Annotated in this window: 821 protein-coding genes, 7 tRNA genes and 4 pseudogenes (2 of these 832 cut by a window edge); 365 read left to right on the forward strand and 467 right to left on the reverse strand. The window is 62.9% G+C overall.

Annotation, left to right across the window (positions count from 1 at the left end; translation table 11 throughout):
• The 9 genes from acnA to JWV26_RS00540 all read left to right on the forward strand — a co-directional run.
• A protein-coding gene (acnA, locus tag JWV26_RS00505; RefSeq protein WP_206418124.1) for an aconitate hydratase AcnA crosses the window boundary here: on the forward strand, positions 1-1,141 show its 3' end. Its footprint begins 1,601 nt before the window's first position; 1,141 of the gene's 2,742 nt are visible here — the last part of the coding sequence; the start codon falls outside the window, past its left edge; it ends in the stop codon at positions 1,139-1,141.
• A gap of 176 nt (positions 1,142-1,317) precedes the next feature.
• Complete coding sequence (locus tag JWV26_RS00510) at positions 1,318-2,883, forward strand: methyl-accepting chemotaxis protein (protein WP_072425607.1); 1,566 nt, start codon at positions 1,318-1,320, stop codon at positions 2,881-2,883.
• Between the two features lie 301 nt (positions 2,884-3,184).
• Positions 3,185-3,319, forward strand: coding sequence for a hypothetical protein (locus JWV26_RS24470; protein ID WP_277425994.1), 135 nt, complete (start codon positions 3,185-3,187; stop codon positions 3,317-3,319).
• A 267-nt stretch (positions 3,320-3,586) separates the two neighbouring features.
• A complete protein-coding gene (locus JWV26_RS00515; protein ID WP_100550093.1) occupies positions 3,587-4,072 on the forward strand; it encodes a hypothetical protein in 486 nt (161 codons plus the stop codon).
• 188 nt (positions 4,073-4,260) lie between these two features.
• Positions 4,261-4,545 carry a hypothetical protein gene (locus JWV26_RS00520; RefSeq protein WP_196460766.1) on the forward strand — a complete coding sequence of 95 codons (285 nt, stop codon included), beginning with the start codon at positions 4,261-4,263 and terminating at the stop codon, positions 4,543-4,545.
• A 79-nt stretch (positions 4,546-4,624) separates the two neighbouring features.
• Complete coding sequence (locus JWV26_RS00525; RefSeq protein ID WP_072425609.1) at positions 4,625-4,861, forward strand: helix-hairpin-helix domain-containing protein; 237 nt, start codon at positions 4,625-4,627, stop codon at positions 4,859-4,861.
• A gap of 32 nt (positions 4,862-4,893) precedes the next feature.
• Positions 4,894-5,256 (forward strand): VOC family protein, encoded by a 363-nt coding sequence (locus JWV26_RS00530; RefSeq protein WP_206418125.1) that lies wholly within the window; start codon positions 4,894-4,896, stop codon positions 5,254-5,256.
• A 254-nt stretch (positions 5,257-5,510) separates the two neighbouring features.
• Positions 5,511-6,212 (forward strand): SDR family oxidoreductase, encoded by a 702-nt coding sequence (locus JWV26_RS00535; RefSeq protein WP_074915997.1) that lies wholly within the window; start codon positions 5,511-5,513, stop codon positions 6,210-6,212.
• A gap of 23 nt (positions 6,213-6,235) precedes the next feature.
• Entirely contained in the window at positions 6,236-6,772 is a 537-nt protein-coding gene (locus JWV26_RS00540) for a DinB family protein (protein WP_100549691.1), read from the forward strand.
• Between the two features lie 40 nt (positions 6,773-6,812).
• On the opposite strand, the gene JWV26_RS00545 is transcribed toward JWV26_RS00540, so the two are convergent.
• From JWV26_RS00545 to JWV26_RS00565, 5 genes are all read right to left on the reverse strand, one after another.
• Positions 6,813-7,520 carry a type 1 glutamine amidotransferase gene (locus JWV26_RS00545; RefSeq protein WP_206418126.1) on the reverse strand — a complete coding sequence of 236 codons (708 nt, stop codon included), beginning with the start codon at positions 7,518-7,520 and terminating at the stop codon, positions 6,813-6,815.
• 119 nt (positions 7,521-7,639) lie between these two features.
• Positions 7,640-7,984 carry a ribonuclease E inhibitor RraB gene (locus JWV26_RS00550; RefSeq protein ID WP_061242478.1) on the reverse strand — a complete coding sequence of 115 codons (345 nt, stop codon included), beginning with the start codon at positions 7,982-7,984 and terminating at the stop codon, positions 7,640-7,642.
• Between the two features lie 319 nt (positions 7,985-8,303).
• Positions 8,304-9,065, reverse strand: coding sequence for an SDR family oxidoreductase (locus JWV26_RS00555; RefSeq protein WP_206418127.1), 762 nt, complete (start codon positions 9,063-9,065; stop codon positions 8,304-8,306).
• A complete protein-coding gene (locus tag JWV26_RS00560) occupies positions 9,065-9,994 on the reverse strand; it encodes an alpha/beta hydrolase (RefSeq protein ID WP_206418128.1) in 930 nt (309 codons plus the stop codon). The genes JWV26_RS00555 and JWV26_RS00560 overlap by 1 nt, the downstream gene beginning before the upstream one ends.
• On the reverse strand, positions 9,978-11,453 hold the full coding sequence (locus JWV26_RS00565) for a flavin-containing monooxygenase (protein ID WP_206418129.1): 1,476 nt from the start codon (positions 11,451-11,453) through the stop codon (positions 9,978-9,980). Before JWV26_RS00565 ends, JWV26_RS00560 begins: the two co-directional genes overlap by 17 nt.
• Before the next feature lie 98 nt (positions 11,454-11,551).
• Here JWV26_RS00565 and JWV26_RS00570 point away from each other — a divergent pair, with 98 nt between their 5' ends.
• From JWV26_RS00570 to JWV26_RS00580, 3 genes are all read left to right on the forward strand, one after another.
• A complete protein-coding gene (locus JWV26_RS00570; RefSeq protein WP_206418130.1) occupies positions 11,552-12,571 on the forward strand; it encodes an AraC family transcriptional regulator in 1,020 nt (339 codons plus the stop codon).
• 284 nt (positions 12,572-12,855) lie between these two features.
• Complete coding sequence (locus tag JWV26_RS00575) at positions 12,856-13,734, forward strand: DNA-3-methyladenine glycosylase family protein (RefSeq protein ID WP_206418131.1); 879 nt, start codon at positions 12,856-12,858, stop codon at positions 13,732-13,734.
• A gap of 3 nt (positions 13,735-13,737) precedes the next feature.
• Positions 13,738-14,235 (forward strand): methylated-DNA--[protein]-cysteine S-methyltransferase, encoded by a 498-nt coding sequence (locus JWV26_RS00580; RefSeq protein ID WP_072425619.1) that lies wholly within the window; start codon positions 13,738-13,740, stop codon positions 14,233-14,235.
• Positions 14,236-14,257: 22 nt separating this feature from the next.
• Here JWV26_RS00580 and JWV26_RS00585 read toward each other — a convergent pair whose 3' ends face one another.
• From JWV26_RS00585 to aroC, 5 genes are all read right to left on the reverse strand, one after another.
• Positions 14,258-14,815, reverse strand: a complete 558-nt coding sequence (locus JWV26_RS00585) for a histidine phosphatase family protein (protein ID WP_206418133.1) — start codon at positions 14,813-14,815, stop codon at positions 14,258-14,260.
• On the reverse strand, positions 14,812-15,003 hold the full coding sequence (locus JWV26_RS00590; RefSeq protein WP_003460883.1) for a PLDc N-terminal domain-containing protein: 192 nt from the start codon (positions 15,001-15,003) through the stop codon (positions 14,812-14,814). The genes JWV26_RS00585 and JWV26_RS00590 overlap by 4 nt, the downstream gene beginning before the upstream one ends.
• Before the next feature lie 61 nt (positions 15,004-15,064).
• Positions 15,065-15,604, reverse strand: coding sequence for an acireductone dioxygenase (locus JWV26_RS00595; protein ID WP_059391496.1), 540 nt, complete (start codon positions 15,602-15,604; stop codon positions 15,065-15,067).
• A 16-nt stretch (positions 15,605-15,620) separates the two neighbouring features.
• The gene (locus JWV26_RS00600; protein WP_206418135.1) at positions 15,621-16,772 is read right to left on the reverse strand and encodes an MFS transporter; all 1,152 of its coding nucleotides are present in this window, start codon (positions 16,770-16,772) and stop codon (positions 15,621-15,623) included.
• A gap of 13 nt (positions 16,773-16,785) precedes the next feature.
• Entirely contained in the window at positions 16,786-17,877 is a 1,092-nt protein-coding gene (aroC, locus tag JWV26_RS00605) for a chorismate synthase (RefSeq protein WP_072425623.1), read from the reverse strand.
• Positions 17,878-18,001: 124 nt separating this feature from the next.
• Here aroC and JWV26_RS00610 point away from each other — a divergent pair, with 124 nt between their 5' ends.
• Together JWV26_RS00610 and JWV26_RS00615 are read left to right on the forward strand one after the other, a co-directional pair.
• The gene (locus tag JWV26_RS00610) at positions 18,002-18,994 is read left to right on the forward strand and encodes an alpha/beta hydrolase family protein (RefSeq protein WP_206418137.1); all 993 of its coding nucleotides are present in this window, start codon (positions 18,002-18,004) and stop codon (positions 18,992-18,994) included.
• A gap of 36 nt (positions 18,995-19,030) precedes the next feature.
• Positions 19,031-19,831 carry a hypothetical protein gene (locus JWV26_RS00615; protein WP_206418138.1) on the forward strand — a complete coding sequence of 267 codons (801 nt, stop codon included), beginning with the start codon at positions 19,031-19,033 and terminating at the stop codon, positions 19,829-19,831.
• 178 nt (positions 19,832-20,009) lie between these two features.
• On the opposite strand, the gene prmB is transcribed toward JWV26_RS00615, so the two are convergent.
• A complete protein-coding gene (prmB, locus tag JWV26_RS00620) occupies positions 20,010-20,930 on the reverse strand; it encodes a 50S ribosomal protein L3 N(5)-glutamine methyltransferase (protein ID WP_074916023.1) in 921 nt (306 codons plus the stop codon).
• A gap of 78 nt (positions 20,931-21,008) precedes the next feature.
• Positions 21,009-21,137 (reverse strand): hypothetical protein, encoded by a 129-nt coding sequence (locus JWV26_RS24475; RefSeq protein ID WP_017679228.1) that lies wholly within the window; start codon positions 21,135-21,137, stop codon positions 21,009-21,011.
• A gap of 155 nt (positions 21,138-21,292) precedes the next feature.
• Between JWV26_RS24475 and JWV26_RS00625 the strand changes: the two genes are divergently transcribed.
• The 5 genes from JWV26_RS00625 (at position 21,293) to JWV26_RS00645 (ending at position 24,059) form a co-directional block, all read left to right on the forward strand.
• On the forward strand, positions 21,293-21,889 hold the full coding sequence (locus JWV26_RS00625; protein WP_017679227.1) for a cysteine hydrolase family protein: 597 nt from the start codon (positions 21,293-21,295) through the stop codon (positions 21,887-21,889).
• Positions 21,890-21,970: 81 nt separating this feature from the next.
• On the forward strand, positions 21,971-22,291 hold the full coding sequence (locus JWV26_RS00630; RefSeq protein ID WP_017679226.1) for a hypothetical protein: 321 nt from the start codon (positions 21,971-21,973) through the stop codon (positions 22,289-22,291).
• A gap of 153 nt (positions 22,292-22,444) precedes the next feature.
• Positions 22,445-23,002, forward strand: coding sequence for a Smr/MutS family protein (locus tag JWV26_RS00635; protein ID WP_206418140.1), 558 nt, complete (start codon positions 22,445-22,447; stop codon positions 23,000-23,002).
• 77 nt (positions 23,003-23,079) lie between these two features.
• Positions 23,080-23,625 carry a GTP cyclohydrolase I FolE gene (gene folE / locus JWV26_RS00640; RefSeq protein ID WP_074680367.1) on the forward strand — a complete coding sequence of 182 codons (546 nt, stop codon included), beginning with the start codon at positions 23,080-23,082 and terminating at the stop codon, positions 23,623-23,625.
• Positions 23,626-23,690: 65 nt separating this feature from the next.
• Complete coding sequence (locus tag JWV26_RS00645; protein WP_072425631.1) at positions 23,691-24,059, forward strand: glutaredoxin family protein; 369 nt, start codon at positions 23,691-23,693, stop codon at positions 24,057-24,059.
• A gap of 173 nt (positions 24,060-24,232) precedes the next feature.
• Here the strand turns inward: JWV26_RS00645 and ligA are convergent, their stop codons facing one another.
• From ligA to JWV26_RS00665, 4 genes are all read right to left on the reverse strand, one after another.
• Positions 24,233-26,593 (reverse strand): NAD-dependent DNA ligase LigA, encoded by a 2,361-nt coding sequence (ligA, locus tag JWV26_RS00650; RefSeq protein WP_206418142.1) that lies wholly within the window; start codon positions 26,591-26,593, stop codon positions 24,233-24,235.
• Between the two features lie 60 nt (positions 26,594-26,653).
• The gene (gene zipA / locus JWV26_RS00655) at positions 26,654-27,475 is read right to left on the reverse strand and encodes a cell division protein ZipA (protein ID WP_093050953.1); all 822 of its coding nucleotides are present in this window, start codon (positions 27,473-27,475) and stop codon (positions 26,654-26,656) included.
• 213 nt (positions 27,476-27,688) lie between these two features.
• Positions 27,689-31,177, reverse strand: a complete 3,489-nt coding sequence (smc, locus tag JWV26_RS00660; protein WP_206418143.1) for a chromosome segregation protein SMC — start codon at positions 31,175-31,177, stop codon at positions 27,689-27,691.
• A gap of 6 nt (positions 31,178-31,183) precedes the next feature.
• A complete protein-coding gene (locus JWV26_RS00665; protein WP_206418144.1) occupies positions 31,184-31,843 on the reverse strand; it encodes a GntR family transcriptional regulator in 660 nt (219 codons plus the stop codon).
• Positions 31,844-32,075: 232 nt separating this feature from the next.
• On the opposite strand from JWV26_RS00665, the gene JWV26_RS00670 reads away from it, so the two are divergent.
• From JWV26_RS00670 to guaD, 6 genes are all read left to right on the forward strand, one after another.
• On the forward strand, positions 32,076-33,203 hold the full coding sequence (locus tag JWV26_RS00670; RefSeq protein WP_206418146.1) for an alkane 1-monooxygenase: 1,128 nt from the start codon (positions 32,076-32,078) through the stop codon (positions 33,201-33,203).
• Positions 33,204-33,527: 324 nt separating this feature from the next.
• On the forward strand, positions 33,528-34,967 hold the full coding sequence (gene xdhA, locus JWV26_RS00675; RefSeq protein ID WP_206418148.1) for a xanthine dehydrogenase small subunit: 1,440 nt from the start codon (positions 33,528-33,530) through the stop codon (positions 34,965-34,967).
• A gap of 24 nt (positions 34,968-34,991) precedes the next feature.
• Positions 34,992-37,388, forward strand: coding sequence for a xanthine dehydrogenase molybdopterin binding subunit (gene xdhB / locus JWV26_RS00680; RefSeq protein WP_206418149.1), 2,397 nt, complete (start codon positions 34,992-34,994; stop codon positions 37,386-37,388).
• Positions 37,389-37,521: 133 nt separating this feature from the next.
• On the forward strand, positions 37,522-37,653 hold the full coding sequence (locus JWV26_RS24480) for a hypothetical protein (protein WP_277425995.1): 132 nt from the start codon (positions 37,522-37,524) through the stop codon (positions 37,651-37,653).
• Positions 37,650-38,495, forward strand: a complete 846-nt coding sequence (gene xdhC / locus JWV26_RS00685) for a xanthine dehydrogenase accessory protein XdhC (RefSeq protein ID WP_206418151.1) — start codon at positions 37,650-37,652, stop codon at positions 38,493-38,495. The genes JWV26_RS24480 and xdhC overlap by 4 nt, the downstream gene beginning before the upstream one ends.
• 117 nt (positions 38,496-38,612) lie before the next feature.
• Complete coding sequence (gene guaD, locus JWV26_RS00690; RefSeq protein ID WP_206418153.1) at positions 38,613-39,914, forward strand: guanine deaminase; 1,302 nt, start codon at positions 38,613-38,615, stop codon at positions 39,912-39,914.
• A 325-nt stretch (positions 39,915-40,239) separates the two neighbouring features.
• Here the strand turns inward: guaD and JWV26_RS00695 are convergent, their stop codons facing one another.
• On the reverse strand, positions 40,240-41,007 hold the full coding sequence (locus tag JWV26_RS00695) for a GntR family transcriptional regulator (RefSeq protein WP_003243324.1): 768 nt from the start codon (positions 41,005-41,007) through the stop codon (positions 40,240-40,242).
• 592 nt (positions 41,008-41,599) lie between these two features.
• Here JWV26_RS00695 and JWV26_RS00700 point away from each other — a divergent pair.
• Positions 41,600-42,940: an NCS2 family permease gene (locus tag JWV26_RS00700; protein ID WP_206418155.1), complete on the forward strand. Its 1,341-nt coding sequence runs from the start codon at positions 41,600-41,602 to the stop codon at positions 42,938-42,940.
• A gap of 312 nt (positions 42,941-43,252) precedes the next feature.
• On the opposite strand, the gene uraH is transcribed toward JWV26_RS00700, so the two are convergent.
• Positions 43,253-43,606 carry a hydroxyisourate hydrolase gene (gene uraH / locus JWV26_RS00705; RefSeq protein ID WP_072425641.1) on the reverse strand — a complete coding sequence of 118 codons (354 nt, stop codon included), beginning with the start codon at positions 43,604-43,606 and terminating at the stop codon, positions 43,253-43,255.
• 402 nt (positions 43,607-44,008) lie between these two features.
• Here uraH and puuE point away from each other — a divergent pair, with 402 nt between their 5' ends.
• The 7 genes from puuE to JWV26_RS00740 all read left to right on the forward strand — a co-directional run bounded on the left by puuE (position 44,009) and on the right by JWV26_RS00740 (position 52,065).
• The gene (gene puuE / locus JWV26_RS00710; RefSeq protein WP_206418157.1) at positions 44,009-44,950 is read left to right on the forward strand and encodes an allantoinase PuuE; all 942 of its coding nucleotides are present in this window, start codon (positions 44,009-44,011) and stop codon (positions 44,948-44,950) included.
• A complete protein-coding gene (uraD, locus tag JWV26_RS00715; protein ID WP_206418159.1) occupies positions 44,947-45,462 on the forward strand; it encodes a 2-oxo-4-hydroxy-4-carboxy-5-ureidoimidazoline decarboxylase in 516 nt (171 codons plus the stop codon). The genes puuE and uraD overlap by 4 nt, the downstream gene beginning before the upstream one ends.
• A gap of 41 nt (positions 45,463-45,503) precedes the next feature.
• Positions 45,504-46,007: an ureidoglycolate lyase gene (locus tag JWV26_RS00720; protein ID WP_079783443.1), complete on the forward strand. Its 504-nt coding sequence runs from the start codon at positions 45,504-45,506 to the stop codon at positions 46,005-46,007.
• Positions 46,008-46,054: 47 nt separating this feature from the next.
• Positions 46,055-47,392 carry a urate hydroxylase PuuD gene (locus JWV26_RS00725; RefSeq protein ID WP_196459772.1) on the forward strand — a complete coding sequence of 446 codons (1,338 nt, stop codon included), beginning with the start codon at positions 46,055-46,057 and terminating at the stop codon, positions 47,390-47,392.
• Positions 47,393-47,640: 248 nt separating this feature from the next.
• Positions 47,641-49,143, forward strand: a complete 1,503-nt coding sequence (locus JWV26_RS00730) for a nucleobase:cation symporter-2 family protein (RefSeq protein WP_206418161.1) — start codon at positions 47,641-47,643, stop codon at positions 49,141-49,143.
• Between the two features lie 76 nt (positions 49,144-49,219).
• Complete coding sequence (locus JWV26_RS00735; RefSeq protein ID WP_196459777.1) at positions 49,220-50,080, forward strand: outer membrane protein OmpK; 861 nt, start codon at positions 49,220-49,222, stop codon at positions 50,078-50,080.
• Between the two features lie 518 nt (positions 50,081-50,598).
• The gene (locus JWV26_RS00740; RefSeq protein ID WP_072425648.1) at positions 50,599-52,065 is read left to right on the forward strand and encodes an NCS1 family nucleobase:cation symporter-1; all 1,467 of its coding nucleotides are present in this window, start codon (positions 50,599-50,601) and stop codon (positions 52,063-52,065) included.
• 4 nt (positions 52,066-52,069) lie between these two features.
• On the opposite strand, the gene JWV26_RS00745 is transcribed toward JWV26_RS00740, so the two are convergent.
• Together JWV26_RS00745 and moaA are read right to left on the reverse strand one after the other, a co-directional pair.
• The gene (locus JWV26_RS00745) at positions 52,070-52,909 is read right to left on the reverse strand and encodes a transporter substrate-binding domain-containing protein (protein WP_093050934.1); all 840 of its coding nucleotides are present in this window, start codon (positions 52,907-52,909) and stop codon (positions 52,070-52,072) included.
• Between the two features lie 42 nt (positions 52,910-52,951).
• Positions 52,952-53,947: a GTP 3',8-cyclase MoaA gene (gene moaA / locus JWV26_RS00750; RefSeq protein WP_206418163.1), complete on the reverse strand. Its 996-nt coding sequence runs from the start codon at positions 53,945-53,947 to the stop codon at positions 52,952-52,954.
• Between the two features lie 212 nt (positions 53,948-54,159).
• Between moaA and JWV26_RS00755 the strand changes: the two genes are divergently transcribed.
• Entirely contained in the window at positions 54,160-54,804 is a 645-nt protein-coding gene (locus JWV26_RS00755) for a TetR/AcrR family transcriptional regulator (RefSeq protein ID WP_003243302.1), read from the forward strand.
• Positions 54,805-55,041: 237 nt separating this feature from the next.
• Here the strand turns inward: JWV26_RS00755 and JWV26_RS00760 are convergent, their stop codons facing one another.
• Positions 55,042-55,476, reverse strand: a complete 435-nt coding sequence (locus JWV26_RS00760) for a GlcG/HbpS family heme-binding protein (protein WP_072425652.1) — start codon at positions 55,474-55,476, stop codon at positions 55,042-55,044.
• Between the two features lie 335 nt (positions 55,477-55,811).
• Here JWV26_RS00760 and gcl point away from each other — a divergent pair, with 335 nt between their 5' ends.
• From gcl to JWV26_RS00805, 9 genes are all read left to right on the forward strand, one after another.
• Positions 55,812-57,587 carry a glyoxylate carboligase gene (gene gcl / locus JWV26_RS00765; protein WP_206418165.1) on the forward strand — a complete coding sequence of 592 codons (1,776 nt, stop codon included), beginning with the start codon at positions 55,812-55,814 and terminating at the stop codon, positions 57,585-57,587.
• 102 nt (positions 57,588-57,689) lie between these two features.
• Complete coding sequence (gene hyi / locus JWV26_RS00770) at positions 57,690-58,472, forward strand: hydroxypyruvate isomerase (RefSeq protein WP_074916055.1); 783 nt, start codon at positions 57,690-57,692, stop codon at positions 58,470-58,472.
• A gap of 13 nt (positions 58,473-58,485) precedes the next feature.
• Entirely contained in the window at positions 58,486-59,376 is an 891-nt protein-coding gene (locus tag JWV26_RS00775) for a 2-hydroxy-3-oxopropionate reductase (RefSeq protein WP_074916057.1), read from the forward strand.
• Positions 59,377-59,810: 434 nt separating this feature from the next.
• Entirely contained in the window at positions 59,811-61,082 is a 1,272-nt protein-coding gene (locus JWV26_RS00780) for a glycerate kinase type-2 family protein (RefSeq protein WP_206418167.1), read from the forward strand.
• Positions 61,079-62,494: a pyruvate kinase gene (gene pyk, locus JWV26_RS00785; RefSeq protein ID WP_206418169.1), complete on the forward strand. Its 1,416-nt coding sequence runs from the start codon at positions 61,079-61,081 to the stop codon at positions 62,492-62,494. The genes JWV26_RS00780 and pyk (JWV26_RS00785) overlap by 4 nt, the downstream gene beginning before the upstream one ends.
• A 168-nt stretch (positions 62,495-62,662) precedes the next feature.
• Positions 62,663-63,577, forward strand: a complete 915-nt coding sequence (locus JWV26_RS00790) for an urea transporter (RefSeq protein ID WP_206418170.1) — start codon at positions 62,663-62,665, stop codon at positions 63,575-63,577.
• Positions 63,578-63,613: 36 nt separating this feature from the next.
• On the forward strand, positions 63,614-63,997 hold the full coding sequence (locus JWV26_RS00795) for a hypothetical protein (protein WP_074916065.1): 384 nt from the start codon (positions 63,614-63,616) through the stop codon (positions 63,995-63,997).
• Positions 63,998-64,084: 87 nt separating this feature from the next.
• The gene (locus tag JWV26_RS00800; protein ID WP_093050909.1) at positions 64,085-64,951 is read left to right on the forward strand and encodes an ion transporter; all 867 of its coding nucleotides are present in this window, start codon (positions 64,085-64,087) and stop codon (positions 64,949-64,951) included.
• Between the two features lie 83 nt (positions 64,952-65,034).
• Positions 65,035-66,492, forward strand: a complete 1,458-nt coding sequence (locus tag JWV26_RS00805; protein ID WP_059391467.1) for an SLC13 family permease — start codon at positions 65,035-65,037, stop codon at positions 66,490-66,492.
• Between the two features lie 110 nt (positions 66,493-66,602).
• On the opposite strand, the gene JWV26_RS00810 is transcribed toward JWV26_RS00805, so the two are convergent.
• From JWV26_RS00810 to ccmA, 10 genes are all read right to left on the reverse strand, one after another.
• On the reverse strand, positions 66,603-66,929 hold the full coding sequence (locus tag JWV26_RS00810) for a hypothetical protein (protein WP_072425662.1): 327 nt from the start codon (positions 66,927-66,929) through the stop codon (positions 66,603-66,605).
• Complete coding sequence (ccmI, locus tag JWV26_RS00815) at positions 66,926-68,137, reverse strand: c-type cytochrome biogenesis protein CcmI (RefSeq protein WP_206418172.1); 1,212 nt, start codon at positions 68,135-68,137, stop codon at positions 66,926-66,928. The genes JWV26_RS00810 and ccmI overlap by 4 nt, the downstream gene beginning before the upstream one ends.
• Positions 68,134-68,622: a cytochrome c-type biogenesis protein gene (locus JWV26_RS00820; protein ID WP_206418173.1), complete on the reverse strand. Its 489-nt coding sequence runs from the start codon at positions 68,620-68,622 to the stop codon at positions 68,134-68,136. The genes ccmI and JWV26_RS00820 overlap by 4 nt, the downstream gene beginning before the upstream one ends.
• On the reverse strand, positions 68,619-69,158 hold the full coding sequence (locus JWV26_RS00825; protein WP_045735314.1) for a DsbE family thiol:disulfide interchange protein: 540 nt from the start codon (positions 69,156-69,158) through the stop codon (positions 68,619-68,621). The genes JWV26_RS00820 and JWV26_RS00825 overlap by 4 nt, the downstream gene beginning before the upstream one ends.
• Positions 69,155-71,128, reverse strand: coding sequence for a heme lyase CcmF/NrfE family subunit (locus JWV26_RS00830; RefSeq protein WP_206418174.1), 1,974 nt, complete (start codon positions 71,126-71,128; stop codon positions 69,155-69,157). The genes JWV26_RS00825 and JWV26_RS00830 overlap by 4 nt, the downstream gene beginning before the upstream one ends.
• Positions 71,125-71,613 carry a cytochrome c maturation protein CcmE gene (gene ccmE / locus JWV26_RS00835; protein WP_072425667.1) on the reverse strand — a complete coding sequence of 163 codons (489 nt, stop codon included), beginning with the start codon at positions 71,611-71,613 and terminating at the stop codon, positions 71,125-71,127. The genes JWV26_RS00830 and ccmE overlap by 4 nt, the downstream gene beginning before the upstream one ends.
• Positions 71,610-71,786: a heme exporter protein CcmD gene (gene ccmD, locus JWV26_RS00840; protein ID WP_021489619.1), complete on the reverse strand. Its 177-nt coding sequence runs from the start codon at positions 71,784-71,786 to the stop codon at positions 71,610-71,612. The genes ccmE and ccmD overlap by 4 nt, the downstream gene beginning before the upstream one ends.
• Complete coding sequence (locus JWV26_RS00845) at positions 71,783-72,538, reverse strand: heme ABC transporter permease (RefSeq protein WP_074916075.1); 756 nt, start codon at positions 72,536-72,538, stop codon at positions 71,783-71,785. Before JWV26_RS00845 ends, ccmD begins: the two co-directional genes overlap by 4 nt.
• Before the next feature lie 64 nt (positions 72,539-72,602).
• Positions 72,603-73,274 carry a heme exporter protein CcmB gene (gene ccmB, locus JWV26_RS00850; RefSeq protein ID WP_013715011.1) on the reverse strand — a complete coding sequence of 224 codons (672 nt, stop codon included), beginning with the start codon at positions 73,272-73,274 and terminating at the stop codon, positions 72,603-72,605.
• Positions 73,271-73,915 (reverse strand): cytochrome c biogenesis heme-transporting ATPase CcmA, encoded by a 645-nt coding sequence (gene ccmA, locus JWV26_RS00855; protein WP_072425669.1) that lies wholly within the window; start codon positions 73,913-73,915, stop codon positions 73,271-73,273. Before ccmA ends, ccmB begins: the two co-directional genes overlap by 4 nt.
• A 204-nt stretch (positions 73,916-74,119) precedes the next feature.
• On the opposite strand from ccmA, the gene fliK reads away from it, so the two are divergent.
• Both fliK and JWV26_RS00865 read left to right on the forward strand, forming a co-directional pair.
• Positions 74,120-75,649, forward strand: coding sequence for a flagellar hook-length control protein FliK (gene fliK / locus JWV26_RS00860; protein ID WP_206418175.1), 1,530 nt, complete (start codon positions 74,120-74,122; stop codon positions 75,647-75,649).
• Positions 75,646-75,987, forward strand: coding sequence for an EscU/YscU/HrcU family type III secretion system export apparatus switch protein (locus JWV26_RS00865; protein WP_206418176.1), 342 nt, complete (start codon positions 75,646-75,648; stop codon positions 75,985-75,987). Before fliK ends, JWV26_RS00865 begins: the two co-directional genes overlap by 4 nt.
• Here the strand turns inward: JWV26_RS00865 and JWV26_RS00870 are convergent.
• The 68 genes from JWV26_RS00870 to JWV26_RS01205 form a co-directional block, all read right to left on the reverse strand.
• Positions 75,968-76,411, reverse strand: coding sequence for a rhodanese-like domain-containing protein (locus JWV26_RS00870; protein WP_072425672.1), 444 nt, complete (start codon positions 76,409-76,411; stop codon positions 75,968-75,970). The genes JWV26_RS00865 and JWV26_RS00870 overlap by 20 nt on opposite strands.
• A 144-nt stretch (positions 76,412-76,555) precedes the next feature.
• On the reverse strand, positions 76,556-76,978 hold the full coding sequence (locus tag JWV26_RS00875) for a DUF2802 domain-containing protein (RefSeq protein WP_206418177.1): 423 nt from the start codon (positions 76,976-76,978) through the stop codon (positions 76,556-76,558).
• A gap of 3 nt (positions 76,979-76,981) precedes the next feature.
• Positions 76,982-77,461, reverse strand: a complete 480-nt coding sequence (locus JWV26_RS00880) for a chemotaxis protein CheW (protein ID WP_003243242.1) — start codon at positions 77,459-77,461, stop codon at positions 76,982-76,984.
• Positions 77,462-77,556: 95 nt separating this feature from the next.
• Positions 77,557-78,360, reverse strand: coding sequence for a CheW domain-containing protein (locus JWV26_RS00885; protein ID WP_045735309.1), 804 nt, complete (start codon positions 78,358-78,360; stop codon positions 77,557-77,559).
• A gap of 86 nt (positions 78,361-78,446) precedes the next feature.
• Complete coding sequence (locus JWV26_RS00890; protein ID WP_021489627.1) at positions 78,447-79,235, reverse strand: ParA family protein; 789 nt, start codon at positions 79,233-79,235, stop codon at positions 78,447-78,449.
• 82 nt (positions 79,236-79,317) lie between these two features.
• Positions 79,318-80,127, reverse strand: a complete 810-nt coding sequence (gene motD, locus JWV26_RS00895) for a flagellar motor protein MotD (protein ID WP_072425675.1) — start codon at positions 80,125-80,127, stop codon at positions 79,318-79,320.
• 12 nt (positions 80,128-80,139) lie between these two features.
• Positions 80,140-80,880 (reverse strand): flagellar motor protein, encoded by a 741-nt coding sequence (locus JWV26_RS00900; protein ID WP_017679181.1) that lies wholly within the window; start codon positions 80,878-80,880, stop codon positions 80,140-80,142.
• A gap of 25 nt (positions 80,881-80,905) precedes the next feature.
• Positions 80,906-82,042, reverse strand: coding sequence for a protein-glutamate methylesterase/protein-glutamine glutaminase (locus JWV26_RS00905; RefSeq protein ID WP_003460776.1), 1,137 nt, complete (start codon positions 82,040-82,042; stop codon positions 80,906-80,908).
• Between the two features lie 45 nt (positions 82,043-82,087).
• Positions 82,088-84,307: a chemotaxis protein CheA gene (locus JWV26_RS00910; RefSeq protein WP_206418178.1), complete on the reverse strand. Its 2,220-nt coding sequence runs from the start codon at positions 84,305-84,307 to the stop codon at positions 82,088-82,090.
• A 12-nt stretch (positions 84,308-84,319) separates the two neighbouring features.
• Positions 84,320-85,108, reverse strand: coding sequence for a protein phosphatase CheZ (locus tag JWV26_RS00915; protein ID WP_072425677.1), 789 nt, complete (start codon positions 85,106-85,108; stop codon positions 84,320-84,322).
• Between the two features lie 19 nt (positions 85,109-85,127).
• Positions 85,128-85,502, reverse strand: a complete 375-nt coding sequence (locus tag JWV26_RS00920; protein WP_169968482.1) for a chemotaxis response regulator CheY — start codon at positions 85,500-85,502, stop codon at positions 85,128-85,130.
• Positions 85,503-85,601: 99 nt separating this feature from the next.
• Positions 85,602-86,348 (reverse strand): RNA polymerase sigma factor FliA, encoded by a 747-nt coding sequence (gene fliA, locus JWV26_RS00925; protein ID WP_026088789.1) that lies wholly within the window; start codon positions 86,346-86,348, stop codon positions 85,602-85,604.
• On the reverse strand, positions 86,345-87,175 hold the full coding sequence (fleN, locus tag JWV26_RS00930) for a flagellar synthesis regulator FleN (protein WP_162843938.1): 831 nt from the start codon (positions 87,173-87,175) through the stop codon (positions 86,345-86,347). Before fleN ends, fliA begins: the two co-directional genes overlap by 4 nt.
• A gap of 114 nt (positions 87,176-87,289) precedes the next feature.
• Entirely contained in the window at positions 87,290-88,600 is a 1,311-nt protein-coding gene (gene flhF / locus JWV26_RS00935) for a flagellar biosynthesis GTPase FlhF (RefSeq protein WP_074916088.1), read from the reverse strand.
• An 11-nt stretch (positions 88,601-88,611) separates the two neighbouring features.
• A complete protein-coding gene (gene flhA, locus JWV26_RS00940) occupies positions 88,612-90,759 on the reverse strand; it encodes a flagellar biosynthesis protein FlhA (RefSeq protein ID WP_072425679.1) in 2,148 nt (715 codons plus the stop codon).
• 85 nt (positions 90,760-90,844) lie between these two features.
• Positions 90,845-91,981: a flagellar biosynthesis protein FlhB gene (flhB, locus tag JWV26_RS00945; protein WP_206418179.1), complete on the reverse strand. Its 1,137-nt coding sequence runs from the start codon at positions 91,979-91,981 to the stop codon at positions 90,845-90,847.
• A 2-nt stretch (positions 91,982-91,983) separates the two neighbouring features.
• The gene (gene fliR / locus JWV26_RS00950) at positions 91,984-92,760 is read right to left on the reverse strand and encodes a flagellar biosynthetic protein FliR (RefSeq protein ID WP_017679173.1); all 777 of its coding nucleotides are present in this window, start codon (positions 92,758-92,760) and stop codon (positions 91,984-91,986) included.
• A 13-nt stretch (positions 92,761-92,773) separates the two neighbouring features.
• Positions 92,774-93,043, reverse strand: a complete 270-nt coding sequence (gene fliQ / locus JWV26_RS00955) for a flagellar biosynthesis protein FliQ (RefSeq protein WP_017679172.1) — start codon at positions 93,041-93,043, stop codon at positions 92,774-92,776.
• Positions 93,044-93,054: 11 nt separating this feature from the next.
• Positions 93,055-93,840: a flagellar type III secretion system pore protein FliP gene (gene fliP / locus JWV26_RS00960; RefSeq protein ID WP_206418180.1), complete on the reverse strand. Its 786-nt coding sequence runs from the start codon at positions 93,838-93,840 to the stop codon at positions 93,055-93,057.
• Positions 93,840-94,271 (reverse strand): flagellar biosynthetic protein FliO, encoded by a 432-nt coding sequence (gene fliO / locus JWV26_RS00965; RefSeq protein ID WP_206418181.1) that lies wholly within the window; start codon positions 94,269-94,271, stop codon positions 93,840-93,842. Before fliO ends, fliP begins: the two co-directional genes overlap by 1 nt.
• Before the next feature lie 2 nt (positions 94,272-94,273).
• Positions 94,274-94,744 (reverse strand): flagellar motor switch protein FliN, encoded by a 471-nt coding sequence (fliN, locus tag JWV26_RS00970; RefSeq protein WP_017679169.1) that lies wholly within the window; start codon positions 94,742-94,744, stop codon positions 94,274-94,276.
• A gap of 70 nt (positions 94,745-94,814) precedes the next feature.
• Entirely contained in the window at positions 94,815-95,786 is a 972-nt protein-coding gene (gene fliM / locus JWV26_RS00975) for a flagellar motor switch protein FliM (protein WP_017679168.1), read from the reverse strand.
• 12 nt (positions 95,787-95,798) lie between these two features.
• Positions 95,799-96,320 carry a flagellar basal body-associated protein FliL gene (gene fliL / locus JWV26_RS00980; RefSeq protein WP_017679167.1) on the reverse strand — a complete coding sequence of 174 codons (522 nt, stop codon included), beginning with the start codon at positions 96,318-96,320 and terminating at the stop codon, positions 95,799-95,801.
• Positions 96,321-96,559: 239 nt separating this feature from the next.
• Positions 96,560-97,786, reverse strand: a complete 1,227-nt coding sequence (locus tag JWV26_RS00985) for a flagellar hook-length control protein FliK (RefSeq protein ID WP_206418182.1) — start codon at positions 97,784-97,786, stop codon at positions 96,560-96,562.
• Between the two features lie 66 nt (positions 97,787-97,852).
• Entirely contained in the window at positions 97,853-98,206 is a 354-nt protein-coding gene (locus JWV26_RS00990) for an Hpt domain-containing protein (protein ID WP_017679165.1), read from the reverse strand.
• Between the two features lie 29 nt (positions 98,207-98,235).
• Positions 98,236-99,924: an ATP-binding SpoIIE family protein phosphatase gene (locus JWV26_RS00995; RefSeq protein ID WP_072425682.1), complete on the reverse strand. Its 1,689-nt coding sequence runs from the start codon at positions 99,922-99,924 to the stop codon at positions 98,236-98,238.
• A gap of 2 nt (positions 99,925-99,926) precedes the next feature.
• Positions 99,927-100,232, reverse strand: a complete 306-nt coding sequence (locus JWV26_RS01000; protein WP_074916098.1) for an STAS domain-containing protein — start codon at positions 100,230-100,232, stop codon at positions 99,927-99,929.
• 85 nt (positions 100,233-100,317) lie between these two features.
• Positions 100,318-100,767 carry a flagellar export protein FliJ gene (gene fliJ / locus JWV26_RS01005; protein WP_021489636.1) on the reverse strand — a complete coding sequence of 150 codons (450 nt, stop codon included), beginning with the start codon at positions 100,765-100,767 and terminating at the stop codon, positions 100,318-100,320.
• A 46-nt stretch (positions 100,768-100,813) separates the two neighbouring features.
• Complete coding sequence (gene fliI / locus JWV26_RS01010; RefSeq protein WP_079783407.1) at positions 100,814-102,160, reverse strand: flagellar protein export ATPase FliI; 1,347 nt, start codon at positions 102,158-102,160, stop codon at positions 100,814-100,816.
• Positions 102,150-102,950: a flagellar assembly protein FliH gene (gene fliH / locus JWV26_RS01015; protein ID WP_074916100.1), complete on the reverse strand. Its 801-nt coding sequence runs from the start codon at positions 102,948-102,950 to the stop codon at positions 102,150-102,152. Before fliH ends, fliI begins: the two co-directional genes overlap by 11 nt.
• A gap of 3 nt (positions 102,951-102,953) precedes the next feature.
• Positions 102,954-103,970, reverse strand: coding sequence for a flagellar motor switch protein FliG (fliG, locus tag JWV26_RS01020; RefSeq protein ID WP_072425685.1), 1,017 nt, complete (start codon positions 103,968-103,970; stop codon positions 102,954-102,956).
• A complete protein-coding gene (fliF, locus tag JWV26_RS01025; RefSeq protein WP_093050868.1) occupies positions 103,963-105,744 on the reverse strand; it encodes a flagellar basal-body MS-ring/collar protein FliF in 1,782 nt (593 codons plus the stop codon). Before fliF ends, fliG begins: the two co-directional genes overlap by 8 nt.
• 10 nt (positions 105,745-105,754) lie before the next feature.
• A complete protein-coding gene (fliE, locus tag JWV26_RS01030; protein ID WP_017679158.1) occupies positions 105,755-106,084 on the reverse strand; it encodes a flagellar hook-basal body complex protein FliE in 330 nt (109 codons plus the stop codon).
• Between the two features lie 214 nt (positions 106,085-106,298).
• Entirely contained in the window at positions 106,299-107,714 is a 1,416-nt protein-coding gene (gene fleR, locus JWV26_RS01035; RefSeq protein ID WP_093050865.1) for a sigma-54-dependent response regulator transcription factor FleR, read from the reverse strand.
• 3 nt (positions 107,715-107,717) lie between these two features.
• Entirely contained in the window at positions 107,718-108,932 is a 1,215-nt protein-coding gene (locus JWV26_RS01040) for a sensor histidine kinase (protein ID WP_206418183.1), read from the reverse strand.
• Positions 108,933-109,157: 225 nt separating this feature from the next.
• Complete coding sequence (locus JWV26_RS01045) at positions 109,158-110,633, reverse strand: sigma-54 dependent transcriptional regulator (protein ID WP_017679155.1); 1,476 nt, start codon at positions 110,631-110,633, stop codon at positions 109,158-109,160.
• 259 nt (positions 110,634-110,892) lie between these two features.
• A complete protein-coding gene (gene fliT / locus JWV26_RS01050) occupies positions 110,893-111,186 on the reverse strand; it encodes a flagellar protein FliT (RefSeq protein WP_072425689.1) in 294 nt (97 codons plus the stop codon).
• Between the two features lie 21 nt (positions 111,187-111,207).
• Positions 111,208-111,588 (reverse strand): flagellar export chaperone FliS, encoded by a 381-nt coding sequence (gene fliS, locus JWV26_RS01055; RefSeq protein WP_024307695.1) that lies wholly within the window; start codon positions 111,586-111,588, stop codon positions 111,208-111,210.
• Positions 111,589-111,700: 112 nt separating this feature from the next.
• Entirely contained in the window at positions 111,701-112,093 is a 393-nt protein-coding gene (fliS, locus tag JWV26_RS01060; RefSeq protein WP_021489641.1) for a flagellar export chaperone FliS, read from the reverse strand.
• A gap of 3 nt (positions 112,094-112,096) precedes the next feature.
• Positions 112,097-113,566, reverse strand: a complete 1,470-nt coding sequence (fliD, locus tag JWV26_RS01065) for a flagellar filament capping protein FliD (protein ID WP_093050859.1) — start codon at positions 113,564-113,566, stop codon at positions 112,097-112,099.
• A 76-nt stretch (positions 113,567-113,642) separates the two neighbouring features.
• Complete coding sequence (locus JWV26_RS01070) at positions 113,643-114,035, reverse strand: flagellar protein FlaG (RefSeq protein WP_093050856.1); 393 nt, start codon at positions 114,033-114,035, stop codon at positions 113,643-113,645.
• 72 nt (positions 114,036-114,107) lie between these two features.
• Entirely contained in the window at positions 114,108-115,592 is a 1,485-nt protein-coding gene (locus JWV26_RS01075; RefSeq protein WP_093050853.1) for a flagellin, read from the reverse strand.
• Positions 115,593-115,839: 247 nt separating this feature from the next.
• Positions 115,840-120,990 carry a glycosyltransferase gene (locus JWV26_RS01080; RefSeq protein WP_206418184.1) on the reverse strand — a complete coding sequence of 1,717 codons (5,151 nt, stop codon included), beginning with the start codon at positions 120,988-120,990 and terminating at the stop codon, positions 115,840-115,842.
• Positions 120,991-121,047: 57 nt separating this feature from the next.
• Positions 121,048-121,794 carry a cephalosporin hydroxylase family protein gene (locus tag JWV26_RS01085; protein ID WP_206418185.1) on the reverse strand — a complete coding sequence of 249 codons (747 nt, stop codon included), beginning with the start codon at positions 121,792-121,794 and terminating at the stop codon, positions 121,048-121,050.
• Positions 121,791-122,498: a metallophosphoesterase family protein gene (locus JWV26_RS01090; protein WP_093050844.1), complete on the reverse strand. Its 708-nt coding sequence runs from the start codon at positions 122,496-122,498 to the stop codon at positions 121,791-121,793. The genes JWV26_RS01085 and JWV26_RS01090 overlap by 4 nt, the downstream gene beginning before the upstream one ends.
• The gene (locus JWV26_RS01095) at positions 122,495-123,481 is read right to left on the reverse strand and encodes an ATP-grasp domain-containing protein (RefSeq protein ID WP_093050841.1); all 987 of its coding nucleotides are present in this window, start codon (positions 123,479-123,481) and stop codon (positions 122,495-122,497) included. Before JWV26_RS01095 ends, JWV26_RS01090 begins: the two co-directional genes overlap by 4 nt.
• Positions 123,471-124,346, reverse strand: a complete 876-nt coding sequence (locus tag JWV26_RS01100) for an NAD-dependent epimerase/dehydratase family protein (RefSeq protein ID WP_093050838.1) — start codon at positions 124,344-124,346, stop codon at positions 123,471-123,473. The genes JWV26_RS01095 and JWV26_RS01100 overlap by 11 nt, the downstream gene beginning before the upstream one ends.
• Complete coding sequence (locus JWV26_RS01105; protein WP_093050835.1) at positions 124,346-125,071, reverse strand: class I SAM-dependent methyltransferase; 726 nt, start codon at positions 125,069-125,071, stop codon at positions 124,346-124,348. Before JWV26_RS01105 ends, JWV26_RS01100 begins: the two co-directional genes overlap by 1 nt.
• Complete coding sequence (locus tag JWV26_RS01110; RefSeq protein WP_093050832.1) at positions 125,068-125,796, reverse strand: WbqC family protein; 729 nt, start codon at positions 125,794-125,796, stop codon at positions 125,068-125,070. Before JWV26_RS01110 ends, JWV26_RS01105 begins: the two co-directional genes overlap by 4 nt.
• Positions 125,793-126,917: a DegT/DnrJ/EryC1/StrS family aminotransferase gene (locus tag JWV26_RS01115; RefSeq protein WP_093050829.1), complete on the reverse strand. Its 1,125-nt coding sequence runs from the start codon at positions 126,915-126,917 to the stop codon at positions 125,793-125,795. The genes JWV26_RS01110 and JWV26_RS01115 overlap by 4 nt, the downstream gene beginning before the upstream one ends.
• Complete coding sequence (locus tag JWV26_RS01120) at positions 126,914-128,137, reverse strand: class I SAM-dependent methyltransferase (RefSeq protein ID WP_072425702.1); 1,224 nt, start codon at positions 128,135-128,137, stop codon at positions 126,914-126,916. The genes JWV26_RS01115 and JWV26_RS01120 overlap by 4 nt, the downstream gene beginning before the upstream one ends.
• Positions 128,134-128,691, reverse strand: a complete 558-nt coding sequence (locus tag JWV26_RS01125) for a dTDP-4-dehydrorhamnose 3,5-epimerase family protein (RefSeq protein ID WP_093050826.1) — start codon at positions 128,689-128,691, stop codon at positions 128,134-128,136. The genes JWV26_RS01120 and JWV26_RS01125 overlap by 4 nt, the downstream gene beginning before the upstream one ends.
• Positions 128,682-129,758, reverse strand: a complete 1,077-nt coding sequence (gene rfbG, locus JWV26_RS01130; protein WP_093050823.1) for a CDP-glucose 4,6-dehydratase — start codon at positions 129,756-129,758, stop codon at positions 128,682-128,684. Before rfbG ends, JWV26_RS01125 begins: the two co-directional genes overlap by 10 nt.
• Entirely contained in the window at positions 129,755-130,525 is a 771-nt protein-coding gene (gene rfbF / locus JWV26_RS01135; protein WP_072425705.1) for a glucose-1-phosphate cytidylyltransferase, read from the reverse strand. The genes rfbG and rfbF overlap by 4 nt, the downstream gene beginning before the upstream one ends.
• 123 nt (positions 130,526-130,648) lie before the next feature.
• Positions 130,649-131,980 carry a UDP-glucose dehydrogenase family protein gene (locus JWV26_RS01140; RefSeq protein ID WP_206418186.1) on the reverse strand — a complete coding sequence of 444 codons (1,332 nt, stop codon included), beginning with the start codon at positions 131,978-131,980 and terminating at the stop codon, positions 130,649-130,651.
• Positions 131,981-132,035: 55 nt separating this feature from the next.
• Complete coding sequence (locus JWV26_RS01145) at positions 132,036-133,724, reverse strand: flagellar hook-associated protein 3 (protein WP_241201263.1); 1,689 nt, start codon at positions 133,722-133,724, stop codon at positions 132,036-132,038.
• Between the two features lie 68 nt (positions 133,725-133,792).
• Positions 133,793-135,838 (reverse strand): flagellar hook-associated protein FlgK, encoded by a 2,046-nt coding sequence (gene flgK / locus JWV26_RS01150; protein WP_206418187.1) that lies wholly within the window; start codon positions 135,836-135,838, stop codon positions 133,793-133,795.
• 9 nt (positions 135,839-135,847) lie between these two features.
• Positions 135,848-137,032 carry a flagellar assembly peptidoglycan hydrolase FlgJ gene (gene flgJ, locus JWV26_RS01155; RefSeq protein ID WP_093050810.1) on the reverse strand — a complete coding sequence of 395 codons (1,185 nt, stop codon included), beginning with the start codon at positions 137,030-137,032 and terminating at the stop codon, positions 135,848-135,850.
• 14 nt (positions 137,033-137,046) lie between these two features.
• Positions 137,047-138,126 carry a flagellar basal body P-ring protein FlgI gene (locus JWV26_RS01160; protein WP_031306690.1) on the reverse strand — a complete coding sequence of 360 codons (1,080 nt, stop codon included), beginning with the start codon at positions 138,124-138,126 and terminating at the stop codon, positions 137,047-137,049.
• A gap of 256 nt (positions 138,127-138,382) precedes the next feature.
• A complete protein-coding gene (flgH, locus tag JWV26_RS01165; protein WP_206418188.1) occupies positions 138,383-139,105 on the reverse strand; it encodes a flagellar basal body L-ring protein FlgH in 723 nt (240 codons plus the stop codon).
• 37 nt (positions 139,106-139,142) lie between these two features.
• Positions 139,143-139,928: a flagellar basal-body rod protein FlgG gene (gene flgG, locus JWV26_RS01170; RefSeq protein WP_072425711.1), complete on the reverse strand. Its 786-nt coding sequence runs from the start codon at positions 139,926-139,928 to the stop codon at positions 139,143-139,145.
• Positions 139,929-139,974: 46 nt separating this feature from the next.
• Complete coding sequence (locus JWV26_RS01175) at positions 139,975-140,715, reverse strand: flagellar basal body rod protein FlgF (protein WP_017679140.1); 741 nt, start codon at positions 140,713-140,715, stop codon at positions 139,975-139,977.
• A gap of 213 nt (positions 140,716-140,928) precedes the next feature.
• Complete coding sequence (gene flgE, locus JWV26_RS01180; protein ID WP_072425712.1) at positions 140,929-142,299, reverse strand: flagellar hook protein FlgE; 1,371 nt, start codon at positions 142,297-142,299, stop codon at positions 140,929-140,931.
• A 36-nt stretch (positions 142,300-142,335) separates the two neighbouring features.
• Positions 142,336-143,001, reverse strand: a complete 666-nt coding sequence (flgD, locus tag JWV26_RS01185) for a flagellar hook assembly protein FlgD (protein ID WP_206418189.1) — start codon at positions 142,999-143,001, stop codon at positions 142,336-142,338.
• A gap of 22 nt (positions 143,002-143,023) precedes the next feature.
• Positions 143,024-143,467, reverse strand: a complete 444-nt coding sequence (gene flgC, locus JWV26_RS01190) for a flagellar basal body rod protein FlgC (RefSeq protein ID WP_017679137.1) — start codon at positions 143,465-143,467, stop codon at positions 143,024-143,026.
• Between the two features lie 11 nt (positions 143,468-143,478).
• Entirely contained in the window at positions 143,479-143,886 is a 408-nt protein-coding gene (gene flgB, locus JWV26_RS01195) for a flagellar basal body rod protein FlgB (protein ID WP_079783394.1), read from the reverse strand.
• 301 nt (positions 143,887-144,187) lie between these two features.
• Positions 144,188-145,015, reverse strand: a complete 828-nt coding sequence (gene cheR, locus JWV26_RS01200) for a protein-glutamate O-methyltransferase CheR (RefSeq protein ID WP_059391441.1) — start codon at positions 145,013-145,015, stop codon at positions 144,188-144,190.
• A gap of 43 nt (positions 145,016-145,058) precedes the next feature.
• Positions 145,059-145,991 (reverse strand): chemotaxis protein CheV, encoded by a 933-nt coding sequence (locus JWV26_RS01205; RefSeq protein ID WP_072425716.1) that lies wholly within the window; start codon positions 145,989-145,991, stop codon positions 145,059-145,061.
• Between the two features lie 77 nt (positions 145,992-146,068).
• Here JWV26_RS01205 and flgA point away from each other — a divergent pair, with 77 nt between their 5' ends.
• From flgA to JWV26_RS01225, 4 genes are all read left to right on the forward strand, one after another.
• Complete coding sequence (gene flgA / locus JWV26_RS01210; RefSeq protein ID WP_206418190.1) at positions 146,069-146,827, forward strand: flagellar basal body P-ring formation chaperone FlgA; 759 nt, start codon at positions 146,069-146,071, stop codon at positions 146,825-146,827.
• A gap of 136 nt (positions 146,828-146,963) precedes the next feature.
• On the forward strand, positions 146,964-147,299 hold the full coding sequence (gene flgM, locus JWV26_RS01215) for a flagellar biosynthesis anti-sigma factor FlgM (RefSeq protein ID WP_074916131.1): 336 nt from the start codon (positions 146,964-146,966) through the stop codon (positions 147,297-147,299).
• A gap of 50 nt (positions 147,300-147,349) precedes the next feature.
• Positions 147,350-147,817 (forward strand): flagella synthesis protein FlgN, encoded by a 468-nt coding sequence (locus tag JWV26_RS01220; protein WP_074916133.1) that lies wholly within the window; start codon positions 147,350-147,352, stop codon positions 147,815-147,817.
• A 91-nt stretch (positions 147,818-147,908) separates the two neighbouring features.
• Positions 147,909-148,658, forward strand: coding sequence for a flagellar brake protein (locus JWV26_RS01225; RefSeq protein WP_206418191.1), 750 nt, complete (start codon positions 147,909-147,911; stop codon positions 148,656-148,658).
• A gap of 12 nt (positions 148,659-148,670) precedes the next feature.
• Here the strand turns inward: JWV26_RS01225 and JWV26_RS01230 are convergent, their stop codons facing one another.
• Both JWV26_RS01230 and JWV26_RS01235 read right to left on the reverse strand, forming a co-directional pair.
• Positions 148,671-149,990, reverse strand: a complete 1,320-nt coding sequence (locus JWV26_RS01230) for an MFS transporter (RefSeq protein WP_074916137.1) — start codon at positions 149,988-149,990, stop codon at positions 148,671-148,673.
• Positions 149,991-150,028: 38 nt separating this feature from the next.
• Positions 150,029-151,372 carry a glutamine synthetase family protein gene (locus tag JWV26_RS01235; RefSeq protein ID WP_420890287.1) on the reverse strand — a complete coding sequence of 448 codons (1,344 nt, stop codon included), beginning with the start codon at positions 151,370-151,372 and terminating at the stop codon, positions 150,029-150,031.
• Positions 151,373-151,651: 279 nt separating this feature from the next.
• Between JWV26_RS01235 and sstT the strand changes: the two genes are divergently transcribed.
• On the forward strand, positions 151,652-152,875 hold the full coding sequence (gene sstT, locus JWV26_RS01240; RefSeq protein WP_206418192.1) for a serine/threonine transporter SstT: 1,224 nt from the start codon (positions 151,652-151,654) through the stop codon (positions 152,873-152,875).
• Between the two features lie 77 nt (positions 152,876-152,952).
• Here sstT and JWV26_RS01245 read toward each other — a convergent pair whose 3' ends face one another.
• Together JWV26_RS01245 and JWV26_RS01250 are read right to left on the reverse strand one after the other, a co-directional pair.
• Complete coding sequence (locus JWV26_RS01245; protein WP_206418193.1) at positions 152,953-154,377, reverse strand: diaminobutyrate--2-oxoglutarate transaminase; 1,425 nt, start codon at positions 154,375-154,377, stop codon at positions 152,953-152,955.
• Positions 154,378-154,520: 143 nt separating this feature from the next.
• Positions 154,521-156,605, reverse strand: coding sequence for a TonB-dependent receptor (locus JWV26_RS01250; RefSeq protein ID WP_206418194.1), 2,085 nt, complete (start codon positions 156,603-156,605; stop codon positions 154,521-154,523).
• Between the two features lie 351 nt (positions 156,606-156,956).
• Between JWV26_RS01250 and JWV26_RS01255 the strand changes: the two genes are divergently transcribed.
• The 9 genes from JWV26_RS01255 (at position 156,957) to JWV26_RS01295 (ending at position 194,312) form a co-directional block, all read left to right on the forward strand.
• Positions 156,957-157,940 (forward strand): TauD/TfdA family dioxygenase, encoded by a 984-nt coding sequence (locus JWV26_RS01255; RefSeq protein ID WP_206418195.1) that lies wholly within the window; start codon positions 156,957-156,959, stop codon positions 157,938-157,940.
• Between the two features lie 8 nt (positions 157,941-157,948).
• Positions 157,949-159,403: a condensation domain-containing protein gene (locus tag JWV26_RS01260; protein ID WP_206418196.1), complete on the forward strand. Its 1,455-nt coding sequence runs from the start codon at positions 157,949-157,951 to the stop codon at positions 159,401-159,403.
• A gap of 15 nt (positions 159,404-159,418) precedes the next feature.
• Positions 159,419-160,471 (forward strand): TauD/TfdA family dioxygenase, encoded by a 1,053-nt coding sequence (locus JWV26_RS01265; RefSeq protein ID WP_206418197.1) that lies wholly within the window; start codon positions 159,419-159,421, stop codon positions 160,469-160,471.
• A gap of 37 nt (positions 160,472-160,508) precedes the next feature.
• On the forward strand, positions 160,509-163,643 hold the full coding sequence (locus JWV26_RS01270) for a non-ribosomal peptide synthetase (RefSeq protein ID WP_206418198.1): 3,135 nt from the start codon (positions 160,509-160,511) through the stop codon (positions 163,641-163,643).
• Positions 163,644-163,700: 57 nt separating this feature from the next.
• Positions 163,701-177,773 carry a non-ribosomal peptide synthase/polyketide synthase gene (locus tag JWV26_RS01275; RefSeq protein ID WP_206418199.1) on the forward strand — a complete coding sequence of 4,691 codons (14,073 nt, stop codon included), beginning with the start codon at positions 163,701-163,703 and terminating at the stop codon, positions 177,771-177,773.
• An 85-nt stretch (positions 177,774-177,858) separates the two neighbouring features.
• Positions 177,859-188,034 (forward strand): non-ribosomal peptide synthetase, encoded by a 10,176-nt coding sequence (locus JWV26_RS01280; RefSeq protein ID WP_206418200.1) that lies wholly within the window; start codon positions 177,859-177,861, stop codon positions 188,032-188,034.
• Positions 188,034-191,879 (forward strand): non-ribosomal peptide synthetase, encoded by a 3,846-nt coding sequence (locus JWV26_RS01285; protein WP_206418201.1) that lies wholly within the window; start codon positions 188,034-188,036, stop codon positions 191,877-191,879. The genes JWV26_RS01280 and JWV26_RS01285 overlap by 1 nt, the downstream gene beginning before the upstream one ends.
• A 1-nt stretch (position 191,880) precedes the next feature.
• Complete coding sequence (locus JWV26_RS01290; RefSeq protein ID WP_074916165.1) at positions 191,881-193,518, forward strand: cyclic peptide export ABC transporter; 1,638 nt, start codon at positions 191,881-191,883, stop codon at positions 193,516-193,518.
• Between the two features lie 11 nt (positions 193,519-193,529).
• On the forward strand, positions 193,530-194,312 hold the full coding sequence (locus JWV26_RS01295) for a thioesterase II family protein (protein WP_074916167.1): 783 nt from the start codon (positions 193,530-193,532) through the stop codon (positions 194,310-194,312).
• 63 nt (positions 194,313-194,375) lie between these two features.
• Here the strand turns inward: JWV26_RS01295 and fhuF are convergent, their stop codons facing one another.
• Positions 194,376-195,032: a siderophore-iron reductase FhuF gene (gene fhuF / locus JWV26_RS01300; RefSeq protein ID WP_206419165.1), complete on the reverse strand. Its 657-nt coding sequence runs from the start codon at positions 195,030-195,032 to the stop codon at positions 194,376-194,378.
• Between the two features lie 231 nt (positions 195,033-195,263).
• Here fhuF and JWV26_RS01305 point away from each other — a divergent pair, with 231 nt between their 5' ends.
• A complete protein-coding gene (locus JWV26_RS01305; RefSeq protein WP_206418202.1) occupies positions 195,264-196,961 on the forward strand; it encodes an ABC transporter ATP-binding protein/permease in 1,698 nt (565 codons plus the stop codon).
• A gap of 99 nt (positions 196,962-197,060) precedes the next feature.
• Here the strand turns inward: JWV26_RS01305 and JWV26_RS01310 are convergent.
• From JWV26_RS01310 to JWV26_RS01320, 3 genes are all read right to left on the reverse strand, one after another.
• A tRNA-Arg gene (locus tag JWV26_RS01310) sits at positions 197,061-197,135 on the reverse strand.
• A 76-nt stretch (positions 197,136-197,211) separates the two neighbouring features.
• A complete protein-coding gene (locus tag JWV26_RS01315; protein ID WP_206418203.1) occupies positions 197,212-198,324 on the reverse strand; it encodes a Leu/Phe/Val dehydrogenase in 1,113 nt (370 codons plus the stop codon).
• Between the two features lie 72 nt (positions 198,325-198,396).
• A complete protein-coding gene (locus JWV26_RS01320) occupies positions 198,397-201,864 on the reverse strand; it encodes an indolepyruvate ferredoxin oxidoreductase family protein (protein WP_206418204.1) in 3,468 nt (1,155 codons plus the stop codon).
• 198 nt (positions 201,865-202,062) lie between these two features.
• On the opposite strand from JWV26_RS01320, the gene JWV26_RS01325 reads away from it, so the two are divergent.
• Positions 202,063-202,530, forward strand: a complete 468-nt coding sequence (locus JWV26_RS01325) for an Lrp/AsnC family transcriptional regulator (RefSeq protein WP_206418205.1) — start codon at positions 202,063-202,065, stop codon at positions 202,528-202,530.
• On the opposite strand, the gene JWV26_RS01330 is transcribed toward JWV26_RS01325, so the two are convergent.
• On the reverse strand, positions 202,527-203,489 hold the full coding sequence (locus JWV26_RS01330; RefSeq protein ID WP_206418206.1) for a DMT family transporter: 963 nt from the start codon (positions 203,487-203,489) through the stop codon (positions 202,527-202,529). The two genes, JWV26_RS01325 and JWV26_RS01330, sit on opposite strands and share 4 nt — an antisense overlap.
• 278 nt (positions 203,490-203,767) lie before the next feature.
• Here JWV26_RS01330 and JWV26_RS01335 point away from each other — a divergent pair, with 278 nt between their 5' ends.
• Complete coding sequence (locus tag JWV26_RS01335) at positions 203,768-204,028, forward strand: DUF6316 family protein (RefSeq protein ID WP_072425329.1); 261 nt, start codon at positions 203,768-203,770, stop codon at positions 204,026-204,028.
• An 11-nt stretch (positions 204,029-204,039) separates the two neighbouring features.
• On the opposite strand, the gene JWV26_RS01340 is transcribed toward JWV26_RS01335, so the two are convergent.
• Together JWV26_RS01340 and metE are read right to left on the reverse strand one after the other, a co-directional pair.
• Positions 204,040-205,029, reverse strand: a complete 990-nt coding sequence (locus JWV26_RS01340; RefSeq protein ID WP_074916177.1) for an alpha/beta fold hydrolase — start codon at positions 205,027-205,029, stop codon at positions 204,040-204,042.
• A 196-nt stretch (positions 205,030-205,225) separates the two neighbouring features.
• A complete protein-coding gene (metE, locus tag JWV26_RS01345) occupies positions 205,226-207,529 on the reverse strand; it encodes a 5-methyltetrahydropteroyltriglutamate--homocysteine S-methyltransferase (RefSeq protein ID WP_206418207.1) in 2,304 nt (767 codons plus the stop codon).
• Between the two features lie 168 nt (positions 207,530-207,697).
• Between metE and metR the strand changes: the two genes are divergently transcribed.
• The 16 genes from metR to JWV26_RS01425 all read left to right on the forward strand — a co-directional run bounded on the left by metR (position 207,698) and on the right by JWV26_RS01425 (position 230,424).
• On the forward strand, positions 207,698-208,615 hold the full coding sequence (gene metR / locus JWV26_RS01350) for a transcriptional regulator MetR (protein WP_074916181.1): 918 nt from the start codon (positions 207,698-207,700) through the stop codon (positions 208,613-208,615).
• A gap of 311 nt (positions 208,616-208,926) precedes the next feature.
• Complete coding sequence (locus tag JWV26_RS01355) at positions 208,927-209,583, forward strand: TetR/AcrR family transcriptional regulator (protein ID WP_017679104.1); 657 nt, start codon at positions 208,927-208,929, stop codon at positions 209,581-209,583.
• A gap of 6 nt (positions 209,584-209,589) precedes the next feature.
• Positions 209,590-210,672, forward strand: coding sequence for an efflux RND transporter periplasmic adaptor subunit (locus JWV26_RS01360; RefSeq protein ID WP_093050745.1), 1,083 nt, complete (start codon positions 209,590-209,592; stop codon positions 210,670-210,672).
• A gap of 1 nt (position 210,673) precedes the next feature.
• Positions 210,674-213,829 (forward strand): efflux RND transporter permease subunit, encoded by a 3,156-nt coding sequence (locus tag JWV26_RS01365; RefSeq protein WP_093050742.1) that lies wholly within the window; start codon positions 210,674-210,676, stop codon positions 213,827-213,829.
• Between the two features lie 802 nt (positions 213,830-214,631).
• A complete protein-coding gene (locus JWV26_RS01370) occupies positions 214,632-215,942 on the forward strand; it encodes a nucleotide sugar dehydrogenase (RefSeq protein ID WP_079783364.1) in 1,311 nt (436 codons plus the stop codon).
• A 164-nt stretch (positions 215,943-216,106) separates the two neighbouring features.
• Complete coding sequence (locus tag JWV26_RS01375) at positions 216,107-217,531, forward strand: mannose-1-phosphate guanylyltransferase/mannose-6-phosphate isomerase (protein WP_093050739.1); 1,425 nt, start codon at positions 216,107-216,109, stop codon at positions 217,529-217,531.
• A 61-nt stretch (positions 217,532-217,592) separates the two neighbouring features.
• Complete coding sequence (locus tag JWV26_RS01380) at positions 217,593-219,113, forward strand: glycosyltransferase (RefSeq protein WP_017679099.1); 1,521 nt, start codon at positions 217,593-217,595, stop codon at positions 219,111-219,113.
• A 17-nt stretch (positions 219,114-219,130) separates the two neighbouring features.
• Positions 219,131-220,276, forward strand: a complete 1,146-nt coding sequence (locus JWV26_RS01385; RefSeq protein ID WP_206418208.1) for a PilZ domain-containing protein — start codon at positions 219,131-219,133, stop codon at positions 220,274-220,276.
• A gap of 7 nt (positions 220,277-220,283) precedes the next feature.
• Positions 220,284-221,759: a tetratricopeptide repeat protein gene (locus tag JWV26_RS01390; RefSeq protein ID WP_206418209.1), complete on the forward strand. Its 1,476-nt coding sequence runs from the start codon at positions 220,284-220,286 to the stop codon at positions 221,757-221,759.
• A complete protein-coding gene (locus JWV26_RS01395; RefSeq protein ID WP_206418210.1) occupies positions 221,756-223,147 on the forward strand; it encodes an alginate export family protein in 1,392 nt (463 codons plus the stop codon). The genes JWV26_RS01390 and JWV26_RS01395 overlap by 4 nt, the downstream gene beginning before the upstream one ends.
• A gap of 17 nt (positions 223,148-223,164) precedes the next feature.
• Positions 223,165-224,598, forward strand: a complete 1,434-nt coding sequence (locus JWV26_RS01400) for an MBOAT family O-acyltransferase (RefSeq protein ID WP_206418211.1) — start codon at positions 223,165-223,167, stop codon at positions 224,596-224,598.
• A gap of 10 nt (positions 224,599-224,608) precedes the next feature.
• Positions 224,609-225,712: an alginate O-acetyltransferase gene (locus tag JWV26_RS01405; protein ID WP_206418212.1), complete on the forward strand. Its 1,104-nt coding sequence runs from the start codon at positions 224,609-224,611 to the stop codon at positions 225,710-225,712.
• A gap of 15 nt (positions 225,713-225,727) precedes the next feature.
• Positions 225,728-226,369: an alginate O-acetyltransferase AlgF gene (locus JWV26_RS01410; protein WP_093050724.1), complete on the forward strand. Its 642-nt coding sequence runs from the start codon at positions 225,728-225,730 to the stop codon at positions 226,367-226,369.
• A 49-nt stretch (positions 226,370-226,418) separates the two neighbouring features.
• Positions 226,419-227,822 (forward strand): alginate O-acetyltransferase AlgX-related protein, encoded by a 1,404-nt coding sequence (locus tag JWV26_RS01415; RefSeq protein ID WP_241201264.1) that lies wholly within the window; start codon positions 226,419-226,421, stop codon positions 227,820-227,822.
• Positions 227,813-228,928: a polysaccharide lyase gene (locus tag JWV26_RS01420; protein ID WP_206418214.1), complete on the forward strand. Its 1,116-nt coding sequence runs from the start codon at positions 227,813-227,815 to the stop codon at positions 228,926-228,928. Before JWV26_RS01415 ends, JWV26_RS01420 begins: the two co-directional genes overlap by 10 nt.
• 14 nt (positions 228,929-228,942) lie before the next feature.
• Positions 228,943-230,424, forward strand: a complete 1,482-nt coding sequence (locus tag JWV26_RS01425; protein WP_206418215.1) for a right-handed parallel beta-helix repeat-containing protein — start codon at positions 228,943-228,945, stop codon at positions 230,422-230,424.
• A 60-nt stretch (positions 230,425-230,484) separates the two neighbouring features.
• Here JWV26_RS01425 and JWV26_RS01430 read toward each other — a convergent pair whose 3' ends face one another.
• From JWV26_RS01430 to dapA, 5 genes are all read right to left on the reverse strand, one after another.
• On the reverse strand, positions 230,485-231,165 hold the full coding sequence (locus JWV26_RS01430) for a polysaccharide lyase family 7 protein (protein WP_206418216.1): 681 nt from the start codon (positions 231,163-231,165) through the stop codon (positions 230,485-230,487).
• Between the two features lie 414 nt (positions 231,166-231,579).
• A tRNA-Ser gene (locus JWV26_RS01435) sits at positions 231,580-231,669 on the reverse strand.
• Positions 231,670-231,787: 118 nt separating this feature from the next.
• Positions 231,788-232,657 carry a phosphoribosylaminoimidazolesuccinocarboxamide synthase gene (locus tag JWV26_RS01440; protein ID WP_072425347.1) on the reverse strand — a complete coding sequence of 290 codons (870 nt, stop codon included), beginning with the start codon at positions 232,655-232,657 and terminating at the stop codon, positions 231,788-231,790.
• Positions 232,658-232,770: 113 nt separating this feature from the next.
• Positions 232,771-233,892 (reverse strand): outer membrane protein assembly factor BamC, encoded by a 1,122-nt coding sequence (gene bamC / locus JWV26_RS01445; RefSeq protein WP_093050709.1) that lies wholly within the window; start codon positions 233,890-233,892, stop codon positions 232,771-232,773.
• A gap of 16 nt (positions 233,893-233,908) precedes the next feature.
• A complete protein-coding gene (gene dapA, locus JWV26_RS01450) occupies positions 233,909-234,787 on the reverse strand; it encodes a 4-hydroxy-tetrahydrodipicolinate synthase (RefSeq protein ID WP_003460631.1) in 879 nt (292 codons plus the stop codon).
• A gap of 247 nt (positions 234,788-235,034) precedes the next feature.
• Here dapA and JWV26_RS01455 point away from each other — a divergent pair, with 247 nt between their 5' ends.
• Positions 235,035-235,592, forward strand: a complete 558-nt coding sequence (locus tag JWV26_RS01455; RefSeq protein WP_072425349.1) for a glycine cleavage system transcriptional repressor — start codon at positions 235,035-235,037, stop codon at positions 235,590-235,592.
• Positions 235,593-235,614: 22 nt separating this feature from the next.
• Positions 235,615-236,088, forward strand: coding sequence for a peroxiredoxin (locus tag JWV26_RS01460; protein ID WP_017679082.1), 474 nt, complete (start codon positions 235,615-235,617; stop codon positions 236,086-236,088).
• 267 nt (positions 236,089-236,355) lie between these two features.
• Here JWV26_RS01460 and JWV26_RS01465 read toward each other — a convergent pair whose 3' ends face one another.
• Together JWV26_RS01465 and JWV26_RS01470 are read right to left on the reverse strand one after the other, a co-directional pair.
• Complete coding sequence (locus tag JWV26_RS01465) at positions 236,356-237,420, reverse strand: AI-2E family transporter (RefSeq protein WP_072425350.1); 1,065 nt, start codon at positions 237,418-237,420, stop codon at positions 236,356-236,358.
• A gap of 114 nt (positions 237,421-237,534) precedes the next feature.
• A complete protein-coding gene (locus JWV26_RS01470; RefSeq protein ID WP_074916198.1) occupies positions 237,535-237,774 on the reverse strand; it encodes a sulfurtransferase TusA family protein in 240 nt (79 codons plus the stop codon).
• A 108-nt stretch (positions 237,775-237,882) separates the two neighbouring features.
• Between JWV26_RS01470 and JWV26_RS01475 the strand changes: the two genes are divergently transcribed.
• Positions 237,883-239,316 carry a M48 family metalloprotease gene (locus JWV26_RS01475; RefSeq protein WP_072425351.1) on the forward strand — a complete coding sequence of 478 codons (1,434 nt, stop codon included), beginning with the start codon at positions 237,883-237,885 and terminating at the stop codon, positions 239,314-239,316.
• 230 nt (positions 239,317-239,546) lie between these two features.
• On the opposite strand, the gene JWV26_RS01480 is transcribed toward JWV26_RS01475, so the two are convergent.
• The 5 genes from JWV26_RS01480 to JWV26_RS01500 all read right to left on the reverse strand — a co-directional run bounded on the left by JWV26_RS01480 (position 239,547) and on the right by JWV26_RS01500 (position 248,739).
• Positions 239,547-244,388, reverse strand: coding sequence for an NAD-glutamate dehydrogenase (locus JWV26_RS01480; protein ID WP_206418217.1), 4,842 nt, complete (start codon positions 244,386-244,388; stop codon positions 239,547-239,549).
• A 282-nt stretch (positions 244,389-244,670) separates the two neighbouring features.
• Positions 244,671-245,975 (reverse strand): TRAP transporter large permease, encoded by a 1,305-nt coding sequence (locus JWV26_RS01485; protein WP_093050700.1) that lies wholly within the window; start codon positions 245,973-245,975, stop codon positions 244,671-244,673.
• A 58-nt stretch (positions 245,976-246,033) separates the two neighbouring features.
• Positions 246,034-246,540 (reverse strand): TRAP transporter small permease, encoded by a 507-nt coding sequence (locus tag JWV26_RS01490; protein WP_074916204.1) that lies wholly within the window; start codon positions 246,538-246,540, stop codon positions 246,034-246,036.
• Positions 246,541-246,606: 66 nt separating this feature from the next.
• A complete protein-coding gene (locus JWV26_RS01495; protein ID WP_074916206.1) occupies positions 246,607-247,584 on the reverse strand; it encodes a TRAP transporter substrate-binding protein in 978 nt (325 codons plus the stop codon).
• 210 nt (positions 247,585-247,794) lie between these two features.
• Complete coding sequence (locus JWV26_RS01500) at positions 247,795-248,739, reverse strand: LysR family transcriptional regulator (protein WP_206418218.1); 945 nt, start codon at positions 248,737-248,739, stop codon at positions 247,795-247,797.
• 271 nt (positions 248,740-249,010) lie between these two features.
• Here JWV26_RS01500 and JWV26_RS01505 point away from each other — a divergent pair, with 271 nt between their 5' ends.
• Positions 249,011-250,234: an OprD family porin gene (locus JWV26_RS01505; RefSeq protein ID WP_206418219.1), complete on the forward strand. Its 1,224-nt coding sequence runs from the start codon at positions 249,011-249,013 to the stop codon at positions 250,232-250,234.
• Positions 250,235-250,374: 140 nt separating this feature from the next.
• Positions 250,375-252,258, forward strand: a complete 1,884-nt coding sequence (locus JWV26_RS01510) for a methyl-accepting chemotaxis protein (RefSeq protein ID WP_206418220.1) — start codon at positions 250,375-250,377, stop codon at positions 252,256-252,258.
• Positions 252,259-252,308: 50 nt separating this feature from the next.
• On the opposite strand, the gene JWV26_RS01515 is transcribed toward JWV26_RS01510, so the two are convergent.
• Positions 252,309-253,250: a TRAP transporter substrate-binding protein gene (locus JWV26_RS01515; RefSeq protein ID WP_239690055.1), complete on the reverse strand. Its 942-nt coding sequence runs from the start codon at positions 253,248-253,250 to the stop codon at positions 252,309-252,311.
• 390 nt (positions 253,251-253,640) lie between these two features.
• On the opposite strand from JWV26_RS01515, the gene JWV26_RS01520 reads away from it, so the two are divergent.
• The 9 genes from JWV26_RS01520 to JWV26_RS01560 all read left to right on the forward strand — a co-directional run bounded on the left by JWV26_RS01520 (position 253,641) and on the right by JWV26_RS01560 (position 263,148).
• Positions 253,641-254,393, forward strand: coding sequence for a 5-oxoprolinase subunit PxpA (locus JWV26_RS01520; RefSeq protein ID WP_206418221.1), 753 nt, complete (start codon positions 253,641-253,643; stop codon positions 254,391-254,393).
• Positions 254,390-255,103, forward strand: a complete 714-nt coding sequence (locus JWV26_RS01525; RefSeq protein WP_206418222.1) for a 5-oxoprolinase subunit B family protein — start codon at positions 254,390-254,392, stop codon at positions 255,101-255,103. The genes JWV26_RS01520 and JWV26_RS01525 overlap by 4 nt, the downstream gene beginning before the upstream one ends.
• Positions 255,100-256,029 (forward strand): 5-oxoprolinase subunit C family protein, encoded by a 930-nt coding sequence (locus tag JWV26_RS01530; RefSeq protein ID WP_206418223.1) that lies wholly within the window; start codon positions 255,100-255,102, stop codon positions 256,027-256,029. Before JWV26_RS01525 ends, JWV26_RS01530 begins: the two co-directional genes overlap by 4 nt.
• A gap of 194 nt (positions 256,030-256,223) precedes the next feature.
• The gene (locus JWV26_RS01535; protein ID WP_003460622.1) at positions 256,224-257,183 is read left to right on the forward strand and encodes an AAA family ATPase; all 960 of its coding nucleotides are present in this window, start codon (positions 256,224-256,226) and stop codon (positions 257,181-257,183) included.
• A gap of 138 nt (positions 257,184-257,321) precedes the next feature.
• A complete protein-coding gene (locus JWV26_RS01540) occupies positions 257,322-258,269 on the forward strand; it encodes a DUF58 domain-containing protein (protein ID WP_072425362.1) in 948 nt (315 codons plus the stop codon).
• Complete coding sequence (locus JWV26_RS01545) at positions 258,266-258,760, forward strand: DUF4381 domain-containing protein (RefSeq protein ID WP_206418224.1); 495 nt, start codon at positions 258,266-258,268, stop codon at positions 258,758-258,760. Before JWV26_RS01540 ends, JWV26_RS01545 begins: the two co-directional genes overlap by 4 nt.
• Positions 258,753-259,757: a vWA domain-containing protein gene (locus JWV26_RS01550; protein WP_093050675.1), complete on the forward strand. Its 1,005-nt coding sequence runs from the start codon at positions 258,753-258,755 to the stop codon at positions 259,755-259,757. The genes JWV26_RS01545 and JWV26_RS01550 overlap by 8 nt, the downstream gene beginning before the upstream one ends.
• Positions 259,754-261,511, forward strand: a complete 1,758-nt coding sequence (locus JWV26_RS01555) for a VWA domain-containing protein (protein WP_206418225.1) — start codon at positions 259,754-259,756, stop codon at positions 261,509-261,511. The genes JWV26_RS01550 and JWV26_RS01555 overlap by 4 nt, the downstream gene beginning before the upstream one ends.
• Positions 261,508-263,148: a BatD family protein gene (locus JWV26_RS01560; RefSeq protein WP_206418226.1), complete on the forward strand. Its 1,641-nt coding sequence runs from the start codon at positions 261,508-261,510 to the stop codon at positions 263,146-263,148. Before JWV26_RS01555 ends, JWV26_RS01560 begins: the two co-directional genes overlap by 4 nt.
• A 469-nt stretch (positions 263,149-263,617) precedes the next feature.
• Here JWV26_RS01560 and JWV26_RS01565 read toward each other — a convergent pair whose 3' ends face one another.
• The 10 genes from JWV26_RS01565 to JWV26_RS01610 all read right to left on the reverse strand — a co-directional run bounded on the left by JWV26_RS01565 (position 263,618) and on the right by JWV26_RS01610 (position 277,861).
• Positions 263,618-265,972 carry an efflux RND transporter permease subunit gene (locus tag JWV26_RS01565; RefSeq protein WP_206418227.1) on the reverse strand — a complete coding sequence of 785 codons (2,355 nt, stop codon included), beginning with the start codon at positions 265,970-265,972 and terminating at the stop codon, positions 263,618-263,620.
• Positions 265,973-265,990: 18 nt separating this feature from the next.
• The gene (locus JWV26_RS01570) at positions 265,991-267,085 is read right to left on the reverse strand and encodes a WD40/YVTN/BNR-like repeat-containing protein (protein WP_420890288.1); all 1,095 of its coding nucleotides are present in this window, start codon (positions 267,083-267,085) and stop codon (positions 265,991-265,993) included.
• A 198-nt stretch (positions 267,086-267,283) separates the two neighbouring features.
• Positions 267,284-268,654, reverse strand: a complete 1,371-nt coding sequence (locus JWV26_RS01575; RefSeq protein ID WP_017679059.1) for a DUF1329 domain-containing protein — start codon at positions 268,652-268,654, stop codon at positions 267,284-267,286.
• A 67-nt stretch (positions 268,655-268,721) separates the two neighbouring features.
• Positions 268,722-270,668: a DUF1302 domain-containing protein gene (locus tag JWV26_RS01580; RefSeq protein WP_093050662.1), complete on the reverse strand. Its 1,947-nt coding sequence runs from the start codon at positions 270,666-270,668 to the stop codon at positions 268,722-268,724.
• Between the two features lie 607 nt (positions 270,669-271,275).
• Positions 271,276-273,933 carry an aminopeptidase N gene (gene pepN, locus JWV26_RS01585; RefSeq protein WP_206418228.1) on the reverse strand — a complete coding sequence of 886 codons (2,658 nt, stop codon included), beginning with the start codon at positions 273,931-273,933 and terminating at the stop codon, positions 271,276-271,278.
• Between the two features lie 51 nt (positions 273,934-273,984).
• Positions 273,985-274,821, reverse strand: coding sequence for a DUF2797 domain-containing protein (locus tag JWV26_RS01590; protein WP_206418229.1), 837 nt, complete (start codon positions 274,819-274,821; stop codon positions 273,985-273,987).
• Positions 274,821-275,084, reverse strand: a complete 264-nt coding sequence (locus JWV26_RS01595) for a YeaC family protein (protein ID WP_017679055.1) — start codon at positions 275,082-275,084, stop codon at positions 274,821-274,823. The genes JWV26_RS01590 and JWV26_RS01595 overlap by 1 nt, the downstream gene beginning before the upstream one ends.
• Before the next feature lie 63 nt (positions 275,085-275,147).
• A complete protein-coding gene (locus JWV26_RS01600) occupies positions 275,148-276,002 on the reverse strand; it encodes a rhomboid family intramembrane serine protease (RefSeq protein ID WP_206418230.1) in 855 nt (284 codons plus the stop codon).
• Positions 275,999-276,973: a metallophosphoesterase gene (locus JWV26_RS01605; protein ID WP_206418231.1), complete on the reverse strand. Its 975-nt coding sequence runs from the start codon at positions 276,971-276,973 to the stop codon at positions 275,999-276,001. The genes JWV26_RS01600 and JWV26_RS01605 overlap by 4 nt, the downstream gene beginning before the upstream one ends.
• Positions 276,974-277,861, reverse strand: a complete 888-nt coding sequence (locus JWV26_RS01610) for an NAD(+) kinase (protein WP_017679052.1) — start codon at positions 277,859-277,861, stop codon at positions 276,974-276,976. It lies immediately after the preceding gene.
• A gap of 240 nt (positions 277,862-278,101) precedes the next feature.
• Here JWV26_RS01610 and JWV26_RS01615 point away from each other — a divergent pair, with 240 nt between their 5' ends.
• On the forward strand, positions 278,102-279,034 hold the full coding sequence (locus tag JWV26_RS01615; RefSeq protein WP_072425375.1) for a DUF1853 family protein: 933 nt from the start codon (positions 278,102-278,104) through the stop codon (positions 279,032-279,034).
• Between the two features lie 78 nt (positions 279,035-279,112).
• Here the strand turns inward: JWV26_RS01615 and JWV26_RS01620 are convergent, their stop codons facing one another.
• From JWV26_RS01620 to JWV26_RS01630, 3 genes are read right to left on the reverse strand one after another with little or no spacing between them, the layout of a single operon-like run.
• On the reverse strand, positions 279,113-280,222 hold the full coding sequence (locus JWV26_RS01620; RefSeq protein WP_072425376.1) for a cyclic nucleotide-binding domain-containing protein: 1,110 nt from the start codon (positions 280,220-280,222) through the stop codon (positions 279,113-279,115).
• A gap of 22 nt (positions 280,223-280,244) precedes the next feature.
• Positions 280,245-281,186, reverse strand: a complete 942-nt coding sequence (locus JWV26_RS01625) for a 1-aminocyclopropane-1-carboxylate deaminase/D-cysteine desulfhydrase (RefSeq protein WP_206418232.1) — start codon at positions 281,184-281,186, stop codon at positions 280,245-280,247.
• 2 nt (positions 281,187-281,188) lie between these two features.
• Entirely contained in the window at positions 281,189-282,556 is a 1,368-nt protein-coding gene (locus JWV26_RS01630) for a chromosome partitioning protein ParA (protein ID WP_072425378.1), read from the reverse strand.
• Positions 282,557-283,140: 584 nt separating this feature from the next.
• Here JWV26_RS01630 and JWV26_RS01635 point away from each other — a divergent pair.
• A complete protein-coding gene (locus tag JWV26_RS01635) occupies positions 283,141-284,097 on the forward strand; it encodes a TAXI family TRAP transporter solute-binding subunit (RefSeq protein WP_074918034.1) in 957 nt (318 codons plus the stop codon).
• Between the two features lie 8 nt (positions 284,098-284,105).
• Here JWV26_RS01635 and JWV26_RS01640 read toward each other — a convergent pair whose 3' ends face one another.
• Positions 284,106-284,537: a nuclear transport factor 2 family protein gene (locus JWV26_RS01640; RefSeq protein WP_206418233.1), complete on the reverse strand. Its 432-nt coding sequence runs from the start codon at positions 284,535-284,537 to the stop codon at positions 284,106-284,108.
• Between the two features lie 66 nt (positions 284,538-284,603).
• Positions 284,604-286,637, reverse strand: coding sequence for an NADPH-dependent 2,4-dienoyl-CoA reductase (locus JWV26_RS01645; protein ID WP_093051405.1), 2,034 nt, complete (start codon positions 286,635-286,637; stop codon positions 284,604-284,606).
• A gap of 201 nt (positions 286,638-286,838) precedes the next feature.
• On the opposite strand from JWV26_RS01645, the gene JWV26_RS01650 reads away from it, so the two are divergent.
• The 10 genes from JWV26_RS01650 to JWV26_RS01695 all read left to right on the forward strand — a co-directional run bounded on the left by JWV26_RS01650 (position 286,839) and on the right by JWV26_RS01695 (position 295,101).
• Complete coding sequence (locus JWV26_RS01650; RefSeq protein WP_206418234.1) at positions 286,839-287,858, forward strand: carbon-nitrogen hydrolase family protein; 1,020 nt, start codon at positions 286,839-286,841, stop codon at positions 287,856-287,858.
• Entirely contained in the window at positions 287,849-288,892 is a 1,044-nt protein-coding gene (locus JWV26_RS01655) for an AraC family transcriptional regulator (protein WP_206418235.1), read from the forward strand. The genes JWV26_RS01650 and JWV26_RS01655 overlap by 10 nt, the downstream gene beginning before the upstream one ends.
• A 123-nt stretch (positions 288,893-289,015) precedes the next feature.
• Positions 289,016-290,212, forward strand: a complete 1,197-nt coding sequence (locus tag JWV26_RS01660) for a PepSY-associated TM helix domain-containing protein (protein WP_206418236.1) — start codon at positions 289,016-289,018, stop codon at positions 290,210-290,212.
• The gene (locus tag JWV26_RS01665) at positions 290,209-290,751 is read left to right on the forward strand and encodes a hypothetical protein (protein WP_045735202.1); all 543 of its coding nucleotides are present in this window, start codon (positions 290,209-290,211) and stop codon (positions 290,749-290,751) included. Before JWV26_RS01660 ends, JWV26_RS01665 begins: the two co-directional genes overlap by 4 nt.
• Positions 290,748-291,068, forward strand: a complete 321-nt coding sequence (locus JWV26_RS01670; protein ID WP_059391388.1) for a hypothetical protein — start codon at positions 290,748-290,750, stop codon at positions 291,066-291,068. The genes JWV26_RS01665 and JWV26_RS01670 overlap by 4 nt, the downstream gene beginning before the upstream one ends.
• On the forward strand, positions 291,065-291,631 hold the full coding sequence (locus JWV26_RS01675) for a DUF6162 family protein (protein WP_206418237.1): 567 nt from the start codon (positions 291,065-291,067) through the stop codon (positions 291,629-291,631). The genes JWV26_RS01670 and JWV26_RS01675 overlap by 4 nt, the downstream gene beginning before the upstream one ends.
• A 17-nt stretch (positions 291,632-291,648) precedes the next feature.
• Positions 291,649-292,572: a metal ABC transporter substrate-binding protein gene (locus JWV26_RS01680; RefSeq protein ID WP_072425385.1), complete on the forward strand. Its 924-nt coding sequence runs from the start codon at positions 291,649-291,651 to the stop codon at positions 292,570-292,572.
• On the forward strand, positions 292,569-293,321 hold the full coding sequence (locus JWV26_RS01685; protein WP_206418238.1) for a metal ABC transporter ATP-binding protein: 753 nt from the start codon (positions 292,569-292,571) through the stop codon (positions 293,319-293,321). Before JWV26_RS01680 ends, JWV26_RS01685 begins: the two co-directional genes overlap by 4 nt.
• Positions 293,318-294,217: a metal ABC transporter permease gene (locus tag JWV26_RS01690; protein ID WP_072425387.1), complete on the forward strand. Its 900-nt coding sequence runs from the start codon at positions 293,318-293,320 to the stop codon at positions 294,215-294,217. Before JWV26_RS01685 ends, JWV26_RS01690 begins: the two co-directional genes overlap by 4 nt.
• On the forward strand, positions 294,214-295,101 hold the full coding sequence (locus tag JWV26_RS01695) for a metal ABC transporter substrate-binding protein (RefSeq protein ID WP_206418239.1): 888 nt from the start codon (positions 294,214-294,216) through the stop codon (positions 295,099-295,101). Before JWV26_RS01690 ends, JWV26_RS01695 begins: the two co-directional genes overlap by 4 nt.
• A gap of 549 nt (positions 295,102-295,650) precedes the next feature.
• Here the strand turns inward: JWV26_RS01695 and JWV26_RS01700 are convergent.
• From JWV26_RS01700 to JWV26_RS01715, 4 genes are all read right to left on the reverse strand, one after another.
• A tRNA-Asp gene (locus JWV26_RS01700) sits at positions 295,651-295,727 on the reverse strand.
• Positions 295,728-295,834: 107 nt separating this feature from the next.
• A tRNA-Asp gene (locus JWV26_RS01705) sits at positions 295,835-295,911 on the reverse strand.
• Positions 295,912-295,946: 35 nt separating this feature from the next.
• A tRNA-Val gene (locus JWV26_RS01710) sits at positions 295,947-296,022 on the reverse strand.
• Between the two features lie 96 nt (positions 296,023-296,118).
• On the reverse strand, positions 296,119-296,592 hold the full coding sequence (locus JWV26_RS01715) for a MarR family winged helix-turn-helix transcriptional regulator (protein ID WP_072425389.1): 474 nt from the start codon (positions 296,590-296,592) through the stop codon (positions 296,119-296,121).
• A gap of 108 nt (positions 296,593-296,700) precedes the next feature.
• Between JWV26_RS01715 and JWV26_RS01720 the strand changes: the two genes are divergently transcribed.
• From JWV26_RS01720 to JWV26_RS01740, 5 genes are all read left to right on the forward strand, one after another.
• Entirely contained in the window at positions 296,701-298,470 is a 1,770-nt protein-coding gene (locus tag JWV26_RS01720) for an N-acetylglutaminylglutamine amidotransferase (protein ID WP_079783327.1), read from the forward strand.
• A gap of 132 nt (positions 298,471-298,602) precedes the next feature.
• Positions 298,603-300,342 (forward strand): N-acetylglutaminylglutamine synthetase, encoded by a 1,740-nt coding sequence (gene ngg / locus JWV26_RS01725; protein WP_079783326.1) that lies wholly within the window; start codon positions 298,603-298,605, stop codon positions 300,340-300,342.
• A 63-nt stretch (positions 300,343-300,405) separates the two neighbouring features.
• Entirely contained in the window at positions 300,406-301,605 is a 1,200-nt protein-coding gene (locus JWV26_RS01730; RefSeq protein WP_045735192.1) for an osmoprotectant NAGGN system M42 family peptidase, read from the forward strand.
• 158 nt (positions 301,606-301,763) lie between these two features.
• Positions 301,764-304,514, forward strand: a complete 2,751-nt coding sequence (locus tag JWV26_RS01735) for a hybrid sensor histidine kinase/response regulator (RefSeq protein WP_206418240.1) — start codon at positions 301,764-301,766, stop codon at positions 304,512-304,514.
• Positions 304,515-304,577: 63 nt separating this feature from the next.
• The gene (locus tag JWV26_RS01740; protein WP_017679028.1) at positions 304,578-304,829 is read left to right on the forward strand and encodes a YheU family protein; all 252 of its coding nucleotides are present in this window, start codon (positions 304,578-304,580) and stop codon (positions 304,827-304,829) included.
• On the opposite strand, the gene JWV26_RS01745 is transcribed toward JWV26_RS01740, so the two are convergent.
• From JWV26_RS01745 to ttcA, 4 genes are all read right to left on the reverse strand, one after another.
• The gene (locus tag JWV26_RS01745; protein WP_206418241.1) at positions 304,819-305,571 is read right to left on the reverse strand and encodes a DNA-3-methyladenine glycosylase I; all 753 of its coding nucleotides are present in this window, start codon (positions 305,569-305,571) and stop codon (positions 304,819-304,821) included. The genes JWV26_RS01740 and JWV26_RS01745 overlap by 11 nt on opposite strands.
• 130 nt (positions 305,572-305,701) lie before the next feature.
• Complete coding sequence (locus tag JWV26_RS01750) at positions 305,702-306,766, reverse strand: 3-deoxy-7-phosphoheptulonate synthase (RefSeq protein WP_206418242.1); 1,065 nt, start codon at positions 306,764-306,766, stop codon at positions 305,702-305,704.
• 263 nt (positions 306,767-307,029) lie between these two features.
• On the reverse strand, positions 307,030-307,161 hold the full coding sequence (locus tag JWV26_RS24485) for a hypothetical protein (RefSeq protein ID WP_277425998.1): 132 nt from the start codon (positions 307,159-307,161) through the stop codon (positions 307,030-307,032).
• Between the two features lie 119 nt (positions 307,162-307,280).
• A complete protein-coding gene (gene ttcA, locus JWV26_RS01755) occupies positions 307,281-308,105 on the reverse strand; it encodes a tRNA 2-thiocytidine(32) synthetase TtcA (protein ID WP_003244364.1) in 825 nt (274 codons plus the stop codon).
• Between the two features lie 101 nt (positions 308,106-308,206).
• Between ttcA and JWV26_RS01760 the strand changes: the two genes are divergently transcribed.
• From JWV26_RS01760 to JWV26_RS01775, 4 genes are all read left to right on the forward strand, one after another.
• On the forward strand, positions 308,207-308,800 hold the full coding sequence (locus tag JWV26_RS01760; protein WP_021489752.1) for a DNA-J related domain-containing protein: 594 nt from the start codon (positions 308,207-308,209) through the stop codon (positions 308,798-308,800).
• Positions 308,801-308,968: 168 nt separating this feature from the next.
• Positions 308,969-309,568 carry a Yip1 family protein gene (locus tag JWV26_RS01765; RefSeq protein ID WP_021489753.1) on the forward strand — a complete coding sequence of 200 codons (600 nt, stop codon included), beginning with the start codon at positions 308,969-308,971 and terminating at the stop codon, positions 309,566-309,568.
• A gap of 132 nt (positions 309,569-309,700) precedes the next feature.
• A complete protein-coding gene (locus JWV26_RS01770) occupies positions 309,701-310,363 on the forward strand; it encodes a Yip1 family protein (RefSeq protein WP_206418243.1) in 663 nt (220 codons plus the stop codon).
• Positions 310,364-310,424: 61 nt separating this feature from the next.
• On the forward strand, positions 310,425-310,919 hold the full coding sequence (locus tag JWV26_RS01775) for a SprT family zinc-dependent metalloprotease (RefSeq protein ID WP_206418244.1): 495 nt from the start codon (positions 310,425-310,427) through the stop codon (positions 310,917-310,919).
• Between the two features lie 111 nt (positions 310,920-311,030).
• Here the strand turns inward: JWV26_RS01775 and JWV26_RS01780 are convergent, their stop codons facing one another.
• From JWV26_RS01780 to JWV26_RS01795, 4 genes are all read right to left on the reverse strand, one after another.
• A complete protein-coding gene (locus tag JWV26_RS01780; protein WP_206418245.1) occupies positions 311,031-312,212 on the reverse strand; it encodes a CaiB/BaiF CoA transferase family protein in 1,182 nt (393 codons plus the stop codon).
• A gap of 80 nt (positions 312,213-312,292) precedes the next feature.
• Positions 312,293-313,939, reverse strand: coding sequence for an AMP-binding protein (locus JWV26_RS01785; protein WP_206418246.1), 1,647 nt, complete (start codon positions 313,937-313,939; stop codon positions 312,293-312,295).
• Between the two features lie 81 nt (positions 313,940-314,020).
• Entirely contained in the window at positions 314,021-314,842 is an 822-nt protein-coding gene (locus JWV26_RS01790; protein WP_021489758.1) for an amidohydrolase family protein, read from the reverse strand.
• A gap of 23 nt (positions 314,843-314,865) precedes the next feature.
• A complete protein-coding gene (locus JWV26_RS01795) occupies positions 314,866-316,005 on the reverse strand; it encodes an acyl-CoA dehydrogenase family protein (protein ID WP_206418247.1) in 1,140 nt (379 codons plus the stop codon).
• 163 nt (positions 316,006-316,168) lie between these two features.
• On the opposite strand from JWV26_RS01795, the gene JWV26_RS01800 reads away from it, so the two are divergent.
• The 7 genes from JWV26_RS01800 to JWV26_RS24490 all read left to right on the forward strand — a co-directional run bounded on the left by JWV26_RS01800 (position 316,169) and on the right by JWV26_RS24490 (position 322,631).
• Entirely contained in the window at positions 316,169-317,167 is a 999-nt protein-coding gene (locus JWV26_RS01800; protein ID WP_093050611.1) for an AraC family transcriptional regulator, read from the forward strand.
• Positions 317,168-317,429: 262 nt separating this feature from the next.
• Entirely contained in the window at positions 317,430-317,864 is a 435-nt protein-coding gene (locus JWV26_RS01805; protein ID WP_206418248.1) for an Imm50 family immunity protein, read from the forward strand.
• 85 nt (positions 317,865-317,949) lie between these two features.
• Positions 317,950-318,255 carry a hypothetical protein gene (locus JWV26_RS01810; protein ID WP_152029944.1) on the forward strand — a complete coding sequence of 102 codons (306 nt, stop codon included), beginning with the start codon at positions 317,950-317,952 and terminating at the stop codon, positions 318,253-318,255.
• A 585-nt stretch (positions 318,256-318,840) separates the two neighbouring features.
• Positions 318,841-319,164, forward strand: a complete 324-nt coding sequence (locus tag JWV26_RS01815) for a hypothetical protein (RefSeq protein ID WP_206418249.1) — start codon at positions 318,841-318,843, stop codon at positions 319,162-319,164.
• 76 nt (positions 319,165-319,240) lie between these two features.
• The gene (locus tag JWV26_RS01820) at positions 319,241-319,690 is read left to right on the forward strand and encodes an SRPBCC family protein (RefSeq protein WP_139183739.1); all 450 of its coding nucleotides are present in this window, start codon (positions 319,241-319,243) and stop codon (positions 319,688-319,690) included.
• A 400-nt stretch (positions 319,691-320,090) separates the two neighbouring features.
• Positions 320,091-320,642: a YdeI/OmpD-associated family protein gene (locus tag JWV26_RS01825; RefSeq protein ID WP_079783313.1), complete on the forward strand. Its 552-nt coding sequence runs from the start codon at positions 320,091-320,093 to the stop codon at positions 320,640-320,642.
• Between the two features lie 678 nt (positions 320,643-321,320).
• The gene (locus JWV26_RS24490) at positions 321,321-322,631 is read left to right on the forward strand and encodes a methyl-accepting chemotaxis protein (protein WP_079783311.1); all 1,311 of its coding nucleotides are present in this window, start codon (positions 321,321-321,323) and stop codon (positions 322,629-322,631) included.
• A 39-nt stretch (positions 322,632-322,670) separates the two neighbouring features.
• Here JWV26_RS24490 and JWV26_RS01835 read toward each other — a convergent pair whose 3' ends face one another.
• The 5 genes from JWV26_RS01835 to JWV26_RS01855 all read right to left on the reverse strand — a co-directional run bounded on the left by JWV26_RS01835 (position 322,671) and on the right by JWV26_RS01855 (position 327,250).
• Positions 322,671-323,987: an ATP-binding protein gene (locus tag JWV26_RS01835; protein WP_241201328.1), complete on the reverse strand. Its 1,317-nt coding sequence runs from the start codon at positions 323,985-323,987 to the stop codon at positions 322,671-322,673.
• Positions 323,988-324,040: 53 nt separating this feature from the next.
• Positions 324,041-324,718, reverse strand: coding sequence for a response regulator transcription factor (locus tag JWV26_RS01840; protein ID WP_017679011.1), 678 nt, complete (start codon positions 324,716-324,718; stop codon positions 324,041-324,043).
• Between the two features lie 66 nt (positions 324,719-324,784).
• Positions 324,785-325,390 (reverse strand): outer membrane beta-barrel protein, encoded by a 606-nt coding sequence (locus tag JWV26_RS01845; RefSeq protein WP_079783309.1) that lies wholly within the window; start codon positions 325,388-325,390, stop codon positions 324,785-324,787.
• 112 nt (positions 325,391-325,502) lie between these two features.
• Positions 325,503-326,675, reverse strand: a complete 1,173-nt coding sequence (locus tag JWV26_RS01850) for an MFS transporter (RefSeq protein ID WP_206418251.1) — start codon at positions 326,673-326,675, stop codon at positions 325,503-325,505.
• 101 nt (positions 326,676-326,776) lie between these two features.
• On the reverse strand, positions 326,777-327,250 hold the full coding sequence (locus JWV26_RS01855) for a TlpA disulfide reductase family protein (protein WP_072425407.1): 474 nt from the start codon (positions 327,248-327,250) through the stop codon (positions 326,777-326,779).
• A 30-nt stretch (positions 327,251-327,280) separates the two neighbouring features.
• On the opposite strand from JWV26_RS01855, the gene JWV26_RS01860 reads away from it, so the two are divergent.
• Together JWV26_RS01860 and JWV26_RS01865 are read left to right on the forward strand one after the other, a co-directional pair.
• Positions 327,281-328,687: a PilZ domain-containing protein gene (locus JWV26_RS01860; protein ID WP_206418252.1), complete on the forward strand. Its 1,407-nt coding sequence runs from the start codon at positions 327,281-327,283 to the stop codon at positions 328,685-328,687.
• A gap of 114 nt (positions 328,688-328,801) precedes the next feature.
• Complete coding sequence (locus tag JWV26_RS01865; RefSeq protein WP_072425409.1) at positions 328,802-329,194, forward strand: hypothetical protein; 393 nt, start codon at positions 328,802-328,804, stop codon at positions 329,192-329,194.
• Between the two features lie 472 nt (positions 329,195-329,666).
• Here JWV26_RS01865 and JWV26_RS01870 read toward each other — a convergent pair whose 3' ends face one another.
• Positions 329,667-330,884, reverse strand: a complete 1,218-nt coding sequence (locus JWV26_RS01870; protein ID WP_206418253.1) for a YihY family inner membrane protein — start codon at positions 330,882-330,884, stop codon at positions 329,667-329,669.
• Between the two features lie 141 nt (positions 330,885-331,025).
• Between JWV26_RS01870 and arsC the strand changes: the two genes are divergently transcribed.
• The 4 genes from arsC to JWV26_RS01890 are packed head-to-tail and all read left to right on the forward strand — an operon-like array spanning position 331,026 to position 333,062.
• Complete coding sequence (arsC, locus tag JWV26_RS01875; RefSeq protein ID WP_072425412.1) at positions 331,026-331,379, forward strand: arsenate reductase (glutaredoxin); 354 nt, start codon at positions 331,026-331,028, stop codon at positions 331,377-331,379.
• On the forward strand, positions 331,376-331,972 hold the full coding sequence (gene wrbA, locus JWV26_RS01880; protein ID WP_074918091.1) for an NAD(P)H:quinone oxidoreductase: 597 nt from the start codon (positions 331,376-331,378) through the stop codon (positions 331,970-331,972). The genes arsC and wrbA overlap by 4 nt, the downstream gene beginning before the upstream one ends.
• Positions 331,973-331,974: 2 nt before the next feature.
• Positions 331,975-332,385, forward strand: a complete 411-nt coding sequence (locus JWV26_RS01885) for a DUF2069 domain-containing protein (RefSeq protein ID WP_074918093.1) — start codon at positions 331,975-331,977, stop codon at positions 332,383-332,385.
• Positions 332,385-333,062, forward strand: coding sequence for an alpha/beta fold hydrolase (locus JWV26_RS01890; RefSeq protein ID WP_206418254.1), 678 nt, complete (start codon positions 332,385-332,387; stop codon positions 333,060-333,062). The genes JWV26_RS01885 and JWV26_RS01890 overlap by 1 nt, the downstream gene beginning before the upstream one ends.
• 92 nt (positions 333,063-333,154) lie before the next feature.
• Here the strand turns inward: JWV26_RS01890 and hda are convergent, their stop codons facing one another.
• The 3 genes from hda to JWV26_RS01905 all read right to left on the reverse strand — a co-directional run bounded on the left by hda (position 333,155) and on the right by JWV26_RS01905 (position 336,061).
• On the reverse strand, positions 333,155-333,859 hold the full coding sequence (gene hda / locus JWV26_RS01895) for a DnaA regulatory inactivator Hda (protein WP_017678995.1): 705 nt from the start codon (positions 333,857-333,859) through the stop codon (positions 333,155-333,157).
• A complete protein-coding gene (locus JWV26_RS01900; RefSeq protein ID WP_093050586.1) occupies positions 333,856-334,947 on the reverse strand; it encodes an AI-2E family transporter in 1,092 nt (363 codons plus the stop codon). The genes hda and JWV26_RS01900 overlap by 4 nt, the downstream gene beginning before the upstream one ends.
• Before the next feature lie 73 nt (positions 334,948-335,020).
• On the reverse strand, positions 335,021-336,061 hold the full coding sequence (locus JWV26_RS01905) for a DUF2066 domain-containing protein (RefSeq protein WP_206418255.1): 1,041 nt from the start codon (positions 336,059-336,061) through the stop codon (positions 335,021-335,023).
• A 246-nt stretch (positions 336,062-336,307) separates the two neighbouring features.
• Here JWV26_RS01905 and purM point away from each other — a divergent pair, with 246 nt between their 5' ends.
• From purM to JWV26_RS01920, 3 genes are read left to right on the forward strand one after another with little or no spacing between them, the layout of a single operon-like run.
• Positions 336,308-337,366: a phosphoribosylformylglycinamidine cyclo-ligase gene (gene purM, locus JWV26_RS01910; RefSeq protein WP_206418256.1), complete on the forward strand. Its 1,059-nt coding sequence runs from the start codon at positions 336,308-336,310 to the stop codon at positions 337,364-337,366.
• On the forward strand, positions 337,366-338,010 hold the full coding sequence (purN, locus tag JWV26_RS01915) for a phosphoribosylglycinamide formyltransferase (protein WP_206418257.1): 645 nt from the start codon (positions 337,366-337,368) through the stop codon (positions 338,008-338,010). The genes purM and purN overlap by 1 nt, the downstream gene beginning before the upstream one ends.
• An 8-nt stretch (positions 338,011-338,018) precedes the next feature.
• On the forward strand, positions 338,019-338,735 hold the full coding sequence (locus JWV26_RS01920; protein WP_206418258.1) for a DUF3108 domain-containing protein: 717 nt from the start codon (positions 338,019-338,021) through the stop codon (positions 338,733-338,735).
• A gap of 83 nt (positions 338,736-338,818) precedes the next feature.
• On the opposite strand, the gene JWV26_RS01925 is transcribed toward JWV26_RS01920, so the two are convergent.
• The gene (locus JWV26_RS01925; protein WP_074918101.1) at positions 338,819-340,027 is read right to left on the reverse strand and encodes an ammonium transporter; all 1,209 of its coding nucleotides are present in this window, start codon (positions 340,025-340,027) and stop codon (positions 338,819-338,821) included.
• Between the two features lie 372 nt (positions 340,028-340,399).
• Between JWV26_RS01925 and JWV26_RS01930 the strand changes: the two genes are divergently transcribed.
• From JWV26_RS01930 to JWV26_RS01950, 5 genes are all read left to right on the forward strand, one after another.
• Positions 340,400-340,717, forward strand: a complete 318-nt coding sequence (locus JWV26_RS01930) for an ElaB/YgaM/YqjD family protein (RefSeq protein ID WP_074918103.1) — start codon at positions 340,400-340,402, stop codon at positions 340,715-340,717.
• Between the two features lie 8 nt (positions 340,718-340,725).
• On the forward strand, positions 340,726-341,085 hold the full coding sequence (locus tag JWV26_RS01935) for a phage holin family protein (RefSeq protein ID WP_074918105.1): 360 nt from the start codon (positions 340,726-340,728) through the stop codon (positions 341,083-341,085).
• Entirely contained in the window at positions 341,082-341,399 is a 318-nt protein-coding gene (locus JWV26_RS01940; RefSeq protein WP_074918107.1) for a hypothetical protein, read from the forward strand. Before JWV26_RS01935 ends, JWV26_RS01940 begins: the two co-directional genes overlap by 4 nt.
• 84 nt (positions 341,400-341,483) lie before the next feature.
• The gene (locus JWV26_RS01945) at positions 341,484-342,647 is read left to right on the forward strand and encodes an EAL domain-containing protein (RefSeq protein ID WP_074918109.1); all 1,164 of its coding nucleotides are present in this window, start codon (positions 341,484-341,486) and stop codon (positions 342,645-342,647) included.
• 155 nt (positions 342,648-342,802) lie between these two features.
• On the forward strand, positions 342,803-343,705 hold the full coding sequence (locus JWV26_RS01950; RefSeq protein WP_074918111.1) for a c-type cytochrome domain-containing protein: 903 nt from the start codon (positions 342,803-342,805) through the stop codon (positions 343,703-343,705).
• Here the strand turns inward: JWV26_RS01950 and JWV26_RS01955 are convergent.
• Positions 343,691-344,353, reverse strand: coding sequence for an SCO family protein (locus JWV26_RS01955; protein WP_206418259.1), 663 nt, complete (start codon positions 344,351-344,353; stop codon positions 343,691-343,693). The genes JWV26_RS01950 and JWV26_RS01955 overlap by 15 nt on opposite strands.
• Positions 344,354-344,371: 18 nt before the next feature.
• Positions 344,372-346,177, reverse strand: coding sequence for a multicopper oxidase family protein (locus JWV26_RS01960; RefSeq protein ID WP_239690053.1), 1,806 nt, complete (start codon positions 346,175-346,177; stop codon positions 344,372-344,374).
• 560 nt (positions 346,178-346,737) lie between these two features.
• On the opposite strand from JWV26_RS01960, the gene JWV26_RS01965 reads away from it, so the two are divergent.
• The 3 genes from JWV26_RS01965 (at position 346,738) to JWV26_RS01975 (ending at position 352,168) form a co-directional block, all read left to right on the forward strand.
• The gene (locus JWV26_RS01965) at positions 346,738-348,069 is read left to right on the forward strand and encodes a deoxyguanosinetriphosphate triphosphohydrolase (RefSeq protein WP_206418260.1); all 1,332 of its coding nucleotides are present in this window, start codon (positions 346,738-346,740) and stop codon (positions 348,067-348,069) included.
• A gap of 12 nt (positions 348,070-348,081) precedes the next feature.
• Positions 348,082-349,146, forward strand: coding sequence for an FUSC family protein (locus tag JWV26_RS01970; RefSeq protein WP_206418261.1), 1,065 nt, complete (start codon positions 348,082-348,084; stop codon positions 349,144-349,146).
• 70 nt (positions 349,147-349,216) lie between these two features.
• The gene (locus JWV26_RS01975; RefSeq protein ID WP_206418262.1) at positions 349,217-352,168 is read left to right on the forward strand and encodes an HD domain-containing phosphohydrolase; all 2,952 of its coding nucleotides are present in this window, start codon (positions 349,217-349,219) and stop codon (positions 352,166-352,168) included.
• A 103-nt stretch (positions 352,169-352,271) separates the two neighbouring features.
• Here JWV26_RS01975 and JWV26_RS01980 read toward each other — a convergent pair whose 3' ends face one another.
• Entirely contained in the window at positions 352,272-352,613 is a 342-nt protein-coding gene (locus tag JWV26_RS01980; protein ID WP_206418263.1) for a 50S ribosome-binding protein YggL, read from the reverse strand.
• A 248-nt stretch (positions 352,614-352,861) separates the two neighbouring features.
• Between JWV26_RS01980 and dacB the strand changes: the two genes are divergently transcribed.
• Positions 352,862-354,298 carry a D-alanyl-D-alanine carboxypeptidase/D-alanyl-D-alanine endopeptidase gene (dacB, locus tag JWV26_RS01985; RefSeq protein ID WP_074918122.1) on the forward strand — a complete coding sequence of 479 codons (1,437 nt, stop codon included), beginning with the start codon at positions 352,862-352,864 and terminating at the stop codon, positions 354,296-354,298.
• 74 nt (positions 354,299-354,372) lie between these two features.
• Here dacB and rlmKL read toward each other — a convergent pair whose 3' ends face one another.
• On the reverse strand, positions 354,373-356,553 hold the full coding sequence (rlmKL, locus tag JWV26_RS01990; RefSeq protein ID WP_074918124.1) for a bifunctional 23S rRNA (guanine(2069)-N(7))-methyltransferase RlmK/23S rRNA (guanine(2445)-N(2))-methyltransferase RlmL: 2,181 nt from the start codon (positions 356,551-356,553) through the stop codon (positions 354,373-354,375).
• Positions 356,554-356,969: 416 nt separating this feature from the next.
• Here rlmKL and rmf point away from each other — a divergent pair, with 416 nt between their 5' ends.
• Entirely contained in the window at positions 356,970-357,185 is a 216-nt protein-coding gene (gene rmf / locus JWV26_RS01995; protein ID WP_003244273.1) for a ribosome modulation factor, read from the forward strand.
• A 93-nt stretch (positions 357,186-357,278) separates the two neighbouring features.
• On the opposite strand, the gene JWV26_RS02000 is transcribed toward rmf, so the two are convergent.
• Together JWV26_RS02000 and JWV26_RS02005 are read right to left on the reverse strand one after the other, a co-directional pair.
• On the reverse strand, positions 357,279-358,301 hold the full coding sequence (locus JWV26_RS02000; protein WP_003462008.1) for a quinone-dependent dihydroorotate dehydrogenase: 1,023 nt from the start codon (positions 358,299-358,301) through the stop codon (positions 357,279-357,281).
• A gap of 86 nt (positions 358,302-358,387) precedes the next feature.
• Entirely contained in the window at positions 358,388-358,609 is a 222-nt protein-coding gene (locus tag JWV26_RS02005; RefSeq protein ID WP_072425434.1) for a DUF2835 domain-containing protein, read from the reverse strand.
• Positions 358,610-358,753: 144 nt separating this feature from the next.
• On the opposite strand from JWV26_RS02005, the gene JWV26_RS02010 reads away from it, so the two are divergent.
• On the forward strand, positions 358,754-359,635 hold the full coding sequence (locus JWV26_RS02010; protein ID WP_074918128.1) for a DUF6685 family protein: 882 nt from the start codon (positions 358,754-358,756) through the stop codon (positions 359,633-359,635).
• A gap of 13 nt (positions 359,636-359,648) precedes the next feature.
• Here the strand turns inward: JWV26_RS02010 and recX are convergent, their stop codons facing one another.
• The 3 genes from recX to JWV26_RS02025 all read right to left on the reverse strand — a co-directional run bounded on the left by recX (position 359,649) and on the right by JWV26_RS02025 (position 361,753).
• Positions 359,649-360,110, reverse strand: coding sequence for a recombination regulator RecX (recX, locus tag JWV26_RS02015; RefSeq protein WP_074918130.1), 462 nt, complete (start codon positions 360,108-360,110; stop codon positions 359,649-359,651).
• A gap of 11 nt (positions 360,111-360,121) precedes the next feature.
• Complete coding sequence (gene recA, locus JWV26_RS02020) at positions 360,122-361,165, reverse strand: recombinase RecA (RefSeq protein ID WP_074918132.1); 1,044 nt, start codon at positions 361,163-361,165, stop codon at positions 360,122-360,124.
• Positions 361,166-361,252: 87 nt separating this feature from the next.
• The gene (locus JWV26_RS02025; protein WP_079783293.1) at positions 361,253-361,753 is read right to left on the reverse strand and encodes a CinA family protein; all 501 of its coding nucleotides are present in this window, start codon (positions 361,751-361,753) and stop codon (positions 361,253-361,255) included.
• 110 nt (positions 361,754-361,863) lie between these two features.
• Between JWV26_RS02025 and JWV26_RS24495 the strand changes: the two genes are divergently transcribed.
• The 3 genes from JWV26_RS24495 (at position 361,864) to fdxA (ending at position 366,290) form a co-directional block, all read left to right on the forward strand.
• Positions 361,864-363,168, forward strand: coding sequence for a methyl-accepting chemotaxis protein (locus JWV26_RS24495; RefSeq protein ID WP_079783292.1), 1,305 nt, complete (start codon positions 361,864-361,866; stop codon positions 363,166-363,168).
• A 91-nt stretch (positions 363,169-363,259) separates the two neighbouring features.
• Positions 363,260-365,827: a DNA mismatch repair protein MutS gene (mutS, locus tag JWV26_RS02035; protein WP_206418264.1), complete on the forward strand. Its 2,568-nt coding sequence runs from the start codon at positions 363,260-363,262 to the stop codon at positions 365,825-365,827.
• A gap of 139 nt (positions 365,828-365,966) precedes the next feature.
• Positions 365,967-366,290 carry a ferredoxin FdxA gene (gene fdxA / locus JWV26_RS02040; RefSeq protein WP_013716392.1) on the forward strand — a complete coding sequence of 108 codons (324 nt, stop codon included), beginning with the start codon at positions 365,967-365,969 and terminating at the stop codon, positions 366,288-366,290.
• Between the two features lie 477 nt (positions 366,291-366,767).
• Here fdxA and rpoS read toward each other — a convergent pair whose 3' ends face one another.
• The 9 genes from rpoS to JWV26_RS02085 form a co-directional block, all read right to left on the reverse strand.
• Positions 366,768-367,775 carry an RNA polymerase sigma factor RpoS gene (rpoS, locus tag JWV26_RS02045; RefSeq protein WP_004424060.1) on the reverse strand — a complete coding sequence of 336 codons (1,008 nt, stop codon included), beginning with the start codon at positions 367,773-367,775 and terminating at the stop codon, positions 366,768-366,770.
• Positions 367,776-367,876: 101 nt separating this feature from the next.
• On the reverse strand, positions 367,877-368,755 hold the full coding sequence (locus tag JWV26_RS02050; protein WP_079783290.1) for a peptidoglycan DD-metalloendopeptidase family protein: 879 nt from the start codon (positions 368,753-368,755) through the stop codon (positions 367,877-367,879).
• A 48-nt stretch (positions 368,756-368,803) separates the two neighbouring features.
• The gene (locus JWV26_RS02055; RefSeq protein WP_072425437.1) at positions 368,804-369,742 is read right to left on the reverse strand and encodes a polyprenyl-phosphate transporter; all 939 of its coding nucleotides are present in this window, start codon (positions 369,740-369,742) and stop codon (positions 368,804-368,806) included.
• A 25-nt stretch (positions 369,743-369,767) separates the two neighbouring features.
• Positions 369,768-370,442, reverse strand: a complete 675-nt coding sequence (locus JWV26_RS02060) for a protein-L-isoaspartate(D-aspartate) O-methyltransferase (protein ID WP_017674762.1) — start codon at positions 370,440-370,442, stop codon at positions 369,768-369,770.
• A complete protein-coding gene (gene surE / locus JWV26_RS02065; RefSeq protein ID WP_206418265.1) occupies positions 370,442-371,191 on the reverse strand; it encodes a 5'/3'-nucleotidase SurE in 750 nt (249 codons plus the stop codon). The genes JWV26_RS02060 and surE overlap by 1 nt, the downstream gene beginning before the upstream one ends.
• A complete protein-coding gene (gene truD / locus JWV26_RS02070; protein ID WP_206418266.1) occupies positions 371,179-372,237 on the reverse strand; it encodes a tRNA pseudouridine(13) synthase TruD in 1,059 nt (352 codons plus the stop codon). Before truD ends, surE begins: the two co-directional genes overlap by 13 nt.
• The gene (ispF, locus tag JWV26_RS02075; RefSeq protein WP_206418267.1) at positions 372,234-372,707 is read right to left on the reverse strand and encodes a 2-C-methyl-D-erythritol 2,4-cyclodiphosphate synthase; all 474 of its coding nucleotides are present in this window, start codon (positions 372,705-372,707) and stop codon (positions 372,234-372,236) included. Before ispF ends, truD begins: the two co-directional genes overlap by 4 nt.
• A gap of 177 nt (positions 372,708-372,884) precedes the next feature.
• Entirely contained in the window at positions 372,885-373,727 is an 843-nt protein-coding gene (fghA, locus tag JWV26_RS02080; RefSeq protein WP_206418268.1) for an S-formylglutathione hydrolase, read from the reverse strand.
• A gap of 80 nt (positions 373,728-373,807) precedes the next feature.
• Entirely contained in the window at positions 373,808-374,920 is a 1,113-nt protein-coding gene (locus tag JWV26_RS02085; protein WP_206418269.1) for an S-(hydroxymethyl)glutathione dehydrogenase/class III alcohol dehydrogenase, read from the reverse strand.
• Positions 374,921-375,106: 186 nt separating this feature from the next.
• Here JWV26_RS02085 and JWV26_RS02090 point away from each other — a divergent pair, with 186 nt between their 5' ends.
• Together JWV26_RS02090 and JWV26_RS02095 are read left to right on the forward strand one after the other, a co-directional pair.
• A complete protein-coding gene (locus tag JWV26_RS02090) occupies positions 375,107-376,003 on the forward strand; it encodes a LysR substrate-binding domain-containing protein (RefSeq protein ID WP_206418270.1) in 897 nt (298 codons plus the stop codon).
• Positions 376,004-376,145: 142 nt separating this feature from the next.
• The gene (locus JWV26_RS02095) at positions 376,146-376,469 is read left to right on the forward strand and encodes an HPF/RaiA family ribosome-associated protein (RefSeq protein WP_017674769.1); all 324 of its coding nucleotides are present in this window, start codon (positions 376,146-376,148) and stop codon (positions 376,467-376,469) included.
• A 15-nt stretch (positions 376,470-376,484) separates the two neighbouring features.
• On the opposite strand, the gene ispD is transcribed toward JWV26_RS02095, so the two are convergent.
• The 23 genes from ispD to rpsB form a co-directional block, all read right to left on the reverse strand.
• The gene (ispD, locus tag JWV26_RS02100; protein ID WP_074918150.1) at positions 376,485-377,183 is read right to left on the reverse strand and encodes a 2-C-methyl-D-erythritol 4-phosphate cytidylyltransferase; all 699 of its coding nucleotides are present in this window, start codon (positions 377,181-377,183) and stop codon (positions 376,485-376,487) included.
• On the reverse strand, positions 377,180-377,458 hold the full coding sequence (locus JWV26_RS02105; protein WP_074918152.1) for a septum formation initiator family protein: 279 nt from the start codon (positions 377,456-377,458) through the stop codon (positions 377,180-377,182). The genes ispD and JWV26_RS02105 overlap by 4 nt, the downstream gene beginning before the upstream one ends.
• 351 nt (positions 377,459-377,809) lie before the next feature.
• Positions 377,810-379,099 carry a phosphopyruvate hydratase gene (gene eno / locus JWV26_RS02110; protein WP_206418271.1) on the reverse strand — a complete coding sequence of 430 codons (1,290 nt, stop codon included), beginning with the start codon at positions 379,097-379,099 and terminating at the stop codon, positions 377,810-377,812.
• A 147-nt stretch (positions 379,100-379,246) separates the two neighbouring features.
• Positions 379,247-380,092, reverse strand: coding sequence for a 3-deoxy-8-phosphooctulonate synthase (gene kdsA / locus JWV26_RS02115; RefSeq protein ID WP_072425445.1), 846 nt, complete (start codon positions 380,090-380,092; stop codon positions 379,247-379,249).
• Between the two features lie 3 nt (positions 380,093-380,095).
• Positions 380,096-381,727, reverse strand: a complete 1,632-nt coding sequence (locus JWV26_RS02120) for a CTP synthase (RefSeq protein ID WP_072425446.1) — start codon at positions 381,725-381,727, stop codon at positions 380,096-380,098.
• Between the two features lie 151 nt (positions 381,728-381,878).
• Positions 381,879-383,201, reverse strand: a complete 1,323-nt coding sequence (gene tilS, locus JWV26_RS02125; protein WP_093050536.1) for a tRNA lysidine(34) synthetase TilS — start codon at positions 383,199-383,201, stop codon at positions 381,879-381,881.
• Between the two features lie 139 nt (positions 383,202-383,340).
• Entirely contained in the window at positions 383,341-384,291 is a 951-nt protein-coding gene (locus JWV26_RS02130; protein ID WP_017674776.1) for an acetyl-CoA carboxylase carboxyltransferase subunit alpha, read from the reverse strand.
• 138 nt (positions 384,292-384,429) lie between these two features.
• Positions 384,430-387,960 carry a DNA polymerase III subunit alpha gene (dnaE, locus tag JWV26_RS02135; protein ID WP_093050533.1) on the reverse strand — a complete coding sequence of 1,177 codons (3,531 nt, stop codon included), beginning with the start codon at positions 387,958-387,960 and terminating at the stop codon, positions 384,430-384,432.
• 71 nt (positions 387,961-388,031) lie between these two features.
• Positions 388,032-388,658, reverse strand: a complete 627-nt coding sequence (rnhB, locus tag JWV26_RS02140) for a ribonuclease HII (protein ID WP_206418272.1) — start codon at positions 388,656-388,658, stop codon at positions 388,032-388,034.
• Positions 388,658-389,791, reverse strand: coding sequence for a lipid-A-disaccharide synthase (gene lpxB / locus JWV26_RS02145; RefSeq protein WP_093050527.1), 1,134 nt, complete (start codon positions 389,789-389,791; stop codon positions 388,658-388,660). The genes rnhB and lpxB overlap by 1 nt, the downstream gene beginning before the upstream one ends.
• A gap of 5 nt (positions 389,792-389,796) precedes the next feature.
• Positions 389,797-390,573 (reverse strand): acyl-ACP--UDP-N-acetylglucosamine O-acyltransferase, encoded by a 777-nt coding sequence (gene lpxA / locus JWV26_RS02150; RefSeq protein WP_017674780.1) that lies wholly within the window; start codon positions 390,571-390,573, stop codon positions 389,797-389,799.
• Positions 390,570-391,010: a 3-hydroxyacyl-ACP dehydratase FabZ gene (fabZ, locus tag JWV26_RS02155; RefSeq protein WP_003244215.1), complete on the reverse strand. Its 441-nt coding sequence runs from the start codon at positions 391,008-391,010 to the stop codon at positions 390,570-390,572. The genes lpxA and fabZ overlap by 4 nt, the downstream gene beginning before the upstream one ends.
• 47 nt (positions 391,011-391,057) lie before the next feature.
• A complete protein-coding gene (gene lpxD / locus JWV26_RS02160) occupies positions 391,058-392,113 on the reverse strand; it encodes a UDP-3-O-(3-hydroxymyristoyl)glucosamine N-acyltransferase (RefSeq protein ID WP_093050524.1) in 1,056 nt (351 codons plus the stop codon).
• 2 nt (positions 392,114-392,115) lie between these two features.
• Complete coding sequence (locus JWV26_RS02165) at positions 392,116-392,619, reverse strand: OmpH/Skp family outer membrane protein (protein ID WP_013716416.1); 504 nt, start codon at positions 392,617-392,619, stop codon at positions 392,116-392,118.
• Between the two features lie 44 nt (positions 392,620-392,663).
• Positions 392,664-395,024 (reverse strand): outer membrane protein assembly factor BamA, encoded by a 2,361-nt coding sequence (gene bamA, locus JWV26_RS02170; protein ID WP_093050521.1) that lies wholly within the window; start codon positions 395,022-395,024, stop codon positions 392,664-392,666.
• Between the two features lie 85 nt (positions 395,025-395,109).
• Positions 395,110-396,462, reverse strand: coding sequence for a sigma E protease regulator RseP (gene rseP / locus JWV26_RS02175; RefSeq protein WP_093050518.1), 1,353 nt, complete (start codon positions 396,460-396,462; stop codon positions 395,110-395,112).
• Between the two features lie 63 nt (positions 396,463-396,525).
• Complete coding sequence (gene ispC / locus JWV26_RS02180) at positions 396,526-397,710, reverse strand: 1-deoxy-D-xylulose-5-phosphate reductoisomerase (RefSeq protein WP_206418273.1); 1,185 nt, start codon at positions 397,708-397,710, stop codon at positions 396,526-396,528.
• On the reverse strand, positions 397,707-398,522 hold the full coding sequence (locus tag JWV26_RS02185; protein WP_206418274.1) for a phosphatidate cytidylyltransferase: 816 nt from the start codon (positions 398,520-398,522) through the stop codon (positions 397,707-397,709). The genes ispC and JWV26_RS02185 overlap by 4 nt, the downstream gene beginning before the upstream one ends.
• Entirely contained in the window at positions 398,522-399,268 is a 747-nt protein-coding gene (gene uppS, locus JWV26_RS02190; RefSeq protein WP_206418275.1) for a polyprenyl diphosphate synthase, read from the reverse strand. Before uppS ends, JWV26_RS02185 begins: the two co-directional genes overlap by 1 nt.
• A 17-nt stretch (positions 399,269-399,285) precedes the next feature.
• Positions 399,286-399,843, reverse strand: a complete 558-nt coding sequence (frr, locus tag JWV26_RS02195) for a ribosome recycling factor (RefSeq protein ID WP_072425456.1) — start codon at positions 399,841-399,843, stop codon at positions 399,286-399,288.
• Positions 399,840-400,583 (reverse strand): UMP kinase, encoded by a 744-nt coding sequence (pyrH, locus tag JWV26_RS02200; RefSeq protein ID WP_004424012.1) that lies wholly within the window; start codon positions 400,581-400,583, stop codon positions 399,840-399,842. Before pyrH ends, frr begins: the two co-directional genes overlap by 4 nt.
• Before the next feature lie 188 nt (positions 400,584-400,771).
• Complete coding sequence (gene tsf / locus JWV26_RS02205; protein ID WP_206418276.1) at positions 400,772-401,635, reverse strand: translation elongation factor Ts; 864 nt, start codon at positions 401,633-401,635, stop codon at positions 400,772-400,774.
• Between the two features lie 129 nt (positions 401,636-401,764).
• A complete protein-coding gene (gene rpsB / locus JWV26_RS02210) occupies positions 401,765-402,508 on the reverse strand; it encodes a 30S ribosomal protein S2 (protein WP_072425458.1) in 744 nt (247 codons plus the stop codon).
• A 271-nt stretch (positions 402,509-402,779) separates the two neighbouring features.
• Here rpsB and map point away from each other — a divergent pair, with 271 nt between their 5' ends.
• From map to JWV26_RS02245, 7 genes are all read left to right on the forward strand, one after another.
• Positions 402,780-403,562, forward strand: coding sequence for a type I methionyl aminopeptidase (gene map / locus JWV26_RS02215; protein WP_045735080.1), 783 nt, complete (start codon positions 402,780-402,782; stop codon positions 403,560-403,562).
• Positions 403,563-403,647: 85 nt separating this feature from the next.
• Entirely contained in the window at positions 403,648-406,347 is a 2,700-nt protein-coding gene (locus JWV26_RS02220; RefSeq protein ID WP_206418277.1) for a [protein-PII] uridylyltransferase, read from the forward strand.
• 37 nt (positions 406,348-406,384) lie between these two features.
• On the forward strand, positions 406,385-407,581 hold the full coding sequence (gene dapC, locus JWV26_RS02225; protein ID WP_206418278.1) for a succinyldiaminopimelate transaminase: 1,197 nt from the start codon (positions 406,385-406,387) through the stop codon (positions 407,579-407,581).
• A 239-nt stretch (positions 407,582-407,820) separates the two neighbouring features.
• Complete coding sequence (locus tag JWV26_RS02230; protein WP_021489813.1) at positions 407,821-408,168, forward strand: ArsC family reductase; 348 nt, start codon at positions 407,821-407,823, stop codon at positions 408,166-408,168.
• Positions 408,169-408,206: 38 nt separating this feature from the next.
• Positions 408,207-409,241, forward strand: a complete 1,035-nt coding sequence (dapD, locus tag JWV26_RS02235; RefSeq protein WP_206418279.1) for a 2,3,4,5-tetrahydropyridine-2,6-dicarboxylate N-succinyltransferase — start codon at positions 408,207-408,209, stop codon at positions 409,239-409,241.
• A gap of 79 nt (positions 409,242-409,320) precedes the next feature.
• Positions 409,321-410,526 (forward strand): aminotransferase class V-fold PLP-dependent enzyme, encoded by a 1,206-nt coding sequence (locus JWV26_RS02240; protein ID WP_206418280.1) that lies wholly within the window; start codon positions 409,321-409,323, stop codon positions 410,524-410,526.
• A 103-nt stretch (positions 410,527-410,629) separates the two neighbouring features.
• Entirely contained in the window at positions 410,630-411,037 is a 408-nt protein-coding gene (locus tag JWV26_RS02245; protein WP_206418281.1) for a SufE family protein, read from the forward strand.
• Positions 411,038-411,182: 145 nt separating this feature from the next.
• Here the strand turns inward: JWV26_RS02245 and JWV26_RS02250 are convergent, their stop codons facing one another.
• The 3 genes from JWV26_RS02250 to tcdA form a co-directional block, all read right to left on the reverse strand.
• Positions 411,183-411,653, reverse strand: a complete 471-nt coding sequence (locus JWV26_RS02250; RefSeq protein ID WP_079783275.1) for a YehS family protein — start codon at positions 411,651-411,653, stop codon at positions 411,183-411,185.
• A 39-nt stretch (positions 411,654-411,692) separates the two neighbouring features.
• Entirely contained in the window at positions 411,693-412,487 is a 795-nt protein-coding gene (locus JWV26_RS02255) for a substrate-binding periplasmic protein (protein ID WP_206418282.1), read from the reverse strand.
• A gap of 149 nt (positions 412,488-412,636) precedes the next feature.
• Positions 412,637-413,446, reverse strand: a complete 810-nt coding sequence (gene tcdA / locus JWV26_RS02260) for a tRNA cyclic N6-threonylcarbamoyladenosine(37) synthase TcdA (protein WP_206418283.1) — start codon at positions 413,444-413,446, stop codon at positions 412,637-412,639.
• Between the two features lie 246 nt (positions 413,447-413,692).
• Here tcdA and dapE point away from each other — a divergent pair, with 246 nt between their 5' ends.
• Genes dapE through JWV26_RS02275 form a run of 3 tightly spaced genes read left to right on the forward strand, consistent with a single transcriptional unit; the run spans position 413,693 to position 416,036 of the window.
• Positions 413,693-414,835, forward strand: coding sequence for a succinyl-diaminopimelate desuccinylase (dapE, locus tag JWV26_RS02265; protein ID WP_072425465.1), 1,143 nt, complete (start codon positions 413,693-413,695; stop codon positions 414,833-414,835).
• Positions 414,832-415,659, forward strand: coding sequence for a putative RNA methyltransferase (locus tag JWV26_RS02270; RefSeq protein WP_206418284.1), 828 nt, complete (start codon positions 414,832-414,834; stop codon positions 415,657-415,659). The genes dapE and JWV26_RS02270 overlap by 4 nt, the downstream gene beginning before the upstream one ends.
• Before the next feature lie 5 nt (positions 415,660-415,664).
• On the forward strand, positions 415,665-416,036 hold the full coding sequence (locus JWV26_RS02275; RefSeq protein WP_093050498.1) for a hypothetical protein: 372 nt from the start codon (positions 415,665-415,667) through the stop codon (positions 416,034-416,036).
• Positions 416,037-416,383: 347 nt separating this feature from the next.
• Here JWV26_RS02275 and JWV26_RS02280 read toward each other — a convergent pair whose 3' ends face one another.
• The 6 genes from JWV26_RS02280 to JWV26_RS02305 form a co-directional block, all read right to left on the reverse strand.
• Positions 416,384-416,593 (reverse strand): cold-shock protein, encoded by a 210-nt coding sequence (locus tag JWV26_RS02280; RefSeq protein ID WP_004423973.1) that lies wholly within the window; start codon positions 416,591-416,593, stop codon positions 416,384-416,386.
• A 229-nt stretch (positions 416,594-416,822) separates the two neighbouring features.
• A complete protein-coding gene (locus JWV26_RS02285; RefSeq protein ID WP_206418285.1) occupies positions 416,823-417,815 on the reverse strand; it encodes a DUF4340 domain-containing protein in 993 nt (330 codons plus the stop codon).
• Positions 417,816-417,981: 166 nt separating this feature from the next.
• The gene (locus tag JWV26_RS02290; RefSeq protein ID WP_206418286.1) at positions 417,982-419,808 is read right to left on the reverse strand and encodes a GldG family protein; all 1,827 of its coding nucleotides are present in this window, start codon (positions 419,806-419,808) and stop codon (positions 417,982-417,984) included.
• Between the two features lie 12 nt (positions 419,809-419,820).
• The gene (locus tag JWV26_RS02295; protein ID WP_206418287.1) at positions 419,821-420,552 is read right to left on the reverse strand and encodes an ABC transporter permease subunit; all 732 of its coding nucleotides are present in this window, start codon (positions 420,550-420,552) and stop codon (positions 419,821-419,823) included.
• Entirely contained in the window at positions 420,549-421,472 is a 924-nt protein-coding gene (locus tag JWV26_RS02300) for an ABC transporter ATP-binding protein (protein ID WP_206418288.1), read from the reverse strand. The genes JWV26_RS02295 and JWV26_RS02300 overlap by 4 nt, the downstream gene beginning before the upstream one ends.
• A gap of 165 nt (positions 421,473-421,637) precedes the next feature.
• Positions 421,638-422,603 carry an integron integrase gene (locus tag JWV26_RS02305; protein ID WP_206418289.1) on the reverse strand — a complete coding sequence of 322 codons (966 nt, stop codon included), beginning with the start codon at positions 422,601-422,603 and terminating at the stop codon, positions 421,638-421,640.
• Between the two features lie 147 nt (positions 422,604-422,750).
• On the opposite strand from JWV26_RS02305, the gene JWV26_RS02310 reads away from it, so the two are divergent.
• The 14 genes from JWV26_RS02310 to JWV26_RS02375 all read left to right on the forward strand — a co-directional run bounded on the left by JWV26_RS02310 (position 422,751) and on the right by JWV26_RS02375 (position 429,685).
• Positions 422,751-423,059, forward strand: a complete 309-nt coding sequence (locus JWV26_RS02310; protein ID WP_206418290.1) for a hypothetical protein — start codon at positions 422,751-422,753, stop codon at positions 423,057-423,059.
• 103 nt (positions 423,060-423,162) lie between these two features.
• Positions 423,163-423,519, forward strand: a complete 357-nt coding sequence (locus JWV26_RS02315) for a hypothetical protein (protein WP_206418291.1) — start codon at positions 423,163-423,165, stop codon at positions 423,517-423,519.
• Positions 423,520-423,614: 95 nt separating this feature from the next.
• The gene (locus tag JWV26_RS02320) at positions 423,615-423,872 is read left to right on the forward strand and encodes a hypothetical protein (RefSeq protein ID WP_206418292.1); all 258 of its coding nucleotides are present in this window, start codon (positions 423,615-423,617) and stop codon (positions 423,870-423,872) included.
• An 81-nt stretch (positions 423,873-423,953) separates the two neighbouring features.
• Complete coding sequence (locus JWV26_RS02325) at positions 423,954-424,313, forward strand: hypothetical protein (RefSeq protein WP_206418293.1); 360 nt, start codon at positions 423,954-423,956, stop codon at positions 424,311-424,313.
• 93 nt (positions 424,314-424,406) lie between these two features.
• Positions 424,407-424,775, forward strand: a complete 369-nt coding sequence (locus tag JWV26_RS02330) for a hypothetical protein (protein ID WP_206418294.1) — start codon at positions 424,407-424,409, stop codon at positions 424,773-424,775.
• 83 nt (positions 424,776-424,858) lie between these two features.
• Positions 424,859-425,179: a hypothetical protein gene (locus JWV26_RS02335; protein WP_206418295.1), complete on the forward strand. Its 321-nt coding sequence runs from the start codon at positions 424,859-424,861 to the stop codon at positions 425,177-425,179.
• Between the two features lie 92 nt (positions 425,180-425,271).
• The gene (locus JWV26_RS02340; protein ID WP_206418296.1) at positions 425,272-425,634 is read left to right on the forward strand and encodes a hypothetical protein; all 363 of its coding nucleotides are present in this window, start codon (positions 425,272-425,274) and stop codon (positions 425,632-425,634) included.
• Positions 425,635-425,710: 76 nt separating this feature from the next.
• A complete protein-coding gene (locus JWV26_RS02345) occupies positions 425,711-426,103 on the forward strand; it encodes a hypothetical protein (protein WP_206418297.1) in 393 nt (130 codons plus the stop codon).
• An 85-nt stretch (positions 426,104-426,188) separates the two neighbouring features.
• Positions 426,189-426,653, forward strand: a complete 465-nt coding sequence (locus JWV26_RS02350; protein ID WP_206418298.1) for a hypothetical protein — start codon at positions 426,189-426,191, stop codon at positions 426,651-426,653.
• Between the two features lie 74 nt (positions 426,654-426,727).
• Positions 426,728-427,135 (forward strand): ClpX C4-type zinc finger protein, encoded by a 408-nt coding sequence (locus tag JWV26_RS02355; protein ID WP_206418299.1) that lies wholly within the window; start codon positions 426,728-426,730, stop codon positions 427,133-427,135.
• 238 nt (positions 427,136-427,373) lie between these two features.
• On the forward strand, positions 427,374-428,198 hold the full coding sequence (locus tag JWV26_RS02360; RefSeq protein ID WP_206418300.1) for a hypothetical protein: 825 nt from the start codon (positions 427,374-427,376) through the stop codon (positions 428,196-428,198).
• Between the two features lie 115 nt (positions 428,199-428,313).
• A complete protein-coding gene (locus JWV26_RS02365; RefSeq protein WP_196460901.1) occupies positions 428,314-428,784 on the forward strand; it encodes an AAC(3)-I family aminoglycoside N-acetyltransferase in 471 nt (156 codons plus the stop codon).
• A gap of 78 nt (positions 428,785-428,862) precedes the next feature.
• A complete protein-coding gene (locus tag JWV26_RS02370) occupies positions 428,863-429,258 on the forward strand; it encodes a hypothetical protein (protein ID WP_241201265.1) in 396 nt (131 codons plus the stop codon).
• A gap of 10 nt (positions 429,259-429,268) precedes the next feature.
• On the forward strand, positions 429,269-429,685 hold the full coding sequence (locus JWV26_RS02375) for a hypothetical protein (protein WP_241201266.1): 417 nt from the start codon (positions 429,269-429,271) through the stop codon (positions 429,683-429,685).
• Positions 429,686-429,741: 56 nt separating this feature from the next.
• Here JWV26_RS02375 and JWV26_RS02380 read toward each other — a convergent pair whose 3' ends face one another.
• The gene (locus JWV26_RS02380; RefSeq protein ID WP_206418301.1) at positions 429,742-431,553 is read right to left on the reverse strand and encodes a bifunctional diguanylate cyclase/phosphodiesterase; all 1,812 of its coding nucleotides are present in this window, start codon (positions 431,551-431,553) and stop codon (positions 429,742-429,744) included.
• 357 nt (positions 431,554-431,910) lie between these two features.
• Between JWV26_RS02380 and JWV26_RS02385 the strand changes: the two genes are divergently transcribed.
• The 3 genes from JWV26_RS02385 to JWV26_RS02395 all read left to right on the forward strand — a co-directional run bounded on the left by JWV26_RS02385 (position 431,911) and on the right by JWV26_RS02395 (position 436,622).
• Positions 431,911-432,753, forward strand: a complete 843-nt coding sequence (locus JWV26_RS02385) for an EamA family transporter (RefSeq protein ID WP_064495814.1) — start codon at positions 431,911-431,913, stop codon at positions 432,751-432,753.
• Positions 432,754-433,220: 467 nt separating this feature from the next.
• Positions 433,221-435,704 (forward strand): glycerol-3-phosphate 1-O-acyltransferase PlsB, encoded by a 2,484-nt coding sequence (gene plsB / locus JWV26_RS02390; protein ID WP_206418302.1) that lies wholly within the window; start codon positions 433,221-433,223, stop codon positions 435,702-435,704.
• A 204-nt stretch (positions 435,705-435,908) separates the two neighbouring features.
• Complete coding sequence (locus JWV26_RS02395; RefSeq protein WP_206418303.1) at positions 435,909-436,622, forward strand: S1 family peptidase; 714 nt, start codon at positions 435,909-435,911, stop codon at positions 436,620-436,622.
• A 338-nt stretch (positions 436,623-436,960) separates the two neighbouring features.
• Here JWV26_RS02395 and JWV26_RS02400 read toward each other — a convergent pair whose 3' ends face one another.
• The 5 genes from JWV26_RS02400 to JWV26_RS02420 all read right to left on the reverse strand — a co-directional run bounded on the left by JWV26_RS02400 (position 436,961) and on the right by JWV26_RS02420 (position 442,078).
• Positions 436,961-438,568 carry a malate:quinone oxidoreductase gene (locus JWV26_RS02400; RefSeq protein ID WP_206418304.1) on the reverse strand — a complete coding sequence of 536 codons (1,608 nt, stop codon included), beginning with the start codon at positions 438,566-438,568 and terminating at the stop codon, positions 436,961-436,963.
• A 297-nt stretch (positions 438,569-438,865) separates the two neighbouring features.
• The gene (locus tag JWV26_RS02405) at positions 438,866-439,549 is read right to left on the reverse strand and encodes an LrgB family protein (RefSeq protein WP_074918209.1); all 684 of its coding nucleotides are present in this window, start codon (positions 439,547-439,549) and stop codon (positions 438,866-438,868) included.
• Positions 439,546-439,899 carry a CidA/LrgA family protein gene (locus JWV26_RS02410; protein ID WP_017674822.1) on the reverse strand — a complete coding sequence of 118 codons (354 nt, stop codon included), beginning with the start codon at positions 439,897-439,899 and terminating at the stop codon, positions 439,546-439,548. The genes JWV26_RS02405 and JWV26_RS02410 overlap by 4 nt, the downstream gene beginning before the upstream one ends.
• Positions 439,896-440,414 carry a DUF934 domain-containing protein gene (locus tag JWV26_RS02415; protein ID WP_196460895.1) on the reverse strand — a complete coding sequence of 173 codons (519 nt, stop codon included), beginning with the start codon at positions 440,412-440,414 and terminating at the stop codon, positions 439,896-439,898. Before JWV26_RS02415 ends, JWV26_RS02410 begins: the two co-directional genes overlap by 4 nt.
• Complete coding sequence (locus JWV26_RS02420) at positions 440,411-442,078, reverse strand: nitrite/sulfite reductase (protein ID WP_206418305.1); 1,668 nt, start codon at positions 442,076-442,078, stop codon at positions 440,411-440,413. Before JWV26_RS02420 ends, JWV26_RS02415 begins: the two co-directional genes overlap by 4 nt.
• Positions 442,079-442,420: 342 nt before the next feature.
• Between JWV26_RS02420 and ccoG the strand changes: the two genes are divergently transcribed.
• Positions 442,421-443,833, forward strand: a complete 1,413-nt coding sequence (ccoG, locus tag JWV26_RS02425) for a cytochrome c oxidase accessory protein CcoG (protein ID WP_206418306.1) — start codon at positions 442,421-442,423, stop codon at positions 443,831-443,833.
• 283 nt (positions 443,834-444,116) lie between these two features.
• A complete protein-coding gene (gene mapR / locus JWV26_RS02430; RefSeq protein WP_017674826.1) occupies positions 444,117-445,529 on the forward strand; it encodes a GntR family transcriptional regulator MpaR in 1,413 nt (470 codons plus the stop codon).
• Positions 445,530-445,630: 101 nt separating this feature from the next.
• On the opposite strand, the gene JWV26_RS02435 is transcribed toward mapR, so the two are convergent.
• From JWV26_RS02435 to JWV26_RS02470, 8 genes are all read right to left on the reverse strand, one after another.
• Positions 445,631-446,869, reverse strand: a complete 1,239-nt coding sequence (locus tag JWV26_RS02435; RefSeq protein WP_072425485.1) for a maltoporin — start codon at positions 446,867-446,869, stop codon at positions 445,631-445,633.
• A gap of 141 nt (positions 446,870-447,010) precedes the next feature.
• On the reverse strand, positions 447,011-448,171 hold the full coding sequence (locus JWV26_RS02440; RefSeq protein ID WP_206418307.1) for an ABC transporter ATP-binding protein: 1,161 nt from the start codon (positions 448,169-448,171) through the stop codon (positions 447,011-447,013).
• A 24-nt stretch (positions 448,172-448,195) separates the two neighbouring features.
• A complete protein-coding gene (locus JWV26_RS02445) occupies positions 448,196-449,047 on the reverse strand; it encodes a carbohydrate ABC transporter permease (protein WP_093051393.1) in 852 nt (283 codons plus the stop codon).
• Between the two features lie 19 nt (positions 449,048-449,066).
• A complete protein-coding gene (locus JWV26_RS02450; protein WP_196461202.1) occupies positions 449,067-449,975 on the reverse strand; it encodes a carbohydrate ABC transporter permease in 909 nt (302 codons plus the stop codon).
• Between the two features lie 157 nt (positions 449,976-450,132).
• Positions 450,133-451,386: an ABC transporter substrate-binding protein gene (locus JWV26_RS02455; protein ID WP_072425489.1), complete on the reverse strand. Its 1,254-nt coding sequence runs from the start codon at positions 451,384-451,386 to the stop codon at positions 450,133-450,135.
• Between the two features lie 199 nt (positions 451,387-451,585).
• Entirely contained in the window at positions 451,586-453,028 is a 1,443-nt protein-coding gene (locus JWV26_RS02460) for an ATP-binding protein (RefSeq protein WP_277426001.1), read from the reverse strand.
• Entirely contained in the window at positions 453,018-453,752 is a 735-nt protein-coding gene (locus JWV26_RS02465; protein WP_074918221.1) for a response regulator, read from the reverse strand. Before JWV26_RS02465 ends, JWV26_RS02460 begins: the two co-directional genes overlap by 11 nt.
• Positions 453,753-453,797: 45 nt before the next feature.
• The gene (locus JWV26_RS02470) at positions 453,798-454,784 is read right to left on the reverse strand and encodes a glucokinase (protein WP_206418308.1); all 987 of its coding nucleotides are present in this window, start codon (positions 454,782-454,784) and stop codon (positions 453,798-453,800) included.
• Positions 454,785-455,113: 329 nt separating this feature from the next.
• Between JWV26_RS02470 and ubiM the strand changes: the two genes are divergently transcribed.
• The 6 genes from ubiM (at position 455,114) to JWV26_RS02500 (ending at position 460,181) form a co-directional block, all read left to right on the forward strand.
• On the forward strand, positions 455,114-456,286 hold the full coding sequence (gene ubiM, locus JWV26_RS02475) for a 5-demethoxyubiquinol-8 5-hydroxylase UbiM (protein WP_206418309.1): 1,173 nt from the start codon (positions 455,114-455,116) through the stop codon (positions 456,284-456,286).
• A 155-nt stretch (positions 456,287-456,441) separates the two neighbouring features.
• On the forward strand, positions 456,442-457,875 hold the full coding sequence (gene ccoN / locus JWV26_RS02480; protein ID WP_206418310.1) for a cytochrome-c oxidase, cbb3-type subunit I: 1,434 nt from the start codon (positions 456,442-456,444) through the stop codon (positions 457,873-457,875).
• Entirely contained in the window at positions 457,865-458,098 is a 234-nt protein-coding gene (locus JWV26_RS02485; protein ID WP_074681959.1) for a cbb3-type cytochrome oxidase subunit 3, read from the forward strand. The genes ccoN and JWV26_RS02485 overlap by 11 nt, the downstream gene beginning before the upstream one ends.
• A gap of 106 nt (positions 458,099-458,204) precedes the next feature.
• Positions 458,205-458,978 carry an SDR family oxidoreductase gene (locus JWV26_RS02490; protein ID WP_206418311.1) on the forward strand — a complete coding sequence of 258 codons (774 nt, stop codon included), beginning with the start codon at positions 458,205-458,207 and terminating at the stop codon, positions 458,976-458,978.
• A 30-nt stretch (positions 458,979-459,008) separates the two neighbouring features.
• Positions 459,009-459,263: a hypothetical protein gene (locus tag JWV26_RS02495; protein WP_206418312.1), complete on the forward strand. Its 255-nt coding sequence runs from the start codon at positions 459,009-459,011 to the stop codon at positions 459,261-459,263.
• A 12-nt stretch (positions 459,264-459,275) separates the two neighbouring features.
• Positions 459,276-460,181 (forward strand): LysR family transcriptional regulator, encoded by a 906-nt coding sequence (locus JWV26_RS02500; RefSeq protein ID WP_206418313.1) that lies wholly within the window; start codon positions 459,276-459,278, stop codon positions 460,179-460,181.
• Between the two features lie 56 nt (positions 460,182-460,237).
• Here JWV26_RS02500 and JWV26_RS02505 read toward each other — a convergent pair whose 3' ends face one another.
• The 3 genes from JWV26_RS02505 to JWV26_RS02515 all read right to left on the reverse strand — a co-directional run bounded on the left by JWV26_RS02505 (position 460,238) and on the right by JWV26_RS02515 (position 463,657).
• Positions 460,238-460,894, reverse strand: coding sequence for a TIGR04211 family SH3 domain-containing protein (locus JWV26_RS02505; protein ID WP_072425499.1), 657 nt, complete (start codon positions 460,892-460,894; stop codon positions 460,238-460,240).
• A gap of 231 nt (positions 460,895-461,125) precedes the next feature.
• Positions 461,126-462,487, reverse strand: a complete 1,362-nt coding sequence (locus JWV26_RS02510; RefSeq protein WP_072425500.1) for a putative bifunctional diguanylate cyclase/phosphodiesterase — start codon at positions 462,485-462,487, stop codon at positions 461,126-461,128.
• Between the two features lie 270 nt (positions 462,488-462,757).
• Positions 462,758-463,657, reverse strand: a complete 900-nt coding sequence (locus JWV26_RS02515) for a LysR family transcriptional regulator (RefSeq protein WP_206418314.1) — start codon at positions 463,655-463,657, stop codon at positions 462,758-462,760.
• Positions 463,658-463,759: 102 nt separating this feature from the next.
• Here JWV26_RS02515 and JWV26_RS02520 point away from each other — a divergent pair, with 102 nt between their 5' ends.
• The 5 genes from JWV26_RS02520 to JWV26_RS02540 all read left to right on the forward strand — a co-directional run bounded on the left by JWV26_RS02520 (position 463,760) and on the right by JWV26_RS02540 (position 468,595).
• On the forward strand, positions 463,760-464,623 hold the full coding sequence (locus JWV26_RS02520; protein WP_206418315.1) for an MBL fold metallo-hydrolase: 864 nt from the start codon (positions 463,760-463,762) through the stop codon (positions 464,621-464,623).
• 280 nt (positions 464,624-464,903) lie between these two features.
• Positions 464,904-466,682, forward strand: a complete 1,779-nt coding sequence (locus tag JWV26_RS02525; RefSeq protein ID WP_206418316.1) for an acyl-CoA dehydrogenase C-terminal domain-containing protein — start codon at positions 464,904-464,906, stop codon at positions 466,680-466,682.
• Between the two features lie 130 nt (positions 466,683-466,812).
• Positions 466,813-467,358: a chalcone isomerase family protein gene (locus JWV26_RS02530; protein ID WP_093050450.1), complete on the forward strand. Its 546-nt coding sequence runs from the start codon at positions 466,813-466,815 to the stop codon at positions 467,356-467,358.
• A gap of 8 nt (positions 467,359-467,366) precedes the next feature.
• On the forward strand, positions 467,367-467,900 hold the full coding sequence (locus tag JWV26_RS02535) for a DUF3833 domain-containing protein (RefSeq protein WP_074918242.1): 534 nt from the start codon (positions 467,367-467,369) through the stop codon (positions 467,898-467,900).
• Positions 467,897-468,595, forward strand: coding sequence for an SDR family NAD(P)-dependent oxidoreductase (locus JWV26_RS02540; RefSeq protein ID WP_206418317.1), 699 nt, complete (start codon positions 467,897-467,899; stop codon positions 468,593-468,595). The genes JWV26_RS02535 and JWV26_RS02540 overlap by 4 nt, the downstream gene beginning before the upstream one ends.
• 27 nt (positions 468,596-468,622) lie before the next feature.
• On the opposite strand, the gene JWV26_RS02545 is transcribed toward JWV26_RS02540, so the two are convergent.
• Entirely contained in the window at positions 468,623-469,174 is a 552-nt protein-coding gene (locus JWV26_RS02545) for a TetR/AcrR family transcriptional regulator (protein WP_072425506.1), read from the reverse strand.
• Between the two features lie 171 nt (positions 469,175-469,345).
• Here JWV26_RS02545 and JWV26_RS02550 point away from each other — a divergent pair, with 171 nt between their 5' ends.
• From JWV26_RS02550 to JWV26_RS02560, 3 genes are read left to right on the forward strand one after another with little or no spacing between them, the layout of a single operon-like run.
• Positions 469,346-470,506 carry an efflux RND transporter periplasmic adaptor subunit gene (locus JWV26_RS02550; RefSeq protein ID WP_206418318.1) on the forward strand — a complete coding sequence of 387 codons (1,161 nt, stop codon included), beginning with the start codon at positions 469,346-469,348 and terminating at the stop codon, positions 470,504-470,506.
• Positions 470,507-470,521: 15 nt separating this feature from the next.
• Positions 470,522-473,656, forward strand: a complete 3,135-nt coding sequence (gene tmexD / locus JWV26_RS02555) for a multidrug efflux RND transporter permease subunit TMexD (protein WP_206418319.1) — start codon at positions 470,522-470,524, stop codon at positions 473,654-473,656.
• Between the two features lie 4 nt (positions 473,657-473,660).
• Positions 473,661-475,061: an efflux transporter outer membrane subunit gene (locus JWV26_RS02560; protein WP_241201267.1), complete on the forward strand. Its 1,401-nt coding sequence runs from the start codon at positions 473,661-473,663 to the stop codon at positions 475,059-475,061.
• 76 nt (positions 475,062-475,137) lie between these two features.
• Here the strand turns inward: JWV26_RS02560 and JWV26_RS02565 are convergent, their stop codons facing one another.
• Positions 475,138-475,539, reverse strand: a complete 402-nt coding sequence (locus tag JWV26_RS02565) for a hypothetical protein (RefSeq protein ID WP_206418320.1) — start codon at positions 475,537-475,539, stop codon at positions 475,138-475,140.
• 116 nt (positions 475,540-475,655) lie between these two features.
• Here JWV26_RS02565 and JWV26_RS02570 point away from each other — a divergent pair, with 116 nt between their 5' ends.
• Positions 475,656-476,333: a DUF4197 domain-containing protein gene (locus JWV26_RS02570; protein WP_196461196.1), complete on the forward strand. Its 678-nt coding sequence runs from the start codon at positions 475,656-475,658 to the stop codon at positions 476,331-476,333.
• Between the two features lie 33 nt (positions 476,334-476,366).
• Here the strand turns inward: JWV26_RS02570 and JWV26_RS02575 are convergent, their stop codons facing one another.
• The gene (locus tag JWV26_RS02575; RefSeq protein ID WP_206418321.1) at positions 476,367-477,722 is read right to left on the reverse strand and encodes an ATP-binding protein; all 1,356 of its coding nucleotides are present in this window, start codon (positions 477,720-477,722) and stop codon (positions 476,367-476,369) included.
• Entirely contained in the window at positions 477,719-478,432 is a 714-nt protein-coding gene (locus JWV26_RS02580) for a response regulator (RefSeq protein WP_093051390.1), read from the reverse strand. The genes JWV26_RS02575 and JWV26_RS02580 overlap by 4 nt, the downstream gene beginning before the upstream one ends.
• A 167-nt stretch (positions 478,433-478,599) precedes the next feature.
• Here JWV26_RS02580 and JWV26_RS02585 point away from each other — a divergent pair, with 167 nt between their 5' ends.
• Complete coding sequence (locus JWV26_RS02585) at positions 478,600-479,400, forward strand: MlaA family lipoprotein (protein WP_074918263.1); 801 nt, start codon at positions 478,600-478,602, stop codon at positions 479,398-479,400.
• Complete coding sequence (locus tag JWV26_RS02590) at positions 479,387-479,647, forward strand: hypothetical protein (protein WP_079783228.1); 261 nt, start codon at positions 479,387-479,389, stop codon at positions 479,645-479,647. Before JWV26_RS02585 ends, JWV26_RS02590 begins: the two co-directional genes overlap by 14 nt.
• 86 nt (positions 479,648-479,733) lie before the next feature.
• Here JWV26_RS02590 and JWV26_RS02595 read toward each other — a convergent pair whose 3' ends face one another.
• From JWV26_RS02595 to JWV26_RS02625, 7 genes are all read right to left on the reverse strand, one after another.
• Positions 479,734-480,513, reverse strand: coding sequence for an EAL domain-containing protein (locus JWV26_RS02595; protein WP_074918267.1), 780 nt, complete (start codon positions 480,511-480,513; stop codon positions 479,734-479,736).
• A gap of 52 nt (positions 480,514-480,565) precedes the next feature.
• Positions 480,566-482,197: a methyl-accepting chemotaxis protein gene (locus tag JWV26_RS02600; RefSeq protein ID WP_206418322.1), complete on the reverse strand. Its 1,632-nt coding sequence runs from the start codon at positions 482,195-482,197 to the stop codon at positions 480,566-480,568.
• 202 nt (positions 482,198-482,399) lie between these two features.
• The gene (gene acs / locus JWV26_RS02605) at positions 482,400-484,361 is read right to left on the reverse strand and encodes an acetate--CoA ligase (protein ID WP_072425515.1); all 1,962 of its coding nucleotides are present in this window, start codon (positions 484,359-484,361) and stop codon (positions 482,400-482,402) included.
• Between the two features lie 221 nt (positions 484,362-484,582).
• Positions 484,583-485,866 carry a C4-dicarboxylate TRAP transporter large permease protein DctM gene (dctM, locus tag JWV26_RS02610; protein ID WP_079783225.1) on the reverse strand — a complete coding sequence of 428 codons (1,284 nt, stop codon included), beginning with the start codon at positions 485,864-485,866 and terminating at the stop codon, positions 484,583-484,585.
• Complete coding sequence (locus JWV26_RS02615; protein ID WP_206418323.1) at positions 485,863-486,492, reverse strand: TRAP transporter small permease; 630 nt, start codon at positions 486,490-486,492, stop codon at positions 485,863-485,865. The genes dctM and JWV26_RS02615 overlap by 4 nt, the downstream gene beginning before the upstream one ends.
• A 151-nt stretch (positions 486,493-486,643) precedes the next feature.
• Complete coding sequence (locus JWV26_RS02620; protein ID WP_206418324.1) at positions 486,644-487,648, reverse strand: TRAP transporter substrate-binding protein; 1,005 nt, start codon at positions 487,646-487,648, stop codon at positions 486,644-486,646.
• Between the two features lie 118 nt (positions 487,649-487,766).
• Entirely contained in the window at positions 487,767-488,687 is a 921-nt protein-coding gene (locus JWV26_RS02625) for a LysR family transcriptional regulator (protein WP_079783222.1), read from the reverse strand.
• A 168-nt stretch (positions 488,688-488,855) separates the two neighbouring features.
• On the opposite strand from JWV26_RS02625, the gene JWV26_RS02630 reads away from it, so the two are divergent.
• On the forward strand, positions 488,856-490,058 hold the full coding sequence (locus JWV26_RS02630) for a CaiB/BaiF CoA transferase family protein (RefSeq protein ID WP_206418325.1): 1,203 nt from the start codon (positions 488,856-488,858) through the stop codon (positions 490,056-490,058).
• Positions 490,059-490,243: 185 nt separating this feature from the next.
• Positions 490,244-491,179 (forward strand): hydroxymethylglutaryl-CoA lyase, encoded by a 936-nt coding sequence (locus tag JWV26_RS02635; protein ID WP_206418326.1) that lies wholly within the window; start codon positions 490,244-490,246, stop codon positions 491,177-491,179.
• A gap of 115 nt (positions 491,180-491,294) precedes the next feature.
• Here the strand turns inward: JWV26_RS02635 and JWV26_RS02640 are convergent, their stop codons facing one another.
• From JWV26_RS02640 to JWV26_RS02665, 6 genes are all read right to left on the reverse strand, one after another.
• The gene (locus JWV26_RS02640) at positions 491,295-492,290 is read right to left on the reverse strand and encodes a TRAP transporter substrate-binding protein (RefSeq protein ID WP_072426256.1); all 996 of its coding nucleotides are present in this window, start codon (positions 492,288-492,290) and stop codon (positions 491,295-491,297) included.
• A 74-nt stretch (positions 492,291-492,364) separates the two neighbouring features.
• Positions 492,365-493,192 (reverse strand): HpcH/HpaI aldolase/citrate lyase family protein, encoded by an 828-nt coding sequence (locus tag JWV26_RS02645; RefSeq protein ID WP_074918927.1) that lies wholly within the window; start codon positions 493,190-493,192, stop codon positions 492,365-492,367.
• On the reverse strand, positions 493,192-494,394 hold the full coding sequence (locus tag JWV26_RS02650) for a CaiB/BaiF CoA transferase family protein (protein WP_206418327.1): 1,203 nt from the start codon (positions 494,392-494,394) through the stop codon (positions 493,192-493,194). The genes JWV26_RS02645 and JWV26_RS02650 overlap by 1 nt, the downstream gene beginning before the upstream one ends.
• A gap of 14 nt (positions 494,395-494,408) precedes the next feature.
• The gene (locus JWV26_RS02655; protein WP_206418328.1) at positions 494,409-495,761 is read right to left on the reverse strand and encodes an MmgE/PrpD family protein; all 1,353 of its coding nucleotides are present in this window, start codon (positions 495,759-495,761) and stop codon (positions 494,409-494,411) included.
• 10 nt (positions 495,762-495,771) lie between these two features.
• On the reverse strand, positions 495,772-496,935 hold the full coding sequence (locus JWV26_RS02660; RefSeq protein WP_206418329.1) for an acyl-CoA dehydrogenase family protein: 1,164 nt from the start codon (positions 496,933-496,935) through the stop codon (positions 495,772-495,774).
• Between the two features lie 200 nt (positions 496,936-497,135).
• On the reverse strand, positions 497,136-497,963 hold the full coding sequence (locus JWV26_RS02665) for an HTD2 family dehydratase (protein ID WP_206418330.1): 828 nt from the start codon (positions 497,961-497,963) through the stop codon (positions 497,136-497,138).
• 195 nt (positions 497,964-498,158) lie between these two features.
• Between JWV26_RS02665 and JWV26_RS02670 the strand changes: the two genes are divergently transcribed.
• Both JWV26_RS02670 and JWV26_RS02675 read left to right on the forward strand, forming a co-directional pair.
• Entirely contained in the window at positions 498,159-499,046 is an 888-nt protein-coding gene (locus JWV26_RS02670; RefSeq protein WP_072426261.1) for a LysR family transcriptional regulator, read from the forward strand.
• A gap of 231 nt (positions 499,047-499,277) precedes the next feature.
• On the forward strand, positions 499,278-499,841 hold the full coding sequence (locus tag JWV26_RS02675) for a nucleoside deaminase (RefSeq protein WP_206418331.1): 564 nt from the start codon (positions 499,278-499,280) through the stop codon (positions 499,839-499,841).
• 77 nt (positions 499,842-499,918) lie between these two features.
• Here JWV26_RS02675 and JWV26_RS02680 read toward each other — a convergent pair whose 3' ends face one another.
• Positions 499,919-501,472 carry a sigma-54-dependent transcriptional regulator gene (locus JWV26_RS02680; protein WP_072426263.1) on the reverse strand — a complete coding sequence of 518 codons (1,554 nt, stop codon included), beginning with the start codon at positions 501,470-501,472 and terminating at the stop codon, positions 499,919-499,921.
• A gap of 253 nt (positions 501,473-501,725) precedes the next feature.
• Between JWV26_RS02680 and phhA the strand changes: the two genes are divergently transcribed.
• From phhA to ggpS, 6 genes are all read left to right on the forward strand, one after another.
• A complete protein-coding gene (phhA, locus tag JWV26_RS02685; RefSeq protein WP_072426264.1) occupies positions 501,726-502,511 on the forward strand; it encodes a phenylalanine 4-monooxygenase in 786 nt (261 codons plus the stop codon).
• 159 nt (positions 502,512-502,670) lie between these two features.
• Complete coding sequence (locus JWV26_RS02690; protein ID WP_206418332.1) at positions 502,671-503,027, forward strand: 4a-hydroxytetrahydrobiopterin dehydratase; 357 nt, start codon at positions 502,671-502,673, stop codon at positions 503,025-503,027.
• A complete protein-coding gene (locus JWV26_RS02695) occupies positions 503,024-504,223 on the forward strand; it encodes an amino acid aminotransferase (protein WP_206418333.1) in 1,200 nt (399 codons plus the stop codon). The genes JWV26_RS02690 and JWV26_RS02695 overlap by 4 nt, the downstream gene beginning before the upstream one ends.
• Positions 504,224-504,308: 85 nt before the next feature.
• Entirely contained in the window at positions 504,309-505,652 is a 1,344-nt protein-coding gene (locus tag JWV26_RS02700; protein WP_206418334.1) for a DUF2254 domain-containing protein, read from the forward strand.
• 145 nt (positions 505,653-505,797) lie between these two features.
• Positions 505,798-507,060: an MFS transporter gene (locus JWV26_RS02705; protein WP_072426268.1), complete on the forward strand. Its 1,263-nt coding sequence runs from the start codon at positions 505,798-505,800 to the stop codon at positions 507,058-507,060.
• A 145-nt stretch (positions 507,061-507,205) separates the two neighbouring features.
• Complete coding sequence (gene ggpS, locus JWV26_RS02710) at positions 507,206-509,464, forward strand: glucosylglycerol-phosphate synthase (protein WP_093050393.1); 2,259 nt, start codon at positions 507,206-507,208, stop codon at positions 509,462-509,464.
• 141 nt (positions 509,465-509,605) lie between these two features.
• Here ggpS and JWV26_RS02715 read toward each other — a convergent pair whose 3' ends face one another.
• From JWV26_RS02715 to zwf, 6 genes are all read right to left on the reverse strand, one after another.
• Positions 509,606-510,025 (reverse strand): VOC family protein, encoded by a 420-nt coding sequence (locus tag JWV26_RS02715; protein ID WP_074918901.1) that lies wholly within the window; start codon positions 510,023-510,025, stop codon positions 509,606-509,608.
• Between the two features lie 2 nt (positions 510,026-510,027).
• On the reverse strand, positions 510,028-510,462 hold the full coding sequence (locus JWV26_RS02720) for a YciI family protein (protein ID WP_072426271.1): 435 nt from the start codon (positions 510,460-510,462) through the stop codon (positions 510,028-510,030).
• A 205-nt stretch (positions 510,463-510,667) separates the two neighbouring features.
• Positions 510,668-512,590 carry a methyl-accepting chemotaxis protein gene (locus JWV26_RS02725; protein WP_206418335.1) on the reverse strand — a complete coding sequence of 641 codons (1,923 nt, stop codon included), beginning with the start codon at positions 512,588-512,590 and terminating at the stop codon, positions 510,668-510,670.
• A gap of 165 nt (positions 512,591-512,755) precedes the next feature.
• Complete coding sequence (locus JWV26_RS02730; protein WP_206418336.1) at positions 512,756-513,427, reverse strand: bifunctional 4-hydroxy-2-oxoglutarate aldolase/2-dehydro-3-deoxy-phosphogluconate aldolase; 672 nt, start codon at positions 513,425-513,427, stop codon at positions 512,756-512,758.
• 1 nt (position 513,428) lies between these two features.
• Positions 513,429-514,142: a 6-phosphogluconolactonase gene (gene pgl / locus JWV26_RS02735; RefSeq protein WP_206418337.1), complete on the reverse strand. Its 714-nt coding sequence runs from the start codon at positions 514,140-514,142 to the stop codon at positions 513,429-513,431.
• Positions 514,129-515,598: a glucose-6-phosphate dehydrogenase gene (gene zwf / locus JWV26_RS02740; RefSeq protein ID WP_074918892.1), complete on the reverse strand. Its 1,470-nt coding sequence runs from the start codon at positions 515,596-515,598 to the stop codon at positions 514,129-514,131. The genes pgl and zwf overlap by 14 nt, the downstream gene beginning before the upstream one ends.
• A gap of 202 nt (positions 515,599-515,800) precedes the next feature.
• On the opposite strand from zwf, the gene JWV26_RS02745 reads away from it, so the two are divergent.
• The 3 genes from JWV26_RS02745 to sugE all read left to right on the forward strand — a co-directional run bounded on the left by JWV26_RS02745 (position 515,801) and on the right by sugE (position 518,201).
• The gene (locus JWV26_RS02745) at positions 515,801-516,670 is read left to right on the forward strand and encodes a MurR/RpiR family transcriptional regulator (RefSeq protein WP_017674884.1); all 870 of its coding nucleotides are present in this window, start codon (positions 515,801-515,803) and stop codon (positions 516,668-516,670) included.
• Between the two features lie 122 nt (positions 516,671-516,792).
• Entirely contained in the window at positions 516,793-517,740 is a 948-nt protein-coding gene (locus JWV26_RS02750) for a bile acid:sodium symporter family protein (RefSeq protein ID WP_206418338.1), read from the forward strand.
• A gap of 146 nt (positions 517,741-517,886) precedes the next feature.
• Positions 517,887-518,201, forward strand: coding sequence for a quaternary ammonium compound efflux SMR transporter SugE (sugE, locus tag JWV26_RS02755; protein WP_045735020.1), 315 nt, complete (start codon positions 517,887-517,889; stop codon positions 518,199-518,201).
• A 133-nt stretch (positions 518,202-518,334) separates the two neighbouring features.
• Here the strand turns inward: sugE and JWV26_RS02760 are convergent, their stop codons facing one another.
• Positions 518,335-520,209 carry an MFS transporter gene (locus JWV26_RS02760; RefSeq protein ID WP_072426278.1) on the reverse strand — a complete coding sequence of 625 codons (1,875 nt, stop codon included), beginning with the start codon at positions 520,207-520,209 and terminating at the stop codon, positions 518,335-518,337.
• 548 nt (positions 520,210-520,757) lie between these two features.
• Between JWV26_RS02760 and JWV26_RS02765 the strand changes: the two genes are divergently transcribed.
• On the forward strand, positions 520,758-521,462 hold the full coding sequence (locus JWV26_RS02765) for a 4'-phosphopantetheinyl transferase family protein (protein ID WP_206418339.1): 705 nt from the start codon (positions 520,758-520,760) through the stop codon (positions 521,460-521,462).
• Between the two features lie 121 nt (positions 521,463-521,583).
• Here the strand turns inward: JWV26_RS02765 and JWV26_RS02770 are convergent, their stop codons facing one another.
• Positions 521,584-523,191: an ATP-binding protein gene (locus JWV26_RS02770; protein WP_079783200.1), complete on the reverse strand. Its 1,608-nt coding sequence runs from the start codon at positions 523,189-523,191 to the stop codon at positions 521,584-521,586.
• A 10-nt stretch (positions 523,192-523,201) separates the two neighbouring features.
• Positions 523,202-523,957, reverse strand: a complete 756-nt coding sequence (locus JWV26_RS02775) for a winged helix-turn-helix domain-containing protein (protein WP_072426281.1) — start codon at positions 523,955-523,957, stop codon at positions 523,202-523,204.
• Between the two features lie 762 nt (positions 523,958-524,719).
• On the opposite strand from JWV26_RS02775, the gene JWV26_RS02780 reads away from it, so the two are divergent.
• From JWV26_RS02780 to JWV26_RS02800, 5 genes and pseudogenes are all read left to right on the forward strand, one after another.
• Positions 524,720-527,629: a ribonucleoside-diphosphate reductase subunit alpha gene (locus JWV26_RS02780; protein ID WP_206418340.1), complete on the forward strand. Its 2,910-nt coding sequence runs from the start codon at positions 524,720-524,722 to the stop codon at positions 527,627-527,629.
• Positions 527,630-528,132: 503 nt separating this feature from the next.
• Positions 528,133-529,383: a ribonucleotide-diphosphate reductase subunit beta gene (locus JWV26_RS02785; RefSeq protein WP_037000242.1), complete on the forward strand. Its 1,251-nt coding sequence runs from the start codon at positions 528,133-528,135 to the stop codon at positions 529,381-529,383.
• Between the two features lie 110 nt (positions 529,384-529,493).
• Positions 529,494-530,501: a DUF3644 domain-containing protein gene (locus JWV26_RS02790; protein WP_206418341.1), complete on the forward strand. Its 1,008-nt coding sequence runs from the start codon at positions 529,494-529,496 to the stop codon at positions 530,499-530,501.
• Between the two features lie 808 nt (positions 530,502-531,309).
• Positions 531,310-531,595 (forward strand): annotated as a pseudogene (locus JWV26_RS02795) (REP-associated tyrosine transposase); the annotation flags it as partial.
• A gap of 229 nt (positions 531,596-531,824) precedes the next feature.
• Complete coding sequence (locus JWV26_RS02800) at positions 531,825-532,886, forward strand: aldo/keto reductase (protein ID WP_012019269.1); 1,062 nt, start codon at positions 531,825-531,827, stop codon at positions 532,884-532,886.
• A 19-nt stretch (positions 532,887-532,905) separates the two neighbouring features.
• Here the strand turns inward: JWV26_RS02800 and JWV26_RS02805 are convergent, their stop codons facing one another.
• The 3 genes from JWV26_RS02805 to JWV26_RS02815 all read right to left on the reverse strand — a co-directional run bounded on the left by JWV26_RS02805 (position 532,906) and on the right by JWV26_RS02815 (position 534,455).
• Positions 532,906-533,790 carry a LysR family transcriptional regulator gene (locus tag JWV26_RS02805; RefSeq protein WP_206418342.1) on the reverse strand — a complete coding sequence of 295 codons (885 nt, stop codon included), beginning with the start codon at positions 533,788-533,790 and terminating at the stop codon, positions 532,906-532,908.
• 154 nt (positions 533,791-533,944) lie between these two features.
• Positions 533,945-534,136 carry a DUF1289 domain-containing protein gene (locus tag JWV26_RS02810; protein WP_206418343.1) on the reverse strand — a complete coding sequence of 64 codons (192 nt, stop codon included), beginning with the start codon at positions 534,134-534,136 and terminating at the stop codon, positions 533,945-533,947.
• The gene (locus JWV26_RS02815; RefSeq protein WP_206418344.1) at positions 534,120-534,455 is read right to left on the reverse strand and encodes a hypothetical protein; all 336 of its coding nucleotides are present in this window, start codon (positions 534,453-534,455) and stop codon (positions 534,120-534,122) included. Before JWV26_RS02815 ends, JWV26_RS02810 begins: the two co-directional genes overlap by 17 nt.
• A gap of 216 nt (positions 534,456-534,671) precedes the next feature.
• Between JWV26_RS02815 and JWV26_RS02820 the strand changes: the two genes are divergently transcribed.
• On the forward strand, positions 534,672-535,367 hold the full coding sequence (locus JWV26_RS02820; RefSeq protein WP_206418345.1) for a GNAT family N-acetyltransferase: 696 nt from the start codon (positions 534,672-534,674) through the stop codon (positions 535,365-535,367).
• 261 nt (positions 535,368-535,628) lie between these two features.
• Here the strand turns inward: JWV26_RS02820 and JWV26_RS02825 are convergent, their stop codons facing one another.
• Positions 535,629-535,928 (reverse strand): putative quinol monooxygenase, encoded by a 300-nt coding sequence (locus tag JWV26_RS02825; RefSeq protein ID WP_059391271.1) that lies wholly within the window; start codon positions 535,926-535,928, stop codon positions 535,629-535,631.
• Positions 535,929-536,221: 293 nt separating this feature from the next.
• Here JWV26_RS02825 and JWV26_RS02830 point away from each other — a divergent pair, with 293 nt between their 5' ends.
• Positions 536,222-537,613, forward strand: a complete 1,392-nt coding sequence (locus tag JWV26_RS02830; RefSeq protein ID WP_206418346.1) for an FAD-binding oxidoreductase — start codon at positions 536,222-536,224, stop codon at positions 537,611-537,613.
• A gap of 103 nt (positions 537,614-537,716) precedes the next feature.
• Here the strand turns inward: JWV26_RS02830 and JWV26_RS02835 are convergent, their stop codons facing one another.
• From JWV26_RS02835 to gcvA, 3 genes are all read right to left on the reverse strand, one after another.
• A complete protein-coding gene (locus JWV26_RS02835; RefSeq protein WP_072426300.1) occupies positions 537,717-538,010 on the reverse strand; it encodes a type II toxin-antitoxin system RelE/ParE family toxin in 294 nt (97 codons plus the stop codon).
• Entirely contained in the window at positions 538,007-538,231 is a 225-nt protein-coding gene (locus JWV26_RS02840) for an addiction module protein (RefSeq protein ID WP_072426301.1), read from the reverse strand. Before JWV26_RS02840 ends, JWV26_RS02835 begins: the two co-directional genes overlap by 4 nt.
• Before the next feature lie 82 nt (positions 538,232-538,313).
• Complete coding sequence (gcvA, locus tag JWV26_RS02845; RefSeq protein ID WP_206418347.1) at positions 538,314-539,213, reverse strand: transcriptional regulator GcvA; 900 nt, start codon at positions 539,211-539,213, stop codon at positions 538,314-538,316.
• A 119-nt stretch (positions 539,214-539,332) separates the two neighbouring features.
• Between gcvA and JWV26_RS02850 the strand changes: the two genes are divergently transcribed.
• The gene (locus tag JWV26_RS02850; protein WP_206418348.1) at positions 539,333-540,034 is read left to right on the forward strand and encodes an FMN-dependent NADH-azoreductase; all 702 of its coding nucleotides are present in this window, start codon (positions 539,333-539,335) and stop codon (positions 540,032-540,034) included.
• A gap of 35 nt (positions 540,035-540,069) precedes the next feature.
• Here JWV26_RS02850 and JWV26_RS02855 read toward each other — a convergent pair whose 3' ends face one another.
• Positions 540,070-540,813, reverse strand: coding sequence for a class I SAM-dependent DNA methyltransferase (locus JWV26_RS02855; protein WP_206418349.1), 744 nt, complete (start codon positions 540,811-540,813; stop codon positions 540,070-540,072).
• 314 nt (positions 540,814-541,127) lie between these two features.
• Here JWV26_RS02855 and JWV26_RS02860 point away from each other — a divergent pair, with 314 nt between their 5' ends.
• The 5 genes from JWV26_RS02860 to JWV26_RS02880 all read left to right on the forward strand — a co-directional run bounded on the left by JWV26_RS02860 (position 541,128) and on the right by JWV26_RS02880 (position 545,121).
• Positions 541,128-542,219, forward strand: a complete 1,092-nt coding sequence (locus tag JWV26_RS02860) for an SMP-30/gluconolactonase/LRE family protein (protein WP_074916805.1) — start codon at positions 541,128-541,130, stop codon at positions 542,217-542,219.
• Between the two features lie 184 nt (positions 542,220-542,403).
• Positions 542,404-542,961: a phage infection protein gene (locus JWV26_RS02865; protein ID WP_079783189.1), complete on the forward strand. Its 558-nt coding sequence runs from the start codon at positions 542,404-542,406 to the stop codon at positions 542,959-542,961.
• 210 nt (positions 542,962-543,171) lie between these two features.
• Positions 543,172-543,519 carry a cupin domain-containing protein gene (locus JWV26_RS02870; protein ID WP_072426305.1) on the forward strand — a complete coding sequence of 116 codons (348 nt, stop codon included), beginning with the start codon at positions 543,172-543,174 and terminating at the stop codon, positions 543,517-543,519.
• A 134-nt stretch (positions 543,520-543,653) separates the two neighbouring features.
• Positions 543,654-544,130 carry a serine protease inhibitor ecotin gene (gene eco / locus JWV26_RS02875; RefSeq protein WP_074916808.1) on the forward strand — a complete coding sequence of 159 codons (477 nt, stop codon included), beginning with the start codon at positions 543,654-543,656 and terminating at the stop codon, positions 544,128-544,130.
• A gap of 169 nt (positions 544,131-544,299) precedes the next feature.
• Positions 544,300-545,121 carry an HDOD domain-containing protein gene (locus JWV26_RS02880; RefSeq protein ID WP_072426307.1) on the forward strand — a complete coding sequence of 274 codons (822 nt, stop codon included), beginning with the start codon at positions 544,300-544,302 and terminating at the stop codon, positions 545,119-545,121.
• A 143-nt stretch (positions 545,122-545,264) separates the two neighbouring features.
• On the opposite strand, the gene JWV26_RS02885 is transcribed toward JWV26_RS02880, so the two are convergent.
• Positions 545,265-545,678, reverse strand: a complete 414-nt coding sequence (locus JWV26_RS02885; RefSeq protein WP_072426308.1) for a transcriptional regulator — start codon at positions 545,676-545,678, stop codon at positions 545,265-545,267.
• Between the two features lie 118 nt (positions 545,679-545,796).
• Between JWV26_RS02885 and JWV26_RS02890 the strand changes: the two genes are divergently transcribed.
• Positions 545,797-546,255: a BRO family protein gene (locus tag JWV26_RS02890; protein WP_093050326.1), complete on the forward strand. Its 459-nt coding sequence runs from the start codon at positions 545,797-545,799 to the stop codon at positions 546,253-546,255.
• 45 nt (positions 546,256-546,300) lie between these two features.
• Here the strand turns inward: JWV26_RS02890 and JWV26_RS02895 are convergent, their stop codons facing one another.
• A complete protein-coding gene (locus JWV26_RS02895) occupies positions 546,301-546,945 on the reverse strand; it encodes a YecA/YgfB family protein (protein WP_206418350.1) in 645 nt (214 codons plus the stop codon).
• A 148-nt stretch (positions 546,946-547,093) separates the two neighbouring features.
• Between JWV26_RS02895 and JWV26_RS02900 the strand changes: the two genes are divergently transcribed.
• Positions 547,094-549,103, forward strand: coding sequence for a peptidase U32 family protein (locus JWV26_RS02900; protein ID WP_206418351.1), 2,010 nt, complete (start codon positions 547,094-547,096; stop codon positions 549,101-549,103).
• An 82-nt stretch (positions 549,104-549,185) separates the two neighbouring features.
• Here the strand turns inward: JWV26_RS02900 and JWV26_RS02905 are convergent, their stop codons facing one another.
• Entirely contained in the window at positions 549,186-549,494 is a 309-nt protein-coding gene (locus JWV26_RS02905) for a putative quinol monooxygenase (protein WP_074916812.1), read from the reverse strand.
• Between the two features lie 153 nt (positions 549,495-549,647).
• Between JWV26_RS02905 and mdaB the strand changes: the two genes are divergently transcribed.
• A complete protein-coding gene (mdaB, locus tag JWV26_RS02910; protein WP_206418352.1) occupies positions 549,648-550,235 on the forward strand; it encodes an NADPH:quinone oxidoreductase MdaB in 588 nt (195 codons plus the stop codon).
• A gap of 13 nt (positions 550,236-550,248) precedes the next feature.
• Here mdaB and JWV26_RS02915 read toward each other — a convergent pair whose 3' ends face one another.
• Entirely contained in the window at positions 550,249-551,109 is an 861-nt protein-coding gene (locus JWV26_RS02915) for a CAP domain-containing protein (RefSeq protein WP_206418353.1), read from the reverse strand.
• A 185-nt stretch (positions 551,110-551,294) separates the two neighbouring features.
• On the opposite strand from JWV26_RS02915, the pseudogene JWV26_RS24585 reads away from it, so the two are divergent.
• A pseudogene (locus tag JWV26_RS24585) lies at positions 551,295-551,752 on the forward strand (GGDEF domain-containing protein); the annotation flags it as partial.
• 6 nt (positions 551,753-551,758) lie between these two features.
• Positions 551,759-552,334, forward strand: a complete 576-nt coding sequence (locus JWV26_RS02920; protein ID WP_338138745.1) for a GGDEF domain-containing protein — start codon at positions 551,759-551,761, stop codon at positions 552,332-552,334.
• Positions 552,335-552,345: 11 nt separating this feature from the next.
• On the opposite strand, the gene JWV26_RS02925 is transcribed toward JWV26_RS02920, so the two are convergent.
• Together JWV26_RS02925 and JWV26_RS02930 are read right to left on the reverse strand one after the other, a co-directional pair.
• Entirely contained in the window at positions 552,346-552,795 is a 450-nt protein-coding gene (locus JWV26_RS02925; RefSeq protein WP_206418354.1) for a hypothetical protein, read from the reverse strand.
• A 135-nt stretch (positions 552,796-552,930) separates the two neighbouring features.
• Positions 552,931-553,272 carry a hypothetical protein gene (locus tag JWV26_RS02930; RefSeq protein WP_206418355.1) on the reverse strand — a complete coding sequence of 114 codons (342 nt, stop codon included), beginning with the start codon at positions 553,270-553,272 and terminating at the stop codon, positions 552,931-552,933.
• Positions 553,273-553,439: 167 nt separating this feature from the next.
• Here JWV26_RS02930 and JWV26_RS02935 point away from each other — a divergent pair, with 167 nt between their 5' ends.
• The 3 genes from JWV26_RS02935 (at position 553,440) to JWV26_RS02945 (ending at position 555,937) form a co-directional block, all read left to right on the forward strand.
• Positions 553,440-553,721, forward strand: a complete 282-nt coding sequence (locus JWV26_RS02935; protein ID WP_003462270.1) for a peptidylprolyl isomerase — start codon at positions 553,440-553,442, stop codon at positions 553,719-553,721.
• A gap of 86 nt (positions 553,722-553,807) precedes the next feature.
• Positions 553,808-555,325: a sensor domain-containing diguanylate cyclase gene (locus JWV26_RS02940; RefSeq protein WP_206418356.1), complete on the forward strand. Its 1,518-nt coding sequence runs from the start codon at positions 553,808-553,810 to the stop codon at positions 555,323-555,325.
• A 72-nt stretch (positions 555,326-555,397) separates the two neighbouring features.
• Entirely contained in the window at positions 555,398-555,937 is a 540-nt protein-coding gene (locus JWV26_RS02945) for a DUF1003 domain-containing protein (protein ID WP_093050314.1), read from the forward strand.
• A 70-nt stretch (positions 555,938-556,007) separates the two neighbouring features.
• Here JWV26_RS02945 and JWV26_RS02950 read toward each other — a convergent pair whose 3' ends face one another.
• Positions 556,008-556,901, reverse strand: coding sequence for an EamA family transporter (locus JWV26_RS02950; RefSeq protein ID WP_074916821.1), 894 nt, complete (start codon positions 556,899-556,901; stop codon positions 556,008-556,010).
• A gap of 139 nt (positions 556,902-557,040) precedes the next feature.
• Between JWV26_RS02950 and JWV26_RS02955 the strand changes: the two genes are divergently transcribed.
• Positions 557,041-557,775 carry a sulfite exporter TauE/SafE family protein gene (locus JWV26_RS02955; protein ID WP_072426323.1) on the forward strand — a complete coding sequence of 245 codons (735 nt, stop codon included), beginning with the start codon at positions 557,041-557,043 and terminating at the stop codon, positions 557,773-557,775.
• A gap of 6 nt (positions 557,776-557,781) precedes the next feature.
• On the opposite strand, the gene JWV26_RS02960 is transcribed toward JWV26_RS02955, so the two are convergent.
• Positions 557,782-558,495: an NADPH-dependent F420 reductase gene (locus tag JWV26_RS02960; RefSeq protein WP_206418357.1), complete on the reverse strand. Its 714-nt coding sequence runs from the start codon at positions 558,493-558,495 to the stop codon at positions 557,782-557,784.
• Between the two features lie 511 nt (positions 558,496-559,006).
• Between JWV26_RS02960 and JWV26_RS02965 the strand changes: the two genes are divergently transcribed.
• The 3 genes from JWV26_RS02965 to JWV26_RS02975 all read left to right on the forward strand — a co-directional run bounded on the left by JWV26_RS02965 (position 559,007) and on the right by JWV26_RS02975 (position 560,709).
• Positions 559,007-559,708, forward strand: a complete 702-nt coding sequence (locus tag JWV26_RS02965) for a YebC/PmpR family DNA-binding transcriptional regulator (RefSeq protein WP_017674922.1) — start codon at positions 559,007-559,009, stop codon at positions 559,706-559,708.
• A gap of 121 nt (positions 559,709-559,829) precedes the next feature.
• The gene (locus tag JWV26_RS02970; RefSeq protein ID WP_206418358.1) at positions 559,830-560,237 is read left to right on the forward strand and encodes an NUDIX hydrolase; all 408 of its coding nucleotides are present in this window, start codon (positions 559,830-559,832) and stop codon (positions 560,235-560,237) included.
• Positions 560,238-560,379: 142 nt separating this feature from the next.
• Positions 560,380-560,709, forward strand: coding sequence for a DUF2025 family protein (locus tag JWV26_RS02975; RefSeq protein WP_072426326.1), 330 nt, complete (start codon positions 560,380-560,382; stop codon positions 560,707-560,709).
• A 119-nt stretch (positions 560,710-560,828) separates the two neighbouring features.
• On the opposite strand, the gene JWV26_RS02980 is transcribed toward JWV26_RS02975, so the two are convergent.
• The 3 genes from JWV26_RS02980 to JWV26_RS02990 are packed head-to-tail and all read right to left on the reverse strand — an operon-like array spanning position 560,829 to position 564,036.
• Complete coding sequence (locus tag JWV26_RS02980; RefSeq protein ID WP_072426327.1) at positions 560,829-561,737, reverse strand: FHA domain-containing protein; 909 nt, start codon at positions 561,735-561,737, stop codon at positions 560,829-560,831.
• 15 nt (positions 561,738-561,752) lie between these two features.
• Entirely contained in the window at positions 561,753-563,231 is a 1,479-nt protein-coding gene (locus JWV26_RS02985) for a serine/threonine-protein kinase (protein WP_206418359.1), read from the reverse strand.
• A gap of 16 nt (positions 563,232-563,247) precedes the next feature.
• A complete protein-coding gene (locus JWV26_RS02990; protein ID WP_074916830.1) occupies positions 563,248-564,036 on the reverse strand; it encodes a PP2C family protein-serine/threonine phosphatase in 789 nt (262 codons plus the stop codon).
• A gap of 142 nt (positions 564,037-564,178) precedes the next feature.
• Here JWV26_RS02990 and JWV26_RS02995 point away from each other — a divergent pair, with 142 nt between their 5' ends.
• Positions 564,179-564,589 (forward strand): GNAT family N-acetyltransferase, encoded by a 411-nt coding sequence (locus tag JWV26_RS02995; protein WP_206418360.1) that lies wholly within the window; start codon positions 564,179-564,181, stop codon positions 564,587-564,589.
• A 108-nt stretch (positions 564,590-564,697) separates the two neighbouring features.
• A complete protein-coding gene (locus JWV26_RS03000; RefSeq protein ID WP_072426331.1) occupies positions 564,698-565,744 on the forward strand; it encodes a GGDEF domain-containing protein in 1,047 nt (348 codons plus the stop codon).
• A 4-nt stretch (positions 565,745-565,748) separates the two neighbouring features.
• On the opposite strand, the gene JWV26_RS03005 is transcribed toward JWV26_RS03000, so the two are convergent.
• The 3 genes from JWV26_RS03005 to JWV26_RS03015 form a co-directional block, all read right to left on the reverse strand.
• Positions 565,749-566,075: a hypothetical protein gene (locus JWV26_RS03005; RefSeq protein ID WP_072426332.1), complete on the reverse strand. Its 327-nt coding sequence runs from the start codon at positions 566,073-566,075 to the stop codon at positions 565,749-565,751.
• A gap of 141 nt (positions 566,076-566,216) precedes the next feature.
• Positions 566,217-566,292 (reverse strand) — tRNA-Thr (locus JWV26_RS03010).
• A gap of 54 nt (positions 566,293-566,346) precedes the next feature.
• Positions 566,347-567,189, reverse strand: coding sequence for a CvfB family protein (locus tag JWV26_RS03015; RefSeq protein ID WP_003462310.1), 843 nt, complete (start codon positions 567,187-567,189; stop codon positions 566,347-566,349).
• 240 nt (positions 567,190-567,429) lie between these two features.
• Between JWV26_RS03015 and JWV26_RS03020 the strand changes: the two genes are divergently transcribed.
• Positions 567,430-567,621 (forward strand): hypothetical protein, encoded by a 192-nt coding sequence (locus tag JWV26_RS03020; RefSeq protein WP_072426333.1) that lies wholly within the window; start codon positions 567,430-567,432, stop codon positions 567,619-567,621.
• A 214-nt stretch (positions 567,622-567,835) separates the two neighbouring features.
• Here JWV26_RS03020 and JWV26_RS03025 read toward each other — a convergent pair whose 3' ends face one another.
• Together JWV26_RS03025 and JWV26_RS03030 are read right to left on the reverse strand one after the other, a co-directional pair.
• Positions 567,836-568,981, reverse strand: a complete 1,146-nt coding sequence (locus JWV26_RS03025) for a PQQ-dependent sugar dehydrogenase (RefSeq protein WP_072426334.1) — start codon at positions 568,979-568,981, stop codon at positions 567,836-567,838.
• 83 nt (positions 568,982-569,064) lie between these two features.
• Positions 569,065-569,790, reverse strand: coding sequence for a substrate-binding periplasmic protein (locus JWV26_RS03030; protein ID WP_175488637.1), 726 nt, complete (start codon positions 569,788-569,790; stop codon positions 569,065-569,067).
• A gap of 146 nt (positions 569,791-569,936) precedes the next feature.
• On the opposite strand from JWV26_RS03030, the gene JWV26_RS03035 reads away from it, so the two are divergent.
• The 3 genes from JWV26_RS03035 to JWV26_RS03045 all read left to right on the forward strand — a co-directional run bounded on the left by JWV26_RS03035 (position 569,937) and on the right by JWV26_RS03045 (position 575,617).
• Positions 569,937-570,914 carry a zinc-dependent alcohol dehydrogenase family protein gene (locus JWV26_RS03035; RefSeq protein ID WP_079783164.1) on the forward strand — a complete coding sequence of 326 codons (978 nt, stop codon included), beginning with the start codon at positions 569,937-569,939 and terminating at the stop codon, positions 570,912-570,914.
• Positions 570,915-571,200: 286 nt separating this feature from the next.
• The gene (locus tag JWV26_RS03040; RefSeq protein ID WP_093050281.1) at positions 571,201-573,372 is read left to right on the forward strand and encodes a hypothetical protein; all 2,172 of its coding nucleotides are present in this window, start codon (positions 571,201-571,203) and stop codon (positions 573,370-573,372) included.
• A 64-nt stretch (positions 573,373-573,436) separates the two neighbouring features.
• Entirely contained in the window at positions 573,437-575,617 is a 2,181-nt protein-coding gene (locus JWV26_RS03045) for a putative bifunctional diguanylate cyclase/phosphodiesterase (protein ID WP_206418361.1), read from the forward strand.
• Between the two features lie 149 nt (positions 575,618-575,766).
• Here JWV26_RS03045 and JWV26_RS03050 read toward each other — a convergent pair whose 3' ends face one another.
• Positions 575,767-576,552, reverse strand: a complete 786-nt coding sequence (locus tag JWV26_RS03050) for a hydroxypyruvate isomerase family protein (protein ID WP_206418362.1) — start codon at positions 576,550-576,552, stop codon at positions 575,767-575,769.
• Positions 576,549-577,439, reverse strand: coding sequence for an NAD(P)-dependent oxidoreductase (locus JWV26_RS03055; protein ID WP_093050272.1), 891 nt, complete (start codon positions 577,437-577,439; stop codon positions 576,549-576,551). The genes JWV26_RS03050 and JWV26_RS03055 overlap by 4 nt, the downstream gene beginning before the upstream one ends.
• Before the next feature lie 135 nt (positions 577,440-577,574).
• Here JWV26_RS03055 and JWV26_RS03060 point away from each other — a divergent pair, with 135 nt between their 5' ends.
• Genes JWV26_RS03060 through phnE form a run of 4 tightly spaced genes read left to right on the forward strand, consistent with a single transcriptional unit; the run spans position 577,575 to position 580,802 of the window.
• Complete coding sequence (locus tag JWV26_RS03060; RefSeq protein ID WP_072426341.1) at positions 577,575-578,426, forward strand: putative selenate ABC transporter substrate-binding protein; 852 nt, start codon at positions 577,575-577,577, stop codon at positions 578,424-578,426.
• The gene (locus tag JWV26_RS03065) at positions 578,423-579,223 is read left to right on the forward strand and encodes a phosphonate ABC transporter ATP-binding protein (RefSeq protein ID WP_206418363.1); all 801 of its coding nucleotides are present in this window, start codon (positions 578,423-578,425) and stop codon (positions 579,221-579,223) included. Before JWV26_RS03060 ends, JWV26_RS03065 begins: the two co-directional genes overlap by 4 nt.
• Positions 579,217-580,044, forward strand: coding sequence for a PhnE/PtxC family ABC transporter permease (locus JWV26_RS03070; RefSeq protein ID WP_206418364.1), 828 nt, complete (start codon positions 579,217-579,219; stop codon positions 580,042-580,044). The genes JWV26_RS03065 and JWV26_RS03070 overlap by 7 nt, the downstream gene beginning before the upstream one ends.
• Entirely contained in the window at positions 580,041-580,802 is a 762-nt protein-coding gene (phnE, locus tag JWV26_RS03075; RefSeq protein ID WP_206418365.1) for a phosphonate ABC transporter, permease protein PhnE, read from the forward strand. Before JWV26_RS03070 ends, phnE begins: the two co-directional genes overlap by 4 nt.
• A gap of 150 nt (positions 580,803-580,952) precedes the next feature.
• On the opposite strand, the gene JWV26_RS03080 is transcribed toward phnE, so the two are convergent.
• A complete protein-coding gene (locus tag JWV26_RS03080) occupies positions 580,953-581,504 on the reverse strand; it encodes a helix-turn-helix domain-containing protein (RefSeq protein ID WP_206418366.1) in 552 nt (183 codons plus the stop codon).
• Positions 581,505-581,884: 380 nt separating this feature from the next.
• Positions 581,885-582,571: pseudogene (locus JWV26_RS03085) on the reverse strand (alcohol dehydrogenase catalytic domain-containing protein); the annotation flags it as partial.
• A 107-nt stretch (positions 582,572-582,678) separates the two neighbouring features.
• Here JWV26_RS03085 and JWV26_RS03090 point away from each other — a divergent pair.
• From JWV26_RS03090 to JWV26_RS03100, 3 genes are all read left to right on the forward strand, one after another.
• Entirely contained in the window at positions 582,679-583,572 is an 894-nt protein-coding gene (locus JWV26_RS03090) for a LysR family transcriptional regulator (RefSeq protein WP_206418367.1), read from the forward strand.
• A gap of 174 nt (positions 583,573-583,746) precedes the next feature.
• Entirely contained in the window at positions 583,747-584,547 is an 801-nt protein-coding gene (locus JWV26_RS03095) for a PA3715 family protein (protein WP_206418368.1), read from the forward strand.
• A 78-nt stretch (positions 584,548-584,625) separates the two neighbouring features.
• The gene (locus JWV26_RS03100; protein WP_206418369.1) at positions 584,626-585,105 is read left to right on the forward strand and encodes a VOC family protein; all 480 of its coding nucleotides are present in this window, start codon (positions 584,626-584,628) and stop codon (positions 585,103-585,105) included.
• 13 nt (positions 585,106-585,118) lie between these two features.
• On the opposite strand, the gene JWV26_RS03105 is transcribed toward JWV26_RS03100, so the two are convergent.
• Positions 585,119-585,604 (reverse strand): hypothetical protein, encoded by a 486-nt coding sequence (locus JWV26_RS03105; RefSeq protein WP_206418370.1) that lies wholly within the window; start codon positions 585,602-585,604, stop codon positions 585,119-585,121.
• Between the two features lie 182 nt (positions 585,605-585,786).
• Here JWV26_RS03105 and JWV26_RS03110 point away from each other — a divergent pair, with 182 nt between their 5' ends.
• A complete protein-coding gene (locus JWV26_RS03110) occupies positions 585,787-586,455 on the forward strand; it encodes a phytanoyl-CoA dioxygenase family protein (RefSeq protein ID WP_206418371.1) in 669 nt (222 codons plus the stop codon).
• Positions 586,456-586,484: 29 nt separating this feature from the next.
• Here JWV26_RS03110 and JWV26_RS03115 read toward each other — a convergent pair whose 3' ends face one another.
• Positions 586,485-587,357: an AraC family transcriptional regulator gene (locus tag JWV26_RS03115; protein ID WP_017674949.1), complete on the reverse strand. Its 873-nt coding sequence runs from the start codon at positions 587,355-587,357 to the stop codon at positions 586,485-586,487.
• Positions 587,358-587,496: 139 nt separating this feature from the next.
• Here JWV26_RS03115 and JWV26_RS03120 point away from each other — a divergent pair, with 139 nt between their 5' ends.
• Complete coding sequence (locus JWV26_RS03120) at positions 587,497-588,252, forward strand: SDR family oxidoreductase (protein WP_206418372.1); 756 nt, start codon at positions 587,497-587,499, stop codon at positions 588,250-588,252.
• Between the two features lie 220 nt (positions 588,253-588,472).
• Positions 588,473-588,550, forward strand: coding sequence for a hypothetical protein (locus JWV26_RS24625; protein WP_420890307.1), 78 nt, complete (start codon positions 588,473-588,475; stop codon positions 588,548-588,550).
• 40 nt (positions 588,551-588,590) lie between these two features.
• Here JWV26_RS24625 and JWV26_RS03125 read toward each other — a convergent pair whose 3' ends face one another.
• Both JWV26_RS03125 and JWV26_RS03130 read right to left on the reverse strand, forming a co-directional pair.
• Positions 588,591-590,246, reverse strand: a complete 1,656-nt coding sequence (locus JWV26_RS03125) for a methyl-accepting chemotaxis protein (protein WP_206418373.1) — start codon at positions 590,244-590,246, stop codon at positions 588,591-588,593.
• A 447-nt stretch (positions 590,247-590,693) separates the two neighbouring features.
• Positions 590,694-591,428 (reverse strand): substrate-binding periplasmic protein, encoded by a 735-nt coding sequence (locus JWV26_RS03130; protein ID WP_206418374.1) that lies wholly within the window; start codon positions 591,426-591,428, stop codon positions 590,694-590,696.
• A 158-nt stretch (positions 591,429-591,586) separates the two neighbouring features.
• Between JWV26_RS03130 and JWV26_RS03135 the strand changes: the two genes are divergently transcribed.
• A complete protein-coding gene (locus JWV26_RS03135; RefSeq protein ID WP_074916888.1) occupies positions 591,587-592,024 on the forward strand; it encodes a MerR family transcriptional regulator in 438 nt (145 codons plus the stop codon).
• A 120-nt stretch (positions 592,025-592,144) separates the two neighbouring features.
• On the opposite strand, the gene JWV26_RS03140 is transcribed toward JWV26_RS03135, so the two are convergent.
• Entirely contained in the window at positions 592,145-593,170 is a 1,026-nt protein-coding gene (locus tag JWV26_RS03140; protein ID WP_196458536.1) for an acetoacetate decarboxylase (ADC), read from the reverse strand.
• Between the two features lie 223 nt (positions 593,171-593,393).
• Between JWV26_RS03140 and JWV26_RS03145 the strand changes: the two genes are divergently transcribed.
• Positions 593,394-594,629, forward strand: coding sequence for an NADH:flavin oxidoreductase/NADH oxidase family protein (locus JWV26_RS03145; protein WP_206418375.1), 1,236 nt, complete (start codon positions 593,394-593,396; stop codon positions 594,627-594,629).
• 155 nt (positions 594,630-594,784) lie between these two features.
• Here JWV26_RS03145 and JWV26_RS03150 read toward each other — a convergent pair whose 3' ends face one another.
• Positions 594,785-595,552, reverse strand: a complete 768-nt coding sequence (locus tag JWV26_RS03150) for an MBL fold metallo-hydrolase (protein WP_206418376.1) — start codon at positions 595,550-595,552, stop codon at positions 594,785-594,787.
• Between the two features lie 99 nt (positions 595,553-595,651).
• On the opposite strand from JWV26_RS03150, the gene JWV26_RS03155 reads away from it, so the two are divergent.
• Together JWV26_RS03155 and JWV26_RS03160 are read left to right on the forward strand one after the other, a co-directional pair.
• Positions 595,652-596,608, forward strand: a complete 957-nt coding sequence (locus JWV26_RS03155) for a GlxA family transcriptional regulator (protein WP_238597207.1) — start codon at positions 595,652-595,654, stop codon at positions 596,606-596,608.
• Between the two features lie 220 nt (positions 596,609-596,828).
• On the forward strand, positions 596,829-597,002 hold the full coding sequence (locus JWV26_RS03160) for a hypothetical protein (RefSeq protein ID WP_206418377.1): 174 nt from the start codon (positions 596,829-596,831) through the stop codon (positions 597,000-597,002).
• 349 nt (positions 597,003-597,351) lie between these two features.
• On the opposite strand, the gene JWV26_RS03165 is transcribed toward JWV26_RS03160, so the two are convergent.
• The 7 genes from JWV26_RS03165 to pap form a co-directional block, all read right to left on the reverse strand.
• Complete coding sequence (locus tag JWV26_RS03165; protein WP_206418378.1) at positions 597,352-599,397, reverse strand: 2Fe-2S iron-sulfur cluster-binding protein; 2,046 nt, start codon at positions 599,395-599,397, stop codon at positions 597,352-597,354.
• 51 nt (positions 599,398-599,448) lie between these two features.
• Positions 599,449-600,075, reverse strand: a complete 627-nt coding sequence (locus tag JWV26_RS03170) for a glutathione S-transferase family protein (RefSeq protein ID WP_017674960.1) — start codon at positions 600,073-600,075, stop codon at positions 599,449-599,451.
• 147 nt (positions 600,076-600,222) lie between these two features.
• A complete protein-coding gene (locus JWV26_RS03175; RefSeq protein ID WP_206418379.1) occupies positions 600,223-601,113 on the reverse strand; it encodes a LysR family transcriptional regulator in 891 nt (296 codons plus the stop codon).
• Positions 601,110-602,033 carry a LysR family transcriptional regulator gene (locus JWV26_RS03180; RefSeq protein ID WP_093050200.1) on the reverse strand — a complete coding sequence of 308 codons (924 nt, stop codon included), beginning with the start codon at positions 602,031-602,033 and terminating at the stop codon, positions 601,110-601,112. Before JWV26_RS03180 ends, JWV26_RS03175 begins: the two co-directional genes overlap by 4 nt.
• Before the next feature lie 63 nt (positions 602,034-602,096).
• Entirely contained in the window at positions 602,097-602,717 is a 621-nt protein-coding gene (locus JWV26_RS03185) for a LysE family translocator (protein ID WP_196458518.1), read from the reverse strand.
• A 156-nt stretch (positions 602,718-602,873) separates the two neighbouring features.
• Positions 602,874-604,061 (reverse strand): thiolase family protein, encoded by a 1,188-nt coding sequence (locus JWV26_RS03190; protein ID WP_093050194.1) that lies wholly within the window; start codon positions 604,059-604,061, stop codon positions 602,874-602,876.
• Positions 604,062-604,292: 231 nt separating this feature from the next.
• Complete coding sequence (gene pap, locus JWV26_RS03195; protein WP_072425766.1) at positions 604,293-605,780, reverse strand: polyphosphate:AMP phosphotransferase; 1,488 nt, start codon at positions 605,778-605,780, stop codon at positions 604,293-604,295.
• A gap of 122 nt (positions 605,781-605,902) precedes the next feature.
• Here pap and mnmC point away from each other — a divergent pair, with 122 nt between their 5' ends.
• Positions 605,903-607,876: a bifunctional tRNA (5-methylaminomethyl-2-thiouridine)(34)-methyltransferase MnmC2/FAD-dependent 5-carboxymethylaminomethyl-2-thiouridine(34) oxidoreductase MnmC1 gene (gene mnmC / locus JWV26_RS03200; RefSeq protein WP_093050188.1), complete on the forward strand. Its 1,974-nt coding sequence runs from the start codon at positions 605,903-605,905 to the stop codon at positions 607,874-607,876.
• A 22-nt stretch (positions 607,877-607,898) separates the two neighbouring features.
• Here mnmC and JWV26_RS03205 read toward each other — a convergent pair whose 3' ends face one another.
• Both JWV26_RS03205 and JWV26_RS03210 read right to left on the reverse strand, forming a co-directional pair.
• Positions 607,899-609,962 carry a TonB-dependent receptor family protein gene (locus tag JWV26_RS03205; protein ID WP_206418380.1) on the reverse strand — a complete coding sequence of 688 codons (2,064 nt, stop codon included), beginning with the start codon at positions 609,960-609,962 and terminating at the stop codon, positions 607,899-607,901.
• A gap of 98 nt (positions 609,963-610,060) precedes the next feature.
• Positions 610,061-610,963 carry a DMT family transporter gene (locus JWV26_RS03210; RefSeq protein WP_072425769.1) on the reverse strand — a complete coding sequence of 301 codons (903 nt, stop codon included), beginning with the start codon at positions 610,961-610,963 and terminating at the stop codon, positions 610,061-610,063.
• A gap of 149 nt (positions 610,964-611,112) precedes the next feature.
• Between JWV26_RS03210 and JWV26_RS03215 the strand changes: the two genes are divergently transcribed.
• The 3 genes from JWV26_RS03215 to JWV26_RS03225 all read left to right on the forward strand — a co-directional run bounded on the left by JWV26_RS03215 (position 611,113) and on the right by JWV26_RS03225 (position 615,240).
• Positions 611,113-613,026: a DEAD/DEAH box helicase gene (locus tag JWV26_RS03215; RefSeq protein WP_206418381.1), complete on the forward strand. Its 1,914-nt coding sequence runs from the start codon at positions 611,113-611,115 to the stop codon at positions 613,024-613,026.
• 20 nt (positions 613,027-613,046) lie between these two features.
• Positions 613,047-613,946, forward strand: coding sequence for a LysR family transcriptional regulator (locus JWV26_RS03220; RefSeq protein WP_206418382.1), 900 nt, complete (start codon positions 613,047-613,049; stop codon positions 613,944-613,946).
• A gap of 106 nt (positions 613,947-614,052) precedes the next feature.
• On the forward strand, positions 614,053-615,240 hold the full coding sequence (locus tag JWV26_RS03225; RefSeq protein WP_093050176.1) for an MFS transporter: 1,188 nt from the start codon (positions 614,053-614,055) through the stop codon (positions 615,238-615,240).
• 212 nt (positions 615,241-615,452) lie between these two features.
• On the opposite strand, the gene JWV26_RS03230 is transcribed toward JWV26_RS03225, so the two are convergent.
• The 4 genes from JWV26_RS03230 to bglX all read right to left on the reverse strand — a co-directional run bounded on the left by JWV26_RS03230 (position 615,453) and on the right by bglX (position 622,801).
• Positions 615,453-615,986, reverse strand: a complete 534-nt coding sequence (locus tag JWV26_RS03230) for a cytochrome b (RefSeq protein WP_093050173.1) — start codon at positions 615,984-615,986, stop codon at positions 615,453-615,455.
• 191 nt (positions 615,987-616,177) lie between these two features.
• Positions 616,178-618,718 carry a glucans biosynthesis glucosyltransferase MdoH gene (gene mdoH / locus JWV26_RS03235; protein ID WP_206418383.1) on the reverse strand — a complete coding sequence of 847 codons (2,541 nt, stop codon included), beginning with the start codon at positions 618,716-618,718 and terminating at the stop codon, positions 616,178-616,180.
• Complete coding sequence (locus JWV26_RS03240; RefSeq protein WP_206419170.1) at positions 618,711-620,246, reverse strand: glucan biosynthesis protein G; 1,536 nt, start codon at positions 620,244-620,246, stop codon at positions 618,711-618,713. The genes mdoH and JWV26_RS03240 overlap by 8 nt, the downstream gene beginning before the upstream one ends.
• A 260-nt stretch (positions 620,247-620,506) precedes the next feature.
• Complete coding sequence (gene bglX / locus JWV26_RS03245; protein WP_206418384.1) at positions 620,507-622,801, reverse strand: beta-glucosidase BglX; 2,295 nt, start codon at positions 622,799-622,801, stop codon at positions 620,507-620,509.
• 217 nt (positions 622,802-623,018) lie between these two features.
• On the opposite strand from bglX, the gene JWV26_RS03250 reads away from it, so the two are divergent.
• Positions 623,019-623,891, forward strand: a complete 873-nt coding sequence (locus JWV26_RS03250) for an AraC family transcriptional regulator (protein WP_206418385.1) — start codon at positions 623,019-623,021, stop codon at positions 623,889-623,891.
• 145 nt (positions 623,892-624,036) lie between these two features.
• Complete coding sequence (locus JWV26_RS03255; RefSeq protein WP_206418386.1) at positions 624,037-626,667, forward strand: DEAD/DEAH box helicase; 2,631 nt, start codon at positions 624,037-624,039, stop codon at positions 626,665-626,667.
• Between the two features lie 61 nt (positions 626,668-626,728).
• Here JWV26_RS03255 and JWV26_RS03260 read toward each other — a convergent pair whose 3' ends face one another.
• The 8 genes from JWV26_RS03260 to JWV26_RS03295 form a co-directional block, all read right to left on the reverse strand.
• Positions 626,729-627,223 carry a phosphate-starvation-inducible protein PsiE gene (locus JWV26_RS03260; protein ID WP_206418387.1) on the reverse strand — a complete coding sequence of 165 codons (495 nt, stop codon included), beginning with the start codon at positions 627,221-627,223 and terminating at the stop codon, positions 626,729-626,731.
• A gap of 143 nt (positions 627,224-627,366) precedes the next feature.
• The gene (locus JWV26_RS03265; protein ID WP_394327903.1) at positions 627,367-627,687 is read right to left on the reverse strand and encodes a DUF3325 domain-containing protein; all 321 of its coding nucleotides are present in this window, start codon (positions 627,685-627,687) and stop codon (positions 627,367-627,369) included.
• On the reverse strand, positions 627,687-629,216 hold the full coding sequence (locus JWV26_RS03270) for a PepSY-associated TM helix domain-containing protein (RefSeq protein ID WP_074916904.1): 1,530 nt from the start codon (positions 629,214-629,216) through the stop codon (positions 627,687-627,689). Before JWV26_RS03270 ends, JWV26_RS03265 begins: the two co-directional genes overlap by 1 nt.
• Positions 629,213-629,509 (reverse strand): DUF3649 domain-containing protein, encoded by a 297-nt coding sequence (locus JWV26_RS03275; RefSeq protein WP_206418388.1) that lies wholly within the window; start codon positions 629,507-629,509, stop codon positions 629,213-629,215. The genes JWV26_RS03270 and JWV26_RS03275 overlap by 4 nt, the downstream gene beginning before the upstream one ends.
• A gap of 72 nt (positions 629,510-629,581) precedes the next feature.
• Positions 629,582-631,708, reverse strand: coding sequence for a TonB-dependent siderophore receptor (locus JWV26_RS03280; RefSeq protein ID WP_074916908.1), 2,127 nt, complete (start codon positions 631,706-631,708; stop codon positions 629,582-629,584).
• 111 nt (positions 631,709-631,819) lie between these two features.
• Positions 631,820-634,267, reverse strand: coding sequence for a TonB-dependent siderophore receptor (locus JWV26_RS03285; RefSeq protein ID WP_206418389.1), 2,448 nt, complete (start codon positions 634,265-634,267; stop codon positions 631,820-631,822).
• Positions 634,268-634,355: 88 nt separating this feature from the next.
• A complete protein-coding gene (locus JWV26_RS03290; protein WP_206418390.1) occupies positions 634,356-635,297 on the reverse strand; it encodes a FecR domain-containing protein in 942 nt (313 codons plus the stop codon).
• Positions 635,294-635,797 (reverse strand): sigma-70 family RNA polymerase sigma factor, encoded by a 504-nt coding sequence (locus tag JWV26_RS03295; protein WP_206418391.1) that lies wholly within the window; start codon positions 635,795-635,797, stop codon positions 635,294-635,296. Before JWV26_RS03295 ends, JWV26_RS03290 begins: the two co-directional genes overlap by 4 nt.
• A gap of 259 nt (positions 635,798-636,056) precedes the next feature.
• Here JWV26_RS03295 and JWV26_RS03300 point away from each other — a divergent pair, with 259 nt between their 5' ends.
• Complete coding sequence (locus JWV26_RS03300; protein ID WP_003462365.1) at positions 636,057-636,320, forward strand: YebG family protein; 264 nt, start codon at positions 636,057-636,059, stop codon at positions 636,318-636,320.
• Between the two features lie 57 nt (positions 636,321-636,377).
• On the opposite strand, the gene JWV26_RS03305 is transcribed toward JWV26_RS03300, so the two are convergent.
• Entirely contained in the window at positions 636,378-636,620 is a 243-nt protein-coding gene (locus JWV26_RS03305) for a hypothetical protein (RefSeq protein ID WP_074916916.1), read from the reverse strand.
• Positions 636,621-636,702: 82 nt separating this feature from the next.
• On the opposite strand from JWV26_RS03305, the gene JWV26_RS03310 reads away from it, so the two are divergent.
• Both JWV26_RS03310 and JWV26_RS03315 read left to right on the forward strand, forming a co-directional pair.
• A complete protein-coding gene (locus JWV26_RS03310) occupies positions 636,703-637,107 on the forward strand; it encodes a DUF488 domain-containing protein (protein ID WP_206418392.1) in 405 nt (134 codons plus the stop codon).
• 283 nt (positions 637,108-637,390) lie between these two features.
• On the forward strand, positions 637,391-638,266 hold the full coding sequence (locus tag JWV26_RS03315) for a DMT family transporter (RefSeq protein WP_206418393.1): 876 nt from the start codon (positions 637,391-637,393) through the stop codon (positions 638,264-638,266).
• Between the two features lie 3 nt (positions 638,267-638,269).
• On the opposite strand, the gene JWV26_RS03320 is transcribed toward JWV26_RS03315, so the two are convergent.
• A complete protein-coding gene (locus tag JWV26_RS03320; protein WP_079783128.1) occupies positions 638,270-639,292 on the reverse strand; it encodes a Leu/Phe/Val dehydrogenase in 1,023 nt (340 codons plus the stop codon).
• A 100-nt stretch (positions 639,293-639,392) separates the two neighbouring features.
• Between JWV26_RS03320 and JWV26_RS03325 the strand changes: the two genes are divergently transcribed.
• Complete coding sequence (locus tag JWV26_RS03325) at positions 639,393-640,196, forward strand: SirB1 family protein (protein ID WP_206418394.1); 804 nt, start codon at positions 639,393-639,395, stop codon at positions 640,194-640,196.
• Between the two features lie 34 nt (positions 640,197-640,230).
• Here the strand turns inward: JWV26_RS03325 and JWV26_RS03330 are convergent, their stop codons facing one another.
• The 3 genes from JWV26_RS03330 to JWV26_RS03340 form a co-directional block, all read right to left on the reverse strand.
• The gene (locus JWV26_RS03330; RefSeq protein ID WP_100546955.1) at positions 640,231-640,587 is read right to left on the reverse strand and encodes a PilZ domain-containing protein; all 357 of its coding nucleotides are present in this window, start codon (positions 640,585-640,587) and stop codon (positions 640,231-640,233) included.
• 59 nt (positions 640,588-640,646) lie between these two features.
• Positions 640,647-641,069 carry a DUF4124 domain-containing protein gene (locus tag JWV26_RS03335; protein ID WP_206418395.1) on the reverse strand — a complete coding sequence of 141 codons (423 nt, stop codon included), beginning with the start codon at positions 641,067-641,069 and terminating at the stop codon, positions 640,647-640,649.
• Between the two features lie 74 nt (positions 641,070-641,143).
• Complete coding sequence (locus tag JWV26_RS03340) at positions 641,144-641,518, reverse strand: tetratricopeptide repeat protein (protein WP_084340588.1); 375 nt, start codon at positions 641,516-641,518, stop codon at positions 641,144-641,146.
• 254 nt (positions 641,519-641,772) lie between these two features.
• Between JWV26_RS03340 and JWV26_RS03345 the strand changes: the two genes are divergently transcribed.
• Both JWV26_RS03345 and pyk (JWV26_RS03350) read left to right on the forward strand, forming a co-directional pair.
• Entirely contained in the window at positions 641,773-642,681 is a 909-nt protein-coding gene (locus JWV26_RS03345; RefSeq protein ID WP_206418396.1) for a universal stress protein, read from the forward strand.
• A 71-nt stretch (positions 642,682-642,752) separates the two neighbouring features.
• A complete protein-coding gene (gene pyk / locus JWV26_RS03350; protein WP_206418397.1) occupies positions 642,753-644,204 on the forward strand; it encodes a pyruvate kinase in 1,452 nt (483 codons plus the stop codon).
• 61 nt (positions 644,205-644,265) lie between these two features.
• Here pyk (JWV26_RS03350) and ycaC read toward each other — a convergent pair whose 3' ends face one another.
• Positions 644,266-644,880: an isochorismate family cysteine hydrolase YcaC gene (ycaC, locus tag JWV26_RS03355; protein ID WP_021490228.1), complete on the reverse strand. Its 615-nt coding sequence runs from the start codon at positions 644,878-644,880 to the stop codon at positions 644,266-644,268.
• A 191-nt stretch (positions 644,881-645,071) separates the two neighbouring features.
• Between ycaC and JWV26_RS03360 the strand changes: the two genes are divergently transcribed.
• Complete coding sequence (locus JWV26_RS03360) at positions 645,072-645,980, forward strand: LysR family transcriptional regulator (protein WP_206418398.1); 909 nt, start codon at positions 645,072-645,074, stop codon at positions 645,978-645,980.
• A 1-nt stretch (position 645,981) separates the two neighbouring features.
• Here the strand turns inward: JWV26_RS03360 and JWV26_RS03365 are convergent, their stop codons facing one another.
• Genes JWV26_RS03365 through JWV26_RS03375 form a run of 3 tightly spaced genes read right to left on the reverse strand, consistent with a single transcriptional unit; the run spans position 645,982 to position 648,874 of the window.
• Positions 645,982-646,755: an enoyl-CoA hydratase gene (locus JWV26_RS03365; RefSeq protein ID WP_206418399.1), complete on the reverse strand. Its 774-nt coding sequence runs from the start codon at positions 646,753-646,755 to the stop codon at positions 645,982-645,984.
• 60 nt (positions 646,756-646,815) lie between these two features.
• Positions 646,816-647,754 (reverse strand): iron-sulfur-binding ferredoxin reductase, encoded by a 939-nt coding sequence (locus tag JWV26_RS03370; RefSeq protein ID WP_206418400.1) that lies wholly within the window; start codon positions 647,752-647,754, stop codon positions 646,816-646,818.
• Positions 647,747-648,874, reverse strand: coding sequence for a GGDEF domain-containing protein (locus JWV26_RS03375; RefSeq protein WP_206418401.1), 1,128 nt, complete (start codon positions 648,872-648,874; stop codon positions 647,747-647,749). Before JWV26_RS03375 ends, JWV26_RS03370 begins: the two co-directional genes overlap by 8 nt.
• A gap of 474 nt (positions 648,875-649,348) precedes the next feature.
• Between JWV26_RS03375 and JWV26_RS03380 the strand changes: the two genes are divergently transcribed.
• Positions 649,349-650,872, forward strand: coding sequence for a fumarate hydratase (locus tag JWV26_RS03380; RefSeq protein WP_206418402.1), 1,524 nt, complete (start codon positions 649,349-649,351; stop codon positions 650,870-650,872).
• A 74-nt stretch (positions 650,873-650,946) separates the two neighbouring features.
• On the opposite strand, the gene dsdA is transcribed toward JWV26_RS03380, so the two are convergent.
• Positions 650,947-652,302, reverse strand: coding sequence for a D-serine ammonia-lyase (gene dsdA / locus JWV26_RS03385; RefSeq protein WP_206418403.1), 1,356 nt, complete (start codon positions 652,300-652,302; stop codon positions 650,947-650,949).
• Between the two features lie 140 nt (positions 652,303-652,442).
• Between dsdA and JWV26_RS03390 the strand changes: the two genes are divergently transcribed.
• A complete protein-coding gene (locus JWV26_RS03390; protein ID WP_206418404.1) occupies positions 652,443-653,117 on the forward strand; it encodes a DUF1028 domain-containing protein in 675 nt (224 codons plus the stop codon).
• Here the strand turns inward: JWV26_RS03390 and JWV26_RS03395 are convergent.
• Positions 653,114-654,087 (reverse strand): annotated as a pseudogene (locus tag JWV26_RS03395) (GlxA family transcriptional regulator). The gene JWV26_RS03390 and the pseudogene JWV26_RS03395 overlap by 4 nt on opposite strands.
• A gap of 94 nt (positions 654,088-654,181) precedes the next feature.
• On the opposite strand from JWV26_RS03395, the gene JWV26_RS03400 reads away from it, so the two are divergent.
• A complete protein-coding gene (locus JWV26_RS03400) occupies positions 654,182-654,730 on the forward strand; it encodes a cysteine hydrolase family protein (protein WP_206418405.1) in 549 nt (182 codons plus the stop codon).
• A gap of 233 nt (positions 654,731-654,963) precedes the next feature.
• Positions 654,964-656,298, forward strand: coding sequence for a beta-galactosidase (locus JWV26_RS03405; RefSeq protein ID WP_206418406.1), 1,335 nt, complete (start codon positions 654,964-654,966; stop codon positions 656,296-656,298).
• Here the strand turns inward: JWV26_RS03405 and zapE are convergent.
• From zapE to JWV26_RS03420, 3 genes are read right to left on the reverse strand one after another with little or no spacing between them, the layout of a single operon-like run.
• Positions 656,293-657,411 (reverse strand): cell division protein ZapE, encoded by a 1,119-nt coding sequence (gene zapE, locus JWV26_RS03410; protein ID WP_206418407.1) that lies wholly within the window; start codon positions 657,409-657,411, stop codon positions 656,293-656,295. The two genes, JWV26_RS03405 and zapE, sit on opposite strands and share 6 nt — an antisense overlap.
• Complete coding sequence (locus JWV26_RS03415; RefSeq protein WP_074916943.1) at positions 657,408-658,292, reverse strand: carbon-nitrogen hydrolase family protein; 885 nt, start codon at positions 658,290-658,292, stop codon at positions 657,408-657,410. Before JWV26_RS03415 ends, zapE begins: the two co-directional genes overlap by 4 nt.
• Positions 658,289-658,879 carry a GNAT family N-acetyltransferase gene (locus tag JWV26_RS03420; RefSeq protein WP_196458469.1) on the reverse strand — a complete coding sequence of 197 codons (591 nt, stop codon included), beginning with the start codon at positions 658,877-658,879 and terminating at the stop codon, positions 658,289-658,291. The genes JWV26_RS03415 and JWV26_RS03420 overlap by 4 nt, the downstream gene beginning before the upstream one ends.
• Positions 658,880-658,990: 111 nt before the next feature.
• On the opposite strand from JWV26_RS03420, the gene JWV26_RS03425 reads away from it, so the two are divergent.
• From JWV26_RS03425 to JWV26_RS03460, 8 genes are all read left to right on the forward strand, one after another.
• Positions 658,991-659,389 (forward strand): nuclear transport factor 2 family protein, encoded by a 399-nt coding sequence (locus JWV26_RS03425; RefSeq protein ID WP_072425796.1) that lies wholly within the window; start codon positions 658,991-658,993, stop codon positions 659,387-659,389.
• Between the two features lie 123 nt (positions 659,390-659,512).
• Positions 659,513-660,202 carry a thermostable hemolysin gene (locus tag JWV26_RS03430; protein ID WP_206418408.1) on the forward strand — a complete coding sequence of 230 codons (690 nt, stop codon included), beginning with the start codon at positions 659,513-659,515 and terminating at the stop codon, positions 660,200-660,202.
• Positions 660,186-661,634 carry an AMP-binding protein gene (locus tag JWV26_RS03435; protein WP_206418409.1) on the forward strand — a complete coding sequence of 483 codons (1,449 nt, stop codon included), beginning with the start codon at positions 660,186-660,188 and terminating at the stop codon, positions 661,632-661,634. Before JWV26_RS03430 ends, JWV26_RS03435 begins: the two co-directional genes overlap by 17 nt.
• The gene (locus JWV26_RS03440) at positions 661,631-662,290 is read left to right on the forward strand and encodes an iron-containing redox enzyme family protein (RefSeq protein ID WP_206418410.1); all 660 of its coding nucleotides are present in this window, start codon (positions 661,631-661,633) and stop codon (positions 662,288-662,290) included. The genes JWV26_RS03435 and JWV26_RS03440 overlap by 4 nt, the downstream gene beginning before the upstream one ends.
• 4 nt (positions 662,291-662,294) lie before the next feature.
• Positions 662,295-663,086 carry an SDR family oxidoreductase gene (locus JWV26_RS03445; RefSeq protein ID WP_196458461.1) on the forward strand — a complete coding sequence of 264 codons (792 nt, stop codon included), beginning with the start codon at positions 662,295-662,297 and terminating at the stop codon, positions 663,084-663,086.
• Between the two features lie 10 nt (positions 663,087-663,096).
• Positions 663,097-663,747: a tetratricopeptide repeat protein gene (locus JWV26_RS03450; protein ID WP_074916954.1), complete on the forward strand. Its 651-nt coding sequence runs from the start codon at positions 663,097-663,099 to the stop codon at positions 663,745-663,747.
• Between the two features lie 18 nt (positions 663,748-663,765).
• Complete coding sequence (locus JWV26_RS03455; protein WP_021490245.1) at positions 663,766-664,422, forward strand: response regulator transcription factor; 657 nt, start codon at positions 663,766-663,768, stop codon at positions 664,420-664,422.
• Positions 664,419-665,906 carry an ATP-binding protein gene (locus JWV26_RS03460; protein WP_093050094.1) on the forward strand — a complete coding sequence of 496 codons (1,488 nt, stop codon included), beginning with the start codon at positions 664,419-664,421 and terminating at the stop codon, positions 665,904-665,906. Before JWV26_RS03455 ends, JWV26_RS03460 begins: the two co-directional genes overlap by 4 nt.
• A 236-nt stretch (positions 665,907-666,142) precedes the next feature.
• Here the strand turns inward: JWV26_RS03460 and JWV26_RS03465 are convergent, their stop codons facing one another.
• The 9 genes from JWV26_RS03465 to JWV26_RS03505 all read right to left on the reverse strand — a co-directional run bounded on the left by JWV26_RS03465 (position 666,143) and on the right by JWV26_RS03505 (position 671,991).
• Positions 666,143-666,445 (reverse strand): ribbon-helix-helix domain-containing protein, encoded by a 303-nt coding sequence (locus tag JWV26_RS03465; RefSeq protein WP_017675012.1) that lies wholly within the window; start codon positions 666,443-666,445, stop codon positions 666,143-666,145.
• An 82-nt stretch (positions 666,446-666,527) separates the two neighbouring features.
• Positions 666,528-667,109 carry a DJ-1/PfpI family protein gene (locus JWV26_RS03470; RefSeq protein WP_021490248.1) on the reverse strand — a complete coding sequence of 194 codons (582 nt, stop codon included), beginning with the start codon at positions 667,107-667,109 and terminating at the stop codon, positions 666,528-666,530.
• A gap of 194 nt (positions 667,110-667,303) precedes the next feature.
• A complete protein-coding gene (locus JWV26_RS03475) occupies positions 667,304-668,215 on the reverse strand; it encodes an SDR family oxidoreductase (protein ID WP_206418411.1) in 912 nt (303 codons plus the stop codon).
• A 111-nt stretch (positions 668,216-668,326) separates the two neighbouring features.
• Positions 668,327-668,617, reverse strand: a complete 291-nt coding sequence (locus tag JWV26_RS03480; protein ID WP_072425804.1) for a hypothetical protein — start codon at positions 668,615-668,617, stop codon at positions 668,327-668,329.
• Positions 668,618-668,723: 106 nt separating this feature from the next.
• On the reverse strand, positions 668,724-669,254 hold the full coding sequence (locus tag JWV26_RS03485; protein ID WP_074916961.1) for a DUF1569 domain-containing protein: 531 nt from the start codon (positions 669,252-669,254) through the stop codon (positions 668,724-668,726).
• Entirely contained in the window at positions 669,247-670,140 is an 894-nt protein-coding gene (locus JWV26_RS03490; protein ID WP_206418412.1) for an alpha/beta fold hydrolase, read from the reverse strand. The genes JWV26_RS03485 and JWV26_RS03490 overlap by 8 nt, the downstream gene beginning before the upstream one ends.
• Positions 670,137-670,913 carry a class II aldolase/adducin family protein gene (locus tag JWV26_RS03495; protein WP_420890289.1) on the reverse strand — a complete coding sequence of 259 codons (777 nt, stop codon included), beginning with the start codon at positions 670,911-670,913 and terminating at the stop codon, positions 670,137-670,139. The genes JWV26_RS03490 and JWV26_RS03495 overlap by 4 nt, the downstream gene beginning before the upstream one ends.
• 159 nt (positions 670,914-671,072) lie before the next feature.
• Positions 671,073-671,540, reverse strand: a complete 468-nt coding sequence (locus JWV26_RS03500; RefSeq protein ID WP_206418414.1) for a cupin domain-containing protein — start codon at positions 671,538-671,540, stop codon at positions 671,073-671,075.
• Position 671,541: 1 nt separating this feature from the next.
• The gene (locus JWV26_RS03505) at positions 671,542-671,991 is read right to left on the reverse strand and encodes a flavodoxin (RefSeq protein WP_206418415.1); all 450 of its coding nucleotides are present in this window, start codon (positions 671,989-671,991) and stop codon (positions 671,542-671,544) included.
• A 102-nt stretch (positions 671,992-672,093) separates the two neighbouring features.
• Here JWV26_RS03505 and JWV26_RS03510 point away from each other — a divergent pair, with 102 nt between their 5' ends.
• Both JWV26_RS03510 and JWV26_RS03515 read left to right on the forward strand, forming a co-directional pair.
• Positions 672,094-672,540 carry a PAS sensor domain-containing protein gene (locus JWV26_RS03510; protein WP_003462439.1) on the forward strand — a complete coding sequence of 149 codons (447 nt, stop codon included), beginning with the start codon at positions 672,094-672,096 and terminating at the stop codon, positions 672,538-672,540.
• Between the two features lie 65 nt (positions 672,541-672,605).
• Positions 672,606-673,214: a hypothetical protein gene (locus JWV26_RS03515; RefSeq protein WP_072425809.1), complete on the forward strand. Its 609-nt coding sequence runs from the start codon at positions 672,606-672,608 to the stop codon at positions 673,212-673,214.
• Positions 673,215-673,235: 21 nt separating this feature from the next.
• Here JWV26_RS03515 and JWV26_RS03520 read toward each other — a convergent pair whose 3' ends face one another.
• A complete protein-coding gene (locus tag JWV26_RS03520; RefSeq protein WP_021490254.1) occupies positions 673,236-674,189 on the reverse strand; it encodes a MerR family transcriptional regulator in 954 nt (317 codons plus the stop codon).
• A gap of 88 nt (positions 674,190-674,277) precedes the next feature.
• On the opposite strand from JWV26_RS03520, the gene JWV26_RS03525 reads away from it, so the two are divergent.
• The 8 genes from JWV26_RS03525 (at position 674,278) to JWV26_RS03560 (ending at position 678,825) form a co-directional block, all read left to right on the forward strand.
• Complete coding sequence (locus tag JWV26_RS03525) at positions 674,278-674,715, forward strand: thiol-disulfide oxidoreductase DCC family protein (RefSeq protein WP_206418416.1); 438 nt, start codon at positions 674,278-674,280, stop codon at positions 674,713-674,715.
• Between the two features lie 113 nt (positions 674,716-674,828).
• Positions 674,829-675,395, forward strand: a complete 567-nt coding sequence (locus JWV26_RS03530; protein ID WP_206418417.1) for an antibiotic biosynthesis monooxygenase — start codon at positions 674,829-674,831, stop codon at positions 675,393-675,395.
• Between the two features lie 316 nt (positions 675,396-675,711).
• A complete protein-coding gene (folM, locus tag JWV26_RS03535) occupies positions 675,712-676,422 on the forward strand; it encodes a dihydromonapterin reductase (RefSeq protein WP_206418418.1) in 711 nt (236 codons plus the stop codon).
• A 22-nt stretch (positions 676,423-676,444) separates the two neighbouring features.
• Entirely contained in the window at positions 676,445-677,005 is a 561-nt protein-coding gene (gene folE / locus JWV26_RS03540; RefSeq protein ID WP_017675024.1) for a GTP cyclohydrolase I FolE, read from the forward strand.
• Positions 677,005-677,376: a dihydroneopterin triphosphate 2'-epimerase gene (gene folX, locus JWV26_RS03545; RefSeq protein WP_003462464.1), complete on the forward strand. Its 372-nt coding sequence runs from the start codon at positions 677,005-677,007 to the stop codon at positions 677,374-677,376. The genes folE (JWV26_RS03540) and folX overlap by 1 nt, the downstream gene beginning before the upstream one ends.
• 65 nt (positions 677,377-677,441) lie before the next feature.
• On the forward strand, positions 677,442-677,735 hold the full coding sequence (locus JWV26_RS03550; protein WP_072425813.1) for a DUF1244 domain-containing protein: 294 nt from the start codon (positions 677,442-677,444) through the stop codon (positions 677,733-677,735).
• Positions 677,732-678,073 (forward strand): HopJ type III effector protein, encoded by a 342-nt coding sequence (locus tag JWV26_RS03555; protein WP_072425814.1) that lies wholly within the window; start codon positions 677,732-677,734, stop codon positions 678,071-678,073. Before JWV26_RS03550 ends, JWV26_RS03555 begins: the two co-directional genes overlap by 4 nt.
• A 164-nt stretch (positions 678,074-678,237) precedes the next feature.
• On the forward strand, positions 678,238-678,825 hold the full coding sequence (locus tag JWV26_RS03560) for a putative glycolipid-binding domain-containing protein (protein ID WP_196458447.1): 588 nt from the start codon (positions 678,238-678,240) through the stop codon (positions 678,823-678,825).
• Positions 678,826-678,887: 62 nt separating this feature from the next.
• Here JWV26_RS03560 and JWV26_RS03565 read toward each other — a convergent pair whose 3' ends face one another.
• Together JWV26_RS03565 and JWV26_RS03570 are read right to left on the reverse strand one after the other, a co-directional pair.
• On the reverse strand, positions 678,888-679,217 hold the full coding sequence (locus tag JWV26_RS03565; protein WP_017675029.1) for an AzlD domain-containing protein: 330 nt from the start codon (positions 679,215-679,217) through the stop codon (positions 678,888-678,890).
• Positions 679,217-679,927, reverse strand: a complete 711-nt coding sequence (locus JWV26_RS03570; protein ID WP_072425816.1) for an AzlC family ABC transporter permease — start codon at positions 679,925-679,927, stop codon at positions 679,217-679,219. Before JWV26_RS03570 ends, JWV26_RS03565 begins: the two co-directional genes overlap by 1 nt.
• 261 nt (positions 679,928-680,188) lie before the next feature.
• On the opposite strand from JWV26_RS03570, the gene JWV26_RS03575 reads away from it, so the two are divergent.
• From JWV26_RS03575 to JWV26_RS03585, 3 genes are read left to right on the forward strand one after another with little or no spacing between them, the layout of a single operon-like run.
• Positions 680,189-681,601 (forward strand): di-heme oxidoreductase family protein, encoded by a 1,413-nt coding sequence (locus tag JWV26_RS03575; RefSeq protein WP_206418419.1) that lies wholly within the window; start codon positions 680,189-680,191, stop codon positions 681,599-681,601.
• A 10-nt stretch (positions 681,602-681,611) separates the two neighbouring features.
• Positions 681,612-682,673, forward strand: a complete 1,062-nt coding sequence (locus JWV26_RS03580; RefSeq protein WP_206418420.1) for an imelysin family protein — start codon at positions 681,612-681,614, stop codon at positions 682,671-682,673.
• Positions 682,674-682,675: 2 nt separating this feature from the next.
• Positions 682,676-683,779, forward strand: coding sequence for a DUF1513 domain-containing protein (locus JWV26_RS03585; RefSeq protein ID WP_206418421.1), 1,104 nt, complete (start codon positions 682,676-682,678; stop codon positions 683,777-683,779).
• 5 nt (positions 683,780-683,784) lie between these two features.
• Here JWV26_RS03585 and JWV26_RS03590 read toward each other — a convergent pair whose 3' ends face one another.
• Entirely contained in the window at positions 683,785-684,810 is a 1,026-nt protein-coding gene (locus tag JWV26_RS03590) for a LacI family DNA-binding transcriptional regulator (RefSeq protein ID WP_196458389.1), read from the reverse strand.
• Positions 684,811-685,185: 375 nt separating this feature from the next.
• On the opposite strand from JWV26_RS03590, the gene JWV26_RS03595 reads away from it, so the two are divergent.
• The 6 genes from JWV26_RS03595 to JWV26_RS03620 all read left to right on the forward strand — a co-directional run bounded on the left by JWV26_RS03595 (position 685,186) and on the right by JWV26_RS03620 (position 690,856).
• On the forward strand, positions 685,186-686,013 hold the full coding sequence (locus JWV26_RS03595) for an NAD-dependent epimerase/dehydratase family protein (protein WP_021490263.1): 828 nt from the start codon (positions 685,186-685,188) through the stop codon (positions 686,011-686,013).
• 52 nt (positions 686,014-686,065) lie between these two features.
• On the forward strand, positions 686,066-686,941 hold the full coding sequence (locus tag JWV26_RS03600) for an SMP-30/gluconolactonase/LRE family protein (RefSeq protein ID WP_093050055.1): 876 nt from the start codon (positions 686,066-686,068) through the stop codon (positions 686,939-686,941).
• Between the two features lie 76 nt (positions 686,942-687,017).
• Positions 687,018-687,992 (forward strand): TRAP transporter substrate-binding protein, encoded by a 975-nt coding sequence (locus tag JWV26_RS03605; RefSeq protein WP_072425825.1) that lies wholly within the window; start codon positions 687,018-687,020, stop codon positions 687,990-687,992.
• 59 nt (positions 687,993-688,051) lie between these two features.
• A complete protein-coding gene (locus JWV26_RS03610) occupies positions 688,052-688,579 on the forward strand; it encodes a TRAP transporter small permease (protein ID WP_037003197.1) in 528 nt (175 codons plus the stop codon).
• Positions 688,579-689,859: a TRAP transporter large permease gene (locus JWV26_RS03615; protein ID WP_072425826.1), complete on the forward strand. Its 1,281-nt coding sequence runs from the start codon at positions 688,579-688,581 to the stop codon at positions 689,857-689,859. The genes JWV26_RS03610 and JWV26_RS03615 overlap by 1 nt, the downstream gene beginning before the upstream one ends.
• A gap of 91 nt (positions 689,860-689,950) precedes the next feature.
• Positions 689,951-690,856 (forward strand): EamA family transporter, encoded by a 906-nt coding sequence (locus JWV26_RS03620; RefSeq protein ID WP_072425827.1) that lies wholly within the window; start codon positions 689,951-689,953, stop codon positions 690,854-690,856.
• An 80-nt stretch (positions 690,857-690,936) separates the two neighbouring features.
• On the opposite strand, the gene JWV26_RS03625 is transcribed toward JWV26_RS03620, so the two are convergent.
• On the reverse strand, positions 690,937-691,692 hold the full coding sequence (locus JWV26_RS03625; RefSeq protein WP_072425828.1) for a FadR/GntR family transcriptional regulator: 756 nt from the start codon (positions 691,690-691,692) through the stop codon (positions 690,937-690,939).
• A gap of 107 nt (positions 691,693-691,799) precedes the next feature.
• Here JWV26_RS03625 and JWV26_RS03630 point away from each other — a divergent pair, with 107 nt between their 5' ends.
• Both JWV26_RS03630 and JWV26_RS03635 read left to right on the forward strand, forming a co-directional pair.
• Entirely contained in the window at positions 691,800-692,675 is an 876-nt protein-coding gene (locus JWV26_RS03630; protein WP_206418422.1) for an aldose 1-epimerase, read from the forward strand.
• Positions 692,676-692,918: 243 nt separating this feature from the next.
• Entirely contained in the window at positions 692,919-693,140 is a 222-nt protein-coding gene (locus tag JWV26_RS03635) for a hypothetical protein (protein ID WP_017675043.1), read from the forward strand.
• A gap of 131 nt (positions 693,141-693,271) precedes the next feature.
• On the opposite strand, the gene JWV26_RS03640 is transcribed toward JWV26_RS03635, so the two are convergent.
• A complete protein-coding gene (locus tag JWV26_RS03640) occupies positions 693,272-694,747 on the reverse strand; it encodes a helicase HerA-like domain-containing protein (protein WP_206418423.1) in 1,476 nt (491 codons plus the stop codon).
• Between the two features lie 158 nt (positions 694,748-694,905).
• Here JWV26_RS03640 and JWV26_RS03645 point away from each other — a divergent pair, with 158 nt between their 5' ends.
• Entirely contained in the window at positions 694,906-696,783 is a 1,878-nt protein-coding gene (locus JWV26_RS03645; protein ID WP_206418424.1) for a methyl-accepting chemotaxis protein, read from the forward strand.
• A 41-nt stretch (positions 696,784-696,824) separates the two neighbouring features.
• Here JWV26_RS03645 and JWV26_RS03650 read toward each other — a convergent pair whose 3' ends face one another.
• From JWV26_RS03650 to purU, 3 genes are read right to left on the reverse strand one after another with little or no spacing between them, the layout of a single operon-like run.
• The gene (locus JWV26_RS03650) at positions 696,825-697,004 is read right to left on the reverse strand and encodes a hypothetical protein (protein WP_079783065.1); all 180 of its coding nucleotides are present in this window, start codon (positions 697,002-697,004) and stop codon (positions 696,825-696,827) included.
• A 16-nt stretch (positions 697,005-697,020) separates the two neighbouring features.
• Positions 697,021-697,446 carry a CBS domain-containing protein gene (locus JWV26_RS03655; protein WP_017675047.1) on the reverse strand — a complete coding sequence of 142 codons (426 nt, stop codon included), beginning with the start codon at positions 697,444-697,446 and terminating at the stop codon, positions 697,021-697,023.
• Positions 697,447-697,491: 45 nt separating this feature from the next.
• A complete protein-coding gene (gene purU, locus JWV26_RS03660) occupies positions 697,492-698,343 on the reverse strand; it encodes a formyltetrahydrofolate deformylase (RefSeq protein ID WP_093050040.1) in 852 nt (283 codons plus the stop codon).
• A gap of 298 nt (positions 698,344-698,641) precedes the next feature.
• Here purU and mvaT point away from each other — a divergent pair, with 298 nt between their 5' ends.
• Complete coding sequence (mvaT, locus tag JWV26_RS03665; protein ID WP_017675049.1) at positions 698,642-699,016, forward strand: histone-like nucleoid-structuring protein MvaT; 375 nt, start codon at positions 698,642-698,644, stop codon at positions 699,014-699,016.
• Positions 699,017-699,214: 198 nt separating this feature from the next.
• Here the strand turns inward: mvaT and sbcB are convergent, their stop codons facing one another.
• Positions 699,215-700,663 (reverse strand): exodeoxyribonuclease I, encoded by a 1,449-nt coding sequence (sbcB, locus tag JWV26_RS03670; RefSeq protein ID WP_206418425.1) that lies wholly within the window; start codon positions 700,661-700,663, stop codon positions 699,215-699,217.
• Positions 700,664-700,846: 183 nt separating this feature from the next.
• Here sbcB and JWV26_RS03675 point away from each other — a divergent pair, with 183 nt between their 5' ends.
• The 8 genes from JWV26_RS03675 to JWV26_RS03710 all read left to right on the forward strand — a co-directional run bounded on the left by JWV26_RS03675 (position 700,847) and on the right by JWV26_RS03710 (position 709,353).
• The gene (locus tag JWV26_RS03675) at positions 700,847-701,605 is read left to right on the forward strand and encodes a DUF975 family protein (protein WP_206418426.1); all 759 of its coding nucleotides are present in this window, start codon (positions 700,847-700,849) and stop codon (positions 701,603-701,605) included.
• A 101-nt stretch (positions 701,606-701,706) separates the two neighbouring features.
• Positions 701,707-702,432 carry an RDD family protein gene (locus JWV26_RS03680; RefSeq protein ID WP_206418427.1) on the forward strand — a complete coding sequence of 242 codons (726 nt, stop codon included), beginning with the start codon at positions 701,707-701,709 and terminating at the stop codon, positions 702,430-702,432.
• Positions 702,429-703,409, forward strand: a complete 981-nt coding sequence (locus JWV26_RS03685; protein ID WP_093050033.1) for a stage II sporulation protein M — start codon at positions 702,429-702,431, stop codon at positions 703,407-703,409. Before JWV26_RS03680 ends, JWV26_RS03685 begins: the two co-directional genes overlap by 4 nt.
• Entirely contained in the window at positions 703,396-704,982 is a 1,587-nt protein-coding gene (locus JWV26_RS03690) for a DUF4129 domain-containing protein (protein ID WP_206418428.1), read from the forward strand. Before JWV26_RS03685 ends, JWV26_RS03690 begins: the two co-directional genes overlap by 14 nt.
• Entirely contained in the window at positions 704,979-706,169 is a 1,191-nt protein-coding gene (locus JWV26_RS03695) for a DUF4350 domain-containing protein (RefSeq protein ID WP_206418429.1), read from the forward strand. The genes JWV26_RS03690 and JWV26_RS03695 overlap by 4 nt, the downstream gene beginning before the upstream one ends.
• Complete coding sequence (locus JWV26_RS03700; RefSeq protein ID WP_021490274.1) at positions 706,166-707,200, forward strand: AAA family ATPase; 1,035 nt, start codon at positions 706,166-706,168, stop codon at positions 707,198-707,200. Before JWV26_RS03695 ends, JWV26_RS03700 begins: the two co-directional genes overlap by 4 nt.
• Positions 707,197-708,528 (forward strand): DUF58 domain-containing protein, encoded by a 1,332-nt coding sequence (locus tag JWV26_RS03705; protein WP_206418430.1) that lies wholly within the window; start codon positions 707,197-707,199, stop codon positions 708,526-708,528. Before JWV26_RS03700 ends, JWV26_RS03705 begins: the two co-directional genes overlap by 4 nt.
• Positions 708,529-708,771: 243 nt before the next feature.
• Positions 708,772-709,353, forward strand: coding sequence for a superoxide dismutase (locus JWV26_RS03710; RefSeq protein ID WP_003462535.1), 582 nt, complete (start codon positions 708,772-708,774; stop codon positions 709,351-709,353).
• A 71-nt stretch (positions 709,354-709,424) separates the two neighbouring features.
• Here JWV26_RS03710 and JWV26_RS03715 read toward each other — a convergent pair whose 3' ends face one another.
• Positions 709,425-710,069: a hypothetical protein gene (locus tag JWV26_RS03715; protein WP_093051369.1), complete on the reverse strand. Its 645-nt coding sequence runs from the start codon at positions 710,067-710,069 to the stop codon at positions 709,425-709,427.
• Between the two features lie 2 nt (positions 710,070-710,071).
• The gene (locus JWV26_RS03720) at positions 710,072-711,367 is read right to left on the reverse strand and encodes an ammonium transporter (RefSeq protein ID WP_206418431.1); all 1,296 of its coding nucleotides are present in this window, start codon (positions 711,365-711,367) and stop codon (positions 710,072-710,074) included.
• Between the two features lie 304 nt (positions 711,368-711,671).
• Here JWV26_RS03720 and JWV26_RS03725 point away from each other — a divergent pair, with 304 nt between their 5' ends.
• Positions 711,672-713,726 (forward strand): putative bifunctional diguanylate cyclase/phosphodiesterase, encoded by a 2,055-nt coding sequence (locus tag JWV26_RS03725; RefSeq protein ID WP_206418432.1) that lies wholly within the window; start codon positions 711,672-711,674, stop codon positions 713,724-713,726.
• A gap of 63 nt (positions 713,727-713,789) precedes the next feature.
• Here JWV26_RS03725 and JWV26_RS03730 read toward each other — a convergent pair whose 3' ends face one another.
• Positions 713,790-714,695 (reverse strand): GIDE domain-containing protein, encoded by a 906-nt coding sequence (locus JWV26_RS03730; protein ID WP_074917073.1) that lies wholly within the window; start codon positions 714,693-714,695, stop codon positions 713,790-713,792.
• 10 nt (positions 714,696-714,705) lie between these two features.
• Positions 714,706-715,278: a LemA family protein gene (locus JWV26_RS03735; protein WP_017675063.1), complete on the reverse strand. Its 573-nt coding sequence runs from the start codon at positions 715,276-715,278 to the stop codon at positions 714,706-714,708.
• 190 nt (positions 715,279-715,468) lie between these two features.
• Between JWV26_RS03735 and JWV26_RS03740 the strand changes: the two genes are divergently transcribed.
• Positions 715,469-716,806, forward strand: a complete 1,338-nt coding sequence (locus tag JWV26_RS03740; RefSeq protein WP_072425840.1) for an imelysin family protein — start codon at positions 715,469-715,471, stop codon at positions 716,804-716,806.
• A gap of 77 nt (positions 716,807-716,883) precedes the next feature.
• Here JWV26_RS03740 and JWV26_RS03745 read toward each other — a convergent pair whose 3' ends face one another.
• Positions 716,884-717,711, reverse strand: coding sequence for a helix-turn-helix transcriptional regulator (locus JWV26_RS03745; RefSeq protein ID WP_206418433.1), 828 nt, complete (start codon positions 717,709-717,711; stop codon positions 716,884-716,886).
• A gap of 5 nt (positions 717,712-717,716) precedes the next feature.
• Positions 717,717-718,286 carry a GNAT family N-acetyltransferase gene (locus JWV26_RS03750; protein ID WP_206418434.1) on the reverse strand — a complete coding sequence of 190 codons (570 nt, stop codon included), beginning with the start codon at positions 718,284-718,286 and terminating at the stop codon, positions 717,717-717,719.
• Positions 718,287-718,491: 205 nt separating this feature from the next.
• Between JWV26_RS03750 and JWV26_RS03755 the strand changes: the two genes are divergently transcribed.
• Together JWV26_RS03755 and JWV26_RS03760 are read left to right on the forward strand one after the other, a co-directional pair.
• On the forward strand, positions 718,492-721,980 hold the full coding sequence (locus JWV26_RS03755; protein ID WP_093050021.1) for a hybrid sensor histidine kinase/response regulator: 3,489 nt from the start codon (positions 718,492-718,494) through the stop codon (positions 721,978-721,980).
• Positions 721,981-722,427: 447 nt separating this feature from the next.
• The gene (locus JWV26_RS03760; RefSeq protein WP_206418435.1) at positions 722,428-723,375 is read left to right on the forward strand and encodes an alpha/beta fold hydrolase; all 948 of its coding nucleotides are present in this window, start codon (positions 722,428-722,430) and stop codon (positions 723,373-723,375) included.
• A 13-nt stretch (positions 723,376-723,388) separates the two neighbouring features.
• Here JWV26_RS03760 and JWV26_RS03765 read toward each other — a convergent pair whose 3' ends face one another.
• The 4 genes from JWV26_RS03765 to JWV26_RS03780 form a co-directional block, all read right to left on the reverse strand.
• Entirely contained in the window at positions 723,389-724,864 is a 1,476-nt protein-coding gene (locus JWV26_RS03765) for a DNA recombination protein RmuC (RefSeq protein ID WP_072425845.1), read from the reverse strand.
• 65 nt (positions 724,865-724,929) lie between these two features.
• Entirely contained in the window at positions 724,930-725,181 is a 252-nt protein-coding gene (locus JWV26_RS03770; protein ID WP_017675070.1) for an SEL1-like repeat protein, read from the reverse strand.
• A 437-nt stretch (positions 725,182-725,618) separates the two neighbouring features.
• The gene (locus JWV26_RS03775) at positions 725,619-726,371 is read right to left on the reverse strand and encodes an RES family NAD+ phosphorylase (RefSeq protein WP_206418436.1); all 753 of its coding nucleotides are present in this window, start codon (positions 726,369-726,371) and stop codon (positions 725,619-725,621) included.
• Positions 726,372-726,605: 234 nt separating this feature from the next.
• Positions 726,606-726,977, reverse strand: a complete 372-nt coding sequence (locus tag JWV26_RS03780; protein WP_072425847.1) for an XRE family transcriptional regulator — start codon at positions 726,975-726,977, stop codon at positions 726,606-726,608.
• Between the two features lie 131 nt (positions 726,978-727,108).
• On the opposite strand from JWV26_RS03780, the gene JWV26_RS03785 reads away from it, so the two are divergent.
• From JWV26_RS03785 to JWV26_RS03795, 3 genes are read left to right on the forward strand one after another with little or no spacing between them, the layout of a single operon-like run.
• Positions 727,109-729,664 (forward strand): intermembrane phospholipid transport YdbH family protein, encoded by a 2,556-nt coding sequence (locus tag JWV26_RS03785; RefSeq protein ID WP_206418437.1) that lies wholly within the window; start codon positions 727,109-727,111, stop codon positions 729,662-729,664.
• 4 nt (positions 729,665-729,668) lie between these two features.
• On the forward strand, positions 729,669-729,860 hold the full coding sequence (locus JWV26_RS03790; protein ID WP_017675074.1) for a YnbE family lipoprotein: 192 nt from the start codon (positions 729,669-729,671) through the stop codon (positions 729,858-729,860).
• Between the two features lie 31 nt (positions 729,861-729,891).
• Positions 729,892-730,230 carry a YdbL family probable chaperone protein gene (locus JWV26_RS03795; RefSeq protein ID WP_072425849.1) on the forward strand — a complete coding sequence of 113 codons (339 nt, stop codon included), beginning with the start codon at positions 729,892-729,894 and terminating at the stop codon, positions 730,228-730,230.
• 61 nt (positions 730,231-730,291) lie between these two features.
• Here JWV26_RS03795 and grxD read toward each other — a convergent pair whose 3' ends face one another.
• Positions 730,292-730,618 (reverse strand): Grx4 family monothiol glutaredoxin, encoded by a 327-nt coding sequence (gene grxD / locus JWV26_RS03800; RefSeq protein WP_013716756.1) that lies wholly within the window; start codon positions 730,616-730,618, stop codon positions 730,292-730,294.
• Between the two features lie 324 nt (positions 730,619-730,942).
• Positions 730,943-733,051, reverse strand: a complete 2,109-nt coding sequence (locus tag JWV26_RS03805) for a molybdopterin oxidoreductase family protein (protein WP_206418438.1) — start codon at positions 733,049-733,051, stop codon at positions 730,943-730,945.
• 380 nt (positions 733,052-733,431) lie between these two features.
• Here JWV26_RS03805 and argF point away from each other — a divergent pair, with 380 nt between their 5' ends.
• Both argF and JWV26_RS03815 read left to right on the forward strand, forming a co-directional pair.
• Entirely contained in the window at positions 733,432-734,352 is a 921-nt protein-coding gene (gene argF / locus JWV26_RS03810) for an ornithine carbamoyltransferase (RefSeq protein ID WP_079783035.1), read from the forward strand.
• Complete coding sequence (locus JWV26_RS03815; protein ID WP_072425852.1) at positions 734,349-735,455, forward strand: ABC transporter ATP-binding protein; 1,107 nt, start codon at positions 734,349-734,351, stop codon at positions 735,453-735,455. Before argF ends, JWV26_RS03815 begins: the two co-directional genes overlap by 4 nt.
• Here the strand turns inward: JWV26_RS03815 and JWV26_RS03820 are convergent, their stop codons facing one another.
• The 3 genes from JWV26_RS03820 to ybaK form a co-directional block, all read right to left on the reverse strand.
• On the reverse strand, positions 735,456-736,262 hold the full coding sequence (locus tag JWV26_RS03820; RefSeq protein ID WP_206418439.1) for a PhzF family phenazine biosynthesis protein: 807 nt from the start codon (positions 736,260-736,262) through the stop codon (positions 735,456-735,458).
• Positions 736,263-736,389: 127 nt separating this feature from the next.
• Positions 736,390-737,877, reverse strand: coding sequence for a glycerol kinase GlpK (glpK, locus tag JWV26_RS03825; RefSeq protein WP_206418440.1), 1,488 nt, complete (start codon positions 737,875-737,877; stop codon positions 736,390-736,392).
• A 226-nt stretch (positions 737,878-738,103) separates the two neighbouring features.
• Positions 738,104-738,574 carry a Cys-tRNA(Pro) deacylase gene (gene ybaK / locus JWV26_RS03830; protein WP_206418441.1) on the reverse strand — a complete coding sequence of 157 codons (471 nt, stop codon included), beginning with the start codon at positions 738,572-738,574 and terminating at the stop codon, positions 738,104-738,106.
• 98 nt (positions 738,575-738,672) lie between these two features.
• Between ybaK and JWV26_RS03835 the strand changes: the two genes are divergently transcribed.
• The 3 genes from JWV26_RS03835 to bfr all read left to right on the forward strand — a co-directional run bounded on the left by JWV26_RS03835 (position 738,673) and on the right by bfr (position 741,849).
• Entirely contained in the window at positions 738,673-739,431 is a 759-nt protein-coding gene (locus tag JWV26_RS03835; RefSeq protein ID WP_021490293.1) for a DeoR/GlpR family DNA-binding transcription regulator, read from the forward strand.
• Positions 739,432-739,579: 148 nt separating this feature from the next.
• Positions 739,580-741,109 carry a glycerol-3-phosphate dehydrogenase gene (gene glpD, locus JWV26_RS03840; RefSeq protein ID WP_055986872.1) on the forward strand — a complete coding sequence of 510 codons (1,530 nt, stop codon included), beginning with the start codon at positions 739,580-739,582 and terminating at the stop codon, positions 741,107-741,109.
• Between the two features lie 269 nt (positions 741,110-741,378).
• Complete coding sequence (gene bfr, locus JWV26_RS03845) at positions 741,379-741,849, forward strand: bacterioferritin (protein ID WP_003462607.1); 471 nt, start codon at positions 741,379-741,381, stop codon at positions 741,847-741,849.
• A gap of 120 nt (positions 741,850-741,969) precedes the next feature.
• Here bfr and JWV26_RS03850 read toward each other — a convergent pair whose 3' ends face one another.
• Together JWV26_RS03850 and JWV26_RS03855 are read right to left on the reverse strand one after the other, a co-directional pair.
• Complete coding sequence (locus JWV26_RS03850) at positions 741,970-745,044, reverse strand: efflux RND transporter permease subunit (RefSeq protein ID WP_206418442.1); 3,075 nt, start codon at positions 745,042-745,044, stop codon at positions 741,970-741,972.
• A gap of 6 nt (positions 745,045-745,050) precedes the next feature.
• A complete protein-coding gene (locus tag JWV26_RS03855) occupies positions 745,051-746,154 on the reverse strand; it encodes an efflux RND transporter periplasmic adaptor subunit (protein WP_072425860.1) in 1,104 nt (367 codons plus the stop codon).
• Positions 746,155-746,245: 91 nt separating this feature from the next.
• On the opposite strand from JWV26_RS03855, the gene JWV26_RS03860 reads away from it, so the two are divergent.
• Complete coding sequence (locus JWV26_RS03860; protein WP_072425861.1) at positions 746,246-746,881, forward strand: TetR/AcrR family transcriptional regulator; 636 nt, start codon at positions 746,246-746,248, stop codon at positions 746,879-746,881.
• A gap of 4 nt (positions 746,882-746,885) precedes the next feature.
• Here JWV26_RS03860 and JWV26_RS03865 read toward each other — a convergent pair whose 3' ends face one another.
• Positions 746,886-747,677, reverse strand: coding sequence for a class I SAM-dependent methyltransferase (locus JWV26_RS03865; protein WP_206418443.1), 792 nt, complete (start codon positions 747,675-747,677; stop codon positions 746,886-746,888).
• A gap of 106 nt (positions 747,678-747,783) precedes the next feature.
• Between JWV26_RS03865 and JWV26_RS03870 the strand changes: the two genes are divergently transcribed.
• A complete protein-coding gene (locus JWV26_RS03870; protein ID WP_241201272.1) occupies positions 747,784-748,551 on the forward strand; it encodes a hypothetical protein in 768 nt (255 codons plus the stop codon).
• Here JWV26_RS03870 and JWV26_RS03875 read toward each other — a convergent pair.
• The 7 genes from JWV26_RS03875 to ppc form a co-directional block, all read right to left on the reverse strand.
• Positions 748,548-749,249 (reverse strand): extensin-like domain-containing protein, encoded by a 702-nt coding sequence (locus JWV26_RS03875; protein ID WP_206418445.1) that lies wholly within the window; start codon positions 749,247-749,249, stop codon positions 748,548-748,550. The two genes, JWV26_RS03870 and JWV26_RS03875, sit on opposite strands and share 4 nt — an antisense overlap.
• A 12-nt stretch (positions 749,250-749,261) precedes the next feature.
• Complete coding sequence (locus tag JWV26_RS03880) at positions 749,262-750,131, reverse strand: DUF72 domain-containing protein (RefSeq protein ID WP_206418446.1); 870 nt, start codon at positions 750,129-750,131, stop codon at positions 749,262-749,264.
• A gap of 53 nt (positions 750,132-750,184) precedes the next feature.
• On the reverse strand, positions 750,185-750,529 hold the full coding sequence (locus tag JWV26_RS03885) for a hypothetical protein (RefSeq protein WP_072425866.1): 345 nt from the start codon (positions 750,527-750,529) through the stop codon (positions 750,185-750,187).
• A 113-nt stretch (positions 750,530-750,642) separates the two neighbouring features.
• Positions 750,643-751,326, reverse strand: coding sequence for a tRNA (adenosine(37)-N6)-threonylcarbamoyltransferase complex dimerization subunit type 1 TsaB (gene tsaB, locus JWV26_RS03890; protein ID WP_206418447.1), 684 nt, complete (start codon positions 751,324-751,326; stop codon positions 750,643-750,645).
• Positions 751,327-751,442: 116 nt separating this feature from the next.
• Positions 751,443-752,204 carry a 5'-nucleotidase, lipoprotein e(P4) family gene (locus JWV26_RS03895; RefSeq protein WP_206418448.1) on the reverse strand — a complete coding sequence of 254 codons (762 nt, stop codon included), beginning with the start codon at positions 752,202-752,204 and terminating at the stop codon, positions 751,443-751,445.
• A gap of 180 nt (positions 752,205-752,384) precedes the next feature.
• Positions 752,385-753,032, reverse strand: a complete 648-nt coding sequence (gene adk / locus JWV26_RS03900; protein ID WP_017675094.1) for an adenylate kinase — start codon at positions 753,030-753,032, stop codon at positions 752,385-752,387.
• A 223-nt stretch (positions 753,033-753,255) separates the two neighbouring features.
• A complete protein-coding gene (ppc, locus tag JWV26_RS03905; RefSeq protein WP_206418449.1) occupies positions 753,256-755,892 on the reverse strand; it encodes a phosphoenolpyruvate carboxylase in 2,637 nt (878 codons plus the stop codon).
• 167 nt (positions 755,893-756,059) lie between these two features.
• On the opposite strand from ppc, the gene JWV26_RS03910 reads away from it, so the two are divergent.
• From JWV26_RS03910 to lptF (JWV26_RS03920), 3 genes are all read left to right on the forward strand, one after another.
• Positions 756,060-756,404, forward strand: a complete 345-nt coding sequence (locus JWV26_RS03910; RefSeq protein ID WP_074917111.1) for a pilin assembly protein — start codon at positions 756,060-756,062, stop codon at positions 756,402-756,404.
• A gap of 421 nt (positions 756,405-756,825) precedes the next feature.
• On the forward strand, positions 756,826-757,239 hold the full coding sequence (locus JWV26_RS03915; protein WP_031306771.1) for a DUF4398 domain-containing protein: 414 nt from the start codon (positions 756,826-756,828) through the stop codon (positions 757,237-757,239).
• Positions 757,240-757,286: 47 nt separating this feature from the next.
• Positions 757,287-758,072 carry a lipotoxin F family OmpA-related lipoprotein LptF gene (gene lptF / locus JWV26_RS03920; RefSeq protein ID WP_206418450.1) on the forward strand — a complete coding sequence of 262 codons (786 nt, stop codon included), beginning with the start codon at positions 757,287-757,289 and terminating at the stop codon, positions 758,070-758,072.
• 58 nt (positions 758,073-758,130) lie between these two features.
• Here the strand turns inward: lptF (JWV26_RS03920) and JWV26_RS03925 are convergent, their stop codons facing one another.
• From JWV26_RS03925 to JWV26_RS03970, 10 genes are all read right to left on the reverse strand, one after another.
• Positions 758,131-758,454: a PA3694 family proteiin gene (locus tag JWV26_RS03925; RefSeq protein ID WP_017675099.1), complete on the reverse strand. Its 324-nt coding sequence runs from the start codon at positions 758,452-758,454 to the stop codon at positions 758,131-758,133.
• On the reverse strand, positions 758,451-759,383 hold the full coding sequence (locus JWV26_RS03930; RefSeq protein ID WP_420890290.1) for an alpha/beta hydrolase: 933 nt from the start codon (positions 759,381-759,383) through the stop codon (positions 758,451-758,453). Before JWV26_RS03930 ends, JWV26_RS03925 begins: the two co-directional genes overlap by 4 nt.
• Positions 759,334-760,080, reverse strand: a complete 747-nt coding sequence (locus JWV26_RS03935) for a TIGR00266 family protein (protein ID WP_017675101.1) — start codon at positions 760,078-760,080, stop codon at positions 759,334-759,336. The genes JWV26_RS03930 and JWV26_RS03935 overlap by 50 nt, the downstream gene beginning before the upstream one ends.
• Positions 760,081-760,168: 88 nt before the next feature.
• Positions 760,169-761,458 carry a flavohemoglobin expression-modulating QEGLA motif protein gene (locus JWV26_RS03940; RefSeq protein ID WP_017675103.1) on the reverse strand — a complete coding sequence of 430 codons (1,290 nt, stop codon included), beginning with the start codon at positions 761,456-761,458 and terminating at the stop codon, positions 760,169-760,171.
• Between the two features lie 8 nt (positions 761,459-761,466).
• Entirely contained in the window at positions 761,467-762,018 is a 552-nt protein-coding gene (locus tag JWV26_RS03945; RefSeq protein WP_017675104.1) for a hypothetical protein, read from the reverse strand.
• A 43-nt stretch (positions 762,019-762,061) separates the two neighbouring features.
• Complete coding sequence (locus JWV26_RS03950; RefSeq protein WP_021490309.1) at positions 762,062-762,775, reverse strand: TetR/AcrR family transcriptional regulator; 714 nt, start codon at positions 762,773-762,775, stop codon at positions 762,062-762,064.
• A 165-nt stretch (positions 762,776-762,940) separates the two neighbouring features.
• Positions 762,941-764,443 (reverse strand): lysine--tRNA ligase, encoded by a 1,503-nt coding sequence (gene lysS, locus JWV26_RS03955; RefSeq protein ID WP_017675106.1) that lies wholly within the window; start codon positions 764,441-764,443, stop codon positions 762,941-762,943.
• Positions 764,444-764,524: 81 nt separating this feature from the next.
• Positions 764,525-765,620 (reverse strand): peptide chain release factor 2 gene (gene prfB / locus JWV26_RS03960; protein WP_099481820.1). Its coding sequence is split into 2 segments (ribosomal slippage): positions 764,525-765,547 and positions 765,549-765,620, totalling 1,095 coding nucleotides; the frame shifts between segments, so codons are not numbered across the junction.
• A 178-nt stretch (positions 765,621-765,798) separates the two neighbouring features.
• Positions 765,799-766,734: an autotransporter outer membrane beta-barrel domain-containing protein gene (locus JWV26_RS03965; RefSeq protein WP_206418452.1), complete on the reverse strand. Its 936-nt coding sequence runs from the start codon at positions 766,732-766,734 to the stop codon at positions 765,799-765,801.
• Between the two features lie 80 nt (positions 766,735-766,814).
• On the reverse strand, positions 766,815-768,476 hold the full coding sequence (locus tag JWV26_RS03970) for a GMC family oxidoreductase (protein ID WP_420890291.1): 1,662 nt from the start codon (positions 768,474-768,476) through the stop codon (positions 766,815-766,817).
• A gap of 179 nt (positions 768,477-768,655) precedes the next feature.
• Here JWV26_RS03970 and JWV26_RS03975 point away from each other — a divergent pair, with 179 nt between their 5' ends.
• The gene (locus JWV26_RS03975) at positions 768,656-770,428 is read left to right on the forward strand and encodes a SulP family inorganic anion transporter (protein WP_206418453.1); all 1,773 of its coding nucleotides are present in this window, start codon (positions 768,656-768,658) and stop codon (positions 770,426-770,428) included.
• Positions 770,429-770,442: 14 nt separating this feature from the next.
• Here JWV26_RS03975 and JWV26_RS03980 read toward each other — a convergent pair whose 3' ends face one another.
• The 13 genes from JWV26_RS03980 to bacA form a co-directional block, all read right to left on the reverse strand.
• On the reverse strand, positions 770,443-771,168 hold the full coding sequence (locus tag JWV26_RS03980) for a tellurite resistance TerB family protein (protein ID WP_206418454.1): 726 nt from the start codon (positions 771,166-771,168) through the stop codon (positions 770,443-770,445).
• A gap of 166 nt (positions 771,169-771,334) precedes the next feature.
• Complete coding sequence (gene recJ / locus JWV26_RS03985; protein WP_206418455.1) at positions 771,335-773,044, reverse strand: single-stranded-DNA-specific exonuclease RecJ; 1,710 nt, start codon at positions 773,042-773,044, stop codon at positions 771,335-771,337.
• A 168-nt stretch (positions 773,045-773,212) separates the two neighbouring features.
• On the reverse strand, positions 773,213-773,752 hold the full coding sequence (locus JWV26_RS03990) for a YaeQ family protein (RefSeq protein WP_206418456.1): 540 nt from the start codon (positions 773,750-773,752) through the stop codon (positions 773,213-773,215).
• Positions 773,753-773,816: 64 nt separating this feature from the next.
• On the reverse strand, positions 773,817-775,256 hold the full coding sequence (gtfA, locus tag JWV26_RS03995) for a sucrose phosphorylase (RefSeq protein WP_206418457.1): 1,440 nt from the start codon (positions 775,254-775,256) through the stop codon (positions 773,817-773,819).
• 46 nt (positions 775,257-775,302) lie between these two features.
• Positions 775,303-778,014, reverse strand: coding sequence for a DEAD/DEAH box helicase (locus tag JWV26_RS04000; RefSeq protein WP_241201273.1), 2,712 nt, complete (start codon positions 778,012-778,014; stop codon positions 775,303-775,305).
• Positions 778,014-778,703, reverse strand: a complete 690-nt coding sequence (locus JWV26_RS04005) for a phospholipase D-like domain-containing protein (RefSeq protein ID WP_072425877.1) — start codon at positions 778,701-778,703, stop codon at positions 778,014-778,016. The genes JWV26_RS04000 and JWV26_RS04005 overlap by 1 nt, the downstream gene beginning before the upstream one ends.
• A 12-nt stretch (positions 778,704-778,715) precedes the next feature.
• Positions 778,716-779,264, reverse strand: coding sequence for a rhomboid family intramembrane serine protease (locus tag JWV26_RS04010; RefSeq protein WP_072425878.1), 549 nt, complete (start codon positions 779,262-779,264; stop codon positions 778,716-778,718).
• A complete protein-coding gene (locus JWV26_RS04015) occupies positions 779,261-784,498 on the reverse strand; it encodes a DNA repair ATPase (RefSeq protein ID WP_206418458.1) in 5,238 nt (1,745 codons plus the stop codon). The genes JWV26_RS04010 and JWV26_RS04015 overlap by 4 nt, the downstream gene beginning before the upstream one ends.
• Positions 784,499-784,688: 190 nt before the next feature.
• Positions 784,689-784,928: a hypothetical protein gene (locus JWV26_RS04020; protein ID WP_072425880.1), complete on the reverse strand. Its 240-nt coding sequence runs from the start codon at positions 784,926-784,928 to the stop codon at positions 784,689-784,691.
• A 107-nt stretch (positions 784,929-785,035) separates the two neighbouring features.
• Entirely contained in the window at positions 785,036-787,081 is a 2,046-nt protein-coding gene (locus JWV26_RS04025; protein ID WP_079783007.1) for a flotillin family protein, read from the reverse strand.
• Between the two features lie 84 nt (positions 787,082-787,165).
• Positions 787,166-787,807 carry an OB-fold-containig protein gene (locus JWV26_RS04030; RefSeq protein WP_079783006.1) on the reverse strand — a complete coding sequence of 214 codons (642 nt, stop codon included), beginning with the start codon at positions 787,805-787,807 and terminating at the stop codon, positions 787,166-787,168.
• Positions 787,808-787,857: 50 nt separating this feature from the next.
• Positions 787,858-788,553, reverse strand: coding sequence for a PspA/IM30 family protein (locus JWV26_RS04035; RefSeq protein WP_072425883.1), 696 nt, complete (start codon positions 788,551-788,553; stop codon positions 787,858-787,860).
• Positions 788,554-788,567: 14 nt separating this feature from the next.
• Positions 788,568-789,188 (reverse strand): biofilm formation regulator BacA, encoded by a 621-nt coding sequence (gene bacA, locus JWV26_RS04040; protein ID WP_017675125.1) that lies wholly within the window; start codon positions 789,186-789,188, stop codon positions 788,568-788,570.
• 292 nt (positions 789,189-789,480) lie between these two features.
• Here bacA and JWV26_RS04045 point away from each other — a divergent pair, with 292 nt between their 5' ends.
• Entirely contained in the window at positions 789,481-789,732 is a 252-nt protein-coding gene (locus JWV26_RS04045) for a hypothetical protein (protein ID WP_064495350.1), read from the forward strand.
• A 57-nt stretch (positions 789,733-789,789) separates the two neighbouring features.
• Here JWV26_RS04045 and thrC read toward each other — a convergent pair whose 3' ends face one another.
• From thrC to JWV26_RS04060, 3 genes are all read right to left on the reverse strand, one after another.
• Positions 789,790-791,199 (reverse strand): threonine synthase, encoded by a 1,410-nt coding sequence (gene thrC, locus JWV26_RS04050; protein ID WP_206418459.1) that lies wholly within the window; start codon positions 791,197-791,199, stop codon positions 789,790-789,792.
• Between the two features lie 58 nt (positions 791,200-791,257).
• Positions 791,258-792,562, reverse strand: a complete 1,305-nt coding sequence (locus JWV26_RS04055) for a homoserine dehydrogenase (RefSeq protein WP_017675128.1) — start codon at positions 792,560-792,562, stop codon at positions 791,258-791,260.
• Between the two features lie 102 nt (positions 792,563-792,664).
• Positions 792,665-793,393 carry a thioredoxin fold domain-containing protein gene (locus JWV26_RS04060; RefSeq protein ID WP_079783004.1) on the reverse strand — a complete coding sequence of 243 codons (729 nt, stop codon included), beginning with the start codon at positions 793,391-793,393 and terminating at the stop codon, positions 792,665-792,667.
• 303 nt (positions 793,394-793,696) lie between these two features.
• Here JWV26_RS04060 and JWV26_RS04065 point away from each other — a divergent pair, with 303 nt between their 5' ends.
• Positions 793,697-794,122, forward strand: a complete 426-nt coding sequence (locus JWV26_RS04065) for an organic hydroperoxide resistance protein (RefSeq protein WP_017675130.1) — start codon at positions 793,697-793,699, stop codon at positions 794,120-794,122.
• A 59-nt stretch (positions 794,123-794,181) separates the two neighbouring features.
• Positions 794,182-794,442: a DUF2790 domain-containing protein gene (locus JWV26_RS04070; protein WP_074918011.1), complete on the forward strand. Its 261-nt coding sequence runs from the start codon at positions 794,182-794,184 to the stop codon at positions 794,440-794,442.
• A 90-nt stretch (positions 794,443-794,532) separates the two neighbouring features.
• Here JWV26_RS04070 and xerD read toward each other — a convergent pair whose 3' ends face one another.
• From xerD to ffh, 7 genes are all read right to left on the reverse strand, one after another.
• Positions 794,533-795,429, reverse strand: a complete 897-nt coding sequence (gene xerD / locus JWV26_RS04075; protein ID WP_206418460.1) for a site-specific tyrosine recombinase XerD — start codon at positions 795,427-795,429, stop codon at positions 794,533-794,535.
• Between the two features lie 72 nt (positions 795,430-795,501).
• Positions 795,502-795,915 (reverse strand): acyl-CoA thioesterase, encoded by a 414-nt coding sequence (locus JWV26_RS04080; protein WP_003462700.1) that lies wholly within the window; start codon positions 795,913-795,915, stop codon positions 795,502-795,504.
• 82 nt (positions 795,916-795,997) lie between these two features.
• On the reverse strand, positions 795,998-796,348 hold the full coding sequence (gene rplS, locus JWV26_RS04085; protein ID WP_003246155.1) for a 50S ribosomal protein L19: 351 nt from the start codon (positions 796,346-796,348) through the stop codon (positions 795,998-796,000).
• A gap of 42 nt (positions 796,349-796,390) precedes the next feature.
• The gene (trmD, locus tag JWV26_RS04090; protein ID WP_021488829.1) at positions 796,391-797,134 is read right to left on the reverse strand and encodes a tRNA (guanosine(37)-N1)-methyltransferase TrmD; all 744 of its coding nucleotides are present in this window, start codon (positions 797,132-797,134) and stop codon (positions 796,391-796,393) included.
• A gap of 5 nt (positions 797,135-797,139) precedes the next feature.
• Positions 797,140-797,676, reverse strand: a complete 537-nt coding sequence (rimM, locus tag JWV26_RS04095) for a ribosome maturation factor RimM (RefSeq protein ID WP_206418461.1) — start codon at positions 797,674-797,676, stop codon at positions 797,140-797,142.
• Positions 797,677-797,684: 8 nt separating this feature from the next.
• Positions 797,685-797,936: a 30S ribosomal protein S16 gene (gene rpsP, locus JWV26_RS04100; RefSeq protein WP_003246162.1), complete on the reverse strand. Its 252-nt coding sequence runs from the start codon at positions 797,934-797,936 to the stop codon at positions 797,685-797,687.
• Positions 797,937-798,077: 141 nt separating this feature from the next.
• Positions 798,078-799,457, reverse strand: coding sequence for a signal recognition particle protein (ffh, locus tag JWV26_RS04105; RefSeq protein WP_017675134.1), 1,380 nt, complete (start codon positions 799,455-799,457; stop codon positions 798,078-798,080).
• A 157-nt stretch (positions 799,458-799,614) separates the two neighbouring features.
• Between ffh and JWV26_RS04110 the strand changes: the two genes are divergently transcribed.
• A complete protein-coding gene (locus tag JWV26_RS04110; protein ID WP_021488830.1) occupies positions 799,615-800,415 on the forward strand; it encodes a cytochrome C assembly family protein in 801 nt (266 codons plus the stop codon).
• Between the two features lie 10 nt (positions 800,416-800,425).
• The gene (locus JWV26_RS04115) at positions 800,426-801,712 is read left to right on the forward strand and encodes an HlyC/CorC family transporter (RefSeq protein WP_206418462.1); all 1,287 of its coding nucleotides are present in this window, start codon (positions 800,426-800,428) and stop codon (positions 801,710-801,712) included.
• Here the strand turns inward: JWV26_RS04115 and JWV26_RS04120 are convergent.
• Genes JWV26_RS04120 through JWV26_RS04140 form a run of 5 tightly spaced genes read right to left on the reverse strand, consistent with a single transcriptional unit; the run spans position 801,684 to position 804,965 of the window.
• Positions 801,684-802,418: an SGNH/GDSL hydrolase family protein gene (locus tag JWV26_RS04120; protein WP_072426034.1), complete on the reverse strand. Its 735-nt coding sequence runs from the start codon at positions 802,416-802,418 to the stop codon at positions 801,684-801,686. The genes JWV26_RS04115 and JWV26_RS04120 overlap by 29 nt on opposite strands.
• A complete protein-coding gene (gene purT / locus JWV26_RS04125) occupies positions 802,415-803,596 on the reverse strand; it encodes a formate-dependent phosphoribosylglycinamide formyltransferase (protein ID WP_021488832.1) in 1,182 nt (393 codons plus the stop codon). The genes JWV26_RS04120 and purT overlap by 4 nt, the downstream gene beginning before the upstream one ends.
• Positions 803,597-803,617: 21 nt before the next feature.
• Entirely contained in the window at positions 803,618-803,818 is a 201-nt protein-coding gene (locus tag JWV26_RS04130; RefSeq protein ID WP_072426035.1) for a DUF1289 domain-containing protein, read from the reverse strand.
• On the reverse strand, positions 803,811-804,338 hold the full coding sequence (locus JWV26_RS04135; protein WP_072426036.1) for a gamma carbonic anhydrase family protein: 528 nt from the start codon (positions 804,336-804,338) through the stop codon (positions 803,811-803,813). Before JWV26_RS04135 ends, JWV26_RS04130 begins: the two co-directional genes overlap by 8 nt.
• A gap of 21 nt (positions 804,339-804,359) precedes the next feature.
• Positions 804,360-804,965 (reverse strand): CoA pyrophosphatase, encoded by a 606-nt coding sequence (locus tag JWV26_RS04140; protein WP_021488833.1) that lies wholly within the window; start codon positions 804,963-804,965, stop codon positions 804,360-804,362.
• 149 nt (positions 804,966-805,114) lie between these two features.
• Between JWV26_RS04140 and JWV26_RS04145 the strand changes: the two genes are divergently transcribed.
• Positions 805,115-805,669 carry an NUDIX hydrolase gene (locus JWV26_RS04145; RefSeq protein ID WP_074918001.1) on the forward strand — a complete coding sequence of 185 codons (555 nt, stop codon included), beginning with the start codon at positions 805,115-805,117 and terminating at the stop codon, positions 805,667-805,669.
• Between the two features lie 18 nt (positions 805,670-805,687).
• Positions 805,688-806,191: a L,D-transpeptidase family protein gene (locus tag JWV26_RS04150; RefSeq protein WP_017675143.1), complete on the forward strand. Its 504-nt coding sequence runs from the start codon at positions 805,688-805,690 to the stop codon at positions 806,189-806,191.
• A 46-nt stretch (positions 806,192-806,237) separates the two neighbouring features.
• Here the strand turns inward: JWV26_RS04150 and JWV26_RS04155 are convergent, their stop codons facing one another.
• The 3 genes from JWV26_RS04155 to purL form a co-directional block, all read right to left on the reverse strand.
• Positions 806,238-806,555, reverse strand: a complete 318-nt coding sequence (locus tag JWV26_RS04155; protein ID WP_017675144.1) for a YqfO family protein — start codon at positions 806,553-806,555, stop codon at positions 806,238-806,240.
• Between the two features lie 156 nt (positions 806,556-806,711).
• Complete coding sequence (locus JWV26_RS04160; protein WP_074917999.1) at positions 806,712-806,981, reverse strand: CDGSH iron-sulfur domain-containing protein; 270 nt, start codon at positions 806,979-806,981, stop codon at positions 806,712-806,714.
• Between the two features lie 300 nt (positions 806,982-807,281).
• Positions 807,282-811,178 carry a phosphoribosylformylglycinamidine synthase gene (gene purL, locus JWV26_RS04165; RefSeq protein ID WP_206418463.1) on the reverse strand — a complete coding sequence of 1,299 codons (3,897 nt, stop codon included), beginning with the start codon at positions 811,176-811,178 and terminating at the stop codon, positions 807,282-807,284.
• 167 nt (positions 811,179-811,345) lie between these two features.
• On the opposite strand from purL, the gene mltF reads away from it, so the two are divergent.
• Positions 811,346-812,812 (forward strand): membrane-bound lytic murein transglycosylase MltF, encoded by a 1,467-nt coding sequence (gene mltF, locus JWV26_RS04170; RefSeq protein ID WP_206418464.1) that lies wholly within the window; start codon positions 811,346-811,348, stop codon positions 812,810-812,812.
• Positions 812,813-812,816: 4 nt separating this feature from the next.
• Here the strand turns inward: mltF and JWV26_RS04175 are convergent, their stop codons facing one another.
• From JWV26_RS04175 to guaB, 7 genes are all read right to left on the reverse strand, one after another.
• Entirely contained in the window at positions 812,817-813,272 is a 456-nt protein-coding gene (locus tag JWV26_RS04175; RefSeq protein WP_206419173.1) for a hypothetical protein, read from the reverse strand.
• A gap of 33 nt (positions 813,273-813,305) precedes the next feature.
• On the reverse strand, positions 813,306-813,782 hold the full coding sequence (gene tadA, locus JWV26_RS04180) for a tRNA adenosine(34) deaminase TadA (protein WP_206418465.1): 477 nt from the start codon (positions 813,780-813,782) through the stop codon (positions 813,306-813,308).
• A gap of 56 nt (positions 813,783-813,838) precedes the next feature.
• Positions 813,839-815,212, reverse strand: a complete 1,374-nt coding sequence (locus JWV26_RS04185; protein WP_206418466.1) for a multicopper oxidase family protein — start codon at positions 815,210-815,212, stop codon at positions 813,839-813,841.
• A 425-nt stretch (positions 815,213-815,637) separates the two neighbouring features.
• Positions 815,638-817,800 (reverse strand): TonB-dependent siderophore receptor, encoded by a 2,163-nt coding sequence (locus JWV26_RS04190; RefSeq protein WP_206418467.1) that lies wholly within the window; start codon positions 817,798-817,800, stop codon positions 815,638-815,640.
• 532 nt (positions 817,801-818,332) lie between these two features.
• The gene (locus tag JWV26_RS04195) at positions 818,333-818,869 is read right to left on the reverse strand and encodes a hypothetical protein (protein WP_239690100.1); all 537 of its coding nucleotides are present in this window, start codon (positions 818,867-818,869) and stop codon (positions 818,333-818,335) included.
• 233 nt (positions 818,870-819,102) lie between these two features.
• Positions 819,103-820,680 (reverse strand): glutamine-hydrolyzing GMP synthase, encoded by a 1,578-nt coding sequence (guaA, locus tag JWV26_RS04200; RefSeq protein WP_021488817.1) that lies wholly within the window; start codon positions 820,678-820,680, stop codon positions 819,103-819,105.
• A gap of 74 nt (positions 820,681-820,754) precedes the next feature.
• On the reverse strand, positions 820,755-822,224 hold the full coding sequence (guaB, locus tag JWV26_RS04205) for an IMP dehydrogenase (RefSeq protein ID WP_017675156.1): 1,470 nt from the start codon (positions 822,222-822,224) through the stop codon (positions 820,755-820,757).
• 144 nt (positions 822,225-822,368) lie between these two features.
• Here guaB and JWV26_RS04210 point away from each other — a divergent pair, with 144 nt between their 5' ends.
• Entirely contained in the window at positions 822,369-824,471 is a 2,103-nt protein-coding gene (locus JWV26_RS04210; RefSeq protein WP_206418468.1) for a TonB-dependent siderophore receptor, read from the forward strand.
• Positions 824,472-824,578: 107 nt separating this feature from the next.
• Here the strand turns inward: JWV26_RS04210 and JWV26_RS04215 are convergent, their stop codons facing one another.
• Together JWV26_RS04215 and JWV26_RS04220 are read right to left on the reverse strand one after the other, a co-directional pair.
• The gene (locus JWV26_RS04215) at positions 824,579-825,133 is read right to left on the reverse strand and encodes a sugar ABC transporter ATPase (RefSeq protein WP_074917911.1); all 555 of its coding nucleotides are present in this window, start codon (positions 825,131-825,133) and stop codon (positions 824,579-824,581) included.
• Between the two features lie 56 nt (positions 825,134-825,189).
• The gene (locus JWV26_RS04220) at positions 825,190-825,657 is read right to left on the reverse strand and encodes a multidrug/biocide efflux PACE transporter (RefSeq protein ID WP_206418469.1); all 468 of its coding nucleotides are present in this window, start codon (positions 825,655-825,657) and stop codon (positions 825,190-825,192) included.
• Positions 825,658-825,691: 34 nt separating this feature from the next.
• On the opposite strand from JWV26_RS04220, the gene JWV26_RS04225 reads away from it, so the two are divergent.
• From JWV26_RS04225 to leuA, 6 genes are all read left to right on the forward strand, one after another.
• On the forward strand, positions 825,692-826,624 hold the full coding sequence (locus tag JWV26_RS04225; protein ID WP_206418470.1) for a LysR family transcriptional regulator: 933 nt from the start codon (positions 825,692-825,694) through the stop codon (positions 826,622-826,624).
• 43 nt (positions 826,625-826,667) lie between these two features.
• Positions 826,668-828,047 carry an exodeoxyribonuclease VII large subunit gene (xseA, locus tag JWV26_RS04230; protein WP_206418471.1) on the forward strand — a complete coding sequence of 460 codons (1,380 nt, stop codon included), beginning with the start codon at positions 826,668-826,670 and terminating at the stop codon, positions 828,045-828,047.
• A gap of 51 nt (positions 828,048-828,098) precedes the next feature.
• A complete protein-coding gene (locus JWV26_RS04235; RefSeq protein ID WP_206418472.1) occupies positions 828,099-828,959 on the forward strand; it encodes a peptidoglycan DD-metalloendopeptidase family protein in 861 nt (286 codons plus the stop codon).
• A 119-nt stretch (positions 828,960-829,078) separates the two neighbouring features.
• Positions 829,079-830,341 (forward strand): mechanosensitive ion channel family protein, encoded by a 1,263-nt coding sequence (locus JWV26_RS04240; RefSeq protein ID WP_064495697.1) that lies wholly within the window; start codon positions 829,079-829,081, stop codon positions 830,339-830,341.
• 68 nt (positions 830,342-830,409) lie between these two features.
• On the forward strand, positions 830,410-831,075 hold the full coding sequence (locus JWV26_RS04245) for a glutathione S-transferase family protein (RefSeq protein ID WP_206418473.1): 666 nt from the start codon (positions 830,410-830,412) through the stop codon (positions 831,073-831,075).
• Between the two features lie 305 nt (positions 831,076-831,380).
• Positions 831,381-833,051 carry a 2-isopropylmalate synthase gene (gene leuA / locus JWV26_RS04250; protein ID WP_079782983.1) on the forward strand — a complete coding sequence of 557 codons (1,671 nt, stop codon included), beginning with the start codon at positions 831,381-831,383 and terminating at the stop codon, positions 833,049-833,051.
• Positions 833,052-833,137: 86 nt separating this feature from the next.
• Here the strand turns inward: leuA and JWV26_RS04255 are convergent, their stop codons facing one another.
• From JWV26_RS04255 to trmJ, 22 genes are all read right to left on the reverse strand, one after another.
• Complete coding sequence (locus tag JWV26_RS04255) at positions 833,138-833,599, reverse strand: hypothetical protein (RefSeq protein ID WP_241201274.1); 462 nt, start codon at positions 833,597-833,599, stop codon at positions 833,138-833,140.
• An 11-nt stretch (positions 833,600-833,610) separates the two neighbouring features.
• Entirely contained in the window at positions 833,611-834,393 is a 783-nt protein-coding gene (locus tag JWV26_RS04260; RefSeq protein ID WP_079782982.1) for an amidohydrolase, read from the reverse strand.
• Positions 834,394-834,466: 73 nt separating this feature from the next.
• Positions 834,467-835,615: a pyridoxal phosphate-dependent aminotransferase gene (locus JWV26_RS04265; RefSeq protein ID WP_072426056.1), complete on the reverse strand. Its 1,149-nt coding sequence runs from the start codon at positions 835,613-835,615 to the stop codon at positions 834,467-834,469.
• A 142-nt stretch (positions 835,616-835,757) separates the two neighbouring features.
• Entirely contained in the window at positions 835,758-837,233 is a 1,476-nt protein-coding gene (gene der, locus JWV26_RS04270; protein ID WP_072426057.1) for a ribosome biogenesis GTPase Der, read from the reverse strand.
• Positions 837,234-837,346: 113 nt separating this feature from the next.
• Entirely contained in the window at positions 837,347-838,498 is a 1,152-nt protein-coding gene (bamB, locus tag JWV26_RS04275) for an outer membrane protein assembly factor BamB (protein WP_072426058.1), read from the reverse strand.
• Positions 838,491-839,129 carry a tetratricopeptide repeat protein gene (locus JWV26_RS04280; RefSeq protein ID WP_079782981.1) on the reverse strand — a complete coding sequence of 213 codons (639 nt, stop codon included), beginning with the start codon at positions 839,127-839,129 and terminating at the stop codon, positions 838,491-838,493. Before JWV26_RS04280 ends, bamB begins: the two co-directional genes overlap by 8 nt.
• Before the next feature lie 32 nt (positions 839,130-839,161).
• The gene (gene hisS / locus JWV26_RS04285) at positions 839,162-840,448 is read right to left on the reverse strand and encodes a histidine--tRNA ligase (RefSeq protein ID WP_072426060.1); all 1,287 of its coding nucleotides are present in this window, start codon (positions 840,446-840,448) and stop codon (positions 839,162-839,164) included.
• A 20-nt stretch (positions 840,449-840,468) separates the two neighbouring features.
• Positions 840,469-841,581 (reverse strand): flavodoxin-dependent (E)-4-hydroxy-3-methylbut-2-enyl-diphosphate synthase, encoded by a 1,113-nt coding sequence (gene ispG, locus JWV26_RS04290; protein ID WP_074917888.1) that lies wholly within the window; start codon positions 841,579-841,581, stop codon positions 840,469-840,471.
• A gap of 3 nt (positions 841,582-841,584) precedes the next feature.
• On the reverse strand, positions 841,585-842,565 hold the full coding sequence (locus JWV26_RS04295; RefSeq protein ID WP_074917886.1) for a RodZ domain-containing protein: 981 nt from the start codon (positions 842,563-842,565) through the stop codon (positions 841,585-841,587).
• Complete coding sequence (gene pilW, locus JWV26_RS04300; RefSeq protein ID WP_206418474.1) at positions 842,562-843,323, reverse strand: type IV pilus biogenesis/stability protein PilW; 762 nt, start codon at positions 843,321-843,323, stop codon at positions 842,562-842,564. Before pilW ends, JWV26_RS04295 begins: the two co-directional genes overlap by 4 nt.
• A gap of 13 nt (positions 843,324-843,336) precedes the next feature.
• On the reverse strand, positions 843,337-844,485 hold the full coding sequence (rlmN, locus tag JWV26_RS04305; RefSeq protein ID WP_072426063.1) for a dual-specificity RNA methyltransferase RlmN: 1,149 nt from the start codon (positions 844,483-844,485) through the stop codon (positions 843,337-843,339).
• 26 nt (positions 844,486-844,511) lie between these two features.
• Positions 844,512-844,943 carry a nucleoside-diphosphate kinase gene (gene ndk, locus JWV26_RS04310; RefSeq protein ID WP_072426064.1) on the reverse strand — a complete coding sequence of 144 codons (432 nt, stop codon included), beginning with the start codon at positions 844,941-844,943 and terminating at the stop codon, positions 844,512-844,514.
• Between the two features lie 101 nt (positions 844,944-845,044).
• On the reverse strand, positions 845,045-845,245 hold the full coding sequence (gene iscX / locus JWV26_RS04315; RefSeq protein ID WP_017675178.1) for a Fe-S cluster assembly protein IscX: 201 nt from the start codon (positions 845,243-845,245) through the stop codon (positions 845,045-845,047).
• 16 nt (positions 845,246-845,261) lie between these two features.
• Positions 845,262-845,603, reverse strand: coding sequence for an ISC system 2Fe-2S type ferredoxin (fdx, locus tag JWV26_RS04320; protein ID WP_003459694.1), 342 nt, complete (start codon positions 845,601-845,603; stop codon positions 845,262-845,264).
• 3 nt (positions 845,604-845,606) lie between these two features.
• Positions 845,607-847,472, reverse strand: a complete 1,866-nt coding sequence (gene hscA, locus JWV26_RS04325) for a Fe-S protein assembly chaperone HscA (protein WP_206418475.1) — start codon at positions 847,470-847,472, stop codon at positions 845,607-845,609.
• 45 nt (positions 847,473-847,517) lie between these two features.
• The gene (gene hscB, locus JWV26_RS04330) at positions 847,518-848,039 is read right to left on the reverse strand and encodes a co-chaperone HscB (RefSeq protein WP_206418476.1); all 522 of its coding nucleotides are present in this window, start codon (positions 848,037-848,039) and stop codon (positions 847,518-847,520) included.
• 9 nt (positions 848,040-848,048) lie between these two features.
• On the reverse strand, positions 848,049-848,372 hold the full coding sequence (gene iscA / locus JWV26_RS04335; RefSeq protein WP_017675181.1) for an iron-sulfur cluster assembly protein IscA: 324 nt from the start codon (positions 848,370-848,372) through the stop codon (positions 848,049-848,051).
• 13 nt (positions 848,373-848,385) lie between these two features.
• Positions 848,386-848,772, reverse strand: coding sequence for a Fe-S cluster assembly scaffold IscU (gene iscU / locus JWV26_RS04340; RefSeq protein ID WP_003246233.1), 387 nt, complete (start codon positions 848,770-848,772; stop codon positions 848,386-848,388).
• A 73-nt stretch (positions 848,773-848,845) separates the two neighbouring features.
• Entirely contained in the window at positions 848,846-850,060 is a 1,215-nt protein-coding gene (locus tag JWV26_RS04345) for an IscS subfamily cysteine desulfurase (RefSeq protein ID WP_072426067.1), read from the reverse strand.
• Between the two features lie 30 nt (positions 850,061-850,090).
• Positions 850,091-850,582, reverse strand: a complete 492-nt coding sequence (iscR, locus tag JWV26_RS04350) for a Fe-S cluster assembly transcriptional regulator IscR (protein WP_037001944.1) — start codon at positions 850,580-850,582, stop codon at positions 850,091-850,093.
• Between the two features lie 136 nt (positions 850,583-850,718).
• Positions 850,719-851,498, reverse strand: a complete 780-nt coding sequence (gene cysE, locus JWV26_RS04355; RefSeq protein WP_072426068.1) for a serine O-acetyltransferase — start codon at positions 851,496-851,498, stop codon at positions 850,719-850,721.
• On the reverse strand, positions 851,491-852,279 hold the full coding sequence (gene trmJ, locus JWV26_RS04360; RefSeq protein WP_074917878.1) for a tRNA (cytosine(32)/uridine(32)-2'-O)-methyltransferase TrmJ: 789 nt from the start codon (positions 852,277-852,279) through the stop codon (positions 851,491-851,493). Before trmJ ends, cysE begins: the two co-directional genes overlap by 8 nt.
• Positions 852,280-852,415: 136 nt before the next feature.
• Here trmJ and suhB point away from each other — a divergent pair, with 136 nt between their 5' ends.
• Positions 852,416-853,231 carry a type III secretion system regulator SuhB gene (gene suhB, locus JWV26_RS04365; RefSeq protein ID WP_072426070.1) on the forward strand — a complete coding sequence of 272 codons (816 nt, stop codon included), beginning with the start codon at positions 852,416-852,418 and terminating at the stop codon, positions 853,229-853,231.
• 57 nt (positions 853,232-853,288) lie between these two features.
• On the opposite strand, the gene JWV26_RS04370 is transcribed toward suhB, so the two are convergent.
• The 7 genes from JWV26_RS04370 to JWV26_RS04400 form a co-directional block, all read right to left on the reverse strand.
• Complete coding sequence (locus JWV26_RS04370) at positions 853,289-853,831, reverse strand: glycine zipper 2TM domain-containing protein (RefSeq protein ID WP_026088404.1); 543 nt, start codon at positions 853,829-853,831, stop codon at positions 853,289-853,291.
• Positions 853,832-853,948: 117 nt separating this feature from the next.
• Positions 853,949-854,866, reverse strand: coding sequence for a protein translocase subunit SecF (gene secF, locus JWV26_RS04375; protein ID WP_072426071.1), 918 nt, complete (start codon positions 854,864-854,866; stop codon positions 853,949-853,951).
• 9 nt (positions 854,867-854,875) lie between these two features.
• A complete protein-coding gene (secD, locus tag JWV26_RS04380; protein WP_206418477.1) occupies positions 854,876-856,744 on the reverse strand; it encodes a protein translocase subunit SecD in 1,869 nt (622 codons plus the stop codon).
• A gap of 67 nt (positions 856,745-856,811) precedes the next feature.
• Positions 856,812-857,141 carry a preprotein translocase subunit YajC gene (yajC, locus tag JWV26_RS04385; RefSeq protein ID WP_017675190.1) on the reverse strand — a complete coding sequence of 110 codons (330 nt, stop codon included), beginning with the start codon at positions 857,139-857,141 and terminating at the stop codon, positions 856,812-856,814.
• Positions 857,142-857,181: 40 nt separating this feature from the next.
• On the reverse strand, positions 857,182-858,297 hold the full coding sequence (tgt, locus tag JWV26_RS04390) for a tRNA guanosine(34) transglycosylase Tgt (protein ID WP_093053461.1): 1,116 nt from the start codon (positions 858,295-858,297) through the stop codon (positions 857,182-857,184).
• A gap of 20 nt (positions 858,298-858,317) precedes the next feature.
• Positions 858,318-859,361, reverse strand: coding sequence for a tRNA preQ1(34) S-adenosylmethionine ribosyltransferase-isomerase QueA (queA, locus tag JWV26_RS04395; protein ID WP_206418478.1), 1,044 nt, complete (start codon positions 859,359-859,361; stop codon positions 858,318-858,320).
• Positions 859,362-859,428: 67 nt separating this feature from the next.
• Positions 859,429-860,169 (reverse strand): substrate-binding periplasmic protein, encoded by a 741-nt coding sequence (locus tag JWV26_RS04400; protein WP_206418479.1) that lies wholly within the window; start codon positions 860,167-860,169, stop codon positions 859,429-859,431.
• Positions 860,170-860,375: 206 nt separating this feature from the next.
• Between JWV26_RS04400 and JWV26_RS04405 the strand changes: the two genes are divergently transcribed.
• The 3 genes from JWV26_RS04405 (at position 860,376) to JWV26_RS04415 (ending at position 861,664) form a co-directional block, all read left to right on the forward strand.
• Positions 860,376-860,460: transfer RNA gene (locus tag JWV26_RS04405), tRNA-Leu, on the forward strand.
• Positions 860,461-860,796: 336 nt separating this feature from the next.
• A complete protein-coding gene (locus JWV26_RS04410; RefSeq protein WP_003459665.1) occupies positions 860,797-861,009 on the forward strand; it encodes a cold-shock protein in 213 nt (70 codons plus the stop codon).
• A gap of 157 nt (positions 861,010-861,166) precedes the next feature.
• Positions 861,167-861,664, forward strand: a complete 498-nt coding sequence (locus tag JWV26_RS04415) for an RDD family protein (protein ID WP_074917808.1) — start codon at positions 861,167-861,169, stop codon at positions 861,662-861,664.
• Positions 861,665-861,727: 63 nt separating this feature from the next.
• Here the strand turns inward: JWV26_RS04415 and lptG are convergent, their stop codons facing one another.
• Entirely contained in the window at positions 861,728-862,792 is a 1,065-nt protein-coding gene (gene lptG, locus JWV26_RS04420) for an LPS export ABC transporter permease LptG (RefSeq protein WP_206418480.1), read from the reverse strand.
• Positions 862,785-863,909: an LPS export ABC transporter permease LptF gene (lptF, locus tag JWV26_RS04425; RefSeq protein WP_072426077.1), complete on the reverse strand. Its 1,125-nt coding sequence runs from the start codon at positions 863,907-863,909 to the stop codon at positions 862,785-862,787. Before lptF (JWV26_RS04425) ends, lptG begins: the two co-directional genes overlap by 8 nt.
• Positions 863,910-864,052: 143 nt before the next feature.
• Here lptF (JWV26_RS04425) and JWV26_RS04430 point away from each other — a divergent pair, with 143 nt between their 5' ends.
• The 6 genes from JWV26_RS04430 to nhaD all read left to right on the forward strand — a co-directional run bounded on the left by JWV26_RS04430 (position 864,053) and on the right by nhaD (position 872,800).
• On the forward strand, positions 864,053-865,540 hold the full coding sequence (locus JWV26_RS04430) for a leucyl aminopeptidase (RefSeq protein ID WP_079782963.1): 1,488 nt from the start codon (positions 864,053-864,055) through the stop codon (positions 865,538-865,540).
• A gap of 120 nt (positions 865,541-865,660) precedes the next feature.
• The gene (locus JWV26_RS04435; protein ID WP_206418481.1) at positions 865,661-866,080 is read left to right on the forward strand and encodes a DNA polymerase III subunit chi; all 420 of its coding nucleotides are present in this window, start codon (positions 865,661-865,663) and stop codon (positions 866,078-866,080) included.
• Positions 866,081-866,140: 60 nt separating this feature from the next.
• The gene (locus tag JWV26_RS04440) at positions 866,141-866,575 is read left to right on the forward strand and encodes a DNA polymerase III subunit chi (protein WP_206418482.1); all 435 of its coding nucleotides are present in this window, start codon (positions 866,141-866,143) and stop codon (positions 866,573-866,575) included.
• A gap of 175 nt (positions 866,576-866,750) precedes the next feature.
• Positions 866,751-869,582 carry a valine--tRNA ligase gene (locus tag JWV26_RS04445; protein ID WP_206418483.1) on the forward strand — a complete coding sequence of 944 codons (2,832 nt, stop codon included), beginning with the start codon at positions 866,751-866,753 and terminating at the stop codon, positions 869,580-869,582.
• A 223-nt stretch (positions 869,583-869,805) separates the two neighbouring features.
• The gene (gene nhaC / locus JWV26_RS04450; RefSeq protein ID WP_206418484.1) at positions 869,806-871,236 is read left to right on the forward strand and encodes a Na+/H+ antiporter NhaC; all 1,431 of its coding nucleotides are present in this window, start codon (positions 869,806-869,808) and stop codon (positions 871,234-871,236) included.
• 181 nt (positions 871,237-871,417) lie between these two features.
• Positions 871,418-872,800, forward strand: coding sequence for a sodium:proton antiporter NhaD (gene nhaD / locus JWV26_RS04455; RefSeq protein WP_206418485.1), 1,383 nt, complete (start codon positions 871,418-871,420; stop codon positions 872,798-872,800).
• On the opposite strand, the gene JWV26_RS04460 is transcribed toward nhaD, so the two are convergent.
• Positions 872,770-873,432, reverse strand: a complete 663-nt coding sequence (locus JWV26_RS04460; protein WP_093053467.1) for a DUF998 domain-containing protein — start codon at positions 873,430-873,432, stop codon at positions 872,770-872,772. The genes nhaD and JWV26_RS04460 overlap by 31 nt on opposite strands.
• A 161-nt stretch (positions 873,433-873,593) precedes the next feature.
• Here JWV26_RS04460 and JWV26_RS04465 point away from each other — a divergent pair, with 161 nt between their 5' ends.
• On the forward strand, positions 873,594-874,463 hold the full coding sequence (locus JWV26_RS04465) for a LysR substrate-binding domain-containing protein (RefSeq protein WP_093053334.1): 870 nt from the start codon (positions 873,594-873,596) through the stop codon (positions 874,461-874,463).
• Here the strand turns inward: JWV26_RS04465 and JWV26_RS04470 are convergent.
• A complete protein-coding gene (locus JWV26_RS04470) occupies positions 874,460-875,179 on the reverse strand; it encodes a class I SAM-dependent methyltransferase (RefSeq protein WP_093053337.1) in 720 nt (239 codons plus the stop codon). The genes JWV26_RS04465 and JWV26_RS04470 overlap by 4 nt on opposite strands.
• Before the next feature lie 176 nt (positions 875,180-875,355).
• On the opposite strand from JWV26_RS04470, the gene JWV26_RS04475 reads away from it, so the two are divergent.
• The 3 genes from JWV26_RS04475 (at position 875,356) to rlmF (ending at position 878,662) form a co-directional block, all read left to right on the forward strand.
• Positions 875,356-875,652 carry a winged helix-turn-helix domain-containing protein gene (locus JWV26_RS04475; RefSeq protein WP_047590726.1) on the forward strand — a complete coding sequence of 99 codons (297 nt, stop codon included), beginning with the start codon at positions 875,356-875,358 and terminating at the stop codon, positions 875,650-875,652.
• A gap of 30 nt (positions 875,653-875,682) precedes the next feature.
• Positions 875,683-877,512, forward strand: a complete 1,830-nt coding sequence (locus JWV26_RS04480; protein ID WP_206418486.1) for an SLC13 family permease — start codon at positions 875,683-875,685, stop codon at positions 877,510-877,512.
• 148 nt (positions 877,513-877,660) lie between these two features.
• Complete coding sequence (gene rlmF / locus JWV26_RS04485; protein WP_093053343.1) at positions 877,661-878,662, forward strand: 23S rRNA (adenine(1618)-N(6))-methyltransferase RlmF; 1,002 nt, start codon at positions 877,661-877,663, stop codon at positions 878,660-878,662.
• Between the two features lie 149 nt (positions 878,663-878,811).
• Here the strand turns inward: rlmF and JWV26_RS04490 are convergent, their stop codons facing one another.
• Complete coding sequence (locus JWV26_RS04490; protein WP_093053346.1) at positions 878,812-880,056, reverse strand: SLC13 family permease; 1,245 nt, start codon at positions 880,054-880,056, stop codon at positions 878,812-878,814.
• Between the two features lie 87 nt (positions 880,057-880,143).
• A complete protein-coding gene (locus JWV26_RS04495; protein WP_093053350.1) occupies positions 880,144-880,923 on the reverse strand; it encodes a substrate-binding periplasmic protein in 780 nt (259 codons plus the stop codon).
• 271 nt (positions 880,924-881,194) lie between these two features.
• On the opposite strand from JWV26_RS04495, the gene JWV26_RS04500 reads away from it, so the two are divergent.
• Complete coding sequence (locus JWV26_RS04500; protein WP_072426088.1) at positions 881,195-881,983, forward strand: substrate-binding periplasmic protein; 789 nt, start codon at positions 881,195-881,197, stop codon at positions 881,981-881,983.
• Between the two features lie 59 nt (positions 881,984-882,042).
• Here the strand turns inward: JWV26_RS04500 and JWV26_RS04505 are convergent, their stop codons facing one another.
• The 5 genes from JWV26_RS04505 to sbcD form a co-directional block, all read right to left on the reverse strand.
• The gene (locus JWV26_RS04505; protein WP_206418487.1) at positions 882,043-882,585 is read right to left on the reverse strand and encodes a hydrolase; all 543 of its coding nucleotides are present in this window, start codon (positions 882,583-882,585) and stop codon (positions 882,043-882,045) included.
• A 2-nt stretch (positions 882,586-882,587) separates the two neighbouring features.
• Positions 882,588-886,022: an AAA family ATPase gene (locus JWV26_RS04510; RefSeq protein WP_206418488.1), complete on the reverse strand. Its 3,435-nt coding sequence runs from the start codon at positions 886,020-886,022 to the stop codon at positions 882,588-882,590.
• Positions 886,023-886,080: 58 nt separating this feature from the next.
• Positions 886,081-886,443, reverse strand: coding sequence for a hypothetical protein (locus JWV26_RS04515; RefSeq protein WP_206418489.1), 363 nt, complete (start codon positions 886,441-886,443; stop codon positions 886,081-886,083).
• 317 nt (positions 886,444-886,760) lie between these two features.
• The gene (locus JWV26_RS04520; RefSeq protein ID WP_206418490.1) at positions 886,761-887,720 is read right to left on the reverse strand and encodes a quinone oxidoreductase family protein; all 960 of its coding nucleotides are present in this window, start codon (positions 887,718-887,720) and stop codon (positions 886,761-886,763) included.
• A gap of 311 nt (positions 887,721-888,031) precedes the next feature.
• A complete protein-coding gene (sbcD, locus tag JWV26_RS04525) occupies positions 888,032-889,246 on the reverse strand; it encodes an exonuclease subunit SbcD (protein WP_206418491.1) in 1,215 nt (404 codons plus the stop codon).
• Positions 889,247-889,468: 222 nt separating this feature from the next.
• On the opposite strand from sbcD, the gene JWV26_RS04530 reads away from it, so the two are divergent.
• Entirely contained in the window at positions 889,469-890,266 is a 798-nt protein-coding gene (locus JWV26_RS04530) for an SAM-dependent methyltransferase (RefSeq protein WP_206418492.1), read from the forward strand.
• Positions 890,267-890,269: 3 nt separating this feature from the next.
• Complete coding sequence (locus tag JWV26_RS04535; protein ID WP_206418493.1) at positions 890,270-891,619, forward strand: APC family permease; 1,350 nt, start codon at positions 890,270-890,272, stop codon at positions 891,617-891,619.
• A 6-nt stretch (positions 891,620-891,625) separates the two neighbouring features.
• On the opposite strand, the gene JWV26_RS04540 is transcribed toward JWV26_RS04535, so the two are convergent.
• Positions 891,626-892,045, reverse strand: a complete 420-nt coding sequence (locus JWV26_RS04540) for an Lrp/AsnC family transcriptional regulator (RefSeq protein WP_206418494.1) — start codon at positions 892,043-892,045, stop codon at positions 891,626-891,628.
• A gap of 122 nt (positions 892,046-892,167) precedes the next feature.
• Between JWV26_RS04540 and yjeH the strand changes: the two genes are divergently transcribed.
• A complete protein-coding gene (yjeH, locus tag JWV26_RS04545; protein WP_206418495.1) occupies positions 892,168-893,421 on the forward strand; it encodes an L-methionine/branched-chain amino acid transporter in 1,254 nt (417 codons plus the stop codon).
• 111 nt (positions 893,422-893,532) lie between these two features.
• Complete coding sequence (locus JWV26_RS04550) at positions 893,533-894,903, forward strand: TAXI family TRAP transporter solute-binding subunit (protein WP_206418496.1); 1,371 nt, start codon at positions 893,533-893,535, stop codon at positions 894,901-894,903.
• Positions 894,904-894,985: 82 nt separating this feature from the next.
• On the opposite strand, the gene JWV26_RS04555 is transcribed toward JWV26_RS04550, so the two are convergent.
• Positions 894,986-896,596, reverse strand: a complete 1,611-nt coding sequence (locus tag JWV26_RS04555) for a M28 family metallopeptidase (RefSeq protein WP_074917760.1) — start codon at positions 896,594-896,596, stop codon at positions 894,986-894,988.
• A gap of 335 nt (positions 896,597-896,931) precedes the next feature.
• Between JWV26_RS04555 and yejK the strand changes: the two genes are divergently transcribed.
• Together yejK and JWV26_RS04565 are read left to right on the forward strand one after the other, a co-directional pair.
• A complete protein-coding gene (gene yejK, locus JWV26_RS04560; RefSeq protein ID WP_074917758.1) occupies positions 896,932-897,939 on the forward strand; it encodes a nucleoid-associated protein YejK in 1,008 nt (335 codons plus the stop codon).
• A 152-nt stretch (positions 897,940-898,091) separates the two neighbouring features.
• Positions 898,092-898,412: a glutaredoxin family protein gene (locus JWV26_RS04565; protein WP_206418497.1), complete on the forward strand. Its 321-nt coding sequence runs from the start codon at positions 898,092-898,094 to the stop codon at positions 898,410-898,412.
• Positions 898,413-898,430: 18 nt separating this feature from the next.
• On the opposite strand, the gene JWV26_RS04570 is transcribed toward JWV26_RS04565, so the two are convergent.
• The 4 genes from JWV26_RS04570 to JWV26_RS04585 form a co-directional block, all read right to left on the reverse strand.
• Positions 898,431-899,366: a glutathione S-transferase family protein gene (locus JWV26_RS04570; protein ID WP_206418498.1), complete on the reverse strand. Its 936-nt coding sequence runs from the start codon at positions 899,364-899,366 to the stop codon at positions 898,431-898,433.
• A gap of 63 nt (positions 899,367-899,429) precedes the next feature.
• A complete protein-coding gene (locus JWV26_RS04575; protein ID WP_072426103.1) occupies positions 899,430-899,711 on the reverse strand; it encodes a GIY-YIG nuclease family protein in 282 nt (93 codons plus the stop codon).
• Complete coding sequence (gene pcsA / locus JWV26_RS04580) at positions 899,708-900,427, reverse strand: phosphatidylcholine synthase (protein WP_074917743.1); 720 nt, start codon at positions 900,425-900,427, stop codon at positions 899,708-899,710. Before pcsA ends, JWV26_RS04575 begins: the two co-directional genes overlap by 4 nt.
• A 99-nt stretch (positions 900,428-900,526) precedes the next feature.
• A complete protein-coding gene (locus JWV26_RS04585) occupies positions 900,527-900,997 on the reverse strand; it encodes a nuclear transport factor 2 family protein (protein ID WP_206418499.1) in 471 nt (156 codons plus the stop codon).
• 162 nt (positions 900,998-901,159) lie between these two features.
• On the opposite strand from JWV26_RS04585, the gene JWV26_RS04590 reads away from it, so the two are divergent.
• Positions 901,160-902,101: a GlxA family transcriptional regulator gene (locus JWV26_RS04590; RefSeq protein ID WP_206418500.1), complete on the forward strand. Its 942-nt coding sequence runs from the start codon at positions 901,160-901,162 to the stop codon at positions 902,099-902,101.
• A 203-nt stretch (positions 902,102-902,304) separates the two neighbouring features.
• On the opposite strand, the gene JWV26_RS04595 is transcribed toward JWV26_RS04590, so the two are convergent.
• The 4 genes from JWV26_RS04595 to JWV26_RS04610 all read right to left on the reverse strand — a co-directional run bounded on the left by JWV26_RS04595 (position 902,305) and on the right by JWV26_RS04610 (position 906,493).
• Positions 902,305-903,066 carry an amino acid ABC transporter ATP-binding protein gene (locus JWV26_RS04595; protein WP_017675242.1) on the reverse strand — a complete coding sequence of 254 codons (762 nt, stop codon included), beginning with the start codon at positions 903,064-903,066 and terminating at the stop codon, positions 902,305-902,307.
• Between the two features lie 9 nt (positions 903,067-903,075).
• The gene (locus JWV26_RS04600; RefSeq protein WP_017675243.1) at positions 903,076-904,173 is read right to left on the reverse strand and encodes an amino acid ABC transporter permease; all 1,098 of its coding nucleotides are present in this window, start codon (positions 904,171-904,173) and stop codon (positions 903,076-903,078) included.
• Between the two features lie 9 nt (positions 904,174-904,182).
• The gene (locus JWV26_RS04605) at positions 904,183-905,367 is read right to left on the reverse strand and encodes an amino acid ABC transporter permease (RefSeq protein ID WP_167363352.1); all 1,185 of its coding nucleotides are present in this window, start codon (positions 905,365-905,367) and stop codon (positions 904,183-904,185) included.
• 97 nt (positions 905,368-905,464) lie between these two features.
• Positions 905,465-906,493 carry an amino acid ABC transporter substrate-binding protein gene (locus JWV26_RS04610; RefSeq protein ID WP_017675245.1) on the reverse strand — a complete coding sequence of 343 codons (1,029 nt, stop codon included), beginning with the start codon at positions 906,491-906,493 and terminating at the stop codon, positions 905,465-905,467.
• Between the two features lie 477 nt (positions 906,494-906,970).
• Here JWV26_RS04610 and JWV26_RS04615 point away from each other — a divergent pair, with 477 nt between their 5' ends.
• From JWV26_RS04615 to JWV26_RS04630, 4 genes are all read left to right on the forward strand, one after another.
• Positions 906,971-907,630, forward strand: coding sequence for an alpha/beta hydrolase (locus tag JWV26_RS04615; RefSeq protein WP_206418501.1), 660 nt, complete (start codon positions 906,971-906,973; stop codon positions 907,628-907,630).
• 23 nt (positions 907,631-907,653) lie between these two features.
• Positions 907,654-909,555 (forward strand): acyl-CoA synthetase, encoded by a 1,902-nt coding sequence (locus JWV26_RS04620; protein ID WP_206418502.1) that lies wholly within the window; start codon positions 907,654-907,656, stop codon positions 909,553-909,555.
• A 191-nt stretch (positions 909,556-909,746) separates the two neighbouring features.
• On the forward strand, positions 909,747-910,685 hold the full coding sequence (locus JWV26_RS04625; RefSeq protein WP_206418503.1) for a GGDEF domain-containing protein: 939 nt from the start codon (positions 909,747-909,749) through the stop codon (positions 910,683-910,685).
• 106 nt (positions 910,686-910,791) lie between these two features.
• Positions 910,792-910,808, forward strand: the start of a protein-coding gene (locus tag JWV26_RS04630) for a dipeptidase (protein WP_206418504.1). 1,147 nt of this gene lie beyond the right edge of the window; only the first 17 of its 1,164 coding nucleotides appear in the window; its start codon is at positions 910,792-910,794; its stop codon lies off the right edge, out of view.

The raw sequence follows: 910,808 nt of genomic DNA on the forward strand, positions 1-910,808 counted from the left end.
CGAGAAAGCCATCACCCAGGCCGACCTTACCGTCGCCTCGGTGCTTTCCGGCAACCGTAACTTCGAGGGCCGCGTGCACCCGCTGGTGAAAACCAACTGGCTGGCCTCACCCCCCCTGGTGGTCGCCTACGCCCTGGCCGGGAGCGTGCGCCTCGACCTGACCCGCGACGCCCTCGGCACCGGCAAAGATGGTCAGCCGGTCTACCTCAAGGACATCTGGCCGACACAGGCCGAGATCACTCAGGCCATCGCCCAGGTCGATACCGCCATGTTCCGCAAGGAATACGCCGAAGTCTTCGCCGGCGACGAGAAATGGCAGGCCATCGACGTGCCCAAGGCCGACACCTACGCCTGGCAGGGCGACTCCACCTACATCCAGCATCCGCCGTTCTTCGAGGACATCGCCGGCGATCCGCCACGTATCACCGATATCCGCGAGGCGCGCATCCTCGCCCTGCTCGGCGACTCGGTGACCACCGACCACATCTCGCCGGCCGGCAACATCAAGGCCGACAGCCCGGCCGGGCGCTATCTGCGCGATAACGGCGTGGACAAGGCCGACTTCAACTCCTACGGCTCGCGCCGGGGCAACCACGAAGTGATGATGCGCGGCACCTTCGCCAATATCCGCATTCGCAATGAGATGCTCGGCGGCGAGGAAGGCGGCAACACCCTGCACGTGCCGAGTGGCGAGAAGCTGGCGATCTACGACGCCGCCATGCGCTATCAGGCCGAAGGCACGCCGCTGCTGATCATCGCCGGCAAGGAATACGGCACTGGCTCCAGCCGTGACTGGGCGGCCAAGGGCACCAACCTGCTGGGGATCAAGGCGGTGATCGCCGAAAGCTTCGAGCGCATCCACCGCTCCAACCTGGTGGGCATGGGCGTGCTGCCGCTGCAGTTCAAACCCGGTACCGACCGCACCAGCCTGAAACTGACCGGCAAGGAAGTGCTGGCCATCGAAGGTCTGGAAGGCGTGGAGCTGCGCCCGCAGATGCCACTGACGCTGATCATCGCCCGTGAAGACGGCACGCATGAGGAAGTCGAAGTGCTGTGCCACATCGACACCCTCAACGAGGTCGAGTACTTCAAGGTCGGCGGCATCCTGCACTACGTGCTGCGCCAGATGATCGCCAACTGATGCACCTGCCCTGCCGCGCCATGCGGCAGGGCCTCACCGTCGGGCCAAGGACGGTTCATGCCGTGACAAAAATGTGACGTCATTCAAAAAGCGATTAAACTCGCCAAAACGGATTCAGCCCTCAACTTCGCCGCTCGCCGGCCGATGACAGGGCATTACAACGACGGATACCTGCCATGCGTAACAACCAGCCGGTCACTCAGCGTGAGCGCACCTTTCCTGCACAACAACGCCTGATATCCACCACCGATCTCAAAGGGCAAATCACCTACTGCAACGACGCCTTCATCGACATCAGCGGCTTCAGTCGTGAAGAACTGATGCGCGCGCCACACAACATCGTGCGCCACCCGGACGTTCCATCGGCCGTGTTCGAGCATATGTGGACGACCCTGAAGAAGGGCCGCCCGTGGATGGGCATCGTCAAGAACCGCAGCAAGAACGGTGACCACTACTGGGTCAACGCCTACGTCACGCCCGTGACCGAAAACAACCAGGTCGTCGGTTACGAATCCGTCCGCGTCAAACCGACCGCCGAGCAAGTACGCCGCGCCGAAACGCTGTACGCCCGCATCAACGCCGGTAAGTCGGCCGTTCCGGCCAGCAATCAGTGGCTGCCCATCGTCCAGGCGTGGATGCCCTTCATCCTGGTCAGCCAGATCGGCTTCATGATCGGCCACTGGATGGGCAGCAACTGGGGCTTCATCCTCGCTGCCGTGCTCTCCGTGCCGCTGGGTCTGGCTGGCATCGCCTGGCAGACGCGCGGCGTCAAACGCCTGCTGCGCCTTGCCGAGCAAACCACCTCCGACCCGCTGATCGCGCAGATGTACACCGACAGCCGCGGCGCCGAAGCACGCCTGGAAATGGCCATGCTCAGCCAGGAAGCGCGCCTGAAAACCTGCCTCACCCGCCTGCAGGACACCGCCGAACAACTGACCCTGCAAGCGCGTGAAGCCGACAAGCTGGCGCACAACAGCTCGGCCGGCCTCGAGCGCCAGCGCAGCGAGACCGAGCAGGTCGCCACCGCCGTCAACGAAATGGCCGCCACTACTCTGGAAGTGGCGAGCAACGTCGCCCGCACCGCCATCGCCACCCAGGAAGCCAACCGCCTGACCAGCGAAGGCCGCACCATCGCCGCTGAAACCCGCGAAGCCATCCAGCGCCTGTCGCAATCGGTGGGCGATACCGGCGAAACCGTGACTCGCCTGGCCCAGGATAGCAGCGAAATCGGCGGCGTGGTCGACGTGATCAAGGGCATCGCCGACCAGACCAACCTGCTCGCCCTCAACGCCGCCATCGAGGCTGCCCGCGCCGGCGAAATGGGCCGCGGCTTTGCCGTGGTGGCCGACGAGGTTCGCTCACTGGCACAACGCACCGCCGAGTCCACCGAACAGATCCACGCGCTGATCGCCAAACTGCAGCGCACCGCCGAAGAGGCCGTGCTGACCATGGAAATCGGCCGCAAGCAAGCCGACGAAGGCGTCGAGCGCGTGCTGCAGGCCGATCAGGCACTGTCCGGGATCAGCGACTCGGTGGCCAACATTGCCGATATGGCCAACCAGATCGCCGCCGCAGCGGAAGAGCAAAGCGCAGTGGCCGACGAGATCAACCAGAACATCACCACGATCGCCCAACTGGCTGACCAGACCGCCGGCGAAGCGCAAAGCACCGCCAAGCTCAGCGAAGCCTTGACCAACACCGCACAGGGCCAATACGCCCTGGTCGAACGCTTCAACCGCTGAAACAGAAGGCGCAGCGGCTCACCGCTGCGCCTCCTCTCCTCCCCGCCCTGCTTTTGTAGGAGCGAGCTTGCTCGCGATCTTCCCTACGCCCTTTCCAACCGCCCCCGCTTTCGCGTGATTGCCACTTGCCAGCAGTTATCCGGCTTGGTGTATAACATCCCAATCACCCCATCGCCTCGCTACCTCCCGCGAGCTAGAGAAGGATCTTGAAAATGACCAGGAAGGTTATCTACCAAAGCCACACGCAGGTTATGCACCCTTTGGTGTCTATTTATAGTTATGCATAAAATGGAAAACAGCCATGGAAAGTAGTATTTGGGAAGGTGTGGTAGTTGGTGCATCTGGTGGTTCGATAGCTGGCATCACAGTTTACCTAACCCAGTATCTTCACCAAAAGCTGCGCGACTTCTTTGAAATGCGCAGAATAAATACATGACTGAAAGAAAATTCTACTGGCGGAAAATGGCGGACCACAAGGACCATAGCAAGCTGGACCAACCTCCCGGAAGACAGAGTTAATTATTTATGCAGCAAAAGCAAAATAATAAAACTTTCCACAGGGGAAAATGAAGGTATGTGGGCGCACCGAGAAACAGTAAATCTAACCGACTGTTAGCAATGCATAACAACTGGTTCAAACCGTTCGCTTCGCTCACTGGGACGGGCTAAAGCCCGCCCCTTAACCAAACGTTAGAGGTGCAAGTTGAAAGCGCTGGAGAAATGGGCAGAGCGTATATACGCCGAGACAGACGTAGGGCGAAGCATTGCAACATCTTTTGCCGGCATCGTTGGTCTGTCGGTTTATCTTTTGACATCGGATTGGGTTATTGCCGCCTTTTCAGCAGTTATTGCGTTCCCGCTAGTTCGGCTCATAGCGACTGGGCTTCATGCAAGCATAGTAAGGCGGGCACAAAGTCGTGAAGAGCTAGAAGAAGCAAAGAGAATTTATTCCCGCTTGAGTACACACGAGAAATCTGTAGTGCAAGCCTTTGTAGAGTCCGGCGGTTCAGTTCTCACTTGGAGCCAAGTAAATAAGCTAGGTCTATCAGGCAATGCTATCGAGTCACTTATCCAGCGAGAGGTCGTTTGGACATCAACGACCTCGGATGGCATGCGCGAAACATTTGCTCTAGATTCAGCAATATTTGATGTAGGGCAAAAGCATTCGGCCAGTGGTAGCAACCTCTAACAACTGGCTCAAACCGTTCGCTTCGCTCACTGGGACGGGCTAAAGCCCGCCCCTAGCCAACGCTAGGGCATCCGCGCATGAGAAACGAAGACGGCACCTTCTGCAAAGACTGTCACCAGCAGTTAGACGAAAAGTTAGCATCTAGTGCAAGCTAATCATGCCCCTGCTGTGGCTCCACAAAAAAATACATGAATGCATCCATTATTGATGGAATTGGCCTTTACGACTCTTGGGAAGCACAAGCTAAAGACGCCAAGTATCCGGGCAAAAGAAAAATTAGGTGGGAGGCATTTGTTGGCTGGGAACAGTGCCATCAACTGCAATGTATGGTTTACAAAACAAGAACTATCGACCGAAGCAATGATGCTTACCAAGAAACAGTGACCGACCCAAAAACAGGGAAAATAATCCATCACTGTGAAGAGCCGCTTTCCAAACATTTCGGGCATGGTTCAGCAAAACCAAAGCCCTAACTAGTGGCTCAAACCGCTCGTTTCGCTCACTGGGACGGGCTAAAGCCCGCCCCTCAACCAAAGCGCGGTAACAACCCCTATGCCCTTCCCAACAGAAGAACACCAAGCCCTTCTAAAAGTTAAAGGCGTAGGCCCGACCGTCGTGCAGCGACTCGAACAGATCGGCATAAACTCCTTGCAGGAACTGGCCGAAGCCAGTGTCAGCGATATCGTCACCGCAGTAGCCGGTCAGTTGGGCTCCACCTGCTGGAAGAACAGCCCGCAAGCACGCGCGGCTATTCAGGCGGCCATCGATCTGGCCAAATCGCGTCAGTAACCTCCCTCTCTTTCACTGCCAAGGAACCCGGCATGCCTGCCCACGAGAAGATCAATTACGTCGAATACCCCAGCCGCGATCTGCCGGCTACCAAAGCCTTCTTCCAGGCCGCTTTCGGCTGGCGGTTCACGGACTACGGCCCCGATTACGCCGCCTTCACCGACGAAGGCCTGGATGGCGGTTTCTTCAGCGCCGAGATGTCCGCACGCAGCGATAACGGCAGTGCGCTGATCGTGTTCTATAGCGCACGGCTGGAAGACACCCTGGCCAAGGTCGAGGCTGCCGGTGGGACAATCGTCAAACCGATCTTTGCCTTCCCCGGCGGCAGACGCTTTCACTTCGTCGAACCGGGTAGCAACGAGTTTGCCGTATGGTCGGAGCCGGACGGTCGATAGTCGGTCCCCGGAATCCGTAAGCCCTGCTGCAACCGTCGTTCCCGCGCGGGCGGGAATCCAGAACGGCTCTCCGGGCTCCCGCCCAAGCGGGAGTGACGCTGAGGGCAACCCCTCACACAATGAGTGCTGGCGCGGCATATCCCGTTTGACCCACCGCCAACTCCGCCATTAACGTCCCAGTCTTTCCTCTCTCGGGCGAGCATCACTCTCGCCTGAGTCATGGAAGATCCCTGCATGAGTCAAGGAGGTACAGGATGCGCATCATGGTGATCGGAGCCAGCCGAGGCCTCGGCCGTGCACTGGTAGAGGGTTTGGCGCCAAGCCACGAGCTGATCGGGATTTCACGCAGCCGCCCGGCCGATCTGGCCACGGACATACAGTGGATCGAGGCGGATATGAGTGATCCGCTGCGGGCCGTGGACGCCATCGAAGCACAGTCGCCTCAGCGCCTGGACGCGATCATCTACAACCTGGGGATCTGGGAAACTCGCGCGTTCGAGGATGACTACAGTTTTCTGCAGGACGACGACGCGCAGATTCTCGAGATGGTCAGCGTCAATATCGGCGCGACCTTGCTGCTGCTCAAACGCCTGCTACCGCGCCTGCTCGGCGGCGCCAAGCCGCAACTGATCCTCACCGGTTCCACCTCGGCCCTGCCGCAAAGTGGCCGCCCGGAAGTCACCTTCGGCGCCAGCAAGTTCGCCCTCAAAGGCATCGCCGAGACCCTGCGCGAAGGTTTTCGCGATCAGCGTCTGGCCGTCACCTGCCTGCAACTGGGCTACCTCAATACCCAGGATGGCTTACAAACGCCAGTGGAGCAGGCGGCGCAAAATGGTGAAGGTCAGCTGATTCCACTGCACGATGTCGTCGCTCTGGTGCGAACGCTACTGAACCTGTCCGATGCCAGTTACGTGCGTGAGCTGGTGCTACCGGCCATTGCCGACGAGCGTTTCTGAAAGGACAAGAACAGGTATTGGCCATGCAGAGAACCGACCATATCCGCCTGATGGCACGCTACAACAGCTGGATGAACGAACGGCTCTACACAGCCGCTTCCAGCTTGTCCGACGAGGCGTTGAGCACCGAGCGCGGCGCGTTCTTCGGCTCGATCCTCGGCACGCTCAATCATCTGCTGGTGGCCGACCGTATCTGGCTGGGGCGCTACACCGCGCACCCGGCGAACTTTCAGGCATTGCAAACGCTCGCAGAGCTGGAAATGCCGACACGCCTGGATCAACTGATGGGTGCGGATATACGCGAGCTGGCCGCACTGCGTAAACAGCTGGACAGTTGCATCGAAGCCCTGGCCGCCGAGATGGGCGAAGAGCAGCTGGATCAGCCGCTGAGCTACCGCAACATGAAGGGTGCGGCCGCGCAAAAGCACTTCTTCGCCCTGCTGATGCACCTGTTCAACCACCAGACGCATCACCGCGGGCAGGCAACGACGCTACTAACCCAGGCGGGCGTGGATGTGGGTGTGACCGATCTGCTGGCGTTGATCCCTGACGAGCTTTGAGCTGCGGCCAAGTGCCGATCACACCTCGCCCTCTCCAGGCTCAAAGGCCAGCCAGTTTCAGCCAGTGTGCGTAGAAACCTTCGGCAACCTGGTTCAATGCCCTGACCTTCCCACTCAGGTCGTCACGCATCTCGGCGATGCTCTGCTGGCTGGGCTGGCTGGCATCGAGCAGGTGCGCCCAGTCGTCTAGCCAGAGCGCGATCAGATCTTCGGTCATCTCCGGGTGGCCCTGCAGCGCCAGCACCTTGTCACCCCAGGCGAAGGCCTGATTGTCGCACCAGCGGCTGCTCAGCAGGGGTTGAGCACCTTCAGGTAGCGAGAAGGTGTCGCCATGCCACTGAAAAATGCCGAACGCTGCAGGCAAATGTGCCAACCAGGGGCTATCGGCTGCTTCTGATCGGCGCTGCATGCGCTGCCAACCTGCTTCGGTGTAGGACATGCGGTGGATGCTGGCGCCCAGTGCCTTGGCCAGCAATTGGCCGCCCAGGCAGTGACCAATGATGGGGATGTCACGCTCGATAAAGCGCTGCAACGCTGCCACTTCATCGGCGATCCAGGGCAACGGGTCATTGACGCTCATCGGCCCACCCATCACGGCGACCGCCTTGGGCCGCTCTAGGTCGTAACCGTGCAGTTCACCCAGGTCGACGCGCAGCACGTCGAAACTGCAGTCACGCGCCTGCAGCACCTGCGCCAGATGGGCTGGCGGGCAATAATCGATATGAGTCAGGATCAGAACATCGGCCATAGCTACCTCCGCCGCGCAGTCTGCGCGAGAAGGATTGGCAAGTCGAGGTGGGTTGGGAGTTGAAGCCATCGGCCGGACAGCCGGCCGATGGTCTGAGCTGATGGACGCCGCTGCAGTCCCTAACGCATGGCTGACGCTTTCACCTCCTGGGTAACGCCCCAACCATCCATCTTGCCGCCCAGCGGGACGACGATGGACTCCAGGTCATGTTCGAACTCGCCGATACCGGCATGGGTGGCGTACATCACTTTGCTGATTTGCAGGTGCCAGATGCCGTCCTCACGGGCGGATATCTGAGCGTTGAGCGACTCGCCGCGAAAGTTTCTGGCTGCCATTCTGGCCCGTTCTTCGTCGGGAAAAATGGCGTAGAACTCGATCGGGTGAAACTGGGCGAAGTCGAATCCCCCTTCTTTCATCCGACGCAGCACCGAGGTGCTGGAGTCTTCGTGGAAGGCTGTGCTCATAAACGACCCCCTCTCAGGCTATGGATGGATTAACCGCTTTCCCAATGCGACCGTCCTGCGGACGGTGTCGCGACTCCTACCGGAAACCTCCGAAAACGCCCTACGTTTTCAGAAGCACCCAAATGGCGCCGCCCCGAGAATCGAGCAGATGCTCGATGTGTCTACTGCAAGCGTATCGACGACTGCCCGGCAGAACGCCGGACTGAAAACCGTCTCCTCTAGAGTAGTCGCTGAGCGAAAGGTTCGCGTGGTGCAGAAAGCCCTTGTGACAAAACCGGCGACCAGCGGCAATTGGCCAGCCTGAAAGTTTCGCCCGAGCTCATGGCCGACTGAGCCAACCCATCAGCAACCTGTTGATCCAGCCCGGCGTGATCTGCCCAAAGGTGAACAGCAGCCCGAACTGCAGCCCCACCGGGCGATGCACATTGCTGGCGTGGGCCTGCTTCCAGGCCGCTTCGGCGACCTGCTCGGCCTCCAGGCGCACGCCCAGGCGACGCATCACCGGTGGACGCTGCGCCTGACTGCGCACCATCGGTGTGTCGACGAATGGCGGCATCAGGTCTCCCACGCGGATGCCGTGCTCGCGCCACTCCAGTTCCAGCGCCTCGGTCAGGCCGCGTACAGCGAACTTGCTGGCCGAATAGCTGGCCAGTTGTGGCACGCCGTAAAGCCCCGAGGCCGAGCCCATGTTGATCACTTGCGCCTCTGGTGTGGTCTTGAGATAGGCGAAAGCCGCATGGCAAAGATTGAGCACGCCGAGCACATTGATCTCTACCAGGCGTGCATGCTGCTCCAGCTCAATATCGGCAAAGGCGCCGGTACGCAGGATGCCCGCACCATTGAACAGCAGGCGCAACTGGCCGCCGCTCTGCGTGCAGAAGTCGGCCAGCGCGGCCTTCACCGCTACGGCATCGACCACATCCAGCGGCGCATGCCAGGCGCCGCCCAGCTCGGCGGCCAATGCGGACAGCGCCTTTTCATCGACGTCGAGCAACCCGACGCGCCAGCCCCGCGTGTGAAACAGCCGCGCGGTGGCAGCGCCAATGCCCGATGCGGCGCCGCTGATGAGAATGTTGTTCATCACACACCCCGCTCACGGAGAAAGGCCGCCACGCGGGCGATGGCGTAATCCGCCGCGCGCAACATGCCGACATGCGCCTGGAACACATGCCACAACCCCGGATAACGCTCCAGCCGCAGGTTCACCCCAGCCACCGTGGCGCGCTCGGCCAGGCGCAAGCTGTCGTTGAGCAACAACTCGTCTTCGCCGACCTGGATCAGCGTCGGCGGCAGGCGGCTGAGATCGGCGAACAGCGGCGACATACGCGGATCGTTGCGCGGCAGGTCGGTCGGGCAATACAGCTGCGCAGCCTGCTCGATCCAGCTGGGGTGGAGCAGCGGGTCGCCTGCTGGCGGCTCGTGCATCTGCTCGCCGGTGAAGTCGGTGACCGGCGAGAAGCACACCAGTGCGGCAGGCACAGGTAGGCCGAGTTCGATGATGCGCAGGCAGCCGACCAAACTCAGGTTACCGCCGGCCGAGTCGCCACCAATGGCGATCTGTTCGGGCCTATAGCCGGCCGCCAACAATGCCTGGTAAGCCGCCACCACATCATCGCGCGCTGCCGGGTAGGGATGCTCAGGCGCCAGACGGTAATCCAGAGCGCAGACCTCCAGGGCAGCGCGTTTGGCCAGGCTGGCGCAGATGCCTCGGTGCGTGTCCGGCCCGCCGATCATGAAGGCACCGCCGTGCAGATAGAGCAGCACGCTGCCGCTGCTGACAGGCGGTCGATGCCATTCGCACGGGCGCCCGGCCAGGGTATCGGCGCTGCGCTTTACGCCACGCGGCGTCAGGGTGATGGCGGTGAGTGCACGCAACACACGACGCTGCCCGGCCACCGGCATCGGCGGCCGTACCAGACTGCGGAAGAACAGACGCAGAAAACCGCGCAACAGGCCGCGCAGCAGCATCTGCTCGGCAGCGGGGGCATTGAAGTCAGCGGACGCAGTCATAGTCGGCAAGCTCCGGAGTACGGGTCATGAGGCGATAGGTGAAGGTGAACCCCGGCCAGTTGTTGGTGTTCTTGCCGGTAGCGGTCTTGTACCAGCTGTCGCAGCCCTGTTCCCATATCGTTCGATGAGTCGCCTGCTGCAGCTCGGCGTTGTAACTGCGCTGCACCGTCGGGCGCAGGTCGAGATAGCGTAGCCCCTGTTCGCGCAGCACCTGCATGCACCCCAGTACGTAGGCGTACTGGCTCTCCAACATATAGAGAATGGAGTTGTGGCCGAGATTGGTGTTCGGCCCGTAGAGCAGGAACAGGTTGGGAAAACCGCTGACGCTGATGCCCTTGTAGGCCTCGGCGCCCTCCTTCCAGGCCTGATTCAACTCCAGCCCATCGAGGCCACGAATGCGCATCGGCGCAAGGAAATCGGTGGCAGTGAAACCGGTGCCGTAGATCAGCACATCGCAGGGATGCTCACGACCATCGGCCGTCACCAGCGACTGCTCGCGCACCTCGCGAATCGCCGAGTCGACGACGTCGACATTGGCCTGCGCCAGCGCCGGGAAGTAGTCGTTGCTGATCAGGATACGCTTGCAACCCATGGGGTAATTCGGCTGCAAGCGCTCACGCTTGCCGGCATCGGGCATCTGCCGCTGCAGGTGACGGGTGAAGCTATGGCGGAACAGGCGCATCAGCCAGGGGAAGCGGATAAAGGCCAGCGCCCGGCCCTCGTGATGCAGGTATTGCAGGAGGCGGTCGGCACGTTGCAGCAGGGGCAAACGCTGTTTTAGAGCAATCTCCCAGGGTCGATAGGCGCGATCCGGCTTGGCCAGCACATAGGCAGCCGAGCGCTGGAACAGGCTCAGGCTGGCGACCTTCGGCTGGATCTGCGGCACGAACTGGATCGCCGAAGCGCCGGTACCGATTACCGCCACGCGCTTGCCGGTCAGATCCAGATCATGGCGCCAGCGCGCCGAATGGAAAGCCTCGCCGCGAAAATGCTCCAGACCGGGCAGCTTCGGGTAGGCCGGTCGATTGAGCTGGCCGCAGGCACTGACCAGCACCTGCGTCTCGATCACTTCGCCCCCTGCCAGCTCGACACGCCAGATACCGCGCGCGGCATCGAACTCGGCGCCGAGCACTTCGCTGTTCAGACGGATGTGCGGGCGCAGCCGGTGTTTCTCCACGCACTGCAGGATATAGGCGTGGATCTCCGCCTGCGGCGCGAACTTGCGCGACCAGTCGTGCTTGGGCTCGAAGGAAAAGGAATACAAGTGCGAGGGCACATCGCAGGCGGCGCCCGGATAGCTGTTGTCGCGCCAGGTACCGCCTACCTCGCCGGCCTTTTCCAGCAACAGGAAGTCGTCCTCGCCGGCCTTGCGCAACTGCATGGCCAGGCCCAGACCGGCAAAGCCGCTGCCGATGATCAACACGCGCCAGGGCGCGTTCGTACGGGGGTTGTTATTCATTGTGATGACCCGTGTATGACGATGAACCGATGCTACTTGCGCCCCCGCGTCCAGGTTATGGCATAGTCGGCCAGGATATTGTGATTTTCGGACAATCTATGTCAGCGCCCTGGCCCGCACGCCGCAGCATCACCAGCATTCAGTTGCTCACCCAGCTGGGGCTCGATCTGGGCCTGAGCCTGGACAGGTGCCTGCATGAAACGGGGCTCAGCCCGGTGCAGTTGGCCAGCCTGAACGGGGAGATCGAAGCGCAGCGTGAGCTGCAGCTGATCGCCAACCTAGTCGAGGCACTACCCGCAGTCGAAGATCTTGGCCTGCAGGCCGGCCGGCGCTACCACCTGACCACCTACGGCGCCTGGGGTTACGCCATTCTCAGCAGCGCCACGGTGCGCCAGGCCGCCGAACTTGGCCTGCGCTATCACGGCCTGACCTATGCCTTCACCCGCATCACTCTGAGCGCGGATGACGCCATCGCCAGCCTGAATTTCGACGACAGCGCTCTGCCCCCGGCGCTGCATGATTTCATCGTGCAGCGCGATATGCTCGGTGCCCTGGTGGTCGTGCGCGAGCTGCTGGGCAGCACGCTGCAATTACTGATCGTGGAACTGCGCCAGCCTGCACCGGCTGACGCTTCACCCTTTATTGCCGCCTTCGGCCAGGTGCCGCGCTTCGGCGCGGAGCACAATCGCCTGGGTTTTGCCGCCGACTTGCTGGACAACCCACTGCCACGAGCCAACCCGCAACTGGTCAGCGCCTGTGAACAGCAATGCCAGACGTTGCTGGCGCGCCATCAATGGCATCAGGGTCTGGCCGGGCGGGTGCGCCAGCTTCTGTTGCAGTCGCCGGGGCAGATCGCCGACATGGAACAGGTCGCAGAGCGCCTGCACTTGAGCAGCCGCACCCTGCGTCGACGCCTGATCGAAGAAGACACGAGCTTCCGTGCCCTGCAGGACGAAGTGCGCCAGGCGCTGGCCGAAGAGCTGCTGGCCGCCGGCGGCCTGAGCCTGGAAGAGATTGCCGAGCGCCTGGGTTATGGCGAACTGTCGAACTTCATCCACGCGTTCAAGCGCTGGAAGGGCATCACGCCGGGGCGTTATCAACGTGAAGCGTTGGTGTAGGGCGTACCGGGACGCCGGCCGCTCGGAAGCAGTACGCCATCACGGTAGGCACTATGTGTTGACTGTTCGCTGGCGCTCCTGAGTCCACCCTACGAGCTGCCATGTATGGCCGCTGGCTCCCCTGGTGCGCGCGGCGCACCCTACAACAAGCCCGTGCGCCTGGAACGCGCTTCATGTAGGGTGCGCCGTGCGCACCGCGCCCCCCCGCACACAGGCAAGATCGTCGCAGTTTGAAAGTCATCTTCACGCTGACAAGGCGCAAACGCCGCGCTAGGGTGCCAGCCATGAACATCATCACGCTGCTTCTGCCCTACCAACCGCCCTGGGACTGGCAACAGTTCCACAGCCATTTCGCTCTGCGCGCGATTCCCGGGCTGGAGTCATTGAGCGCGAACAGCTACAGCCGCGGCTTCAGCATCGACGGCACACCCGGCTGGTTTCGGGTTGCCCCGCTGCCAGGGCAGAACGCGCTGGAACTGCGCTGCCGCCTGGCCTCGCCCGCACATCTCGACCAACTCGAACAGCGCGTGCGGCGCATGTTCGATCTCGACAGCGAGCCCGAGGCAATTGCCCTGCACCTGAGCACTGACGAACTGCTCGCGCCACTGCTGCAGCGCAATCCCGGCCTGCGCCTGCCGGTGGCGTTCGATCCGTTCGAACAGGCAGTGCGCGCCATCGTCGGCCAGCAGGTCACGGTCAAGGCGGCGGTCACCATAGTCGGGCGCCTGGTACAGCGTGTCGGCACACGGATCGAGATGCCGGAAACACTGGGCATCAGCCATCTGTTCCCCTCACCGCAGGCGCTTGCCGAGGCCGACCTGACTGGTATCGGCATGCCCGGTAAACGCGTGCAGTGCCTGCAGCATTTCGCCGCGCGCATTGCCGATGGCGGCCTGAAACTGCATCTGGCCGATGGCAATGCAGCACTGATCGAACAGCTATGCGCCCTGCCAGGCATTGGCCCGTGGACTGCGGAGTACATCGCCCTGCGCGCGTTCGGTGAGGCCGACGCCTTTCCCGCCAGCGACCTGGGTTTGCTCAAGGCGCCGGTATGGGGAACGGAAGGTATCGATGCGCGCCGCTTGAAAGCACGCGCGGAAGCCTGGCGCCCGTGGCGCGCTTATGCGGCGGCGCATCTCTGGCATAACTATTCGGGAGGCTGAGTCATGCATTACCGCTACCACGACAGCCCCGTCGGTCCGCTGCTGATCGCAGCCGACGACAGCGGCCTGCAACTGTTGCTGATGGAGCTGGACAGCCGGCCCTGGCGCATCGAAGACCATTGGCAGCCCGCTGGCCGTGAGCTGGACGCCGTGTGCAGCCAGCTCGATGAATACTTCGCCGGCAAGCGCCGTCAGTTCGAACTGCGCCTGGCGCCGAGGGGCACGGCATTCCAGCAGGCGGTCTGGCAGGCGCTGTTGGCCATTCCGTACGGTCGCACCTGCAGCTATTCTGAGCTGGCCAATGTCATCGGCAGACCGCAGGCCGTACGCGCGGTGGGGACAGCCAATGGCGCCAACCCCATCTCTATCATCGTGCCCTGCCACCGCGTGATCGGCCGGGACGGCAGCCTGACCGGCTATGCCGGTGGCCTGCCGCGCAAGCAGCAGTTGCTGGAACTCGAGGGTGTATTGCAGCCAACGCAGGCGCAACTGGCTTTGTAACCAGACTCTTTACGAAAAGTGCCTAGGGCGCGGGTATGCGCGCCAGAGGCTCTGCACGCGGACGTAGGGGCAAAGCCAGAATCAGCCCTTCGCCCGAAGCGGGAAAGATACCGGTCAAGGCGGTGATATTGACCTGATGGGAAACCAGCACCAACGGCGCGCCAGCAGGCAGTTGGTTGATCGAGCGAATCAGCTCGGCGGTCTGCTCGGCACCATCCTCGGGCTTGCCGAAGAATGAATCCAGCGCTGCGAATGGTTGTACCGGGCCGCGCTGCATGTTGCTGGCCGTATCCAGCGCACGGCACCAGCGACTGCTGAGAAGCCGCGGCTGTTCGATCCCCTGACGCGCGAGCAACTCGCCCCAGCGCCGGGCCTCGGCACGCCCTTGAGCGTTGAGGTTGCGCTGGGTTTCGCATTGTCCCAGGCGGAAGTTAGCCGGGTCGCCCGTACCCGGCGCGGTGGCGTGACGCATGAGTATCAGCGCACGACCTTCGCGCAGTGCCTGCCAGGCGTCGGCGTTATCTGCCGCCACACTGAACAGCGGCAGCAGCGCCAAGGCCAGCAGCCACAAGCGAGTCATATTCTGACGTTGCCGCGCGGCCCCATCAGCGCCCAGATGATCAGACCGATCACCGGCAATAGCACGATCAGCAGAATCCATAGAATCTTGATTCCAGTTTCCGCGTTGCTCTTGACCACGTTGATGATGGCCCAGATATCCAGGGCCAGGATGACCAGGCCGAGCAGCCCATTGAAGGTAGAACCCATGGCGACACTCCTGTCTGAAAGGTTGCCTGCATAGGATAGTCGGTGACTGGCGCGGGTTCCCTCAATCACCCAGGCGCGGAAAACGGCTGGCGATATCGTCGCCCGTCCGCTCTGGCGTCTCGTCGCCAAGGCTCAGACGCAGCGCCAGCACGTGCGGTTCTTCACCCAGGTCGAACCAGTGACGAGTGCCGGCCGGCAGCGTCAGCAGGTCGCCACGCTCACCCTGCAACACATACACGTAGCCATCCAGATGCACGCTGAGCTGGGCGAAACCACCCAGGAACAACCAGGTACTGGCGCTAGACTGCACTTGCTCGTCTAGATACCGAGCGCGCAGCTCCAGTTTCTGCGGATGATTGCGCTGCAGGTTGAACAGCTCCTGCTGCACATGCCCTTCCTTGCCCATGAATGCCTGCAGCCACAGACCATAGGCAGCGTCGAACTCGGCCTGCTCGCAACCAGGGCGCAACGCAGCCGGCAATTCCAGCTGGCGATAGTCGATGCCCACCGCGGACAAGGTGCTGGCGATATCGTCGGCGTGGTTGAGAACCTTGTTCGGCAGTTCCGGGGAGGTGTGCAGGTGGACGGCGAGGCTGCTCATGAAGGGTTCACTCGATTCAGGGCCGCTCGGGCGGCAGACGGGTGGCAATGATGAAGGCTGCCAGCAAGGCTACCAGACTGGCGATGGCGAAGGTCCAGGCCGGGCCCAGGCCCTTCCAGCTGTAACCGGCATACAGCGCGCCCAACGCACCGCCGATGCCAGCCAGGCTGACATACAGCGCCTGGGCCTGGCCCTGCTGGCGATCGGCGAAACTGCGCTGCACGAAGTGGATACAGGCGGCATGGAACGCGCCGAAGGTGGCGGCGTGCATACACTGCGCCAGCAACAGCACCGGCAGGTACTGGGGCAGACTGCCTAGCAGCAGCCAGCGCACGGCGGTGATCAGGAAGCTGGCCAGTAACACGGCGCGCAGCGAGTAGCGCTGCAGCAGCCGCGCCATGACCAGAAACAGCAGGATCTCCGCCACCACCCCCAGCGCCCAGAACAGACCGATGGCGCCACGGCTGTAGCCAACGCCCTCCAGGTGCAGAGTGAGGAAGGTGTAGTACGGGCCGTTGCTCAGTTGCATCAACCCGACGCAAACATAGAACGCGAGGATGCCGGGGCGGCGCAATTGGCACACAAAGCCATCCGACTCCAGCGGACTCGGACGCAGCACAGGCTGTGCATTGGGCACCCAGAAACTGCTGACGACGATACCGGCCATGATCACCAGCAACGCTGCAGGATACGCATCCAGGCTCAGCCACTCGAACAGCAGGCCGAGGCCGACCACGGCGACGATGAAGCCGATGCTGCCCCACAGGCGAATCTGGCTGTAACGCGCCGCCTGCTCACGCAGGTGGGCCAGGGTGATGACCTCGAACTGCGGTAGCACCGCATGCCAGAAGAAGGCGTGGGTGGCCATGATCAGCGCCAGCCAGGCGTAGCTTTGGCTGAAGAAGATGCCGGCGAAGCAGACCAGGGTGCACAGCGCGCCGAAACGCACGATCAACAGGCGCTGACCGGTGTGGTCACCCAGCCAACCCCAGAGGTTCGGTGCCAGGCAGCGCATCAGCATGGGAATGGCGATCAACTCGCCGATCCGCGCCGGGGAAAAGCCCAGATGGTCGAAGTACAGCGCCAGGAACGGCGCCGTACCCCCGAGCAGAGCGAAGTAGAAGAAGTAGAAACCGGACAACCGCCAGTAAGGCAGGGCCGCGCTCATGCCGCCGTCCGGCTCACAGTTGTGGCAGCACCGGTGTGGTGACGCGCACGTCGGCGTTCTGCGCGCGGTGACGCAGCAGGTGGTCCATCAGCACGATGGCCATCATCGCCTCCGCGATCGGCGTGGCACGAATGCCCACGCAGGGGTCGTGACGACCCTTGGTGATCACATCCACCGGGTTGCCGTCGACGTCGATGGAACGCCCCGGTGTGGTGATGCTGGAGGTCGGCTTGAGCGCCAGGTGGGCGACGATCGGCTGGCCGCTGGAGATGCCACCGAGAATGCCGCCGGCGTTGTTGGAGAGGAAACCTTCCGGCGTCAGTTCGTCGCGGTGTTCGGTGCCGCGCTGGGCGACGCAGGCGAAACCGGCGCCGATCTCCACGCCCTTGACCGCGTTGATGCTCATCAAGGCATGGGCCAGTTCGGCGTCGAGGCGGTCGAAGATCGGCTCGCCGAGCCCTGGCATCACCCCTTCGGCAACCACGGTGATCTTCGCGCCGACCGAGTCCTGGTCACGGCGCAGCTGGTCCATGTAGGCCTCGAGCTCCGCTACCTTGTCCGGGTCGGGGCTGAAGAAGGCGTTCTGCTCGACGCTGTCCCAGGTCTTGAACGGAATCTCGATAGGGCCGAGCTGGCTCATGTAGCCACGGATGACGATGCCCTGGCTGGCCAGGAATTTCTTGGCGATGGCGCCGGCCGCCACGCGCATGGCAGTTTCGCGCGCCGAGCTGCGGCCACCGCCACGGTAGTCGCGGATACCGTACTTGTGGTGGTAGGTGTAGTCGGCATGCGCCGGACGGAACAGATCCTTGATCGCCGAATAGTCCTTGGACTTCTGGTCGGTGTTGCGGATCAGCAGGCCGATGGAGCAGCCGGTAGTCTTGCCCTCGAACACGCCGGAGAGGATTTCCACCTCGTCGGCTTCCTGGCGCTGCGTGGTGTGGCGACTGGTGCCGGGCTTGCGGCGGTCGAGGTCGCGCTGCAGGTCTTCCAGGGAGATCTCGACACCAGGCGGGCAACCGTCGACGATGGCGACCAGCGCCGGGCCATGGCTTTCGCCAGCGGTGGTGACGGTGAACAGCTTGCCGTAGGTATTGCCGGACATGGGAAGACGCTCCGCGAGATTCAGCTCAGGCCCGGCGCAGCGCAGGCCCGATTCACAAGGTGGGCGAGTATACCTGCCACCTTCTTGCAGTTCACCCCGAACCTTGCCCCGCAGTCAGCGTCCAATGCCAACCTGCCACTACCCTACCCTCATCATGCTGCGAGCCCTGCTCTTGACCCTCACCCTGATCACCAGCCTGGCCCAGGCCAGCACCACCCGACAACTGCCCATCAGCCTCGACACCGACCAGGGCACCCTGTACGGCAGCCTGCTGGTGCCGCAGAGCGACAAGCCGGTGCCGGTAGCACTGCTGATCGCCGGCTCAGGCCCCACCGACCGTGATGGCAACAACCCCGAGGGTGGCCACAACGATGCACTGAAGAAGCTGGCCCAGGTCTTGGCGCGTAATGGCATCGCCAGCCTGCGCTATGACAAGCGCGGCGTCGCCGCCAGCCGCGCCGCCACGCCAGACGAAAAGGACCTCAGCGTCGAGCGCTATGTGGCCGACGCCGAAGGCTGGGCCAGGCTGCTCAGGGACGATCCGCGTTTTGATCGACTGATTCTCATCGGTCACAGCGAAGGCGCAATGATCGCCAGCCTGGCCGCCCCCGCTAGTCAGGCCGATGCCCTGGTGTCCATTGCCGGCCCCGCCTACCCCATCGGCCAGGTGCTGGATATGCAACTGGCCATGCGCCTGCCGCCATCCTTGCTGGCCGAGAGCCGGCACATCCTCGCCAACCTGATCCGCGGCAAACTACAGCCGCAGGTGCCAAAAGAGCTGCAAGCGATCTATCGCCCCAGCGTGCAGCCCTACCTGATCAGCCTGCTGTGCCAGGACCCAGCGGAAAACTTCGCCGCGCTGCAGATTCCCGCACTGATCGTGCAAGGCACCCACGACGCCCAGGTCAGCCCGGACAACGCCGAAGCTCTCAAGCAGGCCAAGCCCGATGCCAAACTGGCGATGATCGCCGGCATGAACCACGTCATGCGCATCACTCCGGCGCCCTGGAACGAACAGCTGGCGTCCTACAACGATCCGCAGCTACCCTTGGCCCGTGCGCTGGGCGAACGGATCCTCTCCTTCATTCGCTCCAGTGCTGAGGGAAATGGCCGATAACGCATCGAAGGCCATCGAACAGTACACAGGACGCCCATGAGCGAAAACCCAGCCCCGCAGGCACCAGCGCCAGATGCCGAAGCTGCGACAAACGAAACGCCTACCGCGCCGCATCCCTGGGCGGACCTGCCAGCCGAGCAATTCAGCCTGCTGCGTCTGGCGCCACTGCCCGTCGACCGGGAAACCGGCCCGCGGCCACTGCGCTTCGTCCAGCTTGGCCGGGTAGAACGCCACGCCAAAGACACGAGCCTGTTGCGCCTGACCATTCAGGTGCCCGGCCAGCGCCTGCATCGCCACAATAACCTGCTGGAGGTGTGGGCCGACCACCAGCGCAAGGAGGTTCGCTTCGGCCCCGACAAGGGCCTCAGCGTAGAACCGGCCAATCGCGGCCTGGGGCGCTTTCTCATGGCGCAGGGCATTGCCTGGGCGCGCAAGCAATACGCGCACTATCAGGTCGAGGGCGCCGCCCTGCCGACCAAGGACAATTTCAACGACGCCGCCCGCGCCCGCCGTGACCACGCGCTGAAGGCGCAGGGTTTCACCATCGAGTACAGCGACCCGTTGCAACTCAAGCCCTTCTACAGCGCACCGCGAGTCAGCTCGCTGCATGGCGACTGGCATGCCGAGAAGGTGCAGATCATCGAGTTGCTGGACGCCGCGGCGATGCTGCAGCAGGCCGACCAGACGCTGCAGGAGCAGGACGTCAAACTGCGCAAGCTGGAAGATCGGCTCGAGCGTCTCAAGCGTGAAGACAGTGGCCTGCGCTTCACCATCACCTGCCTGGTGGCGTTCAGCCTGTTTCAGGCCGGCCTGCTGATCTGGATCGCCACGCGCTGAGAGCCTATTTACGATCATCTGCGCGTCGGCGCTACTGCGTTGAAAACAAGCTCGAAATGCTCATGTACAAAAGTACACTCCGCTTTCTCGCTTGTTTTCGCCTTGTATCGCTCTAGCTCGAAAGATCGTAAACAGCCTCTCCTGGCGGCTCACACGACCTAACGTAGCGCACCGCGTATCAACCTTCGATGCGCGAACGAAACAGTTGCTGATGCTCGCGGCACTGCTTGGCCGCCAGCAGGAACACGCCATGGCCACCGCGCTGGAAGTCCAGCCAGGTGAAATCCACTTCCGGGTACAGCGCTTCGACATGCACCTGGCTGTTGCCCACCTCGACGATCAGCACGCCACGCTCGGTGAGGTGATCGGCCGCCTCGGCCAGCATGCGTCGCACCAGGTCCAGGCCATCATTGCCGCAGGCCAGGCCCATCTCCGGCTCGTGCTGGTATTCGGCAGGCATGTCGGCGAAGTCCTCGGCGTCGACATAGGGCGGGTTGGAGACGATCAGGTCGAAACGCTGCCCCGGCAACCCGGCAAAGCCATCACCCTGCACGCAGTACACGCGCTCCTCCAGGCCGTGGCGCTCGATATTGAGGTTGGCCACCTCCAGCGCGTCGAACGACAGATCGCCCAGCACCACTTCCGCCTCGGGGAATTCGTAGGCGCAGGCGATACCAATGCAGCCGGAGCCGGTGCACAGATCGAGAATGCGCGCCGGCTCGGTAGGCAGCCAGGGGGAGAAATGACGATCGATCAGCTCGGCGATCGGCGAGCGCGGCACCAGCACGCGCTCATCGACGACGAAGGGCAAACCGCAGAACCAGGCCTCGCCGAGCAGGTAGGCGGTGGGTACGCGCTCTTCGATGCGGCGCTTGAGCAGCGTCTGCAGGTGAACGTGCTCGTCGTCTTCCAGACGGCAATCGAGATAGGCGTCGGAAATTTCCCAAGGCAGGTGCAGCGCGCCGAGCACCAACTGACGCGCTTCATCCCAGGCATTGTCGGTGCCGTGGCCGAAGAACAGTTGCTCGGCCTGAAAACGACTGACGGCCCAGCGGATGTAATCACGCAGGGTACGTAAACGGGTAGTGAGAGCAGTCACGGGCGGCCTCCGGAAGAAAAGTGCGGAAGTTTAGCCCAGTGCGGGTGGCCAGCGCATGAATGACCGGTTAACGAGCGTTCATGAGCGCTCGCGCTTCTTACGCAGTGCATCGTCATCGGGACGGCGTAGCTCGCGCAGAACGGCGATGGCCACGGCGATGGAGAACAAAAGCCAGAAATGCGGGGAAAACTGCGACAAAAGTGACATGGCAACTCCTTTTGCGTACGACCCTGAGTCCTTCAGGGCAGTTCCGATTCTGCTCCGGCAAAATGCACCGAGCAAGCCTTGGCGCAGATAGAGGTTCACAGAGCGCCCTGGCAAGCGGACAATGGCACATCATCACCATCAGCCAGGAGCCCGAGATGTCCCATCCGCAAACCATGTTCCAGCTCACCGGTCGTGGCCACGCACCGGCCAGCCTGAACAATGCGACCCTGCTGATCATCGATGCCCAGGAAGAGTACCGCAGCGGCGTCCTCGCGCTGCCGGGCCTGGACCCCGCACTGGCAGAGATCGCCAGTCTGCTGGCAGCAGCGCGCAGTGCCGGTGCCGACATCGTTCACGTCAAACACCTCGGCATTCCCGGCGGCCTCCTCGACCCCAGCGGCCCACGTGGCCGCCACCTGCCGGAAGCAGCCCCGCTGGCGGGCGAGATCGTCGTTGAGAAACGCCTGCCGAACGCCTTTGCCGGTACCGAGTTGCATGATCGTTTGCAAGCACTCGGCCATCTCGATCTGATCGTCTGCGGCTTCATGACCCACTCCAGCGTCAGCACCACCGTTCGCGCAGCCAAGGACTATGGCTACCGCTGCACCCTGGTCGATGCTGCCTGCGCTACCCGCGACCTGCCTGCACCGGACGGCAGCGTGATTGCCGCCGCCGAGGTACATCGTATCGAGATGATCGCGCTGGGCGACAATTTCGCCACCTTGGTGCCACACGCCAAATCGCTGGTGTGAAACCTGTAGCAGTATCGCCAGCGCTGCGGAACCCGGACACGACCAGCCGGTCATACCGGCGATAAGCCAAAGGAAATCGGAATGAAGCTGTCCGACGATTTCGATGCACGCCGCTTGCGCCCGCGCCGGCCGAAAAACTGGCGCCTGCGTATCGGGGCCGGCCTGGGCGCCCTGCTCGCCGCCTTCGGCATTCTGCTGGCGATGGCGGGCGTCGCCTCGCTGGCAGGCCGCGCGCCGGTACTGGGTACGCTCAACGACTCCACTGGCGAGGCCACCGTCCTGCTGCTGCTCGGCCTGTTCCTGTTGTGGGCCGGCATCGCCTTCTGGCGTCGCTGCCGCAGACGCCTGCGTCGCCCCAGCGATCTGAGCCTGTCGCCATCATTGATGAAGAAGCGTGACTGATCACCCGAAAACACAGCGCGTGCAACTGTAGGAGCTGGCGTGCCAGCGATGCTTTGCACCGACAGGATCAGTGCTGGCTCCTACAAATTCGTCTTTCTACGCTTACACGGCTGGCATTTGGGTAAAATGCCAGCCTGTTTCGCGGAGCCACCGATGCAAGACGACGACTTTTCCCTGTTCCAGGCCGAGCTGCGCGGCGTCAAGCCGATCAAGCACGACCGCGCCGATACCGGCAAACCCAAAACTGATCGTAAACAGTTCAACACCCTGCGCCAGGCTGCGACCATCAGTCAGGGCGAGATCAAGGTGGACGGGCTATCCGACCAGTTCGTCATCGACGTTGGCGCTGAAGACCCGCTGTACTGGGCCGGCAACGGCGTGCAGGACGGTCAGATGCGCAAGCTCAAGCTGGGCCAGATTCCGTTCGACGGCAGCCTCGACCTGCACGGCGTGAGCGTCGAGAAGGCGCGCGACACGCTGTGGGAGTTTCTCGCCGAAGCCACCAAGTTGGAGATTCGCTGCGTACGCGTCACCCACGGCAAGGCGGTGCGCATGGATGGGCGCAAGCCGATGATCAAGAGCCATGTGAACACCTGGCTGCGCCAGCACCCGCAGGTGCTGGGGTTCAGCTCCTGCCTGGCCAAGCACGGCGGCACCGGCGCGGTGTATATCATCCTCAAGCGCACCATGATGGATGGTCGCGACGAGTAATCAGAGAACCTGGCACTCTTGCCAGGCCCCTGTCGGCGCCCTACCCTGCGCCCATTCGATACCCAACAGGATTTTCCATGTCCCTGGAACAACAGTACACCGCGATCCTTGGCCAGCTTGGCGAGGACGTTTCCCGCGAAGGCCTGCTGGACACGCCCAAGCGCGCCGCCAAGGCCATGCAGTACCTCTGCCGTGGCTACCAGCAGACGCTGGAAGAGGTCACCAATGGCGCGCTGTTCAGCTCCGACAACAGCGAAATGGTGCTGGTCAAGAACATCGAGCTCTACTCGCTGTGCGAGCATCATCTGCTGCCGTTCATCGGCAAGGCTCATGTTGCCTACATTCCCAACGGCAAGGTGCTCGGCCTATCCAAGGTGGCTCGCATCGTCGACATGTACGCCCGCCGCCTGCAGATCCAGGAAAACCTAAGCCGGCAGATCGCCGAAGCGGTCGAGCAGGTCACCGGCGCACTGGGTGTGGCGGTGGTCATCGAAGCGCAGCACATGTGCATGATGATGCGCGGCGTGGAGAAGCAGAACTCCTCCATGGTCACCTCGGTGATGCTCGGCGAATTCCGCAGCAACCCGGCAACCCGCGGCGAATTCCTCAATCTGGTTCGTTGAGCCAAGCCCCAGACGGCGGCCGCTCACTTCGGTGAACGGCCGTCGGCATTTCAGGAGTTAGAAACATGTTGCTCAAAGCCCTTCGTATTGGCCTGGGTCAGTTGGTCGTGTTCGCCGACTGGATCAGCCGCCCGCGCAAGCTAAAGCGCAGCCCCGAGGCGCAAGCCGAGGTCGAACGCGCCACGGCCAATCTGGCGCTGTACCAGTTCCACGCCTGCCCGTTCTGCGTCAAGGTCAGGCGCAGCCTGCACCGCCTGAACCTGCCGGTGCAGCTGCGCGACGCCAAGAACGATGCCGAACACCGGCAGGCGCTGGAGCAGCACGGCGGCCGCATCAAGGTGCCGTGCCTGCGCATTGAGGAAAACGGCCAGAGTACCTGGCTGTACGAATCCAAGGCGATAATCGCCTATCTGGATCAGCGCTTCGCGGGCTGACGCTGGTGGAGGCGAATCAGGTGCCATCGATCCACCGTTGCGCTGAACCGTAGCCCGGATGCAATCCGGGAGCCTTGGAGCTCCTGCACCGGTCATTTCGCGGCTGAAACCGCTCCTACAAGATCGGCGCCGCTTCGCCGCTGTAGGAGCGAGCTCTGCTCGCGAACAGCCCATTAGGGTTCGATACCGTAGACCTTGAGCTGGTCGAGGAACTGCGCTTCGTCGAGCACCTTCACCCCCAGATCGCTGGCCTTGGCCAGCTTCGAGCCGGCACCTGGCCCGGCCACCACGCAGTGGGTCTTGGCCGAGACAGAACCGGCCACCTTGGCGCCCAGGCTTTCCAGCTTGCCCTTGGCCACGTCGCGACTCATCACTTCCAGAGTGCCGGTGAGCACCCAGGTCTGGCCGGCCAGGGGCAGGCCTTCGGCAACTTTCTTCTCGCTTTCCCAGTGCATGCCAAAATCGCGCAGTTGCTGCTCGATCGCGCGCGCGAGCTGGGCGTTATCGGCATTGTCGAAGAACTCGCGTACAGCCTTGGCCTGTTTCTCCGGCAGCGCCTGACGCATGTCCAGCCAATCGCCGCCAAGCACGCCGTCCAGGCTGCCGAAACGCTCCGCCAGCTTCTGCGCCGCGCCTGGGCCAACAGAGGGAATGTTCAGTTTGTCGAGCATGCCCCCAAGGGTGGCGACGGCCGAGAACTCGGCGCTCAGCTCTCCCTCTTCCTGCAGTTCGAGACCGCATTCGCCCAGCAAGGCGCTGATCACCTGCTGATTGTGCTCATCTTCGAAGAAGCTGTGGATCTCGTGCGCGACTTCCAGACCAATGTCCGGCAGGTAGGTCAGCACCTGCGGTAGCGCCTGACGCACACGCTCCAGCGAGGCCAGGGAGCGCGCCAGTACCTTGGCGGTCTCCTCGCCCACATCGGGGATGCCGAGGGCATAGATGAAGCGCGCCAGGGTCGGCCGCTTGCTGTCCTCGATAGCCTTCAGCAGCTTGTTGCTGGACACCTCGGCGAAGCCTTCCAGGCCGATGATCTGTTCGAAGGTCAGCTTGTACAGGTCGGCCGGTGAAGCGATCAGCTTCTCGTCCACCAGTTGCTCGATGGTCTTGTCGCCGAGGCCTTCGATATCCATGGCACGGCGCGAGACGAAGTGGATGATCGCCTGCTTGAGCTGCGCCTGGCAGCTCAGGCGACCGACGCAGCGATACACCGAACCTTCGCTGACCGACTCCTTGCCCTTGCTGCGCTTGACCAGTTGCGTGCGCTCCACCGCCGAGCCGCAAACCGGGCATTGCTCGGGGATATGCACGGGGCGCACGTTCTCCGGGCGACGCTCGGGCACCACGGCCATCACCTGCGGGATCACGTCGCCAGCACGGCGAATGATCACCGTATCGCCGATCATCACGCCGAGGCGCGCCACTTCATCCATGTTGTGAAGGGTGGCGTTGGCCACCATGACACCGGCCACCTTGACCGGATTCAGGCGCGCAACCGGCGTGACCGCACCGGTACGGCCCACCTGAAACTCCACGTCGAGCAGCTCGGTCAGCTCTTCCTGCGCCGGGAACTTGTGGGCGATGGCCCAGTGCGGGGTACGCGCACGGAAACCCAGCTGTTGCTGGTCCTCGATATTGTTGACCTTGAACACCACACCATCGATGTCATAGGCCAGGCTCATGCGCCGCTCACCGATATCGCGGTAGTAATCCAGGCAAGCCTCGACGCCCTTGGCCAGCTTCAGTTCGCGACTGATGGGCACGCCCCAGGCCTTGAGCTGCTGCAGCATGGCCACCTGGGTGCTCGGCAGCTCGCCGCTGACCTGGCCGACGCCGTAGCAGCAGAACTCCAATGGGCGGCTGGCGCTGATCTTCGGGTCGAGCTGGCGCAGGCTGCCGGCAGCAGCGTTACGCGGGTTGGCGAAGGACTTGCCGCCACTCTCGGCCTGCCGCGCATTCAGTTCCTCGAAACCAGCCTTGGGCATGAACACTTCGCCGCGCACTTCCAGAACCTGCGGCCAGCCCTCGCCCTGCAGCTTGAGCGGCACGTTGCGAATAGTGCGTACGTTGCTGGTGATGTCTTCACCGGTGCTGCCGTCGCCACGCGTCGCACCGCGCACCAACTGGCCATTCTCGTAACGCAGGCTGACGGCCAGGCCGTCGAGCTTGGGTTCGCAGCTGTACTCGATTTCGGCGCCGCCGCCGAACAGATCGCCGCCCGAAACGCCCAGGCCGTTCTGCACACTGCGGTCGAAGGCACGCAGGTCGTCTTCCTCGAAGGCGTTGCCCAGGCTGAGCATCGGCACTTCGTGACGCACCTCGCCGAAGGCGCTGAGCGCCTCGCCGCCGACGCGCTGGGTCGGCGACTCGGGTGTGACCAGCTCCGGATGCTCGGCCTCCAGCGCCTGCAGTTCACGGAACAGGCGGTCGTACTCGGCATCGGGCACGCTCGGCTCATCCAGCACGTAGTAACGGTAGTTGTGCGCGTCCAGTTCGTTGCGCAGTTCGGAAATACGTTGGGCGGCGTCGGTCATGCTCGGTCTCTCAAACGAAAAGAGCAGCCTTGGCTGCTCTCTTTCGACTTCGTGTACGGGTCAGCGTTTCTGGGTCAGTTGCCGGCGCTCGAATTCGACGATGCGCTGGCGATAGTGTTCGATGGTCTGCGCGGTCATCACGCTGCGCTGGTCATCCTTCAGCTCGCCACCCAGTTCGTGGGCCAGCTTGCGCGCGGCCGCGACCATGACGTCGAAGGCCTGCTTCGGGTGACGCGGGCCAGGCAGGCTGAGGAAGAAGCTCACCGCGCGGGTGCTGAAGCCTTCGATATCGTCGAGATCGAACGTGCCCGGCTTGAGTGCGTTGGCCATGGAGAACAGCACCTCGCCATTACCCGCCATGCTCTCGTGACGATGGAAGATGTCCATCTCACCGAAGCGCAGGCCGCTTTCGAGGATGTTCTGCAGCAGTGCCGGGCCCTTGAAGCCGAAATCGTCGCGGGCGACCACGTTGATCACCAGCACCTCTTCTACCGGTGCGGCATCGGCAGCCGGCTTGGAGGTTTTCTTCGGCTCGACGGGTTCGTCATCGACCGGGTTGAGCAAGGTCGGCACCGGCTCGTCGACAGCCAGATTGAGGTCGCCCTGTTGCGGCTCGTTGCGTGGACGACGTGGCAGGTCCTTGGCAGTCATCGACGGCAGATCGTCTTCATCCAGCTGCGGTTCGTGGTCGCGCTGCACCACACGCGGTGTACTGAGCAGATCTGGATCACTGTCGTCGTCCGGCATGTTGGCGAAGCTACGGTCCAGCTTGAACTTGAGCTTGCCCTTGCCACCGCGCATACGGCGCCAGCCGTCGAAAAGAATGCCAGCGATAACGATGATGCCAATAACGATCAGCCACTCGCGCAGACCGAATTCCATGAAATACCTGACCCTTAAAAATTCTGGTGAAAAAAAGATCCAATCAACCGGATCACAACTCGACTATAAAACGCGGCGCCAACTTCATGTTCTGTCTGACGTTTTCCGCGTGTAACAAAAGTGGGCAATAAGCTAGCACGACGAAAGGCAACTTTACACAGGGAGCCACATAAGGTTTTGCCTGTATTCAGTTAATCTCGCGGCGCTCTGCCATCACGCCTCCACCATCGCCAGCGCCTCCTCGACATCCACCGCCACCAGACGCGAGCAACCCGGCTCGTGCATGGTGACCCCCATCAACTGATCGGCCATTTCCATGGCAATCTTGTTGTGGGTGATGTAGATGAACTGCACCGTGGCTGACATCTCCTTGACCAGTCGCGCGTAGCGCCCGACGTTGGCATCGTCCAGCGGTGCATCCACTTCGTCCAACATGCAGAACGGCGCCGGATTGAGCTGGAAGATGGAAAACACCAGTGCCAAAGCAGTCAATGCTTTCTCTCCACCGGAGAGCAAATGAATGGTGCTGTTCTTCTTGCCCGGGGGCCGCGCCATGATGGTCACACCGGTATCGAGTAAATCTTCGCCGGTGAGTTCCAAATAAGCGTTGCCGCCACCGAAAACTTTTGGAAAGAGTGCCTGCAAACCGCCATTGATCTGATCGAAGGTGTCCTTGAAACGATTGCGCGTTTCCTTGTCGATCTTGCGGATGACGTTCTCCAGGGTTTCCAACGCTTCGACCAGATCGGCGTCCTGCGCATCCAGATAACGTTTGCGTTCGGACTGCTGCTGATACTCGTCGATGGCCGCCAGGTTGATCGGCCCTAGACGGGCGATGCGTGCGGCCATGCGCTCCAGCTCTTCTTCCCAGGCGCTCTCGCTGGCTTCGGCCGGCAGCGTGGCGATCACCCCGTGCAGGTCGTAGTTGTCCTCGGCGAGCTGGTCGGCCAATGCCTTGCGCCGCACGTTGAGCGACTGCCAATCCATGCGCTGTTGCTCCAGCTGGCTGCGTAGCAGTTGCGCCTGTTGTTCAGCCTGGGTGCGGCGCTTCTCCGCATCGCGCAGTTCGCGATCGGCGTCCTCCAGCGCCAAACGCGCCTGACGCAGTTCGTCGTCCACCGCCATGCGCCGCTCGAGCAATTCCTCGAGCTTGATGCGCAGCTCTTCCAGCGGCGCCTCGCCCTCTTCCAGATTCAGCGACAACTGCTCGCGCCGCTCATGCAGGCGCTCGGCCTGCATCTCCAGACGCTCCAGCGCCTGGCGGGTGGAGTCGTGCTGCGCCTTGAGCGAGCCGACGCGCACCGCCAGTTGATGGGCATGGTCCTTGTGCTGACGCGCGTCCTGACGCACACGGTCGAGGCGCTCGCGCAGACTGTCGCGGCTGGCCAGCAGGCTTTCGCGCTGCTCGTTATCCAGCGCCATGGCGTCCAGTGCGTCCTGCAACTGCAGGCGCGATTCGCCCAGTTGCTCCTGCTCGATCTCGCGCTGCTCGGCCGCTTCCTGCAGTTCGTCCTGCAAACGGCGACGGCGCAGGCCCAGTTGCTCGGCCTTGGCCTGGCTGGCGGACAGCTTTGCCTTCAGCTCGCTCAGCTGGCGCGCCAGTTCCTGACCCTGGCGGCGCTGCTGTTCACGCTGTTCTTCCTGAAGGCGTTGCTCGTCGCGCAGCGCCAGCAGGCGTTCATCCAGTTGCGCCAGGGCTGCTTCACGTTCCTCGCGCTCCAACTGTAGGCGTTCCAGCTCCTGACCGCGCGCCAGCACGCCGCTATCAGCTTCGGCAGCACGGCGCACGCGCAGAAAATGCCGGCCGACCCAGTAGCCGTCGCGGCTGATCAGGCTTTCGCCCTCGGCCAATTGCGCGCAGGCCGCCAGCGCCTGCTCCAGCGATTCCACCGGGCGCACGCTGGCCAGCCAGGGCGACAGGTCGTGGCTCGACTCGATCTTGTCCATCAGGCTGCCGGCGCGGCGCGCACCGCCCGAAGCCGGGCTGGCCAGGCGCAGTTCGCCCTGCTCCAGCGCGGCGAAATCCAGCCCGGCGAAATCATCCAGCAGCACGGCCTGCAGGTCGGCACCAAGGACAGTCTCAACCGCCAGCTCCCAGCCGGCCTCCACGCGCAGCCCTTCGGCCAGGCGCGGACGCTGCAGCAGGTTATGCTCGCGCAACCACTCGCCGGCGCCCTGCCCTGGATCGAGCGCCGCCTGTTGCAGCGCCTCCAGCGACGCCAGACGGCCGTTCAGGCGCTGCAGCTCACCTTGCGCCTGCTGCTGGGCCTGGCCAGCCTGCTGCAGTTCCTCGCGCAGTTGCTGCAGGCGCTCGGCCTGCTGCTCTTCGGCCTGTTGCAGCGCTTCGTGCTCCAGCTCGCCAGCGGCAAGCTGTTCGTTCAATTCGAGAATGGCGGCGTCTTCCGGGTCGGCCGCCAGTTGCTGCAATTCTTCGTTCAGGCGGCGCTGACGCTCGGCCAGGCGCTCCAGGCTCTGTTCCAGCTGGGCGATGCGCGACTGCTGCACTTCGGCCTGACGACGCGGTTCAGCGCTGCGCTGGTTGAAGCCGTCCCACTGCTCCTGCCAGCCATGCATGGCGGCCTCGGCCTCTTCCAGGCTGGCGGCAGATTCCTCGGCAGCAGCGGCAGTCATCTCCTGCTCGGGCAGGAGCATTTCCAGTTCTTCACCGAGGGTGGCCAGCAGGGTGCGGTCGTGGCCCAGATGCGACTCGGTTTCCAGGCGCGCCTTTTCTGCCTCGCGCAGGTCATCCTGCAACTGGCGCAGGCGCTGCTGGCCATGCTGGATGCTCTGCTCGACGCGGGCGATATCGCCACCCACGGAATAGAAGCGACCCTGCACCAGGTTGAAGCGCTCGCTCAATTCGTGATGGCCATCGCGAAGGCGCTCGATGCTGGCGTCGGCGCTGCGCTGCTCGGCCACCAGGGCCTCGAAGGCCACTTCCTGATCGCCGATCACCTGCTCGCGGCTGCCAACCTGCTGGTTCAGGCTCTGCCAGCGCAGGGCCAGCAGTTGCGCCTTGAGCTGGCGCTCCTCGGCCTTGTATTCCTGGTATTTCTCCGCCGCCTGGGCCTGACGGTGCAAACGTTCGAGCTGGCGCTCCAGCTCTTCACGCAGGTCACTCAGGCGCTCCAGGTTCTCCTGGGTACGGCGGATGCGGTTCTCGGTCTCACGGCGGCGCTCCTTGTACTTGGAGATGCCGGCGGCTTCCTCGATGAAATTGCGCAGCTCCTCGGGCTTGGCCTCGATCAGCTTGCTGATCATGCCTTGCTCGATGATCGAGTAACTGCGCGGCCCCAGGCCGGTGCCGAGGAAGATATCGGTGATGTCGCGGCGCCGGCACTTGGTGCCGTTGAGGAAGTAGGTGTTCTGCCCGTCGCGGGTCACCCGACGGCGAATGGAAATCTCGGCGAAGGCCGCGTATTCGCCCACCAGCGAGTTGTCGCTGTTGTCGAAAATCAGCTCGATGGAGGCCTGGGTCACCGGCTTGCGTGTGTTGGAGCCGTTGAAGATGACGTCGGTCATCGACTCACCACGCAGGTTCTTCGCCGAGCTTTCACCCATCACCCAGCGCACGGCGTCGATGATGTTCGACTTGCCGCAACCATTGGGCCCGACCACCGCCGCCATGTTGCTGGGAAAGCTTACCGTCGTCGGATCGACGAAGGACTTGAAGCCGGCCAGCTTGATGCTTTTCAGGCGCATCTGGGCTTAGCGCTCGGCCAGGGTTGCCAGCACCAGCTGGCAATTGTGTTCGCCATAGGCCAGCAGCACCTCACGTGCACGCGCATGGTCACGGCCGATGATCGCCTGCAGCAGGCTGGCGAAGGTGCCCATGAACTGGCCCATCTCGCCTTTGCGCCGCTCCAGCGCCAGGTGGTAGGTGCGGCTGATGGCCGGCAGCAGGTTCTCCAGGGTTTCCTGCAGGTATGGGTTGTCGGCGAAGGGAAAGGCCGCGCGCATCACGTCGAAGCTGTTCTCGACGAAGGCGCCGATATCGCCACGCTCCAGGCTGGCCAGCAGGCGCCGCTGGATATCGATGAAGGGCGCCAGGTCGGTTTCCACCTTCCAGCGCTCGATCACCGCGCGGGCCAGCATGGCGTACAGCTCGATGCTCAGTGCGTAGAGGCTGGTGACGTGGTGCGGGGTCAGTTCGCTGACCTGGGCACCGCGACGCGGCAGGATCACGATCAGGTGGCGACGCTCGAGAATCAGCAGCGCTTCGCGCACCGAACCACGGCTGACGTTGAGGGCCTGGGTAACCTTCTGCTCCTGAATGCGCTCACGCTCCTTGAGCTCACCGCGAATGATGCGTTCGGCCAGGTAATGGGCAATTTGCTCGGCGAGGCTGTCCGGGGCCTTGAACGTCATGACATTCCTTATTTGCGTCGATCCAGGGGCAGGCGGTCGAGTCTGGGAGCCCCGCCACGGCTGGGCGGGAGCAAGAAAATCTGGCGGCGAGTGTAACACAGGGTGTTACCCCGCCAAGCGTCCCCGCGGGGCACTTTCCGTTCTAAAGGTTGGCCGTGGAAGTCTGGCCACGAAAATGGATCGTCCTACAATCTGAGGTAAAACCCAGAACAATAATGACTTGGAGAATCCGATGTTCGAACGCCTGCCGTCGCGCTGGATGCTCGCCCTGAAGAAGGTCGGCTACTGGATCTGGCTGATCCCGGTACTGGGCATTCCCCTGAGCTATTACTGGTCACAGGGCAGCACTCACGCCGACGCCTGGTCCTGGCTGGTGATCAGCGTGGTGTTCGGTGTGATTCCCTTGCTGGACTTCATTGTCGGTCGCGACCCGGCCAACCCGGATGAGCGCGACGAAGTGCCGGCCCTCGAAGCCCAGGGCTACTACCGACTGCTGAGTCTGGCCACGGTGCCGCTGCTGCTGGCGATGCTGGTGTGGAGTGGCTGGATATTCGCCAGTTACGAGGGCTGGAGCTGGGTCGGCCAGCTCGGCTGGATGCTGTCGGTCGGCACGGTGATGGGCGCCATCGGCATCACCGTGTCGCACGAGCTGATCCACAAGGACCCGGAATTGGAGCAGAACGCCGGCGGCCTGCTGCTGGCCGCGGTGTGCTACGCCGGCTTCAAGGTCGAACATGTGCGCGGTCATCACGTTCACGTCTCCACGCCCGAGGATGCCTCCTCCTCACGCTTCGGCCAGAGCCTGTACGCCTTTCTGCCGCATGCCTACAAGCACAATTTCCTCAACGCCTGGAAGCTGGAAGCCGAGTGTCTCAAGCGGCGCGGCTTACCGGCCCTGCATTGGCGCAACGAGCTGATCTGGTGGTACGCCATCAGCGCACTGTTCCTGCTGGGCTTCACCCTGGCCTTAGGCGCGCTCGGCGCCCTGTTCTTCCTCGGCCAGGCGTTTATCGCCTTTACCCTGCTGGAGATCGTCAACTACGTCGAGCACTACGGCCTGCACCGGCGCAAACTGGACAATGGCCGCTACGAGCGCACCAATGCGCACCACTCCTGGAACAGCAACTTTCTGCTGACCAACCTATTTCTCTTCCACCTGCAGCGCCATTCCGACCACCATGCCTATGCCAAACGCCGCTATCAGGTGCTGCGTCATTTCGACGACAGCCCGCAGTTGCCCAATGGCTATGCCGGAATGATCGTACTCGCCCTTTTCCCACCGCTGTGGCGCGCGGTGATGGATCCCAAGGTCCGCGCTTACTACGCCGGCGAGGAACATCAGCTAAGCGAGCTGACGTAAGCCCTGAGCCGCCCTCCCCATCCCAACCCCGGCAGCGCAGGCTCCCGGGGTTTTGTTTTGGCTATGTCGTATTTGCTTGTTGATGCAGCGATTTGGCCTTGTAGGGTGCGCCTACGCTGGCATGAAAGTCGCTACGCTGAACGCATGGCGGCCTCATAACCGATTTGCATGACAAGCAGCTGACCACAGGGTCAAATATTTGTTGACCCAAAAGTCAGAAAACTCTAGATTGCCTCCATGGCCAATCACGTCCGGGCCTTGCAATGCGTGCACATACCCGGCGAGCCAAACGATTCATAACAATAAAGTGCCTGGAGGTCGTCCTTGATCCAGTTTTTACTCAACCGGGAGCTGCGCACCGAGCATGCCCTGGACCCCAACGTCACCGTGCTCAACTACCTGCGTGAACACGTCGGCAAGACCGGAACCAAGGAAGGCTGCGCCTCCGGCGACTGCGGTGCCTGCACCGTGGTGGTGGGCGAGCTCGATGGCGACCGCGTTCGTTATCGCACCCTCAACTCCTGCCTGACCTTCGTCTCCAGCCTGCACGGCAAGCAACTGATCACCGTCGAAGACCTCAAGCATCAAGGCAAGCTGCACAGCGTGCAGCAGGCGATGGTCGACTGCCATGGCTCGCAGTGCGGCTTCTGCACCCCCGGTTTCATCATGTCGCTGTTCGCCCTGCAGAAGAACTCCACGGGGTACGACAAGGGCCAGACCCTGGAAGCCCTGGCCGGTAACCTGTGCCGCTGCACCGGCTACCGCCCGATCATCGACGCCGCCGAGCAGGCCTGCTGCCAGAAGCAGCCGGATCAGTTCGATGCCTTCGAAAGCGACACCGCGGCCCAGCTCAAGGCCATCGCCCCGCGTGAAACTGCCGAGCTCAACAGTGGCGACAAGCGCTGCCTGGTGCCGCTGACCGTGGCCGACCTGGCCGACCTCTATGCCGCCAACCCCGAAGCCCGCCTGCTGGCAGGCGGCACCGATCTGGCCTTGGAAGTCACCCAGTTTCACCGCGAACTGCCGGTGATGATCTACGTCGGCCATATCGAAGACATGAAGCGCATCGAGGTGACCGACAGAGCCATCGAGATCGGCGCGGCCGCGGCCCTGTCCGACTGCTACGAAGCGCTGTCGCGCGAGTACCCGGACTTCGGCGAGCTGCTGCACCGCTTCGCCTCCCTGCAGATCCGCAACCAGGGCACCCTGGGCGGCAACATCGGCAACGCCTCGCCCATCGGCGACGCCCCGCCGCTGCTGATCGCCCTCGGCGCGCAGATTGCTCTGCGCCAGGGCAACACGCGGCGCATCCTGCCGCTGCAGGACTACTTCCTCGACTACAAGGTGACCGCGCGCCAGGAAGCCGAATTCATCGAGAAGATCATCGTGCCGCGCGCCCAAGCCAACCAGGCGTTCCGTGCCTACAAGGTGTCCAAGCGCCTGGACGACGATATTTCCGCCGTCTGCGCGGCCTTCAACCTGACGATCATCGACGGCGTGGTCACCGAAGCGCGCATTGCCTTCGGCGGCATGGCCGCCATCCCCAAACGCGCCAGCGCCTGCGAAGCGGCTCTGGTCGGCTCGGCCTGGTATCCGGGCGTGATCGAACGTGCCTGCGAAGCGCTGGGTGAGGACTTCACCCCGCTGTCGGATTTCCGCGCCAGCAAGGAATACCGCCTGCTCACTGCCCAGAACCTGCTGCGCAAGTTCTTCCTGGAGCAGCAGTCGCCCGAGATCGAAACCCGGGTCACGGCCTACGCCTAAGCGCAGAGATTTTTGGAGACGAAGATGTCCAGTCATATCGAACACAAATCCCAGGAAGAGCTGGCCGCCCTGTTCCGCGCTGGCATGACCAGCGGCGTCGGCCGTAGCGTCAAGCACGAGAGCGCGGACAAGCACGTGTCCGGCGAAGCGGTCTATGTCGACGACCGCCTGGAATTCCCCAACCAGTTGCACGTCTACGCGCGCCAGTCGGATCGCGCCCATGCGCGCATCCTGCGCATCGACACCCGCCCATGCTACGAGTTTCCGGGCGTGGCCATCGCCATCACCAAGGATGACGTGCCGGGCCAGCTGGATATCGGCCCGGTGGTCGCCGGCGACCCGCTGCTGGCCGACGGCAAGGTCGAGTACGTTGGCCAGGTGGTGCTGGCGGTAGCCGCTGACAGTCTGGAAACCGCGCGCAAGGCGGCCATGGCCGCCATCGTCGAATACGAAGACCTGGAGCCGGTGCTCGACGTCGTCGAGGCCTACCGCAAGAAGCATTTCGTGCTCGCCAGCCACACCCACCGCATCGGTGACTCGGCCAGCAAGCTGGCCAGCGCCCCGCGTCGCCTGCAGGGCACCCTGCATATCGGCGGCCAGGAGCACTTCTACCTGGAAACCCAGATTTCCTCGGTCATGCCCACCGAAGACGGCGGCATGCTGGTCTACACCTCGACGCAGAACCCCACCGAGGTACAGAAGCTGGTGGCCGAAGTGCTCGGCGTGCCGATGAACAAGATCGTCATCGACATGCGTCGCATGGGCGGCGGTTTCGGCGGCAAGGAAACCCAGGCCGCCGGCCCGGCGTGCCTGTGCGCAGTGATCGCCCATCTCACCGGCCGGCCGACCAAGATGCGTCTGCCGCGCATGGAAGACATGAGCATGACCGGCAAGCGTCACCCCTTCTACGTCGAGTACGACGTCGGCTTCGATGACGACGGCCTGCTGCACGGCATCGAGATGGACCTGGCCGGCAACTGCGGCTACTCGCCGGACCTGTCCGGCTCCATCGTCGACCGCGCCATGTTCCACTCGGACAACGCCTACTTCCTCGGCAACGCCACCATCAACGGTCACCGCTGCAAGACCAACACCGCGTCGAACACCGCCTACCGCGGTTTCGGCGGCCCGCAGGGAATGGTCGCCATCGAGGAAGTGATGGACGCCGTCGCCCGCAGCCTGGGCAAGGACCCGCTGGAAGTGCGCAAGCTCAACTACTACGGCAAGACCGAGCGTAACGTCACCCACTACCACCAGACCGTCGAGCACAACGTCATTCACGAAATGACCGCCGAGCTGGAGCAGAGCTGCGAGTACGCCAAGCGCCGGGAAGAAATCCGCGCCTTCAACGCCAAGAGCCCTGTGCTGAAGAAAGGCCTGGCCATGACCCCGGTGAAATTCGGCATCAGCTTCACCGCCACCTTCCTCAACCAGGCCGGCGCGCTGATCCACATCTATACCGACGGTTCGATCCACCTCAACCACGGTGGCACCGAGATGGGCCAGGGCCTCAACACCAAGGTGGCGCAGGTGGTGGCCGAGGTGTTCCAGGTCGATATCGAGCGCATCCAGATCACCGCCACCAACACCGACAAGGTGCCCAACACCTCGCCGACCGCGGCCTCCAGCGGCGCCGACCTCAACGGCATGGCGGCGAAGAACGCGGCCGAGACCATCAAACAGCGCCTAGTAGACTTCCTCGTACGCGAATACAAGGTCACCCCGGAAGACGTCGAATTCCGCAACGGGCAGGTGCGCGTGCGTGATCACTTCCTGTCGTTCGAAGAGATGATCCAGAAGGCCTACTTCGGCCAGGTCTCGCTGTCGTCGACCGGCTTCTACCGCACCCCGAAGATTTACTACGATCGCGACAAGGCCGCCGGCCGCCCCTTCTACTACTACGCCTACGGCGTGGCCTGCGTGGAAGTGCTGGTCGACACCCTGACCGGCGAATACCGCATGTTGCGCGGCGACATCCTGCACGACGTCGGCGATTCGCTGAACCCGGCCATCGACATCGGCCAGGTCGAGGGCGCCTTCGTCCAGGGCATGGGCTGGCTGACCATGGAAGAGTTGGTGTGGAACGCCAAGGGCAAGTTGATGACCAACGGCCCGGCCAGCTACAAGATCCCGGCCATTGCCGACATGCCCATCGACCTGCGCGTGAAGCTGGTGGAAAACCGCAAGAACCCGGAAGACACCGTGTTCCACTCCAAGGCCGTGGGCGAGCCGCCGTTCATGCTCGGCATCGCCGCCTGGTGCGCCCTCAAGGACGCCGTGGCCAGCCTGGCGGACTACAGGGTGCAACCGCAGATCGACGCCCCGGCCACGCCTGAGCGCGTGCTCTGGGGTGTGGAGCAGATGCGCCAGCTCAAGGCTCAGGCCAAGGCCGCCAACGCTGCCGAGGTCGAACCGGCGTAACGCTAAACACTATGGTGGATGTGCTGCGCGACAGCTACGCGCCCCGATCCACCCTACGACGGTTCGTAGGGTGGACAACCGCGAAGCGTTGTCCACCAGAGGCGTGAATGAAGAACAAAGCAGGTGTACAACAATGACAAAACACACCGAACCGAATAATCCACCCGCTCGCCCGGCGCCGGAGCCGATTCTCGATCCGTCGCCGAGCAACTGGCGCCTGCCGCGCCCGGGACAGACCACGCCTTCCTGGAGGCTGAGCAAATGAGCTGGATCAGCGCCCTCGCCGAGCTGCAGCAAAAAGGTGAAGCCTGCGTTCTGGTGACCATCATCGAAGAGCGCGGCTCGACGCCGCGTAATGCCGGCTCGAAGATGGTGGTCACCGCCGAGCGCATCTTCGAGACCATCGGCGGCGGTCACCTGGAATACAAGGCCATGGAACTGGCGCGCGAGATGCTTGCCACGCGCAGCCAGGACACCCGCCTAGAGCGATTCTCTCTCGGCGCCAGCCTCGGCCAGTGCTGCGGCGGCGCCACCGTGCTGCTGTTCGAGCCGATGGGCCAGCCACAGGCGCAGATCGCCGTGTTCGGCGCCGGCCATGTCGGCCGTGCACTGGTGCCGCTGCTCGCCAGCCTGCCGTGCAAGGTGCGCTGGATCGACTCGCGGGAAAATGAATTTCCCGAGCACATCCCCGCCGGCGTGGAGAAGATCGTGGGTGACGAAGTGATCGACGAGGTGGAGAACATGCCGCCCGGCAGTTACTACATCGTCATGACCCACAACCACCAACTCGACCTGGAGCTGACCGCGGCGATCCTCAAACGCGGCGACTTCGCCTACTACGGCCTGATCGGCTCGAAGACCAAACGCGTCAAGTTCGAGCACCGCCTGCGCGAGCGCGGCTTCGAGGAAACCCTGATGGCGCGCATGCGCTGCCCGATGGGCCTGGCTGAAGTGAAAGGCAAGCTGCCGGTGGAAATTGCCGTGTCCATCGCCGGCGAGGTGATCGCCACTTATAACGCCCTGTTTGGTGAAAAAAGAGCCGGCCAGGACGTGAAGAAAGGTGAATCCAGCGTCGCCAAGCTGCTGCCGGCCTCGCGCCGGTCCTGACTCTGCCTAATTCGCGGCGCGCCCAGTAGGGTGCGCCGCGCGCACCGATAACACCGCATTGCCCGTGGTGCGCACAGCACACCCTACGCACTGCCTGCCCCAATCGAGACGTAATAGATGACCACCAACATCAAAGCCTACCGCGCCGCCATTCTGCACATCCTCGCCGACCCCGCCGCGGTCGGTGTCGAGCAGTCCTACGAATATTTCGAGGACGGCATCCTGCTGATCGAAAACGGCAAGGTCGCTCAGGTCGGCGCAGCTGCCGAGCTGCTGCCGAAGCTGGCCGGCGTGGAGATCCAGCACCATCGCGACGCGCTGATCACCCCCGGTTTCATCGACACTCATATCCACTACCCGCAGACCGGCATGATCGCCTCCTACGGCGAGCAGCTGCTGGACTGGCTCAACACCTACACCTTCCCCACCGAGCAGCAGTTCGAAGACAAGGCCCATGCCAGTGATGTGGCGGCGATCTTCCTCAAGGAACTGCTGCGCAACGGCACCACCACCGCCCTGGTGTTCGGCACGGTGCATCCGCAGTCGGTGGACGCCTTCTTCGAGGCGGCCCAGGCGCTCAACCTGCGCATGATCGCCGGCAAGGTGCTGATGGATCGCAACGCCCCGGACTACCTGACCGATACCGCAGAAAGCGGCTACGCCGAGAGCAAGGCATTGATCGAACGCTGGCACGGCAAGGGCCGCCTGCACTATGCGGTCACCCCGCGCTTCGCCCCGACCAGTACACCGGAGCAACTGGAGCTGGCCGGCAAGCTGCTGGGCGAATACCCGGACCTGTACATGCACACCCACCTGTCCGAGAACCGCAAGGAAATCGAATGGGTCAAGGAACTGTTTCCCGAGCGCAAGGGCTATCTCGACGTCTACGACCACCACAAGCTGATCGGCCCGCGCGCGGTGTTCGCCCATGGCGTGCACCTGTGCGACGACGAGTGCAAGCGCCTCGCCGAAACCGGCTCGGCGGTGGCCTTCTGCCCGACCTCCAACCTGTTCCTCGGCAGCGGCCTGTTCGACCTGAACAAGCTGGAGGCGCATGGGGTGCGCGTCGGCCTGGGTACCGACGTCGGCGCCGGCACCAGCTTCAGCCAGCTGCAATCGCTGAACGAGGCATACAAGGTGATGCAGCTGCAAGGCAAGAAGCTCGACCCGTTCAAGTCGCTGTACCTGGCCACCCTGGGCGGCGCCAATGCGCTGTACCTGGACGACAAGCTGGGCAACTTCCTGCCCGGCAAGGACGCCGACTTCCTGGTGCTGGACTACAACGCCACGCCGCTGATCAGCTACCGCATGCAGCAGGCCAAGAGCCTGGAAGAACGCCTGTTCGCCCTGACCATGCTCGGTGACGATCGCGCCGTGAAAGAGACCTTCGCCGCGGGCGTGTCGGTGCACCAGCGCTAAGCGTAGGGTGCGTGAGGCCGCCTAAGGTGGCGCCGGATGCTACTGCGCGTAGGGTGGATTTGCGGCGCTGAACGCTAATCGTAAGGGCACGGATGAGAACGGTGCGCCGATGGTGGGTTACGCCGCACCGGGCACGGCGAAACGGCCGGTAGCGGTGATAAGCGGCTAACCCACCCTACTGAAAAATCAACCGTTCCCAGATCGAGCACACCGACCAATTTCACCTGACCCTGGTGCGCACGGCGCACCCTACGTCAGGGATTCGCTACAAATGAAAAAGCCCCGATGCTCGCGCAGCGGGGCTTTCTTGATTACACACAACGAATCAGCGATTGGCAGCGCTGCGGCCGGGCTTCTTCTTGGTCTGCAGCAGGTGCGAGAACACCGCGTGCAGATCGTCCGAGGCGCTTTCTTCGTCCAGGTTGAGCTTGCTGTCGATGTGATCCATGTGGTGCATCATCAGGTGCACCGCACGCTCAGCGTCGCGCGCCTCGATGGCGTCGATCAGCTGGTTGTGTTCGTCGTAGGAGCAATGCGAGCGGCTGCCGCTTTCGTACTGGGCGATGATCAGCGAGGTTTGCGACACCAGGCTGCGCTGGAAGCTCACCAGCGGCGCATTGCGCGCGGCCTCGGCCAGCTTCAGGTGGAACTCGCCGGACAGGCGGATGCCGGCACCGCGATCACCACGGGAGAAGCTGTCCTGCTCGTCCTTGACCATCTGCCGCAGTTCGGCCAGTTGCTCGGCTGTCGCGTGCTCGACGGCCAGTTCGGTGATGGCCCGTTCGACCAGGCGGCGTGCGTAGAAAATCTGCCGCGCTTCTTCGACGCTCGGGCTGGCGACTACCGCGCCACGGTTCGGGCGCAGCAGCACCACACCCTCGTGGGCCAGGCGCGACAGCGCGCGGCGAATGATGGTGCGGCTGACGCCGAAGATCTCACCCAACGCCTCTTCGCTCAGCTTGGTGCCAGGTGCCAGGCGCTGCTCGAGAATGGCATCGAAAATGTGGGCATATACGACATCGTCCTGAGTCCCGCTGCGGCTGCTTTTACCCGCACGCGGCTGCTTCTTCAGTGGCTGCAATTGATCGTTCATTCTGGCTCGCGTCAATGAGAGTCGGCGACACTGCGACTCTACTGTGTTCTACCCGGTAGCTGACAAGCTCCGAGCGAAAAAACATCAGAAAAAAATTCAGGCAATTGTACACAAGTCAATCAGCCATCACACCATTCGTTGTATGACGTCATAGCTGACCTCGCCCGCATATCACCCACCTCTGAGCGCAGAACAATAAATTCTTTCTTTATATACAGCCGTCCTCTCAGTTCATTAGCGGCTAAGAACCCGGCCAGTCTGCCGAGACGACGCTCGATCGAGCGTCGCCCTCAATCGAGCAAGAATCCCATCCATTTGTTTTATAAGCATTTTATTTAAATCTCTGATGGGATTGTCGCCAAATCCATCCGCTTATCCACCCGCAGGTTCGACTGGCGCGATTAATGCAACATTAAAAACATTAATTGCATTTTTTGTATACAACCTCATAATCGCGCTCGAGTGACTTCTTGACCGCTCGGTCAACAACTTAGCCAGGAAGCACCACCGAAAACACCGCCTGCCTCAGAGAGCATTGTTCTTGCGCAAGGCTCTGGGCGGTACACAACAAGAGAGATGAGGAGTACCCGCTGTGGAAAGCGTCAAACAAGAACAACACGCGAATCAACTGGCAAGGGGCGGCCTGCTCGACCGCTTCTTCAAACTGACCGAGCACCGCACCACCATCAAGACCGAGCTGCTGGCGGGCCTCACGACCTTCGTCACCATGGCCTACATCATCTTCGTCAACCCCAACATCATGGCCGGCGCTGGTATCGACCATGGCGCCGCCTTCGTCGCCACCTGCATCGGCGCAGCCCTGGGCTGCTTCCTGATGGGCCTGTATGCCAACTGGCCGGTGGGCCTGGCGCCGGGCATGGGCCTGAACGCCTTCTTCACCTACACCGTCGTCGGTGAAATGGGTTACAGCTGGCAGATCGCACTGGGCGCGGTGTTCATCTCCGGCGTGCTGTTCATGATCATGAGCCTGTCGAAGATTCGCGAATGGCTGCTCAACAGCATCCCGATGAGCCTGCGCTTCGCCATGGGCGCCGGGGTCGGCCTGTTCCTCGGTCTGATCGGCCTGAAGACCGCCGGCATCGTCGTCGACAGCCCGGCTACCCTGCTGACCATGGGTTCGTTCGGCAATCCTTCTGCGCTGCTCGCCGCGGTGTGCTTCCTGTTGATCGCCGTGCTCAGCCACCGCAACGTGTTCGGCGCCATCCTCTTCAGCATGCTCGGCGTCACTGCCCTGGGCTGGGCCCTGGGCCTGGTGGAATATGGCGGCCTGGTGTCGATGCCACCGAGCCTGGCGCCGACCTTCCTGGCCATGGATATCGCCGGCGCATTCAATGTGGCGATGATCAGCGTGATCCTGGCCTTCCTCTTCGTGAACATGTTCGACACCGCCGGCACCCTGATGGGCGTTGCCCACCGCGCCAACCTGGTGGACGAGGACGGCAAGATCCACAACCTGTCCAAGGCGCTGAAGGCCGACTCCACCTCCAGCGTGGTGGGTGCCATGGTCGGCTGTCCGCCGGTGACCAGCTACGTCGAGAGCGCTTCGGGCGTGGCCGCCGGTGGCCGCACCGGGTTGACCGCCGTCACCGTCGGCATCCTGTTCCTCGCGGCGATGTTCTTCGCCCCGCTGGCCGGCATGATCCCGGCGTACGCCACCGCAGGCGCGCTGATCTACGTGGCGATGCTGATGATGAGCGGCATGGCGCACATCGATTGGAAGGACCACACCGACACCATCCCAGCCATCGTGACCGTGGTGATGATGCCGCTGACCTTCTCCATCGCCAACGGTATCGCCCTGGGCTTTCTTACCTACGCGACGCTGAAGCTGCTGACCGGACAAAGCGACAAGGTCTCGCTGAGCCTGTACGTGCTGTGCGTGATCTTCATCGCCAAGTTCGCCTTCCTCTGACGGCAAACACCCCGCGCTGATCGAAGCCCCGGCCCTGTGCCGGGGCTTTTCGTTTGGCCCGTCAACCGCAGGCAGGCGAGCTCGTCGCAAGCATATCGCCGGCCCCGACTTTCATCCGGGCTACGGTTCGCTCGTAGGGTGCGCCGCGCGCACCAGCTTCAAAGCGCTGCACGGTGCCACGTGGGGCTACGGTGCGCACGGCGCACCCTACACGCAGACGAAAAAAAGCCCGCAGTGTGAGCGGGCGTAAGGACTCAAACGAGTCTGAGGGTGACAAGCATTCGTCTGGCAGGCGTCTGGCCCGCCAGTCACTCAGCTACCGCGGTAGGTGGAGTAGCTGTAGGGAGAAATCAGCAGCGGCACGTGGTAGTGCTCCTGGCCGGCATCGATGCCGAAGCGCAGGACCACGACATCGAGAAATGCCATATCCGGCAGTTTCACGCCACGGGCGCGGTAGTAGTCACCAGCGTGGAAATGCAGTTGGTAGACGCCTGTGCGGTAGTCATCACCCTGCAGCACCGGCGCATCGCAACGGCCGTCGTGGTTGGTGGTAACGCTGTTGATCAGTTCCAGCTGCGCGCCTTCAACGCGGTACAGCTCGACCTTGATGTCACTCCCTGGGCAGCCGTGCGCGGCATCCAGTACATGTGTAGTCAAACGTCCCATGGGTCTCGGATGCCCGCGGCGCCTGGCGCCCTACGAACACCACACCTCCTCTACTCTGTTGAAATCGGCTCGTCGCAGTGCTCCGACGCAGTGGCAGGATAGCACGCAGATCGAATATAAAACATTTTTCCAATAAATTGTACACAATAAATCCAATTGGAATGCTATCCATGCACCAAACCGGATCACTGCTCACATCATCGCCAGCCAGCAGCCACGGCATAACCAGCGCGCATTGCTGACCACCTCGGCAATTTTTTCGCTGTGGCACGCAGAGAAGAAAATGATGAAAAGTCGATTTACAAACGGCAACTAACTTTGTATACAATTACTCATCCCGGTCGCGTAGCCGTCGATTACCCGGCACGCAGAGACCGCAACGTTCCAGATAGGAAGACTGCAGTGAACGCTGATTACCCACGCGATTTGATCGGCTATGGCGCAAACCCTCCCCACCCGCACTGGCCGGGCGATGCCCGCATCGCCCTGTCTTTCGTGCTCAACTACGAAGAAGGCGGTGAACGCAACATTCTTCACGGGGACAAGGAGTCCGAGGCCTTCCTCTCCGAGATGGTCGCCGCTCAGCCACTGCAGGGTCAGCGCAACCTGTGCATGGAGTCGCTCTACGAGTACGGCAGCCGCACCGGTGTCTGGCGCCTGCTCAACCTGTTCAAGAAGCACGACATCCCGCTGACCATCTTCGCCGTGGCCATGGCCGCCCAGCGTCACCCCGAGGTGATCCACGAGATGGTCACCGCCGGGCATGAGATCTGCAGCCATGGCTATCGCTGGATCGACTACCAGAACATGGACGAAGCCACCGAGCGCGAGCACATGCTCGAGGCCATCCGTATTCTCACCGAGCTGACTGGTGAACGCCCGCTGGGCTGGTACACCGGGCGCCTGGGCCCGAACACCCGACGCATCGTGCGCGAGGAAGGCGGTTTCCTCTACGACTCCGACACCTACGACGACGACCTGCCCTACTGGGACCCGGCCAGCACCACAGAGAAGCCGCACCTGGTGATCCCCTACACCCTGGACACCAACGACATGCGCTTCACCCAGGTACAGGGCTTCAACAAGGGCGACGACTTCTTCGAATACCTCAAGGATGCCTTCGATGTGCTCTACGCCGAGGGTGAAGCCGGCGCACCGAAAATGCTGTCGATCGGCATGCATTGCCGCCTGCTCGGCCGCCCTGCGCGCCTCGCCTCGCTGGCGCGCTTCATCGACTACGTCAAAAGCCACGACAAGGTCTGGTGCGCCCGCCGCATCGACATCGCCAGGCACTGGCATGCCACCCACCCCTTCCGCGCGACCGAACAAGAGAACCGCCCATGAGCCGTTTCCAGACCCTTACCCCTTCCCAGCTCAGCCGCGAGGCCTTCGTTGCCGCCTTCGCCGACATCTACGAGCACTCGCCCTGGGTGGCCGAGAAAGCCTATGACCTCGGCCTGGACGAAAGCGTGGACGACATCGACAGCCTGCAACAGCGCATGGCCGATATCCTCCTGTCCGCCAGTCATGAGGCTCAGTTGGCACTGATCAACGCGCACCCGGATCTGGCCGGCAAGGCCGCCGTGCGCGGCGAGCTGACCGCCTCCAGCACCGCCGAGCAGTCCGGCGCCGGCATTCACGAATGCACCGCCGAGGAGTTCGCCCGCTTCACCGAACTCAACGACGCCTACAAGGCCAAGTTCGGCTTCCCCTTCATCAAGGCCGTCAAGGGCAGCAACCGCCACCAGATCCTGGCCGCCTTCGAGGAGCGCATTCACAACACGCCGGAGCAGGAGTTCGCCACCGCCCTGGCCGAGATCAACAAGATCGCCATGTTCCGCCTGCAGCAGCTGTAAGCGCTGCAGTCCCCCACCCGAACAGAACAAGTAGAACAGCCATGCGTAGCCTGACCATCGAGCCCCTGAGCAAAGAAGCCTTCGCCCCTTTCGGTGACGTGATCGAAACCGACGGCAGCGACTTCTTCATGATCAACAACGGTTCCACCCGCCGCTATCACAAGCTGGCCACGGTGCAGACCGCACAGCCGGAGGACCAGGCCATCATCAGCATCTTCAGCGCCGAGTCGCTCGAGATGCCGTTGACCATCCGCATGCTGGAACGCCATCCGCTGGGCAGCCAGGCTTTCATTCCGCTGCTCGGCAACCCCTTTCTGATCGTGGTCGCGCCAGTTGGCGATGTACCTGTATCAGGGTCCGTCCGTGCCTTCCTAAGCAATGGCAGGCAGGGCATCAATTACCATCGCGGCGTCTGGCACCACCCGGTGCTGACGATCGAAAAGCGGGATGACTTCCTGGTGGTTGATCGCAGTGGTTCCGGCAACAACTGCGATGAGCATTTCTTCAATGAGGACGAGCTCCTTCTCCTCAACCCCCACCAATAAGAGAAGCCCGGGGCTGGCGTGCCTCCCCCGGGAAAGAGGTACAGATCGTGGAAGCACATTTCACCGAATGGCTAAACCTGGGCATCCGCTGGATCCATATGATCACCGGTATCGCCTGGATCGGCGCATCGTTCTATTTCGTCTGGCTGGAGAACAACCTCAACCGGAGCAACCCACGCGAGGGCCTGTCGGGCGACCTCTGGGCGATTCACGGCGGCGGTATCTACCACCTGGAAAAGTACAAGCTGGCTCCGCCGAAAATGCCGGAGAACCTGCACTGGTTCAAATGGGAGGCCTATGCCACCTGGCTGTCGGGCGTCGCCCTGCTGCTGGTGGTGTACTACCTCAACCCCAGCCTGTACCTGGTCAAGCCGGGCGTCGAGCTGTCCCCGGCAATGGGCATCGCCATCGGCCTCGGTTCCATGGCGATCAGCTATGTGATCTACCACTTCCTGTGCGATTCGCCGCTGGGTAAACGCCCGGCCCTGCTCGGCGCCGTACTGTTCGTGCTGATCATCGCCGCCGCCTATGGCTTCAGCCAGATCTTCAGCGGCCGCGCGGCGTACATTCATGTCGGTGCGATCATCGGCACCATCATGGTCGGCAACGTGTTCTTCACCATCATGCCGGCCCAGCGCGCGCTGGTTAAGGCCATCGAAACCAACACCACGCCCGATCCGCTGCTGCCGGCCAAGGGCCTGCTGCGCTCGCGCCACAACAACTACTTCACCCTGCCGGTGCTGTTCATCATGATCAGCAACCACTTCCCGAGCACCTACGGCAGCCAGTACAACTGGGCGATACTGGCCGGGATCGCGATCCTGGCGGTGTTGGTACGTCACTACTTCAACACCCGCCACGACAGCAGCAAGTACGTCTGGACCCTGCCGGCCGCAGCCCTGGGCATGATCTGCCTGGCTTACGTCACCGGCCCGCAAACGAAATCGGTCAGCGCACCGGCAACGGCTCAAGCCCCGGCGATCAAGTACGCTCCCGTTCCTGCTACCGGCCGCCCTGGCAACCCTTCCACTACCAGCGAGCCTGCTGCAGAGGAAACCCAAGCAAAAGCCGATGCCAGCGAGGATTCAACCACTGCCACTGACAGCGCGACACCTGCTGCCAGCACCGATTTTGCCCAAGTCGAAAGCGTGATCCACGAGCGTTGCACCGTGTGCCACTCGTCGAGTCCCACCAGCCCGATGTTCAGCACCGCACCGGCCGGTTTCATGCTTGACACCCCGGAGCAGATGAAGGCTCAGGCAGCGAAGATCCACGCGCAAACCGTGGCCACGCAGATCATGCCGCTGGGCAATATCACCCAGATGACCCAGGACGAACGCGACCTGATTGGCAGCTGGATCGCCAAAGGCGCTCAGATCAACTGATTGCCACACATGTCGCGCCCATGAGTGGGCGCGACATCTTTTTACACCCATGAACCGCCGGCAGCGTAAGCTGACCGGCGGTTCAGTTTTTGTGCACAATCCATAAATAAATTGTTTTTAACCATGTCCACAAGTTGTATAGTCGGCACATCCTGACCGATCGGACAATTTTCGATTGATCGGAGCAGAGGTGCCGTGAAGCCTCGTGTAAGCCCATGACCATATAAAAACAACTGGCAGGCTATGACATGACCACAGACAGCAACAACCAAGCCCCAGCTGCGCCCGTCGGCAACAGCGACCTGATCTATCAGCTGGACGACACGCCAGCTTTCGCCCCTGCCATCTTCGCGGCGCTGCAGCATGTGCTGGCCAGCTTCGTCGGCATCATCACCCCTACCCTGATCGTCGGCAGTGCTCTGGGCCTCGGCGCCCATGTGCCTTATCTGGTGAGCATGGCGCTGTTCGTCTCCGGCCTCGGCACCTTCGTCCAGGCCAAACGCATCGGCCCTATTGGTTCCGGCCTGCTGTGTCTGCAGGGCACCAGCTTCGGCTTTCTCAGCGTGATTCTTAGCGCCGGCTTCATCGTCAAGGGCCGCGGCGCCAGCGAGGAGGAGATACTCGCTACGCTGTTCGGCATCTGCTTCTGCGCCGCCTTCGTCGAGATTGCCTTCAGTCAGTTCATCAACAAGCTGCGCAAGGTCATCACACCGGTGGTGACCGGCACCATCATCTGCCTGATGGGGCTGTCGCTGATCAAGGTAGGCATGACCGACCTCGCCGGCGGCTATGGCGCGCCGGACCTCGGCGCCCTGCACCACCTGGCCCTCGGCGGCCTGGTGCTGGGCACCATCGTCGTGCTCAACCGCGCGTCCTCGCAGGTATTGCGCCTTTCTGCAGTGATCATCGGCCTGACCCTGGGCTTCGCAGTGGCCTGGTTCACCGGCAGGGTGGACTTCGCCAACATGGCCGAGGTACCGCTGATCAGCGTGCCGCAACCGTTCAAATACGGCTTCGGCTTCGACTGGATCGCCTTCGTGCCGATCGCCGTGATCTTCCTGATCACCCCGCTGGAAACCGCAGGCGACCTGACCGCCAACTCGATCATCTCCAAACAGCCGGTCAAGGGTCCGCTGTACATGCGCAGGATCAAATCCGGAGTGCTGGCCGATGGCTGCAACTCGGCGGTCGCCGCCATGTTCAACAGCCTGCCGATGACCACCTTCAGCCAGAACAACGGGGTGATCCAGCTCACCGGCGTGGCCAGCCGTCATGTGGGTTTCTACATCGCCAGCATCCTGGTGCTGCTGGGCCTGTTCCCGGTGGTCGGCGCGGTGCTGCAGCTGATGCCCAAGCCGGTGCTCGGTGGCGCCACCCTGATCATGTTCGGCACCGTCGCGGTGGCCGGTATCAAGATTCTCAGCGAAGCCGGCCTGCACCGCCGCAACGTCCTGATCGTGGCCATTTCCTTGGGCCTGGGCCTGGGTGTAGCCGGCGTACCGGACGTGCTCTCGCACATGCCGGACGTACTGAAGAACATCTTCGGCTCGCCCATCACCATCGGCGCCTTCAGCGCCATCGTGCTGAACATCTTCCTGCCCGACGAGAGCCACGAAGTCGAGGAAGATGACTACGACCCCGAGGCGCACCTGCACACCGTGCTGCAGAACCGCCCGGACGATGCAGCCATCGACGACAACAGCCTCAAGACCCTCAGCCGCGACCTCGACCCGGCAGCCCGACCGAGCTGACCCCTGGTGTAGACCCAACTCCCGGCGGCACGCCGCCGGGAGACGCACGCTTGCACTCCAACAATAAGGAAAACCGATGAAACTCAAGCATCTGCCCCACTGCCTCGCCCTGTCAGCCGGACTGTTCTCCGGCCAGCAGGCACTCGCTGGCGACCTGCTTTACTGGCAGGACAACAGCCTGTCTTATCTGTACGGCGAGAACTTCCAGCGCATGAACTTCAACGGCGAAGAACAGCGTACCCAGACCACCTTCACCTTCGAGCACGCCAGTGGTTGGGCCTGGGGCGACGTGTTCTACTTCCTCGACTATATCCGCGCCGACAACGTGCAGTCGCGCGGCAGCTTCGACAACGGCACCTTCCGTCAGCATGACAAGAATTCCTTCTACTACATGGAGTTCTCCCCGCGCATCAGCCTGAGCTGGCTGACCGGGCAGAAGCTGGCCGCCGGCCCGATCAAGGACGTGTTCGCCGCCTTCACCTACGAGAAAGGCGAAGGCGGCCCAGGCCCGGAGAACTACCTGTACGGTGTCGGCCTGGACTGGGAAGTGCCCGGCTTCACCTACTTCAAGACCAACCTGTATCAGGTGAAGATCAACAACCACACCTTTTTCGCCGACAGTGACAGCAACGGCTACGCCACCCAGCTGACCGTCAGCGCGGCTTACCCGTTCAGCCTCGGCGACCAGGACTTCGTCGTCGACGGCTTCCTCGACTGGCGTTCGCCGTCGCGTGACGCCGGCACCCAGACCTCGATCGGCTCCTCGATCCAGGTCAAGTGGGATGCGGGCAAGGCCTTGTTTGGCAAGGAACGCCAGCTCTACGTGGGCACCGAGATCAACATGTGGCGCGCCAAGTACGGCGTGAAACCGGTGGATGGGTCGGACGATCGTTTCGACCAGACGGCTGTGCAGGCACTGGTCAAGTATCACTTCTGACCGCTGCCGCAACGCACTTGGCCGACGTCGGGTAGGGACAGCGGCCGGGTAAAAAGGGGGATGGGCGCTCGCGCCCTTCCCCCTTTTTCTTTGCGTCGAAAGATGACCGGTGCGCACAGCCACCTGCCTCGGGCCGTAGGGTGCGCCGTGCGCACCGCCTTTATCAAACCGGCTTGAATCGCCGCACCAACCCAGCGCTCCGCAATCAGGCCTGGCACCGCATCGGTGCAGAATCGGGCCGCCTATCCGGGTTTTTCATCAACGACTTGCAAGCATGCAACTGACCGCAAGGTCAAGTTTTTGATCACAATATTTCTATTTTTTGTGTGCAATTTGTCCGAAAGCCATATTCAGCAACGGATTTTCTGTGTACAAGACAAACAGGTTCCTACCGAAACACTGTCGAAATGGCTGTATACATCGATTCAGTCATGACGCGAATACAAAATCGGAACGGAACCTGCAGACAAATCTCCTCATACGCCGCCGCGGCGCAAGAACAAAACTGGGAGCTGTCCATGTCCAACACCGAAGATTTTCGCATCAAGAACATCGATCCCTCATTACACAACGAGGATCTCGCCCCCCTGGCTCCCGAGAAACGCACCTGGGGCTGGTTCGAGATCTTCAACGTCTGGTCGAACGACATTCAAAGCCTGTTCGGCTACACCCTGGCAGCCACGTTGTTCATCTCCTACGGGCTCAATGGCTGGGCGGTGTTGGCCGGCATCGTCCTTGCCGGCTGCATCGTCATGGGCCTGGTGCAGCTGACCGGCAAGCCCAGCGTCAAGTACGGCATCCCCTTCCCGGTGTTCGCCCGCGCCAGCATGGGCGTGCGCGGTGCCAACTTCCCTGCGCTGGTGCGTGGCATCGTCGCTATCTTCTGGTACGGCGTGCAGACCTACTTCGCCTCCACCGCCGTGGCCCTGCTGCTCAACTCGCTGTTGCAGCCGCAAGACCCGGCCGTATACATGGGACTGACCGCCATCGGCTGGTTGTCCTACGTTATCGTCTGCCTGTTCCAGGTAGGTCTGTTCGTCTGCGGCATGAGCTGGATCACCCGTTTCCTCAACTGGGCCGGGCCACTGGTCTATGTGGTGATGATCGCGCTGATGGGCCTGATCTGGTATCAGGCCGGCCCCAGCCTGCTCAGCGAGCTGGGCAATATCTTCAGTGGCACGGGCGAGTACAAGGCCGGCCCGGTGGCCGCCTTCTTCGCGGTGGTCGGTACCATGGTCGCCTACTTCGCCGCCGTGGTGATCAACTACGGCGACTTCGCCCGCTTCGTCAAAAGCGAGAAGCAGATGACCATCGGCAACTTCCTCGGCCTGCCGGTGAGCCTGGCGATCTTTTCGCTGATCGCCTTGGTGATCACTGCAGGCACCGTGGTGGTATTCGGCGAGACGCTGACCAACCCGACCGATATCGTTGCCCGGGTAGACAACCTGACCCTGACCATCATCGCCGCGCTGACCTTCTTCGCCGCGACCGTGGGCATCAATCTGGTGGCCAACTTCATCCCGCCGGCGTATGACCTGGCCAACCTGGCCCCAGCACATATCAGTGCGCGCACTGGTGGTTTCATCACCGCCGGCATCGCCTTCTTCATCGGCGCGCTGTGGGTCGCCTTCATCAGCAACGTCGGCATCGCCGCCTTCGTCGACACCCTGGGCGCCGTGCTGGCGCCCCTGTACGGCATCATCGTCGTCGACTATTACCTGGTACGCCGGCGCAAGCTCGATCTGCAGCAGCTGTTCAGCGCCGAGGTCGGCTCGGCTTACTACTTCGACGGCGGCTGGAACCGCAAGGCGCTGATCGCCTTTGCCATCGCCTCGGTGTTTTCCGTCGCCTCGGTGTGGGCGCCCGTTCTTAGCCAGCTGTCGGGCTATTCCTGGTTGCTCGGCGCCCTGCTCGGCGCGCTACTGCACTACGGTCTGATGCACGGCCAGGCGCAGGCGCTGAAACGCGCCAACGCCAGTATCTGAACGATCACGGACGAGACGAAGCCGGCGCCTGTGCGCCGGCTTTTTCTTTCTGCCGTTCGAGAAAGTCCACCTTCCACTGTTCCAGACCGATGTAGTCGCTATCGAGATTGGCCTCGACGCGATAGCTCGCCTTGAGAGCGGCAACCTGAGCCGAGCGCTCGGCAAGAAAGCGATCGAAACGCGCGATCAGCTGTGGATGACGAACGCTGGAGAGGTGAAAGCTGCCGCGGGTATGCGGCAACTTGGGATCAAAGACCAAAGCGCCCGGTCGCGCCCGGATGTTGTCCAGATAATGGGTGGCCACCACCACGTTGAAGTAGGCGCCATCGGTGTCCTGCTTCAAGGCCTGGCGAATCATCTGGCGCAGGTCGTCGCTGTAGCTCAGCTGGATCTGCCCACTGTCGATGGCATCTTCGTATCCACGTGGTGTCCAGCCCTGCACCATGGCCAGACGACGGATGTTCTCCCGCGCCTGCCCCTGGCGCTGCGGCGCCACCAGCACGCCGTCGACGTAATCGACCACCGCCTGGCTGTAGTGCAAGGTCATGCCTGCTTTCTGCGCGCCGGCCCAGTACGGGCTGTCGGGATACTTGAGATCGATCTCGCCACGCTGCAGGGCCGGCAGCAACTGATCCACGGGTAGCGCCTTGTAGCTCAGGCTAACCCCGCTATCGACGGCGAAAGCGTCCAGCACCTCACGAGCGAAGCCACGGTACTGACCTTCGCCATCAAGGTTGTAGTGCGGGGCGAATGGCAGGTCCTCGACGCCAACCACATAGGTCTGCGCCAGGGCAGCGGGCGTCAGCACGATGGTGGAAAACAGGCACAGACGAACGGGCTTCATTGAAAGCCTCCTTATTGTTGTTATGGAATCCGATCAGACGGCTCAGCCGCCGGTCATACTCATGAAGCGCACCACCTGCACCTGCTCGTCGGTGGCGAAGTGGTGCCGCTCGGGCTTCAGACGCAACGCCTCGATCAGCGCCTGACGCAGGCGCTCGCTGTCCCCCGGATGGGCGCGCAACAGGCGCTTGAGGTCCAGCGCGTTGTCGTGGCCGAGGCAGAGCACCAGCTTGCCTTCGGCGGTGACCCGCACGCGGTTGCAGTCGCCGCAGAAGTTGTGGCTATGCGGGGAGATGAACCCTACCTGGGTCTGCGTGCCGACCACCTGCCAGTAGCGCGAGGGGCCACCAGTCACCTTGCTGCTGCGCACCAGCGCATGGCGCTGTTCGATGCGTTGGCGCACCTCGTCGCTGGAGCAGAAGGTCTGCTCGCGGCTGTGGCTGACCACGCTGCCCAGCGGCATTTCCTCGATAAAGCTGATATCCAGGCCGCGCTCGACAGCGAACTCGACCAGATCGAGTACCTCGTCGTCGTTGCGCCCGCTCTGCACCACGCTGTTGAGCTTGATCCTGTCGAAGCCGGCGGTACGCGCGGCGTCGATGCCGGCCAGCACCTGGCCGAGCTTGTCACGCCGGGTGAAGGCGGCGAAGCGCTCGCGCTGCAGGGAATCCAGGCTGATGTTCAGCCGGCGCACACCAGCCGCACGCAAGGGCGCCGCCATCTCGGCCAGCTGCGAGCCATTGGTGGTAATGGCCAGGTCTTCCAGCTCGTCACGCTCGCCCAGGCGCTGCAGCAGGCTCAGCAGATTCTTGCGTACCAATGGCTCGCCACCGGTGATACGAATACGCCGCACGCCAAGGCCGATAAAGGCGTCGGCCACGGCGTAGAGTTCTTCCAGGCTGAGAATCTGCGCACGCGGCGCGAACTGCATGTCTTCGCTCATGCAGTAGGTGCAGCGAAAATCGCAGCGATCGGTCACCGACAAACGCAGGTAGGTGATGCGCCGACCGAAGGGGTCGACGAGCTGATGGGTATTCACGGTGGGTCTCCTGCAGCGTCACGCGCCGAGACTTTTTGTCATGGATGTCGCTGCGAAGGATAAAAACAGAAAAGCCATTTCTTGTATACAGAAATTTGACTCAAGAGTCAGATAGCAGCTGCGCAGCCCGTGGCTGCTGCCTTGAGCCTCGCGCAAAGCCGGTGCTACCATGCCCGACCGCCGTCCGGCGGCAGAGGAAAACACAGGGCCTTATGACCAGCATTCGCGAGCGTAACAAAGAGCTCATCCTGCGCGCGGCCAGCGAAGAGTTCGCCGACAAGGGCTTCGCCGCCACCAAGACCAGCGACATCGCGGCCAAGGCCGGCCTGCCCAAGCCCAATGTCTACTACTACTTCAAGTCCAAGGAAAACCTCTACCGCGAGGTCCTGGAAAGCATCATCGAGCCGCTGCTGGCCGCGTCTGCGCCCTTCAACCAGCCGGGCCACCCGAGCGAGGTACTGACCGCCTACATCCGCTCGAAGATCCGTATTTCCCGCGAGCTGCCGCATGCCTCCAAGGTGTTCGCCAGCGAGATCATGCACGGTGCCCCGCACCTGTCGCCGGAGCAGACCGAGCAGCTCAACGACCAGGCCAAGCACAACATCGCCTGCATCCAGCGCTGGATCGACCAGGGCCTGATGGCCAAAGTCGACCCACACCACCTGCTGTTCAGCATCTGGGCCGCGACCCAGACCTACGCCGACTTCGACTGGCAGATTTCCACCGTCACCGGCAAGGCCAGCCTGGACGACGCCGACTACGAAGCCGCGGCGCAGACCATCATCCGCCTGGTGCTCAAGGGCTGCGAAGTCGCCCCGGCGCCGTCGACGGCATCCGAATTGGTCAGCAGCGTCTAGCGGCTGACCACCGTAGGGTGCGCCATGCGCACCAAGACTTCCCGAACTCCGCATACTGAATTCGGTGCGCGGCGCACCCTACGAAGAGTCAAGGACATATCCGAAAGTCGAGCCATCGGCATACGCCAGTCCGTAGGGTGTCGCGGGGCCGCCTAGGCCGTGCGCGCCAGGTTTTCCCGAACATCCGTGTCGTAAACTCGGTGCGCACGGCGCACCCTACGAAGCCCGCCCCCCCCCCTACGCCCCCGCATCCGCCTTCAGACCCAGCGACTCCAACGCACTCACTGCACACTGCTCATCGATATCCGAGGTATCACCAGTGATGCCGACGGCGCCGATCACTTCGCCGCGCTCGTCACGAATCAAAACCCCGCCCGGTGCCGGGATCAGGCTGCCCTGCGCCAGATTGTTCACCGCCCCGATAAAGGCCGGGCGCTGCTGCGCGTCGGCAGCGATCAGGCGCGAGCCCTTGCCCAGGGCCAGCGCGCCCCAGGCCTTGCCGATGGCGATCTGCGGGCGTAGCAGGCTGGCGCCGTCCTCGCGCTGCAGGCAAATCAGATGCCCGCCAGCATCCAGTACCGCGACGGTCAGCGGCGCCGCCTTTATCTCGCGCCCCACGGCCAGTGCGCGGTTACCGATGGCATTGGCGGTTTGCAGGTTCAAGTGGCTCATGGTGATGACTCCTGAAGTGACAAAGGGAACGAAACACCCGGAGCGAAGCCGGCACTGCGCACGCCGACAGCCCTAGGCAATCCAAAGCTCGCCTTCACTATCCCACCAGAAACAAAAAATTCAACTACTACATACAATATTATTTTTTATTGTATACATTTATCGCAATACGCCTCTTTGTCTGCGCTACTAGCCCCGTCAAACGGGCGTTTCAAAAGAATTTGGCCCAGGCGACAGGCTGCACCGGAAAAATTGTTGACCGCGAAGTCATGGCCTGCATAGAATCCGAGCCAGGTGTTTTGTATACAATCTGATAACAAAAGAGGCACAAGATAATGGCCAGAATGAGAGCAATCGAGGCAGCCGTACTGGTGATGCGCCGTGAAGGCGTCGATACCGCGTTCGGCGTCCCCGGCGCTGCCATCAACCCCCTGTATGCCGCACTGAAGAAACTCGGTGGCATCGATCACGTCCTGGCCCGTCATGTCGAAGGCGCTTCGCACATGGCCGAGGGTTACACTCGTACCAATGCCGGCAATATCGGCGTGTGCATCGGCACCTCAGGCCCGGCCGGCACCGACATGGTCACCGGCCTGTACTCGGCGTCGGCCGACTCCATCCCGATTCTGTGCATCACCGGCCAGGCGCCGCGTGCACGTATGCACAAGGAAGACTTCCAGGCAGTCGACATCACCAGCATCGTCGGCCCGGTGACCAAATGGGCCACCACCGTCATGGAGCCTGGTCAGGTACCGCGCGCCTTCCAGCGTGCCTTCCATGAAATGCGCAGCGGCCGCCCCGGCCCAGTACTGATCGACCTGCCGTTCGACGTGCAGATGGCCGAGATCGAGTTCGATATCGATGCCTACGAGCCGCTGCCGGTGGCCAAGCCGACCACCAGCCGCGTCCAGGCCGAGAAGGCCATCGCCATGCTCAACGACGCCGAGCGCCCGCTGTTGGTTGCCGGTGGTGGCATCTTCAATGCCGATGCGCAAGACAAGCTGGTGGAGTTCGCCGAGCTGACCGGCGTGCCGGTGGTGCCGACCCTGATGGGCTGGGGTGTGATTCCGGACGATCACAAGCTGATGGTCGGCATGGTCGGCCTGCAGACCTCGCATCGCTACGGCAACGCCACCCTGCTCGCTTCCGACCTGGTATTCGGCATCGGCAACCGCTGGGCCAACCGCCACACCGGCTCGGTCGACGTTTACACCGAAGGCCGCAAGTTCATCCACGTCGACATCGAGCCGACGCAGATCGGCCGCGTGTTCAACCCGGATCTGGGTATTGCCTCTGACGCCGGCAACGCGCTGGACGCCTTCCTCGAAGTGGCCCGCGAGTGGAAAGCCGCCGGCAAGCTGAAGGACCGCAGCGCCTGGGTCGAAGCCTGCCGCGAGCGCAAGCGCACCCTGCAGCGCAAGACCCACTTCGACAACGTGCCGGCCAAGCCGCAGCGCGTGTACGAGGAAATGAACGAAGCCTTCGGCAAGGACACCTGCTACGTCAGCACCATCGGTCTGTCGCAGATCGCCGGCGCGCAGTTCCTGCACGTGTACAAACCGCGCCACTGGATCAACTGCGGCCAGGCCGGCCCGCTGGGCTGGACCATTCCGGCGGCCCTCGGCGTGGTCAAGGCCGATCCGACTCGCAACGTGGTGGCGCTGTCCGGCGACTACGACTTCCAGTTCATGATCGAGGAGCTGGCCGTCGGTGCGCAGTTCAACCTGCCGTACATCCACGTGCTGGTGAACAACTCCTATCTGGGCCTGATCCGTCAGGCGCAGCGCGGCTTCGACATCGATTACTGCGTGCAGCTGGCGTTCGAGAACATCAACGCGCCGGAGCTCAATGGGTATGGCGTCGACCACGTCGCCGTGGTCGAGGGCCTGGGCTGCAAGGCGATCCGCGTGTTCGACCCGAACGAGCTGCAGAACGCCTTCGCCGAAGCCAAGCGCCTGATGGCCGAGCACCGCGTGCCGGTGGTGGTAGAGATCATCCTGGAGCGTGTCACCAACATCTCCATGGGCACCGAGATCAACGCCATCAACGAGTTCGAGGAACTGGCCGAGCGCGGCGTCGACGCCCCGACCGCCATCTCGCTGCTGGATTGATCCGTAGGGTGCGCCGCGCGCACCGCAAACGCCGCGACGCATCCATGGTGCGCACGGCGCACCCTACGCAGACCGCAATTGCACCACGACAAGGAGCACACCATGCCCCGTTTTGCTGCCAACCTGTCCATGCTGTTCACCGAAGTGGACTTCCTGGACCGTTTCGCCGCCGCCGCCGAAGCCGGTTTCAGCGGCGTGGAATACCTCTTCCCCTATGACTTCGCGGTGGAAGAGATCAAGGCCCGCCTGGACGCCAACAAGCTGGAACAGGTGTTGTTCAACCTGCCCGCCGGTGACTGGGGCAAGGGCGAGCGCGGCATCGCCTGCCATCCGGATCGCGTCGAGGAATTCCGCGCCGGCGTCGACAAGGCCATCGCCTACGCCAAGGTGCTGGGTAACAAGCAGATCAACTGCCTGGCCGGCATCCGCCCGCAGGGCCTGGACTGCGCGACCGTCGAGAAGACTTTCGTCGACAACCTGCGCTACGCCGCTGACAAGCTGGCTGGCGCCGGTATTCGCCTGGTGATGGAAGCCATCAACACCCGCGACATTCCCGGCTTCTACCTCAGCACCACCAAGCAGGCCCTGGACATCCGCGACAAGGTCGGTAGCACCAATCTGTACCTGCAGTACGACATCTACCACATGCAGATCATGGAAGGTGACCTGGCCCGCACGGTTGAGAGCAACCTGGCCGCCATCAACCACGTGCAGCTGGCCGACAACCCGGGCCGCAACGAGCCGGGCACCGGCGAGATCAACTACCGCTTCCTCTTCGAGCACCTGGATCGCATCGGCTACCAGGGCTGGATCGGCTGTGAATACAAGCCGGCAACCACCACCGCTGCCGGCCTCGGCTGGATGAAAGCGCACAACGCAATCTGAGGAGAATTTCCCAATGGCTAAAATCGGATTTATCGGCACCGGCATCATGGGCAAACCCATGGCGCAGAACCTGCAGAAGGCCGGCCACACCCTGTTCTTCTCCGAGCACTTCGACAAGGCTCCGGCCGACCTGGTTGGCGACAACGGCATCGCCCTGGCCAACCCGAAGGAAGTCGCCCAGGAAGCCGAATTCATCATCGTTATGGTGCCGGACACCCCGCAGGTCGAAGACGTGCTGTTCCGTGACAACGGCATCGCTCAGGGCGTCGGCGCCGGCAAGGTGGTGATCGACATGAGCTCGATCTCCCCCACCGCGACCAAGCAGTTTGCCGAGAAGATCAAGGCCACCGGCGCCGCCTACCTGGACGCCCCGGTGTCCGGCGGTGAAGTCGGCGCCAAGGCCGCTACCCTGTCGATCATGGTCGGTGGCTGCCCGAACGCCTTCGAACGCGCCCTGCCGCTGTTCCAGGCCATGGGCAAGAACATCACCCGCGTCGGCGGCAACGGTGACGGCCAGACCGCCAAGGTGGCCAACCAGATCATCGTCGCGCTGAACATCCAGGCGGTGGCCGAAGCCCTGCTGTTCGCTGCCAAGAACGGCGCCGACCCGGCCAAGGTGCGTGAAGCGCTGATGGGTGGTTTCGCCGGCTCGAAGATTCTCGAAGTGCACGGCGAGCGCATGATCAAGGGCACCTTCGATCCGGGCTTCCGCATCAGCCTGCACCAGAAGGACCTCAACCTGGCGCTGTCCGGCGCCCGCGAGCTGGGCCTGAACCTGCCCAACACCGCCAACGCCCAGCAGGTGTTCAGCACCTGCGCGGCCCTCGGCGGCAGCGGCTGGGACCACTCTGCCCTGATCAAGGGTCTGGAGCACATGGCCAACTTCAATATTCGCGGCGAGTAACAAAGCGCCCTCTCCCCCGGCCCCTCTCCCGCATGCGGGAGAGGGGAGACAAGAAGCTCGGCGTTATACGGGTTTTCAGCGTACGCCAAACCAGTCCCCTCCCACTTATGGGAGAGGAAGAGACAGCAGCTTGGCGTTGCACGGACATTCGGCGTACGCCAAGCCAGTCCCCTCTCCCATTTATGGGAGAGGGTTAGGGAGAGGGGCTTTGCTTCTGGTCCACCCTTTCGACCTTCCTGGCAGGAGGTGTCACGGCCCGATTGCCAGGTTGGTCGATTCCATTCCCCAGGCGCTGCCATGCGGCGCCTGGGGAATGGAATCGATCTGGTGTCATCCTGACGGGCATACCGCGCAGGCACCCCGACTCATCGAATACTACGCGGCCTGCCCGCTTCGCTACGCGACTCTCACGCCAAGAACAAGAGAACACCGCCATGACCTTCGACCCGCAACGCCTGCTGCGCGACCTGTTCGCCACCGCCATCGCCGCCGCCCATCCGCGCCAGGTGCTGGCCGACTATCTGCCCGCCGATCGCAGCGGCCGCGTCATCGTCATCGGCGCCGGCAAAGCCGCAGCGGCGATGGCCGAGGTGATCGAGCAGGAGTGGCAAGGCGAGGTCAGCGGCCTGGTGGTGACCCGCTACGAGCACGGCGCCGACTGCAAGAAGATCGAAGTGGTGGAAGCCGCTCACCCGGTACCGGACGACGCCGGCGAGCGCGTCGCGCGTCGCGTGCTGGAGCTGGTGTCGAACCTGTCCGAAGACGACCGGGTGATATTCCTCCTCTCCGGCGGCGGCTCCTCGCTGCTGGCACTGCCGGCAGAAGGCATCAGCCTCCAGGACAAGCAGGCGATCAACAAGGCACTGCTCAAATCCGGCGCCACCATCGGCGAGATGAACTGCGTGCGCAAGCACCTCTCGGCGATCAAGGGCGGCCGCCTGGCCAAGGCCTGCTGGCCGGCCACCGTCTATACCTACGCCATCTCCGACGTACCCGGCGACGAGGCCACGGTGATCGCCTCCGGCCCCACCGTGGGCGACCCGACCACCTCGGCCGAAGCCCTGGCGATTCTCGCTCGCTATGAAATCGATATTCCCGCTAACGTGCGCGCCTGGCTGGAAGATCCACGCTCGGAAACGGTGAAGCCGGGCGACCCGGTACTCGCCCGTAGCCACTTCCAGCTGATCGCCACCCCGCAGCAGTCGCTCGACGCCGCCGCAGCCAAGGCCGAAGCCGCCGGCCTGCCGGCACTGATTCTCGGCGATCTGGAAGGCGAATCGCGCGACGTGGCCAAGGTGCATGCCGGCATCGCCCGCCAGGTGCAGCTGCACGGCCAGCCGATCAAGCCGCCGTGCGTGATCCTCTCCGGCGGCGAAACCACCGTTACCGTGCGCGGCAACGGCCGTGGCGGACGCAACGCCGAATTCCTCCTCAGCCTCACCGAGAGCCTCAAGGGCCTGCCCGGCGTCTACGCGCTGGCCGGCGACACCGACGGCATCGATGGCTCCGAAGACAACGCCGGCGCCATCATGACGCCCTACAGCTACGCCCGCGCCGGCATCAAGGGCCTGTCCGCCCGCGACGAGCTGGACAACAACAACGGCTATGGCTACTTCGCCGCCCTCGACGAGTTGATCGTCACCGGGCCGACCCGTACCAACGTCAACGATTTCCGCGCCATTCTGATTCTCGAGAACGACCAATGAACGCCGACAAGAAAGTAAAGATCCTCGCCACCCTCGGCCCGGCCATCCGCGACGCCGCGCATATCCGCCAGCTGGTGGAGGCCGGGGTCAACCTGTTCCGCCTCAACTTCAGCCACGGCGAGCACGCCGACCACGCCCAGCGCTATCAGTGGGTGCGCGAGGTGGAGCGCGAGCTGAACCAGCCGATCGGCATCCTCATGGACCTGCAGGGGCCCAAGCTGCGCGTCGGCCGCTTTGCCGAAGGCAAGGTACAACTGGTCAACGGCCAGAGCCTGCGCCTGGACCTGGACGCCACGCCCGGCGACGCCAGCCGGGTCAACCTGCCCCACCCGGAGATCATCGAAGCCCTGCAGCCGGGCATGAGCCTGCTGCTGGACGACGGTCGCCTGCGCCTGAAGGTGACCGCCAAACAGGCTGATGCCGTAGACACCTGCGTCATCGCCGGCGGTGAGCTGTCCGACCGCAAGGGCGTCAACGTGCCCGAGGCGGTGCTGCAGCTGTCGCCGCTGACCGACAAGGATCGTCGCGATCTGGCCTTCGGCCTGGATCTGGGCGTGGACTGGGTGGCGCTTTCCTTCGTGCAGCGCCCCGAGGACATAGTCGAAGCGCGCGAGCTTATCCAGGGCAAGGCCTTCCTCATGGCCAAGATCGAGAAGCCCTCGGCGGTACAGCATCTCGAAGAAATCGCCCGTCTGTGCGACGCGATCATGGTGGCGCGCGGTGATCTGGGCGTGGAAGTGCCGGCCGAGAACGTGCCGCGCATCCAGAAGGACATCGTGCGCACCTGCCGCCAACTCGGTCGCCCGGTGGTGGTGGCCACGCAGATGCTCGAATCCATGCGCTTCTCGCCCGCGCCGACTCGCGCCGAAGTCACCGACGTAGCCAACGCCGTGGCCGAAGGCGCCGATGCGGTAATGCTGTCGGCCGAGACCGCCTCCGGCGACTACCCGCTGGAAACCGTGCAGATGATGAGCAAGATCATCCGTCAGGTGGAAAACGGCCCGGACTACCAGACCCAGCTCGACGTCGGCCGCCCGCAGGCCGAGCCCACCGCCAGCGACGCCATCAGCTGCGCCATCCGCCGCATCAGTTCGATCCTGCCGGTGGCCGCCCTGGTCAACTACAGCGAATCCGGTGCCAGCAGCCTGCGCGCCTCGCGCGAGCGACCCAAGGCGCCGATCTTGAGCCTGACGCCGAGCCTGACCACGGCGCGGCGCCTGACCGTGGCCTGGGGCATCTACTCGGTGGTCAACGAGCGCCTTCGTCGGGTCGAGGAAGTCACCAGCACCGCGCTGGAGATCGCCCAGGCCCAGGGCATGGCCAAGCGCGGCGAAACCGTGGTGATCACCGCCGGCGAACCCTTCGGCCAACCTGGCAGCACCAACAGCCTGAGGATCGAAACGCTGCATTGAGCCGCACTGCTCTCCTGTAGGGTGCGCCATGCGCACCGAAAGCCATACGCACGAATAAAAGGTGCGCACGGCGCACCCTACAAAGCTCCGCCAAGCGACACGGAAAGCTCCCCTCTCCAGCTTGCGGGAGAGGAGCTGGGGGGAGAGGGCTCTCTTGGCACATACATCATGCCTCCACTACCAACCTCACACCCTGCCCGGCAAAGCTTGCGCGCCCTGCTCTGCGGCTTCGCCCAGATATTCCTGCAACAGAGCCCCGGCTGCGGCCTGCTGGTACTGATTGCCATCCTTATCGGCGCGCCCGACCTGCTGCCCGGCGCCTTGCTCGGCGGCCTGACGTCGATGCTGATCGCGCAACACCGCGGCTACCCACCTGCCGACATCGCCATCGGCCTGTACGGCTACAACGGCATCCTGCTCGGTCTACTGCTCAGCCTGAAACTGCCATGGACACCGCTGCTGCCCGTGCTGATCATCACCAGCGCCGCCCTGTCCAGCCTGCTGCTGGCCCCATGGATGCGGAGCATGCGCAAACATGGCTGGCTGCCCGCCTTCACCTTTCCCTTCGTGCTGCTGGGTTGGCTGTTGCTGGCTCTGGTCACCCAGTTGCAGCTGCCACTTGCAGCACCCACCAGCTCGCCCAGCGCATCGGAACTGAACTTCCTGCAACTGATGCTCGCCGTGCTGCGCGGCCTGGGCCAGGTCATCTTTCTCGACTCGCCACTGGCCGGTCTGTGCCTGCTGATCGGCTTGCGCCTGGCCGATGGCCGCACGGCGCTGTGGGCGCTGCTGGGTTCCAGCGGCGGCTTCGCCCTGGCGATCTTCTCCGGCTGGCCCGGCGAGGGTGCGCTGGCCGGTCTCTACGGCTACAACGCCACTCTGGCGGCCATTGCCCTGGCCCAGGTACACCGTAGCCCACTGATACCGGCCCTCGGCATTCTACTCGCCCTGCTGCTGCAACCCGGTTTCAACGCCCTGGGTCTACCTGCCCTGACCATGCCCTTCATCCTCGCGTGCTGGCTGATCAGGGCCGGTACACAAAGTTGGCAAAAGGCAGTCAAGGACAGCACCCCGAGAGTCTAGAATCGCGCAACAGACCGCAAAGGCAGCGCGCGGAACATGGACAGACGAATTCTCGGCCTCAGCTTGCTATTGGCAACCGCTGCGACCTACGCAGAGTCAAACCCGAGCCTGATCGGCCCTGTCAGCGATATCGTGGTGATCGCGGATGGACTCGGCTCGGAGCAAGAAAACTGCCAGAGCTTCAAGGTCAGCGAAGCAATGGTCGCCGATTTCCTGCGTCATGCCATCCTCATCACCCACCGCCAGGAGCACGACTGGTACCTCCACGGCTCCTGCCAGGCCCATGGCACCTTGAGCACTCGCTACGGTAAATGGCAGTGGCAGCTACTCAATCTGGGCACCGCGCGGATTACAGCGGTCACCGGTGATACCTTTGTGCTCGGTGATCCGCGGGAGGAGTCTTCGCTGGAAGGAGATTGAGAACAGAGCAGCAAGCACAACCACGGCCTTGCCCTCACTCCGCCTTCCTGCCTAGGCTGTGCCCTTTCGCTTAATCTGGACCTTGCCATGGACCACCCGCAGAGCTGGCGCCAGCGCCTCTACATCATCATCTTCGAAACCAGCACGCCGGCCGCTCAGCGCTTCGACAACTGGCTGCTGGTGTCCATCCTCGCCAGCCTGGTGGTGGTGATGCTCGACAGCATCGAGCACTTCCACAACCAGTACGCCGATGTGTTCGGCGCGCTGGAGTGGTTTTTCACCGCACTGTTCGCCATCGAGTACGGCTTACGCCTGTACAGCTCGCCCAAACCGATGCGCTATGCCTTCAGTTTCTTCGGCCTGGTGGACCTGCTGGCGGTGCTGCCGGCCATCCTGGCGTTGATGTTCGCCGATGCGCAGTACCTGATGATCGTCCGCGTCATCCGCATGATCCGCGTCTTCCGTGTGCTAAAGCTGCGCCAGTACCTGACGCAGGCCAACTTCCTGCTGGTGGCGCTGCGCGGCAGCAAGCAGAAGATCGTGGTGTTTCTGGTGAGCGTCTCGACCCTGGTCACCGTTTATGGCGCGCTGATGTACGTCATAGAAGGCCCGGCCAACGGCTTCACCAGCATTCCTACCGGTATCTACTGGGCGGTGGTGACGCTGACCACCGTGGGTTTCGGCGACATCACCCCGCAAACCCCCGTAGGCCAGATGCTCGCTACGCTGGTGATGATAACCGGCTACTCGATCATCGCCGTGCCCACCGGCATTTTCACCGCCGAACTGGCCAACGCGATGCGCCAGGACGGGCTGATGGAGCACGACTGCCCGCATTGTCGGAAGAATCGCCACGAATACAGCGCGGCGTTCTGTAGTCGCTGCGGTGGACCGCTGTTCAGCAGAAAGACCGAGCCGTCATCGGCGGCGCAAAGCACGCCTGAAACAGACTGAAGCAAAACCGATTGGCCACCGCGTGGTCATAAAGTCGCCCTGTGGGCTATAAAGCCCGACTTTTTAGCTGAAGGAAGCGCGCCATGGCCGTTACCACCAATGAATCCACGGCACCTGCCAAGGCCGCCTGGATTGGCCTGATTCTGGGCCCCTTGCTACTGCTCGTCTGCCTGGTCACCGAGCCGCCAGCCGGTCTCTCCAGCACCGCTTGGGCCACCATCGGCCTGACCCTGCTGATGGCCACCTGGTGGTCGACCGAAGCCATTCCGATTCCGGCCACTTCGCTGCTGCCAATCCTGTTGATTCCGGCGCTGGGCATCGACAGTCTCAACGCCGCGACCGCGCCTTACGCCAACCCGACCATCTACCTGTTCCTCGGTGGTTTCGTCCTGGGCCTGGCCATGGAGCGCTGGAACCTGCACAAGCGCATCGCGCTGATGACGCTGCTGGCCATGGGCAGCAGGCCCAGCAGGCAGATCGCCGGGTTCATGATGGCCACGGCCTTTCTCAGCATGTGGGTGAGCAACACCGCCACCACCATCATGATGCTGCCCATCGGTCTTTCGGTGATCGGCATGCTCACCAGCGAGCAGAGCACCGGCGAAGCCGACCGTGAACGCTTCGCCACCGCCCTGCTGCTGGCAATCGCCTACGCCGCCAGCGTCGGCGGTATCGCCACGCTGATCGGCACCCCGCCGAATGCCTTGCTGGCCGCCTTCCTCGCCGACAACTATGACGTGCAGATCGGCTTCGGCCAGTGGATGCTGCTGGGCGTGCCGGTGGCGGTGATCATGCTGGCGTTCATCTGGTGGTGGCTGACCCGTGGCGGCTTCAACCTGGCCGGACATGACAGCACGCAGCTGATTCGCAGCGAGCTGGCCGAACTCGGCCCACTGAGCCGTGGCGAGAAGCTGGTGGCGCTGGTGTTTGTCATCACCGCGCTGGCCTGGGTATTCCAACCGCTGATCTCCGGCTGGGTGCCCGGCGTCAATGACACCAGCATCGCCATTGCTGCGGCGCTGGCATTGTTCATGATTCCGGTGGACGTCAAACAGCGCGTGTTCCTGATGAACTGGGAAAGCGCCAGCAAACTGCCCTGGGGCGTGCTGCTGCTGTTCGGCGGCGGCCTATCGCTGGCTGGGGTGATTCGCAGCACCGGTCTGGCCGAATGGATCGCACAGAGTCTCGGTGCGCTGGGCGCCCTGCCGGTGATCGCGATGATCGGCGTGGTGGTGCTGGTGATCATCTTCCTTACCGAGGTCACCTCCAACACCGCCACCGCAGCCGCCTTCCTGCCGCTGCTGGGGGCACTGGCCGTATCGCAGGGCATGCCGGCAGAGCTGTTGGCGATTCCAGCCGCCATCGCTGCCAGCTGCGCCTTCATGATGCCGGTGGCGACGCCGCCTAACGCCATCGTGTTCGGCACCGGGCATATGAAGATACAGTCGATGATCAAGGCAGGCTTCGCCCTCAACCTGTTCGGCGTGGTGCTGGTGACGCTGATCTGCTATGTGCTGGTGGGCATGATCTGGGCACATTGAGCCTGGATCGCACCAACAAGAACGGCGCCTTCGGGCGCCGTTTTCATATGCGGTTGTAGGGTGAGTGCATCCTGCCAGGTCGATCGGCGGGTTTCACCCGCACTACGCGATCAGCGGTCCTGATACTGGCGGAACAACCCCGGCGGAATACCCGAGCTGTCAGTTTCCTTCCACGGCCCGCCAGCTTGCGAAGACCAGCTCCAGCCGCCGTCCCAGCGGTAGAAGATGCGCTCGCGGTAGTACAGATCACGCGCACCTTCGACTACATAGACGCCCAGGCCCGGGTTCCAGTGGCTCTTCACCCCAGGCGGCGGCGCGTAGCGCGGGTGCGACGGCTGCTGCACCGGCGGCAACTGGCCAACCGGTGTACTCGGTTGCTGCAGTACGCAGCCGCTCAGTCCAAGCCCGAGCGCGCAGGCCAGCACCAGGCGCTTCACTGGGCCTGCCCGTCGCGGCTGTCGATCAGCAGCGCCTGAACGTCACGGGCAGTGTTGGCAACCGGGCCGGTCTGGCCGGTCCATTCACCCTGGGTGGCGTTACCCGCACGGGATACACGCGCCACCAGTTGCACCTGGTCGAATCGGGAAATCTTCAGTTCGGGCATCATCGCATCCACATCGGAAAGGCTGATCTGCACCGGCAGGTCGGAAACCTTCAGGCGTTTGACCGCCAACGGCATCGGCGGGCCACTGAGCGCGCGGGCGAAGACGAATACAGCATCGTCCGGCTGCACACTCTGCTGCACTTCAGGCGACAGCGATACGCTGACCTCCAGCGCATGCACCTTGGCGCCTGGCTCGGCGGCAGCGCTGGGCTGCTCCCCCTCGCCCACCTGCTGACGAGCGCGTTCGATACCGCCGGCGATGGCCGCACGCGACGGGTCCTGCTCCGGCAGCACGGCGACCAGACGCTCCCAGTAGCGCACCGCATCAGCATAGCGCTGGCTTTCATAGGCGGCGATACCGAGCAGGCCGAGGCTGGTGACCTCTTCCGGATCGGCCTTCAACGCTTCGTCAGTGAGCGTCTGCATCTGCTCGCTCCACCGCTTGCCTTCGGCGAAGTACAGCGCCTGCGCCCATTGGCCGAGCAGCTCCGGGGCACGCCCGGCGATCTCCACTGCACGCTCAAACGCCTTGGCGGCATCGCCGGCACGCTCCTGCGCCATATAGGTACGACCGAGGAAGTACCAGGCCTCGGCAGACTCCGGCTGTTGCTGCACGGTCTGCTCCAGGCGCGCGGTCATCTCCTCGATGCTTTGCGGCTGTGCAGCGGCCAGTTGGCGAGTCTGTACGACCTCATCGACAGCGCCCCAGTGCAGGTACAGGGCCACGCCCAGCACCGGCACCAGCAGCGCCGACACCAGCGGAATCTTGCCGCCGAGCACGCTGCTGCGGCGCTGCACGCCTTCGGTGTCATCCAGCAGCTCGCGCGCGGCCTCGGCGCGACCGGCCTCCATTTGCGCTTCATCGAGCACGCCAGCCTGGCGCTGGGTTTCCAGCTCCTGCAGGCGCTCCTGATAGAGGGTGACGTTGAGTGCGGTACGGTCTTCTTCGGCCTGCAGCTTGCGAATGCGCAGTACCGGAATCAGCAGAAACGCCAGGGCAGTCAGCAACAGCAGCCCGGCGGGCAACCAGAAATCGATCATCGGTCTTTCTTGTCCTGAGAGTTTTGCTCGAGCAACGCGGCGAGGCGCGCCTGCTCATCGACGGAGAGGCCAGCAGCAGAGCGGTCCTTGTTCTGGCCACGGCGGCGCAGGACGATCACCCCGAGCACACCGAAACCTATCAGCAGCAGGCCGGCCGGGCCGTACCAAAGCAGCAGCGTGCGGCTGGTCAGCGGCGGTTTGTAGAGCACGAAATCGCCATAGCGCGAGACCAGGAAATCAATGATTTCCTCGTTGCTCTTGCCCTCTTCGAGCATGCGGAAGATCTCGCCTCGCAGGTCCATGGCGATCGGCGCGTCGGAGTCGGCGATGTTCTGGTTCTGGCACTTCGGGCAACGCAGCTCTTCGATCAGATTACGATAGCGCTGACGCTCGGCCTCGTTGGCGAACACGAAGGTATCGATGGCGGCATGGGCGCTGGCCAACAGCCCCAGTGCCAGACCGGCACACATCAACAGGCGCTTCATGGCTGGGCCTCGTCAACCAGTTGCTGGTAGATCGGCGCCAGCTTCTCGCGCCAGACGCGCTCGTCGATGGTGCCGACAAACTTGTGACGAATGATGCCTTTGGCATCGACGAAGAAGGTTTCCGGCGCGCCGTACACACCCAGGTCCAGACCGAGGCTGCCCTTGGCGTCCTCGATGTTGAGCTGATACGGGTTGTGCAGGTCGCGCAGCCATTTCTGCGCCGGCTCGCGCTGATCCTTGTAGTTGACCCCATGGATCACCACGCCGGCCTCAGCCAGCTTGTTCAGCACCGGATGCTCGTGGCGGCAGGCCGGGCACCAGGTGGCCCAGACATTGACCAGCGCAGGTCGGCCCTTGATGTCGGCCTCGCTGAGGGTGCGCTCGGGATCATCCAGCGACGGCAGGCTGAAGGCCGGGAACGGCTTGCCGATCAGCGCCGAGGGCAACTCGGACGGGTCGAGAAACAGGCCGCGATAGAGGAATACGGCGATCGCCAGGAAGGCCAGCAGCGGCAACAGCAGGAGCAGGCGTCTCATGCGCTGGCCTCCTGCATGCCCAGGGCTTCACGCACGCGGGTTCTGACCTTGATCCGGTAGCGCTTGTCGGCAGCAGCGAGGAAGCCGCCGAAGCCCATCAGCAGCGCGCCCAGCCAGATCCAGCGGACGAACGGCTTGATGTGAATGCGTACGGCCCAGGCGCCCTGCTCCAGCGGCTCGCCGAGGGCGACGAACAGGTCGCGAGTGAAGCCGGCATCGATGCCTGCCTCGGTCATGGTCGCCTGCTGCACGGTGTAGAGGCGCTTCTCCGGGTGCAGCACCTTGATCTGCCGCTCGCCGTCGAATACGCGCACCGTGCCCTTGTCGGAAATGAAGTTGGGGCCTTCATGATGCACGGCGCCGTCGAACTGGAAGCGATAGCCGACCAGCTCCACGGAGTCACCCGGCGCCATGCGCAGATCGCGCTCGTAGCTACCGAGGCTGGTGAGTACCACACCCAGGGCGCACACGGCGAAACCGAAGTGCGCCATCTGCATGCCCCAGTAGCTGCGACCCAGGCTCGGCAAGCCCTTGATCAGGCCCTTGTGGCGCGTCTTGTCGAGGATGTCGCGCACGCCAGCGAGGATCACCCAGAAGGCCAGCAGGCAGACGGCCAGCACCGCCCAGTGGAAATCGCCGTGCAGGAAGGTGGCGACTACCGCCAGCACCACACTGGCCACCAGCACCGGCGTCAGCATGCCGCCCAGCCATTTCAGCGGGGTGTCCTTCCAGCGCACCAGCACGCCGACGCTGATCACCGCCATCAGCAGCGCCATCAGCGGCAGGAACAGCGCGTTGAAGTAAGGCGGGCCAACCGACAGTTTGGCGCCGGTCAGCGCGTCAAGCACCAGCGGATAGAGCGTGCCGAGCAGGATCATCGCGGCCGACACCACCAGCACGATGTTGTTGACCAGCAGCAGCGTCTCACGCGACCACAAGCCAAAGCCGACCTGGCTCTTGACCACCGGGGCACGCACGGCGAACAGCGCCAGCGAACCACCGACCACGATCAGCAGGAAGGCGAGGATGAACACGCCGCGCTCCGGGTCGGTGGCAAAAGCATGCACCGAGGTCAGCACACCAGAGCGGACCAGGAAGGTACCCAGCAGGCTGAGGGAGAAGGCGGCGATGGCCAGCAGCACGGTCCAGCTCTTGAACACCCCACGCTTCTCGGTCACGGCCAGCGAATGGATCAAGGCAGTGCCCACCAGCCAGGGCATGAAGGACGCGTTCTCTACCGGGTCCCAGAACCACCAGCCGCCCCAGCCCAGTTCGTAGTAGGCCCACCAGGAGCCCAGGGCGATACCGATGCCGAGGAAGGCCCAGGCGACGATGGTCCAGGGACGCGACCAGCGCGCCCAGGCGGCGTCCAGCTTGCCGCCGAGCAGCGCAGCAATGGCGAAGGCGAAGGCCACCGAGAAGCCGACATAGCCCATGTACAGCATCGGCGGATGCACGATCAGGCCGAAGTCCTGCAACAAGGGGTTGAGGTCGCGGCCATCAGCTGGCGAGTTCGGCAGCAGGCGCTCGAAGGGGTTGGAGGTGACGATCAGAAACAGCAGAAAACCGATGCTGATCATGCCCATCACAGCCAGCACACGGGCGAGCATTTCTTCCGGCAGGTGGCGCGAGAAGATCGCCACGGCAAAGGTCCAGCCCGCCAGGATCAGCGCCCACAGCAGCAAGGAACCTTCGTGCGCCCCCCATACCGCGCTGAACTTGTAGTACCAGGGCAACGCACTGTTGGAGTTGTGCGCCACGTAGGCGACGGAGAAATCGTCGACCATGAAGGCATAGGTCAGGCAGATGAAGGAGAACAACAGAAAGGCGAACTGACCCCAGGCGGCCGGCTGCGCCAGGCTCATCCACTGGTGGTCACCGCGCCAGGCACCGATCAGCGGCAGCGTCGCCTGTACCAGGCACAGGCACAGCGCCAGAATCATCGCCAGATGGCCGAGCTCGGGGATCATTGTGCACTCTCCTGCTGATAGCCCTGTTTGGCGGCTTTGGCCTCATTGTGCTTCTGCATCATTCCGCTCTTTTCCAGCGCCTGCATGACTTCAGGCGGCATGTAATTCTCGTCGTGCTTGGCCAGTACCTCGTCGGCCACCAGCACGCCCTCTGCATTGACCCGACCCAGGGCGACGATGCCCTGCCCTTCACGGAACAGATCCGGGAGGATGCCGTGATAGCGAATGGTCACGCCGTGAGCGCCGTCGGTGACGACGAAGTCGACTTCCAGGGTGTCGGCGGAACGCTTGACCGAGCCTTCCTCGACCAGGCCACCGGCACGAATGCGAGTATCGACCGGGGCTTCGCCGTTGGCGATCTGACTCGGGGTGTAGAACAGGTTGATGTTCTCCTGCAGCGCGGTCAGTGCCAGCGCCACGGCGATGCTGACGCCGCAGAGGATGGCCAGAACGATATACAGGCGTTTCTTGCGAACCGGATTCACTTCGACTTCTCCCGGCGCAAACGGCGCGCCTCGTCTTGCAGGTAACGGCGGCGCGCCAGGATTGGCAGCACCACATTCAACGCCAGGATCGCCAGGCTGATGCCATAAGCGCTCCAGACGTAGGGGCCATGAGTTCCCATGGCGAGAAACTCGGAGAACGACGCGAAACTCATGCCTTGCCCTCCACCAGCGTCTGCACTTCGGCTTTCACCCAGCTGCTGCGTGCTTCACGCTTGAGCACTTCCAGGCGCATGCGATAAAGCAGCACGGCGCCGAAGAAGCAGTAGAAACCCAGCACTGCCAGGAGCAACGGCAGCCACATTTCCATCGGCATCGCCGGTTTTTCGGTGATCTTGAAGGTGGCGGTCTGGTGCAGTGAGTTCCACCACTCCACCGAGTACTTGATGATCGGAATATTGACCACACCGACGATGGCCAGCACGGCGCAGGCCTTGGCGGCGCTGTCGCGGTTGCTGATGGCGTTGCCCAGGGCGATCACGCCGAAATACAGGAACAGCAGAATCAGCATCGAGGTAAGGCGTGCGTCCCAGACCCAGTAGGTGCCCCAGGTCGGCTTGCCCCAGATGGCACCGGTGAGCAGCGCGATGGCAGTCATCCAGGCACCGATGGGGGCGGCCTGCTGCACGGCGACGTCGGCCAGTTTCATCTTCCATACCAGGCCGACCAGGCCGGCAATGGCCAGGGTCACGTAGATGGACTGGGCGAGGAAGGCCGCCGGAACGTGGATATAGATGATGCGGAAGCTGTTGCCCTGCTGGTAGTCCGGCGGCGCGAAAGCCAGGCCCCAGATCAGGCCAGCGGCGATCAGCAACACGGCAGCGATACTGAGCCAGGGCAGCCAGCGGCCACTCATCTCATAGAACCACTTGGGCGAACCCCATTTGTGAAACCACGTCCAGTTCATGCTCGACTCATTATTCAGGCCTGATCCGGCGGTTACCCGGTCAGATGTCAATCACGGTTCGTTGTTATTCACCGACGCTGATGGTCAGACCGGCGGCAATCGCAAAAGGTGTCAGGGTCACCGCCAGGGCGGTGAGGCTGGCCAGCCACAACAGATGACCGGTCGCCGGCAGTCCTTGCAAGGCCGCCTGCAGCGCCCCGCTGCCAAGAATCAGCACCGGGATGTACAGCGGCAGGATCAGCAGCGCCAGCAGCAGGCCGCCGCGCTTGAGACCAACGGTGAGCGCCGCGCCCACCGCGCCGAGCAGGCTCAACACCGGGGTGCCGAGCAGCAGGGAAATCAGCAGTACCGGCAGGCAACGCCCAGGCAGACCGAGCATCAGCGCCAGCACGGGCGCCAGCAAAACCAGCGCCAGACCACTGAAAAGCCAGTGTGCCAGCACCTTGGCCAACACCAGAAGAGGCAGGGGGTGCGACGAAAGGACCCACTGTTCGAGCGAGCCATCCTCGAAATCACTGCGGAAAAGCCCGTCCAGCGAGAGCAGCACGGCCAAAAGGGCTGCGACCCAGACCAGGCCGGGAGAAAGGGTTTGCAACAATTGCGTCTCTGGCCCCACCGCCAGCGGGAACAGCGCAATGACAATGGCGAAGAACACCAGCGGATTGGCCAGGTCGGACGGACGACGGGCGAGCAGACGCATTTCGCGCGACAGCAGTTGAGTGAAAACGTTGCTCATGCCGCGTACTGCCCCAGATCCAGATCGCGATAGGTCGCTGGTGTGCATTGCAGGCTGTGGTGAGTAGTCAGCACCACGACGCCACCACGCTCGCAATGGTCGGCCAGGTGTCCTTCGAGTTGCGCCACACCGCTCTTGTCCAGCGCAGTGAAAGGCTCATCGAGCACCCACAGTGGCGGCGTATCGGCCAGGTACAGACGTGCCAGGGCGACACGGCGCTGCTGGCCGGCCGACAGGGTATGGCAGGGAACATCCTCGAAACCGCGCAGGCCGACCGCCTCCAGCGCCTGCCAGATCGCCTCGCGACTGGCCGGGCGATGCAGCGCGCAGAGCCAGGCCAGGTTCTCTTCGGCAGTCAGCAGCCCCTTGATGCCAGCGGCATGGCCAATCCACAACAGGTTGCGCGCCAGTTCACTGCGCTGCTCGGCCAGGGCCTGACCCTGCAACAGGATGTCGCCGGAGGTCGGCTGACGCAGGCCAGCGATCAGCCGTAACAGGCTGGTCTTGCCACTGCCGTTGGGGCCGCTGATCTGCAACATGTCGCCTGGCTGCAGGGCGAAGTGCAGTTGCTCGAAGAGCATGCGCCAGTCCCGCTCACAGCTGAGCGCCACGGCTTCGAGAAGGGGAACGGGACGGGTCATCGATACCTGGCAGGGTTAAAGTCGACGGTGCTCCGGCCGCTATACTGACGCGTGCCGGAAGTGCGCTGCGCAACGGGCCGGCATTATACATGTCGCATCACTGTCCCCGCAGTCAGCATTTTCGACAGGGTGTTAATCTGTCGCAGACAAATCGGCCGTAGGCTGTACTCGCAAAGCAGTACGCCATCAGATACGTGAGAGCCCATGAGCGAAATCAGCAGCCCACGCCCGCTTCCCCCTTCCGTGCCGGTGATTCGCAACACTGCGACCGCCGCAGACATGGCCGTACGCCTGTTGCAGCCGCTGGAAGGCATGCTGGCGGCAGGCGAAAGCGCCAAGGCCGAAGTCGTGGCGATTCGCGAGCAGGCGCAAAGCTTCCAACTGCTGCTCAAACTGACCCTCGCAGGCGGCAAACAGGCGACTTTGCAGGCTGAAAGCCCCAGGCCACTGGCCCAGGGCAGCGCGCTGGTGGTCACCGCACTGTCGGACACTCGCCTGGCGCTGGCCTTGCAGGCAGGCGGCGACAAACCGCTGACCAGCCTCGACCTGCAGCAACTGCCGCCCGGCACCCTGGTCCAGGGCAAAGTGGTCAGCCGCGACGTTTTGCCGCCGCAGGGTGCGCAGACGATCTATCGCCTGGTGGTGAACCTGCTCAATACCCCCCTCGCCGGCAGCCAGTTGGCGCTCGACAGTCCGCTGGCGCTGCCGCTCGGCAGCCTGCTCAGCGCGCAGGTGCAGGGCAGCCAGAGCCTCGCCTTCCTGCCGCTCAGTGGCCGCCTCGATCAATTGGTACTGGGCCAGCAACTGGCCGCCCAGCAGAATCGCCAGGCATCGCTGGAGGGTCTGTTCAAAGGCTTGCAGAAACTGAGCGGCGGCGATGAAGCCCTGCGCGGCAGTATCGACAAGCTGCTTGGCGCCCTCCCCGACAGCGCCCAGCTGAGCACCGCCAAGGGCCTGGCGCAGGCGCTCGAAGGCAGCGGTGTGCTGCTCGAAGCCAAACTGCTGCAGGGCCAGACCGGCACATTGCCGCAGGACCTGAAGGCCAACCTGCTGCGCCTGATCGCTCAACTGATGCCGCAACTGCCAGGTGTCTCCGGCCCCCTTGCCGGCCTGCAGAACGCCCTCAGCCAGAACCTGCCCAACCTGGCCCGGCAACTGCTCGGCGCAGGCGCACCCGGCTCGGCGCGCCAACAGGCGCTGACCTTTCCATTACCTTCGCGCCTGTTGCAGAACATGGATGGCGAAGCCGACCTGGAAACCCTGCTGAAGCTCGCCGCAGCGGCCGTCTCACGGCTGCAGACCCACCAGCTATCGAGCCTGGCGCAAACCCAGGTCGACGCCAACGGCAACCTGCTGACCACCTGGCAGCTGGAGCTGCCCATGCGCCATCAGCAGGAGGTGATTCCGCTGCAGGTCAAACTGCAGCGTGAAGACAGCGGCAAGGCGGAAAAGGCGGAACAGAAGGAAACGCTCTGGCGCGTGGAACTGGCCTTCGATCTCGACCACCTTGGTCCTCTGCAGGTTCGGGCTCAGTTGCTACGCGGCAGCCTCTCCAGCCAGTTATGGGCCGAGCGCGCCGATACCGCATCGCTGATCACCGCCGAACTGGGCAACCTGCGTGAGCGCCTGCAAGCCGCGGGCCTGAAGGTGGGCGAGCTGGCCTGCAGCCAGGGCATGCCGCCGCAAGGGCCGAAGACCTCGCTGGAACAACGTTGGGTGGACGAAACCGCATGAGCCGCAAACCGCAGTCCGAAGCGCGTCAGGCCATCGCCCTCAACTATGACGGGCAAAATGCGCCGATACTCAGCGCCAAGGGTGATGACGAGCTGGCCGAAGCCATTCTCGCCATCGCTCGCGAATACGAAGTGCCGATTTACGAAAATGCCGAGTTGGTGCGTCTGCTGGCGCGCCTGGAACTGGGCGATGCCATTCCGGAAGCGCTGTATCGCTGCATTGCCGAGATCATCGCCTTCGCCTGGCACCTGCAGGGCAAGGCCCCGCCGGGTTTTGAGGCCGATGCCGAACGCGACGTCACCCCGACGCTGCCCTTGCTCAAGGGTCCGGCGAGCTGAGCGCCAGCCGCTCGTTGGTGCTGCCCTTGCTGCTTGGCATATCGAACAACTGCCAGGCGAAGTAACCGCCACGAAAATAGAACACACGGGTAAAACCCCAGCCAACGGCCTGCTCGACCGCGACGGCACTCTGCGCACACACCTCACTGTCGCAATAGATGACCAGGGGCACCTCGCGCGGCCAGGGCACCTGCGCCAGAGATGCAAAGTGCCAGCGCAAATCCAGATGAATGGCACCCTCGACATGCCCCCAGCCCCATTCGCGAGCCGGCCGCACATCGATGAACAGTGCGCCATGGTCGTGCAAGTGCTTGGCCTGCATCACGTTGACCGTGGTCGCACCCGCGACCTGCAGCGGCGCCTCCTGAGCAACCAAGGGCTGGCAGAGCAGCCAGCCAAAGAAAAACACAACAAGACGATGCATGACCAATCCCCCGTGACGAACACAGCCGGACGAACCACTGCCTTCTATCAGCGTAGATGGGCGCACAGGGACGCTAGGATTGATTGCGCAGGCGGCAGGGCCTGCTAAGAACGCACTCGACTATACGTCAAGGCGTGAGGAAGGCTATTGCGACTGGCCTGTCTTGGGTGTGTGCAGGCGGCTGATCAGCTCGGCCTCGGCCTTGCTCAGACCACAGGACTGGGTCAGGTCATCGACGCTGGCGCCCATGCCCACCAGGCGAGCAGCCTGAGTGAACGACAGGCTGCTGGGGTCACGCTGTTCGATCTGGCTGACCTTGTCCGGCAGCGGCGCCACCACACGGCGCAGCTCATGCAGCTCTTCGCCCATGCGAATGCTGCCGGTCAGGTAGGCGTCAAGACGCTTGCTCAGCTCCCTGATTCGCGCATCGCGCACGGCGTCACGCTTGGCCTGCTCGGCCAGCAGGCGCTGCTGGTTGCGGTACAGGCCTTTGCAGACGATGCCCAATGCCACGCATAGCAGCGCCACGAAGGCCAGGGCCGCGGCAAGCATGGCGAACTCGGACATGGCTCAGATGCTCTCCAGCTCCGACCACTCTTCCTCGGACATCATCTTGTCCAGCTCGACCAGGATCAGCAGCTCGCCGTTCTTGTTGCACACGCCCTGGATGAACTTGGCCGACTCGTCGTTGCCGACGTTCGGGGCAGTCTCGATCTCGGACTGACGCAGGTAGACCACTTCGGCCACGCTATCGACCAGAATACCGACCACTTGCTTGTCCGCTTCGATGATGACGATACGGGTGTTGTCGGTGACCGGCGCCGAACCCAGGCCGAAACGCTGGCGGGTATCGATCACGGTGACCACATTGCCACGCAGGTTGATGATGCCCAGCACATAGCTCGGAGCACCCGGTACCGGGGCGATCTCGGTGTAACGCAGGACTTCCTGCACCTGCATCACGTTGATGCCGTAGGTCTCGTTGTCCAGGCGAAAGGTCACCCACTGCAGAATCGGATCTTCGGCACCTTGTGCAGAACTTTTCTTCATGTCCCTAGCCTCATCAAAAACCGCTCAGTGCGGCATGCGCGGGTCGACCCGCTTGTCATCAACTATAGAGCCCGTAGGCACAGGCTCACCAATTCTCAATGCAGTTTTCCGCCATTCAGGCGTTTCGCCCCGCCGCTGGCGATCAGCTCGGCCAGTGCCGCCACGTCGAGCAGCGCGCACATGTGCTCGATCACTGTACCGGCCAACCAGGGGCGCTGGGTACGCTGACTGCGCCACTTGACCTCGCTCGGGTCCAGGCGAATCGAACGGCTGACCTGATGCACCGACAGCCCCCACTCGTAGCCCTGCACCGAAATCACGTACTGCAGGCCTTCGCGGAAGTCATCTCGGTAACGGTCCGGCATCACCCAGCGTGCAGTGTCCAGCACCTTCAGGTTACCGGCCTGGCTCGGCAGGATACCGAGGAACCAATCCGGCTGACCGAACAGCGGCGTCAGTTCCTGACCTTCCAGTGGGTAGATCGACCCCAGGCAGATCAATGGCACGGCCAGGGTCAACCCGGCAACGTCGAACAGCAGGCATTCGAACGGCTCCTCGGCCCAGGCCGGACGACCATCGGCCAGCAGCGCAGCCGGCTGCGGCGCCAGCTCGGCAGCGGGAGCAAGCGCTGGCGGCGCCTCATCGATGAGCGGAGCCTGTGTCGGTGCGAGCAATTCAACCGGCGCGACGTCCACCTGTACCTGCGGTTCAACCACGGTAGCGAGCACAACCGGCTCGACCAGCCGCGCATCGCGCACCTGCTCCTCGAGCACTGCGGCCTCGAACTCGTCGAGGCTGACGGACATCTCCAGTTCGGCGGCGGCCTCCTGCAGCAGCCCATCAAGGTAGGACTGCAGGGCCAACTGGGAACGCGTGGCGGTGGCGAGGTTACGACTCATGACTGGAACCCGGAATAAGATCTTGACAGCCTATCGGCCGCTGCATGCTCCGACTTGAGTGTCGCAGTTCAACACAGACGCTCATTTCAAGCCACCTGCGCCGCCGGCTGATGACTCAGAAGATGCTTCAACAGCGCACGATAGGCGATCACCCCACGGCTGCCCGCATCGAACTGCGAGGGCGTGCGCCCTGCCCGGCTGGCATCACGCAAGCGCGTGTCGACCGGGATATAGGCCGGCCACAGGTGCTCGGGATAGGTATTGCGCAGTACCCGCAGCGTACTCATGGACGCCTGGGTACGACGGTCGAACAGCGTCGGTACGATGGTGTAGGGCAAGGCCTGCTTGCGCGAACGGTTGATCATCGCCAGCGTGGTGATCATCCGTTCCAGGCCCTTCACCGCGAGGAACTCGGTCTGTACCGGAATCACCAGTTGCTGGCTGGCTGCCAGGGCGTTGACCATCAGCACGCCGAGCAATGGCGGGCTGTCGATGACGGCATGATCGAAATCTTCCCACAGCTGCGCCAGGCTCTTGGCGATAACCAGACCCAGGCCACTCTGCCCCGGCGACTGGCGTTCGAGCGTGGCCAGCGCGGTACTCGACGGCAACAGGGAGATATTCTCGTGACTGGTACTGTGCAGCAACTGCTTGGGCAGGCCTTGCGGCACATTGCCCTGGTGCAGGAACAGATCGAAGCAACTGTGCTCCAGCGCATCGGGGTCATGACCGAAATAACTGGTCATCGACCCATGCGGATCGAGATCGACCACGACCACACGCTTGCCGGCATCGGCCAACAGGCCTGCCAGAGCGATGGAGGTGGTGGTCTTGCCGACCCCACCCTTCTGATTGGCTACTGCCCAGACTTTCATTTTCTCTCATCCTCCCGGCAAGAGGCGCTCAGGCCGAGAATGGCTGTCGCACGCACGCAGCTGGCGACTGGGATTTGACGGCTCACGACTGTGGAACCCCCGACGCAGACGCTGGTGCAGGTTGCGTGCCAGCCTCCGACTGCTGGGTCGCGGCACTGCCAGCGCCACGTCGCGTGTCGAGGTTGCGCGAAATCACCAGCACCACCCGGCGATTACGCCCCCTGCCCTCGGCAGTGGCATTGTCCGCCACTGGCTGGAACTCACCGTAACCCACGGCCGCCAGACGTGAAGGGTCGACGCCATCCATGGCCAACATGCGCACGATGCTCGCCGCGCGCGCCGAAGACAACTCCCAGTTGGTTGGGTATTGAGCGGTCTGGATCGGCAGGTTGTCGGTGAATCCCTCCACCTTAACCGGATTCTGATAAGGCGCCAGAATCTTGGCGACTTTCTCGATGATGTCGAACGCCTGATTGTTCGGAATGGCATCACCACTGGGAAACAGCAGACTGGAGCTGAGCTCGATCTCGATCCACATCTCGTTGCCGCGCACGGTCAGCTGATCACTCTGGATCAGCTCGCCAAACACCTCGCGCACGCTGGAGGCGATGCTTTGCAGGGTCGAATCCGAGCTGGGGTCGTCCATCGAGGTGTTATCAGGCTCACTGGTGCGCGGCCGCTCCTCGCCAACCGGAATCGGCTTGATCGAGCGATCGGGCTGATTGAACACGCCCGTCAGCGACTCCGAGAGGATCTTGTACTTGCCTTCGTTGATCGAGGAAATCGAGTACATCACCACGAAAAAGGCGAATAGCAAGGTGATGAAGTCGGCATAGGAGACCAGCCAACGCTCGTGATTCTCGTGCTCTTCATGATGCCGCCTGCGCGCCATGCCATACCTCCATCAGTCCATGAAGCCTTGCAGCTTCAGTTCGATGGAGCGCGGATTCTCACCCTCGGCGATGGACAGGATGCCTTCGAGGAGCATCTCGCGGTAACGCGACTGGCGCAGCGCGATGGACTTGAGCTTGTTGCCCGCCGGCAGCAGCAGCAGGTTGGCGAAACCGACGCCATAGATGGTGGCAACGAACGCCACGGCAATGCCGCTGCCGAGCATGCTCGGATCAGCCAGGTTGCCCATCACGTGGATCAGGCCCATCACCGCACCGATGATACCGATGGTTGGTGCATAGCCGCCCATGCTCTCGAACACCTTGGCGGCCTGGATATCGCGCGCCTCCTGGGTATAGAGGTCGACCTCGAGAATGCTGCGAATGGACTCAGGCTCGGCGCCGTCAACCAGCAACTGCAGACCTTTTCGCGCATAAGGGTCAGGCTCGGCATCGGCCACTGCTTCCAGGCCGAGCAGGCCTTCCTTGCGCGCCACCATGCTCCAACCGGTCACACGATTGATGCCGCCGACCAGATCGATACGCGGTGGAAAGAAGATCCAGCGCATGATGCTCATGGCACGCTTGAACACCTGCACCGGCGCCTGCAGAAAAGCCGCGCCCAGCGTACCGCCGATGACGATCAGCGCCGCCGGACCGTTGAGCAAGGCACCAGCGTGCCCGCCTTCGAGATAATTGCCGCCCAGAATGGCAACGAACGCCAGGATGACGCCAATCAGGCTCAGTACATCCATGCGCATGTTTCCGACTTAGCGTTCGTCACTGGCAGGCCTCGGTCAGGTGCCGGCCGATGTCATCCAGGCCGTAGACCGCATCCGCCAGATTGGCTTTGACCACGGCCATGGGCATGCCATAGATCACGCAACTGGCCTCGTCCTGCGCCCACACCTGGCTACCGCCCTGCTTGAGCAGGCGCGCACCCTCACGGCCATCGGCGCCCATGCCGGTGAGTACCACGGCCAGCACCTTGTCACCGTAGGACTTGGCGGCAGAGCCAAAAGTGATATCGACACAGGGTTTGTAATTGAGGCGTTCGTCACCTGGCAGGATTTTTATCGCGCCACGCGCATCGACCATCATCTGCTTGCCACCAGGCGCCAACAGCGCCAGGCCTGGGCGCAGGATATCGCCATCCTCGGCTTCCTTGACCTGAATGCGGCAGAGCTTGTCCAGGCGCTCGGCGAAAGCCTTGGTGAAGGCCGCCGGCATGTGCTGGATCAGGACCAACGGCGCCGGAAAATTGGCCGGAAGCTGGGTCAACACGCGCTGCAGCGCCACCGGGCCACCGGTCGAGGTGCCGATGGCCACCAGCTTGTAGGCCTTGCGCTTGGGCGCTGATGACGTAGGGGCTGCGCCACCGGCCGCTGCTGTCGGACGCGCAGGGACAGCGGGAGCCGGTGCAGCAGGTCGCGTCGAGACAGCAGGACGACTGGTCGGCGCCGCGCTCGGACTAGCCGCAGTCGGCGCCGGAGCCACCGCGGCCGCACTGAAACGGCGATTGCTGCGCGCGATGCTGTGCACCTTCTCACACAGCATCTGCTTGACCTTCTCGGGGTTGCGCGAGATGTCTTCGAAATTCTTCGGCAGGAAATCCACAGCACCCGCATCCAGCGCATCGAGCGTGACACGGGCGCCTTCATGGGTCAGCGAGGAGAACATCAGCACCGGCGTCGGACAGCGCTGCATGATGTTTCGAACCGCAGTGATGCCATCCATCATCGGCATCTCGTAATCCATGGTGATCACGTCGGGCTTGAGCGCCAACGCCTGATCGATGGCTTCCCGCCCATTGGTGGCCGTACCCACGACCTGAATACTGGGGTCAGCAGACAGAATTTCCGACACGCGCCGACGGAAGAAACCGGAGTCGTCTACCACCAAGACCTTGACTACCATACACACTCCTAGACGGCGTTGACCTCGGGTCCACGCCGCGAAACATCAGAAACGTCGAGCGTAGCGCTTGAGCATGCTCGGTACGTCGAGAATCAACGCGATGCGTCCGTCACCCGTGATCGTGGCGCCGGACATTCCGGGCGTGCCTTGCAGCATCTTGCCCAGTGGCTTGATTACCACTTCTTCCTGCCCGACCAGTTGATCGACGACAAAGCCGATGCGCTGACTGCCAACGGTGAGAATCACCACATGGCCTTCGCGCTGACCTTCATGGAAGGCCTGCGGTACCAGCCAACGCTTGAGATAGAACAGTGGCAGCGCCTTGTCGCGCACGATCACCACTTCCTGACCGTCGACCACGTTGGTGCGCGACAGGTCGAGATGGAAGATCTCGTTGACGTTGACCAGCGGGAAGGCGAAGGCCTGATTCTCCAGCATCACCATCAGCGTCGGCATGATCGCCAGGGTCAGTGGCACCTTGATGATGATCTTCGAGCCCTGCCCCTTCTGCGAGAACACGTTGACCGTGCCATTGAGCTGGGAAATCTTGGTCTTCACCACGTCCATGCCGACACCGCGACCGGACACGTCGGAGATCTCGGTCTTGGTCGAGAAGCCCGGGGCGAAAATCAGGTTGTAGCATTCGAACTCGTTGAGACGATCGGCCGCGTCCTTGTCCAGCAGGCCCTTCTCCACGGCCTTGGCACGCAGCACGTCGGCGTCCATACCCTTGCCGTCATCGGTGATCGACAACAGGATGTGATCGCCTTCCTGCTCGGCGGACAGCACCACGCGCCCAGCGCGAGCCTTGCCGCTCTTCTCGCGTTCTTCCGGGGTTTCCACGCCATGGTCGACGGCGTTGCGCACCAAATGCACCAGCGGGTCAGCCAAGGCCTCGACCAGGTTCTTGTCGAGGTCGGTTTCCTCGCCCACCAGCTCGAGGTTGATTTCCTTCTTCAGGTTACGCGCCAGATCGCGGACCAGACGCGGGAAGCGGCCGAAGACCTTCTTGATCGGCTGCATGCGGGTCTTCATCACCGAGGTCTGCAGATCCGCCGTGACCACGTCGAGGTTCGACACAGCCTTGGACATCGCCTCGTCGCCGCTGTTCAGTCCCAGGCGCACCAGACGGTTACGCACCAGCACCAGTTCGCCGACCATGTTCATGATCTCGTCGAGGCGCGCAGTGTCGACCCGTACGGTGGTTTCCGCTTCGCTCGCGGCCGGCGCCTTGTCGGCAGCCGGCGCAGGCGCGGCAGAAGCACGAGCGGCAGCAGGCTCAGCCTTGGCTGCTGCGGGCTTGGCAGGTGCGGCGGCCTTGGGCGCTGCTGCAGGTTTGGCCGCGGCGGCAGGCGCGGGCGCCGGCTCAGCGGGCGGCACGAATTTGCCTTTGCCGTGCAATTGATCGAGCAGCGACTCGAACTCGTCGTCGGTGATCTCATCACCGGCCGGAGTGGGCGCTGCAGCAACGGCTGCAACCGGAGCAGCGGCTTCGGCGGTGGCCGAGAACTGACCTTTGCCATGCAGCTGATCGAGCAGCGCTTCGAATTCGTCGTCGGTGATCTCATCGCCTGCCGCTACGCCAGCAGGCGCAGAAGCGCCTACCGCAGCGGCAGGCGTTTCGACCGTGCCGGCGAACTGCCCCTTGCCGTGCAACTGATCGAGCAGCGACTCGAACTCGTCATCGGTGATCTCATCGCTGGCACTGGTCTGCGCACTGGAGGCGGCAGCCGGCGCGTCACCCAGGGCATCGAGCAGTTGCTCGAATTCGCTGTCGGTGATGTCGCCCGCGGCAGCGGACGGCGTAACTGGCTCAGACACCGGCACGGGTTCCGGCTCGGCCTGCTGCACCGGCGCAGGAGCTGCTTCAGCGCCGCCCGGTTCGGCCAGGCGTGACAATGCCGCCAGAAGTTCAGGCGACGCGGGCGTCGGCTCGCGGCGCTCACGCACCTCGCCGAACATGCCATTTACTGCATCAAGAGCCTCGAGCACCACATCCATCAGCTCCGAATCGACGCGACGCTCACCCTTGCGCAGGATGTCGAAGACGTTTTCGGCGATATGGCAGCACTCCACCAACTCGTTGAGCTGGAGGAAACCCGCTCCGCCCTTGACGGTATGGAAACCGCGGAAGATGGCGTTGAGCAGGTTCATGTCGTCCGGTCGGCTTTCCAGCTCGACTAACTGTTCGGACAACTGTTCGAGAATCTCGCCGGCCTCTACCAGGAAATCCTGGAGGATCTCTTCATCGGCGCCGAAGCTCATATTGTGTGCTCCTTAGAACCCTAGGCTGGACAGCAGGTCGTCGACATCGTCTTGGCTGGAGGCGACGTCATCACGCTTATCGGCATGAATCTGCGGACCTTCACCCCGCGATGGCTCTTTTGATTTTTCCTGTTCGGTACGCAGCGCTTCGTGGTCGTGCTGAATACCGGCAAAACGGTCGACCTGGCTGGCCATGAGCATCAGCTTGAGCAGGTTGCTTTCCACTTCGGTCACCAGCTGGGTGACACGCTTGATCACCTGGCCGGTAAGGTCCTGATAGTCCTGAGCCAACAGAATGTCGTTGAGGTGGCCGGAGAGCTTGGCGCCATCTCGTTCACTGCGGGCGAGGAACAGCTCGACACGCTTGGCCAGCTCGCGGAAACCGTCGGCACCGATTTCGCGGCGCATGAAGCGGCCCCACTCAGCGCTGAGGCTCTGCGCTTCGTCACTGAGGTCGTTGACCAGCGGCGCACTCTGCTCGACCAGATCCATGGTCCGGTTGGCGGCCTTCTCGGTCATGGTCACGACGTAGTTCAGGCGCTCGGTCGCATCGGCGATCTGCGACAGCTCCTGGGCATGCGGCATACGCGGATCGAGCTGAAAATTGACAATGGCGTTGTGCAGTTCACGGGTCAGTTTGCCGACCTCGTGATACAGCCCGCGGTCGCGGACCTTGTTCAGCTCGTTGATCAGTTGCACCGCGGCGCCGAAATTACCTTGTTCAAGGCTATCGACCAGATCGCGGGCATTGTTTTTCAGGGTCGACTCGAGGTCACCCAGCGTGGAGTCATCGTGTTCCATAGCACCCTCGCGGCTGACATCAGCCGTTGACCCGCTCGAAGATCTTCTCGATCTTTTCCTTCAACACCTGAGCGGTGAAGGGTTTGACCACGTAGCCATTCACACCGGCCTGGGCCGCCTCGATGATCTGATCGCGCTTGGCTTCAGCAGTCACCATCAGCACCGGCAGGTGCTTGAGGCGCTCGTCGGCACGTACGGCGCGCAGCAGGTCGATGCCGGTCATGCCAGGCATGTTCCAGTCGGTCACCAGAAAGTCGAAACTGCCGCTTTGCAGCATCGGCAGCGCCGAGGTGCCGTCATCGGCTTCCGCGGTGTTGGTGAAACCCAAATCCCGCAAGAGGTTCTTGATGATCCGTCGCATCGTCGAGAAATCGTCAACGATGAGGATTTTCATGTTCTTGTCCAAGTCGACCTCCGTACAGTCCCAAACGTATTGCGCTTGCAACTACGCCCTTTAATCGTGAAACCGTTTGCGCCTGCGAGTACGCCGCGTTCAGCCAGCGCGCCACTCACTCAGCCGCGAGCGCAAACGCGCCGCGCACTGGCTGTGCAACTGGCTAACACGTGACTCGCTAACCCCCAGCACTTCACCGATTTCCTTCAAGTTCAGTTCTTCATCGTAATACAGCGCCAGCACCAGACGTTCGCGCTCCGGCAAACCGGCGATGGCATCGGCCAAGGCCGCCTGGAAGCGTTCGTCTTCGAGGTCCCGCGAAGGTTCGAGGTGAGTGTGTCCGGCGTCTTCGTGCAACCCGCCATGTTCGCCGTCCTGCAACAGGTCGTCGAAACTGAACAGGCGGCTGCCCAAAGTGTCGCCAAGAATGCCGTAGTAATCTTCCAGACTCAATTGGAGTTCGGCCGCAACCTCGTGATCTTTAGCGTCCCGTCCGGTTCTGGCCTCCACGACACGAATGGCATCACTGACCATCCGGCTGTTGCGGTGCACCGAACGCGGCGCCCAATCACCCTTGCGCACCTCGTCGAGCATGGAGCCGCGAATACGGATACCGGCGAAGGTCTCGAAACTGGCACCCTTGCTGGAGTCGTATTTGCGCGAGGCTTCGAGCAGGCCGATCATGCCGGCCTGGATAAGATCATCGACCTGCACGCTGGCCGGCAGACGAGCCAGCAGGTGGTAGGCGATGCGCTTGACCAGCGGCGCATAGCGCTCGATCAGCTGGTGCTGGGAGTCCTGCGCCTGAGCCTTGTTGTACATACGAAGTCCAGAAGCTGCTGTCATACGGCCGAGTCTGCGGTCGGTTGTTGCACCAGACGCTCGACGAAAAACTCCAGATGACCACGGGGATTGGCCGGTAACGGCCAGGTATCTACCTTCTGAGCTATCGCCTTGAACGCCAGGGCGCACTTGGATCGAGGGAAGGCTTCATAGACGGCGCGCTGCTTCTGCACGGCCTTGCGCACACACTCATCGTAAGGCACGGCACCGACATACTGCAGGGCGACATCGAGGAAACGATCCGTCACCTTGGTCAGCTTAGCAAAGAGATTGCGTCCTTCCTGCGGGCTATGGGCCATATTGGCCAGTACGCGGAAGCGGCTGATGCCGTGATCGCGATTGAGCAGCTTGATCAACGCGTAGGCGTCGGTAATCGAGGTGGGCTCATCGCAGACCACCACAAGGATCTCCTGCGCCGCACGCACGAAGCTGACCACCGCATCACCGATACCGGCAGCGGTGTCGATCACCAGCACGTCAAGGTTTTCACTGATGTCACTGAACGCCTGGATCAACCCGGCGTGCTGCATCGGCGTGAGGCTGACCATGCTCTGCGTACCGGATGCTGCCGGCACGATGCGCACGCCACCCGGCCCCTGCAGCAGAACGTCACGCAGATCACATTCACCCGCGATGACATCGGCCAGGGTGCGCTTGGGCGTCAGGCCCAACAGAACGTCGACGTTGGCCAAGCCAAGGTCGGCGTCCATCAGCATGACCCGACGGCCGAGATCGGCCAGGGCCATGGACAGATTGACCGACACATTGGTCTTGCCGACGCCACCCTTGCCGCCAGTCACCGCAATCACCTGTACGGGATGCATACCCATGTTCTTTCTACACCTTGTCTAACTTCGACTTGGCCTTACAGGTCGTTGGTAAGCACCTGTTGAGGCCGTTCACTCCCGCACCACGTGGCGAGAGGGTGCAACATTCTCGCTGCGTCAACCGGCTCGCTTGGCCGGATTGTGATAGAGGCCGGCGAACATCTGCGCCATGGCGTCCTCACTCGGCTCCTCGGCAGCCTGCAGCCCAACGGCACGGCTGACCAGCTGATGGCTACGCGGCACATGCAGATCGTCCGGAATCCGCGGCCCGTCCGTCACATAGGCTACCGGCAGTTGCTGGCCTATAGCCAGACCTAAAACCTCACCCAGACTCGCGGCTTCGTCCAGTTTCGTCAGTATGCAGCCTGAAAGACCACAACGCTTGTAACTATGGTAGGCCGCCTTGAGCACTTGGCTCTGACTTGTTGCGGCCAGTACCAGATAATTCTTCGCCTTGATGCGTGCCGAGGCCAGACTCTCCAACTGCAGACGCAGCGCCGGATCGTTGCCTGGCAGGCCAGCGGTATCGACCAGCACCACGCGTTTCTTGGCCAGCGGCGCCAGAGCCTGCAGCAGAGACTGACCGGGGTCGATCTGAGTCACCGACACACCGAGGATGCGCCCCAGGGTCTTGAGCTGTTCCTGCGCGCCAATGCGGAAGCTGTCCATGCTCACCAGAGCGACCTGTTGCGAGCCGTACTTAAGCACATAACGCGCAGCCAGCTTGGCCAGGGTGGTGGTCTTGCCCATGCCGGCCGGACCGACCAGCGCGATCACACCACCCTCTTCCAGCGGTTCGACCTTGGGCGTAGTGATCGCGTGAGCCAGGTGCGCCAGCAACATACGCCAGGCCTGACGCGGCTCGGCCACACTGGCTACCTTGCTCAGCAGCGCCTGCGATAGCTCGGCAGACAGCCCCATGCGCTGCAGGCGGCGCCACAGATTGGCCTGCTGCGGACGACGGTTCTGCAGTTGCCCCCAGGCGATGGACCCCAGTTGCACTTCGATCAGCTCACGCAAGCCGTGCAGCTCGAAGCGCATGGCTTCCAGTGCGCGCGGGTCGACCGCAGGCGTAACAGGTACAGGGGCCTCGACCGGGCGCTGCGGCTTGACCAGGGTCGCGGGTAGCTCGGGCGCCAGCAGCGACTCATTGGCGAACAATTGACGGTCCTTGCCGGCATCCTGCTCGGCACGCGTGGTCAGCTCGGCCTGAGCGCTGGCGATGCGCGCCTGGGTCTTGCGCAGCTCGGCTTCCAGCGCCGGGTTCGGGCGCACCGGCGCCGGTGCCTGATAATCCAGCGCAGCGGTCAGCTCGACACCACCGGCAACCCGGCGGTTGCCGATGATCGAGGCATCGGCGCCCAATTCATCACGCACCAGTTTCATGGCGGTCCGCATATCGGCGGCGAAGAAGCGTTTGACCTGCATGACCCTTTACCTCAGTTCTGGCCAACCGTAGCGACTATGGTGACCTGCTTGTTGTCCGGAATTTCCTGGTAGGCCAGCACATGCATGCTGGGTACCGCCAGCCGCGCGAAGCGCGACAACATCGCCCGGACCGGTCCGGCCACCAGCAGAATCACCGGCTTGCCGAGCATTTCCTGGCGCTGCGCCGCTTCCACCAGGGAACGCTGCAGCTTCTCGGCCATGCCCGGTTCGAGGAGGATGCCATCCTCACCGCCCTGACCGGCCTTCTGCAGACTGTTGAGCAAGATCTGTTCCAACCTTGGTTCGAGGGTTATCACAGGCAGCTCCGGCTCTAGTCCCACGATGCCTTGCACGATTGCACGGGCCAGCGAGACGCGTACTGCAGCAACCATCGCGGCGGGATCTTGACTCTTCGGCGCGACGTTGGCGATGGCCTCGGCGATGGTGCGGATATCGCGCACCGGCACCTGCTCCTGCAGCAGCGCCTGCAGCACCTTGAGCAGGGTCGACAGCGATACCAGCCCCGGCACCAACTCTTCGGCAAGCTTCGGCGAGCTCTTGGCCAGCAACTGCATCAGTTGCTGCACTTCCTCGTGCCCCAGCAGCTCGTGGGCATGCTTGTGCAGGATTTGATTGAGGTGAGTGGCCACCACGGTACTGGCGTCGACCACGGTGTAGCCCAGCGACTGCGCCTGATCGCGCTGAGTGGGGTCGATCCACACGGCCTCCAGACCGAACGCCGGATCCTTGGCGGCGATGCCATTGAGCGGGCCGAACACCTGGCCGGGGTTGATCGCCAGTTCGCGATCCGGATAAACCTCGGCCTCGGCCACGCTGACGCCCATCAGCGTCAAGCGGTAGGCGTTGGGCGCCAGATCGAGGTTGTCGCGAATATGCACCGAGGGCATGAGAAAGCCCATTTCCTGCGACAGCTTCTTGCGCACACCTTTGATCCGCGCCAACAACTGGCCACCCTGGTTGCGGTCCACCAGCGGAATCAGGCGATACCCCACTTCCAAGCCGACCATATCAACGGGGGTGACGTCGTCCCAACCCAGTTCCTTGACCTCCTGGGCCTTCTGCGCAGGCAGCAGCTCCTGCTGGCGCTGCACTTCCTTGACCTCGGCCTCCTTGATCTTGCGCTGCTTGTTGGCGATCCAGTAGGCGGCGCCAGCGGCCACCAGGCCCAGGCTGATAAAGGAGAAATGCGGCATGCCGGGCACCAGGCCCATGGCAATCATGATCGCCGCCGCCACCGCCAGCGCCCGCGGCGAAGCGAACATCTGCCGGTTGACCTGGGCACCCATGTCCTCGGAGCTGGAAACACGGGTCACCATCACCGCGGCGGCGGTGGACAGCAGCAATGAAGGAATCTGCGCCACCAGGCCGTCGCCGATGGTCAGCAGCGTGTAGACCTTGCCCGCCTCGGCGAACGGCAGGCCGTGCTGCAGCACGCCGATGGCGATACCGCCGATGAGGTTGATGAACAGGATCAGCAGGCCGGCGATGGCATCGCCACGGACGAATTTGCTGGCACCGTCCATGGAGCCGTAGAAATCTGCCTCCTGCGCCACTTCACTGCGGCGTTTCTTGGCTTCGTTCTGATCGATCAGGCCAGCATTGAGGTCGGCGTCGATGGCCATCTGCTTGCCTGGCATGGCATCGAGGGTGAAGCGCGCGCTTACCTCGGAAATCCGTCCGGCACCCTTGGTGACCACTACGAAGTTGATGATCATGAGGATGGCGAACACCACGATACCAACCACGTAGTTACCGCCGATCACCACCTCACCGAAGGCCTGGATCACCTGCCCCGCCGCACCATGCCCCTCGTGGCCGTTGAGCAGCACCACGCGGGTCGAAGCCACGTTCAGCGCCAGACGCAACAACGTGGCCGCCAGCAGAATGGTGGGGAACACGGCGAAATCCAGCGGTCGCAGCGCATAGATGCTGACCAGCAGCACGACGATGGACAGCGCGATGCTGAAGGTGAACAGGGTGTCGAGCAGAAACGGTGGGATCGGCAGCATGACCATGCCGAGCATGACCAGCAGCAGCAGCGGAATGCCCAGGTTGCCATGGCGCAAACCTGCAAGGTTGCTGCGTACGTCACCGATTAGCTGTGCGCGATCTACTGCCACGTCCCTACCCCAGACCATTCAATCTTTTGACGCGAAAGTGCGTCCTGAAGGGGTAATGGCAAGAAGCGTTCCATAAATGACAGGGCAGCGCCCAAGAGGCACGTTACGAATCGCGGCGCAGGTCCGCCGGGATCGGAAAGTCGGGCAACGGGCCCGGGCGTTTGCCCTTGCCGGCCTGATATTGACGAAGCTGATAGACGTAGGCCAGCACCTGCGCCACGGCCAGGTAAAGGCCAGCGGGAATTTCCTGATCCAGCTCGGTGGAGTAATACACCGCACGGGCCAATGCCGGGGACTCCAGCACCATCACCTTGTGCTCCTGGGCAATCTCGCGAATCTTCAGCGCCAGGAAGTCGCCGCCCTTGGCCAACAATAGCGGTGCGCTACCCTTCTCCGGGTCGTACTTGAGCGCTACGGCGAAGTGCGTCGGGTTGGTGATCACCACATCAGCCTGCGGCACGGCTTGCATCATCCGCCGTTCAGCCATCTCACGCTGCAATTGACGAATACGTCCTTTGACTTCGGGCTTGCCCTCGGTGTCCTTGTACTCGTCGCGCACCTCCTGCTTGGTCATCATCAGCTTCTGCTTGTGACTCCACAGCTGGAACGGCACATCCACCGCGGCGATCAGGATCAACCCGCAGGACAACCAGAAAGCGCTCCAGCCGACGACCTTGAGGCTGTGCAGGATGGCGGGCTCGACCGGTTCGTTGGCAATGGCCAGCAGATCGTCCTGATCCACCGACAGCACCACCAGCGCCACCGCGAGAATCACCAGAAACTTGGCCAGCGCCTTGAGCAATTCGACCAACGCCTGAACCGAGAACATGCGCTTGAGGCCGGCCAGGGGGTTCATCCGGCTGGCCTTGGGTTGTAGCGCCTCAGCAGAGAACAACCATCCCCCCAACGCGATGGGACCGACGACGGAGGCGATCAACAGTGCGATCAAGAAGGGTTGCACGGCCAGCAATGCCTGCTTGCCAGACGCCAGCAGATAAAGCGCCATGCTGCCTTCGTTCAGCAGCACATCACGTGGCAGGCTGAAATTGCCGCGCATGATGTCCATCAGCGCATTGCCCATGTAGGCGCCGAAAATGATCAGAGCTACGGTGCCGGTGAGCGTCACCGCCAACGTATTGAGCTCCTTGGAGCGAGCGATCTGGCCTTTCTTGCGCGACTCTTCAAGCCGCTTGCCTGTGGGTTCCTCGCTCTTGTCAGCACCGCTCTCGCTTTCGGCCATCGCTACCTCACAAGAGCGAATTCGCTCAGCTGCTGCAGGGCTTCGCTGGCCAGCGCCTGGAACAGATTGCCGAAATCGGAAAGCCCCACCCAGAAAATCACCAGGCCCATGGCCAGGGTCAGGGGGAAGCCGATGGAGAAGATGTTCAGCTGCGGCGCAGCGCGGGTCATCACACCAAACGCCAGGTTGATCACCAGCAGCGCGGTGACCATGGGCAAGGTCAAAAGCAGGCCGGCACCTATCACCCAGCTCAACTTGCCGGCCAGTTCCCAGTAATGATTGACCATCAAGCCTTGCCCGGACGGTAGCGTGACGAAGCTTTCCGCCAGAATTTCCAACACCACCAGATGGCCGTTGATTGCCAGAAACAACAGGGTCACCAGCATCAGCATGAACTGGCCAAGCACCGGCACCGACACACCATTGGTAGGGTCGACCATCGAGGCAAAACCCAGGCCCATCTGCATGGCGATGATCTGCCCGGCAACGGCGAACAGATGGAAGAACAACTGCAGGATGAAGCCGAACATGGCACCAATGAGCACCTGTTCCAGGATCAACAGCAGACTACGCAGACTCAAGGCATCGACTTGCGGCATCGGCGGCAGCGTCGGTACCAGCACCACACTGATGGCCAGAGCCAGATAGAGGCGTACGCGGTTCGGTACCAGTTGGGTACCGATGATGGGCATCACCATCAGCATCGCGGCGATACGAAACAACGGCAGCAGGAACTGGCCGACCCAGCCGCTGATCTGCTCGTTGCTCAATTCCAGCATCGCGCGCAGCCCCTCAACCTATGAGGTACGGAATGTTCTGGATCAACGTCTGGGTGTACTCCATCAACTGACTCACCAGCCAGGGACCGGCCCAGATCAGCGTGATCAGCATCACCATCAGGCGCGGCAAAAAGCTCAGCGTCTGTTCGTTGATCTGCGTGGCAGCCTGGAACATCGCCACGACCAACCCCACCAGCAGGCTGGGCACCACCGCCAGACCGACGATCAGCACGATCAGCCACAGCGCTTCGCGAAACAGGTCAACCGCAACTTCGGGAGTCATCAGAGGCCTCGCTATATCGTGCCGAAACTGGCGGCCAAGGTGCCCATGATCAGCGCCCAGCCGTCGACCAGGACGAACAGCATGATCTTGAACGGCAATGAGATGATCAGCGGTGACAGCATCATCATACCCATCGCCATGAGGATACTGGCGACCACCATGTCGATGATCAAAAACGGAATGAAGATCATGAAGCCGATCTGGAACGCGGTCTTCAACTCGGAGGTGACGAACGCTGGTACCAGAATGGTCAACGGCACGTCCTCGACGCTGGCCAGGTCGGTGCGTTTGGACAGCCGCACGAACAGTTCCAGGTCGCTTTCGCGAGTCTGCGCCAGCATGAAGTCGCGGATCGGCCCTTCTGCCCGCGTCAGTGCGTCCTGCGCGACAATCTCCTCGTTCAGATAAGGCTGCAACGCATCGGTGTTAATCCGGTCGAAAATCGGCGCCATGATGAACATCGTCAGAAACAGCGCCAGGCCGACCAGTATCTGATTCGAGGGTGTCTGCTGTAGGCCCAGCGCCTGACGGAGGATGGAAAAGACGATGATGATCCGGGTAAAACTGGTCATCAGCATGACGAACGCCGGGATGAAGCTCAGCGCCGTCATGATCAGCAGAATCTGCAGGCTGACCGAGTACTCCTGCTGACCTTGCGCATCCGTCGATAGGGTAATGGCCGGGATCGACAGCGGGCTGTTGCCCTGCTGAATCAGCGAGCTGGCGCCAGGTGGGTCTTCGGCGAATGCCAGCGATGCGGCGAGACTCAGCACCAGAACCAGCAACAAACGCAGCATCAGGATTTGTCCTTCTGATCCTTGCCCAGCAGCTCCATCAGGCGCTGAGCGAATTCTGGTGTGGCCAGCTCGGCGTCAGGCAGGTGCACGGGCTCCTTGAGCACGTGCAGCGGGGTGATCCGCCCGGCGGACAGGCCCAACAGAATCTGCTCACTGCCCACTTGTACCAGTACCAGGCGATCACGCGGGCCCAGCGGCTGAGTGGCCAGCAGCTTGATCACCTGATTACCGCGCGGAGCCAGTTGCTGCATGCGGCGTAGCAGCCAGGCGAGCAGGAAGATCAAACCGATCACCAGCAGCAGGCCGAGCAACAACTGACCGAGCTGGCCGGCTATGTCGCTGCCGGCCATGGGCGTCGCCGCCTTGCCGGCAGGTTCGGCAGCCATGGCCACCAGGGGCATGCTCAGAAACAGAGCGAGAAGACGAGCCATGGTCAACGCAGCTTCTTGATACGTTCGCTGGGGCTGATCACGTCGGTCAGGCGAATGCCGAACTTCTCGTTGACCACCACCACTTCGCCATGGGCGATCAACGTGCCGTTGACCAGCACGTCGAGCGGTTCACCGGCCAGACGATCCAGCTCGATCACCGAGCCCTGATTGAGCTGCAACAGGTTGCGGATAGTGATATCGGTGTTGCCCACTTCCATGGAGATGGACACTGGAATATCCAGAATCACGTCCAGATTGGGCCCATCCAGATTGACCGGCAGGTTGCTGGGAGACGGCGCGCTGCCGAACTCTTCCATCGGTGCACGCGGCGCTGCAGGTTGTGCCGCCTGAGCGGAACCGGCCAGCATGGCATCGATGTCGTCCTGATCTGCATCACCTGCCTCGGCCAGCGCCGCAGCCCATTCATCGGCCAGTGCCTGCTCCTCGGGGGAGGTGTTCTCTTCGTCTGCCATCGTCGTTCCTCGCCTGGCTTCTGCTATTCGTTCGCTTCGGGCCCAACGGCCCTATGGAGTTGCCAGCGCCTCAGCGTTGGCGTTCGATTGGTTCCAGTACCTGCAGGGCCAGATTGCCCTTGTGCGCACCGAGTTTGACCTTGAAGGTCGGCACGCCGTTGGCGCGCATGACCACGTTGTCCGGCAATTCCACGGGGATCACATCACCCGGCTGCATATGCAGGATGTCGCGCAGCTTCAGTTGGCGACGGGCCACGGTGGCGGCCAGCGGCACGCTGACGTCGAGGATGTCCTCGCGCAGGGCCTTGATCCAGCGTTCGTCCTGGTCGTCGACATCGGACTGAAAGCCAGCATCGAGCATCTCGCGGATCGGCTCGATCATCGAATACGGCATGGTGATGTGCAGGTCGCCGCCGCCGCCGTCCAGTTCGATGTGGAAGGTGGACACGACGACCACCTCGCTCGGGCTGACGATATTGGCCAGCGCCGGGTTGACCTCGGAGTTGACGTACTCGAAGTTGATGTCCATCACCGCGTGCCAGGCTTCGCGCAGGTCGACGAAGGCCTGGTCGAGCACCATGCGCACCACGCGCAGCTCGGTGGGGGTGAATTCACGGCCTTCGATCTTGGCATGGCGCCCATCGCCACCGAAGAAGTTGTCCACCAGCTTGAACACCAGCTTGGCGTCAAGGATGAACAGACCGGTGCCACGCAGCGGCTTCATCTTCACCAGGTTGAGACTGGTCGGCACGTACAGCGAATGCACGTATTCGCCGAATTTCATCACCTGCACGCCACCGACGGCAACGTCAGCCGAGCGGCGCAACAGGTTGAACATGCTGATACGGGTGTAGCGGGCGAAGCGCTCGTTGATCATCTCCAGCGTCGGCATGCGCCCACGGACGATACGATCCTGACTGGTCAGGTCATATTGCTTGACGCTCCCGGGCTCCGCGGCGTCCTCGGTCTCGACCAGGCCGTCATCGACGCCATGCAACAGCGCATCGATCTCGTCCTGGGAAAGCAGGTCTTGCACGGCCATCTTCGGCTCCCGCTACTGCAACACGAAATTGGTGAACAGCACCTGCTCGACCACGGTGCTGCCGGTTTCTTTCTGCGCGAGCTCCTGCACGCTGGCCAGCGCCTGCTGCAGAAGCATTTCCTTGCCCAGCGGGGTTTGCAGCGCGGCAAAATCCTGACCGGACAGCAGCATCACCAGACGGTTGCGCAATACCGGCATATGCACCTTGAGCTTTTCCATGCCGGCGGTATCGCGGCTCATCAAGGCCATGCTGACCTGCAGGTAGCGGGTACGATTCTGGTGATTGAAATTGACCACGAAGGCCGGCATCAGATCCTGGTAGATGGCCGGCTGACGCACTGGCGCCGCCGGTGCCGCGGCTTCTGCCGGCTTGGCCTCCTCGCTCTTGTCGCCCTTGCTGAGAATGAACCAGGTACCGCCCACGGAAAGGCCAACGGCCAGCAGCAGGCCCACCACGATCAGAATGATGAGTTTGAGCTTGCTCTTGCCGGCGGGTTGTCCGTCGGCAGTCGGTGCCGCTTCTTTCTTAGCCATGCCAATAATCCGTCAGTACCTACGTTCTTTCCGCATTCAAAGGGTTAAGAGCAAGTGTTATGCCAGCATATGAGCAGACTTGTCTAACTCTGGGCTGCGGATTTAACAGCTCCAGCTGCCTGCTGTCACCCAAAATGCATTCGCCCGAGCACCTTTCGGCAACCCGGGCGAATGCAAGTCTAGCGGAGGAACACCGATCGTCGGGCATTGCCCAGTGTCGATACAGGCTTAACTGCCACTCACGCGTAGTAGTCGACCAGCCCACGGCCAGCGGTCAAGCGCTCGCTACGCACTTCCTGATGGACACCAGGCTGCAACTCGTCACTGGCAAGCAGATCATCACGCGAGCCGGAACCACCGCGCCCGCCCTCGCCCTGCCCCTGCCAGCCACGGTTAAGCGACTGATCGGAGACGTTGGCATCCGCCAGGTTCATGCCTTGCTGCGCGAACAGCTCACGCAGACGATGCATCTGCCCTTCCAGCGCTTCACGCACCCCGGCATTGGGGCTGGCGAACGTCACCTGCGCCTGATCCTGCGACAGGTTTACGCGCACTTCGAGACGCCCAAGATCTGCAGGGTCCAGCTGAATTTCGGCCGACTTGAGGTTCTGGCTGGAAAGCCACATGACACGATCCACCACCGCCTCACTCCAGCCGCCCTGTTGCATGGCGACCGGCTGACCGGGTACCAGTGGCAGGCGTTGCGCGGCGCCAGCCTGATGATTGAGCGCCTGCGTCAGCGCATTGAGCTTGCTGACGAACTGATCGGGTCGAGTGGGCTGAGCGCTGTCCTTGAGACTCTCCAGGGCGTCCTTGGGCAGACTTTCAAGCGGCAGGTCCAGGGTCGATTCTTCAGTGCTCGCGCCTGACTCCTCGCCTTTGCCCATGGCTGCCATGGCTGCGGCAAAGTCCGTGCTGGTCGCCACACGCGCGCTCTTGATCGCGGCATCCTGCGGGGCCTGGGCCTTGATTGCCTCTTCCTCCGGCTGTTTGAGCAGCGCCAACGGGTCGAGCGCCTCCTCCTCCAGTACTGGCTCGGCATTCTCAGCGGCATCGCTGTTGGCGCCGGTAATCTCCAGCGCCGGCAGTGCCGACGACTCCTCGGTTAGCGGAGCATCGTCTACCTGAGCCTGGATACCGCCCAGCGCCATTGCCAGCAACGGATCGAGCTCTTCTGCAGCGCCCTCCGGCGTCGGCAAGGAATTGCCGGGGGCGGCAACCGCAGGCTGCTCGGCGGCAGTTGAAGCGGCATCGGGCTCCCCTGCTGATGACGCAGACTTCTGTTCCTGGCTGGTTTTGTCGGTACTGCCAGCGCGCTCGCCAGGCTTGGCCTGACGCTCCTTGGCATATACCTCGGCAAAGCTGGAAGCACCGTTCTTGCTGGGTTCCGGCGCTTTGGCCGGCTGCTTCGCTTTGCTCTTCACCTCAGGCGTAGCCTGCAGGCGTAGGTCGGGCAACGCGGACATGGACGCTCTCCGTCTGATGGGTCGTGACAGGATCAGAGCAAAGGGCGGGCCAACTCGTGAAAGGCGTCAGACGCGATAGCGCTGACGCTCGGATTTGAACAGGATGCGGACGATGGCGAACTCGCGCTCGATCTGCTCGATCAGGGCTGGAGCCGGCTCCAGGGCCTCGCGCCGCCCCGCGTCCTCGAGCTCCTTGCACAAGCTGGCCAGAAGCACCGCTCCCATGTTGCTGCAGCTGCCCTTGAAGCTGTGCGCAGCCAGGCGCAGGCCCTGCGCATCACCTTCGGTCGCAGCCACATGCAGCAGACGCAGACGCTCCTCGGAATCGGCCACGAAGGTATCGAGCAGAATCGGGTATTCGTCCTCCATGACGTCCTGCAGGGCCGCCAGGACGGCTTCGTCGAGATGGATATCGGACACCGGGTCACTCCCTGAACAACAGCGTCGCATTATGCCTCAGAGGACCAGCAAAACTCCACGCTGACTCCCTGGCCAACCGGGGCAATCTGGAAACCGTCGCTGAGCTGACGAACCAGGGCAAGACCGCGACCACACAGGGCTTCGTCACCAAGCGCCATGACGGTGACCGGATCGAATCCGGGACCACTGTCCTCGACCCGGACGATCAGTCGCCCTCCCCCTTCTTCCGGCAGCATCTGCAAATGAAATCGTACATAGCCATCCTGCAAGGACGCCAGACGTAGACGGCGCTCCCGATAATATTCGGCAAAGCCACTGGCATCCTGCTTGAGCGAGGAATCCAGCCCCATTACCCCATGCTCCAGGGCATTGGAATAGAGCTCGGCGAGCACGGTATACAGCTCGCCCCCACGCGGCCGCAGCGCCCGCACGTCTAGCAGCAGCTGCAGCAAAAATGGCAGCGGGTTGAAGTGACGCAGGCTCAGCGCTCGAAACTCGAAACTGGCCGACCAATCCATCACGCTGCTCTGACCGCTGTCGGCAAAGGCCAGTGGGCGAGGATGCTCGTCGTCTTCGGCCAAGCCGACCTGAACCATGCTGACGTCATCTTGTTGCTCGCCGCGGAACGCCGCCAGCGCCAGCTGGATTTCCTCGAACAACGCCTGCGGTTGACGATTGGCGTCCAGAAGCTCGAGCAGGCGCGCCTCGCCGAATAGCTGGCCTTGCTGGTCACTGGCCTCGAGCACGCCATCACTGAGCAGGAAAATACGATCTCCCGGCGCCAGCGGATAGACCTCACAGCGATCACTGAACGCCGCTGGTTCGAGGATTCCAAGGGGCAGATGGCGTGACACCAATGACTGACGCGGGCGACCATCGCCATGTAGCAGGTAGCCATCTGGCAACCCACCGCTCCACACCTCGAGCAAGCCGCGCTTGCTGCTGATATTGAGCACGGTGGCGCAGCAGAAAACGCCCACCGGAAGGATGCGCTTGAGCTTGGCGTTGATCTCGCGAAGGATCTCCGCAAGGGCATGACCTTTGGCCGTCATGCCGTAGAACACCTCGGCCAGCGGCATCGCGCCAATAGCCGCCGGCAAACCATGACCAGTGAAATCGCCCAGCATCACGTGCATGCCGCCAGACGGTTTGTACGCCGCCAGCAGCAAATCACCATTGAACAGCGCGTAGGGCGACTGCATGTAACGGATGTTTGGCGCATCCAGGCAGCCGGAATGCGCCACCTTGTCGAATACCGCCTTGGCCACACGTTGCTCGTGCAGCAGATGCTCGTTGTGCTGGGCGATCAGGTCGCGCTGTTGCAATACCGTGTCGTGCAGACGGCGCAGACGATCCATCGCCCCGATCTTGGCCTCGAGTATCACCCGGTTATAGGGCTTGGCGAGAAAGTCGTCGCCGCCAGCCTCAAGACAACGCACCAGCGCTTCGCCCTCGGTCAACGACGTGAGGAAGATGATCGGCACCAGCGCCTCGCCGGCCTGATCCTTGATCCGCCGCGCCGCCTCGAAACCATCCATCACCGGCATCAGCGCATCCATCAGCACCAGATGCGGACGCTCCTGCTCGAACAGGGCCACCGCCTCCAGGCCATTGCTGGCGGTCAATACGCGGTGGCCCTGACGACTGACGATGGTGGACAACAGCATGCGGTCGGCCGCGTTGTCCTCGGCGATCAGAATCGCAAGTCGGTCAGGCATGCTCAGCTGATCTTGAACAACTGCTCGAAGTTGGAGATGGCGAGGATCTTGCGCACGTCACTGCTGCAGTTGAGCAGGCTGATCTGCGCCGAATCGCCGCCAGCATGGTCACGCAACAGCAGCAGCATGCCCAGTGCCGAACTGTCCAGATAGCTGGTGTCGCGCAGGTCGACCTGATAACGCTTGGGTGTCTGATTGACACGCTCATAGGCGTCACGAAATTCCTGGTGGGAGGCGAAGTCGAAGCGTCCTCGAATCACAATGGTCAGCTCTTGCCCGTCGGCCGAGGGCTGCGAGGTAATGGCCATGTCTACTCCTTTGTCGAGACTCTGCCAGATAGGGCAATTCACGTTTGAAGGTGTAGCATCTGGTCGGCGACGAAACAACCTCTATTCAGGGTTCACCACGGTCGATCAGGCGTTGCGCCAGCTCGTCGAGCAGTTTCTGTTCGCGCTTGTCCTCGGCCAATCGGGCTTCGTCAATGTAGCGCTGGACCAGTTTGCGCAGTCCCTCGAGACGCGCATAGCGTTGCTGCCAAACGGCGCGCACCTTTTCCAGATTGGCGCGATGCCACTCCAGACTTTGCTGCTGTTGGCCGACCGCCGTCTCCAGCTGCGACAGAAAGCGCTGGTAGTTCATCAGCCACTGGCCGGAAACGCCCTTGCTGCCCTCGCTGATCCACTGCTGCTGGTAGTCGCCACGGAAACGTTCCAGCTCACCCAGCTTGGCTTCGGCCTGGCCGACCAGTCCCTGGCAATGCCCGAGCTGGCGCGCGGCCTCGCGCTCGGCCTTTTCTGCCATCTCGACGACCGGCTGCAGACGCTTTGCGCGACTGAGACTCATCGATGCACGACCTCAGCGATGACGAGAAATATCCTGATCAACGCCATCATTGCCCCAGCACGGCAGCCAGTTGCTCACGGCTCTGCGGCATGCCCACACTTTCATCCAGCCCCTGACGCAGGTACTGAGCCATGACCGGCTGGCGGGCGATGGCCTGATCGGTATCCGCGTCGCCGCCCGGAACATAGGCACCCACACTGATCAGATCGCGACTCTGTTGATAGCGCGACCACAACTGCTTGAATCGCTGCGCCTGCTTGAGCTGCTCGGGCGGCACCACTTGCGGCATGACCCGACTGATCGAGGATTCGATATCGATCGCGGGATAGTGCCCCTCCTCGGCCAAACGGCGTGACAGAACAAAGTGCCCGTCAAGCACACCGCGCGCGGCATCGGCGATGGGGTCCTGCTGGTCATCGCCCTCGCTCAGCACGGTGTAGAACGCGGTGATCGAACCGCCGCCGGCCTCGGCATTGCCGGCACGCTCGACCAGCTTGGGCAACTTGGCGAACACCGATGGCGGGTAGCCCTTGGTCGCTGGTGGCTCACCGATAGCCAGAGCGATTTCACGCTGGGCCTGGGCATAGCGTGTCAGCGAATCCATCAGCAGCAGAACGTTCTTGCCCTTGTCACGGAAGTACTCGGCGATGCGTGTGCAGTACTGCGCCGCACGTAAACGCATCAGCGGCGCTTCATCGGCCGGCGAAGCCACGACCACGGAACGCTTGAGACCCTCTTCGCCGAGGATCTCGTCAATGAACTCCTTGACCTCACGCCCGCGCTCACCGATCAACCCAACCACGATGATCTCGGCCTCGGTAAAACGCGTCATCATGCCCAGCAGCACCGACTTGCCCACACCGGTGCCGGCGAACAAGCCCAGACGCTGACCACGGCCAACGGTGAGCAGACCGTTGATCGAGCGAATGCCGACGTCCAATGGCTGGCTGATGGGGTCGCGGTTGAGCGGGTTGATGGTCGGGCCATCCACCGGCACCCAGTCCTCGGCCTTCATCCCGCCCTTGCCATCCAGGGCGCGACCGGTGCCGTCGAGCACCCGGCCAAGCATGGACATGCCCATGGGCAAGCGGCCGGCATCGGGCAACGGCACCACGCGCGCGCCAGGCGCAATACCCGCCAGACTGCCCGCCGGCATCAGGTAGATCTTGCCTCCGGAGAAGCCCATCACCTCGGCCTCGACCTGAACCGGGTGGTAGCTGTCTTCGTTGATGACCAGGCAGCGGCTGCCTATGGCCGCGCGCAGCCCTTCGGCCTCCAGGGTGAGACCGACCATACGCAGCAGGCGGCCTTCGAGTATGGGCTGGCTGGGCAGGCTGATCACATCGCTGTAGCCCTCCAGGCGCCGGGCGAAGCTCACGCGATCAACGCGCATCGTCGCGGTCCAGATCCAGATTGATATCCGCTTCCGGCGGCTGAGTGCTCTGCGCGCGCTGCTGCTCGAACAATTGCTTGAGTGCCTGCGCCATGCGCGTCTCGACGCTGGCGTCGATCTGGCTATGCTCCGACTCGATACGGCACCCACCTGGCAGCAGGCTGTCGTCCTCGAGGATGCGCCAGCTTTCCTCATGACGCTCGCGCAGTGCCTTGATCGCCTCGAAGTCCTGGGGGTTGACCTGGATACGCACGTTGCCCGCCCCCATCGGCAGCAGCTTGAGCGCTTCGCGCAACACCTGGCGAATCTGACTGGAGTCGGTGCTCAGTTCGCGCTGGATCACCTCGCGCACCATATGACTGACCAGACGCACCATGGCCACTTCCATTTGCTGGTCCTGCTCGGCAATCGGATCGAGCAACTGCGTCATGAGCTTTTCCAGGCTGCCGACCTTCAGCGCCAAGGCCGCATCGGCCTCCTGCTTGGCCTTGATCTGGCCGGCATGAAAGCCGTCCTTTTCGCCGGTGGCGAAGCCTTCGTTGTAGGCATCCTGGCGGATGGCTTCGAGTTCATCGAGCGTCAGAGGTTTGACATCTTCGAGTGCGACCTCTTCGACCTGCGCTGTGTCCTGCGCCTCGACCTCGGCAGAAGGCTGCACCTGTTCATCAGCAGCAGCTTCGGCTTCTTCCGGTTCTTCACCCGGCGCATCGAAGCTGGGCAACGCCCAGCGGTCGAACGTGCCAAGATCCTTGGCGCGAATCAGCTCGCTCTCAGACTCCTTGGCAGCCATGGCTTAAACCATCTCCTCGCCACCCTTGCCGCCAAGCACGATCTCTCCGGCTTCGGCCATACGCCGGGCGATGGTGAGAATTTCCTTCTGCGCCCCTTCGACATCGCTGACGCGCACCGGCCCCTTGGCCTCAAGGTCGTCGCGCAGCAGCTCGGCTGCACGTTTGGACATATTCTTGAAGACCTTGTCCTTGATCGCGTCGTCGGCGCCCTTGAGCGCCAGTACCAGCACCTCGGACGAGACCTCGCGCATCAGCGCCTGGATGCCACGGTCGTCGACATCGGCCAGGTTGTCGAAGACGAACATCAGGTCTTCGATCTGTGTCGACAGGTCTTCGTCCACCTCGCGAATGGAGTCCATCAGTTGACCTTCCACCGAGCTGTCGAGGAAGTTCATGATGTCCGCCGCACGCTTGACGCCGCCCATGGTGGCGCGCGTGGTGTTGGCGCTGCCGGAGAACTGCTTCTCGAGGATCTGGTTGAGTTCCTTGAGTGCGGACGGTTGCACGGTATTGAGCGAGGACACACGCAGGATGATGTCCAGGCGCACCTTGTGGTCGAAATGGCTGAGCACTTCACCGGCCTGGTCCGGATCGAGATAGGCGACGACGATGGCCTGGATCTGCGGATGCTCGTAGCGGATCACATCGGCAACGGCACGCGGCTCCATCCACTTCAGGCTGTCCAGGCCACTGGTGCTGCCGCCAAGCAGGATGCGGTCGATCAGATTACCGGCCTTGTCCTCACCCAACGCAGAGGTGAGCATCTTGCGGATGTAGGCATCGGAACCCACACCGAGGCTGGTCTGGTCACCGACGATATCGACGAACTCGGCCATCACCTGCTCGACCTGCTCGCGATGGATATTGCGCATGCCGGCCATGGCCACACCGACGCGCTGCACTTCCTTCGGCCCGAGGTGACGCAACACCTGTGCGGCATCGGTCTCACCCAGCGAAAGCAGCAGAATCGCAGCCTTGTCGACCTTGTTCAGCTTGGTAGCGGTACGATTGTCACTCATCGGCGTTGATCCACTCTTTGACGACCTGGGCGACGCGGCCAGGATCTTCCGCTACCAGACTCTTGATAGCGTTCAGCTGTGCATCATACCCCTCGCTGGGGCTCGGCAACATGATGCTCTGCGGCCCGCCGAGGCTGACGCGATCGTCGGACAGCTCGCCGTCCAGACCTGCCATTTCGCCCAGTTCCACATCGCCGGAACCTGCCAGCTCCTTGCCCCTGCCGCCGGTGATGTTGTTGAGCACCGGACGCAGCACACCGAACACCAGCACCAGTATGAACAGTACGCCGAGCACCTGCTTGACGATGTCCCAGAACCAGGGCTGGGTGTAGAACGGAATATCGGGGATCTCTTCACCCAGCGAAGCGGTAAAGGCGGTATTGATCACGCTGACGCTGTCGCCGCGGCTGGCATCGAAGCCCACCGAATCCTGGACCAGACGGGTAAAGCGCGCCAGGTCATCGGTCGTCCACGGCACCCGGCTGCTCTCGCCAGTAACCGGATCGACACGTACCTGGTCATCCACCACCACCGCTACCGACAGGCGACGCAGGCGCCCCTGCTGCTGACGGGTGTAGCTGATGGAACGATCCAGCTCGAAGTTGCGGGTCGACTGCTCACGCTTGTCTGCCGGATACGGCGCCAGCATCGGCTGGCCGGTTACCGGGTCCATGATCTGCTGACCATTGGCGTCGACCAGCGGCTGACCCGCAGCAACCGGGCCGGCCGGGGCGGCAGCGCCTGCAGCCTGCTCTGGCGCGGCAGCCGGACCAGGTGGCTGGTTGGACAACGCACCCGGCACGCCCTGCGGCGGCAGGCTGCTCTGACGCTGTTCGTTGACCTGTTGCTCGCTGCGCAGCGCGGGCTGATCCGGATTGAACATTTCGGAGGTGGACTCAACCGAGCTGAAATCCACGTCAGCCGAGACTTCCGCCTTGTAGCGACCAGTGCCCAGCACCGGCTGCAGAATGTTGTGCACGCGCTGAGTGAACAGCGTTTCCACGCGACGGGTGTAGTCGAACTGCTTGCCAGCCATGGTCAGCTCGGACAGCTCCTGCTGATCGGAGAGCAGATTGCCCTTCTGGTCGACCACCGTGACCTGGCCCTTGTCCAACTCGGGCACGCTGGTCGCCACCAGGTTGACGATCGCCATGACCTGGCTGGGCTCCAATGCGCGCCCCGGATAGAGTTCGACCAGCACCGAGGCAGACGGCTTGCGTTCGTCACGCACGAACACCGAAGCCTTGGGCATGGCCAGGTGCACACGCGCCGCCTTGACGTTATTGAGGCTGGCCACCGTACGTGCCAACTCGCCCTCGAGACCGCGGCGATAGCGGGTCGCCTCCATGAACTGGCTGGTGCCCAGGCCCTGCTCACGGTCGAGAATTTCGAAACCGACGCTGTTGTCGGTGGGCGCCACGCCAGCAGCCGCGAGGCGCATGCGCGCACGCGCCAGATCGTCAGCTTTCACCAGTAGCGCGCCTGAGTTGGGCTCGATGGTGTAATCGATGCCGGAAGTGGTCAGGGTATCGACCACCTGAGAGGCATCCATACCGTTGAGGCTGCCATACAGCGGACGATAGTCCGGTTGCTGCGACCAGAGCACCACGGCAAAACCGATCGCCACGCTGGCAGCCAGACCGACCAACAGGCCGAGCTGACGCAGCACCGACATCTCCGCGAGGTTTTCCAGGAAGCTAAGGCCCAGCAGGGGCTTCTTCGGCTCACCTGGCTCGGCCTTGGCCGGTACATTTGCTACTGCTGCTTCAGCCATGAATCAACCCTCAGACCGGCATCTGCATGATGTCTTGATACGCCTGGACCAGCTTGTTACGCACCTGGGTCATGGCCTGGAAGGATACGCTGGCTTTCTGCGAGGCGATCATTACGTCGGTCAGGTCGACCCCGCTCTGCCCCATCTCGAAAGCGGTCGCCAGTTTATTGGAAGCCTGCTGGGTCTCGTTGACCTTGTTCACCGCCTGGCCGAGCATTTCCGAGAAACTCGGCGCCCCTTGCACTGGCTCGCTCACTGCAGGTTTCTGACGCGCCATGGCCTCAGCCTGCATGGAACGCATTTCCAGCATCAAGCGATTGAATTCGACACCTTGGCTCATGACTTCCTCCACTGCCCGCTTTTTGACACTAGCGGCGCTATGCAGGGGTATTTGCAACAAGAGTGCCAAAAGAGCAGCCACAGGCTACAAGCTTCAGGCAGCAAGGAGAGGCAGCCCGAAAACGGACCTCTCGAAGGGTGAAGCGAAGACAGCAAACCAGGCGCACAGAAGTGGCCCGGCTTGCCCAAGAAGGTAGGACTCTGGCAGAGCCGGATCAGCTGGCGTACAGATAAGCCTCGACATCCATCCCGGCATCACGCATCTGCGCCAGCTTGTAGCGTAGAGTGCGCGGGCTTATGCCCAGGCGCTCGGCGGCTTCCTTACGACGACCGCGCTCGGCACGCAGGGTGTCGATGATGACCTGAAACTCGCGACGACGAAGATCCTCCCCCAGCGCGCCGGCATCGACCGCACTCGGCGACTCGACCGGTTGCGCCATTGGCGGCGCAACGCTCGGCACCACGGCCAGACGCGGTGCCGTACCCTGCACCGATTGGCCGATGGGCGCATGCAGGCACAGATCCTGCGCCTGAATCACCCCTCCCTGCTGCAGGATCAATGCGCGTTGAATGGCGTTGTCCAGTTCGCGCACATTGCCCGGCCACTGATGCTGTACCAGGCTCTGCGCGGCCGACTCGGACAGACGCACCGGCACCTGATTCATTTTTTTGACGTGCTTGGCCAGCAGTCGTTCGGCCAGCGGCAGAATGTCGGCAGGCCGCTCACGCAGCGGTCGCCAGGCCAGAGGAAATACCGACAGACGATAATAGAGATCCTCACGGAAGCGCCCCGCCGCCACCTCACCGGCCAAATCACGGTTGCTAGTGGCCAGCACGCGAATATCCAGGTTGATCGGTTTTCGCGCCCCGACCCGCTCTACCTCCCGTTCCTGCAACACACGCAACAATTTGGCCTGCAGCCCCAGCGGCATTTCGGAAATCTCGTCGAGCAGAATGGTGCCGCCATCAGCCAGCTCGAACTTGCCTGGCTGCGCGTTGACCGCACCGGTGAATGCGCCCTTCTCATGCCCGAACAAGGTGGCCTCGAGCATGTTGTCGGGAATCGCCGCACAGTTGATGGCGATAAAAGGCCCGGAGGCGCGCGGTGACTGCTGATGGATATAACGCGCCAGCACTTCCTTACCGGTGCCGGACTCGCCGGTGATCATCACCGTCGAATCACTCTGCGCCACTCGGGACGCCAGCTCCAGCAGCTGCACGCTGGCCGGCTCGAGCGCCACCGGACCGTCACGATCTCCTGCCGTCAGTTTTCCGAGTGCATGTCTGGCCACCAGCTCCAGCAACGTGCGCGGCTCGAACGGTTTGACCAGGTAATCGGCCGCCCCCTGGCGAATCGCATCCACCGCCCGCTCCACCGCGCCGAAGGCCGTCATCAGCAATACCGGCAGTTGCGGATAACGACCACGAATCTGCGCCAGCAGTTGATGACCATCCATGCCCGGCATGTTGACGTCACTGACCACCAGCCCGAACGGCTCTTCGGTCAACGCGACCAACGCCGCCTCGGCGCAATCGACCGCCCGATAATCATGCCCGCCCAGGCACAGGGTATCGGCCAGGGCTTCGCGCAGCGCGCGATCGTCTTCAACCAGCAGGACTTTGGCAGCCATGGGTTACTCCTGATTCGAGTGAGACGCTGCACCTTGCAGCGGCAGAGAAACGATGGCGCAGGTACCACGACCCGCACGCGATTGCAGCAGCAGCCGGCCCTGATGAGCACGGGCCACTGCCTTGACCACCGCCAGGCCGAGGCCGGTTCCGGTAGTCTTGGTGGTGAAGAAGGGCTCGCCCAGGCGCGCCAAGGTTTCCCGGCTCATGCCTGGCCCGTTATCGCTGACGCACAGGCGCAGCTGGCTGTCGCGGCGATAGAGATGAACCTTCAGACGCGCATCACGTCCGGCAGCCTGAATGGCGTTGTCGATCAGATTGAGGACGGTGCCGACCAGCGTGTCGCGATTGCACAGCAGCTCGCCGTCACGCACATCGCACTGCCAGCGCACAGCCATATCGCCCATATGCGCATCGGCAGCCGCACGTAGCGCGTCGAACAGGACTGACGGCGACAGGCGATCCGGCAACGGCAGCTCGCCCCGCGCGAAGATCAACATGTCACGCACCTGGTTTTCCAACTCGTGCAGCCGCTCCTTCAAGCGCCCGGCGAAGCGCTGCTGCTGTTCGGCCGGCAGTACCTGCTCGTTCAGGTGGCTTGCATAAAGCAGCGCAGCGGAGAGTGGCGTACGGATCTGATGCGCGAGAGAGGCGACCATGCGCCCCAGCGCCGATAGACGCTCATGGCGAGAGAGCTGATCCTGCAGGCGACGGGTTTCCGTCAGGTCGGTCAGCAGCACCAACTGCCCCGGTTCCCCGTGCAGAGAACGGGTGGCAATGGACAGACGGCGGCCGTCGCGCATGGAGATTTCGTGACCATCGTCTTCGCGCGGCGCAAAGTTGCGAGCAATCACCTGGCGCCAGAGCATACCCACCAGTGGCTGGCCGAGCAGCGCACGCGCGACTGGGTTGGCCTCGCGCACGACGCCCTGACCGTCGATGACGATCACACCACCAGGCAGCAGATCCAGCAGGCTTTGCAGGCGATGGGCCAGACGTTCCTTCTCCGCCAGTTCCTGCATACGCTGAGCACTGACCAGTGCCAGTTGCCCCTTCAGCTCATTGACCCGCGCTTCCAGCAAGCTGTAGGACTCGCTGAGCTGATTGGACATCTGATTGAACAGGGCAAAGGCCTGCTCCAGTCCTGCACGGCTGGCTTGTTCGAGCGGTGCCGGAACGCCTGGCTCGGCTGACTCGGTAGGACGACGGTTGGCTTCCATCTGCTTCTCTCATACGACGCACCGTCAGAAGACGGTCGGATACAAGAGCTTTAGCAATCTCCGTGCCTAATTTTTTCTATTTATTTATCAAGCACTTGAAAAAACAAAGCCGGAGCTCGCGTCAAAGCTCCGGCTTTCGGGTCAGCAATTACTCGTAGGGTGCGCCATGCGCACCAGCTCTACAGGATCATAACTTGTAGAACTGCGCGGCCGCCCCCAGACAAGTCAATCCTCGTCCTGACCATCCTCTTCGCGGCGGCTCATGCCGTACTTGCGCATCTTCTCGACCAGCGTGGTACGACGAATACGCAGGCGCTCAGCCGCACGCGCCACCACGCCACCCGCATCATCCAGCGCCTGCTGGATCAGTCCCTGCTCCAGATTGCCGAGGTAATCTTTCAGGTCCAGCCCCTCCGGCGGCAGCATGGCGGGCGTATCGAGGCCCGGCAGACCGGCCATGATCGCAGCGCGCTCTTCCATTTCATCACGCAGGCTGGCGGCAAGCTGCTCATCCTCGTCATCGACATGACGGAACTTCTTCGGTAATTCGCCCACCCCGATCACACCGTAGGGATGCATGATCGCCATGCGCTCCACCAGGTTGGCCAGCTCGCGCACGTTACCTGCCCAGTCATGACGGCACAGCGACATGATGGCGGCCGAATTGAAGCGAATGGAGCCACGCTTCTCGTGCTCCATGCGCGAAATCAGCTCATTCATCAGCAGCGGAATATCTTCGATACGCTCGCGCAGCGGCGCCATCTCGATAGGGAAGACGTTGAGGCGGTAATACAGGTCCTCACGGAAACTGCCGTCCTCGATCATCTTCTCCAGGTTCTTGTGCGTGGCAGCGATGATGCGCACATCGGCGGTCTGCGTCTTGTTACTGCCGACACGCTCGAAGGTTCGTTCCTGCAGCACGCGCAGCAACTTGACCTGCATCGGCAGAGGCATGTCGCCGATTTCATCGAGAAACAGCGTACCGCCGTTGGCCAGCTCGAAGCGCCCTGCCCGACTGGTGATGGCTCCGGTGAAGGCGCCCTTCTCATGACCGAACAACTCGCTTTCCAGCAACTCGGCCGGAATGGCACCGCAGTTGACCGGCACGAACGGTGCCTCGCGACGCTTGGAGTGGTAATGCAGATTGCGCGCTACCACTTCCTTGCCGGTTCCGGACTCACCGAGGATCAACACACTGGCCTCGGTATCGGCGACCTGCTGCATCATCTGCCGCACCTGCTGAATGGCACGACTGGTACCGACCAGGCTGCGGAACAGATTGGGCTCGCGCTGCCGACCACGATCACGGGCCTGGTCGTACATCTCGCGATAGACCTGGGCACGGTGCAGCGAATCGAGCAGCTTGTTATAGCTGAGTGGAGTTTCCAGGCTCGCCAGCACACGCCTGCGCAGATCTTCCGGCCACTCGACAATGCTGGAGTCGCCAACCGTCAATAGCGGCAGGAATTCATCCCAGCCAGCAATCTGCTTGGTCAGCTCGAGCGCCCCACCCTTGGCCTCGACATCGCCCAGCAAGACGCTGAGCACTTCGCGACTGGAAGCGAGCTCGGCCACAGCATTGCGCCAATCCTGGCTGGTACAGGCCAGATGCTCTTCCCCGAGAAAACTCAGAATGATCGCCAACTCGTGGCGGCGCGCAGCATTGTCATCGATCAACAGGATTTTGGTTTCACGCCACATCTTGTGCTTGTCTGACCCGAGAAGTGAGGGAAATTGCGCGCCAGATCTTCGACACGCACCGGCAATTAGCCACTAGTAAAGTCAAAAAATTGAAGTCAGTCAATTTTATGGCGTAACTTTTTTGCCCGCCAATGGAATTAGCTAAGCACCTGTTTGCAGAGCCGGGTAGTGGCAACCGAGAAAAAAGAAAGAGAAACGCAAGCGGAGAGAGGGACAACCGAGCCGAACCTGCTGGTTAAACTCGGTAAACATCAGGTTATCAGCCGAAAAGCTGATAAACCTTGGCCCCCTGGTGGGATTGATTGAGCTGCACCAATTCGCCTGCCAGACGCCGCTGCTCGGTCTGACAAACGGTCACCAGCTCACGGTAAAGTGACAGTAGATTTTCCAGGCCACTGCGCAGTTCTTCTTCGTCGTGACTATCGACCATAGCCGCATCGACTACCATGCGGCACTGCAGATCGAGCTCGCCAATCGCGGCCCAGTCCTGTTTGGCCAGAGCATCGCGCAGGGCCGAGCCGGTCGCTTGCAAACGCTGGACGGATGAACTCATTCGCTTCTCCTCCGATGCTCGCTACTGAGCGATAGCATCCCAACCCTGTTTGACGTTACGCAGCAGCCCCGAAACTTCTTCGAGAAGCTCCGGCTCGTTGCTCACATTGGCTTCGGTCAAACGGGCGATCATGTATTCATACAGGCTATCGAGGTTACCGGCCAGCTCGCCACCTTGCTGGTGGTCGAGACTCTCGCGCAGTCCCGCGATGATGGCAATACTCTTGCCGATCAATTCACCTTTTAGCGCTGTCTGTCCGCGCTCCATGGCACCACGTGCCTGAGCGATGCGAGACAAACCACCCTCCATCAACATCTGGATCAGTCGATGAGGGCTGGCCTCTGCGGCCTGCGCTTGGTTGTTGACGGTCTGATACTGCTTGAGGGCCGCCATTGCGTTCATAGTCGCTCTCGCTCTACCGATGGGCTGATACTCCAGGTATCGGCCCTGCGACTCAAAGCTTTAACGCTTTTGTCGCTGAAACGGCCCAGCCAAACCGAAAAGAAACGATTGGTCAGCCAGCAGTCGCCGGCTCGACCTCTGGCCCAATGGCATCCCAGGCACTCTTGATATCACCCAGCAGCGCCTGAACCTCTTCCAGGGTGCGCGGCGTATCGTCCAAAGCGACCCCCGCCAAGCGGCGAGTCATATAGTCGTAGAGTGCATCCAGATTCTCGGCGATTTCACCGCCCAGCTCCTTGTCCAGAGCCGCTTGCAGCACACCCAGAATGGTGATGGTGCTCCCCACCGCCATGCCGCGAATCTCGGTATCACCCTCGGCCTGGGCCTGCTTGGCCAGCATCACACGTTGCAATGCACCTTCGAGCAACAGCTGTACCGTGCGATAAGGTGACACTTCCTGGCTGGTCTTGACCTGCTTGTAGGCGTCTATCGGATTCTTGCCCATTACTTAATCCTTTTTCACGAAACCAGGAAGGTTGGCGAGCATGCCACTCAAACTTTCACTGGTACGAGTGAGCTGCCCTACCAAGGAGTCCATGGCGTTGTACTGAGCATAAAGACGGGTTTGCAGGCTTTCGACACGCTTGTTCAGGCTTTCGCGCTGAGAGTCAACGCTCTTCAAGGTATCGCGCAAGGCACTGTCACGCTGTTTCAATACACCATCGGTCGCCACATAGCTGGATACAAAGCCAGACAGACGCCCCATCAAACCGTCACTGCCAGTGAGATAAGCACCCACCTGTTCGAAATTGGTGTCGAGTGCCTTGGTCAGCGTGGCATCGTCGAGAGACAACTTGCCATCTTTGCCGGTAGTGATACCCAAGTCGGCCAGAGCACGCACACCGGCTTCTCCGCCACCGGTCATCTTGACAATTTCATTGCGCAAGCCAGACAGAACGCTGCGCACCGTGGAATCACCAACCAGAGGGCCTGCCACAGGCTTGGAACCTTCCACTTCGACGACCGCAGTGAGCTGCGCCGAGGAAGTGATCAAGGCGTTGTAGGCATCGACGAACTTCTGCAGGTTGCTCTTTACGCTCGACTTGTCGACACCAACGGTGAGATTGATGGTCTTACCATCGGTCTGATCGGTAGCACTCTGCGCCGCGACAAGATCAAGCGTAACGCCTTCGAGCGCATCCTCGATCTTGTTGCTATCACGCACCAGTTGTAATCCGTCGATGGTGAGCTTGGCCGACTTGGCCTGACTAATTACCCCCCCCGCGCCAGTGTCCGAGCTGGGTTTCAGGAAAGAGCCAGCATTGTCGGGGTCTGCGACAGGCGAGAACGCCTGAGTCGTCAAGGCATTGCCACCGGTCGTTTCACCATCTTCGGTAACCGCTACCTGAATGTCATTGCCTGCGCCAGTCTTGGTCGAGCTTAGCACCAAGCGGGAACCGGAATCATCGGTAATGATGGTGGCACTTATACCGCTGTCTTTCCCGGCTTCGTTTATCGCGTCACGCATACCAGCAAGCGTGTTGTTGGCGGCGGTGACATCGACACTGATGCTGGTATTGCCAGCGGAAATCTCCAGCGTACCGCTGTTGAAAGTAGCCGGGGCGTTACCCACACCCGAGACAGACTGCAGGGCAACCTTGCTGCTGGCAGCCAATTGCTGAACCTGAACGCTGTATGTGCCTGCAGGCGCAGTTGTGGTAGCAGTAGCCTTGAGCACGCTGCTATTGGAGGTGCTTGCAGTGCGGGACTCGAACAGGGAGGGCTTGTTTAGGGCGTCGAGGGCCGTCTTGAAGGAGTTCATCGCACCAGTGAGGGTGCCGATCGCAGAGATACGGGTAGTGGTCTGCTTCTCAAGATTGTCGAGCTGGTTGGTCTTCGGCGCTTTCTCGGCATTGACCAACGCAGTGACAATCTCGTTGATGTTGAGACCCGAACCGATTCCCGTAATACCTGCCATGATCTTGCACCTCGTCAAAAATCCGACTGCACCCTGTCGCTTGAGGAGTATCAGTCAAAAATCATGCCAAGACGTTTTATGCCTCGGCCTGAAACAAAAGGCTGCGCACCTCTGACAGATTTTCTGCCAACTTCAACGCTTCCTCCGATGGAATCTGTCGGATCACATCGCCCGACCCGGCATCCGTTACCTTGACAACCACACGTCCAGAGCCGTCATCGACTGCAAAGTTGATGCTGCGACGAACCGACTGCACGAACTCCTGAATGGTCGCTACCGCATCCTCGACCTGTTCACGGCTCACGTCCTGAGCGGGAGTGACCGCGCGCGCAACAGACTGGTCATCAGCAGGCGAAACCGCTGTGAGATTGGAAAACCCTTGTTTCTGCCGAGTCTCGGCAGCATTGGAGACGCCACCATCACGGACAACAGTAGAATTGACCTGGGGCTTTATTGAGCTGACGTCCATAAATTACTCCTCAGAATGAGGTAACGGGGAGAAGAGCCAGGCCCTTCCCCCCGTAGTCTAGCGCCTTTGACCTTAGCCCAGCAGGCTGAGTACGGCCTGCGGCAGCTGGTTGGCCTGAGCCAGGATCGCAGTACCGGCCTGCTGCAGGATCTGATTCTTGGTCAGTTCCGAGGTTTCAGCAGCGAAGTCGGTGTCACGAATCCGGCTACGAGCAGCGGAGGAGTTCTCAGCGATGTTCTGCAGGTTCGAGATGGTGTTCTCGAAGCGGTTCTGCACGGCACCGAGCTGAGCACGCTGGCTGTCGATGTTGGAGATTGCCCCGTTGATGATACCCAGAGCATCCTGAGCGCCAGTTGCCGTACTGATGTCGATGGTGTTCACCGCATCCAGCTCACTGAAACCATCGGCACCCAGACCGCCGGTCATACCGGTAACCTGGAAGGCATCGGCTGCTTCGAGTTGTACCTGACCGTCGGCGCGAGCACCGCCACCGGTGGCGATGGTAGCCGCAGTGCCCACATCATCTGCGCCATCGAAGCTCTTGGTCTGCAGAGTCGCACCACCGGAGCCCGCGTAGTTGGAGATCTGGATCGCATCGCCGCGCGAGCTGACCAGTTCGATGGTGTCGCCTTTGGATACAGCCGAGATACCAGTTTTGCCAGTTTCACGGTTGATGGCGTCAGCCAGCGAGGACAATTGGGTTACATCGGTTACTACGGCGGACACGGTGGCAGCGTCAGCTTCCAGCGACTTGCTGGTAAGACCAGACAGGTTGAAGGAAACGGTACCCGAGGCAGTGATGCCACCGAGAACGGCAACGGTACGAGCGTTGGCAGTTACGCCAGTCTCGTCGCTCTTGGCGTTGATGGCACGAGCCACTTCACTGGCCGAACCGCTGGCAGCGCCGGAGATAGCGACGTCACCGTCGGACAGCTTGGAGTTGATGCTGAACGAGGCGCTACCGTAGGCGCTGCCCGAGGTAGCGCTGAAAGCGGCACCAGAAGCGATAGCGGCAGCACCAGCACCATCGGTAGTGAAGCGGTTGATACCGATACGATCGGTCGCGGCCGAGCCGATGGAAACGCTGATGGTTTCGTAAGCGTTGGCACCCACCTGGAAGCTCTGCGAGCCGAAGCTGCCGTCGAGGATCTTGCGACCGCCGAAGCTGGTGGTGTCAGAAATACGGTTCAGCTCTTGTTGCAACTGAGCGACTTCACCCTGAAGGGCGGCACGCTCGACGGCGCCGTTGGAACCGTTGGCCGATTGCAGGGCCAGGTCACGCATACGCTGCAGGATGCCGGTGGACTGCTGCAGGGCACCTTCAGCAGTTTGCGCCAGGGAGATACCGTCGTTGGCGTTACGAGTTGCAACGCCCAGGCCGGTAATCTGACTGGTCAGGCGGTTGGCGATCTGCAGACCAGCAGCGTCGTCTTTGGCGCTATTGATACGGAAGCCGGTGGACAGGCGCTGGAGAGAAGTATCCAGGCCTTTGGACGAGCTGTTCAGGTTACGCTGAGTGTTGAGGGACGCAACGTTAGTGTTGACTGTAAGGGCCATGGTATTGCCTCCAGATGACCTAAGAACCGTTTGTCTGAGCTTGCGAGCTCGGGCCTGCATGCTCAGACGCCCAGAGAGTTCGCATTCGATCTCTTTATCGGCGCTTGCCTAAGGAGCTTTAGAGACATTTTTCAGCTTTTTTTAATTCTTTTCAGTCAAGCACTTAACCAACCACACACGTTTTTCGAACATTTTTGACTGAAAACCGTCGAGCACTGTTGCTGCGCTCGACGGTTTCACGGCACATTCAGTCAGGCATCCATGCCTTGCGCCAAAGCTCAAGGCTCTCACCTTCGAGCATCCAGTCACGATAAACGGCCTCACGTAGGCGATCTCCCGCCTGCGCAGCAGCATCCAGATCGCTGATATGCATGCGTATGGCGTCGACCCAATCGCGGAAGCGGTTTTTCACTCGCGTCACAGGAAGGTCTCCGCGATAGCACACCAGATCACTACAGATCACCGGAAAGCCGCAGGCGCCATACTCCAGCAGGCGCAAGTTGCTCTTGCACTCGTTGAACAGATTGGCCTCCACCGGCGCCAACGCCAGATCGAGGTCCAGACTCGCGAGCGCAACCGGGTAAGACTCGATATCGACACCTGGGTGAAATTCATTAATGAAGGGCCGGATCGCATCCGGGCACATGCCCATGAACACCCACTCGACCTCTCCCGCCAATTCGCGAACGACATCGACGATCAAGTCCAGATCACCGGTATGGCTCACCCCACCCGCCCAGCCAACCCGAGGTTTGCGGCCACGACGTCGCTGGCTTTCCAACCCCTTCCACCACTTCGTCGGCAGGCGGTTCTCGATTACACGGATATCACCATGCAAACCGGCGAACGCCTCTGCCAGCGGCTGGGTGGACACCACGAAGCGATCAACGAACTCCAGGCCGCGACGCAGCGACTTGAGGATATCGCGGGGCATCTGATCCCGATGCACGCTTTTCAGCGGCAGGTTGGGTAGATAATCGTCCAGTTCGTAGACCTTGAACGCTCGCGAGAAACGCTTGAGACGGCGCATGGCCTCCAGGCGATCATCGCCAATCTGGCGCTGCAATACGACCACGTCCGGGTCGTAACGCTCCAGGTCGGTTACCTGCAACAACCCCATGGACAGAGTGCCATCGGCCAGCCCATGAGACTTCAGCGCTGAGAGCGGCTGGATGACGCGGTAATGACCACAGCCCCAAGGATCGGCCGGGTGGGCCAATACCACCGGTAAAGGCCGCCAACTCAGGGGACGCCAGGTCAGGGACACGTCGCTTTCCAGATCGAAGCCCCGCCCGCTCAATGCCAGATTGCGGTTGTAAGCGCGGTCGTTTGCCAGTTGCGGCAGGTAACGTTCGTAAAGCTGGTCTTCTGCCGCGGTGCTGGCCAGTACCTGTTCCGCCTCATGCAGGATGATCGCGTTTGCCGCCCAGACCGTCAGATACCCGGCATCGCGCACGCGCAAGCAGAGGTCCACATCGCGGAAGGCATTCAGCCTGGCATCCATCCCGCCAATCTGGCGGAACACTTCGGCACGCACCATCAGGCATTCCTCACCGACGGCGCTGTAGTTCTGATCCACCTGCAGGCGATGCATATAACCCGCCGCATCCATAGCCTCCCCAGCGAAGGCTGGAGCAGCCGGGCCATTGACCCCCAACAGCAAACCGGCCTGGGCGATACGCCCGTTCGGCGTCAGCAGCTTGCCGCCGACCACACCGACCTCCGGCCTCTGAGCGTGATTGAGCAACTCATCCAGCCAGTCAGCATTGACGACGGCCGCTTCGCCGGAAAGCAGCAGCAGGTATTCGCCACGAGCCTGCTCGGCAGCGCGGTTTTGCGCCAGCCCAGTTTCTGCGGGAAACACGCGAACCTTGTCATCACCGAGTAACGCCACCTCGCGCAACCAGGCGCTGACGTCAGCCCGCGTGCCGCTATCGGCCAGAAGCAGCTCGTAATGACCGTAGGCAGTCTTTTCCAACAAGCTGTCGGTACAGCGCTGCAAAGCGGCCAACGGCACATCCGTGGCGAGAATGATCGACACCAAGGGTCCAGCGCCATGGCCATAGTGCACCCGATAGCGCCCCGGCAAGCCGGGCAGCACCTGAGCCTGATAGCCACGATTACCCAGGTGACGCTCGATCACCCGGCGCTCGTCAGGATTGTCACGCAGCGTAGGCGCTTCGGTGATCAACAGCGGTTCATCGATATGCCCCAGCCCGGCCAGGCCCTCCTGCTCGATGAATCGGGTCAGCAGTTCGAACTCAAAAGCATCGGGGAACGCCGAATCGAAGCCACCGGCGGCGAGGAACAGGTCGCGGCGATACAACCAGTGACGCGCCATCACCAGCGGGAAGCTGAGCAGCAGATCGAGATTGAAACCCGGCAGGAACGCCGCCCCCAGATTGCCATCGGGCAGGCGTTGCAGTTGGTCGCCGTACACGGCGCGGCAACCCGGATTGGCAGCCAGTTCCAGCCCGGCGATCATCAACCCGCTCTGGGTGAACTCATCGCCGGCGCGGGCCAGCATGAACCACTGACAATCGCTCGCTTCGACGGCCCGGTTGATCTGCAGCGCCATCGGCTCGTCGCTCAGGCGCAGGAAGTGCAGCTTGTCCGCCGCGGAAGTCGCCGGCACGTCTGCGGTGGTGAGCACCAAAATACGCAGCGTCGCATAGAGGCAACGCTCGCCGAGCAGACTCTTGAGCGTGACCATCAACTGCTCGGACTGGCCTTCGCTGTCGAGCACCACGACACCGATCAACGGCCCGCCTTGGTGACGGTCCAGATAATCGGCGATCAGGCGGTTTTCAGTAGCTGTCGGCAGGCGCTCGGCCAGCCAATCCATCAGGCCACCCTTGGGACGCTCGCCCAGACTTTCGAGCAGCTGCTGGCGACCGCGCTGCAGCCCCTCGCTGGCCGAACCCGAATAGCGCTCGTAGAGCTCGCGGTACAGGGCCGGGAAATTCTTGCGCTCGCGCCCCAGCATGTGGTCGCCGCCGGCACCCGGTGCCCGCGTATGCACTTCGCTGGTCACGGTCGGCACATGCACGAAGGGATAGCGTGAGGCCAGGCGCAGCAGCATGTCCCAGTCCTCGAACGCGGCCAGGCCGGTATCGAACTCACCAACAGCGGCCAGCATCTCCCGTGGGTGCGCCCAGGTATTGACGGGAATGTAGTTCTGCGTGAAAAGACGGTCGCGGTCGAACGCCTCATGCTTGAATGGCTGACCACGACCAAGCTCGATGCGCTGGCCGCCCTCCAGCTTTTCGTTGACGTACTCCACGCCGGTGTAGATGACGCTGCCTGGGTGCTGCTCGAAGGCCTCGGCCAGCACGGCCAGGTGGTTGGGCAGATAGATGTCGTCATCGTCGAGGTAGACGACGTAGCTCCCGCGCGCCAGCTCGAGCCCGGCGTTGCGAGCCGCCGATAGCCCCTTGTTGCGGCCCTGGCGGATATAGGTGATGGGAAAATCGTAGTCCGCCAACAGATACTCGACCGGCTCGCCGTTGTCGTTGATCAGGATGACTTCGAAATCACGCAGCGTCTGGCTGCCGACACTGGCCAGGGCATCCCTGAGCAGATCTGGGCGGTTGTAGGTGGTTAGGATGATGGAAAACAGCGGCTCGTAAGCGGCTCCGGCCTGGCGCTCCAGCTCGGAAAGGTCATGAACGATGCCCTCCCCCAGAGCGCTGGCCTTGTAGGCGACGTGTAACGCCGCCGCGTGCTCACCCAACGCCTGCAGAATCTGCGAAACCCGCCAGCAGGCCTGGGCCTGACCGCCCGGCCCTGCGTCCAGATCCGGAAACAGCCGGCTCAGCGGGTAACGGGCAAAGGCATCCAGGATGACCTTGGCCTCGAAGGCCTTGGTCTTGGCACTGGACAAGCTCTCACCGTGCTGACGCCAGTGACAGAGAATCGCGTCGACTTTCTTGAAGCGGGCGCTGTCAGCCAGCCGAGTCCATATCTGGTAGTCGTGACAGCGCGTAAAGGCGAGATCGTAGCCGCCATAGGTTTCATACAGCGAGCGGCGCACCGCAGTACCCGGATTGGGCAGACAGTTGCCCTGGATCAACACTGGCAGCAGCGACTGTCCCTGGTAATCGGGGTAATGCGTGCGCAGCGTTTGCCCGTTGCTGGATTGGTCGTCGAAGATCTCCAGGTCGCCGTAGAACACATCGGCATCCGGGTTGGCCGCAATGCTGCGGCGTATCTCGCTCAACGCACCTCTGGCCTGCCGGTCGTCACTGTCGATCCACACCACGAACTGCCCATGTGCCTCGGCAAGCCCACGATTACGTGCCGAAGCACCACCGCCGTGGTCATTGTGCAGCAGACGGATTCTCGGATCGTCAATGGTGCGAATGATCTCGACCGAGCGATCGGTAGAGCCATCGTCGACCACGATCAACTCGAAATCCTGATCGTCCTGCGCCAGCACGGAGTCGATCGCTTCGCGCACGTAACGCTCGCGGTTGTAGACCGGCATGATCACGCTGAAGAAAGGAGCAGGCTCATCGGACGTGACGTCAGTTGAGGGCCCCGTTTGCAGCGCAGCCGAGGGAATCGGCAGGGTTTCGTTAAACAGCTGGAAGCGCTTGTTCAACCACACCAGCACCTGGCTGATGACTTCCAGCTTGTGCTCCGCGGCGATGTTCCTGTGGGTGCTGATGCTGTGCACGAAGAGCTCGGCCAACTGGTGGTAACGGGCAGCCGTCTTGGTTCCCGTCATCCGCTCCATTGCGGTACTGTCGCGCTTGCGGATTTCTCGGCGAACATACAGCGGCTGCTCGACACGGACGAACGGCCCGTGCGCGGCCAGATGGCAGAGAAACGCCAGATCCGCGCTGACCACCGGGCGGAAGTCGAGATCGATGAACGAACGCCGGATCAGTTGGTTGACCGCCTCGCAGCGATCCAGCGCATGCAGCAGTTTGAGGTAGCGCTGGTGTGGCGCCAACGGCTCGGCGAAAACGTAGTTGCCTCCGTTGCTCTGCCCGAGCGCATTGCCCGACTCGTCTATCCATTTGGTCTGGGTATAGACCAGGCTGACCTGTTCGTCGGCAAGCATACGCGCCGATGTTTCCGCCAGAAATTCGGGGGCCAGCACGTCATGCCCGCCGAGCCACATGAAGAACTCAGAGGACGTATGCTCGAAGCAGTAGCGGAAGTTGGCCGAAGCCCCGAGATTCTGCGCATGACGGACATAGTGGAAACGAGGATCACGCGTGCAGAACTCGCGGCAGATTTCACCGGTCCCGTCGGTGGAGGCGTTATCCGCGATCAGTACCAGAAAGTCCGTGTACGTCTGCGCTGCGAGTGACTCGAGCGTTTCGCGGACATAGGCTTCTTCGTTGAAGACCGGGACACTGACCACGATCCTGCTATTAATATTGTGCATGCGCACCCCGTAGCATGTTCTTTGCACTCCGGCACGCCGGAGCTCGCGTTGTCGACTTCAAACCCGCTTCAGATAGCCTTCCGGCGCCACGCTGATCAGCAGTTTGTTGTCCATTCGTACATCCACCTGGAATTCCGGATGGCTCGTCAGGTATTCGCGTACCGCCGACTTCGGACTGTTGCCCTTGCCCCATGGCCGACCGGCCTGCAGCTCGTCCGGTGTGTCCTCCACCACGGTATCGAACACCACGCAGTAGCTGCCCGGTGATACCAGAGGCGCGTATGCCTGCAGTTCGGCCAGAACATGTGCATGGGTGTGATTGCTATCCAACGAGACCAGCACCCGCTTACCCTGCGCGGCCTGGCGCACCTGTTCCACCACTTCCGGCGCGATGCTCGAGCGCTGGATCATGTCGATACGACGGGCCATCGGATGTGCCTCGATGGCCTCTCGGTTGTGCTGGCGAATATCGATGTCGATACCCAGCACTCTCGCGTCACTGGGCCCGCCGCAAGCCGCGTTGAGCTCCAGCAGCGAGGCGAAGAGAATCAGCGATCCGCCATGGGCGATGCCGGTCTCGATGATCAGCTCCGGCTGCACGGCCCATACCAACTCCTGCATGGCCACGATGTCCTGGGGGTACTGGATGATGGGCCGGCCCAGCCAGCTGAAGTTGTAGGAATAGCGGTACTTGCCGCCTGCCTCCAGCATCCAGTCCAGAGACCGCTGTTTGAGGCCTTGATCCTGGCCGGCGGCCTCGATATTACGTTGCACTTCCGCTTGAAACTCGTCGTTTGCGCTCACTTTGTGTGCTCTCGCTCGATGATTTCGACCTTGTCGATACGCCCGCCGATCTGGGCGCCGATATAGAGGTTTTCCCACAACCGCGGCTCGTCGTAGCCGGCCCGACGCATCGCCGCGACCGTCTCGTCGATATCGTAGGCCACCCGCTGCAGGACGATGCGCGAGCCGTCGAACAGGGCAAAGGCCGCGCGCGGATCTCCGTCGCGCGGCTGACCGACCGAGCCGGGGTTGCAATAGGTCTTGTCGCCCAACGACGCCAGGACCTGGACATGGGTATGCCCTGAAAAGTAATAACGCCAGGCGCCGCTAAGCTTGTCCGCAGACACCCGGTACAGGTACTGATCGCGCGGGTCTTCCCAGCCACCATGAACGAAGCAGGCGTCGCCCTCTTCGTACTGCGAGCTCAGGCCGGCCAACAGCTCGACTTGATCAGGACGCACCACTCGAGCCTGGTGCTCCAGCAAGGATGACACCAGCCGCGAACGAGGACAGCCGGTCCCTTCCGTCAGGTAACCGTCGTGGTTACCCAGCAGTTGCACGGCGCCGCGCTGGGTCAACACGTCGATGCACTTCTCCGGCTCGGCGTAATAGCCGGTCACATCGCCCAGAGAAATCACTCGCGTGCAGCCGAGCCGATCCGCCTCGCTCAGCACCGCGCGCAGGGCCGGGAAATTGCCATGAACATCCGATATCACCGCGATCATAAGTATTCGATGTGATCCTCTATGTAACGGGTACAGCTGGCCGCGCGCCATTGCGTAAGCGCCGGGCGCCGGGCGCGACAGAAATAATCGATGCTCATGGCCGCCTCGTTGAAGCCAAGCGCCGCGCGCAAGGAAACCGATGCCGACAGGCGCGGATTGATTTCCAGCAACCAGGCCCGGCCATTGGCCTTGCGAAACTGATAGTTGGTCGGCCCTATAGGCCGGAAATGAGCGGTCAATGCCTCGCAAGCGCTCTCGATCAGGGCGTCGCTTGCGACGCTGCGCGCTCTCCAGGTAGCACCGCCGGGCCCCAGTGTGCGCTGCAAGATCGCCGGCCGACTGGACGTACCGTCGCCATAACCGAACAGGCCCACGGTGTATTCCTGATCGGCACTGCCGACCAGTCGCTGCAGCATGAAGTTGTCTCCCAGCTTTCGAAACTGGTACCGCAGATCGTCCTCATCCGCTACCAAGGCCTGGCCACGGCCACCGGAACCACGACGCGGCTTGCACAGCAGCGGCGCCGGACCGAGCTGCGCGATGGCCTGCGTCCAGTCGCCGCAAAGGCTGGTGGCAATTGCCGGTAGCCCCGCTTCGAGCAGCGCCTGGTGCAGGCTCCATTTGTCCCGTGCCAGGTCGATCAGGCGGCTGTCATTGAGCGCGACCGCCACTCCGGCGGAGGCGAACAGCTGGCGGCGCGCATCGAAATGAAAGACGTCCTGCTCGATGGCAGGCAGAACCAGGTCGATCGCCTCGCGCTCGATGAGCTCGAGCAGGAAGCTGTCGTAGGCCGGATCTGCCTCTGCCACAGGTGGTTTGACGTAAAAACCGTCGCAGGCAAGACGACCGAAGGCCTGTGGGTCTCGATCGAGGCCGATGATGCTCACCTCTGGCAACAGGCGCAGCGACTTGACCACGCCCTGGCCGATGATCGCGCCTACACCGGTCACCAACACGCGCACACCAGCAGCCTCAGGTGACATCGAACACCTCGAAGCGCGCGGCATGTCCACCATCGCGGATAGCGCGCAGGCCATCGAACATCGGTATGAAGGTCAGGCCCAGCGTCGCCAGCTCTGGTGACGCGGGCGGGAAATATGCCGGCCAGAACGCTGTCTTCTCATGGGCGATCTGCACCTCCCCGCCCTGCCCGAAAACCTCGTAGGCATGTCGAGCAAGACTCAGGTAGCTCTCGCTGTGCGGGTGGCAAACATGCAACACGCCCTCTGCGCCAACATCGCTGGCCAGGACCATGGCGGTGACGGCATCGCGCACGTGCACGAAATTGCGCGGCGCATCCCCCGGCGGCAAGCGCAGCACGCGGCCGCTGCGCGCGTAACTGACGATGCGCCCGAACCAACGCTGATGGCGTATGCAATCGCCGCGCTCGTCGTAGAGCTGGGCGAAACGCAGACTGACGAAGGTTTGCCCGCTTTGCGCCAGCCCCCAGGCCAGAACACCCTCGGCTCGCGCCTTGGACGCACCGTAGCTACTGGCGAAGGCCGCAGCCTCGCGTCGCGCGGACGATACGCTTCCGGCGTACACCACTTGCCGACACCCCGCAGCACGCGCGAGCGCCACAACCTGATGAGCGCCGAGCACATTGACCCGGTCGTTGAGCCAGGCCCCCTGGGCTGAGTCGTCGCCAAACGCCGCGGCACAGTGAAACAACACATCCGCCTCGACACCGGGAAACTCCGTACGCAAGCTATCGCAGCCCAGATCCAGTGGCACCTCGCAGTCGCCGGAGCGCCCAGCGCCGATCACCTGCCAGCCCCGCGCACGCAAGTGCTCGCTCAGCCGACTGCCGACCATCGAGCCTGGACCCACCACCAGCGCACGTTGCATCAGGCCACCTGCACTTCCATCAACAGCCCCACGCAGAGGTCGGGGAAATCCACCCCTACCTCGCACATGGCCTGCAGGTTTTCCTCGAATTCGGGCATGGTCTGCATGTAGCCGAGTGGCAAGGGCTTGAGGTAGATGCCTTCCTCCCAGGTAATCCGATATCCCTCCGCTTGCAGCAGTGCCTTGAGCGTGTCGCGGCAGAACTGACGCTGATGGCCCAGGGCATGATCGTTGGCATTGAGCTCGTAGATGTCGGCGATCTTGCCCATCGCCAGTCCCAGGCGCCGGTTGAGCGACTTGGCATTGGGCACCGCAACGTAGAGGCTGCCGCCCGGGCGCAGGTTGGCGCGGAAACGGCGCAGAATCAGGCCTGGATCGTCCACATGCTCAAGGATGAAGCCCATCATCACTACATCGAACTGCTCACTGCTGGCGAAGTGTTCGAAGTAACCCTCCACCAGTTCGATGTTCAACCCCGGGTGGTTTTCCCGGAACAGGTCGATCACCACGGAGGAGCCCTCGAGCACTACGTGGCGCTGGAAATGCCGATTGAACAAAGCCGTGGTGTAACCGTGGCCCAACCCCAGCTCCAGCAGCGAGAGCGGAGCCTTGCCTTCGAGACGGCGCAGGATGCGCGGCGGGTACCAATTGAGAATCAGCTCGTTCTCCAGAGAGGTCACCGCTCCCGGTTTGTATTGCGAGGTCACGTCATTCAGCTTGTTCATGCCTGATCTCTTGCAGCCAGCGCCTGGCGCCAGTGGGTCACACCCGACTCGATGAAGGTTTTGCCGTCCCGCCCGCAATTGGCTACCAGGTCGAGCACGGTGACATAAGGGGTGAAGGGCGGAAACTTCTGCGGATATTCGCGCTTGCGGTAGTCCATGTAGCAGACCTCGATACCCGCGCACTCGAAGGCATCGTGGTCCAGATAGTTCAGGGCACCCATTCCCGTAACGTAGCGATCACCGCCCAGGTGCGCCACCAACCCCTGGATCAACGCGCTCTTGCGTCCCTCCACCGCCAGTTGCGAAGAACGGTGCAGACGCTTGCCCTCTAGCAGGCCGAAATACTGCGCTACCGTTTGCATGCCCTCGATGAGCAGCTCACAGAAGCCCAGATCACGACGCAACAGCACCGTCTCGGCCAGCCCCAGGGCGTCATGCATATGGGGCGTTCCGGCCAGCGCTAGGGCGAGGGTACGCAGATGCTTGTCGCGCCATCCCGAATCGTCGGCGCACTGCAGATCGCAAATGCGCGCCTCACGCCCGTGCTGGCGCAGCGGCACCGTAAGCCAGGCACTGCCATCGGGCGTCTTGTACTGCACTCGGTTGATGAAGCCGCGAGCGAACTGGACATCGTCAAAGAACACGAAATCGTCTGCCAGTCGCCACTGCTCGAACATCCCTACCCAGGGGAAATACATTGGCTGGGAAATAACCACCGTGCTCATCGCCACGCCTCGGCGTGCAACGTCTCGACCACGCTGCAGATGCGCTCGATGTCCGCCTCGGTCATGTCGTGAAAGCTCGGCAGGTTGATGGCTCGCTCGGGAATGCTTGCCGAATGACCGCCAGCGGCAGGTATGCGCCCCTGAAACATCGGCAGAGCCGACAGGGGATAGAAGAAGACGCGGGCGTCGATGTTGTTCTCAGCGAAACGCGCCAACAGGCGCTCGCGAGTGATGCCCAGCTCGGAGTCAAAGACCACCGTAGGCATCCAGGCGCCGATTCGGGTGCCCTCGGGCTCGGGGTTAAGGCTCAAGCCGGGCAGACCACCGAGACGCCGACGATAGTTCGCCATAATGGCGCGCTTACGCTCGATCAGCTCGTCGATACGCTCGGTCTGGGCGCAGCCGATCGCGGCCTGCAGATTGGAGATCTTGTACTTGAACCCCAGCAGATCGGGCCAGAACTGGCGTGTCTGGCCTTTGAGCCGACCATGATTGGACAGCCCCAGCACCCGTTCGAAGAGGTCTGCGTCGTTGGTGACGAACATGCCGCCTTCCCCAGTGGTCATGGTCTTGGTGCCGTGGAAGGAGAATACGCCAAAGCGCCCCATGCTGCCGGCGCGCTGCTCCTGCCACTCGGAGCCGATGGCCTCGGCAGCGTCCTCGATGACCGCAATACCATGTCGAGCACCGATGGCCAGCAACTCGTCCATCGCGCAGAGGTTGCCATACAGGTGAACGGCTATGATCGCCCGGGTACGCGGCGTTATGGCCTGCTCCACCTTCGCCGGGTCCAGGCACCAGGTGTCCTCGCAGATGTCGACGAACACTGGCGTCGCTCCCAGATGCACGGCCGGCGCCACCGAGGCGATCCAGTTGCTGTCGGCAAGGATCACCTCATCGCCCGGCCCGATTCCGAGTGCGGCCAAGCCCATGTGCAAGGCGCCGGTGCAACTGGAGGTGGCGATGGCGTGCCTGACCCCCAGGTGACGGCCGAAGGCTGCCTCGAAGCGTCCGATGTATTCGTAGCAGCGTGGCCCCCAGCCGTGCCGGGCCGCATCAGTGACGTACTGCACCTCCAGCTCGGATATCGAAGGCTGGGTGTACTGGATGCGCGGCTTCATCTCACCTCCAGGCACGGGATGGCGGTGACGAAGCGGCCGCCCCACTGGCGAATGCGCTCGTTCTGCGCCATCACCTCGTCGGCAATGTTCCATGGCAGGATCAGCAGCAGATCAGGGCGCACTTCATCCAGTTGTTGCGGCGAGAGGATGGGCACATGACTGCCCGGTAGATACTTGCCTTGCTTGGAGGGTGCCGCGTCGAACACCCAGGGCAGCAGGTCAGGCTTGATACCGGCATAGTTGAGGATGGTATTGCCCTTGGCGGCAGCACCATAGGCAGCCACCCGACGCCCGGCCCGCTTCTGCTCGAGCAGGAAGGTCAGCAGATCGTTCTTCAACCGGTCGGCGCGCGCCTGAAAACCTCGATAGGTGGCAGGATCGCGCAATCCGGCCTGCGCCTCGGTACTCAGCAGCGCATCGACTGAAGCCGAGCGTGGCCGTGAGTCGTCCTGATGCGAAGCGTGAACGCGCAGGCTGCCGCCGTGTGTAGCCAACTGCTCGACGTCATGGATACGCAGCCCGGCAGCCTCCAGGACGCGCTCCACGCTATACAGAGACAGGTAGGAAAAATGCTCGTGGTAGACGGTGTCGAATTGCACCTGTTCGATCAGGCGCAACAGGTGCGGGAATTCCAGGGTGAGGGTTCCACCGGGCTTGAGCACCGCCTGCAACCCTCGGGAAAAGTCGTTGATATCCGGCACGTGGGCAAAGACGTTATTGCCCAACAGCAGATCGGCCTGCCTGCCCTCCTCGGCCAGCCGCTTGCCGAGCGCCTCGCCAAAGAACTCGCGCAATACGGGAATCCCCAAACGCTCCGCGGCATCGGCGGTACTGGCGGTTGGCTCGATGCCCAGGCATGGCACGCCGGCCTCAACGAAATTACGCAGCAGGTAGCCGTCGTTCGAGGCCACCTCGATCACCAGACTGCCGGCTCCCAAGCGCAGCGTCTCGCGCATGCGCTCGGCGTAGGCACGAGCGTGAGCCAACCAACTGCTGGAGGTAGAGGAAAAATAGGCGTAATCGGCATCGAACAATTCACCGGAGTCGGCGTAGTCCTCGGTCTGCACCAACCAGCACTGCTCGCAAACCCAGAGCCGCAGCGGGTAATAGCGCTCGGGCCGACTCAGGTCCGCTTGCGTCAGATAGGCATTCGACGGCGGCGCGTGACCGAGATCGAGGAAAGATTGCCGCAACGGAGCTGCGCAGTGACGACAGTTCATGGTGCCAGTCCAATGAAGTCCGGGGTGAGCAAGGGATGTTTTCGGTCGCGTGCCGACAGGTCGCGCACTGGCAACGGCCATTCGATGGCCAGTGCAGGGTCGTCATGACAGATCCCGCCCTCGGCATCGGGGCAATAGAACTCAGTGTGCAGGTAGAGCATCTCGCTGTCCTCCTCCAGCACCTGGAAGCCATGGGCGCAGCCCTCAGGGATCACCAGCAAACGCCGATTCTCCGCGCTCAGGGTCTCGGCATGCCAGCACAGGAAACTCGACGAACCGCGACGCAAATCCACCACCACGTCCCAGATTCGACCGCGGATGCAGCGCACCAGCTTCATCTCCGATCGGGGGAAGTGCTGGAAGTGCAGGCCACGCACTGCACCTACCTGGCGGGTCAGCGACTGATTGATCTGGACGATACGACGCCCACCCAGCAACAGCGCCAGCTCATCGGCGCAGAACAGGCGCGTGAACGCACCCCGTTCGTCACGATGAGTATCGCAGTCGACGCGCATCAGGCCGTCGATAGAAGTGGTGCTCACCGTCAGGCCCATACGCAGCCGACCTGTCGCGCCGCGTTGATGAAATGCAGCAACTGCTCACGGGTACAGACTTCACCTCGCTCATGACTACGGCGATACCAATCGGCGGTCATCTGTAGCGCGGTGTGCAGCGACCAGACCGGAGCCCAGTGCAGGCTGGAACGGGCCTTGGCACTGTCCAGGTAGAGTAAACGCGCCTCGTGCAGACCGTCGACGCCAGCAGCCTGCCAGTTCAATGCAGGCCAGTGCTCGCGCAGGGCCTGGAGAATTTCCGCCACGCTGCGGTTGGCCTCGGGTGCCGGGCCGAAGTTCCAGGCTTCGGCACAGCTACGATCCCCCTCAAGCAGTCGCTGGCCCAACAGCAGATAGCCGGACAGACATTCCAGCACGTGCTGCCAGGGACGCGTGGAGGACGGCGAACGGATCTGCAGCGTCTGCCCGGTTTGTACTGCGCGGACCAGGTCGGGAATCAGGCGATCCTCCGCCCAGTCGCCGCCCCCGATCACATTGCCGGCACGGGCGGTCGCCAGCAACGGGCCGGACTGCTGCCAGAAGGATTTACGGTAACTGTCGCACACCAGCTCGGTAGCGGCCTTGGAGGCGCTGTAGGGATCGTGGCCGGCCAGCTCATCGCACTCGCGATACCCCCATGGCCATTCGCGGTTGGCGTACACCTTGTCAGTTGTAACCACCACCACCGCTGCAACGCCTGGCGTTACGCGGCATGCTTCGAGCAGGTTGGCGGTACCCAGGACATTGCTCGACCAGGCATCCAATGGCTGTCGGTACGAGGGACGCACCAAGGACTGGGCGGCCAGATGGAAAACGATCTCCGGCTGATGCTCGGCTAGCAGGTGCTGCAGAGCACAGGTGTCGCGAATATCGCCACGCCGATCCGTGACGGGCAGACGCAGCGCTGCCCAATGATCAGCATTGCCGTCCTGTTCGCAGGGCAGCGAAAAACCCACCACCTCGGCACCCAACTCAACCAGCCAGGCGGCGAGCCAGCTGCCCTTGAAGCCGGTGTGTCCGGTAAGTAGCACCTTGCGCCCCTGGTAACTCCGAGCGAACACCGTCATTGCCAGACTTTCCAGGGTGCCTTGCCACTGACCCAGAGGTCGTTGAGCTGATTCTTGTCACGCAGGGTATCCATCGCTTGCCAGAAGCCCCGGTGACGAAAGGCCATGAGGTTTTCCTCCTCAGCCAACCGCATCAGCGGCTCGCCCTCCCAACTGCTCTGATCGCCGTCGATGTAGTCGATGACCGAAGGATTTAGCACGAAGAACCCCCCGTTGATCCAGGAACCGTCACCTGCGGGCTTTTCCTGAAAGGCACCTACCCGGTCACCGTCCATATCCAGAGCACCGTAACGACCTGGCGGCTGAATGGCCGTGACCGTCGCCGGCTTGCCATGCTGCTTGTGGAAGTCGATCAGGGAGCGGATATCGATATCGGCCACACCATCGCCATAGGTGAAGCAGAACGGTTCATCACCGAGATGCTCGCGTACCCTGCGCAGCCGTCCGCCGGTCAGAGTGTCTTCGCCGGTATTGACCAGCGTAACCCGCCAGGGCTCCACATAACGCTGATGCACTTCCATGGAGTTCTTCGACATGTCGAAAGTCACGTCGGACATATGCAGGAAGTAGTTGGCGAAGTATTCCTTGATCACATAGCCCTTGTAGCCCAGGCAGATAACGAAGTCCTGAATGCCATGGTGGGAGTAGATCTTCATGATGTGCCAGAGAATCGGCTTACCACCGATTTCGATCATGGGTTTGGGCCGCAGGTGAGACTCTTCGCTGATACGCGTGCCCAGCCCGCCGGCAAGAATGACCGCCTTCATCGCTACTCCCCTGCCCCGGATATTCGACCAATCGTCAATTAGTCGGCATTTTGTTGTCCGATATACAGGTATAGCAACAAGCGGGCCACCCCTATCTAGGCAGCCCTCAGACAGAAGTAAGGGTCAGACCGGTTGTCGACCGATAGAAAAGTACTTCAGCCCGTGACGCTTCATCACATGGGGGTCGTACAGATTGCGGCCATCGAAGACCACCGCGTCGCCGAGGGTGCGACGAATTAGAGGGAAATCCGGTGCCTTGAAACTCTGCCAGTCGGTGACTACCACCAATGCATCAGCACCGACGAGCGCCTCCTCTTTGCTGCTGGCAAGCAACAGATCGTCCCGCTCGCCATAGAGGCGTCGACACTCTGGAATGGCCTCGGGATCGAATGCCTGAACCGTTGCGCCGAGACTCCAGAGATGCTCCATCAACACCCGACTCGGGGCGTCGCGCATGTCGCCGGTATTGGCCTTGAATGCCAACCCCCAGAGTGCGATTACCCGACCGCGCAAGTCACCCGCATAAAAAGCCTGCAGGCTATGGCCAAGTTTTCTCTTCTGCGCTTCGTTGACCGACTCCACCGCTGCCAGAATCGCTGGCTCGTAATCTTCGCCTTGCGCCGACGCTTTCAGCGCCCGCACATCCTTCGGAAAACAGGCTCCGCCATAGCCACACCCGGGGTAGATGAAGTCGTAACCAATGCGCGGATCGGCGCCGATACCTCGGCGCACGGCCTCGATGTCCGCACCGAACAGCTCGGACAGATTGGCCATTTCATTCATGAACGAGATCTTGGTCGCCAGGAAGCAGTTGGCCGCATACTTGGTCAGTTCGGCACTGCGCCGATCCATGACCATGATCTTTTCCCGATTGCGGTTGAAGGGTGCATACAGCTCCTGCAATACCTCGATACTGGCCGGATTGCTGGAACCGATGATGATTCTGTCCGGACGCTGGCAGTCGCTGACCGCCGCCCCCTGCTTGAGAAACTCGGGGTTCGAAACGACATCGACCTGAATATCCCCACGGCCTCGGGCCTCCAAGGTGTCGCGCATCGCCTGATGAATGGCGTCTGCCGTGCCTACCGGCGCGGTGGATTTATTGATGATCAGTTGATCCCTCTCAGCCACCAAAGCAATACCCTTGGCGACTTCATGGACAAAGGTCAGATCAGCGTGCCCATTCGCATCCGAAGGCGTGCCCACGGCAATGAAATGAATATCGGCGTGGTGCACCGCGTCCGTCAGGTTTCCCGAAAACCGCAGACGGCCTTCGCTATGGTTGGTCGCGACCAGCCCCTGAAGACCCGGCTCGTATATCGGAATCCCGCCCGCCTCCAGGACGGCCCTTTTCCCCTCGTCGGTCTCGATGCATAGAACGTTATGGCCGACATTGGCAAGAACAGCAGCCTGAACCAGCCCAACGTAACCGGCACCGAATACACAGATATTCATACGACATCCTAAATGGGATCAGGCAGAAGGCACCGTCAACTCAACTCAACTCAACTCAACGCAACTGATTGAAAAGATTCAGCCCGGCAATCTTCACGTAACTCTGCTGCGCAGCCTCGAGAATGACGGTCTGGAACGACAGGCGCGACAACGCCTCGGCGTAATCGAGTTCACGCAGCTCGGCCTGTACCGATTTGTTCACCAGCGTCACGTCCTCATTGTCGATACCGGTGGTTTCGATGAGGTTGAGACGCGCGCCGATTTCGGTCTGCACTTCCAGCACGTTACCCATGCCGTTGTCGAGATTCTTCAGGGCAATGGCCACTTCGTCGCGCACTGCCAGGTTGCCCGCCGGCGAGGTCGGCGAGGACTCCAGTGCCTGGCGCAGACGCGAGATGGTATTGAGGATGCTACGCTGCTCCTGAAACTGCGGCTTCACGCCAAATTCGTCGCCACCCGCAACGGCAGCCGGACCGGAAAGGGTGAACTCGGCGCCATAGACAGTGAAGCTAGCCGGATAAGGGCCTGCGACGGTTCCGGTCGTCAGCACAGGGCTGTTGGGGCCTACCGGCTGGGCATACACCTCGTAATTGCTGTCATCGGTAAAGCGCAGCACCACGCCCGAAGTCGGGAACTGACTATCGAACACAGCCTGGTTGACGATGTTGCCCCCTGCCACCACGGCGGCAGAGCCATTGGTGGAGGCGCGGGTCACGGCGAACTCGGTGGACGCGGACTGCAGCGTGAAACTATGGGTGCCAATACCGGGCGAACCCGCAGTCGCGGGTGGCTGGATATCGGCCAGCAGATTGTCCAAATCCTGGGCGTTGTCGCCCTCTTTCAGCACCACGTCGAGCTGAAAACGCATGCCACGGAAGTTGATGACGTTGCCGCCATTGACCAGCGGATCGACCTTGCCGCCCCCAGGAATCTCGGAGGTGACATCGGCACCACTGGCATCGTAGATACGAAACTCGGTACCACTGACGAACGCCAGCGAGTAGGGTTCGCCGCCGCGGAAGTCGGAGTTGAATGCGCGGTCGTCTTCGACCAGACCAGGTGAAATGAATACCCGCTGCTCATCGCTGGGCACCGCCGGAATGGTGGTCGCAGGCAAGGGTGGCGACGGCAGTGCCGGATTATTGACACCGTTACCGTTGGCCACACGATTGGCGTTGGTGACATCCTCGAACAGGCGCTTGCCGTTATCGTTGATAGCCACGTTGGTCGAGCTGGCCACCTGCAGCGTCCGCTGCCCTTCGTCCCCGAAGTACGAGTAAGTGCCATCCGGATTACGCACGAACGGCTCGTTCTTGCCCAAGAAGCCGGAGAACAGGTACTCACCACGGGCGTTGCGGCTGTTCATCAGGTTGAGCAACTCGGCCTCACGCTCGGAGAGTTCCTTGGCGATGGAATTTCGGTCCTCCGCCGACAGCGAACCACCACCGGCCCGCACCGCCAGCTCACGCACACGCTGCAGCACGGTATTGACCGAGTTCAGCGTGGTCTCTTCCTGGGTCAGGCTGTTGTTCGCAGCTGTCAGGTTGTCGCTGTATTGCTTGAGCACCGCCTGTTGCTGCTCGAGCTGCAGCAGGCGCACCGAGGCCACCGGATCATCCGCTGGGGTCAGGATTCGGTTGCCGCTGCTGATCTGCTCCTGGGTGCGAATCAGGTTCGAATAGTTGCGCCCTAGGCCGGAAACGCCGTTATTGAACGCCTGAATGGATGAGATGCGCATGACCATGGGGCTTGCCTCTTGCAACGCCTGTCATCTGTACAGGCCGCGCCTTCCCGAACTCGGGCAAGCGACTATCAGAATGTATTGATCAGAGTATCGAACAGGTTACGCGCAACTTGAATGATCTGCGCGGATGCCTGGTAGTACTGCTCGAACTGGATCAGTTTGGCCGCTTCTTCATCGAGATTGACCCCGGAAATCGAGTCGCGGTTATCGGTGGCCTGCTTGAGAATCGCGCCGGTCGCCTCACCGTCTACACGCGCCTGGCTGGTGAGCGTACCGACCCGCTCCACCAGGTCGCCATATGAGTCGGAAAAGCTCGAACCCGTGGTACCGGGCGCCGCAGGATTGACCCCGATAACGGCTTTGTTCTGCAAGTTGACCAGATTCAGCGCATTACGGTTATCCGATACGCCGTTGGTATTGAACGACACCGAGAAGTTGTCGCCGTCAGAGGGTCGACCGCTGATGGTCACCTGATAGTCGAAAGCCGCGGGAACCGCAGGTGGATTGGCCGGCACGCTGATCGTCAGCGCGTTATCCTGGCCCGGAACGATGTTGCCGGTGTCGATCACGTTGCCATTGATATCGACGACATCATAGCTCTGCGTCGCCCCGCCGCCGGCGCCCATGACGATACGCAGCGGCGGCGCATTGCGCAGGCTGGTTTCCAGATCGGCCTGTGCGACCGGGTCATAGATGTCGATCTCGGTAAGCAGGGCCGGTTGAGTGATCTTGCCGGTGCCGATATTGGCCGGACTGGTTTCCGCTTTCAGCGGCGCGGCGAAGGCCAGCTCTTCGGCATTCTTCATGTCCGCGCGGATATCACGGCCGGCGTTACGCGTCGGCATCACCTGAAAACGATCGCCTGCAGCGAAGGTGCCACTGGCCACTCCAAGAGAGAAACCATCTACTTCAGGCGCCGGCACCGTGGTGATATCGAAGGTCGCCGGCGAAGCAGGGAACTGCGTGCCATCGGAGAGACGCCGAATCGTGTACTCGGTCGCGCTGGTGAACTGGACTTCGTAATCGCTGGTGGTCAGCTGCGTGGTGTCGGTGATCGTGACATTGAGGTTGGCGTTCGGGTCGCTGTTGCCGACGCGCGCCAGGCTGCGCTGGCTGAGCAACTGTGGGTCATTGATCGAGCGGAACAGGTTGTTGCCGAACTGACCATTGAGGTCCAGGCCCTGGCCCAGCTGCCGGTTGATCTGGTCGGTGATCGACAGGGCCAGACGGCCCACGGCATTCAGCGAGGTGTCGAGCACGTCTTCGCGATAGCGCAGCAGGCCGCCCATCTCGCCACCGGTGATCAGCGAGGTGACGTTCTGCCGGGAGTTGCCGCTGATGAACTGGATTTCGCTACGCAGCGGGTCGGACTGCCCCGGTACTACTTCGAGACGCGCCGCATCCTTGCCAACCACCAAGGGCTGGCCAGAGCCGATGAACAGGTTGTAGGTGTTGTCGTCCTGAGGAACGACCGTCACACCGACGAACTCGGAAAGTTTGCGTACGGCCTCCTCACGGGCGTCAAGCAGGTCGTTCGGCGCCTGTCCGTTGGAGGCTGCGATGGCAATTGCGTCGTTGTAGCCGGCAATCGAGGTCGCCAGCTGGTTGACCTGATCGGTCACCGCTGACAGCTGTTTGTTGATGAAGGCGTTCTGCTCATACAGGCGGTCATAGACCGTATTGAAACGCTTGGCCAGCCCCTCTGCCTCCGACAGCGCCAACTGCCGTGCAGGTACGTTGGCTGGGTCTTCGGCTGCAGTTTGCAGAGCCGAGAACAATTTCTGCAGGGCGGGGGTGACACCGGTGGTACTACCCGCGAGCAGGGAATCAAGCTGGTTGATCTGACTCAGGTAGGCCTTGGTATCACTGTTGAGCGCCGTACTACTGCGTACCTGGGTAGTGAGGAACTCATTGTAGATGCGACGAACATCAGTCAGGGTCGTACCCGAACCGATATAGCCGGCGCCACTGAACTGCGGCGTGCGCGTGGCCTGGATCGTGTCCTGCCGCGAGAAACCAGGCGTATTGACGTTGACGATGTTATGGCCGGTGACAGCCAGCGAAGTCTTGTTCGCCGCCAGGCCCGAAAGGCCTATGTTCAATAGGTCAGCCATGATTCAACCTCAAGTCCTTGTGGTGGCGCTATCGGCAGCGGCGATTGTTTGATAGGTCTGCATCTTGCGAGCGATCTGCGAGATCTTGCGGGCATAGTTCGGATCGGTGGCGTAGCCAGCCTGCTGCAGCTCCTTGACGAAACGCTCCGGATTCTCGGTGACGTTCAGCGCCTTCTCGTAGCGACCGTTGTTCTGCAGGAAACTGACGTAATCGTCGAAGCTCTGTGCGTAGGAGTCATAGGCACGGAAGCTGGCCGCCTCCTTGACCGCCTTGCCACCCTTGTATTCGGTGGTCAGCACGCGGGCCGATTCGCCCTCCCAGCTGCCATGGGACTTGATGCCGAACAGGTTGTGGCTGCTCTCGCCATCGCGGGTGCGGATGATCGACTTGCCCCAACCGGTTTCCAGCGCGGCCTGGGCCACCAGGTAACGCGGGTCGACACCGATCTTCTCGGCAGCGGCTTCCGCCATCGGCAGCATGGTTGCGACGAATTCCTGCGGTGAGCTGAATGCAGCTTTGCCCGGTGCCAGCGGCGGTTGAGCAATACGACGGCCTGTCAATGCATCGCTGTTGCCAAGGCTCAGGCCGCGATCCTTGGGCGCGGCGCTGGCCTGCGCCGGAATCCAGTCACTGCCGGCCAGGGTCCTGCCCTCGCCCTCTGCAGCCGATGGCACGATACCGGCCAACAGGCGGTCCGCCAGTTTGCCCGGCACGGAGAGGCGCCGGCGATTTAGCAGCGCTACGTCATCACGGAAGCCTTCGCTAGTGGCGACCTTGTCAGCCTTCGACTCGCTCACTGCTGCGATCGGTTGCTCGATCTGCGCGAAGGGGTTTGGGCGGCTCGACGGCTGCTTGATCTTCGACATCTGCCGCACCAGCACATCAGCCAGACCGATACCGCGCCCTTCCTTGGAGAGCGTCACCGCCAGCTGCTGGTCGTGCATGTCCTGATAGGTCTTGCTCTCGTTGCTGTTCATGAAATTGCCCTCGCCGAACGCGGCGTTGGCCGAACGCATGGCCTTGAGCATTTCATTCATGAACAGCGATTCGAACTCCTGTGCCACCTTGCGGATGTTCTGCTCGGTGTCACCGCCCACCTTGAACTGGTTGAGGCGGTTCAGGTCGGTGAAGGCGCCACTGTCGATCGGGCTTTTACCGCCTGCCAGCAGACCGGCTGAGAGTCGAGAATCCATATCGGCAATCCTCCTCAGATCACGATAAGGTCGGCCTGAAGAGCGCCGGCTTGCTTGAGCGCCTCCAGGATGGCCATCAGGTCGGAGGGCGCTGCACCCACCTGGTTAACCGCGCGGACGATCTCGTCCAGACTGGTACCAGGGCCGAACTTGAACATCGGTTTGGCCTCTTCCTCGGCGCCCACGCGCGAGCGCGGGACCACCGCGGTCTGTCCGCCGGAAAATGCCTCGGGCTGACTGACGATGGGGTCTTCGGTGATGGTCACGGTCAGGCTGCCGTGAGTCACTGCAGCCGGCTGTACCTTAACGTCCTGGCCAATGACGATGGTGCCGGTACGCGAGTTGATGATGACCTTGGCCACCGCTTTACCCGCCTCGACCTGCAGGTTCTCGAGGATCGACAGATAGTCGACGCGCTGATTCGGGTCGAGCGGTGCGCTGACACGAATCGAGCCGCCATCGATGGCCTGGGCCACGCCAGGGCCAAGCAGATCGTTGATCTGATCGACGATATTCTTCGCCGTGGTGAAGTCAGGACGGTTGAGGTTCAAAGTCAGGTAATTGCCCTGATCGAAACCACTCGGCACCGGACGCTCGACGGTAGCCCCCCCGGGGATGCGCCCGGCGGACGGCACGTTGACGGTGATGCGCGAACCGTCGGCACCACTGGCATCGAAACCACCGACCACCAGGTTGCCCTGGGCGATGGCGTAGACGTTACCGTCGATGCCCTTGAGCGGCGTCATCAACAGACTGCCACCGCGCAGGCTCTTGGCGTTGCCGATGGAGGAGATGGTGATGTCGATGGTCTGTCCCGGCTTGGCGAACGCCGGCAGATCAGCATGCACCGATACGGCCGCGACGTTCTTCAGCTGTACGTTGCCGCCTGGCGGCACCTTGATGCCGAACTGCGCCAGCATGTTGTTGAAGGTCTGCACGGTAAAGGGGGTTTGCGTGGTCTGGTCGCCGCTGCCATTGAGGCCAACAACCAGGCCGTAACCGATCAACTGGTTGCTGCGCACACCCTGGATCGATGCCAGGTCCTTCAAGCGCTCGGCCTGAGTCGGCAAGCTCAGCAACAGGCACGCCAGCATGGTTGCCAGCAATAGCCAGTCGTTGGCACCACGTCGGCGATAGCCGCGATGAGCGACGGCAAACTGTCGACGGCACGCCCCGGCCTGTGCCGACTCACTGCCATGAACTCGCGCACCTCGCTTGGTAGCCGTGCTCACAGCGAAGGCCTTGCGCGCCGAACCGCTGGTCGTCACTCGCGCGTACCAGTTGGACAGGTGCTCGAGTAACAGGGACGGCGAATGAGTCAGCCGGGTTTTCATCTACAGTTCCCCGCGATCAGAACGGCCACAGCGGGCTCATGAAGAAACGACTCATCCAGCCGGGCTGACTGGCGTCGGCGAAGGCGCCAGTCCCGGAATAGGTGATGCGCGCATCGGCAACCCGCGTGGAAGACACGGTGTTGTCAGTGGAAATGTCGTCGGCACGCACCAGCCCGGAGATACGCATCAGCTCATCGCCGGTATTGAGCGTCATCCACTTCTCGCCACGCACGACCAGAATGCCGTTGGGCAGCACTTCAGCGACGGTCACGGTGACCGAGCCAGACAAGCTATTGCTCTGCCCTGCCTGACCAGAGCCTGTGGCGTCACGCTGGGAATTCCAGCTCGAATCCAGGCTCAGATTGTTGTTGGTCATACCCAGGGCGCTGAGGCTGCGCAGCGGGTTATCCGGGGCGACGGCCATGCCGAACAGGTTGGGCACGCCGAGGCTTCCGCTGCTGTCTTTCTGCAGATTGCTGTTGGCGTTCTTGCTGGCCTGGGTGCGCTCATTCAAGGTGATGGTGATGATGTCGCCCACGCGGAAAGCCTTGCGGTCGTCATACAGGCCATTTTCGAAGCCAGCCTGGTAGATCGAACCATTGTTCTGTGCAGCCGGCAGCGGCGTACGTGGCAACACTGGCGCGTAATAGGGATCGTCCGGCTTGGCTGTCGGTGCCATGCAGCCGCTGGAGAGCAGCACGCCAGCCAACAGAGGGAAACAGAGAATTTGCCGGTTCATAACCACTACCTCGCGGCGTTCAAAACAGTGTCAAAAATCAGAGGTTCTGCGTCACGAACGACAGCATCTGATCAGCGGTGGAAATCACCTTGGAGTTCATCTCGTAAGCGCGCTGGGTGGTGATCATGTTCACCAACTCTTCCACCACGCTGACGTTGGAGTTTTCCAGGGTGTTCTGCAGCGTGGTGCCAAGGCCATTGAGGCCCGGGTTTCCCACCTGCGGCGCGCCACTGGAACCGGTCTCCAGGAACAGGTTGTTACCGATGGCTTCCAGGCCAGCAGGGTTGACGAAGTCGGCCAGCTGGATATTGCCGATGATCTGCGGCTGCGGATTGCCGGTGGTGGTCACCGAGACAGTGCCATCCTCACCGACGGTGAAGGTGCGCACTTCGTTCGGCAGGACGATCGCCGGCTCAAGTGCAAAGCCTTGGGAGGTGACGATCTGCCCATCGGAATTCAGGTGAAAGCTACCATCACGGGTATAGGAAACGGTGCCATCGGGCTGCAGGATCTGGAAGAAACCACGGCCATTGACTGCCATGTCCAGCGGCTGCTCGGTCGTTTGCAGGCTGCCGGCGGTGAAGATCTTCTGCGTACCCACCACGCGCACACCGGTGCCGAGCTGCAAACCTGAGGGCAACTCGCTGTCCTGGCTGGACTGGCCACCTGGCTGACGACGGATCTGATAGAGCAGATCCTCGAACTCGGCGCGATCACGCTTGAAGCCGGTGGTCGCCACGTTGGCCAGGTTGTTGGAAATGGTGGTCAGGTTCATGTCCTGAGCGGACAAACCGGTCTTGCTGACCCACAGTGCCGGAAGCATATCGATTCTCCTCGGGCGCCGGTTTTACGGCGCCGCGTGCTGGTAATTAGCTAATTTGCAAAACCCGCGCCATGGCCGACGAGTTGTCCTCGGCGGTGCGCATCATCTTCACCGACAGCTCGAACTGACGGGACAGGGAGAGGATGGCGGTCATCTCTTCAACGGCGTTGACGTTGCTCGCCTCGAGGAAACCCGACGTCACCTGAACGGTCGCATCGGCCTCTATCTCGGGCTGGCCCTTGACGCGGATCAGGCCATCGGTGCCCTTCTCCATGCTTTTCGGATCAGGGTTGACCAGCTTGATACGGTCGACTTCAGCCAATACGTTGGGATCTTCACCAAGCGCACGAATACTGATGGTGCCGTCCTGGCCAATCTCCACCTTCTGCTCCGGCGGCACGGCAATCGGCCCGGCATTGCCCATGACCGGCAAACCATTGCCGGTACGCAGCACGCCCAGGGCATCGATATTCAGGCTGGCAGTACGTACGTAGGCCTCGCCACCATCGGGCGCCTGCACGGCGATCCAGCCCTTGCCGCCAATGGCAACATCAAGATCACGACCGGTTTCCTGCAACGAGCCCGGACGAAAATCCGTAGCCGGACGCTCGCTCATGGCGAATACACGTGCCGGATAGCTCTCACCGAATAGCGGCATGGAGCGCGCCTGCTCGAAATCGCGACGAAAACCCGAGGTAGAAACGTTCGCCAGGTTATTGGCGTGGGCGCGCAGAGCCAGTGTGTTGTTCTGCGCTCCGGTCATGGAGACGTACAGCATCTTGTCCATGGTAATTCTCCGAGTGGGCGACAGGCCCTTGGCTCTTTGCAATGACTACAGCAAGCGTCGTGCCAGCCTCGAAAAATAAATGCAAGATACTGATTTAAAATGACTTTACAGATAAGTCAGGATCATAAAGAAAAGCCGGCGGCGGGGTTTTGCCGGCCCTGAAACGGCAAAAGCGGCAAGCCAGGTTTGCCGCTTTGCTTCAACCCCAGCCCATCAACGCAGGTTGATGATGGTCTGAGTAATGGCGCTTTCGGTTTCGATGGTCTTGGCGTTGGCCTGGTAGTTGCGCTGCGCCACGATCAGGTTCACCAATTGATCCGACAGCTCGACGTTGGAGTCTTCCAGCGCACCCGCCTGCAGAGCACCCAGGGTACTGCTGCGCGGCGTGCCAATCACCGGCTCACCGGATTCGAACGACTGCGCCCACGCCGTCTTGCCTACCGGAGTGAGCCCCTGGACGTTGGCGAAGTTCGCCAGCAGCACCTGCCCTTGCACCTTGGACTGGCCGTTGGTGTAACGGGCGAAGATCACCCCGGTGTCATCGATCTCGACACCAGCCAGCTGGCCCGTGGTGTAGCCGTCCTGACTGACGGCGTTGACACCAAAGGATGCGGCGTACTGGCTCGAGCCGCGCATGTCGAAGGTGAACGCCTCACTGTCAGCACCGTTAGGTACCAAAGTTCCCGGATTGCCCGGATCCTCCTCGGCAGGCACCCAGTCGGTATCCGCCAGAGCGAAGATGCCATTGGGCGTACCCGCCGGAATGGCCGGCGCATCAAGGGCTGGGTTGGCCGGCGTGCTGGCCAGCGGGGTGAATGCCGGCGTCGCCAGTTGTCCGGCAGCATCGAAGTTCACCGCATAGCTGAATGGTTGAGTACTGGATGGGTCGCGCGGATTGACTCCATCGATCAGCACATGCATCACCCAGCCGTTGTTGGCCGGCGCTTCGTTCTTGACGAAGTATTGGCTCATCACGTGAGCATTGCCCTGCGAATCGTAGATATTGGTCGAAGTGGACCAGTTGAAGGACTTCGAATCGCTCGGGTCGAAGGTCGGTGCCGCCATGGTTCCCGCGTTAGCGGGCCGTACCGCATTGGAGTTCAGGTTGAGGCGCTGGGTAACACTGGTGGTCGCCCTGGGCTCCTGCTGACCTGCGTTGATGCGCAAATCAGACTGCACCGGCAGGATATTGCCGCTGTCATCAGCCGCATAACCTTGTAGGCGGTAACCGAAGTTGTTGACCATGTAACCATCACGATCCGTACCGAAGTAACCGGCGCGGGTATAGCCAATCTCACCGTTGTTGCTGGTCATAAAGAAGCCGTTGCCATTGATGGCCAGATCCAGAGCATTGTTCGTGTAGTTGACGTTGCCCTGGTTGAACAGCTGCGACACGTCTGCCAGTAGTACACCACTGCCCTGCGCATTCCTGCCGGTACCCAGAACGGAAGCGGCATAGACATCGGCGAACTCGGCTCGCGATTGCTTGAAACCCGCAGTACCGGCGTTGGCGATGTTGTTGCCGGTGACGTTGAGGTCGCTGGTCGCGGCACGCAGGCCGCTGAGACCAATATTGAACGACATGGAAGACTCCTTTGCCGGAACTGCCGGCGGCAATAGTTATTGGCCGATGACCTGCACTTGAGAAAGCGGAACACTGCCCAGGCCGGCGAGGTTGAGCATCAGCTCACTGCCGCCCAGGGTGACGCTGTCGACGTTAGCCGGCAGCAGGGTGTACAGCCCCTTGGTTTCACTACCGTAGGTGGCCTGCGCCTCGAACTTGTAGGTGCCCGGCGGCGCCACGTTGCCGTCGGAATCCTTGCCGTCCCAGATGAAGCTGACGTTGCCGGCAGCCTGTTCGCCAAGGTTGACACGGGTAACCAACGCCCCCGAATTGTCATAGACGTTGACGTACACGTTGCTGCTGCTGACCGGCAGAACAGTGCTGGCCTTGAAACTTTCACTGGTATCGACCACCGCCTTCTCGCTCGGCACGATCACTTTGCGGCCGACCAGAGAAGACGCCTGCAACGCCTGCGAAGACTGGAAGCTGGAAAGCATCGAGCCCATGCTGGTGTTGAGCTTCTCGATGCCTTCGACCTGGCTGAATTGCGCCAACTGGGCGATGAACTCACCATTGCCCTGAGGCTCCAGCGGGTTCTGGTTGTTGAGTTGGGCCACCAGCAAGTTGAGAAACTCGTTCTTGCCGAGGTCATTGCTCTTCGGTGCGTCCTGTTTGTGCTGGTACTGATCCAGTACCGAGCTCGTGCCGTTTACGGTGCTCATACCCTGATTTCCTCGTCTCGTCTTACTGACCCAGGGTCAGCACGCGCTGCAGCATTTGTTTGGCGGTGTTCATCATTTCAACGTTGGTCTGGAAGGCGCGACTGGCAGAAATCATGTCGGCCATTTCCTCGACCACGTTGACGTTCGGGTAGTAGACATAGCCGTCAGCGTTGGCCATCGGGTGATCAGGCTCATAGCGTGGCATCAGGCTGCTCTGATCCTCGATCACGCCCAGCACCTGCACACCACGCCCGGCCTCATCCTGTTCAGCGAACAGCGAGCCGCGGTCGCCGCCTTGAGCATTCTGAAATACGGTGGCGAATACTGGGTGGCGAGCGCGATAGGTCTGATCCAGGCTCGAGGAAACGGTCTCGGCGTTGGCAATGTTGCTGGAAATGGTATTCAGGCGAGTGCTCTGGGCGCTCATGCCGGTTCCGGCGATGTTGAAAACACTGGCAAGGGACATGGTCGCGCTCCTTATTCGCCGCGCAGGGCACTGGTCAGCCCTTTGAATTTGCTATTGAGAAAGGTGAAGCTAGCCTGAAACTGCACCGAGTTCTCGGCGTAGTTCGATTGCTCGATCTGCAGGTCGACGGTGTTCTGATCCAGCGACGCGTGGAACGGCGTGCGATAAGGCAGTTCAGCTTCACCGCTGCTGACGCCTTCAGCCGGAATGTGGCGGCTATCGGTGCGGTTCAGGGAAACGCCACCGCGCTGCATGCGGTTGCTTTGCTCGGCCAGGACGCTGGCGAAGTCCAGATCGCGAGCCTTGTAGTTCGGCGTATCGGCGTTGGCGATATTGTTGGCCAGCACCTCGGCGCGCTGGGCGCGAAAGCCGAGGGCCTGTTCGTGAATACCGAGTGCTCTGCCGAAGTTGATGCTCATGTTCCGAACCTTTGCCGCTTGGGCCATGTGGTCACTGTTGCGAGCTATCCAGCAAAGGCTGTGCCAATTTACTTAATCCAATTAAATCAATACTTTAATAGCACTCAGACGGAAAAATAACGGGAAAGCGGCAAGGCTTTACCGCCTACGGGCAAGCAAGCGGCAAAGCCAACCGGACGGATTGCCGCCCTGCCGAACCCTAGGGTGCGCGATGTGTTCAGCCGGGAATGGTTTTCAGAGTCCAGAAACGCAAACGGGAGGCCAAAGGCCTCCCGTTGCTGATACCAAACATGCCTTGCGCCTATTTGGCCTTGTAGATGATCCCAGGACTGCACTGCACCATCTGGTACTTGTCCGGCAGGCCATTGAGCGCTTCGGAGGCGCCGAGAAACAGATAACCGCCCGGTTTCAACGTGGCGTGGATGCGTGTGAGGATGTCCTTCTTCACTTCTGCCGAGAAGTAGATCAGCACGTTGCGGCAGAAGACGATGTCGAATTTGCCCAATGCCGCGTAGCTATCCAGCAAATTCAGTGGGCGAAACTCGACACGGCTCTTGATCGGCGCCTTGACCTGCCAACGCCCTGGTCCCTTGGGGTCGAAGTAGCGTTGCAAACGCTCCTGCGAAAGGCCTCGCCCCATGGCAAGGCTGTCGTACTCGCCAGATTTGCAATTGGTCAGCATCGACGGCGAAAGGTCGGTGGCGACGATCTGCACACCTGCCTTGAGCTGACCGAGGTTGGTGCGCTCGAACTCATCGATGGACATCGACAGCGAGTAAGGCTCCTGGCCGGACGAGCAAGCCGCCGACCAGATACGCAGGCGCTGGGCCGGGTAAGCCTTGATCAACTCCGGCAGCACGCGGTTCTTGAGTACCTCGAAGGGATAAGTGTCACGAAACCACAGGGTCTCGTTGGTGGTCATGGCATCTACGACCTGCTCGCGCAGCCCTCCGCGCGGCTGGCTTTGCATACGCTGCACCAGCTCGCCCAAGGTCTTGATGCCGTTCTGTTCCATCAGCTTGTTCAGACGGCTGGAGACCAGGTACTGCTTGTTGCTGCCAAGCAGAATACCGCAGGCCTTTTCCAGGAAAGTCCGGAACTGCTCGAAATCCAAATTACCTGAAGACACTAGTGCCGCCTCTGCAACCATAACGTTCGCCGAAGGTTACCCTTCAGCCCCCATCCGATACACGAATGCGATCGACCACACGCGCCGCCAGATCATCTGGCTTGAACTTGGCGAGGAAGTCATCAGCGCCGACCTTCTTCACCATCGCCTGGTTGAACACACCGGAAAGCGAAGTATGCAGGAGGATATGCAGCTTCTGCATGCGCGGATCGCTACGAATCTCCGTGGTCAGCGTATATCCGTCCATCTCGGGCATCTCGATGTCGGAAATCAGCATCAGCAGTTCCTTGTCGGGATTACGCCCCTCGTCCGCCATTTTCTTGAGGTAATTGAGTGCCTCGCGGCCATCGTTCAGCGCCGTCACCTCGACGCCAACAGTCTGCAGGCAGCGCGAAACCTGTTTGCGCGCCACCGAGGAGTCATCGACGATCAGCACGTGCTTGGTCACCGCCTGACTCTGCACCTGATCATCGATGACGCCAGCGGAGATCACTTCCGAGGTCGGCGCGACTTCGGCAAGAATCTTCTCGACATCGATGATCTCTACCAACTGCTGGTCGAGCCGCGTGACTGCTGTCAGGTAGTGATCGCGTCCGGTGCCCTTGGGTGGCGGATGGATCTCCTCCCAATTCATGTTGACGATACGTTCGACCGAACGCACCAGAAAACCCTGAACCTTGGTGTTGTACTCGGTGATGATCACGAAGCTGGTCTTCAGATCTTCCAGCGCGGCACGGCCGGTAGCGATGGAAAGATCGAGAATCGGAATGGTGCCCCCACGAATGTTGGCCACCCCCCGCACCACCGGACTTGATTTGGGCATGATGGTGAGATTCGGGCACTGCAGCACCTCTTTCACCTTGAATACGTTGATACCGTAAAGCTGTGGGCCTTCCAGGCGGAACAGCAACAACTCCAAGCGGTTCTGTCCCACCAGCTGAGTGCGCTGGTTAACCGAATCCATCAACCCGGCCATGCCCGGACTCCTTCTTGTCTAGTAACGCCTACCCCATTGAGCCTAGCAGGCGGCACGGGGCTTGCTTTGCATTGCTCATGAAGCAGAGAACGTCATCATTCCGTCAGCTACTGGCAAAGTGCCTTGCGCCTTTGCCCGTTTTACTCGCTTTGCCGACACTCGGCTACAGCGCTACGGCGGCTGCCACCTTTACCAGTACTGAACAGCTTATCGGCGCCACCGAGGTCTTTCTTGAGCAGGCGACCACTGAATATCTACAGCGTAGCGAAATTCAGGGCCGCCATGAGATTCGCGTCAACCGTCTCGACCCGCGGTTACGCCTGCCCCTGTGCGATCAGCCGCTGACCACCACGCTGGAAAGCCCGGCGCAACCACTGGGCCGCGTCACCACGCGCGTGCGCTGCGACGGCAGCGCCCCCTGGACCGTATTCGTGCCGGCCGAAGTGCGGTTGTATCGGCCAATCGTCGTACTGACTCGCCCGCTCAAGCGCATGAGCGTAGTCAAGGCTGCAGATTTGAGCCTGGTGGAACGCGATGTCGGGCAACTGGGTCAGAACTTCCTGACCGACCCGACGCAGGCAATCGGCAAGAAATTGACACGACAACTCGGTAGTGACCAGATTCTTCTTTCGACTCATCTGCAAGTAGCCGAGGTCATTCGGCGCGGCGATCAGGTGGTGATCAGCGCTCGCGGCGCTAGCGTGAGTGTCCGTATGCCCGGCGAAGCCCTGACCGATGGCGCTCCAGGCGAACAGATCAACGTGCGTAACCTGCGTTCGCAGCGAGTCGTTCGAGCCCGCGTGGTCGGGCCTGGTCAAGTGGAAGTACCCATGTAGGCATGTTTCTTGTAGCGCAAAGACGTGGCGATTCCCTACACTGTTTCAACGACGCGATGAAATTAATCCTAAAGTTTTTCCGGCAGCAGCCGAAAAGCATGGCAAGCGTCCACCATATCGTCCGAGGTTCTGCATCATGGTCATCGACTTCAACCGGCTGAACAATGCCAATACGCCCGCCAATGCGGGACGTACCGGCGCGACTCAGGCTGGCAATCGCAATGAGTCGGCACAGCCGAACAAGGCGCCTGTCACCGGTAACGATGAACAAACCAACGCCAAGAGCGGCGAATCGGTGCAACTGAGCCGTGAGGCACAACAGTTGCAAACAATCGGCGAGAAGCTGCGTGATCAGCCCATCGTCAACAAGGAGCGTGTGGCCCAGCTGAAACAGGCCATCGCTGATGGCAGCTATCAGGTCGACAGCAAACGCGTCGCCCAGAAACTGCTCGACTTCGAATCCCAGCGCTAGTCTCAGGGCTGCGCTGGGGGTGTTGGACGCCCGCCCCCCAAGAGCCCGCCATGAATGACACAGCCTTGCTTGACCTCTTCACCAACGATATCGGCACTGCCGAGCAATTGCTTGAGCTGATCGATAACGAATTCCAGGCACTCACCGAGCGCGACCTGCCGCGCCTCGATAGCCTTCTCAACGAAAAACAACCTCTGCTTGCCCTGCTTCAGCAGCATGGCAACGACCGCAGCCGCCTGCTGCAAAGTGCCGGCCTGAGTGCTGATCGCGAAGGACTCAACGCGCTGGCGAGCAAGTCCTCCGTGGGCGATCAACTGCTGGCGCGCAGCGAGGAGTTGTCCGCTCTGCTGCAGCGTTGCCAGGAGGCCAATCTGCGCAATGGGCGTTTGATTCGCGCCAACCAGGCCTCGGTCGGCAGCGTCCTCGGCATTCTGCGTGGCGGAGAGACCCCGGGCCTCTATGACAGCCGCGGCAGTGCCGCTAGAATCGCGCAGCAAAGGCCGCTCAGCCAGGCCTGAGCCATCCCCCCAACAAAAAGCACAGGGACATGCAGGCACTATGCCAGTATGCTAGTGCCGTTGTAGTCCATGACTCGGAGAGTTCCGAACTGTGTCCAGCGCGTTCAACGACGAGAGCGGTCCTCAACCGCCCAAGGTGCTCAAGACATCCGTCGAGATCATTGCCACCTTACGTCAATTGCAACAGAACCATGACCCCCTGGTTATCCAATTCAAGGATCGTGGCCAGCGTTTTCAAAGTTACCTTGTCGAAATCGATAAAGACCGTGCGCGCTTAGCGCTGGACGAGATCATCCCTACCGATGGCGAACGCTTTCTCAAACAAGGCGAAACCTTCAACGTCGAGGCGTTCCGCGACGGGGTGCGAGTAGCCTGGACCTGTGATCACGACGTGCAGCTTGGCGAACTCGAGGGAGCCCCCTGCTACTGGGCACCGCTGCCCACCGAAGTGATCTATCACCAGCGCCGCAGCGCCTTCCGTGCGCAGTTGAAGCAAAGCGATCTGGTCAAGGTTGTACTCAGCGGCGACAAGCTGCGCGAACCACTGTCAGGTCATCTGCTGGACATCTCGGCCACCGGCTGCAAACTGCGTTTCGCCGGCAACCTCAGCCAGCAATTGAGCAATGGCCAGGTACACGAGCGACTCACCGCCTATCTGCCCTTCGGCAACATGACCTGCACCGTGGAGTTACGCCACGTGCAATACGAGGACAAGGTCGACATGACGTTCGTCGGCACTCGTTTTCATCGCCTGAACGGCCTGGAGCAACGCCAGGTCGAGCGCTTCGTCTATCAGCTGCAACGCGAGGCGCGTCGCACCGAGAGCGACGGCCCCTTCTGACCCGCGCAGCCTTTACTGGTCCGCCTGCGTTTTCTGCTGGTCCTCTTCAGCCGCCGCTGCCGCAGCGGTGGCTGGTTCCTGCATCTGCTCCTGCACCGTCTGCTCATCGACCCTCGGGTCGAGCGCAGCGACCAGCGGTGAGCTGGTGACGTTACCCGGCATGGCCATATGGTGCAGCGGCGCATCGTCGACCTGATGCAGATGGGTCACCACTTCAGGACGAATGCGCCAGACCAGAATCAACGCGCAAACGCTGACGAACACATAGAGCATGTTGGCGCCGTAGAAACGCATCAGCACACCGGCCAGCAGCGGGCCGATGCAGGCGCCCACGCCGAAGGTGACCAGCAGCATGGCCGTCAGTGACACGCGGCGCTCCGGCTCCACATGGTCATTGGCCAAGGCCACCGCCAGCGGATAGAGACTGAACTGCATCAGGCTGACCAGAAAGCCCACACCGAACAGTAAGCCGAGGAATACCTCCGGCAGTGCCGCCAGCGGCAAGGCCGCCAGTAGCAGCAAGACCGAGCAGCCGCGAATCAGGCGCACGCGGTCATGCCGATCGGAAAGCCAGCCCAGCGGCCACTGCACCAGCAGGCCGGCGAGAATGCAGCTGCCCATGAACAGGCCCACCTGCTCGGTCGACAGACCCATCCGCGTGGCGTACAACGGCGCCAGACCGTAGAACGAGCCGATCAGCAGACCGGCCACCGAGATGGTGGTCAGCGACAGCGGCACCCGACTGAGGAAGAAACGCAGCTCCAGCGGCGCCGGGTGCAAGGGGGCCGGGTGCAGGCGCCGGGTCAGCGCCACCGGCACCAGGCACAGCGCGAAGCACAGCGCCACCAACATCAGCAGCTCCAGCCCCAGCGTCGGGTGTACGACCAAAGCCAACTGGCCAAGGATCAGTCCCAGATAGGAGGCCGCCATGTAGCCACTGAACACCAGGCCACGCTGCTTGGCTTCAGCCTGCTCGTTGAGCCAGCTCTCGATGACCATGTACTGGCACATCATGCCCAGGCCCACCAGCATGCGTAGGAACAGCCAGAACGGCAGCCACTCGACCAGCCCATGACCCAGCACAGCGGCCGTAACCACCCCGGCGCAGGCCACGTAGGCACGGATGTGCCCCACCCGACCGATCAGCCGATGCCCCAGCTTGCCACCCAGCACCAGGCCGAAATAGTTGGCCGCCATCAGTGCCCCGACCCACAGACCATCCACGGTATCGGCCAGACGCAAGGCCAGATAGGTACTGAGCAGACCGGAGCCGAGCAGCATCAACAGAGTGGCAAAGTACAGCGAGCGGAATGACTTCCAGATCAGTCGCATTGGCGGGTAAAGCTCCTTGTACGGTAACCGGGTGAGCGTCACGCCTGTGCGGCGAGAACACGACGCTCCCAGGGCGTAATTTCATCGTAGAAGCTGGTCAGCTCCAGGGTCTTGCTGGCGATGTAACCTTCGATGAATTCCGCACCGAACAGTTCGATTGCCAACTCGCTGCGTTTCAGACGCTCGATCGCAGCGTGCATGGTACAGGGTAGCGCCAATTCTTCCGGCACCTCGAACTCACCCTGGATCGGCGCGCTGGGTTGTAGCTCACGCTCCAGACCATGCAGCCCAGCCGTCAGGCTGGCAGCGAGAGCCAGATAGGGGTTGGCATCAGCACCCGGCAGACGATTTTCCACCCGCCGCGCCACCGGGGCACTGGCCGGAATACGCAGGCCGGCGGCGCGATTGTCCACCGACCAGCAGGCGTTGTTCGGCGACGCATAGGGATGACACAGGCGCTGATAGGAGTTCACATGCGGTGCGAACAGCAGGGTGAAATCAGCCATTGCAACCTGCTGACCGCCGATGAAGTGATAAAAAGCCGCTGTCGCCTCGCCATTGTCAGCGCTGAAGATATTGCGGCCACTACCCTGCTCCACCACGCTCTGGTGGATATGCATGGAGCTACCCGGCGTATGCGCCAGCGGCTTGGCCATGCAGACCACGGACAGTCCATGCTTGAAGCCGACCTCCTTGAGCAGGTGCTTGAACAGGAAGGTCTGATCGGCCAGCTGCAACGCGTCGCCATGCAGTAGGTTGATCTCGAACTGGCTGACGCCCATCTCGTGCATGAAGGTGTCACGCGGCAGCCCCAACGCCTCCATGCAGCGATAGACCTCGGCAAAGAATGGCCGCAGGCCATTGCCGGAACTGACGCTGAACGCCGAGCCACCGTCCTCACGACGGCCATCCAAGCCCATCGGCGGCTGGAACGGCTGCTGCGGGTCTGGGTTGGCGGCGAACACGAAGAACTCCAGCTCGGTCGCCACGACAGGCTGCCAGCCATGCTCGGCGTAGCGCGCCAATACCCGTTTGAGCAGACCGCGCGTGGAAAGCCCGGAGCTGCGCCCGTCCAGTTCGTCCGCGTCGCAGATGGCCAGTGCGCGCGGCGACTCGCTCCAGGGCAGACGATGAATCTGGCGAGGTTCGGCGTTAAGCAGCAGATCGCCATCGTCACCGCCGTAGAAACGTGCCGGCGGGTAGCCGCCCATGATGCATTGCAACAGCACGCCGCGAGCGAGCTGCAGGCGCCGTCCCTCAAGAAAACCGCTGGCCGTCATCACCTTACCGCGAGGGACGCCATTAAGGTCCGGAGTTACGCAATCGATCTCATCGATACCCTGCAGCAGGGTTTCCAGTGCCTGGCGGCTGGCAGTGCTCATCTTTTGTTGTCCTTGAATGACGCGGATACCGCCTGACGGCGACGATGCGTACAAAATACGCACCAGTCGTTCGATATTTCAAGCAGACAAAGCTTGCCGAGATGCGACACCGGCTTGCACCCTGTCGTCCAGATACCAGTGGCTGGCACGAAGCGCTATGAGGCTGTGCTAGAGTCGCGCGCTATTTTTTCGGCCGACCTTCCACAGGCTGCGCTGAAAGCCCTCTCGACCCAGGCGCGACGGCCTTTGCCACACGCCCAGCAACCAGAGAACCACGCGATGTCCCAAGCCATCCACCCTGCCCTGCAGCTACTCAACCGCACCAGCCTGGTGACACAGATCATCATCGGCCTGCTCGCAGGTATCGCCCTTGCCGTGATCGCCCCACAGGCAGCGCTGTCCGTCGGTTTCATCGGTAACGTGTTCGTCTCGGCGTTGAAGGCGGTGGCGCCGGTACTGGTGTTCATCCTGGTTATGTCGTCCATCGCCAACCACCAGCAAGGTCAGCAGACCCACATTCGCCCGATCCTGCTGATGTACCTGATCGGCACCTTCAGCGCCGCCCTGGTCGCGGTGGTGGCCAGCTTCGCCTTCCCGTCGTCGCTGGTGCTGAGCAGCCAGGCCGCTGAACTGACGCCCCCCGGCGGCATCGGCGAGGTGCTCAAGACGCTGCTGATGAACGTGGTCGACAACCCGGTCAACGCGCTGCTGCGCGGCAATTTCATCGGCATTCTGGCCTGGGCCATCGGCCTCGGCTTCGCCTTCCGTCATGCCAGCGCCAGCAGCAAGCAGCTGCTAGGCGACCTGTCCAGTGGCGTTACGGCCATCGTCAAGCTGGTGATCCGCCTGGCACCGCTGGGTATCTTCGGCCTGGTCGCCGCGACCCTGGCCGAGTCCGGTTTCGACGCCCTGCTCGGCTACCTGCACCTGCTGGTGGTGCTGGTCGGCTGCATGCTGCTGGTGGCCCTGGTGGTCAACCCGGCGCTGGTGTACTGGAAGATCCGTCGCAACCCTTATCCGCTGGTACTGACCTGCCTGCGCGAAAGCGGCATCACCGCCTTCTTCACCCGCAGTTCGGCCGCCAATATTCCGGTCAACCTGCAGCTCTGCCAGCGCCTGGGCCTGCACGAAGAGACCTATTCGGTCTCCATTCCGCTGGGCGCCACCATCAACATGGCCGGTGCGGCCATCACCATCACCGTGCTGACCCTGGCTGCGGTGCATACCCTGGGCATCGCCGTCGATCTGCCCACCGCCCTGCTGCTGAGCGTGCTGGCCTCCATCAGTGCCTGCGGCGCATCCGGTGTCGCCGGCGGCTCGCTGCTGCTGATCCCGCTGGCCTGCAGCCTGTTCGGCATCCCCAACGAAGTGGCCATGCAGATCGTCGCCATCGGCTTCATCATTGGCATCGTTCAGGACTCGGCGGAAACCGCGCTGAACTCTTCTACCGACGTGCTGTTCACGGCGGCTGCCTGCATGGCGAAAGAAGAACACCAGGGCTGAAACAAAAGAAGGCTTGTGCGATGCGCAAGCCTTCTTTCTATCGCACGGAGCAAGAGCTCAAACTTGTCGCATGCAGCTCACTGCTGCGCTGCCAGAGCGAACCCCTGGACGGACTGGGCAGCCTGATAGAGGATCTGCCCAACATGCTCGACTTCAGCCTCGCTGATGATCAATGGCGGCAGGAACCTGACGGTTGCCCCATGGCGCCCACCCAGCTCCACGATCAAGCCACGTTCCAGACAGGCGCGCTGCAGTTTGCGCGCACGCTCTCCATCGGCCACGGGACGACCAGCACCATCATTGCGAGACGGATCGACGATTTCCATACCTAGCATCAGGCCGCGCCCACGCACGTCACCAACCCAGTCGAACTCAGCCTGCAATCCCTGCAATAACGTGTTCAGTCGAGCACCAACGCTACGCACGTGGCCCGTAATGCCTCCGCGTTGAATGAAGCGCAAGGTGGCATCACCAGCAGCCATGGCCAGCTGATTGCCACGGAAGGTGCCGGCATGGGCGCCAGGCTGCCATTGATCGAGCTCACCACGGTAGACCACCACCGAGAGCGGCAGACCGCCGCCGATGGCCTTCGACAGCGTCACCACATCGGGGGTGATGGCGCTGCGCTCGAAGGCAAAAAGATCGCCGGTGCGCCCGATACCGCATTGGATCTCATCGAGGATCAGCGGAATGCCATGCTCACTGGTGATAGCCCGCAGCCCCTGCAGCCAGCGATCCGGCGCGGGAATCACACCACCCTCGCCCTGCACCGTTTCCAGGATCATTGCGGCTGGCTGGGTCACGCCACTTTCCGGGTCGCTGAGCAGATGGCGAATGTAATGCAGGTTGGTATCGATCGATTGCTCGCCAGACAACCCGAACGGGCAGCGGTATTCATGTGGATACGGCAGGAACTGCACACCGGACAGCAACCCGCCCAACGCGCTCTTCGGTCCAAGATTGCCGCTGATCGAGAGCGTGCCAAGGGTCATACCATGGTAAGCACCATGGAACGCCAGCACGCTCTGCCGCCCGGCTGCCGTACGCGACAACTTGAGCGCCGCCTCCACTGCATCCGCCCCGGTCGGGCCGCAGAACTGGATGCGCGCGTCCTCGGCGAACTCGCTCGGCAGCAGATCGAACAGGGTCTGCACGAAGGCATCCTTGATCGAGGTGCTCAGATCGAGGGTGTGCAATGGGATACCCGATGCCAGGGTTCGCTGGATCGCCTCGACCACCACCGGATGATTGTGCCCCAGCGCCAGCGTACCGGCCCCCGCCAGGCAATCGATGTAGACCTGCCCGCGCGAATCCTCGACGTAAACACCCTGTGCCCGCTTCAACTCCAGCGGTATGCGCCGCGGATAGCTGCGTGCATTGGACTCGCGCTGTGTTTGCCGTTGCAGCAATGGCGTGCTGTCAAGGCAGTAGCGCTGGCTTAGCCCAGTATGTCGATGCCTTAGTTCGAGAGGAATGTTCGTTGTCGGGGTAATCACGCTCATGATGGCCTCCTCGCTTCACACAAGTAGTGCGTTCTCTGACGGCACCCCTTCGAACACGTCGAAAGGAACGAGACAACGAACCTTGAATAAGTCGTAGGCGGCGACACCTTTGTCGCCGCCCTCCCTACCTGGTTTTACTTCCTTTAGAAGTCGTAGCGAGCGGCTACACCCAGGGTCATTGGCGCACCAACATCGAGCAGGTCGTCGCTCTGGTTGTTGGTGATGTATTCCTCATCGAAGAGGTTGTGCACATAACCGCTGAGGGTCAGGTTGCCAATAGGCAGCTCAGCGTTCAGGTTTACCAAGGTCACGCTGTCATTGCGGCGTACCTTGGTGATTTCACGTGCGCCATTGGCATCGAAGTTGGAGATGCTCCGCCCCTGGTAAATAACATTGCCACCTATCATCAGACCGTTGTTGAAGGTGTAGTTGGCTCCCAGGTTGGCCATCTGTTTTGGCGCATAGACGAATTCGTAACCACTGAGATCCACGCCATCGCGGACGAACGACTTGTACTTGGTGTCGTTGTAGGCGAAACCGGCATTGACCAGCAGCTGCGATGTCACCAGATACTCGGCAGAGAACTCCAGGCCCACCATACGGCTCTCGGCCGCGTTGGCTACCTGAGTAGTGCCATCGGCGATATTGCGGAACGACACCTGCTGGTCCTTCCACGTGGTGTGGTAGAGGTTGGCCGTGGTACGCAGGCGGCGGTCCAGCCAGTTGCCACGCCAGGCCAGCTCATAGGTACTGGTGAACTCAGGATCGTAGCTATCGTGGCGAGAGCGGCTGCGAATGTTCACACCACCACTGCGATAGCCGCGCTGCCAGGTCAGACCAAACACCTGATTATCGGTCAGGTCATGACTGATACCGATCTTCGGTAGCAATACGCTGGAACTGAGATCACGATCGACAGAAGGGTCGGTAGCGAGGCTCAGCACATCGATGGGGTAATTGATCTTGGTGTTGTTCTTTTCATGATCCCAGCGCAGACCCGTGATCAACTGCCAGTCGTCCACGAACTCCCAATTGAGTTCACCAAACAACGCGTGGCTGTTGATTTTGGTCTCACCCTTCTGATTCAACAACACCGTCCCGTTGTTGACCAACTGATCGTCGATCTCGCCTTTTGAACGCCCCAGGTATACGCCAACTACACCATCGAGCCGATCCGACGCATAACCCATGCGTAGCTCCTGGCTACCCAAAGTCTGTTCGTGATGGCGGGGAGATGTCTGAGTCACGCTCGTCAGGCGATCGAAGTCGAGAATGGAGTCGTACTTGGACCAGGTGCCAGAGGTGACGCTGGTCAGAGTCCAGAAGTCGTCCAGACGATAATCGACTTTGGCGGTGGCAGTGTTCTGGTTCAGCGTGTTGTAGGTCTCGGTGTTCTCGTAAATGCTGTAATAATCGGGCTTGCCGTTAGATGCGGCCGTCGCATTGAGGCCACTGCGCTGCTTCGTGCGGCTGAAGGTGAGCAGCACATCCATGTCATCCGACGGCAAAATAAGGAACTTGCCTCGAATATTGGACGAGCGCAGCTGGTTGGCGTCCATGTCCAGGAATTCGTTCTCGATATAGCCGTCAGACGTCTGGTAATCGACAGCCAAGCGCCCGGCGATGATGCCATCGACCAAAGAGCCGTTGGCCATGGCCGACGCCCCACGCTCACCATACTTGCCTGCGTTGCTTCTCACCGAGAACTCTGGATCGAAAGTCGGATCCTTGCTCTTCATGATGATGGCACCTGCCAGAGAGTTACGTCCCTGGGTGGTCGACTGAGCCCCCCGATAAATCTCTACCTGCTCCATGTCCCAGAGCTGCATTGGATTGTGAGTGAGCAGACGATTGACCTGCAGTGCATCGTCGACATAGACCGACACGGCACCGTTCATCGCAGCGGGCCCCTGGTCATCGAACCCACTCACCGGAATACCGCGAATACCCCAGTTCTCGTTCCCCGACTGAGCGTAAACGCCCGGAGTGCGGTCCAGCACACCCTGAAGATCCTGATCGCCATGAATACGCATGTCCTCACTGGTCACCACCGCAACGCTGGAAAGCGTTTTGTCCTGGCTGCGTTGAATCTTTTCCCCTGTGATGACCACTTCCTTGAGCTGCAGGGTTTCCTCTTTCTTGGCCTCTTCGGCTGCCAGCAGCGGAGTCGCAGCCATCAGACCGGACGCTACAGCCAGCGCCAACGTGTTCTTCTTGAAATTGCTCATTTGCCCCTCGGCTCCTTCGCTCTTGCTTATTTTTCGAAGCGAAACGGATGGTCGCTTCTACTCCTCCCCAAGCTTCGACGGCAGAAGCCAGAAGCTCACAGGTGCGAAATATTATCGAGTGCAAGAATATTTGCAATCTTTACGATAGTGATTATCATTTGAAACCTTCTTGCACGCAGAGCAGTCATGCAAGAAGCCGATGCTGCATTACCGCCTCACCCCGACATAAACCTCTTGAATGGAGGGATGGACCATGGTCCTTCGTCTACACGGAAGCCCAGCTCACACTGCTCCACTCATCGAGTGCCCCGCCGCGATCTGGCCGCGTTCTGCCGCAAGGATCGCCCGCTTATGAATCAGGTTGTCAACGCGCTTCGTTCGTCTTGTGTGCAGGATGGCTGCACTATCACCTCACTACTGGACGACCACCCGCTCCCTCTACTAATTGCCAGCCAGGAAGGTCAATCGATCCACACGTTGAGCGATACATTGCGCGCCATTGCCCTGGACACTCTAGGCACGACCGGTGGAGTCCTGTTTCGCAATTTCAAGGTGCCGACGCCGCTGGACTTCAAGCGCTTCGCAGCCAGTTTCGGCATGCCGCTGGGTACCTACGAGTTCGGTTCCACGCCGCGCAGCAAGGTGTTCGCCGGCGTCTACAGTTCCACCGAATACCCCGCGCACCAGAGCATTCCCCTGCACAACGAGCAGTCCTACACGCGCCAATGGCCATCGCGTATCTGGTTCCACTGCATGACGTCGAGCCAGACAGGCGGAGAAACTCCCATCGCCGACAGTCGCCAGGTGTACCAGGCGATCGACCCGGCTATTCGCGAGGAATTCATCTCCAAGGGTCTGCTCTACGTTCGCAACTACAGCAGCGCCCTCGACATACCCTGGCAGCAGGTGTTCAACACCGATGACCGCAGCAAGGTCGAGCAGTACTGTCAGTCCCAGGGGATCGACTGGAGCTGGTCGGAAGCAGGCGAACTGAGCACACGGCAGCTATGCCAGGCAGCGGTTCGCCACCCCGTCAGCCAGGAGTGGGTGTGGTTCAATCAGGCGCACCTGTTCCATATCTCCGCCATGGCGCAGGATCTGCGCCAGACCCTGATCGAGGCGGTCGGCGAAGCGCAGTTGCCGCGCAATGTCTATTTTGGCGACGGTACGCCGATTCCAGACGCCACTCTGGACGCCATTCGCGCCGTCTATGCCAATACCAGCGTCGCCTTCCCCTGGCAGGCCGGCGATGTACTGATGCTCGACAACCTGCTGGTCGCTCATGGCCGTAACCCGTTCAGCGGCGACCGCAAGGTCATCGTGGCGATGGCCTAGGAGCGTACATGGACACTCCAACTCCGCCGCTGCTGCCCCTGAGTGAGCTGGCTGTTCGCTACGTGCGTCAATCCTTCGCCCAGAGCCGCCTGTGGTTCCTGCATCAATTGGAGCCCGAACGCGCCCAGCACAACATTCTGGTGCGCATGGTGCTCCAGGGAGAGCACCTGCAGACAGCCCGCCTCAAGCGCGCGCTCGACGCACTGAGCCTGCGCCACCCGGTACTGCGCGCCTGTTACCGCACGGCCGAGACCGGCCCGGAGCAGTGCCTCGCCGCCCCGCCATCCATCAACCTCGACTATCGCGACCTCGACGGCCTGAGTGCGAGCGAGCGCCGCGCCGTGATCGAGCGCCTGTTGCACGACCAGCAGAACACGCCCTTCGATCTCGAAGCCGGCCCGGTCATGCGCGCCTGCCTGTTGGATCTCGACGCAGCCTCGCAGGAGCTGATCATCGTCATCCATCACATCGCCTTCGACGGTCGTTCGGGGGAAATCCTCCTGCAGGATCTGGCTCACTACTACGACAGCGAAGAGACCGGCGCGCCACTGCCCGGACGCTTGCAGTACGCCGATTTCGCGGCCTGGGAACCTGGCTACGTGACCCCACGACTGATCGAAAGCGAGATCGTCTTCTGGCGCGACTACCTGGCCGGCATGCCGCTGCAACTGGAGTTCGATCGGCGTGTGCGCAGCGAGGGGCCGGCACAGGGCGGCCGCCATGCATTCACCATCCAGGCAGAGCGGGTCGAACGGCTCAAGCAGGTCTCTCGACATCTGCGCCTGCCCCTATTCGTGACGCTGACCGGGCTGTTCCAGATCTGGCTGCATTACCTCAGTGGCCGGCATCGCTTTCTCGTCGGCACCGATGTGCACGGCCGCGACCTGCCCGCCCTACAGGACATCTTCGGCTTCTTCGTCAATCAGCTCACACTCAAGTGCGAGCTGGAGGATGAGTTGACTCTTGGCGAGTTGCTGGCACGCACTCGCCAGGCCATTCGCGTGGCCCATGGGCATCGGCAGTTGCCATTCGACCTGCTGGTGTCCCATCTGGCGCCACAACGCAAGTCGGATCGCTCGCCATTGTTCCAGGCCAAGTTCAACTACCAGCGTGACCGCTTCAGCATCGAGGGCCTCGGCGCGGCTCGCCTCGTCAGTACTCAGGTAATCCAGGACCTGGCGGGCTTCGATCTGGTGCTCGACCTGATGCACCGCCACGCCAGTATCGAAGCCACGCTGGAATATGACCGCCGCCTGTTCAGCAGCGACGAGATCGAGCGCTTCGCCAGCCTCTGGCAGGAACTGCTGGGCCAGGTCGACGACCTGCTGGAGCATTCGCTCAGCGATCTGCGCAGCCGCCTGCGGGGCTGGGACGACGCCTACCTGCAGCAGCAACAGCACGCACACCTCGATCAAGGACGCGCACGCCTGGGCAACACCCGGCGCCGCGCCATCAGCCTGTAGCGACAAGGAGCCCGCATGACCGCCATTCCTCCGTCCGGCAACCGTCCCGCCGCCGGTATCCCTCCCCGCAAACCCATCATGGTCTCGCAGCAAAGCATCGTCAGCGAAGGCCTCCTGGCAGCGGACTGGGATCTGCCCTGGCAGGTCGAACCGAGCCTGCCTGGCGTCGATCTGGTGCAATGGGCCACGCAGAACCGCGAACATCTGGAGAAAATGCTACTGCAGCATGGCGCCATTCTGCTGCGCGGCTTCGACGTACAGAGCACCCAGCATTTCAATGCCGTGATCGACGCCCTGTCGAGCGGCGCCCTGGAATATATGTTCCGTGCCTCGCCGCGCACGCGGGTAGGCGGCAACATCTATACCTCGACCGACTACCCGGCCGACCAGGTGATCTTCCCGCACAACGAGCATTCCTACTCGCCACGTTTTCCGCTGCGTCTGTTCTTCTACTGCCACCTGCCTTCGGAAACCGGCGGGGAAACCCCGATCGGCTCGGTACGCCGGGTCAAGTCACTGATCCCGCAGGAGATCGTCGAGACCTTCAGGCGCAAGAAGATCCTCTACGTACGCAACTATGGCGACGGCTTCGGCCTGCCCTGGCAGTCGGTGTTCCAGACCGACGACCGCGCCGAAGTGGAGGCCTACTGCGCCTCGGTGGGCATCGAGGTGGAATGGAAGGACGGCAACCGTCTGCGCACCCGTCAGGTCGGCGCCGCCCTGGCGCGCCACCCACGCACAGGCGAAGAAGTCTGGTTCAACCACGGCACCTTCTTCCATGTCAGCACCCTGCCCGCCGCCATCCGTGACTCGCTCGGCGCCGGCTTCTCAGCGATGGACCTGCCCACCAACACCTTCTACGGCGACGGCAGCCCCATCGAGCCGGACGTACTGGAAACCCTGCGCGCCGCCTATCTGGGATCGCTGGTGAAGTTCCGCTGGCAGCGCGGCGATGTCCTGCTGCTCGACAACATGCTCGCGGTGCATGGCCGGGAACCCTACGCCGGCCCCCGCAAGATCTACACCGGCATGGCCGAAGCCACCGCCGGCAGAGACGTACAGCTCTGATACGTCTGTTCTCCAATTTCGCTCACGAGGAAACGCCATGTCGGCTCTGACAGGTTTTCGCATCTCTCCACAACAGGCCCGGGCCTGGCGCGACGCCCGGCACAACGCAGCGGACAGTGCCGGTAGCTGCCTGGTCGTCGAGGTGGCCCAGGCTCCATCGGCCGCCGAAATCGATGCACGCCTGCAGGCCCTGGCCGAACGCGAAGAGATTCTGCGCACGGTGCTGCATGCCGTGCCCGGCATGGCTCTACCGATCCAGGTGATCGAGGAACAGCCGCGTGTCACCTTCGCCGCCGAGGACTGGCGCGACGCAGACGCGGCGCAACGCGCTGCCCGCCAGAACAAGAGCACGCTGCAAGCGGGCAGCGTACTCTCGGTGCGCTACGTCCGTATCGAGGATGAACGCTGGTGGCTGTGCCTCGAAGGCGCTGCCAGCGCCCTGGATCTGAGCAGCCTGGCCCTGATCGCCAGCGAACTGCTTGGCGCGGCCCAGGCCGAACGCCTGCAGTACGTCGACTACGCGGAATGGAAGAACGGCCTGCTGGAGGATGAAGCCGACGGCCAGGCCGTGCGCTTCTGGCAACAGATGCGCACGGAGAGCGCGCCGCTTGAACTGCACGGCCTGCAGTCGCCCGGCAATGGCCAGGCCTGCCAGCCGGCCTTGCACGCCCTAACCGGCATGCCCGCGCACGCCGACCTGCAAGCGCTGGCATCCCGTGTGGGGTTGGGTCTGGAAGAGCTGTTGTTCGCTGCCTGGTGTGTGCTGCTGGCCCGGCTGAGCGGGCAGCAACGCATCCAGCTCGGCTGGCAGGATGCCGGCCGTGGCGAGGGCCTGGAACAGGCTCTGGGCCTGTTCGAGCAGCGCCTGCCGGTGCAGGTGGAAGTCGATCTGCAAGCGCCATTGACGTCCCAGGCCGCCACCCTGCTCGCCCCCCTTCGCCAGGCCAGGGGCTGGCGCGATCATTACGACAGCGAGCAGCCCTGTGCGCTTTATTTCGCCTGGTGCGAACTCGACGTGCCCGGAAAACTCGGCACGCCGGTCATGGCCACCGGCTTCCAGCCGCCCTTCGCGCTCGGTCTGGAATGCCATGCCGGCAGCGACACGACGCTGGAGCTGCGCCTGGCCTATGACCGCACGCGCTTCGACGCCGCGGCCATCGCCTGCCTGGAAGAACAATGGACCCGACTGCTACAGGGATTGTGTGCGCAAGACGCCATCCTCGGGACGCTGCCCCTGCTCGGCCCTCGCCAGGAACAGGGCCTGCAGGCCAGCGCCAAATCGGCAGAAGTGCGGGATGCAAGCGTGCTCACGCTGCTCGAAGAACGTGCCCAGGCCAATCCCGATGCCCCGGCACTGGTCGATGCTGGTGGCCTGACCCGCTATGGCGAGCTGCTGGCCCAGGTCGACACCCTGGCTCGGCGCCTGCGCATCGCGGGCGTGCAACGCGGCGACGTGGTCGGCATCCTCATGCGCCGCGAGCGCCAGGCCATCGTCGCCATGCTGGCCGCCCTGAAGGCCGGCGCGGCCTACCTGCCCCTCGACCCGGCCTATCCAGGCGAACGCCTGAGCTACATGCTCGACAACAGCTCGGCGCGCCTGCTGCTCACCACCCAGGCCCTGCAAGGCGGTGTCGCCAGCGGCGTGCCTACCCTGCTGCTGGACGCTGCCGGCGAGGGGGCTGGCGCCGATGCCGAGCCATTGCCGGCGGTCAACGGCGAGCAGACCGCCTATCTGATCTACACCTCGGGCTCCTCCGGTCAACCCAAGGGCGTGCCGATCAGCCATTCGGCCCTGAGCCGTTCGACCCAGGTGCGCATGGCCTTCTACCCTGAGCCGGTGCGGGCCTACCTGTTGCTTTCGTCATTGTCCTTCGACAGCTCCGTGGCGGGCATCTACTGGACGCTGTGCCAGGGCGGTCTGCTGGTGCTGCCGGCCAGCGGCGAGGAGCTGGACCTGGAGGTGCTGGCCGCGCTGATCGAACGCCATCGCGTCAGCCACAGCCTGTCGCTGCCATCGCTCTACGAGACCTTGCTGGACTACTGCGATGCCACCACCCTGGCCCACCTGCGCACCTGGATCGTGGCTGGCGAGCCCTGCACACCGCGCGTGCTCGACAAGCACCGCAACAAGGTGGGGCACGCACAACTGGTCAACGAATACGGGCCGACTGAAGCCACCGTCTGGGCCACCGCCGAGGTACTCAGCGATGCAGCCTCCGGCACGGCCACCATCAGCATCGGCCGGCCCATTCCCGGCATGGGCCTGTGGCTGCTGAACGAATACGGCCAGCCGGCCGCCATCGGCGAACCCGGCGAGATACACCTCGGCGGCCCGACCCTGACCAGCGGCTACCTGGGCCTGCCCGAGCAGACCGCCAGCGCCTTCGTGCATTACCCGCACATCGCTGCGGGCCAACGCCTGTATCGCACCGGTGACCTGGCCCGACGCCATGTCGACGGCCGCCTGGACTTCCTCGGCCGCCGTGACCAGCAGATCAAGATCCGCGGCCACCGCGTCGAGCGCGGCGAGATCGAGCGCGTGCTGCAGAGCCATTCGGAGGTGCGCGAAGCCGTGGTGATCGCCCAGGTTCACGAAGGCAGCGCCCGCCTGATCGCCTACTTCACCGACCGCCATGGCTATGTTCCCGAGGCCCAGGCGCTGAGCAGTTTCATCAACGATCGCCTGCCAAGCTACATGGTGCCGGCCGCCTTCGTGCATCTCTCAGCGCTGCCGCACACCCCCAACGGCAAGCTCGACCTCAACGCTCTGCCCAACCCGGATGACCTGGTCGCGGCCAGCGCCGCCTACGTGGCCCCGCGCGACGAAATGGAAGCAGCACTGGCCGATATCTGCCAGCAGGTGCTCAAACGCGAACGCATCGGGGTACAGGACAACTTCTTCCAGATTGGCGGCGACTCGATCCTCAGCCTGCAGATCGTCTCGCGCGCCAACCAGCAAGGCATCCGCCTCAGCGCCAAGCAGATATTCGAGAGCGAGACCATCGAGCGCATGGCCCAGGTCGCCACCCGTGGCGCCCCCGAGAGCGAAGCGCCAGTGGCCACCGCTGCCGAGGACACCAGGGCGACCCGCACGGCCGCCGACTTCCCCCTGGCCGACCTCGACGATGCCGCCTTCGGCGACCTGCTCGCGGAACTCAATTCGACCGACTGAACCGGGGCCCTGCCTGGCCGCCCCCTTCACCCACTTAAAGCCTCGAAGGTCAACCGGATGACGAACAAGACCGCACACCACCTCGAAGATGTCTACCCGCTGTCACCGCTGCAGCAGGGCATGCTGTTCCAGAGCCTGCTGCACCAGGAATCCGGGGTGTACCTGATGCAGGATCGCTACCGTATCGGCGGCGAGCTGTCGGTGGAGGCGTTCCTCGAGGCCTGGCGGCAAGTGATCGGTGCCCACCCGGCACTGCGCACCAGCTTCCTGTGGAAGACCCAGAAACAGCCATTGCAGGTGGTTCATCGTCAGATCGCCGACCCGGTCGAATACATCGATCTCGAAGGCCTCGCCCCCGAGCAGCAGGAGGCCCATATCCAGGCCCTGCTGCAACAGGAGCAGCGCAACGGTTTCAACCTGGCCAAACCACCGCTGATCCGCGTGCGCCTGGTACGCCTGGGCGCCGGGCGCCACGAAATGATCCGCAGCTTCCACCACATCCTGATGGACGCCTGGTGCATCTCGCTGATCATGGTCGACTTCATCGACGCCTACGCGGCCTTGCGCCAGGGGCGGGCAGCGAGCGTGCGCAAGCCGCGTCCATACCGTAACTACATCGCCTGGCTGCAGCAACAGAGCCTGCCCGAAGCGCAGGCCTTCTGGCAGCAGCAACTGCAGGGACTGGACGCACCGACGCCGCTGGTGATTGAACGCCACACCCGGCAGAGCCAGTACCGCGAAGCGGTGCTGGTCGACGACACCCTGATCCGTTTCGACGCCCAGCAGACCCGTGACCTGACGCACTTCTGCCAATCCCGCCGGATCACCCCCAACACCCTGTTCCAGGGCGCCTGGGCCTTGCTGCTGAGCCGCTACAGCGGCCTGCGCGACGTGCTCTTCGGCGTCACCGTGTCCGGTCGCCCGCCGCAATTGGCCGGCGTCGAGGACATGATCGGCTTGTTCATCAACACCCTGCCCTTGCGCGTGCGCATCGACGAACAGCAAGATCGCACCTCCTGGCTGCAGGAACTACAACGCCACAACCTGGCGCTGCGCGAGTTCGAGCACAGCGCCCTGGTGGACATCCAGGGCTGGAGCGATTTCCCGCGCGGCGAGGAGTTGTTCGACAGCATCCTGGTCTACGAGAACGCCCCCATCGACGACAAGCTGTTCAGCGGCGAGCTGAGCTTCAGCCTGGACGACATGGAACACAGCGTGCACACCCACTACGGCCTCACCGTCGTGGTCATGCCCGGCGAGCGTCTGACCGTACGCATCTCCTATGATCGCCGGCGCTTCGCCCGCAACAGCATCGAGCGCCTGCTCGGCCACCTGCGCCAGATCGTTCTCGGCATTCTCGCCGAGCCCACTGCCAGCCTGGCCTCGCTGCAACTGCTGAGCGCAGAGGAGCGCCAGACGCTGCTGCTGGACTGGAACGACACCGCACACAGCTTCCCTCTGGATCGCACCTACGCCAGTCTGTTCGCCGAACAGGTGGCGCGCCAGCCGGACAAGGCCGCCGTGGTCTGCGCGGGCGAGTCGCTCAGCTATGCCGAACTGGACGCCCGCGCCAGCCGCCTCGCCGCTGCGCTGATCGAGGCCGGCGCTGGCCCCGACCTCCCCGTGGCGCTGCTGGCCGAACGCGGCCTGGCCCATCTCACCGCGCTGATCGCCATTCTCAAGGCCGGCGCCTGCTACCTGCCGCTGGAGGTCAAGCACCCGACGCAGCGCCTGGCAGAAATCCTCGAACTGAGCCAGGCACCGCTGATGCTGATCGGTGACAACCAGGGGGCACTGGCCGACGAGCTGTGCAGCCGCCTCAGCAACGCAGCGCCACAGTGTCTGGCCATCGAAACACGCTGGCTGCAAGGTGAGGTGCCCAGCCTCGCACCGCGCGGCACGCCGGACGACCTCGCCTACGTGATCTTCACCTCCGGCTCCACCGGCACGCCCAAGGGCGCCCTGGTGGAACAACGCGGCATGCTCAACAACATGCTCGGCAAGGTGCCGACCCTCGGCCTCGGCGAGCATGACCGCATCGCCCAGACCGCCTCGGTGGCCTTCGACATCTCGGTCTGGCAGTTGCTCGCCGCGCCGCTGCTCGGCGCCACCGTGCATATCCTGCCGGATGCCGTCAGCCATGATCCCGAGCGCCTGCTGCAAGCCCTGCAGGATGAGCACCTGACTCTGTGGGAGGCAGTGCCGGCGGTGATTCGCGGCGTGCTCGCCGCCAGCACGCCGGCCACCGACCTCAGCGCCTTGCGCTGGCTGCTGCCCACCGGCGAGGCCCTGCCACCGGCCCTGTGCCGCGACTGGTTCGCCCGTTTCCCCCATGTGCCGTTGATGAATGCCTACGGCCCGGCGGAGTGCGCGGACGACGTGGCCTTCCATGCCATCAGCGCAGCCTCCGATGAACAGGCCCAGGCCATGCCCATCGGCCGGCCGACGCCGAACACCGAGCTGTATGTGCTCGACGATGCCCTGCGCCCGGTGCCGGTGGGCGTGCCTGGCGAAATCTGCGTGGCCGGTGCCGGCGTCGGCCGTGGCTACCTGCACGATGCCGAGCGCACCCGCGCCGCCTTCGTCGATCACCCGCTGCGCCCCGGCGCACGCTTCTACCGCACCGGCGACCTCGGCCGCTACCGGGCCGACGGTGTGATCGAATTCCTCGGCCGCCGTGACCAGCAGGTGAAGATTCGCGGCCATCGCATCGAACTGGGCGAGATCGAGGCCAAGCTGCAGCAGCACCCGGCCGTGAAAGCCGCCGCCGTGGTGGTGCAGGCCGATGCCCGTGGCGAGGCGCAACTGGTGGGCTACTGGGTCGCGCACGAGGGTCATGCCCTCGACGCCACGGCGCTGAAACAGACGCTCAACGGCCAGTTGCCGACCTACATGGTGCCGCAGCACCTCGTCCAGCTCGACGCCCTGCCCCTCAACGCCAACGGCAAGGTCGACCGCAAACGCCTGGCCCAGCGCGAGCTGGACTGGAACATGGCGACGAGCGAAGCCACGCCGCCGGCCACGGCCACCGAACAGGCGCTGCATGGCATCTGGCAGGACACCCTGGCGCTGGAGCACTTCGGCGTCACCGACAGCTTCTTCGCCCTCGGCGGCCACTCGCTGCTGGCCACCCAGGTGCTGTCGCGCATCCGCGCCGCCTTCGCTGTCGAGCTACCGCTCAAGACCCTGTTCGAGTGCCCCAGCGTGCGTCAGTTGGCCCAGGCCATCGATCAGCAGAAACGTCTTCAGGACAGCGCACAGCCAGCATCCGACGACATCGTGGCGCTGCCTCGCCCCGAGCGTCTGCCGCTGTCCTTCGCCCAGCAGCGCCTGTGGTTCGTCGAGCAACTGAACCCCGGCAGTGCCCATTTCAACATTCCCTTCGCCCTGCGCCTGAGCGGTGATCTCGATGTCGAGGCCCTGCGCACCAGCTTCCAGTGGCTGATCGAACGCCATGAAGTGCTGCGCACCGCCTTCCCCAGCGAGGGCGGGCAGCCCTGCCAGCGCATCATCGAGGCATTGACCTTCGAGCTGCCGCTCGCCGATTTTACAGACACCAGCGAAGCTGCCGTGCAACGCGAACTGCAAGCCTGGTTCGCCCAGCCCTTCGACCTGCTGCAGCCACCCCTGCTGCGCGCCCGCCTGCTGCGCCTGGGCGCGCGCGAGCATGTACTGGCCATCACCCTGCACCACCTGGTGTCCGATGCCTGGTCGGCCACCCTGGCCCTGCGCGAGCTGACCCAGTTCTATGCCGCCCTGCACGCCGGCCAGGCGCCGCAACTGGCGCCGCTGCCGCTCCAGTACGCCGACTACAGCCTGTGGCAACAGCAGCGCCTGCAACCGGCGGCGCTGCAACCGCACCTGGACTACTGGCAGAGGCAACTGGCCCGCGACGACGACAGCGACTACCTGCTGGAGCTGCCCTCCGACCGGCCACGTCCGGCCGCCCAGTCGCACCGCAGCGGCATGCTCGCCACCGGCCTGTCGCCGCAGGCCAGCGAACGTGCCCGCGCGCTGGCGGCACGCCTGCAGCAATCCACCTACAGCCTGGTGTTCGCCGCCTTCGCCACCTTCCTGCACCGCATGAGCGGCCAGGATGACCTGATCCTCGGTACGCCGGTGTCCAATCGCGACCGTGCGCAAACCCAGGCGCTGCTCGGCATCCTGCTCAACAACCTGCCGATCCGCGTGCGTTTCCAGGGCCAGTCGACTTTCGCCGAACTGGCCCGCCAGGTCAGCGAAACCCTGCTCGAGGCCCAGCATCACCAGGATCTGCCCTTCGAGCGCCTGGTCGACCACCTGGCGTTGCCACGCCGTCTCAGCCATGCCCCGCTGTTCCAGGTGATGATCGCCCAGCAATTGCCCATGGAGCGCCGGGTGCGCTTCCCCGACCTCGACTTCGAGGTGCTGGACACCCCGCTGAGCCATTCGGAATACGACCTCGACCTGCACATCGTCGCGCCAGCGCAGGGCGCCATCGAACTCAACCTGATGTTCGCCCTCGACCTGTTCGAGCCGGCCACCGCCGAGCGCTGGCTGCAGCGCTTCGTGCACCTGTTCGAGAGCATGCTCGAAGCTCCCGAGCGGCCGCTGGGCGAGCATCGCCTGCTCGATGCGCGGGAATGGCAGCGCACCCTGCACGAGTGGAATGACAGTGCCTGCGAACTGCCGCCTACGCCGAGTATCCTCGATGCCTTCGAGGCGCAGGTGGCCCGTTCGCCGCAGACAATCGCGGTGCAACAGCGCGCCCTCAGCCTCAGCTACGCCGAGCTCGATGCCCAGGCCAACCGCCTGGCCCACCATCTGCGTGGGCAAGGCATAGGCAGCGGCCACTGGGTCGCCCTGTGCCTGGACAAGACCCCGGAGCTGGCGGTGGCGATACTCGCGGTGCTCAAGTGCGGCGCGGCCTACGTGCCGATCGACAGCGCCTATCCGCTAGAACGTATCCGCTACATCCTCGATGACTGCGCAAGCAGCCTGTTGCTCACCGATGCCGAGCTGGCGGCCCGCCACGCCGACCTGCCGGTACGCCAACTGGTGCTGGAGCACCTGTCGGCGGAACTGGCTCAACTGCCGGCCAGCGCCCCCGTGCGCGACCTCGACGGCGCCGCGCCCTTCTACGCCATCTACACCTCCGGCTCCACCGGCCAGCCCAAGGGCGCGGTGGTCACCCATGGCGGGGTGCGCAACCTGCAGCACTGGTACCTGCGCACGCTGGGCTGGCGCCAGGGCGACAAGATGCTGCTGGCCAGCGCCACCGGCTTCGACCTGACCCAGAAGAATATCTTCGCGCCCCTGCTGTCCGGCGCCACGCTGGTCATGCCCAGTGCCCAGGGTTACGAGCCGCAGGCGCTGCTGCAGGACATCCGCGAGCAGCGCATCACCCTGCTCAACGGCGCCCCCAGCGCCTTCTACCCGCTGCTGGACCTTGCCGCAGCCGAGCACTGGCGCGACCTGGCCAGCCTGCGTGCGCTGGTACTGGGTGGCGAGCCGATCCGCATGGAACGCCTGCGCCCCTGGCTCGACAGTGGCAATGGCCATTGCCGGATACTCAACAGTTACGGCCCCACCGAATGCACCGACGTGGTCGCCTGGCACGAGGTGGACAGCGAGGCGGTGGATGCGCCGCTGCCCATTGGCCGCCCGGTGGACAACACCCAGCTCTACGTCCTCGACCGCTACGACCAGCCGCTACCGGTGGGCGTGCCCGGTGAAATCTGCATCGCCGGTGCCGGCGTCGGCCCTGGCTACCTGCACCGTGAGGCGCTGACCGCGGCCAGCTTCGTCGCCAACCCCTTCGACCCAGGCCGCTTGTACCGCACCGGCGACCTGGGCCGTTACCTGGCCAATGGCGAGCTGGAATTCCTTGGCCGCAAGGACTTCCAGATCAAGCTGCGCGGTCTGCGCATCGAGCCTGGCGAGATCGAACAGGCGCTGCTGCGCCTGGACGGCGTGCGCGACAGCCTGGTGCTGGTGCGTGACGAACGCCTGCTGGCCTACGTGCTTACCGAGGGCGGCGCGCCAGTGCAGAATGACTGGCGTGAACGCCTGGCTCGCTTCATTCCCGCCTACATGCTGCCGCAGGCGTTGCTGGCCCTGACCGAGTGGCCATTGAGCGCCAACGGCAAGATCGACCGCCGCGCCCTGCCACAACCCCAAGCCGAGCACGACGCAACGCTGCAGGCGCCCCAGGGCGAGCACGAGCAACGCCTGGCCGCGCTGTGGGCCGACACCCTGCAAGTGCCAGTGGAACAGATCGGCCGGCAGTCCAACTTCTTCCACCTGGGCGGGCACTCCCTGCTCGCCACCGTGCTGCTGACCCGTATCGCCGAGGCCTTCGCCAGCGCGCCGAGACTGCGCGAGCTGTTCGAGCGGGCGACCCTGGCCGAGCAGGCCCGGTTGATCGCGGCCGCGAGCGAGCAGCCAGCCTCGTCCTTGCCGACGCTGCAGGCCGGCCCACATCCGCAGCGCCTGCCGCTGTCGTTCGAGCAGCAGCGCCTGTGGTTCCTTGAGCAACTGGCGCCCGGCTCGAGCGAGTACAGCATCAACACGGCGCTGACGCTCACCGGCGAGCTCGATGTCGAGGCCTTACGCCAGGCCTTTGAGACGCTGGTCGAACGCCACGCCATCCTGCGCAGCCGCCTGCTGGATGACGACCAGGGCGGCCAGTTGCTGATCGATGCGCCAAGCCGTTTCGAGCTGGCCGTGGAGGACCATGCAGGTCCTGCGGCCGACTGGGCCAAGTACCAGCGCCAGGCCGCCGAGGCCGAGTCCGCACGCGCCTTCGACCTGACTCATGAGCACCCGCTGCGGGTGCGCCTGCTGCGGCATGCCGGCGCCAACCAGGCCCTGTTGCTGCTCAGCCTGCACCACTGCGCCGCCGACGGCTGGTCGGTGCAGGTGCTGCTCGACGAACTGGCCGCCAGCTACCAGGCCGCTCGCGAAGGCCACCGCATAGAGCTGCCGGCGTTGCCGGTGCAATACGTCGACTACGCCCTGTGGCAACGCAGCGAGGCGCGTCAGCAGGTCTATCGCCAGCAACTGGAGTACTGGCAGAAGCGCCTGGAAAACGGCGACTACCGCCTCGAGCTGCCCACCGACCTGCCGCGTCCGGCGCACCTGGACAACCGCGCCGGCACCTGCTTCGCCCAGGTACCGCCAGCCCTGGCCGAGCGCCTGCGGCGCTTCGCCCGCGAACGCGACGTCACCCCGTTCGTGCTGCTGCTGGCCAGCCTCAAGCTGTTCCTCGGTCGCTACAGCGGGCAGCAGGACCTGCGCATCGGCACGCCGGTGGCCAACCGCCGCCTGCACGCCGTGCAGCCCTTGATCGGCTGCTTCGTCAATACCCTGGTGATCCGCTCCGAGCTCACCCCCACGCAGCGCTTCGGCGCCTACCTGGCCCAGCTCAGGAAAACCGTGCTAGACGCTCAGGAACATCAGGACGTGCCCTTCGAGCAGGTGGTCGAACACCTGGCGCCGGAACGCGACCTGGCGCCCACGCCTCTGTTCCAAGTGGCCTTCGTCATGCAGAACAGCACGCGCGCCTCGCTCGACTGGCCAGGCCTGCGCCTGCAGCCCCTGGACATTCGCTCGCCAGCAGCCAAGTTCGACCAGAACTGGGAAGTGCACGACGACGGCGAACAGCTCTCGGTGATGCTGGAATACCGCGCCAGCCTGTTCCACGAATCGACCATGCAGGCCTGGCTGGGCCAATGGCTGGCCTTCCTGGAACAGCTACCGCAAGCCGTGGACACACCGCTCGCGCAACTCACGCCCTTGAGTGAAGCGGATCGCCAGCGCCAGTTGCAGCACTGGAACGACACCGCGCGCCACTACCCCGGCCCCGCCACCCTGAGCGAGGCCCTGGCCCGCCAGGCGCGGCACAGCCCGGAGGCGCCAGCGCTGGTCTACGAGGGCGAAACCCTCAGCTACGCCGCCCTGCACCAGCGCGCCGACCAGTTGGCACAGGCCCTAGTCGCCCAGGGCATCGACCGCGAACAGGTGGTCGCCGTATGCATGGAGCGCAGCATCGACCTGGTGGTGGCCCTGCTGGGCATCGTCAAGGCCGGCGCCGCCTATCTGCCACTCGACCCGCACCTCCCGCCGGCACGCCTGGCCTTCCTGCTGGAAGATGCCGCCTGCCCGCTGGTGCTGACCCACGCCACCTGGCGCGAACGCCTGCCCGAGGCAGTGCCGGCCTGGTGCCTGGAGCAACCGCTGCCGGTGCATGGCGCAATGGCGCAGCCAGCGGCCAACCAGCCCGGTGATCTGCTGTACGTGCTCTACACCTCCGGCTCCACCGGCCAGCCCAAGGGTGTGCTCAACGAGCACGGCGCCCTGATGAACCGCCTGCACTGGATGCAGGACGCCTTCGCCATCGGCGCCGGTGACCGCGTGCTGCAGAAGACCCCGTACGGCTTCGACGTGTCGGTGTGGGAGTTCTTCTGGCCGCTGATCAGCGGCGCCTGTCTGGTACTGGCGCGCCCCGGCGGGCATCAGGACAGCGGCTACCTGATGGAGCTGATCCAGCGCGAGCGCATCACCACCCTGCACTTCGTGCCCTCGATGCTGCAGGCTTTCGTCAGCGAGCCAGGCCTGGAAGGCTGCACCTCGCTGCGCCAGGTCTTCGCCAGTGGCGAGGCCCTGCCACTGGCCCTGCAACAGCGCTTCCAGGCGCGTCATAAGGCACGCCTGATCAACCTCTACGGCCCCACCGAAGCGGCCATCGACGTCAGTTGCTGGATCTGCGACCCGGCCTCGCCCCTGGGTTTCGTACCGATCGGCAAACCCATCGCCAACCTCAAGCTGTACATCCTCGACCCGCACCTCAACCCGCTGCCGGTGGGCGCCGTCGGTGAGCTGTACATCGGCGGTGTCGGCCTGGCCCGTGGCTATCTGAACCGTCCCGAGCTGACCGCCGCGGCCTTCGTCGACAGCCCCTTCGAGCCGGGCCAGCGCCTGTACCGTACCGGCGACCGCTGCCGCTTCCTGGCCGATGGCAATATCCAGTACCTGGGTCGCCTCGACCATCAGGTCAAGCTACGCGGCCAGCGTATCGAACTGGGCGAGATCGACGCCGCCCTGCTCGCCCAACCCGGCGTACGCGAGGCCGTGACCGTACTGCGCGACGACCTCGGCACGCCACAACTGGTGGCCTACCTGGTGGCCAGCGAAAACGGGCTGGACGTCGCCCGGCTGCAGGCCGAGCTGGCGCAGACGCTGCCGGCGCATATGCTGCCGAGCGTACTGGTGGAACTGGCGGCACTGCCGCTCAACGCGAACGGCAAGCTGGATCGCAAGCAACTGCCACGACCACAGCTAGAACAGGTCGAGGCAGCGCTCGAAGCGCCATTGGGTGAGGTCGAGCAGCGCATGGCCGCACGCTGGGCCGAGTTGCTGGAAGTGCCGGTCGAACTGATCGGCCGCGACAGCCACTTCTTCCGCCTGGGCGGGCACTCGCTGCTGGCCACCCTGCTGCTCGCCCGGCTGCGCCAGGAATACGGCCAGGCGCCGGCCCTACGCCAGTTGTTCGAGCAGCCGACGCTGCGCGCCTTCTGCACCCTGATCGGCACCTCGGCCACCCGCGCCGCCGCCGAGCTGACGCCACAGCCACGCCCCGAGCGCCTGCCGCTGTCCTATGCCCAGCAACGTCTGTGGTTCCTCGAACAGCTCAACCCGCACGCCGCCGAGTACAACATTACCTCGGCCGTGGAACTCAGCGGTTCGGTACGCCTCGGCTGGCTGCAGCAGGGCCTGGCCGAGATCATCGCCCGTCACGAGGTACTGCGTGGTCGCCTGCTGGAGCGCGGCCAGGGCGCCGAGCTGCTGATCGATGCTGAGAGCCGCGCGCACCTGGCCATCGAAACGCTGGCCGAAGCGGACTGGGATGCCCAGGTCGCCCGGCGTATCGACGAGGAATCCCGGCAACCCTTCGACCTGGCCGCCGGCCCGCTGATTCGCGGCTGCCTGCTGCACAGCGAACACCGCACCCTGCTGCTCCTGACCCTGCATCACACGGTAGCCGACGACTGGTCGATGCAATGCCTGATCGACGAGTTGGCCGAGTTCTATCGTGCGCGCAGCGAGCAGCGCGAGGCACGCCTGCCGGCCCTGCCGGTGCAGTACGTCGACTACGCCCTCTGGCAGCGCCTGCCAGAGCAGGCCGAACGCTACCGCCAGCAGTTGCAGTACTGGCAGAGCGTGCTCGGCGATGGCGACTATCAACTGGAGCTGCCCAGCGACCATCCGCGCCGTGCCGAGCCCGACAGCGCCAGCGGCTTCCATGCCCTGGTGCTGCCCGATGCCCTCGCCCAGCGCCTGCGCCAGACCGCTCGGCAGCAGGGCGTGACGCTCTACGTGCTGTTGCTGGCAGCGACCCAGGTATTGCTCGGTCGCCTGGCCGGTCAACGCGACGTGCGTATCGGTACCGCCGTGGCCAACCGCGACCTGGCCCAGACCCAGGCGCTGATCGGCTGCTTCGTCAACACCCTGGTGATCCGCGCCGAGGTCGACCCGCACCAGGCGTTCGAGCACTTCCTGAAACAGGTCGGCGAACGCGTGCTCGCTGCCCAGGAGCATCAGGAGGTGCCGTTCGAGCAGGTGGTCGATGCCCTCGTCAGCGAACGCGACATGACCCGCACGCCGCTGTTCCAGGTGCTGTTCGCCATGCAGAACGCGCGCCTGCGCAGCGACGCCTGGGCACCGCTGAGGTTGCGCGAAATGGAGGTGCCCTCCAACGCTTCGAGCTTCGACCTGAGTTGGGAGGTGCACGATGACGGCCAACGCCTGTCGCTGCGTCTGAAGTACAAGCGCCAGTTGTTCGAGGCCGACACCATCATGCGCTGGGCCGATACCTGGCAGCAGTTACTGGGCGAAATAAGCAGCAGCCCTCTGGCGAAGCTGGGCGAGCTGGATCTGCTCGGCGCCGCCGAACGCGACCAGCAGTTGCAGCAGTGGAATGCCACCACCAAGACCTACAGCGGCCCCCATAGCCTGGCCCAGGCCCTGGCCGAGCAGGCCATACGCAGCCCGGATGCGCCAGCGCTGGTCTACGCCGAGCAGCGACTCAGCTATGCCCAGTTGCATGCCCGCAGCGGTGCCGTGGCCCGCGAGCTACGCGAACGCGGCGTGGGCCGCGAGCAGGTGGTCGCGGTGTGCATGCAGCGCTCGGTGGAAATGGTCGTCGCCCTGCTCGGCATCGTCCGTGCCGGTGCCGCCTACCTGCCACTCGACCCGGAGTTGCCGCCGGCACGCCTGGCGCTGATGCTGGACGATGCAGGGCCGGCCCTGACCCTGGTGCAACCGGGCACGGTGTCCTGCCTGCCGGCCGGCACGCCACACTGGTGCCTGGATGTCTCGACGCTGGAAGACGGCCCGCAGCCCGAGCCGATCAACCAGCCCGGCGACCTCGCCTACGTCATCTACACCTCGGGCTCCACCGGCCAGCCCAAGGGTGTGCTCAACGAGCATGGCGCGCTGATGAACCGCCTGTACTGGATGCAGGACGCCTTCCCCATCGGCGCCGACGACCGCGTGCTGCAGAAGACCCCCTACAGCTTCGACGTGTCGGTGTGGGAGTTCTTCTGGCCGCTGATCAGCGGCGCCTGCCTGGTGGTCGCCAAGCCCGACGGTCATCGTGACAGCCATTACCTGGCCGAACTGATCCAGCGCGAACGCATCACCACCCTGCACTTCGTACCCTCGATGCTGCAGGCCTTCGTCGGCGAGCCGCAGTTGCCACGCTGCACCTCGCTACGCCAGGTGTTCGCCAGTGGCGAAGCCTTGCCGCTGGAGTTGCAGCAACGTTTCCAGGCGCGTCATCCGGCACCTCTGATCAACCTCTACGGCCCCACGGAAGCGGCCATCGACGTCAGTTGCTGGATCTGCGACCCGGCCTCGACCCTGGGCTTCGTGCCCATCGGCAAGCCGATCGCCAACCTCAGGCTGTACATCCTCGACGAGACGCTGGCGCCGCTGCCGACGGGTGCGGTGGGCGAGTTGTACATCGGCGGTGCCGGCCTGGCCCGTGGCTATCTGAACCGGCCGGAACTGACCGCCGAGCGCTTCGTCGACAGCCCGTTCGACGCCGGCCAGCGCCTGTATCGCACCGGCGACCGCTGCCGCTTCCTGGCCGACGGCAACATCCAGTATCTGGGTCGCCTCGACCATCAGGTCAAACTGCGCGGCCTGCGCATCGAGCTGGGCGAGATCGATGCCGCCCTGCTCGACCAACCCGGCATCGAGGCAGCGGTCACCGTGCTGCGCGAGGATCTGGCCACGCCGCAACTGGTCGCTTACCTCTGCGGCCCCGAGGCCCTGGATGTCGAAGCGCTCGAGCAGCGCCTCGGCCAGCAGCTCCCGGCGCACATGGTGCCGGCGTTCATGCTGCAGTTGCCGGCCCTGCCGCTGAGCAGCAACGGCAAGATCGACCGCAAGGCCCTGCCCAAGCCGCAAGTGGAACGCCAGGCCCGTCAGCAGCGGGCACCGAGCAACGCCACCGAAGAGGTGCTGTGCCGCCTGCTCGGCGAACTGCTCGGCATCGAAGCCCCGAGCGTCGACGACAACTTCTTCGCCCTCGGCGGCGACTCCATCCTGGGGTTGCAGTTCATCGCCCAGGCCCGCGCCCAGGGTATCGGCCTGACGCCGCGTCAGTTGTTCCAGCAGCGTACCCTGGCCGACCTCGCCCTGGTCGCCAACCCGGTCGAACAGTGCCAGGCCGAACAAGGCGTGCTGGACGGCGAGGCGCCCCTTCTGCCGATCCAGCACTGGCTGCTGGAACGCCACCTGGCCGAGCCCGGCCACTGGAACCAGTCGGTTCTGCTCAAGCCCAGCCGCCCCCTGCAGGCCGAGGCGCTGCAGAGCACCTTGCAACTGCTGGTCGAGCAGCACGACGCGCTGCGCCTGCGCTTCACCCGTGAAGAGGGTCAGTGGCGCCAGCACTATGCCGATGCCCGCCAGGCCGTGGGCTTCGCCCAGGTTCGCCTGGCCGAGCCCTGCACGGCGCAGGCCCTGCGTGATTGCATCGCCGAACGGGTCGAGGCGACCTTCGACCTGGCCAGCGGCCCGCTGATCCGCGCCTTGCTGATCGATCTGGCCGACGGCCAGCAGCGTCTCTATCTGGTCGCTCATCATCTGGTGGTGGATGCAGTGTCCTGGCGCCTGCTGCTGGAAGACTTCAGCCAGCTCTACCCGCGCCTGGCCGCCGGCCAGAGCGCCGAGTTGCCGGCCAAGGCCAGTTCCTACCGGCAGTGGGGCCAGCGCCTCTGGCAACAGGCCGCCAGCCCGACCGTGCAGGCGCAACGCGACTACTGGCTGCAGCAGATACGCCCCGGGCAATTGCAGGCGGATCAGCCGCAGGCCGACAACCGCGTGGCCGACGAAGTGAGCCTGAGCGCCATGCTGAGTGTCGAGGAGACCCAGGCGCTGCAACAGGCACAGGGCAGCTATCGGACCCAGGGCCATGAACTGCTGCTCGCCGCCCTGGCCGGTGCGCTGCACGAATGCTCGGGGGCCAGGGCCATCGGCATCGACCTGGAGGGCCATGGCCGCGATGCCGCGTTCACTGAGCTGGATGTCAGTCGCACGGTGGGCTGGTTCACCCAGCTCTACCCGGTGCGCCTGGAGCTGCCGCAGGGCAGCGACACCGGCGCGCTGATCGTCGCGGTCAAGGAGCAGTTGCGTGCCGCCGCCGACAAGGCCATGGGCTACGGCCTGCTGCGCCACCAGGCCGAGGCGCCGCTGCCGGCGCACCACCATTCGCTGCTGTTCAACTACCTGGGCCAGCTCGACGGCGTCGAGGGCGGCGGTCTGCTGCAACTGAGCGACGAACCGCTGCCGCCGACCGTCGCCGCCGACTCGCCGCGCAGCCACGATCTGGAAGTGGTGCTGGCGGTCATCGGCGGGCGCCTGCAGGTGGAAATGAAGTTCGCCGGCCTGCGCTATGCGCCGGCCAGCCGCGAGCGCCTGTTGCAGGCCTACCTCGCGCACCTGCGCACGGTCATCGGCCACTGCCAGGGCAACCAGGCAGGGCAACTGTCGCCAACCGACTTCCCGCTGGCCAAGGCGCTGAACCAGAAGAACCTGGACACCCTGCTGAGCAAACTCAAGAGCAAACCGATCTCGCAGAGCTAGCAGGCGTTGCGCCGGCCGCCCCAGGGCGCCGGCGCCCGTCCTGCACTCCACACGTTTTCACGGCCTACGGACTGGAACCAGAATCATGAGCAACATCGAGGACATTTACTCCCTCTCGCCCACCCAGCACGGTCTGCTGTTTCACAGCGTCTATGAACCGGACTCGCGCGTGTATTACCAGCAGCTCAGCCTGGACATGACCGGGCCGCTCGACACCGGTGCCTTCCGCCGTGCCTGGCAGGCGCTCATGCAGCGCCATGCGGTACTGCGTACCGCCTTTCTCTGGGAGGATCTGGACGACGCCTACCAGGTGGTGCAACACGAAGTCCCCCTGCCACTGAGCGAGCTGGACTGGCGCGACCGCGACGAGGTCGAGGAGGCGCTGCGCCAGTGCGCGCGGCAGGAGCGCGACCAGGCGCTGGAACTCAACGACGCACCGCTGATGCGCCTGTGCCTGGTGCGCCTGCCGGAGCAGCGCTGGCACCTGATCTGGACCTTTCACCACATCCTCATGGACGGCTGGAGCGTCGGCGTCGCCATCCAGGAATGGCTGGCCCTCTACTATCAGCAGGTGCGCGGCGACAATGCCGGCCTGCCGCCAAGCCGCAGCTACCGCGACTACATCGCCTGGCTCGCCGAGCAGGATGTCCAGGCCACCGAGAATTTCTGGCGCGAACAACTGCAAGACTTCAGCGAACCCACGCCACTGCCGAGCTTCGCCGCACCGCCCGAGGCGCCGCAGGCGCACCCGTACGCCGAGCGCGAAACATGCCTGGACGCCGCCGAGACCGAACGCCTGAACCAGTTCGCCCGTAGCCAGCACCTGACCGTCAACACATTGATCCAGGGCGCCTGGGCGCTGCTGCTGGGGCAACACGCCGGGCGTGACGAGGTGGTCTACGGCGTCACCGTCGCCGGTCGCCCGGACGGCTTGGCCGGTGTCGACAACATGGTCGGCCTGTTCATCAACACCCTGCCGCTGCGTGTGCGCCTGGACGACAGCCGCACGCTCAGCGACTGGCTGCAGGATCTGCAGCGTTGCAACAGCGACCTGCGCCAGCACGCTTATCTGCCGCTGAGCCGCCTCAAACCGTTGAGCCAGGTGCCGGCCGAGCGCGCCCTGTTCGATTCGATCCTGGTGTTCGAGAACTTCCCCGTCACCGATGCGCTCAACCAGGATGCCGAAGGCCTGCGCTTCAGCGCCCCGCCCGAGCAGCGCCGGGCCGATGGCATCCGCCTGACCCAGGGCCGCAACCATTTCCCGCTGTCGCTGATCGTGGTGCCCGGTGAATGCCTTCAGTACCTGTTCAGCTATGACCGCAGCCGCTTCAGCGACGCCGAGATCGCCCTGCTCAGCGCCCAGTTGCGTGCGCTGCTGCTGGCCATGGCCGAGCAGCCGCAGGCCAAGGTGCAGGCGCTGGACTGGCTGAGCGAAGAAGAACGCCTGCGCCTGGAGGCCCATGGTCAGGGCGCGCACCTGGCGGTCGCCGCCAGCACCCTGCAGCAACGCTTCGTCGACGGAGTGAAGCGTCATCCCGAGCGCCTGGCGGTGCAGGATCGTTCCCGTGCCCTGAGCTATGCCGAACTGGATGTCGAGTCCAACCGCCTGGCCCATCGCCTGCAAGCCCAGGGTCTCGGCAGCGGCCAGTTGCTCGCCCTGGCCCTGGAGCGCAGCGTCGACTTCGTGGTGGCGCTGCTGGCCACCCTCAAGTGCGGCGCCGCCTACCTGCCGCTGGATCTCAAGCAACCAGCCGGGCGCCTGGCGGACATTCTCCAGGACAGCCGCGCCGACCTGCTGATCAGCCAGCGCACGCTGGAATCGCGCCTGCCCCATGGCGAAAGCCCGGTCCGGCTGTGGCTGGACGATGAGGCAAGCGCCATCGCCGCCCTGCCCAGCATGGCGGTACAGGCAGGCAACGATGCGGATGCCCCGGCCTACGTCATCTACACCTCCGGCTCCACCGGCACGCCCAAGGGCGTGGTGGTCGAGCACCGCGCCATCGTCGGCTACCTCGCTGCCGTCACCGATCTGATCGATCCGCCTCCAGCGGCGCGCTATGGCCTGCTCTCGACGGTGGCGGCCGACCTCGGCCACACCCAACTGTTCGGCGCGCTGTGCAACGGCGGCAGCCTGATCCTGGTCGACGAAGACACCAGCTTCGATCCGCTGGCCCTGGCCGACTTCCTCGGCGAGCACCCGGTGGATGTGCTGAAGATCACTCCCGGCCATCTGCAGGGCCTGCTCCAGGCCCACCCCGATCCACGCCTGCTGCCTCGCCAACGCCTGGTATTCGGTGGCGACGCGCTCAAGCCCGAACTGCTGCGCCAGGTAGGCGCCCTGGCGCCGACCTTGCGCCTGTTCAACCACTATGGCCCGAGCGAGGCCACGGTGGGGGCGCTGGCCACCCCGCTGGCGGCCGACATCGGTCTGGTCGCCCTCGGTCGTCCCCTGGCCAACCGCCGCCTGCGGGTGGTCGATGGCAATGGCTGCCAAGTGGCCATCGGCGTTCCCGGCGAGCTGTGGATCGCCGGCGATCTGGCCCGTGGCTACCTGCACCGCGCCGACCTCAGCGCCGAGCGCTTCGTCGCAAGCGACGGGCAACGCTGGTACCGCACCGGCGACCGTGTGCGCTGGCTGGCCGACGGCCAGTTGGCCTTCCTTGGTCGCGTCGACAACCAGGTCAAGATCCGTGGCAACCGCATCGAGCTGGGTGAGGTGGAGGCGCAGATCCGCCGCCTCTCGCCGCTGATCGAGCAGGTGCTGGTGCGCGTGCTGGAAGTGGATGGCACGCCGCGCCTGGTGGCCTACGTGGTGGCCAGCCAGTCGCTGTCGGCCAGCAAGCTGTGCGACGACCTGAGCCGCCGCGTGCCGGACTACATGGTGCCGGCCCACGTCATCACCCTCGACGCCATCCCCCTGACCGCCAACGGCAAGCCGGACCTGCGCCAGTTGCCGCTGCCCAGCGCACCGGCCGCCGATAGCGCCAGCCATGTCGCGCCGCGCAACGAGGTCGAAGCCCTGCTCGCGCGCATCTGGCAGGAGGTGCTGAAGGTCGAACGGGTCGGGGTGCACGACAACTTCTTCAGCCTCGGTGGCGACTCGATCCTCAACCTGCAGATCATCGCCCGTGCCAACCAGCAGGGCTTGAAACTGACACCCAAGCAACTGTTCGAGAACCGCACCATCGCCGACATCGCCCAGGTGCTCGGTGCTGGCGCCGAAAGCGCCGCCGCCCGGCAACAGGGCGACGGTTTCGTCATACCCCTGAGCGCCGGCCAGCGTGCACGCCTGGAAAGCACCGAGTTGCGGCCGAGCTGGCGTTGCCTGCGCATCGACGGCGAGCTGGCAGCCAGCCACCTGTCCCAGGCCCTGACGGCGCTGCAAGGCCATCACCAGGCATTGCGCCTGGCCCTGCAACGCAGCGCCGATGGCGAGTGGCAACAGCAGGTACTGAACGCGCCCGCCGCCATCGAAGTCAGCGAGTGCAGGCACCACGACGAGCCCCTGCAGACGCTGGCCGAGGCCGCTTTCGCCCGCCTCGACCTGGCCGCCGGGCAGGGCCTACAGGCCAGCCTGCTGCGCAGCGCGGCAGGCGACCGGCTGCTGCTGGTCGCACATCCGCTGTGCCTCGACGAAGCGGCCTGGCCCGTGCTGCTCGCCGACCTCAACCTGGCGCTCACGCAACTGCGCTACCAACGGCCGCTGCGCCTGTCCTACAGCGGCGGCGAACTCGGCGCCTGGTGCGAACACCAGCAGCAGGACGCCAGCAGCGAGCGCCTGGACGAGGTCTGGGAACACTGGCTGCAATTCGCCGGGCTGGAGCTGCCCGCCCTCGATCTGTCCGGGCAGCAGGATGGACAGGCAGAAGAGCACCTGGACGCGGACACCTCGACACGCCTCAAGCGCCTGGTCGACACCCTGCAACTGGACTGGAATGCCCTGCTGGTCAGCAGCCTGGTCGACCGTCTGGGGGTTGAAAGTGGCGCACCGCTGGCCCTGACCGTGCAGGCCGGTCGCCCGGACGCCAACCGCCTGCCGCTGCAGGCGCCGATCGCCCAGGCAGACCTGGATCCGGCACGGATGCTGGGCACGCTGGCACTGTCGGTGCCCTTCTACCTGCAGGCCCCGAGCGGTGACGCACTGGCTCGTCTGCAAGACCTGGCCGCGCAGTTGCACGCCTATCCGCAGTTCGGCGCGGACTATGGCACCCTGCGCCACCTGGCGGACAATCCCTACCTGCTGGAACCCCTGCGCGAGCTGCCGACGCCGGCCCTCGCCCTGCGCTGGCTCGGCGACTGGGACGCGCACCGCGAGGAGCAGGCGGTGCTCGCCGACATCCAGGCCGCCAGCCATGAACCGACCATGGCCGAAGGGCTGACCCTCGACGCCTGCTGGCATGAGAACAGCCTGCATCTGCGTGCCAAAGGGCCGTTGGCCAATACCTGGCTGCCTGGCCTGGTGGCACATCTGCGGGCCCTTGCCGCGCTGGCCGACAGCGCCGAGCTGCGTCCGGCCAGTTCGGCCTTCCCACTGTGCCATGGGCAGGCCGCAACCCTGGCCAGCGAGCCGCTGCCCTGGGCACGCCTGGAAGATCTCTACCCGCTCTCGCCCATGCAGCAGGGCATGCTGCTGCACACCTTGCTGCAACCGCATAGCGGCATCTACCTGATGCAGCAGCGCTACAGCTGGGACGGTAAATTGCAGCGGCCGGCCATGGAGCGTGCCTGGAAGCTGTTCCTCGAGCGCCACCCGATGCTGCGCACCGCGTTCTGGTGGCAGGAAGACCATGAACCGCTGCAGTGCGTCTATCGCGATACCGAGTTGGCCTTCGAGTGGTATGACTGGCGTCACCTCGATGCCGAGCGTCAGCGCGAAGCGATGGATGCCGTGCTGGCCGACGAACGCCAACGCGGCTTCGACATGAGCCGTGCGCCACTCACCTACCTGCGCGTGTTCCAGCTGGCCGAGCAGCGCTTCAGCATGGTGCGCAGCTTCCATCACATTCTCACCGACGCCTGGTGCTTCGGCCTGCTGATGGAAGACCTGCTGGCCATCTACCAGGCCCTGGCGCGCGGCGAAGCGGTGGCGCGGCCGCGCTGGCGCCCGTTCCGTGGTTACATGAGCTGGCTCACCCGCCAGGACATGGACGGCGCGCAAGCCTTCTGGCGCCACCAACTGGCGGGCTTCGAGGCACCCACGCCGCTGCAGGTCGATCTGCCCGTGGCCCAGCCGGATCGCGCGCCGGACGTGGTCGGCGATTGCAACACCACCCTCAGCGTGGCCCTCACGCAGCGCCTGCAGCAGCTCTGCCAGACCCACCAGCTCACCCCCAATACCTGGATCCAGGGCGCCTGGGCCCTGCTGCTGTCGCGTTACAGCGGCAACCGCGACGTGCTCTTCGGCGTCACCGTGGCCGGTCGCCCCACCGCGCTGGCCGGGGTCGAGGAGATGGTCGGTCTGTTCATCAACAGCCTGCCGCTGCGGGTCGACGTCGACCCCGAGCGCCCGGTGATCGACTGGCTGCAGGTGCTGCTGTCGCACAACGCCGAGCTGCGCGACCACGAGTTCGCGCCGCTGGTGGAGATCCAGCGGGGCAGCGAGATTCCCCGTGGGCAACAGTTGTTCGACAGCCTGGTGGTGTTCGAGAACGCCCCGCTGGACGTCACCAGCGTCCGCCTCGACGGTTTCAGCATCGACATCTACGAAGACCGGGTGCACACCAACTTCCCGATGACGGTGGTGCTCTATCCCGGCGACCGCCTGGGCATCCGCCTGTCCTACGACCAGGGCCGATTCACGGCGGACAGCGTGCAACGCATGCTGGGCCACCTGGTGCAACTGCTCGGCGGGATGCTCGAGCAACCCGAAGCGCCGCTCGGCCACCTGCAGATGCTGCCCGAGGCCGAGCGCCGGCAACTGCTGGTGGACTGGAACGACAGCGCCGTCGACTTCCCGCTGCAGCGCAGCTACGCGGCCCTGTTCGCCGATCAGTTGCGCGCCCACCCGCAACGCCCGGCTGCGGTCTGCGCCGGAGAAAAGCTCAGCTACGCCGAACTCGACCGGCGCAGCAACGCCATCGCCCACGCCCTGCAACAGGCCGGCGCCGGCCCGGATACCCTGGTGGCCCTGGCCGCCGAGCGCGGCCTGGCGCTGCTGTGCATGATGATCGCCACGCTCAGGGCCGGCGCGGCCTTCCAGGCGCTGGACATCCAGCACCCGCCGCAGCGGCTGGGCGAACTGCTGGAGCTGAGCGGCGCGCCGCTGCTGCTGGTGGACGAGAAGGCCAGCGGGCTGCTCGACAGGGTACTGGCAGGCGTCGGCCGGCAGCCTGGCTGCCTGGTGGTGCAGGAGCTGTGGCAAGGCGATGCGGCGCCGGTGCAGTACGCCCATCGCCCCGACCAGCTCGCCTACGTGATCTTCACCTCCGGCTCCACCGGTACGCCCAAGGGCGCCCTGGTGGAGCAGCGCGGCATGCTCAACAACATCTTCGGCAAGGTGCCGACCCTGGGCCTGTGCAGCGAGGATCGCATCGCCCAGACCGCCTCGCCGGCCTTCGATATTTCGATCTGGCAGTTCCTCGCCGCACCGATCGTCGGCGCCACCGTGCACATCCTGCCGGACGCCGTCGCGCACGATCCGGCTGCCCTGCTCGATGCCATCGAAACCCAGCGCCTGAACCTGCTCGAGGCGGTGCCCGCGCTGATCCGCGGCCTGCTGCAGGAAGCCGGCCCGCAGCACCAGCTCGGCAGCCTGCGCTGGTTGTTGCCGACCGGTGAGGCGCTGCCACCGGCACTGGCTCGCGACTGGCGCAGCCGCTTCCCCGGCACCTCGCTGATGAACGCCTACGGCCCGGCCGAGTGCTCCGACGACGTGGCCTTCCATGCCATCCACGAGGCGCCGCAAGATGACTGCGCGCACATGCCGATTGGCCGGCCAACCGCCAACAACCAGCTGTACATCCTCGATGCCGACCTGCGCCCGCAACCCATCGGCGTGCCAGGCGAGCTGTGCGTCGCCGGTGTGGGGGTCGGCCGCGGCTACCTGGGCGATGCCGAGCGTACCCGTGCGGCCTTCGTCGATCACCCGTTCGAGCCGGGCGCGCGCTTCTACCGCACCGGTGATATCGGCCGCTACCGCGCCGACGGCGTGATCGAATACCTCGGCCGCCGCGACCAGCAGGTGAAGATCCGTGGCCACCGCATCGAACTGGGCGAGATCGAGAACCGCCTGATGCGCCACCCGCAGGTCGACAGCGCCGTGGTTCTGGCCCTGCCGGACGCCCGCGGCGACCTGCAACTGCTGGCTTGCTACGTGCTCCGCGACGCGGCGCTGGACGCCAACACGGCGCAGGCGCTGCTGGTCGAGCACCTGCGCGGGCAACTGGCGAGCTACATGGTTCCTGGCCACTGGCGTCACCTGGAAAGCCTGCCGCTGAATGCCAACGGCAAGGTCGACCGCCGTGCACTGGCCGCCCTGGGTCTGCCCAGCGAGGCATCCGCCCAAGCCCAGGTGGCCCCACGCACGGCCACCGAGCAGGCCCTGGCCGAGCTCTGGCAGGACCTGCTCGGTCTGAGCTCACTGAGCGTCGACGACGACTTCTTCGCCCTTGGCGGTCATTCGCTGCTGGCCACCCAGGTGATCGCGCGCATCCGCCGCCGGCTCGCCGTCGAGCTGCCGCTGCGCGCCCTGTTCGAGCATCGCACCGTGGCCGAGCTGGCCAAGGTGGTGGATGCCCAGGCACCCAATGCAGCCGCCGCCATCGAGGAGATCGTGGCGGTGCCGCGCAGCCAAGCGTTGCCGCTGTCCTACGCGCAGCAGCGCCTGTGGTTCCTCGACAAGCTGGAAGGCCCCAGCGCAGCCTACAACCTCTCCACCGCGGTACGCCTGGATGGCGAGCTGGATGTCGAGGCGCTGCGCGCCGCCCTGCAGCATGTACTGGATCGCCACGAGTCGCTGCGCACCGGTTTCATTCTCGAAGGCGACACGCCGCGCCAGGTCATAGCGGATGACGTGCGCCTGGAACTGCCGTTGCAATCGCTGGCGGCGGATGACGACGCGCAGGTGCAGCAGTGCATCGACGAGGAAGCCGCGCGCCCCTTCGACCTGCAGTGCCCACCCATGCTGCGCGCGCGCCTGCTGCGCCTGGGCGAGAAACGCCATGTGCTGCAGTTCACCCTGCACCATATCGCCACCGATGCCTGGTCCATGGGCATCCTGGTCGAGGAAGCCATCGCCGCCTACAGCGCTTACCGCACCGGGCAGGCACCGGCACTGGCGGCCCTGCCCATCCAGTACGCCGACTATGCCCATTGGCAGCGCAGCCCCGCGCAGCAGCAGCGCCTGGCGCGCGACATCGACTTCTGGCGCAGCCAGTTGCAGGGCGCACCGATGCTGCTGCGCCTGCCGCTGGATAAGCCGCGCCCGGCGCAGGCCGACTATCATGGCGCGGCGCTGCGCCAGAGCCTGCCCAGGGCCCAGGCCGAACGCTTGCAAGCCTATGCGCAGACGCAGCGCGCGACGCTGTTCATGGTGCTGCTCAACGCCTTCAACTGCCTGCTGCAACGGGTCACCGGCGATGACGACTTCCTGGTCGGCACCGACCTGGCCAACCGTGAACAGCCCGCCCTGGAGCACTTGATCGGCTTCTTCGTCAACGTGCTGCCGCTGCGCGCGCGCCTCGACCCGGCAGAGGATTTCAGCGCCCGCCTGCAGCGTCTGCGCGACGAGACCCTGGCCGCCTTCCAGCACCAGCAGGTGCCGTTCGACAAGCTGGTCGAGACCCTGCAGCCGCCGCGCCAGGCCGGGGTCAACCCGCTGGTGCAGGCGCTGGTCGTCCTGCAGAACACGCCCCGCTCGTCCGCCGAACTGCCCGGCCTGCACGTCGAGCAACTGGCCCCACGCCAGGAAACCAGCAAGTTCGACCTGGCCCTGTTCGCCGAGGAAGACGAGCAAGGCCTGACGCTGCGCTGGGTGTACCGCACCAGCCTGTTCCAGCCAGACACCATCGAGCAATTGCAACGCGGCTTCGACGAACTGCTGCAACGGGTCATCGAGGCCCCCGAACACGCCTTGCAAGGCTGGGGCTGGCGTCTGCGCAGCCCAGCCGTCACGGAGAACAGCCCCATGTACGATGCATCCACCCAGGACGAGGCAAGCCGCGCCTCGCGCAAGCTGTCCAAACTGAGCAAGCTCAAGCAGGCCCGCGCCACTGCCGTCAGCCAGCACCCCGAGGAACAGGTGCGCAGCGCCCCCCTGGCAGCCGAGCGCGCCCTGCCGCTGCTGATCGAGCCACGCCTCAGCGAGCTGGACCCGGTGACTTGGGCGCAGCAGGCCCGTGGCTGGATCGGCGAACAGCTACGGCGCCACGGCGGCCTGTTGTTCCGAGGCTTCGACCTGCCGGACGCCAGTGCCTTCGAGCAGTTCGCCCAGGCCATCGAACCCGACCTCTACGGCACCTACGGCGACCTGCCGAAGAACAACTCGGGCAAGAACATCTACCACTCCACGCCCTACCCGGAGCAGCACATGATCCTGTTCCACAACGAGAGCTCGCACCTCGCACAGTGGCCGCGCAAGCAGTGGTTCTACTGCGAGAAACCCGCGCTGCAGGGCGGCTGCACCCCCATCGTCGACTGCCGCGAGGTGCTTGCCTACCTGCCGCAACCGATCGTCGAGAAGCTGCGCGTCAAAGGCCTGCTCTACGTTCGCCACTTCACCGACAAGCTCGATGTGCGCTGGCAGGACTTCTTCAAAACCGAACAGCGCGAAGAGGTCGAGCAGCGTTGCCGCGAGGCTGGCACTCAGTGGCAATGGCTCGGCGAAGATAGCCTGCGCATCGCCCAGCGCTGCCCGGCCATCGTCCACCACCCGGACACCGGCGAAGCGTCCTTCTTCAACCAGGTGCAACTGCACCACCCGGCCTGCCTGGAGCCGGAGGTACGCAGCAACCTGCTGGAACTGTTCGGCCCCGAGCACCTGCCACGCAACGTCTGCTATGGCGACGGCAGCCCCATCGAAGACGAAGTGATGGCCGAGATCGGCCGGGTCTACGAGGCCTGCGCCGTACGCTTCGCCTGGCAGAAGGGGGATGTGGTGATGCTCGACAACATGCTGGTCGCCCATGCCCGCGACCCCTTCGAGGGCGAACGCAAGATTTGCGTCGCCATGGGCCAGATGATGCGCCGCGAGGCACTCGATGCACTCGATGCACTCGAGAAAAACACCACGCGCGCTGACCTGGAACTGGAGGAGAGTCTCTGATGGAGCAGTTCCAGCTTTCACCGCAACAACGCCTGCGCTGGCAGTCGGGTCTGCCTGCCGCCTCGCTGATCCTCGATCTGCACGGTGCGGTCGATCTGTCGGAGCTGCACGGTCGCCTGCAGGCTCTGGTGGCACGCCATGAGGTACTGCGCCTGCGGCTGTGCCCCTCGCCGGGGCTGCGCGTGCCGTTGCAACGGATCGTTTCGCCGAGCGAGGCAGTGCATGCCGAAACCGGCGTGCACCTGCAGTGCCAGGTGCTGGGCAGCGGGCACCAGCGCCTGCACCTGCAGTTGCCGGCACTGAGCGCCGACCGCGGCACCCTGCTGCGTCTGGCCAGGGCGCTGGCGGGCGAGGCGCAGGCCGATGACGAGGACATGAGCTACACCCAGTACAGCGCCTGGCTATACGAACTGCAGGACGAGGAAGACGCCGAACTGGGCCGCCGCTACTGGCGCGAACAGGCCTTGGGCGAGTACGAGGCGGGCGAACTGCCTTATCGCCAGGCACGCCTGCACGCCACGGCAGGCCATCTGATAGCCCAACTGGATGCGAGCCCGGAACTGACGGCGCGGCTAGAGACCTTCTGCCGCCAGCATCAGGTGACTCCCGCCGAGGTGCTGCTGACGGCCTGGTGCGCCCTGCTGCAACGTCTGAGCCCGGGGGAAACGCCGGCCCTGACGATGAACTGGGTGCATGATTGCCGCGACGATTACGACGAACTGGCCGGCTGCTGGGGCGCGTTCGCCAAGTCCCTGCCCCTGGCCTGGCGCTTCCCCGCGCAGAGCCGCTTCAGCGAGGCCCTCGATGGCGTGCAGCGCCTGTGCGACCGCGCACGCGAATGGCAGGAATACTGCGACATCACCAGCGACCCATCGCCAGATGCCAGTCGCTACGGTTTCGAGTGGGGCGGTCTGCTGCCCCAGGCGCTGCCGGTGGCCGGCATGCCGGGCACGACGCTCTCGGTAGTGGAACTGAACTCGGCGGCCCAGGCCTTCGACCTGTTGCTCACCCCGGAGGCCTTCAGCGACGCACAAGGCGCCATCGCCTACCGCTTCAACCTCGCCTTCGCCAGCAGCGGCTACAACCTGCAGAGCGCACGGGTGCTGCTGGAGCAATACCGCTCCCTGCTGCTCGCCGCCCTCGATGATCCTGAACAACAGTTGCAGGCTCTGGCGCTGCACAGCCCGAGTTTCGACACCACCCTGGCCGCAGTGCAGAGCCAGCGCAGCGAACGGCCCGACACCGCCTTCATGGCCTTCCCCCTGCGCTTCAGCCAGCAAGCATCGCGCTTCGCCGAACGCCTGGCGCTGTGCGACGCCCGCCAGCAGTTGACCTATGCGCAACTGGAGGCGCGCAGCAACCAGTTGGCGCGCTTTCTCAACGCGCGCGGCATCGGTGCGGAGGATCGTGTGGCCCTGCACCTGGAGCGCAATGCCGACGCCATCGTCGCCATGCTCGGCGTGCTCAAGATTGGCGCGGCCTTCCTGCCCCTGGACAACCAGCAGCCGCTGGCCCGCAGCCAGGCGATCCTGGCTGCCGCCCGGCCGGCCTTCCTGCTCGTCGACGGCAGCGCCCCGGCACCGACGCAAGCCGGCCTGGAAAGCCTCGACCTGGATGACCTGCCATGCTGGCAGCACCTGCCGGACAGCCCACTGGAGCTGCCCATCGCCGCCCACAGCGCCGCCTATGTGCTGCATACCTCCGGCAGCACGGGCACGCCCAAGGGCGTGGTGATCGAACATCGCCAGCTCGGCAGCTACGTGGACAGCCTGCTCCGGCGCCTGGCGCTGGCGCCCGGCGAGCGCAGCGCACTGGTCACCTCGCTGGCCGCCGACCTCAGCTATACCCTGCTGTTCCCGGCCTTGCTCAGCGGTGGTGAGCTGCACGTGGTAGACAAGGCCACCAGCCTGGATGCGGCAACCTGGGCGGCCTACCAGGCACGTCATCCGATCGATCATCTGAAGACCGTGCCCTCGCTGCTCGACGCCTGGCTCGCGCACAGTGCGGCCGCCGCCACCCTGCCACGCAGGCAACTGATCCTCGGTGGCGAGCACAGCCCGCAGCGCCTGCTGCAAAGCCTGCGGCGCCTCGCCCCCGAATTGACGGTGTACAACCACTACGGCCCGACCGAAACCACCATCGGCGTGCTCATGCATCGTCTCGACCCGTCCATCGACTACCACCACCTGCCCCTCGACGACCGTCTGGACGGCATGCGCACCTATCTGCTCGACGAGCAGGGCAACCAGGCCGCACCCGGCCAGGCCGCCGAGCTCTACCTCGCCGGGCCGCAACTGGCACGGGGCTACCTGGACGAACAGCAGACCCGGGAGCGCTTCGGCGACCACCCGCAGCTACCCGGCGAGCGCCTCTATCGCACCGGTGATCGCGCGCGCTACCGCCCGGACGGCAGCCTGGAGATCATCGGCCGTGTTGATCGCCAGGTGAAGATTCGCGGCTTTCGCGTGGAACTCGACGATATCGAGGCGCAGCTTGCCCGCCTGCCCGGCGTGGCCCAGGCCGCCGTTACCTGCGTGGCAAGCGGCCCGTTCGACCAGCAGTTGTTCGCCTTCCTTACCCTCGAGCACGGCCAGGCCAGCACGCTCGCCCAGCTTCAGCGCCAGGCGCAGGAGCGTCTGCCGGAGCACATGCGGCCGGCCTTGCGCCTGGTCGATGCCCTGCCGCTGCTGGGCAACGGCAAGCTGGATCGCAAGACCCTCGCCCAGTGGGCCGAGCAGACACTCGACCAGGTCGGCGACAGCCTGCCGCGTACACCGCTGGAGCAGTTGCTGGCAGATATCTGGGCCGGGGTGCTGGGTCTGGAACGAGTCGGCATCGAGGACGATTTCTTCGCCCTCGGCGGCCACTCGCTGGCCGCAGTGAAGCTGGCCAGCCGCCTGCAGAACGCGCTGGGTACGACGGTGCCGGTCAATGCCGTGTTCGATGCGCCAAGCGTGGCGCGTTTCGCCGAGCTGGTGCAGGCACAGATGCAACTCTCGCCACTGGTACCGCTGTCGCGAGCCGATGGAGCGAAAGGCAACCTGTTCTGTTTCCACCCGTCCACCGGGCATGTGCAGGACTACCGCGTTCTGAGCGACCTATTGGGCGACTGGAACCTGTGGGGCCTGCAGGCCACCTATCTGGCCGAAGGCAGCCCGCAACCGGGGCGCGACACGCTCGAGGCCCTGGCCGCAGTGTATGTGGAGCAATTGCGCCGGCAGCAACCGCAGGGCCCGTACCACCTACTCGGCTGGTCGCTCGGCGGCCTGCTGGCGTTCTGCGCCGCGGCGCAACTGGAGCAGGCCGGCGAGGAAGTCGCGTTTCTCGGCATCGTCGACTCGCAGACCCAACGCAGCACAGCGACACAACGCCTGGAAGCGTTGCTGCAATCGGCCGCCGAACAACTCGATGCCGACAGTCAGCAGCGGCTGTCGACGCAGGCCGAGGCAGCGCGCGCTCACCTGCTCGAGCACAGGCCAGAGCAATGGCCACTGGCCCTGGCGCAATGGGCTCGCCAGCAGGGCCTGCACCTGGCAGGCGACAGTTGGGAGCAACTGGAATACCGTTTGCGCCAGCATGCCCACACCCAGACGCTGATCGGCACCTTCCGTCCTGCCACGCTACGCTGCCCACTGCACCTCTGGTGGGCCAGTGCGACCCTGCAGGCCGAGGACTTCAACGCGCCGGACTGGCGCAGCCTCAGCCAAGGCCCGAGCCGCGAGCAGACCATTGCCGCGCAACACCTGGACATCCTGCGTCAGGATGCCTGGCAACGGGCCCTGGTCGAGAGCCTGGCCAATCTGGGTACGCCACGGCGTGAACCTTTGAACCACGAGATGACTTGAGATGGATCTGTTACTGCTACTGGCGCGACGTTCCTGGCGCACCCTGCTGATCGCCACCGCCACCGGTCTGGCCTGCGGCCTGGCAGCGGCCGGCCTGATCGCCAACATCAACCACTCCCTGGCCGGCTTCAGCCAGTTGCGCCCGGCCGATGGGCTGCTGTTCGCCGGCCTGGTGGTCCTGGTGGTGAGCACACGCATCGTCTCCGACGTGAGCCTGCTGCGCCTGGGACAAACCGCGATCAGCGACATGCGTCTACACCTGAGCGGCAAGCTGATCGATACGCCCTATCCACGCCTGCAACGCCTGGGCAAGCACCGCCTGTTGGCGATGCTCACCGACGATACGCAGACCATCAGCCAGGCCGTGGAGCTGGTGCCGGTGATGTTGGTCAACAGCGGCATCGTGCTGGCCTGCCTGGCTTATCTGGGCTGGCTCAGCCTGCCGTTGCTGGGCCTGACCGCGGCCCTGATCCTGCTCGGCGCCGCCAGCTTCCACTGGCCCCAGCGCAAGGCCCTGACCTCCATCGGCAAGGCCCGCGAGCTGAAGGATCAGCTATTCGACCAGTACCGCCTGCTCACCGATGGCAGCAAGGAGCTGCAGCTCAACCACTCGCGGCGCCTGCAGTTCTTCGAGCGCCTGCTCTACCCCATCAGCCAGCAGTACCGCCGCGACTTCGTACGCGGCATGAGCATCTACGCCCTGGTGCTCAACTGGGGCAACGGCATCTTCTACCTGCTGATCGGCACGGTGCTGTTCCTGGCGCCCCAGTTCATCGATCTGGGGGCGACGCTGGTGACCGGTTACATCCTCGCCCTGCTGTACATGATCACACCGCTGTCCGAGCTGATGAATGCCCTGCCCATCCTCGGCCGGGCCAGTGTCTCGCTGCGCAAGATCCGCGCACTCGAAGGGCAGTTGGAAGTCACCGGCACCCCGGCCGATACCCTGTCGCCGGCCCGGCACGTGGCACGCTTGCAGTGCCGCGAGGTGCGCCACAGCTATTACCGCGAGGGGGAGGAAGGCCGTTTCACCCTTGGCCCGTTCGACCTCGAACTACGCGCTGGCGAGGTGGTCTTCATCACCGGTGGCAACGGCAGCGGCAAGACCACACTGGCCTTGCTGCTGACCGGGCTCTATCAACCCGAAGGCGGCGACCTGCTGCTCGACGAGCAGGTGTCCGCGAGCACCCAGAATCATCTCTACCGCCAGCATTTCTCGGCGATCTTCACCGACTTCTGCCTGTTCGAGCACCTGCTCGACGGCGATGACCCACAACTGATGCAGCAAGCCCGTGACTACCTGGCGCACCTGCAACTGGCGCACAAGGTCAATATAGAAGGCGGTCGCCTGTCCACCCTCGATCTCTCCACCGGCCAGCGCAAGCGCCTGGCCCTGCTGGCCGCCTACCTCGACGACCGCCCCTGCTACCTGTTCGACGAATGGGCGGCGGATCAGGACCCGGTGTTCAAACGCTTCTTCTACACCAAGATCCTTCCTGATCTGCGCCAGCGTGGAAAACTGGTGATCGTGATCTCCCACGACGACGCCTACTTCCATTTGGCCGATCGTCTGATCAAGGTGGATCAGGGCGCCGTGTCCGAAACCAGCACCGAGCCGCTCGCGGCTGCGGCCTACTGAGGAGACCGGCCATGCATGCCCAGGTTCTGTACGAGCAACGCCCTGCTGACTCGGCATGGATCCAGACCCGCCCACTGCCCGGCGCGCGCCTGCGCCTGTTCTGCTTCCCTTTCGCCGGTGGCAGCGCCGGCAGCTTCATGCCCTGGTTCGCCAAACTGGCGCCGAGCATCCAGCTTTGCGCCATCCAGCTACCAGGACGTGGCGCACGCTTCGGCGAGCCGCCGCTGCACGACTTCGCCCAGTTGCTCGAGCAACTGGGCCAGGTCATCGCCCGTCACGACGACCGCCCCTATGCCTTCTTCGGCCACAGCCTCGGCGCCCTGGTCGCCTTCGAGCTGGCCCATCACTGCGTCAGACGCGGCCTGGCTTCTCCTCGCCATCTGTTCGTCTCGGCCAGCGGCGCGCCGCGCCACCGCGTCGGTGCACCGCGCTACGACCTGCTGAGCGACGGTGAGCTATTGATCAAACTGCGCGACTACGCCGGCACCCCGCCCGAAGTGCTGTCCAATCAGGAACTGATGGCCTTGCTGCTACCGGCCATCCGCGCCGATTTCGCCCTGTTGAGCCGCTACCGCTACCAGCAGCGCCCACGACTCGACGTGCCCATAAGCGTGCTGGCCGGGCATGACGATGCCCATGTGGGTGAGGAAACGCTGCACGACTGGCAGACGGAAACCAGAGCGGGCTGCGAACTGCACGGCTTCGAGGGCGGGCATTTCTTCGCCTTCGAGCAGCCGGATCCGGTGCTGGAGCTGGTAAGGCGTCGGTTGGGGGTTGCCAAGACAGTTTCGTAGCCCGGATGCAATCCGGGAGCAGCCCTCAGGCGCCGGACGATTTCCCGAATTGCCGGAGCGGTACTAGCCCTCGGCCCCGTAGATATAACGCAGATAGCTCGCCTGCTCCGCCTGCGGCAGGCGATGCAACTTCGGGCAGGATTCGCACAGCACCTGCGGCTTGCCGGCTACCGGGGCATGCAACTGGTAGTGCAGGCAGCAATGACGGCGCAAGGGGATGCGAGCACAGACCTCGGGCGCCGGCGAGTCGACCATCCACTGCAGGCTTCTGGGCTTCAGACGTCCCTCAGCCACCACGGCACGCTCCAGCCAGCGGTGGGCCTCGGCGAATCCCTCACGCTCCAGGTTGGGGTCGATGCGAGAGAAGGCGCCATCCCAGATAGCGGCGAAGTTACCCCATAGCACCTTCGGCGCCAGCCCACCCCAGGTGGCAATGCTGGTGAACAGCGGTTCCAGATGCTCATGCAGCAGTCGTGCCCAGTAGTCATCGCGCTGCCCGGCGGCCAGTGAGGCCTGCGGCGTCGGCAGCCACAACGCCCGGGGCTGGCCAGCCTCGTGTAACAAGGCGACCTCCCGCTCCCAGAAGGCAATGGCCAGATCACGGGTCAACACCGCCGCCAGCGTGGCTGGCAGCATGATGCTGAGGTAATTCATCGACCATTGGGAGGCGACTGGGGGGCGTTTGATCCCCGGATAGAGCTCGGCGAAACGCTCGAGCATGGGGTACAGCACACTGGTATCGGCCAGGTCGGGCAGCGGTACCGCCGCGCGCCCCTGGCTCTCGACCTGCATCACGCGCTGGATGGGTGGCCATGCTTGGCACAGCCAGTCCGGAAGTTCGATGGCCTGCCTCCGCCGCGTCGGGTCATAACGATGAGAACGATTAGCGTTGATGGTATAGCCGCCCCTCTATAAACTCAACGCGTTTCACGCCGGGCAACTCGAGGCCACATGCAGACATTACGTGATTTCTGGTTGCTCGCCCGGCCGTTCTGGTCCTCTGCCGAAAGACGCCCCGCGTTCCTGCTGCTGTTCGGCACCATCCTGATGAACCTGTGCCTGGTCGGGGTCAACCTGCTCTACAACTTCTGGAACCTGCACTTCTACAATGCCCTGCAGGCGCTGGATTACGACGCCTTCCTGATCGGTGGCGTGCAGTTCCTCTTCCTGCAACTGGGCCTGGCCACCTTCACCGTGGCCGCCTTCCATTTCCAGCAGAAACTCACCCTGCGCTGGCGCCGCTGGGCTACCGAGAACACCCTGCAACTCTGGCTGCAACGCCATCGCTATCTCAAGCTGCAGCTTACGGTTCCGGAAACCGACAACCCCGACCAGCGCATCGCCGACGACATCAACCTGCTCATCACCCTGTCGCTGAAACTCAGCCTGGGCCTGCTGACCGCCCTGCTGTCGCTGTTCTCCTTCCTGCACATCCTCTGGCAGGCGTCGAGCCTGGTGCGCATTCCCTTCGCGGGCGAAGAACTGGTGATCCCCGGCCTGCTGGTATGGGCAGCGCTGCTCTACTCCATCCTCGGCACCGGCGGCGCCTTCTGGCTGGGGCGCGCATTGCCACGTCTGAATTTCATCCAGCAGCGCCGTGAAGCGGATTTTCGCTTCGCCATGATGCGTCTGCGCGAAAACGCCGAAGCCGTGGCCCAGTACCGGGGTGAGAGCGAAGAGCACGCCCGTTTCAGCCAGCGCCTGGGCGCCGCCCTGGAGAACTTCTGGTCCCTGGTGAAGCAGCAAAAAATCGTGCTCGGTTACTCCACCTTCTACATGCGCAGCGCCATGATCATCCCCATGTTCATCATGGCGCCCCAGTTCTTCGCCGGCGCCTTCCCCCTGGGCCGCCTGACCCAGCTCAGCGCCGCCTTTGGCGAGGTTCACGAAGCCATGGCCTATCTGGTCAAGGTGTTTCCCGAGGTCGCCGAATGGAAAGCGGTCGTCGATCGTCTGATCGGCTTCCAACGGCGCTTGGGAAGCGTTGGTGATGAGAACGGGGTATGCCTCGAGCACAACTCCGATGGTTTTGAAGTCAAGGACCTGTCGCTATGGCTACCGGAAGGGAGGATGCTGCTCGATGGCTTCGACCTGCATCTGCAGCCGGGCGAAAGTCTACTGATCCGCGCCCCCTCGGGTTTCGGCAAATCCACCATGATCCGCGCCCTCACCGGCGTCTGGAGCCATGCAGCCGGTGTGGCACGCTACGATCTGGGCAACACGCTCACGCTCGCGCAAAAACCCTACCTGCCCCTCGGCACCTTGCGCGACATGCTCTGGTACCCCTCCGCACCGCACCCGGAAGCAGATCCGCGACTGCTCGAGGCGATGCAGCAGTGCGGCCTCGGCCACCTGAGCGAACGACTCGACAGCGAACTGGACTGGTCGCAGACCCTGAGCATCGGCGAACAGCAGCGTTGCGCCTTCGTGCGCGCCCTGTTGCTGCAGCCAAGGATATTGTTCCTGGATGAAAGCAGCTCCGCACTGGATGAAGCGAGCGAAATGAGCTGTTACCGGCAATTGCGCCGTGCTTTGCCGGACGCCATCATCATCAGCGTCGGGCATCGCGCCTCGCTGGAAGCCCTGCATACCCGCACGCTGGTTCTGCTGCCCGCACAACGCTCGGAACAGGCACTGGAACACGCCTGAACCGGCCCTACGCACTCGCGACACCTGGCTTCGCACCTGACAGGAGGCCATCTACGACAAAGCCGGCTGCAAGAGCCGGCTTTGTGTTGATCAAATCGATGGCGTCCCCTGCTGGAATCGAACCAGCATCTAGCCCTTAGGAGGGGCTTATTCTATCCGTTGAACTAAGGGGACACGGCCGTATTGGCTACGGCCGGGCCGCATCTTAGCGGCGGCGCGCGCATTTGTCATGTCGCGCCCCACTCAGCGCCTAGCGCTGCCAGCCCTGAGCCACAGCCTTGGCGGCGGTTGCAGCACGCACCGGCTGCAGGCCGCCGCGCAAGCGCTCCAACGCCATGCGGTCGGCAATCGCAGTGGTGGTCGCGCCCTCGCGCTCGGCACGCTGGAAGATTTCCGTCAGCGTCGGACCAATCTCTTCGATATGCGCCTTGAGCTGCGCGGCGCTGCCACCAGTGTGCTCGTAGCAGACATCGATGATGCCGCCGGCATTGATCGCGTAGTCCGGCGCATACAGGCACTCACGGCGACGCAGCAGCTCGGCCAGGCTGGCGTCGGCCAGCTGGTTGTTGGCTGCGCCGGCGATGATTGGCGCGCGCAACGCTTCCAGCGTCTGCAGGTTGATGATGGCGCCTAGCGCGCACGGCGCGAACACGTCCACATCGAGGCGGTAGATCTCATGCTGGCCGACCGCAGTGGCGCCAAGCTGGCTGACGGCGCGCTGCACGTTAGTCTCGACGATGTCCGTCACCCACAGCTGCGCACCGGCCTCCTTGAGCAGCTTGGCCAGGCCGAAACCGACCTGCCCTACGCCCTGGATGGCCACGCGGATGCCGGAGAGATCATGGCGCCCCAAGCGATGCGCCACGGCCGCCTGAATACCGATGAACACGCCATAGGCGGTCGATGGCGACGGATCACCGTCACGGCTGCCACCGCCGAATGCCTCACGCTGCCCGGCGCCAGCCACGTGGCGAGTGCGCTCGGCCATGATGCGCATCTCGGCCACGCCGGTGCCGGAATCCGCTGCGGTGACGTAGCGCCCGCCGAGGCTGTCGACGAAATCGCCCATGGCCTGGAACAATGCCTCGCTCTTGCCGGTGTGCGGGTCGCCGATGATCACCGCCTTGCCGCCACCGAGCGGCAAGCGGGCCAGCGCCGATTTGTAGGTCATGCCGCGCGACAGGCGCAGCACATCGCGCAGCGCCTCCTCGTCCGAGGCGTAGTTCCACATGCGGCAACCGCCTAGCGCAGGGCCGAGCGTGCTGTCGTGAATGGCGATGATGGCTTTCAGGCCGCTGGCCTTGTCGTGGCCGTAGACCACCCGTTCGTGATGGTCGAAGTCGACGTGAGTGAAGACGGACATCGGGTTACCTCGGATGTAAAAGGCCGCCCCTCTCCGCGTGGGAGAGGGTGGCAAAGGGGATGGGTTTGCGGCTCAGGCAGCCGGTTCGAACAGCTGCACCGCAGCGATCTCGCTGACGCTCAGGCGTGCCTTGAGCTGCGTCGCCTGCTCGCGCGCCTTGGCCAGTGCCGCTTCCTTGACGTGGCCATAACCGCGGATCTGCTCGGGAATCTCTGCCAGTGCCACCGCCGTGCGGTAGTTGCCACCATTGAGCTCGCCCAGCAGGTAGGCCACGTTGGCTTCGTACTCCTCGATCAGCTCGCGCTCCAGGCGACGTTCGGCACTGTGGCCAAACGGATCGAGGACGCTGCCACGCAGGAACTTGAAGCGCGACAGTACGCTGAACGCCTTGAGCATCCAGGGGCCGAAGCTGCGCTTGCGCGGCTCACCAGTCACCGCATCGGGCTTGCTCAACCAGCTCGGCGCCAGGTGGAACTGAAGCCGGTAGTCACCTTCGAACTGGGCTTCGAGTTGCTTGCGGAAGGTCGAATCGCTGTACAGGCGCGCCACTTCGTACTCGTCCTTGTAGGCCAGGAGTTTGAAGTAGTAACGCGCCACGGCCTTGCTCAGGCGCTGCTCGGCATCGGTATCGACCTTGCGTACGCGCTCGACCAGCTCGCGATAGCGCTCGGCATAGGCCGCGCTCTGGTAAGCAGTCAGACGTTGCATACGATCGGCGACGATTTCCTCCAGCGTGCTGCAATGCGGCGCCTCGACCACCTTGGGCGCGGCGACTTTCTCCACTGCGGCCAGGTCATGCGCGGCACGACGCCCCCAGAGAAACGCCTGCTGATTGAGCTCGATGGCCACGCCATTGAGTTCGATGGCCTTGTTGATGGCCTCGGCAGAGACTGGGACCAGTCCCTTTTGGTATGCATAGCCGAGCATGAACAGGTTGGTGGCGATGCTGTCGCCGAGCAAGCGAGTGGCCAGGCGGGTGGCGTCGACGAAGCGGGTCTTGCCCTCGCCCACCGCCTCGCTGATCGCCTCGCGCATGGCAGCGCCGGGCACCTGGGCGTCCGGATTGCGAGTGAACTCGGCAGTGGCCGCCTCATGGCTGTTGATCACCGCGTGGGCGATCTTGTCGTTGAGCTTGGCCAACGCCTCCTCGCTGGAGGACACCACCAGGTCGCAGCCCAACAGCAGATCGGTCTCCCCGGCGGCGATACGCACGGCGTAGATGTCGCTCTGCTGCGCGGCGATGCGGATGTGGGTGATCACCGGGCCGAATTTCTGCGCCAGGCCAGCCTGGTCGAGCACGGTGCAGCCCTTGCCTTCGATATGCGCAGCCATGCCCAGCAGCGCACCGACGGTGGTCACACCGCTACCGCCGACACCGGGCAGGAGGATGTTCCAGGGGCGACTCAGGGCTGGTTGCTTCGGCTCCGGCAAGGCGATGAACAGCGCGCTCAGGCCAACGGCCTCGGGCTTGCGCAGGCTGCCACCGTGGACGGTGACGAAGCTTGGGCAGAAGCCTTCCAGGCAGCTGAAATCCTTGTTGCAGGCGCTCTGGTCGATCTCGCGCTTGCGCCCCAGTTCGGTTTCCAGCGGCAGCACCGACAGACAGTTGGATTTGACGCTGCAATCACCACAGCCCTCGCACACCGCCGGGTTGATGAAGGCGCGCTTGGCCGGGTCGACCAGCTTGCCGCGCTTGCGCCGACGGCGTTTCTCGGTGGCGCAGGTCTGATCGTAGAGGATCACCGAAACGCCCTTGAACTCGCGCAACTCGCGCTGCACAGCGTCCAGCTCGCGACGATGATGAAAGGTCACACCGGGTGCGAAAGTGGCGCGGGTCGGATACTTATCCGGCTCGTCGCTGACCAGGGCGATGCGCTTGACGCCCTCGGCATGCACCTGCTGGCTGAGTTGGTCGATGCGCAGTTCACCGTCGATGGGCTGGCCACCGGTCATCGCCACCGCGTCGTTGTAGAGAATCTTGTAGGTGATGTTGACCCCGGCTGCGACGGCTGCGCGCAGGGCCAGGTGGCCGGAGTGGAAGTAGGTGCCGTCGCCTAGGTTCTGGAACACGTGCGGCGTGTCGGTGAACGGCGCCTGGCCGATCCAGGTCGCGCCCTCGCCACCCATCTGGGTAAAGGTGTCGGTGCTGCGGTCCATCCACTGGGTCATGTAGTGGCAACCGATGCCGCCGAGGGCGCGGCTGCCTTCCGGCACCTTGGTCGAGCTGTTGTGCGGGCAGCCGGAGCAGAAATGCGGCGTACGTACGGTCTTGTGCTTGGGCGCGGCCAGGGCCTTTTCCTTGGCATCGAGGAAGGCCAGGCGCTCTTCGATGGTCGGGCTGCTGTAGATCGGTGCCAGGCGCTTGGCGATCACCCGGGCGATCATCGCCGGGGTCAGCTCGCCCAGGTTGGGCAGCAGCGAATTGCCCTGCTCGTCGAACTCGCCGACCACGCGCGGGCGCTTGCCCACCGGCCAGTTGTAGAGCTGGCCGGTCAGCTGGTCCTCGATGATGCTGCGTTTCTCCTCCACCACCAGGATTTCATCTAGGCCTTCGGCGAAGCCATGCACCGACACCGGCTCCAGCGGCCAGCTCATGCCGACCTTGAGCACGCGCAGGCCAACCTTGGCGCACAGCGCCTCGTCCAGGCCGAGGTCATCCAGGGCCTGGCGCACGTCGAGATAGGACTTGCCGGTGGTGATGATGCCGAGGCGCGGGTTGGGTGAGTCGAGCTTGACCTGGTTGAGGTTGTTGGCCAGGGCGAAGGCCCGCGCGGCGTAGATCTTGTAGACGTTGAGGCGTTTTTCCTGCGCCAGGGGCGGGTCGGGCCAGCGAATATGCACGCCGTCTTCGGGTAGCTGGAAATCCTCGGGAATCTTCACCTGGATACGCAACGGGTCGACGTCTACCACGGCCGAGGAATCGACGTTCTCGGCGATGGTCTTCAGCGCCACCCAGCAGCCACTGTAACGCGACAATTCCCAGCCGATGATGCCGTAGTCCAGCACTTCCTGGACGTTTGCCGGGTTGAGCACCGGAATCGACGCGGCGATGAACGCATGTTCGCTCTGGTGGGCGATGGTCGAGGACTTGCAGCCATGGTCGTCACCGGCCAGCAGCAGCACACCGCCGTGCTTGGAAACACCGGCCGAGTTACCGTGCTTGAACACGTCGCCGCTGCGGTCGACGCCCGGCCCCTTGCCGTACCACATGGCGAACACGCCGTCGTAGCGCGCCCCAGGAAACAGGTTGGCCTGCTGGCTGCCCCACACGGCGGTCGCGCCCAGCTCCTCGTTGACGCCGGGCTGGAAGTGGATGTGGTTTTCCTTGAGGTACTCGCGCGCGTCCCACAGGCTCTTGTCCAGCCCGCCCAGGGGCGAGCCGCGATAGCCGGAGATGAAGCAGGCGGTATTGAGACCGAAGGCGGCGTCACGCTGCTTTTGCAGCATGGGCAGGCGGGTAAGCGCCTGAGTGCCGGTCAGGTAGAGGTGACCAGTAGCAAGGCGATATTTGTCATCCAGGCGGATTTCGGCCAGTGACATGGAGCGCTCCTTTTATTTTTATGGCGAGCACGAGGAGCGCGACGGTAGACACGCTCCGTTGAGTCCTGCCGCAGGATCACTGCGACGGATTTGCCTAAAGCATGACTGGAGGGTTCCGCTTTTTTATTTCTATTTTCGGGCTTCGAAGGCAATACTTCGCATGATCCTTCCAACAATCACAATAAATTGGAAACAATCATGCAGGACAAGCTCAACCCCATCGACCGGCGGATTCTCCGCCTGCTGCAACACAATGCCGACCTCTCCGCTGCCGAGGTGGCGGAAAAGGTCGAGCTGTCACAATCACCCTGTTGGCGGCGCATTCATCGCATGCAGGAAGACGGGCTGATCGAACGCAAGGTCGCCCTGCTCAATCACAAGCGTCTGGGCTTCGGCATCACGGTGTTCGTCGATATCAAGTTGTCCGCCCACGGCCGCGGCAATCTGGATGAGTTCGAGCAGGCCGTGGTCGGCTACCCACAGGTGCTGGAGTGCTACAGCATGGCCGGCGGCTCGGACTACCTGCTCAAGGTGGTGGCCAAGGACATCGCCGATTACGAGCGTTTCCTGCGCGACCACTTGCTGCAACGCCCGCACGTACATGAAGCGCACTCGCACATCGCCATGAGCGAGGTCAAACGCACCACCGAGCTACCGCTGGATTAGACCCTGGCTTGGTGCCTGGCCTTGCGCGCCCTCCAAGCGGCCAGCAGCGACGGGCCGAGTGCGGTGAGGGCCGAACCGAGCACGACCACCACGGCGCCTGCATAGGCGATCCAGTTGACCTGTTCGGGCAGCACATGATCCGGCCACCAGGTCGATGCCAGGGCCACGGACACGAAAGTCACCAATGGCGTCAGCGCCAGGGTCGCGCTGACTCTCGAGGCCTCCCAGTGCGCCAGCGCTTCGGCGAAGGCGCCATAGGCCACCAGGGTATTGAGGCAGCAGGCCAACAGCAGCCAGCTCTGCAACGGGCTCAGCTCTAGCACCTGCAGCGGCTGCGCCCAGGGCGTCAGCAACAGTGCGCAGGCCAGGTAGATGACCATCATCACCTGCACCGAGCTCCACGAGGTCAACAGTTGCTTCTGCGCCAGGCCGTAGAAGGTCCAGACGAAAGCAGCAGCCAGGACGGTGAGCACGCCGGTGGTATAGGTGGTCAGCGAGGTCAGCAGTTCGCCCAGGCGCTGATTGAAGAACAGACCGAAGCCCAGCAGCATCACCATCAGGCCAATCGCCTGGCCCAGGCTGAAGCGCTCGCGAAAGACGAACAGGCTGCTGATCAGCAGCAGGATGGGCGCCACCTGGATCACCAGTTGCGTGGTACCGGGGCTGAGCAGATTGAGCCCCACCAGATACAGCACGTAGTTGGCCGTCAGCCCGCCGATGGCCAACGCCAGCAGCCAACCACCCTTGCGTCCCAGCGGCCGAAAACGCGGTAACCGGCAACTCGCAGCGAGATAGGCAAATAGCAGAGAACCGGCCACGGCCAGGCGATACCAGGTGACCGTTACCGGGTCCATCACCTGCAGGACTTCTTTCAGCTTGATTGGCAGGATGCCCCAGAGCACGGAGGTGATCAGGGCGAGCAGCAGGCCGTACATCCAACGGCCGGAAGAAATGTGCATGGCAACCTCTGGCAGGCGGCCAACAGAGCATGTCGACCGCAGCAGAGCATTTTAGGAGAGGCATGCACACCTACACAGCGACAGTTCAGCCCGGTTGCCGAGCGAAACTGTACTGCTCAGCACCCGCAGGACGCCAGCCGACCGGCGCCAATAATCCATAAAATCCGCCAAAAGACGCTAACAGGCAGCCAAAATCTACCATCTGTCGTTTTGCCAAGCATGTCGCATTGACCACAGTAGACTCAGATTATCCAGAACCTGCAGATGGAGCTCTCACCATGTTCGGCCAACGCGATATCGACCCCCAACCGGGCACGCATTACCGCAGTTCACGCCTGAGCGCCGTCAACGGCCAATACTTCTTCGCCACTCGCGAAGGCACGCTGGAAGGCCCCTTTATCTCCCGCCATGACGCCGAGCAGAGCATCACGCGCTATATCGAGCGCATGACCATGGCCGACAAGCTGCTACGCCACAGCAGCGAGCACATCGACAATCTGCAGCGCCGCGAAGCGATCAAGCACAATCAGGAGCTTTGAGCGCTCACCCATTACAGATGCGCCAGGCCCAAGTCGCCCCGATGCGCCGCGAGATGCGGCAACACCGCGGCCAGCAGAGGCTCCTTGAAGGCATCCTGAAAGCGATGCGCCAGGCCTGGAATCAACTTGAGCTCTGCACCCTTGATATGCGCCGCCACGTGTACGCCATGCATCACCGGCAGTAACGGATCGGCCGTACCGTGCACCACCAGCGTCGGTACTTTCAGACGATTGAGCAGCTCGACCCGACTCGACTCGGCAAGAATCGCCAGCAACTGACGCTGCACCCCTTCGGGATTGAAGGCGCGGTCATAAGCCTGTTCGGCCTGATGCAGGAGCAAAGCACGATCATCATGCACCGTCGGGCTACCGAGGGCCGCGAGCAAATCTGCCTGCTGTTGCAGCGCAGCCTCGCGACTCACTGCCTCGCGCCTTGCCAGCAGCGCCACCAGCGCATCGCTGGGTGCAGGCAACCCTTGAGCACTCGAGCTGGTCATCACCAGCGTCAGACTGAGAACGCGCTGCGGCGCCAGATCGGCCAAGTGCTGGGCGATCATGCCGCCCATGCTCGCGCCCAGTACATGGAAGTTGTCGACGCCCAGACGGTCCATCAATCCCAGGGCATCGCCAGCCATGTCGCGCAGGTGATACGGCGCGCCAAGCGACAGGCCCAGGCGATAGCGCAGCACTTCATAAGGTAGGTTGATGCTTGGCGCTGGTCGCCGCCAGGTGCTCAGCCCCACGTCACGATTGTCGAAGCGCACGACGCGAAAACCCTGCTGACACAGGCGCTCGACCACCTCGTCAGGCCAGTGGATCAACTGTCCGCCCAGCCCCATCACCAGCAGCAGCGTCGGGTCGCGCTCGCTGCCGATGCTTTGATAAGCCAGACGCACCTCACCGACATCCGCATAACGGGTCGGCTCGGACAGGTCGCAACGATTGGCCGCAAAAGACGGCAAGCCGCAAAGCAACGCGGCCAGGAAAATTAATGCACGCATGGAAACACCAGAAACGCAGAACCCCACTGAAACGCGAGTCTGATGAAAGTCGTTCGACGGCGCTGCCACACAAGCGTGACAGTTTGATGAAGGGGGACGAACGGTTGCCCGAGTGGTGACCAGAGGTAGGATCCAGAGCGTCGCGAACGCCCCTCACTTACCTGTGAAAGGGGCTTCAGCCGCGACCACCGGGGAATCAGGCCAGCTCGGTGCGCAACTGCCTGGCGGCGGCCACCATGTTCACCAAGGCTGCCTCGGTTTCCGGCCAGGCGCGGGTTTTCAAACCACAGTCGGGGTTGATCCACAGCCGTTCGAGCGGGATACGCCGTGCCGCCTTGCGCAACAGTCCGACCATCTCGACGCTGTCGGGTACGCGCGGCGAGTGGATGTCGTAGACGCCCGGGCCGATTTCGCTGGGATAGTCGAAGCGCTCGAACGCCTCCAGCAACTCCATATCCGAACGCGACGTCTCGATGGTGATCACGTCGGCATCCATCGCCGCAATGGACTCGATCACATCGTTGAACTCGCTGTAGCACATGTGGGTATGGATCTGCGTCTCGTCACGCACACCGCTGGCGGTCAGGCGGAAGGCCTCGGTGGCCCAGTCCAGGTAGTGCTGCCAGGCGGCCTGGCGTAACGGCAGCCCTTCGCGAAACGCCGCCTCGTCGATCTGGATGATCTTGATGCCGGCTGCCTCCAGGTTCACCACCTCGTCACGAATCGCCAGCGCCAGTTGCCGCGCCTGCACTTCGCGGGACACGTCCTCACGCGGGAAGGACCACATCAGCATGGTCACCGGGCCGGTCAGCATGCCCTTCATGACCTTGTCGGTCAGGCCCTGGGCGTAAGTGATCCACTCCACGGTCATGGCCTGCGGGCGGCTCAGATCACCGACTATTACCGCCGGTTTGACGCAACGTGAGCCGTAGCTCTGCACCCAGCCGAAGCGGGTGAATGCATAACCATCGAGTTGCTCGGCGAAGTACTCGACCATGTCATTGCGCTCGGCCTCGCCATGCACCAGCACGTCCAGGCCCAGACGCTCCTGCACCTGCACCGCATGGCGAATTTCGCTGTGCATGGCCTCGGTGTACTCGGCCGCACTCAGCTTGCCCTGCTTGAACGACTGTCGCGCCAGGCGAATCGCCGAGGTCTGCGGGAAGGAGCCGATGGTGGTGGTCGGCAACAATGGCAGTTGCAGGCACTCACGCTGCTGTTCGATGCGCTCGGCGAACGGCGACTGGCGCTGGGCATGACGCGGACGAATCGCCGCCAGGCGCGCCTGTACCTCAGACTTGTGAATACGTTTTGAAGCTGCGCGAGCGGCCTGTACTGAGCGGCTCGCTTGCAAAGCGGCTTGCACAGAGGCGTCTTCCGGCGCCTCCAGGGCCTTACCGAGCAACGCGACCTCCTGGCATTTCTGCACGGCAAAGGCCAGCCAGCCTTTCAGCTCGGCATCGAGCTGGTCTTCACGAGCCAGGTCCACCGGGCTGTGCAACAGCGAGCAGGACGGCGCCACCCACAACCGCTCGCCCAGGCGTTCGTGAGCGTGACGCAGCACCTCGAGTACCTTCTCCAGATCGCAACGCCAGACGTTGCGCCCGTTGACCACGCCCAGCGACAACACTTTATAGGCTGGCAGGCGATCGAGAATGGTCGGGTACTGCTCCGGGGCACGCACCAGGTCGATATGTAGGCCGTCTACCGGCAGGTTGGCAGCCAGCCCCAGGTTGTCTTCCAGGCCGCCAAAATAGGTGGCGATCAGCTTCCTGCACGGCTCGCGCTGAATCAGGTTGTAGGCGCGCTCGAAGGCGTTCTTCCACGCTTGCGGCAAATCCAGCACCAGGATCGGTTCATCGATCTGCACCCACTCCACGCCCTGCGCCGCCAAACGCTGGAAGATCTCGCCATAGACCGGCAGCAGGCTTTCAAGTAACTCAAGCTTGTCAAAGTCGCCACCCTTGGCCTTGCCCAGCCATAGATAAGTCAGCGGGCCGATCAGCACCGGCTTGACGTTGTGACCGAGGGCATGCGCCTCAGCCACCTCCTCGAACAGCTGCTCCCAGCTCAGGGCGAACTGTTGATCCGCACTAAATTCCGGCACCAGGTAGTGGTAGTTGGTATCGAACCACTTGGTCATTTCCTGCGCGTGGGCACCACCGCAGCAACTGCCGCTGCTCTTGTTCGCAACGGCCCCACGGGCCATGGCGAACAAGGTATCCAGCGTCGGCTTGCCGGCGGCCGGGCGAAAGCGCTCAGGAATCACTCCGAAGGCCAGCGAATGAGCGAGCACCTGGTCGTACCAGGCGAAGTCGCCCACCGGCAGCAGGTCGATACCGGCATCCTTCTGCAATTGCCAGTGCTCGGCGCGCAGACGCTGGCCGACGGCGCGCAGGCCGGCTTCGTCCAGCTCACCTTTCCAGCGGGCTTCGAGGGCTTTTTTCAGTTCGCGGTCGCGGCCAATGCGCGGAAAACCGAGGGAATGGGACAGGGCCATGTCGTGAAACTCCAGAATCAATCGAGATGGCGCCATTCTCGGCATCGATACCGAGTGAGACAAACTCAAGATTTTCGCCTTGATCTATAGAATTACTCATGTAGGCTGTATGAACCATTTTCATCCAGCCCTGGCATTGGATGAGCGAAACCTTCGTAGAGACCCGCCATGCTCGAGCTGCGCCACCTGAAAACCCTGCACGCCCTGCGCGAAACCGACAGCCTGGTGGAAGCCGCCGAACGCCTGCACCTGACCCAGTCAGCGCTGTCGCACCAGTTCAAGGAGCTGGAAGAGCGCCTCGGCCTGCAGCTGTTCGTGCGCAAGACCAAACCCGTGCGCTTCACCAGCGCCGGCCTGCGTCTGCTGCAACTGGCCGACGCCACCCTGCCCCTTCTGCGCGGCGCCGAGCGTGATTTGGCGCGCCTGGCCGGTGGCACCGCTGGCCGCTTGCACATGGCCATCGAGTGCCACAGCTGCTTCCAGTGGCTGATGCCGACCATCGACCAGTTTCGCGACGCCTGGCCGGAGGTGGAGCTGGACCTGGCCTCGGGCTTCTCCTTCGCCCCGCTGCCGGCCCTGGCCCGAGGCGACCTGGATCTGGTGGTGACTTCGGATCCCATCGAGCTGGCCGGCATCACCTATGTGCCACTGTTCACCTACGAGGCCATGCTCGCCGTCGCCAATCAGCACCGCCTGGCGCACAAGGCCTACATCCAGCCTCAGGATCTGGCCACGGAAACCCTGATCACCTACCCGGTGGAACGCGACCGTCTGGATATCTTCACGCGTTTTCTCGAACCCAACGATATCGAGCCGGCCCAGGTGCGCACCTCCGAACTGACGGTGATGATGATGCAGCTGGTGGCCAGCGGCCGTGGCGTGTGTGGCCTGCCCAACTGGGCGCTGCACGAGTACAGCTCGCGCGGCTACGTCAGCGCCAAGCGCCTGGGCGAAAAAGGGCTGTTCGCCACGCTCTACGCGGCGATTCGCACCGATATGCTCGACGCGCCATTCATGCGCGACTTCCTGCTCACCGCCAAGGACACCTCCTTCGCCAGCCTCGAAGGCGTCAGCGTGGCGCGCTGAGCGTCGCCACATGGGGCAAGGATCGAGCAAATGTCGTAGGGCGGGTTAGCCGCCTGCCACCTTCCGCAATCCCCCCTGCAATGTCTGTCGCGGCGTAACCCGCCATCGGCGCAACGCGTTTCATCGCCTGGGGGTTAGAAGCTTCGCCCCGGGGCGGGGTTCCTACACTCATGTATCCCCTGAGGCCGCCGCGCCTCACGGCGAATGAGGAGTGAACGGCTACCCGCCAATTGCCTTGTTACAACTCCCGTCTTGCCGCATCGTGACCAACAGTCATAGCATGACCACCGGTCACGAAACCCGGAACCGTCATGCGCTACCAGGATCAACTCTTCCAGCAACGGGAAAACGCCCTGCTGCAATCCGCTCGCCAGCTGTTTCAGGAGCAATCCTGGGATCGCGTCACCATCGCCGAAGTGGCGCGTCACGCCGGCATCGGCAAGGGCACGGTGTACAAGCACTTTTCCAGCAAGGAGGCGCTCTACGCACGCCTGGTGCTGGACTGCTCGCGCCAGCATCTGAGCGAACTGCGTGAGACCGCGAACCAGGCTCCGCCTCGCGAAGCTATGCGCCATGTGATTCGTCGCGCCTTCGAACAGCTGCTGGCCGACCCGCTGCAAGCCCAACTCTGCCTGCTGTGCGACCGCCCCGCTTTCCAGGAACGGCTGGACGCACCCTACCGTGAACAGTTCCTCGAGCTGGAAGGTCAGTACATGGCGCTGTTCAACCAACTGCTGCAAGGCAGCTTCAGCGAACTGCAACTCTCCCCCACTGATTGCCAACGCCTGCTGTGGGGCGTGGAGGCTTGCGTCAACGGCGTGATGGCCCGTATCGCCTCCGGCGGCTTCGCCCATTGGGCAGAACCCATCGAGCTGGACGCCTATTTCCAGCGCGTCACCGATTTCATCATTGCCGGCCTGCAAGGCCAGGCCGCCGCGCTGCACGCAGCGCCTGCACTCAGCGAGTAAACCCACATGTTCGCCCAACTCAGCAAGCGCCCCTGGATCATCGCCGTCGTCATCGCAGCCCTGCTGCTGGCCTGGCTGTTCAGCGGCGATCGTTTCGTCGCTCGCGAGGATGTCGAGGCCGACCAACCCGCCACCACCAATGATCTGGCGCGCGTCGAAATTCAATGGTTGGAAGCCCAACCCATGCAGCGCCAGCATGTCGTGCAGGGGCAGATCGAAGCCTGGCGCCGCGTGGAACTGCGCGCCCAGGTCAGTGGCAGCGTGCAGAACCTGGATCAGGACAAGGGCAACCGCGTCGCCGCCGATCAATTGCTGCTGAGCATTTCGCCTGACGATCGCCCAGCCCAGGTCGCGCGCAGCGAGGCCGATGTGCGCCAGCGCCAAAGCGACGTCACTGCCGCCAAGCGCCTGCGCGAACGCAGCCTGGTGTCGGCCAACGAGTTGATGCGCCTGGAAAGCGAACTGGCCAAGGCCCGCGCCGAACTCGACAGCGCCCGCCTGCAGCAGCGCAACACCAAGATCAAGGCGCCGTTTGCCGGTATCTATGACCAGCGCATGGTCGAACTGGGCGATTTCGTCCAGCCCGGCCAGAGCCTGCTGACCCTGGTGGATATCGACCGCCTCAAGGTCAGCGCGCAGATTGCCCAGCAGCAGGTCACCCAGCTCGAACTGGGCCAACCGGTAAAGGTTGAACTGCTCGACGGCCGCACGCTGCAAGGCGAGCTGCACTTTATCGCCGCCGCCGCCGACCCCGGCTCGCGCAGCTTCCGCATCGAGGTCAAGGTGGACAACCCGGACGGCCTGCGTCTGGCCGGCGCCAGCGCCACCCTGCACATTCAGACCGGCGAAGCCATGGCCCATCGCCTGTCCCCTGCTCTGCTCAGCCTGGACGAAACCGGCCGCCACGGCGTCAAGTGGGTCAATGACGCGCAGCGCGTGGAGTTCACCCCGGTGCAACTGATCAGCGTCGACAATCAGGGCGCCTGGGTCAGCGGCCTGCCGCCGAAGGTGGCGTTGATCACCCTCGGCCAGGGCTTCGTCCAGCCCGGTCAGCAGGTACGCGCGCAACTCGCGGCCGAGGGCAGTTGAGATGCACGCACTGATCGCTGCCGCACTCGACCGTAGCCGTACCACCATCCTGGTCCTGCTGTTCCTGCTCTGCGGCGGGCTGGTGGCCTACATCGCCATGCCCAAGGAATCCAACCCGGACGTGGTCATTCCTATCATCTACGTTTCGGTGACCCTCGAAGGCATCAGCCCGGAAGACGGCGAACGCCTGCTGGTGCGTCCACTGGAACAGGAGCTGCGCAGTCTCGAGGGCGTCAAGGAAATGCGCTCGGTATCCAGCGAAGGACACGCCTCGGTGACCCTGGAGTTCGACGCCGGCTTCGACGCCAAGGTGGCGCTGGCCGACGTGCGCGAAAAGGTCGATACCGCCCGAAGCAAGCTGCCTGAAGAGGCCGACGAGCCGACCGTCAACGAAGTCAACGTGGCGCTGTTCCCGGTGCTGTCGGTAGGGTTGTCCGGGCCGATTGCCGAAACGGAGCTGGTGTACATCGCCCGGCGCCTGAAGGAGAACATCGAGGGCATCGCCGAAGTGCTGTCAGTGGAGATAGGCGGCGACCGCGAAGACCTGCTGGAGATCGTCGTCGACCCGCAGGTGCTCGACAGTTACGGCATCGATTACAACGAGCTGTTCAACCTGGTCAGCCGCAACAACCGCCTGGTCGCTGCCGGCAGCCTGGATACCGGCGCAGGCCGCATGAGCATGAAGGTGCCCGGCGTCATCGAAGACCTCGAAGACGTGATGCGCATGCCGATCAAGGTGGTCGGCGACAGCGTGGTCACCTTCGCCGACGTCGCCACCATTCGCCGCACCTTCAAGGACCCCACCGGCTTCGCCCGCATCAACGGCCAGCCGGCCATCGTGCTGGAAGTGGCCAAGCGCAGCGGCGCCAACATCATCGAGACCATCGACCAGGTCAAGGCACTGATGGAGCAGGCCAAACCCCTGCTGCCGCCGGGCGTTGAAGTCAGCTACATCATGGATCAGTCGCAGGAAGTGCAGAGCATGCTCGGCGACCTGCTCAACAACGTGCTCACCGCCATCGTCCTGGTACTGATCCTGGTAGTGGCGAGCATGGGCATGCGTTCGGCGCTGCTGGTCGGTCTGACCATTCCCGGCGCCTTCCTCAGCGGCATCCTGCTGATCTGGATGCTCGGCTTCACCCTCAATATCGTCGTGCTGTTCAGCCTGATACTGGTGGCCGGCATGCTGGTCGACGGCGCCATCGTCGTCTCCGAGCTGGCCGACCGCTACCTGCACCAGGGGCAGACACCCCGTCAGGCCTGGGCCAACGCCGCCACGCGGATGGCCTGGCCGGTGATTGCCTCCACCGCCACCACTCTGGTGGTATTCCTGCCACTGCTGTTCTGGCCCGGCGTGGTCGGCCAGTTCATGAAGTACCTGCCGGCAACGGTGATTCTCTGCCTGCTGGCCTCGCTGGCCATGGCCCTGGTATTTCTGCCAGTGCTCGGCGCCGTCACTGGCGGCCAGGCACGCCCACAAGCCCCCAGCGCCAACCGCGCCGGCAACGCCTACCGCAATCTGCTGGCGACGCTGCTCAAACGCCCGGGCCTGACCCTGCTCGGCATGCTCGCGCTGATCGCGCTGATCTACGTCGGCTATGGCCGCTTCAACCATGGCGTGGAATTCTTCCCCGACGTCGAACCAGAAAGTGCGCAGATCTGGCTGCGCGCACGCGGCGATCTATCTGTGCAGGAGAAGGACGCCCTACTCCAGCAGGTGGAAAAGCAGGTGATCGGCATGCGTGAGGTCAAGGCGCTGTATGCACGCTCCCTGGCACAGCCGGAAGGCCAGCAAGGCCAACTCGGCGCCGACGTGATCGGCACCCTGCAGTTCCAGTTCGTCGACTGGCACCAGCGCCGACCGGCCAATGACATCCTCGCCGAAATGAGCAAGCGCACCGCCGGTATTCCCGGCGTGGTGCTGGAGTTCCGCAAGCAGGAACAGGGCCCCACCGACGGCAAGCCGGTCAAGCTGCAGATCAGCTCGCTGGACCCGGCACTGGGCGAGCAGTGGGTCGAGCGTATCCGCGCGGAAATGACGCGGCTCGGCGGCTTCGCCGATATCGAGGACGACCGCGCCCTGCCCGGCATCGAATGGCGCATCAAGGTCGACCGCGAGGCCGCCGCGCGCTTCGGCGCGGACGTACTCAGCGTCGGCAATGCAGTGCAGATGATCACCAACGGCCTGAAACTGGCGACCTACCGCCCCGAAGATGCCACTGACGAAGTGGACATCCGTGTGCGCCTGCCCGGTAACTGGCGCTCGCTCGACCAACTCGGCCGCCTGACCCTCAATACACCGGCCGGCCAGGTACCGCTGAGCAACTTCGTCGACCTGCAGCCTGCGCCCAAGGTCGGTACCCTGCGCCGCGTCGATGGTGACCGCACCATCACCCTGCAGGCCGACCTGGCCGAAGGTGCGCGCCTGGACGAACGCCTCAAGGCGTTGCGCGAAGCGCTCGGCGATGTACCGGCCGAGGTCAAGGTGAAATTCGCCGGCGAGGATGCCGACCAACGCGAGGCGGCCACCTTCCTGATGACCGCCTTCGTCGTCGCCATCTTCCTCATGGCGATCATCCTGGTGACCCAGTTCAACAGCCTCTACCAGGCGGCACTGGTGCTGTCGGCCATCGTTCTCTCCACTGCCGGCGTGTTGATGGGCCTGCTGGTCAATAGTCAGTCGTTCGGCATCGTCATGGTCGGCATGGGCCTGATCGCCCTGGCTGGCATCGTGGTGAACAACAACATCATCCTGATCGACACCTACAACCAGCTGCGTCGCCAGGGCCTGGAACCGCGTGAAGCGGCGCTGGAAACCGGCAGCCTGCGCCTGCGCCCAGTGCTACTGACGGCGGTGACCACCATCCTCGGCCTGATGCCCATGGTGCTCAGCATCAACGTTGACCTGGTGACCCCGAGCCTCGGTTTCGGCGCTCCCTCGACGCAGTGGTGGACGCAACTGTCCAGCGCCATCGCTGGCGGCCTGGCCTTCGCCACCGTGCTGACCCTGCTGCTGACGCCTTGCCTGCTGGTACTCGGTGCCCGCTTCGAGCGGCGTCCACCGCCGCTGGAGACCTACGACACCGACCTGCTCGACCTGCCGGAGCATCTGATTGCCGCCAAACCCGACAGGGCGCAGGTCCAGCGCACCAGCTGACGCCGAACCTCCCAGAAATACATGGCAAAACGCCAGATATCGCCTAGGCTAACCAGCAATGATGGTTAGGGCGGGAATGGAAAGGCAGCAGGGATGCTTTTAACAGACAGCAGACGCGCAATACGTCTTGCAGAAACGACAAAGCCCTCTCTTGGAGGGCTTTGCTTTTTCACTCGCTTGGCATTGGCCAGCGGAAGGAAGAAACACCGAGCTAACGAAGTGTATGGGGTCGGCATCCTGCCTGTTGGCCACTTCGTTAGCCCGGTAACCGGAGAGTAGTCCAGGCAGTGGCAATGTGCCAAGCCTCAATTGCGCGGCATGCTTCACAGAGCGGAGACGCTCCCCTGGCAGCTCTCGCCCCCGCCCAACATGACCCAGCACGTTCGCATGACGGCTGATCAGCCCCCTCTCTCGTGATGCTGAAACAGCGCAACGCACTTATGCACAACTTACGAGCAGGGTCTTACTCCAGTGCCATACAACTAAGCACAAAGAATAATGTTTTTATGGCGCCATAAAAATAACACACTAAATAGATGCAACTATTTTTTGGCGCCTAAAAAATAGCAATTATAAGTTATTGTTTTAATTACAAAAAATATTAAAGAAAGTGATAGTCGCACAATTCATAACTTTTGGTTCACGTTTTGCTTGAAATGCCAAAACAGCCAACTTAGTATCCGCGCCATTCGAGCACCCCATTCGATTGCAGTAACCATTACGCAATCTTAGTGGCGTACTTAATGAACACGGATGTTGGCCAGTTCAAATCGGCTAGCTCAATTATATGAGAGAGGGATCTATGCGAATCAGCATCTTTGGACTGGGTTATGTGGGCGCCGTATGCGCCGGTTGTTTGTCGGCTCGCGGCCATGAAGTCATTGGCGTCGACGTATCGCAAACCAAGATCGACCTGATCAATCAAGGCAAGTCCCCCATCGTCGAACCCGGCCTCGCCGAACTGCTCGAAGCCGGCGTCAACTCCGGCCTGCTGCGTGGCACCACCGATGTGGGCGCCGCAGTACTGGCCAGCGAACTGTCCTTCATTGCCGTGGGTACGCCGAGCAAGCGCAATGGCGACCTTGACCTTGGCTACATGGAATCGGTGTGCAAGCAGATCGGTACCGCCCTGCGCGACAAGCAGGAGCGCCACACCGTGGTTGTGCGCAGCACGGTTCTGCCAGGCACGGTAAAGAATGTGGTGATTCCTCTGATCGAAGCAGCGTCCGGCAAGAAAGCCGGTGTCGATTTCGGCGTGGCCACCAACCCGGAATTCCTCCGCGAAAGCACCGCGATCAAGGACTACGACTTCCCGGCCATGACCGTGATCGGTGAGCTGGACGAACAGTCCGGCGATCTGCTGCAGGAGCTGTACAGTGAGCTGGACGCTCCGATCATCCGCAAGTCCATCGAAGTGGCGGAAATGATCAAGTACACCTGCAACGTCTGGCATGCAGCCAAGGTCACCTTCGCCAACGAGATCGGCAACATCGCCAAGGCAGCCGGCGTCGATGGCCGCGAAGTGATGGACGTGGTCTGCCAGGATCACAAGCTCAATCTCTCCAAGTACTACATGAAACCTGGCTTCGCCTTCGGCGGCTCCTGCCTGCCCAAGGACGTACGCGCCCTCTCCTACCGCGCCGGCAGCCTGGACGTGGAAGCGCCGCTGATCGATTCGCTTATGCGCAGCAACGCCGCCCAGGTGAAGAAGGCTTTCGACATCGTCACCAACTACGACAAGCGCCGCATCGGGCTGCTGGGCCTGAGCTTCAAGGCCGGCACCGACGACTTGCGCGAAAGCCCTCTGGTCGAGCTGGCCGAAATGCTGATCGGCAAAGGCTACGAGTTGCGCATTTTCGACAGCAATGTCGAGTACGCCCGCGTGTTCGGCGCGAACAAGGAATACATCGAATCGAAGATCCCCCACGTTTCCTCGCTGCTGTGCAAGGAGCTCGACGAGGTGGTCTCGCAATCCGATGTACTGATCATCGGCAATGGCGAAAAGCGCTTCGCCGAGGTCATGGACAGCGTCGGCGATGACAAACAGATCGTCGATCTCGTGGGTTTCATGGCACATGCCACCCAGGCCAACAAGGAAGGCATCTGCTGGTAGCAGAGAGCTAGGGCCTGAACGAAAAGTCGCCGCGCGAAGGCACTTTTCGTACAGAGCCTAACAAGAACAGAGGCGGCATCGGTTGAGTGTCGCTTGGTTGGTTATGGCGTGTCGCCAGTTCACTGCCCATACGATCCGAATCGATGTTTACAAGGAGTGACAGCATGATTCCTCTGATTTTGTCCGGCGGCAGTGGCTCCAGACTCTGGCCGCTCTCGCGCAAGCTGTATCCCAAGCAGTTCCTGGCCCTCACCGGCAGCGAGACACTGTTTCAGCAGACGCTCGGCCGCCTGGCAATCGATGGCATCAGCAAACCCATCGTGGTGTGCAACGAGGAACATCGCTTCATCGTCAGCGAGCAACTTGCCGCTATCGGCAGTGAGGCGCAGACCATTCTGCTGGAGCCGTTCGGCCGCAACACCGCGCCGGCCGTGGCCATCGCCGCCATGCACCTGCTCGCCGCTGGCCGTGACGAGCTGCTTCTGGTTCTGCCGGCCGATCACGTGATCGAAGACCTGCAGGTATTCCATAACGCACTCGGCGTGGCTCGCAAGGCTGCAGAACAGGGCGAGATGGTGCTGTTCGGCATCCCCGCCGAGCGGCCTGAAACCGGTTACGGCTATATCAGGACCGGCGAGCGATCCGGGCTGCCGGGCGGTGTTCTGTCAGTCGAGCAGTTCGTCGAGAAGCCCGACCTGGCCACCGCCAGCGAGTTCGTGGCGCAAGGCGACTACGTCTGGAACAGCGGCATGTTCCTGTTCCGCTGCAGCCGCTATCTGGAAGAGCTGCAACGCCACGATCAGGACATCTACGACACCTGCCAGCTGGCGCTCAGCCGCAGCAAGAGCGACCTGCAGTTCATCCGCATCGACCCCAGCTCCTTCGAGTGCTGCCCGGACAACTCCATCGACTACGCGGTGATGGAAAAGACCGATCGTGCCTGCGTGGTCCCGCTCGCTGCAGGCTGGAACGACGTCGGCTCCTGGTCCGCGCTGTGGGACGTTCAGGACAAGGACGACAACGGCAACAGCCGCTCTGGCGATGTGGTGATCCACGACAGTCAGGACTGCCTGGCCCACAGCCAGAGCAAACTGGTGACCCTGGTCGGCCTGAAGGACGTGGTGGTGGTGGAGACCAAGGACGCCGTGATGGTCGCCCACAAGGACCGCGTGCAGGACGTCAAGCAACTGGTCAACACCCTCACCAGCGACGGGCGCCCCGAGGCGCAGAACCATTGCCAGGTCTATCGCCCGTGGGGCAGCTACGACTCCATCGACAGTGGCAACCGCTTTCAGGTCAAACGCATCGTGGTCAAGCCAGGCGCCAGCCTGTCGCTGCAAAAGCACCATCACCGTGCCGAGCACTGGATCGTGGTCTCCGGCACTGCGCGGGTGACCTGTGACGACAAGACCTTCCTGCTCTGGGAGAACCAGTCGACCTACATCCCCATCGCCGCCGTTCACCGCCTGGCCAACCCCGGCAAGATTCCCCTGGAGATCATCGAGGTCCAGTCCGGCAGCTATCTGGGTGAGGATGACATCGAGCGCTTCGAGGATGTCTACGGCCGCACCGACGCCACGGTCAACTAGCGACTTTCAGCGTCACAGCGGCTGACGCTCGTACACGGCTTCACTGGAGGAAGCACGTCACATGCCTAGGTTATTCAATGGGGTCGACACCTCATCCGGTTTCGGCAAGCTGTGCGGTTGGGCGTGCCTGATCGCCCTGCTCGCGCTTGCCTCGGAAATGGTCGACCCGAGCTACCTCGACCCGTCGCATCAGAAATTCATTTTTCTGATCGGCGCGCTGGGCATGTGGCGTTACGGCAACGCCGCCACTCACTACCTGCGCGGCATGTACTTCCTGCACTGGCGTTTCCCACGCATGCGCAAGGCCGTCGAGCGCATGGGGGCCGCGGCGCTGCCCGAGCACATGTTCATGGTGGTGACCAGCTTCCGCATCCCGACCCACACCACCTTCAAGGTGTACCAGTCGGTGTTTCAGGAAGTGCAGCGCATGCCCGTGCCCTGCACCGTCATCGCCTCGATCGTGGAGAAAGGCGACGAGAACTTCATCAAGGACATCATGCGTCAGGAGGTCCGCGACCGCGACGACATCAAGCTGATCATCGTGCGCGCCCGCGGCACCGGCAAACGCGACGGCCTGGCGCATGCCTTCCGCGCGCTGTCCCGGCAGATGCCTCTGGAGAACGCCGTGGTCGGCGTGGTCGATGGCGACACCATGATGCTGCCCGGCTGCGTCGAGCGCGCCGTCAGCATGTTCGCCTATCTGCCCAGTGTCGGTGGCATCACCACCAACGAGTTCTGCGAGGTGGAAGGCAGCAAGCTGATGCAGGAGTGGCACACCATGCGCTTCGTCCAGCGGCACATCAACATGTGCTCGATGGCACTGAGCAAACGCGTGCTGACCATGACCGGGCGCCTGTCGTTCTTCCGTGCCAGCGTGATGACCAACCCGGAATTCATCAAGGACGTGGAAGCCGACTTCCTCGACCACTGGCGGCTGGGGCGCTTCCAGTTCCTCACCGGCGACGACAAGTCCTCCTGGTTCAGCCTGATGCGCGCCGGCTGGGACACCTTCTACGTGCCCGACAGCCACACCCTGACGGTGGAGCATCCACCAGATAACAGCTTCCTGCGCGCGACCCGGCAACTGATGTACCGCTGGTATGGCAACTCGCTGCGGCAGAACTTCCGCGCCACCCGACTGCTGGGCCTCGACCGCCTGGGCCTTTTCACCATGTACGTGCTGTACGACCAGCGCGTGTCCATGTGGACCTGCCTGATGGGCCTAAGCGCCTCGGTGGTGGCCGGCCTGCTGTTCGGCATCCAGTACCTGTTGCTGTACCTGTTCTGGGTGCTGTTGTCGCGCACCCTGGTAACGCTGTTGTTCTTCTTCGCCAAGCACCCGGTGCATCCGATGTACCCCTTCGTTCTGTATTACAACCAGATCGTCGGCTCGGTGATGAAGGTTTACACCATGTTCCACATGGACCAGCAGAGCTGGACCCGGCAAAAGACCACGCTCAGCAATGGCAGCGTCAGTTTCGATGCGGCCCTTAATCGATGGACGTCGAAGACGATGTTGTTGTCCTCCATTGCCATCTTCTTCGGGGTCATTTCGGTCCTGCTAGAACTCACGCAACCTTAAGCAAAGGCGCGAATGCTATGAGTAGCACCACTGTCTTACCCGTAAACGTTGTTCACGAAGCGATCGATGAGCGCCAGTTCGTCCGCGCCAAGATCCCCGCCCGCATCAGCCTGCAAGGTCACGGCCTGAACGGCGTGGAATGCGAGATCCTGGACATCTCCCTGGGCGGCATCGGTCTGTCCTACGAGCAGCCACTGAAGCTCGGTAGCCTGTTCCAGGGCTCGATCAAGCTGAAGCTGAACCAGGTCGACCTGAACATCGACACCAAGCTGAAGATCGTCTCCCAGCGCGGTCATGAAGTGGGTGCCGAGTTCGTCGAGCTGGATCGGCAGAAACGCGACATCCTGCGCTACATCATCTCGGCCTACATGTCCGGCGACATCGCCGACATCAACGGCCTGTTCAACGTGATGCAGCGCGAGAACTACATCAAGGAGCGCAAGACCAAGCAGGCCAGCTCGCGCACGCCCACGGAACGCCTGCAAGCGGCGCTGGGCTCGATGCTGTTTCTCGGCGCCGGCCTGGCCGCGCTGAGCCTGATCGTCTACAAGAGCTACCTGCTGTTCTTCCAGATGCCGGCCGCACAGGCGGTGGTCAGCGCCAATGCCTACGTGGTGAGCATGCCGGAGAACGGCAACCTCAAGTACCTGATCGGCCCCGAGCAGACCAGCGTGAGCACCGGCCAGCCACTGGCCAGCGTGTCCACGCAACTGGCCAGCAGCCTGACCAGCCCGACCGACATCGCCGCCCTGGCCAGCCTCTCCGAGCAGGATGCAGCCGCCCTGCTCGGCCGCGTGACCGTCGAGACGGTGATCGCCAGCCCCTGCGACTGCAGCCTGTACTTCCCCCGCCCGCGCATGGATGGCTTCGCCTACAAGCAGGAACAGCTGGTACATCTGCTGCCGCTGGATCAGCCGCTGAACGTCAAGGCCAGCGTGCCGTTCGATCGCATGGACAAGATCGAGCGCGTGCGAGCGGTCGAGATGCGTGTGCTGGGTAGCGACGCCATCTACAGCGGCGAGATCGTCGCCAGCCGCGTCGACGACCAACGGCAGATGGTCGAGCTGACCATCAAGCCGGATCAGGCGTTGCCGCGCAGCGCCTATCAGTTGCCGACCGCCGTCGACTTCAAACTCGGCCTGCCACTGCGCTGGACGTTCTGAGGTCGCCATGCCGGTCAGATACCTTCTATGCACAACCGCCCTGACGCTGGCGCTCGCCAGCTCGGCGCATGCGGCACGCAGCCTCGAGCAGGTCCGTTATGCGCTGTTTCAGGATAGCCAGGCGGAGGTCGAAGCAGACCTGCGCCATCTGGCCGCGCGTGGCGACCTGGGCGCCACGCGCCTGCTCGGCGAAGTGCTGGCCGGCCGCAGCCCGGCGAATACCACGCAGGCCATCGACCTGTTCAAGCAGGCCTTTGCCGATGGCCGCGGGGACATCGGCGCGCTGATCCCCCTGGCCCGCCTGGTGGACAACAAACCGCGCTGGCGCGAAGCCAATCGCGCATACATGCGCCAGGCCCTCAGCCGCTTTACCGCTGGACGAGACTTCATCGCCGTCGACACGCGCCTGGAAGTATTCCTGGTCTACCCCGAGCTGTTCACGCAGGACGAAGTCACACGCCTGATCGAACTCTATGACCGCGCCTGCCTGATCTACTGCCACGCGCCGCTGTACCGAGCGGTGGCGGCAGCCCGCTACGGCGAAAGAAGCGAAGCCGAGAAGTGGTTCCAGCTGGCCGTGGAAAGCGACCCGCGTGCCGTGCAGCGCTATTACGAGTTTCTTGGCGAGCAGCGCAACGTGCTGTTTCGCGCCTTCGCCGAACGCCTGGCGCCGCGCATGAATGCGCTGCCGGTCGACCTGGTGCACCGTATCGCCCAGCAGGTGGCGAACATCCGCAACATCGAGATCAGCACCTTTAACAACAACCGCCCGACCACTCGCGCGCAGACCGACGAAGAAAAAGAAGCCCGCGAAGTCAAGGCGAAGGCCCATGCCAGCCTGGTCGAACAGCTCGACCGGGAAGTGCTGCAGTGGCTGGACAACGCCATCGAGCGTGATTTCGGCCCGGCCATGCTGAGCAAGGCCAGCTTCCTCATGACCGCGCCAGACCGCTACAGCCCGGAGCCGGTGCTGGCCCTGATCCAACGCCTGGAACAACGCCAGGGCGAGAACCTGACCCTGAGCATGGCCGAACGGGAAAACCCGATCACCCCGCAGCGCATCAAGGCACTGCGCGCCAGCCTGCACATGGTGCTGTGGCGCACCCTCGATCCGCGCTTGAGCCAACGCCTGATCACCGAGCTGCAGGCCGAGCAGTATCCCGAGGCCCAGCTTCTCGAAGGCGACCTGTACAGCCAGGGCGGGCTGGACGAGCCCGATCAGGATCGCGCCCTGGAACTGTACCTGGCAGAGGCCCGCCAGGGCTCGGCGAACGCCCTGCTGCGCATCGCCCGCCTCTATACCTACGGCCGCGCCATCTGCCGCGATAACGGCAAGGCCTACGCCTTCGCCTATGCCGCCCACGAGCTGGGCGACCAGCGCGCCACCGATCTGATGCACTCGCTCAGCACCCGGCTCACGCCTGAACAGCGCGATATAGCCGCCGCCGAAGGCAACCGTCTTATCGAGGAATCCACACTGTGAGCGCTCCCAATTCCCTTGGCCGCGCAGCCCTGCTGCTCGCCTGTATGCCACTCGGTCTGCTGCACGCGGAAGAAACCAGCATCACCTCGCCCGAGCTGGAGCCGGTCACCTCGCTGCTGACACACAAGCTGTTCCTACGTACCGGCTACGGGCCGGACGAAACGCGCCTGGGCGAAGACCGTCGCAGCTTCTTCAGCCTGCGCTACGAGCCGTCCTATCGCTGGTACTCCCCCGAGCAACGCTGGGCCAAGTGGGAAGCCTTCGGCCGTCTGTGGCTCAACTACGACACCGATCCGAATGCCCTGCAAAGCGACGAGGGCAACGACGAGAACCTGTCGAGTCGGCGCCATGCCTACAGCGAAGCCCGCGAGTTCTATGTACGCCGCAACCTGCTGGGCGATGACCCGCGCTTCTCCGCGACTTTCGGCCGCCAGCGCTTCAGTGATCGTTTCGGCATCTGGTGGGACGACAGCATCGAAGCCCTGCGCCTGGACTACAACGACAGTTTCGCCAAAGGCTTCGTCGCCATAGCCGAGAAGTTCTACTACTACAACTCCGACGACAACCGACTCGACCCGCGCGACAAGAAGATCCGCTACCTGATGGCCGAGTACGCCTGGCGCTGGCACGCCGATCACTGGATCGGTGCGCGCCTGCTGCACGAGGACGACTACTCGGGCAGCTCGCCGGATGATCGCCAGGATTTCGATGGCCTACGTTATGGCGTATTCCTGCATGGTGACACCCGCCATCTGACATCGCTGGTCAGCGACTACCATCTGGAAGTCGCGGCACTCGACGGCAGGCTGGAAACCACACAGAACAATGGCCTGCGCGACAGCGGCGACAAGACCGGCTGGGCCGTGGTGGCGGATGTCGGCAAGCGCTTCGAAACACTGCCATGGACACCACGCGTAGGCATCAGTGGTGGCATCACCGATCGCCCAGACGACAGCGGCAGCGACGGTTTCACCCTCAACCGCATTCAGTCCGACCGGCGCAACGATCCGCTGAGCTACAGCAGTCGTCTGGTCAGCAACCTGGTCAGCGTCAACCTGAGCAACCTGGCCTTCTACGGCATCGTGCTGGAAACCCAGCCCACCGACCGCACTGCGCTGGATATGCGCATCAGCGATCTGCATCTGCGCAACCGTTCGGCGCAACTGCCCCTGCGCACCACCACCGAAGACGTGGTGCGCGATACCGGCTCGTCCCATCTGGGCCAGGTGCTCGACATCAACCACTACTGGCGCATGTTCCCGCTGGCCTACGACGGCAAGCGGGTACAGCTCAACACCCTGGCCAGCCTGAGCTACTTCAAGGCCGGCAGTGCGCTGGAAATCGGTGATGACTATCAACTGACGCTGGGCATAACCCTGACTTACTGACCGAGAGCAGCGCTAGCATGATCTTCGCCTCCAACGTCTTTCTGTTCCTGTTCCTGCCAGTGTTCCTGCTCTGTTACTACATAGCCAAGGACCACTGGCGTTCGTACGTGATCGTGCTCGGCAGCTACCTGTTCTACGCCTGGTGGCGTCCGGACTTCCTGCTGCTGTTCGTCGCCATCTCGTACTGGAACTACTGGTTCGGCCTGCGCATCAAGGCGCGGATCGATGTCGGCGAGAAGAAAATCGCCTTTCGCCTGTTGACCGTCGGCGTGATCGGCAACCTGGCCACGCTCGGCTACTTCAAGTACGCCAACTTCGGTGCCGACGTGCTGGTGGCGGTGCTGGAACCGCTGGGCATCAATACCTTCACCCTGGAACACATCATTCTGCCGCTGGGCATCTCCTTCTATGTGTTCCAGGCACTGAGCTACATCGTCGACATCTATCGTCGCAATGCCGAGCCGACCAATCGCTTCGTCGATTTTGCCGCCTATATCGCCCTCTTCCCGCAACTGATCGCCGGGCCGATCCTGCGCTACAGCCTGATCGACAAGCAGCTGAAGAACCGCACCCATTCGCTGGAGCTGTTCTCCCTGGGTGCCTGCCGCTTCATGCTCGGTTTCATCAAGAAAGTGCTGATCGCCGACTCTCTGGCGCCGATGAACACCCTGTTCATCAGTGGCGGCGGCGAACTGCAGATGGCCGATGCCTGGTTCGGCCTATTTATCTCGGCCCTGCAGCTTTATTTCGACTTCTCCGGCTACAGCGACATGGCCATCGGCCTGGGCATGATGATGGGCTTTCGCTTCGCCGAGAACTTCAACCAGCCCTATATCGCGCAGAGCATCACCGAGTTCTGGCAGCGCTGGCACATGACCCTGGCCGATTTCCTGCGCGACTACGTGTACATGCCACTGGTGCGCAAGCGCCTGGTCGGCATGCTGGTCGGGCTGGTCATCACCATGGTGCTGTCGGGGCTCTGGCACGGGCCGAGCTTCGCCTTCATCTTCTGGGGGCTGTTCTTCGGCATAGCCATGGTGCTCGAGCGCAAGCTGGACATCGCCACCAAGGTCAACACGCCCTACAACTTCTGGCGCAATGCCCGCTGCATGTTCGTGCTGGCCTCCTGCATGCCGCTGTTCTTCACCGGCAACCTGCCGCACGCCCTGCAGGTCTATCAGGCGCTGATCGGCCTCAATGGCATCGGCTCGCTGGACCTGTACTGGTTCGGCACCTCCGCCATGACCATGACCTTCACCCTGATCGCCCTGCTGTGGATCATCATCGCCGGCGGCATCAACATTCGCTATTACGCCGGCACTCACAAGGACCAGTACTTCATGCAACACGTCGGAGGCTTCAGCGCCCTGTTGCTGTGGGTCGGTTTCCTGCTGACGCTGACGCGCCTGGCCGCGAACTCCTTCTCACCCTTCCTGTACTTCCAGTTCTGAGGATGCCCCCATGTTTCCGGTGATGAACTCGGCCAGCAAGATCAATGGGATTCTCTTCTGCGTGATGCTGTGCGCCATGTTCCTGTACTCGCTGCCGACGGTGTTCGCCTTCGCCGGCACACAGACCCAGGCCCTTTCGCTGTTTCTCGACGGCAAACTGGTGCGCAAGTTCGAACAGTTCTACGACAAGCAATTGTTCCTGCGCGACCCGTCCGTCGAGCTATGGGCCAACATCCAGCACGCGATCTTTCGTGAAGGCGCCAGCGGCGTGGTGCTGGGCCGCGACGGATGGTTGTTCACCAACCAGGAATACCTGCAACCCCGTGACCTCGAGGGCAACCTGGAGCGACAAGTCGCGCTGATCGACAAGGTGCGCGCGCAACTGGCGCAACAGGGCGCGCGGCTCATCGTCCTACCGGTTCCGATGAAGCTGGACACCTACGCCGTACACTCAACCTATGTCCCTTCGGAGCAGATCAGCGGCCTGTACCAACACTTCAGCCAACGCCTGCACGACCACGGCATCGACACCGTGGACCTGCGCAGCGCCTACCAGAGTGCGGCGGCCACCGAGCAGCTGTTCCTGCGTAACGACACCCACTGGAGCCCGAGGGGCGCCGAACTGGCAGCCCAGACCCTGGCCAAGCAGTTTCCTGAACTGCAGGGCGAGACCCCTTACCTGACCCAGGCCGTCAGCGAAAAAGAGGTGACCGGCGACCTGCTCAACTACCTCAAGTTCGACCCCAGGCTGGCCCCCAGCTATTTCGAGCCGGTGCATATCCAGCTCTACGAAACCCTGCAGCAGAGCCGCAACGACCTCGCCGACAGCCTGTTCGGCGAAGAGGCCGTATCACTGGCGCTGGTCGGCACCAGTTACACGCGCATCGATGACTGGAACTTCGTCGGTTTTCTCAAAGAGGCCCTGCAGCGCGACCTGGTAAGCGTCGCGCTGGAAGCCCGCGGCCCATTCCAATCGATGAACGAATTTCTCGCCGGCCCAGCCGCAAAAAGCGGCGAGCTGCGAACGGTGATCTGGGAATTCCCCCTGCGCACCCTGCTCGCCCAGCGTCAGATTCCTTCTCCCCTGGCTACGCCAGAAACTGCCCAACACTGACCGAGGTACCGTCGTATGCCTGCCCTCATTTTCCGCGCCCTGATCATCCTGCTGACGATCGCCAGCGCCGCCGCCCAAGCCCAGGACGGCAACGCCGACCTTTACGACCCAGTGGCCCCGGCCAACTCGGCTTTCGTGCGAGTCCTCAACCTCAGCGAACGCAACATCGAAGTCACCCTCAGCGGCAAGAACAAGCCTCAGGTCGTCACCGGCGGGCAGTTCGGCGGATATCGCTTCGTCGCGCCGGGCAAGCAGCGCATCGCCGTGGCCAACCAGGCGATCGAGCATGAGCTGAAGGCCAACACCGCCAGCACGGTGATCTACCGCGACGGCCAGCTGCTGCTGATCGCCGACCAGTTCGTCAACGAACCGCGCAAGGCGCAGATCGCCTTCTACAACCTCACCGACAAGCCGGCGGCGTTGAAGACCGTCGACGGGCAGCACGTGGTGGTCGACACCATCAAGCGCGACGAGACCGGCAGTCGCATGGTCAACGAGCTGAAGATCGCCTTCGCCGCCTACGCCGACACCGAACAACTGATCGGCTTCGACGAGCTTTTCCTGAAAAAGGGCCGCTCCTACAGCTATGCCCTGCTGCCCGCAGCCAACGGCTACCGCGCGATAACCCTGGCCAACAGCATCGACCCCAGCGAATGAACCCTGAACGGCCAGCCAAACAAGTGAGCGGACGATGATCCCAAAGAGCATGAAGCACTATTTTCTACTGGCCGTCGGCAGCCTGATCGCAGCGAGCGTACAGAACGCCTCCGCTGCGGTTCAGGGTGAAAAGACCGATGAATGCACGGATTTGCAATGCCTGATCTGTCCGCAACTCAGTGCGCCCGAGGAATATGCCGAAGGCAACATGAAGTCACTCAAGCAAATCGTGCCGGGGAGCGACCGCTGGCTGTTTCGTTCGGAAGTCGACCTGACCAACGAGTTCGGCATTCCGCCGGCCATGCAGCCGGAATTCGCCCGCCTGATGCGTGCGTTCGCCAGCCATGGCACCCAGGTGGCGGTGGCCGTGCAACCGACTCGCGGCCTGATGCATCGTGCCCAGCTGCAGCCGGGACAGATGCATGGCTTCGATTACGCGCGCGCCAGCGCCAACCTGCGCAAGTTCCTGCAGCAGATGCGTGATGGCGGCGCCATCGTTCCGGACATCATGACCCTGGTGGAGCAACCGCCGAAGGATTTCTTCTTCCGCCGCGACCACCACTGGACCCCGGTAGGTGCAGAGGCCACCGCCCGGGTCACCGCCGACGCCATTCGCCAGCACCCGGTCTACGCGCAACTGCCGCGCAAGGGCTACGCCACCGAGCAAACCCTGACCCTGTACAAGGACGGTACCCTCAACCTCGGCCTGGCGGCGATCTGCGGCAACCACTTCGGTTATCAGTTCGTGCCCGGTTACCAGACCGTGCCGGAAGACAACGACGCTGCCCTGCTGTTCGAAGAGCAACCCGACCCGGAAATCGTCCTGGTCGGCACCAGTAACTCCGCCGCCCGTGAAGACGAGACCAAGCAGTTCAACTTCGACGGTTTTCTCAAGCAGTACCTGAGCAGCGACCTGATCAACTACGCCCTGCCCGGTGCGGGCCAGGACGGCTCGCTGCTGGAATACCTGCTGTCGTCCAACTACGCCCCGGACAAGGCGCCCAAGCTGATCATCTGGGAACTGCCGGCCAACTATCGCCTCGATGGCGACCTGATGTACCGCCAGCTGATCCCGGCCGTCAACGGCGGCTGCAAAGCCAGCGACAGCCTGCTCGAAACCCGCGTCGAACGCCCGGCCATGGGCCTCAACGACCGTCTCGAACTGCTCAGCAACGCCGGTGCGCAGCGCAAGGACCTCAAGGGGCGCAATGCGGTGCTCGACATCCGCATCAGCGACCCCAACATCAAGAACTTCTACATCATCACTTACTACGACAACGGCACGCGCGACAAGGTGTGGTTTCGCCGCGAGGCCATCGTCACCGGCGGCCAGTACTACCTGGAACTGAGCCGCGCCGCGGAGTTCCGCGACGCCAACCTGCTGTCGGTGCTGCTCGAGCCTACCCAGGTGGTGGAACAGCCCTTCCAGATCGAGACCAAGCTATGCCTGTAAGGATTTCGCCCGGCCGCCTGACAGCCATGCTGGTGCTGCTCGCCGGCCCCATGAGCGCCAGCGCCACGCAGTCGATCTGGAGCAACCACACGCCGAACATAGCGGCGCAGATGACGGGCGACTACCGCAACGAAAGCTGCCCGAAAAAACCGCCTGCCGCCTACACCGGGCACCTGCAACTGGACAGCAAGTACGACCAGAGCGACGCCAGCAAATCGCGGTTGGTGGCGCGCCAGAGCAAGGACACCGAACGCATCCGCCAGCAGGTCAAGCAATACATCGGCGGCCTGGTGAAAGCGACTCAGGTGTTCCAGCGCACCAGCAAGGCCAACGAAGCCACCACTGCCCTGGCCTGCCTGAACCTGTGGCTCGATGCCTGGGCCGGCAAATCGGCACTACTCAGCGACGACGCCAGCAAGACCGGCGTCGCCTCGCGCAAATGGGCGCTGGCCGCCATCGCCTCGACACTGCTCAAGGTGCAGGCCTTGAGCGATCAGCGCTATCAGCTGAGCGCCGTTCAGACGCGCTGGCTGGGCCAGCTGTCGGCCAAGGTGATGGCCGAGTACGAACCACGCCGCTACGACAGCGGCATCTACTTCAACAACCACGACTACTGGGCCGCCTGGGCCGTGGCCGCCACCGCCATGCTGCTCGACGATGACCGCGCCCTGGCCTGGGCCGATGTCGCGCTGCGCCGCGCCTTCGCCCAGCTCACCCCCGGCAGGGGCGACTACCAGTACCTGCCCCTGGAGGTCGCGCGCGGCCGCCTGGCTGCCGACTACAGCCAATACGCCCTGGTGCCGCTGATGCTGCTGGTGGAGGCTGCCGAACATAACGGTCGCCCGCTCACCGAGCAGGAGCGCGAGAAACTCGCCGGCCTGGCCAACTTTGCCGCGCGCGCCGTGCTGGAGCCCAAGACCCTGGCGGAACTGACCGAGCGCCAGAGCGAAGTCGGCCCGCACAAGATGGTCTGGGTGCTGCCCTTTCTCACTCGCTATCCGCAGCACCAATGGGCCGCACGCCTGTACCAGGCACACGGCAAAGCCATCAATCACTACAGCCAGGTAGGCGGCGATCTGAAACCGCTGTACCCCCAGCTCAACTGACGCAGGATGCCACCATGTCCCAGGCACTGACCCTCTCCCGCGCGCTGCTGCTGACGGCCTGCGCAGCCTGCAGCCTGAGTGCCCTCGGCGGCCCGACGGCCTTGCACACGCTGGACCCGCAATGGCAACAGCAGCAGCAACAGCGCACCAGCCAGCAGATCATGCAACACAGCCAGCCACCGGCCTTCGACCTGCAGGCACCGGCGCAGCGCGGCAACGCCAGCCTGGAGCCGATGTACTCCGCGCAGGCGGGCAGTTGGCCCTTCGAGCCGTTCGTGCACAACGGCCTGTTCCGCGCCATCGCCGGCTACCAGGCGCAACACCCACGTACAGTGGTCATTCGCGGCGGCAGCGTCACCCTTGCGCAACTGCACGCACAGCTGAACGACCCACAGGTTCTGCGTAAACATGAAGACGGTTACCTGCTCAGCTACCCGCTGATGATCGCCGAAGACGCTGCTCTGCTCATCGACGATCAGGTGCTCTACCTCTTCGGCCCATCGGGCACCGCGCTGATCAACCAGGGTTTGCTGCAGGTAAAAGGCTCGCGCCTGGAAAGCTGGAGCGACGGCCGCGCGCTGGCCACCGACCGCCCTACCCGCCCCTTCATCATGAACTGGGCCGGCAGCCGACTGCGGGTTGTCGACTCGCACCTGGTCAAGATCGGCTACAACGCCAACTTCTCCCGCGGCATAAGCAGCGGCATCAGCGCGCAGCAATCGGCCACTCGGCCGGCGGCGCGCATCCTGATCGACAACAGCCGCTTCGACAGCATGGCCAGCGCCCTGGAGCTGCGCCACAGCGAGGCCCTGATCCGCAACAACCAGTTCAGCCACCTGCAGCAGTACGGCATCGATCTGGGCAACAGCCGCTTCCTGATCGCAGACAACCGCATCGACGACGTAAAGCACAACAGCGGCATCCGCATCGGCGGCAGCAGCAGCGGGCGCATTCAGAACAACCTGATCCTGCACACCGGCAAGAGCGCCATCGAAGTCAGCGAGCAGAGCGGCGCCCTGCTGATCGAGAACAACCGCCTCGGTGCGTCCAGGGGCTACGGCCTGATGCTGCGGCAGATCAACGGCGGCGCCGGGCTGCTGATCGAGAACAACCTGATCGCCAACAGCCGACTCAGCGCCATCGACGCAGGCGGGCTCAGCGGCGCCCTGATCATCGACAACCGCATCCAGTCCACCCCCGAATACGCCATCAGCCTGCGCAACGAGCAGCTCACCGCCGGCCAACTGGTCATCACCGGCAACACCCTGGAAAGCATCGGCAAAGCCATGATCCGCGTGGAAGGCATGCAGAACACCGTGCTGGGCAGCAACCAGTACCGCGCCAACCCGCTGTTGCAGAACCTGCTGATCGGCGACCTGCTGCCGCTACAGAGCCAGATCCTCGACAACACCGTGCGGCGCAACTGCCACCTGCAGATATCCCAGCCCCTGACCGGCACCAGCAGCAGCGCAGACGCCCCCACCTGCACCAACTGACCTACGCCAGACGTGGCCAAAAAGCCTGCACTCATCCTGATCCGAGTGCAGGCCAGGACACTAACGATGCTCGACTTTCAACGCTGAAAACACGGCAGCCCCGGCACTGGTCTCATTGCCGTTGTTGTCGAGCGTGTAAACGCCCGCCTTGAAATACAAATTATGGCTGGCCCAGGCCGAGTTGAGTACACCGCTCCAGGTCTTGACCGCACCACCGGGCTCGACCAGGCCAATCGTCAGCCTGCCGTTCTTCGCCAGAAACACCTCATAACTGAAATCCTGATTCAGCTTGATCTTGCTCGACAGCACGATCTTGGTTGCATTGGCGCCGGCCGGATTGCCGCGAAACGAAATCACCACATTGCCATAGCCAGTGGGCGACAAGGATTGATAGCCCAGCATCACGGGGGGCGAAGTGCCGTTCTTCGAATGGATCTGGGAAAAGGCGATCAACCCGTTCGAAGGCACCTGGGTGATTCTCGCCGTGGCGGTCAGTACGTTATCCGCAGCGCTATAGGGCCAATTGCGCAGAGCACCGTTGGCGAACGTCTCGCGCAACTCACTGCGCGGGTAGGTCGAGTTGGCTGTCGTGGTGCCGTTGACCGGCGCCCAGAAAAACAGCCTGCCCTCCTTGGACTGAAAGTAGTGATCCTGATAACCACCGGCCAGAACGGGAGTGGAAATAACGGCGGCTGGAACACCGACAGGGATGGTCAGGTTCCAGGTGGACAGGTCGATCATGGGGGCGGTACTCCAAGGGTGAAACAGTGGTCTACGCCCGATCTATCCATGGCCGTGCCAGCATCGCTTCGAGCGTTGCAGCGGAGAATATCGGCACTCTCAGCGGCAGTTAACGACCATCCGTCACCATGCTGGCGCTATTTTTTTGACTTCATAAAACATGGCCAACAGAAAAATCTATCCACCTATTCATCGTTAAGGAATTTCCCAAGCGAAACGCCGATTAGTGCGCCAAAACTGACGGAACCGGCGCCAACAAGCGCTTTGCAGAAATGTGCGCCAGCTCGCGCTTTGTAGCGCGGCGAGCGCTAGCACTCCTTTGAGGGCGCTCGACCATTTGCGGCTGGAACAAGCAAACACCCGGAAACGACAAAGCCCCGAAGCGCATTGCGGTTCGGGGCTTTGGTTTGGATATGGCGGGAAGATAGGGATTTGAACCCTAGGTGCCATTGCTGACACAACGGATTTCGAATCCGTCCCGTTCGACCACTCCGGCATCTTCCCAAGCGGCGCGAATCATAACAGCTGAATGCGCTTTGGCGAAGCTTATTTTGAAAATTTTTCGTGTTCTATCAGGCGCTTGTGAAAAAGCCGGGGGCTGCCCGGCCTTCTCTCGCAGGGCTCAGGCGGTCAGGCGGGTCAGCGCTTCGCGGTACTTGTCAGCGGTTTTCTGCGCGACATCTGCCGGTACGGCCGGGGCCGGGGCTTGCTTGTTCCAGCCGGTGGATTCCAGCCAGTCGCGCACGAACTGCTTGTCGAAGCTCGGCGGGTTGCTGCCTTCGGCGTAGCTGTCGGCCGGCCAGAAGCGACTGGAGTCCGGGGTCAGCACTTCGTCCATCAGGGTCAGGGTGCCGTCTTCGTCCAGGCCGAATTCGAACTTGGTGTCGGCAATGATGATGCCGCGGGTAGCGGCATACTCGACAGCCGTGGTGTACAGCTTGATCGCCGTGTCACGCACCTGGGCAGCCAGTTCGGCGCCGATGATGGCTTCGCACTGCTCGAAGCTGATGTTCTCGTCATGATCGCCCACGGCGGCCTTGGTCGAGGGGGTGAAGATCGGTTGCGGCAGTTTGGCCGCTTCCTTCAGGCCAGCCGGCAGGGCGATGCCGCAGACGGTGCCGCTCTTCTGGTATTCCTTCCAGCCGGAGCCGACGATGTAGCCACGCACGATGGCTTCCACGGCGACGGGCTTGAGGCGCTTGGCGACCACCGCACGGCCTTCAACCAGTGGCAGCTCGGCGGCGGACACGACGTCCTCGACCTTGTCACCGGTGAAGTGGTTGGGCACCACGCCAGCCAGCTTGTCGAACCAGAAGTTGGAGATGGCGGTGAGGATCTTGCCCTTCTCCGGAATCGGTTGTTCGAGGATGACGTCGAATGCCGACAGACGATCGGTGGCCACCATCAGCATGCGCTTGTCGTCGATTTCGTAGAGGTCGCGGACCTTGCCCGAGTAGATCTTCTTCAGGCTCAGGGTGGTGGGTGTGCTCATGTCGGCATTTCCGTTTCTGGCAAACAAAACAGGCGAAACCTTTGCGGGTTTCGCCCATCGATTAACGGCTGGAGCGCGCTGCAGGCCGTTGTTCAACGGCCTGCTGGCGCCAGTCAGCCGAGATTATCCTGGATCAGGCTCAGCACGCGGCGCGATACATCGGCCGGGGCAATGGTGTTGAGGTCTTTTTCCACGGTGACCTGGACGCCATCGCCAACCGGAGTCAGGCGCACCTGGTAGCGCTCGGCGCGGGCTTCGATCTCTTCCTTGCTCGGCGCGCTGCCGAACAGGCGACCGAAGAAGCCTGGCTTCTCTTCGTTGATCTGAGCGCCTTCGGCCATGTTGATGTAGTACAGGCCAAGGCTGCGGTTGAGGTCGTCGACGCGCACGTTGCCGAGCTCCAGCGAACGACCGACGCCGGACCAGGCACGGTCGAAATCGGCACCGAGGTTGAGCACCGGGTTGCCGTTGCCGTCTTCGCTCAGGCTGACGCGGCTGGGCGCATCGTAGTCGCGTGCGGCGAGCAGCGATACCGAGCCGCCCTGCTCCACGCCACGGGCCATGCTCACCAGCATTTCGTCGAGCAGTGCAGCTTCGAGGCTGGCATTGCCGCTACGGGCAGCGAAATCAACATCGGCAGTGCTGCCGGCAGAACGCTCGGCGCTGGTGACGAAAACTTCACTGGTGTTGCGCTGCACGCCCGGCTCGATGCGCACGCGCACGCGGGTTTCGGCATCCGCCGCAACGCCGGAAACGCGGCTGCTCAGACTGCGCGCCATGCTCGTGGAGAGCTCATCGAAACGCTGCCAGGAGGTGATGAACTCACCGGTTTGCGGACGCTCGCTGGCGATACGGAAACCGTTGTCCTCGAAGAACTGACGCACCAGCGGCCAGACTTCGGCCGGCACGCGCTGGGCCACGACCCAACGCGAATCGCCGCTGCGCTGCAGGCTGAACTCGCGCTCGTCGGCACGTACCTGCAGGCCTTGCGGGCGCGGCACTTCGAACTCAGCGGGGGTCGCGGTGCTGCTGGCCACCTGGGCAGGCACCGGCAGCAGCGGATCGAGACGCTTGGCCTGGACATCGGCCGGCAATTGCATCGGTGCAGTCTGGCGCGCTTCCAGGTAGTCGCTGCCGCGATCACGGAAGTAGCCATTTTCACCCCAGAGCCAGCCGCAACCGCTGGTACTGGAGACGATCAGAGCAAGGGCGGAAAATCCGGCCAGTCGCTTCATGCGTAGAATCCTTGAGTTAAGCCAATACACCGCACTGGCGCATGGCCTGGCGCAGCGGTTCGTGACAGCGCGGGCTGAGCCAGGTCAGCGGCAGACGAATACCGTCGCCCATCAGACCCATTTCGTGCAGCGCCCATTTCACCGGAATCGGGTTGGATTCGAGGAACAGTGCCTTGTGCAGCGGCATCAGACGGTCGTTGATGGCGCGGGCGATGGCCGCCTCGCCACGCATGGCGGCGGCGCACAGGTCGCTCATGGCACGCGGCGCAACGTTGGCGGTGACGGAGATGTTGCCCTTGCCGCCCAGCAGCATCAGTTCGACGGCAGTGGCGTCGTCACCGGAATAGACGAGGAAATCCTTGCTGACGCGATCCAGCACGTCCTGAGCGCGCTGCAGGTCGCCGGTGGCTTCCTTGATGCCGATGATGTTGTCGATCTTCGACAGGCGCTCGACGGTCTCCGGCAGCATGTCGCACACGGTACGGCCCGGCACGTTGTAGAGGATCTGCGGGATCGAGACGGCTTCGGCGATGTGGCGGAAATGCAGGTACAGGCCTTCCTGGGTCGGCTTGTTGTAGTACGGGGTGACCAGCAGGGCGGCGTCGGCGCCGACTTCCTGCGCGGCACGGGTCAGCTCGACCGATTCACGGGTGGAGTTGCCACCGGTGCCGGCGATCACCGGGATACGGCCGGCAACCTGCTTGACCACGCGCTTGATCACTTCGATGTGCTCGGGCACTTCCAGCGTGGCGGACTCACCAGTGGTGCCGACCGCGACGATGGCATTGGTGCCCTCTTGCAGGTGGAAATCCACCAATTTGCTCAGGGCCTCCCAATCCAGACCACCCTGCGCATCCATGGGCGTGACCAGTGCCACCATACTGCCCGCAATCATGCAACCGCTCCTGCCGGAAAAATTGAGCCGTAATGGTACTGGTGCCACCAATCCGGCACAAGCAACGGACAGGGGCTTATCAGGTCGTTTGAACACTACCTGCGTTTTTCCACGACCGGCTATCGGCGCAGGCCATCGTCCGATGCACAAGGCATCGCCATTCCCCTCGGCGGTGCTTTTCGCTAACCTGCTGTCTTTGGTCTGCGGCTTCTCGTGCGTGGACCGTTCATCGCTTTAGGAAGGCTGCATGTCCACCCCCCCCGTTCGCGAACAATTCCTCGTCATCAGCGCTCTTGGCCGCGATGCCATGGCCCTGACCAACCTGCTCAGCCGCACCAGCCATGAGAACCGTTGTGCGGTGATCAGCACTCGCCTGAGCCGTCACGGTGAATTCAGCGCCCTGGTGCTGCAGGTGTCCGGTAGCTGGGACGCACTGGCGCGCCTGGAGTCGAGCCTGCCGCTGCTGGCCAAGAAGCATGATTTCAGCGTGGACCTGGCGCGCAGCGCCGCCGCCGAAGTGCGCCCGCAGGCGCTGCCTTATGTGGCCTACGTCAGCGCCGTGTACCGCCCGGACATTCTCAACGAGCTGTGCCAGTTCTTCATCGACCACCGCGTCGAGCTGGAAGCCCTGACCTGCGACACCTACCAGGCGCCACAGACCGGCGGCACCATGCTCAACGCCACCCTGACCGTGACGCTACCAGCCGGCACGCAGATCAGCTGGCTGCGCGACCAGTTCCTCGATTTCGCCGATGCGCTGAATCTGGATGCCTTGATCGAACCTTGGCGCCCACAGAATCCCTGATAGCCGCATGCAAGGAGTTTCCATGCCCGTTGAACTCGACAAAGCCGTTGCCGACTTCCAGGCCGAGGCCACCAGTGGCCAGCAGGTAAAGCTGTCCGCCCTCAAGGGCCAGCAGGTCGTGCTGTATTTCTATCCGAAGGACGCGACCCCGGGCTGCACCACCGAGGGTATGGACTTCAGCGCTCGCTTCGAGCAGTTCAAGGCGGCCAACACGCTGATCTTCGGCGTGTCGATGGACAGCCTGAAGAAGCACGAAAGCTTCAAGTGCAAGCAGGCGTTTCCCTTCGAGCTGATCAGCGACGAAGAGCACCAGCTGTGCGATCTGTTCGGCGTGTACCAGTTGAAGAAGAACTACGGCAAGGAATACATGGGTATCGTGCGCAGTACCTTCCTGATCGACAAGGACGGCGTGTTGCGTGAAGAGTGGCGCAACGTCAAGGTCGCCGGCCATGTCGACAAGGTGCTGGCGGCAGCCGAAGCCCTGAACAAAGGCTGAGCCCCTGCCCTGCAAATGAAACGCCGCGACGGCCAATGGTGGCAGTCGCGGCGTTTTTGTTCGGCGTTAGCCTGGTTTGAGCTGTGCAAGCCCAAGCTAATGCCGCTCAGCCAAGCATCGATGCAGCACATGTGTAGGAGCGGCGCCCCGCCGCGAACATGGGTGGCGCGCAATCGAAAAGCCTCACCCCAGCCCCAGGGCGGGGCTCCTACGCAAGGCCGCGTTGGAACCCTTAATTACCCAGGCACGGCCTTTGCCATCGACGCCTTATTCGGCGGACACCGGCTCGGTACGCGGCCAGGCGTTGATCACCGCCTTGAACAGGGTCGCCAGCGGAATCGCGAAGAACACGCCCCAGAAGCCCCACAGCCCGCCGAACAGCAGCACGGCGCAAATGATCGCCACCGGATGCAGGTTGACCGCCTCGGAGAACAGCAGCGGCACCAGCACGTTGCCATCGAGCGCCTGGATGATGCCGTAGACCACCATCAGGTAGAGAAACTGATCGCTCCAGCCCCACTGGAACAGGCCGATCAGCGCCACCGGCACGGTCACCACCACCGCGCCGATATAAGGCACCACCACCGACAGGCCGACCAGCAGCGCCAGCAGCGCGGCGTAGTTGAGGCCCAGGTAGGCGAAGGCGATATAGGTAACCACACCGCAGATGATGATCTCGATGAACTTGCCACGGATGTAGTTGGCGATCTGCTGGTTCATTTCCTGCGCGACCTGCGTGATCAACGCGCGCTCGCGCGGCAGATAACCGCGAAACCACTGGCCGATCTGCTCGCGGTCCTTAAGGAAGAAGAACACCAGGATCGGCACCAGCACCAGGTAGATCATCACACTGACCAGCATCGGCAGGCTGGACAGGGAGAACGACAGCGCCCACTGGCCGAACTTGCCAGCTTCGCCGCGCATGCTGTCGATCAGTTGCACGACCTGCGCGTCGGTGATCAGGTTCGGGTAACGCTCCGGCAGCAGCAGGAACACCGATTGCCATTCGGCGGCCATACGCGGCAGTTCATTGAACAGCGTGCTCAACTGCTGCCAGAGCAGCGGCATCAGCACCAGCATAAACACCGTCAGGCCGCCCATGAACAGGGTGAACACCAGCCAGACCGCCAGCACCTGCGGCACCTTCAGGCGCTCCAAACCGTTGACCAGCCCCTGCATGAGAAAGGCCAGCACCAGGCCGGTCAGCACCGGCGCGAGCATGCCGCCCAGCGTCAGCACCACGGCAAAACCCAGCACCAACAGCACCGCCAACACAACCGCCTGTTCGTCGGAGAAGTAACGATGCAGCCAACTACGCAAAACCTTGACCATCAGAATTCCTTAACGCAGAGAAATGCCGGTTCTTTCACTACGCCCGCCATATGAAAAATGGCGCACGCCGCGCATGAATGACTACGGGGATATGTTTCAAGCTGCAACAGCTGTTCAGGCCTTGCGCAGCCAATAGCGGTAAATGCCTGCCTCGAGCTCTTCATGCAGCAGCGCATGCCCGGCCAGGCTGGCGAAGGCGCGAAAGTCGCGCTGCGAGCCGGCGTCAGTGGCGCTGACCTTGAGCACCGCGCCACTGGCCAGGCGATTGAGTTCGAGCTTGGCCTTGAGCAAGGGCAGCGGGCAGTTCAGCCCGCAGGCATCGAGTTCAGCATCGAAAGCCGGTACGTCTGTCATCATCTACTCCTGATAGGTCGGCTAGGATACCCAAGCCGCCACAACCCTGGCCAGCGCGGTAGCTGGCCGGCTACAGTAACGCCTTTGCCTCCCGAGAGCCCTGAGTGCATGACTTTTCTGCGCCCCACCCTGCTGACGCTGGCCTGCCTGTTCGCCGCCCACACGGGTGCCAGTGACCTGCCGTCGCTAGGCGACGCCAGCTCCTCGATCGTCTCGCCCCAGCAAGAGCACCAGCTCGGCCGTGCCTGGCTCGGCCTGCTGCGTGGCCAGGTTTCACAACTGGACGATCCGCAACTGAAGGATTTCGTCGAGACCAGCGTCTATCGTCTGTCGGAAACCAGCCAACTGCAGGACCGCCGCCTGGAGTTCGTGTTGCTCAATAGCCCGCAGCTCAACGCCTTCGCCGCCCCCGGCGGGATCGTCGGGGTCAACGGTGGCCTGTTCCTTTATGCCCAGACCGAAGCCGAGTACGCCTCGGTCATGGCGCACGAATTGGCGCACTTGTCGCAGCGCCACTTCGCCCGTGGCGTCGAAGCCCAGCAACGCATGCAACTGCCGCTGATGGCCGCCATGCTTGCCGGTATCGTCGCCGCTGCTGCAGGTGCTGGTGATGCGGGCATCGCCACCATCATGTCGACCCAGGCCGCTGCCATTCAGGAACAACGGCGTTTCTCCCGGCAGAACGAACAGGAGGCCGACCGCATCGGCCTGGTCAACCTGGAAAAGGCCGGCTACGACCCACGCGCCATGCCGCTGATGTTCGAACGGCTGATGCGTCAGTACCGTTACGACGCCCGCCCGCCGGAATTCCTGCTCACCCACCCGGTGTCGGAATCGCGTATTGCCGACACCCGCAACCGCGCGGAACAGTACCCGGCCACGGGCCGCGAAGACAGCTTGCGCTACCAGTTGATGCGCGCCCGCGTGCAACTGACCTACGAAGAGACGCCGGGCGTTGCGGCCAAGCGCTTTCGCGCCATGCTCGACGAGAACCCCGGCCTCGATGCCGCACGCTACGGTCTGGTGCTGGCGCAGATGAAAACCGGCCAACTCGCCGAAGCCGGTGAAACCCTGGCGCCGCTGCTGAGCAAGACCCCGGACGATATCACCTACAACCTGGCGCAGATCGAGCTGGATATGGCGGCCAACCGCCTGGACGCTGCCGAGCGACGTCTGGAGCGCATGTTCACCCTCTACCCGAGCAACTACCCATTGCAGCAGGCTCGCGTCGATCTGCTGCTCAAGCAGCAACGCATCGCCGATGCCGAGCGCGCCCTGGACAATCTGCTCAAGACTCGCGCCAAGGACCCGGACGTCTGGTACCAGGTCGCCGAGGTGCGTGGCCTGAGCGGCAACACCATCGGCCTGCACCAGGCACGCGCGGAGTTCTTCGCCCTGGTCGGCGACTACAACCAGGCCATCGAGCAGCTGGACTTCGCCAAGCGCCGTGCCAGCAACAACTTCCAGCTGGCCTCGCGCATCGATGCCCGTCAGCGCGAACTCTCCGAAGAGAAGCGCCTGGTCGAGCAGATGCTGCGCTGATCGGGACTGCAGCGAATAGCCTGATAGTGGCGGTGCGCACGGCGCACCCTACCCGTCGCCCATGGCGGCACCGTAGGGTGCGCTGCGCGCACCGATAACGGCGTGGTATCCCGGATGCAATCCGGGAAACGGCGCCCCCAGAATTGCATCCGGGCGACGGAAGCCTGCGAATACCGCCCCATAAAAAGAAGCCCCGCACTTGGCGGGGCTCTTTTATTTCAGCGCACGGCTCAGGCGCTTTGCGCCAGGTCCATCAGCTCGCGGTTGGCCACCGCGTACATGGCGTAGTCGGTGCCGGTTGCCGAACGCAGCTCGGCCAGCATCGCCTTCCAGCGGTCGACCAGGCGTTGATGCTGGTCGAGCCACAGGGCCACGCGCGCTTCGATTTCCTGCGGACCATCGGCCATCTGCAGCACCGACACGGTGATCGCACGCTGCTGCCAGTCCAGATCATCTCGGAAGGCCTCGCGGGCCAGCGCCTGCCAGTTGTTCTCCACCGGCAGATTGGTGATCTGCTGCAGGTACCAGGACAGCTCCAGGGAGCCGCCAACGGCGAAGTAGGCAGTCGCCACTTCACTGGCATCCTTGCCAGTGACGTCCGCCGCCTCGATGATCGGCAGCAAGGTGTACAGATGGCTGGTGCCGGCGACCACGCGAGCCAGCTCTTCCGGCGTGCCGGCTTCGACGAAGCTCTGGTAGCGCGCCAGCCACTGCTCGCGGGCCGGGCCCTCGAGCAGTTCGTCCAGACGGCCGACCAGCGCTTCGATACGCGGTGCGAAATGCGCCACGTCGCGCGCGGCATCCAGCTCGTTACGGCGGCTGCGCAGGAACCAGCGCGTGGCGCGGCGGCCCAGGCGCATCAGCTCGTCCATCAACTGCAGTTGCAGATCGGCCGAGACCTCGTAGTCCAGCGCCTCGATCTGCGACCACCAGTACGGCAAGCGGAACAGATCACGCACGATGACGTAGGCACCGGCGACGTTGGCCGCGCTCATGCCGGTGGACTCCTTCAGACGCTGCACGAAGGTGATGCCCATGTGGTTGACCAGGTCGTTGGCGATCTGCGTGCTGACGATTTCGCGCTTGAGGCGGTGACGGCGCATGGCGTCGCCGAACTTCTCGGTGAGGATTGGCGGGAAGGCGGTCTCCATCTCGCGCGCCAGGTAATCGTCGTCCGGCACCAGGGACTTGAGCAGCGACTCCTTAAGGTCGATCTTGCTGTAGGAAATCAGCACCGACAGCTCCGGCCGGGTCAGGCCCTGGCCGTTGGTGGCGCGCTCATTGAGCTCCTCGTCCGACGGCAGGAACTCCAGGGCGCGGTCCAGCTTGCCGGCGCTTTCCAGCGCGTTCATCAGGCGCTTGTACTCGCCGACCCGCTCGCGGGCGCGGCGCTCGGCCAGGGACAGCGCCTGGGTCTGCTTGTAGTTGTTGCCGAGCACCAGCTCGGACACATCGTCGGTCATCTCGGCCAGCAGCTTGTTGCGCTGCTTCTCGGTCATGTCGCCACCAGAGACGATCTCGCCGAGCAGGATCTTGATGTTCACCTCGTGGTCGGAGCAGTCCACGCCACCGGCGTTGTCGATGAAGTCGGTGTTGCTGGCGCCGCCATGCAGGCCGAACTCGACACGGCCGAGCTGGGTCATGCCCAGGTTGCCGCCCTCGCCCACCACCTTGGCGCGCAGTTCGCGACCGTCCACGCGCAGCGCGTCGTTGGCCTTGTCGCCAACGTCACCGTGGCTCTCCTTGCTGGATTTCACGTAAGTGCCGATGCCGCCGTTCCACAGCAGGTCGACCGGTGCCTTGAGCAGCGCATTGAGTAGCTCGGTGGGCGCCAGCTTGTCGGCGGCGATGTCGAAGCGCGCCTTCATCTGCGGGGTGATGGCGATGCTCTTGGCGCTGCGCAGGAAGATACCGCCGCCGTCGGAAATCAGCTTGGCGTCGTAATCGGCCCAGCTCGAACGCGGCAGCTCGAACAAACGCTTGCGCTCGAGGAAGCTCTTGGCGGCGTCCGGGTTCGGATCGATGAAGATGTGCATGTGGTTGAAGGCCGCTACCAGCTGCAGGCTTTCCGACAGCAGCAGGCCATTGCCGAACACGTCGCCGGCCATGTCGCCAATGCCGATCACGGTGACGTTGTCCTTCTGCACGTCGATGCCGCGCTCGCGGAAGTGACGTTGCACCGAAACCCAGCCGCCCTTGGCGGTGATGCCCATGCCCTTGTGGTCGTAGCCGGCCGAGCCGCCGGAGGCGAAGGCGTCACCGAGCCAGAAGTCATATTCGGCGGCGATGCCGTTGGCGATGTCGGAGAAGGTCGCGGTGCCCTTGTCCGCCGCCACTACCAGGTAGGGGTCATCGGCGTCGTGACGCACGACGTTCTGCGGCGGTACTACCTCGCCTTCCTTGAGGTTGTCGGTGATATCCAACAGGCCGCTGATGAAGATGCGGTAGCAGGCGATACCCTCGGCCATCACCTCGTCACGCGAACCACCGACCGGCATCCTGCGCGGTACGAAGCCGCCCTTGGCGCCCATCGGCACGATAACCGCGTTCTTTACCTGCTGTGCCTTGACCAGGCCGAGCACTTCGGTACGGAAGTCCTCTTCACGATCCGACCAGCGCAGACCGCCACGGGCCACGTCGCCGAAGCGCAGGTGCACGCCCTCGACGCGCGGGCTGTAGACGAAGATCTCGAACTTCGGCACCGGACGCGGAATCTCCGGAATCAGGCGCGGGCTGAGTTTGAAGCTGAAATAGGACTTGGCCGCGCCGCTGGCGTCGGTCTGGAAGAAGTTGGTACGCAGGGTGGCTTTGATCAGGTCCAGATAGCGACGCAGGATGCGGTCTTCGTTGAGCACGGCGACGTTGTCCAGCGCGGCGAGGATGGCCTGTTCAAGCTTCTGCTGCTTGTCTTCCAGATCCTCGGCGGCGAGCTTGCGCGCGAGGTAGAAACGGGTGCGGAACAGGCGCACCAGCTCCTTGGCGATGTTGGCGTGGTTGATCAGAGTCGCAGCGATATAGCTGAGGTCGAAGCCCAGGCGGATCTGCTTCAGGTAGCGCGCGTAGGCACGCAGCAGCGCCACTTCACGCCAGGGCATGGCGGCGGTCAGCACCAGGCGGTTGAATGCATCGTTCTCGGCATCGCCGCCGACGATGTGAATGAAGGCGTCCTGCAGGGTGTCGTTGAGCTGCTGGATGTCGACGTCCAGGCCTTCGGCGTAGGTGAAGGCGAAGTCGTGAATCCAGAACTCGCGGCCGTCATTGCGGCGCAGCTTGTAGGGGAACTCGCCTAGCACGCGCAGGCCGAGGTTCTCCAGAATCGGCAGCACGTCGGACAGCGGCAGCGGCGTGTCGGCGTGATACAGCTTGCAGTGCAGTTGCTGCCCTGCCTGGGCCAATGGCTGGTAGAAGCTCATCACCAGCGGTTTGTCATTGCTCAGGCTGAGCAGGTGCTGCATGTCCACCACCGCCGAGTGCGGGGCGAAACGCTCGCGGTAACCGGCCGGGAAGCCGCCGGGGAACTCGGCCAGGACGTTGGTGCCCTGGGCTTCGCCGAGGCTTTCGACCATCAGGCTGGCGTAGTCGTCCTTCCACGAGCGGCAGGCCTGGATGACTTCCTTCTCCAGACGCACCGGGTCGATCTGGGTCTTGTTCTTCGGGTCGACGCGCAGGATGAACTGCACGCGCGCCAGCACCGACTCGGAGAAGAAGGTCCAGAACTCGCAATCGGTGGCCTGCAGGCGCTCCATCAGCACCTGCTGGATCTTCATCCGGGTTTCGGTGGAATAGACGTCGCGCGGCACGTAGGCCAGGCAGTAGCAGAAGCGGCCGTAGGGATCGCGACGCAGGAACACGCGAATCTTGTTGCGCTCCTGGATCTGCACGATGGACAGCGCGGTGTTGAACAGGTCGTCCACCGGGGTCTGGAACAGGTCGTCACGCGGCAGCACTTCCAGTACCTGGGCCAGTTCCTTGCCCAGGTGCGCGCTGCTGTCGAAGCCCGAACGCTGCTTGATCACGTCTACCTTGCGGCGGATGTAGGGGATGTTCCATACGCTCTCGGCATACACCGCCGAGGTGTACAGGCCCATGAAGCGGCATTCCTTGACCACGTTACCCTTGGCATCGAGCTCGCGGATGGAAACGAAATCCGGATAGGCCGGACGATGCACACGGCTCGGCACTGCAGCCTTGGCGAAGGACAACAGCTGCGGCTCGCGCAGGTACGCCACCGCCTCAGGCTCGATGTGCAGCTCCTCGGCGGACAATCCGGTGCGCAGGCGTTTGGACAGGCCCAGCAGGGATTTCTCGTCGTAGACCATGCTGCCGCCATCGGCGGTCGGGGCGACGGTAAATTCCTCGTAACCGAGGAAGGTGAAGTGGTTGTCCAGCAACCAGTTCAGGTAGACCTTGATTTCATCCAGTTCGGCCTTGTCCACCTTGAGCTTGGCGCGATCCAGCCAGGCCAGCAGCTCGCGCGCCTTGGCCTTCATCGGCTGGAAGTCAGCGACGCTCATGCGCACGTCGCTGAAGACTTCGTGGATGGCCCTCTCCAGGGTTTTCAGTTCGGCGGAGCTGGAGCAACGGTCGATTTCCAGGAACATCAGCGCTTCCTGCAGCACACCCTCGCCCTGGGTACCACGCGGGAGAATTTCCAGCAGTTGGCCATTCTTGTCACGGCGCACGCTGAACACGCTGTTCTGTAGGGTGTGGATACTGTAGCCATGGCGATTGAGCTCCATGCGCACCGAGTCGACCAGGAACGGGATGTCGCCATGCAGGATTTCCACCGCGGTGTGGGTGGACTGCCAGCCGTGCTTCTCGTAATCGGGGTTGAAGGTGCGCACCTGCGGCTTGGCGTGATCGAAATGCTCCAGCATGTGCCAGGCCGACAGGGTGCAGCCGACCAGATCGGACAAACGCCGCTGGGTCAACTCCTCGAGGGCGATGATGCCGAAGAACTGTTCGGCGAATAGGGCTACTTGTGGCAGCGCCTGCTCACTCACGTGCTGTGCCAGGGCCGCTTGCAGTTGGTGCTGGAAGTCGGCTTTGCTGGCCGCCGTAAAGAACGCCATGGTTTTGCTCCATTGGGCTGGTGGTTCGACAGGAGGTCTGGATCGCTGTCGTAAGGTGTTAGTTCAACGTTAGTCCATGAAGCGACGATGACACTTGCGAGTCGCATGCGGACCGGCGTGAAGGGAGCGACCGACTGGTCACATATAACCAGCGAGCTTAACGAGGGATGGCCCGCAACCGCTTGCGGCGCTGCGACATTTTCTTTCAAGGCTGCACCGGCACGGTGCAAAAAGAAAAAGCCATGGCCCGCCAGCGGAGCGCAAGCGGGCCAGGGAGAGAGATCAGGTGCCGCGCATCGCTTGGGGCAGCGCCAGCACGATCTGCGGGAACAATGTGATCAGGATCGCCGCCAGCACCAGCAGGAGGAAGAACGGGAAACTGGCGCGCGCCACCGCGCCCAGGTTACGCCCGGTGAGGTTCTGGATGACGAACAGGTTGAAACCCACCGGCGGGGTGATCTGCGCCATTTCCACCACCAGGATGACGAAGATGCCGAACCACAGCAGATCGATCCCGGCAGCCTGCACCGCCGGCAGAATCACTGCGGTGGTCAGCAGGATGATCGAGATGCCGTCGAGAAAGCAGCCCAGGGCGATGAAGAACAACGTCAGCGCCAGCAGCAACAGGTACGGCGACAGCTGTTTGGCGATGATCCAATCGGCCAGCGCCGCCGGCAGGCCGGTGAAGCTCATGGCCGAGGTCAGGTAGGCCGCGCCGAGCAGGATGAAGAAGATCATGCACGAGGTGGACACCGCGCCCATCAGGCTGGCCATGAAGGTTTCCCGGGTCAGCGACCCCGAGACCAGCGCGATCAGCAGCGCGCCGACCACCCCCACAGCCGCGGCCTCGGTGGCTGTGGCGATGCCGCCGTAGATCGAACCAATCACCGCGACGATCAGGCCCAGCACCGGAATCAGCAGTTTGGCTCGGCGCAGTTTTTCCATGACCGGCAAGCGCTCGCCCTCCTCCGGCAGCTTGCTGCGATTGCAGGCAGACCAGAGCATCAGATAACCGCTGAAAATCGCCAGCAGCAGCAGGCCCGGCAGAATGCCGGCGATGAACAGGCGCGAGATCGATACCTGCGCCGCCACGCCATAGACGATCATCATGATCGACGGCGGAATCAGCAAACCGAGCGTGCCGGCACCGGCCAGCGAGCCCATGGCGATGGATTCCGGGTAGCCGCGCGACTTCAGCTCGGGCAGAGAGATGCGCCCGATGGTGGCAGCGGTGGCAGCGGAAGAGCCACTGACCGCGGCGAACAGGCCGCAGCCGAACACGTTGACGTGCAGCAGCCGCCCCGGCAGGCCCCGCATCCACGGCGCCAGGCCATTGAACATGTCTTCGGAAAGTCGGGTGCGATAGAGAATCTCGCCCATCCAGATGAACAACGGCAGCGCCGTCAGTGTCCAGCTGGCACTGGAAGCCCAACTGGTGGAAGCGAGGATCGAGCCGGCCGGCGCACCGCCGAACAGCTCCATGCCGATGATGCCGACGCCAAGCAATGACAGGGCAACCCAGACGCCGCCGCCAAGCAGAACGAACAGCGCCAGCAGCAGGGTGATTGTAATAATTGTGTAGTCCACGGGTTCACTCACGAATGCAGTGCGGCGATGGCCGCAATTAGGGGTCGAGCCCGCAGGCTCACTCGCTCATCGCCGTACCGGCTTCGGCAGCTTCGAAGCGTTTGCCCTGACAGCTCAACACCAGGCGCTCGGCCATGGCCACCACCAGAATCAGCGTGCCAAGCAACATCGGCAGCTGCGGCAACCACATGGGAATCGGCAACAGACCGGACGACACTTCCTTGAACTCGTAGGACTCCAGAACGAACAACGCGCAGTACCAGGCCATATAGGTGGCGATCCCCAACCCGACCAGCGTGGCCAATACATCGACTACACGGCGACCGCCAGCGGGCAGCAGGCGCAACAGCAGTTCCACACGGATGTGCGCGCCGCGCTGCAGTGCATAGGGCAAGGCGAGAAAGCCCGACGCAGCCATCGCGTAGGCGGCGAACTCATCGGCGGCGGGCACCATGGTGCCCAGTTGGCGGGCGACGATCTGTGCCACGACGAGTACACAGATCAGGACGAGAAACACGCCGGACAACCATCCGGACAGGGTGTAGAGCTTGTGCAGTGGGGTCATTAACAGCGGGCTCCCTGGTCAAGCCACGAGAAAAGCCCGCCGCAACCAGCGCGGCGGGCAGCAGAGTCACGGCTGGTAGGTGTCGAGAATCGCCTTGCCATCGGCACCAGCACGCTTGAGCCACTCATCGGTCATGCTCTGGCCGATCTGCTCGAAGCCGCTCTCCACCGCCGCCGGGGCCTGCTCGGATACCTGCATGCCATTGTCGGCCAGGGTCTTGACCAGCTCACTGGTCTTTTCCTGGGCAATCGCCCAGCCACGTTTTTCGGCACGCTCAGCAGCAGCCAGCACGGCCGCCTGGGTCGCTTCCGGCAGGCGGGCGAAGGCACGCGCGTTGACGATGACGAAGTTCTTCGGAATGAACGCCTTGACGTCATAGTAGTAGGAGGAGAAGTCCCAGGCCTGGGAGTCCACACCTGTGGTCGGCGAGGTGAGCATGCCGTTGATCATGCCGGTGCTGAAGGCTTGCGGTATTTCGCCGGTCTGGATCACGGTCGGCACTGCGCCCATCAATTCGGTCATGCGCGAAGTGGCCGGGTTGTAGGCACGAAACTTCATGCCCTTGAAGTCATCCATGCTCGCGATCGGCGTCTTGGTGAAGATGCTCTGCGGCGACCAGGGCATGGCGTACAGCAGCTTGATGCCCTGTTTGGCCAGGCGCTCTTCCACAGCCGGGCGGCTCGCGTCCCACAGGGCCTGGGCCTGCTCGTAGTTGCGCACCAGAAACGGCACGCTGTCGATTTCGAAGATCGGATCTTCGTTACCCAGCACCGACATCAGTACGTCGCCCACCTGCACCTGGCCGGTCTGTACGGCACGTTTGACCTCGGGGCGCTTGAACAGCACCGAGTTGGCGTGCACGCGAATAACCAGTTCGCCGTTACTGGCTTTTTCCACATCCTGCGCGAACTCCTTGGCCACGGTGGTGATGAAGTTGCCATCGGGATTCTCGGCGGTCATGTTCCAGCGCTCGGCGGCCTGGGCGCCGAAGCCCAGTGCGCAAGCCAGAGCGGTAATGGCGAAACGCGATGCGATGCTTTTCATGGTGCTCTCCTGTTCATTGTTTTTTGTGCGCCGCAAGGCGCGGCTGGAAGACGATTTCGAGTCTCAGCGCATCGCCCTACCCTGTCCAACTAGAAAAACCGGAGGCGCATGATCGGAAATCGTTATGGGATGAAAAGGGGCGTTTTCGCGACAAACGCACCAGCAGCGGGCAGCCGTTTCCGGGCCCGCAGACCAGCGAATGGAAGTTAGTCAGGCGCTTTGCTGTTCCGGCACTGGCGCGACTCGCGCCATGCAGGCCTCGCCCATTTCCTCGGCGTAGACATCCAGTGCCTCGCAGGCCAGGGCGATGATGTCTTCGCTGAGTTCCAGCCCCACACCTGTACGCCAGGTGGCGACCACCGGCAAGGGCGGCGGCTCGGGAACCTCGTCGAGAATGGTCAGCAGGCCTTGCTTGAGTTCGTCATGCACCAGCGCTGGCGGCAGCGCGCCGATACCGAACCCGTCGCGCACCAGACGCGTCATCGCGGCGATGGAGTTGACGCAATTGATGCGTGGCGCACTGACGCTGCCGGCATGCAGCAGGTTGAGAATGTCCTGATGCGGCCGCGAATTCTTCGAGAAGGTGATGATGCGCTCACGCGCCAGCTCCTCCATCGAAGCGTAGCTGCGGTGGTACAGCGAACCGGTCGGGACGATCCAGCGCACCGGAAAGGCAGCCAGTTCCAGATTGCGCACGCTGTCGCCGTTGACCATGTCGGTCTGGAACACGATATCCAGATAGCCCTTGAGCAATTGCTCGTTGAGGTTGCGCGCGGTGTCGGCCGTCAGCTCGATCTCCACCGCGGGGTAGCGCTCCATCACCCGTGTTACGAACGGACTCAACCAGGTGTGAATGACGGTATCCATCGCGCCGACGCGAATACGCCCCTGGATGTTGCCAGTATCGCTGATCGACTGCTTCAAGGCCTGCATGGTGTCGATCATGCGCTCGGCATATTCGAGCACCTTCTGCCCTTCCGGGGTCAGCGATACGCCCTTGGAATCACGCAGAAAAAGACGTGTGCCGAGTTCATCCTCGAGCGCAGCGATACGGCTGGAAATGGACGCCTGGGTGCTGAACAGCTTCTCGGCTGTCAGGCGGAAGCTCTTGAGCCGTGCCACCCAGACGAAGGTCTCGAGAAATCTCAGATTCATGCCGTAACGCCTCTTCGCAATGTTCTTCTCAGGGGCTGATTGGCAGCGCCCACGCAGCCTCAGGCGTAGCAGGTTGTATGCCAGAGGTTTTTCGCCCAGCCGATGAATTTTCCTATCGCTGGCCCCCTGTTTTTTCTCGTTGGACGCCGCCGAACAACGCTTTGAAGAATGGCGCCGCGCTCTGCGCAGACCACAACAACATCATTCAAAACGCGCTCTGCCAAGCAGCTGCTCTCGTCGGCTGCGCGCTCCCAACAGGAGACACTGCACCATGAAACCCCATTACCCATTGGCATCCGCGCTGCTGCTCGGCGGCGGCCTGCCGAGCATCGCACATGCCGATTTCATCGCTGACAGCAAGGCCAGCGTCGAGATGCGCAACTTCTATTTCAACCGTGACTTCCGCCAGAGCGGCGCCCGTGACAAGGCCGAGGAATGGGCGCAGGGCTTTCTGCTGCGCATGGAGTCCGGCTACACCGAGGGCACCGTCGGTTTCGGTATCGATGCATTGGGGATGCTCGGTGTGAAACTCGACTCCGGTGACGGCACTGCTGGCAGCGGCCTGCTGCCGGCCGATGGCTCCGGCGGCTCGCAGGATGAGTATTCCAAGCTCGGCCTGACCGCCAAGGTGAAGGTCTCCAACAGCACACTGAAAGCTGGCGCCCTGCACTTTCGCAGCCCGATCGTCTCGGCCAATGACTCGCGTCTGCTGCCGCAGACCTTCCAGGGTGCACTGCTGAATGTTCAGGAAATCGACAACCTGACCCTGCAGGGCGGCAAGATCAACCGCATCAAGGCCAACAGCTCCACCGACTACACCGAGATGACCGGCAACCGCATCGGCGGCAGCAGTGATTCCTTCGTGTTCGGTGGCGGCGAGTACAAGATCACCCCGCAACTGACCGCCGGCCTGCACTACGGCACCCTCGAGGATATCTACCAGCAGTACTACGGCACGCTGGTGCACGTAATGCCGCTGGGCGATGACCAGTCGTTCAAAACCGACCTGCGCTACTCGCAAAGCCGTGAGGACGGCAACTTCCGCGACCTCGACAACAAGGCCTTCGGCGCCATGTTCACCTACAGCCTGGGCGGTCACGCCGTCGGCGCCGGCTACCAGCGCATGAGCGGTGACGATCCGTTCCCGTACATCGCCAGCAGCGATCCGTTCCTGGTCAACTTCGTGCAGATCAACGACTTCGCCAACGTCGAAGAACGCTCCTGGCAGGTGCGCTACGACTACAACTTCGCCAGCATCGGCATCCCCGGCCTGACCTTCATGACCCGCTACATCTCCGGTGACAACGTCGAGGTCGCCGGCCGCAACAGCGAAGGCAAGGAATGGGAACGCAATACCGATATCGCCTACGTGGTGCAGAACGGTCCGCTGAAGAACCTGGGGCTGAAATGGCGTAACGCCACCGTTCGCTCCAATTTCGGTAACGATCTCGACGAGAATCGCCTGATTCTCAGCTACACCCTGGCGCTCTGGTAAGCACTTCAACCCGATGACGGGGCCATTACGGCCCCGTTTGCATTTCTCGGGAAGCAAGAAGGCCATAGACTTTTAATCAAGTTGTATGACAACTTGCCGATTCCTGAGAATCATCCTGAAGAAGATGGCGAGGCGTTATCGTGAGCTTTTTACTGTCCTGGCAACAAAAATTCCGCGCCCTTATCGCGCTCACCCTGATCAGCCTGATTCTGATGGCGGCCGCCTCGTTATGGGCCAACCATCGCGTCAGCAGTGCCTTACAGGCGAGGGAACAGGCGGCAGCCTATGCCAGCGCCAGTACCCAGTTGATGAACCACTGGTGGCAACAGAACGCACTGCGCCAACAGATCACCCCCGACCTGCAAGCAGCGTTCGACAGCGGTCTCAATGAGCTGCAAGAACTCATCGGACAACTGCTGACGCAAGCCCAGGCACTGGAAGACGACGCCACCTTGCAACACGCCCAGCAGATCCAGGCCGTGCTACTGGAGGAACTTACCCAACAGCGCCGGTGGCTGAGCTTCAATCAGGCCCTGGGTCTGACCCCCTTCGAGGGCCAGCGTAAAACCCTGACGGAAAGAGGCAAGGCCCTGGAGGCGATCAGTTTCGATCTGATCAAACCCTTCATTACCAGTGCCCTGAGCAGCCAGCGTGACTATCTGTCGACCTTCGACCCGGCGTTCGCCCAGATTGCTCTGACGGCCATCGGCAAACTGCAGGAACAGATCTCGGATCTCGAATGGCAGGACACACCGATCGGCAAGAACGTGCAGGGCTATGCCCAGGCGTTCACTGATATCCATGGCAACATCGAGCGCATCAACGCCACCAATCAGCGCCTGCGCCAACTGGGCGAGCAACTGCAGACGCGCATCGACGAACAAGCGCAGGCGCTGCAGAGCGGCCTGTTGTTGCGCCGCACCCAGGAAGCCGAGCAGGCCCGCCTGTCCGCACTGTGGATGATGGGGCTGAGCTTCCTCGCCGTTGCCGCCCTGCTCTGCCTCACCCTGCTGCAGGCTTCGCGCACTCTGGTCAGCCGCCTGCGCAACGTCATTCAACTGCTGACTCAGGTCGCCTCCGGCGATCTCACCGGCAAGCTGCCGGTGGGCAGCAACCCGCGTGACGAATTCAACCAGTTGGCCGACGCCGCCAACCGCATGATCCAGGGCATCGGCGGTATCGTTGCCGAAGTGGTGCGTGCCAACGGCGAGCTGAGCCGCCTGCACCATCACCTGGGCGATGCCATGCGTCAGTTGGGCGACAACAGCACCCAGGTGGAAATGCAGACCGAGCAGGCCGCCTCGGCCTCGCACCAGATCAGCGCCACCCTCAACGACATGGCGCAGCGTACGGCGCAAGTCGGCACTGCCACCACCAGCGCCTACGATGCCGCGCGTAACGGCGGCGAAGTGATCGCCGCCAGCGTCGACAGCATGAGTCGCCTGGCGCAGCTGATTCAGGACACCCACAGCCAGGTCGATGCCCTCGGCCAGAGCAGCGCGCGGGTCAACGGCATCGTCGATGTGATCAACAGCCTCGCCGATCAGACCAACCTGCTCGCCCTCAACGCGGCAATCGAGGCAGCCCGGGCGGGTGACGCTGGCCGCGGCTTCTCGGTGGTGGCCGATGAAGTGCGCTCGCTGGCGCAGAAGACGGTCTCGGCAACCACCGACATCAGCGCCATCGTCGGCGAGTTCCAGCAACAGACCCGACACATGCACCAACTCATGAGCAATGGCCTGAACCTGGCCGCCGACAGCGAGCGACATGCTGCTCAGGTGGCCGACGCCATCAGCTCCATCACCTCGGCGATGGAGCGCCTGACCGGCGAGATGAACCAGGTCGTGGTGGCCATCGAGGAAGTCTCCACCACCACCGAGGACATCGCCGACAAGATGGAAACCATCAACGTGCACACCGGGCAGAGCAAGGACCTGCGCCACACCCTGGGCGGCCATACCGAGGGGCTGTCATCCCAGGTCGATGCACTGGGGCGCAGCGCCAGGCAGTTCCGCCTGGCCTGAGTGCTGTGAGAGCCCGGTCGCGATGCCGACCGGGCATTCGCGCAGGCGGCCTAACGTGGCTGCCCGTCGAGATACGCCTCGATGATCTGCGCATGCTCATCGCCGGCACGCGCCAGCCACTCCTCGGTAATCTGCTGGCCGACTTCGGTCAGCTCCCGGCGCAATTGCGGGTCAATGTCCTGCACCACGGTCATGCCGTGCCTGGCGAGCATCCGCGTCTGATAACCGGTCAAGGCCCACGACAACTCCCACCCTGCCCGCTCGGCCCGTTCACCGGCATGCAGCAAGGCGCTACGCTGGGCTTCGGGTAGACGCTGGAAGGCACGCTCGTTGACGATAACGATGTTCTTCGGGATGAAGGCGCGTACGTCATAGAAATGCGAGACGAAGTCCCAGGCGCGCAGGTCCATGCCTGTAGCGCTGGAAGTGAGCATGATGTCCACCTGGCCGTCGCGGAAGGCTTGCGGTACGTCCTCGGTATTGATGGTCGTCGGCTGCGCATGGAGCAAATGGGCCAGACGCGAGATGGTCGGGTTGTAACTGCGAAAACGCAGATCGCGAACATCCTCCACAGTCTGCAACGGCCGATTGCTGAACAGGCTCTGCGCCGGCCAAGGCACCGCGTAAACCAGGCGCGCTCCATCGGCCAGCAGGCGCTGCTCCACCGCTTCACGGGTCACCGCCCAGAGCTTGCGCGCCTGCTCGTAGTCGGTGGCGAGAAACGGCAGGCTGTCCAGCTCGTAGATCGGATCTTCATTGCCCAGCGCAGACATGAACACATCGCCAATCTGAATATCGCCGCGGGTTACTGCAGGCTTGACCTCAGGGCGGCGATACAAGGTGGAGTTCGGGTGAACGCGTATGTTCAGCTGGCCATTGGTGGCCTGGCGAACATTCCTGGCAAACTCCACCGCCACGCGGCTGATGAAATTGCCGGCCGGCTGTTCCACCGACATCGACCAGCGTTCGCCGCCGTACACGGGTGAAACCATGGGTATAGCGACAAGCAAGGCGCAGAGCGCGGACAGATAGGGTGCGGTCTTCACTGGGGTTCCCCCGTAGACTGGTAGCCAAGTACTGAGTCGACTCGAAAGGAACGCAAAAGCCCCCGGGTACGGGACACACCGGGGGTGCACCAGAACGGCGCCAAGGAGCGTTCACCCGACTCACTGTCGAGCGCGACGGCCGGCACTGTCCAACGGGAAAAACCGGCGTCTGGCGATCAGAAAATCCGATGCCCGACACCATCAGCTTTTCCTATCTCCGGCGGATGTTTTTATTAGTTGGACGCCTCTGGGCGGCGCCGGAAAAATGAGGCCAACTCCCAGAACAGCTCAAAGCTGTCCGGCCATATCCATGCACCTCATGATTAGGATGCTCACTTGAACAGCCTGCTTTTGAATTGCGACATCGGCGAAAGCTTCGGCGCCTGGACCATGGGCCTGGACGCCGAGGTCATGCCCTACATCGACTGCGCCAACATCGCCTGCGGCTTCCACGCCTCGGACCCCAGCGTGATGCGCAAGACCGTGGCCCTGGCCGTGGCCCACGAGGTGCGCATCGGTGCGCACACTGCCTATCAGGATCTGGTCGGCTTCGGCCGTCGCTCGGTGGACTGCACGCCGCAGGAAGTCGAGGACCTTATGCTCTACCAGATCGGTGCGCTGGAAGGCATTTGCCGCAGCCAGGGGACCCGTGTCAGCTATGTCAAACCACATGGCGCGCTGTATCAGGACATGATGCGCAAGCCCGCCACCCTGCGCGCGGTGATGAGCGCCGTGGCCAAGTACGACCGCCAGTTGCCGCTGATGCTGATGTGCACCCGTGACAACAGCGCAGCCCAGGCACTGGGCGACGAATTCGGCCTGACCCTGTGGTTCGAAGCCTTCGCCGACCGCGCCTACGACGCCGCCGGTTTTCTGGTCAGTCGCAGCCTGCCGGGGGCCGTGCATCACGACAGCGAGGTAATCGTCAGCCAGGCAGTCACCCTGGCGCGTGGCGAGGCCCTGCAGGCCAGCGACGGCAGCGCACTGCACCTGGCCGCGCAGACACTGTGCGTGCATGGCGACAACGCCAGCTCGGTGGCTGCCGTGCAACGCATCCGCCAGGCCTTCGACAGCCTGGTTCAGACATGAAGGCGCCCAACGCCCGGCTGGAAGTCGCCGGCATCGATAGTGTGATCCTGCGCCTGTTCGACTTTATCGATGAAGCCAACATGCCGTGGATGCTGGCCGCACGCACGCGCCTGCGGGAAGTGTTCGGCGGCGCGCTGATCGATCTCGTGCCCTCCTACACCACGCTGTTGCTGCACTACGACCTGTGCCAGCTCGACAGCGAGCAGGCACGAGCGAAGGTCGCCGAAGCACTCGCTGGCTTGCAGCCTGCCGATCTGCAAGGCGGTCGCGAACACCAGTTGCCCACCTGGTACGACCGCAGCGTCGGCCCGGAGCTGCAACTGCTGGCCCGGCGCAGCGGACTCAGCGAAGCCGAGGTGATCGCCCGACACAGCAGCCATGCCTATCAGGTATTCGCCCTGGGCTTCGCCCCCGGCTTCGCCTTCATGGGCCTGGTCGAGGAAATCCTCGCCGCGCCGCGCCTGAGCACGCCGCGCAAGCGCATCGCCGCCGGCAGCGTCGGCATCGCCGAACGACAGACGGCCGCCTACCCGGTGGTTTCGCCCGGCGGTTGGAACCTGATCGGGCGCACGCCGAGCCGCCTGTTCGGCAGCGATATCGAAGGCTACAGCCTGCTGCAACCCGGTGATAGGGTGCGTTTCGTGCCCATCGAGCGCGCCGAATTCATCCGCCTGGGTGGCGACGACAGCCCGCTGGAGGCCAGCCAATGAGCGCGATCAATGGCGGCCTGCGCGTATTGCGCAGCAGCCCGTTCATTCAACTGCAGGATGCTGGCCGTTTCGGCGTACGCCACCTTGGCGTGACCCAGTGCGGCGCCCTGGACTGGATCGCCCATCGCTGGGCCAACTGGCTGCTGGGCAACCCGCTGACTGCCGCTGTGGTGGAGATCACCCTGGGCAACGCCGAGTTCGAATGCAGCCGTGACGCCACACTGGCGCTGACCGGTGCCGATCTCGGCGCGCGTCTGGACGAGCAGCCGCTGGCGCCGTGGCGTAGCTTCGAGGTGCGTCAGGGCCAGCGTCTGAACTTCGCCCAGCCGCGTCAGGGCGCCCGCGCCTATCTCGCAGCGCCAGGTGGATTCCAGGCTCCGCTGGTGCTGGGCAGTTGCGCCAGCATGCTCCGTGAGGGCCTTGGTGGCCTGCAGGGCGATGGCCGCGCCATCGCTGTCGGCGATGCTCTGAGCTGGAGCGGCAACGCCAATGAAACGCGGCAGATGCCCAGCGAGTTCATTCCCGAGTATCAGGATGCGCCGCGCCTGCAGTTGGTGTTGGGTGCGCAGATCGGTGACTTCCGCGGCCAGAGCCTGTTCGACGCCTTCAACAGCCAATGGCTGATCGATCAGCGCGCCGACCGCATGGGCATTCGTCTCAACGGCCCGCAGCTGCAATGCCAACGCAGTTCGATGATCTCCGAAGGTATCCCGCTGGGCGCCGTGCAGGTGCCGCCGGATGGCCAACCGATCATCCTGCTCAACGACCGCCAAACCATCGGTGGCTACCCGCGCCTCGGCGCGCTGACGCCACAGGCCGTGGCTCGGCTGGCGCAATGCCTGCCGGGGCAGACCATACAGCTTGCTCCCACCACGCAGGACAGCGCCCTGCTCACCCAACGCCGGCTCCTGGCGCAGTGGCAATAGCGTCGCACCTGGCTAGATGACCCGCCCTCGTCGACGGCGGGTCATTTCAGCGCTGGCGACATCCCTCGCATTTCTGTTGCCAGACTGTTCATGACCCGCGCCGCACATAGCGGCCGAAGCCGCAAATGCATTAAAGTCGGCGGTCTGCACGCGCGGCAGTAAAAGCCCCGCCCATCCGCCAGAAGAGCCCTACGATGGAACACCGTGAAGCGCTGGTCGCATTACGCCAATTTCTCTCCACCCAGATTCTCGGCCAGGAAAAGCTCATCGAGCGCCTGCTGATCGCCCTGCTCGCCGACGGCCATCTACTGGTCGAAGGCGCCCCCGGTCTGGCCAAGACCAAGGCGATCAAGGAACTGGCCGAAGGCATAGAAGGCGAGTTCCATCGCATACAATTCACCCCTGACCTGCTCCCGGCGGATATCACCGGCACCGAGATCTACCGCCCGGAAACCGGCAGCTTCGTGTTCCAGCAGGGACCGATCTTCCATAACCTGGTGCTGGCCGACGAGATCAACCGTGCGCCGGCCAAGGTGCAGTCGGCGCTGCTCGAGGCCATGGCCGAACGCCAGGTGTCGGTCGGCCGCAGCACCTACGACCTGTCGCCACTGTTCCTGGTCATGGCCACGCAGAACCCCATCGAGCAGGAAGGCACCTACCCGCTGCCGGAAGCGCAGCTCGACCGCTTCCTGATGCACGTGAAGATCGGTTTTCCCGATGCGGCGGTGGAGCGCAAGATTCTTGCCCAGGCCCGTGGCGATGCGCTCAACGGTGAGGCCAAGCCAGAGCACCGGGTCAGCCAGCAGGCGGTATTCGCCGCGCGCAAGGAAATCCTCGGCCTGTACATGGCCGATGCCGTGGAGGAGTACCTGGTGCAACTGGTCATGGCCAGCCGTACCCCGGCCAAGTTCGACGCCGAGCTGGCCGACTGGATCGCCTATGGCGCCAGCCCGCGCGGCTCCATCGCCCTGGACCGTTGCGCCCGCGCCCACGCCTGGCTGGCCGGGCGCGACTTCGTCAGCCCCGAGGATATCCAGGCGGTGCTGTTCGACGTGTTGCGCCATCGCATCATCCTCTCCTTCGAGGCGGAAGCCTCGGGCGTCGATCAGGACCGCGTGATCCAGCGCATCCTCGACGTGGTAGCGGTGGCTTGATGCAGCGCAATAGGCTTGTCTCCCCTCTCCCGCTTGCGGGAGAGGGGTCGGGGGAGAGGGCAGCGAAACGCCCCACCCTCTCCCCAGCCCTCTCCCATAAATGGGCGAGGGAGCACGGCAAGATGGCGTGAGACCAATATGTCCAGCCCAGCCCCGACACCCGGCATCCATATCGCCCTCGGCGAGCTGATCGACATGCGCCATAAAGTGCATGAGGTGCCATTGTTCTCAACCCCGGCCCGACGCAGCCCGCTGATCGGCCTGCATCACTCCAAGCTGCGCGGCCGTGGCGTGGACTTCGACCAGGTGCGCGTCTATCAGCCGGGCGACGACGTGCGCACCATCGACTGGCGCGTCACCGCACGTACCCAGGAGCCGCATACCAAGCTGTTCCATGAGGAGCGTGAGCGCCCCATCTTCATCATCGCCGAACAGAGCCAGCGCCTGTTCTTCGGCTCAGGCCAGTGCTTCAAGTCGGTGCTGGCCGCGCGTGCTGCAGCGCTGATCGGCTGGGCTGCACTGGGGCATAACGACCGCATAGGCGGCCTGGTGTTCGCCGATAACGAACATCACGAAGTCAAACCACGGCGCAGCAAGCAGAGCCTGCTGCAACTGCTCAACCTGCTGGCCCGTGCCAACCAGGCACTCGGCCCGGAGAGCCAGGCCAACACCGGCCGCGACAACTTCGGCCTGGCCCTGCGTCGCGCTCGCGAAGTACTGCGCCCAGGCAGCCTGGTGATCGTACTGTGCGATGAGCGCGCCCTCAGCGATAACGCCGAGCAGCAGTTGACCCTGCTCGCGCGCCATACCGATCTGTTGCTGCTGCCGCTGTCCGATCCGCTCGACCACGCCCTGCCGGCCGCCGGCCTGCTGCGCTTCACCCAGAACGGCGCTCAGCTGGAGCTCGACAGCCATAACGGTGATCTGCGCCAGGCCTATCGCGCCCAGGCTCAGGCCCGTGAGGCACGCTGGCAGCGTCTGGCGCAGAAGCTCGGCGTGCCGCTACTGCCGCTGAGCACCCAGTTCGAACTGGTCGAGCAATTGCAGGAGCAACTCAGCGCCCTGCATTCGAGAAAGTCGCTATGAACCCCATCGACCAGTTGCAGCCACTGATGGACCCGCCCCCCGTTCTCTGGTGGCCGCCGGCTCCGGGTTGGTGGGTGCTGGCCGTGCTGCTGCCATTGCTCGGCTGGGGACTGTGGCGTTTGCTACGCAACTGGCGCCGACGTGCGCCCAAGGTGGCGGCTGAGCAAACACTCGATCCACTGCGTCAGGCCGCGCTCGATGAACTGGCACGCTTGAGCAAACCCTATGACGGTGCTCCGGCTGGCCCCTGGCTGCAGCAGCTCAACGCCCTGCTCAAGCGCCTGTGCCGCGAACGCTATCCAGAGAGCGCCAGCCACACCCTGAGCAGCCGCGCCTGGCTGGCATTTCTCGACAACCGCTGCCCGGCAGCCGGCCTGACCCGCTGGATGATCCTGGTCGACGGCAGCTACAGGCCGCAGTGCACCCTGAGCGACAAGGCCATCGTGGAGCTCGATCAGGCCATCGCCATCTGGATTCGAAAGCATGTTTGAGTTCGCCTGGCCCTGGGTCTTTCTGCTCGCGCCGCTGCCCTGGCTGCTACGCCTGCTGCTGCCGCCCGCCGACAGCGGCGATGCGGCGCTGCGCGTCGGTTTTCTCGACGAGCTGCAGGCCCTGAGCGGGCGCCGCGCCCGCGCCGCCTTGCCCAGCTGGCGCCAACAAGCACCGCTGGCGCTGCTCTGGTGTCTGCTGCTGTGCGCCGCCGCAAGGCCGCAGTGGGTCGGCGAACCGCTGCCGCTGCCAGCCAGCGGCCGCGACCTGCTGCTGGCGGTGGATGTCTCCGGCTCCATGGATTACGCCGACATGCAGTGGGACGACGAGCCAATCAGCCGTCTGGAACTGGTCAAACGCCTGCTCGGCGATTTCATCGAAGGTCGCCGTGGCGATCGGGTGGGCCTGATCCTGTTCGGCAGCCAGGCCTATCTGCAGGCACCGCTGACCTTCGACCGTCACACGGTGCGCACCTGGCTCGACGAAGCCGTGATCGGCATCGCCGGCAAGAACACCGCCATCGGCGACGCCATCGGCCTGGCCGTCAAACGCCTGCGTCAACGACCAGCGCAAAGCCGGGTGCTGGTGCTGATTACCGACGGCGCCAACAACGGCGGCGAGATCGACCCCATGGTCGCCGCGCAACTGGCCGCCGATGAAGGCGTACGCATCTATGCCATCGGCATCGGCGCCGATCCGCAGCAAAGCGGTGCATTCGGCAGCTTCGGCTTCAGCGCCCTGGATCTGGACGAAACCAGCCTGCGCGCGATCACCGACGTGACTGGCGGTGAGTATTTCCGTGCACGCAATCAGGCCGAGCTGGAACAGATCGAACTGACCCTGGACCGCCTCGAGCCGGTCGCCCAGCAACCTACCCTCGCCCGCCCGGCCCTGGCCCTCTATGCCTGGCCGCTGGCGCTGGCGCTACTGGGCTCGCTGCTGCTGGTCGGTCAGGTACTCTGGCCCGACCTGCTGCAGCGGCTGCGGAGGCGTACATGAGCCTGCTCTGGCCGGAATGGCTGCGCTCACTGTGGCTGCTGGCAGTACCTGTGTTGGCCTGGCTGCTCTGGCGCCTGTGGCATCGCGAGCGCCAGAGCGGGCGCTGGCAACTCCTGTTGCCGGCGGCCTTCCATCAGGCGCTGCTCAAGGGTGGCAGCGGCCGCTCCAGCAAGCTGCCCTGGCTGGCACTCGGCCTGGCCTGGCTGCTGGCCGTACTGGCGCTGCTCGGCCCCAGCTGGCAGCGCGTCGAACAGAGCAACCAGAAGCCTGCCGATCCGTTGGTGGTTCTGCTCGAACTGACGCCGCAGATGCTTGCCACCGACGGCCGCCCCAACCGCCTGGAACAGACTCGACGCAAGCTACTCGATCTGCTCGAAGCGCGGCGCGATGCGCAGACGGCGATCATCGTCTATGCCGGTAGCGCACACAGCCTGGTGCCGCTGTCCGATGACCTGGCCACCAGCCGCAACCTGCTCGAAGCGCTGAAACCCTCGCTGATGCCGGAGCCGGGGCGTCGCGCCGATCTGGCCGTGGCCCGTGCACTGCAGCTGCTCGACCAGGCGCAACTGGGCCAGGGTCGCCTGTTGCTGATCACCAGCGCCCTCGATGAAGCGGAACGCAGCGGCATCCAGCAAACGCTGCAAAAGCGCTCGGTACCATTGCTGATTCTCGGCGTGGGCAGTCGCGAAGGCGCGCCGGTGGTGCAGGAAGACGGCAGCTTCCTCAAGGATTCGCGCGGCGCCATCCTGATTCCGCGCCTCGATGCGCGCGGCCTGCGTGAAACCGCTGAAGCCCATGCCGGCCGCTACGCGGCGAGCCGCCTGGACGACGAAGACCTGCGTCGCCTGGGCCTGCTCGACGGCCCGCAGGCCATGCGCGCAGCGGGTGAGCCGACACAGCTCGACAGCCATATCGACCAGGGCTACTGGCTACTGCTACCGCTGCTGTTGCTCGCCGCCTGCGCCGGTCGTCGCGGCTGGCTGTTCTGCCTGCCACTGCTGCTGATGCTGCCGCCACAGAGCAGTCATGCCTTCGAACTCGACGACCTCTGGCTGCGCCCCGATCAGCAGGGCCAGCGCCTGCTGCAGGCGCAACGCCCGGCCGAGGCCGCGCAACGTTTCGTCGATCCGCAGTGGCAAGGCAAGGCACTCTACGAGGCCGAGGATTATGCCGCCGCCGCAGAACGTTTCGCCAAGGGCGACAGCGCCATCAATCATTACAATCGCGGCAATGCCCTGGCCAAGGCCGGCGAACTGGAAGCAGCGCTGGATGCCTATGAGCAGGCCCTGGAGCGCCAGCCGGAGCTGGCCGCGGCCCAGCACAACAAAGCGTTGGTGGAACAAGCACTGCGTCAGCGCGAAAATCAGCAGCAATCCGGCGAGAGTGATTCGGCCGAGCAGCAGGAACAGGCCAACGAGCAGTCACAGCCGAATGAATCGCCGGCCGGCCAGCCCGCCGAGAGTACTGCCGCACAGCCTACCCAGCCGGGTAGTAGCGGTGAGAACAGTGAAAGCAGCGAGGGACAGGGCAGCGCCAATGGCGCCGGGGAAGACCCCCAGCCCAGCACCAGCAGTGAATCCCCGAGCGACGCCGAGCCGGTTGCGCCACCCCGTACGGAAGCCGATCTGGGTACGGCGGCGGAACGCCGACAAGCGCTGGAACAATGGCTGCGGCAGATCCCGGATGACCCGGCCGAACTGCTGCGGCGCAAATTCTGGTATGAACAGCAACAGCGTCAGGACTCGAATCAATGAAGCGTCTGGTCTTCCTGCTTCTTCTACTGCTCGCGGGGCAGGCCCATGCCGAAGGCTTTTTCGCCAGCGTCGACCGCACTCGCCTGAGCGAGGGCGAAACCGTGGTGCTGACGCTGGAGTCGACCGACCCGACCCGCTTCGGCCGACCCGACCTGAGCCCACTGGATAAAGACTTCGAGGTGCTTGGCAGCCGCCAGGTCAATCGCCTGAGCAGCATCGGCGATACACCACGCGCCAGCACTCGCTGGATCCTGACCCTGCAGCCACGCCGCAACGGCGAGGTGACGATCCCGGCGATCCGCCTGGAAGACGCCGAAACCCTGCCGATCACGCTGAACGTCGAGGCAGCCGTCAGCGCCGGCAACGGCGAACAGCTGGCACCAGTATTCATCGATGCCAGCCTCGATCAGGAGAACGTCTACGTTCAGGCCCAGGCCGTGCTGACCCTGCGCATCTACCACTCGGTGTCCATGTACGACGACAGCAGCCTGACGCCCCTGCGCATCGCGGATGCGCGTGTCGAGCAACTGGGCGAACCACGCACCTACGAGAAGAGCATCGGCGGCGTGCTACACGGCGTGATCGAGCTGCAATACGCCATCTACCCGCAGCGCAGCGGACAACTGGTGATCCCGGGCCAGACCTTCAGCGCCACCCTGGTCGACCGCTCGCGCAACAATGATTTCCTGCCCTTCGGGCCACGCACCGGCAAGGTCTCGCGGGTCAAATCACCGGACATTCCGCTGCAGGTCAAACCCAAGCCGGCCGACTATCCGGCTGACGTGCCCTGGCTACCGGCGCGCGCCCTGGGCCTGGCGGAAACCTGGAACCCACAACCAGAACAGAGCCAGGTTGGCGATTCCCTGACCCGCCGCCTGATTCTCAAGGTCGACGGCCTTTCCAGCGCCCAGCTGCCACCATTGCCGGCAACCCAGGTCGACGGCCTGCGTCGCTACCCGGATCAGCCGCAGATGAGCGACCAGAAGAGCGAAACGGGCATCATCGGCACCCGCGAAGAACGCGAGGCGCTGGTACCCAATCGCAGCGGCAGTTTCGATCTGCCGCCCCTGGAAGTGTTGTGGTGGAACACCCAGACCGACACGCTGGAACGCACCACCCTCTCCGCCCGTACGCTGCAGGTCGCGGAAAACCCGCAACTGCAGAACGATGAACAACCCAATACGCCGATGGTGACGACCCAGGTGATCGAGGGGCCGGAACTGTGGCCCTGGCAGTTGGCCTGCGCAGTGCTGAGCCTGACCACGCTGCTCGGCTTCGGCTTGTGGTGGCATGCCCGCCGGCAGCCGGCGATCCAGCGCGCGGCGCAGAGTGGCCCGAGCCCGCGCACGCTGCTCGACGACATCAAGCGTGCCTGCCAGGCCGGCGATGCCCAGGCCACTCGTCATGCCCTCGACGCCTGGGCTCGCCAACAACCGGAAACCCTCGCCGATATGGCCGCACGCTACGTGCCGTTGTCGGACGCCCTGGACGGTCTCAACGGCGCGCTGTACAGCGAAGTTGGCCAGCAATGGCAAGGCGAGGAGCTGTGGAAGGCGATTCGCAACCTGCCCGATGTGCAGGAACCGACTGCTACGCCGCAAGACAGCAGCGCGCTACCCCCCCTGTATCCGCGCTAATCCCGGGATACGCCGCGCACCGCCCAATCGATCATGGCACTGTCCCCGCCAGAGGGGTCGCTCTGCCGTGGCCAGTAGCCGGGCATTCTCGGTGCTTGGTAGTCGCGAATGCGCTCGCGAAGCCTGGACCAGGCATCGTGGATATGCTTGTCGAGCAAGCCCCAGATTTCATCCGGGCTACACGGGGCTGAACATTGGCGGACGGTGCTAGCGCTATGAATGTCTTGAGCGGCGACGCGATCCATTTGTAGGAGCGGCGCCCCGCCGCGAATCTGCACAACACAGCAGCTTGCCTTACCTCAGCTACCGATCAGGGGGCGCCATACAGGCCGGCAACAAACGCCTTTGCCCCGAGGCAAGGCTCATACGGCATGTAGCCATCCAGTTGTCGGCTTCCCGCCTCATATGCCGGCCAACCATAAAAAAACCGCGACCCAAGGGCCGCGGTTTTCGTTCTACGCGACAGGCATCAAGCCTTGGCGCGCATTTTCTCGGTGTTGATCAGGAAACGCGCCAGAGCCGGCAGCAGCCAGATCGCACCGATCATGTTCCACAGGAACATGAAGGTCAGCATCAAGCCCATATCGGCCTGGAACTTGATCGCCGAGAAGATCCAGGTCGCCACACCGATTGCCAGGCAGACACCGGTGAACAGCACAGCCTTACCGGTGGACTTCAGCGTTTCGTAGTAGGCTTCCTGCAGCGGCATGCCCTGACGCAGATAGGTCTCTAGACGGCTGTAGATGTAGATGCCGTAGTCGACACCGATCCCCACACCCAGCGCGATCACCGGCAGAGTGGCGACCTTCACGCCGATGCCCATGAAAGCCATCAGTGCGTTGCCCAGCACCGAAGTCAGCACCAGCGGCAGAATCACGCACAGGGTCGCCGCCAGCGAACGGAAGGTCAGCAGACACATGATGCTCACCGCCGCGTAGACAGCGATCAGCATGGTGGTCTCGGACGCCGCGATCACTTCGTTGGTCGCAGCTTCGATACCGGCGTTACCGGCAGCCAGTACCACCTGCAGTTCGTCAGTGGTGTGCTGCGCGGCGAACTCTTCGGCCGCAGCCACGGCGCGCGACAGCGTCTCGGCCTTGTGGTCTTCGAGGAACACCAGTACCGGCGCCACCGAGCAGTCGGCGTTGTACAGACCTTCAGCGCGGGCGATGGAGTTGTTCAATACGTCCTGGTTGCGCGACAGGGTTTCCCATTTCAGGTTGCCCTCGTTCATGCCCTTGATCACCTGTTTGGACACGGTGACCATGGAGATGGCCGACTGCACGCCCTCGGTGTTCTCCATCTTCCACATCAGCTCGTCCATCGCGGCCAGGCTGTCATAGGTAGAGCAGCCTTCGGGGCCGGTCTTGATCATGACTACCAGGACGTCGGAGCTGGTCGAGTAGTTGCGGATGACGAAGTCGTTATCGAGGTTGTAGCGCGAATCCGGATGCAGCTCCGGCGCCCCTTGATCGAGGTCACCAATCTTCAGGTTCTGGCCGTACCAGACACCACCGGCCAATGCCACCACGGCAACGACAACGGAGATAGGTGCCACCATCGGGTGGGCGAAGTTGGAAATGGCGCGCCAGACCGGATGATCCTTGGCGGCCTCCTCCCGACTCTTCTTCACCGCACGCTTGCCGATACCGATATAGGAAATCACCACCGGCAGCAGGATCAGGTTAGTGAGGATGATCACCGCCACACCCATCGATGCGCCGATGGCCAACTCGCGGATCACGCCGATATCGATCAACAGCAGGGTGACGAAGCCAACGGCGTCAGACAGCAGCGCCACCAGGCCGGGGATGAACAATTGACGGAAGGCCATGCGCGCAGCAGACAGGGCATCGGTCGCCTCACCCGACGCCATGGCGATCCCGTTGATCTTCTGTACCCCGTGAGAGATACCGATGGCGAATACCAGGAACGGCACCAGCATCGAGTACGGATCGAGACCAAAGCCCAAGGTATGCAGCAGACCGAGTTGCCAGATCACCGCGATCAGGGTGGTGATCACCACCGCCAAAGTACTCTTGACGCAGTGGGTGAACCACAGCAGCAGCACGAAGGTGATGCCAATGGCCACGGCAAAGAACAGCGCCACACCGATCAGGCCATCGATGAGATCACCGACCTTCTTGGCGAAGCCGATGATATGCACCTTGACGTTGGGATTCTGCGCCTCGTACTTCTCACGAATCTTTTCTTCCAGCTCGTGAGAGAACTTCTGGTAGTCCAGCTTGATCAGCTTGCTCTGATCATTCGGGTCCGGGTAGGACTCGAGCAGCGGAATATCGACGATGCTGGACTTGAAGTTGTTCGCCACCAGGCGACCGATCTGACCCGACTTGAGGATGTTGCTGCGTAGATCCTCGAGGCTGTCTGCAGAACCATCGTAGGTCTGCGGGATCACTTCACCGCCGGCGAAACCCTCTTCGGTCACTTCGGTCCAGCGCACGCTCGGACTCCACAGCGATTTCAGACCGGAACGGTCGACGCCGGGAATGTAGAACGCCTCGTCATGGATCTGCCGCAGCGTTTCCATGTATTCCTTGCTGAAGATATCGCCGTCGGTGGCCTCCACCGAGATGCGCACCGTATTGCCCAGGTTGGCCAGGTCGTTACGGTGTTCGAGCATCTTCTGGATATAAGGGTGCCCCAGCGGAATCATCTTCTCGAAGCTGGTCTGCGGACGTACCTGGGCAGCCTGATAGAACAGGAAGATGCTGATCAGCAGGCAGATCAGGATCACCGCCGGGCGATTGTTGAAAATCAGCCGCTCGAGGAAGGAAGCAGGCTGTTGTTGATGCTTGGTCATGCAAAGGCTCCCGGCTTGTTATTGTTGGCCCAGATCGACGCCAGTCGAGGCGGCGAGGTGAACGCCGCCCTGCCCCACCAGGATCAGGTTGCCGTTATCCAGTGCAGCTACCCCGGCCAGCGAAAGGCGGTCGGGACGGTTGATCAGGCTGAAGGTCTGGCCGTGATCCTTGCTGCGCAGCACGGTGCCACCGTGCCCGACTACAGCGACGCTGCCATCATCGAGCAGTGCGCCATCGGCCAGACCGAACTCCAGCGGACCATTGTTCGGGGTGTTGAGCGTGATCTGCTGCCAACTGTCACCGAAATCGTTAGAGCGAAACAGGTGGCCGCGCAGGCCGTAAGCCAACAGAGTGGCTGGCTGGTCGGTACCGATCACGCCGAACAGCGAACCCTCGTAGGGCAGGTCCTCGATGCGCTCCCAGGTCTCCCCCCAGTCAGCGGAACGGAACATCTGGCCCAGCTCACCAACGATGAACAGGCCCGAGTCCTTCACTGCGGTGATGGCATTGAGGTGATAGGCATCTTCGTTGTCGAGGCGGTCGCTGACGTCTTCCCAGTTCTGGCCACCATCGGTGGTTTCCAGCAGCGCGCCATAGGCGCCTACGGCGTAACCGGTCTGAAGATCCTTGAACCAGATATCCAGCAGCGGCGCTTCGCGCTCAAGGTCCTCGTACTGCTTGGTCCAGGTCAAACCGCCATCGGTGGTCGTGAGAACCTGCGCATCGTGGCCGACCACCCAGCCATGCTGGGCATCGACGAAGAACAGCGAAGTCAGCATCTGGCGGGTCGGAACCTTGGCCTGCTGCCAGCTTTGCCCCTGGTCGTTGGAATAGAGAATATGGCCACGGTCACCAACGGCAACCAGGCGCTCGCCGGTGTTGACCACATCGAGCAACAGGCTGTGCACGGCCTTGGGCGACTCGATGGCGTAGCCGGCATCAGCCGCAGCCGAGGTCTCGGCCTGCAAGGGTGCGGCAGCGAAAGCCAGAATGGAAAGCACACTGCACAGCGAGAGCGCTTTAGCCAGCGGCGAATGAACACGGAGCGCCGACTTGCGCGCCAGGATGGGCGCCAGACCGGACTGGGTGCGCCGCATGACGGGCTCACTCATATACCTTCCCCCTTTCTTGTTATAGGCGGTACTGCTGATTAGCAGGCCGCTCATCCTAGCGAGCTTCGGAAAGCCCTGACAATTGGCGCGACGTTATGTTTTGTTAAGGCAAAACCCGCGTGATAGAAGCCTATTCGCCAAGCTGATACGAAAAGGCCGCTACTACTGTAGCGGCCTTCGCGTGAGACTACACGACTATTATCGCGTACCGCGGCGACGCAGGGCGGCCGGTTTGAAATAACCGTCGTCGGGAGTGGCCTGGGTGAAGTCGATGGTATTGCTCTCTTCGTTGTCCAGGTTCTGCACGTGGTAACGACGCGCCTGCAGATCATGGAACACATCGAGCGCGGACCAGGTGGTCGGCAGGTCGTAGTAGTTCTTCAGGTAGGCGATGGAAACGCGCCACAGCTCACCACGGCCGTCGTACTGATCCACCACCGCAGCCTGCCAGCTGTCCTCGTCGAGGAACAGGGTACGCTTGGAGTAGATATGGCGGGCGCCGGACTTCAGCGTGCCCTCGACGACCCACACACGGTGCAGTTCATTACGGGTCAGCGCCGGGTTGAGGTGACCGACCTGCAGCAGATCCTTGTACTTAACGTCAGGGCTGGTGACCTTGTAGTTGTTGTACGGGATGTAGATTTCCTTCTTGCCCACCAGTTTCCAGTCATAGCGATCCGGGGCACCGTTGAACATGTCGGTGTCGTCGGCGGTACGCAGACCGTCAGCCGCGGCGATCGGGGTGTCGTAGGCCAGGTTCGGTGCACGACGCACGCGGCGCTGACCAGCGTTGTAGCCCCAGGCCTGACGGGGTTCCTTGACCTGATCCAGGGTCTCGTGAACCAGTACCGCACCACCGGCCAGACGCGCCGGGCTGGTAGTGAAGGACAGGTAGTAGAACATGATGTTGTTCAGGTCGGCGAAGGAGCCGTTCTGCAGGTAGTACTTGAACAGCGCTTCCTGCTGGGAAGTAACCAGCGAGTAGGCGCCATTGCGCTGTACTGCCACTTCCGAGGCACGACGCACGATGTAGGTACCGCGGTAGCGGGCGATGTGGTTCCACAGCGCCTCGACACCATTTTGCGGAATCGGGAACGGGATACCGCCGTAGGCATCGGAGAAGCCGTTGCCGCCATCGACCAGCTTGGCGCTGGTGGCGTTCTTGACGGTGTTGTCATAGACCCACTGCGGCGCGGAGCCGGAGCGGCGGGTCTGGTAGACCGGCATCTGATAGGTTTCCGGGTAAGCCTTGAACATGGCGATCTGACCCGGCGTCAGATTGGCCTCGTACTGGCTCAGGTTGGCCGCAGTAATGGTGAACAGCGGCTTGTCTTCCGGGAACGGATTGACGTGGTGCTGGCCCGAACGGGTATAGCCAGCCGGCGCCTGAGTGATGCCACCGGTCCAGGCCGGAATGGTGCCGGCAGCGTTGCCAGCCTTCTCGGCGCCGAAGGGAGTCAGGGTATCGCCGAGCTTGGCGGCTTCCTGCGGGGAAACGGCAGCCAGCGCGGAACCGGCAGAAAACGCCAGCGCAACGGCTACAGCCATCAGCCTGTGCTTGTTCAGCATGGGTAATTCTCCGTGAAGAGTATTGCCGGGCGCCCGAGAGCGCCCGACGTATTTCTGGTTATAGGTATTAGAAGGAGTACTTGACGTTCAGACCGATGTTGTCGCGGTCACGCGCACCGTTGTTCTGGCCTGCGCCATAGAACTCGGTGTACTGGATCTCTGCTTCCAGGCTGTTCAGGTAGCTGGCGCGCATACCGAGGGTGTACGCCTTGCGACCTTCGATGAAGTTGCCAGTCTGGTGCGAGTTACCTTCGAAGTCATGCTTGAACACGGCGAACGGCGACAGGTTCACGCCAGCGTAAACGTCGTTCCAGGTGCCGGAGAGCACCAGGGTGTAGCCGTAGGCGTTCTTGTTAACCTGGTCGTCGCGGTCATAGCCGGAGATATAGGAGCCGTTGCCACGGCCGGCGTAATAGCGATTACCGGTAGGCGAGCTGTACTGCAGACTGTCGCCACGCAGATGCTCGGAAGCCAACTCCGCTACACCGAACAGCGAGTCGAAACCAAGGCTCGGGCCGAAGTTGTAGATTGTCCCCAAGGAAGTATTGAACGCTTCAACGCGGGTGTAGTTGTGAATCTGGTCGCCTAGCTGCACTTGCTGACCGCCGATATTCACAACACCACCGCCAGCCAGCTGGGGTGCCTGGGTCAGCAGATCGCCGAGCAGGTCGTTGGTAGCGGCGATGCCAACCGGCAGGTTGGGGCGGTAAGACAGCTCACCGAACACCGAAGCGTTACCTACAGTGGTGTTGAAGCTGAAGCCGTACATGCGGATATCTTCGACATATTCGCGACGAGCATTGACATTGTTGGCAACGTCAATCGTGGCGAGACCACCTGCTGCCTGAGCAAAACCAGCAATTACCGCAGGGTTAGCACAAGCAGCGCCAAGGCCAGAAGCGACACATGCACCTTGCGCAATAGCGGTCAAATCCAGCCCCTCGTAGGCCCCTAAATCCGCATAAATGGTCGGTTCTTTGGCGTGGTAATTGACAAAGTAGAAACCAAACTCGGTGGAGTTCAGTTCTTCAGCGATATAACGGAATGCGACACCGAACTGACCATCGTTCTTGGCATTGATATCCGGACCAACACTGGCCACCTTGATGTTACCGTTGGCATCAACAGTACGCCCCCCCGTCAAACCACCTATCCCCGCGTTACCGAGGCCAGAGTACAAGCCTGCGAGCGGAATAAGCGCCTCCTGAGTCGAATAGGCGGTATTACCACCGTCAGCAAACAAATCGGTCTCGGAGAAGTAGGTACCAACCGGATCAATGGCGGTCTCTTTCCAGTTGAACTGATAGAAGGTTTCCATCGACAGACTGTCGGTCAAACCGATATTGAAGCTCAGCGCCTCCACCGGTACCAAGACCTCCTTCACTTCCGAACCGGGGAGGCGGAACTTGGCAGCGTCGACCGGGTTGGTGGTGTTTACACCATTGCGGTAGAACAGGCCTTCACCCCAGTTGAATACCTGCTTACCCAAACGTCCCGAAACCGGCATGTTGCCCACATCCCAGTTGCCATAGACGTAGGCGTCGAGTATCTGTGCGTCACGGCCGGCCTTGTGGCGGGTTTCACGGGTGAAGCTGTTATCACGCGGCGCACTCTGGCTCGGCTGTGCCGGAGAGTTGTTGTCGTAGTAATCGTTGCGCTTGTCCATGATCTGAGTGTCATAGAACGCGGTACCGCGAATGAACACCCCGTAGTTCTGGTAGGACGCTTCAAGATCGGTAGTGATCTTGAACACTTCGGAAACCAGCCCAGTATCGAAGCTGCGGTTGCCGTCGTTGGTGTTGATGTCGTCGTTGGTCTTGTCCTGGCCCTGTACGCGCCACAGTTGACCGTAGGAGACGGTGGTATCGATGGAACCGGTGATTTCGTTATCGGCGAAGCTGAACTCCACCGCTTGAGCCTGGGCGGCGACCAGCAACGGCAGAACGCCTGCGAACGCAAAGCCGGCCTTGGCCGGGGCAAAACGTAGAACGGGCTTGCGGGACTTAATTTCCATCGAGACTCACTCCGTGGACAGATCATTCTTTTGAGCGATCCCGTATCCGGGTCGCGATTGCCGTACTGACGACGGCTTCTGTTTTTATTTGCAGCGACATGTTCCAACGACCAGCGTGCGCTCGCCCGTGGTCAGATCCCGCTCGGTACTGCAACCATGGTGCCAATTCAAACAGGTGTATCAGCGCAAACAGGCTTGGAAGAGCTGTTGGCCAGTTTCTTTTCGTGACTGATCAGCCACTGACCAATACGTCAGAAAAACTGGCGCGCTTTGTCCTACGATCCGACGCTTTATGCCACTCACCACGCGACTCGCAGCGCAGCTGGGTGACGAATATCATCTCGCTGTCAAGCGACGAAGCCCGAACTTAAGTGTGCAAAGGCATAACGGATCGAATGCATATTTCATTGGGTAACAAAAAAGTGTTACCAACCGGAGGTCGGTAACACTTTTTTGTGGAGCAAAACCCGTTTCAGGCCTAAAGCCAACCAGTCAAGCGTCAACGCCCCGAGTATGTAGGAGCGGCGCCCCACCGCGAACCGGCGATCGCCCCGAGGCGGGGTACTACCAAGGCTGCTTCGGGAGCCCTATCTGATCGGCATCAGTCTTAGGCCAGGCTCTTGCTCACCACTTCATAGACATCGCTAGACAGCTCACCGGAGGCGAGGATGCGCTCCAGCTCGGCCTTCATCAGTGCCTGACGCGCCGAACCGTACTTGCGCCAGCGGGTCAGCGGCGCCAGCAGGCGCGAAGCGATCTGCGGGTTGAGGGCGTTGAGAGTGATCACCTGGTCGGCTAGAAAGCGATAGCCCGCCCCGTCTGCGCGGTGAAAGTTGATCAGGTTCTGGTTGGCGAAGGCACCTATCAGCGCACGCACCTTGTTCGGATTCTTCAAGGTGAAGGCTTCGTGCTGCATCAACACATGCACACGCTCCAGGCCTCCCGGCAGCGGGCAACCGGCCTGCACGCTGAACCACTGATCCATGACCAGCGGATTGTCCTTGAAGAAGTCGGCGAACATGGCCAGGGCCTTGCCCTGCTCTTCCTGGAATGGCGAATTGACCAGCACTGCCAGCGCGGCAAGGCGCTCAGTCATGTTGTCAGCGTTGTCGAACTGGTCGACGCAGGCCGCCAATATCTCGGGCTTCTCGCTGAGCATCAGATAGGACAGCGCGATGTTCTGCAGGCTGCGGCGAGCGAAGTGCGCTGCCTCGGCCACGTAAGGCGTGGCCTTGGAGACTTCACGGTTGGCCTGGTAGCGCGCCCACAGTGGAGCGAACAGCGCGCTGGCCAGTTGCTGGCGGGCGAACTCGCGTGCGGCATGGATGGCCTCGACATCGGCCACTTCACTGACCTCGGTGAGATAGGCCTCACCCGGCAGCGAAAGCATTTCCGCGACCATGGCCTGATCCAGCGACTCGTCTTCGAGCAATGTACGCAGCGCGGTGACCAGGCGCTGATCCAGCACCAGGGCTTCGCCACGCTGGTGCTGGCCGATCAGTTCCTGCAGGACCTGCACAGAAAGCTGCTGGCCAGCTTCCCAGCGGTTGAAGCCATCCGAATCGTGCTGCATGAGGAACATCAGCTGGTCACGGCTGTAGGGGAAGTGCAGTTTGACCGGTGCACTGAAGCCGCGCAGCAAGGAGGGCAGCGGCTTCTCGACGACGCCCTCGAAGGTGAAGGTCTGCTCAGCCTCGATCACCGACAATACGCGACTGGTGCCTTGCGCCGCGCTTTCGCCCTGCAGGCGCAGCGGCAGCTCAGCGCCCTGGGCATCGAGCAAGCCGAGCGCCACGGGAATCACGAACGGCAGCTTCTCGCTCTGCCCCGGCGTCGCCGGGCAGCTCTGGCGGAAGGTCAAGCTGTAGGTCTGCGCCGCCTCGTCATAGGCTTCGCTGACTTCCAGGCGCGGCGTGCCGGCCTGGGTGTACCAGCGTTTGAACTGGGTCAGGTCGATGCCACTGGCATCCTCCATGGCCTTGACGAAATCGTCGCAGGTCACGGCCTGGCCGTCGTGACGCTCGAAGTACAGGTCCGAGCCCTTGCGGAATAGCTCCGGGCCGAGCAGGGTGTGGATCATGCGCAGCACTTCCGAACCCTTCTCGTAGATGGTCAGGGTGTAGAAGTTGGAGATCTCCATGTACGCGTCCGGGCGCACCGGGTGAGCCATGGGGCCGGCGTCCTCGGCGAACTGGTGGGTACGCAGGTAGGCCACGTCCTCGATGCGCTTGACGGTGCGCGAATGGGTATCGGCGGAGAACTCGCTGTCGCGGAACACGGTGAAGCCTTCCTTGAGCGACAGCTGGAACCAGTCGCGGCAGGTCACGCGGTTGCCCGACCAGTTGTGGAAGTACTCGTGCGCCACCACCGCTTCGACGCGCTGGTGGGCGGCGTCGGTGGCGGTCTCGGCCTTGGCCAGCACGCAGCTGGAGTTGAAGATGTTGAGGCCCTTGTTCTCCATGGCGCCCATGTTGAAGTCGTTGACCGCCACGATCATGAAGATGTCCAGGTCGTACTCGCGGCCATAGACCTCCTCGTCCCATTTCATCGAGCGCTTGAGGCTGTCCATGGCGTGCTGCACCTTGTCGATGTTCTCCGGCTCGACGTAGATGCGCAGTGCCACCTCTCGGCTGCTCATGGTGGTGAAGCTGTCCTCCACGCACCAGAGGTCACCGGCGACCAGGGCGAACAGGTAGGCTGGCTTCTTGAACGGGTCTTCCCAGGTCGCCCAATGACGACCGCCCTCCTCGCTGCCGCTGGCAATCGGGTTGCCGTTGGACAGCAACACCGGGTAGGCATGCTGTTCGGCGCTGACCGTGGTGGTGAACTTGCTCATCACGTCCGGGCGGTCGAGGTAGAAGGTGATCTTGCGAAAGCCCTCGGCCTCGCACTGGGTACAGAACATCGTGCCGGACTTGTACAGGCCTTCCAGCGCGGTGTTGCTCTCCGGGTGGATGCGCACGCTGCTGTCGACCACGAAGCGCTCCTGGGTCGGCTGCAGGGTCAGGTGGCTGTCAGTCAGGCTGTAATCGCCCGCGTTCAACTCACGGTCGTCGAGCTTGAGCTCCAGCAGCTCCAGTTGCAGGCCATCCAGTACGAGCTTCGGCAAGCCGGCGCCCGCCTCCGGGTTGCGACGCATGACCAGTTGCGCATGCACCAGGCTGTGATCCTCGAACAGCTCGAAGGTCAGGTGGGTTTCGTCTATCAGGTAGTCGGGAACCTGATAGTCCTTCAGATAAATGGTCTTGGATTGTTCGGTGCGCATGGCTCTTGGCCTCTCGTCTGCGGCGCCCCGGGCGCCGGTGGCAATCTGGTGTCAGGCGGCGATCTCGTGGACGGCCAACTGATAGGCGGTGTACTTGCGGATATTGATCACGCCGGTGTCGAACATCAGGTACTGGCCCTTGATACCGAGCAGAGTACCTTCGGCCAGGGGCTGCTTGTCCAGATTGAAGCTGGTGATCTTGGCCGGATAGGCCTCGATGGGGTAACGAATCTCCAGCACTTCGGCAGCGGAAAGCGGCTGGATGGCTTGCAGGCCGAAGCGTTGCTGCAACTGGGTAATGCCCGAACCGCAGCTATCGAACAACTGCTCGCGAATCGCCAGCAGATCGACCGGTACGGCGTCGCCCTTGAGCAGTGCGCGCCAGTTGGTCTTGTCCGCCACCTGGCTGCGCAACAGGTCTTCGACGAAGCCGGACTGCTGCCGGGTGGCCACGCGCAGGATGGGCAGCGCCTGGGTCGCACCCTGGTCGATCCAGCGCGTCGGCACCTGACTGGCGCGGGTAATGCCGACCTTCACGCCACTGGAGTTGGCCAGGTAGACGATGTGATCGGTCATGCAGAACTGCTCGCCCCAGCTCGGCTCGCGGCAGGTGCCTGCATCGTAATGACACCTCTCCGGGCTCATGATGCAGACATCGCATTGCGCCAGCTTCTGCATGCAGGGGTAGCAGTAGCCCTGGCTGAAGCTGGTCTTGGTCTTGCGTCCGCAGTGCGTGCAATGGATGGCGCCGAGGTATTCCAGGCGCAGGTGCTTGCCCACCAGCGGGTTGACCGGCACTTCTTCGTCGCCAAGACGGAAGGCGTATTGCACCGGCGCATCCAGATGCGCCCTCATCTTGCTCAGCGAGCCACGTCCCAACTCGCTCATCAGTGCAGGGTATCCGAGGACTTGAACAACAGGTTGGGTACCGGCTCGGATTTGCTGCTGCACTCCTGCGGGCCCATGTAACCGGTGCGCTCTTCCTCCGGCAGATTCTGCATTTCCCAGGCGATCATCGCCTGCAGGCTCAACTCTTTCTGTTCCTGGGTCAGCTTGCGGCCGTCCGGCCATTTGCCGATTTCCACGGCCAGCTTGAGGCTCTCGTAGATTTCCGGGGTGATGTTTTCAATCGCATCGAGAAAGGACGACATACAGGTCTCCAAGTAAATCGTAGGGTGGGCCGGGCGGCGTTCCGCTTCAGCCCACCAAATAAATCAGCGTCTTGCCAGCATACCGCCAAGCAGGCCGGTCAGGCAGCCGATGAGCAGACCGCCGACATGCGCAGCATTGGCAATGGCGCCAATACCCAGCGTTTCGAAGATGCCGGTCATACAGACCACCAGCCAGATCAACATCATCACCAGCACGCCAGGCGGCAGCCGATAGACAGCGTTCGGTGCCAGGCGCTGGTAGATCCAGCAATGCCCGAGCAGACCATAAAGTACGCCGGACAAGCCGCCGAACAACGACGGCCCGGCCCACCAGTATTGGGCGAAGTTCGACGCCAGACCAAACAGCAGAGTCAGCCCCAGCAGACCGATGGCGCCCTGGCGAAACTCGATTCGCCGTCCCAACTCCCAGTACCACAGGCTGTTCATCGCCAGATGCAGCCAGCCGAAGTGAATCAGCATCGGCGTGATCAGGCGCCACCACTGGCCACTATCGAGCGTGGCATCCAGATAGGTCAGATAGATGTGCTCGCCGTCGATGCGAAAGTCGACGAAGCTCAGCCAGCGGATCGCCGAGAAATTCTCACCCGCCAGGGTCACCGCAAAGACGATGAAGGTGGCCAGCAACATCAGCGCCGTGACCGGGCTGCGCCGTAGCTGAGTGGCGAAGCTCTCGCGCACCGGGGCAACGCTTGGCGGCAGTTCTCCGGCGTCATCGCCCTGCGGATGATGCGCATAGAGCTCGCGCACCTGCTCTGCAAGCTCCTGCCCCGGCACCCAGAGCACCTGCTCGCCGCCCTCTTCCGATACCCGGTGCGGCACGTTCAAACGCTGCAATAGCCCCACAAAACCGCTTAGATCGGTATCCAGCGGCAAGCGCAGCACTTCTACTGCCGTCATCGCGGCGCCTCCTGCGGATCGACATCGACCCAGACGAATTTCCCCGCGTCCAGGCGCGTTTCCTGATCCAGACGATAAGCCACCAGACGGCCACCAACCACCGCGCTGTAATCCAGGCAGGCCAGGTTGGGCCGTATCGGAGCCGGCTTGCCACGCCGCCAGTAGTGGCCGACGAACAACAGCGGCTCATGCGCGCCGTACCTGAGCAGCTCGTCCTTCTGCAGTTCGGTCAATGGCGTCTGCGCCGCCAGCTCCGGCAAGGCATCGGGCTGGAAGACGATATCGCCATAAGTCTTCGGGTCCTCCTCCCAGAACTTGGTGCGGAAGTACGAGCGGGTAAAGCCATCGCCGCTGGTCAGGGTCAGACCATGCGGCAGACGCATGTCGGTCCCGCGCAACAGGCGATCGAGCGCCATGTTGGCGAAACTACCGGGCACCGCCGAGGCCTGCAGGAAATGTTCATCGATGCAGCCATTGGGGAATTGCGCCTTGAGCGGCGTGATCAACTCGTCATCCCAGCAGGCGTGTACTACGCGGAAGCGCCCGGCATCGATGAACAGCGGCATCTCGTAGAACCAGCGGAGAAACTCACGCCACTCCTGCGGATGATCCTCGAACTGCGCCAATGTCTCGCGCATCAGGCGCTGGTGGCGCGGACTGTGTTCGCGTACGTACTGACGACCACTACCCGGCGGCGCCGGCGTGCTCCAACCCAAGGCATTGAACTCGTGATTGCCCATGATGCACAGCGCCTGGCCGGCGCGAACCATGTCATGCACCAGATGCAGGGTTTCGCGGATGCCCGGGCCGCGGTCTACCAGGTCACCCAGGAAGATCACCATGCGCGTCGGATGGCGCCACACGCCACCTTGGCGGCTGTAACCCAAATGTTCGAGCAGGCGTTCGAGGGTTTGCGCACAACCGTGGATATCACCGATCAGGTCATAGCCACGATGGGGGTCGAGGGGCATTCAGTCCTGCCCTCCCAGGCGGCTGCCCCATCCAAGCTTGGTGCGGCAGACCTCATAGTAGTTGTGATCCAGCGGGTGGATCAGACGCAGCTTCTGTGCCTTCTTGGCCACGTGCAGGGTGTCACCCGGCGCACAGGTGAAATGGTTCTGGCCGTCGCAGGACACCTGCGGATAGATGGTCATGTCCGCCGACACCACCACCTTCAGCTCGCTGTTGCCGTCGACCACGATGGGCCGGCTGGACAGCGTATGCGGGTACATCGGCACCACCACGATGGCGTCGAGCTTGGGATGCATGATCGGCCCGCCAGCGGACAACGCATAGGCGGTCGAGCCCGTGGGCGTGGCGACGATCAGGCCGTCGGCCTTCTGGCTGCAGACGAACTGGCCGTCGATATACAGCTCGAACTCGATCATCCGCGTCGACTTGCCGGGGTGCAGCACCACGTCGTTGAGCGCGTCACCCTGGCCGATGGCCTCGCCCTGACGACGCACCTCGGCTTCGAGCAAGAAGCGATTCTCGGTCAGATACTGGCCTTCGAGCACCTGCGCCACCTTGAGCTCCAGCTCATCAGGGCGAATATCTGTGAGAAAACCCAGGCTGCCACGGTTGATCCCCAGCACCGGCACCTTGTGCCGCGCCAGGGCGCGGGCGGCGCCAAGCATGCTGCCGTCGCCACCGACGACGATCACCAGGTCGCAGACCTCGCCAAGCATCTTGCGCGAGGAGGTTTGCAGGCCGTGTCCCGGCAGCACGTCGGCGATGGTGTCCTCGAGGATCACATGCAGGTGACGATCGATCAGAAAGCGCTTGAGTCGCCGCACGGTTTCCAGCACCCGCGTGCTGCCCAAGCGCCCGATGATGCCGACATTGCGAAATTGCTCCATGGGACTCCCGCCAGACAGATAAGAAACGAAGAGAGATTATCGGCCAAAGGTCTGGGCGGCAGCAAACCAGCACTGTTACTCGCAGGCCGTTGAAAAACTACCTGCGTTGCCATTGCTGCGTTAAAAACAGGCTCAAAATGCTCATTTACAGCTCGTAAACTCCGCTTTTTCGCCTGTTTTTGCCTTGCACTGGCTGCCTCGCCTACGTTTTTCAATGGTCTGCTGCGCTATGCTCGGGTCATGACTGCTCCCGACTCGCTGCACGATCTGCTGCTGGGCTTGCGTACCCCGGCTGTGCGTGACCTGGCCTGGGCGCTGTTCTCGCCACCCATGCTGGGTGAGACCCCGAAAGTCCAGCGTCATCCGCTACAGGCCAGTTGCTGGACGCGGCAACCGCAGCGGCTGGCTGACTGGCTCGTGCAGCAGGACAACGATGCCGGTGCCCTGCATGCCTGGCTGGCCACGAAACCGGTGCGCCGCCTCGGCCTCTATTACGAACGCCTGTGGCAGTTCGCCCTGCATGCGGCACCGGATGTCGAGGTCGTCGCCGCCAATCTGCCGATCCGCCAGAACGGCCAGACGCTGGGCGAACTAGACCTGCTGCTGCGCGACGAAGAAGGCGAACACCATCTTGAATTGGCAGTGAAGTTCTATCTCGGCACGGACGGCAGCGACACCGCTGACTGGCTCGGCCCGGGCAGTCATGATCGGCTCGACCTGAAACTGAGCCACCTCGCGCAGCACCAGTTACCCCTGTCTTCGCGCCGGGAGGCACGGGGAGCGCTGAACGACCTGCAACTGGGCGAAACTCGATCCGCCTTCTGGCTCGGCGGCTACCTGTTCTATCCCTGGCCCGACGACTCCCCCGCGCCTCGCGGCGCCACCTCCGAACACTGCCGTGGGCGCTGGCTGCACCAGCGCGACTGGAATGACTTCGCCGCGACAAAGCCAGGCGCGCACTGGCAGCCGCTACCGCGCCTGGCCTGGTTGGCGCCGGCTCTGGTGAGTGCCGACGGAGTCTGGTCCGATGAAATGCTCCAGCAATGGCTGAACACGCTGCGCCCGGAGGCTCAGGCGCAACTGTTGGTAAGACTGGAGGAGGATCATGCCGGGAATTGGCGAGAGGTAGAGCGGATCTTTCTGGTCAATGATCAGTGGCCAACGCGCTCGTAGCCGGATGCAATCCGGAATGCATGCGCCTGCAATCCCCGGATTTCATCCGGACTACGCTTGCCCAAGAGCAAGCGCTGTTCAGCGGCTGCGCTCGGTACGCCCACCGGAACGAGCCAGATACCCTGCGCCGCTTTCACAGAGCAGCGCATCACGCTGCACCGCCGGCAGGACGTCCAGGCCACCGCGCAAGGCGTAAACGCTGTAACCCAGTTGCGAGAGTAGAAACACCGCGCTGCTGCTGCGCTTGCCGCTGTCGCAGTAGCACAGGTAGGTGCGTGATCGCTCCAGCAGGCGCGCCTTCAGACGCAACAGCTGCAGCGGCATGTGCAGCGCTTGCGGCGCATGTGCCTTTTCGTACTCTTCCAGCAGGCGTACGTCGAGCCACTGCGCGCCCTGCGTCAGCAACCTGGCGCCCTCGCCCAGCGACACCTCGGCCACCACGGGTGCCTTGAGCAAGGCAAAGAAATCCTGACGATCCAGACGCAACACACTGCCGGCCTCGACCATGGTCACCGTGGCATTTCGCGGCCGGTCGGCAAGCAGGGCCTCCTCGCCGAAACATGCGCCAACCTCCAGCTCCGCCAGCACCTGGTGCTCGCTACCAGCACCTCGGATCACCTCGGCGCGGCCGCTTTCCAGGAAATAGCAGCAATCGCCAGTGGCACCCTCTTCGATAATCTGGCTGCCAGCCGCCAGCTCGATCTTCTGCAAGCGAGCGAGCATGCTCTGCACGTTGGCCGGCGGCACCTTGGCAAACAACGGGTTTTCCAGCAGCCTCTCCAGCCACTCGACATCGACGCCGCTCTGCTGCAGCGCCAGCAACAGGTCCTGATGGGCCAGACGCCAGGTCAGCAGGCGATCGAGCGTGGCACTGTCGATCATCAGCACGCTGACATCGCTCACGGCGCGGGCGTCATGTAACCGCGGCAGGCCGGGCGACAACGGGTGGCAGCTGATCTCGCTACCGGCCTGCACCCTCTGCGCTCTGCCCTCGGCATCCTGCAGCTGCAACTCGCCGGCCAGCAGATAGCAGGTCAGGCGCGCCTGATCCCCCCGACGAAACAGCAGTTGCCCGGCCAACAGAGGCTGCGGCACCAGCTGGCTACGCAACTCGCGCCACTGCTGCTCAGAAAGCACGTTGAGCGGCGTCAGGCTGCGCAGTTGTTCGGGAGTAAGGGGTTCGCTCATGAGGATTTCCAGGCTCCGCTGGTCAGACCTGAGTGTAGTCGGCGCTGGCGCCCATCAACACCCGACGCCCTTGCAAGCCGCCAGTATGAATGAATATCAGCCGACTGCCGCGCGCAAGTTGACCGCTCTTGCAGAAATCGCGCAGCGCCATAAGCGCCTTGCCGGTATACACAGGCTCCAGCGGCACACCGCTGGCCTGCTCGGTTTCCAGGATGAACTGGCGCAGTGGCTCGTCGAGACGCGCAAAACCGCCGCGCGCGGCGTCGATCAGTTGGTAGCGCCGCTCCGACGCCCCGGCCTCGTCCAGCAGCCTGGCGACCTGAGTGGCGACGCCATGGTCGCTCGGTACGGCCTGCGCGCCGAACACCCTGCGCCGAACATCACCCAGCAGCACACCGGCCAGGGTGGTGCCGGTCCCCGTAGCCAGCCACCAGGCATCGAAATCAGACCAGCCGATATCTGCCAGCTGCGCTTCGGCCATCGCCACCAGACAGCTGCAGCCATTAGCGCCCTGAAGGCCCAGACCGCCCTCGCCGATCACCTGGAAACCCGGATAGCGGGCGAGCCAGGGCGCCCAGAAGTTCGGCTGATGCCGCGCACGGTAGCCGCCGTAACCCAGCCAGTGCAGCGCCATGCCCATGCGCTGCAGGTCATCGACGGTCGGGGTCTGCTGCGCTTCACCACGCAACAGACCGACGCAGGCGAAACCGAAACGCCGGCCCGCCGCGGCCAGCGCATGCAAATGATTGGAGTGCGCTCCTCCCAGGCTGATCACCCCCTGCGCGCCAGCCGCAGCGGCCTGCTCAAGATAGGGCGCGAGCTTGAACCACTTGTTGCCAGACAGCAGCGGGTCGACAAGATCCAGGCGCAGGCAGGCGAGCTCGACGCCGGCAGCCTCGAGCCAGTCCAGTTGCAGAGGTTGTAGCGGCGCCCGCGGGCGCCAGGTGGGAATCCGTATTGGCAAGGTCAGCTGACGGTGCGCAGACGACTGCTCGCCTTGTGCCGCGCGCAGCAGTTCGAATCACCCAGAGTGAAACGGCTGGGCGTATCGACACGATCGATGGGAATGGCGCAGCGCTCCCCACTGGGCAAGGATGCATCGCAGCTGGGCTGCTGATAATGCGCCAACCAGTGCCGATACTGCTCTTCGGAAACGAAGCATTTGCCAGCGGCGTAGGCCATGGGATTGTCCTGATAGCGGGCGACATCCTGCAGGGGAATGGTCAGGTGCCCGGCGCCGGGATGGTACACCACGAACACCACGCCAAGCTTGGCCAGACGATCCAGCACCTGGTCACCGCCCTGACTGGCGAACGCATCGCGCTCACGCTTGAGGCGTTCGATTTCCGCTTGCAACTGGGCATCCAGCTCGTTGCGATAGGCCAGTTCGACGTCGCGTATGGCGATCTGTTCCTTGTACTCCGCCACGGCCGCAGCGACCTTGGCGCGCATTTCACCATCGTACTGCGCACGCAGGATATCGCCCTCGGTACGACCATGACGCTCGAGGGCACGCAGTTGTTGAGTCATTTCCTCACGGCTGCTCTGGAAACTTTCGGCCTGGGCGGCCAGTTGCGCCTTGAGGTTGGCGTTGAGCTCCTCCTGCTGGCGCAGTGCCTGATGCAGCCCATGGATCTGCGCCTGCAGATTCTTGCTCTGCTCCTCGCTGGCCAGTTTGAACTTGGCCAATTCGTCTTCATGCTGCTGGGTCAGGCTGGTGATGCGCAGGCGCTGCTGCTGAATCAGCTGCGCGGTCTTGGCACGATGCTCATGATCCATCTTCTGCGCCAGTTGCTCGGCCACTTCCTTGGCCGGGTCGGGCGCATACCATTTATCTTCGGAAGCTACCTGCAAACGCTCGGCAACCACCGACTGGGCACTGTCATCCTCGATCAAGAGCCCGAGCTGATTGCGTTTGACTGCATCGCGCAGCAATACCAGATCGTTCTGTGCGGGGGCCAGGCTGGGGTCCCACAGGTGCATCTGATGCCAGGACACCGGGCACTGGCTGCGACAGGCCAGGCGAATCGGCCCTGCGCCAAGATCCGGACCACGCCCGGCACGTTCGGCCAGATGTTGCAGAGGAATGTTCCAGCCCTTGTCGGGGCGACCGTCCTCGTCGAAATCCAGAAAGAAGAATACCGCCGCCCTGACCAGCAGCCGCGGGTTGATCACCACGAATACCGCGCGCATCTGTTCGTCGGCGAACTCGGGCATGTTCACCACACCATCGAGCAAAGCTTCGAACTCAGGGAACATCATCTGTTTGCAGATACCGCGTTCACTAAAGAACATCACGGCTTCCACCATCTGCGGCTTGTTCTGCATGCTCATTGAGGACCCTCTGGACCAACCGGGAATACGCGCGCGCATAGTCGCGTGCCGGAGCAGCGCATACTCCGGCACTGATATCGTCCTTGATATCTGAGGCAAGTCTAGGGGAAAACCCGACCACAGCAATGTGACTGGGTTGGCACTCACTCTGCGAGCCAGGCCGAATAGACCACCGCTTAGCGCAAAAATGTGACAAGACCGGAAAGTACGAAAGCTGCCAGCGGCCCGGTCCGCCTGGATGCTTAACAGCCTGCCAAGCACAACTCGATCGGCGGATTCTTGCTTTTCACCCCTGCCTCACAAGCGGAATTTTGCCTATTTCAGCCAGTGCCATTGGGCTCATCCGCTCTAGACCGGTGGTCCGACATCCTGGCACGTCACCTGCTCTGGCACTTACAAGCTCGCGTGCCTGTCGCGCGGCCGGACTGATAAAAAAGACAAGAGGTCAGCCATGTTCCGCCATCACTTCACTGCCAACCCCTCATCGTTCAATCCGCTTCGCGAGTGCCTATCCCGGCGCCAGAAGACTGCCTGCACAGCACTGCCGCGTCCTTAGCTAAAAACAACAACAACGGAGAATTCCCATGCACTTAGCCAAGCGCCTTGGCCTGCTCGCCGCTGCCGCGATTTTGGCCAGTAGCCCCAACGCTCACGCCAACCCAACCTCGATCAACATCCTTACCGGCGGTACCAGTGGCGTTTATTACCCGCTGGGTATGAGCCTGTCCGAGCTTTACAGCGAGCGCATCGCAGACTCGAACACCAGCGTACGGGCCACCAAGGCCTCGGTAGAGAACCTCAACCTGCTGCAGATCGCCCGTGGCCAGTTGGCCTTCGCCCTGGGCGACTCCGTTGCCGATGCCTGGAAAGGCGATGAAGAAGCTGGCTTCAGAGCCCCGCGTGATCGCCTGCGCGCTATCGCCGGGATCTACCCGAACTACATCCAGATCGTTGCCAGCAAGGCATCGGGGATCACCCGCCTGGAAGATCTGCGCGGCAAACGTATTTCCGTCGGGGCGCCGCGCTCAGGTACCGAGCTCAACGCCAGGGCCATCTTCAAGGCCGCGGGTCTCAGCTACGCGGATATGGGCCACGTCGAATTCAAGCCCTACGCCGAATCGGTCGAACTGATCGAGAAAGGCCAACTGGACGCCACCCTGCAGTCGGCCGGCCTGGGTATGGCGGCGATTCGCGACCTGGCCGAACGCGTGCCAATCACCTTCGTCGCCATCCCAGAGCAGGTGGTGTCACGTATCGGCAGCAGCGCCTACCAGTCGGGCACCATTCCTGCCGGCACCTACAAGGGCCAGGCCAACGACGTGACGACGGCGACCATCACCAACGTCCTGGTCAGCCAGACCAGCGTTTCCGACGCCGTGGCCTATCAGATGACCAAGTTGCTCTTCGAGAACCTCGACCGACTGGCCGAAGCGCATCCAGCCGCCAGGGACATCAGACTGGAACGGGCGACCAGTGGCCTGCCGATTCCGCTGCATCCCGGCGCCGAGCGCTTCTATCGTGAGGTGGGCGTTCTCAAGTAGAGCGCCCCTCAGCCCTTGGCGGCGGCGAGAAAGGGCGCCAGGCGCTGCGCCATTTCCGCGCCGAGCGCCTGCAGCCCGCTCATCGGGCGCACCATCACCTCGAACTCGACGATTCGCCCCAAGTCGTCGAAGCGAATCATGTCGATGCCCTTCAACTCGCGCTCGCCAACCTTGGCGGAAAACTCCAGCACCACACTGAGGCCATCGGCAGTAGCCAGTTCGCGGTGATAGGCAAAATCCTCGAACACCTTGAGCACGGTATTGAGGATCAGATTGACCACCTGCGCGCCAGGATAAGGGGTGTGCGCCATGGGCGAACGGAACACCGCCTGAGGATGCAGCAACTCGGGCAAGGCGCTCAGATCCTTGGCGGCGACAAACTGGTGCCAGCGTTCGAGGCTGGTCGCAGCAGCAGGTTGTAGCTGGGCATTGAGAGACATCGGCTTCTCCTTGTTGTTTTAAGGCCAGAAAGCAAACGCCCCGCACTGAGCGGGGCGTCGGTTCGATCAGAGTTCGGCCGCCAGGCGCGAGCCCTGGTTGATCGCCCGCTTGGCGTCGAGCTCGGCAGCGACATCCGCACCGCCGACCAGGTGCACACGCTGGCCGGCGTTTTCCAGACCTTCCTGCAGCTCGCGCAGCGGGTCCTGGCCGGCGCAGACGATCACGGTATCGACTGGCAGCACCTGCTGCTCACCACCAGCAATGCGGATATGCAGGCCGGCATCGTCGATCTGCACGTACTCGACGCTGTTGAGCATCTGCACGTTCTTGTTCTTCAGGCCGGTGCGGTGAATCCAGCCGGTGGTCTTGCCCAGGCCATCGCCGACCTTGGACTTCTTGCGCTGCAGCAGGAACACCTGACGCGCCGCCGGGTGCGGATGCGCCTCGATCCCTGCCACGCCACCACGCGCTTCAAGCGCGGTATCGATGCCCCACTCTTTCCAGAACTCGTCACGGTCAAGGCTGGTGGCCTTGCCCTGGTGCGTGATGAATTCGGACACGTCGAAACCGATACCGCCGGCACCGATGACAGCGACCTTCTGCCCGACCGGCTTGCGCTCGAGAATCGCGTCCAGGTAGCTGATCACCTTGGCATGCTCGATACCCGGAATATCCGGCGTACGCGGGGCAATACCGGTAGCCAGGATGATTTCGTCGAAGCCTCCGTTGAGCAGATCGTCCACTGACACACGGGTGTTCAGGCGCACGTCGACGCCGGTGGTTTCCAGCTTGCGCTTGAAGTAGCGCAGGGTCTCGAAGAACTCTTCCTTGCCCGGTACGCGCTTGGCCACGTTGAACTGGCCACCGATCTCGCCAGCCGCGTCGAACAGGGTCACGCTGTGGCCGCGCTCGGCGGCGACGGTGGAAGCCGCCAGCCCGGCCGGGCCGGCACCGACCACGGCGATCTTCTTCACCGCGGTGGTGGGGATGTAGTTCAGCTCGGTCTCATGGCAGGCGCGCGGGTTGACCAGGCAACTGGTCAGCTTGCCGCCGAAGGTGTGATCCAGACAGGCCTGGTTACAACCGATGCAGGTGTTGATCTCATCGCTGCGGCCTTCGGCGGCCTTGTTGACGAAGTCCGGGTCGGCAAGGAACGGGCGCGCCATCGACACCATGTCGGCATCGCCCTCGGCCAGCACCTGCTCGGCGACTTCCGGGGTGTTGATGCGGTTGGTGGTGATCAGCGGAATCGACACCTCGCCCTTGAGCTTGGCGGTGACCTTGGTGAAAGCCGCACGCGGCACCTTGGTGGCGATGGTCGGGATGCGCGCCTCGTGCCAGCCGATACCGGTATTGATCAGGGTGGCGCCGGCCTGCTCGATGGCCTTGGCCAGCAGCACGATCTCGTCCCAGGTGCTGCCACCCTCGACCAGATCGAGCATCGACAGGCGATAGATGATGATGAAGTTCGGCCCGACCGCCTCACGCACGCGACGTACGATTTCCACCGGCAGGCGCATGCGGTTCTCGTAGCTGCCACCCCAGCGGTCGGTGCGGTGGTTGGTGTGGGCGACCAGGAACTGGTTGATGAAATAACCTTCCGAACCCATCACCTCGACACCGTCATAACCGGCCTGCTGGGCCAGCGCGGCGCAATTGACGAAGTCGGCGATCTGCTTCTCGATGCCCTCCTCGTCCAGCTCCTTGGGCTTGAACGGGTTGATCGGTGCCTGGATGGCGCTCGGCGCCACGGACTTGGGGCTATAGGCATAACGCCCGGCGTGCAGGATCTGCATGCAGATCTTGCCGCCGGCCTCGTGCACGGCCTGGGTGACAATCTTGTGCTTCTCGGCCTCTTCCACCGTGCTCAGCTTGGCCGCGCCGGAATACACGCCGCCCTCCTCGTTCGGGCCGATGCCGCCGGTGACCATCAGCCCGACACCGCCACGGGCGCGCTCGGCGAAGTAGGCCGCCATGCGCTCGAAGCCGCCCGGTTTCTCTTCCAGGCCAGTGTGCATGGAGCCCATCAGCGTGCGGTTGCTCAGCGTGGTGAAGCCGAGGTCGAGCGGGGCCAGCAGGTGCGGGTAACGAGCAGTCATGGAATTCTCCACATCGCGGTGCAGTTCACGGATTGCCGCGGTCTCATGGTCACGCGGTCGGTTATGGAGCCAGACGATAAAGAGGCTGCCAGTCATGCTCAATGATCAAAACTAACAAGATAATGATCAAAACTAGCAATAGAGGTTGGCAGCGCGGCTCGACCGACCTAACCTGCACCGCAACCAAACCGAAAAAATCCAATGCGCCTACTGATCACCCTTCTGCTCGCGCTCGCACTGCTGACCGGTCTTGGCAGCTACGCCCACTGGATCGCGCAGCGCCCCAGCAGCCATTACCTGTCCGACCTGCGCAGCCAGGTCGCGCTCGATATCGGCGAGCCCAGCACACGCGGCAACCTGCTAGGCATCCAGCCTGAACTGTTCGCCGCCGACTACCAGAGCCTCGCGCGACTGCGCCTGAAGCTGGCCGCCTACCTCGATCACGCCCGTGACCAGGGCATGCTCAATGAGCGCACCGTCGTCGTGCTGCCCGAACATATAGGTACCTGGCTGCTCGCCGTCGGCGAGAAGGAAGAGCTCTACCGCGCCACCGAGCGCCGTCAGGCCATGCACTGGCTGGCGGCGAGCAATCCACTGGATTTTCTCGGCGCACTGCTCAGTGCTGGAAGCGACGCACGCCTGGACGACGCCATGTTGCGCACCAAGGCCAAGGCCATGGCGCGCGACTATCAGCAGCTGTTTGGCGATCTGGCCCGCGACTACCAGATCACCCTGGTAGCAGGCTCGATCGTTCTGCCCGAGCCCCGCGTGGAACGGGGTCGCCTCGAAGTCGGTCGCGGGCCGCTGTACAACGTCAGCCTGGTGTTCGATCAGGCCGGTAACCCGCAGGGCCAGCCGCAACGCCACGCCTTCAGTGCCGGCGCACTCGCCACCAGAGCGCCGGAAGCCCTTCAGGTGCTGGAGACCCCGGCAGGCCGGCTTGGCGTACTGCTAGGCGGCACTATCGAACAGTTCCAGGCGAAGGCAATCGATGAGGCAGTAGAGCTGCTGGCCATGCCCAGCGATCTGGATGGCCTGACGGACGACGCCGACTTCACCGAACAGCTGCAGGCCCACGGCATTCGTGCGGGAGTGAAAGTCCATCTGCGCGGCCGATTGTGGGAGCGTAGCGGTCAGTCCCAGGCGCTCGCCTTCGATGCCGGACGCAGCGAACGAGGCGCCAGCGAGCGCGGCGCGCAACTGATCAATCTATGGCTATAAAAGCATCACGCGTTCGCCTCGGCGATCTCTCCGTCGGCTTTACCCAGGCGCTGGCCGACGCACTGCGCGAACAGGGTCAGCGCCCCGAACCCCTGCTCGAACAATTTGGCCTGGATGCCGCACGGCTCAGCGAGCCGCGCGCACGCCTGTCGATCCCGCGCTTCATGCGCCTGGGCCATAGCGCCATCGCCCTATGCGACAACCCCGCCCTAGGCCTTGACATGGGCCGTCACAGCCGCCTCAGCCAGGTTGGCCTGGCCGGCATCTGCGCCGCGCAGGCGCCTGATCTGCGCGAAGCGGCACGCACCCTGACCCGCTTCGAGCCGTTGTACGCCGCCAACTATCGCGGCCGTTCGGGCTTCAGCGAGGATGCACGCGGCGCCTGGCTGCATTTTTATTCCATCAGTCCCTACAACGCCTACAACCGTTTCGTGGTGGACTCGGTGCTGGCCGGCTGGCAGACCAACCTGAGCCAGGTGGTCGACCGCTCCATTACCCCGGAAAAAGTCGAGATCGAATTTCCCGCACCGGACTACGGCGAACGCTACGAAGCGCTGTTCGGCTGCCCCGTCGAGTTCAGCGCTGGCGCCAATCGCCTGCGCCTGAGCAGCGAAACCCTGGCCCTGCGCAACCCACAACATTGCCCAGGCACCTGGCGGCACCTGCTGGAGCTGTGCGAACGCGAACTGGAACAGCTGACCCGCACACGCAGCCTGCGCGAACGGGTCATTCAACTGCTCGGCCCACTGTTGCACGGCCACGAGCCGGATCTGCAGGAAGTGGCGCGCAGCCTGCACCTGCCGAGCTGGACGCTGCGACGCAAGCTGGCCGAGGAAGGCACGCAGTTTCGCACCATCCTCAACGACACCCGCCGCGACCTGGCCACGGCCTATATCCGCGATACCGAACTGGCCTTCGGCGAGATCGCCTACCTGCTCGGCTTCGCCTCCGCCGAAGCCTTCCAGCGCGCCTTCAAGCGCTGGCTCGGGCAAACACCCGGCGACTACCGCCGCGCGCAACGCAGAGCGGGCTGATCGCACGGCAACCTTGATCGTCAAGCTCTCGCAACTTAGAATCCTTTTCATCCGCGTTTGCGGTCGCTTCTTACTCCTCTCATTCCGTGCCGGCCCGCCGCGCGCGCCAACGACCCCGCGAACATGTCCAAGAAATCCCGTTCCAGACTCTGGTTTCTCGTCCACAGCTGGCTGGCCCTACCGGTCTGGTTCTTCCTGCTGATCATCTGTGTCACCGGCACCCTGGCCACGGTCAGTCAGGAGATCGTCTGGCTGGCCAACCCGGACGTACGCGCCAGCAAGCCGTCCGATGATGCGCAGCGCCTGAGCTTCGGCCAGATACTGGAAGCGATCAATCGCGCCGAGCCCGAGCTGATCGTGCAGTCCATCGGCCGCCCGGACGAAGATCACTTCGCCCTCACCGCGCGCGTCAGCTATCCCGACGGCAGCTCGCCGTTGCTGTACGTCAACCCCTATAGCGGGGCGATCCAGGGGGTCAGCCCGGAGTTCGACTTCCGCCAGTTCACCCGTGCCCTGCATGGCTGGTGGCTGGTGCCGTTCACCAACGGCTACAGCTGGGGCTGGTACCTGGTATCGCTGATGGGTCTGCCGATGCTGCTGTCGCTGATCACCGGCCTGGTGGTCTACAAGAAGTTCTGGAAAGGCTTCTTCAGCCCACGCCTGCGCATAGGCCAGGGCGCACGCATCTTCTGGGGCGACTTCCACCGCCTCTCCGGCATCTGGTCGATCTGGTTCATCGCGGTCATTTCCATCACCGGCATCTGGTTCCTGATCCAGGCGATTCTCGGCGATACCCACGTGTCGATTTCCACCGAAGGCGTGCCGCCAGTGGTGGCGCGCGAGGAAGTACCGCTGGCGCCGAGCGCTGCCGAAGTGCCGCGCATCAGCCTGGACGCCGCCGTACTCAAGGCCACCGACGTCATCCCGGGCCTGGAGCCAAGTTTCGTCAGCCTGCCGGGCTATGCCTACGGTCATTATTCGGTCTGGGGCCGCGGCTGGTATCCACTGATGTTCCAGTCCGCCTCGATCAACCCCTACAACGGCGACATCGACGCTACCCGGCTGCTCAGCGACCGCTCGGGCCTGGAGTTCGTCACCGAGTCCATGCGGCCGTTGCACACCGGCGACTTCGGTGGCCTGTGGGTCAAGCTGCTGTGGTTCATCTTCGGCCTGCTGCTGAGCATGATGGTGCTCAGCGGCCTGCTGATCTGGACCAAGCGCACCGCCCAGGCCACGGTCGCAGCGGTCAAGCGGCCGGCACGCGCCGCCAAGCCGGCCCCGATCGTCGCCACCCGTGAAATCTCGGAGAGTAGCCCATGAGCAAGGCCGCAATCGCCCCCGCCCCGTCCGCTCTGGGCCGTTTCTGGTACAGGTGGCGCTTCCACCTGAACGTGCTGCTGGTGCTGATCCCCCTGGGCTTCATGCCCAAGTATTTCCAGGATGTCGCGCTGTTCCGCGGCGACAGCGGCCTCGGCGAGCGCGAGTTCGGCGAGGTCCAGGTCGGCCCCTGGAGTCTGCGCCTGGCCGAGTTTCGCAACCAGCCGCCGCAACTGGAAGGCCCGGCCGGCTATATGAAGAGTTTCAACGCCGCGCTGTGCCAGGCGTGCATCAGCCAGGTGAAGGTGGTCTACCTGCGCATCGGCAAGCCGCGCAACTTGCGCGCCGCCGGCGGGTTGTTCTTCGGCAGCCCCTACCGCATGGGCACGAGCATTCCCGTACCGCCACGCACCAAGCCCGATGCCGAGTTGTGGATCACCGCCGAGGGCTGGGACGGCACGGTGCATCAGGCATCCATTCCCCTGGCCGAGGCGTCGCCCGCCACCATCGCCTGGCTGAAACAACAAGGAGGCAAACCATGACCCAAAGCGCCCGCATCGGTCTGCTGATGCTCTGCACCGGCCTGTCCCCTCTGGCTCTCGCGCACAACCCGATCTGCGAATGCGAGGAGCACGGCAGCGGCGAAATCGTCTGCACCGGCGGTTTCTCCGACGGCAGCGGCGCCCCCGGCGTGACCCTCGACGTGATCAGCTACGACGAAGAAGTGCTGGTGCCCGGCAAGCTCGGCGAAGACTCCAGGCTCAGCTTCAAGCGCCCGGACGGCGAGTTCTACGTGCTGTTCGACGCCGGCCCCGGCCACGTCGTGGAAATCGACCACACGGAAATCGCCAGCCAATGACCACCCAAGTGGTACGCCCGGCAGGCGCCGGGCATGAAAGCCTGTGGGTGGCCGTCCTCAGCCTGGCGATCATCCTGCTGGCCGCGACAGTCATCAGCCTGCGTAGCGAGAGCCACGAGGAAGAAAGCGTCGCGGCCCATCAGATCGACGCCCGCCGTGATCTCAACGCCGCCGAGCAAGGCATCCATACCGAGCTGGTGGTGGCCTTCGACGAGATTCTCATGCTGCAGGACGAACTGCAGGCCCTGCCCGAGCCGCAGCGACTGGCCGAAGAAGGCATTCCACCCTTCACCAACGACGCCAGCACCGTCACCCGAGGCCACCATGTCTGGCAACTGCTGCAGGTCGGTGATGACCATGCCTACCAGGGCCTGAGCGGTGACAGTGCCGTCGCCGGCTCCTTCCTGCTGCTGCCAAGCGCAGCGGGGGCCGACATCTGGCTCAACCGCGCCAGCGATGCCAGCGCCCCGCACAACCTGCATGCCGATGCCCTGAGCGCCGCCGGCTGGCAACAGGTGGTGACCCAATACGATGCCGGCGTCACCCGCCAGCACCGCCACTGACCGATGGAAACCCGCGCATGATTGCCTCCTCCCCCTTGCGCCGCCTGCTCGGCGGCCTGCTGCTCGGCGCCGCGTTGCTGCCGGCCCTGACCCAGGCCGCCGACGGCCAACGCCTGCGCATCGGCATCACCCTGCACCCTTACTACAGCTACGTCAGCAATATCGTCGGCGACCGCGCCGACGTGGTGCCGCTGATCCCGGCCGGCTTCAACCCGCACGCCTACGAGCCGCGTGCCGAGGACATCAAGCGCATCGGCGGCCTCGACGTGGTAGTGCTCAACGGCGTCGGCCACGACGATTTCGCCGACCGCATGATCGCCGTCAGCGAGAAGCCGCAGGTGCCGGTGATCGAAGCCAACGCCCGCGTTCCTCTGCTCGCCGCCACCGGTCAGGCCGCACGCGGCGCCGGCAAAGTGGTCAACCCGCACACCTTCCTCTCCATCACCGCCTCCATCGCGCAGATCAACAACATCGCCCGCGAGCTGGGCAAGCTCGACCCGGACAACGCCAAGTTCTACAGCCAGAACGCCCGCGCCTACGGCAAACGCCTGCGCGGCCTGCGCGCCGAAGCGCTGGGCAAGCTGACCGACGCCAAGGGCAGCGAGCTGCGCGTGGCCACCATCCACGCCGCCTACGACTACCTGCTGCGCGAGTTCGGCCTGGAGGTCACCGCAGTGGTCGAGCCGGCCCACGGTATCGAACCGAGCCCCAGTCAGCTGAAGAAGACCATCGACCAGCTCAAGGAACTGGACGTGCAGGTGATCTTCTCGGAGATGGACTTCCCCTCCAGCTACGTCGACACCATCGAGCGTGAATCCGGCGTGAAGATCTACCCGCTGACCCATATTTCCTATGGCGAGTACACCGCCAGGAAATACGAAGAGGAAATGGCCCGCAACCTCGACACCGTGGTACGCGCCATTCAGGACGAAGGCGTATGACCGCACTCGAAACCGCACCGCCGCGCCTGCTGGGCCCCGGCATCGAATTCGCCGGTGTCGACCTCAACCTCGGCCGCACGCGGATTCTCGACAAGGTCAGCTTTCAGGTGCGCGCCGGCAGCGTGCACGCCCTGGTCGGCCCCAACGGCGGCGGCAAGAGCTCGCTGATCAAGACCCTGCTCGGGCAGATGCCGCATCAGGGCGAGCTGCGCCTGCACTGGCCGGCCAGCCCCGGCACCATCGGCTACGTGCCGCAGGCGCTGGAATTCGATCGCGGCCTGCCGATGACAGTGGACGATTTCATGGCTGCCATGTGCCAGCGCCGTCCGGCCTTCCTCGGCCTGTCGCGACGCCACGCGCCGGCCATCGAACAGGCGCTGGCGCGGGTCGGCATGCTGGATAAGCGCAAGCGGCGCATGGGCGCATTGTCCGGCGGTGAGCGCCAGCGCGTGCTACTGGCCCAGGGCCTGGTGCCCGAGGCGCAACTGCTGGTGCTCGACGAACCGATGTCGGCACTGGACGAACCCGGCGTGCAGGTGTTCGAACAACTGCTGCGCGACTGGCGCCAGGCCGGCACCACGGTGCTGTGGATCGAACACGACCTGCAGGCCGTCGGCCGCCTCGCCGACCGTGTCACTGGGCTCAACCGCCGCGTGCTGTTCGACGATGCGCCGCAGCAGGTGCTGACCCCCGAGCGCCTGCTCGAACTGTTCTCCAGCCATCCGCGCCAGCAAGAGGCCTCGTCATGAGTTTCGAAGACATCCGCCTGGCGATCCAGGCCTGGGCCAGCGCCGGCTATCTGCCCGAGGCCCTGGCCTACGGTTTCGTGGTCAACGCCCTGCTCGCGGGCCTGCTGATCGGCCCGGTACTCGGCGGTCTCGGCACGCTGGTGGTGGTCAAGCGCTTCGCCTTCTTCTCCGAGGCGGTCGGCCACGCTGCGCTGACCGGCGTGGCCATCGGCATCCTGCTCGGCGAACCCTACACCGGCCCCTACGGCAGCCTGTTCGGCTACTGCCTGCTGTTCGGCATCCTGCTCAACTACCTGCGCAACCGCACCGGCCTGGCGCCGGACACCCTGATCGGCGTGTTCCTCTCGGTGTCGCTGGCGGTCGGCGCCAGCCTGCTGCTGGTGCTCGCCGGCAAGATCAACATCCATATCCTGGAGAACGTGCTGTTCGGCTCGGTGCTGACGGTCAACGCCCAGGACCTCGCGGTGCTGGCGCTGGTCTCACTGCTGGTGCTGGGCCTGGCGCTGCCGCTGTACAACCGCATCATGCTGGCCAGCTTCAACCCGCAACTGGCCAGCGTGCGTGGCGTCGCAGTCAAGCCACTGGACTACCTGTTCGTGATGCTGGTGTCGCTGGTCACCGTGGCTGCGGTCAAGGTCATCGGCGCCATCCTGGTCGGCGCCCTGCTGGTGATCCCGGCGGCCGCCGCACGGCTGCTCAGCCAATCGCTGAAGGGCTTCTTCTGGTTGTCGGTGCTGATCGCCACCTGCAGCACCCTGGCCGGTATCTTCCTGCCGATCGCCCTGGAACTGCCGATCCCCTCCGGCGCCGCGATCATCATGGTCGCCGGCCTCGCCTTCGCCCTCGCCGCCATCGCCCGCGGCACACTGCCTAGCCTGAAAGGGAACCTGGGATGAACCTGCAACGCCTGAGCCTCGCCCTCGCCGCCTGCGCCCTGCTCGCCAGCCCGCTGCACGCCGAAACACAGCCCGTGCGCATTCTCGCCAGCCTACCGATCACCTACGGTCTCGGCGCCAGCCTGCTCGACGGCAGCGTCGTGCAGCTGCAACGCGCCGCGCCGGCCAACCTGCCGGCCAGCCGCCAGCTCTCGTATTTCGCCGGCCGCGGCGCGGGTGCACTGGAGAAGGCCGCGCGAGACGCCGACGCGGTGATCGCCCTGCGCTCGCTGTGGCCGGACGACCCGCTCTACCCGCTGGCGCGGCGCAGCAATATCCGCATCGTCGAAGTCGACGGCGCGCGCCCTGTGGACGGCGCCCTGCCCGGCATCGCCCTACGTAGCGACGGCGGTGACGCCCTGGCCAGTCAACCCTGGCTCAACATCAACAACCTGGGGCGCATGGCCGATGTGATCGCCGCCGACCTGAGCCGCCTGGCACCAGAGGCCAAACCACAAATCGAGGCCAACCTGGCCACGCTCAAGCAGCGCCTGCTCAAGCTCAGCGCCGCCAGCGAAAACCGCCTGGCCGAACTGGACAACCTCAGCGTGGCCAGCCTGTCGGATCACTTCGACTACCTGATCGACGGCCTCAACCTCGACCTTGTCGAGCTGAGTGTGGCGAAGGACGCCGAATGGACCGCCGAAACCCTGGCGCAACTGAGCGCCGATCTGCGGGACAACGACGTCGCTGCCGTGCTTGTCCAGCGCCAGCCGCCAGCCGATCTGGCCAAGGCGATCAGCGATGGCGGCAGCCGCCTGGTGCTGATCGAAGACAGCCAGGACACCCCCATCGCCGGGCTGGAAACGGCCATCGGCCAGGTGCTGGACGCCCTGTCGCCCTGAGCGAAGCTCAGCGTCTCTGCCCGGGGCCTGGGTAGCCCGGATGAAATCGGGGAATGCCGACACTGCCGCACCCCGGATTGCATCCGGGCTACGAGAGCGCGCAGCAGCCGCTGGAGCAGCGCCTCATCCGGATCGGACCAGCACCCGAACCTGTTTTCGGCAAGCGCAGCGCGCTTTGTACCGGCCCTTACAGCTCGGTAGCGTCCTCGTCGCCATCCACTGCGCCCTGCTCAAGGGCGCTCAGTTCCAGCAGTTCTTCCTGATAATCATCCATTACTCGACTCTCCCGCATGAACCGTTCAACGACGAAACAAGCTGCATGTTCATCAGGCTAGAACGGCGGGATGAAGGCAATATGACGAAAGGTCGCGGGCAGGTGAAATGGCCATCGACACTCACGAGGAACAAGCGCTGCCTGCGCAGGAGAGGCTTTAGCCGCGATGACAAGCACGCAAAGCTCGCCGCCGGAGCACTTGCCACAGCGAAGCGGATGCACAAACGACGGCCAATAAAAAACCCGCTGATCTCGCGATCAGCGGGTTTCGTATATGGCGCAGCGGACGGGACTCGAACCCGCGACCCCCGGCGTGACAGGCCGGTATTCTAACCGACTGAACTACCGCTGCGTGTCGGTTGGACTTTCGTCCAGAAAACGTTTGAAGCGTTATTGCATCTGATGGCGCCTTTGCAGACTTTGCCATCTCAAACCGATGAAACATCGATCTGGAAAATATGGCGCAGCGGACGGGACTCGAACCCGCGACCCCCGGCGTGACAGGCCGGTATTCTAACCGACTGAACTACCGCTGCGCGTCGGTGGACTTTCGTCCTTCTCTCTAAGGCTATGGTGGGTGATGACGGGATCGAACCGCCGACCCTCTGCTTGTAAGGCAGATGCTCTCCCGGCTGAGCTAATCACCCATGTGCCTTAGCGAGGCGCGCACTTTATGCAGGCGGCGATGCTAAGTCAACACCCTGCTTGAATTTTTTCTGAAAAAGTCGGGTTCACCGCCCACCTCATTCCATCTCTGTGCACAACTCGGCCGCACGCAACAGAGCGGCAGTGAGGCTGTGGCGCTCCCAATCGGCCAGCGCGGCGAAACGCTGGTTGAATTCCGGCGGCATCAACGACGGTGCCTGCTGAATCAGCTCGCGCCCGGCAACGCTGATCAGCAACCACTGGCGACGGCGATCCTGGTCATCGCGCTGACGCTGTAACAGGCCGTGCTCTTCGAGACGATCAAGCAGACCGGAAAGCGTCGCCGCCGTGAGGCTGACGCGGCTGCTGAGCACGCTGGCAGTCATGCGCGTCTCGCTGGCCAGCACCTGCAGCACCATCAGCTGCATGGGCGTCAGCCCACCAAAACGGGCCAGACGCTTGGCATGCACCTCCCCCGCCTGCTGCAGACGTCGCAGGGCCTGGAACAGGGGCATTTCAAAGGCCATGACAGATGACAAATCTATTTCATCAGGAACTTTTTTATCAGTCATAAGCACCAATTCATAACAACCAAAACTTTGACATGAAAGCATTATTTTGTTTTGGTGTAAAAGGCTCGACCACGAGCCACTCCCCAACGGCAACACCGGTAAGGAACTATGTGCGGAATAGCTGGAGAACTTCGTTTTGATCGACGCCCCGCGGACCTGGCGGCAGTCGAACGCATCACCCACCACCTGGCCCCTCGCGGCCCCGACGCCCACGGTTTTCATAGCCAGGGCCCCATCGCTCTCGGCCATCGCCGGCTGAAGATCATGGACCTGGCCGAAGCCTCGGGCCAGCCGATGATCGACAGCGATCTCGGTCTGTCCATGGTGTTCAACGGCGCCATCTACAACTACCCCGAGCTACGTGCCGAGTTGGAGGCGCTGGGTTATCGCTTCTTCTCCGGCGGTGACACCGAAGTACTGCTCAAGGGCTATCACGCCTGGGGCGAGAAACTGCTACCCAAGCTCAACGGCATGTTTGCCTTCGCCGTCTGGGAGCGTGACAAGCAAAGCCTGTTCATCGCCCGCGACCGTCTCGGCGTCAAACCCCTGTACCTGTCGCGTACCGGCGAGCGCCTACGCTTCGCCTCGTCGCTGCCGGCCCTGCTTCAAGGCGGCGATATCGCCAAGACGCTGGATGCCGTCGCTCTCAACCACTATCTGAATTTTCACGCCGTGGTACCGGCGCCGCGCACCATCCTGGCGGGCGTGGAGAAACTGCCGCCGGCCACCTGGATGCGCATCGACGCCGACGGCAAGATCGAGCAGAAAACCTGGTGGACGCTGCAATTCGGCCCGCAAGATGATGAAGCTGGCTACGGCCTGGAAGAATGGCGCGATCAGGTGCTCGATACCATGCGCGAAGCCGTGGCGATTCGTCAGCGCGCTGCCGTGGATGTCGGCGTGCTGCTCTCCGGCGGTGTCGACTCGAGCATGCTGGTCGGCTTGCTGCGCGAAGCTGGCGTGGAAAACCTGCTGACCTTCTCCATCGGTTTTCAGGATGCCGGCGGCGAGCGTGGCGACGAGTTCCAGTATTCGGACCTGATCGCCCAGCGCTTCGCCACCCGTCACCACCAGTTGCGCATTGGCGAGCACGAAATTCTCGATCAGTTGCCGCAAGCCTTCCGCGCCATGAGCGAACCGATGGTCAGCCACGACTGCATCGCCTTCTACCTGCTCTCGCGTGAAGTGGCCAAGCACTGCAAGGTGGTGCAGAGCGGCCAGGGCGCCGACGAACTGTTCGCCGGCTACCACTGGTACCCGCAGGTCGACGGCGCCGATGATGCCTTCGCCGCCTACCGCGCCGCCTTCTTCGACCGCGAGCACGACGAATATGCCGCCTGCGTACAGCCCGCCTGGCTGACCGGTGACATGGCCGGCGAGTTCGTGCGCGAACACTTCGCCATGCCCGGCGCCAGTGCTGCGGTAGACAAGGCGCTGCGCCTGGACAGCACGGTGATGCTGGTCGACGACCCGGTCAAACGCGTGGACAACATGACCATGGCCTGGGGCCTCGAAGCGCGCACGCCGTTCCTCGACTATCGCGTGGCCGAACTGTCGGCGCGTATCCCCGCCCAGTTCAAGCTGCCTGACGGCGGTAAATATGTGCTCAAGGAAGCGGCGCGCAAGGTCATCCCCAGCGAGGTGATCGACCGGCCCAAGGGCTACTTCCCGGTGCCGGGTCTCAAGCATCTGGAAGGCGCCACCCTGGGTTGGGTGCGCGACCTGCTGCTCGACCCCAGCCAGGATCGTGGCCTGTTCAACCCGACCATGCTCGATCAGTTGCTGACCAACCCGCAGAGCCAGCTGACGCCACTACGCGGGTCCAAGCTGTGGCAACTGGCGGCGCTCAACCTGTGGCTGAGCGAACAGGGCCTGTAACTCACGTGGAGCGGCCCTCGGGCCGCTCCTGCAGGATCAATAGTCGTAGCCCGGATGCACTCCGGGATTTGTCGCGACTCAATGACGATCCGGCTCAGACCGGACGTAGTGAACACGGACAGGGACTATTCCATGCGCTCCACTGCCTTCAATCAACGCCTGCTGCGCGGCCAGACACCCTCCTACGAGCGTCTGCAGGCACGCCTGGCCGAGGATCACACCAGCCAGCCCAGTCAACCGCAATCCATCCATTGCGGCTGGGGCCGCCTGCTGATCGGCCATACCTACCCCGACGCCACGGCGCTGGCCGAATCCCTGCTGGGCGAACAGCCCGGCGAGCGCGATATCGCGCTCTACGTGGCCGCACCGCATCAGGTGCTGGCCCATGCGCCGCAGCAACTGTTCCTCGACCCCTCCGACACCCTGCGCCTGTGGTTCACCGACTACCGCCCAGCGCGTCGCAGCTTCCGTGGTTTCCGTATTCGCCGGGCGCAGAACGACGCGGACTGGCAGGCGATCAACTGCCTGTACCAGACCCGCGGCATGCTGCCGATCGACCCGGCCAAACTCACCCCCTACAACGAGGGCGGCCCGACCTACTGGCTGGCCGAGGACGAAGACAGCGGCGCGGTGATCGGCAGCGTCATGGGCCTCAACCACCAGCGCGCCTTCCGTGACCCGGAAAACGGCAGCAGCCTCTGGTGCCTGGCGGTCGACCCGCAATGCAGCCGCCCCGGCGTCGGCGAGGTGCTGGTCCGTCATCTGATCGAGCACGGTATGAGCCGTGGCCTGAGCTACCTCGACCTGTCGGTGCTGCACGACAACAAGCAGGCCAAGAAGCTCTACGCCAAGCTCGGCTTCCGCGAACTGCAGACCTTCAGCCTCAAACGCAAGAACGGCATCAACCAGCCGCTTTTCCTCGGCCCTGGCCCGCAGGCTGAGCTCAACCCCTATGCACGCATCATCGTCGACGAGGCCCTGCGCCGCGGCATCGAAGTGCAGGTGGACGACGCCGAGGCCGGGCTGTTCACCCTCAGCCACGGCGGTCGACGCATCCGTTGTCGCGAATCGCTGTGCGACCTGACCAGCGCCGTGAGCATGACGCTGTGCCAGGACAAGCGCCTGACTCATCGCGCCCTGTCGCGCGCCGATCTCAGCGTGCCGGCGCAGCGCCTGGCCGGTAGCGCCGAAGACAATGCCACTTTTCTCGCCGAGCATGGCTCGGTGGTGGTCAAGCCTGTCGACGGCGAACAAGGCCAGGGCGTGGCGGTCGATCTGCGCACGCCGGGCGAAGTGCAGGAAGCCATCGAGCGTGCCCGCGTGTTCGACCAGCGCGTGCTGCTGGAGAGTTATCACGAAGGCCACGACCTGCGCGTGCTGGTGATCGGCTACGAGGTGGTGGCCGCGGCCATCCGCCGCCCGGCCGAAATCATTGGCGATGGCCGCCACAGCATCGGCAAGCTGATCGATGCGCAGAGTCGTCGGCGCCAGGCCGCCACCGGCGGCGAAAGTCGCATCCCCAAGGACGCCGAAACCCTGCGCACTCTGCACGGTGCCGGCCTCGACTACGACAGCGTGTTGCCCGCCGGTGAGCGCCTGGCCGTGCGCAAGACCGCCAACCTGCATACCGGCGGTACCCTGGAGGATGTAACCGCGATCCTCCATCCGGCCCTGCGTGACGCCGCCATCAAGGCTGCGCGCGCGCTGGAAATACCCGTGGTCGGCCTCGACCTGCTGGTGCCCGCCGCCGACCAGCCGCAGTACGTGTTCATCGAAGCCAACGAGCGCGCCGGCCTGGCCAACCACGAACCGCAGCCAACCGCCGAGCGCTTCGTCGATCTGCTGTTCCCGCTCAGCCAGAGGCCGAGCTGACCCTTCTCCCCCGGCCCTCTCCCACATGCGGGAGAGGGGAAAACCCAACGCCGAGGAGCTTGCATGCAACAACTACCCGAACCCGATCTCGACTACATGCAGAAGGTGCTCCTGGAGATGCTTGCCATCCCCAGCCCCACCGGTTTCACCGACACTATCGTGCGCTACGTCGCCGAGCGTCTCGAAGAACTGGAAATCCCCTTCGAGCTGACCCGCCGCGGCACCATCCGCGCCACCCTGCGCGGGCGTCAGAGCGAGTACGAACGTTTCGACCGTGCCGTTTCCGTGCACCTCGACACCATTGGCGCCATCGTCCGCGAGATCAAGGACAATGGCCGTCTCGGCCTGGCGCCGGTAGGCTGCTGGTCGAGTCGTTTCGCCGAGGGCAGCCGCGTCAGCCTGTTCACTGATAACGGCGTGATTCGCGGCAGCGTGCTACCGCTGATGGCCTCGGGGCACGCCTTCAACACCGCCGTCGATACCATGCCGATCAGCTGGGATCACGTCGAGCTGCGCCTGGACGCCTACTGCGCCACCCGCGCTGATTGCGATTCACTGGGTGTTTGTGTTGGTGATTTCGTCGCCTTCGATCCGCTGCCGGAGTTTTCCGAGAGCGGCCATATCAGCGCCCGTCACCTCGACGACAAGGCTGGCGCCGCAGCACTGCTGGCGTCACTCAAGGCGATTCGCGATCAGGGCCTGCAACCGATGATCGACTGCCACCCGCTGTTCACCATCACCGAGGAGGTTGGCTCCGGCGCCGCCGCAGCCCTGCCCTGGGATGTCAGTGAGTTCGTCGGCATCGACATCGCTCCGGTCGCGCCGGGCCAGCAGTCCAGCGAGCACGCCGTCAGCGTGGCCATGCAGGACTCCGGCGGCCCCTATGACTATCACCTGTCACGCCAGTTGCTGCGCCTGGCGGCCGAACAGGAAGTACCGGTACGCCGCGACCTGTTTCGCTACTACCACAGCGACGCGCAATCGGCGGTCACCGCCGGCCATGACATTCGCACGGCGCTACTGGCGTTCGGCTGCGACGCCACCCATGGCTATGAACGCACCCATATCGACAGCCTCAAGGCCTTAAGCCGCCTGCTCACCGCCTACATGATGAGCCCGCCGGTATTCGCCAGTGACGCCCAGCCGGCACAGGGTTCGCTGGAGCGCTTCAGCCATCAGCTGGAGCACGATGCGCAGATGGAAAGCGATACCCGCGTCCCACCGGTGGACAGCCTGGTCGGGCAACATGATCGGGATGCTTGAAGGCTTCGGCGCATAAAGGCAAAGTGACGCAAAAGGACGACAGGGGAGCATCAGCTCCCCTTTTTCTGGCCTGCAGTCAGTGGCCAACCTTCGGGCCGTCGCCAAGCGACGATGAACATGACTCCCGGCCATTTCCCATGGCCCTCTGAGGTTCACGGATGCCTCGCCTTTGTCTGGCCTTATTGCTGTTCTGGCTTGCCTGTCCAAGTTGGGCCCTTACACCTGCGCCGCTGGATAGCGACGACCTGCGCCTATCCCTGGGCCCTTACACCGGTTATTACGAAGACGTGGACGGCACCCTCAGCGTCGAGCAGGTGCGAGCCATGGATGACGACGCTTTCCGTAAACCCGGCGGCGAGCACGCCAACCTTGGCAAGAACGCATCCGTATGGTGGTTCAAGGCTCGCCTGGTCAATGCGCTGGAGCATGAGCTGGGCGGCTATCTCGAAGTCAACTATCCGCTGCTCGATCGCCTCCAGGTTCACCTGATCGGCCCCGACGGCACGCACCTGGAACAGGAAAGCGGCGACAGCTTCGCCTTCTCCCAGAGACCGGTACAGGTGCGTAACTTCTGGTTTCCCATGCAGCTGGAGCCTGGCGTCAACACCCTGCTGATCCGCGTGGAAACCAGCAGCACAGTGTTCGTGCCGCTGTTCTTCGCCACCTACGGTGCCAGCGCGGCGGCGCAGGAGAACCTGATGGGCTTCAACGGCGCGTTCTACGGCGTGCTGTTCGCCATGTTCTGCTACAACCTGTTCCTCTACCTGTCGCTGCGCGAATCGGCCTATCTCTGGTACCTGGCCTACAACCTCAACGTCGGCCTGCTCGCCGCCTGCTTCGACGGCATGCTGTTCAAGCTGCTGCCCGAGCACGTGGCGTTTCAGTCGGTCAGCATCTACATCCTGATGTACGTGCACTGCCTCACGGCGATCCAGTTCAGCCGCCATTTCCTGCATGCACGCCAGTATTTCCCGCGTCTGGACACCGGCCTGCGTTTGCTGATGCTGATCTGCGTCGGCTGCCTGCTGTCGGTACCGCTGATCGGCTTCGCCGCCTGGAACATCCTGGCCAGCGTCACCGTGTCCCTGGTGTCGCTGATCCTGCTGCTGACTGGCATCTACGTGTGGCGTCGCGGCGTGCGTTATGGCTCCTACTACACCCTGGCCTGGGCCATCCTGCTGTTCGCCTTCATCCAGGCCACCACCGGCTCGCTGGGCCTGGAAGTGTTCGGCGTATTCGGCGCCACGGTGGTGAAGATCGGCGTGACCATCGAGCTGATCACCCTGTCCATCGGTCTTGCCGACCGCATCAACCTGCTCAAGGAAGAAGGCTTCCAGTCGCGTCGTGCGGCCGAGCAGGCCGCCTTCGAGAACCAGGCCAAGAGCCGCTTCCTGGCCAAGATGAGCCACGAAATTCGCACCCCGCTCAACGGCGTGCTGGGCATGCTGCAGCTGCTGCGCGAAACGCCTCTGGATCGCAGCCAGCGCTTCTACGTCGACACCATTTCCAGCTCCGGCAGTTCGTTGATGGCGGTGATCAACGACATCCTCGACTACGCCCGTATCGAATCCGGCAAGCTCAGCCTGGAGCAGATCGAGTTCGATCTTGAAGACATGATTTCCGAGACGCTCAGCCTGTTCACCGGCCAGGCCCTGGACAAACGTCTGCGCCTCTACGTCAGCCTGGAAAACGGCGTACCCCGGCGCATTCAGGGTGATCCGACGCGGCTCAAGCAGGTGCTGATGAACCTACTCAGCAACGCTCTGAAGTTCACCGCCGAGGGGCATGTGGCGGTCAGCGTCAGCCGCCGCAGTGACAGCCATGGCAGGCCGCATCTGGTGATTGCCGTCAGCGACAGTGGCATCGGCATCAGCGAGCAGGCACTGGCGCAATTGTTCGAATCCTTCGCCCAGGGTGATTCCAGCACCACCCGCCGTTATGGCGGCAGCGGTCTGGGGCTGGCCATCAGCAAGGAACTGGTGGAAATGATGGGCGGTAGAATCGAAGTGCAGAGCACCCTGGGCCAGGGCACCCGCTTCGCCTTCGACATGCCGCTGCTGGCCGAACAGGACACCCCCGACGAACTCAGCCGTCTGCTGGCCGGACGCACCGCCCTACTCGCCTCGCTCGACGGCCTTGGTCTGGATGCCATGAGCCGCCTGCTCGGACGCTGGGGCATGCGTACCGAGCGCTGCCAGACGCCGGAGCGCCTGCAGGACTACCTGGAGGACTTCGCGGCGCCGCCGCTGCTGGTGTTGATGGCGCCCTGGCCTGGTGGCGTCAACCACTGGCTTGACTCGCTGCGGCCCAAGCTGCAGCCGCAGCAGCGCGTGCTGCTGGTCTGCCCGCCCGAGGCCTGCCAGCAACTGCCAGCGAGCCACGAACTACGCCTGCAACACCTGGCCCAGCCAGTGGCGATCAACGCACTGCGCCAGGCCTTGAACGGGCTGTATGAAGAACCCAGAGCACAGGTACATCAGTTGGTCAGAGAAATACGCAGCGACAACAGCGAAGCCCCCTGCATTCTGGTGGCAGAGGACAACCCGGTGAACCAATTGGTAGTTCAGGGCTTTTTGAAAAAACGTGGCTACAGCGTGCGCCTGGTCACCGACGGCCAGGCGGCGGTGGATGAATACGGTCGCGATCCGTCTGCCGTGCACTTGATCCTGATGGACTGCGAGATGCCAGTGATGGACGGCTTCGAAGCCACTCGGCAGATTCGCCGCCTGGAGCGCAGCCAGCAACTCGCCGCCGTGCCCATCATCGCGCTGACCGCGCATATCCTCGAAGAGCACCGCCAACACGGCCTGGATGCCGGCATGGACGATTTCCTCGGCAAACCGCTGGACAGTGGCCTGCTCTATAGCACCCTGGAACGTCACCTCAAGCGGCCCGGCATGGTGCACTGAGAGAACTCGCAGCAGGGCGCCCTCTGGCTCTATCATGGGCGCCAATAACTGGAGTCACTCGTTGTGCTGATCCCCGCTGAGCTGCTGCAAGCCGATACCCTCACCGCCCTGATCGAAGACTTCGTCACCCGCGACGGTACCGATAACGGCGATGAAACCCCGCTGGAAACCCGCGTGCAGCGCGTACGCCGCGCCCTGGACAAGGGCGAGGCGGTTATCGTTTTCGACCCTGACAGCCAGCAGTGCCAACTGGCGATGAAGCGTGACGTACCCAAGGAATGGCTGGAGGCCTTGCAGCAATCGCTCAGTGATTGACCGTGTGCGCCAGCATCACCGATAGCTGGCACAGCGGCCGACCGCTCTCGGCCTGCCACTGATTGAAGGCGGCCTGCACGGCAGCCAGGTCTTTCAGACTGGTCGGCGCCTTGTCGATCACGCCCTGCGCCTTGAGCGCGGCGACCATGTCATCGGTAGGGACGAAGGTGTCCTTGCCCACCATACGCAGGAAGCGCGGCGCCGACAGACCGCCAAGCTGACTGCCATGCTTGGCCAGATACTTCCACAGGCCGACGATATCGCTCACTGGCCAATCGGCGATCAGGGCGCCAAAAGAGAAATGGGCCGCAGGCCCAGTCTGATGCCCTTCTCCCTCAGGGAGAAGGTGGCGCGCAGCGCCGGATGAGGGACTGCCCAACAAGCGTCCAGCCCGCACATCGAGAATGAACTGGGCGTTGCGCGGCACGCTTTTCAGCTTGCCCAGGTGGCGAATCAGCCGCGCATCCTGCATCAGGCTCTCCAGGCGCTCGGCGCCCATCAGCACCACCTTCTCCGGGTCAAAGCCGAAGAACACCTCCTCGAACGCCGGCCACTTGGCGTCCACCAGGCTGTGCTTGAGGCCAGCGCGAAAGATGCGCAGGCTGATCAGCGACAGATAACGGTCATCGCTCAGCGCCCGCAGCTCGGCATCGCTGCGCGGCTGCGGCAGCATGGCCTCCAGCGCCTTGGCCGAGCCGAAACGGTTGAGGCAGAACTCATGCAGCCACTTGTAATCACGCATGAATCGAACCTTTCATGAAACGGATGACGAAGCCTGCACGCAGCACGCCGAACACTCAAGTCCCTGAGCGGTGACGTGCACGTAGGGCGGGTGCAACCCGCCAATCTAGGACTGACGGGTTACACCCGCCCTACCCGCGCAAACGCTCGGCGGCCTGGCGCAGCGCCGCTTCGGTGCCTTCCCAGCCCAGGCAGCCATCAGTGATCGACACGCCGTAACGCAGCTCGCCGGAAAGCGCCTGGCAACCGTCGAACAGGTGGCTCTCCAGCATCACCCCGCGCAGGCTGGCATCTCCGGCCAGGCGCTGGTCGATCACGCTGTCCAGCACCGCCGGCTGGCGCAGCGGGTCCTTGCCGCTGTTGGCATGGCTGCAGTCGACCATGATGCGCGGTGCGATACCCTGACGCTGCAGCGCCTCACGTGCGGCGGCGACGCTTGCCGCATCATGATTCGGCGCGCCGTGGCCACCGCGCAGCACCAGATGGGTGTCCGGGTTGCCGGCCGTGTGCAGCAGCGCCGGGTGGCCGAGGTCGTCGATGCCGAAGTGCTGATGCGGGTGCGCCGCCGAACGCATGGCGTCGCAGGCGATGCCGACGCTGCCGTCGGTACCGTTCTTGAAGCCCACCGGCAGATCCAGGCCGCTGACCATCTCGCGATGCACCTGCGACTCGCTGGTACGTGCGCCGATCGCCGCCCAACCGAGCAGGTCGTCGAAGTAGCCGGCGGCCATCGGTTGCAGCAGCTCGGTGGCCAGCGGCAGGCCGCGAGCGAGGATATCCAGCATCAGTTGCCGCGACTGGCGCAAGCCTTCGGCCATATCGCCACTGCCATCGAGATGCGGGTCGTACAGCAGCCCCTTCCAGCCCACGGTGGTACGTGGTTTCTCCACGTAGGCGCGCATCACCAGCAGCAGTTGGTCGTCGACCTGCGGCGCCAGCTCGGCCAGGCGCTCGGCGTATTCGAGGGCGCTGGTATGGTCATGCAGGGAACAGGGGCCGACCACCACCAGCAGGCGCGAGTCGGTACCATCGAGCACAGCGCGAATGGCGTCACGGTCGGCGGCAATACGTTCGGCAAGTGCGGCGGGCAACGGCAGGCGTTGACGCAGTACGGCAGGGCTGGGCAGCGGCTGAGCACTGCGGCGGGCGATGGTGGTAACGGGGCAAGCGAGTTGAGCAGAGACGGAAGCATTCATGATCTGGCGGTTCCTTGGCCGGCGCGGTCGATACCGCGGCGGCGCTAACTGAGTGTTCGTTGCAAAGGTGTCAGGGCGGTGGTGACGCTGCTAAATCGCCAGTCGTAGCGGTAGTTGCGGTAATAACGGTTCATCTGTGAGTCCTCGATCTGTGGCCGTTTTTCGGCCGGAAAAAACAAAACCCCCGGTCGGGTTGCCGACCGGGGGTTTTCTGGAAAACGTCTCTGGTGGCGACCCTGGTGTCTCAGGCCGCCTGTGGGGTATCAGGCGCGCCTGTGGCTAAACCAATACCCAAAGAAATAATACGCTGCCGCCACAAGCGCCTGCGCACGAGCCAACGCGGCGCGCGAGGCACCGGCTTGCAGCATGAACAGGAGGTTGAGACTGGCGGACATGGAATTCTCCAAAGCGATGGCCGAACCATACTCCAGGCCTTTGCGGCCTGGCAAGCGTCGCGGCTAAAGCCCCTCCCACGGATTGAGTTGCCTGTGGGAGGGGCTTTAGCCGCGATGGCTTACAGGCTCATTACATCGAGAAAGCGCGGCGTGGCGCTGTCGTCGATCTTCAGGCTCTTGAAGTCGAACAGGTTGCGGTCGGCCAACTGCGAGGGGTGCACGTTCTGCAGGGCGCGGAACATGATCTCGACACGTCCTGGGCTCTTGCGCTCCCACTCCTGCAGCATCTCCTTGACCACCTGACGCTGCAGGTTCTCCTGCGAACCGCACAGGTTGCACGGGATGATCGGGAACTCCTTGAGCTGGCTGTAGGCCTCGATATCGGCCTCGGCGCAGTAGGCCAGCGGGCGGATCACCACGTTGCGACCGTCATCGGACAGCAGCTTGGGCGGCATGGCCTTGAGCGTGCCGCCGTAGAACATGTTGAGGAAGAAGGTTTCCAGGATATCGTCGCGGTGGTGCCCCAGGGCCATCTTGGTCGCACCGATCTCGTCGGCATAGGTGTACAGGGTGCCACGACGCAGACGCGAGCACAGCGAGCAGGTGGTCTTGCCCTCGGGGATCTTCTCCTTGACCACCGAGTAGGTGTCCTTCTCGATGATGTGGTAGGCAACGCCGATGGATTCCAGGTAGGCCGGCAGCACGTGCTCGGGGAAGCCGGGCTGCTTCTGGTCCATGTTCACTGCGACGATCTCGAACTTGATCGGCGCCACCTTCTGCAGGTACAGCAGCACGTCGAGCATGGTGTAGCTGTCCTTGCCGCCGGACAGGCAGACCATCACCTTGTCGCCATCCTCGATCATGTTGAAGTCGGTGATGGCTTCGCCGGCCAGGCGGCGAATGCGCTTCTGCAGTTTGTTCTGGTTGACCGAAAGGGTGCCCATGGTGCGTCGAAATCCGAGGGAGTGGGAACGAAAGCGCGACATTTTACGCACAATGGCGCCGCGCCCCTACCCCGACAGCAATGAAATGCTAGTCTCGGCCGATGAACGACGACCTCGACCCCAACCTGGACCTCACCGAGCAGGTACTGCAGCTGCTGCAGGCAGCACCGGACGGCATTGCCGAATACACCCTGATCCAGCAATTGAAAGACCGCCACAGCGGCCATGTCCCCAATCTGCCCCTGGCCGACAAGTTGGTACTGTTTCGCACTCATTTTCTGCTGTTCAACGCGCTTTATCGCCTGCGTGAACGGCTATGGCAGGAGCAAACGCACCTGCTCGAGATCAGCCCGCTGTGTATCCGCCTGCTGCCCTACCAGCCAGGCAACGCGGCACTCAGTGAACGCGACGCACTGCGTGACTACTATCTGGACATGAGCAACCTGCAGGGCACCGACGAACGCGACGTCGAGCGTCTACTGACCAGCTTCTGGACACGCATGCAGGGCGGCGAAGAGAAGCAGGCAGCCCTGGAACTGTTCGAACTGGCCAATGAACGGACACTCGATCTGCCACGAATCAAGCTGCGCTACCGACAAATGGTCAGCGAACATCATCCGGACCGAGGCGGCAGTACAGAGCGGTTGCAGTCGATAAACCTGGCCATGGAAATTCTTGAGCGCTATTACCGCTAACCTCTAGAGAGCGATTTGCTCTAAAGCCAGACATCACGCCTGCTCCAGGCCCTGCCTATACTGCGACATAAGGTCGCATAGATTTCGGCCTGACACCCGGTGGCGCTGTACACGCGTGCCGGGCGTTCGCTGGGGGGCGACCGTCATAAGAAAGAGGAGGTGTCTGGCATGATCCACCACGTTTGGGGGCTCTTCACCCATCCCGATCAAGAATGGCAAGAAATCCGTGGCGAGGAAGAATCCATCAGCCACATGTATCTGACCCATGTACTGATTCTTGCGGCAATTCCCGCTATTTCAGCCTACATCGGCACCACCCAGGTTGGCTGGGCGATTGGTGACCGAGCACCGGTGATGCTCACCGAAGGCAGTGCGATGGTGATGACCATCATGTCCTACCTGGCGATGCTCGCTGGCGTAGCCGTGATGGGCGCCTTCATCCACTGGATGGCACGTACCTACGACGCCAATCCCAGCCTGACCCAGTGCGTCGTATTCGCGGCCTACACAGCCACCCCGCTGTTCATCGGAGGTCTCGCAGCGCTTTACCCGCACCTGTGGCTGGGCATGGTCGTAGGCACGGTCGCGATCTGCTACACCGTTTATCTGCTCTATGTCGGCATACCGACCTTCATGAACATTCCTGAAGACGAAGGCTTCATGTTCTCCAGTTCCGTACTGGCGGTCGGCCTGGTCGTGCTGGTAGCGATGATCGCCAGCTCGGTCATTCTCTGGGGCATGGGCATCGGCCCGGTCTACACCAGCTGATAGTCACTAGCCGCTAGCCCACAGGCCGCCTTCGGGCGGCCTTTTCGTTGCCGTGCGCCAGAAAATTTGGGTTGAACCCTACGCGGCTACGACTGCCCGAGATTTAAAGGCAGTCACGCGGATGGTCACACCATGTATGCGAACCTCTATACCCTTCTCACCCGCCCGGACCGCGCCTGGACGGCAATTCGTCAGGACGAAGAGCGCAACAGCGCCAACTACTTACCCTACCTGCTGCTTTTCAGCCTGTTGCCGGCAGTTTGCCTGTTCATCGGCACCCATTGGGTCGGCTGGAGCCTGGTAGACGAAGAGCGCATTCGCTTGGAGGTCGCAAGTGCCCTGCAACTGAGCGTGTTGCTTTATCTGGCTACGCTGGTCGGCGTTTTCATCATGGGTTACTTCCTGCACTACATGTCGCGCACCTTCGAGGCCAGGCCCACCTTCAACCAGTGCATCGGCTTCATCGCCTATGCCTGCACGCCCTTCTTCCTGGCCGGTATCGCCGCGCTCTACCCCACCCGCTGGCTGGCAATCAGCGTGCTGCTACTTGCCTGTGCCCATGCCGCCTACCTGATCTATGTCGGGCTGCCTCGCTTCATGCGCATCGACAACCAGCAGGGTTTCCTCTACGCCTCCTCGATGATTGGCGTGGGGCTGCTGGTGATCGTCACTATTCTGGTCAGCATGATCCTGTTCTGGACCTATACCCTGGAGCCGGAGTATCAGCGCACGGTGCAGCAGGACCAGAGCCGCGGCACGCAGGAACAGCGAATGCAGGCGCCAGGGGACGAGTGATACCTGCGCTGGCTGTCGGCTTGCGGCATAATTCACGCTCAGCCTGCACCAGCGCCTGTCCATGCCCGAACAGATTCACGCCCGCGTCGAAGCCTGCTACCAGCAGGCCGAAACCTTCTTCAAGCAACGCTTTGCCCGCCCCGAGATCAGCTTCAAGCTGCGTGGCCAGAAGGCTGGCGTCGCACACCTCACGGAAAACAAGCTGCGCTTCAACCTGCAGCTGTACCGGGCCAACCATGAGGATTTCCTGCGCCAGACCGTGCCTCACGAAGTCGCTCACATGGTCGCCCACCAGCTATTCGGCCCGCGCATCCAGCCTCATGGTGAGGAGTGGCAGTTGATCATGCGCGGCGTCTACGAACTGCCGCCGCATCGCTGCCACAGCTACGAAGTCGAGCGGCGCAAGGTCAGTCGCTTCATCTATCGTTGTAGCTGCGCGGATGGCGAGTTCCCCTTCTCGGCCCAGCGTCACGCCCTGGTCGCCAAGGGCCGCCGCTACTACTGCCGGCGTTGCAAGGTGACGCTGACCTTCAGTGGTGAGCAGCGTCAGGAGTGATGAGGGAAGCTCTATAACGCCTCGGTGCGCGCGGCGCACCCTACGCCCGTATCGAAGTGCCGATAAGGTGCGCTGTGCGCAGCGACGTTGCCAGACAGTGAGCCTTTCGACTCACCCCAGCGCCTTAGCCCTCCTCAACGCTGCGACCTGTTCGGCGTCATAACCCAGCTCTGTCAACACTTCGGCGGTATGCGCGCCAACCGCCGCCCCGACATGCCGTGGTGGCGGCAGCCCTTCGGAGAACTTCAACGGGCAAGCCAGCTGCGACTGCGCGGGCAGCCCCTCACGTGGCACCTCGACGACCAGCCCGCGAGACTTGATCTGCGGATGCTGCACCGCCTCGGACAGCGGTAACATGGGTTCGACGCAGGCATCAAGCTCAGCGAAGACTTCGCACCATTGCGCAAAATCACGCTTCTCGAACTCGATCTCGATCTCGCGCTTGAGCGCGCGTTGATCCTCGGGCCTCTGCGACAGGCCGCGTGCTGCCAGTTCGGGGCGGCCAATGGCGGCGCAGAACTGCTGCATGAACTGCGGTTCCAGGCTGCCGACAGAGAACCAGCGACCGTCGCGCGTGCGGTAGTAGTCGTAGAAGCTGCCGCCATTGAGCGCCTGGTTTTCCATGCCAGGCTCGACGCCGGCACCGAGGTAACCAGCGCCCGCCATGCCATGCAGGCTGAACGCGCAGTCGGTCATGCTCACGTCGACCTGCTGCCCCACACCGGTGGCCTGGCGCTGCACCACGGCTGCGAGCAGGCCGATCACCCCATGCAGCGAGCCGCCCGCCAGGTCGGCCAACTGCACGCCGAGCGGCAACGGGCCGGTGTCGCGGCGCCCGGTGTAGCTGGCGATACCGGCCAGCGCCAGGTAGTTGATGTCGTGCCCGGCACGATCACGATAAGGCCCACTCTGGCCGTAGCCGGTGATCGACACGTAGATCAGCCGTGGGTTGATCGACTTGAGTGCCTCGTAACCGACGCCCAGCTTGTCCATCACGCCGGGACGAAACTGTTCGAGCACGATGTCGTACTGGCTGACCAGCTGCTTGACCACCTCCACCGCTTCGGGCCGCTTGAGATCGAGGGCGATGCTGCGCTTGTTGCGGTTGAGGTAGGCGTGGCTGGTGGAGCTTCCGCCATCGTGCGGCGGCAGCACACGCACCAGATCCATGCGCGTGGGCGACTCCACCCGCAGGACTTCGGCGCCCATATCGGCTAGCAGCAACGAGGCAAAAGGACCCGGCAGCAGAGTGGAGAAGTCGAGAATTTTCAGCGAAGACAGTGGGCCGGACATGGTGACTCCCGATTTGCTTGTTTGACGTAGCCCGGATGCAATCCGGGATTGCACTTCCCGGATTGCATCCGGGCTACGAATTAACGCTCCCAGACGACGACCTCATCACTAGACAGGCTGGCCAGCGCCTTGGCATAACGCACTTCCAGGACGTTGCGGCGAATTTTCATGGTCGGCGTCATGCTGCCGTTATCCACCGTCCAGGCCTCGCTGACCAGGTAGAAATGGCTGACACGTTCGTGCGCCTCCAACCGTTGATTGACTGCATGCAGATGCTCGGCAAGTGACTGGCCGAGCAACTCGCGTGGCTGCTGGCGAGCGGCTGGCGAGAGTTCGATCAGCGCCAGTGGTTGATCGAGATTGCTGCCCATCAGGCACACCTGCTCGACCCAATGACTCTTGGCGATCTCGCCCTCGATGGGCGCCGGCGCGACGTACTTGCCCTTGCTGGTCTTGAAGATGTCCTTGACCCGCCCGGTGATGCGTAGATAGCCCGCCTCGTCCAGCTGGCCGCGGTCACCGGTGTGCAACCAGCCATCCTTGAGCGTCTCGGCGGTCTTCTCCGGCTCACGGTAATAGCCCTGCATCAGCGTCTCGCTGCGCAGCAGGATCTCGCCGCTGGCGTCGATGCACACCTGCAGATGCGGCATCGGCCTGCCCACGGTACCGAAGCGCACCTGCCCGGGGCGATTGAAACAACCGTAGGCGAAGTGCTCGGTCATGCCGTAACCCTCGCAAATGGTCATGCCCAGGCGCCGGTACCACTCCAGCAGCCCGGTGGAAATCGCCGCCGCACCGGACACCAGCACGCGCGCACGATCCAACCCCAAGCCCGCCCGCACCTTGTGCGCCACCAGCCGCCCCAGCAGTGGGATACGCAGCAGGCGCTCGAGCTTGTGCGCCGGCAACTTCTCCAGCACGCCCTGCTGAAAGCGCGTCCACAACCGTGGCACCGAGAAGAACACGGTGGGACGCACCTGGCGCAGGTCGCTGGCGAAGGTCTCCAGTGACTCGACGAAGGCCACCGGTGCGCCGCAGTAGAGGCTGTTGAATTCGACCAGGAAGCGCTCGGCGGCATGCGACAGCGGCAGGTAGGAGAAGAACTGATCCTGCGGCGTCATATTCAGCTCCGCCGTGGCGTGGGCCGCAGAGAACGCCATGGCGTGGGCCGAGAGCATCACGCCCTTGGGCTGCCCGGTGGTGCCGGAGGTATAGAGGATCGACAGCAGATCCTCGCCGCGTTGCAGATGCGTGCCGAGCAGCGGCTCATGCGCCGCCAGCAAGGTCTGCCACTGGTGCTCGGCAGGCATGGTCGGATAAGGCATGGCGATGCGGGTGATATGCGCCGCGATACCGGTGGCCAGCTTGTCCGGCTCATCCAGCTTGCCAACCAGAATTACCTTGCAGCCCGCGTGCTCCAGCACATAGGCGATCTGTTCCGGCGCCTGCAGCGGATACAGCGGCACGCTCACCAGCCCGGCGTGCTGGATCGCCAGGTCGCTGATAAACCATTCGGCGCAGTTTTTCGCCAGCAGCGCAACGCGCTCGCCCGGCACGCAGCCCAGCGCCAGCAGCGCGCTGGCCAGGCGGCGCGCCTGCTCGTCGACCTGGCGCCAGGTGAAGTCATGCCACACGCCATTGACCGGCTGACGCAGCCAGACGGCATCGGCTTGCCGATCCAGCCAGTGGTTGAAGCGTTGCAGCGGCAGTTGCAGTGGTTCGGTCATCGCGGCGCACCTGTTGTCGGTTGTTGTGCGGGGCCAGCGGTAGATCCCGGCATGGCGCCGGGGGGATCGATCAGTCGGACATTACAGGCCGAACACCCGGCGGGCGTTACCGTACAGAAATTGTGCCTCCACCTCGGCGGCCAGACCGAGTTCCTTGACCTGGGCCATGCAGCGGCTCAGGGACAGTTGGGGGAAGTTGCTGCCGAACAGCACCTTGTGCGCGCCGTAGCTCTGCATGTACTGCAGAAGCTGTGCAGGGTAATAACGGGGCAGATAGGCCGAGGTATCGATGAAGACGTTATCGTGCTTCCAGGCCACGCCGATCATCTCGTCCGTCCAGGGATGGCCAATATGCCCGGCGACGATGCGCAGCTCCGGGAAGTCCAACGCCACCTCGTCCAGATAGGGTACCGGTCGCCCGGTTTCCGACGGCAGCAGCGGGCCGGTATGGCCAACCTGAGTGCAGAAGGGAATGTCCAGCTCGATGCACTTCACGTACAGCGGGTAGTAGCGCCGGTCGTTCGGCGGCAACTTCCACAGCCAGGGCACGATGCGCAGTGCCTTGCAGCCCAGCTCGTGCACGGCCCGCTCCAGCTCGCGCACGGCGGCCATCGGCTTGCTCAGATCGACCGTGGCCACGCCGACGAAGCGCTCGGGAAAGGCCCGGGTAAACTCGGCGATCTCATCGTTGCTGAACACCCATCCCTCGGGGCGGCACCAGGCGGCCAGCATCAGCTTGTCGACGCCCGCCTCGTCCATCTGTGCGATGGTCTCCTCGGGGCCGAGTCGCACATCCAGCAGGTGCGCACTGCCGGACTTCTCGAACAGCCGCGCCACCTCCGGCATGCGCTCGCGCAGCTGGCCACCGGCGGGCTGAGCCCATGCGTCAATCGCAAGATTCATATCCACTCTCCGTCGAACGGCCGCTACAGCTTCATACCGCGGCTGATGATTTCCTTCATGATCTCCGAGGTGCCGGCGAAGATGCGCTGGATGCGCGCGTTCGCGTACATCTTGCAGATCGGGTATTCCCACATGTAGCCCCAGCCGCCATGCAGCTGCACGCCCTCGTCGACCACCTTGCAGAGCAGCTCGGTGGTGAACAGTTTGGCCTCTGCAGCGACTTCTGCACTGAGCTTCTTCTGGTTGTGATCCATCACGCAGCGGTCGGTGAACACCTGGGCCACGTCGATCTGGGTGCGCATCTCGGCCAGCTTGAAGCGGGTGTTCTGGAAATGCGCCACCGGGCGGCCGAAGGCCTGGCGTTCCTTGACGTACTCGATGGTGGTCTGCAACGCCGCCTCGGCGCCAGCCACCGCGCCACAGGCATTGGTCAGGCGCTCCTGGGCGAGCATGTTCACCAGGTAGAAGAAGCCGCCCTTGGCATCGCCCAAGAGGTTCTCCTTGGGCACCTTGACGTCGTTGAAGAACAGCTCGGCAGTGTCCTGGCTGTGCATGCCGAGTTTCTTCAGCTTCTTGCCGCGCTCGAAACCCGCCATGCCGCGCTCCACCAGAAACAGGCCCATGGCGTGCTTGTTGGCCGGGTCGGTCTTGGCTGCGACGATCACCACATCGGCCAGATAGCCATTGGAGATGAACACCTTAGAGCCGTTGAGCAGCCAATGATCGCCCTTGTCCACCGCCGTGGTGCGCATGCCGGCGAGGTCGGAGCCCGCTGACGGCTCGGTCATCGCCACCGCCAGGATGGTCTCGCCACTGATGATGCCCGGCAGCAACCGCGCTTTCTGCTCGGCAGTGCCGTACTCGGCGATATAGGGGCCGCACAATGCCGAGTGCAGCGGGATCATGAAACCCGGTTCGTTGATGCGCGCCAGCTCCTCGCACATGATCTGCTCGTAGCGAAAGTCCTTGAGCCCGGCACCGCCGTACTCCTCGTCCGCCCAGGGCAGCAGAAAACCCATCTCGCCGGCTTTGCGCCACACGCTGCGATCAACCACCCCAGCGGCCTCCCACTCCTCCTGATGCGGCACCACCTCTTTATCGAGAAACGCGGCGAAAGCGTCGCGGAACAGGTTGTGCTCGGTGTCGAAATGGTTGCGTTGCATGGGGCGGGTCCTCCGCTGTTGTTATGCCCTTGAGGTTAAGGGCCGCCCCGCCGCCTCTCAATGACCCATGCGCTCAGCCTCGGTTGACCCAATCGCTCGGTTGGCTTGCCCTGGCTGGGAGCAACTGCCTACCATCGACCATCCTCGCTTTCGGAAACCCAGCATGCGCGAACGCACCATTGCCAGCCACTTCGTCCGCGCCGCCCTGCGCGGTGCGGACCGCCAGGGCCTGGCCTGCGAGCTGATACTGCGTCAGGCTGGCATCCAGAGCGCCGTGCTGGTCGAGCCGCGCGCACGCATCGCCCCGGAACAGTTCGCCCGGCTGATGCAACTGCTTTGGGAAGCGCTGGACGACGAGTACCTCGGGTTCGGCCGCCAGCCGAGCAAACGCGGCACCTTCGCCATGATGGGCCACGCCATCATCCACTGCCGCAGCCTGGAAAAAGCCCTGAGCCGTGGCGCGATGTTCTACGGCCTGTTTCCCGACGCACCAGGCATCAGCCTGCAACGCGAAGGCGACTGGGCACGCCTGAGCGTGGACGACAGCACGCTATGGGACCCGGATCATTTTCTGGTGGAGAGCCTGCTGGTGATCTGGCACCGCCTCGGCAGTTGGCTGATCGGCCAGCGCATCCGCCTGGAAGAAGCCACCTTCGCCTACCCCGAACCCGCGCATGCCGCCGAATACGAGCTGCTGTTCCCCTGCAATCGACGTTTTGCCGCCGCGCAAAACAACCTGCTGTTCCACGCCCGCTACCTGGCGATGCCTCTGCTACAGGACGAACGCACGCTCAAGCAATTCCTGGAGCACTCCCCCGCCGACCTGCTGGCCCGCCCGGACGGCGGCGACAGCCTGATCAGCCAGATTCGTCGCCTGCTCGGCCGCGACTGCCGCACCTGGCCGGACCTGGAACAGGTCGCCCAGCACCTGCACACCAGCCCGCAAACCCTGCGCCGCCACCTGCGCGAAGAAGGCACCAGCTTCCAGGAACTCAAGGACCACCTGCGCCGCGACCTCGCCATCTACCACCTGGGCCGCGACGAACTGGCGATTCAGGATATCGCCGAGCAGCTCGGTTTTTCCGAACCCTCGGCCTTTCACCGGGCGTTCAAGAAATGGACGGGGCTGACGCCAGGGGCCTATCGGGCGCAGGAAGGGTAAGGCGCATTGCAGCCAGGCTCCGTGACTTCGTGCATGGACAGAGCAGGCAGTCATACACTAGCTTCTGGTGCAAGCCTGCTGGCATTGCGCCAGGAGCGACAAGCTTGCCGTCATCCATGTCGCGTTTCTTCCAGAGTACTGTCGCGTTTGCCGCGAGCATCTTCAGGCCAGACAAGGGCTTACAGGACGACAAGGAAGGTTATGCGACAGGTGTCTTGGTGAAACGCGACAGCTATGTCGTCTAATTAATAGTTAGGCTTATATGGAAATCATCAAACACATCGACGGATCCGAGAAAGTAGTGAAGGCGCTAGGGTTCTGGCCTTCCTTCCATGATGCTGAGGTCATTTCTTTTTCTGTATCGCGAGCATTGCCACTGGACACAAACATTTGCTTCGCCAAACTCGCTGTTCATGTGCGGCAATATGCTGAGGTTGGCGTGGGCACTGCTGAATATGCGCTAGCAATCGTAAAAAGCGTATTAGTTAACTTTATTTTTAGCGGCGTTTCTGGCCTTTCGGTTTCAGAGTTCAATCATCAGAATGTTATAAATTCAATTGATTTTAAGAGCACAGAATCACTGGGCGCACCCAGCATCTCCGTCGACATCGAATCTATTTGGGGCTTCGGAGGTTCGCTACAGTGCAACAGCGTCGTGGTTGAGTCCGTAGAAGAACTGCCAATCGTGCAGGCCTAACAAATGGTTCAAATCGTTCGCTTCGCTCACTGGGACGGGCTAAAGCCCGCCCCTTAACCAAACGTTAGCAGTCAAAGGAAAAATCGTGACAATCCGGAACGTCATCAACACCCGAATAAGGCTTGCTAGTGCCGCAGTTTATGGCGGACTTTTGCTCACCGGAGTCTTAATTCAATATTATTTGAACCAAAACAAAGAACCGCCGTTTCTGTCATTTTCTTTATTTTTCTTTGGCTTCGCTTTGATGCTGGCAATCAAATTCACTACAAAATGCCCTGCATGCAAAGGAAATATAGGTTCAATGCTAATGAATAGCGGCTCACCACTAGCGTTACCTAAAAAAGTAAAACATTGCCCACTGTGCGGCATAAACATTGACCAATCAGCATGATTTGCCTGCTAACAAGTGGTTCAAATCGCTCGCTTCGCTCACTGGGACGGGCTAAAGCCCGCCCCTTAACCAAACGTTAGGTGCAAATATGGCCCCAATATCTCGTGCAATTTTACTAATCTGCGCTGTAACTTTTATTGGCATGGTTACATATTTCGGCGGCGGAATATGGGTGACTCTAGGTTCAGAGCCGAACTCAGCACAGTCTTACATTCAGTGGCTTTTAGTTTCACTTCTACTGGCAGCACCACTTTGGGGGCCAGCCATACTTCCTTCTCACCATCCAAGGACACTGAAAATCTGCTGTTGGGTTAGCGCAGTATTATTGCTCTTACCTGCTTGGTTATTTCTGAAAGACGCATTCGACATAACAAAAAGGATGATGTCTGGCTTAGAGGCAGTTCCCTCTTTCATCTTTCCGCTACTCATCATAAATTTATGCTGCTTTATTTGTTTCTGTGTAATTTTACTTTCCGGTGTTCGCTCACGCCCGCAGAGCACCTAACAACTGGTTCAAACCGTTCGCTTCGCTCACTCGGGACGGGCTAAAGCCCGCCCCTTAACCAAACGTTAGAGGCCACATCCATGTCAGGCGTTTATCGCATCAGGTTGATGTTTGAATGGGGCGGCGGGTCTTTATGGTGCGGTAACGAGACAGCTTCAAAGACGTTCGATGTAGACCCTGTAGAAGAACTGTTACCTATTAGTGAGCTGTCACGCGAAAAACTACATAGCCTTTCACAGTTGCATGACACCGCATTGAACTGGGAGTATCCGCCTGACCCCGGCCCTTGGAGCGCGGATGAATATGCTAGTTTTGATAAAAAAGCATTAGCACTGTCCGTGGAGTTACAAGCAGAGCTAGGCTCAGAGTTCGAGGTGGTTTACGAACCCATAGGCCGCCTCTAACAAGTGGTTCAAATCGTTCGCTGCGCTCACTGGGACGGGCTAAAGCCCGCCCCTTAACCAAACGTTAGGCACAGCCATGGCCATAATCGAATGCGAGCTGACAATCAAATCACCTCCTGCCGAAGTCTATAAGGCATCACAAGACTATTCCGTTAGGTACCAGTGGGACCCCTTCCCTGAAAAAATTGAACTCTTAGGCGGGGCAACAGAAGCTGGTATTGGCGTGAAGACACTCGTAATAGCCAAATCAGGGCTAAGAATGGAGGTTCAATTTGTCCAGGTCGATCCCCCAACGACAGCCGCCATTATCATGACCAAAGGTCCGGCATTTATTAAAAGCTTTGGAGGTAGCTGGGTATTTAAACCTCTCAGCCAAAACTCAACAAAGGCGAAATTTCGATACTCAATAAAAACAAAGGCATGGGCAATCCCACCAATTTCAGAATACATAGCATCTCTGTATTTCAAGAAAGTAGTCATGGCAAGGTTAATCGGCCTCAAGACATACTGTGAACGGCATGGCTAACAACTGTATATGGACTCCCCCCACAAGTAGTGAGCAAAGCTTTCCTTTGCACCTGTCGTCAGCGCGGCTGCATTCGTATATCCGGCCTGTTCTGGGCTCTTCCGCGCTAGTCATTCTGTAGTTCGCGCAGCGGGGGCCAAGGGTTCAATCGCCCCCTGGGATCATCATTTTTATCGGCCTTGTCCCGCTACAGGACTCGCCTGTTCCGACAGTGCTGCTGCTCACCACAACCACAAGAAAACCATCTCTCCCTTCTGATTACCCCGCCGTCAGGCGAGCCCTATGCAGTGCCAATCACCGCTGAAACACGGTTCGAATAGAAACAGGGGCAACTCCATTCTTTGCTACCCTCCACCAGCAATCCCTGCGAAATGGCACCATGATCGGTAGACCTATTCCCATGTCCCAAGCGCAAGAAACCTCTCGATTCCAGGCACCCCTGCTGCGCCCTCGCCTGCCGGATGGCGAGGTGTTCTGGGCGTTCGTGGTGCTGCCCAAGGAGGCGAGCGACAAGCTGCCGAGACGCGGCAGAACCAGCGTGGACGGCAGTATCAACGGGCATCCTTTCCAGGCCAGGCTCGAGCCGGACGGCCATCTGAGCCATTGGCTAAGGGTGGATAACGACCTTCTGCAGGCGACAGGCGCAGCTATCGGCGACCTGGTAACGCTGGAGATCGCCCCGGTAGAGCAGGAGCCCGAGCCGCAAGTGCCGGCGGATCTGGCTGAGGCCTTGGTCGCCGCACCCGCAGCGCGCGGCGTCTGGGACGCGACCACGACTATCGCGCGCCTGGACTGGATCCACTGGATCGAGTCGGCCAAGCAGTCCAAGACCCGTGCCAAGCGTATCGCCGATGCCTGCAGCATGCTGGGCGAAGGGAAAAAGCGGGTTTGCTGTTTCGATCAGTCCGGCTATTACAGCAAGGCCTTGCGCGCTCCCGAGGCAGCGGAGTGATCGAGCCGAATATCATATCCAGCAGGTCAGAGAGCCAAGCGCCGCAGACCGTGCATTGGGCGCATTGATGAGATCGCTCGCTATGGCTGGGCTGGTTGCGGTGCTGTCCGGCTGCAACGCCGTCATGCTTGGCAATGTTGTAACCGGCTGCGCCATGAGGCCTGAGCCCGTGCTAATGCCCGAGGAGCTACCAGCCGCCAGGGCGGGAGAGCCCTATGAAGTACGCTTGGATGTCATCAACGCCAGTACTCCCATCAGCAAGCTTCTGGTCGCCCCGTCTCAGCCCTTGCCCGATGGCCTAGAGTTGCTCCATGTCCGGCCAGAAACCCATGGCGTCATTCGGGGCGTCCCGATTCGACCAGGTCGTTATGAGGTGCGGGTGTACGGTAATACCTTCGGAACCCAGTGCACCGGCCAGGATCTCGAGCGGCTCTATCGATTGGAGGTGCGGTAGCGACCGGGGCGCCCGCCTCAGAGCCGCAACCAACCGACCTTTCAGGACGCACCGAACACCCAGTTTCAGGTACATCGGTCTGTCGCCAGGACGTACCTGGCGCCGCCGCTATAACCGGCCGCAGTTCGTTCTGCCATATACAGAAACATTTGCGTTGGCGGCTTGGCCGGTTATGCCCTAAATATTAAGTCGATGACGCCAATTCCCGGCAAAGGCCTGCCACGATGTTCACGACCCGACTGAAGCAAGAGTTAAAGGAGTTGCGCGAAGAACTGTCGCTTTTCGAGCAAGTGCGCGACAGCCTCGACAAAGAAATGATCGCCGCCTCCCTCGACCCGCAGGGGCGCTTCCTCTCGGTCAATGCCAATTTCGAGAAAGAGATGCTCTACCGTGCCGATCAGATTCTCGGCCGCCCTCTGCTGGAGCTGATACCGAATCACCTGCGTAACCAGGACTTCTTTCACCGGGTTCGTCATGCCCTCGAACGCGGCGAACACTTGGCCGGGGTGATCCGCCTCAAACGGGGTAATGGCGAGGAGGCCTGGCTGCGCTCGATCCTGCAGCCGATACGCAACAGCCAGGACCAACTGCAGTCCTTCTCGATCTATGCCAGCGACCTGACGCGCACCATCGAGACTTCACGCGAACATGAAAACCTGGTCAAGGCGCTGCAACGCTCCACCGCCGTGATAGAGTTCAATCTCGACGGTGAGATCGACACAGCCAACCAGCCCTTTCTCGACGCCATGGGTTATAACCTCGCGCAGATAAAGGGTAAGCATCACCGCATCTTCTGTGACCCTGCGTTGGCCAACTCGCCGGAGTACCAACGCTTCTGGGAACAACTGCGCCGCGGAGAGTTCGTTACCGGACGCTTCAAGCGAGTCGATGCCCACGGCCGGGAGGTCTGGCTGGAAGCGTCCTATAACCCGGTCACTGACGCTCAAGGCAAGCTCTACAAGGTGGTGAAGTTCGCCACCGTGATCACCGACCAGGTCAACCGCGAAACCGCCGTGGCCGACGCCGCTGGCATCGCCTTCGAGACCTCGAAAGGCACGGACGATAGCGCCAAGAACGGCGCGACTGTAGTGCAGCAGATGCTCGATGCCATGCGTGAACTGTCCGCGCGCATGCAGGAAGCGGCGCAAGGCATCGAGGCGCTGGACAAGCAGTCGCAGATCATCGGCTCCATCGTCAAGAACATCAGCAGCATCGCCGACCAGACCAATCTGCTGGCCCTCAATGCCGCCATCGAGGCGGCGCGCGCCGGCGAGCAGGGCCGTGGTTTCGCCGTGGTGGCCGATGAGGTTCGCCAACTGGCTTCGCGTACCAGTGCAGCGACGGAAGAAATCGCCCAGGTGGTCGGGCAGAACCAGCAGTTGGCAGAACGCGCGGTAGAACTGATCGACCGCGGCAAGACCCAGGCGGAGCGCGGCTTGGAGCTTTCCGCTCAGGCCGGACAAGTGATCGCCGAAATTCAGGATGGTGCCAAGCACGTGGTCAATGCGGTGGAGCGCTTTGCGACGCAGTTGTAATGCCGCCGGAGCGCAGCATTGCAGCAGTAACGACTGCCGTCAGTCGTACAACCGCACCCTGAAGCAGGCACCGCCCCATTCGGAATCTTCCAGGCTCAATTCACCGTCGTAGCTTTCGACGATGTCTTCCACCACCGCCAGACCGATGCCCTGCCCCGGGTTCTGCGCATCCAGACGCTCGCCGCGCTGTAGCACCCGCTCACGCTGCTGCTGCGGTACACCGGGGCCGTCGTCCTCGATGGTGATCAGGCAACCGCCAGCCAGGGGTTGCAGCCTGACGCGTACGCGATGCAGGCAGAGGCGGTAAGCGTTCTCCAGCAGGTTGCCGAGCAGCTCCATCAGCGCGCCACGTTCCATGGTGATCTGACTGTGCTCGGGAACTTCCAGCGTCGCCTCCACGCGCTTGTCGCGGTAGACCTTGTCCAGCGAGCGGCACAAACCGTCGAGCACCGGCCAGACCTGCTCACGATGGCGTACCAGGCCACTGCGGCGCAGGCTGGCGCGCTGCAATTGATAGCCAACCTGCTGACTCATGCGTTCGATTTGCGCCTGCATAAGTTGCGCCTGTTCACGATTATCGGGCTGCGCGGCCAGGGTTTCGCCAATACCCTGCAAGACGCTGAGGGGCGTTTTCAGGCTGTGTGCCAGGTCTTCCAGCGAGTCGCGATAACGCTCGCGCTGACGCCGCTCGCTGTCGAGCAGGCGGTTGAGGGAATTGGTCAGGCGCAGCAGTTCGCGTGGGTGTTCGTCACTCAGGCGCTGGCGGGTGCCGGCCTCCACACCATCGAGCTCGTCGCTGAGACCGCGCAGACTGCGAAAGCCCCAGGTCAGGCCAAACCAGAGCAGACCCAGCAATACCAGTAGGGCGATGCCCAGCCACAGACGCAGCTGCCAGGCAAAGCCGTTGAACAGCCCCTGGTATTCACGCGTCGGCTGCATGGTCACGATACTCAGCGCGGTCTGGTCACCACGCAACAAATCCACTTCCACGTCGTATACGAAATATTCCTGGCCGCTGTCGTCGCGAATGCGGATGAACTCGTGACCGCGACCATCGTAGCGTGGCAGGTAGCGCACCAACTCGTCGATGGAGGAACGTGAACGCCAGATCATCTGGCCTTCACGGTCGAAGATGAAGCCCAGCAGGTGCGAATCGAGGTTGTCGAATTCCTCGTCGGGCATCTTGTCCGGCATGTGCAACTGGCCATCATGGATGCGCGCAGCAGATATCAGTGCTGCAGCATCGGAGGCCAGACGTTTCTCCACGGTCTGCTCCAGGGCCATGAGAAATACGCCCTGCAGCACTGGCATCAGCAACAGCATGAACAGCATCGCCAGTGCGGCACTGGCCAGCATCAGGCGCAGCCGCAGCGAGCCGAAACGCTTGCGCAGAACGGCGCGCGTTCGACTCACTTGCAGCGCTCGTTGAACATGTAGCCCTGGCCGCGCACGGTTTCTATGGGTTTGCCGCCTAGCACCGCCTCCAGCTTGCGCCGCAAGCGGCCAACCAGCACCTCTATGACATTGGGGTCACGCTCGTCATCGCCCGGATAGAGCTGCTCCATCAGGCGTTCCTTGGCCACCACCTGCTGGTGATGCAGCATGAGGTACTCGAGGATGCGGTACTCGTAGGCCGTCAGTTGCAGCGACTGTTCATCCACTGTGGCCTGCTTGCGGTTGAGGTCCAGCACCAGCGAACCTGCCTCGATGGTCGATTTGGTGAACCCGGAGGAGCGTCGCAGCAGCGCGTTCAAGCGTGCTTCCAGCTCTTCGAACTGGAACGGCTTGACCACATAGTCGTCGGCGCCGCAGGACAGGCCTTCGACCTTGTCCTGCCAGTTGCCGCGCGCGGTGAGGATCAGAATTGGAAAGTTCTTGTCCTGGCTGCGCAGCTCACGGATCAGGTCGATACCGCTCATACCGGGCAGACCGAGGTCGACCAGGGCCAGGTCATGATTGAAGGACTCAGCTCGGTACAGTGCTTCTTCGGCGGTGCGCACGGCATCCACCACATGCCCGTTTTCACTGAGGCGAGTGAACAGATGGTGACGCAGCAACGCCTCATCCTCCACCACCAGCAATTTCATGAGATTTCCCCTTTTCAGTTGTACGAAGGCCGGGCAGAAGCCCGGCCTGGTAACGCTAAGCCGCCTTTAGAAGGCGAAGTTGGCGCCGAGGTAGAGCTGCGAACTGCTATGCAGATCCAGCGAACCGGCCTTGCCTTCGCCATGCGGTGCCATTTCTGTGCTGGCGTTGGTACGCAGGTAACGATAGCCGGCTTCGATCGATGTATTGCTGTTCAGTTCCTGCAGGATACCGGCCTGCAAACCTGCAGCAAATCCGATGTCGCTGTCACGGGAGAAGCCGCGGCTCTCCTGCTCGAGTTTGACCAGGCCGGCGGTTACACCACCGAACAGCTTGGTGTTGTTGCTACCCAGCGGGACGAACATGTCGTAGCTGCCGAGCAGATTCTGCTGACGCAGTTTGTAGCCATTGTGACTGTCGGAAACATTCTCGTAAGTTGCGTAGTAGCGAGCATCGGCGGTCTTCTGGCCGGCACGGATACCCCAGGTGCCCTCGCCATCGATCACTTTGTCCAACTTGGGATTGCCGACGTTGGCATTCAGCGCGTTGGATTTCTGGATGTTGTTGTCAGTCTGACCCCAGGTCAGGCCGACGAAATTGTCGTTGGCCTGGGCAGCGGTTGCCCCCAGGGCCAGGCAGGTAGCGAATGCGATACGGTTCAGGGTGATTTTCATTGAATCGTTCCTCTCGTTGCAGTTTTGATCAACTCGGCAACAAGTCTGCGGGAAGACTACTGAATCCCTCCTGAACCCTCCTTGAACCTGCACTGAACGAGCGGCAAACAGCCTAGATACGCCGTACCAGAGCGCTGGCGACGATAAATAGCGAGGCCAGAACGCCGAGCAATGCCAACCAGCCGACGTGCTCCCAGACATAACCACCAATGTAGCCGACCAGGCTGGAACCGAGGTAATAGGCACACAGGTACAGCGCCGATGCCTGCGCCTTGGCCCCCTGTGCATGGATACCAACCTGCCCGCTGGCAACCGCATGAGCCGCGAAGAAGCCCAGGGTGAACAGCGCCAGCCCGACCACCGCGGCGCTCAGCCAGGGCGCAGCGCACAGGGCTACCCCCAGCAGCATCAGACCGATGCCGCCATGCAACACCTGGCGAGCGCCGAAGCGTGGCACCAGGCGCCCTGCCCAACCGGCACTGAAGATGCCCAGCAGGTATACGGTGAACAACAGGCCGATCACCGTCGCCGACAGGTTGAATGGTTCTCCGGCCAGACGGAAACCGACATAGTTGAACAGCGCGACGAAGCCGCCCATGAGCAGAAAGGCCAGGGCGAACAGCACGCGCAGACGCGGGTTGCTCAGGTGCAGGGCGAAGTTGCGCAGCAGGCCGCGCAAGGACAGCGGCTGGGCGGTGAAATGCCGCGACGGCGGCAGCAGCCAGAGAAATAGCCCCAACGCCAACAGACCGAGCCCGGCAATACCGCCAAGGGCCCATGGCCAACCGCCCAGGTCACTGAGCAGACCAGCCAGCAAGCGCCCGAGCAGACCGCCCAGCGCCGTACCGCCGATATACAGCCCCATCGCCGCCGGTAGCGCTTCAGGGTCGAACTCCTCCCCAACGTAGGCCATGGCCAACGCGGGCAAACCACTCAGCGCCAGCCCCAGTAGCGTACGCAGGATCAGCAGATTGCCCCACTCTTCGACCAGTGCGCAGGCGACCCCCAGAACCGCTGCCAACCCCAGCGCCGCAGCCATCACCGGCTTGCGCCCCCAGCTCTCGGCCAGCGCACCGGATACCAGCAGGCACAACGCCAGGCTCAGCGTGGTCAGCGACAGCGCCAAGCTGCTGCTGGCCGCAGAAACGCGAAAGTGCGCCGCCAGCAGAGGTAGCAGCGGCTGCACGCAGTAGAGCATGGCGAAGGTGGCGAAACCGGCGCAGAACAGCGCCAGGGTGGCGCGCCGATAACCGGCGCTGCCACGGGTAAGGTGGGTAGCGGACATCAGGCAGACTCATGAAGCACGGCGCAGGTTCGGCCGGAGCAAAAGCTTAGCATGCTACCTATCACCACGACTGCCCATCGCAGCGGTTTTTCTCGGCGTTACTACTCCCGCAACTGCTTCAGACGCGCCTGCAATCCTGCTGACGTCTGCTCGCCTACCAGGCGCTCACGTAGCCTGCCATCGGCGTCGACAATATAGGTCACCGGCAGTACGTCATTGCGTGGCAGCTCGAAGCGCGCCGCCGGGTCCTGCGCCAGCACGGTGAAACGAATGTCGAAACTGTCCGCGGCACGCTTGAGGTCATCGCCCTGCAGGGCATCGAAGTTGACGCCGATTACCCGCGCCGACTGGGTTTTCAGCTGTTCTTCCAGGGCGTTGAGTTCGGGAATTTCCGTGCGGCACGGCGCACACCACTCAGCCCAATAATTAATGACTAGCCACTGGCCATCCAGGCTCTCAGCCGTTACCTTTCGTCCATGCTGATCAAGGCCGTAATCTTCGGCACAAGCCGTCAGCAGCAGACCGGCGCAGATACCCATAACAGCCTTGCCGAAACTCCGGAGCCCTAAGCCCATGTACTCGATCCTCGTCCACCCGGGGTTGATATGACGCTGGATGCCCTGCGCCTGGAAGTACCGGACATCCGCGAGGACAACAGCGTATCGCCGGCGGAAATCGCTCAACGACTCGCGGCAGCTCGCCACCTGGAGCCGGAAAATGGCCTGCAACAAGTGCTGGGCCTGTTGTTTTCGCTCAATCGCAGCGCTCTGACCTTACTGGAAAGGCAGCGTGCGCTGCAAAACTTCAGTGATGAGTACCGCCATTACGCCAGCCTTGCCAATCGCCAGCATCCGCCAAGCACGCTGTTCGTGCGTTTCTGCGGCGAGTTGGCGATCGGCTTCAAACGCCTGCTGCTGCAAATCCTGCAGGGTCGCCAGCCGTCGATGCCACACCTGGCCTGGTGCCTGTACATGGCCCAGCATTTCCTTGCCCAGCAGTTGCTGCGCCACTACCAGCTGTACCAGGAGCCACCTGCAGCGCTCTGGCGCGACAGCCACTTGCTGTACTGGATCGGCGAGCATCAGCAGTGTCTGGACGAACCAGTGGCGGCGGCCTTCGAGCCGAAACCGGCCAGTACCCTGCGCGGCCTTTACCAGCAGATGCTGCTCTTGGCCCTGAGCAATCCCTTCCATCTCGACGAAGGCGAATGCCTGACCCTGTTCAGCGCGCTGGCACCTCTGGCGGCGCTGGCCAGGTTGCAAGCCTGGGACGAAGAAGACGACGCCGAAGGCCCGATAGTCGATCTTAGCGAATCACAGGCCTGCCTGAGTTTCGAACAGCGTATCGAAGGCAAAGCCGCCAACCTGCGCCGCTTCGAACTGGGCGCGCTGCTGATCGCCCTGCATGAGCCGGCGCCACTGCAAAGCATGCAGGAACGCCAGTTGCTCGAACGGGTACGCCAGCACTGGCTGGGGCGCCAGCAACGTCGCCATGAACGCGCCGAACTGGACGGGCAGTGCAGTCTGGTGGTGGGCCTGCCGGCCATTCATGCGCAATTGCTGGACAAGCTGCCGCAACGCACCGAGGCGCAGATTCTCGATGCCAGCCCAGGTGGCGCGCGCCTGCTGTGCAACGCCAACGAGGGCGGACAACTGCAGGTCGGGCAACTGGTTCTACTGCTTACCAATGGCACACCGACTCTGGCATTGGTGCGCTGGCGTCATCTCAATAACGAAGGCTTGCACCTCGGGCTGCGCTATCTCAAAGGTCTGCCGCGGCCGGTCTGGCTGCGCCGCGCCCCCAATGCACAGACTCATCCAGGCGTGCTGCAGAGTACCCCGGCACCGGGCAACGGTTGGCACCACGGCCTGTGGCTGCCCAACGGCCAGTTCAGCTCCGGCGAGCACCTCTGGCTGCAACTGGCCAGCGTGCATAACCAAGCGATCCTGCCGCTGCCCGAAAGCAACCTGCAGACCTCATCGGTTACCCGTCACCCGCTGCGCCTGGCCTGATATGCGAAACTGCGACTCCAGTCACGCGGCCTGTCCGCCGAGTGCACAGTTTCGCCAGCAGGTGGCTGCTTATAATTCCTGGCACTCAAGTCTCACCCAGCCTGGAATTTCACCATGTCCCAAGCGCAAGACAAGCTGATTGGCTCCGTGCCCTCGCGCATCGTCGACGTCGCTCACCTGCTGGTCACGCCCTACGAGGGGCGCGTAGCCGAATACAACGTCGCCACCTGGCTGCAACTGCCGGGGCTGGCCAATCTGCCGGTGTCGCTGCTGGTGAGTTACCGCGACGGGGACAAGCGTCGCGAGGTGAATGTCGACCACGGTAAGGTCAATGCCCATGGCAAGATCCTGCTCTCCGGAATCGCTCGCATGCCAGTACGACTGAAGATCGAAGACATGCAGGTGCGCCTGCGCTCGGCGGTGCCGGCGCAGAGCCTGGTAGTCGAGGAGTTCTTCGTTCAGGCCGTCGAATTGGCCAACAGCGAGAGCCGCCAGGCCATGGCCTGAACCACAAATGCAACATCGAACCCCGCGCATCGACGCGGGGTTTTGCTTTCAGCCGGAGGAAACTCCAGGGCTGGGCGCGGCCTGCGGACTTGAATCGTCAGCGTCTGGCTGCAGGTTTTCGGCAGCCACGTGCTCGAGCAGCGACTCCGGCCAGCGTGCGAAGTGCAGCCCGGTGATTCGATTGAGCCGCGTCAGCGCTTCCTGCGGATCGCGTCGATGAAGGTGGATTACCCTGTTTTTTACCGTCATTACTGCCTGCGTCCTCAGCGATCCCTGCCCTGCTGGCAGTTCGATAGCAACTGACCTTGCAGTTGCTAGAAGTGTGCCAGGCCTTCTGTAACGTATTCATTGACGCCTGCCCCTGCGCCCAGATCACAGCAGGCCTGGGCAACGCCTGAAACTGACGTTTTTTGTCACCCCTTTTCGGCGCCCTCTCTCATTCACCATCGCCCACAATGTTGCGCAAGTTTGCTCAGCCCTTTCCCGGTAACCAGTCCGCCAGACTGACTCCGAACTGCTCCTCGCGCTCCGCTTGCAGGCGCTCCAGTCCCTCGCGCAATGCCGGATACCAGGGTTCGTCGAGCTGAGCGGGCAGTTGCGACAGAGTCGGCAACGGCCACGGGCTGCACTCGAGCAACTGATGCAGGGAAAAATTGTGCAGATCACGGCACAGCACCCAGCCGCCGCCGCTGGCCTTGCAAGCCAGGTGCTCACGCTCGAGAAAGTCCATCACCTGGCTCCACTCGTCTTCCGGCAAACGCCAGCCAGCGCGCTGCATATCGCCGTAGTGCAGGGCCTCGCCCTTCTGCTGGCGCTTGAGCAACAGGCGCAACACCACCAGCAGAACCAGTCCCTTGGGGATGGGTTCGCGACGCCAGTGCCGTGGTTGCGAGAGGCCGTACACCAGCTCGGCGCCCAGCAGCACGATCAACCAGGACAGATAGATCCACACCAGAAACAGCGGCACCGTGGCGAAGGCGCCGTAGATCAGGTGATAACCGGGAAACAGGCGCACGTAGAGGCCGAACAGCGCCTTGGCCACTTCGAACAGCACGGCGCTGAACAAGCCGCCCAGCACCGCATGGCGCATGGGCACCCGAGTATTGGGGACCGCCGCATAGAGCAAGGTGAAGGCCGCAATGCTCGATAGCAACGGCGTGAAGGCAAGCAGCGTCTTGGCGCCGACCACTGCGTCCGGACCGGAAATCAGCGACAGCGAGGCGATATAGGTACTGACCGCAAAACCTGCACCCAGTAACAAAGGTCCGAGGCTGAGGATCGCCCAGTACAGCAGGAAACTGGACATGCCGCGACGCGGCTGGCGCACCCGCCAGATCACGTTGAAGGTCTTCTCGATGGTTACCAGCATGAGGAAGGCGGTGACGGCCAGCAGCCCCACGCCAAACCAGGTCAGCTGCCGCGCCTGGGTGGTGAACTCACGCAGATATTCCTGCACCGTCTCGCCAGTGGAAGGTACGAAGTTGTTGAAGATGAACCCCTGGATGTCCTCGCCCACGCCCTTGAATGCCGGAATGGCCGAAAGCATGGCGAAGGTCACGGTCATCATCGGCACCACGGCGAACAGGGTGGTATAGGTCAACGCCGCCGCGTTGCCGGCGCCACGGTTCTCCACGAAACGCTTATAGAGACTCAGCCAGAACCCCAGCCAGTCCTTAAAACGAACCTGCATGACCTCTCCTTAGCCCTCAAACCTAAACAGACAGACAATACGCCGCGTGAAAAGGTCGCAGCAAAGCGGCCCAGCGGTTTGCGTGCATCCGCGCATCAGGCGGTTAGAATAGCCGCCACTTCAAGCCGGATGCGAGCCACCATGACCGACCTGACCCTCTACCACAACCCGCGCTGCTCGAAATCCCGCGGTGCTCTGGAGCTGCTCGAAGCCCGCGGCCTGCAACCGCAAGTAGTGCGCTATCTGGAAACGCCACCCAGCGCCAACGAACTCAAGAGCCTGCTCGGCAAGCTGGGTATCGCCGCCCGCGACCTGTTGCGTACAGGTGAAGACGAATACAAGACACTGGGCCTGGCCAACTCCAGCTTGAGCGAAGCTCAGCTGATCGAAGCGATGGTCAAACATCCCAAACTGATCGAGCGCCCGATCCTCATCGCTGGCGACAAGGCCGTGATCGGTCGCCCGCCGGAAAAAGTGCTGGAGCTACTGGCATGAGCGCGCCTTATATCCTCGTCCTCTACTACAGCCGCCATGGCGCCACCGCACAGATGGCCAAACAGATTGCCCGTGGCATCGAGATGGCCGGCCTGGAGGCACGCCTGCGCACGGTGCCGGCAGTATCCAGCGAATGTGAGGCCGTTGCGCCGAGCGTGCCGGAGGACGGCGCCATGTACGCCACCCTGGACGACCTGAAGAACTGCTCGGGTCTGGCCCTGGGCAGCCCGACCCGATTCGGCAACATGGCCGCTCCACTCAAGTACTTCATCGATGGCACCAGCAACCTGTGGCTGACCGGCGAACTGGTCGGCAAGCCGGCAGGCGTATTCACCTCCACCGCCAGCCTGCATGGCGGCCAGGAGACCACCCTGCTGTCGATGGTGCTGCCTCTGTTGCACCACGGCATGCTGGTCTGCGGCCTGCCCTATAGCGAATCGGCCCTGCTCGAAACCCGCGGCGGTGGTACGCCCTACGGCCCCAGCCACCATGCGGGTGGCGACGGTAAACGCGCGCTGGACGAACATGAAATCGCCCTGTGCCGTGCACTGGGTCAACGCCTGGCGCAAACTGCCAGCAAACTGGAGCGCTGAACGTGGCCCGAGCGAAGAAGCCCCTGCCCAGCCTTGAATGGCTGGAGCCGCGGGTCAAACTCAGTCGAGCACTGAGCCTGTTCAGTTTCATCGCCCTGCTGACCCTGCTGCTGGTGTGGAACCTGGCCTTCGCCGATCTGCATGGCGCACGGGTCGGGGTTGTATTGGCGATCCAGTTGCTGCCGCTTGCACTGCTCGCCCCGGGCATGTTGCTGGGCAACGCCCGCGCTCACGCCTGGACCTGTTTCGTGGTCAATATCTACTTCATCCAGGGCGTGCTAGCGGCCATCGACCCGGCGCGTGCACTGTTCGGCGCGTTGGAGGCGGTGATCAGCTTCGGCCTGTTCTGCACGGCGCTGCTGTATACGCGCTGGCGCTTTCAGTACGACCGCAAGCTGGCCGGAGAAGTCTGATGCGCCTGGTGTTGCTGCCTGGCCTCAACGGCAGCAGTGCCCTCTTCACGCCCCTGCTCGAGACCCTCGCAGGCACCGACTGCTGGCCACTGAGCCTGCCGGAACAAGGGCCGCAGGATTACCCAAGCCTGGCCGACGCACTATTCGAGCAGCTTGGTACGACACCTTTCGTGTTGCTGGGCGAATCGTTTTCCGGCCCTCTCGCCTACCAGTTGGCCCTGCGCCAGCCCACCGGGCTACAAGGCCTCATCTTCGCCGCCTCGTTCCTGAGCAGACCCAATCCTGCCCTGGCCTTGCTCGCGCATCTGCCCATGCACCAGGCCCTGGCCACACAGCCCTGGCTGCTGCGCGCCCTGTGCCTGGGTAAAACGCCAGACGAGCACATCCTGCGACAGGTGCAGAGGGAAATTCGCCAGCTGGATCAAAGGCTGCTGCACGCGCGAATGGCGACGCTGGCCAGCCTGCAAGCACCGACGCAACCCGTGGACCTACCCTGCCTGCACCTCTGGCCGCAGCAGGATCGCCTGGTCGCAGACGGCGCTGCAAAACGACTGGCCCAGACTTGCGGCGATATCCGCCAGATTCGCCTGGATGGCCCGCACTTCATCCTGCAGACACAGCCAAAGCTCTGTGCCAGAGCAATCGCTGAGTTCATGCAGGGAATAGTCGCGAGCTAGCCCGTAGCCCGGATGAAATCCGGGATTGTGTGTCAGGATTCGCGGATTGCATCCGGGCTACGCTCTTGCTGGCAGCTTGAGGCCCCTGCCCCCTACCAACCCAGGGTTTCCTTAAGGAAGGGAATGGTCAGCTTGCGCTGGGCTTGTAGCGAGGCCTGATCAAGACGTTCCAGCAGCTCGAACAACGCGCTCATGCTGCGTTCGCCACGGGTGAGAATGAAGCGACCGACCTCATCGCTCATCTGCAGGCCGCGACGCGAGGCGCGCAGCTGCAGGGCGCGCAGCTTGTCCTCATCGGACAGTTCATGCAGTTGGAAGACCAGCGCCAGGGTCAATCGCGACTTCAGATCGGGCAGTTGAATGGGCAGCTCACGCGGCGACATGGTGCCAGCCAGCAAAAGACGCCGGCCGCTGTCACGCAGACGGTTGAATAGGTGGAACAAACCCTCTTCCCAATCGCTGCGGCCAGCCACTGCATCGAGATCATCGAGACAGACCAGCTCGCACAGTTCAAGGTTGTCGAGCAGCTCCGGGCCGTGCTGCACCACTTCGCTGAGCGGCAGATAGACCACCGCTTCGCCACGCTGCTCGAAACGCAGGCAGGCAGCCTGCAGCAAGTGGCTGCGCCCTACGCCCTCAGCGCCCCACAGATAGATCAGGCTTTCCGTCCAGCCGGCATCGGCCTCGCACAGACGCTCGACATAGCCCAGGGCCGCGGCATTGGCGCCGGGGTAGTAGTTGGCGAAGGTGGCGTCGTCACGCAGACGCACCCCCAGAGGCAGCTGGATAGGTTTCATGCAGGGCTCGGCGGTTCGTCAGAACCGCTGTTGGACTCTCCGTAAAGACCGGAAAGTTTATACAAATCATGAGCATGGCGCAGCAGAACCATGATCACCGCGGCGACCGGCAAGGCCAGCAGCACGCCGGTGAAGCCAAAAAGCTGGCCACCAGCGAGGATGGCAAAGATCACCGCGACCGGATGCAGGCCGATGCGATCGCCCACCAACATGGGCGTAAGGACCATGCCTTCGAGCAATTGACCGATCATGAACACCACGCCGATACCGATCAGCGGATAGGGTTCGAGACCGAACTGGAACAGCGCAGCAGTCAGCGCCGCACCGATACCGACGATAAAGCCCATGTAGGGCACGATGCTCGCCAGTCCCGCCAGCACACCGATCAGCAATCCCAGCTCCAAGCCCACAAGCATCAGGCCAGCGGAATAGATGACGCTCAGTGCCAGCATCACCAGCAATTGGCCGCGCAGGAAGGCGCCCAGTACTTCATGACATTCGCCCGCCAGCTTGACCACCAGCCCCTCGCGCTGGCGCGGCAGCAGGCGGCGCACCCGCTCGACCAGCACATCCCAGTCGCGCATCAGGTAGAAGCTCACCACCGGAATCAGCAGCAGGTTGCCCAGCCAGGCCAGCAGCGCCAGGCCTGAAGACGTCGCCTGAGCCAGCACCGCCTTGAGCACATCGGTGGTCTTGCCGATGTTGTCGGTAAAGACCTGCTTGAGCTGATCGACCTGCAGCAGATCATTCTGCAGGCCCAGGTGCGACTGCGACCAGGGCAAGGCAGTGCCCTGCAGCCAGTCGAGCATCTCCGGCGCCAGTTGATACAGACGCACCAGTTGCCTCCCCAGCATGGGCACCAATACCAGCAGCAGGATCAGCAACAGCAGCGAGAACAGCGCGAACACCACCACCACACCGCCGGTGCGCGACAGGCGATGCCGCTCGAGACGATCGACCAGCGGATCCCCCAGATAGGCCAGCAGGATGCCGATCAGGAACGGGGAAAGAATCGGGTGTAGCAGGTACAGCAGCCAGCCGAGCAGAAACAGCCCAGCCATCCATAGCCAACGGGTGGAATCGGTCATGCTCGCGTCCTCGATGCGAAACGGCGCCCAAAAGGCGCCGTGTAACTGGGCTGTGGTCTACCCGGCGCCAATTCTACCAGCGAAAGCGCAACTGATCGGTGCGCGGTTTCACCTGCGGAGCCTCGGTTGCACCCGTTTCAGGAGCCTCTACCGGCGCTGCGGCGTCGAGCGGTTCGCTGACCTCCTGGAGCTGAGCTAATGCCAGCTGCGCGCGCAGTTGCTCCGGGCTGGCACTGACCTGATAGACCAGGCGCTGGCCGTCGATCTCCTGCAAACGCGCGGCGAAGGGTTCGAGCAAGCGCTCCAGCGCCGCGAAACGTCCCAGGTCAGCACCTTCGATCACCAGCGTCAGACTCTGCGCCGCGCCAGGCTTGACGACGAAACGCGGCGCCAGGCGCTCGGCCACGGCCAACAGCACTGCATCGGCCAGCGCAGCCTGATCGGCGCCCTCAGCCTTGCCCTGTTCACGCTCGTCGCCTAGCCACAGGCGCCAGGTAGCCTGCCAGTTACCGCTACCCTCGGTCGCCTGTACGGCCAGCAAGGCATCGGCGCCATAGCGCTCGGAGGCCTCACGCAATGCCTGCGGATCGTTGGCCAGCAGCGTATCGGCGCTGCCCAGCGCCTGCTCGCTCAGGTCCGCCAGCGGCAGACGCAGCGGCAGACCACGATGCTGAGCCGCATCGCGCAGCAGCGCCGATGCACTCTGGCTTTCGCCAACCAGCTGGCTGCCTTCCGGCGATTCGTTGAGCCACCAGGTGAGGATGGCCGGACGGTTGGCGCCCCACAGGGCAAGGCCAGCCTGGCGCAGTTGCTGATCGGTACTGGTCGGATCGAACTCGACCAACAACGCGTCGCCTTCATAACCGTACTGGCTGACGATCTGTTGCGGGTCCTTGCGCAGGCCTTCCAAGCCGGCGCTCTGCAGCGCCTTGGCATCACCGGTCAAACGCAGCACCAGGGTCTGCAGGGCCTTCTGCATGGCCGCGTCGCGGCTTTCCGGCTGTTGATCCGCCACGGGTTCACGCACCTGATAAAGACCGGTAACCGGCGCGGCCAGTGCTGGCAGGCTCAGGAGCGACAGACAGAAGAACAGCAGGCGGATGGGCAAACGCATTGGGGTTGACTCTCGCAGGGGATGGCCGCACGACGGGCAGGCACAAAGGCCTATACCTTAAACAGCCGCTCAAGCCCCGGCAACCAGAGCCGCTGCCCGCGACGAAGCGCATGCACGCGAGTGGCCGCTGCCGGGCAAGCCTGATAAAATCGCGCGCCTTCGCCAGCCGGTACGCGCGCCGGGCTCCTTGGATGAGCCCGCGCCACGTCGGCGCCTACACGAACTCCCATCCAAAGGCCCGGATCTATGAGCAAGCAACCCTCCATCAGCTACAAGGACGCAGGCGTCGACATCGATGCCGGTGAAGCCCTGGTCGAACGCATCAAAGGCGTCGCCAAGCGCACTGCGCGTCCGGAAGTCATGGGTGGCCTGGGCGGCTTCGGCGCCCTGTGCGAGATCCCGGCCGGCTACAAGCAACCGGTGCTGGTGTCCGGCACCGACGGCGTCGGCACCAAGCTGCGCCTGGCACTGAACCTGAACAAGCACGACAGCATCGGCCAGGACCTGGTCGCCATGTGCGTCAACGACCTGGTGGTCTGCGGCGCCGAGCCGCTGTTCTTCCTCGACTACTACGCCACCGGCAAGCTCAACGTCGACGTCGCCGCCACCGTGGTCACCGGCATCGGCGCTGGCTGCGAACTGGCTGGCTGCTCCCTGGTCGGTGGTGAAACCGCCGAAATGCCGGGCATGTACGAAGGCGAAGACTACGACCTGGCCGGCTTCTGCGTTGGCGTGGTGGAAAAGAGCGAAATCATCGACGGTTCCAAGGTCGTCACTGGCGACGCGCTGATCGCCCTGCCCTCCTCCGGCCCGCACTCCAACGGCTACTCGCTGATCCGCAAGATCATCGAAGTCTCCGGCGCCGACATCGAGCAGGTGCAACTGGATGGCAAGGTCCTGGCCGACCTGCTGATGGCACCGACCCGTATCTACGTCAAGCCACTGCTCAAGCTGATCAAGGACACCGGTGCGGTCAAGGCCATGGCCCACATCACCGGCGGCGGCCTGCTGGACAACATCCCGCGCGTGCTGCCGCAAGGCGCCCAGGCAGTGATCGACGTGGCCAGCTGGAATCGCCCAGCCGTGTTCGACTGGCTGCAGGAACAAGGCAACGTCGACGAGCACGAGATGCATCGCGTGCTGAACTGCGGCGTCGGCATGGTCATCTGCGTTGCCCAGGATCAGGTCGAAACCGCCCTGGCCAGCCTGCGCGCCAGCGGCGAGCAACCTTGGGTCATCGGCCAGATCACCGAAGCGGCAGAAGGTGCAGCCCAGGTTCAGCTGAATAACCTGAAAGCCCACTGATGCCCTGCAATGTCGTCGTCCTGATCTCCGGGTCAGGCAGCAATCTGCAAGCGCTGATCGACAGCGTCGCCCACGACGGCAATCCGGCCCGCATCGCCGCGGTTATCTGTAACCGCGCCGGTGCCTACGGCCTGGAGCGGGCGAAACAGGCCGGGATCGCCACCGAACTGCTTGATCACAAGCAGTTCAACGGCCGCGAAGCCTTCGATGCAGCCCTGATCCAGGCCGTCGACGCCCACCAGCCCGACCTGGTGGTGCTGGCCGGTTTCATGCGCATTCTCACGCCAGGCTTCGTTCAGCACTATGCAGGCCGCCTGCTCAATATCCACCCGTCACTGCTACCCAAGCACAAAGGCCTGCACACTCATCAACGGGCTATCGAAGCCGGCGACAGCGAACACGGCTGCAGCGTGCACTTCGTCACCGAGGAACTCGATGGTGGCCCTCTGGTCGTACAAGCTGTGCTGCCAGTCATGGCAGATGACACGGCCGAAAGCCTGGCCCACCGCGTGCATCAGCAGGAGCACCAGATCTATCCTCTGGCTGTACGCTGGTTTGCCGAAGGCCGCTTGCGTCTTGGCGCTCAAGGCGCAATGCTGGATGGCCAGCCACTGCCCGCCAGCGGCCACCTGATTCGAACCTAGGAGACTCTATGCGTCGTGCCCTGCTGTTCGCCCTGACACTGTTCAGCCTGCCCGCCCTTGCCGAGGATCTGCAGCCCTTCTCCGCCAGCTACACCGCGGACTGGAAGCAGCTGCCGGTCAGTGGTAGCGCCGAGCGCAGCCTCAAGCGCGAAGACGACGGCCGCTGGACCCTCAACTTCGAAGCCTCGATGCTGGTCGCCGGCCTGACAGAAGAGAGCACCTTCCGCGTCGACAACGGTGCCCTGCTGCCGCTGACCTACCGCCTCAACCGTAGCGGCCTGGGCAAAGGCAAGAAGGTCGAGCAGGACTTCGACTGGGAACAGAAGCAGGTCATCGGCACCGACCGTGGCGACGCTGTACGCTTCCCGCTCAATCGCGGCCTGCTGGACAAGTCGACCTACCAGGTCGCCCTGCAACAGGACGTCGCCGCCGGCAAGAAAAGCATGAGCTATCAGGTGGTCGACGGTGACGAAATCGAAACCTACGACTTCCGTGTGCTGGGCGAAGAAGTGGTGCGCACCAAGGCTGGCCTGATCGACGCGATCAAGGTCGAGCGCGTGCGTGACCCCACGCAAAGCACCCGCAAGACCGTACTGTGGTTCGCCAAGGACTGGGGCCATCTGCTGGTGCGCCTGCATCAGGTGGAGACCGATGGCAAGGAATACCAGATCATGCTCAAGGACGGCACCGTCGCCGGCAAGCCGGTCGAAGGTCGTCGCGACTGATTGGCAAGCGCACAAAAAACCGGGCCAATGCCCGGTTTTTTATTGCCTGCTCCGGGCGCTGATGACAACGCCCGGCTGGTATCTCAGTCCTGGCTTACCGCGCCGATCTTGTGGATCGACAGGTCGGCGCCGTTGTATTCCTCTTCCTGACTCAGGCGAATGCCCAGCGACGCCTTGAGCAGGCCATACACCGCAAAGCCACCGACCAGCGCGACCACCACGCCCAGCGCAGTGCCGATCACCTGGCTGGCCAGGCTGACGCCCCCCAGGCCACCGAATGCTTCGAGGCCGAAGATGCCACAGGCAATGCCACCCCAGATGCCGCACAGGCCATGCAGCGGCCAGACGCCGAGCACGTCATCGATCTTCCACTTCACCTGAGTCGCGGTGAATGCCCAGACGAACAGGGCACCGGCAATCGCGCCAGTGACCAGGGCACCGATCGGATGCATCAGGTCCGAGCCGGCGCAGATCGCTACCAGGCCGGCGAGCGGACCGTTGTGCAGAAAGCCCGGGTCATTGCGCCCTACCAGCAGCGCGGCGACGGTACCACCGACCATGGCCATCAGCGAGTTGACCGCCACCAGGCCACTGACGCCCTCGAGCGTCTGCGCACTCATCACGTTGAAGCCGAACCAGCCGATGATCAGGATCCACGAGCCCAGCGCCAGAAATGGAATGTTCGACGGCGCCATGGCCACCAGCTTGCCGTCACGATAGCGACCATTGCGGCGCCCCAACAACAGCACCGCGCCGAACGCCAACCAGCCGCCCATGGCATGCACCACCACCGAACCGGCAAAGTCATGAAAGCCCGCGCCGAAGCGAGTCTCGAGCCAGGCCTGGAAGCCGTAGTTGCCGTTCCAGATCATGCCTTCGAAGAAGGGATAGACGAACGCCACGATCAATGCAGTCGCGCATAGCTGCGGGCCGAACCTGGCGCGCTCGGCGATACCACCGGAGATGATTGCCGGAATCGCCGCGGCGAAGGTCAGCAGGAAGAAGAACTTCACCAGACCGTACCCGTGATTCTCCGTCAGCACCGCCGCCGGCTCGAAGAAGTTGATGCCGTAGGCGATCCAGTAGCCGATGAAGAAATACGCCAGGGCGGAAATGGCGAAATCCGAAAGAATCTTCGATAGCGCATTGACCTGGTTTTTCTGCCGCACCGTTCCCACTTCGAGGAAGGCAAACCCGGCGTGCATGGCCAGGACCATGATTGCACCCAGCAGGATGAACAGGGTATTGGAGCCGTGGATCAGCGTGGCCACGGCACTGTTGATGTTTTCCATCGAGAAAGAAAACTCCGGAGGCAAAAGAAAAAGCACCAAACGAAGGCACGAAACCGAAAACACGCACCACAATGCAGCCAGCGCATGCAGCGCGCCCTCGAAAAGTGCCGTTTGGCGGCCCCAAAATGGCGCCACCAAAGATCGATTGATCGATGCTTATTTCTTGTTAATCAAATGGTTATGCGCGAAATTGACCATCCTGAGCCACATCGAGAAAGCCCCATCACAGGGCATTTCGCGACCTTCGCGCACCAGCAAAATGCAATCGCTATACCAAACACCAGACCGGTCACTTCGCGACTATTCTTGCGGAACCCTCACGCTGCAGAGCACTCGTAAACAGTACATACCCAACGCAGAGGACTGCTCACCATGCCACGCAAAGCCGCTACTCCAAGCACCAAGGACGCCCTGCTGGATGAATTCCAGGCTCTGGTCAGCGACACCGAGAAGCTCCTGCAACATTCCGCCAGCCTTGCTGGTGAACAGGCCGAAGCGCTGCGCGATGACATTCGCAGCAGCCTTGACCGTGCCCGTGACACCTTGCACAAAGCCGAGTCCAGCCTGCGCGAACAGGGCAAGATCGCCGTCGACGCCACTGAGGATTACGTGCACAAGCACCCGTGGCAGGCGCTCGGCCTGTCGGCCGCTATCGGCCTGGTGCTCGGCCTGCTGATCAGCCGCCGTTGACAGCGCCCATGTCCAACGGCCCCTCGCCACGGCGCCTGGGTGCAGCCCTGCTGGGTCTGCTCCAGAGCCATGTGGCGCTGCTGGCCCATGAACTCGAAGACCAACGCGACCAGGCACTGCGTGCGCTGCTCCTTGGCGGTTTGTGTCTGGCCTTCGCCCTGCTCCTGCTGATAGGTCTGTCCGCTCTGCTGCTGATCGTCTACTGGGATACCCACCGCCTGGCAGTCGCTATCGGCCTGTGCCTGTTCTACGGCTTTGGCCTGCTCGGTTGCGGCGCCTGGCTGCTGAGCAGTCTGCGCAACGCCGAACCGCCGTTCAGCGCCAGCCTTGAAGAACTGCAACGTGACCGCGAGCAACTGCTGCCATGACGCCGACCCTGCCTCCTGGCGCCTCGCGCCGTGAACTTCGTAAAGCCGTGCTGCGCATGCGCCTGGAAATGCATCGCCAGGAACTGCGCCATGAAATCCTGCAGATCACCCATCCACTGCAGCAGGTACGCGAGTACGGGCAGCGGCTGCGCAAAGGCAACGCACCATTTTTGCTCACTGGCGGGGCGCTGGCTCTGGCCGGGCTGCTTGGCCGCAAACGCGGCTGGCGCCGCTGGCTGCGCCTGGCGTTGATCGTCATCCCGCTGCTGCGGCGCGCGCAACATGGTACGCGCGGGCGTTCACCTTTGGTCTAGACCTGGGCTGGCCGCGATCTTGCTAGGTTGAGCCACTCTGCCACCATCTGGCGGCTCAACCGCTGCGCGCTAAGGAAATCCCAGGTGATCGACGGACTGCCTTTTGCCGTCTTCCAACCCTTTATCGACACCGCCACCGGCCGGATCGCGGGCGTCGAGGCCTTGGCGCGACTACGCGATGCCGAGGGCCAGGTGCGCTCGGCCGGGCCGCTGTTCGCCGACCCGAAAACACCGCCAGCAGCCCTGCGCCGCCTCGACCGCCAGGTACGCGAGGACGCCCTGCACCGCTTCCATCAGGCTCCGGCGGACTGGTTCCTCAGCCTGAACATTTCACCACGCTGGATCAGCCGCCTGCGCCCGGCACAGCCACTGCCCAGCCTGATACAACTGCAGCGCAGCGGTATCGACCCTGCGCGCATCGTCTTCGAGATCACCGAGCTGGGCGGTGCCAGCCAGCGCTTACCCGATGTGGTGGCGCGCTACCGCGACGCCGGCGCGCGCATCGCTATCGACGATTTCGGCGCTGGCTATTCGCAGCTCGACCGTGTGCTGGCACTGCAACCAGACATCCTCAAGCTTGACATGCGCCTGTTCCAGGAAGCCGCTCGCGGCGGCCCTAGCGGTGAAGTGGTCAAGGCGCTGGCACAGATGGCCGAAAAGACCGGTTGCTGGATCATCGCCGAAGGGGTGGAAACCGAAGCCGAGCTGAACTTCGCCCTGGAGTGCGGCGCCCGTTACGTCCAGGGGTTCCTGTTCGCCAGGCCGGAGGAAGAATTGTTCGCCAGCGACGCCTTCGTCGGCCGTTTCGCGCGTCTACGTGACAGCTACGTACAGCAGAAGCTCGCCGAGCGCGCGCGCCTGGTCAGCCTGCGCCAGCAACTGGCCGAATTGATGTCCGAACTCCGCTTCTGGGCCGAAAGCGGCGCCCCGGCAACGAGCCTTAACGCGCCGGACAATTATCCCTGGCTGTTGCGCATCTATCAGTGCGACCGCCATGGCACCCAGCTCACACCCAACCTGCAATGGCACCAGAACATCTGGCAGGCCGACGACCGCTACCTTGGGCATAACTGGTCATGGCGCCCCTACTTCTATCAACTGCTGGCCGAAGGCTGGGAAGAGCGCCGCCTGACGCTCTCCACCACCTACCGCGACGCCACCACCAACCAGTACTGCCTGACCGCCGGGCAGTTCATCGACAATGGTCGTCGCCTACTGCTGGTGGACATCGACGCCGCCGGTTTCTGAGTACGCAGCTAGGCTTAGCAACAGGCTATCGGACTTCTCTCGGCACAGTCGAACAAGGCGCGCCTCGAGCCAGACGCATCTCGGATACATCCGTGCCCACAGAAGCCTCGCGCCGAACGGCTGAATGATCTGCCCCAGTCTTCGAGGCTGCGCTTATGCTCTGGCTAGCCCTGCGCCTGCTCACCCTACTGCTGCTCAGCGCCAGTGTGCTGGCCGCCGCATCCCCGACCTACCACGACGACATCGCTCCGCTACTGGCCAACCGCTGCCTGGTTTGCCACAGCGGCGCGCAGGCCCCGCTGGGCCTGCGCCTGGACAGCCTGGAAAATCTGTTGCGCGGCAGCCAGCGCGGGCCGGTGGTCCACGCTGGCGATGCCACCGGCAGCGAGCTGCTGCGCCGCCTGACGGGCAACAGCCAACCGCGCATGCCGCTGAGCGGCCCGCCCTTTCTCGAAGCCGCCGAGATCGCCATGGTCGAACGCTGGATAAACGCCGGCCTGCCAGCAGGCAACGAAAGCGTAACCCGGCCTGCCGCCGCCGTCCCAAGCCTCGACGAGGTGGTCGACTACCGCCACGTCGAAGCCATCCTGCTGCGCCGCTGCGCTACCTGCCATTCCGCCAGCGGCATGATGGGCGCGGCTCCCGAGGGTTATCTGCTGTCATCCTACGCAGCGACCCTGGCCAGCGGCGAACGCGCTCGGGTGGTGCCCGGCAACCCTGCAGCCAGCGAGCTGGTGCGGCGCATTCGCGGCCAGGCGCGCCCGCGCATGCCTTATGACGGCCCGCCCTATCTAACGGATGCGGAAATCGACCTGATCGAGGCCTGGATCGAACAAGGCGCACGCGATGTTGCCGGGCAGCCAGCACCCGTGCCGGTGGGTGCCCGAGTACGTCTGCATGGCCGCCTGGATGATGCCGGCAAGCTGGACGGCCTGGCGCTACTGATCGACGCACGTACGCGCCTGGACGATGCGCCGCGTCCTGGCGCCTACGTGCAGGTACGCGGCCGCCTCGATGCCGGCGGCCGCGTGCAGGTAGAACGTCTACGCCTGCGCTAACTGCTCGGCAGGCGCCTCACTCGGGCGATAGGCGGTGTGCACCACCTTACTATCGACATGATTGATGGTGGACAGGATCTGCGCGGCATCGGTCAGTGACGGCGCCATGGTCCAGCGGTCCAGTGCGTCGTTGCCGATGCGCAGCATGCCGGTATGGCTCAGATCGTTGAGGTCCACCACCGGGTCGACATCGTAGAAACCCAGGGCACGGCGCAGTTGTTCGATATCGGCGCGCACGCCGGTGAGAAACTGCCAGCCCGGACCGATATGGTGGCGCTCGACGTACTCGCGCAAACGCTCGGGGCTGTCCAGCTCCGGCTGCAGCGTCAGCGAATACAGGTGCACATCGCACCCGGCGCGCTCGCCGAGCATCTCCTGCACCAGACGCAGGTTGGCGGTGGTAGCCGGACAACTGTTGCTGCACTGGGCATACATCATGTTGATCGCCACCACCTTGCCACGCACCAGGTCGTCGTAGAAGCGCACTTCACGCCCCTCGTGGGTCAGCAGCGGGACATTGGGAAACCGTGTACCGCCCACCCCGGCCAGCGGCGCAGCCGGCTGCTGCACGCTGCTGCCGGAGCGCCAGGCGGCCCAGCCGAACGCAGCGACGCCCAGCCCTGCCAGTACCTTTCTTCGCGTATTCATGGCAAACCTCCAGATGGCTCAGACGATGTCCCAACGCAGCATCATGGCGTGGTCTTCGTGGATCAGGTTGTGGCAGTGCATCACGTACTTGCCCTTGTAGTCGCGAAAACGCATCAGCACGCGAAGGACAGTACGATCAGAGATGTTGAATACGTCCTTGCGCCCCTTCTCATGCGCAGCAATCGCCACATTCTTGCCATTGGTGGTCTTGCTCAGCAGGCGGCCCTCCTCGAAATGGATATGAACGGGGTGATCCCAGCCGTCATCGACGCTGTACAGCTCCCAGATCTCCATGGCCCCCATCGGCACCAGGGCGCGCGGAGTATTGAGATTGATGAACTGACCGTTGATTGCCCACATGTTCTGTCGGCGCTCGAAGAGGAACTTGCGCACCGGCAGCGCCGCCAGCTGGGCGGTCGTCGGCAGCGGCGGCAGCGGCCGCAGATTGGCCGGCACCTGGCTCAGGTCCTGCTCCGGCGGCTCGCGGTCGACCACTATCTTCAGCACCCATTCGCCGGGTGCCACCACCTGATAGGGGCGACGGGTGTCCTCAGGGCGATGAGTCAGGCGGTTGGCCAGGTACAGCTCGGTGCCCACCGGGTAGCGCGAAAAATCCACCACGATATCGGCCCGCTCGGCCACACCCAGGCGCACGTTGGTCTGATTGAGCAGCGGTTTCTCCAGCAGGTTGCCGTCGTTGGCGATGTACGTGAAGGGCTGGATCACGTTGTTCGGCCGCACCAGGTAGAACTGGTAGAAGCGGCTCGGCCCACCGTTAAGCAGACGCAGGCGGTACTTGCGCCGAGCCACCCGCAGCACCGGCTGGATCTTGCCGTTGACTATGGTCTTGTCGCCGAGGATGCCCTCGGGGCTGACCTGGTCGTAGTAAAGGATGCCGTTGGGGTCGAAACGCCGGTCGCAGAAGCTCAGCGGGTAATCATAGGGGTGACTGGGCAGACGCAGGGCAGCCGGGTTGGGGTCCTTCTCGTTGCCCGAGTCGAGATGATCGAACAGCAGGAAGAAACCCATCAGCCCGCGGACGATGTTGGGCGCGGTGAAGTCCAGGGTATGGTCGTGGTAGAACAAGGTGCCAAGGGCTTCGCGGTAGTCGCCGATGCCATTCTGCAGCTCGTCATAGCCAGCGTAGATGTTGGAGTAAAGGTGGTCCTTGAAACCGCCTGGCGCGGTCAGGCTGGGCCCGGCCTTGGTGGGGCTGTAGTAGTCGCCGGGAAAGCCGTCACTCTCCGACCCGATGTGAGCGTTGTGCAGGTGGGTGCTGATCTCCGGCGTACCGAAACCGGTGTGGTTGGCCGGCAGGTCATTGTAGATGCGGCAGATCATCGGATGGCCGTAGTGCGAGTGCACCACCGGACTGAGCACGGACAGATCCGCAACGGCGGCCTGGAAGGTCCATACCGGTTGTGGTGGATAGGCTGGATTGAACACCCAACCCTCGCGCTGCGCCGCATGCAACTCGTAGTGCTCGGCCTGCGGGCCGAACTCGGCCCAGCGCTGATGCGCCGGCCGCCCGGCCTCGCCGGCGGCGGTGTTGGCCAGCTCGGTAGGCGGCGGATTGAGCGTGCTGCCGTAAAGCAGCGCCGGCTCATTGGGCAGAAATTCCTGCCAGGCAATGGTTGGCGGGCTAGGCGGTACAACTGCCTCGCTGCGACTGGGCGCCAGGATCAGCGGCGCCGCGGCCAGCGCAGCACTACCTTGAAGAAAACTGCGTCGTGATAGCTGCCCAGGCGGCGCCAGCTCTCCATCAGCGGGGCACACAGTGCCCTGTGCCTCGGTCGGGCCTGAACTGGGTGATATAGGTTTCATGCTGCATCTCCCCGACGCCCGACTGTCGCTCCTGCGTGTACGCGTTACCCCGTACACGGACGATATACGCACGTCGTCTGAAAAACGGTCGACTCGACTGAGGCCTCCAGGCCGAGACAACTACCAACGACCAGACAGCCCATAGGGGCAGCACGCCAGAGCGAGTCGACTCGGCTCCAGCAAGGTCGGTGCACGGGAAATAGGCAGATGAACAATGAAGGCGTGGCAACTGCGCCTCGCTGATACGGGGTGCATGGTCCGGCACAACGGCAAGCTGTCCATGACGTTCTCCCTAGCAACCTCTACTACCGGTATGCGGAGCCCTCTCCTTCACCACACACCGTCAAATAACAAGCAACCACAGGTGTCACTTAAGCTCGCCAATCGCAAAAAGTCAAATACACGTCACTTTGTATAAGTAACTCCAATATGCTCGATAAGCATATGCATAAAAGCCAATTTATTGACTAATCCGTTACTCATCATCCTTGCCTCGGGTTGCGCAGCGCTGCGCGAACGCCGAAGCTAGGAGGCCTGGATCAACTTGGCGAGGATCGGCCTTGGATTGGCACACCCTGCTCACCCGCGAACGTCTCGGTAAACCTGCGCCCAGCTCGGCAGAGCTGGGACGCAGTCCTTTCCACAAGGATCACGACCGCATCATCTTCTCCGGTGCCTTCCGCCGCCTGGGACGCAAGACCCAGGTACACCCGGTGTCGAGCAACGACCATATCCACACCCGCCTGACCCACTCCCTGGAAGTCAGCTGCGTCGGCCGTTCGCTGGCCATGCGCGTTGGCGAGATGTTGCGTGACGACCTGCCCCACTGGTGCACGCCGAGCGACCTGGGCATGGTGGTGCAGTCCGCCTGCCTGGCCCACGACATAGGCAACCCGCCGTTCGGCCACTCCGGCGAAGACGCCATTCGCCACTGGTTTCAGCAGGCCGCCGGACGCGGCTGGCTGGATGCGATGAGCGATGCCGAACGCGGCGATTTTCTCAATTTCGAAGGTAACGCCCAGGGTTTTCGCGTGCTCACCCAGCTGGAGTACCACCAGTTCGACGGTGGTACACGGCTGACTTACGCCACCCTCGGCACCTACCTCAAGTACCCCTGGACGGCCCGCCATGCGGACGCACAGGGCTACAAGAAACACAAGTTCGGCTGCTACCAGAGCGAGCTGCCACTGCTCGAACAGATCGCCGCCAAGCTCGAACTGCCACAACTGGAAACGCAGCGCTGGGCGCGTCACCCGCTGGTCTATCTGATGGAAGCGGCGGACGACATCTGCTACGGCCTGATCGACCTGGAAGACGGTGTGGAAATGGAGCTGCTCGACTACACCGAAGTCGAGGCGCTGCTGCTCGATATGGTAGGCGATGACCTGCCGGAGACCTATCGCCAGCTCGGCCCCAAGGACTCGCGCCGGCGCAAACTGGCGATCCTGCGCGGCAAGGCCATCGAACACCTGACCAACGCGGCTGCCAGCGCCTTCGTCGAACAACAGCAGGCCCTGCTGGGCGGCGGCCTGCAGGGCGATCTGGTCGAACACATGCATGGCGCTGCCAAGCACTGTGTGCAGAGCGCGAAGTTACTGGCGCGCGAGAAGATCTTCCACGACAAGCGCAAGACATTGCATGAAATCGGCGCCTATACCACGCTGGAAATCCTCCTCAACGCCTTCTGTGGTGCGGCACTGGAGCTGCACAGTGGGCGCGCGCTGTCGTTCAAGCACCGGCGTATTCTCGATCTGCTCAGCTACTACGCGCCTGAACCGGGTTGGCCCCTGTATCGCTCGTTCATGCGGGTGATCGACTTCATCGCCGGCATGACGGACAGCTACGCTACGGAAATGGCAAGGGAGATGACGGGCCGTTCGAGCCCGATCTGACGAAAAGAGCGCATGAAGAACCTGATTCGCAACAGTTTCACCTGGCATGCGGGCCCGCCGGCCTGGGGTCCGGCCGTGGTCGCCGGGCTGGGTTGTGCCTTGCCGCTGGTGCTGGGCCTTTTCACCGCTCACAGTGGTTTTCTCTGGGCCTCGGCTGGCGCCTTTCAGGCCGCACAGGCGAACCCGCTGCACCGCTTCGGCATGCTGCGCATGCTGCTGCTCACCGGCCTCGGTGCCTGCAGCGCCGGCCTGGGTTTCTGGGCCGCCAGCCACCCGCTGATCAGCCTGGGCATTTTCGCTGCTTTCGGCCTGCTGCTGGCCTGGCTGCAACGCTTCGGCAGCGAAGCCGGCAAGCTGGGTATAGGTCTGTGCATCTGCCTGTGCCTCGGCCAGGGACAATTCGGCATCGGCAATCTGCACAACCCTTATGCGGTGGCCATGCTGTTCATTCTCGGCGGACTCTGGGTGATGCTGCTGGCCTTCGGCCTGCGTGGCCTGCACGGCCTGCGCATGTGGCCGTACATGCCGCGCTTTCTGGCCATTCTCAAGGTACTCAAGCGCCACGCGCAGCGCCTGCCTCGCCAGCAATGGCGTCTGCATGCCCTGGCCTGCATGCTGGCTTTTGCCGCGTCAGGGCTGATCGTCAATCTGGCCGGCCTGTCGCGTGGTTACTGGCTGACACTGACAGTCATCACCACGCTACAGCTGGAGTTCCAGGGCAGCCTGGTGCGAGCGCTGCAGGCGAGCCTGGCCAGCCTCGCCGCCGCCGGCCTGCTGATCGTCTTCGGTCACAGCCTGCAAAGCCCTCCGACGATGGTCATGACCTTGCTGGTGCTGGTGATTCTCAGCCGTGCGCTGCAGGCCAATCACTATGGCTTGTTCGTGCTGCAGACCAGCCTGTGCTTCGTGCTCCTGGCCGAGAGCCTTGCCCAGGACTGGCACCTGGCGGAGGTGCGCCTGCTCAACGCGCTGATCGGCGTGGCCTTGAGCCTGACCGTGGCGCTTCTGATCCATGGCCTGCGCCTGCAACTGAACAAACCGAGCAAAGCCGAGGACAATTCTCGGCAGCCTTTATAACGTTTCGGCAGATTCGCCCACTCTTCACTATGCTGTGGAAGCCTGCAGCGCCCGCAAGGAGTGAAGTGCGATGCTCAATACCGCCGTTCCCAGAGAACGCCGTTTCCCCCTGCACGTTCATATCAGTGTCCTGTTCACGCTTCTGCTGCTGTTCACCGGTGTCGTGCTGGGGTTGTTCAATTACCAGCAGACCAGCCGACTGATCTTCTCCAGCAGTTCGACACTCTTCGAGCGCATCCAGCACGACGTACAGAGAGATCTGGACAATACCTACCGTCCCATACGCCACCTGCTCAGCCTGCTGGCCCTGCACCCTGCCACCGAGGCCGACACGCTCGATGAACGCCTGGAAATGCTGCCGCTGTTTGTTCAGGCCCTGCGCGACAACCCCAAACTGGCCTCGATCTATCTCGGCTATGAGGATGGCGACTTCTTCATGGTCAGGCCGCTGCGCAGCGACATGCTCAAGCAGCGCTTCGACGCGCCGGACAAAGCGGCTTATCAGGTCTGGGCCATCGACCGCAGCAGCGCCGGGACCGACAGCGATTACCTGTTCTATGACGGCTCACTTAACCAGCTCAGCCGCCGGCAGAAACTCAGCGAGCCTTACGATCCCAGGCAGCGCGACTGGTTCAAGCGCGCGCGCGGCGATGGCGGACAGATCACCACCGCACCCTATCTGTTCTTCTCGACCCAGGAAATCGGCACTACATTGGCCAGGCGCAGCGGCCTGACCACCGTGATCGGCGCCGACCTGACGCTCGACGATCTCTCGGCCACCTTGGCCAGCCACCGCGTCACCCCCAACAGCCAGGTGGTACTCGCCGACAACGACGGCAATGCCGTGGCCTACCCCGAGAGCAGCCGCCTGCTCAAGGAGGTCGACGGCAAGGTATCGCTGGTCAAGGTCAGTGAACTCAATCCGGCCCTGGGTGAACTGCTGTCCGGCCAACTGAACGAACGAGACGAGGGCATCGTCGAACTGGCCAAGCAGCGTTGGGCCATGGCTCACCGGCACATTCTGGAGGGTGGCCCACAGGGGTTGCATCTGGCCCTGCTGGTGCCCGAACAAGAGCTGCTGGCAGAGGCTTATCGCATCCGCTGGCAGGGCGCGCTGATCACTCTCACCACCCTGCTGCTGTGCCTGCCGCTGGGCTGGCTCACCTCACGTCTGGTGGTCAAACCGCTGCGCAGCCTGGTGCAGGAGGCGCAGGCCATCCGCCGTTTCGACTTCGCCCACCCGGCCAGCGGTCGCTCGCCGATTCTCGAGGTCGACCAGCTAGCGGTGTCGATGAGCAGCATGAAGGACACCCTGTCGAGCTTTCTCGACATCGCTGCCAGCCTCTCGGCGGAAACCCAGTTCGACGCGCTGATCAAACGCGTCATGGACGCCACCGTCTCCATCAGCGCGGCCCAGGGCGGCCTGCTTTATCTGCTGGACAATGACAGCGGCCGCCTGGAGCCACAGGGATTGGTGATCGACGGCCAGAGCCGCAGCCTCGCCGATCTGGGCATCCACGGACTGGCCCATGACGATCCGACCTTACCCAGCTGGCTGCAACGTCCGGCCAGCGGCGGCGACAGTGTCGCCACCTCCATCGGTTTCGATCAGGCGGGTAAATTTCAAGGGCTGCTGTCGGCCATGGACAGTCCGCGCCTGCACTTGATCGCTGCTGGCCTGCATAACCGCCAGGGTGACACTGTTGGCGTGCTGGTACTGTTGCAACGCGATACCGGCGAGGATAACGAAAGCATGCTCAGCCCGGATCGCGTCGCCTTCGTCGACGCCGTCTCAGGCAGTGCAGCCCTGTGCATCGAGAGCCAACGCCTGCTGGCCAGGCAGAAGCAGTTGCTCGATGCCTTCATCCAGCTGATCGCCGGCGCCATCGACGCCAAGAGCCCCTACACCGGCGGCCACTGTCAGCGCGTACCGGAAATCACCCTGATGCTGGCCCGTGCTGCAGCCGAGAGCGACGCCCCCGAGTTTCGTGACTACAACCCCAGCGACGAGGAGTGGGAGGCACTGCATATCGCCGCCTGGCTGCACGATTGCGGCAAGGTCACCACCCCCGAGTACGTGGTGGACAAGGCGACCAAACTGGAGACCCTGTACGACCGCATCCACGAAGTACGCATGCGCTTCGAGGTACTCAAGCGCGATGCCTGGGTCGCCTATTGGCGTGGTCGTGCCGAAGGTGCTGAAGAAAGTGCACTGGCGGCTCTGCGCGACCAGCTGCTGAGCGATCTGGACGACGAATTCGCCTTCATCGCGCGCATCAATCTGGGTGGCGAGGCCATGGCCGATGACGACCAGACTCGCCTCAAGCAGATCGCCGAACGACGCTGGCTACGCACACTGGACAATCGCCTGGGCGTTTCCTGGGAGGAAGCCAAGCGCCTGGAACACTCGGCCCCCAGCAGCCTGCCGGTGGAAGAGCCGCTGCTCGCTGACCGCCTCGACCATCTGATCGAGCGCGCCGACCAGGAGGTGATCGCGCCAGACAATCGCTGGGGCTTCAAGCTGGAAGTGCCGCAATACAAATTCAACCGTGGCGAACTGCACAACCTGAGCATCGCCCGCGGCACGCTGACGGCCGAAGAGCGCTACATCATCAACCACCACATCGTGCAGACCATCCTGATGCTCGACCGTCTGCCCTTCCCCAAGCATCTGCAGAATGTCACCGAGATCGCCGGTGGGCACCACGAGAAGATGGACGGCACGGGCTATCCCAAACGTCTGACGCGCGAACAGATGAGCCTGCCGGCACGCATGATGGCGATCGCCGATATCTTCGAAGCCCTGACGGCAGTGGATCGCCCTTACAAGAAGGGCAAGACACTGTCGGAAGCACTGAACATCATGGTCGGCATGTGCAAGGGTGCGCACATCGACCCGCAGCTGTTCGCTCTGTTCATTCGCGCAGGCATCTACCGGCGCTACGCCGAGCGTTTCATGCAGGCCGAACAGATCGATCAGGTGGACGAGCAGATGCTGCTGGAAAAAGCCGGAGCTCTGTAGGGGGCGCTCCGCGCACCGAGCTTCGATATCAGGTCAAACGCTGGGTGCGCGCGGCGCACCCTACCTGATGACTGGCGCCAGAGAGCCCGGCGCCGAGTAGCGATCAAGCCTGGTTGATCGGGTTTTCCGGGTACCAGACGTCCTGCAACGGGCTGAGTTCGAACTTCTCCAGTTCGTCACGGCCTTTCAGCCAGGCCTCGACGGCAGCACGCTGCTCCTCGTTGACCGAGCCACGCTTGGCCAGGCAGACCAGACCGAAGTCTTCGGCACCTACGTAATCCAGACCATTGCCGGCGATGGCCTGATCGAGGAACTGATCGACGAAATCGTCGAGGGTCCGGTCGCTCAAGTCGGCCTTGAAGTTCAGGGTCAGCTCGAAGCCCAGCTCCTGGAATTCATCGACACAGAGCTTCTTGCGCAGACGGCGGGAACGGTTGGTCGCCATGAAACAATCCTCAAAGGTAATAACGCGCGGCACTCTAGCAGTTTCGCCGCCAGAGCGCCCGTTTTGTATCGCTCTGCCGGCCCTTCGAACATGTTGAACGCCAGCTGTTTGTAGTGACTGTTTTTAACCCGGCGGGGCCGACTGCGAGAAGAATCTTGCGGCATAATGCCGGCAACTTTTCCCCGAGTCGGACTGTCGTTTGTCTGTCTCCCACGTCACTCCCGCCTGACTGCGGAAGGTTCCTGTCGATGATTCAGCGGTTTCGCCAACTGGCGCTGAGCGCCCTGCTTCTCCCCCTCGCCCTGTCCTGCCACGCTGCCAGCGCCGCACTCCCTGCCAAGGTCGAGCAGGCGCTGAAGGCCAACAAGATTTCCAACAACTCGCTGTCGGTGATGACCGTGCCTCTGGGCGGACAGGCTGGCGGCCTGCAGTTCAATGCCGATATCTCGGTCAACCCGGCCTCCACCATGAAGCTGGTGACCACCTACGCCGCCCTGGAATTACTGGGGCCCAACCATCAATGGAAGACCGAGTTCTATGCCGATGGTCCGCTGAAGGATGGTGTGCTGCATGGCAACCTCTACCTCAAGGGTGGCGGCGACCCGAAACTGAACATGGAGAAACTCTGGCTGCTGCTGCGCGATCTGCGCCTCAACGGCGTGCGCCAGGTTCAGGGCGATCTGGTGCTCGATCGCAGCTTCTTCGTTGCCCCGCAGTTGCCGGCGTTCAATGATGACGGTGGCGATGCCAACAAACCCTTCCTGGTAAAACCCGACTCCCTGCTGGTCAACCTCAAGGCGCAGCGTTTCATCACCCGCGCCGAAGGCGGCAAGGTGCATATCGCCATGGACCCGCCAATCGCCACTGTCCGTATCGACAATCAGGTTCGCGTGCTCAAGGCTGCAACCTGTCCGGCCTGGCCCGATATCCGCTACAACGCGGTGGAGCAGTACGACGGCACGACCCTGATCGTCAGCGGCCAACTGGCTGAAGGCTGCAGTGCGCAGACCTACCTGTCGCTGCTCGACCATCCCAGCTACGCCGCCGGCGCGGTACGCGGTATCTGGCAGGAGCTGGGCGGCAAGATTCTTGGCAAGGACCGTCTGGGCCCTGTTCCGGAAAAAGCCCGCATGCTGGTGCGCGCCTTCTCCCCGGATGTGGTGGAGATCGTTCGCGACATCAACAAGTACAGCAACAACACCATGGCTCGGCAGCTGTTTCTCAGCATCGGCGCACAGTTCCGTACAGAGGCCGACAAGGATGACTCCATGGCCGCGCAGCGCGTCATTCGCAGCTGGCTGGCCCGCAAGGGCATCACGGCGCCGCATCTGGTGATGGAGAATGGCTCCGGCCTGTCGCGCGCCGAACGCATCAGCGCACGGGAAATGGCACTGATACTCCAGGCAGCCTGGCGCAGCCCTTACGCTGCCGAGTTCCGCAGCTCGATGCCACTGGTGGCAATGGACGGCACCATGCGTCGGCGCCTGCAGCGCACACCACTGGTGGGTGAGGCGCACATCAAGACCGGCACCCTGAACAACGTGCGCGCCATTGCCGGCTACAGCCGCGACAGCAACGGTCAGGACTGGGCCGTGGTAGCCATCCTCAACGATCCGAAACCCTGGGGCGCTACCTCGATCCTCGATCAGGTGCTGCTGGAAACCTACAAGCAGCCAAAACGCTGACCACGCTGTAGCCCGGGGATGCAATCCGGGGGCTCTTTTGAACCTGAGCTCCGGATTGCATCCAGGCTACGCTGTCAGCGTGCAGTGAAACGCCAGGCGCGGTGGATCTTCGGGTTGCGGACGAAGTCCGGGTCCAGCGTCTGCGCGCTGATCTCTTCGACCTGATAGCGCGCCACCAGGCTCTCATCCAACTGGAACTTGCGGAAGTTGTTGGAGAAATACAGCACACCGCCACGAGCCAGACGCGCCATGGCCAGGTCGAGCAGTTCGACGTGGTCACGCTGCACATCGAACACGCCTTCCATGCGCTTGGAATTGGAGAAGGTTGGCGGGTCGATGAAGATCAGCTCGTACTCACCGCGATCCTCTGCCAACCAGGTCATCACATCGCCCTGCTCCAGGCGGTGCTTGTCGGAAAAACCGTTGAGCGCGAGATTACGCCGCGCCCAGTCCAGGTAAGTTTTCGACAGATCCACGCTGGTGGTGCTGCGCGCGCCACCCTTGGCCGCATGCACGGTAGCCGTCGCGGTGTAACAGAACAGATTGAGGAAGCGTTTGCCAGCGGCCTCGCGCTGCAGACGCAGGCGCAACGGCCGGTGATCGAGGAACAGCCCGGTATCCAGATAGTCGGTGAGGTTGACCAGCAGCTTGACCCCGCCTTCATTCACCTCCATGAACTCGCCCTGCGCGGCCTGACGCTGATACTGCTTGGTGCCCGTCTGGCGCTCACGACGCTTGATCACCACGCGACTCTGCGCCACGCCCAGCGCCTGCGGGATCGCGGCCAAGGCATCGAGCAGGCGTGCCTGGGCCTTGTCCGGGTCGATTGAGCGCGGCGCTGCATATTCCTGGACATGTACGTAGTCGCGGTACAGATCAACTGCCACGGCATACTCGGGCATGTCGGCGTCGTACAACCGGTAGCACTCGACGCCTTCGCGGCGTGCCCACTTGCCCAGCTGCTTGAGGTTCTTCTGCAGGCGGTTGGCGAACATCTGCCCGCCTTCGGACAAACGCGCCTGCTGTGGTGCTTCGCTCACCGGCTGTTGATCGTCCTCGCGCGCACGCCGCTCACCGGTAACGAACTGCTCGGTCTGCACCTTGATCAACAACAACTTGCAGGGCAGTGCGCCGTTCCAGAACGCATACTGCTTGTGGCTGCGCAGGCCCATACGCTTGCCCAGCTCGGGCGCGCCAGTGAATACCGCTGCCTCCCAGCCCAGGCAGGCCTGGCGCAGACGCTCGCCGAGGTTCTGGTAGAGGTACAACAGGCTGGCTTCGTCGCCCAGGCGTTCGCCGTATGGCGGGTTGCTGATCACCAGGCCCTTCTGATTCTGGTCCGGACGCGGCTCGAAACTGCCCAGTTCGCCCTGATAGATCTTCACCCAGTCGGACAGACCAGCCCGCTCGACGTTATTACGCCCAGGCTGGATCAGCCTTGGGTCGGCTTCATAACCGCGAATCCACAGGGGCGGCCTGGCCAGACCGGCCGCCGCGCGTTGCTCGGCCTCGGCATGCAGCTTCTTCCAGATCGCCGGCACATGACCGAGCCAGTTGGAGAATCCCCAGCGTTCGCGCTTGAGATTGGGGGCGATATCGGCAGCCATCAGCGCCGCCTCCACCAGGAAGGTACCCACACCGCACATCGGGTCGGCCAATGCACCGCCCTCGGCAGCAATGCGCGGCCAGCCGGCACGGATCAGCACTGCCGCGGCCAGGTTCTCTTTCAGCGGTGCAGCGCCCTGCTGCAGGCGGTAACCGCGCTGGTGCAGGCTGTGCCCGGAAAGGTCCAGCGACAGCACCGCCTCGCCGCGATCCAAACGCAGATGCACGCGCAAATCAGGATTGAGTTTGTCGATGCTGGGCCGCTCGCCACCGGCGGTGCGCAGGCGGTCGACGATCGCGTCCTTGACCTTGAGCGCGCCGAAGTGGGTGTTGTCGATCCCCGAACCGTTGCCGCTGAATTCCACCGCCAGGCTGCCGGAGGGCTCCAGATGGTCGCGCCAGTCCACTGCATGCACGCCGTCATAAAGCTCGTCGGCGTTGTTCATGGCAAAGCGCGACAGCACCAGCAGCACGCGGTTGGCCAGGCGCGACCACAGGCACAGTCGATAGGCCACCTCGATTTCGGCATGACCGCGGACCGCCGCCGTTTGCTCGCGCGCATCTTCCAGCCCAAGTCCTCTGGCCTCTTCCAGCAGCAGGCCCTCGAGCCCCTTGGGGCAGGTCAGCACGATTTCGTAACGATCAGACATGGATGTTCCACTGCCTATGGCAATCAGGGAGGTGCAGCGGCGCACCTCGACTCAAAATAAGTGACAAAAGGTCACAGCGCGACCCTTCGTCGGAATAAGCAAGCACTCTCATTTGCACTAGCAAAATGACGGCATCTGCGTGTACAGCCAGATACGACGGCGTCTGGCTGAAAGATGCTGGACGTATCTCCAGCGCCCTTATGGCCTCACCCGCATTTAGGTTACGCCCTTATGACAAATCGATCATTCACAGGCCCCAATGCATTCGTTAGAACACTACCTAAGGCTTTCGCTGCAACGGCGCAGGCACAGAAAGTTCGCCACGCCGGCAGCGGACTTTCGTAGGCAGAAGATTTCTGCCCGGCCTTGCCACAAGGCCAACGGGACATAACAGTCAACAGTGAGGGCAACACCCTATGAGAAGACTTAAGCGTGATCCGTTAGAAAGAGCTTTTTTGCGCGGCTATCAGTACGGCATCAATGGTAAATCCCGCGAACTTTGCCCCTTTACCCTACCTTCGGTTCGTCAGGCCTGGCTCAATGGCTGGCGTGAGGGCCGTGGCGATAACTGGGATGGGCTGACCGGCACGGCCGGTATTCATCGACTCAACGAACTTCACGCTGTCGGCTGATCAGGATCACACCCGACTTCACCATGCCGACCCCCTCCGGGCGGCGGGCGCAAGCCCAGGGGCTCCTTCGGGAGCCCTATTTATTTACGCGGCTTATTTACGCAGCGCGGCAATCGCATCCACCGCCTCGCGAATCAGCGCCGGCCCCTTGTAGATGAAACCCGAATAAATCTGGACCAGGCTCGCACCCGCAGCGATCTTTTCGGCAGCATGCTTGCCCTCAGTAATACCGCCAACGGCAATGATCGGCAGACGACCCGACAGCTCGCCCGCCAGCACCTTGACGATATGCGTGCTCTTGTCGCGTACCGGAGCGCCCGACAAGCCGCCGGCCTCATCCCCATGGGCCAGACCTTCGACACCTTCGCGGCTGAGCGTGGTATTGGTGGCGATCACCGCATCCATATCGGCGCCCAGCAGCGCTGATGCCACCAGTGCGGTCTCTTCGTCACTCATGTCCGGGGCGATCTTGATCGCCAGTGGCACGCGCTTACCGTGCTCCTGGGCCAGATCCTCCTGACGACGACGCAGCGCCTCGAGCAACTCCTTCAGCGAATCGCCGAACTGCAAACTGCGCAACCCCGGCGTATTGGGTGAGCTGACGTTGACCGTGACGTAGCTGGCGTGGGCGTACACCTTGTCCAGGCAGGCCAGGTAATCATCCACCGCCCGCTCGACTGGCGTATCGAAGTTCTTGCCGATATTGATACCCAGCACACCCTTGAACTTCGCTGCCTTGACCCGCTCAAGCAGGTGATCGACGCCATGGTTGTTGAAACCCATGCGGTTGATCACCGCCTCGGCCTCCGGCAGACGAAACAGGCGCGGTTTGGGGTTGCCCGGCTGCGGACGCGGGGTAACGGTGCCGATCTCGACGAAACCGAAGCCGAGCTGGGCGAAGCCATCGATGGCGTCGCCGTTCTTGTCCAGCCCTGCCGCCAGGCCGACCGGATTGGCGAACTGCAAACCCATCACGTTTACTGGCAGGCTGGTCGGCGCCTTGGTCAGCAAGCCATTGAGCCCCAGCCGGCCACCTGCACCGATCAGATCGATGGACAGCTCATGGGAGGTTTCCGGGGACAGTTTGAACAGCAGCTCGCGGGCCAGGGAGTACATGATCAGGCTCAGCTCGACAGGTAGAGGGTTGGCAGCCGGCGATTATAGCCGCGCAGGCGTCGTCGGCGCGAGGCAAGCGCGCCAGATCAGTCCAAAGGGCGTAAACTCAACAGCTCGCCGGAGCTACTGAATTCCAGTACGAAGGAACCAAAGATACCGGCGTGAGTCAGATACGGCCGCAGATGGTGGGCCGGCAAACTGACGCGGCGCCCATCCCGGCTTTGCGCCATAATCCGGTTGGCCTGGCCACGATAGATGGCCTGCAATCGTTCGGCCGATAACGCAATATCCAGCACCAAGCTGGGCATGGAGGCACCCTCGCAAATGAATGCGGCTATTTTGCCACAGACCCGCAACGCGACAGGCACTCACGCGCCGCGCTACGCTATATGGGCAATAGCCATCCGCGTCTGCCACACTGCAGCAGACGCTTCAGGAGCGATCTGCCGGCCATGAGCCTGTCCGAATCCTCAACTCTCAGCAGCCGCCTGGCAGCACTGGCTCAGCGCATGGGCCTGCTCGGCCGTAGCTCACGACAGATATTCGCCAGGGCCAGCGCCCTGCGCCTGCCATTCAAACCGTTGCCGGCAGCGGTCGAAAGCATTGGTTGGCATGACGGCCCGCAATTGCAGCTTCTGCTCAACCTGCCTCGCGGCGCGCTCTCCGGCCCGGTACAGGAAGACAAAGCACAGGCCCATTGCGCACTGACTCAAGTAGTGGAAGCGCAAATGCAGCAACTGCAGTCTTTCGATCTGCGCCTGATCGACGGCTTCGCCTACCCTTGTCCTGCGCCAGGCTACGTGAGCTTCGAAGACTACGCAGCAAGCGAACACTGCAAGCAGGTGCGCATCATCAGCTACAAGGATTTCGTCAAAACCATCGGCCTGGCGTTGCCGCGTTTTCTCGCTGGCGAACCGATCGAGCTGCGTCAGGCCAACTGGCGTGGCTCGCGCACCTTCTGGTCAGGTGATGTGCAAGGCGAAGCCTTCGCTGGAGCAATCGCCTATGCGCGCAGACGCGAACTGGAAGTGCTGCTGCCAGCCAATCTGGTTCGCTATCGCTTGAATGAAGCGGGCCTGGACAACCTGCAAAAGCGCTATCACGTACTGGCCATGCCAGAAGCGGCTTGGAGCGACCCCAGCTTCATGGGGCTGCTACTGGACAACGGCATACCCTATGCACGCCTGTCGCTACTGAAGAAAGCCGGCACCCCAGAGTTCCTCCTCCTGCCCAAAGAGCATCAGGAAGCCACTGCGCTTGGCGAGGGACTGCGCCTGGCCGGCGCACCAGACGTGCCGAGCCATCTACGTCAGCTGGCCGTCCAGCCAACCTGAGCAGACTCACGAGCTATTCGTCGCAACCGCGCAGCAGACGCCCAATCATGTCCAACGAATAGCCACGGTAGGCCAGAAAGCGGCCTTGCTGAGCACGCTCACGAGCATCAGCCGGAAGCCGACCGGCAAACTTGCGCTGCCAGGTTTCACGCAACTGCTCGAACCAGTCGATGCCACTGTCACGCAAAGCCTGATCGACATCGCCACGCGCGAGCCCACGCTGGCCGAGCTCCTCGCGAATACGCAGCGGACCGTAACCAGCACGCGCGCGATAAGCGACGAAGCTTTCCAGATAGCGGGCCTCGGATAGCAAGCCCTCCTCTGACAACCGTTGCAAGGCCGTGTCGATCATGTCCTCGGGGGCGCCACGCTTGCGCAACTTGCGCGCAAGCTCGACACGCCCATGCTCACGTCGCGCCAGCAGATCCATGGCCGCCCGCCTGACGGCGAGCGGGTTATCCAGTACGACGGTCATGCTCTGACGGCTTAGAAGTCGACTTCAGCATCAGCCAGATCGGCAGCCGTGGCCTTGGCCGGAGCGCTGCTGACCAGCAACTTCTCGCGAATCAGACCTTCGATCTCGCGCGCCACTTCCTGGTTGTCTTCCAGGTACTTGGCCGCATTGGCCTTGCCTTGACCGATCTTGTTGCCCTTGTAGCTGTACCAGGCACCCGACTTCTCGACCAGGCCCTGTTGCACGCCGAGATCGATGATCTCGCCATTACGGTAGATGCCCTTGCCATAGAGAATCTGGAACTCGGCCTGACGGAACGGTGGCGCGACCTTGTTCTTGACGATCTTCACGCGGGTTTCGCTACCCACGACCTCTTCGCCTTCCTTCACCGCGCCGGTACGACGGATGTCCAGGCGAACCGAGGCATAGAACTTCAGCGCGTTACCACCGGTGGTGGTTTCCGGGCTACCGAACATCACGCCGATCTTCATGCGAATCTGGTTGATGAAGATCACCAGGCAGTTGGCGTTCTTGATGTTACCGGTGATCTTGCGCAGCGCCTGGCTCATCAGGCGCGCCTGCAAACCGACGTGCATGTCACCCATTTCGCCTTCGATTTCCGCCTTAGGCACCAGAGCCGCCACGGAGTCGACGATGATGACGTCAATGGCATTGGAGCGCACCAGCATGTCGGTGATTTCCAGCGCCTGCTCACCGGTGTCCGGTTGCGATACCAGCAGGTCATCGACGTTGACGCCGAGCTTGCCGGCATAATCCGGATCCAGTGCGTGCTCGGCATCGACGAAGGCACAGGTAGCACCAAGCTTCTGCGCTTCGGCGATCACCGACAGGGTCAGCGTGGTCTTACCGGAGGATTCCGGGCCGTAGATCTCGACGATACGACCTTTTGGCAAACCGCCGATGCCCAGCGCGATATCCAGCCCCAGCGAACCGGTGGAGATGGCCGGAATGGCCTGACGCTCATGGTCGCCCATGCGCATGACCGCACCCTTGCCGAACTGCTTCTCGATCTGACCCAGGGCAGCCGCCAAAGCGCGCTTCTTGTTCTCGTCCATTACCATCCTCACGTATTAACAAGGGCCTCGAGGGCCGCCAACAACTGTATAAGTAGCCAGTATTATTCCACAGGGCAAGTCGCCCGCCTACCCCACAAGCGGATTTTCCTCCGCCAACAGGCGCAGAAGCCCCGCCAGAGCGGCCTCGACCGTTTGTCGGCGCACCTCATCGCGGTTACCAGCGAACTGCTTGCGCACACTGAAAAGACGCTCGCCATCGCCCCAGGCCAACCAGACGGTACCGACCGGTTTCTCCACGGAACCACCGCCCGGCCCCGCCACCCCACTGACAGCCACCGCATAGCGCGCCCCGCTATTGGCCTGAGCGCCACGCACCATCGCCTCGACCACCTCCCGGCTAACGGCGCCCACACTGGCGAAAAAGTCGGCACATACAGCCAACTGCTTGGTTTTCTGGGCGTTGGAGTACGTCACATAGCCAGCCTCGAACCAGGCCGAGCTGCCGGGAATACGAGTGATCGCCTCGGCGATACCGCCGCCTGTACAAGACTCTGCAGTGGTGACCTGGGCAGCTTGCGCCTGCAATGCTGCACCCAGTTGTTCGGCCAGTTGGCTGATTCTGTCCATATCCACTCCTCGCTCATCGAACGGCAAACCCTACACAGCTTGCCTGCCAGTGGAAACGGCAAAATTCGTCTACTGTTATCACGGGCTAGGGTGCAATAGGAGGCACTGCGATGTGGCTTTCACGGAACAAGGAACACAAGGACGCGCAGGATCAGGGAGCGGCAGAGCTACAGGCCATTCGCCAATCGATGGCGATGATCGAGTTCACCCCGGACGGCATCATCCTCGACGCCAACCCAGCCTTTCTCGGCGTGGTGAATTACCGCCTGGAAGAGATCGTCGGCAAGCACCATCGTCTGTTCTGCTCCCGCAACCTGAGCGAGAGCCTCGCCTATCAACAGTTCTGGCAGCGCCTGCGCCAAGGCGAGCACTTCAGTGATCGCTTTCCAAGGCTGACGCAAGACGGCAAGGAAGTCTGGCTGGAAGCGACCTACATGCCAATCCGGGATGATCAGGGCTCGGTGACCAAGGTGATGAAGATCGCCACCGACATCACCCGCCAGGTAGCGGCCGAACATATGCATGAGAGCTACATCAAGGCGATCGACCGCTCCATGGCGGTGATCGAGTTCAACCTCGAGGGAGAGGTAGTGAGTGCCAACCAGAACTTCCTCGATCTGATGGGCTATCGCCGCGACGATGTGATCGGCCAGCATCACCGGCTCTTCTGCCTGGCCGAGGACAGCCGCAGCGATGAATACCGCCAGTTCTGGGCTCGCTTGAACAAAGGCGAGTTCATGTCAGATCGTTTTCGCCGCGTGACCAAACAAGGCCAGCAGGTCTGGCTGCGTGCCACCTACAACCCCCTTTATGACGCCAACGGCCGTGTCTATGGCGTAGTGAAATTCGCCAGCGACATCACCGCCCAGGTCGAGCGCCGCGACTCGGAGGCTGCCGCTGCCCAGCTGGCTCATGACATCGCCAAGGAGACCGATGTTTCCGCCGATCACGGTACCCGCACAGTGGCCCAGACCGTCGCGGTGGTCGCCGACATTGCCAGCGAACTGGCTCATGTGGCCGAACAGATAGAAGGCCTTAACAAACAATCCGAGCAGATCACCAGCATCGTTCAGGTAATTCGCAGTATTGCCGACCAGACCAATCTGCTGGCACTCAACGCAGCCATCGAAGCGGCACGTGCCGGTGAACAGGGTCGCGGCTTCGCCGTAGTGGCCGATGAAGTGCGTCAACTGGCCTCGCGAACCAGCCAGGCCACCCAGGAGATCAACGGCGTCGTTCAGCAGAACCAGAACCTTACGCGCAACGCAGTAGCCAGCATGGCAACCACGCGAGAGCGTGCACGTACCGGCGTAGACCTGGCCAACCAGGCTGGTGAAGTGATCCGCGAGATACGCAGCGAGTCGCAGCGCGTGGTCGAGGCTGTGGCCCAGTTCTCGGTGACCTTCACCGACTGAAGAGTAATTGCGTCAGATTCGCAGCCCACGCGAGGGGCGAAGTATGGGAAAATTCCCGGCTTCGTCACACCCACCGCACGTAAGGCCCGGCATGACCGATCTCTCCGCTCACACCCCGATGATGCAGCAGTACTGGAAGCTGAAGAACCAGCACCCGGATCAGTTGATGTTCTATCGCATGGGTGACTTCTACGAGATCTTCTACGAAGACGCGAAGAAAGCAGCCAAGCTGCTCGATATCACCCTGACCGCACGCGGCCAGTCGGCCGGCCAATCGATTCCCATGTGCGGCATTCCTTTCCATTCGCTCGAAGGCTACCTGGCCAAGCTGGTCAAGCTCGGCGAATCGGTGGTGATTTGCGAACAGATCGGCGACCCGGCCACCAGCAAGGGCCCGGTGGAACGTCAGGTGGTGCGCATCATCACCCCCGGCACCATCAGCGACGAAGCCCTGCTCGATGAGCACCGCGACAACCTGCTTGCTGCAGTCCTCGGTGATGAGCGCCTGTTTGGTCTGGCCGTGCTGGATATCACCAGCGGCCGCTTCAGCGTGCAGGAGATCAAGGGCTGGGAAAACCTGCTGGCCGAACTGGAGCGCCTGAGCCCCGCCGAGCTGCTGATCCCGGACGACTGGCCGCAAGGCCTGCCCGCCGAGAAGCGCAAGGGCTCGCGCCGCCGCGCACCCTGGGATTTCGACCGCGACAGCGCCTTCAAGAGCCTGTGCCAGCAATTCAGCACCCAGGACCTGAAGGGCTTCGGCTGCGAGAACCTGACCCTGGCCATCGGCGCCGCCGGCTGCTTGCTCAGCTATGCCAAGGAAACCCAGCGCACCGCCCTGCCCCACCTGCGCAGCCTGCGTCACGAGCGCCTGGACGACACGGTGATCCTCGATGGCGCCAGCCGCCGCAACCTGGAGCTGGACATCAACCTCGCCGGTGGCCGCGACAACACCCTGCAATCGGTGATGGATCGCTGCCAGACCGCCATGGCCAGCCGCCTGCTGGGCCGTTGGTTGAACCGTCCGCTGCGTGATCGCGCGGTGCTGGAGGCACGCCAGGAGGCCATCGCACGCCTGCTTGATGGCTATCGCTTCGAAACGCTACAGCCGCAGCTCAAGGAAATCGGCGACCTGGAGCGTATCCTCGCGCGTATCGGCCTGCGCAACGCCCGTCCGCGCGATCTCGCCCGCCTGCGTGACGCCCTGGCGGCACTGCCCGAGCTGCAGCTGGCGATGACCTCGCTGGATACCCCGCACCTGCAACAGCTGGCCAGCAGCATCTCCACCTACCCGGAACTGGCCGACCTGCTGGCCCGCGCCATCATCGACAACCCGCCAGCGGTAATCCGCGACGGCGGGGTGCTGAAGACCGGCTACGACGCCGAGCTGGACGAGCTGCAGGCCATGAGCGAGAACGCCGGACAGTTCCTCATGGATCTGGAAGCGCGGGAGAAGGAACGTACCGGCCTGGCCAACCTCAAGGTCGGCTACAACCGCGTGCACGGCTACTTCATCGAACTGCCGACCAAACAGGCCGAATCCGCACCTGCCGACTATATCCGCAGGCAGACGCTCAAGGGCGCAGAGCGCTTCATCACCCCGGAACTGAAGGAATTCGAAGACAAGGCGTTGTCGGCCAAGAGCCGCGCCCTGGCCCGTGAAAAGATGCTCTACGACGAGTTGCTCGAGCGCCTGATCGGCCATCTAGCGCCGCTGCAGGACAGTGCCGCAGCCCTCGCCGAACTGGACGTGCTGAGCAACCTGGCCGAGCGCGCGCTGAATCTCGACCTGAACCGCCCGCGCTTCGTCGATGAGCCGTGCATGCGCATCGACCAAGGCCGTCACCCGGTGGTCGAGCAAGTGCTGACCACGCCCTTCGTGGCCAACGACCTGGATCTCGACGACAACCGGCGCATGCTGGTCATCACCGGGCCGAACATGGGTGGTAAATCCACCTATATGCGCCAGACCGCACTGATCGTGCTGCTGGCCCATATCGGCAGCTTCGTGCCGGCGGCGGCCTGCGAACTGTCGCTGGTCGACCGCATCTTCACCCGTATCGGTTCCAGCGATGACCTGGCCGGCGGCCGCTCCACCTTCATGGTGGAGATGAGCGAAACAGCTAATATCCTGCACAACGCCAGCGAGCGCAGCCTGGTACTGATGGACGAGGTCGGACGTGGCACCAGCACCTTCGACGGCCTGTCGCTGGCCTGGTCGGCAGCCGAGCATCTGGCGCGCCTGCGCGCCTTCACCCTGTTCGCCACGCACTATTTCGAGCTGACCGTGCTGCCGGAAAGCGAGCCGGTGGTAGCCAACGTGCACCTCTCGGCCACCGAGCACAACGAGCGTATCGTCTTCCTCCACCACGTTCAGCCAGGCCCCGCGAGCCAGAGCTATGGCCTGGCCGTGGCGCAACTGGCTGGCGTGCCGGGCACGGTGATCAGCCGCGCACGCGAGCACCTGGCGCGCCTGGAGGCCACCAGCCTGCCGCACGATCTGCCACGCCAGGCGCCCGGCCAGCCGCAAGCGCCGATGCAAAGCGACCTGTTCGCCAGTGTGCCGCACCCATTGCTGGAGCAATTGCACAAGATCAACCCGGATGATCTGACTCCGCGCAAGGCGCTGGAGCTGTTATATACATGGAAGACGCAGATCTAACGTTCAATACAACAAACTGCTAGAATCGCGCGCAATTTTACGACCGCCCGGTTTACAGCCTGAGCCGCGGCCACAGACAGAGCGCCTGGCAGCCCTTCACAGAAAGGGCCCAGGCCGCCGCCCGAGGAGAGAATCAGACATGACCTTCGTCGTCACCGACAACTGCATCAAGTGCAAATACACCGACTGCGTGGAGGTCTGCCCGGTCGACTGCTTCTACGAAGGCCCGAACTTCCTGGTCATTCACCCGGATGAGTGCATTGATTGTGCACTGTGCGAGCCGGAGTGCCCCGCGCAGGCGATCTTCTCGGAAGACGAGGTACCGGAGGATCAGCAAGAGTTCATCGAGCTGAACGCTGATCTGGCCGAAGTATGGCCGAACATCACCGAGAAGAAAGATGCACTGCCGGACGCCGAAGAGTGGGATGGCGTGAAGGACAAGCTGCAACATCTGGAGCGCTGAGTTCGCCCTGAAACACAAAGACCCGCCAAGTGCGGGTCTTTTACTTTCAGGCTCCGGGCCGACTGCCCGCCAGGCTGGCGCCACAAACAGCACGCGCAAAAAAAAGGGGCGGCTTGCGCCGCCCACTTTTATTCCCTAATCCCTTTATTTCCCAACCCATCATCCTGATGAATCGCTTCTTGCGATGTTCCTGATCATCATCCTGATGACCTGTGCTTGTCCCTGAGCACGGATTCGATATTAGCCGCTACAGGATGCAATACAACCCGAGTGAATCACCCCCAAAAGGGTTCACACTCAATCCATCCATTCTTTATAAATCATTTAAAAACATACAGTTAACAACGCATTCAGGTAAAGAAAGCAGGATATCCCCCAAGCGTTCAGCACAAACACTGACAACAGCTGTAAGCAATGGCTTACATACCCGCACATAAAAAACCCGGCCGGAGCCGGGTTCATGATCGAAGCGAAACCTCACTGGAACAAGGCGTCGCTGGACAAGCCGTTCTTCTCCAGGATTTCCCGCAGACGCTTGAGCGCCTCAACCTGAATCTGCCGCACCCGCTCGCGGGTCAGGCCGATCTCCTGGCCCACTTCCTCCAGGGTACAGCTTTCATGGCCACGCAGACCGAAGCGGCGCACAACGACTTCCCGTTGTTTGTCGGTCAGGTCGGAGAGCCACTGATCGATGCTCTGCGACAGATCATCGTCCTGCAACAGCTCGCACGGATCGGTCGGACGGTCATCGGTCAGGGTGTCGAGCAGCGTCTTGTCCGAATCCGGACCGAGCGAGACGTCCACCGAGGACACTCGTTCGTTGAGGCCGAGCATGCGCTTGACCTCGCCCACCGGTTTTTCCAGCAGGTTGGCAATTTCTTCCGCAGAAGGCTCATGGTCAAGCTTCTGGGTCAGCTCACGAGCTGCACGCAGGTATACGTTGAGCTCCTTGACCACATGAATCGGCAAACGGATGGTTCGCGTCTGGTTCATGATGGCGCGTTCGATGGTCTGGCGGATCCACCAGGTTGCATAGGTCGAGAAACGGAACCCCCGCTCCGGATCGAATTTTTCCACGGCGCGAATCAAGCCGAGGTTGCCCTCCTCGATCAGATCGAGCAGAGAGAGACCACGGTTGACGTAACGCCGAGCGATCTTCACGACCAGGCGCAGGTTGCTCTCGATCATGCGTTTGCGCCCGGCAGGATCGCCCTTCTGCGCCAGACGCGCGAAGTGCACTTCCTCTTCGGGAGTGAGCAAGGGAGAGAAACCGATTTCGTTGAGGTAAAGCTGAGTGGCGTCTAGCGCCCGGGTGTAGTCGATGTATTTGTGCTGCTTGGAGGGGGTGGCGTTCTTGGCCTTGGTACGTGCGACCGGTGCTTCCACCTCATCGCCCTGAACCTCGCCGAAAACGATGCCTGGCTCCATGAGGAGCAGTTCATCGTCGACGTCAAACTCCGGCGCTTCTTTTTTGATGAGAGCCATTGTTGTTGTCCCTAGCTGAGTTCGACAACAGACTCTGGCGGAACCGTCCTGGCCACACCTGAGCCCGTCCCTCCTACGTGATGGAACGGGTCAGCGACGGATCAACGACGTGGCAGATATTGCAGCGGATCGACAGGTTTACCTTGGCGGCGAATCTCGAAGTGCAGCTTCACCCGGTCGGCCCCTGTGGACCCCATTTCGGCAATACTTTGCCCGGCTTTGACCTGCTGCCCCTCCCGTACCAACAACCTGCGGTTATGACCGTAAGCACTTACGTAGGTATCGCTGTGTTTGATGATGATCAACTCGCCGTAGCCCCGCAAACCACTCCCGGCGTACACCACTGATCCATCAGACGCAGCTAAAACAGGCTGGCCTAATTGCCCTGCGATATCAATGCCTTTATTCAAACTACCGTTTGAGGAAAAACGACTGATTACTGTGCCCTCGGTTGGCCAGGACCAACCACTGGCCGAGCGACTCACGGGTGTTACTGGCGTAGTCGCTGGCGTGTTGGCTACCGGCGGGCGGGCGGGCTGAGTTGCAGGCGGCGCAGTCACGGCAACCGGCGGACGACTGGGTACCGGCTGAGTGACAACGGGCGAGGTGGCCGCAGGCGGCGTCGAAACGACCGGCTGACTGCTGGCCACCGGGCGGTTGTCGAAACGGATCGTCTGACCCACGCGGATCAGATAGGGATCGCGCAAACCGTTATGAGCAGCGAGTGCCTTCCAATCCCAGCCGAAACGAAAGGCGATCGAATAAAGGGTATCGCCACGCTGCACCACGTAGTGACCGTTGCGCACGGGCTGACGCTGAACCACCGGGGCACGACTCTGGTTCTGGCCACGGTCGACCACCTGCACGCCACCCGGTGGCGAACTGACGCAACCGGCCAACGCCGAGGCGGCAAGCATGGCGAGCGGCAGGCGAAACGCTGCAACTGCGCGGACTAGCACGTGAAGGACGGTGAAACTCACCCAACTGCTCCCTGAATGATTCCGAGTACGGCGCCCATTGTGCCGTATTTATTCGGTGCGACCAGTATCGAGCGCCTGACGACCAGCCAGCCACTCCAGGCCCAGCACCAAGGCGATACCGACGATTGCCAATACCACGGCAAGCAAGAGCTGTGGGTCCTGGCCACTGATTTCTGCAAAATGCCCCGGCAGCAGATTGCTCTGCAGCAGCGGCACCTGCTCACCTTTACTGTCGATACGCCAGCTCAGGGTCTCCTTCCAGGGCCAGACCTTGTTCAGCGACCCCAGCATCAGGCCAACCAGAAACGCCAGACTGAGGTCACGCCAACGTGATAGCAGCCAACTGAGCAGGCGCGCGAAACTGAGAATGCCAACCAGGCAGCCGCTGGCGAACACCGCCATGACCAGCAGATCGAGGTCCTTCACCGCCCCCAGCACCACCGAGTAGAGCCCGAGCAGAAGCAGGATGAAGCTGCCCGAAATACCCGGCAGAATCATCGCGCAGATGGCGATGGCACCAGCCAGGAACAAGGTCGGCAGGTCACTGCCCCACTGCATCGGGGCGGCAACGGTGATCCAGTAGGCGAAAGCCAGGCCAAGCAGAAAGCTCACCGCCCGGCTCCAGTTCCAGCGATTGATTTCTCGTCCGACCATATAGGTAGACACCAGAATCAGGCCGAAGAAGAACGACCATACCGGAATCGGATGATGCTCAAGCAGATAGGTAATCAGGCGTGCAAGCGTGAGAATGCTGGTCAGGATGCCGCACAGCAGCACCAGCAGGAAGGTCGCGTTGGCCATCTGCCAGGCGTCCTTGATACGGCCACGCAGTAGCAACAGAAGCGCTTCGGGAATGCTGGCGATGGAGCGCAGCAGTTCGTCATAGATACCGCTGATAAATGCGATGGTGCCGCCAGAAACGCCTGGCACCACATCGGCAGCGCCCATGGCCATGCCCTTGGCATAGAGCAGGAAATGTTTCTTCATGGATCCTTCCAGAGCAATGGAGCGGTCAGGCCAGCGGCCCATTGAGCAACGGCACGAAACGCACCGCATCGAGCACGTGACGGGAAAAACCACCCTCTTCACGCACGATCAGCAACAGTTGTTGCACATCACCGCTACCAACCGGAATGACTAGACGTCCGCCTGGGGCCAGTTGATCGAGCAAGGCCTGAGGCACTTGCGCGGCGGCAGCGGTGACGATGATGCCGTTGTACGGACCGAGCGCGTTCCAGCCTTCCCAGCCATCCCCCCAGCGAAAGACCACGTTGCGCAGCTTGAGTTCGGCCAGACGCTCCTTGGCGCGATCCTGCAGCACCTGAATACGCTCGACCGAAAACACTCGCTCGACCAATTGCGCCAGCACAGCGGTCTGGTAACCAGAGCCGGTACCGATTTCCAGCACCTTGTCCAGCGGGCCCGCAGCCAACAGTAGCTCGGTCATGCGCCCAACCATATAAGGCTGGGAAATGGTCTGGTTATGGCCGATAGGCAGCGCGGTGTCTTCATAGGCGCGGTGCGCCAGGGCTTCGTCGACGAACAGATGGCGCGGCGTACGGCGGATCACTTCCAGTACCCGCGCGTTGGAAAGCCCCTCCTCGTAGAGGCGCTGAATCAATCGTTCGCGGGTGCGCTGCGAGGTCATGCCGATCCCGCTGCGCTGCATCTCGTCCTGTCCACGCATCAGAAGATGCCCTCCAGCCAGCCATCCATAGATTCGAGGGCCTCATTGAACGTGCGATCGAGCCTTAGCGGCGTGATCGATACATAACCTTGCATCACGGCATGGAAATCGGTGCCCTGACTGCCGTCCTCGACATCACCGGCGGCAGCGATCCAGTAACCTTCCTTGCCACGCGGATTGACCACCTTGACCGGTGCAGCCGCGCGCGCGCGATGACCGAGACGGGTCAGTTGCACGCCACGGATATGCTCCAGCGGCAGGTTCGGCACATTGACGTTGAGCACCGTGCGCGGTGGCAAATCCAGGGTCGCATGTGCCTCGACCAGCTTGCGCGCGAAATAGGCAGCGGTAGGCAGGTTATCGGGCAGGCGCGAAAGCAGCGAGAACGCGAACGCCGGCTTGTCCAGGAAACGTCCTTCCAGCGCTGCGGCGACGGTGCCGGAATAGAGCACGTCATCACCCAGGTTGGCGCCCAGGTTGATGCCGGAGACGACCATATCCGGCGTTTGCTCGAGCAGGCCATTGAGGCCCAGGTGCACACAGTCGGTAGGCGTGCCATTGAGGCTGATGTAGCCATTGGCCAAGGCCATGGGATGCAGCGGACGGTCGAGCGTCAGCGCACTGCTGGCACCGCTCTTGTCTTCGGCAGGCGCGATCACCACGCAATCGGCATAGTCGGCCAGCGCTTGGTGCAACGCAGCGATACCGGGCGCGTTCACCCCGTCGTCGTTGGAAATCAGAATTCGCATGGAGTATCCGTCTGCCCTGCTGGCACCAGATCGAGCAATTCGCGCACCACCACGGTGGCGAAACACCCGGCCGGCAGGACGAATGCAAGTTGCAGAATATCGGGTTCGGGATAATGCCATGACAGGCCGCCAATGGGGAGGCGCAGAATTCGCCGTTCGTGCGCCATGTCCGCCTTGATCAGCCATTGCACCAGTTGCGCAGCGTCATCGGCCACGCTTTGCTCGAGCTGCAGGGTAGCGCCGCTGGTCGGCAGAGCGCCATCGCCCCACAACGGACCGGTGGGATGCAGATCGAGAATGGCCAGGCGCGGGTCAACGCACTCGGCCTCACCGGCCATGAAGAAACTGCGGCTGGTGGTGAAGGCCAGCAAGTCACCAATCTGTGCCTGGCTCCAGGTGTCAGCAGCGACGCGCCTGGCCAGCACCTGATTGAACAGATAGCTGCGCACCGAGGACAGCAGGCGCGAACGCAGGTTGCGCTGCACCGGTAGCTCGAGGCGCGCGGCAAAATCGCGGGCCTGTTCGACATTGCCGCCATCGAAGCCGAAGCGTTGCAGGCCGAAATAATTGGGCACGCCTTGCGCAGCGATACGCTGCAGGCGCTGCTCCAGCGCATCGCGGTCCGCCTCCAGGGCAGTCAGGCGCAAGGTGAAACCATTGGCGGCATGGGCACCACGCTGCAATTTTCGGTTGTGCCGCTGGCTGCGCAGGATGACCAGATCATCGCCCTGCGCGGCCACCAGATCGGGATCGGCCTTGCCCGGCAGGTGCAGACTGAACCACTGGCGGGTCAGCGCCTGACGATCCTTGAGGCCCGCATAACTGACCGCCTTGAGCGGCAGGCCGGCAGCACGGGCGATACGCCGGGCGGCCTCTTCGGTATTCAGGCCGCGCTTTTCCACCCATAGCCAGAGGTGCTCACCCTGACCCGTGAGCGGGATGTCGAGTACCTCGTCAACCTGGAAATCCTCGGCCGTGGCCTTGAGTACCGCGCGCCCGCAGGCCTCGCCGTGGGCACGCGGCCCGAGCAGTTGCAGCTCGTTCATGCCTTGACCAGCAGGGCCACGGCGTGCACCGCGATACCTTCCTCACGCCCGGTAAAACCCAGCTTCTCGGTGGTGGTGGCTTTGACGTTGACCTGATCCAGCTCGATGCCCAGATCCTCAGCGATGCGCTCGCGCATGCTCTGGATGTGCGGCGCCATCTTCGGCGCCTGGGCGATGATAGTGGCGTCGACGTTACCCACCGCGTAGCCCTTGGCACGCACCAGGCCCATCACATGGCGCAACAGCGCGCGGCTGTCAGCGCCCTTGAAGGTCGGATCGGTATCGGGGAAGTGCTTGCCGATATCGCCCAGCGCCACGGCGCCAAGCAGCGCATCACTCAGGGCGTGCAGCAGCACGTCACCGTCGGAATGAGCGACAAGACCGAATTTATGGGGAATCCGTACGCCGCCGAGGGTGATGAAATCGCCTTCGCCGAAGCGGTGTACGTCATAGCCATGACCGATACGCATAAAGAACAACGCCCTGAAAAAGTCAGGGCGTGATTCTAACCGCATTGCCCGTAGCCCGGATGAAATCCGGGAAAATCGCACCCCGGATTTCATCCGGGCTACGCCGGCTGCGGCTGCAGGGTGCGCCGTGCGCACCAAGGGACAGAGTTTGCCCTGATGAGCGCAGCGCAGAACGACCTACGTCAACGCCTCGGCGTGATGACGCAGGTGGTCATCGATAAAGCTGGCGATGAAGTAATAGCTGTGGTCATAGCCAGGCTGCATACGCAGCGTCAGCGGATGACCGACAGTCTTGGCTGCCGCCTGCAACACCTGGGGTTTGAGCTGACCCTCGAGGAAATCGTCACGATCACCCTGATCGATCAGAATCGGCAGCTTCTCGCTGGCCTCGGCGATCAGCACGCTGGCATCCCACTCACGCCAGCGCGAGCGCTCCTCGCCCAGGTACAGCGAGAAGGCCTTCTCGCCCCAGGGGCAGTTCATCGGATTGCTGATCGGCGAAAACGCTGACACCGACTGATAATGCCCCGGATTCTTCAGCGCGCAGATCAGCGCCCCGTGACCACCCATGGAGTGACCGGCGATGCCGCGCTTGCCCGAAACCGGGAAGTTGGCTTCGATCAGCGCTGGCAACTCCTGCACCACGTAGTCATACATGCGGTAATGCCGCGCGAAGGGCTCCTGGGTCGCGTTGACATAGAAGCCGGCACCCAGACCGAAGTCGTAGGCGCCGTTGGCGTCATCGGCCACTCCCTCGCCACGCGGGCTGGTGTCCGGCGCGACGATGATCAGCCCCAACTCGGCGGCCATACGCTGGGCGCCGGCTTTCTGCATGAAATTCTCGTCCGTGCAGGTCAGGCCACTGAGCCAGTACAACACCGGCAGCTTGGCGCCCTGCTCGGCCTGAGGCGGCAGGTAGACCGCGAACACCATGTCGCAATTGAGGCAGCTGGAGCGATGGCGATAGCGCTTGTGCCAACCACCGAAGCTCTTGTTGCTGGAAACGATTTCGAGGGTCATGGGCATCTCCGTAGGGTGCGCCGTGCGCACCACTTGATCCTGGTGCGCATGGCGCACCCTACAGTCAGGTCACCCTGAAGTCAGAAATGAATGACGGTGCGGATGCTCTTGCCTTCATGCATCAGCTCGAACGCCTCGTTGATGTCTTCCAGCGGCAAGTTGTGAGTGATGAAGGTATCCAGCGGGATTTCACCGCTCTGCGACTTCTCGACATAGCTGGGCAGCTCGGTACGCCCCTTGACGCCACCAAAGGCGCTGCCACGCCAGACGCGGCCGGTCACCAGCTGGAATGGACGGGTGCTGATCTCGGCACCGGCCGGCGCCACGCCGATGATGGTCGACTCGCCCCAGCCCTTGTGGCAGCACTCCAGCGCGGCGCGCATCAGTTGCACGTTGCCGATGCACTCGAAGCTGTAGTCGACGCCACCGTCGGTCATCTCGACGATGACCTCCTGGATTGGCTTGCTGTGCTCTTTCGGGTTGACGAAATCGGTGATACCCAGCTCACGCGCCACCGCCTCTTTGGCCGGATTGATGTCGATACCGATGATGCGCGAAGCCTTGGCCATCTTGGCGCCGATGATGGCAGCCAGACCGATGCCACCCAGGCCGAAAATAGCCACGGTGGAGCCCTCGGTAACCTTGGCGGTATTGAGCACCGCGCCGATACCGGTGGTCACGCCGCAGCCGAGCAGGCAAACCTTCTCCAGCGGTGCATCCTTGGGAATCTTGGCCAGGGAGACTTCCGGCAGCACGGTGTACTCGGAGAAGGTCGAGCAGCCCATGTAGTGGTAGACCGGCTCGCCGTTGTAGGAGAAGCGGCTGGTGCCATCGGGCATCAGGCCCTTGCCCTGGGTGGCGCGCACCGAGCTGCACAGATTGGTCTTGTTGGATTTGCAGAATTTGCACTCGCCGCATTCGGCGGTGTACAGCGGGATCACGTGGTCGCCGACTGCCAGTGAGGTGACGCCCTCACCCACTGCCTCGACGATACCGCCACCCTCGTGGCCGAGAATGCAGGGGAACACGCCCTCGCTGTCCTGGCCGGACAGGGTGTAGGCGTCGGTGTGGCAGACGCCGGTCGCGACGATACGCACCAGTACTTCACCGGCCTGAGGTGGCGCCACATCGACCTCGACGATTTTCAGGGGTTCATTCGGGGCGAAGGCGACGGCAGCACGAGACTTGATCATGACAGTTCTCTCAGGGGAGCGTGGACAGTGGTCGGCAGTCTAGTTCATGTCCAATACGTGATAATCAGCAGCAGAGCAAAACATTATTGCCGTACAGGGATAATATTGAGCCTCATTACATCGCCCGCAAGCGGGCTCCTACGGGTGTAGCCGGATGCAATCGGGAGCACAGGAGAAGAAGCATCGATGAATCGCTGGGAAGGACTCGACGAATTCGTCGCCGTGGCCGAATGCGGGCAGTTCAGTGCCGCGGCCGAGCGCCTGGGATTGTCTACGTCGCAGGTCAGCCGCCAAGTGGCACGTCTGGAGGAACGCCTGCAGAGCCGCCTGTTTTATCGCAGCACTCGGCGTGTGGCTCTGACCGAGGCCGGCCAGCTGTTCCTGCAACACTGCCAGCGCCTGCAGGATGCCCGCGAAGAAGCGCTGCGCGCGGTCGGCGACCTCGGTGCGGAACCCAAGGGACTGTTGCGCATGACCTGTGCAGTGGCTTACGGCGAACGCTTCATCGTGCCACTGGTCAACGACTTCATGGCGCAGCATCCGCAGCTGCGCGTGGAGATCGAACTGTCCAACCGTCAGCTCGACATGCTGCACGAAGGACTGGACCTGGCCATCCGCCTGGGGCGCCTGCAGGACTCGCGCCTGATGGCCATGCGTCTCGCGCCTCGAGAAATGTATCTGTGCGCTGCTCCCGACTATCTGCAACGCTACGGGCGCCCGCACTCGCTATCCGAGCTAGCCCGACACAATTGCCTGGTGGGTAGCAGCGACCACTGGAGCTTTGCCGAGAACGGTCGCGAAACCCAGGTGCGCATACAGGGTAACTGGCGTTGCAATAGCGGCCAGGCCGTGCTCGACGCAGCGCTGCGCGGTTTTGGGCTGTGCCAGCTACCGGACTATTACGTATTGGAACACCTGCGCAGCGGAAGGCTGATCTCTCTGCTGGAGCAGCATCGCCCACCCAACACCGCAGTTTGGGCGCTTTACCCGCAGCAACGTCACCTTTCGCCCAAGGTACGTCAGTTGATCGACTCGCTGCGCCAGGGGCTTGGCCAACGCGCCGAATACCTCGATCACTCCTGAGATTCTGCAACAACCTTGTCACCCAGCTGAACGGTCATGGAATGTCACAAGCTGGGGCGAAACTTGAGCGAGGCGACCGCGTCACAATCCATGCACCCCGCCAAACGGGGCCTCACGAACTCAGTTACATGAGGACATGGTTATGCAGGTTCTGGTCAACAGTGGTAAGCACGTCACCTCCTCGATGGACTTCAAGGATGACATTCGCAGTCGCATCCGGGACAAGCTCCAGCGCTACGAGGACCACCTCACCCGGATCGAAATTCATCTCTCCGACGAGAACGCGCTCAAGAGTGGCCCACAGGACAAGCGCTGCAAGGTCGAGGCGCGGATGAAGGGACGCGATCCACTGACGGTCTCCCACGATGCCAGCGAACTGCAGCAGGCGATCGACGGCGCCATGAACAAGCTGACCAACGCGCTGGATCGCAACCTGGGCAAAGATGCCAAACGCTGGACACACTGATGCGACAGTTCTAGTTCAACGGTCTTGCGGCCATATGGACTGTAGATAATGCAAATCTTCCGGGCGGGTGACCTTGAGGTTATCCGCCCGGCCTTCGATGAGCCGGGGCGACTGCCCTGCCCACTCCATGGCCGAGGCTTCATCGGTCACTGCCACACCTTCTTCCAGCGCTTGCGCCAGTGCCTCGCGTAACGCCCCCAGGCGGAACATCTGCGGTGTGTAGGCCTGCCAGATCACGCTACGATCCACGGTCTCCAACACTCGACCATCGCGCCCGATACGCTTGAGCGTATCGCGCACCGGCACCGCCAGCAGGCCGCCGACCGGATCATCAGTCAGACTGTCCAGCAGGCGATCCAGATCCTCAGGGGTGAGGTTGGGACGCGCGGCGTCGTGCACCAGCACCCAGTCATCTCTATCGGCACCACCGGCCAGTAACGACTCCAGCCCGGCCAGCACCGAGTCGGCGCGCTCACGCCCGCCAGGTGCACGGCGGATACGCGGATCACGCGCCAGTGGCAGCTGCGGCCAGAACGGGTCATCCACGGCAACGCATACCACCGCGCCCAACAGGCCGGGATGGTCGAGAAAACAATGCAGAGTATGTTCGAGAATGCAGCGGCCGGCGATCTGCAGGTACTGCTTGGGTCGGTCGGCGGCCATCCGCGCGCCGACGCCGGCGGCCGGGATCACCAGCCAGAACTTCGTGATCATTCGGTCAGCAGATAGAGGGTTTCACCCTCTTTGAGCATGCCCAACTCCTGACGCGCCCGCTCTTCCACGGTTTCCATGCCGCGCTTGAGCTCCATCACCTCGGCCTCGAGGATACGGTTGCGCTCCAGCAACCGCTCGTTCTCGCCCTGCTGTTCGGCGATCTGCTGTTGCAGACGGCTTGCAGCAGCCAGGCTGCCGTCGCCAATCCACAGTCGATACTGCAGACCGACCAGCAACAGGATCAGCACGATAAACAGCCAATACGGACTACGCATGGAGCGGCTCGCAGATTGAGTCATCGGCATGGTAGGGGCTGCGTTCATGCTTGAAAAGAAGCCGTCTGATGAGTGACATGGGGTTTCGGTACCTGCATCCGTGCATTGGTTCCCAAGGATCGACGAAGCGTCCACGAAAAAGGGCGACTTGCGTCGCCCATCTTCAGACTAAAACGATCTCGCGAGCTAGAGACCTACAAGGCGCAACGACCAACGGGAGTAACAGCCGAAGGCTGGCCCGAAGGGTGAGCGCCAGCGAATCAAACAGGCGAGGAAGCGCAGTTTACTGAAGTAAATGAGCATTCCGAGCCTGTTTTTAACGCAGTAGGTCCGACGCGCAGCAGATCGTGATCAGCCGCGGAACTCGGCACGGCCCTTGTATGGTGCCTTGGCGCCGAGCTGCTCTTCGATACGCAGCAACTGGTTGTATTTGGAAACGCGGTCGGAACGGCACAGCGAACCGGTCTTGATCTGACCGGCGGCAGTACCCACGGCCAGGTCGGCGATGGTGCTGTCTTCGGTTTCGCCACTGCGGTGCGAGATCACGGCGGTGAAGCCAGCAGCCTTGGCCATCTGGATGGCTTCCAGGGTCTCGGTCAGCGAGCCGATCTGGTTGAACTTGATCAGGATCGAGTTGCCGATCTTTTCGTCGATGCCGCGCTTGAGGATCTTGGTGTTGGTGACGAACAGGTCGTCGCCAACCAGCTGTACCTTGGCACCGATCTTGTCGGTCAGGACTTTCCAGCTGGCCCAGTCGGACTCGTCCATGCCGTCTTCGATGGAGATGATCGGATAACGCTCAGTCAGGCCCGCCAGGTAGTCGGCGAAACCTTCACCGCTGAATACCTTGCCTTCGCCGGCCAGGTCGTATTCACCATTCTTGTAAAACTCGCTCGATGCGCAGTCCAGCGCCAGGGTCACGTCGTCACCCAGCTTGTAGCCGGCGTTGGCAACGGCTTCAGCGATGGCGGCCAGAGCGTCTTCGTTGGAGGCCAGGTTCGGCGCGAAGCCGCCTTCGTCACCCACAGCGGTGTTCAGGCCACGGGCTTTGAGCACGGCTTTGAGGTGATGGAAGATCTCGGCGCCCATACGCAGCGCCTCGGCAAAGCTCGATGCGCCAACCGGCTGCACCATGAATTCCTGGATGTCGACGTTGTTGTCGGCATGCTCGCCGCCATTGATGATGTTCATCATCGGCACCGGCATGGAGTAGACGCCCGGGGTGCCGTTCAGATCAGCGATGTGCGCATACAGCGGCACACCCTTGGCCTGGGCAGCGGCCTTGGCGGCAGCCAGGGACACGGCGAGGATGGCGTTGGCGCCCAGTTTGGCCTTGTTCTCGGTACCGTCGAGCTCGATCATCGCGCGGTCCAGCGCCTGCTGATCGGTCGCGTCCTTGCCCAGCAGCAGGTCACGGATCGGGCCGTTGATGTTGGCGACGGCTTTCAGCACGCCCTTGCCCAGGTAACGGCTCTTGTCGCCGTCACGCAGCTCCAGCGCTTCGCGCGAGCCGGTGGAAGCGCCGGACGGAGCGCACGCGCTGCCGACGATACCGCCTTCCAGAATTACATCCGCTTCCACGGTGGGGTTGCCGCGGGAGTCGAGAACCTCACGACCCTTGATGTCGACGATCTTTGCCATTCTTGATAACGCTCCAAAGGTTGACGATAAGACGGCAGCAGCAGGCTGCACTGGGCCGCCGCTGCCGGAGGGCAGATCGACGGCTCACTCTGACTCACGGGTCAGGGGGATTTTTCTCGGGCGGCACTTTACCGGATTACGACCGGCTCAGGCAGTCTCGATTGGCGGAAAACTCTTGATCAGGTCATCCAGCTGCTTGAGCTGAGTGAGGAACGGCTCCAGCTTGTTCAGGCGCAGGGCGCATGGACCGTCGCACTTGGCGTTTTCCGGATCCGGATGGGCCTCGAGGAACAGGCCTGCCAGGCCCTGGCTCATGCCGGCCTTGGCCAGATCGGTAACCTGGGCGCGGCGACCGCCAGCAGAGTCGGCGCGACCACCCGGCATCTGCAGGGCGTGGGTCACATCGAAGAACACCGGATACTCGAACTGCTTCATGATGCCGAAGCCGAGCATGTCCACCACCAGGTTGTTGTAACCGAAGGAGGAACCACGCTCGCAGAGGATCAACTGATCATTACCGGCCTCTTCGCACTTGGCCAGGATGTGCTTCATTTCCTGCGGGGCGAGGAACTGTGCCTTCTTGATGTTGATCACCGCACCGGTCTTGGCCATGGCCACCACCAGGTCGGTCTGCCGCGACAGGAAGGCCGGCAGCTGGATGATGTCGCACACCTCGGCCACTGCAGCCGCCTGGTGCGGTTCGTGAACGTCGGTGATCACCGGCACACCGAAGGTCTTCTTCACTTCCTCGAAGATCTTCATGCCCTCCTCCAGGCCCGGGCCACGGAAGGAGGTGATGGAGGAACGGTTGGCCTTGTCGAAACTGGCCTTGAACACGTAGGGGATGCCGAGCTTCTCGGTCACCCGTACGTACTCTTCGCAGGCCTGCATGGCCAGGTCACGCGACTCGAGCACGTTGATGCCACCGAACAGCACGAACGGCTTGTCGTTGGCGATCTCAATGCCGCGAACCTTGATGATCTTCTGTGCCATGGATCAGACCTTCTTCGCTTTCTGTGCCAGGGCAGCGTTGACGAAACCGCTGAACAGCGGGTGACCGTCACGCGGCGTGGAGGTGAATTCCGGGTGGAACTGGCACGCGACGAACCAGGGATGGTTCGGCGCCTCGACCACTTCGACCAGCGCGCCATCGCCGGAACGACCAGTGACCTTCAGGCCAGCCTCGGTCAGCTGCGGCAGCAGGTTGTTGTTCACTTCGTAGCGATGACGGTGACGCTCGACGATCACGTCCTTGCCGTAGCAGTCATGCACCAGAGAGCCAGCCTGCAGCTGGCAGTCCTGAGCACCCAGGCGCATGGTGCCGCCGAGGTCGGAGCTTTCGCTACGCTGCTCGGTCGCACCGGTCGCGTCCTGCCATTCGGTGATCAGGCCGACCACCGGATGCGTGCTGGCCATGTCGAATTCGGAAGAGTTGGCGTCGGTCCAGCCCACGACGTTACGGGCGTACTCGATCACTGCCACCTGCATGCCGAGGCAGATACCCAGGTAAGGAATCTTGTTCTCACGGGCGTACTGCACGGTCTTGATCTTGCCTTCCACGCCACGCAGACCGAAGCCGCCCGGCACCAGGATGGCATCGACACCTTCAAGCAGCGCGGTGCCCTGATTCTCGATGTCTTCGGAATCGATATAACGCAGGTTGACCTTGGTACGGTTCTGGATGCCGGCGTGGCTCATCGCCTCGATCAGCGACTTGTACGCATCGAGCAATTCCATGTACTTGCCGACCATGGCGATGGTGACTTCTTTTTCCGGGTTGAGCTTGGCATCGACCACGCGATCCCACTCGGACAGGTCGGCACCGCCGCATTCCAGGCCGAAGCGCTCGACGACGAAGTCGTCCAGGCCCTGGGCATGGAGCACGCCCGGAATCTTGTAGATGGTGTCGACGTCTTCCAGGCTGATCACCGCACGCTCTTCGACGTTGGTGAACAGGGCGATCTTGCGCCGCGAGGACACATCGATCGGGTGGTCGGAACGGCACACCAGCACGTCCGGCTGCAGGCCGATGGAGCGCAGCTCCTTGACCGAATGCTGGGTAGGCTTGGTTTTGGTCTCGCCGGCGGTGGCGATATACGGCACCAGGGTCAGGTGCATCAGCATGGCGCGCTTGGCGCCCACTTCCACACGCAGCTGACGAATGGCTTCGAGGAACGGCTGCGACTCGATGTCGCCGACGGTACCGCCGATTTCCACCAGGGCCACGTCGGCATCGCCGGCGCCCTTGATGATGCGACGCTTGATCTCGTCGGTGATGTGCGGAATGACCTGGATGGTCGCGCCCAGGTAGTCACCACGGCGCTCCTTGCGCAGCACGTCTTCGTACACCCGACCGGTGGTGAAGTTGTTGCTCTTGGTCATCGTGGTGCGGATGAACCGCTCGTAGTGACCCAGGTCGAGGTCGGTCTCGGCGCCGTCGTGAGTGACGAACACCTCACCGTGCTGGAACGGGCTCATGGTGCCCGGATCGACGTTGATGTAAGGGTCCAGCTTGAGCATGGTGACCTTCAGGCCCCGCGCCTCCAGGATGGCCGCCAGTGAAGCCGAGGCGATGCCTTTCCCCAATGAAGAAACAACACCACCCGTGACGAAGATGTAGCGCGTCATGAAAAACCCTAGAAGTCTGCGTTTAAGCGGTCAGTGCCGCCGGGGAAAGCGAAGGAGCGCCATCAGTACGAACAATGGCAAGCTCGCCAAGCTCCCTGAGGGAGTCGGCAAAAGCTGTAGTAAGACGGGAGCGTAGTCTACCCGAAAGGCCTTACCAGCTCAAACCTTGCGCGCCGATAGGCGGCGACCAGTGCAGACGCACCCCGCCGGCCTGGATTTCTGACGACTGCGACAGGTTCGCCACCGCCATCAGCTCATCACCAGCGAACAGCAGCGGCAGCCGTGGACGCACGAATGCCGGCACGCGCAGCTCGTTGAGCAGACGCTTGAGATCACGCCTGCCACGCCCCGGCAGTAGCAGCGACTCACCGCCCTGGCGGTAACGCAAATGCCAGCGACCTTGCGGCAACTCGCCCTGTAGATGCACATGACCATTGTCGGGAAGTTCGACCGATTCGGAAAACGAGTCGCAGGCCAGATCGAGTGGATCCAGCGGCCGCAGCCACTCACCACTGAGCCACCAAAGCCGACCATCGGCACGGTGCAACTCGCCATCGGTCAGTTTCCAGATCGGTGCCGCATCCGTGGCGGCATCACGCAGGTCACACCAGCCGGCCCAGTGATCGCTATCGGGCAGGCGCGTCAGTGGCGCCAACCAGTGGCGCAGCAGATTACGCTGACGCGCATCGCTCAGCGCGCTCACTGCCGACAATTCCAGAGACGGTAGAGTCAGCCAGGGGCATGCCGAAACGCCATGGGTAGCCGCCAGGTCCATCGCAGCCAACTCATCCAGCAATTGCTGAGTTTCACCCAGGTGCCTGGCGCTACGCGCGATATTTGCCGTGAACTGCGGCCAGCGTTCGGCCAGCAGCGGCATCACCTGTCTGCGTAGGAAATTGCGACTGAAACGCTCGTCGGCATTGCTCGGGTCCTCGATCCAGGTAAGGCCATGACTCTGCGCATATTCACGCAACTCAGCTCGAGAGCTGTCGAGCAACGGCCGAAACAGACCGCCCTGCCCCAACGACCGACTGGCCGGCATCGCCGCCAGCCCGCGTACGCCGGCACCGCGCAACAGACGAAATAGCAGAGTTTCGGCTTGATCGTTGCGATGCTGGCCACTTAGCAACACTTCGCCCGGTTTCAACCGCTCGCAGAAAGCCTGGTAACGCGCGCTTCGTGCAGCCTGTTCAAGGCTGGCACCTGGCGTGACCCGAACCCTGACGACTTCGAGAGCAATGCCCAACTGCTCGCAGACACGTGCGCAATGTTCCGGCCAGGCGTCGCCGGCCGGCTGCAGTCCATGATGGACATGAATGGCGTACAGCGGCGGCAGTTCCTCGTGCCGCGCCCAGTCGGCGAGCAGATGCAGCAGCACGCTGGAATCCAGGCCACCGGAGAAGGCAATACGCCAGGCAGGGGCCGTACGCCAAGGTTGCAGAGCCTGGCGCAGGCGAAGTTCGAGAGCAGTCATCATTCAAGCTTAAACAACAACGGGCCCGAAGGCCCGTGGTGGTGTGCGATAGATATCGTAGGGTGCGCCATGCGCACCAAGATACCGGCGCTACAGCCATTGGTGCGCACAGCGCACCCTACAACAGCCGTTGAGAAACTCAGGCGATGCCGTAGCTCATCAGACGGTCATAACGACGCTTGAGCAGCGTCTCGGTGTCATGCTTCTGCAGGCTGGCCAGTTGCTTGGTCAGCTCCTGGCGGATCGACTCGGAAGCCGCCGCCGGGTCGCGGTGCGCGCCGCCCAGTGGCTCGGCGATGACCTGATCGACGATACCCAGATCCTTCAGGCGCTCGGCGGTGATGCCCATGGCCTCGGCGGCATCCGGCGCTTTCTCGGCGGTGCGCCAGAGGATCGAGGCGCAACCTTCCGGCGAGATCACCGAGTAGGTGGAGTACTGCAGCATGTTCAACTGGTCGCAGACACCGATGGCCAGCGCACCGCCGGAACCACCTTCACCGATCACCGTGGCGATGATCGGCGTCTTCAGGCGCGCCATCACACGCAGGTTCCAGGCGATGGCCTCGCTCTGGCCGCGCTCCTCGGCATCGATACCCGGGTAGGCACCGGGCGTGTCGATGAAGGTGAGAATCGGCATCTTGAAGCGTTCGGCCATTTCCATCAGGCGGCAGGCCTTGCGGTAACCTTCCGGACGCGGCATGCCAAAGTTGCGGCGCACCTTCTCGCGCACCTCACGGCCCTTCTGGTGGCCGATGATCATCACCGGCTGGTCGCCCAGACGGGCAATGCCACCGACGATGGCGGCGTCGTCGGAGAAGTGACGATCACCATGCAGCTCGTCGAACTCGGTAAAGATGTGCTGGATGTAATCCAGGGTATACGGGCGGCGCGGATGGCGAGCCAACTGAGCGATCTGCCAGCTGGTCAGGTTGCCGAAGATGCTTTCGGTCAGGGTGCTGCTCTTGTCCTGCAGGCGGGCAATCTCATCGCCGATATTCAGCGAGTTGTCGTTACCAACCAGGCGTAGCTCTTCGATCTTGGCTTGCAGGTCGGCGATCGGCTGTTCGAAATCGAGGAAATTCGGGTTCATAGTCATCCGTCTTGCGTCGACGGCCAAGTGGCCGGGGAGCTGTATCCATTAGGCGCCCTACCTTAAGGGATAGGACGCAGCGGGTCGACACCCGCAGGTGTCGATGCCAACACAAAGGGGTATTTTTCCCCTCTTGCATCAGCGGTAGTGCAAAAAGACGTTGTCGCGCCCGAACTGGTCACGCAATGCCTGAATCAAAGTGTCGGCCGGGTCGATTCGCCAGGCCTCGCCGAATTGAAGCAAGGCGCGTGCCTCCTCGCCACTGTAGTCGACGGTCACCGGGCAAGCGCCCTTGTGCTTGCTGCACAACTCGGCCAGCCAACGGAGGCGATCCCCCTTGAGCGCTTCGCTGGCGACCTTCACCCGCAGGCTGTCGGCCAGGCCGGTACGCGCCTCTTCCAGGCTCATCACGCGCTTGGCGCGCAGACGCAGACCACCGGAGAAGTCGTCGTTGCTGACTTCGCCCTCGACCACCACCAACGCATCGTTCTGCAGCAGCGCCTGGTTGCTAGCGAAGGCATCGGCGAACAAGGACGCCTCAATGCGTCCGGAGCGGTCGTCGAGGGTGATGAAGCCCATCTTGTCGCCCTTCTTGTTCTTCATCACCCGTAGGTTGACGATCATCCCGGCGATGGTCTGGGTGTCCCGCGCCGGCTTGAGCTCAACAATGCGCTGGCGGGCGAAACGGCGAATCTCGCCTTCGTACTCGTCGATGGGGTGACCGGACAGGTAGATACCCAGGGTGTCCTTCTCGCCTTTCAGACGCTCTTTGATCGGCAGCTCGCGGGCCTTGCGGTGGTTGGCATAGACGTCGGCCTCGGGCTCGGCGAACAGGCCGCCGAACAGGTCCATGTGGCCGCTCTCGGCGCTGCGCGCAGTCTGCTCGGCGGACTGCACGGCCTCTTCCATGGACGCCAGCAGCACGGCGCGGTTCTTGTCGACACTGGCCTGGTAGGCTTTGAGCTCGTCCTGATAGTACGGGCCGAGACGATCCAGCGCGCCGCTGCGGATCAAGGCTTCAAGGGTGCGCTTGTTGATGCGCTTGAGGTCGACACGGTTGCAGAAGTCGAACAGATCCTTGAACGGCCCACCTTCGGCGCGGCATTCAACGATGGCCTCGACCGGGCCCTCGCCCACGCCCTTGACCGCACCCAGGCCATAGACGATACGGCCGTCGTCGTTGACGGTGAACTTGAACTCGGAGACGTTCACGTCTGGCGGTTCGATGCGCAACTTCATGTTGCGGCACTCTTCCACCAGGATCACCACCTTGTCGGTGTTGTGCATATCCGCCGACAGCACGGCGGCCATGAACGGCGCCGGGTAATGCGCCTTGAGCCAGGCGGTCTGGTAGGAGACCAGACCGTAAGCGGCCGAGTGCGACTTGTTGAAACCGTAACCGGCGAACTTTTCCACCAGATCGAAGATGTTACCCGCTAGATTGGCGTCGATGCCATTGCTGGCACAACCTTCGATGAAGCCGCCGCGCTGCTTGGCCATCTCCTCGGGCTTCTTCTTGCCCATGGCACGACGCAGCATGTCCGCCTGTCCCAGGGTGTAGCCACCCATGACCTGGGCGATCTGCATCACCTGCTCCTGATACAGGATGATGCCGTAGGTGGGCTTGAGCACCGGCTCGAGGCCGGCGTACTGATAATCCGGGTGCGGGTAGGACAACTCGGCGCGGCCGTGCTTACGATTGATGAAGTCGTCCACCATGCCGGACTGCAGCGGGCCCGGGCGGAACAGCGCCACCAGGGCGATCATGTCTTCCAGGCAGTCGGGCTTGAGCTTCTTGATCAGCTCCTTCATGCCGCGCGATTCAAGCTGGAAGACCGCGGTGGTCTCCGCCTTCTGCAGCATGTCGTAGGTTTTCTTGTCATCCAGCGGGATGAAGTCGATGTTGACCAGGTCCTCATCCGAGGCGCCATCGCGCTTCTGGATGCGGTGGACGGTTTCCAACGCCCACTTGATGATGGTCAGGGTGCGCAGGCCGAGGAAGTCGAACTTGACCAGCCCGGCCTGCTCGACGTCGTCCTTGTCGAACTGGGTCACCAGGCCGCCACCCTCCTCGTCACAGGCGATCGGCGAGAAGTCGGTGAGCTTGGTCGGCGCGATCACCACACCACCAGCGTGCTTGCCGGTACCGCGCACCACCCCTTCGAGTTTGAGGGACATGTCCCAGATTTCCTGGGCTTCCTCGTCGTTCTTGAGGAACTCGCGTAGCGGCTCCTCCATCTCGTAGGCCTTCTCCAGGGTCATGCCCACTTCGAAGGGGATCATCTTCGACAGACGGTCGGCCAGACCGTAGGACTTACCCTGCGCCCGGGCGACGTCGCGCACCACCGCCTTGGCCGCCATCGAGCCGAAGGTGATGATCTGGCTCACCGCGTTGCGCCCGTATTTCTCGGCCACGTAGTCGATCACACGGTCGCGGCCGTCCATGCAGAAGTCGACGTCGAAGTCGGGCATGGACACCCGCTCGGGGTTGAGGAATCGTTCGAACAGCAAGTCATAGGCCAGCGGATCGAGGTCGGTGATCTTCAGCACGTAGGCCACCAGCGAACCGGCACCCGAACCACGGCCCGGGCCGACCGGCACGCCGTTGCTCTTGGCCCACTGGATGAAGTCCATCACGATCAGGAAGTAACCGGGGAAACCCATCTGGATGATGATGTCGAGTTCGAAGTTGAGGCGGTCGATGTAGACCTGCTTCTTGGCCTCGTAATCCGGCGTATCCTTGGGCAGCAGCACTTCGAGACGCTCTTCCAGGCCCTCGAAGGAGGCGTGGCGCAGGTAGTCGTCGATGCCCATGCCATTGGGCGTGGGAAAATCCGGCAGAAAGTATTTGCCGAGTTGCACGTCGATGTTGCAGCGCTTGGCGATCTCGACGGTGTTCTCCAGTGCCTCGGGCAGGTCGGAGAACAGCTCCCACATTTCCTCGGCGCTTTTCAGATACTGCTGATCGGAGTAATGCCGCGGCCGGCGCGGGTCGTCCAGGGTACGACCTTCACCGATGCAGACGCGAGTTTCGTGCGCCTCGAAATCGCCCTGCTTGATGAAGCGCACGTCGTTGGTTGCCACCAGCGGCGCCTCGACGCGATCGGCCAGGGCCACGGCGGCGTGCAGATATTCCTCATCGCCAACACGGCTGGTGCGCTGCACCTCCAGATAGAAGCGATCCGGGAACACTGCCATCCATTCACGCAGGCGCATTTCGGCCAACGCTTCATCACCGGTCAGCAGCGCCTGGCCGACTTCGCCTTCACGCGCGCCGGATAGCGCGATGAGGCCCTCGGCGGCGTCCTTGACCCAGTCGCGCTGGATGATCACCAGGTCGTTGCTCTGCCCTTCGGCCCAGCCACGGGAGATCAGTTCGGTGAGGTTGCGGTAGCCCTTGGCGTTCATCGCCAGCAGGGTCAGGCGCGTCAGCGGGCCGTCTTCCTCGGCGCTGGCCATCCAGATATCGGCGCCGCAGATCGGCTTGACCCCGGCGCCCATGGCCGCCTTGTAGAACTTCACCAGTGAGCACATGTTGCTCATGTCGGTGACCGCAACCGCCGGCATGCCGGCCCCGGCCACGGCCTTGATCAGCGGTTTGACCCGCACCAGGCCATCGACCAGGGAGTATTCGGTGTGCAGACGCAGGTGGACGAAAGCTTGGGTCATGGGCGGCCTTGCAGGTGAAAACGACAAAGCGCGGATTGTAGCCTAAGCGGGTCTGGCTGAGGGCCAGAGGTTCAGACTGTAGCGGCGATACAATCGATAGCTACAGGCTCGAGCAACGCGCGCACCGGTGCGAAGGAACGCCGATGAATAGGCGTCGGCCCCAGGCGCTGCAAGGCTTCCAGGTGAACGGGCGTGGGGTAGCCCTTGTGGCCGGCGATGCCGTAACCGGGATAGAGACGATCCATCTCGAGCATCTCGCGGTCGCGACTGACCTTGGCCAAGATCGAAGCCGCGGCTATTGCCGGCACCCGGCTATCGCCCTTGACCACCGGCGCACTCGGCACCGCCAGCTTTGGACAGCGATTGCCGTCGATCAATGCCAGTCTCGGTGTCACGTGAAGCCCTTCGACAGCCCGCTGCATGGCCAGCATGGTGGCATGCAGGATATTCAGGCGGTCGATCTCCTCCACCTCGGCGCGGGCAATGCACCAGGCCAGAGCCTTCTCGCGAATCTCGTCGAACAGCACTTCACGGCGCACCTCGGAGAGTTTCTTCGAGTCGTTCAGGCCGAGAATCGGCCGCGCCGGATCGAGGATCACCGCAGCCGTGACCACGGCACCGCAGAGCGGGCCACGGCCGACTTCGTCGACACCGGCGACCAGTTCTTCGACCAGGGTAAAATCGAGACCCAGCTGCATCAGCCACGCCCTGCCAGCTTGAGCACCGCATCGGCCGCCGACACCGAGGCATCGCGGCGCAGCGCACGGTGAATCACGTCGAAGCCCTCGGTCTGCACTTGCCCACCGTCGATCAACGGCGCAACGGCCTGGGCCAGAGCCTCGGGAGTCGCTGCATCCTGAATCAGCTCAGGCACCAGCAGACGCTCGGCCAGCAGATTAGGCAACGAGATATAGGGGCTCTTCACCAGGCGTTTGAGGATGCGATAGGTCAGCGGCGCTACGCGGTACGCCACCACCATAGGCCGCTTGTACAGCAGCGCTTCCAGGGTCGCAGTACCCGAAGCGATCAACACCGCATCGCAGGCAGCCAGCGCCTCGTGGGAGCGGCCATTGAGCAGCGTCAGCGGCAAATCACGCCCGGCCAACATCTGCTCCAGCTGCTCGCGACGCTCGGGCGTGGCGCAAGGCAGCAGGAAATGAATACCTGGGCGCAGTGCGCGCAGTCGAATCGCCGCATCGAGAAACAGCTCACCGAGACGCGCAACTTCACCGCCACGACTGCCGGGCATCAGGGCCACTACCGGCTCGTCCTGCGGCAGATCCAGCACCTCGCGCGCAGCAGCACGATCAGCCTGCTGCGGAATCGCATCGGCCAGCGGATGACCAACGAAGCGCACCGGCACCTGATGCTCGTCGTAGAACTGCGCCTCGAACGGGAACAGGGTCAGCATCAGGTCGCAGGCTTCACGAATCTTCAGCACGCGCTTCTGCCGCCAGGCCCAGACCGAGGGGCTGACGTAGTGCACGGTCTTGATACCGGCACGGCGCAGCTTGAGCTCCAGGCCCAGGTTGAAATCGGGCGCATCGATACCGATAAAAACATCAGGTTGCGCGGCGATCAGATCGCGAGCCAGTTGCCGACGGCGCCCCAGTAACTCGAACAGACGGCCTAGTACCTCGACCAGGCCCATCACGGCCAAGCGCTCCATCGGGAAATAGGATTTAAGGCCTTCGGCTTCCATGCGCGCGCCGCCAACACCGATGAACTCGGCATCCGGATGGCGCTGCTTGATGGCCTGCATCAGGCCGGAACCGAGGATGTCACCGGACGCCTCACCGGCGACCAGTGCGACGCGAATAGGTCTGCTCATAGGTATCAGCGCGTGATGCCGCGCGTGGAGGCCTGAATCGAATCACGGAAAATCGCCACTTCCGGGAACTGAGCAGCGGACTCGGCCAGTTCGGCCAGAGCCTGCTCGACGGTCAGTCCCTGGCGATAAACCAGCTTGTAGCCCTTGCGCAGGGCGGCGATGGCCTCGGCAGAGAAACCACGCCGGCGCATGCCCTCGAAGTTCATGCTGCGCGCTTCGGCCGGGTTGCCGAACACAGTAACGAAAGCCGGAACATCCTTGCCAATCGCAGTGCCCATGCCCGAGAAGCTGTGCGCGCCAATGCGGCAGAACTGATGCACCAGGGTATAGCCGGACAGAATCGCCCAGTCATCGACCCAGACATGCCCAGCCAGGGCCGTGTTGTTGACCAGGATGCAATGATTGCCGATCACACTGTCATGGCCGATATGGGCATAGGCCATGATCAGGTTGTGATCGCCAATGGTGGTTTCGCTACGATCCTGCACGGTGCCACGGTGAATGGTGACACCCTCACGAATCGTATTGTGATCACCGATCACCAGGCGCGTCGCCTCGCCCTTGTATTTCAGGTCTGGGGTGTCTTCACCGACCGAAGAAAACTGGTAGATGCGGTTGTGCTTGCCGATCACGGTCGGCCCCTTGAGCACGACGTGCGGGCCGATGACTGTACCCTCGCCGATTTCCACATCGGCCCCGACAATGCTCCACGGGCCAACGACGACGTCGTCGGCCAATCTGGCACTGGGATCGATGATCGCGCGGGGGTCAATCAAACTCATAGCTTGCGTTCCGCACAGATGATTTCAGCGGAGCAGACTTCCTTGCCATCGACGGTGGCGCGGCACTCGAATTTCCAGATGCTGCGACGATCGCTCAGGTATTTGGCTTCCAGCGTAAGCTGATCACCCGGCAGCACCGGCGAACGGAAACGCAGTTTGTCGGAGCCGACGAAGTAATACAGGGTGCCATCGGCCGGCTTCACGCCCATCATCTTGAAGCCGAGGATACCGGCAGCCTGGGCCATGGCCTCGATGATCAGAACGCCGGGCATGATTGGATGCTCGGGGAAATGACCGTTGAAGAACGGCTCATTGATGCTGACATTCTTATAGGCGCGAATCTGCTTGCCTTCGACGTCCAGGTCCACCACGCGGTCCACCAGCAGGAACGGATAGCGGTGCGGCAAATATTCACGAATTTCGTTGATGTCCATCATGTCCGATTAAGCCTGTAAGAAAAGAAAAGAGCACGGTCACACCGTGCTCAGGCATCAGATGAGACGTTTGCCGTCTGGGTCACGGCGGCCAGCTGTTTTTCCAGCTCACGCAGTCGCTTGGCCATATCGTCCAACTGACGAATACGGGCTGCACTCTTCTTCCACTCGCCCGCCGGTTGCATGGCAGTGCCTGAAGAATAGGCGCCCGGCTCGGTGATCGAGCGAGTCACCATGGTCATACCGGTGACAAACACGTTGTCGCACACCTCGATATGGCCAACCATGCCCACACCGCCGGCGATCATGCAGTTCTTGCCGATCTTGGTGCTGCCGGAAATGCCGCAGCAGCCCGCCATGGCCGTGTTGTCACCGATCTGCACGTTGTGCGCGATCATGATCTGGTTATCCAGCTTCACGCCATTACCGATCAAGGTATCGGACAGCGCACCGCGATCCACCGTGGTGTTGGCGCCGATCTCGACGTCATCACCGATGGTCACCCCACCGATCTGTGCGATCTTCTGCCAGACGCCCTTTTCGTTGGCGAATCCGAAGCCTTCGCCACCGATCACCGCGCCGGACTGGATCACTACACGCTTGCCGATCTGCACATCGTGGTACAGCGTCACGCGCGGAGCCAGCCAACCACCCTCACCGATCACGCTACGCGCACCGACCACGCAATGCGCACCGATGCTCACATCAGCACCGACGCGAGCACCGCTTTCGATGACCGCAAAGGCGCCGATACTGGCGCTCGGATCGACCTGAGCATCACCTGCAACCTGCGCAGTGGCGTGAATGCCGGGAGCCGCCTTGGGCTTGCGGTCGAACACATGCGAAAGCTGGGCATAGGCCAGATAAGGATTGGCAACGATCAAGGCATCGCCAGCATAGCCTTCAGCATCGGCTGCGGTGAGCAACACGGCACCGGCCTGAGTCTGCGCCAGAAACTTGCGGTACTGGGCATTGGCCAGGAAGCTCAATTGTTCGGGCCCGGCCTCCTGTAAGGTGGCCAGGCCCGTGATGACCTTAGCTTCGGCGCCACGCAAGGTGGCGCCCAGGCGCTCGGCCAGCTGGCCGAGGGTAAATGTCGCAGTCATGCTTAACGCATCTGATTCATGCGCTCGATGACCTGGCGAGTGATGTCGTATTGAGGTTTGACATCGATCACCGCACCGCGCTCGAGTACCAGGTCGAAGTTACCGTTCTTGATCACTTCTTCGACAGCCTTGTCCAGATTCGGCTTCAGCTTGGCCAGCATCTCGCGGTCAGCGATTGCCTTGGCTTCGTTCAGCTCCTTGGACTGGAACTGGAAGTCACGAGCCTTCTGCTTGAATTCGAGCTCGAGGCGCTCGCGCTCGGCCTGCTGCATCTTCTCGCCGTCCTTGACCATGCGATCCTGGATACGCTTGGCGTCGCTTTCCAGGGTCTTGAGCTTGTTCAGCTGCGGGCCGAACTTCTTCTCGGCATCGACGGCGTAGCGCTTGGCTGCGTCCGACTCGAGCAGCGCCATCTGATAGTTCAGCACGGCCACCTTCATCTCGGCGAACGCCGGAGTGGCGATCAGGGCGGCGGTGAACAGAACCAGTTGAGTCAACTTACGCACAATGCACTCCTGCAACAAAACTGTTGGCTTTCTGTGAAACGAACTTAGAAGGTTTGACCCAGGGAGAACTGGAATACCTGGGTATCGGCATCATCCGGCTTCTTGATCGGCATGGCCAGACTGAAGCTCAGCGGGCCCAGTGCGGTGATCCAGGTCAGGCCGACACCCACGGAGCTGGCCATGCTGCTGAAGTCGATATTGCAGCTGTCGCTCAGCCTCTTCTGGCTGGAGCTGCAGTTGGTATCGAAGACATTACCCACGTCCCAGAACAATGCGGTACGCAGCGAGCGCTGATCCTTGACGAACGGCAGCGGGAAGAGCATCTCGACACCGCCCTGCACCAGTACGTTACCACCGAACGGCAGCGGGTCCTGGTCCGGGTCGCGCAGGGTGCCCGGTTTGGCACCGCTACTCGGCGTACTGCGCGGCCCAAGGCTGCTGTCTTCGAAACCACGTACCGAGTTGAAGCCACCCGCGTAGTAGTGCTCGTAGAACGGCAGCTCAGCCGTGGAACCGTAGCTGTCGCCATAACCCAGCTGGGTATGGAAACGCAGGGTGTAGTTGTCGCTGATCGGGGTGAAGACCTGACCACGGTAGTCGAGCTTGTAGAACGACAGATCGCTACCTGGCAGCGTGGTTTCCAGCACCAGGCTCTGCGAATGACCACGGTTGGCCAGTACACCACGGTTCAGGGTCGACTCGGACCAGCCGATGGACCCCTTGAAGTTCAGGTAGTTATCGCCCTCAGAGTCGATGAAATCGAAGATCTCGTCGACGGTATAACGACCGGTATCGATGGTGTCCTGCTGCACGGTCAGACCGTAGGTCAGACGCGCGGTTTCGCTGATCGGGTAGCCGATATTGACACCTGCACCCAGGCTGTCGACCGAATAGCTGGATACGTCGACATCGAGCTCATCGTAGTCGGTGGTGCGGTAGAAGGCGTTGTAACCCAGGCTGACACCGTCGACGGTCCAGTAGGGGTCAACGAAGCCGAAGCTGTATCGGGTCTGGTATTCGCTGCGGGTCAGGCCGATGCTGACGCGGTTACCGGTACCCAGGAAGTTGTTCTGGCTGATCGAGCCACCGAGGATCAGACCGGCGTTCTGAGCAAAACCGACGCTGGCGGTGATGGAGCCGGACGGCTGCTCTTCGACGCTGTAGTTGACGTCGATCTGGTCGTCGGTACCCGGTACCTGCGGGGTTTCGACGTTGACCTCCTTGAAGAAGCCCAGACGCTCCAGACGCACCTTGGACTGGTCGATCAGGTAGGTCGAGGCCCAGCCACCTTCCATCTGACGCATTTCGCGACGCAGCACCTCGTCCTCGGACTTGGTGTTGCCGCGGAAGTTGATGCGATTGACGTAAGCGCGCTTGCCCGGATCGACGAAGAAGGTGATCGAAACGGTGTTGTCCTCGTCGTGCGCTTCCGGCACGCCATTGACGTTGGCGAAGGTATAGCCTTCGTTACCGAGGCGGCGGGTGATCAGCTCACTGGTGGTGGTCATGATCTTGCGCGAGAAGACCTGCCCTTCCTTGACCAGCAGCAGTGCACGCACGTCTTCTTCCGGCACCTTGAGGTCACCGGAAAGCTTCACGTCACGGACGCTGTACTTCTCGCCCTCTTCGACGTTGACGGTGATGTAGACGTGCTTCTTGTCCGGGGTGATGGATACCTGGGTGGAGCTGATATCCATATTGATGTAGCCGCGGTCCAGGTAGTAGGAGCGCAGGCGCTCGAGGTCACCGGACAGTTTCTCGCGGGCATACTTGTCGTCGTTCTTGAAGAAGGACAGCCAGTTGGTGGTCTTCAGCTCGAACAGATCGACCAGATCTTCATCGGAGAACACGGTGTTGCCGACCACGTTGATGTGGGAGATGGCAGCAACGGTGCCTTCGTTGATGGTGATCTTCAGCGCCACGCGGTTACGCGGCTGCGGAATGACTTCGGCTTCGATCTCGGCCGAATAGCGACCCTGAGCGACATACTGGCGCTGCAGCTCGTTACGCACGCCTTCCAGGGTGGCGCGCTGGAAGATTTCGCCCTCGGCCAGACCGGACTGATTCAGGCCCTTGAGCAGGTCTTCTGTAGTGATGGCCTTGTTGCCTTCGATCTCGATACCAGAGATGGAGGGACGCTCGACCACGGTAACCACCAGCACGTCACCATCGCGACCGAGCTGGATATCCTGGAAGAAGCCGGTACGGAACAGGGAGCGGGTGGCATCGACCAGTTGGCGATCATCTACCTGCTCGCCCACGTTGAGCGGCAGCGCGCCGAATACGCTGCCAGCGGAAACCCGCTGCAGGCCATTGACGCGTATATCGGAGATGGTGAAGGACTCGGCGTGAACTTCGGCGATCATCAATGCGGACAGTACCGCAGGTAGCAGCAGACGTTTCATGAAGTCCTTTCTTATTCCAACTGACGATAAAAACTGCCGCTTAAGCGACACTTCTTTTAAATCTCAAGAACGTATTCAGCAATGCTCACAGGCGGCTGAGGTCGTTGACCAGGGCAAGCAACATGACCCCGATGACCAGACTGATGCCGATCTGCATCCCCCAACCCTGAACCCGCTCAGACAAGGGGCGACCACGCACCCACTCGACCAGATAAAACAGCAGATGCCCACCATCCAGTACGGGAATGGGCAGCAGATTGAGAACCCCCAAGCTAATACTCAGATATGCAAGGAATTTCAGGAAATCCCCCAGCCCTGACTCAGCTGAAGCGCCCGCCACTTTAGCAATGGTTATCGGCCCACTCAAGTTTTTTACCGAGAGCTCCCCGAACAGCATTTTCTTCAGCGAATCGAGGGTCAGCAGGCTCATGGACCAGGTTTGACGCATGCCTTCGACAACGCCATCGAGCGGACCGTAGCGCACCTCGCGGAGCATCTCCGGCGGCCATTCGACGTCCTGCACGCCGGCGCCCAGGTAGCCACTGCGGGCCTCTCCTTCACCGCGCGATGCCAGAGTCAGCTGCACATCCTGCGTTTGCCCGGCGCGTTCGAAGCGCAACGTGACCGCCTCGCCCGGCAATGCCCGGACGCGATCGACCAGATCCTGCCAGTCGACCAGGGGCTCGCCATCGAGGGCCAGCAACCTGTCCCCTGCCTGCAGCCCTGCGGCGTGGGCAGGCCCCTTGGAATCGACTTCAGCCAGAACCGGCTCCAGCACCGGACGCCATGGACGAATGCCCAGCGAACCAATCGGGTCCGGCTCGTCGACGCCGCGCAGCCAGTTGTCCAACTGCACCTGTTTTGGCGTTTCGACGGTGGAGCCAGGCTCCAGCACGCGCAGATCGAGCGTACCGCTCTCGCCCAGACGCCTCACCAGCTGCAGATTGACCGCCGCCCAACCACTGGTGGCCTCGCCGTTTACCGCAACGATCTCTTGCCCCGCACGCAGCCCGGCCACTTGCGCCAGACTGTCCGGCTGCACCGCGCCGATAACCGGGCGCACCTGCTGACTGCCGAGCATGGCGACGAACCAGAAGAACAGCAGCGCCAGCAGGAAATTGGCCAGCGGGCCCGCAGCCACGATGGCGATGCGCTGGCGCACGCTCTTGCGATTGAAGGACTGCTCGACGAGCTCGGGGGGCACATCGCCCTCGCGCTCATCGAGCATCTTGACGTAGCCGCCCAGAGGAATGGCTGCAACCACGAATTCGGTGCCCTGGCGGTCATGCCAGCGCAGCAGCGGTGTGCCGAAGCCAACGGAGAAGCGCAGCACCTTGACGCCGCAGCGCCGGGCTACCCAGAAGTGCCCGTACTCGTGAAAGGTCACCAGGACACCCAGTGCGATCAGGGTGCCAACCAGCATGTACAACCCACTCATTTCACTTCTCCAGCTCTACGAGCCGCTCAAGTTCCAGCACACACCAGACCTATACGGACGTCATCAACGGCCAGCGAGCCACTGCCCAGCCAGCTCACGCGCACGGGCATCGGCCGCGAATACCGCGTCGAGCGCTTCGACAGCCTGCACCGACTGGGCGTTCAACACGGACTCAATCATACGCGCGATATCAACGAAACGGATGCGCCGCTGCAGGAAAGCCTCGACCGCGACTTCATTGGCGGCGTTGAGCATCGCCGGTGCACTGCCGCCAGCCTGCGCCGCCTCCCGCGCCAGACGCAGACAGGGAAAACGCTGCTCGTCGGGGCGTTCGAAATCCAGGCGACCGACGGCAAACAGATCCAGAGGCGATACGCCCGAGTCGATACGCTCCGGCCAGGCCAACGCATGAGCGATGGGCGTGCGCATATCCGGATTACCCAGCTGCGCCAGCACCGAACCGTCGATGTAATCGACCAGCGAATGAATCACGCTCTGCCGGTGGATGACCACTTCGACCTGCTCCGGGCGGGCATCGAACAACCAGCAGGCCTCGATCGACTCGAGCCCCTTGTTCATCATGCTGGCTGAGTCTACGGAAATCTTGCGCCCCATCGACCAGTTCGGATGAGCACAGGCCTGCTCCGGCGTGACGCATTCCAGGTCGGCCAACGGCGTTTCGCGAAAAGGCCCACCAGAAGCCGTCAGCAGTACGCGACGCACACCAACGGTCTGCAGCCCCCGCGCATAGTCACCGGGCAGACACTGGAAAATGGCGTTGTGCTCGCTGTCGATAGGCAACAGCACCGCCCCGCTCTGCTTGACCGCCTGCATGAACAAGGCGCCGGACATCACCAGCGCTTCCTTGTTGGCCAGCAGCACCTTCTTACCGGCCTGCACGGCCGCCATTGTCGGCTTGAGGCCTGCCGCACCGACAATGGCCGCCATTACGCAATCGACCGCCGCGTCGGCAGATACGGCGCACAGCCCTGCTTCGCCGACCAGCACCTCGGTCGCCAGCCCGGCGGCGCGCAAATTGTTCTGCAGCTCGAGCGCTGAAGCGTCATCAGGCACCACGGCGTAGCGCGGCCGATGCTGCACGCACAGCACCTGCAGCTCTGCCAGGCGCGAAAAGCCCGTCAGCGCGAAGACGCTGTAGCGCTCAGGGTGGCGCGCGATCACATCCAGCGTACTGAGGCCAATAGAGCCCGTAGCGCCCAGCACTGTGACCTGCTGCACTGCACTCACAGCGCGCCCCAGCCAGCGAGCCAGAGCAGTGCAGCGAACAACGGGATGGCTGCGGTCAGACTGTCGATACGATCCAGCACGCCGCCATGTCCCGGCAGCAGATTGCTGCTGTCCTTGATCCCGGACTGACGCTTGAACATGCTTTCGGTCAGGTCACCAACCACGGAAATCAGTACCACCACAGCAGCACCCGCCAGAGCCAGCAGCAGCCCACCAACGGACCAGCCTTGCTGCAGCCCGACCAGCAAGGTGATCAGCAGGCTGGCCGCAAGACCGCCGTAGAGTCCTTCCCAGCTCTTGCCCGGGCTAACCTTGGGCGCCAGCTTGCGCTTGCCAAAGGTCTTGCCGGAAAAATAGGCGCCGATATCCGCCCCCCAGACCAGCACCATCACTGCGATGATCAGGCCGTTGGCCTGCGGCCACTGCTTGAGCAGGATCAGCCCTTGCCAGGCCGGCAGCAGAATCAGCAACCCAATCAGCAAACGCCCCGGCACACCGCCCCAGAGACGACTGCTATCGGGATAGGTCATTACCAGAAAGGTCGCGACCAACCACCACAGCACAGCCACCACCAGCAGCAGCGGGGCAACGACCGGCACCACGTACAGCAAGCCGAGCAACACGGCCACTGCAGCCGCATAGGCCACACGCAGCGACTGCGCCTCGAACCCTGCCAGACGGGCCCATTCCCAGGCCCCCAGCGTGACCACCGCACCGATGAACAGGGCAAAGGCACCGCCATCGAGCAGGAAAAAACCGCCCAGGGCGATGGGCAACAGCACCAGCGCCGTGATGATTCGTTGTTTGAGCATTAGGAGCGCGCCTCAGCTTCCACCTGCTCGCTGGTCTTGCCGAAGCGACGCTGGCGGGTAGCGAAATCGGCCAGCGCCTTGCGCATGGCCTCGTGCTTGAAGTCCGGCCAATACAGGTCGGAGAAGTACAGTTCGCTATAAGCCAACTGCCACAGGAGGAAGTTACTGATGCGGCGCTCACCACCCGTACGGATGCACAGGTCAGGCAAAGGCAGGTCGCCGGTGGCCAGACAACCCTGCAGCAATTGCGGGGTAATGTCTTCGGGCTGCAAATGACCTGCTTGCACCTCACGCGCCAGACGCTGAGCAGCCTGGGCGATATCCCACTGACCACCGTAGTTGGCCGCGATCTGCAAGGTGAAACGCCGGTTGCCGGCAGTCAGTTGCTCGGCTTCGCGCATGGCTGCCTGCAACTCGGGATGAAAACGCGAGCGATCACCGATGATGCGCAGGCTGATGTCGTTATCCAGCAGACGCTTGGCCTCACGACGCAGCGCCCCCAGGAACAACTCCATCAGCGCACCAACCTCGTCGGCCGGACGCTGCCAGTTCTCGCTGGAAAAGGCGAACAGGGTCAGCACCTCGACGCCCGACTCGGCACAGACCTCGATCACCGCGCGAACCGCATCGACCCCGGCCTTGTGCCCAGCCACACCCGGCAACAGGCGCTTCTTCGCCCAACGGTTGTTGCCATCCATGATGATGGCGACATGCCGCGGCACCGCCCCCTGCTTGTTCTTGTCCATGTATGGGCGCCCAGCCGTCAGACGGCCATCAGGTCCGCTTCTTTGACCTCGAGCGCCTTATCGACGTCACCGATGAACTTGTCGGTGATCTTCTGCAGCTCGTCAGCGGCGCGACGCTCTTCGTCCTCGCTGATTTCCTTGGCTTTGGACAGTTTCTTCAGCTCGGCCAGGGCATCACGACGCACGTTGCGCACGGCGACCTTGGCATCTTCGGCCACGCCACGCGCCTGCTTGGTATAGCCCTTGCGGGTTTCCTCGGTCAGCGCCGGCATCGGCACACGGATGGTGGTACCAGCGCTGCTCGGGTTCAGGCCCAGATCGGAGGTCAGGATGGCCTTCTCGATGGCAGCACTGAGGGTCTTGTCATGCGCGACGATCTTCAGGGTGCGCGCATCCTCGACGGTGATCGCTGCTACCTGATTGAGCGGCATGTCGCTGCCCCAGGCCGGTACCTTGATGCTGTCGAGAATGCTCGGATGGGCACGACCGGTTCGAATGGAGGCCAGGTTACGCCCCAGCGCTTCCAGGGACTTGCTCATACGCTCCTGAGCGTCTTTCTTGATGTCGTTGATCATTGTGCATCCTCCTCGATCAGAGTTCCTTCGGCGCCACCCACTACAACGTTCAGCAGTGCGCCGGGCTTGTTCATGTTGAAAACCCGCAGCGGCATGTTGTGATCGCGGCACAGGCAGATGGCGGTCAGATCCATCACGCCCAGCTTGCGATCGAGCACCTCGTCATAGGTCAGGCGCTCGAACTTCTCGGCATGCGGGTCTTTGAACGGGTCGGCAGTGTACACGCCATCGACCTTGGTCGCCTTCAGTACCACGTCCGCATCGATTTCGATGGCACGCAGGCAAGCAGCCGAATCGGTGGTAAAGAAGGGGTTGCCGGTGCCCGCAGCGAAAATCACCACCTCACCGGTCTTCAGGTGGCGCATGGCCTTGCGGCGGTCATAGTGATCGGTCACGCCGACCATGGAAATCGCCGACATGACGATGGCCGGGATGTTCGAGCGCTCCAGCGCATCACGCATGGCCAGGGCGTTCATCACGGTGGCCAGCATGCCCATGTGGTCGCCAGTGACGCGATCCATGCCGGCAGCGGACAGCGCCGCGCCACGGAACAGGTTGCCACCACCGATCACCAGGCCGACCTGCACACCGATACCGACCAGTTGGCCGACTTCCAGCGCCATGCGATCGAGCACCTTCGGATCGATGCCGAAATCTTCCGAGCCCATCAGGGCCTCGCCGCTAAGTTTGAGCAGAATGCGTTTGTAGCGAGGTTGGCGACCAGTTGTCTGCTGAGCCATTGCAAGTCTCTCCTGCGGCGATATGAAATTCTTGAGCAACGCGCTCGGGCGCTGCAATTATCCGGCACTTCGAACGTGCCGGCGACCTCAGATTGCAAGGCCGTTAGTGCATTTGTTGCCCCTTATTCGGCAAAGAGGCTGCACGCGCAAGCGGGCAGCCTCTCTGGGACAACTGGCCGAACCGCCGATTACTGCTTGCTGGCAGCAACCTGAGCGGCAACTTCGGCGGCGAAGTCGGTCTCGGCCTTCTCGATACCCTCGCCCACTTCGTAACGAACGAAGGAAACGATTTCGGCACCGGCTTTCTTCACCAGGTCACCGACCTTGACTTCCGGATCCATGATGAAGGCTTGCTCGACCAGGCTGGCTTCGGCCAGGAACTTGGTGATACGGCCTTTGATCATGTTCTCGACGATGTTTTCCGGCTTGCCAGCGATCTTCTCGGCGTTCAGCTGCAGGAAGATTTCCTTTTCCTTGGCAACCAGCTCTTCGGAGACCTGATCCGGCGAAACAACGGCCGGGTTGGAGGCAGCAACGTGCATGGCAACGTGCTTGGCCAGTTCGTCGTTGCCGCCTTTCAGGACAACCAGAACGCCGATACGGTGGCCGTGCAGGTAGGCACCAACGGTTTCGCCGGAAACAGCGGCCAGGCGACGGATGTTGACGTTCTCGCCGCACTTGGCAACCAGGGCTTCACGAGCGGATTCGCGCGAGGCGATCAGCGGAGCGGCTTCGGTCAGGTTCTTCTCGAAGGCTTCGTCGATGCTTTCTTTGACGAAGGCTTTGAAGTCGTCCTGCAGAGCCAGGAAGTCGGTCTGCGAGTTGACTTCGATGATCAGGCCACGACCGCCTTCGACGCGAACGGCGATGGAGCCTTCAGCGGCAATGTTGCCAGCCTTCTTGGCAGCCTTGATGGCGCCGGAAGCGCGCATGTCATCAATGGCTTTCTCGATATCGCCACCAGCGACAACCAGGGCCTTCTTGCACTCCATCATGCCTTGGCCAGTACGCTCGCGCAGTTCTTTAACCAGGGCTGCAGTAATCTCTGCCATCTTGAAAATCCTCTCGGTAGGTCTTCAACCATTCACCCGCGTGGCGGGCGATCAAATCTGTGAGTGGCAAAAAGGGGGCTTAGCCCCCTTCTTGCACAGCGCGTAACGCTAGATGCTTTGCGTTACCGCTTAGCCTTCGGCGCTCTCGGCAGCCGCGGCTTCTTCGACGAACTCTTCAGTGCCGCCGCCAGCATTGCTGCGACCACGGATCACGGCGTCGGCCATGGCACCCATGTACAGCTGGATGGCGCGGATGGCGTCGTCGTTACCCGGGATGATGTAGTCAACGCCTTCCGGGCTGCTGTTGGTATCGACGATGCCGATAACCGGGATGCCCAGCTTGTTGGCTTCGGTGATAGCAATGCGCTCGTGGTCAACGTCGATCACGAACAGAGCGTCCGGCAGACCACCCATGTCCTTGATACCACCCAGGCTGCGATCCAGTTTTTCCAGATCACGGGTACGCATCAGGGCTTCTTTCTTGGTCAGCTTGGCGAAAGTACCGTCCTGGGACTGGGTTTCCAGCTCGCGCAGGCGCTTGATCGAAGCACGGATGGTCTTGTAGTTGGTCAGCATGCCGCCCAACCAGCGGTGATCGACGAACGGCGAGCCGCAACGAGCAGCTTCTTCGCGAACGATCTTGCCAGCGGAACGCTTGGTGCCGACGAACAGGATCTTGTTCTTGCCAGCAGCCAGCTTCTCAACGAAAGCCTGAGCTTCGTTGAACATCGGCAGGGTTTTTTCGAGGTTGATGATGTGAATCTTGTTACGCGCGCCGAAAATGTACTTGCCCATTTTCGGGTTCCAGTAACGGGTCTGGTGGCCGAAGTGCACACCGGCCTTCAGCATATCGCGCATGTTGACTTGGGACATGATAGTTCCTTGATAAGTCGGGTTAGGCCTCCACGTATCCCAGCTTCCAACCCTCGCGGGCACCCAGGAAACCGTGTCGATACGTGTGTGGGTTTGAGCTTTCGGGCTTAGCGCCCGTAAAGCGGCGCGTTTTATACCACACAAAGCCGGCTCAGGCTACAAAAGCTGGCAAACAACGCAGTAACGCCCCGCAGCGGTTGCAGCGCCTTTGGGGCTGGCACGGCGAAGCTGCTAATATATCGCCCTTTCCGTTCGTGCCCGAGAGCTTCATATGACCGTCACCATCAAATCCGCCGAAGAAATCGAGAAAATGCGCGTGGCCGGCCGCCTGGCCGCCGAAGTGCTGGAGATGATCGGTGAACACGTCAAGCCTGGCGTCACCACCGAGGAAATCGACCGCATCTGCCACGACTATATCGTCAACGTGCAGCAGGCCATTCCCGCCCCACTCAATTACAAGGGCTTCCCCAAGTCGATCTGCACCTCGATCAACCATGTGGTGTGCCACGGCATCCCCAATGACAAGCCGCTGAAAGACGGCGACGTGCTGAACATCGACGTCACTGTGATCAAGGATGGCTACCACGGCGATACCAGCAAAATGTTCATGGTCGGCAAGGTCGCCGAGTGGGCCGAGCGCCTGGCCAAGGTCACCCAGGAATGCATGTACAAAGGCATCGAACTGGTCAAACCCGGCACGCGCCTGGGCGATATCGGCGAAGTGATCCAGAAGCACGCGGAAAAGAACGGTTTCTCCGTGGTCCGCGAATACTGCGGCCATGGCATCGGCGCGGTCTTCCATGAAGAGCCGCAGGTGTTGCACTACGGCAAGGCCGGCACCGGCATGGAGCTCAAGGAAGGCATGACCTTCACCATCGAGCCGATGATCAACCAGGGCCGCCCGGAAACCCGCCTGCTCGGCGACGGCTGGACCGCCATCACCAAGGACCGCAAGCTGTCGGCGCAATGGGAGCACACCGTACTGGTCACCGCAGACGGCTATGAGATCCTGACCCTGCGCAGCGACGACACCCTGCCGCGCACCTCGGCCTGACCGCGATCCGTAGGGTGCGCCGTGCGCACCATTGAAGCTTGTGGTGCGCATCGCGCACCCCACCTTATATAAGGAAGGCAACTGCATGCCGCAGATGGACCCCGAACTGTTTGACCGCGGTCAGTTCCAGGCCGAGCTGGCCCTGAAATCCAGCCCCATCGCTGCATTCAAGAAGGCCATCCGCGGCGCACATGAGGTGCTCGATGCGCGCTTTCGTGCCGGCCGTGACATTCGCCGCCTGGTCGAAGACCGCGCCTGGTTCGTCGATCAGATCCTGCAGGAAGCCTGGAAGCGCTTCACCTGGAGCGAGGATGCCGACATCGCCCTGCTCGCCGTTGGCGGCTACGGCCGTGGCGAGCTGCACCCTTACTCGGACATCGACCTGCTGATCCTGCTCGACAGCAGCGATCACGAAATCTTTCGCGAGCCCATCGAAGGCTTTCTCACCCTGCTCTGGGACATCGGCCTGGAAGTCGGTCAGAGCGTGCGCTCGGTCGACGAATGCGCCGAAGAGGCGCGCGCCGACCTGACGGTGATCACCAACCTGATGGAAAGCCGCACCATCGCCGGCCCCGAGCACCTGCGCCAGCGCATGCAGCAGGTCACAAGCACCGATCAGATGTGGCCGAGCAAGCACTTCTACCTGGCCAAGCGCGACGAACGCAGAGCGCGTCATGCCAAGTACAACGACACCGAGTACAACCTCGAACCCAACGTCAAGGGCTCGCCCGGCGGCCTGCGCGACATCCAGACCGTGCTCTGGGTGGCACGCCGCCAGTTCGGCACGCTGAACCTGCAGGCCCTGGTCGGCCACGGCTTCCTGCTGGAGAGCGAATACGCCCTGCTCTCCTCCAGCCAGGAGTTCCTGTGGAAGGTGCGCTACGCCCTGCACATGCTCGCCGGGCGCGCCGAGGACCGCCTGCTGTTCGATTACCAGGTGAAGATCGCCGCACTGTTCGGTTATCAAGACGGCGACGGCAAGCGCAGCATCGAACACTTCATGCAGAAGTACTACCGCGTGGTGATGGGGATTTCCGAGCTGTCGGACCTGATCAACCAGCACTTCGAGGAAGTCATCCTGCGCGCTGGTGAAAGCGGCCCGGCCACGCCGTTGAACAGCCGCTTCCAGGTGCGTGACGGCTATATCGAAGTCACCCACCCGAATGTGTTCAAGCGCACACCCTTCGCCATCATCGAAATCTTCGTGCTGATGGCGCAGCACCCGGAAATCAAGGGTGTGCGTGCCGACAGCATCCGCCTGCTGCGCGACAGCCGCCACCTGATCGACGACGAGTTCCGCAAAGACATCCGCAACACCAGCCTGTTCATCGAACTGTTCAAGTGCAAGGAAGGCATTCACCGCAACCTGCGCCGGATGAACCGCTACGGCATTCTCGGCCGTTACCTGCCGGAGTTCGGCCATATCGTCGGACAGATGCAGCACGACCTGTTCCACATCTATACGGTCGACGCGCACACCCTCAACCTGATCAAGCACCTGCGCAAGTTCCGTTGGCCAGAGCTGGCGGAGAAATTCCCGCTGGCCAGCAAGCTGATCGACAAGCTGCCCAAATCGGAGCTGATCTACCTCGCCGGCCTGTATCACGACATCGGCAAGGGCCGTGGCGGTGACCATTCGGAGCTGGGCGCAGTGGACGCCGAAGCCTTCGCTCGCCGCCATCATCTGCCGGCCTGGGACAGCGCCCTGATCGTCTGGCTGGTGCAGCACCACCTGGTGATGTCCACCACCGCGCAGCGCAAGGACCTCTCCAACCCGCAGGTGATCCATGACTTCGCCCAGTTCGTAGGCGACCAGACCCACCTGGACTACCTCTACGTGCTGACCGTGGCCGATATCAACGCCACCAACCCCAGCCTGTGGAACTCCTGGCGCGCCAGCCTGCTGCGCCAGCTCTACACCGAGACCAAGCGCGCCCTGCGCCGCGGCCTGGAAAACCCACTGGACCGTGAAGAGCAGATTCGCCAGACCCAGAGTGCAGCCCTGGACACTCTGGTACGCGGCGGCACCGACCCGGACGATGCCGAACAGTTGTGGAGCCAGCTGGGCGACGACTACTTCCTTCGTCACACCGCCACCGACGTGGCCTGGCACACCGATGCCATTCTCCAGCACACCAACGATGGCGGCCCGCTGGTGCTGATGAAGGAAACCACCCAGCGCGAGTTCGAAGGCGGCACGCAGATCTTCATCTACGCGCCGGACCAGCATGACTTCTTCGCCGTCACCGTGGCCGCGATGAGCCAGCTCAACCTGAACATTCACGACGCGCGGATCATCACCTCCACCAGCCAGTTCACCCTCGATACCTACGTGGTGCTGGATGCTGACGGCGGCTCGATCGGCAACAACCCGGCGCGCATCCAGCAGATTCGCGAAGGCCTGATCGAAGCGCTGAAGAACCCGGACGACTACCCGACCATCATCCAGCGCCGCGTACCACGTCAGCTCAAGCACTTTGCCTTCGCGCCGCAGGTGACCATCCACAACGACGCGCAGCGCCCGGTGACCATCCTCGAACTGACCGCCCCGGACCGCCCCGGCCTGCTGGCTCGGATCGGGCGAATCTTCCTCGAGTACGACCTGTCGCTGCAGAACGCCAAGATCGCCACCCTCGGCGAACGGGTCGAGGACGTATTCTTCGTCACCGACGCCAACAACCAGCCGCTGTCCGACCCCGAACTCTGTGCACGCCTGCAGGAAACCATCGTCCGCCGCCTGTCCGAGCCCAGCGCTCAACCGCAGACCCTGCAGATCAACATATGATTGCGCCGCCCCGCTTTCCGAAGTACGCGAGATAACGATGAATCCAGCCCTCGACCAGCTCCAGCCCTACCCTTTCGAGAAACTGCGCGAACTGCTCGGCAGCGTGCAACCGGCCGCCGACAAGCGCCCGATCGCCCTGTCCATCGGCGAACCCAAGCATCGCTCGCCTGACTTCGTCGGCCAGGCACTGACCGCCAATCTCGACAAGCTCGCCGTCTACCCGACCACACTCGGCTTGCCGGAGCTGCGCCAGAGCATTGCCAGCTGGTGCGAACGCCGCTTTGGCGTGCCAACTGGCTGGCTGGATGCAGCGCGCCACGTGTTGCCGGTCAATGGCACCCGCGAAGCGCTGTTCGCCTTCACCCAGGCGGTGGTCGACCGCAATGCCAAGGGCCTGGTGGTCAGCCCCAACCCCTTCTATCAGATCTACGAAGGTGCGGCCTTCCTCGCCGGCGCCGAGCCGCACTACCTGCCGTGCCTGGAAGCCCACGGCTTCAACCCGGACTTCGATGCCGTGCCGACAGAAGTCTGGCAGCGCTGCCAGATTCTCTTCCTCTGCTCGCCAGGCAACCCCACCGGCGCCCTGATCCCGGTCGAGACGCTGAAGAAACTGATCGCCCTGGCCGACGAGCACGACTTCGTCATCGCCGCCGACGAGTGCTACAGCGAACTGTATTTTGATGAGGACGCACCACCGCCCGGACTGCTCAGCGCCTGCGTCGAACTGGGCCGCAGCGACTTCAAACGTTGCGTGGTGTTCCACAGCCTGTCCAAGCGCTCCAACCTGCCGGGGCTGCGTTCGGGCTTCGTCGCCGGCGACGCCAGCATCCTCAAGCACTTCTTGCTGTACCGCACCTACCACGGCTGCGCCATGCCGGTACAAACCCAACTGGCCAGCGTTGCCGCCTGGAATGACGAAGCGCATGTACGTGCCAACCGTGACATGTACCGTGAGAAATTCGATGCCGTGCTGGATATCCTCGCCCCGGTGATGGACGTGCAGCGCCCCGATGGCGGCTTCTACCTGTGGGCGCGCACACCGGGTGACGACACCCTGTTCACCCGCGACTTGTTCGCCACCGAGCACGTCACCGTGGTGCCCGGCTCGTACCTGTCGCGTGAGGTCGATGGTGTCAACCCGGGCGCTGGCCGCGTACGTATGGCGCTGGTGGCACCGCTGGCCGAGTGCATCGAGGCCGCCGAGCGTATTGCCCGTTTCATTCGCAGCGCCTGAGCCTCTGCAGGGCCTGTGGACGGGGCTTTAGCCGCGAGCCTCCGACTCCGTAGCCCGGATGCAATCCGGGGATAGCCGCTCATGGCTTCCCGGATTTCATCCGGGCTACACGCCTCTGCTGCACGCCGGCGCTTTAACACATCACAGCGACAGCCGCCGCCACGTCTGGACGCGACGTGGCATAATGGCCCGCCGTATTTCCCGGACCTTCCGGCACGCCACTCATCAGAGGAAGATCAATGAGTTACGTCCTGTATGGCATCAAGGCCTGCGACACGATGAAAAAGGCCAGAACCTGGCTCGATGAACACCAGGTCGACTATGCCTTTCACGACTACAAGAGCGTCGGGATCGACCGTGCAAACCTGGAAAAGTGGTGCAACGAGCATGGCTGGCAGACCGTCCTGAACCGTGCTGGCACCACATTCCGCAAGCTGGAAGACGCGCAGAAAGCCGATCTCGACCAGGCCAAGGCCATCGAACTGATGCTGGCCCAACCCTCGATGATCAAGCGCCCGGTACTCGACCTGGGCGACAAGACCCTGGTCGGCTTCAAGCCGGATAACTACCAAGCCGCGCTGGCCTGATCAACCTCACCCGATTTCGTTGCAAGGAACCCCATCTAATGAGCACCTCCCTTTACAGCATCGCCTTTGGTGTTGGCACCCAGAACCGCCAGGGCAACTGGCTGGAAGTCTTCTACGCCCTGCCGCTGCTCAATCCGGCCAGCGAGCTGGTAGCCAAGGCCGCCGAGAAGCTCGGCTACCAGGGTGGCAATCAGGCCATCGCCTTCACCACCACACAGGCTGCTGACCTGGCCGAAGCCCTGAAAGGCGTGGACGCCGCTCAAGCGGCGCTGCTGACCCGTCTGGCCGAAAGCCACAACCCGCTGGTCGCCACCTTCCTGGCTGAAGATGCCGCGCTGACCAGCACCCCGGAGGCCTACCTCAAGCTGCACCTGCTGTCGCATCGTCTGGTCAAGCCGCACGGTCTGAGCCTGGCAGGTATCTTCCCGCTGCTGCCCAACGTGGCCTGGACCAGCCAGGGCGCCGTCGACCTCGGCGAACTGGCCGAGCGCCAGCTGGAAGCGCGCCTGAAGGGCGAGCTGCTGGAAGTGTTCTCGGTGGACAAGTTCCCGAAAATGACCGACTACGTGGTACCGGCCGGCGTGCGTATCGCCGACAGCGCGCGCGTGCGCCTGGGCGCCTATATCGGCGAAGGCACCACCGTGATGCACGAAGGCTTCGTCAACTTCAACGGCGGCACCGAAGGCCCGGGCATGATCGAAGGCCGCGTTTCCGCTGGCGTCTTCGTCGGCAAGGGTTCCGACCTGGGCGGCGGCTGCTCGACCATGGGCACCCTGTCCGGTGGTGGCAACATCATCATCAGTGTCGGTGAAGGTTGCCTGATCGGCGCCAACGCCGGTATCGGCATCCCGCTGGGCGACCGCAACACCGTCGAAGCCGGCCTGTACATCACCGCAGGCACCAAGGTGAACCTGCTCGACGAGGGCAACGCCCTGGTCAAGGTGGTCAAGGCGCGTGAACTGGCTGGTCAGGCGGACCTGCTGTTCCGTCGCAACTCGCTGACCGGCGCCGTGGAGTGCAAGACCCACAAGTCGGCTATTGAGCTGAACGAAGCCCTGCACGCCCACAATTGATCCAACGTAGGGTGCGCCTTGCGCACTGCTCAGCCATGCGACTCGGTGCGCATGGCGCACCCTACGGGATAGGCTCCTCATGTCACCGATCTCCCCCTGGCGCGCTGACTTCCCTGGCATTCTCGCCCTCGAAGCCGAAGGCCAGACCTATCTGGACAGCGCCGCCACTGCACAGAAACCGCAGGCGGTGCTGGACGCCCTGCTCGGCTACCTGGCCAGCGGCGTGGCCAACGTGCATCGTGCCCAGCACCTGCCAGGTGAACGTGCCACCCGCACCTTCGAGGCGACACGTAGCAAGGCCGCGCAGTGGCTGAATGCAGCCAGCACCGAGGAGATCATCTTTACCCGCGGCAGCACCGAATCACTCAACCTGCTGGCCTACGGCCTGGAGCATCTGCTGCAGCCGGGCGAGCAAATCGTCATCAGCGCGCTGGAGCACCACGCCAATCTGCTGCCCTGGCAGCAACTGGCCAAGCGCCGCAATCTTGAGTTGCTGGTATTGCCGCTGGATCACACCGGCAGCATCGATATGCAGCAAGCGGCTCGGCTGATCGGCCCGCGCACCCGCCTGCTGGCGGTTTCGCAGTTGTCCAATGTGCTCGGGCGCTGGCAACCGCTTGCCGAGCTGCTGGCTTTGGCACGTGCGCAAGGCGCATTCAGCGTGGTCGACGGCGCGCAGGGTGCGGTGCATGGTCGCCACGATCTGCAGGCACTGGGCTGTGATTTCTACGTGTGTTCGTCGCACAAACTCTACGGCCCGGATGGCGTCGGCCTGCTGTATGGCCGCCGCGAAGCGTTGGGCAAATTGCAGCACTGGCAATTCGGCGGTGAGATGGTGCTCGATGCCGACTACCAGAGCGCGCGCTATCGCCCTGCTCCATTGGGTTTCGAGGCCGGCACACCCGCGGTTTCAGCGGTCATAGCCCTGGGCGCAGCACTGGACTGGCTGAACGGGTTGGATCACACCGCCGTGGCACGCCATGAAGCGGCCCTGCATGCCGAACTGCTGGCCGGCCTGCAAAGCCGCAACGGCGTGCGTCTGCTCGGCGCGCCGCAACTGGCGCTGGCCAGTTTCTGCGTCGACGGCGTGCATAACGCCGACCTGGCTCACCTGCTCAGTGAACAGGGCATCGCCGTGCGTGCCGGGCATCACTGCGCCATGCCGCTGATTAAGAGCCTGGGTCTGAGTGGTGCGATTCGCGTCTCGCTCGGCCTGTACAACGATGGCGACGATCTGCAGCGATTCTTCAGCGCCCTGGATAACGCTCTGGACCTGCTGCGATGAAATGCCGCCAACGGCTTTTCGTAGGAGCGGCTTCAGCCGCGAATATCGGCACCCGAACCATCGCGGCTGAAGCCGCTCCTACATGCTACGGGAGGCTCTCGCCATGAGTCTGCCAGTCGCCGCTCAGGAAGCACTGGCAGCCTTTGCCGCCTGCCCAGGCTGGGAACAGCGCGCGCGTCTGCTGATGCAATGGGGCGAACGCCTGGAGCCATTGAGCGAAACCGAACGCGTCGACAAGCACCGCGTGCATGGCTGCGAGAGCCTGGTCTGGCTGATAGCCGAACAACGCGGTGAGCACCTGCACTTTCGCGCCAGCAGCGACGCCCGCCTACTGCGTGGTTTGCTGGCCGTGCTGCTGGCGCGTGTCGAAGGCCTGCCTCGCACCGAGCTGGCCAGTGTCGATCTGGTCGACTGGTTCAACCAGTTGGGGCTGCAGAGACAACTGTCGCCATCACGCAGCAACGGCCTCAATGCCGTGCTGCAGCGTATGCGCGAGCTGGCTGGATCCTGAAATACCGGATCACCGTAGGGTGGGTTAGGCGCCTGGTGGGTTACGCGGCGCACGACGATGACGGTGTCTGATAGTGTGACGTTTGGCGCCGCTAACCCACCCAAAGATCACGAACGCTCTTCACCATTTCGACAGGGTCACGTCACTAGTCGCTCTTGCCTCGCTCGCGCAACGTCAGACCGCGCAGAAAATTGCGCAGGATCTGGTCGCCGCACTCGCGAAAATGCTTGTGACCCGGCGCGCGGAACAGGGCGCTGAGCTCGGTCTTGGTCATCGGCAGATCAGCCGATTGCAGAATTGCCTGGATATCGTCGTCGCGCAGCTCGAAGGCCACGCGCAGCTTCTTCAGGATCAGGTTGTTACTCAGGCGCTTTTCTACCGGCAGACGCGGCCGGCTGTCGTCCTTGCCACGCTTGTGGAACACCAGGCCTTCGAGCACGTGCGCCAGCAGCACATCACTGCAGGAACGATACCCGGGCTCGTCCTCACGCAGCAGACAGGCCGGGATCAGGCCCGGCTCGACGGGATAATCCGCCAACCGGCATAGCTCTTCCAGCTTGCCATCGCTGACATCCAGCAAATAGCGCAAGCTGCGCAGTACATCGTTATTGAGCATGCAGAAAACTCTTGGAGGAAGGAGGTAGGCGGGTGCGGTTCAGTCCCGCACGGCCTGGGCCGAGGTGCTGGGTTTCCAGTCATCGGCGTTACCGGAGTTAAGCGCCTGCTGTAGACGCTGCAGGTCACCACGCTGGGCAAAGTCACGCAGCCTGGCATTGAACACGCGCAACAGCTTGACACTCTCAGGATCGTCCTTGCGAAACAGCAAGCGCAGCGGCTCGGTATTCAACTGCCGCGGATGATGCACGATTTTACCGCCATCTTCCGGAAACAAACGATTCAACATGGCATAGCCGACAGCGCGGTCCTGTGGATGCAGGTCGATGCGACCCAACTCCAGAAGACGAAAGCTGGTGTCCTCCTTGCCATTCTGCTCGACGCTCAGGCGGCCAGCCTGCAACGCCTCGTCGAACGCCGGGCCGTAGGAGTAACCCAGCGTCGTGCCGATGTGATACGTCAGCAAGTCCTCGACCGTGGTCCAGTCGAACGCCTGATCGCGACGATGGAACAGAACGATCTCCCCGCGTACCAGCGGGTCACTACAAATGCCGTAATTGAGCCGACTGGGGCTGCAGCTATAGGGCATGATCGCGTGCAACTGCCCCTGCTGCAGCATCAGTACGTTGCGGTCCCAGGGATGAAAGATGAATTCGACCTGGTAGCCCTCTTCAGCGAACACCGCACTGATCAGTCGCGCCAGAGCGCCACCATCATTGCGCTCCTGGTCGACATAAGGCGCCCAGTCACCGGTGCCGATACGCAGCTTCTGTGGCTCGGCCTGAACGGGCCCAAGGGCTACCAGCAAAACAGGTAGCGTCAGGGAGGCGAGCATCCGTGCCCAGCGTCTTCTCAGCGAGACGCAAAAAAACAGGTACGACACAAATCACCTCTGATACGGATCATGTTCGACGTCTCCCTGTCGACTACTGCAACCTCTCCCTTCGTCCAGCATAGTCAAACGCACCGCGCACAGGCGTTTTCTCAGGTTTTCGATTGGCGCTCTGCCGGACGACGGGCGCCAGCCACCAGTTTGTCTACCAGTTTGGCCGCAGCGGCCATGCCGAAGCTGGCGGTGACCATCATCACCGCGCCGAAACCGCCCGCGCAGTCGAGTTTCACCCCTTCACCGACGAAGCCCTTGGCCTGACAGACCGTGCCGTCCGGCTTGGGATAGCGCAGCTGCTCGGTGGAGAACACGCAAGGGACGCTGTAGGTGCGGCCCGGCGTACGCGAGAAGCCATAATCGCGGCGCAACATGCTGCGCACCTTGGCCGCCAGCGGGTCGTTGAAGGTCTTGTTCAGGTCAGTGATCTGAATCTGCGTCGGGTCGACCTGCCCGCCCGCGCCGCCGGTGGTGACGATCTGAATCTTGCGCCGCTTGCACCAGGCGATCAGAGCCGCCTTGGCCGGTACGCTATCGATGCAGTCGATCACCCCGTCCAGCTGCTCGGTGATGTACTCGGCCATGGTCTCGCGGGTAACGAAATCCGCCACCGCATGCACCACACAGGCCGGGTTGATGGCGCGGATACGGGCCGCCATCTCGTCGACCTTGGCCTTGCCCACCGCGCCTTCGATGGCGTGCACTTGGCGATTGGTGTTGGTGATGCAGACGTCGTCCAGGTCGAACAGGGAAATCTCGCCGACGCCCGAACGCGCCAGCGCCTCGGCCGCCCATGAGCCCACGCCGCCGATGCCGACCACCGCCACGTGCGCCGCTGCCAGTCGTTGATAGCCCTCCTGGCCGTAAAGCCGGGCTATGCCGCCGAATCGCTGATCGTCAGTACCCATCACACCCCCTGCAGGAAGGCGCGCATTATAGAGATAGCACCCTGCCCACCCAAGCCTGCAGCACAGGTCAGCCGTCGGCCCGTCGTATCAAGCTGCATTTACCGCGAATGCGCCGTGCGGCCCTCCCTCATCCGGCGCTTCGCACCACCTTCTCCCAGAGGGAGAAGGGCATCAAGGATGGCGTCGCTGCGCGACTTTCACGGTAATATGGCCAGCCTTCACGCTAGCCGCCGTACCGGAGCCGCAATGACCGCCACCCTCACCCCGACCCTGGAACTCGCCTTCGACCTGATCCGTCGCCCGTCCGTGACCCCGGTCGACGAAGGTTGCCAGGAGCTGATGATGCGCCGTCTGGCAGCCTGCGGCTTCGAGGTGGAGCGCATGCGCATCGAAGAGGTGGAGAACTTCTGGGCCAAACGCGGTGGCGACGGCCCGGTGCTGTGCTTCGCCGGCCACACCGATGTGGTGCCCACCGGCCCGCTGGACGCCTGGCAGTACCAGCCGTTCGACGTGCGCGTCGATGAAGACGGCATGCTCTGCGGCCGTGGCGCAGCGGACATGAAAGGCAGCCTGGCGAGCATGATCATCGCGGTGGAGCGCTTCGTCGCCGACTACCCGAACCACAAGGGCGCCATCACCTTCCTCATCACCAGCGATGAAGAAGGTCCGGCGCAGCATGGCACCAAAGCGGTGGTCGAGCGCCTGCGCGAGCGTAACGAGCGCCTGGACTGGTGCATCGTCGGCGAGCCGTCGAGCACCACCCTGCTCGGTGACGTGGTAAAGAACGGCCGTCGTGGCTCCCTCGGTTGCACCCTGACCGTCTATGGCAAGCAAGGCCACGTCGCCTACCCGCACCTGGCGAAGAACCCGATTCACCTGGCCGCCCCGGCGCTGGCCGAGCTGGCCGCCGAGCACTGGGATCACGGCAACGACTACTTCCCGCCGACCAGCTTCCAGGTGTCCAATCTCAATTCCGGCACCGGTGCGACCAACGTTATTCCCGGTGAGCTGAAGGCGGTGTTCAACTTCCGTTTCTCCACCGAGTCGACCGTCGAAGACCTGCAGCAACGCGTCACCACCATTCTCGACAAGCACGGCCTGGACTATCACCTGGAATGGGCGCTGTCCGGCCTGCCCTTCCTCACCCAGCCGGGCGAATTGCTCGACGCCGTGGCCGCCAGCATCAAGAACGTCACCGGCCGCGACACCACGCCGTCCACCAGCGGCGGCACCTCCGACGGTCGCTTTATCGCCACCCTGGGCACTCAAGTGGTCGAACTCGGCCCGGTCAACGCCACCATCCACCAGATCAACGAGCGCGTACTGGCCAGCGACCTCGACCTGCTGACCGAGGTTTACTATCAGACGATGGTAAAACTCCTCGCATGAGCCTGATCTGCCCCATCTGCCAAGCGCCGCTGATGCCCAGCGGCAACGGCCTGGCCTGCGAAAACCGCCACAGCTTCGACCGCGCGCGCCAGGGGTACTTCAACCTGCTGCCGGTGCAACACAAGAACAGCCGCGACCCCGGCGACAACGCCGCCATGGTCGAGGCGCGCCGGCGCTTTCTCGACGGTGGCCACTACGCGCCGCTTGCCGCGCGCCTGGCCGCGTTGGCTGCCGAGTACAAGCCGGCGCGCTGGCTGGATATCGGTTGTGGCGAGGGTTACTACACCGAACAGATCGCCCGTGGCCTGCCCCATGCCGACGGCTATGCCCTGGATATCTCCCGCGAGGCGGTGAAACGCGCGTGCAAACGTGCTCCGCAGTTGAGCTGGCTGGTGGCGAGCATGGCCCGTGTGCCCTTGGCCGATGCCAGTTGCGACCTGCTGGCCAGCGTCTTCAGCCCATTGGACTGGGCCGAGGCCAGGCGTCTGCTCGCACCCGGCGGCGGCTTGCTGCGCATGGGCCCGACCCGCGTGCACCTGATGGAACTGCGGCAGAAGCTGTACGACGAAGTACGCGACTACGACGACGAGAAGCACCTGGCGCTGATTCCGTCCGGCATGCACCTGGCCCACAGCGAAACCCTCGAATTCCCGCTGCACCTGGCGGACGCTCAGGCTCGCGCCGACCTGCTGGCCATGACCCCGCACGGCTGGCGCGCCAGTGCCGAACGCCGCGAAGCGGTGATCGCCGGGCCCTTCGAAGTTACCGTCGCCATCCGCTACGATTGGATCGTCAAAACCCAGAGCCCACGCTCTCAGGACTGAAAGCCATGCGCCAACCCGACATCGAGATCTACCTGAAAGACGCCGAACGTGACGCCGTGGCGCAATGGCTGGGCGAAGCCCTTGGCCCATGCAGCGACTGGCAGCAGAAAGGCCAGACCTTCAAATGCAAGGCCGGTGACGTGCCGGTGACCTGGCTACCGAAAGCCGTGGGCAAATGGCACAGCCTGTACCTGGAAAGCGACGCCACGCCCTGGGCCGACGACCTCGCCTGCGCCCGCGCCGCCCATGCCGCGCTCGGCGTGCAGGTGCGCTGTGCACCGGGTACCTGGGTAGAAGATGAAAGCGATGAGGAAGCCGATCGCTGGATCAAGGTCGATGCCGATGGCGAAACCGAGATCGTCTGGCGTACGGAATAAAAGCGGCCGCTTGGCGACTATCTGATGACCCTCTCCCGCTTGCGGGAGAGGGTAAGTTGCCGACACGGGCGTTTGAATCGACAGCCCGTAGCCCGGATGCGATCCGGAGAAAGACCTACAACCCACTGAAAAAGAAACGACCGAACACGATTAGTACCCATGCGGCGTGCCGCGTTCGCAGAGGTTGGAGCCAGCAGGCAGTTTCGCGGTGTTCTCGGCCCTCTCCCCCAGCCCCTCTCCCATGAATGGGAGAGGGGAGCTACCCGCGAAAGCCGCCCTACGAAGTACAGCGTGCAGAAACAACAAGGCCCGTCATCGACGGGCCTTGTTGTATGTCGAGCTGGAGCTCAGACCGCGGAGACGTCTTCCGCCTGCAGGCCTTTCTGGCCCTGGGTCACACCGAACTCGACCTTCTGGCCTTCGACCAGGGTGCGGTGGCCGTCGCCACGAATGGCGCGGTAGTGAACGAATACGTCCGGGCCGCTTTCGCGCTGAATAAACCCGTAACCCTTGGAATCATTGAACCATTTGACGGTTCCCGTCTCACGATCTGCCATTACCAACTTCTCCAAACTCGCTATGTTTTTATTGTCCCGAAGGCGCTTTGACGGCTCGGTAAAAACGTTCTTCTCAGCGTTCGCCACCCCCGGCAATCGAGCATGGAGCAGGTCAAGCGATTCGCGTTCTTGCTGCAGCCGAAGGCCGAGTATAAAGCATGGATTGTGACTGAAAAGCACTTTTTCAAAACCGCCACGAACCCAGAAGATATGCGGGTTACAGCTTGTTTTATGGGCTTTTGACTAACAGATCGCGCAACTTCTTCGCCAGCCGCTGCACCTGATCAGGCTCCAGTCGATATGCCCAGTCACTGCGCGCACTCACCTCTGCGGCGTTGAAACCTTCAGGCTCGCCAAGCACCAACCAATACTGCTCACCCTGCTTGTACAACGCGCCTTCGAGCTTTTCCTCGGCAAAACCGCTGAGACTGAACTGCAGCATCGGCGCCTGCTTGAAACCTATCTGCGCCAATGGCGCGGCATCGGCGAACTGCAGGTTGGAGAAGACCAGTGCGACGCCATTGGCCGCACCCTCGAAGCTGAGTTTCTGCTCCTTGCGCAGCTCTGCGACAGCGAAGTTGTACTGCTGGGCATCGGCACGCGTCAGCGTGAGCTTCTCACCATCGGCATAGCGCAGCTCAAGGCGTGCGATGCGCGTGAAGGGAATGTCGGTGATACGCCGATCCAGCCAGTCCAGCTCACGCGTCGGCACCTGCAACTGCTGATCGATCAGCCAGACCTGATTCTCGCCGGCACGACGCACCAGTTGCCCACTGCCTTGCTGAGACGGATTACCCAAGCGCAGCCCCAGGTCGGGATGGCCGTCGAAGTGCAGCTTCAGACGCAGCGCCTGCTCATCAACCCCGCCCTCCTCGGCCAGTCCCAAACGAGCATGCCACTGCGGGTTGGCAGTCTTGGCCTCCTGCGTGCGCGCCTCACGCAATGCCCGCAGCAGTTCGGCCAGCGCTTGCGGTGCCGCCGGGTAGTCAGCCTTGGCCGGCACCACCCAGGTATCACCACGCCGCTCGATGCGTACCGAGGGCTGCCCCGGCTGCTCGATCTCCAGCGCCTGCAGCGTATTCAGATAGCCCTGTTCGGCTGCCAGCCAGGGCGCCGATTCGACTTGCGCCGTGCTCTGCTGCTGGCTGCGCTGCACGGCCAGGTAACCCAGCACACAAAGCAGCACGATGATGATCAATGCGATCAGACCTTTACGTCCCATGATCTTTTCACCCTTGGATAGGAGGAAGCCACGTAGGGTGCGCCGTGCGCACCGATGCTTCCCGGCTGAACACACGGCGCACCCTACGGGCCTCTAGAAAAACCAGACATTGGTGGAGGCGCTTCAGCGGCGACTGTCGCGGCTGAAGCCCTCCCACAGGTGAACATCAAGCGTGACGGCGGCGCCGCCACAGCCACAACGCCAACACACCAAGGGTCAGCAGCGCCGGCACCAAAGCGATGTTGATGATCTTCAGCGTTCGGCCCAGCGCCTCGATATCGGCATTGAGCTGGTAGCGCACCTCGCGCAGCTCCTTGCGAATCTCCAGCTTCTGCTGGATGAAGCGCTGCAACGCGCCCTGCTGCTCAGGCGTTAGCTCCAGGTTTGGATCGTCGCTTTGCTGCAGCGCCGCCAATTGCTGCTCGGTTTCGGCCAGGCGCGCCTGCAAGGCTTGCTCCTTGTCACGGAAACGCTGTTCGGCGGCGCGCTGCAACTCCTCGACCACCACGAACGGCCGGCTGAAGCGACCGCGCGAACGCACGCTGATCAGCGCCTCGGAGCCGGTCAGGTTGTCCAGCGCGTTGATGGTGAAGCTGCCGTTATCCGACCAGGGCTGCGGCATGCGCTGGCCAAAGAAGTCCTGCACCTGCACCCACATACGATCACTGAGGATGTCGGTATCGGCCACGGCGATGACGTTGATGTTATCGGCCTGCTTGAGACCGTCCTTGCGCCCCTCGATGCCATCGGGGAAGGCGCTCTGCGCCGGGCCGTCGATGCGTGCGGCGATGGTGTAGCGCTCGCCGGTCGGCTCCAGCTCGCGGATCAGCTCCTCGGGGTTGCTGAGCATGGCGAAGCGCTGGGCGTCGAACGGCATGGCGTATTCGGAGCTTTGCATCAACGGGGTAAAGCGCGTCTTCGCACCTTCCAGCGGTTCGAGAATGCCGGCGGTGGCGACGGTGACGCTCTCCAACCCGGCCGTGGCGATATCGGTCTGATCCAGCGCCTTGCGCGGCAGGCTCAGCCAGGCGGCATGGCGTACCGGGCGTTGGCCCTGACCACGGTTGACCGACATGGCGTAGGAGCCATCGCCCAGCACCTTGTCCGGCACCATGCGCAAGCCCCAGGCCTTGAACAGCGACTCGATGTTCGACGCCCTGTCCACCGCCACCTCGCCCGGCATATCGCCCGTATCGGCCTCGGCATAGGGGTCGACGAACACCATCAGCTTGCCGCCGCGCAGCACGAACTGGTCGATGGCGTACAGGGTCTGCTCGGGCAGGTTCTTCGGATGCACCAGCCACAGCACCGAGACGTTCTCGGGAATCTGATCGACATCGGCCTTGAGCTGCTCGATCTGGAACAACTGGCGCACCTGCTCCAGCACCATCCACGGTGGCGTCGGCTGCCGCGCCATCATGTCGAAACCGCCGGTCATCGGCAGCCCGGAGAGCACGCCAACCACCGGCAGCTCCGGCTTGGCCAGGGTCTGCACCAGGCGGCTCAGCTCGTATTCCAGGTGCTCCTCCTGATCCAGGGCGAAGAACGGAATCACCTGGGTGTCATCCAGCGCGTTGGTGCCAGCCAGACCGAAGTAGATCGAGTCGCCGCCCTGCTGCAGCGGGATGCCCTGCAGGCCGTACTGCGCGGCCTTGTCTTCGTCCTCGGAAAACGGCTCGGGGTCGATGATGTGCAGGCGAATCTTGCCGCCGGCCTGGGCCTGGTAAGCCTTGAGCATCTCCTCCACGCGCTGGGCGTAGGTGCGCAGCGCCGGCAGGTTCTTGGCCACCTTGTCCGAGTAGAAGAAGTACAGGTTGATCGGCTCGTCCAGCTCGCCAAGGATCTGCTTGGTGCCGTCGGAGATGGTGTAGAGCTTCTGCTCGGTCAGGTCCAGGCGCGCGCCGCCCAGACCAAGGCCGGCCAGCAGGTTGAAGGCGAGAAAGGCCACCGCGATCAGCAGCAGCCCGGCGCCGGAATAGATCAGCTTTTTCATGGGCGCATTCCTTCAGTCAGCTTTCTTCAGATCGATGACCACGGCGGTGGCGGTTAGCCAGGCGGCGATCAGCGAGAGGAAATACAGCAGGTCGCGCAGATCGATCACGCCCTTGCTGATGGCATCGAAACGCACCAGAAAGCTCAGCGAGGCGATGGCGTCCACCAGCCACTGCGGCGCCCAGGCGAAGGCATCAAGGACCATGGGGAAACCGCTGACGATGAACAGGAAGCAGGCGCTGACCGCGAGGATGAAGGCGATCACCTGGTTCTTGCTCAGCGCCGACATGCACGAGCCAATGGCCAGATAGGCGCCGGCCAGCAGCCAACTGCCGATGTAGCCGGTGACGATGGCGCCATTGTCCGGCTCGCCCAGGTAGTTGACCGTGATGATCATCGGGAAGGTCAGCAGCAGCGCGATGCCAGCGAACACCCAGGCCGCCAGGAACTTGCCGGTGACCGCCTCGAAGCGGGTGATCGGCAGGGTCATCAGCAACTCAATGGAGCCGGACTTGCGCTCCTCCGCCCACAGGCGCATGGCGATCGCCGGCACCAGGAACAGATAGAGCCAGGGGTGGAAGTTGAAGAAGGCGGAAAGATTGGCCTGGCCGCCCTCGAAGAAGCCGCCCAGGTAGAAGGTGAACACCCCGGACAGCACCAGGAAGATCACGATAAACAGATAAGCCAGCGGCGTGGCGAAATAGCTCGCCAGCTCGCGCTTGAAGATCACGGGCAACTGGGTCATGGCTGCTCTCCCCGGGTCAGCGTGCGGAACACTTCATCCAGGCGGCCGCGTTCCACGTTGAGTTCCTTGACCTTCCAGCCGCGTTCGGCAATCAGCGCATTGACCTGCGGGAAGATCACCTCGCCCGGCTGCGCCAGCACGCTCAGGCTGTGCTCGCGGGCGTTTTCCTCGACACCGGCGACGCCCGGCAGCGCCGCTAAGGCAGCCTGATCCAGCGCTTGATCAGCCACCAGCGTCACCGCCTGGTGGTAGCGCGAACGGCTCTCCAACTCCAGCGGCGTGCCATCGGCCAGCAGACGGCCCTGGGCGATCACCACGGCGCGGGTGCACAGCGCCGTAACCTCTTCGAGGATGTGGGTAGAAATGATCACGATCTTGTCGCAGGCCAGGCCCTGGATGAGCTGGCGCACCTGATGTTTTTGGTTGGGGTCGAGGCCGTCGGTGGGCTCGTCGAGGATCAGCACCCGCGGATCATGCAGGATCGCCTGGGCCAGGCCGACGCGGCGCTTGAAGCCCTTGGACAACGTCTCGATGCTCTGCTCCAGCACCTTTTCCAGCTCCACCTGCTCCACCGCACGCTGAACGCGCAGCGCCTTCTCGGCACCGCGAAAACCGCGCACCTCGGCGATAAATTCAAGAAAGCCACGCACCGTCATATCGCCGTAGCAAGGCGCGCCTTCCGGCAGATAACCGATCTGCCGCTGGGCCTTGAGAGTCTGGGTCTGGATATCGCAACCGAGGATGCTCGCCGTGCCGGAAGTCGGCGCGAGAAAGCCGGTAAGCATCTTCATAGTCGTGGATTTGCCGGCCCCATTGGGGCCGAGAAAGCCCAGCACTTCCCCTGGCTGGACCTGGAACGACAAGTCATCGACTGCCGTGTGCTGCGCAAAACGCTTGGTCAGGTTTCTTATATCGATCATGGCCTCTCACCGTCGCGAAGGGCCTGCGCTCAGCGAAACCATCGCTAAAGCGCAGGCCGCAAGAACGCCGGACGCGGAAAGCACACGTCCGGACGAGGGCAAGACCGTAGCAAAACTAAAAAGTTCAGTCAGCAGTCCGAAACAAGTGGTAAATGGAATATGTGCTCAGCGATCCAGAGGGCTCAACACCGCCAGGCCACCTCGGTTGAGCACATGGGTGTAGATCATGGTTGTCTTCACATCTGAGTGGCCGAGCAACTCCTGCACAGTGCGAATGTCCTGGCCTGCCTCCAGAAGATGCGTGGCAAAGGAATGACGTAACGAATGTGGCGTCGCATGCTTGATCAAGCCAGCACGCCGCGCCGCCTCACGCACCGCCCTCTGGATGGTTTTCTCATGCAGGTGATGGCGATAAATGCCGTGCCCGCGTGGATCCTGAGAGCGATTGCCCGACGGGAAGACGAACTGCCATCCCCACTCCTTCGCCGCATTCGGATACTTGCGCGCCAGCGCGAACGGCAAATTAGCCTCGCCAAAGCCTTCGGCCAGATCGCCCTGATGCACGTGCTGCACCTTGTTCAAATGCTGCCGTAACGGCTCGACGACACGCATTGGCAACATGGTTACCCGATCTTTTTGGCCCTTACCATCACGCACGATGATTTCTCGCCGGGTAAAATCGACATCCTTGACTCTTAGCCGCAGCGCCTCAAGCAATCGCAATCCAGCACCATAGAGCAGATTCGCAACTATCCAGCTATCGCCCTGCAATTGAGCCAACAGGGCATCGACCTCAATACGGGTAAGCACCACCGGCAGATGCTTGGGTTTCTTCGCCCGTACGACACCCTGCAACCAAGGTAAACCCAGCTTGAGCACTTCCTTGTAGAGAAATAGCAGAGCGGCCAGAGCCTGGTTCTGTGTCGAGGCAGACACGTCGCGCTTAACCGCGAGATGGGTCAGAAAAGCCTCGATCTCCACCGCGCCCATCTCCGCCGGATGCCGGTAGTGGTGAAAGCGGATGTAGCGCTTTACCCATTCGGCATAGACAGCTTCGGTACGGATGGAATAGTTTCTGACTCGAATCTGCTGGCGCAGTTGATCCAGCAGCTTGGGCTTGCCGTCATCCATGTCGCGTTTCTCCCTGGGTGCTGTCGCGTTTGCCACGACAACCTTCAAGCTAGACAAGGACTTGCAAGACGACAAGGAAGATTATGCGACAGCTGTCGCGTGGAAACGCGACATGAATGTCGTCTAATTAATAGTTAGAGAGGCCTTATGAAATTTCCGTTCTGGCCCAGAGAAAAAAGCACTGACTGGGACAAGGCATTTGGCCCGATTCAAGAAACACGAAAACAACGCCTCATTCGCGAATGCCAATTGCGTGATGTTTCTATCTATACAGATGATGAATCAGAGGTTTCATCTGGAGTTTATGCAGAGCTTAGAGGCGTCACGTCAGAAGCAGAATTAGAACACAGATTGAACACAAAAATCTCAATCCTAAGCTCTAAACGTGCGAATTTAATTTCAGCCATTGCGCTAGTTGTATCTGTGGCGGCGCTCATAATAAGCATACTATCCTGAGCTGAGGCCACTCTAACAAATGGTTCAAATCGTTCGCTTCGCTCACTGGGACGGGCTAAAGCCCGCCCCTTAACCAAACGTTATGTGTACAGGAGCAGCACTCATGGAAACCGATCTCGTTCTGGTGTCTTTAAATGATGATCAGATTTCCAAGGCAAAGGAAGCCAATGGTAAACGCAAACAAATAACGCACGCGCTTGTATGCGGCAAATACGGCGTCATGTTCGGCACAGAAAAACAGTGCAGAAAATATTACTCCGCCTGGAAAGAAATCTTTAAAAGCCTGTTCGGTCGCTGCTATGAAACCGAAAGTTACGATCTAAACACATACAAGTGCTCTGGAAATGTGGTGATGGACTTAATAACCGAGTCAGATAAAAACAAACCTGACATCGACTTCATTGGTATTGCACTAAAGAGCGAAAAGAAAGGTTTCTGGTCAAAGCTGCTCGGCGGTTAACCAACACATAACAACTGGTTCAAATCACTCGCTTCGCTCGCTGGGACGGGCTAAAGCCCGCCCCTTAACCAAAAACGTTAGGCAACCACAAAGACATGGAATCCAAAGTCTCCTTTCGTCCAGTCGACATAGCGCCTCAGCTTATTGCGTATGGCGAACCTGAAGCAGCCGAAAAGCTCATGCAGCTTGACGACTGCTCGCTCGACAAAATCGGAGTCCTCGCATTTGACAATTATCTTGTGCCGAAAACAATTTTAGATAAGGCCATTTGCTTGGCTGTCGTCGAGTATCTTGAAGGCTCAAAAAGAGAGTTGCGTAGGAAAAAGCGCGTGTTCCAAAAAGGCTCAGCTTAATGCCTAACAAGTGGTTCAAATCGCTCGCTTCGCTCACTGGGACGGGCTAAAGCCCGCCCCTTAACCAAACGTTAGGCAATTATGTACCGCATCCCCAAAGACATAGACCTATCAGAAATCGTTGGTGAATTCACAACGCAAATATTGGTTGGTCAATTCGATATCCAATTCTGCTTTGGGAAATATCACTTTGCAGTTCAGTCAGATATTCATCTCATTAAGCACGGTGAAGTCATTGGAATTTGGCAAGCAGGGACTTGGCCGCCACAACAGTTTTTTGAAATAATGAATATCAACGTAGTTGCGTGCCAAACACCAGACAAAAGAAAAATAGTCATCCATCTAGAAAACAGCATTGAAATACATCTCAGCGATAACTCAGACCAATTCGAGTGCATGCAGATTTACGTCGATGGAGAGCAAGACCCATGGATAATTTAAAGGCCTAACAAATGGTTCAAATCGCTCGCTTCGCTCACTCGGGACGGGCTAAAGCCCGCCCCTTAACCAAACGTTAGGCATCAAGGAGGAATCATGCAGTGCTTTAACCATCCAACAGAAGCCATTGGTATCTGCAAACACTGCCAGCGCGCATTATGCCCGGACTGCTGCACAGATTTAAACGATGGACTTGCATGCAAAGGCGTGCATGAAGCAGAAGTAACCCATTTGAATACGCTGATTCAAAATACTAAAAAATCTTACTCATCATCACCCAGGGCATCATTGTTTGGCCCTATATTCAATATTTTCATAGGAGTCTCCTTCCTCGGGTTTGGCATAAAAAATGGAAGCGAGCCACTTCTAATGACGCTCGGCGCAGGCTTTATAATTTTTAGCTTAGCCATAATCGCATACAACACCAAGTACTTCAAAAAAATAACCACGAACTATGACGCCTAACAACTGGCTCAAATCGTTCGCTTCGCTCACTGGGACGGGCTAAAGCCCGCCCCTTAGCCAAACGTTAGAGGCTTATTCAGTTCATGCGCATTGACATAGATTTTTCGATATTCACATCTGCTCCATCTGCCGAAGGGGTGATATCAGGGAAAATTGAACTCAACGCACTGCCTCGAATCGGAGAAATCGTTTCGCTCCTTGCTTCACCGAACGGGCACAAATTCCCAGCAGCTTCGGAATTCGATCCGCTGTTGAAAGTTGAAAATGTAATCCATCAAGTAAATAGCCAAGCGGTAACACTTCAGCTACAAGACGTAGTTCTTCCAAATAAAACAAGCGTTGCCGAAGTCACTGCATTTCTAGAGCAAGGTTTCGGCCTATTTTTTGACCCAATCGGTGAGTAAGCCTCTAACAAGTGGTTCAAACCGTTCGCTGCGCTCACTGGGACAGGCTAAAGCCCGCCCCTTAACCAAACGTTAGACACAACAAGGAAGTTATGCGTAAGTCCATCAATATCGCAATCGTAGTCGCAATCTCGATAGCCCATTACTCAATCATGGGTTACTTGGGTTATGACCCTGCGCCTGAGTACGAAAATTTAATGGCTTGGTCTTTCGCCCTCATGGTTGCCTTGTGGTGTCTGGATGACGCAAAGAAATACAACTTCCATCGTCCTTATGAGTTCGGCGCTTTTATTTTCTTCCTCTGGCCCATTGTATTGCCTGCGTATCTCATCCATACGCGAGGCTGGCGAGGTGCGCTAGTATTTTTGGCCTTCCTATTTATAGCGCTGTTGCCTTACATTTCCGGCTGGGTTTCCTACTACGCAAGCCCTGCTTACAGCGAGTATGGTGTCTAACAATAGGTTCAAATCGCTCGCTTCGCTTACTGGGACGGGCTAAAGCTCGCCCCTTAACCAAACGTTAGAAGTCATCATGGATAACTGGTACAACACCATCGAATACCAAACCCATGTAGCCGAGAGATTAGAGGCACTTGGAGAGACAAGGTACGACCTTGAGGCGTATGAATTCGCGCTTGAGGTATACCAGTACGCCCCTGAATATCATGAGAATATTCCCACACCGCCTCCTAACCTTGGGCTCACATATGATGTAAGTGCCTTCAACTTTGCTTACTGCTATGTGCTTCACGCCAAAGAGGTTTTTGAAGACCCTAGAGACACACTGAGCTCATGGGGCATTACGTCATCAAGGGACATCGGTGAAATCGTTTATGGTTTGGTCGGTGTCGGTTTACTAGATCAAAGCCCCGACGACAGAAAAGAGCAGTTCGAGGGTCTTTTCTTAGTAAAAGACGTGTTGTGATGCCTTCTAACTAGTGGTTCAAACCGTTCGCTTCGCTCACTGGGACGGGCTAAAGCCCGCCCCTTAACCAAACGTTAGGCAAAACATGGATCGTCAGTCTTCACAAAATACGCCATTAGAAATTTATCATGGCGTTCCCAGTGGCTGGTCCAAAGCTGAAATCGTTTCGCTACATAAAGCGCTGGGCGGTTCTTTTGAAATCGACTCTGGCGAAGCATCTGAACCCGGCGCCCCTTCCTGGATGCCTGATCGTTACAACTGGCTACAGTATAGAAAATCACTACATGAAATAGGCAACGGAATTAAGAAAGGCGACAAGGCATGTATAGAGCTAGCAATCAGATATATTAAGATTGACTACTTTGGGTCTTACTCAGGTTTTATAAAAGAAAGGCTAGCCAGACTCTTAAAACCTCAAGAGCTGTCAAAACAACAAATCGCCAGACTAAAATCGTACTTCAAGCACCTAGTAAAAAATAAGCGATGCCTTCAAGAATTTAGAGAGTACAAAAAGCTAGTGAACAGAATCCAGCTGAGCGAAAATGCCTAACAATAGGTTCAAATCGTTCGCTTCGCTCACTGGGACGGGCTAAAGCCCGCCCCTTAACCAAACGTTAGGCCTCTATGTATTTCGATATATACGTTGACGACAAAAAACTGGGCACATTCGGCCATCCCGATGTGGAGAACATTAATATCTCCTTGTCTGGCGCGCCCGACCAAAACTACGTATTTGCTGGTGCCGTTTGCCGTGAGGGGGAAACCCAATATCATTACCACTGGCTGCAAGAAGAGATCGGCCATGCCAGCCAGGTACGCATCGTTCCAGTTGAAAGCGGCTTGGTTCCTCCCCCCATTAAACGATTTGAAATGGGGCGTGCGGCCCGTAAAGCGTCAGAACACAATATTTGTGAGTTCTGCCAACGAAACGAAACGGAAGTCCCTCGCCTTATTCCTGGGGACTCAAATCGGCCTGGAATCTGCTCGGACTGTGTAGAGCTATGCAGAGAGATACTCCGTGACGAGGCCTAACAAGTGGTTCAAACCGTTCGCTTCGCTCACTGGGACGGGCTAAAGCCCGCCCCTTAACCAAACGTTAGGCTACAAAATGAGTGCACATTCCTTCAGCACGATTGAGTGAAAACACACTTGCCCGGTTCATGCTTTCCGGGCCATGTCACAGCAGCATAAGCGGCGCTTCCGTCAGCATATTGATCACGAGCGGAGCCAGGCCGTTGGCGCCCCACCATCCGAACAGAGCAGGAAGCCTATGAAGTCCATCATCCTCTTGGCACTTTCATTGTGCTCGTCCCTGGCCATGGCCGGTGAGTCCTGCGTCTATCCCAGCAAACGTGACGATGGCAGCGTTGCCTACTTTGAGGACTGCGGTTTGGTTGAGGGTGATGGGCTAGAGCTCAACGGCGAGCACGCCGAGAACCTGGCCTTCGACAGCAACGGCATGGCCTGCGTCATCCTCGCGGCGAGCGATGCCTTCTACCTGCTGCAGGATGGACGCTCGCAACGTGTGCTGTTCTTCGACAATGGCTGCGACTATTTCAGGGAGGGCCTTGCCCGAGGCCTGGTGAAGGACCGGATGGTCTTTATCGACGAACGACTGAAAACCCCGCTGACGCCCGGCTTCGATCTGTTATTGCCTTACGACTACGGGCATGCAGTGGTGTGCAACGGCCCCTTCGTGGAAGAACGGCATGGCGAGCACACCCTGCTCCGCGGCGGCCAATGCGGCTTGATGGACAAGCAAGGCAGGATCGTCGTCGAAGCCGTTCACGCCATTGGCGACAACGAAGTGTTCGAGCACTATCTGAATCACAACAACCATTGCCCTGCGCCACCGCTGCGCTCCGAAGAGGCCGCGCTGTGCCACGCCAAACGACACGTCGCGAACATGGATCACCACAGTGCGCAATGGAAGCGGCAGGAGATTTCCCGGCAAGGCGCCGTCTGGCTGGTCACCTTCGTCGAAGAGGGCGACGGCGATGAGGAATTCACCCTGACCCTGAACGCGGACAGCGCTCAGTGGGGTTCGTTGATCCCGGAATCCCACGACGAGGCCAGGCAGCGTCTGAAGCCATAACCTGCATACGGCTGGCGACCTTGCCCCGAGCGAGGATTTGCAGGCGTATTCGCGGGACCGATTGTGTTGCCCAACCCGGCCACCAGCGCCCTCCTCCTACCTAGAGGTGATTTCCATGAAAGAAGAACACGGCGTTTCGATCCAGACACTCGGCAGCGAGCATGTCGATGTCATGCGCGCGATGCTGAGCATGTTCGGCGAGGCCTTCGGGGAGACGGCGACCTACACGGCAGCGCAGCCCGACGATGCTTACCTGCAGGGGCTGCTGGCGGGTGATGCGTTCTTTGCCATTGCCGCATTGGCCGATGGGCAGGTGGTCGGCGGACTGGCGGCCTACCTGCTGCCCAAGTTCGAGCAGGCGCGCGCGGAAATCTACATCTACGACCTGGCCGTCGCGCAGCCGCATCGGCGGCGGGGCATCGCGACGGCGATGATCGAGCAGTTGAAGCACATCGCAGCGGCCAGAGGGGCCTATGTCATCTACGTGCAGGCGGACTACGGCGACGACCCGGCCATCGCCCTCTATACCAAGCTCGGCATCCGAGAAGACGTGCTGCATTTCGATATCCCGCTGGAACGTGGCTAGCCGCCCCCGTTGCGCTGGTCGAACATTCAAGAATCGCGTCTACTCTCAGGCACGCTCATAACAACAAGGACGTAAACAATGATGGACTTCATTGCACGCAATTTCAGATGGCTGATGCTGCTATCCGGCGTTCTCACGGCGACCATGTTCTACGGCCTGTTCGCCCCGCAGGAAGCGCTGCAGTCGATGTTCGGCGCATCCTTCGAAGGGCAGTTGCAATCTTTGGTCGTTCGCAGTTGGTCGGCGCTGGTCGGGTTGATGGGCGTGCTGCTGATCTATGGCGCGCTGAGCCCGAAGCATCGGGTTCTCTGCGCCGTCATTGCCGCGCTGAGCAAGGCCATCTTCGTGTCGCTGCTGCTGATCCATGGCCAGGATTACCTGAGCAAGGCCGCGCCCGCCATCGCTCTGGATCTGCTGGTGATCGCCTTTACACTGCTGTTCCTGCTGGCCGTGCAAAAGCGGCGCAGCGCTTGAGGCGAACCTCATGGGAATGATCAGGCATATCCTCTGGCTGGACTGCATGGCCGCTGCGAGCGCGGGCGTTGTGGTCCTGTTGCTGGCCCCCTGGTTGAGCGGCTGGTATGCCCTGCCCGGCGAGCTGCTGAGCTTCATCGGCGCGGTCAATATCGCCTATGCCTGCTTTTCCTTTTCGCTGGCGATTCGTGTGCGGCGCGCCGAAGCGCTGATCAAGCTGCTGGCAGTGGCCAACGGATTCTGGGCGTTGGCGTGCCTTGGCATCGCTGCGACCTTTGCCCCGGTCATGGCGCTACCGGGGCTTTGCCATATGCTCGGCGAGGCTGCGTTCGTCGCAGGCCTGGGCATGCTGGAGTGGAAATGGCGCAGGCAGTTGCTGGTGGCTGGCGAACAGGGCGTTTCGACTCAGCCTGTCGCGGCCCGGTAGCCGTCACAGATATGCAGGCGAAGATCCGGCGATGGCTGCTCAGGCCATGATCAGCCCTATCCGTCAGCGCTGTGAAAACGGTTCTTGCCCGCGTACTTGGCCGCGTACATGGCCTGGTCCGCACGTTTCAGCAGGTCCTGGCCGCCTTCAGCGTGCAGCGGAAACAGAGCGGCGCCCACGCTCGCCGATATCCGCACCATACTGCCGTCCAGATCGAACGGCTTGGCCAGTACATCCAGCACCTTGAGCGCCACCGTCTCGCAATCCTGACTGCCGTGCAGATTGCCGAGGACGATGCCGAACTCATCACCGCCGAAGCGTGCGACCGTGTCCGTGCTGCGCACACAACCTTCCAGCCGCCTGGCGGCCATCTGCAGCAGGCTATCGCCGGCCGTATGGCCGTGGCGGTCGTTGATTTCCTTGAATCCATCCAGGTCGATATAGAGCACGGCGCACAGCTGCTGCTGGTCGCGCACGGACTCCAGCGCCTGGTCGAGCCGCTGGTGGAACCTGACGCGGTTGGCCAGCCCGGTGAGGGCGTCATGCTCGGCGTCATGACACAGGCGCGCTTCCAGGTGCTTGCGCTCGGTGATGTCCTGCGTGACCAGCACCAGGAACTCCGGGTGACCATGGCGATTGCGGACGACGCTCGAGGCCTCGCATACCCAGATCAGCGAGCCATCCTCACGCCGATAGGTTTTCTCGATTTCCGGGGAAAGCGCATGTGCCTCGCTGACCAGTTGCTCGCTCAGAAAGCTGCGGGCGGCGGCGGCTACTTCAGCGTCGCTCAGGTCGAAAATGTTGGCGCCTTGCAGCGCCTCGGCCGGGCGCCCCAGCATGCGCGCGAACTTCTCGTTGACCCGCAGTATCCGACCCTCGGGGCTGATGTGGGCGATACCCATGGCCGCCTGGTGAAAGGTGGCGCGAAACAGCGCTTCGCTGCCTTGCAGGGCATCGGTGGCTGCGCGTTGGCGAACCAGCATCAGCGCCAGCAGGCCAACGAACAGCATGACCACCAGGGTGACGCCGACTGCGGCCATCAGATAGGTGGAGCGCCGCTGCAAGGTCGTCGCCATCTCCTCGTCGTAAGCGGTGGCCACGGTAATCATCAGGGGATAACCGCTCATGGTGCGGTAGCTGACGATACGGGCGACGCCATCGAGCCCCTCGCCATTGTCGTGGAAATCATCGGCGTCATGCAGCTTTTGCCGCTGGAACCAGGCCAGCGACTCGGCACCCAGGCCAAATTCGCTGCGTGCGCCGATCTTGCGCGCACGTATCACGCCGTCGAGGCCGGCGAGCTCCAAAAGCCCCTGCGGGCCCAGATCGACCTGCTGGAAGAAACGCGTGACGTCCTCTGGACGCACGGCCATCACCACGACGCCGGCGAAGCTGCCGTCATCGCGCTCGATACGCAGCGACATGGGGATCAGCCAACGCCCGGAAACCCGCCCGAGTACCGGCTGATTGATGAACAGGTGATCGATACGGGCATCGCGCTGCGCCGTGAAGAACTCGCGGTCGGCGTAGTTGACCGGGCCGGTGTTCTGGCTACTGCTGACGATATCGCCCTGCTCGTCCACCACGCTGACGATGGTGAACATCTCCTCGCGGATCACGCCCTCCTCGACCCAGCGGCGCAGGTCGATGGCCTTGCCCTGCCGGCGGTACTGCTCGCGCACGAAAGCCGCCACCTGCTCGGCCGCCTTCAGCGCGCGGAACACCTGCTGCTCGAAGGCGATAGCCAGACTGGAGTTGGCTTCCATTTCTGCAGCCAGCGCCTGCTCACGTTCGAAGGCGATGCGTTGCAGGGTGATCAGCCAGACAACGGCAACGAATACGCTCGCCAGAACGATCAGCAGGTTCAAGGGTGTTGCGATTCGAGGGCGTCGAGCGACGGCGTCATGCGCGTCAATCGGCGTGCTGGGCGGGGTCATCGCCTTGTTCTCCAAGCCTTTCACGGGCGGGCTGTTTTCTAGCTGTTGAGCCTGGGTCTGTTGCCCTTTGGTTCAGCGTCGCGGGGCGTGATCCATCGCCTTGCGTTGAATCATAGGCATTGTTGCGCCACTGTGCTGCCATCATGCGGTAATGGGTTTTGCCCGAAAATCGAGCTTGCGGCAGACTGACGACCGACACGCCACCTCAGCCACATCACTCCGAGCCGAGCGTTGTCCGCACTGCTCCTGCTCAATTTCTTCGACAACCGCCTGCCTTCGAGGCCCGCCTTGGAAACCACGGTCTTTCTCGCCGTCATCGCCGCCGCTGCCCTGCATGCCGGCTGGAACGCTCTGCTCAAGATTGGTCTGGATCGCTTCCTCACCGCCACGCTGATCCAGATCGGTGCCGGTCTGGTGGCGCTCTGCGCTCTGCCGCTGGTGGCGCTGCCACAAGCCTCGGCCTGGCCGTGGATCGCGCTGTCGGCGCTGCTGCATATCGGCTACAACTTTTTCCTCGCCCGCGCCTACCAGTACGGCGATCTGGGCCAGGTCTACCCGATTGCTCGGGGCAGCTCGCCGCTGATGGTCGCCTTGCTGTCACTGCTGCTGTTGCATGACGGGCTCGGTGCCCTGCAGTTGCTGGGTTTGCTGGTTCTGGTGCTGGGCATCTGGCTGATGGCGCTGCGCGGCGGCCATCACAAGGCGCCACAGGGGGCGATGCTGGTCTGTGCGTTGATGACGGCACTGTTCATCGCCGGCTACACCCTCAGCGATGCCATGGGCGCGCGCAACAATGGCGATGCGCTGAGCTATTCGCTGTGGCTGTTCACCGTCAACGGCGTGGTGATGGCGGTGGTATTGGCCATCAGCCGTGGGCCGCGCGCCTTCCTGCAGTTGGGCCCGCACTGGCGTGGCGGGCTGGCCGGTGGGGCGATGTCGATGGCGGCCTACACCATAGTGATCTGGGCCATGACCCAGGCGCCGGTGGCATTGGTTTCGGCCCTGCGCGAGACCAGCGTGGTGTTCGCCGTGCTGCTGGGGGTGGTGTTGCTCAAGGAAAGATTGCGACCGATTCGTCTGCTGGCGTGCGCGGTAATCGCGGCTGGTGTGGTGGTGATGAAGTTGGCTTAGGGGTTCGGTCAAGGCCGCATTGGAGTAGGTGGTGGGCTGAAGTAGTCCGCCGTCCGGCTCACTCTACTGGACTGCGAGAACATAACTTGGTGGGCTGAAACTGATCGCCGCCCGGCCCACCCTACAAGGACATCTGTAGGAGCGGGCTTTGCTCGCGCCCCCAAGCACAAAAGCTTCGCGAGCAGAGCTCGCTCCTACCCGGTACACCAACGCAACCAGCAGGTCAGGAGACGACCCGCACCATCAGGTCAGCCTGACTCGGCATTCTGATCGGGAACCCGAGCCCCGCTTTGCAGTTCTGTTGATCAACGGGTGCTGAGTCGTTGACCGTTTTTTCGTCATACGCTGCCTGCATGCTGGCCGTGCTGACTGCCTGGACGCGAGAGTTTTTGCCGGCCAGGCGGGCTTGCGGCACACTAGCGCCCTTCCCGAGCCACCGCTCGTTTTGCCACACAAGCAGAGTCCGTATGACCCGTTCCCCCTTCCGCCGCCTCGTCTTCGGATCGTTGCGCCGCCTGCTGTACCTCTGGGTACGCTCGGAAACCATCAACCAGTCCGCCTTCACCCTCAAGCTAGACCGCAGCAAGCCGGTGTTCTACGTGCTGCAGCAGCCGTCGGTGAGCGACCTGGCGGTGGTCGACCGCGAGTGCACCAAGGCCGGCCTGCCGCGCCCGGTGTTGCCGGTAGCGGTCGGGGAACACATCGAGCCCGCCGCCTTCTTCTACCTGACACCTGAGCCGGACTGGTTCGGCCGTCAGGACAAGCGCGGCATTTCGCCAACCCTGGATCGAGTGGTCACTGCCCTCAGCCAGCATGCCGTGGATGACGCGCAGATCGTCCCGGTCAGCGTGTTCTGGGGGCAGTCGCCGGATCGCGAAACCAGCCCCTGGAAACTGCTGTTCGCCGACAGCTGGGCGGTGACCGGGCGCCTGCGCCGGCTGGTCAGCATCCTGATTCTCGGGCGCAAGACCCGCGTGCAGTTCTCCACGCCGATTCACCTGCGCGAGCTGGTCGAGCAGGACAAGGGGCAGGAGCGCACGCTGCGCATGGTGCATCGCATCCTGCGCGTGCACTTCCGCAACCAGAAGGCGGCGGTGATCGGCCCGGACGTGTCGCACCGACGCAATCTGGTCAAAGGCCTCGTACATGACCCGATGGTGCGTCAGGCGATTGCCGAGGAAGCCGAGCGCGAGAAGATCAGCCAGGAGAAGGCCGAAGCCCAGGCGCTGCGCTATGGCAACGAGATCGCCTCGGACTACACCTATACGGTGATCCGCTTCCTCGAGCTGGTGCTTTCCTGGTTCTGGAACAAGATCTACGACGGCATCAAGGTGCACAACGTCGAAGGCGTGCGCGACATTGCCCAGGGCCACGAGGTGATCTACGTGCCCTGCCACCGCAGCCACATCGACTACCTGCTGCTGTCCTACCTGCTGTTCCGCAATGGCCTGACGCCGCCGCACATCGCCGCCGGCATCAACCTCAACATGCCGGTAATCGGCGGTCTGCTGCGCCGTGGCGGCGCCTTCTTCATGCGCCGCACCTTCAAGGGCAACCCGCTGTACACCGCGGTGTTCAACGAATACCTGCACACCCTGTTCAGCAAGGGTTTCCCGGTCGAGTACTTCGTCGAGGGCGGGCGCTCGCGCACCGGACGCATGCTGCGGCCGAAGACCGGCATGCTGGCCATCACCCTGCGCAGCTTCCTGCGCAGCAATCGCCTGCCCATCGTCTTCGTGCCGGTATACATCGGCTACGAGCGCGTGCTGGAAGGCCGCACCTACCTGGGCGAGCTTCGAGGCGCGAGCAAGAAGAAGGAGTCGATCTTCGACCTGTTCAAGGTGCTCGGCGCGCTCAAGCAGCGCTTCGGCCAGGTCTCGGTGAACTTCGGCGAGCCGATCAAGCTGGCCGAATTCCTCGATCAGCAGCAGCCCGGCTGGCGTCAGCAGGAGCTGGGCCCGCAGTACCGCCCGGCCTGGCTCAACGACACCACCAACCGCCTGGGCGAGCGCGTGGCGCGTCACCTCAACGAGGCGGCGTCGATCAACCCGGTCAACCTGGTGGCATTGGCGCTGCTGTCCACCAGCAAGCTGGCACTGGACGACCGTGCCCTGGCCCGTGTGCTCGACCTCTACCTGGCCCTGCTGCGCGCGGTGCCCTACTCGCCGCATACCACCCTGCCAGACGGCGACGGCGCGGCGCTGATCGAGCACGTCAAGGGCATGGACCTGCTGGCCGAACAGAAGGACGCGCTGGGCAAGATTCTGTATCTGGACGAGCAGAATGCCGTCCTGATGACCTACTACCGCAACAACGTGCTGCACATCTTCGCCCTGCCGGCGCTGCTGGCGAGCTTCTTCCAGAGCAGCGCGCGAATCAGCCGCGAGCAGATCCTGCGCTACGCCGGCGCGCTGTATCCGTATCTGCAATCGGAGCTGTTCATCCGCTGGGAACAGAGCGAGCTGGAAGCCGTGATCGACCAGTGGCTGGTAGCCTTCGTCGAGCAGGGCCTGCTCAAGGTCGAGGGCGACGTATACGTGCGCCCGGCGCCGAGCTCGCGCCAGTTCGTGCTGCTGACCCTACTGTCGCGCTCGGTGGCGCAGACCCTGCAGCGTTTCTACATGGCCATCGCCCTGCTGCTCAACGCCGGGCAGAACGCGATCAGCGCCGAGGAGCTGGAAGACCTGTGCACGGTCATGGCCCAGCGCCTGTCGATCCTGCATGGCCTGAACGCGCCGGAGTTCTTCGACAAGAGCCTGTTCCGCCACTTCATCCAAAGCCTGCTGGACCAAGGCGTGCTGCGCCAGGACGAAGCCGGCAAGCTCAGCCATCACCCGCTGCTTAGCGAGCTGGCCGAAGGCGCTGCCAAGCGCGTGCTGCCAGCGGAGATTCGCCTGTCGATCCGCCAGGTGGCGCTGGATCGTAACGAGGATGAGCCGGCAGCGCCGTAATCGTAGGGTGTCGCGGGGCCGCCAAGGCCATGCGCACCTTCGAATCACCATTGCCGCGGTGCGCACGGCGCACCCTACCCGTTAAAGCCTCGGGTGGATGTCGCTTTTGACATCCACCATCGCGGACGGACGATGCAAGCAGACGAACCTGTCACGGTTTTGGCAGTCAGTCGATAAGCCACACACCGGCAGGAGGCCCTGGCCATGATCGATTCCCTGATGTTGAGCGCTGCACGCATCACCACGCTGGCGACTGGGCAGGTACTGACCAACGCCAGCGGTTTCTTCTTCCGCCGGGATCAACGGCTGTTCCTCGTCACCAGCCGTCACGTGATGCTCGACGAGCCGAGCGGCCATCAACCCGATAACCTGCAGATCGAGCTGCATACCGACGCAGACAACCTGGCCAGCACCGTCAGCTTTTCCATCCCGCTGTATGACGGCGAACAGCACCTGTGGCGTCAGGGTATGGATGGTGCGGGCGAGATCGACGTGGCGGTGATCGAGCTGGATCAGGCCGCCCTTCCCGACAACGGCGCTTACCAGGCCTTCACCCCGCAGCACCTGCTGCAAGCCGACGAGCATGTGGAAATAGGCTCGACGCTGCTGGTGGTGGGCTTCCCGCTGGGATTTCAGGACACCCTGCACCGCATGCCGGTGGCACGCCATGCCGGACTGGCATCGTCCTTCGGTCTGCGCTTCCACGGCCTGGGCTACTTTCTCACCGATGGCCGCACCCATCGCGGCCTGAGCGGCGCGCCGGTGGTCAAGCGCGCCGACGTCGATGGCGAACTGCCCTGGACACTTCTGGGTATCCACTCCACCCGCCTGCTGGGCAATCGCGACGAAGACCAGGACGAAGCCCTGGGCCTGAACTGCACCTGGTATGCCGATATTCTGATGACGCTGACGGAATAACCCGAACCGAGGCGCCGGCCACTCGTAGGACGGACTCAGAGCGTAAGGCCATGCCCAGTTCGGCACCACGACTCACGCCCGATGCTCCCACCAACGGCGTACTGCTTCCGAGCGGCCGGCGTCCCGGTACGCCCTACTCGCTACGAAACGTGGATGCCGGGTTCGGACCAGAACATCGCGGCTGAAGCCGCTCCTACAGGTATTCACCCGTCCCGTAGGAGCGGCTGGGCGGCATTGCGCTTCAGCCGCGAAAGATTCAGCTCACGAATGTCAGCGGCCCAATAAAAAACCCGCCCTGCGCATCACGCAGGGCGGGTTTCTTTACAGCGGTTAAAGCCTTACAGAGTCACAGCAGCCGGCTCGGGCTCGGCGGCCATTTCCACGTCCGGCGCCACTTCGATGTGCTGCAGCTCGAGACGCTCGCTGCTCCACTGGCGGATGCGGTTGGTCAGTGCCAGGTCGTCGTTGAGCTTCTGCCCGTATGACGGGATGATCTCCTTCAGACGCTCCTGCCACTCGGGGGTGGCGACCTTGTCGGCGAAGGCCTTCTCGATCAGGTGCAGCATGATCGGCGCAGCGGTGGAGGCACCCGGCGAGGCGCCCAGCAGTGCGCTGATGCTGCCGTCAGCGGAGGTCACCACTTCGGTGCCGAACTGCAGCACGCCGCCCTTCTCGGCATCCTTCTTGATGATCTGCACGCGCTGGCCAGCATTGATCAGTTCCCAGTCGGCAGCCTGCGCCTCCGGGAAGTACTCGCGCAGCGAAGCCATGCGGTCTTCCTGGCTGAGCATCAGCTGGCCCATCAGGTAGGTGCTCAGCGACCAGTTGTCCATGCCGGCGTTGACCATCGGCATGAAGTTGTCAGTGGTCATGCTGCTGAACATGTCGAGCAGCGAGCCGTTCTTCAGGTACTTGGTGGAGAAGGTGGCGAACGGGCCGAACAGCAGCACGTTCTCGCCGTCGATCACGCGTGTGTCCAGGTGCGGCACGGACATGGGCGGCGAGCCGACAGAAGCCTTGCCATAGACCTTGGCCAGGTGCTGGGCAACCACGTCCTGGTTACGCGTCATCAGGAACTGGCCACCGACCGGGAAGCCGGCGTAGCCCTTGGCTTCTTCGATACCGGACTTCTGCAGCAGCTTGAGCGCGCCACCACCAGCGCCGATGAAGACGAAGCGCGCATTGATGCTCTGCTCAGCGCCGTCCTTGGCCAGGTCGGCCACGGTGACACGCCAGGTGCCATCTTCATTACGCTGCAGATCGCGAACTTCGTGCTCAAGGTGCAGGCTGGCCTGCTGCTTGCCGATCAGCGAGTCGATGAGCTGACGGGTGATCTCGCCGAAGTTGACGTCGGTGCCGATGGCCATACGGGTGGCGGCGACCTTCTGCTGCGGGTCACGACCTTGCATGACCAGCGGTACCCACTGGGCGATCTGCGTGTGATCCTCGGTGAACTCCATGCCACGGAACAGGTTGCTGTGCTGCAGCGCAGCATGGCGCTTGCGCAGGTATTCGACGTTGTCGTCACCCCAGACGAAGCTCATGTGCGGGGTGATGTTGATGAAGCTCTTGGGCTTGCTCAGCACCTCGCGCTCGACCTGGGTGGCCCAGAACTGCTTGGAGATCTCGAACGACTCGTTGATGGCGATGGCCTTGCTGATGTCGATGCCACCGTCGGCGGTTTCCGGGGTGTAATTCAGCTCGCAGAACGCCGAGTGGCCGGTGCCGGCATTGTTCCAGCCGTTGGAGCTTTCGGCGGCTACCTGGTCGAGACGCTCGTAGATTTCGATGCTCCAGTCCGGCTGCAGCTCGTGGAGGTAGGTGCCGAGGGTGGCGCTCATCACGCCAGCGCCGATCAGCAGCACGTCGACGGTTTTCTCGGGCTCGCGGGGCTTGGAGCAACCGATCACGCTGAGACAAAGCAGCGTCAGCAGGATTTTCTTCATGGGATAGTCCAGTTCATCGCACGACGACAACAGCCGTGCAGGCAAGGTTTCGGGTAGCGGCCGTTTGGGCCGCACATGGGCGATAGCCGCAGATCTGCGGCGCGGCGGGAGGAAGGGTGTTTCCAGGCCTCTTGGCGGGCGTATTCCGATCGCGCCGCGTGCTGGAGCAATATGCGTGCCGCTGAAAGGATTCAGCAGTCCCTGTGCGGCTTTCTGCCACACAGCCGGAACGGGGCTGGCGGGAACTCGCCAGATCCACGGGAGGAGCCCCCTGGAAATGGCGGAATCCCGCCCGAATCAGGCCAGCAGCAGCGGCAACAGCAAGGCAGTGCCAATGCCCAGCAGGCTCATCGCCAGGGCGGCGAAGGCGCCGCACTCCTCACCTTCCTGCAAGGCGTGCGCGGTGCCGATGGCATGGGCATTGATACCGTAGCTCAGGCCACGGGCCGCGGGGTGATCGACGCCCGCCCAACGCAGCAGCAGCGGCCCCATGGCCGTACCGATCACCCCGGTGAGCATCACCATCACCGCCGCCAGCGAGGCGACGCCGCCGATCTGCTCGGCCACCGGCATGGCAATCGGCATGGTCACGAATTTCGGTGCCAGGCTCATCACCACGCTCCAGTCGGCGCCCAGCGCCCAGCCGATGGCCAGGGTCAGCGCCACCGACAGGACGCCGCCGGCCGTCAGGGTGATCAGCACGGGCCAGAACAATTGGCGGATGCGCTTGATGTTGTGCTGCAGCGGCACCGCCAGGGCTACGGTGGCCGGCCCCAGTAGCCAGGCAACGGGCTCGGCGCCAGCGCGGTAGGTGGCGTAATCCACGCCGCACAGCAGCAAGGTGGCGACGATCAGCGTCACCGATACCAGCACCGGCTGCAGCAGCAGCCAGCCGCTGCGGCGATAGAGCCAGGCGGCGATCAGAAAAGCGGCCAGGGTCAGGGCGATGGCGAACAGCGGATGATGAGTCAGCAGCGTCATCCCTTGCGCTCCTGACGGCGGATCAGCGTCTGCAACAGCCAGCCGCAGAACGGCACGGTGACCAGCAGCGACAGCACCAACGCCGTGGCGATCACCGGCAGTTCACCGAGCAGCAGGTCACTGCTGGTCATGATCCCCGAGGCCGGCACGGCCAGCAGCAGCGGCAGATATGGCAACAAACCACCGGCGGCCTGCTGCAGCGGCTCGGGCACGGCGCCGCGCCACATCAGCCAGACCGAGAGCAGCAGCAGGCCAATGATCGAGGCCGGCAGCATCGGCAACAGCCAGTGATTGAGCGCCACGCCGAACAACTGCAGCAATACCAGCCAGAACAGGCCACGCACCATCATGATCTCGACTCCTCCTTATGGCGCCCCCGACGAAACAGCGGACGCGGCTCGATAACCGAGCGACCATACAACACACTGAGCCCTTGCAGGCCCTTGAGTGCATCTTCCAGCGATTTGTCGGCGCGCACGGCGAAGGCATCGAAGCCGCACTGGCGCATGTGCGCCAACTGGTCGCGCAGCACATCACCCACCGCGCGCAACTCGCCGCGCCAGCCCAGGCGGGTACGCAGCAGGTAGGCCTGGCTGTAGCCACGACCATCGCGAAAGCTTGGGAAGTCGATGGCGATCAGCGGCAGGCTGGCGAGAAAGGGCTGCAGCGCCTCCGGCTCGTCATCCACCTGCAACAGCAGGCCATCGGCACTCATCGCCCTGCCCTGCAGCACCGCAGCAGGCTGCCGCTCGCGCCAGGCCGTCAGCGATAGGATCAGCGGCGCGTCCCCTTCAGTGTCGAGTTGCCAGGGATCATCACTGACGATGCAGGCCTGGCCCTCGACCAGGCGAATCAGATTGTTCATGCCACCTCCTCGCGGCTGTACACGCTCGCCTTGAATGGCTCCAGGCCGATGCGCTGGAAGGTGTCGAGAAAGCCTTCGTTGACCTCTCGCTGATCAACGTAAGTACGCACGATGCGCTCGATCACCTCGGGCACCTGCTCGGCGGCGAACGAGGGGCCGATCACCTTGCCCAGCGCCGCCTGCTGTCCCTGGCTACCGCCGAGGGTGAGCTGGTACCACTCGCTACCGTTCTTGTCGACGCCGAGGATGCCAATGTTGCCGATATGGTGGTGGCCGCAGGCGTTCATGCAGCCGGAGATGTTCAGGCTCAGCTCGCCCAGGTCATGCAGGTAGTCGAGGTCGTCGAAACGCTGTTGGATGGCCTGGGCGATGGGGATCGACTTGGCGTTGGCCAGCGAGCAGAAATCACCACCGGGGCAGGCGATGATGTCGGTGAGCAACCCGGCGTTGGCCGTGCCCAGCCCCGCCGCTTCGGCCTCCTGCCATAGCGCGTAGAGGTCGGCCTTGCGTACATCGGGTAGCACCAGGTTCTGTTCGTGGGCGACGCGAATCTCGCCGAAGCCGTAGCGCTCGCTCCAGTCGGCCAGCGCGTCCATCTGCTCTGCACTGACATCGCCGGGCGGTGCGCTGATGCCTGGCTTGGTCGACAGCACCACGCTCAGGTAGCCGGGCACCTGATGCGCCATGACGTTGCGCGAGACCCAGCGGGCGAAGGCCTCATCGCGCGCCAGGTGGGTGCCGAAGTCGAGGTCGAGGGCGTCCTGCGGCACGTAGGCCGGCTTGTGGAAGGAGGCGGCGACGCGCTGGTACTCGTCCTCGGTCAGTTGCGCCGGGCCGTCCTTGATCGGCTGCCACTCGCGCTCCACCTCAGCGGCGAAGGCCTCGATGCCGAGGGCCTTGACCAGGATCTTGATGCGCGCTTTGTATTTGTTGTCGCGCCGACCATGGCGGTTGTACACGCGCAGGATGGCCTCGACGTAGGACAGGCAGTCCTGCCAGTGCAGGCCCTCGCGCAGGGTCTGGGCGATGATCGGCGTGCGCCCCAGGCCGCCACCGACCAGCACGCGCAGACGCAGTTCGTTGGCGGCGTCACGGTACAGCTGCAGGCCGATGTCATGCACCTGAATGGCTGCACGGTCCTGCTCGGCGGCGCACAGGGCGATCTTGAACTTGCGCGGCAGGAAGAGGAACTCCGGGTTGACCGTCGACCACTGGCGCAGGATCTCGGCCAGCGGGCGTGGGTCGAGGTATTCGTCGGCGGCGACCCCGGCGAAGGCCTCGGTGGTGATGTTGCGCACGCAATTGCCCGAGGTCTGGATGGCATGCATATCGTGCTCGGCCAGCCAGTCGAGAATGTCCGGCACGCGCTCGAGCTCGACCCAGTTGAACTGGATGTTCTGCCGCGTGGTGAAGTGCCCGTAACCGTGATCGTACTCGCGGGCGATATGCGCCAAGGCGCGCATCTGCTTGGCCGACAGAGTGCCGTAGGGGATCGCCACCCGCAGCATGTAGGCATGTTTCTGCAGGTACAGGCCGTTCTGCAGGCGCAGCGGCAGGAACTCCTCTTCGCTCAGTTCATCGGCCAGGCGCCGCTGGACCTGGTCGCGGAACTGGGCGACGCGCTCGCGCACCAGCGCGCGGTCATAATCGTCGTATTGGTACATGCCGGCAGGCCTCCTGATCACGGGGCGTCGACTATGCCTGCCGGGCGTGCACCGAAAACAGCGCCAGAAAAGCCTTAAAAAACCGGATCAGATGGATACGCCAGTGGCCGATGCAGGGCACTGATTGGCGTGGCGCGATGTCGCAGGGCGGTATCTGGATCGCTCGACATGAAGGCTCATGACCTCAGAAATGGCGCGGCCTGGCGGCCTGCGTGGCACTTTTCCCTGCGTTCGACGCAATCATCTGATCCGCTTTTTTATCGAAAACCTGAGTCTGTTTTGTAAACAGCCCCACTCGGATCATGGCGCCAGCCTGAATAAACGCCTGATGAGGGCAACGACATGACCGATCTGATCCCCGTGCGCGCCGTCGAGACCATCGACCCGGCCAAGCCCATTCGCCTGACCCCGGCCCAGGCCGGCGGCCCGATCCACACACGCAGCTTCACCGGGCGCTTTCGTAACCTGCGCCTGCTCGGTGCCGGCCTGCTGTTCCTGCTGTTCTTCGGCACCGCCTGGATCGATTGGAACGGCCGCCAGGCGGTGCTCTGGGATCTGGATAACCGCCAGTTCCATATCTTCGGCGCGACCTTCTGGCCACAGGATTTCATCCTGCTCTCGGCCATCCTGATCATCGCCGCCTTCGGCCTGTTCTTCATCACCGTGCTGGCCGGTCGCGTCTGGTGCGGCTACGCCTGCCCGCAGAGCGTGTGGACCTGGGTGTTCATGCGTGTCGAGCAGATCACCGAAGGCGACCGCGGCCAGCGCATCAAGCTCGACGCCGCGCCCTGGTCGCTGCAGAAGCTGGCCCGGCGCAGCGCCAAACACGGCCTGTGGCTAGCGGTGAGCCTGGTCACGGCGATGGCCTTCGTCGGCTACTTCACCCCGGTGCGTCAGCTGACGGTGGACCTGGCGACCTTCGAAGTCGGTGCCACCACGGCCTTCTGGGTGCTGTTCTTCACCGCCGCCACCTATATCAACGCCGGCTGGCTGCGCGAGAAGGTGTGCCGCGACATGTGCCCCTACTCGCGCTTTCAGAGCGTGATGTTCGACAGCGATACGCTGGTCATCTCCTACGACGCCGCCCGTGGCGAAACCCGCGGCCCGCGCCGCAAGGACGCCGACTACAAGGCCGAGGGCCTGGGCGACTGCATCGACTGCACGATGTGCGTACAGGTCTGCCCCACTGGGATCGACATCCGCGATGGCCTGCAACTGGAATGCATCGGCTGCGGCGCCTGCATCGACGCCTGCGACAGCGTCATGGACAAGCTCGGCTATGACCGTGGCCTGGTGCGCTACAGCTCGGAAAACGAGCTGGCCGGCGGCAAGACCCACTGGCTGCGCCCGCGCCTGATCGGCTACGCGGCGATGCTGGCGGTGATGATCGGCGCCTTCGCCTGGGCCCTGGCCGAGCGCCCACTGATCTCCCTGGACGTGACCCGCGACCGTGGCCTGTTCCGCGAGAATGCCCTGGGCCAGATCGAGAACATCTACAGCCTGAAGATCATCAACAAGACCCAGCAAGTGCGCAGCTACGCCATCGGCCTGGTCGAGCCCGGTGACTTCGAGCTGCACGGCCCGCGCACATTGAACCTGGCGCCGGGCGAGATTCGTGATCTGCCGATCAGCGTCGCGCTGACGGCCACGCACAATGCTGCCGGGCCGCAAACCATCCGCTTCGAGGTACGCGACCAGGCCGATTCGCAGAGCCGCGTCAGTACCCAGAGCACCTTCCTCGCACCTCTACGGTGAGGCGCGGTAAACCGTGCTGTTCACTTAACGAAAGTTGAATGCGATCAATCCCCTCTCCCCTCCGGGGAGAGGGCCAGGGAGAGGAGGTAACGTTTACACGGAGGTGTATTTAACCCTCTCCCCCGGCCCCTCTCCCATAAATGGGAGAGGGGAGCAAGCGTCGCGGCCCGAATGCAATCCGGGGCGATTCGAGATACGTCCCCCTCCACGAGGCACTGCCATGTCTGCCGCTCACCCCGTAAAGTGTTCGCCCATACCCTTTGTGTCGGTGAACCAGGACAGGATGAAACGCTACGAAAAATTTGCCGACGAGATCGCCGAACTGATCCGCACCGGCGTGCTCGGCCCCGGCGAGAAGGTGCCCTCGGTACGCCATGCGAGCCGCACCTACGGCGTCAGCCCGTCCACGGTGTTCCAGGCCTACTACCTGCTGGAAGATCGCGGTCTGATCCAGGCACGCGCCCGTTCCGGCTACTTCGTTCGCGAACACGCCAAACGCCCGCTGCACGAGCCTGAGCTGACCGCCCACGCCGCGCAAACCACCGAGGTCGACGTCAGCGAGCTGGTGTTCTCCGTGCTCGCCTCGCTGAAGGACCCGCACACCGTGCCCTTCGGCTCGGCCTTCCCCAGCCCCGACCTGTTCCCCCTGCCGCGTCTGGCCAAGAGCATGGCGCACGCGCTGCGCAGGCTTTCGCCGCACGAGATCATCGCCGACATGACCGCCGGCAACGCCGACCTGCGCCGGCAGATCGCCCTGCGCTACATGGTCAGCGGCGTGATGCTGCCGATGGAGGAACTGGTGATCAGCAACGGCGCCATGGAGGCGCTCAACCTCTGCCTGCAGTGCGTGACCCAGCCCGGCGACCTGGTGGCTATCGAATCCCCCACCTTCTACGCCTGCCTGCAGGTGCTGGAGCGGCTGCAGCTCAAGGCCGTGGAAATCCCCGTGCACCCACGCGAGGGCATCGACCTGGGCGCCCTGTCGGAGAGTCTGAAGCAACTGCCGATCAAGGCCTGCTGGTTCATGAGTAGCCTGCAGAACCCGCTCGGCGCGAGCATGAGCGAGGAGAAGAAGCAGGCGCTGTATGAGTTGCTGGTCGAACATCAGGTGCCGCTGATCGAGGACGACGTATACGCCGAGCTGTACTTCGGCAGCCACCCGCCCAAGCCGGTGAAGAGCTTCGACCGCGAGGGGCTGGTGATGCATTGCAGCTCCTTCTCCAAGAGCCTGGCGCCGGGTTATCGCATCGGCTGGGTGGCCGGCGGGCGCTATGCCGAGCAGATCGCCCGGCTCAAGCTGATGACCACCATCTCGCCGTCGGTGCCAGCCCAGGCAGCGCTGGCCGATTACCTGCAGCACGGCGGCTACGACCGCCACCTGCGCAAGCTGCGCCACGCCCTGGAAATGCAGCAAAGCGCCATGCTCGCCTCTGCCGCCCGGCACTTCCCCGCCAGCACGCGGGTCACGCGACCTTCGGGTGGCTACTTCCTCTGGTTCGAATTTCCCGAACGCCTGGATTCGCTGCAACTGCTGCGCCTGGCCTTGGCCCAGGGCATCAGCCTGGCGCCGGGGCCGATCTTCTCCGCCAGCCAGGGCTTTCGTCACTGCGCGCGGCTGAACTACGGCCATCCGTGGAACCCGCGCAGCGAGCAGGCCATGGAAGTGCTCGGGCGCTTGGTGGCGGGGTTGCTCTGACGCCGGGTGCGCGCAGCGCACCCTACGGATGACCTGCGCCACCTACGTAGGGTGCGCCATGCGCACCGACTGATTTAAAGCGGGCACATCCTACGAGCGCTCTACTTCCACCAGTACTCTACCTGCACGCCGAAGTTGGAGCCGTTGCGTGCGCTGCCGAAGGCGCCGTTCTCGGACAATGCCGAGCCGTCGGCCAGCAGGTTGGCGGCCTGCTGCGCGGCTCGGTTCCAGCTGGCGTAGGTGTAGTACAGGCGAATTTCCGGACGCTCCCAGAAACCGGGGCCCGATGGTGACCAGGTCGGCGCAATGGTGAACTTGGTCAGTTTGCGTGTACCGCCGGGCGCCTCGACCTGGTCGCGACCAATCTCGCCGACCAGCTTGAACTGCTCGGTGAAGGCATAGCTGGTACGCCCGCCGATGGACAGCCAGTTCTGGTCCGCGCCATCCGGGCGCTTGTCCTTCTGGTAGACCAGCTGCACCTGGCCGCCGAGGCGCGGGGTCATCTGGAAGTCGAAGAATTCCACCAGACGCCAGCTGCGGTTACTGCTGTCGAGCGTCGGGTCGCCGGTATAACCCAGACCGGTACCCGGCCCGCGCCCGTATTGCAGGGCGACGGTATTGACCCCGCCGAGGAAGTCCTGCTGTTTGTGTTGTGCGCTCACCGCCCAGCCGCTGTTCGCGTCGGTGCTGTCCGGCTTGTCGATGTAGCTGACGCCCACTTCCAGCTCGCCGCCGGGGTTGACCTGGAAGCCGCCGACATTGAAATCGTGGCGGTTGATGTAGGGCTCCTGGTCGTAGTTGTCCTTGCGCGAGAACACGTAGCTGTACTTGAGGTCGCCGATCTTCATCTCGTCGATACCAAAACCGGTGGCGCTCTGGTTCCAGTAGTAGAAGTCGGTGATGTGGATGTCGTTACGCTTGTAGAAGCGGCGCCCGGCCCACAGCGAACCGCCATTGAGCGCCGGCATGTTGCTCCACTCGGCGTACATCTGGTTCATCCGCGCGAAGCCGTAATCGCCAGTGAATTTCGGCGTATGACCGTACTGGTTGTAGAGCTGGGCCATGCCCTCGACGCTGATCACCGAGCCATCATCCAGGCGAAACAGGTCCTGGCGCAGGTCCAGTTCGATGTACTGCTCGCACTCGTTACCCAGGCGGTACTTGGACTGCGCGCCCGGTAACTGGAAGCACTGCTGCGTGCCGCCGGTGTCGGCGCCACCGATACCGCTGCGCACGTAGCCGGTGAACTCGAGGGCCTGCGCCTGCGGCGTGGCGAAAGCCAATGCCAGCAGGCAGGGAACGCCGACAGAACAGGTGAGGGTTTGCTGTGTGGTCTTCATCGTTGCTCCTGATTGTTTTTATTGAGCGATGCTGCGGATTACCGCCGCAGCGACGGTTCTTCGTTGTCTCGAGGAGCTGTGGCTCGGATGCAATCCGGGGGGGTTATTGGGCAGCCCCCGGATTGCATCCTGGCTACATGGCTAACCGAGCTTGAACTGGGCCACCTTGTTGTCAGTGGCCTGACGCTTTCCCGGGCGCAGGCACTCGCCGCTGGTGGCATCGAACAACAGCACGCGTGCCGGATCGAACTGCAGATCGAGACTGGCGCCGGCCTGCGGCGCGGCGTCCGGCGCCAGGCGGCAGCACACCTTGGTCTGGTTGAGGCTGACGAACACCAGGGTGTCGGGGCCAGTCGGCTCGACCACCTCGACCTCGGCGCGCAGGCTCGGCTGCGCTGCAGCGGCGCCAGCCAGCTGGATCTGCTCAGGACGCACGCCGAGAATCAGCTCGCGCCCTTCCAGCTCCGCCGCCGCGCCCAACAGCAACTCGCAGCGCGCCTGCCCCGGAGCGCCGGCCGCGGATTCGAGCAGACCGAAGCACTGACCATCGCGCACCTGCGTGCGCAGCGGGATGAAGTTCATCGGCGGCGAACCGATAAAGCTGGCGACGAACTGGTTGGCCGGGTCGTTGTAGATTTCCTGCGGGGTGCCGAACTGCTGGATGATGCCGTCCTTCATCACCGCCACCTTGTCGCCCAGGGTCATGGCCTCGATCTGGTCGTGGGTGACGTACACCGTGGTGGTCTTCAGACGCTGGTGCATCAGCTTGATTTCGGTGCGCATCTCCACGCGCAGCTTGGCGTCGAGGTTCGACAGCGGTTCGTCGAACAGATAGATCTTCGGCCGCCGCGCCAACGCTCGGCCCATGGCCACACGCTGCTGCTGGCCACCGGAGAGCTGGCCGGGCTTGCGCGACAGCAGATGCTCGATCTGCAGCAGCTTGGCCACGCGCGCCACCTCGGCCTCGATCTCGGCCGGCGGCAATTTGCGCATCTTCAAACCGAAGGCGATGTTGTCCTTCACCGTCATGGTCGGGTACAGCGCGTAGGACTGGAACACCATGGCGATGTCGCGATCCTTGGGGCTCATGCCGCTGATGTCGGCGCCATCGACCAGGATCGCCCCGCCGCTGATGTCCTCCAGACCAGCGATGCAGTTCATCAGAGTGGATTTGCCGCAGCCGGAGGGGCCGACCAGGATCAGGAACTCGCCGGAGTCGATGGCCAGTTCGATGTTCTTCAGGGTGTCCGCCAGGCCGCTGCCGTAGGATTTGTTGACGTTGCGCAGTTCGAGGGTAGCCATTTCATTTCTCCAATCTTGAAGGCATCAGCCTTTCACCGAGCCGGCAGTGAGACCGCGCAGGAAGTATTTACCGGCGAGGATGTAGACCAGCAGCGTGGGCAGCCCGGCGATCATCGCGGCGGCCATGTCGACGTTGTATTCCTTGGCCCCGGTGCTGGTGTTGACCAGGTTGTTCAGCGCCACGGTGATCGGCTGGGTGTCGCCGCTGGCGAACACCACGCCGAAGAGGAAGTCGTTCCAGATCTGGGTGAACTGCCAGATCAGGCTGACCATGATGATTGGCACCGACATCGGCAGCAGGATGCGCCCGAAGATGGTGAAGAAGCCGGCGCCATCGAGGCGCGCGGCGCGCACCAGCGCCTCGGGAATGCTCACGTAGAAGTTGCGGAAGAACAGCGTGGTGAAGGCCAGGCCGTAGACCACATGCACCAGCACCAGGCCTTCGGTGGTATTGGCCAGGCCGAGCTGGCCGAGGGTGAAGGACGCCGGCAGCAGGATCACCTGGAACGGCAGGAAGCAGCCGAACAGCAGCAGGCCGAAGAACAGCTGCGAGCCGCGAAAGCGCCACATGGCCAGCACGTAGCCGTTCAGCGCGCCAAGCAACGTGGAGATCAGCACCGCCGGGATGGTGATCTTCACCGAGTTCCAGAAGTAGCCGCCGACGCCGTCCCAGGCCTTGACCCAACCTATCAGGGTGAACACGTCCGGGATCGACAGCAGGTTACCGCTGCGGATGTCGTCGGGGGTCTTGAAGCTGGTCAGCAACATCACCAACAGCGGCACCAGGTACACCGCGCAGGCCAGGATAAGGGTGGCGTGGATGGCCAGGCGGCTGAAGCTGAATGCCTTCCCTCGCGCCAGCGGGCGCGGTGCCATGCGCGCGTCGAGTACAGAATCAGTCATGGCGTTTGCCTCGAAGTTCGGAATACAGGTAGGGCACCAGAATCGCCAGCACCGCGCCGAGCATCAGCATCGCGCTGGCGGCGCCGAGGCCCATCTGGCCGCGGGTGAAGGTGTGGGCGTACATGAACATCGCCGGCAGGTCGGAGGCGTAGCCGGGGCCGCCGGCGGTCATCGAAGCGACCAGGTCGAAGCTCTTGATGGCGATATGCGCGAGGATCATCAGCGCACTGAAGAACACCGGGCCCAGGCTCGGCAGCACGATGCGCAGGTAGATGCTCGGCAGGCTGGCACCATCGACCTGAGCGGCACGGATGATCGATTGATCGACGCTGCGCAAGCCGGCGAGGAACAGCGCCATGACGAACCCCGAGGACTGCCACACGGCGGCCATCACCAGGCAGTAGACGACGCGATCCGGGTCCACCAGCCAGTCGAAGCGAAAGCCCTCCCAGCCCCAGTCACGCAGCAGTTTGTCCAGACCCAGACCAGGGTTGAGCAGCCACTTCCAGGCAGTGCCGGTGACGATCATCGACAGTGCCATGGGGTAGAGAAAGATGGTGCGGATAAAGCCTTCGCGGCGGATGCGCTGATCCAGCAGCACCGCCAGGAACACGCCGATGATCAGGCTGATGGCGATGAACAGGCCACCGAACACCAGCAGGTTCTGGCTCGCCACCCACCAGCGATCGTTGTCCCACAGCCGCGCGTACTGCTGCAGCCCGACGAAGTTGTAGCTGGGCATGAAGCGCGAGTTGGTGAACGACAGCAGGAAGGTCCAGCCGATGTAGCCGTAGAAGCCCACCAGCACGATGACCATGCTCGGCGCCAGCACCAGCTTGGGCAGCCAGCGCTGCAGGGCATCCAGCGGTGAGGCTTTGGTGATGACTGCGTTTGAACTCATGGATCACTCCGTCGTTGCAGGTTGCGCGCCCCTGAGAGGGAAACGCGGCGCGGCCGATCCCGTGGCGCGTGCCTGTGGGCATGCGCCTGGGATAGAAGGCTTGAAAGCGGCGGGCTACACCCGCCTACGGCAAGGGCCGCCTAAGCGGCCCCAACGCTCACTGCACCGCCTGGATCGCCGCCGCCAGTTGCTGGGCGGCGCGCTTGGGGTCGGCCTTGGGATCGTTGAAGAAGTTGGTCACCACGTCGAACACCGCGCCCTGCACGTAGCTGGACGCGGCCATGCCGTGAGCCAGGCTCGGCTGCAGACCACCATCAGCGGCGGCCTCCTTGAAGTCGGCCATGGACTTCTGCGCGCAGGCGTCGAAGCTGCTCATATCCTGATCCATGCGCACCGGGATCGAGCCCTTGTTCTGGTTGAAGAACTCCTGGAACTCGTTGCCCATCACCGTGCGCGCCAGGTCTTCCTGGGCCTTGCGGTTGTCGGCGTTGTTCAGTTTGAACATGGCCAGCGAGTCGATATTGAAGGCGAAGCTGCCCTGGGTGCCGGGGAAGGCCAGGCATTCGTAGTCCTTGCCAGCCACCTTGCCGGCTGCGGTCCACTCGCTCTTGGCCCAGTCGCCCATGATCTGCATGCCGGCCTTGCCGTCGATCACCAGGCCGGTGGCGCTGTTCCAGTCACGCCCAGCGGCGTCGGCATCGATATAGCCACGCAGTTTTTGCAGGGCGGCGAACACCTCGACCATCTTGTCGCCGGTCAGGGTATCGCGGTCTAGCTCGACGAAGGCCTTGCGAAAGCCCTCGGGGCCAAGAATGCTGAAGGCCAGGTCCTCGAACACCGTACCGTCCTGCCAGGGCTGGCCGCCATGGGCGATGGCGATGAAGCCGGCCGCCTTGAGCTTGTCGGCGGCAGCGAAAAAATCGTCGAGGGTGGTCGGCGGCGTGGCGCCAGCCTTTTCGAACACTTGCGGGTTGATCCACAACCAGTTGACCCGATGCACGTTGACCGGCACCGCCACGTAGTCGCCCTGGTATTTCATCACCTCGATCACCTGCGGTGGCAGCAGGTCATCCCACTTCTGCTCGGCAGCCACGTCGTTGAGGTCGGCAAGCAGGCCCAGCTCGCCCCACTCCTGGATATCCGGCCCCTTGATCTGCGCCGCGGCGGGCGGGTTACCGGACACTGCGCGGGTCTTCAGCACGGTCATGGCCGCTTCACCACCACCACCGGCCACGGCGAAATCCTTCCATTTATGGCCCTGGGCTTCGACCAGTTTCTGCAGGGTATCGGCGGCGCGCTTTTCGCCACCGGAGGTCCACCAGTGCAGCACTTCGACTTCACCGGCAGTGGCAGACAGGGGCAGCAGAACAGCGAGGGAGATGGCACAGGACAGGCGAGAGATCGCTTTCATGGGATAAGACACCTTGTTGTTGTTATTCGCGAGCAAGTCGTGGTGCTTGCATTGCGAACGAGTCTACCCAGCCCCCAGAGCCCTGGGGGTAACAAAGGGTATTGGATAGTCACCAGGTCGTTACAAAGCGCCGCGAGCCGGTGACATGCAGCGCAGCGGCACGCGCGCTGCAGTTGTGCGGCGCGGCCCACGGCTGCACTCAACGGCTCTGGCGCGGCAGCCAGAGAGTGACGCGCAGCCCTCCATCGCGCAGGTTACGCAGGCTCAGCTCGCCACCATGGCTATGTGCAAGGTTGCGCGCAATACCGAGTCCCATGCCGTAGCCCTGCTGCTGGCTGGCCAGACGGAAATGCGGCTCGAACACTTGCTCGAGCTTCTGCTCGGGCACGCCCGGCCCCTCGTCATCGACATGCAGGACGAACGCCTCGGCGTCGTCCTCGATGTGCAGGTGCGCGCGCTCGCCGTACTTCAGGGCGTTGTCCAGCAGGTTGCCAATGCAGCGGCGCAGCGCCAGCGGCTTGCCGGGATACAGATCACGCGCGGCACCATCGAGGGTGACGCGGCCCGAGCCGAGGTAGGGTTCGGTCAACCCATGCAGCAGGTGGTTGAGGTCCACCGGCTCGATGTTCTCGTGGATGTCGGTGTCCTTCACGCATTGCAGTGCGCCTTTGACCAGCAGCTCCAGGTCGTCCAGGTCGCGGCCGAACTTGCTCTGCAGACTTTCGTCATCGAGCAGTTCGACACGCAGGCGCAAGCGCGTGATAGGCGTGCGCAGGTCATGGGAAATGGCACTGAACAGCTGGCTGCGTTCGGTCAGGTAGCGACTGATACGTTCGCGCATGGCGTTGAACGCGCGGGCCACCTCGACCACCTCGCGGCCCCCACCTTCGGCCACCGGCTCCACCTCGGCGCCCAGCGACATGTGCCGCGCGGTGCGTGCCAGGCGCTTGAGCGGGCGGCTCTGCAGATGCACCAGCAAGCCGATGAACAGCAGCAGGAAGGCCGTGGTCAGGAGGATGAACCACAGCTGCTGGGTCGGCAGGATGGGTTCCTCCAGGCTGGTGTAGGGCTCGGGCAGCAACGAGGCGATATACAGCCATTCGCCTGGTGCCAGTTGGATCTGCGTCACCAGCACCGGAGGATTGACCGGCTCCAGGGTCAGCGCGTAATGCGCCCAGGAACGCGGCAGTTCGTCGAGTTTCAGGCCGCCATTGAAGATGCGCAGATCGTCCGGGCTGACGAAGGTCACCGAAATGTCCGCGGCGCTGCCCAGCGCCTGGCGCAGCACTTCGGTCACCGATTCGGTCACAACCTGCTTACGCGGCGTGGTCGGCAGCAACTTCATCTGCAACGGACGGTCATTGAGGCTGACGACAAAACGCGTGCCGCCCATGCTGCGTAACTGATCGAGCACCAGCGGCCGGTAATTCACCGGCAGCGAACGGAAGTAACGCACGCTAGCCGACATCGAATGCGCCAGGCTGCGCGCCGTGGTGACCAGCCCTTCGAGCTGGGTGGCGCGCAGTTGCGACAGCCAGATCACGCTGGACAGGGTCTGCGCCGCGAGGATCGCCAGCAGGGTGAGCAGCAGCATGCGCCCGAGCAGCGAGCGCGGCAGCCAGCGCCGCGGGTTAACGCCCATCGCCTGCCTGCAGGCTGACCGTGGCCGCCAGTTGGTAGCCGCTACCCCGTACGGTGCGGATCAGCCGCGGCGGCTTGTCGGTGTCACGCAGGCGCTGACGCAGACGACTGACAGCCATGTCGACGATGCGCTCGAGCGGCATCACCTCACGACCACGGGTGGCATTGCCGATGGTGTCGCGGTCGAGAATCTGCTGCGGGTGGTCGAGAAACAGCTTGAGCAGGGCGAAGTCGGCGCCGGACAGAATCACCTCCTCGCCGTCACGATGAAACAGCCGGTGACTGACCATATCCAGACGCCAGTCATCGAAGGCCAGCACCTCGCCGCTGCGCTCCTGAGTGAATTGCGCGCGGCGCAGCAAGGCCTTGATTCGCGCCAGCAGCTCGCGCGGGCTGAACGGCTTGCCAAGATAGTCATCGGCGCCCAGCTCCAGACCGATCACCCGGTCGGCTTCGTCGGAGCTGGCGGTGAGCATGATCACCGGCACCTGGGCGAAGCGTTGGTGTTCACGCACCCAGCGGCACAGGCTGAAGCCGTCCTCGTCGGGCAGCATCACATCGAGGATGACCAGATCGGCCGACTCCGCACACAAGCTCTGGCGGAAGGCGGCGCCGTCGGCCACGGCGCGCACCTGAAAGCCGACGCGGCTCAGGTAGGTATCGAGCAGTTCGCGAATTTCCTGGTCGTCATCGACCAGCAGAATCGATTTGCCGGGCTGGCTCATGGTCCGCCACCTTTGTTGTTATGGCTGTGTAAATCCGGGGCTCTATCAAGGGTTCTCCCGGATTGCATCCGGACTACGTTCCGCCGCCTGTTGCAAGGCCACGCCGGCGCCGGTCAGGCCGGGGTACTCGGCCGTCACCAGCCACACCGGGATGCCGTCAAGGTAATGGCTCATGCAACCCTTGTCGCGGAAACTCTTGGCAAAACCGCTGGCAAGAAAACGCTCGGCGAAACGCGGCACCACGCCGCCGACGATATACGCCCCACCGCGCGCGCCCAACGTCAGGACATTGTTGCCAGCAGCGCGGCCGAGCCAGCAACTGAACTGTTCCAGCACCTCGGCGGCAACGGGCTCGCCGGCCAGGCCTGCGGTAGTGATGGCCGCTGGCGTCGCGTGCTGCAAAGGCTGACCGTCCAGCTCACAGATGGCCCGATACAGCACCAGCAGACCATTGCCACTGAGCACGTCTTCGGCGCGCACGTGGCCCAGTTGCCGATAAAGAATTTGCCAAAGCTCGGCCTCACGCGGGCTGCCGATGGGTAGATCAACGTGACCACCCTCGCCCGGCAGCACCAGCCAGCGGCCATCGGCCTGCTCCAGCAGCGTACCGACGCCCAGACCGGTGCCGGCGCCGATCACCAAGGCCGGACGGTCTGTCTGCGGCTCGCCTGGGCATACCTGCACGCGCTCATGCTCGGCGATGCGGGTCATGCCCAGGGCCATGGCGGAGAAGTCGTTGATCATCAGCAAGCGGTCGATCTGCAATGCCTCGCAGAACGCCGTACGGTCGATACGCCAGTGATTGTTGGTAAAGCGGAACAGGTTGCCGCTGACCGGCCCGGCGCAGGCCAGGCATACCGAGCCGATGGACCCCGGCTGCAGCCCCTGGGCGTGCAGATAGGCGACGATGGCCTGCTCCGGCCCTTCGAAATCGGCGGTCGGCAGAACCTGCACCGCCTCCAGTTGCTCGTCACGCCACAGGGCAAAGCGTGCGTTGGTACCACCGATATCGCCGACCAGAGCCAATTTCACGAGAACGTCTCCTGAGCGAAGGCCGTTCGCTGATCGACAACCGCAGAAAAGTGAGGATGCATGGCATCGACTCCAAACCCGAATTATTTTTGTAGTTCAGACAACGCGCACCACAGTAAACCCGAAAATTACGCCTATCAACCCGCTCAAAGTTGTAATAACAACAATATTTAATGCCAACTCAAAACCCTCGACCCGCACAACAGATTCAGCCCTCGGCATGATCCCGGACAATATCTGCGCCGTTGCTGCGACCTAGACTCGCACTTTGCATCGACGCATGGCGGGTTTCACCCGCCCTACTGGTCATCCGCACGGAGAGCTGCAGCATGTCACCCGATATCGTCATCGTCGGCGCCGGCCCGGCTGGCCTTTGCCTGGCCCGCGCCCTGTCCGGGCACGGCCTGTCCATCGTGGTACTGGAGCGCCAGGCCGAGCAGGCACTGGCCGAACCGGCCTTCGATGGCCGCGAGATCGCCCTCACCCATGGCTCGCAGGCGCTGCTCGAACGCCTCGGCCTGTGGGCGCGCCTGCCCGGCGAAGACGTTGCCGTACTGCGCGATGCCCAGGTGTTCAACGGCCCCTCGCTGTTCGCCCTGAAGATCCGCGCCGAACAGGCCGGCGCCGAGCGCCTCGGCCATCTGGTGGCCAACCAGGCCCTTCGCCGCGCCGCCTATCAGGCGCTAAGCGCATGCGCCGATGTGCAGCTACTGTGCGGAACCAGCGTGCGCGCCATCGAGCAAAGCCAGAACGAGATGAAGCTGGTGCTGCAGGATGGCCAGGTGCTGCAACCACGCATGCTGGTCGCTGCCGACAGCCGCTTCTCGGAAACGCGCCGCCAGCTCGGCATCGGCGCGCAGCTCAAGGACTTCGCCAAGACCATGCTGGTGTGCCGCATGCAGCATGAACAGGATCATCAACAGATAGCCTGGGAATGGTTCGGCTATGGCCAGACCCTCGCCCTGCTGCCCCTGAACGGCCGGCAGTCGTCGGTGGTGCTGACCCTGCCGCCTCGCGAGATCGAACGCCTGCAAAAACTCGACGAAACCAGCTTCGCCCGCGAGATGCAGCAGCGCTTCGAGCGCCGCCTGGGTGCCATGCAACTGGTCAGCAGCCGCCACGCCTATCCGCTGGTGGGCGCCTATGCGCGGCGCATGGTCGGCACCCGCTGCGCCCTGCTCGGCGATGCCGCCGTGGGCATGCATCCGGTCACCGCGCATGGTTTCAACTTCGGCCTGATCGGCGTGCAACTGCTCAGCGACGCACTGCTGGCCGCTCACGGCAAACGCCAGGACATCGGCGCGCCTGCGCCATTGGCGCGCTACGAGCGCCAGCTACGCCTGGCCACCTGGCCGCTGTACCAGGCCACCAACCTGCTGGTGGAGCTGTATACCAACGACCGTTTACCGGCGCGCCTGCTGCGCGGCGCCGGCCTGCGCGTGGCGCAGGGTCTGTTGCCGTTGAAGAAGGGCATCGCCCGTCATCTGACCGCCCAGGCCTGAAACTCCCGCAAGCGCGCCGGACTCGGCGCGCAACCGGCCAACCTCATCTGATACGCATCAGACAGCAGTTTCTGAGTCTGTTTTGTTTTGCCCCGCCTCCCTACAGTTTCGCCACTCGCGCGGCTGCGCCCGCATCTGTATGGAAGGTTAACGCGATGCAATCTGCTGCTCCCCACCCGGCCTACAACTACAAGGTCGTCCGCCAGTTCACCCTGATGACCCTCTTCTGGGGCGTGGTGGGCATGTGCACCGGCGTGCTCATCGCCGCCCAACTGGTCTGGCCGGAACTGAACTTCGACACGCCCTGGCTGAGTTTCGGGCGCCTGCGCCCGCTACACACCAGCCTGGTGATCTTCGGCTTTGCCGGTAGTGCCCAGTTCGCCGCCAGTTACTACGCGGTGCAGCGCACCTGCCAGACGCGGCTGTTCTCCGACAAGCTGGCCGCCTTCACCTTCTGGGGCTGGCAGGCGACTATCCTGATCATGCTGGTCACCCTGCCCATGGGCCTGACCACCACCAAGGAATACGCCGAGATCGAATTCACCGGCGCGGTGTGGATGGCCATCGTCTGGGTTGCCTACGGCATCGTCTTCTTCACCACCCTGACCCGCCGCAAGACCCGCCATATCTACGTCGGCAACTGGTTCTTCGGCGCCTTCATCCTGGTCATCGCCATGCTCCACATCGTCAATCACCTGTCGGTGCCGGTGAGCTGGTTCAAGTCCTACTCGGTGTATTCGGGCGCCACCGATGCCATGGTGCAATGGTGGTACGGGCACAACGCGGTGGGCTTCTTCCTCACCACCGGTTTCCTCGGGATGATGTATTACTTCGTGCCCAAGCAGGTGAACCGGCCGGTGTACTCCTACCGCCTGTCCATCGTGCATTTCTGGGCGCTGATCACCCTGTACATCTGGGCCGGCCCGCACCACCTGCACTACACCGCGCTACCCGACTGGGCGCAGAGCCTCGGCATGGTGATGTCGATCATCCTCCTGGCGCCGAGCTGGGGCGGCATGGTCAACGGCATGATGACGCTGTCCGGCGCCTGGCACCTGCTGCGCACCGACCCGGTCCTGCGCTTTCTGGTGGTGTCCCTGGCCTTCTACGGCATGAGCACCTTCGAAGGCCCGATGATGGCGATCAAGACCGTCAACGCCCTGTCCCACTACACCGACTGGACCATCGGCCACGTACATGCCGGTGCACTGGGCTGGGTGGCGATGATCACCTTCGGCTCGCTTTATCACCTGATTCCAAAGGTCTTCGGCCGTGATGGCATGTACAGCACCGGCATGATCAACGCGCACTTCTGGCTGGCCACCATCGGTACCGTGCTGTATATCGCCTCGATGTGGGTCAACGGCATCACCCAGGGCTTGATGTGGCGCGCGGTCAACGAGGACGGCACCCTCACCTACTCCTTCGTCGAGGCGCTGGAAGCCAGCCACCCCGGCTTCGTGGTGCGCCTGGTCGGCGGCCTGTGCTTCCTCGCCGGCATGCTGCTGATGGCCCTCAACACCTGGCTGACCCTGCGCAGCCCGGCCACCGAACTGCACGATGCCGGAGACACCGCCCATGCCGGCTGAAGCCTGGTGGATGATCGCAGTGATGGTGTTCTTCCTCGGCGTGCAACTCAGCCTGGGGCGCGGCAGCCAGCGCGACCTCGACGAGGCGACGATGCTACCCTTCGCCGACGATCCCGAAGTGGCGCGCCGGGTCGAACGTGACACCGGGCGCAGCACCCGCGGCTGCGCCTGTCCCGGTACCTGTGACGGGCACTGCGAGCATCTCGGACGCCGGGAATTCTGAAGCATTGGTCGCCATTTCTGAACAATGCATCCAGAAACCAGGCGCTGATCAGAGCCGGATGGCTACCTAGACTCGGGTTTCCTCAACCCGAGTCGGGAGACATCTCATGGTCGATCATTCCATTGCAGGCAAGACGGTACTCATCGCCGGTGGCGGCAAGAACCTCGGCGGGCTGCTGGCCCGCGACCTGGCCACGCACGGCGCCAGTGCGGTGGTCATTCACTACAACAGCGCGGCAAGCAAGGCGGAGGCCGACGCCACCGTACAAGCGGTGCAGCAACTCGGTGCCAAGGCTGTGGCGCTGCAGGGCGACCTGACGCGCGCCGCCGCCGTGGAGAAACTCTTCGCCGATGCGGTGGCCGCCGTGGGCCGCCCCGATATCGCCATCAACACCGTGGGCAAGGTGTTGAAGAAACCCTTCAGCGAGATCAGCGAAGCCGAGTACGACGAGATGACCGCGGTCAACTCCAAGTCGGCGTTCTTCTTTCTCAAAGAAGCCGGCAAGCACGTCAGGGACAACGGCAAGATCTGCACCCTGGTGACTTCGCTGCTGGGCGCCTACACCCCCTTCTACGCCGCCTACGCCGGCACCAAGGCACCGGTGGAGCACTACACCCGAGCAGCCTCCAAGGAATTCGGCGCGCGCGGCATCTCGGTCACCGCCGTCGGCCCAGGCCCGATGGACACGCCGTTCTTCTATGGCCAGGAAGGCGCCGATGCAGTGGCCTACCACAAGAGCGCGGCGGCGTTGTCGCCCTTCTCCAAGACCGGCCTGACCGATATCGAGGATGTGGTGCCCTTCATCCGTCACCTGGTCAGCGACGGTTGGTGGATCACCGGGCAGACCATTCTGATCAATGGCGGCTATACCACTAAGTAAGCAACTGAAAAACGCCTGGGAGGTGAGCGGATGCGAACCCTGATTCTGCTGGTAGTGGGCCTGGCGCTGGCCGCCTTGGCCCTGCGCTTCGCACCGGCGGCGCAGCGCACGCTGGCTGTCACGCTGTTCACCCTGCTGTGGTTGGGCGTCTGCGCGCTCAACCTGCGCACCGGGCTTTCCCATGGTTATACCCTGGCCGAGGAGCTGCCGATCCACGCTGTATTGTTCGGCGTTCCCTCGGCTGCCGCCTGGCTCGCCTGGTGGTGGCTGCATCGGGCAGGTTGAACGGATCAATCGATGGATAAGCTCGAGCAGTACCGCGTCTTCCTGCACATCGCCGAGATGGGCAGCTTCATCAAGGCGGCAAACGCCCTGGAACTGCCACGCGCATCGGCATCGGCTGCACTGCAGCAACTGGAAACTCAGCTGGGCGTACGTTTGCTGCACCGCACCACGCGCAATGTTCGCCTGACGCCGGATGGCAGTCAGTTGCTCGAACGCATTCGTGAATTGCTGGCATTGGCCGAGGACATCGAGCAGAGCGCGCAAGGCACCCAAGGCCAGGTCAGCGGACGTTTGAAGATCGACGTCCCCAGCCGCATCGCCCGGCGTCTGATCGCACCGGCGCTACCGCCCCTGCTGCGTCGCCATCCGCAGCTGCAACTGCTGCTGAGCTCGACCGACCGCGCCATCGACCTGGTCAAGGAAGGCGTCGACTGCGTGCTGCGCGTCGGCACGCTCAGCGACAGCAGCCTGGCCGCCCGGCCGCTGGGCAACCTGGCGCTGATCAACTGCGCCAGCCCGGCCTACCTGCGTGAACATGGCGAGCCGCAGCAGGCCGATGACCTGGCAGGCAATCACTGGATGGTCGGCTACGCCTCACCCACCAGCGGCCGCGAGATGCCCTGGGAATATGTCGACGAGAATGGCGAGCAGTGCGAACTGCGCCCGGCCAGCCGCGTGATCGTCAACAACGCGGAGAACTACATCGCCTGCTGCCTGGCCGGCCTGGGCCTGATCCAGATTCCACGCTTCGACGTGCAGCACCTGCTGGCCTCCGGCGAACTGGTGGAGGTGATGCCACAACAGCGTGCCGCCGCCATGCCGATCGCCCTGCTCTACCCGCACCGCCGCCAGCGCTCACGGCGCCTGGCGGTGCTAATCGAGTGGTTGGAGCAGTTGATGGCGCCCCATCTGGAATGACTCAGAACCTGTTTATGTTCTGCTGCCCCTCGGCCTGCCGTGGTTGAAAACAGGTTCTACACCCACTGATCGTTACGCTTGCGCTTGACCCGCAGCATGGTCGGCAGAATCAGCCCGAGCAACAGCCCGGCGCCGGCGATGCTGCCGCCATAGGCCATGTAGCGCATCAGCACCTGCTGCTGTTCCTCACCCAGTTGTGCCTGGGCATCGCGCAGCTGCGAACGGGTGGTGGTCAGCTCGGCGTCCAGCGCGCCGCGGGCGGCCTGCAGCTCGTCGATCAGTTTCTTGCGCGAATCGAGGGTTTCCTGCATGCCTTGCACACGCACCTTCCAGGCGTCGTCGATGCCTTTGAGCTCAGCGCTGAGGTCGGCGACTTTCTGTTCCAGTTGCGGCAGGCGCTCGGCCTGGCCTGGCACCGACTGCAGGTCGCGGCTGGGAATCCAGACGCTGCTGCCGCTGGCGCTACGCACCTGGCTATAGTCGCCCTGGGTGCGCAACAGCTCCACTTTCTCCCCGGAAACCAGGGTGCCGACGATGCGGTAGCCATCGGTAGGGCCACTGCGCACGTAGGTATTCAGGCTGTCGCTGACCCAGCGCTGGTTGCCAGACGTTTCTTCGGCCAGAGACGGTTGTGCGCCGCCGAGCAGGCCACCGAGCAGCAGGCAGGCACTGAGAATGCGAGGTTGGAGTGGAGCATGACGAGATAAAAACATGGGGCGATCTTCACGTGGCAGTCAGACGAACCCGGCAAACGGGATGGACGTTGCCGGCCACGCGCTGAACAACACGCTCAAGCATGATCCAGGCAGAATCCGCGACGTAGACGCCACACTAGCGGCCAATAGCCATCTATTCCTGCCGGTACGGGCCGACAGCAGACAGACATTGGCCACTCGCTTCGAGTTCACTCCAGGCAGGAGATGGTAGATGGACGGAAGGTGGCGTCAGCCGTTGTGGCGCTGAACGAAGGTAGAGAAATCCGCCAACGGCATCGGCCGGCCAAGCAGATATCCCTGGAACTGACTGCAACCGTTGTCCGCCAGAAACCTACGTTGCGCCTCGGTTTCCACGCCCTCGGCGATCACCGTCATGCCCATGCTCTGCCCCAGAGCGATCACCGTGCGCACGATGGTTTCGCTGTTGGCATCGGTGAGCACGTCGCAGATGAACGAACGGTCGATTTTCAGTTTGCTCAGCGGCAGGCGCTTGAGGTGGCTCAGGGAAGAAAAGCCGGTACCGAAGTCATCCAGCGAGAAGCGCACACCATGTTCGACCAGCGCCGTCATCTTGCGCGTGAGGTCCTCCATGTCATGCACGATCAGCGTCTCGGTCAACTCCAGTTCCAGGCGCCGGGCATCGATACCGTGGCGCTCGATCAGGCCGAGAATTTCGGCGACGAAACTGTTTTGCGAGAACTGCTTCTGGCTGATGTTCACCGCCAGGCCCAGGTCGCCGAAGAGCGGGTCATCCTTCCACCGGCGCAGCTGCGCGGCCGTTTGCTCCAGCACCCACTGGCCAATGGGGATGATCAGCCCGGTATTCTCGGCGTGGTCGATGAACTCGCCAGGTGCCAACAGACCGCGTTGCGGGTGCTGCCAGCGAATCAGCAACTCGGCGCCGATGACCCGCCCGGCACCATTGAGCTGCGGCTGGTAATACAGCACGAACTGTTGCTCGCGAATGGCCGCGCGCAGGTCGCGATCCAGCTCCGAGCGCTCGGCGGTGTCGCTCTGCAGGATATGCAGGAGCAGAAAGAACAGCGCCATGGCAGCGAAGCCCTGTACCCAGGAACCGACGATGCGCACGTCGTCCGGCAACGCATAGAGATCGGTGGGCCGCCAGTTGGACGCAGCCAGGGCGACGAACAGCAGCAGACAGAACAGGGACATGCCGTAACGCAGCCACAGGGGCTCATCGCGGAAGGCCATCAACGCGCCGACAGCCACCGGTAGCAGATAGAGATGTGTCGCACGCGGCGCCATGAGGGTCGGCGGGTCGAGCAGCAGGGTCGAGGCGACGACGATGAGGATCAGCGCACCGAACAGAATGAGGTTGGCGCTGCGGGCCTGGTTGCGCAGCGTCAGGGCGAAGACCGCCACACCGCTGAGGATGATGGCCACATCCATGATGACGATGGCCCAGTAGCCGCGAGAGGAAAAGAACAGCCCCCAGAGCAGGCCCATCACGATCATCACCAGACTCGACAGCATGCGCATGCGCCGCTCGCGGCGCTGCCCGACCAGAGCCAGGTCTGCACCATGCCAGAGTTTGCGAACGCGCCTGCCGAAGCTCGAGAGTGATGGCATGGTGAAATCCTGATCCGATCACTTCATTCTTGAAGCTGCCTGGCCGAATGCAAGTTTCCGATGCAGCTTTTAACAGGCGGTTAACAGGCCGTTGAAAAACGTAGGCGAGGCAGCCAGTGCAATACCGATGGCGGCCCCACAAAAACAGGCGAAAAAAGCACTGGGCCCGCACTCGGGTTTACGAGTTGTAAATGAGCATTTTGATCGGACTCGCGCACGAGCCTGTTTTTAACGCAGCAATGGCAACGCAGGTAGTTTTTCAACAGCCTGTTAATGCTGCCAGTGCGCCTCGCTGGCCAGCCGTTCGGCAATGAAGTCCAGCAGCAGGCGCATCGCCGGCAGCATCTGTCGACGGGTACCGTACAGGGCATGGATGCCCAGCTCCGGCGGCCGGTAATCCGCCAGAAGCTGCACCAGGCGTCCTTCGCGTAGCAAAGCTTCGACCGAATACAGCGGTTGCAGGCTGATACCGGCACCCGCCAGCGCCGCTTCCAGCAGCACCATCGACTCGTTGGCGCTGAGGCTGCCGGACACCGAAACCGCACTCGCCTCCCCTCGATGCTCGAACTCCCACAGGCTGCGGCCGAAGTAGGCGTAAGCCAGGCAGTTATGCCGGGCCAGATCCTCCGGGCGCTGCGGTGTGCCGTGTCGCGCCAGGTAATCCGGGCTGGCACAGACCACCGAGCGGCACACAGCCAGGCGCCGCGCGATCAGATTCGGATCGAGCTGATTGGTAATGCGCAGCGCCAGGTCGATGCGCGCCTCCACCAGATTGACCGCTTCGCTGCCCACCAGCAGGTCGACGTTGACCTGCGGGTAACGCTCGGTGAAGGCCTGCAGCGCATGCACCAGCCAGGCCTGGGCGAAGGACTGGCTGCAGGTGATACGCAGGGTGCCGCGCGGCGTATCGTCCACCCCCTGGCCGATTGCCTGCATACGCTCGGCCAGGGCCAACATCTCGCGGCACTGCGGCAGCATCTGCTCGCCGGCCGCTGTCAGGCTCAAGCGCCGTGTGCTGCGGTGCAACAAGCGCACACCGGACCAGGCTTCCAGCTCGGCAAGGTAGCGCGAAACCATCGCCCGCGACATGTCCAGCGCCTCGGCAGCGGCCGTCTGACTGCCCCGCTCCAGTACCTCGGCGAACACCCGCGCCGCCATCAGTCGATCCATGATTCGCTCGATTCATGCAACAAATATGGCCAGCTTACGGGGATTTTCGCTCGACAGGTAGCGCATAAGATGCGCCGCACCCTATCTGCCTGGAGATCGTTCATGTCCCACGTCACCCGTTTTATCGCCGGCCTCGGCCTGCTCGCCGCTGCCAGCGGCGCCCTCGCCCAGTCGCTGACACTGGACACCTACAACCCGCGTGAAGCCGCTGTATTTCCTGTCAGCTCGACCCTGATCAGCGGCGAGAAGGACGCCATCCTGGTGGATGCGCAGTTCTCCAACGATGAGGCGCAGGAACTGGTCGAACGTATCCGCGCCAGCGGCAAGCGCCTGACCACCATCTTCATCAGCCATGGCGACCCGGACTTCTACTTCGGCCTCGACGTTCTGACCCGCGCCTACCCCGAAGCCAAGGTGCTGGCCACGCCGGCCACCGTCGCCTATATCGAGAAGACCCGCGCGCCCAAGCTGGCGTACTGGGGGCCGATTCTCAAGGACAGCGCGCCGGCCCGTACCGTTGTGCCCGAAGCCCTGCAGGGCAATCAGCTGCAGCTGGAAGGCCAGCGTATCGAGGTGGTCGGCCATGACCCGCAACACACCAGCCTGTGGATTCCCGGCATCAAGGCCGTGGTCGGCGGCGTGCTGAACAGCGCCAACATCCACCTCTGGGTGGCTGACGCGCAGAGCGTCGAGGCTCGGCAAAGCTGGCTGAAGTCGCTGGATGAACTCGAAGCCCTGCAACCGACCAGCCTGGTGCCAGGCCACTACCTGGGCGAGCCGGCGTTGGACCTGGCCGACCTGCGCTTCACCCGCGATTACCTGCGGGCTCTGGAGCAGGAACTGCCGAAAGCCAAGAACGCCCAGGTGCTGATCACGGCGATGAAGGCACGCTTTCCAAGGCTGCAGGATGACAGCAGCCTGGAGCTGAGCGCCAAGGTACTCAAGGGCGAGATGCAGTGGCCTTGAAGCGTTGCGCTGCCTCAAGCGGCCGCGTTAGCGCCCTTGTCGAACATCAGGGCCAGCCCCTGCCCTGATGTTCGCCCCCCGTGATGCATACGCCTGACAGCGTCTCTGACCTGTCGGGCGTTGCCGTTTCAGGGCCGGCAAAACCTGTACAGCCTGCACAAGCGCCGGCGTGACTCGGCAGCCATTGCACGAACGTGCACGAAAGGGCTTGCAAAGAAAGGCAAACAGCTATACAAAAACTGTACACAAGTAATTATTGTATAGCTTTAGGTAAATCGACATGCCGTCCTACCGTGCCCCGCTACGTGACATGCGCTTTGTGTTCGAAGAATTGCTCGACGCCTATACCCTGCTGCAAACGCTGCCCGAACAGCGTGAGTTCACTGCCGACCTCGGCGGCGCAATTCTCGAAGAAGCGGCCAAGCTGGCCGAGAACGTACTCGCCCCCCTCAATGGCCCCGGTGACAAGCAGGGCTGCCAGTACGACCCGCAGACCCACAGCGTGCGCACCCCCGACGGTTTCAAGACCGCCTATCAGCAGTTCGCCGAAGGCGGCTGGACGGCACTGGCCTGCACGCCTCGGTTCGGCGGCCAGGGCCTGCCCCACGTACTCAACATGCTGGTCGAGGAGATGACCTGCTCGGCCAACCTGTCGCTCGGCATGTACCCCGGCCTGACCCATGGCGCCATCAACGCCCTGACCAGCCATGGCACGCCCGAGCAGCAGGCGACCTACCTGCCGCGCCTGATAAGCGGCGAGTGGACCGGCACCATGTGCCTGACCGAAGCGCAATGCGGTACTGATCTCGGCCTGATTCGCACCCGCGCCGTGCCGCAGGCCGATGGCAGCTACGCCATCACCGGCACCAAGATCTGGATCACCGGCGGCGAGCACGACCTGGTCGACAACATCGTCCACCTGGTGCTGGCCAAGCTGCCGGACGCACCGGACAGCGTCAAAGGTATCTCCCTGTTCCTCGTGCCCAAGGTACTGGAGGACGGCAGCCGCAACCCGGCCTTCTGTGGCGGCCTGGAGCACAAGATGGGCATCAAGGGCTCGGCCACCTGCGTGATGAATTTCGAAGGTGCCAAGGGTTGGCTGATCGGCGAGCCGAACAAGGGCCTGAGCTGCATGTTCACCATGATGAACTCGGCGCGCCTGATGGTCGGCATGCAGGGTCTGGGCGTGGCCGAAAGCGCCTACCAGATCGCCCTGGGCTTCGCTCGCGAACGCTTGCAGAGCCGCTCCATCTCCGGGCCCAAGGCCGCCGACAAACCGGCCGACCCGATCACCGTGCACCCGGACGTACGGCGCATGCTGCTGCGGCAGAAGGTGATGATCGAAGGCTGCCGCGCCCTCGCTTACTTCGCCGGCCTGCAGCAGGACATCGCCCACGGCGCCGAAGATGCCGAAACGCGCAGCCGCGCCGACGATCTGGTGCAATTGCTCACACCGGTGGTGAAGGCCTTCCTCACCGATGAAGGCTTCACCTGCGCCAACGAAGGCCTGCAGGTGCTGGGCGGCTCCGGTTTCACCGAAGACTGGGGGATCGAGCAACTGGTGCGCGACAGCCGCATCACCCGTATCTACGAAGGCACCAACGGCATCCAGGCGCTCGATCTGGTTGGTCGCAAGCTCGCACTCGGAGGCGGTCGCGCCGTGCGCGCGTTCTTCGCCCTGGTCGAAGGCTGGCTCAAGAACAATGCCGATGCCCCGCATGCCACTGCGGTGACCCAGGCATTGAAGCAACTGCAGCAGGCCACCCTGTGGCTGGCCAGCGAAGGCAGCAAGGACCCGGAGCAGGCTGCGGCAGCGGCGACGCCCTATCTGCGCCTGTTCGGCCTGACCAGCCTGGCCTGGTTGTGGTCGCAACAAGCCCAGCTGGCCCAGCGCCAACTCGATGCCGGCAGTTCGGAAACCCATTTCTATGCGGCCAAGATCAAGTCCGCCGATTTCTTCATGGCCCGCATCCTGCCAGAAACCGACGCCCTGCTCAGCGAGATCAAGGCAGGCAAGGCGACACTGATGGCGTTCACTGACGAGGAGTTCGCCGCCTGATCGCAGGCGGTACTGACAAGCTGCGCAATCCGACAACCCACCTCTCCCCTTTTTGGTTGTCGGATTTTTTTATTGGCTACCCGCGGCCATTCGATGGCCGCGGCCAACTGCAACTGCGGAGGGATGACTCATGGCAGCCCTGACATCACGCCTCTGTTCGGCCCTGCTGCTGACGCTGGCACTTGCCAGCACCTCGGTGCAAGCCAACAACCAGAGCGGCTGGCGTGAACAGCTACCGCAGGCCGAGCTGGTCGGCAGCGGTGATTTCAGCTGGTTCGGTTTCTCGGTCTACAACGCCAAGCTATGGAGCCCGGCGCAGCAGGTGAATTTCTCCCAGCCCTTCGCCCTGGAGCTGACCTACAGGCGCACCATCAGCCGGGAAACCCTGGTCGAAACCAGTCTCGACGAAATACGCCGGATCAACGGCCAACCCCTCGACCGCGAACAGCAGAGCGAGTGGACGCAGCAGATGAGCCAGGCGTTCGTCGATGTGAAGGATGGCACACGCATCACCGGCGTATTCCTGCCCGACCAGGGCTGTCGCTTCTACGTCGACGGCAAACTGCAGCACGTCATCGACGATCAAGAGTTCGCCCGCGCCTTCTTCTCCATCTGGCTCGATCCGCAGACCCGCAGCCCGAAGCTGCGCGCGGCATTGCTCGGTCTCAACCCCTGAGGTATCGCATGAAAGCCCTATTGATTGTGCTGAGCAGCCTGCTGCTGATCAGCTGCGGCCAGGTCCCGGTCGAACGTTACGCCAACGAGAAACCCGTGCTGGATCTGCCCACCTACTTCTCCGGGCCGGTGCAAGCCTGGGGCATGTTCCAGGACCGCTCCGGCGAAGTGATCAAGCGCTTTCACGTCGATATCCAGAGTCGCCGCGAGGGCGACAAGCTGATCCTCGATGAGCGTTTCCTGTACAGCGACGGCACCCGCCAGCGCCGGGTCTGGACGCTGACGCCCGACGGTACGGGACGCTGGATCGGCACCGCGGACGACGTGGTCGGCGAAGCCATAGGCGAAGTGGCCGGCAACGCCCTGCGTTGGCGTTACCACCTCAACCTGCCTGTGGACGATACGACCTATGTCGTTTACTTCGATGACTGGATGTACCTGATGGACGACGACACCCTGATCAATCGCTCGGTCATGAGCAAGTTCGGCATCGAACTCGGTCAGGTCACGCTGTTCTTCCGCCGTGGCGCCGCTCAGCCATGACCCTGCACAGCCTGGGCAACGGCTACAAGGCTCTAGTGATTGGCGCCAGCGGCACCATCGGCCAGGCCTTCTGTCAGTTGCTGCGCGCCGACCCCAACTGCGCCGGCGTACGTGAGCTGAGCCGTAGCAGCTCACCGGCGCTCGATCTCGAAGCTCCCACCAGCATCGCCGAAGCCGCAGCAGCCTTGGCGGACGAAGGGCCGTATCAGTTGATCCTGCACACGGCCGGACTGCTACATCGCACGGGCATAGCGCCGGAGAAAAGCCTGGCGGCGATCGAAGCCGATGCACTGCAGGCGATATTCCAAGTCAATGCGCTGGGGCCGGCTCTGGTGCTGCGCCACTTCCTGCCACTGCTCGACAAACAGGGCGCCATGGCCATGCTTTCGGCCAAGGTCGGCAGCATCGGCGACAACCGCCTCGGTGGTTGGTACGCCTACCGAGCGTCCAAGGCGGCGCTGAACATGCTGATCAAGACCGCCGCGATCGAGCTGGCACGCAGCAAGCCCAAGGCACGCCTGCTCAGCCTGCACCCCGGCACGGTAATTTCACCCTTGTCACAGCCCTTCCGTGGCGCGGTAGCTGCACGCCCGGCCGAACAGGCCGCCGCTGAAATGCTGCAAGTGATCGACGGTCTGGGGCCCGAGCACAGCGGCAGCTTCCACGCCTACGACGGCCAGCCCTTGCCCTGGTGACAACAGCCAACCAGGGTGGCTTGCGCATCAGGGGCGCGGCTGGCCGGCGCCCTTGAGAAAGAACTGCTCCAGCACCGCCAGTGAACGCGCACTGGCGGCGCGACCACGGCGCTCGGCATCGACCATGCCATAGATCAGCGATACGAACAGTTCGGTCAACAGCTCGGCGGTGATGTCGATGCGAAAGTACCCCTCCTGCTGGCCACGCAGGAAGAAGCTGTCCAATGCATCGGTGTAGGCGATCCAGCGTGCCCCGTCCTGGTCCGGGTCGAGACTGTCGGGGCGGTACTGGAAGATCATGAACACCAGCAACTCGCGGTGTCTGAGGTGATTCTCGATCAGGTTGCGCAATGCCTGCGCCACATCGGCGACCTGCAGGTCGGCGTCTTCGATCACCTGGTTGAGCGCTGCCTGACTGTGATTCATCAGGCGCTCGATCAGGCTGTCACGCGTGCCACAGAAACGATGCAAGGTGGCCTTGCTGACGCCCGCGGCTTCGGCCAGATCTTTCAGCGTCGCCCGCGGGCGATCGACGATGGCAACAGCCAGGGCCTTGAGCAGTTTTTCATCATTGGACATCGCAGGCCCTCCGCTTGAGCAGCGCGCATTGTGCAGAAAAAGTCCCCAGACTCAACGGGGACTTACAATTTTGCTCACATAAGATCCATATGAGTCAATATTGACTCATTTTAGCCAAAGCATGATCATTCGCGCCTTTCAAGGAAAATGGATCTCACTCCAGGTGACAGCATGAGCACAATTCGCGGACGTTACGTTTTTTCAGTGGTCGCTCTACTGGCGGCAATCGGCCTGGCCGGCTGCGACAAAGGCGAGCAAGGAGGGGGTGAGGCGCCACCACGCGAGGTCGACGTGCTGACCGTCAAGACCGAGCCGTTCACCGTGATCGCCGAACTGCCAGGCCGAATCGAGCCGGTGCGGGTCGCCGAAGTACGCGCCCGGGTCGCCGGCATCGTGCTCAAACGCACCTTCGAGGAAGGCGCCGACGTCAAGGCCGGCGACCTGCTGTTCCAGATCGACCCGGCACCGTTCAAGGCCGCCCTGTCGCGTGCTCAGGGCGAACTGGCCCGCGCCGAGGCGCAGCTGTTCCAGGCGCAGGCCACGGTCAAGCGCTACGAGCCACTGGTGAAGATCGATGCGGTCAGCAAGCAGGACTTCGATGTCGCCAAGGCTGCCCTGCAAAGCGCCCAGGCCGACAAGCGCTCGGCACAAGCCAGCGTGGAAACCGCGCGGCTGGATCTGGGTTATGCCGAAGTGCGCGCGCCCATTGCCGGACGCATCGGCCGCGCCCAGGTGACCGAAGGCGCGCTGGTCGGCCAGGGTGAGGCCACCCTGCTCGCCCGCATTCAGCAGCTCGACCCGGTCTACGCCGACTTCACCCAGCCGGCCGCCGATGCCCTGCGTCTGCGCGCCGCCATCGCCGATGGCAAGGTTGCCGGTGCAGCCGATCAGCCCTTGTCGCTGCGCGTCGATGGCACCGATATCGAGAGCAAAGGCACCCTGCTATTCACCGATATCTCGGTGGATCGCAGCACCGGCCAGATCGCCCTGCGCGGCCGCTTCGACAACCCGCAAGGCGTGCTGCTGCCGGGCATGTACGTGCGTGTGCTGACGCCGCAGGGGCTGAACCAGAACGCCATCCTGGTGCCGCAGCGTGCCGTGCAGCGTGCTGCCGACGGCCAGGCCAGCGTGATGCTGCTGGGCGAAGACGACACCGTCGAGGTTCGCCAGGTCACCACCGGCGCCATGCACGGCTCACGCTGGCTGATCGCCGAAGGCCTCGCGGCCGGCGAAAAGGTGATCACCAGCTCGCTGGCTGCCATCAAGCCCGGCGCCAAGGTCGTGCCGCGCGAGGAAGCTGACGCGCACGCTCCACAATCCCAGGCGCAGTAAGCCGGAGAGAACCCCATGTCCCTGTTTTTCATACGGCGCCCCAATTTCGCCTGGGTGGTCGCCCTGTTCATCTCGCTGGCCGGCCTGCTGGCCATCCCGTTCCTGCCGGTAGCGCAGTACCCCAACGTGGCGCCGCCGCAGATCACCGTGACCGCCACCTATCCGGGCGCCTCGGCGCAGGTACTGACCGACTCGGTGACCAGCGTCATCGAGGAAGAGCTCAACGGTGCGAAGAACCTGCTGTACTTCGAGTCCACCAGCAACGCCAACGGCATCGCCGAGATCACCGTCACCTTCCAGCCGGGCACTGACCCCGAACTGGCCCAGGTCGACGTGCAGAACCGCCTGAAGAAAGCCGAGGCACGCATGCCGCAGGCCGTGCTCACCCTGGGCATCCAGACCGAGCAGGCCACGGCGGGCTTCCTGCTGATCTACGCGCTGAGCTACAAGGATGGCGGCAAGAACGACAACACCACGGCGCTGGCCGACTACGCCGCGCGCAACATCAACAACGAGATCCGTCGCGTCCCAGGCGTCGGCAAGCTGCAGTTCTTCGCCTCCGAAGCCGCCATGCGCGTATGGATCGACCCGCAGAAGCTGGTCGGCTACGGCCTGTCGATCGACGACGTGAACAACGCCATCCGCGCGCAGAACGTGCAGGTGCCGGCCGGCGCCTTCGGCAGCACGCCAGGCTCCAGCGAGCAGCAACTGACTGCCACCCTGGCGGTCAAGGGCACCCTGGACAACCCGGATGAATTCGCCGCCATCGTGCTGCGCGCCAACCAGGACGGCTCGCGCCTGACCCTGGGCGACGTGGCGCGCATCGAGGTCGGCAGCCAGGACTACAACTTCGGTTCGCGCCAGGACGGCAAGCCCGCCGTCGCCGCCGCCGTGCAGCTGTCGCCCGGTGCCAACGCCATCCAGACCGCCGAGGCGGTGAAACAGCGCCTGACCGAACTGTCGGTGAACTTCCCGGACAACGTCGAGTTCTCGGTGCCTTACGACACCTCGCGCTTCGTCGACGTGGCCATCGACAAGGTCATCATGACCCTGGTCGAGGCCATGGTGCTGGTGTTCCTGGTGATGTTCCTGTTCCTGCAGAACGTGCGCTACACCCTGATCCCGTCCATCGTGGTGCCGGTGTGCCTGCTCGGCACCCTGACCTTCATGTACCTGCTGGGCTTCTCGGTGAACATGATGACCATGTTCGGCATGGTTCTGGCCATCGGCATCCTGGTCGACGATGCCATCGTGGTAGTGGAGAACGTCGAGCGGATCATGGCCGAGGAAGGCCTGGCGCCAGTTCCGGCGACCATCAAGGCGATGGGCCAGGTATCCGGGGCGATCATCGGCATTACCCTGGTGCTGTCGGCGGTGTTCCTGCCGCTGGCCTTCATGTCCGGTTCGGTCGGCGTGATCTACCAGCAGTTCTCGCTGTCGCTGGCGGTGTCGATTCTGTTCTCCGGCTTCCTGGCCCTGACCTTCACCCCGGCGCTGTGCGCGACGATTCTCAAGCCCATCCCACAGGGGCATCACGAGAAGAGCGGCTTCTTCGGCGCTTTCAATCGCCTGTTCACTCGCTTGACCGGGCGCTACACCGCGCTCAACGGCAAACTGGTGCCACGCGCAGGCCGCCTCATGTTCGTCTACCTGGGCATCGTGGTGCTGATGGGCTTTTTCTACCTGCGCCTGCCGGAATCCTTCGTACCGGTCGAAGACCAGGGCTACATGATCGTCGACATCCAGCTACCACCGGGCGCCACACGTGAGCGCACCTCGGCAGCCGGCGAGGAACTGGAAGAATTCCTGATGGCCCGCGAAGCCATCGAGACCTCCTTCCTGGTGCTCGGCTTCAGCTTCTCTGGCATGGGCGAGAACGCCGCCATCGCCTTCCCGCTGCTCAAGGACTGGTCGGAGCGTGACTCCACCCAATCACCGGAGGCCGAATCGGCAGCGGTCAACCAGCACTTCGCCAACCTCGACGACGGCGCCATGATGGCCGTGCCGCCACCGCCGATCGAAGGCCTGGGCAACTCCGGCGGCTTCGCCCTGCGTCTGCAGGACCGTGCAGGTCTCGGCCGCGACGCCCTGCTCGCCGCACGCGACGAGGTGCTGGGCAAGGTCAACGGCAATCCGAAGTTCCTCTACGCCATGATGGAAGGTCTGGCCGAGGCGCCGCAGTTGCGCCTGGTCATCGACCGCGAACAGGCACGTACCCTCGGTGTGAGCTTCGAGTCGGTGAGCAGCGCACTGTCCACCGCCTTCGGCTCCTCGGTGATCAACGACTTCGCCAACGCAGGTCGCCAGCAACGCGTGGTGGTGCAGGCCGAGCAGGCTGAACGGATGACCCCGGAAAGCGTGCTCCGGCTGCACGTACCCAACGACAGCGGTGGGCTGGTACCACTGAGCGCCTTCGTCACCACGCAGTGGGAAGAAGGTCCGGTGCAGATCGCCCGCTACAACGGTTATCCGTCGATCCGCATCGCCGGCGACGCCGCCCCTGGCGTCAGCACCGGCGAGGCCATGGCCGAACTGGAGCGCATCGCCGCCGAGCTTCCGGAAGGCATCGGTTATGAGTGGACCGGCCTGTCGTATCAGGAGCGGGTCGCCAGTGGCCAGGCAGTGATGCTCTTCGCCCTGGCCATCACCGTGGTGTTCCTGCTGCTGGTGGCCCTCTACGAGAGCTGGGCGATCCCGCTGAGCGTGATGCTCATCGTGCCGGTCGGCGCCCTCGGCGCGGTGCTGGCGGTGACCGCCATCGGCCTGCCCAACGACGTCTACTTCAAGGTCGGCCTGATCACCGTGATCGGCCTGGCGGCGAAGAACGCCATCCTCATCGTCGAGTTCGCCAAGGATCTGTGGGAAGACGGCTACTCGTTGCGCGATGCCGCCATCGAAGCAGCACGCCTTCGTTTCCGCCCGATCATCATGACCTCCATGGCCTTCATGCTCGGCGTGGTACCGCTGGCCATCGCCACCGGCGCCGGCGCCGCCAGCCAGCGCGCACTGGGTACCGGCGTACTGGGCGGCATGCTCAGCGCGACCATGCTCGGGGTGATCTTCGTGCCGATCTTCTTCGTCTGGGTGCTGTCGCTGCTGCGTACCAAACCTCAGCAAACCGACAACCATCCCCTGCATAAAGCGGAGTAATGCGATGACCTCTCACCTCATGCTGCGCCCCGCTCTGCTGACCCTGGCCGTCGCCCTCGGCGGCTGTTCTCTGGCACCTCATTACGAGCGGCCAGAGGCGCCGGTCGCAGCCGACTGGCAGGTGGCCGACGCCAATGGCACCCGCGCGCAAGCGCTGGACTGGCAGACCTTCATCGTCGATGCCGACCTGCGCCGCGCGGTGGATACCGCACTGAACAACAACCGCAGCCTGCGCCAGGCGCTGCTGGATATCGAGGCGGCGCGTGCGCAGTACCGCATCCAGCGCGCCGACCGTCTGCCGTCGCTCAATGCCAATGTCAGCGGCAACCGCCAGCGCTTGCCGGCAGATCAGTCGCAAACCGGCCGCTCGGAGGTCACCAGCGTCTATCAGGTCGGCCTCGGCCTGGCCGAGTACGAAGTCGACCTGTTCGGCCGCGTGCGCAATCTGTCGGAGTCTGCACTGGAAACCTACCTGGCCACCGAGGAAGCGACCCGCGCCACGCAGATCAGCCTGATTGCCGAAGTGATCCAGGCCTACCTGACCCGCGATGGCGCACTACGGCGCAAGGCGCTGGTGGAACAGACCCTGGACAGCCGCCTGGCCTCGCTGGAGCTGGTCAGCAGACGCCGCGAAGTCGGCGCCGCCACCGCCCTGGATTACCAGGAAGCGGTCGGCCTCGCCGAGCAGGCCAGGGCCGAGCGAGAAAGTACCGAGCGCCAGCTGCGCCAGGCGGACAACGCTCTGGCGCTGCTGCTCGGCACGCCAGACGCCGAGCGACTGTTGCCGTCGACCCCACGCGACGAGCTGATGGTGCTGCAAGACATCGCCCCCGGCACCAGCTCGGAACTGATCGAGCGTCGCCCCGACATTCTTGCCAGCGAACATCGCCTCAAGGCACGCAATGCCGATATCGGTGCGGCCCGTGCGGCGTTCTTCCCGCGCATCACCCTGACCGGCTCGGTGGGCAGTTCCAGCACAGAGCTGTCCGGGCTGTTCGAGGGCGGCTCGCGGGCCTGGAGCTTCGCCCCGACGCTGTCGCTGCCGATCTTCGCTGGCGGCCGCAACCGCGCCAACCTGGATCTCGCCGAAGTGCGCCAGGACGCCGCCGTGGCCGACTACGAAGGCACCATCCAGACCGCCTTCCGCGAAGTCGCCGACGCCCTCGCCGCCACCGACACGCTGCGCCGCGAAGAAACCGCGCGGCGTGCCCTGGCCGAATCCAGCCGAGCGGCCGAAGCCCTGGCTGAAGCTCGCTACAGAGGCGGTGTGGATGACCACCTGCGCTACCTGGATGCCCAGCGCAGCAGCTTCAACGACCAGACCACGCTGACCCAGATCAGCACCGAGCGCCAACTGGCGCTGGCCGACCTATTCAGGGCGCTGGGCGGCGGCTGGCAGCGCTAGCCGCCGCCCAGCGCCACAAACGACAAGGCCACGCATCAGCGTGGCCTTGTCGTTTTCGATCCGAAGCGTATTCGACCTAACCAGCCCCCAGCAGATCGTTGGCGTCGAGCAGACGCCAGGCAATTTCCGGCCTTTTCTCCATGGCCCGGCGGATCGCTGCCGGGATGCTCTGCCGCGTCTTGCGACACAACCCCGGGTGGGCATCGAAATGCATGTGGATGCCGCGCATGCTGCGTACCTCGCCATGGGCTGGCTCGATGTGCAGGCGAATGCCCAACTGCTCGAGCATGCGTTGCTGCATGCGCTCGAGGTCTTCCAGGCTCTGTAGGTTTTCCAGGCGCTCTAGCAGGCGCTGCTCCTCGCTGCGGGTCAGCAGCAGGATACGCGTGTCGGCGCCCGGCCTGTCCAGCAGCTCGTCGCGCTGGCAGTCGCAGGCACCCGGTGGGCAGGGAGTACGCAGGGGCAATGGTGAATTCATGGTCCTGATCATAGCCATAGCCATGCGCGCTGCCCATCCACGCCCATCGCTTGGCTTGCCTACGCTGCAGACTCCGTTAAGCTCACAGCATTTCCCCCGATGCAAGGATGAACACCATGCTGCGCCTCACCACGTTCGTCGCTGGCCTGCTGCTTTCGGCCAACGTCTTCGCCCTGTCCCTCTCCGACCTGAGCCAGCAGGACGCCAGTGGCGGCCTCAAGGACGCGCTGATCCAGGGCGCCCAGGTGGCCGTCAAGCAACTGGGCACGCCCGGCGGCTTCAGCAACAACCCGGACGTGCGCATCGAGCTGCCCGGCAAACTCGGCAAGGCGGCCAAGACCATGAAGATGATGGGCATGGGCGCCCAGGTCGATCAGCTCGAAGCGAGCATGAACAAGGCCGCCGAGGCTGCGGTGCCACAGGCCCAGGCGCTGCTGGTCGACGCCGTGAAGAAGATGACCGTGGCCGACGCCAAGTCGATTCTCAGCGGCCCGCAGGACTCGGCCACCCAATACCTGAACAAGAGCAGCCGCGAGCAGATCCGCGCCAAATTCCTGCCCATCGTCAAGCAGGCCACCGACCAGGTCGGTCTGGCCCAGCAGTACAACGCCTTCGCCGGCCAGGCCGCCAGCTTTGGCGTGGTCGACGCCAAGAGCAGCACGGTGGAAAGCTACGTCACCGAACAGGCACTCGACGGCCTGTTCGAAATGATTGCCAAGCAGGAAGCCAGCATCCGTCAGAACCCGGCCGGTGCCGCTACCAGCCTGGCTAAGAAAGTATTCGGCGCGCTCTGAACACCCTGGCGGCGGATGTTCTCCGCCGCCATGCTAGGCGAATGGCAGCGTCACCCGCACTTCCAATCCACCCTCCGCCCTGTTGCCCAGGCTCAGACAGCCGCCGTGCTCCAGCACCATGGCGCGCGCAGCCGACAACCCCAGGCCGACCCCGCCAGTGTGCTTGTTGCGTGAGGCCTCCAGACGGTAGAACGGCGCGAATACAGCCTCCTGCTGCTCCACGGGAATACCCGGCCCACGGTTGAGCACGCGAATTTCAACACCCTCGTCATCGGCCTGCAGCATCACCTGCGGCTCACGTCCGTATCTGACGGCGTTCTCCAGCAGGTTGACCAGCATACGTTTGATCGCGATCGGCCGACCGACATACACCTGGCGCCTGGGCACCTGAATCGCTACCTCAACGCCGGCATCCTTGAAGTCATCGATGATGGTATGCAGCAACTCACTCAGGTCGAAAGCTGTCGCCGTTTCGAGGCGAGCCTCGTCACGAAAGAAATCCAGCGCCGAGTTGACCATGGCCTGCATTTCATCAACGTCGCTGAACAACTTCGCCTGCTGCTCCGCATCCTCGATGAACTCGCCCCGCAGCCGCATGCGCGTCAGCGGTGCGCGCAGATCATGGGAGATGGCCGCCAGCATCTGCGTACGATCATCGAGAAAGTGCCGTAACCGCGACTGCATGGCATTGAACGCAACGATGACCTGACGGATTTCCTGAGGCCCCTCCGGGGTTATCGGCGGCGCCCTGAAGTCCACGCCGAAACGCCGTGCCCCCTGCGCGAAGCGCTCCAGCGGAGCAGCCAGATAGCGTGCGGCCACCAGTGCCACGATGAGGGTCGAGGTCATCATCAAGACCAGATACACCAGACTGCGCGGCACCCTCTCCAGCCCCCAGACGCGTGATGGTGTGGAGAACTCCATCCAGCTGTCGTCGGACAGTTCGATCATCAACACGTAACGGCTTTCGTCACGCGGCGACGGCCAGTCCTTCGGCTCATAGGCCTCGATCCTGGCCTGCGGCCGCTGCAATAACTGCTGCAACAAGTCAGAGCCGTAGCGAAAAGCAGCGTCATCGATCGCCGGAAGCTGAGCATCACTGTGCTGCCGTAACCATCGGGCGTTGAAGGCTTCATCGCCAGCGGCATCAGCCGCCTTCTGCCGCTGCTCGGGCGGTAGCGCATCGGCAATCCGGGCAATGCTGGCCATGCGCTCCATCAACCCCGCCTCCAGCAATGGCGGTCGTGCCCATACGCCAGCCAGCAGACTGAACAACGCACTCAGCAGCAAAGCAGTCAGCATCGAGGCCAGGGTGGTCAGGGCGATCCAGCGTGCGACGGTGTCCCGCGTCAGCCAGACACCACCCTTGAGGCGCGCCAGCCATCTCATCGTTTCACCACCACATTGGGCGTGAAGAGATAACCGATATGACGGATGGTACGAATCATCGAACTGCGCGAGGGCTCGGCGTCAAGCTTGCGTCGTAGCCGACTGACCTGCACGTCGACGCTACGATCGAAAGCGTCATAGGCTTCACCGCGCGCCATGTCGAGTAGTTGCTGACGACTCAGTACACGCTGCGGATGCTCGGCGAGCACCAGCAGCAGTTCGAACTCGCCAGCCGAAAGCGGAATCAGGACTTTGTCCGGTGAGCGCAGCTCGCGGCGGGTCACGTCGAGCTGCCAGCCAGCGAACTCCAGGACCGGCCGTGGCCGCTCATGCAGTACGCTGCGTACCTCGCCTGTACGGCGCAACACCGCCCGCACCCGCGCCAGCAATTCACGGGCATCGAAGGGTTTGCTCAGGTAGTCGTCGGCGCCCAGTTCCAGCCCCACTACCCGGTCACTCAGCTCGCTCATCGCCGTCAGCATGATGATCGCCATCGAGTGCTCGCTGCGCAGGCGCTGACACAACACCAGGCCACTGTCGCCCGGCAGCATCACGTCGAGGATCACCAGATCCGGCAGTTGCCGCTCGAGCGCGCGCCACAGCGCCTGTCCGTCAGTGGCAACGTCCACGCTATAGCCATGCTGTTCGAGAAACTTCTTCAGCAGAGCAAGAACTTCGGTGTCGTCGTCCACCAGCAACAAGCGACTCACGGCCAGCACACCCTCGATGCGTTTGTGAGCGCCTATCTAAAACCATCGAACGCCTGCCGTCATATATTTCAATCCGGCAATAAAGCTTCGTGTTCGCAACATTGCGGACATTCCCAAGCAAAAATGCCTTGGCAGCCTCGGCGCAGTTTCCTATCGAGGTGTTCCGCATGTCCGTCACAACGTTCGCATCCCCTGCCGCGCGCCCTATCACGCTCGCCATGACCATGCTGCTGGCCAGTGGTTGTGCCAGTAACCCAGCACCGGTAATCGACTCGGCGGGCTGCATCACCACGCCGGACCAAGTGGTGAACGACCCAGCCGAATCGATCAACCGCGGCATATTCGTGGTCAACCGAGCGCTCGACGATTACCTGCTCGCCCCCGTTGCACGGGGTTACCGACAGTTGCCTGACTTCGCCCAGAGCGGCGTGCATAACTTCGCGGCCAACTTCGGCGAGCCGATGGTGTTCATCAACGATCTACTGCAGGGCAACCCCAAGCGCTCGATGGTCACGGCCACGCGCTTCATTACCAACAGCACGGTGGGGGTGGTGGGGCTGATCGATGTGTCGAGCCGATTTGGCCTGGAGCGTCACCGAGCCGATTTCGGCCAGACCTTCGGCGTATGGAATATCGCCGACGGCCCCATCGTCGAGCTGCCGCTGTTCGGTACGTCCAACCTGCGCGACGCCACCGGGCGTGTACTGGGTTTTGCCATAGACCCGTTCGGCAGCAACAGCGATACCCTGGATACACTCGGCACCGTCAGTACTGTCGGCGGCACGGTCGACGGTCGTGCGCAGCGTCTGCCCATGACCGACGCGCTGCAACGGCAGCCTGACTACTACGCGGCCCTTCGCGATACCGTGGCCGAACGCCGCGCGCAGTTCGTCGCGGAAGGCAAGCTCGGCGCCGCACTGGAAGCGCCCGTTAACTGCGAAGCGGAAATGGTCGATGAGCAGAACTGAAGACTCCCTGCTGCTCTATCAGCGGATCAGGAATCCCGACTCGCTATCGCTGCACTGCCGGGAGGTCGATTTGCGTCTGAGCGATGACCGCCGCCATCTGGTGCTCAGTCGTTACGTGGAGCTGTACGTCAGCGAATGCACGCAATGGGAAATGGTCAGCCATCACCAGGTCAGGCTAACTGATCTGCTGCGCTGGATGATTCTGCACAGCCAACGCTTACCGCCCCGGGCTAATCCCGACGGGTGAAGCACTGCAGCCTTATCAACTCGCAGGACGCAGCCAAGTGGCCGGGTAGGTGCCGCAACACCTGCCCATGCCAATCTCACGCTTCATCAGACGCAGCAGAGTCTGTCCAACGCAGGCCTGGCGAAGAAAAAGCCCTGCATGTAGCGGATACCAAGCTCGATCAGCGCATCACGCTCACCAACACTTTCGATGCCCTCGGCGATGATGCGGATGCCCAGGCGCTGCGCGACCAGCACGATACCGGCGACGATGGCCTGGCGCACCGGGTCCTGATCGATGCCACGGGTCAGGGCCATGTCCAGCTTGAGTACGTGCGGCTGAAACTCGGCCAGCAGATTGAGCCCGGAGTAGCCCGCACCAAAATCGTCGATGGCGGTGGTGAAGCCCTGCTTGCCGTACTCGGCGAAGATCCGCTTGAGGTGCTCGGCATCATGGATCTGCTCGCCCTCGGTCACCTCGAACATCAGCCGCTCGCGCGGGAAGTCAAAGCGCTGCGCCGCTTCCAGCGTGGCACGAATGCAGGTCTCGGCGCGATACACCGCATTGGGCAGGAAATTGATGCTGAGCAGGCAATCCGGAATATCGAGCAACCCGAGCTTGGCGGCCTGCTCGATGGCCTTGACCCGGCAGGCCTGATCGAAACGGTAGCGGTTGCCATCATTGACCCGTCCGAGCACTTCCGCGGCGGATTCGCCATTGCAGCCCCGCACCAGGGCTTCATAGGCGAACGGCCGCTGCTGCTCGATATCGACGATCAGTTGAAAAGCCATTGTGAAATCGAAACCCAGGGCCTCGGCGTTACGGCATTCGGCGCAACCCACAGCCCGAAATGGCTGAGGAAAGATGCTCTGGCTGACAATACCCATAGGCGCTTCCTTATAGAACAAGACGTGGAGACTTCCCCATTTGTCAGCCTAGTCAAAAGCGGAAGGAAGCCACCTGTTTTTCCAGCGACAACGCCAGTTGCTGCAAACCTTGTGCAGTACGCGATGTCTCGGCCACTGCCTCACTGTTTTCCATCGACATCTGTGCGATACGCTCGACATTGCGCGCCACGTCCTGACTGGCGACCGTCTGCTCACGCAGCGCCATGGAGATCTGATCGACCACACCGACCACGCTGGCGGAAGCCTGGCGAATGGTGACGATGGCATCACCGGCCTGACTGGCCTGCACCACCCCGCCGTTGACCTGCTGCACACCGACTTCCATATTGCTCACCGCACTGCGCGTGCCCAGTTGAATCTTCTTGATCATCTCGGTGATCTCCTGGGTCGAGTTGGCGGTGCGCTGCGCCAGCAGGCGTACCTCGTCGGCTACCACGGCGAAGCCGCGGCCCTGCTCCCCGGCCCGCGCCGCCTCGATGGCGGCATTGAGCGCCAGCAGGTTGGTCTGGTCGGCGATTTCCTTGATCACGTTGACGATCGAGGAGATCTGATCCGAATGCTGGCCGAGCTCGGCGATCTGCGCCGCTGCACCCTGCACCGTGTCAGCGATGCGCTGCATGCTGGCGAGGGTTTCCTGGATCACCGCACCGCCCTCGGCCGACTGCCTGCCCGAGTCGCTGGACAGCCCATGCGCCTCGTTGGCGTTGTCGGCGACGTGATTGATGCTCACGGTCAGCTCCTCCACCGTCGCCGCCATGCTCGAAGCAGCCTGCGACTGCTCCTGGGTGGAAACCGACAACTGCGTGGAAGCACTGGAGATGTTCTGCGCAGCTTCAACCAACTGCACAGCGCCGGCACGGATCTGACCGATCATCTCGCGCAGCCGCTCCTGCATGGTGGCGAAAGCATCCAGCAGCACACCGATCTCGTCACGGCCGGCCCGCTCGATATCCGAGTCGAGGCGCCCCTGGGCAACATTGCGCGCCACCTCCACCACCTGCCGCAAACGCCCGGCAATACTGTGCGAGAGAAGGAAGGCCACGCTAATGGCGAGCACCGCAGCGATCAGCCCACCGACCAGCAAGATCATCAGCGACTCGGACTTGGCAGCATTCATCGACGCCGTGCGCTGCTCCAGCAGTGCACGCTCCTCGCTCTGGATCTCGCTCAAGATGCGGCGCATGGCATCCATCTTGACCTTGGCGCCACCTGACGAAACCCGGTCGATCAGGGCATCGAAACGCTGCGTGCCGGCGCTCACCTGGCGGCGCAATTCCAGATTGCCGTTGATGTCTTCACCCAGCCATTGATCATGCAAGGCCTGCAGTTTACTGAGGCGGCGCTGCTGAGCAGGATTGTCCCTGGTCAGTTGGCGCAGTTGCGCCATATGCGCCTGGAAATCTCTCTCGCCGGACTCCATAGGGCCGAGAAACTGGTCTCGTCCGGTAATGACGAATCCCCGCGCACCGGTTTCGATATTGATCAGGTTGGCCAGCAGATCGGCAGATTCGTTGATCACGTCATAGGTGTGAATATTCAGCCGCACCGCACGCTCGACCTGGTCGAAGCCACGCCAGGTGGACAGCACCAGCACCAGAATGATCAGCAGAACGACACCGAACCCCGCGTACAGCTTCTGGGAGATGTTGAGATTGGCAAGCATTGGGAGACCTCTGAGTCGTCAGGAATGAACGGACAGAGGTGCGTCATTCGACTGCACCGACTGGCACTGCGCCATTATGCATATCGATACAATAATTGTACAAATAAAATATTCTGTACAACTACAAACAAATCCTGACATCCGGAAATGAAAAGCCCCGCCGGGCTTGTGGCCGGGCGGGGCTTTCGGTTGCCGTTGCCGATCAGGCGCAGGCGGCTTGCATCTGGCGATGCGTGTCGATGAGGTGCTGCACCACGCCAGGATCGGCCAGCGTGGAGATGTCGCCGAGGGAATCGTATTCGGCGGTAGCGATCTTGCGCAGGATACGGCGCATTATCTTGCCCGAGCGGGTCTTCGGCAGGCCCGGCGCCCACTGGATCACGTCCGGCGTGGCGATCGGGCCGATCTCCTTGCGCACCCAGTTACGCAGCTCCTGACGCAGTTGCTCCGATGCTTCCTCGCCCGCATTGAGGGTGACGTAGACGTAGATGCCCTGCCCTTTGATGTCGTGCGGTACACCGACCACTGCAGCCTCGGCCACTTTCGGGTGGGCGACCATGGCGCTCTCGATCTCGGCGGTGCCCATGCGGTGGCCGGAGACGTTGAGCACGTCGTCGACGCGGCCGGTGATCCACCAGTAACCGTCTTCGTCGCGGCGCGCACCGTCACCGGTGAAGTACATGCCACGGAAGGTCTTGAAGTAGGTGTCGACAAAGCGGTCATGGTCGCCGTACAGGGTACGTGCCTGACCCGGCCAGGAATCGATGATCACCAGGTTGCCTTCGGCAGCACCTTCGATGATGTTGCCCAGGTTGTCCACCAGCGCCGGCTGTACGCCGAAGAACGGACGTGCAGCGGAGCCCGGCTTGAGGCCATGGGCACCCGGCAGCGGGGTCATCAGGCAGGCACCTGTTTCAGTCTGCCACCAGGTGTCGACGATCGGGCAACGGCTCTGACCGACGTTTTCGTAATACCACTGCCAGGCTTCCGGGTTGATCGGCTCACCGACCGAACCGAGCAGACGCAGGCTGGAACCATCGGCGCCTTCGACCGCGGCCTTGCCCTCGGCCATCATGGCGCGAATGGCGGTCGGGGCGGTGTAGAGGATGTTGACCTTGTGCTTGTCGACGATCTTGGCAACGCGCGAAACGTCCGGATAGTTCGGTACACCTTCGAACATCACGGTGGTAGCGCCGTTGGCCAGCGGGCCATAGACCAGGTAGGTGTGGCCAGTGACCCAACCGATATCGGCGGTGCACCAGAACACCTCGCCCGGACGGTAGTCGAACACGCGCTCATGGGTCAGCGAGGCGTATACCAGGTAGCCGCCGGTGGTGTGCAATACACCCTTGGGCTTGCCGGTGGAACCGGAGGTGTAGAGGATGAACAGGGCTTCTTCAGCGCCCATTTCCTTGGGTGCGCAGACGCTGCCTGCCACCTTCATCAGGTCTTCGTACCAGATGTCACGGTGCTGGTTCCACTTGATTTCGGAACCGGTGCGCTGCACCACGATGACCTTCTGGATGCTGCGGGTCTCGGGGTTGGTCAAGGCGTCGTCGACGTTGGCCTTGAGCGGAACTTTCTTGCCGCCACGCAGCCCTTCGTCAGCGGTGATCACCACCTTGGACTGGCAATCGATGATGCGCCCGGCCAGTGCCTCCGGCGAGAAACCACCGAATACCACGGAGTGGATTGCGCCGATCCGTGCACAGGCCAGCATGGCCACCACGGCTTCCGGGATCATCGGCATGTAGATGGTCACCACGTCGCCACGGTGCACGTCCTGGCCGCGCAGGGCGTTGGCGAACTTGCACACTTGTTCGTGCAGTTCGCGGTAGGTGATTTCCCGGTGCTCGGACGGATCGTCACCTTCCCAGATGATCGCGATCTGGTCGCCGCGCTCTTCCAGGTGACGGTCGAGGCAGTTGTAGGAGACGTTCAGGGTGCCGTCGGCGAACCACTTGATGTCGACGTGGTGATCGTCGAAGGTGGTCTGCTTGACCTTGTTGTAAGGCTTGATCCAGTCGATCCGCTTGCCCTGCTCGCGCCAGAAACCCTCGGGGTTGACCACGGACTGTTGGTACATGGCCTTGTAGGTGGCCTCGTCAGTGAGGGTCCGCGCGGCCACTTCGGGACGCACAGGGTAAAGAGACGCAGCACTCATGAAATCACCTCGACGGGGAGTTGTTTTTGTATGGTGCCTTTTGTATCCCCCGACCCTTCGTGAGGCCATTCGACCATGGTCTTACCGCTCTAAGACCATGGTCTCGAGGCCCTGCATGGCGCCTGCCGAGCCAATTCGACAGCGTCATGGATATGTCGCGACGAAGCAAAAAAGCCCGGCACAAGGCCGGGCGCAGAGGTAGACGCGGTATCGACGGCTGCCTAGCTCATCCCCAGCCAGTTCGGCAGCGCCATGGAAACGGCCGGGATGTAGGTAATCACCATCAGGAAGCTGATCAGCAGCATCAGCCATGGCAGCGCGGCGCGGATCACCGCCGTCAGTGGCATGCCCGTCACCGCCGAGGTGACGAACAGGTTCAGCCCCACCGGTGGCGTGATCAGACCGATCTCCATGTTCACCACCATGATGATGCCCAGGTGGATCGGGTCGATGCCCAGCTGCATGGCGATCGGGAAGAGGATCGGCGCCAGGATCAGGATGATCGCCGACGGCTCCATGAAGGCACCGGCGATCAGCAGCACGATGTTCACCACCAGCAGGAACTGCCAAGGCTGCAGGCCCAGGTCCACCACCCAGGCAGTGATCTGTTGCGGGATCTGCTCGGTGGTCAGCACGTGGGCGAAGAGCATGGCGTTGGCAATGATGAACATCAGCATGATGGTCAGCTTGCCGGACTCCAGCAGCACCTTCGGGCACTCGCGGATGGTCAGGTCCTTGTACACGAACAGGGCGACGAAGCCGGCGTACACCGCCGCCACGGCCGCAGCCTCGGTCGGGGTGAACATGCCGGTGTAGATACCGCCGAGGATGATCACCATCAGCAGCAGGCCCCAGAACGCCTCACGTGCAGCACGCAGCCATTCGCGGAAGCTGGCACGCGGCAGTGCCGGCAGCTTCTTGATGCGCGCGACGATGTAGATCGCGATCATCAGCACCAGGCCGAGCATCACGCCCGGGATCACCCCGGCCATGAACAGCTTGCCCACCGACTGCTCGGTGGCGGCGGCGTACACCACCATCACGATCGACGGCGGAATCAGGATGCCCAGGGTACCGGCGTTACACACGATGCCGGCGCCAAACGCCTGCGGGTAACCGGAGCGCACCATGCCGGCGATGGCGATGGAGCCCACCGCAGCCACGGTTGCCGGCGAGGAGCCGGACAGCGCAGCGAACAGCATGCACGCCAGCACCGCACCGATGGCCAGGCCGCCACGGATGTGACCGACGCAGGCGTTGGCGAAGTCGATCAGGCGACGCGCCACGCCACCGGTGGTCATGAAGGCACCGGAGAGCAGGAAGAACGGGATCGCCAGCAGGGTGTAGTGCTCGGAAGTCTCGAACAGCTTGATCGCCAGCGAGCGCACCGAGTCGGGGCTGAACAGCATGATGGTGATCGAGCCGGCCAGGCCGAGCGACGCGGCGATCGGCACGCCGATGAACATCAGCAAGAACAGCAGCAGGAAGAGGAACAGAACGGTCATTGCTTGGGCTCCTCGTGCTCATTGATTTTCAGCGCATCGGCGGCTTCGTCAGCCAGGCCGAGGCCGGTCTGCTCGTTGCGCAGGATACGGACGAGGATTTCCAGGAAGCGGATGAACACCATGGCGTAGCCGAACGGCACGATCATGCCGATATGCCATTGCTGCACGCCGTAGTGGCCGAGGTCTTCGGCACCGATGCCGGCAATGAACAGGGTGCGTACCCAGTCGAAGCTGCCGACCGCGATCAGGCCGGCATAGCCCAGGCAGGCCGAGCAGGCGATCACACCGATCACGCGCTGCACGCCGCGCGGGGCGAGTTTGACCAGGGCATCGACACCGATGTGGCCGGCAGTACGCACGCCGTAGGCCAGGCCGAAGAAGATCAGCCAGCCGAACAGGGCCTTGGTCAGGGCATTGCTCCAGGTCATCGCCTGGGCCATGTCGAGAATGGAGTCGCCGATAGCGAGCAGAAACTCGTTACCGCCGAAGGCATCACCCAGCCAATAGAACAGGGTGTAGAAGTTGTTGAGGATCACGTAGACGAAAGTGATCAGCGTCATGGCCGCCAGGAGGAAAGCAATGAAGCCTTCCTCGAAGTGCTCCCAGACGCGCCGCAAGGCGTTCATGGCATCTCCGCGAGGTTCTTGTGATTGTCAGGAGTCGGACGAATCTAACCGAGCCTGGACCGGCGCGATATTCGTCATTGGCAAACGCCGCCTTAGACGACGGCGAATGAAAGACCGCTCCGGGTGCGTGGGCCCGGGGCGGTCATGGGGCTCACTGTTGGTTGGCGGCTTGCGCAGCCTCGATCACGTCAGCACCGATCTCGGCCTCGAACTTCTTCCAGGCCGGACGTACGGCGTCACGCCAGGCGGCGCGCTGCTCGGGCGTCAGGGTGATGATTTCGCTCTTGCCGGTAGCGACGATGGCCTGACGCGCCTCGGCGTTCAGCGCCTCGGCCTGCTTGTTCACCTCGACGGTCACCTCGTCGACGATCTGCTCCAGCTCGCTGCGGATATCCGCCGGCAGGCCGTTCCAGAACTGGGTGTTGGTGATCAGCAGGTAGTTACCGATGGCATGGTTGGACTCGGTCATGTACTTCTGTACCTCGAAGTACTTCTGCGAGTAGATGTTCGACCAGGGGTTGTCCTGGGCGTTGACCACGCCGGTCTGCAGGCCCTGGTAGATCTCGGCGAAGCTCATCTTGCGCGGCACCGCGCGCAGGGCGCTGTACTGCGCGGCCTGCATGTCGGACGGCTGTACGCGGAATTTCTGCCCACGGGCATCGCTTGGCTCGACCAGCGGTTTGTTGGCGGTGAGCTGGCGCATGCCGTTGAGCCAGTAGGCCAGGCCGGTGATGCCCTTGCTTTCCATCGACTTGAGCAGTGCCTTGCCCTTGCTTGAGGACTGGAAGCGCTGCGCGGCGGCGACGTCGTCGAACAGGAACATCATGTCGAACAGCTGCAACTGCTTGGTGTACTGCTCCAGTTTGGAAGGCGCCGGCGCCAGCATCTGCACTTCATTGAGCAGCAGGGCTTCCATTTCCTTGCCATCGCCATACAGAGAGGAGTTGGCATAGACGTCGACCTTGACCTTGCCGGCCAGGCGCTCCTCCACCAGCTTCTTGAACATCAGCGCGCCCTGGCCCTTCGGCGTGCTGTCAGCGGTGATGTGGGAAAACTTGATCAAGATCGGATCGGCTGCGTGTGCCGAGAGTGCGCCAAGCAGTGCGCAACCAGCGAGTACACCGGCCAGGCCACGACGGACGAAAGAAAACTTCATGGGAGGCTCCTGTTGTTTTTGTCTGAGCGTCGAGGGCGGATCGCCGTCGATTGGCCCGGACTCTACTCCGCACTCCCACAGGCTGAAATTCACATTTGAACAACCGAGCCTTCGGCATTCACGAAGGCAACGCTGAAACATCCTCTGCAGATGAGCTGTTACGCAGGTGATCGAGCATCTGCTTCGCGGTCAGCGAAAGGTTGTCCTGGTTGCGCACCGCCACCTTGAGTTCGCGCCGGGCCCAGGGGTCGTGCAACGGGATCACTCGCACATCGAGCGCCGGCAGGTAGGTACGCACCGCCAGATCCGGCAACACACCGACGCCCATGCCGGTGTGGATCATCCGGCAGATAGCCTCGAAGCTGCGTACCTGGATGCGCAGGCGCAAGGCCACGCCCTGACTGTGCGCCGAATGTTGCAGCAGACTGTGCAAGGACGCGTCCTGCTGCAGGCCGATGAAGTCGTAGCTCACCGCTTCGCGCAGGAACAGGCCGTCGCGTTCGGCCAGCGGATGCTCGCGCGGGGTGACCAGCACCAACTGGTCATGGCGGTAAGTGAACACCTGCAGGTCCTCGGCCGGCACATGCCCGGCGAAGATGCCGATATCGGTCAGCCCCTCGCGCACCGCACGGATAGTCTCGCTGCTGACCCGCTCCTCCAGGTCGATCTTCACCTGCGGGTGCAGGCGGCTGAAGCTGGCCAGATCCTCGGGCAGAAACTCGATCACCGCCGAGGTGTTGGCGTGGATGCGCACATGGCCTTTCACCCCTTCGCTGAACTCGCTGAGGTCGGCGTTGAGCTGCTCGAGGTTGTCCATCATGTTGCGCGCATGGTGCAGCAGCGCGTGGCCGGCCGGGGTCAGTTCGACGCCCTTGGGTTGGCGATAGAGCAGCGCGATGCCCAGCTGGTTTTCCAGGTCGCTGACGCGTTTGCTGACCGCCGCCAAAGCCAGGTGCTCACGCTCGGCGGCGCGGGTCAGGCTGCGCTCGTCGGCGATGGCGACGAACAGCTTGAGGGTGACGAAATCGATGCGGCGCATGAAAGTCTCCATTTCGTGCCTGGCGAAGCGAAGCTGCCAGAAAGCTGATTTACAGCATGCCACTTCGCGATACGCGAAGCCTAGCTTGACCATTGAGCAATTGTCGGCACCGCGCTGCTGCGCCATCCTGCGCACCACGAGAAACGCACAGGCAAATCAGGTGCAGCCATGACTCACAACAACACCAGCAACATGGCCCTGCAGGGGCTCAAGGTGATCGAGATGGGCCAGCTCATCGCCGGTCCCTTCGCCAGCAAGCTGCTCGGCGAATTCGGCGCCGACGTGATCAAGATCGAGCCGCCGGGCGTCGGCGACCCGTTGCGCAAGTGGCGCAAGATCAAGGACGGCACCTCGCTCTGGTGGCACGTGCAGTCACGCAACAAGCGCTCGTTGACCCTCGACCTGAAGCAAACCGAAGCGCAGGACATCGTGCGCAAGCTGGTGAGTGAGGCCGACGTGCTGGTGGAGAACTTCCGTCCCGGCACGCTGGAAGGCTGGGGCCTGGGTTATGAGGCACTGAAGGCGATCAACCCGCGGCTGATCATGCTGCGCATCTCCGGCTACGGGCAGACCGGCCCCTATCGCGACCTGCCAGGCTTCGGCGTGATCGGCGAAGCCATGGGCGGCCTGCGCCACCTTTCCGGCTACCCCGGCCAGGCACCGGTGCGTGTGGGCATCAGCATCGGCGATTCGCTGTCCTCGCTGTACGGCGTGATCGGCGTGCTGCTGGCCCTGCAGGAGCGGGCGCGTAGCGGTGAAGGCCAGGAAATCGACGTGGCGCTGTACGAGTCGGTGTTCGCCATGATGGAAAGCCTGATCCCCGAATACGATGCCTTCGGCTACGTCCGCGAGCCGGCCGGCAGCGCCCTGCCGGGCATCACCCCGTCCAACTCCTACCCGTGCAACGACGGCAGCTACGTGCTGATCGCCGGTAATGGCGACAGCATCTACAAGCGCCTGATGAGCCTGATCGGCCGCGACGACCTGGGCAACGACCCGCGCCTGGCGCAGAACGACGGGCGCAGCCAGCATGCCGAACTGATCGACGGTGCCATCGCCGAGTGGACCGCCCAGCGTGGCCGCGATGAAGTGATCGAAGCACTCAAGGGCGCCCGTGTGCCGGCCGGTTACCCCTACACCGCCGCCGATATCGTGCAGGACCCGCACTACCTGGCGCGGCAGATGATCGAGCAGGTGCAGACCAGCGTCGGCCCGCTCAAGGTGCCGGGCGTGCTGCCCAAGCTCAGCCGCACGCCGGGCCGCATCGGCACCGGTGGCCCGCAACTGGGCGAGCACAACGACGACATTCTCGCCGGCCTCGGCCTGAGTGCGGAACAGGTCGCCGGCCTGCGCGAGCGCGGGATCATCTGAGCCGTGGCAAGCGGTGGATGGATAAAGCGTCATCCACCCTACACGACTAGAAGCTAGATGGCTCCCACGCTCCACGTGGGAGCACAGCCCGTAGGGTGCGCCGTGCGCACCAGAACAGCCGCAGCATAAGCCGGTGCGCACAGCGCACCCTAAGCCGATTGCCGCTCCTCTTGAGGATTTCCCCCATGAGCAAACGCCTTTATATCCAGGACGTCGCCACCCGTGACGGCTTCCAGATCGAAGCCACCTTCGTGCCCACCGCAGACAAGATCGCCCTGATCGACCGCCTGTCCCACACCGGCCTGGCAAAGATCGAGGTCACCTCCTTCACCTCGCCCAAGGCCATCCCCAACCTGCGCGATGCCGAAGAGGTAATGCGCGGCATCCAGCGTGTGCCGGGCGTGGAGTACACCGTGCTGGTGCCCAACGTGAAGGGCTGCGAGCGGGCGTTGTCGTGCCAGGTGGACGAGATCAACCTGGTCATGTCGGCCAGCGACACCCACGGTCTGGCCAACCTGCGCATGACGCCGGAGCAGTCGCTGGCGCAGTTCGCCGAGATCATCGAGGTGACGCGTGGCAGCGGCGTATTCATCAACGCCTCACTGTCGACCACCTTCGGCTGCCCCTTCGAGGGCGAGGTGCCCGAGGCCCGCGTACATGAACTGACCGAGCGATTGCTGGAAATTGGCGTGCAAGGCGTGACCCTGTGCGACACCACCGGCATGGCCGACCCGGCGCAGGTCGAGCGCATCTGCCGCGAGGCCCTGCAGCGCTGGCCCGAGGCGGTGTTCACCGCGCACTTTCACAACACCCGTGGCATGGGCCTGGCCAATGCACTGGCGGCGCTGAATGCCGGCATCGACCGCTTCGATGCCTCGCTCGGCGGCCTCGGCGGCTGCCCCTACGCGCCGGGGGCCAGTGGCAATATCTGCACCGAGGATCTGGTGCACATGTTCCAGCGCATGGGCCTGGAAACCGGCGTAAACCTCGATGCCCTGCTCGAAGCTGCCGCTACCCTACCCGGCCTGATCGGCCACGATGTACCGGGCGCCATCCTCAAGGCGGGCAAAGCGGATCGCCGCTATCCCAAGCCGAAGTGGATGCAGGAAGCTGGCCTCTGAGAGCTCGCGGTCAGAGGGTGACGCAATAAATGTGGGAGGGGCTTTAGCCGCGACGCCCTCATTCGACACGAAAACGCCCGGCACAAGCCGGGCGTTTTCATTTCAAGGTCGACACTCAACCCTGGTTGGACTGCTCCGCCGCCTGGATCAGCTCGGCACCGATCTCCTGCTCGAACTTCTGCCATACCGGGCGCATCGCCTCACGCCATTCGGCGCGCTGCTGCGGGGTCAGCTCGATGATCTCGGTGGTGCCGGCCTTGGCGATATCCTCTTTGGCCGTGCGGTTGAGTTCGTCAGCCTGCTTGTTCACCTCGACGGAAACCTCGGCCATGACCTTCTCCAGCTCGCTGCGCACGTCATCCGGCAGGCCCTTCCAGAATTTGGTGTTGGTGATCACCATGTAGTCGATCAGGCCATGATCGGACTCGGTCATGTACTTCTGCACCTCATGCACCTTCTGGCTGTAGTAGTTCGACCAGGTGTTCTCGGTACCGTTGACCACGCCGGTCTGCAGCCCCTGATAGACCTCGGCAAAACTCATCTTGCGCGGGTTGGCGCGCACCGCCTTGAACTGCTCCTCCAACACCGCCGATGCCTGCACGCGGAACTTCAGCCCCCGGGCATCGGCCGGATCGCGCAGCGGCTTGTTGGCCGACATCACCTTCAACCCGTTGTGCCAGTAGGCCAGGCCGGTGATGTTCTTGTCCTCCATGGACGTCAGCAATCCACGCCCCTCGGGGCTGGCCTGGAAGCGGTCGACCGCCTCCATGTTGTCGAACAGAAATGGCAGGTCGAAGATCTGCACCGGTTTGGCGTACTGCTCGAACTTGGCCAGCGACGGCGCCAGCATCTGCACCTCGCCGAGCAGCAGCGCCTCCATTTCCTTGCCGTCACCGAACAGCGACGAGTTGGGGTAGACCTCCACCTTCACCCGGCCCGGCAGGCGCTCCTCGGCCAGTTGCTTGAACAGCAGCGCGCCCTGTCCCTTGGGCGTGTTGTCCGCCACCACATGGGCGAACTTGATCAGGATGGGCTCATCTGCAGCCTGTACCAGGCCAGCACAGGAGAGAATGGCGGCGCAGGCGAGCGCCTTGGCGGTGAGTTTGAACATGACGTTACCTCATTGTTTTTGTAGGTCGGTACGTGGGACGAAATGGCCGGTGGCGCGGTGCCGCCGGCCGGTATTCAGGCCGGGCTCTCACCAGCGCGTTGCAGCAGTCGTTGGGCGCGGCCCAGCACCGGGGCGTCGACCATCTGGCCGTCAACCACGAAGACGCCTTCGCCACTGCTGGCCGCCCTCATCACGCGGCGCGCCCAGGCCAATTCCTCCTCGGCCGGGAGCAACGCGCGATGGACGACCTCCACCTGTTTGGGGTGGATGCACAGCAAACCGTCGAAGCCCATGTCACGGGCATCGCGCGTCGTGCGGGCAAGGCCGTCGCGGTCTTCGATGGCAGGGAACACACTGTCCAGTGGCGCCGCCAGGCCTGCCGTGCGCGAATGCAGCAACAGGGCGTAACGAGCCTGATCGAGCATACGTTCAGCCGCGACGCTGCCGCTGCTCAGACCGAGGTCCAGTCCCAGGTCGAGTGCGCCAAAGGACAAACGCTCGACGCCTTCCGCGCGGGCGATTTCCGCCAACGCCAACAAGCCTGCCGCACTCTCGATGATCGGCCACACCGGCTTGCCACAAGCAGCCACTCGCGCCACCTGCGCGGCACTTTCCACCTTGGGCAGCAGCACGCCGATGACACCGGCATGGCGGCCGCACAGTTCGATATCGGCGCCATGGCCGGCATGCTCCGGCGCGTTGATGCGCACCAGCAGACGCGCCTCGGGATTTGCCGTGAGAAAGCCATCGAGATGGGCGCGGGCCTCGACCTTGAGGCTTTCCTGCACCGCGTCTTCGAGGTCGACGATGACCGCATCGGCACCGACGGCGAGGGCCTTGGGAATGCGCTCCGGTCTACTGGCTGGCACGAACAGCGCGGTACGAATGATGGATGGGCTCATCACACGGCCCCCTGCTGATGCAGGCGCTGGATATCGCCCGCGCCATAACCCAGCTCGGCGAGCAGCGCATCGGTGTGCTGGCCCAACGCCGGAATGGCGTCCATGCGCGGCTCGAAGGCGTTGTTGGGCCCTGGCGGTAGAAGTGCCGGCAGGCTGCCGCTGGGGCTGTCGACCTGGCGCCAACGCTGGCGCGCTTCGAGTTGCGGGTGAGCCCAGACGCCGGCCATGTCGTTAACCTGGGCATTGGCGATCTGCGCCAGCTCCAGGCGCTCGATCACCTGCGCCGTGCTCATGCGCGAGAAGGCTTCGACGATCAGCGTGCGCAGTTCGGCGCGGTTGGCCGAGCGCTTGAAGTTGGCCGAGAAGCGCTCGTCGCCAGCCAGCTCCGGCTGCTCCAGCACCTTGGCGCAGAACGCCTGCCATTCGCGCTCGTTCTGCAGGCCGAGCATCACCGTGCCGCCGTCGCCGGCCGGGAACGGGCCGTAGGGGTAGATGGTCGAGTGCGCAGCGCCAGCGCGCGGCGGCGGCGTGGCGCCGTCGTAGGCGTAGTACAGCGGGTAGCCCATCCACTCCACCAGGCTTTCCAGCATCGACACGTCGACCCGGCTGCCGACACCGGTCTTGCCGCGCAGCATCAGTGCCGACAACACGCCGGTATAGGCGTACATGCCGGCAGCAATATCGGCGATGGAGCAACCGGCCTTGGCCATCTCCTCCTCGCCCGCCCCGCCGGTGACTGAGAGAAAGCCACCCTCGCTCTGGATCAGCAGGTCGTAGGCCTTCTTCTGCTCATACGGGCCGCCCTCGCCGTAGCCGGAGATGTCACAGACGATCAGTTGCGGAAAGCGCGCGTGCAAAGCCTCGAAAGACAGCCCCATGCGCGCCGCGGCGCCAGGCGCGAGGTTCTGCACCAGCACGTCGGCCTTGGCCAGCAGGCTGCTCAGCACCTGCATCGCATCGTCCTGCTTGAGGTCGAGGGTCAGGCTTTCCTTGGAGCGGTTGGTCCAGACGAAATGCGAGGCCAGACCGCTGACGCGCTCGTCATAGCCGCGAGCGAAATCGCCGCTGCCGGGACGCTCGACCTTGATCACCCGCGCGCCGAGGTCGGCGAGCTGACGGGTGCAGAACGGCGCGGCGATGGCGTGTTCCAGGCTGACCACGGTGATGCCATCCAGTGGCCGGGGTTGTTGTGCGTTGTTCATGTGCATGTCCTCGGTCAGGCCAGCTGGCTCAGGTCGTCGGTTTCGCGCAGGCGCCAGACCCGCTCGATCAGCACGCCTGCCTCATCGCTGTTGCGCTGGCCGGCGAAAGCCAGCAGGCGACGGAACTTGTCTTCCAGCTCGGCGCGGCTGAGGGTGTTGCCGGGGTCGCCCTTGGGCTCGTCGATGGCTCCACGCAGGGTGCGGCCATCAGTGGTGGTCACCTCGACGCGGCCCAGCCAGCGCTGCGGATAAGCCACATCCACCTCCGGGTCCAGGCGCATCTGCACCTTGTCGCGGAAGGCGGCCACGGCCGGGTCTTGCAGGGCCAGGTTGGCGAACTCGGTCAGTTGCGCGCTGCCATGCACGGCGATCAGGCCGAGCACGGTGCCCATGGAGAACTTGGCCTGGTGCACGGTCTGCGGCACGGTCACGCGGCCGAGTACATCGATGGCGCCCTGATGCACACGAGCGATGACGCGCTCGATCTGCTCGTGGCGCAAACCTTCGCGCTGCATCAGGTCGAGCAGCGCATCAGCCGCCGGATGGGTGTGGCGGCAGGAGGCGTGAAACTTGAACGAGGTTTCCACCAGCGCCCAGCGTCGGCCAAGCCGGTCCGACAGCTTGCTCGGGTCGGCATCGCGGGACATGCCGGCGGCCATGCCCTGCTCGCCTTCGAGGATGTTCTGCGCGCCGGTCAGGCCCTGCTCGGTAAAGTAGGCAGCCAGCAGGCCATCAGCCGCGGCCTTGGCGGTGTGCAGCTGCTTGGAGTCGGCGGCGTCGCGCAGGAACTCCCACAAGCCTGCAGCCTGGGTACCGGCATTGCCGAGCAGGTGGATGAATTGCTGCTGGTCGAAGTCCAGCAGCTTGCCCACCGCCACCGCAGCGGCCAGGGTGCCCACCGTCGCCGTGGTGTGGAAGATGCGGTAGTGCGAGCGACCCAGGAATTCGCCGATGCGAATGCCCGCCTCGTAGCCGGCCACCGAGGCCAGCAACAGCTCGCGGCCGGATTTGCCGAGGTCCTGCGCCGCCGCCAAAGTGGCCGGGAAGACCACGGTAGCCGGGTGCAGCACCGAGCTGTTGTGCAGATCGTCCTGCTCCACCAGGTGCGAGGAAGCACCGTTGACCAGCGCGGCGAAATACGCCGAGGTGCTACGGCCGTTGACCAGGATGCGCGCCGGGCCATCGGCGGGGCCCATCTTCTGTGCGTAGGCCTCGAACAGCGGGATGGGGCGGGCGCCCTCACTGGCCAAGGCCGAGCCGAGCCAGTCGAGGAACAGGTCTTCGGTGCGGTCCAGCACGTGGCCGGGAATCTGCTCGTAGGCGAGTTCGGCAAGGAACGCGGCCAGTTGTAGAGTGTGCTTGCTCATGGTCGCGACCTCAGAAACTGCGCGGCAGCTCGAGCAGGTGCTCGGCTACATAAGAGAGAATCAGGTTGGTGGAGATCGGCGCGACCTGGTACAGGCGGGTTTCGCGGAACTTGCGCTCGACGTCGTATTCGTTGGCGAAACCGAAGCCGCCGTGGGTCTGCAGGCAGGCGTTGGCCGCCTCCCAGCTGGCCTTGGCGGCCAGGTACTTGGCCATGTTGGCCGCCGCTCCGGCATTGCGCCCGGCGTCGTATTCCTCGCAGGCGCGCCAGCGCATCAGGTCGGCGGCCTCGATCTCGATATGCGCCTCGGCGATGGGGAATTGCACGCCCTGGTTCTGCCCAATGGGGCGGCCGAACACCACACGATCACGGGCATACTGCGCGGACTTCTCGATGAACCAGCGGCCATCGCCGATGCACTCGGCGGCGATCAGCGTGCGCTCGGCATTGAGGCCGTCGAGGATGTAGCGGAAACCCTTGCCTTCTTCACCAATCAGGCTGCTGGCGGGGATTTCCAGGTTGTCGAAGAACAACTCGTTGGTCTCGTGATTGACCATGTTGGCAATCGGTTGCACGGTCAGGCCGTTGCCGATGGCCTCGCGCAGGTCGACCAGGAAGATCGACATGCCCTCGGACTTGCGTTGTACCTCGGCCAGCGGCGTGGTGCGCGCCAGCAGGATCATCAGGTCAGAGTGCTGAACGCGCGAGATCCACACCTTCTGTCCGTTGATCACGTATTTGTCGCCACGGCGCACGGCGGTGGTCTTGATCTTGGTGGTGTCGGTGCCGGTGGTCGGCTCGGTGACGCCCATCGACTGCAGGCGCAGCTCGCCGCTGGCCAGCTTGGGCAGGTAGTAGCGCTTCTGCTCCTCACTGCCGTTACGCAGCAGGGTGAACATGTTGTACATCTGCCCGTGGATGGTGCCGGAGTTGCCACCGCAGTGGTTGACCTCCTCGAGGATCACCGAGGCTTCAGCCAGACCCAGTCCCGAGCCGCCGTATTCTTCCGGGATCATCGCCGACAGCCAGCCGGCTTCGGTCATGGCCGTGACGAAGGCTTCCGGGAAGCCCTTCTCTTCATCGATCTTGCGCCAGTATTCGCCCGGGAATTCCGCACAGAGCGCGCGCACGCCTTCGCGAATGGCGTTGAGTTCTTCGTTATTGTTGTGGTTCATCGGTCTTCCTCGAAATCATGTGGGCGTGGCACTGCCCGGTAACGATGTAGGGCGTACTCGCGAAGCAGTACGCCGTTAGAAAGCTGAGCCTTAGGTGCGGTGCCGGTATTGGCATGGTTCGGCGGACTGTTCGCTTAGGCTACGAGCGGCCGGCGTCCCGGTTCGCCCTACGAAATCAGCACCCCAGTTCGCCCTACGAATCAGTCGAATTGCATATCGGCGCGCTGCGCCAGGCCGGCTTCGTTACCCGCCCATAGCTCGGCATGGCCCTCGCTGCTGATGCGCCCGCCCACCTCGAACGGCTGCGGCGCGATCAGCGGACGCAGGCCGCGATAGGCGAAATGACGCAGGCGCGCCTGCGGGTTGGCGCGGCAGAAGGCGCGCAGGTTCAGGGTGGCGATCAGCGGGCCGTGCACCACCAGGCCGCCGTAGCCTTCAGTTTCGGTGACGTAGGGCCAGTCGTAATGGATGCGGTGGCCATTGAAGGTCACGGCGCTGTAGCGAAACAGCAGGGTGCTGGACGGCGTGACCGCCTCGCGCCAATCGCCGGCGACCAGCGGCTCGCCACTGCTGGCCTTGGGCGGGCTGGGCTCGCGGTAGACGATGTCCTGCTCTTCGCGGATGGCCAGCTGACCGTCGTGCAGGTAGTCGTGCTGCACGGTGACGAACAGCAGCGCGCCGGTACGGCCGTGCTTTTCCTCGATGTGCTTGATGGTCGACACCCGGCTGGCTTCGCTACCCACGCGCAGCGGCTGGATGAATTCGATACGGCCACCGGCCCACATGCGGTTGCGGTTGTCGGCCGGCGGCAGGAAGCCTCCGCGCGCCGGATGGCCGTCCTCGCCCAGACCGTTCTCGGCGACCGGCTCTTGAAAAAACGCCCAGTGCCACAGCGGCGGCAGCGCCTCGCCATGGGCCGGCGTGGCTTCGCCAAAGGTGGCGGCGATGCGCTTGACCAGGTTACGGCTGAGTTGGTCGTGGACTTCTTCGCTACGACCGATCCAGGCGGAAAAAGCAGAATCACTCATGGGCAGGTTCCAGCTCGGTTCTTGTGTGAGCTGGAGCATGCGACTCGGCCGGCGTTCAGAGAATCAGCATTTATTTAACCCGGCGTTCGGTTAATCTGAACGCCGTAGGAGCGGCTTCAGCCGCGAATGAGTCGACTCATAGCCACTGCGGATAACTACCCAACCCGACGCATCTGCCAGCAAACCGAGGCCACCATGCATTTCGATCTGCCCGACCTGCGCCTGTTCATCCACATCGCCGAGTCACCCAGTCTGACTCAGGGCGCGCGCAAGGCGTTTCTCTCGCCGGCAGCCGCCAGCGCGCGGATCAAGGCACTGGAAAGTCAGCTCGGCAGCCGCCTGCTGTATCGCGACAGTCGTGGCGTCGAGCTGACCCCTGCCGGCCAACGCCTGCTGCAGCATGCGCGGCTGATCATGCGCCAGGTGGATTACCTGAAAAGCGAATTCACCGAATACGGCACCGACGCCGCCGGGCATATCCGAATTTTCGCCAACACCACGGCAGTGACCGAATTTCTCCCCGAGGTGCTGGCCGGTTTTCTCGCCGAACGCCCCGGCGTCACCGTCGACCTGCAGGAGCGTCTGAGTCGCGATATCGTCCGTGGCGTACTCGATGGCGCGGCGGATCTCGGCATCATCGCCGGCCCGGTACAGGCGCCGGGTTTGCAGGTACTGCACTTCAGCACCGACCGTCTGGTACTGGCCGTACCGTTGGGTCATGCCCTGGCGCAGCGGCAGTCGGTGAGCTTCAACGACACTCTCGCCTACCAGCACATCGGCCTACACGAGGGCAGCACGCTGCTGAGCTTCTTGCGTGAACAGGTGGAGAAACTCGGCGGCAATCTGGCCTTGCGTATCCAGGTATCGAGCTTCGAGGCGATCTGCCGGATGATCGAAGGCGGCGTCGGCATAGGCATCATTCCCGAGTCGGCCGCACGCCGGCACAGCCGCACCATGCAGCTGGCCATCTTGCAGCTGGACGAAGCCTGGGCGGTGCGCGAACGCAGCATGCTGGTGCGTGAGCTGGACGCGCTGCCGGGCAGCGTGCGCGCGCTGATCGACCGGCTGAAACAGGGCGTGTAGCGCCAGGCAAAATTCCGGGCAAAAAAAGGGCGACCAAATTGGTCGCCCGCCCATTCAAGGCATTCCTCGAAAGGAATGCGGAAACGCTTGCACCCAAATCACGCAGGATGATCGGGACGTGCTCAGTGTCGCCGCAGCCCACTGCCCTGCCTATTGCACCAAGGTCGTAGGACACTATCCCTGTCGTGGCAAGCCATACTCCGTAATGAACTGCAGGCTCAGGAGACACGCATGAACGCGGAGCACCTCGCCCTTTTGCAGCAGGCGCCAGCCAGCACCCATGCCGATGACACCTGGGCCAGGCTCTGTTGCGAACAGGCCCTGCTGGCAGTCGAGGAAGGCTGTTATGCGGTCGGCGCCTTGTTGGTGGATGAGACAGGTGAACTGCTGTGCAGCGGGCGCAACCAGGTGTTCACCTCGGCCTACGTCAGCGCCGCCCACGCCGAGATGCGGGTGCTCGACCAGCTCGAAAGCGAACATGCGCAGGTCGACCGCCGAAGTCTGACCCTCTACGTCAGCCTCGAACCCTGCCTGATGTGCTACGGCCGTATCCTGCTGGCCGGCATCACCCGCGTGCGCTATCTGGCGCGCGACCGCGATGGCGGCTTCGCCCTGCATCACGGCCGCCTGCCTCCGGCCTGGGCCAATCTCGCTTCCGGCCTTGCTGTGGTTCAGGCCAAGGCCGATCCCTACTGGCTCGACCTGGCCAAGCAACTGATCGAGCGCCTGCAGGACCGACAAGCCATGCGCGAGCGCGTGCTCGCGGCCTGGCGCGGCGGTCGTTGGAAACCGTAGGGTGCGCCTTGCGCACCGAAAATTGCAGGCATCAGCCAGGGCCAGCGGAGCATTGGTGCGCGCGGCGCACCCTACGCCTAGTCCTTGCCCAACCCGTGCTGCCGTAGCTTGTTGGCGATGGTGGTATGGGAAACACCGAGGCGCTTGCCCAACTGGCGGCTGCTGGGATGATCGCGGAACAGCCGCTCCAGCACCGCCTTCTCGAAGCGGCCGAGAATATCGTCGAGGCTGCCTTCCACCGAGAATTCACCCAACGGCTGCGGCGCCCCGTAATCCGGCAGTCGGATATGCTCGGCCTTCACCGTGCCGCCATCGCACAGCGAAACCGCCTGGAACAGCACGTTCTCCAGCTGCCGCACGTTGCCCGGCCAATGGTAATGAGCCATGCGCTCGAAGGCCTGCGGCGCCAGTTTCGGCAGCGCGCAGCCGATCTGCCGGCTGGCGGAATCGAGAAAGTGCTCGACCAAAGGTGCCAGGCCATCGAGGCATTCGCGCAGCGGCGGGATATGCAGGCTGAGCACGTTAAGGCGGTGGTAGAGATCCTGACGAAACTCGCCATGGGCGCAGAGTTCGGACAGGTCGACCTGGGTGGCGCAGATCACTCGCACGTCCAGGTACACCTCCTCGTCGCTGCCCACACGGCGGAAGCAACCATCCTGCAGAAAGCGCAACAGCTTGGCTTGCAGACGCGGGCTCATCTCACCGACGCCGTCGAGAAACAGCGTGCCACCAGCAGTCAGCTCCAGCAGGCCAAGCTTGCCTTCCGGGCGCGCGCCTTCGAAGGCGCCGGGGCCGTAGCCAAATAGCTCGGTCTCGGCCATGGACTCGGGCAGGCCGGCGCAGTTAAGTGCCATGAACGGCGACTGCCCACGCGGGCTGGCCAGGTGACAGGCGCGCGCCAGCAATTCCTTGCCGGTGCCGGTCTCACCCTCGATCAGCAGCGGCGCATCCAGCGGCGCCATGCGACGCGCTTCCTTGACCACCGCCGCCATCACCCTGGAGCTCTGGAAGATCGAGTCGAAGCCGCGCAGCTCCTGCTTGCGCACATGGTAGATGCGCTCACCAACACGATCGGCGCGATGCAAGGTCAGCACCGCGCCAGCCAGCGCCTCGCTGTCGTCGTGTTCGTTCTGCAGCGGTGCGATATCGGCGAGAAACACATCGCCCTTGATCTTCACCCGCAAGCCGTTGATTCGCGTCTTGTTGGCGCGCACCAGCTCTGGCAGGTCGAAGTCCTCGGCGTAGCGCGACAGCGCCATGCCCGGTACCTCGTCCACGCGCACGCCGAGGAGTTGCGCGGCGCTGCGGTTGGCGGCGACTATGCTGCCGCCCATGTCGATGGACAGCACCGGAAAGTCCAGCGCACCAAGCAACGCATTGAGTTCCAGGTGACGCCGCTCGCTGGGCATCAGCCCCACGCGCTTGACGCCGAACACGCCGGCGATGGCCTCGAACTTCGGCCGCAGCGACTGGAACTGCAGGTTGATCAGATTCGGACAGTGTAGATAGATGGCATTGCCCTGCTCGCCCCCGACTTCGCCCCGAGCAACGTTGATGCCGTAGTCGACCAGCAGGTTGAGGATGTCCCGCAGGATGCCGACACGGTTCTGGCAGTGGACCTTGATACGCATGGCTCAGGCTCTTGTTGTTGTAGCCGCCGGGTCACACAAATCGGAGATGGCAGCATAATTTTCGTCAAGAATATGTGACATCCAAACGCAGCAGCAAGCCGAAAAATCGCCATACCGGCAAGATCGTAATCAAAAGTTTACAGTTTCCCCGTGCAATCCTGGGCTGCGCTACTTCTGGCCACCGTTTCAACCCGAGCAATCAGCGGCATGCTCTGGTCAAGACAAGAACAACAGCCCCCAGAAGGAGGCAGCGATGAAGAGTACGCAGTACCTGGCCCGGGAACCGGACGAGAGTGGCTTTATCCATTACCCGGAAAGCGAACATCAGGTGTGGAACACCCTGATCACTCGCCAGTTGAAGGTGATCGAGAACCGCGCCTGCCAGGAATACCTGGACGGTATCGAGCAACTCGGTTTGCCGCTGGAGCGCATTCCGCAGCTCGGCGAGGTCAACCGTGTGCTCGAAACCACCACTGGCTGGCGCGTGGCGCGAGTGCCGGCGCTGATCCCCTTCCAGACCTTCTTCGAGCTGCTGGCCAGCAAGCAGTTTCCCGTCGCCACCTTCATCCGCACGCCCGAGGAACTGGACTATCTGCAGGAGCCGGACATCTTCCACGAGATCTTCGGCCACTGCCCGCTACTGACCAACCCCTGGTTCGCCGAATTCACCCATACCTACGGCAAGCTCGGCCTCAAGGCCACGAAAGAGCAGCGCGTCTACCTGGCGCGGCTGTACTGGCTGACCATCGAATTCGGCCTGCTCGACACCCCGGCCGGCCGGCGCATCTACGGTGGCGGCATCCTCTCCTCGCCGAAGGAAACCCTCTACGCGTTGTCCGACGTGCCCGAACACCAGCCCTTCGATGCACTGGAAGCGATGCGCACGCCGTATCGCATCGATATCCTGCAGCCGGTGTACTTCGTCCTGCCCGAGCTCAAGCGCCTGTTCGAGCTGGCTCAGGAAGACATCATGGCGCTGGTGCATCAGGCCATGGCGCTGGGCTTGCACGCGCCGAAGTTTCCGCCGAAAGCCGCGTAGCCTTTTAGCTCCCCTCGCCCATTTATGGGAGAGGGGTTGGGGGAGAGGGTAGAAGCTATCAGCGCCCTCCCTCCAACCTTCTTCCGCTAGCGGGAGAGGGAGCTGTTCGATCCCCCCTTACCATCTATGCTCTGACCTCGAATACTCAAGGAGCCTGAAATGACCAGCCTTGCCCAAGCCCAATGCGAAGCCTGCCGCGCCGATGCGCCGAAAGTGACCGATGAAGAACTGGCCGGGCTGATCCGCGAGATCCCCGACTGGAACATCGAGGTACGCGGCGACCATATGGAGCTGGAGCGCGTATACCTGTTCAAGAACTTCCGCCATGCCCTGGCCTTCACCAACGCCGTTGGCGCCATCGCCGAGGAAGTCGGCCACCACCCGGCCCTGCTTACCGAATGGGGCAAGGTCACCGTCACCTGGTGGAGCCACGAAATGCGCGGCCTGCACCGCAACGACTTCATCATGGCCGCGCGCACCGATGTGCTCGCCGCCAGCGCCGAGGGCCGCAAGTGAGCCACTTCGCCCACGTCGCCCGCGTGCCGGGCGATCCCATCCTCAGTCTGATGGAAGCCTATCGCCTCGACAGCAACCCGGCGCGCCTGGACCTCGGCGTTGGCGTCTACAAGGACGCTCAGGGCCTGACGCCGATCCCGCGTGCGGTGAAGCTGGCCGAGCAGCGCCTGATCGATGTCGAGCAAACCAAGACCTACATCGGCGGCCATGGCGACGCGGCGTTCGGCACGCTCCTGAGCCAGCTGGTGCTCGGTGCGGACTCGGCACTGCTCGCCGAGCAGCGCGCCGGTGCAACGCAAACACCGGGCGGCACCGGCGCCCTGCGTCTGACGGGTGATTTCATTCGTCACTGCCTGCCGGGGCGCGGTATCTGGCTGAGCAATCCGACCTGGCCGATCCATGAAACCCTGTTCGCCGAGGCCGGACTCAAGGTTGGCCACTACCCCTACGTCGGCGCCGACAACCGCCTCGACGTGGAAGCCATGATTGCCGCCCTGACCCACCTGCCCAAGGGCGACGTGGTACTGCTGCATGCCTGCTGCCACAACCCCACCGGCTTCGACCTCACTCCACGTGATTGGAAACGTGTGCTGGAGGTGGTCAAGGCGCGTGAGCTGCTGCCACTGATCGACTTCGCCTACCAGGGCTTCGGCGATGGCCTGGTGGAAGACGCCTGGGCGGTGCGCCTGTTCGCCGCCGAGCTTCCAGAGCTGTTGATCACCAGTTCCTGCTCGAAGAACTTCGGCCTGTATCGCGAGCGCACCGGTGCCCTGATCGTCTGCGCCGGCGACGCCGAAAAGCTCGTCGACATCCGCAGTCAGCTGGCCTCCATCGCCCGCAACCTGTGGTCGACGCCGCCCGCCCATGGCGCTGCGGTGGTGGCGCAGATACTCGGTGACGACGAGCTGAAAGGGCTCTGGCTGGACGAACTGGAAGGCATGCGCCTGCGCGTCGCCAGCCTGCGCCGCGGCCTGGTCGAAGCGCTGGCACCCCATGGTCTGAGCGAACGCTTCGCGCATGTCGCCGAGCAACGCGGCATGTTCTCCTACACCGGCCTGTCGCCGCTGCAGGTGCAACGCCTGCGCGAGGAGTTCAGCGTGTACATGGTCGGCAGTGGCCGCGCCAACGTCGCCGGCCTGGATGCCAGCCGGCTGGAGCAGTTGGCCGACGCCATCGCTCGCGTCTGCGTGAACTGAGTTCACAGGCGGCAGGTCTTAATGACCGCCGCCTGCCCCCTTCCCGGCTATAGTGCGGTCATCGCCATTCACGACGGATTCGCCAATGGCCGTACCCAGCAACATCCTCTTTCGCGCCTACCAGCGCATCATCCACAGCCTGGCGTTCTACCCGACGCTGATCGCCAGCGGCTTCTTCCTGCTGTGCCTGCTGACCATGGCTGCCGAGTACCAACCGTGGATGATGGCGTTCAAGGATCACGTCGATCTCGGCCTGGTAAGCAATGCAGACAATGCCAGGCTGATCCTCGGCACGCTGGTCACGGGCATTCTGTCACTGATGGTGTTCAGTTTCTCGATGGTCATGGTGGTGCTCAACAATGCAGCCGCATCGCTGTCACCACGGGTGATTCCGGGCCTGGTCAGTAGCAAGGCGCACCAGAAAACCCTGGGCTTCTACCTCGGCACCATCCTCTACGCGCTGCTGCTGATCACCACCATCGAGCAGGGTAACAATGAGCGGATACCCAGCCTCGGCGTGCTCATAACCCTAGCCATGGGCATCGTCTGCCTGGGCCTGTTCGTGCACTTCATCCGCTCGATATCGCAGTCGATTCAGGTCGAGCACATCCTCGGCAACCTCTACAGCACCAGCCTGGCAAAGCTCGATACCTGCATTGGTGGCCCGGCATCGCGCGACGCCGCACCACCGTGGCCGGCTGACAGCGACTGGGTCACGGTTAACGCGCAGCGCAACGGCTACTTCAAGGAGCTCAACGTCAAAGAGGTCAACACGCTGCTGCGCCGCCATCAAGTGCGTATGACGGTAATCGCCCACCGCGGTTTCTTCGTCAGCGAGGGCCATCCGCTGTTTCGCCTGGAACGTCCGCTGGATGAAGCCGTGTGCCAGCAGTTGCTCGATTGCTTCGACTTCTTCATCGAAGAGTACGCCAGCAGCCATTACTTCTTCGGTTGCCGGCAGATGTCGGAAATCGCCGTGAAGGCATTGAGCCCCGGTATCAACGATCCAGGCACGGCGATCAAGACGGTGGACCTGCTCAGCGTACTGCTGAGCAGACGCCTGGCGCTGTCCGAGCGAGACTTCGCCAGCCTGCCCGACGAGCCACCACGGCTGTGCTACCAGGAACTGTCGCTGGACCAGTTGCTGCTACAACTGCTGGGGCCAATACGCGTCTACGGTGCGGCGGATGTCAGCGTACTGGTCAGCCTATTGCAGGCCTTCAAGAACCTGCTGCATCGCCCCACCAGCACGCAGCAGCGCGCCGATCTGCTGCGCCACGCGCGCAGCGTGCGCGATACCGCCGAGCGCCATCTGAGCGAGCGTCGCGAGCGCGAGGAAATCAACGATTTCATCACACGCATCAACCGCACGTTGCACGACTCGGACCAGCCACTGCTGCCCCTGCAAATCGCAAACGAGGCACCATGACGGTGCCAAGTTTGCCGTCAGAAAATTGCATGACCGTTTATCAGTAAAAATAACTCTTAAAAATCAATAAAATATAAACGAAACGCAAAAAACATGGCGTACTTCATGCTTGCTATCAGAGGCACAGTTCCCTAGGGTAGTTTGCATGTGGTCCCTGATTGCCCCCATCAGTTCATTGCTGAGCGGGGTCGCGTTACTCCTGCTCGGCAATGGTCTGCTCAACACCCTACTGACCCTGCGTGGCGTCGCCGAAGGCTACTCCACCACGATGCTCGGACTGATCATGTCCGGGTACTTCGTCGGGTTCCTCCTCGGTACCTGGCTGGCGACTCCGCTGGTCAAACGCATCGGGCACATTCGCGCGTTCGCCTGTTGTGCCGCACTGGCTGCCATCGCCGCCCTGCTCCATTTGCTGCTGATAAATCCCTGGGTCTGGCTGGGCCTGCGGGTGCTCTATGGCCTGGGACTGGTGACGCTGTACATGGTCATCGAGAGCTGGCTCAACGCCCAGGCACCCAACGAGAAGCGCGGCCAGGTGTTCGCCGTGTACATGGCGGTCAACCTCGGCGCCCTGGCGCTGGCCCAGCAGTTGCTGCATCTAGCCGACCCGGTGCAGTTCACCCTGTTCGCCATCGCCGCCATCCTCATCAGCGCCGCGTTGATGCCCATTACCCTCACCCGCCAGGCACAGCCAAGCCTGCCCGAAACACCACCGAGCAACCTGCGCCAACTGTGGAACATCGCGCCGCTGGCGATAGTCGCTGCCGGCCTCTCCGGCCTTGCCATGGGCGGCTTCTGGGGCATGGCGCCGGTCTACGCCAGCCTGGCCGGCTTCGATACCTCCGGCGTCGGTCTGCTGATGACCGCAACCATTCTCGGTGGCGCCCTGCTGCAATGGCCCATCGGTATCTATTCGGATCGCCACGACCGACGCCAGGTGCTGCTCTGGGTGGTGATACTGGCAGTCGCCCTGGCGCTGATCATGAGCCTGCTGCCAGCCGGCCCGCTGCTGCTAGGCGCCATCTTCATCTGGGGCGGCCTGGCCTTCGCCATCTACCCCATCGCCGTGGCGCAACTGATCGACCAGTTGCACAGCGACGAGATTCTTTCCGGCTCCGCCAGCTTGCTGATGGTCAATGGCATCGGCTCGGTGTGCGGCCCGCTATTGGCCGGCCTGCTGATGGAGCAGTTGGGCGCCAGCGCACTGCCGCTTTACTTCGCTTGCACCCTCGGCCTGCTGGCCGCCTACACCTTTTACCGGCTGCGCCATGTCAGCGATCTGGTCAGCGGCGACGCCGCACACTTCACGCCCATGCTGCGCACCAGCCCCACGGTATTGGAGCTGATGCCCGATGCGCCGCCACAAGACCACGAAGCCACGGAGGAACCTTCCCCCCACGCCTCCTGAACACCTGGCAGGCTGTTGAAAAACGACCTGCTGAAGGACGGCTGTTTCGGCAAGGCCCCGAGCCTACCCCAAGCAGCCAGAAACCCGGCCCCTCGGCCGCGCGCATTCGCGCCGAGCCGCAGCGGCCACTTCTGGAGAAACAACGATGCTATTAGCTACCGATCTGGATGGAACCTTTCTCGCTGGCGACCCCGAAGATCGCCTGAGCCTTTATCAGACCATCGCCGCCCACCCCGAGATCAAGCTCGCCTACGTCACCGGGCGCAGCCTGGAGGCGGTGCTGCCGTTGCTGGCCGACCCGACGCTGCCGCAGCCGGACTACATCATCGCCGACGTCGGCGCGACGCTGGTGCATGGCGACAGCCTGCAACCGATCCAACAGCTGCAAAGCGTGGTCGATGCCCGCTGGCCCGGCGAAACCCAGGTGGCCAGCGTCATCGAGGCGTTCGGCCTGGAGCGTCAGGACGTGCCGCAGGCACGCCGCTGCTCCTACTTCTGCACGCCTGAACAGGCGGCCAACCCGGCGCTGCGCGAGATCGCCGATGAGCTGGGTTGCGACCTGCTGTACTCCGCCGAGCTGTACCTGGACTTCCTGCCCAAGGGCGTGAACAAGGGCAGCAGCCTGCAGGCCCTCGCCGACTGGCTGGAGCTGGGCCACGACCAGGTACTGGCAGCCGGCGATACGCTCAACGACCTGTCCATGCTCAGCGCCAGCTTCCATGGTGTATGCGTCGGCCAGTCGGAAACCGCACTGCTGGAAGCCACCGCCAACCACTCGCGCACTCTGCATGCCAGCCGCCCTGGCTGCGGTGGCATTCTCGAAGCCTTCGCCCATTTCGGCTTTCTCGGCGAGCACGGCATCGCTGCCGAACGCCGCCAGGCCGCGCAACCAGGCAAGGCCGAGCTGGTGATGGTCTATCACCGCCTGCCTTATGAGGAATACCGCAATGCCGCCGGCAAGCTGCAGCGTCGCCGCCCGACCTCGCCCAACGGCATCATTCCCACCCTGCTCAGCTTCTTCGGCGACGGCCGTCCCGGCTCCTGGGTGGCCTGGGCCGTACACGAGGACGGCGACGAGCCGTTCGACAGCCACACCACGGTGGACGCCGAGCGTTATCCCAAGCTCACCGCCGCGCGGGTCAAGCTGAGCAAGGAAGAAGTCGACATCTTCTACAAGCGCTTCTCCAAGGAAGCCTTCTGGCCGACCCTGCATACGTTCTGGGAACGCGCGATATTCAACGAGGACGACTGGCAGGTGTTCCTCAAGGTCAACCGCGCCTTCGCCGAACGCACGGCGCTGGAGGCCGCCGAAGGCGCCATCGTCTGGCTGCATGACTACAACCTGTGGATGGTGCCAGCCTACCTGCGCGAGCTACGCCCGGACCTGCGCATCGCCTTCTTCCACCATACCTACTTCCCCTCGGCCGACGTGTTCAACGTGCTGCCCTGGCGCCGGCAGATCGTCGGCAGTCTGCTGCAGTGCGACTACATCGGTTTTCACATTCCACGTCAGGTGGAGAACTTCGTCGACGTCGCCCGTGGTGTGTTCCCGCTCAAGACGCTGGAGCGCCAGAGCTGCGCGCCGCGCTTCATCACCTATGGCTGCGCCGTCGGCCTGGAGCGTATGACCACCGCGCTGGATACCGGCACACGGCAGGTCAAGCTCGGCGCGCACCCGGTCGGGCTGGATATCGACCGCGTACGCAACGCCCTGGAAGCGCCGAAGATCAAGGAGCTGATGGGCCAGCTGCGCGAGGAAATGAAAGGCGTAAAGCTGATCCTCTCGGTCGAGCGCCTCGATTACACCAAGGGCATTCTGGAAAAGCTCAACGCCTACGAGCGCCTGCTGGCGGATAACCCCGAGCTGATCGGCAAGGTCACCCTGGTCACCGTGTGCGTACCGGCAGCACGCGAGATGAGGGTGTACGACGAATTGCAAACGCAGATCGAACAGGCAGTCGGTCGCATCAACGGCCGTTTCGCCCGCATCGGCTGGACACCGCTGCAATTCTTCTTCCGCAGCCTGCCCTTCGAGGAAGTCAGCGCCTGGTACGCCATGGCCGATGTCATGTGGATCACCCCATTGCGCGATGGCCTGAACCTGGTAGCCAAGGAGTTCGTCGCAGCGCAAGGCCTGCTCGGCGGGCGTGGCGTGCTGGTGCTGTCGGAGTTTGCCGGCGCTGCGGCCGAGCTCAAGGGTGCGCTGCTGACCAACCCGCATGACCCGGCTGATCTGGCGCAGACCTGCTACCTGGCGCTGAACCTGCCCAAGAGCGAGGCCCAGGCGCGCCTGCGCGAGCTGTTCGATATCGTCTGCTACAACGACATTCGTCGCTGGGGCGAGGAGTTCCTGGCTGGTGTGCAAGTACAGGAAGAGCCCGAGCCGCTGACGCTGGTTAGCTAGATAGAGCTCATCGCGGCTGAAACGGAATGCCGCCCAGCCGCTCCTACGGACCAATCAGGCCGTAGGAGCGGCTTCAGTCGCGAAGGCGCGGTCTCGTTTCCCCGGATTTCATCCGGGCTACGTTTGTCGAGAACCTCGCCGTCAACCCTCCTGGGTATCGACCATGCAGTTGATCATCCAGGACACGCCGAAACGGTCGGTAAGCATGGCGAAGCGGGTCGCCCAGAAGGTCGCCTGCAGCTCCATCTGCACCGAACCACCGGCCGACAATGCCTCGTACAGGCGCTCGGCCTCCGGCACGTTGTCCACCTGCAGGGAAACGGAACACCCCTTGATCCCCTCATAGGGGTACTGCGGCAGATTATCGGAAGCCATCAGCAACTGTTCGCCGACGGTCAGGCAGACGTGCATGACACGCTGCTGGTACTCGGCCGGAACCTCCATGTCCTCGGGGCTGTCGGCGTAGCGCATCATCTCCAGCTTACCGCCGAAGATCTCGGCGTAGCGGTTGAAGGCGGCCTCGCACTGGCCATCGAACATCAGATAGGCATGCATCTTCATCGTTACTCTCCTTGATTTTCACTGCTCATGCGCGCGCGAATACGGTTTTCCTGCTCACGCAACTCGGGGGTGAACTCGGCGCCGAAATCCTCGGCCTCGAAGATCTGTCGAATCTCGATATCGGATTCGCCAGGCATGGGGTTGGGGCAACGCTTGACCCAGTCGATGCAGGCCTGCAGCGACTCGCACTGAAAGATCCAGAAGCCGGCTACCAGCTCCTTGGTCTCCATGAAGGGGCCGTCGATCACCGAGCGCTGCGCCCCGGAAAAACGCACCCGCGCGCCCTTGCTGCTGGGCTGCAGGCCCTCGCCGGCGAGCATCACGCCGGCCTCCACCAGCTCTTCGTTGTAACGGCCCATGGCCGTCAGCAGCTCTTCGCTGGGCATCACACCGGCTTCGGAATCGGCCGTCGCTTTGACAATCACCATGAAACGCATCGCCTTTCTCCTTGTTCGAGTCGAAGTCGCGCGCAGGGTGTCTCCCTACGGCTGACAGTGAACCCAGGGCGGGGTTCTATGCAGTAGTCGAATGGGCGACGGAAGAATAGACAGGCGATGAAGAAGTTTTTTGTGGGGTCGTCAGAAACGACCCGCGGGGGAGCACTTCGCGCGGCGCCCTCTGAGGCACACCGCGCGGGCTGAATCAAACGCGGAAGCGGCTGACCATGGACTGCAGCTGGCCGCCCAGGCGCGCCAGCTCGGCAGAGGATTTGGCCGTTTCGTCGCTGGCGGTGGCGGTCTGCTCGGAGACGTCGCGCACGCTGAGGATGCTGCGGCTGATCTCCTCGGCCACGGCGCTCTGCTCTTCCGCAGCGGCGGCGATCTGCTGGTTCATCGACTGGATGTTGGACACCGCGAGGGTGATGCTGCCCAGCGAGTCGCCGGCCTTGCGCGTCAGCTCGACGCTGCTGTCGGTGAGGGTGCGACTGTTGCGCATTACCGCGGCGACCTGCTGGGTACCACTCTGCAAGCCGGCGATCAGCGCCTCGATCTCCTCGGTGGATTTCTGCGTGCGCTGCGCCAGGCCGCGCACTTCGTCGGCGACCACCGCAAAGCCGCGCCCAGCTTCGCCGGCACGCGCTGCCTCGATGGCGGCGTTGAGCGCCAGCAGGTTGGTCTGCTCGGCCACCGACTTGATCACATCCATCACGCTGCCGATCTTGTCGCTTTCCTGCTGCAGGCCGGTCATGGCCTCGGAAGAACGTCCGACCTCAGCAGCCAGACGCTCGATCTGCGAAATCACCTCGGCCACCACCTGGTCGCCCAGGCGCGCCTGGCCGTCCGCGTCGTTGGCCGCCTGCGAGGCCTGCTCGGCGTTGCGCGCCACTTCCTGCACGGTGGCGGACATCTCATGCATGGCGGTGGCCACCTGGTCGGTCTCGCTCTTCTGGCTGTTGGCGCCAGCGCTGGTCTGCTCGGTGACCGCCGACAGCTCTTCGGCGGCGCTGGCGATCTGAGTGACGCTGTCGCGGATGCCGCCGATCAGCTCGCGCAGGGTCGTGGCCATGTGCTGGATGCCCTGCTGCAGTTGGCCCATCTCGTCGCGGCGATCGACCCGCACGCTGGCGGTCAGATCGCCATCGGCAATGCGCTTTACCGCGACCAGTGTGTCCTGCAATGGGCGGGTGATCTGACGGGTGATGATCCAGGCAGCCAAAACGCCGAACAGCAGGGCCAGCAGCGTGGCGCCGATCTGCAGGCTACGCGCCTGGGCACTTTCGATGGCCATGCGCTCCATCTGGAACTTGTACAGCGTCTCGCTGATACGGACGATTTCGCCCTGCTGATCGGTCATTTCCTGACGGGTGCGGGCGATATCGGCAGTGGCGGCCTTGAACGCCTGCACCGTCTGCTCGAACTGGCCGAGCGCCGTGGAGATCCGCCGTACAGCATCCTGCTGGGCGCTACCGAAAACCTGCTCCAGAGCAGCGAGACTGGCGCGTGCAGTGCCGATGCGCTCGGCAAGGGCCTGCTCGGTCTGGGCATCGGGTGCGCTTTCATAGCGCTCAAGCAGATAACGCAGACGCAGCAGCTCACCATGAGTGAGCGTCAAGGCCTGCAGCTGCTCGAAGCGACGACCGTCGTATTCCGGCAGCAGCTCCACGCTGCGACGCATCGCGCCCAGTAGTTCGCTCAGCTGCTGGTCTTCGCTATTCACCTGGCCACGTGCCTGCTCGGCGGCCGTGTAGGCTGCCCGCATACCCGCCAGTGAGCGCTGGTAATCCTGGTTGTAGCGGTCCTGCTCCTGTAGCAGCTTGACATTGACCGGATTGGTGAAGGTCCCCAGCAGCTTCTTCTGCTGCTCGAGATAGAGGTTCAGGTTGGTCAGCAAACGCTCGCTGCTGGCGGCGTCGCCCTTTGCCAGCATGAACTGCAGGCGGGCGATACGCAGGTTGGTCAGCGTTGCATTGAGCTGGGTGATCTCGCCCATCCAAGTGCTGCGCTGGATCACGCTGCCCAGGCCGCTCCAGGCGGTCCAGGCCAGAGCCAGGGTAAGCACCAGCACCAGGCCGAAGCCGAGCGCGAGTTTGCGGGTAACGCTGAGATTAGCGAACCAGGTGTTCATGACAATTCTCCAACTGCGGATGTTTCAGGTTTCGCTGGAGAATTGTTTTTGTTGAAGCCAGCACAAGGGATCAGCTGACGTACCAAGCGACCACTACGGCACAGATTTTAAGCGGGTGCGACATTCTGCAGCGGCGCCGCCACCATCAGCGGCGCCACGCGCGCATCAGCCAAGCAGCTGCAGCGCCTCGACGCTGCATTGCTGGATGCGTGCCCAATCGCTGTTTTCCACCCACTCGCGCTGGAACATCCAGGTGCCGCCCACGCACATGACATTGGGCTGCGCCATGTAGCGCTGCAGGTTGTCCGGGGTGATGCCGCCGGTGGGGCAGAAACGCACCCCGCCGAAAGGCCCAGCCAGCGCCTTGAGCGCCGCGACGCCACCGCAGATCTCCGCCGGGAACAGCTTGAAGCGGCGATAACCGAGGGCGTAGCCGACCATCAGCTCCGACGCGCTGCTCACACCGGGCAGCAGTGGCAGCGGGTTGTCCAGCGCGGCCAGCAACAGCTCACGTGTGCTGCCCGGCGTGACGATGAACTGCGCACCGGCCGCGGTCGCCGCAGCGAGCATGTCTTCATCCAATACGGTACCGGCACCGACACAGAGCTCGGGACGCTCGGCGCGCAGGCGACGAATCGCCTCAAGGCCATGCTCCGAGCGCAGGGTCACTTCCAGCACGCGCAGGCCACCGGTGGCCAGGGCGTCGGCCAGCGGCAGGATGTCCGCCTCACGGGCGATGGTGATCACCGGCATGATCCGCGCCTGCGCGCAGATGCGGTCGATCTCGGCGATTTTTTGGGCCATGCGCGCGCGCTGGCCTTGGTCGAGGCTGGTCATGTCAGGGACACCAATGGATTTCAAGAGGGGAATTGAGGAAGGCGCGGATTGGCAGTTGGGCGATCTCGCCCGGCATCAGCGCCGTAGTCAGGACGTTCAATTTCGCCTGGCCCTGGATCGCCAGCAGCGGCAGGCGTGCGCTGGCCAGCACCGGCAGAGTCAGGGTCAGGCGTTGCGCCGGCTCGCTCGGGGCAAGCATCGGCAACACGCGGCGCGCGCAGTCCGGCTGCAACGCCTGGTGCAGATTGGGGCTATGCGGGAACAGCGACGCGGTATGCCCGTCGTCGCCCATGCCCAAGACCAACACGTCGATCGGCGCCAGCTCCGCGACCGCGGCATCGGCCAGCTCGGCCGCCTGTTCGAGGTTGCCAGCGACCTGATAGAGACTGAGAAAACGGGCTTCGGCAGCCGGGCCACGTAGCAGATGACGGCGCACCAGTGCCTCGTTGCTGCCGGCGTGGTTGACCGGCACCCAGCGCTCGTCGGCCAGGCTTACCAACACCTGCGCCCAGGGCAGCGCCTGCTGCGCCAGCGCCTCGAAGAACGGCACCGGGCTGCGCCCGCCGGACACCACCAATGTGGCCTGACCACGACTGGTGATGGCCTGACGCAACGCATCGGCCACGCGTACAGCCAAGGCCTGCGCCAGTTGTTCGGCGTCGTTATGCGCGCAGGCCTGCACGCCTGGCGGCAGTTTCAGTTCAGAGATCGCCATACCAACTCCTGCCATCTCGGGTGATCAACGCGACCGACGCCATGGGGCCCCAGCTGCCGGCTGTGTAGGGTTTTGGCGCCTCGCCGAGACGATGCCAGCCGTCGATCAACTGATCGCACCACTGCCAGGCGTATTCGATCTCGTCCTTGCGCACGAACAGGTTCTGGTTGCCGCGCATCACTTCCAGCAGCAGACGTTCGTAAGCATCAGGGATGCGCGCACTGCGGTAGGTGTCGGAAAAACTCAGCTGCAGCGGACCACTGCGTAGCTGCATGCCCTTGTCCAAGCCCTGATCCTTGGTCAGCACCTGCAGGGCGATACCTTCGTCCGGCTGCAGGCGGATGATCAGCTTGTTGCCGATCAGTTGACGCTGCTCCGGGGCGAAGATGTAGTGCGGCGGCGCCTTGAAGTGGATGACGATCTGCGACAGCTTCTGCGGCATGCGCTTGCCGGTGCGCAGGTAGAACGGCACGCCGGCCCAACGCCAGTTGCGAATGTCGGCACGCAGGGCGACGAAGGTTTCGGTGTCGCTCTGGGTGTTGGAGTTCTCTTCCTCCAGATAGCCCGGCACCGGCCGTCCATCACTGCTGCCGGCCACGTACTGGCCACGCACCACGCGCTGGCCGAGCTGCTCGACGCTGATCGGCTCCAGCGCCTTGAGCACCTTGACCTTCTCGTCGCGGATGCTGTCGGCCGACAGGTCGCTGGGTGGGTCCATGGCGATCAGGCAAAGCAGCTGCAGCAGGTGGTTCTGGATCATGTCGCGCAACTGCCCGGCCTGATCGAAGTAACCCCAGCGCCCTTCGATACCGACCTTCTCGGCCACGGTGATTTCCACGTGGGAGATGTGGTTCTGGTTCCACTGGGTTTCGAACAGGCTGTTGGCGAAGCGCAGGGCAATCAGGTTCTGCACCGTCTCCTTGCCCAGGTAATGGTCGATGCGATAGACGCGGTTCTCCGGGAATACCTGGGCCACGGCATCGTTGACCGCACGCGAGGATGTCAGGTCATGGCCGATCGGCTTTTCCAGCACCACCCGCGTGCCCTCGGCCAGCCCCACGGCGGCCAGATTGGCGCAGATGCCGCCATACACCGAGGCAGGCGTGGCGAAGTAGGCGATCAACTGATCCTGCGGGCTGACATGCTCGAGCAACGCCGCATAGTCCTCGGCCTTGAGAAAATCCATGCCCAGGTAGCTCAGGCGTGCGAGGAAGCGCGTCAGGTCGGTTTCCGTCAGCTCCTTGGCTGGTACGTGCAGGCGCAACGCCTGTTCGATGGCGCGCAGGTGGCCACTCGGCTCGCCCGTTTCACGGGCCAGAGCGAGGATGCGCGTAGCATCGTGCAGCAAACCGGCACGATCGAGCTGGTAAAGCGCAGGAAACAGCTTGCGCAAGGCCAGATCGCCGAGCGCGCCGAACAAGGCAAAGGTGCAGGATTCAAGCTTCATCGCGGGCATGAGTTTGTTCTTTTATCAAGATGAACTAGAAATACCGGGTGATACTGCATTTATCAAGGAAAAATATTGTTATAGCAACAACATTATTCGCAATACCCGATAAGTCAGTGGTGACCTTGGGGCGGCATCAGTAGGATAGGCCGGTTGTTTTACCGCCCATCGCCTGTCGCCAAGCCCGTTCAACCGCCTGTTAGGAGCCCCTATGGACCGAGTGCGCAACCTGCTGGAACAGATCCAGAGCCGCCTTGACGACCTGAACAAGGCCGAACGCAAGGTCGCCGAAGTGATCCTGCACGATCCGCAGCAGGCCACGCGCTTCAGCATCGCCGCACTTGCCCAGGCGGCGGGTGTCAGCGAGCCGACGGTCAACCGTTTCTGCCGCTCGTTCGGCGCCAACGGCTACCCGGAACTGAAGATGCAACTGGCGCAGAGCCTGGCCAGCGGCGCCGCCTATGTCAGCCGCGCGGTATCGGCCGACGACGGCCCCGAGGCCTACACCCGCAAGATTTTCGGCAGCACCATCGCCTCGCTGGACACGGCCTGCCAGAGCCTCGACCCGCAGCACGTCAGCCGCGCCGTCGACCTGCTGATCCAGGCGCGGCAGATCCATTTCTTCGGCCTAGGCGCCTCGGCGTCGGTGGCACTCGATGCGCAGCACAAGTTCTTTCGCTTCAACCTGGCAGTGTCGGCGCATTCCGACGTGCTGATGCAACGCATGATCGCCTCGGTGGCGCACACCGGTGATCTGTTCGTGATCATTTCCTACACCGGGCGCACCCGCGAGCTGGTGGAGGTGGCACGCCTGGCTCGCGAAAACGGCGCTTCGGTGCTCGGCCTTACCGCTGCCGGCTCGCCCCTGGCCAAGGCCAGCACCCTGAGCCTGGACATTCCGCTGCCGGAAGACACCGACATCTACATGCCGATGACCTCGCGCATCATCCAGCTCACCGTGCTCGACGTGCTCGCCACCGGTGTCACCCTGCGCCGTGGCGTGGACTTCCAGCCGCACCTGCGCAAGATCAAGGAAAGCCTGACCGCCAGCCGCTATCCGGCGGATGAAGAGCCGCTGTAAGGCGTTTACAGGAGCCAGCGCCCCCCGAAAAGCATCGCCGGCAAGCCGGCTCCTACAGTTCTGGTGCACTGGACGCTTCTGGTAGGCTTGCCGGCTTTTCCGAACCTGCCAGGAAATCCGCCATGCCAGCACTGATTACCCTCAGCCGTTTCATCGGCAACACCTTCGCCGTCTGGGTGTTGCTGTTCGCCGTCATGGCCTTCTTCCAGCCCAGCTGGTTCCTGCCGCTGACCGCCTGGATCGTGCCGCTGCTCGGGCTGATCATGTTCGGTATGGGCCTGACCCTCAAAGGCGCGGACTTCCAGGAAGTCGCCCGCCGCCCGCTGGCCGTGCTGCTCGGCGTACTGGCTCAGTTCATCATCATGCCCTGCACCGCCTGGCTGTTGTGCCAGGCATTCGCCCTGCCGCCGGAAATCGCCGTAGGTGTGATCCTGGTGGGCTGCTGCCCAGGCGGTACCGCCTCCAACGTGATCACCTGGTTCGCCCGCGGCGACCTGGCGCTGTCGGTGTCGATCACCGCCGTCACCACCCTGCTCGCCCCGCTCGTGACCCCGGCACTGATCTGGCTGCTGGCCTCGGAATGGCTGCCGGTGTCGTTCAGCGCCATGTTCATTTCCATCCTCAAGATGGTGCTGCTGCCCATCGCCCTCGGCCTGATCGCCCAGCGCCTGCTCGGAGAACGGGTGAAGACCGCCGTCGAGGTGCTGCCGCTGATTTCCGTGGTGAGCATCGTCGCCATCGTCGCCGCCGTGGTCGCGGCCAGCCAGGGGAAGATCGCCGAATCCGGCCTGCTGATCATGGCCGTGGTGATGCTGCACAACGGCATCGGCCTGGGCCTGGGTTACCTGGCAGGACGCCTGTTCGGCATGTCGCTGGCGCAGCGCAAGACGCTGTCGATCGAAGTCGGCATGCAGAACTCCGGTCTCGGCGCCGCCCTGGCCAGCGCGCACTTCAGCCCGCTTGCCGCAGTGCCCAGCGCGCTGTTCAGCGTCTGGCACAACCTCTCCGGCCCGCTGCTGGCGACCATTTATCGTCGGATGAGTCAGGATTTAGAGAAAAGCTCCAACTGAATCAACAAGTTCCGCTGATCCGGCGCGCCTTGCCCCGCCCCCGCCAATGTGCACAATAATGGCGCACGCGAGGACGACCTCCGCACCCTGAACGCAGGGTGAACCACCCGGGGACGGCCCCTTTCAGGGCTCACTGGAGGTTAGCTATGTCCTGGATCATTCTGCTGCTCGCCGGCCTGTTCGAGGTCGGCTGGGCCATCGGTCTGAAATACACCGAAGGCTTCACCCGCCCCCTGCCAACGCTGCTGACCGTCTGCGCCATGCTGGTCAGCCTGGCCCTGCTCGGCCTGGCCATGAAGGAACTGCCCCTGGGCACCGCCTACGCCATCTGGACCGGCGTCGGCGCCGTGGGCACGGTGATCGCCGGCATCATCCTGTTTGGCGAGTCGATGGCGCTGCTGCGCCTGGCCAGTGTCGCACTGATCGTCTGCGGGCTGATCGGGCTCAAGATGAGCCACTAGAAAAGCGGGTGCGCTACGAAACCAGATAATCCGTAACGTGCGCCATGCGCACCAGAACGCCCCCGAAACCTCGGTGCGCACGGCGCACCCTACGAAGTCAGGTGATCCGTAGGGTGCGCCGCGCGCACCTTCATCAACGCCAATCCCCCCGCAAGGCCGCCACCTGCGCCTGCAACGCCTCGCGCTTGGCCTGCTCCGGCGCGACCGGTGTACCGGCCACCAGGCACACCCGCGACCACAGGCGTTTGAACAGCCCCTTGTGCGGATCGCGACTGAAGAAGCTGCCCCACAAGCCCTGCAGCGCCATGGGAATCACCGGCACCGGGTTCTCTTCGAGAATGCGCTCGACGCCCGACCTGAACTCGTCAAGCTCACCATCAGCGGTCAACTTGCCTTCGGGGAAGATGCACACCAGCTCGCCATTGCGCAGGTACTCGGCGATCTTCTTGAACGCGGCGTCGTAGATCAGCAGATCCTCGTTGCGCCCAGCGATCGGCACGGTGCCGGCGGTGCGGAAGATGAAGTTGAGCACCGGCAGGTCGTAGATCTTGTAGTACATGACGAAGCGCACCGGCCGCCGCACCGCGCCACCGATCAGCAATGCATCGACGAAGGACACGTGGTTGCACACCAACACCGCCGGCCCCTCGTCGGGAATGGCGTCCAGGCCCTTGTGCTCGACCCGGTACATCGAGTGTCCCAGCAGCCAGATGAGAAAGCGCATGCTGAACTCGGGGACGATCTTGAAGATGTAGCTGTTGACCGCGATGTTCATCAGCGACACCACCAGAAACAGCTGCGGAATCGACAGCCCGGCGACGCTCAGGAACAGGATCGCGACGATGGCCGAGGCCACCATGAACAGCGCATTGAGGATGTTGTTGGCCGCGATCACCCGCGCCCGCTCGTGCTCGGCGGTGCGCGACTGGATCAGCGCATACAGCGGCACGATATAGAACCCGCCGAACAGACCGATGCCGAGAATGCAGCCGAGAATCCACCAGGCCTGACCATGGCCCAGCAGCGCCAGCCAGTCATGCGGCGCGGCGCCCTGCGGAAAACCGCCGGAGAACCACCACAGCAGCATGCCAAACAGGGTCAGGCCGATGGAGCCGAACGGCACCAGACCGATCTCCACCTTGTGCCCGCTCATGCGCTCGCAAAGCATCGAGCCCAGGCCGATGCCCAGCGAGAACACGGTGAGGATCAGCGTCACCACGCTCTCGTCACCGTACAGCCACTCCTTGGCGTAAGCCGGAATCTGCGTCAGGTAGATCGCGCCGAGAAACCAGAACCAGGAGTTGCCCACCAGCGAGCGCGACACCGCCTTACGCTGGCCCAGGCCGAGCTTCATGATCACCCAGGACTGACGGAAGATGTTCCAGTCCAGCGGCAACGTCGGCATGGCGGCCGCTGCACGCGGAATACCCTGGCTGGCCAGGTAGCCGAGCAGCGCCACACCGACCACCGAGCCGGCGACGATAGGCGCGTAGCTGCTGCTGGCCATCATGATCCCGGCGCCGATGGTGCCGGCCAGAATCGCCAGGAAGGTGCCCATTTCCACCAGGGCGTTACCGCCCACCAGCTCTTCTTCCTTCAGGTGCTGCGGCAGGATCGAATACTTCACCGGGCCGAACAGCGCCGACTGCGTGCCCATGGCGAACAGCACGGCGAGCATCAGCGGCAGGTTGTCCAGCAGCACCCCGGCGGCGCCGGCGAGCATGATGCCGATCTCGGCGAACTTGATCTTGCGGATCAGCGAGTCCTTGGCGAACTTCTCGCCAAACTGCCCACCGAGAGCGGAGAACAGAAAAAATGGCAGGATGAACAGCAAGGCGCAGAGATTGACCAGCAGATCGCGGTCGGCGCCCGTGTTGAGCTTGAAGAGGATGGCGAGAATCAGCGACTGCTTGAAGATGTTGTCGTTGAAGGCGCCGAGCAATTGCGTCACGAAAAACGGCAGAAAGCGCTTCTTGCCGAGCAGGGCGAACTGCGATTGTTGGGTCATCGTCCATGGTCCTCGCGGGGGTAGATTTGCCCGCACAGGCATTTGACTGCAATTCCACCCACGAAAGCCACAGGGCAAATGCGAACGCCTTGGCGGTTCGCCTCTTCGTGGCAGGGGCTTTCGGCTCGGGCATCCTGCTTCGCTCTACCTCCTGCATCCATGCAGTCGCAGCCGCGATGCTTTCGCCGCTGAAGCGCCTCCCACGCCCGACGGCCTCGGCCCGGTAGGGTGCGCCGCGCGCACCAAGACGCCGCCGATTACCCGGTGCGCACGGCGCACCCTACGAGGCCTTCCCCCCCTATCGCGCCGACAAACGTGCGCCAAACGCAGCGCAAAAAAAAACGGCAGCCCAGTCGGGCTACCGTTCTCGAACTCGGAGAAAACGTCAGTGCCCTCGCACTGACTACAACCTCACCTGCACTCCCTGGGGAATGCCAGCGCAGTCTGACAAAAGCCAGCCTCAGCGTCCGTTTAGCTTTGTTAACTGCCTGCAAAGAAATGTAAACGGCGGATGACTGCACGGTCCGCCACGCGGCACAATCGCGCCCATGAACGCTCACCACCCTGCCTGCTGCAGCCCGCTCGACACGCACAACCCGCTGCCAAACTCGCTTGCCGGCGCGCAGCTGATCAGCACCCGTTTCGACCCCACCCTGTTTGCCGAGGACGATTTCGCTCGCTGCGATATCGCCCCGGTGCGCGGCGTAGCCAAGCGTCAGGCCGAGTACCTGGCCGGACGCCTGTGTGCCCGCGAGGCCCTGCGCCGCGTGACCGGCCAACCCGGCGTGCCGGCCGTCGGTGCAGACCGCGCGCCGCAGTGGCCACTCGGTGTGGTCGGCTCCATCACCCACGGCGACAACTGGGCGGCGGCGCTGGTCGCCCTGCGTGAGCAATGGCGCGCCCTGGGCCTGGACGTCGAGCGCCTGCTACCGGCCGAACGCGCCCAGCGCCTGCAGGGCGAAATCCTCACGCCCGCCGAAGTGCAGCGCCTGCAAAATCTGGACGACGAGACCCGTGCCGCGCGTATCAGCCTGACCTTCTCGCTCAAGGAGAGCCTGTTCAAGGCGCTCTACCCGCTGACCCTGACGCGCTTCTATTTCCATGACGCCGAGTTGCTGGAGATGGACCACGACAGCGCACGCCTGCGCCTGCTGATCGACCTGCATCCGGACTGGCGAACGGGCACCGAGCTGGATGGCCAATTCGCCCTGTTCGATAACAAGGTGCTGAGCCTGGTGGCCGTGGCGGCGTGATCATGCAGCACCCACCATGCGTGGATAACTCGGTGCGCGCGGCGCACCCTACAAAACCGCGATATCCCACGCTTCGCCGGTAGGGTGCGCCATGCGCACCGGCCCAATACGCAATCGCGCTCTACTCCCCCTGCTGTCGCGGCCACACCAGGCTGAAACGCGCGCCACCGAGGCTCTCGCTACGACCGATCTGCGCCCGACCTCCGTGCCAGTAGATGATCCGGCGCACGATGGACAAGCCCAGGCCATGCCCGCCAGAGGCCCGCGTGCGGCTGTCATCGAGACGCAGGAAGGGGCTGAACAAACGCTCCCAAGCCTCCTCCGGCACGCCCGGCCCATCGTCCTCGACATCGATGCGGCAACGCTTGTAGCCGACCTGGCAACTGATCAGCACCTTGCCTTCGGCGTAGCGCATGGCGTTGCTCACCAGATTCTGCAGCGCGCGGTGCAGGTAGCGCGGCTCGGCCTCGACCCAGCAGGCGCCCTCGGCCTGCACGCTGAGCACCGCACCACACTCCACACGCACCTTGTTGCTCAGCGGCGCCAGCTCGTCGATCACCTGATCGATCAGCGCCTTGAGTTCCACCTGCTGGAAATTCAGTGCCGGCGAACCCTGCTCCAGGCGCGCGTAGGTCAGCATCTCGTCGACCAGCTTGTCGAGGTCCTGGATATCGCTGTCCATGCCATCCATGTACTTGCGCCGGGCACTTTCGTTCGGCGCATCGGCGATCATCTCCAGACCGAAACGCAGCCGCGCCACCGGCGTGCGCAGCTCGTGGGACACCGCACGCACCAGCTCGCGCTGGGTGCTCAGGGAGGTCTGCAGGTGTTCGGCCATGGCGTTGAAGCTGCTGGCCAGGCGCCCCACCGAGTCCGCGCCACGCGTCGGCACGCGGGCATCCAGGCGGCCGCTGGCGATATGCGTGGCCGCACTTTCCAGCGCACGCAGGCGCTGCTCCAGCGAGCGCACCAACAGATAGACGATCAGGCCGATCAGACTCAGGCCCAGCGCACCGATCAGCACCAGCAGCTGCGGCGGATAAGGATTCATCTGATACAGCGGGCCGATCTCCAGCACCCAGGGCGTATCGACGATGCCGGAAAACACGTAGATGGAGTCGCCGCCCTTGCCCAGCGCCATCACCGTATCGCCCTCGTCGATACGCCGACGCTGATCGAGGTCGATGGTGGCCTCTTCGAGCCGCACCAGCTGCAGGTCGAAGCCGAACTGCTTGGCCGCTTTCAGCTCAGCCAGGCGCTGCGGCTGCTCATGCACCGGGTAGCGCACCAGTTCGTCGATCAGCAGGTAGTTGGTGGCCCGCGCCAGTTGCTCGCTGATCTGCTGGATCTCGCCAGTCAACAGCAGCGGCTGCTTGCCATCGAGCAGGCCATAGACCTTGGCCGAGTGCGGGCCGGTCTGCTGCACCAGCACGTGGCCGCGCTGCAGGCGATTGCGCTCGCTGCTTTCCAGCGGCACCTCGCTCAGCGCCTGCAGCTCCAGGGGGATGCCGAGCAGACGCGACCACACCACCAGGGCGCGCCTGCGCTCCACCTCGTTCATCGGCAGCAGGTTGTCCGCCATCAGGCGAAAGGTGCCGCGCGCCAGCCCTTCGCGATACTGATCGCCGCGCACCTCGTTGACCAGGTGCAAGGTGCCGACGCCCAGCAGCGCCACCAGCACCAGCGCGGCGAGCATGCCGCCATAGATGCGCAGGAAGATCGAGTTCATGGGCGCCCGATCAATCGCGCAGGATCGGCGGCGCATCACCGAACGGCAGCGCTTCGGCGGCCTCGGCGACGAACAGGTAGCCCTTGCTGCGCACCGTCTTGATCATCCGCGGATGCATCGGGTCATCGCCGATCTTCGGGCGGATGCGCGAAATGCGCACGTCGATGGAACGGTCCTGGCCGTCGTACTCGATACCGCGCAGGGAATTGAAGATCTCCTCGCGCGACAGGATGCGCCCGGCATTGGCCGCCAGCAGCCAGAGCAGATCGAACTCGGCGCTGGTCAGCTCGATGCCCTGCTCACCCAGCCAGGCTTCGCGCATGGCGCTGTCGATAGCCAGCGCGCCGAACTGCAGACGCCGCGGCTGCCCCTCATCACGCTCGCTGTCGCTGCCCTCACGACGGCGCAGCAGCGCACGAATGCGCGCCAGCAGCACACGCGGGCGCACCGGCTTGCACACATAGTCATCGGCGCCCATCTCCAGGCCCAGCACCTGGTCCATGTCGTCGGTACGCGCGGTGAGCATGAGGATCGGCCCCTTGTAACCGCTGCGCACCTTGCGGCAGATGCTCAGGCCATCTTCACCCGGCAGCATCAGATCGAGGATCACCAGATGCGGTTGCTCGGCGAGAATTCGCGCCGCCGCACGCGCGCCATCGGCTTCGATGGCCACACGCAGACCGTTGCCCTCCAGATACTCGCGGGTCAACTGCGCCAGGCGCTGGTCATCCTCGACGATGAGAATCTGCCACGCTTCTTGTTCCACACCCTTTCCCCTTCGCATAGCGGCAAGTGCCGCAAACACCGCCGCCATTCTAGGGGCTGAGCGCGTCTCGGTGCGAGCGACAAACCAGCGCCCAGACCTGGCGCCTGGTTAAGCACAGCACATGCCAAAAGCACTATATATAGTGGTAGTCTGTGCGCCGCCGAACAGCTTCACCACGTCGCTGAAAACCTTCCGCCAGGAGCGACGAACGGTCATTAGCAGCCAGAGCCAGAGAACACGCGGGCTACGCTGTTAACACCCACAAGGCACTCACAGCTTATCCACAGGCTGTTCTTTTTCTAGCGCCTTGCAATGCCTCCAACAGCGCACTATCTTGTATCCCCATCGCGCAGCACCCACCAGATGTTGGGTTAATGCAGAAAACGGGACACAAAAAGAACGAATCGCGCAAGCCCTTTTCACAGGGTTTTCCAGATGTCCCGGCTAATCGTTTTGCCCTAACCCAGGCCTGGCCTGGGTTACAGCCACGCAGCAACGCCAGACGCTGCGCGTGAGCTGGTCAGACAGCGGTCTTATCCGCCAGTCGACCACTATATGTAGTAGGCGGGGTGTGGTAATGCCCCGCTGTGACTGATGCGCCAGGACGGCACTTGAAGTCGTGCCTAACCTGCCCGCTCTTGCGACACCCCGTACCCGGCCCCGCTGCCGCGTGCGGTTCAGTTGTTAATGGAATGAACGGCGGACAGGGCACGGTTTCTAACCGTGACGTCCAACCAAAAATTACAGAACACGGAGATCTCCATGCATACCGACACTACTCGCGAGAACCCGCAGGCCGTGGCGCCGCAGGCCGCTGAATCCTCCCAGGATCTGGCTGCCACCGCCCCCGGCCAACTGCGTGTGATCAAGCGCAACGGCACTGTCGTCCCCTACACCGATGACAAGATCACCGTCGCCATCACCAAGGCCTTCCTCGCAGTAGAAGGCGGCACCGCAGCCGCTTCGTCGCGTATCCATGACACCGTCGCGCGCCTGACCGAGCAGGTCACCGCTACCTTCAAGCGTCGCATGCCGTCCGGCGGCACCATCCACATCGAAGAGATTCAGGACCAGGTCGAACTGGCCCTGATGCGCGCCGGCGAGCAGAAAGTCGCCCGCGACTACGTGATCTACCGCGAAGCCCAGGCCAACAAGCGCAAGAGCGCCAATGCCGGCAGCGACATCGCCCAGCCGCACCCGAGCATCCGCATCACCACCGCTGGCGGTGAACTGCAGCCGCTGGACATGGGTCGCCTGCAAACCATCATCCGTGAAGCCTGCGAAGGCCTGGCCGAAGTCGATGGTTCGCTGATCGAGCGCGAAACCCTGAAGAACCTGTACGACGGTGTCGCCGAGAAGGACGTCAACACCGCCCTGGTGATGACCGCCCGTACCCTGGTCGAGCGTGAGCCAAACTACAGCTACGTCACCGCCCGCCTGCTGATGGACAACATCCGCGCCGAGGCCCTGAGCTTCCTCAAGATCACCGCCAGCGCCACTCACCACGAGATGGCCGAGCTGTACGCCAAAGCCCTGCCGGCCTACGTCGAAGCCGGCGCGCAATTCGAGCTGCTCGACCCGAAACTCAAAGAGTACGACCTGGAGAAACTGGGCAAGGCGCTGAACCACGAGCGTGACCAGCAGTTCACCTACCTGGGCCTGCAGACCCTGTACGACCGCTACTTCATCCATAAGGACGGCATCCGCTTCGAACTGCCGCAGGTGTTCTTCATGCGCGTGGCCATGGGCCTGGCCATCGAAGAGCCGAAGAACCGCGAAGAGCGCGCCATCGAGTTCTACAACCTGCTGTCCTCGTTCGACTACATGGCGTCCACCCCGACCCTGTTCAACGCCGGCACCCTGCGTCCGCAGCTGTCCTCCTGCTACCTGACCACCGTGCCGGACGACCTGTCGGGCATCTACGGCGCCATCCACGACAACGCCATGCTGTCGAAATTCGCTGGCGGCCTGGGCAACGACTGGACGCCGGTGCGCGCGCTGGGCTCCTACATCAAGGGCACCAACGGCAAATCCCAGGGCGTCGTGCCCTTCCTGAAAGTGGTCAACGATACCGCTGTTGCAGTCAACCAGGGCGGCAAGCGCAAGGGCGCCGTGTGCGCCTACCTGGAAACCTGGCACATGGACATCGAGGAATTCCTCGAGCTGCGCAAGAACACCGGTGACGACCGTCGTCGTACCCACGACATGAACACCGCCAACTGGATTCCAGACCTGTTCATGAAGCGCGTCTTCGAAGACGGCAAGTGGACCCTGTTCTCGCCGAGCGAAGTACCGGACCTGCACGACCTGACCGGCAAGGCCTTCGAAGAGCGCTACGAGTACTACGAAGCCCTGATCGAGTACGGCAAGATCAAGCTGTACAAGACCATCCAGGCCAAGGACCTGTGGCGCAAGATGCTCTCGATGCTGTTCGAGACCGGCCACCCCTGGCTGACCTTCAAGGACCCGTGCAACCTGCGCAGCCCGCAGCAGCACGTGGGCGTGGTTCACAGCTCCAACCTGTGCACCGAGATCACCCTGAACACCAACAAGGACGAGATCGCCGTCTGCAACCTGGGTTCGGTCAACCTGGTCAACCACATCGTCGACGGCAAGCTGGACATCGAGAAACTCGGCCGCACCGTGAAGACCGCTGTGCGCATGCTCGATAACGTCATCGACATCAACTACTACAGCGTCGACCAGGCACGTAACTCCAACTTCAAACACCGTCCGGTCGGCCTCGGCCTGATGGGCTTCCAGGACGCCCTGTACCTGCAGCACATCGCCTACGGCTCCGACGCTGCCGTCGAGTTCGCCGACAAGTCGATGGAAGCCATCAGCTACTACGCCATCCAGGCCTCCTGTGACCTGGCCGAAGAGCGCGGCAGCTACAGCACCTTCGAAGGCTCGCTGTGGAGCAAGGGCATCCTGCCGCTGGACTCGCAGCAGATCCTGATCGAAGCCCGCGGCCAGAAGTACATCGACGTCGACCTGTCTGAGTCGCTGGACTGGGCACCGATCCGCGAGCGCGTTAAGAAAGGTATTCGTAACTCGAACATCATGGCCATCGCGCCGACCGCGACCATCTCCAACATCATTGGCGTGTCGCAGTCCATCGAGCCGACCTACCAGAACCTGTACGTGAAATCGAACCTCTCCGGCGAATTCACCGTGATCAACCCCTACCTGGTACGCGACCTGAAGAACCGCGGCCTGTGGGACAGCGTCATGGTCAACGACCTGAAGTACTACGACGGTTCCGTGCAGCAGATCGAGCGCATCCCGCAGGATCTGAAAGACCTCTACGCCACCGCGTTCGAAGTGGAAACCAAGTGGATCGTCGACGCAGCCAGCCGTCGCCAGAAGTGGATCGACCAGGCTCAGTCGCTGAACCTGTACATCGCCGGCGCCTCGGGCAAGAAGCTGGACGTGACCTACCGCATGGCCTGGTACCGTGGCCTGAAAACCACCTACTACCTCCGTGCCCTGGCTGCCACCAGCACCGAGAAGTCCACCATCAACACCGGCAAGCTCAACGCGGTTTCCGCTGGTGGCGACGAAGGCTTCTCGGCCAAGGCCCAGGCGCCTGCCCAGCAGGCAGCTCCGGCCCCGGCGCCCGTGCCAAAAGCCTGCGCCATCGACGAACCCGACTGCGAGGCTTGTCAGTAAGGCTTTCGCGTGGATCTGAGCGGCATTCGCGGCGTTACCTGCCGGAGCGGTCCCCATCACGTACATGCGTACGCTCAGGGGCTCCACTCCAGCAGGTGCCTTGCGACTACTCGCTCAGCTGCACGCTCGATGGTTGGATAAAAAGCTAGAGCAATACACCGATCGATCCCCTCTCCCGCTTGCGGGAGACGACTGCAGGGATGCAGGAGGTAGGGTGAAGCAGGAAGCCCGAACCGAGGGTTAGGGAGAGGGAAGGCTTTTTGTAGGAGCGGCTTCAGCCGCGAAAATCGCGGATAAATCCGCTCCTACAGAGCCCTCCTCCCCACCAAATTCCCGCCCCTCCTCCCCCGGGTCGAGTGGCAACGGTCAGCCAGCAATCCACCGCCTGCTGACCAGTGGTACCCGTTTACCCTTGCGCGCATCACGCAACGGAACATAATTCAAATTATCTGTATATCCATACAGGCCGGCATTTTCGCCGGCCCTCACGCAGGAGCCAAGCCATGCTGAGCTGGGATGAATTCGACAAGGAAGACGGCGCAGAAGCAGCCGCCGCAAGCAATGCCAACGCACAGAGCGCCGGCACCAACTTCGACAAGCTCGACAGCGAAGCTGCCGGCTCGGTCGAGCAGGCCCGCGCCGTCGACGCCAACGACTCCGACGCCGTGGCCCGCGCCAAGAAAGCCCTGAACGACCTCGACATCCAGGAAGGCCTGGACGACCTCGAAGGCGCCTCCGCGCGCGTACAGGTTGGCGACAAGCAGATGATCAACGCCCGCGCCGACCTCAACCAGCTCGTACCCTTCAAGTACGACTGGGCCTGGCAGAAGTATCTGGATGGTTGCGCCAACCACTGGATGCCGCAGGAAGTGAACATGAACGCCGACATCGCGCTGTGGAAGAGCACCGACGGTCTCTCCGAAGACGAGCGCCGCATCGTCATGCGCAACCTCGGCTTCTTCTCCACCGCCGACAGCCTGGTTGCCAACAACCTGGTGCTGGCCGTGTACCGCCTGATCACCAACCCCGAGTGCCGCCAGTACATCCTGCGCCAGGCCTTCGAGGAAGCGATCCATACCCACGCCTACCAGTACTGCATCGAATCGCTGGGCATGGATGAAGGCGAGATCTTCAACATGTACCACGAGATCCCGAGCGTCGCGAAGAAAGCCTCCTGGGGCCTGAAGTACACCCGCTCGATCTCCGATCCCAAGTTCGAGACCGGCACCCCGGAAACCGACCGCCAGTTCCTGCGCAACCTGATCGCCTACTACTGCGTACTGGAAGGCATCTTCTTCTACTGCGGCTTCACCCAGATCCTCTCCATGGGCCGCCGCAACAAGATGACCGGCACCGCCGAGCAGTTCCAGTACATCCTGCGTGACGAGTCCATGCACCTGAACTTCGGCATCGACGTGATCAACCAGATCAAGATCGAGAACCCGCACCTGTGGGATGCCCAGATGAAGGACGAAGCGACCCAGATGATCCTGCAGGGTACCCAGCTGGAGATCGAATACGCGCGTGACACCATGCCGCGCGGCGTACTGGGCATGAACGCCGCGATGATGGAGGACTACCTCAAATTCATCGCCAACCGCCGCCTGACCCAGATCGGCCTGAAGGAAGAGTACCCGGGCACCACCAACCCCTTCCCGTGGATGAGCGAAATCATGGACCTGAAGAAGGAGAAGAACTTCTTCGAGACCCGAGTGATCGAGTATCAGACTGGTGGGGCGTTGAGCTGGGATTGATGGCTCGCTGACATCAGAGTAGATTGACCCTACACCTGCCAAGGATGTTGGGGTTGAAGTTTGAATAGAAAGCCCCGCCTAGTGCGGGGCTTTTTTATTGGAGTACGCGAATGCAGTCTAGGTCAAAGCTACTGCTAAAAAAATCCATAGACGCGATGCTCGCGGCCATCGAAACCTACAACAAACCAAATTTTTTCTACCGTGAAGAAACCTTTTCCATCCTAGCCATTAATAGCTGGGAACTACTTCTCAAGGCCCGCATCCTTCAACTTGAGAAAAACAAAGTCAGTTCAATTTTTGAGTATGAAAAGCGAACCCTAGCCAACGGCGATAAGTCACAGAAAAAATATAGAAAACTTAACCGATCGGGAAACCCAGTATCCATTGGACTCTATAAGGCCTGCCGCAAGCTAAAAAACGACTACAAAGATGACATTTCACAAGCTGTATTCTCAAACCTAGAACTTCTTACAGAAATTCGAGACAACTCTATACACCTAGTCAACAAGACAGGCGCCGTAGAACTTAAGATACAAGAAATAGCAACAGCCTCTCTAGTAAACTACATAGCGCTAGCCCGACAATGGTTTGGAGTAGACTTCTCCCAGTACCATATTTTTCTAATGCCACTGGCTTTTGTAAGAAATTTCGGAGTAGCCGAAGGAATAGTTCTTTCCCAACAGGAGAAAAAGCTACTCTCAATGATCGATGGAATGAAGAACCCAAGCAAAGAAGGGGACAATTACAGCCTATTAGTAAAGATAGACATGCGTCTACATAAAAATACCGAGAAAGGCAACGCAGAGGTTCGTTTGAGCCGATCTGAAGATGCAACCCCAATAAGAATAGAAGAGGAAAGTATCATGGACAGATACCCTCTGAGCTTCAATAACTTAAAAGCAAAGCTAACAAATCGCTACACAAACTTCAGTTTCAACAAAGATTTCTACGCTCTAAAGAAAGTTCTCGAACAAGACGAAAAGCTATGCAGAACGAGACTACTAGACCCCTCCAACGAAAAAGGGCAAAAAAAGAAATTCTACAGCCCCAACATACTCAAGGAATTTGACAAGCACTACAACCGTCAACTAATAAAAGCGCAAAATGATGACGACTAATTGGGACATTGAGACTTGGATATTGTGAGATTGGGGACAGATTTATTTTTCCGTCCCCTCCTCTACCGGTTTCGCCCTTACGGCGAGTCACTTGTCTCGCTCCGCTCGCCCTTCGGGCCATCCTGCGACTGTTACTCCGCTTCGCTCCGTTTCTCTTTACTCGCGCAGAAAGTAACCAAAGAGAAAGCGCGCCCGGCATCCGGGTTTCGCTGCGCGAAACTCCCCTCGCTCCGGCGCTGTTCCGAGGGTCGTCGCGAAGGGCCAGCCTTCGGCTGTTACTCCGCTTCGCTACGTTTCGGCCTCCTGACGGGATTCGTAAACCGCGTTGTCTGAACTGGCTGTGTAGAAAAGCATCGCGGCTTTCGCTCCTTGTCGACTCCTGAACACCAATCGCATAGGAGACGCCAAACGCCCCGTCAGGAGGCCGAGTGGAATCGTTGTGTAAGGGGTTGAGCGGCATGGATGCCGCGAGAGCCGCGATGGGCCAGGGACGGCCCTTCGCGGCGGGCCCCTGGAACAACGATGGAACGAGGGGACCCGACGAAGTCGGGCCGGATGCCAGGGGCAAAGACCTTTTGCTTACTTTTGGGGCGTTTGCCAAAAGTGAGCCGCTGTAAGAGCGGAACCGGTATGAAGAACCACACATCTGCGGCGAGTTCACTCAGTAGCAAGCAGCCCGGACAATCGCTGATGGTGGATGAAAAAAGCGTCATCCACCCTACGGGTCGCCGACACACCGTGTAGGGTGGACAACGCGAAGCTTGTCCACCATGGTTCAGGCACAGCCATCGCTCAAGGACGAGCTGCCATGCCCAATTACCGACGCGCCCGCGTTTCTGGCGCCACCTACTTCTTCACCGTCAACCTGCGCGATCGCACCAGCCATCTGCTGATCCCCGAAATCGACTTGCTGCGCGAGACGGTGCACGCCACCAAAACCCGTCCCCCCTTCCATATGGATGCCTGGGTGGTGCTACCCGAACATATGCATTGCCTGTGAACGCTACCGCCAGGCGATGCCAACTCCGCTCGGGAAGGTCATCAAGTTCACCTTTGCAAAGCGCCTGCCCTCTACCGCAGCACTAAGCGCTAGCCATCAACAGGATCTGCAAGACGGTCTTTCCCGAACCGCCCGTGATCATGGGCCAGGCCTGTTTCTTCGTTTTCCAAATTTGCAATTCGGTCGTCCATTGTTGTGCGTTTTTCTTTTACCGGGCCGGGGCTAACGTAGGGGGCGTGCGTTGCACAACAGCACTCACCCACAGCCGACGCGGCTTCGGCCCTCTGTTGCCGCAGCCGCCGTCATGACTCGAGGAGAGCACTATGAAATACAAGACATTAGGCAATACCGGGCTACTGGTCTCGCAGCTCTGCCTGGGCACCATGACCTTCAGCGATGGCAGCGGCATCTACGAGCACATCGGCGATGTCGGCCAGGCGGCGGCCGACGAGTTAGTCAAGGCCAGCCTCGATGCCGGTATCAATTTCTTCGACACGGCGGATGTCTACTCCGCTGGTGCCAGCGAGCGCACGCTCGGCCAGGCGCTGAAGAATCTGGGTGTCACGCGCAGCGATGTGGTGCTGGCGACCAAGGTCTACAGCCGCATGGGCCAGGGGCGCAACGATGTCGGCGCGTCTCGTGGGCATATCATGGATGCGGTCGAGGCCAGCCTGCGGCGACTGCAGACCGATCATATCGACCTCTATCAGATTCACGCCCACGACAGCGTGACGCCGCTGGAGGAAACCCTGCGCGCGCTGGACGATCTGGTGCGCCAGGGCAAGGTGCGTTACGTCGGCGTGTCGAACTGGCAGGCCTGGCGCGTCGCCACGGCGCTGGGCGTTTCAGCGCGGCTGAACCTGGAGCGCTTCAATACGTTGCAGGCCTACTACTCGGTCGCCGGTCGCGATCTGGAGCGCGAACTCATCCCGATGCTCGAGGCCGAGAAGATGGGCCTGCTGGTCTGGAGCCCGCTGGCCGGCGGCCTGCTATCGGGCAAGTTCAGCCGCGAGAACCAATCGCCGGAAGGGTCGCGTCGCTCCTCCTTCGACTTCCCCATCGTCGACAAGGCGCGCGCCTGGGACGTGATCGACGTGCTGCGGCCCATCGCCGAGGCCCATGGTTGCAGCCCGGCCCGTATCGCCCTGGCCTGGCTGCTGGCCAAGCCCGCCGTCACCTCGATCATCGTCGGCGCGAAACGACTCGGCCAGCTCCAAGACAATATCGCCGCCGTAGACATCACCCTGAGCGAGGAGGAGATCGCCCGGCTCGATGCCGTCAGCGAGCTGCCGCCCGAGTACCCCGGCTGGATGATGGCGACGCAAGGGGTCGACCGCCTGGGACCCGTGGATCTGTGGGCCGACAAGCTGGCTCAGACCTCCTGATGCCGACGCGGGCGGCCATTCATTGCAGCGCCAGCTCGGGGCTGCCCTGCACCACACACTCGCTGAGAAAGTCGGCGACGGCCCGTACCCGGGCGGAGGCGACAAGGTCGGCATGGGTCACCAGCCAGAGTTCGGCGCTGAACAACTGCTCGGCCGGGATGACGGCAATGAAGTCCTCCTTCACCGCCAGAAAGTCAGGGATCACGGCCAGGCCCAGGCCGGCGCGCACGGCGGCGATCTGCGTGGGCAGGCTGCTGGTGACCAGCGCGACCTTGCAGCCGGGGTGCTCCCGCGCGAGCCAGGCCGCAGCCGGCATGAAGCCATGGCTGTCGTCCCAGGTGATCAGGTGCCGCCCGCCCAGCGGCTCGCCGTCGATGTGGGGATGACGCTCGAGGTAGCCGCGGCTGCCGTAGACCGAGTAGGTCATATGGCCGATGCGTCTGACCTTCAGGTTGCCCCGGCTTGGCCGCACCACGCGCAGAGCGATGTCCGCTTCGCGCCGGTTAAGCTCCGCCGTGACGGTACTGGTGATGATTTCGAGGCAGATGCCCGGGTAGCGCTCGCGGAATGCCGGCAGGGCGGGAATGATCAGGTCGGTGGCCAGGTTCTCGGAGGTGGCCAGCCGCACGCTTCCAGCCGGTTTCTTGTCCAGCCCTGCGGCGCCCCGCTCCAAGGCCATGATGCTTTCTTCGACGCGCTCGGCATGGCACAGCAGCTCACCACCTTCGTCCGTCACGAAATAACCGGTCTGATGGCGCTGGAAGAGGATGGTGCCGATGCTCTGCTCCAGCTCGGTGATGCGCCGGCTGACGGTGGACTGGCTCACGGCCAGCTTCGTGGCCGCCTGGGTGAGACTCCCGCTTCGCGCCACCGCGAGGAAATACTGCAGGTCGTTCCAGTCCATGCTCGTTAGTTCCTGTAGGCATGGCCCATATCATTCGTCGTTTTAGACGACGACCGCAACAGCCTCGCCATGCATTGCCGGGATGCGCAGCTTGCCTCGGTCAGCGAGTAGCCCGGACGACCGCTGACGGTGGATGAAAAGAGCGTCATCCACCCTACTGGCTTTTGTCCTTCTTCTTGGCAATCGCCTTCATCCGCGCCGCGGCCTTCTGCACGGTAGCCATCTTCTCGGGTCGTTTCATGCCCCGCCATTTGCGGATTTCCTCGCGCGTGCGCCCACAGCTGACGCACAGCTCGCTGTTGAGCTGACACAGCGATACGCAGGGATTCTCAATGTCCTTGGCCACGTTTTCCCCTCGCCGCCTGCTCGACCGAAAACGCCACGTGTTCAGCGATGCTGGCAACGCTGATGCCCACTTCATCGAAAGCGGCCTGCGTTAACTCAAGCATTCTCACCTTGTCCGAACTGGCGAGTGCGTGCGCCCTGCTCGCCTCGCTATCGAACATCCAGGTCACGCGCAGGCTCTGCGGAAACCGCTCGTAGTCCACGTCATGGGTCAGCCACTGGAAGCCTACGATTTCGCTTTTCGCCGTTTCACAGGCAAGGGTCAGGGTGCGGATCAGTTCGCGCTCCACAGCTGAGTATTTTCGTTTCGGCGATGGCATAAGGTTGTTCTGGGTCCGAGTTCACTGCGCCGCCATGTTACCCGAGGCGCTCAACGGCCAGAGGGAACAGATGGATAGAGGCCGAACAAGGCATCTGCGACGCAGGGCATCTCCGGCAACCCACGCCGAGCGTGGGAGCGATCATCGCGCCCGAGCAAGGTGGCCCGCAGGTTACAATCTACGGCCCACGCATTCTCCAGCGGACCCCATATACCGATGTTCACCCTTGCCCACCTCAGCAGCCCGCCGCCCGAGTCCCTGAAAAGCCAGGTGCAGCAGATGGTGGTGGACTACTTCGCCGATGTAAGCGCGGTGCCGTTGCTGCCGAGCAATCCGCTGTATCAGCTTTACCAGTACGTGATCGGCTATGAGCTGCATCTGCACCTGCAGACCATGAACGGTGAGGCCGAAGGCCCCGTGCAGCTGCTACTGGCGCTGGACGATGAAGACCCGGCCCGTGTGCTGGGGTTTGCCCTATACCTGCCAAGCCCGGACGATGCTGCCGCCTGCACCCTCGCCTATCTGGCGGTAGATGCGGCACACCGCCGTCAGGGCATCGGCCGCGCACTGCTGCAACGCGTGCAGGAGCGACGCCCGCACCTGGAGCTGGCCTGCGTGGCAGACAAAGTGCCGTTGTTCGAGGCCCTGGGTTTGCAGGTGCTGGCCGCCCAGGGTGCGCAGGTGGTGATGAACAGCCGCGGCTATCGCTCCAGCGGTATGGTGGCCGTGGCCGATCTGGCGCCGGTGTTTGCCTCCACCGAAGTCAGGCAGATTCACGCCTACCTGCTCAAGCAGCACGGCCAGCGCGCCATGCAACAGGCGGAAAAACAGCGTGACGCGCACCTCGACGCGCTCGCCCTGCAGGCTCAGCAGTTGGTCGACGAGCGCCTGCCTTCACGCGCGCTGCATTGAGGCGATGCTCCACGCCAGGCGTGGGGGCTCCACGAAACGCCGAGCGCCATCACCTGCGGCGGTCAGCCGACACCGCGCATGCAAAAGCGCAGTTGGCGGACGTTCAACGCCCGCCAACGCTGATAACGCATTACGACAGGGGCTCTCGCCTGGTCAGAACGAGTAGCTGGCGCTGATCGCGTGCCCATCTAGAGGCGTGGGAGCGACCATCAGCGAGCCAACGGGCATCCCCATGCATCAAGCGATGACCATGGGTCCCACTCAGTTGGATACCTGCTCGAGGAATATCAGCTGCAATGGCTCGCTGAGCAGTTCATCAGCGGTGGCGGCAAACGCCTGAAAATAGGGCGTCGCAAAATGCGCATCCAGGGCTGCCTGATCCTTGAAGGCTTCACGCATGTAGAAGGTGCCCGGCTCATCACGCATTTCGAACAGCACGTAATCAAGATTGCCCGGCTCGGCCCGCGTGGGTTCTATCAGGCTCAGCAAGCCTTCTTTCAATTCCTGTTGTTTACCGGGTTTGGCCTTGAGTACAGCAAGGGATACCAATGGTTTGCTCATGGTGTTAACTCGTTCGATGGGTTGGCTTACGCACCCGGCGAGGGCAGTGAACAGCAGCGCGCACAGCCAAAGACTCGGGTGTTTGATCATGGATTTCATCGTCATCACTCTTTGTGGAGTGGGGTCATCCTTGTCCATTCAGTCGAAAAGAAACACCGACAGAACGCGCTAATACTTTCTTCGACCTATTGAAAATGAAGCACCCTGAATGGCCACTGGCGATTGCCACCTGAACACGCCACAACGCACTATCAGCCAAGCCATTCGTTTTCCGCTGCGAACAAGGAAGCTCCATGCGCATCACCATCGCCCTACTGCTGTTGCTGTGCCATTGCGTGCACGCCACCGAGACCGTCAACGACGTCACCGGCATGAACCCCATCCAAGTGGCGCAGGTATTGGCGCCCACCGAACTGGAGCAGATCGTCACGGCCGTTAGCGGGCATGCCGGCCCCATCGCCATTGGCGGCGGGCGCTACAGCATGGGCGGGCAAACCGCCACCGAACAGGCCCTGCAACTGGACATGCGCCGGTTCAACCGGGTGCTGGAATTTTCCGCCGAGCGCCGGGAGATTCGTGTGCAGGCCGGCATCACCTGGCGCGAAGTGCTGGAGTACATCGATCCACATGGCCTGTCGCCGCAGATCATGCAGTCCTACGCCAACTTCACCGTCGGCGGCGCACTGAGCGTTAACGCCCATGGCCGATACGTCGGCCAGGGGCCGTTGGTGCTCGGCGTGCGTTCGTTGCGCCTGGTGCTGGCTGATGGTCAAGTAGTGGATGCCAGCCCGACGCACAACAGCGAGCTGTTCCATGGCGCCATCGGCGGTTACGGCGGGCTCGGCGTCATCGTTGAGGCCACACTGCCGTTGGTGGAGAACAGCAAGCTGGTGCGTCAAACGCAGCTCATGCCGCTCGGCGACTACGCGCAGTTCTTCGCCAGCCAGGTCGCCGATAACCCGGACATGGTGATGCACAACGGCATTCTCTATACCGACGATTACGACAGCGTTCGCGCCGTGTCCTACCTGCGTACGGACGCACCGCTGACCGTCACCGAACGCCTGGTACCGCTGGACCGCGACTACAAGGCCATGCGCGCCGCGCTGGCAGTGGCCAGCAGCAATGGCGGCGCAAAGGTGCGTGAAAGCGTCGTCGACCCACTGCTACTGAAACGACCGCAAGTGCAGTGGCGCAACCATGAGGCCAGCCTGGATGTGCGCGAACTGCAGCCCATTTCCGGCACCGACTACAGCTATGTGCTGCAGGAATATTTCGTGCCCGAAGCCCAGTTGGAGCCTTTTGTCGCGGGCATGAGAGACGTGCTCAAAGCGCACAAGGTCAAGGTCGCCAATATCTCCATCCGCCATGCCAAGGCCGACCCGGGTACGCTGCTGGCCTGGGCCCGCGAAGACACCTTCGCGCTGGTGATCTACTACCGCCAGGGCGTCTCACCCAGCGAGCGCGCCGCCGTAGGCGACTGGACACGACAGCTGATCGACCTCGCCATCGCCCACCAGGGCAGCTACTACCTGCCCTATCAAATCCACGCCAGCCGGGAGCAGTTCCTTGCCGCCTACCCTCGCGCCGAGGAATTCTTCGCGCTGAAAAAGCGCGTCGACCCAACCAACAAATTCCGCAACAAGCTGTGGGATGCCTATTACCTGCAGCCCAGTGGCCACTGATTGAAATCGCGGTTCAACGCTCAGGAGTTCTGCTGTCTGGCATTAACCAGGTCACAGGGCGGCTCCCATGCAGCCGCATGGGAGACAGCTGGAAAGCCCAGAATCAAAACCTGCCAAGCCAGTACTGCGGACGGCGGCGGTGATGGGCAACGGCCAGAATCTGGAAGCCGTCAGGCCTTGGCCGGTAAATGATCGATAGCGGAAAACGCCGAAGGGAGACGCTGCGAATATCTGGTTCAAGTTCAATCCGCCAGGCCATGGGTGACTCGCCAATCAATGTAGCCAAGGCCTGAAACTCGTTGATCAATGCCCCACCCAATCCAGGAACCTTCGATTCGTAATAACCGACTGACTCCAGAAACTCGGCTTCCGCTGCCGGGTGGAAAAAATACTTCATCGAATCAGGGCTCTGGCCTTCTTCATTACCTCATCACCCGGCACCGCCTTAATCGAGCCGCTATCGAGTTCTTGTGCACGCCGCTGTGCTTCAAGCAACCAGTCTGATCGCAGTTCGTCTTCCGAAGGGGCATCCAGGCTCAAGACCAGACGCTGGATCAGCTGCGCCCGCTCCTTCTTGGAAAGATGCAGGGCTTCATCCTCGATCTTCTGCAGATCCATGGTTTCACCTCTCGCTTGTTTACCGGCAAATCTTGGCACGGATGCTTAGCGGGTGCCACGGCTGCGGCTCCTTAGATAGTCGTCACAGCGAACACAACCCACCCGGCACCGCCATGATCCACTCCCGCACCGCGAGAATGGTCGGGTCATTTATGCGGCTCTCCGGGTACACCAGAAAGAACGGCTTGCCTTCCAACTCCGGGCCGAAGGGCTGCACCAGTCGTCCCTCTCTCAGCTCATCCTCGATCAGTTGCCGGCTCATCAGCGCCACGCCCTGGGCGCCGACGGCCGCCGAGACGGCGTGGGTTTCGTCGGAGAACACCAACCCGGCACTGACATCCAGCCCCGGCACCTGAGCCTCTTTCTGCCAGACGGCCCAGTCCATCGGCGAGGAGATCGCTGCCTGGTTACGGAAGTGGATCAGCGTATGCCTGGGCAAATCGGCGGCTTCGTGCAGCTCCAGCAGCGGGCTGCAGGCCGGGACAAAGGTGTTGTCGAAGAGTTTTTCGGCGACCAGACCGGGCCAGCGGCCATCGCCGTAGCGAATGGCGATATCCGCCGTGACGCCATCGAGCGCCACCGGTTCGTGCGAGGCGTGGATACGCAGGTCGATATTGGGGTGGGAGTCGCGCAGCATGCATACCCAGGACAGCAGCCAGCGCACGGCCACGGCCGGCGTGGTGCTGAGGGTAATGGCCTGTCGGCTGGGCGTCGCGCTGAGGCGTTCGACCGCGGCGCCGATGCTGTCGAAGGCGCTTTCCAGCACCTGCTGCAGTTCACGCCCGGCCATGGTCAGCTCCAGCTGCCGCGGCTTGCGCACGAACAGCGCGACACCGAGGGATTCTTCCAGCGCGCGAATCTGGTGACTGATCGCTGTGGCGGTAACGGAAAGCTCTTCCGCGGCCTGCTTGGCGCTTTCGTGGCGTGCGGCCGCCTCGAAGGCGCGCAAGGCGGAAAGCGGAGGGAGTCGGCGCCGGCTCATGCCTGAATTTTCCTCATCCATTGCGAAAAATATTGATCGTTTGTCGCCCGATTGGGGCGACCTTAGCCTGAGTCTGCTGCTAATCACAGATGAATTCAAATTCAAGCAGGAGACTCATCATGACCCATATTCTGCATCTCGACGCCAGCGCCCGCCCCGGCCTCGCCGGCCAGGATCAGCACGGTTCGCACAGCCGCAATCTCAGCCATCGTTTCATCAGCCGGTGGCAGGCGCGCCGCCCGCAGGATGTCGTTACCTACCGCGACATCGGCCAGAATCCGCCCTCGATCATCAGCCATGACTGGATCGCCTCATCCTTCACGCCCGAGCCGAAACGCGAGGCCTGGATGCACGACACCCTGGCCGAAAGCGATCGCCTGGTGGATGAACTGATCGCTGCCGACGTGCTGGTGATCGGCACGCCGCTCTACAACTTCGGCATGCCCGCCGCGCTCAAGGCGTGGATTGACCAGGTGGTACGCCCCGGCCGCACGGTGGACGTGGATGAAAGCAACCCGCTCGATCCCTATGTACCCAGGCTGGCCGACCGGCCGCGCCATGCGGTGATCCTCACGGCGCGCGGCGGCGTCGGTTTCGATGTGGGCGGAGAGATGGCGCATATGAACCATCTGGAGCCGAACCTGATCACCGCACTCGGCTTCATCGGCATCACCCGCGTGCACCAGGTTGCCATCGAGGGTCAGGAAGTCGGCGGTGAACTGCTCGCCGAATCCGTCAAACAGGCCTTGGGCAAGGTCGATGCGCTGGTGGCCGAGCTGCAGCGTGCATTGCAAGCCGAGCGCGTCGAAGAGCCGGCGTGAGGCAATGGCCAGCCTGAGGATGACGCTGCCTCGCCTCAGCGCTTGGTGCAGGCAAACAGCGCGTTGCCGGAGCTGCCATCCCACGGCGCCAGACGCTGATAATCGTGCTCCAGCACCTGCACGTCGAAGTACGGCGCCAGCAGGCTCTGCAGCTCGGCGAAGTTCACCGCCACCATCGGGTGCTCGTCGTGCCAGACCTCGGTCTGCTCGGCGAGGGTGCGTTCGATGCGCAGGCGCAGCGCCTGCTGTTCGCCGTCACCGCGGTAGTACCAGCCGGAGCTGAAGCGGAACTGCCCTTCGGCATGCCGCGTGCTGTGGGAAACGAACGAGGCATTGTCGATGCGCAGCTTGTCCACGGCGTTGAAGCAGAACACACCGCCAGCCGCCAGGGCGCCGTGCACGCTGGCGATACAGGCCTTGAGCCGTTCGATGCTGGCGCTGTAGTGGATGGAGTAGAGAAAGCAGGTGATCAGGTCCAGCGGCTCGTCGACCTGAAAACCGCACATGTCCTGCTGGGCAAAGCGTGCCTCGGGGCAGCGCTGGGCGGCGCGGTCGAGCATCGGCTGGTTGATGTCCAGGCCGCTGCTGACATAGCCGGCATCGAGAAAATGGCGCACATGCGGGCCGGTACCGCAGGCCAGGTCGAGGTGGCGCCTACCGCCGTTGCCGAACAGCTGTTGCAGGCGCTGCACGCAATGACTCTGGCCGGCGTAGTCGATGTCCGCACACATCAGATCGTAGTAACCCGACAGGTCGGTATAGAGGGCATTGCCGGACATGATGACAGGGGCGCGAGGACGAAGGGCGCGCATCATAGCTCAGGCTGATGCCGCTGAGCATTGACTTGACGCGGCACGCCTTGAGTCAGCAGCACTCGTTCGGGAAAGGAAGCAACTCGTGCAGGTCATCATACGACACAACCGAGTCAATGCCGCACTCACCCGGTGAACGAACCAGCCATTATCAATCCAGGCAGATGATCTTGGACTATCAAGCGCTCATGGCAGAATTGAACCACTTTCATGGTTGTCATACATCGTATAAGTTCATGGCGTCGCACCCGCGATCAACAAGAACAACAAGGAACCTCACGATGAATGACGAACAACGCCCCGACGGCTCACGCCGTCATTTCCTCAAGCAGTCGCTGGTTTATTCCGCTGCCGCCGCCAGCGCTGCCTCTCTGCTGCCGCAACTGGCCAACGCCACACAGCCTCTCGATCTGCGCTACCCATCCGGCGCGGTCAAGGCGCTGGATGACAGCTTCCTGCAGTTGCGCCTGTTCAACGCCAGCGTGGAAAAGCTTGCCGATGGCATCCGCTGGGCCGAAGGCCCGGTGTGGTTCGGCGACGGTCGCTACCTGCTGGTCAGCGACATCCCCAACAACCGCATCATGCGCTGGGACGAAATCAGCCAGTCGCTGGCCGTCTACCGCCAGCCATCGAACTATTCCAATGGCTTGGTGCGCGACCGCCAGGGCCGGCTTATCGCCTGCGAGGGCTCGACCACTCAGGACGTTGGCCGGCGCATCACCCGCACCGAACACGACGGCAGCATTACCGTGCTGGCCGATGCGTTCGAGGGCAAGCGCTTCAACTCGCCGAACGACCTGGTGGTCAAGCGTGACGGCTCGGTCTGGTTCACCGATCCGCCCTTCCAGACCGGCAACTTCTACGAGGGCTACAAGATCGAGCCGGAGCTGCCCCATGGCGTCTATCGCATCGACGGCGAAACGCAGCAGGTCACCCGTGTGATCGAGGATCTGGCCGGCCCCAACGGCCTGTGCTTCTCGCCCGACGAAAAGACCCTGTACATCGTCGAGGGCCGCGCCAAGCCGCACCGCCTGGTGTGGGCCTATCAGGTGAACGACGACGGCAGCCTCGGTCAACGCCGCAAACACATCGAAGCCACCGACACTGGCGCGCTGGATGGCATCAAGTGCGACGAGTTCGGCAACCTGTGGTGCGGCTGGGGCAGCAATGGCTCGGCCGAGAGCGACCCGGAAAAGCTTGATGGCGTGCGCGTGTTCAACCCGCAGGGCAAGGCCATCGGTCATATCTCACTGCCGGAACGCTGCGCCAACCTTTGCTTTGGCGGCGAGAAAGGTAATCGCCTGTTCATGGCCAGCAGCCATGGCATCTATTCCCTGTTCGTCAACGCACGCGGCGCCACCTTCATCAACTAACCGCCGCGCCACGGCCAGCCGGCCGTGGCGCGCCTTTCCAATAGGCTTGGAACGCTCTATTTCGGCCATTACAGCAAGCATCAGTCGCATCGATGTTCACCATCATGCCAATGAAGTTCTCTGAAAAAATCCAGTGCGTAACATCTGCTCCATACCCAACCACAACCCCCTGGAGCACCACACCATGAAACGCCAACTCATCCTCAGCTTTGCTTTCTCCGTACTGGCAGCCAACGTATTTGCCGCTTCTTCCGCTCAACCTGTAGTCGCCGAAGGTGGCTCGGATCGTCTGATCGAAAACCGCGTCGCCGAAGGTGGTTCCGACCGTCTGATCGAAAACCGTGTTGCCGAAGGTGGCTCTGATCGTCTGATCGAGAACCGTGTTGCCGAAGGTGGCTCCGATCGTCTGATCGAAAACCGTGTTGCCGAAGGTGGCTCTGATCGTCTGATCGAAAACCGCGTTGCTGAAGGTGGCTCTGATCGTCTGATCGAGAACCGTGTTGCCGAAGGTGGCTCCGATCGCCTGATCGAGAACCGTGTTGCCGAAGGTGGCTCCGATCGCCTGATCGAGAACCGTGTTGCCGAAGGCGGTTCCGACCGTCTGATCGAGAACCGTGTTGCCGAAGGTGGTTCTGACCGTCTGATCGAGAACCGTGTTGCCGAAGGTGGCTCTGATCGTCTGATCGAAAACCGCGTTGCCGAAGGTGGCTCCGATCGCCTGATCGAAAACCGCACCGCCTGACACCTTCCCTATGACCTGATCGAGAACGTCGTATGACTCGATGGCAAGCGCAGCCCCACAAGGCCGGCCTGATAAGCCGGCCTTGGTTTTTTCAGGAATAGAAAGCCCCGCGCACTGCGCGAATGAGCAGCCCCGTGTCGACCCCAGGCAATCGACCGCCCCGCCCCCGCTCTATGGTGAACGCCCTTTGATCATTCACCGGAGCACCCCATGGCCAACAAACCGATCACCGTTCTGCGCGATACCCAGCCGATGCCCGTCGTCGATGCCTGCAAGTGGGAGCGCATCGAAGGTGAGCCGCACACCGTCAACCTCAATGCCTACACCTCCGAAGACGGCAGCAAGATCATGGGCACCTGGATCTGCACGCCCGGCAAATGGCGGGTGGAGTACGTGAAGTGGGAGTACTGCCACTTCCAGGAAGGCTACTGCATCATCACCCCGGACGGCATGGAGCCGATTCACCTCAAGGCCGGCGACATCTTCGTGGTTGAACCCGGCATGAAAGGCACCTGGGAAGTAGTGGAAACGGTGCGCAAGTACTTCGTGTTCGCCTGACGCTGAGCTGACAGCGGAGCAGCGGCTTGAAAAACGCAGGAACTTGGCCTATTCAAAACGGTCAGTGCTGCGCCGCCGACCTGGCGGTTCCCTCATCACGGACGGCCCACAAGGCCTTTCAGCAAGGAATCATCATGAACCGACTCAAACTGCCGCTGCTCTCCCTCGCCTGCGCCCTGCCGCTGGCCGCCTGCGCCGCCACCCCGGAGGCGCTCAAGCCCTACCCCGCCGCTGCCGACGGCTATAACCGCCATGTGATCGAGCTGCCGGCGCAAGCCAATGAAGCCGAGCACAAGGTTGAGATCATCGCCGGCAAGACCCTGGAAGTGGATTGCAACCAGCAACGCCTGGGTGGTCAGTGGCAGGAAAAGACCGTGGAAGGCTGGGGCTACAGCTACTACGAGCTGGGCCAGGTCGGCCCGGCCATGAGCACGCTGATGGCCTGCCCGGACGGCAGCCGCAAGCAGGCCTTCGTGCGCGTTGGCGGTGAGCCACAACTGGTGCGCTACAACAGCAAGCTGCCGCTGGTGATCTACGCGCCGAAGGATGTCGAAGTGCGCTACCGCGTGTGGTCTGCAGCCGCCGAAACCAGCACCGCACCGCGTCAGTAAGCCCTCCCCGACATGCCAGCCCCTCGGGGCTGGTGTTTCAATCGGGTAACACCCATGAAAAAGGCTCTAGATAGCGGTTATGGGACTGGCTGCAGCGATAGGCACAGCTATGCTCAAGGAGCACTTTTCATCAGCCATCACTGCAGCGTTCGTACGTATCGGAGTTGCCATGGACATAGAGAGTCTGTTCGCCCAACTGCATACCCTGCCCAGCATTCCCAAGGTTGCGCAGGATCTGATCCAACAGTTCGACAACCCTGCCTCCAGCCTGGAAAGCGTGGCGCGTAATATCGAGCGCGACCCGGTTATCGCTGCCAAGGTGCTGCGCCTGGCCAACTCGCCACGTTTTCGCGGGGCCCGTGAAGCGGTGAGCGTCGAGGACGCCGCCATGCGCCTGGGCTTCAACACCCTGCGCACGCTGGTGCTGGCTTCGGCGATGACGGGCGCGTTTCAGGTCGATACCGGCTTCGACCTCAAGGGTTTCTGGATTCGCAGCTTTCGCGTCGCCAGTATCGCCCGCAGCCTGGCCAAGCAGTTGAAGCTGGACACCGACGCCGCCTTCACCTGCGGCATGATGCACAACATCGGCGAATTGCTGATCCAGACCGGCGCGCCGGATTTCGCCCGGCGCATGAACCGTCATCCGAAACGCGAGGCCGCCGCCCACGCCGCCGAGGAAACCCTGCAACTGGGCTTCGGCTACCCGGAAGTGGGCGCTGAACTGGCGCGCCGCTGGCAGCTGCCGGCGCTTATCCAGCAAGCGATCGCTTATCAGGCACGTCCGACTCAGGCGCCCAGTGATGGCCGCTACGCGCGCCTGGTCGCACAGTCGGTGATAGTCGCGGAAACCATCGAGCTGGACGGCGTCAGCGAACAGGCACGACAGAGCCTGGAAGGCCCATTGTTCGAGGAAGTCGACCTGAACAAGCTGTTCGAAGCCTTGCCAGCGGTGCTGGAGGCGGACAAGGCGTTTGCCGAACTGCTGGGCTGAACACAGAGCCTGCTCAACGTCTCGCGAGCCAGAGCTTTGAGCAGGCTCTTGGGAACACCAGGTGATCTCCCTCGAGTCAGCGCCGGGCAAGCCTTGCCGGAAGGAAATTGACAACCACAACCACGACTGACTCCAGCCTGATCTTAGCCTGGCTTCTTGCCGGAGTCAGCCTTGGCCGCGATGGCCAGCGCCATGACGACCTCCCGCACGACCTTGCGCTGCGTAGCAGGCAGAGCCAGGAAGGCCTCGATCACCTCGCGCTCCTGATAGAACTTGGGATCTTCCCAACGGCCACGCTGCTCGCGTACGGCGGCACCGGCCTGTGCGCCAAAGCGCAGTACCTGCGGTTCAATACGCAGCCACTCGGCAAGCACCTGCAATTTGTCCTGCGACGGTATCGCCTCGCCACGCAACCAGCGGGAAACCGCCTGGAAGGTCACGGAACGGCCCCAGTAACGCGAATTGAACTCGCGTTCGAGCACGGCGGGGCGATCTGGATATCCAGCCGCAATCATGGCGCTACGCAGGCGCTGGGCGAATTCGGTTTTCTCGGTCATGGACGCGGACGTTAAATTCCGCTTCCATGCTTGATTGAACAGTCAGTTGTATATTAAATGAAATTCATGGTTTCATCGCATTCAACAGGCCGTTGTTTCACGCACTAGGGAGGGCGCCATGACCAGTCCGATCAACCCCGTCTTCGAAGACATCCGTCTCACCGTACAGCGCGCCGCCGATGGCCGTTTCTGGTTCGTCGCGCAGACCATTTGCCAGGCCCTGGAACTGGCCGACGAACAAGCCGCCCTGCTGCTTCACTGTCGACCGGAAGGCATTCTCTTCGGCAACGAGGAAACGCCTCAAGCCATGATCGACCTGGAGAACCTGCTACGCCTGAGCCTGAGCAGCACCAGCCCACGCGCTGAACGTCTGCGCAGTTGGCTCTGCCAAGTCCTGCTGCCGCACCTGTTCAGCAGCTCCAGCCTGCCCAGCTATCGACAGCTGAGCACGGCAAACAAACGCCTGCGCGTACTCAAGTGGCACGACGACTGGTGGATGTCGATGAATGACGTGATGCAGGTTTTCGGCACCCGGCCGGAGCTGCTGGCGATGAGCGAGGACCCGTGCTGCAGTTGAGCATGACACCGGGGCCCGCTCGCCAGACTTGCTGACAGCGACCGGTCAGCGCATGCAGCACTGCTTGTATTTCTTGCCGCTGCCGCAGCTGCACGGGTCGTTGCGCCCGACCTTGGCGTCATCACGGCGAACCGGCAGCAGCGGGTCCAGGTTCTGCTGCCAGTACTCGTAAAGCTCGACGGCAGCCGGTTCCAGCATCGCTGTGCTGGCGTCGTATTCGGCATCGGTCATGGCCTTGAGCGTCTCGCTGCCGCTTTCGTCGCCGTGCAGAGTGATCAGCGCCAGGGCTGCCTGCACCGACTCGGGCAGCGCTTGCTCCAGCCAACCGGCAACCGCCGCACCGCGCAGGTAGCCCGCACACCACTCGGAAACGATCAACTTCTCGCCCTTGCCGTTGTTGTCGGCCAGGAAGATCGCCTCATAGTCATCTGGCTCCTCGCTAAGCATGTAGGCCGCCTCGCTCATCAGCTCCACCGCCAGCTTCATGAATCGCTCACCATCCTTGTCGCTGGGCCATTGCGGTGGCTGGCCGGCCCAGATCGCCGAATACCAGACGGCAGGCGCGACCTGGCGCGGGCCGGAGACGATGGCGGCGAAATAACCGTCCAGCTCGCTGGCGGACAGGATCGAGTCATCGTTGCCGTACTTGAGCAGCCACTGATCGAGCTTCTCCAACCCTCTGTTGTCCATCGCCACGCCTCCGCCTGAAAAAGGCCGCTACTGTACAGCCATCGGGCCGAGTTGCCAGCGCCGTCCGGCATCTGGCGAGTGCCCTCGTCGCCGCTGCCCGCTACAATGCGCGCCTTGCCCATGTGCCAGCCTGATAAAAGAAAACACCATGTCCTTGCCCAAGAACCACCTGGAACTGCTCAGCCCTGCGCGTGACGTCGAGATCGCCCGCGAGGCCATTCTGCATGGCGCCGACGCCGTCTATATCGGCGGCCCGAGCTTCGGCGCGCGGCACAATGCCTGCAACGAAGTGAGCGATATCGCCAGGCTGGTGGAGTTCGCCCGCCACTATCACGCGCGGGTGTTCACCACGATCAACACCATCCTGCATGACGATGAGCTGGAGCCGGCGCGCGCACTGATCCACCAGCTCTACGACGCGGGCGTGGATGCGCTGATCGTGCAGGACATGGGCGTGATGGAGCTGGATATCCCGCCTATCGAGCTGCATGCCAGCACCCAGACCGACATCCGCACCCTTGAGCGGGCGAAGTTTCTCGACCAGGCCGGTTTTTCCCAACTGGTACTGGCGCGCGAGCTGAACCTGCAGGAAATCCGCCAGATTGCCGATGCCACAGACGCGGCCATCGAGTTCTTCATCCACGGCGCGCTGTGCGTGGCATTCTCCGGCCAGTGCAACATCTCCCACGCGCAGACCGGGCGCAGCGCCAACCGTGGCGACTGCTCGCAGGCCTGCCGCCTGCCCTACACCCTCAAGGATGAGAAAGGCGGCGTGATCGCTTACGAGAAACACCTGCTGTCGATGAAGGACAACAACCAGAGCGCCAACCTGCGCGCCCTGGTCGAGGCTGGCGTGCGCTCGTTCAAGATCGAGGGCCGCTACAAGGATGTGGCCTACGTGAAAAACATCACCGCCCACTACCGCCGCGAACTCGACGCCATTCTCGAAGACCGCCCGGACCTGGCCCGCGCTTCCAGCGGCCGTACCGCGCACTTCTTCGTGCCCGATCCGGACAAGACCTTCCACCGCGGCAGCACCGATTACTTCGTCACCGAGCGCAAGGTGGACATCGGCGCCTTCGATTCGCCCACCTTTACCGGCCTGCCGGTTGGCAGCGTGGAGAAGGTCAACAAACGCGATCTGATCGCCGTCACCCATGAGCCGCTGTCCAATGGCGACGGCCTCAACGTGCTGGTCAAGCGTGAAGTGGTGGGCTTTCGCGCCAACATCTGCGAACTCAAGGGTGAGTTCGAGGAAGACGGCGAGAAGCGCTACCGCTACCGCGTCGAGCCCAACGAAATGCCCGAGGGCCTGTTCCGTCTGCGCCCGAATCATCCGCTCTCGCGCAACCTCGACCACAACTGGCAGCAGGCGCTGCAACGCACCAGCGCCGAACGCCGTATCGGCGTCAGCTGGAAGGCCGAGCTGCGCGAAGATGCGCTCAAGCTCACCGCCACCAGTGAAGAAGGCATCAGCGTCGACGTCGCCCTGCCCGGCCCGTTCGGCGTCGCCAACAAACCGGAACAGGCGCTCGATGGCCTGCGCGATCTGCTCACCCAGCTCGGCACCACCATCTACCACGCGCAGAGCGTGACGCTGGATGCCCCGCAGGCGTTCTTCGTGCCCAACTCGCAGCTCAAGGCGCTACGCCGCGACGCCATCGAGGCGCTGACCGCAGCGCGCGTCGCCGCCCATCCGCGCGGCAGCCGCAAGGCCGAGACCGACCCGGCGCCGGTGTACCCGGAATCGCACCTGTCGTTCCTCTACAACGTCTACAACCAGAAGGCGCGCGACTTCTACCATCGCCATGGCGTGCAACTGATCGACGCGGCCTACGAGGCCCACGAGGAAACCGGCGAAGTGCCGGTGATGATCACCAAGCACTGCCTGCGCTTCTCTTTCAACCTGTGCCCGAAACAGGCCAAGGGCGTCACCGGCGTGCGCACCAAGGTGGCGCCGATGCAACTGGTGCACGGCGATGAGGTGCTGACCCTGAAGTTCGACTGCAAACCCTGTGAGATGCACGTCATCGGCAAGATGAAGGGCCACATCCTCGACCTGCCGCAGCCGGGCAGCGCCGCGACCCAGGTGGTCGGCCACATCAGCCCGGACGATCTGCTCAAGACCATTCGCCAGAAGCCGGGTTATAGCCACTGAGCCCAGCCTCGCCTGTTCCCGGTAGCCCGGATTGCATCCGGGCTACCACAACAATCGCCAGCAAGCTCCTACGGATCGCGAATCAGGCCCGCGCTGCACTCGCCGGGCTGAGCATCTCGATCTCGCGAATCTCGAAATCACGACGCAGGTAGTCCATGCGCTGGTCATGGAACTCGCGCATGTGCGGCAGGGCCGTGTGCTCGGCCAGCGCCTCCCGCGATGCCCACACCTCGTAGAAGATGAACAGCGTCGGGTCCTGGGCGTCACGCAGCATGTGATATTCGATGCAGCCGGGTTCGGCGCGGCTGGGCTCGACGTAAGCACGGAACAGTTGCTCGAAGGCCTCGGCCTGCTCGGGTCTGGTGTGGGCGTGAAGGATGAAGCCGTACATGGGTGCAAGCGCCTCGATGCGGGAAGATGCCTCACCTTAACGCAGCATTCGACGAGCCTTTCATGATTTTCAGTCAACAATCATTTGACCGCTTCGGGGTGTTTCGCACGCGCAGGGCCCGATAACCTGCCGCCACATTTTTGGAGAACCCCCATGAAAAAGATCCTCCTGCTCAACGGCGGCAAAGCGTTCGCCCACTCCCACGGCCAGTACAACAGCACCCTGCACGATGCGGCGGTGGCCTTCCTCGACCGCGCCGGCTTCGACGTCAAGACCACCTTCATCGACGGCGGCTATGACGTGGAAGAAGAAGTACAGAAATTCCTCTGGGCCGATGTGGTGATCTACCAGATGCCCGGCTGGTGGATGGGCGCACCCTGGACGGTGAAGAAGTACATCGACGAGGTGTTCACCACCGGCCACGGCAGCCTTTATGCCAACGACGGCCGTACCCGCTCCGACGCCTCGCAGAAGTACGGCAGCGGCGGGCTGATTCAGGGCAAGCAGTACATGCTGTCGCTGACCTGGAACGCCCCAGTGCAGGCCTTCGAAGACCCGACCGACTTCTTCGAAGGCAAAGGCGTGGACGCGGTGTACTTCCCCTTCCACAAGGCCAACGAATTCCTCGGCATGAGCGGTCTGCCCACCTTCATCTGCAACGACGTGATGAAGGTGCCGAACATCGAGCAGGACGTGGCGCGCTACGAGCAGCACCTGGCCCAGGTGTTCGGCGTCAACTGAAGCAGGCGCTCACTCATTGCCCGCCGAACAACGCCGTCCAGTAAATGCCGGCGTCGCTCTGCGGGTCATTGGCGTAGGCTGCGCCTAGCTCGCTGAACTCCGGGTTCATGATGTTGGCGCAGTGCCCGGAGCTGGCCAGCCAGCCCTCGACCACCTTGGCGGTAGTATCCAGCGCTGCGGCGATGTTCTCGCCGACCTTGGTACCGCTGTAACCCGCCAGTTCCGCGCGGTCACCCGGCGTCAGGCCGTCACGTCCCTGGTGGGCGAAGAAGTTGCCGTTGGCCATGGCCCGGCTGTGGCTCTCGGCGGCGCTACCCAGTTCGGCATTCCATACCAGCGGCGCGGTGGCAGCAAAGCGCTGGTCACCGCACTGGCGTGCCTCGGCGCGGGCAGAGTTGATCAGCAAGAGCAGACTTTCCCCCTCGGTCTGCCAGGTTTGCAGGCGCCCACTGAGCAGCGGCCGTGCCAGCACGATGCGCCAGTCACGATCCTGCTGGCTGACGCCGATATCGATGAATTGCGGATCGAGCAGCACGCGGCAGAAACTCTCGCTCAATACCTGCATGGCCGCCTGCGCATTGCGCGGGCCGGAGAGCGTGATGGCCTGTACGTTGACCAATGGGTAACCGGCCGCGCTCAGCGAATCCTGCAGATCCGCGGTGCCATTGGCCGGCAGAATCAGGCGTGGGTCATTGGTCAACGGCGGCAGTGGCTCTGAGGCCTGCACGCCACAGCGCTGCACCTCGCTGCGATAGCTGTTGATCGTCTCGATCAGCGCCAGGTCCTCGGCGGCCTGGGCTGCGCCGCCAATGCCCATCAGTAGCAGCGCCAGCAGGCAGCGTTGCCATCCCCATTTGTCCATTGTTGTTGTCATACCGCCCTCTCCCAACTAACGTCGTGATTCTGACGCAATTTCCGGCGCAGGATCATGGCCGGTTTCCTGGCCCCATCGAACGCCCGCGCACACTGGCATCGCGGCCGAACGGCAGGGTTCCTGCATGACGCCCTCTGCCGTCATCGAACAATTTACGCACTTGCCTCTCCCGCTAGAGAACACTGATGCCCGGTTACTTCGCCAAGAACGAACAACATCGTCGCCTGGTCCTCAAAGCCTTGCTATGGATCACGTTGAGCGGTGGTTTGTTCTTCTCCGTGGTCAATCTGCTGCACGACAACTGGCTGCTGGCCGGCCTGGAGATCGGCTACGCCGCTGTGTCACTGTATCTGCTGACCATCGTCGACGAACGCGCAACCTGCAGCTATTGACCGCGGTTTACCTGCTGCCGTTCTTCAGCATCATGATTTTGGCGCTGGCTCAGACCCACACCAGCTTCGCGGTGTTCGCCTGGATTCAGTCGATTCCGATCATCTGCTACCTGCTGCTGGGGTTGCGTCTGGGCATGTATGGCTCGGTGCTGTTCGTCGGCATCGGCCTGTTCGTCTTCAGCCGGCGGTTTTCTTCCGATCAATTGCTGCAAAACGTCGAGATCATCGCCAATCTAGGCCTTGCCAGCCTGGCGGTGATGATCTTTGCGCACATCTACGAACGCAGCCGCCTTCTCAACGAGCAGCGCCTGACCGACCAGGCAACCACCGACTCCCTGACCGGCTTGCCGAACCGGCTGAAGCTGGCCGAGGTATTCGAGCGCGAGCGTGCCCATGCACAGCGCAATGGCACCCCGCTTTCACTGGTATTCGTCGATATCGACCACTTCAAGCAGATCAACGACCGCTTCGGCCATGAGGTCGGCGACCGCGCCCTGGTTCACTTCGCCACGGTGCTGGCGCAGCGTTTGCGGGTCACTGATCTGTTCTGCCGCCTGGGCGGCGAGGAATTTGCCGTGCTGCTGCCAGGCAGCAAGGCGACGCAAGCGCGAGAAATCGCCGAGAGCCTGCGCGAACGCCTGGCTGCGCAGCCGCTGGCGGTGGATGAGGCCACGCTACACATGACGCTGAGCGCCGGGGTGGCCTGCTTCGGGGTGGACGGGCAATCACTGGACGAGCTGATGCTGGCGGCGGACCGGCGCACCTATGCGGCCAAACGCGCCGGGCGCAACCGGGTGATTACCCGAGAGGACGTAGAGCCCGCTCTGGGCTGAACGGGTTCGGATCAGACGTAGATGCTGACGCCGCCCTTTTCCTGCAACCACTGACGGTAGGTCTCCAGCGAGTCGGTCTGCTTGTCGCCGTTATAGCCGGAGATACGCACACTGCCATCCATGCCGGCGTCCACCATCTTCTGTACCTGCGCCAGCAGTGTGGCGGCATCGTCGCGATCGAGCTGCATCACATCCGGCAATTGGATCACCGAAGGCGCCGCAGGCTGACTGTCGCCACTGCCCTGCACCGTGTTGCTGGGCTGCGCTGCGCCGCCATGCATCGCACGCAGCAGTCCACCCTCACTGCGCGCCACCACTTGTTTGGCGAAACGCCTCAGGTCGGCCAGCGGGTCCTGAGTGGCCTGGTCGCCTGCTTCGCCACTGGCTGCACTCGAGCGATTGTTGAGCTGACTGCCGTAGTAGCTGAGCATGGCAGGCGTGCTGTTGTTGATACTGGTCATGAGACCTCCGCGAAATCCGCTCGCCTCATGCAAAGCAGATTCCGGGCCAGTCGCTGCAGACCAGTCACTACGCGGCTTGCACACACGTTCGCGGCAGTGACTTGCCACCGCGGGGCAAGGTTTTGCCTGTGCCAGTTACCCCAGCAGATCGACCATTACCGCATTGCTGTAGATCAGGCAGCCATCTTCGGCGCTGTAACCGACCAGATGAAACTGGCCGCGCCCCTCCTCGCCGCCAAGGTACACGCGCCATTTGCATTCGCTCAGCGGGCCAAAGCCGTCGGGCATGACCAGCTCCAGTGTCTGCATGTCGGCGTCGATCATCATGTCTCTGAGCCCGCTGCGTTGCAGCTGCTCCTCGGCCTGCTCGAGGCGCAGGTGCTCAGCCTCGCTGACATGGAACTGCAGGGTCCCGATGGGGATGGATTTGCTGTCATTGTCGGCCTTGCGCCAACCGTCGATGCTCAGGGTGTTCATCTGCAAGCCTCCTCAGTGAAACCCGAGTTCAGGGCATATGCCCACTTACAGAAGATGGGACAAGCCAGACGCCGAGGCGACTCCTGACGAATGGACGAACGGCCGACCGTTTGCTTGTCGAGGCGATTGCGCTAGGCTCTGCACCTTCATTGATAGGAGGTACTCCCATGGCCCGCGCCACTGCCCGCCACATCCTGGTTGCCAGCGAAGACAAGTGCAACGAACTGAAAGCCGCCATCGAAGGTGGGGCCGACTTCGCCCAACTGGCCAAAGACAATTCCTCCTGCCCGTCCGGCCGCAGCGGCGGCGACCTGGGCTCGTTCGGCCCCGGTCAGATGGTCAAGGAATTCGACACCGTGGTCTTCAGCGCGCCGGTCGGCGTGGTGCAGGGCCCGGTGAAGACCCAGTTCGGTTATCACCTGCTGGAAGTCACCAGCCGTCAGGACTGATCGTTCGCTACGGAAGGGCCGCCAGTGCGGCCCTTCTGTTTTCCCAAGCCTTTTCAGCACCCTGTAGTAGGGCTCTGGGTTTCACCATGAAACGTGGTATTCGGCTCGCGTCCATCCTCCTGGTATTCATCTGCCTGTCGCTGGCGTTGCTGACCGCCTGGCAGGTCTGGTTCTCGCGTGAACGCGCACTGCAAGAGCTGAACGTGGCCAACCTCAACCTGGCCCAGGCGCTGGACAACTACACGGAAGGGGTCATTCGCCAGTCGGAACTGGTGCTGATCGACTTGGCCGAGCGCATGCAACATAGCGGCCCGGCCGTGCACGAACAAGAACGCCTGCAGGCACTGCTGCAGCAACAGAGTGAAGTGCTTGGGTTGGCCAATGCCATCGTCATCTACGACGAGCAAGGCAACCGCATGCTGGCATCGACCCCGCCGCCAGGACACAATCTCAACGCTGCCGATCGCGCATTCTTCATCCATCACCGCAACGATCCCTCCACCGGCACTTTCATCGGCCCCACCATCAAGAACCGTATTACCGGTGACTGGGTCTTCACCGTCAGCCGTCGCCTGAACGACGGTGAGGGTCGTTTCGCCGGCGTGGTGGCCGTGACGCTGGGCGTCGAGCACTTTCTGAGCTTCTTCGGCAGCCTGGATCTCGGCAAACACGGCTCGATGAGCCTCTCCACCGGCGACGCCAAACTGCTGTTTCGCCAGCCATTTCGTGAGCAGGATGTCGGCCTGGACTGGTCCGACTCACCGATCCTGCAACAGCTGCGCGAACACCGTGAAGGCACCAGCGTACAGACCTCCCGCATCGATGGTGTCGAGCGTGTCTATGCCTTCCGCCGCAATGATCGCCTGCCGCTGATCACCATCGTCGCACTTGGCCGCGACGACGCCTTGGCAGCCTGGCGCCGCAACGCCGAGCTGTTCACCGCGCTGATCATGCTGTTGCTGGCTGCCGTGAGCATCATTGGCCAATACCTGATCGTCGATATCCGCCGTCGTTCGCGCGCCGAGGCGCAACTGCTCAACGCCCGCGAGGAACTCCTTGATGCCAACGCCCGGCTGGAGGTTCTCGCCTCACAGGATGGCCTGACCGACCTGGCCAACCGCCGCAGCTTCGACCAGACCCTGGAAATGGAAATTCGCCGCGCGCAGCGTCGCGGCTCCTCCCTGTCACTGCTGCTGTTCGATATCGATATGTTCAAGCGTTACAACGACCACTACGGTCATGTAGCTGGTGATGACTGCCTGCGAGCCGTGGCAGAGGTGCTCAAGCAGTGCGTACGCCGGCCCGGCGATCTGGCCGCCCGTTATGGCGGCGAGGAGCTGGCAGTGATCCTGCCGAACACCACACTTGAAGGGGCTGAAGCCGTCGCCAAAAGCTTCATGCAGAGCCTGGAACAGCGCGACCTGGAGCACCAGGCAAGTCCCTTCACGAGGATCACGGTGAGTGCCGGCGTGGCCAACCTGACGGCGGATCAGCGGGACAGCATGAGGCAGGCACTGGCGCTTATCGAGGCGGCCGATCAAGCGCTTTATCGAGCCAAGAACAATGGCCGAAATCGACTGGAAAGTACTGGAGTGCATGCTTGACGGCAGAGGTGACAAGGCTCGTGAAGCGGTTCAGCATCGCTTCGACGTCTCTGCCTTGGATGAATGGCCACAATGAGCAACAGCACCCAGCACCCGCTGCAACACCTCGCCCAGAACCTGCTTGGCAAGGCAATCCACGAGCTCGAGCCGGAAGAAAGCCATGTGCTCGAACAGATTCGCCAGCGCCGCCCCATCAGCCGTGACGTCGCCGATGCCTCGGATGAGCAGTCGAGCTTCGGCGAGCGGCTGTCGGACAAGGTCGCCGCAGTCGGTGGCTCCTGGACCTTCATCATCTGTTTTTCGCTGACCATGCTCGGCTGGATGCTGCTCAACACTGACGTGCTGTCGCACTTCGGCATGGCCTTCGACCCCTACCCTTACATCTTTCTCAACCTGATGCTGTCGACCTTGGCGGCCATCCAGGCGCCGATCATCATGATGAGCCAGAACCGCCAGGCGACGAAGGATCGTCTGGCTGCACGCCTGGACTTCGAGGTGAACCTGCGCGCCGAACTGGAAATCATGCGCCTGCACGAGAAGATCGACCAACGCATCCAGCAACGCCTGGATCAGATCCTCGAACGCCTGCCGGAACAGCGCCCGCAAGACTGAGGCAGTTGTTGCAGGGTGCGCCGTGTGCACCAGGGCGTCGGCAGTATCGGATCACGATTCAGGAAGCGCCCTACGGCAGCGTCGCCTCGCGTCGACGCCAACCATCGAGCAGGCGCCCACCCCAGACGTTGATCAGCAGCCCGGCCATGACCAGCGCCGCGCCGACCATCTGCAAGCTGCCGAGACGTTCGCCCAGCAGCAGCGCCGAGGAGCTGATGCCCACCACCGGCACAAGCAGCGAGAACGGCGCCACCTGGCTGGCCGGATAGCGCGACAGCAGTCGGCTCCAGAGCCCGTAACCGAGAATGGTGGCGCCGAATGCCAGGTAGGCCAGCACCAGCAGTGAGTCCAGGCTGAAGGTACGCAGCGACTGGCTGATCAGCTCCGGCCCTTCCAGCCACAGGGACAGGGCCAGAAATGGCAGCGGCGGTATCAGGCTGCCCCAGACCACCAGGCCGACCAGATTGACCTTGCCCAGCTTGCGCGTGACCACGTTGCCCAGCGCCCACATCGAGGCCGCCGCAATGGTCAGGGCGAAGCCCGCCAGGGTCATCGCCTGCCCGCCCTGCAAGCCGATCAACACCAGGCCGCTGGCTGCCACCAGCAGGCCGAACAGGTTGCTGCCGCGCAGCCGCTCACCGAGAAAGAGGGCGGCGAAGAACAGGGTGAAGAACGCCTGCGACTGCAGCACCAGCGACGCCAGACCGGCCGGCATGCCGACGTACATGGCATAGAAGAGAAAGGCGAACTGCCCCACTGAAATGGTCATGCCATAGGCCAGCATCCAGCGCAGCGGCACCTGCGGGCGACGCACGAAGAGAATCGCCGGAAAGGCCGCGAGCATGAAGCGCAGGGCGCCCATCAGCATAGGCGGCATGCCGTGCAGGCCGACCTTGATCACCACGAAGTTCAACCCCCAGACGACGATCACCAGCAGCGCCAGCAGCAGATCCTTGGGTGTCATGAGCACGAACCTCGGGTTGAGTGAGCCGGCATTAGAGCAGCCTCGCCCCGCAGCAGACAGACACAGAGGCCGAGGAAAAAAGCCACACAGACACTGGCGGCTGCTAACCTGCGCGCTTTTGTAGCGCTACCCCAAACCCATGACTCTGCACGATTTCCTTCTGTTCGCCTTGCCGGCGGTGTTTCTCACCGGGCTGTCCAAGGGTGGCTTTGGCGGCGCCCTGGGCGGCATCGCCGTGCCGTTGCTGGCCCTGGCCACTTCGCCGAAACAGGCGGTGGCGGTCATGCTGCCGATTCTCTGTCTGGCCGATGTGGTGGGCCTGAAGGCCTACTGGGGCAAGTGGGATATGGCCAACCTCAAGGTCATGCTGCCGGGCGCGGTGATCGGCATCGCCATCGGCTCGATGACCTTCGGTTTGTTCGACGAACGCGCCATCGGCCTGCTGATCGGCGCCATCGCCATCACCTTCGTCGGACTCGGTCTGGTGCTTGGCAACCAGGCGCCACGCCCACTGCAAAAGGGGCGCGGCACACTGCTGTCGAGCCTGGCCGGCTTCACCAGCTTCGTCGCCCACGCTGGCGGCCCGCCGGTGATGATGCACCTGCTGCCGCAGCAGCTGGACAAGGTGCGCTTCGTCGCCACCATCAACCTGTTCTTCCTGCTGACCAACGCCGCCAAGCTGTTCCCCTACGCGGCGCTGGGCCAGTTCACCCAGGACAATCTGCTGCTGAGCCTGATGCTCGCCCCCATCGTCCCGCTGGGCGTTTGGAGCGGCCTGTGGCTGCAGTCACGAGTCAACCACCTGTGGTTCTACCGTATCGCGCGGCTGGGCATTCTCATGGCGGGTGTGCAGCTGATCTGGCGTTACCTCTGACGCCTGCTAAGGCTGCAACCCCAGCAGTTCGCGTAACTCACGCGCAGTGGGCATGCGCGCCGACACGCCGCTGTTGAAATCGAAGGACTTGGCGCTGACCAGCGGCCCGACGATCACCGGATCGAAGCCGGCATCGGTCACCAGACGCGCTGCCACCTGCAGCGCCGCCTCGTCATCCGCGGCCAGCGGGATGGCCAGTTTCTCGCCGCTACGATGGGCCTGGCTGCGCAGGTTGTGCGCGGAAATGGCGTTGAACGCGCGCACCAGGCGCACGCCTGGCAGAAACTGCTGCGAGGCCAACCCGGCGCCCATCTCGACCGCCGCCTCGGCCATCGGACCATCGCGACCGGGTCGTGGATTGCCGGCGTCCAGCACCACCTTGCCGGCCAACTCAGTGGCGTAGTCGCGGCCGACCTGCGGCGTCGCGCCATAGGGCACCGCCAACATGATCACCTCGCCAAAGGCCGCCGCCTCACGCGGGGTGCCGACGCGGGCACGCTCGCCCAGCTCATCGGCCAGCGGCTGCAGACGTTCGGGATTGCGCGAGGAAATCATCACCTCGTGCCCGGCTTCGACCCACAGTCGCGCCAGCGCGCTGCCGATGTTGCCAGTGCCGATGATGCCGATACGCAAGGCTTCCGCCTGCACCAGTGCCGGGGCGCCCCCCAGCAGCACAAGCAGGCCGAGCGCGGCGGCGAAACGGTGAAGTAAACGGGGCATGCTGAGTTCCTCGAGCGAGTGGCGACGAAGAGCAAGCATAGAAAAACCAGACACAGTGACGAGCAACGATTCGCAACAGGGTGTTGCCCGCCAGCTATGCTTGAAAGGCGATACCGCATTGCAGTCGGCTACAGGAGCCGAGGAGGTGGCAGTGACCCGAACCCATCCCCCCAGTCAATGACCTACTTCCCGGAGACACGACCATGAGCAAAAGCATGGATTCACACAAAGAAGGCAAGAAGAAGCCGCTGAAAACGGCGCACGAGAAACGCATGGCCAAGCGCGAGAAGAAGCACGGCCAGACCCTGCTCGGCAGTCACTCGCCGACCGCCTGAGCCCCTGCATGCCGGCGCAGCCTCGCTGCGTCGGCACTCCCCTGACGCAAAAACACCATACGGGAAATTGCGCGTGCCGCCAGCGCCGCAAGGCACTAGAATCCGCAGCCTAAGTGATCGTCCGGCCGCCCCTGCGCGCCGCGATACCATCTCATCTATCGGCCAGGAGACCCCAGATGGGCGCCCAGTGGAAAGCCAAACCCAAAGAAGCCGCCGCCAATGCCCGAGGCAAGATCTTCGGCAAGCTGGTGAAGGAAATCATGCTCGCCGCGCGTAACGGCGCCGACCCGGACATGAACCCCAAGCTGCGCCTGGCCGTGCACCAGGCCAAGAAAGCCTCGATGCCCAAGGACACCCTGGATCGCGCCATCAAGAAAGGCGCGGGGCTGTCCGGTGAAGTGGTCAACTACGAACGTACCCAGTACGAGGGCTTCGCTCCGCATCAGGTACCGGTGATCGTCGAGTGCCTGACCGACAACGTCAACCGCACCGTCGCCGAGATCCGTGTGCTGTTCCGCAAGGGCCAGCTCGGTGCCTCCGGCTCGGTCAGCTGGGACTTCGACCACGTTGGCCTGATCGAAGCCACCACCGAAGAGGGCGCCGACCCGGAACTGGCCGCCATCGAAGCCGGCGCGCAGGACTTCGTGCCCGATGACGAGGGCTCGACCCTGTTCATCACCGACCCGACCGACCTCGACGCCGTGTGCAAGGCGCTGCCGGAACAGGGTTTCACCGTCAACTCGGCCAAGCTCGGCTACCGTCCGAAAAACCCGGTAAGCAGCCTGACGCCGGAGCAGATGGAAGAAGTCGAAGCCTTCCTCGAGGCTATCGACGGCCATGATGACGTGCAGAACGTTTATGTCGGCCTCGCTGGCTGAGAACCTGTTTACGATCTGCTGCGCGTCGGCCGGGCGTTGTTTAAAACAGGCCCGGCTCTAGCTCGCTAGATCGTAAAAAGCTTCTAAGGCGCCACGGGCGCCCTGACCGGGCCTCTTTTCCATGACGACCACCCTGCATATCGCCGCTGCCTGCCTGTTCGACGAACGAGGCCGCCTGCTGCTAGTGCGCAAGCGCAACACTCGTTTCTTCATGCTGCCCGGCGGCAAACGTGAAGCGGGCGAAGACGCGCTGTCGGCGCTCGAGCGTGAACTACTAGAAGAGCTCGAATTACAACTGGGCGCAGACGCCCTGCAACCGCTCGGCCAGTTCCAGGCGCCCGCGGCCAACGAGGCCGATACCTGGGTGCAGGCAGACATCTATCGCGCCGCCCTGCCCCACACGGTGCAGCCGGCCGCCGAGCTGGAAGAGCTGCGCTGGCTCGACACCAACCAGCCCCTGCCCGATGACCTGGCACCGCTGCTACGTGAACAGGTGCTGCCGGCTCTGCAACGCCTGCCGTCCCTGTAGGACCGTCGCCAGCGGCATCAAAAAACGCTCCCGGCAGTTTCTTGATCCACGACAACGCGGGTGACAACGCCAGCGATTAGGCTGCGCCGATAAACAGAACCATTCGCCTTGCCTGCAAACCCCACAGGAAACGAGGTTTGCCATGAGTATCACGTCCGCCCAGATCTGCCAGGCCGCCGACCAGTTGCAGGGCTTCGTCGGCTACAACGCCAAGACCGAGCAGTACCTGCTGCGTTTTTCCGAAGACAGCTTCGGCCTCGACGTACCGGCCGACACCATCACACCCACTTGCGAATACGTCTGGCACGCTGACGACGGTGAGCTGATGCGCCTGGATCGCCAGCGTCTGGCCTGGCTACAGGAACAGCGCATCGATGACCGGGTCAACCTCAGTGAACCACTGCGCGTCTATCTGCGCCGCAGCGATTTGCCGGAGATCCGTGCGGAGCGGCGGCGCCTGACACCGGCCTGAGATTCAGCCAGTTTCGGGGCATTCGGTGCGCACGGCGCACCCTACGGCAGAGTCGCGTCAAACGTCACCGTACGGCAACTACCCGTAGGGTGCGCCGTGCGCACCAACCCGCGTATACCTCAACCCAATAAGCGCATCGAGACGGCGCCAAGACCCACGCCGATCAGCAGCAATACGACTCCGCCCAGCCACAGCTTGCCCGCACTGTTCGCCGGTGGCGCGGCAACGGGCGCGGGTTTGGCCTGAGCCGCACGCAGCGGATTGGCAGCCGCCGGCACTGCCTTGGCGCTGGCACGCGCTGCTACCTGCGGCACCGGGGCGATCTGCGTAGCGCCACCGCCAGCCACCTTGGCAGCCAGCGCAGGCGGCAGGTCCGCCACGCGCATGAACTGGGTGGCATCCTCGTCGGGCGCATCGCTCACGTTCACTTTCGGCCCGATCACCAGCAGCGTCACCGTGCCCATCTTCAACTGATCGCCAGGTTGCAATACGGCGGTCCTGACCTTCTGCTGGTTGACCAGTACACCGTTGGCCGAGGCAAGGTCCTTGACCTCCAGCACGTCGTCCTTGAGAAAGAACTCGCAATGCCGGCGCGACAGTTCCAGATCGCTGAAGCACAGCTCGCACTTGCTCGAACGACCGAAGGTCATCGAGCCGTGGATATGAAACTTGCGCCCCTGGTGCTCACCCTGGATCACCTGCAGAAACCAGCGCGGCGCAGCAGCCTCGGGCCGGGCAGCGCTTTTCGCCGGGTCGATCAGCTGCAGCTCGACGGCGCCCAGGCGCAGGCGATCACCATCGCGCAGCTGAAAGCGCGTACCGACACGCTGGTCGTTGACCCAGGTTGCGCCCTGACCGGCATCGCTCAGGTAGTAGTAGCCGTGATCCTGGCGGATCTCGGCGTGGAAGCTGGCGATTCCGGCATCGCCAAGCACCAGCTGGTTGCGGCTGTCCTGACCGATGGTGAGGCGTTCGTCGGTCAGCCAGACCGGCGCTTGGCGGTTATCCAGAAACTGCAGTCTGAGCATCGTGGTCGCCTCGGGTCAGTCGAATAGGTTGTTCAGCAAGCGCTTGATCGGGTTCTGCTGGGCCGGCTGCGCGCTGCGTGGGCGGCTCGCCGCCTGACGCACGCGCTGTTCGTGGCTGTCATAAAGGGCCAGCAGCCGTTCGTTGTCGGGCTCGGCCTCGAGGCCTTGCTTGATCTGTTCCAGCGCCAGGTTGTATTCACGCCGCGCATAGGCGGCCTCGCTCTGTTCGATGAAACGCTGCGCCACCCGGTTGATGCCAGCCAGGGCCAGCAGGTTGTCCGGTTCCCAGCCAAGCACTTGGCGGAAGTAATGCACCGCGCTGTCGTCCTCCGGCAGGATCAGCAAGCCCTCGGCGAGGCGTTGCTCGGCCAGGTCGAGATATTGCTGGATACGTGCCTGCAGCACGCGCTGCAAACCGTCGTTGGCCTGCTGGTTGTCCTCGTCCAAGGCCAGCGTCTGGCGAAAATAGTAGTCGGCGTTGTCCTGCGCAGGGGTCAGCAGGTGCCCCTCGCTCAAACGCGTTTCAGCCAGGGCGAGCAACCCGGCGATGCGCTGCTGCAGCTGCCAGTAGTAGCCACCTATGCTCCCCACGGCTAGCAATAGCAGGCCAAGCACGGCCCAGGGCAGCCAGCGCCGCCGGGAGGGACGAGGCAGCAGGCTGACGGCCGGGCTCAGACGGGTCTGGTCCTGATCGGCGTCCTGCAGCTCATCGAGGCTGGCCAGCAGCACGTGGCAGTCGGCGAAGCGATCTTCCGGGTCCTTGGCCAGCATGCGGTCGAGTAGCCATTGCAGTTCGCCCAGCGGCTCCGGCAACGGCGGCGCTTGCAGCTGCAGCTGGTTCATCAGGGTCTGGGTGTAGTTGCCGCCGCGAAAGGGGTTATGCCCGCTGAGCATTTCCAGCAGGATCACGCCCAGGCTGTAGATGTCGCTGCGCGCGTCCAGCGCCTGACACTGCGCCTGCTCGGGGCTGCTGTAGGCCGGGCTGCCGACGACTATGCCGGACTCGGTCAGTTCGCTGTCGAGCTGCAGCTCCTTGGCCACGCCAAAGTCGCTGAGCACCGCGGTGCCATCGTCACGAAAGAGGATATTGCCGGGCTTGATGTCGCGGTGCACCAGGCCCTTGTCGTGCACCAGTGCCAGAGCGCTGGCAATCTGCCGGACGATACGCAGCGCACGCGCCGGCTCCAGGCGCTGGCCCTTGTACTGAGCCAGATCACCGCCCGCCAGGTACTCCATGGCGAGAAAATGGCGGCCGTCATCCAGTTGGTCGATACGGTAGATGGTGATGATCGAAGGATGCTGCAGGGAGGCGACGGTATGACCTTCCTTGATAAAGCGCTGGGTGAAGGCTGCGTCCTCGCGGTGCAGCAGCACCTTGAGCGCCACCTGGCGCTGCAACGCCTGCTCGGTAGCCAGATAGACCTCGGCCATGCCGCCTTTGCCCAGGCGGTGATGAATGCTGTAACCGGGTACGCTGATGGAAGGCTGACTCATGCGGCTCGACTGGCGCTCAGGGTTGAAGGGATTTGAACAGCTTGCGCAGCAGACCGGGGATCGGCACTTCGCGGGGTTCGGTCGTCGGGCCAAGGCCGAGGACGATGCAGCTGATATTGTCTCTGCCGCCATGGCTATTTGCCAGCCCCACCAGTTGCTCGACCATCGCCTCCAGCGTGTCCGCTTCGGCGCAACAGCGCTGGATGGCAGCGTCGTCCAGCTCGTTGGTCAGCCCGTCACTGCACAGCAGCAGCAGTTCGTCCGGCGCCAGTCGGACCCGCAGCAGACCGACTTCAGGCGCCTGCCCGACCTGCCCCAGGCACTGCAGAATCACGTTGCGGCGCGGGTGCTCGCGCGCCTCCTCGGCGCTCATCCGGCCAACGTCGACCATGGCCTGGACCCAGCTGTGGTCGTGACTGAGCTGCTCGATATGTTCGCTGCCGATGCGATAGGCGCGGCTGTCGCCGACCCAGGCCAGCTCGAATTCATCCCCGTCCTGGCGCACGGCAACCAGGGTGCTGCCCATGCCGGCCTCGCCCGCACCAGGCTGCGCCGCCGCTATGATTGCCAGATGGGCGGCATGCACCGCTGCAAATAGCTCCTCGCCCTGTTGCACGGCACCCACCACTTCCTCCAGCGCCAGGGCACTGGCCACCTCGCCACGCGCGTGCCCGCCCATGCCATCGGCCAGCGCCCACAACCCCAGATCGGGACGACAGACCACGGCATCCTCGTTATGCGTGCGTACCTGGCCGGCAACGCTCTGCGCAGCGAACACCACGGATACAGGGGAAGGCTGAGACACGCGGCGAATCCTTGAGCAAAATGCGATTACCCATGATGCGGCGACGTGAACGGGCTGTCACCGCCCGCAAGGCCGTAAATGCGCAACCGTTAACCAAAATGCGATGGTTAAATACGCCGCCAGATGCTTCCCGCCTGAACCCATGATCACACCGCGCTTTCGCTGTCTTCCCCTGCAGTTGCGACCTCTGGTCGACAAGTTCTACCGCGACCACCGCTCGCCGATGCGCAGCCAGGCGGGGGATGAACTGTGGGTGGCGCAAAGCGCCAGCGAGATCGTCGCCGCCCTCAGCCTTCGCCCGCTAGCAGGCGGGCAGTGGCTGACCGGCCTGTTCGTCGCCCCTGCGCTGCGACGCCAAGGCGTGGCAGCAGCGCTGCTCGGCCACAGCCTGGCGCTGCATCTCGAGCCCGTCTGGCTGTTCTGTCATCCCGAGCTGCGCAGCTTCTATCAGCGCCTGGGTTTCGAGGACTGTCAAAGCCTGCCGACCGAGCTGGCCGAGCGGCTGACCCGCTATCAGCGCAACAAATCGCTTGTCTCGCTGCGCATCCACTGAGCAGCCTATCGGCCTGGGCGAAAATACTGGCACTTTGCTCAGGAATGCCCCTTGCCATTAGCGGTCAAAGCTCTGCATGCTTGTTCCATAACAACGAAAAGAAACGCTATGGCTACCCAGACCGCTCGCTTGCTGAAGCGCCTGCGCAACGATTTCCAGCTATCGATCATCACCCTGATGGGGCTGTTCGGGGTCATCGGCATCTCGCCTTATGCCGTCTACCGCCTGCTACACGGCAACTACCTGGTCGGTATCGCCGACACCGTCATCGTCTTTTCCACACTGTTCGCCGTGCTCTATGCCTGGGTCACCCGCGACACGGTCAAGCCCGGTATCTACCTGGCGGCCGTGTTCTCTGTCGGCGCCACGCTGATCGCCATCAACCTGGGGGTCAACGGCCTGTTCTGGATCTATCCGCTGATCCTCTTCAACTTCTTCATGGTCACCCCTGGCAAGGCCCTGCTGGCCACTGCGCTGGTGCTGGTCAGCCTGGTCAGCCATGCCCTGCTGGTACCTGGCAGCGTGTTCGAAAGCCACTACCAGATGGTGTCGTTCCTGGTCACCTGCATGATGGCCAGCGTACTCAGCTTCATCTTCGCCTTTCGCACCCGCAACCAGCGCGACCAGCTGCAATCGCTGGCCATTCATGACCCGCTGACCGGCGCCCGCAACCGCCGGGCGATGAACGAAGAACTGAAGATCGCCATGGCCAGCCATCGCCGCCACAGCGACAGCTACGGCTTGCTGGTGATGGATCTGGATCACTTCAAGCAGATCAATGACCGCTTCGGTCATCACGTCGGCGACCAGGTACTGGTGGCCTTCGTCGAACTGATCAAACGCTGCTCACGCAAGGAAGATCGCTTGTTCCGCTTTGGCGGCGAGGAGTTTCTCCTGCTGCTGCCCAACACCGAGCTGACGGGCCTGCAGGCCGCGGCGCAGAATCTGCTCAGTTGGGTGGCGCAGGAGCTCAAAAGCCCAGGCGGCGCGGTGACCGTCTCCATCGGCGGCGCCATTCTACATAGTGGCGAGCACTGGGAGAGCTGGCTGCAGCGCGCGGATGAATGCCTGTATCGCGCCAAGAGCGAGGGGCGCAATCGCGCAGTGATCGCCGACGCTTCAAACGATCAGAGCAAGACTGCCAAGAGCCGCTGAGGCGTCAGCGGCTGCGCTGCTGCTGATAACTGCCACTGCCGGGCTGGCGCTCGATGATCAGCCCGCCCGGATATTCGGTGCTCTGGCGGATGCCCCCACGGCTTTCGCTGGAATAGCTGCCATAACTGCTTTCCTGACGCACGCTGCCCTGCGGCAGACGCTGCCCGCCATAGAGGTTGTGCTGCTCATACCTTGAAGAACCCGAGACGCTACCGCTGGCCCCTGGGCTGACGTAGCTCTTGGGAATGACGCGAATGGTCTGCGGCTGATCGGCGAACGCAGCACTGGCGAACGCCGTCGCCAGGATCAGGACAAGCGAGCGAATGAACATGAGCAACTCCCCTTCGAGTCAGGGCCAGACGTCACGCGCCTGAGCCGAAAATCATCATCACACCGGCTTTGACAGTAACGCGAGGGAATTTTCAGCGCTGATACGACAAAGGGTCAGCCGAAGCTGACCCTTTGCTGGAAATGGTGCCGGAGATAGGAATCGAACCTACGACCTTCGCGTTACGAGTGCGCTGCTCTACCGACTGAGCTACACCGGCGGGAAACGTCGGCATTATGCGAGTTGCCACGCTCGCGCTCAAGTCGCTACGACGTCAGCTGTCGAGCAGTTCGATGCGATCATCGTGGATGCGGATCAGGCCTTGCTTGTAGAGACCGCCGATGGCCTTCTTGAAATTGCCCTTGCTGACCCGGAAATGCTCGGAGATCAGTTCCGGAGGGCTCTTGTCACCCAGTGCCAGCACACCGCCCTGCGCACGCAGTCGTTCGATGATCTGCTCGGCCAGGCCGCTGGCGGCTTCGTGACCGATGGGCTGCAGGCTCAGGCTGATCTTGCCATCAGCACGCAGCTCCTTGATGTAGCCCTTCTCGCGCATACCGCTGCGGATGAACTTGAACAGCTCGTTCTTGTGGATCAGGCCCCAGTGCTTGCCGTCGATGATGGCCTTGAAGCCGAGGTCGGTACGCTCGACCACCAGCAGGTCAACTTCCTGGCCGACCTGGTAGTTGGCCGGCACCTTGTCCAGGTGGCGATCCAGGCGCGCGGTGGCGGTGAGGCGACGGGTGCGTTTGTCCAGGTAGAGGTAGATCACGCAGTAGTCGCCGATCTGCAGCGGGCGCTTCTCTTCAGAATGCGGCAGCAGCAGGTCCTTGGGCAGGCCCCAGTCGAAGAACAAGCCGACGCGGTTGATGTCCACCACCTTGAGGCTGGCGAACTCACCGAGCTGGATCTTCGGTTTCAGCGTGGTGGCGATCAGCTTGTCTTCGCTGTCGAGGTAGAGAAACACGTTGAGCCAGTCATCGACTTCGCTCGGCGTGTCCTTGGGGATGTAGCGCTTGGGCAGGAGGATTTCGCCATCCGCACCACCGTCCAGGTACAGACCGAAGTCGGTGTGCTTGACCACCTGCAAAGAATTCATCCGCCCAATCAAGGCCATCGCGTTTCACCTCACCAAAACAGCCGGCCATTCTACCCGAGTTAATCCGCGACCGGGCCGGCGTCGTAGCGAATCGACGGCCGGTCGAATGGTGGTGTAAGTGACTGGGAAACAAGCCATAAGTTGCCGCGAAAAGCTGGCCAGGCGCAGCCTTATGGTATTCACCGGGGCGATTAACCAAGCAGAAAGGGGCCGCTTGAGGCATAATGGCCGGCCGCCCTTCTGAAAGAGATCAAGGTCATGGCCACCCTGCGCGTGAAGTCCTCCTCCAGCAAAGTCAGCAAACCCGCCGCTGCCGTGGAAACCCGCGAGTCCATCGAGGCGCAGATTGCTGCCTTCCTGCAGGGCGGCGGCGAGATCCAGCAGATCGCCAAGGGCGTCAGCGGCCAGACTTACGGTGGCACTCGCCAGATCACCATCAGCAAGAAGTGATCGCCTCGGGTGTGCATCGCACACCCAGCCCCTCCCCGCTCAGGGCACCTCTTAAAACTACCTGCGTTGTCATCGCTGCGTTAAAAACAGGCTCGTGCGCGAGTCCGATCAAAATGCTCATTTACAACTCGTAAACTGCGCTTTTTCGCCTGTTTTTGCGGGGCCGCCATCGGTATTGCGCTGACTGCCTCGCCTACGTTTTTAGAGGCACCCTTTACTCGCTCGTCAGCCCCAGGCGCAGCAACTGCCCTTTCGGCGCATCCGTCAGCACGTAGATATAGCCGTCCGGCCCCTGCCGTACGTCGCGTACCCGTGCGTTGAGCGATTGCAGCAGACGTTCCTCATGCACGATCTTGTCGCCATCGAGCTGCAGGCGAATCAGCGCCTGGCCGGAAAGTGCGCCGATGAACAGGTTGTGCTGCCAGGCCGGGAAACGCTCGGCATCGTAGAAGGCCATGCCGCTGATGGCCGGTGATTTTTCCCAGACGTGATGCGGCGGCTCGGTACCAGCCACGGTTTTGCCCTTGGCCTCGGGAATCGCCAGCATCGAATAGTTGATGCCATGGGTCGCCAGTGGCCAGCCGTAGTTCTTGCCCGCTTCGGGAACGTTGATTTCGTCGCCGCCACGCGGGCCATGCTCATGGGTCCACAAGCGACCACTCCAGGGGTTGAGCGCCGCACCCTGCTGGTTGCGATGGCCGTAGGACCAGATTTCCTCACGCGCGCCGTCGCGGCTGACGAAGGGGTTGTCCTCGGGAATGCGCCCGTCCGGGAAGATGCGCACCAGCTTGCCCTGCAGCTTGTCGAGGTCCTGCGCGGTGGGGCGATTGTTGTTGTCGCCCAGGGCAATGAACAGGTGGCCGTCGCGGTCGAACACCAGCCGCGAACCGAAGTGCGTGCCACTGGACAGCTTGGGTTGCTGGCGGAAGATCACTTCGAAGCCTTCCAACGCCGTGGCATCAGCCGACAGCTTGCCACGCCCTACGGCCGTACCTGCCGCGCCGTCGCCCTCCTCGGCATAGGACAGATAGACCAGGCGGTCCTCGGCGAAGTCAGGCGACAGCACCACGTCGAGCAGGCCGCCCTGGCCGACGGCGAAGACCTTGGGCACGCCGCGCAGTGGCTGCGATACCTCGCCCTCGGCGCTTACCCGGCGCAAGGCACCTGGCCGCTCGCTGACCAGATAACCCTGGCCATCCGGCAGAAAGGCGACGGCCCAGGGGTTGGCCAGACCTTCGGCGACGGTGTGAACGTTCAACGGCCCCAATTCGGAGCTCAGTTGGCGGTCTTCGGCGAAGCTGTACTGATAACCAAACAGTGCGAGCAGACCGAGGGCTGCGAGGGGTTTCAGGCGCGGCATCGTGGCGTCTCCATGCGTCAGACAGGCGGCCATAGTGCAACAGCCCCTCAGCCGTGGCAGCCCCGCAAAAGTTTCCTCAGGTTTCAGTCGTTCAGGTAGCGCTGCTCGATACGCAGGTATTCGCCGCTCTCTCTGAGCATACGAAGGCCCTCGTCGAAACGCCGACGTTGTTCGTCCCGGCGAAAGCCGACACGGTATGGCGTCGGTGGGAAAATATCGAACCAGGCCAGTGGCTGGGTCACGTCGACCTGATCATCCACCTCGCGATCCAGGTGGCGGATGATGCGCTTGTCGCCCACCACCACATCGGTGCGGCCGCTGTAGAGCAGGCGATTGCGATTGATCTGCAGCGCCTCCTCACGGTAGCGCGGATTGTTCATGGCCATGCGCTCGAACTCTGGCCCCATCAGCAGTCGCGCACGCTGAAAGGCGCTGACCGCGTACTGACCGAGGTCGGCGATCTGCTCGATGCGATATCCGCGCTTGGCCAGCGCCACCGCCACGTTCTGGTAATGGATGTAGACGTCCGAATAGAAGGCCTGCACGCCACTGCGCTCGTGAGTGGTGGTAATGGCGTCGATCTCGCCGCGGCGCAGCATCAGGTGCAAGCGCTCTATCGGCGCGTAATAGGCGGTCACTTCAAAACCGGCGTTGTGCGCAGCACGCTCCACCAATTCATATTCCAGGCCACGCGGCTCACCTTCGTAGACATAAGGCGGCTTGTGCGTGCCGAAGCCGACGTGCAGCGCTTGCGCCGTCGCCGTTACGGCCCAGCACGACAACAGCACCACCATCCACCCTCTGAACATGCTACCTCCAGCAACGGCTCTGCCAGAGCATAGCCCCCATGCGCCCCTCATAACCAGAATGGATGCCGGCCGATTCATTCCGCTTTGCCCTATCGCGGCTAGACTGGCTGCACGCATTTTGCGCCTGCCTTCAGGAGATCAAGACCATGCTCAAAGCCGAATACCAACAACGCGGCCCGGTGCCGCAGGACGTGATCAGCGCGGTGCCACTGCAGTTGCCGGAACCCGCTGCCGGACAAGTGCGGGTCAAGGTACTGGCTGCACCGATCAACCCGTCCGACGTGCTGACCCTGACCGGCGCCTACGGCATGCTGCCGCCACTGCCGGCCGTGGGTGGCAACGAAGGCGTCGGCAAGGTCGAGGCGCTCGGTGAAGGCGTGAGCAACTTCAAGGTCGGCCAGACCGTGCTGTTGCCGGTCGGTTGCGGTACCTGGGTCACGGCTCTGAATGCTCCGGCGGAAAAACTCATCCCGCTGCCGGATGCCGACCCGCTGCAACTGGCCATGCTTACCGTCAACCCACCCACTGCCTCGCTGCTGCTCAGCGAATTCGTCGACCTCAAGCCGGGCGACTGGGTGATCCAGAACGCCGCCAACTCCGGCGTCGGCAGCTATCTGATTCAGCTGGCCAAGCTGCGCGGTTTCAAGACCATCAACGTGGTACGCCGTGATTCGGCCATTGCCGGCGTCGAGGCCGAGGGCGGTGATCTGGTGCTGGTGGACGGCCCGGACCTGGCCAAGCGTGTGCGCGCAGCCACTGGCGGCGCCGAAGTTCGCCTGGGTATCGATGCGGTCGGCGGCGTCAGCACCGACAACCTGGCCGCAGTGCTGGCCAACGGCGGTGTATTGGTGAACTACGGCATGATGAGCGGCCAGGCCTGCCAGGTCTCTCCCGCCTCGTTCGTGTTCCGTGACGTGACCCTGCGCGGTTTCTGGCTGGCCAAGTGGTTCCAGCAGGCCAGCCCGGCGCAACAGATGAAGGTGTTCGGCGAACTGGTGCAACTGATCGCCAGCGGCAAGCTGAAGACCCGCGTCGCGGCGACCTATGACCTGGAACACATCAAGGACGCCGTAGCCGCTGCCGCCAGCGGCGAGCGTGACGGCAAGATTCTGCTGGTGCCCTGAGACTGACAGCGCACCCTGCCTCCGACGTGCACCCGGCGCCCCTGTTCCCCTAGGGGCGCCCTCTCTCCTACCGCCCCCCAACGGCGTTTTGCCTGCGGCGAGTACGCCCTGTGCAGGGCAGGCCACTGCCATGCGCCTGCTTTATGTGCAGCGCGAAGCCGCCCAGCCAAAGCAGCTGATATCCGTGGGGAATAAGGCAAAGTACTTTTTTCCGTGCTAGAACCTATGGGGTTGGTCATTTTATGGCCAATGGCCAATACCCCACTGACTCGCCGGACTGTCACTGATGAAAACTAAAAAAGACGCCGTAGCCCCCGCAAAGGAAGCCACCCTGGCCGATATCGCCGACAACCTGCTGGCGCCACCCGCGCTGCCGGGGCACAGCGTTAGCGGCGAGCAGTATCTGTATTTCACCGAACGCGATATCGAGCGCATCCTCGATAACCTCGATGGCCTGCGCAACATGGTGTTCCCGCTGGGCGAGCCGCTGGACGAAGGCGAGTCGAGCCGCATCCAGCAATTTCCCTCGGTGTGCCTGATCGGCCTTGGCCGCTGCGGCTCGAACATCGCCCTGGACGTCGCCTCCCTGGTCTACAACGCGCGCCAGTTCTATCTGGAAGAGTTTCACAGCGAAGCCACTGCCACCATCGAGCAGGCCTCACGCCCCAGTCGCTGGATTCGCAGCAACCTGCTGCGCGCGCCGCGCAAGAGCAGCAAGCCGGTATTCCTGATCGAGCCGCTGGTGATGCTCGGCGACCTGGACAAGGACATCGCCGGGCGCATCCGCTTCTCGCGCAAGGGCGAGATGAGCGGTTTTCTCGACGACTACAGCAAGATGAAGATCATGGACCTGTCCGAGGTGCATGCCGGCGGTGCCGGTAACGCGCCGATCCTCGGTCAGTACCTGGCCAAGATCATCCTTAACAAGGACACCCAGCGCTTCTCCAACGAAGACTGGAAGTTCATCCACAGCTACCTGATCGATTCCTGCGGGATCAAGGCCAACCAGTCGCGGCTGTACTTCTATATCTTCAGCGCCGGCGGCGGCACCGGCTCGGGCATGGCCTCGGAGTTCGGCCTGGCGCAGCAGTTCGCCTACATGAGCAAGACCTTCGACAGCAAAACGCCGGACGATGGCGAGGCCGAACGCGAACGTGGTTTCGTCTTCGAACCGATCTTCACCAGCGGCATCTGCATCCTGCCGAACATTTCCGACCAGCGCAGCGAGATGTCAGAGGCCCTGCACATCAACGCCGGCCGCCTGCTGTGCAAGTACCTGGCCGAGGAATGGGACTTCTCCTACAACTTCGACAACGAGCAGAACAGCGCCGAAAGCGTGATGCGCCGCATCCGCCCGTGGAACGCGATGATGCTGATCTCCAACGACATCATGCGTTACGCCGAGGAAAGCGGTGACGGCAGCATCCACAACATCGACGTGACCGCCATGGAGCGCCACGCCAACCAGTACATCTCGCAGCAGATCTTCAACATCCTAACTGCCCAGGCGGTGACCAGCGACTACGACCAGAACTACTTCCGCCGCGCCGGCATCGATATCGGCGAAACCATCCGCCTCGACGCCAACGACCTGTTCATGAGCCTGGCCGGCCCGGTGGCCGTGGCCTACGCCGAATCCGTGGTGCCCGAACAGCATGCCCAACTCTCGGAGAAATTCCGCGTATTGGACAAGGACCAAAGCCCGCCACGGCTGAACATCGACGACCTGTTCTTCCGCTCCATCGACCTGCCGCACTTCAACAAGGTCACCCAGGCCATCGAAGGCATCAGCCTGCTGCCGATCGAGTCCAAGCGCTATCGCCAGGCGCTGGAGCAGTACAAGTCCAGCGGCTACGACGCCACGCAACTGAGCGACCTGCACTTCTTCAAGAACTGCTCCTCGGTGGTGTCCATCGTCTCGCTGCCCAAGGACTACAAGCTGTCCTACATGGACCTGAACCGGCTCAAGACCCACCTCAACAACCTCTTCCCCAACACCACGCTCAAGCGCTACGCGCTGGTAATCGGCGCCTCGGCGAACCTGTCGCTGACCACCCTGATCGTCAAGAGCCCGTGCCTGTCGGACGACTTCCTGACCCTGATCGTCGCCTACATCAAGCGCTGCTTCGCCCGCGACCAGTACCGCTTCGACGACAGCCTGGACGACGCCATGCTCGATTTCATCGTCTCCGAGCGCTTCAACGAAGCGCAGCTCGACGCCATGCTCAACGAGCACGAAGACCCGGCGAAGATCCTCGACACCAATTGGTATGCGATCAAACCGATGTACGAGAAGAAGTACCGCGAGCTGATCCACGACACGGAGAAATTCGTTTCGATCAATGACATCCGCCTGACACGCGAAAGTGTCAAACAGGCGATCAAGTACCTGCGCGAAATCTATCGCCACCGCATCGGCAAGACCCGGGTGATCTCGCTCAACGATTACGGAAAATAGGTGGTACGCGCGTGCCTGTGCTTCACTGATCAAGGCACGCCAGCCGCCGCCAAGCGGGGGGACTATGGAAGGACTATCGATCCGCTTTCTAGCCGACCTACCCGAGCAGGGCCAGCTCCTGCTCAATTGCGAACACGATCCCTGGCTGGTGGCACTGTCATACGTCATCGCCAGCGTCGGCAGCCTCAGCACGCTGACCATCGCCAGGCACCTCGATAACGTCCTGAGGCGCAGCATGCGTCTGGTCTGGGGGCTGCTCGGCGGGCTGTGCCTGGCCGGCGCCATCTGGTCCATGCACTTCATCGGCATGCTGGCCTTCCAGACGCCTGTCGCCATTCGCTATGACCTCGCCACCACCGTGCTGTCGCTGCTGGTGGCCCTGGCCGCCGCCCTCCTGGCCGTGTACTACATGGCCATGCCGCGTCCCGGCCTGAGCCGCCAGTTGCTGGCCGCCAGCATCATCGGCCTGGGTATCAGCGCCATGCACTACAGCGGGATGGCGGCGATCCGTTCGGAGGCCCAGGCCTACTACCACGGCGGCCTGTTCACCCTGTCCATCGTCGTCGCCATCAGCGCCAGCTTCGCCGCGCTGCTGCTCAACCGCTACGTGCGCCATGGCTCGCAGCTTCGCCAACGCTGGCTGAAGTATTCCGCAGCGCTGGTGATGGGCGCGGCGATCGCCTCGATGCACTACACCGGCATGGCCGCACTCAACCTGGTGGTGCCGGACGGCACGCCGCTGCAGTTGCGCAGCGCCGACAACAGCGTGCAACTGGTGCTTATCGTCGCCTCCATCACCTTGCTGATTCTCAGCCTGAGCCTGGCCGCGGCCTGGGCCGGCCGTAAGCTCGACGACAAGGAGCGCGACCTGCAACGGGTCAATACCCTGCTGGTGCAGCTCGATCAGGCCAAGGCCTCGCTGGAGCAGGTGGCGCATTTCGATCCCCTGACCGAGCTGCTCAACCGCCGTGGCTTCAACCGGGTGTTCGCCGCCACCCTGGACGAACACGCGGTCACCGGCCGCAGCCTGGCGGTGATGTTCCTCGATGTCGACCACTTCAAACGCATCAATGACAGCCTCGGTCACGATGCCGGTGACGAACTGCTGCGCGTGGTGGCGCAGCGCATCCGCAGTGCGTTGCGTGAGCGCGACATCATCGCGCGCTTCGGTGGCGACGAATTCTGCGTGGTCGCCAGCCTCGACAGCAACGCCGACCCACGCGCGCTGGCCGCACGCATGCTGGAGCACATGAAAGAGCCGATCAGCTTTTCCGGACGCAAGATCGTGATGACCACCAGCGTCGGCATCAGCCTGTTCCCGCAGGATGGCGGCAACGCCGACGAGTTGCTCAAGCATGCCGATCTGGCGCTGTATCAATCCAAGGGCAGCGGGCGCAACGTGGTGCATTTCTTCAATCCGCACCTGAAGCAGAAGGCCTCGTTCGAGCTGCAACTGGAAGAAGACCTGCGCCAGGCCCTGCAGCAGGACAGTGGCCTGACCCTGTTCTACCAACCGATCATCGATCTGCGCAGCGGCGTGCTGAGCAAACTCGAAGCCCTGGTGCGCTGGCATCACCCACAGCACGGTTTGCTGACACCCGAGCGCTTCATCGCCATCGCCGAAGCCAACGGCTTCATCGATCAGCTCGACAACTGGGTGTTGCGCCGCGCCTGTCTCGACCTCAACAGCCTGGACCGCCTCGGCTATCCGGGGTTGAAGATCGCGGTCAACTGCTCGGCGCTGAACCTGGCCAACGATCAGTTGCCTGGGCGCATCGAGCAGTTGTTGAACGCGACGCGTTGCCCCGCTCACTGCCTGGAGCTGGAGGTGACCGAGAGCGCACTGCTGAGCAACATCAATCGCGCCATAGGCCTGCTGGAAAATATCCGCGCACTGGGCGTCAGCCTGTCCATCGACGACTTCGGCACCGGCTATTCCTCGCTCGCCTACCTGCGCCGCCTACCGCTGGATACGCTGAAGGTCGACCGCTCCTTCATTCAGGACGTGGCCCACTCCAGTCAGGACCGCGAGATCGTCCACGCCATCATCGCCATGGCCCACGCCCTGCATCTGAAGGTCGTCGCCGAAGGCGTGGAAACCGCTGAGCAGCTGGCGTTCCTGCAGGAACGCGATTGCGATCAGGTGCAGGGCTACCTGTTCAGCAAACCGGTACCGCTGGAAGAAATTCTGGCCCGCTTCCCGCCGCATTACCGGCCGCTGGAACGGGTGGGCATGCGCTTCTAGGATCCTGAGGCAAACATCCGGTGCGCGCGGCGCCCCCTACCCAAACCGCGATACACCAATACGTCGTAGGGTGCGCCGTGCGCACCGAGCCAAATACCCATCACCAGTCCAACCACCCATCATGTGAATCGCGCTGCGCACAACGCACCCTACATGCGCAGGTGCCACTGCGCCAACCAGCCCAGACTCGCCTGCGTACCCACCTCGCCCGGCTTGTACTCGGCGCCCAGCCAGCCGCTGTAACCGCTGTCACGTAACGCACCGAGCAGCGCGGGGAACGCCAGCTCGCCGGTACCTGGCGCGCCACGCCCCGGCACGTCGGCGAACTGCACATGACCGATGCGCCCGGCCAGCAGGCGCATGCCTGCGGCCACGTCCAGCCCCTGACGCGCCATATGGTAGAGGTCGTACTGTACGGCCAGATTCGGGTGATCCACTGCACGCAGCAGCGCATCCAGATCCTCCGGCGTATTGATCAGAAAGCCCGGCATGTCGATCGGGTTGATCGCCTCCACCAGCACGCGGATACCCAACGACGCGAAGGCCTCGGCGCTCTTGCGCAGGTTGGCGGCCAGGCAATCCAGCGCCTGCTCGCGGCTCACGCCTTCGGCCAGGCGGCCGGGCAGCACATTGATGCAGGCCGGGCGCGCCATGGCGGCGTAGGTCAACGCCTCCTGCAGGGCGGCGTCGAACTCGGCCTGGCGCGCCGGCACGCTAGCCAGGCCGGGGCCACCACTCATCAGATCGCCTGCCGGCACGTTGATCAGCACAAGCGGCAGAGCGGTCAACTCCAGCACTTCTTTCAGGGCTACCGCTGGCAACTCATAGGGAAACTGAATTTCCACGCCATCGAAACCCGCCGTCATCGCCGCCAGCACACGCTCGCGCAGTGGCAACTCGGTGAACAGCATGGACAGGTTGGCCGCGATCTTCATGGGCACTGCTCCCGCAGCAGCTCCACCAGAGTGGCGGGGTCGCGTTCCAGGTTGCCCTGGCTGCCATGCAGACGCATCAGTTGCGCGGCGAGGCCGCTCATGGGCGTGGAGCTGCTCTGTTCGCGCGCCAGTTTCACTGCGGTGTCGAGATCCTTGAGCAACGTGCGTACATGCCACTTGATCGGCTCGAACTGGCTCGCTGCCATCTGCGGCGCGAGGATCTGCAGCGGCTTGGAGTCGGCGAAACCGCCGGCCAGGGCCGGGGCGATCAGGCTGGCATCGACGCCGGAGCGCTCGGCCAGCGCCACCACTTCGGCGATCACCAGCGCATTGCAGGCAACGATCATCTGGTTGCACACCTTGGTCACCTGCCCGGCGCCCACCTCCCCCATGCGCGTCAGACGCTGGCCCAGATGCGCCAACACCGGGCGCACGCGCTCCACATCCTCTTCCCGGCCGCCAGCCATGATCGCCAGCGTGCCGGCTTCGGCGCCCGGCGTGCCGCCGGAAACCGGCGCATCCACCCAGCGCATGCCTGTACGTGCCTCCAGCTCGGCGGCCATCTCACGGGTGGCTGCCGGCTCCAGGCTGGAAAAGTCCACCAGCAACTGCCCCGGCCGCGCGCCCTCGACTATGCCGCCCGGGCCGAACACCACCTCGCGCACCACCTCGGTATTGGCCAGGCAGAGCATCACCACATTGGCGTCGCGACACAGCTCGGCGGGGTTCTCCACACGATGCGCGCCCAGCTCCAGCAGCGGCGCGCACTTGTCCGGCGTGCGGTTCCAGATAGTCAGCGGATAGCCTGCGGCGAGCAGGCGGCGGGTCATCGGCAGGCCCATCAGACCAATCCCGGCGAAGGCCAGGGCGGGCAGCGTTGCAGTCATCGATCAACTCCAGGCAGTTCGTATCCAGCGCGCATCTTAACCCCGGAGTCAGTTGTGTGCTGCCGGGGCTGCATCGGCGGCGTCGGGCCACTATACTCCGCGCGCCTTCCCCGCTATTGAACCGGAGAATCCGACATGTTCAAGAACACCCTGGCGCTCGCCGCCGGCATCGCCCTGTCCGTATCCGCTGTATTCGCGCAAGCCGCCGACGTCCTCAAGGTCTCGGCCATCCCTGACGAAGCCCCCACCGAACTGCTGCGCAAGTTCAAGCCGCTGGGCGCTTACCTGGAGCAGGAACTGGGCATGAAGGTGGAGTTCGTGCCGGTGGCCGACTACGCAGCCGTGGTCGAGGCACTGGCCGCCGACCGTATCGACATGGCCTGGCTGGGCGGTTTCACCTTCGTCCAGGCACGCCTGAAGACCGGAAACGCCGTGCCGCTGGTACAGCGTGAACAGGACGCCGAGTTCACCAGCAAGTTCATCACCTCCGACCCGGCGGTGAAATCGCTGCAGGATCTGAAAGGCAAGACCTTCGCCTTCGGTTCGGTGTCCTCCACCTCCGGCAGCCTGATGCCGCGTTATTTCATGCTGCAGGACGGCATCAAGCCGGAAGACTTCTTCAGCCGCGTGGCCTATTCCGGCGCCCACGACGCCACCGCCGCCTGGGTGCAGGCCGGCAAGGCCGATGCCGGCGTGCTCAACGCCTCGGTGTGGCAGAAGCTGGTGGATGCCGGCAAGGTCGACACCGACAAGGTCAAGGTCTTCGCCACCACCCCGACCTACTACGACTACAACTGGACGGTGCGCGGCAACCTCGACGCCGACCTGCAGGCGAAGATCAAGGCCGCCTTCCTCGCCCTCGATCCGGCCAAGCCGGAACAGAAGGCAATTCTTGATCTGCAGGCCGCCAGCCGCTTCATCGAAACCAAGCCCGAGAACTACGAAGGCATCGAAGAAGCCGCTCGCGCCGCTGGCCTGTTGAAGTGAGCATCGCCCTGCGTGGCGTGGGCCTAGTCCACGCCAACGGCAAGGTCGCGCTCGAAGATATCGATCTGCAGATCAGCCCCGGCGAACGGGTGGCCATCATCGGCCCCTCCGGTGCCGGCAAGACCACCCTGCTGCGCCTGCTGGCCACCAGCCTGCAACCCACACGCGGCGAGCTCGACCTGCTGCAGCACAACCCCTGGCGCCTGGCTGCCCGCCAGCGCCAGCGTCTGCGCGCACGCATCGGTCTGATCCACCAGGCACCGCCTTTGCCACCGCGTCAGCGCGTGGTCACCGCCGTGCTGGCCGGCAAGCTTGGCCAGTGGTCAGTGGTCAAAGGCCTGCTCAACCTGCTGCATCCGCTGGATGCCAGCGGTGCCCAGGCCGCCCTGGCGCGGCTGGACATCGCCGACAAGCTCTACCAGCGTTGCGATCAGCTTTCCGGCGGTCAGTTGCAGCGCGTCGGCATCGCCCGCGTGCTGTACCAGGCACCGGAACTGATTCTCGCCGACGAACCGGTCTCGGCCATGGACCCGGTACTGGCCGGCCACACCCTGGCCGTGCTCAACCGCGAGGCAGCCGAACGCGGCATGACCCTGCTGGCCAGCCTGCACGCCGTCGACCTGGCGCTGGCGCACTTCCCCCGCATCGTCGGCATTCGCGATGGACGTATCACCTTCGACCTGCCGGCTGGTGACGTGCAGCCAGCGCAACTGGATGCGCTGTACGCCAACGAGCAACTGCAGGCCACGCCCAGCTCGCCCGTGCCGCCGCAACCGACGCATATCCCGCGATGCTGACCACTGCCCCACGCGACCCCGCCGCCCTGCCGCGCCTGCTGATCACCGTACTGGCGCTGCTGTTGTTGTGGCCGGGTCTGAGCCTGAGCGAGCTGGACCTGGCCGTGCTGGTCGATGGCGATAACACCCGCGCCATGGGCAACTTCCTCGCCGGCTTCTGGCCGCCTGCGCATGATGGCGAATTCCTCGCCCTGCTCGGCCGCGCCACCCTGGAAACCCTGGCCATTGCCACCGCCGGCATGAGCCTGGCACTGCTCATCGCCGTCCCCGCCGCGCTACTGGCCAGTCGCGCGCTGTCGCTGTCGGCCGTGCACCGTGGCGGTCGCCCGGCCTGGTGGGCGAACCTGGCGCGCTGGCCGGTGCGCGGCCTGCTGATCTTCCTGCGCAGCGTGCCGGAAATCGTCTGGGCGCTGCTGTTCGTCCGCGCCGTCGGCCTCGGCCCCACCGCCGGGGTGCTGGCCATCGCCATCACCTACGCCGGCATGCTCGGCAAGGTGTATGCGGAAATCTTCGAATCGGTCGACGCCCGCCCCACCCGCGCACTGCTCGGTGCCGGCAGCAGCCGCCTGGCCGCCTTCGCCTACGGCGTACTGCCCAATGCCGCCGGGGAAATGCTCTCCTACACCGTGTACCGCTGGGAATGCGCCATCCGCGCCTCGGTGATAATGGGCTTCGTCGGTGCCGGCGGCCTGGGCCAGCAGATCGACCTGTCGCTGCGCATGTTCGCTGGCGGCGAAGTGGCCAGCATGCTGCTCACCTTCCTACTGCTGGTGCTGCTGGCCGACCAGTTCAGCCGCCTGCTGCGCGCGAGGCTGACATGAGAGCCGGCAACCTGATCCTGCTCGCCGCCCTCCTCGTCGCGGTGGTTGCCTCGTTCCTCTATCTGGGCATCGACCTTGGCGCCCTGGTCGCTGGCGACAGCCTGGCGCAAATGGGCAAGTACGCCAGCGGCTTCCTGCAGCCGGACTTCTCCACCGCGCACCTGCAGGCCATTGGCCGGGGCGCGCTGGAAACCCTGGCCATGTCCGCCATCGGCACCCTGCTCGCCGCCCTGCTCGGCCTGGCCCTGGCACTGCCGGCCGCCGGGCGCTTCGGCGGTGTCGCCATGCACCTCACGCGCCTGCTGCTCAACGCCCTGCGCGCCATCCCCGAACTGGTGTGGGCGGCGCTGATGGTGCTGGCCGCCGGCCTTGGCCCCAACGCCGGCACCCTGGCCCTGGCCCTGCACACCGCCGGTGTGCTCGGCCGGCTGTTCGCCGAAGCGCTGGAAAACACCCCGCGCGAACCCGCCGACGCCATCCGCGAAAGCGGCGGCGGGCGCCTCAGTGCGTTCTGCTACGGCACCCTGCCCGGCGTCTGGCCGCAGCTGGTGGCCTACACCTTGTACCGCTGGGAGAACAACATCCGCATGGCCAGCGTGCTCGGCTTCGTCGGCGCCGGCGGCCTTGGGCAGATGCTCTACATGTCGCTCAGCCTGTTCCAGGAAGCCCAGGCGGCCACGGTGATCCTGGCCATGCTCCTGCTGGTGCTGGCAGTGGATGCCTTGAGTGGCTGGGCGCGGCAGCGCTGGGTGAGCTGAGCCGATCAAAGCGTCGGGCCACTTGGCCAGCTCGTGAAGCGCCGTGACCATTCCGGCGCCACCGGCACAGTCGACGGAGCCAGGTTGGCGGTGCCGAGTAAACCGCCAGCAGTTGAAGAATGATGACCTTTCAAATAACGGATTGAATAGTCAGGCGTTGGAGGCATATAGCTTTCGCCAAGTTTGTGGCGACAAGCCTGTTTCCCGCCTAAATACACGGCAAAAGTGCGCCTGATCACAGAAGCCGTGACTTAGCGCAACGTCGCTTAAGGAACGCGTTGAGCAAAGCATAAATTGTTGCGCAGCCTTCACGCGTATGGCCGCTACGTATACCAAAGGGGTCATACCGGTCGTTTGTTTGAAGGCATGTGTAAAATGGCTGGCACTCAAACTGAGCAATGAAGCGAGCTCGATTGTTCGTATACTGTTACTGATATTGTTATTTACGAATTTATCTATGCGCGTCATCTGCCAGCTCGCCAACCCTCCGCGAGGCTTGCATGGGGTTTGTTTGTTATGCCTAGTGACCGTCAGTAAGTTAATTGCCTGATTAAGATAAGTCGAGGCGATATCAGGATCACGATAAATTGCCCTTTCCGTCTCCATTAGCAACATCAATAGTCGTCTTGCGTGCTCCGCACGATCAGGACGACCGACATCACTGTGACTCGACATAATACCTGTATCAATACTTTCGCTCATAGCTCACGCCCTGGATCAGGTGGTTTATTCATGAGTTACGTTTTCCTTACAAGCCAGACAAATGTTTGCTCAACACAATCGAGAGCATAATCATTTGAGGAATATTTTCGATGCTTGCGGCGCTGCCAAAAACTCACGAAAACCGCTCAAAGGAACAAACTGACTCAACCGGCACGTATCTACTACAACCAAAGGCCGTTTCTTGATCCCGTCTTATGGTCTCACTAATGGGTAAGTCAGAAGAACTGGACATCCAAATATCTGACATTTATTGCCAGCCAAACCAATCGAAACTCTAATGATTGCCCCGTGGCGCGACATCTTGACCGCCGAAGTCGAAGTTGGAGATATCTGCCCACGTACTGACGTTATCGCGCCCGGGCATCCAGTGTGCTGCCACCTACGGTGTCGTAGACGATGTCGAAACCTTCACCGGCCGTGTATTGCTCGACATAGGACTCCACACTCTGTACTTGGTAATTGATCGCCGTGGCCCCAAGCGAGCGAATGAAGTCGAGACTGGCCGCCGAGCCGGTGGCATAGACCTCGGCTCCACGCGCCTTGGCCAACTGCACGGCGACTTGGCCGACGCCTCCTGCGCCGCCATGGATCAGCACCCGCTGGCCGGCACGGACATTGGCCCGATCTACCAAGCCCTCCCAGGCGGTTATGAACACCAGCGGCATGGCAGCCGCTTCATGCATGCCAAGTGCGTGCGGCTTTGCCGCGATCAGCCGTGCATCCACGGCGATGTACTCGGCCATGGTGCCCTGGGCGCCGCCAATACCGCCGGCCATGCCGAAGACCTCCTGGCCAGGCGTGAAGCCCTCGACCGCCTCGCCAAGCTCGACGACAGTGCCAGCGAGGTCCAGGCCGAGCACCGCCGGTAGCGCCTGGCGGGCGTGGGCTCCGGCGCCGGTGGCGATCTTGGTATCGAGCGGATTGACCCCCGCAGCGTGGACCCGGACCAGGACTTGCCCTTTAGCGGGCACTGGGCGAGCGATGTGGCGTACGGCCAACGGGGCCTGGGCGGACTCGGCGATGGCGGCAAGCATAGTCTGATTCATGACGGGAACCTCTGATGGACTGGACGCTTACAGGTTGCCCCGCCTTCTCCATTCCGATAAGAAGCTAAATTTGCATATCACTTATTCCCCAGCGAGGCGCAATGGCGATGGACCTGTTCGACAGCATGCGCATCTTCGTACGCGTCGTGGAGCGTGGTTCGTTCTCCGCGGTCGCGCGCGAACTGAACACTGGGCAACCGACAGTTAGCAAGCAGATCCGTGCCCTGGAGCATTATCTGGGTGGGCCGGTGTTCGCCCGCAGTACCCGGCACCTGGCACTGACCGACCAGGGACGAAGTTTCTACAGGCACTGCCAGGAGATCCTCGGCCACCTCGAAAACGCCACCCGCAGTTTCGCCAGCGGCCAGGAGCAGATCGCCGGCCCTCTGCGGATCGCCGCACCGGTCAGCTATGGCAGGCTGTGCATTGCGCCGCTGATCGGCCCTTTCCTGCAACGCCATCCCGAGGTACGCATCGACCTGCGCCTGAACGACCAGAACGAAGACCTGCTGAAAGAAAACATCGATCTGGCGATCCGCATCGGCGTGGTGAAGAGCGAGGGGCTGGTGGCAGTGTCCCTCGGCACCAGCACACGACGCGTTTTTGCCTCACCCGCTTACCTGCAAAGCTACGGTACGCCGCGCGAGCCCGCCGACCTGACAGGCCACAACTGCATCGCATTCACCTTGCTGGAGCATTACGACCACTGGCACTTCAGCCGCGGGGCGCAGGGGCTGGATGTCGTCATCAAGGGCAACGTCACCAGCAACAGCAGCGAGGCCATCCGCGAAATGGTCCTCGCAGGCCTGGGCATTTCTCTTTCTCCGCAATGGCTGTTCGCCGCGGATCTCGAACAAGGCCGTGTGTGCAGCCTGCTCGGTGATTACCAGGCTAACGCGCTACCAGTCAGCGCCGTGTTCAGCCGTGAGCGACGACACTCGGCGCGGACACTGGCCTTCATCGACTTTCTCAGGGAGCACCTGTATCCGAGTTGTTCGTGAAACTCTGCACACCAAGGCCGGGAGGACTATCGCGCAAAGGGCTTCTCTTGGTCGACAGCGGCCCCCAACATAGTCCAGCTACTCCACCCTCTCCCATCTTTCAGCGTAAAGTCGCCACACCCCACACCTGCGGTTTCCGCTCAGACGAATGGGATCGAACAAGGAATCACCAACATGGACCGTTTACGCAGCATCGTCTCCGCCTTCGCGCTCTGCCTGCTCTCCCTCGCTCACGCCGACACGCGCCAACCTCAACCCTGCAACGCTGCATTGCTGGACTCACTGGCGACCCAACTGGGACAGCAAGGCTGGACGCCCCCTGACGGGCATGGCGACGGACCATTGGTGGCGGCTGCCTGCAAGTCTTGGCCGGATGATTCGGCGTTGTCCGTGGTGACCCTGGCTTACCGTGACGCCGAGGACACCACGCCAGAGGGCGAGCGCAATCTCAACTGGCTGGTGGCGAAGGTGGACGCGCAGAGCGGGCAGTTGCGCGAGCGACATGACGACTACCTTGGCGAAGATGCCGCACTGGAAATCGATGCTGGCAGCCTGTGGCTGGATACCGCGCGTTATCACCTGGCACCAGGCGTTCGCGCGTTCGGCGTGGTGATGCGCAGTGTCGCGCGCGGGGCAAGTTGTCCGGATGCCGGCTTCAATGACCTGCTGACGCTGGTGATGCCGCAAGGGCCTCGGCTAAGGCCGGTGTTTTCCACCTATCTGTACTCGTGGACGACGGTAAAAGGCACGTCCTGTGTGATGGACAGCGACTTCCAATCGGAGCAGGCCGACCTGACGCTGGGCCTTGGGTCCAAGCATGCCCATGGCTACGCCGACCTGGTGATAACCGCCCATGTTCGTGCAGGCCGGCAGGAGCCTGTGGTGCGCAAGGTAAGCACCACCGTCCGCTACGACGGCAAGCACTACCCGTTCGATCAATTCCCGAGCTTCTGGATGAGAGAGCCGCAGCCGTAACGACCAACAGGCAAAGACAGGTCAACCCCGCACTGCAGTCTAGACTCCTGAGTTTCAACCCAAGGTAGGAGACTCAGGATGACCAGCAAGAACACCATCTGCCTCTGGTACGAACGCGACGCGCTGGAGGCTGCGACTTTCTATGCCGAGACCTTTCCCGACAGCGCCGTGCTGGCCGTGCATCATGCTCCTGGCGACTACCCTTCCGGCCAGCAGGGCGATGTGCTGACGGTGGAGTTCAATGTGATGGGCATCCCCTGCCTGGGCCTGAATGGCGGCCCGGCATTCCAGCACAACGAGGCGTTCTCGTTTCAGGTGGCGACCGACGATCAGGCCGAGACGGATCGCCTGTGGCACGCGATCATCGACTACGGCGGCCAGGCCAGTGAATGCGGCTGGTGCAAGGACAAATGGGGTATCTCCTGGCAGATCACCCCGCGCATCCTCAGCGCCGCCATCGCCAGCTCCGATCGCGCAGCAGCCAAGCGCGCCTTCGAGGCGATGATGACCATGAGCAAGATCGACATCGCCAGAATCGAGGCAGCGTTGAAAGGTTGATCGGCAGGACCGATCAGGCGCGGGCGTTCTTCTTCTGCAGGATCAGCGACGCTTCGTTATAGGCGCTCTGGAAGGCGTCGCTGCCGATCCAGGTGATCGCGGCGTCTTCGTCTTCATCGTGGAAGATGCCGCGGTAGACGATCAGCAGGCCCATCATGAAATCGGTGGCGGCGTCCTCCGACTCCTCGGCGACCACCAGCTCCAGCACCGGGTATTGCAGGAATACCAGGCACAGGGCGAGCAGGCTGATGCCCTCGCCGGCTTTCATCGCCTGGAACAGGTCATCGAAATGCGCGGGATCGAAGCCATTCTCTTCGATGTCCTTGAAATCGAAGGTGCTCAGGTCGATCTCGACATCATCGAACGGCTCGTTGATCAGCGGGTTGGCGAGAATCGGGTGGACGACATTGGCCTGCGCCTTGGGCTTGCCCATGCGGTTCTGCCTGACTTTGGTCTTGGCCCGTTGGGCGCGCTTTTTCTGTTTGTCTGCGGATGCCATGGGGCGTTCCTCGTTCGGTACAGCCATGTGCATGGCGCGGAAAGTTCAGGCGCCATTGTATTCAGTCTTGGTCATGGCCTGCGGCTGAATTTGCAGACAGAGAGTCATGCATTGAAGAACGGGCTTGCCTCTTCGACTTCTACCTGTTTTCTTCGGGATGCATGGATGACGGGAGCCTGACCATGACGGACCGTGAACAACGCCACCACGACGGCTATGCGTTGCTGCGCCAGGCGGTTCCTGTCGAGTGGCTGGATGGCTTGCGCACCCTGTTCGATGCGGGTATCACCCCCTCGGATCAATGGCCGGTACCGCGCGGCGCAGACTGGCATCACTCACTGCTGGATGACGACGCCATGATTCAGGCCGTGTGCCGCCTGCCACAGCTGCTGGCAGTGGTCGGCGAGCTGATCGGCGAACGTTTCTTCCTCGCCCAGGTGGAGGGTCGTGAGCCACTGCCTGGTGGCGGTCATCAGCAACTGCATCGCGATCTGTCGGCGCAGCGCCCGGGCGATATCGCCAATGCCATGGTCTACTTCGACGACTACGGCCCAGGCAACGGCGCCACCCGTATCGTCCCGCACAGCCACCGTCCGCCTGCCGGCGAGCCCCCCTTCGACTTCAACGACGAGTCCCGCTCAGTGCAGCTTGCGGGTGCGGCCGGCGACATCCTGGTGTTCGATGTGGACCTGATACACGCCGGCAGCCTGAACCGGCTCGGCACACGTCGCCGCTCGATCCTGATCAGCTACTTCGCCGAGCCACTGTACGCGTCCTATCTGCAGACGCGCAGCCTGCGGGGGATTCGCATGGACGCGAGCGAACGCTTCGAACCTGCGGGTTTTCCTTGAGGTAGGTGTGAGCAAGGCGGTTGCTCGTGTCAGCAGGCGACACTGGCGTCTCTCGCCGGCGGCAGGCCGAACAGCCGGCGGTACTCCCGGCTGAACTGCGACACACTTTCGTAACCCACCGCGAACGCCGCACTGCTGGCGGTGGCGCCCTCCCCTGTCATCAGGCGACGCGCCTCAATCAGTCGCAGCTGTTTCTGAAATTGCAGCGGCGTCAATGATGTCTGGTTGCGAAAATGGTGATGAAAGGACGACGGACTCATACCGGCCACGGACGCCAGATGCTCCACCGGCAGCGGCCGGGTGAATTCGGTGCGCAGCACCTTCACCGCCCGTGCGATGCGCTGCGCATGGCCGTCCGGCCAGCCCAGGCGACTGATCGCCGGGCCATGTCGGCCAGCCAGCAGCCAGTAGTGCAGTTCGCGCACAAGCGAAGCATGCAGCACCGTCGCCGAAGCCGGGCGCTCGAGCAGTCGCATCAGGCGTAGTGCCGCTTCGGCGACTTCGCTATCGGTCGGTTCGATGCGGATGGGCTCCAGCTCCGCACTCGGCACCGCCTTCATCTCCTCCATCAATTCGGTGAGCAGTGCAGGATCGAGGTCGATCACCAGCGAGATGTACGGGACCTCGTGGCTCGCCTGGATGATCTGGCTGACCGTCGGTACGTCGGCGGTGATCAACAGCGAATCACCGGCGCTGAAGTTGAAGCTCCGGGTGCCCATCATGACGCGCTTGCTACCCTGCAACACCAGGCAGGCCAGAGGCCGGGTGATGGCGTAATCCAGCCCACTGGGCTCTGACGTGCGAATGATGGTCAAGCCGGGAATGGGCGTTTGGGCAAGCCCGCCGGGTTCGCCATGTCGATCCAGATAACCGCGGACGACCTCCAGCAGCGCTGCGCTCATCGTGGGCTCCTGATGCTGATCCAGAGCATGTCTTTTCCTCTTGGAGAAATAGGCAAAAAGCGTCGAGGTTTCGGTAACGACGGGGTTGCGCCACGAGCCACACAATGAAATCCCGTTCACCCATGAGAGGATTTTTACCATGACCAAGATCGCCATCGTAACCGGCTCCAGCCGTGGCCTCGGCCGCAACACTGCGCTGAACATCGCGCGTCAGGGCATCGATGTCGTCGTCACCTATCACAGCCAGGCCGACACCGCACAGGCCGTGGTTGCCGATATCCAGGCCCAGGGACGCAAGGCGGTTGCTCTGCAGCTCGACGCTGGCGACGTCAGCACCTTTCCGGCCTTCGTGCAACGCCTGCGCCAGGCGCTGAACGAGACCTGGCAACGCGACAGTTTCGACCACCTGATCAACAACGCCGGCCATGGCGACATGGCGTCGATTGCCGACACCACTGAAGCCCAGTTCGATGCCCTGGTGAACGTGCATTTCAAAGGGGTGTTCTTCCTCACCCAGGCGTTGCTGCCACTGATGGCCGATGGTGGTCGTATCGTCAATATCTCGTCCGGGCTGACCCGAGTGTCCTATCCCGGTTTCTCCGCCTACTCGGCGGTCAAGGGCGCAGTGGAAGTGCTCAGCCTGTACATGGCCAAGGAGCTGGGCAGTCGGGGTATCGCAGTCAACACAGTGGCGCCCGGTGCCATCGAAACGGATTTCCTGGGCGGAGCCGTGCGCGACATGCCGGAACTGAACAAGGTGTTCGCGGAGATGACGGCGCTGGGTCGGGTCGGCGTGCCGGACGACATCGGCCCGATGATCGCCAGCCTGCTCGGCGAGCAGAATCGCTGGGTCAACGCCCAGCGCATCGAGGTATCCGGCGGTCAGGCAATCTGAAGCCGAGACGCGCGCAAGGCCGGGGCGGGCGCACACGTGGCGCCCTGCTCCCAAGAGCTGGGCGCCAGCGAGGCACAGAGCCGCTCGGCATTGAAATCGAACCATCGCCGCCTACCGGCGGTCGATTGATTGAACGAGAGCGCCGGCCGCCGGGCCGAGGGGGGCCATCATGACCATTCGTTGCTTGCTCGCCGGGTGTTGCTGGTCCGAGGGCGTGACCATGCTGATGGGCAGGGAAACCTTTCTGTGTCAGTACTGCAGCCGCTGCGGCAGCCACCGCTACACACCGCAAAGCTGAACGACAGTAGGCGACCCATAGCCCCCCGCCCTGGCGCCAGTTACAGACGAAAGCGCGAGATGTTTTCCCGCAGTATCTCGCTGGTACGCGCCAGGCTTTCACTCTCCTGTTGCGTGCTCTGGAAAGCCGAGGCGGACTGTTCCGTACTGTCGCGTACAGAGATAATGCCCCGGCTGATCTGCTCGGCTACAGCGCTCTGTTGTTCGGAAGCAGTGGCTATCTGCTGGTTCATGCCGTTGATACGTTCGATCATGGCGACGATTCGTGCCACCGCCTCCCCCGCTTCAGACACACCGGATACTGATTGCGCGCTGGAGCCCTGGCAACGCTGCATGTAGGAAGAGGTTTCATCAGCTATCTTCTGCAGGCTGGCGATCAGCCCTTCGATCTCGGTGGTGGCTTCCTGGGTGCGCCGCGCCAGGCTGCGTACTTCATCCGCCACAACGGCAAAACCACGCCCTGCCTCACCGGCCCGAGCCGCCTCGATAGCGGCGTTGAGTGCCAACAGGTTGGTTTGATCGGCCACGGACTTGATGACGTCGAGGACGCTGCCGATGTTGCTGCTCTCGGCCTTCAGGCGACCCATGGCTTCGCTGGAGTTATCGATCACTTCGGCCAATTCACCGATCAGGCTCACCGCGTGGCCAGCCTTGCGCTGACTTTGCAGGGCCGCCTCGTCCGCCTCGCTGGCAGCCTGGGCTGCAGACTCCGCACTGCGCGCGACGTCCTGCACCGTTGCCGCCATTTCATGTACAGCAGTGACGATTTGCGCCACCTCACGCTGCGCGTTGGCCACGCTGGCAGCGTTGCGCAGGCTCGACTCGCTCAGTTCCTGACTGGAATGTGCCACCGTACGTGAAGAACTATCGATCTCCTGGGTGACCTGGCGCAGGTTCTGCTGCATGCGTTGCAGCGCGGCGAGCACACTGTTTTCCACAATGTCCACGGCTTTTTCCATGTTGCGCAGGTCGCCTTCGGCCACGCGCTGGGCAATCTGATTGAGATCGCTGGGTTCGGCCCCCAGAGCCTTGAGCAGATGGCGGCTGATCAAGTGGCCGAGCACGGCGGCGAGCACGAAGCTGAACACGGTGATCAACACCAGGACGTTGCGCTGGTGATGGTAATAGACTTCGTTGTCGACGACCCGCTGATCGGCCACCTCGTTGGTATGAACCAGGTACTCGTCGATCATGCGTGTCAGCTCTTCGAGCAGCGGCGTGCATTGCTCGCTGACCATGCGCATGGCTTGTGCATCTTCGCCTTTGAACAGATGCTCGGCGATGGTATGCGCCACCGGGCTGTAGCGCGCTTCGACCTGTTCGATGCGTGCGAGCATGTTACGCCCCACGTCCGAAACATCCTTGTGCGTGAGCATCGCTTCGCGCAGGGCCGCCAGACTGTCGACCACGTCCTTCTCGTACGCGGCTATGGACGCTCGGTACTGGCCTCGCGCTGCAGGCTCGGCATTGAGCGCGAGATTGCGCAGGGCGATGGCCCTGTCTTTGACCGTATCGCTGACATGGCTGGCCAGACGCGCCCGCGCCTCGACACCATTGATGTAGTCGGAGAACTCCCGATCAGCAGCCGCCAGGTTGTAGAGAGAGACCCCCGCGATTACCAGCATCAAAGCCAAAAGGCTGGCATAGCTGGCATAGAGAAGGCCGCGAGTGGAGAAGCGAGGGGTAGAAGATTGCATAAGAGCACCTGCCAAGAACGTGAGATGACATCAAAAGATCATTTGAGTGCACGCAAGAACTGGGCGATGGCCCGCTCCGTTGGCCTCCTGTCAATCAAGTCCCGCAACCTGATCAGCTGCCAGTGAACCTCACTCCCACAGCACATCGACCTGGCTTAACCGCCGACACTGTCCCTTCGGGGGAAACGTCGGTACCGGTACTTCGCAACTGTCAAAGGGCATCCTTCAGCAAGGAAAACGCAGGCTAGCTTTTTCAACCGCCTGGCAGACCTGTCATCTGAGTAGCAACTGTCCGATGCTCTCCAACACTGGATGCAGCGCGCTGCGTGGTTCCACTTAACGAAGCGCTCATGACTCCGAGCTTAGGACAAATCCCGGCCACACGCCTGGCTGTCCTGGTAATGGATAAAGAGCCGAGTGTCTGGCGCTACTGAAGGGGCTGATGAATTACCGATAATGGCTCTGAATGCGTGCCAGCTCACCCGTATCACGCAGATGCTCAAGCGCTCTGGCCCAGCTGGCTACCAGATCGTCGTCGCTGTCACGGCTGAAGGCGATATACAGCGATGAGCGATACAGCTCGATGGGCACACGCTTGAGGGTGCCCGGGGCGATACCCAGTTGGCGACTGTAGTAGGCAACGCCAGCATCCGTGTCGCCGATGATGACCTCGGTACGCCCGGCCAGCAGCATGCGGTAGAGCTGCCGACTCTCCGTTGCGCTCATGTCGAGGTTGTCGAACCCCATCGACGCCAACATCGTGGGCACCAGACCGGCGTGCCGGGTGGTTATACGTGGGGCGTGCAGCAACTGCTCCAGGGTGTGGATCGGCTGTGCTGCGGCGGCCAACTGGTAGGGATAGATGGATTCCTCGGCGATGGGCCCGACCCACTTGAACAAGGACTCGCGCTCTGGCGTGCGAAACATCGAATACATGATGGTTCTGGGCTGAGTCTGCAGTACACGAGAGGCACGCATGCTGGGCCTCATTCTGATCTCGAAGTGGTCGCCGGTCAGCGCCATGATGGCCCGCACTACCTCAGTGGCCATGCCGGTGATGTGCTCGTTCTCCCGGTAGTTGTAGGGCGCCCACTCCTCGGTGACGAGCTGATACGTCTCGGCTCTGGCAAACGCCCCCATCAGCAGGCAGAGCAGCGCGGCGATGAGTATCGAGTGCTTCACGGGCTTTACCTGCTGGAGGGGATGCGGTTCAAGAGCGGCTCTGATCAGGGGGGCTCGGCAAGCATAGACGCTATGCCAGTGTTGCAGCCTCATGGCCAAAGCCGAAGGTTAAAGTTAACCTTGAGCTCACGACGCTCCTGCCACGGTGATATACCCAGATGAAGATCGGCGAACTGGCGCAACGCACAGGCCTTGCGGCCTCGCGCATTCGCTTCTACGAAAGCATCGGCCTGCTCAGGCTGGTGGAGCGCCAGGCCAACGGCTATCGCAGTTACCCGGAACAGGCCGTACTGGTGCTTAACCTGATCACCACCGCACAGCAAGCGGGCTTCAGCCTGGACGAATTGCGCACCCTGTTGCCACAGGATCTGACGCAGTGGGAACACGGCAAGCTGCTCGATACCCTGCAGGCAAAAGTGAAGGACATCGAAGCGCTGGAACAGCGCCTGGCACAGAGCAAGGCGCATCTGCTGACGCTGATCGACGAGATCGAAAGCAAACCGGACGATATCGATTGCGCCAGCAACGCCAAGCGGGTGCTGTCGAAGATGAACCTGAGCGAGCCGAGCGAGACGCCCAAGCGCGCAAAGAAATAAGCGAGTGCTCGCTACATCTGTAGGAGCCTGCTCGCTGGCGATCTGCATGAAAGCACAGAGCATCGCCAGCAAGCTGGCTCCTACGAAAGCACTTGTCTCGCAGTCGACAAGGAAGCGTTTTTACTCCTGACTGAGCATCTGCGCCAGCGGCTCCGGCGCATAGAGCGCGCTCTGGAAATCCGGCACGTATTCGTACTTCATCATCTTGCCCAGCTTCAGTGACTCGATGTAGGTCGAGAGGCTGCCGTCGCCGAGTTTGAGGCTCACCGAATCCGCATTCGAGTTGGAAGCGTGACTCATCTGTCGGGAAACGGCGTAGCCATAGGCAAGCTCACCATCGTGACCAATATTGGTGAAACTATTGGTCACCCATTCAGGTTCGGTAGATACCTCAGCGAGTTTCTCCACCTCGAAGGTAACGTCGAGCTTGCCGGTTTCGCTATCGGCGATTTCGAAGACGAGACGCTTGTCGGTCTCGCGATAATCAATGGGTGTCAGCCACTTCGGCAGGTTGTAACCGACCACACCACGCACACGCGCCAGCTCGGTATTGACCGGCAGCTTGAGCACGTAACCCCAGAAGTCCTTGGACAGTGATTGCCCGACCAGGCTGATGGGCCCCAGGTTGGCATTGCCAGGCTTGTTGGTGACGATGGACAGCGCGATCTCGTTGTAGCTGTCGTTATCGCAGTAGTGATAGGCGTAGGCAGTGAAAGCGACTAGCCCCCTGCCCGGCCAGATCTGCAGTGGCTGCACTTGCTCCAGCACCTCTGTCGGCATCAGTTCACGTAGCCTGTCGAGGTCAGCGGTGAATACCGCGGTGACGCGTGTATTGCGGTAGTAGAAGTTCGGTGAGTAGGACTCGAAGCCCATGTCCACCTTGGTTTTCTGCAGACCGCGGAACCAGCTGAGATCGATATCCGGCGCTTCGGCAGCAATCACCGACAGTGGCGGATTGGAGTGAAAACGCTGGTAAAGCCCGCCCGCCTTCACCGGCACCGAATGGCCGGCAATATCGACTGTGGCAGCGGTCGCATCGGCCTCCTGTGCCCATGAGGGCATGGCGACGGCGTTGAGAATCACGCCTACCAGCAGTGCAGTGCGCTGGCGTTTCAGACGTTTAGTAAGCTCGGCAAACTGCTTCATCGTTGTTATCCGCGTTGAGAGATTCATAAGTGCCCTGCCCACCGGAATGGTCTCCGAGAAGCAGACGCGGCAACCCTAAGGTTAAACAGAACTTTAAGGTCAAGTAGCCAAACCGATGAGATTGTTTCAAAGCGGTAACGCGTTGAAGCGAGCGCAGATACCCATTGACATTAAAGTGAACTTTAAAGTTAAGGTCACCTCTGGCTCAACCGAGGAAGCCCCCATGACCCTGTTCACTCCCCTTGTCCTGCCCAATGGTTCGACCCTGCCCAACCGCATCGCCAAGGCGGCGATGGAAGAGAACATGGCGGATGCCGACCACTCACCGTCCGAGCATCTGATGCGCCTCTATCAGGCCTGGGCCGAGGGCGGGGCCGGCCTGCTCATTTCCGGTAACGTGATGGTCGACAGCCGCGCCATGACAGGCCCGGGCGGCGTGGTGCTGGAAGACGACGAACAGTTGGCGCGATTCGAACGCTGGGCGCGTATCGGCCGCGCCAAAGGGGCTCAGTTCTGGTTGCAGATCAATCATCCCGGCCGGCAGATGCAGTCCAACCTGGGCCAGCCAACCTGGGCGCCTTCGTCGGTAGCGCTGGAGCTCGGCAACCTGTCCAAGCGTTTTGCCACGCCGCAGGAAATGACCCCGGCGGTGATTCAGGACGTGATCGAGCGCTTCACCCGCACCGCGCAGTTGGGCGAGCAGGCCGGCTTCACGGGCGTGGAAATCCACGCGGCGCACGGCTATCTGCTCAGCCAGTTCCTGTCGCCACTGACCAACCAGCGCAACGACCAATGGGGCGGCTCGCTGGAAAATCGCGCGCGCCTGCTGCTGGAGATCGTCAAGGCGGTACGTGCCGTGGTGTCGCCGGGCTTCGCCGTGGCGGTCAAGCTCAACTCGGCAGACTTCCAGCGCGGCGGCTTCAGCGCCGAGGACGCGCAGCAGGTGGTGCGCCTGCTCAACGGACTGAATGTGGATCTGGTCGAACTGTCCGGTGGCAGCTACGAAGCGCCGGCCATGCAGGGCCAGGCCCGCGATGGGCGCACACTGGCACGCGAAGCTTACTTCCTGGAGTTCGCCCGTGAGATTCGTGCGGTGGCGAGCATGCCAGTCATGGTCACCGGCGGCATCCGCCGTGCACCGGTGGCGCAACAGGTGCTGGATAGTGGCATCGAGATGGTCGGCATCGGCACGGCCCTGGCCATCGACCCGAACCTGCCGCGTGACTGGCAGCTCGGCCTCGGCAGCGCTCCCCAGCTGCCGCCGATTACGTGGAACAACAAGGTGCTGGCCTCGCTGGCGAACATGGCGGTGGTGAAGTACCAGTTGCACCAGCTCAGTCAGGGCCGGGACTCCCAGCCCGGCGTATCGCCCCTGTGGGCGCTGGTGACGCAGCAGGTGAAAGACCTCTTCCGTACTCGCCAATATCGCCGTCGGATGGAGCGGCGACAGGCGCGCTAACCGCGCCTCACCACTCAGAACCTATTCACAGTCTGCTGCGCGTCGGCCCTACTACGTTAAAGACAGGCTCGGTCTGCTCACTGCGCGTCCTCGCCTGTTTGCGGAGCCACCATCGGTATTGTATGACTCTGGCTCGCGAGCTCGTGAACAGGCTCTCAGAACTCCAGCACCTGGCCATCCTGCGGAATCAGTAGCTCGACCTGCGCGCAGCTAGCGGCCTCGGCCAACGCCAGGCGGCTGACCGGGCAGTGGCTGATCGCCTCGAGGTGATTGGCAACCACTGCCGCGCCACTCAACTGGGCGAACTCGATCACCTCGTCGATGCCCATGATGATGTCGCCGCCCAGGTCGAAACGCGCACCACCTGCCGGCACCACACTGACGGCAGGCCGATGCTCGCGCACGCACGCCCGCACCGCGTTGGTGAGCAGCGTATCGCCGGCCAGATAGAGGCTCGGCTCGCCCGGCATTTCGATCAGAAAACCGACACCGTGCTCCATCAGGCGCCCGACCAGACCACGGCCATGGGTGCAGCGGATGGTGCGGATACGGCCACCCAGAAAGGGGCCAGGATGCTCATGCGCTGGCAATAACGCCTGGACGTTCAGACCACGCTGTCGCAGGTAACTGGCGTCGTGCGGTGTGCAGATCACCGGAATCTGCCGTTCGCGTAGCCACTTGGTGCCAGCACCATCCAGGTGATCGAAATGACCTTTCTGGCAATGAGTGATCAGGCAGTGCGTGACCGACTCCAGCGCGGCCCGAGCGCCAACCGGCAGCTCCACCAACGGGTTGCGCTGGCGTGCGCCGAACAGGCGCAGCGGTGGCAAGGCGCCTTGGCGGGCCAGCATGGGATCGACCAGAACGCGGTGCTGGCCGAACTCGACGATGATGGTGGCGTTGCGCAGTTGCTGAATCTTCATGAAAAGCCCTCGGGTTCTGGGGGCTCCATGCTGCCTATCCAGCGCCAGGGCAATAATGGCAGCATTGGTCATCTTCGATTCATTTCAGGCCATCACCTCATGCGCATTGGTTTGCTGCTGTATCCCGATTGCATGCCTGCCGGGCTGTTCGCCTTCGCCGATCTGCTGCACGCTGCCAATCGCCGAAGTGGACGACAACTGTTCGAGGCTATCTACGTCGCCCAGCACGCCGGGCCCGTGCCATGCGCCCATGGGATGAGTCTGCAGGCAGGCGCGGCGCTCAATCCACGCGAACTCGATGCCCTGCTGATTCCGGGCTTCTGGGCCGAGTCGGCAGAACAGGCAGAGGCGGTGCTGAGCGGCAATGCCGCACTGATCAAAGCGCTGTCGTCCATCGGTAAACGCGTCCAGCTATGGAGTTACTGCACCGGCGTCGGCCTGCTTGCAGCCAGCGGCCGTTTGCACGGCCAGGCGGCAACGGTGACCTGGTGGCTGGCGGATACGATGCGTGAACGCTTCGGCCGGGTGCGCTGGCAGAGCGAGAGCAGTTGCGTGTTCGCCCTGGGCGTAGCCACTGCATCCGGGGTGAACGGCTACCTGCCCATCGCTCAGGGCGTGATCGAGCAACACCTCAGCGAACAGGCCTTCAGAGACATCAGTCAGCTGATGGTGCTGCCCCGTCCGGCCGTCCCGCACAGTGCGTTCCAGAGCGCCAGCCTGATGCAGCAGCCCGTGGGTCTGTTGCGCCGCCTGCATGCCCTGATCGAACAGACGCCTGCCGAGCAACTGACGGTGCAGATGCTGGCGGACCAACTGGCGATGTCCGCACGTACCCTGGCGCGCAAGGTAAGCACGCAAACCGGTGAGCCGGTGGCGAGCTACGCGCGGCGCATCAAGCTCTACCAACTCAGCGAACGCCTGGCCATGACCTCGTCGCCGCTAAGTACCCTGAGCGCTGAACTGGGTTTCAGCAGCCCGGCAAACCTGCGGCGCATGTTCAAGGCGCTGACCGGGTTGACCCCTGCGCAATATCGCCAGCAGTACGGGCGTCAGTAGGACACAGAGACTTGAAACGGGGTTTCCTGCCCAATTCTCATCACTGAATATTTCAAGATGATTCAAAACGTCCCAGGCAGGAAACGACCAAATAAGAATTCCACCGTTCGTTGCACTAAAAGAACAGTCCTTTGCCAAATCCCCGGTTTAATTAGCTTGCTAACGAGGCGTATAAACGAACTGCGACATATCGCCGCATTCGTATTTCTAGGAGACAAGCATGAACGTGATCGTGCATGAGCGTGACAACGAACATCTTTCCCGTGAAGCCCGTGCCATGGGGATTGTGGTCTGGGATGTGATTCAGAATGGAGAGCTGGTGGGTATCTTCCCATCCCGGGACGAAGCCGATGCCTACCGCAAAGCGCTGGAAGACGCGCAACCGCAAGGATAAGCAGAGGCTGTTGCCGTTTCGATCGAAACGGCAACAGCTTCAGACAAGCGCTCAGCCCGACGCACCCTGCGCCCTCAGCCGAGCCACCGACGCTACCCCGCCAACCGCCCGCAAGCCCCGACAATCGCTCGACGGCCAATAACGCAGGCACCGCACCACCTGCTGCCAGAACCTCGAGCGTTCAGGTGCGTACCCCGGCAACTCGCGCGGCAGTAACAACTGCGATGCCAGATAGCCGACCTCCATTTCGCCGTGCTCGTAACTTCCAGGCGAGCTATGCGCATCGCCTGCTTCAACATCAGCCCAGACGTAACGACGTTCAGATCGAATGTTCATCAGTTCGGCCCTCTTACAGATCAAGCACCAGGGGCTGCACGCCATCCTCACCCTGCGCCGGCACCGCACAACAGATCAGCACACTATCGCCTTCCGGCAGCTCGGCTGGCGGGTTCGGGTAATGCACCTGGCCGCTGACCAGGCGCGTCTTGCAGGTGCCGCAGGAACCGCCACGGCAGCTGAATTCGGGCGTCAGGCCACGACTTTCTGCCAGCTCCAGCAGGCTGCCACCCTCCGGCATCCAGCGTGCTTCCTTGGCCGAAGTGGTGAAGTACACCGGTACCGGCTCAGTTGCCGCTGGAGGCTGCACGAAGGCGTCGGTCTGACCCTCCGTGCGACGCTTCAGTGTCGAGGGGCCGAACGCCTCGGCGTGGATGCGTGCGTCGGCGACGTTCAAATCGCGCAGGCCGTCGTAGATCGCCTGGGTAAAGGCGGCCGGGCCGCACAGGTAGAAGTCGTAGTCGTCGAACGATAGCGCCGCCTTGATCTGCGCCAGTTCGATGCGCCCGTGCTGCTCGTAGTCGCGCCCGAGTACTGCGCCCTGCTCCGGCGCACTGAGTGCACGGTGAATCTTCAGCAAACCACCCGAGCGTTGCACCAGCTCGCGCAGCTCGGACTGAAACGGCAGGTCGCCCAGCGTCCGCGCACCCTGGAATAAATGGATGCGTTTGCCCTGCCCCAGCGCCACCTGCTCGCGCAGCATCGACAGCAACGGCGTGATGCCGACGCCGGCACCGATCAGCACCAGCGGCCGGTTGCTGTCGCTGTTCAGGGTGAAGCTACCTAGCGGCGGACGTACTTCCAGCACATCGCCGACCTGAACCTGTTCGTGCAGATGCCGCGAAACCACACCCTGCGCCTTGACGCTGATGCGCAACTGACCGTCCGAAGGCGCGCTGGACAGGCTATAGGTGCGCAGCAGGGTGTCGCCCGTGGCGGTGGTGATACGAATCGGCAGGTGCTGACCGGCGGCGAAGCGCGGCGCAACGCCCTGCTCCGGCGCCAGCACGAACGAGCGAATATCGCTGCTCTCCTGCTGCAGGCTGAGCACGCGCCAGCGCTGCCACTGGTTGCGCTGCTCACGTTCGCGCAGGCGCGCATCGGTTTCTGCCCAGGTGCCGGTCATCAGGCTGGTCGGCGCATATTCCTCGAAGGCCCAACGCAATGAAGTCGCGGCCGGGCGCAGCACCACCTGCTCGACGTCGAGTGTCCATAGCCGTTCGGCGCCTTCGAAGAGGTTGATCAGCGGACTGTCGAGGAGTATTTCGACACGGCCGCCCAGTTGCAGCACGTCGCCCGTGGTGAAGTCGACGAACAGCAGGCCCGCGCGCGGATTGACGCTGAGATTGCCCAAGGTGTTGAAGAACAGGTTGCCGGCGTAGTCGGGGATGGTCAGGCGATTGCCCTCTACCCGCACGAAGCCGGCACGCCCCCCCCGGTGCGAAACATCCACCGAACGGCGGCCATCGTCATGCTCGACATAACTGGCGACGAAGAAGGTGTCGGCGCTACGGATCATCTCGGCAGTTCGCGCATCCAGTTCGGTCGCCTGCAGGCGTTCGACGCCCCGCTCGGGTACGCGGCGATACTGGCGCAACTGGATGTACTGCGGGCAGTTGCCGAAGGAGTGCTCCACGGTGATGTCCAGACGCTGTGCAGAGGCCTGATGAATATGCCCATTGATGCGATTGCGCCGCCGCGTATGCAGCTCTATACCGAGCAGGCCAATGGCCTCGCCACTACCGAGGCCAAGGGTGGCCGGGTCGAGCGGATCGAGCGCCATGGCGGCGAGATCGAACGACAGCTGACGTGGATCGGGCGAGGTGACGAAGCCCTCTTCGCCTTCGATCAAGGTGGCCCAGGGCTGGCCTGCAGCATCCACGGCAGCGGCGATCATGAAGGGCAGTTGATGGTAGAACTCGCGGTGCTGATCCGGCATGTAGTCGCGGATCACCTTCTGTCCGAGCACTTCCATGCGTTCGCCGACGCCGACCTTTTCCTGCAGTTGCTTTTCACCGGCATGCCAGGGCGAGTGCCGATGGCTGGGAAGCTGTTGCATGTTCTGCCCTCCTTCAGAGGTGCTGCCGGTGTACCCGGCAGCGTTTGCGTATCAGGCTTGCAGACCGGCGGCGGTACGCGGCATCGGCACGAAACCTGGCAGTGCCTCGATGCGGGCCAGCCAGGCGCGGATGTTCGGATAGGGTTCCAACGAGACGTTGCCCTCCGGCGCATGGGCGATGTAGGAGTAGTTAGCGACGTCGGCGATGCTCGGCTTGTCGCCGGTGAGGAATGGGGTTTCGCCCAGCTCGCCTTCCATCACAGTGAACAGCGCGTGGGCGCGGTTGATCACTTCTTCGGTGTTGAACGAGTAGCCGAACACGGTAACCAGGCGCGCGGCGGCAGGGCCGAACGCGACCAGGCCAGCAGCCACCGACAACCAGCGCTGCACACGGGCCGCAGCAGCGGGCTCCTGCGGCAGCCAGTCGTCATTGCCGTAGCGCTTGGCCAGATAGACAAGGATGGCGTTGGAGTCGCTGATGATGGTGCCGCCGTCATCGATGGCCGGTACCTGGCCGAAGGGGTTGATAGCCAGGAACTCCGGCGTCTTGTGCTCGCCCTTGGCCAGATCGACGAAGATCAGCTCGGTGGGCAATTGCAGCAGCGAGAGCATCAGCTCGGCGCGGTGAGCGTGGCCGGAACGAGGAAAGTTGTACAGCTTGATGGCGGGACGGGACATGGCGATGACTCCTTAGAGCGTGATTGGATAAGGTCACCGCGAGACGACTGGCCTTCGCGACGATGGGGCCATGTTCGCCCCATCCAATCCCGATAAGAATCACCACAGAGGGCAATCCACTATTTCACTTTCTGCAATTACCTCATTTCAGGCCTGAAACGCCGGATGGGCACGCAGACGCGGCACGGCGAAATCGAGGAAGCTGCGTACCCGCGCTGCGGCCCGGCGCCCTTCGCGGTAGTAAAGCTGCACCGGCACGGGCGCTGCGGCGAAGTTTTCCAGCACCGCCTGCAACTGCCCACTGTGCAACTCCTGATAGGCCTCGTAGCTCAGGCAGCGGGTCACGCCGAAACCGGCGAGCGCCGCGCGGATCGCGGCCTGCGGCGTGCTGCAGGTCAACCGCGGCGCGAGCTTCACCGCGCCATCCACAAAGCGCCATTCCCCCGCATGGCCGGTCGAAGAACGAGCGATGGTGCGGTGTGCGTGCAAAGCCTGCGGGTTGGCGGGCCAGCCCCAGCGCTGCAGATAGGCAGGTGCCGCACAGACCAGCGGTCGCGCCCATCCCAACGGCACGGCGAAACCGGACGAACTGGGCAGATGGCCGACCACCACGGCCAGGTCGATGCCCTCCTCCAGCAACCTGGGCGACTCTTCGCGCGCCAGGGTGGCCAGGCTCACCTCGGGAAATTCCGCCAGGTAGTCGACCACGATGGGGGTCAGCACCTGATGCGTCATCAATAGCGGCAGGGCCAGGGTCAGTTGTCCGACGGGGTTGGCGTGCAGGCCGGTCACGGAGCGCTCGGCCTCCTCCACCCGCTGCAGGATACGCTGGCAACTCTCGGCGAAAGCGGTACCCGTCGGGCTCAGGCTCACACCGCGCGGCCCGCGCAGGAGCAGAGTGCTGTCCAGACGACTCTCCAGCGCAGCCACGATACGCATCACCGTGGCCTGCGACAGCTGCAACTGCCGAGCAGCCGCGGCCAGGCTGCCCGCCCGGGCCACGACGAGAAACACCTGCATCTCGCGATGAGCGTTCATGAAACAGGCGCTGCACCAGCTGCGCGCAGGGCCGGGTCGGCACGAAAACTGGCAGCGCAGTGGTCGACGAAGGTGCGCACCTTGGCCGAAACCTGGCGACCGCCCTGGTGAATGATATGCACCGGCAAGGCCGGCGGCTCGAACGCCTCGAGCACCAGCTCGATCTCACCGCGCGCCACCGCGGCAGCCACCTGGTAGGACAGCACGCGGGTATAGCCCCAACCCAGGCGCGCCACGCTGATTGCCGCCTGGTTGGAGCTGACGGTGAAGCGGGGTTGCGGCATGAAGCCGAACGGGCCGTCCGCGCCGACGAACTGCCAGTGCGACAGCAGGGTGCTGGCGCTGGACATGACGATGGGCGCAGCGCGCAATTCATCCGGGTGGCGCGGGCGCCCGACGCGGTCGAGAAAATCTGGCGATGCGCATACAACCGGGCGGATCTGCCCGACCTGCAACGCCGGGTGATCGCCCTCGGGCAGCGAGCCGATGCGCACTGCCACGTCGATGCCCTCCTCCATCATGTTCACCACGCGGTCGACCAGCAGCGCATTGACCTCCACGTCCGGGTGGGTATCGAGGTACTGGGCGATGCGCGGAATCAGGAACAGCTCGCCGAACATCACCGGCGCGGTCACGGTGAGTCGTCCACGCGGCCGCACACTGCCACCGGCGGCCAGCTCCTCGGCCTCCTCCAGCTCCAGCAGGATGCGCCGACAGTCCTCGACATAACGCTGGCCAGCCTCGGTCAGGCGCAGGCTGCGCGTGCTGCGGGCCAGCAGCAGCGTGCCGAGACGTGCCTCCAGCGCGGCGATGGCGCGAGTGACGCTGGGCGGCGAAATGCCCAGCAGCTTGGCGCCGCCGGCGAAGCTCTCGGCTTCGGTCACCGCCAGCAGCACTCTCATTTCCTGAAACCGATCCATCGTCACCGCCTGCTTTTCTGTTGCATCGGCACAGAGTAACCCAAGCCGTAGCGGCGGCAGGGCTCAACGGCGGCTGAGTGCCAGACGCGCAGCAAACAGAACGAAGATCAGCCCCGTGCTGCGATCCATCCACTTGATTACCACCTCGCGCCGCAGCCAGTGGCCGAGCGGCTGGGTGGCACCGATCAGCAGCAGCGCCCAGACCAGGCTGAGCGCCACATGAATGCCCACCAGGCCGAATGTCCAGGCGATCAGCGGCTGCCCCTGCGGGATGAACTGCGGCAGGAAGGACACATAGAAAATCCCCACCTTGGGGTTGAGCACATTGCCCAGCAGACCGCGCAGGAACCAGTTGGCATCGGGTGTGCCGCTCGCCTGCGCGGGTGCCAGCGAGGTACGCGGGCGCAGCAGCATGTTTAGCCCGAGCCAGGCCAGATAGGCCGCACCGCAATACTTGAGCAGGTTGTAGCCGAATTCGGAAACCGCCAGTAGCGCGCCGAGGCCGAAGGCCACCGCCGCGCCCCACAGCAGGCAACCGGCATTGATGCCCAGCGCCGCACGAAACGCCTGCTGCCGCCCCTCGACAGCCGCGGTACGCAGCACCAGCGCCGTGTCGATCCCCGGCGTCAGGGTCAGCAGCGTGGCCGCCAAGGTGAAGGCGATAAGGTTTTCGGCAAAGGGCATTCGCAGGCGCTCCGTTTACAGGGCAGAGCGCGAGTATAAACAGCGCATCGCTGACCGTCGTGGGGGGCCAGCGATCCCGTAGGGTGCGCCGTGCGCACCGCGGTTCGTTCATGCGATGCGTGTTGCCGGTGGTGCGCGCGGCGCACCCTACGTCGTTTAGCCGCGATAGGCCTCGAACAGCCCCGTGGCGCCCATGCCGCCACCCACGCACATGGTGACGATGCCGTAACGCAGCTCGCGGCGCTGCAGCTCGCGCACCAGGTGGCCGACCTGGCGCGAACCGGTCATGCCGAACGGATGGCCGATGGAGATGGAGCCGCCATTGACGTTGTATTTCTCGTTGTCGATCCCGAGCGTGTCGCGGCAGTACAGGCACTGCGAGGCGAAGGCTTCGTTGAGCTCCCACAGGTCGATGTCGGCCACGCTCAGGCCCCTGGCCTTGAGCAGCTTGGGCACCGAGAACACCGGGCCGATGCCCATCTCATCCGGCTCGCAACCGGCCACGGTGAAGCCGCGGAAATAGGCTTTTGGCTTGAGGCCCAACTCCAACGCCTTTTCCAGACTCATCACCAGGGTCATCGAGGCGCCGTCGGACAGCTGCGAAGCATTGCCGGCGGTGACGCTGCCAGCCGGGTCAAATGCCGGTTGCAGCTTGGCCAGGGATTCCAGGGTGGTGTCCGGGCGGTTGCAGTCATCAGCCTCGACCACGCCGTCGACGATCTTCTTCTCGCCGGTCGTCTTGTCTTCGAGCTGATACTTCACCGACATCGGTACGATCTCGTCGGCGAACAGCCCTTCGGCCTGGGCCCGCGCGGTGCGCTGCTGGCTCTGCAGGGCGTAGGCGTCCTGGGCTTCGCGGGTGATGCCATAGCGGTTGGCGACGATCTCGGCGGTCTTGCCCATGGGGTAGTAGATGCCGGGGTTGTCCTGCTGCAGCAGCGGGTTGAACAGGTTGTCCATGTTCATGCTTTTCAGGGTCATGGTGATGGACTCGACGCCGCCGGCGACGATGATGTCGCTGCAGCCGGACGCCACCTGGTTGGCAGCGATGGCAATGGCCTGCAGGCCCGAGGAGCAGAAGCGGTTGAGGGTCATGCCCGCCACCGGATTACCCAGGCGTGAGAGCACGGCGACGTTGCGGCCGATGTTCATGCCCTGCGCCCCCTCGTTGGAGCCAGCACCGACGATGCAGTCATCCACCAGCTTCGGGTCGATGCCGTTGCGCACCAGCAGCGCATCGACACAATGGGCGGCCATGTCGTCCGGCCGGGTCATATTGAACTTGCCGCGGAAGGACTTGGCCAGGCCGGTCCGTACGCTATCGACGATCACCACTTCACGCATGACGCACCTCGTTGTTATTGGATGGCGAATAGCGTGAAGATAAATCCAGCCGATCCCTGGGTGCGACCATCATTGATCTGGCGTATACGAGGCGATGCAGGGACGTAGCCCGGATGCAATCCGGGGCCATAGGGAACGATACAAAAGCATCGCGGCTGAAGCCGCTCCCACGGTTGCGCTACAACCTGGGGGAGCGGCTGGGCGGCACTCCGCTATAGCCGTGACAAGGCATCAATCCTTGGCGAACGCCGCCTCGATGGCCTCGTTGATGGTGCGCAACACCTTGACCCGGGCGAAGCGCTTGTCATTGGCCTCGATCAGCGTCCAGGGCGCGATCTCGGTGCTGGTGCGGTCGACCATGTCGCCCACTGCGTCGCCGTAGTCGTCCCACTTGTCGCGGTTGCGCCAATCCTCTTCGGTGATCTTGAAGCGCTTGAACGGGATCTGCTCGCGTTCCTTGAAGCGCTCCAGCTGCGTCTGCTGGTCGATGGCCAGCCAGAACTTCACCAGGATCACCCCTGCGTTGGTCAACTGCTCCTCGAAATCGTTGATCTCGCCGTAGGCACGCAGCCAGTCGGCCTGGCTGCAGAAGCCCTCGACCCGCTCCACCAGCACACGCCCATACCAGCTGCGGTCGAAGATGGTGAATTTGCCGCGCGCCGGGATGTGCCGCCAGAAGCGCCACAGATAGGGCTGGGCACGTTCTTCCTCGGTCGGTGCCGCGACCGGCACGATGCGGTACTGACGCGGGTCGAGGGCACCGGTCACACGGCGGATGGCGCCGCCCTTGCCGGCGGCATCGTTACCTTCGAATGCCGCGATCAGGGCGTGCTTGCGCATGCGCTTGTCACGCATCAGGCCAGACAGACGCGCCTGCTCGGTGGCCAGCTGCTCCTTGTAGTCGTCCTTGCTCAGTGCCTGGGTCATGTCCAGGCTGGCCAGCAAACCGCGATTGTCCAGACTGGAAACCAGCGGCGCAGCATGCGGTTGCAGCTGGGTACGCTGCGGATTGGCCAAGGCCGCCTGCAAGCCTTCGAGCAGGATGCGCCCGACGGTGAGGCTGCGGTAATAGTGATCGACTCCCTCGACCACATACCAGGGCGCATAGTCACGGCTGGTGCGGCGCAGCACACGCTCGCCGTAGCGCACGAACTTGTCGTAGGTCTTCGATTGCTGCCAGTCCAGCGGGCTGATGCGCCAGCTGTGCAGCGGGTCGTCCTTGAGCGCTTCGAGCCGCGCCTTCATGTGCTTCTTGGACAGGTGAAACCAGAACTTGAAGATCAGCGCGCCCTCGTCGCAGAGCATGCGTTCAAGGCGCTCGGCACCATCGATAGCCTGGTCCAGCACCGCGTCCTTGAACTTGCCGTGCACCCTGCCCTGCAACATCTGGCTGTACCAGTTGCCAAAGAACACGCCCATGCGTCCCTTGGGCGGCAGTTGGCGCCAGTAGCGCCAGGCCGGCGGCCGCGCCAGCTCTTCGTCGGTCTGTATATCGAAGGTGCTGACCTGAATCAGCCGTGGGTCCATCCACTCGTTGAGCAGTTTCACCGTCTCGCCCTTGCCGGCCCCCTCGACGCCGTTGATCAGTACGATCACCGGAAAACGCGCCTGCTGCTTGAGCTCGTACTGCGCCTCCAGCAGCGCCTCGCGCAGTGCCGGCTCTTCGGCCTCGAACGTGGCCTTGTCGATACTGCGGCCGATTTCGGCGGACTCGAACATAAAGCAACCTCCCTGGAATGATCCTCACAGCCTAACGGAACATCCAACGCTTTGCCCGCTGACACCAGCGCCGCGACACCTGTGCACGGTAGAATCGCCGCACGATCCAGCGGAACCCAGCCATGTCAGACACCCATCACGCCCAGCTCGACTGGGACGAGCGCGGCCAGCCTCTGTCGCGCAGCTACGACGACATCTATTTCTCCCAGGAAAACGGCCTGGAAGAGACGCGCTACGTTTTCCTCGCCAACAACGATCTGGCGACACGCTTCGCCGCTCTCGCCGACGGTGAATGCCTGAACATCGGCGAAACGGGTTTCGGCACCGGGCTGAATTTCCTCTGCGCCTGGCAGTTGTTCGAGCAACAGGCACCCGCTGGCGCGCGTCTGCACTTCGTCAGTGTCGAAAAATATCCGCTGCATCACGACGACCTGCAGCGCGCCCTGGCCCTGTGGCCGGAGCTTGCACCGTTCAGCACAGAACTGCTGGCGCAGTACCGCGCCATTCACCCCGGGTTCCAGCGCCTGTTGTTGGCGGGTGGTCGGGTGGTGCTGACATTGTTGATCGGCGACGCGATGGAGCAATTGCCGCAGTTGGATGCGCGCATCGACGCCTGGTTTCTCGACGGCTTCAACCCGGCGAAGAACCCTGAAATGTGGACGCCCGAGCTGTTCGCCGAACTGGCGCGACTGTCTTCTGCGGGAACAACGCTGGGCACCTTTACCAGCGCTGGCGTGGTGCGCCGGGCGCTGAACGCTGCCGGCTTTCAGATGCGCCGTGTGCCCGGCCTGGGCAAGAAATGGGAGGTGCTCAAGGGCCACTTCATCGGCAACCCGCAAGGCGAGGGCAAACCCTGGTTCGCCCGCCCCGCCCGCCCCGCGCCGGAAAAACACGCGGTGGTGATCGGTGCAGGTCTGGCCGGCTGCGCCACTGCCGCCAGCCTGGCTGCGCGCGGCTGGCGAGTGAGCCTGCTGGAGCGCCACGCGGCGGTTGCCTGCGAGGCCTCGGGCAACCCGCAGGGCGTGCTCTACCTCAAGCTCTCGGCCCATGGCACCGCGCTGTCACGGTTGATCGTCGCTGGCTTCGGCCATACCCGCCGGCTGCTCGAACGCCTGCAGCGCGGTGCCGACTGGGACGCTTGCGGCGTGCTGCAGCTGGCCTTCGATGACAAGGAAGCCGCGCGCCAGGGCAAGCTTGCCGCCGCCTTCCCTGCCGATCTACTGCATTCCGTGGGGCGCGAGCAGGCCGAAGCGCTGGCCGGCATTGGTCTGCCGGCTGGTGGTCTGTTCTACCCCGACGCCGGCTGGGTACACCCACCGGCGTTGTGCCGGCACCTGGTGCAACACCCATTGATCGAACTGCGCCCCTACCAGGAGGCGCTGAGTCTGAGCCGGCAGGATGACCGCTGGCGCGTCGACGGGCCGAGCGGCACGCTGGTCGAAGCCCCGGTGCTGGTACTGGCCTGCGCCGCCGAAATCGGCCGCCTGTTGCCGGATGCGAACCTGCCGCTCAAGCGCATCCGTGGGCAGATCAGCCGCCTGCCGGCCAACGCGCTCAGCAGTCAACTGCGCACCGTGGTCTGCGCCGAAGGCTATGTCGCGCCGCCACGCGACGGTGAGCACACCCTGGGTGCCAGCTTCGACTTCCACAGCGACGACCTCACACCCAGCGTGGCCGAGCATGCCGGCAACCTGGGGCTGCTGCGGGAAATTTCCACGGACCTCGCCGAACGCCTGGACGCACAGACACTCGACCCAGCGACGCTTGAAGGCCGCGCCGCGTTCCGCTGCACCAGCCCGGACTACCTGCCAATAGTCGGTCCGCTGGCCGATGCCGAGGCTTTTGCCGAGACCTATGCAGTACTGGCCAAGGACGCCCGCCAGGTACCGGACGCCCCCTGCCCCTGGCTGCACGGCCTGTACATCAACAGTGGCCACGGCTCACGCGGGCTGATCAGCGCACCGCTTGCCGGCGAGCTGATCGCTGCCTGGCTGGAGGACGAGCCCCTGCCGCTGCCACGTGAGGTGGCCGAGGCCTGCCACCCCAATCGCTTCATGCTGCGCACGTTGATTCGCGGCGCCGGCTCGCCCACCTGAGGCTTGGCGAGCCAGTCCTTGCTCAGAAGCTCAGGCTGGTCTGCACGTACAACGTGCGCGGTTGGCCTAGATACTTGCCGCGGTTGGTATCGGTGGAGCGGGTGTAGTACTGGCGATCCAGCAGGTTCTTGACCCCAGCGGCGAGCGTCAGGCCATTGCCGAAATCGTACTCACTGCGGGCGTTCCAGCTGGCATAGCCGGGGATCTCTCCCAGCGCGCCGTCGGTACTTTCCTCACGGGTGTTGGCGGAGTCGGCGAACTGACGGGTCTGTGCGTAACCGTCCAGGTTCCACACCCAAGGGCCGCTGGCGTAACGCAGGCCAAGCGTGGCGACCTGACGCGAATAGAACGGCACGTCATTGCCCTGATTGGGACCATCCTCCTCGCGCGTGGCCTTGGTCAGCACCAGCGAGGCATAAACGGAAAGTCCCGCCAGACGGGGGTCGAGAGCGGCGAAATCGATGCCACCGGCCAGCTCGGCGCCGCGGTGACGGGTCTCGCCAGCATTGCGCCACACGGCATTGGTCAATTCCAACTGATCGTCGAAATCGATGCGGAACAGGGTCAGCTCAGCGTTCCACAGACCATCGTCATATCGCGTGCCCAGCTCGTAGGTATAAGCCTTCTCGCCTTGCAGATCGTTTTCCTGGGACAGTTGAAAATACTGGATGCTGCCGAATGACGTATTGGCGTTGGCATACAGCTTCCAGGCATCGGACAGGTGATACATCAGGTTTAGCGACGGCAGCGGTTCGCTGTAGCGCTGCTTCTGATCCACGCCGCTGAGACGATTGCGCGAGGTCACCCGCACCTGTTCGTAACGCAGGCCGGGGGTCAGGGTCCAGCGGCCGATATCGATACGGTCGTCGATGTACAGAGCGTGCGCCTCGGTGCTGGCACTGCTCGAAGCGGCCAGACGACGCGGCACGCTGTACGGGTTGCCGCCGCTGCCGAAGCCGATGCGATCGTAGCGTTTCTCGGCCGAGTCTTCCTCGGTGTAGCGATAGCCGACACCCAGCTCGTGACTGCTGTCGCCAACGAACAGCACCTGAGAATAACGCGGTTCGATCCCGAACACCTCGTAGTGACGGGGGAACTCACGCAGCCAGGTGAGGCTGTCGGCACCATTGTTGGCCAGCACTGCGCCCCGGTAACTGGTGTTGTAGAAGCTGGTGACCTCGAAGCTGCTCAAGGCATCCGGGCTGCGCTTGTACTTGATCACCGCCTGCTTACGGTCCCCCTCGAAATTGTCGTACGGGCGATTGCTGGCATAGGGATCATGGTCGAACTCGGCAGCGCTAAGGCCGCCCGGCATGTCGGCGTCGGCGCGGTAGTACTGCAGGCTGCCGGACAACTCGTCGATCTCGCTCAGGGCGTAACGGTACTTGAGCATCACATCGTCGATGCGCGTGCCACTCTGCTCGCGGTAGGTATCGCCGCGCACACCCGAATACAGCAGGGCCATGCCCAGACCGTTGTCCGCGGTGCCACCAAGAAAGGCACTGCTGCGGTTGAGGAAACCACCCTGCGCCGGCGCCGACTCGCTCTGGAAGCTGACCTCGCGCGCCAGCTCCTCGGGAATCCCGCGGGTGACGAAGTTGATGATGCCGCCGACGTTCTGCGGGCCATAGCGCACCGCGCCACCGCCACGCACCACGTCGATGGACTCGATGTTGCCCAGGCTGGTAGGCGCCAGCGACAGCTGCGGCTGACCATAAGGCGCCACCGCCAGGGGTACACCATCCTGCAGGATGGTGGCACGCGGCGACAGTCGCGAGGTCAGACCGCGCGTACCGACGTTGAGGGAAATATCGCTGCCGCCGGTGCCGTTGCTGTCCTGCACCTGCAGACCGGGTACACGACGCAAGACCTCGCGTACGCTGCTCGCACCGCTTTCCTGGATCTGCTGGCGGCGCAGCACACTGCGCGCACCGGCGTGGTTGAGTACGTCTTCCTCGCTCGCCTCACCAAGCCAGTCGCCCACCACTTCGGTGCCTTCCAGTTCCACACGCTCGGCCACGGCGGGCAGATGGGTAAAGGCCAGGGCTACGCCCAGCGCCAGGTAACTGCGTCTGACGACACACATGTGAATCGCTCCCCCAGTGAACGGCCGTAGCCCAAAAAGGAGCGAACTCTAGAACTTTGTAAATACAATGTAAATAATAACGATTACTAAACAACTACTTAACGCCTCACCAGTTCAGCCGCGGGTGCTACCGCTCGCGGCTTACGAAACACCAGCACATTGCCCAGCATCACCAGCCCCAGCCCGAACAGCGCAGGAGCCGTCCACTGGTAACCCTCGGCGACTACCGAGATGTTCAGTGCCACCACCGGGAACAATACGGTGCAGTAAGCTGCGCGCTCCGGGCCCATGCGCCCGACCAGGGTCAGGTAGGCGGTAAAGCCGATCACCGAGCCGGGAATCGCCAGGTACAGCAGCGAGCCGACGTAGCGCGCGTTCCACTCGAAGGCGAACGGCGTGCCGCTGACCAGGCAGATCCCCACCAGCATCAGCGCGCCATAGAGCATGCCCCAGGCGTTGGTGGTCAGTGGCTTGAGCCCGGCCTTCTGCTGCAGGCTGGAGAGCATGTTGCCGGCAGAGAAGAACAGGGTGCCGAGCAGTGCCAGGCCGATGCCCAGCAGGCTTTCGCGGCTGGCTTCGTGCCCAGCCAGCTCCGGCCAGAACAGTAAGCCCAGACCGACCAGCCCCAGCGCGCCACCGAGCAGCACGTTGGCAGCGATGCGCTGTTTGAAGAACAGCCTTGCATTGATCGCGTTCCACAGGGTGGCGGTGGAGAAGATCACCGCGATCAGGCCACTGGGTATCCACTGGCTGGCGGTGTAGAAGCACAGGAAGTTGAGGCAGAACAGGCACAGCCCCTGCACCAGGCAGATGCCCTGACCACGACGATCCAGCGGCTGCAGGCGGCCGCTGAACCAGAGCATGGCGAACAGCACCGCCGAGGCCAGCGCGAAGCGATAGGCGATGGAGGCGGCAACGGCCACCTCGCCCATCTGCAATTTGATGGCGATCCAGGTTGTACCCCAGATCAGTACGGTAAGCAGGTAAAGCGACAGGTTCATCGAGTATCTCCCAAGACTGAGCACAGTCTGGAAGCGATGCGCACCGGGCGCTTGCACAAAGTTGCGCATTTATCGCTACGCCATCACTGCCTGCCATCGCGCTGCAGGCTTTATCATGCGGTTTTTATCCGTCAGGTCATTCTCAACGCATGCTTTCTGCTGTCGCGCGCTACAAACAACTGCTGTCCAGCGCCCTCGCCCGCTACTTCCCTCACACCACCGCCTACCTGCGTGCCGAGCGCGAAGCCGCGCAGCCACGTAAACCTGCACGCAAGCAAAGCAAGAAGAAGTCCACTGGCAACAAGAAAGCCAGCGGCCGCAAGACTGACAGTGGTAAACCCGGCCCTGCAGGGATCTACCCCGGCACCCGGCTGAAGGTCGAAGACGCTCAGGTACAGGCCATGCGCGAACGCGTGGCGCAGGCGGTGAACGCCAGGCTGATCGGCGCACCATCGGACGAACAATGGGCGATGATCCTCTGCCGTGCGCCGCTGGCACGCATCTTCGCCGGCGCCGGCTCGGGCAAGTCGAGCACCCTGGTACTGCGTGTGGTGTTCCTGCTCTGCCACCTGGAGGTCGATCCCAAGCGTCTGACGGTGATTTCCTTCACCAACGCCTCCTGCAGCGAGTTGCGTGAGCGCCTGCAACGCCTGCTCGACTTCTGGCACTACCCGCACGATGCACGCCAGTGCGTGCGTACCTTCCATGCGGCCATGGCCACGCTGGCCAAGGAGAACCTGGGTAACCCGCGCTGGTTCGAGCAACTGGACGACCCCAGCGACGAACCAGACAACCCACTCACCGGTGCTCGCCTGCGCCCCGCGCAGCAGCGCCTGCTCAGGCAGACCTACCAGCATGCCTACGCCGAGGACGCACGCTTTCGCGCGCTGACTCACCGCCTGCTCAAGTTGCCGGCCCCCGCAGAGCCAGCAAAGGGCAAAGCCAAGGCGCCGCTGGATGCCTGCAAGCTGACCGGCGAATTCGCCGCCCTGCCACTGTTCGAGCTACTGCACGGACAGATCGACTTCGCTGAGAGTCTGGGCATTCGCCTCGACCGTCTGGATGTGAAAACCCTGGACTGCGCGCCCCGCGAGCGTGATTTCATCGAGGCCATGCAGCGCTTCCAACTGCACTTCAGCGCTCTGCTGCAAAAGCAGGGATTGATCAGTTTCAACGGCGCGTTCGCGCAGTTGAGCGAGCGCCTAAACAGCGACGGCGGCAAACCCGGCCCCGCCCTGCTCGCCTTGAGCCATCTGCTGATCGACGAATTCCAGGACATCTCGCCGCAGATCGTGCTGTGGCTGCAGGCCGTGCATCGCCGCCTGCACGCGGCGGGCGAGCGCATCAGCCTGATGGCTATCGGCGATGACTGGCAGTCGATCTACGGTTGGCGCGGCAGCTCGCCGGAGCTGTTCATCGACTTCGACCGGCACTTTCCCAGCCGTGGCCGTAGCAAGAGCACCACCTTGCTGCTGGGCACCAACTACCGCAGCATCGAGCCGGTGATCCGCGATGGCGAGAAGGTGCTCGCTGAAGTGCACAACAAGCAGGCCAAGACCTGCGTCGCGGCCAAGGCGATGCAACCGGGCGATCATGGCGTCAGGCTGATCCAGCGCTTCGACCTGGCCAGCGGCCTGCCGGCATTGCTCAAGGAAATCACCGCGCAGTGCCAGCACGTCAGCCAGCGCGCCAACGCGGATCGCACCGCCGTACTGCTGCTCAGCCGGCGCAACGAGCCCCTGCAGCAGGTGCGCGCGCAGTTGGACAAGACGCTGCCGGTCAGAGCCATGACCATCCACCGCGCCAAGGGCCTGCAGGCCGAAGTGGCGATCATCCTCGACGACTGCCTGCCGGTGGAGAAGCACCCGCTGCGCAACGCGCTCTACGCCCAGTGCGGCTTCTTCGCCGGCAGCTACGACCAGGCCATGCAGGACGAAGCCCGGCGCCTGGCCTATGTGGCCATCACCCGTGGCGTAAGCCGGGTGCTGTGGTATACGCGCAAGGCCCAAGGCGCCACGCAATGCTTGGCAGCGAGCCGGCCAATCGCGCAAGCTTCAGGCTGATCGGCATTTCGGGCGTTTCCATGGACAAATTGCTGGCTCTGCGCACCTTCGTCGCCACCGTTCGCTGTGGTGGTTTTTCCGCTGCGGCGCGGCAGCTGGGCCTGGCCACCTCCTCGGTGACCCGTGCGGTCAACGCTCTTGAACAGGAACTGGGCTGCGTACTGCTCAACCGCAACACGCGGCAGATCAGCGTCAGCGAGGCCGGACGCGACTACTTCGAGCGCGCCCTGGCCATTCTCGATGCCCTCGACGAAGCCGATGCCGCCGTGACCGACAACGGCGATGAGGTGCGTGGTCGCCTGGCGGTAAGCGTGCCGGTGGAGTTCGCTCGGCGCATCATCGCCCCGCACCTCGGCGAACTGCTGGAGCGACACCCACAACTGGAGCTGACCCTGCGCGTGACCGACGAGGTGGTCGACCTGCTCAGCGAACGGGTCGATCTGGCGCTGCGCCTGGGCTCTTCCATCATCAGCGACGACGTGGTCAGCCAGCGCGTCGGCAGTTTCACGCGCTGGCTGGTGGCGAGTCCGCAGTATCTGGCACGCACCTCGCCCATCGAACATCCGGACGCACTCCAGGCGCATGCCTGCCTGCAGTATGACTACGGCAGCCCGGCGCACTGCTGGCGCTTCGAGCAGGACGGAACGACCTTGCAGGTGCCGGTCACAGGAAGCCTGCGCAGCAACAACGCCGATATCCTGCGTCAGGCAGCCGTGGCCGGTCAGGGCGTGGCACTGCTGTCGGACTGGCTGGTACGCGACGACGTGGACAGTGGCAGGCTGCAGCGCCTGCTGCCCGACTACGAAGTTGCCCCTGGCCCGCACGAAGGCACCATCCACCTGCTGTACCTGCCCAATCACCGGGGGTCGAAGCGTATCGCCGCGTTCAGTGAGTTCCTTCAGGCGCTGCTGCAGCGCTGAGCGCCTTTGCACAGTGCGCAACGCACTATTGCCGATTCGACGGATTCTCCGCCTGGCGTCGCCTGCCTAACCTTGCGCCTGTCGTTCCCTCTCACCGAGATCCCACATGACTAGCCAGACCTCCTCACTCACGAGCGAGTCGCCAGCCCTGCCGCAGGCACTGGTGCTGCTGTTCGCCCTCTGCTGCGGCGCCATCGTCGCCAACCTCTACTACGCCCAGCCGATCATCGAGCTGATCGCCCCGGATGTCGGCCTCAGCGCCGAGCGCGCCAGCCTGATCGTTTCGCTGACGCAGATCGGCTATGCCCTCGGCCTGCTGTTCCTGGTGCCGCTGGCCGACCTGCTGGAAAGCCGCCGGCTGATGCTGATCACCACCGCGGCCGCCCTGCTCTGCCTGCTGGCGGCGGCCTTGGCGAATCAACCGGATGTGTTTCTTGGCCTGGCACTGCTGATCGGCCTCAGCTCGGTTTCGGTACAGATGCTGATCCCCCTGGCCGCCAACCTGGCGCCGGAGGCCAGCCGTGGCCGCGTGGTGGGCAACATCATGAGCGGCCTGCTGCTCGGCATCCTGCTCGCGCGGCCGCTGGCCAGCCTGGTAGCAGGCGAGTTTGGCTGGCGTGCGGTGTACCTGATGGCGGCCGCCCTGATGCTGCTGATCACCCTGGTAATCGCCACCACCATCCCGCGCCACGCCCCCAGGCACCGCGCCAGCTACGGGCAACTGCTGACCTCGCTGGCTCATCTGCTGCGCCGCTATCCGACACTGCGCCGCCGCGCGCTTTATCAAGGCCTGATGTTCGCCAGTTTCAGTCTGTTCTGGACAGTCGCGCCGCTGGAACTGTCGCGCCACCTCGGATTGAGCCAGCAGGACATCGCCCTGTTCGCCCTTGCCGGCGCCATCGGCGCAGTCGCGGCGCCTATCGCCGGGCGTCTGGCCGATGCCGGCCATACCTGGCGCGCCAGCCTGGTGGCGCTGATCCTGGCACCACTGGCCTTCGCTCCCAACCTGTTGAGCGCCGGACTGGGCTGGATCGGCCTGGTCGTCACTGCCATCGTGCTGGATTTCGCCGTACAGATGAGCATGGTGCTGGGCCAGCGCAGCATCTACGCACTGGAGCCGCAGAGCCGCGCCCGGCTCAATGCGCTGTACATGACCAGCATCTTCGTGGGCGGCGCCATCGGCTCTGCACTGGCCAGCCCGGTCTACGAGCGTTTCGGCTGGTCGGGCACGGCACTGTTGGCTGCCGGACTGCCGCTGCTGGCGCTTCTGGCCTTCATTGGCAAGGAGGAGTGAACACTTTTCCGCAGGCAACAAAAAACCCGCCGAAGCGGGTTTCTTCCCAACCATCCGACATCCTGTCGGTAGCCAATCCTGGCTTGGTCATCGTCCTTGATCCTCAGCAATCCGTCGCTGCAGGGGATGTGTGTAGATTAGAGATCGGCTCACGATGGCAACAGTGGTGGTTGCCGCCTGGGCGTGTAAGCCTTTTGCCATACCACCCTGAGTCAGCGCCCGATCATGCGCGCCAGCACGTCCTCGCCGCCCTGGCGGCGATGAACGAACGCCATGGCCACGTGGCCGATCACCATGAACAGCAGCAGCCAGCCGAGGTTGCCATGCAGCAGGCTGGCGGGCGCGATCATCCATTCGATCTTGGCGTCGCTGAAGCCGGGCATGATGGTCATGCCGAAGGCGACGAACTCGCGGCCCGAGCCGTACTGGCGTAGCAGCGCGACAAAGGGAATCACGAACAGCAGGCCATACAACGCCAGGTGGCCGAAGCGTGCCATTGTGCTGACAGGCGCCGGCCGGCGGTTGCTGTTATACAGCGCCCAGAACAGGCGAATCACCACCAGCACCATGAGCAACAGCCCGGTCGCCTTGTGCGTGCCCCAGAGGAATTTATCCAGCGCGCTGTCTTCCATCAGCGCATGCGCCAGTACGGTCAAGAATTGCCACCCCAGCAAAACGGCCATACCCCAGTGCAGCCAGCGTGTAACCGCACCATAGCGTTGCGCGGAGTCATGCAGATTCGACATCGTGGTTCCTCTCCAATGTCATGTACGAAAACGGTGTTCGGGCCAGACGGCCGAATGCCCCATCCGAGGCAAAGACCCGCCCCAGACGCAATGGTGCCGCGCAGCAGAGCGTTGATGCGCCTACAGATGTTAGCGGGTATGTCAGAAGAGCATCACGCCACGCCCCCGGCAAGCGGGGGCGTAGCGGATGATCAGGCGTCGCGCAGGGCTTCGCGCCAGGCGTGGTGTTGCGGCTCCTGCCAGATGCGCGCGTGCAGGCGCGCCATGCCGTCAGGATCGTTGAGCAGACGCCAGCGGGTCGCCTCGACCTTGCCCTCAGGCCCGGCGCTGAGGATCTCATCGATACGCTCGTCGCGCAGCGCTTCGGCAGCAGGCACCACCTTGGCGTGGCGGGCACGGGCCATGGCGCAGACCAGGGCGTTGTACAGCGGGTCGACCACTGCACGCAGGAAGCCCTTGCGCAGAGCCCGTGAGCTGTTCAGTTGCTCGTACTCGGCGGTGTTGCTCAGCTCCACCGGCACCTTGTGTTCTTCCGGAATCAGGAACAGCTTGCTGCGCCGTGCTGCCAGGCCCGGGGCCGTGCGGCTGGTCAGCACCGAGACCACCGGCGACAGCACCAGTGACACGACGATGGGTGCCAGCCACCAGAGGAAGTCCGGGTTGAGCCAGGCCACCAGCGCCGTCCAGCTGATACCGATCAGCACCTGAGTGCCGTGACGGCGGAAGGCTTCGCTCCAGGGGGTCGAGTCATCCACGCGCTGCGGCGAGTTCCACTGCACCGACCAACCGAGGAAGGCGGCGGTGACGAACAGGCTGTGGAACAGCATGCGCACCGGTGCCAGCAGCACCGAGCAGGAGGCCTCCAGCAGCATCGACAACAGCACCCGCGTACGACCACCGTAGGCCTCGGCGCCCTTGATCCAGATCAGCAACACGCTGAGTAGCTTGGGCAGGAACAGCAGGGTCATGGTCGCCGAGAACAGGGCGATGGCCTCGTGTGGCTGCCAGCGCGGCCACAGCGGGTAGAGCTGGTTGGGCTGCAGGAAGTACTCCGGCACCATCAACGTATGAATCGCCAGCAGGCAGGTCGAGAGCACCAGGAACAACAGCCACAGCGGCGCGGACAGGTAGGACATGACCCCGGTGAGAAACACCACGCGATGCACGGCATGCATGCCACGCACCAGGAACAGGCGGAAGTTCATCAGGTTGCCATGGCACCAGCGGCGGTCACGCTTGAGCTCGTCGAGCAGGTTCGGCGGCAACTCTTCATAACTGCCCGGCAGGTCGTAGGCGATCCATACGCCCCAACCAGCGCGGCGCATCAGCGCGGCTTCGACGAAATCGTGGGAGAGGATCGCGCCGGCGAAGGAACCGGTGCCCGGCAGCGGCGCCAGGGCGCAGTGCTCGATGAAGGGTTTGACCCGAATGATCGCGTTGTGGCCCCAGTAATGCGACTCACCCAGCTGCCAGAAGTTGAGGCCAGCCGTGAACAGGGGCCCGTAGACGCTGGTGGCGAACTGTTGCAGGCGCGCATAGAGGGTGTCCATCCCGGACGCCTTGGGCGCGGTCTGGATGATGCCGGCACCCGGATTGGCCTCCATCAGGCGTACCAGGCGGGTCAGGCATTCGCCGCTCATCACGCTGTCGGCATCGAGCACCACCATGTAGCGGTAGTTGCTGCCCCAGCGCCGGCAGAAGTCGTCGATGTTGCCGCTCTTGCGCTTCACCCGACGCCGACGACGGCGGTAGAAGATATGGCCGAAGCCTTCCACTTCGCGGCACAGCTCCATCCAGGCCTGTTGCTCGGCCACGCAGATGTCCGGGTCGTTGCTGTCGCTGAGGACGAAGAAATCGAAGTGCTCGAGTTGTCCGGTGGCCTTGAGCGACTCGAAGGTCGCACGCAGGCCGGCGAACACACGCGGCACATGCTCGTTGGCAATCGGCATGACCAGGGCGGTACGTGCCCGCGGCGAAATCGGCTCATCACCGCAGCTGCTGGCGGAGATGCTGTAGCGGTCACGCCCCTTGAGCAGTTGGAAGAAGCCCATCAATGCGGTCCAGAAGCCCATCGACACCCAGCAGAACAGCAGGGCAAATAGCGCCAGGATGCTGGTCTGCACCACATAGGGCAGGATCTGCCGCGCTGACTCCTGCCAGGGCTGCTCGAACACCAGGCCCAGATCGACCAGCGACCAGCCCTGATAGGGCAGCACCGACTTCATGTACCAGGTGGCGACAACAGTCTGCACGACCATCAGCACCAGCAGCGCAGTACGGCGCACCGCCGCGACGTGGCGCCAGTGCTCTTCGGCGAAGTCCTCGCTCTCACGCGTGCGTGGCCGCGGTGCGGGTTTCTCGCCCTTCAAGCGACGCCAGCCGCGATCCAGGATGTTGATCTGCCAGGGCTCCGGCACCATGCGTGTGCGCTTGATCGGCGGCGTCGAATCGATGGTGGGCCGGCCCTGGTGGTCCTGCACGATGCGGCAGCCGCGTTCGAGCGCGTCCGGCCAGCCCAGAGACAGACGAGCTGGCACCGACTCGAGCATCTCGCGGGTTTCTTCCAAAGGCTCGGCAGTCGCAAGATCGTCTTCGTGCAGGGCACGGTGCAAGGTGGCGAGATCCCCGCCCTCCTCTTCCAGGCGATGAGCCAGAGCTTCCTGCCGCTCATGATCGAGCGGCAGCTCCCCCAGATAATCCTGGATTTGCGTGGGGTCTAGAGTGTTATTCATGGGCAGGCAGCTGATAGCTCCAGGTTTCCGACAAGGACTTGCCGTCCTCGACCAGGGCAGCGCGCATTTCCACCGGCTGCGCCGGGTTCTTGACCTTGATGCGCAACATCAGGCGCCAGCCTTTGCTGACCGGGTTGTAACGCAGGCTGTCTTCCAGCAACTCGGCGTTGCCATCGACGCTGACCTGAACGGTCGGCGCCACGTCGGGCGAACGCTTGGCCAGCTCCTCACCGACGAAATCGACCACCAGTGCAGTACTGCCATCGGCCTGACGAATCAGGTTGGCCTGCTTGATGTCACCCTCCGACAGCCGGGTCTGGCTGACCATCGCCAGTTGCGGATCATGCAGCTTGGCATCGTCACGGCTGAAGTGTAGGCGATAGGCCACATCCAGCGACTCCCCCGGGGCCGGCAGCTTCTCGGGGCGCCACAGGGCGACGATGTTGTCGTTGGTTTCGTCCGGCGTGGGGATCTCCACCAGTTCGACATGACCCGCGCCCCAATCGCCGACGGTTTCCACCCAGCCGCTCGGGCGCAGCTCGTAGCGGTCGTCGAGATCCTGATACTGGTTGAAGTCGCGACCACGCTGCATCAGGCCGAAGCCACGTGGGTTGTCGATACGATAGCTGCTGACGTTGAGGCGCTGCGGGTTGTTCAGCGGACGCCAGATCCACTCGCCATTGCCGGCATGGATGGCCAGGCCATCGGAGTCATGCAGTTGCGGGCGGTAATTCGGGCGCGGCCAGGGCTGGTTGGCACCGAACAGGTACATGCTGGTCAGCGGCGCGATGCCGAGCTTTTCGACGTTCTCACGCAGGTAGACCTTCGATTGCACCTCGAGCACGCTGTCGCGCCCCGGTTTGATTTCCATGCGGTAAGCGCCGGTGGCACGCGGCGAATCGAGCAGTGCGTAGATCACCAGGCTGCGGCGATCGGGCTGCGGCTTCTCGATCCAGAATTCGCTGAAACGCGGGAACTCTTCGCCCGATGGCAGCGCGGTGTCGATGGCCAGGCCACGCGCCGAGAGGCCGAACACCTGACCCTTGCCGACGATACGGAAGTAGCTGGCGCCCAGCACGCTCATCACTTCGTCATGCGTACCTTTGGCATTGATCTCGTTGATCACCTTGAAGCCGGCGAAGCCCAGATCCTTGAGATCATCCGGGTTCAGGTTGAGATCGCCGAAGTCGAACATCGACGGATCGTACTTGATTTCCTGGGTGCCTTCGGCGGTCACTTCGTTGATCTTCACCGGCACATCGAAGTGCATGCCCTGGTGGAAGAAGTACAGCCGGAACGGCGTCTTGCCATCAGCCCAGTGTGCTTTTTCCTCAAGGAAGCGCACCTTCTGATAGCCAGCGAACGGCAATTCGCGCAGCGCAGCCGGCAGATTGCTTTGCGGGGCGCTGTAGCTTTCGGCGGCAAGCGCCTTGGCCTTGACCGCCACATCATCCAGATCGAAGGCCCAGCTCTGGGCAGCGAACAACAGAGGGAGCACACAGAGGGCCAGCTTGCCGGCCTTGCCCATACGGGCTCCAGAACAACGACTCATCGACACACAGCCTCCAGGGCAACACGTACTGACAAGCAGCGGCAAGCCCAGGGGCGGCCGCTGCAGGGAGTTGAAAACGGGCGAATGGTACAAACACAACGCGAGCACGATGCAGACAGCCAACCGAACGGTGACGTCTCCGCATGCGCGGATTCTTTCTGCGCATTATTACCAGATCGTGAAGTCCGGCACAGGTGCTCGCGCGAGTATATTTTTCGCCTCCTTGGGCCACACCCTCATTGGCGTGGCAACAATTCGAAACGCGCCTCCTGCACGCTCTCCGAATCCAGCCCCAACTGGACACGGAAGGCACCTGGCTCGCTGACATGCTGCAGGCTGGCGTTATAGAAACGCAGCATGGTTTCGTCGATCTCGAAACTCAGCTCGCGCGCCTCACCTGCTTCAAGCTTGACCCTGCGAAAATCCTTGAGTTCCTTCATCGGACGGATCACCGAAGCGGCCTCGTCGTGCAGGTACAGCTGCACCACGGTCGCGCCAGCCCGTGACCCGGTGTTCTTCAGCGTGACGCTGACGCGAATCTTCTCGCCCGGCGTCATGCGCTCGGCGGACAGCTTCGGCGTCGACAGCTGGAAGTCGCTGTAGCTCAGCCCGTAGCCGAACGGATAGAGCGGGCCGTTGGGCTCCTCGAAATACTGCGAGGTGTAGTTGCCCGGTGTGCCGGGTGTGTACGGACGGCCCAGGCGCAGGTGGTTGTAGTAGGTGGGAATCTGTCCGACCGAACGTGGGAAGGTGATCGGTAGCTTGCCAGAGGGGTTGTGCTCACCGAACAGCACGTCGGCGATGCCGTTGCCACCCTCGATGCCGCTGTACCAGGTCTCCAGCATCGCATCGGCGTTTTCCTTCTCCCAGCCGAGCGCCAGCGGCCGACCGTTCATCAGCACCAGCACCAGTGGTTTGCCAGTGGCCTTGAGCGCACGCAGCAGCGCCTGCTGGCTGTCAGGCAGATCCAGACGCGTGCGACTGGACGACTCGTGGGACATGCCGCGTGCCTCCCCCACCGCCGCGACGATGACGTCAGCCTGAGCAGCGACGCTCACGGCCTCGTCCAGCATTGCCTGTGGTGTGCGTTTGTCCAGCACCACTTCAGGGCGGTCCCAATTGAGCTGGTTGAGGTAATTGATCACATGGGCATCGTCGGTGACATTGGCGCCGACGGCGTAGAGCAGCTTGCCCTGGCCTTGCAGCGCCGCCTCCATGCCCTTGCGCAGGGTCACTGCCTGCTCGGCCACACCGACCGCCGACCAGCTGCCGAGCATGTCCACGGGCGAATCGGCGAGCGGGCCGATCAGGGCGACAGTGGTCTTCTTGCTCAGCGGCAGGGTGTCGCCATGGTTTTCCAGCAGCACCAGGGAGTCGCGTGCCATGGCCCGTGCGTCGGCGCGGTGCAGGCGGCTTTCGGCATTGACGTCGGCCGGGTCGTCTTCGGCGCGGCCGATGCGGCGGAACGGATCGTGGAACAGGCCAAGGTCGTACTTGGTGTTCAGTACATGGGTGACGGCTTCATCCAGCACGCTCTGCGGCACCACGCCGCTGCGCACCAAAGCAGGCAGCTCCTGATCGTAGAGCGTGTCGGCCATGCTCATGCCGACACCTGCCGTGACGGCCAGTTTTGCAGCCTCACGGCCATCGGCGGCCACACCATGGCGCAGCAGTTCGGTGATCGCACCGTGGTCGCTGAGCGCCACGCCCTTGAAGCCCCAGTCGCGACGCAGCAGATCACGCAGCAGCCAGGTATTGGCCGAAGCTGGCACGCCATTGATCGCGTTCAGCGCCACCATCACCCCGCCGGCACCGGCATCGATGGCGGCGCGATAAGGCGGCAGGTAATCCTGGTACATGCGCATCGGGCTCATGTCGACCACGTTGTAGTCGCGCCCACCCTCCACCGCGCCGTACAGGGCGAAGTGCTTGACGCTGGCCATGATGCGCTGCGGGTCGCTGGGATCCTTACCCTGATAACCGCGCACCATGGCGGCGGCAATGCGTGAAACCAGGTACGGGTCCTCGCCGAAACCTTCAGACGTGCGGCCCCAACGCGGATCGCGGGAAATGTCGACGGTCGGCGCAAAGGTCATGTCCAGGCCATCGGCGCTGGCCTCGAAGGCCGCGACCCGCGCGCTGTTCTCGATGGCAGGAATGTCCCAGCTCGAGGCCAGCCCCAGCCCAATCGGAAAAGTAGTGCGATGGCCGTGGATGATGTCGTAGGCGAAGAACACCGGGATACCCAGGCGACTGCGCAGCGCCGCCTCCTGCATCGGACGGTTTTCCGGGCGTACCACCGAGTTGAAGGTGGCGCCGATACGCCCTGCGGCCATCTCTTCGCGGATGCGCTCACGCGGCATGTCGCCGCCGATACTGATCAGACGCAGTTGGCCGACCTTTTCCTCCAGGGTCATGCGGCCTACCAGATCGGCGATGAAGGCCGATTTGTCATCGACCGAAGGCGCGGCAGCCAGCAGGTTGGAGAAGGTCAAGGCAGAGGCAAGAGCGAAGTGGTGCAGGTATTTCATCGAGAGCGGCATCCGGGATGCGAATCATTGTTTGAATGGCCGCCACGATACTCCGAGTCCTCGCGCCGCGCCGCGGGTTGGTGCAAAAAAACTTAAGCACCATTCAAAGGCGTTCCAGCAATTACGACCCCAGACTTTCACAAACTTGCGCATTTTTTTCTTCGCCTCTGGTTTTGCCTGTCGGCAGGCGTAGCATGGCCGCATTCGGGAGATGGTGATGGCGCAATTCGAACATCTGCAGGTATTCCAGAGCATGAGCCGCTCGCCCAACGCGCGGCTGCACGCCATGGCCGAACTGGGCAACGGCATGGCCGTGGCACGCTGGAGCAACGCCCATGATGCGCGTGACTACCTTGCCCCCAGCCACCATACGCTGTCGTGCTACCTCAGTGGCGGCACTGGCACATTTCGCCGTGAGCAACCCGGCAACAAGGGCGCTCCAGACAAACTGTGCATCCTGCCGGCCGAACACCAGTCGGCCTGGATCATCAATGGCGAGATTCAGCTAGCCCACCTCTATATAGAGCAGGAGCAGTTCGCCCTTGGCGCGGTCGCCCTGCTTGATCGCGAACCGCGCAGCCTGCAACTGGAAGAAGCGACCTTCCTCGAGGACACCGAACAGTCCACACGCTTCCGTCAGTTGTGCACCCTCGACTGGCAGGAGCCGGGCGAACGCCTGCTGGCCAGCAGCCTGGCGCACCAGTTGCTCGACCATACGCTACTCAACCAGGTTGGCCTGCGCCAGGGCCTGCGCCTCAAGGGTGGCCTGGCACCGCTGCAACGCAGGCGTGTGCGCGAGTTCATCGAACAGCATCTGGAGACGCCGCTGCCACTGAGCCAGCTGGCCGCGCTTTGTGCCCTGTCGGAATACCACTTCGCGCGAATGTTCCAGAGCAGTTTCGGCCTGCCGCCCCATCGTTACGTGTTGGCCCGACGCCTGGCACGTGCCTGTCAGATGCTACGTCAGCCAGCCCCTGCTCTGAGCGAGGTGGCCTTGGCCTGCGGCTTCGCCAGCGCCAGCCATTTCAGCAATCGTTTTCGCCAGGCACTGGGCGCCACACCGGGGCAGTACCGCGCTGCATTCCTGTAGAACGGAAACAACCCACCTTCCGCCCTGCCGTCGGCAATCTCGGCGCCACGCCTGCTAATCGTCACGCGGCTATGCGAAAATCTGCGGCTTTGCATTGCCACGGCCCAGTCATGCGCCCATTCCTTTTCGCCACGAGGCTTCGTTGATGCCTCTGGATATTCACCAGTTACGCCAGGAGGACTGGCGTTCCGAGTTCGGCGCGGGCGACCTGCGCCGCGGCATTGCCTACGCCGAAGAAAAGCGCAGCAAACTGCTCAGCCTCAAGGACCACAGCCTGCTCGCCAACTGCCGCGGCTCCGGCGGTCAGACCTACCAGCAGCGCATCACGCTGCACCCTTACGGGCGCAAATGGAGCGTGACCGGCCACTGCAACTGCCCGGTTGGCTTCAACTGCAAGCACGTGGTCGCTGCCCTGCTCACCCTGGAAGCTCAACAGCGCGCTGGCAGCGACCTGTCGGACATCATCGTGCTGAACAAGGAACTGGCGGAAACACGCCTCGAAGGTATCACCCCCTCCGCCATCCTCAGCTTGGGCAGCCAGGTGCGCGTGCATTTCGACGCACGCAAAGGGCGCATGCAGGAACAGACCCAGCACCGCGCAGCGCTGGCCTTCGACTACGCCGGGCACAAGGTTTTCGGCAAACCGGCCAAGGATCTGGTCAAGCGCCTGGATGAGCAAACCAACCTGCGCCTGATCCGCGACGGCGGTGCCGAAGCCAGCCTGCGCAAACGTCTGGAAAGTCTCGGCCTGCAGGTAGCCCTGCGCCAGAGCGAGGCGCTGCCGGCAGAAGCCGGCGAGCCGTTCGAGCTGGAGCGCGAGCGCGACTGGCTGGATTTCGTCCAGCAGCAACTGCCGCAGCTGCGCGCCGAGGGCTGGCAAATCCACATGCGCCCGGACTTCCAGTACAACCTCGCCGAGGTCGACGACTGGTACGCCGAGGTCGAGGAAGATCCGCAGCAGAACTGGTTCGATCTGGAGCTGGGCATCGAAGTTGAAGGCCAGCGCCTGAGTCTGCTGCCGATTCTGCTCCAGGCCATTCGCCGCACGCCCTGGCTACTGGCGCCCGAAGCGCTGGCCCAGCGCGCCGACGAAGATCGCCTGCTGGTCAGCCTGCCGCAGGGCGGCAAACGCATCGCCCTGCCCTTCGCCCGTTTGAAGCCGCTGCTGGCCACGCTCGGCGAGCTATATTTCCGCGACCCTGGCGACGATCATCTGCCGCTGCGCCTGGGCCGTGCCGACGCCGCACGCCTGGCCGAACTGGCCCAGGGGCACGAACTCAGTTGGCAAGGCGGCGATGAGTTGCGCGGCTTCGCCCAGCGCCTGCAGGACCTGTCGGTACGTGAAATTGCGCCACCCGAGGATTTGCAGGCCGAACTGCGCACCTATCAGGTGCAGGGCCTGAACTGGATGCAGACCCTGGCCGAACTGCGCGTCGGTGGTGTACTGGCCGACGACATGGGCCTGGGCAAGACCCTGCAGACCCTGGCGCATATCCTCTGCGAGAAACGAGCGGGCCGCCTCGACAAGCCCGCGCTGATCGTCATGCCCACCAGCCTGATTCCCAACTGGCAGGACGAAGCGGCGCGCTTCACCCCGCAGTTGCGCGTACTGGCCCTGCACGGCAACAAGCGCAAGGCGCTGTTCGAGGAAATCGCCAAGCACGATCTGATCCTTACCACCTACGCCCTGTTGCCGCGCGACCTCAAGGCGCTGAACCAGCAGCGCTATCGCCTGCTGATTCTCGACGAAGCGCAGAACATCAAGAACCCGCGCAGCAAGGCGGCCACTGCAGCGGCACAGGTGCAGGCCGACCTGCGCCTGTGCCTGACCGGCACACCGCTGGAAAACCACCTGGGCGAGCTCTGGTCGCTGTTCCACTTCCTCATGCCGGGCTGGCTCGGCGACGCCAAGGCCTTCACCCGCGACTACCGCACACCCATCGAAAAACGTGGAGACGCCCAGCGCCTCAATCACCTGAACGGGCGCATCCGTCCGTTCCTGCTGCGTCGTAACAAGGAACAGGTGGCCAGCGAACTACCGCCGAAAACCGAGATTACTCAATGGGTCGAGCTGACCCAGCTGCAGCGCGACCGCTACGAGACTCTGCGCCTGGCCATGGACCAGAAGGTACGCGAGGAAATCACCCGCCAGGGTCTGGCCCGCAGCCATATCGTCATCCTCGAGGCGCTGCTGCGCCTGCGCCAGAGCTGCTGCGACCTGCGTCTGCTGGGTGACGACGACGGCGAGCTGAGCGCCACTGATTCGGGCAAGCTCAGCGCATTGCTGGACATGCTCCAGGAGCTGGTCGACGAAGGCCGCCGGGTGCTGCTTTTTTCCCAGTTCACCTCGATGCTGGCGCTGATCGAAGCAGAACTGCAGACACGCAAGATCACCTACGCCAAGCTGACCGGCAGCACCCAGGACCGACGCACGCCGGTACAACGCTTCCAGGCGGGGGAGTTTCCGGTGTTCCTGATCAGCCTCAAGGCTGGCGGCAGCGGCCTCAACCTGACCGCCGCCGATACCGTGATTCACTTCGACCCCTGGTGGAACCCAGCCGCCGAAGCCCAGGCCAGTGACCGCGCCTACCGCATCGGCCAGGACAAACCTGTGTTCGTCTACAAGCTGATTGCCCGTGGCAGCGTCGAAGAGAAAATCCAGCAACTGCAGCAGGCCAAGGCCAACCTGGCCAAGGGCGTGCTCGACGGTGGCAGCCAGGGCCAGTGGCAACTGGATGAAGAGGACCTGGCGGCGCTGTTCGCGCCGCTCGACTGACGCCTCGCGCCACCCTGACGCCCGCACGGGTGGATGAAAAGAGCGTCACCCACCCCAGGTATCAATCAGACGCATCGTCGCGCTCGGACTCGGCATCCTCGCGGTTACGCGCCTTGCTGCGCGGGTGCGGGCCAGCCACGGCGGGAAAGCGCGACGAGGCGTAGCGCACCACCAGAATCGCCAGGGCCAGCAACAGGATAGCCCCGGACACCATCACCACGCCCCAGCTCGGCTTGTGCGTGTGGGAAATGTCGGAAATCAGCAAACGGGTCAACGCGGTGATCGCCACATAGATCATGAAGCGAATCGGCATGTGGTTGGTCTTGAAGTAGATGCCAACCATCGCCGCCAATTCCAGGTAGATGAACAGCAACAGAATGTCATCGACCGTGATGTGGCCCTTCTCCAGCATGCCGATAAAGGTCATCACCCCCGCCCAGGCCGTGATCGCCCCGATGGCGAACAGCGCCAGGTAATGGAAGGCCTCCATCAGCAGATTACCCAAGGATTCCGCCAGGCCATGCATGCCCATACGCAGACGTTCCGCCCAATTCATCGTGTCACTCCCCAAAGCCCTGCATAACGGCCCGGACATCCGAAATGGATGCCCGTCCCCAGCGATCATGCAGGAAAAACACCAGCTTCAGGATGATGCAGGGATGTGACGCAAAGACACAGGCGCGGATTGCCGCAGGCCTTTCAGAGCCACCAACTGAGCATCCCGCTCGCCAGCAGCGGCGCCGCGACCGGCAAAGCCCAGCGCAGGCGCCAGGCCAGCACGGCGACCAGCAGCAGTGCGGCGAGCATCAGTTGGCACAGCCACAGCACCGCGCCGATCTCGCCACCCAGGCTCAGGCTGCACAAACCCAGGGCAAGCGCGAAGCAGATCGCTGCAGCCCAGCGCAGAACGCGCTGGCGCAAAGACCCGGGCTCGCCGCCGAGCAAGGCTTTGTGATGACGCGACATGGTCAGGCACAGGGCGAGCATGCCGAGATAGGCCAAGGCAAAAGCGAGCAGCATCAGCGTACCTCCCCGGCCGGCTCGCGCGATGCCTGCGCCGGCCTGACCTGCAGCGCCGACGGCACGCCCAGACGCCAAACGTACAAGGCGCAGAGCAGGCCAGTCAGCAACAGGAACAGATCGATACCGGCCAACGCCCAGTCACCGCGTGCCAGGCTGGCCAGCAGATGACCCTGCGGCGCCAGCAGCCCGGACAGCAGCGGCAGGCCCAGGGCCAGCAGCGCGCCGAGGGTCAATTGCTGACGCAGCAGACGCGGGCTGTGCCGGCGCAGCACCGCCCACAACGCCAGTAGCAACCAACTGGCGACGAACACCCAGGCCTCCCAACTGGCCCGCGCAGGCAGATTCTCGGGCAGCAGGCGATTGCCCCACAGCAGAGCCAGGCTGGCCAGCGGCAGGCCGACGAACACCGCACCGTTGAGCGCACGCACCACACCGATACCCCGCCCACCACGGGCCGCACGCTTGCTCAGCCAGACCCGGCTGCCAGCCACCAGCATGGCGCAGCCGGCCAGCCCCAACAGCAGATAGACCGCCCGCACCAGGGCGCCACCGAACTGCGCCATATGCAGACCAACCAACCACAGGTAAGTGCTGTAGCCGGCAGGCGCACGCTGTTCATGCAGCAATTCGCCGGTGCCGGCATCGAAGCTCAGCGTATCGGCCGGGTTGGCGATGCGCGAGCTATCAGCGCGGCGCACCTCCACCACCGCCGAGGCATCGTCCGGGTGGTGCACGCTGATCCAGCCTGGCTCGCCGCCCTGCCAGTGCGTGCGCGCCTGCTCGATCAGCGTATCGAGGGAAACCGCTGCAGCCGCGGGACGATGCAGCTCCTCGCGGTGATACCCGCCCATCACCTCGCTGAAGAAGTGCGCGATATCGCTCTTGTAGGCCACCTGAACGCCAGCCGGCATGTAGGAGGCGACGAAGATCGCCACGCCGGTGTAGGCCAACAGCAGGTGAAAGGGTAAGCCAGCCACACCGAACAGGTTGTGCGCATCCAGCCAGGCTCGCTGGCCGTTGGCTGCCGGGCGCAGGGTGAAGAAATCCTTGAAGATGCGCCGGTGGATGATCACCCCCGAGATCAGCGCCACCAGCATGAACATGCCAGCCAGACCAACCAGATAGCGCCCGAGCATGCCGCCGTGCAGCTCATAGTGCAGCTTGAAGAAGAACTCGCCGCCCTGGGTTTCGGCCAAGGGTTGCAGGCTGTGCGGGGCGAAGGCGCGGCGCTCGATCCGCTCACTGCCGTCGACCTCCCAGGCCAGTTGCCAGAACGGAGCACGCTCGCTCGGTGGACGCAGCCAGAAGGCGTGCAGTTCGTCCGCGACGTTGGCCTGCAGCCAGCCACGCAGCTGCTCGGCGCTCAGCGTAGAGCCCTGCGGCAGGTGCAGCGCCGGGCGCATCCAGCGCTCCAGTTCCTTGTCGAAGCAGGCCACGGTGCCACTGAAGAGGATGACGAACAGCAGCCAACTGGGCAGCAGGCCGCCCCAGGTGTGTAAACCGGCCATGGATTGCCGCAGACTCATGGGCGCGCTCCGAACTCGGCAGGAAGGAAGGCAGCCAGGCACGCCAGGACTGTCAGCCCCACCAGCAGCATCCAGGCACGCAGGGCGCTGCGCGCAGCGAACGCATAGATCGCTGCAGCGCTCCATACGGCAAAGCACAGCAGGCTGGCGAACACCACACGGTCAGCGCGCGCCAGCGGCAGGTAGACGGAGAAGAACGCGGTAAATCCGTAGGCCAGGGCATAGCCACCGAACAGTGCGGCCAGGATCCGCGAAGCGATATTCCAAGGGGTAGGAGAAGGTTGCTTGCTCACGGTCTGCTCGTTGTTCGCTGATCGGGTTCGGAGCGGCGCCCGCATCGCGGGCGCCGTCCTAGCGCGCAGGATCTAGAAGCTATAGCCCACGGTGCCCACCACGGTACGGCGGCTACCGATGAAGCAGTCACCGCGGGACAGGCAGGTGGTGTAGTAGGTTTCGTCTTCAAGGTTGCTGGCGTTGAGGGTGAAATTCCAGTTCTGGTACTGGTAGCCGAGCATGGCATCGAACAGAGTGGTGGACGGTGTTTTCAGCCGGTCGAGGCCGTCCCAACTGGCCCCCACGTAGCGCACCCCGGCACCGGCGCTGAAGCCGGGAATGCCTGCGATGCTGAAACGATGCTGGCTCCACAGCGAGGCCATGTCCTCCGGCACGCTGGCCAGGCGCTTGCCCTCTTCGGCTGGCGCCCCCTTGAGCACTTCGGTGTCGGTCTTGCTGTAGGTGGCAATGAGGTTCCAGTTCGGGTTGATCTCCACCAGCGCTTCCAATTCCAGGCCGCGGGCACGGGTTTCGCCATTTTGCAGGGTGTTCAGCGGATCGTTCGGGTCAGGCATGCGCCGGTTCTGTTCACGCAGGTCGTAGACCGCCGCGGTGAACAGGCTGTTGCTGCCCAGCGGCTGATACTTGACACCCAGCTCCCACTGCTTGCCCTCGATCGGTTTGTACGGGTCGAGGGTACGGCTGTTGAGGCCAATGATCGGCTGAAACGATTCGCTGTAACTGATATAGGGCGCCAGGCCGTTATCGAACAGGTAGGTCAGGCCGACCCGCCCGGTGACGTCGTCGTCCTTCTGCCCCACGCGCCCCTGAGTCTTGCTCTCGGCCCAGTCCTTGCGCATGCCGAGCGTCAGCAACCAGTTCTCATAACGGATCTGGTCCTGGACGTAGAGGCCCTTCTGCACCGCCCGCTGTTCCGGATCTTCGCTCAAGGGGGTGCCGGAGGGGTCGAAGGTGCCGTATACCGGGTCGTACACATCCAACGGCGTGGCGGCGCCGCTGGCACGTTCGCGGTTGGTCACCGCGTGCTGGTAATCGCTGCCGAGCAGCAAGGTATGCTGCAGCGGGCCGGTGTCGAAACGCGCCTCGCCCTGATGGTCGGCTACCCAGACCTTCACCTCGGGCTTGGAGATGGAAAACACCCGATTGACAGTGCGGTTGTCGGCCTGCAGCACTGGCGGCCAGCCGTACATCGTCTGGTAGCTGACCTTGCTCTTCTGCCAGCGTAGGTTCTGCCGCAACGTCCAGGTGTCGTCCAGACGCCAGGAGAACTGCGAGGTCAGCGCAACCTGTTCGCTGTCGTACTCATCGAAGCCCGGCTCGCTGACGAAGGTGTTGCTATCGATCTCGCCATAAGGCGCACCCAACACGGTGCCACGATGCGGCAGGAACTGGCTGGTTGAGCCGGTATCGTCCTTCTGCACGTTGACCAGCAGGGTCCATTCGATGTCTTCGCTGGGCTTCCAGGTCAGCGAGGGCATCAGCACCAGGCGGTTGTCCTTGACGTGATCGACCTGGGTCTGGCTGTCGCGCTGCACTGCTACCACGCGGTACAGCAGAGTGCCCTCCTCGTTCAGCGGGCCGGTGCTATCCACTGCCAGTTGCTTGCGGTCGAAACTGCCGTACTGCGCCTGCAACTCGGTACGCTGCTCAGCCTGCGGACGCTTGCTCACCAGGTTGACCAGACCACCAACCGGTGTCTGCCCATAGAGCATCGAGGATGGCCCCTTGAGCACCTCGATGCGCTCCAGGGTGAACGGATCGGAGCGAATATTAGTGTAGCTGCCAAAGGTCTGCTGCAAGCCGTCAAGGAAGATGCTTGGCGCACTTCCGCGAATCATCGACCAGTCGCCGCGGCTGTCCAGGCCATAGGTTTCTCCTCGCATGCCGGCGGTGTAACGAAGCGCGTCCTGCACGGTCAGTGAGCCCAGATCGCGGATACGGTCGGCGGTGATCACGCTGACCGACTGCGGCGTCTCCAGCAGCGGCGTATCAGTCTTGGTACCGGTGGCACTTCGGCTCGCCACATAGCCGGCCACCGGCCCGTTGGCGCGCTCGACTTGCTGGGTCGCGACAATGCTCTGCGCCTCGAGCTCAACGGCCTCCTCTTCAGCCAGTACCATCAGCGGACTTAGCGCCAAACCCAGGGTTGCCAGGCGGACGGAGCTGGTCAGGGAACGGTGGACAGTGGAGGTAGGCATTGCGACTCCTTAGGCAATGTGAAGGTCGTGTAAGGCGGCGACATATTAGTGAGAAATGTTTTTATTTTAAATATCAATTGCAAAATGACGCCATCTGACGGCCTCCCCCACTCACCAGCTATAGCTGGCGCTGGCAGTCAGGGTGCGACCGTAGCCGTAGTAGCAGGTCACTTCGCTGCAGGAGGTGTCGTACTCCTTGTCCAGCAGGTTGCTGGCGTTGAGCGCCAAGCGCATGCCATCGAGTTGATAGTGCAGGCTGGCGTCGACCAGGGTGTAGGCCTCGGACTCGACGCTGACGATAGGTTCCAGCGTCGGGTTGAACGCCAGCGCGGCGTTGCGCGCGACATACCGGCTCTCGCCGACGTAGCGCACGCCGATGCCGCCGCCGAAGCCCTTGAATGCCCCACTGAGCTGGGTGTAGTCGAGCCAGACGCCGGCCGAATCACGCGGGGTACGCGGCAGGCGGCTGTCCTTTTCCCAGGCGTTGGGGCTCTTGCTGACGAAGGCATCGGTGTAGCTGTAGAACGCACTCAGATCCAGGCCCTCGGCCAGGCTGGCCAAGGCTTCCAGTTCGATGCCGCGGGAGCTGACCTCCCCCACCTGACGGCGCAGGGTACGCCCCGGATCACTGCTGCTGTCGTTGAGCACGTAGTCCTGCTTGGTCAGGTCGAACAGTGCCAGGCTGACGAAACTGCGCGCGCCCTCGGGCTGGTACTTCACGCCGATTTCGTACTGCTTGCCGCGCTCCGGGTCGAACGACTTGCCCGTGAGGGTATCGCTGCCGCTGACCGGGTTGAACGATTCGCTGTAGCTGACATAGGGCGCCAGACCGTTGTGGAACACATAGACCAGCCCCGCGCGACCGCTGAAGGCTTCGCTGGTGGTCTTGCTGTCGGCCTGCAGGGCGTCGTCGATCTGGTTCTGCGCCCAGTCGTAGCGGCCGCCAAGCAACAGCCGCCAGTGGTCGCCGAACTTGAGTTGGTCCTGCAGGTAGAGGCCGGTCTGGCGAGTCAGCAGGCTCTGCTTGCGATCGATGGCCGGCGATGCGAGTGGCCGACCGTACTGCGGATCGAGCAGATCCAGCGGCGGTACCGTGGCGCCATAATAGGCCGTTTCGTTGGAGCGGCTGCGGCGCCAGTCGAGGCCGAGCAACAGGTTGTGCTCGACGCTGCCGGTGGCGAAACTGGCCTCGGCCTGATTGTCCACGCCCCAACCACTCATGTGTTCGTCCTGCACGCCGGCGCTGCGCAGCAGGGTGCGGCCGTCGGACGGCAACACGGCATAGGCGTTGATGTAGCTGTATTCCAGGCTGGTCTCGTCGTAACGCAGATTCTGCCGCAGGGTCCAGGTGTCATTGAGACGGTGCGACAACTGATAGCCGACGGAATAGTAGCTGCGCGGGAAGTCGTTGAAATCCGGCTCGCCATCGAAGAAGTCGGGATCGCGGTCGTAGGGCAGGTTGAAGGTGTCGCGCAGGTACGGCGAGAAGTGCGTGCTGAAGCCGTAGCGCCCGTCGTCCTTCTGGTAGGCGGCCTGGAGCGTCAGCTCGGTGTCGGCGTTCGGCCGCCAGGTCAGGCTAGGCGCCAGCATCTGCCGCTGCATGCCGGTCTTGTCGACCTGGGCGTTCGCGTCGTTACCAAGCATCACCACCCGATAGAGCAGCGAACCATCGTCGCTCAACGCCCCGCCGAAGTCGCCGGCCAGCTCCGCCAGATCGTCGCTACCGGCGCGTACACGGACTTCATTGCGCGCCGTTTCGCTGGGCCGCTTGCTCACCTGGTTGACGATGCCACCAGGCTCGGCCTGGCCATAGAGCACCGACGCCGGACCACGCAGCACCTCGATGCGTTCCATCGCCCAGCTGTCCAGACGCGGCAGGCCGTAAGTGCTGGTCGGTTGCACCAGGCCATCGCGAAACACCCGGGTCTTGGCATCGAAACCACGGATGCTGAACCAGTCGTAACGGGTGTCGAAACCGTAGGGCACGCTGATGCTCGGGGTGTAGCGCAGCGCCTCTTCCAGGGTGGTGACGCCGCGTGCATCCATCTGCTCGCGACTGATCACACTGATCGCCTGTGGGGTTTCCAGCAGCGGCGTGTCGGTCTTGGTGGCGGTAGCGCTGCGGCTGGCGACATAGCTCCCGACCGGGCCGTTGGCGCGTTCAGCCGGCTGGGCGGTCACGGTCTGGCTCTGCAGCTCGAGGCTGTCGGCTGCCGCTTGCGGCGCCGGTTCAAGGCGATAGTCGCTCTGCCCGTCCAGCACCACGCGCAGGCCGCTGCCGGCCAGCAGTTGGGCGAAGCCCTGCTCCAGCGAGTAGTGCCCTTGCAGCCCGGAGCTGCTGCGCCCCCGGGTCAGCGCCGGGTCGAAGCTGAGCAGCACACCGGACTGCCGAGCAAATTCGGTGAGTGCCGACTCCAGCGCGCCGGCACTGACCTGGTAAGGCTGCGCAGCCCAGGCCGGGGTCGCCACGGGCAACAGCGCCAGCGGCAGACTGAGACTCAGCAGTGCGGCGCGTACGGCACGTGCCAGGGGCTGGAAACGACGGACAACGCGGGGCATGACGACTCCTTCGGCATAGCGTGAGGTAACGATTGCCTGGGAAGCCGGACGAACGAGAAAAACCTGCAAAAGAATTTGCGAACTATTTTCAGGTAGCCTGCAGGCTGACCCAATAGCGGGTGCGATAGACCACCCGCACCGGCAGGGTACGCGCCAGCATCGCCAGCACGCGGTCACTGTCGTCCAGCGGGAAGACCCCGGAGATACGCAACCCGGCCACCTCCGACGCACAGCGCAACACGCCCGGTCGCTGGCGCCCCAGCTCGGCGAGAAACTCCGTCAGCGGCATGTCGTGGGCCACCAGCAGGCCATCGACCCAGCGCCCGCGATCGACATTGGCACTGCCCAACTCGTGCAGCGCGCCAGCGCTCAGATGCACCCGTTGCCCGGCCTCGATGCGCTGCGTCACACCACCTCTGGGCCGTGCCTCGACAACCCCCTGATAAACCGCCAGCTCGCAGGCATGCGCCTGCTGGCGCACCTGGAAACGCGTGCCGAGGGCGCGCAGCAGGCCCTGCTCGGTACTCACCAGAAACGGCCGACCCAGCGGGTCGGCGGCGGTCTGCACGAGAATCTCGCCCTGATACAGCTGGATCAAGCGGCGCTCGTTGCTGTAGTGGATATCCAACGCGGTATCGCTGTTGAGATACAGGGTGCCGCCATCAGCCAACTGCAGGCGGCGCCGCTCACCGGTGCCGGTACGTTGTTGCGCCAGCAACGGCTGCCAGGGCTGCAGGTGCTGGCCCAGCACCCCGGCGGCCACCAGGCTGCCGAACAGGCCTAGTTGCTTGAGCGCGCGGCGCCGCTGACGATCCACTTGAGCGCCCGCCAGCGCCTGCCTGGCCAGTGGCGCCGAGACTCCGACAAACTGCTGGCCCAGGTGTTCCAGGCGCTGCCAGGCCTGCTCGTGCTGCGGATCGGCTGCCCGCCAGTCGGCGCACAAGTGCAACTCGTGCGCCGTGGCAGTACCCGAGGCGAGGCGCACGCGCCAGGCAATCGCCTGCTGCACCGTTTCGTCGAGCGCACTCATGCGTAGGCCACCCGGTAGCAATGAGTGAAGGCCTGGGTCATGTACTGCTGGATGGAACTGACCGACAAGCCCAGGCGCTCGGCGATCTGCGGGTAGGTCAGGCCATCCAGTTGCGACAGCAGGAAGGCTTCGCGCACCACCGGTTTGAGACCATCGAGCAAGCGATCGATGGCCACCAGGGTCTCCATGACCAGCGCCTGGCTCTCCGGTGAAGGCACCTCTGGCTCGGGCAACTGCGCCAAGGCGTCCAGGTAGGCACGCTCCAGACTGGCGCGGCGGTAGTGATCGATCAGCAGGCCACGGGCGACCGTGGCGAGAAAGGCCCGCGGCTCACGCGGAGCCTGCGCCTCGCGCTGCAACAGCAGGCGCACGAAGGTATCCTGGGCCAGATCGGCCGCCTGCTGCGGACAGGCCAGGCGCTGGCGCAGCCAGCCGAGCAGCCAGCTGTGATGGCCGCGATAGAGCGTTGCGAGGGAATCGCCTGAAAGAGGTTGGGCCATCGCCGAGAGTGTTCCATGAGACAGGACAGAAACGAATGCGAATATATTGCATTTGAAAAATACTGTCACCATGCCCTATCGCACGCTGGGCGCTTTTGCCGAGCGCTGCCAGAAATCAGGGACTCCACTCAACGAATCACGGTGAAGGCCGATCAACTCAATACTGGCCAAACGGCAGCGAGTCCTTTATTCTCGCCAATACTGTACAAAAAACCAGTTAATTACTGACCAACACGCATGAAGGCAGACGAGGTGATGAATGGCCGTCGAAGTGGTGTATCGCAGCAGTCGCGATCCGGAGCGCTTGTTTATGGATAAGGCTGAAGCCGATCGTTACGACAAGATGCTGGAGCTGGCCGAGCGCCTCAGCGAGGTTCTGCACAAGGCAGTACCGTCCTTGAGCGAAGAACAAGGTGAGGAGCTGGGTATCTTCATGGCCAAGAATCGCGATGTGTTCGCCAAGGCGTTCAAGAGCCAGCCGGATGCGCTCGAGGAACTCGAGATCGAGACCGCCAGCGAGTGACCGTGTAGCGCGGCCCCTCTTCCGCACGAGGGGTCTGCTCGGTAAAACCATCCAGCATCATGCTCTGCTGCCTGGGTATTGCGCCGCGACCTGCTCCAGCCAGGCCGGCAACTCTCGTCGCTTGATACCCTCACCTCGCGCACGGGCCAGCTGTTCGAGCATGTATTGACGTTTGCGCTCATCGCCCTCGGCAAAGGAAAGCGCCAGATCGCGGTCACTCCATTGGCGAATGCGGCGAAACAGCCACCAGTGAAAGTACAGGCCAGCGGCGGTGGTGACGACGATAATGAAATAGTCCATGGTGAATCCTCCTTTCACCACGCTAATCGAGCCCGTACGCGGCGCCAAGTGCGGCATTGCCGCAGACTATGGAGGCCATTCAATGATCCGTTGCAAGCGGGTTTATCTCGATGCCCAGGCCGGCGACGGCCAACGCATACTGGTCGACCGACTATGGCCAAGGGGCCTGTCCAGGGACGCCTTGGCATTCGATGAATGGCTACCCGAAGTCGCACCCTCTACCGAACTGCGCAAGGCCTTCGCTCACCGCGTCGAAGCCTTCGATGATTTCAGTGCGGCCTACCGCCGTGAACTGGCTGCTCACCCCGAACATTGGCAGCGCCTGCTGCACTGGGCAGCGGGTGGCACGCTGACGCTGCTCTACGCCGCACGCGATGAGGTGCATAACAACGCCCAAGTTCTGGCGGTTTTCCTCGAAGAGGAACTGCAGCGATACGACTCGCCCAGTTCACCGGTGTGTTACCAGGGCGAATTCGACGGCGATTGACCGTGCTGGCGCGGCAGGCTAGCCTTCAGGCTTCTGCAACATATTCGAACCTGCGTCCATGACCCTCACCGCGCCTTGCCTCTACGACTTCGCCAGCGCCGCCTGCCGCGCCGCTGCCGATGGCTGCGCGCCGCCACCAGCCTGTCACGCCGGCACGCCACCGCCGCCGGCCTCAGTCCAAGCGGGCTAACCCCGCCCTTCCTCGCTCCGTTTCATCGGCCTTGCCGAGACGTGTCTTTGCGCGCGTGCGGAGCTCATGCGGATTTTCGACAGGTGTTCCATCATGTTTTTCGATTCGACCTCTCTGCGCACCTATGGCGCGACCGCTCTGTTCGTATTGCTCTGGTCAGGTGGTGCGATCTTCGCTCGCCTGGGCCTGGACCATGCCTCTCCCTTCGCCTTTCTGATCCTGCGTTTTGCCCTCGCGTTTGCAGCGCTGGTGCTGATCGCCAGTTGTTCCGGGGTCTGGCTACCCGAACGCGACTTGCGCTGGCCAACCGCCAAGGCCGGCCTGCTGATGATCGGCGGTTACAGCATCTGCTACATGCTGGCGCTAGCCGAAGGGATCACACCCGGTGTGCTGGCGACGGTGCTCGGCGTACAACCCATCCTGACCCTCACGCTGCTGGAGCGGCGCACCTCGCTGCTGCGTGTGCTCGGTTTGCTGCTGGCGCTGGCCGGGCTGGCAATAATAGTCGCGGGCAGTTTGCTGAGCAGTGCCATGCCACTGTCCGGTATGGCGCTGACTCTTGGTGCCCTGCTCTGCATCACCTGCGGCACCATCGCCCAGAAAAACCTGAGACAGACGCCCATGCGCGCTCTGCCACTGCAGTACGGCCTCTGCCTGCTGGCTAGCCTGATACTGCTGCCCAGCCAGGAGTGGCAGGTGCGTTTTGACGTCGGGCTGATCGTGCCGCTGCTGTGGATGGGACTGGTGATTTCGGTGGGCGCACAGTTACTGCTGTACCGGCTGATCCAGACCGGCAACCTGGTCAATGTCACCAGCCTGTTCTATCTGGTTCCGGTGACGACAGCACTGCTCGACTACCTGCTGCTGGGGAACCGCCTTGCGACCAGTGCTCTGGCCGGAATGGTCGCGATCCTGCTCGGCCTGGCCCTGGTCTTTCGCTTCGCCCCTCAGCTGGAACGGGTCGGATAGCCGCTAGGTGCGATAGAGCAGGCTCTCCGCCAGATAGTCGGCGACTCGCGCCGGGGAACGTTTTTCAGCCTGAGCATGGGCGTAGACCTCGGTCAGACGCCGGCTGATCTGCGCCAGGTGCGCGGTGATCGCCGGTAGTTCTTCACCGCGATGACGCAGTGCCACATAGATCAGCCCTCCGGCATTGAGCACGTAATCCGGCGCGTAGAGAATCCCGCGAGCTTCCAGCTGGTCGGCTACTTCGGGGCTGGCCAGCTGATTGTTGGCAGCCCCTGCCACCGCTGCGCAGCGCAGGTGAGCGACCGTCTGCGCATTCAGCACACCACCTAGGCCACAGGGCGCGAGAATGTCGCAGGGCGTGGTGAGCAGCGCATCGCTGGTAATCGGGTGTGCCCCCAGTTGCTCGACGGCCAGTTGCACACGCCCGGCATCGAGGTCGCTGACCAGCAGTTCGACGCCAGCGGCATGCAGCGCTTCGGCCAGGGCGAAGCCGACATTGCCCAGGCCCTGAATGGCGACCCGCAGTCCCTCCAGATCGTCGCTGCCAAGGCGCGCCTGGGCGGTGGCGCGAATACCCGCGAATACGCCCAAGGCGGTGTGCGGTGACGGATCACCCTCGCTGGTCGTGCTGGTTGCGTGATTGGTGTACTGGGCGATGCAGTCCATATCGGCACTGGAGGTGCCGCTGTCGATGGCGGTGATGTAGCGTCCATTGAGGGTTTCGATAAAACGCCCGAAGGCTTCGAACAGCGCAGCTCGGCTCTGCAGATGCGGCGGACGGATGATCACCGCCTTGCCGCCACCGTGATCGATACCCGCCAGCGCTGCCTTGTAACTCATGCCCTGAGCCAGACGGATGGCATCGCCAATGGCGCTCTGTTCATCGGCATAGGGCAGGTAACGACAGCCGCCGAGTGCTGGCCCGAAGCGGGTGTTGTGAATGGCGATAACGGCCTTGAGACCGCTGGCCGGATCCTCGGCCAGGTGCAGGGCCTCGAGGCGGGCGGCTTCCATCATGCTGAACATGGGCGAGCTCCCGATCGGATTTCAGGCCTCAGTATAGGAGAGCCACACTGGACGACGACCTTGTCAGGGACTACAAAAGCACAATCCAGTGGAGAATGCGATGAACCCACGCCAAGCCTGCCTGCAGTGCCTGCAACGCGATCCACCCGCCCTGTTCGAGGCGGCGCTGTGGATCGCCGCCGAACACGATGATCAGCTCCAGCCCGCGCAGATCATGAGCGACCTGCACAGCCTGCTTCTACAGGTCAGCGCTGGACTACCCGCCCTGCCCGCTCGCGAACTGGCCCAGCCGCTGCTGCGCCGACTGGCCGAGCTCGATTATCAAGAAGACGACGAAGGCGTGACGCGACCGCGCCATGCCCTGCTGCATGAAGTGCTACGCCGCCGACGCGGCCAGCCGCTGACCCTGGCATTGATTGCGCTGGAAGTGGCGCGCCGCCTGGACATTCCACTACAGGGCGTGAATTTCCCTGGTCATTTCATGCTCCGTGTACCTGGCGCCGATCACCTGCTCGACCCTTGCGGTGGGCGCCGCCTGTACACCCGCGACTGCCGTGACCAGCTCTATCGCCAGCTGGGCCCGGATGTCGAACTCAGCGCTGTGCATCTGCAGACAGCCAATGCCACCGACATGCTGCGACGCCTGTCGCGCAATCTGCGCCTGCTGCATATGCAGCACGATGTCCCGGAAGCAGCCCTCAAGGATGCCGAGCGCGTCCTGCAACTCGGCCCGCCGAACCTGGTCGATCACCTGGCTCGCGCGGATGTCTATCGGCAACTGGATTGCCCACAGGGTGAACGCTATGACCTTGAGCACGCGCTGCTGTTCTGTGAGGACGAGGGTCTGCGCCTGCAGTTGAGCCAGCGCTTGCGCAGCCTGGCACGTGCACCAGCGATGCATTGACGCTGCAGATCAGGCGACTAGGAAGAGCGAAATATCAGGCAGACGCCGCCAAGCTGTGGAAACTGAAGTAGTAACGCAGCGCGTCGATCATCTCGACGTAGTCGGCAGGCGGCGCGACCAGAGCGAACCCGGAGTCGTAGATGCCAGGCGTGACATCTTCACGGCACCACTGGCAGTTGGCGGAGAAGTCGATGAAATGCATGTCATGCTGGCCTGGAATCTTCAGGCGCATGTCGAAGCGTGCGCCGACCAGCATCGGCAACTGACTGATCAGCATCAGACCGTCGAGAGAGACATTGCCGATGGAACCCATCGGTTTGTCGGTGATGCGATTGAACACCTTCAGGTAGTAGGGCAACTGATGGCGTTCGATTCGGCGCTGGCTACGCATAGTGGCAAATCGCTACAAAGGGACTTGAGTATGGCCCTACTACGGCCACTTAACCACCCTCAAGAACAGCGTTGGGCTATCCGCTCGCGCAGCTGGCGACGAGCGGTGTCGGTTTCTGCATCACTGTAGTAGATGCGCTCGCCGCCGGCGCCTTCGCGATAGTAGCGAAAGCCCTCCGGCATCTGCGCCAGGTGTCGGCGCAGATCACGACATTCACTGGCCCGCTCTTCGCGCTGCGCAGCTGCTGTCGCTGCAGCCTGCTGTTGCTCTTCACGGCGCGCATCGTAGAAACGCTGACGACGCTCTTCACGCTCACGCGTATGTTCGTCGCGCTCGATCACCTGCGGCCTGACCTGCACAGTTTCAGCCCCGGCAACGGGCCTTTGGCCGAAATGCACCCGCCCCTGCTCGTCCGTCCAGCGATAGATTTCCGCCGTCACCAGCGTGGGTAGCAGTGCAACGATCAACAACCAGTGACGCATGTTCGTCCTCCATGAGAGACATACGCCAGCTTATACCGCACCGCGTCGCCAAGGAACGCCGGACGACCGAAGGCTCAGAGTGTGGCCGGACTGACCTTGGCCGCCGGCGCCGGGCTGTGATGCCCCAGCTGCTCCAGCGTCTGCAGACGCGCGCGGGCGCGGTAGGCGTACTCGCTGGCCGGATAGCGCGTGATGATGAACTGGTAGGTCTGCGCGGCATCGACGAACAGGCTCTCGCGCTCCAGGCATTGACCGCGCAGCAGGGAAATCTCCGGCTGCAGGTAATTGCGCGAGCGGCTCTTGCGCTCGGCCTGTGACAGCTCCAGCGCGACACGGGCGCAATCGCCTTCGTTGTAGGCGCGATAGGCGTTGTTCAGATGATGATCGAGCGAGACACGGGTGCAACCCGTGGCAACCAGGGCCACGGCCAGAATGATCAGGGTACGCATGGGCAATTCCTCCAATGAGCAGTGTATCGACAGCCCAGGCAAAAACTGAACAGCGGCAAACCTCCGATGTTTTTGTCGGCAGCGCACTGGCGCGGCCAGGGAGCCTGCCTCCTCTGTTCATCGAACCCGCCAGCGCCAGGTCGGCTCGCCCTCTCGAACTGGCGCTAAATCCCCGCATGCGCTGACCCATATCAATGCCGCTCGCCGCAACAGGGTCTGTAATGCAGATACAGACTCCAGGCGAGGACGCTGCCATGAAACTGCAACGACTGTTGGTCGTCATCGACGCCGAACATCAGCAACAACCCGCCCTGCAACGCGCAGCCGATGTGGCACGCAAGACCGGCGCCGAATTGCACCTGTTGCAGATCGAATACCACCCAAGCCTGGAAAGCGGCCTGCTGGACAGCCATCTGCTCAACCGCGCCCGTGAAACCATCCTGCGACAAAGCCACGAGGCCCTGCGCGCCAGCGTCGCTCACCTGAGCGATGAAGGATTCAAGATCGAAGTGGACGTGCGCTGGGGCAAGCGCCGCCATGAAGAGATCCTGTCCCGCGTCGCGGTGCTGCAACCGGACATTCTGTTCAAGTCGACCCATCCCAGCAGTGCGCTGCGCCGCCTGTTGTTCAGTGATACCAGTTGGCAGCTGATTCGTCGCAGCCCGGTGCCGCTGTGGCTGGTACACGACGCCGAACCCCATGGTCAGAGCCTGTGCGCCGCGCTCGACCCACTGCACAGCGCGGACAAACCTGCCGCCCTCGATCATCAGTTGATTGATACCAGCCAGACCCTGCAGGCCGAGCTCGGCTTGCAGACAGAATACCTGCACGCGCAGGCGCCGCTGCCGCGTTCGCTGCTGTTCGACGCCGAGGTAGCGCAGGAATATGAAGACTACGTGACCCAGTGCAGCCGCGAGCACCGCGAGGCCTTCGACAAGTTGATCGCCCAGCATGCCATCGATAGAGCACAAGCCCACCTGCTGAACGGTTTTGCCGAGGAAGTCATCCCCCGTTTCGTGCGTGAGCACAATATCGGCCTACTGGTGATGGGCGCCATCGCCCGCGGCCATCTGGACAGCCTGCTGATCGGCCACACCGCAGAACGGGTGCTGGAACGTGTCGAGTGCGATCTGCTGGTGATAAAACCGCACGGCAAAGGGTAGTGCACAGGAACAATGACTACAGCCCGGCGCCGTAGTAGCCTCCCGGACATAGTTCACTAGGGAGTTCGTGCATGACCTTTCGCCGCACCAAAATCGTCGCCACCCTGGGCCCGGCCAGCAGCTCGCCGGAAGTACTGGAGCAACTGATCCTCTCCGGTCTCGACGTGGCCCGTCTGAACTTCTCCCACGGCACGCCGGACGACCACAAGGCGCGCGCCGCTCTGGTTCGCGAGCTGGCCGCCAAACACGGTCGTCATGTCGCGCTGCTCGGCGACCTGCAAGGCCCGAAGATCCGCATCGCCAAGTTCGAGAACAAGCGCATCGACCTTAAGGATGGCGACCTGTTCCGCCTCTCCTCCAGCCACTCGCGCACGGCCGGCACCCAGGACGTGGTCGGCATCGACTACCCGGCGCTGATCCAGGACTGCGATGTCGGCGACGAACTGCTGCTCGACGACGGTCGCGTGGTCATGCGCGTCGAACTCAAGGGTGCCGACGAGCTGCACTGCCGCGTACTGATCGGCGGCCCGCTGTCGGACAACAAGGGCATCAACCGCCGCGGCGGTGGCCTCACCGCTCCTGCTCTGACCGAGAAAGACAAGGTCGATATCAAGGTCGCCGCCGAGATGGACCTGGACTACCTGGCCGTGTCCTTCCCGCGCGATGCAGCGGACATGGATTACGCCCGTCGCCTGCTCACCGAAGCCGGTGGTACTGCCTGGCTGGTGGCCAAGATCGAACGCGCCGAAGCCGTGGCCGATGATGAAACGCTGGACGGTCTGATCCGCGCCAGTGACGCAGTGATGGTCGCTCGTGGCGACCTTGCCGTGGAAATCGGTGACGCCGAGCTGGTCGGTATCCAGAAGAAGATCATCGCTCACGCCCGTCGCCTGAACAAAGCCGTGATCACCGCCACGCAGATGATGGAGTCGATGATCCACAGCCCGATGCCGACCCGCGCCGAAGTCTCCGACGTGGCCAACGCCGCGCTGGACTATACCGACGCGGTGATGCTGTCGGCCGAAAGCGCCGCCGGCGAATACCCGGTCGAAGCCGTGCAGGCCATGGCTCGCGTGTGCCTGGGTGCCGAGAAACACCCGACCAGCCAAAAATCCAGCCACCGCATCGGTCGCCAGTTCCAGCGTTGCGACGAGAGCGTGGCCCTGGCAACCATGTACACCGCCAACCACTTCCCGGGCGTCAAGGCCATCATCAGCCTCACCGAGAGTGGCTACAGCCCGCTGATCATGTCGCGCATCCGCTCGTCGATCCCGATCTTCGCCTTCACCCCGCACCGCGAAGCTCAGGCTCGCGTGGCACTGTTCCGTGGCGTCTACACCGTGCCGTTCGACCCGGCCTCGCTGCCAGCCAACAAGGTCAGCCAGGCGGCGGTGGACGAGCTGCTCAAGCGCGGCGTGGTCGAGCCGGGCGACTGGGTCATCCTGACCAAGGGCGACAGCTACCACGGTACGGGCGGCACCAACACCATGAAGATCCTTCACGTCGGCGATCCGATGGTGTGATCCCCCCGTGAATGCAAAAGGCCGCTCATCGAGCGGCCTTTTGCGTTTCAGCGGTCTCGCTTCATTTCTGGTTGTAGCTCTGGATCAGGTTGGCGTAAGCCGGCAAGTGGCCGCCGAGGATACCGCCGAACCCTTCGACGTCATTTCGCCAGTCGCGGTGCAGCTCACCACCGACGCTGAACCAGTTGACCAGTTGGGCGCCGGCATGGGCCATGCGTGCCAAGGCGGCATCGCGCACTGCGGTGTTGAAGGTGCCGGAAGCGTCCGTCACCACAAAGACGTCATAACCGGCCTCCAGTGCCGAGAGTGTGGGAAATGCCACGCAAACGTCGGTGACTACACCCGCGATGATCAGTTGCTTGCGCCCTGTGGCCTTGATCGCGTTGACGAAATCCTCGTTATCCCAGGCGTTGATCTGCCCCGGGCGAGCGATGTAGGGCGCATCCGGGAACATGGCCTTGAGCTCCGGCACGATGGGACCATTGGGGCCCGTCTCGAAGCTGGTGGTAAGAATGGTCGGCAGCTTGAAGAACTTGGCGATATCGGCCAGCGCCATGACGTTGTTCTTGAACTCGTCGGGCGAATAGTCGCGCACCAGCGAGAGCAGACCCGCCTGGTGATCGATCAACAATACGACGGCATCGTCCTTGTCCAAACGCTTGTAAGTGAAAGCCATGGGAAAACTCCTGTACGGGTGATGAGGCTGAACCTCGAGACCATTGCGATCTCGAAGGACGCTCAGCCTAGTGGCCAAGGCCGCTGGCAATCGACCGCGCAGAGGGAAAATAGCTTTTCGAAAAAACCGAACAAAAATCCTCGACGAAGGCATTACCCTCGTCCAATCGAATCGGGGGGAGAAGCCCGCACATGAAGCTTGATCTGCAGGAAATCGAAACCTATCTGCGGGTGGTGGAATTGGGTGGCGTAAGCCGGGCAGCGGAAGATCTGGCGCTATCCAAGTCGGTGATCAGCAAGCGTTTGAGCGATCTGGAACAACGTCTCGGTAGCAAACTGCTGCACCGCTCGACACGCAAGGTCACACCGACCGACACCGGCCTGGCCTTCTACCAGCAGGCCAAGCAGGCACTGCTGGAGCTGAGCGAAGCCGCCGAGGCGGCAGCCTTCAATGACAGTGGTCTCTGCGGCCGCCTGAACATGCTGGCACCGATGAGTTTCGGCACGCTCTGGCTGGCGCCGCTGATCGCCGAATTCATGCGCCTGCATCCACAGCTTGAAGTCAGCCTGTATCTTGAGGATCGCATCAGCGATTTCGAGCGCGCAGGGTACGACCTCTGCGTACGGATCTCACGCATCGGCGATAGTGCACTGATCGCCCGCAGGCTCGCCAGCAGCGCCCGGATACTCTGCGCCAGCCCGGAGTACCTGCAAAGGCAAGGCACGCCGGAACATATCGAAGCGCTGCGTGAACACGACTGCATCGGCTACAGCAACGTCGCTTCACGGCAATTCTGGTCCTTCGAAAACGACGATGAGCAAGGCGAACTGGCGAACGTGGCACCACGCGGTCGGTTTTCCAGCAACAACGGCGAAGTCATGCGCGAACTGGTGTTGGCCGGCCAGGGTCTGGCGCTGCTGCCAAGCTTCCTGGTCCACCAGCATCTGAAAGACGGCTCGCTGGTCGAGATACTGCCTCAGGCGCGGCCCAAACCTTACTCCATCTATGCCATGTACCCGCGCTCCCGGCGGGCGTCACGCAAGGTCGTGGCGCTTTGCGAGTTTCTCCAGCAGCGCCTGCTCGAACCGCCTTGGGAATAGATCAGGAAAACCGAGAGAAGTCCGGCTTTCTGCGCTGCATGAAGGCCGTCAACGCCTCGACGGCCTCTGGCGAACGCAGGCGCTGGCCGAACAGGGCGCCCTCCTCCTCGATCACCTGGCGCAGCTGCTCGCGATCCGGGGCGCGCATCAGCCGTTTGCTGTCGGCGACCGCCGATGGCGCCAGCTGGAGAAAACGCAGTGCCACCTCGCGCGCCTTGTTCAGCGTCGCCGCGCCATCCTCCAGCGCCAGGTTGGCGATCCCCCAGGCCGCCGCCTGCTCCCCCGTGAAGGACTGGCCGAGCAACAGCAGTTCGGCAGCGCGTGCGTGGCCCAGCAAGCGCGGCAGGATCAGGCTGGAACCGTACTCGGGGCACAGACCAAGATTGACGAAGGGCATTTTCAACTGCGTGTCACGGCTGACGTAGACCAGATCGCAATGCAGCAACAAGGTGGTGCCGATCCCCACCGCCGGGCCAGCCACTGCGGCGACCACCGGTTTGCTGAACTCGAACAGCGCGCGCATGAACTGAAACACTTCGCTGTTCAATCCGCTGGGCGGCGCCTGGATGAAGTCGGCGACATCGTTGCCGCTGGTAAAGCACACCTCGCCACCAGTGAGTAGCACCACGCGCACGCTGGGGTCGCGCTCGGCTTCGTCCAGTACTTCGGCCATGCCGGCGTACATGGCGCGGGTCAGCGCATTCTTCTTGTCCGGGCGGTGCATGCGCAGGGTCAACAGACCGCCGTCGCGTTCGATATGCAGGTGTTCGCTCATGCAAGGCTCCAATGGGTACGTCGTACGCACCGGCATCGGGCCTGGCCAGCCACGCACAGCCTACGCGCGAGTGAGAAAGACGTCGGCGAGCATCTGGCTGCGCGGCAAACCGGCCATGTAGAGGCGCCGCGCGAAGCTGTCGACCGTCACGGGATGGCCGCAGAGTAAGGCGAGGGTCTGCCGCGAAACAAGGCGCAGTTCGGCCAAAGCAGCCGGCAACTGCGCCGCCGTTACCAGCTCCACCTGGAGGTTGGCGTGCTGCGCCGCCAGTGCCTGAAGTTCGCTCGCCAGGTAGTGTTCAGCCGGCTCATGCGCCACGTGCAGCAGGCGGATGGCGCCTTGGTGCTCCTGACGCAATGCTTCACGCAAGACCCCGTAGAGCGGTGCCAGACCGGTACCGGCGGCCAGGAGCCAGAGCGGTCGCGTCTGCCAGTCGGCGTCGTAATGCAGAGCGCCACCGCGTAGCTCGCCGAGGCGCAGCGTGTCGCCAACCAGCAGGCGCCGCGCCGCATCGCAGAACGCGCCGGGCATACGACAATCGATATGAAACTCCAGGCAGTCGTCCTCGCCCGGCACGCTGGCCAGCGAATAGGGACGAGCCACAGCCTGGTCGCTCCACAGCAGCAGATGCTGGCCGGGGCGATAACGCAACGGCCTGGCCGGCTGTAAGCGCAGGCGTAAAACCTGCGGGCTGGGCCAGTCCAGCGCAGCCACCTTGGCCGCCAGGCCATCACGCTGAGGGTCGAAGGGTTCGACCTGCAGGTCCTCGACCACCTGGCACTGACAGGCCAGGCGCCAGCCCTCGGCGCGCTTGTCGGCCGCCAGTGCCTCGGGCTGGCGATCCAGCGGCTCACCGGCGACGCAGCGCACCAGACAGGCGTGACAACTGCCGGCGCGACAACTGTACGGCACCGCCACACCGCCACCGAGCAAGGCATCGAGCAAGTTGGTTTGTTGGACGACCTGCAACTGCAGAGCACCCACACGCAGTTCAGGCACCCGCGTTCTCCCAGCTGGCATCGCAACGATTGCGTCCGCCGCGCTTGGCCTGGTACAGCGCCTGATCGGCACGCTGCAGGGCTTCATCGAGATCGTCACCGGCAACCAGTAGAGTCATGCCGGCGGAGAGACTGAGATTGTCCACCTTCACGCCCACCGGCTCGGCCCTGGCAAAGGCTTCACGCAGGCGCTCGCAGCAGGCGGTGAACTGGTCGGCATCGGTATTGGGCAATAACAGGACGAATTCCTCACCGCCGTAGCGGGCAATGATGTCGCCGTCACGCAGACAGGCACGGGCAACCGCGGCGAAGGTTTGTAGCACCCGGTCGCCCGCAGCATGGCCATGAGCATCGTTGATTCGTTTGAAATGGTCCAGGTCGATCAGCGCCAGGCCGTGATGCCGCCCGTGGTCCAGATGTTCCAGTTCGCGGGTGGCCAGACGCAGGAAATGGCGGCGGTTGAACAACCCGGTGAGTTCATCGGTGGCGACCAGGTCCTCGAGCTGGCGCATCATCCCGCGCAGGGTGTCCTGATGCGCCTGCAGGGCAAAGCGACGTTGGCGCATGCGCTTGCGCATGGCCTGCACGTAGCTGGAGAACAGGCATAACCAGACCAGCAGGATGAACAGCACCCACACCTGCAACCAGGCCATGCCCGGGTCCACCAACTGCATGCGGTAGGCTTCGATCAGCACCATGGCAGTGAAACCGAAGAAGGCGAAGGCGGCGCAGCGCACGAACACCCGCGGCGGCAGCTGGAACACGCCGAACAGCAGGATCAGTACATAGAACACCATCATCACGCCGCGCGCGCTGTCGAACAGCGCCAGCACCGGCGGCTGCCACGCCAGTGCCACCAGCACCTGGGCTTCGGTCAGGCTCGAATCGTCACAACGCAGGTTACGACCGGAAAGGAACAGCCAGAGGAACACCAATTGACTGCCGAACACGCCCAGGGTCAGCCAGGCGGCGGTGCTGATGGAGCCGAGGAAAAGGCCATTGAACACAGCGAACCAGCAGACAAGCGCCATCATCGCGTAGGTAGCGAAGGCCATGGCGAAGCGTTTGAGCAGGAGGCTCTGCAGGCTGCGTTGGGTTCCCCGGCGAGTCGTTGAGCTCATGGGCTCCATCCCATACTGGCATCTGGCCGTACTCTACCCCTGTGATCACAAAAAACCTAGGCCGCAGTAGGAAACCGCTGAAAATCAGACGAGCCAGTCAGGGCGGGAAAGAACAGGCGAAAACGATCACAATCGCGCCCGAGGTTACTAGCGGTAAATGAGCATTCGACCAGGCTGGCGTTCCGCCTGTTTTAACGTAGCGATGGCAATGCACGACTGCATGGATGCAGGAGGCAGAGCGACGCAGCAAGCCAAAGCCGAGGTTGCTTTGCCGGCGCCCGATAACCGCCCACTGCACTTGCCACCGACCTTCGGCTGCTGTGCCCGACGCGAGCGGGTGCGGTATACTGCCGCGCCTTTTTGGGCGGCTCTGAAGATATCGTCAAGGTGATTTCCAGAGCGGCCCTTCCGCCGTTGCGCCGGGTCGTTGTCCGGCGCTTCCTTGTTGATGTTCCCAGATAGAGGAGCGCCCCAATGACCGTGATCAAGCAGGACGACCTGATTCAGAGCGTCGCCGACGCACTGCAGTTCATCTCCTATTACCACCCCGTCGACTTCATCCAGGCGATGCACGAGGCCTACCTGAAGGAAGAGTCGCCGGCCGCCAAGGACTCCATGGCGCAGATTCTGATCAACTCGCGCATGTGTGCCACCGGCCACCGCCCGATCTGCCAGGACACCGGCATCGTCACCGTGTTCATCAAGGTCGGCATGGACGTGCGCTGGGACGGCGCCACCATGAGCGTCGATGACATGATCAACGAGGGCGTGCGTCGCGCCTACAACCTGCCGGAGAACGTCCTGCGCGCCTCGATCCTGGCCGACCCGGCCGGTGCCCGCAAGAACACCAAGGACAACACCCCGGCGGTGATCCACTACTCCATCGTCCCCGGTGACAAGGTGGAAGTGGACGTCGCGGCCAAGGGCGGCGGCTCCGAGAACAAATCGAAGATGGCCATGCTCAACCCGTCCGACTCGATCGTCGACTGGGTACTGAAGACCGTACCGACCATGGGCGCCGGCTGGTGCCCGCCGGGCATGCTCGGCATCGGTATCGGCGGTACTGCCGAAAAAGCGGCAGTGATGGCCAAGGAAGTGCTCATGGAGCACATCGACATCCACGAGCTGCAGGCTCGCGGCCCGCAGAACCGCATCGAAGAGCTGCGCCTGGAGCTGTTCGAGAAGGTCAACCAGCTGGGCATCGGTGCCCAGGGCCTGGGCGGCCTGACCACCGTGCTCGACGTGAAGATCATGGATTATCCGACCCACGCCGCGAGCCTGCCGGTGTGCATGATCCCCAACTGCGCCGCCACCCGTCACGCGCACTTCGTGCTCGACGGCTCGGGACCTGCCGAACTGGAAGCGCCGGATCTGGACGCCTACCCGGAAATCGTCTGGGAAGCCGGCCCGAGTGCGCGTCGCGTCAACCTCGACACCCTGACCCCGGAAGACGTGCAGAGCTGGAAGCCGGGCGAGACCGTCCTGCTCAACGGCAAGATGCTCACCGGCCGCGACGCTGCGCACAAGCGCATGGTCGACATGCTCAACAAGGGCGAGCAACTGCCGGTGGACCTCAAGGGGCGCTTCATCTATTACGTAGGCCCGGTCGATCCGGTGCGTGAAGAAGTGGTCGGCCCAGCCGGCCCGACCACCGCTACCCGCATGGACAAGTTCACCCGTCAGATCCTCGAACAGACCGGCCTGCTGGGTATGATCGGCAAGTCCGAGCGCGGCCCGATCGCCATCGACGCGATCAAGGACAACAAGGCCGTGTACCTGATGGCCGTCGGCGGCGCCGCCTACCTGGTGGCTCAGGCGATCAAGAAGTCCAAGGTCCTGGCCTTCGAAGAGCTCGGTATGGAAGCCATCTACGAGTTCGAAGTCAAAGACATGCCGGTGACCGTCGCCGTCGACACCAAGGGTGAGTCAGTACACATCACCGGCCCTGCGATCTGGAACAAGAAGATCGCCGAAAGCCTGGCGGTAGAAGTGAAGTAAGCGTCAACGCTGCAAAGCAAAAAGCCCGGCCATGTGCCGGGCTTTTGCGTTTTAGGGCATGAATCCGCAGCCCGTCAGGCGTCCTGCAACAGTTGCCGGCCTCGCGCCAGGTAGCTGTCCATCTCCGCCTGCGGCACCATGCTGCCGCCGGTCGCCCATACCAGATGGGTCGCCTGCGCCATGCGCTGAGGAGTGAGGCCCATGCGCTGGCGATAGCCCTGCTGCTCGCCAAGCACCCGCAGCACACCCGGCATGCCGGCCAGGGCCGAAGGTTCCAGGCGCTGGCCCTCGGTCTGCTCCAACAACGCCAGGTAGCGGAACATCTGTTCATCGCTGACCGTGTAATAACCATCGATCAGGCGCTGCATGGCGCGGCCGACGAAACCGGATGGCCGCCCGACCGCCAGGCCATCGGCAGCCGTGCGGTTGTCGATGCCGAAGTCCTGCACCGCCAGTTCTTCATGCCTGCCGGTGTGCACGCCGAGCAGCATGCAGGGTGAGTGTGTGGGTTCGGCGAACAGGCAGTGCACCGCGTCACCGAACGCCAGCTTCAGGCCGAACGCCACGCCTCCCGGCCCGCCGCCCACGCCACAGGGTAGATAAACGAACAGCGGATGCTCGGCATCGACCACAACGCTGGCTGCCGCCAGTTGCTGCTTGAGACGCTCACCGGCCACCGCATAGCCGAGGAACAGGTGCCTGGAATTCTCGTCATCGACGAAATGGCAGCGCGGATCGGCCTCGGCCTGACGCCGTCCCTGCTCCACCGCAACGCTGTAATCGCTGGCGTACTCGACCACGGTCACGCCATGGGCGCGCAGCTTGTCCTTCTTCCATTTGCGCGCATCGGCGGACATATGCACCGTGGCCCGGAAGCCCAGACGTGCACTGATGATGCCGATCGACAGGCCGAGATTGCCGGTGGACCCCACCGCCACCTGATAGCCACCGAAGAAGTCGCGCATCGCGTCACTGTCGAGGCAGGCGTAATCATCCTCGAGGCTGAGCAGCCCGGCCGCCAGTGCCAGGTCCTCGGCGTGCTTGAGCACCTCGTAGATACCGCCACGGGCCTTGATCGAACCGGAGATGGGCAGGTGGCTGTCGCGCTTGAGCCACAGGGTGCCGATTCCCTCTTCCGTCTGCGCCTCTTCACCGAGCAGCGCCTGCATCTGCGGCAGGGGCAGAATGTCCGACTCGATGATCCCGCCACTGACGGCCGTCTGCGGGAACACCCGGGCCAGATAAGGCGCGAAGCGCGCGAGACGCGCGCAGGCATCGGCCACGTCCGCAGCGCTCAAGCCCACATCGCCCAGCGCCTCGCTGACAGGTGCCACGGCTGGGTTGAACCAGCTGGTTTCACGCAGTGCGATCAGCTCGTCGAGCAACGGATATTGCGCGCGCCACTGGGCGAGCGACTGGCCAAGGATCATCGGCAGCTTCCTCATTACAGGCAGTTAACGGCGCCCATTAGATGATGCCTGTGGCCATCTGGCAAAGGCCGCGACAAGCAGTCAAGCGGAACGATACCCACCCAGACGAGGCCTAATGCGGAAATTGCCAAGGAGTTGCCATGACCTTTTCCATCGTTGCGCGCTGCCCACGTAGTGGACAGTTCGGCGTCGCGGCGGCCACTGCGATGCCCGCCGTCGGCAAACTGCTCAGCCATGCCGCCGCCGGTGCAGGAGCGGTGGCGACCCAGGCGCAGGTCAACCCCTATCTGGGGCTGGATGGCCTGGCGCTACTGCGTCAAGGGTTATCGGCGAAAGAGGCGCTCGAGCGCCTCAAAGGCACCGATCCCTGCATGGAACTGCGTCAATGCGCGTTGATCGACGCCCAGGGCAACAGCCTCTGCTGGACCGGCGAAAAGTGCATTCCCTGGGCCGGTTCGCTGGTCGGCGAGCAGTTCTCCGTACAGGGCAATCGCCTGGTCGGCCCACAGGTGCTGGAGGCAGTAGCCGAAGCCTTCCGCCACGCTGAAAAGCGCCCGCTGATCGAACGCCTGATCGAAGCCCTGGCCGCTGGCGACCGCTGCGGCGGCGACCGGCACGGCGAGTCGTCGGCGGTGATCTATGTGGTCGATCAGGAGGAATATCCGCTGTGGGACATCCGCGTCGACCATCACCTCGACCCGGTGGCCGAGCTGCGCCGCCTGCACGACGTATTCGCCCGCGAAGTGTTGCCCGAAATTCTTGCAATGCCGACGCGCGACAACCCGGCAGGTAAAGCGGCGGAAGACTCGGTCTAGCGCGCGGTGGTGCCGAAACGCCGCCTGTAACCGCCGGGCGATACGCCCACCAGACGGGCGAGTACCTTGCGAAAGGCGCCACTGTCGCGATAGCCCACCTGCCAGGCCACCTGATCGATGCTCTGGCGGGTGAACTCAAGCAGTTCGCGTGCCTTGCTCACACGCAGTTGCTGGCAGTACTCGGTGGGCTTCATCCCGGTGGCGGCGCGAAAGCGGCGCAGAAAGGTTCGCTCGCCCAGGCTGGCACGCGCGGCCATGTCCGCCAGGCCCGCTTCGGCCGCATCCGCCCCCTGCAACCAGTGCTGCACCGCCAGCACGGCAGCATCGCCATGGTCGAGGCTGGGCGCGAAGCTGCTGAAATGGCGCTGCGATTCGCGGTTCAGATCCACCACCAGAAAACGCGCGGTTTCCGCTGCGATGGTCGGCCCCAACAGGCGCGTCACCAGCGCCAGGCCCAGATCGGTCCAGGCCATCAGACCACCAGCGGTAATCAGGTCGCCGTCATCGATCACCATGCGTTCGGGCAACACCCGCACCTGCGGAAAGCGCGCCGCCATCTGCGCCGCCAGCGCCCAATGGATGGTCACCGTGCGGCCATCGAGCAAACCGGCCTCGGCCAGCGCGAAGGCACCGACGCAGACCGGCGCCAGCAGCACTCCAGCGCTGTGCCGCTCACGCAGCTAGTCGCGGTAACAGGCCGCGAGCGGCTGCTCGGCATCGTCATCCAGACAGGGCGGTAGAATCACCACCTGCGGTGTACCGTCGGCTGTGGCAGGCTATCGAACACTCGCTGCAGCCTTGCGCTGTCATCGGCCTGCCAATGACTGATCCGTAGCCGTGGCAAGCCATGCCGTCCCTGGCCGGCGGCCATGCGATTGGCCACCGCGAACAGATCGCCCAACCCGTACACGGCTGCCAGCTGGGCACCGGGATCGAGCAACAAGCCGATCTCCAGACAGCGCTCGCTCATTGTCAGCTTTTCCCCGCAGTTTGTCGGCCTTGCCCATCCCCGCGCTTGCGCCGAGGCGATAAGGTTTGCCGCACATCATCCCACGGAGATAGCCATGAGTAAGCGCGCCCTGATCCTGATCGACATCCAGAACGACTACTTCGCAAACGGCAAGTGGCCGCTCGCAGGCATGGACAGCGCCACCGCCAATGCAGCCCGCGTACTGGCGGCGGCACGCCAGGCAGGCGACAAGGTGATCCATGTATGCCATGAGTTCGAGAGCGCCGACGCGCCTTTCTTAGCGCCTGACAGCGCAGGCGCGAGCATCCATCCGCAGGTACAACCCCTGCCAGGCGAAGCGGTGGTACTCAAGCACCAGATCAACGCCTTTCTCGGCACCGACCTCAAGGCCCAACTGGACGCGGCCGGTATCGAGCAGATCACCCTGGTCGGCGCCATGAGCCACATGTGCATCGACGCCGCCGCCCGCGCCAGTGCCGATTTTGGCTACGCCACGGCGGTGATCCACAACGCCTGCGCCACCCGCGATCAGGAATTCGAGGGGCGCGGCATTGCAGCCGAGCAGGTACATGCGGCCTATATGGCAGCCCTGGCCTTTGCCTATGCCGGAGTAGTCTCGACCGAGCAGTATCTGGCTGACTAGATCAGAGCCAGCACCTCATGACGGGCCCGGCGAGGTTCCGAGTCCGTCGCTTTGCGTTTTGGCGATGCCAAGTTGCAGCTCGAAACGTCAAAACTACGACTCACATAAACGCCATCAAACCGTCAGTCGCTTTATCACTGCCCTCCATCCGCAAGCCCGCAGCAGGCAGGCTTGCAACCGGCCAGTCGGTCTTAAGCTGCTATTTCGAGTGACTCTCGCAAGGGAGAGCAGCCATGTTCAGTTTCCCCTCCTCACACCTGCGTGGTGCCCTGTGCGCCGGCCTGTTTTCTTTGTCCCTGGGGCTCGCTGTGAGCACCCAGGCCGCGCCTTCAAATTCCATGAAAGCCCCTCGCCCAGTGGTCTGGTCGGACTTCCTGGGCCTCAACGTACAACTGCAGTGGTTTCCCGAGCAGACCTATCGACAGCAGATCGCCAAATTGAAGGCACTCGATCTGCAGTGGATTCGCCTGGGCCTGCACTGGGAGCGCATGGAGCCCGCCCCCGACCAGTGGCAATGGACGGACATGGATCGACTGATGCAAGTGATCGAACAGGAGCAACTCAAGCCGCTGGTGTATCTGGTCGGTTCAGCCCCCTTCGCCACTTCCGCACCGGCTGGTGTGAGTAACCCCGATCAGTACCCGCCAACCAACCCGCAGCTGTTCGCCAACAGCTTCGCCACCCTGGCCAGCCGTTACCCTTATGTGAGCGCCTGGCAAGTCTGGAACGAGCAGAACATTCCGCCCTTCTGGCAGCCCGCAGAGGATCCGATCCAGTACCGGCAACTGTTGGAAAGCAGCCTGATCGCACTCACCGCAGCACGGCCTGATGCCACCCCGGTGATAGGCGGCCATGCCTACTACAGCCAGATGCCCGTGCGCGGCGGCCTGATGCTGCAGGCCATGACCCAGCTCGGCAGCGTGAAGCCTGATCGAGTAACCGCCTACCACCCCTACAGCCATGAGCCGGAGGGGGACGTGCCCGGCGCAGGTGATTTCATCGCCAATGCCAATACAGTCAACCAGTATCTGCGGCACTATGGCAGCGGACCTATCTGGGCCACGGAGTTCGGCTGGTCGAGCTATGCCGGGCCAGTGGAACTGCAACCGATCATCGGCGAACAGGGCCAGGCCGACTACATGCTACGGCGCCTGGCGCTGATGAGCGCGATGGATTTCGACCGCATTTTCCTCTTCACCCTTAGCGATCTGGATGCCCGCGCCACGCCACGCGACCAGTTCTATGGCCTGCTGCGCCTGGACGGCAGCGAGAAACCCGCCTACCAGGCACTCAAGCGTTTCCTGCAGATCAGTGGCCCCAACCTCACGCCGCTGAATCCGCCGGCCTTCGCCAATGCGCCGGCAGGTATGCTGAGCATCGCCTGGCAGCGCGCCGACGGGCGTTGGCTGTGGATGTTCTGGGCTCAGGAAAGCGGCACCGTACGTCTGCAGCGCAGTGGCAGCGGCACCCTCTACAACCCGCTGCGCGGCACCAGCCAGAGCGTGCGCTCGAGCGGTGGCAGCATCAACGTCACTGTCGGCCGCGAGCTGCAGATGCTGGTGTTATGAACGACCGAAGCGCTCCAGTTGCATCTCGCGCAAGCGGCTAAGCGTGCGGCGAAAGGCAAAACCGAGGTAGCCCTGGGTGTACAGCTCATCCAGCGCCACCGCGGCCTCGATATACAGCGGCACACGGCGGTCGTAGCACTCGTCGACCAGGGCAATGAAGCGCCGCACTGCATCGTCGTTGCGCGACAGCGCCGGCAACTGCCGATCCCCGGCGTCGACCCGCTCGGCAGCATCCTCGGTGCCGCGGGCGATGCGCCCTTCACGCTGCTCGCCACCCAGGCACGGCACCTCGCCAAGCAGGATGGCCGGGAAGCGCTGGCACAATTCGATGAAATCCACCGCCGCCAATGGCTGCTCGCACAGATCGTGGAAACGGCACCAGAGCGCCGCTAGGCTTTGACCGAGGGTCACCACGCTGCGACGGGCCAACTCCACTGGTTCACGGCCAATGACCTGCCCCTCGCTCATACGGGCGAACAGCTCTCCCAAGGCCTGCGGCTGCCGTACCCAATAACGCTGCACCTCGGCACCGGGATGCAGGCGGTGATCCTGCTCGCCGTCCACCGCCACCACCTGCATATGCGCCTCGAGCGCGGCGATGGCCGGCAGGAAGCGCTCGCGGTTGTAGCCCTCGGCATACAGCTGATCCGGCGGCTGGTTGGAGGTCGCCACCAGCACCACACCCTGCTCCACCACCAGGCTGAGCAGGCGGCCGAGCAGCATGGCATCGCCGATATCGCTGACGAACAGCTCGTCGAAGCACAGCACACGCACCTCACGCCCCAGCTCCTCGGCCAGCAGGCGCAGCGGGTCGGCATTGCCGGTCAGTTGGAACTGGCGGCGATGCACCCACTGCATGAAGTGATGGAAATGCTGCCGCCGTGCCGGTACGCGCAGGCTGGTGTAGAAGCTGTCCATCAGCCAGGTTTTGCCGCGCCCGACCGGCCCCCATAGGTAGACGCCGAGTGGGCGCTCACCGCGATGCACAGCCTCATGACAGTGCTGCAGCGCATCCACGGCACGGCGCTGCGCGGCATCGACCACGAAGCCGGCTGCAAGCGCACGCTGGTAGGCGGCCTGGGGCGAGTCCGGCAGGGCTTGCGGCGCGTTCAACGCAGCACCAGCCGGCCGTCATCGAACTGTCGCGGCCAGTCTCGGCGGGTGAACACCTGGCCCTGCTCGCGCACGCGGCGCACTTCAGCCAGATCAAGGTCGCAGATCAGCCAGTGGCTACGCGTGGGGCACAGCTCTTCGCTCTCGGCGACGATACCGCTGGCCGGCATGCCGTAGTCCGACGGTACGTAAAGCGAAGCGCGGCCGTAGCCTTCGTCGAGCGAAGGCGACCAGGGCGCCAGGCCCACGGTAGGCGAATGCAGCACGGCGATCTGGTTCTCCAGCGCACGGGCCTGGGCGCCGATGCGTACACGGTGAAAACCGGCCACGGTGTCGGTGCAACTGGGTGCCAGGATCAGATCAACGCCTGCCTCGGCCAGGGTATGCGCCAGCAAGGGGAATTCGTTGTCGTAGCAGATCAGGATGCCCAACTTACCCAGCGCGGTATCGAACACCTTCAGCCCGCTACCCGCCGCGATATGCCACTGCTCCAGCTCGAAGCGGGTCATGATCAGCTTGTCCTGAGTACCCAGGCAGCCGTCCGGGCCGAACAGCCAGGCGCGGTTGCGGTAGATGCCGTCGTCATCCAGCACCGCTACGGAACCGGGTTGCAGGTAGAGATTCAACCGCCGCGCCAGGCTCTCGCACAACGCCAGCCAGCGTGGCAGCAGCGGCTGGATACCGGCGATGGAACCGTGCAGGTCACCACGCTCGGCTTCCGGTAACTGGCCGGTCAGCACCAGGCCGGCGTACTCCGGCAGCAGCAACAGTTCAGCGCCCTGCTCAGCCGCTTCCTCGCACAGGGTGGTGAGGTGCTCGGCGTAGGCCTCCCAGGTGGTGAACAGCTCGATATGGTACTGGCAGGCGGCAACCTTGATCATGGGGCAAGCTCCTTCAACCAGAACGACATGGGCTTGGCCGATTCTCCGGCTTCGTCCAGGTCGCGCCAGTGGTACTGGGTGTGCAATTCGGGGTGATGACGGTAGCCGCGGCGTGCCCAGAAGGCATCCAGCGGCTGGTAGTCGGCGGGCCGGCGCGGGTGGTCGGCCGGGCGCTGCAAGGCGCAGAACGCGCACCAGTCGAAGCGACCCAGCGTATGCGCATGGGCCTCGCGCTCGGCAAAGAAACGCACGCCCAGACCACGCCCGCGCCAGGCCGGCAACACCACCGACTCGGCGCAGTAGAAGATCCGCGCCGGGTTCCAGCCCGCGGCAACGAACGGCTGCTGGAATTCATCGGTTTCATCCTGCAGCGGCAGCGCGGTGGAAGCGCCTACTACCTGACCGGCGTCGAGCACCAGCACGCACAGGCTATCGGCACTGCGCACATAGGTGGCCAGGTACTCGGCCTCATAGTCGAGGTTGCCGTCATAGAGGTAGGGAAACTCGCGGAACACCTCGATGCGCAAACGCGCGAGGTCGTCGATATGGGGTTCGATCTCCGCTCCCCGCAGCAGTCGGATATCCATTGCAGTCGCTCGCCAGCAACAGGGTGACGCCAGTAGCTATACCAGCGGTAAACGGCGAACTTATCATGCGGGCCAACCAACCACTAACCACGCTACGAAAGGAACTTAGCCATGACCGCCACCGAACTGGTTCAGGCCTACTACGCCGCCTTCAATGCCGGCGACATGCCCGCCTTTCTCGATCTGCTGGCCGACGACGTGGTGCACGACATCAACCAGGGCGAGCGTCAGGTCGGCAAGGCCACCTTCACCGCCTTCATGGACAAGATGAACCGCTGCTACCGCGAACGCCTGACCGACATCGTGGTGATGCAGAACGCCGCTGGTGACCGCGCCGCCGCCGAATTCATCGTGCATGGCGAATACCTGGCCGACGATGAAGGCCTGCCGCCGGCCAATGGCCAGACCTATGTGCTGCCGGCCGGCGCCTTCTTCGAGATCAAGAACGGCAAGGTGGCGCGCATCAGCAACTACTACAACCTCAATGACTGGGTTGCCCAGGTGGGCTGAAAGGTGCGCATGGCACATGGGCGCCCACTCGCGAGGCGCCTGAAACATTTTGCAAAGTCTTAATACAGCGTTAAGCCGGGCCCTCACACAATCGCCCCCAGGTTCATCACAGAGGTTCCGAGCATGGAACTACCCTGGGCGCAGCATGATCGTCCCGTTGCCCGTATCGGGCGCGGCGATATTTACGAACTTCACCTGGCCTCCCCTGGCAGCGCACGTCGCTTTGCCCTGGAGCAGTTCATCCGCCAGCGCTTCGAGTTGCAGCACGGCGCACGCATCCGTCACTTCATGCCCTGCCTGTTCGGCCTGGAAAACCAGACCGGCCAGTTGCTCGGAGCGGTGGGCGTGCGCAGCGGTAACAGCGGCCCACTGTTTCTGGAGCGTTACCTGGACGAGCCGATCCAGAGCGCCATCAGTGCACGCCTGGGCAACTACGTGCCGGGCCGTGGCGAGTTGGTGGAAGTCGGCAACCTGGCTGCCGTCAGCCCCGGTGCCGCGCGCCTGCTGATCGTCGCCCTGACCGATCTGCTGGTGGCCCTGGGTTTTCGCTGGGTCACCTTCACCGGTACGCCGCCCCTGCTCAACAGCTTCCAACGCCTGGGGCTGACCCCCATCGCCCTCGGCGAAGCCGATCCGGCGCGCATGGGCGATGAGCTGCCCGACTGGGGCAGTTACTACGACAACCGTCCGCTGGTCATGGCCGGCGACATTCATGGCGGCCACCAGCGCCTGCTGCAGCTGGGCGCCTATCCGCGCCTCGGCCATCAACCGCTGTATGCCTTGGAGGAGATGCCCGATGTGGTCTGCAGCTGAATCCTACTTCGCCCGCCTGGCCGAGTTCGGCCCGCACATCGCCCTGGCCGAAGGCGAACGAACCCTGACCTATGCCGAACTGCTCGGCGCGATCGCCGTGCGGGGCAGGCACCTGCGCGCCCTAGGCGCCCACCGTGTGGCGCTGGCTCTGGACAACGGCATCGACTGGGTGCTGTGGGACCTGGCGACGCTGCACGCCGGCCTGGTCTGCGTGCCGGTACCGGCGTTCTTCTCCGCCGAGCAGCAGCGCCATGTGCTCGACAGTGCCGGCATCGACAGCCTGATCGGCGCCGGTGCTCCTGGCTTCGCCAGCGTGGAGAACAACATTTATCGCCGCACGGTCGTGCAGCCTGCCGAGCTGCATCCGGGCACCTGCAAGATCACCTTTACCTCCGGCACCACCGGCCAACCCAAGGGCGTGTGCCTGGACCTGGACACGCAACTGGCAGTGGCCGGAAGCCTGGTCAAGGCCAGCGCCAGCCGCGAGGTGCAACGGCACCTGTGCATCCTGCCGCTGGCGACCCTGCTGGAGAACATCGCCGGCGTCTACGCACCGCTGCTGGCCGGCGCACGCGTGGAACTGATGCCGATGGCGCAGATCGGCCTGACCGGTGCCAGCGGCTTCGACCTGGCGCGCTTTCTCCAGGCCCTGCACGCCGCCCAACCCCACAGCCTGATCCTGCTGCCACAACTGCTGCTGGCGCTGGTCAGCGCCGCCGAGCGCGGCCTGCCGCTGCCGAGTTCGCTGCGCTTCATCGCCGTCGGTGGCGGGCGGGTCTCCGCACAGTTGCTGGAGCGTGCCGACGCGCTCTATCTGCCGATCTTCGAGGGCTATGGCCTGTCCGAATGCGCCTCGGTGGTGTGCCTGAACACGCCCGAGCAACGCCGTATCGGCAGCACCGGCAAGCCGCTCGGCCATGCGCAGGTACAGTTGGCGGACGACGGCGAAGTGCTGGTCAAGGGCGCCCGCATGCTCGGTTACCTGGGTGAAGCGGCGCCACAGGGCGAATGGCTGAACACTGGCGACCTGGGCCATTTCGAGGACGGTTTCCTGGTCCTGCACGGGCGCAAGAAACATCTGTTCATCACCGCCTTCGGGCGCAACGTCAACCCGGAATGGGTCGAGTCCGAGCTGGTGCAACAGCTGCCCATCGCCCAGGCCTGGCTGCACGGCGAGGCGCTGCCGGCCAACGTCGCGGTGCTGGTGCCGCGCTTCGCCAATACCCCCGACGCGCAGTTGCAGAAAGTCGTGGACGCCGTCAACCACGGCCTGCCGGACTACGCCCGCGTGCACCACTGGCTGCGCGCCGATGCCCCTTTCAATGCGAGCAACGACCTGGCCACGGCCAATGGTCGCCTGCGCCGCGCTGCCCTGTTTTCCCATTACCAAGCCGCCATCGATGAGTTGATGGCAGAAGGAGTACACGCATGAGCTTCTACGAATCCCTGCTGGCCCAGACCCAAGCCGAGCGCGACTACCTGCTCGGCGCACCGATCATCCAGCAGGCCATGACCGGCCAGGTCGCCCTGCACAGCTACATCGCCTTCCTCACCGAGGCCTACCACCACGTCAAGCACACCTTACCGCTGATGATGGCCTGTGGCGCACGCCTGCCGGAGCGTCTGGAATGGCTACGCGAGGCCATCGCCGAGTACATCGAGGAAGAAACCGGCCACCAGGAGTGGGTGCTCAATGACATCGCCGTCTGTGGTGCCGACAAGGAAGCGGTGCGCAATGGCACCCCGCGCCTGCCCACCGAGCTGATGGTGGCCTATGTCTACGACCGCATCGCCCGACACAACCCGGTGAGTTTCTTCGGCATGGTCAATGTGCTCGAAGGCACCAGCATCGCCCTGGCCACACAAGCCGCCAGCATCATCCAGGACACGCTGCAGTTGCCGAACAAGGCCTTCAGCTACCTCAACTCCCACGGCAGCCTGGATCTGGAGCACATCGAATTCTTCAAGAAGCTGATGAACCAACTGGACACCGACGATGACAAGACCGCTGTGGTGCACACCGCCAAGGTCGTCTATCGCCTGTATGGCGACATGTTCCGCAGCCTGCCTCTGGTTGGCGAGGAGTAAGGTCATGCAACCGACGGATTGCCGTGCCCTGCTCACCGGCGCCAGTGGCGGCATCGGCCTGGCCCTGGCGCATCGTCTGGCCAGCGAAGGTGCCCATCTGCTGCTGGTCGGGCGGCGCCTGGAACCCCTACAACCGCTGTTGCAACGCTTCCCGCAGAACGTGCAACTGGTGCAGGCCGATATCGCCAGCCGCGCCGGGCGTGATGCACTGCTGGCCGCCGCGCAGAACTTCGGCGGGCTCAATTGCCTGATCAACGCCGCTGGAGTCAATCGTTTCAGCCTGCTCGACCAGCAGGACGAGCAGCAGATCGCCGAGCTGATCGGCCTCAACGTCACCGCAACACTTCAGCTCACCCAGCGCCTGCTACCACTGCTGCGGGCGCAACGGCGTGCGTTGGTGATCAACGTCGGCTCCACCTTCGGCGCCATCGGCTACCCCGGTTTCGCCGCATACTGCGCCAGCAAGTTCGCCCTGCGCGGTTTCTCCGAGGCGCTGCGCCGCGAGCTGGCCGACACTAATGTGCGAGTCCTCTACTTCGCGCCGCGCGCCACCCGTACGCCGATGAACGCCCCCAGCGTGGTGGCGATGAATGACGAGCTGGGCGTGGCCATGGACGATCCGGAAAAAGTCGCGGCCGAATTGCTGCAAGCCATCCGCCACGAGCAGGAAGAGCGCTATCTGGGATGGCCGGAACGCCTGTTCGTGCGCCTAAACGGCCTGCTGCCACGCGTGGTCGACCAGGCACTGCGCAAGCAGCTGCCGATCATCCAACGCTTCGCCCGTCATAAACACTGAGGACAATCTCGTGAACGCACTGCGTACCCTGATCATTGCCACGCTCGGTTTCGTCACCCTGCCCGCCTTCGCCCTCAGTGAAGGAGGCGAAGCGCAGTTGCAGCAGTTGCAGACGCGCTGGGCCGAGATCAACTACCAGACGCCGGAGAAGCAGCGCGAAGATGCCTGCGCCAAGCTCGTCAGCCAAGCCGATGCTGCGCTGGCCAGCGAGCCCAAGGCACCGGAGCTGCTGATCTGGCGCGGCATCATCCTCAGCACCCAGGCCGGCGCCAAGGGTGGTCTCGGTGCCCTGGGCCTGGTCAAAGAGGCCAAGGCTAGCCTGGAGCAGGCCTTGGCCATCGACCCGCAAGCCCTGGCCGGCTCGGCCTATACCAGCCTCGGCAGCCTCTACTATCAGGTGCCGGGCTGGCCAATTGGTTTCGGCGATGACAAAGAGGCCGAGAAAATGCTCAAGCAGGCGCTGGCGATAAACCCGGACGGTATCGATCCGAATTACTTCTACGGCGACTTCCTGCAACGGCAGAAGCGCTACGAGGAGTCTCGCGCCGCGCTGGAAAAGGCCCTGGCTGCCGAGGATCGCCCTGGCCGCGAACTGGCCGACCAGGGTCGCCGCGCAGAAGCCACAGCGCTTTTGCAGCAGGTGACAGGTAAACTCCAGTAACCCCCTGCAGGAGTGACCATGCGCATTCTTCTCGTCGAAGACGATCAGGCCCTGGGCGAAGGCATTCGCACCGCGCTGAAACCCGAAGGCTACACCGTGGACTGGCTGCAGGACGGCGCCAGCGCGCTGCATGCGCTGAGCCACGAGAGTTTCGAGCTGGCCATTCTCGACCTCGGCCTGCCGCGCATGGACGGCCTGCAGGTGCTCAAGCACCTGCGCGCCGCTGCCAACCCGGTGCCGGTGCTGGTGCTCACAGCGCGTGACGCCACCAGCGACCGCATCGCAGGGCTCGATGCTGGCGCCGACGATTACCTGGTCAAACCCTTCGATGTCGCCGAGCTCAAGGCACGCCTGCGTGCTCTGCTGCGGCGCAGTTTTCAGCGCCCGCAACCGGCGCTGGAATACCGCGGCATCAGCCTCGACCCGGCGAGCCAGGTGGTCGAATACCAGGGCCAGGTCATCAACCTGCCGCGCAAGGAGTTTCTCCTGCTGCACGAGTTGCTGATCCAGCCCGGTCGTGTGCTGACCCGCGACAAACTGCAACAGGCGCTCTACGGCTGGGATGAGGAAGTGGAAAGCAACGCCCTGGAGGTGCACGTACATCACCTGCGCAAAAAATTCTTTCCGGAGCTGATCCGCACGGTGCGCGGCGTCGGTTATCTGGTGGACAAATGAGGCTGCTGAAAACCTTTGGCTCCATCCGTACCCGCCTGCTCGCCCTGCTACTGCTGCTGGTCGCAGCCAGCTTCGGGCTGATCAGCTACAAGATCTACAACGACTCGGTGCATGAAGTGCGCGAGTTGTTCGACGCCCAGCTGTCGCAGACCGCGCGCCTGCTCATGGGGCTGGTGCGACATGACCTGAGTGAAAGTGAACGCAACGAGATGCAGGCCGTGCTCGACGAGGCGCTGCTGCTGCACAACGCGCGTAATCCGGACAACCTGCTCGGCCACGAATACGAAGGCAAGCTGGCCTTCCAGATGCTCGACGACGATGGTGAGCTGCTGTTCCAGTCCGCCAGTGCCCCTCCCGGCTTGCTCAACGACATGATCGCGCAGCTCGGCCTGGCTCTGCCCAATGATGACCAGCCCATGCGCGAGCGCCTGGCGCAACTGGCCCGCTATCTAATCGGTTATCACACGCTGAACATCGGCGAGCATCGCTGGCGCGTGTTCGTGCTGCATGACAGCCGCGACTACCACTGGGTGCTGGCGGGCGAGCGCGATGACGTGCGCGGCGAGCTGATCGGCAAGATCGCCCGACGCAGCTTGCAACCGCTGCTGATCGGTCTGCCCATCGTCGGCCTGCTGCTGTGGCTCACCGTTGGGTGGGGTTTGTATCCGCTCAAGCGCATGGCCGATGCCATTCGCGGCCGCGCTCCGGACAACCTGGCGCCGTTGGTCTTCCCGCCCTTGCCCAACGAACTGGAGCCGATGGCCGCCGCGCTCAACCGCCTGCTGATGCAAGTCAACCAGCTGCTCGAGCAGGAAAAGCGCTTTATTGCCGATGCCGCCCACGAGCTGCGTACGCCGCTGGCAGTGCTGCGCATTCATGCGCAGAACGCACTGGAAGCACCGGATGCTGGCGACCGTGAAGAGGCGCTGAGGCAATTGGGCAGCGGTGTCGACCGTGCCACCCGCGTAGTCGCGCAACTGCTGACGCTGGCCCGCCTCGATCCCAACGGTGTCCGCCTGAACATGGACCACCTTGACCTGCTGGCCTTCCTGCGTGGCGAGCTGGCCGAACTGACACCACTGGCGCTCAATCGCGGCCAGGAGCTGATTCTCGACGCTCAGGAACCAGGCGACTACCACCTGCCGGCGGATGCCCCCAGCCTGGGTATCCTGCTGCAGAACCTGGTGAGCAACGCCGTACAGTACACCCCGGCGGGCGGCTGCATTCAGGTACAGCTGCAGGCCACCACTCAGGACCTGCTGCTACAGGTCCTCGACAGTGGCCCAGGTGTGCCAGCAGAGTTGCGCGAGCGCTTGTTCGAGCGCTTCTTCCGCGTTGGTGAAGGCCAGGGCGCCGGGCTGGGATTGTCCATCGTGCGCCGCGTCGTTGAATTGCATCACGGTAGTATCGCCCTTGATGAGTCGCCGCTCGGCGGCCTGCGTGTCACCGTGCGCTTACCCCGGCGTCCCGGCAGCCTTGCTTGAGTGATCGCGATGGCGAGCCTCAACGATCAGATATAGCCATACCCAATCATCAAGATAGAGACAATCCGTTTTATCAATCGAAGCGTTTATCCAATCATGCACACCTGTTCAACAGCCACTACAGGAGTAACTTCGCATGAGCCTGATCAAACGTTTCTTCCAGCAATCCCAACCAAGCCAGCAACCGACCACCGCGACCGTGCAGGAGCACCCGAACTTCTGGATGTACCAGTGACTCAGCCGCTCGCCCCAACCACTCTCAGTGGCACCTGACGCCCGGCCTTCTGTGCCAGGTAGCGGGTGCAACTGACACGCAGGAACGAGGCGAAATTGACCACTTCGCCGCGAAAGTCCATGACCTCGTCATGCAACTTGGCGATCAGCTGATTGGTGGTCATGCCATCGACTTCGGCGATTTCACGCAGGATGTCCCAGAACTGGTTTTCCAGACGCAGCGTGGTAACCACCCCGCGGATGCGCAATGAGCGTGAACGCGACTCATAGAGAATCGGATCGGCCTTCACATAGAGTTCGCACATCGGCTTATCTCCTCACGAGCGTCGTAGCCCGGATGCAATCCGGGTAAATGATGCGCCAGCGGATTACATCCGGCTACGTTAGCTACAAGCGGATTTCAGTACCAAGTACCTTGAGAAACGCCGCCAGCCAAGCCGGATGCGCAGGCCAGGCCGGCGCGGTGACCAGCTTGCCCTGCACGTGCGCCTGGTCCACCGGGATTTCCACGTACTTGCCGCCGGCCAATGTCACTTCCGGCGCACAAGCAGGATAGGCGCTGCACTCACGTCCCTCCAGCACCCCGGCTGCCGCCAGCAGCTGGGCACCATGGCAGACGGCAGCGATGGGCTTGTCGGCTTTGGTGAAGGCCTTCACCAGGGCGATGACGTCGGCATTCAGGCGCAAGTATTCAGGAGCACGGCCACCGGGAATGACCAGAGCGTCGTAATCTTCGGCACGGACCTTGGCGAAATCGAAGTTGAGCGCAAAGTTGTGCCCCGGCTTTTCGCTGTAGGTCTGGTCGCCCTCGAAGTCGTGAATGGCGGTGCGTACCGTCTGGCCGGTTACCTTGTCCGGGCAGACCGCATGCACGGTGTGACCGACCATCTGCAGCGCCTGGAACGGCACCATGGTTTCGTAGTCCTCGGCGTAATCGCCGACCAGCATGAGAATCTTCTTGGCAGCCATGATCGTCTCCTGAAGGTAGGTGGAACGAACGCCATTATTCGCCCCTATTTCCTCCGACAGGTAACAGCCGGGTACTACTCCCCACTGCGCCCGATCAAATACCGAACGTATGCAACACCTCGCTGATCATGCGCTGCGGATGGGTAACGAAAAAGGCCAGCATCGCTGCCGGCCTTTCAGTGTTCGCATCTGCTTTAGAGCGTGTACTTCTGTAGATTCGCCATCATTTCCTTGAGCGCCTCGACGTTGTCAGCCGGGTGCGCAGCGCCTTCAAAATCGCAGATGCGTTGCCACTGCGCCGCAACATCCTCGGGGCTGAAGCCGGCCTTGGGGTCGAAACCGGCACCCAGGCTGCGCTCCCAACGCACCTTGCCAACCCAACCACCGCCGACTTCGAACAGGCCACCGGTGTCCTGGCAAGCAGCGCTGCCGAGGTACACCACCAGCGGGCTGACCAGCTCGGGTTTGAGTTGCTCGAACACCTGCGGCGGAATCAGTCCTTCGGTCATGCGCGTGGCACCGGTCGGTGCGATGGCGTTGACCAGAATGTTGTTCTTGCGCCCTTCGATGGCCAGTGTACGCGTCAGCCCGTACAGGCCGAGCTTGGCCATGCCGTAGTTGCTCTGGCCGAAGTTGCCGTAGATGCCGGAGGTCGACGAGGTGAAGATGACACGGCCGAAGTTCTGCTCGCGCAAGTGAGGCCAGGCCGCGTGAGTGATCTTGTAGGCGCCTTCGACATGAACCCTGTAGACCAGGTCCCAGTCGGCATCTTCCATCTTGTGGAAGCTCTTGTCGCGCAGAATGCCGGCGTTGTTGACCAGCACATCGATACGGCCGAAATGATCCAGCGCCGTCTGCACGATCTTGTCGCCATCGGTGACCGAGTCATGGTTGGCCACTGCAGTACCGCCGAAGGCGCGAATCTCTTCCACCACCTTGTCGGCCGCCGAAGCGTTGGCCCCTTCACCATGGGTGCTACCGCCGAGATCGTTGACCACCACCTTGGCGCCATGGCGGGCGAACAGCAGTGCATGGGCGCGGCCCAGGCCACCGCCGGCACCGGTGACTATGACCACTTGATCTTCGAAACGGATGGCATCGCTCATCGACAGCTCCCTCGGGCAGGTTGTGAATGCACCGAGTGTCAGGCAGCCCCGCGCGCTTCACAAGGCGCGCGGGGCTGCTGAATGACGGCCGATAATGCGACCTTATACGGCTCAGTTACCGGTGCCGGAACCCGAGCCAGAACCACTGCCGCCGGTACCGCTGCCATCACCCGAACCACCCCGGTCACCACCGGGATTGCCATCGGTGTTGGGGCCCTGCACCGGTGGGATGCCGTCGCCGTCATCAGCCGGATTCATCGGCGCATCCCCTGGAGCAGAGGGCATGGTAGGACCAGGGGAGCTGGTGCCATCAGACTCGGTTTCAGCAAAGGCAGGCAGCGCCATCGCGCCCAGAATCCCGCTCAGCAGCAATGCAGATAATTTCTTGTTCATGTTGTTCATGAGTAACCTCGACTTTCCTGTGAGTGACACAGTTACTGAGTCGCTCACGGCGCCGGAGGTTCGACAAAAATTATCGCAACGCTGACCCGCTCATCCTCGCGTGCGCTCAGGCAATACGAATCAGGCTGAGGTGGTTGTACAGGTGCAACACGTGCGCCTCGGCGTATTCGCCATGGTCCAGCGCGCCATAGGCGAAGTGCGGCTGTAGCGCACCCTGGTAATCGGCAAAACGCTCAAACGCCACCTGCAGTCGCTGCAAGGCCAAGGTCTGATCGGCTGGTTCGCTCAGCGCAGCGGCACCGGGAATTGCCTCATCCAGCGGATGACGCATGGCTCCGCGGGCGCTGAACACGGCGAACGCGGCTGGCCCGAGGCTATGGCGAAACCAGGCCGGTTTCAGCTCGGGATAACCGTCGATGGAATAATCGATGCTCTGAGCGCAGTGATTGAACACTTCGCTCGGGCTCCAGCCGCGAATGCTCTGCAGCATCTTGCCTTGCAGATCCGCCAGCACCTGGCGTGCGCCCTCCAGACTGACAACCGCCGGCCGTGGCCCGGCAGGCAAGGCCCAGTAGCCGGCGCCCAGTGCGGCGGCTCCGCCGAGCGCAGCGCCTTTGAGCAGGGTACGTCTACGCATGCGGACTCCTTGCATCGCTAAACTGCAGGTAATGCTCGAGCACCGCAGCCGGCGCCTCCAACTGTGGATAGTGGCCGATGCCGTCTAGCAGAACGGTGTCGGCGTCTGCGATCAACTCCCGGTAACGCGCCACCATATGCGCACCGGAGATGGGATCGAAGGCGCCATCTATCACCCGCATCGGCAGCGTCGTGGCCTGCATCGCCGTGACCCAGCGCTGCCGTTGCTGGCGCCGCTCGGGCATGTAGCGAATCAGACGATGCATCACCGCCGGGCCGTTGTTGTACGCCACCAGTTGCCAAAGGGCATCCAGTTCGGCTTCGCTGGCCTGGGTGTGCGGGCCGAAGATGCGGGCGAAACTCTGTGCCAGCTTGCGTCGTGAGAACAACCGCCCGATCAGCGGGCCAAGCGGCCCGAGCAGCAACTTCTGCACGCGCACCGGATGATGGGTTTCGGGGAACAGACCGCCGTTGAGGAACACGCAGCTCGCCAACTGCAGTTGCCCCTCCTGACGCCGCGCGATCAGCTCCTGGGCAACGCTGTCACCATAGTCGTGAGCCAGCACATGCACCGGGCGCCGTTCGCCGAGATGGGCCAGCAGCGCCTGCTGCAGATCGGCCTGTTCCAGCAGGCTATAGGCATGCCCACGCGGCTTGGCCGAGTAACCGAAACCCAGCATGTCGCAGGCGATCAGCCGGTAACGCTCGGCCAGCGGCGCCCACAGACGATGCCAGTCCCAACTGGCGCTGGGAAAGCCGTGAATCAGCAGCAGCGGCTGGGCTTGCGTGTCTCCAGCGGTCCAGTAACGAATCGTGTGACCACGAAAGTCCACCGCCTGGCTTTGCGCGCGCCATTCGTCCAGGGCGATACCTGGCAGCTCGCTCACTGGTCGTAACCTGGCATCTGCTGGTCCAGCTTGCGCAGCAGCGCTGGCCAAGGCAGCTCGCCGCCCATGCCCTGCGGCGTTTTCATCACACCGGCGATCATCGCCCGCGCGCCGTCGAGAATCTGCTGCGGAATGTGGATCAGCTCAGCACCGCCGCTCTGCGCCATGACCTGGATCTCGCAGGCACGCTGCAGGATGAACATGCCGAGGAAGGCGTCGGCGATGCCGCCGAAAGCCGTGAGCAGCCCATGGTTGGGCAGGATCATGAAGTTCTTGTCACCCAGGTCCGCCTGCAGCCGCGCTTTCTCGTCGTGATTCAGCGCCACGCCTTCATAGCCGTGGTAGGCCAGGCTGGCGAGGACGAACAGCGATTGCTGCGACAGGGGCAGCAAGCCCTGCTTCTGCGCCGACACGGCGATGCCCGCCGGGGTGTGAATGTGCAGCACGCAGCCGACATCGTGGCGCACCTCGTGCACGGCGCTGTGAATGGTGTAACCGGCCGGATTGATATCGAACGGGCTGTCCATCAGCTTGTTCCCCGCCAGGTCGACCTTGACCAGGCTCGACGCCGTGATTTCGTGGAACATCAGGCCATAGGGGTTGATCAGGAAATCTTCCGTACCCGGCACCTTGGCAGAGATATGGGTGAAGATCAGATCATCCCAGCCATAGAGGGCGATCAGCCGGTAGCAGGCGGCGAGGTCGACGCGTGCACGCCATTCGGCCTCGGAAACCAGATTCTTCACGGCAGGGAGTTTCAGCGGAGCATTCACGGCGGTCACCTCGATATTCTTGTTGGTCGGTGGTGTCCGCAGTCTAGCCAGGCGCGTCGCTGGCGGTAGTTGCCCTGGCAGCCATCTTGATGGCTTTGCGGGTCACGGCGCTGGCGCGCCGCGGTGCGATAGGCAGGTATTCGCGGCTTTTATCGCCGCTCAAACCAGCTCGGGGTAATCGCACGCCAGCAGCGGCCACTGCGCCTGAGCCTCGGCGTCATCGGCCAGCAGGCGAAAGCCCTCGAACTGGAACTCTGGCGCCACAGTGCAACCGACCAGCGTATAGGCGCCCGTCGAGCGCGCCGCCTGCCAGGCATTGGCCGCTACCGCGTGCTGCGGCATCTGCCCCTCACTGGCCGGCCCGAGCAACGCGCAGCGCACCGCGTGGGGGGTATCGGCTACCAATAACTGCAGAGGGTCGCCCTCGTGGAAGTGCCACAGCTCGTCGGCGTCGACCCGATGCCAGCGGCTGACCGCACCACCCGGCAGCAGGAACAGAATGGCGCTGGAAGCCGCCCGGCCCTGAGCATTGCGCTGCGCCGAAACGAACAGACGACGGTAGTAACCGCCCTCGGGATGCGCGGCAAGCCCGAGGCTGTCGATCAACTGGCGCGCGCGCGGGTGCATGTCAGGCCTTCAGCGCTGCCACGAAGGCTTGCAGCCAGGGTTCGGCATCGGTTTCAGGCGTGACGGTTTCACTGGAGTCCAGGCGCAGCATTTCCACCACTTCGCGCAGGCCGAGCTCGGCATACAGTTCACGCATCAGTTCACCGCCGCCACAGAAGGTGTCATAGCTGGAGTCGCCCAGCGCCAGCACTGCAGCCGGTTTGCCGCTCCAGGCCGGCAAGCGGTCTCTGATTTCGCTGTACAGCGGCAGCAGGTTGTCCGGCAGCTCACCCATGCCAGTGGTGGAGGTGACGGCAAGGAAAGCGTCCGGCGCGAAGGCCAGCAGCTCCTCAAGGCTCACGTTCGCTTTGTGCCAGGCATCCAGCCCAGCGGCCTTGAGCTGGCGCTCGGCGTGGCGAGCGACTTCCTCGGCCGTACCGTAGACCGAGCCCGAGAGAATGGCGACTTTCATGACAACTCCGGAAACAGGAAAAACGCCGCGCATTATGCCGCAAGTGGACAGCCCGACCCGATGTTTTAGAATGCAGCCCATATCCATCGCGGAACCGGACTCATGATCAATGCCAAACTGCTGCAACTGGTAGTCGACGCCTCCAACGATGGGATCGTGGTGGCCGAGCAGGAGGGCGAAGACAATATTCTGATCTACGCCAACGCGGCATTCGAGCGCCTGACCGGCTACCCCTGCGATGACATCCTCTATCAGGATTGCCGTTTCCTGCAGGGCACTGACCGTGCACAGCTCGGTCTGCAGGCCATTCGCGAAGCGGTCAAGGCGAACAAGCCCTGCCGACAGATCATTCGTAACTACCGCAAGGATGGCAGCGCGTTCTGGAACGAGCTATCGATCACTCCGGTGCTGAACGAAAGCGACCAGTTGACCTACTACATCGGTATCCAGAAGGATGTTACCGAACAGGTCGAAGCCAAGCAGCGGGTGCGTGAGCTGGAGGCAGAGGTCGCCGAGCTGAAGGCCGAGCTGGCGCGCCTGAAAAGCTGACGAACGGATAAAACTATCCTTCGCCAGCGCAGTCAGATGGGTTTGACCCCGTGCAGTATCATCCCATGCAAAGCGATCCGCTGCTGACTCAGGACGAACTGGATTTCATCCAGAAGATTCTCTTCAAACCTCCGCCAAAGCGGCGCCCTAACGCAGCGCCGCCACTGGCTCTGGGCGAACGGCTCAGTGAGCTGCTGGCTCGCCTGGGCAACGAAGAACAGCTAAGCCTGGACACGCATACCGACAATCAGCATCTGAGCTTCCCCCTGCACCTGATCCAGGACGACCACAGTCAGTCACGCCTGGAGCTGGGCGCCCCGCTGATCTTCGAACAAGGGGTAAGCGAACGCCCATGGCGTCTTGTTCTGCCCACGGCATTGACGCTGCTGGACGGCAGCGACCAGCCCAGTGGCCTGAAGGCGCTGGAGCTGTCGAACAATGGAATTCTGGTGGAATACAGCAGAACAGGCACGCCGGCCAAGGATCAGTTGCTGCAACTGCTTTTGCCCCAGGAGCGCCGCGTTCAACTGCGCGCGCGGCTAGCGAGGCGCGTTAGCCAGAAGCGTTACGCTTACAGCCTGCAGACGCTACATACGGAAGATGAGCAGACCCTGCGTCAGTACCTGTTCGAACAGCACAGCGAACAACAGTCGCAGAGCATAGCAATCAGCTGAAGCTCAGTAGCCTGGACCACCTCAGGTATCGAGATGGCCAGCCAGAAACTGCTGCATGCGACGCTGCATCAGGCGTCCTTCGTTACCCAGGCAGGCAATGGGCGAACCGGCCAGACTTTCCTCCGCCAGATCGGCACTGTCACCGGCCAGCAGCAGCGGACACTCCAGACCCAGCGCCAGACGCGCCAGTTGCCGCGGGAACTCCTCGCCTGGCGGCTGGTTGCTGAAGACCACCAGCGCCTGGGGTTGCATGCGTTCACAGACCAAGGCCAGATCGGTCATGGGTACGCCTGGCCCCATCACCGACACGTCGACGTCCTGATTGCCCAGCAGCAACGCTGCAACCAGCAACTCCAGTTCCCGGCAGTGGCCAGGTAGCGCCACCAGCAGCACGCGTTCACGCGAATCATCACGCCCCAATTGCAGACGCTGCCAGCAGCGCCCACGCAGGAAGCCGTCGAGCATCAGCCACTCGCCACGCAGGCCGACTTCGTCCTGACGCAGCAGCAGTTCCTGCCACACCGGCATGAAAATATCCTGGAACACCACTGGCAGCGGATAGCAGGAGAAGATCTGCCCATACAAGCGCTCCAGACGAGGCTCATCGAAGTTCTGCAGCGCGCTACGCACCTGGCCCTGCCACTGGCTCCAGTCGTCACTGCTGACTTCGTTATAGGCCGGCGTGGCGACGCTGCGACTGCTGGCGCTCTTGGCCAGGATCGAGCCGACCTTGCTGACTGCGACGCCACGTTCGATCCAGGCGAGGATGCTGCGCACCGCATCGATATCGGCCTGCGAGTAGAGACGATGGCCGCTGTCGGTACGTGTCGGTTGAATGAGGCCGTAACGCCGCTCCCAGGCACGCAGGGTGACCGGATTGACGCCGGTAAGGCGAGAAACCTCGCGGATGGGGAACAGCTCTTCCTGCTTCAAAGCGCTGGACGCAAGCGATGTGACAGAGGCGAGTTCGGGCATGGCTTCGGCATCATGGCAACGAATGTAGAGGGATTGTAACCCAGCTTGGCCAGGCTTACATTGTGCAAGAATTATACAAGGCAGCCACATGCACAACCCCGCCTGGCCATTGACCCTCTATTTCGACGGCGACTGTCCGCTCTGCGCCCGTGAAATCCGTCTACTCAGCCAGCACGCATCGCCCCAGCGGCTGCTGCTCGTGGATATTTCTGCCGCGGACTTCGATCCACTGCCATTGGGGCTGTCTCTGACTGCGATGCAGAATCGCCTGCACGCTCGCTGGGCCGACGGCACCTGGTTGCTGGGCCTTGATGCCAGCCTCTGGAGCTGGGAAGCCGCGGGCCTGGGAACCTGGGTGGCGCCCTTGCGCTGGCGACCGCTGCGCCCACTGCTGGAATGTGGCTACCGACTGTTCTGCCGCCTGCGCCCTCATCTGGCGCGGCTACCGCACTCTGACGGTGCGGCGCGCTGCCGAAAGGGCGACATCTGCTCGACTCAACGCCCGCCATCAGCTGACGCTGGCTAATTTTCGCAAAACGGGAATAATCCTTGCTGCATTGTTTGTCGAGCACATCACCCCGTGCTCGACCACGCCCAACGCCATACCCCGGCTGACGGCAACACCCGAGGAGATACACAATGTCCCCCGTTACCCTGATGGTGGCGCGCCGCGTCGCCAATGGCCGTTATCACGATTTCATCGCCTGGCTGCGTGAAGGCGAACATCTGGCCACCGACTTCCCTGGCTACCTCGGCTCCGGCGTACTGGCACCGCCTGCCGGCGATGATGAGTTCCAGATCGTTTTCCGTTTCAGCGACGAACAGACCATGGCTTCCTGGGAGCACTCGGCCTCGCGCCAGGCCTGGCTGCAGCGGGGTGCGGGCCTTTTTGCACAACCGCAGGAGAAGCGTGCAGTCGGCCTTGACGCCTGGTTCGGCAGTGCCCATCGACAGCCTCCGCGCTGGAAGCAGAGCGTGGCGATCTGGCTGGCGTTCTTTCCGGTGTCCCTAGCCTTCAATTTGCTGTTCGGCCCCTGGCTCGCCGACCTTTCGCTGGTCACCCGCGTGCTGCTGTCGACGCTGGCCTTGACGCCACTGATGACCTACTGGTTCATCCCGCTTTCCACTCGCCTGCTGGAACCCTGGCTACATGGTAACTACCCGCAGCGCCTGAGCAGGCGAGCTGCCAGCATCGGCAAGCCCTGAAAGCATCCACTTCCACCAATCGGCCAGCCTCGTGCTGGCCGATTTCGTTGTAAAGCAGCCAATATCTGTACAAAAACACTAACTCGTACAGGTAAAGTACAAAATACCCTTCTCAACCACCTCAGTAAAAATCCTTAAAACTCAGCAAAATAGGCAAATCCACTCAGGCTGATAGCAAAACCACATGCCGCACATGGTTGTACAACCTGCGACTCTGGTATAGCTTTATCCACGGCCTGGTGAGTAGCGCCTGCCACTGGTCAGGTATCCCGAGGCGGTACGAGCCAGGCCTTCATTCCTTTCTCACGAGTCGCACATGAGCGCTGCCAGCTTCCCCATCCTGATCACCGGCGCCGGCCAGAGGGTCGGCCTATACTGCGCCGAACGCCTGCTCGACGAAGGCCAGCCGGTGATCATCAGTTACCGCCAGAACCGCGACGACATTTCGCGGCTGCGTGAGCGCGGCGCCATCGCTCTGCAGGCGGATTTCAGTGATGAGAGCGGCATCATGGCGTTCATCGAACAGGTCAAGTTGCAGTGCAACGGCCTGCGCGCGATCGTGCACAACGCCTCGCAGTGGCTGGCCGAAACACCCGGCGAAGAAGCCGATGTCTTTCGCCAGCTGTTCAACGTGCACATGCTTGCGCCCTACCTGATCAACCTGCATTGCAGCAAGTTGTTGCTGCAGTCGGAACACGCCGACATCGTGCACGTGAGTGACGACGTGGTCCGCAAGGGCAGCGCCAATCGCCCCGCCTACTGCGCCAGCAAGGCAGGCCTGGAAAGCCTGACGCTGTCGTTCGCCGCGCGTTTTGCCCCACGCATCAAGGTCAACACCATCGCGCCAGCACTGCTGATGTTCAACGATGGTGATGACGACGCCTACCGCATCAAGACCTTGGCTAAATCGGCGCTGGGCATAGAACCCGGCCCGCAGGCCTTCTACCAGACCTTGCGCTATCTGCTGGACAACTCCTACGTAACCGGAACGACCCTTACCCTCAACGGCGGCCGCCACCTCAAGTGAAGCGACTGCTCAGGACACTGCCATGAGCCAACCTCTTTCCCAGCAATACCGCGAGATCCTCGTAGGCCTCGGTGAAAACCCAGAGCGCGAGGGCCTGCTCGACACCCCCAAACGCGCGGCCAAGGCCATGCAGTATCTGTGTCATGGCTACCAGCAGTCGCTGGACGAGATCGTCAACGGTGCGCTGTTCGAATCCGACAATGATGAGATGGTGATCGTCAAGGACATCGAGCTGTACTCGCTGTGCGAACACCACCTGCTGCCCTTCATCGGCAAGGCGCATGTCGCCTACATCCCCACCGGCAAGGTGCTCGGGCTATCCAAGGTGGCGCGCATCGTCGACATGTACGCGCGGCGCCTGCAGATCCAGGAGAACCTCACCAAGCAGATCGCCGATGCGATCCAGCGCGTGACCAACGCCGCCGGCGTGGCGGTGGTGATCGAGGCCAAGCACATGTGCATGATGATGCGTGGCGTGGAGAAGCAGAATTCGGTGATGAGCAGCTCGGTGATGCTTGGCGCCTTCCGCGAGTCCTGCAACACTCGCCACGAATTCCTGCAATTGATCGGACGGAACAACTAATGCCGCGACTGGAACCTGGAATGGCGCGCATCCGCGTCAAGGACCTGCGCCTGCGCACCTACATCGGCATCAAGGAAGAAGAGATCAACAACAAGCAGGACGTGTTGATCAACCTGACCATCCTCTACCCCGCCGTCGATGCGGTAGAGGTCAACGATATCGAGCATGCGCTGAACTACCGCACCATCACCAAGGCGATCATCGCCCATGTCGAAGGCAATCGCTTCGCCCTGCTCGAACGCCTGACCCAGGAAATCCTCGACCTGGTGATGACCCATCAGGCCGTGCGTTATGCCGAAGTGGAAGTGGACAAACCGCACGCCCTGCGTTTCGCCGAGTCGGTATCCATCACCCTCGCCGGTCATCGCTGACAGCGGCTTGTCGCTCTCCGGCAAGGCTCTTATCATCGCCGCCATCTATCCCCGGAGAGCCCACCATGACCGAGCAAGAACGCCTCGAACTGGAAGCTGCAGCCTTCCGCGCACTGGTGCAGCACCTGCGCAGCCGTCCTGACGTGCAGAACATCGAGTTGATGAACCTGGCCGGTTTCTGCCGCAACTGCCTGTCCAAATGGTACAAGGCCGCTGCCGACGACCTCGGTGTCGAGGTCAGCGCCGACCAGGCTCGCGAGACCGTGTACGGCATGCCCTATGCCGACTGGAAAGCCAAATATCAGAAAGAAGCCTCGGCCGAGCAGAAAGCCGCATTTGCTAAAGGAAAGCCTGAATGACCGCTCTGAATACCCTGCGCAGCCGTCTGCAGCAGGATGACTACGCCTTCAGTGAAACCCTGGCCTTCGTTGCCGCGCACTACGACTATCAGCCCAGCGCTTTCCGTAACGGTGATCTGGAGAACGCGGCCGGACAGAACGAAGGCTCCTGCAAGACTCTGGGCCTGGCCCTGTTGGAAGGCTTGAGCAAGGACGAAGCGCTGCGTGCCTTCGGCGAGCACTACCGCAGCGTGCTGGCCACGCCGCAAGGCAGCGACCACGGCAACATCCGCGCGCTGATGGTGCATGGCCTGGACGGCGTGAAGTTCGAACAGCAACCGCTGAAGCCGAAAGCCTGAATCTATAGCGCAAAAACCTGCACAACTGTCAGCAAAAGCTGACAGACATCACATCGCTGTCGCTTTATGCTGCGCACCACAACAAACATGGAACACGAGGGAACGTGTTCTGCGCCCAGTGGCCGCCCTTCCCTCCTGTTTCGCGCTCGGCATGGAGTCGACCGATGCAGCAAACCCTGGTATGGAAACCCTGGTGCACCCCCGGCGTGGAAACCTTGCGTCTGAATCAGGATGCCAATGGCATCCAGGCCACCAGCCACCTCATGCAGGCCATCAAGGGCAACAGCATCGTTGCCAACTACATGATCGATTGCGATCCGCGCTGGCGCTTTCGCCGCCTCTGGCTCAAGGTCGATAACCACGGCCAGCGCAACCTCTGTCTACAGCGCGATCTGCGCGGCAACTGGCTGCTCAACGGCGAACCACGCCCTGATCTACAGCAATGCCAACATGTCATGCTCTCGGCCTCGCCATTCACCCACACCCCAGCCCTGCAACGCAGTGCGCTGGAGACCGGGCAGAGTGATGAGATGCAGGTCGCCTATATCGACATGCTCAGCTTCAAGGTGGAACCACGCCAGCAGCGCTACCAATGCTTGCGCCGCCGCCCCGGTGAAAGCCTCTACCGCAGCCAGGCCGAAGGTCATGCTCAGGAAGAACTGAGCGTCGACGACCAAGCGCTGCTGCTCAAGGCTGACCAACAGTACCTGCGCTTGAGCCAGCGCGATCTAAAGGTCAGCGCGCTGGTATAGCGGCCTTGCAACGGTCTACCTGGGCAAGGTGCGCCATGCGCACCTTGCCAGCTTCGCGCCACTCAGATAGGCAGTTGCCCGAACGCCCAGCGCAGCAGGAAGAACACCAGCAATCCACCGCCGATGGTCGCCAGCAAGTGCCGCGTCAAAGCGGCAATGGCAATGGCGGCCAGGCCCGCCAGCAGGTAGGCGTTGTTCCAGTTCAGCGCCCAGCTCTGCCCATCCGGCATGAGCATACCCGGCACGACAATGGCCGTCAGTACCGCAGTCGGCACGTAATGCAGCCCCTGCCTGATCAATGGCGGAAAACGCAGATCAGGGAACGCGAACAGGCTGTAGCGGGTGATGAAGGTGATCGCCAGCATGCCCAGAATCAGCAACCAGATATCCATCAGATCGACTCCTCCTGCAACGCCGGATTACGCCGCTCCAACCACACGCCGACGACGATGCCACTGGCCGCCGCAGCCATCAGCCCAAGCTTGTAGGGCAAGGCATGGCACAGCAGCGCCACGGCACCGGCAACCAGGGCGGCCGCCACTTGCGGCTGATTGCGCAACATCGGCACGACGATGCCGATGAACGTCGCCAGCATGGCGAAATCCAGCCCCCACTCACCGATGTTCGGCACAGCCTGACCGAACAGCACGCCGACCAGCGTGCACAGCTGCCAGTTGCAGTACATGGCCAGGGCCGCGCCGAGAAAGTACCAATGGCGGTAGGCGCCCTTGTCACCACGCGCGTAGCGCTGCACCACCACCGCATAGGCCTCATCGGTGAGCCAGAAGGCCAACGGCACGCGCCAGCGCTTGGGCAGATGACGCACGTATGGCTGCAGGCTGGCGCTATACAGTGCATGGCGCAGGTTGACCACGAAAGTGGTCAGCAACACCACGGCAATACCGGCGCCGCCGGTCAACAGACTGATGGCGATGAACTGCGCCGAACCAGCGAATACCAGCAAGGACATACCCTGCGTCTGCCAGGGATCGAGCCCGGCAGCGCCGGCCAGGCTGCCGAAGATGATGCCGAAGGGAATGGCGCCGAGCAGCATCGGCAGCATATCGCGGGCGCCCTGGGTGAATTCGTGATGACGGGACATGGAACCTCCTTGGGCTGGCGAGCTTAGCCAAACGCATCTGGAAGGTCTTGAACGTTCTTGCTCTTAGTGGTCACCAATCCCTGAAGCCGCAGCCCTCGCATAAATAATCGAAGAAGCTTATGGCAGGAAAGGAATAGGGCTGGCATCCAACCCAATCCCGCGACCTCTGGTCGCGCGCGGATAACGCTAATCCATCTTATTTAAACTCCGTTAGCCTGCTAATCTTGGCGCCCCGTTTCCTGCCCGCCGGATAGTTCCACGATGTCGCCGCTTCAGCGCTGCCTGCTGCCCTTTCTGGCCCTGTCTCTGATCGCTTGCGAACAGCGGCCTGAATTCACCCAGGCAGAGCCTGGCGAACATCTCTCGGCCGGTGCGGCGACGGTACGCAAGTTCGATCACAACGCCTTCTCCCTGCCTTCGGCGAACCTCGCACCCAGCCGCCGTCTGGATTTCGCGGTGGGCAACAGTTTCTTCCGCAACCCCTGGGTCACGGCGCCGGCCACCACCACCGCGCGCGACGGCCTGGGCCCGTTGTTCAACACCAATGCCTGCCAGAACTGCCACCTCAAGGACGGCCGCGGCCATCCGCCCGAGCCGGGCGCACTCAGCGCTGCCTCCATGCTGGTGCGTCTGTCGCTGCCGGCCGGCCCCGAGCATGCCGAGTTGCTGCAGCGCCAGGGCGTGGTCGCCGAGCCCACCTACGGCACCCAGCTGCAGGACATGGCCAACCCCGGCGTAGCCCCCGAGGGCAAGGTCCGCGTCACCTACAGCAGCGTGCCGGTGCGCTTCGCCGATGGCACCCTGGTGGAGCTGCGCAAGCCCGAGCTGCAGATCAGCCAGCTGGGCTACGGCGCCATGCATCCGGACACCCTGTTCTCCACGCGGATCGCCCCGCCGATGATCGGCCTCGGCCTGCTCGAAGCCATTGCCGAAGCCGATATCCTGGCAGGCGCCGACCCAGACGACGCCGATGGCGACGGCATTTCCGGTCGCCCCAACCAGGTCTGGGACCGCCAGCAGCAGCGCAGTGTGCTCGGCCGTTTCGGCTGGAAGGCTGGCCAGCCTAATCTGAATCAGCAGAATGCCGATGCCTTCGCCAATGACATGGGCCTGACCAGTTCGCTGATCCCCCATGACAACTGCACCCCGGCGCAAGCCAATTGCCTGGCCGCGCCCCATGGTGGCGAACCGGAGGTCAGCGACAATATTCTGGCCAGCGTACTGTTCTACAGCCGCAACCTGGGCGTGCCGGCCCGGCGTGACGTCGATGCGCCCGAGGTGCTCAAGGGCAAGAGCCTGTTCCATCAGGCCGGCTGCCAGCAATGCCATACACCCAGTTTCACTACCTCGGCCGATGCCGCCGAGCCGGAACTGGCCAACCAGTTGATCCGTCCTTATACAGACATGCTGCTGCATGACATGGGCGACGGGTTGGCCGATGGCCGCGAGGAGTTTCTCGCCAGCGGTCGCGAATGGCGCACGGCGCCGTTGTGGGGCATTGGCCTGACGCAAGCGGTCAATGGTCACACTCAGTTCCTGCATGACGGCCGTGCGCGCAACCTGCTGGAAGCCATTCTCTGGCACGGTGGCGAGGCCGAAGCGGCCAAACTGCATGTGCTGAAATTCGATGCCGACGAGCGAGCAGCGCTGCTCGCCTTCCTGAATTCCCTTTGAGGAGCCTGCGATGTTGTACAAAACCCTGATCGCCTCCCTGCTCGGCCTGGCCCTGGTCGGCTGCGGCCAGCAGGACCCGCAAGCCAAGGTCAGCGCTGCGCTGACCGATGGCGTGCTGTTGCCGGCCTACAGCAGTTGGCAGGAAGCTGACCGCCAGTTGGCGGCCAATGCCGAAGCCTTTTGCGCAGGCAGCACCGATCTGAGTGCCGCTCGCCAGGCCTTTCTCGGCGCACAAAGCGCCTGGGCCGGCCTGCAGCCATTGCTGGTCGGGCCGCTGGCCGAAGGCAACCGCGCCTGGCAAATCCAGTTCTGGCCGGACAAGAAGAACCTGGTGCAGCGCCAGGTCGAAGCATTGCTGAAGAACAAGCCGCAGTTGAGTGCGGATGACCTGTCCAATGCCAGCGTGGTGGTTCAGGGCCTGACCGCCTACGAATACATTCTGTTCGACCCCAATCTGGACCTCGCCCAGGCCGGACAGAAAGCGCGCTATTGCCCACTGCTGCAAGCCATCGGCAAACACCAGCAGGCACTGGCCGCAGAGATCGTTGGCGAATGGCAGGCCAAATCTGGCATGGCCGAACAGCTGAAGGCATTCCCCAACGAGCGCTACGCCGACGCCAACGAAGCGATCGCCGAGCTGTTGCGCGTGCAGGTCAGCGCCCTGGATGGCCTGAAGAAGAAACTCGGCGCTCCGATGGGCCGGCAGAGCAAGGGTATCGCCCAGCCTTACCAGGCCGAAGCCTGGCGCAGTGCCGGCAGCCTGGCCAACCAGGGCGCCGCACTGGCCAGTGCCGAACTGCTGTGGCACGGCAGCAACCGTGACGGTATTCAGTCGCTGCTGGGCGATGACCAGGCCGACCTGGCAAAACGCATCGACGCCGCTTACCAGGACACCCGTCAACGCCTGGCCGCACTCGACAGCCCACTAGGTGAGTTGCTGGAAGATGAAGCCGGTCGCACCGCCCTGAACGAGCTGTACGACAGTCTCAATCGCCTGCACCGCCTGCAGGAAGGCGAACTGGCCAAGGCCCTCGACGTGCAGATCGGCTTCAACGCCCACGACGGGGATTGAGCATGCAACGCAGAGCCTTCCTCGGCCTCAGTGCAGCCGCTGCCAGCCTGGCGGCGGCAGGCGCCTTCGGTGGCTGGACGCTGTTCGGCCCATCCGGCCAGCCGTTGCTTTTGTCGGCCCGTGACGACGGCAACGGCAACCACTACGCCGTCGGCTATCGCCTCGATGGTCAGCGTGCCTTCGCCACACCGGTGAGCGAACGCTGCCACGATGTGGTGCCGCACCCCGCCCTGCCGATGGCACTGTTCGTCGGTCGCCGACCGAGCACCGAGAGCTACCTGATCGACACCCGCGACGGTCGCCTGCTACAAACACTGAGCTCGCCGGCCGGACGCCACTTCAACGGCCACGCGGTGTTCCACAAAGGCGCCGAGTGGCTGTACACCACCGAAAACGACACCACCGAGCCAGGCCGGGGCATCATTGGCGTTTATCGCCTGCAGGGTGAGCAACTGCTGCGCGACGGTGAACACAGCAGCCATGGCGTCGGCCCGCACCAACTGCTGTGGATGCCCGATGGCGAAACCCTGGTGGTGGCCAACGGCGGAATCCGTACCGAAGCGGAAAGCCGCGTGGAGATGAACCTCGACGCCATGCAGGCCAGCCTGGTGCTGATCAGGCGCGACGGCAGCCTGGTCAGCCAGGAGCATCTGGCCGACCAGCAGAACAGCATCCGCCACCTGGCTGTCGCGCGTGACGGCACGGTGGTCAGCGGCCAGCAGTACATGGGCGATCTGCATGATCAGGTGCCGCTGCTGGCGATCAAGCGCCCCGGCCAGCCGTTCCAGCCGTTCGCCCTGGGCGAGATGCAACGCGTGGCGATGAACCAGTACACCGCCAGCGTGGCCATTCACGACGAGCTGCGCCTGTTGGCCCTGACCGCACCGCGCGGCAACCGCTTCTTCATCTGGGATCTGGACAGCGCTCAGGTGCGCCTGGACGTACCATTGCCAGACTGTGCAGGCGTTGGCGCGGTTGCCGACGGTTTCGTCGTGACCTCGGGTCAGGGCCGTTGCCGCCTGTACGATTGCCGCGGCGAGCGCATCGTCACCAACTCCCTGAAGTTACCGGCCGGCCTGTGGGACAACCACCTGCGCCTGGCCTGAAAGGCTCAGGCGCTGCCGCGCTCGATCACCTCGAACCCGACGTCCAGGCGCAGCGGCTGGCGCGCCGCCGCAGGCTCGGCGAAGCGCGCCAGCAGCGCATCAGCGATGGCGCAGCCGATGCACGGCCCATCCACACGCACGGTGGAAAGCGGCGGGTAAGTGTGTGCCGCGCTGGACAGGTCGCCAAACCCCATCACTGCAAGATCGTCAGGAATGCGCAGGCCACGGCTGAGCGCCTCGGCCATCACGCCTTGCGCCACCGTATCGGAACTGCAGACCACCACCTCGCCCGCCGCATCTCCCTGCAGCAGACGCGCCAGACCTTCGCGGCCGACCGCCAAGGTTGCCGGCGCAGGCAAAATCTGCGCTGCCACGGGAGCTTTCACATGGTCCTGCAGCGCCTCCACCAGGCTTCGATAACGGCGCAGGCCGCGTGGGTCATCGATGCCCACGACCGAGACCCGGCGATAGCCCTTGCCGATCAGATAGCGCGCCACCGCCTGGCCCACAGCCTCGTGCGAAAAGCCAACCAGCATGTCCACCGGGTGTTCGCACAGATCCCAGGCCTCGACCAGTGGAATGCCCACCCGCGCCAGGCGCTCACGGCTCGCCTGGGTATGCTCGGTGCCGGTCAGCACGATACCGTCCGGCCGACGCCCCAACACCGCCTCGAGCAAGGCCTCCTCTTGCTCGGGACTGTAGCCGGTAAGGCCGAGCAAGGTCTGGTAGCCAGCGGCCGCCAACCGGTCAGTCAGCGCCTGCACGGTGTCGGCGAAAATCGAATTGGCAATGGTCGGCAGGAAGATCGCCACCAGCCGACTGCGGCTGGAGGCCAGAGAACCTGCGGCGAGATTGGGCACGTAGCCGGTCGCCCGCACCGCTTCCAGTACGCGCTTACGGGTGGCATCGGTGACCACCTCGGGGCGGCCCAGTGCTCGCGATACGGTGATCGGCGACACCCCTGCCACCCTGGCGACATCGATCAGCGTCGGGGCCACACTGCTGCGGATGCCTGCAGGTTTCCTGCCCATGTCACGCCTCCAGTCACTCGAGTGCTTCGCATCAGAAGACACTCCACCTCAATCGAGATACGTTGTCATACAACTTTAGTCACATGCGCGCCGAGAATGCCGACCCCGCACCTGCCTGAGACCACCTGCGCGCTGTTCGAATACTCCGTACGAACGCAATAAATTAGCGTAGTAGAGCCTACCGAGCTGTAGTTTCCCTTACCAATCATGGGTGTTTAACGGGTTGGGCCCGCTCGGTGAAACGCAGACAAAACACCTCAATTTACCCCCACTGTCGCGTTGACATTGCCTGGGTTGGTGCTGATAATCGATCCAAGTCATACGACAACGTATGACAAACCAATAACAACAAGCAACAAGAGTCCAGGCCCAGCCATGACCACGATCTCCAGCGAACTGCGCCCCTTCAATCGCCTGCTGCTGACCGGCGCTGCCGGCGGGCTGGGCAAGGTACTGCGCGAACGTCTGCGCCCCTACGCCAATATCCTGCGTTTGTCCGACATCGGTGAGATGGCCCCCGCTGCCGGCCCCCACGAAGAAGTGGTGCGTTGCGACCTGGCAGACAAAGCTGCCGTGCATCAACTGATCGAAGGCGTCGACGCCATCCTGCACTTCGGCGGCGTCTCGGTCGAGCGCCCCTTCGAAGAAATCCTCGGTGCCAACATCTGCGGCGTGTTCCATGTCTACGAAGCGGCCCGCCGCCATGGCGTGAAACGCGTGGTGTTCGCCAGCTCCAACCACGTCATTGGCTTCTACAAGCAGGACGAACACCTCGACGCCAACTGCTTGCGCCGCCCGGATGGCTACTACGGCCTGTCCAAGTCCTATGGCGAGGACATGGCCAGCTTCTACTTCGATCGCTACGGCATCGAAACCGTCAGCATCCGCATCGGCTCCTCATTCCCCGAACCCGCCAACCGCCGCATGATGAGCACCTGGCTGAGCTACGACGACCTTACCCACCTGCTCGAACGCTGCCTCTATACCGAGAACGTCGGCCACACCGTGGTCTACGGCATGTCGGATAACCGCGATGTGTGGTGGGACAACAGCCAGGCTGCACACCTGGGCTTCAAGCCCAAGGACAGCTCGGAAGTGTTCCGCGACAAGGTCGAAGCGCAGCCGATGCCGGCCGCCGACGATCCGGCGCGCATCTACCAGGGCGGCGCCTTCGTTGCCGCCGGCCCGTTCGGCGACGACTGAACACAGCGCCGCAACCGCCCCAAGCCATAACAACAAGTAGAGCGCCACAGCCATGACAGCCGAACTGATTGTCGATGCGCGCAACGCCACGGGTGAAAGCCCGGTGTGGAACGCAGCCGAACAGGCTCTTTACTGGGCCGACATTCCTGCCGCCCGCCTGCATCGCTGGTCCGCGGCCGATGGCCAGACGCGCAGCTGGCAGGCCGACGAGATGCTTGCCTGCATCGCCATGCATCCTGCTGGCGGCTGGCTCGCCGGCATGCAGAGCGGCATCTTCCATCTGCGTCCGCAGGACGATGGCAGCGTTCAGGCCGAGCGCCTGGCAGAGGTCGAACATGCCCGAGCAGAGATGCGTTTCAACGATGGTCGCTGTGATCGCCAGGGCCGCTTCTGGGCCGGCACCATGCTGCTGGACATGGCCCAGGGCGCGCGCGTCGGTGCGCTGTATCGCTACGACGGTCAGTTGCAACAGGTGCTCGACGACTTTATCGTGCCCAACGGCCTGGCTTTCAGCCCCGACGGTCGCCTTATGTACCTCTCCGACTCGCACCCGAGCGTGCAGAGCGTCTGGGCCTTCGACTACGACATCGATAGCGGCACGCCGCACAACCGGCGCCTGTTCATCGACATGAAGCAACATCCGGGTCGCCCGGACGGCGCCGCGATGGACGTCGATGGTTGCTACTGGATCTGCGGCAACGACGAAGGCTTGGTCCACCGTTTCACTCCCGACGGCCGCCTGGATCGCTCGCTCACCGTACCGGTGAAGAAACCAGCCATGTGCGCCTTCGGTGGCGCCAATCTGGATACCCTGTTCGTCACTTCGATCCGCCCTGGCGGCGATCTCTCCGACCAGCCTCTGGCCGGTGGTGTATTCGCCCTGCAGGCAGGTGTGCGCGGTATCGAAGAGCCAGCCTTCCAACCCTGATCCGATTCACCCCGGGCCGTTCGCGGCACCGGACTGCACAGCTGTTCACCAACAACAACAAGACGGAGTTTTCCGCATGAACCTCAAACGCAAGTTGCTTCTCGCCACACTTCCGCTAGCGCTCGGTCTGTCCTCCTTCGTACAGGCCGAGACGACCCTGAAGATTGCCGAAATCCACCCGGCCGGCTACCCGACCGTAGTCGCCATGGAGAGCCTCGGCAAGAAACTGGAAGCGGCCACCAACGGTGAAATCAAATACCGCATGTTCGCCGGCGGTGTGCTGGGTTCCGAGAAGGAAGTGATCGAGCAGACCCAGATTGGCGCCGTTCAGCTGACACGCGTCAGCCTCGGTTCGGTCGGCCCGGTGGTGCCTGCCACCAACGTCTTCAACATGCCGTTCGTGTTCCGCGATATCGACCACATGCGCAAAGTGGTCGACGGCGAAATCGGTCAGGAAATCCTCGACGCCATCACCAACTCCGACTTCAACATGGTCGGCCTGGCATGGATGGAAGCCGGCAGCCGCAGCCTCTACACCAAGAAGCCGGTACGTACGCTGGAAGACCTCAAAGGCATGAAGATCCGCGTGATCGGCAACCCTCTGTTCATCGACACCCTCAACGCCATGGGCGCCAACGGCATCGCCATGGACACTGGTGAAATTTTCAGCGCCCTGCAGAGCGGTGTGATCGACGGCGCCGAGAACAACTCGCCAACCCTGCTCGAGCACAACCACTTCCGTGCGGCCAAGTACTACACCCAGACCCATCACCTGATCCTCCCCGAGCCGCTGCTGATGTCCAAGACCACCTGGAACAAGCTGACCCCGGAGCAGCAGGAGCAGGTCAAGAAACTGGCCAAAGAGGCTCAGTTGGAAGAGCGCGACCTGTGGGTTGCCAAGGAAAAGGCCAGCGACGAGAAACTCAAGGCTGAAGGCGTCGAGTTCATCGAAGTCGACACCAAGCCCTTCTACGACGCTACCGCCCCGGTACGTGAGAAGTACGGCGCGCAGTTCGCCGAGCTGATCAAGCGCATCGAAGCCGTTCAGTAATCCACGCGCAAGCGCGCGACGCCGGCACCTCGCTGGCGTCGCGCAACCGGTGAAGTCTCATGAAAAACCTGGTTCTGGGCGTCAATGACGTCATCTACCGCGCCTGTATCGCGACCGCCGGCCTGGCGATCGTGATCATGGCCCTGATCATCCCCTGGGGCGTGTTCAGCCGTTACGCACTCGGTCAGGGCCTGGGCTGGCCCGAACCCATCGCCATCCTGCTGATGGTGCTGTTCACCTTCGTCGGCGCCGCCGCCAGCTACCGCGCCGGTGCGCATATGGCCGTGCAGGTGCTGAGTGATCGCCTACCCGACGTGGCTCAGCCCTTTCTCACCCTGTTCGTACGCCTGGCGATGGGCGCCATCGCCCTGTTCATGCTGATCTGGGGCTACAAGCTGTGCGTCGCCACCTGGAACCAGTACCTCAGCACGCTGACCTGGATGCGCGTCGGTATCAGCTACGCACCGATTCCCCTGGGCGGCCTGATCACCCTGCTGTTCGTCCTTGAACAACTGCTCTATGGCGACCAGCACAAACGCCGCGTCGTCGACTACGAGAACTGCGAAGATTCCAAGGAGTCCGTGTAATGGATGCCGCCATCCTGCTGGGCAGCTTCATTGCCCTGATCCTGCTGCGCGTCCCGGTCGCCTATGCCCTTGGCCTGGCTACCCTGATCGGTGCCTGGTACATCGACATCCCGCTGCACGCCGTGATGATTCAGATCGCCGGCGGTGTGAACAAATTCTCCCTGCTGGCCATTCCGTTCTTCGTCCTGGCCGGCGCGATCATGGCCGAAGGCGGTATGGCCCGGCGCCTGGTGGCGTTCGCCGGCGTGCTGGTCGGCTTCGTCCGCGGCGGCCTGTCGCTGGTCAACATCACCGCCTCGACCTTCTTCGGCGCCATCTCCGGCTCATCGCTGGCCGATACCGCCTCGGTCGGCTCGGTGCTGATCCCGGAAATGGAAAAGAAAGGCTACCCGCGCGAGTTTTCCACCGCTGTGACCGTCTCCGGCTCGGTACAGGCGCTGCTCACCCCGCCCAGCCATAACTCGGTGATCTACTCGCTGGCCGCTGGCGGTACGGTGTCGATCGCCGCCCTGTTCGTCGCCGGCATCGGCCCGGGCCTGCTGCTCAGCTTCACCATGGCCGCGCTGTGCCTGTGGTTCGCCAAGAAGCGCAACTACCCCAAGGGCGAAGTGATTCCACTGCGCCAGGCGTTGAAGATCTGCGTCGAGGCACTGTGGGGCCTGATGACCATGGTCATCATCCTCGGCGGCATCCTCAGTGGCGTGTTCACCGCCACCGAATCGGCGGCTGTCGCGGTGGTCTGGGCATTCTTCGTGACCATGTTCATCTACCGCGACTACAAGTGGAGTGAACTGCCGAAGATGCTGCACCGCACCGTGCGCACGCTGTCGATCGTGATGATCCTCATCGCCTTCGCCGCCAGCTTCGGCTACATCATGACCCTGATGCAGATTCCGTCGAAGATCACCACGGCGTTCCTGACCTTCTCGGACAACCGCTACGTGATCCTGATGTGCGTCAACTTCATGTTGCTGGTGCTGGGCACGCTGATGGACATGGCGCCGCTGATCCTGATTCTCACGCCGATCCTGCTGCCGGTGGTGACCTCCTTCGGCGTCGATCCGGTGCACTTCGGCATGATCATGCTGGTCAACCTCGGTATTGGCCTGATCACGCCACCGGTAGGTGCGGTACTCTTCGTTGGCGCCGCGATCGGCAAGGTCACCATCGAAAACACCGTGAAGGCGCTGCTGCCGTTCTACATCGCGCTGTTCGCCGTGCTGATGGCCGTTACCTATATCCCTGCCATTTCGCTGTGGCTGCCCAGCGTCGTGCTCTGACAGCAACCGGGCATTGAACGACAACGCCGCCCAATCGGGCGGCGTTTTGCTTTAGGGCCTGATTTTCAGGCTGTGACAACAGGATTTCGTCATGCAAGGTTCCACCCCATTTGCGCGTCACATCGCCGTCTTGATCCTCGCAACACTGGCTTGCTCGTTCGCGGGTAACCACATCGCTGCGCGGATCGCCTTCGACCACGACACCGGGCTGCTGCTGGCCATGCTCGCGCGTGCCGGCGTGACCCTGGTCGCGCTGGCCGCTCTGGTACTGTGGCGACGTGAATCGCTGAAACTGGGTCGCGCCACCTGGAGCTGGCAGATCTTGCTGGGCCTGCTGATCGCCATTCAAAGCTTCTGCATCTACTCGGCCGTGGCGCGCATTCCCGTGGCCCTGGCGTTGCTGGTAGTCAACCTCTCGCCAATCCTGCTGGCACTGCTCACCTGGGTGCTCGGCGGTGCAGCACCAACCCGACAGGCGCTGGCCATCATGGGCGTGATCCTCTTCGGCCTGGTGTTGGTGCTCGACGTCCCTGGCCGCCTGGTCAGCAGCGATGCGCCGGACGGCGAGTGGATGGCAGGCATCCTGTTCAGCCTGACGGCTGCCGCCGTTTTCGCCGTAGCGTTGTGGATCACCGAAAATCGTCTGTCGAAAATCGCTGGCTCGGTACGCAGCATGCTGACCCTGGCCGTGGTGTTCAGCGCCTCAGCCCTGCTGGGCAGCAGCGGCCTTATTCCTGGCGGTTTGAGCCTGCCCAATGCCAGCACCGGCTGGATCGCACTGGCCTGCCTGGTCCTGCTCTATGGTGCAGCTTTTTCAACCCTGTTCATCTGCATGCCGCGTCTGAACATCGCGCGCAATGCACCGGTGATGAACATGGAGCCGGTGGCCGGCATGATCCTGGGCTGGCTGATTCTAGGGCAGGTATTGGGAGCCCTGCAGGTGATCGGCGGCTTGATCGTGGTCGGTGGTATCGTCGCCCTGGCCTATCGGCGCTAGAGCGCGTCATGTGCGCTGATTTTTTCTCACCGCCAAAAGACACTCGGCGGCCCAGGGCCGCCGAGTGTCTGCAAGGAGTGTCAGCCGTGCAGCGCTTCAGCCTCGGCCACTTCGTGCGCCTGACGCAGGCGCTCGCGGCTGTTGGTCAGGTGCAGACGCATCGCTGCCCGCGCCGCCTCGGCATCCTGGCGCGCGATGGCTTCGAAGATCTGCTCGTGCTCACGCTCCAGACGCGCCATGTAGTGGGCCTGATCGTCGCGCGCAAGGCTGGCGGAATTGACCCGGGTACGCGGGATGATGCTGGTACCCAGGTGACTGAGAATATCGGTGAAATAGCGATTGCCGGTAGCCTCGGCAATGCGCAGATGGAATTGGAAATCAGAGGACACGGCATCGCTGGCATGCATCGCGCTCTCGTTGATGGCATCCAGTGCCTCGCGAATGGCCTTCAGCTGCACGTCATTACGGCGCTGAGCCGCCATCCCGGCAGACTCCACTTCAAGACTGATACGCAGTTCAAGAATGGCCAGCACGTCGCGCAAGGTGACGATGGTCGCCGGATCGATGCGAAAACCACTGGCACTGGGCGTATCCAGCACGAATGTACCGATGCCATGACGGGTCTCGACCAGGCCGGCTGCCTGCAAACGCGACAGAGCCTCGCGCACCACGGTACGGCTGACGCCCTGCTCTTCCATGATCGCCGACTCCGTCGGCAGCTTCTCACCGCGCTTGATCAGCCCATCACGAATGCGCTGCGACAGGTCCGCCACCAACTCCTGAGCCAGGCTGCGATGCTTGCGACGAGCACGAGGTTGAGCGTTTTGCGTATCCATGTTGGACGAGTTCTCGAATTAAGACCTGTGGCTTTGCCGTAATGATAGCCCAGCAGTTGTACGATGACACTATGAATTCCCGACAAATAACGCCTTAGGAGCGTCAAATGCCAACGACTCTGCTGACCCTGCGCGATAGCCTGACACAATTGACCTTTGCCCCGGAACTGGGCGCAAGCCTGGTCAACTGGGTGCGCTTAAGCGACGGCCAGCCGCTGCTGCGTCACAGCAACGAACAGGCGCTGGCTGCCGCCAATCCCAGACGCCTGGCCTGCTACCCGTTGCTGCCCTGGTCCAACCGCATTGGCAGCGGCGGTTTCACCACCCCTGACGGCTGGCAAGCGTTGAGCGCCAACACCGAACACGAAGCACTGCCGATACACGGCAGTGCCTGGCAACAACCCTGGCAGATATTCAATGCGACGTCCGACAGCGCAAGCCTGGAACTGCAGAGCCAATCGCCCTTTCCCTATCACGCCACTCTCCACGTACAACTTACTGACGGCCATCTGCGCCTGACGTTACAAGCCACCCATCTTGGCGAACAGCCCACCTGGTATGGCCTTGGCCTGCATCCTTATCTGCCGCGCACTGCGCATACGCGCGTACAGGCGCAGGCAGGCGGCGTTTGGTTATGCGGTGAAGACAAACTTTCCCGTCAGTGGGTCGAATTACCACAGGCGTGGAATTTCTCCGAGCCCACTCTGTTGCCGCAACAACTTGTCGACAATGCGTTTACCCAATGGCCGGGACGCGCTCGCATCATTCAACCCGACGCAGGTTATCAACTCGTCTGCGAGGCGCAGGGCAGCAATGTGTTTCTGTTGTTCTGCCCAGAGGCGCAGAACTTCTTCTGCTTCGAGCCTGTCACTCACCCGGTCAATGCTCATCATCTAGCGGGGCGACCAGGGCTGCAGTTACTGGCAGCAGAGCAAAGTGCTCAGATGAGTTTCAGCCTGCACTACCAGGCGCTTGCGGACTGATCACTGGACATTCAAAGGGCGTTGGCGATAATACCGGCAGTTGCCCAATGCAACTTTTCTCGGAAAAAAGTTACAGATAGATAAGTAACTGAAGAGAAAGGAGAAAGATGCAAAGCGTGAAACTTTGCAAACTTTTCTCCCAGCCAACCAAGGCGAAGCAATTTAGATTGATCCCTCAGCGCAACAGTGAAACCTGGTGTTTCGGCTGTCGTGTGGGTCGATCACAACCTACAGGTAAAAACAGTGACGAAAGACGAACTGCGCGCCGAACTCGAGCGCCAGGCGCAGCGTTACAAGGATGTATACGGCGGAGAAGTCATCACCTACGCCGCTCAGCCGGACCCCGACCGCAAACCCTGGCGCAAGAAACCCAGTCTGCTCGACCAGGCCTTCGAGAAAGAAATCGAGAAAATCGAGAAAGAACGCCAGGACAAGCAGGACGCTGCCGACGAAACCGCCGGCTAGCGACACTCCCCCAGGTTCCCCGCAGCCGGGTAGGTTCTGAAAAAGGCTTTCTACAGCCACTGCGCGAAGGCGAGAGTCCAATTGCTCTGGGTTCCCGCCTGCACGGGAATGACGACTTTTTCAGCGCTTGCCTAACGCTTCCTGCTACCCGTCAGCGATCCTAAAAGCCCCCGCACCAGTTGCCGGCCAATCTGGTTGGCAGCCTGACGCAGCGCGCTCTTCATCGCGCTGCCAAGCAGATCGCTGGCCATGTCGCCCAGCCCCGGTTCCGCCTTCTGTTTCCCCGCCACCTTGACTGGCGCGTCATTGCGCGCCTGCTCGGCACGCGCAGTGAGCAGTTCATAGGCCGACTCGCGGTCGACAGGCTTGTCGTAGCGCCCAGCCAACGGCGACTGGCGCACCAATGCTGCACGCTCGGACTCATTCAGCGGGCCGATGCGCGACTGCGGTGGCGCGATGGCCACGCGCTGAACCATCGCCGGCGTGCCTTTTTCCTCCAACGTACCAACCAACGCCTCGCCAATGCCAAGTTCAGTCAGCACACTGAGCGTGTTGAACGCCGGGCTCGGGCGAAAACCATCGGCCACTGCGCGCAGGGCCTTTTGCTCTTTGGCCGTGAACGCGCGCAGGCCGTGCTGAATACGCAGACCTAACTGAGCCAGGACATCATCCGGCAGGTCGCTCGGCGACTGGGTGACGAAATACACCCCGACGCCCTTGGAGCGAATCAGCCGCACCACCTGCTCCAGACGCTCCTGCAGCGCCTTGGGCGTGCCCTGAAACAGCAGGTGCGCCTCGTCGAAGAACAGCGCCAGTACCGGTTTGTCGGCGTCACCGCGCTCCGGCAGTTGCTCGAACAGTTCGGCCAACAACCACAACAGGAAGGTCGCGTACACCTTGGGCGCCTCATGCACCAGGCGGGAAGCATCGAGCAGATGCACGCGTCCGCGGCCATCACGGTCAGGGTGTAGAAGGTCTTCGAGCTGCAACGCCGGCTCGCCGAACAGGGCCTCGGCGCCCTGCTGCTCCAGCCCTGCCAGACGACGTAACAACGCCTGCGCCGAGGTGCTGGTGAACAGTGCGCTGTCCGCGCCCAGCACTTGCGCATTGTCCTTGAGATAGCCGAGCAGCGCCTTCAGGTCTTTCAGGTCGAGCAGCAACAGACCTTCACGGTCAGCCACCTTGAACGCTGCGTAGAGAGCCGCCTGCTGGCTGTCAGTCAGCTCGAGCAGGGCACCGAGCAACAACGGCCCCATCTCGCTGAGCGTGGTGCGCAGCGGGTGGCCGCTCTGGCCATGTACGTCCCACAGCGTCACCGGGTAGGCCTGCGGCTGGTGATTGAGCCAGGGCATGCTGGCGATGCGCTCGGCGACCTTGCCTTGCGGTGCGCCAGCAGCGCCCAGGCCACACAGATCACCCTTGACATCAGCGGCGAACACCGCCACCCCGGCGTCACTGAAGGTCTCGATCAGCCGTTGCAGGGTCACCGTCTTGCCAGTGCCGGTGGCACCGGCAATAAGACCGTGACGGTTGGCCAGGCGCAAAGGCTGACCAACCGCCTGACCATCACTGCCAGCACCCAATACGAACTGTGAATTCAAAGGCATCTTGCCATCCCCTGGGTTAAAGCTTTACTGCAGTTATACCGACACAAACAGCAGAACAAATACCCACCCCATCTGCCGCAACAGCCCGCGAAAACGCTCTTACAAGCGCAGCCGTGGAATACAAGACTGGTTCCAGAGCCATCCGGACGCAAGACAACATGAGCAAAAACCTGCAGTTCAGCCACAAGATTCTGCTCGCAGCCTCGCTGGTGGTGATTGCCGCCTTCTCGTTATTCACCCTGTACAACGATTACCTGCAGCGCAACGCCATCCGTGAAGACCTGGAAAGCTATCTGCATGAAATGGGCAACGTGACCGCCAGCAACATCCAGAACTGGTTGTCAGGACGCATCCTGTTGGTGGAGAGCGCAGCGCAGTCGATCAGCAACGACAGCGAGCCAGATCGCGTGGTCAAACTGCTGGAGCAGAAGGCGCTGACCTCTTCCTTCGCCTTTACCTATCTGGGCACCGAAAGCGGCGGTTTTACCATGCGCCCGGACGAGCAGATGCCCGCCGACTATGACCCACGCACGCGCCCCTGGTACAAGGACGCCCTGGCCGCTGGCGGCACCACCCTTACCGAGCCTTACGTCGATGCCGCCACCGGTGAGCTGATCATCACCATCGCTACCCCGGCCAGGCCCGCTGGCGTGGTCGGTGGCGACCTCAGCCTGCAGACCCTGGTCAATATCATCAACGCGCTGGACTTCGACGGCATCGGCTACGCCTTTCTGGTCAGCGCCGATGGCAAGGTTCTGGTGCACCCGGACAAGAACCTGGTGATGAAGAACCTCAAGGACATCTATCCGCAGGACACCCCGCGCATCAGCAGTGAATTCAGCGAGGCGCAGCTCGACGGCAACACCCGTATCCTCACCTTCACCCCGGTCAAGGGCCTGCCCTCGGTCAGCTGGCATATTGGCCTGTCGATCGACAAGGCCAAGGCCTACGCCATGCTCACCGAGTTCCGCGCCTCGGCCATCATCGTCACGGTGATTGCCGTAGTGCTGATCATTGCCCTGCTCGGCCTGCTGATCCGGGTGCTGATGCAACCGCTGACTGCCATGGGCAAAGCCATGCACGACATCGCCCAAGGCGAAGGCGACCTGACCAAGCGTCTGGCGATCCAGTCCAATGACGAATTCGGCGCCCTGGCGCGCTCTTTCAATCAGTTCGTCGAACGTATCCACAGCTCGATCCGTGAAGTGTCATCGGCCACCGTACAGGTCAACGAAGTAGCCAAGCTGGTGGTCAATGCCTCCAACTCCTCGATGGTCAACTCCGACGAACAGGCCAGCCGCACCAACAGCGTGGCAGCTGCCATCAATCAGCTCGGTGCGGCTGCACAGGAAATCGCCCGCAACGCCGCCGACGCCTCGAGCCAGGCATCGGATGCCCGCCATCAGGCAGAAGATGGCGGCAAGGTCGTGCAACAAGCGATCCATTCGATGAGTGAACTGTCGAACAAGATCAGCGACGCCTGCGCCAAGATCGAGATGCTCAACAGCAAGACCGTGGACATCGGCCAGATCCTCGAAGTGATCAAGAGCATCTCCCAGCAGACCAACCTGCTCGCACTCAACGCCGCCATCGAGGCGGCTCGTGCCGGCGAGGCGGGACGCGGTTTCGCCGTGGTCGCCGACGAGGTGCGCAACCTGGCACACCGGACTCAGGAGTCGGCGCAGGAAATCGAAAAAATGATCGAAGAACTGCAGGTCGGATCACGAGAATCGGTCACCACCATGACCGAGAGCCAGCGCTACAGCGAAGAGAGCGTGGACATCGCCAATCAGGCTGGCGAACGGCTGGGCACGGTGACCGCCCGCATCGGCGAGATCGATGGGATGAACCAGTCGGTGGCCACCGCCACCGAAGAACAGACCTCGGTAATCGAGTCACTGAACATGGACATCATCGAGATCAACACCCTCAACCAGGAGGGCGTGGAAAACCTGCAGGCCACCCTGCGCGCCTGCGGCGATCTGGAGCAGCAGGCCGCACGCCTCAAGCAGATGGTCGACAGCTTCCGAATCTGAAACAGCCAGCAAAAAGAAGGGCGCCACAGCGCCCTTCTTGTTTATCGCTCATGCTCAGGTTTGTCTTCGGCCTGCTCCTGCAGCTGACGCCACAGTTCGGCGGCATCGGCGAATTCGGTCCCGTCCTCTTCGTTCAGGGCATCAGGGTCGTATCGCCTTACGCAGCCTTCACCCAGGGTCGGCGGCGCCTTTGACGTGGCCTTTTCCAGTGGATCGGTCATGCCGTTCGAACCTCCATCAGCTGACTTCCAGGGAGCCCTGCTCGTGCTGGGCGAACTCTTTCACGGCGCGCAACACATCGCAACGGCTGATCTGCCCCACCAGACGACCGTGCTCGATTACCGGCAAACGACGCCGCCGTCCCCGCAGAAAACGCTCGGACAACTCGATGATGTCGGCCTCGGGGGTGACCGTCTCCACCTCGGTGGTCATATAGGTGCTGACTGTCCCGCCGATTGCCTCGTAATAGGCGCCGGAAAGGATGCCACGCAGACAATCACCCTCCGACAGCAGGCCTATCAGGTGGCCTTGGGAATCGACCACCGGCGCACCGGAAATCCGGTGTTCCAGCAATCGATTGATGGCGGTGAACAGATCGGTATCCGACCTGAAGGTCACCAGATGGCGAGTCATGTAGTCGCGCACCTTGATGGACTTGAGCATGGGCGTTCTCCTCTGACGTACATCGAGCCGGCCCACGCAGCAAGATCAGTCGAACACCACCGTCTTGTTGTCGTGCACCAGCACTCGGTCTTCCAAGTGATAGCGTAGCCCACGCGCCAGCACCATCTTCTCCACATCCTTGCCCAGACGCACCATTTCCTCGATATCGTCGCGATGGGTCACGCGCACCACGTCCTGCTCGATGATCGGACCGGCATCCAGCTCCTCGGTGACGTAATGCGACGTGGCGCCGATCAGTTTCACGCCGCGCAGCGAAGCCTGGTGGTAGGGCTTGGCGCCGACGAACGACGGCAGGAAGCTGTGATGGATGTTGATCACCCGCTGGGCGAATTCGGCGCACAGCGCCGGTGGCAAAATCTGCATGTAGCGCGCCAGAACGATGACATCGGCCCGGTGATCCTTGACCAGGCGTTCCACCTCGGCGAAGGCCGGGGCCTTGTCCTTGGGGTCGACCGGAACATGGAAGTAAGGAATACCATGCCACTCGACCATGCTGCGCAGATCGTCGTGGTTGGCGATCACGCAGGGAATCTCGCAATCGAGTTCATTGCTGTGCCAACGGTGCAACAGATCGGCCAGGCAATGCGACTCACGACTGGCCATCAGCACCACGCGCTTCTTCTGCGCCGAATCAGTGATACGCCACTCCATGGAGAACTCGCGGGCAATGGGCGAGAACGCCTGCTTGAAGCCATCCAGATCGAACGGCAGCGAGTCGGCACGGATTTCGTGACGCATGAAGAACCAGCCACTCTGTGTATCGGAGTGGTGACTGGCTTCGGTAATCCAGCCGTTATAGGTAGCGAGGAAATTACTGACTTTGGCAACGATGCCGACGCGGTCAGGGCAGGAGATGACCAATCTGAACGTGCGCATAACTAAAACCCCAATGGCGGCGCAAAAAGTCGGCCATTCTAACGGCATGCCAACAAAACTGCAGCAGCCATGCGCCTGCACAAGCCCGCGACTGAGCGACCGGAAAGTGCCCTATTTGCGCGCAGCGAAAACTTCATGGCCTAGTTGCAGTAGCCCGATTAAATTTAAGCCTGAGCGACACATAGCGTTGCATTGCACTGCAGTTATTTTGTGGCCTGCTGTTTACTTGCTATAAGTGCATGACTATTATTAGATCACTGTTGACTACCACAGACTTATTCACGCCAAGGTAATGCCCATGTCGCTGATCAACGAATACCGCAACATCGAAGAAAGCATCAAAGAGCTCCAAGAGCGTCTGAAGAACATGTCGCAAGACGACAAGCTGAAGAAAGAGCTGGAATTCGAAGGCAAGCTGCGCACCCTGATGGGCGAATATCAGAAGTCGCTGCGCGACATCATTGCCCTGCTCGATCCTGAAGCCAAAACCGGCAAAGGTGTACGTGCCAGCAAGCCTGTAGCTGCCAAGCGTGCGCGCAAGGTCAAGCAGTACAAGAACCCGCACAGCGGCGAAGTTATCGAAACCAAAGGCGGCAATCACAAAACTCTGAAAGAGTGGAAAGCCAAGTGGGGCGCCGACGTCGTCGAAGGTTGGGCCACTCTGCTGGGCTAATTCCTGAGCGCTACCCAAAACGCCAGCCACGCTGGCGTTTTTTATTGCCGATATTTTTCAGGCGAAACAGTTTTGGGCAATTGCCTGCATCGGCAATAACGCTGAACGAGCGAAAAGTTCCCGTTCCCTGCATTTTTCTTAACAACGCACAGACGCGGCCATCGCCTCTGCGCATCGCTCTGACTGTCTGTTGTCCGCTTAAACGCCAGCAGGACTCACGGCAAAACGCGCCTGCAGCGCCTGCGCATAGGCCTGCCACTGCTGCAGAAGTTGCAACTGGTCCGGGTTGCAGCCCGCACGCAACTGCTCCAACGCCGCGTGAAATTGCGTCAGGGTATTGGGCGCACCAAACTCTGGATCGCTCAAACGCTGTCGGCAGAACTCTTCCCAGCGTTGAGATTCAGCGGTTGACAGGCTGGCAGGGAAATTACGCGCCCGATAACGAAACAATAACTCTGGCAGTCGCGCATCATCGAACGGCCATTTTTTGTCGTTGGCCAATGCGTCGGGTTGAGCACCACGCACCTGTTCACACAAACGACGGTCACGATCCCCGATAAACCCATCGTAAAGCTGTTGCTCAGGGTCGTTACTGCCTGCAAAGGCCTCTTCACGGTAAATGACCGCTAGTTTCTCCTGCCAGAGAGGTTGTTCATTCTTCAGCACCTCGACATTGCGCCCACACATCGACCAATCCAGTTGCAGGCGTTGCCGATCTGCCTCGCGCAGCACCGAAAGCGGCGCCACTACCGGGCAGCGATTGATATGCAGCAGCTTCAGCGGCACCGGCAACTCGCCCTCGGCAAGGTCCTCGCGGCGCGTGTAGAGACGACTACGCAGCGTGTCGGCATCCAGATTCAGCAAGGGTGACGGATCGGCCTGCAGGTCACAGACGATCAGCGCATTGCGATTGCGTGGATGCCAGGCCAGCGGCAGCACGGGTGCCAGATAATGACGTGCAGCAGAGAAACGTCCGGAAATGTGCAACAGCGGCTGCAGCAGGCGAATCTGGTCCAGCACACGCTGCTTGCTGCGCAGCTGGTAGAGAAAGTCGTAAAGCTTTGGCTGTCGGTCACGCAGCAGCCGTGCCAGGCCAATAGTGGCGCGCACGTCGGACAGCGCATCGTGAGCCTGGCCATGGTCGATACCATTGGCCTGGGTCAGGCGCTCCAGTTTGAGCGATACCCGCCCCTCGTCCTCAGGCCACTCGATGCCCTCGGGACGCAGCGCATAAGCGGTGCGCACCAGATCGATCAGGTCCCAGCGGCTGTTACCGCCCTGCCACTCACGCGCGTAAGGATCGAAGAAGTTGCGATAGAGGCTGTAGCGCGTCACCTCGTCATCGAAGCGCAAGCTGTTGTAGCCGGCGCCACAGGTACCGGGCGCCGAGAGCGCGGCATGCACCCGGGTCATGAACTCGCCCTCGTCGAGCCCCAACTGCTGCAGGCGCTGCGGATCGATGCCGGTCACCAGGCAGGCTGCGGGGTGCGGCAGGATGTCGTCGCTGGGGCGACAGTATATGTTCAGCGCCTCGCCGATCTCGTTCAGCGCCTCATCGGTACGGATACCCGCCACCTGCAGCGGACGGTCACACCGCGGATTGATACCGGTGGTCTCGTAGTCGTACCAGAAGATGCTGGAAGTCATTGGCGGCTCCGTACCGAACATAAAGTTGTCGGCAGTCTATCATTCACCTCCAGGCTCGCCGTCGCCGGCCAAAGCATGAACCAGCGCACAGCCGTTGCACCGCCAGGCTCGCTGCACTTGTCGGGCGAGAGCCGTAACCACTAGCATTGCCAGTCTCCCCACTCTACTTACAAGGATGCAACCATGAGTGACGCGATCACCCCCAATCCCTATGCCGCTCCCACCAGCGACCTGCAACAGACGCCGTCCAACCAGACACCGAGCATCGAAGAAGCCCTGGCACGCGGTTATGACTTCAGTATCGGCGAACTGCTGAGCGAATCCTGGAGCAGGGTCAAGGGCACCAAAGGCATCATCATCGGTGGTTTCCTGGTGTTCTACGTGGTGCTGCTGGCCGCCACCTTCATCCTCGGCGGCGTTGTCGGCATCTTCGGCGCCCTGAGCGAAAACCTGTTTCTGGTATTCGTCGGCGAGATCCTGATTTCGCTGCTGGCCTCGGCCCTGGCCTACCCCTTCATGGCCGGCATCAACATGGTCGGCATTCGCCGTGCCGCCGACCAGCCGCTGAGCTTCAACGAGATTTTCAGCCACTTCGGGCGCACCGTGCCGCTGATCATCACCGCCGTGGTGATGATGCTGCTGATCTACCTCGGCATGATCCTGCTGCTGATTCCCGGCATCTACCTGGCCGTGGCCTATCTGTTGGCCATTCCGCTGGTGGTCGAGCGTGGTCTGTCGCCCTGGCAGGCACTGGAAGCCTCGCGCAAGGCAATCACTCAGCACTGGTTCAAGGTCTTCGGCCTGTTCCTGCTGCTCGGCCTGATCGTCATGGTCAGCGCCATCCCGCTGGGTATCGGTCTGGTGTGGAGCATTCCGTTGATGGTCGTGGCCATGGGTGTGCTGTATCGCACCATCTTTGGCGTACTGCCTGCCGCCCAATAAGGCCAGCCAATAAGTCGACGTGACCGGGCCAGTTCACTGGCCCGGTTGCGTTCGTGGCCCGCTGCTAGCTAGCATCGGGCTTTCCTTGATGCAGTCCGCCGATGTACTCACGCTCAAGCGCAAGCCTTCCGCTCAACCAGCCTCCCCTGGATACTCGCTACCAGGTCGAAACGCCGGAAGGTATCGATCTGCATCTGCGACCGGCCGGGCTGGTGCCGCGCGCCCTGGCGTTCGCCATCGACCTGGCCATTCGTGGCCTGATCCTGATGGTTATGTTCATCGTTCTCGGCCTGCTCGGTCAGTTCGGCATGGGCCTGGGCACCATCCTGCTGTTTCTCATGACCTGGTGGTACATGGTGCTGTTCGAGGTGTTCAACCAGGGCCGCTCTCCCGGCAAGCAGATGCTCGGCCTGCGCGTGGTGCACGATGACGGTACGCCAATCGGCTGGGCCGCTTCACTGACGCGCAACCTGCTGCGTTTTGTCGATATCCTGCCATTTGGCTACACCCTGGGCATCATCAGTTGCCTGAACCACCCGGCGTTCAAGCGCCTCGGCGATATCGCCGCCGGCACCCTGGTGGTCTATCGCGATGCGCCGTTGAGCAAACCGCTGCTCGCCGACGCCGAACCGCTGCCAGCGCCCTTCCCGCTCAGCCTTGACGAACAACGCGCCATTCTTGGTTTTGCCGAACGTGGCAGCCAGCTGTCTGCCGCCCGCAGAGCGGAGCTGGCGGCGCTGCTGGCCGAGCCGCTACAAGTGCCTGCCGAACAGGCCGAGCCGCGCCTCAACGGCATCGCCCGTGGCCTGCTGGGGAGCGCATCGTGAAGCAGAGCCTATTCGAAAGTCGCCATCAGCCGGATTGGGATGCCTTCAACAGCCAGCTCGAAGCCCTTGAGCGCGGCAAGTCCAAAGCACAGAGTTACCATGGCTTCGCCGCCAGATACCGGCAGCTGTGCCAGCATCTGGCCCTGGCTCAGGCACGCGGCTACAGCAGCCACCTGATCGATCAACTGCAGCAGTTGGCCATGCGCGGCCACCAGCAGTTCTATCGCCATCGCAGCCATCTCGGCGCGCAGACGATCCGTTTCCTGTTCGGCGGCTTCCCGCGTCTGGTACGTAGCGAATGGCGCAGCGTATGCGTGGCCAGCCTGCTGTTCTTCGGCAGTCTGGCAGTGATGGGATTGCTGACCTATCTCTATCCCGAGCTGATCTTCAGTCTGGTCAGCCCGGACCAGGTCAGCGAAATGGAGCGCATGTACGATCCCGACGCGCGCCGCCTTGGCCGCTTCAGCGAACGCGGCTCAGGCGACGACTGGGTGATGTTCGGCTTCTACATCATGAACAACATCGGCATCGCCTTTCAGACCTTCGCCAGCGGTCTGCTGCTGGGCCTCGGCAGCCTGTTCTTCCTGCTGTTCAACGGTCTGATGATCGGCGCCGTGGCGGGCCACCTGACGCGCATCGGCTATGGCGAGCCGTTCTGGTCTTTCGTCATCGGCCATGGTGCCTTCGAGCTGACCGCCATCGCCCTGGCGGGTGCGGCTGGTTTCAAGCTCGGTTGGGCACTGCTCGCCCCCGGCCGCCTGCCACGCGGCGAGGCCTTGCGCCTGGCTGCGGGCAAGGCGATACAGCTAGTCGCCGGGGTGATCCTGTTCCTGCTGCTGGCCGCCTTCATCGAGGCCTTCTGGTCATCCACCACCTTCGCCAGCCCGCACATCAAGTACGCCGTCGGTGCCGGGCTCTGGGCGCTGGTGCTGGGTTATCTGCTGCTGGCCGGCCGGAGGCAGCATGCGCCTGACTGAAGCCAGCGTTGCCATCCGCCCGCGCAGCGCCTGGGAAGCCATCGACCTCGGCGTGCTGCTCGCCCGTCGTCACGCCGGCCTGCTGATGGCCAGTTGGGCGCTGGTCACGCTGCCGCTGTTCGCCCTGCTCTGCGCCTTGCTCTGGCAGTACCCGGGCTGGGCCATCTTCGTCTTCTGGTGGCTCAAGCCGGCCTATGAGCGCCTGCCGCTGTATATCCTGTCGCAAGCGCTGTTCGGCAACACACCCTCGCTGAGCCAGGCCCTGCGCGCACTGCCGAAACTGCTATGGCCACAATTGCTGGCCAGCCTGACCTGGCGCCGCCTGAGCCCGACGCGCAGCTTCGATCTACCCGTGCTGCAGCTGGAGGGCCTGGCCGGTCAGGCACGCAGCCAGCGCCTGGTGGTACTCGGTCAGCGCGACAGCGCCGCTGCCACCTGGCTGACGCTGGTCGGCATGCATCTGGAAATTGCCCTGTGGATGGGCCTGGTCGCCCTGTTCTATCTGATGCTGCCACAGCAGGTGGAACTGAACTGGACCTGGGAAAGCCTGATCGCCGCCAGCAGCGGCCAGTGGCTGTGGCTGGAACACTTGTCCAACCTGCTTTATGTGCTGCTGCTGATCATCTGGGAACCGGTCTATGTCGCCTGCGGCTTCACCCTTTACCTCAACCGCCGCACCGCCCTGGAAGCCTGGGATATCGAACTGACCTTCCGTCGCCTGCGCCAACGCCTGACCGGCAGCGCCTATGCCCTGCTACTTGGTTGCGCCCTGCTGCTGACTCAGTTGCCCAGCGAAGCCTGGGCCGACCCAGCGCCAGCCGCCAGCGAGGAGGCCAAGCAGGCTGACCCGCAAGGCCCCGACGCCCCACGCCTACTCCAGCAGCCACTGAGCAGCCAGGCCGCGCGTGAAAGCATCGAAGCCCTGCTCGACGAACCGCCCTTCCAGCACCGCGAAACCGTCACCCGCTGGCGCCTGGGCGAAGAGAAGCCCGCGGAAGAAACCAAACCGGAAGACATCGAAGCCTTCCTCGACATGCTCAAGAACCTGCTCAAACTCGGCGAATGGTGGAAGAGCCTGGATGTCGTCGCGCAAGTCTTCGAAGTATTGCTGTGGGCGGCGCTGACCGCGCTGCTGGCCTTCGTCTTGTGGCGCTACCGCGAGTGGCTGCAGGCCTTTGGCGAACGCATCGGCCTGCCGACGCGGCGACGGCAGGCCGCACCACAGCAGCTGTTCGGGCTCGAACTGGCGCCGGAAACGCTGCCCGCCGATGTCGCCAGCGAAGCTGAGCGGCTCTGGGCCGAACAACCGCGCGCAGCCCTCGGCTTGCTCTATCGCGCCCTGCTCAGCCGCCTGCTACACGAACACCGCCTGCCCCTGAAGCAGTCGCACACCGAAGGCGAAGTGCTGCACCTGGTCGCCGGCCTCGGGCTGCAGAACCTGGAGGACTACAGTCGTCAGCTCACCCTGCATTGGCAGGCCCTGGCCTATGGTCACCGCCTACCTGCCGAATCGCTGCGTCAGGGCCTGTGTCAGGGCTGGCGCAGCCTGTTCGGTCAGGAGCGTGCGGCATGAGTCGGCGCGCCGGTTTCATCCTCGCCATCGCCCTGCTGCTGGTACTGGGGCTGCTCGCCAGCTACGTGCTGGGCAAACTCGAACCCTATGAAGACGTGATCGAGCACGGCCCGGCCCCCGAGGTTGCCAGCAGCACTTACCTGGCTGCCGAGCACTTCCTGCGCAAACAGGGCATTGCCGCACGCCGCGCCGAAGGCCTGGATGTGCTCGATGGCCTGCCCAGCGAAGGCCAGACCCTGATGCTGCTGGCCGACCGCGGCAACATGACGCCACGTCAGGTCGAACGCGTGCTGCAATGGACGGCGGGCGGCGGTCACCTGCTGTTCATCGCCGAACGCCTGTGGGACGAAGAGGAAGGCAAGAGCGGCGACCTGCTACTCGATTTGCTCGGCGTCCAGCAATACATGAGTGACGAGTTGGACGACGAAGAAGCCAGTGAGGCAGAAGCGGAAAACGAGCAGAACGAAGAGCACGAAGCCTACCCGCAACTCACCAAGCTCTACCTGGAGAACGAACAGGCCCCGGCCTACATCGCCTTCGACACCGATTTTCACCTGTACGATGCGCAGAACCGCGCACACGCCTGGGCCAATAGCGACTCCGCCACCCACCTGCTGCAGCTGTACCACGGCGACGGACTGATCACCGTACTGAGCGACCCGTGGATCTGGCAGAACCGTAATATCAACGAATACGACCATGCCTGGTTGCTCTGGTATCTGAGCCAGGACAGCGCCGTGACCCTGCTTTACCACGCCGACAGCGATGGTCTGGCGCGCCTGCTGCTGCGCCATTTCCCGCTGGCCTTGCTGGTGCTGGCCCTGCTGATCATCGCCACCCTGTGGCACGTCGGCATGCGTCATGGCCCGCTGCAGGCACCGGCCAGCCGAGCACGGCGCCAGCTCGAGGAACACCTGCGTGGCAGTGCCGACTTCCTGCTCCGCCGCAGCGGCCAGCACAGCCTGCTCAAAGGCCTGCAACAAGACATCAACCGCCGCGCACGGCGCCGCCACCCAGGTTTCGACAAGCTCGCCGTCGCCGAGCAGTGGCAGGTTCTCGGTCGCCTGACCCGCCTGCCCGCCAAGGACATCAGCCAGGCCATGCGCCCATTGCCGCCGCAGCGCCTTTCCGCCAGTGACTTCACCCGCCAGGTCGCCCACCTGCAAACCCTCAGGAATGCCCTATGAGCGAGATCCCCGAGAACGACAACCTGCCGGTGCAGGAACCCCCTGCCGCCACGCCGAGCAACCCGCAAGCGCAGCAGCGCCAGCGTGCCAGCCAGTTGGCCCAGGCCCTGCGCGCCGAGCTGCGCAAGGCCGTGATCGGCCAGAGCGCGGTGATCGACGACGTGCTGACCGCGCTGATCGCCGGTGGCCATGTGCTGGTCGAAGGTGTGCCAGGCCTGGGCAAGACCCTGCTGGTGCGCGCGCTGGCGCGCTGCTTTGGCGGCGAGTTCGCACGCATCCAGTTCACCCCGGACCTGATGCCCAGCGATGTCACCGGCCATGCCGTGTACGACATGCAGAGCGAGCAGTTCAAGCTGCGCAAGGGCCCGGTGTTCACCAACCTGCTGCTGGCCGATGAAATCAACCGCGCACCGGCCAAGACCCAGGCCGCCCTGCTGGAAGTGATGCAGGAGCGCCAGGTGACCCTGGAAGGCCGCGCCCTGCCGGTGCAACTACCGTTCATGGTGCTGGCGACCATGAACCCGATCGAGCAGGAAGGCACCTACCCGCTGCCGGAAGCTGAGCTGGACCGCTTCATGCTCAAGCTGCGCATGGATTATCCGCAGCAGGATGAAGAGCTGAACATGGTGCGCCAGGTGACCCGCTCGGCCAAGGCCGACATGCTCGAAGTCAGCCCGCTGCGCACCCTGCTGCAAGCCAAGGATGTGCTGGCCCTGCAGAAGATAGCCAGCGATCTGCCCCTGGATGATCAGGTGCTCGATTACGCCGTACGCCTGGCCCGCGCCACCCGCAGCTGGCCGGGCCTGGCCATGGGTGCCGGGCCGCGTGCGTCCATCGCCCTGGTACGCGGCGCCCGTGCTCGCGCGCTGCTGCGCGGTGGCGATTTCGTCCTGCCGGATGACATCAAGAGCTGCGCGCTGGCCGTGCTGCGCCACCGCGTGCGTCTGGCGCCGGAGCTGGATATCGAAGGCCTGTCGGTGGATCAGGTGCTGCAACAGTTGCTCGATCAGGTACCGGCACCGCGCCTATGAAACCTTCGCGCCTGCTCCTCGGGCTGCTCGGCGGCCTGTTCGCCGCTGCCGTGCTGCTCGGCGCCCTGCCCCTGCTCGGCATGCGCCTGGCAGACAGCCTGATGCCAATGGCCTGGGGGCTGCTGCTGGCGTTGGCACTGATCGCCGCCGTCGATGCCCTGTGGCTGCGTCGCCAGCACTCGCCGCGTCTGGAGCGCGTGCTGCCCGGCAACCTGCCGCTCGGGCGCTGGAGCGAGGTGCAACTGATCGCTCATCACGACTTCACTCAAACCCAGGAAATCGAAGTCTTCGACCATGTGCCTGAAGGCATGGAATTCGATTTCCTGCCGCAACGCATCACCCTGCACCCCGGCCAGCAGACACAAGTCAGCTATCGCCTCAAGCCGCTGGTCCGCGGGCACTTCCATTTCGCCCGGTGCGAGCTGAAGCTGCCCAGCCCGCTGCGTCTGTGGCAGGCCAAGCGCCTGCTGCCGCTGGCTGATGAAAGCCGCGTCTATCCGGATTTCGCGCGCCTCTACGGCGCACAGCTCAAGGCCGTGGATGACTGGCTGAGCCAGCTGGGCGTACGCCAGCGCCCGCGTCGCGGCCTGGGCCTGGAGTTTCACCAGCTGCGCGAGTTTCGTGATGGCGACACCCTGCGCCAGATCGACTGGAAGGCCACTGCCCGCAAGCGCACCCCCATCGCTCGCGAGTACCAGGACGAACGCGACCAGCAGATCGTCTTCCTGCTCGACTGCGGCCGCCGTATGCGCAGCCAGGACGACGAGCTGTCGCACTTCGATCACGCCCTCAACGCCTGCCTGCTGCTCAGCTACGTCGCGCTGCGCCAGGGCGATGCCGTCGGCCTGGCGACCTTCGCCGGCAACCAGTCGCGTTACCTGGCGCCGGTCAAAGGCCCTGCGCAATTGAACGTGCTGCTCAACGCCGTCTATGACCTGGATACCAGCCAGCAACCGGCCGACTTCAGCGCCGCTGCCGACTTGCTGCTGGCGCGTCAGCGCCGCCGCTCGCTGGTGGTGCTGGTGACCAACCTGCGCGACGAAGACGATCAGGACCTGTTCGCGGCCGTGCGTCGCCTCTCGCGCCAGCATCGCGTGCTGATCGCCAGCCTGCGCGAGGAAGCACTGGATCGTCTGCGTCAAACGCCCGTGGAGCAATTCGATCAGGCCCTGGCCTACTGCGGCACGCTGGACTACCTCAATGCCCGCGCCGACCTGCACGAACGTCTGGCTGCCCATGAAGTACCGGTGCTCGACGCCCGCCCGGGCGAACTGGGCCCGGAGCTGGTAAGCAGTTATCTGGCCTGGAAGAAAGCCGGCGCACTTTAAAGCCTGTTGGCGTTTCGGCGCGACCGCGCCGAAAGAGGCAACTGCTGGCGCCTGCGGCTGTCGAACCCAATGCTGCAAAGGCCCTGGCACCGGTTTTCCCACACAGATGTTGCGTGGTTATGGCCGTGGTCGGGTGCTATGATCCCGAGTCTGCGGCGCAAAGAGTACAAACTCGACGCCGCCTATAGGCCGCCCGTGATCGGCCTTGCGCATACCGCACACGACCTGAGTAGGAGATAGACCATGGCTTTTGAATTGCCGCCGCTGCCTTACGAAAAGAATGCCCTCGAGCCGCACATTTCCGCCGAGACCCTCGAATTCCACCACGACAAGCACCACAACACCTACGTCGTGAACCTGAACAACCTGGTGCCGGGCACCGAGTTCGAAGGCAAGAGCCTGGAAGAAATCGTCAAGACCTCCTCGGGCGGCATCTTCAACAACGCCGCTCAGGTGTGGAACCACACCTTCTACTGGAACTGCCTGTCGCCGAATGGCGGTGGCCAGCCGACCGGCGCCCTGGCTGACGCCATCAACGCTGCATTCGGCTCCTTCGACAAGTTCAAGGAAGAGTTCAGCAAAGTCTCCATCGGCACCTTCGGTTCTGGCTGGGGCTGGCTGGTGAAGAAAGCTGACGGTTCCCTGGCCCTGGCCAGCACCATCGGCGCTGGCTGCCCGCTGACCAGCGGCGACACTCCGTTGCTGACCTGCGACGTGTGGGAACACGCCTACTACATCGACTACCGCAACCTGCGTCCGAAGTACGTCGAGGCGTTCTGGAACCTGGTCAACTGGGACTTCGTCGCCCAGAACTACGCGGCCTGAATCCCAGCCCCGTAATGCGAAAACCCGGCCTTCAAGGCCGGGTTTTTCGTTTCTGCATCACGGCTGCGCGGCTAGAGCAATCTGCGTGGTGAAAACTCCACCCCCTGCTCCTCCACACGGTTAACCGCCTGGCTCAGTACACGGTCGGCACGTACCGGCCCAAGAAACTCGCAGAGCCCGATATAGAGCAGGTTCAGCAGCTTGCGCAGTTGCTCCAGTCCCAGGTTGGCGATACCGTCGCTCCCGCCCTGCTCCAACCAGATACGCAAACGCGTCGACAGCTCGGAACTCACCCCCATACCGGACAGGTTGCCGGCGGCAAAGCGTCTCAGCGCCGCCTGCTGCGCGCCATCTAGTTGCTCCAGCAAGGCCTGGTTCAGGGCCAGGAAAGTCGTTTGCGCGGCGCTATCCGGAGTCGCCACTTGCCTTACGGCCTCATTGCGTCCCTGGCGCCAGGCGGCCAGTTGCTCCTCCGGGTCAGGCAACAGCTGCGAGGGTGGTCCCGTGAGGGCGCCAACCAGCTCGCGATACAGGCGTGCGCGTTCGAGCTTGCGCTCGGTACGCAGCACCACCTCGGCGAGAAATTCATTGAGAGCGAACGGCGGTTGCTCGGCGTACTTGTTTTCCCACAGGGCCAGCAGTGGCCAGACCTCTTCATCCGAAAAGTGTCCGGCCAGGCCGGTGTAGATCGCGCGACGGCGCAGGCTCAATCTCATCTTCAGCCCCTCCTCGACCATTGCTCGCTGTCGAAGGTCTGCGTCAGATTGAACTCCGGATAACCGACCTCGGCATGCTCGGCAAAATCCAGCCCACGCTGCTCATGCTGGGTCGAAACCCGCAATCCCATGGTCTTGGCCAACAGGAAGTAGAACACCAGAGCAACCGGAAAGGCCCAGAGAAAAGCTGCCGCAGCCCCCAAGGCCTGCACCGCGACACGCTCCCAGTTGAACAGGTCACCCTGATAGAACAGGCCGGCTGCCAGGGTGCCCCAGATACCGGCGAACCCATGGACCGGAATCGCACCGACCACATCGTCGAGCCGCAGGCGATCGAGCAGACGCATGCCGTAGACCACGACGAAACCGGCGACAAGACCGCTGAGCAGCGCGAAACCCGGCGCCATGCTGGCGCAACCGGCGGTGATGCCGACCAGCCCGCCAATCGAGCCATTCACCGTGATGGTCAGCAGCACCGGGCTGGCCGTGCTGCGTTGTGCCAGCAGAGCGCCGAGCGCACCAGCGACCGCAGCCAGGTGCGTGTTCAGGGCGATCAAGCCAAGACTGCTGCTGACTTCCAGGTTGCTGCCGGCGTTGAAGCCGAACCAGCCCACCCAGAGGATGAAGCCGCCCAATGCCACCAGGCCAAGATTGTGCCCTGGGATCAAGCGCGCCTCGCCATCAGGAGCGAAACGTCCGAGACGTGGACCGAGCACCAGAATCCCTGCCAGTGCGCACCAGGCACCGATGCTATGCACCACGGTCGAGCCGGCGAAATCGATGAAACCCAGCTTGGCCAACCACCCCTGACCGCCATACAGACCACCCCACACCCAGCTGCCGAATATCGGATAGATCACACCGCTGATCAGCACCGCGCCAACCAGATAGGCGCCATACCGCGTGCGTTCGGCCATGGCACCACTGGCGATGGTCGCAGCGGTGGCGGCGAACATCATCTGGAACAGCAGGAAGGTGTAGTCCCAGGGCTCGCCGTCATTCAGCGCGAAGTGACTCATGCCGAACCAGCCAGTGACATTGGCACCGAACATCAGGCCGAAGCCGAACAACCAGAACACGATGCCACCAACGCAGCAGTCCATGTAGTTCTTCATCATCACGTTGACCGCGTTCTTGGCCCGCGACATGCCGCTCTCCAACAGGGCGAAACCCGCCTGCATGAAGAACACCAGCACGCTGGCCAACACCAGCCAGGCCGTATTGGCGGCCTCTTCGCTGGCGGCATGGGCCTGTGGGGCAAAGCTGACAGCGACGAGCAACAGCATGAGCGTTTTCATCACGAATCCCCTCCCGGTCGATGCCCGGCCTTCGCAACTCTTGTGCCAGCGGCCAAGCAGACGCCAGGTGGCGCGTCACAGGGCGTAACAACGACGGACGGTCAATATGACAAAAGCTGTTCAAGTACGGCGCAATCGCACCGACACAGAGCAGTGAGTCGGCCTCCAAGCGGCGACTCGCACCAGGAGCGTTCCTTGTAGGATAAATAGTGCCACCAGGCATGATGGCCCTTTGACGGCCAGGCCTAGATTGCCAATACTCTCGTCTGACTGACGCTGCAAGCATCGACATAAGGAATTGCCTTTGAAGCTGGAATTGAAGAACAGCTTGTCACTCAAGTTGCTCCGCGTGGTGCTGTTGTCAGCACTCGTAGTAGGGGTGGTATTGAGTTGTGCGCAGATTGTCTTCGACGCCTACAAGACACGTCAGGCGGTGGCCAACGATGCCCATCGCATCCTCGGCATGTTCCGTGACCCTTCGACCCAGGCGGTATACAGCCTGGACCGCGAGATGGGCATGCAGGTGATCGAGGGGCTGTTCCAGCACGAATCGGTGCGTCACGCCTCCATTGGCCACCCCAACGAACCCATGCTGGCCGAGCGCACTCGCGATCTGGCACAGATGCCGACTCGCTGGCTGACCGACCCAATACTCGGTCAGGAACAGTTGTTCGCCACCAAACTGGTCGGCCGCGGCCCTTACAGCGAGTATTACGGTGACCTCAACATCACCCTCGATACGGCACCTTACGGCGAAAGCTTCGTCACCAACTCGGTGATCATCTTCATCTCAGGGGTGCTGCGCGCCCTGGCCATGGGCCTGGTGCTTTATCTGGTCTATCACTGGCTGCTGACCAAACCACTGTCGAAGATCATCGAGCACCTCACCAACATCAATCCCGACCGACCCAGCGAACACAAGCTGCCCATGCTCAAGGGCAACGAGAAGAACGAGCTGGGTTTGTGGATCGACACCGCCAACCAGTTGCTGGCCTCCATCGAGCGCAACACTCATCTGCGCCGTGAAGCCGAGAACAGCCTGCTACGCATGGCTCAGTACGACTTCCTCACCGGCCTGCCCAATCGCCAACAACTGCAACAGCAGCTCGATCAGATTCTCGAAGATGCCGGCCGCCTGCAGCGTCGCGTCGCCGTGCTCTGCGTCGGCCTGGATGACTTCAAGGGCATCAACGAACAATTCAGTTACCAGAGCGGCGACCAGTTGCTGCTCGCACTCTCCGACCGCCTGCGCAGCCATAGCGGTCGTCTCGGCGCACTGGCCCGTTTGGGCGGTGACCAGTTCGCCCTGGTTCAAGCCGATATCGAACAACCCTACGAAGCCGCCGAACTGGCGCAGAGCGTACTCGACGACCTGGAGCTGCCCTTCCTGCTCGATCAGCACGAAGTTCGCCTGCGCGCAACCATCGGCATCACCCTGTTCCCGGAAGATGGTGACAGCACCGAGAAGCTGCTGCAGAAAGCAGAACAGACCATGACCCTGGCCAAGAGTCGTTCGCGCAATCGCTACCAGTTCTACATCGCCAGCGTCGACAGCGAGATGCGCCGCCGCCGTGAGCTGGAAAAGGATCTGCGCGATGCCCTGGCGCAGAACCAGCTGCACCTGGTCTACCAGCCCCAGATAGATTACCGCGACCACCGCGTGGTCGGCGTCGAAGCGCTGCTGCGCTGGCAGCACCCGCAACATGGTTTCGTTGCACCGGACCTGTTCATCCCGCTGGCCGAGCAGAACGGCACCATCATTCCCATCGGTGAATGGATCCTCGACCAGACCTGCCGTCAACTGCGCGAATGGCATGATCAGGGTTTCAGCGATCTGCGCATGGCCATCAACCTGTCCACCGTGCAGTTGCACCACGCCGAGCTGCCGCGCGTGGTCAACAATCTCATGCAGGTCTACCGCCTGCCACCCAAAAGCCTGGAGCTGGAAGTCACCGAGACCGGCCTGATGGAAGACATCAGCACCGCCGCCCAGCACCTGCTCAGCCTGCGCCGCTCCGGCGCGCTGATCGCCATCGACGACTTCGGTACCGGCTATTCCTCGCTGAGCTATCTGAAAAGCCTGCCGCTGGACAAGATCAAGATCGACAAGAGCTTCGTGCAGGACCTGCTCGAAGACGAAGACGACGCCACCATCGTTCGCGCCATCATCCAACTGGGCAAGAGCCTGGGCATGCAAGTGATCGCCGAAGGCGTGGAAACCGCCGAGCAGGAGGCCTACATCATCGCCCAGGGCTGCCATGAGGGTCAGGGCTACCTCTACAGCAAACCGCTGCCGGCGCGCGAATTGACGCTGTTCCTCAAGCAGTCGCGACGACTGAGCTCAGCCGCGACGCTCTGAACGTCCCCCACAAAAACGCCGCGATCAGTCGCGGCGTTTTCGTTCGAGCCCGGCAAAAACAGCTCACCAGTGCTGTACACCCAGCAGCCAGGCCGTGGCCAATGCGCCGACCAGACACAGTACGGCGCCGCCAGCGGCTTGCCAGTAGAAGCTGCGGGCCAGCTCGTCCTCTCCGCTGTTGGAAAGAACGAACGGCTGGCGCTCACCAGGCTTGGCCATCTGGTGCCGCGCCGGCTCGGAGGCCTTTTGCCGGTGCCGATCCTCGGCTTCCAGTTGCGCCGCCAATCGCACGCGATTCCATTCCTGCTCGTCGAGCTCGCCGTTGCCGTCACTGTCGAAACGCCGCAGCAGCCCAACGTAATCGCCCTTCCATTCGCGGATCACTTCGCCCTGAGCAGCATGCCTGTCGAAGCCCTGCTGCGCAGCGCCACGGGTGCGAAAATCACCGATGGCATACAGCGGCTGGCCGACATGAAAACGTTCTTCGCTGTAGCGATAGCGCTGGCCGCTGGTGAGAAAGCCGAACAATCCGGTCTTGGCCGGACCCAATGGGTGCCGCAGGTTACCCTCCCAGACGTCACGCACCGCCGCACGAATCTCGGCGCCCCGCGGGTCGATCAGGCATTCGCCGGTGCCATCGACCAGGCGCAACCAGGCGTCACTGGCGCCGCTCTCGATTACCCGCCAGCTGCGCTTCTTGCCGCTGGAGCGATATTCCTCGATACGAAAGCGCCACCACAGGCAGGGTTTGCCAGTCAGCGGCCCACGCAACTGCATGTCCGGCAACGCTTCGAGCACACCATAGAGTTCGACGTAACCCTGCGCTGCCGAGCGGATCTTCGAGGTGGGCGTATCGAGCAGATGGCGTGCCTGCGACCAACCCCGCAGGCACCACCAGGCGCCGCCCAGGCAGGCGCCGAGGGTGAACGTGAGCGTGAAGAAGAAGCCGAAGGGGTCGACCTGCATCATCGGCAGGTTCTCAGTTGAACAGTGATTTCATGTCTACGTCGGCTTTTTCCGCCTCGCTGAACACCAGCAGTTCGGCGGCCTGGAAGTTGAACAGGCGCGCGATGAGTACATCGGGGAACTGCTCGATGCGCACGTTGTTGAGGTTGACCGCCTCGTTGTACAGCTCGCGGCGGTCGGCGATGCCGTTTTCCAGGCCGCTGATACGCTGCTGCAGATGCTGGAAACTGTCGTTGGCCTTCAGCTCAGGGTAGTTCTCTGCCAGAGCAAAGAGCTGACCGAGGCCCGCGCGCAGACCACTTTCAGCCTTGCCCAGGGCGCCGACATCATGTTGTTCGCGAGCACTGGCAACGGCACTACGCGCTGCAATCACCCGCTCCAGGGTCGAGCCTTCGTACTGCATGTACTGTTTGCAGGTTTCCACCAGCTTGGGCAGTTCGTCGTGTCTCTGCTTGAGCAGCACGTCGATGTTCGACCAGGCCTTGCTCACGCCATGCTTGAGGCGCACCAGCCCGTTGTACAGCGACACCGCGTAGGCGCCGAGCAGAACGAGGACAACGATGATGATCACGGCGGTCAGGCTCATGCAGTTTTCTCCAGGCAGAACTGCGAATCGGGTGCTGGCATTCTAACGGCAACGAGGTGGTTCGATAGCGATATCCCGCACAGCGACGAATAATGGCCTTTACACATAATGCGAAACATTTGCATTATGTTGCAGTTTTTTTGGTACCACTGAGTACCGTCCACATTTCGTACATGCAAAGGACCCCGCCATGATTCGTATGCCTCTGGCCTCCGCCAGCCTGCTGGCCATCGCCATTTCCCTCGCTGGCTGTGGCGAAGACAAAGCCCCCGCGCCCCAGGCAGCTGCGCCTGCTGCCACCACCGAGAGCGCGGCGCCTGCCACTGCGGCGAAGGTCGACGAAGCAGCGGCGAAGGCCGTGGTCAACCATTACGCCGATCTGGCCCTGGCCGTGTTCAGCGACGCCGCCAGCACCGGCAAGGCCCTGCAGACTGCCGTCGATGCACTGCTTGCCGATCCCAGCGAAGCGACTCTGAAAGCTGCGCGCGAAGCCTGGCTGGCCGCACGCGTGCCCTACATGCAGACCGAGGTGTTCCGTTTCGGTAACCCGGTGGTCGACGAGTGGGAAGGTCAGCTCAACGCCTGGCCGCTGGACGAAGGCCTGATCGACTACGTGGCCGAGGACTACCAGCACGCCCTGGGTAACCCGGGCGCGCAAGCCAACATCATCGCCAACACCGAGATCCAGGTGGGTGAAGACAAGATCGACGTCAGCGAAATCACCGGCGAGCTGCTGGCCAGCCTGAACGAGCTGGGCGGTTCCGAAGCCAACGTCGCCACCGGCTACCACGCCATCGAATTCCTGCTCTGGGGCCAGGACCTCAATGGCACCGAGCCAGGCGCCGGCGAGCGTCCCTATACCGACTATCTGGTCGGCGAAGGCGCCACCGGTGGCCACAACGAGCGTCGTCGTACCTACCTGAAAGCCGCTACCGATCTGCTGGTCAGCGATCTGGACGACATGGTCGAGCAGTGGAAAGACGGCGTGGAAGGCAACTACCGCAGCGAGCTGGTCGCCGATTCGGCCGACAACGGTCTGCGCAAGATGCTGTTCGGCATGGGTAGCCTGTCGCTCGGCGAACTGGCGGGCGAGCGCATGAAGGTCGCACTGGAAGCCAACTCCACCGAAGACGAGCATGACTGCTTCAGCGACAACACCCACAACTCGCACTTCTACAACGGCAAAGGCATTCGTAACGTCTACCTGGGCGAGTACAAGAAGGTCGACGGCAGCACCCTCACCGGCCCGAGTCTGTCCGAGCTGGTGGCCAAGGCCGACGCCCAGGCCGACGCCACGCTCAAGGCCGACCTGCAGGAAACCGAAGCCAAACTGCAGGCACTGGTCGACAGCGCCGAGAAGAACAACGTGCACTTCGACCAGCTGATCGCGGAAGGCAACGCCGAAGGCCAGCAACTGGTGCGTGACGCCATCGCTGCCCTGGTCAAGCAGACCGGCGCCATCGAGCAGGCTGCGGGCAAACTGGGCATCAGCGACCTGAACCCGGACACCGCCGATCACGAATTCTGATCGACATAGCGGACTGAAAAAGCCGGCGCCCCGATAAGGAGCGCCGGCTTTTTCATGCCTGCTGCCCTCGCCTGCTGTCAGCTCCGGGCCACCGCGCTGCGATATTCGCCAGGGCTCACGCCATAAACCTGCTTGAACTGCCGCGACAAGTGGCTCTGATCGGCGAAGCCCAACTGCATGGCCACAGCGACCGCCGTACAGCCCGTCTTGAGCAACGCCCGCGCCTGTTCCAGGCGTCGCTGCTTGAGCCAGGCATGCGGCGGCAAGCCGGTCGCGCGGCGAAATACGCGCGCGAAGTGAAAAGGAGAGAGGCTAACCGCAGCCGCCAGCTCTTCCAGAGACGGCGGCTCGACCAGGCGTTCGGCAAGCATCTGCTTGGCGCAGGCCACTGCCCATGGCTCACGCCCAGGCGCAGGTGGTTCGGCAAGCTGCGCATGATGCTGAAACAGCAGCAGAATCGCCTCACGCCAGGCCAGTTGCTGCTGCAGTGCCTCGGCACCACCCTCGAGCAGTTGGTGCAGTTGCAGAAAGGCCGCATGCAAACGTGGATCATGCAGCACGCTGAAGGCAAACGACGGCATGCCAGCCTTGACCAGGCCCAGCTCCTGCAGCACCCCCAGTACATAGGCGTTGTCGGGATAGAAACCGCGATAGCGCCAACCGTCTTCGTGCGCCTTGGAGCCGGTGTGCACTTCGTCCGGGTTGATCAGCACCATGCTGCCCTGCGGTGCCAGATGATCACAACCGCGATGACGAAAGCGCTGGGCGCCATGCTCGATCACGGTGAACACGAAACCTTCATGCACGTGGGGCGCGAAGCGCTGTTCAAGGTAGCGCGCCTGCAACAGCTCGACGCCGCTCAAGGCGGAAGCTTGCCAGAAGCGGGTCTGCTCGCGACTGTGCATCAGGCTCAGGCGTTGAAGCCCGCCTCCATTGCCTCACGCAGCGCCGGCCATTCCAGATCGGTGATGCTGTACAGCACGGTGTCATCGAGTCGGCCATCAGCCAGACGGCGATGGTTGCGCAGCAACCCTTCACGAACGGCGCCAAGCTTCTCGATGGCGCGTTGCGAACGCAGGTTGCTGGCGGCGGTTTTCAGTTGCACGCGAACCATGCCCCAATTTTCGAAAGCGTGCTTGAGCATCAAATACTTGATGCTGGCGTTCAACCCGCTGCCATGCTGGCCGCGGTCGAGCCAGGTCCAGCCGATTTCACAGGCCGGCAGGGTGTTCATGAAGTCGGCGAAGCGGGTGGTGCCTACCAACTCGTCACCCAGACGAATGACGAATGGCAGTGCCCGCTGCTCGCGCATATCGGCCAGGGCGCTGCGGTACCAGTCCAGTCGCTGGGTGCCGCTCATGTACAGCAGCTCCTCGCGATTGGCTTCGGCCAGCGCCACCAGCGCGGGGATATCCGCGTCAGAGAGCGGTTCCAGGCGCAGAGCGCCACGTTGCAAAGTCACCAGCTGCGGCTTGAACATAGGGTCCTTCCTCGGACAGAGTCGCAAACGCGCCAAGCTATCAGCCCCTGCGCTGCAGCACAATCGAGTCCCATCGCAAAGCACGCCTGCTTGGCTGCGACCTTGGTCGCAGCCGACAGCGCCCGGCTTTGTGCAACACTGATCAACATCGGCCTCGCCTCGGCGGCCAGGCTCATTTCGTTTCACTGTGCGTTTCGGAGTCTGCATGTCTCTGTCCCCCGGGTTGATCGCCGCGGTCGCCCTGATCTACATGGCCATTCTTTTCGCCATCGCCTTCTATGGTGACCGCCGCAGCACGCCTATGCCGCCGAAGATCCGTGCCTGGGTGTACTCGCTGTCGCTGGCCGTCTACTGCACCAGCTGGACTTTCTTCGGCGCCGTCGGCCAGGCCGCCGAACAGCTATGGTCGTTCATTCCGATCTACCTCGGGCCGACCATTCTGCTGCTGACCATGCCCTGGGTGTTGCAGAAGATGGTGATGATCAGCAAACAGGAGAACATCACCTCCATCGCCGACTTCATCGCCGCGCGCTACGGCAAGTCACAGTCGCTGGCCATCGTGGTGGCGCTGATCTGCCTGGTCGGCGTATTGCCCTACATCGCCCTGCAGCTCAAGGGCATCGTGCTCGGCGTCAATCTGCTGATCGGTGTACATGCCCAGGACACCGGCACCAGCGCTCAGGACACCGCGCTGATCGTGTCACTGGCCCTGGCGTTGTTCACCATTCTGTTCGGCACTCGCAACCTCGACGTCACCGAGCACCATCGCGGCATGGTGCTGGCGATTGCCTTCGAGTCGCTGGTCAAGTTGCTGGCCTTCCTCGCCGTTGGCGCCTTCGTCACCTTCGGCCTGTACAACGGCTTCCACGATCTGCTCGACAAGGCACACAACACCGCCGAGCTGGACGCCTTCTGGAACGAGGCGGTGAACTGGCCGGCGATGCTGGTGCAGACCGGCATGGCGATGATCGCCATCATCTGTCTGCCGCGGCAGTTCCACGTCACCGTGGTGGAGAACATCGAGCCCAAGGACCTGCGTCTGGCGCGCTGGGTATTCCCCGCCTACCTGATGCTGGCTGCGCTGTTCGTCGTGCCCATCGCCCTCGCCGGGCAGATGCTGCTGCCAGCAGGCGTGACACCGGACTCCTTCGTCATCAGCCTGCCGCTGGCCGAAGCCCATCCAAGCCTGGCGGTGCTGGCCTTCATCGGCGGCGCGTCAGCCGCCACCGGCATGGTGATCGTCGCCTCGGTGGCACTGTCGACCATGATCTCCAACGACATGCTACTGCCCTGGCTGCTGCGTCGGCAGAGCACCGAGCGGCCGTTCGAGGCCTTCCGTCACTGGATGCTCACCGCGCGCCGGGTCAGTATCGTGCTGATCCTGCTGCTGGCCTATGTCTGCTACCGTCTGCTCGGCGAAGGCGCCAGCCTGGCCACCATTGGCCAGGTGTCGTTTGCCGCCATTGGCCAACTGGCCCCCGCCATGTTCGGCGCGCTGGTGTGGAAACAGGCCAACCGCCGCGGCGTGTTCGCCGGCCTGATCTTCGGTGCCATGCTCTGGTTCTACACCCTGGTACTGCCACTGGCGGCGCGCGGCATGGGCTGGTCGCTGGACAGCTTCCCCGGCCTGACCACCCTGCTCTACGCCCCCATCGGCCTACAGGTTGATCCGCTGACGCGCGGCGTGGTGCTGTCACTGGCCGGCAACCTCTTGCTGTTCGCCTGGGTTTCCTGGTTCTCGCGTACCCGCGTTTCCGAGCATTGGCAGGCCGGGCGCTTCATCGGCCATGACATGGGCACCAAACCCAGCAACCGCAGCCTGCTGGCAGTGCAGGTGGCCGACCTGCTGATGCTGTCCAGCCGTTTCGTCGGCGAAGAACGCGCACGCCAGAGCTTCAACCGCTTCGCCCTGCGCCAGGGCAAAGGCAAGGACTTCGATCCCAACCAGCCGGCCAACAGCGAGTGGATCGCCCACACCGAACGCCTGCTCGCCGGCGTGCTGGGCGCCTCCTCGACCCGCGCGGTGGTCAAGGCCGCCATCGAAGGCCGCGAGATGCAGGTCGAGGATGTGGTGCGCATCGTCGATGAAGCCAGCGAGGTGCTGCAGTTCAACCGCGCCCTGCTGCAGGGTGCGATCGAGAACATTACCCAGGGCATCAGCGTGGTCGACCAGAACCTGCGCCTGGTAGCCTGGAACCACCGTTATCTGGAGTTGTTCGAGTACCCCGAGGGCCTGATCTACGTCGGTCGGCCGATTGCCGAGATCATCCGCTTCAATGCCGAACGCGGCATGCTCGGCAGCGGCGACCTGGAGGAGAACGTTGCCAAGCGCCTGTACTGGATGCGCCAGGGCACCGCGCACAGCTATGAGCGGGTATTCCCCAACGGCCGGGTGATCGAGCTGATCGGCAACCCCATGCCCGGTGGTGGTTTCGTCATGAGTTTCACCGACATCACCGAATTCCGCGAAGCCGAGCGTGCCCTCAAGGACGCCAACGAAAGCCTCGAACGACGGGTTGCCGAACGCACCCATGAGCTGTCGAAGCTGAACCAGGCACTGACCGAAGCCAAGGCCCACGCCGAAGCCGCCAACCAGTCGAAAACGCGCTTCCTCGCCGCGGTCAGCCATGACCTGATGCAGCCACTCAATGCTGCGCGACTGTTCTCCGCAGCACTAGCCCATCAGGACGACGCCCTGCCCAATGAAGCCCAGGAGCTGGTCCGGCATCTGGACAGCTCGTTGCGTTCGGCAGAGGACCTGATCACCGACCTGCTGGACATCTCACGTCTGGAAAACGGCCGAATCACTCCAGATCGTCACGCCTTCGCCCTCTCCAGCCTGTTTGATACCCTCGCCGCCGAGTTTGGCGTGCTGGCTGCCGAACAGGGTATCGACCTGCGCGTGCACGGTAGTCGCCAGTGGATCGACAGCGACATCAAGCTGCTGCGCCGGGTCCTGCAGAACTTCCTGACCAACGCCTTCCGCTACGCCAAGGGCCGCGTGGTGCTGGGCGTGCGCCGTGAAGGCGGACAGTTGCGCCTGGAAGTCTGGGACCGCGGCATGGGTATCCCCGAAGACAAGCGCAAGGTGATCTTCGAGGAGTTCAAGCGCCTGGACAGTCACCAGACGCGCGCAGAGAAAGGCCTGGGCCTGGGCCTGGCGATTGCCGACGGCCTGTGCCGCGTGCTCGCCCACCGCCTGGAAGTGCGTTCCTGGCCAGGCAAAGGCAGCGTGTTCAGCGTCAGCGTGCCGCTGGCGAGAAAACCGGCGCCGAAGCCGCAAGGCCCAGTCGTACCGGCAGTGGATGGCCAGCCCTTGCAGGGCACCCAGGTGATCTGCATCGACAACGAAGACAGCATCCTCACCGGCATGTACAGCCTGCTGTCACGCTGGGGCTGCCAGGTGTGGACAGCGCGCAATCGTCTGGAATGCGAGCACCTGCTCAGCGAAGATGTGCACCCGCAGCTGGCGCTGGTCGACTACCACCTCGACGAGGGCGAAACCGGTACCGAGCTGATGGCCTGGCTACGCACGCGCCTGGGCGAACCGGTGCCGGGCGTGGTGATCAGCGCTGACGGTCGCCCGGAGCTGGTCGCCGAAGTACACGCCGCCGGCCTCGATTACCTGCCCAAACCAGTCAAGCCTGCGGCCCTGCGCGCTCTGCTCAGCCGCCATCTGGTGTTGCGCGGCTAGGGGCAGAACGTTTCCGCCGAGCGAGACCACTGAAGGTTTGCCACCTCTATCGCGAGGCTCCCACCGGCATTGGCGCACCAGGCGCCATCGCTGGTGGGGACGCAACGCCAGCGAATGCCCGGCACTTCATCAATCTGACCGAGCGGCAGCAAGCCGGTAGCAACGGCCGGACACGTTCGCGATTTCGCGACTCGCGGCAACCCTGCGTTCGAGAGCCCCAACCAAGGACTGGACTTGCCAGGCACTGGCGTTGCACAAAACCTTCCAGGATCGCCCAACCCCCTGTTTCAGAGCGGCACAGACCTTACTGGCACTTTCGTAACGCCAGCCCACCAAGGCTAGGCAGAGGCAAGCCAGCACCCAACAATGGCCCATACACCGAGCGGTGCAATCGTCATTCGTGGAGCCAGCCATGTTCCTGTTCGCCCAACCATTCGATTTCCTGCGATGAACGCGCCACTGTCACGGGATGAACTGTCACCTCGGCAGCTGGACGTCGATAGCGACGGCCTGCGCCTGCGCACCTATGTCTGGGACAAGACCGACGCCCCGACCCTGCTGCTGGTGCATGGTTATCCGGACAATCACGAGATCTGGCGGCCGCTGATCCGCGAGCTGGCCGCCGACTACCGGATCGTCGCTTACGATGTGCGTGGCTGCGGTGCATCGGAGGTGCCGAAACGTCTGCGCGACTACCGTCTGGAGCAACTGGGTCGCGATCTCGAAGCGGTGGTGCAAGCCACCAGTGCGGATCGCCCGGTACATCTGGTCGCTCACGACTGGGGCTCGATCCAGAGCTGGGAGGCAGTAACCGAGCCACGCATGCAGCCGCTGCTGGCGTCCTACACCAGCATCTCCGGCCCTTGCCTCGACCATGTCGGCCACTGGATGCGCCAGCGCCTGAGCCTGCGTCGCCCTGATGCACTACTGCAGGCGCTGGGGCAGTTGCTCAGCTCCTGGTACATCGCCTTCTTCCACACCCCACTGTTGCCGGAGTTGTGCTGGCGTCTGGGCCTGGATCGCACCTGGCCCTGGCTGCTGCGCCGCCTCGAAGGTGTAGGCGATCTGCCAGCGAGCCCTACGCAGCGCAGTGATGGCATGCGCGGTGTGCAGCTGTATCGCGCCAATTTCATGCGCCGCCTGCTCAGGCCGCGCTCGCGCAGCACCCGCGTGCCAGTGCAACTGATCGTGCCGCTGAACGACCGCTTCGTACGCCCACAGCTATTCGAGTATCTGCAGCACTGGGCGCCACTGCTTACCCGTCGCGAAGTCCGCGCCGGTCACTGGCAGTTGCTGGCCGAGCCCAACACCCTGGCCGGCTGGCTGCGCGGCTACGTCAGCAGACTGGAGCAGGCTCGTCCTCGCACACAACCCGAGCAAGCGCCCCTGCGCTAGCGGTAGACGTCGCTCACTCGCCCAGTTCGTCCAGCGCCGGCAGATCGGCAGAGCGCTCGAGCAGTTCGCCTGGCAGGCTCTTGCTTGCGCGAGCGCCCAGCAGCTTGAGGTTTTCCACACGGCCAATGAGGTTGCCGCGACCGTCCACCAGCTTGTTACGGGCACTGGCGTAGGCCTTGTCCAATTGCTGCAGACGGCTGCCCATCTCGTCCAGATCGGCGACGAAGGCAACGAACTTGTCGTACAGCTGGCCGGCACGCTCGGCGATCTCGCGCGCATTCTGGCCCTGACGCTCCTGACGCCAGAGGCTGTCGATCACCCGCAGGGTAGCCAGCAAGGTGGTCGGGCTGACGATCACCACCTGCTGCTCGAAGGCCTCCCGGAACAGATCCGGCTCGGCCTGCAACGCCGCGGCGAAGGCCGCCTCGATGGGCACGAAGAGCAGGACGAAATCCAGACTGTGCAAACCTTCGAGGCGCTGGTAATCCTTGCCGGACAGGCCCTTGAGGTGGCTGCGCAGCGAGATCAGGTGTTGCTTGAGCGCCTGCTGGCGGATCGGTTCGTCCGCAGCCGCGACATACTGCTGGTAGGCGCTGAGGCTGACCTTGGCATCGACGATCACCTGCCTGTCGCCCGGCAGGCGGATCAGCACGTCAGGCTGAAAGCGCTCGCCACCAGCGCCCTTGAGGCTGACCTGAGTGTGGTACTCGCGCCCCTTCTCCAGGCCGGCATGCTCCAGCACCCGCTCCAGCACCAACTCACCCCAGTTGCCCTGGGTCTTCTGGCCCTTGAGTGCGCGAGTCAGATTGGTCGCCTCGTCGCCCAGGCGCTGGTTGAGCTGCTGCAGACGCTCCAATTCCTTGCTCAGGGAAAAACGCTCGCGCGCTTCTTGCTGATAACTCTCGTCGACGCGCTTCTCGAATGCCTGGATGCGTTCCTTGAGTGGGTCGAGCAACTGGCCGAGGCGCTGCTGGCTGGTCTCGGCGAAACGCTGCTCGCGCTCATCGAAGATCTTCGTCGCCAGTTCGGAGAACTGCGCGCGCAGCTCGTTGCGCGCGCCCTGCAGATCGTCGAGGCGCTGTTGCTGGTTATCGCGATTTTCCTGCAGCTCGGCAGCCAGCGCCGCACACTCGGCGGTGAGCCGACGCAATTCGGCTTCGTTGCGCTCGCGCTGTTGATTCCAGGACTGCGCGGCCTCACGGGCAATCTGCCGCTCCTGCTGCAGCAACTCGTTCTCACGACGCAGGCCGGCCAACTCGGTCTGCTGCTCCACCTTGATCTCGCTGACTTCGGCCAACTCGGCGCGACAGGCATCGAGCTGAGCCAGCAAGCCGGCCTGGCTCAGTTGTGCATGCTCCAGGCGTTCCTGCAGCAGCGCCTGCTCGCCTTGCGCGCGAGCCAGCCGGCGCTGCAAGGACCAAATGCCAGCCAATAACGGAACCAGCGCAACGACGGTGCCGATGGCGAGAGAGAGGGGATCGATTGGCATAGACGCTCCATGTTTGACCGCCGTGCAGTATACCCGCCGGGGATTTACACGGGGCCAGCACGCAATCAGCGCGACAGACGCTCCAGCTCCAGCTGAGCACTGCGATCGCCCGCGCGAGCAGCCTGGCGTAGCAGTTCGTAACCGATGCGGCGATCACGGGTATTACCGCAGTCGCGACAGAGCAATTGGCCCAACCGACTTTGCGCCTGCACACAGCCCTTGCGGGCAGGCTGCTTGAGCAGGTTGCCGGCGATGCGTTTGACGCTCGGTGTTTGTCCCAGACGCGGACTGTCGAGCAGCCACAGCGCAACGCGCATTGGCAGACGAGAAGATCCGGAACGAGTTGCAGGGGATGAAGAAGGCAAAGCGCGAGGCATAAATAAAGGGGGGTGACTGCCGGGGCGCGCCACTCTACTCCTTTTTTCTCGAAGGTAAAGTCTTGCCTGCCGGATCGATTGCGGCTGCAGAAAAGAGTTCCCTCACAATCCACAGAAGCTGTGGATAACTCCGTGAACAACTTGGGCGAAAGAACTCACAGGCCTGATGCCATGGGGCTCTCAGTCAAACTGTCGATTTTTTCACCAACGAAAAAAATTCATATTTTTCATTGACTTAAAAATCAACCACGAAAAATCAAGCGTTTAGCGGCGTTTCTGACAGTGATGTGACAGCCTGCTTCAGCATTGTGCACAACTCCCTGCGACAGATCCGCGCAGCGCTCTGTTTCGGGGCATCTGACGCGCCAGCGCAGGCATTACGCGGGGTGCGGCAATTGCCCCTGCACCAGAAACTGCTCCCAGTGAAACAGCCGCGGTTGATCCGGCGTTTGCGCATGCTTGAACGCCACGTACTCGCTCGTGGTTTCACACAACCAGGCCGTCAGATTACGCGGACGCTTCTCCGCGAACGCAGCCGGCACGTAGAGCGCGACATTGTTGCCACCGTCAGGACAGCGTGCCGAGCGGTACTCGAAAGCCTGAATGCCCGCCGCGCGCATCGACGTACCGAGACGCTGAGGCACACTGTAATCACTGGGGTGAGCCAACAGTGCGCCATGTTGATCGAAAGGCGGCTGTTGCAACTGGATACCTCGCTCGACGCGGTAACGCGCCTCGAAGGTCGAATGCTCGGAGAGGATGCGGCCACTGGGCGGCGGCACGGCCATGCCATTCCACAATACGAAACGGTAGTAGGCGGCCTCGGCCATCGCCGTTTCCAGACGCTGAGCGGCGTAGAACAGGCTGGGCTCGTGCACGCTACCGAAGCGCGAGCCCCAACGCAGCGGCGGATAACGAAACGGCGTCTTCAGCAGGTAGTGCAACGGCTCGGCGGCTTCAGGCAGCGGTGGTTTGCTGCTCTCGAGCAGTTCCTCGAGCAGGGCCTGTTCGGCCAGGTTATCCACCAGTTGCAGGGTCGCAACCTGCGCCTGGCTTTCCACCATGCGCAACAGCTTGCCGCGCAGCGGTCGCACCTGTCGCTCGCCGTCACATAGTTGCCAGATATCCATGGCGATACCTCCCAAGGGTAGAGCCTGCTCAAGGCATCGCGACGCTGGAGCCGTACAAGGCGCTGGGTTAGTGACAGCCTCCGGCTGATCACAGCAGGCAAGCAATGGCCAGAGCCGCAAATATGTATATTTATACAGTATTTTGATCCACCGCAATCCCCCCCTTCGGACGAACTGCGCTGGTCGTACGCAGCCTACCGAGCCCGTTCTCGATGCAGCAGGACTTATTGGCTTTCAGACCTTGCCGCGAATGGCGTCCAGATACTCGACAACACGTACCAGCCCCTGCACCTGACTCATCTGCTGCAGCGGAATGCCAGCCAGATGGCGATTTTCGGTGCGCAGGAAATGGCGCATGTCCTGCTGATTGCCACCAAACAGGGCAAACAGCGCGCGATAGACGCGAATCAGCAACAGCGCCAGCTCGCCGGTCTTGCTCTGCGGACGCAAACCACCCTGCTCGTTCCAGCGGCTGATGGCACTGCGATGGACGCCAACGATGTCGGCCAGCTCCTGCTGCGTCAGCCCCAGTTGCTCACGCGTATTGAGCAGGGCTTTAGCCAGTACCGCATCAGCATCGGGCTGAGAGCGAGTCACAGCACTCATCACATCCTCCTTCGCTCGTTTACGACAAAAAAATATTTAAAGCTGTAAATAAACAATAGCACGGAAAGCCGCTTGGCACCCACTCGAGCATGGGGTACCGTCCAGTGGACCGCACCGAGCAAGGAACACTCATGAGTCGCCGGCGTTTCTGGCTGAGCACCTGCGTAGCGATACTGGCGCTGCTGTCGCTTCTGGCCTGCTATGTCGGCTACCGCGTGCAGCAGCTGCTCGAGGAACAGCACATCGAGCTGGACTGGCAGCGACTGAGCCTTTCCTGGCGAGGCCTGCATTTCCAGGATGCAAGCCTGGTACAACGCCGTGACGGCGAGCTGCTGGTACAAAGCGGCCAGCTGCAACTCTACTGGCTGGCCAGTGAGGCGCCTCGCTACCGCCTGGTTGCGCAGGACCTGCGCCTGTCATGGCAGCCTGCGCAGGGAGAATCCGAAAGCCCGAGCGACAGCGATCTGGCCGGACTCCTGCAAACCCTGAGCAATGCCCTGCCATGGCTTCCACGGCACATCGAACTGCGCAATGCCCAAGCGCAACTGCCCTGCGCCAGCGGCCGCTGCACACTGCAGGGCGATGTCGACCTACGACTGCTGGACGATATCCTGCAGTTGCATACGCTGCTGCTGCGCGGAGCCCACAGGGCGAAGTTGCAAGCACAACTGCAGGGGCTGGGCAGCGAGCTGAACAGCCCGCGACAGCTGCAGTTGAACCTGCATCTCGATGATCAACAGCAGATCGCCCTGCATAGCGACTTACAGGCTCAGGCCGATGCCCTGCAATGGAGCGGCGAGCTTGAGGTTACCGCGCTGCAGGATATGGCCTGGCTCGCCGAGTGGCTGAGCGAATGGACGCTACTCGATGCTGCCACTCTGCCGGGCACGCCCCGGCAGGCCGGGATGAACGCCCAGTGGCAGCTGCAGGCACCGCAGGTCCCCCCTACGTTCAGCGAACTGCTGGCCACCTCCGGGTGGCTGCGGGTCGATGCGCAGCTACCGCAGCCTTGGCCGCTTCCCGGCGTCGGCCTGGTCAGCGGTGAGCTGGCGCTCGATCTCAGCAATACCCTGGGCAGATGGCAGGCCCGGCGTTTGAACGCGCAACTGCAGCTCGACACGCAGGACGCGCCCTGGCTGGCGTCGCTGCCGAGCGGCCTACGGCCGCGGCAATTGCAACTGCACCTCGCGCCTCTGGATGGCGATGCCGATGAGGCGCTGACCCTGCTGTTGAACGTCAGCGGCCACGGCCCGCTGGAACTGCAGGCAGATGCCGAGCTTGCCCTGCATCAATCCTCCGACTGGGCACTCGACGTTCGGCACCTGCAGCTCGAGGCGCGCAGCAAACGCATGGACCTGGCTGACAGCCGTCTCGATGACCTGCGTCTGAGCGTTGGCCTCAAAGGCAACGTCACGCAGCAGCAGTTGCAGCTCAGCCTGGCCGACCGCTCGCGCCTCGACGTCCAGCACCTGCGCGGCGCCGAGCTGGACCTGCAGCAAGCTCAGGCGGCGCTGGCCGGCATCACCCTGAGCGGCACCCCAAGCGCACCGACCCTGTCCGGCCCGCTGAGGCTGCGCATCCAACGTCTGCACCATCCACAACTGCAGGCACAGGGCTGGCAATGGCAGGGAAGCGTCAACGCCGACGCCGGCAGCCAGACCCTAGACGGTGCTCTGCTGGCCGACTCGGGCCTGAGCATGGCCCTGCGCCTGGACAACACGACCAACGCACTGAACCTGAATGCCACTCTGGACGAGCTGTTCCTGCGCGCCGGCAACCCGCTGGCGCAAACCCTGGCCAACTGGCCGCCGCTAATGACCCTGGAAAACGGCCGTATTCAGGGCAACACCAGCATCAACCTGCCCAGCGGCAAGCCCCTGCAACTCAAGGCCAGCCTGGCCGGCAAGGGCCTGGCCGGCATCTATGACCGAACCACCCTGAGCGGTGTCGATGCCGAACTGCACCTGCAACTGAGCGGCGACCGACTTCGCCTCGACCTGCCTCAGTTGAGTGCCAAGCAGCTCGACCCTGGCATCGAGCTCGGCCCTCTGCAACTGCAGGCCAGCTACCAGGCCAGCCCGCAACGACCACTGGCCGGCAGCCTGACCCACCAGCGCGCGGAACTGGGCATTCTCGGCGGCAGCTTGAGCCTGGCACCGGCGACCTGGGCACTGGAACAACCCAGCCAATTGCTGCCCCTGCGGCTCAGTGGCCTGGATCTGCAAGAGCTGTTTCGCGTCTACCCAGCCGAAGGGCTGGCCGGTAGCGGGCTGATCGACGGCACCCTGCCGCTGCGCCTGGCTGGCGCCATCAGCATCGAACAGGGCCTGATCGAAGCCAGGCCACCGGGAGGGCAACTGCGTTTTCATTCACCGCGCATCCGCGCCATGGGTCAGGCCAACCCGGGTATGAAGCTGGTCACCGACGCGCTGGAAGACTTCCACTACGATCTGCTCAGCAGTAGCGTCGACTATGATCAGTCCGGCACACTGCGGCTAGGCATGCGCCTGCATGGACAGAACCCGGCCATCGAGAAAGGCCGGCCCATCCATTTCAACATCAATCTGGAAGAAGACATTCCGGCCTTGCTGGCCAGCCTGCAGCTGACCGACAAGGTCAGCGGCATCATCCAGCAACGGATTCAGCAATGGATGCGTCAGCGTGTCCCCCAAGAACCAAAGGAGTAGCGCCATGCGCAAGTACCGCCTCCTCGCAGTCCTGAGCCTGGGGCTGCTGTGCCAGGCCTGTACCCCGACGGTACAACTGGCGATGCCGAACGAACCGATCAACATCAACCTGAACGTCAAGGTCGAGCACGAAATCTACATCAAGGTGGACAAGGCGCTGGACAGCGTATTCAACGAAGACAGTGGTCTGTTTTGAGCCCGCCGCACAGGTTCTACGGAGAGAGACGATGATTCGATACATTTCGACCCTGCTGCTGGCATTGAGCCTGAGCCTGCCGGCGTACGCACTGAACCTCAACCAGGCCATGAGTGCCCTGGGCGATGCCAAGGCCAGCGGCCAGCTCGGTGAGCAACCCAACGGCTACCTGGGCGTGGTCAAACCCGGCGGCCAGGCCGACGAAATTGCCCGCCTGATCAACCAGGCGCGTCGCGCCGAGTATCAGAAGGTGGCGCAGGACAATGGCATCAGCCTGAGCGACGTGGAAGCCATCGCCGGCAAGAAGGCCATCGAGCGTACGCCCAAGGGACAATTCATCCAGCTGAACGGCCAGTGGCTGCAGAAATAGAAAGCCTGCAGCAGAAACGAAAGAACCCGCCTAGGCGGGTTCTTTTTTGCACGAACAGTGATCAGGCGCCGGCTTTGCTCACGGCATCCTTGATCAGGGTCTGCAGCTCACCTTTCTCGTACATCTCGGTGAGAATGTCGCTACCGCCGACCAGCTCACCACCTACCCACAGCTGCGGGAAGGTCGGCCAGTTGGCGTACTTCGGCAGGTTGGCGCGGATTTCCGGGTTCTGCAGGATGTCGACATAGGCGAACTTTTCGCCGCAGCCCATCACCACCTGGGCAGCACGGGCGGAGAAGCCACACTGCGGCGCGTTGGGCGAGCCTTTCATGTACAGCAGAACGGTGTTGTTGGCGATCTGCTCTTTGATGGTTTCGATGATATCCATGGGGCACCTCAGCATAGACTTCGCGACCCGACGGTCGCCACGGTGGCGCGATTGTAGCGAAAAGCCGAGCATAATGCTCGGCCTTGCCGTCCTCCCTAGACCTGTATACGACCTCGCGAGCTAGAGACATGCAAGGCGCTACTTTAGTAACAGCCTCCGGCTGGTCCAAACAGGCGAGGAGCGGTCGGAGTCGCGTTCGACTTTACGAGTTGTAAATGAGCAGTACTCACTTCGTTCGCCCTTCGGGCCGCGCTGAAGCGCGTTAGCCGCAAGCGGCTTTCCGAGCCTGTTTTTAACGCAGCAGGGGCGACGCGCAGCAGGTCGTTACGCAGCCACCACCTCCACCGGCACACCATTGAGCACCGCATTGCCAGACAGCGCATCGAGCTGGCGCTCGTCGGTCAGGTCATTGGCGCTGGCACCCGGCTGCGCACGGGCGATGTCCATCTGCACACCGGGTCGAGCATGGCCCCAGCCGTGGGGCAGACTGACCACGCCAGCCATCACCTCATCGCTGGCCGCCACTTCCACCTCGATGCTGCCGACCCGCGAGCGCACCCGTACGCGCTGGCCATCGGCCAAACCACGACTGGCCAGGTCCGCCGGGTTCATCAACAACTGATGACGCGGCTTACCCTTTACCAGACGGTGATAGTTGTGCATCCAGGAGTTGTTGCTGCGTACGTGACGACGGCCGATCAGCAGCAGTTCATGGGCAGCCGGTTGTTGCTGCTTGGCAAAGCGCGCCAGATCGACCAGCAGCAGCTCAGGCGCGGCCTGCACCGCCTTGCTCGGGGTTTTCAGGCGCGCAACGAGATTCGGCTGCAAGGGCCCCAGATCGAGCCCATGCGGTTGCTCGCGCAAAGCCGCCAGGCTGAGTTTACGCTCGCTACTATCACCATAGGGGCCGAAACGCAGGCCCATGTCGATCATCTGCTCCGGCGCCATGGTCGGTTTCAGCTCAAGGCCATTGCGCGCCGCGAAGGCCTTGGCCAGGCCGACGAAGATTTCCCAGTCGTGCAAGGTGCCGTCCGGCTTGGCCAGCACTGCCTCGTTGAAACGGGTGACATTGCGCACCGCGAAGACATTGAAGGTGGTGTCGTAGTGATCATGCTCCAGCGGCGCGGTCGGCGGCAGGATCAGGTCCGCGTAGCGAGTGGTCTCGTTGATGTAGAAATCCACCGAGAGCATGAAGTCCAGGCCGTCCAGCGCCTGCTCCAGCTGGCGGCCATTGGGTGTCGACAGCACCGGGTTGCCGGCCACGGTCACTAGCGCACGAATCTGCCCTTCGCCGGGCGTGAGCATCTCTTCGGCCAGCGCCGAGACCGGCAGCTCGCCGCCATATTCCGGCAGGCCGGACACACGGCTCTGCCAGCGATTGAAATGGCCACCCGAGGTGCTAGCCACCAGATCCACCGCGGGCGTGGTGCAGAGCGCGCCGCCGCTGCGATCCAGATTGCCGGTGACCAGGTTGATCAGCTGCACCAACCACTGGCAGAGAGTGCCGAAAGCCTGGGTGGATACGCCCATACGGCCGTAGCACACAGCCTTGTCCGCTGCGGCAAAATCCCGCGCCAGTTGCCGAATGGTTTCGGCCGGGACCCCACAACGCGCGCTCATGGCTTCGGCATGGAACCCGCCAATCGCTTCGCGTACCTGCTCCAATCCTTCCACCGGTAGATGGCTCTTACGCGTCAGACCTTCCTCGAACAAGGTGTTGAGCAGCGCCAGCAGCAGCGCGGCATCGCTGCCCGGGCGCACGAACAGGTGCTGGTCGGCGATGGCCGCGGTTTCGCTGCGCCGCGGATCGACCACCACCAGCTTGCCGCCACGGGCCTGGATGGCCTTCAGGCGCTTCTCCACATCCGGCACGGTCATGATGCTGCCGTTGGAAGCCAGCGGGTTGCCGCCGAGGATCAACATGAAGTCGGTGTGATCGATGTCGGGAATCGGAATCAGCAGGCCGTGGCCATACATCAGGTAGCTGGTCAGGTGGTGCGGCAACTGGTCGACCGACGTGGCGGAGAAGCGGTTGCGGGTTTTCAGTTGACCGAGGAAATAGTTGCTGTGGGTCATCAGCCCGTAGTTATGCACGCTGGGGTTGCCCTGATAAACCGCCACGGCGTTCTGCCCATGCGCCGCCTGGATTGTGCTCAGGCGCGCGGCCACCAGGTCGAAGGCCTCGTCCCAGCCTATGGCCTGCCACTGCTCGCCAACGCGGCGCATGGGCTGACGAATTCGATCCGGGTCGTTCTGGATGTCCTGCAGTGCCACGGCCTTGGGGCAGATATGGCCACGGCTGAAACTGTCCTGGGCATCGCCCTTGATCGAGCGAATCTGCGTTGAGCCGTCTGCCTGGGTTTCGGTTTCGATGGCGAGTCCGCAGATGGCTTCGCACAGATGGCACGCACGGTAATGAAGGGACTTGGTCATGGCCTGGCCTCTTGTTCTGATCCGAGACGACCGGTCAGGTCGCAGGTCATGAACTATGGGCCGAGCGCGGAGACGACGCCAGCAGCGTTCGTCTCATGAATCGGCAGGCATCAAGCCTGCCGATTCAGGCGCGGAACGTACAACGGTCCAGGCGCTGCCGTCTTCGATATCGCTGGCGCCAAAGCTTTGGCAAAAGGCTTGTAAAACATGATTCTGCAAGCCCACGGGCGGCAATTTGCGCCGTCTCGTCATTTCCTTATAAGATCGCGCCTTCCCCTGTTTCGTCGCACCCTGCGGCCTCCTGCCGCAAGCTCTGCTGTTTTTGTCGGTTTTATCCCCGGCTGCGGGCTTGCGAACTGTAGTGATAAAGGTAGTTAACGATGAGCGTCAGACACTTTCTCTCGATGATGGATTACACACCGGACGAACTGGTGGGACTGATCCGCCGAGGCATCGAGCTGAAGAATCTGCGCAACCGTGGCGTACTTTTCGAGCCGCTGAAGAATCGCGTGCTGGGCATGATCTTCGAGAAGGCCTCGACTCGCACCCGCCTGTCCTTCGAAGCCGGCATGATCCAACTCGGTGGCCAGGCCATCTTCCTCTCACCGCGCGACACCCAACTGGGCCGTGGCGAGCCGATCGGCGATGCCGCCATCGTCATGTCGAGCATGCTCGACGCGGTGATGATCCGCACCTTCGCCCACAGCAACCTCACCGAGTTCGCCGCCAAGTCCAAGGTGCCGGTAATCAACGGCCTGTCCGACGACCTGCACCCGTGCCAGTTGCTGGCCGACATGCAGACCTTCCTCGAACACCGCGGCAGCATCACCGGCAAGACGGTGGCCTGGATCGGCGACGGCAACAACATGTGCAACTCCTATATCGAAGCGGCGATGCAGTTCGACTTCCAGCTGAAGGTCGCCTGCCCTGCTGGCTACGAGCCGGATGCGCGCTTCCTGGCCCAGGCCGGCGATCGCGTGCAGGTCGTGCGTGACCCACGCGAGGCAGTGGCCGACGCCCATCTGGTGAGCACCGACGTGTGGGCCTCAATGGGCCAGGAAGATGAAGCCGAGCAGCGCATGGCGTTGTTCCGCCCCTACCAGGTCACCCGCGAGCTGCTCGACGCCGCCGCCGAAGACGTGCTGTTCATGCACTGCCTGCCGGCGCACCGTGGCGAAGAAATCAGCTTCGACCTGCTCGACGACCCGCGCTCGGTTGCCTGGGATCAGGCCGAGAACCGCCTACACGCCCAGAAGGCGCTGCTGGAGATGCTGGTCGAACCGGCGTACCACCACGCATGAGCCAGCCTCTGCTGCAGCTACGCGGGCTGAACTGCGGCTACCACGCCCACAAGGTGGTGCAGGATCTCGACCTGCACCTAAACCCTGGCGACATCGGCTGCCTGCTCGGCCCATCGGGCTGCGGCAAGACCACCACATTGCGCGCCATCGCCGGTTTCGAGCCAGTCCTGGAAGGCGAGATCGAACTGGCAGGTGAAGTGATTTCCCGCGCCGGTTTTACCCTGGCGCCGGAGAAACGCCATATCGGCATGGTGTTCCAGGACTACGCCCTGTTCCCCCACCTGAGTGTGGCCGAGAACGTCGCCTTCGGTATCCGCAAGCAGCCCAACGCCGAGCGCGCCACTCAAGAGCTGCTGGAGTTGGTCAAGCTCGGCAACCTGGCCAAACGTTACCCGCACGAGCTGTCCGGTGGTCAGCAGCAACGGGTCGCCCTGGCGCGCGCTCTGGCCCCGGAACCGAAATTGCTGCTACTCGACGAACCCTTCTCCAACCTCGATGGCGAACTGCGCAGGCGCCTGAGCCATGAGGTTCGGGAAATTCTCAAGGCACGTGGCACCAGCGCCATTCTGGTCACTCATGATCAGGAAGAAGCCTTCGCTGTCAGCGATCACGTCGGCGTGTTCAAGGATGGTCGCCTGGAACAATGGGATACGCCGTTCAATCTCTATCACGAGCCGCTGACACCTTTCGTCGCCAGCTTCATCGGTCAGGGTTACTTCATTCGCGGCCAGTTGCTCGGCCCGGAAACGGTGCAGACCGAGCTCGGCATGATCCGCGGCAACCGTGCCTATACCTGGGCTCAGGGCAGCGCAGTGGACGTCTTGCTACGCCCGGACGACATTGTCCCGGATGAAAGCAGCGAACTTAAGGCGCGCATCGTCGGCAAGACCTTCCTCGGCGCTGCGACGCTCTACCGCCTGCAACTGCCAACTGGCAGTCAGTTGGAATCGATTTTCCCCAGCCATGCCGATCACCAGCCAGGCGACGAGGTGGGCATTCGCGTCGCCGCCGATCACCTGGTGGCCTTCCCGGCTCTCGGCAGCGTCGCCGCGCAATTGCAACTCAGCGACTCCGGTGGCGTGCGCCGAGTCAGCAGCAACTGATCAAAGCATCAGCTGGCCACTGGCGATATGCCACGCGTAGCCGGCAATCTTGACCCGCTCGACCTCCAGACGACAGAGCAGCTCACCGCCGCGCGCCGAACACTGGAAAGCGCTTAGCTCGCTGCGCTCCAGGCGTTCGGCCCAGTAGGGCACCAGCATGCAGTGCGTCGAGCCGGTCACCGGGTCTTCATCGATACCAATGCTCGGCGCGAAGTAGCGCGAGACGAAATCGTGCCGCTCGCCTGCCCCGGTGATCAGCACACCCAGGCCCGGCAGTGCGGCCAGCGCCGGCAGATCGGCGGTGAAGCTGCGCACCTGCGCCTCGGACGCCAGCACCACCATCAGTTCCTGCACGCTGCCATCGGCATTCAGCAGAGCCAGAACCTGCTGCGCGGGCTGACCCAGCGCGCGTTCGACGTCGGCCTGCAGCGACGCCGCCACCGGCACCACCGGGCGCACTGGGAAATCCAGCTGCAGACGCTCACCCTGACGGGCGACCTGCAGCGCTCCGGACAAGCAAGTGAAATCCAGCACCTCGGCCGGTTCCTGATAGATGTCGAACAACACCTTGGCCGCCGCCAAGGTGGCATGCCCGCAGAGCGGCACCTCGCTGACCGGGGTGAACCAGCGGATATGCCAGGCACTGCCCTCCTTCACCACGAATGCCGTCTCCGCCAGGTTGTGCTCGGCGGCGATGCGCTGCATCAACGCATCATCGAGCCAGGCGTCCAGGCGATAGACCATGGCGGGATTGCCCGCGAACGGCTGGTCGGTAAAGGCGTCGACTTGATGGAATTCGAGGGCCATGCCGCGCTCCTGAGCAGATGAGAAGCGCCAGCATGCCCGCGCCAGGCAACCCGCAACAGATACAGTTGCTGTTTTCCAGATGCCCTGAGCTTCGCGGCTGAAGCCGCTCCTGCGATCCTGGGGTGCTTCAGGGCTCGCTGCGCACGCGCTTCACGGCATCCAGCCAACCGGCATAGAGGCGTTCACGGTGCGCCTCATTCATCCGCGGCTCGAAGCGCTGCTGGCGATGCCAGTGGCTGGCGATGGCATTGAGGTCCTGGTAGAGGCCTAGCTTCAGGCCCGCCAGGTACGCGACACCTAGTGCGGTGGTTTCGGTGACCTCCGGGCGCTCGACGCTGACCCCAAGAATGTCGGCAAGAAACTGCATGACCCAGTTATTCTCCACCATGCCACCGTCCACACGCAGCGCACTCGGCGCCGCGGCACCGTCCTGGCGCATGGCCTCGAGCAGGTCACGAGTCTGGTAGCACACGGATTGCAGACCGGCGGTGACGATTTCCTTGATCCCGGTGTCACGGGTCAGACCGAAGATGGCGCCACGCGCCTTGGGGTCCCAATACGGCGCACCCAGGCCGGTGAACGCCGGCACCAGATAGACGCCGCAGGCTTCACCGGTGGCCTCGGCCAACGCCTCGCTGTCGCGCGCGTGGCTGATCAGTTTGATGCCGTCGCGCAACCACTGCACTGCCGCGCCGGCCACGAAGATGCTGCCCTCCACTGCATAGGTGACCTTGCCATCTAGGCGATAGCCGACCGTGGTGAGCAGACGATTCTTCGAGCTCACCGGCTGATCGCCGGTGTTCTGGATCATGAAGCAGCCGGTGCCGTAGGTGCTCTTGACCATGCCCGGTTCAAAGCAGGCCTGGCCGATCAGCGCCGCCTGCTGGTCACCGGCCATGCCCAGCACCGGGATGCTGGCGCCGAGCAGCTCGGCTTCGGTATGACCGAACTCGGCGGCGCAATCGAGCACCTCGGGCAACAGGCTGGCGGGGATCTCGAACAGCTTGAGCAACTCTTCATCCCATTGCTGGGTGTGGATATTGAACATCAGCGTGCGCGAGGCGTTGCTGGCGTCGGTGCGATGCACCTTGCCATCGGTCAGGCGCCACAGCAGGAAGCTGTCGACCGTACCGAAGCGCAGCTCGCCGCGTTCTGCCCGCTCCTGCGCGCCGGGCACGTTCTGCAAAATCCAGCGCAGCTTGGTGGCGGAGAAATACGGATCGATCAGCAGGCCAGTCTTGGCCGAGACCGTCGCTTCGTGGCCTTGCTCCTTGAGCCCGGCGCAATAGTCGGCGGTGCGGCGATCCTGCCAGACGATGGCGGGATGGATAGGCGTGCCGCTGACGGCGTCCCATACCAGGGTGGTCTCGCGCTGGTTGGTGATGCCAATGGCCGCAATCGCTTCGGGCTGCAGACCACTGCTGGCAACGGCGTCGCGGCAGACCTTGAGCGTGGATAGCCAGATTTCCTGGCCGTCGTGCTCGACCCAGCCATCCTGCGGGAAGTACTGCTTGAACTCCTGCTGGGCACGCGCAACCGGCAAGCCCTGGGCACTGAAGATGATGGCGCGGGAGCTGGTGGTGCCCTGGTCGATGGCTAGCAGGTATTGGGTCATGCAAGATTCCTTGTTGTTATCGGTAGCAGGCTGTTGAAAAACTACCTGCGTTGCCATTGCTGCGTCAAAAACAGGCTCAAAATGCTCATTTACAACGCGTAAACTCCGCTTTTTCGCCTATTTTTTCCTTGCACTGGCTGCCTCGCCTACGTTTTTCAATGATCTGCTAACGTTCACTGCAGTTGACTGCAGACTGGCTTATTTTGCTGGCAGCATAATGCTCGGTTCAGGCTTTGCCGATAGCGGCGAATTGCCCCTGGGTATGTTGCGCCAAGGTCTCGGCCGAGAGTTCCAGTTCCAGCCCGCGCCGGCCGCCACTGACGTGAATGGTGGGGTGCTGGCGTGCGGTCTCGTCGATGAAGGTGCGCAAGCGTTTCTTCTGCCCCAGCGGGCTGATGCCGCCGACCAGATAACCAGTGGCGCGCTGCGCGGCAGTCGGGTCGGCCATGTCGGCCTTCTTCGCGCCAGCCGCTGCGGCCAGCGCCTTGAGATCGAGACTGCCGACGACCGGCACCACGGCCACCAGAAGCTCGCCTTTCTCAGTCACCGCGAGCAGAGTCTTGAACACGCAATCGGGCGCCAGGCCGAGCTTTTCCGCCGCTTCCAGCCCATAGGACGGCGCCTTGGGGTCATGCAGGTAGCTATGCACACGGTGTTCGGCCTTGGCCTTTTTCAACAGATCGATGGCTGGAGTCATGTTCGAATGTGAAAACGCTGCGAAAGATGCCCTACATTAACAGGCCGAAATCCTCCGCATCTACAGCCTATAATGGGTGACCATCACAGGAAGCGCTCATGAATCTCGCTCCCCGCCAGCACGACATCCTCAACCTCGCCCGCGACCGTGGCTACGTCAGCATCGATGAACTGGCTCAAGCCTTCGCCGTTACCCCACAGACCATTCGCCGCGACATCAACCAGTTGGCCGAGCACGGTCTGTTGCGTCGTACCCATGGCGGCGCGGCGTGCGAATCATCGAGCATTCAGAACACCGCCTATGGCATGCGCGCCGGGCAGATGCGCGAAGAAAAACAGCGTATCGCCGAAGCCGTGGCGGCGCAGATACCTGATCACGCCTCACTGTTCATCAATATCGGCACCACCACCGAGGCCATCGCTCGTGAGCTGCAGAACCACAAGGGCCTGAAGATCATCACCAACAATCTGCACGTCGCTGCGCAACTCAGCGCCAAGGCCGACTTCGAGGTCCTGGTGGCCGGCGGTACGGTGCGCAGCGACGGCGGTATCGTCGGCCAGGCGGCGGTGGATTTCATCCAGCAGTTCAAGGTCGACTACGCCATCGTCGGCATCAGCGGCATCGACGACGACGGCAGTCTGCTCGACTTCGACTATCAGGAGGTACGCGTTTCCCAGGCGATCATCGACAACGCGCGGCAGGTTTTCCTCGCCGCCGACTCCAGCAAGTTCGGCCGCAACGCCGTCGTGCGCCTGGGCTCAATCGCCCTGGTCGACCGCGTCTTTACCGATAGCGCGCCTTCAGCCGCCATCACCCGCCTGCTGCACAGCCACAAGGTCCAGCTCGACCTGGTCTGATCCCGCTCGGCCTGAGCTACGTCCAACATCCTTCGACGACCGCTCGGCGCGCAATCGCATGCCGGGGTAGCGAAGCTGCGCATCTTCGTCTAGCATATTTTCGAAAGTGAACATAACCACATTCGAATCCAATAGCCGAGCGTGCCACATGCCCCACGACCAGTTCGCCAGCCCCGTTGCGGAAGTCTATGACCTCGCCGTCGTTGGCGGTGGTATCAATGGTGTGGGCATCGCCGCCGATGCAGCCGGTCGTGGCTTGTCCGTGTTCCTTTGCGAAAAGGACGACTTGGCCAGCCATACTTCATCTGCCAGCAGCAAGCTGATCCATGGCGGCTTGCGCTACCTGGAGCACCACGAATTCCGCCTGGTACGTGAGGCACTGGCCGAGCGAGAAGTGTTGCTGGCCAAGGCGCCGCATATCGTCAAACCGATGCGCTTCGTCCTGCCACACCGCCCGCACCTGCGACCGGCCTGGATGATCCGCGCCGGCCTGTTTCTCTACGACCACCTGGGCAAGCGCGAGCGCCTGCCGGCCTCGCGCGGCGTGCGCTTCGGCGCCGGTAGCCCGTTGAAAGCGGAGATCAGCCGCGGTTTCGAATATTCCGACTGCTGGGTGGACGATGCTCGCCTGGTAGTGCTCAACGCCATGGCCGCGCGGGAAAAAGGCGCGCACATCCACCCGCGCACCCGCTGCGTCAGTGCACGGCGCAGCAAGGGTCTCTGGCATATCCATCTCGAGCGCAGCGACGGCAGCCTGCTGTCCATTCGCGCCCGCGCCCTAGTCAACGCCGCCGGCCCCTGGGTCGCGCGCTTCATCCGTGAAGACCTCAAGCAGCAATCGCCTTATGGCATTCGCCTGATCCAGGGCAGCCATATCGTCGTGCCGCGCCTGTATGACGGTGAGCAGGCCTACATCCTGCAGAACGAAGACCGTCGCATCGTCTTCGCCATCCCCTATCTGGAGCGCTTCACCCTGATCGGCACCACTGATCGCGAATATCAGGGCGACCCCGCCCAGGTGACGATCACCGCCGAGGAAACCGACTATCTGCTCAAAGTGGTCAATGATCACTTCAAGCAGCAGCTCAGTCGCGACGATGTGCTGCACAGCTTCGCGGGCGTGCGCCCACTGTGCGATGACGAATCCGATGAGCCGTCGGCCATTACCCGCGACTACACCCTGTCGCTCTCCGGCGCGCCGGGCGAGGCGCCGCTGCTTTCAGTGTTCGGCGGCAAGCTGACCACCTATCGCAAGCTGGCCGAATCCGCCATGCATGAACTGGCCGCGCATTTCACCAACCTGGGCCCGAGCTGGACAGCCACCGCCCCGCTCCCCGGTGGCGAAGATCTGCAAGGCCAGAGCGCCCTGGTCGAAGCGCTCTGCGAACGCTATGGCTGGCTACCCACCAGCCTGGCCAGACGCTGGGCTACCAGCTATGGCAGCCGTACCTGGCGCCTGCTCGATGGCGTACATAACCTTACCGACCTCGGCGAACATCTCGGTGCCGGACTCTACACCCGCGAAGTGGAATACCTGCGCCGTGAAGAATGGGCCCGCAGCAGTGCCGACATTCTCTGGCGGCGCAGCAAACTGGGCCTGTTCATGACCCCGGTGCAGCAGGCCCGCCTGCAGGACTACCTGAACAGCCGCGACCCGCATTCGGCTTACGCTGCCTGAATTCTGCGTGCCCCATGCCCCGCTCTGCGGGGCTTTTTTATGGGCGCGGAAAAATAAAATATCGGGGTTACTTCCCCGTTTCAGTCAGCGTGGAACTTTCAGCAACTTTTTTATTGCGTTGATTCAATAACTTGGCGTCATGATGCGGAATAAAAACATTCTTATTCAGTTTTATTTTTACTTATGTTTCAAACACTTAAGTTTGACATAAGGGAAAACCAGGCCGAAAATTCGAAGTCATCACGGTCATTGAAGTAGCAGGAGCGGTCATGAAAGGCGACAAGAAGGTCATTCAACACCTGAACAAGATTCTTGGTAACGAACTGGTCGCCATCAACCAGTACTTCCTGCATGCGCGAATGTACGAAGATTGGGGCCTGAAGAAGCTCGGCGAGCACGAGTACCACGAGTCCATCGACGAGATGAAGCATGCCGACAAGCTGATCAAGCGCATTCTCTTCCTCGAAGGCATTCCCAACCTGCAGGACCTGGGCAAGATCCTGATCGGTGAAAACACCAAGGAGATGCTCGAGTGCGACCTGAAGATCGAACACAAGGCTCACGGTGATCTGAAGGCCGCCATCGCCTATTGCGAGAGCATCGGTGACTACGCCAGCCGCGAACTACTCGAAGAAATCCTCTGCTCCGAAGAGGATCACATCGACTGGCTGGAAACCCAGCTCAGCCTGATCGAAGCCGTCGGCCTGCAGAACTACCTGCAATCGCAGATGGACGAATAATTCTTACCCGCTACATAAAAGAACGGGAGCCACTGGCTCCCGTTTTTTATTGCAATGAAGAATCTCGTGGAAGGGGCTCAAGCCACGATAGCAAGTCGCCACTGAAGCGCCTCCCACATCTCAACGCGCCTCGCTCTCCTTGACCCGGAACCACGCTGCATACAGCGCCGGCAGGAACAGCAGGGTCAGCGCCGTGGCCACCACCAGCCCGCCCATGATGGCTACCGCCATCGGCCCGAAGAACACGCTGCGTGACAGCGGAATCATCGCCAACACCGCCGCCAGTGCAGTGAGCACGATAGGACGGAAGCGGCGCACCGTGGCCTCGATAACGGCGTGCCAACGGTCCAGACCGTGGCTGATGTCCTGCTCGATCTGATCGACCAGAATCACCGAGTTACGCATGATCATCCCGGCCAGGGCGATGGTGCCGAGCATGGCGACGAAGCCGAACGGCTGGCGGAAGATCAACAGGAACAGGGTGACGCCGATCAGGCCAAGTGGTGCAGTGAGAAACACCATCGCCGAACGCGAGAAGCTTTTCAGCTGCAGCATCAGCAGCGTCAGCACCACCACGATGAACAGCGGGATACCGGCGTTCACCGATTTCTGTCCACGTTGCGAGTCTTCCACCGTGCCGCCGACCTCCAGCAGATAACCCGCAGGCAGTTCCGCGCGGATCGGGTCCAGCGTCGGCAGGATCTGCTGGGTCAGACTGGCCGGCTGCTGCTTGCCATAGACGTCGGCACGCACGGTGACGTTGGGCAGGCGATTGCGATGCCAGATGATGCCTTCCTCGAAGCCGTATTCCAGCGTCGCCACCTGCGACAGCGCTACGCTGCGACCGCTGTCGGTCGGCACCGCCAGGCTCGGCAGCAGGCTCAGTGCCTTGCGTTCCTGCGGCGTGCCGCGCTGAAGAATCTCGATCAGCTCATTGCCCTCACGGTACTGGCTGACGCTGGTGCCGGACAGCGAGCCTTGCAGGAAGCGCGACAGCTCGGCGGTGTTGACCCCCAGGGCACGGGCACGATCCTGATCGATATTGAGGATCACCACCTTGCTCGGCTCCTCCCAGTCCAGGTGCACGTTCACCACATGCGGGTTCTCGCGCACCTTGTCCGCCACCTGACGGGCCAGCGCGCGCACCTCGTCGATATGCTCGCCGCTGACGCGGAACTGGATCGGGTAGCCCACGGGAGGCCCGTTCTCCAGGCGGCTGACGCGGCTACGCAGGGTCGGGAACTCGTCGTTCATCACCTTGATCAGCCAACCACGCAGGCGCTCGCGCTCTTCGATACTTTTGGCCAGTACCACGAACTGAGCAAAGCTTGCCGCCGGCAATTGTTGATCCAGTGGCAGATAGAAACGCGGTGAGCCGGTACCAACATAGGCCACGTAGTTGTCGATGCCAGACTGCTCCTTGAGCAGCTTCTCCAGGCGATGCACTTCGGCCTCGGTGGCGCTCAGCGAGGCGCCCTCCTCCAGCTTGATGTCGACCATCAGCTCCAGGCGACCGGAGGCCGGGAAGAACTGTTGCGGCACGAAGCGGAACAGCAGCACAGAGGCGACGAACAGCGCAATGGTCAGCAGGATCACGATGCCGCGACGACGCACGCACCATTCAACCGTGGCGCGAACACGGCGGTAGAACGGCGTCGAATAAGGGTCATGACCTCCTGCGCTGCCGCCGTGTTTCGCCGCATGCAGCTTGGCCAGATCGGGCAACAGCTTGTCGCCCAGATAGGGCACGAACATCACCGCCGCGATCCATGAGGCGATCAGCGAAATGGCCACCACCTGGAAGATCGACCGGGTGTATTCACCCGTGCCGGACTGCGCGGTGGCGATGGGCAGGAACCCGGCCGCGGTGATCAGGGTGCCGGTGAGCATCGGAAAGGCGGTGCTGGTCCAGGCGAAGCTGGCGGCCTTGAAGCGGTCGTAGCCCTGCTCCATCTTGATCGCCATCATCTCCACCGCGATGATCGCGTCGTCCACCAGCAGGCCGAGGCCGAGCACCAGCGCGCCGAGGGAAATCTTGTGCAGGCCTATCCCCAAGTAGTACATGGCGGCAAACGTCATCGCCAGCACCAGCGGAATCACCAGCGCCACCACCAGGCCGGTGCGCACCCCCAGGGAGAAGAAGCTGACCGCGAGCACGATCACCAGCGCCTCCACCAGCACCTTGACGAACTCACCCACACCGGTTTTCACCGCCGCCGGCTGATCCGAAACCTTGCGCAGCCCCATGCCCAACGGCAGCGTCTGTTGCAAGCGGGCGAACTCACCTTCCAACGCCTTGCCCAGCACCAGAATGTCGCCGCCGTCCTTCATCGCCACGGCGATGCCGATGGCATCCTCACCCATGAAGCGCATGCGCGGCGCGGGTGGATCGTTGAAACCGCGCTTGACCTCGGCCACGTCGGCTATGCGGAAGGTACGATCAGCGACGCGAATGGGAAAATCGCGAATTTCCTCCACCGATTCGAAGCGCCCGGTCACACGCAGTTGAATACGCTCGCTGGCGGTTTCGAAGAAACCGGCAGCCGCCACCGCATTCTGCGCCTCCAGCGCCTGCTGCACGGCAGACAGTGGCAGACCCAGGGTCGCCAGCTTGGTATTGGACAGTTCGATCCAGATCTTCTCGTCCTGCAGCCCCACCAACTCGACCTTGCCCACGTCCTTGACCCGCTGCAGTTGCAACTGTAGGCGGTCGGCGTAGTCCTTGAGCACCGCGTAGTCAAAACCGTTGCCAGTCAGCGCATAGATATTGCCGAAGGTGGTGCCGAACTCGTCGTTGAAGAACGGCCCCTGGATGCCGGGCGGCAGCGTGTGGCGGATGTCGCTGATCTTCTTGCGCACCTGATACCACAACTCGGGAATCTCGGCGCTGCGCATGGAGTCACGTGCCATGAAGGTCACTTGCGACTCGCCCGGACGGGAGAAGCTGGTGATGCGATCGTACTCACCGGTCTCCATCAGCTTCTTCTCGATGCGCTCGGTGACCTGGCGCGATACCTCTTCGGCGCTGGCCCCCGGCCAGTTGGTGCGAATCACCATGGCCTTGAAGGTGAACGGCGGGTCCTCGCTCTGCCCCAGCTTGGTGTAGGACAGCGCCCCCACCACGGCGAACAACAACATGATGTAGAGGACGATCTGGCGATGGCGCAGCGCCCAGGCAGACAGGTTGAAGCTCATGCGGGCTTACTCCTTGACTGCCAGTTCGACGTTGCGGTTGTCCCGATCGACCGGGCGTACCTGCTGGCCTTCGCGGAGAATCTGCACCCCGGCTGCGACTACCCAATCGGAAGCGGCGAGCCCCTCCAGCACCGGCACCCGGTCATCGCCATAGGCACCGACACGCACCGGGCGGCGCTGCACGATGTGCTCCTTGGGGTCCACGACCCAGACGAACGCCTGGTCCTGCTCGGCGCTGAGTGCCGACAGCGGCACCGCCAGCGGTACCTCGCCATTGCTGGCGATGAATACCCGCGCGCTCTGCCCCAACTCAGCCGGCACCTTGCCTTCGGTGAACGCGACACGAGCGGCGAAAGTACGCGACTGAGGATCGGCCGCCGGCGCCATCTCGCGGATGCGTCCGGGGAAACGCTGATCCGGCTGCGACCAGAGTTCCACCTCGACCACCTGACCAATCTCGAAACGACCAAAGCTCTGCTCCGGCAGGCTGATCGACACCTCACGCTCACCATCGGCAGCCAGAGTGAACACCGTCTGACCAGCCGCCACTACCTGCCCCACCTCGACCGCACGGCGGGCGATCACGCCGTCCTGCGAGGCCCGCAGCACGGCATAGTCGGTCTGATTGCGGGCCACGTCGTACTCGGCCTTGACCTGTTTCAGACGTGCTTCGCCAGCACGGTACTGGTTTTCGATATTGTCGAACTGCGAGCGGCTGACCAGGTTGCGCCCAAGCAACGCCTTGTAGCGCTCACGCTCGGCGCGCACGGTCTGCAGGTTGGCCTCGGCTGCCGCCATCTGCGCGCGGATGGCTTCCAGCTGCAGGCGCACGTCCTGCGGGTCCAGCTCGGCCAGTGGCTGATCCTGCTTCACCCGGTCACCGACATCCACCATGCGCTTGCTCACCTTGCCGGCGATACGGAAGGCCAGCTCCGGCTCATAACGTGCACGCACCTCGCCCGGATAGCTGTCGACCAGCGCAGTAGCCGGCTGCGGCTGCACCACCATGGCAGGACGGATCGGTTGCTCCGCCTGTTCACCGTTACCGCAGGCAGACAGCAGGAAGACGAGACCCAGAGAAGCAACGAGCGGGAGAACATGGCGAGACATGTGTAAGACCTTTCAGAGAAGGTTTGGAATATTTGTACTGGCGGGTATAGTAAAAATAGCAAACTCGCCAGTCCAGTATTAAAATCCGCCAATGCCTGACAAGTTGTTACAACCTTCCGGCCCCGGCCGACCGAAGGATCCCGCCAAACGTCGTGCCATCCTCGAGGCGGCCAAGAGCCTATTCCTGCGTAATGGTTACGACGGCAGCAGCATGGACGCCATCGCCGCAGAGGCAGGCGTTTCCAAGCTCACGGTGTATAGCCACTTCACCGACAAGGAGACCCTGTTTTCTGCGGCGATCAAGGCCAAGTGCGAGGAGCAGCTTCCCGAACTGCTGTTCGAACTGCCGGATAACGTGCCGCTGGAAAGCCAGCTCCTGGAAATCGCGCGTGGTTTCCTGGCGCTGGTCAACAGTCGCGAATCGGTAGAAATGCACCGGATGATGGTGAATCTGGCCAGCCAGGGCTCGAAGCTGTCGCAGCTGTTCTACGAAGCCGGCCCGAAACGGGTGCAAGAAGAGATGGAAGTGCTACTGCACAAGGCCGCCAAGCGCGGTCTGCTGAGCCTGGATAATCCCCATCTGGCCGCCGATCACTTCTTCAGCCTGCTCAAGGGCGGCGCGCACTTTCGCCTGCTGATCGGTTGTGGCGAACCGCTGGAAGGTGAAGCCGCCGAGCATCACGCTCAGGACGCCGTGCAACTGTTCCTGCGCGCCTACAGACCCTGACTGCTTACACCTGAGCGCCGGGCTCCAGCTTCTTCTTCGGGTAGATGTCGTAACGGCTGGATTTGCCCTCAAGCACATAACCCGGCTTGCTACCTTCGATTGCCGGGGCCTTGCGCGGGCGCTTGACCACCACGCGGTGAGTGGCCAGCGCCAGCGCCGCCTCGAGCAATGCCGGCGCATCCACGTCATCGCCGACAAACGGGCGAAACAGGCGCATTTCCTTCTTCACCAGCGCACTCTTGTCGCGATGCGGGAACATCGGATCGAGATAGATCACCTGTGGCGCCTCCCCTTGCCAGTTGCGCATCAGCTCGATGGCGTTACCGGTAAGCAGGCGCATGCGCGCCACGATGGGTGCCACGTCGAGGTTCAGTGCCGCACGCTGCAGGCCGTCCTCCAGCAAAGCCGCCACCAGCGGCTGGCGCTCGATCAGGGTCATCTCGCAGCCCAGACTGGCCAGCACGAAGGCATCGCGCCCCAGCCCCGCGGTCGCATCGAGAATCCGTGGCCGAATGCCCGACTGCACGCCCACGGCCTTGGCGATCATCTGCCCACTGCCGCCGCCGAACTGGCGGCGATGCGCCGCCGCGCCCTCGACGAAATCCACCCGCACCGGGCCAGGCGCCTTGTCGCCCAGCTCGACCAGTTGCAACCCGTCATCACCCAGTTGCAGGGCGAACTCGGTCTCGCCGTCTTGCCTCAAGTCCAGGCGCGATGCCCATTGAGCGGCCGCTTCGGCGTACTGGGGGTGGAGGGCTTGGATACGAATGCTGGCGTTGTGCCGCTCGTCGGTCATTGGCTCGTTCTGCTCAAAAATCACTCAAAGCACCGGCCACACGGCCGATATCGAAGAAGCGGCATTCTGCCAGACCCGGCCGCCGACAGCCGCATCGAGAGTGAACATGTTCGACGCCCTCTCCGCCCCGCGTCCTAGTAGCAGCCCTGCCAGCCCCCGTCCGCTGGACGACGAGCTCGACCGTGCGGCGCGCGAATCCATCAACTATCAGATTCTGCGCCGCACTCTGGGTATCGAAGACGAGCAGAAACCTGGTGAGGTCGCTCGTGAACTGCGGGAAACCGCCGAGCAACCTGCCGTGTCCAGCAGCGCCGCCGTCATCAGCCAGACGCTGATCGATCAACGCGGCCTGGAGCTGAATGTCAGCGTGGGCCAGGCGCCCCAGCAGGTCGATCCGCTGGTACTGGATATGGCTGGCAACGGTTTCTCCACCGGCGGTCTTGGCCGCCCCGTGCGCTTCGATCTGGATGCCGACGGACGCATGGACTCGATCAGCGTACCCACCGGTGACGACGCGCTACTGGCGCTGGATCGTAACGGCAACGGGCGTATCGACGATGGCCGCGAGCTGTTCGGCGATCAGCATGGCGCCGTCAATGGCTTCGCCGAACTGGCGCGCTTCGACGACAACGGCAACGGCCGTATCGATGCAGCCGATGCGGTATTCGACCAACTGCGCCTGCTGCGTTTCGATGCCCAGGGCCGCCAGCAGTTGCAGACACTCGGCGAAGCAGGCGTCAGCGCCATCGACCTGCGCGCCCGCGACGTCAGCATCGCCCTGGGTGCTTACGACCAGATCGCCCAGTTGGGCCGATTCGAGTTCACCGACGGGCGCAGTGGACAGGCAGCCGACCTGCTGTTGGCCAAACGCTAGCGGCACATCCGCCACATGCCCATGTCCACGTGAAAATGATCACGATGGGCGGCGTTGTATTCCGGCCCCAGAGTGACATTGAAGCTATCGCAGGCCGCTTCCTGTACCAGACGCAGGAAGCGCGCCTTGTCGCCCTGCCCTGGCCAGTCTCGCAGAACGCTGATGTGCTGGCCGTCGCGCAGACGAAAACCGACCATATCCAGCGCGTTGGCATAGGAATGCTGGCTGGGCCGCTGACTGCCGGCAATGCTGCGACAGGCGAAGCTGCCGACATGCTCGACGCGGGTCACCGGTTGGCCGAACACCGCTTGCGCAGCCGGCTGCAAGCCATGTCGCTCGAACAGGGCGAAACTCACCGCCAGCGGACAGGTGGCCATGAAGCTGCTGCTCAGGCCAACGCTGGCGCCTTGAATGCGCACAGCGTTTTCCACCGGGCAGCCCAGGTGCGGCGTGCTGTCGGCAAGACGGGTAAAACGCAGCCCGGACGTCGCCAGGGCCAGGTCACACAACTCGCGATCGTCACCCAGACGCCAGAGCTTGAAGGGGGTCAGCAGGTTCGGCGTCTCTCGCACATCCAGCGGCGCCCAGGGGTTGAAACGCGGCGCCACCTCCAGCCAGCCACGCCACAGCGCCACCAGTAGCGCTGCACCCAGCAGCAGGGAGAGAAACAGCAAACGCCCGATTATCCGTATCAGCATATCCATGCTCCATCAGAGTAAGCCAAGCTGCTCCAGTTCCGGTTCGATCTGCAACACAGGCAGTTCGGGCAAGCCAGGCAGGCGCTGCATCAGCTGCTCATGAAAACGCCGCGCCAGCTCCGGTGCCAGGCGGTTGTCCGAGGTATGGGCAAAAACGTAAGGACGCAGCCCCTGCTCGATCCAGCCGGCGATCTTGTCCAGCCAGGGCAGCATAAAGGGGTCGTTGGCCAGCAACTCGGGGTGACCGATGAAGCGCAACTGCGGGCCCTGACTGAACGCGGTAGGCCGAGTCGGCAGACGCGGCTTCTTGGCTTGCGCATGCAGTACGGCGGGTTCCTGCGAGTCGCAACTGAACAGCGCGCGCGAATCAAGGCAGATGCGCTCGATACCACGCTCGTGCAGCAGGCGATTGAGCATACGCTCGGCATCGCTCTTGGCGAAGAATTCCGGGTGGCGCACCTCTATCGCCAGCGGCCAGTCTCCCCACTGCTCGATGAACGCCGCCAGTTCCGCCAACCGCGACGGCGCGAAGCTGGCCGGCAGCTGCAGCCAGTAAGGCGCCACCCGTTCGCCAAGCGGCGCCAACAACTGGCGAAACTGCGTGACCTCATCCAGTTGCTGGCAGAGATCCTCGCTGTGACTGATGTCTCGCGGCAACTTGGCGCAGAAACGAAAGTGCGCCGGCATTGCCTGCGCCCAGCGCGCCACCGTTTGCTCGCTGGGCCTGGCATAGAACGTGGTGTTGCCTTCCACCGCGTTGAACACCTCGGTGTAGCGACTGAGAAACTCGGTTGGCCGGGTATCCTGCGGATACAGCGTGGCGCGCCAGGCCGCTTCGCTCCAGGATGGACAACCAAGGTAATAGGGAAGCGCAGCGCTCATCGATCTATGCGACGGTCCAAGCTGATGGGCGTGAGCCACGCCGTGAAACGGGGTTATGCGTAGAGATCGAGCCCGAGCACTTCCTGCGCATCGTACTCGCTGGCGTAAGCGGCGGTGGTGCTGTAGCTGGCCAACGCCTGAACAGCACGGTTGCTCAGCGCAGGCTGTTGATAACCGAGGTCCTGTGAGCGAGCCGGCAGGCTATCGGTGTTACTGCTGCTGGCCTGCACGCGGCGAATCTGCGGCGCCTGCTCAAGCCCCTGGCTGCTGGCCGGGGCAGCCGGCTGTTCACGCTGAGCCTCGACCTCCCGCTGCGCCTCGCGATAGGGCGTGACCGCAGTCCCCGAACGGGGGCCACGATCTGGCGAGTAGGAAGGTAGGTAACCGTCGATCCGCATCTAGGACTGCTCGGTGGGCTCGGCTGAACAAAGGACAGTGCTGGCAATGTAGCGGCGGGCTGCGTCCTTGGCAAATGCCGAAGAGTTCTTGGCGCCAAGCATCCGACCAGTTGTCATGCCGGCGGTGCTTTCGGCGTGGCGACCTGGTCACGCAGGTACACCGGCTGCGCCTGATCAGCCGGCAACGCCTCTCCACGCGCCCAGGCAAAACGGGCCAGCGTCAGCAAGTCTTCGGCGTGCGGCAGCATGCTGCCATCCATGCTCACAGGTGTGAGGGCGATACGCGCGGCGAAGGTGCCCCAACCGGTACCGGCACCGAACCACTCACCATCGCTGCCACGCGGCGCCTCGGCTTGCTCCGGCGGCAACACCGCTTCCTGGCCGAGCAGGCGCATCTCGCCGGCTTCTGCGCGATAGCAACCCCAGTAAACCTCGTCCATACGCGCGTCGATGGCGGCAGCAACCTGAGTCGCGCCCTGCTCACGCAGTGCACGCTGGGCCAACACGGCCAGATTGGATACCGGCAGCACCGGTCGATCCAGGGCAAAAGCCAGCCCCTGCACCACGCCGATGGCGATACGCACCCCGGTGAAAGCACCAGGGCCACGACCGAAAGCGATGGCATCCAGCGCCGACGCGGGGATACCTGCCTCACCCAACAGTTGCTGAATCATCGGCAACAGGCGCTGCGCGTGCATACGCGGGGCGACTTCGTAGTGGCTGAGCACGCGACCATCATGCAGCAGCGCGACGGAGCAGGCTTCGGTAGCGGTATCGAGGGCCAGGAGAGTGGTCATTGCATTCGGACAGCGGAAGAAAAAAGAGCCGGCATTAGACCGGCTCGACGCATTTTTTTCCAGCACCATGTCGGCGCCCGGCTCGCGCCGAGCGACCGACGGAGATCAGCACCGCCTTACCAGGGCTCGACCACCGGCTCGGCCTCCCAGCTTTTAAGCGGCGCCTTGGACCAGGTGCCGTAGCCAGCATTGGGGAACACGATCCACTCGACGCCCCACTTGTCCGACTCTTCGGCGACGGTCTTGCGCTGCGCATCGAGCGGCGTCTTGCGAAAACGTGCGTCGAAATCATGCAGCGTGTCGCCCAACAGCATGATGATCTGATGATCGGCGCTGACGATGGCGCGGCGCTCGACCTTGGGCGGCCCGAGCAGCAGCACGCTCTCCTCCGATACCTGCGGCAAACCCAGCTTGCTCAGGGTGGCCAGGGTGTATTTTTTCTGCTCGTCGGCGCGGTCGGAGATGTAGCGGATGGTCACGCCAAGCTTGTCGGCATGCTCGAGGAATTTCTTCGCGCCAGGGATCAGTGCGGGCGTGCCGTCACGCTCCCAGGGCAGCCAGGTATCCCAGGCGTCGTACTGGTGACAGTTGGCCAGATCGCGCGCCAGCAGCGCGCTGTTGTCGATCACGGTTTCATCGAGGTCGGTGACGATGGCCAGCTTCGATGGATCCTTCGCCGCCGCTACGGCCTTATCGAGCTTTTCCGTGGCGATGTTGTAGGCCTGCAACTGCAGCGCCTGGATTTCCGCAGACTGCTGCTGAAAGCGCAGGCCCATGGTGAACTCGGCGACGGAACAATCCGTCGCGGTGTCGGCAAATGCCAGCTCAGTGGCCAGCAGCGATACCGCAAGGCCCAGCCAGATGCGTTTCTCGGTCATTGAATGCCCTCTTCCCTATAGGTTATCGACACGCCCCGGCGCAGACCGGAGGCTGCATCGTCGATACTAGCCGGCACGGGTTGCGTGGCCATGCTTGAGAGCGACCTGAACGTATCAGGTTCCATAAACGAACAAGGCCCCTTGCGGGGCCTTGCTGCGATGACAACGGGCGATCTGGACTCAGTCCAGAGCCGCCAGGGTCTTTGCGGTGATCTCTTCGACGCTGCCGACACCCGGAATATGGCTGTATTTCGGGGTACCGGATGCAGCGGAGAGTTTCTGATAGAAGTCCACCAGCGGCTTGGTCTGCGAGTGGTAGACGGACAGGCGATGACGCACGGTTTCTTCCTTGTCGTCTTCGCGCTGAACCAGCTCTTCACCGCTGATGTCGTCCTTGCCGGCAACCTTCGGCGGGTTGTACTCGGTGTGGTAGACGCGGCCGGAAGCCGGGTGAACGCGGCGGCCGGACAGACGCTTGACGATCTCCTCGTCCTCAACGGCGATTTCAACCACGTGATCCAGCGCGACACCGGCATCGCGCAGCGCTTCGGCCTGCGGGATGGTGCGCGGGAAACCGTCGAACAAAAAGCCATTGGCACAATCGGCCTGAGCGATGCGCTCCTTGACCAGATTGATGATCAGGTCGTCGGAGACCAGGCCACCAGCATCCATAACGCTCTTGGCCTTCAGGCCGAGCTCGGTGCCAGCCTTGACCGCAGCACGCAGCATGTCGCCAGTGGAGATTTGCGGAATGCCGAATTTCTCGGTGATGTAGCGAGCCTGGGTACCTTTGCCGGCACCGGGCGCCCCCAGCAGAATCACGCGCATCGATGTGCTCCTCAAGAGTTATGTAGTAATCGGTCGGACTCGCCTCGTGGGGCCAATCTCTTGAATGTAGTGCGGCAGCCGTAGCGGCCAAAAGGCTGCTCAAGATACACAGCGCACCCCAGGCGCACAAGCCGCCAAAAGTCGGATAAAAACCCTCCTCGTGGCGGCCTGGACCTGCTACGCGGCGCAGCTCAGGCAGCTGCCTGCCAGCACCCTGCCGCCCTCAGCCAGTGTTGCGCAAGCCCGCTGCAATACCCGCTACGCTGACCAGCAGCGCCTGCTCCAGAGGGCTCTCCGGCGCCTGTTCACGTTGCCGACAGCGCGCCAGCAGCTCGGCCTGCAACAGATGCAACGGGTCGAGGTAGGTGTTGCGCACGCTGATCGATTCCAGGGTTTCCTGATTATGTGCGAGCAGGCGCGACTGGCCAGTCAGTTCCAGCACAGCAGCGCAGGCCTGCGACAATAGGTCGCGTAACTGCGCCCCCAGCGCCTGCAGCGACGGTTCGACCAGGCGCTCGTCGTACAGGGCAGCGATATTGGCGTCCGCTTTGGTCAGGACCATTTCCAGCATGTCGATGCGGGTGCGGAAGAACGGCCATTGCTCGCGCATGCTTTTCAGCAGCTCAGCATCACCGCCTTGCAGGGCTTGTCCCAGGGCCTGCTCCCAGCCGAGCCAGGCCGGCAGCATCAGACGGGTCTGGGTCCAGGCGAAGATCCACGGGATCGCCCGCAGGCTCTCCACACCACCTTCGCGCCGCTTGGCCGGGCGACTGCCCAGCGGCAAGCGGCCGAGCTCCTGCTCCGGCGTGGCCTGGCGGAAATACTCGACGAACTGTGGATGCTCGCGCACCACGCCGCGATAGGCCTTCACGCCGACATCGGCAAGGCGATCCATCATCGCCCGCCAGCTTGGCTCCGGTGCCGGTGGCGGCAGCAGCGTGGCTTCCAGCACCGCAGCCAGATAGAGGTTGAGGTTCTGCTCGGCGATATCCGGCAGGCCGAACTTGAAGCGGATCATTTCCCCCTGCTCGGTAGTGCGGAAGCGCCCCGCAACCGAGCCGGGCGGTTGCGACAGAATGGCCGCGTGAGCAGGGCCACCGCCACGGCCAACGGTGCCACCGCGACCATGGAACAGCAGCAGTTCGACCTGATGCGCGCGACACAGACGCACCAGTTCCTCCTGGGCGCGGTACTGCGCCCAGGCTGCGGCGGTTGTACCGGCGTCCTTGGCCGAATCGGAATAACCGATCATCACTTCCTGCGGGCCATGCAGCCGCGCACGATAGCCGGGCAACCCCAGCAGCCGGTCGATAACCGGCCCGGCGTGGTCCAGATCGGCCAGGGTTTCGAAAAGTGGCACCACCCGCATCGGCCGGCGCAACCCGGCCTCTTTCAGCAGCAGTTGCACGGCCAGCACGTCGGAGGCAGCACCGGCCATGGAGATCACGTAAGAGCCCAGCGATGCGGCGGGAGCGGCAGCCACCTCGCGGCAGGTGGCGAGCACTTCGGCAGTATCGGCCGAAGGACGATAGTCGCTCGGCAGCAGTGGCCGGCGGTTCTCCAGCTCGCGCTGGAGAAAACTCAGGCGCGCCTCCTCATCCCATTCGGCGTAGCGACCGAGGCCGAGATAATCGGTGATTTCCGACATCGCCGCAGCGTGCCGGGAGGAATCCTGACGAACATCGAGGCGTACCAGAAACAGACCGAAGGTGGCTGCCCGGCGCAGGCAATCGAGCAACGGACCATCGGCAATCACACCCATGCCGCAGGCATGCAGCGACTGGTAGCAGAGCTGCAGCGGTGCCAGCAGCTCATGGTTGTCGCGCAGCACTGCATTACTCGGCGCCACATCGGCGCTGAGGGCCTGCTGCGCCCAGCTGCGCGTTTCGCGCAGGCGCTCGCGCAGCTGCTTGAGCAAGGCACGGTACGGTTCGGCACTGTCGCCCACCTGCGCGCGCAGTTCGTCACTGGCCTGCTGCATGGACAGTTCCGCGGCCAGATTGTCGACATCGCGCAGGTAGAGATCGGCGGCCATCCAGCGCGCCAGCAGCAACACCTCACGGGTCACGCGCGCGGTGACATTGGGGTTGCCGTCACGGTCACCGCCCATCCATGAGGCGAAGCGAATCGGCGCAGCCTCCAGCGGCAGACGCAGACCGGTGGCGGCCTGCAGGCTCTGATCGGCACGGCGCAGGAACTGCGGCACGGCCTGCCACAGCGAATGCTCGATGACAGCGAAGCCCCATTTGGCTTCGTCCACCGGGCTGGGCCGGCTACGACGGATTTCCTCGGTGTGCCAGGCCTCGGCGATCAGCCGCTGCAGGCGCTGGGCGATGCGTTCACGTTCTGTTGGTAACAGATCGCTGTGATCCAGTGCCGTCAGTTGCGCGGCGATGGCATCGTATTTCTGGATCAGCGTACGCCGCGCCACTTCGGTGGGGTGCGCTGTCAGCACCAGTTCGATATCCAGACGCCCCAGCTGACGCGCCAGTTCATCGCTGCCCTGCCCGGCGGCGAGCAGGCGTTCGAGCAGCTCGTCGAGCACGCGCAACTCGAACGGCTCGGGCTCACCCGCACGGCGGCGGCGCACACGGTGCTGCTGCTCGGCGATGTTGGCCAGGTTGAGAAACTGATTGAAGGCCCGTGCCACCGGCAGCAGTTCGTCGTCACCCAGGTCCCCGAGGGTGCTGGTCAACTGCTCGGCACCCGCGGCAGAGCCACGACGACCGGCCTTGGCCGACTTGCGTATGCGTTCGATCTTGTCGAGAAACTCGTCGCCCAACTGGGTGCTGATGGTATGCCCAAGCAGTTCGCCGAGCAGGTGCACCTCTTCACGCAGGCGCGCATCGATTTCCGCCATGTCGCACTCCTTCTCCTGTCCAGTGTCAACAGAGTGCCCAGCGCGCCAACTTCTTACAAGGGTGCGACGCGTACCCAGGCAGTCGTGCGTGCTGGGACTAGGCTTACTGACAGGCGTAGTGGATGCGCTAGCCGGCATCAGCTGCACCACCCGTGAGGAGTAACGACATGAGAATTCGCGAACTGGCAAAACACTGGGAACAGAATGCCAAGGGGCACCTGACACCTACCCGTTATCACATTCATCTGGATGTCGAGTCGGCCGCTCGCCTGGCGGCGCTCACCGAGATGTACCCCAAGCACCACAGCGAGGAACTGCTCGGCGAACTGATCGGCGCAGCGCTCGAGGAACTCGAAGCCAGCCTACCCTACGTGCGCGGCAGCAAGGTCGTGGCGCTGGACGAGCAAGGCGACCCGCTGTACGAGGACATAGGGCCCACACCGCGCTTTCTGGCGCTGTCGCGCAAATACCTGCGTGAACTGAGTGACACGGGTAAAGAGACAAGCCATTGACGCCCTGAACAACTCTTTAGCGTTCAACATATTGTTCAATTCCAGGCGTTCAGGGAGAACGTAAGTCTCCCGGCCGGCCCTTTTCGCACTGACACGGCGCCTCCCCCACCTTCGGCAATGCGCTGGCGCCAGGGCCCTCCTTCGTCCCATAGAAACCCACCAAACCCTTTACATAGAAGGGCAAAAAGAGCGTTTCCAACCGCATGAAAGGCCCTACCGCGGCCTTGTCACAGGCAAATAGTTGACTGACCAGTCATCCAGAAAACCATAAGCACGCTGTGTTTTTTTCTGAACTATTCGAAAAACCTGTCGGTCCCAACTGCAGGCCATCGTGGCACGCCAATAGCGCCAACCCCCTTGGTAGACGAGCAACACGATGGGCCAATTGCCACGGATATCGTCATTCATAGGAGTGTTTCAAATGGAGTTAGCCGCCATGAAGACCCATACCGAGAAAGCCCCGCGCAGCCGCCTGCATGGGATCAAACTGGCTGCCCTGGCACTGGGTAGCAGCCTGGTACTGGCTGGCTGTGCGGGTAACCCGCCCAGCGAGCAATACGCCGTGACGCAGTCTGCCGTGAACTCGGCGATCAGCGCTGGCGGTACCGAGTTTGCCGCCGTGGAAATGAAGTCCGCGCAGGACAAGCTCAAAGAGGCGGAGCTGGCCATGCACGAAAAAGAGTATGAGAAGGCCCGTCGCCTGGCTGAACAGGCCGAGTGGGATGCCCGACTCGCCGAGCGCAAGGCCCAGGCCGCCAAAGCCGAGCAGGCTTTGCAGGACGCCCGTCAGGGTGTTCAGGAACTGCGTGAGGAAGGCATGCGTAACGCTCAGTGAGCGGCATGCACCCCACCCATTCGCTGACAGATCAAAGGATGAACGCCATGCGTAAACACGTGATGATCCCCGCCCTTCTGGCCCTGAGCGTCGGCCTGGCCGCCTGCTCGCACCAGCCCAATGCCAACTTGGAGTCGGCGCGTAGCAACTTCTCCTCGCTGCAGAGCGATCCGCAGGCGAGCAAGCTCGCGGCGCTGGAAACCAAGGAAGCCCAGGAATGGCTGAACAAGGCCGACAAGGCCTACATGGAAAAGGAAGACGAGAAGAAGGTCGACCAACTGGCCTACCTGACCAACAAGCGCGTCGAGGTAGCCAAGCAGACCATCGTCCTGCGTAACGCCGAAGCCGAGCTGAAGAACTCCTCGGCGCAGCGCGCCCAGGCCCTGCTCGATGCTCGCGACGCGCAGATCCGCAAGCTGCAGGACAGCCTCAACGCCAAGCAGACCGAACGCGGCACCCTGGTGACCTTCGGTGACGTCCTGTTCGACTTCAACAAGGCCGAACTCAAGAGCAGCGCACTGCCCAACGTCACCCAGCTGGCACGTTTTCTCCAGGAAAACCCGGAGCGCCAGGTGATCGTCGAGGGTTATACCGACAGCGTCGGCTCGGCCAGCTACAACCAGGGCCTGTCCGAGCGTCGCGCCGAGTCCGTACGTCGCGCACTGATTCGCGCCGGCGTGGAGCCGACGCGCATCGTCGCCCAGGGTTATGGCAAGGAGTATCCGGTCGCGGACAACTCCAGTGACTCCGGTCGTGCACAGAACCGTCGTGTGGAGGTGACCATCTCCAACGACAACCAGCCGGTCGCTCCGCGTTCGGCTACCGGCGCCTGACAACCACGCCGGAATGAAGAAACCCGCCTGATGGCGGGTTTCTTTTTTGGCGTTTGCCTTACTGCTCCAGGGCCGGGGTTTCCTGGCCGATGCAGCGCACCGCCTGCTTCTTATTGTCCACCAGCACGCCGGTCAGCCCCTTCTGCTGCATGTCGAACAATACCAGCACGCCATCGATGCACTGCGCCACCTGATTGGCCGGTTTCAGCGAGACCTTGTAGTCCTCGCCGGGAACGGTCTTGAGCATGGTGAAATCGGACAGCAGCAGCGCATCTTCCGGTTTGGCGAAATGCACGTAGCCGTAGTACCAGAGCACGCCGATGGTGCCGACGATGCTGGCGACACCCGTGAGGATCAGGGGGATGGGGTTACGTTCGGTCATTGCGGACTCTCTGTTGCGGATTCGGTAGCCGATCCCAGGCGCTCGACGTAGGCCTGCGGCGCGACGAAGAACGCCAGTAGCGACTGACGCCAGGCGGGCTCGGCAAAGGTTTGCACGTGCGGGCCACGGGTCGCCTGAAAGGCGCGTGGCGGGCGCGCAGCTTGATACAAACGCTGGCCATTGGAAAGCGGCACGATCGCGTCGTCAACACTGTGATAGATCAGCAAGGGCGCGCCTGCGAGTCGATTGATGCTGTGAACCGCGCTGTCGCCGTCCGGCACCAGCCAGGACAGCGGCACCTGCAGCGGCCAGGTCAACCAGGACTTGCTCAGCGCATGGCGGGCGACGTCGCGATAACTGGCCGGCACACCGTCCAGTGCGATGGCCTGCAAGGTCGATTGGCGCTCGGGATGCTCGGCCAGATAATGCACGGCCAACGCACCACCGAGGCTCTGCCCGAGCAGGAAAAGCGGCGCGCCCTGCACCTGCGGCGCCTGTTCGAGCCAGACGAAAGCGGCATCGATGTCCTGATAGACCTCCGGCAGCCGCGGCTTGCCTTCGGACAGACCGTAGCCGCGATAATCCAGCATCAGCACCTGATAGCCCTGCTCCGGCAGCCAGTGAACGCCGCCCAGGTGCCAGGCCAGGTTGCCGCCATTGCCATGCAGATGCAGCACCGTGCCCTTGACCTGCACCCCAGTCTTGGCCGGCAACCACCAGGCATGCAGACGCGTGCCATCGGCGGCGCGCAGTTCGATGTCGCGGTATTCCAGGCCAGCGCGAGCCGGAGTGATCGGTAAACCCGGCTCCGGGTAGAACAACAGACCGCTGCAGCCGACCAAGCACAGACTGGCCAGTAGCAAGACCAGTGCTCGCAGGCTACTTGCCACCGGCGCGAACCTCCTCGCGCGCCTGCACGGTCGCCGCATAGACGCGCTCGGCCAGACGCGAGAACGGCAGGCTCTGAATCCACACCGTACCGGTGCCTTTGAGCGTGGTCAGCAAGATGCCTTCGCCGCCGAAGAGCATGCTCTTGAGGCCGCCGGCCAGAGCGATGTCGTAATCGATGCCACTGCTGAAGGCCACCAGGCAGCCGGTGTCCAGGCGCAGGGTTTCATTGTTCAGCTCCTTGCGGATCACCGTGCCGCCGGCATGCACGAAGGCCAGGCCATCGCCTTCGAGCTTCTGCAGAATGAAACCCTCGCCGCCGAAGAAGCCGGCGCCCAGACGTTTGGCGAAGCTGATACCGATGCTGGTGCCATGGGCGGCACAAAGGAAGGCGTCTTTCTGGCAGATCAAGCGCCCACCGATCTTGGCCAGGTCGATGGGCACCACGGTACCCGGATAAGGCGCGGCGAAGGCGACCCGCGCCTGGCGCTTGCCGGCATTGCTGAAGTGGGTCATGAACAGCGATTCGCCGGTGAGCATGCGTTTGCCAACGCTCCACAGCTTGCCCAGCAGGCCGCTGGACGAACCGTCACCCATGCGCGTTTCGAAGCGCACGCCGTCGGTCATGTAGTTCATCGCACCGGCCTCGGCGATCACCGTCTCGCCAGGATCGAGGATGATCTCCACCGATTGCGCCGACGCGCCGAGGATTTCGTATTCGAGCTGATGGCTGGGCACTTGCGGGTCTCCGGGGTGGGCCACGACGGTGTAAATCTGACGATGCGCTGCGCCGGCGGTGCGCGCGGCGCACCCTACCGGGCTGCGATCAAAGGATATTGGCGTAGTCCGCTTCGATGCGATCCAGGCTCAGATGGTTGAGGAAGTTGGAGAAGCACATCCAGGCCGACAGCGCGTTCATGTCCTGAAACTGCGGCGGCAGGTACTTGGGCGGCTGCACCAGGCCCTCGTCCACCAGTTTGCGCAGGGTGCGCATGTCTTCCAGGGTGGTCTTGCCGCAGAACAGCAGCGGAATCTGCTCCAGCTTGCCTTTGCGCACCGCCAGCTGGATGTAGTTGTAGATCAGGATGAAGCCCTTGAGGTACGACAGGTCCTTGGTGAACGGCAGGCCCGTCGGCAAGGAGCCGCGGAACACCCGACTGGCGTTGCTGTAGCCGCCTTCCAGGCCGTAGCCCTGCTCACGGAAGAACTCGAACACCTCGAGAAAATCCGCGCCCTCCTCGGCCATGTGGATGGCGCGAGTGCGGTTGGTCAGCTTGCGCAGGCGGGTCGGGTAGGAGGCGAAGGCGATCACTTCCATGAGAATGGCCAGACCTTCCTGGGTCACCGTCGATGAGGGCGGGCCCTTGGCCAGAAACGTGCAGATCGGCTGGTTGAGGCCGTTGAGCGTGGTGCCGACATGCACCAGACCTTCATGCACCTCCAGCGCCTTGACGTCACGCTCGTTGAAACGCGCATCGCTGCGGATCTTGATGTAGTCGGCGCCTGCCGCAGCATCGGCGAGAATGCCGTCGGACTCGAACACGCGAATGGTGTCGTCGCCGAACACCCCGGCCAGACGTTGCTGCAGGATGTTCACCGCATCACTGGCACCGAGGGTCTTGGCCTCGTCTTCCAGGTCACCACGCGCAGCGATATTGTTGAGATAGTCCGAGAGCATCAGGCCGAGGTCGGCCAGGGTCGGATCACCGGCATGAAAGGCGTCGGAGGCAGCGCCATACAGCTCCTGGCTGATCAGGCCGAAGTCCTCGGTACCACGCGCCTCGAGCATGCGGATGACCATGCGGTATTCCTTGCACATGCGCCGCATGATCTGCCCGACCGGGTTGAACTGGCCGAGTTGACGGGTGATGTCGCGCTCGATGTTCTGAAATTCCAGTTTCTTCGCGGCGGCATCGAAGGCCAGCGGCCGACTCAGGTAGTAGTCGCGATCGACGGCCGGTGGCTGCTTGCCCTTGGCCTTGAGAAAACCGTCACGGATGCCGTCGTCCCACTTCACCGCATCGAGTACACGGATGGGCGTTTGTGCTTCGACGATGCGGTCACTGAGGGCGCGGATACAGAGCTGATAGTCGTCCAGTTTCTGCTGGCTGTTCATTGCAGTTCCTACTCGGCGGCCCGCTGATAACGCGCCACCTCGACGAACAGGTCGGCATTGGCCGGGTCGTCGAGGTAAGCGAACACCTTGTCCAGCGGGCTGGTGATCAATGCGCCGTCCGCTTCGGGCATGGAAACGGTCTGCCCTTCCAGCAGGCCCTTTTCCATATCCTGGAGAATGCGGTCGGTGTCGAGGTTGTACAGCACCAGCTCGTTGTCCTTGGTCAACTCGAAACCGGCAATGGCGAAGTTGGCCCCCAGGCTCTTCGGCAGGCCCGCCGAGAGGTACCAGCGGCGGCCATGATGAGCGACGGTGAAACCGAACTCCTCGAAGCTGCTTTCGTTGTCCGCGCTGCCTTCATAGATACGCGCCAGGTAGAGGTTGGAGCCGGCACGGGTGATCTCCAGAAATAGCTGGTCACCCCACTCGTCCTGCCGGGTCCATTCGCCCAGCAGAGGTATCGGGGCAGCCTCGTTGGCCGGAATCGGGTCCTTGAAGGTGACCAGGCAACCACTCAACAGCAGGAAGGACAGGGCGACCAATGCGCGCCAGGCTTTCATTACGCTCTCCTTGTGAAGGCCGTTCGACCCGATGATCGACGGTTTACAACCCCAGAACCAGATTCATGTAGCGTTTAAGGATGGCCAGCATTCCTTGGCTGTCCAGGTGCTCTACACCGTCTAGCAGGCCCTGATACTCCATCCGCACGATGGCGGCCGTCAACAGCACGGCATCCTGTTCAGGCTGGCGCGAGCCCAGCACCTCGAAGAAGTGGGTGACACCCTGCTGCAGGATCTGCCGGTGCGCTCGCACCAGCTCGCGCAGTCGTGGATTGAGCAAGGCTTCCTGCTGGAATGCCTGCTCGGCGATCAGGTGATCACGGCGCTCACGCAACTGACGCTGCACGTACTGCACCGCCAGAGCGGCGATTTCGTCAGCCAATTGCCGACGCGCCTGCTCGCTGCCATCCAGGCGCCCGACCATCTCCTCCAGTACGCCCTGGGTACCGGCCCAGAATGCCGCCATCTGCGCAGCGCTGCGCTCGACGAACTGGGCGAAGGTATCGGTGATCAGGTCATCGATGTCCTTGAAATAGTAGGTCGTGGCCGACAAGGGTACCTGCGCCTCGGCCGCCACCGCACGATGGCGCACGGCGCGCACGCCATCGCGCACGATGATGCGCATGGCAGCATCGAGAATCGCCTGGCGGCGCTGCTCGCTGCCCTGACGACTGGCCTTGCGGCCCTGGTACTGGACGCTTTCGGCGACGGCATTGGCTGCCTGGGTGGCATTCGGGGACGCGGGCACGGAGCTCAAGATGGGTCGACCCTCTAGGTTCTAGTTATGACAGGGAGAGTAATGGCTTGGACGGGCAAGCAAAAGGCTCCGTTTCGCTTACAGCCCTGGCGACCGGTGAAATTGCCGTGAAAAGTGCAACGACAGGTAGCAAAAAGCCGCCCGAAGGCGGCTTTCTGTCTGGCATCAAGCCTGCGGACGCATATGCGGGAACAGGATGACGTCGCGGATCGACGGTGAGTTGGTCAGCAGCATCACCAGGCGGTCGATGCCGATGCCTTCACCAGCCGTCGGCGGCATGCCGTACTCCAGGGCGCGGACGAAGTCGGCGTCGTAGTGCATGGCTTCGTCATCACCGGCGTCCTTCTCGGCCACCTGGGCGAGGAAGCGCTCGGCCTGATCTTCGGCGTCATTGAGCTCGGAGTAGGCGTTGGCGATCTCACGACCACCGATGAACAGCTCGAAGCGGTCGGTGACGTTGGGATTGTCGTCGTTGCGACGCGCCAGTGGCGACACTTCGAACGGATACTCGGTGATGAAGTGCGGCTGCTCCAGCTTGCTCTCCACCAGCTCTTCGAAAATCATCACCTGCAGCTTGCCCAAGCCTTCGTGGCCGAGCACCTTGGCGCCGGCCTTCTTGGCGATGGCACGGGCCTTCTCGACGTCGTTCAAGTCAGCCTCGGTGATGTCCGGGTTGTACTTGAGGATGGAGTCGTACACCGACAGGCGCACGAACGGCTCGCCGAAGTGGAACACCTTGTCGCCATATGGCACGTCGGTGCTGCCCAGCACGGCCAGGGCCAGCTCGCGGAACAGCTCCTCGGTGAGGTCCATGTTGTCGCGGTAGTCGGCATAGGCCTGGTAGAACTCGAGCATGGTGAACTCGGGGTTGTGCCGGGTCGAGACGCCTTCGTTACGGAAGTTGCGGTTGATTTCGAACACTTTCTCGAAGCCACCGACCACCAGACGCTTGAGGTACAGCTCCGGGGCGATACGCAGGAACATGGCCATGTCCAGCGCGTTGTGGTGGGTCTCGAACGGCTTGGCCGCAGCGCCGCCGGGGATGGTCTGCAGCATCGGGGTTTCCACTTCAAGGAAACCGCGCTCGTTGAGGAAACGACGGATGTGCGCGATCACTTGCGAACGTACGCGGAAGGTGTGGCGCACTTCCTCGTTGACGATCAGGTCGACATAGCGCTGGCGGTAGCGCTGCTCGGTGTCGGTCAGGCCATGGTGCTTGTCCGGCAGCGGGCGCAGCGACTTGGTCAGCAGGCGCACGTTCTGCATGTCGACGTACAGGTCGCCCTTGCCCGAGCGGGCCAGCGTGCCCTCGGCAGCGATGATGTCGCCCAGGTCGAAGTGCTTGACCGCTTCCAGTTGCTCGGCCGGCAGGGTCTTGCGGTTGACGTAGACCTGCAGGCGCCCGGAGGTATCCTGGATGACCATGAAGGCGCCACGGTTGAGCATGATGCGCCCGGCCACCTTGACCGGGATGGCGGCGGCTTCCAGCTCTTCCTTGCTCTTGCCCTCGTACTGTTTCTGCAGGTCGGCGCACAGGCGGTCGCGGCGGAAATCGTTGGGGAAGGCAATGCCCTGCTCACGGACGGCAGCAAGCTTTTCCTTGCGCTGGGCAATCAGCTTGTTTTCTTCCTGTTGCAGTTCGTTGTGGTCGAGTTGTTGGTCGCTCATGGTCGCTTTTTCTGCCTGGCGTGTCGTACAAGATTTTGAGCAGGCGCCGGCAAGCCGGCTCCCACGGATTGGTTACTGGGCTTACAGGCCCTGCTTGAGGCTGGCCTCGAGGTAGCCGTCGAGGTCGCCATCAAGGACTTTCTGGCAATCGCTACGCTCGACGCCGGTACGCAGGTCCTTGATGCGCGAGTCATCGAGCACGTAGGAGCGGATCTGATGCCCCCAGCCGATATCCGACTTGCTGTCTTCCAGCGCCTGCGAAGCCGCGTTGCGCTTTTGCATCTCCAGCTCGTACAACTTGGCCCGCAGCATTTTCATGGCGGTGTCCTTGTTGGCGTGCTGGGAGCGTTCGTTCTGGCAGGCGACCACGGTGTTGGTCGGCACATGGGTGATACGCACCGCCGAGTCGGTGGTGTTGACGTGCTGACCACCAGCGCCGGAGGAGCGGTAGGTGTCGATGCGCAGGTCGGACGGGTTGATGTCGATCTCGACCTTGTCGTCGATCTCGGGCGATACGAACACTGCCGAGAACGAGGTGTGGCGACGCGCGCCGGAGTCGAACGGGCTCTTGCGCACCAGGCGGTGCACGCCGATCTCGGTGCGCAGCCAGCCGAAGGCATACTCGCCCTTGATGTGCACGGTGGCGCCCTTGATACCGGCGACTTCACCCTCGGACAGTTCGATGATGGTGGCGTCGAAGCCGCGCTTGTCGGCCCAGCGCAGGTACATACGCAGCAGGATGTTGGCCCAGTCCTGCGCTTCCGTACCGCCGGAGCCGGCCTGGATATCCAGGTAGCAGTTGTTCGGGTCCATCTCGCCGCTGAACATGCGGCGGAATTCCAGCTTCTCGAGGATTTCGCGCAGGCGCTCGACTTCGGCGGCGATGTCGTTCACCGCGCCTTCGTCGTTTTCTTCGGCAGCCATTTCCAGCAGATCTTTGGAATCAGTCAGGCTGCCGGTGAGGTCGTCGATGGTTTCGACGATCTGCGCCAGCATGGCGCGCTCACGGCCCAGGGCTTGCGCGTACTCGGGCTTGTTCCAGACGCTGGCGTCTTCCAGCTCGCGGTTTACTTCGACCAGACGATCATGCTTGTGATCGTAGTCAAAGATACCCCCGAATTGACTGGGTTCGCTCGGACAGGTCCTTGATGCTGTTGAGGATCGGATTGATTTCCATGGTGGGCAGCACTCTCGGGCAAAAGACGCGAAACGGCTCAATCCGGCTCACCCGGGCGGCTGATGCGCTGCCCTGGCCGAGCACGGCAAGAGCCGTGACCGCAAAGTTTCTGAAAAGCCGGCGAGTATACCCGACTCGAAGCCCCCTGGCAGCCCGCTGGCTGACCGGCGGGGCGCGCTCAGAACTTCAGGCTCAGGCGTGCGGCCAAGGCGTTGTCGCGCGCGTCTTCGGCATAGTGGCCCGCATAGGTCAGGCCCAGGTAGAGACTGCGGCTGAGTTCATGATCCAGGCTCAGGTCAAGACGCAGGCTGCTGCGCTCGAACTCACGACTGTGCATTTGCTGGAGTACGCCCTGGCCGTCGACCGCCTCGTCACGCAAGCGGTCGCTGCCCAGGTTCTGCCGCAGCGCCAGACTGGCACGCCCTACCCACTTGCGCTGCTGCCAATACCAGGGCGCGGCCAGGCGCCAGCCAAGCGTCAGGTAACCAGCCTGCTCGTACGCTGCCGCCAGGCGCAGTCCGTCGAAACGCCGGGCGTCGGCATCCAGATGCACTAACGCCAGGCCGGCAAATGGCTCCAAGGTGAAATCGCGATAGTCCATGGCGTAACTGCTTTCGCCAAACAGCTGCCAACTGCGCGCGTTATCGCGCCGTTCCAGCTCGTGCCAGCCGTGCAGCAACCCGAGCCGAAACCCTAACTGGTTGTATACCCGAGTCGCGGCGTAGACCCCAAGGTAACGGCTATCGGTGCGGCCATGACCCTGATCATGATCCAGCCGGGCACGCGTCACTCCACCCAGCACACCGCCGATCCACTGTCCGCCCAGCGCACGATCCATCCCCATCAGCAGCCCCTCGCCGCGGCGCTCGAGGCCGGCGTCGCCCCAGCTCCCCTGGATGCCGTAAGTACGCGACCACAGCGGCCACTCGCCGGCCTCAGGCGCCGCCTCGCGAAAGGCGAAGCGCACCTGCTGCAGACGATCCAGGGCTGCCTCACGCGGCAACCTACTGTCCTCCAGGAGCAAGGCGCGCTGGTCCAACGCCAGGTCGCCAGCTACAACACCCGTGGCGACCTGCAGCAAGCCCAACCCGATCAGCACTCCACGCAGAGCCATGTTCGCCTCCATTCATCGACGCCCAATGCTAGCAGAGCACACCTGTCGCCTCGCCCGCCAAGGCACTTCGAATCGAGCGGTCACGCGCTCACCCCGCAACCAGGCTCGCGCTGCGGCACCATGCTTATCGCCGCTCGCGCATCGGCGGCGATCATCTGCGCGGCCTTCTCCGCGATCATCAGCACCGGCGAGCAGGTATTGCCCGAGGTGATGCTCGGCATGATCGACGCGTCGACCACACGCAGCCCGGCGATGCCATGTACGCGCAGACGGGCATCGACCACCGCTTCACGGCCCTGGCCCATGGCGCAGGTGCCGACCGGGTGGAAGATGGTAGTGCCGATCTCGCCCGCAGCGCGCTGCAGGTCTTCCTCGCTCTGGTACTGCGGCCCCGGCTTGTATTCCTCGGGCCTGTAGCCGACCAGGGCGGGCGCGGCGACGATGCGCCGGGTCAGGCGAATGGCGTCTGCAGCCACCTGTAGATCCCGCTCGTCACTGAGGTAGTTGGGGCGTATCAGCGGGGCTACGCTGGCATCGACGGAGGCAATCTGAACGCTGCCGCGGCTGGTCGGGCGCAGGTTGCATACCGATGCGGTGAAGGCCGGGAAATCGTGCAAGGGCTCGCCAAAGCGCTCCAGCGACAATGGCTGCACGTGATACTGCAGGTTGGCGCGCACCTGGCCGGGGTCGGACTTGGCGAAGGCACCAAGCTGGCTGGGTGCCATGGACAGCGGCCCGCTGCGCCTGAGCAGGTACTCCAGGCCCATGCCCAGCTTGCCCCAAGGCGTGGCCGCAATGCGGTTGAGCGTCTTCACGCCCTCGACGCGGTAGATCAAACGCAGTTGCAGGTGATCCTGCAGGTTCTCACCGACACCTGGCAGCTCGTGCCTGACGCCGATGCCCAGGCGGTCGAGCAGCGGCCGAGGGCCGATGCCGGAACGCTGCAGCAAGGCCGGTGAACCGATGGCGCCGGCACACAGGATGATCTCGCGGCGTGCCGCCACCCGCAGCGCCCGCCCCTGGCTGCGCAGATGCAGCACACGGGCGCGACCGCCCTCCAGCTCCAGCCGTTCGGCTTCGGCGCCGGTCAGCACCTGCAGATTGGGGCGCCGGCGAATATCGCGCAGAAAGGCCTTGGAGGCATTCCAGCGCACGCCGCGCTTCTGGTTGACCTGAAAGTAGCTGCAGCCTTCGTTGTCACCGCCGTTGAAGTCATCGACGCTGGCGATACCGCTCTGCGCCGCCGCCTCACGGAAGGCTTCGAGAATCTCCCACGACAGACGCTGGCGCTCGACCCGCCACTCGCCGTCGCCACCGTGCCATTCGCTGGCGCCGGCAAAATGATTCTCCGAGCGTTTGAACAGCGGCAACACATCACGCCAGGCCCAACCGGGATTGCCCGCCGCAGCCCAGCCATCGTAGTCCGCGGCCTGGCCACGCATGTAGATCATGCCGTTGATCGAGGAGCTGCCGCCGAGCACGCGGCCACGCGGGTATTTCAACGAGCGGCCATGCAGACCTGGATCGACCTCGGTGCTGTAACACCAGTCGGTACGCGGATTGCCGATGCAGTAGAGGTAGCCGACCGGGATATGAATCCAGGGATAGTTGTCGCGCCCGCCCGCCTCGATCAGTAGCACGCTGACGCCAGGGTCTGCAGAAAGCCGGTTGGCCAACAGGCAACCGGCTGGGCCGGCGCCAACGATCAGGTAGTCGTATGCGTCCTGTGGCAGTTGCGACATAAGCATCCTCGCGTGTCGTTCTTGTCATTGGCCAACAGCCTAAAACAAGCCGGGGGCGAGGATGAATGATCTTTTGGTCTGACGTAGCGGCTGAATGTACGCCCATCGGCTGGCAGCTATGGTGAAGCACCCGCGCTCTGCGCTTTACTTGTAGGCATTCCTGCCCGAGCCCGTCCGCGATGCCACCAGCGCCTGCACGCAAGCCACACACGCCGCTTCCTGCCATTTCGCAACAGCGTGGCTGGCTACGCTGGCTTCCGGGCCTGCAAACGCTCAGGGACTATCGCCTGGCCTGGCTACCCAAGGACATTGCCGCCGGCCTGGTGCTGACCACCATGCTGGTACCGGTGGGCATTGCCTATGCCGAGGCTTCCGGCGTGCCCGGCATCTATGGCCTGTACGCGACCATCGTGCCGCTGCTGGCTTACGCCCTGTTCGGCCCCAGCCGTATTCTCGTGCTCGGCCCGGACTCGGCCTTGGCAGCACTGATTCTCGCCGTGGTGCTGCCACTCTCCGGCGGCGACCCGATGCGCGCGGTGACCCTGGCCAGCATGATGGCCGTGGTGGCCGGCCTCACCTGCCTGATAGCCGGACTGCTGCGCCTGGGGTTCATCACCGAATTGCTGTCCAAGCCCATTCGCTATGGCTACATGAACGGTATTGCGCTGAGCGTGCTGATCAGCCAGGCGCCCAAGTTGTTCGGCTTTAGCATCGACAGCCAGGGTCCGCTCAGCGACCTATGGGCCATCGCCAGCGCGCTGATCGAGGGCCAGGCCCACCTCTACAGCCTGCTCGTCGGCGCCGGCACCCTGGCCTTGATCCTGCTGCTGAGCCGCTTCCGGCAATTGCCTGGCATCCTCATCGCCGTGACCCTGGCAACCCTGGCGGTGGCCCTGTTCGAGCTCGATAGCCAGGGCGTACAGGTGCTCGGCGAGCTGCCCCAGGGGCTGCCCAGTTTCACCCTGCCCTGGCTCAGCGGTGTCGATCTGGCCAGCGTGGTACTGGGCGGTATCGCCGTCGCCCTGGTCGCGTTCGCCGACACCAGCGTGCTGTCGCGCACCTACGCAGCCCGTACCGGACGCCCAGTAGCCCCCAATCAGGAGCTGGTCGCCCTTGGCGCGGCGAACCTGGCCGGTGGTTTGTTTCAGGGTTTTCCCATCAGTAGCAGCGCCTCACGCACGCCGGTCGCCGAAGCGGCAGGCGCGATGACCCAGGTCGCCGGTATCGTCGGCGCCCTCAGCGTTGCCCTGCTGCTGGTGCTGGCCCCGGATCTGATGCAGTACCTGCCCACCAGTGCGCTGGCCGCGGTGGTGATTGCCGCTGTCATCGGCCTGTTCGTGGTCACCGACCTGCGGCGCATCTTCCGCGTGCAGCAATGGGAGTTCTGGCTGTCGATGGCCTGCTTCGCCGGCGTGCTGACCTTCGGCGTGATTCCCGGCATCGGCATTGCCGTGGTGCTGGCGGTGATCGAGTTTCTCTGGGATGGCTGGCGCCCGTACTACACCGTTCTCGGCCAGGTAGAGGGCGTCCGCGGTTTCCACGACATCAAGCGACACCCCGATGCACGGCAGATACCCGGCCTGCTGCTGTTTCGCTGGGACGCGCCGCTGTTCTTCGCCAATGCCGAGCTCTTCCAGCAATGCCTGCTGCAGGCGCTGGAAAAAGCCCCGGCGCCAGTGCGCCGCGTGGTGATCGCCGCCGAACCGGTTACCAGCATCGACGTGACCTCTGCCGACATGCTCGGCGACCTGGAACGAATGCTGGCGGAAGCCGGCATCGAACTGCACTTCGCCGAGGTCAAGGGGCCGCTCAAGGACAAGCTGCGGCGCTTCGGGTTACTGCACGACGATCAGCCAAGGCACCTGCAACCAACGGTTAGCGCGGCCGTCGAAGCCTACCTGAGCGATCATGCTGATGAGGCGATGCCGGGCTATGCCCGGCATGCGGACTGAAACGAGAAGACGACTCAGACACCGGCCGGCAGCGAGCGCACCTGGGTTTCCAGCTCCGCCTTCAGCTCCTGCGGCAGCTTCAACTGACGCGCCAGCTCTTCGAGGTAGGCGCGCTCCATGAAGTGCTCTTCGTCGACCATCAGCACGCTGGCCAGGTACATTTCCGCCGCCATTTCCGTGGTCGCCGCGGCGCGCGCCACGTCGGCCGGGTCCAGCGGTTTGTTCAGTTCGGTGTGCAGCCAGCTCCGCAGTTCGGCGTCCTGCGCCAGCTTGCCCAGTTCCTCTTCGATCAACTGACGCTCACGCTCGTCGACATGACCATCGGCCTTGGCTGCCGCTACCAGCGCCTTGAGAATGGCGCGGCTGTGTTGCTCGACTTGCGGTGCAGGCAAACGATCCAGGGTTTGCGGTTCGACCGGCTGCACGCCGCCCTGCTGGGCTTGCTGCGCCTGCCAGTTGCCGTAAGCCTTGTACGCCATCACACCCAGGGCAGCCAGGCCGCCATAGGTCAGTGCCTTACCGCCCATCTTGCGCGCTTTCTTGTTGCCCAGCAGCAGGCCGACCGCACCGGCCGCCAGCGCGCCGCCCCCCGCACCCGAGAGCAGGCTGCCCAGGCCTCCACCAGAGAGCAGGCCACCCAAACTGCCTGCCTGCTGCCCCTGGGTGTTCTTCGCCGCTGGCTTCTGCATGGCCTGCTGGCCGGCCTTGAGCAGTTGGTCGAGCAGATTGCTGGTGTTCATCGCGAACTCTCCTGAAAAATAGGCACCGGTGCATCCGACCCTGGATAACACAGGGAAATTCCGCATGCCCCTCAACCGACATCGGTTGTATTGACGAGCGTTTCTAGCAGAGTTCGCCCCAGCCAGCCGGACATATTGGTAACGCCGAATTTCATTGCAGCCGCAATCAACGCGGAGCGATATGCGCCACCATCAGTTGCACGGTTTCATTGCCACGAAACTCGTTGAGGTCGAGTTTGTACGCCACTTCGGCCCAGCGTAGCGTCGGGTTGGGCCAGACCTCGCGATCGATGTTGAAGGCGATGCCGTCGAGTTGCACGCTGCCGCACTCGGTCTTGAGCACCAGTTTCAGGTGACGCTCACCGACGATGCGCTGATTGACGATCTGGAACACGCCATGAAATAGCGGCTCGGGAAAGTGCTGGCCCCAGGGGCCGGCGTTGCGCAGGGCGCGGGCCAGTTCCAGGTGGAACTCGGTGGCATCGAGCTGGCCGTCGGACAGCAGGCGACCGGTCAGGTCGTCTTCGCACAGCTGACGCCGCACCTCGGCGTCGAAGGCGACGGCGAACGCGCCGAAATTTTCCTGCGGCAGCGACAGCCCGGCGGCCATGGCATGCCCGCCAAACTTGCTGATCAGCCCCGGATGCTTGGCCGCCACGGCATCCAGCGCATCACGGATATGCAGCCCCGGCACCGAACGCGCCGAGCCCTTGAGCAGGCCGTCACCGGCATCGGCGAAGGCAATGGCCGGGCGGTGGTAACGCTCCTTCAGGCGCGAGGCGAGGATGCCGATCACGCCCTGGTGCCAGTCCGGCTCGAACAGGCACAGGCCGAACGGCATGTCCGCCACCGGCAGATCCTTGAGCTGAGCCAGCGCCTCACGCTGCATGCCCTGCTCGATGGCCTTGCGGTCCTGGTTGAGCTGGTCGAGTTGCACCGCCATGTCGCGAGCCAGGGCCTCGTCGTCGCAGAGCAGGCATTCGATCCCCAGGCTCATGTCGTCCAGGCGCCCCGCTGCGTTCAGCCGTGGGCCGAGGATGAACCCCAGATCAGTGGAGGTGATACGCCGATGGTCGCGCCCGGCGACTTCGAGAATTGCGCGTAAACCCGGTCGCGCCCGCCCGGCACGAATGCGCGCCAGGCCCTGATGCACCAGGATGCGGTTGTTGGCATCCAGCGGCACCACGTCGGCGACGCTACCTAGTGCCACCAGGTCGAGCAGCTCACCCAGATTGGGCTCCGCACGGCTGGCGAACCAGCCGCTGTCGCGCAGCCGCGCACGCAGCGCCAGCAGCACGTAGAACATCACGCCGACGCCGGCCATGGCCTTGCTGGGGAAGTCGCAGCCTGGCTGGTTCGGGTTGACGATAGCATCAGCGGCCGGCAGTTCCGGCCCTGGCAGGTGGTGATCGGTAACCAGCACCGTCAACCCGGCGGCCTTGGCCGCCGCCACGCCGTCGACGCTGGAAATGCCGTTGTCGACGGTCAGCAGCAGATCAGGCTGGCGTTCGAGGGCCACGGCGACGATCTCCGGGGTCAGGCCATAGCCGTACTCGAAGCGGTTCGGTACCAGGTAATCGACATGCGCCGCACCGAGTAGGCGCAGGCCGAGCACGCCGACCGAACTGGCGGTGGCGCCGTCGGCATCGAAGTCGCCGACGATAAGGATGCGCTGGCGCTGCGCCAGCGCCTCGACCAGCAACTCGACCGCCGCGTCGATGCCCTTGAGCTGCTGATACGGGATCAACCGCGCCAGGCCCTTGTCCAGTTCCTCGGCGGACTGCACGCCACGGGCGGCGTAGAGACGGGTCAGCAAAGGCGGCAGGCTGCCCAGATCAGGCAGTTGGGCGGGTAAGGGACGGGCTTCGATACGCATGGGCAGGGTGTCGCTTTTTCAGATGGTACGGGTTGTCTCCCCTCTCCCGCTTGCGGGAGAGGGGCCGGGGGAGAGGGTCTTCTTCCCGGCAACATGATGCAAACCTGATCTACCCTCTCCCCAGCCCTCTCCCATGAATGGGAGAGGGAGCGAATGGCGCCTAAGGCTTCAACGCTCGCCAGCCAGCCACTCAATGGGGATCTCGTGCTGACCACGCTCGTCGGTGACGAACAGCTCGCCATCACTGATCATCACGCTCCAGTTCAGCGAACGCGGCATGTCCAGCGCCAGGTCGGCCAGAGCCTCCTGGCCGAGAGCGACCACGTTGATGTTCTTCAGGCTGCGCACCGGGTCGAGGCACTTGGTCTGCCATACGCGCAGGTTGCCATAGGCCACCAGGCTGAACTTCTCGGTACGCCGCGAGCACCAGGTGATGCGCTCACTGTCGGGCTGACCCACTTCGATCCAGTGCAGCACGCGATCGTCCAGGCTCTTTTCCCACAGCGCCGGCTCGTCGACGTCCGACAGGCCGCGACCGAACGCCAGTTGCTCGTGGTAGAACAGCGCATAGGCAATCAGCCGCGCGGCCAGGCGCTCTTCGGTCTCGGACGGGTGGCGAGCGACGGTGAAACGCAGGTTTTCGTAAACGCTGCGATCCATGTCGGTGAGGTTCATGTCGATCTTGTAGGTGGTCGATGGCAGGGCCATGGCGGGCTTCTTGACTGGTCGAAAGAGCGCAAGTCTAACGCGAAAGCATGGCCCCCGCCGACCTTCAACAGGTCATACGGCAGATCCTCAGTTGCTCATCGGTGTAGTCGATGATCGCCTGCAGGCTGCTCAGATCGAGGTGCAAACGGCAGTAATGCTCGCCATGCCGCCAGGCCAGCAGCAGTTGGTCGTCAGCCGCATAGTTCTGCTCGAAACGCCCCTCGAAAGCCGGATGCTGGCAACGAAAGCGCATCAGCGCCAGCAAGCGCTGCACCAGTGGCTGCTGCAATGCCTGCTCGGCCTCCTCAAGGCTGTAGTAATGGCGATTGACGTCGCGCGCCTCGCCGGTCTGCTCGAGCAGGTCGAAGTCGTTGCAGCCAGCTAACAGGCCAACGTAGTAAACCTGCGGGATACCGGGCGCGAAGAACTGGATGGCACGCGCGGCAATGTAGGCCTCGTCATTGCGCATCAAGGCCTCGTAGAAGGTGCAGGTGAGCTGATAGATGGCCCCAACGCTATGCACGTTCACTGCCGAGCGACGCATGATGGGGTCGGCGCTGCGTGTCGAGACCTCGTCGATCAGGTACTGGATCTGCGCCTCGGGCAGCATGCCTTCGACATCCGGAATGCAGATGCCGTCATGGGTATCGAGCACGGTGATCTGGTTACGCGGGCACATGCGCAACCAGTTCTTCAGGTAGCGACTGCTGCCACTGAGCAATGCGTGCAATACCAGCGGCGGCAGGGCGAAGCCGTAGGGGCGCATCTGCCGCCGTGAGATGGCGTACTGGTAGCTGATATGGTCATGCACCTCCGGCAGCATCTCGGCCTCGTACTTGGCCCCGGTTTCGCGGAACCACTCGAGGATGCGGTACACGTTCGGCTCCACCAGAAAGCAGCTGGTGCCGATACGCTTGGTGGTGTAGCCGAAGGCATCCAGGCGAAACAGCTTGACCCCGCGCGCCGCGAGAAAGGCCATGTACTGCTCCATCAACTGGTAGGTTTTCGGCGAGTCGTAATTGAGGTCGATCTGTCGCTCGGTGAAGGTGCACCAAACCCGACAGGTCTCACCGTTGGCCAGCCGCACCTCGCGAAACGGCTCCTTTTCCTTGCGGATATGAATCTTGGCCAGGTCGTCGTGAGTGATTTCGCCGAAGCTGTCTACCTGCACGAAAAGATCCGCGTAGGGCGAGTCCTGACCATGTGCAATGAAATCGAGAAACTCCGGCGACTCGTCGGCGATATGGCTGATCACCAGATCGACGCACAGGTCGAAGCGCGCGGAGATGCGCTCGACATCCGCCCAGTCGCCGTAGCGCGGATCCACCTCCATGTGGGTGAGCGGCGAGAAGCCACCATCGGCATTGGACGGATACAGCGGCAGGATATGCACCCCGCCAAGGGCGTCACCCAGATGCCGATCCAACAGCTGGTAAAGCTCCCCCAGGTTACGTCCCAGGCGGTCGGGATAGGTGATCAGTTGAACAGCGTTGCGCAGCGCCATAAGCCCCCCGGCATATTGATGGTCTACTAAGGCCTGCGCCACGACGTCAGAGTCGCGCCAGCACCGCCTGCAACGCCTGCTCTGGTGCCTCACGCCATAGACCGTAGCTCAGCGGCAAGGTCTCCAGGCCGGCGCGCGCCAGCACCAGGTAGCGCTCCAGTTCGAGAAAGCCTTCGCCCTCCCCCGGAAAGCCGATCAGGTCAATGGCCAGGCACTTGTCGCCGCGGCGACAGAATAGATCCAGCACCTGCCCGGCCAGCGGATAGTGACTCCACACGCTGACGCCCTGACTTTCGAGCGCCTGACACAAGTTCTGGCGGGTGTCCTGCACGGCTCCCGCCTGCCAACTGACACCAGGTTTCTGCAGGAATTCCAGATAGCGGCGCAACAGATGCGTAGCGGACAGCTGTCGCTCGTCACCACTGAACAGCAGCACCTGGCGCTCACGGGCGCGAGTGATGGCGACGTTGAACAGATCGGCACGATTCAGGTAGTTCGCCGCCTGGCTCGATTCGCGGTCGATGGCGAAGCTGAGGATCATCAGGTCGCGCTCCTCGCCCTGAAAGCCGTAAGGCGTATCCACCAACAGGCGGAACTCGCGCAATTGCTCCAGCGGCAACGTTGCGCCGATGCGCAAGCGGATACGCTCGACCTGATCGCGAAACGGCGACAGCACGCCGATGCTGGGTTTAAGCGGGCTACTCTGGTACTCGGCCAAATGCGCGGTGATCAGCTCCAGTACCCGCTCCACTTCCGCCTCGTTGGCACCGTTGCGCCCACGCTGGCCCTCGATGCGCAGCAGTTGCAGGCTGTCGCAGGCATCAAGGCCGGGCCGCTCCTTCATCACGCGCAAGCGCTGGTCGTAGAACAGCTCGTTACTGAAGCGAATCAGCGCCGGACGACTACGAAAATGCTCGTCGAGAAAGCCCACCGCCTCCTGGCTGGCCAGTTGCAGGCCGACCAGATCCAGCACGCTGTTGTCGCGGTAGCTCCAGGCTTCGCGCTCTTCGGCCTGCAGGCCGGCGCGCTGCAGCAGTTGCGTCTCGCGCACGCGGGAGAGAAAGGAGATATGTCGCAACTGGCGCGCATCGCCGGTGACCACCGCGCGCTTGCAGCGCTGGAAAGCCGGTAGCGCCGAAGCGATGTCGCACTGCGTCGCCTCATCCATCACCATCACGTCGAACAGTTCCGCACGCAGCGGCAGCAGGCGGTGCAGCTCGTCCAGGGTCACCACCCAGATCGGGAAGGCAGCCAGCAGGCGCGCCGGGTCGATATCCTCGAACAAGGCCAGTTGACGCTGTGAGTTGCGCGCGCGGATGGCCTGGTTGTAACGCACGAACAGCGCGCGATCGCTGACCAGCAGGCGCTTGAGATTCAGGGCGCGATGACTGTTGAGGTGCTCACGACTGAGAAGCTGGCGGCGCTGCTGGCAATCACGCAGTTCATCCAGCAATGCCCAGGGGCGCACACTGCTGCCAATACGCTTGCGCACCCAGGGCACCTGCAACCAGCGCTGCCAGAAGGCCAGGCTGCCACGTTCGGCGCGCAGCAACAGGCGGCTCCAGCGCACAGCCTGCTCGCAGCGCTTGCGAAAATCTGCTGACAGGCGCCGCTCGGCCTGAGTCAGCACGTCCAGCTCGCTGCGCTGGCGCTCTTCGGCCTGTTCCGACACCCATTCGAATTCGCCCTGTAGCAACCGCTCCATACGCTCGCGCAAGGCCTGGCGCAGGCTCTGCCCATCGCCTTCGAGCACACCGTCGCGCAGGCCGAAATCCTCGCGCAACTTGTGCGCGATCACGCGTACCGCCTGGGCGCTGCGGCTGACCAGCAGCACACTTTCACCCTGCAGATAGCGATCCAGCGCCAGCGCCGCCAGGCTGTAGCTCTTGCCGGTACCGGGCGGGCCGGAAATCTGGCTCAGCGGATAGCTTGCGGCATTGGCCAGCGCCTGGCACTGGGCCGAGCTGAGTTGCGCCGGCAAACGCTGCGGTGTACTGGCCGAGCCCGCGGTCTGGACAGAGGGTGTTTCGCCCAACAGTTGCAACAAGGCGGGCGACAGGCGCTCGGTGTCCTGCAGCAGTTGCAGCTCATGGGCGATGCCACGGCTTCCGCTGCCGCGCGGCACCAGCGCGACGAAGGCACCGGCCTGCAGCGACAAACTGCGACGACGCTGGGCCTTGGCCAACGTCTCGACATCTGCCAGGTGCGGGAACCCCGCAGCCTCACTGACCTCGCGCACCCGCATATTGCGCGCCACCCAGGCCAGCAACTGGCCCAGGGAGGCGGCGTCCAGCGTGCCTGTCGGCAGCGGCAGACCATCGAGGTTGGCGTTGCCGCTTTCATCGAACAGACGGCGCAGCAGACGCCAGTTGCCATGCACCTGCTGCGGGTCGATGGCGAGCAAGTAGCTCTGTCCGTCCGCCGTCGGTTGCAGGCTCGCCTCGTAATAGAACAGCGGGCCGCAGATCGTCTGCGAACCACCGCTCTCCAGTTGCAGCCGTCCACAGATCGGCAGCACGCCGTAGACCAGTTGCAGCTCACGTTGATACAGCGCCTGCGCCTCGGCCAGCGCACGCCCCAGCTCGGCCGACAACGGCAAAAGCGGTATGCCGCCGCTGGCCAGTTCCTCACGCCCATCGAGCCAGGCCCAGCGATTGGCGGGCAGCTTGCCGAGGTTGTCCAGATCCAGGTCGCGGCTGTCGGCCAGGTAGCAGCTGCGATAGAAACCGAGGAGCTGGCGGGCGTGAGGGTGATCCATCAGTTACCTGCGTAACGCGCCCAGAGCGCGTCGAATTCACGACCGTAGGCTGCCACCAGTTGCGGATGGTCGATCACCAGCAGGTTTTCCTCGTTGCTGGTGGTGGCGCTGCGCGTCCAGTTGAAGCTGCCGTTGAGCAGCAGGCGACCATCGAACAGGGCGAATTTGTGGTGCATGTGATAAGGCCCGGCGTCGATGCGCAGCGGCACCCCCTTGTCACGCAGCCACTGGATATCGCTGCCGACATCGAACTGTTTTTCGTTGTCGGTGATCACCCGCACGGCGATGCCGCGCTCATGACAGGCCAGCACTTCTTCGCTGAGTTGATCGTCGGAGATGGTGTAGACGCAGATATCCACGCTCTTTCGCGCCTGGCGGCACAGCTCGCGGATCTTGCGCCGGCAGCTCTCACCCGGACTGAAGTGAGCGCTGGCATGCTCCACGCGCGGCGCGCTGCCAACGCTGTCGAGGGTCTTGATCACCTGCTCCAGCCATTTCAGCGCAGGCTCGACGTTCTCCGGCTCACGCATCAGTTCACGGGCCAGGGCGAAGGCACGGTTGCGCATGAAGCGCACCTGATCCTGATTCAACTCGCTGCCCAGCTGGCGCAGTTCGTCACGTTCCTCATTGCTCAGGCGCAGGTCGGCCAGGCTGTCACGCAGTTGCTGGTCGAGGCGATTGAAATCCATTTAAAGTCCCTTTTAACGATATTTACGACGGCTCAGCGCGGCATAGAGAACTCCGCAGAAAGCTCCCGCCAGGTGGTATTCGAAGGAAACGCCGGCACGCGGTAACAGGCCGAAGAACCAGCCGCCGTAGAGGAAGAACACCAGCACGGCCAACAACAGGTCGAGCAGGCTGCGCTCGAACCAGGCGCGCGCCAGCAATAACCCCCAGAAACCGAACAGCCAGCCACTGGCGCCGACGTGCAGGCCGGTGCGGCCGAACAGCCAGACCAGTACACCGCTGCCAACGATGATAAAAGCACTGGAAAAATAGAAATCACGCCGCGAGCGCAGCAGCACCAGGCTACCGAGCACCAGCAGGCCGCTCAGATTGCTGAGCAGATGCGCCCAACTGCCATGCAACCAGGGCGCGAGGAGGATGCCGGGCAACGCCTCGATATGCCGGGGCACCAGGCCCCAGAGATTCAAGGTGCCGCCCAGGGCGCCATTGACCACCTGCACCAGCAACATCGCGCCGCTGATCAATATCAGCGGGCGCAACTCAACCAGCCAGCCTCGCCTCACGGCGCCTCGTCGTCCGCGGCGTCGCTGCGCTGCTCGTGCCCGAGTAGCGCGCCGAGATCGCGCAATTGGGTGGAGATTTCCAGCATGCGGTTGTGGGTACGCAAATCGATGTCGATTTTCTTGTCCATCGCCTTGATCAGCGGCAGGAAGCTGTTCTCCAGGCTATCGGCCAGGCTTTCCAGCAATTTTTGCGTGCCCTGCTGCGGCGGCGCAACCACCTCTACCTGCGGGCGCAGCTTGCCAAGGTTGTCCAATCCAGCCAGCAACTGTTCCCATGGAATGCTCGGCGTCTCGCTGGCCGACTTGCCAGCGCCCAGGCCACGCACGCTCTCGACCAGATCGTTGAGCTGCGCCACCACACGGCCACCAACGTCCGTATCGCTGCCGCCCATGGCCTTGTTGCGCATGAAGTCGCGCTTGATCTGCGCCCAGCGCTCGGCCTGCTCGGGCGTCATGTTGCCACGCAGTTCGGCGAGCTTGAGCAGGTTTTCCTCGGCACCGGTGGTGAGCAGCTGCGACTCGCCCTGATAGTGGTCGGCGATCAGTTGCAGCAACTCGGCATCGTTCATCACCGAACTGATCTTCTCGGCCATCTTGTTCATGTTGCGGTAGCTGCCCTGCAGCTTGAACGGCGGTTCGGTGCGGTAGCTGTCGGCCTGCGCGGCGCTGACGATGTATTGCTGGTTGACCCGGCCGACCACATCGCGAATCTGCATCAGGCGCTGCAGGGTCGAGGTGATCTCGTTGATCTCGGCGGCGCTGTAGGTGTGGCTCAGCTCGTTGGCGGAGAACGGCTTGCCCTCGGCCTTGGCGACGAAGCGGTAGACGTCGGCCATGTCGCGGGTGGCCAGCGGTGCCAGCACCGGGTTGGAGGTCAGGCTGTTCTCGATGTAGGACAGCGCGAAGGCTTCCTGCATGCCGCCCAGGGTGTCGCCCAGGTTGTAGATGTCAGCACGGTTGGCAAGCATGTCGGGGATCTTGAACACGTCGCCGGACTCGGTGTACGGGTTGCCGCTCATCACCACGCAGAACTTCTTGCCGCGCATGTCGTAGGTCTTGGTCTTGCCCTTCCACACACCCTCGATGCGCCGGGTGCCGTCACAGAGCGAGATGAACTTCTGCAGGAACTCGGGGTGGGTGTGCTGAATGTCGTCGACATAGAGCATCACGTTGTTACCCATCTCCAGCGCCAGGTTGAGCTTTTCCAGCTCCTGGCGCGAGGTAGCGTCCGGCGCCTGCGCCGGGTCGATGGAGCGCACTTCATGGCCGAGGGCCGGGCCGTTGATCTTCATGAAGATCAGGCCCAGGCGATGCGCCACGTACTCCATCAGTGTGGTCTTGCCGTAGCCGGGCGGCGAGATGAGCATCAGCAGGCCCATCAGGTCGGTGCGTTTGTTCTCGCCGGCGGTGCCCATCTGCTTGGCCAGGTTGTCGCCGATAAAGCCCAGGTACACGTCGTTGATCAGCTTGTTACGCACGAACGACGACAGTGGCCGCGGCTTGAACTCGCCCAGGCGCAGCGCCGCGCGCTCGCGGTTGATGACCTCCTGGCGCAGCGCCTGGTAACGCTGCAGCTGCGGCACGAAGTCGCCGCGGTGCTGCTGCAGGCGAGCGAAGTAGTCGTCGATGGTAAGCACCAGCGCACCGTCCTGCACACGCGGATGGTCGCCGAGCAGGCCACTGACGGTGAAGCGCAGGTCGACCTCGGTGAAGCGACGCGGGAACTCGTCGTCCAGCAGGCTGATGGCCACGGCTTCGGGAATGTACTCGACCAGCTCGGCCAGCGCTTGGTCCTGCGCACACAGGCCATCGAGCCAAGTCTGCGCCAGCGACCAGCGCTGCACCGGCCGGCCGCGCAGGTTGTCCAGCGCGGCGCGATAGTCGTCCCAGACATGGCTGGCCTGCATGCGCTGCTGCAGGGTATCGAGCAGTTGCCGCGCGTACTTGCTGAAGGTGAACTCGATGGGCTTGGCCGCCAGCTCCTCGACCAGATAGGCCGCAGCCGTCTGGCGCTGCGCGGCCGTCACCGCCAGCGGGTGCTGGGCGAGGAAGCGCTGCATCGCTGCAGCGATCTCTTCCTGCAGGCGCAGCACGCCATCTTCACTGCCGAACATCTGCCGCAGGTGCAGGCTGCTGCGTGCGCGCTCGGGCCACAGCTCGGCCTCGATGTCCGCCCCCCAGCGGTTCCAGAACAGCGCGGCGAAGCCTCGCGCGGCGGGCGCATAGCGCAGCAGCCCGGCACTTTCGCGCAGCGGTAGAAGCTGGATGAGGATCAGCGCGGCGTCGTGGTCGTGGATGCCCTTCTCGTAGGCATCCTTGTAGCGTGGCGCGGCGAAGTCGCGGATCAGCCGGGTCAGGTCATCCGGCTGCGTCAGGTGGGTCTTGAGCAGATCCAGGCTAAGGCCTTCACGCCCGTTCAGCGCAGCGTCCAGCACCAGCCCGGCGAGGTATTCGGCGCGGTACAGCGAGGGCGATTCGGACTCCAGCGACACCTGCCAATAGTCGCGCAGGCCTTCCAGGGTTTCGTCGCGCAATGGCTCGAGGAAATCGGTGCCGGTCAGGTGCAGATACAGCGCATCGCCGCGCGGCATCAGGGTCAGATCCAGCTCCTGGGTGTTGACGCTGAAGCGGTGGCGCGGGCCGAGCTTGATGACGTTGCCGCCCTCTTCGAACAGCTCGCTCTTGTCGCGCAGGGCACGCACCGCCTGGTCGCGGGCGGCCTTCAGGCGCGCCTCGACATCGTCAGCCTTGACGCTGTCCTTGAGCTCGCGCAGACGCTCGGCCATTTCGCGCAGCTTGAGAATCAGCGGGTCGGCGGCGAAGAAAGCGTTGAGCTCATCCATCTGGGTCAGGCGTGCGGTACGCCGGACGAGGCTGTCGAGGATGCGCTGGGCGGCGTCGAGCACACCCTGGGCGCGGCGCTGGCGGTCGTCGAGCAGGCTCTGCTTGTGCGCCTCGAAGGTTTCCAGCAGTTCCTCGCGCTTGCCGAGGATATCGCTGAGGAACTGCTCCTGATCACCGAACTGGCTTTCCAGCTCTTCCAACTGCACCAGCAGGCGCGACAGTTGCTCGTCGCACTTCTCCGGGTCCTGGGCCAGCGCCAGGGCGTTGGTGATGCCCTGACCGAACAGTTTGAACTGGGCGCCGAACTGCGCCACGGTCTCGGCCGAGCCTAGACCCTTGCGCCGCTGCTCGGCGCGCGCCTTGGCCTGGTTGAGGCGGGCGTAGACCTCGGAAATCGATTCGACGATGCGCGTGCGCTGGGTAGCGTCATCGATCTTCAGCGAGGCCATCAGGCTCGACAGCATGTCGAGGTTGCCGGCCATCTCCTGCATTTCGGCCAGCGGCTCATTGAGCTGGGTGACGGTATCGGCCTTCTGCGCCAGGACATCCAGCTCGCCCAGGCGCTGCACATAGGGTTGCAGCGCCGCATCGCTGGCGAGGAAGGCCGAGGTGGCACCGGCCACGCGCTCCTGGGCTTCGAGCAGTTCGGTTTCCATGGCGTCGATACGCGCCACATCGATGTAGCGGTAGTCACGAATGGTCAGCAACTGGCCGCGCTGTGCGGTGATGGCGTTGAGCGCCTCGACGAAGTGTTGCACCTCGTCCCAGCTGTCCACCAGCAGGCTGGAGAGCAAACTCTTCTGCCGCGTCTCGGCCTCGGCCATGGCGCGCGCGGACTGCTGGCGAATGCTCTCGACCTTCTCGAACTCATCCAATACCAGTTCGGACGTGGCGGCTACTTCGCGTAGCAGCGGCGCCAGTTCGGCGCACTGGGCGTCGCCCAGCCAGTGGTAGATATCGAACAGACGACGGGTGTTCTGGCACAGCTGGGTGTAGCGCGCCACCGACACTTCGCGGCTGTCGATCTCGCGGCTCAGATTGAGCAGGTCGGACACACCACGCACCAGCTCGGCGTTGCCGATACGGCCGAAGAAGCCGCTGCGCGCAGGCTGGCGTGCGGCATGGTCCTCGCTCTCGAACGGCGTCTGCCAGATCTGCATCGGGTGGATGCGCGTCGGCTCACTGCCCTCGGCGGAGAAGATCACCATGCGTCCGTCTTCCAGGCGTGCGTAGCCGTGACCGAAGATCGGGTTGTGCAACTGGCGGTTGATCATGTTGTAAGTGAACAGCGCCGCACGACCTTCTTCCGGGTGGTAGAAGATGTACTGCACATCCTCGCCGTTGGGCGAACGCACCGAGCGCTTGAAGCGCATGCCGCCCATGGGCTGTTCGAAGGTCTTGTACTCGCCGCTCTGCAGGTAGTAGCCGCCGGGGAAGATGATGCCGTGGTCTTCCGGCAGCTGCACGCAGGCCAGGCCGATGGCGTCGATACGCTCGACCTGGTTGGTCAGGCTGTTGAACACCAGGTAGCGCCACTGTTCTTCGCGGTACGGCAGGATCTTCAGCAGAATCAGGCTGCCCAGGCGGGCGTATTCGATCTGCGCGTCATCCAGCGACTGGGTCTTGTCGACCACGGCTTCACGGTAGATACCCTGGCCGTCCTGGGTGTTGTTCTCGACCTTGATGGTCAGGTCGCCGCCAACGGTCTCGACGAATACGCTATCGAGGATATTGACGTGCGGATGACGGCCCATGACCACCATCTCGCGGGTGGTCTTCTGCCACTCGAAGTCGAACGGCGCCGGCAGCGCGATATCGCGCTCGCCACGGTTGTCGATATAGCGCACGTCCTTGCCGTCGGTGGAAATCGACCAGCGGAACACGCGGATGTCGGTGATGCGCTCACCGATCTGGAAACTCGCCAGCAGCTTGCCGTCACGGATGGCCAACTGCAGCAGACGGGTGTTCTTGTAGTAGGTGTACAGCTCGTTGAAGTCGGCGACGAAGCTGGCCTGAGCCAGGAAGCTACCCTCCAGCGGCACCGATTCGGCATCGAAGCCATCAGGGGTTTCCACCAGGCGATAGAGGGAGAACACGTCGGCGACGCTGGTTTCCTTCTTCAGTCCCAGGAATACGTTGTAGCCAAACAGCAGGCACTCGCCGACCTGGACGATATCGCGGGCGATGCAGTTGTTCTCGGTGCGGATACGCACCCGCCCGATGGCCTCCATGGCGCTGCTGCCGAACTCCGCCAGGCGCTGGCCGTTGAGCGTTTCGGTCAAGCTGCGCAGGCGCTGGCCCTGCTCCTGCAGGCGCCTGTGCAGCACCTCATAGGCGCCGCCTTCGGCGACGGCCTTGTCCAATACGTCCTGTGTGTGTGCGTCCGACATCGTAGTCATCCTGAATCTGCTGCGTCTAAAACGCCTCTCCGAGGAGGGGCTGGCAGGTTGGGCTGGGCGGCATCCCTGTAGGGTGGCCCGGGCGCTCCGCTTCAGCCTACTATCTATGGCCGACGTGGCGGGCTGAAGCCCACCCTACAAACTGGGAGTGTTGGTAGGGTGAGCAGGCGCAGCCGGCTTGCTATGCGCCGATCTTCTGCTCGACGATGGCGATCTTGTCGCGCAGCGCCGCATCGATCTCTTCTGGGCGCACCTGGGCGATGATCTTGCGCAGCACCCGCACCTCGTTGTCGTCGATCACGCCGTCTCGCTCGGCGATTTCCAGCAGCGCTTTGAGTTCCTGAGCATCCAGGCGACCGTCATTGCTGAAGCACTGGATCGAGCGGAAGGTCATCTCCAGATAATCTCTTGACTCTGACATCACATGTTCCCTGATTGGTCGAAATTAGGTGGTCATGTGGCGGGGCGGCTGACGCCCCTACCACAGTGAGCAATGGTGGGCTGCAGCCCACCCTACAGACAGGGCGCTCAGGCTTGCTCCGGGCCTGCGCTCGGTGCAACCACCGGTGCGGCCGGAGCGGCCTTGCCTGCCAACAGGCGCGACAGCACGTCCTGCACCACAGGGCTCTTGCCGACCACGCCTTCGATGGCCTTGCCCACCGACAGCGACTTGGCGAAGGAGTTGAAGAAGTCGCCCTCGCCGCCGACGATCTCGATCTTCGCCTTGGCCAGCGCGGTGGCCAGCACCTCGGCCTGATCCTTGGCGATTTCCTTGTTGGCAGCGATGGCGGCCATGGCCTCCTCGAAGCTCTTCTCCAGCTGCATGCGGAACTCTTCGTGAGCACGCGCGTTGTCGCTCAGCGCATCCAGCGCGCCGAACTTCTTGCCCAGACCTTCAGCTTCGGCGTTCAGGCGCTCCAGCAGCACCTGCGCTTCGGCCATACCCAGGTCCTGGGTCGCCTTGGCCTTGGCGGTGCCAAGTTGCTCTTCACCGCGCGCCTGGGCACCGAGCTTCTCTTCCAGCACCTTGGCGTCGGCCAGGCCGTCTTTTTCCTTGGCCGCCGCCTGCGCTTCTATAACGCGCGCCTGCGCCAGCCCTTTTTCCTGCTCGCCCTTGGCTTCGGCGATCAGACGCTCGGCCTGCACGCGAGCCTCGGCCAGGCCTTCCTTCTCCTTGGCCGCAGCGGTGACTTCACGCACGCGCGCATCGGCCAGGCCAGGTGCAGCGCGCTCGGCTTCGATACCTTCGGCCAGTTTCTTCTTCGCCTCGGCGCTCTTGGCCGCTGCTTCCAGCTCGGCCTGGGCCAGGTTGTTGATTTCCACCGCCTTGTGCTTGGAACGGGTTTCGTCAGCTTCAGCCTGCTTGACCTGACGCACCAGCTCCTGCTCGGCTTCGGCCTGGGCATTGAGCACGGTGACCTGCTTGAGACGCTCGGCCTCGGAGACTTCACGCACTTCCTTGATACGTTCTTCTTCCTGAGCCACGGTCTTCTCGACTGCGACGCGCTCGCGGATCACGCCAGCGATGTTCTTGCGCTCTTCTTCCAGCGCCTTTTCCTTCTCGATGCGCTGCAGTTCGACTTCGCGCTCGCGGGCGACCACTTCCAGGTCCTTGGCGCGGGTGACTTTCTCCACCTCGATGACCACGGCACGCTGGCGGTTCTGCTGGGCCACTTCCACTTCGCGCTGATGGTTCTCGGCGCGGATGTCCAGCTCCTGCTGGGTCTGGATGCGGGCCTGTTCGGCCTTCAGGCGTTCTTCCTCGCGCACCTTGAGGGTTTCCGCTTCCTCGCGGGCACGGATGGTCTCGATCTCGCGCTTCTGGCGTGCTTCGGCATCGGCCTGCTGGCGTTCCAGCGACAGGGTCGCCTCACGGGTTTCGACGTTCTTCTTCTTGATCGCCAGCTCTTCGTTGCGCTCCAGCTCGTTGGTGATGACGTTCTGCGCAGCGGTCAGCTCGGTGATCTTGCGGATACCTTCGGCGTCGAGGATGTTGCTCGGGTCAAGCGAGTGCTTGGCCGTCTGCTCCAGGTAGTCGATGGCCACGTCTTCGAGCACATAACCGTTGAGGTCATTGCCGATCACCTCGACGATACGATCACGAAACTCCTGACGATTCTCGAACAGCTGGACGAAGTCGAACTGCTTGCCGACAGTCTTCAGTGCTTCGGAGAACTTGGCGTTGAACAGTTCGTTGACCGCTGCGCGGTCGGAGGCACGCTCCACGCCAATGGCCTTGGCCACCTTGAGCACGTCTTCCTGGGTCTCGTTGACACGCAGGTAGAAGGCCACGGTGATATCGGCACGCATGTTGTCGCGGCAGATCAGACCGTCCTTGGCGCGGCGGTCGACTTCCAGGGTAATCAGGGAGATCTTCATGAACTCCTTGAGGTGGATCACCGGGTATACCAGCGAGCCGGTGAAATGCACCTTGGGCGTCGAGCTCATGTCGTTGACGATCAGCGCAGTGCCTTGCGGAACCTTGATGTAGAAGGCCTTGAACAGGGCAATCAGGGCGATGATGAAGAGGACGACCAGCCCTGCCCCGACGATGAAGGGAATGACGTTTTCCATTACAGCTTTACTCCTTTGCTAGTTGTGCAGGCAGGTTCGGCATACCCTGCCTGCCCTCTGTTACGTACGGATGGTCGGCAGAGGCTAGACGCCTCGAAATTCTTCTTCGGTGATGATGCGATAGGCGTGTTCGGCCGCCAGGTATTCGAGCAACACGACGCGGTCGCCGCGCTTGAAGCCCAGCGCCTCGTCGGCACGTACCCGCAGGATCAACCCAGCGCCGCCATCTTCCAGCACCGCTTCACCATGACTGCTGGTGACACGACCACTGCGCACCACGGCCACCTGGCCCAGTACCGACTTGCTGCTGATCGCCTCGACCTTTTGGAACAGCGGCCGCAGCGGCCGACAGATCACCGCACACAGCGGTGCAGCCAGCACGAAGGCGCCAGCGATGACCACCAGCCCCAGCGGGTAACGCAGAATGCCCAATGGCAGGTGACGCAGCAGCCACAGCTCGATGAAGTAGCAGGCGAACCAGGCGAAGAAGAACAGCAGGGTCAGCACCAGGGTGACCGGCACGCCATCGAGCTTGAGCTTGTACAGCAGGCCGGCGAGGCCTTCGGTCTGACCGCTGCCTTCCATCACCGAATCGGCTTCGACATCGAGCAAATCGACCTCGAGCAGGCCGGCGGCAACGACCAGCCAGTAGATGACCGCCACGCACAGCAGAAAGCTGTAGATGGCGGTGGGAAACGACAGCGCAGTTTGCAGGAAGAGTTCCATTTATTCCTTTCCCTGACGTAGGGAAACGGGGCGCGAACGCCCCGCATCATTCAAGCCTTGGACTTGTCCTTGAGCCTGGCCAGCACGCTGTCGGCACTGGCGTTGTCGGCCTTGATGCCGGCCGCGCGCAGCTTCACTTCCAGCGAATCGTCCGGCGCGCTGGTGGCAGCCAGCTCGGCCGATGCCTCCATCTTCGCTGCACGCTCGGCCTGCTTCTGCTTGATCCGCTCAAGCGACTCGACCGCCGTCTGCAGCTTGGCCTGTGAGCCGCCGTAACGCTGGGCCACAGCCATTTGCGCCTTCTGCACGCTTTCGGTGGCCTTCACCGTATCCACCTGCTGCTTGAGGCGCTTGATATTGCCCTCGGCCTGGGTCACGGCCTTGCGCAGTTGCGCCACGCTGGCGGCGAAACCTTCGGCCTGCTCGCGTTCGCTGGCCTGCTCGACTTCCAGGTTGGCGATCTTTTCGGCGACTTCCTTGGCCAGGGTTTCGTTGCCCGCGTCCAGCGCCTTCAGCGCGTACTGCTCGTACTCGGCAATGCTCGCCGCGCTCTTGTTCACCTTGTCGCTGGCCAGTTTCTGCTTGGCCATGATCTCGGCCAGCGCTTCCTTGGACTTGCGCAGCTCGACATCGGCGTCGCGGATTTCCTGATCGAGGATGCGCAGGGCCTGACTATCGACCACTGCCTCACCCACTTCATTGGCGCCGCCACGCAGCGCCGTCAGCATTTTGCTCCAGACATTCATCGTCTTCTCTCCTCTCAGGCGCTGGTCTTGAGGAAGCCTTCATAGGCTTCGGTGGCCTTGATCACGTTGTCCGCCAACAGCTCAATCTCGAACACCACGTCGGACAGGGTCGAGGACGAACTCAGCGCACCGAACATGGTGTAGCAATCGCGCCCGTCGCCCATTTTTTCCAGGCCGATGGACGACAGCGGGAACAGCTTGTGGGTACGCAGTACCTCTTCGTTGAAGGCCGCCGCATCCTTGACGTCCGCTGCCGGCCAGAGCAGCGCCTCGACGATGATCTGCTCACCGAACACGGCGATGAACAGCGGCAGGTCGCCGTACTCACGCATGGTGATGTGCAGGCTGGCGTCAGCGCCTTGAATCAGCTCGATGCCAGCCTGACCACTTTGGAACAGTTCCGTTGCCGCCAGCGCTTCATGCAGCGCCTGGGCGGTCCAAACTTGAGGCATGCTCATACCCTCCTCCTTCTCCATCGAAGCCAGCAGCGACTGTGGCTGGCGCAGTTTGCGCTCGAACGCGACCAACAATGGCGCATGCTCGGGCAAGATCCAGACTTCCTTCTTGACCAACCCCTGCTCACGCAGACGCTGACGATAAAGACGCTGGTAATGGGCTGATGATTTGTTGTCCATGAATCGCAGCCTAGACCCTTACATGTGAACCGTAAAGTAATCACATGTGATAAATGTGATGCCGTTCGTCAGATCAGCGCGCAGGAGTCATCCTCGGCACAAAACGCCGAAGAATGCACAGGAATGGGCAAGAAGAGAGGCAGGCACTCAGGCTCATCCATGATTCGAGCAAAACGCTTCCATTCGCGAAGTGTCGGATTAAACATCAGGCGCTTTCGTTGCGCACGGAAAAAAGCGCCAACCGGGTCGCAGTTAAGATCCCTACTCAGCCAACCCAGGAGACAGGCGTGCCATGAATGAACTCCCACCGGCCGTACGCCAACTGCTGCATGCCAATCAACGCCAGGCAGCCATCGACCTGCTGAGCGAATATCTGGCAAACGACCAGAAGGAAGCCGAACGCCGTATCGATCAGTACCTGGAGGACGATCCACCCGTGCACCTGCGCGGCGCTGGCGTCGTTCGCGCCAGCCGCCTCAACGCCCTGATCTGGCTGATCCTGATCATCCTGATGGCGCTTCTGGCCCTGATCTTCGCCCTTTGAGCCGCTCACAAACGAAACCGGCGCCACAAGGGCGCCGGTTTCGTCGAAGCAGAAACCTCAGAGCGGCTTGCCGCGATTACCATGAGCCGCGACGAACTGCTGCACGGTCTTCAGATCATTGGCCAACACCGTGCAACGCTCTTCGCGCTGGAACAGATCGGTCAGGTGCGCAGGTAGCGTCGGCACGGCATCGATGCCCGCCTTTTCCACCGCCTCGGGGAACTTGACCGGATGCGCGGTACCCAGCACCACCATGGGCATGGCCAGGCTGCGGCGACATTCACGCGCAGCACGCACACCGATGGCGGTATGCGGGTCGAGCAATTCGCCGCACTCCTGGTACACCTCGGTGATGGTCTCGCAGGTCTGCTCGTCGTTCACTGCCAGCGAATCGAACAACTTGCGCGCCTCGACCCAGCGATCTTCGTCAACACTGAAACCGCCGCCCTGCTTGAAGCTGTCCATCAGACTGGCGATGGCAGCACCATTGCGACCATGCAGGTCGAACAGCAGACGTTCGAAGTTGGACGAGACCATGATGTCCATCGACGGCGACAGGGTCGGGTGCAGAGTGTCCTTGACGTACTGATTGCCACTCATGAAGCGGTGCAGGATGTCGTTGCGGTTGGTGGCGACGATCAACTGGCTGACCGGCAGGCCCATGTTGCGCGCCAGGTAGCCAGCGAAGATGTCGCCGAAGTTGCCAGTCGGCACCGAGAAGGCGATGGAACGCGCCGGCGCACCGAGCTGCAGGGCCGCATGGAAGTAGTAGACGATCTGGGCCATGATCCGCGCCCAGTTGATCGAGTTGACCGCTACCAGACGTGTGCCCTTGAGGAAGCCCTGGTCGGCGAAGCTGGCCTTGACCATCTCCTGGCAGTCGTCGAAGTTACCTTCGATGGCAATGTTGTGGATGTTGTCGCCGAGGATGGTGGTCATCTGCCGGCGCTGCACCTCGGACACGCGGTTATGCGGGTGCATGATGAAGATGTCGACGTTGTCGCAGGCCTTGCAGCCCTCGATTGCTGCCGAGCCGGTGTCGCCGGAAGTGGCGCCCATGATCACCACGCGCTCGCCGCGCTTGGCCAGTACGTGATCGAGTAGGCGACCGAGCAGCTGCAGGGCGAAATCCTTGAACGCCAGGGTCGGGCCGTGGAACAGCTCCAGCACCCATTCGTTGCCGTTGAGCTGACGCAGCGGAGCGACAGCATTGTGCTCGAACACTCCGTAGGTTTCTTCGAGGATCTTCTTGAAGTCGGCATCGGCGATGGAACCGGCAACGAACGGGCGCATCACCCGGAAGGCCAGCTCGTGATAGGGCAGGCCCGCCCAGGAGGCGATTTCCTCGACGGTGAAGCGCGGCAGATTCTCCGGCACGTAGAGGCCGCCATCGCTGGCCAGACCAGCCAGCAGCACGTCTTCGAAATTCAGGGCCGGCGCCTGGCCGCGGGTACTGATATAGCGCATGGGATAAACCTTCGTTCTACAGCACCCGCAGACCAGAAGCCTGCGGGTGGACACGGGATTAGTTGAGCTGTTCGACGCGCAGACGCACGACCGGCGAGGTCACGCCATCCAGCGCTTCCATGGCGGCGATGGCCTCGATGATACGCGCCTCGACCACACGGTGGGTCACGAGGATCATCGGTACCAGACCGTCCTGCTCCTCGACTTCCTTCTGCATGATCGACTCGATGTTGATGCCGCGCTCGGAGAGGATGCTCGCCACCTGCGCCAGCACACCCGGATGATCCTTGGCCTGGATGCGCAGGTAGTAGGCGCTCTCGCACTCCTCGATGGGCAGGATCGGGTGATCGGACAGCGAATCCGGCTGGAAGGCCAGGTGCGGCACACGGTTGGTCGGATCGGTGGTCAGCGCACGCACCACGTCCACCAGGTCGGCCACTACCGCCGAGGCGGTCGGCTCCATGCCGGCCCCGGCACCGTAATAGAGGGTGCTGCCAACCGCATCGCCGTTGACCATCACCGCGTTCATCACGCCGTTGACGTTGGCGATCAGGCGGTCGGCCGGAATCAGCGTCGGGTGCACGCGCAGCTCGATGCCTGCATCGGTGCGGCGAGCGACACCCAGGTGCTTGATGCGATAGCCCAACGCCTCGGCATAGTTCACGTCGACCGTGGTCAGCTTGGTGATGCCCTCGGTGTAGGCCTTGTCGAATTGCAGCGGGATGCCGAAGGCGATGGACGCCAGAATGGTCAGCTTGTGCGCGGCATCGATACCTTCTACGTCGAAGGTCGGGTCGGCCTCGGCATAACCCAGCGCCTGCGCTTCCTTGAGCACGTCTTCGAAGGCACGCCCCTTCTCGCGCATCTCGGTGAGGATGAAGTTGCCGGTGCCGTTGATGATGCCGGCCAGCCAGTTGATGCGGTTGGCCGACAGGCCTTCGCGAATCGCCTTGATCACCGGGATGCCGCCGGCCACAGCCGCTTCGAAAGCGACGATCACGCCCTTCTCGCGCGCCTTGGCGAAGATCTCGTTACCATGCACAGCGATCAGCGCCTTGTTGGCAGTGACCACATGCTTGCCGTTGTCGATGGCCTTGAGCACCAGTTCCTTGGCCAGGGTGTAGCCGCCGATCAGCTCGATGACGATGTCGATCTCGGGATTGTTGACCAGCTCGAACACGTCGCTGGTCATGGCAATGCCGGTGGTGTCGTACTGCGGCTTGGGCGAACGAATGGCGATCTGGGCAATCTCGATGCCGCGACCGGCGCGCCGAGTAATCTCCTCGGCATTGCGCTTGAGTACATTCAACGTACCGCCACCAACGGTGCCCAACCCACAGATGCCCACTTTGACCGGCTTCACACTCAATTCCCCATCAGCACTGCACGAAACGGCCGGAGCATGCCCCGGCCGCAGATAAAGAGCCGCACCTTACGAAGCGGCTGTTTGTTAGTCAATCCGCGCTCAGTCGTTTGACTCCAAGGCTATTTTGGCCAACTGCGGCGCCGGCTGGTAGCCCGGAATCATCTTGCCATTGGCCAGAACGATGGCCGGCGTGCCATTGACCCCGATCATCTGACCGAGCTGGTACTGCTTGGCCACCGGGTTGTCGCAGGAAGCATCGGCTACGCTCTGGCGAGTCTTGGCGCGATTCATCGCGTCCTGCTGATCCTTGGCGCACCAGACGCTGACCAGTTCCTTGGCCGCCGGGCTGTTCAGGCCCTGACGCGGGAAGGCGACATAACGAACTTCGACACCCAGACGATTGAGCTCCGGCACTTCGCTATGCAGTTTCTGGCAATAGCCACAGTCAGTATCGGTGAACACGGTGATATGGGTCTTCGGCGCCTTCGGCGCGAACACCACCATTTCCTTGGCCGGAATGGCGTTGATCTGCTTGGCCACGGCGCGGCTTTCTTCGATCTCGGTCAGGTTCACGGCCTTGCCGTCCTTGACCTGAAACAGATAGCCCTGAATCAGGAACTGGCCATCAGCGCTGGTGTAAAGCTGACGACCGCCTTCCAGCTGAACCTGATAGACACCGGGCATCGGGCTCTCGGCAATGGCCTCGATCGGCAAGCTACCGTCGAGCGACTTCAGCGTCTGACGAATGACCTGATCGGGATCAGCCGCCAGAGTGACACTGCTGCCCAGTGCGAGCGCCAGGGCAATGGAAATACGGGTCAGGGACATGAACACTCCTGTCGAACGACGGACCGGTGAAATCGCTACAGCCTACCACAGATGGCGTCCCAGACAGCCGACCAGCTAGCAGACGGCACATCAGCTGATCGACAACACTCAACCGCACCTCGACCGAAACACACCCTGGACCAGCGCTTATGCCAATGACCCGTAGCGCATATAGCAAAATCTTCCATCCATTTATCTTGCGCGCTAATGTTTTGCGAAATATAGTTCGCTCCATGGAAACGGTTAGCGCACAAAAGATTAGCAAGCCAATCCATCATTACCCCACCGACAAGGATCAATGCCATGACTATCGAAAACGTTCTCTACCGCGCAACCGCTGAAGCCTTTGGTGGCCGTGAAGGCCGCGCTGTCTCCTCCGACGGCATCCTCGACATCGCCCTGTCCACCCCGAAAGAACTGGGTGGCGCCGGCGGTAACGGCACCAACCCGGAGCAGCTGTTCGCCGCCGGTTATTCCGCCTGCTTCCTCGGCGCCCTGAAATTCGTCGCCGCCCGCGACAAGCTGAGCATCCCGGCTGACACCTTCATCGAAGGCACCGTCGGCATCGGCGCCATCCCCACCGGCTTCGGCATCGAGGTGGAACTGCGCATCAGCCTGCCCGGCCTGACCCCGGAAGCCGCACAAACCCTGGTGGATCGCGCGCACATCGTTTGCCCGTACTCCAACGCCACCCGCGGCAACATCGACGTCACTTTGACCATCGTCTGACAGATAGCAGCCAGCGCTCGCGGCCACAGCCCGAGCGCGGCTCCAAGAGGAGAACCACCATGAAAACCCGCACCCTGTTCGCCACCGCCCTGACTGCCCTCGCGCTCAGTGCGTCGCTCACCACCCTCGCCCACAGCGCCGAGGCCACGCCCTACCGCTACGGCCAGAACCTGGATGTCGCCAAGGTGATTTCCATCGACGTGCCCAACAGCTCGCAGTGCGAAGTGGTCACGGCAACGATGACCTACCGCAACAGCGCGGGTGACGTGGAAGTTCTCGATTACAAACAGCTTTCCAGTGCCTGCGCTAACCAGAGCTGAACGTCAAGAACAACTCGGTGCCCGAGTCGAAGCAATTGAAAAGACCAAACCCCGCGCCGGCAACGGCGGCGGGGTTTGTTTTTTCACACGTCAACCGCGCGGGTGGTGCTGCGCGTGCAGCTCCTGCAGGCGTGCACGTGCAATGTGGGTGTAGATCTGCGTGGTGGACAGGTCACTATGCCCCAGCAGCATCTGCACCACTCGCAGATCGGCGCCGTGATTGAGCAGATGCGTGGCGAAGGCGTGGCGCAGTGTGTGTGGCGACAACGCCTTGCTGATGCCTGCGACCTGAGCCTGATGCTTGATGCGATGCCAGAAGGTCTGCCGAGTCATCTGCTCGCCACGCAGGCTGGGAAACAGCACATCGCTGGGTTTGCCGCCCAGCAACAGCGGGCGTGCTTCGCGTATATAGCGCTCGATCCAGGCGATGGCCTCTTCACCCAGTGGCACCAGGCGCTCCTTGCTGCCCTTACCGAATACCCGCAGTACACCTTGACGCAGATTGACCTGCTCCAGCGTCAGTCCAACCAGCTCACTGACACGCAAACCGCAGGCGTAGAGCACCTCGAGCATGGCGCGATCACGCAGACCAATAGGGTCATCCAGGTCAGGCGCCTGCAGCAGCGCCTCGACATCCGCTTCGGACAATGACTTGGGCAGCGGCCGGCCGATCTGCGGCAACTCGATCTGCAGCGTCGGATCTTCACTGATCAGCGTTTCGCGCAGCAAAAAGCGGTAGAAGCCTCGCAGACCAGAGAGAAAACGTGCAGTGGAACGCGCCTGATAGCCCTGCTCCAGACGCCAGGCCAGATGATCGAGAATGGCCTCGCGACCGACATGCTGCAGTGCCAGACCGCGCCCATCGAGCCAGGCATTGAAGTGCTCCAGATCACTGCGATAGGCAGCCTGAGTGTGGGCCGAGAGGCCCTTTTCCAACCACAACGCCTCAAGGAAGCGCTCGATTAGAGGGTGAGTCAGCACAGGCATAGATTGACCTTCAATTACACGGCAGGCAAGTGTTCCACAGCCTACACCCGACGCACCAGCAAGCCAGCCTGACTAGCTAACGAAGCCCGGCAAGACCGGCACCGGCTTCTGCTGATCATCGACGGCGACGAAGCTGAAACTGCCGCTGATCGCCCGCTCGCGCCCTTCCTGATACAGCCCCTCGACGAACACCTCGACCTCCACCTTGAGGCTGGTGTTGCCCACCTTGATCACCCGCCCGACCAATTCGACGATGGAGCCGGCCGGTATCGCATGCTTGAAATCGATGCGATCACTGGACACCGTCACCAGCGGCAAACGACAGAAACGCGTAGCAGCGATGAACGACACTTCGTCCATCCAGGCCAGCGCGGTGCCGCCGAAGAGGGTGTTGTGATGATTGGTGGTCGGCGGAAACACCGCCTTGGTCACGCGGGTTTCCGACAGCGCGATGCGCCGCTGAATCTCTTGCTCTCTTGGGGTCATGCCATTGCCACTGATGATTTACTGGAGGCCAGAAACGACAAAAGCAGCCCTTAGGCTGCTTTTGTCAGAGAAGCGTCCGAACTTAGGACAGCTTTTCCTTGATGCGCGCGGCTTTGCCGGACAGGTCGCGCAGGTAGTACAGCTTGGCTTTGCGCACGTCACCGCGACGCTTGACGCTCAGGCTGTCGACCAGCGGGCTGTAGGTCTGGAAGGTACGCTCAACACCGACACCGCTGGAGATCTTGCGCACGGTGAAGGCGCTGTTCAGGCCGCGGTTACGCTTGGCGATAACAACGCCTTCGAAGGCCTGCAGACGCTGACGGTCGCCTTCCTTCACTTTCACTTGCACGACTACGGTGTCGCCCGGTGCGAAAGTAGGGATTTCTTTGTTCATCTGCTCGGCTTCGAGCATCTGGATAATCTTGTTGGTCATGCTGCGCTCCTAAGACAAGCCTCCCGGCCCATCATCGATACGTTAACTATCGTCCCGCTGGCGGATGTATTCCTCCAGCAGCTTCTTCTCTTCTCCAGAAAGCGAGCGGCTATCCAGAAGATCAGCGCGGCGTTCCCAGGTCCGACCAAGGGACTGCTGCAAACGCCAGCGCCGGATGTGTTCGTGGTTGCCACTAAGCAACACTTCGGGAACACGTTTATCCGCATACACCTCCGGGCGGGTGTAGTGCGGGCAGTCGAGCAGGCCATCCGTAAAGGAGTCCTCCTCGGCCGAATCGGCATGACCCAATGCACCAGGCAAAAGGCGCGTCACCGCATCGATCAGCACCATGGCCGGCAGCTCACCGCCGGACAGGACGTAGTCACCAATCGACCATTCCTCATCGACATGCGTTTCGATGAAACGCTCGTCGATGCCTTCATAACGACCAGCAATCAGGATCAATGCATCCTCCTGTGCCAGCTCGCGGACCGCCGCCTGATTCAGGCTGCGCCCCTGCGGCGAGAGGTAGATCACCTTCGCCGTCTCTCCCGCGGCTTGCTTGGCACTGGCCAAGGCATCCTCGAGAGGCTTGATCTTCATCACCATCCCCGGACCACCGCCGAAGGGGCGGTCATCCACCGTGTGGTGACGATCGGTCGTGTAGTCTCGCGGGTTCCAGCAATTGAGCTTGAGCAGCTCCTGCTTGACCGCACGACTGGTGATGCCGTACTCGCCGATGGCGGCAAACATTTCCGGAAACAGGGTGATGACTTCTACGCGCATGAGCCTTAGAAATCCGCATCCCAGTCGACCCGCATCTCGCCAGCTGCCAGGTCGATCGAAAGCACGCACTGCCCGGTGTAGGGCAACAGACGCTCGCGATCATCCAGACTGCCCGGGCAGGGCTTGACCACCATCACATCGTTGGCACCGGTTTCGAACAAGTGGTCGACCACACCGAGCAGTTGCTCTGCCTGATCAATGACCTTCAAGCCCTGTAACTGGTACCAATAGAACTCGCCATCTTCCAGCTCCGGCAGCTCGCTACGCGGCACGCAAATCTCAAAACCGGCGTAAGTACGCGCGATTTCTCGATCATCCAGACCTTTCAACTTGGCTACCAGCACCTTGCCCTGAAGGCGGCCGCTGGCCAGTTCCACTTTCTTTACCTCACCGTCACGCTTGAGCGTCCAGTTGCGGTAATCGAGCACGTTATCGATGGGATCGGTAAAGGAGTACACCTTCACTTCACCCTTGACGCCGTGCACCGAAACAATCTTGCCGAGAACGATCAGATCCTCGGCGACGGCCGGCGTCGTACTCATAAAGATGCTTAGGCAGCAGCCTTGGCAGCTTCCTTGAGCAGCTGAGCAACACGCTCAGACGGCTGAGCGCCCTGGCCCAGCCAGTAGGTCGCACGCTCTTGGTCGACGGACAGACGCACTTCGCCACCAGCAGCGATCGGGTTGAAGAAACCGATACGCTCAACGAAACGACCATCGCGCGCATTGCGGCTGTTGGTCACGGTCAGGTGGTAGAAGGGGCGCTTTTTGGAGCCGCCACGAGCAAGACGGATGGTTACCATGTGAACATCGTTCCTATAGTCGGTGCTAACTTGAGGCACACATTAAAAATGGGCCTAGGCCCGAAAGGCCGCATATTTTAAGGATTATGCGGCGGTTTGCAAATCTCTTTTTCCGGACGGCCATCGGCCGGGGTACAGGCCTCAGAATTTCGGCATTCCGCCGGCACCTGGAAGCATGCCACCCATACCGCGCATCATCTTGGCCATACCGCCCTTGGCGGTGAATTTCTTCATCATCTTCTGCATCTGCTTGTGCTGCTTGATCAAGCGACCAATGTCCTGCACCTGGGTACCGGAGCCCATAGCGATGCGACGCTTGCGCGAGCCACTGATGATGTCCGGATCGCGGCGCTCGGCCGGCGTCATCGAGTTGATGATCGCCTCCATCTGCTTGAACTGCTTCTCGGCTGCGCCCTGGGCGCTGCCCATCTGCGACAGGTTGACGCCACCGATGGACGGCAGCTTGTCCATCAGGCCGCCGAGGCCGCCCATGTTCTTCATCTGCTGCAGCTGATCACGGAAGTCTTCGAGATCGAAGCCCTTGCCCTTCTTCAGCTTCTTGGTGAGCTTCTCGGCCTTCTCGCGATCAAGGGTCTGCTCGGCCTGCTCGATCAGGCTGAGCACATCACCCATGCCGAGAATGCGCGAAGCGATACGGTCCGGATGGAAGGGCTCGAGCGCGTCGCTCTTCTCACCCATACCGATGAACTTGATCGGCTTGCCGGTGATGTGGCGCACGGACAAGGCAGCGCCACCACGCGCATCACCGTCGACCTTGGTCAGCACTACACCGGTCAGCGGCAACGCCTCGCCGAACGCCTTGGCCGTGTTGGCGGCATCCTGGCCGGTCATGGCGTCGACCACGAACAGCGTTTCGACCGGTTTGACGGCTGCGTGCAGCGCCTGGATCTCGGCCATCATCTCGGCATCCACGGCCAGGCGACCGGCGGTATCGAGGATGACCACATCGATGAACTTCAGCTTGGCTTCGCGAATCGCTGCGTTGGCGATATCCACCGGCTTCTGGCTGGCATCGGAGGGGAAGAACGTCACCCCGAGATCGCCCGCCAGGGTTTCCAGCTGCTTGATCGCCGCCGGGCGATAGACGTCAGCCGACACCAGCAGTACCGACTTCTTCTTGCGCTCCTTGAGGAACTTGGCCAGCTTGCCGGCGGTGGTGGTCTTGCCCGCACCCTGCAGGCCGGCCATCAGTACCACGGCAGGCGGAGCTGCATTGAGCGACAGGTCTTCGTTGGCCGCGCCCATCAGCTCTTCGAGCTCGGCGCGGACGATCTTCACGAAAGCCTGGCCCGGCGTCAGGCTCTTGGAGACTTCGGTGCCGACGGCGCGATCCTTGACCTTGCCGACGAAGTCCTTGACCACCGGCAGAGCCACGTCGGCCTCGAGCAGGGCCATGCGCACTTCGCGCAGCGTATCCTTGATGTTGTCTTCGGTCAGCTTGGCCTTGCCCGTGACATTACGCAGCGTCTGGGACAGGCGATCGGTAAGATTTTCGAACATGCGCGTTCCTTTGATAGGTGCGACCCGGCGCGCCGGGTGTGCGACAGGCGGCGGATTATAGCGAAGTCGCCGAGCTGCCGACACCGCCGGCAGTCTTTCGTGCTGACGCCCTTCTGTGCCACACTCAGCGCCTTTCGGGCTCGCCTTACACGGATTTATGCACCCTCTGTTGCCCAGCCTCGCCGCCGCACTCCTCTACGCTGGCGCCGCCGCTTACCAAGGACTGCGCCTTACGCAGCGCAGCATCCCCGACAAACGCCTGCTGGCGTCGCTTGGTGCGCTCGCCTTGTGCCTGCATGTCGTCAGCCTGTTCTTCCAGCTGTATGACGTACACGGCCTCAACCTGGACTTTTTCAATGCGGCCAGCCTGATCGCCTGCGCGGTCATTGGCCTGATTCTGCTGGCCTGCCTGCGCATACCGGTGGAAAACCTGCTGCTACTCCTGTTCCCGCTCGGCACGCTGACCGTACTGGCAGCGCAGTTCATGCCCAGCGGCACCATCAATCCGATCAACGAGCACCCGGGCATCCTCGCCCACATCCTGTTCTCGATCCTGGCCTACGGCATGCTCACCATCGCCGTGTTCCAGTCGATCCTGTTGCTGCTGCAGGACCATCAGCTCAAGCACAAGCACCCTTCCGGGCTGATCCGCAACTTTCCACCGCTGCAGACCATGGAGAGCCTGCTGTTCGGCTTCCTCTTCGCCGGCTGGCTGCTCTTGTCGTTGTCGCTGCTGTCCGGCGCGCTGTACATCGACGACCTGTTCGCTCAGCACCTGGCACACAAGACCATTCTTTCCTGCTTCGCCTGGGTGGTTTTCGCTGTGCTGCTGTGGGGGCGCCACCAGCTCGGCTGGCGCGGCCACAAGGCCATTCGCTGGACCCTTGCCGGGTTCTGCCTGCTGATGCTGGCCTATTTCGGCAGCAAGCTGGTACGCGAATTCATCCTGCACATCTGAGGCAGACCTCGTGGACGACCTACATTCGAGCTATCTGCTCGGCCTGCTGATTTTCCTCATTCTCTGTTCGGCGTTCTTTTCCAGCTCCGAGACCGGCATGCTCAGCCTCAACCGCTACCGGCTCAAGCACCTGGCCAAGGAAGGGCACAGTGGCGCCAAGCGCGTCACTCGCCTGCTGGATCGCCCGGATCGCCTGCTCGGCACCATCCTGGTCGGCAACAACGTGGTCAACATTCTCGCCGCTTCCATCGCCACGGTGCTGGCGGTGGACATGTGGGGGGAGGCCGGTATCGCCATTGCCACGGCAGGCCTGACCATCATCGTGCTGATCTTCGGTGAAATCACGCCCAAGACCCTGGCTGCGCTGCGCCCGGAACTGGTGGCCTTCCCCGCCAGTCGCGTGCTCAGCCTGCTGCTGCGCGTACTCTACCCGGTGGTGTGGCTGACCAGCGTGATCAGCAACGGTCTGCTGCGCCTGCTCGGCGTCGATCCGTCGCAGCGCGCCAGCGACAGTCTTTCCACCGAGGAGCTGCGCAGCGTGGTGCGTGAGTCCGGCTCGGAACTGCCGACGAACCGCCAGAGCATGCTGCTGAGCATCCTCGACCTCGAACGGGTCACGGTCGACGACATCATGATCCCGCGTAACGAAGTGACCGGCATCGATCTCGACGATGACTTGGAAATCATCATCGGTCAGTTGCGTAGCACCTCGCACACGCGCCTGCCGGTGTTTCGTGGCGACATCAATCAGATCGAAGGCGTGGTGCACATGCGCCAGATCGCCCGCCTGCTGAGCCACAACCAGCTGACCAAGGAGTCGTTGCTGGCAGCCTGCAACGAGCCTTATTTCATCCCGGAAAACACGCCCCTGGCGACCCAGCTGATCAACTTCCAGAAGCAGAAGCGGCGCATCGGCATAGTCGTCGATGAATATGGCGACGTGATCGGCATCGTCACCCTGGAAGATATTCTCGAAGAGATCGTCGGCGACTTCAGCAACCAGGACAGCCTGCGCAGCCCCGATATCCACCCACAGGAAGATGGCACCCTGGTCATCGACGGCGCCGCCTACATTCGCGAAGTGAACAAGACCCTCGGCTGGCATCTGCCCAGCGACGGTCCCAAGACCCTCAACGGCCTGATCACCGAAGCCCTGGAGAGCATCCCGGACAGCAGCGCCTGCCTGAAGATCGGCCCCTATCGCCTGGAGATTCTCCAGGCAGCGGAAAACCGGGTGAAGAGCGTGCGCGTCTGGCAGGTGGCAAAGGTCAAAGCGGACGAAGCAGCTCCGGAGTGAGGCGTTCGGCCAGGCCTGCAGCCCATTGTCGATAGCCCAATGCCGACGGGTGATAGCCATCTTCGGCCAGGTAGTGCGCCTCGAACGGCAGATCCAGCTGGCAGTGCAACGCGCCCAGGCGTTGTGCCAGGCTCTGTAGTTCACGATCCAGCAAGCTGGCCCGCCAGCCCATCAACTGCCGCAACAACCACGGCAAGGCGCTGAAATGCTGCAACGGCGGCACGCCACTGAACACCACGCGACAGCCCCGCTCGCCTAATGCATCTGCCATCGCGGCGAGCGCCTGCAACCAGCGCTTGCTTGGGGTGAGGTGCGTGGTGTCATTGACGCCGAATACCAGCAGCGCCAGGTCAGCCGGTTCCGCCAATGCCAGCGGCAACAGGCGTTCATGCGCCTCGGAGGCGGTGATGCCATTCTCGCCACAGGCGCGCCAACGTACCGGCCGCCCCAGGCACTCGGCCAGGGCGACTGCCAGACAATTCGCCAGGGACTGATCGAAGTGCGTGACACCAACGCCCACCACGGTCGACTCACCGATCAGCAGCAGGCGTAACGGCTCACCCGGTAAATGCGCGGCAGCGGTGCCGCTTGGCTCGCCCTGCGCAACCGGCAGACGCAATGCCGTGCGCCGGGTGTGCAGGGCCAGAGGCAGCGCCAGTGGCAGCAGTGGCACAGTCGCCAGCCACCACAGCGCATGCCGATTCACAACTGGACGCGAACCGCTTGCGCGCTGCGCAACGCCTTGGCGCGAGCAGCCTCGATGGACTCGTCACGCGCCAGCGCCACGCCCATGCGGCGCTGGCCTTTGACTTCGGGTTTGCCGAACAGGCGCAGCGCCGTGTCTTGCTCGCTCAGCGCGGCGCCGAGGTTGGCGAAGCTGGCCTGCTGCGAATTGCCCTCCACCAGAATCACCGCCGACGCCGACGGGCCCATCTGGCGGATCACAGGAATCGGTAGGCCGAGAATGGCGCGGGCATGCAGGGCGAACTCGGACAGCTCCTGGGAGATCAGCGTCACCAGGCCGGTGTCGTGCGGGCGCGGCGAAACTTCGCTGAACCATACCTGGTCGCCCTTGACGAACAGCTCGACGCCGAACAGACCACGACCACCGAGCGCCTCGGTCACCGCCAGCGCCACGCGCTCGGACTCGGCCAGGGCCTTCGGGCTCATCGGCTGAGGCTGCCAAGACTCCTGATAGTCGCCGTTCTCCTGGCGGTGGCCGATCGGCGCACAGAAGCTGGTGCCACCGACATGACGTACGGTGAGCAGGGTGATTTCGTAGTCGAAGTCTATGAAGCCCTCGACGATCACCCGCCCCTTGCCGGCACGCCCGCCTTCCTGGGCGTAGTCCCAGGCGCGCTGCAGGTCGGCGTCGCTCTTGAGCACGCTCTGGCCCTTGCCGGAGGAGCTCATGATCGGCTTGACCACGCAGGGGTAGCCGACGGACTTCACCGCCGCGGCGTAGTCCTCGAAGGTGTCGGAGAAATGGTATGGCGAGGTGGGCAGACCCAGCTCCTCGGCCGCCAGACGACGAATGCCTTCGCGATTCATGGTCAGCTGCGCGGCACGCGCGGTCGGCACCACGTTGAAGCCTTCGGCCTCCAGCTCGACCAGGGTGGCAGTGGCGATGGCTTCAATTTCCGGGACGATGTAGTGCGGCTGCTCCTTCTCGATCACTGCACGCAACGCGGCACCATCGAGCATGTCGATGACGTGGCTACGATGTGCCACCTGCATGGCCGGCGCATTGGCGTAACGGTCGACACCGATGACTTCGCAGCCAAGGCGCTGCAGCTCGATCACCACTTCCTTGCCGAGCTCGCCGCAGCCACACAGCAGCACACGGGTCGCGGAGGACGACAGGGGGGTTCCAATACGGGGCATGAGTGTTCCTCGAACAGTGAATCAGGAAGAAGTCATTAGCAGACCCGAAGCGCGGGCGCGCTCCAGGCAAAGTTGCAGCACCTCACGGCGCTCGGCATTGTCCATGCGGCCCCAGCGGGTGATTTCGGCGACGGTGCGCTGGCAGCCGATGCAGACATCCTGCTCGTCCAGCGCGCAGACATGCACGCAGGGCGAACGCACCGGCTTTTCTACATCACTCATCGTCATCAGGTACCAGGTCACGGGAATAGCGCTGCGCATTATGAACGTAATGAGCGGCACTGGCCTCCAGCATCTTCTTCTGCGCCTCGGTCAGTTCGCGCACCACCTTGCCGGGACTGCCCATGACCAGGCTGCCATCAGGAATCACCTTGCCTTCGGGAATCAGGCTGTTGGCGCCGATGATGCAGTACTTGCCGATCTTGGCGCCATTGAGGATCACCGCGTTGATGCCGATCAGGCTGTAATCGTCGACGGTGCAGCCGTGCATCATCACGTTGTGGCCGACGGTGACCCCCTTGCCCAGGGTCAGCGGAAAACCCATGTCGGTATGCATGACGCTGCCGTCCTGCACATTGCTGTTCTCGCCGATATGGATCAGCTCATTGTCACCGCGCAGCACGGCACCGAACCAGATGCTGGCACCGGCCTCCAGGCGAACCTTGCCGATCAGGTCGGCGCTTGGCGCGACCCAGCTCTCGGGATGGGCGTCGACACGGGAGCTTCCCAGGCGGTATTTCATGCTCGTCAGTCCTCGGCGCTATCAGCGCAGGTGTATGAAGTGTTCGGGCGGCTGGTGCAGGGCGATCTGGGCATCGTCGAAGATCAGGTTGACCAGCTCCACCACCATGATCGCGGTCAGGCCCCAGATGCGGTACTCGCCATAGGTGTAGGACGGCACGTACCAGCTCTGCCCGAGGTAGTCGATACGGTGGGTGACTTCGCGCGGGTCGCTGCGGAAGAACTCCAGCGGCACCGAGAATACCGAGGCGATCTCCGCATCATTGGCCTTGTATTCGACGTAATCAGGCACCAGCCCGACGTAGGGCGTGACCTGAATGCCGTGTCGCGACACCAGACTGCTGAGCGGCCCGACCACCTCGACCAGTCCCGGCGGCAGACCGATCTCCTCCTCGGCCTCACGCAGCGCGGTATCCACCAGATCGCGATCTTCCGGGTCGCGCCGGCCACCGGGAAAGGCCACCTCGCCACCGTGGGTCGACAAACCGCTGGCGCGCAGGGTCAACACCAGCTCAGGTTCATCACTGCGGGTAATCGGGACCAGCACCGCCGCCTCGGGGAAGCTGCGCTCGGTCTCCAGAGGGCGCGGGCTGTAACCGCGCACACGATGGAGCAACTCGTCCAGCATGGGCATACTCGGAGTCTTGTTTTGCCAGGCATCATGGCATGAAAGCAGCCGGCCGCCCAACCCCGACGACAGGACAGGCTGGCCTCAATGGCAGGCTTGCCGGCCAAGACGCAGACCGCCAAGATAACGCCAGAAAAAGAGGAACGGGCATGAAATTCTGCAGTCAGTGCGGCAACTCCGTCACCCGCATGATCCCGGCCGGCGACAACCGCATGCGCCATGTCTGCGCTCACTGCGCCACCGTGCATTACGAAAACCCGCGCATCGTCGCCGGCTGCCTGCCCGTATGGCGTGACCAGGTGCTGCTGTGCCGACGCGCCATCGAGCCACGCCGTGGCTATTGGACATTACCTGCAGGCTTCATGGAAAACGGCGAGACCATCGAGCAGGCCGCCGCCCGCGAAACTATGGAAGAGGCCTGCGCCCGCGTGCGCGATCTCAGCCTCTATACCCTGTTCGACCTGCCGCATATCAGTCAGGTGTACATGATGTTTCGCGCCGAGCTAGTCGACCTGGATTTCGCCGTGGGCGAAGAGAGCCTGGAGGTGCGACTGTTTGCAGAAAGCGAAATCCCATGGTCAGAGCTGGCTTTCCCGACCATAGGCCGTACCTTAGAATGTTTCTTCGCCGACCGTCGGCAGAATCTCTTTCCGGTACGCAATGAGCCACTCGAAGCACTGCGTACCCACTACACACCCCGTTGACCCTTGCGGACGTTCCCGATGCGTTGGTTGTTGCCACTGCTTTGCCTGACTCTCAGCTTCAACGCCCTGGCCAGCGCCACGCCAGCGACCAGCAGCCGCACCGTGGACAAGGTGCTGGTGCTCAAGTCGGAGCGCAAACTGCATCTACAGCAACGCGGTGAGACCATCAAGTCGTACCGCATTTCCCTGGGCAAACAGCCCAACGGCGCCAAGCAGCGCGAAGGCGATCTGCGCACACCGGAAGGCTTCTACTGGATCGACTGGCGCAAACCGAGCGACAAATACCAGCTGTCGCTGCATATCTCATACCCCAACGCACGCGACCTGGCCAAGGCCAAGGAAGCCGGAGTGCCTCCGGGCAGCATGATCATGATCCACGGCACGCCGCTGGATGAGGAATACCCGGAGTGGTTCTTCCACACCCTGGATTGGACAGAAGGCTGCATCGCCATGAAGAACGACGACATGCGCGAGGTATGGAGCCTGGTCAAGGATGGGACGCTGATCGAAATCAGGCCCTGAGCCACTGCATTGAAAAAGGCGCCATCGGCGACTTTTTCATATCGACTCAGAACTGCAGGTCGGACAAACGCCAGACATCGAAAGCCGGCGTTTCGTAAGGATGGCTCTTCTTCAGTGCCTTGACAGCATCGTGGATCAACTCGTCGGCGACGACCATTTCCACCTTCCACTCGGCAACCTGCTCGACGCTGCCGACCTGACCGATAAACGGCTGGCTACCGTCCAGAGCACGGAACTGACCTTGGCCCAACACCTGCCAGCAGCAGTTGTCGTAAAGCCCGATGCGCCCGCCGCCGGCTGCGAACACCGCCTTTTTCACCGGCTCCAGATGGGCTTCCGGCACGTAGAAACACAGTTTGTACATCAAGTTCTCCGCAGATGGGCAACCGAACAACAGACAAGCCATGACACCAATATGATGTCATTTCGCCATGGAGTTGTCTTGAGATCGCCCGCACAATTCCATACGCAGCATTAAAACGATTCGCTGCTTTCGACTCAGGCGACGGGCGTGGCGTTCTCAGCGCCCGCTGAAAAAGCGCCGCCATTTGTCGGCCAGACCGGTGGCTGGCGGGCTGTGGCTGCCATCGCAGTAGGGCAGGTTTGCGGATCGGCTACAGCGGCATAGCAGTAGACGCTGCTCGCGCTCCGGGCGCAGCTCTAGAGACTGCTGACAGTCGGGTGTGCAGTTGGGCATTTCTGCGGAGTGCCCGCAGCGGCATAGGCGATGGGTTTCACCGGGTTTGACCAAGCGAACTTCGGGGAGGATGGGGAGAGGATCATCGGCCATGGTTGGGCCTATGTAGCCCGGATGGAATCCGGGTTAGTGGTGTGAGGGAAACTGCCTCGGATCGTTTCTGGGCTACGGACTCCACGATCGGCTCCCTCTCCCATTTATGGGAGAGGGCTGGGGAGAGGGTTCGATATTGGCCATAACGCCCTCTCCCGCCCTTCGGGCACCCCGCTCCGCGCCCCGGCCTGATCGCTTCGCGATCAGGCGCTCATCGGCGCAGGAAGCAGTGCTTCCAAAGCGCGCCTCTTCGCCCCATAAATGGGAGAGGGTCAGCAGAAGGCCGCTACGCGGTCGCTTTTAGTCCACCCACACTCGGGCGTTGCGGAACATGCGCATCCAGCCGCCGTCTTCCTGCCACTCGTCCGGGCGCCAGGAATTCTGTACTGCGCGGAACACCCGCTCCGGGTGCGGCATCATGATGGTCACGCGGCCGTCGCGGCTGGTCAGGCCGGTGATGCCACGCGGCGAACCGTTGGGGTTGGCCGGGTAAGCTTCAGTGACCTTGCCATGGTTATCGACGTAACGCAGCGCCACGGTGCCGGACAGATCCGCCTCCAGCAGAGCTTCCTCGCTTTCGAATTCGGCATGACCCTCGCCGTGAGCGATGGCGATCGGCATGCGCGAACCGGCCATACCCTGCAGGAAGATCGATGCCGACTCCTGGATCTGCACCATGGCCACGCGAGCCTCGAACTGCTCGGAGCGGTTGCGCACGAAGTGCGGCCAGAACTCGGTGCCAGGGATCAGCTCGTGCAGGTTGCTCATCATCTGGCAGCCGTTGCACACGCCGAGGGCGAAGCTGTCGCGACGCTCGAAGAAACCCTGGAAGGCATCGCGGGCGCGAGCGTTGAACAGCACCGACTTGGCCCAGCCCTCACCGGCGCCGAGCACGTCGCCGTAGGAGAAGCCGCCGCAGGCCACCAGGCCTTTGAACTCTTCCAGGCTGACGCGACCGGCGAGGATGTCACTCATATGCACGTCGATCGCGGAGAAACCGGCACGGTCGAACGCAGCAGCCATTTCCACCTGGCCGTTGACACCCTGCTCACGCAGGATCGCCACCTGCGGACGCACGCCCTTCTTGATGTAAGGCGCAGCGATGTCCTGGTTGACGTCGAAGCCGAGCTTGATCGACAGGCCGGGGTTGTCTTCTTCCAGCAGCAGGTCGAATTCCTGGTCGGCGCCCTGCGCATTATCGCGCAGACGCTGGATGCGGTAGCTGGTCTCAGCCCACTGACGCTGCAGCAGACGACGCTCACCGGCGAACACCGGTTCGCCATTGAAGCTGATGCTGACCTCGCCGTTGTTCACGGCCTGGCCAATCACGGCCACGCAGTCATCCAGACCGGCGGCGCTGAATTGCGCCAGCACTTCCGGGGTGGCGTCCTGGCGCACCTGAATCACTGCACCCAGTTCTTCGTTGAACAGCACGGCCGGCAACTCGGTGCTGTCGTCAGCCAGCGCGTCGAGGTTCAGCGACAGACCGCAGTGACCGGCGAAGGCCATTTCCAGCACGGTGGTCAGCAGACCGCCGTCGGAACGGTCGTGGTAGGCCAGCAGATGACCGTCGGCATTGAGGCCCTGGATCACGGCGAAGAAGGCCTTGAGGTCTTCGGCGTCGTCGAGGTCCGGCACTTGCTGGCCGATTTGCGAGTAGACCTGCGCCAGGATCGAGGCACCCATGCGGTTCTGGCCACGACCGAGGTCGATCAGAATCAGATCGGTCTCGCCCTTGTCCATGCGCAGTTGCGGGGTCAGGGTCTGACGGATGTCCTGCACCGGAGCGAAACCGGTGATCACCAGCGACAACGGCGAGGTCACGCTCTTGTCGACACCCTCCTCCTGCCAGCGGGTTTTCATGGACATGGAGTCCTTGCCCACCGGGATGGTGATGCCCAGCGCCGGGCACAGCTCCATGCCGACAGCCTTGACAGTGTCATACAGGCGGGCGTCTTCGCCCGGGTGGCCGGCAGCCGCCATCCAGTTGGCCGACAGCTTGATGTCGGAGATTTTCTCGATGCGTGCAGCGGCCAGGTTGGTAACGGTCTCACCCACCGCCATACGGCCGGAAGCCGGCGCGTCGAGCAGCGCCAGCGGTGTGCGTTCGCCCATGGCCATGGCTTCACCGGTGTAGACGTCGAAGCTGGTGGCGGTAACGGCGCAGTCGGCCACCGGCACCTGCCACGGGCCGACCATCTGGTCGCGAGCAACCAGACCGGTGATGGTGCGGTCGCCGATGGTGATCAAAAAGCTCTTGCTGGCCACGGCCGGGTGATGAAGCACACGACCCAGCGCCTCTTCGATATCGACGCTGGCGGCGCTGAAATCATCGCCCTGCTCGGCTTCGCGGCTGACACTGCGGTGCATGCGCGGCGGTTTGCCCAGCAGCACTTCCAGCGGCATGTCCACCGGGGTGTTGCTGAAGTGGCTGTCGGTCACGGTCAGGTGCGGCTCGGCAGTGGCCTCGCCGACTACAGCGAACGGGCAGCGCTCACGCTCGCAGATGGCCTTGAAACGCTCGAAGTCGGCCGCATCGACCGACAGGACGTAACGTTCCTGCGACTCGTTGCACCAGATTTCGTGCGGGGCCATGCCCGGCTCGTCGTTGGGCACGTTACGCAGCTCGAAACGGCCACCGCGACCGCCGTCGTTGATCAGTTCCGGCAAGGCGTTGGAGATACCGCCAGCGCCGACGTCGTGAATGAACTTGATCGGGTTGGCCTCGCCCAGCTGCCAGCAGCGGTCGATGACCTCCTGGCAGCGGCGTTCCATTTCCGGGTTTTCGCGCTGTACCGAGGCGAAGTCCAGGTCGGCCGAGCTGGCACCGGTGGCCATAGAGGAAGCGGCGCCGCCACCCAGACCGATGAGCATGGCCGGGCCGCCGAGCACGATCAGCTTGGCGCCGACCGAGATCTCGCCCTTCTGTACGTGGTTCTCGCGGATGTTGCCCAGGCCGCCGGCGAGCATGATCGGCTTGTGGTAACCGCGCACTTCTTCGCCGCGCGGACTGCTGACCGCCTGCTCGAAGGTACGGAAGTAGCCGTTGAGCGCCGGACGACCGAATTCGTTGTTGAACGCGGCGCCACCCAGCGGGCCTTCGATCATGATGTCCAGCGCGCTGACGATACGCTCGGGCTTGCCGTAAGGCTTTTCCCAGGGCTGGAGGAAATCGGGGATGTTCAGGTTGGAGACCGAGAAACCAGTCAGACCGGCCTTGGGCTTGGCGCCACGACCGGTGGCGCCTTCGTCGCGAATCTCGCCGCCAGAGCCGGTGGAGGCGCCCGGGAACGGGGCGATGGCGGTCGGGTGGTTGTGCGTCTCCACCTTCATCAGGATATGCACCGGCTCCTGCACTGCGCCGTACTGGCGGCTCTCAGGATTGGGGAAGAAACGCCCGGCGGTGTGGCCGACTATGACCGAGGCGTTGTCCTTGTAGGCGGACAGCACGCCTTCGTTGTGCATCTGGTAGGTGTTCTTGATCATGCCGAACAGCGACTTGTCCTGGCTCTCGCCATCGATGTCCCAGCTGGCATTAAAGATCTTGTGGCGGCAATGCTCGGAGTTGGCCTGGGCGAACATCATCAGCTCGATGTCGTGGGGATTGCGCCCCAGATCATTGAAGCTCTTCACCAGGTAGTCGATTTCGTCCTCGGCCAGGGCCAGGCCCAGGTCCTGGTTGGCCTGCTCCAGCGCGGCGCGGCCACCACCGAGTACGTCCACGGCGGTCAGCGGCTTGGGCTCGGCGTGACTGAACAGCGCGGCGGCGTCTTCCAGCGCACCCAGCACCAGCTGGGTCATGCGGTCATGCAACAGGGCGGCGACGGCAGCGCTGTCGGCCTCGCTCAGTTCGCCGCTGACGTAATAGGCGATACCGCGCTCCAGACGCTGGACCTTGGCCAGGCCGCAATTACGGGCGATGTCGCTGGCTTTGCTCGACCAGGGCGAGATGGTGCCAAAACGCGGAATGGTCAGGAACAGTTTGCCGCTGGGCTCCTGAACCGGCACGCTCGGGCCGTACTTGAGCAGCCGCGCCAGCACTTGTTCTTCATCGGCGTTGAGCACGCCCGTCACGTCGGCGAAATGCGCGAACTCGGCGTACAGCCCGGTCACGGCCGGCACCTTGCTGGTCAGTTGCTCGAGCAATTTGCCATGGCGGAAAGCGGAAAGGGCGGGAGCGCCGCGCAGAATCAACATCGTCGGAACAGCCTCTGGGAAGGGGTGTGCTGGAGGCCGGGCATTCTACCCTAAAGTGGCGGCCTGCGGCAGCTGTAGCCAGCCGCTTAAAGGACGAACGCGCACTAGCAGAGAAGCGAAGCGCTGTCGAGATATGGCACCGCCTGCGCTTTGCGTATACTGCGCCGATGTTTGCACGACCTGCGATACGCATGCGTTGCGCCACAGGGCTGTTGGCGATTGGAACCCTCCTGATGCTTGCTGGCTGTGGCGAAGACCCCAAGCCCAGCGTACTCGAGCAGGCAAAGGCGGAGGGTGAGCTGCGCGTGGTCACTCGTAACAGCCCCGCCACCTACTTCCAGGACCGCAACGGCGCCACCGGTTTCGAATATGAACTGGCCAAGCGCTTCGCCACCGATCTCGGCCTGGAACTGAAGATCGAAACCGCGGACAACCTCGATAGTCTGTTTTCCAGCCTCGACCTCGCCAACGGCCCGGTCATGGCTGCCGCCGGCCTCGTGGACACGCCACAGCGCCAGCGCCAGGCACGCTTCTCGATTCCCTATCTGGAAGTCACGCCACAGGTCATCTATCGCCAGGGCGAGAGCCGTCCAACCAAACCTGAAGACCTGGTCGGCAAACGCATTCTGGTGCTGGCCGGCAGCAGCCATGCCGAACAGCTGGCCGCCCTCAAGCTGGAACAGCCGGAGCTGGAGTTCGAGGTATCCGACGCCGTCGAGGTGGTCGACCTGCTGCGCATGGTCGATGAAGGACAGATCGACCTGACCCTGGTCGACTCCAACGAGCTGGCGATGAACCAGGTGTACTTTCCCAATGTGCGGGTGGCCTTCGACCTGGGCGACACCAACACCATGCGCTGGGCAGTAGCCGCTGGCGATGATGACAGCCTGCTGGTGGAGATCGACGCCTTCCTCGAACGCTCCGAGGCCAACGGCACCCTGCAGCGCCTGAAAGAACGCTACTACGGCCATGTCGACGTGCTCGGCTATGTCGGCGCTTACACCTTCGCCCAGCACCTGCAGCAGCGCCTGCCGCGCTACGAGAAAATGTTCCGCCAGGCCGGTCACGCCAATCAGGTCGACTGGCGCCTGCTCGCCGCCATGGGCTATCAGGAGTCGCTGTGGCAACCCAACGCCACGTCCAAGACTGGCGTACGCGGCCTGATGATGCTGACCCAGCGCACCGCCCAGTCGGTCGGTGTCTCCAACCGTCTCGACCCCAAACAGAGCATCGACGGCGGTGCCCGCTACTTCATCCAGGTTCACCAGCAACTGCCGGAAGGCATCGTCGAGCCGGATCGCACCTGGTTCGCCCTGGCCGCCTACAACGTCGGCGGCGGCCACCTGGAAGACGCGCGCAAGCTGACCGAAGCCGAAGGGCTGGACCCGAACAAGTGGGCCGATGTACAGAAGATCCTGCCGCGCCTGGCGCAAAAGCAGTGGTACAGCAAGACCCGCTACGGCTATGCCCGCGGCGGCGAGCCGGTGCACTTCGTGCGCAACATCCGTCGTTACTACGACATTCTCACCTGGGTCACCCAGCCGCAGCTGGAAGGCACGCAAGTGGCCGAGAGCGGTATCCACCTGCCCGGCATCGACAAGCGCAAGCCCGAAGAAGAAACCCCGCCGCTCTGATCGGTCAGAGCAAACTCTGATTCCCCACCGCACATCGGCTGATCGCCTGCCGCGCCTGTGGCAAGCCTCTGAGGCGCGTGGCGCACTGCGCCTGACTCGATATTCGCTCGACCTGCAGATTGGCCTGCTCGTCGATGCTGATCAGATAGGGATGGTTGTAACGCGCGCGATCGTTCCAGGCGCTGAAGCGCTGAGTGGTGAACACGCATCGATAGTCCAGATGCCCGGTAAAGCCCTGAAAGCGATCACGCATGAAGATGTGGTGATAACGCTGCCAGTCGCGATCACGCTGACCGATACGCACGGCCTCCTGGCACTCTTCGAGCGTGGTGATCTGCGGCTCGTGCAGGAAAATGCTCTGCGCCAGGTTGGAGCCGCCCAACTGCACGCTGGCGACCAGATACACCTCTGACTGACCAGCGAACGCCGGCGCAGCCAGGAGCGCCAGAAGACTCAACATCCGTTTGTTCATGCTCATTCCCTGTAATAACGCTCAGCCTCGCCGAGCCTTGAAGAAATCTTTCAGCAGCGCCCCGCTCTCCTCGGCCAGCAAACCACCTTCCACCCGCACGCGGTGGTTGAGAAAGCCCTGGTCGAAGAATTGCCCCTGACTGATCGCCACCCCCGCACGCGGCTCGCTGGCGGCGAACACCACCCGGGCGATGCGCGCATGCACGATCAAGCCGGCGCACATGCTGCAGGGCTCCAGCGTGACATACAGGGTGCTACCGGGCAGTCGATAGTTCTGCACACTTTCCGCCGCCGCGCGAATCGCCACCATCTCGGCATGGGCGCTGGGGTCGTGACGTAGAATCGGGCAGTTGAAGCCCTGCCCGACCACTTCGCCATCCTGCACCAGCACGGCGCCGACCGGCACCTCGCCCTGCTCCGCGCCCAGGCACGCCTGCGCCAGCGCCAAGCGCATGAAATGCTCGTCACGCGAGCGATCGATGATCTGCGGTCGTTTCATTGCATCAATCCGAAGGGTGGCCGCTCTGCGAGGCGGACCTGAAAACGGCGCCTACCCTACACCACTTCGATGGCCGCCATCAGCCCCGTTTCCATATGGTCGATCACGTGGCAATGGAACATCCACACACCAGGATTATCGGCAACGAAGGCGATGCGCGCGGTCTCGTTCTTGCCCAACAGGTAGGTGTCGGTGAAATACGGAATGATCTTGCGCCGGTCCGAGCCCAGCACCTTGAAGGTCATACCGTGCAGGTGGATCGGGTGCTGATACTGCGCCATATTGCGCAGTACGAAGATGTAGTGGCCATCCTTCTTCAGCGTGGCGATCGGGCGATCTGCACAGGTCTTGTCATTGATGTCCCAGGCCTGGCCGTTGATCTGCCAGTACTTGTAGCGACCGGCTGCCTCGTCGGCCGGCGAAGCCAGTGCGGCGGCCCACTCGAAGTTGAAACGCAGCGTCTCGGCGCGGGCCAGGTCCGGTTCGGCGACGGGGTTGGCCGGCAGAGGCGGTGGCCAGTCGCCTGCGACTTCGCTACTGGCGACACCTTTCAAGGTGGCCAGGCGCAGCGGACCATTGCGTAGCGACAATTCCTCGCCGGCTGCCGGCACCTTCAGCGCCAGGTCGATGCGCATTCCAGGCCCCAGCCAGTATTCCTTACCCAGCGGCCGCGGCTGCACCGGATTGCCGTCCAGGGCATAGATGCGCGCCTCCCCGCCCGGCAGGTTGAGGCGATAGGTGATGGTGCTGTCGACATTGATCAGACGCAGGCGCACCACCTGCCCTGCAGGTAATTCGAGGGTCGGGTTCGGTTCGCCGTTGATGGTGGTCAAGCGCCCACGCGTACCCTCGCGCGCTGCCTGACGCGGCACCAGAAAGTCGGTGAAGGCGCCCTGCTCGTCGATATGCCAGGTCTTCAGGCTCAGCGTGCGCTCATGGAGGAAGCCCGTCGGCTCACGCTCCTCGATGATCAGCGGCCCGACCAGGCCGCGCCCCAGTTGCTCGGTGCTGGTGGTGTGCGGGTGATACCAGAAGCTGCCGGCGTCATGGCAGATGAAGTCGTAGTCGAAGTATTCACCCGGCAGCACCGGCGCCTGGGAGACGTAGGGCACGCCGTCCATCTCCAGCGGCAGACGAATGCCATGCCAGTGGATGGTGCTCTGCTGCTCCAGCTTGTTGATGAAGCGCACCCGCAGACGCTCGCCCTGCCGACAGCGCAACTCCAATCCCGGCGCGTGGCCGCCATAGCCCCAGGCCGGCGTCTTGTGCCCCGGCACCAGTTCCAGGTCCAGCGGCGCGGCGATCAGCTCGTAGTCATGGGTCGCCACGTTCTCCGGGCGCCCGAGCCAGTAACGCACACCACCTACGCCCAGGCCGGCAACACCCAGACCAGCCAGGCCGGCGAGCACTTGTCTGCGGGTAAACGACATCTTCATCCTCGGCAATCTGCGAGCATACTCAATTGCGGTATCTTCTCATTTTCACGAAGGAAGAGACGAGCTCGGACGAAGGACTTATTGCCGCAGATGAACGCGACAAACATCACGGGAGCGTCTGACCACGTCGCCTGCCAAGCCACCTGTCCGACAAGGGTATCGATACGCCATGGACTTGTTCGGCATGGCGATGACCAGCGCACTGGCACTGTACGTCGCATGATTGACCCTGGAAGCATCGAAGTGATGCTGACCAACCAGGTACGCGCCAAGCGCGAGATGCTGCGCTGCTCGCGCTTACCAAAAGCGTTGTACTGGCACAGACATGAAAAAACCGGCCGAAGCCGGTTTTTTCATTTGGGCCTGAATAGACACCAACCCGCAGAAACTGGCATCTATCTCCGACATCAAGTGCATGCTTACCAGTTGTAACTCAGCTTGGCAGTGACTTCGCGTCCCGAGTTGTAGTAGTTCGCAGTGCCGCGCCCAACCACATGCTGCTCGTCGAATATATTGGAGACGTTGAGCGCAAGCTCTGTGCCCTTGGCGATCTGGTAGTTGAACGCAGCATCGAACAGCGTGGTGCCATCACTCTCGCCGTTGTCGTTGAGGTCATTGAAGTGATAGGCACCGACATAGCGAGCACCTAGACCGAGACTAATATCCGTTCCCGGCAGGCTGTAATAAGTCCAGAGCGAGGCCGAGTGCTTGGGCGCGGTAACGAGCTCGTTACCCTTGATCGATACGGCGCCATACCCCGTCCCGTTCCACACTTGCAGTGCCCCGCGAAGCACCTCAGTATCCATGTAGGTGTAACCGCCAACCAGGCTCAGGTTCTCGGTCAGCTCGGCCTTGGCTTCGAGCTCGAGGCCACGCACACGCTGCTCGCCCACGCTCTGCAAGTCGATGACGCCATTCTGCTGCACGACCGCTGTGGCGACGTCCTCCTGAGTCAGCTCATAGATGGCAGCAGAGAACAACGCATTCATCGCCATTGGCGAATACTTCACACCTACTTCGTACTGTCTGCCTCGCTCCGGGGTGGTGCCGACCTCTGGTACGGCGACGGACTCCACCATGCTGATGTAGGTGGAAATTTCGTCAGTGGCGACATAGGTCAGTGCCGCGCGATAAGAGGTTTCTGAGAAGCTATCGCTGTCACTGAACGCTGGGACAGCATTGAACGTGTTGAATCCCTTGCTGGACAGATCCATGGAGTCGTTACGAACACCGGCCGTGACGATAAAACGCTCATAGAACGACAGGTTCTGCTGCAGGAATACAGACTTGGTGGTGTACTCCTGTTTTCTGGAGAGATATGGCGAAAGCCCTGAGGCAACCCCGGTGTACACGGGGTTGGTAACGCTGATGGGATCGATCCCCTGATATACAGCGCTTTCGTCAGTCGACGAGTCGCCGTACTCCACACCGACCGTGGTGCTGCTGTCGATATTCTTGAAGCGGGCGTCGTACTGCAGCATCAGGTTGCCGTTGAGCTGCTCGGCCTCATTGTCTGCTCCCAGGATAGCTCGATCCAGCATGTCTCCCGTGCGGACTCCAGTCAGATAGGCATAACCATAGTCATCATGCAGTTCGCTGTACCGCAGGTTGCTACGCAGCACGAAGCCGTTGTCGAAGTCGTGACTGAGGCTGCCACTGATATTGGTGCGTTCAACATCGTGGAAGTTGTAGCCAGGCTCGCCGAAGAAATCATCACGGTCATACTCCTTGTCCATCGGATAACCGCCGCTATTGGGCGTGCTCTTTCTCTTGAGGTGATCCACGACCAGCGTCGCCGAGGTAAAGGCAGTCGGTGCCCAAGTCAGGCCGCCCATGACGAGTTGGTTGTCGTCACGAGAATGATCGTATTCACGGTCATTGTCCTGAAACTTGCCGGTGAAGCGATAAGCCAGGGCCTGATTCGCATCCAGCGAATCGCCAACGTCGATACCGGTTTCCTTGTGATTGAAGGAGCCGTAGCTTGCGTAGACCTGACCGAACTTGTCGAAGCGCGGCTTCTTGGTTACGAAGTTCACCGAGCCACCCGGGTCGGCCGGACCGAACAGCGTGGAGTTGGCGCCGCGTAGCACCTCTACACGCTCATAGGCGAACGAATCTTCACGTACGCCACGCATCGAGCCCAGGGTCAGGCCATCGCGATAGGTAGTGGCATTGAAGCCACGGATCTGGAAGTAATCGTTGCGGTCATCGGTGCTGTAGTAGTCGGTAATAACACCTGGCGTGTATTTCAGCACTTCTTCAGTGGTGCTGGCATTGCGCTGTTCGATTTCTTTCTGCGTGATAACGGAAACCGAAGCAGGGGTATTGAGGATGCTGGTGGCGACCTTGCCGCCGACCCAGAGCTCCTGGGCAACCACCGAACTGGCGTCATCACCTGCCGAGGCCTTGGCGTTGACAATAATTGGCGCCAGGCGGAAGGGTTCATCCTCTTTGGCAGAGCTTGCCTCTTGCGCGTGAACGTATAGAGGCGCGGCAACCAGCGGCGTGCAAAACAGAGCAGCGCTGGTAACGCGCCGCCAGGGCGCTCGTGCATTGAGAACCCCGTTCTTACTATCGGTCATGCTCATGGTCCTTATCGGTTAAGAGGCGTGTCAGCGGCCTTTCTATGTGGCGGTACCGCCTGGTTGGCGGCGGCAACATAGCAGAAAACACACATCAAAACGATAATGACTTACATATAGATTTACTGATCTCTTGTGATACCGAGCCCGTTATGCACCAGGCGCAATCCATCTCAATTACTTGTTCGGAGCACAGAGCGGTCTCGGACCACCTGCTAGATAGAGCGTGCAGCTACACAGAGCATTCGTAAGTGCACCTTGATCTGGATGGCGAGCGTCATGGGCAGGGTTACGGGATATCTCTAGAAGCATCGAGGTACGAAGAACTGAGCCGTTTCCCACGCACGATCTGCCTGCGCCCCCTGTCACCTGCCGATTGAGCGACGACGGCTACTCCCAATTGCTGCGTTGTCTGAGCCCGAGCCTGTTCGTGCTTCTGGCGACTCTGTCTTTGCTTCAGGGCTGACTGCCCCTGGCAGCGCTCAGGCGTTTACGGGCGGATCACCCATCTACGCCGGAAAAATTTCCCTGCTCAGTCGCATTCAGGTACCTGAGCCATGGTCATGCCCCCACCGAAATTGGCAATGGGTCGCATGACCAGACGGCAGCCGTCCTCTACATCCTGGCCGGCCTGTGCCTCGAGCGATTCGCGTTTGACCCGGTAATCAAACGTCAGGGTGGTTCCGGCAGGCGCACCACCTTCTTCACGAACCATCGTGACACGCACCTCCAGGCGCACCTCAGCCGGGCTGAAAGTGCCCGAAAAGAGAAAGGTACGCCCGTCGCTGATACCGCCACCGCTGACACGCCCGTCGGCTGCGATGCTCATCTGCACGTCATCCGGCTCGCTGCGCCAGCCTGCGTCGTCATAAATGCCGGGAATCGTCAGCTCGGTCTGCGTGGCGCTGTCCGGAACCTTGCCGCGTAACTGCAGGACCGCCTTGCCCGGTGCGCTGCGCTCCAGCAACACACTTCCCCTTCCGTAGTGCGTGACCGGTTTGCCGGAGGGAGGTGCCACCTTGAAGTCGACTCGACCAGTGTAAGGGCGCTCACCGAAGCGCTCGATCATGTCCTGAGCGAATCCGCAGGGCGCCAGGAACAACAAGAGTGCCGTCAGCAAAGTGCGCAAACACGGGGCAGCTAGCGAGTTGCCAGGCATAGGCACTTCCTCTTTAAGGAAATAAAAACCTAACCCTAGCCAAAGTGTTCCGCGGGTGACAGAAACACGCCACATAAGGCCTAAAAACAAAACCCCGGCACCAGGGCCGGGGTTTCGTCAGACGGGCGACACCAGGGTAGGCATCACTCCCACTCGATGGTCGCTGGCGGCTTGCTCGACACGTCGTAGGTAACGCGGGAGATGCCTTCGATCTCGTTGATGATGCGGCCGCTGACGGTTTCCAGCAGCTCGTAGGGCAGGTGCGCCCAGCGAGCGGTCATGAAGTCCACGGTTTCCACGGCGCGCAGGGCAACGACCCAGGCGTAGCGACGGCCATCACCGACGACACCGACCGACTTCACCGGCTGGAACACCACGAACGCCTGGCTGGTCTTGTGATACCAGTCGGCCTTGCGCAGTTCTTCGATGAAAATGTGGTCGGCGCGGCGCAGCAGGTCGGCGTATTCCTTCTTCACTTCACCGAGGATGCGCACGCCAAGGCCCGGGCCCGGGAACGGGTGGCGGTAGACCATGTCGTAGGGCAGGCCCAGCTCCAGACCAATCTTGCGCACTTCGTCCTTGAACAGTTCACGCAGCGGCTCGACCAGCTTGAGGTTCATTTCCTCCGGAAGGCCACCAACGTTGTGGTGGCTCTTGATCACATGAGCCTTGCCGCTCTTGGCGCCAGCCGACTCGATCACGTCCGGGTAAATGGTGCCCTGGGCGAGGAACTGGATGTTGTCCAGTTTGCTGGCCTGCGCATCGAACACGTCGATGAAGGTGCGGCCGATAATCTTGCGCTTCTTCTCCGGGTCGGACTCACCGGCCAGGTTGCTGAGGAACTGCTCTTCGGCATCGGCGCGGATCACCTTGACGCCCATGTTCTCGGCGAACATGGCCATTACCTGGTCGCCTTCGTGCAGACGCAGCAGGCCGTTGTCGACGAACACGCAAGTCAGCTGGTCGCCGATGGCCTTGTGCAGCAACGCCGCGACCACCGAGGAGTCGACACCACCGGACAGGCCGAGCAGCACGTTGGCGTCGCCAACCTGGGCACGCACGGCGGCGATGGCGTCTTCGACGATGTTGGCCGGTGTCCACAGGGCTTCACAGCCGCTGATTTCCAGCACGAAGCGCGAGAGGATGCGACCGCCCTGCTTGGTGTGGGTCACTTCCGGGTGGAACTGCACGCCGTAATAGTGGCGAGTGTCGTCGCACATGGCGGCGATCGGGCAGCTCGGGGTACTGGCGAGGATGTGGAAGCCTTCCGGCAGGCGGGTGACCTTGTCACCGTGGCTCATCCACACGTCGAGACCCAGTACCCCGTCGGCGTCGACATGGTCTTCGATACCGGCCAGCAGTTGGCTCTTGCCGACCACGTCGACACGGGCGTAGCCGAATTCACGCAGATCGGAACCTTCCACCTTGCCGCCGAGCTGCTCGGCCATGGTTTGCATGCCGTAGCAGATGCCCAGCACCGGCACGTTCAGGTCGAACACCGCTTGCGGCGCGCGCGGGCTATTGGCTTCGTGCACCGACTCCGGGCCACCGGCGAGGATGATGCCGCGCGGAGCGAAGGCGCGGATGTCCTCGTCGCTCATGTCCCAGGGGTGCAGTTCGCAATAGACACCGATCTCGCGCACACGGCGGGCAATCAGCTGGGTGTACTGGGAACCGAAGTCCAGAATGAGGATGCGGTGGGCGTGAATGTCGTGGGCCATGGCCGTCTCTCGTAGGTATTCACAAATGACACGGGGCTGATCGAACAGCCCCGTTATTCATACATTGCAGCGAATCAACCAACTCTGTAGTTGGGCGCTTCCTTAGTGATCTGCACATCGTGGACATGCGACTCGGCCATGCCGGCGCCGGTAATGCGCACAAACTCCGGCTTGGTACGCATCTCTTCGATGGTGGCGCAGCCGGTGTAGCCCATGGAGGCACGCAGGCCGCCCATCAGCTGGTGAACGATGGCACTCATCGCGCCCTTGTAGGGGACACGACCTTCGATACCTTCCGGCACCAGCTTCTCGGCGCCGGCCGAGGAGTCCTGGAAGTAACGGTCGGAAGAGCCCTGCGCCTGCGCCATTGCGCCCAGCGAGCCCATGCCGCGGTAAGCCTTGTAGGAGCGGCCCTGGAACAGTTCGACTTCGCCCGGGGCTTCTTCGGTACCGGCCAGCATGGAGCCGATCATCACGGCGGAAGCGCCGGCAACGATGGCCTTGGACAGATCGCCAGAGAAGCGGATACCACCGTCAGCGATCAGCGGTACGCCAGTGCCGGCCAGTGCTGCGGCCACGTTGGCCACGGCGCTGATCTGCGGAACACCGACGCCAGCCACGATACGGGTGGTGCAGATCGAGCCTGGGCCGATGCCGACCTTGACGCCATCGGCGCCGGCTTCGACCAGCGCCTTGGCAGCTGCACCCGTGGCGATGTTGCCACCGATCACCTGGACTTCCGGGAAGTTCTGCTTGACCCAACGCACGCGGTCGATCACGCCCTTGGAGTGGCCGTGAGCGGTGTCGACGATGATCACATCCACACCGGCATTGACCAGAGCACCTACGCGATCACCGGTGTCGGCACCAGTACCGACGGCAGCGCCAACGCGCAGACGACCTTGATCGTCCTTGCTCGCCAGCGGGTAGGCCTTGGCTTTCTCGATATCCTTGACGGTCATCATGCCCTTGAGGGTGAAAGCATCATCGACGATCAGCACCTTCTCGATACGGTGCTTGTGCAGCAGCTCGCGCACGGTTTCCTTGGCGGCGCCTTCCTTGACGGTGACCAGGCGTTCTTTCGGCGTCATCACATCACGCACTTTAGCGTCCAGACGGTTCTCGAAACGCACGTCACGGGAAGTGACGATACCCACCAGGTCGCCGTTGGACAGCACCGGCACACCGGAGATGTTGTGCAGACGGGTCAGCTCGAACAGGTCGCGCACGGTGGCGTCGGCCTCGATGGTGATCGGGTCCTTGACCACGCCGGCCTCGAACTTCTTGACCTTGCGCACTTCGGCAGCCTGCTGCTCGATGGTCATGTTCTTGTGGATGATGCCGATGCCGCCTTCCTGGGCCATGGCGATGGCCAGGCGCGCTTCGGTGACGGTGTCCATGGCAGCGGACAGCAGCGGGATGTTCAGTTCGATGCCGCGGGTCAGGCGGGTCTTCAGGCTGACGTCCTTGGGCAGTACCTCGGAATAACCGGGGATAAGCAGGACGTCGTCGAAAGTGAGTGCTTCTTGGCTGATGCGCAGCATGGCGGGCTCCCGAGCGGGAAAATAAGAAGCGCGGCATTATACCCAGCGACCTCATTTCACTCAATGCAAAGTGTATCTCTAGGCAGCCACATCTTGAAAATCATAGAATAATGATTCTCAAAAACACCTGCACTTGAGTGCCAAATGAAATCAACCCGTTCTTCCTTGAGCGGCCAATGTGCCGCTCTGCTTACTTTTTGCCTGCTTCCAGCCGGCCACCTTCTGGCACAGGAGCTGGAGCTGCCCAGCCAAGAGGTGGTCGCCAAGCCTGCCATGGAAGAAGACGGCTATCAGGCCAAGCGCGCCAGCACTGCAAGCAAATCCTCCGTAGCGCTCAAGGATGAAGCCCAGTCGGTACAGGTGGTAACGCCACAGACCATCGAGGATTTTCAGGTCAGATCGCTGGACGATGCGATGAAATTCGTTAGCGGCATGACACAGAGCAACACACTGGCCGGCACTCAGGACGGTTTCGTCAAACGCGGCTTTGGTGCAAACGCCGACGGGTCGATCCTCCGTGACGGCATCCGTTCCAGCCTCTCACGCAACTTCAGCGCCACCACCGAACGCGTGGAAGTGCTCAAGGGGCCGGCCTCACTGCTGTATGGCGCGCTGGAGCCGGGTGGCCTGATCAACGTCATCAGCAAGAAGCCGCAGTACCAATGGGGCACGCAACTGAGCGCGGACAACTCCAGCTTCGGCGGAGGCAGCCTGGCAGTCGACGTTACCGGTCCAGTTGCCGACAGCGGCCTGGCCTTTCGCCTGATTGCCGAGCGTCACCACGAAGATTATTGGCGTAACTTCGGCGAAGAAGAGCACAGCCTGATTGCGCCCTCGCTGAGCTGGGAAGGCGAACGTCTGCGTCTCAACATCGCCTACGAATACAAGGAATACAGCAGCCCGGTGGATCGCGGTACGGTGATCATCAACGGCAAGCCGGCCAAGGTTTCCTATAACGACCGTTTCAGCGAGCGCTGGTCCAAGGCTGAAGGTATCGATGAACTGCTCACGGCTACTGCCGAGTACCAGCTCAGCGACGACTGGTCGAGCCGCCTCACCTATGGCTGGAACAACGAGCGCTACGACTATGCCGAGGCTCGCCCCAACGCGCTGAATGCCACTACAGGCGCGCTCAGCCGCCGCTCCGATGGAAGCGAACATGACAACCAGACCCAATATCTGGCCTGGGACTGGATCGGCAAGGCCACGCTGTTCGGTCAGCGCCATGATCTGCTGATTGGTGCAGACACAGAGCGCGTTGACAATTTTCGTGGCGATACCTGGCGCGGCCCGGCAGTCGGCGGCTTCAACATCTACAACCCGTTCTACGGCAATCTTGCCGCACCCTCCCTGCTCAATCTGTCACAGAGCGATCGTCGCGACGAATTGCATTCGCGCTCACTTTACGTGAAAGACAACTGGCACTTGAACGAGCAATGGATTCTGGTGCTTGGAGGCCGTTACCAGCGCTTCGAGCAGTTGGTCGGGCAAGGTCGAGGGGCGCTGTACAAGCCAACTACCCACCGGCAAGACACCACCTTCCTGCCCTTCGGTGGCCTGGTATTCCAACTGAACGATCAGGTGGCGTTCTACGGCAACTACAGCCGCTCCTTCGTGCCCAATGCCTCGGATACCAACACTGGCCAGGCATTCGATCCCGAAGAAGGTCGCAGCTACGAGCTGGGCGTGAAACTCGATCTGCCTCAGGGTATCGGCGCCAGTCTGGCGCTGTTCGATATCGAGAAGGAAAACGTCGTAGTCACCAACAATTCCGTATCGGAAGCCGCAGGCAAGGTCGGTTCGCGCGGCGTAGAGTTGGATATCACCGGCCGCCTCAGCGAGCGCTGGGAGCTGCTTGGCAGCTACGCCTACACCGATACGGAAATCCTCGATGACCCGGCCAACGAAGGCAACGAACTGGTCAACGCCGCGCGCAATGTCGGCAGTCTCTACCTCGTCCATCATCTGCATCTGCCCCAGGAGTTGGGTCAGTGGCGACTGGGTGGCGGCGCCCGTTACGTCGGTGAGCGTGCCGGCGACAACGCCAACACATTCTGGCTGGACAGCTACACGGTGGCCGATGCCTTCGTCAGTTGGGACAGCCAACTGCTCGGCGAAAAGACCCGCCTGCAACTGAACGTACGCAACCTGTTCGACGAGCGTTACTACTCCTCCAGCGGTGGCGATCTACGCGTTGCAGTGGGCGAGCCACGCGAAGTGCGCCTGTCGGCCAGTGTCGAGTTCTGAGCTGACCCCGATGACAACTGCTGAGCGCCTGTGGAAGGCGCTTCAGCGGCGACTGAAACCATATGAAGTCGCAGCTAAAGCCCCAGCCACAATCGACTGAAAACCGCTCAAGCAGGATCGTCGACCCGCACCTGCCTCAGCGCAAAGCCCAGGCGTTCGCCGAACTCTTCGACGAACGCCGGGCGCAAGCCGGCTTCAGCCCAGCCGTTAAAGATGAAGCCCAGGTTGGAAAAGCCGCACGGCTGCAGGAACAGGAAACCGTTGATGTCATCTTCATGCCCGCATTCCGGGCAGGTGAAGTTGTCGGTTTCCCCTGGCCACCACACCTCCAGGCTGTCGAACAGCGGCACGCCGACCTCCCTGCGGCATTCGGCGCAGCCCGCCTCTTCGAGAAAGCTGCGCGTCGGCACATAGATACAGCGATTGGTGATGATTTCCAGACCATTGTGCGCCTCACCATAAGGCAGCATCTCAGGACGCTGGGCGATACGCCGAGCGCCGGGCCCGATGGCGTAGGCCATACCGTTGCCACCCTGACCGCAGGTGGTCGGCAATGCCTCGACGATTTCCCGTTTGACCAGCCAGCGCAGCATGGCCTGGGCCTTCTGCTCGTGAGCGGGAAGCGTGGATATCTGAGGGACGAGGATCAGTTGCGCGGTCATGGTGTTCGAACAGCTGGCAAGGAAAGGGCGGCAGCTTAGGCACTACCGCCGGCAAATCAAGCCCCACGACAGATCACAGCAGCCGCCTGTGCTTCACGACGGGCCACCCAGCGCGCACGCAGCACGTCGTAGATCCAGTTGAACGCCATGGTGTACGGCAGGAAGAACAGGATCAGCACAATATCCAAGAGCAGCGCCTCGAGCAGACCGATCGACAACCACCAGGCCGCCAGCGGTACCAGCACGATGATCAACCCCACTTCGAACAGCAACGCATGGCTGACCCTCGCCCACAGGCCGCGCTCGAAGCCCAGACGACTCTGTGCGCGGTCGAACAGGTAGTTGAACAGCATGTTCCACAGCATCGCCACGGTGGAGAACATCAGGGTCAGCACACCCAGGTGCAGCAGTGGTTTATCCATGAACCAGGCCATGGTCGGCGCGCAGATGAGCACGGCGATGGTCTCGAAGGCCAGGGCGTGACCAATGCGCTCACGCAGGGAGCGCGACAGGGGCTGAGTCATGAAACGAACCTCGTGATAAGTGACAACGAGCGCTATGATCATCGGAATACCAGCCAATCCAAAAGCAGCTGCCATCGGCAAAACCGATATGAATATTTCCCCCGATTCCCTCCAGGCCTTCGCTCAGGCCGCCAACTGCGGATCGCTCAGCGCCGCAGCGCGGCGTCTGGGCAAGAGCCAGTCGACCATCAGCGAGGCCGTCGCGCGCCTGGAAATCGACCTGGGCGTGGCACTGTTCGAACGCGGCTCACGCAAACTGCAGCTGACCGAAGCTGGTGCCAGCCTGCTGGCCCATGCAGAAGAAGTCCTCTGCGCCAGCGACCGCCTGGCGCGACACGCTGCCGGTTTGGCCAGAGGCCAGGAGGCGCGACTGACTCTGGCGCTGTCCGACGCCTACCAGCCGAAACAATACGAAGTTCGCCTGCAGGAGCTGGATCAGCGCTTCCCCGATCTGCAGTTCGAAAGCCTGATCGCCGAACAGGCCGATGTGCTCGACCTGATCACCCAGGGCCGCGCACAGCTGGGACTGCTCGCCGCGCAAGCGGCCTATCCACCGCATATCGCCCACGCCCGCCTGGAAATGAGCAGCGAGTTCGGCCTGTTCGTCGCCAAGGATCATCCCCTGAGCAAGCTGCCACGAGTGCGTCAGGACGACTTGTCGCGCTGGCGTCTGCTGCGCTTGAGCAGCGTCGCCCATGACGATGCGAACACGGACGAGTTGCCCGGCAGCGGCGGCCGCTGCTGGGCCGCGCCGGACTATCTGATGCTGCTGGAAATGGCCAGACTGGGCTTCGGCTGGGCCGAACTGCCGCGGCAACTGGTCGATGCCTACGGCTTTGGTGGCCTGCATGAACTGCCCTGCAGCGGCTGGCCGCGGCGGGTCACGGTGGACGCCATCTGGTCGCGCCAGCGCGAACTCGGTCCGGTCGCAGCCTGGTTGCTCGAACGCCTGATGCAAGACGCCTGATGAAGGTCGCGCCAACGTCGCTCTCGACTTATCATGCTGCCCCATGATCAATGACCCTTTTGCCCGCCTGAACCTCGACCGCGAGGTGCTCAGCGTCAGCCAGCTCAACAACCGCGCCCGCCTGCTGCTGGAGGACGTGTTCGCCGGTATCTGGGTCGAGGGGGAAATCTCCAACCTCGCCCGCCCGGCCTCCGGCCACATCTACTTCACCCTGAAGGACAGCCAGGCCCAGGTGCGCTGCGCGCTGTTCCGGCAGAACGCTGCGCGTGTGCGCCAGGCGCTGCGTGATGGTCTGGCGGTGAAGGTGCGCGGCAAGGTCTCGCTGTTCGAAGGGCGTGGCGACTACCAACTGATTCTCGACGCCGTGGAACCAGCGGGCGACGGCGCCCTGCGCCTGGCCTTCGAGGCACTAAAGGAAAAGCTCAGCGCCGAAGGTCTGTTCTCTACCGAACGCAAGATCGCCCTGCCCGCCCATCCCAAGCGCATCGGTATCGTCACCTCGCCTACCGGCGCGGTGATCCGCGACATCATCAGCGTGTTTCGTCGCCGCGCGCCGCAGGTGGAGCTGAACCTGATCCCCACCGCCGTACAGGGCCGTGAGGCCACCGCGCAGATCGTCCGGGCCCTGCAACGCGCCGACGCGCAGGGTTTCGACGCACTGATCCTGGCCCGTGGTGGTGGCTCACTGGAAGACCTGTGGTGCTTCAACGAGGAAGCCGTGGCCCGCGCCGTGGCGGCCTGCGTGACGCCCATCGTCAGCGCCGTGGGACACGAGACGGATGTATCCATCGCCGACTTCGTCGCCGATGTGCGCGCCCCGACACCCTCGGCCGCTGCCGAACTGCTGGCACCGGACAGCAGCGAACTGGTGCAGCGCCTACATAATCTGCAGCGCCGCCTGGTCCTGCAGATGCAGGGCCGCCTGGCTCGCGAACGCCTACGCCTGGAAGGAACGAGCCGACGCCTGCGCCATCCCGGTGAGCGCCTGCGCCAACAAGCCCAGCGCCTGGACGATCTGGACATGCGCCTGCGCCGTGCCTTCAACCAGCAACTGGCCAATCAGCGCGAGCGTCTGGCCCGTCTCGACGCTCGCCTCGCCGCACAGCATCCGGGGCGTAGCCTGGCCCTGTTGCGCCAGCGCCTGGATGGCCTGGCCACACGGCTTCCACGCGCGATGCAAAGCCAATTGCGCAGCCAGCGCCAGCAACTGGGTGCACTGGCCGCGCAACTGCAGATCGTCAGCCCGCTGGCCACCCTCGGTCGCGGCTACAGCATCCTCCTCGACGAACGCGGCCAGGCCGTGCGCAGCGCCGCGCAGACCCAGCCCGGCCAGCGCCTCAAGGCTCGCCTTGGCGAAGGCGAACTGGACGTGCGCGTCGAAGACAACCACATACAACCGGCGACCTTGTCGCTATTGGATTGACTGAACATGCCTGCCCTTGCCCGCTTGAACGAACGCTGCTCGCGAACATTCATGACCCAAAAGCTTCGCGGGCAGAGCCCGCTCCTACACAAGCTGTGCCTGTTCGTCCTGGCTCTGTGTCTGGCCCTCCCCGCCCACGCCGAAGGCTTTATCACCCGCCTGCTGAACAAGCCGGTGCCAGGTGGTGTGGCGGTGATCGATCTGGGCAACCCGGCGCAGGCGCCCAAAGTGCGCTATCAGGGCAAGCCGGTGCTGACCGTGCATGAAGACAGCAAGCACTGGATCGCCATCGTCGGCATCCCACTCAGCGTCAAACCGGGCACTCAGCAGGTAGAGGTCGAGGGCGGCCAGAAGCTGAATTTCCAGGTGGGTGCCAAGCACTACACCGAGCAGCGCATCACCATCAAGAACCAGCAGCAGGTCACCCCCAACGCCGCCAACCTCAAGCGCATCGAACGCGAGCTGGCCGAGCAGACCCGCGCCTACCAGCAATTCAGCGCACGCCAGCCGAGCAACCTGATGTTCGACAGACCAGTCAACGGCCCGCTGTCCAGTCCGTTCGGCTTGCGTCGTTTCTTCAACGGCGAGGAGCGCAACCCGCACTCGGGCCTGGACTTCGCCGCCAACCGCGGCACACCGATCAAGGCGCCAGCAGCCGGCAAAGTGATCCTCATCGGTGACTACTTCTTCAATGGCAAAACGGTGTTCCTCGATCACGGTCAGGGGCTGATCAGCATGTTCTGCCACCTGTCCGAGATAGACGTGAAGCTTGGCGACGAAATCGCCCGAGGCGGCCACGTCGGCAAGGTCGGCGCCACCGGGCGCGCCACCGGCCCACACCTGCACTGGAACGTCAGCCTCAACGACGCGCGGGTCGACCCGGCGATCTTCATCGGCGCGTTCAAGCCCTGAACGCACGCAGCCTGCAACAGCCGCCGTTTGGGTTAATCGAGTATCTTTGCTAGGGTACGGCGGCTCAGATGGCCGCCCTGCAGCGTCGGTCATTTCTCCTGTCTGCTTCGGAGCCGGAAATGCCGAATGAGCTCAACACCTGGATGGACTGGCTGAACACTCAGCCAGAACTGCTCACCCTCACCGCTACCCTCGCCTTGATCGTCGCCGCCTGGCTGTCGAACTGGGTGGTCAAACGCATCCTGGTTCGCGCCATCTACCGCCTGGTCGGCGCGACCGCCCTGGGCCGCCATGGCCAGATCAAGGAAAGCGGCATCATCAAGCGCCTGTCCAACATCGTGCCGGCGCTGGTGCTGTCCAGCGGCGTGGTTTTGGTGCCGGGCATGCCCGCTGCCGTGGTGGAAGTGACGCGCAACGTCTGCGGCGCCTTCGTGGTGCTGACTATCGCCATGGCCATTGGCGCGCTGCTGGATATCCTCAATACCCTCTACCAGCGTCGCCCCAACGCACACCTGAAGCCGATCAAGGGCTACTTGCAGGTGATCAAGATCGCCATCTTCGCCATCGCCGCAATCCTGATGGTAGCGGCGCTGATCGACCGCTCGCCGCTGATCCTGCTGTCCGGCCTCGGCGCCATGGCCGCCGTGCTGATGCTGATCTTCCAGGACACCCTGCTGTCGCTGGTGGCCAGCGTGCAGATTTCCTCCAGCGACATCATCCGCGTCGGTGACTGGGTGGAAATGCCCCAGCTGAACGCGGACGGCGACGTGATCGATATCGCCCTGCACACGGTCAAGGTGCAGAACTGGGACAAGACCATCACCACCATCCCAACCAAGCGCTTCATCACCGACCCGTTCAAGAACTGGCGCGGCATGCAGGAGTCGGGTGGGCGTCGGATCAAACGTGCGCTGTTTTTGGATCAAACCAGCGTACATTTCCTTAGCGACGAGGAGATCGCACGGCTGCGCCGCTTCATGCTTCTGGATGAGTACCTCGATCGCAAGGACCAGGAACTGCAGGACTGGAACGCCAAGCTGGCCGAGCACGGCAAGGAAGCGGTGAACACCCGGCGCATCACCAACATCGGCAGCTTCCGGGCCTACGTCGAGCATTACTTGCGGCACAACCCGAACATCCACCAGAACATGACCCTGCTGGTGCGCCAGCTCAGTCCGACTGCCGATGGCCTGCCGCTGGAAATCTACTGTTTCACCAACACCATCGCCTGGAATGCCTACGAAGGTATCCAGTCGGACATCTTCGACCACCTGCTGGCCATCCTCCCCGAGTTCGGCCTGCGCGTGTTCCAGCATCCGAGCGGTGCGGACATGCGCGAACTGCGGCCAGCCATCGTCGAACAGCACGGGGCAGCTCAATGAAACGCTAGTGGTGCGTCCCTGAACGACGTGTTACAGAGCCTTTGTCCCAAAATCGGTCGGAGCTTGCCATGATTACCCTGCATCACCTGAACAACTCGCGCTCGCAACGCATTCTCTGGATGCTCGAAGAGATTGGTATCGAGTACCAGATCAAGCACTACCAGCGCGACCCGCAGACCATGCTCGCCCCTGCCGAGCTGCGCCAGGTGCATCCTCTGGGCAACTCGCCGCTGATCACCGACGGCGAACTGACCCTGGCTGAATCGGGCGCCATCATCGAATACCTGGCCGAGCGCTATGGCGATTGGTTGCTGCCTGCCGCCGGCAGCCCAGAACGCCTGCGCTGCCGCTACTGGCTGCATTACGCCGAAGGCTCGGCGATGCCACCACTGCTGCTCAAGCTGGTCTTCGACAAGCTGCGCAGCGCGCCAATGCCGTTCTTCATCAAACCCATCGCCAGAGGTATCGCGAACAAGGTCAGTCAGGCGTTCATCTCGCCGCAGCTGAAGCTGCATTTCGACTACCTGGAGAGCCAACTGAGCGAGCACGACTGGTTTGCCGGTGATGCCTTCAGCGCTGCCGATATTCAGCTCAGCTTCCCGCTTGAAGCAGCTGCCGCCCGTGGAGTGCTAACCAACCACCCGCGTCTGAGCGATTTTCTGCAACGCATTCATGCCAGGCCGGCTTATCGCCGAGCCCTTGAAAAAGGTGGCGCATATGACTACGCCGATTGAAGGCTGACTATAAGAGGTGCAGGGGCGAGCCGCCGTAAGCCCCCACAAACACGATTCGCCGAAAACACACCTTTCAAAGCAATAAAATCCACCAGCAAACGCTATCCAGCAATAAATCGGCGTTTTTTAAGCAAGCATTGCCATATCCACCTGCTATGGATAGGGTGCCCACATGAAAAACATCTTTCTCGTCCGCCAGCTCGCATGCCTGCGACTGGTCAGCCCGCGACTGCGAAGCCCCGCCTGAAACCCCGTTTCATGGCCGCCCGGCCTCGTGTTCGACTCCCATTTCGCAGGACCCTCTCATGACCATGCTCAAAGACCCGTCGCAGAAGTACCGTCCGTTCACCCAGATTCAGATTCCGGACCGCACCTGGCCGGACCAGATCATCGACAAGGCGCCGATCTGGCTGTCGACCGACCTGCGCGACGGCAACCAGTCGCTGATCGAGCCGATGGATGCCGAGAAGAAGATGCGCTTCTTCAAGTGCCTGGTGGCCGTGGGCCTGAAAGAGATCGAAGTGGGCTTCCCGTCCGCCTCGCAGACCGACTTCGACTTCGTCCGCGAGCTGATCGAAGGCGGCCATATCCCTGACGACGTCACCATCCAGGTGCTGACTCAGGCCCGTGACGACCTTATCGAGCGCACCTTCGAGTCGCTGAAAGGCGCCAAAAAGGCCATCGTCCATTACTACAACGCCTGCGCACCGAGCTTCCGCAAGATCGTCTTCAACCAGGACAAGGCCGGCGTCAAAGCCATTGCCGTGGCCGCCGGCACCACCATCAAGCGCCTGGCCGATGCCGCGCCGGAAACCCAGTGGGGCTTCGAGTATTCGCCGGAAGTGTTCAGCAGCACCGAGATCGATTTTGCCGTCGAGGTGTGCAACGCGGTGATCGGTGTGTTCCAGCCGACCCCGGCGAACAAGTTGATCCTCAACCTGCCGGCCACCATCGAGTGCGCCACGCCGAACAACTACGCCGACCAGATCGAGTGGTTCGGTCGTCACGTCGACCGCCGCGACAGCGTGCTGATCAGCGTGCACACCCACAATGACCGTGGCACTGGCGTCGCAGCCTCGGAACTGGCCGTCATGGCTGGCGCCGACCGCGTCGAAGGCTGCCTGTTCGGTAACGGCGAGCGCACCGGCAACGTCTGCCTGGTGACCCTGGCGCTGAACCTCTACACCCAGGGCGTCGACCCACAGCTGGACTTCTCCGACATCGACGCCGTGCGCAAGGTGGTCGAGGACTGCAACCAGATCCCGGTGCACCCGCGCCATCCGTACGTCGGCGATCTGGTGCACACCGCCTTCTCCGGCTCGCACCAGGACGCCATCCGCAAGGGCTTCGCCCAGCAGAAGCAGGATGCCCTCTGGGAAGTGCCCTACCTGCCGATCGACCCGGCCGACATCGGCCGCGACTACGAGGCGGTGATCCGCGTGAACAGCCAGTCGGGCAAGGGCGGTATCACCTTCCTGCTCGAGCAGGAGTACGGCATCAGCCTGCCGCGGCGCATGCAGATCGAGTTCAGTCAGGTAGTGCAGCGCGAAACCGATCGTCTTGGCCTGGAAATGACTGCCGCACAGATCCATCAGCTGCTCGAAACCGAATACCTGCAAGCGCGCAGCCCCTACACCCTGAAAGGCCATCGTCTGCAGGAAGAGAATGGCACCAGCGCGGTGGATATCGAGGTTATTGAAGGCGCTGAAAAACACCACTGGCGCGGCATCGGCAAGGGCCCACTGGAAGCCCTGGCCGCAGCCCTGCCCGTCGCGGTGGAAGTCATGGACTACAGCGAGCATGCTATCGGCGCCGGCACCAATGCCAAGGCGGCTGCCTACATCGAGCTACGTGTCAACGGCGGTCGTGCCCTGCACGGCATCGGCATCGACGAGAACCTGACCACCGCGAGCTTCCGCGCCCTGTTCAGCGCGCTGAACCGCGCCCTGAGCCAGGCCGAGTCGCAAGCGGCCTGATTTCCTTAAGCGTCACTCACAAAAACGCCGGGCAATGCCCGGCGTTTTTGTATGCGCAGCCCGGATGAAATCCGGGAGCAATGTGCTCAGATATCGAAAATCATCAGCACCGCGAACATCAGCGCGGCCAGGCCGAGGGTGAACATCACACCGATACCCGCCGGCCGCCAGTTGGACAGAAACGCACCACCGGCCTCTGCATGCTGCTTGAGATCGGCTTCCATGAGGCTCTTGGCAAACATGATCATCGCCATCAACTGTGCAATGGCGAACGGCATGGCGGGCAACTCCTCCGGCAAGACGAAAGCCAGGACCAAGGTAACCACCAGAAGCAAGACGGAAATGCCCCAGACCATCGCCACTCGATCTGCCTTGCCGAGCAGTTGCAGGTTATGCGCCAGCAGCCAGGCGCCAGCCAGCGGCGTGCCGATGAAGGTCGCCAGGCCAACACCCGCGACGCTGTAGAGCGGCGACTGATTGGTGGTGGCCTGCTGCAGGTCGGCCTGCGGAGGCTGAAAGGGATTGCTCTGCTGTACGTCCATGTTCATGTAGCTCCTGATCAGTTCAAGGTGAAGGCATCGGCATCCAGGTGTGCGGGGAAGCGCTCGCGGTAGGCAGCCAGTGCCTCGCTCGACAGCCGGGCGCGGAACACACCATCACCATCGCCTGCCGCTAGCAGGGTCTCGCCCTGGAAATCCAGTACCTGAGAATCGCCAGTATATCCGTGGCCCTTGCCGTCCTCGCCGACGCGGTTCACAGCCGCGACATAGCACAGGTTCTCGATGGCTCGCGCTGGCAGCAGGCGGTTCCAGTGCTGGCGACGCGCCCCCGGCCAGTTGGCGGTATACAGCAGCAGATCGGTGCCACCCGCATCGCGACTCCAGACCGGGAAGCGCAGGTCGTAGCAGATCAGCGGGCGCACGCGCCAGCCCTTGAGCTCCAGCACGACCTGCTCGCTACCGGCGCGGTAATGCTTGTGCTCACTGGCCATGCGAAACAAGTGGCGCTTGTCGTAATGCGCCAGCGAGCCATCCGGACGCCCCCAGAGCAGGCGATTACGGTAGCTGCCGTCGGCCGCCTGGATGATCAGGCTGCCGCAGATCACCGCATCGATACGCTGCGCCTGCTCGCGCAGCCAGACGCTGCTGGGGCCATTCTCGGGCTCGGCCAGCTCGGCCGACTCCATGGAAAAACCTGTGCTGAACATCTCCGGCAGGATGACCAGATCAGCGCCACGCGCCTGCTCCAGCAATGCCTGAAAGTGTTCACGGTTGGCCGCCGGATCATGCCAGGCCAGGGTGGTCTGGATCAGAGCCAGTTCGAGATCGGGTTTGTCGCTCATCGGGGCACCTCGTTCGCCGTAGGGCGGGTGAAACCCGCCAACTCCTTACAGGCGGGTTACACCCGCCCTACCCTCACACCGCACAGAGTTTCTCGGCGGCCTGGCGCAGGGTTTCTTCACGCTTGGCGAAGCAGAAGCGCACCAGGCGCATATCCTCGGGCGCCGACTGGTAGAACACCGACACCGGGATCGCCGCCACACCGTGCTCACGCGTCAGCCACTCGGCCATGGCCACGTCGCCCAGATCGGGGCGAATGGCCGAATAGTCAGCCAACTGGAAATAGGTACCAGGAGCGCGAGTGAAGGTGAAGCGCGAGCCAGCCAGCAGATCGCAGAACAGGTCGCGCTTGGCCTGGTAAAAAGCCGGCAGTTCCTCGACATGCTCGGGGTGCGCGGCCATGAAGTCGGCCAGTGCGAACTGCAGCGGCGTCACGCCGCAGAAATTGACGTACTGGTGGATCTTGCGCAGTTCCGCGGTCAGTGCCGGCGGCGCCACCACGTAGCCAGTCTTCCAGCCAGTCACGTGATAAGTCTTGCCGAAGGAGCTGACCACGAAGGCGCGCTGATACAGCTCGTCGTGGGCCAGCACGCTGGCATGACGCTGGCAGTCATAGATCAGGTGCTCGTAGACCTCGTCGCTGATCACATGGATATCGCGACCACGAATCAGCTCCGCCAGCTTGTCCAGGTCGGCACGGGTCAGCAGCGCACCACTGGGGTTGTGCGGGGAGTTGAGGAAGATCAGCCGGGTGCGCGGGCTGATGGCATCACTCAGGCGCTGCCAGTCCACGGCGAAATCCGGCAATGCCAGCGGCACATGCACACAGCGCCCGCCGGCCAGCTCCACCGACGGCTCGTAGCTGTCGTAACAAGGGTCGAGGACGATGGCTTCATCACCCGGACGGATCAGCGCCTGTACCGCGCAAAAGATCGCCTCGGTGGCGCCGGGGGTGATGGTGATCTCGCTGTCGGCATCACGCTGCACGCCATAGCTGCGGGCGATCTTCGCCGCCACCTGCTGGCGCAGACTGGGCAACCCGGTCATCGGCGAATACTGGTTGCGCCCTTCCATGACGTGGCGCGCCACGGCTTCGCGCAACGCCTGCGGCCCATCGAAATCAGGGAAACCCTGGGACAGATTGATCGCGCCAGTCTCCAGAGCAAGCTGGGACATCCGCGTGAAGATGGTGGTGCCAACGTTGGGCAGTTTGCTGACGAGCATCGCGACTTCCTACGAAGAACTAGGCAAGCCGCGAGGATAGCCGAAGGGCGCCATAGGCGGCACCCGCAGTGCTTATGAAAAAGAGCTGGAAGCTTATGCCGTGCACGCCGAGCGATCCCCGGCGTGCACGCTTCTGCAGAGCTTACTTGCGCTTGTCCTTGCGCTTCTTCTCGGCCTTCTTGTGGTGGCTCATCAGACGGCGCTTCTTGTTCACCTGGCGATCGGTAAGCTTGTTCTTGTTGCCCTCGTAGGGGTTCTCGCCGCCCTTGTACTCGATGCGAATCGGCGTACCGACTAGTTTGAGCACACGGCGGAAGGTGTTTTCCAGGTAACGGCTATAGGCGCGCGGCACGGCGTCGACCTGGTTACCGTGGATCACGATCAGCGGCGGGTTGGCGCCACCTAAGTGGGCATAGCGCAGCTTGATGCGGCGACCGTTGACCAGGGGCGGCGCGTGGTCGCTGACGGCATCTTCGAGAATCTGCGTCAGGCGACTGGTCGGCCAGCGGGTGATGGCCGACTTGAACGAGGCCTGCACCGACTTGTACAGATGGCCGACGCCAGTGCCGTGCAAGGCTGAGATGAAGTGGATATCGGCGAAATCGACGAAGAACAGCCGACGCTCCAGCTCGGTCTTCACGTAGTCCTTCTGGCCCTGGTCCATGCCGTCCCACTTGTTCAGGGCGATGACCAGCGCGCGACCGCTTTCCAGCACGAAGCCGAGCAGGTTGAGGTCGTGGTCGACCACGCCTTCGCGGGCGTCCATGACGAACACCACGACGTTGGAGTCCTGGATGGCCTGTAGCGTCTTGACCACGGAGAACTTCTCCACGGCCTCGAAGATCTTGCCGCGGCGGCGCACACCAGCGGTGTCGATCAGCGTGTACTTCTCGTCGTCCCGCTCGAACGGGATGTAGATGCTGTCGCGGGTGGTGCCGGCCTGGTCATAGACGATAACCCGCTCTTCACCGAGCATGCGGTTGACCAGGGTCGACTTGCCAACGTTGGGGCGGCCGATGATGGCCAGCTTGATGCCGTCCTTCTCGCTCGGGCCGGGAATGCGCTTGGCTTCCTGGCCTTCCAGCACCTCTTCCTCTTCGGCGCCCTCTTCCAGCTCGCCGGCGTCCTTGGGGAAGGCACCGAGCACCACTTCGAGCATCTGGGTGATGCCACGGCCATGGGCACCGGCAATCGCCAGCGGCTCGCCGAGGCCCATGGGGCTGAACTCGGCGCGGGCCAGGTCGACGTCGAGGTTGTCGACCTTGTTCACCACCAGGAAGCTCTGCTTGTTACGACGGCGCAGGTGCTCGCCGATCATCTGGTCGGAGGCGGTCATGCCGGCGCGCGCGTCCACTAGGAACAGCACGGCATCGGCCTCTTCAATGGCCTGTAGCGACTGCTCGGCCATCTTCGCGTCGATGCCTTCTTCGTCACCGGAAATACCCCCGGTGTCGATCACGATGTAGGTGCGCCCCTGCCACTTCGCCTCGCCATACTGGCGGTCGCGGGTCAGACCGGACAGGTCGCCGACGATGGCGTCGCGGCTGCGGGTCAGGCGGTTGAAGAGTGTGGACTTGCCGACGTTCGGCCGGCCCACCAGGGCAATTACGGGAACCATCAGGCTCTCCACTTGAGTTAATTCAGAAAATGCAAAGGCCGCTGCACGGGCAGCGGCCGGAATCTGTTGCGCTGCTGCATCCAAGACTCAGGTCTGGATGCAGCATAGTCGGTTCATTTGATGGTCAGTGCCACCAACTTGCCGCTGTTGCCGTAGACGTACAGCCAATCCCCGACCACCAACGGCTGGGCACGCAGGCCATCGCTGTCGATGCGGGTACGACCGACGAAACGACCATCGACCTGGCTCAGCAGATGCAGATAGCCTTCCACATCGCCCACGGCCACGTAACTGGAGAACACCTGCGGTGCCGACAGCTGACGACGCGCCAGGGAGTCGTTGCTCCACAGAGCCGAAGCGCTACGCTCGTCGATACCTTCGACGGTGCCACTGGCATGGCTGACGTATACGTTACCGAAACCCTGAGCGACGCCTACCGAACTGGATGCCTCGCGTTGCCACAGCACACGACCAGACTCCAGATCCATGGCAGCGACACGGCCCTGATAGCTCACTGCGTAGACGGTGCCACCGGACAACAGCAAGCCGCCATCGATATCCACCACGCGCTCCAGTTCGGAACGACCTTGTGGTACGGCAACGCGCTGCTCCCAAACCGGCAGGCCGCGCTGGGCGTCGACCGCGACCACCTTGCCGCTGGACAGGCCAGCGACCACCAGACGGTTGGTCACCAGCGGAGCGCCAGTGCCGCGCAGGGTCAGTACGGCCGGGGTGTTCTCGACGATCCAGCGCTGGCTACCGGTGCTGGCATCGAAGGCGATCAGGCGATCGTCCTGGGTCTGCACCACGACGATATCGCCATTGGTCGCTGGTGCAGCCAGCACTTCGCTGGTCACGCGCGAGCGCCACTGTTCTTCACCGTCGCTGGAGTCGAGCGCGATCACTTCGCCCTTGAGCGTACCTACCAGTACCTGGCCGTAGCCCACGCCAATGGCGCCGGAAACCGGGATGTCGAGCTTCTTGCGCCAGATGACCTTACCGCTGGTGCGGTCCATGGCCATCACCAGGCCTTCGACGTCGGCGGCGTAGATCACCTCGCCATCGATGGCCGGTACCAGCATGTTGAAGGTTTCACCCTGACCATCACCGACAGAACGGCTCCATTCGGTACGCAACTCGACTTCTTCGTCGAATTTGGTCAGTTCGGCGGGCGGCAGTTCCTTCTTGCTATTGCTGCTGCAACCCACGGCCAGAACGGCCAGAGCCAGCAGTGCGGCATTCTTCCAACGCATCACGTCACGCATCCCCTTTTGCCAGGTCGTCCAGCTTCATCTGCAGACCGCCAACAGCGGCGTCTTCGGCCAGCGCATCCTTGGCCTTCTGATAGGCGGCGTGCGCGTCATCGCTGCGACCCAGCTGTACCAGCAGGTCGCCCTTGAGTTCTTCACGGCTGGCGAGGAAAGCTTCCTCGACCTTGGCATCGAGCAGTTTCAACGCATCATCAGCCTTGTTCTGCGCGGCCAGCACACGGGCCAGGCGCTGACGTGCCAGCTCACTGAGCGTGGCGTCGGCAGGCTTGTCGAGCACGCGCTGTAGCGCTGCAGCGGCATCGTCGAGGCGGTCCGCCTCGACGGCGACCTTGGCGACGAAAAGGCTGCCGTACTGGGCGTAGTGGCTACCGCCAAACTCGCTGTCGAGCTTGCCGGCCAGTTCGGCAACCTTCGCGGCGTCTGGCTTGCCGGCCGGGTCCAGTGCGGTTTCCAGCAGTTGCTGGTAGATCACCGAGGCGCTCTGCGCCTGATTGACCTGATACTTCTGCCAGCCCTGCCAGCCGAATACGGCTACCAGCGCCAGTACGCCGCCGGCCAACAAAGGCTTGCCGTTGCGATCCCACCAATCCTTGAGTTGCGCGATCTGTTCGTCTTCGGTCTGCATGTCTAACCCCGTACTCCTAATCGAGAGCCTGCTCAGGCCTGCTGGCAGGCAGCCAGATGCTCAGCCAGAGCATCCCAGGCAACGCTTTGTTGTTCACTGTCGTCGCGCAGCGGCTTGCAACCTACCACGCGCCCTGCCAATTCGTCGTCCCCCAGAATCAGCGCATAGCGTGCACCGCTCTTGTCGGCTTTCTTGAACTGGCTCTTGAAGCTGCCGCCACCGCTATTGAGCAGCAGACGCAGACCCGGCAACTCGTCGCGCAGACGCTCGGTCAGCGTCAGCGCCGCCAGCTCCGCCGCCTCGCCAAAGGCGCAGACGTAGACATCGGCAGCGCGATTGAGCTCGGCCGGCAACAGGTCCAGGGTTTCCAGCAGCAGCACCAGGCGCTCGACCCCCATGGCGAAGCCGACACCCGGCGTGGCTTTGCCACCCAGTTGTGCCACCAGGCCGTCGTAGCGACCACCGGCGCATACCGTGCCTTGAGCACCAAGCTTGTCGGTGACCCACTCGAACACGGTGCGGTTGTAGTAATCCAGACCGCGCACCAGTTTGTGGTTGATCTGATAGCGAATGCCAGCTGCATCCAGACGCGCCTTGACGCCCTCGAAATGCAGACGCGACTCCTCGTCGAGGTAGTCGCCCAAGGTCGGCGCACCGACCAGCACGGCCTGGGTCGCCTCGTTCTTGCTATCGAGAATGCGCAGCGGATTGGTGGTCAGACGACGCTGGCTGTCCTCGTCGAGCTGGTCGAAGCGCTCCTGCAGGTAGGCCACCAGGGCGTCGCGATACGCAGCGCGCGCCTCGCTGGAACCCAGGCTGTTGAGCTGCAGGGTCACGGCATCGGCCAGGCCGAGTTTCTTCCACAGACGCCAGGTAAGCACGATCAGCTCGGCATCGACGTCAGGCCCCGGCAGGTTGAAGGCTTCCACACCCACCTGATGGAACTGGCGATAACGGCCTTTCTGCGGCTTCTCGTAGCGGAACATGGGGCCGGCGTACCACAACTTCTGCACCTGGCCGCCACCGGACAAACCATGCTCGAGCACGGCACGCACGCAACCGGCGGTGCCTTCGGGGCGCAGGGTCAGGGATTCTTCGTTGCGGTCGAGGAAGGTGTACATCTCCTTGTCGACCACGTCGGTGCCCTCGCCGATGCCCCGGGCGAACAGCTCGGTGTACTCGACGATGGGCAAGCGGATTTCCTTGTAGCCGTAGCCGTCGAGCAGGCTGACCAAGGTGCTTTCCAGGTAACGCCAGGCAGGCGTCTGCTCCGGCAGAATATCGTTCATGCCACGGATGGCTTGCAGGGACTTGCTCAATTGTATTCCTTACGCACGGATCAGCCGCGCACGATCACGGCGGCATCAGCGGCGACCTTTTCGGCTGCCTTGTCGCGAATGAGCTTTTCCAGCTCGTCCACCAGGTTTTCGTTGGTCAGCTTCGAGGCCGGTTTGCCATCGATATAGACCAGATTGTTCGGGCTGCCGCCAGTGAGACCGATATGCGCCTCCTTGGCTTCGCCAGGGCCATTGACCACGCAGCCGATCACGGCCACGTCCAGCGGCACCAGCAGGTCCTCGACGCGGGCTTCCAGCTCGTTCATGGTCTTGACCACATCGAAGTTCTGCCGCGAGCAGCTCGGGCAGGCGATGAAGTTGATGCCACGCGAACGCAGACGCAAAGACTTGAGAATGTCGAAGCCAACCTTGATCTCTTCCACCGGGTCGGCGGCCAGCGAGATGCGGATGGTATCGCCAATCCCCTCGGCCAGCAGCATGCCCAGGCCGACTGCGGACTTCACGGTACCGGAGCGCAGGCCGCCGGCTTCAGTAATGCCCAGGTGCAGCGGTTGCTCGATCTGCTTGGCCAGCAGGCGATAGGCCTCGACGGCCATGAACACGTCGGAGGCCTTCACGCTGACCTTGAAATCGGGGAAGTTAAGGCGATCCAGGTGCTCGACATGGCGCAGCGCGGATTCCACCAGCGCCGCGGGAGTCGGCTCGCCGTACTTCTTCTGCAGATCCTTCTCCAGGGAACCGGCGTTGACGCCGATGCGGATCGGAATGCCCTTGTCACGAGCAGCCTCGACCACCGCCTTGACGCGATCCTCGCGGCCGATATTGCCGGGGTTGATGCGCAGGCAGTCGACACCCAGCTCTGCCACACGCAGAGCGATCTGGTAGTCGAAATGGATGTCAGCCACCAGTGGTACGCGCACCTGCTGTTTGATGCGGCCAAAGGCCTCGGCGGCTTCCATATCCGGCACGGAAACACGCACGATATCGGCGCCGGCATTTTCCAGGCGCTGGATCTGCGCCACGGTAGCAGCCACATCGTTGGTGTCGGTGTTGGTCATGCTCTGCACCGCGATCGGCGCATCGCCGCCCACCGGTACCGAGCCAACCCAGATCTTGCGCGACAGTCGGCGCTTGATCGGCGATTCGCAATGCATGCTTTACAACCCCAGTTTCAGGCGCGCGGTTTCGCCAGTCATGTGCGGCGCAACGTCAACGCTTTCGCCGTTGTAGGCCACCTGGGCACCACGGGCAAAACCCAGACGCAGTTCCAGCGGTGCCTTGCCAGCAAGTTCGATACGTTCACCGCTGCGTTTGAGTGCGCTTAGCAGGACCTTGCCATCAGCATCGGTAACCTGAGTCCAGCAATCGGCGGTGAACTGCACGTTGAGCACACCCTGCCCAGCAGAGGCGGCTACAGGCGTTGCAGGTTCGGCTGCAGGTGCAGCCGGAGCAGGAGCAGCCGGTGTATTCGATACAGGCGCAGCAGGAGCCTCTTGCACGCTTTCAGCGGTGCCGGTTTCGGCAGCAGGCTGTTCTGCGGTGCTGACAGCTTCTGGTGCTTCACCTGGCTCGACCGGCAGCAGCAGCGGGCTGCTCTGCTCGTTGCCCTGAGCGGCGATCACCGCCTGGTCTTCCGGCTCGGCAAGCGAGTGCACCTGAGTGGTACCGTCGGCGCCTTCCACCTCCACATGCTCGAGCCCCAGATCAGCCAAGCTGGCCACCGGGCGGCCCTGATCCTGCCACCAGAGAAAACCTGCACCGATCAACGCCAGCAACAACAGGAAGCTGACCAGACGCAGGATGCTCTGCGAATAGCGCACGGGCTCTTCGATACGTCCCAAGGCATGCACACTGCTACCAGAGGCATCTGTCCCGGTGAACTGATCGAACTCCATCACCAGTCGGTTCTGGTCCATTTCGAGAAGCTTGGCATAGGCGCGAATGTAACCACGGGCGAAGGTGGTACCCGGCAGCTTGTCGAAAGCACCGGCCTCGATCTGGGCAAGACGTTGAGGAGTCAGGTTGAGCTGAGTCGCCACCTCGGCGACGCTCCACCCTTTGATCTCCCGGGCCTGACGCAGACTTTCACCCGGATTGGTCGGCATCGGCTGAGTCACTTCGCTATGTGCCGCGTTCATTGTTGCCCCGAAACAAATTGCTGATATTCCTGAGAGGCCGGATACAGGCGACGCAACTGCAGGCCCAGACTGGCGGCCTTGTCACGATCCTCGAATACGTCGGCCAAACGTGCGCCGAGCAGCAGGCTGCGCGCATTCTGTGGTGCCATTTCGCTGTAGCTGTCGTAGTAACGACGCGCTGGCACGTACTCCTTGTCCTCATAGGACAGCACGGCCATTTCCAGCAATGCGCGTGGCTGACGACTACTCAGGCGCAAGGCGCGCTGGAAGTACTCTTTGGCCTGCTCACGCTGACCGAGCTGCAGAGCGGTCATGCCCAGATTCTCGAAAACCCGGGAACGCTCTGGATAGAGGTTGTCCTCTGCAGCTTTGAGATAGGTGCTCATGGCCTCCTGATAACGCTTCTGCTCAAACAGGAAACCACCATAGTTGTTTAGCAGACGGGCGTCCTTCGGGCGCTGGGACAGCGCTTTGCGAAAATGCTCATCGGCCAGCTTTGGCTCCATTTCCAGCTGGAAGGCCATAGCTAGCGCGGCATGCGCGTCTGCATTCGACGAATCGAGATCAAGTGCATTCTTCAGCGGCACCTTGGCGCGCTGCGTGTCGCCCTGCTGGATATAGGCAAGACCCAACTGAACATAGGCATCGCGTGCTTCGTCACGCCCCTTGGCCGTACGCATGGGGTCAATATTGCCCGTGGTGACGCAACCAGCGAGCAGACTGACAACGAGCAACAACAGCGCTGGGCGCAGGGTCATAGGCATCCTCTCTTCAATTTCGATTGGCGGCAGCATGAGGCTCTTGCGCCTCGTTGCCCAGCTGGCGCACGGCGATGTAACGCTCGCTGCGCCGAGTACGGTCCATGACCTGGCCAACCAACTGGCCGCAAGCCGCATCGATATCGTCACCGCGGGTAGTACGTACCGTGACGTTATGGCCGGCCTTGTGCAACAGGTCCTGGAAGCGGCGAATGGCGTTATTGCTCGGCCGCTCGTACCCCGAGAAGGGGAAGGGATTAAACGGAATCAGGTTGATCTTGCAAGGTACATCGGCCAGAAGTGCGACCATCTGCTCAGCGTGCGCGGGCTGATCGTTGACACCTTTGAGCAGGGTGTACTCGATGGTCAGCACACGTTTCTCGCCAAGTTTGGAGATATAGCGCTTACAGGCGGCCAGAAGCATTTCCAGCGGGTACTTCTTGTTGATAGGCACCAGCTGATTGCGCAGCTCGTCGTTGGGTGCGTGCAACGACAGGGCCAGGGACACGTCGATGACCTCGGCCAGCTTGTCGATCATCGGCACCACGCCGGAGGTGGACAGGGTTACCTTGCGCTTGGAAATGCCGTAGCCAAGGTCGTCCATCATGATCTGCATGGCAGAGACGACGTTATCGAAGTTCAGCAGCGGCTCGCCCATGCCCATCATCACCACGTTGGTAATGGCGCGATCGACCTTCGCGGGAACGGTGCCAAAGGACTTGTTGGCGATCCACACCTGGCCGATGATCTCGGCGCTGGTCAGGTCGCTGTTGAAGCCTTGCTTGCCGGTGGAGCAGAAGCTGCAATCCAGGGCGCAACCAGCCTGCGACGACACACACAGCGTGCCACGGCCGTTCTGCGGGATGTACACGGTTTCCACGCAGCTACCCGACGCCACGCGCACCACCCACTTGCGCGTGCCATCGGCAGAAATGTTTTCGCTGACCACTTCCGGGCCGCGAATCTCGGCAGAGGCCTCGAGCTTCTCGCGCAAGGCCTTGCCGACATTGGTCATGGCGGCGAAATCATCGACGCCAAAGTGATGAATCCACTTCATTACCTGGCCGGCACGGAAGCGCTTCTCGCCGATGGACTCGAAGAACTGTTCCATTTCCGGCTGGGTCAGGCCCAGCAGGTTGATCTTGCCGGTGGTATTGGTCATGGCTTCACCCTCGCATCATTCGCCAATCAGCGAATGCGCGCGCACAGCTCGGTAGCGGAGAAGAAGTAAGCGATCTCGCGAGCAGCAGAGGCTTCGGAATCCGAACCGTGAACAGCATTTTCGTCGATGGAAACGGCGAAGTCAGCACGGATGGTGCCGGCAGCCGCTTCTTTCGGGTTGGTGGCACCCATCAGCTCGCGGTTTTTCAGAACGGCGTCTTCACCTTCCAGAACCTGAACGATGACCGGACCGGAGGTCATGAAGGCAACCAGATCCTTGAAGAAGCCACGCTCGCTGTGCTCAGCGTAGAAACCAGCGGCTTCGCGCTCGGACAGTTGCACCATCTTCGAAGCAACAACGCGCAGGCCGGCTTTTTCGAAACGGGTGGTGATCTCACCGATGACGTTCTTGGCAACGGCGTCAGGCTTGATGATGGAGAAAGTACGTTGAACAGCCATGTGAAGCTCCAGAAACTTTAGGGTTAAAGCGAAAAATTAAACCCGCGAATTATACGCGGGTTCCGGTTAAAAGCGTAGGGCGAGCGCCGTAAGCGCCTGTTTCAATCGAGTTCTTCGATCCAGGCGGCCTGTATCGCCTCCAGTACCTTCTCTCCCCCACGCTGCGGGTCATCGGAGAACTCCGGCAACTCCACGACCCAGCGATGCAGATCGACAAAGTTGACGTAGCGCGGATCGACATCCGGCTTCTGCTCGCTCAACTCGATGGCGATGTCCAGTACATCGACCCATTTCAGACTCATGATGATGCTTCCTGGATTAATGCGGCGCTTCAGCCGCGTGATTCAGCGAATACTTGGGAATCTCGACGGTGAGATCTTCCTCGCCGACGATGGCCTGACAGGCCAGGCGCGACTGAGCCTCAAGCCCCCAGGCCTTGTCCAGATAGTCCTCTTCCAGCTCGTCGGCCTCGTTCAGCGAGTCGAAACCTTCACGTACGATGCAGTGACAAGTGGTGCAGGCACAGACACCGCCGCAGGCGCTTTCCATCTCGATATGGTGCTCGTGCGCCAACTCAAGAATGGAAATGCCAGGCTCGGCCTCGACCACCAGGCCATCCGGGCAGAATCGCTCGTGAGGCAGAAAAATTACCTGCGGCATCAATTATTCCTCGATCTCATTCAGATTACGCCCGGCCAGCGCAGCTTTTACCGTCGAATCCAGGCGGCGGGCCGCGAACGCATCGGTTACCTGGGACAGACGCTTGGTCTGCCGCTCGATGGCCAGACCATCATTGCTCGCAAGCAGGTCGCGCAACGCCTGCACCTCCAGCTCGATGACCTGGCGCTCCTCGGCATCCAGCAAGCGCTCGCCATCGGCCTGCAGCGCTGCTTCGACCGCCTCGATCAGACGCTGACCATCGACCTGCTGCTCACGCAGCGCGCGCGCAGCCTTGTCACCTCCAGCGTTCTGGAAGGAGTCCTGCAGCATGCGTGCAATCTCGCCATCGGTCAGACCGTAAGATGGCTTGACCTGAATGCTCGACTCGATGCCGGAGCTCAGCTCACGCGCCGCGACACTGAGCAGACCGTCCGCATCGACCTGGAAGGTCACGCGGATCTTCGCAGCCCCCGCCACCATCGGTGGAATGCCGCGCAACTCGAAACGCGCCAGGGAGCGGCAATCGGCGATCAGCTCACGCTCGCCCTGCAGCACGTGAATCATCATGGCCGTCTGGCCATCCTTGTAAGTGGTGAACTCCTGCGCACGCGCCACAGGGATGGTGGTATTACGCGGAATCACCTTCTCCATCAGCCCGCCCATGGTTTCCAGGCCGAGCGACAGGGGTATCACGTCCAGCAGGAGCAACTCCTCACCATCGTCACGCTGATTGCCGGCCAGGGCATCGGCCTGGATCGCAGCACCAATGGCCACCACCTGATCCGGATCGATATTGGTCAGCGGCGCACGACCGAACAGCTCGCCGACGGCCTCACGCACACACGGCACGCGGGTGGAGCCACCGACCATGACTACCGCACCAACCTCTTCCAGCTCGACACCGGAATCACGCACGGCGCGACGACAGGCCTTGAGACTGCGCGCCACCATCGGTTCGATCAGCGCCTCGAACTGCGCGCGCGACAACGAACCACGCCACTCACCATGGCTCAGCTCGACACTATCGGCATCCGTCAGCCCTTCTTTGGCCACACAGGCAGTCTGCAGCAGGCTGCGCTGGGTCGCCGGGTCGAGATCACTGGAAATACCGGCTTGCTGGATGATCCAGTCGGCCACAGCATGATCGAAGTCGTCACCACCCAACGCGCTGTCGCCACCGGTAGCCAGTACCTCGAACACACCACCGGTCAGGCGCAGGATGGAAATGTCGAAAGTGCCGCCACCCAGGTCATAAATGGCGACTACGCCCTCTGCTTTCTGATCCAGGCCATAGGCGACTGCAGCAGCAGTGGGCTCGTTGAGCAGACGCAGAACCGTAAGACCGGCCAGGCGCGCAGCATCCTTGGTGGCCTGACGCTGAGCGTCATCGAAATAAGCTGGAACGGTAATCACCGCACCGACCAACTCACCGCCCAAGGTCTGTTCAGCACGCAAGCGCAGGGTCTTGAGAATTTCCGCCGAGACTTCGACCGGGCTCTTCGCCCCCTGCACGGTCTCGATGAAGGGCATGTGCGACTCGCCCGCCGCGAAGCGGTAAGGCATCTGCTCGCCGAGCTGATGTACGTCGGCGATACCGCGCCCCATCAGGCGCTTGACCGACAGCACGGTATTGAGCGGATCGCTGGCGGCCGCCAGCTTGGCCGACTCGCCGACCTCGATGCTTGCTGCGTGGTAGCGCACGGCAGACGGCAGGATGACCTTGCCATCATCGTCAGCCAAGGGCTCAGCCAGGCCGCTGCGCACAGCGGCAACCAGCGAGTTGGTGGTACCCAGGTCAATACCCACTGCCAGACGACGCTGGTGCGGTTGCGGGCTCTGCCCGGGCTCGGCGATCTGCAATAAGGCCATGGTCTTCTTGAAGTCATCAGGCAGGCTGCCGTGGCAACCTACAGGTTAATCGTCGAGGCGCTCTTCTAACTGGCGCACTTCATGGGAGAGCTTGTCGAGGAACTGCATGCGGCGCATCAGGCGCTCGGCCTCTTCACGGCGAGCTTCGTCATCCCAGCAAGCAGCGAAGCGGTCGTTGAGCTGCTCCTGCGCTGTTTTCAGACGACGCTTGAAAGCGGCGACACCGGCCAGATCGGCATCGTCCTGCAGTTCTTCCAGCTCTTCTCGCAGCTGCATCTGCTGCAGAAGGAAATCCGGATCCTGCACCGTCACTTCCAAGGGCAGCTCGGGGCCACGCATCGCAAGCAGGTAGCGCGCACGCTGAGACGGCGTTTTCAGAACCTGATACGCCTCGTTGAGGCAGGCCGAGCGCTCAAGCGCTATGCGCTGCTCACTCTCACCGGCATCGGCGAAACGATCCGGATGAACCTGACGCGCCAGCTCACGGTAGCGGACAGCCAGCTGCTCCAGATCGAGGCGAAAGCCCGGCTGCAGGTCGAACAGGGCGAAGTGACACGGATTACCCACGAGAATGCCTCAAACGTTGAAGCTTTCGCCGCAACCGCATTCGCCGCGCACGTTGGGGTTGATGAACTTGAAGCCCTCGTTGAGGCCTTCCTTGACGAAGTCCAATTCAGTGCCATCGAGATAGACCAGGCTCTTGGGATCGATGATCACCTTGACGCCATGGCTCTCGAATACCTGATCCTCTGCCGCCAGCTCATCGACGAACTCGAGCACGTAGGCCAGGCCGGAGCAACCGGTAGTGCGCACACCCAGGCGAATACCCTCACCCTTGCCGCGCCCTTCAAGAGAGCGTTGCACGTGGCGGGCAGCTGCTTCAGACATGGTGATGGCCATTACAAACCTCGTATCAGAGCAAGCCTTTCTTCTGCTTGTAGTCGCGCACAGCGGCCTTGATGGCATCTTCGGCGAGCACAGAGCAGTGAATCTTAACCGGCGGCAACGCCAGTTCTTCGGCGAGCTGGGTGTTCTTGATGCTTTCGGCCTCATCCAGGGTCTTGCCCTTCATCCACTCGGTAGCGAGGGAGCTGGAGGCGATAGCGGAACCGCAACCGTAGGTCTTGAACTTGGCGTCTTCGATAACGCCGCTCTCGTTGACCTTGATCTGCAGGCGCATCACGTCGCCACAGGCCGGTGCACCGACCATGCCGGTGCCGACATCCGGATCTTCGGCATTGAGTTTGCCGACGTTACGCGGATTTTCGTAGTGGTCGATGACCTTGTCACTGTAAGCCATGTTGTACTTCCTCTCTCATCAGGTGCCGCTCTTCAGGTCGGATCGCCCATCGAGCGATCCGCCTCGGCAGCTATCAGTGTGCTGCCCATTCCACGGAGGAAATGTCGACACCTTCTTTGAACATATCCCACAGGGGCGACAGTTCGCGCAGCTTGTCCACGGCCTCACGGACCTTGGCAGCGGCGTAGTCGACCTCTTCTTCGGTGGTGAAACGACCGAAGGTGAAGCGAATCGAGCTATGCGCCAGTTCATCGTTGCGGCCCAGAGCACGCAGCACGTAGGACGGCTCCAGGGAAGCCGAGGTGCATGCCGAACCGGACGATACGGCGAGATCCTTGAGCGCCATGATCAGCGACTCACCCTCGACGTAGTTGAAACTCAGGTTGAGGTTGTGCGGCACGCGAGCAGTCAGACTGCCATTCACGTACAGCTCTTCCATATCTTCCAGCTGGCGGTAGAAACGATCACGCAGAGCGGCGATACGCTGATTCTCTGCAGCCATTTCTTCCTTGGCGATGCGGAACGCTTCACCCATGCCGACGCACTGGTGAGTGGCCAGGGTACCCGAGCGCATACCGCGCTCGTGACCGCCACCGTGAGTCTGCGCTTCCAGACGTACGCGCGGCTTGCGGCGAACGTAAAGAGCACCGACGCCCTTGGGACCATAGGTCTTGTGCGCGGAGAAAGACATCAGGTCGACCTTCATCTTCTCCAGGTCGATTTCCACCTTGCCGGTGGACTGCGCCGCATCGACATGCAGCAGTACGCCGCGCGAACGAGTCAGCTCGCCGATGGCGGCGATGTCGTTGATGGTGCCGATTTCGTTGTTGACGTGCATGACCGACACCAGAACGGTGTCCTCACGCAGCGCCGCCTCGATCATGGCGGGAGTGATCAGGCCGTCTTCACCCGGTTCCAGGTACGTAACCTCAAAGCCTTCGCGCTCAAGCTGGCGGGTGGTATCCAACACCGCCTTGTGCTCGATCTTCGAGGTAATGATGTGCTTGCCCTTGCTGGTATAGAAGTGCGCAACACCCTTGATTGCCAGGTTATTGGACTCGGTTGCACCGCTGGTCCAGACGATCTCGCGTGGGTCGGCATTGACCAGCTCGGCGACCTGGCGACGTGAGTTCTCCACGGCTTCTTCGGCCTTCCAGCCGAAGACGTGGGAGCGCGAAGCCGGGTTGCCAAAGTTACCGTCGACCAGCAGGCATTCACTCATCTTCTGCGCAACACGCGGATCTACCGGCGTGGTGGCAGAATAATCGAGGTAAATGGGCAATTTCATTAGGTTTCTCCTATCAGGCAAACGCCCTGCTCACTCGATGGCAGACGCTTCAATCTTATCCAGGCGCGGCGTCCTGCCATTGCAGCGGCGCTGATCCTGGCGCAACGCGACCTCTTGAACCTCACGGCGCGCGACCAGATCGGCCAGGCTGATGCCACTGAGGAACTCATGAATCTGCTGACTGAGATCGCACCACAGGTGATGGGTCAGACAGGTGTCGCCAGAATGGCAATCGCCTTGCCCCTGGCAACGCGTGGCATCTACCGACTCGTTGACCGCATCGATCACCTGAGCCACCTGAATGCCGCGCATGTCACGCGAAAGCTGATAGCCGCCACCTGGCCCGCGAACACTGGAAACCAGACTGCCACGGCGCAGCTTGGCGAACAGTTGCTCGAGATAAGACAGGGAGATGCCCTGCCGCTCGGATATATCGGCCAGGGAAACGGGACCGTGCTGTGCGTGCAGCGCCAGATCCAGCATGGCGGTAACGGCGTAACGGCCTTTGGTGGTCAGTCGCATGGCTCTACCACGAATCACTGAATTGCGGCGAAGTATGCAATTTCCGAGTATTTAAGTCAACTATAAGACCGATTGATTTACTCAGGATTGACCGCAAAAAGAGGCGGCATGATAGCAAATGCTGCCTCTGCGCGCATCAGGCGGCAGGCTTGTCGCCCTGCCCCTTGCACACCTCGGCGAAGTCTTCATCGCGCAATGCAGGCAGGGCCTTGGCGCGGTAGCCGCAATCCATCGAGGCCAGTGCCTTGCTGACATCCTCGAGCCGACCATCTACAGCATGCAGATGATCGAGCAGTTGGCCGATGGCACGCGCCACCGGGTCGGGCATATCCTGACCGACGCCGTAGGCATCGAAACCGATCTTCTCGGCCATGGCCTGGCGCTTGGCCTCCTGCTCGTCGTCGGACTTGACGATGATCTTGCCAGGAATGCCCACCGCAGTCGCACCCGCCGGCACAGCCTTGGTCACCACCGCATTGGAGCCGATCTTGGCACCCGCACCGACAGTGAACGGCCCCAGCACCTTGGCCCCGGCACCGACCACCACACCGTCCTCCAGAGTGGGATGGCGCTTGCCCTTGTTCCAGCTGGTACCACCCAGCGTCACCCCTTGATAGAGCGTGACGTCATTGCCGATCTCGGCGGTCTCGCCAATCACGATACCCATGCCGTGATCAATGAAGAAGCGACGCCCGATCTTCGCCCCCGGATGAATCTCGATACCGGTCATCCAGCGCCCGAAATTGGACACCACGCGCGCCAGCCACTTCCAGCCCGAACGCCACAGCGCATGCGCCACACGATGCAACCACACGGCGTGCAGCCCCGGATAGCAGGTCACCACCTCGAAGGCATTACGCGCTGCCGGATCACGGTGAAAAACGCCCTGGATATCTTCTCGAATGCGTTCAAACATCAGACTTCCCCTGCTTGTGAGGCTCTCCACGCACGGCCTTCTCTGTCTCGGTAAGGATGCCGCGCAGGATATTCATCTCCAACTTGCTCACCGCACTGCGCCCATAAAGCCGACGCAGGCGAGTCATCAGGTGCCGCGGCTTCTGCGGATCGAGAAACCCGATCATCACCAGCACGCGCCGCAAATGACCGTAGAAAGACTCCAGCTCATCCGCCGTCGCCGCTTGGGAGTTGAGCATGGCCGTAGCCTCCAGCTTCTCTACCTTGGTCGGCAGATTCTGCGCCGTGAGCCACGCCATACGAACTTCATAGGCCAGCACCTGCACCGCCGCCGCCAGATTCAGCGAACTGAACTCGGGATTGGACGGGATATGCACGTGATATTGACATCGCTGCAGCTCCTCATTGGTCAAGCCGGCGTACTCACGCCCGAACACCAACGCCACTTCGCCGCCAGCAGCGGCCTGCTCGCAACTGGTCACGCCGCACTCGCGCGGATCCAGCAGCGGCCAGGGAATACGCCGATCGCGAGCACTGGTGCCGATCACCAGACTGCAACCGACCAGCGCCTCTTCAAGACTACCGACAACCTGTGCAGCATCCAGCACATCGGTCGCGCCGGATGCGCGCGCCACAGCGTCGCCACTGGGAAAATCCTCTGGCTCGACCAGCACCAGACGCGACAGACCCATGTTTTTCATCGCCCGCGCCGCGCCGCCGATATTGCCCGGATGACTGGTGCCCACCAAAACCACGCGAATATTGTCCAGCAACGCAGACACTCTCAGAAATCTTCAGGGGGCAACGATCTTACCCAAGCCCTTCGATTAATGCCATGCAGCGTACAGACGGCGCTTCATCGGCAACGGTTTTCTGCTAACATGGCCGGCTTTCTTTAACGCCCCAGGTGAACCTCCCATGCAGCCCATGCTGAATATCGCCCTGCGCGCCGCTCGCAGCGCCGGTGAAATGATCTTTCGCTCCATCGAGCGCCTGGATGTCATCTCGGTAGACGAGAAGGATGCCAATGATTACGTCACCGAGGTCGACAAGGCCGCCGAGTTGATGATCGTCCAGGCCATTCGCAAGGCCTACCCGACCCACAGTTTCCTGGGTGAAGAAGGCGGCGTGCTGGAAGGCAGTGGCGACGGCGCCGACTACCAGTGGATCATCGACCCGCTGGACGGCACCACCAACTTCATCCGCGGTGTTCCGCACTTCGCCATCAGCATCGCCTGCAAATATCGCGGCCGCCTTGAGCACGCTATCGTTCTCGACCCGGTACGCCAGGAAGAATTCACCGCCAGCCGCGGCCGTGGCGCCGCCCTCAACGGTCGCCGCCTGCGCGTGAGCAACCGCAAGAGCCTGGACGGCGCACTACTGGGCACCGGCTTCCCATTCCGCAACGAGCAGTTGGACAACCTCGAGAACTACCTGGGCATGTTCCGCAGCCTGGTCGGCCAGACCGCCGGCGTACGCCGTGCCGGTGCCGCCAGCCTGGATCTGGCTTATGTCGCAGCCGGCCGCTACGACGCCTTCTGGGAGTTTGGCCTGTCCGAGTGGGACATGGCAGCCGGCGCCCTGCTGATTCAGGAAGCAGGCGGCCTGGTCAGCGACTTCACTGGTGGCCACGAATTCCTTGAGAAAGGCCAGATCGTTGCCGGTAACACCAAATGCTTCAAGGCCGTGCTGACCGCAATCCAGCCACATCTGGCACCCTCGATGAAGCGCTGAGTTCCAATCGAGCAATAAAAAAACGCCCCGAGGGGCGTTTTTTATTGCTTTGTATTCTTACTGAGCCTGCTGCACCAGCACCAGCTCACCTTGCTTGTTGACCGGAATACGGCTGCCCGGATCACGATCCATGCGCACGGTACCGACCTTCTCGCCCAGCTGATATTTCACGTCATAGCCCACCAGCTTCTCGCTGGTGTCGGTCACGGTATTGCAGCGGGTTTCGGTGGTGGTATAGGTATCTCGCTGCTGCATACCTTCCTGAATCTTGTTGCCGGCGTAACCGCCGCCGACCGCACCAGCCACCGTGGCAATCTTCTTGCCAGTACCGCCGCCGACCTGATTACCCAGCAGACCACCAGCAATGGCGCCGATAGCAGTGCCAGCGATCTGGTGCTGGTCCTGCACAGGACGTTGACGGGTGACAGCCACGTCCTTGCACACTTCCCGCGGCGTTTTCACGGTTTCATTGATCGGGGTTACGGCCAGCACCTCGGCATAGTCCGGGCCACGATCGACCAGACTGTAGGTGGCGACGGCCCCACCAGCGGTCACACCCACAGCACCCAGTACGGCACCTACCAACATTGATTTATTCATTTTTGTGTCTCCTAGGCTCGGCGACTCGCGCCCTTCTCCCTGCCTAGGACAGCAAAAAGCCGCGACAAGTTCGACTTGCCGCGGCTTTCACTGACTTTCATGAAGCGCGTCACAACATCATGGACGACCGTCGTCTGCCTCGGCCTCGGCCACCGGAGGAATCAGGTCCTCCACGCTGAGCTTCAGCCATACCAGCACCGTGGCGCCGATGTAGACCGACGAGTAGGTCCCCACCACCACACCAACCAACAGGGTCAGCGCGAAGGCCGCCAGTACGTCACCGCCGAAGAACAGCAGTGCCAACAAGGCCAGCGCAGTGGACAGCGAGGTAGCGATGGTACGCAGAAGGGTCTGAGTGATCGAAACGTCGATGTTCTCGATCAGCGAGGTCTTGCGCAGCACACGGAAGTTCTCACGAATCCGGTCATAGATGATGATGGTGTCGTTGAGCGAGTAACCGATCATCGCCAGCACCGCCGCCAGCACCGTCAGGTCGAATGGAATCTGGAAGAACGCCAGCACACCCAGGGTGATCACCACGTCGTGCACCAGCGACGCGATCGCACCGACACCGAACTTCCACTGAAAGCGAAAAGCCAGGTAGAGCATGATCCCGCCCAGCGCCAGGAGCATGGCGATACCGCCCTGGTCACGCAGTTCCTCACCCACCTGCGGGCCGACGAACTCGACGCGCTTGACCTCGAAGCGCGCTGCCTCGTCGACCTTGCGCAGTGCAGCCGCGACCTCATTACCCAGATCAGGGGAATCGCCAGCCAGACGCACCAGCACATCGGTACTGGCGCCAAAGCTCTGCACCACAGCATCGGCATAGCCTGCCTGGCCCAACTCGGTCTTGATCAGATCGAGATTGGCCGATTGCTCATACTGCAGCTCGATCAGGGTACCACCGGTGAAATCCAGGCCGAAATTCAACCCCTTGGTGAACAACGCGCCGAGACCGATCAGCGTCAGCACGACCGTAATGGAGAAGGCGATATTGCGGATCGCCATGAAACGAATGGTTGACTTGATCATGGCTGCACCTCAGATCCACAGCTTCTTGAAGTTACGGCCACCGAAGATCAGGTTGACCAGACCACGGGTGAACATGATGGCGGTGAACATCGACGTCATGATGCCCAGCGACAGTGTTACCGCGAAGCCCTTCACCGGACCGGTCCCCATGGCGAACAGGATGCCGCCGACCAACAAGGTGGTCAGGTTACTGTCCAGAATCGCCGAATAGGCACGATCGAAGCCCTCGTGCAAGGCACGCTGCACCGGCAGTCCATTGGCCAGTTCCTCGCGTATCCGCGAGAAAATCAGTACGTTGGCGTCAACCGCCATCCCCAGGGTCAACACGATACCGGCGATACCCGGCAGGGTCAGGGTCGCCCCAATTGCAGACATCAGGCCGACCAGCAGCACCAGGTTGAACGCCAGGGCAACGGTCGCCAGCACACCGAAGAAGCGATAGATGGCGATGATGAAGATAGCCACGAAGATCATCGCCCACTCGGTGGAAGCAATACCCTTGGCAATGTTCTCGGCACCCAGGCTCGGACCAATGGTGCGCTCTTCAGCGAAGTACATCGGTGCCGCCAGACCACCCGCGCGCAGCAGCAGTGCCAGCTCGGACGATTCGCCCTGGCCGTTCAGACCGGTGATGCGGAACTGGCTGCCCAGTGCCGACTGGATGGTCGCCAGACTGATGATCTTCTTCTCTTCCAAGAAGGAAGAAACGGCAACTTCCTGCTCGACGCCATCGATAGTCTGACGTACGTAGCGGGTGACCGGCTTCTGCTCGATGAAGATCACCGCCATGCTGCGGCCGACGTTGTTACGCGTGGCGCGGTTCATCAGATCGCCGCCGTGACCGTCGAGGCGAATGTTCACCTGCGGACGACCGTTCTCGTCGAAACTGGCCTGAGCGTCGGTAACCTGGTCACCGGTGATGATCAGCTCACGCTCCAGTTGTACCGGCGGACGACCTTCCTCACGGAAGCCGAAGGACTCGGTGGCGCCACGCGGCGCATCGAGGTCGGCCTGCAGACGGAACTCCAGGTTGGCGGTCTTGCCGAGAATACGCTTGGCCTCGGCAGTGTCCTGCACCCCCGGCAGCTCCACCACGATGCGGTTGGCGCCCTGGCGCTGCACCAGCGGCTCGGCCACGCCCAGTTCGTTGACGCGGTTACGTACAGTGGTGAGGTTCTGGCGAATGGAGTACTCACGAATCTCGGCGATCTTCGCCTGAGTCAGGCCCAGTTGCAGAACCTGCTGGCCGCTGCGCTCGACGGTGGTCAGTTCGAAATCGCTGTAATCCTTGCGGATCAGGCGCTGCGCCTTGTCCAGCGCATCGCTGTCGGCGAAGCCGAGCTGAATCCGGCCATTGCTTTCCGGCATGCTGCGGTAGCGAATACGCTCCTTGCGCAGCAGGCTTTTGATCTCACCTTCATAGACCTTGCGGCGCACATCCAGCGCCTTGTCCATGTCGACTTCCAGCAGGAAGTGCACACCACCAGACAGGTCCAGGCCAAGCTTCATCGGGCTCGCACCCAGACTACGCAGCCAGTCGGGGGTGGTTTGCGCCAAGTTCAGCGCCACGACGTAATCATCGCCCAGCGCACGACGGACAATGTCCTTGGCTGGCAGCTGGTCATCCTGCCTGGTCAGACGAATCAGACCGCCACGGCCACGCTCGTCGATGCTGGCAGCCTTGACGGCAATACCGGCATCCTGCAGCGCCTTGCTGGCACGGTCGACATCCGTCTGCTCGATGCTCAGCGCCGAGCTGGCGCCACTGATCTGTACGGCAGGATCGTCTGGATAAAGGTTGGGAATGGAGTACACCAGGCCGATTGCCAGAACGGACAAAATCAGCAGGTACTTCCACAGAGGGTATTTATTGAGCATGAACGAGCCGCCCGCTTATGACGCGGGGCGCTAAAAGCGCCCCGTCGAATGGAAACTAAGAACCGAATCAGATGGCTTTCAGCGTGCCCTTGGGCAGGGTGGCAGCGATGGCCTGCTTCTGGAATTTCAGCTCGACAGTGTCAGACACCTCAATCACCACGAAATCGTCGGCAACCTTGGACACCTTGCCAGCGATACCGCCGCTGGTGACCACTTCGTCACCCTTCTGCAGGCTGCCGAGAAGATTCTTGTGTTCCTTGGCGCGCTTGGCCTGCGGACGCCAGATCATCAGATAGAAGATGACCAGAAAGCCGATCAGGAAAACCCACTCGAAACCGCTGCCGGCAGGGCCAGCAGCCGCGGTGTCAGCGTAAGCGGCAGGGATGAAAAAGCTCATGTAACACTCCTAATGGAAAAGATCTTGAATCGTTCGGGAATCAGTCAAGCGGCGGCACAGGCAGGCCGCGATTGGCATAGAAGGTTTCGACGAAGGCGGCCAATGTACCCTGTCCGATAGCCTCGCGCAAACCAGCCATAACCCGCTGATAATGCCGCAAGTTATGGATGGTATTGAGCATGCTACCGAGCATTTCGCCGCACTTGTCCAGATGATGCAGATAAGCGCGCGAGAAATGTTTACAGGTGTAACAGTCGCAGGTCGGGTCCAGCGGCGAGTCATCGTGTTTGTGCACGGCGTTGCGAATCTTCACCACGCCGGTATCGACGAACAGGTGGCCGTTGCGCGCGTTACGGGTCGGCATCACGCAGTCGAACATGTCCACGCCGCGGCGCACGCCCTCGACCAGGTCTTCCGGCTTGCCCACACCCATCAGGTAGCGCGGCTTGTCGGCCGGCATGTGCGGCGGCAGGAAATCCAGCACACGGATCATCTCTTCCTTCGGCTCGCCGACCGACAGCCCGCCAATGGCCAGGCCGTCGAAGCCGATTTCGCAAAGCCCTTCGAGCGAGCGCATGCGCAGCTCTTCATGCATGCCACCCTGGACGATACCGAACAGCGCTGCGCTACTCTCACCGTGCGCGGTCTTCGAGCGCTTGGCCCAACGCAGCGACAGCTCCATGGAACGCTTGGCCACGTCGAACTCGGCCGGGTATGGCGTGCACTCGTCGAAGATCATCACGATGTCCGAGCCCAGGTCGCGCTGCACCTGCATCGACTCTTCCGGCCCCATGAAGACCTTGGCGCCATCGACCGGGGAGGCGAAGTACACGCCCTCCTCCTTGATCTTGCGCATCGCGCCCAGGCTGAACACCTGGAAGCCGCCGGAGTCGGTGAGGATCGGCCCCTGCCACTGCATGAAGTCATGCAGGTCGCCATGTTTCTTGATCACCTCCATGCCCGGGCGCAACCACAGGTGGAAGGTATTGCCGAGAATGATCTGCGCGCCAATATCCTCGATATCGCGCGGCAGCATGCCCTTGACCGTGCCATAGGTGCCCACCGGCATGAAGGCCGGGGTCTCGACCACGCCACGCGGGAAGGTCAGGCGACCCCTGCGGGCTTTGCCGTCAGTGGCCAGCAACTCGAAGGACATGCGACAGGTGCGCGACATACTCAAACCTCGGGCCCGCGCGCGGCGGGATTGCGGGTGATGAACATGGCATCACCGTAACTGAAGAAGCGATAGCCCTGCGCCACGGCTTCGCGGTAGGCGGCCATGGTTTCGGGATAACCGGCGAAGGCCGACACCAGCATCAGCAGGGTCGACTCGGGCAGGTGGAAATTGGTCACCAGGGCATCGACCACATGAAAGGGACGACCGGGGTAGATAAAGATGTCGGTATCACCGCTGAAGGGCTTCAACTCACCGTCGCGCGCAGCGGTTTCCAGCGAGCGCACACTGGTGGTGCCGACAGCGACCACCCGCCCACCCCGTGCACGACAGGCGGCAACAGCATCGACCACATCCTGGCCGACCTCCAGCCACTCGCTGTGCATATGGTGATCTTCGATGCGCTCGACCCGCACCGGCTGGAAAGTGCCCGCACCGACGTGAAGCGTCACGAACGCGGTGTCCACACCCTTGGCACGGATCGCCGCCAGCAGTTCGTCATCGAAGTGCAGGCCGGCAGTCGGAGCCGCCACGGCCCCCGCCTTCTGCGCATAGACGGTCTGATAGCGCTCACGGTCCGCTTCGTCATCCGGCCGATCTATATAAGGAGGCAGGGGCATATGCCCGACACGCTCCAGCAGCGGTAGCACCGGCTCGGCGAAACGCAGCTCGAACAGGGCATCGTGACGCGCGACCATCTCGGCCTCGCCGCCACCGTCGATGAGAATCTGCGAACCGGGCTTGGGCGACTTGCTCGAGCGCACATGGGCCAGCACGCGATACTGATCGAGCACACGTTCTATCAGCACCTCCAGCTTGCCGCCGGAGGCTTTCTGGCCGAACAGACGTGCCGGAATCACTCGGGTGTTGTTGAACACCATGAGATCACCAGCATGAAGCTGCTCCAGCACATCGGTGAACTGGCCGTGGCGCAACTCCCCGCTTGGGCCATCGAGCTGCAACAGGCGACTGGCGCGACGCTCGGCCAGCGGATGACGGGCGATCAGCGACTCGGGAAGATCGAAGTGGAAATCGGCAACACGCATGATTCGGAGGGGTATTTCTGCAGGGTGGCAAAGCTTACCGGATTTCCACCTGGCCGACCACGTGAGCCTACGGCGCGTACCTGGCGATGATACGCGCCAAGGTGCCATCGACCTGCAGAGAACGAATGGCAGCATTGAATACCTCAAGCCGCCCGGCCAACTGTCGATGCAGACGCAGGCGCAGCTGAGAGCGATTGATCGTCGGCCCTTCCTCTACCTGCCAACGTGGCGCCTGTAACTGCGCATCTTCATGCTGAAGATAGCGCCACTCCAGGCGATCCAGAATACCGGCCTCACTACGCCCCTGCGCCACCAGATAGATCAGCGCTCGGGCATCGGCGCCATCGTTACGCTGAAAATACTCACTGCCGGCATAACCATAACCGCGTACCGTTGCGATCGAGCGCCCCCGCAAATCCTGCAGATGCCGGTAGGGGAAATGTCTGCCTGGCGCGAAGATCAACATTTCTTCGGTTTCCAGCACCGGCACTGTCCATAACGCCCCCGCCCCCTGATCGCCATCGCTACGCCAGCTTTTGCTCACGCAACATTCAATCTGCACTTGCCCCTCACGGAACAGCTTCTGCGTCCGCAGAGGCGGCAGCGGGTGACTGGCTTGCAGCTGCTCTGGCAATCGCTCATCCAGCGCGAGCATGAACTCGTGGAGAATGCCACTGACCCGCTGCTCGTCGACAATCCAGTACGGCACCCAGCTCTCATCGGTCACGGCGTAGGTCAGCGTCTTGGCCTGAACAACGGACGCAAATAGCAGACTGGCAACAAGTGCTCCGTACAAGACGTTGACCACTCCCCCTCCTAACATTGGACTGCCCCCGGACACTCTATGCACGTCGCGCTCAGCGCCCTTGATGACAACGGACGATTCTAGCGGTAACCACGTAATAAAAGCCGTATGCCACTAGCCGAGCCATTGGCCGTTAGTAGATCAACCAAACACTGCGCTAACGCCGATTGACCGAAGCAAGGTGCATCCCTATACTGCGCCGCCATCGTGCCCCGGTGGCGGAATCGGTAGACGCGGCGGATTCAAAATCCGTTTTCGAAAGGAGTGGGAGTTCGAGTCTCCCCCGGGGCACCACGATTCGAAGCCCGCAAGATATTGGTCTTGCGGGCTTTTTCGTATCTGCACGAACAACTCAGACAATTGTTGCAAGCATGTTGCCGATGAACTTTTTCGGCACCTCGACAAGCCCCGCAAAACCTGGCCGGCGACCTTGCTGGCGGGGGTTGGCAATTGCGCAAAAGTTAGCGTAGAGTGAACCAACTGTTTGCATGGGTCGCTGTGAATCGTGACTCTGGTGCAGCAGATCATCTAGATCCGCTACATCCCGCTCGACTTCTATTACTCCTTGCAACCAGTCTCAGCCCTCTATACTTGGAGGCTGTCATCAACTCTAGTTTCAAGGAAAAAGACATGTCGAATCGTCAGAACGGTACCGTCAAGTGGTTTAACGACGAGAAAGGTTTTGGTTTTATCACTCCCGAAAGCGGTCCGGATCTGTTCGTGCACTTCCGCGCGATCGAAGGTAACGGCTTCAAGAGCCTGAAAGAAGGCCAGAAAGTCAGCTTCGTAGCTGTGCAAGGTCAAAAAGGCATGCAGGCTGACCAGGTTCAAGTCCTGGGCTAATCGCCGCTGCTTTGAAGAACCCCTGATATCTGTCAGGGGTTTTTTTTGCCTGTCATTCCCGTCGCAGCGCCAGGTTACAGATAGCCCGCGTGCATCTTTATATCGACAGCGAAGTCGCGGTTAGAATGGCGCGCACTTTCGTCTCAGCGAGCCCATCATGCCGAAACACCAATTACGTCCGCAGGGAGACTTCCCCACTGCCGGGCTGATTCGTCGCCTGGCGGCCCTCTTCTACGATTTTCTACTCTGCGTGGCACTGATCATGGTCGTCACCCTGATCTACCAGCAGGGCATCCTGCGCCTGATTCACGGCGGCGATGCACTGATGGCCATGTCCGAGGCCGGCGCTCTGGATCATGACCCGATTCTTGCCAGCCTGGTGGTACTGTCGCTGTTCGCCTTCTTCGCCAAGTTCTGGACGCACAATGGCCAGACACTGGGCATGCAGGCCTGGGGGCTGCGCATCCAGAACGCCGACGGCAGCGCCATCGACCTGTGGCAGGCCCTGTTGCGCTTCGTGGTCGCCATCGGCTCCTGGCTCTTCGCTGGCCTGGGTTTTCTCTGGCTGCTGTGGGACAAGCAGGGGCGCACCTGGCACGACATCTATTCCGACAGTCGTGTGGTGCAACTGCCGAAGAATATTCACAAGAAGTAGCCCAGTGCAGATGCCCAAAAAAGCCGGTTCATTGAACCGGCTTTTTTCATGCCCCTGATCGCCTCAGCCAGCCCGACGCAGCAGCCACACCCCGGCCAGCGCACAGATACCGGCCGGCACCAGCACCGCCAGCAGCGGCGAGAAACCAAATACCAGGCTCGATGGGCCGAGCAGGTCCTGGGCGATACGGAAGATGAAGCCCACCAGCACACCGGTGAATACGCGTTGCCCCAGGGTAACCGAGCGCAGCGGGCCGAAGATGAAGGAAATCGCCATCAAGACCAGCGCGCCGGTTACCAGCGGCTGTAGCACCTTGGTCCAGAACGCCAACCAGTAGCGGGCGTTGTTCAGCCCCTGCTCACCCAGGTAATGGATGTACTGCCACAGCCCGGTCACCGACAGCGCTTCAGGCTCCATCACCACCGTGCCGAGCAGCTCGGGATTGAGTTCGATCTCCCAGCGCTCTTCCGACTGGTTGATCACTTCGGAACGGTCCTCATGCAGCACGGTGGTCTGCACGTTGCGCAGCATCCAGTGGCTGTCTCGGTATTCGGCGCGACGGGCGAAGCTGGAGGAAAGCAGACGACGCTCGTCATCGAAGCGATAACGCGTCACCCCGAGCAGAATGCCATTGGGCTGTACAGCGTTGATATGTACGTATTCCTGACCCTGACGGTGCCACATGCCGCGCTTGGAACTCTGCGCCGCACCGCCACCCTGGGCCAGCGCGCGATCCGCCTGGGCCTGGTTCTCGGTCAACGGTGCAACGTATTCGCCGATCAGAATGCCGGCCAGCATCAGCACCAGCATGGGTTTCATCACCGCCCAGACGATGCGCCCGATGGAGACACCCGCCGCACGCATGATGGTCAGTTCGCTGTTGCTGGCCAGCGTGCCGAGACCGATCAGGCAACCGATCAGTGCTGCCATCGGCAGCATCTCGTAGGCACGACGCGGCGCAGTCAGCAATACGTACCACAGCGCCTGACCAAGACCGTAATCACCCTTGTTCAGATCACCCAATTCGTCGATGAAGGCGAACAGCAGTGCCAGGCCGAGAATGATGCCCAGCACCGCCAGAATGGCGAAGAACACCTGGGTGCCGATGTAGCGATCCAACTTAGCCATGAGCCACCTCCGACACCGGCGCACGACGACTGGCCCACCACAGACTCAGACGCTCCCAGTACAACAACAGCATGCCAATGGCGAAGAAGATGCCGTGCACCCACCACAAGCCCAGTGCCGCAGGCAAACGCCCCTTGTCCAGCGCACCGCGCGCGGCGATCAGCAGACCGAGGTAAGCCATATAGAGGAAGATCGCTGGCAACAGTTTGAGGAAGCGGCCCTGACGCGGATTGACCCTCGACAGCGGCACGGCCAGCAGGGTGACGATGAATACCAGCAATGGCAGTGACAGGCGCCATTGCAACTCGGCCTGCATGCGCGGGTCATCGCTGCCGAACAGCTCACGGGTCGGGGTCGCCTCACGCTCGCTGGCCTCGATGGCCACTTCCGGTTTGGGCAGCAACACGCCATAGGTGTCGTACTGGATGGCGCGATAGTCGGCCTCGCCCGGCTCACCGTCATAGCGATAGCCGTTTTCCAGAATCAGATAGCGACTGCCATCTTCCTGAATTTCCTGACGACCACTCTCGGCGACCAGCACGGTAATGCCACGCTCCGAGGTGCCATCAGTGGAGAAGCGCTTCTCCGACATGAACACGCCACGCAACTCGCTGCGATCAGGCGACAGCTCCTGCGAGTAGGTCACCCGCGAACCATCGCGCAGCGACTGGAAGCGCCCCGGCACCAGAGTATCGAGTTCGGTCAGGGCGTCCTGCTCGTTGAGGATGCGCGCCACGCTGGCCACACCTTGTGGCGCCAGGCCCATGCTCAGCCAGCCCACCAGCAGCGCGACGATCAGCGCCGGCGCCATGCTGTAGGCGGTGAGGCGCTGCTGACTGACACCGGTGGCCGACAGCACGGTCATCTCGCTGTCCAGGTACAGGCGCCCGTAGGCCAGCAGGAAACCGAGGAACAGGCCCAGCGGCAGAATCAGCTGCAGGAAGCCGGGAATCCGGTAACCCATGATCAGAAACAGCACGCCCGGGTCGAGCACGCCCTGCGCAGCCTGAGCCAGGTATTTGATGAAACGACCGCTCATGATGATCACCAGCAGCACGGCACTCACCGCACTGAGGGTCACCAGCACTTCGCGGGACAGATAACGGAAGACGATCAAACCGGACGCTCCAGGGTTGTCAGGCTCAGGCGCGAGCGCTCACACTAGCCGCACCTACTTGCCGGCCCACCGCAGGGTGGACCCTCGAAAAATGGCGGCCATTATCCGTCAAACCCGACTCTTTGTCTTGGGGACAGCTCACTATGGAATTCCTCGTCAAAAGCACCCGCCCGGAAACCCTGAAAACCGCGACCCTGGTCGTCGCCATCGGTGAAGGCCGCAAGCTCGGCGACGCCGCCAAGGCCGTCGACCTGGCCAGCAACGGTGCACTGAGCGCCGTGCTCAAGCGTGGCGACATCGCCGGCAAGCCGGGCCAGACCCTGCTGCTGCACAGCCTGCCGGGACTCAAGGCCGAGCGTGTACTGCTGGTGGGCTGCGGCAAGGGCGATCTATCCGACCGTCAACTGCGCAAATTGGTTGCAAGCGTGCATGGCGTGCTCAAGGGTCTGGGCGGCGGCGATGCCCTGCTCGCCCTGGGCGAACTCAAGGTCAAGGGCCGCAACACCTACGGCAAGACCCGCCTGATCGTCGAAACCCTGGCCGATGGCACCTACCTGTTCGAGCAGTTCAAGAGCCAGAAAGCCGACCCGCGCGCCCTGAAGAAAATCACCCTGGTTGTCGACAAGGCCGAACTGGCCGACGCAGAACGCGGCCTGCAGCATGCCCGCGCCATCGCCAGCGGCGTCGCCTTCACCAAAGACCTGGGCAACCTGCCACCGAACCTCTGCCACCCCAGCTACCTGGCCGAAGAGGCCAAGGCCCTGGGCAAGGCGCATAAAAACCTCAAGGTCGAGATCCTCGACGAGAAGAAGCTCAAGGAACTGGGTGCCGGTGCCTTCCTCGCCGTGGCCCAGGGCAGCGAGCAGCCGCCACGGATGATCGTCATGCACTACCAGGGCGGTAAGAAGGACGACAAACCCTTCGCCCTGGTCGGCAAAGGCATCACCTTCGACACCGGCGGCATCAGCATCAAACCGGCCGCCGGCATGGACGAGATGAAGTACGACATGTGCGGCGCCGCCAGCGTGTTCGGTACCCTCAAGGCCGTGCTCGAGCTGCAACTGCCGATCAACCTGGTGTGCCTGCTGGCCTGCGCCGAGAACATGCCCAGCGGCCGCGCCACTCGCCCTGGTGACATTGTCACCACGATGAGCGGGCAGACCGTGGAAATCCTCAATACCGACGCCGAAGGCCGTCTGGTGCTGTGCGATACCCTGACCTACGCCGAGCGCTTCAAGCCGCAGGCGGTGATCGACATCGCCACCCTCACCGGCGCCTGCATCGTCGCCCTGGGCAGCAACGTCTCCGGCCTGATGGGCAACAACGACGCGCTGATCAAGCAGATTCTCAAGGCTGGCGAAAGCGCCGACGATCGCGCCTGGCAACTGCCGCTGTACGACGAGTATCAGGAGCAGCTTGATAGCCCCTTCGCCGACATTGCCAACATCGGCGGGCCGAAGGCCGGCACCATCACCGCCGGCTGCTTCCTGTCGCGCTTTGCCAAGAACTTCCACTGGGCGCACCTGGATATCGCCGGTACCGCCTGGATCAGCGGCGGCAAGGACAAAGGCGGCACCGGCCGCCCGGTGCCGATGCTGACCCAATACCTGCTGGACCGCGCCAAGGTCTGATCCAGCATCCGGGCCATGCCCTTGTAGGAGCGGCTTCAACCGCGATAATTCGCGATGAAATCGCGGATGAATCCGCTCCTACAACATCCAGCCCATTAGCCTCCAACCGTTGAAAACCGAATGCCCAGAATCGAGTTCTACGTCCTTTCCTCCAGCGATGCCATTGGTCGCCTGCGCGCGGCCTGCCAACTGGCGCTCAAGGCCTGGAGCGCCGGCCTGCCGGTGTTCGTTCGCGCTAGCGACGAGGCGCAGTGCGGTGAACTCGACGAACTGCTGTGGACGTTCAAAGCCGAACGTTTCGTGCCTCATGATCTGCATCGCGATGCGCCGCTGTCACCCGTGGTACTGGGCATCGACGAAGTGCCGAGTACCGAGCAGGGCGTGCTGATCAACTTAGGCAGCAGCCTGTCGCCGCATGTCGAGCGCTTTTCCCGCATCATCGAGATCGTCAATCAGCAGCCTGAACTGCTCTACGCCTGTCGCGAGAATTTCCGTACCTATCGCCAGCGCGGGTATGATCCGCAACGCGTCGAACTTTAGTGTCCGTGCACGCTCACAACACAAGTCACTCCAGCCCTTTTTCTCGCTGCACCGATGATCATGGACACCCCCAAACCTCCGCAAAAACCTGCTCAACTGCTGCACGACCTGGAGTCGATTCGCGAGCTGCTGGGCGATAACGGCAGTGAACCACCGCTGCTGATCGACTCGCTGGACCCGGACAGCATTCCGGTGCTGTCCGATATCGTCAGCGCGCCGCCTGGCCCGCCGCCGCCCTTCCATGCACCACCGACGCCCAAACCGGCATCAGCACCGCAGCCCGCTGCAGCGGCTGCCCCGAGCCAGCTGCGTGAACGCATCGAACCGCGCCTGCACGACAGTGCACGTGATCTGCAACACCTTAATGCCGAGCTGCGCGCCGCCGCCCAGTTGATCCTGCAGGACGTGATCGACGATTTCGTGCCGCAGATCGAGGCCGAACTCAAGCGCCGCCTCGAAGCCCGCCTGCCGCGCCTGCTGCTGCCACGCAAGTAGTCACCTGCCCCGCCCCAGGACCCTTTGATCCTTGGCAGCCAGACCTTCGCCCCGAGGCGGGGCTCCTACAAAACTGAAGGCTGGTCTGCCCTACAGCTCAAGGCTTATGGCTTGGCGCTCAGAAGCGGTATACTTATCGGCTTTTCCGATCAGCCGTCAAAGGGTCCCGCCGCGCATGGACAAGACCTACCAGCCGCACGCCATTGAAACCGCCCTGTACCAGAACTGGGAAGCCAAGGGCTACTTCGCCCCGCAAGGCTCGGGCGAGCCCTACACCATCATGATCCCGCCGCCGAACGTCACCGGCAGCCTGCACATGGGCCATGGCTTCAACAACTCGATCATGGATGCGCTGATCCGCTTCCGCCGCATGCAGGGCCGCAACACCCTGTGGCAGCCGGGCACTGACCACGCGGGCATCGCCACGCAGATGGTGGTCGAGCGCCAGCTTGCTGCTGAAGGTATCGGCCGCCACGACCTGGGCCGCGAGAAATTCCTGGAGAAAGTCTGGGAGTGGAAGGAGCAGTCCGGCGGCACCATCACCCGTCAGATTCGCCGCCTGGGCAGCTCGGTGGACTGGTCGCGCGAGCGCTTCACCATGGACGACGGCCTGTCCGAAGCCGTTAAAGAAGCCTTCGTACGCCTGCACGAGGACGGCCTGATCTATCGTGGCAAGCGCCTGGTCAACTGGGACACCAAGTTCCACACCGCCATCTCCGACCTGGAAGTGGAAAACCACGACGAGAAAGGCTCGCTGTGGAACCTGCGCTACCCGCTGGCCGACGGCAAGAAAACCGCTGAAGGCAATGATTACCTGATCGTCGCCACCACCCGCCCGGAAACCATGCTCGGCGACAGCGCCGTGGCCGTGCACCCGGAGGACGAGCGCTACAAGGCGCTGATCGGCAGCTTCGTCGAACTGCCGCTGCTGGGCCGTCGCATCCCGATCATCGCCGATGACTACTGCGACCCCGAGTTCGGCACCGGCTGTGTGAAGATAACCCCGGCGCACGACTTCAACGACTACGAAGTGGGCAAGCGCCACAACCTGCCGCTGATCAACATCTTCGACAAGAACGCCGCCGTGCTGGCTCAGGCCCAGGTGTTCAACCTCGACGGTAGCGTCAACGAGCAGATCGAAGCGAACATTCCGGCGCAGTTCGCCGGTCTGGATCGCTTCGAAGCGCGCAAGCAGATCGTCGCCGCCTTCGAGGCTGCCGGCCTGCTGGAGAAGATCGAAGATCACGCCCTGAAAGTGCCGAAAGGCGACCGCTCCGGCACCGTTATCGAGCCGTGGCTAACCGACCAATGGTACGTCTCCACCAAGCCGCTGGCCGAAAAAGCCATCGCCGTGGTCGAGAGCGGCGAAATCCAGTTCGTGCCCAAGCAGTACGAGAACATGTACTTCAGCTGGATGCGCGGCATCCAGGACTGGTGCATCAGCCGCCAGCTCTGGTGGGGCCATCGCATTCCGGCCTGGTACGACGATGCCGGCAACGTCTACGTTGGTCGCGACGAAGCGGAAGTGCGCGCCAAGCACAACCTCGGCGATGCCAACCTGCGCCAGGATGAAGACGTGCTGGACACCTGGTTCAGCTCCGGCCTGTGGACCTTCTCCACCCTCGGCTGGCCGCAGCAGACCGACTTCCTCAAGACCTTCCACCCCACGGATGTTCTGGTAACGGGCTTCGACATCATCTTCTTCTGGGTCGCGCGGATGATCATGCTGTCGACCCACCTGACCGGGCAGATTCCGTTCAAGACCGTCTATGTACACGGTCTGGTGCGCGACGGACAGGGCCAGAAGATGTCCAAGTCCAAGGGTAACGTGCTCGACCCGCTGGATATCGTCGACGGCATCGACCTCGAATCCCTGGTGGCCAAGCGCACCAGCGGCATGATGCAGCCCAAGCTGGCCGAGAAGATCGCCAAGCAGACCCGCGCCGAATTCCCTGAGGGCATCGCCGCCTACGGTACCGACGCCCTGCGCTTCACCAACCTGGCGCTGGCCTCCACCGGTCGCGACATCAAGTTCGACATGGGCCGTGTCGAGGGTTACCGCAACTTCTGCAACAAGCTGTGGAACGCCGCCAACTTCGTTATCGAGAACACCGATGACAAGGACACCGGCATCAATGGTGAACCAGTCGAGCTGTCGCCGGTGGATCGCTGGATCATCTCCGCCCTGCAGCGCACCGAGGCTGACGTGACCCGCCACCTCGACGCCTTCCGCTTCGACCTGGCGGCGCAAAACCTGTACGAGTTCATCTGGGACGAGTACTGCGCCTGGTACCTGGAGCTGGTCAAGCCGGTACTGTGGGACGAGAACGCGCCCATCGAGCGCCAGCGCGGCACCCGCCGCACCCTGGTGCGCGTGCTGGAAGTGATCCTGCGCCTCGCCCACCCGTTCATGCCCTTCATCACCGAAGAAATCTGGCAGCGCATCAAGGCCCAGGCTGGCGTGCAGGGCGAAACCCTGATGCTGCAACCCTGGCCGGTGGCCAATGAAGCCCGCATCGACGCCGCCGCCGAAGGTGACATCGAGTGGGTCAAGCAACTGATGCTGGGCGTGCGCCAGATCCGTGGCGAGATGAAGATCTCCATGGCCAAACGCATCGATATCATCGTTGCCAACAGCAATGCCGAAGACCTGCGTCGCCTGGCCGACTTCGAGCCGCTGCTGAGCAAGCTGGCCAAGCTGGAGTCGGTGCGCGTGCTGGCAGCCGGTGAAGAAGCGCCGATGTCCGCCACCACCCTGGTCGGTGAGATGGAAGTGCTGGTGCCAATGGCCGGGCTGATCGACAAGGACGCCGAACTGGCTCGCCTGGACAAGGAAATCGGCCGTCTGCAAGGCGAAGTGCAGCGCGTCGGCGGCAAGCTGAGCAACCAGGGCTTCGTCGCCAAGGCGCCGGCAGAAGTGCTGGAGAAGGAGCGTGCCAAACTGGCCGAGGCCGAACAGGCTCTGGCCAAGATGGTCGAGCAGCGCGGCAAGATCGCCGCACTCTGATCACCGCGCGACACCCACAGGCCCGCGCCCTAACCGGCGCGGGTTTGTTTTTTGTGGGAGGGGCTTGAGCCCAGCTCGTAGGGTGGGCTTGAGCCCACCATCGGTACTTCGGCTGAGCGACACAGCCCATCTTGCAAAGCCCATCCAATCACACACTCGACCTTTTTATGGAGAGCGCCACCCAGGCCTCTACCCCTTGTTTGATCGATCACCTGGTACACCCATGACTGCCCGCTCCCCTTCCCTGCTCGACGCCTTGCTGCCAATTGGCGTGCTCGTCGTGCTGCTCAGCCTCTCCGTTTACCTGTTCGGCGACAGCTCCTCCAGCGGCCCGAACCAGATCGCCCTGATGAGCGCAGCCTTCGTCGCCGGCCTGGTCGGCCTGAAGAACGGCCTGCGCTGGGCCGAGATCGAGGAAGGCATACTCGCCGGCATCCATATGGCGATGAAGGCCAACCTGATTCTGCTGGCGGTCGGTGCGCTGATCGGCACCTGGATTCTCGCCGGCACGGTGCCGACCATGATCTGGCTCGGCCTGAAGCTGATCAGCGCCGAGTACTTCTACCTCACCAGTTGCCTGATCTGCGCGCTCACCGCGCTGTCCATCGGCAGCTCGTGGACGGTGGCCGGCACCCTCGGCATCGGCCTGATGGGCGTGGCGGCCGGATTGGGCCTGGACCCGGCGATCACTGCCGGAGCGATCATTTCCGGCGCCTACTTCGGCGACAAGCTGTCGCCGCTATCGGATACCACCAACCTGGCGCCGGCGGCTGCCGGCGCCGACCTGTTCGCGCATATCCGCAACATGCTGCGTACCACTGTGCCGGCGCTGCTGATCGCCCTGGCGATCTTCTTCACCCTCGGCCAGCAGGCCAGCGCCGAACATGACACCAGCCGTATCGCCGAGGTGCTGAGCGCGCTGGAGGCACAGTTCAACCTCGGCTGGCACCTGCTGCTGCCAGTAGCCTTCCTGCTGCTGCTCGCGGTACGCCAGTGGGCCGCCTTCCCGGCGGTGTTTCTCGCCGCCCTGCTCGGCGCCGTATTCGCCGTGGTGTTCCAGCCGGAGGTGATGGCGCGCCTGGCTGATCCACACGCTGGCGCTCTGGCGCCGCTGAAAACGGTGTGGAGCGCGCTGTTCGCCGGCTACGAGTCAGCCAGCGGCAACGCCGAGCTGGACGGCCTGCTGTCCAAGGGGGGCATGGCCAGCATGCTCACCACCGTATGGCTGATCATCTGCGCCATGTGCTTCGGCGGCGTGCTGGAGCGCCTTGGCCTGCTGCAACGCCTGCTACAAAGCGCGCTACGTCTGGTACGCAGCGACAGCGGCCTGGTCGCCAGCACCATCACCACCACCATCGGTACCAACATCATCACTGCCGACCAGTACATCGCCCTGGTACTCCCCGGGCGCATGTACCGTGCCGAGTATGAAAAACGCGGCCTGGCGCCGACCAATCTGTCGCGCGCGCTGGAAGATGGCGGCACCCTGACTTCGGTGCTGGTGCCGTGGAACACCTGCGGTGCCTATATGGCAGCGACGCTCGGCGTGGCGACGCTGAGCTACCTGCCGTACTGCTTCTTCAACCTGATCATGCCGGTGCTGGCCATCGCCCTCGCCTACCTGCTGCCACCCAAGCCGCAGACGGCCGCGTGATCCGTTTCGGGCCGGCCAGTGCACCGGCTCGAACTCCTCATTAGGTAGCAAAGCGCTCATCTCTTTGCTCTTTTCGCTATAAAAACCCTCCCTTTTTCCAATTGTTTCAGGCATCTTCACCCGCCTGGCAGCAGCCCTCCGACACGTCCCAACCAATAAGAATCAGAGCGGAACTCCGAACATGTATGCGTTGATGGCACTCGTCTTCGTCCTCGGCTACCTGTGCATTGCACTCGAGCACCCGTTAAAGATCGACAAGGCAGCGTCCGCCCTGCTTACGGCCGTGATCGCCTGGACCCTGCTGGTTCTCGGCGCCGACAGCATCCTGCCATTGCTCGGCACCGGTACGGCTGGCGCCAGCACCAACACCCATCATGTAGTTGAGGAACTGCGCCACCACCTCGGCGAGATCTCCGAGATCCTGTTCTTCCTGATGGGCGCGATGACCATCGTCGAGCTGATCGACGCCCATGAAGGTTTCAAGGTCATCACCGACCGCATCCGTACCCACAAACGTGTGCACCTGCTGTGGCTGGTGGGGTTGATCACCTTCTTCCTGTCCGCCGCCTTGGACAATCTGGCCACGACCATCGTGATGATCTCGCTGCTGCGCAAGCTGATCGCCGACCGCCACGAGCGTTGGTTCTACGCCGGCATCGTGGTCATCGCCGCCAACGCCGGCGGCGCCTGGTCGCCGATTGGCGACGTCACCACCACCATGCTGTGGATCGGCAATCAGGTCACCGCCACCGGCATCATCACCAAGCTGTTCCTGCCGAGCCTGGTCTGCCTTCTGGTACCGCTACTGATCATGAGCTTGCGCCTCAAGGGTGAAGTGGCTGAACCGCGCATCAAGGAAAGCGCCGAAAGCCGCCGCGACCCGACCACGCCCTTCGAGCGTAATCTGGTGTTCTGCCTGGGCCTGGGTGTACTGATCTTCGTGCCGATCTTCAAGACCATCACCCATCTGCCGCCGTACATGGGCATCCTCTTCGGCCTCAGCCTGCTGTGGATCACCACCGAGATCATCCACCGCAGCAAGAACAGCGAAGACAAGGACCCGCTGTCCGTGGTCGGCGTCCTGCGTCGGATCGACATCACCAGCGTGCTGTTCTTCCTCGGCATCCTCCTGGCGGTCTCCGCGCTGTCCAGTGCCGGCCACCTGATCCAGGTCGCCACCCTGCTCAAGGACAGCCTCGGCAACGTCTACAGCATCGCCATCTCCATCGGCATCCTGTCGGCCGTCGTGGACAACGTGCCGATGGTTGCCGGCGCCATGAAGATGTACCCGCTGGTCAGCCCGGAGATGCTCGCCACCGCCGCCGCCGAGGAGCTGCCGTGGCTGAGCAACTTCGTGGTCAACGGCAACTTCTGGGAAATGCTCGCCTACTGCGCCGGCACCGGCGGCAGCTGCCTGATCATCGGCTCCGCCGCCGGTGTGGCAGCCATGGGCATGGAGAAGATCAACTTCATCTGGTACCTGAAGAAGATCAGCGGCCTGGCCTTCATCGGCTACCTGGCCGGCGCGGCCACCTACATGGCGCTCGCCGCCGTGCTCGGCTGAGCGGAGCGTCCCGCGCTGGCACGCAGAATCTGCAATGCCAGCGCCGCGACCCAGAGCACCGATATTCCGTAGTTCAGGCGCTGGTACAGGCCGAACAGCTGGCCACTGGCAACCGCCGTGGCCATCAGCCACACCGTGACGATCGCCAGCACCAGGCACAGTGCCGAGAACAGCGCCAGCCCGGGCGACTGCAACAGCCGCCGCGCCAGCACGATCCACAGGGCGCAGGCCAGCGTCAGCGAGACAAACATCAGCAGCCCCGCCAGGTTGTGCAACTGCTGCGACAGCGACGGTTGCGCCGGCGCACAGCCCTGGTCGCAGGCGAAATAGCCGGTGCCCAGGCTGCCCAGGCCATGCAGGCCGATCAGCAGCGCACTGAGCAATGCCAGCTTCGAACCAGGAAAGCGGCGCGCCACGCCCAGGCCGAAGAGAATGAACAGCAGCCCCAGCGGCAGGTTGTTGACCCAGGCGGAGAAACCATGGGTCGGTGCCCCCTGCGCGCCCAGCTCGCTCATGGCCTGCTGCAGGTGGCTGTAGCCGGGGTAGGCCAGCGCCGTCAGCGCCACGCCGAGCAACAGCCAGCAAGGAATCAGCACACCACTGCCCAGCAACACCCGATCACTCGTCTTCAGCACGACACGCTCCTTCCTTCATTCCGTCGATGACAGCGCCACCGGCAACGGTGGCAACCCGGCGACATGCTAGGCAGGCCAGGGCGCGGGCGTTACCGATTTTTTTGCAAGGCAGCTTGCACATGCGTCATCCTGTCGCGCCCCGCACACGGACGGCCAGAATGAGCAGACGCCTACCCAGCACCGCCGCACTACTGGCCCTGGAAGCCGCCGCTCGCCACCAGAGCTTCGCCCGCGCCGCCCAGGAACTGTCGCTGAGCGAAGGCGCGATCAGCCGGCAGATCGCCAAGCTGGAAGACTTCCTCGGCGTGCGCCTGTTCCACCGCGTCGGCAACCGCGTCGAGCTGTCCACTGCCGGTGCCGGCTACGCCACGCAGATGCGCACGCTGCTGGCCGACATCGAGCGCCACACCCGGCAACTGACCCAGCGCGCCAGCGCCGACAGTGCCCTGGAGATCGGTGTTCTGCCGACGCTGGCCAGCCGCTGGCTGATCCCGCGCCTGGTGCACTTTCGCCAGTTGCACCCGGATATCCAGATCAACCTGCGCGAGCGCACGCAGCCGTTTTCCCTGGCGGACAGCGAGTTGCACGCGGCGATCCATCATGCCCACCTCGACTGGCCGGGGATGCAGGTCCAGGCCCTGTTCGAGGAACCGCTGATCGCCGTCTGCCACCCGCAGCTGGCGGCCCGGCCGGCTGGGCAGATGCCGCTGCTGCACAAGCACGAGAGCCCCTTCGGCTGGGCACGCTATGCCGAGCTGAGCGCCTTGGCGCTGGCCCACACGGACCAGGGCCCGGTGTACGACCGCTATGCCCTGCTCATCGAGGCCGCCAAGGCGGGCATCGGCATGGCCCTGGTGCCGCGCCGCTATGTCGAGCAGGACCTGGCCGATGGGCGCCTCAGCGCGCCCTGGCCGGTGCTGGCGGAACTGACCGAGCGCTACGTGCTGGTCACCCGCCCCAATGCCGAGTCACCACCTGCGCTGGCGCTGTTCCAGGCCTGGCTGCTGGAGCAGAGCGCCACACGCTAGTCGGCACGCCGCGAAGTGACCCAGGCGCCCCAGAACAGGCTGGAGAAGAACCGCTGCGCCGGGCCGAAGCCGCTGTCGTCGAGCAACTGCTGCACCTGTGCCTCGCTGCGGGGTGGATCGGCCCCCTGCAGGATCGTGCCCAGCTTGACCTTCACCTCCTCCGGCGTGGCCCCCTGCTGTCGCCAGCGCTGCGCCCAGACCTTGAGCAGGAAGGGCTGCTCGGCATACGCCTGGTGGTTGCCCGCCAGCACCAGAGGCGCGCCGGGCTCGAGCCGCGTGGCGATCGAGGCGAGCAGTTGCCGCTTGGCCCGATCCCCCGGCACGTGATGCAGCACGCCGATCAGGGTGGCGGCATCGAAGCGCGCGGCGGCGGGCAGCTCATCGACCGTCCCCAGCAGCAACTCGCAACAGCCCAGCAGCCCCCTGGCAGTCAGTTGCTCGCGGGCCAACGCCAGCATCGGCGTGGAGGGGTCGACCGCGACGAAGCGGCAGGCGGGTAGCAAGCCGGCAAGGGTGATGATCTCCTGCGCGCCACCGCCAACCCCGGCGACCAGCACCCGCGGCTGCGCCGTTTGCTCCAGGCACGTCGCGAGCACGCAGGCGCCCAGCTCATGGCAGGCGTCGTAACCGGCCAGGGCGATTCTGCTCTGGCGGGCATATTCCTCGGCCCGGGACGCGTCGAACTTGTCCGCACCCGGCATGCGGCTCTGCTCCATCCCGGCTCTCCTCTGTGGCTGGCGTCAGCCTAGAGCGAGCCGGGCAATAATAAAAATTCATATTTATCATCCAGTGCATTCCCATGAGGAATTCACCTCTTACCCCCTGTGCCGCGAGCAGCGTCACGCTGATATAGTCCCCCGATCAATCCCGGCCCGACGTGGACACCCAGCGCATGGACGTGAGCAAGACCAAGACCAGTTTCTACCGCCGCCTCTACGTCGCCTGGCTGATCGACAGCGGCGCCGCGACCAGCGTGCCGGCGCTGATGGAGGCCACGGGCATGCCGCGACGCACGGCGCAGGACACCCTCTCGGCGCTGGTCGAACTGGACATCGACTGCCAGTTCGCCCAGGGCCAGGGCGAGCGCAACAATGCCGGGCAGTACCTGATCCGCGACTGGGGGCCGATCGACAAGCGCTGGATCGCCGGCAACCTGCAGCAGATCAAGACCACGCTCGGTTATCCCTGAAACAATCGCTCCGTGCTTTCTGGAGCTGCGATGAATCCCGATCTTCTCTGGGTGCTCGGCCTGCTGGCCGGCGCCATTTCCCTGTTCGTCATCGGCAAGCCACGCATGGACGTGGTCGCCCTGCTGGTGCTGGTCGCCCTGCCGCTGACCGGTGTACTCGACCTGCAGCAGACCCTGGCCGGCTTCAGCGATGCCAACGTGATCCTCATCGCCGCGCTGTTCGTCATCGGCGACGGCCTGGTGCGTACCGGCATCGCCTATCGTCTCGGTGACTGGCTGGTGGCCAGGGCCGGCAGCAGCGAGACGCGCCTGCTGATCCTGCTGATGCTGGCCGTGGCCGGCCTGGGTTCGGTGATGAGTTCCACCGGCGTGGTCGCCATCTTCATTCCCGTGGTGCTCGGCGTCGCCGCTCGCCTGCGCCTTGCGCCGGGGCGCCTGATGATGCCGCTGGCCTTCGCCGGGCTGATCAGCGGCATGCTGACCCTGGTGGCGACGCCGCCGAACCTGGTGGTGCACGCCGAACTGCGACGCGCCGGCCTCGCGGGCTTCGACTTCTTCACCTTCACCCCGATCGGCCTGGCCATCCTCCTGCTCGGCATCGGCTACATGCTGCTGGCCCGTCGCTGGCTGGTGCGCACCGAGGCCGGCGGCAATGCCGAACCGCCGCGCCTGACCCTGGCCGACCTGGCCGAGCGCTATCGCCTCGGCGAGCGCGAGCGGCGCCTGCGTGTGCGGGCGGACTCGCCGCTGGCCAACCAGGTGCTCAACGAACTGCAACTGCGCCGTGAGCACGGCATCAACGTCATCGCCATCGAGCGCCGGCAACGCCTGCGTACCCTGCTGCTGATGGCCAGCGGCAACACCCTGCTGGAGCCCGGCGATGTGTTGCTGGTGGATATCGCCAGCCCGGCCATCGGCCTGCTCGGCAGCTACCAGGCCCTCGGCCTGGAGCCCATGCCGCTGCCGCACTCGTATTTCAGCCTGCACGCGCATGAGCTGGGCCTGGCCGAGGTGGCGCTGCCGCCGGAGTCGCAGCTACCGGGCAAGACCATCCAGGAGCTGGGCTTTCGCTCGCGGCACAAGCTCAACGTGGTCGGCCTGCGTCGCCAGGGTGGCGCCCTGGAGGGGCTGCTGGTCGATGAGAAGCTCAAGGCCTCCGATACCCTGCTGGTGGCGGGCGCCTGGCGCGATATCCACCGCCTGCAGGGGCTGAGCCGCGATTTTCTGGTGCTCAGCCTGCCAGCCGAGGTCGCCGAGGTGGCACCGGCGGCGCGCAAGGCGCCCTATGCCCTGCTCAGCCTGGCGGTGATGGTGCTGCTGATGGTCAGCGGCCTGGTGCCCAATGTGCAGGCCGCATTGATCGCCTGCCTGCTGATGGGCGCGTTTCGCTGCATCGACCTGGACAGCGCCTATCGCGCCATTCACTGGCCGACGCTGATTCTCATCGTCGGCATGCTGCCCTTCGCCCAAGCGCTGCAGCAGACCGGCGGTGTCGAACTGGCCGTGCAGGGCCTGGTCGGCGGCCTGGGCGATGCCGGACCACGGCTAATTCTCGCCAGCCTGTTCGTGCTTACCGCAGTGATCGGCCTGTTCATCTCCAATACCGCCACGGCAGTGCTGATGGCGCCCGTGGCGATCGCCACCGCGCAGGCGCTCGATGCCTCGCCCCTGCCGTTCGCCATGACCGTGGCCCTGGCCGCCTCGGCCGCCTTCATGACGCCGATCTCCTCGCCGGTGAACACCCTGGTGCTTGGCCCCGGCCAATACCGCTTCGGTGACTTCGTGCGCATCGGCGTACCCTTCACCCTGCTGGTGATGATCGTCAGCGTGGCGCTGGTGCCGCTGATCTTTCCGCTCTGAGGTGTCTGCGGTGCGCACGGCGCACCCTACAAATCGCAACGGCCACGGACGTAGGGTGCGCCGCGCACCAGCTTCCCTTGTCCCGAATGCAGTGCGTGCCCGGCCCGACTGTGGGAAAATCCGCGCCCCAATCGCTAGATACCCGGTCATGCCCCAGCCGCCGAAACGCCCGCGCAAGCCCACCCCTGCCGCCGTGAAAACCGCGCCGAGCAAGGGCGAGCTGCACCCTCGCAACCGTCACCAGGGGCGCTACGACTTTCCCGCGCTGATCAAGGCAAGTCCCGAGCTGGGAGACTTCGTCATCAGCAATCCCTATGGCAAGCCGAGCATCGACTTCGCCAACCCGGCAGCGGTCAAGGTGTTCAACCGCGCGCTGCTGGCGCAGTACTACGGCATCCGCCACTGGGATATTCCCGACGGCTACCTGTGCCCACCGATCCCGGGCCGCGCCGATTACCTGCACAACCTTGCCGACCTGCTGGCGAGCAACAACGACGGGCAGATTCCCCACGGCGAGAAGGTGCGAGCCCTGGATATCGGCGTCGGCGCCAACTGCATCTATCCACTGATTGGTCGCTGCGAATATGGCTGGCAGTTCATGGGTACCGACATTGCCAGCGAAGCACTGGCATCGGCACGTGCCATCGTCGCTGCCAACCCGCAACTGGCCGGCGGCGTCGAGCTGCGCCAACAGGCCAATGCCGAACACATCTTCCTCGGCCTGCTGCAGGCGCAGGAGTATGTCGATCTGAGCCTGTGCAATCCACCCTTCCACTCCAGCGCCGCCGAGGCCACCAGCGGCAGCACGCGCAAATGGCGCAACCTGGGCAAGCTCGACCCCAAGCGCAAGCTGCCGGTGCTCAACTTCGGTGGCCAGGCGGCCGAGCTGTGGTGCCCAGGTGGCGAGGCCGCCTTTCTCAAGCGCATGGCCAGCGAAAGCGCGCAGGTGGCCGAGCAGGTGTTGTGGTTCAGCAGCCTGGTCTCCAAAGGCAGCAACGTGGAATTGCTACAAGGCTGGCTGGCCAAGGCCGGGGCAATCGAGGTACGCATCCTCGGCATGTCCCAGGGGCAGAAGCAGAGCCGCCTGGTGGCCTGGACCTTCAAGAATGCCGAAGAGCGCAGCACTTGGAGCAAGAGTCGCTGGCGCTGAGCCGGCCAATTCAGCCAGGTAGGGCTTACCGGGCGGCGTTCCGTTCGCGCAGCAGTACGCCAACGCAACCCGCCAGCCACTACCAATGGCGGACTGTTCGCTTGGACTCCTGAGTCCGCCCTACGCTCTGAGTCCGCCCTACGGCGCCGTTACCAGGGCAACCAGCCGCCCAACGCCAGCCAGAGCCCGGCCACCGTCATGCTTAGCAACGTCACCGGCACGCCGCTGCGCGCATAATCGACGAAGCCAAGCCTGACGCCCTGACGCTTCGCCCCTTCGGCGACGATCAGGTTGACCACGCTGCCAATCAGCAGCAGGTTGCCGGCCAGGGTCGACATCACTGCCAGGCCGATCAGCACCGAATGCGACAGCTCCGGCATCAAGCCCAGCAGCAATACCACGAAGGGCACGTTGCCGATCAGGTTGCTCGCCAGCAGCGACGAGGTCGCCAGCGAAATCACGCCCTGCGGCAACAGGCCATGCTCGGCCAGCCAGGTCGCACCTTGCGCCAGCTGCGGCAACTGCAACGCGGCGCCGCTGACCAGGAACAAGCCCACGAACAGCAGCAGCAGGTTCCAGTCCACCTTGTTCACGTAATCGCGGCTGTCCACCCGCCGCGACACCATCACCAGCACCGCGATCAGCAGCGCTGATAGCTCGCGCGGCAGCGCCGTGGCGAACAGCGCCAGCAGCGCCAGGCTGGCCAACAGTGGCTTGAGATAGCTGTGCGCGCCGTAGATATGCTCGACCGGCGTATCGTCCGCGGCCAACGGCCTGGCCTCACCCCAACGATGGCGCCACTGCAGCCAGATCACCGCGTAAACGATGGCCATCGCGGCCACGGCGGGTGGCCCGGCCACGGCCACATAACCCCAGAAATCCAGAGCGCCGGCCTGCCCAATGAGTATGTTCTGCGGGTTGCCGATCAGGCTTGCCGCCGACCCCGCGTTGCACGACAGCGCCAGCGCCAGCAAAAACGGCCGTGGCTCCAACCCACGCAGGTGCAGGCTGCGGCACAGCAGCGGGGTCAGGGCGAAGGCGACGATGTCGTTGACCAGCACCGCCGAGAGCAAGCCGCCCAGCAGCACCACGCCCAACAGCAGCACTGCCGGGCGCTCGGCATGCTCGGTCAGGTAGCGGTTGAGCCAGGCATATACCCCGGAAAAATCGAACTGCGCGGAAATCAGCATCAGCGCCAACAGCAGCAACAATGCGCCGGGGTCGAGATGATGGGCCGCGTCTTCCATGCTCAGCGCACCGCTGACCAGCAACAGCACTGCCGCGCAGCAGGCGATCCAGCTGCGGTCGATGCGCAGGCCGCGAACGCCGCCGGCAGCCATGCCCAGGTAGGTGAGAAGGAACAGGCCGATGGTCAGCCAGGCAGCGGAGGTCATGCGCGATTCACCCGAACGGATGCATGTGAGAAGGAGCGGACTCTAGCGATGCCGAGGCGGCGCGGGAATAGCGCGGGCAAATTTTCCTCAATGGCCGGGCTGCGCCAGGTAAGCCTCTACGCGAGCCTGATAAGTCGCTGATTCGCGCTGACGCTGAACCTCGCTCCAGATCCGCTCGGCCAACTCGGGGTCACGCGCCAGCAGCGCGTTGGAAAGCATCAGGTAATAGGGCTTTTCCTCGAGCAGCTGCGGCAGTTTTTCCACCTGCCGAGCCAGTTGCGGGTTGGCTTGCAAGATGAAATCACCGCGCATGGTCTGCAGGGCGACAGCATCGACTCGGCCGTGCACCAGCATCTGCAACAATGCCAGTGGGTCGCGGCTTGACTCGTCCACCTCCAGCCCGTGGGCCAGCAACAGATCGCGAATGGAAAAACCGCTGAGCGAGCCGACGCGGCCTGTCACATGAGTGAAACGCTGGCCATCCCAGGACACCGCGCTGCCGATGCGGCGATACAGGGTATAACGCGAGGTGTGCAACCGCCTGAGCGCATCCGGGCGGCCATCAGCATCGCTGGGGTACCGGCCCATCTGCAGGCGCTCGGTTTTGAAGCTGGCGGCGAAGGCGCCGTCGTAGAGCCCCTGCTGCATCCCTGAAAGGCAGCGTTTCCAGGGCACCGCCACGTATATCACCTGCAGTTTTAGCGCCTGCTGTACCAGGTCGAGCAGCTCCAGATTGAGTCCTGTGCCATCGGTCATCACCCAAGGGTAGGCGTTCTGATCCTCATGACAGAACGTCAAGGTCGGCTGGCTGCCATAGCAGGTGCCGGCCAGCAGCCAGAGCAGGCAGTAATGCAGCGCTTTGTGCAAAAAACAGACTCCATCACCGGAATGCCTGACGATGGGCATTCGATCCGCGGTTTATCACCGACTTCTTGTCCTGTAAGCATAGGCATACTCACCCAAAGCCGTCTGCAGCACCTGGGGCAACACCTTGCAAACGACTCCCCGGCACAGAGTGAAAGCCAGGCGCTAGGCTTGAATCATTCCACTGCCTCGTATGCGGGAGCATGACTGGGATCAAAAAGGCAAGACGATTAAAGTGCCATCATCCTGTTGCCCGAGCTGTCGAGGACTACAGATGCGCCACGGCCTGCTGATTGTGCTGTTTAGCCTGCTCTGCTGCGGCCCTCTTGAGGCCGTCGAGACACCTTTGCTACGTATCAGCGCCGGGGAATGGCCGCCCTATCTGTCCGCCAGGGTCGAACACCAGGGACCGGTGGCTCATCTGATCAGCGACCTGCTGGCCGAGGAAGGCTATCGCGTCGAGTTCACCTTCCTGCCCTGGCCACGCGCCTACGCCGAAGCCGCCGCCGGCCGCTATGACGCCACGGCGGTGTGGATGCACAAGGCCGAGCGTGAGGCAGACTTTCTCTTCAGCGCCCCACTGCTCAATGAACAGTTCGTGTTCTTCCATCTGAAAACGCAGCCCTTCGACTGGCGGCACTTCGATGATCTCAGTGGCATGACCCTCGGCGGCGGCCTGGAATATAGCTATGGGCCGGCGTTCGATGCCTTCCTCGCCAAGGAAAAAGTGCGCATCGAACGCGTCTCCAGCGACCGGCAGAACTTCGAGAAACTGCTCAAGGAGCGTGTGGTGCTCTACCCGCAGGAGCTCAACGTCGGCTATGCCGCGCTGCGTAACGAGTTCTCCAGGGAGGACGCCGAGCGCATCACCCATCACCCCAAACCGCTGCTGGTCAACCTCAGCTATCTGATGCTGCCCAAACGCCTGACGCAGAGTGAAACGCTACGCGAGCGCTTCGACGCACGGCTGCAGCAGTTTCGCCAGGATGGCCGTTACCAGCAGTACTTCGACGCCCTACAGGCCGGCCACTACCAACCCGTGCCGGAGCAGGCCAGCCCGTAGCCCGGATGCAATCCGGGGCAGCGCTAGCAGAGATTCCCGGATTGCATCCGGGCTACGAATCAGCGAATAAAACCGCGGCTGATCTCGCGAAACAGCTCGGTACCGGCCCGCTCCAGCCACTCGAAGGCGACCATCTCACGCGAGACGATGACCGCCCCGGCACCTTCCATGCGCGCCAGGCCCAGTGCCTTGTCACGCGGCCGACGCGATCCCACTGCCTCGTCGACCACGAACACTTCACGCCCGGCCGCCAGCAGGCCCATTACCGTCTGCAGCACGCAGACATGAGTTTCCGTACCACAGACGATGAACTGCTGGCGCTCACCACCCGGCAAGTCGAACAGCCCCGCCCCTGCGGTCGCCGAGAAATGAATCTTCTCCCTTAGCCCCTCGCCCGGCAGCAGCTCATGCAGGCCTGCCTCGGTGTAGCCCAGCCCCTTGGGATACTGTTCGGTAGCGATCACCGGCACTTGCAGGCGCTGCGCCAAACGCACCAGCCACGAAGCCTGCTCGATCACCGCCGCGCCGCCGTCGATGGCTGGCAGCAGCCGCTCCTGCAGATCGATCACAAGCAGGGTGGAATCCTTCGCTCGCATCAGCATCACTACGCTCCTTCCTTCACCGCAAAACGCGCATCGAGTCGGCTGTAGCCCAGGCCGACGCCCTTGTGCACCCGCAGTTGCACGGGAATACGCTCCTTCATCGCCTCGACATGACTGATCACACCGATGGTCTTGCCGCTGGCATTGAGGTTGTCCAGCGCATCCAGGGCAACCTCCAGCGTCTCGCCGTCCAGCGTGCCGAAGCCTTCATCGAGAAACAGCGAGTCGATGCTGGTCTTATGGCTGACCAGATCGGACAGCGCCAAGGCCAGCGCCAGGCTGACCAGGAAACTCTCTCCACCGGACAGCGTGCGGCAGTCGCGCGCCACGTCGGCCTGCCAGGTGTCGCACACCTCCAGCTCGAGTTCGCCGCTACCCTTGCGCGCCAGCTGGTAGCGGCCGTGCAGGCGCGTCAGTTGGCGGTTGGCCAGGTGGATCAGATGATCGAGGGTCAGGCCCTGGGCGAACTTGCGGAACTTGGCGCCGTCGGCTGAGCCGATCAGGCCGTTGAGCTGTTGCCACAGGCGCTGCTCACTCTCCTGCGCACTGATTTCGGCGAACAGCGCCTGCTGGCTGCTGCGCCGCGTCTCGTCGGCCTGCAACTGCGCGCGCAGCTCGCCCTGACGCTGGCTCAGTGCACGCAATTCGCTCTGCAGTACCTGCAACTGCTCGTCCAGTTCGCCAAGCGCCAGCTCTGTCTGCGGTGTGGCGGCGAGCTGCTGCAGCTGCGCGTCGGCGGCAGCCAACAACGTCGAAGCCTCGGTCAGGGCGCGCTCCACACGTGCCTGCAAAGCCGCCAGACGCTCTCGCTCGCCCTCTTCCAGCAGCGCGGCGAGAAACGCCGCAAGATCGCTGAACGGGCTGGCCGTCAGAGCCGTCAGCCAGTGCTGCTCGGCTTCGCTCGAGCGTTGCTGCAGCTGCAGCAACAAGGTCTGCTGACTCTGCTCGCGGCCGCGCAACGCATCGCTTTCGCGCTGGGCACTGGCCAGGCTGTTGGCGGCCTCATTCAACGCCAGCTGCGGCTGTGCCGATGGCTCGGGTTCAGCCAGCGTCAGCGCACCTTCGTCCTGCCAGCGCTGTTGCCAGTGCCCGGCCTGCGCCTCGGCATCGACGAGCAGGCGCTGCGCCTCGCGCTGCTGCTCCTGCAATTGCTGATCCTGCGCCTGGGCCTGCTGCCAGTCGCGCCATGCCTGCTCCTGCTCGTCCAGCCAGAGGCCAGCGTCCGACGGCAACTCAACAGCAAAGCCCTCGAGACTGCTCAGCAGCATTTGCTCGTGGTACCGAAGCGCCTGCTGCAAACGCTGCAGGTCCTGGCCCTGCTCGGCTTGTCGCACCTGCAGGTTCTCCTCATCACGCGCCAGCAGCGCCTGGCGCTGCTGCGCTTCAGCCAACGCCCGCTCGGCCACTTCACGTGCACCACGCGCCTGTGCCAGTTGCGCCTGCCCGGTCTCGACCGAGGCGAGTCGTGACTGCAAATGCGTCAGGCTCTGCTCATGCTGGCGCTGCAGTTCGCGCAAAGCGGCGCCGTCAGAAAGCTGCAAGGCCTGCTCGGTCAGTTGCTGCTGCCACTGCGCATCCTGCTGAGCGGCCTGCTGGCTCGCCTGCTCCAGTTGCTGCTGAACCTGAGCGATCTGCGTGACCAGCCGGGTCAGTTCGTCACGCAGGGTGCCGCCCTGGCTTTCCAGTTGTGCCAGTTCGTTGCGGCACTGCTCCAGCGCCTGGCGCGTGGCGGAGACGTTGAGCGCCTGATACTGACTGACCGCCGGATGCTCGTGCGAACCACACAACGGGCAGGCTTCGCCCGGCTGCAGCTGGGCACGGTAGGCTTCCAGATCCTGAATGCGCTGCTCCTGCTCCAGCAGCTTCTCCTTGTCGGCCTGCTGTTGCTTGAGCGCCTTGTAACGCTCGCGCAGGCCGGTGATTTCATCGTTCTTGCGGGTGTGCTGTAGCTGCAACTGAGTCAGACGCGGGTTCAACTCGGCGATCTGTGCAGCCGTTTGCTCGCGGCTCTGCGCCAGTTGCTCCAGACGATCCAATACGCGCCCTTGCACTTGCAGTTGCTGCCAACGCTGGCGCAGCCCGGCCTCGTCGCCCTCGCCCAGCAAGGCCTGCAGCTCGCCCTGCTGTCTGGCCTCGCTGGCGCGCGCATCCTCCAGCCGCTTCAGCGCGTCGGCCTGCTGCACACCGAGCTGATCACGCTGATGTTGCAAGGCGGCGAGCTGTTCACCTTCCTGCGCCATGCGTGCGTGCAGTGCCTGTTGCTCCTTAAGCAGTTGCCCGCGCTGATCGAACTGCACACGCCAACTACCCAGAAGCTCGCCCAGGCGTTCCCGTTGCGGCGCAGCGCTCATGCGTGTGCGCAGCGTTTCGCGTTGTTTGACCAGCCCTTGTAGCTCCGTCTGACGCAGGCTCAGGCTTTGCTGGGCATAGCGGCTGGCCAGCCAGAGCTGCTGGTGCTCGCGCTCGGTGCTGTGGCGTCGCTGCTGATGCAGGTCATCCAGCACTTGCTGTGCCTGCTGCCTGTCCTGCTGCGCCTGCTGCCAAGCCAGGTACAACGGCTGCAATCGAGCTGCCGGCTCACTGGCGGCCAGGCGCTGCAGCTCACCGACCGCCTCGTTACGGGCCTGCTGGGCCTGCTCAAGTCCGAGTCGCGCCTGCTCCCGTTGCTGCTCGGCCTGCTGCAGCGCCTCACGCCAACGGCGCTGGCTTTGCAGGGCTTGCTGCCGGGCCAGCAGCGGCGACTCCTCCAAGCTCAGACGCTGCTGCTCGGCCTGCAGCTCGGCGCGCTGCGCTTCGTCGAGCAACTCCATGCCCTGGGCGCGGCTTTTCAGCAGATTGAGTGCCTGTTCGGCAGCCTTGGTACGCTCGTAGACCTGCTGCGAGATCTGCCCATACACCTCAGTGCCGGTCAGCTCCTCCAGCAGCTCGGCACGCTGGTTGGCATTGGCTTCGAGAAACGCCGCAAAGCCGCCCTGGGCCAGCAGCATGGACTTGGTGAAGCGCTCGAAATCGAGACCGGTCAGCTCGGCGGTGAGACTTTCCTTCTCGCGAATCTTGTCGGTGAGGATTTCACCATCGGCGATGCGTGCCAGCTCGACCTTGGGCGCCTGCAACGCACCCTCGACCTTGTCCCGCGCACGGCGCTGGCTCCAGAAGGCGCGATAGCCCTGCCCTTTCACCTCGAATTCCACCTCGGCCAGGCAGTCGGCGGTATGCCGGGTCATCAGCTCGTTGCCACTGGCCGATAGCGTGCTCATACGCGGCGTGCGGTGATACAGGGCCAGACAGATGGCGTCGAGCAAGGTGGTCTTGCCCGCCCCGGTCGGCCCGGTAATGGCGAACAGGCCACTACCGGCGAAAGGCTCGGCGGCGAAGTCGATCTTCCACTCACCCTTGAGGGAATTGAGGTTCTTGAGGCGCAGGCTGAGGATTTTCATGCACAGGTCGTAAGCCGTTGGAGGCGCTCATTCTGGCATATCCCTGTGGGCTAACGGCTCAGTCGCGGCAGTAGCCCTCGCCGCTGCGCACGGTCAGGCAGTTCTGTTTGTCCAGCAGCCATTTCATGCCGGTGGCCTGACCGTCGGTGGCACGCAGGGTCTCCACCACACCGTCGCGCACGAAGACGATCTTCGCCCCCTGCGCACGCCCGACGAAGCGACGCGGGCCGTCGAGGTTGGCGATGGTCAGGCGGTAGTCGGCCGGCGTGCCACTGATATCCAGGTAGGTACCCTCGGGCCCGTTCCAGCGCCCCAACCATTGCTCGGTCACCCTGGCATCAGATACAGGCGCGCTGCCGCAACCGACCAGACCGGAGAAAATGGCCGCTGCCGCAATAGAAAGAGAGAAATTTCGCTGCATGTCCGACTCCGCTGTCGTTCGTTCAAGTAAAGGTTTGAGTGGATGCCAAGACGCTTCGGGCAGCCCGAGCCCTTCAGAGCATCGAGGTGATCCGCAATACGATCAAGTAAACCGCATTAGCGCGCTGGTGGCAGGTGCGTTGAAGCGGCTCTGAGGGTCTCCACGAAAAAGGTCAGACAAAGCAAACAGGAGAAGAATCGGAGTTTACTGCTGCACATGAACATTCTGGTTTGATCTTACAGTTGGCCCCTGAGTCAGCGGTATGGAACAAATCTCTGCGCAAGAAAGCAGGTTGCCGCCCCTGCTCAGAGCGGGTTTCACGGTTTGATAACGATGCGTCCGAGCGGCTTCTCCTTCTCGGCATATTCATGGGCTGCGGCAGCCTCCGATAACGCAAAGGTCCGGTCAATGACGCTGCGAAGACGGCCCGTAGCGACGGCCTTCAACATGCTGTCAACATTCGACCGTACAGTGGACCTCTCGAAAAGAGTCCCCATGAACACGCCCATGAGTGTTTGGTTGGCCTGCATCGGTGACCATAGGTCGGCTGTCAGGCTACCGCCCCCCGCATTGCCGACAAAGACAAGACGCCCCTCATGCGCGAGGGAAGAAAGGGAGGCCTGCAGAGTCTTTCCGACCGGATCGATAACGAGGTCTACGCCTGCGCCCTTCGTGAGCTCATGAACCGCTTCCACCACGTCACAACTAGCACGATCTATTACGTGGTCAGCGCCGAGCTCAATCAAGCGACCTCTGCGTTGCGCACCACTCGCTACAGCGATTACTGTCGCGCCCGATTGTGCAGCGAGCTGAAGAGCAGCCACCCCTACTCCGCCGGCAGCCGCCTGGATGAGAACAGTCTCTCCCCGTTTAAGCGCGCCTCGTGTGAAAAGACAGTGGTAAGCGGTTCCAAACGAGATCGGCACAACTGCAGCATCCGACGCATCCAGGACATCAGGTATGCGCCATGTTCGCGCCTCCGGCACCGACCAGAGTTCCGCATGCGATCCCTGCATATTGAACGCTACGACCCTGTCCCCGACCTTGCGGCTTGTAACGCCCGCCCCGATCTCCATCACGGTGCCGGATGCCGCATAACCAACTACCCAAGATGGATGAGGCGGCGGTGTAGAGCGACGGTTTATCAGATCGCCACCCTCAAGCGAAATGGCCTCGACGGCAATCAGCACATCGCCTGGTTCAACAGCGGGTTTTGGAAGATCGATGTATTTCAGAACACTAGGGACGCCGGCTGTATCGTAGGCTGCTGCTTTCACAAGTTATCTAATCCTCGTCCGAATCAGGCTGTGGATTGATGTGTTCAACTTGCTTCGGTTGAAGCATTTTATCGGCACCAAATCCGTCTCAAGATCTGCCCCGACCACCACATTCCCGGTAGCGAAGCAACCGTGATTCAGATCATCGATCTGTCGACGTTGTTCCATCTGATTTAGCTATGAGCGCCGCCAACGGAAGTCAGCCCTGTGCCACTTCTTGGCGATTACCCTACTGTGCGGGTCCATGGCCAGCCTGGTAGTCGTGTTTCGTGCGTAGCTGTGTTGCTAACGAGCAAAGCGCACCAGGGCAGCTAGGTTCCTGGCAGCGACTCCAGTACCTGCCGATACAACGCTTGCAAGCGCTGACTATCGTCCTCAGCCAGCGCTTCCTGTTGCAGACGGCGCACGAAGACGTCCTCCACCGACAGTTCATCCAGCGTCTCCCGCGCTTCGCTGGCCAGGCTGGCGCTGGCGTTGCCGCGCTCACGGCGGATGCGCAGCACCTCAACCGGATGCCCTTCACACAGGGCGTTGATGCGGCTTTGCAGATCACTCAGGTAATCGTCAGTGCTCACTTGCACTTCCAGCCATACGAGCCGCTCGGGCGTGCCCTGAGCAGCTACTTCGGCGATAGCGCCGGCCAGTTCCTTGAGCGAGCCGCGCAGGCTGGCCATGGGCTGGAAGACCGGCACGGGCAGTGGCGTGATGGACTGCAAGGTGGCGCCCTCGAACGTCAGCAGCAGCACTTCCTTCTGCTGGCGCGCCTCGTCGAAGGACAACGCAATCGGCGAGCCGCTGTAGCGGATATGTTCCAGGCCGCCGACCTTCTGCGGGCGGTGGATATGGCCAAGGGCGATGTAGTCCGCGGGCGGGAAGGCGCTGGTGGGGAAGGCCTCCAGGCTGCCGACGTAGATCTCGCGCACCGACTCACTGGCGCTGGCGCCAACCGTGGTGAGGTGACCGGTGGCAATGATCGGTAGCGTCAGGCCCAGCTCGTCACGCTTGCTCGCCGCCAGCTCGTACAGTGCCCGGTAATGCTCGGCGATGGCTTGCTGCAACGACTGCTGTTTGTCCTGCGCGCTCTGCCCCGCCTGGCTGGCCAGCACGTCGCGCGGACGAATGAAGGGAATGGCGCAGAGAACGGCGCCCGGCTGGCCAGTACGATCATTGAGCACCAGTACCTGTTCGGCCAGATCGACACACACGCTCGGCACCACCTGGGTACCCAGTTGCGCCAGCAGGCTGCGGCTTTCACCGAGCATGGCCGGTGAGTCGTGGTTGCCGCCCAGTACGACCAGGGCGCAGCCGGCGTCGCGCAGCTCAACCACCAGCCGGTAGTACTGCTCGCGGGCGTAACTGGGCGGCGCGCCAGTGTCGAATACGTCGCCAGCGATCAGCAGCACGTCCACGTCGTGCACATGAACCTGTTCCAGCAGCCAGGCGCAAAAGGCCTGGTGTTCGGCCTGCCGAGTCTTGCCCATGAAATGCTGGCCCAGATGCCAGTCGGAGGTGTGCAGGATGCGCATGCGAAAACGACCAAAGCGAAAAACCCGCCTACAGTGCCTGCGCGCCCGCAGGCTGGCAATGCTGCAGTAGCGGATAGACCGATCACATCCGGTTACACAGCCGCAGGCGCTGCGGTTAGTGGCCTGAAGGGCGTTCTTGCACGATCCTGCTGCACATCGGTACGAACCTAGGCCCCGCTCACCAGTCGGAAAAAAATCGCCACCCGTGAGGAGATTTTCCCGATGAGCGCTCTATCCGTTCGTAGCTTCGCCTCCTTCACCCTCCCCGTCGGCTTGTTGGCCAGCCTGGTGATTGGCCCCGCGCAGGCACAACCGCCCAGACTCGACGTCCCCTACGTGCCCACGCCGGAGCCTGTGGTGGCGCATATGCTCCAGTTGGCCGAAATCGGCCCGGACGACTATCTCATCGACCTGGGCTCGGGCGATGGTCGCATCGCCATCTCAGCCGTGCAGGATCACGGTGCCAAAGCGGCCTACGGCATTGATCTGGACCCTGAGCGCATCAGCGAGGCGCAGCAGAACGCCGAACGCGAGGGTGTGGCGGACAAGGTCACGTTCGAGCAGGGCGACCTGTTCCAGAAGGATATTTCCGAGGCCGACGTGCTGACCATGTACCTACTCTCCACGGTCAACATGCGCCTGCGTCCGGTGATTCTCGACACCCTCAAGCCAGGTACTCGGGTGGTGTCGCACGCCTTCAACCTCGGTGACTGGGAGCCTGACCAGAGCGACGTGATCAACGGCAGCTCGGTGTTCCTGTGGATCGTGCCAGCCAAGGTCGCGGGGCAGTGGACTCTCGAACTCGATGGCCGAAATCATCAGGTCGAACTCGACCAGCGCTTCCAGAAGGTGGTTGGCAAGGTCGACGGCCAACCCGACATGCTCAGCGGCCAACTCAAAGGCAACGAACTGCGCTTCACCTTCGACGACAGGCTGTATGTCGGCCAACTCAATGGTGACCGTATCGAAGCGGTGCCGGCCGATGGTGCACAGCAGGGTTGGGTCGCGCGCAGGAGCTAAGCCATGACCTCGCTAGGGTCCTCGCCGCGCGCCGGGCTGTCGGTGGTCGATGCCGTTGCCATGCTGGTCGGCGTGGTGATCGGTGTCGGCATTTTCGGCCTGCCGCCGCTGGTGGCGCAGCATGCCAGCAGCGCCGAGCTGTATCTGGCCCTGTGGCTGGTCGGCGGTCTGGTGATGCTGATCGGCGCGCTGTGTTACGGCGAGCTGGGCGCGGCACATCCGGACCAGGGCGGCGAATACCATTATCTGAGCCTGGCCTGGGGGCCGCAGGTCGGCCTGCTGTTCGCCTGGGCGCGCGGCATGGTGATCCAGACCGGCGCCATCGCCGTGGTCGCATTCATCTATGGTGACTACGCCCAGCGCTTGCTACCACTCGGAGACTATGGCAGCGCCTGGCACGCCGCCCTGGTGGTGGTGGCGCTGACCCTGCTCAATGTGCTCGGCACGCGCGAATCGCGACGCGCCCAGCTGTTCTTCACCAGCGTGACGGTGCTGGCGCTGCTGCTGGTGGTGCTGGCCGGCCTGGTGCTGGCAGAACCGCAGCCGAACACCGCCAGTGCCGTACCTGCCAGCGGCAACCTGGCGGCGATGCTGGGCATGGGCATGGTGTTCGTGCTGCTCACTTATGGCGGCTGGAACGAGGCAGCCTACCTGTCCGGTGAGTTGCGCAACCCGGCGCGCAACATGAGTCGCGTGCTGCTGATTGGCACAGCGCTGGTGACGGCCATCTACCTGCTGGCGAACCTGGTATTTCTCAATATCTTCGGCCTCGACGGCCTGCGCCAGAGCGATGCCGTGGCGGCGGATCTGATGAACATCGTCGCCGGGCCAAGGGCCGAGGCCATGCTGGCAGTCTTTGTCTGCCTGACCGCACTAAGTACCTTGAACGCCACGCTGTTCACCGGTGCGCGGGTCTACTACGCGCTGGGTCGCGACGTGCCGCAACTGGCATTCATCGGTCGCTGGAACGAACGCGGCGCCACCCCGGTACGCGCCTTGCTGCTGCAGTGCGCACTTACCCTGCCGCTGATCCTGTTCGGCGCCCTGAGTGCGAACGGCGTGCAAACCATGGTGGCCTACACCGCACCGGTATTCTGGCTGTTCATGTTTCTCGTCGCGCTGGCGCTGATTCGCCTGCGCCACAGGCACCCCTGGGTGCGGCGGCCATTCAGCGTGCCGCTGTATCCGCTGACGCCGATCCTGTTCGCCCTCACCTGCCTGGGCCTGTTGTATTCCAGCACGCTGTATGCCGGCAGCGGCGCGTTGCTGGGTCTGCTGGTGCTCGGTGCCGGCCTGCCGTTGCTGGCCCTGCAGCGCCCGCAAGCCGTCGAGCAGGGCGAACACGCCGAGTGAGCAGCGCTACATCGCCCAGTCCTTGACCACCACATGGGTCTTGACCTTCTGCATGCCGGGAAACGCCTCGATGGCACCGCGCACCTCGCTCAGGCGCGTCATGCTCGGGGCTTCGATGAACACCAGCATGTCGGTTTCGCCACTGATGCCGCTGCAGTGACGCACCTCGGGCAGGGCGCGCATGCGCTCCACGTAGTCCTCGCAGCGGCGGCCCTGATAGAAGAGTTCGAGAAAGGCCTTCACGCCCGCCTCGCCCGGCTCGGCCACCTGCGCGTGATAACCGCGAATCACCCCGCTGCTTTCCAGATATCGAATCCGCTCGCTGACCGCCGAACGTGACAGGTTGACCTCACGGGCGATCTGGCTGACGGGGGTACGCGCATCGCTGCGCAGCAGAGCGAGGATCTGGCGATCGAACTTGTCCACGGGGCTTCTCGGGCGGCAATCGGATTGACGGTGAAAACCGCCATTTCGTCGGCAAAAGGCGACAGCCTGCAACTGGCTGGCGCCCTACCATGGCGGTATCTGGAAAATGATGAGCATACCCCATGAGTCGATTGAACAAGGAATTGGGCCTGCTGCAGGGCATCGCCCTCCTCAGCACCTCGCTGCTCGGCACAGGCATCTTCGTGGTGCCGGCGCTGGCAGCCACGGCAGCCGGTGAGGCGTCGCTGTGGGCATGGATGATCCTGATTGCCCTGGTGCTGCCGGTGGCGTTCACCTTCGCCCAGTTGGGCAAGCGCTTCCCTCACGCTGGCGGCGCGCCGCACCTGATCGGCCGTGCCTTCGGCCTGCGCATGGAAGGGGTCAGCGCCCTGCTTTTTCTCGCCGTGTTGCCGGTCGGTCTGCCCGCTGCTCTGCATATCGCCAGCGGCTTCTGGCTGGCCCTGTTCAATCTCGATCGTTCCGGCCTGCTGCTCATCGAACTGGCCACACTGGGCGCCATCCTCCTGCTCGGCCAGCGCCCGCCGAAAGCGTCGGGCATGCTGCAGGGGCTGATCGCCGTGGCCATCGTCGCCAGCGTGGCGCTGATCTGGTGGGTCGGCGACCTGCCGCGCGCCAGCCAACCGCTGCTACCGGTGATGGAGGGCCAGTGGCACCTGCTGCCAACGGCGCTGGGGGTAATGTTCTGGTGCTTCGTCGGCATCGAGGCCTTCACCCATCTGGGCGAGGAGTTCAAACACCCCGAACGCGACTTCCCGCTGGCACTGCTGCTCGGCGTGCTGCTGGCCGGCCTGGTGTACTGGGCCTGCTCGGTGGCGGTGCTGAGCTTCGCCACTTACGGCGACGTGCACAGCGACACCACCGCCCTGCCGCGTCTGTTCGAGCAACTGCTGAGCGAGCGCGCCCGTGTCCTGGTAGCGGTGCTCGGTTACCTGGCCTGCTTCGCCTCGATGAACGTGTACATCCAGGGCTTCGCCCGGCTGATCTGGAGCCTGGCCGATGAGGGCCGTCTACCAGCCAGGCTGGCCGTGCGCAACCGCCAGGGCGTACCCGGCAGAGCCTTGCTGCTGGTGGTGATCAGCTGCGCGCTGTGCGCCATGCTCTCGGCCACCTTGAACCTGTCGGTGGACGATCTGATTCGCTACGCCAACGGCAACTTCGTGTTGATCTACCTGCTGAGCATGGCCGCCGGCTGGGTGCTGCTCAGTGGCATCTGGCGCCTGCTGGCCGGGCTCAGTGGGCTGCTCTGTGCCGCGCTACTGGCGATGCTTGGCAGCGATGCGCTGTATTCCTTGGGGCTGCTCGCCGCCCTGCTGCTGTTCAGTCATCTGCGTGCAAGGCACAAGGCGCTGGCGTAATCGATCCACCGCAAACCTGATGGTGGATGAAAGAGTGTCATCCACCATCCAGGGTGACCGTGAGGCGCATGGGGTTCTATCCTTACCCTGAACTCGCTGAAAGGAAGCCCCATGCGCCGCGTACTCAATGACCTGAAAATCATGATCCTGGCCAACCTGTGGATAGTCCCGGTGGTGGCTGGTCTGGTCTGGGCACTGTTCCAGTTCGTCGCGCCGCCACCACCGATGAGCGCCAGCATGGCCACCGGCGCCCAAGGCGGCGCCTACCAGCAGTTTGCCGAACGCCTGAAGGAAGAGCTGGCCAAGGAAGGTTTCGAACTGAATCTGGTGCCGACCTCAGGCTCGCGCGACAACCTGCAACGCCTGCTGGCCAACGATCCGCAAGTGGAGATCGCCCTCGTGCAGAGCGGCCTGGAGCGCCAGCTGACAGCCGAGGAACAGCGTCAGTTGGAAAGCCTGGGGGCGATTTATCAGGAGCCCCTGTGGCTGTTCTTTCGACGTGACGTGGAGCTGGATCGCATTGCCGACCTGCTGCCACTGCGTCTCGGTCTGGGCGGCGAAGGCAGCGGCACCCGGGCCGCCAGTGACGCCATCCTCGGCGCCAATGCCATCGAGCCGGAACAATATCCCGAAAGCTGGCAGAGCATCGGAGGTGGCAAGGCCGCCCGAGCGTTGATGGCCGGCGAACTGGATGCAGCGTTCTTCGTCGGCCCGGCAGAAAACTCACTGGTGCAGCAACTGGCGGCCAACCCGGACATTGCACTGGCGCACTTTCGTCGCGCCGCCGCCTACGAGGCGCGCCTGCCATTCTTCAATCAGGTGAAGGTCGGCGAAGGCCTGCTGGATCTGGCGAGCAATGCGCCGGACCGCGACATCATCACCCTCTCTCCGGTCGCCACCCTGGTGGTCAACGACGACTTCAACCCTGGCCTGGTGCCGCTGTTTCTCGAGGCCAGCCGTGAAGTGATGCGGGGCGGTACCCTGCTCGATGCTGCAGGCACCTTTCCCAGCGCCGAGCCGCGCACCTTCGAGCTGCACAAGGATGCCGGGCATTACTACGACAAGGGCCTGCCGATCCTGCAGCGCTACCTGCCATTTCGCATCGCCTCGCTGGCCGACCGCTACATCATCCTGCTGATCCCCCTGATCGTGGTAATGATCCCGCTGTTCAAGGCTGTCGGCCCCATCTACCAGTGGCGCATTCGCGCGCGCATTTACCGCTGGTACAAGTACCTGCGCGAGATAGACCGCAAGCTGCACGCAGGTTCCTTGCCCGACGAACTGGACAGCGAGATCGAACGCCTGGAGCAGATGGAAGACGAGCTGGCGGCCGTGGAGGTACCACTGTCGTACTCCAACGAGTTGTACGAACTGCACATGCATGTGCGCTACGTGATCGAACGACTGCGCGTATTGCAGCGGCGCCGCGGCGATGGCCCGGAACAGGCATCCTCGGTAGTGCCAAGCCAGGACCGCAGCTAGCCAGGGCAAGCGCCCACGAAAAAGCCCGCGATACGATACACTCGCGGGCTTTTCTTTCGCAGGGTGCGCACAGCAAACGAGGCTATTTGACCCAGTGCTTGCCCCAGTGGGTGATGTCGTAGGCCTGGGCACTGCGCATCATCGTGCGCGAATCCCTGGACGCAGCGATCTCGTCATCGACGATCTTGGTCGACAGCGCCAACCAACTGGCGACGAAGGCCATGGCATCACCATTGACCTCCAGCGCGCGCAGATCGACGTTGCTCAGATCATCGCAGGCTTCGTGATAGCACGGATCGAAAGCTTCGCCCGCCGTGCCACCATAACGGCTGGCCTGCTCGTCGGACTTGACCACCTCTGCCCCGGTGAACAAGCCGCCGAAGGCGATGCCATCGAGGAAGAACTGCGCGTAGTCGGAACGGAAGCTGATCTCGTCGCCTTCGAACGGCAGACCGCGCAGGCGGTAATACTCGCCGAACAGGCGCTCGATCGCGGCTGAGCCGGGCGGACCCTGCAGGCCGAAGTCCGAGCCGTCGCCGTCGTAGATGAAGTAGGCGAAGTTCGGCGAGGCGATCATGTCGAAATTCAGATACGCCTTGATCTTCGCCTTCTCCTCGTCAGGCAGTTGGTTGACGTAGTAGGTCGAGCCCACCAGCCCCGACTCCTCGGCCCCCCACCAGGCGAAACGCAGCTTGTTCTTCGGCTTGGCCTTGGCCATCTGCACGGCCAGCTCCAGCAGCGCGGCGCTGCCCGAACCGTTGTCGTTGATGCCGGCGCCCTCGAACACCGAATCCAGGTGCGCGCCGAGCATCACCACGTTGCCCGCGTTGCCGCGCTTGCTCTCGGCCACCAGGTTGTAGGTCTGGGTCCGCTCGCGCACCACGTCGGTGACCATGCGCACCTGCTGCTCGGCCGTCTGCGCCAGGCTCACGCCCACGTCATAGGTGGTGAACAGCACCGGAATACCGCCGGCATAGGCATCACCCAGGGTAGCGTTGAGCAGGCCCTTGCGGTCCTCGCTGTCGCCCTGATTGAAAATCACCACACCCACGGCGCCAGCGGCGGCGGCGTTTTCGGCCTTGATCTGGAAGTTGCAGGTCCCACGCTGCAGCAGGGCAATGGCGCCAGCCGGGAAAGCGGCGAAATCCTCGGCCTCGCAGCCGCTGCTGGACTGGTTGCCCTCGCCCAGGGCAATGTCCACCGCCGCCACGGGTGCACTGACGTCGCCGGCATCGGTCTGCGACAGGTAGGTGAAGTCCACCTCCCACTCGAACTGCGCCGGGGTCGGCGCCAGGCTCTGCAGCACGCCGGGCCCCTGCGGGTAGAACGCGCTGAATGGGAAGGCCTGGCGGGTGACGTTGTAGCCTGCGCTTTCCAGGGTGCTCTGCACGTAATCGAGCGAGCGCTGGTAACCGGACAGGCCGGCGGCACGGTTGCCGCCATTGGCCAGAGCGATGTCATTGAACATCTGCAGGTGGGTCATGCTGTTGGCGGCCTGCATGCAGCGCGGCAGCAACAACGGCGTTGCACTCAGCACAGCAGAACGGCACTCCGCCGGCCCGAGCCGGGTGGGGCTCCAGAACTGATCGAACAGCTCGGTGACATCGAGCCCCTTGGCCGCAGTAGCCTGCCCTGAAATGGCCGCCAGCACGGCGGCGCCCAGTAGACGGCGTTTATTGGTCTTGTTGCGCATGTAATCCTCCAATCCATATTTGGAGATCGAGAAGAGCGGCAGCGCTTGTGGCGCCACCGCGGTGCGTCCCTTTACTGCGTCGTTTGGACGAGAAAGACGCTAGCCTGAGTAGTGCAATAGCGCGAATCGAAAACCGTATTTTTTGCAGAAAATAGAGATCTATCACTGCAGATGCCAGCAATTAGCCAGCAAAGATCTACCCAACCGCAGCGCCCCCGGCATCACGTGCCGATGTCAGGTAGACTTTGCCCATGCCGCTGCGCCAACGACGCGAGCACTCACTCGCCCGGCAACACAGCCAACTCCATCGCGAAACCGCCAAAGACCGAAGCCCCATGCCGATCCGCCACTGCATCGTCCACCTGATCGACAAGAAACCCGACGGCAGCCCCGCCGCACTCCACGCCCGCGACAGCGAACTGGCCGCATCCGCAGCCATGGAAAATCTGCTGGCCGACCTCAACGAGAGCTACAACGCCAAACAAGGCAAAGCCTGGGGCCTGTTCCACGAAGAATCCGGCGCCTACCCGTTCAGCGGCTGGCTCAAGGCGTACCTCGATGGCGAGCAGGACTTCACCGCCTTCAGCCGCCAGGCCGTCGAGCATCTGCAGAAGCTGATGGAAGAATCCAACCTCTCCACCGGCGGCCACGTGCTCTTGGCCCATTATCAGCAAGGCATGACCGACTACCTGGCCATCGCCCTGCTGCACCACAGCGAAGGCGTAGCGGTGACCGACGCGCTGGATGTGACCCCGGCCAAGCACCTCGATCTGAGCCAGCTGCACCTGGCCGCGCGCATCAACATCAGCGAGTGGCAGAACAACAAGCAGTCCAAGCAGTACATCTCCTTCATCAAGGGCAAGAACGGCAAGAAGGTCTCGGATTACTTCCGTGACTTCATCGGCTGCCAGGAAGGCGTCGACGGCCCGGGCGAGACCCGCACCCTGCTCAAGGCCTTCAGCGATTTCGTAGAGAGCGAAGACCTGCCGGAAGAACAGGCGCGCGAGAAGACCAAGACCCTAGTCGGTTATGCCAGCGGCCAGGCCAAGCTGGGCGAACCGATCACCCTGGAAGAACTGTCCGGGCTGATCGACGAAGAGCGCCCCAAGGCCTTCTATGAACATATCCGCAACAAGGACTACGGCATGGCCCCGGAATTTCCGGCGGACAAGCGCACCCTCAGCCAGTTCCAGCGTTTCACCGGGCGTGCCGAGGGCCTGTCGATCAGTTTCGAGGCCCATTTGCTGGGCTCGAAGATCGAGTACGACGAGGGCCGCGACATGCTGATCATTCGTCAGCTGCCGACCCAGTTGAAGGATCAGCTCAAGCGTCGTCAGGATTGATGCATTTGTAGGGTGGGCGCCGGCCTACCTTACAAGGCCAAGATCGTTTTGGTGGGCTGAAGCCCGCCCTACGAGCCACGGGCTGATATGGCGGTATGACCTGGCGCGGTTTACCCTGAGATGACCGCGCCATCACACAAGGATGCGAAACCATGAAGACGATTGTGCTGCTGCTCGCCGCCCTGGCTCTGTGGCAGAACTGGGACAAGGTCGACCGCTGGCTCAGCCCGCCGCAGGCCGGTAACGCCAGCGGCGAGATCGTGCTCTACGCCACCACCTGGTGCGGCTACTGCGCCAAGACCCGCGAACTGTTCGCCGAGGATGGCGTCGCTTACCGCGAAGTGGATATCGAAAAGGACAGCGCCGGCCGCGCCCAGTACCAGGCGCTCGGCGGCCGCGGCGTGCCGGTGATCGACCTGCGCGGGCAGGTCATTCACGGTTACGACGTGCGCGCCATCCGCGCCGCCTACTGACAGACGGCGCGAGACGCCTCAGCGCGCCTCGATACGGAACCCCAGGCGCGGGAAGTGCACGTGTACGACGCCGGCACGCTCATCCTCACGACGCAGAATCAGCTCGTCGCGCCCGGCATGCAGCAACTCGCCATGCACCGGGTCGACACCATAGTCCACCGCGGCGATGCTCACCGCCTGGCCAGCTTTGAAACCATTGGGGTCGACGAAATCCTCGTTTGGCAGCACTGCCGGAGTCGCTTCACGCGCCACCGCGATCGCCTGTTCGCTGCTCATCTCGCTCAACGAACCATGGCCGAAGCCGAGCACACGGCCAAGCCAGGCAGCAACCTCCGGGTAATCGTCGATCAGCGGTGAGGTGACCGGCGTACCGCGCAGGAACCACAGGCAATGGGCCACGGAAAAATCGGCGAGCGACGGTTCACCGAAGAGGAAATCGCCCTGCTCGCGCTGCAACTGGCGCTGCAATGCGCCCATTAGCGCCGGCCATTGATGCTTGGCCTGCTCCAACGGCAGGCGGCTCGCCGTACCACCGGAAAACAGTGCGCCACGGTCGGCGGCGAAGGCCTTGGCGAACTCCGGCGGCACCTTGGCGAAGCGCAACGCCATCGACTCGGGTTGGAACACCAGCGCCACAGCATGCTGGAACAAGACCGAGTCGGCCCACTGCGCCAGCAGGCTGACATTGAACTCCTGACCTTCGGGCAGCAGCGCCGGGGTTGCCTTCTCGGCTTCCAGGCGGCGAGCGATCAGCGCGGTATCGCAATAGATGTCGGCGCCAACCTGCAGCACCGGGGTCTTGCGGTAGCCACCGGTCAGCGCGGTGAGATCGGGCTTGGGCATCAGTGGCGGAATCATCACCGAACGCCAGGACAGTTGCTTGAAGCCCAGCATCAGGCGGGCCTTCTCGGCGAACGGCGAGGTCGGGTAGTGATGAAGGATCAACTCATGCATGGCGCGCTCCGCGTCGGCTCAAAAGTCCTCAGCTTACCCGCGCGACACCTGCACGCAACCGCCTCAGGCTGATGAACCGCCATCAACGGCCAGAATGAGCGCTTCTTTGGCGCTTTTGCTCAGGCGCTTGATCGCCCGTTCACGGCGCAACGCATCACCTTTGCCGGCACAGGCTTCGACGTAGGCCAGCGCCAGCGCTGGGCTGGTATGGAAGAACCGGGCACCCTTGCCGCTCTGGTGCTGGACGAAACGCCGCTGCGGGTCATCGCTGATGCCGCAATACAGTGCGCCATTGGCGGCGCGCACCAGATAGACGAACCAGGCCTTTTCGACTGCTACATTCATCCGCGCGCGGGAAACCACTCACGTGCCGAGCGCCACAGGCACATGCCGACGAAGTAGGCCGAAGCCAACCACCAGAGCGCCAGCAGCCAGAACTGATTGACCGGGTACTGCAGGATCAGCAGCGCGCTGGAGAGCATCCAGACGAAGGTCACCAGGATGTTCAGCGGCATGAACTGACGCACGCGGAACGGGTGCAGGAACTTCATCTTGGTCAGGGTCAGGCCGGCCAGCAGGACGATAATGGCCAAGGTGATCCAGGGATGCACGTCGAGGATGTAGAAATACAACACGACCACGTTCCACGCCGCCGGGAAGCCGACGAAGTAGTTGTCCTTGCTCTTCATGTTCAGGTTGCAGAAGCAGAACAGCGAAGACAGCAGAATCAGGCCCACGGCGAACAGCGGCGTGTAATCCGGCAGGGGGATGAAGCGGTAAAGAAAGATGGCGGGGATGAATACGTAGGTCAGGTAATCGATCACCAGGTCGAGAGTCGAGCCGTCGAAATGCGGCAGCACACCTTTGACGTCATAGCGGCGCGCCAGCGAGCCGTCCAGACCGTCGACCAGCAGCGCCAGGCCGAGCCACAACAGGCATTGCTTGGGTTGACCGTCGAGTACGGCCAGCAATGCCAACAGGGCGAGGATCACACCGCTGGCGGTAACAGCATGGACCCCCCAGGCTTTGGCCTGTTTTACGGCAACGATCAATTCGGTCACGGCAGGTCTCGATTGGCAGTGGAGGTGCGGCACCCGGTGTGCGCACTCTTTATTGAAGGCTAAGACCGGCTAGCCTACCACTGCGTTCCTTCGCCCGCCTCAGCGCGTGCCACGAAACTGGGCCAGCCCGCGTGCCGCCTGTCGACGAATGGCAGCCTGAACCGGTGGTGCCCACCCCAGCAGAAACCCTTTGCCACCTAGCGCCTGACGTGCCCAGCGCCATAGATCGAAGTGATCGCGGTGCTCGACGATGAGCCCGTCGCGAAACACGAAGCGCGCCTGAATATGGTTGACCACCTGACGACCGGTGGCACTGAAACGGTAGCTGGCGACCCAGCGCGCGCTGCCAACATGATCGTCGGCGTGCACCGAGTCGAAGGTCAGCGAGAAGTCTTCGGCGCGACTGCACAGCATGCGCCACATATCGCCCGCCTCCGCGCCCTGCAGGTCGACGAAGACCGGGTCGGAGAAACGCACGTCCTTGGCGTAACAGCCAGTCATGGTCTCGGCATCGAGCTTCTGGAAAGCACGGTAGAAACGCTGGATCAACTCGGCGTTGGCATGGCTCATGGTTCGCTCCTGCGTATTTGTTGGCGATGACAGCGGTGCGCTTGGCACACCCTACGGCTCGATGGTGAATGCAGCCTAGTCTGGGCCCAGGCGGATGATGTGGCGATTGGCTATAAGGACAACTTTGTGTCAATAATCGCCAACCCAATTCAGGTCACTGTCATGCTGCGCATCGCCTTGTACGTCTGCCCGCAAACCATCTGCTCCAGCCTGAGCATGGCGCAGGATGCCTTCAGCCTGGCCAATCGCCTGGCCGGCGCGCCCCGTTTTCAGTTGCAGCGCTTCAGCCTTGGCGGCCAGCCCGTGCAGTTGGAGTTCGCACAGATTCTGGTCGATGGAGGCCTTGAGCTGGCCGAGCAGGCCGACCTGCTGATCGTTCCCGCCACCGGCAGCGCCGTCACCCGTACGCTGGAGAGCAACGCCAAGCTGCTGCCCTGGCTGGCCCAACGTGATCAGCAACAGGTGGCGAGTCTGTGCAGCAGCGCCTTCCTGCTGGCGGCTGCCAGCCTGCTCGATGGGCGCCAGGCGACCACCCACTGGGCATTGGCCGATTCGTTTTCCCGCCTATTCCCCCGAGTGAACCTGCGCAGTGACCTGCTGCTGACCGAGGACGGCCCCTTGTTCTGCTCCGGTGGTGCTCAGGCCGGGCTCGACCTGTGCCTGCACCTGATTGCCCTGCATGCCGGCGAATGGCTGGTGCAACAGGTGGCCAGTGCGATGGTGATCGAGCGTCAGCGCGGTACGCAGATGCGTTTCGCCCCGCTGCTGCCCAGCAGCGAGGACAAGTCCCTCGCCCCACTGCTGGCCTGGCTACGCGAACATCACGCCGAGACAATCGACCTCAATCGTTTGGCACAACAAGCCCATTGCTCGGCGCGTACCCTGCTACGCCGTTTCAAACAGGCCACCGGGCTGACCCCAGGCGATTACCTGCAGCGCCTGCGTATCAGTCTGGCGCAGCAGGCACTGGCCGACTCGGCGCAGTCGCTGGAGCAGGTCGCCAGTCAGGTCGGGTTCGCCGACCGCGCCACCTTCGCCAAGCGCTTCAAGCAGTTGTGCGGGGAAACGCCGGGCGCCTTCCGCAAGCGCATGCGGCGCCACTAGGCACCCAAGGTGTCCGATGGCTGATGCCAATCAAAGCGGCTTTTCGTAGGAGCCCCGCCCCGGGGCGAAGCTTTCGAATGCACGCCGCCCCGGTTCGCGGCGGGGCCCGCTCCTACAGATTGGTGGCACAGCCGCCAGAGGGAGCGGCACCGGCAACGAAAAAGGGAGCCCGAAGGCTCCCTGATCCATGGCGCAGTGCCGGCTCAGTGCAGGATCTGACTGAGGAACAGCTTGGTGCGCTCGTTCTGCGGGTTGGTGAAGAAGGCGTTCGGCTCGGCCTCCTCGACGATCTCGCCCTTGTCCATGAAGATCACGCGGTTGGCCACGGTACGGGCAAAACCCATCTCGTGGGTCACACAGAGCATGGTCATGCCGTCTTCGGCCAGACCGATCATGGTGTCGAGCACCTCTTTCACCATCTCCGGGTCGAGGGCCGAGGTCGGCTCATCGAACAGCATGATCTTCGGCTTCATGCACAGCGCGCGGGCAATCGCCACACGCTGCTGCTGACCGCCGGAGAGCTGGCCCGGAAACTTGTTGGCCTGCTCGGGGATACGCACGCGCTCGAGAAAGTGCATGGCAATTTCCTCGGCCTGACGCTTGGGCATCTTGCGTACCCACATCGGCGCCAGGGTGCAGTTCTGCAGCACGGTCAGGTGCGGGAACAGGTTGAAGTGCTGGAACACCATACCCACTTCACGGCGAATCGCTTCGATGTGCTTGAGGTCGCTGGTCAATTCGGTGCCATCGACCACGATGCGCCCCTGCTGGTGTTCTTCCAGACGATTGATGCAACGAATGGTGGTGGACTTGCCCGAACCGGACGGCCCACAGAGCACGATACGCTCGCCCTGCTGCACGCTCAGGTTGATGTCCTTGAGCACATGGAACTGGCCGTACCACTTGTTCACACCCTGCAGCAGGATCATCGGCTCGGCGCTGGGTTGTTTGATTGCTTCACTCATGACTCACTCCTAACGCTTGTGGCCGGTATCCAGCTTCCGCTCGAGATGCAGCGAATAGCGGGACATGCCGAAACAGAAAATCCAGAAGACCAACGCGGCGAACACATAACCTTCGGTAGCCATACCCAGCCATGCCGGGTCGGTGGTCGCCTGCTTGATGCTGTTGAGCAGATCGAACAGGCCGATGATGATCACCAGACTGGTGTCCTTGAACAGGGCGATGAAGACGTTGACGATGCCCGGAATCACCAGCTTCAGCGCCTGCGGCAGGATCACCAGGCCCATCATCCGCCAGTAGCCCAGGCCCATGGCCGCGGCCGCCTCGTACTGCCCTTTGGGAATGGCCTGCAGACCACCGCGCACCACTTCGGCGATGTAGGCGGACTGGAACAGGATCACCCCGATCAGCGCCCGCATCAGCTTGTCGAAATGCATGCCCTCGGGCAGGAACAACGGCAGCATCACCGAGGACATGAACAGCACGGTGATCAGCGGTACACCGCGCCAGAACTCGATGAAGGTGACGCAGATGACCTTGATCGCCGGCAGGTTGGAACGTCGCCCCAATGCCAGCAGGATACCCAGCGGCAAGGCACCGGTGATGCCAACGGAGGCGATCACCAGGGTCAGCATCAGGCCGCCCCACTGGCTGGTGGATACGACGCTCAGGCCGAATACGCCGCCGTGCAGCAGGCACCAGGCGATCACCGGATAGATCACCAGAAAGCCCAGGCCGTAGAACGCCTTGCGCGGCATCTGCGGCACGAACAGCGGCGCCGCGCCGACGATTGCCAGCCACAGCGTGGCGTCCACGCGCCAGCGCAGTTCGCTGGGGTAGAAGCCGTACATGAACTGACCGAAACGCTGTTGGATGAACACCCAGCACGCGCCTTCCTTGGTGCAGTCAGCGCGGGTGCTGCCCACCCAGTTGGCATCGATGATCGCCCACTGCAGCAGCGGAGGTACCACCAGCCAGATCAGATAAAGCGCGAAGAGGGTCAACAGGCTGTTGAACCAGTTGGAAAACAGGTTGGCCTTGAGCCAGCCCACTGCACCGACGCTCAGGCGTGGCGGCGGCAGGTCCGGTTTGAATGTATGAGTCTGCATGGCTGCTCCTTACCGCTCAGTCAGCGCGATGCGCTTGTTGTACCAGTTCATCAGCAGGGAGATGCTGATGCTGATGGCCAGATACACGCTCATGGTGATGGCGATCACCTCGATGGCCTGGCCGGTCTGGTTGAGCACGGTACCGGCGAACAGCGAAACCATGTCCGGGTAGCCGATACCGGCGGCCAAGGAAGAGTTCTTCGCCAGGTTGAGGTACTGACTGGTCAGTGGCGGAATGATCACGCGCAATGCCTGCGGGATGATCACCAGACGCAGGGTGATGCCCGGACGCAACCCAAGCGAGCGCGCCGCTTCGGTCTGACCATGGCTGACCGCCATGATCCCGGAGCGGACGTTCTCGGCGATGAAAGCCGCGGTGTAGATGGTCAGCGCCAGGGTCAGCGCCATCAGCTCGGGGATCATCACCCAGCCGCCACGGAAGTTGAAACCGGTCAACTCCGGCACGCTCCACACCAGCGGGTTACCACCGATCAGCACGGTGAGGCCAGGGATGACGACGATCAGCGCCAGCGAGGTCCACAACAGCGGGAAGATCTGGCCAGTGGCCTCGCGGCGCTTCTTGGCCCAGCGTCCCAAGGCGATGATGCCGACGATGGTCGCCAGCACTACCACCGCGAACAGGCCGAAACTCTCCGAAGGGCCAGGCGCCGGCATGTACAGACCGCGACTGTTGAGGAAGAAGATTTCACCCACATCCAGGCTCTGCCGAGGACCAGGCAGGGCAAGAAATACCGCGAAATACCAGAAGAGGATCTGCAGCAACGGCGGAATGTTGCGGAAAATCTCGATGTAAACGGTGGCCAACTTGCTGATCAGCCAGTTGGGCGATAGCCGCGCCACACCCAACAGAAAGCCAAGGATGGAGGCCAGCACGATACCGATAAAAGACACCAGCAGGGTATTGAGCAAGCCGACCAGGAACACACGGGCGTAGCTGTCGCTTTCCGTGTAGTCGATCAGATGCTGGGCAATACCGAAACCGGCGCTGTTATTGAGAAAAGCGAAGCCGGAAATGATCCCGCGCTTCTCCAGATTAGCCTGGGTGTTCTGGAAGAGAAACCAGCCGAGCGCCACAACGGCGATAACGGCAATGATCTGGAAAGCCCAAGCACGCACCTGCGGATCGTTCAGAAGCGATCCTCGCGGGCGCGGGGCATTAGCAGTCGTGTGCATGACAACCCTCACGGAAGCCCCGGCCGCACGCAAGCCGGCCGGAGTTCACTTAATCGGAAACGACAGCGGCAGGCCATAGGCCTGCCGCTGTGGACGGTCAACGCACCGGCGGTGCGTACTGCAGACCACCCTTGTTCCAAAGGGCGTTGAGACCACGCTCGATCTTCAGCTCGCTGCCGGCACCGACGTTACGGTCGAAGGACTCACCGTAGTTACCGACTTGCTTGACGATCTGTACTGCCCAGTCTTTCGGCAGCTTGAGGTCTTTGCCGAACTCACCTTCAGTACCCAGCAGACGTGCTACGTCCGGGTTCTTGGTGTCTTTGGCAGTGGCTTCGACGTTGGCCGAGGTCACACCCAGCTCTTCGGCGTTGACCATGGCGAACAGGGTCCAGCGCACGATGTCGAACCACTCCTCGTCACCCTGGCGCACGACCGGGCCCAGAGGCTCCTTGGAGATGACTTCCGGCAGCACGACATAATCGTCCGGATTGGCCAGCTTGATGCGCTGTGCGTACAGCTGCGACTGGTCGGAGGTCAACACGTCGCAACGGCCGGCTTCGACCGACTTGGCGCTCTCGTCAGAGGTATCGTAGGTAATGGGGGTGTACTTCATGCCGTTGGCACGGAAGTAGTCGGAGAGGTTCAGCTCGGTGGTGGTACCGGCCTGGATGCAGACGGTAGCCCCGTCCAGCTCCTTGGCGCTGGAAACGCCCAGCTTCTTGTTCACCAAAAAGCCCTGGCCGTCGTAGTAGTTGGTGCCAGTGAAGTTCAGACCCAGTGCGGCGTCGCGCGAGCTGGTCCAGGTGGTGTTACGCGACAGGATGTCGACTTCGCCGGATTGCAGCGCAGTGAAGCGCTCCTTGGCGGTCAGCGGGCTGTACTTGACCTTGGTCGCGTCGCCGAAAACCGCGGCTGCAACAGCGCGGCAGACGTCAACGTCGAGCCCCAGGTAGTTGCCTTTTTCATCGGCGTAGGAGAAGCCAGGCAGACCGTCGCTGATACCGCACTGCACGAAGCCTTTCTTCTGCACTGCATCCAGGGTGGCGCCTGCCTGAGCAAAGCCACTGACACCGAGCACAGCTGCGGTGGTCAGCACAGCCAGGGTGGATTTCACCATCTTCATCAAAAACCTCCAGTTGCTCTTGTTGTGTTGGAGTCTCCGTCCGCCTTCCCCACCCTTTTGAGGCACGCGATCCGCTGGCAGCAACGGTATCGACGGGAAGTTCGAACGTCAGGCGGGAGTCTAGTCGGCTTTACCCTCTGCTGGCCAACTGCTCCCACCCTGCCCATTGGTTGAACGGGCCAGAGACGGATCGTCATCCGTCTGAGCGATCGATCGCCCCGACGGTCTATTAGGAACCCCACACAGCAGATTCCTGCCTGTTGAGCGGTGCGCAGTGGCACAGTGTTACCGTTACCGCACCGCGTCGTCAGTTCAAATGAGCCATAGCAAGCCCCGTACCAGCACATGGCAAATTGCCGGATATACGGGGGTCAAGGGCAAAACTTTCACCCGTGCGACAACTTATTCACAGATTAGCCAAGCCTTGAACAGGGCGCCGCCCCAAATTAAGGCGCCCGCACCACACTGGAGCTACCAATGACCGCACCCATGATTTTGCAGCCCCCACAATCCGCCGATGCCAGCGTGATCTGGCTGCACGGGCTGGGGGCTGACCGCTACGATTTCCTGCCGGTCGCCGAGATGCTGCAGGAACGTCTGCCCAGCACGCGCTTCATCCTGCCGCAGGCGCCAACCCGCCCGGTGACCATCAACGGCGGCTGGAGCATGCCGAGCTGGTACGACATCCTCGCGATGAGTCCGGCCCGCGCCATCGATCAGACCCAACTGGAAGAGTCCGCCGACCAGGTGATCGCCCTGATCGAAGCCGAGCGCGAGAGCGCCATCGCCCCTGAACGCATCGTCCTGGCAGGCTTTTCCCAAGGTGGCGCGGTGGTGCTGCACACTGCCTTTCTGCGCTATTCACAGCCCCTCGGCGGGGTGCTGGCACTCTCGACCTACGCACCGACTTTCAGCGACGACATGCCGCTGGCGGATACAAAAAGACAACTGCCGGTGCTTTGTTTGCATGGCAGATTCGACGACGTGGTGACACCCGACATGGGGCGTGCCGCGTATGACCGCCTGCACGCCTGTGGGGTGCCGGTGCAATGGCGCGACTATCCGATGGCGCACGAGGTACTGCCGGAAGAGATTCGCGATATCGCCGAATGGTTGAGCCAGCTGCTGGCCGACTGACCGAACCGAGAGATGCACGATAAATGAGCACAGCGCCCCTCATTCGCACCCTGCAGGATATCGAACAGATCGAGAGCACCCCGCTGAGTGATCGCGACCTGCCCAGCAGCACCTTCGAGCTGATTCGCCGTACGGCGCAGGCCAGCCCCGAGGCAGCGGCGCTGTCGTTCATTCTCCAGGGCACGGGAGAGGAAACCCCGCTGCGCCTGAATTATGCCGAGCTGCTCGGCAAGATCACCCAGACCGCCAACGCCTTCCACCGCCTGGGCCTGCGTCCCGGCAAGGCGGTGTCCTTCCTGCTGCCCAACCTGCCGCAGACCCACTACACCATCTGGGGTGGCGAGGCAGCCGGCATCGTCAATGCGATCAACCCACTGCTCGATCCCGAGCACATCGCCGAGCTGATCCACGCCTCCAACTCCGAGCTGCTGGTGACCCTGGCGCCCTTCCCCGGTACCGAGCTGTGGGACAAGGTCGATGCCCTGCGCGATCAGTTGCCGGAGCTGAAAGCGATTCTCTGCGTGGACATGGCCAACCTGCTGCCCGAACCGCAACGCAGCGCGCTCAAGGCCCAGCGCGGCCCGCTGCCGGAGGGCGTGCTGGATTTCGATGAAACCATCGCCGCCTGCCCCGCCGATCACCTGGAAAGCGGCCGCGTGATCACCGCCGACGATATCGCCAGCTACTTCCACACCGGCGGCACCACCGGTACGCCCAAGCTGGCGCCGCACAGCCACGGCAACGAAGTGGCGATGGCCTACAGCATGAATCTGGTCACCCGCTTCGGCGCAGGCGACGTGACGCTCTGCGGCCTGCCGCTGTTCCACGTCAACGGCGTGATCGTCACCGGGCTGACGGCCTTCATCGGCGGCGCGGAAGTGCTGCTGGCCACGCCGCAGGGCTATCGCAACACCACCCTGATCAGCAACTTCTGGAAGGTGATCGCGCGCCACAAGGTCAGCTTCTTCAGCGGTGTTCCGACCATCTATGCCGGCCTGCTGCAGATTCCCAGTGAGGGTCATGACCTGTCCTCGCTGAAATACGCCCTGTGCGGCGCCGCGCCCATGCCGGTGGAACTGATTCGCCAGTTCGAGGCCAAAACCGGGCTGACCCTGCTCGAAGGCTATGGCCTGACCGAGGGCACCTGCGGCAGCTGCGCCAACCCACCTGCGGGCGAGCGCCGCCCTGGCTCCATCGGCCTGCCCATGCCCTACTGCGAAGTGCGTATCAAGGTACTCGACGAGCAAGGGCAGTACCTGCGCGAAGCCGCGCCCAACGAAATCGGCAACCTGTGCATCCGCGGTGCCACGGTATTCAAGGGCTACCTGCAGGCGAGCAAGAACGCCGGCATCTGGGTCGATGGCGACTGGTTCAACACCGGCGACCTCGGTCGCGTCGATGCTGACGGCTATATCTGGCTGACCGGGCGCAGCAAGGATCTGATCATCCGCGGTGGTCATAACATCGACCCGCAGATGATCGAGGAAGCCCTACATAAACACCCCGCCGTGGCCATGGCCGCAGCAGTCGGCAAGCCAGACGAGAAGGCCGGCGAACTGCCGGTGGTCTACGTGCAGCTCAAGCCGGGCGCGCAGACCAGCGAAGCCGAGCTGCTGGAACATGCCGCCGCGCATATTCCCGAGCGCGCCGCGGTGCCCAAGGACGCCTGGATCATCGACGCCATTCCGCTTACAGCGGTGGGCAAGACCTTCAAACCAGCACTGCGTTTCGATGCCATCGCCCGGGTTTACCAGGCGGCTGTCGATGAGCTGCATCCGGCTGTTCGGGTCGAAGTGCTGAGCGATGACAAGGCCGGTCAACTGGCCCATATCCACCTGCCGAACCAGGATCAGGCATTGGCTGTCAGCATTGCCGAGCGTCTGTCCGGCTACGCGGTGGGCCATCGCATCCACTTCGCTGCGTGATCCAGAGCGCGCCAGGACGCGCGCCAGTTAACAACTTCGCACTTTCGTGCAACCACTGGTCGGCCGAGCTTCAGGCAAGCATTGCCACGCCTGAAGCTCGGGAATAATGTCGAACGCTATTCGTAAACACGACAGGGAGCGTTGGTGGTGCCCTCAGGCCTATTCTCCCGGCCAGGCCCGACGAGATCACGATGAAACCGGCGCACTGGCAGGCAGACCTGCAGCAAGTTCAACAGTTGCGACTATTTCATAATGTCGCCACCAGCAGCCTGGACCAGTTGCTGCGAGAATTTCGCGCCTGCGAGCTGGAAGCCGGCGAAGTGCTGCTCTCCCCCTTCAATCGCAACCAGCACCTCTATCTGCTGATCGAAGGCCAGTTGCGCGTCTACCTCGGGTCACTGGACAACCAGGCCGTCAGTACCCTCGAAGTCGGCGACTGCGCAGGTGAAATCAGCTTCATCGACAACGAACATCCCTCCGCCTACGTCGTGGCCGAGCGCCCCTCCATCGTCCTGCGCCTGCACCGAGAGTCACTGGTGGCGTTGTTCCAGCAATCCCCACAGATGATGCAGAACCTGCTGGAGCTGCTCTGTGATCGCGTGCGCCAAGGCAACCGGCAGATTCTCGACAGTGAACAGAATGCCAACGTCGACACCCTCACCGGCTGCTTCAACCGGCGCTGGCTGGAACACGTGTTCGAGCGCGAGAGTACCCGCTGTGCCTTCAACGACGAACCCATGTCACTGCTGATGCTCGATGTCGACCACTTCAAGGCCTACAACGACCAGCACGGCCACCTGGCCGGTGATTACGCCCTGTGCCTGGTGGCGCATACCCTGAGCAGCCAGTTAAGGCCGAAGGACAGCCTGATACGTTTCGGTGGCGAGGAGTTCGTCATTCTCCTGCCGGAAATCGCCGACGAGGCTGCACGCGGCATCGGTGAGCGCCTGCGCATCAGCCTGGAGCAGATCGCGTCCTTCTATTCGCCGGTTGGCGTGCTGCCCGGCGTCACCATCTCCATCGGCCTGGCGCAGATGCAGCACAAGGACAGCCTGCAAAGCCTTATCGCGCGCGCCGATGCGGCGCTATACCGGGCCAAGCAGCAGGGGCGTAACTGCCTCTGCGGTTAAGCCTTGCTCGGCTTGGTGCGCACCGCGCAGCCTACCGCAGGGTACGCCGTGCGCAACGCTTGCCTGCTAGAGTGACGGGCATAACAACACGCCTGGATGGCTCCTCATGCGCAAACTCCTGAT

Origin of the sequence: Ectopseudomonas toyotomiensis, from assembly GCF_017167985.1 — a bacterium.
GTDB lineage: Bacteria > Pseudomonadota > Gammaproteobacteria > Pseudomonadales > Pseudomonadaceae > Aquipseudomonas > Aquipseudomonas toyotomiensis.

What these genes read in the sequence shown, in the direction of transcription:
- JWV26_RS00510 (WP_072425607.1), top strand. Translation starts at nt 1,318, where the DNA reads ATGCGTAACAACCAGCCGGTCACTCAGCGTGAGCGCACCTTTCCTGCA.
- JWV26_RS24470 (WP_277425994.1), top strand. Translation starts at nt 3,185, where the DNA reads ATGGAAAGTAGTATTTGGGAAGGTGTGGTAGTTGGTGCATCTGGTGGT.
- JWV26_RS00520 (WP_196460766.1), top strand. Translation starts at nt 4,261, where the DNA reads ATGAATGCATCCATTATTGATGGAATTGGCCTTTACGACTCTTGGGAA.
- JWV26_RS00525 (WP_072425609.1), top strand. Translation starts at nt 4,625, where the DNA reads ATGCCCTTCCCAACAGAAGAACACCAAGCCCTTCTAAAAGTTAAAGGC.
- JWV26_RS00530 (WP_206418125.1), top strand. Translation starts at nt 4,894, where the DNA reads ATGCCTGCCCACGAGAAGATCAATTACGTCGAATACCCCAGCCGCGAT.
- JWV26_RS00535 (WP_074915997.1), top strand. Translation starts at nt 5,511, where the DNA reads ATGCGCATCATGGTGATCGGAGCCAGCCGAGGCCTCGGCCGTGCACTG.
- JWV26_RS00540 (WP_100549691.1), top strand. Translation starts at nt 6,236, where the DNA reads ATGCAGAGAACCGACCATATCCGCCTGATGGCACGCTACAACAGCTGG.
- JWV26_RS00545 (WP_206418126.1), bottom strand. Translation starts at nt 7,520, where the DNA reads ATGGCCGATGTTCTGATCCTGACTCATATCGATTATTGCCCGCCAGCC.
- JWV26_RS00550 (WP_061242478.1), bottom strand. Translation starts at nt 7,984, where the DNA reads ATGAGCACAGCCTTCCACGAAGACTCCAGCACCTCGGTGCTGCGTCGG.
- JWV26_RS00555 (WP_206418127.1), bottom strand. Translation starts at nt 9,065, where the DNA reads ATGAACAACATTCTCATCAGCGGCGCCGCATCGGGCATTGGCGCTGCC.
- JWV26_RS00560 (WP_206418128.1), bottom strand. Translation starts at nt 9,994, where the DNA reads ATGACTGCGTCCGCTGACTTCAATGCCCCCGCTGCCGAGCAGATGCTG.
- JWV26_RS00565 (WP_206418129.1), bottom strand. Translation starts at nt 11,453, where the DNA reads ATGAATAACAACCCCCGTACGAACGCGCCCTGGCGCGTGTTGATCATC.
- JWV26_RS00570 (WP_206418130.1), top strand. Translation starts at nt 11,552, where the DNA reads ATGTCAGCGCCCTGGCCCGCACGCCGCAGCATCACCAGCATTCAGTTG.
- JWV26_RS00575 (WP_206418131.1), top strand. Translation starts at nt 12,856, where the DNA reads ATGAACATCATCACGCTGCTTCTGCCCTACCAACCGCCCTGGGACTGG.
- JWV26_RS00580 (WP_072425619.1), top strand. Translation starts at nt 13,738, where the DNA reads ATGCATTACCGCTACCACGACAGCCCCGTCGGTCCGCTGCTGATCGCA.
- JWV26_RS00585 (WP_206418133.1), bottom strand. Translation starts at nt 14,815, where the DNA reads ATGACTCGCTTGTGGCTGCTGGCCTTGGCGCTGCTGCCGCTGTTCAGT.
- JWV26_RS00590 (WP_003460883.1), bottom strand. Translation starts at nt 15,003, where the DNA reads ATGGGTTCTACCTTCAATGGGCTGCTCGGCCTGGTCATCCTGGCCCTG.
- JWV26_RS00595 (WP_059391496.1), bottom strand. Translation starts at nt 15,604, where the DNA reads ATGAGCAGCCTCGCCGTCCACCTGCACACCTCCCCGGAACTGCCGAAC.
- JWV26_RS00600 (WP_206418135.1), bottom strand. Translation starts at nt 16,772, where the DNA reads ATGAGCGCGGCCCTGCCTTACTGGCGGTTGTCCGGTTTCTACTTCTTC.
- aroC (WP_072425623.1), bottom strand. Translation starts at nt 17,877, where the DNA reads ATGTCCGGCAATACCTACGGCAAGCTGTTCACCGTCACCACCGCTGGC.
- JWV26_RS00610 (WP_206418137.1), top strand. Translation starts at nt 18,002, where the DNA reads ATGCCAACCTGCCACTACCCTACCCTCATCATGCTGCGAGCCCTGCTC.
- JWV26_RS00615 (WP_206418138.1), top strand. Translation starts at nt 19,031, where the DNA reads ATGAGCGAAAACCCAGCCCCGCAGGCACCAGCGCCAGATGCCGAAGCT.
- JWV26_RS24475 (WP_017679228.1), bottom strand. Translation starts at nt 21,137, where the DNA reads ATGTCACTTTTGTCGCAGTTTTCCCCGCATTTCTGGCTTTTGTTCTCC.
- JWV26_RS00625 (WP_017679227.1), top strand. Translation starts at nt 21,293, where the DNA reads ATGTCCCATCCGCAAACCATGTTCCAGCTCACCGGTCGTGGCCACGCA.
- JWV26_RS00630 (WP_017679226.1), top strand. Translation starts at nt 21,971, where the DNA reads ATGAAGCTGTCCGACGATTTCGATGCACGCCGCTTGCGCCCGCGCCGG.
- JWV26_RS00635 (WP_206418140.1), top strand. Translation starts at nt 22,445, where the DNA reads ATGCAAGACGACGACTTTTCCCTGTTCCAGGCCGAGCTGCGCGGCGTC.
- folE (WP_074680367.1), top strand. Translation starts at nt 23,080, where the DNA reads ATGTCCCTGGAACAACAGTACACCGCGATCCTTGGCCAGCTTGGCGAG.
- JWV26_RS00645 (WP_072425631.1), top strand. Translation starts at nt 23,691, where the DNA reads ATGTTGCTCAAAGCCCTTCGTATTGGCCTGGGTCAGTTGGTCGTGTTC.
- ligA (WP_206418142.1), bottom strand. Translation starts at nt 26,593, where the DNA reads ATGACCGACGCCGCCCAACGTATTTCCGAACTGCGCAACGAACTGGAC.
- zipA (WP_093050953.1), bottom strand. Translation starts at nt 27,475, where the DNA reads ATGGAATTCGGTCTGCGCGAGTGGCTGATCGTTATTGGCATCATCGTT.
- smc (WP_206418143.1), bottom strand. Translation starts at nt 31,177, where the DNA reads ATGCGCCTGAAAAGCATCAAGCTGGCCGGCTTCAAGTCCTTCGTCGAT.
- JWV26_RS00665 (WP_206418144.1), bottom strand. Translation starts at nt 31,843, where the DNA reads ATGACGTTCAAGGCCCCGGACAGCCTCGCCGAGCAAATTGCCCATTAC.
- JWV26_RS00670 (WP_206418146.1), top strand. Translation starts at nt 32,076, where the DNA reads ATGTTCGAACGCCTGCCGTCGCGCTGGATGCTCGCCCTGAAGAAGGTC.
- xdhB (WP_206418149.1), top strand. Translation starts at nt 34,992, where the DNA reads ATGTCCAGTCATATCGAACACAAATCCCAGGAAGAGCTGGCCGCCCTG.
- JWV26_RS24480 (WP_277425995.1), top strand. Translation starts at nt 37,522, where the DNA reads ATGACAAAACACACCGAACCGAATAATCCACCCGCTCGCCCGGCGCCG.
- xdhC (WP_206418151.1), top strand. Translation starts at nt 37,650, where the DNA reads ATGAGCTGGATCAGCGCCCTCGCCGAGCTGCAGCAAAAAGGTGAAGCC.
- guaD (WP_206418153.1), top strand. Translation starts at nt 38,613, where the DNA reads ATGACCACCAACATCAAAGCCTACCGCGCCGCCATTCTGCACATCCTC.
- JWV26_RS00695 (WP_003243324.1), bottom strand. Translation starts at nt 41,007, where the DNA reads ATGAACGATCAATTGCAGCCACTGAAGAAGCAGCCGCGTGCGGGTAAA.
- uraH (WP_072425641.1), bottom strand. Translation starts at nt 43,606, where the DNA reads ATGGGACGTTTGACTACACATGTACTGGATGCCGCGCACGGCTGCCCA.
- uraD (WP_206418159.1), top strand. Translation starts at nt 44,947, where the DNA reads ATGAGCCGTTTCCAGACCCTTACCCCTTCCCAGCTCAGCCGCGAGGCC.
- JWV26_RS00720 (WP_079783443.1), top strand. Translation starts at nt 45,504, where the DNA reads ATGCGTAGCCTGACCATCGAGCCCCTGAGCAAAGAAGCCTTCGCCCCT.
- JWV26_RS00730 (WP_206418161.1), top strand. Translation starts at nt 47,641, where the DNA reads ATGACCACAGACAGCAACAACCAAGCCCCAGCTGCGCCCGTCGGCAAC.
- JWV26_RS00735 (WP_196459777.1), top strand. Translation starts at nt 49,220, where the DNA reads ATGAAACTCAAGCATCTGCCCCACTGCCTCGCCCTGTCAGCCGGACTG.
- JWV26_RS00740 (WP_072425648.1), top strand. Translation starts at nt 50,599, where the DNA reads ATGTCCAACACCGAAGATTTTCGCATCAAGAACATCGATCCCTCATTA.
- JWV26_RS00745 (WP_093050934.1), bottom strand. Translation starts at nt 52,909, where the DNA reads ATGAAGCCCGTTCGTCTGTGCCTGTTTTCCACCATCGTGCTGACGCCC.
- JWV26_RS00755 (WP_003243302.1), top strand. Translation starts at nt 54,160, where the DNA reads ATGACCAGCATTCGCGAGCGTAACAAAGAGCTCATCCTGCGCGCGGCC.
- JWV26_RS00760 (WP_072425652.1), bottom strand. Translation starts at nt 55,476, where the DNA reads ATGAGCCACTTGAACCTGCAAACCGCCAATGCCATCGGTAACCGCGCA.
- gcl (WP_206418165.1), top strand. Translation starts at nt 55,812, where the DNA reads ATGGCCAGAATGAGAGCAATCGAGGCAGCCGTACTGGTGATGCGCCGT.
- hyi (WP_074916055.1), top strand. Translation starts at nt 57,690, where the DNA reads ATGCCCCGTTTTGCTGCCAACCTGTCCATGCTGTTCACCGAAGTGGAC.
- JWV26_RS00775 (WP_074916057.1), top strand. Translation starts at nt 58,486, where the DNA reads ATGGCTAAAATCGGATTTATCGGCACCGGCATCATGGGCAAACCCATG.
- JWV26_RS00780 (WP_206418167.1), top strand. Translation starts at nt 59,811, where the DNA reads ATGACCTTCGACCCGCAACGCCTGCTGCGCGACCTGTTCGCCACCGCC.
- pyk (WP_206418169.1), top strand. Translation starts at nt 61,079, where the DNA reads ATGAACGCCGACAAGAAAGTAAAGATCCTCGCCACCCTCGGCCCGGCC.
- JWV26_RS00790 (WP_206418170.1), top strand. Translation starts at nt 62,663, where the DNA reads ATGCCTCCACTACCAACCTCACACCCTGCCCGGCAAAGCTTGCGCGCC.
- JWV26_RS00795 (WP_074916065.1), top strand. Translation starts at nt 63,614, where the DNA reads ATGGACAGACGAATTCTCGGCCTCAGCTTGCTATTGGCAACCGCTGCG.
- JWV26_RS00800 (WP_093050909.1), top strand. Translation starts at nt 64,085, where the DNA reads ATGGACCACCCGCAGAGCTGGCGCCAGCGCCTCTACATCATCATCTTC.
- JWV26_RS00805 (WP_059391467.1), top strand. Translation starts at nt 65,035, where the DNA reads ATGGCCGTTACCACCAATGAATCCACGGCACCTGCCAAGGCCGCCTGG.
- ccmI (WP_206418172.1), bottom strand. Translation starts at nt 68,137, where the DNA reads ATGATCGATTTCTGGTTGCCCGCCGGGCTGCTGTTGCTGACTGCCCTG.
- JWV26_RS00820 (WP_206418173.1), bottom strand. Translation starts at nt 68,622, where the DNA reads ATGAAGCGCCTGTTGATGTGTGCCGGTCTGGCACTGGGGCTGTTGGCC.
- JWV26_RS00825 (WP_045735314.1), bottom strand. Translation starts at nt 69,158, where the DNA reads ATGAGACGCCTGCTCCTGCTGTTGCCGCTGCTGGCCTTCCTGGCGATC.
- JWV26_RS00830 (WP_206418174.1), bottom strand. Translation starts at nt 71,128, where the DNA reads ATGATCCCCGAGCTCGGCCATCTGGCGATGATTCTGGCGCTGTGCCTG.
- ccmD (WP_021489619.1), bottom strand. Translation starts at nt 71,786, where the DNA reads ATGAGTTTCGCGTCGTTCTCCGAGTTTCTCGCCATGGGAACTCATGGC.
- JWV26_RS00845 (WP_074916075.1), bottom strand. Translation starts at nt 72,538, where the DNA reads ATGAACTGGACGTGGTTTCACAAATGGGGTTCGCCCAAGTGGTTCTAT.
- ccmB (WP_013715011.1), bottom strand. Translation starts at nt 73,274, where the DNA reads ATGAGCAACGTTTTCACTCAACTGCTGTCGCGCGAAATGCGTCTGCTC.
- ccmA (WP_072425669.1), bottom strand. Translation starts at nt 73,915, where the DNA reads ATGACCCGTCCCGTTCCCCTTCTCGAAGCCGTGGCGCTCAGCTGTGAG.
- fliK (WP_206418175.1), top strand. Translation starts at nt 74,120, where the DNA reads ATGAGCGAAATCAGCAGCCCACGCCCGCTTCCCCCTTCCGTGCCGGTG.
- JWV26_RS00865 (WP_206418176.1), top strand. Translation starts at nt 75,646, where the DNA reads ATGAGCCGCAAACCGCAGTCCGAAGCGCGTCAGGCCATCGCCCTCAAC.
- JWV26_RS00870 (WP_072425672.1), bottom strand. Translation starts at nt 76,411, where the DNA reads ATGCATCGTCTTGTTGTGTTTTTCTTTGGCTGGCTGCTCTGCCAGCCC.
- JWV26_RS00875 (WP_206418177.1), bottom strand. Translation starts at nt 76,978, where the DNA reads ATGTCCGAGTTCGCCATGCTTGCCGCGGCCCTGGCCTTCGTGGCGCTG.
- JWV26_RS00880 (WP_003243242.1), bottom strand. Translation starts at nt 77,461, where the DNA reads ATGAAGAAAAGTTCTGCACAAGGTGCCGAAGATCCGATTCTGCAGTGG.
- JWV26_RS00885 (WP_045735309.1), bottom strand. Translation starts at nt 78,360, where the DNA reads ATGAGTCGTAACCTCGCCACCGCCACGCGTTCCCAGTTGGCCCTGCAG.
- JWV26_RS00890 (WP_021489627.1), bottom strand. Translation starts at nt 79,235, where the DNA reads ATGAAAGTCTGGGCAGTAGCCAATCAGAAGGGTGGGGTCGGCAAGACC.
- motD (WP_072425675.1), bottom strand. Translation starts at nt 80,127, where the DNA reads ATGGCGCGCAGGCGGCATCATGAAGAGCACGAGAATCACGAGCGTTGG.
- JWV26_RS00900 (WP_017679181.1), bottom strand. Translation starts at nt 80,880, where the DNA reads ATGGATGTACTGAGCCTGATTGGCGTCATCCTGGCGTTCGTTGCCATT.
- JWV26_RS00905 (WP_003460776.1), bottom strand. Translation starts at nt 82,042, where the DNA reads ATGGTAGTCAAGGTCTTGGTGGTAGACGACTCCGGTTTCTTCCGTCGG.
- JWV26_RS00910 (WP_206418178.1), bottom strand. Translation starts at nt 84,307, where the DNA reads ATGAGCTTCGGCGCCGATGAAGAGATCCTCCAGGATTTCCTGGTAGAG.
- JWV26_RS00915 (WP_072425677.1), bottom strand. Translation starts at nt 85,108, where the DNA reads ATGGAACACGATGACTCCACGCTGGGTGACCTCGAGTCGACCCTGAAA.
- JWV26_RS00920 (WP_169968482.1), bottom strand. Translation starts at nt 85,502, where the DNA reads ATGAAAATCCTCATCGTTGACGATTTCTCGACGATGCGACGGATCATC.
- fliA (WP_026088789.1), bottom strand. Translation starts at nt 86,348, where the DNA reads ATGACAGCAGCTTCTGGACTTCGTATGTACAACAAGGCTCAGGCGCAG.
- fleN (WP_162843938.1), bottom strand. Translation starts at nt 87,175, where the DNA reads ATGGGTATGCATCCCGTACAGGTGATTGCGGTGACTGGCGGCAAGGGT.
- flhF (WP_074916088.1), bottom strand. Translation starts at nt 88,600, where the DNA reads ATGCAGGTCAAACGCTTCTTCGCCGCCGATATGCGGACCGCCATGAAA.
- flhA (WP_072425679.1), bottom strand. Translation starts at nt 90,759, where the DNA reads ATGGTCTGGGGTAGGGACGTGGCAGTAGATCGCGCACAGCTAATCGGT.
- flhB (WP_206418179.1), bottom strand. Translation starts at nt 91,981, where the DNA reads ATGGCCGAAAGCGAGAGCGGTGCTGACAAGAGCGAGGAACCCACAGGC.
- fliR (WP_017679173.1), bottom strand. Translation starts at nt 92,760, where the DNA reads ATGCTGGAATTGAGCAACGAGCAGATCAGCGGCTGGGTCGGCCAGTTC.
- fliQ (WP_017679172.1), bottom strand. Translation starts at nt 93,043, where the DNA reads ATGACTCCCGAAGTTGCGGTTGACCTGTTTCGCGAAGCGCTGTGGCTG.
- fliP (WP_206418180.1), bottom strand. Translation starts at nt 93,840, where the DNA reads ATGCTGCGTTTGTTGCTGGTTCTGGTGCTGAGTCTCGCCGCATCGCTG.
- fliO (WP_206418181.1), bottom strand. Translation starts at nt 94,271, where the DNA reads ATGGCTCGTCTTCTCGCTCTGTTTCTGAGCATGCCCCTGGTGGCCATG.
- fliN (WP_017679169.1), bottom strand. Translation starts at nt 94,744, where the DNA reads ATGGCAGACGAAGAGAACACCTCCCCCGAGGAGCAGGCACTGGCCGAT.
- fliM (WP_017679168.1), bottom strand. Translation starts at nt 95,786, where the DNA reads ATGGCCGTGCAAGACCTGCTTTCCCAGGACGAGATCGATGCGCTGTTG.
- fliL (WP_017679167.1), bottom strand. Translation starts at nt 96,320, where the DNA reads ATGGCTAAGAAAGAAGCGGCACCGACTGCCGACGGACAACCCGCCGGC.
- JWV26_RS00985 (WP_206418182.1), bottom strand. Translation starts at nt 97,786, where the DNA reads ATGTCCGCGTTGCCCGACCTACGCCTGCAGGCTACGCCTGAGGTGAAG.
- JWV26_RS00995 (WP_072425682.1), bottom strand. Translation starts at nt 99,924, where the DNA reads ATGCCTGACCGACTTGCGATTCTGATCGCCGAGGACAACGCGGCCGAC.
- JWV26_RS01000 (WP_074916098.1), bottom strand. Translation starts at nt 100,232, where the DNA reads ATGGCCATTACCTCGCAGCCCTCGGCCGACGGGCAAGAGCTGACCATT.
- fliJ (WP_021489636.1), bottom strand. Translation starts at nt 100,767, where the DNA reads ATGAGTCTCAGTCGCGCAAAGCGTCTGCAGCCGGTCGTCGAGATGGCA.
- fliI (WP_079783407.1), bottom strand. Translation starts at nt 102,160, where the DNA reads ATGCGCGTTGATCGCGTGAGCTTCGCCCGGCGCCTGGAGGGCTACAGC.
- fliH (WP_074916100.1), bottom strand. Translation starts at nt 102,950, where the DNA reads ATGGCTGCCAAGGAGTCTGAGAGCGAGCTGATTCGCGCCAAGGATCTT.
- fliG (WP_072425685.1), bottom strand. Translation starts at nt 103,970, where the DNA reads ATGAGTGACAATCGTACCGCTACCAAGCTGAACAAGGTCGACAAGGCT.
- fliF (WP_093050868.1), bottom strand. Translation starts at nt 105,744, where the DNA reads ATGGCTGAAGCAGCAGTAGCAAATGTACCGGCCAAGGCCGAGCCAGGT.
- fliE (WP_017679158.1), bottom strand. Translation starts at nt 106,084, where the DNA reads ATGAGCCAAGGTGTCGAATTCAATCGCTTGATGCTGGAAATGCGTTCC.
- fleR (WP_093050865.1), bottom strand. Translation starts at nt 107,714, where the DNA reads ATGGCTGCCAAAGTCCTGCTGGTTGAAGACGATCGCGCGCTGCGCGAA.
- JWV26_RS01040 (WP_206418183.1), bottom strand. Translation starts at nt 108,932, where the DNA reads ATGGAAGCCAACCGTCGTCCTACCGAGTCAGCCGAGCCAGGCGTTCCG.
- JWV26_RS01045 (WP_017679155.1), bottom strand. Translation starts at nt 110,633, where the DNA reads ATGTGGCGTGAAACCAAAATCCTGTTGATCGATGACAATGCTGCGCGC.
- fliT (WP_072425689.1), bottom strand. Translation starts at nt 111,186, where the DNA reads ATGAGTTCATCCGTCCAGCGTTTGCAAGCGACCGGCTCGGCCCTGCGC.
- fliS (WP_024307695.1), bottom strand. Translation starts at nt 111,588, where the DNA reads ATGAACGCAATGGCGGCCCTCAAGCAGTATCAGACCGTCAACAACCAA.
- fliS (WP_021489641.1), bottom strand. Translation starts at nt 112,093, where the DNA reads ATGGGCAAGAATCCGATAGACGCCTACAAGCAGGTCAAGACCAGCCAG.
- fliD (WP_093050859.1), bottom strand. Translation starts at nt 113,566, where the DNA reads ATGGCAGGTATTACGGGAATCGGTTCGGGTCTCAACATCAACGAGATT.
- JWV26_RS01070 (WP_093050856.1), bottom strand. Translation starts at nt 114,035, where the DNA reads ATGGACGTCAGCTCAATAAAGCCCCAGGTCAATTCTACTGTTGTCCGT.
- JWV26_RS01075 (WP_093050853.1), bottom strand. Translation starts at nt 115,592, where the DNA reads ATGGCCCTTACAGTCAACACTAACGTTGCGTCCCTCAACACTCAGCGT.
- JWV26_RS01080 (WP_206418184.1), bottom strand. Translation starts at nt 120,990, where the DNA reads ATGCACAATATTAATAGCAGGATCGTGGTCAGTGTCCCGGTCTTCAAC.
- JWV26_RS01090 (WP_093050844.1), bottom strand. Translation starts at nt 122,498, where the DNA reads ATGATCGCGGTGATATCGGATGTTCATGGCAATTTCCCGGCCCTGCGC.
- JWV26_RS01095 (WP_093050841.1), bottom strand. Translation starts at nt 123,481, where the DNA reads ATGTCACCTGAGGCTGCTGGTGTGCGCGTGTTGGTGACCGGTGTAGGC.
- JWV26_RS01100 (WP_093050838.1), bottom strand. Translation starts at nt 124,346, where the DNA reads ATGCAACGTGCGCTGGTGGTGGGTCCAGGCTCGATGGTCGGCAGTCGG.
- JWV26_RS01105 (WP_093050835.1), bottom strand. Translation starts at nt 125,071, where the DNA reads ATGAACAAGCTGAATGACGTGACCTCGCAATACAAACCGGGAGCGGTG.
- JWV26_RS01110 (WP_093050832.1), bottom strand. Translation starts at nt 125,796, where the DNA reads ATGAGCACGGTGGTTATTTCCCAGCCAATGTATTTCCCCTGGGTAGGG.
- JWV26_RS01115 (WP_093050829.1), bottom strand. Translation starts at nt 126,917, where the DNA reads ATGAAGCCGCGCATCCAGTACACCCAGCCTTCGATATCCGAGCTGGAG.
- JWV26_RS01120 (WP_072425702.1), bottom strand. Translation starts at nt 128,137, where the DNA reads ATGAACTGTCGTCACTGCGCAGCTCCGTTGCGGCAATCTTTCCTCGAT.
- JWV26_RS01125 (WP_093050826.1), bottom strand. Translation starts at nt 128,691, where the DNA reads ATGGGCCTGACGGTGAGCACCACTTCTATCGACGGCCTGATGCGCGTC.
- rfbG (WP_093050823.1), bottom strand. Translation starts at nt 129,758, where the DNA reads ATGACGGTGTTCGCTCGGAGTTACCAGGGGCGCAAGGTGCTACTTACC.
- rfbF (WP_072425705.1), bottom strand. Translation starts at nt 130,525, where the DNA reads ATGAAGGCGGTCATTCTTGCCGGCGGGCTGGGCACGCGTATCAGCGAA.
- JWV26_RS01140 (WP_206418186.1), bottom strand. Translation starts at nt 131,980, where the DNA reads ATGAATATCTGTGTATTCGGTGCCGGTTACGTTGGGCTGGTTCAGGCT.
- JWV26_RS01145 (WP_241201263.1), bottom strand. Translation starts at nt 133,724, where the DNA reads ATGGTCATGCGCATCTCATCCATTCAGGCGTTCAATAACGGCGTTTCC.
- flgK (WP_206418187.1), bottom strand. Translation starts at nt 135,838, where the DNA reads ATGGCTGACCTATTGAACATAGGCCTTTCGGGCCTGGCGGCGAACAAG.
- flgJ (WP_093050810.1), bottom strand. Translation starts at nt 137,032, where the DNA reads ATGGATTCTCGACTCTCAGCCGGTCTGCTGGCAGGCGGTAAAAGCCCG.
- JWV26_RS01160 (WP_031306690.1), bottom strand. Translation starts at nt 138,126, where the DNA reads ATGCTGGCGTGCCTGTTGCTGAGCTTGCCGACTCAGGCCGAGCGCTTG.
- flgH (WP_206418188.1), bottom strand. Translation starts at nt 139,105, where the DNA reads ATGAACCGGCAAATTCTCTGTTTCCCTCTGTTGGCTGGCGTGCTGCTC.
- flgG (WP_072425711.1), bottom strand. Translation starts at nt 139,928, where the DNA reads ATGCTTCCGGCACTGTGGGTCAGCAAGACCGGTTTGTCCGCTCAGGAC.
- JWV26_RS01175 (WP_017679140.1), bottom strand. Translation starts at nt 140,715, where the DNA reads ATGGACAAGATGCTGTACGTCTCCATGACCGGAGCGCAGAACAACACA.
- flgE (WP_072425712.1), bottom strand. Translation starts at nt 142,299, where the DNA reads ATGTCGTTCAATATTGGTCTCAGCGGCCTGCGTGCCGCGACCAGCGAC.
- flgD (WP_206418189.1), bottom strand. Translation starts at nt 143,001, where the DNA reads ATGAGCACCGTAAACGGCACGAGCTCGGTACTGGATCAGTACCAGCAC.
- flgC (WP_017679137.1), bottom strand. Translation starts at nt 143,467, where the DNA reads ATGTCCCTTGCCAGTGTTTTCAACATCGCCGGAACCGGCATGAGCGCC.
- flgB (WP_079783394.1), bottom strand. Translation starts at nt 143,886, where the DNA reads ATGAGCATCAACTTCGGCAGAGCACTCGGTATTCACGAACAGGCCCTC.
- JWV26_RS01205 (WP_072425716.1), bottom strand. Translation starts at nt 145,991, where the DNA reads ATGGCCGGGTTGATGGATTCGGTTAACCAGCGCACTCAGCTGGTGGGA.
- flgA (WP_206418190.1), top strand. Translation starts at nt 146,069, where the DNA reads ATGAAGCAGAGAACGTCATCATTCCGTCAGCTACTGGCAAAGTGCCTT.
- flgM (WP_074916131.1), top strand. Translation starts at nt 146,964, where the DNA reads ATGGTCATCGACTTCAACCGGCTGAACAATGCCAATACGCCCGCCAAT.
- JWV26_RS01220 (WP_074916133.1), top strand. Translation starts at nt 147,350, where the DNA reads ATGAATGACACAGCCTTGCTTGACCTCTTCACCAACGATATCGGCACT.
- JWV26_RS01230 (WP_074916137.1), bottom strand. Translation starts at nt 149,990, where the DNA reads ATGCGACTGATCTGGAAGTCATTCCGCTCGCTGTACTTTGCCACTCTG.
- JWV26_RS01235 (WP_420890287.1), bottom strand. Translation starts at nt 151,372, where the DNA reads ATGAGCACTGCCAGCCGCCAGGCACTGGAAACCCTGCTGCAGGGTATC.
- sstT (WP_206418192.1), top strand. Translation starts at nt 151,652, where the DNA reads ATGTCCCAAGCCATCCACCCTGCCCTGCAGCTACTCAACCGCACCAGC.
- JWV26_RS01245 (WP_206418193.1), bottom strand. Translation starts at nt 154,377, where the DNA reads ATGAGCGTGATTACCCCGACAACGAACATTCCTCTCGAACTAAGGCAT.
- JWV26_RS01250 (WP_206418194.1), bottom strand. Translation starts at nt 156,605, where the DNA reads ATGAGCAATTTCAAGAAGAACACGTTGGCGCTGGCTGTAGCGTCCGGT.
- JWV26_RS01255 (WP_206418195.1), top strand. Translation starts at nt 156,957, where the DNA reads ATGAATCAGGTTGTCAACGCGCTTCGTTCGTCTTGTGTGCAGGATGGC.
- JWV26_RS01260 (WP_206418196.1), top strand. Translation starts at nt 157,949, where the DNA reads ATGGACACTCCAACTCCGCCGCTGCTGCCCCTGAGTGAGCTGGCTGTT.
- JWV26_RS01265 (WP_206418197.1), top strand. Translation starts at nt 159,419, where the DNA reads ATGACCGCCATTCCTCCGTCCGGCAACCGTCCCGCCGCCGGTATCCCT.
- JWV26_RS01270 (WP_206418198.1), top strand. Translation starts at nt 160,509, where the DNA reads ATGTCGGCTCTGACAGGTTTTCGCATCTCTCCACAACAGGCCCGGGCC.
- JWV26_RS01275 (WP_206418199.1), top strand. Translation starts at nt 163,701, where the DNA reads ATGACGAACAAGACCGCACACCACCTCGAAGATGTCTACCCGCTGTCA.
- JWV26_RS01280 (WP_206418200.1), top strand. Translation starts at nt 177,859, where the DNA reads ATGAGCAACATCGAGGACATTTACTCCCTCTCGCCCACCCAGCACGGT.
- JWV26_RS01285 (WP_206418201.1), top strand. Translation starts at nt 188,034, where the DNA reads ATGGAGCAGTTCCAGCTTTCACCGCAACAACGCCTGCGCTGGCAGTCG.
- JWV26_RS01290 (WP_074916165.1), top strand. Translation starts at nt 191,881, where the DNA reads ATGGATCTGTTACTGCTACTGGCGCGACGTTCCTGGCGCACCCTGCTG.
- JWV26_RS01295 (WP_074916167.1), top strand. Translation starts at nt 193,530, where the DNA reads ATGCATGCCCAGGTTCTGTACGAGCAACGCCCTGCTGACTCGGCATGG.
- fhuF (WP_206419165.1), bottom strand. Translation starts at nt 195,032, where the DNA reads ATGCTCGAGCGTTTCGCCGAGCTCTATCCGGGGATCAAACGCCCCCCA.
- JWV26_RS01305 (WP_206418202.1), top strand. Translation starts at nt 195,264, where the DNA reads ATGCAGACATTACGTGATTTCTGGTTGCTCGCCCGGCCGTTCTGGTCC.
- JWV26_RS01315 (WP_206418203.1), bottom strand. Translation starts at nt 198,324, where the DNA reads ATGTCCGTCTTCACTCACGTCGACTTCGACCATCACGAACGGGTGGTC.
- JWV26_RS01320 (WP_206418204.1), bottom strand. Translation starts at nt 201,864, where the DNA reads ATGTCACTGGCCGAAATCCGCCTGGATGACAAATATCGCCTTGCTACT.
- JWV26_RS01325 (WP_206418205.1), top strand. Translation starts at nt 202,063, where the DNA reads ATGCAGGACAAGCTCAACCCCATCGACCGGCGGATTCTCCGCCTGCTG.
- JWV26_RS01330 (WP_206418206.1), bottom strand. Translation starts at nt 203,489, where the DNA reads ATGCACATTTCTTCCGGCCGTTGGATGTACGGCCTGCTGCTCGCCCTG.
- JWV26_RS01335 (WP_072425329.1), top strand. Translation starts at nt 203,768, where the DNA reads ATGTTCGGCCAACGCGATATCGACCCCCAACCGGGCACGCATTACCGC.
- JWV26_RS01340 (WP_074916177.1), bottom strand. Translation starts at nt 205,029, where the DNA reads ATGCGTGCATTAATTTTCCTGGCCGCGTTGCTTTGCGGCTTGCCGTCT.
- metE (WP_206418207.1), bottom strand. Translation starts at nt 207,529, where the DNA reads ATGGCCCTGTCCCATTCCCTCGGTTTTCCGCGCATTGGCCGCGACCGC.
- metR (WP_074916181.1), top strand. Translation starts at nt 207,698, where the DNA reads ATGCTCGAGCTGCGCCACCTGAAAACCCTGCACGCCCTGCGCGAAACC.
- JWV26_RS01355 (WP_017679104.1), top strand. Translation starts at nt 208,927, where the DNA reads ATGCGCTACCAGGATCAACTCTTCCAGCAACGGGAAAACGCCCTGCTG.
- JWV26_RS01360 (WP_093050745.1), top strand. Translation starts at nt 209,590, where the DNA reads ATGTTCGCCCAACTCAGCAAGCGCCCCTGGATCATCGCCGTCGTCATC.
- JWV26_RS01365 (WP_093050742.1), top strand. Translation starts at nt 210,674, where the DNA reads ATGCACGCACTGATCGCTGCCGCACTCGACCGTAGCCGTACCACCATC.
- JWV26_RS01370 (WP_079783364.1), top strand. Translation starts at nt 214,632, where the DNA reads ATGCGAATCAGCATCTTTGGACTGGGTTATGTGGGCGCCGTATGCGCC.
- JWV26_RS01375 (WP_093050739.1), top strand. Translation starts at nt 216,107, where the DNA reads ATGATTCCTCTGATTTTGTCCGGCGGCAGTGGCTCCAGACTCTGGCCG.
- JWV26_RS01380 (WP_017679099.1), top strand. Translation starts at nt 217,593, where the DNA reads ATGCCTAGGTTATTCAATGGGGTCGACACCTCATCCGGTTTCGGCAAG.
- JWV26_RS01385 (WP_206418208.1), top strand. Translation starts at nt 219,131, where the DNA reads ATGAGTAGCACCACTGTCTTACCCGTAAACGTTGTTCACGAAGCGATC.
- JWV26_RS01390 (WP_206418209.1), top strand. Translation starts at nt 220,284, where the DNA reads ATGCCGGTCAGATACCTTCTATGCACAACCGCCCTGACGCTGGCGCTC.
- JWV26_RS01400 (WP_206418211.1), top strand. Translation starts at nt 223,165, where the DNA reads ATGATCTTCGCCTCCAACGTCTTTCTGTTCCTGTTCCTGCCAGTGTTC.
- JWV26_RS01405 (WP_206418212.1), top strand. Translation starts at nt 224,609, where the DNA reads ATGTTTCCGGTGATGAACTCGGCCAGCAAGATCAATGGGATTCTCTTC.
- JWV26_RS01410 (WP_093050724.1), top strand. Translation starts at nt 225,728, where the DNA reads ATGCCTGCCCTCATTTTCCGCGCCCTGATCATCCTGCTGACGATCGCC.
- JWV26_RS01415 (WP_241201264.1), top strand. Translation starts at nt 226,419, where the DNA reads ATGAAGCACTATTTTCTACTGGCCGTCGGCAGCCTGATCGCAGCGAGC.
- JWV26_RS01420 (WP_206418214.1), top strand. Translation starts at nt 227,813, where the DNA reads ATGCCTGTAAGGATTTCGCCCGGCCGCCTGACAGCCATGCTGGTGCTG.
- JWV26_RS01425 (WP_206418215.1), top strand. Translation starts at nt 228,943, where the DNA reads ATGTCCCAGGCACTGACCCTCTCCCGCGCGCTGCTGCTGACGGCCTGC.
- JWV26_RS01430 (WP_206418216.1), bottom strand. Translation starts at nt 231,165, where the DNA reads ATGATCGACCTGTCCACCTGGAACCTGACCATCCCTGTCGGTGTTCCA.
- JWV26_RS01440 (WP_072425347.1), bottom strand. Translation starts at nt 232,657, where the DNA reads ATGAGCACACCCACCACCCTGAGCCTGAAGAAGATCTACTCGGGCAAG.
- bamC (WP_093050709.1), bottom strand. Translation starts at nt 233,892, where the DNA reads ATGAAGCGACTGGCCGGATTTTCCGCCCTTGCTCTGATCGTCTCCAGT.
- dapA (WP_003460631.1), bottom strand. Translation starts at nt 234,787, where the DNA reads ATGATTGCGGGCAGTATGGTGGCACTGGTCACGCCCATGGATGCGCAG.
- JWV26_RS01455 (WP_072425349.1), top strand. Translation starts at nt 235,035, where the DNA reads ATGTCCACCCCCCCCGTTCGCGAACAATTCCTCGTCATCAGCGCTCTT.
- JWV26_RS01460 (WP_017679082.1), top strand. Translation starts at nt 235,615, where the DNA reads ATGCCCGTTGAACTCGACAAAGCCGTTGCCGACTTCCAGGCCGAGGCC.
- JWV26_RS01465 (WP_072425350.1), bottom strand. Translation starts at nt 237,420, where the DNA reads ATGGTCAAGGTTTTGCGTAGTTGGCTGCATCGTTACTTCTCCGACGAA.
- JWV26_RS01470 (WP_074916198.1), bottom strand. Translation starts at nt 237,774, where the DNA reads ATGACAGACGTACCGGCTTTCGATGCTGAACTCGATGCCTGCGGGCTG.
- JWV26_RS01475 (WP_072425351.1), top strand. Translation starts at nt 237,883, where the DNA reads ATGACTTTTCTGCGCCCCACCCTGCTGACGCTGGCCTGCCTGTTCGCC.
- JWV26_RS01480 (WP_206418217.1), bottom strand. Translation starts at nt 244,388, where the DNA reads ATGGCGTTCTTTACGGCGGCCAGCAAAGCCGACTTCCAGCACCAACTG.
- JWV26_RS01490 (WP_074916204.1), bottom strand. Translation starts at nt 246,540, where the DNA reads ATGACCCCACTGCACAAGCTCTACACCCTGTCCGGATGGTTGTCCGGC.
- JWV26_RS01495 (WP_074916206.1), bottom strand. Translation starts at nt 247,584, where the DNA reads ATGAAAAGCATCGCATCGCGTTTCGCCATTACCGCTCTGGCTTGCGCA.
- JWV26_RS01500 (WP_206418218.1), bottom strand. Translation starts at nt 248,739, where the DNA reads ATGAATCTGAGATTTCTCGAGACCTTCGTCTGGGTGGCACGGCTCAAG.
- JWV26_RS01505 (WP_206418219.1), top strand. Translation starts at nt 249,011, where the DNA reads ATGAAACCCCATTACCCATTGGCATCCGCGCTGCTGCTCGGCGGCGGC.
- JWV26_RS01515 (WP_239690055.1), bottom strand. Translation starts at nt 253,250, where the DNA reads ATGGTTTCACCCGTGTACGGCGGCGAACGCTGGTCGATGTCGGTGGAA.
- JWV26_RS01525 (WP_206418222.1), top strand. Translation starts at nt 254,390, where the DNA reads ATGAAGGCGCCCAACGCCCGGCTGGAAGTCGCCGGCATCGATAGTGTG.
- JWV26_RS01530 (WP_206418223.1), top strand. Translation starts at nt 255,100, where the DNA reads ATGAGCGCGATCAATGGCGGCCTGCGCGTATTGCGCAGCAGCCCGTTC.
- JWV26_RS01535 (WP_003460622.1), top strand. Translation starts at nt 256,224, where the DNA reads ATGGAACACCGTGAAGCGCTGGTCGCATTACGCCAATTTCTCTCCACC.
- JWV26_RS01540 (WP_072425362.1), top strand. Translation starts at nt 257,322, where the DNA reads ATGTCCAGCCCAGCCCCGACACCCGGCATCCATATCGCCCTCGGCGAG.
- JWV26_RS01545 (WP_206418224.1), top strand. Translation starts at nt 258,266, where the DNA reads ATGAACCCCATCGACCAGTTGCAGCCACTGATGGACCCGCCCCCCGTT.
- JWV26_RS01550 (WP_093050675.1), top strand. Translation starts at nt 258,753, where the DNA reads ATGTTTGAGTTCGCCTGGCCCTGGGTCTTTCTGCTCGCGCCGCTGCCC.
- JWV26_RS01555 (WP_206418225.1), top strand. Translation starts at nt 259,754, where the DNA reads ATGAGCCTGCTCTGGCCGGAATGGCTGCGCTCACTGTGGCTGCTGGCA.
- JWV26_RS01560 (WP_206418226.1), top strand. Translation starts at nt 261,508, where the DNA reads ATGAAGCGTCTGGTCTTCCTGCTTCTTCTACTGCTCGCGGGGCAGGCC.
- JWV26_RS01565 (WP_206418227.1), bottom strand. Translation starts at nt 265,972, where the DNA reads ATGACCAAGCATCAACAACAGCCTGCTTCCTTCCTCGAGCGGCTGATT.
- JWV26_RS01570 (WP_420890288.1), bottom strand. Translation starts at nt 267,085, where the DNA reads ATGAGTGAGCCCGTCATGCGGCGCACCCAGTCCGGTCTGGCGCCCATC.
- JWV26_RS01575 (WP_017679059.1), bottom strand. Translation starts at nt 268,654, where the DNA reads ATGCTGAACAAGCACAGGCTGATGGCTGTAGCCGTTGCGCTGGCGTTT.
- JWV26_RS01580 (WP_093050662.1), bottom strand. Translation starts at nt 270,668, where the DNA reads ATGGAAATTAAGTCCCGCAAGCCCGTTCTACGTTTTGCCCCGGCCAAG.
- pepN (WP_206418228.1), bottom strand. Translation starts at nt 273,933, where the DNA reads ATGCGCACCGAACAATCCAAGACCATTTATCTGAAGGACTATCAGGTT.
- JWV26_RS01590 (WP_206418229.1), bottom strand. Translation starts at nt 274,821, where the DNA reads ATGAGCGAGTTGGGACGTGGCTCGCTGAGCAAGATGAGGGCGCATCTG.
- JWV26_RS01595 (WP_017679055.1), bottom strand. Translation starts at nt 275,084, where the DNA reads ATGTCGTCCTTTCTCGATGCGATTGAAAACATCACCCCGGAAATCTAC.
- JWV26_RS01600 (WP_206418230.1), bottom strand. Translation starts at nt 276,002, where the DNA reads ATGACGGCAGTAGAAGTGCTGCGCTTGCCGCTGGATACCGATCTAAGC.
- JWV26_RS01605 (WP_206418231.1), bottom strand. Translation starts at nt 276,973, where the DNA reads ATGCCCCTCGACCCCCATCGTGGCTATGACCTGATCGGTGATATCCAC.
- JWV26_RS01610 (WP_017679052.1), bottom strand. Translation starts at nt 277,861, where the DNA reads ATGGAGCAATTTCGCAATGTCGGCATCATCGGGCGCTTGGGCAGCACG.
- JWV26_RS01615 (WP_072425375.1), top strand. Translation starts at nt 278,102, where the DNA reads ATGACTGCTCCCGACTCGCTGCACGATCTGCTGCTGGGCTTGCGTACC.
- JWV26_RS01620 (WP_072425376.1), bottom strand. Translation starts at nt 280,222, where the DNA reads ATGAGCGAACCCCTTACTCCCGAACAACTGCGCAGCCTGACGCCGCTC.
- JWV26_RS01630 (WP_072425378.1), bottom strand. Translation starts at nt 282,556, where the DNA reads ATGAGCATGCAGAACAAGCCGCAGATGGTGGAAGCCGTGATGTTCTTT.
- JWV26_RS01635 (WP_074918034.1), top strand. Translation starts at nt 283,141, where the DNA reads ATGCACTTAGCCAAGCGCCTTGGCCTGCTCGCCGCTGCCGCGATTTTG.
- JWV26_RS01640 (WP_206418233.1), bottom strand. Translation starts at nt 284,537, where the DNA reads ATGTCTCTCAATGCCCAGCTACAACCTGCTGCTGCGACCAGCCTCGAA.
- JWV26_RS01645 (WP_093051405.1), bottom strand. Translation starts at nt 286,637, where the DNA reads ATGACTGCTCGTTACCCGCACCTGCTGGCCCCGCTCGACCTCGGCTTC.
- JWV26_RS01650 (WP_206418234.1), top strand. Translation starts at nt 286,839, where the DNA reads ATGCGCCTACTGATCACCCTTCTGCTCGCGCTCGCACTGCTGACCGGT.
- JWV26_RS01655 (WP_206418235.1), top strand. Translation starts at nt 287,849, where the DNA reads ATGGCTATAAAAGCATCACGCGTTCGCCTCGGCGATCTCTCCGTCGGC.
- JWV26_RS01660 (WP_206418236.1), top strand. Translation starts at nt 289,016, where the DNA reads ATGTCCAAGAAATCCCGTTCCAGACTCTGGTTTCTCGTCCACAGCTGG.
- JWV26_RS01665 (WP_045735202.1), top strand. Translation starts at nt 290,209, where the DNA reads ATGAGCAAGGCCGCAATCGCCCCCGCCCCGTCCGCTCTGGGCCGTTTC.
- JWV26_RS01670 (WP_059391388.1), top strand. Translation starts at nt 290,748, where the DNA reads ATGACCCAAAGCGCCCGCATCGGTCTGCTGATGCTCTGCACCGGCCTG.
- JWV26_RS01675 (WP_206418237.1), top strand. Translation starts at nt 291,065, where the DNA reads ATGACCACCCAAGTGGTACGCCCGGCAGGCGCCGGGCATGAAAGCCTG.
- JWV26_RS01680 (WP_072425385.1), top strand. Translation starts at nt 291,649, where the DNA reads ATGATTGCCTCCTCCCCCTTGCGCCGCCTGCTCGGCGGCCTGCTGCTC.
- JWV26_RS01685 (WP_206418238.1), top strand. Translation starts at nt 292,569, where the DNA reads ATGACCGCACTCGAAACCGCACCGCCGCGCCTGCTGGGCCCCGGCATC.
- JWV26_RS01690 (WP_072425387.1), top strand. Translation starts at nt 293,318, where the DNA reads ATGAGTTTCGAAGACATCCGCCTGGCGATCCAGGCCTGGGCCAGCGCC.
- JWV26_RS01695 (WP_206418239.1), top strand. Translation starts at nt 294,214, where the DNA reads ATGAACCTGCAACGCCTGAGCCTCGCCCTCGCCGCCTGCGCCCTGCTC.
- JWV26_RS01715 (WP_072425389.1), bottom strand. Translation starts at nt 296,592, where the DNA reads ATGACTGATAAAAAAGTTCCTGATGAAATAGATTTGTCATCTGTCATG.
- JWV26_RS01720 (WP_079783327.1), top strand. Translation starts at nt 296,701, where the DNA reads ATGTGCGGAATAGCTGGAGAACTTCGTTTTGATCGACGCCCCGCGGAC.
- ngg (WP_079783326.1), top strand. Translation starts at nt 298,603, where the DNA reads ATGCGCTCCACTGCCTTCAATCAACGCCTGCTGCGCGGCCAGACACCC.
- JWV26_RS01730 (WP_045735192.1), top strand. Translation starts at nt 300,406, where the DNA reads ATGCAACAACTACCCGAACCCGATCTCGACTACATGCAGAAGGTGCTC.
- JWV26_RS01735 (WP_206418240.1), top strand. Translation starts at nt 301,764, where the DNA reads ATGCCTCGCCTTTGTCTGGCCTTATTGCTGTTCTGGCTTGCCTGTCCA.
- JWV26_RS01745 (WP_206418241.1), bottom strand. Translation starts at nt 305,571, where the DNA reads ATGCGTGATTACAAGTGGCTGCATGAGTTCTGCCTCAACCGTTTCGGC.
- JWV26_RS01750 (WP_206418242.1), bottom strand. Translation starts at nt 306,766, where the DNA reads ATGAATGCTTCCGTCTCTGCTCAACTCGCTTGCCCCGTTACCACCATC.
- JWV26_RS24485 (WP_277425998.1), bottom strand. Translation starts at nt 307,161, where the DNA reads ATGTCCGCCAGTCTCAACCTCCTGTTCATGCTGCAAGCCGGTGCCTCG.
- ttcA (WP_003244364.1), bottom strand. Translation starts at nt 308,105, where the DNA reads ATGGGCACCCTTTCGGTCAACCAGAACAAACTGCAGAAGCGCATTCGC.
- JWV26_RS01760 (WP_021489752.1), top strand. Translation starts at nt 308,207, where the DNA reads ATGAACGACGACCTCGACCCCAACCTGGACCTCACCGAGCAGGTACTG.
- JWV26_RS01765 (WP_021489753.1), top strand. Translation starts at nt 308,969, where the DNA reads ATGATCCACCACGTTTGGGGGCTCTTCACCCATCCCGATCAAGAATGG.
- JWV26_RS01770 (WP_206418243.1), top strand. Translation starts at nt 309,701, where the DNA reads ATGTATGCGAACCTCTATACCCTTCTCACCCGCCCGGACCGCGCCTGG.
- JWV26_RS01775 (WP_206418244.1), top strand. Translation starts at nt 310,425, where the DNA reads ATGCCCGAACAGATTCACGCCCGCGTCGAAGCCTGCTACCAGCAGGCC.
- JWV26_RS01780 (WP_206418245.1), bottom strand. Translation starts at nt 312,212, where the DNA reads ATGTCCGGCCCACTGTCTTCGCTGAAAATTCTCGACTTCTCCACTCTG.
- JWV26_RS01785 (WP_206418246.1), bottom strand. Translation starts at nt 313,939, where the DNA reads ATGACCGAACCACTGCAACTGCCGCTGCAACGCTTCAACCACTGGCTG.
- JWV26_RS01790 (WP_021489758.1), bottom strand. Translation starts at nt 314,842, where the DNA reads ATGAATCTTGCGATTGACGCATGGGCTCAGCCCGCCGGTGGCCAGCTG.
- JWV26_RS01795 (WP_206418247.1), bottom strand. Translation starts at nt 316,005, where the DNA reads ATGCAACGCAACCATTTCGACACCGAGCACAACCTGTTCCGCGACGCT.
- JWV26_RS01800 (WP_093050611.1), top strand. Translation starts at nt 316,169, where the DNA reads ATGCGCGAACGCACCATTGCCAGCCACTTCGTCCGCGCCGCCCTGCGC.
- JWV26_RS01805 (WP_206418248.1), top strand. Translation starts at nt 317,430, where the DNA reads ATGGAAATCATCAAACACATCGACGGATCCGAGAAAGTAGTGAAGGCG.
- JWV26_RS01815 (WP_206418249.1), top strand. Translation starts at nt 318,841, where the DNA reads ATGTCAGGCGTTTATCGCATCAGGTTGATGTTTGAATGGGGCGGCGGG.
- JWV26_RS01820 (WP_139183739.1), top strand. Translation starts at nt 319,241, where the DNA reads ATGGCCATAATCGAATGCGAGCTGACAATCAAATCACCTCCTGCCGAA.
- JWV26_RS01825 (WP_079783313.1), top strand. Translation starts at nt 320,091, where the DNA reads ATGTCCCAAGCGCAAGAAACCTCTCGATTCCAGGCACCCCTGCTGCGC.
- JWV26_RS24490 (WP_079783311.1), top strand. Translation starts at nt 321,321, where the DNA reads ATGTTCACGACCCGACTGAAGCAAGAGTTAAAGGAGTTGCGCGAAGAA.
- JWV26_RS01835 (WP_241201328.1), bottom strand. Translation starts at nt 323,987, where the DNA reads ATGCTGGCCAGTGCCGCACTGGCGATGCTGTTCATGCTGTTGCTGATG.
- JWV26_RS01840 (WP_017679011.1), bottom strand. Translation starts at nt 324,718, where the DNA reads ATGAAATTGCTGGTGGTGGAGGATGAGGCGTTGCTGCGTCACCATCTG.
- JWV26_RS01845 (WP_079783309.1), bottom strand. Translation starts at nt 325,390, where the DNA reads ATGAAAATCACCCTGAACCGTATCGCATTCGCTACCTGCCTGGCCCTG.
- JWV26_RS01850 (WP_206418251.1), bottom strand. Translation starts at nt 326,675, where the DNA reads ATGTCCGCTACCCACCTTACCCGTGGCAGCGCCGGTTATCGGCGCGCC.
- JWV26_RS01855 (WP_072425407.1), bottom strand. Translation starts at nt 327,250, where the DNA reads ATGGGCTTAGGGCTCCGGAGTTTCGGCAAGGCTGTTATGGGTATCTGC.
- JWV26_RS01860 (WP_206418252.1), top strand. Translation starts at nt 327,281, where the DNA reads ATGACGCTGGATGCCCTGCGCCTGGAAGTACCGGACATCCGCGAGGAC.
- JWV26_RS01865 (WP_072425409.1), top strand. Translation starts at nt 328,802, where the DNA reads ATGTCCCAAGCGCAAGACAAGCTGATTGGCTCCGTGCCCTCGCGCATC.
- JWV26_RS01870 (WP_206418253.1), bottom strand. Translation starts at nt 330,884, where the DNA reads ATGCAGGTTCGTTTTAAGGACTGGCTGGGGTTCTGGCTGAGTCTCTAT.
- arsC (WP_072425412.1), top strand. Translation starts at nt 331,026, where the DNA reads ATGACCGACCTGACCCTCTACCACAACCCGCGCTGCTCGAAATCCCGC.
- wrbA (WP_074918091.1), top strand. Translation starts at nt 331,376, where the DNA reads ATGAGCGCGCCTTATATCCTCGTCCTCTACTACAGCCGCCATGGCGCC.
- JWV26_RS01890 (WP_206418254.1), top strand. Translation starts at nt 332,385, where the DNA reads ATGCGCCTGGTGTTGCTGCCTGGCCTCAACGGCAGCAGTGCCCTCTTC.
- hda (WP_017678995.1), bottom strand. Translation starts at nt 333,859, where the DNA reads ATGAAACCTATCCAGCTGCCTCTGGGGGTGCGTCTGCGTGACGACGCC.
- JWV26_RS01900 (WP_093050586.1), bottom strand. Translation starts at nt 334,947, where the DNA reads ATGACCGATTCCACCCGTTGGCTATGGATGGCTGGGCTGTTTCTGCTC.
- JWV26_RS01905 (WP_206418255.1), bottom strand. Translation starts at nt 336,061, where the DNA reads ATGCGTTTGCCCATCCGCCTGCTGTTCTTCTGTCTGTCGCTCCTGAGC.
- purM (WP_206418256.1), top strand. Translation starts at nt 336,308, where the DNA reads ATGAGCAAGCAACCCTCCATCAGCTACAAGGACGCAGGCGTCGACATC.
- purN (WP_206418257.1), top strand. Translation starts at nt 337,366, where the DNA reads ATGCCCTGCAATGTCGTCGTCCTGATCTCCGGGTCAGGCAGCAATCTG.
- JWV26_RS01920 (WP_206418258.1), top strand. Translation starts at nt 338,019, where the DNA reads ATGCGTCGTGCCCTGCTGTTCGCCCTGACACTGTTCAGCCTGCCCGCC.
- JWV26_RS01925 (WP_074918101.1), bottom strand. Translation starts at nt 340,027, where the DNA reads ATGGAAAACATCAACAGTGCCGTGGCCACGCTGATCCACGGCTCCAAT.
- JWV26_RS01930 (WP_074918103.1), top strand. Translation starts at nt 340,400, where the DNA reads ATGCCACGCAAAGCCGCTACTCCAAGCACCAAGGACGCCCTGCTGGAT.
- JWV26_RS01935 (WP_074918105.1), top strand. Translation starts at nt 340,726, where the DNA reads ATGTCCAACGGCCCCTCGCCACGGCGCCTGGGTGCAGCCCTGCTGGGT.
- JWV26_RS01940 (WP_074918107.1), top strand. Translation starts at nt 341,082, where the DNA reads ATGACGCCGACCCTGCCTCCTGGCGCCTCGCGCCGTGAACTTCGTAAA.
- JWV26_RS01950 (WP_074918111.1), top strand. Translation starts at nt 342,803, where the DNA reads ATGCTCTGGCTAGCCCTGCGCCTGCTCACCCTACTGCTGCTCAGCGCC.
- JWV26_RS01955 (WP_206418259.1), bottom strand. Translation starts at nt 344,353, where the DNA reads ATGAATACGCGAAGAAAGGTACTGGCAGGGCTGGGCGTCGCTGCGTTC.
- JWV26_RS01960 (WP_239690053.1), bottom strand. Translation starts at nt 346,177, where the DNA reads ATGAAACCTATATCACCCAGTTCAGGCCCGACCGAGGCACAGGGCACT.
- JWV26_RS01970 (WP_206418261.1), top strand. Translation starts at nt 348,082, where the DNA reads ATGAAGAACCTGATTCGCAACAGTTTCACCTGGCATGCGGGCCCGCCG.
- JWV26_RS01975 (WP_206418262.1), top strand. Translation starts at nt 349,217, where the DNA reads ATGCTCAATACCGCCGTTCCCAGAGAACGCCGTTTCCCCCTGCACGTT.
- JWV26_RS01980 (WP_206418263.1), bottom strand. Translation starts at nt 352,613, where the DNA reads ATGGCGACCAACCGTTCCCGCCGTCTGCGCAAGAAGCTCTGTGTCGAT.
- dacB (WP_074918122.1), top strand. Translation starts at nt 352,862, where the DNA reads ATGATTCAGCGGTTTCGCCAACTGGCGCTGAGCGCCCTGCTTCTCCCC.
- rlmKL (WP_074918124.1), bottom strand. Translation starts at nt 356,553, where the DNA reads ATGTCTGATCGTTACGAAATCGTGCTGACCTGCCCCAAGGGGCTCGAG.
- rmf (WP_003244273.1), top strand. Translation starts at nt 356,970, where the DNA reads ATGAGAAGACTTAAGCGTGATCCGTTAGAAAGAGCTTTTTTGCGCGGC.
- JWV26_RS02000 (WP_003462008.1), bottom strand. Translation starts at nt 358,301, where the DNA reads ATGTACTCCCTGGCCCGCGAGCTGCTGTTCAAACTGTCCCCGGAAACC.
- JWV26_RS02005 (WP_072425434.1), bottom strand. Translation starts at nt 358,609, where the DNA reads ATGCCCAGCTTGGTGCTGGATATTGCGTTATCGGCCGAACGATTGCAG.
- JWV26_RS02010 (WP_074918128.1), top strand. Translation starts at nt 358,754, where the DNA reads ATGAGCCTGTCCGAATCCTCAACTCTCAGCAGCCGCCTGGCAGCACTG.
- recX (WP_074918130.1), bottom strand. Translation starts at nt 360,110, where the DNA reads ATGACCGTCGTACTGGATAACCCGCTCGCCGTCAGGCGGGCGGCCATG.
- recA (WP_074918132.1), bottom strand. Translation starts at nt 361,165, where the DNA reads ATGGACGAGAACAAGAAGCGCGCTTTGGCGGCTGCCCTGGGTCAGATC.
- JWV26_RS02025 (WP_079783293.1), bottom strand. Translation starts at nt 361,753, where the DNA reads ATGGACAGAATCAGCCAACTGGCCGAACAACTGGGTGCAGCATTGCAG.
- JWV26_RS24495 (WP_079783292.1), top strand. Translation starts at nt 361,864, where the DNA reads ATGTGGCTTTCACGGAACAAGGAACACAAGGACGCGCAGGATCAGGGA.
- mutS (WP_206418264.1), top strand. Translation starts at nt 363,260, where the DNA reads ATGACCGATCTCTCCGCTCACACCCCGATGATGCAGCAGTACTGGAAG.
- fdxA (WP_013716392.1), top strand. Translation starts at nt 365,967, where the DNA reads ATGACCTTCGTCGTCACCGACAACTGCATCAAGTGCAAATACACCGAC.
- rpoS (WP_004424060.1), bottom strand. Translation starts at nt 367,775, where the DNA reads ATGGCTCTCATCAAAAAAGAAGCGCCGGAGTTTGACGTCGACGATGAA.
- JWV26_RS02055 (WP_072425437.1), bottom strand. Translation starts at nt 369,742, where the DNA reads ATGAAGAAACATTTCCTGCTCTATGCCAAGGGCATGGCCATGGGCGCT.
- JWV26_RS02060 (WP_017674762.1), bottom strand. Translation starts at nt 370,442, where the DNA reads ATGCGTGGACAGGACGAGATGCAGCGCAGCGGGATCGGCATGACCTCG.
- surE (WP_206418265.1), bottom strand. Translation starts at nt 371,191, where the DNA reads ATGCGAATTCTGATTTCCAACGACGACGGGGTGAACGCGCCCGGTATC.
- truD (WP_206418266.1), bottom strand. Translation starts at nt 372,237, where the DNA reads ATGAACGAGCTGCAACTGCTCGGGCCGCGTGCCCACGGCGAGGCCTGC.
- ispF (WP_206418267.1), bottom strand. Translation starts at nt 372,707, where the DNA reads ATGCGTATCGGTCATGGCTATGACGTACACCGCTTCGGCGAAGGCGAT.
- fghA (WP_206418268.1), bottom strand. Translation starts at nt 373,727, where the DNA reads ATGACCCTCGAAATCGTTTCCAGCAACAAGAGCTTCGGTGGTTGGCAC.
- JWV26_RS02085 (WP_206418269.1), bottom strand. Translation starts at nt 374,920, where the DNA reads ATGATCAAGTCTCGTGCTGCCGTCGCCTTCGCCCCGAATGAACCCCTG.
- JWV26_RS02090 (WP_206418270.1), top strand. Translation starts at nt 375,107, where the DNA reads ATGAATCGCTGGGAAGGACTCGACGAATTCGTCGCCGTGGCCGAATGC.
- JWV26_RS02095 (WP_017674769.1), top strand. Translation starts at nt 376,146, where the DNA reads ATGCAGGTTCTGGTCAACAGTGGTAAGCACGTCACCTCCTCGATGGAC.
- ispD (WP_074918150.1), bottom strand. Translation starts at nt 377,183, where the DNA reads ATGATCACGAAGTTCTGGCTGGTGATCCCGGCCGCCGGCGTCGGCGCG.
- JWV26_RS02105 (WP_074918152.1), bottom strand. Translation starts at nt 377,458, where the DNA reads ATGCGTAGTCCGTATTGGCTGTTTATCGTGCTGATCCTGTTGCTGGTC.
- eno (WP_206418271.1), bottom strand. Translation starts at nt 379,099, where the DNA reads ATGGCAAAGATCGTCGACATCAAGGGTCGTGAGGTTCTCGACTCCCGC.
- kdsA (WP_072425445.1), bottom strand. Translation starts at nt 380,092, where the DNA reads ATGGCACAGAAGATCATCAAGGTTCGCGGCATTGAGATCGCCAACGAC.
- JWV26_RS02120 (WP_072425446.1), bottom strand. Translation starts at nt 381,727, where the DNA reads ATGACGCGCTACATCTTCGTCACGGGTGGTGTTGTTTCTTCATTGGGG.
- tilS (WP_093050536.1), bottom strand. Translation starts at nt 383,201, where the DNA reads ATGACTGCTCTCGAACTTCGCCTGCGCCAGGCTCTGCAACCTTGGCGT.
- JWV26_RS02130 (WP_017674776.1), bottom strand. Translation starts at nt 384,291, where the DNA reads ATGAACCCGAATTTCCTCGATTTCGAACAGCCGATCGCCGACCTGCAA.
- dnaE (WP_093050533.1), bottom strand. Translation starts at nt 387,960, where the DNA reads ATGACCCAAGCTTTCGTCCACCTGCGTCTGCACACCGAATACTCCCTG.
- rnhB (WP_206418272.1), bottom strand. Translation starts at nt 388,658, where the DNA reads ATGCAGCTGGGTCTCGATTTTACCCTGGTCGAAGAACTGGTCGCCGGT.
- lpxB (WP_093050527.1), bottom strand. Translation starts at nt 389,791, where the DNA reads ATGAGCAGACCTATTCGCGTCGCACTGGTCGCCGGTGAGGCGTCCGGT.
- lpxA (WP_017674780.1), bottom strand. Translation starts at nt 390,573, where the DNA reads ATGAGTTTGATTGACCCCCGCGCGATCATCGATCCCAGTGCCAGATTG.
- fabZ (WP_003244215.1), bottom strand. Translation starts at nt 391,010, where the DNA reads ATGATGGACATCAACGAAATTCGTGAATATTTGCCGCACCGCTATCCG.
- lpxD (WP_093050524.1), bottom strand. Translation starts at nt 392,113, where the DNA reads ATGACTGCGACATTTACCCTCGGCCAGCTGGCCGAGCGCCTGGGCGCC.
- bamA (WP_093050521.1), bottom strand. Translation starts at nt 395,024, where the DNA reads ATGAAACGTCTGCTGCTACCTGCGGTACTGTCCGCATTGATGATCGCC.
- rseP (WP_093050518.1), bottom strand. Translation starts at nt 396,462, where the DNA reads ATGAGTGGGTTGTACATGCTGGTTGGCACCCTGATCGCACTGGGTGTC.
- JWV26_RS02185 (WP_206418274.1), bottom strand. Translation starts at nt 398,522, where the DNA reads ATGCTCAAACAACGAATCATCACGGCGCTGGTGCTGTTGCCCATCGCC.
- uppS (WP_206418275.1), bottom strand. Translation starts at nt 399,268, where the DNA reads ATGGACAAGAACAAGCAGGGGGCGGTGCCGCGGCATGTCGCCATCATC.
- frr (WP_072425456.1), bottom strand. Translation starts at nt 399,843, where the DNA reads ATGATCAACGACATCAAGAAAGACGCTCAGGAGCGTATGAGCAAGTCC.
- pyrH (WP_004424012.1), bottom strand. Translation starts at nt 400,583, where the DNA reads ATGGCTCAGCAGACAACTGGTCGCCAACCTCGCTACAAACGCATTCTG.
- tsf (WP_206418276.1), bottom strand. Translation starts at nt 401,635, where the DNA reads ATGGCAGAGATTACTGCAGCCCTGGTTAAAGAACTGCGCGAGCGTACT.
- rpsB (WP_072425458.1), bottom strand. Translation starts at nt 402,508, where the DNA reads ATGTCCCAAGTCAACATGCGCGATATGCTGAAGGCCGGTGTGCACTTC.
- map (WP_045735080.1), top strand. Translation starts at nt 402,780, where the DNA reads ATGACCGTCACCATCAAATCCGCCGAAGAAATCGAGAAAATGCGCGTG.
- JWV26_RS02220 (WP_206418277.1), top strand. Translation starts at nt 403,648, where the DNA reads ATGCCGCAGATGGACCCCGAACTGTTTGACCGCGGTCAGTTCCAGGCC.
- dapC (WP_206418278.1), top strand. Translation starts at nt 406,385, where the DNA reads ATGAATCCAGCCCTCGACCAGCTCCAGCCCTACCCTTTCGAGAAACTG.
- JWV26_RS02230 (WP_021489813.1), top strand. Translation starts at nt 407,821, where the DNA reads ATGAGTTACGTCCTGTATGGCATCAAGGCCTGCGACACGATGAAAAAG.
- dapD (WP_206418279.1), top strand. Translation starts at nt 408,207, where the DNA reads ATGAGCACCTCCCTTTACAGCATCGCCTTTGGTGTTGGCACCCAGAAC.
- JWV26_RS02240 (WP_206418280.1), top strand. Translation starts at nt 409,321, where the DNA reads ATGTCACCGATCTCCCCCTGGCGCGCTGACTTCCCTGGCATTCTCGCC.
- JWV26_RS02245 (WP_206418281.1), top strand. Translation starts at nt 410,630, where the DNA reads ATGAGTCTGCCAGTCGCCGCTCAGGAAGCACTGGCAGCCTTTGCCGCC.
- JWV26_RS02250 (WP_079783275.1), bottom strand. Translation starts at nt 411,653, where the DNA reads ATGCTCAATAACGATGTACTGCGCAGCTTGCGCTATTTGCTGGATGTC.
- JWV26_RS02255 (WP_206418282.1), bottom strand. Translation starts at nt 412,487, where the DNA reads ATGCTCGCCTCCCTGACGCTACCTGTTTTGCTGGTAGCCCTTGGGCCC.
- tcdA (WP_206418283.1), bottom strand. Translation starts at nt 413,446, where the DNA reads ATGGGTACTGACGATCAGCGATTCGGCGGCATAGCCCGGCTTTACGGC.
- dapE (WP_072425465.1), top strand. Translation starts at nt 413,693, where the DNA reads ATGACCGCCACCCTCACCCCGACCCTGGAACTCGCCTTCGACCTGATC.
- JWV26_RS02270 (WP_206418284.1), top strand. Translation starts at nt 414,832, where the DNA reads ATGAGCCTGATCTGCCCCATCTGCCAAGCGCCGCTGATGCCCAGCGGC.
- JWV26_RS02275 (WP_093050498.1), top strand. Translation starts at nt 415,665, where the DNA reads ATGCGCCAACCCGACATCGAGATCTACCTGAAAGACGCCGAACGTGAC.
- JWV26_RS02280 (WP_004423973.1), bottom strand. Translation starts at nt 416,593, where the DNA reads ATGGCAGATCGTGAGACGGGAACCGTCAAATGGTTCAATGATTCCAAG.
- JWV26_RS02285 (WP_206418285.1), bottom strand. Translation starts at nt 417,815, where the DNA reads ATGGGACGTAAAGGTCTGATCGCATTGATCATCATCGTGCTGCTTTGT.
- JWV26_RS02290 (WP_206418286.1), bottom strand. Translation starts at nt 419,808, where the DNA reads ATGAAAAAGCTGATCTATTCCGGCGCCGGGCTGCTGCTGATCGCGGTG.
- JWV26_RS02295 (WP_206418287.1), bottom strand. Translation starts at nt 420,552, where the DNA reads ATGACCCAGTTGCCCGTGATCTTCAAGCGCGAGCTGGCGAGCTATTTC.
- JWV26_RS02300 (WP_206418288.1), bottom strand. Translation starts at nt 421,472, where the DNA reads ATGATCGATATAAGAAACCTGACCAAGCGTTTTGCGCAGCACACGGCA.
- JWV26_RS02305 (WP_206418289.1), bottom strand. Translation starts at nt 422,603, where the DNA reads ATGGATGACGGCAAGCCCAAGCTGCTGGATCAACTGCGCCAGCAGATT.
- JWV26_RS02310 (WP_206418290.1), top strand. Translation starts at nt 422,751, where the DNA reads ATGAAATTTCCGTTCTGGCCCAGAGAAAAAAGCACTGACTGGGACAAG.
- JWV26_RS02315 (WP_206418291.1), top strand. Translation starts at nt 423,163, where the DNA reads ATGGAAACCGATCTCGTTCTGGTGTCTTTAAATGATGATCAGATTTCC.
- JWV26_RS02320 (WP_206418292.1), top strand. Translation starts at nt 423,615, where the DNA reads ATGGAATCCAAAGTCTCCTTTCGTCCAGTCGACATAGCGCCTCAGCTT.
- JWV26_RS02325 (WP_206418293.1), top strand. Translation starts at nt 423,954, where the DNA reads ATGTACCGCATCCCCAAAGACATAGACCTATCAGAAATCGTTGGTGAA.
- JWV26_RS02330 (WP_206418294.1), top strand. Translation starts at nt 424,407, where the DNA reads ATGCAGTGCTTTAACCATCCAACAGAAGCCATTGGTATCTGCAAACAC.
- JWV26_RS02335 (WP_206418295.1), top strand. Translation starts at nt 424,859, where the DNA reads ATGCGCATTGACATAGATTTTTCGATATTCACATCTGCTCCATCTGCC.
- JWV26_RS02340 (WP_206418296.1), top strand. Translation starts at nt 425,272, where the DNA reads ATGCGTAAGTCCATCAATATCGCAATCGTAGTCGCAATCTCGATAGCC.
- JWV26_RS02345 (WP_206418297.1), top strand. Translation starts at nt 425,711, where the DNA reads ATGGATAACTGGTACAACACCATCGAATACCAAACCCATGTAGCCGAG.
- JWV26_RS02350 (WP_206418298.1), top strand. Translation starts at nt 426,189, where the DNA reads ATGGATCGTCAGTCTTCACAAAATACGCCATTAGAAATTTATCATGGC.
- JWV26_RS02355 (WP_206418299.1), top strand. Translation starts at nt 426,728, where the DNA reads ATGTATTTCGATATATACGTTGACGACAAAAAACTGGGCACATTCGGC.
- JWV26_RS02360 (WP_206418300.1), top strand. Translation starts at nt 427,374, where the DNA reads ATGAAGTCCATCATCCTCTTGGCACTTTCATTGTGCTCGTCCCTGGCC.
- JWV26_RS02365 (WP_196460901.1), top strand. Translation starts at nt 428,314, where the DNA reads ATGAAAGAAGAACACGGCGTTTCGATCCAGACACTCGGCAGCGAGCAT.
- JWV26_RS02370 (WP_241201265.1), top strand. Translation starts at nt 428,863, where the DNA reads ATGATGGACTTCATTGCACGCAATTTCAGATGGCTGATGCTGCTATCC.
- JWV26_RS02375 (WP_241201266.1), top strand. Translation starts at nt 429,269, where the DNA reads ATGGGAATGATCAGGCATATCCTCTGGCTGGACTGCATGGCCGCTGCG.
- plsB (WP_206418302.1), top strand. Translation starts at nt 433,221, where the DNA reads ATGACCCGTTCCCCCTTCCGCCGCCTCGTCTTCGGATCGTTGCGCCGC.
- JWV26_RS02395 (WP_206418303.1), top strand. Translation starts at nt 435,909, where the DNA reads ATGATCGATTCCCTGATGTTGAGCGCTGCACGCATCACCACGCTGGCG.
- JWV26_RS02400 (WP_206418304.1), bottom strand. Translation starts at nt 438,568, where the DNA reads ATGAAGAAAATCCTGCTGACGCTGCTTTGTCTCAGCGTGATCGGTTGC.
- JWV26_RS02405 (WP_074918209.1), bottom strand. Translation starts at nt 439,549, where the DNA reads ATGACGCTGCTGACTCATCATCCGCTGTTCGCCATCGCCCTGACCCTG.
- JWV26_RS02410 (WP_017674822.1), bottom strand. Translation starts at nt 439,899, where the DNA reads ATGATGGTGCGTGGCCTGTTCTGGCTGGTATTGCTGCAGTTGTTCGGC.
- JWV26_RS02415 (WP_196460895.1), bottom strand. Translation starts at nt 440,414, where the DNA reads ATGAACAATCTGATTCGCCTGGTCGAGGGCCAGGCCTGCATCGTCAGT.
- JWV26_RS02420 (WP_206418305.1), bottom strand. Translation starts at nt 442,078, where the DNA reads ATGTACCAATACGACGATTATGACCGCGCGCTGGTGCGCGAGCGCGTC.
- ccoG (WP_206418306.1), top strand. Translation starts at nt 442,421, where the DNA reads ATGACCGATCTGATCCCCGTGCGCGCCGTCGAGACCATCGACCCGGCC.
- mapR (WP_017674826.1), top strand. Translation starts at nt 444,117, where the DNA reads ATGAAACGCTACGAAAAATTTGCCGACGAGATCGCCGAACTGATCCGC.
- JWV26_RS02435 (WP_072425485.1), bottom strand. Translation starts at nt 446,869, where the DNA reads ATGAAGACCACACAGCAAACCCTCACCTGTTCTGTCGGCGTTCCCTGC.
- JWV26_RS02440 (WP_206418307.1), bottom strand. Translation starts at nt 448,171, where the DNA reads ATGGCTACCCTCGAACTGCGCAACGTCAACAAATCCTACGGCAGCGGC.
- JWV26_RS02445 (WP_093051393.1), bottom strand. Translation starts at nt 449,047, where the DNA reads ATGGCACCGCGCCCGCTGGCGCGAGGGAAGGCATTCAGCTTCAGCCGC.
- JWV26_RS02450 (WP_196461202.1), bottom strand. Translation starts at nt 449,975, where the DNA reads ATGAGTTCAAACGCAGTCATCACCAAAGCCTCACCGCTGGATGCCCTG.
- JWV26_RS02455 (WP_072425489.1), bottom strand. Translation starts at nt 451,386, where the DNA reads ATGAAAGCGATCTCTCGCCTGTCCTGTGCCATCTCCCTCGCTGTTCTG.
- JWV26_RS02460 (WP_277426001.1), bottom strand. Translation starts at nt 453,028, where the DNA reads ATGGGCGTTAACCCGCGGCGCTGGCTGCCGCGCTCGCTGCTCGGGCGC.
- JWV26_RS02465 (WP_074918221.1), bottom strand. Translation starts at nt 453,752, where the DNA reads ATGAGCCAGCCCGGCAAATCGATTCTGCTGGTCGATGACGACCAGGAA.
- ubiM (WP_206418309.1), top strand. Translation starts at nt 455,114, where the DNA reads ATGTCACCCGATATCGTCATCGTCGGCGCCGGCCCGGCTGGCCTTTGC.
- ccoN (WP_206418310.1), top strand. Translation starts at nt 456,442, where the DNA reads ATGCAATCTGCTGCTCCCCACCCGGCCTACAACTACAAGGTCGTCCGC.
- JWV26_RS02485 (WP_074681959.1), top strand. Translation starts at nt 457,865, where the DNA reads ATGCCGGCTGAAGCCTGGTGGATGATCGCAGTGATGGTGTTCTTCCTC.
- JWV26_RS02490 (WP_206418311.1), top strand. Translation starts at nt 458,205, where the DNA reads ATGGTCGATCATTCCATTGCAGGCAAGACGGTACTCATCGCCGGTGGC.
- JWV26_RS02495 (WP_206418312.1), top strand. Translation starts at nt 459,009, where the DNA reads ATGCGAACCCTGATTCTGCTGGTAGTGGGCCTGGCGCTGGCCGCCTTG.
- JWV26_RS02500 (WP_206418313.1), top strand. Translation starts at nt 459,276, where the DNA reads ATGGATAAGCTCGAGCAGTACCGCGTCTTCCTGCACATCGCCGAGATG.
- JWV26_RS02505 (WP_072425499.1), bottom strand. Translation starts at nt 460,894, where the DNA reads ATGTTTTTATCTCGTCATGCTCCACTCCAACCTCGCATTCTCAGTGCC.
- JWV26_RS02510 (WP_072425500.1), bottom strand. Translation starts at nt 462,487, where the DNA reads ATGCCATCACTCTCGAGCTTCGGCAGGCGCGTTCGCAAACTCTGGCAT.
- JWV26_RS02515 (WP_206418314.1), bottom strand. Translation starts at nt 463,657, where the DNA reads ATGGATCGACTGATGGCGGCGCGGGTGTTCGCCGAGGTACTGGAGCGG.
- JWV26_RS02520 (WP_206418315.1), top strand. Translation starts at nt 463,760, where the DNA reads ATGTCCCACGTCACCCGTTTTATCGCCGGCCTCGGCCTGCTCGCCGCT.
- JWV26_RS02525 (WP_206418316.1), top strand. Translation starts at nt 464,904, where the DNA reads ATGCCGTCCTACCGTGCCCCGCTACGTGACATGCGCTTTGTGTTCGAA.
- JWV26_RS02530 (WP_093050450.1), top strand. Translation starts at nt 466,813, where the DNA reads ATGGCAGCCCTGACATCACGCCTCTGTTCGGCCCTGCTGCTGACGCTG.
- JWV26_RS02535 (WP_074918242.1), top strand. Translation starts at nt 467,367, where the DNA reads ATGAAAGCCCTATTGATTGTGCTGAGCAGCCTGCTGCTGATCAGCTGC.
- JWV26_RS02540 (WP_206418317.1), top strand. Translation starts at nt 467,897, where the DNA reads ATGACCCTGCACAGCCTGGGCAACGGCTACAAGGCTCTAGTGATTGGC.
- JWV26_RS02545 (WP_072425506.1), bottom strand. Translation starts at nt 469,174, where the DNA reads ATGTCCAATGATGAAAAACTGCTCAAGGCCCTGGCTGTTGCCATCGTC.
- JWV26_RS02550 (WP_206418318.1), top strand. Translation starts at nt 469,346, where the DNA reads ATGAGCACAATTCGCGGACGTTACGTTTTTTCAGTGGTCGCTCTACTG.
- tmexD (WP_206418319.1), top strand. Translation starts at nt 470,522, where the DNA reads ATGTCCCTGTTTTTCATACGGCGCCCCAATTTCGCCTGGGTGGTCGCC.
- JWV26_RS02560 (WP_241201267.1), top strand. Translation starts at nt 473,661, where the DNA reads ATGACCTCTCACCTCATGCTGCGCCCCGCTCTGCTGACCCTGGCCGTC.
- JWV26_RS02565 (WP_206418320.1), bottom strand. Translation starts at nt 475,539, where the DNA reads ATGAATTCACCATTGCCCCTGCGTACTCCCTGCCCACCGGGTGCCTGC.
- JWV26_RS02570 (WP_196461196.1), top strand. Translation starts at nt 475,656, where the DNA reads ATGCTGCGCCTCACCACGTTCGTCGCTGGCCTGCTGCTTTCGGCCAAC.
- JWV26_RS02575 (WP_206418321.1), bottom strand. Translation starts at nt 477,722, where the DNA reads ATGAGATGGCTGGCGCGCCTCAAGGGTGGTGTCTGGCTGACGCGGGAC.
- JWV26_RS02585 (WP_074918263.1), top strand. Translation starts at nt 478,600, where the DNA reads ATGTCCGTCACAACGTTCGCATCCCCTGCCGCGCGCCCTATCACGCTC.
- JWV26_RS02590 (WP_079783228.1), top strand. Translation starts at nt 479,387, where the DNA reads ATGAGCAGAACTGAAGACTCCCTGCTGCTCTATCAGCGGATCAGGAAT.
- JWV26_RS02595 (WP_074918267.1), bottom strand. Translation starts at nt 480,513, where the DNA reads ATGGGTATTGTCAGCCAGAGCATCTTTCCTCAGCCATTTCGGGCTGTG.
- JWV26_RS02600 (WP_206418322.1), bottom strand. Translation starts at nt 482,197, where the DNA reads ATGCTTGCCAATCTCAACATCTCCCAGAAGCTGTACGCGGGGTTCGGT.
- acs (WP_072425515.1), bottom strand. Translation starts at nt 484,361, where the DNA reads ATGAGTGCTGCGTCTCTTTACCCTGTGCGTCCCGAAGTGGCCGCGCGG.
- dctM (WP_079783225.1), bottom strand. Translation starts at nt 485,866, where the DNA reads ATGACCGTTCTGTTCCTCTTCCTGCTGCTGTTCTTGCTGATGTTCATC.
- JWV26_RS02615 (WP_206418323.1), bottom strand. Translation starts at nt 486,492, where the DNA reads ATGAACGCCTTGCGGCGCGTCTGGGAGCACTTCGAGGAAGGCTTCATT.
- JWV26_RS02620 (WP_206418324.1), bottom strand. Translation starts at nt 487,648, where the DNA reads ATGAAGTTTTCTTTCGTCCGTCGTGGCCTGGCCGGTGTACTCGCTGGT.
- JWV26_RS02625 (WP_079783222.1), bottom strand. Translation starts at nt 488,687, where the DNA reads ATGCGCCGCATCGATTTCGTCACCCTCAAGCTGTTCGTCGCCATCGCC.
- JWV26_RS02630 (WP_206418325.1), top strand. Translation starts at nt 488,856, where the DNA reads ATGACTCACAACAACACCAGCAACATGGCCCTGCAGGGGCTCAAGGTG.
- JWV26_RS02635 (WP_206418326.1), top strand. Translation starts at nt 490,244, where the DNA reads ATGAGCAAACGCCTTTATATCCAGGACGTCGCCACCCGTGACGGCTTC.
- JWV26_RS02640 (WP_072426256.1), bottom strand. Translation starts at nt 492,290, where the DNA reads ATGTTCAAACTCACCGCCAAGGCGCTCGCCTGCGCCGCCATTCTCTCC.
- JWV26_RS02645 (WP_074918927.1), bottom strand. Translation starts at nt 493,192, where the DNA reads ATGAGCCCATCCATCATTCGTACCGCGCTGTTCGTGCCAGCCAGTAGA.
- JWV26_RS02650 (WP_206418327.1), bottom strand. Translation starts at nt 494,394, where the DNA reads ATGAACAACGCACAACAACCCCGGCCACTGGATGGCATCACCGTGGTC.
- JWV26_RS02655 (WP_206418328.1), bottom strand. Translation starts at nt 495,761, where the DNA reads ATGAGCAAGCACACTCTACAACTGGCCGCGTTCCTTGCCGAACTCGCC.
- JWV26_RS02660 (WP_206418329.1), bottom strand. Translation starts at nt 496,935, where the DNA reads ATGAACCACAACAATAACGAAGAACTCAACGCCATTCGCGAAGGCGTG.
- JWV26_RS02665 (WP_206418330.1), bottom strand. Translation starts at nt 497,963, where the DNA reads ATGAGTGATTCTGCTTTTTCCGCCTGGATCGGTCGTAGCGAAGAAGTC.
- JWV26_RS02670 (WP_072426261.1), top strand. Translation starts at nt 498,159, where the DNA reads ATGCATTTCGATCTGCCCGACCTGCGCCTGTTCATCCACATCGCCGAG.
- JWV26_RS02675 (WP_206418331.1), top strand. Translation starts at nt 499,278, where the DNA reads ATGAACGCGGAGCACCTCGCCCTTTTGCAGCAGGCGCCAGCCAGCACC.
- JWV26_RS02680 (WP_072426263.1), bottom strand. Translation starts at nt 501,472, where the DNA reads ATGCGTATCAAGGTCCACTGCCAGAACCGTGTCGGCATCCTGCGGGAC.
- phhA (WP_072426264.1), top strand. Translation starts at nt 501,726, where the DNA reads ATGAAGAGTACGCAGTACCTGGCCCGGGAACCGGACGAGAGTGGCTTT.
- JWV26_RS02690 (WP_206418332.1), top strand. Translation starts at nt 502,671, where the DNA reads ATGACCAGCCTTGCCCAAGCCCAATGCGAAGCCTGCCGCGCCGATGCG.
- JWV26_RS02700 (WP_206418334.1), top strand. Translation starts at nt 504,309, where the DNA reads ATGGCCGTACCCAGCAACATCCTCTTTCGCGCCTACCAGCGCATCATC.
- JWV26_RS02705 (WP_072426268.1), top strand. Translation starts at nt 505,798, where the DNA reads ATGTGGTCCCTGATTGCCCCCATCAGTTCATTGCTGAGCGGGGTCGCG.
- ggpS (WP_093050393.1), top strand. Translation starts at nt 507,206, where the DNA reads ATGCTATTAGCTACCGATCTGGATGGAACCTTTCTCGCTGGCGACCCC.
- JWV26_RS02715 (WP_074918901.1), bottom strand. Translation starts at nt 510,025, where the DNA reads ATGAAGATGCATGCCTATCTGATGTTCGATGGCCAGTGCGAGGCCGCC.
- JWV26_RS02720 (WP_072426271.1), bottom strand. Translation starts at nt 510,462, where the DNA reads ATGCGTTTCATGGTGATTGTCAAAGCGACGGCCGATTCCGAAGCCGGT.
- JWV26_RS02725 (WP_206418335.1), bottom strand. Translation starts at nt 512,590, where the DNA reads ATGAACACCTGGTTCGCTAATCTCAGCGTTACCCGCAAACTCGCGCTC.
- JWV26_RS02730 (WP_206418336.1), bottom strand. Translation starts at nt 513,427, where the DNA reads ATGACCAGCCTCGACCAAGGCCAGCGCGCGCGCATGGCCCAAAAAATC.
- pgl (WP_206418337.1), bottom strand. Translation starts at nt 514,142, where the DNA reads ATGGCGATCTCTGAACTGAAACTGCCGCCAGGCGTGCAGGCCTGCGCG.
- zwf (WP_074918892.1), bottom strand. Translation starts at nt 515,598, where the DNA reads ATGCCCGCGATGAAGCTTGAATCCTGCACCTTTGCCTTGTTCGGCGCG.
- JWV26_RS02745 (WP_017674884.1), top strand. Translation starts at nt 515,801, where the DNA reads ATGGACCGAGTGCGCAACCTGCTGGAACAGATCCAGAGCCGCCTTGAC.
- JWV26_RS02750 (WP_206418338.1), top strand. Translation starts at nt 516,793, where the DNA reads ATGCCAGCACTGATTACCCTCAGCCGTTTCATCGGCAACACCTTCGCC.
- sugE (WP_045735020.1), top strand. Translation starts at nt 517,887, where the DNA reads ATGTCCTGGATCATTCTGCTGCTCGCCGGCCTGTTCGAGGTCGGCTGG.
- JWV26_RS02760 (WP_072426278.1), bottom strand. Translation starts at nt 520,209, where the DNA reads ATGACCCAACAATCGCAGTTCGCCCTGCTCGGCAAGAAGCGCTTTCTG.
- JWV26_RS02765 (WP_206418339.1), top strand. Translation starts at nt 520,758, where the DNA reads ATGAACGCTCACCACCCTGCCTGCTGCAGCCCGCTCGACACGCACAAC.
- JWV26_RS02770 (WP_079783200.1), bottom strand. Translation starts at nt 523,191, where the DNA reads ATGAACTCGATCTTCCTGCGCATCTATGGCGGCATGCTCGCCGCGCTG.
- JWV26_RS02780 (WP_206418340.1), top strand. Translation starts at nt 524,720, where the DNA reads ATGCATACCGACACTACTCGCGAGAACCCGCAGGCCGTGGCGCCGCAG.
- JWV26_RS02785 (WP_037000242.1), top strand. Translation starts at nt 528,133, where the DNA reads ATGCTGAGCTGGGATGAATTCGACAAGGAAGACGGCGCAGAAGCAGCC.
- JWV26_RS02790 (WP_206418341.1), top strand. Translation starts at nt 529,494, where the DNA reads ATGCAGTCTAGGTCAAAGCTACTGCTAAAAAAATCCATAGACGCGATG.
- JWV26_RS02800 (WP_012019269.1), top strand. Translation starts at nt 531,825, where the DNA reads ATGAAATACAAGACATTAGGCAATACCGGGCTACTGGTCTCGCAGCTC.
- JWV26_RS02805 (WP_206418342.1), bottom strand. Translation starts at nt 533,790, where the DNA reads ATGGACTGGAACGACCTGCAGTATTTCCTCGCGGTGGCGCGAAGCGGG.
- JWV26_RS02815 (WP_206418344.1), bottom strand. Translation starts at nt 534,455, where the DNA reads ATGCCATCGCCGAAACGAAAATACTCAGCTGTGGAGCGCGAACTGATC.
- JWV26_RS02820 (WP_206418345.1), top strand. Translation starts at nt 534,672, where the DNA reads ATGTTCACCCTTGCCCACCTCAGCAGCCCGCCGCCCGAGTCCCTGAAA.
- JWV26_RS02825 (WP_059391271.1), bottom strand. Translation starts at nt 535,928, where the DNA reads ATGAGCAAACCATTGGTATCCCTTGCTGTACTCAAGGCCAAACCCGGT.
- JWV26_RS02830 (WP_206418346.1), top strand. Translation starts at nt 536,222, where the DNA reads ATGCGCATCACCATCGCCCTACTGCTGTTGCTGTGCCATTGCGTGCAC.
- JWV26_RS02835 (WP_072426300.1), bottom strand. Translation starts at nt 538,010, where the DNA reads ATGAAGTATTTTTTCCACCCGGCAGCGGAAGCCGAGTTTCTGGAGTCA.
- JWV26_RS02840 (WP_072426301.1), bottom strand. Translation starts at nt 538,231, where the DNA reads ATGGATCTGCAGAAGATCGAGGATGAAGCCCTGCATCTTTCCAAGAAG.
- gcvA (WP_206418347.1), bottom strand. Translation starts at nt 539,213, where the DNA reads ATGAGCCGGCGCCGACTCCCTCCGCTTTCCGCCTTGCGCGCCTTCGAG.
- JWV26_RS02850 (WP_206418348.1), top strand. Translation starts at nt 539,333, where the DNA reads ATGACCCATATTCTGCATCTCGACGCCAGCGCCCGCCCCGGCCTCGCC.
- JWV26_RS02855 (WP_206418349.1), bottom strand. Translation starts at nt 540,813, where the DNA reads ATGTCCGGCAATGCCCTCTATACCGACCTGTCGGGTTACTACGATCTG.
- JWV26_RS02860 (WP_074916805.1), top strand. Translation starts at nt 541,128, where the DNA reads ATGAATGACGAACAACGCCCCGACGGCTCACGCCGTCATTTCCTCAAG.
- JWV26_RS02865 (WP_079783189.1), top strand. Translation starts at nt 542,404, where the DNA reads ATGAAACGCCAACTCATCCTCAGCTTTGCTTTCTCCGTACTGGCAGCC.
- JWV26_RS02870 (WP_072426305.1), top strand. Translation starts at nt 543,172, where the DNA reads ATGGCCAACAAACCGATCACCGTTCTGCGCGATACCCAGCCGATGCCC.
- eco (WP_074916808.1), top strand. Translation starts at nt 543,654, where the DNA reads ATGAACCGACTCAAACTGCCGCTGCTCTCCCTCGCCTGCGCCCTGCCG.
- JWV26_RS02880 (WP_072426307.1), top strand. Translation starts at nt 544,300, where the DNA reads ATGGACATAGAGAGTCTGTTCGCCCAACTGCATACCCTGCCCAGCATT.
- JWV26_RS02885 (WP_072426308.1), bottom strand. Translation starts at nt 545,678, where the DNA reads ATGACCGAGAAAACCGAATTCGCCCAGCGCCTGCGTAGCGCCATGATT.
- JWV26_RS02890 (WP_093050326.1), top strand. Translation starts at nt 545,797, where the DNA reads ATGACCAGTCCGATCAACCCCGTCTTCGAAGACATCCGTCTCACCGTA.
- JWV26_RS02895 (WP_206418350.1), bottom strand. Translation starts at nt 546,945, where the DNA reads ATGGACAACAGAGGGTTGGAGAAGCTCGATCAGTGGCTGCTCAAGTAC.
- JWV26_RS02900 (WP_206418351.1), top strand. Translation starts at nt 547,094, where the DNA reads ATGTCCTTGCCCAAGAACCACCTGGAACTGCTCAGCCCTGCGCGTGAC.
- JWV26_RS02905 (WP_074916812.1), bottom strand. Translation starts at nt 549,494, where the DNA reads ATGTACGGCTTCATCCTTCACGCCCACACCAGACCCGAGCAGGCCGAG.
- mdaB (WP_206418352.1), top strand. Translation starts at nt 549,648, where the DNA reads ATGAAAAAGATCCTCCTGCTCAACGGCGGCAAAGCGTTCGCCCACTCC.
- JWV26_RS02915 (WP_206418353.1), bottom strand. Translation starts at nt 551,109, where the DNA reads ATGACAACAACAATGGACAAATGGGGATGGCAACGCTGCCTGCTGGCG.
- JWV26_RS02920 (WP_338138745.1), top strand. Translation starts at nt 551,759, where the DNA reads ATGATCTTTGCGCACATCTACGAACGCAGCCGCCTTCTCAACGAGCAG.
- JWV26_RS02925 (WP_206418354.1), bottom strand. Translation starts at nt 552,795, where the DNA reads ATGACCAGTATCAACAACAGCACGCCTGCCATGCTCAGCTACTACGGC.
- JWV26_RS02930 (WP_206418355.1), bottom strand. Translation starts at nt 553,272, where the DNA reads ATGAACACCCTGAGCATCGACGGTTGGCGCAAGGCCGACAATGACAGC.
- JWV26_RS02935 (WP_003462270.1), top strand. Translation starts at nt 553,440, where the DNA reads ATGGCCCGCGCCACTGCCCGCCACATCCTGGTTGCCAGCGAAGACAAG.
- JWV26_RS02940 (WP_206418356.1), top strand. Translation starts at nt 553,808, where the DNA reads ATGAAACGTGGTATTCGGCTCGCGTCCATCCTCCTGGTATTCATCTGC.
- JWV26_RS02945 (WP_093050314.1), top strand. Translation starts at nt 555,398, where the DNA reads ATGAGCAACAGCACCCAGCACCCGCTGCAACACCTCGCCCAGAACCTG.
- JWV26_RS02950 (WP_074916821.1), bottom strand. Translation starts at nt 556,901, where the DNA reads ATGACACCCAAGGATCTGCTGCTGGCGCTGCTGGTGATCGTCGTCTGG.
- JWV26_RS02955 (WP_072426323.1), top strand. Translation starts at nt 557,041, where the DNA reads ATGACTCTGCACGATTTCCTTCTGTTCGCCTTGCCGGCGGTGTTTCTC.
- JWV26_RS02960 (WP_206418357.1), bottom strand. Translation starts at nt 558,495, where the DNA reads ATGCCCCGTTTACTTCACCGTTTCGCCGCCGCGCTCGGCCTGCTTGTG.
- JWV26_RS02965 (WP_017674922.1), top strand. Translation starts at nt 559,007, where the DNA reads ATGGGCGCCCAGTGGAAAGCCAAACCCAAAGAAGCCGCCGCCAATGCC.
- JWV26_RS02970 (WP_206418358.1), top strand. Translation starts at nt 559,830, where the DNA reads ATGACGACCACCCTGCATATCGCCGCTGCCTGCCTGTTCGACGAACGA.
- JWV26_RS02975 (WP_072426326.1), top strand. Translation starts at nt 560,380, where the DNA reads ATGAGTATCACGTCCGCCCAGATCTGCCAGGCCGCCGACCAGTTGCAG.
- JWV26_RS02980 (WP_072426327.1), bottom strand. Translation starts at nt 561,737, where the DNA reads ATGCTCAGACTGCAGTTTCTGGATAACCGCCAAGCGCCGGTCTGGCTG.
- JWV26_RS02985 (WP_206418359.1), bottom strand. Translation starts at nt 563,231, where the DNA reads ATGAGTCAGCCTTCCATCAGCGTACCCGGTTACAGCATTCATCACCGC.
- JWV26_RS02995 (WP_206418360.1), top strand. Translation starts at nt 564,179, where the DNA reads ATGATCACACCGCGCTTTCGCTGTCTTCCCCTGCAGTTGCGACCTCTG.
- JWV26_RS03000 (WP_072426331.1), top strand. Translation starts at nt 564,698, where the DNA reads ATGGCTACCCAGACCGCTCGCTTGCTGAAGCGCCTGCGCAACGATTTC.
- JWV26_RS03005 (WP_072426332.1), bottom strand. Translation starts at nt 566,075, where the DNA reads ATGTTCATTCGCTCGCTTGTCCTGATCCTGGCGACGGCGTTCGCCAGT.
- JWV26_RS03015 (WP_003462310.1), bottom strand. Translation starts at nt 567,189, where the DNA reads ATGGCCTTGATTGGGCGGATGAATTCTTTGCAGGTGGTCAAGCACACC.
- JWV26_RS03020 (WP_072426333.1), top strand. Translation starts at nt 567,430, where the DNA reads ATGGCCACCCTGCGCGTGAAGTCCTCCTCCAGCAAAGTCAGCAAACCC.
- JWV26_RS03025 (WP_072426334.1), bottom strand. Translation starts at nt 568,981, where the DNA reads ATGCCGCGCCTGAAACCCCTCGCAGCCCTCGGTCTGCTCGCACTGTTT.
- JWV26_RS03030 (WP_175488637.1), bottom strand. Translation starts at nt 569,790, where the DNA reads ATGTTCAGAGGGTGGATGGTGGTGCTGTTGTCGTGCTGGGCCGTAACG.
- JWV26_RS03035 (WP_079783164.1), top strand. Translation starts at nt 569,937, where the DNA reads ATGCTCAAAGCCGAATACCAACAACGCGGCCCGGTGCCGCAGGACGTG.
- JWV26_RS03040 (WP_093050281.1), top strand. Translation starts at nt 571,201, where the DNA reads ATGAAAACTAAAAAAGACGCCGTAGCCCCCGCAAAGGAAGCCACCCTG.
- JWV26_RS03045 (WP_206418361.1), top strand. Translation starts at nt 573,437, where the DNA reads ATGGAAGGACTATCGATCCGCTTTCTAGCCGACCTACCCGAGCAGGGC.
- JWV26_RS03050 (WP_206418362.1), bottom strand. Translation starts at nt 576,552, where the DNA reads ATGAAGATCGCGGCCAACCTGTCCATGCTGTTCACCGAGTTGCCACTG.
- JWV26_RS03055 (WP_093050272.1), bottom strand. Translation starts at nt 577,439, where the DNA reads ATGACTGCAACGCTGCCCGCCCTGGCCTTCGCCGGGATTGGTCTGATG.
- JWV26_RS03060 (WP_072426341.1), top strand. Translation starts at nt 577,575, where the DNA reads ATGTTCAAGAACACCCTGGCGCTCGCCGCCGGCATCGCCCTGTCCGTA.
- JWV26_RS03070 (WP_206418364.1), top strand. Translation starts at nt 579,217, where the DNA reads ATGCTGACCACTGCCCCACGCGACCCCGCCGCCCTGCCGCGCCTGCTG.
- phnE (WP_206418365.1), top strand. Translation starts at nt 580,041, where the DNA reads ATGAGAGCCGGCAACCTGATCCTGCTCGCCGCCCTCCTCGTCGCGGTG.
- JWV26_RS03080 (WP_206418366.1), bottom strand. Translation starts at nt 581,504, where the DNA reads ATGAGCGAAAGTATTGATACAGGTATTATGTCGAGTCACAGTGATGTC.
- JWV26_RS03090 (WP_206418367.1), top strand. Translation starts at nt 582,679, where the DNA reads ATGGACCTGTTCGACAGCATGCGCATCTTCGTACGCGTCGTGGAGCGT.
- JWV26_RS03095 (WP_206418368.1), top strand. Translation starts at nt 583,747, where the DNA reads ATGGACCGTTTACGCAGCATCGTCTCCGCCTTCGCGCTCTGCCTGCTC.
- JWV26_RS03100 (WP_206418369.1), top strand. Translation starts at nt 584,626, where the DNA reads ATGACCAGCAAGAACACCATCTGCCTCTGGTACGAACGCGACGCGCTG.
- JWV26_RS03105 (WP_206418370.1), bottom strand. Translation starts at nt 585,604, where the DNA reads ATGGCATCCGCAGACAAACAGAAAAAGCGCGCCCAACGGGCCAAGACC.
- JWV26_RS03110 (WP_206418371.1), top strand. Translation starts at nt 585,787, where the DNA reads ATGACGGACCGTGAACAACGCCACCACGACGGCTATGCGTTGCTGCGC.
- JWV26_RS03115 (WP_017674949.1), bottom strand. Translation starts at nt 587,357, where the DNA reads ATGAGCGCAGCGCTGCTGGAGGTCGTCCGCGGTTATCTGGATCGACAT.
- JWV26_RS03120 (WP_206418372.1), top strand. Translation starts at nt 587,497, where the DNA reads ATGACCAAGATCGCCATCGTAACCGGCTCCAGCCGTGGCCTCGGCCGC.
- JWV26_RS24625 (WP_420890307.1), top strand. Translation starts at nt 588,473, where the DNA reads ATGCTGATGGGCAGGGAAACCTTTCTGTGTCAGTACTGCAGCCGCTGC.
- JWV26_RS03125 (WP_206418373.1), bottom strand. Translation starts at nt 590,246, where the DNA reads ATGCAATCTTCTACCCCTCGCTTCTCCACTCGCGGCCTTCTCTATGCC.
- JWV26_RS03135 (WP_074916888.1), top strand. Translation starts at nt 591,587, where the DNA reads ATGAAGATCGGCGAACTGGCGCAACGCACAGGCCTTGCGGCCTCGCGC.
- JWV26_RS03140 (WP_196458536.1), bottom strand. Translation starts at nt 593,170, where the DNA reads ATGAAGCAGTTTGCCGAGCTTACTAAACGTCTGAAACGCCAGCGCACT.
- JWV26_RS03145 (WP_206418375.1), top strand. Translation starts at nt 593,394, where the DNA reads ATGACCCTGTTCACTCCCCTTGTCCTGCCCAATGGTTCGACCCTGCCC.
- JWV26_RS03150 (WP_206418376.1), bottom strand. Translation starts at nt 595,552, where the DNA reads ATGAAGATTCAGCAACTGCGCAACGCCACCATCATCGTCGAGTTCGGC.
- JWV26_RS03155 (WP_238597207.1), top strand. Translation starts at nt 595,652, where the DNA reads ATGCGCATTGGTTTGCTGCTGTATCCCGATTGCATGCCTGCCGGGCTG.
- JWV26_RS03160 (WP_206418377.1), top strand. Translation starts at nt 596,829, where the DNA reads ATGAACGTGATCGTGCATGAGCGTGACAACGAACATCTTTCCCGTGAA.
- JWV26_RS03165 (WP_206418378.1), bottom strand. Translation starts at nt 599,397, where the DNA reads ATGCAACAGCTTCCCAGCCATCGGCACTCGCCCTGGCATGCCGGTGAA.
- JWV26_RS03170 (WP_017674960.1), bottom strand. Translation starts at nt 600,075, where the DNA reads ATGTCCCGTCCCGCCATCAAGCTGTACAACTTTCCTCGTTCCGGCCAC.
- JWV26_RS03175 (WP_206418379.1), bottom strand. Translation starts at nt 601,113, where the DNA reads ATGAACGCTCATCGCGAGATGCAGGTGTTTCTCGTCGTGGCCCGGGCG.
- JWV26_RS03180 (WP_093050200.1), bottom strand. Translation starts at nt 602,033, where the DNA reads ATGGATCGGTTTCAGGAAATGAGAGTGCTGCTGGCGGTGACCGAAGCC.
- JWV26_RS03185 (WP_196458518.1), bottom strand. Translation starts at nt 602,717, where the DNA reads ATGCCCTTTGCCGAAAACCTTATCGCCTTCACCTTGGCGGCCACGCTG.
- JWV26_RS03190 (WP_093050194.1), bottom strand. Translation starts at nt 604,061, where the DNA reads ATGCGTGAAGTGGTGATCGTCGATAGCGTACGGACCGGCCTGGCCAAG.
- pap (WP_072425766.1), bottom strand. Translation starts at nt 605,780, where the DNA reads ATGTTCGAGTCCGCCGAAATCGGCCGCAGTATCGACAAGGCCACGTTC.
- mnmC (WP_093050188.1), top strand. Translation starts at nt 605,903, where the DNA reads ATGTCAGACACCCATCACGCCCAGCTCGACTGGGACGAGCGCGGCCAG.
- JWV26_RS03205 (WP_206418380.1), bottom strand. Translation starts at nt 609,962, where the DNA reads ATGTGTGTCGTCAGACGCAGTTACCTGGCGCTGGGCGTAGCCCTGGCC.
- JWV26_RS03210 (WP_072425769.1), bottom strand. Translation starts at nt 610,963, where the DNA reads ATGAACCTGTCGCTTTACCTGCTTACCGTACTGATCTGGGGTACAACC.
- JWV26_RS03215 (WP_206418381.1), top strand. Translation starts at nt 611,113, where the DNA reads ATGCTTTCTGCTGTCGCGCGCTACAAACAACTGCTGTCCAGCGCCCTC.
- JWV26_RS03220 (WP_206418382.1), top strand. Translation starts at nt 613,047, where the DNA reads ATGGACAAATTGCTGGCTCTGCGCACCTTCGTCGCCACCGTTCGCTGT.
- JWV26_RS03225 (WP_093050176.1), top strand. Translation starts at nt 614,053, where the DNA reads ATGACTAGCCAGACCTCCTCACTCACGAGCGAGTCGCCAGCCCTGCCG.
- JWV26_RS03230 (WP_093050173.1), bottom strand. Translation starts at nt 615,986, where the DNA reads ATGTCGAATCTGCATGACTCCGCGCAACGCTATGGTGCGGTTACACGC.
- mdoH (WP_206418383.1), bottom strand. Translation starts at nt 618,718, where the DNA reads ATGAATAACACTCTAGACCCCACGCAAATCCAGGATTATCTGGGGGAG.
- JWV26_RS03240 (WP_206419170.1), bottom strand. Translation starts at nt 620,246, where the DNA reads ATGGGCAAGGCCGGCAAGCTGGCCCTCTGTGTGCTCCCTCTGTTGTTC.
- bglX (WP_206418384.1), bottom strand. Translation starts at nt 622,801, where the DNA reads ATGAAATACCTGCACCACTTCGCTCTTGCCTCTGCCTTGACCTTCTCC.
- JWV26_RS03250 (WP_206418385.1), top strand. Translation starts at nt 623,019, where the DNA reads ATGGCGCAATTCGAACATCTGCAGGTATTCCAGAGCATGAGCCGCTCG.
- JWV26_RS03255 (WP_206418386.1), top strand. Translation starts at nt 624,037, where the DNA reads ATGCCTCTGGATATTCACCAGTTACGCCAGGAGGACTGGCGTTCCGAG.
- JWV26_RS03260 (WP_206418387.1), bottom strand. Translation starts at nt 627,223, where the DNA reads ATGAATTGGGCGGAACGTCTGCGTATGGGCATGCATGGCCTGGCGGAA.
- JWV26_RS03265 (WP_394327903.1), bottom strand. Translation starts at nt 627,687, where the DNA reads ATGCTGCTCGCTTTTGCCTTGGCCTATCTCGGCATGCTCGCCCTGTGC.
- JWV26_RS03270 (WP_074916904.1), bottom strand. Translation starts at nt 629,216, where the DNA reads ATGAGTCTGCGGCAATCCATGGCCGGTTTACACACCTGGGGCGGCCTG.
- JWV26_RS03280 (WP_074916908.1), bottom strand. Translation starts at nt 631,708, where the DNA reads ATGCCTACCTCCACTGTCCACCGTTCCCTGACCAGCTCCGTCCGCCTG.
- JWV26_RS03285 (WP_206418389.1), bottom strand. Translation starts at nt 634,267, where the DNA reads ATGCCCCGCGTTGTCCGTCGTTTCCAGCCCCTGGCACGTGCCGTACGC.
- JWV26_RS03290 (WP_206418390.1), bottom strand. Translation starts at nt 635,297, where the DNA reads ATGAGTGCGCTCGACGAAACGGTGCAGCAGGCGATTGCCTGGCGCGTG.
- JWV26_RS03295 (WP_206418391.1), bottom strand. Translation starts at nt 635,797, where the DNA reads ATGGCCCAACCTCTTTCAGGCGATTCCCTCGCAACGCTCTATCGCGGC.
- JWV26_RS03300 (WP_003462365.1), top strand. Translation starts at nt 636,057, where the DNA reads ATGGCCGTCGAAGTGGTGTATCGCAGCAGTCGCGATCCGGAGCGCTTG.
- JWV26_RS03305 (WP_074916916.1), bottom strand. Translation starts at nt 636,620, where the DNA reads ATGGACTATTTCATTATCGTCGTCACCACCGCCGCTGGCCTGTACTTT.
- JWV26_RS03310 (WP_206418392.1), top strand. Translation starts at nt 636,703, where the DNA reads ATGATCCGTTGCAAGCGGGTTTATCTCGATGCCCAGGCCGGCGACGGC.
- JWV26_RS03315 (WP_206418393.1), top strand. Translation starts at nt 637,391, where the DNA reads ATGTTTTTCGATTCGACCTCTCTGCGCACCTATGGCGCGACCGCTCTG.
- JWV26_RS03320 (WP_079783128.1), bottom strand. Translation starts at nt 639,292, where the DNA reads ATGTTCAGCATGATGGAAGCCGCCCGCCTCGAGGCCCTGCACCTGGCC.
- JWV26_RS03325 (WP_206418394.1), top strand. Translation starts at nt 639,393, where the DNA reads ATGAACCCACGCCAAGCCTGCCTGCAGTGCCTGCAACGCGATCCACCC.
- JWV26_RS03330 (WP_100546955.1), bottom strand. Translation starts at nt 640,587, where the DNA reads ATGCGTAGCCAGCGCCGAATCGAACGCCATCAGTTGCCCTACTACCTG.
- JWV26_RS03335 (WP_206418395.1), bottom strand. Translation starts at nt 641,069, where the DNA reads ATGCGTCACTGGTTGTTGATCGTTGCACTGCTACCCACGCTGGTGACG.
- JWV26_RS03340 (WP_084340588.1), bottom strand. Translation starts at nt 641,518, where the DNA reads ATGCGTACCCTGATCATTCTGGCCGTGGCCCTGGTTGCCACGGGTTGC.
- JWV26_RS03345 (WP_206418396.1), top strand. Translation starts at nt 641,773, where the DNA reads ATGAAACTGCAACGACTGTTGGTCGTCATCGACGCCGAACATCAGCAA.
- pyk (WP_206418397.1), top strand. Translation starts at nt 642,753, where the DNA reads ATGACCTTTCGCCGCACCAAAATCGTCGCCACCCTGGGCCCGGCCAGC.
- ycaC (WP_021490228.1), bottom strand. Translation starts at nt 644,880, where the DNA reads ATGGCTTTCACTTACAAGCGTTTGGACAAGGACGATGCCGTCGTATTG.
- JWV26_RS03360 (WP_206418398.1), top strand. Translation starts at nt 645,072, where the DNA reads ATGAAGCTTGATCTGCAGGAAATCGAAACCTATCTGCGGGTGGTGGAA.
- JWV26_RS03365 (WP_206418399.1), bottom strand. Translation starts at nt 646,755, where the DNA reads ATGAGCGAACACCTGCATATCGAACGCGACGGCGGTCTGTTGACCCTG.
- JWV26_RS03375 (WP_206418401.1), bottom strand. Translation starts at nt 648,874, where the DNA reads ATGAGCTCAACGACTCGCCGGGGAACCCAACGCAGCCTGCAGAGCCTC.
- JWV26_RS03380 (WP_206418402.1), top strand. Translation starts at nt 649,349, where the DNA reads ATGACCGTGATCAAGCAGGACGACCTGATTCAGAGCGTCGCCGACGCA.
- dsdA (WP_206418403.1), bottom strand. Translation starts at nt 652,302, where the DNA reads ATGATCCTTGGCCAGTCGCTCGCCCAGTGGCGCGCGCAATATCCGTTG.
- JWV26_RS03390 (WP_206418404.1), top strand. Translation starts at nt 652,443, where the DNA reads ATGACCTTTTCCATCGTTGCGCGCTGCCCACGTAGTGGACAGTTCGGC.
- JWV26_RS03400 (WP_206418405.1), top strand. Translation starts at nt 654,182, where the DNA reads ATGAGTAAGCGCGCCCTGATCCTGATCGACATCCAGAACGACTACTTC.
- JWV26_RS03405 (WP_206418406.1), top strand. Translation starts at nt 654,964, where the DNA reads ATGTTCAGTTTCCCCTCCTCACACCTGCGTGGTGCCCTGTGCGCCGGC.
- JWV26_RS03415 (WP_074916943.1), bottom strand. Translation starts at nt 658,292, where the DNA reads ATGATCAAGGTTGCCGCCTGCCAGTACCATATCGAGCTGTTCACCACC.
- JWV26_RS03420 (WP_196458469.1), bottom strand. Translation starts at nt 658,879, where the DNA reads ATGGATATCCGACTGCTGCGGGGAGCGGAGATCGAACCCCATATCGAC.
- JWV26_RS03425 (WP_072425796.1), top strand. Translation starts at nt 658,991, where the DNA reads ATGACCGCCACCGAACTGGTTCAGGCCTACTACGCCGCCTTCAATGCC.
- JWV26_RS03430 (WP_206418408.1), top strand. Translation starts at nt 659,513, where the DNA reads ATGGAACTACCCTGGGCGCAGCATGATCGTCCCGTTGCCCGTATCGGG.
- JWV26_RS03435 (WP_206418409.1), top strand. Translation starts at nt 660,186, where the DNA reads ATGTGGTCTGCAGCTGAATCCTACTTCGCCCGCCTGGCCGAGTTCGGC.
- JWV26_RS03440 (WP_206418410.1), top strand. Translation starts at nt 661,631, where the DNA reads ATGAGCTTCTACGAATCCCTGCTGGCCCAGACCCAAGCCGAGCGCGAC.
- JWV26_RS03445 (WP_196458461.1), top strand. Translation starts at nt 662,295, where the DNA reads ATGCAACCGACGGATTGCCGTGCCCTGCTCACCGGCGCCAGTGGCGGC.
- JWV26_RS03455 (WP_021490245.1), top strand. Translation starts at nt 663,766, where the DNA reads ATGCGCATTCTTCTCGTCGAAGACGATCAGGCCCTGGGCGAAGGCATT.
- JWV26_RS03460 (WP_093050094.1), top strand. Translation starts at nt 664,419, where the DNA reads ATGAGGCTGCTGAAAACCTTTGGCTCCATCCGTACCCGCCTGCTCGCC.
- JWV26_RS03465 (WP_017675012.1), bottom strand. Translation starts at nt 666,445, where the DNA reads ATGTGCGAACTCTATGTGAAGGCCGATCCGATTCTCTATGAGTCGCGT.
- JWV26_RS03470 (WP_021490248.1), bottom strand. Translation starts at nt 667,109, where the DNA reads ATGGCTGCCAAGAAGATTCTCATGCTGGTCGGCGATTACGCCGAGGAC.
- JWV26_RS03475 (WP_206418411.1), bottom strand. Translation starts at nt 668,215, where the DNA reads ATGAGCGATGCCATCCGTTTCGAAGATCAAGTGGTCATAGTCACCGGT.
- JWV26_RS03480 (WP_072425804.1), bottom strand. Translation starts at nt 668,617, where the DNA reads ATGAACAACATGAACAAGAAATTATCTGCATTGCTGCTGAGCGGGATT.
- JWV26_RS03485 (WP_074916961.1), bottom strand. Translation starts at nt 669,254, where the DNA reads ATGCGTAGACGTACCCTGCTCAAAGGCGCTGCGCTCGGCGGAGCCGCC.
- JWV26_RS03500 (WP_206418414.1), bottom strand. Translation starts at nt 671,540, where the DNA reads ATGCACCCGCGCGCGCGCCAGTTGATCGACAGCCTCGGGCTTGCCGCG.
- JWV26_RS03505 (WP_206418415.1), bottom strand. Translation starts at nt 671,991, where the DNA reads ATGAAAGTCGCCATTCTCTCGGGCTCGGTCTACGGTACGGCCGAGGAA.
- JWV26_RS03510 (WP_003462439.1), top strand. Translation starts at nt 672,094, where the DNA reads ATGATCAATGCCAAACTGCTGCAACTGGTAGTCGACGCCTCCAACGAT.
- JWV26_RS03515 (WP_072425809.1), top strand. Translation starts at nt 672,606, where the DNA reads ATGCAAAGCGATCCGCTGCTGACTCAGGACGAACTGGATTTCATCCAG.
- JWV26_RS03520 (WP_021490254.1), bottom strand. Translation starts at nt 674,189, where the DNA reads ATGCCCGAACTCGCCTCTGTCACATCGCTTGCGTCCAGCGCTTTGAAG.
- JWV26_RS03525 (WP_206418416.1), top strand. Translation starts at nt 674,278, where the DNA reads ATGCACAACCCCGCCTGGCCATTGACCCTCTATTTCGACGGCGACTGT.
- JWV26_RS03530 (WP_206418417.1), top strand. Translation starts at nt 674,829, where the DNA reads ATGTCCCCCGTTACCCTGATGGTGGCGCGCCGCGTCGCCAATGGCCGT.
- folM (WP_206418418.1), top strand. Translation starts at nt 675,712, where the DNA reads ATGAGCGCTGCCAGCTTCCCCATCCTGATCACCGGCGCCGGCCAGAGG.
- folE (WP_017675024.1), top strand. Translation starts at nt 676,445, where the DNA reads ATGAGCCAACCTCTTTCCCAGCAATACCGCGAGATCCTCGTAGGCCTC.
- folX (WP_003462464.1), top strand. Translation starts at nt 677,005, where the DNA reads ATGCCGCGACTGGAACCTGGAATGGCGCGCATCCGCGTCAAGGACCTG.
- JWV26_RS03550 (WP_072425813.1), top strand. Translation starts at nt 677,442, where the DNA reads ATGACCGAGCAAGAACGCCTCGAACTGGAAGCTGCAGCCTTCCGCGCA.
- JWV26_RS03555 (WP_072425814.1), top strand. Translation starts at nt 677,732, where the DNA reads ATGACCGCTCTGAATACCCTGCGCAGCCGTCTGCAGCAGGATGACTAC.
- JWV26_RS03560 (WP_196458447.1), top strand. Translation starts at nt 678,238, where the DNA reads ATGCAGCAAACCCTGGTATGGAAACCCTGGTGCACCCCCGGCGTGGAA.
- JWV26_RS03565 (WP_017675029.1), bottom strand. Translation starts at nt 679,217, where the DNA reads ATGGATATCTGGTTGCTGATTCTGGGCATGCTGGCGATCACCTTCATC.
- JWV26_RS03570 (WP_072425816.1), bottom strand. Translation starts at nt 679,927, where the DNA reads ATGTCCCGTCATCACGAATTCACCCAGGGCGCCCGCGATATGCTGCCG.
- JWV26_RS03575 (WP_206418419.1), top strand. Translation starts at nt 680,189, where the DNA reads ATGTCGCCGCTTCAGCGCTGCCTGCTGCCCTTTCTGGCCCTGTCTCTG.
- JWV26_RS03580 (WP_206418420.1), top strand. Translation starts at nt 681,612, where the DNA reads ATGTTGTACAAAACCCTGATCGCCTCCCTGCTCGGCCTGGCCCTGGTC.
- JWV26_RS03585 (WP_206418421.1), top strand. Translation starts at nt 682,676, where the DNA reads ATGCAACGCAGAGCCTTCCTCGGCCTCAGTGCAGCCGCTGCCAGCCTG.
- JWV26_RS03590 (WP_196458389.1), bottom strand. Translation starts at nt 684,810, where the DNA reads ATGGGCAGGAAACCTGCAGGCATCCGCAGCAGTGTGGCCCCGACGCTG.
- JWV26_RS03595 (WP_021490263.1), top strand. Translation starts at nt 685,186, where the DNA reads ATGACCACGATCTCCAGCGAACTGCGCCCCTTCAATCGCCTGCTGCTG.
- JWV26_RS03600 (WP_093050055.1), top strand. Translation starts at nt 686,066, where the DNA reads ATGACAGCCGAACTGATTGTCGATGCGCGCAACGCCACGGGTGAAAGC.
- JWV26_RS03605 (WP_072425825.1), top strand. Translation starts at nt 687,018, where the DNA reads ATGAACCTCAAACGCAAGTTGCTTCTCGCCACACTTCCGCTAGCGCTC.
- JWV26_RS03610 (WP_037003197.1), top strand. Translation starts at nt 688,052, where the DNA reads ATGAAAAACCTGGTTCTGGGCGTCAATGACGTCATCTACCGCGCCTGT.
- JWV26_RS03615 (WP_072425826.1), top strand. Translation starts at nt 688,579, where the DNA reads ATGGATGCCGCCATCCTGCTGGGCAGCTTCATTGCCCTGATCCTGCTG.
- JWV26_RS03620 (WP_072425827.1), top strand. Translation starts at nt 689,951, where the DNA reads ATGCAAGGTTCCACCCCATTTGCGCGTCACATCGCCGTCTTGATCCTC.
- JWV26_RS03625 (WP_072425828.1), bottom strand. Translation starts at nt 691,692, where the DNA reads ATGGATACGCAAAACGCTCAACCTCGTGCTCGTCGCAAGCATCGCAGC.
- JWV26_RS03630 (WP_206418422.1), top strand. Translation starts at nt 691,800, where the DNA reads ATGCCAACGACTCTGCTGACCCTGCGCGATAGCCTGACACAATTGACC.
- JWV26_RS03640 (WP_206418423.1), bottom strand. Translation starts at nt 694,747, where the DNA reads ATGCCTTTGAATTCACAGTTCGTATTGGGTGCTGGCAGTGATGGTCAG.
- JWV26_RS03645 (WP_206418424.1), top strand. Translation starts at nt 694,906, where the DNA reads ATGAGCAAAAACCTGCAGTTCAGCCACAAGATTCTGCTCGCAGCCTCG.
- JWV26_RS03650 (WP_079783065.1), bottom strand. Translation starts at nt 697,004, where the DNA reads ATGACCGATCCACTGGAAAAGGCCACGTCAAAGGCGCCGCCGACCCTG.
- JWV26_RS03655 (WP_017675047.1), bottom strand. Translation starts at nt 697,446, where the DNA reads ATGCTCAAGTCCATCAAGGTGCGCGACTACATGACTCGCCATCTGGTG.
- purU (WP_093050040.1), bottom strand. Translation starts at nt 698,343, where the DNA reads ATGCGCACGTTCAGATTGGTCATCTCCTGCCCTGACCGCGTCGGCATC.
- mvaT (WP_017675049.1), top strand. Translation starts at nt 698,642, where the DNA reads ATGTCGCTGATCAACGAATACCGCAACATCGAAGAAAGCATCAAAGAG.
- sbcB (WP_206418425.1), bottom strand. Translation starts at nt 700,663, where the DNA reads ATGACTTCCAGCATCTTCTGGTACGACTACGAGACCACCGGTATCAAT.
- JWV26_RS03675 (WP_206418426.1), top strand. Translation starts at nt 700,847, where the DNA reads ATGAGTGACGCGATCACCCCCAATCCCTATGCCGCTCCCACCAGCGAC.
- JWV26_RS03680 (WP_206418427.1), top strand. Translation starts at nt 701,707, where the DNA reads ATGTACTCACGCTCAAGCGCAAGCCTTCCGCTCAACCAGCCTCCCCTG.
- JWV26_RS03690 (WP_206418428.1), top strand. Translation starts at nt 703,396, where the DNA reads ATGCGCCTGACTGAAGCCAGCGTTGCCATCCGCCCGCGCAGCGCCTGG.
- JWV26_RS03695 (WP_206418429.1), top strand. Translation starts at nt 704,979, where the DNA reads ATGAGTCGGCGCGCCGGTTTCATCCTCGCCATCGCCCTGCTGCTGGTA.
- JWV26_RS03700 (WP_021490274.1), top strand. Translation starts at nt 706,166, where the DNA reads ATGAGCGAGATCCCCGAGAACGACAACCTGCCGGTGCAGGAACCCCCT.
- JWV26_RS03705 (WP_206418430.1), top strand. Translation starts at nt 707,197, where the DNA reads ATGAAACCTTCGCGCCTGCTCCTCGGGCTGCTCGGCGGCCTGTTCGCC.
- JWV26_RS03710 (WP_003462535.1), top strand. Translation starts at nt 708,772, where the DNA reads ATGGCTTTTGAATTGCCGCCGCTGCCTTACGAAAAGAATGCCCTCGAG.
- JWV26_RS03715 (WP_093051369.1), bottom strand. Translation starts at nt 710,069, where the DNA reads ATGAGATTGAGCCTGCGCCGTCGCGCGATCTACACCGGCCTGGCCGGA.
- JWV26_RS03720 (WP_206418431.1), bottom strand. Translation starts at nt 711,367, where the DNA reads ATGAAAACGCTCATGCTGTTGCTCGTCGCTGTCAGCTTTGCCCCACAG.
- JWV26_RS03730 (WP_074917073.1), bottom strand. Translation starts at nt 714,695, where the DNA reads ATGATGCAGGTCGACCCCTTCGGCTTCTTCTTCACGCTCACGTTCACC.
- JWV26_RS03735 (WP_017675063.1), bottom strand. Translation starts at nt 715,278, where the DNA reads ATGAGCCTGACCGCCGTGATCATCATCGTTGTCCTCGTTCTGCTCGGC.
- JWV26_RS03740 (WP_072425840.1), top strand. Translation starts at nt 715,469, where the DNA reads ATGATTCGTATGCCTCTGGCCTCCGCCAGCCTGCTGGCCATCGCCATT.
- JWV26_RS03745 (WP_206418433.1), bottom strand. Translation starts at nt 717,711, where the DNA reads ATGCACAGTCGCGAGCAGACCCGCTTCTGGCAAGCTTCCGCCTTGAGC.
- JWV26_RS03750 (WP_206418434.1), bottom strand. Translation starts at nt 718,286, where the DNA reads ATGTTCAAGCCGCAGCTGGTGACTTTGCAACGTGGCGCTCTGCGCCTG.
- JWV26_RS03755 (WP_093050021.1), top strand. Translation starts at nt 718,492, where the DNA reads ATGTCTCTGTCCCCCGGGTTGATCGCCGCGGTCGCCCTGATCTACATG.
- JWV26_RS03760 (WP_206418435.1), top strand. Translation starts at nt 722,428, where the DNA reads ATGAACGCGCCACTGTCACGGGATGAACTGTCACCTCGGCAGCTGGAC.
- JWV26_RS03765 (WP_072425845.1), bottom strand. Translation starts at nt 724,864, where the DNA reads ATGCCAATCGATCCCCTCTCTCTCGCCATCGGCACCGTCGTTGCGCTG.
- JWV26_RS03770 (WP_017675070.1), bottom strand. Translation starts at nt 725,181, where the DNA reads ATGCGCGTTGCGCTGTGGCTGCTCGACAGTCCGCGTCTGGGACAAACA.
- JWV26_RS03775 (WP_206418436.1), bottom strand. Translation starts at nt 726,371, where the DNA reads ATGGATATCTGGCAACTATGTGACGGCGAGCGACAGGTGCGACCGCTG.
- JWV26_RS03780 (WP_072425847.1), bottom strand. Translation starts at nt 726,977, where the DNA reads ATGAGTGCTGTGACTCGCTCTCAGCCCGATGCTGATGCGGTACTGGCT.
- JWV26_RS03785 (WP_206418437.1), top strand. Translation starts at nt 727,109, where the DNA reads ATGAGTCGCCGGCGTTTCTGGCTGAGCACCTGCGTAGCGATACTGGCG.
- JWV26_RS03790 (WP_017675074.1), top strand. Translation starts at nt 729,669, where the DNA reads ATGCGCAAGTACCGCCTCCTCGCAGTCCTGAGCCTGGGGCTGCTGTGC.
- JWV26_RS03795 (WP_072425849.1), top strand. Translation starts at nt 729,892, where the DNA reads ATGATTCGATACATTTCGACCCTGCTGCTGGCATTGAGCCTGAGCCTG.
- grxD (WP_013716756.1), bottom strand. Translation starts at nt 730,618, where the DNA reads ATGGATATCATCGAAACCATCAAAGAGCAGATCGCCAACAACACCGTT.
- JWV26_RS03805 (WP_206418438.1), bottom strand. Translation starts at nt 733,051, where the DNA reads ATGACCAAGTCCCTTCATTACCGTGCGTGCCATCTGTGCGAAGCCATC.
- argF (WP_079783035.1), top strand. Translation starts at nt 733,432, where the DNA reads ATGAGCGTCAGACACTTTCTCTCGATGATGGATTACACACCGGACGAA.
- JWV26_RS03815 (WP_072425852.1), top strand. Translation starts at nt 734,349, where the DNA reads ATGAGCCAGCCTCTGCTGCAGCTACGCGGGCTGAACTGCGGCTACCAC.
- JWV26_RS03820 (WP_206418439.1), bottom strand. Translation starts at nt 736,262, where the DNA reads ATGGCCCTCGAATTCCATCAAGTCGACGCCTTTACCGACCAGCCGTTC.
- glpK (WP_206418440.1), bottom strand. Translation starts at nt 737,877, where the DNA reads ATGACCCAATACCTGCTAGCCATCGACCAGGGCACCACCAGCTCCCGC.
- ybaK (WP_206418441.1), bottom strand. Translation starts at nt 738,574, where the DNA reads ATGACTCCAGCCATCGATCTGTTGAAAAAGGCCAAGGCCGAACACCGT.
- JWV26_RS03835 (WP_021490293.1), top strand. Translation starts at nt 738,673, where the DNA reads ATGAATCTCGCTCCCCGCCAGCACGACATCCTCAACCTCGCCCGCGAC.
- glpD (WP_055986872.1), top strand. Translation starts at nt 739,580, where the DNA reads ATGCCCCACGACCAGTTCGCCAGCCCCGTTGCGGAAGTCTATGACCTC.
- bfr (WP_003462607.1), top strand. Translation starts at nt 741,379, where the DNA reads ATGAAAGGCGACAAGAAGGTCATTCAACACCTGAACAAGATTCTTGGT.
- JWV26_RS03850 (WP_206418442.1), bottom strand. Translation starts at nt 745,044, where the DNA reads ATGAGCTTCAACCTGTCTGCCTGGGCGCTGCGCCATCGCCAGATCGTC.
- JWV26_RS03855 (WP_072425860.1), bottom strand. Translation starts at nt 746,154, where the DNA reads ATGTCTCGCCATGTTCTCCCGCTCGTTGCTTCTCTGGGTCTCGTCTTC.
- JWV26_RS03860 (WP_072425861.1), top strand. Translation starts at nt 746,246, where the DNA reads ATGCCTGACAAGTTGTTACAACCTTCCGGCCCCGGCCGACCGAAGGAT.
- JWV26_RS03865 (WP_206418443.1), bottom strand. Translation starts at nt 747,677, where the DNA reads ATGACCGACGAGCGGCACAACGCCAGCATTCGTATCCAAGCCCTCCAC.
- JWV26_RS03870 (WP_241201272.1), top strand. Translation starts at nt 747,784, where the DNA reads ATGTTCGACGCCCTCTCCGCCCCGCGTCCTAGTAGCAGCCCTGCCAGC.
- JWV26_RS03875 (WP_206418445.1), bottom strand. Translation starts at nt 749,249, where the DNA reads ATGCTGATACGGATAATCGGGCGTTTGCTGTTTCTCTCCCTGCTGCTG.
- JWV26_RS03880 (WP_206418446.1), bottom strand. Translation starts at nt 750,131, where the DNA reads ATGAGCGCTGCGCTTCCCTATTACCTTGGTTGTCCATCCTGGAGCGAA.
- JWV26_RS03885 (WP_072425866.1), bottom strand. Translation starts at nt 750,529, where the DNA reads ATGCGGATCGACGGTTACCTACCTTCCTACTCGCCAGATCGTGGCCCC.
- tsaB (WP_206418447.1), bottom strand. Translation starts at nt 751,326, where the DNA reads ATGACCACTCTCCTGGCCCTCGATACCGCTACCGAAGCCTGCTCCGTC.
- JWV26_RS03895 (WP_206418448.1), bottom strand. Translation starts at nt 752,204, where the DNA reads ATGACCGAGAAACGCATCTGGCTGGGCCTTGCGGTATCGCTGCTGGCC.
- adk (WP_017675094.1), bottom strand. Translation starts at nt 753,032, where the DNA reads ATGCGCGTGATTCTGCTGGGGGCGCCCGGTGCCGGCAAAGGTACCCAG.
- ppc (WP_206418449.1), bottom strand. Translation starts at nt 755,892, where the DNA reads ATGGCGGAAATCGATGCGCGCCTGCGTGAAGAGGTGCACCTGCTCGGC.
- JWV26_RS03910 (WP_074917111.1), top strand. Translation starts at nt 756,060, where the DNA reads ATGAGAATTCGCGAACTGGCAAAACACTGGGAACAGAATGCCAAGGGG.
- JWV26_RS03915 (WP_031306771.1), top strand. Translation starts at nt 756,826, where the DNA reads ATGGAGTTAGCCGCCATGAAGACCCATACCGAGAAAGCCCCGCGCAGC.
- lptF (WP_206418450.1), top strand. Translation starts at nt 757,287, where the DNA reads ATGCGTAAACACGTGATGATCCCCGCCCTTCTGGCCCTGAGCGTCGGC.
- JWV26_RS03925 (WP_017675099.1), bottom strand. Translation starts at nt 758,454, where the DNA reads ATGACCGAACGTAACCCCATCCCCCTGATCCTCACGGGTGTCGCCAGC.
- JWV26_RS03930 (WP_420890290.1), bottom strand. Translation starts at nt 759,383, where the DNA reads ATGCGGCGACCGTGCAGGCGCGCGAGGAGGTTCGCGCCGGTGGCAAGT.
- JWV26_RS03940 (WP_017675103.1), bottom strand. Translation starts at nt 761,458, where the DNA reads ATGAACAGCCAGCAGAAACTGGACGACTATCAGCTCTGTATCCGCGCC.
- JWV26_RS03945 (WP_017675104.1), bottom strand. Translation starts at nt 762,018, where the DNA reads ATGAAAGCCTGGCGCGCATTGGTCGCCCTGTCCTTCCTGCTGTTGAGT.
- lysS (WP_017675106.1), bottom strand. Translation starts at nt 764,443, where the DNA reads ATGAGCGACCAACAACTCGACCACAACGAACTGCAACAGGAAGAAAAC.
- JWV26_RS03965 (WP_206418452.1), bottom strand. Translation starts at nt 766,734, where the DNA reads ATGGCTCTGCGTGGAGTGCTGATCGGGTTGGGCTTGCTGCAGGTCGCC.
- JWV26_RS03970 (WP_420890291.1), bottom strand. Translation starts at nt 768,476, where the DNA reads ATGTCGCAACTGCCACAGGACGCATACGACTACCTGATCGTTGGCGCC.
- JWV26_RS03975 (WP_206418453.1), top strand. Translation starts at nt 768,656, where the DNA reads ATGCCACCAGCGCCTGCACGCAAGCCACACACGCCGCTTCCTGCCATT.
- JWV26_RS03980 (WP_206418454.1), bottom strand. Translation starts at nt 771,168, where the DNA reads ATGAACACCAGCAATCTGCTCGACCAACTGCTCAAGGCCGGCCAGCAG.
- recJ (WP_206418455.1), bottom strand. Translation starts at nt 773,044, where the DNA reads ATGCGTATCGAAGCCCGTCCCTTACCCGCCCAACTGCCTGATCTGGGC.
- JWV26_RS03990 (WP_206418456.1), bottom strand. Translation starts at nt 773,752, where the DNA reads ATGGCCCTGCCATCGACCACCTACAAGATCGACATGAACCTCACCGAC.
- gtfA (WP_206418457.1), bottom strand. Translation starts at nt 775,256, where the DNA reads ATGGCGCTGCGCAACGCTGTTCAACTGATCACCTATCCCGACCGCCTG.
- JWV26_RS04000 (WP_241201273.1), bottom strand. Translation starts at nt 778,014, where the DNA reads ATGGATCACCCTCACGCCCGCCAGCTCCTCGGTTTCTATCGCAGCTGC.
- JWV26_RS04005 (WP_072425877.1), bottom strand. Translation starts at nt 778,703, where the DNA reads ATGGATTTCAATCGCCTCGACCAGCAACTGCGTGACAGCCTGGCCGAC.
- JWV26_RS04015 (WP_206418458.1), bottom strand. Translation starts at nt 784,498, where the DNA reads ATGTCGGACGCACACACACAGGACGTATTGGACAAGGCCGTCGCCGAA.
- JWV26_RS04020 (WP_072425880.1), bottom strand. Translation starts at nt 784,928, where the DNA reads ATGTCAGAGTCAAGAGATTATCTGGAGATGACCTTCCGCTCGATCCAG.
- JWV26_RS04025 (WP_079783007.1), bottom strand. Translation starts at nt 787,081, where the DNA reads ATGGAAAACGTCATTCCCTTCATCGTCGGGGCAGGGCTGGTCGTCCTC.
- JWV26_RS04030 (WP_079783006.1), bottom strand. Translation starts at nt 787,807, where the DNA reads ATGGAACTCTTCCTGCAAACTGCGCTGTCGTTTCCCACCGCCATCTAC.
- JWV26_RS04035 (WP_072425883.1), bottom strand. Translation starts at nt 788,553, where the DNA reads ATGAATGTCTGGAGCAAAATGCTGACGGCGCTGCGTGGCGGCGCCAAT.
- bacA (WP_017675125.1), bottom strand. Translation starts at nt 789,188, where the DNA reads ATGGACAACAAATCATCAGCCCATTACCAGCGTCTTTATCGTCAGCGT.
- JWV26_RS04045 (WP_064495350.1), top strand. Translation starts at nt 789,481, where the DNA reads ATGAATGAACTCCCACCGGCCGTACGCCAACTGCTGCATGCCAATCAA.
- thrC (WP_206418459.1), bottom strand. Translation starts at nt 791,199, where the DNA reads ATGCGCTATATCAGTACCCGCGGCCAGGCGCCGGCCCTGAATTTCGAA.
- JWV26_RS04060 (WP_079783004.1), bottom strand. Translation starts at nt 793,393, where the DNA reads ATGTCCCTGACCCGTATTTCCATTGCCCTGGCGCTCGCACTGGGCAGC.
- JWV26_RS04065 (WP_017675130.1), top strand. Translation starts at nt 793,697, where the DNA reads ATGACTATCGAAAACGTTCTCTACCGCGCAACCGCTGAAGCCTTTGGT.
- JWV26_RS04070 (WP_074918011.1), top strand. Translation starts at nt 794,182, where the DNA reads ATGAAAACCCGCACCCTGTTCGCCACCGCCCTGACTGCCCTCGCGCTC.
- xerD (WP_206418460.1), bottom strand. Translation starts at nt 795,429, where the DNA reads ATGCCTGTGCTGACTCACCCTCTAATCGAGCGCTTCCTTGAGGCGTTG.
- JWV26_RS04080 (WP_003462700.1), bottom strand. Translation starts at nt 795,915, where the DNA reads ATGACCCCAAGAGAGCAAGAGATTCAGCGGCGCATCGCGCTGTCGGAA.
- rplS (WP_003246155.1), bottom strand. Translation starts at nt 796,348, where the DNA reads ATGACCAACAAGATTATCCAGATGCTCGAAGCCGAGCAGATGAACAAA.
- trmD (WP_021488829.1), bottom strand. Translation starts at nt 797,134, where the DNA reads ATGCGCGTAGAAGTCATCACCCTGTTTCCGGAAATGTTTGCCGCCATC.
- rimM (WP_206418461.1), bottom strand. Translation starts at nt 797,676, where the DNA reads ATGAGTACGACGCCGGCCGTCGCCGAGGATCTGATCGTTCTCGGCAAG.
- rpsP (WP_003246162.1), bottom strand. Translation starts at nt 797,936, where the DNA reads ATGGTAACCATCCGTCTTGCTCGTGGCGGCTCCAAAAAGCGCCCCTTC.
- ffh (WP_017675134.1), bottom strand. Translation starts at nt 799,457, where the DNA reads ATGTTCGAAAATCTTACCGATCGCCTGTCCCAGACGCTGCGTAATGTC.
- JWV26_RS04110 (WP_021488830.1), top strand. Translation starts at nt 799,615, where the DNA reads ATGCACCCTCTGTTGCCCAGCCTCGCCGCCGCACTCCTCTACGCTGGC.
- purT (WP_021488832.1), bottom strand. Translation starts at nt 803,596, where the DNA reads ATGCCCCGTATTGGAACCCCCCTGTCGTCCTCCGCGACCCGTGTGCTG.
- JWV26_RS04130 (WP_072426035.1), bottom strand. Translation starts at nt 803,818, where the DNA reads ATGAGTGATGTAGAAAAGCCGGTGCGTTCGCCCTGCGTGCATGTCTGC.
- JWV26_RS04135 (WP_072426036.1), bottom strand. Translation starts at nt 804,338, where the DNA reads ATGAAATACCGCCTGGGAAGCTCCCGTGTCGACGCCCATCCCGAGAGC.
- JWV26_RS04140 (WP_021488833.1), bottom strand. Translation starts at nt 804,965, where the DNA reads ATGCTGGACGAGTTGCTCCATCGTGTGCGCGGTTACAGCCCGCGCCCT.
- JWV26_RS04145 (WP_074918001.1), top strand. Translation starts at nt 805,115, where the DNA reads ATGAAATTCTGCAGTCAGTGCGGCAACTCCGTCACCCGCATGATCCCG.
- JWV26_RS04150 (WP_017675143.1), top strand. Translation starts at nt 805,688, where the DNA reads ATGCGTTGGTTGTTGCCACTGCTTTGCCTGACTCTCAGCTTCAACGCC.
- JWV26_RS04155 (WP_017675144.1), bottom strand. Translation starts at nt 806,555, where the DNA reads ATGTACAAACTGTGTTTCTACGTGCCGGAAGCCCATCTGGAGCCGGTG.
- JWV26_RS04160 (WP_074917999.1), bottom strand. Translation starts at nt 806,981, where the DNA reads ATGGCCGATGATCCTCTCCCCATCCTCCCCGAAGTTCGCTTGGTCAAA.
- purL (WP_206418463.1), bottom strand. Translation starts at nt 811,178, where the DNA reads ATGTTGATTCTGCGCGGCGCTCCCGCCCTTTCCGCTTTCCGCCATGGC.
- mltF (WP_206418464.1), top strand. Translation starts at nt 811,346, where the DNA reads ATGTTTGCACGACCTGCGATACGCATGCGTTGCGCCACAGGGCTGTTG.
- JWV26_RS04175 (WP_206419173.1), bottom strand. Translation starts at nt 813,272, where the DNA reads ATGTTGAGTCTTCTGGCGCTCCTGGCTGCGCCGGCGTTCGCTGGTCAG.
- tadA (WP_206418465.1), bottom strand. Translation starts at nt 813,782, where the DNA reads ATGAAACGACCGCAGATCATCGATCGCTCGCGTGACGAGCATTTCATG.
- JWV26_RS04185 (WP_206418466.1), bottom strand. Translation starts at nt 815,212, where the DNA reads ATGTCGTTTACCCGCAGACAAGTGCTCGCCGGCCTGGCTGGTCTGGGT.
- JWV26_RS04190 (WP_206418467.1), bottom strand. Translation starts at nt 817,800, where the DNA reads ATGACCGATAGTAAGAACGGGGTTCTCAATGCACGAGCGCCCTGGCGG.
- JWV26_RS04195 (WP_239690100.1), bottom strand. Translation starts at nt 818,869, where the DNA reads ATGATCGAGCGCTTCGGTGAGCGCCCTTACACTGGTCGAGTCGACTTC.
- guaA (WP_021488817.1), bottom strand. Translation starts at nt 820,680, where the DNA reads ATGGCCCACGACATTCACGCCCACCGCATCCTCATTCTGGACTTCGGT.
- guaB (WP_017675156.1), bottom strand. Translation starts at nt 822,224, where the DNA reads ATGCTGCGCATCAGCCAAGAAGCACTCACTTTCGACGACGTCCTGCTT.
- JWV26_RS04210 (WP_206418468.1), top strand. Translation starts at nt 822,369, where the DNA reads ATGAAATCAACCCGTTCTTCCTTGAGCGGCCAATGTGCCGCTCTGCTT.
- JWV26_RS04215 (WP_074917911.1), bottom strand. Translation starts at nt 825,133, where the DNA reads ATGACCGCGCAACTGATCCTCGTCCCTCAGATATCCACGCTTCCCGCT.
- JWV26_RS04220 (WP_206418469.1), bottom strand. Translation starts at nt 825,657, where the DNA reads ATGACTCAGCCCCTGTCGCGCTCCCTGCGTGAGCGCATTGGTCACGCC.
- JWV26_RS04225 (WP_206418470.1), top strand. Translation starts at nt 825,692, where the DNA reads ATGATCATCGGAATACCAGCCAATCCAAAAGCAGCTGCCATCGGCAAA.
- xseA (WP_206418471.1), top strand. Translation starts at nt 826,668, where the DNA reads ATGATCAATGACCCTTTTGCCCGCCTGAACCTCGACCGCGAGGTGCTC.
- JWV26_RS04235 (WP_206418472.1), top strand. Translation starts at nt 828,099, where the DNA reads ATGACCCAAAAGCTTCGCGGGCAGAGCCCGCTCCTACACAAGCTGTGC.
- JWV26_RS04240 (WP_064495697.1), top strand. Translation starts at nt 829,079, where the DNA reads ATGCCGAATGAGCTCAACACCTGGATGGACTGGCTGAACACTCAGCCA.
- JWV26_RS04245 (WP_206418473.1), top strand. Translation starts at nt 830,410, where the DNA reads ATGATTACCCTGCATCACCTGAACAACTCGCGCTCGCAACGCATTCTC.
- leuA (WP_079782983.1), top strand. Translation starts at nt 831,381, where the DNA reads ATGACCATGCTCAAAGACCCGTCGCAGAAGTACCGTCCGTTCACCCAG.
- JWV26_RS04255 (WP_241201274.1), bottom strand. Translation starts at nt 833,599, where the DNA reads ATGAACATGGACGTACAGCAGAGCAATCCCTTTCAGCCTCCGCAGGCC.
- JWV26_RS04260 (WP_079782982.1), bottom strand. Translation starts at nt 834,393, where the DNA reads ATGAGCGACAAACCCGATCTCGAACTGGCTCTGATCCAGACCACCCTG.
- JWV26_RS04265 (WP_072426056.1), bottom strand. Translation starts at nt 835,615, where the DNA reads ATGCTCGTCAGCAAACTGCCCAACGTTGGCACCACCATCTTCACGCGG.
- der (WP_072426057.1), bottom strand. Translation starts at nt 837,233, where the DNA reads ATGGTTCCCGTAATTGCCCTGGTGGGCCGGCCGAACGTCGGCAAGTCC.
- bamB (WP_072426058.1), bottom strand. Translation starts at nt 838,498, where the DNA reads ATGCGTGACGTGATGCGTTGGAAGAATGCCGCACTGCTGGCTCTGGCC.
- JWV26_RS04280 (WP_079782981.1), bottom strand. Translation starts at nt 839,129, where the DNA reads ATGCAGACCGAAGACGAACAGATCGCGCAACTCAAGGATTGGTGGGAT.
- ispG (WP_074917888.1), bottom strand. Translation starts at nt 841,581, where the DNA reads ATGCATTGCGAATCGCCGATCAAGCGCCGACTGTCGCGCAAGATCTGG.
- JWV26_RS04295 (WP_074917886.1), bottom strand. Translation starts at nt 842,565, where the DNA reads ATGAACGCGGCACATAGCGAAGTGACTCAGCCGATGCCGACCAATCCG.
- pilW (WP_206418474.1), bottom strand. Translation starts at nt 843,323, where the DNA reads ATGACCCTGCGCCCAGCGCTGTTGTTGCTCGTTGTCAGTCTGCTCGCT.
- rlmN (WP_072426063.1), bottom strand. Translation starts at nt 844,485, where the DNA reads ATGACCAATACCACCGGCAAGATCAACCTGCTGGGCCTGACCCAGCCG.
- ndk (WP_072426064.1), bottom strand. Translation starts at nt 844,943, where the DNA reads ATGGCTGTTCAACGTACTTTCTCCATCATCAAGCCTGACGCCGTTGCC.
- iscX (WP_017675178.1), bottom strand. Translation starts at nt 845,245, where the DNA reads ATGAGTCTGAAATGGGTCGATGTACTGGACATCGCCATCGAGTTGAGC.
- fdx (WP_003459694.1), bottom strand. Translation starts at nt 845,603, where the DNA reads ATGCCGCAGGTAATTTTTCTGCCTCACGAGCGATTCTGCCCGGATGGC.
- hscA (WP_206418475.1), bottom strand. Translation starts at nt 847,472, where the DNA reads ATGGCCTTATTGCAGATCGCCGAGCCCGGGCAGAGCCCGCAACCGCAC.
- iscA (WP_017675181.1), bottom strand. Translation starts at nt 848,372, where the DNA reads ATGGCCATCACCATGTCTGAAGCAGCTGCCCGCCACGTGCAACGCTCT.
- iscU (WP_003246233.1), bottom strand. Translation starts at nt 848,772, where the DNA reads ATGGCTTACAGTGACAAGGTCATCGACCACTACGAAAATCCGCGTAAC.
- JWV26_RS04345 (WP_072426067.1), bottom strand. Translation starts at nt 850,060, where the DNA reads ATGAAATTGCCCATTTACCTCGATTATTCTGCCACCACGCCGGTAGAT.
- iscR (WP_037001944.1), bottom strand. Translation starts at nt 850,582, where the DNA reads ATGCGACTGACCACCAAAGGCCGTTACGCCGTTACCGCCATGCTGGAT.
- cysE (WP_072426068.1), bottom strand. Translation starts at nt 851,498, where the DNA reads ATGTTTGAACGCATTCGAGAAGATATCCAGGGCGTTTTTCACCGTGAT.
- suhB (WP_072426070.1), top strand. Translation starts at nt 852,416, where the DNA reads ATGCAGCCCATGCTGAATATCGCCCTGCGCGCCGCTCGCAGCGCCGGT.
- JWV26_RS04370 (WP_026088404.1), bottom strand. Translation starts at nt 853,831, where the DNA reads ATGAATAAATCAATGTTGGTAGGTGCCGTACTGGGTGCTGTGGGTGTG.
- secF (WP_072426071.1), bottom strand. Translation starts at nt 854,866, where the DNA reads ATGATCAAGTCAACCATTCGTTTCATGGCGATCCGCAATATCGCCTTC.
- secD (WP_206418477.1), bottom strand. Translation starts at nt 856,744, where the DNA reads ATGCTCAATAAATACCCTCTGTGGAAGTACCTGCTGATTTTGTCCGTT.
- yajC (WP_017675190.1), bottom strand. Translation starts at nt 857,141, where the DNA reads ATGAGCTTTTTCATCCCTGCCGCTTACGCTGACACCGCGGCTGCTGGC.
- tgt (WP_093053461.1), bottom strand. Translation starts at nt 858,297, where the DNA reads ATGTCCTTCGAGTTGCTGGCCACTGACGGCAAAGCCCGCAGGGGTCGC.
- queA (WP_206418478.1), bottom strand. Translation starts at nt 859,361, where the DNA reads ATGCGTGTTGCCGATTTCCACTTCGATCTTCCCGAGTCGCTGATCGCC.
- JWV26_RS04410 (WP_003459665.1), top strand. Translation starts at nt 860,797, where the DNA reads ATGTCGAATCGTCAGAACGGTACCGTCAAGTGGTTTAACGACGAGAAA.
- JWV26_RS04415 (WP_074917808.1), top strand. Translation starts at nt 861,167, where the DNA reads ATGCCGAAACACCAATTACGTCCGCAGGGAGACTTCCCCACTGCCGGG.
- lptG (WP_206418480.1), bottom strand. Translation starts at nt 862,792, where the DNA reads ATGGCTAAGTTGGATCGCTACATCGGCACCCAGGTGTTCTTCGCCATT.
- JWV26_RS04430 (WP_079782963.1), top strand. Translation starts at nt 864,053, where the DNA reads ATGGAATTCCTCGTCAAAAGCACCCGCCCGGAAACCCTGAAAACCGCG.
- JWV26_RS04435 (WP_206418481.1), top strand. Translation starts at nt 865,661, where the DNA reads ATGCCCAGAATCGAGTTCTACGTCCTTTCCTCCAGCGATGCCATTGGT.
- JWV26_RS04440 (WP_206418482.1), top strand. Translation starts at nt 866,141, where the DNA reads ATGGACACCCCCAAACCTCCGCAAAAACCTGCTCAACTGCTGCACGAC.
- JWV26_RS04445 (WP_206418483.1), top strand. Translation starts at nt 866,751, where the DNA reads ATGGACAAGACCTACCAGCCGCACGCCATTGAAACCGCCCTGTACCAG.
- nhaC (WP_206418484.1), top strand. Translation starts at nt 869,806, where the DNA reads ATGACTGCCCGCTCCCCTTCCCTGCTCGACGCCTTGCTGCCAATTGGC.
- nhaD (WP_206418485.1), top strand. Translation starts at nt 871,418, where the DNA reads ATGTATGCGTTGATGGCACTCGTCTTCGTCCTCGGCTACCTGTGCATT.
- JWV26_RS04465 (WP_093053334.1), top strand. Translation starts at nt 873,594, where the DNA reads ATGAGCAGACGCCTACCCAGCACCGCCGCACTACTGGCCCTGGAAGCC.
- JWV26_RS04470 (WP_093053337.1), bottom strand. Translation starts at nt 875,179, where the DNA reads ATGGAGCAGAGCCGCATGCCGGGTGCGGACAAGTTCGACGCGTCCCGG.
- JWV26_RS04475 (WP_047590726.1), top strand. Translation starts at nt 875,356, where the DNA reads ATGGACGTGAGCAAGACCAAGACCAGTTTCTACCGCCGCCTCTACGTC.
- JWV26_RS04480 (WP_206418486.1), top strand. Translation starts at nt 875,683, where the DNA reads ATGAATCCCGATCTTCTCTGGGTGCTCGGCCTGCTGGCCGGCGCCATT.
- rlmF (WP_093053343.1), top strand. Translation starts at nt 877,661, where the DNA reads ATGCCCCAGCCGCCGAAACGCCCGCGCAAGCCCACCCCTGCCGCCGTG.
- JWV26_RS04490 (WP_093053346.1), bottom strand. Translation starts at nt 880,056, where the DNA reads ATGACCTCCGCTGCCTGGCTGACCATCGGCCTGTTCCTTCTCACCTAC.
- JWV26_RS04500 (WP_072426088.1), top strand. Translation starts at nt 881,195, where the DNA reads ATGCGCCACGGCCTGCTGATTGTGCTGTTTAGCCTGCTCTGCTGCGGC.
- JWV26_RS04505 (WP_206418487.1), bottom strand. Translation starts at nt 882,585, where the DNA reads ATGCTGATGCGAGCGAAGGATTCCACCCTGCTTGTGATCGATCTGCAG.
- JWV26_RS04510 (WP_206418488.1), bottom strand. Translation starts at nt 886,022, where the DNA reads ATGAAAATCCTCAGCCTGCGCCTCAAGAACCTCAATTCCCTCAAGGGT.
- JWV26_RS04515 (WP_206418489.1), bottom strand. Translation starts at nt 886,443, where the DNA reads ATGCAGCGAAATTTCTCTCTTTCTATTGCGGCAGCGGCCATTTTCTCC.
- sbcD (WP_206418491.1), bottom strand. Translation starts at nt 889,246, where the DNA reads ATGCGCATCCTGCACACCTCCGACTGGCATCTGGGCCAGCATTTCATG.
- JWV26_RS04530 (WP_206418492.1), top strand. Translation starts at nt 889,469, where the DNA reads ATGAGCGCTCTATCCGTTCGTAGCTTCGCCTCCTTCACCCTCCCCGTC.
- JWV26_RS04535 (WP_206418493.1), top strand. Translation starts at nt 890,270, where the DNA reads ATGACCTCGCTAGGGTCCTCGCCGCGCGCCGGGCTGTCGGTGGTCGAT.
- yjeH (WP_206418495.1), top strand. Translation starts at nt 892,168, where the DNA reads ATGAGTCGATTGAACAAGGAATTGGGCCTGCTGCAGGGCATCGCCCTC.
- JWV26_RS04550 (WP_206418496.1), top strand. Translation starts at nt 893,533, where the DNA reads ATGCGCCGCGTACTCAATGACCTGAAAATCATGATCCTGGCCAACCTG.
- JWV26_RS04555 (WP_074917760.1), bottom strand. Translation starts at nt 896,596, where the DNA reads ATGCGCAACAAGACCAATAAACGCCGTCTACTGGGCGCCGCCGTGCTG.
- yejK (WP_074917758.1), top strand. Translation starts at nt 896,932, where the DNA reads ATGCCGATCCGCCACTGCATCGTCCACCTGATCGACAAGAAACCCGAC.
- JWV26_RS04565 (WP_206418497.1), top strand. Translation starts at nt 898,092, where the DNA reads ATGAAGACGATTGTGCTGCTGCTCGCCGCCCTGGCTCTGTGGCAGAAC.
- JWV26_RS04570 (WP_206418498.1), bottom strand. Translation starts at nt 899,366, where the DNA reads ATGCATGAGTTGATCCTTCATCACTACCCGACCTCGCCGTTCGCCGAG.
- JWV26_RS04575 (WP_072426103.1), bottom strand. Translation starts at nt 899,711, where the DNA reads ATGAATGTAGCAGTCGAAAAGGCCTGGTTCGTCTATCTGGTGCGCGCC.
- JWV26_RS04585 (WP_206418499.1), bottom strand. Translation starts at nt 900,997, where the DNA reads ATGAGCCATGCCAACGCCGAGTTGATCCAGCGTTTCTACCGTGCTTTC.
- JWV26_RS04590 (WP_206418500.1), top strand. Translation starts at nt 901,160, where the DNA reads ATGCTGCGCATCGCCTTGTACGTCTGCCCGCAAACCATCTGCTCCAGC.
- JWV26_RS04595 (WP_017675242.1), bottom strand. Translation starts at nt 903,066, where the DNA reads ATGAGTGAAGCAATCAAACAACCCAGCGCCGAGCCGATGATCCTGCTG.
- JWV26_RS04600 (WP_017675243.1), bottom strand. Translation starts at nt 904,173, where the DNA reads ATGCAGACTCATACATTCAAACCGGACCTGCCGCCGCCACGCCTGAGC.
- JWV26_RS04605 (WP_167363352.1), bottom strand. Translation starts at nt 905,367, where the DNA reads ATGCACACGACTGCTAATGCCCCGCGCCCGCGAGGATCGCTTCTGAAC.
- JWV26_RS04610 (WP_017675245.1), bottom strand. Translation starts at nt 906,493, where the DNA reads ATGAAGATGGTGAAATCCACCCTGGCTGTGCTGACCACCGCAGCTGTG.
- JWV26_RS04615 (WP_206418501.1), top strand. Translation starts at nt 906,971, where the DNA reads ATGACCGCACCCATGATTTTGCAGCCCCCACAATCCGCCGATGCCAGC.
- JWV26_RS04620 (WP_206418502.1), top strand. Translation starts at nt 907,654, where the DNA reads ATGAGCACAGCGCCCCTCATTCGCACCCTGCAGGATATCGAACAGATC.
- JWV26_RS04625 (WP_206418503.1), top strand. Translation starts at nt 909,747, where the DNA reads ATGAAACCGGCGCACTGGCAGGCAGACCTGCAGCAAGTTCAACAGTTG.